The 922,746-nt window shown below is 63.2% G+C and carries 805 protein-coding genes, 8 tRNA genes and 1 pseudogene (2 of these 814 only partly in view); 353 read left to right on the forward strand and 461 right to left on the reverse strand.

Translation table 11 applies throughout. The features are described 5' to 3' along the window. Together HOP53_RS01815 and HOP53_RS01820 are read left to right on the forward strand one after the other, a co-directional pair. Positions 1-509: the final stretch of a methyl-accepting chemotaxis protein gene (locus HOP53_RS01815; protein WP_234268426.1), read on the forward strand. Its footprint begins 1,045 nt before the window's first position; the window shows 509 of its 1,554 coding nt (coding positions 1,046-1,554); the start codon falls outside the window, past its left edge; it ends in the stop codon at positions 507-509. A gap of 83 nt (positions 510-592) precedes the next feature. After that, complete coding sequence (locus HOP53_RS01820) at positions 593-1,567, forward strand: YbgA family protein (RefSeq protein ID WP_234268427.1); 975 nt, start codon at positions 593-595, stop codon at positions 1,565-1,567. Between the two features lie 24 nt (positions 1,568-1,591). Here the strand turns inward: HOP53_RS01820 and HOP53_RS01825 are convergent, their stop codons facing one another. Then, entirely contained in the window at positions 1,592-3,367 is a 1,776-nt protein-coding gene (locus HOP53_RS01825) for an ABC transporter transmembrane domain-containing protein (protein ID WP_234268428.1), read from the reverse strand. 100 nt (positions 3,368-3,467) lie between these two features. After that, entirely contained in the window at positions 3,468-5,942 is a 2,475-nt protein-coding gene (locus HOP53_RS01830) for an NAD-dependent epimerase/dehydratase family protein (RefSeq protein ID WP_234268429.1), read from the reverse strand. Positions 5,943-6,120: 178 nt separating this feature from the next. Between HOP53_RS01830 and HOP53_RS01835 the strand changes: the two genes are divergently transcribed. Next, positions 6,121-6,846, forward strand: a complete 726-nt coding sequence (locus HOP53_RS01835) for a glutamine amidotransferase (protein WP_234268430.1) — start codon at positions 6,121-6,123, stop codon at positions 6,844-6,846. 5 nt (positions 6,847-6,851) lie between these two features. Here HOP53_RS01835 and yejK read toward each other — a convergent pair whose 3' ends face one another. The 9 genes from yejK to HOP53_RS01880 form a co-directional block, all read right to left on the reverse strand. Continuing rightward, the gene (gene yejK, locus HOP53_RS01840; RefSeq protein ID WP_234268431.1) at positions 6,852-7,868 is read right to left on the reverse strand and encodes a nucleoid-associated protein YejK; all 1,017 of its coding nucleotides are present in this window, start codon (positions 7,866-7,868) and stop codon (positions 6,852-6,854) included. Positions 7,869-7,980: 112 nt separating this feature from the next. Continuing rightward, the gene (locus HOP53_RS01845) at positions 7,981-9,240 is read right to left on the reverse strand and encodes a GGDEF domain-containing protein (RefSeq protein ID WP_234268432.1); all 1,260 of its coding nucleotides are present in this window, start codon (positions 9,238-9,240) and stop codon (positions 7,981-7,983) included. 188 nt (positions 9,241-9,428) lie between these two features. Further along, entirely contained in the window at positions 9,429-10,190 is a 762-nt protein-coding gene (locus HOP53_RS01850) for an ABC transporter permease (protein WP_234268433.1), read from the reverse strand. Then, the gene (locus HOP53_RS01855) at positions 10,187-11,110 is read right to left on the reverse strand and encodes an ABC transporter ATP-binding protein (RefSeq protein WP_422677600.1); all 924 of its coding nucleotides are present in this window, start codon (positions 11,108-11,110) and stop codon (positions 10,187-10,189) included. The genes HOP53_RS01850 and HOP53_RS01855 overlap by 4 nt, the downstream gene beginning before the upstream one ends. 253 nt (positions 11,111-11,363) lie before the next feature. Next, positions 11,364-11,642 carry a peptidylprolyl isomerase gene (locus HOP53_RS01860; RefSeq protein ID WP_191224347.1) on the reverse strand — a complete coding sequence of 93 codons (279 nt, stop codon included), beginning with the start codon at positions 11,640-11,642 and terminating at the stop codon, positions 11,364-11,366. 100 nt (positions 11,643-11,742) lie between these two features. Then, positions 11,743-12,030 (reverse strand): DUF1330 domain-containing protein, encoded by a 288-nt coding sequence (locus HOP53_RS01865; RefSeq protein WP_234268434.1) that lies wholly within the window; start codon positions 12,028-12,030, stop codon positions 11,743-11,745. Positions 12,031-12,047: 17 nt separating this feature from the next. Further along, a complete protein-coding gene (locus HOP53_RS01870; RefSeq protein ID WP_234268435.1) occupies positions 12,048-12,368 on the reverse strand; it encodes a hypothetical protein in 321 nt (106 codons plus the stop codon). A 2-nt stretch (positions 12,369-12,370) separates the two neighbouring features. Then, positions 12,371-13,261 (reverse strand): SDR family NAD(P)-dependent oxidoreductase, encoded by an 891-nt coding sequence (locus HOP53_RS01875; protein ID WP_234268436.1) that lies wholly within the window; start codon positions 13,259-13,261, stop codon positions 12,371-12,373. Then, entirely contained in the window at positions 13,258-13,890 is a 633-nt protein-coding gene (locus HOP53_RS01880; protein ID WP_234268437.1) for a glutathione S-transferase family protein, read from the reverse strand. Before HOP53_RS01880 ends, HOP53_RS01875 begins: the two co-directional genes overlap by 4 nt. 311 nt (positions 13,891-14,201) lie before the next feature. On the opposite strand from HOP53_RS01880, the gene HOP53_RS01885 reads away from it, so the two are divergent. The 3 genes from HOP53_RS01885 to HOP53_RS01895 all read left to right on the forward strand — a co-directional run bounded on the left by HOP53_RS01885 (position 14,202) and on the right by HOP53_RS01895 (position 17,673). Beyond that, positions 14,202-14,732, forward strand: a complete 531-nt coding sequence (locus HOP53_RS01885; RefSeq protein WP_234268438.1) for a hypothetical protein — start codon at positions 14,202-14,204, stop codon at positions 14,730-14,732. Then, the gene (locus HOP53_RS01890; RefSeq protein ID WP_234268439.1) at positions 14,704-15,915 is read left to right on the forward strand and encodes a methyltransferase; all 1,212 of its coding nucleotides are present in this window, start codon (positions 14,704-14,706) and stop codon (positions 15,913-15,915) included. The genes HOP53_RS01885 and HOP53_RS01890 overlap by 29 nt, the downstream gene beginning before the upstream one ends. A gap of 126 nt (positions 15,916-16,041) precedes the next feature. Further along, the gene (locus tag HOP53_RS01895) at positions 16,042-17,673 is read left to right on the forward strand and encodes a sensor domain-containing diguanylate cyclase (protein ID WP_234268440.1); all 1,632 of its coding nucleotides are present in this window, start codon (positions 16,042-16,044) and stop codon (positions 17,671-17,673) included. On the opposite strand, the gene HOP53_RS01900 is transcribed toward HOP53_RS01895, so the two are convergent. Next, the gene (locus HOP53_RS01900) at positions 17,642-18,763 is read right to left on the reverse strand and encodes a site-2 protease family protein (protein ID WP_234268441.1); all 1,122 of its coding nucleotides are present in this window, start codon (positions 18,761-18,763) and stop codon (positions 17,642-17,644) included. The genes HOP53_RS01895 and HOP53_RS01900 overlap by 32 nt on opposite strands. A 219-nt stretch (positions 18,764-18,982) precedes the next feature. Here HOP53_RS01900 and HOP53_RS01905 point away from each other — a divergent pair, with 219 nt between their 5' ends. Continuing rightward, positions 18,983-19,993, forward strand: coding sequence for a M20/M25/M40 family metallo-hydrolase (locus HOP53_RS01905; RefSeq protein ID WP_234268442.1), 1,011 nt, complete (start codon positions 18,983-18,985; stop codon positions 19,991-19,993). Positions 19,994-20,055: 62 nt separating this feature from the next. On the opposite strand, the gene HOP53_RS01910 is transcribed toward HOP53_RS01905, so the two are convergent. Then, entirely contained in the window at positions 20,056-20,526 is a 471-nt protein-coding gene (locus tag HOP53_RS01910; protein WP_234268443.1) for an aminoacyl-tRNA deacylase, read from the reverse strand. A gap of 140 nt (positions 20,527-20,666) precedes the next feature. Here HOP53_RS01910 and HOP53_RS01915 point away from each other — a divergent pair, with 140 nt between their 5' ends. Further along, the gene (locus HOP53_RS01915) at positions 20,667-21,206 is read left to right on the forward strand and encodes a PH domain-containing protein (protein ID WP_234268444.1); all 540 of its coding nucleotides are present in this window, start codon (positions 20,667-20,669) and stop codon (positions 21,204-21,206) included. Then, entirely contained in the window at positions 21,203-22,762 is a 1,560-nt protein-coding gene (locus HOP53_RS01920) for a PH domain-containing protein (protein ID WP_234268445.1), read from the forward strand. The genes HOP53_RS01915 and HOP53_RS01920 overlap by 4 nt, the downstream gene beginning before the upstream one ends. Here HOP53_RS01920 and HOP53_RS01925 read toward each other — a convergent pair. Further along, positions 22,750-23,154 carry a glutaredoxin family protein gene (locus tag HOP53_RS01925; RefSeq protein WP_234268446.1) on the reverse strand — a complete coding sequence of 135 codons (405 nt, stop codon included), beginning with the start codon at positions 23,152-23,154 and terminating at the stop codon, positions 22,750-22,752. The two genes, HOP53_RS01920 and HOP53_RS01925, sit on opposite strands and share 13 nt — an antisense overlap. A 194-nt stretch (positions 23,155-23,348) precedes the next feature. On the opposite strand from HOP53_RS01925, the gene HOP53_RS01930 reads away from it, so the two are divergent. The 8 genes from HOP53_RS01930 (at position 23,349) to HOP53_RS01965 (ending at position 30,830) form a co-directional block, all read left to right on the forward strand. Next, entirely contained in the window at positions 23,349-23,702 is a 354-nt protein-coding gene (locus HOP53_RS01930; protein ID WP_234268447.1) for a hypothetical protein, read from the forward strand. Positions 23,703-23,756: 54 nt separating this feature from the next. Continuing rightward, positions 23,757-24,863, forward strand: a complete 1,107-nt coding sequence (locus HOP53_RS01935) for a heparan-alpha-glucosaminide N-acetyltransferase domain-containing protein (protein ID WP_234268448.1) — start codon at positions 23,757-23,759, stop codon at positions 24,861-24,863. A gap of 55 nt (positions 24,864-24,918) precedes the next feature. Beyond that, entirely contained in the window at positions 24,919-25,989 is a 1,071-nt protein-coding gene (locus HOP53_RS01940; protein WP_234268449.1) for a serine hydrolase, read from the forward strand. Positions 25,990-26,174: 185 nt separating this feature from the next. Beyond that, positions 26,175-27,245, forward strand: coding sequence for a TRAP transporter substrate-binding protein (locus HOP53_RS01945; RefSeq protein WP_234269677.1), 1,071 nt, complete (start codon positions 26,175-26,177; stop codon positions 27,243-27,245). A 63-nt stretch (positions 27,246-27,308) separates the two neighbouring features. After that, entirely contained in the window at positions 27,309-27,899 is a 591-nt protein-coding gene (locus HOP53_RS01950) for a TRAP transporter small permease (protein ID WP_234268450.1), read from the forward strand. 3 nt (positions 27,900-27,902) lie between these two features. Then, on the forward strand, positions 27,903-29,186 hold the full coding sequence (locus HOP53_RS01955) for a TRAP transporter large permease (RefSeq protein ID WP_234268451.1): 1,284 nt from the start codon (positions 27,903-27,905) through the stop codon (positions 29,184-29,186). A 45-nt stretch (positions 29,187-29,231) separates the two neighbouring features. Then, positions 29,232-29,720 (forward strand): gluconokinase, encoded by a 489-nt coding sequence (locus HOP53_RS01960; protein WP_267955243.1) that lies wholly within the window; start codon positions 29,232-29,234, stop codon positions 29,718-29,720. Positions 29,721-29,834: 114 nt separating this feature from the next. Beyond that, the gene (locus tag HOP53_RS01965) at positions 29,835-30,830 is read left to right on the forward strand and encodes a substrate-binding domain-containing protein (protein ID WP_234268453.1); all 996 of its coding nucleotides are present in this window, start codon (positions 29,835-29,837) and stop codon (positions 30,828-30,830) included. A gap of 12 nt (positions 30,831-30,842) precedes the next feature. Here HOP53_RS01965 and HOP53_RS01970 read toward each other — a convergent pair whose 3' ends face one another. Next, positions 30,843-31,244: a RidA family protein gene (locus HOP53_RS01970; protein WP_234268454.1), complete on the reverse strand. Its 402-nt coding sequence runs from the start codon at positions 31,242-31,244 to the stop codon at positions 30,843-30,845. A gap of 150 nt (positions 31,245-31,394) precedes the next feature. On the opposite strand from HOP53_RS01970, the gene HOP53_RS01975 reads away from it, so the two are divergent. The 5 genes from HOP53_RS01975 to HOP53_RS01995 all read left to right on the forward strand — a co-directional run bounded on the left by HOP53_RS01975 (position 31,395) and on the right by HOP53_RS01995 (position 36,221). Next, complete coding sequence (locus tag HOP53_RS01975; protein ID WP_234268455.1) at positions 31,395-32,813, forward strand: bifunctional enoyl-CoA hydratase/phosphate acetyltransferase; 1,419 nt, start codon at positions 31,395-31,397, stop codon at positions 32,811-32,813. Further along, entirely contained in the window at positions 32,810-34,030 is a 1,221-nt protein-coding gene (locus HOP53_RS01980) for an acetate/propionate family kinase (RefSeq protein WP_234268456.1), read from the forward strand. The genes HOP53_RS01975 and HOP53_RS01980 overlap by 4 nt, the downstream gene beginning before the upstream one ends. Before the next feature lie 127 nt (positions 34,031-34,157). After that, positions 34,158-34,739: a TetR/AcrR family transcriptional regulator gene (locus HOP53_RS01985; RefSeq protein ID WP_234268457.1), complete on the forward strand. Its 582-nt coding sequence runs from the start codon at positions 34,158-34,160 to the stop codon at positions 34,737-34,739. Between the two features lie 46 nt (positions 34,740-34,785). Next, the gene (locus HOP53_RS01990) at positions 34,786-35,433 is read left to right on the forward strand and encodes a DUF1326 domain-containing protein (RefSeq protein WP_234268458.1); all 648 of its coding nucleotides are present in this window, start codon (positions 34,786-34,788) and stop codon (positions 35,431-35,433) included. Then, entirely contained in the window at positions 35,430-36,221 is a 792-nt protein-coding gene (locus tag HOP53_RS01995) for a DUF2182 domain-containing protein (RefSeq protein WP_234268459.1), read from the forward strand. The genes HOP53_RS01990 and HOP53_RS01995 overlap by 4 nt, the downstream gene beginning before the upstream one ends. 82 nt (positions 36,222-36,303) lie before the next feature. On the opposite strand, the gene HOP53_RS02000 is transcribed toward HOP53_RS01995, so the two are convergent. Next, positions 36,304-37,701: an aminotransferase-like domain-containing protein gene (locus HOP53_RS02000; RefSeq protein ID WP_234268460.1), complete on the reverse strand. Its 1,398-nt coding sequence runs from the start codon at positions 37,699-37,701 to the stop codon at positions 36,304-36,306. A gap of 99 nt (positions 37,702-37,800) precedes the next feature. Here HOP53_RS02000 and HOP53_RS02005 point away from each other — a divergent pair, with 99 nt between their 5' ends. After that, the gene (locus HOP53_RS02005) at positions 37,801-38,403 is read left to right on the forward strand and encodes a LysE family translocator (RefSeq protein WP_010628122.1); all 603 of its coding nucleotides are present in this window, start codon (positions 37,801-37,803) and stop codon (positions 38,401-38,403) included. 18 nt (positions 38,404-38,421) lie between these two features. Here the strand turns inward: HOP53_RS02005 and HOP53_RS02010 are convergent, their stop codons facing one another. The 4 genes from HOP53_RS02010 to HOP53_RS02025 form a co-directional block, all read right to left on the reverse strand. Continuing rightward, entirely contained in the window at positions 38,422-39,369 is a 948-nt protein-coding gene (locus HOP53_RS02010) for a threonine ammonia-lyase (RefSeq protein ID WP_234255441.1), read from the reverse strand. 9 nt (positions 39,370-39,378) lie between these two features. Then, positions 39,379-39,996, reverse strand: a complete 618-nt coding sequence (locus tag HOP53_RS02015; RefSeq protein WP_010628124.1) for an exopolysaccharide biosynthesis protein — start codon at positions 39,994-39,996, stop codon at positions 39,379-39,381. A gap of 70 nt (positions 39,997-40,066) precedes the next feature. After that, positions 40,067-40,972: a cation diffusion facilitator family transporter gene (locus HOP53_RS02020; protein WP_234268461.1), complete on the reverse strand. Its 906-nt coding sequence runs from the start codon at positions 40,970-40,972 to the stop codon at positions 40,067-40,069. 87 nt (positions 40,973-41,059) lie between these two features. Then, positions 41,060-41,515, reverse strand: coding sequence for an Lrp/AsnC family transcriptional regulator (locus tag HOP53_RS02025; protein ID WP_010628126.1), 456 nt, complete (start codon positions 41,513-41,515; stop codon positions 41,060-41,062). Positions 41,516-41,645: 130 nt separating this feature from the next. Here HOP53_RS02025 and HOP53_RS02030 point away from each other — a divergent pair, with 130 nt between their 5' ends. The 3 genes from HOP53_RS02030 (at position 41,646) to HOP53_RS02040 (ending at position 46,186) form a co-directional block, all read left to right on the forward strand. Then, positions 41,646-42,887 (forward strand): methionine gamma-lyase, encoded by a 1,242-nt coding sequence (locus tag HOP53_RS02030; RefSeq protein WP_234268462.1) that lies wholly within the window; start codon positions 41,646-41,648, stop codon positions 42,885-42,887. Between the two features lie 120 nt (positions 42,888-43,007). After that, complete coding sequence (locus tag HOP53_RS02035) at positions 43,008-44,720, forward strand: methyl-accepting chemotaxis protein (RefSeq protein ID WP_234268463.1); 1,713 nt, start codon at positions 43,008-43,010, stop codon at positions 44,718-44,720. A gap of 116 nt (positions 44,721-44,836) precedes the next feature. Then, positions 44,837-46,186 carry a cytochrome P450 gene (locus HOP53_RS02040; RefSeq protein WP_234268464.1) on the forward strand — a complete coding sequence of 450 codons (1,350 nt, stop codon included), beginning with the start codon at positions 44,837-44,839 and terminating at the stop codon, positions 46,184-46,186. A 49-nt stretch (positions 46,187-46,235) separates the two neighbouring features. Here the strand turns inward: HOP53_RS02040 and HOP53_RS02045 are convergent, their stop codons facing one another. Then, positions 46,236-47,765, reverse strand: a complete 1,530-nt coding sequence (locus HOP53_RS02045; RefSeq protein ID WP_234268465.1) for a sensor domain-containing diguanylate cyclase — start codon at positions 47,763-47,765, stop codon at positions 46,236-46,238. A gap of 238 nt (positions 47,766-48,003) precedes the next feature. On the opposite strand from HOP53_RS02045, the gene HOP53_RS02050 reads away from it, so the two are divergent. Further along, a complete protein-coding gene (locus HOP53_RS02050; protein ID WP_234268466.1) occupies positions 48,004-48,837 on the forward strand; it encodes an AraC family transcriptional regulator in 834 nt (277 codons plus the stop codon). Between the two features lie 4 nt (positions 48,838-48,841). Here HOP53_RS02050 and HOP53_RS02055 read toward each other — a convergent pair whose 3' ends face one another. Next, positions 48,842-49,435, reverse strand: a complete 594-nt coding sequence (locus HOP53_RS02055) for a LysE family translocator (protein ID WP_234268467.1) — start codon at positions 49,433-49,435, stop codon at positions 48,842-48,844. A gap of 126 nt (positions 49,436-49,561) precedes the next feature. Beyond that, entirely contained in the window at positions 49,562-50,248 is a 687-nt protein-coding gene (locus HOP53_RS02060; RefSeq protein WP_234268468.1) for a type 1 glutamine amidotransferase domain-containing protein, read from the reverse strand. 71 nt (positions 50,249-50,319) lie between these two features. Between HOP53_RS02060 and HOP53_RS02065 the strand changes: the two genes are divergently transcribed. Both HOP53_RS02065 and HOP53_RS02070 read left to right on the forward strand, forming a co-directional pair. Continuing rightward, positions 50,320-51,042, forward strand: a complete 723-nt coding sequence (locus tag HOP53_RS02065; protein ID WP_234268469.1) for a DUF3626 domain-containing protein — start codon at positions 50,320-50,322, stop codon at positions 51,040-51,042. 58 nt (positions 51,043-51,100) lie between these two features. After that, the gene (locus HOP53_RS02070; RefSeq protein ID WP_234268470.1) at positions 51,101-51,574 is read left to right on the forward strand and encodes a GFA family protein; all 474 of its coding nucleotides are present in this window, start codon (positions 51,101-51,103) and stop codon (positions 51,572-51,574) included. A 15-nt stretch (positions 51,575-51,589) separates the two neighbouring features. On the opposite strand, the gene HOP53_RS02075 is transcribed toward HOP53_RS02070, so the two are convergent. Next, positions 51,590-52,054 (reverse strand): DCC1-like thiol-disulfide oxidoreductase family protein, encoded by a 465-nt coding sequence (locus tag HOP53_RS02075; RefSeq protein WP_338073284.1) that lies wholly within the window; start codon positions 52,052-52,054, stop codon positions 51,590-51,592. Between the two features lie 55 nt (positions 52,055-52,109). Here HOP53_RS02075 and HOP53_RS02080 point away from each other — a divergent pair, with 55 nt between their 5' ends. The 6 genes from HOP53_RS02080 (at position 52,110) to HOP53_RS02105 (ending at position 57,499) form a co-directional block, all read left to right on the forward strand. After that, complete coding sequence (locus HOP53_RS02080; protein ID WP_234268472.1) at positions 52,110-52,685, forward strand: hypothetical protein; 576 nt, start codon at positions 52,110-52,112, stop codon at positions 52,683-52,685. Between the two features lie 41 nt (positions 52,686-52,726). Beyond that, the gene (locus HOP53_RS02085; protein WP_234268473.1) at positions 52,727-53,110 is read left to right on the forward strand and encodes a nuclear transport factor 2 family protein; all 384 of its coding nucleotides are present in this window, start codon (positions 52,727-52,729) and stop codon (positions 53,108-53,110) included. A 29-nt stretch (positions 53,111-53,139) separates the two neighbouring features. Next, entirely contained in the window at positions 53,140-53,658 is a 519-nt protein-coding gene (locus tag HOP53_RS02090; RefSeq protein WP_234268474.1) for a GNAT family N-acetyltransferase, read from the forward strand. Continuing rightward, positions 53,655-54,221: a dihydrofolate reductase family protein gene (locus tag HOP53_RS02095; protein WP_234268475.1), complete on the forward strand. Its 567-nt coding sequence runs from the start codon at positions 53,655-53,657 to the stop codon at positions 54,219-54,221. Before HOP53_RS02090 ends, HOP53_RS02095 begins: the two co-directional genes overlap by 4 nt. Continuing rightward, positions 54,218-54,964, forward strand: coding sequence for an SDR family oxidoreductase (locus HOP53_RS02100; protein WP_234268476.1), 747 nt, complete (start codon positions 54,218-54,220; stop codon positions 54,962-54,964). The genes HOP53_RS02095 and HOP53_RS02100 overlap by 4 nt, the downstream gene beginning before the upstream one ends. Positions 54,965-55,288: 324 nt before the next feature. Further along, complete coding sequence (locus HOP53_RS02105) at positions 55,289-57,499, forward strand: OsmC domain/YcaO domain-containing protein (protein ID WP_234268477.1); 2,211 nt, start codon at positions 55,289-55,291, stop codon at positions 57,497-57,499. Between the two features lie 9 nt (positions 57,500-57,508). Here the strand turns inward: HOP53_RS02105 and HOP53_RS02110 are convergent, their stop codons facing one another. The 5 genes from HOP53_RS02110 to HOP53_RS02130 form a co-directional block, all read right to left on the reverse strand. Beyond that, positions 57,509-58,210: an aspartate/glutamate racemase family protein gene (locus HOP53_RS02110; RefSeq protein ID WP_234268478.1), complete on the reverse strand. Its 702-nt coding sequence runs from the start codon at positions 58,208-58,210 to the stop codon at positions 57,509-57,511. A 3-nt stretch (positions 58,211-58,213) separates the two neighbouring features. Further along, the gene (locus tag HOP53_RS02115; protein WP_234268479.1) at positions 58,214-59,518 is read right to left on the reverse strand and encodes a TRAP transporter large permease; all 1,305 of its coding nucleotides are present in this window, start codon (positions 59,516-59,518) and stop codon (positions 58,214-58,216) included. Beyond that, the gene (locus HOP53_RS02120) at positions 59,515-60,156 is read right to left on the reverse strand and encodes a TRAP transporter small permease subunit (protein ID WP_234268480.1); all 642 of its coding nucleotides are present in this window, start codon (positions 60,154-60,156) and stop codon (positions 59,515-59,517) included. The genes HOP53_RS02115 and HOP53_RS02120 overlap by 4 nt, the downstream gene beginning before the upstream one ends. Positions 60,157-60,171: 15 nt before the next feature. Beyond that, positions 60,172-61,209: a TRAP transporter substrate-binding protein gene (locus HOP53_RS02125; protein ID WP_234268481.1), complete on the reverse strand. Its 1,038-nt coding sequence runs from the start codon at positions 61,207-61,209 to the stop codon at positions 60,172-60,174. Between the two features lie 267 nt (positions 61,210-61,476). Continuing rightward, positions 61,477-62,325, reverse strand: a complete 849-nt coding sequence (locus HOP53_RS02130) for a MurR/RpiR family transcriptional regulator (RefSeq protein ID WP_234268482.1) — start codon at positions 62,323-62,325, stop codon at positions 61,477-61,479. Positions 62,326-62,521: 196 nt separating this feature from the next. On the opposite strand from HOP53_RS02130, the gene HOP53_RS02135 reads away from it, so the two are divergent. The 4 genes from HOP53_RS02135 to HOP53_RS02150 all read left to right on the forward strand — a co-directional run bounded on the left by HOP53_RS02135 (position 62,522) and on the right by HOP53_RS02150 (position 65,573). Further along, positions 62,522-62,998: a LabA-like NYN domain-containing protein gene (locus HOP53_RS02135; RefSeq protein WP_234268483.1), complete on the forward strand. Its 477-nt coding sequence runs from the start codon at positions 62,522-62,524 to the stop codon at positions 62,996-62,998. Positions 62,999-63,085: 87 nt separating this feature from the next. Continuing rightward, complete coding sequence (locus HOP53_RS02140) at positions 63,086-63,766, forward strand: dihydrofolate reductase family protein (RefSeq protein ID WP_234268484.1); 681 nt, start codon at positions 63,086-63,088, stop codon at positions 63,764-63,766. 149 nt (positions 63,767-63,915) lie between these two features. Continuing rightward, entirely contained in the window at positions 63,916-64,854 is a 939-nt protein-coding gene (locus HOP53_RS02145) for a sensor domain-containing diguanylate cyclase (RefSeq protein ID WP_234268485.1), read from the forward strand. A gap of 119 nt (positions 64,855-64,973) precedes the next feature. Then, on the forward strand, positions 64,974-65,573 hold the full coding sequence (locus HOP53_RS02150; RefSeq protein ID WP_234268486.1) for a Crp/Fnr family transcriptional regulator: 600 nt from the start codon (positions 64,974-64,976) through the stop codon (positions 65,571-65,573). A gap of 84 nt (positions 65,574-65,657) precedes the next feature. Here HOP53_RS02150 and dctP read toward each other — a convergent pair whose 3' ends face one another. The 3 genes from dctP to fabF all read right to left on the reverse strand — a co-directional run bounded on the left by dctP (position 65,658) and on the right by fabF (position 69,466). Continuing rightward, positions 65,658-66,761 carry a TRAP transporter substrate-binding protein DctP gene (dctP, locus tag HOP53_RS02155; protein ID WP_234268487.1) on the reverse strand — a complete coding sequence of 368 codons (1,104 nt, stop codon included), beginning with the start codon at positions 66,759-66,761 and terminating at the stop codon, positions 65,658-65,660. A gap of 51 nt (positions 66,762-66,812) precedes the next feature. Further along, positions 66,813-67,742, reverse strand: coding sequence for a 3-hydroxyacyl-CoA dehydrogenase family protein (locus HOP53_RS02160; protein WP_234268488.1), 930 nt, complete (start codon positions 67,740-67,742; stop codon positions 66,813-66,815). Positions 67,743-68,200: 458 nt separating this feature from the next. After that, entirely contained in the window at positions 68,201-69,466 is a 1,266-nt protein-coding gene (fabF, locus tag HOP53_RS02165; RefSeq protein WP_234268489.1) for a beta-ketoacyl-ACP synthase II, read from the reverse strand. 91 nt (positions 69,467-69,557) lie between these two features. On the opposite strand from fabF, the gene HOP53_RS02170 reads away from it, so the two are divergent. From HOP53_RS02170 to HOP53_RS02225, 12 genes are all read left to right on the forward strand, one after another. Continuing rightward, positions 69,558-70,220: a TetR/AcrR family transcriptional regulator gene (locus HOP53_RS02170; protein WP_103969647.1), complete on the forward strand. Its 663-nt coding sequence runs from the start codon at positions 69,558-69,560 to the stop codon at positions 70,218-70,220. A gap of 55 nt (positions 70,221-70,275) precedes the next feature. Next, the gene (locus HOP53_RS02175; protein WP_086510387.1) at positions 70,276-70,554 is read left to right on the forward strand and encodes a type II toxin-antitoxin system RelE/ParE family toxin; all 279 of its coding nucleotides are present in this window, start codon (positions 70,276-70,278) and stop codon (positions 70,552-70,554) included. Positions 70,555-70,564: 10 nt separating this feature from the next. Continuing rightward, positions 70,565-70,852 carry a HigA family addiction module antitoxin gene (locus HOP53_RS02180; protein WP_026038096.1) on the forward strand — a complete coding sequence of 96 codons (288 nt, stop codon included), beginning with the start codon at positions 70,565-70,567 and terminating at the stop codon, positions 70,850-70,852. 348 nt (positions 70,853-71,200) lie between these two features. Next, positions 71,201-73,399: a catalase/peroxidase HPI gene (gene katG, locus HOP53_RS02185; protein ID WP_234268490.1), complete on the forward strand. Its 2,199-nt coding sequence runs from the start codon at positions 71,201-71,203 to the stop codon at positions 73,397-73,399. Between the two features lie 369 nt (positions 73,400-73,768). Continuing rightward, positions 73,769-74,383 carry a DUF1294 domain-containing protein gene (locus tag HOP53_RS02190; protein WP_234268491.1) on the forward strand — a complete coding sequence of 205 codons (615 nt, stop codon included), beginning with the start codon at positions 73,769-73,771 and terminating at the stop codon, positions 74,381-74,383. A 358-nt stretch (positions 74,384-74,741) separates the two neighbouring features. Next, positions 74,742-75,137, forward strand: a complete 396-nt coding sequence (locus tag HOP53_RS02195) for a hypothetical protein (protein ID WP_234268492.1) — start codon at positions 74,742-74,744, stop codon at positions 75,135-75,137. A 102-nt stretch (positions 75,138-75,239) separates the two neighbouring features. Beyond that, a complete protein-coding gene (locus HOP53_RS02200; RefSeq protein ID WP_234268493.1) occupies positions 75,240-75,911 on the forward strand; it encodes a hypothetical protein in 672 nt (223 codons plus the stop codon). 102 nt (positions 75,912-76,013) lie between these two features. Beyond that, a complete protein-coding gene (locus HOP53_RS02205; RefSeq protein WP_234268494.1) occupies positions 76,014-76,844 on the forward strand; it encodes an HNH endonuclease in 831 nt (276 codons plus the stop codon). 303 nt (positions 76,845-77,147) lie between these two features. Beyond that, a complete protein-coding gene (locus tag HOP53_RS02210; RefSeq protein ID WP_234268495.1) occupies positions 77,148-77,723 on the forward strand; it encodes a hypothetical protein in 576 nt (191 codons plus the stop codon). 211 nt (positions 77,724-77,934) lie between these two features. Continuing rightward, positions 77,935-78,591 carry an HNH endonuclease gene (locus HOP53_RS02215; RefSeq protein WP_234268496.1) on the forward strand — a complete coding sequence of 219 codons (657 nt, stop codon included), beginning with the start codon at positions 77,935-77,937 and terminating at the stop codon, positions 78,589-78,591. Between the two features lie 408 nt (positions 78,592-78,999). Then, positions 79,000-79,527, forward strand: a complete 528-nt coding sequence (locus HOP53_RS02220) for a hypothetical protein (protein ID WP_234268497.1) — start codon at positions 79,000-79,002, stop codon at positions 79,525-79,527. A 172-nt stretch (positions 79,528-79,699) separates the two neighbouring features. Continuing rightward, positions 79,700-82,855 carry an ATP-binding protein gene (locus HOP53_RS02225; protein ID WP_234268498.1) on the forward strand — a complete coding sequence of 1,052 codons (3,156 nt, stop codon included), beginning with the start codon at positions 79,700-79,702 and terminating at the stop codon, positions 82,853-82,855. On the opposite strand, the gene HOP53_RS02230 is transcribed toward HOP53_RS02225, so the two are convergent. Next, positions 82,778-84,505 carry an FAD-dependent oxidoreductase gene (locus HOP53_RS02230; RefSeq protein WP_234268499.1) on the reverse strand — a complete coding sequence of 576 codons (1,728 nt, stop codon included), beginning with the start codon at positions 84,503-84,505 and terminating at the stop codon, positions 82,778-82,780. The genes HOP53_RS02225 and HOP53_RS02230 overlap by 78 nt on opposite strands. Before the next feature lie 237 nt (positions 84,506-84,742). Between HOP53_RS02230 and HOP53_RS02235 the strand changes: the two genes are divergently transcribed. The 10 genes from HOP53_RS02235 to HOP53_RS02280 all read left to right on the forward strand — a co-directional run bounded on the left by HOP53_RS02235 (position 84,743) and on the right by HOP53_RS02280 (position 98,361). Beyond that, the gene (locus HOP53_RS02235) at positions 84,743-85,183 is read left to right on the forward strand and encodes a VapA/VapB family virulence-associated protein (RefSeq protein ID WP_103969635.1); all 441 of its coding nucleotides are present in this window, start codon (positions 84,743-84,745) and stop codon (positions 85,181-85,183) included. A 227-nt stretch (positions 85,184-85,410) separates the two neighbouring features. Further along, a complete protein-coding gene (locus HOP53_RS02240) occupies positions 85,411-85,944 on the forward strand; it encodes a hypothetical protein (protein ID WP_234268500.1) in 534 nt (177 codons plus the stop codon). Positions 85,945-86,233: 289 nt separating this feature from the next. Next, on the forward strand, positions 86,234-88,393 hold the full coding sequence (locus HOP53_RS02245; RefSeq protein ID WP_234268501.1) for a type VI secretion system Vgr family protein: 2,160 nt from the start codon (positions 86,234-86,236) through the stop codon (positions 88,391-88,393). Beyond that, positions 88,390-91,788 (forward strand): toxin VasX, encoded by a 3,399-nt coding sequence (locus HOP53_RS02250; RefSeq protein ID WP_234268502.1) that lies wholly within the window; start codon positions 88,390-88,392, stop codon positions 91,786-91,788. The genes HOP53_RS02245 and HOP53_RS02250 overlap by 4 nt, the downstream gene beginning before the upstream one ends. Then, positions 91,785-92,843, forward strand: a complete 1,059-nt coding sequence (locus HOP53_RS02255; RefSeq protein ID WP_234268503.1) for a hypothetical protein — start codon at positions 91,785-91,787, stop codon at positions 92,841-92,843. The genes HOP53_RS02250 and HOP53_RS02255 overlap by 4 nt, the downstream gene beginning before the upstream one ends. After that, positions 92,840-93,910, forward strand: coding sequence for a hypothetical protein (locus HOP53_RS02260; protein ID WP_234268504.1), 1,071 nt, complete (start codon positions 92,840-92,842; stop codon positions 93,908-93,910). Before HOP53_RS02255 ends, HOP53_RS02260 begins: the two co-directional genes overlap by 4 nt. Positions 93,911-94,048: 138 nt before the next feature. After that, positions 94,049-95,248 (forward strand): WD40/YVTN/BNR-like repeat-containing protein, encoded by a 1,200-nt coding sequence (locus tag HOP53_RS02265; protein ID WP_234268505.1) that lies wholly within the window; start codon positions 94,049-94,051, stop codon positions 95,246-95,248. Positions 95,249-95,336: 88 nt separating this feature from the next. After that, entirely contained in the window at positions 95,337-96,239 is a 903-nt protein-coding gene (locus HOP53_RS02270; RefSeq protein ID WP_234268506.1) for a hypothetical protein, read from the forward strand. Next, positions 96,236-97,294 carry a hypothetical protein gene (locus HOP53_RS02275; protein ID WP_234268507.1) on the forward strand — a complete coding sequence of 353 codons (1,059 nt, stop codon included), beginning with the start codon at positions 96,236-96,238 and terminating at the stop codon, positions 97,292-97,294. Before HOP53_RS02270 ends, HOP53_RS02275 begins: the two co-directional genes overlap by 4 nt. Continuing rightward, a complete protein-coding gene (locus tag HOP53_RS02280; RefSeq protein WP_234268508.1) occupies positions 97,291-98,361 on the forward strand; it encodes a hypothetical protein in 1,071 nt (356 codons plus the stop codon). Before HOP53_RS02275 ends, HOP53_RS02280 begins: the two co-directional genes overlap by 4 nt. A gap of 147 nt (positions 98,362-98,508) precedes the next feature. On the opposite strand, the gene HOP53_RS02285 is transcribed toward HOP53_RS02280, so the two are convergent. The 7 genes from HOP53_RS02285 to HOP53_RS02315 form a co-directional block, all read right to left on the reverse strand. Beyond that, a complete protein-coding gene (locus HOP53_RS02285) occupies positions 98,509-99,333 on the reverse strand; it encodes a class I SAM-dependent methyltransferase (protein ID WP_234268509.1) in 825 nt (274 codons plus the stop codon). A 152-nt stretch (positions 99,334-99,485) separates the two neighbouring features. After that, positions 99,486-100,385, reverse strand: coding sequence for a hydroxymethylglutaryl-CoA lyase (locus HOP53_RS02290; RefSeq protein WP_234268510.1), 900 nt, complete (start codon positions 100,383-100,385; stop codon positions 99,486-99,488). Between the two features lie 179 nt (positions 100,386-100,564). After that, positions 100,565-102,610 (reverse strand): acetyl/propionyl/methylcrotonyl-CoA carboxylase subunit alpha, encoded by a 2,046-nt coding sequence (locus HOP53_RS02295; protein ID WP_234268511.1) that lies wholly within the window; start codon positions 102,608-102,610, stop codon positions 100,565-100,567. Next, complete coding sequence (locus HOP53_RS02300; RefSeq protein WP_234268512.1) at positions 102,607-103,440, reverse strand: enoyl-CoA hydratase-related protein; 834 nt, start codon at positions 103,438-103,440, stop codon at positions 102,607-102,609. Before HOP53_RS02300 ends, HOP53_RS02295 begins: the two co-directional genes overlap by 4 nt. A gap of 145 nt (positions 103,441-103,585) precedes the next feature. Then, complete coding sequence (locus HOP53_RS02305) at positions 103,586-105,193, reverse strand: carboxyl transferase domain-containing protein (RefSeq protein WP_234246970.1); 1,608 nt, start codon at positions 105,191-105,193, stop codon at positions 103,586-103,588. 11 nt (positions 105,194-105,204) lie between these two features. Beyond that, complete coding sequence (locus tag HOP53_RS02310; RefSeq protein ID WP_234268513.1) at positions 105,205-106,374, reverse strand: isovaleryl-CoA dehydrogenase; 1,170 nt, start codon at positions 106,372-106,374, stop codon at positions 105,205-105,207. Between the two features lie 276 nt (positions 106,375-106,650). Beyond that, complete coding sequence (locus tag HOP53_RS02315) at positions 106,651-107,592, reverse strand: sodium-dependent bicarbonate transport family permease (protein WP_086510407.1); 942 nt, start codon at positions 107,590-107,592, stop codon at positions 106,651-106,653. 134 nt (positions 107,593-107,726) lie between these two features. Between HOP53_RS02315 and HOP53_RS02320 the strand changes: the two genes are divergently transcribed. The 5 genes from HOP53_RS02320 (at position 107,727) to HOP53_RS02340 (ending at position 112,878) form a co-directional block, all read left to right on the forward strand. Continuing rightward, positions 107,727-108,680 (forward strand): LysR family transcriptional regulator, encoded by a 954-nt coding sequence (locus HOP53_RS02320; protein ID WP_086510408.1) that lies wholly within the window; start codon positions 107,727-107,729, stop codon positions 108,678-108,680. A gap of 168 nt (positions 108,681-108,848) precedes the next feature. Then, positions 108,849-109,817: a Bug family tripartite tricarboxylate transporter substrate binding protein gene (locus HOP53_RS02325; protein ID WP_234268514.1), complete on the forward strand. Its 969-nt coding sequence runs from the start codon at positions 108,849-108,851 to the stop codon at positions 109,815-109,817. Between the two features lie 58 nt (positions 109,818-109,875). After that, entirely contained in the window at positions 109,876-110,331 is a 456-nt protein-coding gene (locus tag HOP53_RS02330; protein ID WP_086510410.1) for a tripartite tricarboxylate transporter TctB family protein, read from the forward strand. A gap of 12 nt (positions 110,332-110,343) precedes the next feature. Further along, entirely contained in the window at positions 110,344-111,852 is a 1,509-nt protein-coding gene (locus HOP53_RS02335; protein ID WP_086510411.1) for a tripartite tricarboxylate transporter permease, read from the forward strand. Between the two features lie 3 nt (positions 111,853-111,855). After that, positions 111,856-112,878: an AbrB family transcriptional regulator gene (locus HOP53_RS02340; RefSeq protein WP_234251069.1), complete on the forward strand. Its 1,023-nt coding sequence runs from the start codon at positions 111,856-111,858 to the stop codon at positions 112,876-112,878. Here the strand turns inward: HOP53_RS02340 and HOP53_RS02345 are convergent. The 6 genes from HOP53_RS02345 to HOP53_RS02370 form a co-directional block, all read right to left on the reverse strand. Beyond that, positions 112,837-114,216: a sensor histidine kinase gene (locus HOP53_RS02345; protein ID WP_234268515.1), complete on the reverse strand. Its 1,380-nt coding sequence runs from the start codon at positions 114,214-114,216 to the stop codon at positions 112,837-112,839. The genes HOP53_RS02340 and HOP53_RS02345 overlap by 42 nt on opposite strands. 1 nt (position 114,217) lies before the next feature. Continuing rightward, positions 114,218-114,886: a response regulator transcription factor gene (locus HOP53_RS02350; protein ID WP_234268516.1), complete on the reverse strand. Its 669-nt coding sequence runs from the start codon at positions 114,884-114,886 to the stop codon at positions 114,218-114,220. Between the two features lie 138 nt (positions 114,887-115,024). Then, a complete protein-coding gene (locus tag HOP53_RS02355) occupies positions 115,025-116,281 on the reverse strand; it encodes a flavin-containing monooxygenase (RefSeq protein ID WP_234268517.1) in 1,257 nt (418 codons plus the stop codon). Further along, positions 116,278-116,838 carry an OsmC family protein gene (locus tag HOP53_RS02360; protein WP_234268518.1) on the reverse strand — a complete coding sequence of 187 codons (561 nt, stop codon included), beginning with the start codon at positions 116,836-116,838 and terminating at the stop codon, positions 116,278-116,280. The genes HOP53_RS02355 and HOP53_RS02360 overlap by 4 nt, the downstream gene beginning before the upstream one ends. Positions 116,839-116,942: 104 nt before the next feature. Beyond that, complete coding sequence (locus HOP53_RS02365) at positions 116,943-117,491, reverse strand: DUF4242 domain-containing protein (protein ID WP_234268519.1); 549 nt, start codon at positions 117,489-117,491, stop codon at positions 116,943-116,945. Next, entirely contained in the window at positions 117,488-119,743 is a 2,256-nt protein-coding gene (locus HOP53_RS02370) for an ATP-binding protein (protein ID WP_234268520.1), read from the reverse strand. Before HOP53_RS02370 ends, HOP53_RS02365 begins: the two co-directional genes overlap by 4 nt. Before the next feature lie 171 nt (positions 119,744-119,914). On the opposite strand from HOP53_RS02370, the gene cysK reads away from it, so the two are divergent. After that, positions 119,915-121,405: a cysteine synthase A gene (gene cysK / locus HOP53_RS02375; RefSeq protein WP_234268521.1), complete on the forward strand. Its 1,491-nt coding sequence runs from the start codon at positions 119,915-119,917 to the stop codon at positions 121,403-121,405. A 529-nt stretch (positions 121,406-121,934) separates the two neighbouring features. Here the strand turns inward: cysK and HOP53_RS02380 are convergent. Beyond that, positions 121,935-122,798 carry an oxygen-binding di-iron domain-containing protein gene (locus tag HOP53_RS02380; RefSeq protein ID WP_234268522.1) on the reverse strand — a complete coding sequence of 288 codons (864 nt, stop codon included), beginning with the start codon at positions 122,796-122,798 and terminating at the stop codon, positions 121,935-121,937. 110 nt (positions 122,799-122,908) lie between these two features. On the opposite strand from HOP53_RS02380, the gene HOP53_RS02385 reads away from it, so the two are divergent. Both HOP53_RS02385 and HOP53_RS02390 read left to right on the forward strand, forming a co-directional pair. Continuing rightward, entirely contained in the window at positions 122,909-123,496 is a 588-nt protein-coding gene (locus HOP53_RS02385; protein ID WP_234268523.1) for a TetR/AcrR family transcriptional regulator, read from the forward strand. An 80-nt stretch (positions 123,497-123,576) separates the two neighbouring features. Beyond that, positions 123,577-123,921: a TfoX/Sxy family protein gene (locus HOP53_RS02390; RefSeq protein ID WP_234268524.1), complete on the forward strand. Its 345-nt coding sequence runs from the start codon at positions 123,577-123,579 to the stop codon at positions 123,919-123,921. A 17-nt stretch (positions 123,922-123,938) separates the two neighbouring features. Here the strand turns inward: HOP53_RS02390 and HOP53_RS02395 are convergent, their stop codons facing one another. After that, positions 123,939-124,346, reverse strand: coding sequence for a VOC family protein (locus HOP53_RS02395; protein ID WP_234268525.1), 408 nt, complete (start codon positions 124,344-124,346; stop codon positions 123,939-123,941). 70 nt (positions 124,347-124,416) lie between these two features. After that, positions 124,417-125,880 carry a sodium/glutamate symporter gene (locus tag HOP53_RS02400; protein ID WP_234268526.1) on the reverse strand — a complete coding sequence of 488 codons (1,464 nt, stop codon included), beginning with the start codon at positions 125,878-125,880 and terminating at the stop codon, positions 124,417-124,419. Positions 125,881-126,050: 170 nt separating this feature from the next. Between HOP53_RS02400 and corA the strand changes: the two genes are divergently transcribed. The 3 genes from corA to yddG are packed head-to-tail and all read left to right on the forward strand — an operon-like array spanning position 126,051 to position 128,863. Continuing rightward, positions 126,051-127,136 (forward strand): magnesium/cobalt transporter CorA, encoded by a 1,086-nt coding sequence (gene corA / locus HOP53_RS02405; RefSeq protein ID WP_234268527.1) that lies wholly within the window; start codon positions 126,051-126,053, stop codon positions 127,134-127,136. 29 nt (positions 127,137-127,165) lie between these two features. Continuing rightward, the gene (locus HOP53_RS02410; RefSeq protein WP_234268528.1) at positions 127,166-127,924 is read left to right on the forward strand and encodes a helix-turn-helix transcriptional regulator; all 759 of its coding nucleotides are present in this window, start codon (positions 127,166-127,168) and stop codon (positions 127,922-127,924) included. A 42-nt stretch (positions 127,925-127,966) separates the two neighbouring features. Beyond that, positions 127,967-128,863, forward strand: coding sequence for an aromatic amino acid exporter YddG (yddG, locus tag HOP53_RS02415; RefSeq protein WP_234268529.1), 897 nt, complete (start codon positions 127,967-127,969; stop codon positions 128,861-128,863). 44 nt (positions 128,864-128,907) lie between these two features. Here the strand turns inward: yddG and HOP53_RS02420 are convergent, their stop codons facing one another. Both HOP53_RS02420 and HOP53_RS02425 read right to left on the reverse strand, forming a co-directional pair. After that, positions 128,908-130,353 (reverse strand): GntP family permease, encoded by a 1,446-nt coding sequence (locus HOP53_RS02420; RefSeq protein ID WP_010628222.1) that lies wholly within the window; start codon positions 130,351-130,353, stop codon positions 128,908-128,910. Beyond that, positions 130,350-131,579 (reverse strand): patatin-like phospholipase family protein, encoded by a 1,230-nt coding sequence (locus tag HOP53_RS02425; RefSeq protein WP_338073285.1) that lies wholly within the window; start codon positions 131,577-131,579, stop codon positions 130,350-130,352. The genes HOP53_RS02420 and HOP53_RS02425 overlap by 4 nt, the downstream gene beginning before the upstream one ends. A gap of 173 nt (positions 131,580-131,752) precedes the next feature. Here HOP53_RS02425 and HOP53_RS02430 point away from each other — a divergent pair, with 173 nt between their 5' ends. Then, positions 131,753-131,938, forward strand: a complete 186-nt coding sequence (locus HOP53_RS02430) for a hypothetical protein (RefSeq protein ID WP_234268530.1) — start codon at positions 131,753-131,755, stop codon at positions 131,936-131,938. Positions 131,939-132,025: 87 nt separating this feature from the next. On the opposite strand, the gene HOP53_RS02435 is transcribed toward HOP53_RS02430, so the two are convergent. From HOP53_RS02435 to HOP53_RS02455, 5 genes are all read right to left on the reverse strand, one after another. Continuing rightward, positions 132,026-132,634 (reverse strand): NADPH-dependent FMN reductase, encoded by a 609-nt coding sequence (locus HOP53_RS02435; RefSeq protein WP_234268531.1) that lies wholly within the window; start codon positions 132,632-132,634, stop codon positions 132,026-132,028. Positions 132,635-132,682: 48 nt separating this feature from the next. Next, the gene (locus HOP53_RS02440; RefSeq protein WP_234268532.1) at positions 132,683-133,624 is read right to left on the reverse strand and encodes a pirin family protein; all 942 of its coding nucleotides are present in this window, start codon (positions 133,622-133,624) and stop codon (positions 132,683-132,685) included. Between the two features lie 98 nt (positions 133,625-133,722). Further along, a complete protein-coding gene (locus HOP53_RS02445; RefSeq protein ID WP_234268533.1) occupies positions 133,723-134,298 on the reverse strand; it encodes an antibiotic biosynthesis monooxygenase in 576 nt (191 codons plus the stop codon). Positions 134,299-134,367: 69 nt separating this feature from the next. Continuing rightward, positions 134,368-134,988, reverse strand: coding sequence for an isochorismate family cysteine hydrolase YcaC (gene ycaC, locus HOP53_RS02450; protein WP_234268534.1), 621 nt, complete (start codon positions 134,986-134,988; stop codon positions 134,368-134,370). A gap of 70 nt (positions 134,989-135,058) precedes the next feature. Beyond that, positions 135,059-135,928, reverse strand: a complete 870-nt coding sequence (locus tag HOP53_RS02455; protein WP_234268535.1) for a pirin family protein — start codon at positions 135,926-135,928, stop codon at positions 135,059-135,061. A gap of 126 nt (positions 135,929-136,054) precedes the next feature. On the opposite strand from HOP53_RS02455, the gene HOP53_RS02460 reads away from it, so the two are divergent. Then, positions 136,055-137,002 carry a LysR substrate-binding domain-containing protein gene (locus HOP53_RS02460; RefSeq protein WP_234268536.1) on the forward strand — a complete coding sequence of 316 codons (948 nt, stop codon included), beginning with the start codon at positions 136,055-136,057 and terminating at the stop codon, positions 137,000-137,002. A 63-nt stretch (positions 137,003-137,065) separates the two neighbouring features. On the opposite strand, the gene HOP53_RS21540 is transcribed toward HOP53_RS02460, so the two are convergent. Then, complete coding sequence (locus HOP53_RS21540) at positions 137,066-137,191, reverse strand: hypothetical protein (protein WP_254914266.1); 126 nt, start codon at positions 137,189-137,191, stop codon at positions 137,066-137,068. Then, positions 137,188-138,396, reverse strand: coding sequence for an MFS transporter (locus HOP53_RS02465; RefSeq protein ID WP_234268537.1), 1,209 nt, complete (start codon positions 138,394-138,396; stop codon positions 137,188-137,190). The genes HOP53_RS21540 and HOP53_RS02465 overlap by 4 nt, the downstream gene beginning before the upstream one ends. A gap of 160 nt (positions 138,397-138,556) precedes the next feature. Between HOP53_RS02465 and HOP53_RS02470 the strand changes: the two genes are divergently transcribed. From HOP53_RS02470 to HOP53_RS02505, 8 genes are all read left to right on the forward strand, one after another. Beyond that, a complete protein-coding gene (locus tag HOP53_RS02470) occupies positions 138,557-138,736 on the forward strand; it encodes a hypothetical protein (RefSeq protein WP_103969599.1) in 180 nt (59 codons plus the stop codon). Positions 138,737-138,853: 117 nt separating this feature from the next. After that, complete coding sequence (locus tag HOP53_RS02475) at positions 138,854-139,120, forward strand: hypothetical protein (RefSeq protein WP_234268538.1); 267 nt, start codon at positions 138,854-138,856, stop codon at positions 139,118-139,120. A gap of 79 nt (positions 139,121-139,199) precedes the next feature. Continuing rightward, on the forward strand, positions 139,200-140,234 hold the full coding sequence (locus HOP53_RS02480) for a histone deacetylase family protein (RefSeq protein ID WP_234268539.1): 1,035 nt from the start codon (positions 139,200-139,202) through the stop codon (positions 140,232-140,234). A gap of 66 nt (positions 140,235-140,300) precedes the next feature. Then, positions 140,301-140,657, forward strand: a complete 357-nt coding sequence (locus HOP53_RS02485; RefSeq protein ID WP_086511986.1) for a RidA family protein — start codon at positions 140,301-140,303, stop codon at positions 140,655-140,657. Position 140,658: 1 nt separating this feature from the next. Then, on the forward strand, positions 140,659-141,600 hold the full coding sequence (gene lhpI, locus HOP53_RS02490; RefSeq protein WP_234268540.1) for a bifunctional Delta(1)-pyrroline-2-carboxylate/Delta(1)-piperideine-2-carboxylate reductase: 942 nt from the start codon (positions 140,659-140,661) through the stop codon (positions 141,598-141,600). Beyond that, entirely contained in the window at positions 141,597-142,724 is a 1,128-nt protein-coding gene (locus HOP53_RS02495) for a class II histone deacetylase (protein WP_234268541.1), read from the forward strand. Before lhpI ends, HOP53_RS02495 begins: the two co-directional genes overlap by 4 nt. Continuing rightward, complete coding sequence (locus tag HOP53_RS02500) at positions 142,721-143,689, forward strand: branched-chain amino acid transaminase (RefSeq protein WP_234268542.1); 969 nt, start codon at positions 142,721-142,723, stop codon at positions 143,687-143,689. Before HOP53_RS02495 ends, HOP53_RS02500 begins: the two co-directional genes overlap by 4 nt. Before the next feature lie 91 nt (positions 143,690-143,780). Then, a complete protein-coding gene (locus HOP53_RS02505; RefSeq protein WP_234268543.1) occupies positions 143,781-144,818 on the forward strand; it encodes an Lnb N-terminal periplasmic domain-containing protein in 1,038 nt (345 codons plus the stop codon). A gap of 213 nt (positions 144,819-145,031) precedes the next feature. Here the strand turns inward: HOP53_RS02505 and HOP53_RS02510 are convergent, their stop codons facing one another. The 4 genes from HOP53_RS02510 to HOP53_RS02525 form a co-directional block, all read right to left on the reverse strand. Beyond that, the gene (locus tag HOP53_RS02510; RefSeq protein ID WP_234268544.1) at positions 145,032-145,766 is read right to left on the reverse strand and encodes an RNA methyltransferase; all 735 of its coding nucleotides are present in this window, start codon (positions 145,764-145,766) and stop codon (positions 145,032-145,034) included. 97 nt (positions 145,767-145,863) lie between these two features. Continuing rightward, positions 145,864-147,507, reverse strand: a complete 1,644-nt coding sequence (gene groL / locus HOP53_RS02515) for a chaperonin GroEL (protein WP_010628242.1) — start codon at positions 147,505-147,507, stop codon at positions 145,864-145,866. Positions 147,508-147,567: 60 nt separating this feature from the next. Next, a complete protein-coding gene (locus HOP53_RS02520; protein WP_010628243.1) occupies positions 147,568-147,861 on the reverse strand; it encodes a co-chaperone GroES in 294 nt (97 codons plus the stop codon). Positions 147,862-148,087: 226 nt separating this feature from the next. Continuing rightward, complete coding sequence (locus tag HOP53_RS02525; RefSeq protein ID WP_234268545.1) at positions 148,088-148,603, reverse strand: FxsA family protein; 516 nt, start codon at positions 148,601-148,603, stop codon at positions 148,088-148,090. A gap of 247 nt (positions 148,604-148,850) precedes the next feature. Between HOP53_RS02525 and HOP53_RS02530 the strand changes: the two genes are divergently transcribed. Further along, positions 148,851-149,612 carry an SDR family oxidoreductase gene (locus HOP53_RS02530; RefSeq protein WP_234268546.1) on the forward strand — a complete coding sequence of 254 codons (762 nt, stop codon included), beginning with the start codon at positions 148,851-148,853 and terminating at the stop codon, positions 149,610-149,612. Between the two features lie 89 nt (positions 149,613-149,701). Here the strand turns inward: HOP53_RS02530 and HOP53_RS02535 are convergent, their stop codons facing one another. The 3 genes from HOP53_RS02535 to phhA all read right to left on the reverse strand — a co-directional run bounded on the left by HOP53_RS02535 (position 149,702) and on the right by phhA (position 151,391). Beyond that, positions 149,702-149,968 carry a ComEA family DNA-binding protein gene (locus tag HOP53_RS02535; RefSeq protein ID WP_086511977.1) on the reverse strand — a complete coding sequence of 89 codons (267 nt, stop codon included), beginning with the start codon at positions 149,966-149,968 and terminating at the stop codon, positions 149,702-149,704. A 194-nt stretch (positions 149,969-150,162) separates the two neighbouring features. Next, positions 150,163-150,507, reverse strand: a complete 345-nt coding sequence (locus HOP53_RS02540; protein ID WP_234268547.1) for a 4a-hydroxytetrahydrobiopterin dehydratase — start codon at positions 150,505-150,507, stop codon at positions 150,163-150,165. Positions 150,508-150,560: 53 nt separating this feature from the next. Next, positions 150,561-151,391 (reverse strand): phenylalanine 4-monooxygenase, encoded by an 831-nt coding sequence (gene phhA / locus HOP53_RS02545; protein ID WP_086511975.1) that lies wholly within the window; start codon positions 151,389-151,391, stop codon positions 150,561-150,563. Between the two features lie 276 nt (positions 151,392-151,667). Between phhA and HOP53_RS02550 the strand changes: the two genes are divergently transcribed. Beyond that, positions 151,668-153,230 (forward strand): sigma-54-dependent transcriptional regulator, encoded by a 1,563-nt coding sequence (locus HOP53_RS02550; protein ID WP_103969591.1) that lies wholly within the window; start codon positions 151,668-151,670, stop codon positions 153,228-153,230. Here the strand turns inward: HOP53_RS02550 and HOP53_RS02555 are convergent. After that, positions 153,203-155,203 (reverse strand): RecQ family ATP-dependent DNA helicase, encoded by a 2,001-nt coding sequence (locus tag HOP53_RS02555; RefSeq protein ID WP_234268548.1) that lies wholly within the window; start codon positions 155,201-155,203, stop codon positions 153,203-153,205. The two genes, HOP53_RS02550 and HOP53_RS02555, sit on opposite strands and share 28 nt — an antisense overlap. A gap of 55 nt (positions 155,204-155,258) precedes the next feature. Between HOP53_RS02555 and HOP53_RS02560 the strand changes: the two genes are divergently transcribed. The 5 genes from HOP53_RS02560 to HOP53_RS02580 all read left to right on the forward strand — a co-directional run bounded on the left by HOP53_RS02560 (position 155,259) and on the right by HOP53_RS02580 (position 163,516). Continuing rightward, positions 155,259-155,834: an endonuclease dU gene (locus HOP53_RS02560; RefSeq protein WP_086511972.1), complete on the forward strand. Its 576-nt coding sequence runs from the start codon at positions 155,259-155,261 to the stop codon at positions 155,832-155,834. A gap of 96 nt (positions 155,835-155,930) precedes the next feature. Beyond that, positions 155,931-157,436, forward strand: a complete 1,506-nt coding sequence (locus HOP53_RS02565; RefSeq protein ID WP_234268549.1) for a hypothetical protein — start codon at positions 155,931-155,933, stop codon at positions 157,434-157,436. Next, positions 157,433-158,275: a hypothetical protein gene (locus HOP53_RS02570; RefSeq protein ID WP_234268550.1), complete on the forward strand. Its 843-nt coding sequence runs from the start codon at positions 157,433-157,435 to the stop codon at positions 158,273-158,275. Before HOP53_RS02565 ends, HOP53_RS02570 begins: the two co-directional genes overlap by 4 nt. Next, on the forward strand, positions 158,272-163,170 hold the full coding sequence (locus HOP53_RS02575; protein WP_234268551.1) for a coiled-coil domain-containing protein: 4,899 nt from the start codon (positions 158,272-158,274) through the stop codon (positions 163,168-163,170). The genes HOP53_RS02570 and HOP53_RS02575 overlap by 4 nt, the downstream gene beginning before the upstream one ends. 40 nt (positions 163,171-163,210) lie before the next feature. After that, positions 163,211-163,516 (forward strand): MTH1187 family thiamine-binding protein, encoded by a 306-nt coding sequence (locus HOP53_RS02580; protein ID WP_086511966.1) that lies wholly within the window; start codon positions 163,211-163,213, stop codon positions 163,514-163,516. Positions 163,517-163,521: 5 nt separating this feature from the next. On the opposite strand, the gene HOP53_RS02585 is transcribed toward HOP53_RS02580, so the two are convergent. Further along, positions 163,522-164,457, reverse strand: a complete 936-nt coding sequence (locus HOP53_RS02585) for a LysR family transcriptional regulator ArgP (protein ID WP_234268552.1) — start codon at positions 164,455-164,457, stop codon at positions 163,522-163,524. 94 nt (positions 164,458-164,551) lie between these two features. Here HOP53_RS02585 and HOP53_RS02590 point away from each other — a divergent pair, with 94 nt between their 5' ends. The 23 genes from HOP53_RS02590 to HOP53_RS02700 all read left to right on the forward strand — a co-directional run bounded on the left by HOP53_RS02590 (position 164,552) and on the right by HOP53_RS02700 (position 187,485). Further along, complete coding sequence (locus tag HOP53_RS02590) at positions 164,552-165,160, forward strand: LysE/ArgO family amino acid transporter (RefSeq protein WP_010628260.1); 609 nt, start codon at positions 164,552-164,554, stop codon at positions 165,158-165,160. Positions 165,161-165,426: 266 nt separating this feature from the next. Beyond that, a complete protein-coding gene (gene hppD / locus HOP53_RS02595; RefSeq protein WP_103969584.1) occupies positions 165,427-166,527 on the forward strand; it encodes a 4-hydroxyphenylpyruvate dioxygenase in 1,101 nt (366 codons plus the stop codon). Positions 166,528-166,691: 164 nt separating this feature from the next. Next, positions 166,692-168,152 carry a sodium-dependent transporter gene (locus tag HOP53_RS02600; RefSeq protein ID WP_234268553.1) on the forward strand — a complete coding sequence of 487 codons (1,461 nt, stop codon included), beginning with the start codon at positions 166,692-166,694 and terminating at the stop codon, positions 168,150-168,152. A 73-nt stretch (positions 168,153-168,225) separates the two neighbouring features. Then, positions 168,226-168,615 carry a septal ring lytic transglycosylase RlpA family protein gene (locus HOP53_RS02605; protein WP_234268554.1) on the forward strand — a complete coding sequence of 130 codons (390 nt, stop codon included), beginning with the start codon at positions 168,226-168,228 and terminating at the stop codon, positions 168,613-168,615. A gap of 75 nt (positions 168,616-168,690) precedes the next feature. Further along, complete coding sequence (locus tag HOP53_RS02610) at positions 168,691-170,388, forward strand: ATP-binding protein (RefSeq protein WP_234268555.1); 1,698 nt, start codon at positions 168,691-168,693, stop codon at positions 170,386-170,388. 24 nt (positions 170,389-170,412) lie between these two features. Next, entirely contained in the window at positions 170,413-171,159 is a 747-nt protein-coding gene (locus HOP53_RS02615; RefSeq protein WP_234268556.1) for a response regulator, read from the forward strand. A 164-nt stretch (positions 171,160-171,323) separates the two neighbouring features. Then, positions 171,324-172,325 (forward strand): Bug family tripartite tricarboxylate transporter substrate binding protein, encoded by a 1,002-nt coding sequence (locus HOP53_RS02620; protein ID WP_234268557.1) that lies wholly within the window; start codon positions 171,324-171,326, stop codon positions 172,323-172,325. Between the two features lie 120 nt (positions 172,326-172,445). Beyond that, complete coding sequence (locus tag HOP53_RS02625) at positions 172,446-172,928, forward strand: tripartite tricarboxylate transporter TctB family protein (protein ID WP_234268558.1); 483 nt, start codon at positions 172,446-172,448, stop codon at positions 172,926-172,928. Between the two features lie 19 nt (positions 172,929-172,947). After that, on the forward strand, positions 172,948-174,444 hold the full coding sequence (locus tag HOP53_RS02630; protein ID WP_234268559.1) for a tripartite tricarboxylate transporter permease: 1,497 nt from the start codon (positions 172,948-172,950) through the stop codon (positions 174,442-174,444). A gap of 354 nt (positions 174,445-174,798) precedes the next feature. Continuing rightward, on the forward strand, positions 174,799-176,145 hold the full coding sequence (gene urtA, locus HOP53_RS02635) for an urea ABC transporter substrate-binding protein (RefSeq protein ID WP_234269678.1): 1,347 nt from the start codon (positions 174,799-174,801) through the stop codon (positions 176,143-176,145). 74 nt (positions 176,146-176,219) lie between these two features. Then, the gene (gene urtB, locus HOP53_RS02640; RefSeq protein WP_234268560.1) at positions 176,220-177,950 is read left to right on the forward strand and encodes an urea ABC transporter permease subunit UrtB; all 1,731 of its coding nucleotides are present in this window, start codon (positions 176,220-176,222) and stop codon (positions 177,948-177,950) included. A gap of 3 nt (positions 177,951-177,953) precedes the next feature. Continuing rightward, complete coding sequence (gene urtC, locus HOP53_RS02645; protein WP_234268561.1) at positions 177,954-179,096, forward strand: urea ABC transporter permease subunit UrtC; 1,143 nt, start codon at positions 177,954-177,956, stop codon at positions 179,094-179,096. Further along, on the forward strand, positions 179,093-179,932 hold the full coding sequence (urtD, locus tag HOP53_RS02650; protein ID WP_234268562.1) for an urea ABC transporter ATP-binding protein UrtD: 840 nt from the start codon (positions 179,093-179,095) through the stop codon (positions 179,930-179,932). The genes urtC and urtD overlap by 4 nt, the downstream gene beginning before the upstream one ends. Then, on the forward strand, positions 179,932-180,630 hold the full coding sequence (urtE, locus tag HOP53_RS02655) for an urea ABC transporter ATP-binding subunit UrtE (protein WP_234268563.1): 699 nt from the start codon (positions 179,932-179,934) through the stop codon (positions 180,628-180,630). Before urtD ends, urtE begins: the two co-directional genes overlap by 1 nt. 224 nt (positions 180,631-180,854) lie before the next feature. After that, positions 180,855-181,748: an urease accessory protein UreD gene (locus HOP53_RS02660; RefSeq protein ID WP_234268564.1), complete on the forward strand. Its 894-nt coding sequence runs from the start codon at positions 180,855-180,857 to the stop codon at positions 181,746-181,748. Between the two features lie 17 nt (positions 181,749-181,765). Then, positions 181,766-182,068: an urease subunit gamma gene (gene ureA, locus HOP53_RS02665; protein WP_234268565.1), complete on the forward strand. Its 303-nt coding sequence runs from the start codon at positions 181,766-181,768 to the stop codon at positions 182,066-182,068. 10 nt (positions 182,069-182,078) lie between these two features. After that, complete coding sequence (locus tag HOP53_RS02670) at positions 182,079-182,447, forward strand: urease subunit beta (RefSeq protein ID WP_234268566.1); 369 nt, start codon at positions 182,079-182,081, stop codon at positions 182,445-182,447. Further along, complete coding sequence (ureC, locus tag HOP53_RS02675) at positions 182,444-184,159, forward strand: urease subunit alpha (RefSeq protein WP_234268567.1); 1,716 nt, start codon at positions 182,444-182,446, stop codon at positions 184,157-184,159. The genes HOP53_RS02670 and ureC overlap by 4 nt, the downstream gene beginning before the upstream one ends. A gap of 223 nt (positions 184,160-184,382) precedes the next feature. Continuing rightward, entirely contained in the window at positions 184,383-184,895 is a 513-nt protein-coding gene (gene ureE, locus HOP53_RS02680) for an urease accessory protein UreE (RefSeq protein ID WP_234268568.1), read from the forward strand. After that, entirely contained in the window at positions 184,885-185,604 is a 720-nt protein-coding gene (locus tag HOP53_RS02685; protein WP_422677601.1) for an urease accessory protein UreF, read from the forward strand. The genes ureE and HOP53_RS02685 overlap by 11 nt, the downstream gene beginning before the upstream one ends. A gap of 248 nt (positions 185,605-185,852) precedes the next feature. Further along, positions 185,853-186,491: an urease accessory protein UreG gene (gene ureG / locus HOP53_RS02690; RefSeq protein WP_234268569.1), complete on the forward strand. Its 639-nt coding sequence runs from the start codon at positions 185,853-185,855 to the stop codon at positions 186,489-186,491. 41 nt (positions 186,492-186,532) lie between these two features. Further along, positions 186,533-187,135, forward strand: coding sequence for a HupE/UreJ family protein (locus tag HOP53_RS02695; RefSeq protein WP_234268570.1), 603 nt, complete (start codon positions 186,533-186,535; stop codon positions 187,133-187,135). 122 nt (positions 187,136-187,257) lie between these two features. Next, positions 187,258-187,485: a lipopolysaccharide assembly protein LapA domain-containing protein gene (locus tag HOP53_RS02700; protein WP_234268571.1), complete on the forward strand. Its 228-nt coding sequence runs from the start codon at positions 187,258-187,260 to the stop codon at positions 187,483-187,485. Positions 187,486-187,493: 8 nt separating this feature from the next. Here the strand turns inward: HOP53_RS02700 and HOP53_RS02705 are convergent, their stop codons facing one another. Together HOP53_RS02705 and HOP53_RS02710 are read right to left on the reverse strand one after the other, a co-directional pair. Continuing rightward, positions 187,494-188,417, reverse strand: a complete 924-nt coding sequence (locus HOP53_RS02705) for a YihY/virulence factor BrkB family protein (protein WP_234268572.1) — start codon at positions 188,415-188,417, stop codon at positions 187,494-187,496. A gap of 311 nt (positions 188,418-188,728) precedes the next feature. After that, a complete protein-coding gene (locus HOP53_RS02710; RefSeq protein WP_234268573.1) occupies positions 188,729-189,787 on the reverse strand; it encodes a serine hydrolase domain-containing protein in 1,059 nt (352 codons plus the stop codon). 109 nt (positions 189,788-189,896) lie between these two features. Between HOP53_RS02710 and HOP53_RS02715 the strand changes: the two genes are divergently transcribed. The 4 genes from HOP53_RS02715 (at position 189,897) to dcd (ending at position 193,398) form a co-directional block, all read left to right on the forward strand. Then, the gene (locus HOP53_RS02715) at positions 189,897-190,493 is read left to right on the forward strand and encodes a hypothetical protein (protein ID WP_234268574.1); all 597 of its coding nucleotides are present in this window, start codon (positions 189,897-189,899) and stop codon (positions 190,491-190,493) included. A gap of 166 nt (positions 190,494-190,659) precedes the next feature. Further along, positions 190,660-191,754, forward strand: coding sequence for an alanine-zipper protein (locus tag HOP53_RS02720; protein ID WP_234268575.1), 1,095 nt, complete (start codon positions 190,660-190,662; stop codon positions 191,752-191,754). Between the two features lie 142 nt (positions 191,755-191,896). Continuing rightward, entirely contained in the window at positions 191,897-192,727 is an 831-nt protein-coding gene (apbC, locus tag HOP53_RS02725) for an iron-sulfur cluster carrier protein ApbC (RefSeq protein ID WP_103967799.1), read from the forward strand. Between the two features lie 104 nt (positions 192,728-192,831). Then, entirely contained in the window at positions 192,832-193,398 is a 567-nt protein-coding gene (dcd, locus tag HOP53_RS02730) for a dCTP deaminase (RefSeq protein WP_234268576.1), read from the forward strand. A 4-nt stretch (positions 193,399-193,402) separates the two neighbouring features. On the opposite strand, the gene purN is transcribed toward dcd, so the two are convergent. Both purN and purM read right to left on the reverse strand, forming a co-directional pair. Continuing rightward, positions 193,403-194,131, reverse strand: coding sequence for a phosphoribosylglycinamide formyltransferase (gene purN / locus HOP53_RS02735; RefSeq protein WP_234268577.1), 729 nt, complete (start codon positions 194,129-194,131; stop codon positions 193,403-193,405). After that, positions 194,128-195,204 carry a phosphoribosylformylglycinamidine cyclo-ligase gene (purM, locus tag HOP53_RS02740; RefSeq protein ID WP_234268578.1) on the reverse strand — a complete coding sequence of 359 codons (1,077 nt, stop codon included), beginning with the start codon at positions 195,202-195,204 and terminating at the stop codon, positions 194,128-194,130. Before purM ends, purN begins: the two co-directional genes overlap by 4 nt. Before the next feature lie 160 nt (positions 195,205-195,364). Between purM and HOP53_RS02745 the strand changes: the two genes are divergently transcribed. Together HOP53_RS02745 and hda are read left to right on the forward strand one after the other, a co-directional pair. After that, positions 195,365-196,441: an AI-2E family transporter gene (locus tag HOP53_RS02745; protein WP_234268579.1), complete on the forward strand. Its 1,077-nt coding sequence runs from the start codon at positions 195,365-195,367 to the stop codon at positions 196,439-196,441. After that, positions 196,438-197,139: a DnaA regulatory inactivator Hda gene (hda, locus tag HOP53_RS02750; protein ID WP_234268580.1), complete on the forward strand. Its 702-nt coding sequence runs from the start codon at positions 196,438-196,440 to the stop codon at positions 197,137-197,139. The genes HOP53_RS02745 and hda overlap by 4 nt, the downstream gene beginning before the upstream one ends. Before the next feature lie 9 nt (positions 197,140-197,148). Here hda and HOP53_RS02755 read toward each other — a convergent pair whose 3' ends face one another. From HOP53_RS02755 to HOP53_RS02765, 3 genes are all read right to left on the reverse strand, one after another. After that, positions 197,149-197,703 carry a carboxypeptidase-like regulatory domain-containing protein gene (locus HOP53_RS02755; RefSeq protein WP_234268581.1) on the reverse strand — a complete coding sequence of 185 codons (555 nt, stop codon included), beginning with the start codon at positions 197,701-197,703 and terminating at the stop codon, positions 197,149-197,151. A 149-nt stretch (positions 197,704-197,852) separates the two neighbouring features. Further along, positions 197,853-198,224, reverse strand: coding sequence for a phasin family protein (locus HOP53_RS02760; RefSeq protein ID WP_234268582.1), 372 nt, complete (start codon positions 198,222-198,224; stop codon positions 197,853-197,855). A gap of 132 nt (positions 198,225-198,356) precedes the next feature. Further along, positions 198,357-199,358 carry a sensor domain-containing diguanylate cyclase gene (locus HOP53_RS02765; RefSeq protein WP_234268583.1) on the reverse strand — a complete coding sequence of 334 codons (1,002 nt, stop codon included), beginning with the start codon at positions 199,356-199,358 and terminating at the stop codon, positions 198,357-198,359. A 230-nt stretch (positions 199,359-199,588) separates the two neighbouring features. On the opposite strand from HOP53_RS02765, the gene HOP53_RS02770 reads away from it, so the two are divergent. Continuing rightward, positions 199,589-200,341: a helix-turn-helix domain-containing protein gene (locus HOP53_RS02770; RefSeq protein WP_234268584.1), complete on the forward strand. Its 753-nt coding sequence runs from the start codon at positions 199,589-199,591 to the stop codon at positions 200,339-200,341. Positions 200,342-200,353: 12 nt separating this feature from the next. Here HOP53_RS02770 and HOP53_RS02775 read toward each other — a convergent pair whose 3' ends face one another. Then, a complete protein-coding gene (locus HOP53_RS02775; protein WP_234268585.1) occupies positions 200,354-200,845 on the reverse strand; it encodes a hypothetical protein in 492 nt (163 codons plus the stop codon). Between the two features lie 270 nt (positions 200,846-201,115). On the opposite strand from HOP53_RS02775, the gene HOP53_RS02780 reads away from it, so the two are divergent. After that, complete coding sequence (locus HOP53_RS02780; RefSeq protein ID WP_234268586.1) at positions 201,116-202,495, forward strand: class II fumarate hydratase; 1,380 nt, start codon at positions 201,116-201,118, stop codon at positions 202,493-202,495. Positions 202,496-202,502: 7 nt separating this feature from the next. Here HOP53_RS02780 and HOP53_RS02785 read toward each other — a convergent pair whose 3' ends face one another. The 3 genes from HOP53_RS02785 to HOP53_RS02795 all read right to left on the reverse strand — a co-directional run bounded on the left by HOP53_RS02785 (position 202,503) and on the right by HOP53_RS02795 (position 206,069). Further along, complete coding sequence (locus tag HOP53_RS02785) at positions 202,503-203,573, reverse strand: endonuclease/exonuclease/phosphatase family protein (protein ID WP_234268587.1); 1,071 nt, start codon at positions 203,571-203,573, stop codon at positions 202,503-202,505. Between the two features lie 57 nt (positions 203,574-203,630). Further along, positions 203,631-205,133, reverse strand: a complete 1,503-nt coding sequence (glpD, locus tag HOP53_RS02790; RefSeq protein ID WP_234268588.1) for a glycerol-3-phosphate dehydrogenase — start codon at positions 205,131-205,133, stop codon at positions 203,631-203,633. Positions 205,134-205,310: 177 nt separating this feature from the next. Then, complete coding sequence (locus HOP53_RS02795) at positions 205,311-206,069, reverse strand: DeoR/GlpR family transcriptional regulator (RefSeq protein ID WP_234268589.1); 759 nt, start codon at positions 206,067-206,069, stop codon at positions 205,311-205,313. A gap of 149 nt (positions 206,070-206,218) precedes the next feature. On the opposite strand from HOP53_RS02795, the gene glpK reads away from it, so the two are divergent. The 3 genes from glpK to HOP53_RS02810 all read left to right on the forward strand — a co-directional run bounded on the left by glpK (position 206,219) and on the right by HOP53_RS02810 (position 207,996). Then, complete coding sequence (gene glpK, locus HOP53_RS02800) at positions 206,219-207,700, forward strand: glycerol kinase GlpK (RefSeq protein ID WP_234268590.1); 1,482 nt, start codon at positions 206,219-206,221, stop codon at positions 207,698-207,700. Between the two features lie 82 nt (positions 207,701-207,782). Continuing rightward, a tRNA-Val gene (locus HOP53_RS02805) sits at positions 207,783-207,859 on the forward strand. 60 nt (positions 207,860-207,919) lie between these two features. Beyond that, a tRNA-Val gene (locus HOP53_RS02810) sits at positions 207,920-207,996 on the forward strand. Positions 207,997-208,083: 87 nt separating this feature from the next. Here HOP53_RS02810 and HOP53_RS02815 read toward each other — a convergent pair. From HOP53_RS02815 to HOP53_RS02830, 4 genes are all read right to left on the reverse strand, one after another. Next, complete coding sequence (locus tag HOP53_RS02815; RefSeq protein WP_234268591.1) at positions 208,084-208,563, reverse strand: GAF domain-containing protein; 480 nt, start codon at positions 208,561-208,563, stop codon at positions 208,084-208,086. 83 nt (positions 208,564-208,646) lie between these two features. Beyond that, a complete protein-coding gene (locus HOP53_RS02820; RefSeq protein ID WP_234268592.1) occupies positions 208,647-209,462 on the reverse strand; it encodes a MetQ/NlpA family ABC transporter substrate-binding protein in 816 nt (271 codons plus the stop codon). Positions 209,463-209,487: 25 nt separating this feature from the next. Beyond that, positions 209,488-210,141, reverse strand: coding sequence for a methionine ABC transporter permease (locus HOP53_RS02825; RefSeq protein ID WP_010628309.1), 654 nt, complete (start codon positions 210,139-210,141; stop codon positions 209,488-209,490). Then, positions 210,122-211,213 carry a methionine ABC transporter ATP-binding protein gene (locus HOP53_RS02830; RefSeq protein ID WP_234268593.1) on the reverse strand — a complete coding sequence of 364 codons (1,092 nt, stop codon included), beginning with the start codon at positions 211,211-211,213 and terminating at the stop codon, positions 210,122-210,124. The genes HOP53_RS02825 and HOP53_RS02830 overlap by 20 nt, the downstream gene beginning before the upstream one ends. A gap of 446 nt (positions 211,214-211,659) precedes the next feature. Between HOP53_RS02830 and HOP53_RS02835 the strand changes: the two genes are divergently transcribed. The 7 genes from HOP53_RS02835 to HOP53_RS02865 all read left to right on the forward strand — a co-directional run bounded on the left by HOP53_RS02835 (position 211,660) and on the right by HOP53_RS02865 (position 217,779). After that, on the forward strand, positions 211,660-212,289 hold the full coding sequence (locus HOP53_RS02835) for a riboflavin synthase subunit alpha (protein ID WP_234268594.1): 630 nt from the start codon (positions 211,660-211,662) through the stop codon (positions 212,287-212,289). Between the two features lie 209 nt (positions 212,290-212,498). Beyond that, complete coding sequence (locus tag HOP53_RS02840; protein WP_276574618.1) at positions 212,499-213,791, forward strand: NCS2 family permease; 1,293 nt, start codon at positions 212,499-212,501, stop codon at positions 213,789-213,791. A 22-nt stretch (positions 213,792-213,813) separates the two neighbouring features. Next, on the forward strand, positions 213,814-214,359 hold the full coding sequence (locus tag HOP53_RS02845) for an adenine phosphoribosyltransferase (protein WP_010628313.1): 546 nt from the start codon (positions 213,814-213,816) through the stop codon (positions 214,357-214,359). Positions 214,360-214,363: 4 nt separating this feature from the next. Then, positions 214,364-214,843 (forward strand): xanthine phosphoribosyltransferase, encoded by a 480-nt coding sequence (gene gpt / locus HOP53_RS02850; RefSeq protein ID WP_234268596.1) that lies wholly within the window; start codon positions 214,364-214,366, stop codon positions 214,841-214,843. A 21-nt stretch (positions 214,844-214,864) separates the two neighbouring features. Continuing rightward, the gene (gene ung, locus HOP53_RS02855; RefSeq protein ID WP_234268597.1) at positions 214,865-215,548 is read left to right on the forward strand and encodes a uracil-DNA glycosylase; all 684 of its coding nucleotides are present in this window, start codon (positions 214,865-214,867) and stop codon (positions 215,546-215,548) included. Between the two features lie 110 nt (positions 215,549-215,658). After that, positions 215,659-216,288, forward strand: coding sequence for a uracil phosphoribosyltransferase (upp, locus tag HOP53_RS02860; protein WP_010628316.1), 630 nt, complete (start codon positions 215,659-215,661; stop codon positions 216,286-216,288). Between the two features lie 249 nt (positions 216,289-216,537). Further along, on the forward strand, positions 216,538-217,779 hold the full coding sequence (locus tag HOP53_RS02865; protein WP_234268598.1) for a uracil-xanthine permease family protein: 1,242 nt from the start codon (positions 216,538-216,540) through the stop codon (positions 217,777-217,779). A 6-nt stretch (positions 217,780-217,785) separates the two neighbouring features. Here the strand turns inward: HOP53_RS02865 and HOP53_RS02870 are convergent, their stop codons facing one another. Next, entirely contained in the window at positions 217,786-218,367 is a 582-nt protein-coding gene (locus HOP53_RS02870; RefSeq protein WP_234268599.1) for a cupin domain-containing protein, read from the reverse strand. Between the two features lie 139 nt (positions 218,368-218,506). Between HOP53_RS02870 and mobA the strand changes: the two genes are divergently transcribed. The 6 genes from mobA (at position 218,507) to HOP53_RS02900 (ending at position 222,492) form a co-directional block, all read left to right on the forward strand. Beyond that, positions 218,507-219,136 (forward strand): molybdenum cofactor guanylyltransferase MobA, encoded by a 630-nt coding sequence (gene mobA / locus HOP53_RS02875; RefSeq protein ID WP_234268600.1) that lies wholly within the window; start codon positions 218,507-218,509, stop codon positions 219,134-219,136. Further along, positions 219,136-219,717 (forward strand): molybdopterin-guanine dinucleotide biosynthesis protein B, encoded by a 582-nt coding sequence (gene mobB / locus HOP53_RS02880; RefSeq protein ID WP_234268601.1) that lies wholly within the window; start codon positions 219,136-219,138, stop codon positions 219,715-219,717. The genes mobA and mobB overlap by 1 nt, the downstream gene beginning before the upstream one ends. A gap of 52 nt (positions 219,718-219,769) precedes the next feature. Beyond that, positions 219,770-220,579: a cyclic pyranopterin monophosphate synthase MoaC gene (moaC, locus tag HOP53_RS02885; RefSeq protein WP_234268602.1), complete on the forward strand. Its 810-nt coding sequence runs from the start codon at positions 219,770-219,772 to the stop codon at positions 220,577-220,579. A 4-nt stretch (positions 220,580-220,583) separates the two neighbouring features. Further along, positions 220,584-221,051 (forward strand): molybdopterin synthase catalytic subunit MoaE, encoded by a 468-nt coding sequence (gene moaE / locus HOP53_RS02890; protein WP_234269680.1) that lies wholly within the window; start codon positions 220,584-220,586, stop codon positions 221,049-221,051. 4 nt (positions 221,052-221,055) lie between these two features. Beyond that, positions 221,056-222,048 carry a GTP 3',8-cyclase MoaA gene (moaA, locus tag HOP53_RS02895; protein ID WP_234269681.1) on the forward strand — a complete coding sequence of 331 codons (993 nt, stop codon included), beginning with the start codon at positions 221,056-221,058 and terminating at the stop codon, positions 222,046-222,048. A 153-nt stretch (positions 222,049-222,201) separates the two neighbouring features. After that, complete coding sequence (locus HOP53_RS02900; RefSeq protein WP_209472237.1) at positions 222,202-222,492, forward strand: H-NS family histone-like protein; 291 nt, start codon at positions 222,202-222,204, stop codon at positions 222,490-222,492. 117 nt (positions 222,493-222,609) lie between these two features. Here HOP53_RS02900 and HOP53_RS02905 read toward each other — a convergent pair whose 3' ends face one another. Next, on the reverse strand, positions 222,610-224,193 hold the full coding sequence (locus tag HOP53_RS02905) for a ribonuclease J (protein WP_234269682.1): 1,584 nt from the start codon (positions 224,191-224,193) through the stop codon (positions 222,610-222,612). Positions 224,194-224,434: 241 nt separating this feature from the next. Here HOP53_RS02905 and purU point away from each other — a divergent pair, with 241 nt between their 5' ends. Beyond that, positions 224,435-225,289 (forward strand): formyltetrahydrofolate deformylase, encoded by an 855-nt coding sequence (gene purU / locus HOP53_RS02910; RefSeq protein WP_234268603.1) that lies wholly within the window; start codon positions 224,435-224,437, stop codon positions 225,287-225,289. A gap of 19 nt (positions 225,290-225,308) precedes the next feature. Next, complete coding sequence (locus HOP53_RS02915; protein ID WP_234268604.1) at positions 225,309-225,980, forward strand: energy-coupling factor ABC transporter permease; 672 nt, start codon at positions 225,309-225,311, stop codon at positions 225,978-225,980. A gap of 32 nt (positions 225,981-226,012) precedes the next feature. Here the strand turns inward: HOP53_RS02915 and dinB are convergent, their stop codons facing one another. Together dinB and lexA are read right to left on the reverse strand one after the other, a co-directional pair. Next, positions 226,013-227,062, reverse strand: coding sequence for a DNA polymerase IV (dinB, locus tag HOP53_RS02920; RefSeq protein WP_234268605.1), 1,050 nt, complete (start codon positions 227,060-227,062; stop codon positions 226,013-226,015). 139 nt (positions 227,063-227,201) lie between these two features. Further along, positions 227,202-227,849: a transcriptional repressor LexA gene (gene lexA, locus HOP53_RS02925; protein ID WP_234268606.1), complete on the reverse strand. Its 648-nt coding sequence runs from the start codon at positions 227,847-227,849 to the stop codon at positions 227,202-227,204. 197 nt (positions 227,850-228,046) lie between these two features. Here lexA and HOP53_RS02930 point away from each other — a divergent pair, with 197 nt between their 5' ends. From HOP53_RS02930 to HOP53_RS02945, 4 genes are all read left to right on the forward strand, one after another. After that, on the forward strand, positions 228,047-228,715 hold the full coding sequence (locus HOP53_RS02930; RefSeq protein WP_234268607.1) for a TetR/AcrR family transcriptional regulator: 669 nt from the start codon (positions 228,047-228,049) through the stop codon (positions 228,713-228,715). A gap of 1 nt (position 228,716) precedes the next feature. Beyond that, on the forward strand, positions 228,717-229,235 hold the full coding sequence (locus tag HOP53_RS02935; protein ID WP_234268608.1) for a L,D-transpeptidase: 519 nt from the start codon (positions 228,717-228,719) through the stop codon (positions 229,233-229,235). 101 nt (positions 229,236-229,336) lie between these two features. Beyond that, the gene (gene nagZ / locus HOP53_RS02940; RefSeq protein WP_234268609.1) at positions 229,337-230,350 is read left to right on the forward strand and encodes a beta-N-acetylhexosaminidase; all 1,014 of its coding nucleotides are present in this window, start codon (positions 229,337-229,339) and stop codon (positions 230,348-230,350) included. Positions 230,351-230,392: 42 nt separating this feature from the next. Continuing rightward, positions 230,393-230,971 carry a hypoxanthine-guanine phosphoribosyltransferase gene (locus HOP53_RS02945; protein WP_234268610.1) on the forward strand — a complete coding sequence of 193 codons (579 nt, stop codon included), beginning with the start codon at positions 230,393-230,395 and terminating at the stop codon, positions 230,969-230,971. 108 nt (positions 230,972-231,079) lie between these two features. Here HOP53_RS02945 and aptA read toward each other — a convergent pair whose 3' ends face one another. Then, on the reverse strand, positions 231,080-232,420 hold the full coding sequence (aptA, locus tag HOP53_RS02950) for an omega-aminotransferase AptA (RefSeq protein WP_234268611.1): 1,341 nt from the start codon (positions 232,418-232,420) through the stop codon (positions 231,080-231,082). A gap of 182 nt (positions 232,421-232,602) precedes the next feature. Between aptA and HOP53_RS02955 the strand changes: the two genes are divergently transcribed. After that, the gene (locus HOP53_RS02955) at positions 232,603-233,532 is read left to right on the forward strand and encodes a LysR family transcriptional regulator (protein WP_234268612.1); all 930 of its coding nucleotides are present in this window, start codon (positions 232,603-232,605) and stop codon (positions 233,530-233,532) included. A 52-nt stretch (positions 233,533-233,584) separates the two neighbouring features. Here HOP53_RS02955 and amaA read toward each other — a convergent pair whose 3' ends face one another. Further along, the gene (amaA, locus tag HOP53_RS02960; protein WP_276574613.1) at positions 233,585-234,865 is read right to left on the reverse strand and encodes an L-pipecolate oxidase; all 1,281 of its coding nucleotides are present in this window, start codon (positions 234,863-234,865) and stop codon (positions 233,585-233,587) included. Positions 234,866-234,938: 73 nt separating this feature from the next. Further along, on the reverse strand, positions 234,939-236,432 hold the full coding sequence (gene amaB / locus HOP53_RS02965; protein ID WP_234268613.1) for an L-piperidine-6-carboxylate dehydrogenase: 1,494 nt from the start codon (positions 236,430-236,432) through the stop codon (positions 234,939-234,941). Positions 236,433-236,552: 120 nt separating this feature from the next. Here amaB and gcvA point away from each other — a divergent pair, with 120 nt between their 5' ends. Next, positions 236,553-237,440 (forward strand): transcriptional regulator GcvA, encoded by an 888-nt coding sequence (gene gcvA / locus HOP53_RS02970; protein ID WP_234268614.1) that lies wholly within the window; start codon positions 236,553-236,555, stop codon positions 237,438-237,440. Between the two features lie 76 nt (positions 237,441-237,516). Here the strand turns inward: gcvA and HOP53_RS02975 are convergent, their stop codons facing one another. Both HOP53_RS02975 and HOP53_RS02980 read right to left on the reverse strand, forming a co-directional pair. After that, positions 237,517-239,220 carry an AMP-binding protein gene (locus tag HOP53_RS02975; protein ID WP_234268615.1) on the reverse strand — a complete coding sequence of 568 codons (1,704 nt, stop codon included), beginning with the start codon at positions 239,218-239,220 and terminating at the stop codon, positions 237,517-237,519. A 112-nt stretch (positions 239,221-239,332) separates the two neighbouring features. Further along, positions 239,333-239,773, reverse strand: coding sequence for a MerR family transcriptional regulator (locus HOP53_RS02980; RefSeq protein WP_267955202.1), 441 nt, complete (start codon positions 239,771-239,773; stop codon positions 239,333-239,335). Positions 239,774-239,993: 220 nt separating this feature from the next. Here HOP53_RS02980 and HOP53_RS02985 point away from each other — a divergent pair, with 220 nt between their 5' ends. From HOP53_RS02985 to HOP53_RS03010, 6 genes are all read left to right on the forward strand, one after another. Continuing rightward, positions 239,994-241,163 carry an acyl-CoA dehydrogenase family protein gene (locus tag HOP53_RS02985; RefSeq protein ID WP_234268616.1) on the forward strand — a complete coding sequence of 390 codons (1,170 nt, stop codon included), beginning with the start codon at positions 239,994-239,996 and terminating at the stop codon, positions 241,161-241,163. A 16-nt stretch (positions 241,164-241,179) separates the two neighbouring features. Further along, positions 241,180-242,334, forward strand: coding sequence for an enoyl-CoA hydratase/isomerase family protein (locus HOP53_RS02990; protein ID WP_234268617.1), 1,155 nt, complete (start codon positions 241,180-241,182; stop codon positions 242,332-242,334). Between the two features lie 67 nt (positions 242,335-242,401). After that, on the forward strand, positions 242,402-243,298 hold the full coding sequence (mmsB, locus tag HOP53_RS02995; protein ID WP_234268618.1) for a 3-hydroxyisobutyrate dehydrogenase: 897 nt from the start codon (positions 242,402-242,404) through the stop codon (positions 243,296-243,298). Positions 243,299-243,384: 86 nt separating this feature from the next. Then, the gene (locus HOP53_RS03000) at positions 243,385-244,770 is read left to right on the forward strand and encodes an MATE family efflux transporter (RefSeq protein ID WP_234268619.1); all 1,386 of its coding nucleotides are present in this window, start codon (positions 243,385-243,387) and stop codon (positions 244,768-244,770) included. Positions 244,771-244,875: 105 nt separating this feature from the next. Then, a complete protein-coding gene (locus tag HOP53_RS03005; protein WP_234268620.1) occupies positions 244,876-246,057 on the forward strand; it encodes an acyl-CoA dehydrogenase in 1,182 nt (393 codons plus the stop codon). A gap of 22 nt (positions 246,058-246,079) precedes the next feature. After that, on the forward strand, positions 246,080-247,285 hold the full coding sequence (locus HOP53_RS03010) for a CaiB/BaiF CoA transferase family protein (RefSeq protein ID WP_234268621.1): 1,206 nt from the start codon (positions 246,080-246,082) through the stop codon (positions 247,283-247,285). Between the two features lie 60 nt (positions 247,286-247,345). On the opposite strand, the gene HOP53_RS03015 is transcribed toward HOP53_RS03010, so the two are convergent. Continuing rightward, positions 247,346-248,128, reverse strand: coding sequence for a DUF3750 domain-containing protein (locus tag HOP53_RS03015; RefSeq protein WP_234268622.1), 783 nt, complete (start codon positions 248,126-248,128; stop codon positions 247,346-247,348). Between the two features lie 13 nt (positions 248,129-248,141). Continuing rightward, the gene (gene ppsR, locus HOP53_RS03020) at positions 248,142-248,975 is read right to left on the reverse strand and encodes a posphoenolpyruvate synthetase regulatory kinase/phosphorylase PpsR (RefSeq protein ID WP_010628352.1); all 834 of its coding nucleotides are present in this window, start codon (positions 248,973-248,975) and stop codon (positions 248,142-248,144) included. 259 nt (positions 248,976-249,234) lie between these two features. On the opposite strand from ppsR, the gene ppsA reads away from it, so the two are divergent. Together ppsA and ggt are read left to right on the forward strand one after the other, a co-directional pair. Next, on the forward strand, positions 249,235-251,607 hold the full coding sequence (gene ppsA / locus HOP53_RS03025) for a phosphoenolpyruvate synthase (RefSeq protein ID WP_234268623.1): 2,373 nt from the start codon (positions 249,235-249,237) through the stop codon (positions 251,605-251,607). 107 nt (positions 251,608-251,714) lie between these two features. Continuing rightward, on the forward strand, positions 251,715-253,544 hold the full coding sequence (gene ggt, locus HOP53_RS03030; protein ID WP_234268624.1) for a gamma-glutamyltransferase: 1,830 nt from the start codon (positions 251,715-251,717) through the stop codon (positions 253,542-253,544). Between the two features lie 34 nt (positions 253,545-253,578). Here the strand turns inward: ggt and HOP53_RS03035 are convergent, their stop codons facing one another. The 4 genes from HOP53_RS03035 to acnB form a co-directional block, all read right to left on the reverse strand. Next, complete coding sequence (locus tag HOP53_RS03035) at positions 253,579-255,450, reverse strand: glycerophosphodiester phosphodiesterase family protein (RefSeq protein WP_234268625.1); 1,872 nt, start codon at positions 255,448-255,450, stop codon at positions 253,579-253,581. Positions 255,451-255,538: 88 nt separating this feature from the next. Then, complete coding sequence (gene rraA, locus HOP53_RS03040; protein WP_086509644.1) at positions 255,539-256,027, reverse strand: ribonuclease E activity regulator RraA; 489 nt, start codon at positions 256,025-256,027, stop codon at positions 255,539-255,541. Between the two features lie 162 nt (positions 256,028-256,189). Next, complete coding sequence (locus tag HOP53_RS03045; RefSeq protein WP_234268626.1) at positions 256,190-256,801, reverse strand: porin family protein; 612 nt, start codon at positions 256,799-256,801, stop codon at positions 256,190-256,192. A gap of 316 nt (positions 256,802-257,117) precedes the next feature. After that, a complete protein-coding gene (gene acnB / locus HOP53_RS03050) occupies positions 257,118-259,721 on the reverse strand; it encodes a bifunctional aconitate hydratase 2/2-methylisocitrate dehydratase (RefSeq protein ID WP_234268627.1) in 2,604 nt (867 codons plus the stop codon). Between the two features lie 251 nt (positions 259,722-259,972). On the opposite strand from acnB, the gene HOP53_RS03060 reads away from it, so the two are divergent. From HOP53_RS03060 to HOP53_RS03070, 3 genes are read left to right on the forward strand one after another with little or no spacing between them, the layout of a single operon-like run. Then, positions 259,973-260,452, forward strand: coding sequence for a DUF1289 domain-containing protein (locus tag HOP53_RS03060; protein WP_267955203.1), 480 nt, complete (start codon positions 259,973-259,975; stop codon positions 260,450-260,452). A gap of 3 nt (positions 260,453-260,455) precedes the next feature. Further along, on the forward strand, positions 260,456-261,088 hold the full coding sequence (locus tag HOP53_RS03065) for a MiaE family protein (RefSeq protein WP_234268628.1): 633 nt from the start codon (positions 260,456-260,458) through the stop codon (positions 261,086-261,088). Between the two features lie 30 nt (positions 261,089-261,118). After that, complete coding sequence (locus HOP53_RS03070; protein ID WP_234268629.1) at positions 261,119-265,054, forward strand: ATP-binding protein; 3,936 nt, start codon at positions 261,119-261,121, stop codon at positions 265,052-265,054. Here HOP53_RS03070 and HOP53_RS03075 read toward each other — a convergent pair. The 4 genes from HOP53_RS03075 to queC are packed head-to-tail and all read right to left on the reverse strand — an operon-like array spanning position 265,051 to position 267,540. Next, complete coding sequence (locus tag HOP53_RS03075) at positions 265,051-265,344, reverse strand: YkgJ family cysteine cluster protein (protein WP_234268630.1); 294 nt, start codon at positions 265,342-265,344, stop codon at positions 265,051-265,053. The two genes, HOP53_RS03070 and HOP53_RS03075, sit on opposite strands and share 4 nt — an antisense overlap. Next, the gene (locus tag HOP53_RS03080) at positions 265,341-266,186 is read right to left on the reverse strand and encodes a 6-carboxytetrahydropterin synthase (RefSeq protein ID WP_234268631.1); all 846 of its coding nucleotides are present in this window, start codon (positions 266,184-266,186) and stop codon (positions 265,341-265,343) included. The genes HOP53_RS03075 and HOP53_RS03080 overlap by 4 nt, the downstream gene beginning before the upstream one ends. Next, on the reverse strand, positions 266,186-266,830 hold the full coding sequence (gene queE / locus HOP53_RS03085) for a 7-carboxy-7-deazaguanine synthase (RefSeq protein WP_234268632.1): 645 nt from the start codon (positions 266,828-266,830) through the stop codon (positions 266,186-266,188). Before queE ends, HOP53_RS03080 begins: the two co-directional genes overlap by 1 nt. Further along, entirely contained in the window at positions 266,830-267,540 is a 711-nt protein-coding gene (gene queC / locus HOP53_RS03090) for a 7-cyano-7-deazaguanine synthase QueC (RefSeq protein ID WP_234268633.1), read from the reverse strand. Before queC ends, queE begins: the two co-directional genes overlap by 1 nt. A gap of 227 nt (positions 267,541-267,767) precedes the next feature. On the opposite strand from queC, the gene trhP reads away from it, so the two are divergent. Beyond that, positions 267,768-269,183 carry a prephenate-dependent tRNA uridine(34) hydroxylase TrhP gene (trhP, locus tag HOP53_RS03095; RefSeq protein WP_234268634.1) on the forward strand — a complete coding sequence of 472 codons (1,416 nt, stop codon included), beginning with the start codon at positions 267,768-267,770 and terminating at the stop codon, positions 269,181-269,183. 108 nt (positions 269,184-269,291) lie between these two features. Here the strand turns inward: trhP and HOP53_RS03100 are convergent, their stop codons facing one another. The 6 genes from HOP53_RS03100 to HOP53_RS03125 all read right to left on the reverse strand — a co-directional run bounded on the left by HOP53_RS03100 (position 269,292) and on the right by HOP53_RS03125 (position 276,774). Further along, entirely contained in the window at positions 269,292-270,854 is a 1,563-nt protein-coding gene (locus tag HOP53_RS03100; protein ID WP_234268635.1) for a sensor domain-containing diguanylate cyclase, read from the reverse strand. Positions 270,855-270,934: 80 nt separating this feature from the next. Further along, a complete protein-coding gene (locus HOP53_RS03105; protein ID WP_234268636.1) occupies positions 270,935-271,171 on the reverse strand; it encodes a DUF2789 domain-containing protein in 237 nt (78 codons plus the stop codon). Positions 271,172-271,270: 99 nt separating this feature from the next. Continuing rightward, a complete protein-coding gene (locus HOP53_RS03110) occupies positions 271,271-272,323 on the reverse strand; it encodes an asparaginase (protein WP_234268637.1) in 1,053 nt (350 codons plus the stop codon). A 79-nt stretch (positions 272,324-272,402) separates the two neighbouring features. Next, complete coding sequence (locus HOP53_RS03115) at positions 272,403-273,611, reverse strand: efflux RND transporter periplasmic adaptor subunit (protein WP_234268638.1); 1,209 nt, start codon at positions 273,609-273,611, stop codon at positions 272,403-272,405. A 35-nt stretch (positions 273,612-273,646) separates the two neighbouring features. Continuing rightward, the gene (locus tag HOP53_RS03120; protein WP_234268639.1) at positions 273,647-276,010 is read right to left on the reverse strand and encodes an ABC transporter permease; all 2,364 of its coding nucleotides are present in this window, start codon (positions 276,008-276,010) and stop codon (positions 273,647-273,649) included. A 14-nt stretch (positions 276,011-276,024) separates the two neighbouring features. Further along, a complete protein-coding gene (locus tag HOP53_RS03125; RefSeq protein WP_234268640.1) occupies positions 276,025-276,774 on the reverse strand; it encodes an ABC transporter ATP-binding protein in 750 nt (249 codons plus the stop codon). A gap of 97 nt (positions 276,775-276,871) precedes the next feature. Between HOP53_RS03125 and HOP53_RS03130 the strand changes: the two genes are divergently transcribed. Beyond that, on the forward strand, positions 276,872-277,762 hold the full coding sequence (locus tag HOP53_RS03130; protein WP_234268641.1) for a DMT family transporter: 891 nt from the start codon (positions 276,872-276,874) through the stop codon (positions 277,760-277,762). Between the two features lie 12 nt (positions 277,763-277,774). Here HOP53_RS03130 and HOP53_RS03135 read toward each other — a convergent pair whose 3' ends face one another. The 7 genes from HOP53_RS03135 to HOP53_RS03165 form a co-directional block, all read right to left on the reverse strand. Beyond that, complete coding sequence (locus HOP53_RS03135) at positions 277,775-278,989, reverse strand: MFS transporter (protein WP_234268642.1); 1,215 nt, start codon at positions 278,987-278,989, stop codon at positions 277,775-277,777. Then, on the reverse strand, positions 278,979-279,527 hold the full coding sequence (locus tag HOP53_RS03140; protein ID WP_234268643.1) for a hypothetical protein: 549 nt from the start codon (positions 279,525-279,527) through the stop codon (positions 278,979-278,981). Before HOP53_RS03140 ends, HOP53_RS03135 begins: the two co-directional genes overlap by 11 nt. A 118-nt stretch (positions 279,528-279,645) precedes the next feature. After that, positions 279,646-280,965, reverse strand: a complete 1,320-nt coding sequence (locus HOP53_RS03145; protein WP_234268644.1) for a DEAD/DEAH box helicase — start codon at positions 280,963-280,965, stop codon at positions 279,646-279,648. A 154-nt stretch (positions 280,966-281,119) separates the two neighbouring features. Next, the gene (locus HOP53_RS03150) at positions 281,120-281,647 is read right to left on the reverse strand and encodes a helix-hairpin-helix domain-containing protein (protein ID WP_234268645.1); all 528 of its coding nucleotides are present in this window, start codon (positions 281,645-281,647) and stop codon (positions 281,120-281,122) included. Between the two features lie 81 nt (positions 281,648-281,728). Continuing rightward, entirely contained in the window at positions 281,729-282,316 is a 588-nt protein-coding gene (locus HOP53_RS03155) for a PqiC family protein (protein WP_234268646.1), read from the reverse strand. 57 nt (positions 282,317-282,373) lie between these two features. Beyond that, positions 282,374-284,050 (reverse strand): intermembrane transport protein PqiB, encoded by a 1,677-nt coding sequence (gene pqiB, locus HOP53_RS03160; protein ID WP_234268647.1) that lies wholly within the window; start codon positions 284,048-284,050, stop codon positions 282,374-282,376. Beyond that, positions 284,047-285,393: a PqiA/YebS family transporter subunit gene (locus HOP53_RS03165; protein ID WP_234268648.1), complete on the reverse strand. Its 1,347-nt coding sequence runs from the start codon at positions 285,391-285,393 to the stop codon at positions 284,047-284,049. The genes pqiB and HOP53_RS03165 overlap by 4 nt, the downstream gene beginning before the upstream one ends. Positions 285,394-285,535: 142 nt before the next feature. On the opposite strand from HOP53_RS03165, the gene HOP53_RS03170 reads away from it, so the two are divergent. The 6 genes from HOP53_RS03170 (at position 285,536) to HOP53_RS03195 (ending at position 293,705) form a co-directional block, all read left to right on the forward strand. Beyond that, positions 285,536-286,516 carry a calcium/sodium antiporter gene (locus tag HOP53_RS03170; protein ID WP_234268649.1) on the forward strand — a complete coding sequence of 327 codons (981 nt, stop codon included), beginning with the start codon at positions 285,536-285,538 and terminating at the stop codon, positions 286,514-286,516. A 294-nt stretch (positions 286,517-286,810) separates the two neighbouring features. Next, positions 286,811-288,223: a cytochrome ubiquinol oxidase subunit I gene (locus tag HOP53_RS03175; RefSeq protein ID WP_234268650.1), complete on the forward strand. Its 1,413-nt coding sequence runs from the start codon at positions 286,811-286,813 to the stop codon at positions 288,221-288,223. Positions 288,224-288,226: 3 nt separating this feature from the next. Then, positions 288,227-289,237, forward strand: coding sequence for a cytochrome d ubiquinol oxidase subunit II (cydB, locus tag HOP53_RS03180; protein ID WP_234268651.1), 1,011 nt, complete (start codon positions 288,227-288,229; stop codon positions 289,235-289,237). A gap of 4 nt (positions 289,238-289,241) precedes the next feature. After that, entirely contained in the window at positions 289,242-290,915 is a 1,674-nt protein-coding gene (gene cydD, locus HOP53_RS03185; RefSeq protein ID WP_234268652.1) for a thiol reductant ABC exporter subunit CydD, read from the forward strand. Between the two features lie 2 nt (positions 290,916-290,917). Next, positions 290,918-292,603 carry a thiol reductant ABC exporter subunit CydC gene (gene cydC / locus HOP53_RS03190; protein ID WP_234268653.1) on the forward strand — a complete coding sequence of 562 codons (1,686 nt, stop codon included), beginning with the start codon at positions 290,918-290,920 and terminating at the stop codon, positions 292,601-292,603. 106 nt (positions 292,604-292,709) lie between these two features. Then, on the forward strand, positions 292,710-293,705 hold the full coding sequence (locus tag HOP53_RS03195) for an adenosine deaminase (RefSeq protein WP_234268654.1): 996 nt from the start codon (positions 292,710-292,712) through the stop codon (positions 293,703-293,705). A gap of 153 nt (positions 293,706-293,858) precedes the next feature. Here the strand turns inward: HOP53_RS03195 and HOP53_RS03200 are convergent, their stop codons facing one another. Next, positions 293,859-294,860: a cytochrome-c peroxidase gene (locus tag HOP53_RS03200; RefSeq protein WP_234268655.1), complete on the reverse strand. Its 1,002-nt coding sequence runs from the start codon at positions 294,858-294,860 to the stop codon at positions 293,859-293,861. Between the two features lie 219 nt (positions 294,861-295,079). On the opposite strand from HOP53_RS03200, the gene msrP reads away from it, so the two are divergent. After that, the gene (msrP, locus tag HOP53_RS03205) at positions 295,080-296,045 is read left to right on the forward strand and encodes a protein-methionine-sulfoxide reductase catalytic subunit MsrP (protein WP_234268656.1); all 966 of its coding nucleotides are present in this window, start codon (positions 295,080-295,082) and stop codon (positions 296,043-296,045) included. A 34-nt stretch (positions 296,046-296,079) separates the two neighbouring features. Next, complete coding sequence (locus HOP53_RS03210; protein ID WP_234268657.1) at positions 296,080-296,676, forward strand: protein-methionine-sulfoxide reductase heme-binding subunit MsrQ; 597 nt, start codon at positions 296,080-296,082, stop codon at positions 296,674-296,676. Positions 296,677-296,707: 31 nt separating this feature from the next. Here the strand turns inward: HOP53_RS03210 and HOP53_RS03215 are convergent, their stop codons facing one another. Beyond that, positions 296,708-298,087, reverse strand: a complete 1,380-nt coding sequence (locus HOP53_RS03215; protein ID WP_086511698.1) for an NCS2 family permease — start codon at positions 298,085-298,087, stop codon at positions 296,708-296,710. Between the two features lie 507 nt (positions 298,088-298,594). On the opposite strand from HOP53_RS03215, the gene HOP53_RS03220 reads away from it, so the two are divergent. The 3 genes from HOP53_RS03220 to HOP53_RS03230 all read left to right on the forward strand — a co-directional run bounded on the left by HOP53_RS03220 (position 298,595) and on the right by HOP53_RS03230 (position 301,038). Continuing rightward, positions 298,595-299,011 carry an Imm50 family immunity protein gene (locus HOP53_RS03220; RefSeq protein WP_234268658.1) on the forward strand — a complete coding sequence of 139 codons (417 nt, stop codon included), beginning with the start codon at positions 298,595-298,597 and terminating at the stop codon, positions 299,009-299,011. Positions 299,012-299,972: 961 nt separating this feature from the next. Then, entirely contained in the window at positions 299,973-300,326 is a 354-nt protein-coding gene (locus HOP53_RS03225; RefSeq protein WP_103967863.1) for a nuclear transport factor 2 family protein, read from the forward strand. 85 nt (positions 300,327-300,411) lie between these two features. After that, positions 300,412-301,038, forward strand: coding sequence for a LysE family translocator (locus HOP53_RS03230; RefSeq protein ID WP_234268659.1), 627 nt, complete (start codon positions 300,412-300,414; stop codon positions 301,036-301,038). A 56-nt stretch (positions 301,039-301,094) separates the two neighbouring features. Here HOP53_RS03230 and HOP53_RS03235 read toward each other — a convergent pair whose 3' ends face one another. Together HOP53_RS03235 and HOP53_RS03240 are read right to left on the reverse strand one after the other, a co-directional pair. Then, positions 301,095-303,242: a putative bifunctional diguanylate cyclase/phosphodiesterase gene (locus HOP53_RS03235; RefSeq protein WP_234268660.1), complete on the reverse strand. Its 2,148-nt coding sequence runs from the start codon at positions 303,240-303,242 to the stop codon at positions 301,095-301,097. A gap of 8 nt (positions 303,243-303,250) precedes the next feature. Beyond that, positions 303,251-303,913 (reverse strand): histidine phosphatase family protein, encoded by a 663-nt coding sequence (locus tag HOP53_RS03240; RefSeq protein ID WP_234268661.1) that lies wholly within the window; start codon positions 303,911-303,913, stop codon positions 303,251-303,253. A gap of 671 nt (positions 303,914-304,584) precedes the next feature. Between HOP53_RS03240 and HOP53_RS03245 the strand changes: the two genes are divergently transcribed. The 7 genes from HOP53_RS03245 to HOP53_RS03275 all read left to right on the forward strand — a co-directional run bounded on the left by HOP53_RS03245 (position 304,585) and on the right by HOP53_RS03275 (position 311,036). Continuing rightward, positions 304,585-305,310 (forward strand): AbiU2 domain-containing protein, encoded by a 726-nt coding sequence (locus HOP53_RS03245; RefSeq protein ID WP_234268662.1) that lies wholly within the window; start codon positions 304,585-304,587, stop codon positions 305,308-305,310. 87 nt (positions 305,311-305,397) lie between these two features. Then, positions 305,398-306,609, forward strand: coding sequence for a hypothetical protein (locus HOP53_RS03250; RefSeq protein WP_234268663.1), 1,212 nt, complete (start codon positions 305,398-305,400; stop codon positions 306,607-306,609). Between the two features lie 110 nt (positions 306,610-306,719). Next, a complete protein-coding gene (locus tag HOP53_RS03255) occupies positions 306,720-307,394 on the forward strand; it encodes a hypothetical protein (RefSeq protein WP_234268664.1) in 675 nt (224 codons plus the stop codon). 42 nt (positions 307,395-307,436) lie between these two features. Then, complete coding sequence (locus HOP53_RS03260) at positions 307,437-308,564, forward strand: FRG domain-containing protein (protein ID WP_234268665.1); 1,128 nt, start codon at positions 307,437-307,439, stop codon at positions 308,562-308,564. Between the two features lie 188 nt (positions 308,565-308,752). Then, positions 308,753-309,604, forward strand: a complete 852-nt coding sequence (locus HOP53_RS03265; protein WP_234268666.1) for a DUF2971 domain-containing protein — start codon at positions 308,753-308,755, stop codon at positions 309,602-309,604. A gap of 212 nt (positions 309,605-309,816) precedes the next feature. Beyond that, complete coding sequence (locus HOP53_RS03270) at positions 309,817-310,266, forward strand: GNAT family N-acetyltransferase (protein ID WP_338073296.1); 450 nt, start codon at positions 309,817-309,819, stop codon at positions 310,264-310,266. Positions 310,267-310,361: 95 nt separating this feature from the next. Beyond that, positions 310,362-311,036 carry a hypothetical protein gene (locus tag HOP53_RS03275; protein WP_234268667.1) on the forward strand — a complete coding sequence of 225 codons (675 nt, stop codon included), beginning with the start codon at positions 310,362-310,364 and terminating at the stop codon, positions 311,034-311,036. A gap of 100 nt (positions 311,037-311,136) precedes the next feature. Here HOP53_RS03275 and guaD read toward each other — a convergent pair whose 3' ends face one another. The 4 genes from guaD to xdhA all read right to left on the reverse strand — a co-directional run bounded on the left by guaD (position 311,137) and on the right by xdhA (position 317,467). After that, positions 311,137-312,453, reverse strand: coding sequence for a guanine deaminase (gene guaD / locus HOP53_RS03280; protein WP_234268668.1), 1,317 nt, complete (start codon positions 312,451-312,453; stop codon positions 311,137-311,139). A gap of 178 nt (positions 312,454-312,631) precedes the next feature. After that, entirely contained in the window at positions 312,632-313,495 is an 864-nt protein-coding gene (xdhC, locus tag HOP53_RS03285; RefSeq protein ID WP_234268669.1) for a xanthine dehydrogenase accessory protein XdhC, read from the reverse strand. Beyond that, the gene (gene xdhB / locus HOP53_RS03290) at positions 313,495-316,011 is read right to left on the reverse strand and encodes a xanthine dehydrogenase molybdopterin binding subunit (RefSeq protein WP_234268670.1); all 2,517 of its coding nucleotides are present in this window, start codon (positions 316,009-316,011) and stop codon (positions 313,495-313,497) included. Before xdhB ends, xdhC begins: the two co-directional genes overlap by 1 nt. Continuing rightward, entirely contained in the window at positions 315,995-317,467 is a 1,473-nt protein-coding gene (gene xdhA, locus HOP53_RS03295) for a xanthine dehydrogenase small subunit (protein ID WP_234268671.1), read from the reverse strand. The genes xdhB and xdhA overlap by 17 nt, the downstream gene beginning before the upstream one ends. A 263-nt stretch (positions 317,468-317,730) precedes the next feature. Here xdhA and HOP53_RS03300 point away from each other — a divergent pair, with 263 nt between their 5' ends. Beyond that, positions 317,731-318,408 carry a TetR/AcrR family transcriptional regulator gene (locus tag HOP53_RS03300; protein WP_086511682.1) on the forward strand — a complete coding sequence of 226 codons (678 nt, stop codon included), beginning with the start codon at positions 317,731-317,733 and terminating at the stop codon, positions 318,406-318,408. A 4-nt stretch (positions 318,409-318,412) separates the two neighbouring features. After that, positions 318,413-318,607: a hypothetical protein gene (locus HOP53_RS03305; protein ID WP_234268672.1), complete on the forward strand. Its 195-nt coding sequence runs from the start codon at positions 318,413-318,415 to the stop codon at positions 318,605-318,607. A 242-nt stretch (positions 318,608-318,849) separates the two neighbouring features. On the opposite strand, the gene HOP53_RS03310 is transcribed toward HOP53_RS03305, so the two are convergent. From HOP53_RS03310 to HOP53_RS03345, 8 genes are all read right to left on the reverse strand, one after another. Then, complete coding sequence (locus tag HOP53_RS03310) at positions 318,850-319,902, reverse strand: tetratricopeptide repeat protein (RefSeq protein ID WP_234268673.1); 1,053 nt, start codon at positions 319,900-319,902, stop codon at positions 318,850-318,852. Continuing rightward, positions 319,848-320,852, reverse strand: coding sequence for a tetratricopeptide repeat protein (locus tag HOP53_RS03315; protein WP_234268674.1), 1,005 nt, complete (start codon positions 320,850-320,852; stop codon positions 319,848-319,850). The genes HOP53_RS03310 and HOP53_RS03315 overlap by 55 nt, the downstream gene beginning before the upstream one ends. Beyond that, entirely contained in the window at positions 320,852-321,835 is a 984-nt protein-coding gene (locus HOP53_RS03320; protein ID WP_234268675.1) for a tetratricopeptide repeat protein, read from the reverse strand. The genes HOP53_RS03315 and HOP53_RS03320 overlap by 1 nt, the downstream gene beginning before the upstream one ends. A gap of 28 nt (positions 321,836-321,863) precedes the next feature. Continuing rightward, positions 321,864-325,106: a hypothetical protein gene (locus tag HOP53_RS03325; RefSeq protein ID WP_234268676.1), complete on the reverse strand. Its 3,243-nt coding sequence runs from the start codon at positions 325,104-325,106 to the stop codon at positions 321,864-321,866. Continuing rightward, entirely contained in the window at positions 325,103-325,927 is an 825-nt protein-coding gene (locus tag HOP53_RS03330; protein WP_234268677.1) for a DUF4123 domain-containing protein, read from the reverse strand. The genes HOP53_RS03325 and HOP53_RS03330 overlap by 4 nt, the downstream gene beginning before the upstream one ends. Then, positions 325,912-328,008: a type VI secretion system Vgr family protein gene (locus HOP53_RS03335; protein ID WP_234268678.1), complete on the reverse strand. Its 2,097-nt coding sequence runs from the start codon at positions 328,006-328,008 to the stop codon at positions 325,912-325,914. Before HOP53_RS03335 ends, HOP53_RS03330 begins: the two co-directional genes overlap by 16 nt. A gap of 160 nt (positions 328,009-328,168) precedes the next feature. Then, complete coding sequence (arsJ, locus tag HOP53_RS03340) at positions 328,169-329,386, reverse strand: organoarsenical effux MFS transporter ArsJ (protein ID WP_234268679.1); 1,218 nt, start codon at positions 329,384-329,386, stop codon at positions 328,169-328,171. Further along, positions 329,383-330,429 carry an ArsJ-associated glyceraldehyde-3-phosphate dehydrogenase gene (locus tag HOP53_RS03345; RefSeq protein WP_234268680.1) on the reverse strand — a complete coding sequence of 349 codons (1,047 nt, stop codon included), beginning with the start codon at positions 330,427-330,429 and terminating at the stop codon, positions 329,383-329,385. The genes arsJ and HOP53_RS03345 overlap by 4 nt, the downstream gene beginning before the upstream one ends. A gap of 70 nt (positions 330,430-330,499) precedes the next feature. Between HOP53_RS03345 and hrpB the strand changes: the two genes are divergently transcribed. Beyond that, a complete protein-coding gene (gene hrpB, locus HOP53_RS03350; protein WP_234268681.1) occupies positions 330,500-333,019 on the forward strand; it encodes an ATP-dependent helicase HrpB in 2,520 nt (839 codons plus the stop codon). Between the two features lie 16 nt (positions 333,020-333,035). Here the strand turns inward: hrpB and HOP53_RS03355 are convergent, their stop codons facing one another. The 7 genes from HOP53_RS03355 to HOP53_RS03385 are packed head-to-tail and all read right to left on the reverse strand — an operon-like array spanning position 333,036 to position 341,031. After that, complete coding sequence (locus HOP53_RS03355) at positions 333,036-335,942, reverse strand: proton-conducting transporter transmembrane domain-containing protein (RefSeq protein ID WP_234268682.1); 2,907 nt, start codon at positions 335,940-335,942, stop codon at positions 333,036-333,038. Then, a complete protein-coding gene (locus tag HOP53_RS03360; RefSeq protein WP_234253937.1) occupies positions 335,939-336,217 on the reverse strand; it encodes an NADH-quinone oxidoreductase subunit K in 279 nt (92 codons plus the stop codon). Before HOP53_RS03360 ends, HOP53_RS03355 begins: the two co-directional genes overlap by 4 nt. Next, positions 336,214-337,140, reverse strand: coding sequence for a hydrogenase subunit MbhD domain-containing protein (locus HOP53_RS03365; RefSeq protein ID WP_234268683.1), 927 nt, complete (start codon positions 337,138-337,140; stop codon positions 336,214-336,216). Before HOP53_RS03365 ends, HOP53_RS03360 begins: the two co-directional genes overlap by 4 nt. Further along, on the reverse strand, positions 337,137-337,481 hold the full coding sequence (gene mnhG / locus HOP53_RS03370) for a monovalent cation/H(+) antiporter subunit G (RefSeq protein ID WP_234268684.1): 345 nt from the start codon (positions 337,479-337,481) through the stop codon (positions 337,137-337,139). Before mnhG ends, HOP53_RS03365 begins: the two co-directional genes overlap by 4 nt. Further along, on the reverse strand, positions 337,474-337,770 hold the full coding sequence (locus HOP53_RS03375; protein WP_234268685.1) for an MrpF/PhaF family protein: 297 nt from the start codon (positions 337,768-337,770) through the stop codon (positions 337,474-337,476). Before HOP53_RS03375 ends, mnhG begins: the two co-directional genes overlap by 8 nt. Continuing rightward, positions 337,767-338,285: a Na+/H+ antiporter subunit E gene (locus HOP53_RS03380; RefSeq protein WP_234268686.1), complete on the reverse strand. Its 519-nt coding sequence runs from the start codon at positions 338,283-338,285 to the stop codon at positions 337,767-337,769. The genes HOP53_RS03375 and HOP53_RS03380 overlap by 4 nt, the downstream gene beginning before the upstream one ends. Next, positions 338,257-341,031 (reverse strand): cation-translocating P-type ATPase, encoded by a 2,775-nt coding sequence (locus HOP53_RS03385; RefSeq protein ID WP_234268687.1) that lies wholly within the window; start codon positions 341,029-341,031, stop codon positions 338,257-338,259. The genes HOP53_RS03380 and HOP53_RS03385 overlap by 29 nt, the downstream gene beginning before the upstream one ends. 301 nt (positions 341,032-341,332) lie before the next feature. Here HOP53_RS03385 and HOP53_RS03390 point away from each other — a divergent pair, with 301 nt between their 5' ends. Continuing rightward, the gene (locus tag HOP53_RS03390) at positions 341,333-341,791 is read left to right on the forward strand and encodes a YchJ family protein (protein WP_234268688.1); all 459 of its coding nucleotides are present in this window, start codon (positions 341,333-341,335) and stop codon (positions 341,789-341,791) included. An 18-nt stretch (positions 341,792-341,809) separates the two neighbouring features. Here HOP53_RS03390 and HOP53_RS03395 read toward each other — a convergent pair whose 3' ends face one another. From HOP53_RS03395 to hutI, 5 genes are all read right to left on the reverse strand, one after another. Further along, on the reverse strand, positions 341,810-343,156 hold the full coding sequence (locus tag HOP53_RS03395) for a Na+/H+ antiporter family protein (protein ID WP_234268689.1): 1,347 nt from the start codon (positions 343,154-343,156) through the stop codon (positions 341,810-341,812). A 107-nt stretch (positions 343,157-343,263) separates the two neighbouring features. After that, complete coding sequence (gene hutH / locus HOP53_RS03400) at positions 343,264-344,811, reverse strand: histidine ammonia-lyase (RefSeq protein WP_234268690.1); 1,548 nt, start codon at positions 344,809-344,811, stop codon at positions 343,264-343,266. Positions 344,812-344,822: 11 nt separating this feature from the next. Beyond that, entirely contained in the window at positions 344,823-346,514 is a 1,692-nt protein-coding gene (gene hutU, locus HOP53_RS03405; RefSeq protein WP_234268691.1) for a urocanate hydratase, read from the reverse strand. 41 nt (positions 346,515-346,555) lie between these two features. Beyond that, entirely contained in the window at positions 346,556-347,533 is a 978-nt protein-coding gene (hutG, locus tag HOP53_RS03410; RefSeq protein WP_234268692.1) for a formimidoylglutamase, read from the reverse strand. Further along, on the reverse strand, positions 347,514-348,764 hold the full coding sequence (gene hutI, locus HOP53_RS03415; protein ID WP_234268693.1) for an imidazolonepropionase: 1,251 nt from the start codon (positions 348,762-348,764) through the stop codon (positions 347,514-347,516). Before hutI ends, hutG begins: the two co-directional genes overlap by 20 nt. 300 nt (positions 348,765-349,064) lie before the next feature. Here hutI and HOP53_RS03420 point away from each other — a divergent pair, with 300 nt between their 5' ends. After that, positions 349,065-350,396 carry a YjiH family protein gene (locus tag HOP53_RS03420; protein WP_234268694.1) on the forward strand — a complete coding sequence of 444 codons (1,332 nt, stop codon included), beginning with the start codon at positions 349,065-349,067 and terminating at the stop codon, positions 350,394-350,396. A 91-nt stretch (positions 350,397-350,487) separates the two neighbouring features. Here HOP53_RS03420 and hutC read toward each other — a convergent pair whose 3' ends face one another. Then, complete coding sequence (hutC, locus tag HOP53_RS03425) at positions 350,488-351,204, reverse strand: histidine utilization repressor (RefSeq protein ID WP_234268695.1); 717 nt, start codon at positions 351,202-351,204, stop codon at positions 350,488-350,490. Between the two features lie 341 nt (positions 351,205-351,545). Here hutC and HOP53_RS03430 point away from each other — a divergent pair, with 341 nt between their 5' ends. From HOP53_RS03430 to HOP53_RS03480, 11 genes are all read left to right on the forward strand, one after another. Then, positions 351,546-352,082: a DUF1269 domain-containing protein gene (locus HOP53_RS03430; protein ID WP_234268696.1), complete on the forward strand. Its 537-nt coding sequence runs from the start codon at positions 351,546-351,548 to the stop codon at positions 352,080-352,082. A gap of 75 nt (positions 352,083-352,157) precedes the next feature. Further along, positions 352,158-353,561, forward strand: coding sequence for a c-type cytochrome (locus HOP53_RS03435; RefSeq protein ID WP_234268697.1), 1,404 nt, complete (start codon positions 352,158-352,160; stop codon positions 353,559-353,561). A 3-nt stretch (positions 353,562-353,564) separates the two neighbouring features. Continuing rightward, on the forward strand, positions 353,565-355,370 hold the full coding sequence (locus HOP53_RS03440) for a cytochrome c oxidase subunit I (RefSeq protein ID WP_234268698.1): 1,806 nt from the start codon (positions 353,565-353,567) through the stop codon (positions 355,368-355,370). Further along, positions 355,367-356,032 carry a cytochrome c oxidase subunit 3 gene (locus HOP53_RS03445; RefSeq protein ID WP_234268699.1) on the forward strand — a complete coding sequence of 222 codons (666 nt, stop codon included), beginning with the start codon at positions 355,367-355,369 and terminating at the stop codon, positions 356,030-356,032. Before HOP53_RS03440 ends, HOP53_RS03445 begins: the two co-directional genes overlap by 4 nt. Positions 356,033-356,042: 10 nt before the next feature. After that, complete coding sequence (locus HOP53_RS03450; protein ID WP_234268700.1) at positions 356,043-356,777, forward strand: cytochrome c oxidase subunit 3; 735 nt, start codon at positions 356,043-356,045, stop codon at positions 356,775-356,777. Between the two features lie 11 nt (positions 356,778-356,788). Then, a complete protein-coding gene (locus tag HOP53_RS03455; RefSeq protein ID WP_234268701.1) occupies positions 356,789-357,106 on the forward strand; it encodes a cytochrome C oxidase subunit IV family protein in 318 nt (105 codons plus the stop codon). A 137-nt stretch (positions 357,107-357,243) separates the two neighbouring features. Then, positions 357,244-357,897 carry a glutathione S-transferase family protein gene (locus HOP53_RS03460; RefSeq protein WP_234268702.1) on the forward strand — a complete coding sequence of 218 codons (654 nt, stop codon included), beginning with the start codon at positions 357,244-357,246 and terminating at the stop codon, positions 357,895-357,897. An 88-nt stretch (positions 357,898-357,985) separates the two neighbouring features. Then, positions 357,986-359,017, forward strand: coding sequence for a 23S rRNA pseudouridine(2604) synthase RluF (gene rluF, locus HOP53_RS03465; protein ID WP_234268703.1), 1,032 nt, complete (start codon positions 357,986-357,988; stop codon positions 359,015-359,017). A 114-nt stretch (positions 359,018-359,131) separates the two neighbouring features. Beyond that, the gene (locus HOP53_RS03470) at positions 359,132-360,499 is read left to right on the forward strand and encodes an HTH domain-containing protein (protein WP_234268704.1); all 1,368 of its coding nucleotides are present in this window, start codon (positions 359,132-359,134) and stop codon (positions 360,497-360,499) included. 15 nt (positions 360,500-360,514) lie between these two features. Continuing rightward, positions 360,515-361,747, forward strand: coding sequence for a DUF418 domain-containing protein (locus HOP53_RS03475; protein ID WP_234268705.1), 1,233 nt, complete (start codon positions 360,515-360,517; stop codon positions 361,745-361,747). Between the two features lie 424 nt (positions 361,748-362,171). After that, on the forward strand, positions 362,172-362,771 hold the full coding sequence (locus HOP53_RS03480) for a DUF938 domain-containing protein (protein ID WP_234268706.1): 600 nt from the start codon (positions 362,172-362,174) through the stop codon (positions 362,769-362,771). Between the two features lie 10 nt (positions 362,772-362,781). Here HOP53_RS03480 and HOP53_RS03485 read toward each other — a convergent pair whose 3' ends face one another. From HOP53_RS03485 to speB, 9 genes are all read right to left on the reverse strand, one after another. Beyond that, a complete protein-coding gene (locus HOP53_RS03485) occupies positions 362,782-362,988 on the reverse strand; it encodes a hypothetical protein (protein ID WP_234268707.1) in 207 nt (68 codons plus the stop codon). A gap of 80 nt (positions 362,989-363,068) precedes the next feature. Beyond that, on the reverse strand, positions 363,069-364,328 hold the full coding sequence (locus HOP53_RS03490) for a TRAP transporter large permease (protein ID WP_234268708.1): 1,260 nt from the start codon (positions 364,326-364,328) through the stop codon (positions 363,069-363,071). Then, positions 364,325-364,867, reverse strand: a complete 543-nt coding sequence (locus tag HOP53_RS03495) for a TRAP transporter small permease (protein WP_234268709.1) — start codon at positions 364,865-364,867, stop codon at positions 364,325-364,327. The genes HOP53_RS03490 and HOP53_RS03495 overlap by 4 nt, the downstream gene beginning before the upstream one ends. Next, entirely contained in the window at positions 364,868-365,863 is a 996-nt protein-coding gene (locus HOP53_RS03500; RefSeq protein ID WP_234268710.1) for a TRAP transporter substrate-binding protein, read from the reverse strand. It abuts the gene before it with no gap. Positions 365,864-366,002: 139 nt separating this feature from the next. Continuing rightward, positions 366,003-366,491, reverse strand: coding sequence for a GNAT family N-acetyltransferase (locus HOP53_RS03505; protein WP_234268711.1), 489 nt, complete (start codon positions 366,489-366,491; stop codon positions 366,003-366,005). A gap of 72 nt (positions 366,492-366,563) precedes the next feature. Then, positions 366,564-368,009, reverse strand: a complete 1,446-nt coding sequence (locus HOP53_RS03510; protein WP_234268712.1) for an aldehyde dehydrogenase family protein — start codon at positions 368,007-368,009, stop codon at positions 366,564-366,566. Between the two features lie 27 nt (positions 368,010-368,036). Next, on the reverse strand, positions 368,037-369,665 hold the full coding sequence (locus HOP53_RS03515; RefSeq protein WP_234268713.1) for a 5-guanidino-2-oxopentanoate decarboxylase: 1,629 nt from the start codon (positions 369,663-369,665) through the stop codon (positions 368,037-368,039). A gap of 8 nt (positions 369,666-369,673) precedes the next feature. Continuing rightward, positions 369,674-371,056 (reverse strand): YjiH family protein, encoded by a 1,383-nt coding sequence (locus tag HOP53_RS03520; RefSeq protein WP_103967898.1) that lies wholly within the window; start codon positions 371,054-371,056, stop codon positions 369,674-369,676. A gap of 66 nt (positions 371,057-371,122) precedes the next feature. Then, entirely contained in the window at positions 371,123-372,073 is a 951-nt protein-coding gene (gene speB / locus HOP53_RS03525) for an agmatinase (RefSeq protein ID WP_234238962.1), read from the reverse strand. A gap of 183 nt (positions 372,074-372,256) precedes the next feature. On the opposite strand from speB, the gene HOP53_RS03530 reads away from it, so the two are divergent. The 4 genes from HOP53_RS03530 to HOP53_RS03545 all read left to right on the forward strand — a co-directional run bounded on the left by HOP53_RS03530 (position 372,257) and on the right by HOP53_RS03545 (position 376,941). Then, a complete protein-coding gene (locus HOP53_RS03530; RefSeq protein WP_234268714.1) occupies positions 372,257-373,678 on the forward strand; it encodes a sigma-54 interaction domain-containing protein in 1,422 nt (473 codons plus the stop codon). 91 nt (positions 373,679-373,769) lie between these two features. Further along, positions 373,770-374,861, forward strand: a complete 1,092-nt coding sequence (locus HOP53_RS03535; protein WP_234268715.1) for a Bug family tripartite tricarboxylate transporter substrate binding protein — start codon at positions 373,770-373,772, stop codon at positions 374,859-374,861. Positions 374,862-374,935: 74 nt separating this feature from the next. After that, entirely contained in the window at positions 374,936-376,462 is a 1,527-nt protein-coding gene (locus tag HOP53_RS03540) for a tripartite tricarboxylate transporter permease (protein WP_234268716.1), read from the forward strand. Continuing rightward, a complete protein-coding gene (locus HOP53_RS03545; RefSeq protein ID WP_234268717.1) occupies positions 376,459-376,941 on the forward strand; it encodes a tripartite tricarboxylate transporter TctB family protein in 483 nt (160 codons plus the stop codon). The genes HOP53_RS03540 and HOP53_RS03545 overlap by 4 nt, the downstream gene beginning before the upstream one ends. An 18-nt stretch (positions 376,942-376,959) precedes the next feature. Here the strand turns inward: HOP53_RS03545 and HOP53_RS03550 are convergent, their stop codons facing one another. The 7 genes from HOP53_RS03550 to HOP53_RS03580 all read right to left on the reverse strand — a co-directional run bounded on the left by HOP53_RS03550 (position 376,960) and on the right by HOP53_RS03580 (position 385,758). Further along, positions 376,960-378,069 carry a pyridoxal phosphate-dependent aminotransferase gene (locus HOP53_RS03550; RefSeq protein WP_234268718.1) on the reverse strand — a complete coding sequence of 370 codons (1,110 nt, stop codon included), beginning with the start codon at positions 378,067-378,069 and terminating at the stop codon, positions 376,960-376,962. A 54-nt stretch (positions 378,070-378,123) separates the two neighbouring features. Beyond that, on the reverse strand, positions 378,124-379,050 hold the full coding sequence (locus tag HOP53_RS03555; protein WP_234268719.1) for a DMT family transporter: 927 nt from the start codon (positions 379,048-379,050) through the stop codon (positions 378,124-378,126). A 7-nt stretch (positions 379,051-379,057) separates the two neighbouring features. Beyond that, a complete protein-coding gene (locus HOP53_RS03560; RefSeq protein WP_234269685.1) occupies positions 379,058-380,449 on the reverse strand; it encodes an FAD-binding oxidoreductase in 1,392 nt (463 codons plus the stop codon). A 31-nt stretch (positions 380,450-380,480) separates the two neighbouring features. Further along, the gene (locus HOP53_RS03565; protein WP_234268720.1) at positions 380,481-382,103 is read right to left on the reverse strand and encodes an ABC transporter ATP-binding protein; all 1,623 of its coding nucleotides are present in this window, start codon (positions 382,101-382,103) and stop codon (positions 380,481-380,483) included. 9 nt (positions 382,104-382,112) lie between these two features. Continuing rightward, on the reverse strand, positions 382,113-382,949 hold the full coding sequence (locus tag HOP53_RS03570; protein ID WP_010628461.1) for an ABC transporter permease: 837 nt from the start codon (positions 382,947-382,949) through the stop codon (positions 382,113-382,115). Then, positions 382,946-383,923 (reverse strand): ABC transporter permease, encoded by a 978-nt coding sequence (locus HOP53_RS03575; RefSeq protein ID WP_234268721.1) that lies wholly within the window; start codon positions 383,921-383,923, stop codon positions 382,946-382,948. The genes HOP53_RS03570 and HOP53_RS03575 overlap by 4 nt, the downstream gene beginning before the upstream one ends. Before the next feature lie 278 nt (positions 383,924-384,201). Further along, positions 384,202-385,758, reverse strand: a complete 1,557-nt coding sequence (locus HOP53_RS03580; protein ID WP_234268722.1) for an ABC transporter substrate-binding protein — start codon at positions 385,756-385,758, stop codon at positions 384,202-384,204. Between the two features lie 174 nt (positions 385,759-385,932). Between HOP53_RS03580 and HOP53_RS03585 the strand changes: the two genes are divergently transcribed. Beyond that, entirely contained in the window at positions 385,933-386,613 is a 681-nt protein-coding gene (locus tag HOP53_RS03585; protein WP_234268723.1) for a GntR family transcriptional regulator, read from the forward strand. 1 nt (position 386,614) lies between these two features. Here HOP53_RS03585 and HOP53_RS03590 read toward each other — a convergent pair whose 3' ends face one another. Further along, a complete protein-coding gene (locus HOP53_RS03590) occupies positions 386,615-387,379 on the reverse strand; it encodes an SDR family NAD(P)-dependent oxidoreductase (RefSeq protein ID WP_086509711.1) in 765 nt (254 codons plus the stop codon). Between the two features lie 244 nt (positions 387,380-387,623). On the opposite strand from HOP53_RS03590, the gene HOP53_RS03595 reads away from it, so the two are divergent. The 5 genes from HOP53_RS03595 to HOP53_RS03615 all read left to right on the forward strand — a co-directional run bounded on the left by HOP53_RS03595 (position 387,624) and on the right by HOP53_RS03615 (position 392,458). Beyond that, a complete protein-coding gene (locus HOP53_RS03595) occupies positions 387,624-388,604 on the forward strand; it encodes a TRAP transporter substrate-binding protein (protein ID WP_234268724.1) in 981 nt (326 codons plus the stop codon). A 77-nt stretch (positions 388,605-388,681) separates the two neighbouring features. After that, positions 388,682-389,236 (forward strand): TRAP transporter small permease, encoded by a 555-nt coding sequence (locus tag HOP53_RS03600; RefSeq protein ID WP_234268725.1) that lies wholly within the window; start codon positions 388,682-388,684, stop codon positions 389,234-389,236. Beyond that, a complete protein-coding gene (locus HOP53_RS03605) occupies positions 389,236-390,531 on the forward strand; it encodes a TRAP transporter large permease (protein WP_234268726.1) in 1,296 nt (431 codons plus the stop codon). The genes HOP53_RS03600 and HOP53_RS03605 overlap by 1 nt, the downstream gene beginning before the upstream one ends. Positions 390,532-390,605: 74 nt before the next feature. Then, a complete protein-coding gene (locus HOP53_RS03610; protein ID WP_010628469.1) occupies positions 390,606-391,061 on the forward strand; it encodes a tellurite resistance TerB family protein in 456 nt (151 codons plus the stop codon). 152 nt (positions 391,062-391,213) lie between these two features. Then, complete coding sequence (locus tag HOP53_RS03615; RefSeq protein ID WP_234268727.1) at positions 391,214-392,458, forward strand: NAD(P)/FAD-dependent oxidoreductase; 1,245 nt, start codon at positions 391,214-391,216, stop codon at positions 392,456-392,458. A gap of 63 nt (positions 392,459-392,521) precedes the next feature. Here the strand turns inward: HOP53_RS03615 and HOP53_RS03620 are convergent, their stop codons facing one another. After that, positions 392,522-392,950, reverse strand: coding sequence for a hypothetical protein (locus HOP53_RS03620; protein WP_234268728.1), 429 nt, complete (start codon positions 392,948-392,950; stop codon positions 392,522-392,524). A 171-nt stretch (positions 392,951-393,121) separates the two neighbouring features. Between HOP53_RS03620 and pyrC the strand changes: the two genes are divergently transcribed. The 3 genes from pyrC (at position 393,122) to HOP53_RS03635 (ending at position 396,231) form a co-directional block, all read left to right on the forward strand. Then, positions 393,122-394,159 (forward strand): dihydroorotase, encoded by a 1,038-nt coding sequence (gene pyrC, locus HOP53_RS03625; protein ID WP_234268729.1) that lies wholly within the window; start codon positions 393,122-393,124, stop codon positions 394,157-394,159. A 282-nt stretch (positions 394,160-394,441) separates the two neighbouring features. After that, positions 394,442-395,248: a polysaccharide pyruvyl transferase family protein gene (locus HOP53_RS03630; RefSeq protein ID WP_234268730.1), complete on the forward strand. Its 807-nt coding sequence runs from the start codon at positions 394,442-394,444 to the stop codon at positions 395,246-395,248. Between the two features lie 5 nt (positions 395,249-395,253). Next, on the forward strand, positions 395,254-396,231 hold the full coding sequence (locus HOP53_RS03635) for a glycosyltransferase family 2 protein (protein WP_234268731.1): 978 nt from the start codon (positions 395,254-395,256) through the stop codon (positions 396,229-396,231). 84 nt (positions 396,232-396,315) lie between these two features. On the opposite strand, the gene mtnN is transcribed toward HOP53_RS03635, so the two are convergent. Beyond that, a complete protein-coding gene (gene mtnN / locus HOP53_RS03640; protein ID WP_234268732.1) occupies positions 396,316-397,056 on the reverse strand; it encodes a 5'-methylthioadenosine/S-adenosylhomocysteine nucleosidase in 741 nt (246 codons plus the stop codon). 95 nt (positions 397,057-397,151) lie between these two features. Beyond that, entirely contained in the window at positions 397,152-398,030 is an 879-nt protein-coding gene (gene folD / locus HOP53_RS03645; RefSeq protein ID WP_234268733.1) for a bifunctional methylenetetrahydrofolate dehydrogenase/methenyltetrahydrofolate cyclohydrolase FolD, read from the reverse strand. Positions 398,031-398,241: 211 nt separating this feature from the next. On the opposite strand from folD, the gene HOP53_RS03650 reads away from it, so the two are divergent. From HOP53_RS03650 to HOP53_RS03700, 11 genes are all read left to right on the forward strand, one after another. Continuing rightward, positions 398,242-398,318: transfer RNA gene (locus HOP53_RS03650), tRNA-Pro, on the forward strand. 67 nt (positions 398,319-398,385) lie between these two features. Beyond that, a tRNA-Arg gene (locus HOP53_RS03655) sits at positions 398,386-398,462 on the forward strand. Positions 398,463-398,553: 91 nt separating this feature from the next. Further along, a tRNA-His gene (locus tag HOP53_RS03660) sits at positions 398,554-398,628 on the forward strand. Between the two features lie 32 nt (positions 398,629-398,660). After that, positions 398,661-398,735, forward strand: a tRNA-His gene (locus HOP53_RS03665). 287 nt (positions 398,736-399,022) lie between these two features. Further along, entirely contained in the window at positions 399,023-400,381 is a 1,359-nt protein-coding gene (gene tig, locus HOP53_RS03670; protein WP_234268734.1) for a trigger factor, read from the forward strand. Between the two features lie 91 nt (positions 400,382-400,472). Beyond that, positions 400,473-401,093, forward strand: a complete 621-nt coding sequence (clpP, locus tag HOP53_RS03675) for an ATP-dependent Clp endopeptidase proteolytic subunit ClpP (protein WP_234268735.1) — start codon at positions 400,473-400,475, stop codon at positions 401,091-401,093. A 77-nt stretch (positions 401,094-401,170) separates the two neighbouring features. Further along, the gene (gene clpX, locus HOP53_RS03680) at positions 401,171-402,448 is read left to right on the forward strand and encodes an ATP-dependent Clp protease ATP-binding subunit ClpX (protein ID WP_010628479.1); all 1,278 of its coding nucleotides are present in this window, start codon (positions 401,171-401,173) and stop codon (positions 402,446-402,448) included. A 151-nt stretch (positions 402,449-402,599) separates the two neighbouring features. Beyond that, a complete protein-coding gene (lon, locus tag HOP53_RS03685) occupies positions 402,600-405,005 on the forward strand; it encodes an endopeptidase La (protein WP_234268736.1) in 2,406 nt (801 codons plus the stop codon). A gap of 176 nt (positions 405,006-405,181) precedes the next feature. Next, on the forward strand, positions 405,182-405,454 hold the full coding sequence (gene hupB, locus HOP53_RS03690; protein WP_234268737.1) for a nucleoid-associated protein HU-beta: 273 nt from the start codon (positions 405,182-405,184) through the stop codon (positions 405,452-405,454). A gap of 240 nt (positions 405,455-405,694) precedes the next feature. Beyond that, positions 405,695-407,512, forward strand: a complete 1,818-nt coding sequence (locus HOP53_RS03695; RefSeq protein ID WP_234268738.1) for a SurA N-terminal domain-containing protein — start codon at positions 405,695-405,697, stop codon at positions 407,510-407,512. Positions 407,513-407,659: 147 nt separating this feature from the next. Next, positions 407,660-408,715, forward strand: coding sequence for a CobW family GTP-binding protein (locus tag HOP53_RS03700; protein ID WP_234268739.1), 1,056 nt, complete (start codon positions 407,660-407,662; stop codon positions 408,713-408,715). A gap of 7 nt (positions 408,716-408,722) precedes the next feature. Here HOP53_RS03700 and HOP53_RS03705 read toward each other — a convergent pair whose 3' ends face one another. Together HOP53_RS03705 and HOP53_RS03710 are read right to left on the reverse strand one after the other, a co-directional pair. After that, positions 408,723-409,484, reverse strand: a complete 762-nt coding sequence (locus HOP53_RS03705; protein WP_234268740.1) for a UDP-2,3-diacylglucosamine diphosphatase — start codon at positions 409,482-409,484, stop codon at positions 408,723-408,725. 25 nt (positions 409,485-409,509) lie between these two features. Further along, positions 409,510-410,019: a peptidylprolyl isomerase gene (locus HOP53_RS03710; RefSeq protein ID WP_234268741.1), complete on the reverse strand. Its 510-nt coding sequence runs from the start codon at positions 410,017-410,019 to the stop codon at positions 409,510-409,512. 169 nt (positions 410,020-410,188) lie between these two features. Here HOP53_RS03710 and HOP53_RS03715 point away from each other — a divergent pair, with 169 nt between their 5' ends. After that, a complete protein-coding gene (locus HOP53_RS03715) occupies positions 410,189-411,868 on the forward strand; it encodes a glutamine--tRNA ligase/YqeY domain fusion protein (RefSeq protein ID WP_234268742.1) in 1,680 nt (559 codons plus the stop codon). A gap of 1 nt (position 411,869) precedes the next feature. Then, positions 411,870-413,300 (forward strand): cysteine--tRNA ligase, encoded by a 1,431-nt coding sequence (gene cysS / locus HOP53_RS03720; protein ID WP_234268743.1) that lies wholly within the window; start codon positions 411,870-411,872, stop codon positions 413,298-413,300. Between the two features lie 52 nt (positions 413,301-413,352). Here the strand turns inward: cysS and HOP53_RS03725 are convergent, their stop codons facing one another. Further along, a complete protein-coding gene (locus HOP53_RS03725) occupies positions 413,353-414,345 on the reverse strand; it encodes a DUF1853 family protein (protein WP_234268744.1) in 993 nt (330 codons plus the stop codon). Between the two features lie 80 nt (positions 414,346-414,425). Here HOP53_RS03725 and osmF point away from each other — a divergent pair, with 80 nt between their 5' ends. The 8 genes from osmF to HOP53_RS03765 all read left to right on the forward strand — a co-directional run bounded on the left by osmF (position 414,426) and on the right by HOP53_RS03765 (position 424,296). After that, positions 414,426-415,340 (forward strand): glycine betaine ABC transporter substrate-binding protein OsmF, encoded by a 915-nt coding sequence (gene osmF, locus HOP53_RS03730; protein ID WP_422677588.1) that lies wholly within the window; start codon positions 414,426-414,428, stop codon positions 415,338-415,340. Between the two features lie 3 nt (positions 415,341-415,343). Beyond that, positions 415,344-416,510 carry an ABC transporter permease gene (locus tag HOP53_RS03735; protein WP_234268746.1) on the forward strand — a complete coding sequence of 389 codons (1,167 nt, stop codon included), beginning with the start codon at positions 415,344-415,346 and terminating at the stop codon, positions 416,508-416,510. Further along, the gene (locus HOP53_RS03740; RefSeq protein ID WP_234268747.1) at positions 416,507-417,448 is read left to right on the forward strand and encodes an ABC transporter ATP-binding protein; all 942 of its coding nucleotides are present in this window, start codon (positions 416,507-416,509) and stop codon (positions 417,446-417,448) included. The genes HOP53_RS03735 and HOP53_RS03740 overlap by 4 nt, the downstream gene beginning before the upstream one ends. Then, positions 417,445-418,197, forward strand: coding sequence for an ABC transporter permease (locus tag HOP53_RS03745; RefSeq protein WP_234268748.1), 753 nt, complete (start codon positions 417,445-417,447; stop codon positions 418,195-418,197). Before HOP53_RS03740 ends, HOP53_RS03745 begins: the two co-directional genes overlap by 4 nt. Positions 418,198-418,486: 289 nt before the next feature. Then, positions 418,487-419,710, forward strand: coding sequence for a thiamine pyrophosphate-dependent dehydrogenase E1 component subunit alpha (locus tag HOP53_RS03750; RefSeq protein WP_234268749.1), 1,224 nt, complete (start codon positions 418,487-418,489; stop codon positions 419,708-419,710). A gap of 1 nt (position 419,711) precedes the next feature. Continuing rightward, on the forward strand, positions 419,712-420,689 hold the full coding sequence (locus tag HOP53_RS03755) for an alpha-ketoacid dehydrogenase subunit beta (RefSeq protein ID WP_234253981.1): 978 nt from the start codon (positions 419,712-419,714) through the stop codon (positions 420,687-420,689). A gap of 27 nt (positions 420,690-420,716) precedes the next feature. Then, positions 420,717-422,402 carry a dihydrolipoyllysine-residue acetyltransferase gene (locus HOP53_RS03760; RefSeq protein WP_234268750.1) on the forward strand — a complete coding sequence of 562 codons (1,686 nt, stop codon included), beginning with the start codon at positions 420,717-420,719 and terminating at the stop codon, positions 422,400-422,402. A gap of 61 nt (positions 422,403-422,463) precedes the next feature. Next, a complete protein-coding gene (locus HOP53_RS03765; protein ID WP_234268751.1) occupies positions 422,464-424,296 on the forward strand; it encodes a protein kinase domain-containing protein in 1,833 nt (610 codons plus the stop codon). Between the two features lie 15 nt (positions 424,297-424,311). Here the strand turns inward: HOP53_RS03765 and HOP53_RS03770 are convergent, their stop codons facing one another. The 5 genes from HOP53_RS03770 to HOP53_RS03790 form a co-directional block, all read right to left on the reverse strand. Further along, on the reverse strand, positions 424,312-425,616 hold the full coding sequence (locus tag HOP53_RS03770; RefSeq protein WP_234268752.1) for a TRAP transporter large permease: 1,305 nt from the start codon (positions 425,614-425,616) through the stop codon (positions 424,312-424,314). 30 nt (positions 425,617-425,646) lie between these two features. Further along, complete coding sequence (locus HOP53_RS03775; protein WP_234268753.1) at positions 425,647-426,210, reverse strand: TRAP transporter small permease; 564 nt, start codon at positions 426,208-426,210, stop codon at positions 425,647-425,649. A 66-nt stretch (positions 426,211-426,276) separates the two neighbouring features. Further along, positions 426,277-427,260: a TRAP transporter substrate-binding protein gene (locus HOP53_RS03780; protein ID WP_234268754.1), complete on the reverse strand. Its 984-nt coding sequence runs from the start codon at positions 427,258-427,260 to the stop codon at positions 426,277-426,279. A 43-nt stretch (positions 427,261-427,303) separates the two neighbouring features. Then, positions 427,304-428,272, reverse strand: a complete 969-nt coding sequence (locus HOP53_RS03785) for a LysR family transcriptional regulator (protein ID WP_234268755.1) — start codon at positions 428,270-428,272, stop codon at positions 427,304-427,306. Positions 428,273-428,285: 13 nt separating this feature from the next. Next, the gene (locus tag HOP53_RS03790; RefSeq protein ID WP_234268756.1) at positions 428,286-428,723 is read right to left on the reverse strand and encodes a VOC family protein; all 438 of its coding nucleotides are present in this window, start codon (positions 428,721-428,723) and stop codon (positions 428,286-428,288) included. Positions 428,724-428,938: 215 nt separating this feature from the next. Between HOP53_RS03790 and HOP53_RS03795 the strand changes: the two genes are divergently transcribed. Genes HOP53_RS03795 through HOP53_RS03805 form a run of 3 tightly spaced genes read left to right on the forward strand, consistent with a single transcriptional unit; the run spans position 428,939 to position 431,336 of the window. Next, positions 428,939-429,691 (forward strand): 5-oxoprolinase subunit PxpA, encoded by a 753-nt coding sequence (locus HOP53_RS03795; RefSeq protein ID WP_234268757.1) that lies wholly within the window; start codon positions 428,939-428,941, stop codon positions 429,689-429,691. Positions 429,692-429,693: 2 nt separating this feature from the next. Beyond that, positions 429,694-430,398 carry a 5-oxoprolinase subunit PxpB gene (pxpB, locus tag HOP53_RS03800; protein WP_234269686.1) on the forward strand — a complete coding sequence of 235 codons (705 nt, stop codon included), beginning with the start codon at positions 429,694-429,696 and terminating at the stop codon, positions 430,396-430,398. Then, positions 430,395-431,336 (forward strand): 5-oxoprolinase subunit C family protein, encoded by a 942-nt coding sequence (locus HOP53_RS03805; protein ID WP_234268758.1) that lies wholly within the window; start codon positions 430,395-430,397, stop codon positions 431,334-431,336. Before pxpB ends, HOP53_RS03805 begins: the two co-directional genes overlap by 4 nt. Positions 431,337-431,357: 21 nt before the next feature. Here the strand turns inward: HOP53_RS03805 and HOP53_RS03810 are convergent, their stop codons facing one another. The 9 genes from HOP53_RS03810 to HOP53_RS03850 form a co-directional block, all read right to left on the reverse strand. Then, positions 431,358-431,579, reverse strand: a complete 222-nt coding sequence (locus HOP53_RS03810; RefSeq protein WP_234268759.1) for a hypothetical protein — start codon at positions 431,577-431,579, stop codon at positions 431,358-431,360. Positions 431,580-431,721: 142 nt separating this feature from the next. Continuing rightward, on the reverse strand, positions 431,722-432,408 hold the full coding sequence (gene csiR / locus HOP53_RS03815; protein ID WP_422677602.1) for a DNA-binding transcriptional regulator CsiR: 687 nt from the start codon (positions 432,406-432,408) through the stop codon (positions 431,722-431,724). A 120-nt stretch (positions 432,409-432,528) separates the two neighbouring features. Next, complete coding sequence (locus HOP53_RS03820) at positions 432,529-433,149, reverse strand: ABC-type transport auxiliary lipoprotein family protein (RefSeq protein ID WP_234268761.1); 621 nt, start codon at positions 433,147-433,149, stop codon at positions 432,529-432,531. Next, entirely contained in the window at positions 433,146-434,084 is a 939-nt protein-coding gene (locus HOP53_RS03825; protein ID WP_234268762.1) for an MlaD family protein, read from the reverse strand. Before HOP53_RS03825 ends, HOP53_RS03820 begins: the two co-directional genes overlap by 4 nt. Continuing rightward, positions 434,084-434,890 (reverse strand): ABC transporter ATP-binding protein, encoded by an 807-nt coding sequence (locus HOP53_RS03830; RefSeq protein ID WP_234268763.1) that lies wholly within the window; start codon positions 434,888-434,890, stop codon positions 434,084-434,086. Before HOP53_RS03830 ends, HOP53_RS03825 begins: the two co-directional genes overlap by 1 nt. Next, positions 434,887-436,008 carry an MlaE family ABC transporter permease gene (locus HOP53_RS03835; RefSeq protein WP_422677589.1) on the reverse strand — a complete coding sequence of 374 codons (1,122 nt, stop codon included), beginning with the start codon at positions 436,006-436,008 and terminating at the stop codon, positions 434,887-434,889. Before HOP53_RS03835 ends, HOP53_RS03830 begins: the two co-directional genes overlap by 4 nt. Positions 436,009-436,102: 94 nt before the next feature. After that, entirely contained in the window at positions 436,103-436,912 is an 810-nt protein-coding gene (locus HOP53_RS03840; protein ID WP_234268764.1) for an IclR family transcriptional regulator, read from the reverse strand. A gap of 91 nt (positions 436,913-437,003) precedes the next feature. Further along, positions 437,004-438,212, reverse strand: a complete 1,209-nt coding sequence (locus tag HOP53_RS03845) for a 3-oxoadipyl-CoA thiolase (RefSeq protein WP_234268765.1) — start codon at positions 438,210-438,212, stop codon at positions 437,004-437,006. 17 nt (positions 438,213-438,229) lie between these two features. After that, positions 438,230-439,753, reverse strand: coding sequence for a 3-hydroxyacyl-CoA dehydrogenase (locus HOP53_RS03850; protein ID WP_234268766.1), 1,524 nt, complete (start codon positions 439,751-439,753; stop codon positions 438,230-438,232). Positions 439,754-439,967: 214 nt separating this feature from the next. On the opposite strand from HOP53_RS03850, the gene HOP53_RS03855 reads away from it, so the two are divergent. From HOP53_RS03855 to HOP53_RS03870, 4 genes are read left to right on the forward strand one after another with little or no spacing between them, the layout of a single operon-like run. After that, the gene (locus tag HOP53_RS03855; RefSeq protein ID WP_234268767.1) at positions 439,968-441,119 is read left to right on the forward strand and encodes an acyl-CoA dehydrogenase family protein; all 1,152 of its coding nucleotides are present in this window, start codon (positions 439,968-439,970) and stop codon (positions 441,117-441,119) included. Beyond that, positions 441,119-442,717, forward strand: coding sequence for a class I adenylate-forming enzyme family protein (locus HOP53_RS03860; protein ID WP_234268768.1), 1,599 nt, complete (start codon positions 441,119-441,121; stop codon positions 442,715-442,717). The genes HOP53_RS03855 and HOP53_RS03860 overlap by 1 nt, the downstream gene beginning before the upstream one ends. Then, a complete protein-coding gene (locus HOP53_RS03865; RefSeq protein WP_234268769.1) occupies positions 442,714-443,139 on the forward strand; it encodes a PaaI family thioesterase in 426 nt (141 codons plus the stop codon). The genes HOP53_RS03860 and HOP53_RS03865 overlap by 4 nt, the downstream gene beginning before the upstream one ends. Positions 443,140-443,141: 2 nt before the next feature. After that, positions 443,142-444,524, forward strand: coding sequence for a hypothetical protein (locus HOP53_RS03870; RefSeq protein ID WP_234268770.1), 1,383 nt, complete (start codon positions 443,142-443,144; stop codon positions 444,522-444,524). Between the two features lie 109 nt (positions 444,525-444,633). Here the strand turns inward: HOP53_RS03870 and HOP53_RS03875 are convergent, their stop codons facing one another. The 6 genes from HOP53_RS03875 to HOP53_RS03900 form a co-directional block, all read right to left on the reverse strand. After that, positions 444,634-445,725 (reverse strand): acyl-CoA dehydrogenase family protein, encoded by a 1,092-nt coding sequence (locus tag HOP53_RS03875; protein WP_234268771.1) that lies wholly within the window; start codon positions 445,723-445,725, stop codon positions 444,634-444,636. 24 nt (positions 445,726-445,749) lie between these two features. Further along, positions 445,750-446,943, reverse strand: a complete 1,194-nt coding sequence (locus tag HOP53_RS03880; protein ID WP_234268772.1) for an acyl-CoA dehydrogenase family protein — start codon at positions 446,941-446,943, stop codon at positions 445,750-445,752. Then, the gene (locus tag HOP53_RS03885) at positions 446,940-448,391 is read right to left on the reverse strand and encodes an enoyl-CoA hydratase/isomerase family protein (RefSeq protein ID WP_234268773.1); all 1,452 of its coding nucleotides are present in this window, start codon (positions 448,389-448,391) and stop codon (positions 446,940-446,942) included. Before HOP53_RS03885 ends, HOP53_RS03880 begins: the two co-directional genes overlap by 4 nt. Positions 448,392-448,446: 55 nt before the next feature. Next, positions 448,447-450,471: a TRAP transporter permease gene (locus HOP53_RS03890; protein ID WP_234268774.1), complete on the reverse strand. Its 2,025-nt coding sequence runs from the start codon at positions 450,469-450,471 to the stop codon at positions 448,447-448,449. Positions 450,472-450,535: 64 nt separating this feature from the next. Further along, positions 450,536-451,696 (reverse strand): TAXI family TRAP transporter solute-binding subunit, encoded by a 1,161-nt coding sequence (locus HOP53_RS03895; RefSeq protein ID WP_234268775.1) that lies wholly within the window; start codon positions 451,694-451,696, stop codon positions 450,536-450,538. Positions 451,697-451,962: 266 nt separating this feature from the next. Beyond that, entirely contained in the window at positions 451,963-453,675 is a 1,713-nt protein-coding gene (locus HOP53_RS03900) for a SulP family inorganic anion transporter (protein ID WP_234268776.1), read from the reverse strand. A gap of 277 nt (positions 453,676-453,952) precedes the next feature. Here HOP53_RS03900 and HOP53_RS03905 point away from each other — a divergent pair, with 277 nt between their 5' ends. After that, complete coding sequence (locus tag HOP53_RS03905; RefSeq protein WP_234268777.1) at positions 453,953-455,227, forward strand: O-acetylhomoserine aminocarboxypropyltransferase/cysteine synthase family protein; 1,275 nt, start codon at positions 453,953-453,955, stop codon at positions 455,225-455,227. Between the two features lie 171 nt (positions 455,228-455,398). Further along, positions 455,399-456,988 carry a methyl-accepting chemotaxis protein gene (locus HOP53_RS03910; protein WP_234268778.1) on the forward strand — a complete coding sequence of 530 codons (1,590 nt, stop codon included), beginning with the start codon at positions 455,399-455,401 and terminating at the stop codon, positions 456,986-456,988. Positions 456,989-457,015: 27 nt separating this feature from the next. On the opposite strand, the gene HOP53_RS03915 is transcribed toward HOP53_RS03910, so the two are convergent. Both HOP53_RS03915 and rarD read right to left on the reverse strand, forming a co-directional pair. Continuing rightward, the gene (locus HOP53_RS03915; protein ID WP_234268779.1) at positions 457,016-458,164 is read right to left on the reverse strand and encodes an NAD(P)/FAD-dependent oxidoreductase; all 1,149 of its coding nucleotides are present in this window, start codon (positions 458,162-458,164) and stop codon (positions 457,016-457,018) included. A gap of 4 nt (positions 458,165-458,168) precedes the next feature. After that, positions 458,169-459,107: an EamA family transporter RarD gene (gene rarD / locus HOP53_RS03920; RefSeq protein WP_234268780.1), complete on the reverse strand. Its 939-nt coding sequence runs from the start codon at positions 459,105-459,107 to the stop codon at positions 458,169-458,171. Between the two features lie 198 nt (positions 459,108-459,305). On the opposite strand from rarD, the gene HOP53_RS03925 reads away from it, so the two are divergent. Together HOP53_RS03925 and HOP53_RS03930 are read left to right on the forward strand one after the other, a co-directional pair. Next, the gene (locus tag HOP53_RS03925; protein ID WP_234268781.1) at positions 459,306-460,121 is read left to right on the forward strand and encodes an amidohydrolase; all 816 of its coding nucleotides are present in this window, start codon (positions 459,306-459,308) and stop codon (positions 460,119-460,121) included. Further along, positions 460,121-460,822, forward strand: coding sequence for a pseudouridine synthase (locus HOP53_RS03930; protein WP_234268782.1), 702 nt, complete (start codon positions 460,121-460,123; stop codon positions 460,820-460,822). Before HOP53_RS03925 ends, HOP53_RS03930 begins: the two co-directional genes overlap by 1 nt. Here the strand turns inward: HOP53_RS03930 and HOP53_RS03935 are convergent, their stop codons facing one another. The 7 genes from HOP53_RS03935 to gloB form a co-directional block, all read right to left on the reverse strand. Next, positions 460,823-462,583: a GGDEF domain-containing protein gene (locus tag HOP53_RS03935; protein WP_234268783.1), complete on the reverse strand. Its 1,761-nt coding sequence runs from the start codon at positions 462,581-462,583 to the stop codon at positions 460,823-460,825. 134 nt (positions 462,584-462,717) lie between these two features. Then, positions 462,718-464,310, reverse strand: coding sequence for an ABC transporter ATP-binding protein (locus tag HOP53_RS03940; RefSeq protein ID WP_234268784.1), 1,593 nt, complete (start codon positions 464,308-464,310; stop codon positions 462,718-462,720). After that, on the reverse strand, positions 464,303-465,388 hold the full coding sequence (locus HOP53_RS03945) for an ABC transporter permease (protein ID WP_234268785.1): 1,086 nt from the start codon (positions 465,386-465,388) through the stop codon (positions 464,303-464,305). Before HOP53_RS03945 ends, HOP53_RS03940 begins: the two co-directional genes overlap by 8 nt. A 4-nt stretch (positions 465,389-465,392) precedes the next feature. Then, positions 465,393-466,466 (reverse strand): microcin C ABC transporter permease YejB, encoded by a 1,074-nt coding sequence (locus HOP53_RS03950; RefSeq protein ID WP_234268786.1) that lies wholly within the window; start codon positions 466,464-466,466, stop codon positions 465,393-465,395. Positions 466,467-466,510: 44 nt separating this feature from the next. Next, positions 466,511-468,343: an extracellular solute-binding protein gene (locus tag HOP53_RS03955; protein WP_234268787.1), complete on the reverse strand. Its 1,833-nt coding sequence runs from the start codon at positions 468,341-468,343 to the stop codon at positions 466,511-466,513. Positions 468,344-468,452: 109 nt separating this feature from the next. Further along, positions 468,453-469,619 carry a transglycosylase SLT domain-containing protein gene (locus HOP53_RS03960; protein WP_234268788.1) on the reverse strand — a complete coding sequence of 389 codons (1,167 nt, stop codon included), beginning with the start codon at positions 469,617-469,619 and terminating at the stop codon, positions 468,453-468,455. A gap of 122 nt (positions 469,620-469,741) precedes the next feature. Then, the gene (gloB, locus tag HOP53_RS03965) at positions 469,742-470,509 is read right to left on the reverse strand and encodes a hydroxyacylglutathione hydrolase (RefSeq protein ID WP_234268789.1); all 768 of its coding nucleotides are present in this window, start codon (positions 470,507-470,509) and stop codon (positions 469,742-469,744) included. Positions 470,510-470,718: 209 nt separating this feature from the next. Between gloB and HOP53_RS03970 the strand changes: the two genes are divergently transcribed. From HOP53_RS03970 to nudC, 4 genes are read left to right on the forward strand one after another with little or no spacing between them, the layout of a single operon-like run. Further along, positions 470,719-471,477 carry a class I SAM-dependent methyltransferase gene (locus HOP53_RS03970; protein WP_338073287.1) on the forward strand — a complete coding sequence of 253 codons (759 nt, stop codon included), beginning with the start codon at positions 470,719-470,721 and terminating at the stop codon, positions 471,475-471,477. Further along, positions 471,470-471,967, forward strand: a complete 498-nt coding sequence (gene rnhA / locus HOP53_RS03975; RefSeq protein ID WP_234268791.1) for a ribonuclease HI — start codon at positions 471,470-471,472, stop codon at positions 471,965-471,967. Before HOP53_RS03970 ends, rnhA begins: the two co-directional genes overlap by 8 nt. 2 nt (positions 471,968-471,969) lie before the next feature. After that, a complete protein-coding gene (gene dnaQ, locus HOP53_RS03980; protein WP_234268792.1) occupies positions 471,970-472,734 on the forward strand; it encodes a DNA polymerase III subunit epsilon in 765 nt (254 codons plus the stop codon). After that, positions 472,721-473,503: an NAD(+) diphosphatase gene (gene nudC, locus HOP53_RS03985; protein ID WP_234268793.1), complete on the forward strand. Its 783-nt coding sequence runs from the start codon at positions 472,721-472,723 to the stop codon at positions 473,501-473,503. Before dnaQ ends, nudC begins: the two co-directional genes overlap by 14 nt. A gap of 71 nt (positions 473,504-473,574) precedes the next feature. Here the strand turns inward: nudC and HOP53_RS03990 are convergent, their stop codons facing one another. Beyond that, on the reverse strand, positions 473,575-473,886 hold the full coding sequence (locus HOP53_RS03990; RefSeq protein ID WP_234268794.1) for an SCP2 sterol-binding domain-containing protein: 312 nt from the start codon (positions 473,884-473,886) through the stop codon (positions 473,575-473,577). A gap of 143 nt (positions 473,887-474,029) precedes the next feature. Between HOP53_RS03990 and sohB the strand changes: the two genes are divergently transcribed. Next, complete coding sequence (gene sohB, locus HOP53_RS03995; RefSeq protein ID WP_234268795.1) at positions 474,030-475,067, forward strand: protease SohB; 1,038 nt, start codon at positions 474,030-474,032, stop codon at positions 475,065-475,067. A 20-nt stretch (positions 475,068-475,087) separates the two neighbouring features. Here sohB and HOP53_RS04000 read toward each other — a convergent pair whose 3' ends face one another. Then, a complete protein-coding gene (locus tag HOP53_RS04000; protein ID WP_234268796.1) occupies positions 475,088-475,408 on the reverse strand; it encodes an ArsR/SmtB family transcription factor in 321 nt (106 codons plus the stop codon). A 381-nt stretch (positions 475,409-475,789) separates the two neighbouring features. On the opposite strand from HOP53_RS04000, the gene HOP53_RS04005 reads away from it, so the two are divergent. The 3 genes from HOP53_RS04005 (at position 475,790) to HOP53_RS04015 (ending at position 479,426) form a co-directional block, all read left to right on the forward strand. Continuing rightward, entirely contained in the window at positions 475,790-477,700 is a 1,911-nt protein-coding gene (locus HOP53_RS04005) for a propionyl-CoA synthetase (RefSeq protein ID WP_234268797.1), read from the forward strand. A gap of 209 nt (positions 477,701-477,909) precedes the next feature. Further along, positions 477,910-478,581, forward strand: coding sequence for a 7-cyano-7-deazaguanine/7-aminomethyl-7-deazaguanine transporter (locus tag HOP53_RS04010; RefSeq protein WP_234268798.1), 672 nt, complete (start codon positions 477,910-477,912; stop codon positions 478,579-478,581). A gap of 62 nt (positions 478,582-478,643) precedes the next feature. After that, the gene (locus HOP53_RS04015) at positions 478,644-479,426 is read left to right on the forward strand and encodes an alpha/beta fold hydrolase (protein ID WP_234268799.1); all 783 of its coding nucleotides are present in this window, start codon (positions 478,644-478,646) and stop codon (positions 479,424-479,426) included. Positions 479,427-479,445: 19 nt separating this feature from the next. On the opposite strand, the gene HOP53_RS04020 is transcribed toward HOP53_RS04015, so the two are convergent. Further along, the gene (locus tag HOP53_RS04020; protein ID WP_234268800.1) at positions 479,446-480,729 is read right to left on the reverse strand and encodes an ABC transporter substrate-binding protein; all 1,284 of its coding nucleotides are present in this window, start codon (positions 480,727-480,729) and stop codon (positions 479,446-479,448) included. A gap of 134 nt (positions 480,730-480,863) precedes the next feature. Here HOP53_RS04020 and HOP53_RS04025 point away from each other — a divergent pair, with 134 nt between their 5' ends. Both HOP53_RS04025 and HOP53_RS21765 read left to right on the forward strand, forming a co-directional pair. Then, entirely contained in the window at positions 480,864-482,570 is a 1,707-nt protein-coding gene (locus tag HOP53_RS04025) for a potassium/proton antiporter (RefSeq protein ID WP_234268801.1), read from the forward strand. A 111-nt stretch (positions 482,571-482,681) separates the two neighbouring features. Continuing rightward, on the forward strand, positions 482,682-482,768 hold the full coding sequence (locus HOP53_RS21765; protein WP_139232988.1) for a small membrane protein YohP: 87 nt from the start codon (positions 482,682-482,684) through the stop codon (positions 482,766-482,768). A gap of 78 nt (positions 482,769-482,846) precedes the next feature. On the opposite strand, the gene nhaD is transcribed toward HOP53_RS21765, so the two are convergent. Together nhaD and HOP53_RS04035 are read right to left on the reverse strand one after the other, a co-directional pair. Beyond that, complete coding sequence (gene nhaD / locus HOP53_RS04030; protein WP_234268802.1) at positions 482,847-484,328, reverse strand: sodium:proton antiporter NhaD; 1,482 nt, start codon at positions 484,326-484,328, stop codon at positions 482,847-482,849. A 170-nt stretch (positions 484,329-484,498) separates the two neighbouring features. Continuing rightward, positions 484,499-484,588: transfer RNA gene (locus HOP53_RS04035), tRNA-Ser, on the reverse strand. A gap of 75 nt (positions 484,589-484,663) precedes the next feature. On the opposite strand from HOP53_RS04035, the gene HOP53_RS04040 reads away from it, so the two are divergent. The 7 genes from HOP53_RS04040 (at position 484,664) to HOP53_RS04070 (ending at position 488,014) form a co-directional block, all read left to right on the forward strand. Further along, positions 484,664-485,107: an NUDIX hydrolase gene (locus HOP53_RS04040; RefSeq protein WP_234268803.1), complete on the forward strand. Its 444-nt coding sequence runs from the start codon at positions 484,664-484,666 to the stop codon at positions 485,105-485,107. 109 nt (positions 485,108-485,216) lie between these two features. Continuing rightward, positions 485,217-485,885 carry a Bax inhibitor-1/YccA family protein gene (locus tag HOP53_RS04045; RefSeq protein ID WP_234268804.1) on the forward strand — a complete coding sequence of 223 codons (669 nt, stop codon included), beginning with the start codon at positions 485,217-485,219 and terminating at the stop codon, positions 485,883-485,885. Positions 485,886-485,956: 71 nt separating this feature from the next. Next, on the forward strand, positions 485,957-486,349 hold the full coding sequence (gene tusD, locus HOP53_RS04050) for a sulfurtransferase complex subunit TusD (RefSeq protein ID WP_234268805.1): 393 nt from the start codon (positions 485,957-485,959) through the stop codon (positions 486,347-486,349). Between the two features lie 13 nt (positions 486,350-486,362). Beyond that, positions 486,363-486,740 (forward strand): sulfurtransferase complex subunit TusC, encoded by a 378-nt coding sequence (tusC, locus tag HOP53_RS04055; RefSeq protein WP_234268806.1) that lies wholly within the window; start codon positions 486,363-486,365, stop codon positions 486,738-486,740. A gap of 27 nt (positions 486,741-486,767) precedes the next feature. Then, on the forward strand, positions 486,768-487,058 hold the full coding sequence (gene tusB / locus HOP53_RS04060; RefSeq protein ID WP_234268807.1) for a sulfurtransferase complex subunit TusB: 291 nt from the start codon (positions 486,768-486,770) through the stop codon (positions 487,056-487,058). After that, the gene (locus HOP53_RS04065) at positions 487,058-487,411 is read left to right on the forward strand and encodes a TusE/DsrC/DsvC family sulfur relay protein (protein WP_234268808.1); all 354 of its coding nucleotides are present in this window, start codon (positions 487,058-487,060) and stop codon (positions 487,409-487,411) included. The genes tusB and HOP53_RS04065 overlap by 1 nt, the downstream gene beginning before the upstream one ends. A gap of 9 nt (positions 487,412-487,420) precedes the next feature. Beyond that, a complete protein-coding gene (locus HOP53_RS04070) occupies positions 487,421-488,014 on the forward strand; it encodes an acyl carrier protein phosphodiesterase (protein ID WP_234268809.1) in 594 nt (197 codons plus the stop codon). Here the strand turns inward: HOP53_RS04070 and HOP53_RS04075 are convergent. The 5 genes from HOP53_RS04075 to HOP53_RS04095 form a co-directional block, all read right to left on the reverse strand. Continuing rightward, a complete protein-coding gene (locus tag HOP53_RS04075; RefSeq protein ID WP_234268810.1) occupies positions 487,994-489,202 on the reverse strand; it encodes a molybdopterin molybdotransferase MoeA in 1,209 nt (402 codons plus the stop codon). The genes HOP53_RS04070 and HOP53_RS04075 overlap by 21 nt on opposite strands. After that, positions 489,195-489,716, reverse strand: a complete 522-nt coding sequence (gene moaB / locus HOP53_RS04080; protein ID WP_010628568.1) for a molybdenum cofactor biosynthesis protein B — start codon at positions 489,714-489,716, stop codon at positions 489,195-489,197. Before moaB ends, HOP53_RS04075 begins: the two co-directional genes overlap by 8 nt. Next, complete coding sequence (locus HOP53_RS04085; RefSeq protein WP_234268811.1) at positions 489,713-490,033, reverse strand: DUF1244 domain-containing protein; 321 nt, start codon at positions 490,031-490,033, stop codon at positions 489,713-489,715. Before HOP53_RS04085 ends, moaB begins: the two co-directional genes overlap by 4 nt. A gap of 55 nt (positions 490,034-490,088) precedes the next feature. Further along, entirely contained in the window at positions 490,089-490,721 is a 633-nt protein-coding gene (locus HOP53_RS04090) for a helix-turn-helix domain-containing protein (RefSeq protein WP_234268812.1), read from the reverse strand. A 103-nt stretch (positions 490,722-490,824) separates the two neighbouring features. Next, on the reverse strand, positions 490,825-491,757 hold the full coding sequence (locus tag HOP53_RS04095) for a histone deacetylase family protein (RefSeq protein ID WP_234268813.1): 933 nt from the start codon (positions 491,755-491,757) through the stop codon (positions 490,825-490,827). Between the two features lie 109 nt (positions 491,758-491,866). Here HOP53_RS04095 and HOP53_RS04100 point away from each other — a divergent pair, with 109 nt between their 5' ends. Next, a complete protein-coding gene (locus HOP53_RS04100) occupies positions 491,867-494,614 on the forward strand; it encodes a bifunctional acetate--CoA ligase family protein/GNAT family N-acetyltransferase (RefSeq protein ID WP_234268814.1) in 2,748 nt (915 codons plus the stop codon). Between the two features lie 71 nt (positions 494,615-494,685). On the opposite strand, the gene pdxH is transcribed toward HOP53_RS04100, so the two are convergent. From pdxH to HOP53_RS04125, 5 genes are all read right to left on the reverse strand, one after another. Beyond that, the gene (gene pdxH / locus HOP53_RS04105) at positions 494,686-495,327 is read right to left on the reverse strand and encodes a pyridoxamine 5'-phosphate oxidase (RefSeq protein ID WP_234268815.1); all 642 of its coding nucleotides are present in this window, start codon (positions 495,325-495,327) and stop codon (positions 494,686-494,688) included. 116 nt (positions 495,328-495,443) lie between these two features. Next, a complete protein-coding gene (locus HOP53_RS04110) occupies positions 495,444-495,845 on the reverse strand; it encodes a DUF2069 domain-containing protein (RefSeq protein WP_234268816.1) in 402 nt (133 codons plus the stop codon). Continuing rightward, positions 495,842-496,462: an NAD(P)H:quinone oxidoreductase gene (gene wrbA / locus HOP53_RS04115; protein ID WP_234268817.1), complete on the reverse strand. Its 621-nt coding sequence runs from the start codon at positions 496,460-496,462 to the stop codon at positions 495,842-495,844. The genes HOP53_RS04110 and wrbA overlap by 4 nt, the downstream gene beginning before the upstream one ends. A gap of 25 nt (positions 496,463-496,487) precedes the next feature. Continuing rightward, positions 496,488-496,844 (reverse strand): arsenate reductase (glutaredoxin), encoded by a 357-nt coding sequence (gene arsC / locus HOP53_RS04120; protein WP_234268818.1) that lies wholly within the window; start codon positions 496,842-496,844, stop codon positions 496,488-496,490. A gap of 91 nt (positions 496,845-496,935) precedes the next feature. After that, on the reverse strand, positions 496,936-497,397 hold the full coding sequence (locus tag HOP53_RS04125) for a gamma-glutamylcyclotransferase family protein (protein WP_234268819.1): 462 nt from the start codon (positions 497,395-497,397) through the stop codon (positions 496,936-496,938). Between the two features lie 123 nt (positions 497,398-497,520). On the opposite strand from HOP53_RS04125, the gene smrA reads away from it, so the two are divergent. Further along, the gene (gene smrA, locus HOP53_RS04130; RefSeq protein ID WP_234268820.1) at positions 497,521-498,114 is read left to right on the forward strand and encodes a DNA endonuclease SmrA; all 594 of its coding nucleotides are present in this window, start codon (positions 497,521-497,523) and stop codon (positions 498,112-498,114) included. 90 nt (positions 498,115-498,204) lie between these two features. On the opposite strand, the gene HOP53_RS04135 is transcribed toward smrA, so the two are convergent. The 4 genes from HOP53_RS04135 to metH form a co-directional block, all read right to left on the reverse strand. Further along, positions 498,205-498,741: a DUF934 domain-containing protein gene (locus HOP53_RS04135; protein WP_234268821.1), complete on the reverse strand. Its 537-nt coding sequence runs from the start codon at positions 498,739-498,741 to the stop codon at positions 498,205-498,207. Then, entirely contained in the window at positions 498,734-500,386 is a 1,653-nt protein-coding gene (locus HOP53_RS04140) for a nitrite/sulfite reductase (protein ID WP_234268822.1), read from the reverse strand. Before HOP53_RS04140 ends, HOP53_RS04135 begins: the two co-directional genes overlap by 8 nt. A gap of 143 nt (positions 500,387-500,529) precedes the next feature. Then, positions 500,530-501,858 carry an MATE family efflux transporter gene (locus HOP53_RS04145; protein ID WP_234268823.1) on the reverse strand — a complete coding sequence of 443 codons (1,329 nt, stop codon included), beginning with the start codon at positions 501,856-501,858 and terminating at the stop codon, positions 500,530-500,532. Between the two features lie 61 nt (positions 501,859-501,919). Further along, positions 501,920-505,639: a methionine synthase gene (metH, locus tag HOP53_RS04150; protein ID WP_234268824.1), complete on the reverse strand. Its 3,720-nt coding sequence runs from the start codon at positions 505,637-505,639 to the stop codon at positions 501,920-501,922. Positions 505,640-505,879: 240 nt separating this feature from the next. Between metH and nfuA the strand changes: the two genes are divergently transcribed. Further along, on the forward strand, positions 505,880-506,470 hold the full coding sequence (nfuA, locus tag HOP53_RS04155; RefSeq protein ID WP_234268825.1) for a Fe-S biogenesis protein NfuA: 591 nt from the start codon (positions 505,880-505,882) through the stop codon (positions 506,468-506,470). A gap of 84 nt (positions 506,471-506,554) precedes the next feature. Here the strand turns inward: nfuA and HOP53_RS04160 are convergent, their stop codons facing one another. After that, positions 506,555-507,610: a DNA-binding protein gene (locus HOP53_RS04160; RefSeq protein ID WP_234268826.1), complete on the reverse strand. Its 1,056-nt coding sequence runs from the start codon at positions 507,608-507,610 to the stop codon at positions 506,555-506,557. Positions 507,611-507,961: 351 nt separating this feature from the next. On the opposite strand from HOP53_RS04160, the gene HOP53_RS04165 reads away from it, so the two are divergent. After that, on the forward strand, positions 507,962-509,071 hold the full coding sequence (locus HOP53_RS04165) for a tyrosine-type recombinase/integrase (protein WP_234269688.1): 1,110 nt from the start codon (positions 507,962-507,964) through the stop codon (positions 509,069-509,071). Positions 509,072-509,099: 28 nt separating this feature from the next. Then, positions 509,100-509,525 (forward strand): SufE family protein, encoded by a 426-nt coding sequence (locus HOP53_RS04170; protein ID WP_234268827.1) that lies wholly within the window; start codon positions 509,100-509,102, stop codon positions 509,523-509,525. Here the strand turns inward: HOP53_RS04170 and HOP53_RS04175 are convergent. The 12 genes from HOP53_RS04175 to gorA all read right to left on the reverse strand — a co-directional run bounded on the left by HOP53_RS04175 (position 509,495) and on the right by gorA (position 519,836). After that, a complete protein-coding gene (locus tag HOP53_RS04175; protein ID WP_234268828.1) occupies positions 509,495-509,896 on the reverse strand; it encodes a ribbon-helix-helix domain-containing protein in 402 nt (133 codons plus the stop codon). The two genes, HOP53_RS04170 and HOP53_RS04175, sit on opposite strands and share 31 nt — an antisense overlap. A gap of 87 nt (positions 509,897-509,983) precedes the next feature. Next, on the reverse strand, positions 509,984-510,565 hold the full coding sequence (locus tag HOP53_RS04180; RefSeq protein WP_234268829.1) for a DJ-1/PfpI family protein: 582 nt from the start codon (positions 510,563-510,565) through the stop codon (positions 509,984-509,986). Between the two features lie 184 nt (positions 510,566-510,749). After that, positions 510,750-511,055: a membrane protein insertion efficiency factor YidD gene (gene yidD / locus HOP53_RS04185; protein ID WP_234269689.1), complete on the reverse strand. Its 306-nt coding sequence runs from the start codon at positions 511,053-511,055 to the stop codon at positions 510,750-510,752. A 44-nt stretch (positions 511,056-511,099) separates the two neighbouring features. Then, entirely contained in the window at positions 511,100-511,552 is a 453-nt protein-coding gene (gene hisI, locus HOP53_RS04190) for a phosphoribosyl-AMP cyclohydrolase (protein WP_234268830.1), read from the reverse strand. Further along, complete coding sequence (locus HOP53_RS04195) at positions 511,549-512,028, reverse strand: transcriptional repressor (protein WP_234268831.1); 480 nt, start codon at positions 512,026-512,028, stop codon at positions 511,549-511,551. Before HOP53_RS04195 ends, hisI begins: the two co-directional genes overlap by 4 nt. Before the next feature lie 33 nt (positions 512,029-512,061). Next, positions 512,062-513,057: an alpha-L-glutamate ligase-like protein gene (locus tag HOP53_RS04200; protein WP_234268832.1), complete on the reverse strand. Its 996-nt coding sequence runs from the start codon at positions 513,055-513,057 to the stop codon at positions 512,062-512,064. A gap of 5 nt (positions 513,058-513,062) precedes the next feature. Beyond that, positions 513,063-514,568 (reverse strand): inactive transglutaminase family protein, encoded by a 1,506-nt coding sequence (locus HOP53_RS04205; protein WP_234268833.1) that lies wholly within the window; start codon positions 514,566-514,568, stop codon positions 513,063-513,065. 35 nt (positions 514,569-514,603) lie between these two features. After that, complete coding sequence (locus HOP53_RS04210) at positions 514,604-515,308, reverse strand: ATP-dependent zinc protease family protein (protein ID WP_479688666.1); 705 nt, start codon at positions 515,306-515,308, stop codon at positions 514,604-514,606. A 495-nt stretch (positions 515,309-515,803) separates the two neighbouring features. Then, the gene (locus HOP53_RS04215; RefSeq protein WP_234268835.1) at positions 515,804-516,199 is read right to left on the reverse strand and encodes an ectoine synthase; all 396 of its coding nucleotides are present in this window, start codon (positions 516,197-516,199) and stop codon (positions 515,804-515,806) included. A gap of 82 nt (positions 516,200-516,281) precedes the next feature. Beyond that, positions 516,282-517,547, reverse strand: coding sequence for a diaminobutyrate--2-oxoglutarate transaminase (gene ectB / locus HOP53_RS04220; protein WP_234268836.1), 1,266 nt, complete (start codon positions 517,545-517,547; stop codon positions 516,282-516,284). Between the two features lie 79 nt (positions 517,548-517,626). Then, the gene (gene ectA, locus HOP53_RS04225; protein ID WP_234268837.1) at positions 517,627-518,205 is read right to left on the reverse strand and encodes a diaminobutyrate acetyltransferase; all 579 of its coding nucleotides are present in this window, start codon (positions 518,203-518,205) and stop codon (positions 517,627-517,629) included. 269 nt (positions 518,206-518,474) lie between these two features. After that, the gene (gorA, locus tag HOP53_RS04230) at positions 518,475-519,836 is read right to left on the reverse strand and encodes a glutathione-disulfide reductase (RefSeq protein ID WP_234268838.1); all 1,362 of its coding nucleotides are present in this window, start codon (positions 519,834-519,836) and stop codon (positions 518,475-518,477) included. Between the two features lie 192 nt (positions 519,837-520,028). Between gorA and can the strand changes: the two genes are divergently transcribed. The 3 genes from can to HOP53_RS04245 all read left to right on the forward strand — a co-directional run bounded on the left by can (position 520,029) and on the right by HOP53_RS04245 (position 523,137). Then, positions 520,029-520,685: a carbonate dehydratase gene (gene can / locus HOP53_RS04235; protein WP_234268839.1), complete on the forward strand. Its 657-nt coding sequence runs from the start codon at positions 520,029-520,031 to the stop codon at positions 520,683-520,685. A gap of 98 nt (positions 520,686-520,783) precedes the next feature. Next, positions 520,784-522,091, forward strand: a complete 1,308-nt coding sequence (gene pepQ, locus HOP53_RS04240) for a Xaa-Pro dipeptidase (RefSeq protein ID WP_234268840.1) — start codon at positions 520,784-520,786, stop codon at positions 522,089-522,091. Positions 522,092-522,096: 5 nt separating this feature from the next. Further along, a complete protein-coding gene (locus HOP53_RS04245) occupies positions 522,097-523,137 on the forward strand; it encodes a hydrolase (protein WP_234268841.1) in 1,041 nt (346 codons plus the stop codon). On the opposite strand, the gene msrA is transcribed toward HOP53_RS04245, so the two are convergent. The 6 genes from msrA to galU form a co-directional block, all read right to left on the reverse strand. Next, positions 523,118-523,732 (reverse strand): peptide-methionine (S)-S-oxide reductase MsrA, encoded by a 615-nt coding sequence (gene msrA / locus HOP53_RS04250; protein ID WP_234268842.1) that lies wholly within the window; start codon positions 523,730-523,732, stop codon positions 523,118-523,120. The genes HOP53_RS04245 and msrA overlap by 20 nt on opposite strands. A gap of 33 nt (positions 523,733-523,765) precedes the next feature. After that, the gene (gene tamB / locus HOP53_RS04255) at positions 523,766-528,028 is read right to left on the reverse strand and encodes an autotransporter assembly complex protein TamB (protein ID WP_234268843.1); all 4,263 of its coding nucleotides are present in this window, start codon (positions 528,026-528,028) and stop codon (positions 523,766-523,768) included. A gap of 2 nt (positions 528,029-528,030) precedes the next feature. Next, positions 528,031-529,902 (reverse strand): autotransporter assembly complex protein TamA, encoded by a 1,872-nt coding sequence (gene tamA / locus HOP53_RS04260; RefSeq protein WP_338073288.1) that lies wholly within the window; start codon positions 529,900-529,902, stop codon positions 528,031-528,033. A 64-nt stretch (positions 529,903-529,966) separates the two neighbouring features. Beyond that, positions 529,967-530,905, reverse strand: coding sequence for a coiled-coil domain-containing protein (locus HOP53_RS04265; protein ID WP_234268844.1), 939 nt, complete (start codon positions 530,903-530,905; stop codon positions 529,967-529,969). A 78-nt stretch (positions 530,906-530,983) separates the two neighbouring features. Beyond that, the gene (locus HOP53_RS04270; protein ID WP_234268845.1) at positions 530,984-532,294 is read right to left on the reverse strand and encodes a UDP binding domain-containing protein; all 1,311 of its coding nucleotides are present in this window, start codon (positions 532,292-532,294) and stop codon (positions 530,984-530,986) included. A 5-nt stretch (positions 532,295-532,299) separates the two neighbouring features. Next, entirely contained in the window at positions 532,300-533,190 is an 891-nt protein-coding gene (gene galU, locus HOP53_RS04275) for a UTP--glucose-1-phosphate uridylyltransferase GalU (RefSeq protein ID WP_234268846.1), read from the reverse strand. Between the two features lie 154 nt (positions 533,191-533,344). Here galU and ubiG point away from each other — a divergent pair, with 154 nt between their 5' ends. Together ubiG and HOP53_RS04285 are read left to right on the forward strand one after the other, a co-directional pair. Next, on the forward strand, positions 533,345-534,064 hold the full coding sequence (gene ubiG, locus HOP53_RS04280) for a bifunctional 2-polyprenyl-6-hydroxyphenol methylase/3-demethylubiquinol 3-O-methyltransferase UbiG (protein WP_234268847.1): 720 nt from the start codon (positions 533,345-533,347) through the stop codon (positions 534,062-534,064). Beyond that, positions 534,061-534,726: an HAD-IA family hydrolase gene (locus HOP53_RS04285; protein ID WP_234268848.1), complete on the forward strand. Its 666-nt coding sequence runs from the start codon at positions 534,061-534,063 to the stop codon at positions 534,724-534,726. The genes ubiG and HOP53_RS04285 overlap by 4 nt, the downstream gene beginning before the upstream one ends. A gap of 27 nt (positions 534,727-534,753) precedes the next feature. Here the strand turns inward: HOP53_RS04285 and HOP53_RS04290 are convergent, their stop codons facing one another. The 13 genes from HOP53_RS04290 to HOP53_RS04350 form a co-directional block, all read right to left on the reverse strand. Next, entirely contained in the window at positions 534,754-535,512 is a 759-nt protein-coding gene (locus tag HOP53_RS04290) for a YciK family oxidoreductase (protein ID WP_234268849.1), read from the reverse strand. 27 nt (positions 535,513-535,539) lie between these two features. Next, positions 535,540-536,310: a tol-pal system protein YbgF gene (gene ybgF, locus HOP53_RS04295; RefSeq protein ID WP_234268850.1), complete on the reverse strand. Its 771-nt coding sequence runs from the start codon at positions 536,308-536,310 to the stop codon at positions 535,540-535,542. 36 nt (positions 536,311-536,346) lie between these two features. Beyond that, a complete protein-coding gene (pal, locus tag HOP53_RS04300) occupies positions 536,347-536,883 on the reverse strand; it encodes a peptidoglycan-associated lipoprotein Pal (protein WP_234268851.1) in 537 nt (178 codons plus the stop codon). A gap of 37 nt (positions 536,884-536,920) precedes the next feature. Beyond that, on the reverse strand, positions 536,921-538,210 hold the full coding sequence (gene tolB, locus HOP53_RS04305; RefSeq protein ID WP_234268852.1) for a Tol-Pal system beta propeller repeat protein TolB: 1,290 nt from the start codon (positions 538,208-538,210) through the stop codon (positions 536,921-536,923). Continuing rightward, complete coding sequence (tolA, locus tag HOP53_RS04310) at positions 538,210-539,496, reverse strand: cell envelope integrity protein TolA (protein WP_234268853.1); 1,287 nt, start codon at positions 539,494-539,496, stop codon at positions 538,210-538,212. The genes tolB and tolA overlap by 1 nt, the downstream gene beginning before the upstream one ends. Positions 539,497-539,527: 31 nt before the next feature. After that, positions 539,528-539,965: a protein TolR gene (gene tolR, locus HOP53_RS04315; RefSeq protein ID WP_234268854.1), complete on the reverse strand. Its 438-nt coding sequence runs from the start codon at positions 539,963-539,965 to the stop codon at positions 539,528-539,530. A gap of 12 nt (positions 539,966-539,977) precedes the next feature. Beyond that, complete coding sequence (tolQ, locus tag HOP53_RS04320) at positions 539,978-540,667, reverse strand: protein TolQ (RefSeq protein ID WP_234268855.1); 690 nt, start codon at positions 540,665-540,667, stop codon at positions 539,978-539,980. Between the two features lie 23 nt (positions 540,668-540,690). Beyond that, the gene (ybgC, locus tag HOP53_RS04325) at positions 540,691-541,086 is read right to left on the reverse strand and encodes a tol-pal system-associated acyl-CoA thioesterase (protein ID WP_338073289.1); all 396 of its coding nucleotides are present in this window, start codon (positions 541,084-541,086) and stop codon (positions 540,691-540,693) included. Then, entirely contained in the window at positions 541,083-542,120 is a 1,038-nt protein-coding gene (ruvB, locus tag HOP53_RS04330; protein ID WP_234268857.1) for a Holliday junction branch migration DNA helicase RuvB, read from the reverse strand. Before ruvB ends, ybgC begins: the two co-directional genes overlap by 4 nt. Before the next feature lie 100 nt (positions 542,121-542,220). Then, entirely contained in the window at positions 542,221-542,835 is a 615-nt protein-coding gene (ruvA, locus tag HOP53_RS04335) for a Holliday junction branch migration protein RuvA (RefSeq protein WP_234268858.1), read from the reverse strand. A 136-nt stretch (positions 542,836-542,971) separates the two neighbouring features. Next, positions 542,972-543,511, reverse strand: a complete 540-nt coding sequence (gene ruvC, locus HOP53_RS04340; RefSeq protein ID WP_234268859.1) for a crossover junction endodeoxyribonuclease RuvC — start codon at positions 543,509-543,511, stop codon at positions 542,972-542,974. A 118-nt stretch (positions 543,512-543,629) separates the two neighbouring features. Further along, positions 543,630-545,408: an aspartate--tRNA ligase gene (gene aspS / locus HOP53_RS04345; RefSeq protein ID WP_234268860.1), complete on the reverse strand. Its 1,779-nt coding sequence runs from the start codon at positions 545,406-545,408 to the stop codon at positions 543,630-543,632. A gap of 46 nt (positions 545,409-545,454) precedes the next feature. Then, entirely contained in the window at positions 545,455-545,727 is a 273-nt protein-coding gene (locus HOP53_RS04350; RefSeq protein ID WP_010628624.1) for an FmdB family zinc ribbon protein, read from the reverse strand. A 155-nt stretch (positions 545,728-545,882) separates the two neighbouring features. Here HOP53_RS04350 and HOP53_RS04355 point away from each other — a divergent pair, with 155 nt between their 5' ends. From HOP53_RS04355 to HOP53_RS04365, 3 genes are read left to right on the forward strand one after another with little or no spacing between them, the layout of a single operon-like run. After that, positions 545,883-546,830, forward strand: a complete 948-nt coding sequence (locus HOP53_RS04355; protein WP_234268861.1) for a D-2-hydroxyacid dehydrogenase — start codon at positions 545,883-545,885, stop codon at positions 546,828-546,830. Then, positions 546,827-547,753 (forward strand): ribokinase, encoded by a 927-nt coding sequence (locus tag HOP53_RS04360; protein WP_234268862.1) that lies wholly within the window; start codon positions 546,827-546,829, stop codon positions 547,751-547,753. The genes HOP53_RS04355 and HOP53_RS04360 overlap by 4 nt, the downstream gene beginning before the upstream one ends. An 18-nt stretch (positions 547,754-547,771) precedes the next feature. Beyond that, a complete protein-coding gene (locus tag HOP53_RS04365; RefSeq protein WP_234268863.1) occupies positions 547,772-548,716 on the forward strand; it encodes a nucleoside hydrolase in 945 nt (314 codons plus the stop codon). Positions 548,717-548,719: 3 nt separating this feature from the next. Here HOP53_RS04365 and yccX read toward each other — a convergent pair whose 3' ends face one another. Beyond that, complete coding sequence (yccX, locus tag HOP53_RS04370; protein WP_234244714.1) at positions 548,720-548,992, reverse strand: acylphosphatase; 273 nt, start codon at positions 548,990-548,992, stop codon at positions 548,720-548,722. A 156-nt stretch (positions 548,993-549,148) separates the two neighbouring features. On the opposite strand from yccX, the gene HOP53_RS04375 reads away from it, so the two are divergent. After that, a complete protein-coding gene (locus tag HOP53_RS04375; protein ID WP_234268864.1) occupies positions 549,149-550,186 on the forward strand; it encodes a Glu/Leu/Phe/Val family dehydrogenase in 1,038 nt (345 codons plus the stop codon). A 54-nt stretch (positions 550,187-550,240) separates the two neighbouring features. Here HOP53_RS04375 and HOP53_RS04380 read toward each other — a convergent pair whose 3' ends face one another. Continuing rightward, positions 550,241-551,173: a YihY/virulence factor BrkB family protein gene (locus tag HOP53_RS04380; RefSeq protein WP_234268865.1), complete on the reverse strand. Its 933-nt coding sequence runs from the start codon at positions 551,171-551,173 to the stop codon at positions 550,241-550,243. Between the two features lie 107 nt (positions 551,174-551,280). Here HOP53_RS04380 and HOP53_RS04385 point away from each other — a divergent pair, with 107 nt between their 5' ends. Further along, positions 551,281-552,357, forward strand: coding sequence for a bifunctional nicotinamide-nucleotide adenylyltransferase/Nudix hydroxylase (locus tag HOP53_RS04385; protein WP_234268866.1), 1,077 nt, complete (start codon positions 551,281-551,283; stop codon positions 552,355-552,357). A gap of 151 nt (positions 552,358-552,508) precedes the next feature. Here the strand turns inward: HOP53_RS04385 and HOP53_RS04390 are convergent, their stop codons facing one another. From HOP53_RS04390 to HOP53_RS04400, 3 genes are all read right to left on the reverse strand, one after another. Further along, on the reverse strand, positions 552,509-553,426 hold the full coding sequence (locus HOP53_RS04390; RefSeq protein WP_234268867.1) for a LysR substrate-binding domain-containing protein: 918 nt from the start codon (positions 553,424-553,426) through the stop codon (positions 552,509-552,511). Between the two features lie 149 nt (positions 553,427-553,575). Further along, positions 553,576-554,994 carry a cardiolipin synthase gene (gene cls / locus HOP53_RS04395; RefSeq protein ID WP_234268868.1) on the reverse strand — a complete coding sequence of 473 codons (1,419 nt, stop codon included), beginning with the start codon at positions 554,992-554,994 and terminating at the stop codon, positions 553,576-553,578. A 105-nt stretch (positions 554,995-555,099) separates the two neighbouring features. Continuing rightward, positions 555,100-556,605, reverse strand: coding sequence for a fumarate hydratase (locus HOP53_RS04400; RefSeq protein WP_234268869.1), 1,506 nt, complete (start codon positions 556,603-556,605; stop codon positions 555,100-555,102). Positions 556,606-556,869: 264 nt separating this feature from the next. Between HOP53_RS04400 and HOP53_RS04405 the strand changes: the two genes are divergently transcribed. Further along, the gene (locus HOP53_RS04405; RefSeq protein ID WP_234268870.1) at positions 556,870-558,657 is read left to right on the forward strand and encodes a thiamine pyrophosphate-requiring protein; all 1,788 of its coding nucleotides are present in this window, start codon (positions 556,870-556,872) and stop codon (positions 558,655-558,657) included. Positions 558,658-558,780: 123 nt separating this feature from the next. Here the strand turns inward: HOP53_RS04405 and nei are convergent, their stop codons facing one another. The 4 genes from nei to HOP53_RS04425 all read right to left on the reverse strand — a co-directional run bounded on the left by nei (position 558,781) and on the right by HOP53_RS04425 (position 562,759). Further along, the gene (nei, locus tag HOP53_RS04410; RefSeq protein WP_234268871.1) at positions 558,781-559,602 is read right to left on the reverse strand and encodes an endonuclease VIII; all 822 of its coding nucleotides are present in this window, start codon (positions 559,600-559,602) and stop codon (positions 558,781-558,783) included. Positions 559,603-559,953: 351 nt separating this feature from the next. Continuing rightward, positions 559,954-561,975 (reverse strand): excinuclease ABC subunit UvrB, encoded by a 2,022-nt coding sequence (gene uvrB, locus HOP53_RS04415; RefSeq protein WP_234268872.1) that lies wholly within the window; start codon positions 561,973-561,975, stop codon positions 559,954-559,956. Positions 561,976-562,097: 122 nt separating this feature from the next. Further along, positions 562,098-562,517, reverse strand: a complete 420-nt coding sequence (locus tag HOP53_RS04420; RefSeq protein WP_234268873.1) for an OsmC family protein — start codon at positions 562,515-562,517, stop codon at positions 562,098-562,100. A 44-nt stretch (positions 562,518-562,561) separates the two neighbouring features. Then, complete coding sequence (locus HOP53_RS04425; protein ID WP_234268874.1) at positions 562,562-562,759, reverse strand: hypothetical protein; 198 nt, start codon at positions 562,757-562,759, stop codon at positions 562,562-562,564. Between the two features lie 138 nt (positions 562,760-562,897). On the opposite strand from HOP53_RS04425, the gene ygfZ reads away from it, so the two are divergent. Beyond that, positions 562,898-563,926 carry a CAF17-like 4Fe-4S cluster assembly/insertion protein YgfZ gene (gene ygfZ, locus HOP53_RS04430; protein ID WP_234268875.1) on the forward strand — a complete coding sequence of 343 codons (1,029 nt, stop codon included), beginning with the start codon at positions 562,898-562,900 and terminating at the stop codon, positions 563,924-563,926. Here the strand turns inward: ygfZ and HOP53_RS04435 are convergent. The 3 genes from HOP53_RS04435 to HOP53_RS04445 are packed head-to-tail and all read right to left on the reverse strand — an operon-like array spanning position 563,923 to position 566,875. Then, positions 563,923-564,702 (reverse strand): TatD family hydrolase, encoded by a 780-nt coding sequence (locus HOP53_RS04435; RefSeq protein WP_234268876.1) that lies wholly within the window; start codon positions 564,700-564,702, stop codon positions 563,923-563,925. The genes ygfZ and HOP53_RS04435 overlap by 4 nt on opposite strands. A 46-nt stretch (positions 564,703-564,748) precedes the next feature. Continuing rightward, positions 564,749-565,237 carry a large conductance mechanosensitive channel protein MscL gene (mscL, locus tag HOP53_RS04440; RefSeq protein ID WP_234268878.1) on the reverse strand — a complete coding sequence of 163 codons (489 nt, stop codon included), beginning with the start codon at positions 565,235-565,237 and terminating at the stop codon, positions 564,749-564,751. Positions 565,238-565,285: 48 nt separating this feature from the next. Beyond that, positions 565,286-566,875 (reverse strand): peptide chain release factor 3, encoded by a 1,590-nt coding sequence (locus tag HOP53_RS04445; protein WP_234268879.1) that lies wholly within the window; start codon positions 566,873-566,875, stop codon positions 565,286-565,288. A 185-nt stretch (positions 566,876-567,060) separates the two neighbouring features. On the opposite strand from HOP53_RS04445, the gene HOP53_RS04450 reads away from it, so the two are divergent. Together HOP53_RS04450 and HOP53_RS04455 are read left to right on the forward strand one after the other, a co-directional pair. Next, positions 567,061-568,326: an ATP-binding protein gene (locus tag HOP53_RS04450; RefSeq protein ID WP_234268880.1), complete on the forward strand. Its 1,266-nt coding sequence runs from the start codon at positions 567,061-567,063 to the stop codon at positions 568,324-568,326. Between the two features lie 14 nt (positions 568,327-568,340). Beyond that, on the forward strand, positions 568,341-568,880 hold the full coding sequence (locus tag HOP53_RS04455) for a response regulator transcription factor (RefSeq protein ID WP_234268882.1): 540 nt from the start codon (positions 568,341-568,343) through the stop codon (positions 568,878-568,880). A gap of 164 nt (positions 568,881-569,044) precedes the next feature. On the opposite strand, the gene HOP53_RS04460 is transcribed toward HOP53_RS04455, so the two are convergent. Together HOP53_RS04460 and hybE are read right to left on the reverse strand one after the other, a co-directional pair. Further along, positions 569,045-569,818 carry a 3-hydroxybutyrate dehydrogenase gene (locus tag HOP53_RS04460; RefSeq protein ID WP_234268883.1) on the reverse strand — a complete coding sequence of 258 codons (774 nt, stop codon included), beginning with the start codon at positions 569,816-569,818 and terminating at the stop codon, positions 569,045-569,047. Positions 569,819-569,903: 85 nt separating this feature from the next. Beyond that, positions 569,904-570,350 carry a [NiFe]-hydrogenase assembly chaperone HybE gene (gene hybE, locus HOP53_RS04465; protein ID WP_234268884.1) on the reverse strand — a complete coding sequence of 149 codons (447 nt, stop codon included), beginning with the start codon at positions 570,348-570,350 and terminating at the stop codon, positions 569,904-569,906. 128 nt (positions 570,351-570,478) lie between these two features. Here hybE and HOP53_RS04470 point away from each other — a divergent pair, with 128 nt between their 5' ends. From HOP53_RS04470 to HOP53_RS04480, 3 genes are all read left to right on the forward strand, one after another. Then, entirely contained in the window at positions 570,479-571,300 is an 822-nt protein-coding gene (locus HOP53_RS04470; RefSeq protein WP_234268885.1) for an inositol monophosphatase family protein, read from the forward strand. 119 nt (positions 571,301-571,419) lie between these two features. After that, positions 571,420-571,680, forward strand: coding sequence for a GrxA family glutaredoxin (locus tag HOP53_RS04475; RefSeq protein WP_086511371.1), 261 nt, complete (start codon positions 571,420-571,422; stop codon positions 571,678-571,680). Between the two features lie 148 nt (positions 571,681-571,828). Continuing rightward, positions 571,829-572,596, forward strand: a complete 768-nt coding sequence (locus HOP53_RS04480) for a VOC family protein (protein ID WP_234268887.1) — start codon at positions 571,829-571,831, stop codon at positions 572,594-572,596. Positions 572,597-572,821: 225 nt separating this feature from the next. Here HOP53_RS04480 and HOP53_RS04485 read toward each other — a convergent pair whose 3' ends face one another. Together HOP53_RS04485 and HOP53_RS04490 are read right to left on the reverse strand one after the other, a co-directional pair. Beyond that, the gene (locus HOP53_RS04485) at positions 572,822-573,481 is read right to left on the reverse strand and encodes a CoA transferase subunit B (RefSeq protein WP_010628649.1); all 660 of its coding nucleotides are present in this window, start codon (positions 573,479-573,481) and stop codon (positions 572,822-572,824) included. Positions 573,482-573,556: 75 nt separating this feature from the next. Next, on the reverse strand, positions 573,557-574,258 hold the full coding sequence (locus tag HOP53_RS04490; RefSeq protein ID WP_234268888.1) for a CoA transferase subunit A: 702 nt from the start codon (positions 574,256-574,258) through the stop codon (positions 573,557-573,559). A 130-nt stretch (positions 574,259-574,388) separates the two neighbouring features. Here HOP53_RS04490 and HOP53_RS04495 point away from each other — a divergent pair, with 130 nt between their 5' ends. The 4 genes from HOP53_RS04495 to HOP53_RS04510 all read left to right on the forward strand — a co-directional run bounded on the left by HOP53_RS04495 (position 574,389) and on the right by HOP53_RS04510 (position 577,846). Next, the gene (locus tag HOP53_RS04495) at positions 574,389-575,285 is read left to right on the forward strand and encodes a LysR family transcriptional regulator (protein ID WP_234268889.1); all 897 of its coding nucleotides are present in this window, start codon (positions 574,389-574,391) and stop codon (positions 575,283-575,285) included. A gap of 130 nt (positions 575,286-575,415) precedes the next feature. Continuing rightward, on the forward strand, positions 575,416-576,285 hold the full coding sequence (locus HOP53_RS04500) for an acyltransferase (RefSeq protein WP_234268890.1): 870 nt from the start codon (positions 575,416-575,418) through the stop codon (positions 576,283-576,285). Continuing rightward, the gene (locus tag HOP53_RS04505; protein WP_234268891.1) at positions 576,234-577,199 is read left to right on the forward strand and encodes a LysM peptidoglycan-binding domain-containing protein; all 966 of its coding nucleotides are present in this window, start codon (positions 576,234-576,236) and stop codon (positions 577,197-577,199) included. Before HOP53_RS04500 ends, HOP53_RS04505 begins: the two co-directional genes overlap by 52 nt. 11 nt (positions 577,200-577,210) lie before the next feature. Beyond that, the gene (locus HOP53_RS04510; RefSeq protein WP_234268892.1) at positions 577,211-577,846 is read left to right on the forward strand and encodes an alpha-ketoglutarate-dependent dioxygenase AlkB family protein; all 636 of its coding nucleotides are present in this window, start codon (positions 577,211-577,213) and stop codon (positions 577,844-577,846) included. On the opposite strand, the gene HOP53_RS04515 is transcribed toward HOP53_RS04510, so the two are convergent. The 21 genes and pseudogenes from HOP53_RS04515 to HOP53_RS04615 form a co-directional block, all read right to left on the reverse strand. Beyond that, on the reverse strand, positions 577,834-579,108 hold the full coding sequence (locus HOP53_RS04515; protein ID WP_234268894.1) for an O-antigen ligase family protein: 1,275 nt from the start codon (positions 579,106-579,108) through the stop codon (positions 577,834-577,836). The genes HOP53_RS04510 and HOP53_RS04515 overlap by 13 nt on opposite strands. A 140-nt stretch (positions 579,109-579,248) precedes the next feature. After that, a complete protein-coding gene (glmS, locus tag HOP53_RS04520; RefSeq protein WP_234268895.1) occupies positions 579,249-581,099 on the reverse strand; it encodes a glutamine--fructose-6-phosphate transaminase (isomerizing) in 1,851 nt (616 codons plus the stop codon). Between the two features lie 122 nt (positions 581,100-581,221). Continuing rightward, positions 581,222-583,189, reverse strand: a complete 1,968-nt coding sequence (locus tag HOP53_RS04525) for a polysaccharide biosynthesis protein (RefSeq protein WP_234268897.1) — start codon at positions 583,187-583,189, stop codon at positions 581,222-581,224. A 50-nt stretch (positions 583,190-583,239) separates the two neighbouring features. Then, complete coding sequence (locus HOP53_RS04530; protein WP_234268898.1) at positions 583,240-584,421, reverse strand: DegT/DnrJ/EryC1/StrS family aminotransferase; 1,182 nt, start codon at positions 584,419-584,421, stop codon at positions 583,240-583,242. Then, the gene (locus HOP53_RS04535; RefSeq protein WP_234268900.1) at positions 584,421-585,155 is read right to left on the reverse strand and encodes an acetyltransferase; all 735 of its coding nucleotides are present in this window, start codon (positions 585,153-585,155) and stop codon (positions 584,421-584,423) included. The genes HOP53_RS04530 and HOP53_RS04535 overlap by 1 nt, the downstream gene beginning before the upstream one ends. Next, positions 585,148-585,747 (reverse strand): sugar transferase, encoded by a 600-nt coding sequence (locus HOP53_RS04540; protein WP_234268901.1) that lies wholly within the window; start codon positions 585,745-585,747, stop codon positions 585,148-585,150. The genes HOP53_RS04535 and HOP53_RS04540 overlap by 8 nt, the downstream gene beginning before the upstream one ends. After that, positions 585,744-586,994, reverse strand: a complete 1,251-nt coding sequence (locus tag HOP53_RS04545) for a glycosyltransferase family 4 protein (RefSeq protein ID WP_234268903.1) — start codon at positions 586,992-586,994, stop codon at positions 585,744-585,746. The genes HOP53_RS04540 and HOP53_RS04545 overlap by 4 nt, the downstream gene beginning before the upstream one ends. A gap of 26 nt (positions 586,995-587,020) precedes the next feature. Then, entirely contained in the window at positions 587,021-588,139 is a 1,119-nt protein-coding gene (locus HOP53_RS04550; protein ID WP_234268904.1) for a glycosyltransferase family 4 protein, read from the reverse strand. Continuing rightward, positions 588,099-589,439: a hypothetical protein gene (locus HOP53_RS04555; protein ID WP_234268906.1), complete on the reverse strand. Its 1,341-nt coding sequence runs from the start codon at positions 589,437-589,439 to the stop codon at positions 588,099-588,101. The genes HOP53_RS04550 and HOP53_RS04555 overlap by 41 nt, the downstream gene beginning before the upstream one ends. Positions 589,440-589,457: 18 nt before the next feature. After that, positions 589,458-590,897 carry a polysaccharide deacetylase family protein gene (locus tag HOP53_RS04560; protein ID WP_234269692.1) on the reverse strand — a complete coding sequence of 480 codons (1,440 nt, stop codon included), beginning with the start codon at positions 590,895-590,897 and terminating at the stop codon, positions 589,458-589,460. Positions 590,898-590,902: 5 nt separating this feature from the next. Continuing rightward, positions 590,903-591,829, reverse strand: a complete 927-nt coding sequence (locus HOP53_RS04565) for a GNAT family N-acetyltransferase (protein ID WP_234268908.1) — start codon at positions 591,827-591,829, stop codon at positions 590,903-590,905. Positions 591,830-591,855: 26 nt separating this feature from the next. Further along, positions 591,856-592,479 carry a GNAT family N-acetyltransferase gene (locus HOP53_RS04570; RefSeq protein ID WP_234268914.1) on the reverse strand — a complete coding sequence of 208 codons (624 nt, stop codon included), beginning with the start codon at positions 592,477-592,479 and terminating at the stop codon, positions 591,856-591,858. A gap of 3 nt (positions 592,480-592,482) precedes the next feature. After that, positions 592,483-594,108, reverse strand: a complete 1,626-nt coding sequence (locus HOP53_RS04575; RefSeq protein WP_234268915.1) for an asparagine synthase-related protein — start codon at positions 594,106-594,108, stop codon at positions 592,483-592,485. Further along, positions 594,105-595,550, reverse strand: a complete 1,446-nt coding sequence (locus tag HOP53_RS04580; protein ID WP_234268916.1) for a lipopolysaccharide biosynthesis protein — start codon at positions 595,548-595,550, stop codon at positions 594,105-594,107. Before HOP53_RS04580 ends, HOP53_RS04575 begins: the two co-directional genes overlap by 4 nt. Before the next feature lie 25 nt (positions 595,551-595,575). Continuing rightward, positions 595,576-596,661 (reverse strand): DegT/DnrJ/EryC1/StrS family aminotransferase, encoded by a 1,086-nt coding sequence (locus HOP53_RS04585; protein WP_234269693.1) that lies wholly within the window; start codon positions 596,659-596,661, stop codon positions 595,576-595,578. A 69-nt stretch (positions 596,662-596,730) separates the two neighbouring features. Beyond that, a pseudogene (locus tag HOP53_RS04590) lies at positions 596,731-597,327 on the reverse strand (acyltransferase); the annotation flags it as partial. Positions 597,328-597,335: 8 nt separating this feature from the next. Next, positions 597,336-598,286, reverse strand: coding sequence for a Gfo/Idh/MocA family oxidoreductase (locus HOP53_RS04595; RefSeq protein WP_234268917.1), 951 nt, complete (start codon positions 598,284-598,286; stop codon positions 597,336-597,338). A gap of 27 nt (positions 598,287-598,313) precedes the next feature. Next, complete coding sequence (locus HOP53_RS04600; protein WP_234268918.1) at positions 598,314-599,630, reverse strand: nucleotide sugar dehydrogenase; 1,317 nt, start codon at positions 599,628-599,630, stop codon at positions 598,314-598,316. 133 nt (positions 599,631-599,763) lie between these two features. After that, positions 599,764-601,962, reverse strand: coding sequence for a polysaccharide biosynthesis tyrosine autokinase (locus HOP53_RS04605; RefSeq protein ID WP_234268919.1), 2,199 nt, complete (start codon positions 601,960-601,962; stop codon positions 599,764-599,766). A gap of 88 nt (positions 601,963-602,050) precedes the next feature. Continuing rightward, a complete protein-coding gene (locus tag HOP53_RS04610) occupies positions 602,051-602,509 on the reverse strand; it encodes a low molecular weight protein-tyrosine-phosphatase (protein ID WP_234268920.1) in 459 nt (152 codons plus the stop codon). Between the two features lie 41 nt (positions 602,510-602,550). Further along, positions 602,551-603,660 (reverse strand): polysaccharide export protein, encoded by a 1,110-nt coding sequence (locus HOP53_RS04615; RefSeq protein ID WP_234268921.1) that lies wholly within the window; start codon positions 603,658-603,660, stop codon positions 602,551-602,553. An 829-nt stretch (positions 603,661-604,489) separates the two neighbouring features. On the opposite strand from HOP53_RS04615, the gene HOP53_RS04620 reads away from it, so the two are divergent. The 4 genes from HOP53_RS04620 (at position 604,490) to HOP53_RS04635 (ending at position 608,530) form a co-directional block, all read left to right on the forward strand. Further along, positions 604,490-604,810 carry a hypothetical protein gene (locus HOP53_RS04620; protein WP_234268922.1) on the forward strand — a complete coding sequence of 107 codons (321 nt, stop codon included), beginning with the start codon at positions 604,490-604,492 and terminating at the stop codon, positions 604,808-604,810. A gap of 95 nt (positions 604,811-604,905) precedes the next feature. Next, positions 604,906-605,559: a YjbF family lipoprotein gene (locus tag HOP53_RS04625; protein WP_234268923.1), complete on the forward strand. Its 654-nt coding sequence runs from the start codon at positions 604,906-604,908 to the stop codon at positions 605,557-605,559. Between the two features lie 14 nt (positions 605,560-605,573). Continuing rightward, a complete protein-coding gene (locus tag HOP53_RS04630) occupies positions 605,574-606,419 on the forward strand; it encodes a capsule biosynthesis GfcC family protein (protein ID WP_234268924.1) in 846 nt (281 codons plus the stop codon). Beyond that, complete coding sequence (locus HOP53_RS04635; protein WP_234268925.1) at positions 606,416-608,530, forward strand: YjbH domain-containing protein; 2,115 nt, start codon at positions 606,416-606,418, stop codon at positions 608,528-608,530. Before HOP53_RS04630 ends, HOP53_RS04635 begins: the two co-directional genes overlap by 4 nt. A 180-nt stretch (positions 608,531-608,710) precedes the next feature. On the opposite strand, the gene gcvT is transcribed toward HOP53_RS04635, so the two are convergent. Both gcvT and HOP53_RS04645 read right to left on the reverse strand, forming a co-directional pair. Then, a complete protein-coding gene (gene gcvT, locus HOP53_RS04640) occupies positions 608,711-609,823 on the reverse strand; it encodes a glycine cleavage system aminomethyltransferase GcvT (protein WP_234268926.1) in 1,113 nt (370 codons plus the stop codon). 82 nt (positions 609,824-609,905) lie between these two features. Then, positions 609,906-611,312, reverse strand: a complete 1,407-nt coding sequence (locus HOP53_RS04645) for an alanine/glycine:cation symporter family protein (RefSeq protein ID WP_234268927.1) — start codon at positions 611,310-611,312, stop codon at positions 609,906-609,908. 484 nt (positions 611,313-611,796) lie between these two features. Here HOP53_RS04645 and gcvH point away from each other — a divergent pair, with 484 nt between their 5' ends. After that, positions 611,797-612,189 carry a glycine cleavage system protein GcvH gene (gene gcvH, locus HOP53_RS04650; RefSeq protein WP_234268928.1) on the forward strand — a complete coding sequence of 131 codons (393 nt, stop codon included), beginning with the start codon at positions 611,797-611,799 and terminating at the stop codon, positions 612,187-612,189. Between the two features lie 80 nt (positions 612,190-612,269). After that, a complete protein-coding gene (gene gcvP / locus HOP53_RS04655; protein ID WP_234268929.1) occupies positions 612,270-615,164 on the forward strand; it encodes an aminomethyl-transferring glycine dehydrogenase in 2,895 nt (964 codons plus the stop codon). A 90-nt stretch (positions 615,165-615,254) separates the two neighbouring features. Here the strand turns inward: gcvP and HOP53_RS04660 are convergent, their stop codons facing one another. Further along, positions 615,255-616,169: a LysR family transcriptional regulator gene (locus HOP53_RS04660; protein ID WP_234268930.1), complete on the reverse strand. Its 915-nt coding sequence runs from the start codon at positions 616,167-616,169 to the stop codon at positions 615,255-615,257. A gap of 148 nt (positions 616,170-616,317) precedes the next feature. Between HOP53_RS04660 and ppnN the strand changes: the two genes are divergently transcribed. Further along, positions 616,318-617,682: a nucleotide 5'-monophosphate nucleosidase PpnN gene (gene ppnN / locus HOP53_RS04665; RefSeq protein WP_267955206.1), complete on the forward strand. Its 1,365-nt coding sequence runs from the start codon at positions 616,318-616,320 to the stop codon at positions 617,680-617,682. An 85-nt stretch (positions 617,683-617,767) separates the two neighbouring features. Here ppnN and HOP53_RS04670 read toward each other — a convergent pair whose 3' ends face one another. Together HOP53_RS04670 and HOP53_RS04675 are read right to left on the reverse strand one after the other, a co-directional pair. Beyond that, positions 617,768-618,142 (reverse strand): hypothetical protein, encoded by a 375-nt coding sequence (locus HOP53_RS04670; protein WP_234268931.1) that lies wholly within the window; start codon positions 618,140-618,142, stop codon positions 617,768-617,770. 1 nt (position 618,143) lies between these two features. Next, complete coding sequence (locus HOP53_RS04675) at positions 618,144-618,608, reverse strand: flavodoxin domain-containing protein (RefSeq protein WP_234268932.1); 465 nt, start codon at positions 618,606-618,608, stop codon at positions 618,144-618,146. 182 nt (positions 618,609-618,790) lie between these two features. Here HOP53_RS04675 and HOP53_RS04680 point away from each other — a divergent pair, with 182 nt between their 5' ends. Continuing rightward, the gene (locus HOP53_RS04680; protein WP_010628687.1) at positions 618,791-619,006 is read left to right on the forward strand and encodes a DUF2788 domain-containing protein; all 216 of its coding nucleotides are present in this window, start codon (positions 618,791-618,793) and stop codon (positions 619,004-619,006) included. A gap of 106 nt (positions 619,007-619,112) precedes the next feature. Here the strand turns inward: HOP53_RS04680 and HOP53_RS04685 are convergent, their stop codons facing one another. The 14 genes from HOP53_RS04685 to HOP53_RS04750 all read right to left on the reverse strand — a co-directional run bounded on the left by HOP53_RS04685 (position 619,113) and on the right by HOP53_RS04750 (position 632,438). After that, a complete protein-coding gene (locus HOP53_RS04685) occupies positions 619,113-619,418 on the reverse strand; it encodes an integration host factor subunit alpha (protein WP_010628688.1) in 306 nt (101 codons plus the stop codon). A 62-nt stretch (positions 619,419-619,480) separates the two neighbouring features. Next, complete coding sequence (gene pheT, locus HOP53_RS04690) at positions 619,481-621,862, reverse strand: phenylalanine--tRNA ligase subunit beta (protein WP_234268933.1); 2,382 nt, start codon at positions 621,860-621,862, stop codon at positions 619,481-619,483. Between the two features lie 52 nt (positions 621,863-621,914). Next, complete coding sequence (gene pheS / locus HOP53_RS04695) at positions 621,915-622,934, reverse strand: phenylalanine--tRNA ligase subunit alpha (RefSeq protein WP_234268934.1); 1,020 nt, start codon at positions 622,932-622,934, stop codon at positions 621,915-621,917. Positions 622,935-623,080: 146 nt separating this feature from the next. Continuing rightward, positions 623,081-623,434: a 50S ribosomal protein L20 gene (rplT, locus tag HOP53_RS04700; RefSeq protein ID WP_010628691.1), complete on the reverse strand. Its 354-nt coding sequence runs from the start codon at positions 623,432-623,434 to the stop codon at positions 623,081-623,083. Between the two features lie 37 nt (positions 623,435-623,471). Beyond that, the gene (gene rpmI / locus HOP53_RS04705) at positions 623,472-623,666 is read right to left on the reverse strand and encodes a 50S ribosomal protein L35 (protein ID WP_075879422.1); all 195 of its coding nucleotides are present in this window, start codon (positions 623,664-623,666) and stop codon (positions 623,472-623,474) included. Positions 623,667-623,750: 84 nt separating this feature from the next. After that, entirely contained in the window at positions 623,751-624,320 is a 570-nt protein-coding gene (gene infC, locus HOP53_RS04710) for a translation initiation factor IF-3 (RefSeq protein ID WP_083861852.1), read from the reverse strand. 52 nt (positions 624,321-624,372) lie between these two features. Then, positions 624,373-626,271, reverse strand: a complete 1,899-nt coding sequence (thrS, locus tag HOP53_RS04715; protein ID WP_234268935.1) for a threonine--tRNA ligase — start codon at positions 626,269-626,271, stop codon at positions 624,373-624,375. A 296-nt stretch (positions 626,272-626,567) separates the two neighbouring features. After that, positions 626,568-627,269 (reverse strand): OmpA family protein, encoded by a 702-nt coding sequence (locus HOP53_RS04720; RefSeq protein WP_234268936.1) that lies wholly within the window; start codon positions 627,267-627,269, stop codon positions 626,568-626,570. A gap of 249 nt (positions 627,270-627,518) precedes the next feature. Next, positions 627,519-627,986, reverse strand: a complete 468-nt coding sequence (locus HOP53_RS04725; RefSeq protein ID WP_234268937.1) for a DUF2489 domain-containing protein — start codon at positions 627,984-627,986, stop codon at positions 627,519-627,521. A gap of 284 nt (positions 627,987-628,270) precedes the next feature. Beyond that, positions 628,271-629,029, reverse strand: coding sequence for a 3'(2'),5'-bisphosphate nucleotidase CysQ (gene cysQ / locus HOP53_RS04730; protein WP_234268938.1), 759 nt, complete (start codon positions 629,027-629,029; stop codon positions 628,271-628,273). 43 nt (positions 629,030-629,072) lie between these two features. Next, positions 629,073-630,011, reverse strand: a complete 939-nt coding sequence (cyoE, locus tag HOP53_RS04735) for a heme o synthase (RefSeq protein WP_422677590.1) — start codon at positions 630,009-630,011, stop codon at positions 629,073-629,075. Then, positions 630,004-631,083, reverse strand: a complete 1,080-nt coding sequence (locus HOP53_RS04740; protein WP_234268939.1) for a COX15/CtaA family protein — start codon at positions 631,081-631,083, stop codon at positions 630,004-630,006. The genes cyoE and HOP53_RS04740 overlap by 8 nt, the downstream gene beginning before the upstream one ends. A gap of 42 nt (positions 631,084-631,125) precedes the next feature. Continuing rightward, entirely contained in the window at positions 631,126-631,692 is a 567-nt protein-coding gene (locus HOP53_RS04745) for a hypothetical protein (RefSeq protein WP_234268940.1), read from the reverse strand. Next, a complete protein-coding gene (locus HOP53_RS04750; RefSeq protein ID WP_234268941.1) occupies positions 631,689-632,438 on the reverse strand; it encodes an SURF1 family protein in 750 nt (249 codons plus the stop codon). Before HOP53_RS04750 ends, HOP53_RS04745 begins: the two co-directional genes overlap by 4 nt. Between HOP53_RS04750 and HOP53_RS04755 the strand changes: the two genes are divergently transcribed. After that, complete coding sequence (locus HOP53_RS04755) at positions 632,437-632,634, forward strand: DUF2909 family protein (RefSeq protein ID WP_010628703.1); 198 nt, start codon at positions 632,437-632,439, stop codon at positions 632,632-632,634. The two genes, HOP53_RS04750 and HOP53_RS04755, sit on opposite strands and share 2 nt — an antisense overlap. A 63-nt stretch (positions 632,635-632,697) precedes the next feature. Here the strand turns inward: HOP53_RS04755 and HOP53_RS04760 are convergent, their stop codons facing one another. From HOP53_RS04760 to HOP53_RS04780, 5 genes are all read right to left on the reverse strand, one after another. Beyond that, positions 632,698-633,558 (reverse strand): cytochrome c oxidase subunit 3, encoded by an 861-nt coding sequence (locus HOP53_RS04760; RefSeq protein ID WP_234268942.1) that lies wholly within the window; start codon positions 633,556-633,558, stop codon positions 632,698-632,700. Next, positions 633,555-634,148, reverse strand: coding sequence for a cytochrome c oxidase assembly protein (locus HOP53_RS04765; RefSeq protein WP_234268943.1), 594 nt, complete (start codon positions 634,146-634,148; stop codon positions 633,555-633,557). Before HOP53_RS04765 ends, HOP53_RS04760 begins: the two co-directional genes overlap by 4 nt. Before the next feature lie 50 nt (positions 634,149-634,198). Next, the gene (gene ctaD, locus HOP53_RS04770) at positions 634,199-635,836 is read right to left on the reverse strand and encodes a cytochrome c oxidase subunit I (RefSeq protein WP_234268944.1); all 1,638 of its coding nucleotides are present in this window, start codon (positions 635,834-635,836) and stop codon (positions 634,199-634,201) included. 82 nt (positions 635,837-635,918) lie between these two features. Next, positions 635,919-637,034: a cytochrome c oxidase subunit II gene (coxB, locus tag HOP53_RS04775; RefSeq protein ID WP_234268945.1), complete on the reverse strand. Its 1,116-nt coding sequence runs from the start codon at positions 637,032-637,034 to the stop codon at positions 635,919-635,921. Between the two features lie 184 nt (positions 637,035-637,218). Then, positions 637,219-637,392 (reverse strand): DUF2970 domain-containing protein, encoded by a 174-nt coding sequence (locus HOP53_RS04780; protein ID WP_083861853.1) that lies wholly within the window; start codon positions 637,390-637,392, stop codon positions 637,219-637,221. Between the two features lie 239 nt (positions 637,393-637,631). Here HOP53_RS04780 and HOP53_RS04785 point away from each other — a divergent pair, with 239 nt between their 5' ends. Both HOP53_RS04785 and HOP53_RS04790 read left to right on the forward strand, forming a co-directional pair. Then, entirely contained in the window at positions 637,632-637,991 is a 360-nt protein-coding gene (locus HOP53_RS04785; RefSeq protein ID WP_234268946.1) for a hypothetical protein, read from the forward strand. A 167-nt stretch (positions 637,992-638,158) separates the two neighbouring features. Further along, positions 638,159-638,235 (forward strand) — tRNA-Pro (locus HOP53_RS04790). Between the two features lie 334 nt (positions 638,236-638,569). Here HOP53_RS04790 and HOP53_RS04795 read toward each other — a convergent pair. The 31 genes from HOP53_RS04795 to HOP53_RS04945 all read right to left on the reverse strand — a co-directional run bounded on the left by HOP53_RS04795 (position 638,570) and on the right by HOP53_RS04945 (position 693,430). After that, positions 638,570-638,887: a phage head closure protein gene (locus HOP53_RS04795; RefSeq protein WP_234268947.1), complete on the reverse strand. Its 318-nt coding sequence runs from the start codon at positions 638,885-638,887 to the stop codon at positions 638,570-638,572. Continuing rightward, positions 638,887-639,177, reverse strand: a complete 291-nt coding sequence (locus tag HOP53_RS04800; protein ID WP_234268948.1) for a head-tail connector protein — start codon at positions 639,175-639,177, stop codon at positions 638,887-638,889. Before HOP53_RS04800 ends, HOP53_RS04795 begins: the two co-directional genes overlap by 1 nt. Continuing rightward, a complete protein-coding gene (locus tag HOP53_RS04805) occupies positions 639,174-640,670 on the reverse strand; it encodes a terminase large subunit (RefSeq protein ID WP_234268949.1) in 1,497 nt (498 codons plus the stop codon). Before HOP53_RS04805 ends, HOP53_RS04800 begins: the two co-directional genes overlap by 4 nt. Beyond that, positions 640,667-641,128, reverse strand: coding sequence for a P27 family phage terminase small subunit (locus HOP53_RS04810; protein WP_234268950.1), 462 nt, complete (start codon positions 641,126-641,128; stop codon positions 640,667-640,669). The genes HOP53_RS04805 and HOP53_RS04810 overlap by 4 nt, the downstream gene beginning before the upstream one ends. Positions 641,129-641,192: 64 nt before the next feature. After that, on the reverse strand, positions 641,193-641,519 hold the full coding sequence (locus HOP53_RS04815) for an HNH endonuclease signature motif containing protein (RefSeq protein WP_234268951.1): 327 nt from the start codon (positions 641,517-641,519) through the stop codon (positions 641,193-641,195). Beyond that, positions 641,479-642,648: a phage portal protein gene (locus tag HOP53_RS04820; protein WP_234268952.1), complete on the reverse strand. Its 1,170-nt coding sequence runs from the start codon at positions 642,646-642,648 to the stop codon at positions 641,479-641,481. The genes HOP53_RS04815 and HOP53_RS04820 overlap by 41 nt, the downstream gene beginning before the upstream one ends. Next, positions 642,645-643,166, reverse strand: coding sequence for an HK97 family phage prohead protease (locus HOP53_RS04825; protein WP_234268953.1), 522 nt, complete (start codon positions 643,164-643,166; stop codon positions 642,645-642,647). The genes HOP53_RS04820 and HOP53_RS04825 overlap by 4 nt, the downstream gene beginning before the upstream one ends. A gap of 2 nt (positions 643,167-643,168) precedes the next feature. After that, positions 643,169-644,386, reverse strand: coding sequence for a phage major capsid protein (locus HOP53_RS04830; protein ID WP_234268954.1), 1,218 nt, complete (start codon positions 644,384-644,386; stop codon positions 643,169-643,171). Positions 644,387-644,736: 350 nt separating this feature from the next. Further along, complete coding sequence (locus HOP53_RS04835) at positions 644,737-645,138, reverse strand: hypothetical protein (RefSeq protein WP_234268955.1); 402 nt, start codon at positions 645,136-645,138, stop codon at positions 644,737-644,739. 44 nt (positions 645,139-645,182) lie between these two features. Beyond that, positions 645,183-645,461, reverse strand: a complete 279-nt coding sequence (locus HOP53_RS04840) for a helix-turn-helix domain-containing protein (RefSeq protein WP_234268956.1) — start codon at positions 645,459-645,461, stop codon at positions 645,183-645,185. Then, positions 645,449-645,721: a hypothetical protein gene (locus HOP53_RS04845; protein ID WP_234268957.1), complete on the reverse strand. Its 273-nt coding sequence runs from the start codon at positions 645,719-645,721 to the stop codon at positions 645,449-645,451. Before HOP53_RS04845 ends, HOP53_RS04840 begins: the two co-directional genes overlap by 13 nt. After that, on the reverse strand, positions 645,718-646,026 hold the full coding sequence (locus HOP53_RS04850) for a hypothetical protein (RefSeq protein ID WP_234268958.1): 309 nt from the start codon (positions 646,024-646,026) through the stop codon (positions 645,718-645,720). Before HOP53_RS04850 ends, HOP53_RS04845 begins: the two co-directional genes overlap by 4 nt. Before the next feature lie 90 nt (positions 646,027-646,116). Continuing rightward, positions 646,117-646,605, reverse strand: a complete 489-nt coding sequence (locus HOP53_RS04855; RefSeq protein WP_234268959.1) for a hypothetical protein — start codon at positions 646,603-646,605, stop codon at positions 646,117-646,119. A 101-nt stretch (positions 646,606-646,706) separates the two neighbouring features. After that, positions 646,707-646,997, reverse strand: coding sequence for a hypothetical protein (locus HOP53_RS04860; protein ID WP_234268960.1), 291 nt, complete (start codon positions 646,995-646,997; stop codon positions 646,707-646,709). A 13-nt stretch (positions 646,998-647,010) separates the two neighbouring features. Next, positions 647,011-648,390: a site-specific integrase gene (locus HOP53_RS04865; protein ID WP_234268961.1), complete on the reverse strand. Its 1,380-nt coding sequence runs from the start codon at positions 648,388-648,390 to the stop codon at positions 647,011-647,013. Positions 648,391-649,400: 1,010 nt separating this feature from the next. After that, entirely contained in the window at positions 649,401-650,159 is a 759-nt protein-coding gene (locus tag HOP53_RS04870; RefSeq protein WP_234268962.1) for an efflux RND transporter periplasmic adaptor subunit, read from the reverse strand. Between the two features lie 50 nt (positions 650,160-650,209). Next, positions 650,210-652,150 (reverse strand): preprotein translocase subunit SecA, encoded by a 1,941-nt coding sequence (locus tag HOP53_RS04875; protein ID WP_010628713.1) that lies wholly within the window; start codon positions 652,148-652,150, stop codon positions 650,210-650,212. Between the two features lie 10 nt (positions 652,151-652,160). Continuing rightward, positions 652,161-654,320 carry a biotin/lipoyl-binding protein gene (locus HOP53_RS04880; RefSeq protein WP_234268963.1) on the reverse strand — a complete coding sequence of 720 codons (2,160 nt, stop codon included), beginning with the start codon at positions 654,318-654,320 and terminating at the stop codon, positions 652,161-652,163. 3 nt (positions 654,321-654,323) lie between these two features. Continuing rightward, a complete protein-coding gene (locus HOP53_RS04885) occupies positions 654,324-656,222 on the reverse strand; it encodes a GAF domain-containing protein (RefSeq protein ID WP_234268964.1) in 1,899 nt (632 codons plus the stop codon). 13 nt (positions 656,223-656,235) lie between these two features. Next, the gene (locus HOP53_RS04890; RefSeq protein WP_234268965.1) at positions 656,236-657,063 is read right to left on the reverse strand and encodes a hypothetical protein; all 828 of its coding nucleotides are present in this window, start codon (positions 657,061-657,063) and stop codon (positions 656,236-656,238) included. Then, positions 657,056-683,236 carry an LEPR-XLL domain-containing protein gene (locus HOP53_RS04895; protein ID WP_234269723.1) on the reverse strand — a complete coding sequence of 8,727 codons (26,181 nt, stop codon included), beginning with the start codon at positions 683,234-683,236 and terminating at the stop codon, positions 657,056-657,058. The genes HOP53_RS04890 and HOP53_RS04895 overlap by 8 nt, the downstream gene beginning before the upstream one ends. Before the next feature lie 161 nt (positions 683,237-683,397). Beyond that, the gene (locus HOP53_RS04900; RefSeq protein WP_035591305.1) at positions 683,398-684,201 is read right to left on the reverse strand and encodes a SapC family protein; all 804 of its coding nucleotides are present in this window, start codon (positions 684,199-684,201) and stop codon (positions 683,398-683,400) included. A 74-nt stretch (positions 684,202-684,275) separates the two neighbouring features. After that, positions 684,276-685,658, reverse strand: a complete 1,383-nt coding sequence (locus HOP53_RS04905) for a TolC family outer membrane protein (RefSeq protein ID WP_234254087.1) — start codon at positions 685,656-685,658, stop codon at positions 684,276-684,278. Between the two features lie 128 nt (positions 685,659-685,786). Continuing rightward, positions 685,787-686,842 carry an AraC family transcriptional regulator gene (locus tag HOP53_RS04910; protein WP_234268966.1) on the reverse strand — a complete coding sequence of 352 codons (1,056 nt, stop codon included), beginning with the start codon at positions 686,840-686,842 and terminating at the stop codon, positions 685,787-685,789. Between the two features lie 195 nt (positions 686,843-687,037). Next, on the reverse strand, positions 687,038-688,423 hold the full coding sequence (locus HOP53_RS04915; RefSeq protein ID WP_234268967.1) for an amidase: 1,386 nt from the start codon (positions 688,421-688,423) through the stop codon (positions 687,038-687,040). 11 nt (positions 688,424-688,434) lie between these two features. Next, complete coding sequence (locus tag HOP53_RS04920) at positions 688,435-688,626, reverse strand: hypothetical protein (RefSeq protein WP_234268968.1); 192 nt, start codon at positions 688,624-688,626, stop codon at positions 688,435-688,437. After that, a complete protein-coding gene (locus tag HOP53_RS04925) occupies positions 688,616-689,260 on the reverse strand; it encodes an N-carbamoylsarcosine amidohydrolase (protein WP_234268969.1) in 645 nt (214 codons plus the stop codon). Before HOP53_RS04925 ends, HOP53_RS04920 begins: the two co-directional genes overlap by 11 nt. A gap of 30 nt (positions 689,261-689,290) precedes the next feature. Continuing rightward, positions 689,291-690,601 carry a TRAP transporter large permease gene (locus tag HOP53_RS04930; RefSeq protein WP_234268970.1) on the reverse strand — a complete coding sequence of 437 codons (1,311 nt, stop codon included), beginning with the start codon at positions 690,599-690,601 and terminating at the stop codon, positions 689,291-689,293. A 33-nt stretch (positions 690,602-690,634) separates the two neighbouring features. Then, complete coding sequence (locus tag HOP53_RS04935) at positions 690,635-691,147, reverse strand: TRAP transporter small permease (RefSeq protein WP_234268971.1); 513 nt, start codon at positions 691,145-691,147, stop codon at positions 690,635-690,637. Positions 691,148-691,239: 92 nt separating this feature from the next. Beyond that, complete coding sequence (locus tag HOP53_RS04940) at positions 691,240-692,217, reverse strand: TRAP transporter substrate-binding protein (protein WP_234268972.1); 978 nt, start codon at positions 692,215-692,217, stop codon at positions 691,240-691,242. Positions 692,218-692,251: 34 nt separating this feature from the next. Beyond that, entirely contained in the window at positions 692,252-693,430 is a 1,179-nt protein-coding gene (locus HOP53_RS04945; protein ID WP_234268973.1) for a TauD/TfdA family dioxygenase, read from the reverse strand. A gap of 375 nt (positions 693,431-693,805) precedes the next feature. Here HOP53_RS04945 and leuC point away from each other — a divergent pair, with 375 nt between their 5' ends. The 4 genes from leuC (at position 693,806) to HOP53_RS04965 (ending at position 697,810) form a co-directional block, all read left to right on the forward strand. Further along, complete coding sequence (gene leuC / locus HOP53_RS04950) at positions 693,806-695,200, forward strand: 3-isopropylmalate dehydratase large subunit (protein ID WP_234268974.1); 1,395 nt, start codon at positions 693,806-693,808, stop codon at positions 695,198-695,200. Then, positions 695,194-695,811, forward strand: a complete 618-nt coding sequence (gene leuD, locus HOP53_RS04955) for a 3-isopropylmalate dehydratase small subunit (protein WP_234268975.1) — start codon at positions 695,194-695,196, stop codon at positions 695,809-695,811. Before leuC ends, leuD begins: the two co-directional genes overlap by 7 nt. A gap of 46 nt (positions 695,812-695,857) precedes the next feature. Next, positions 695,858-696,715 carry an isocitrate lyase/PEP mutase family protein gene (locus HOP53_RS04960; RefSeq protein ID WP_234268976.1) on the forward strand — a complete coding sequence of 286 codons (858 nt, stop codon included), beginning with the start codon at positions 695,858-695,860 and terminating at the stop codon, positions 696,713-696,715. 69 nt (positions 696,716-696,784) lie between these two features. Continuing rightward, entirely contained in the window at positions 696,785-697,810 is a 1,026-nt protein-coding gene (locus HOP53_RS04965; protein WP_234268977.1) for an AbrB family transcriptional regulator, read from the forward strand. Between the two features lie 44 nt (positions 697,811-697,854). Here the strand turns inward: HOP53_RS04965 and HOP53_RS04970 are convergent, their stop codons facing one another. The 7 genes from HOP53_RS04970 to HOP53_RS05000 form a co-directional block, all read right to left on the reverse strand. Beyond that, positions 697,855-699,015, reverse strand: a complete 1,161-nt coding sequence (locus HOP53_RS04970; RefSeq protein ID WP_234268978.1) for an iron-containing alcohol dehydrogenase — start codon at positions 699,013-699,015, stop codon at positions 697,855-697,857. Beyond that, positions 699,015-699,689 carry a GntR family transcriptional regulator gene (locus HOP53_RS04975; protein ID WP_234268979.1) on the reverse strand — a complete coding sequence of 225 codons (675 nt, stop codon included), beginning with the start codon at positions 699,687-699,689 and terminating at the stop codon, positions 699,015-699,017. The genes HOP53_RS04970 and HOP53_RS04975 overlap by 1 nt, the downstream gene beginning before the upstream one ends. Before the next feature lie 42 nt (positions 699,690-699,731). Next, positions 699,732-701,255, reverse strand: coding sequence for a tripartite tricarboxylate transporter permease (locus HOP53_RS04980; protein ID WP_234268980.1), 1,524 nt, complete (start codon positions 701,253-701,255; stop codon positions 699,732-699,734). A 22-nt stretch (positions 701,256-701,277) separates the two neighbouring features. Continuing rightward, the gene (locus HOP53_RS04985; RefSeq protein ID WP_234268981.1) at positions 701,278-701,763 is read right to left on the reverse strand and encodes a tripartite tricarboxylate transporter TctB family protein; all 486 of its coding nucleotides are present in this window, start codon (positions 701,761-701,763) and stop codon (positions 701,278-701,280) included. 74 nt (positions 701,764-701,837) lie between these two features. After that, complete coding sequence (locus HOP53_RS04990; protein WP_234268982.1) at positions 701,838-702,839, reverse strand: Bug family tripartite tricarboxylate transporter substrate binding protein; 1,002 nt, start codon at positions 702,837-702,839, stop codon at positions 701,838-701,840. 538 nt (positions 702,840-703,377) lie between these two features. Continuing rightward, positions 703,378-704,385, reverse strand: a complete 1,008-nt coding sequence (locus tag HOP53_RS04995) for a LacI family DNA-binding transcriptional regulator (protein ID WP_234268983.1) — start codon at positions 704,383-704,385, stop codon at positions 703,378-703,380. Next, positions 704,382-705,323, reverse strand: a complete 942-nt coding sequence (locus tag HOP53_RS05000) for a 3-hydroxyacyl-CoA dehydrogenase (protein ID WP_234268984.1) — start codon at positions 705,321-705,323, stop codon at positions 704,382-704,384. Before HOP53_RS05000 ends, HOP53_RS04995 begins: the two co-directional genes overlap by 4 nt. Positions 705,324-705,440: 117 nt before the next feature. Between HOP53_RS05000 and hisD the strand changes: the two genes are divergently transcribed. The 4 genes from hisD (at position 705,441) to HOP53_RS05020 (ending at position 708,324) form a co-directional block, all read left to right on the forward strand. Beyond that, the gene (gene hisD / locus HOP53_RS05005) at positions 705,441-706,751 is read left to right on the forward strand and encodes a histidinol dehydrogenase (protein ID WP_234268985.1); all 1,311 of its coding nucleotides are present in this window, start codon (positions 705,441-705,443) and stop codon (positions 706,749-706,751) included. Then, positions 706,748-707,500 (forward strand): SDR family NAD(P)-dependent oxidoreductase, encoded by a 753-nt coding sequence (locus tag HOP53_RS05010; RefSeq protein ID WP_234268986.1) that lies wholly within the window; start codon positions 706,748-706,750, stop codon positions 707,498-707,500. Before hisD ends, HOP53_RS05010 begins: the two co-directional genes overlap by 4 nt. A gap of 69 nt (positions 707,501-707,569) precedes the next feature. Then, the gene (locus HOP53_RS05015) at positions 707,570-707,884 is read left to right on the forward strand and encodes a type II toxin-antitoxin system HigB family toxin (RefSeq protein WP_234268987.1); all 315 of its coding nucleotides are present in this window, start codon (positions 707,570-707,572) and stop codon (positions 707,882-707,884) included. Continuing rightward, positions 707,881-708,324, forward strand: a complete 444-nt coding sequence (locus HOP53_RS05020; protein WP_234268988.1) for a helix-turn-helix domain-containing protein — start codon at positions 707,881-707,883, stop codon at positions 708,322-708,324. The genes HOP53_RS05015 and HOP53_RS05020 overlap by 4 nt, the downstream gene beginning before the upstream one ends. Here HOP53_RS05020 and HOP53_RS05025 read toward each other — a convergent pair. After that, positions 708,299-708,577 carry a rhodanese-like domain-containing protein gene (locus tag HOP53_RS05025; protein WP_234268989.1) on the reverse strand — a complete coding sequence of 93 codons (279 nt, stop codon included), beginning with the start codon at positions 708,575-708,577 and terminating at the stop codon, positions 708,299-708,301. The two genes, HOP53_RS05020 and HOP53_RS05025, sit on opposite strands and share 26 nt — an antisense overlap. A 141-nt stretch (positions 708,578-708,718) precedes the next feature. On the opposite strand from HOP53_RS05025, the gene HOP53_RS05030 reads away from it, so the two are divergent. The 5 genes from HOP53_RS05030 (at position 708,719) to HOP53_RS05050 (ending at position 712,908) form a co-directional block, all read left to right on the forward strand. Further along, on the forward strand, positions 708,719-708,955 hold the full coding sequence (locus HOP53_RS05030; protein ID WP_234268990.1) for a helix-turn-helix domain-containing protein: 237 nt from the start codon (positions 708,719-708,721) through the stop codon (positions 708,953-708,955). Then, on the forward strand, positions 708,952-710,223 hold the full coding sequence (locus tag HOP53_RS05035; RefSeq protein ID WP_234268991.1) for a type II toxin-antitoxin system HipA family toxin: 1,272 nt from the start codon (positions 708,952-708,954) through the stop codon (positions 710,221-710,223). The genes HOP53_RS05030 and HOP53_RS05035 overlap by 4 nt, the downstream gene beginning before the upstream one ends. Before the next feature lie 101 nt (positions 710,224-710,324). Then, on the forward strand, positions 710,325-711,446 hold the full coding sequence (locus tag HOP53_RS05040; RefSeq protein WP_234268992.1) for a type II toxin-antitoxin system HipA family toxin: 1,122 nt from the start codon (positions 710,325-710,327) through the stop codon (positions 711,444-711,446). A gap of 16 nt (positions 711,447-711,462) precedes the next feature. Beyond that, positions 711,463-711,765 carry a helix-turn-helix transcriptional regulator gene (locus tag HOP53_RS05045; RefSeq protein WP_234268993.1) on the forward strand — a complete coding sequence of 101 codons (303 nt, stop codon included), beginning with the start codon at positions 711,463-711,465 and terminating at the stop codon, positions 711,763-711,765. A 132-nt stretch (positions 711,766-711,897) separates the two neighbouring features. Beyond that, entirely contained in the window at positions 711,898-712,908 is a 1,011-nt protein-coding gene (locus tag HOP53_RS05050) for a GSU2403 family nucleotidyltransferase fold protein (protein WP_234268994.1), read from the forward strand. Positions 712,909-712,937: 29 nt separating this feature from the next. Here the strand turns inward: HOP53_RS05050 and HOP53_RS05055 are convergent, their stop codons facing one another. Beyond that, complete coding sequence (locus tag HOP53_RS05055) at positions 712,938-713,720, reverse strand: glycosyltransferase family 32 protein (protein ID WP_234268995.1); 783 nt, start codon at positions 713,718-713,720, stop codon at positions 712,938-712,940. Positions 713,721-713,967: 247 nt separating this feature from the next. Here HOP53_RS05055 and HOP53_RS05060 point away from each other — a divergent pair, with 247 nt between their 5' ends. Together HOP53_RS05060 and HOP53_RS05065 are read left to right on the forward strand one after the other, a co-directional pair. Next, a complete protein-coding gene (locus HOP53_RS05060; protein WP_234268996.1) occupies positions 713,968-715,263 on the forward strand; it encodes a hypothetical protein in 1,296 nt (431 codons plus the stop codon). 116 nt (positions 715,264-715,379) lie between these two features. After that, a complete protein-coding gene (locus HOP53_RS05065; protein ID WP_234268997.1) occupies positions 715,380-717,299 on the forward strand; it encodes an autotransporter outer membrane beta-barrel domain-containing protein in 1,920 nt (639 codons plus the stop codon). 35 nt (positions 717,300-717,334) lie between these two features. On the opposite strand, the gene HOP53_RS05070 is transcribed toward HOP53_RS05065, so the two are convergent. From HOP53_RS05070 to HOP53_RS05080, 3 genes are all read right to left on the reverse strand, one after another. Next, entirely contained in the window at positions 717,335-718,417 is a 1,083-nt protein-coding gene (locus HOP53_RS05070) for an NAD-dependent epimerase (RefSeq protein WP_234268998.1), read from the reverse strand. A gap of 138 nt (positions 718,418-718,555) precedes the next feature. Further along, entirely contained in the window at positions 718,556-719,500 is a 945-nt protein-coding gene (locus tag HOP53_RS05075; RefSeq protein WP_234268999.1) for a glycosyltransferase family 8 protein, read from the reverse strand. Beyond that, a complete protein-coding gene (locus HOP53_RS05080) occupies positions 719,500-720,510 on the reverse strand; it encodes a glycosyltransferase family 9 protein (protein ID WP_234269000.1) in 1,011 nt (336 codons plus the stop codon). Before HOP53_RS05080 ends, HOP53_RS05075 begins: the two co-directional genes overlap by 1 nt. Before the next feature lie 192 nt (positions 720,511-720,702). On the opposite strand from HOP53_RS05080, the gene HOP53_RS05085 reads away from it, so the two are divergent. Next, on the forward strand, positions 720,703-721,389 hold the full coding sequence (locus tag HOP53_RS05085) for a glycosyltransferase family 25 protein (protein WP_234269001.1): 687 nt from the start codon (positions 720,703-720,705) through the stop codon (positions 721,387-721,389). Positions 721,390-721,401: 12 nt separating this feature from the next. Here HOP53_RS05085 and HOP53_RS05090 read toward each other — a convergent pair whose 3' ends face one another. The 27 genes from HOP53_RS05090 to HOP53_RS05220 form a co-directional block, all read right to left on the reverse strand. Continuing rightward, the gene (locus HOP53_RS05090; RefSeq protein ID WP_234269002.1) at positions 721,402-722,196 is read right to left on the reverse strand and encodes a hypothetical protein; all 795 of its coding nucleotides are present in this window, start codon (positions 722,194-722,196) and stop codon (positions 721,402-721,404) included. Positions 722,197-722,326: 130 nt separating this feature from the next. After that, positions 722,327-723,709 (reverse strand): undecaprenyl-phosphate glucose phosphotransferase, encoded by a 1,383-nt coding sequence (locus HOP53_RS05095; RefSeq protein WP_234269003.1) that lies wholly within the window; start codon positions 723,707-723,709, stop codon positions 722,327-722,329. Further along, on the reverse strand, positions 723,706-724,905 hold the full coding sequence (locus HOP53_RS05100) for an O-antigen ligase family protein (protein WP_234269004.1): 1,200 nt from the start codon (positions 724,903-724,905) through the stop codon (positions 723,706-723,708). The genes HOP53_RS05095 and HOP53_RS05100 overlap by 4 nt, the downstream gene beginning before the upstream one ends. 84 nt (positions 724,906-724,989) lie before the next feature. After that, on the reverse strand, positions 724,990-725,559 hold the full coding sequence (locus HOP53_RS05105) for a glycosyltransferase (protein WP_338073290.1): 570 nt from the start codon (positions 725,557-725,559) through the stop codon (positions 724,990-724,992). Next, positions 725,508-725,936, reverse strand: coding sequence for an oligosaccharide biosynthesis protein Alg14 (locus HOP53_RS05110; RefSeq protein ID WP_234269005.1), 429 nt, complete (start codon positions 725,934-725,936; stop codon positions 725,508-725,510). The genes HOP53_RS05105 and HOP53_RS05110 overlap by 52 nt, the downstream gene beginning before the upstream one ends. After that, entirely contained in the window at positions 725,933-726,823 is an 891-nt protein-coding gene (locus HOP53_RS05115) for a glycosyltransferase family 2 protein (RefSeq protein WP_234269006.1), read from the reverse strand. The genes HOP53_RS05110 and HOP53_RS05115 overlap by 4 nt, the downstream gene beginning before the upstream one ends. Continuing rightward, positions 726,820-728,622, reverse strand: a complete 1,803-nt coding sequence (locus HOP53_RS05120) for a hypothetical protein (RefSeq protein WP_234269007.1) — start codon at positions 728,620-728,622, stop codon at positions 726,820-726,822. The genes HOP53_RS05115 and HOP53_RS05120 overlap by 4 nt, the downstream gene beginning before the upstream one ends. Before the next feature lie 35 nt (positions 728,623-728,657). Next, positions 728,658-730,880 carry an alginate lyase family protein gene (locus HOP53_RS05125; RefSeq protein ID WP_234269008.1) on the reverse strand — a complete coding sequence of 741 codons (2,223 nt, stop codon included), beginning with the start codon at positions 730,878-730,880 and terminating at the stop codon, positions 728,658-728,660. A 28-nt stretch (positions 730,881-730,908) separates the two neighbouring features. Beyond that, positions 730,909-732,189, reverse strand: coding sequence for a hypothetical protein (locus HOP53_RS05130; protein ID WP_234269009.1), 1,281 nt, complete (start codon positions 732,187-732,189; stop codon positions 730,909-730,911). Continuing rightward, the gene (locus HOP53_RS05135; protein ID WP_234269010.1) at positions 732,182-733,726 is read right to left on the reverse strand and encodes a hypothetical protein; all 1,545 of its coding nucleotides are present in this window, start codon (positions 733,724-733,726) and stop codon (positions 732,182-732,184) included. The genes HOP53_RS05130 and HOP53_RS05135 overlap by 8 nt, the downstream gene beginning before the upstream one ends. Before the next feature lie 69 nt (positions 733,727-733,795). After that, positions 733,796-736,132, reverse strand: a complete 2,337-nt coding sequence (locus HOP53_RS05140; RefSeq protein ID WP_234269011.1) for a hypothetical protein — start codon at positions 736,130-736,132, stop codon at positions 733,796-733,798. A 136-nt stretch (positions 736,133-736,268) separates the two neighbouring features. Next, positions 736,269-737,216, reverse strand: a complete 948-nt coding sequence (locus HOP53_RS05145) for a hypothetical protein (protein ID WP_234269012.1) — start codon at positions 737,214-737,216, stop codon at positions 736,269-736,271. A gap of 266 nt (positions 737,217-737,482) precedes the next feature. Further along, complete coding sequence (locus HOP53_RS05150) at positions 737,483-738,382, reverse strand: hypothetical protein (protein WP_234269013.1); 900 nt, start codon at positions 738,380-738,382, stop codon at positions 737,483-737,485. Between the two features lie 43 nt (positions 738,383-738,425). Then, positions 738,426-739,478, reverse strand: a complete 1,053-nt coding sequence (pseI, locus tag HOP53_RS05155) for a pseudaminic acid synthase (RefSeq protein ID WP_234269014.1) — start codon at positions 739,476-739,478, stop codon at positions 738,426-738,428. Beyond that, the gene (gene pseH, locus HOP53_RS05160) at positions 739,475-740,005 is read right to left on the reverse strand and encodes a UDP-4-amino-4,6-dideoxy-N-acetyl-beta-L-altrosamine N-acetyltransferase (RefSeq protein WP_234269015.1); all 531 of its coding nucleotides are present in this window, start codon (positions 740,003-740,005) and stop codon (positions 739,475-739,477) included. The genes pseI and pseH overlap by 4 nt, the downstream gene beginning before the upstream one ends. After that, positions 739,998-741,218, reverse strand: coding sequence for a UDP-2,4-diacetamido-2,4,6-trideoxy-beta-L-altropyranose hydrolase (gene pseG / locus HOP53_RS05165; RefSeq protein WP_267955208.1), 1,221 nt, complete (start codon positions 741,216-741,218; stop codon positions 739,998-740,000). The genes pseH and pseG overlap by 8 nt, the downstream gene beginning before the upstream one ends. Then, the gene (gene pseF / locus HOP53_RS05170) at positions 741,170-741,901 is read right to left on the reverse strand and encodes a pseudaminic acid cytidylyltransferase (RefSeq protein WP_234269017.1); all 732 of its coding nucleotides are present in this window, start codon (positions 741,899-741,901) and stop codon (positions 741,170-741,172) included. Before pseF ends, pseG begins: the two co-directional genes overlap by 49 nt. After that, the gene (gene pseC, locus HOP53_RS05175) at positions 741,898-743,061 is read right to left on the reverse strand and encodes a UDP-4-amino-4,6-dideoxy-N-acetyl-beta-L-altrosamine transaminase (protein WP_234269018.1); all 1,164 of its coding nucleotides are present in this window, start codon (positions 743,059-743,061) and stop codon (positions 741,898-741,900) included. Before pseC ends, pseF begins: the two co-directional genes overlap by 4 nt. After that, positions 743,061-744,059: a UDP-N-acetylglucosamine 4,6-dehydratase (inverting) gene (gene pseB / locus HOP53_RS05180; RefSeq protein ID WP_234269019.1), complete on the reverse strand. Its 999-nt coding sequence runs from the start codon at positions 744,057-744,059 to the stop codon at positions 743,061-743,063. The genes pseC and pseB overlap by 1 nt, the downstream gene beginning before the upstream one ends. 118 nt (positions 744,060-744,177) lie before the next feature. Then, positions 744,178-746,091: a sulfate adenylyltransferase subunit CysN gene (gene cysN, locus HOP53_RS05185; protein ID WP_234269020.1), complete on the reverse strand. Its 1,914-nt coding sequence runs from the start codon at positions 746,089-746,091 to the stop codon at positions 744,178-744,180. Next, the gene (gene cysD / locus HOP53_RS05190) at positions 746,091-747,008 is read right to left on the reverse strand and encodes a sulfate adenylyltransferase subunit CysD (RefSeq protein WP_234269021.1); all 918 of its coding nucleotides are present in this window, start codon (positions 747,006-747,008) and stop codon (positions 746,091-746,093) included. Before cysD ends, cysN begins: the two co-directional genes overlap by 1 nt. 27 nt (positions 747,009-747,035) lie before the next feature. Continuing rightward, on the reverse strand, positions 747,036-747,860 hold the full coding sequence (gene cysQ / locus HOP53_RS05195) for a 3'(2'),5'-bisphosphate nucleotidase CysQ (RefSeq protein ID WP_234269022.1): 825 nt from the start codon (positions 747,858-747,860) through the stop codon (positions 747,036-747,038). A gap of 31 nt (positions 747,861-747,891) precedes the next feature. Then, complete coding sequence (locus tag HOP53_RS05200) at positions 747,892-749,658, reverse strand: SLC13 family permease (RefSeq protein ID WP_234269023.1); 1,767 nt, start codon at positions 749,656-749,658, stop codon at positions 747,892-747,894. A gap of 62 nt (positions 749,659-749,720) precedes the next feature. After that, a complete protein-coding gene (locus HOP53_RS05205) occupies positions 749,721-751,055 on the reverse strand; it encodes a UDP-glucose dehydrogenase family protein (protein ID WP_234269024.1) in 1,335 nt (444 codons plus the stop codon). Between the two features lie 82 nt (positions 751,056-751,137). Beyond that, entirely contained in the window at positions 751,138-752,595 is a 1,458-nt protein-coding gene (locus HOP53_RS05210; protein ID WP_234269025.1) for an MBL fold metallo-hydrolase RNA specificity domain-containing protein, read from the reverse strand. A 499-nt stretch (positions 752,596-753,094) separates the two neighbouring features. After that, positions 753,095-753,583, reverse strand: a complete 489-nt coding sequence (locus HOP53_RS05215; RefSeq protein WP_234269026.1) for a hypothetical protein — start codon at positions 753,581-753,583, stop codon at positions 753,095-753,097. A gap of 13 nt (positions 753,584-753,596) precedes the next feature. Further along, positions 753,597-753,893 carry a hypothetical protein gene (locus HOP53_RS05220; RefSeq protein ID WP_234269027.1) on the reverse strand — a complete coding sequence of 99 codons (297 nt, stop codon included), beginning with the start codon at positions 753,891-753,893 and terminating at the stop codon, positions 753,597-753,599. A 360-nt stretch (positions 753,894-754,253) separates the two neighbouring features. On the opposite strand from HOP53_RS05220, the gene HOP53_RS05225 reads away from it, so the two are divergent. Then, on the forward strand, positions 754,254-755,078 hold the full coding sequence (locus HOP53_RS05225) for a helix-turn-helix domain-containing protein (RefSeq protein WP_234269028.1): 825 nt from the start codon (positions 754,254-754,256) through the stop codon (positions 755,076-755,078). A gap of 86 nt (positions 755,079-755,164) precedes the next feature. Here HOP53_RS05225 and HOP53_RS05230 read toward each other — a convergent pair whose 3' ends face one another. After that, entirely contained in the window at positions 755,165-755,545 is a 381-nt protein-coding gene (locus HOP53_RS05230) for a histone-like nucleoid-structuring protein, MvaT/MvaU family (protein WP_234269029.1), read from the reverse strand. A gap of 297 nt (positions 755,546-755,842) precedes the next feature. On the opposite strand from HOP53_RS05230, the gene HOP53_RS05235 reads away from it, so the two are divergent. Then, on the forward strand, positions 755,843-756,547 hold the full coding sequence (locus tag HOP53_RS05235; protein ID WP_234269030.1) for a Crp/Fnr family transcriptional regulator: 705 nt from the start codon (positions 755,843-755,845) through the stop codon (positions 756,545-756,547). Between the two features lie 71 nt (positions 756,548-756,618). Here HOP53_RS05235 and HOP53_RS05240 read toward each other — a convergent pair whose 3' ends face one another. Then, positions 756,619-757,221: an anti-virulence regulator CigR family protein gene (locus HOP53_RS05240; RefSeq protein WP_234269031.1), complete on the reverse strand. Its 603-nt coding sequence runs from the start codon at positions 757,219-757,221 to the stop codon at positions 756,619-756,621. 135 nt (positions 757,222-757,356) lie between these two features. Between HOP53_RS05240 and HOP53_RS05245 the strand changes: the two genes are divergently transcribed. Further along, positions 757,357-758,643: a hypothetical protein gene (locus tag HOP53_RS05245; protein WP_234269032.1), complete on the forward strand. Its 1,287-nt coding sequence runs from the start codon at positions 757,357-757,359 to the stop codon at positions 758,641-758,643. Next, entirely contained in the window at positions 758,630-759,013 is a 384-nt protein-coding gene (locus HOP53_RS05250) for a hypothetical protein (protein WP_234269033.1), read from the forward strand. The genes HOP53_RS05245 and HOP53_RS05250 overlap by 14 nt, the downstream gene beginning before the upstream one ends. 97 nt (positions 759,014-759,110) lie before the next feature. On the opposite strand, the gene HOP53_RS05255 is transcribed toward HOP53_RS05250, so the two are convergent. Next, positions 759,111-760,889: a DUF7305 domain-containing protein gene (locus tag HOP53_RS05255; RefSeq protein WP_234269034.1), complete on the reverse strand. Its 1,779-nt coding sequence runs from the start codon at positions 760,887-760,889 to the stop codon at positions 759,111-759,113. A 245-nt stretch (positions 760,890-761,134) separates the two neighbouring features. Further along, entirely contained in the window at positions 761,135-761,557 is a 423-nt protein-coding gene (locus tag HOP53_RS05260; RefSeq protein ID WP_338073291.1) for a pilin, read from the reverse strand. A gap of 415 nt (positions 761,558-761,972) precedes the next feature. On the opposite strand from HOP53_RS05260, the gene pilB reads away from it, so the two are divergent. From pilB to HOP53_RS05310, 10 genes are all read left to right on the forward strand, one after another. Beyond that, entirely contained in the window at positions 761,973-763,784 is a 1,812-nt protein-coding gene (pilB, locus tag HOP53_RS05265; protein WP_234269035.1) for a type IV-A pilus assembly ATPase PilB, read from the forward strand. A 99-nt stretch (positions 763,785-763,883) separates the two neighbouring features. Then, entirely contained in the window at positions 763,884-765,116 is a 1,233-nt protein-coding gene (locus HOP53_RS05270) for a type II secretion system F family protein (protein ID WP_234269036.1), read from the forward strand. A 19-nt stretch (positions 765,117-765,135) separates the two neighbouring features. Beyond that, on the forward strand, positions 765,136-765,528 hold the full coding sequence (mntA, locus tag HOP53_RS05275) for a type VII toxin-antitoxin system MntA family adenylyltransferase antitoxin (RefSeq protein ID WP_234269037.1): 393 nt from the start codon (positions 765,136-765,138) through the stop codon (positions 765,526-765,528). Then, positions 765,521-765,946 (forward strand): type VII toxin-antitoxin system HepT family RNase toxin, encoded by a 426-nt coding sequence (gene hepT / locus HOP53_RS05280; RefSeq protein ID WP_234246702.1) that lies wholly within the window; start codon positions 765,521-765,523, stop codon positions 765,944-765,946. Before mntA ends, hepT begins: the two co-directional genes overlap by 8 nt. An 18-nt stretch (positions 765,947-765,964) precedes the next feature. Beyond that, positions 765,965-766,813, forward strand: coding sequence for a prepilin peptidase (locus tag HOP53_RS05285; RefSeq protein ID WP_234269038.1), 849 nt, complete (start codon positions 765,965-765,967; stop codon positions 766,811-766,813). A gap of 18 nt (positions 766,814-766,831) precedes the next feature. After that, positions 766,832-767,434, forward strand: coding sequence for a dephospho-CoA kinase (coaE, locus tag HOP53_RS05290; protein ID WP_234269039.1), 603 nt, complete (start codon positions 766,832-766,834; stop codon positions 767,432-767,434). 54 nt (positions 767,435-767,488) lie between these two features. Further along, positions 767,489-767,737 (forward strand): type II toxin-antitoxin system Phd/YefM family antitoxin, encoded by a 249-nt coding sequence (locus tag HOP53_RS05295; RefSeq protein ID WP_086508920.1) that lies wholly within the window; start codon positions 767,489-767,491, stop codon positions 767,735-767,737. Further along, a complete protein-coding gene (locus HOP53_RS05300) occupies positions 767,727-768,011 on the forward strand; it encodes a type II toxin-antitoxin system RelE family toxin (protein WP_234269040.1) in 285 nt (94 codons plus the stop codon). Before HOP53_RS05295 ends, HOP53_RS05300 begins: the two co-directional genes overlap by 11 nt. 73 nt (positions 768,012-768,084) lie before the next feature. Continuing rightward, positions 768,085-768,312: a DNA gyrase inhibitor YacG gene (gene yacG, locus HOP53_RS05305; protein WP_234240912.1), complete on the forward strand. Its 228-nt coding sequence runs from the start codon at positions 768,085-768,087 to the stop codon at positions 768,310-768,312. Next, positions 768,309-769,178 carry a DNA replication terminus site-binding protein gene (locus HOP53_RS05310; RefSeq protein ID WP_234269041.1) on the forward strand — a complete coding sequence of 290 codons (870 nt, stop codon included), beginning with the start codon at positions 768,309-768,311 and terminating at the stop codon, positions 769,176-769,178. The genes yacG and HOP53_RS05310 overlap by 4 nt, the downstream gene beginning before the upstream one ends. 18 nt (positions 769,179-769,196) lie before the next feature. On the opposite strand, the gene HOP53_RS05315 is transcribed toward HOP53_RS05310, so the two are convergent. Both HOP53_RS05315 and HOP53_RS05320 read right to left on the reverse strand, forming a co-directional pair. Further along, entirely contained in the window at positions 769,197-769,940 is a 744-nt protein-coding gene (locus tag HOP53_RS05315; protein ID WP_234269042.1) for a tellurite resistance TerB family protein, read from the reverse strand. Between the two features lie 65 nt (positions 769,941-770,005). Beyond that, the gene (locus HOP53_RS05320) at positions 770,006-770,611 is read right to left on the reverse strand and encodes a 2-hydroxychromene-2-carboxylate isomerase (RefSeq protein WP_234269043.1); all 606 of its coding nucleotides are present in this window, start codon (positions 770,609-770,611) and stop codon (positions 770,006-770,008) included. A 158-nt stretch (positions 770,612-770,769) separates the two neighbouring features. Between HOP53_RS05320 and HOP53_RS05325 the strand changes: the two genes are divergently transcribed. Together HOP53_RS05325 and HOP53_RS05330 are read left to right on the forward strand one after the other, a co-directional pair. Further along, entirely contained in the window at positions 770,770-773,250 is a 2,481-nt protein-coding gene (locus tag HOP53_RS05325; protein WP_234269044.1) for a Lon protease family protein, read from the forward strand. Beyond that, complete coding sequence (locus tag HOP53_RS05330; protein WP_234269045.1) at positions 773,240-774,028, forward strand: universal stress protein; 789 nt, start codon at positions 773,240-773,242, stop codon at positions 774,026-774,028. The genes HOP53_RS05325 and HOP53_RS05330 overlap by 11 nt, the downstream gene beginning before the upstream one ends. Before the next feature lie 26 nt (positions 774,029-774,054). Here the strand turns inward: HOP53_RS05330 and HOP53_RS05335 are convergent, their stop codons facing one another. The 3 genes from HOP53_RS05335 to HOP53_RS05345 form a co-directional block, all read right to left on the reverse strand. After that, on the reverse strand, positions 774,055-774,729 hold the full coding sequence (locus HOP53_RS05335) for a TVP38/TMEM64 family protein (protein WP_234269046.1): 675 nt from the start codon (positions 774,727-774,729) through the stop codon (positions 774,055-774,057). 122 nt (positions 774,730-774,851) lie between these two features. Then, positions 774,852-775,037, reverse strand: a complete 186-nt coding sequence (locus HOP53_RS05340) for a hypothetical protein (protein WP_234269047.1) — start codon at positions 775,035-775,037, stop codon at positions 774,852-774,854. 119 nt (positions 775,038-775,156) lie between these two features. Further along, complete coding sequence (locus HOP53_RS05345) at positions 775,157-775,567, reverse strand: SRPBCC family protein (RefSeq protein ID WP_234269048.1); 411 nt, start codon at positions 775,565-775,567, stop codon at positions 775,157-775,159. A 206-nt stretch (positions 775,568-775,773) separates the two neighbouring features. Here HOP53_RS05345 and rimO point away from each other — a divergent pair, with 206 nt between their 5' ends. Beyond that, on the forward strand, positions 775,774-777,135 hold the full coding sequence (gene rimO, locus HOP53_RS05350; RefSeq protein WP_234269049.1) for a 30S ribosomal protein S12 methylthiotransferase RimO: 1,362 nt from the start codon (positions 775,774-775,776) through the stop codon (positions 777,133-777,135). Positions 777,136-777,198: 63 nt separating this feature from the next. Here the strand turns inward: rimO and HOP53_RS05355 are convergent, their stop codons facing one another. The 9 genes from HOP53_RS05355 to HOP53_RS05395 all read right to left on the reverse strand — a co-directional run bounded on the left by HOP53_RS05355 (position 777,199) and on the right by HOP53_RS05395 (position 788,593). Then, complete coding sequence (locus HOP53_RS05355; RefSeq protein ID WP_234269050.1) at positions 777,199-777,486, reverse strand: HigA family addiction module antitoxin; 288 nt, start codon at positions 777,484-777,486, stop codon at positions 777,199-777,201. 11 nt (positions 777,487-777,497) lie between these two features. Continuing rightward, positions 777,498-777,779 (reverse strand): type II toxin-antitoxin system RelE/ParE family toxin, encoded by a 282-nt coding sequence (locus HOP53_RS05360; RefSeq protein ID WP_234269051.1) that lies wholly within the window; start codon positions 777,777-777,779, stop codon positions 777,498-777,500. A gap of 178 nt (positions 777,780-777,957) precedes the next feature. Then, on the reverse strand, positions 777,958-779,634 hold the full coding sequence (gene rpsA / locus HOP53_RS05365) for a 30S ribosomal protein S1 (protein ID WP_234269052.1): 1,677 nt from the start codon (positions 779,632-779,634) through the stop codon (positions 777,958-777,960). Positions 779,635-779,812: 178 nt separating this feature from the next. Further along, positions 779,813-780,502 carry a (d)CMP kinase gene (gene cmk / locus HOP53_RS05370; protein ID WP_234269053.1) on the reverse strand — a complete coding sequence of 230 codons (690 nt, stop codon included), beginning with the start codon at positions 780,500-780,502 and terminating at the stop codon, positions 779,813-779,815. Further along, on the reverse strand, positions 780,499-782,862 hold the full coding sequence (locus HOP53_RS05375; protein ID WP_234269054.1) for a bifunctional prephenate dehydrogenase/3-phosphoshikimate 1-carboxyvinyltransferase: 2,364 nt from the start codon (positions 782,860-782,862) through the stop codon (positions 780,499-780,501). The genes cmk and HOP53_RS05375 overlap by 4 nt, the downstream gene beginning before the upstream one ends. Positions 782,863-782,864: 2 nt before the next feature. Beyond that, positions 782,865-783,956 (reverse strand): prephenate dehydratase, encoded by a 1,092-nt coding sequence (gene pheA, locus HOP53_RS05380; protein ID WP_234269055.1) that lies wholly within the window; start codon positions 783,954-783,956, stop codon positions 782,865-782,867. A gap of 3 nt (positions 783,957-783,959) precedes the next feature. Further along, a complete protein-coding gene (serC, locus tag HOP53_RS05385; protein WP_234269056.1) occupies positions 783,960-785,045 on the reverse strand; it encodes a 3-phosphoserine/phosphohydroxythreonine transaminase in 1,086 nt (361 codons plus the stop codon). 182 nt (positions 785,046-785,227) lie between these two features. Continuing rightward, complete coding sequence (gene gyrA / locus HOP53_RS05390) at positions 785,228-787,966, reverse strand: DNA gyrase subunit A (RefSeq protein ID WP_234269057.1); 2,739 nt, start codon at positions 787,964-787,966, stop codon at positions 785,228-785,230. A 198-nt stretch (positions 787,967-788,164) separates the two neighbouring features. Then, positions 788,165-788,593 carry an acyl-CoA thioesterase gene (locus HOP53_RS05395; RefSeq protein WP_234269058.1) on the reverse strand — a complete coding sequence of 143 codons (429 nt, stop codon included), beginning with the start codon at positions 788,591-788,593 and terminating at the stop codon, positions 788,165-788,167. 173 nt (positions 788,594-788,766) lie between these two features. Here HOP53_RS05395 and HOP53_RS05400 point away from each other — a divergent pair, with 173 nt between their 5' ends. From HOP53_RS05400 to HOP53_RS05410, 3 genes are read left to right on the forward strand one after another with little or no spacing between them, the layout of a single operon-like run. After that, entirely contained in the window at positions 788,767-789,696 is a 930-nt protein-coding gene (locus tag HOP53_RS05400; RefSeq protein WP_234269059.1) for a recombination-associated protein RdgC, read from the forward strand. A gap of 26 nt (positions 789,697-789,722) precedes the next feature. Further along, positions 789,723-790,913: a 1-acyl-sn-glycerol-3-phosphate acyltransferase gene (locus tag HOP53_RS05405; RefSeq protein ID WP_234269060.1), complete on the forward strand. Its 1,191-nt coding sequence runs from the start codon at positions 789,723-789,725 to the stop codon at positions 790,911-790,913. After that, entirely contained in the window at positions 790,910-792,085 is a 1,176-nt protein-coding gene (locus HOP53_RS05410) for a cation diffusion facilitator family transporter (RefSeq protein ID WP_234269061.1), read from the forward strand. The genes HOP53_RS05405 and HOP53_RS05410 overlap by 4 nt, the downstream gene beginning before the upstream one ends. Before the next feature lie 8 nt (positions 792,086-792,093). On the opposite strand, the gene HOP53_RS05415 is transcribed toward HOP53_RS05410, so the two are convergent. The 5 genes from HOP53_RS05415 to HOP53_RS05435 are packed head-to-tail and all read right to left on the reverse strand — an operon-like array spanning position 792,094 to position 800,797. Next, positions 792,094-793,101 (reverse strand): hypothetical protein, encoded by a 1,008-nt coding sequence (locus HOP53_RS05415; RefSeq protein WP_234269062.1) that lies wholly within the window; start codon positions 793,099-793,101, stop codon positions 792,094-792,096. Positions 793,102-793,118: 17 nt separating this feature from the next. Beyond that, entirely contained in the window at positions 793,119-794,135 is a 1,017-nt protein-coding gene (locus HOP53_RS05420; RefSeq protein ID WP_234269063.1) for a hypothetical protein, read from the reverse strand. Next, on the reverse strand, positions 794,128-797,745 hold the full coding sequence (locus tag HOP53_RS05425; RefSeq protein ID WP_234269064.1) for a toxin VasX: 3,618 nt from the start codon (positions 797,743-797,745) through the stop codon (positions 794,128-794,130). Before HOP53_RS05425 ends, HOP53_RS05420 begins: the two co-directional genes overlap by 8 nt. Beyond that, positions 797,742-798,620: a DUF4123 domain-containing protein gene (locus HOP53_RS05430; RefSeq protein ID WP_234269065.1), complete on the reverse strand. Its 879-nt coding sequence runs from the start codon at positions 798,618-798,620 to the stop codon at positions 797,742-797,744. Before HOP53_RS05430 ends, HOP53_RS05425 begins: the two co-directional genes overlap by 4 nt. Next, on the reverse strand, positions 798,617-800,797 hold the full coding sequence (locus tag HOP53_RS05435; RefSeq protein WP_234269066.1) for a type VI secretion system Vgr family protein: 2,181 nt from the start codon (positions 800,795-800,797) through the stop codon (positions 798,617-798,619). The genes HOP53_RS05430 and HOP53_RS05435 overlap by 4 nt, the downstream gene beginning before the upstream one ends. A 237-nt stretch (positions 800,798-801,034) precedes the next feature. Between HOP53_RS05435 and HOP53_RS05440 the strand changes: the two genes are divergently transcribed. Both HOP53_RS05440 and HOP53_RS05445 read left to right on the forward strand, forming a co-directional pair. Continuing rightward, positions 801,035-801,757, forward strand: coding sequence for a transglutaminase-like cysteine peptidase (locus tag HOP53_RS05440; protein ID WP_234269067.1), 723 nt, complete (start codon positions 801,035-801,037; stop codon positions 801,755-801,757). An 85-nt stretch (positions 801,758-801,842) separates the two neighbouring features. After that, positions 801,843-803,756, forward strand: coding sequence for a bifunctional diguanylate cyclase/phosphodiesterase (locus HOP53_RS05445; RefSeq protein ID WP_234269068.1), 1,914 nt, complete (start codon positions 801,843-801,845; stop codon positions 803,754-803,756). A 101-nt stretch (positions 803,757-803,857) separates the two neighbouring features. Here HOP53_RS05445 and HOP53_RS05450 read toward each other — a convergent pair whose 3' ends face one another. The 7 genes from HOP53_RS05450 to HOP53_RS05485 form a co-directional block, all read right to left on the reverse strand. Next, a complete protein-coding gene (locus HOP53_RS05450) occupies positions 803,858-804,190 on the reverse strand; it encodes a tryptophan synthase subunit beta like protein (RefSeq protein ID WP_234269069.1) in 333 nt (110 codons plus the stop codon). A 95-nt stretch (positions 804,191-804,285) separates the two neighbouring features. Further along, positions 804,286-807,072, reverse strand: coding sequence for a retention module-containing protein (locus tag HOP53_RS05455; protein WP_234269070.1), 2,787 nt, complete (start codon positions 807,070-807,072; stop codon positions 804,286-804,288). Positions 807,073-807,303: 231 nt separating this feature from the next. Continuing rightward, complete coding sequence (locus HOP53_RS05465) at positions 807,304-815,865, reverse strand: BapA/Bap/LapF family large adhesin (protein ID WP_267955209.1); 8,562 nt, start codon at positions 815,863-815,865, stop codon at positions 807,304-807,306. A gap of 248 nt (positions 815,866-816,113) precedes the next feature. After that, entirely contained in the window at positions 816,114-816,725 is a 612-nt protein-coding gene (locus HOP53_RS05470) for a response regulator transcription factor (protein WP_234269071.1), read from the reverse strand. Then, positions 816,725-818,182 carry an HlyD family type I secretion periplasmic adaptor subunit gene (locus tag HOP53_RS05475; protein WP_234269072.1) on the reverse strand — a complete coding sequence of 486 codons (1,458 nt, stop codon included), beginning with the start codon at positions 818,180-818,182 and terminating at the stop codon, positions 816,725-816,727. Before HOP53_RS05475 ends, HOP53_RS05470 begins: the two co-directional genes overlap by 1 nt. Beyond that, positions 818,182-820,353, reverse strand: coding sequence for a type I secretion system permease/ATPase (locus HOP53_RS05480; RefSeq protein ID WP_234269073.1), 2,172 nt, complete (start codon positions 820,351-820,353; stop codon positions 818,182-818,184). The genes HOP53_RS05475 and HOP53_RS05480 overlap by 1 nt, the downstream gene beginning before the upstream one ends. 111 nt (positions 820,354-820,464) lie before the next feature. Next, the gene (locus tag HOP53_RS05485) at positions 820,465-822,720 is read right to left on the reverse strand and encodes a TolC family outer membrane protein (RefSeq protein ID WP_234269074.1); all 2,256 of its coding nucleotides are present in this window, start codon (positions 822,718-822,720) and stop codon (positions 820,465-820,467) included. Positions 822,721-823,163: 443 nt separating this feature from the next. Between HOP53_RS05485 and HOP53_RS05490 the strand changes: the two genes are divergently transcribed. The 3 genes from HOP53_RS05490 to HOP53_RS05500 all read left to right on the forward strand — a co-directional run bounded on the left by HOP53_RS05490 (position 823,164) and on the right by HOP53_RS05500 (position 828,411). Then, positions 823,164-823,448 carry a hypothetical protein gene (locus HOP53_RS05490; protein ID WP_234269075.1) on the forward strand — a complete coding sequence of 95 codons (285 nt, stop codon included), beginning with the start codon at positions 823,164-823,166 and terminating at the stop codon, positions 823,446-823,448. Between the two features lie 157 nt (positions 823,449-823,605). After that, positions 823,606-825,081, forward strand: coding sequence for a tRNA uracil 4-sulfurtransferase ThiI (gene thiI, locus HOP53_RS05495; RefSeq protein WP_234269076.1), 1,476 nt, complete (start codon positions 823,606-823,608; stop codon positions 825,079-825,081). Between the two features lie 258 nt (positions 825,082-825,339). After that, positions 825,340-828,411, forward strand: a complete 3,072-nt coding sequence (locus HOP53_RS05500) for a transglycosylase domain-containing protein (RefSeq protein WP_234269077.1) — start codon at positions 825,340-825,342, stop codon at positions 828,409-828,411. Here HOP53_RS05500 and HOP53_RS05505 read toward each other — a convergent pair. The 3 genes from HOP53_RS05505 to HOP53_RS05515 form a co-directional block, all read right to left on the reverse strand. Then, positions 828,351-831,440, reverse strand: a complete 3,090-nt coding sequence (locus HOP53_RS05505) for an efflux RND transporter permease subunit (protein WP_234269078.1) — start codon at positions 831,438-831,440, stop codon at positions 828,351-828,353. The two genes, HOP53_RS05500 and HOP53_RS05505, sit on opposite strands and share 61 nt — an antisense overlap. 30 nt (positions 831,441-831,470) lie before the next feature. Continuing rightward, positions 831,471-832,526, reverse strand: a complete 1,056-nt coding sequence (locus tag HOP53_RS05510) for an efflux RND transporter periplasmic adaptor subunit (protein ID WP_234269079.1) — start codon at positions 832,524-832,526, stop codon at positions 831,471-831,473. A 229-nt stretch (positions 832,527-832,755) separates the two neighbouring features. After that, complete coding sequence (locus HOP53_RS05515) at positions 832,756-833,031, reverse strand: hypothetical protein (protein ID WP_234269080.1); 276 nt, start codon at positions 833,029-833,031, stop codon at positions 832,756-832,758. Between the two features lie 199 nt (positions 833,032-833,230). On the opposite strand from HOP53_RS05515, the gene HOP53_RS05520 reads away from it, so the two are divergent. After that, positions 833,231-834,370 (forward strand): LBF_2804 family protein, encoded by a 1,140-nt coding sequence (locus HOP53_RS05520; protein ID WP_234269081.1) that lies wholly within the window; start codon positions 833,231-833,233, stop codon positions 834,368-834,370. A 10-nt stretch (positions 834,371-834,380) separates the two neighbouring features. On the opposite strand, the gene HOP53_RS05525 is transcribed toward HOP53_RS05520, so the two are convergent. The 4 genes from HOP53_RS05525 to HOP53_RS05540 all read right to left on the reverse strand — a co-directional run bounded on the left by HOP53_RS05525 (position 834,381) and on the right by HOP53_RS05540 (position 839,429). Continuing rightward, a complete protein-coding gene (locus HOP53_RS05525) occupies positions 834,381-836,783 on the reverse strand; it encodes a DNA polymerase II (RefSeq protein WP_234269082.1) in 2,403 nt (800 codons plus the stop codon). 42 nt (positions 836,784-836,825) lie between these two features. Further along, complete coding sequence (gene mepA, locus HOP53_RS05530) at positions 836,826-837,677, reverse strand: penicillin-insensitive murein endopeptidase (protein ID WP_267955210.1); 852 nt, start codon at positions 837,675-837,677, stop codon at positions 836,826-836,828. A 29-nt stretch (positions 837,678-837,706) separates the two neighbouring features. Then, positions 837,707-838,852, reverse strand: a complete 1,146-nt coding sequence (locus HOP53_RS05535; RefSeq protein ID WP_234269084.1) for an alpha/beta hydrolase family protein — start codon at positions 838,850-838,852, stop codon at positions 837,707-837,709. A 304-nt stretch (positions 838,853-839,156) separates the two neighbouring features. Further along, the gene (locus tag HOP53_RS05540) at positions 839,157-839,429 is read right to left on the reverse strand and encodes a hypothetical protein (RefSeq protein ID WP_234269085.1); all 273 of its coding nucleotides are present in this window, start codon (positions 839,427-839,429) and stop codon (positions 839,157-839,159) included. Between the two features lie 228 nt (positions 839,430-839,657). On the opposite strand from HOP53_RS05540, the gene metG reads away from it, so the two are divergent. The 6 genes from metG to HOP53_RS05570 all read left to right on the forward strand — a co-directional run bounded on the left by metG (position 839,658) and on the right by HOP53_RS05570 (position 847,038). Further along, positions 839,658-841,700 (forward strand): methionine--tRNA ligase, encoded by a 2,043-nt coding sequence (metG, locus tag HOP53_RS05545; protein WP_234269086.1) that lies wholly within the window; start codon positions 839,658-839,660, stop codon positions 841,698-841,700. A 176-nt stretch (positions 841,701-841,876) separates the two neighbouring features. Then, a complete protein-coding gene (locus tag HOP53_RS05550; protein WP_234269087.1) occupies positions 841,877-843,481 on the forward strand; it encodes a sensor domain-containing diguanylate cyclase in 1,605 nt (534 codons plus the stop codon). Positions 843,482-843,614: 133 nt separating this feature from the next. Beyond that, positions 843,615-844,397: an RnfABCDGE type electron transport complex subunit B gene (locus HOP53_RS05555; protein WP_234269088.1), complete on the forward strand. Its 783-nt coding sequence runs from the start codon at positions 843,615-843,617 to the stop codon at positions 844,395-844,397. A gap of 28 nt (positions 844,398-844,425) precedes the next feature. Then, on the forward strand, positions 844,426-845,061 hold the full coding sequence (gene nth / locus HOP53_RS05560; protein ID WP_234269089.1) for an endonuclease III: 636 nt from the start codon (positions 844,426-844,428) through the stop codon (positions 845,059-845,061). Positions 845,062-845,222: 161 nt separating this feature from the next. After that, positions 845,223-846,284 carry a carboxysome shell carbonic anhydrase gene (locus HOP53_RS05565; RefSeq protein ID WP_234269090.1) on the forward strand — a complete coding sequence of 354 codons (1,062 nt, stop codon included), beginning with the start codon at positions 845,223-845,225 and terminating at the stop codon, positions 846,282-846,284. Between the two features lie 4 nt (positions 846,285-846,288). Continuing rightward, positions 846,289-847,038, forward strand: coding sequence for a YdcF family protein (locus HOP53_RS05570; RefSeq protein ID WP_234269091.1), 750 nt, complete (start codon positions 846,289-846,291; stop codon positions 847,036-847,038). Here the strand turns inward: HOP53_RS05570 and HOP53_RS05575 are convergent. From HOP53_RS05575 to HOP53_RS05590, 4 genes are all read right to left on the reverse strand, one after another. Further along, a complete protein-coding gene (locus tag HOP53_RS05575) occupies positions 847,024-847,440 on the reverse strand; it encodes a ketosteroid isomerase-related protein (protein ID WP_234269092.1) in 417 nt (138 codons plus the stop codon). The genes HOP53_RS05570 and HOP53_RS05575 overlap by 15 nt on opposite strands. A gap of 166 nt (positions 847,441-847,606) precedes the next feature. Next, entirely contained in the window at positions 847,607-848,614 is a 1,008-nt protein-coding gene (locus HOP53_RS05580; protein ID WP_234269093.1) for an ArsA family ATPase, read from the reverse strand. 36 nt (positions 848,615-848,650) lie between these two features. Beyond that, positions 848,651-848,953, reverse strand: a complete 303-nt coding sequence (locus HOP53_RS05585) for a cory-CC-star protein (RefSeq protein WP_010628854.1) — start codon at positions 848,951-848,953, stop codon at positions 848,651-848,653. Positions 848,954-848,968: 15 nt separating this feature from the next. Beyond that, on the reverse strand, positions 848,969-850,645 hold the full coding sequence (locus HOP53_RS05590) for a carbon starvation CstA family protein (RefSeq protein WP_234269094.1): 1,677 nt from the start codon (positions 850,643-850,645) through the stop codon (positions 848,969-848,971). Positions 850,646-850,940: 295 nt separating this feature from the next. On the opposite strand from HOP53_RS05590, the gene HOP53_RS05595 reads away from it, so the two are divergent. From HOP53_RS05595 to HOP53_RS05620, 6 genes are all read left to right on the forward strand, one after another. Then, positions 850,941-851,228 carry a hypothetical protein gene (locus tag HOP53_RS05595; protein ID WP_086510022.1) on the forward strand — a complete coding sequence of 96 codons (288 nt, stop codon included), beginning with the start codon at positions 850,941-850,943 and terminating at the stop codon, positions 851,226-851,228. A 136-nt stretch (positions 851,229-851,364) separates the two neighbouring features. After that, the gene (locus tag HOP53_RS05600) at positions 851,365-851,736 is read left to right on the forward strand and encodes a response regulator transcription factor (RefSeq protein ID WP_234269095.1); all 372 of its coding nucleotides are present in this window, start codon (positions 851,365-851,367) and stop codon (positions 851,734-851,736) included. Further along, entirely contained in the window at positions 851,736-853,799 is a 2,064-nt protein-coding gene (locus tag HOP53_RS05605) for a 3'-5' exonuclease (RefSeq protein WP_234269096.1), read from the forward strand. The genes HOP53_RS05600 and HOP53_RS05605 overlap by 1 nt, the downstream gene beginning before the upstream one ends. Continuing rightward, on the forward strand, positions 853,790-853,996 hold the full coding sequence (locus HOP53_RS05610; RefSeq protein WP_234269097.1) for a hypothetical protein: 207 nt from the start codon (positions 853,790-853,792) through the stop codon (positions 853,994-853,996). The genes HOP53_RS05605 and HOP53_RS05610 overlap by 10 nt, the downstream gene beginning before the upstream one ends. Before the next feature lie 4 nt (positions 853,997-854,000). Then, positions 854,001-856,766 (forward strand): sensor histidine kinase, encoded by a 2,766-nt coding sequence (locus tag HOP53_RS05615; RefSeq protein WP_234269098.1) that lies wholly within the window; start codon positions 854,001-854,003, stop codon positions 856,764-856,766. Between the two features lie 293 nt (positions 856,767-857,059). Continuing rightward, entirely contained in the window at positions 857,060-859,057 is a 1,998-nt protein-coding gene (locus HOP53_RS05620; RefSeq protein WP_234269099.1) for a methyl-accepting chemotaxis protein, read from the forward strand. A 37-nt stretch (positions 859,058-859,094) separates the two neighbouring features. Here the strand turns inward: HOP53_RS05620 and HOP53_RS05625 are convergent, their stop codons facing one another. From HOP53_RS05625 to HOP53_RS05635, 3 genes are all read right to left on the reverse strand, one after another. Further along, a complete protein-coding gene (locus HOP53_RS05625; protein ID WP_234269100.1) occupies positions 859,095-860,222 on the reverse strand; it encodes a DUF294 nucleotidyltransferase-like domain-containing protein in 1,128 nt (375 codons plus the stop codon). Between the two features lie 111 nt (positions 860,223-860,333). Next, positions 860,334-860,633, reverse strand: a complete 300-nt coding sequence (locus tag HOP53_RS05630; RefSeq protein ID WP_234269101.1) for an HlyU family transcriptional regulator — start codon at positions 860,631-860,633, stop codon at positions 860,334-860,336. A 235-nt stretch (positions 860,634-860,868) separates the two neighbouring features. Next, complete coding sequence (locus tag HOP53_RS05635) at positions 860,869-862,089, reverse strand: argininosuccinate synthase (protein ID WP_234269102.1); 1,221 nt, start codon at positions 862,087-862,089, stop codon at positions 860,869-860,871. A 200-nt stretch (positions 862,090-862,289) separates the two neighbouring features. Here HOP53_RS05635 and rnt point away from each other — a divergent pair, with 200 nt between their 5' ends. Further along, complete coding sequence (gene rnt / locus HOP53_RS05640; RefSeq protein WP_234269103.1) at positions 862,290-862,955, forward strand: ribonuclease T; 666 nt, start codon at positions 862,290-862,292, stop codon at positions 862,953-862,955. 22 nt (positions 862,956-862,977) lie between these two features. Here the strand turns inward: rnt and HOP53_RS05645 are convergent, their stop codons facing one another. Further along, positions 862,978-863,616 carry an HPF/RaiA family ribosome-associated protein gene (locus HOP53_RS05645; protein WP_234269104.1) on the reverse strand — a complete coding sequence of 213 codons (639 nt, stop codon included), beginning with the start codon at positions 863,614-863,616 and terminating at the stop codon, positions 862,978-862,980. A gap of 248 nt (positions 863,617-863,864) precedes the next feature. Beyond that, positions 863,865-864,215, reverse strand: coding sequence for a Grx4 family monothiol glutaredoxin (locus tag HOP53_RS05650; protein ID WP_234269105.1), 351 nt, complete (start codon positions 864,213-864,215; stop codon positions 863,865-863,867). A gap of 163 nt (positions 864,216-864,378) precedes the next feature. On the opposite strand from HOP53_RS05650, the gene argF reads away from it, so the two are divergent. Next, positions 864,379-865,299 carry an ornithine carbamoyltransferase gene (gene argF / locus HOP53_RS05655; RefSeq protein ID WP_234269106.1) on the forward strand — a complete coding sequence of 307 codons (921 nt, stop codon included), beginning with the start codon at positions 864,379-864,381 and terminating at the stop codon, positions 865,297-865,299. 15 nt (positions 865,300-865,314) lie between these two features. Here argF and HOP53_RS05660 read toward each other — a convergent pair whose 3' ends face one another. The 3 genes from HOP53_RS05660 to HOP53_RS05670 form a co-directional block, all read right to left on the reverse strand. Further along, positions 865,315-867,180: a putative bifunctional diguanylate cyclase/phosphodiesterase gene (locus HOP53_RS05660; protein ID WP_234269107.1), complete on the reverse strand. Its 1,866-nt coding sequence runs from the start codon at positions 867,178-867,180 to the stop codon at positions 865,315-865,317. A gap of 112 nt (positions 867,181-867,292) precedes the next feature. Then, a complete protein-coding gene (locus HOP53_RS05665; RefSeq protein ID WP_234269108.1) occupies positions 867,293-867,979 on the reverse strand; it encodes an OmpA/MotB family protein in 687 nt (228 codons plus the stop codon). Then, the gene (locus HOP53_RS05670; protein ID WP_234269109.1) at positions 867,966-868,790 is read right to left on the reverse strand and encodes a motility protein A; all 825 of its coding nucleotides are present in this window, start codon (positions 868,788-868,790) and stop codon (positions 867,966-867,968) included. The genes HOP53_RS05665 and HOP53_RS05670 overlap by 14 nt, the downstream gene beginning before the upstream one ends. A 253-nt stretch (positions 868,791-869,043) precedes the next feature. Between HOP53_RS05670 and HOP53_RS05675 the strand changes: the two genes are divergently transcribed. Continuing rightward, positions 869,044-869,820: an EAL domain-containing protein gene (locus HOP53_RS05675; RefSeq protein ID WP_234269110.1), complete on the forward strand. Its 777-nt coding sequence runs from the start codon at positions 869,044-869,046 to the stop codon at positions 869,818-869,820. Between the two features lie 115 nt (positions 869,821-869,935). Continuing rightward, the gene (locus HOP53_RS05680; RefSeq protein ID WP_234269111.1) at positions 869,936-871,147 is read left to right on the forward strand and encodes an EAL and HDOD domain-containing protein; all 1,212 of its coding nucleotides are present in this window, start codon (positions 869,936-869,938) and stop codon (positions 871,145-871,147) included. Positions 871,148-871,243: 96 nt separating this feature from the next. On the opposite strand, the gene HOP53_RS05685 is transcribed toward HOP53_RS05680, so the two are convergent. The 32 genes from HOP53_RS05685 to fliD (HOP53_RS05840) form a co-directional block, all read right to left on the reverse strand. Then, entirely contained in the window at positions 871,244-871,951 is a 708-nt protein-coding gene (locus HOP53_RS05685; RefSeq protein WP_234269112.1) for an RNA polymerase sigma factor FliA, read from the reverse strand. Positions 871,952-872,014: 63 nt separating this feature from the next. After that, on the reverse strand, positions 872,015-872,431 hold the full coding sequence (locus HOP53_RS05690) for a flagellar protein FlhE (RefSeq protein ID WP_234269113.1): 417 nt from the start codon (positions 872,429-872,431) through the stop codon (positions 872,015-872,017). Further along, positions 872,428-872,931, reverse strand: coding sequence for a hypothetical protein (locus HOP53_RS05695; protein ID WP_234269698.1), 504 nt, complete (start codon positions 872,929-872,931; stop codon positions 872,428-872,430). The genes HOP53_RS05690 and HOP53_RS05695 overlap by 4 nt, the downstream gene beginning before the upstream one ends. A gap of 81 nt (positions 872,932-873,012) precedes the next feature. Beyond that, on the reverse strand, positions 873,013-875,229 hold the full coding sequence (gene flhF, locus HOP53_RS05700) for a flagellar biosynthesis GTPase FlhF (RefSeq protein WP_338073292.1): 2,217 nt from the start codon (positions 875,227-875,229) through the stop codon (positions 873,013-873,015). Between the two features lie 3 nt (positions 875,230-875,232). Continuing rightward, entirely contained in the window at positions 875,233-877,314 is a 2,082-nt protein-coding gene (flhA, locus tag HOP53_RS05705) for a flagellar biosynthesis protein FlhA (protein ID WP_234269115.1), read from the reverse strand. After that, the gene (flhB, locus tag HOP53_RS05710) at positions 877,311-878,510 is read right to left on the reverse strand and encodes a flagellar biosynthesis protein FlhB (protein ID WP_234269116.1); all 1,200 of its coding nucleotides are present in this window, start codon (positions 878,508-878,510) and stop codon (positions 877,311-877,313) included. The genes flhA and flhB overlap by 4 nt, the downstream gene beginning before the upstream one ends. A 161-nt stretch (positions 878,511-878,671) precedes the next feature. Beyond that, positions 878,672-879,346, reverse strand: a complete 675-nt coding sequence (gene cheZ / locus HOP53_RS05715) for a protein phosphatase CheZ (protein WP_234269117.1) — start codon at positions 879,344-879,346, stop codon at positions 878,672-878,674. Between the two features lie 39 nt (positions 879,347-879,385). Next, a complete protein-coding gene (gene cheY, locus HOP53_RS05720; protein ID WP_010628881.1) occupies positions 879,386-879,775 on the reverse strand; it encodes a chemotaxis response regulator CheY in 390 nt (129 codons plus the stop codon). 78 nt (positions 879,776-879,853) lie between these two features. Further along, entirely contained in the window at positions 879,854-881,599 is a 1,746-nt protein-coding gene (locus tag HOP53_RS05725; RefSeq protein ID WP_234269118.1) for a methyl-accepting chemotaxis protein, read from the reverse strand. Positions 881,600-881,658: 59 nt separating this feature from the next. After that, positions 881,659-882,720: a protein-glutamate methylesterase/protein-glutamine glutaminase gene (locus tag HOP53_RS05730; RefSeq protein WP_234269119.1), complete on the reverse strand. Its 1,062-nt coding sequence runs from the start codon at positions 882,718-882,720 to the stop codon at positions 881,659-881,661. 120 nt (positions 882,721-882,840) lie between these two features. After that, positions 882,841-883,707 carry a CheR family methyltransferase gene (locus tag HOP53_RS05735; RefSeq protein WP_234269120.1) on the reverse strand — a complete coding sequence of 289 codons (867 nt, stop codon included), beginning with the start codon at positions 883,705-883,707 and terminating at the stop codon, positions 882,841-882,843. Next, the gene (locus HOP53_RS05740; protein ID WP_234269121.1) at positions 883,704-885,890 is read right to left on the reverse strand and encodes a methyl-accepting chemotaxis protein; all 2,187 of its coding nucleotides are present in this window, start codon (positions 885,888-885,890) and stop codon (positions 883,704-883,706) included. The genes HOP53_RS05735 and HOP53_RS05740 overlap by 4 nt, the downstream gene beginning before the upstream one ends. 36 nt (positions 885,891-885,926) lie before the next feature. Continuing rightward, positions 885,927-888,113 carry a PAS domain-containing methyl-accepting chemotaxis protein gene (locus HOP53_RS05745; protein WP_234269122.1) on the reverse strand — a complete coding sequence of 729 codons (2,187 nt, stop codon included), beginning with the start codon at positions 888,111-888,113 and terminating at the stop codon, positions 885,927-885,929. 86 nt (positions 888,114-888,199) lie between these two features. Next, entirely contained in the window at positions 888,200-889,549 is a 1,350-nt protein-coding gene (locus HOP53_RS05750; protein ID WP_234269123.1) for a methyl-accepting chemotaxis protein, read from the reverse strand. A gap of 79 nt (positions 889,550-889,628) precedes the next feature. Next, a complete protein-coding gene (locus HOP53_RS05755; RefSeq protein ID WP_234269124.1) occupies positions 889,629-890,123 on the reverse strand; it encodes a chemotaxis protein CheW in 495 nt (164 codons plus the stop codon). Positions 890,124-890,125: 2 nt separating this feature from the next. Continuing rightward, positions 890,126-892,270: a chemotaxis protein CheA gene (gene cheA / locus HOP53_RS05760; protein ID WP_234269125.1), complete on the reverse strand. Its 2,145-nt coding sequence runs from the start codon at positions 892,268-892,270 to the stop codon at positions 890,126-890,128. A gap of 60 nt (positions 892,271-892,330) precedes the next feature. After that, a complete protein-coding gene (motB, locus tag HOP53_RS05765; RefSeq protein ID WP_234269126.1) occupies positions 892,331-893,284 on the reverse strand; it encodes a flagellar motor protein MotB in 954 nt (317 codons plus the stop codon). Beyond that, positions 893,281-894,153 (reverse strand): flagellar motor stator protein MotA, encoded by an 873-nt coding sequence (gene motA, locus HOP53_RS05770; protein WP_234269127.1) that lies wholly within the window; start codon positions 894,151-894,153, stop codon positions 893,281-893,283. Before motA ends, motB begins: the two co-directional genes overlap by 4 nt. Positions 894,154-894,325: 172 nt before the next feature. Further along, a complete protein-coding gene (flhC, locus tag HOP53_RS05775) occupies positions 894,326-894,901 on the reverse strand; it encodes a flagellar transcriptional regulator FlhC (RefSeq protein WP_234269128.1) in 576 nt (191 codons plus the stop codon). Between the two features lies 1 nt (position 894,902). Continuing rightward, complete coding sequence (gene flhD / locus HOP53_RS05780) at positions 894,903-895,229, reverse strand: flagellar transcriptional regulator FlhD (protein ID WP_234269129.1); 327 nt, start codon at positions 895,227-895,229, stop codon at positions 894,903-894,905. 323 nt (positions 895,230-895,552) lie between these two features. Then, entirely contained in the window at positions 895,553-895,843 is a 291-nt protein-coding gene (locus HOP53_RS05785; RefSeq protein ID WP_234269130.1) for an EscU/YscU/HrcU family type III secretion system export apparatus switch protein, read from the reverse strand. Further along, positions 895,824-897,134, reverse strand: coding sequence for a flagellar hook-length control protein FliK (locus HOP53_RS21640; RefSeq protein WP_234269131.1), 1,311 nt, complete (start codon positions 897,132-897,134; stop codon positions 895,824-895,826). The genes HOP53_RS05785 and HOP53_RS21640 overlap by 20 nt, the downstream gene beginning before the upstream one ends. Next, the gene (locus HOP53_RS05795; protein WP_234269132.1) at positions 897,131-897,508 is read right to left on the reverse strand and encodes a flagellar protein FliT; all 378 of its coding nucleotides are present in this window, start codon (positions 897,506-897,508) and stop codon (positions 897,131-897,133) included. Before HOP53_RS05795 ends, HOP53_RS21640 begins: the two co-directional genes overlap by 4 nt. A 6-nt stretch (positions 897,509-897,514) precedes the next feature. Beyond that, complete coding sequence (gene fliS / locus HOP53_RS05800) at positions 897,515-897,934, reverse strand: flagellar export chaperone FliS (RefSeq protein ID WP_234269133.1); 420 nt, start codon at positions 897,932-897,934, stop codon at positions 897,515-897,517. Between the two features lie 187 nt (positions 897,935-898,121). Further along, positions 898,122-899,813, reverse strand: a complete 1,692-nt coding sequence (locus HOP53_RS05805; RefSeq protein ID WP_234269134.1) for an HD domain-containing phosphohydrolase — start codon at positions 899,811-899,813, stop codon at positions 898,122-898,124. A gap of 62 nt (positions 899,814-899,875) precedes the next feature. Beyond that, positions 899,876-903,865 carry an EAL domain-containing protein gene (locus HOP53_RS05810; protein WP_234269135.1) on the reverse strand — a complete coding sequence of 1,330 codons (3,990 nt, stop codon included), beginning with the start codon at positions 903,863-903,865 and terminating at the stop codon, positions 899,876-899,878. A 68-nt stretch (positions 903,866-903,933) separates the two neighbouring features. After that, complete coding sequence (locus HOP53_RS05815; RefSeq protein WP_234269136.1) at positions 903,934-905,157, reverse strand: GGDEF domain-containing protein; 1,224 nt, start codon at positions 905,155-905,157, stop codon at positions 903,934-903,936. Positions 905,158-905,310: 153 nt separating this feature from the next. After that, positions 905,311-905,532 (reverse strand): DUF2835 domain-containing protein, encoded by a 222-nt coding sequence (locus HOP53_RS05820; protein ID WP_234269137.1) that lies wholly within the window; start codon positions 905,530-905,532, stop codon positions 905,311-905,313. 293 nt (positions 905,533-905,825) lie between these two features. Continuing rightward, positions 905,826-909,230: an O-linked N-acetylglucosamine transferase, SPINDLY family protein gene (locus HOP53_RS05825; protein ID WP_234269138.1), complete on the reverse strand. Its 3,405-nt coding sequence runs from the start codon at positions 909,228-909,230 to the stop codon at positions 905,826-905,828. Between the two features lie 219 nt (positions 909,231-909,449). After that, positions 909,450-910,268, reverse strand: coding sequence for a flagellin N-terminal helical domain-containing protein (locus HOP53_RS05830; RefSeq protein WP_234269139.1), 819 nt, complete (start codon positions 910,266-910,268; stop codon positions 909,450-909,452). 274 nt (positions 910,269-910,542) lie between these two features. Next, positions 910,543-911,910 carry a flagellar filament capping protein FliD gene (gene fliD / locus HOP53_RS05835; protein WP_234269140.1) on the reverse strand — a complete coding sequence of 456 codons (1,368 nt, stop codon included), beginning with the start codon at positions 911,908-911,910 and terminating at the stop codon, positions 910,543-910,545. Between the two features lie 100 nt (positions 911,911-912,010). Beyond that, positions 912,011-913,381 carry a flagellar filament capping protein FliD gene (fliD, locus tag HOP53_RS05840; RefSeq protein WP_234269141.1) on the reverse strand — a complete coding sequence of 457 codons (1,371 nt, stop codon included), beginning with the start codon at positions 913,379-913,381 and terminating at the stop codon, positions 912,011-912,013. Between the two features lie 218 nt (positions 913,382-913,599). Between fliD (HOP53_RS05840) and HOP53_RS05845 the strand changes: the two genes are divergently transcribed. Next, positions 913,600-914,688: a Fic family protein gene (locus tag HOP53_RS05845; RefSeq protein ID WP_234269142.1), complete on the forward strand. Its 1,089-nt coding sequence runs from the start codon at positions 913,600-913,602 to the stop codon at positions 914,686-914,688. A gap of 8 nt (positions 914,689-914,696) precedes the next feature. Here HOP53_RS05845 and HOP53_RS05850 read toward each other — a convergent pair whose 3' ends face one another. Both HOP53_RS05850 and HOP53_RS05855 read right to left on the reverse strand, forming a co-directional pair. Further along, entirely contained in the window at positions 914,697-915,737 is a 1,041-nt protein-coding gene (locus HOP53_RS05850) for an OmpA family protein (protein WP_234269143.1), read from the reverse strand. Between the two features lie 102 nt (positions 915,738-915,839). After that, complete coding sequence (locus HOP53_RS05855; protein WP_234269144.1) at positions 915,840-918,362, reverse strand: EAL domain-containing protein; 2,523 nt, start codon at positions 918,360-918,362, stop codon at positions 915,840-915,842. 328 nt (positions 918,363-918,690) lie between these two features. On the opposite strand from HOP53_RS05855, the gene HOP53_RS05860 reads away from it, so the two are divergent. After that, entirely contained in the window at positions 918,691-919,056 is a 366-nt protein-coding gene (locus HOP53_RS05860) for a flagellar protein FlaG (protein ID WP_234269145.1), read from the forward strand. 66 nt (positions 919,057-919,122) lie between these two features. On the opposite strand, the gene fliE is transcribed toward HOP53_RS05860, so the two are convergent. Then, positions 919,123-919,452: a flagellar hook-basal body complex protein FliE gene (fliE, locus tag HOP53_RS05865; RefSeq protein ID WP_234269146.1), complete on the reverse strand. Its 330-nt coding sequence runs from the start codon at positions 919,450-919,452 to the stop codon at positions 919,123-919,125. A 296-nt stretch (positions 919,453-919,748) separates the two neighbouring features. Here fliE and fliF point away from each other — a divergent pair, with 296 nt between their 5' ends. The 3 genes in view from fliF to HOP53_RS05880 are tightly spaced (each overlapping or abutting the next) and all read left to right on the forward strand, a layout consistent with a single transcriptional unit that may run on beyond the window. Beyond that, entirely contained in the window at positions 919,749-921,482 is a 1,734-nt protein-coding gene (fliF, locus tag HOP53_RS05870) for a flagellar basal-body MS-ring/collar protein FliF (protein ID WP_234269147.1), read from the forward strand. Further along, the gene (gene fliG / locus HOP53_RS05875) at positions 921,475-922,479 is read left to right on the forward strand and encodes a flagellar motor switch protein FliG (RefSeq protein WP_234269148.1); all 1,005 of its coding nucleotides are present in this window, start codon (positions 921,475-921,477) and stop codon (positions 922,477-922,479) included. The genes fliF and fliG overlap by 8 nt, the downstream gene beginning before the upstream one ends. Further along, on the forward strand, positions 922,472-922,746 hold the 5' portion of the coding sequence (locus HOP53_RS05880) for a flagellar assembly protein FliH (RefSeq protein WP_234269149.1). It continues 472 nt past the right edge of the window; the window shows 275 of its 747 coding nt (coding positions 1-275); its start codon is at positions 922,472-922,474; the stop codon falls past the right edge of the window. The genes fliG and HOP53_RS05880 overlap by 8 nt, the downstream gene beginning before the upstream one ends.

Below are 922,746 nucleotides of genomic sequence, written 5' to 3' on the forward strand. Positions count from 1 at the left end.
CCCAGGAAGTGCGCTCCCTGGCGCAGCGCTCGGCGGATGCGGCCAGTGAGATCAAGGGGCTGATCGAAGCATCGATCACGCATACCCGGCAGGGCACCGACATCGTGCATCAGGCGGGGATCACCATGCAGGAGATCTTCGACAGCATCGCCAAGGTCAATGACGTCATCGCCGAGATCAGCGCCGGCTCGCGAGAGCAGAGCATCGGCATTCACGAGGTGAATACGGCCGTCAGTCAAATGGATACCATGACCCAGCAGAACGCGGCGATGGTAGGTCACAACACCGAAACTGCAGCCGCCATGCGCAGCCAGGCGGAAAAACTGACGCAGTTGATCAATACTTTCGTGCTTGGCGGGGAGCCGTCTGCGGCGTCGTCACCGCCCCTGGAGCGTTTGCCGGCACCGGTTGCTTTCGTGACCAAGCCAGCGCACGGAATGGAGTCCGCTCGAGGCATAGAGCTGGCCCGAGGCAAAGCGAAGGCCGAGGCCGAGTGGCAAGCCTTCTAGGTACCATGGTGCAAATGGTCAATGCTTGCCCGGAAGCGGTGTAGCAGCGACGATGAGTCGGGAGAACGAAGAGGGAGTTCATTTTGGCCGACACCAACTTATCGTCGAAGTGTGCCATTCCGGTTGGCATCAGCGCCTGCCTCATGGGTGAGCAGGTGCGCTACAACGGCGGCCACAAGCGCTCCCGCTACTGCCTGGATGTGTTGCAGGAGTGCTTCGCCTTCGAACCATTCTGCCCCGAGCTGGAAGCCGGTCTGGGTGTGCCGCGGGAGCCGATCCGTCTGGTCGGCGCCCCCGGCGAGCCCCCGCGGGTGAAAGGCACGGTGGATCCCGAGCTGGACGTCACCGAGCGCCTGCGTGAAGTCGGCGAGGCGTTCGTGGCGCGCCATCGCCATCTGCGCGGCTTCATTCTCATGAAAGGCTCACCGAGCTGCGGGCTCGAGCGGGTCAAGGTCTATCATGAAAACGGCATGCCCAGCCATGCCGACTCCGGGCTCTTCGTCCAGGTCCTACGCGAACACTTCCCCGAGCTGCCGCTGGAGGAGGAAGCGCGCATGAACGACGCTGTGCTGCGTGAGAACTTCATCACCCGGGTGTTTGCCTTCGATGACTGGAAACGCCATGTCGAAGATGCCAAGGGTTACCACGCTCTGATCCAGTTCCACAGCCGTCAGAAGTATCTGCTGATGGCCCACCACGTGGAAGCCTACCGCGAACTGGGTCGCTACCTGGGTAGCGAAGCGCATGCCCTGCCGCTGGAGGAGGTCAAGCACTCATACCTGCAACGCTTCATGGTGGCGCTGGCGCGTCCGGCCACGCGCAAGACCCACACCAATGCGATGATGCACGTGATGGGCTACCTGAAGCAGGAGCTCGACAGCGAGGTCAAGCAGGATCTGCTACAGGCAATCGAGGAGTATCGTCTTGGCCACGTGCATCTGGCGGTGCCGCTCAGGCTGCTCAGTCATTACATGAAGCGTCACGGCTCGGAGTACATTCGCCAACAGACGTACCTCGATCCACATCCTTACGAACTCGGTCTGCGCAACGCCATTTGAATCAAGCCCCAGCCTCGCGCAAGTTCATGCCTCCGCTCTGTGTCGACCGAACTGCAGCTCCGCCAGGTGGCGGTAGAGCGGGCTTCGCTCGAGCAGTTCACCGTGGCGGCCGGCGGCGACCAGGCGTCCCTCGTCGAACACCAGCAGGCGGTCGGCGGCAGTCACCGTGGCCAGGCGGTGAGCGATCACCAGGCTGGTGCGCCCGACCATCAGACGGTCCAGCGCCTGCTGGACCAGGCGCTCGCTCTCGGCATCCAGTGCGCTCGTCGCCTCGTCCAGCAGCAGTACGCTCGGGTCCTTGAGCAACGCGCGGGCAATCGCCAGGCGCTGACGCTGGCCGCCGGAGAGCTGCACGCCGCCGGGACCGAGCTCGGTATCGAAGCCGTGAGGCAAGGCCTCGACGAAGCCCAGGGCGTTGGCATCGCGGGCCGCGGCGCGCAGTTCGTCCAGCGTGGCGTCGGGCTTGCCGTAGCGCAGGTTGTCGGCCACCGTGCCGGTGAACAGCACCGGCTCCTGAGCCACCAGGCCCAGGCCGGCGCGCAGCGCCTTGGGATCGAACTCGCGCAGGTCGATGCCGTCCAGTGTCACGCGACCCCGTTCGGGGTCGTGAAAGCGCAGCAGCAGCGCGAACAGCGTGCTCTTGCCGGCGCCGGAAGGGCCCACCAGCGCCACGCGCTCGCCGGAGCGAATCTCCAGGTCGAGTGAATCCAGGGCCGGTGTTTCCCGCCCTGGGTAGGAGAAACTCACGCCTTCCAGGCGGATCTCGCCACGCAGCGGTGAGGGCAGGGGTATCGGCTCGATCGGCGAACGAATGCCCGGCTCGGCATCGAGCAGCTCGAGCAGACGTTCCGCGGCGCCGGCGGCGCGCTGCACGTCGCCGGCCACCTCGGCCAGGGTCGCCACCGCCCCGGCCGCCAGTACCGCATAGAAGACGAAGGCGGAAAGCTCGCCCGCGCTGATCTCTCCGGCCAGTACCGCCTGGCCGCCTTGCCACAGCATCAGGCCCACGGCGGCGAATACCGTCAACATGGCGGCGGCGGTGAGCCAGGCCCGCTGGCGGGTGCGCACCACGGCGGTGGCGAAGGCCTGCTCGGCTCGCTCGCCGTAGTCGCGGCGGTCGATCGCTTCGTGAGAGAAGGCTTGTACGGTGCGAATGCCGTCCAGTGCTTCGCTGGCGTAGCGGCCCAGTTCGGCCACCCGGTCCTGGCTGTGGCGAGAAAGCCGTCGTACGCGGCGACCGAACCACAGGATCGGCAGCAGCGTGGCGGGTATGCCGATCAGCACCAGCGCCGAGAGCCAGGGCTGGGTCACCAGCATCAGCATCACCGCACCCAGCAGCATCACCAGGTTGCGCAGTGCCAGCGAGATCGACGAGCCGAACAGGGTCTGCAGCACGCTGGTGTCGGCGGTCAGGCGCGAGGCGATCTCGGCGGCGCCGCGGTCGCGTCGGGCGGCGCTCTCGAAATAGGCCGGCTCCAGCTCGAGCAAATGATCGAAGACCTGACGTCGCAGGTCCGCTGCCAGGCGCTCTCCGATCCAGCTCACCTGGTAGTAGCGCAGCGCCGAGGCACCGGCCAGCACGCTGACGACGGCCAGCATCACGCCCAGGGTCTGGTTGAGGCGGGTGGCGTCCGCGGCGAGAAAGCCCTGGTCGATCACCAGGCGTAGCCCCTGGCCCAGCAGCAGCACGCTGCCGGAAGCCACCAGCAGCGCCAGGGCGGCGATGGCCAGGCGGCCGCGATAGGGTGTGAGCAGCGTCAGCAGGCGCAGCAATACCCGCGGGTCGGGGCGTGGGGTCATGTCGGGATGTCGCTCATGGCAGGCATGGCTATACGATATCAGGGCTGCGGCATCGGCGCATGAGCGAGCCGGGGCGCCCTCAGGCGCCCCGGCAGCTCTCTCATGCCAGCAGCCGGTTCCAGCTGCCGTATTCGCCGCGAATCGGCCCGCGACGCAGACAGAGCGCGATCACCACCACCGCGCAGAGCAGGCTGTTGATCGTCGCCGCCATGTCGGCGCCGTGCAGGAAGGGCGTGAACAGCAGGATGGTGGCCAGGGGTATCATCAGCCAGCGCACCGGGCGGGCCGACTCGGCCATGGCGATGACACCCAGGGTGATGAGCAACGCACCGACCAGATGATCCCAATTGGCCAGGGTGCCCTCGGCGCCGAAGGTGATGCGGGTCAGCATCAGCCAGGCGCCGATCAGGATGCACAGGGCCAGGTTCCAGGGCAGGTTGACCCCGGTACCCAGCGCGTCGCCGAGAATGGCAGTGGGCTTGCGCTGGAAGTCCTCGTCCGGCGATTCGTTGGGCCCCTCGTCGGTGTCGCCGGTGAAGAAGATCTTGAGCACCGGAGCACCGGTCTTGCGACGCCGCTTGAGGAACTCACCGGTGGCGACGAACTCGTTGAAGGCGTAAGCGATCTGCAACAGCATCGCCCCGGCCTGGATTAAGCACAGTGTGCACCAGGTGCCGATCAGGATCGGCTGGATGATGATGAAGGTCACCGAGACCACGCCGAGCGGCACGATCAGCACGCCGAACGAAGCCACTACCCAGGGCATGGTGCGCCAGCGGTTGGCCGCGCCCATCAGACCGAGCATGATCTCCAGCATGTAGACCATGCCGCCCAGGCCGGCATCGGGCACCGGCCACGCCTCGGAGGCCGCCGAGGTGATGATGTCCTCGGTGCCGTTGAGGCCATCACGGGTGCCGTCGAAGAAGGGGTCCCACACTGCGTCGATGTGCCCCAACTGATAGGCGGCGAGATAACGCGAGATGAAAAAGCCGACGAAGGCCAGCGCGATGATCGGCATGCGCTGACGCCAACTCGACGGGTTGTTGTTCCAACCGGGCGGCGTGGTGGGGCCGGTCATGGCCGCCGCCGGTGAGACGCCGGGCGCCGGTCGCACCACCGCGGCGAAGCCGATGGCCAGGGTGCCGACGAGGGTGCCGTTGAGGTAGGCCGCGGCGCTGTCGCTCCAGAATACCAGTGGCGCGAACAGCACCCAAAGGCCGATTGCCGCGCACACCCAGCGCGCCCAGATCAGCTTCAGCGAGAGCGAAAGCGCGCCGAACAGCGTCAGCAGCAGGCCCGAGGCCATGTCGCTGTAGGCCATGGCGCCGTCATAACCCAAGGTGGCGGGGGAGACCACCAGCCAGGCGCCCAGGGAGATGTTGAAGAAGTGCGCCCACAGGAAACGGTAGTGCTCTCGCTGGGTGTGTGCCTGATGATCTTCCAGGACCCGCTCGGGATTGACGCCTTTCTCCTCGGCCTCCTCGATCCAGTCCGGCGGGGTGATACCGTTGGCCTCGTACCAGTCGTGGGGGTCGCTGAGCAGGTGGTCGACCATGGCCTCAAGGGTGTCGAAGACCTCGTGGCGCGGCTCCCAGCCAAGCTGTTTCCGCGCCCGGCGGATGTCGAGCTCGTAGTGATCGTCGGCCATGTCGATCATGAACGGCCGGATGAACGGCTTCTCGCCCTTGTCGAAGTCGTCCGGCACCAGTGGCTCGCTCTTCTCTTCCAGCAATGCGCCGGTCTTGGCCAGCGGCTTGGGCATGACCACGGTCTTCCATTTCTTCTTGCCGTGGATCAGCTCGCCCAGACGGTTCTGCAGCGCCTCGTAGCTGACGGCATGCTCCTCACCGATGAGGATCTCGTTCTTTTCTGGCAGTTCTCGGCGCCGGTCGATGGTGCGGCGAAAGGCCTCGATCATGTCCTCCTTGTGCACGCAGGCCTGGCCGGCGTTGGTGTTGCCCGAGTAGAAGTGGCTCTTGAGGGTGTGTTCGTAGATACGCGCGATCTGGTGGGAGAGCGTCGGCACGCTGGTCTCCTCGTCGTACATGCCGGCCAGGCGCAGCAGGGTGTAGGGCATGCGGGCATGTTTCCGGATCACCTCCTCGGTGCGCGCCTTGGACTGCGGATAGGCCCAGGTGGGGCCGATCGGCGTCTCCTCGCTGACCCGGCGGCCCGGTACCTGAGGCTCGTGCACGAGCATGGTGCTGGAGTAGATGAAGCGCTCGACGTTCATGTCTGCCAGCGCCTTGAGCAGGTTGCGCGTCCCCTGTTCGTTGACCTTCTCGTAGAGCGGCGACTCCTCACCGGTAAAGTCGAAATAGGCGGCCAGATGCACGACGGCGGCGATGTCGTTCCCGTGCCGCTCGGCGATCTCGCTCATCGTGCGCTTGATGGAGTCGACCTCGGTGAGGTCGAACTCGTAGCTCTCGTCCGCCGCCTCGCCTGCACTGCGGTCCAGTCCGATGATGTGGTAGTCATCCTTCAGGCTCCGGGTCAGGGCGCTTCCCACGCCTCCCGAAGCCCCGGTGATGACCACTACTGGCTTATCCCGATTCGTGACTTCCCTGTCTTGCATTATCAGGACCCCTTCTCAATCCGTGAGCGCACAGAACGATGATGCTCCCTCAAGCTAGACGGCTTTACCTCACAACGGCAAACCCAAGTTATTACACTAGATGTGTGCATTGGCTATGCTGCTGATGCGGTTGGCAAGCCTGCCAAACCGTCCGGAACGGAAAAGGAGTTTCTTGCGCATGAAGAGTGTCGTTGCCATCCGCCACGTTGCCTTCGAGGATCTAGGGATCTTCGAGCCGATTCTCGAGGAGTTTGGCTACCGCATCCGCTACCTCGACCCCGGGCTGCTGGGGCCGGATGCCCTGGAGTCGTTGGACGTCGACAGCCCCGAGCTGATGGTAGTGCTGGGTGGGCCGGTTGGCGCCAACGACGACGCGCTCTTTCCGTTTCTCGCCGCCGAGTTGGACGCCATTCGTCACCGACTCGATTCCGGACGTCCGCTGCTCGGTATCTGCCTCGGGGCACAGCTCATCGCCCGCGCCATGGGCGGGCGGGTCTTTCCGATGCCGGAAAAGGAGATCGGTTTTGCCGATGTCTATCTGACGCGTGAGGGACAGGAGGGGCCGCTACGCCACCTGGGCAACCCCGACCACGTCCTGCACTGGCATGGCGACATGTTCGAAACGCCACCCGGTGCCACGCGGCTGGCCTACAGCCACCCCTGTTCGCACCAGGCCTTCGCCGTGGGCGATCAGGTGCTGGGGCTGCAGTTTCATCTCGAGGTGAGCCCGGCCCGAATCGAGCCCTGGCTGATCGGTCATGCCGCCGAGCTTGCCGCGGCGGAGGTCGATCCGGTCGAGCTGCGTGAGCAGGCGCAGCTGTACGGTCCGGGCCTTGTCCAGCGCGGTCAGCAGGTGCTGCGCGAATGGCTGACCAACGCCGAGGCTACCCACGGCATCGAGTAGCGCCTTCACTCCTTGCGCTGCTTGAGCTGCTCCTTGAGCTGTTTGGGCACCTGCTTGATGATCAGCCGGTCCTGGCTTTCGTCATACTCGATGGTCGATCCCAGCAGATGGGAGTCGAAGCTGATCGAGACGCCGCCGGCGCGGCCGGTGAAGCGGCGAAACTGCCTGAGGGTGCGCTTGTCAGGCGGTATCTCGGGCGAGAGGCCGTAGTCGGCGTTGCGGATGTGGTCGTAGAACGCCTTGGGCTGCTGCTCGTCGAGCAGCTCCGAGAGCTCTTCCAGGGTGATCGGCTCGCCGCGGCTGGCCTGTTCGTTGGCGTAGTCGATCAGCGCCTCGGTCTTCTCCCGGCTCTGCTCCTCAGGAAGATCCTCCTGCTCCACGTAATCGCTGAAGGCCTTGAGCAGGGTGCGGGTCTCGCCGGTGGCATCGATCCCCTCGCTGGCGCCGAGTGCCGTGGCCAGATCCTCCGACAGCTTCCTGCCGCCGCGATCGTGAATCCATGACAGGTAATGGCGTGAGGCGGCGCCGTCCCGCCACTGGGTCAGATTGATACGCAGCCCCAGGCTCATGCGCGCCAGGTTGAGCTGCGCCGCGGGCACGACCCGCATGGCCGAGTCGATACCGAACCCCGTGCGCTGATGCAGCAATGCCACGCCGAGATAGTGGGTCTCACCCTGACGATAGTCGATGCACAACAGATGCCCGGAGGCGGAGAGGTGTGCGTCGACCAACGGCAGCAGGCGATTGGCCAGGGCCTGGCTGAAGGCGGCGAAATCGGTTTGCGTTTCCAGGTAGTCGGTCAGCTCTTGGATGAAGGGCGCTGTCGAGCCCGGCTCATTGGCGTCCTGCTCCCGGAAGTGCCCCCACGCCTTGGTCTTGGCATGGTAGGCATCGTGAAATCCCGACAGCAGGTCTTCCAGCAGCGGCGACGATGCCAACTCGGCAGTGGCTGCCCGCAGGCTTGCCGGCTCCTCGCCGCTATTCTTGTCGATCTCGTGGACGATGCAGTGCTGTATCGGCATGGCCGTCTCCGCCGTCGTGACGCTGGGCAAGCGTCGGTGGACTGTGCCGCTAGGCAGGAAGGCGAATCATACCGGGCCCGGCGTCGAGTTCAAGCCGGGGTGGTGGCAGCGCTCAGGCTTGCGCCGAGATCGCGGGCGGAGCCTCGCCGGCGACCATGACGCAGTTCCTGCCGCGAGACTTGCCGGCATAAAGTGCGTCGTCGGCACGCTGAAGTGCCGGTTCCAGGGTCACTTCTCCAGGCGCCACCTGGCTGATGCCGACCGTGACGGAGAGACGCTGGCCGGGAGGCAACACCGGCAATTGCAGGGAGGTTACCTTGTCCCGCAGGCGTTCGGCGATGGACGTGGCGGTCTCCAGGTTGGCCTGGGGCAGCGCGATGACAAACTCCTCACCGCCGTAACGGCCGATGATATCCGTTTCGCGCAGCACCGAGGCGCAGCAGGAGGCCACCGTCGTGAGCACCAGGTCGCCCACAGCATGGCCATGATGATCGTTGAGAGTCTTGAACAGATCGATATCGACCATGCAGATGGCCAGCGGAGTCTGTTCTCGATGGGCCCGGGTCAGCTCACGCTCCGCCAGTTCGAAGAAGTGCCTCCGGTTGGCGATACCGGTCAACGAATCGGTACTGGCCATATGGCGCAGCTGGGCTTCGAGCATCTGCCGCTCTTCGATCTCGCTCTGCAGCTTGCGATTGACGTCGCGCTCATCCATCAGCAGGGCGAACTGCTTGCGCTGCAGTCGGTTCAATCGGCTGAAGGTCAGCCATCCCATCAGGTTGGCGAAGGCGATGATCATCAAGGTGCTCGCCAGCATGCCGGGCGGAAGAGGCTTCCACAGCAGTGTCAGCAGAGTGAAACCGATCGACAGATAGCCATTCCAGAAGAGAATCCATGGCAGTCGATTGGGTATCAGCAGATAGATGGTCAGACTGGCCACCACGATGCTCGAGATGTGTAGCCCGACACTGCCCGGGTGCAGCAAGATCGTCAGCAGAAGACCACTGAGGGTGGCGAAGTAGACCAGATTGAGCGGCAGCGGCCGATGGGCCTGAACAGGGTGTCGGGTGATGTGACGGGCCAGCACCAGGCAGCTGAGAGCCACGCCGACACGGGTGGCGGCAAGGATGAGAAAGGTACCGCTCGCGCCAAGCAGCACATAGTCAGCCATGATGAACAAGAGGAAAGTGGCAGCGATCAGCCATAGCGCATAGCGCAGCTGCTGTGCGTCCTGTAAGCGCATGGTGCGGCGATAGAGGGCTTCCAGCGCGGCGAGGTGAAACTCGGCGCGCCAATTGAGCGAAGCTCCCTGCCTAGCTTCGTTCTTGCCAGCAGTCATTGCAGTGCCCTTGTGATAGAGCAACAGGCTCATTGTGGAATGGCTCTTTCGTTGCTCGCTTATTCTCGTGTGCTGCTCGTGCTGTCAGGTGGGCTGTGTTTGCCTGTTACTAGTTTGTAAGTACGGCATTTGGAAGCATGGCCAATAACGGGCAAGAGCGCCAGCGACGACTGTGCCGCAGCGCTCAATGGCGACGCTGACCGCTGTCCCCTTGCGCTACCTCAAGGTTTGAGCCGGTAGCCGGTGCGAAAGATCCAGTTGATCACCGCCAGGGCCACGCCGAGAAACAGCGTGATGATGACGAGGCTGGCCCAGATGCTGACGTCACCGGTGCCGTAGAAGCTCCAGCGGAAGCCGCTGACCAGGTAGACCACCGGGTTGAGCAGCGTTACCGCCTGCCATAGAGGCGGCAGCATGTCGATGGAGTAGAAGGTGCCGCCGAGGAAGGTCAGCGGCGTGACGATCAGCAACGGCACCAGCTGCAGCTTCTCGAAGCCGTCGGCCCAGATGCCGATGATGAAGCCGAGCAGGCTGAAGGTCACCGCGGTCAGGATCAGAAACAGCAGCATCATCAGCGGATACTGGATAGTGAAGGGCACGAACAGCCGCGCCGTGCCGAGCACGATTAGCCCCAGGATGATCGACTTGGTGGCCGCTGCCCCGACATAGCCGAGTACGATCTCGAAATAGGAGATCGGCGCCGAGAGGATCTCGTAGATGGCGCCCGAGAAGCGTGGGAAGAAGATGCCGAAGGAGGCGGTCGAGACGCTTTGGGTGAGCAGCATCAGCATGATCAGCCCGGGCACGATGAAAGCCCCGTAGCTTACACCGTCCACCTCGCTGATGCGGGTGCCGATGGCCGCGCCGAAAACCACGAAGTAGAGCGATGTGGAGACCACCGGGGAGACGATGCTCTGCAGCACGGTACGCAGGCTGCGGGCCATCTCGGCCTGGTAGATGGTTTTCACCGATTGCAGGTTCATTCGCTCTCCCTGACCAGATTGACGAAGATCTCCTCGAGCGAACTCTGTCGCGTATGCAGGTCCTTCACCCGGATGCCCGTTGCCTCTAGGTCGGCCAGCAGCCCGGCGATGCCGGTGCCCTCGTCCTGGCGGCTGACGTCATAGGTGTAGACCAGCGCATGTCCCTCGTCGGCCAACACGAGATCGTGGCCGCTCAGGGCGGCAGGCAGGGCTTCGAGCGGTACCGCGAGGTGCAGGGTCAGCTCCTTGCGCCCCAGTTGTCGCATCAGGGCGACCTTCTCTTCTACCAGCACCAGTTCGCCGCGACGGATGACGCCGATGCGGTCGGCCATTTCCTCTGCTTCCTCGATGTAGTGGGTAGTGAGAATGATGGTCACGCCCTGGTCGCGCAGGCCGCGCACCACTTCCCACATTTCCCGGCGAAGCTCCACGTCGACACCGGCCGTGGGCTCGTCGAGGAACAGCACCTGCGGGTTGTGCGACAGCGCCTTGGCGATCAGCACTCGCCGCTTCATGCCGCCGGAGAGCTCCAGCAGGCGGTTGTCGCGCTTGTCCCACAGGGTCAGGGCGCGCAGCACGTTCTCGATATGTGCGGGGTCCTTGGGCTTGCCGAACAGTCCGCGGCTGAAGCTGACCGTGTCCCATACCGTGGTGAATGCCTCGTTGGTCAGCTCCTGGGGCACCAGGCCGATGCGCTCGCGGGCTTCTCGGTAGTGGGCCACGTTGTCGAAGCCATCGACCCGGACGCTGCCGCTGCTGGCATTGACCAGCCCACAGATCACGCTGATCAGCGTGGTCTTGCCGGCTCCGTTGGGGCCGAGCAGGGCGAAGATCTCGCCGCGGCGGATGGTCAGGTTCACCTCCTTGAGTGCCTGGAAACCGCCGCCATAGATCTTGGAGAGCTGTTCGACCAGTATCATCGGCGTGCCGGCCTCGCCGCCGTCGCCGGCAGCGGAGCCTGGCTCCGGCATTCTGATTCGCGAAGGGTTGGCTGAGAGAGTCATGCGACGTCCCTGTTGGCGAAAGATCGAATCGACATGGCTCTATCCTAGCGCGAGAGGCCGCTCGACACAGAGGGCCAAATGAGAAAAGCCGCCGTGCGGTTCAAGGCACGAGCGGCTTCTCCTGGCGGGCGGCGTCATGCTGCCGCCAAAAACCGGCTATGGCTGGTTTTCAGCTACGGCTGGTGATCTCCAGCAAATGATAGCCGAACTGGGTCTTCACCGGCCCATGTACCTTGTTCAGCTCACCGGAAAACACCACCTCGTCGAATTCGCGCACCATCTGGCCGGGGCCGAAGCTGCCCAGGTCGCCGCCGCGGGCTCCAGAGGGGCAGGTGGAGTGCTCGCGCGCCACCTCGGCAAAGTCGCGACCGCCTTCGATCTCGGCCTTGAGCGCCTCGCACTTCTCTTCGCTGTTCACCAGAATGTGTCGCGCAGTTGCCTTGGCCATGTGGTACTCCTGTCGTGAGATGATGTCGTGAGAGGCTGTAATGAGAGCCCGTCTTGGGATAAAGCGCGCAGCATAGCATGCACACGCGCGCTGCCGAAGGTCATCCCTCGTAGGCGGCCAACTCGACCTGAGCCGCCGAGTCGCGCAACGGCACCAGGGCCTGATATTCGGGGGAGGCGTACCACTGCTCCACGGCCTTGCGGTCGGGAAAACGCAGCATCACGATGTTAGGATGCCCCGGCTCTCCTGCCAGCATGGCCGTACGTTGCCCTCGCATGATCACCTCGCCGCCCCAGGGAGCGATGGTTTCGGGTACGCGTTCGACGTACTCCATCCACCGCTCGGGGTCATGTACCGTGACTTGTCCGACCACGTAGGCACTGCCCATGAGTGTCCTCCTGTTGGTTATCCGCCCACGCCAAACCTTAGCCGCAGATTCTGCAGGCCGTCGAGTTCCATGCGCACCTCGTCGGAGAAGATGGGGTGACCATGCAGGCGCACGGTAACCGTGGCGTCGGCGCCGCGATAGCTGACCTCTGCACGGATGGTGGCCTCGGTACTGAGCGGTGCCAGCGGTGCATATTCGACGCGCTGGACTTCCAGGGCGGTGAGGCCGCGTGCCTCGAGCTGCTCATCGATGGCCTGTCTGACGACGTGGCCGTAGTAGAAGTAGAGGCCGCCATAGGCGAGTGCGGCCAGAAAGATCAGTGAAATGAGTCGGCCCAAGTTCAGTCTCCTTTGCGTTCGTCGCGTGTCGATGCCAGCAGTACCCGGTCCATCCCCCGGGTGGTGAGCAGACGCTTTAGCACGCCGAAGAGGTGGGTCGGAAGCGTGACATGATAACGCGCCTTCGGCCGGCGGCTCTCCAGCGCGTGGATCAGCTTGTCGACCACGGCGTCCGGGCTCAGAGTGAAGGCACCACCCGAGGAGGCGCCTCTTCCTGCCAGCCGGGCCTCGACGACACGGTAAGTGTCGCGATGGTAGCTGCGCTGGGCATCGATGTGCTCGAGAAAGGCGTGATAGGCGTTCTCGCGGAAGCGGCTGGCAATCGGACCGGGTTCGATCAGGCTGACGTGGATGCCGCTGCCGTACAACTCCTGACGCAACGTATCGGTGAGTCCTTCCAGAGCGAACTTGGAGCACACGTAGGCCCCGCGATACGGCAAGGCGGCGAAACCGAGCACCGAGCTGTTCTGCACGATCCGGCCGAAGCCCTGTTCGCGCATGACGGGAACGATCCGGATGGTCAGCTCATGGGTGCCGAGCAGGTTGACTTCCAACTGAGTACGCAGCACTTCGCGGGAGAGGTCCTCGACGGCCCCCGGCTGGCCGTAGGCGGCATTGTTGAACAGCGCGTCGAGCCGGCCGCCGGTGTGCGCCAGCAGCTGCTCCACGCAGGCGGCAATGGAGTCGCTCGAGACCAGCTCCAGGGGCAGCGCCTCGAGCCCTTCATTGCGCAGGCGCGTCAGGTCTTCCTCGCGGCGGGCGGTGGCGAACACGCGCCAGCCCCGCTTGGCCAAGGCATGGGCGGCGGCATGGCCGATCCCGCTGGAGCATCCTGTTACCAGTACGCTGCGCTGAGTCGCATCGTGCCGTATCGTCGTGGTATCGCGGCTCATGGCAGAGGGATCTCGTTGACCTTGTGCGGTATCTGGTAGCCGCGCTGCACCGCCGGGCGGGCGGCGATCTCCAGGTACCAGCGCTTCACGTTGGGGAAGTCGTCAAGACTGATACGCTGCCACTCGTAGCGCGATACCCAGGGCCAGCAGGCGATGTCGGCAATGGTGTACTCATCGCCGGCCAGGTAGGCGTTGTCGGCCAGGCGCGCGTCCAGCACGCCGTAGAGGCGCACGGCCTCGGCGTGGAAGCGCTCTTCGGCATAGGGGGCCTTGCCCGCGTTGAACTGCAGGAAGTGGTGGGCCTGCCCCAGCATGGGGCCCAGGCCGCCCATCTGCCACATCAGCCACTCCAAGGTGCGGTAGCGTTTTTCAGGCTCGCTGGGCAGGAATCGGCCCGCCTTCTCAGCCAGATAGATCAGGATTGCGCCCGACTCCATCAAGGCCGTGCCGGTTTCGGCATCGCGAATGGCTGGAATCTTGTTGTTCGGGCTCACCTCGAGGAAGGCCGGCTCGAATTGCTCGCCCTTGGTAATGTCTACGGCGTGGGTGCGGTAGGGCAGGCCGAGCTCTTCGAGCAGAATGGAAACCTTGCGGCCATTGGGGGTGGTCCAGGTCCAGAAATCGATCATCGTGTAGTCCTTGTCAACGGGAACGGGATGCGCAACGTCAGACCCGCAGGGTTGTCGGAGACCTTACCATCTCGTCACGCAGTGGCGGAACGGCCAGCCGCATTGCCGGCGCGGTCGGGTTCGTGGTGGCTCGATGCCGGCTATGCTGAACGACATGCCGGCTCGATGAATCGCGTGACTCGGTCCGGGGGGGCAGTGTGCCACCCACGGGGACCGGCGCTTCTGCACGAGGCTTGTCAGTCAGGCGAGTCCCCGGGAGAATGGCCGCGACGCGGTTGCCAATGCTTGCACAAGCACGTCAAGGGGGAGACATGAGGGTGAGAGCGACGCTGTGGTCATGGCTGGCGACAGCGATGCTGTCGGCCATGGCAGGGGTGGTCCAGGCCCAGGATGAAGTCGAGACCGTCGGCATGATGACGGGGCAACTGGATGGGCAGGAGCGCGAATGGTTCATTCTCAGCCAGGGGCTGGATTCCAACGCCACCTTCACCGAATTGGGCGATACGGTTGTGATCGATCTGGTCGGCTTCACCGCACCGGACAGCTGGCGTGTGCGTGATTCCCTCTCGCTCAGTATCACCCTGGAGAAGGGTGAAATCGCCAAGTTCGACCTGTTGCACCCCATCGGCGCTAGCGTGATGCCGCCGGTGTTCACTTCCGACAACGCTGAGATTCGCCTGGCATTGGATACCTTCGAGGTGGAAGGCAGCAAGGCCCATGTGGCGGGCAGAGTGGAGGGCGTGCTGGCCCTGCAGCAGGCGCTGGGCGAAGAGGCGAGCCTGGAAGAGGGCATCGACATCGCGGTGGAGTTCGATGCCAGCGCATCCCGCATCGAATATTGAGTCGCATTTTTCTCGCCTCACCGCGCTGCTTGCCGAGTGGCAAGCGGTTTGGCGTCCGCTCCCGTTCACTCAGCGTCGCACCACCTGGTGCGACCGTTATCCGCAACTGACCGAAACGCTGCTGGGGCTCAGCGACGCCCAGCTCGCTCCCCTGCAGGCCGATCCCTGGCACGACTCTCCGCTAGCGGACTGGCTGCCGGTCGCCGAGCTGGCCGGGCTGGTCGAGCTCGCGCCGCTGGCCATCAAGGGCGAGCCGCTGCCGGCGGCCTGGAGCGAGCATGTCGGTGGACGCAAGTGGCAGCAGATCGAGGCCTTCGTCCAGCACCTGGACGTGGCACCCGGTGAGCGCCTGCTGGAGTGGTGCGCCGGCAAGGGGCATCTATCTCGCGCCCTGGCCAGACAGCATGAGCAGGAGGTCAGCTCCCTGGAATGGCAGGCCAGCCTGTGCGAGGAAGGCCGACGGCTGGCCGCGGCGCAGCAGGCAGCGGTTCGGCTGTACCGCCAGGACGTGCTGGCCGACGAGGTGGCGGATTTTCTCTCTGCCGATACACATGTCGTTGCGCTGCACGCCTGCGGCGATCTGCATCTCGGGTTGCTCGAGCGCGTCGTGGCATCGGGCTGTGCCGTGACCCTGGCGCCATGCTGCTATCACCGCACGCAAGCGGCGGACTATCGCCCCGTATCGCAGCTCGGACAGACGTTATGTCACAGCCACTCGCTGCATCTGGAGCGTGCCGATCTGGCGCTGGCGGTACAGGAAACCGTTACGGCGCCACAGGGGGTGCGTAGACATCGTGAGCGGGCCAATGCCTGGCGGCTGGGCTTCGATGAGTTGCAGCGAGAGCTGCGTGGCGTAGATACCTACCTCCCCGTGCCCAGTCTGGCCTATGGCCAGATGCCAGGCAGCTTCGATGCCTTCTGTCACTGGGCGGCCCAGCGCAAGGGGCTGGCGCTCGAGGGCGGGCTCGACTATCGGCGATACGAGTCCGCGGGCTGGCAGCGGCTGGCGGAAGTGAGTCGGCTGGAGCTGGTGCGCCATCTTTTTCGGCGTCCGCTGGAGACGTGGCTGGCCTTGGATCGCGTGCGGCGGCTCGAAGAAGCCGGCTTCAGGGTGGAAATCGGCACTTTCTGTGCGCATCGTTTGACCCCGCGCAACCTATGCATTCGCGCCAGGACGTCATAATCTCAAAGTATTGGCAGTCTCATGCCTTTAGCTCAGGCGTAAACTGCCGAAATAACGATATGACCATTATTATAACGACGCCTGCTCATACCCGAGACAGGACGTCGATACGCAAGGGGCTAGCCGTTGACCAGTGACGATCACGCTTCGTTCTTCGAGCAGCTGTTCAATACCAATCCGGCCATCAAGCTGCTGATCGACCCCAGAGATGGGCGGATCGTCGACGCCAATGCTTCCGCCGTGCGCTTCTACGGCTATCCCGCCGACGTGCTGAAGCAGTTGAGGATCACCGACATCAACTGCCTCGAGCCGGCGGAGGTGCTCGTCAACATGGCCAAGGCGGAAGCCTGCCAGCAGCTGTTCTTCGAGTTCAAGCATCGCCTGGCCAGCGGCGATGTGCGCGACGTGCACGTCTACTCGGGGCCGGTCTGTCTGGAGGGGCGTGAATATCTTCACTCGATCATCATCGACGTCACCGACGAGAAGCGCTACAACGCTCAGTTGGAGACCTATAACGACCTGTTCCACAATCTGCCCGTTGGGGTCTATCGCAATACCGCCGAACCGGAAAGCCGCTTCACTGCGGCCAACCCCGCGATGCTGAGGATCTTCGAGGCCGAATCCTTGGAGGCGCTGTTGAGCGTACGGCCCTCATCGATGTATGAGAGCGTCGACGAGCTCAAGTCCTTCATTGCCGATCTGGAGCGCGACGGGGTCGTGAGCCGCCGTCCACTGCGACTGCGTACCTTGAAGGGAGCCCTCATCTATACCGAGGTCACTGCACTGCGTCAGGTCGCGGAAGATGGCAGCATCGACTTCAGCGGCATCGTCGAGGATGTGACGGCTCGCCATGCCGCCGAGATTAAACGGGACCGGCTGACCCACCTGATGGATGCGTCTCCCGACATCGTCTCGATTGCCGATGGCCAGGGTCGTGTGGTCTATCTCAACAAGGCCGGGCGCGACCTGCTCGGCACGCTGCCCGACAAGCTCGCCGATGCGTTGGTCAGCGCGCATCCGCCATGGGTGTGCCGTCTCATCGAGGAAGAAGGCATACCTTGCGCCATGGAGCGCGGCTACTGGTATGCGGAGACCGCCGTGCTGGGGCGTGACGGTGAAATACCGGTTTCCCAGCTGATCGTGACGCGGCGCGGCGAAAACGGCGAAATCGACAGTGTTGCCACCATCATGCGCGATATCAGCCAAGCCAAGCAGCACCAGGCGGAGCTCGAGTATCACGCCGGTCACGACCCACTTACCGGCGCGGTCAACCGTAACCGCTTCCTCGACCTGCTGGTCCGCGAGCGCAAGAGAGCGCGTCGCAGCGGCGAGCCGTTGAGCCTGATCATGTTCGATCTGGATCACTTCAAGCGCATCAACGACACCTTCGGCCACAGTGTGGGCGACATGGTATTGAAGAAGCTGGTGCTTACCTGCCGTGGGCTGCTGCGCGAGGTGGACGTGCTGGCGCGCTGGGGCGGCGAGGAGTTCATGCTGCTGTTGCCGGCCACGCCGCTGTTGGGGGCGGTTAACCTTGCCGAGCGGCTGCGTCAGGCCATTGCCGAGGAGCCGTTTCCGCCGGTGCCGATCCTTACCAGCAGCTTCGGTGTCGCCGAACTGGGGCCAGAGGAGGCGGAGGCACAGTGCTACAAGCGCCTCGATAAGGCTCTCTACCGTGCCAAGGCGAATGGCCGCAACCGCGTCTGCGTGGCCGAGCCGGAAGCACTCAGCGGTTCACTTCCAGATGAATCTCGATAGTGCGAAGCACACGCTGCCGATCGATCCAGCCGCTTACCCGCCCATCCTGCATAACTGGAATCTGATTCAGCCCGTGCTCGTTGAGCAACTGGAGAACCTCGTCGGCTTTGGCGCCGGGTGAAACGTGATGCAGCTTGTGCAGCGGCGTCATGATGTCGGCAACCCTGGTCTTGGCCCACTGGGCGTGCTCCACATGTCGCGCATCGCTGAGTGATACCAGCCCTTGCACATCGGCGATATCGGTACCCACCAGGAAGGCACGGCGGCCGGAAGGCAATACGTCTTCATGCAGCCACGCCCCAACGGAGCGATGTGGATCGACCAGCGGAATCTCTGCTTCGGCCAGGTCACGGGCGCGCACCCCGGCGAGCCGCTCCCTCAGCAGGTGCATGCGCCCCTGTGCCTGGGTCATGTTGAGCAGGAACCAGGCGATCAGCATGATCCACAGACCGCCCACCAGATTGCCGGCCACCAGGCTCCAGATGGCCAGGCCGAACAGGCCGTAGGCGACCAGCTTGCCGCTGGCAAAGGCGGTTGCATTGGCCTTCTTGGCGTCGTCAGTCACTTTCCAGACCAGCGCTCGCAGCACGCGACCACCGTCGAGGGGAAAGCCGGGGATGAGGTTGAAGAGCGCCACCAGAAGATTGATGGTTGCCAGCCAGTTCAGCGCAACGGTAACCGGCGCGTACCAGGCGGTCGTCATGATGGCAAGCACAGCGAATATCGCCGCCAGAGCGAAGCTGACGATCGGTCCGGCAATGGCGATGGCGAACTCATCGTTTGCCTTATCGGGGTCGCGGGCCATCTGGGCCACGCCGCCGAAGATGAACAACGTGATGGCTGTGACGGGCACACCGCGGCGGATGGCCACCAGGCTGTGCCCAAGCTCATGGGCCAGTATCGAGGAGAAGAAGAGCAGGGCGGTTACCAGGGCGGTGAGCACTGCCGTGGACATGCTCCAGTCAGGATACTGATGACTGAAGCCCGCAGTCATGGTCGTCAGCAGCAGGGCAAAGATGATCAGCCAACTGATATGGACTTCCAGGCGAATACCGCGGAAATGACCTATGACCAGCACTGACTTGAACATCTGCGGCCTCCTCGCTCTGATTTGACTCAGTTTGACGGCATTGTCTGATAAAAGCCAAGCCGTTCGATCGGCCTGAACGTTTCCCTTTTCAGCGACAGGTCAGGCACCTATCTTGAGCAGTGGGGTGTCCAGGGAGAGAGGGTGATGAATGGCAACGGACCGCAAAGGTGGCGGTAACTGGCCCAGTACCGCTGTCGGTGCTGCTGAGAGCTTCCTGAGATGAAGCGTACACGCTCGCCGTTGGCGACCGTGTTGGGCGTGCTGGGTCTCGTCTGCGTTCTTGTGCTGGGCGGAGGCTATTGGCTGATGCTGCATATGCCGGGCACATCCTTCCGTGGCAAACCCCCGCCGCTGGGCGCCGAGGGTGAGGAGCTGAGAGAGCGCCTTCATCGTCACGTGAGGGTCCTGTCCGATGAAATCGGGGAGCGCCACTACTGGCGACCGGAGGCGCTCGAAGCCGCTGCCGACTATATCGAAGGGGCCCTGGCAGAGGCCGGCCATCGGCCCAGGCGCCAGGAGGTGCCTGCCGGCAGCCGAGTCTTCCACAACATCGAGGTGTTACTTCCCGGCGCCGGCGATGCCGACGAGGTGCTGGTGGTAGGGGCACACTACGACACGGTGCGTGGCAGCCCGGGGGCGGATGACAACGCATCCGGCGTGGCCGTGCTGATCGAACTGGCACGTGAGCTGCAGAGGGCCGAGCTCGATCGCCCCCTGCGTCTGGTGGCGTTCGTCAATGAAGAGGCGCCGTTCTTCGGCAGCGATGCCATGGGCAGCCTGCACTACGCGCGACAGGCCAAGGCCGAAGGGTGGAACGTGGTGGGCATGATCTCGCTGGAGATGCTCGGCTACTACAGCGACGAGCCAGGCAGTCAGTTCTATCCGTTCCCTCTCGATCTGTTCTATCCGGACCGCGGAAACTTCCTCGCTTTCGTTACGCATCTGGGATCGCGTCGACTGCTCCATCAGGCCATCGGCGAATTTCGTCGTCACGCCACGATACCGTCTGAGGGCCTGGTGGCGCCGCCACAGATGGGCGAGATACATCGCTCTGACCACTGGGCCTTCTGGGAAATGGACTTTCCGGCCATGATGCTCACGGACACCGCCAACTTCCGCAATCCCCATTACCATGGCCCCAGCGACACCCACGAGCGATTGGACTACGTTGCCATGGCCAGGGTGACCGAGGCCTTGGCGGCCATGCTCGAGAGCATGGCCCAACGATAGTGCAGCAGCCGAAAGCACCCGGCCGGGGCGGCCGGGTGTGGGTGTCGCTGCCACTGGCGAGTTCAGTGATGACGGCTGAACTGGCCGTGGGGGCATTCGCCCATCAGCTTTTCGAACTCACTGCCGCTCATGTGCAGCAGCGTTTCGTGATCGCCTGCGTCGAAATAGATGTCCGGCTGGTGCCGCAACATGTCGTCGACATAGACCTGCAGGCCATAGGCCTGGCCAACCGGGGTGATGGCCCCCGGGTCGCAGTCGTTGAAGCGGCTCACGATATCGTCTTCCGCAGCCAGTTCGACCGGCTCGTTGAACAGCCGCGACAGGCTCTCCAGATCGGCATCGCAGGTGCTGGGCAGCACCGCGAGGCGATGGCCGGAGCGGCTGTGCAGCATGATGGCCTTGGCTAGCTGTTCGCCGGTAATGTGCGACTGCTGGGCAATGCGGCTGGCACTGACTTCGTAGTCGTGCTTGACCTCCTCGTAGTCGATATCACAGGCTCTCAAGTATTCCCTAAGGGTGGCCGGGATCGCCATGGCACTGTCTCCCTCGGCACACAGGCCGACGTTCGCTGGTGAAGCGCATCCATGCTGCAGTGTTTCCTCACCTCTTCAGCATAGTGCCTGTGGGTCCTCTGAGCAGGGGGCGATCGCTCAGCCGTGAGCAAGGAATCGATGTGACCTTCACCAATACCTCGCTGGATATACAGGCTCTCCCCGCGCTTGCGGAGGCGCCGCTGGAGGCCGTTTCTCCTCGTCTGGCGCCCTGCCAGGCCGTGCTGCGCAGCCTGCACTGGCTACTGCTGACGGGGCTGGCCGCCTTCGTGCCCTTCATGATTGCAGAGATCGCCGCCTGGCAGCCGTGGCCGGCGCTCGCGGTGGCTCTGCTCGGCGCCGTCGGCGTCGTGTTCGGCTGGCTCGAAGCGCGTCGCCGGGCCTACGGCCTGCGTCAGCACGACCTGATCTATCGACGCGGCCTGTTGGTGCAGAGCACCCAGGTGCTGCCGCTGGCGCGCCTGCAGCATATCGAGACCTCGAGCAATCCCGTCGAACGCGCCTTCGGCCTGGTACGCCTGGTGTGTTTCACGGCGGGAGGAAGAGGGGCGGACATGGTGCTCGAGGGCTTGACCGCGGATCGGGCCGCGGCGATTCGCCGGCATCTTTTGACCCGCCTGGAGGGGGCGGAACCGGAATCTACGGGAACTGATGCGCCATGAGCGAAGCGTCACCGCTCGGCGAAGGGCAAGGCGGGGAAGTGCCGTGGCAGCGTCTTTCGCCCTGGGCGGTACTCCTGCTGCTGCTCAGCGGCAGTGCGTCGCTGCTGCGCCAGCACATGCCGCTGGTACTCGGTGCCGGGGCCGGCCTGGCACTGGTGGAGCGCCTGGGCCTGCGTGAGCTGGCGGTGGGTGGGGCGGGGCTGCTGGTCTTGGCGGGGCTGGTCAGCCTGCTCTACTACCGCCGCTTTCGCTACTGCTGCGACGGCGATGTGCTGATCGTGCAGAAGGGATTGCTGGAACATCGCGAGTTCAAGGTGGCGGCGCGCCACGTGCAGAGCATCGTCATCCGCCAGCCGGTCTACATGCGCCCCTTCGGCCTGGTGCTGTGGGAAGTGGAAACGCTGGCCGGCGAGGCGTCGCGCATCGCCTTGCCGGGCATTCGCCGCGAACGGGCGGAAGCGCTCGAAAGGCAACTGCGGCCGCCGGAGGACAGGCGCCGGCAGGCCGAGCCACGGCCGGGTGCAGCGGCCGAGTCCTTGCCTGAGGAGATGCAGGCCGTGACGCGCTTTGCCATCAGTGCCAAGGCAATCATGCTGCACGGCCTGGCCAGCCGCTCGATCTACCTCATCGCGGCCATGCTCTCACCGCTGGTACGCCCGCTCGAGCGCTGGCTGCACGACCGGCTGCCGCAGCTCGATCTCGGCGCCTGGCTGCCGGGTTCGCCGCTACTGGCGGTTGCCGCGGGGCTCCTGGCGGTGGTGACCTTGTTGGCACTGCTGGCCATTCTGGCCGCCTGGTGGCGCTTTCACGGTTTCGTGCTGCTCGACGCCGGCGAGCGACAGATTCAGCGCAGCGGCCTGGTTCATCGCCAGGAGCAGACCCTGAGCCTGGCGCGGCTGCAGGTAGTGGAGTGGGTGCAGACGGGGCTCGGCCGGCTGCTCGGGCGTGGCTATCTGGTGTGCCACCAGTACGGCGCGCTGGGCGGCGATGCGGGAGAGTCGCGCCGCTTCCTGGTGCCGGGACTAAGCGAGGCGCAGGGGGCGGCGCTGACAGCGCATTTCTGGCAGAGCGACTCAGGGCAGGGCGACTCAGGGCAGGCGGCTGCCAGGCAAGCGCTGCGTCGGGTCGATCCCAGCTATCGGCGGGTGCTGTTCCTGCGTTACCTGTTGCTGTTCGTCGGCGGGGCGGCACTGGTACTGGGCCTGCTGATACCGCTCGAGCTCTCCTGGCCGGCCTGGGGCGGCTTGGCTGCAGGGCTGCCGCTGTTGGCCGCCGTGCTGGCTCACTTGCGCTGGATCGCAACCGGTTGGGCTCAAGAGGGTGACTTCTTGCGCGTTCGCCGCGGTGTGGTGGGCCAGCGCACCGGCATCTTTCCCCTGCGGCATCTCATCTCGCTGCGGCTTCAGCAGAGCTGGATGCAGCGCCGGCGCGGCGTTGCCACCCTGCATCTGGAGCTGGCCAGCGGCCGGCAGACTCTGCCCTATCTCAAGGAGGACGATGCCTGCCGCCTGGCTGATATGCTGCTCTTCACCGCCGAGAGCACTCAGCTCGTCTGAGCGTCAGCACCGAAACGGCGGTGCAGCCAGGCGTTGATAGCGTTGGACTCGTACAGCCACTCCTGGCGACCATCGTCATGCGCGATCAGCAGACACGGGACCTTGACCTTGCCACCGCCCTCTTCCAGTTCGAGGCGGCGATCCGGGTCGAGCTGGGCATCGCGGACCTCGATCTTGAGGCCCAGCCGTGCCATCTCCTTGCGCACCTTGATACAGAACGGGCAGGAGCGAAACTGATACAGCGCCAGTTGGCGGCATGCCTCGTCGACCTCAGCCTGCTCCTGTTCGCTGCGTTCGACGCTCTGCGGTGTGGAGAGCTTTTCGGTGATCAGCATGACCGGCGACAACACCAGCCGTAAGCCGCGAAAGAAGTAGCGCAACACGATTCTCATTGTGACCCCGGGGATGGATGAAGTTTTCAGGGGCCACATGATGCCGTGCCAGGCATCGAGTTCCAAGCCAGTGTACGTAATAGCTCCCTATCCCGCGGCCTCGCTGGGTGAATGATCAGCGACTCGGAGTTGCTTGGGCAGTGCCCATGAAGGTATTACATTATCCAATCGAACGGCGATAGGTGATGGTGAACATGAAAGTGAAACGGCAGCGTCAGGGATTCGTCGCAGGGCTGATGCTTGCAGGCCTGACGGCCTGCTCGGATCCGTCGGCCGAGCTGCGCGAAGTCACCCTGCCGGTGCTGGTCAACCAGGCCGAACAGCTCGACGGCACCAGAGTGCGCACCGAGGGCGTGGTGCGACACTTCGAGGATCCGCTGCATTACTGGATCGAGGATGAAGACCTGAACCGGGTCGAAATATTCCCTCACGAGGAGATCGCGCCGCACCTGGGGGAAACGGTGCGCGTCGTCGGCAATTTCGAGTACTCTGCCACGGAAGGGCGTCGTTTGACGCTGGAGAGCGTCGAGCCAGTCGCAGGTCAGTAGGCCATGGCGGGTGGAGCGGTGGCATCAGGGAAGCACATCATATAGGGAATCGCCATGATCAGGCTCAACCAGCCGCCGCAGCTGCCGGCCTTGTCCGCCCGGGTGGATGCCATCGACCTCGCCCGCGGCATCGCCATCGCCCTGATGATTCTCAGCCACGCGGTGAGCGGCTTGCTCGGCATTCGCCAGGTGCCCGACTGGGGCATGGTACCGATCCATCTCATCACCAAATTCTCCTCCTCGCTGTTCATCATAGTCTTCGGTATTGCCCTGGCGGTGGCGTTCCTGCCCAAGACAGGAGCGGACGACTGGCCGCAGCGTAGGCTCAAGCTGATGCTGCGCGGGCTGGAAGTGCTGTTCTGGTACAAGGCGCTGACCATCGTCGAGATGCTGCCCATGTTCACCACCCAGGACATCGTCGATGCGCTGCTTTATCAGCGCTTCGCTATCTGGGTGGAGATCCTCGGCTTCTATGCGCTGGCGCTGCTGTGGATTCCCTGGGCCTTGCCGCTGTGGTGTCGCATGCCGTTGTGGTCGCGCTTGCTGGCGCCGGTTGTGGTCGGCGTGCTGTCGGTGATGCTCGAACGTCATTTTCACTTCTGGGACAGCGTGATTCTCAAGGCGCTGCTGGTGGAGGACGCCGACCACTACACCTGGGGGCAGCTGGCACGGCTGCCGCTGGTCATGCTGGGCCTGCTGATCGGCGAGGCCATTCTGCGCTGTTACGGCGAGCCCTCGACCAGACGGCGCTTGGTCGCCGCTCTGGCAGGGGTGGGAGCGGTATTCCTGCTGGGGTTCGTGGCGCTCTCCCTGCCCGAGCTCGACACGGCACTGATGGCGGTGGCCTGGAACGCCGGCAAGCACCCGCCGGAGGTGCCCTTCATGCTGTTCAGCGTCGGCGGGGCGCTGATCATCCTGGCGCTGTGTCTGCTGGGGGGGCGGTCGTCGGCGCTATGGCTCAAGCCGCTCACCGTAATCGGTACGGACGCCCTGAGGGCGTTCATCTTCCACATCGTGGCGATTTTTTTGGTGTTGCGCTTGCTGTTCGACGCCTGGCAGGTCTACAGCTATCCGCAGGTATTGGGCATTGGCCTCACGCTGATTCTCCTCGCGGCAGGCTGGATCGCCTTTTTGCGCTGGTTCAGGGAGCACAGTCGATGAGGGTGGTACAACAAGGACGATGGAAGAAGGACGGTAGATGACGGGCAGGTGGGTCATGCCAGTGTTGTTGCTCCTGATCATGGTGCTGCCTTCCATGGCCATGGCTCAGCCGAGCTGGGCGGAGCAGGTCGACGCCCGCCCGGAGCCGGTCTGGGCGGAGCGCCTGGAAGCCAGGCTGGCGCTACTCGAGGCCGGTTACGCCGGCGAGATCGGTGTGCATGTTCGAGAGCTCGGCAGCGGCGCGCGACTGGGCTGGCGCGACGACGAATACTGGTACCTGGCCTCGCTGGTCAAGCTGCCGGTGGCAATCGAGCTGATGACGCGGGTCGAGGCCGGTGAAATGTCGCTTCAGGATCGCCTGACGCTACAGCGCAGCGACTACGTCGACGGCGCCGGCACCACCAACTGGGCATCGCCTGGCAGTGCCTTGCCGCTGCGACAGCTGCTGGAGTCGATGTTGATCGTCAGCGACAACACCGCCAGCGACATGCTGATTCGCCACCTGGGCCTGGAGAGCGTCAATTATCGGGCCCGTCACCTGACGCCGCCCGGTGGGCTGGGGCCGATCACCACACTCGTCGACGTGCGGCGCCATGCCTATGCCAACGTGCACCCCAGCGCCTTCGCCCTCGGCGGCATGGATTTCATCGAACTGCGCAAGCGGCAAAGCGATTCCGCCCGCCTGGCATGGCTGCGTCAGCGCCTCGGCCTGACGCCGCAGCAGCTGCAGGTGCCGAGCATCGATCAGGCCTTCCAGCTCTACTACGCCACCGACCTCAACGCCGGAAGGCTGGATGCCTTCGCCGACCTGCTCGAGGCGCTCGCCGAAGGTCGCGCCTTGGGCACGCAAGCCACCGCCGAGCTGCTGGGCATCATGGCGCGCACCACCAGCGGTGAACGTCGGCTCAAGGCCGGCCTGGGGCGCGACATTCGTCTGGCTCACAAGACCGGCACCCAGCACCGCCGCGTCTGCGATGCCGGCATCGCCACCCAAGGCTATGGTGACGATGTCCGCCGCGTGGTGATCGTTGCCTGCGTACGGGGTGAACTGGACCTGGCTCGCAATGAGCAGATCCTGGCGGCGGTGGGGCGGGCCGTCCGCGAGGCGGGCGCGTTAGAATATTGAACCGTCTGCGACCAAAGTCTATTTCACGCTGACCTGTTCTTGATTGACACCTCAGCTGTGCCTGGCTAGCCTTTTGACATCGAATGTTACCGGTAACAAAGCCGGCGTTCGACGCTCGATGTCACATGCCATCGGGGAGATGCCAAGACGTGCCAATACACAACGACAATCGACTGGAGTTCGCCATGACCATCTTCTGGCGCAATACCCTCACGCTAGCCGGGGCGGCTACGCTCTCGCTGGGCATTGCTTACGCACAAACCCCCGACCTCTCCGATCCGCCCGCCATCGAGGGCGAAGTGCTGGGCGACCACGGTAGCCACACGCTGCGTATGGGCCTCGGTCTGTCCGATACCTCGCCGCAGTACCTCTCGAGCCGCTATTTCGCCGATATCCTCGAACAGCGCACCGAAGGCCGCATCACCGTCAACATCTTCCCCAACAGCCAGTTGGGTGACGACGTGCAGATGATGGAGATGCTGCAGACCGGTTCACTGGACATGAGCTATCCCTCCTCGTCGCCGGCCACCACCTACGTCCAGGAACTGGCCGTGTTCGACCTGCCGTTCCTGCTGCCGAGTCGTGAAGCAGCCATCGCCGTGATGCAGAGCGAAACCGCCCAGCGCATGCTCGATGCCTTCGAAGGTACCGGCATCAAGGCGCTGACCTTCTCCGAGAACGGCTACCGTCAGCTCACCAACAGCGCACGCGCGGTGGAATCGCCGGAGGACGTAGCCGGGCTCGACGTGCGCGGTCTCAGCGTGCGCACCATGGAGAACCCGGTTCACCTGTCGATCTGGGAAACCCTGGGCGCCAACCCCACGCCGATGGCCTTCGGTGAGCTGTTCTCTGCTATGGAGCAGGGCGTCGTCGATGGCCAGGAGAATCCGTGGAGCACCATCCTGACCTCCAACTTCTATGAGGTGCAGGACTACGGCTCAGAGACCCGTCACGTCTATACGCCTTTCATCATGATGATGTCCCAGCGTACCTGGGATCGTCTGGCGCCGGAGTACCAGGAGCTGGTGCAGGAGGCGGCGCGTCAGTCTGCCGAGTACGAGATTCAGCTGTCGACTGAATACGACGACTGGGCACGCGAACAGCTCGAAGAGCGCGGCATGCAGATCACGCGGCTCGACGACGACCAGGTTGCTGCCTTCCAGGAGGCCGTGCAGCCGGTCTACGACCGCTGGGCGCCGCGTATCGGTGAGGACCTGATCGCCGAAATCCAGTCCATCGTCGACGCCACCCAGTAATTCACCCATCCGTCTGAACTTGCAGGGCAGGGGAGCTCCCCCTGCTCCTGCACGGAGCGCCGCATGACTTCGCCCAACCCCCTGCCCGACGAGGCGAGCGCCTATCTGGCCGACCCTCGGCGCGAGCCGCTCGAACTCGATATCGAAGGTGGCCGCGGTCCGGCTCCGTTTCGCTGGCTCACCCGCCTCATGGAGCACTTGATCGCCACGATCCTGGTAGCGCTGATCGTCTCGGTGTCGGCCAATGTCCTCGGACGTTCGCTGCTCAATCGCTCACTGCCCTGGGCCGACGAACTGGCCCGCATGCTGTTCATCTGGCTGATCTTCATCGGTGCGGCGGCGGCGTTCGCTCGTTACGAGCACATCGCCGTCGATTTTCTGGTTCGCCGATTGCAGCCACGGGCTGCTTACGCGCTCTATCTGCTGCAGCACCTGATCATCGCCACCTTGATGGGCATCATGGTGTGGGGCGGCTATCTGGTGATGTCCCGCTCCACCGGACGCACCGCCATCCTCGGCGTGCCGTGGAACCTGATCAACGTCTCGCTGGTGCTCTGTTCGCTGTTCATCGTCGCCGTTGCGCTGTGGCGGGCGTGGCAGTGCCTGCGCTTGATTCGCAACCCGAACCCCGATCAACCTCAGGCGGGAGACTGAACCATGCTGTGGATTTTCCTGGGCATCCTGTTCGCCTCCATCGCCATGGGGCTGCCGATTGCCTTCGGCCTCGGCGTGGCCGCCGTGGTCCTGGCCATACTCTCCGATATTCCGCTGTCAATCCTGATCGAGCAATCGATCCGTGGGGTCAACAATTTCCCGCTGCTGGCCATTCCTTTCTTCATTCTGGTAGGTGAGGTGATGAGCCATGGCGGTATCGCCCGTCGCTTGATGGAGCTGGCCGGAGCGCTGGTCGGCTTCGTGCGTGGCGGCCTGGGTCAGGTTGCCATTACCGGTTCGATGTTCTTCGGGGGCATCAGCGGTTCGGCGGTGGCCGACACCGCCGCCACCGGCTCAATGATGATTCCGTCGATGAAGCAGCAGGGCTATTCCGCGCCCCATGCCACGGCGATCAATACCGTCTCCTCGGTGATCGGCATCATCATTCCGCCTTCGATTCCGCTGATTCTGTTCGGTATCGTCACCGAGACCTCGATCAGCCGGCTTTTCATTGCCGGGGTCGTGCCGGGCTTGATGATCGGCTTCGCGCTGATGGTGACCACGTTCATCATGGCCAGCATCGAGCATGCCGGCCAGACGCGGCGCTTCGAGCTGGGCCGTCTGTGGCATGCATTCAAGGCAGCCTGGCTGGCGCTGGTACTGCCGGTGATCGTCATCGGCGGCATCATCGGCGGCGTCTTCACCGCAACCGAAGCGGCGGTGGTGGCGTTGCTCTACTCGCTGTTCATCTCGATGGTGTTCTACCGCGAGTTCCACCCCCGCGAGCTGTGGGGCATGTTGATCCGCACCGCGCGGCTGACCGGCATGGTGCTGCTGCTGTTGGCCTTCGCCACCGTCATCGCCTGGTTCCTGACCATCAACATGGTGCCGCAGACCCTGGTGCGCCAGGTGCAGGCGATTACCGAAGAGCCGTTCCTGCTGCTGCTGATCGTGGCGGCCCTGCTGCTGCTGGTGGGCTTCGTCATGGACCTGACCCCGGCGATGGTGATCATGGCGCCGATGCTCACGCCCATCGTCACTTCGGTGGGGGTCGACCCGGTCTACTTCGGCGTGCTGATGGCCTTCATTCTCGGCATCGGTCTGTTGACCCCACCGGTGGGCACCTGCCTCTACGTGGGCTGCGGCGTCGGCCGGGTCAGCATGGAGCAGCTGGTGAAAGCTATGCTGCCTTATTACGCGGCGTTGCTGGTGGTACTGGTGGTGCTGATCGCCTTCCCCGGTATCGTGACTTGGCTGCCCGATCTGGCTGCCGTGCGCGGCAACTGAGAACAGGGAGATCTCGTGAAGGATGCTACGTACCGCATCGTGGTGATGGGGGTGTCGGGTTCGGGCAAGTCGTGCGTCGGCGCGTTGCTTGCTCGCCGTCTCGGCGTCGCCTTCATCGACGGCGACGACTATCACTCGCCGACCAGTGTCGCCAAGATGGCGAGCGGCATTCCGCTAGACGACGAGGATCGCCGCGAGTGGCTCGAGACCTTGGCAAACTTGATCGACCAGAGTCGCCGCCGCAATGAGTCCCTGGTGCTGGCCTGCTCGGCGCTCAAGCAGCGCTATCGTGAGCTGCTGCGGCGTGGCGACCCGGAGCTCGTGTTCCTGTTCCTTCAGGGGGAGCGCACCCAGCTGCGCGAGCGCCTGGCGAGCAGAGAAGAACACTTCTTTCGTGGCGATGCGATGCTCGACAGTCAACTGCGCGATCTCGAAATACCCGGTGATCACGAGGCCGTGACCTGCAGCATTGGCGATGCCCCGGATACCATCGTCGACACTTTCCTCGAGGTCTTGCCGCGCTGCCGAGGCTGACGGCCCCGTGGGTCTGGGCCGGGCAGCGGGGGAGGAGGAAGTCCGGTATCATGCGTTGCCTGCCGGTGCCGGCCATGGCGCACCGGCAGGCCCAACTACCGTCAGCGGGGAATCGTGAAGAAGAAGCGACCGACACTCCAGGACATCGCCGACCGGGTCGGGGCGACCAAGATGACGGTCAGTCGTTGCCTACGCGACCCGACGACGGTGTCGGAAGGCCTGCGTGAGCGTATCTTCAGCGTGGCCGAACAGGTCGGCTACATCCCCAATCGGGCGCCCGACCTGCTCTCGCGAGCCACCAGCCACTCCATCGGCCTGCTGGTTCCCTCGCTCTCCAACCAGGTGTTCGCCGACGTGCTAGTGGGCATCGAGGAGGTGACTGAGCCGCTGGGCTATCACCTGATGCTGGCGCACTACGGCTATAGCCCTGAGCTGGAAGAGCGCAGCCTGGCGTCGCTGCTCTCCTACAACGTCGACGGTCTGATTCTCTCCGACAGCCACCATACCGTGCGTACCTGCCGCATGCTCGAAACCGCGGGCATTCCCACGGTCGAGATCATGGACTCGCTGAGCAAGCCGCTGCACCAGGCGGTGGGCTACGACAACGTGCGTGCCGCCTACGACATGATCAGCGAGATGATTCGCCAAGGTCGGCGTCGCATCGTCTATCTTGCCGTGCGTCTCGATCAGCGTACCCGTCAGCGGGAAGAAGGGTACCGGCGAGCGATGGCAGAACACGGGCTCGACCCTCTCACCCTGCACCGTAGCCAGCGCTCCTCCTACAGCGTGGGGGCGGCGCTGCTCAACGAGATTCTCGTCGAGCACCCGGATACCGACGGTATCTTCTGCACCAACGACGACGTGGCGGTGGGGGCCTACTTCGAGTGTCTGCGTCAGGGGGTGGCGGTGCCGGAGCGCATGGCCATTGCCGGTTTCCACGGCCACGACGTGGGCCAGGTGATGTCGCCGCGACTGGCCAGCGTGGTCACGCCGCGGCGGGATATCGGCAGGCGTGCTGCCACCGAGTTGATGGCGAGGATCCAGGGCAAGGCGTTGGTAGAGCCTGTCATCGACCTGGGGTATCGGATTGAGCCCGGCATGACCCTGTAGCCCCGCTTCCCCTTAGGCTGTGTCGTTTCGCTCGGGTTGGCGCGCCATCAGCGTGATCTCGACGTTGGAGCCGCCGCTGAGGCGTGGCGATTCGGTGCAGGTGCGGGCGGGGTAGCGCTTGTTCTCGAAGAATTCGGCGTAGGCCGCGTCCATGGTGTGAATGGTGTCCAGACTCGTCAGGTGAACGTCCACCCGTACCACGTCGGCCATCGAGGCGCCGGCATATTCCAGCATGCGTGAGAGGCGGCGCATCACCCAGCGGGTCTCCTCGGCGATATCGCCCAACACGGCTTCACCGCCCTGAATGTCGGTCACCGTCAATCCGGAAAGGAAGATGTAGTGGCCGTCCTGCACGATATGGCTACCGGGAAAGACCGGTATGGCAAGCGTCGGGTCGTTGCGGAAACGGTGCATGGCGCTGCCCCTGGCTGCGATGGCGTTCCCTCATTGTGGTTGCATCTGCCCGAGGTGCAAGGCGCTTGCCTTCGCTGTATGCCTGGCCGATGCTATCTGCTGAAGTATGCTGCGACGCAGTATTCTCCCTCATTCGACAAGGCGACGCGCATGGAAGGTCAGGAACAGCGTGCAGAGAACGGATACATCGAGAATCGCACCTTCGATGAAATCGGCATTGGCGATACGGCTGCGCTTGAGAAACGGCTGACGCTGGACGACATCAAGCTCTTTGCGATCATGTCCGGCGACATCAACCCGGCCCACCTGGACGATGACTTCGCCAAGAGCACCCGCTTTCAGGAAGTCATCGCCCATGGAATGTGGGGTGGGGCGCTGATCTCCACCGTGCTCGGCACCGAACTGCCCGGTCCCGGCACCATCTATCTGGGCCAGACCCTGCGCTTTCGCAAGCCGGTGAGGCTCGGTGATGTGCTGCGGGTGAGCGTGAGGGCCCAGGCCAAGGACGAAGAACACAAGCGCATCACCTTCGACTGCTTGTGCACCAATCAAAACGGCGAGACCGTGATCGAAGGGCAGGCGGAGGTGCACGCGCCGACCGAGAAGATTCGCCGGCCGCGCACCTTGCTGCCGCGGGTGCGGCTGGCGGAACGGGCGCACCTGCACGAGATGCTCAGCGCCGCCGAGCATCCCGCCCCGGTGAGCATGGCCGTGGTGCATCCGGTGGACGAAGTCTCGATCATGGGCGCCTACGAATCGGCCCGTCAGGGGCTCATTCGTCCGGTGCTGGTGGGGCCTAAGGCCAAGGTGCATGCCGCCGCCGAGGCCGCCGGCATCGATATTGCCGAGTTCGAGCTGGTCGACGTGCCCCACAGCCATGCCGCCGCGGCCGAGGCCGTGGCCATGACCCGGGCGGGACGGGTGGAGGCGCTGATGAAAGGGGCGCTGCACACCGATGAGCTGCTGCACGAGGTGGTCAAGCGCGACACTGGCTTGCGCACCGAGCGCTGCCTGAGCCACGTGATGGCCTTCGATGTGCCGACCTACCCGCGCCCGCTGTTCATCACCGATGCGGCGATCAATATCTACCCGACCCTTGCGCACAAGAAGGACATCGTGCAGAACGCCATCGATCTGGCCCATGCGGTCGGTCTCGAATCGCCCCGGGTGGCGATCCTGTCGGCGGTGGAGACGGTCAACCCCAAGATTGCCTCGACCGTGGAAGCCGCGGCCCTGTGCAAGATGGCGGAGCGTGGGCAGATCCGCGGCGGGGTGCTCGACGGTCCGCTGGCCTTCGACAACGCGGTTTCCGAGGCGGCCGCCGCGGCCAAGGGCATCGTCTCGCCGGTGGCGGGGCGCGCCGACATCCTGGTGGCCCCCGATCTCGAATCGGCCAACATGCTGATGAAGCAGCTCACCTATCTGGCCGACGCCACCGGTGCCGGGCTGGTGGTCGGCGCACGGGTACCGATCGTACTCACCAGCCGCGCCGACGACGCCATCACCCGCATGGCCTCCTGTGCCCTGGCGCTGCTGGTTTCCGAGCAGCACAAGAGGGCGCGGGCATGAGCGGCGAGATACTGGCCGTCAACAGTGGCTCCTCGAGTCTCAAGTTCGCCCTGTTCGATGCCGCCCGTACGGTCAGCCCCATGGCCATGCAGGTGCGCTACCGCGGCCAGTTCTCGGGCCTCGGCAGTAGGGCTCGGGCCGAGCTGCAAGCCGGGTCCGGTACCGAGCTGAATGCAGAGCAAGACGCGGCGCTTTACGACGTACCGGCAACGCTGGATCACGCGGGGGCGCTGGAACGCCTTCTGCAATGGGTCGAGGACAACCCGGCGCTGGGCGACATCAGAGCCGTTGGCCACCGTATCGTGCATGGCGGCGCCCGCTACCGCGAGCCGCTGCGTCTGGATGCCGACTCCTTTGCTGCACTGGAGGCGCTGATCGAACTGGCGCCGCTGCATCAGCCGCATGGCCTGGCGCCGGTTCGTGCCTTGACCGGTCTGCGTCCGGGGCTGCCCCAGTACGCCTGCTTCGACACCGCCTTTCATGCCACTCAGCCGGCGGTGGCGCAGACCTTTCCGCTGCCGCGCCGTTTTCGCGAGCAGGGCGTGATCCGCTACGGCTTCCATGGGCTCTCCTTCGACTACGTCAGCCGTGCACTGTGCACTGAGCGGCAGCGTGTTCAGGCGACGCCGGGTGGGCGCGTGGTCATTGCCCACCTGGGTAACGGGGCCAGTCTGTGTGCGCTGCGTGATGGTAAGAGCGTGGCTGCCACTACCGGATTCACCGCCGTGGAAGGACTGATGATGGGCACCCGCAGCGGCAGCCTCGACCCGGGCCTGGTGCTGCATCTGATTCTTCACGAGGGCATGAGCGCCGAGGCCGTGCAGCGGCTGCTCTACAAGGAGTCGGGGTTGCTTGGAGTATCCGGAATCAGCGGCGACATGCGCGAGCTGCTGGCTAGCGAGGCGCCCGAAGCCGCCGAGGCCGTCGAGCTGTTCGTCTATCGCATCGTGCGTGAGGTCGGCAGCCTGGCGGCGGCCCTGGGTGGGCTCGATCACCTCGTCTTCACCGCCGGCATCGGCGAGCGTGCCGCGCCGATCCGTGCCGCCGTGGCGCAGGGCTGCGAATGGCTCGGTGCGCGCCTCGATGACGCGGCCAATGCCGCGAATGCCCTCGATATCGCCGCGGCCGACAGCCGGCTCGGGCTGTGGGTCGTACCCACCGACGAAGAGCGCATGATTGCCTGGTACACCGCCACCGAGCTGGCGCGACAGACCTGATCCGCTGTATCGGTTGCACCTCTACCAGCTTCATCGCCTTCTCAGCCGTGGGGCCGGCTTTCAAGCCGGCCTTGACGCTGCCTGCGTACGTCCTATTCTGAATAGACCGGTCGGTCTAGGAGAGAAAATGGCACTCAACACCAAGGAGCAACTGCTCGAAGCCGGGCTATCGATGCTGCTCAAGCACGGTTACAACGACTTGGGCATTCAGGCGCTGCTGGAGGCAACGGGCGTACCCAAGGGGTCCTTCTATCATCACTTCGGCAGCAAGGAGGACTTCGCCCTGCAAGTCATCGATCGCTACATGCAGGAGGTGCACCAAGGGCTGGAAGCCGCCCTGCAGGACCAGACGCTTCGACCGTTGGAGCGGGCACGACGCTTCTTCGAGCTATCGCGGGAGAAGTACCGTCAAGACGGCCACCTGGGCTGCATGCTCGGAGCTTTGGGGCAGGAACTGTCCGGCGTGAATCCGACCTTCGCGCGCAAGATCGAGGACTGTTTCTCCGTGGTGACACGACATATTGCGGAGTGCCTGGAAGAGGCAAGACAGCAGGGCCAGCTGGCGCCCGATGCCGACCCCGTGGAGCTGGCCAACCTGCTGCTGAACTGCTGGGAGGGGGCTGCCTTGCGCAGCCGTTTACTCAGAGATCCGGCACCGCTCGATCGAATGCTGGATTTCTATTTTGCAGCGGCGACTCGTGACGCTTGAACGTGCCGGTTGCCGGTGCTCACACTCAAGCTGATGGAGGTGGATCATGACAACAACAATGACGACGCCGACAACGACAAAGGCAGGCTATCGACTCGAGGGCACGATGCTGGAGATCTGCTCGTGTTCCGCCCCCTGTCCATGCTTTCTCGGTGAAGACCCCGACGGCAACGAATGCCATGGCGTGATCGCCTTCAAGCTGGAAAAGGGGCAGGCCAGGGGCGTCGATGTATCCGGTTTGACTCTCATGAACGTGGCGCACATACCGGGCAATGCCCTGGCCGGCGGCTGGCGTTCGGTCATCTTGATCGACAGTGCCGCTGACGACGCGCAATACGAAGCGCTGCTGGACGCTTTTGGCGGCAAGTTGGGGGGGCCGTTGGCCGACCTTGCCGGCCTGGTAGGGGAGGTCGTGGCCGTGGAGCGTGTGCCGATCGTGCATGAGGCCCGGCAGGTGGAAGGGCGCTTGATCGCACAGGGTAGGGTCGAGGCGGAGCTTGCCCCGATCCAATCCTCACCGGACGGAACCACGGCCACGATGCATGACAGTGCCTTCACCACGGTCAAGGGTGCCCCGGCCTATCTCGGCAAGTCGCGGCGTTATCGGGTCAGCATGCCGCAGCATGACATGAGCTGGACTCACGACGGGCAGAATGCCATTCAGACCGCCTGGAAGATGGAGTTCGAGCCGTGAGTGCCGCGCTCGACCGGCAGGCGAACCGGATTACCGCTGACAACCTTCTGCTGCTGGGCATCATTGGCCTGGCGTGGCTGTTGGCCATCGTGGCCGAGCTGACCGGCAGGGTGCAGTGGGTCCATCATCACCAGCTGGTCGTCGACGACATGGCACTCTGGAGCAGCCTGTTCCTGTTCCTGCTCGCCTGGCAGCTACACATAGCGGCCATGATGCTGCCGTCCACCCTGCCCATGGTCGGCCTGTTCCGTCAGGCGGCAGCCGGCCAGTCCCGTCCGGGGGTGGCATGGGCCTGCTTCCTGGGTGGCTATCTGCTGGTGTGGACCATGTTCGGTGTGCTGGCCCTGCTGGGCGACACGCTGCTGGGGAGGGCTCTTGCGGACTGGCACTGGTTGATGCATCGACCTGAATGGATGATGGGAGCCGTGCTGGTGCTGGCCGGGGCCTTCCAGTTCACGTCACTCAAGTCGCGGTGCCTGGACAAGTGCCGCCAGCCACGCTCTTTCCTGCTGGCGCATTACCGGCGAGGTCTGGGTGGGGCGATGACGCTCGGCCTCCGGCATGGGCTGTTCTGTCTGGGGTGTTGCTGGGCGCTCATGCTGGTGATGTTCGTGGTCGGCATTGCCAACCTGGCGTGGATGGCGCCCCTGGCTGCGCTCATGATTTACGAGAAGATCGGCCGCCATGGAGACAGGGTGGTGCGGCCGGCCGGCATGGCCCTGATCCTGCTGGGTGCACTCGTGTTCCTTGGCCCGGCGTGGATGCCAGCCCTGGTGCACATGCATTGAACCTGCATTGATGAACATGCATTGAAAGGAAGTTTGCGGCGGCTCCTGCCGTGCAGGAGCCGCCGTGCCATGTCGGGGAGCGCTACAGCGTCTGCCAGGGCGCGGCAGGGGGCTCGGCGAGCAGTTCGACCAGCGTATCCAGCGCCTGGCTCAGCGCTTCCCGCGACACGGCGGCGCTGAGACACAGCCGCAGCGCCTGGGGCGCCGGTTCGCTGCCCACGCAGAAGGGCTCTGCGCTGCTGACCAGCACGTTGCGCTGCGCCAGTGCCGCCGTCAGGATGGCGCTGCGCTGGCCTTCGGGCAGCGGTAGCCACAGATTATTGCCGTGCGACCGCCCACCCAGGGGGTAGCCGGCGAGCCGTTCCCGTGCCAGCCGCTGGCGTGCTCCCAGTTCCTCGATCAACCAGTCGAGCAGCACCCGGCTGTCGTCGCTGGCGACCCAGCGGCACACCGCCTCGACCATCAGGGGCGGCACCATCCAACTCTGGGCGCGCAGCGCCGCGCCCAAACGTTCACGCAGCATGGCGGGGGCCAGCAGGGTGCCGATACGCAGCCCCCCGGCCAGTACCTTCGAGGTGCTGAAGATGAACAGCGTGCGTTCCGGTGCCAGGCGGTAGAGCGGGGTGCCACGCTCGACAGCGGGCAGGTACTGCACGCCATCCTCCACGATCCAGAAGTCATGGCGGTGGGCCAGCGCCGCCAGCCGTTCGCGGCGGCTCTCGCTCAGCGGCGTGCCGGTCGGGTTGTTCTGATCGGGCGTGACGTACACCAGCCGCGGCGGCTGCTGTTGGGCACACAGCCGGGCGAGGGCCTCGACATCCATGCCGTGTGCATCCATCGGTACCCCGAGCAGCTTGAGATGCGCCTGGCTGGCGGCGCTGATCAGGCCGGGGTAGGTCAACACATCCGCCGCGATGCGCTCGCCCGGGCGTGTCAGCGCCTGTAGTGCCAAACTGATGCCGTGCTGGCCGCCCTGGGTGACCAGCAGCGACTCGGCCTCGGCAGGCATGCCGAGTTCGGTCATCCAGGCCGCCAGCCGTTCGCGGTGCTCCGGCACGCCGCGATCCGACTGGTACTCCACGGCGCGCTGCAACAGCGGCTCCTCGACGGCGATCTCCTGCAGCACGCGCCCCAGCGAGGCGGCACGCAGCGGATGCGGTGGCGGCAGGCTCAGGCTGAGGTCGATGATGCCGTCCTCGGCGGGACGACTGGCGAGAAAGTACTGGCCCGACGGCGCTTCGTTGCCGCGCACGTAGGTGCCGCTGCCCACCCGGGCCACGACCCGGCCCTGGCGCTCCGCCTCGGCATAGGCACGGGTCACGGTACCCACCGTGACGCCCAGCCGATCGGCCAGCTGACGCTGTGGCGGCAGCTTCTGCCCCGCAGCGAGTTCGCCGGTCTGGATCGCCAGGGCGATGGCATCGGCAATCACGCGGTAGCGCACGCCCTCGGAAGGGAGCTGAGGAACCCATATTGTCATGGTGACAATAAAACCTTTGACGCCAATATTGGCAGGATTATGCTGGAAATTGTGCGCACAATCCAAGCGAAAATCAAAAATTGTATGGGTGCAAATGCAATGGAAGCTTTGGCGTTACTCGGGCCGGCGGCCCTCTATATGATCTCGATGACCATCACTCCCGGGCCCAACAACGTGATGCTCACGGCCTCGGGAGCCAACTACGGCTTCATGCGCACCTTGCCGCACATCTTCGGCATTCTGGGCGGCTGCTTCCTGCTCTTCGCCGGCATTGCCCTGGGGTTGGGGCTGATCTTCGAGCGCTACCCGGCGGTGCAGACGGTGCTACGGGTGATCGGCAGTGCCTACCTGCTCTATCTGGCGTGGAAGATTGCCACCGCGCCGCCGCCCGATTTTCGCCTGGAGGGCGAAGGACGACCCTTGAGCTTCTGGCAGGCGGCGGCGTTCCAGTTCGCCAATCCCAAGGCCTGGGTCATGGGGCTGGCGCTGATGGCGGGGTTTCTGCCTGAAGGCGGTAACTTGGTGATCAACGCACTGATGCTGGCGGCCTTCGCCGAGCTGGTCGGTCTGCCCTGCATCGCCCTGTGGGCCGGGTTCGGCGTGGCCATCGGGCGCTGGCTCGACACGCCCCGCGCCTGGCGAATCTTCAACTGGACCATGGGGGGGCTGACCGCCGCCTGCGTCTACTTCATCCTGGCCTGATCGAGGGGGTAACCGTGGTTACAGGAAATCGGTCAGCTCCTCCGGGCTCATGTTACCGCCAGTGATCACCACCACCACATCGCCTTCGAAGGGTAACGCGACCGCCCCTTCGAGCAGGGCGGCCACACCCACGGCCGCGCCCGGTTCTGCCAGCAGCTTGGCCTGGTAGAGCAGATGGCGCATGGCGCGGCCGATGGCATCGTCGTCCACTTGCAGCAGTGTCTGGGTCGTTTTACGGCATACGGGGTAGGTGTGCTCACCGACGATGGCGGCGCCCAGGCTCTTGGCGCAGGTAGCGACCCGTGCCAGGCGCTCAGGCGCGCCGGCCGACCAGGCCGCGGCCATGCTGGCGGCCCCGCTGGGTTCCACGCCGATCAAGGCAAGCTCGGGCTTCAGTGCTGCGGCGGCCGAACCGATACCGGCGATCAAGCCGCCGCCACCCACCGGGCACAGGATGGCGGTAGCCTCGGGTGCCTGTTCGAGAATCTCCAGCCCCACCGTGCCCTGGCCGGCGATGATGCGCTCGTCGTCGTAGGGGTGCACCAGGGTCAGGCCGCGCTCCGCTACCAGCTTGCGCATCAGCTCCCAGGCTTGGTTGATGTCGCCGTGCAGAATCACCTCGGCGCCGAGCTTGCGGCTGCCTTCCACCTTGAACACGCTGGCGTTCTCGGGCATCACGATTGTCACCGGCACACCAGCCTCGCCGGCCGCCCAGGCGAGCCCCAAGGCGTGATTGCCCGCCGAGACCGCTCCCAGCCCGCCGGCCAACTCCGCATCGCCGGCGCTGCGCAACCAGTTGAGCCCACCGCGAGGCTTGAACGAGCCGGTGCGCTGAAACAGCTCCCCCTTGAGCCAGATGCGCCGCCCGAACTGCTCGGACAGCACATGGTCGAGCAGCAGCGGCGTGGGCGGCAGGCTGTCGGCGATACGGCGCTGGGCTTCCAGAATACGTTCAAGCGGTAGCATGGAAGACTCCTACAGCAGGTTGTAGAGCATGGTGAAAAGACTGATGCCGGTAATGATGAAAGCGATGATGGAGAGCAGGCCGTCCCGGGCCATGATGGCTAGCCCGAACAGGGTCAGCGCCACGCCGGCAATGTTGACCGTCAGCGGTACGAGTTCCATGGGGGGCATGGCGATGGAGAGCACGAAACAGGTTACGGCGATCACACGTATGGCGAAGTCGCCGGTCATGAACGAGATGCGATGGTAGACCAGGCGGTCGATCATTCGAGATGGCTTGCGCATCCAGCCCAGACCCTTGTGAACCTTGTCGCTTGAAAGCTGGCGATTTCGCAGCCAAGCCGGTAGCCAAAAGGTGCGTCGGCCGACCAGTAACTGAGCGCATACCAGAAAGGTAAACATGCCCATCAGTGAAGGCACCCCGGGAATCCCGCTGATGACCGGTGCCAAGGTCACCAGGCCGGCCAGCAACAGCAGGGGGCCGAAGGAGCGACGTCCGATCGCCTCCAGTACGGCATCGAAACGCAGCTTGCCCGAAGGGGTTTCGATCGCTTCGATGGTCTCGATCAGTTCGATCAGATTGTGCGGCTCTCTGGGCTCATCCTCGGTGTCCCCCTTGGATACTGCCATAGTCTCCTCGCTGCCTGGGTCCAGGGCCGCCTCAGGGGCGGCGCCACATTCAGCATAGCTTCACTATCGCTCAGGCCCAGCGCGGGTCGGCAGTGAAGGCCACCGTGAACCAGCGTCGCTCCGGCGGCGGGCTCAGCTTCGCGGCAATCTCTTCGCGAATCTCGTCGAGCACGGCGATGCCCCGCTCGGCGGCAAACTCAGGCGTGGTGACGATATGGATCTCGATGTAGTGCCCGCGACCGGCCTTGGCCACGTGGCTGAAGTATTCGAGCAGTCCTTCACGCTGCATCACCGGCGCCATGGCGGCATGCACTTCGCGGTCGATGTTGCTGGGAGCGATCAGCAGGATCTCGCGCAGCGCGCGGCGCACGATACCGATGGGCACCGGCATGAAGCAGACCGTGAGCACCACCAGCAGCAGCGAATCGATGTAACGGGTCAGGTGTTCCCACTCGGTACCCTGCAGCAGCAGGCCGATGCTGAAAGCCACCAGCAGCGAAGTGGTGATGAGCGCGGCCATCAGCCAGCCCTGCATGTCGATGCGCACGAACTCCGACTGCGCCCGGCGGTTGATGCGGCGCTGGTAGAACACCATGGCGTAGCACATGGTGGCGACTACCACGGCATAGCCGATGGCCACGTCGAAGGCCAGCGGCTGGCCGCCCTCCATCAGTCCTTGGAGCGCATTGAGAAAGGCGTAAAAGCACAGCAGCATCAGAATGCTGCCGTTTAGTGCCGCTACCAGCGGCTCCAGGTGCCAGTAGCCGTGCTGGAAGCGCTGACTGGCCTCACGCACCGCCAGCCTCGCCACCAGCAGGGCGAGTGCCGACATGGCGGCGTCGATGGTGGAGAACACCCCGTCGAACAGGATCGACTGTGAGCCGGCCAGCAGCCCGAACGTCACCCCCAGGCTGGAAACCACCAGGGTGACGACAATGGAAACTTTCAGCGCTCGCTGCTCGAGAGAGGCTTGCATGATGGTTCCTCGAAACGCAAAACCTCCCATGCTAACCGAGCCAGGGAAAAGAGGGGAGAGGGAGGGCAACCAGGCGTGTGAAAGCGACTAAAGGTGCGGGAGCGATGGCGCCTGCTTGACCACCCCAAACGCAAAGCTGGTATCGATGGAGCCGATGCCGGGAATGGTGTGCAGGGTGTCGCGCATGAAGCGCTCGTAGTCCTCGAGGCTCGCCGCCACCACCCGCAGCTGGTAGTCGCGCTGCCCCGTCAGCACGAAGCAGTCGATGATCTCGTCGATCTCCCGCACCCTGCGCTCGAATTTGGCCACCGTCTCGGTGTCGTGGCGGGCCAGAGAGATGCGGGTGAAGACGGTCAGGGGATAGCCGTAGCGTTTCTGATCGATGATCGCCGTATAGCCGCGTATCACACCCTGCTCCTCGAGTCGCCGGACTCGCCGTAGGCAAGGGGAGGGAGAGAGGTTGACTCGCTGGGCCAGATCCTGATTGCTCAGACGTCCGTCGAGCTGGAGCTCATGCAGGATCTTGCGATCGATCTTGTCCATGGTCGAGCCTATTCTTGGAATATTATTGCTAAAAAATAAATAAACGAGGCAGAGAACGAAAGCTAATTCTCCCAATGCGGGCATAGCATGACAAGTCAACGAATGACATTCCTCACCGTGGAGTCAAGTCATGCAACACTCTCAGCAGGGCCACTCTCAGCAAGGCCACTCGCAGCAAGGCTATTATCACCAAGAACAAGGCTTCGCCACGCGGGCCATCCACGCCGCCTACGATAGCCGGGACGAGCAGGGGGCACTGACACCGCCCATGCATCTGACCTCCACTTTTACCTTCGAGAGTGTCGAGCAGGGCGTCGAACGCTTTGCCGGCGAAGCTCCCGGCCACTTCTACTCGCGGATCTCCAATCCCACGGTGGCTACCCTGGAGCAGCGCATGGCCAACCTGGAGGGAGCCGAGGCCGGCCTGGCCACCGCCTCGGGCATGGGCGCCATCACCGCGCTGATGTGGAGCCTGCTGCGCCCCGGAGATGAGCTGATCACGGACAGCCATCTCTACGGCTGTACGCATGCCTTCTTCCACCACGGCCTGACCGAGTTCGGCATCCGCGTCAAGCACGTGGACCTCTCCCGGCCGGAGGCGTTGGAAGCGGCAATCGGCGAGCGCACCAAGCTCGTCTATTTCGAGACCCCGGCCAACCCCACCATGCGCCTGGTGGACATCGAAGCGGTTAGCCGCATTGCGCAGCGGCACGGGGCGCGTGTGGTGGTGGACAACACCTACGCCACTCCCGTCATCACCCGGCCTATCGAGCGGGGCGCGGATTTCGTGGTGCACTCCGCCACCAAGTACCTGGGCGGTCACGGCGATCTGATCGCGGGCATGCTGGTGGGCAGTGAGGAGGACATGCACCGAGTGCGTCTCACCGGACTGAAGGACTTCACCGGCGCGGTGATGTCGCCCTTCACTGCGTTTCTGATCATGCGTGGTCTGAAGACGCTCGAAATTCGTATGCAGCGGCAATCCGTCTCGGCGCTCGAGGTGGCCAGCTGGCTAGAGCGACACCCGGCGGTCGAGCGTGTCCATTATCCCGGGCTGACCAGCTTTCCGCAGCATGAGCTGGCACGGCGTCAGATGGGCGATTACGGCGGCATCATCGCCTTCGAGCTCGCCGGTGGCCTGGAAGCCGGGCGCCGCTTCATGAATCGACTCGAGCTGATTCAGCGCGCCGTATCGCTGGGCGATGCGGAAAGTCTGATCCAGCATCCTGCCAGCATGACCCACTCGGTGCTGAGCCCCGAGGAGCGTGCCGAACATGGGATTTCAGATTCACTGATCCGCCTTTCCGTGGGGCTTGAAACACCGTCGGACATTCAGGCGGATCTGGCCCAAGCGCTGGAGGCCAGGACTTAATACCTATAGACAAAAGTCGTAATTTTGGACTTTTGGCTAAAATCTGCCGGCCGGCTGCCGATGAAAACTTTGTATCTGGAGGTTTGACACCAAAGTTCTACGACCCATGGGAGCGGTACGATGAGGCATCTTTCCATCAAGTGGAGCCTGACGGCAGCCCTGGCCGCGCTTGTACTGATGATCGGATTGATCAGTGGGTTGGGGTTCTATTCCAACAGCAGCAGTGGAGCCGCCCTGCACGAGCTGGCGGAAACCAACGCTCAGCTCTCCAACCTGGCCAATCGCGCCCAGGTCAACGTACTGCGTGCGCAGACCTTTCTCGACCGCTATGCCGCCCACAGCGCCCAGGGCAACCCCGATCTTGGCCGCGAAAATCAGGAAATGGCCATGGCGGCGGTGGAGACCGCGCAGGGGCGTTTCGCCGAGTTCCGGCAGATTGCCATCGCGCCTGACGATACCCGCGCACCCTACGTTGCCGCCATTGCCGAGGCCTACGATGCCTACGTCAACGAAGGGCTGGTACCGCTGCTGGATGCCGCCCCCTTTCTGGTTCAGCGCCGGCAGGACCAGTTGGCCGAACTGGGGGCAGGTCTGGACCATGCCATGGAGGCCTTCATTGCCTACAGCGATCAGCGTGGCGCCGTTGCCATCGCAGAGGTGAAAACCCTGACCAATCGCATCGGGGCGACTGCTCTCGGTCTGCTGATCGTGGCTCTGGCTGCCGCCTTCCTCATTCGCCTTGCCATGATGCGCGTGGTCGTGACCCCCTTGCGTGACGCCATTGCCCATTTCGAGCGCATCGCCGATGGCGACCTGACAGCACGTATCGAGGATCGCGGCCGCAACGAGATCGGCCAGCTCTACGGTGCCTTGGGGCGCATGCAGGAAAAGCTCAAGACGCTGGTGGTGTCGCTGCGGCAAAGCAGCGAATTCGTCTTCACCGGTGCCGGAGAGATTGCTGCGGGCAGCCAGGACCTCTCGTCGCGTACCGAGGAGCAGGCCGCCGCCCTGCAGCAGACGGCTTCCAGCATGGAGGAGATGGCCTCCACGGTGAGCAAGAATACCGACACCGCCATCGAGGCCGACCGGCTTGCCGCTTCGGCTTCGCAAACCGCCGAGGCGGGGGGCGAAGAGGTGGAGCGTACCGTCAAGCTGATGCGCGAGATTTCCGAGAGTGCCAAACGCATCAACGAGATCATCGGCGTGATCGACTCCATCGCCTTCCAGACCAACATCCTGGCGCTCAATGCCTCGGTCGAGGCGGCGCGGGCGGGTGAGCAGGGCCGCGGCTTCGCCGTGGTGGCAAGCGAGGTTCGCTCCCTGGCCAGCCGCAGTGCGGAGTCGGCCAGAGAGATCCGTAACCTGATCGAAGCCACTACCAGCCAGATCGGTACCGGTGCCGAACAGGCCGAGCGCAGCGGTGAAACCATCAATGCCACCGTCGACTCGATTCGGCAGGTCACCGCGCTGATGGCCGAGATCTCCACCGCGACACGGGAGCAGAACAGCGGCATCGAGCAGATCAACTCGGCGCTTACCGAGATGGACTCCGTCACCCAGCAGAATGCCTCTCTGGTCCAGCAGACGAGCGCCGCCGCCGCCTCGCTGGAGCAGCAATCAAGCAGCCTGGCGGCACTGATCGCCACCTTCCGCGTCGACGAACAAGCCATGTCGGCTACCGCCGCAACTCAACCGCAAGATCGCCGCCGCCCGGGGCAGAATCCAACGACACCAGACGCTGCCGATAAGCATCGGCTCGTCAAGCTGGTCGATCCCAAGCCGGCCGGTACCCGCAAGCGCACCGCCGCCGAAGAGGACTGGAGCGAGTTCTAGGCTGGCGTATCGGGGCGAGTCTTGAGGAAAGGCTGTAAATTTTTGTGAAAACAAAGGCTTGGCATAAATTGCGCGACTAGACTGCGAACCAGGATGGATGGCAGAAGGAGCGCAACATGACAAGGGATTCCACATCCAACAGCCTGCCCAGAGCCACCGCAGGCGAAACGTTGGCGGTGATGGGCGATGTCTTCGTACCCAACATCGCCAAGGGCGTGATCATTCGGCGGCCCAAGGTAGTGGGTTTAGCGGAAAAACTCGGTCTGGATGAGCGGGCCGTGCGTCGTCTGCAGACGCTCAACGAGAAGTACGGCTCGGGCCCGCTGATGCTCAACACGCCCGAGGGCAAGCCGATGGCGCTGATCCTCGACCCCGACCACGCCAACCGGGTGCTTAACGAAACCCCCGAGCCGTTCGCCACGGCGGAATGGGCCAAGCGCAAGGCGCTGGAGCACTTCGAGCCCGATATGGCACTGGTTTCTCACGGACCCGAACGGGCCGAGCGCCGCCGTTTCAATGAAGAGGTGCTGCAGAGCGAATGTCCGGTGCATGGTCTGGGGGCTCGTTTCGTGCAGGTGGTCGAGCAAGAGGCCGATGAGCTGCTCACCCGGGTCGAACGTCATGAGGGCAAGCTCGACTGGGACATGTTCGAAGCGACCTGGAATCGCGTGGTGCGCCGTGTGGTGCTGGGCGATACCGCCCGCGACGACCAGGCCCTGACGGAGATGCTGGAAAAGCTGCGCAGCGCGGCTAACTGGGCCTTCTTTCACCCGGGCCACAACCGTGTGAAGGACGACTTTCTCGAACGCATCCGTGCCTATCTCGAGCGTGGCGAAGAAGGCAGCCTGGCGGGGGAGATCGCCCGCACGCCGACCAACGAGACCACCCAGCCCGAGCATCAGGTACCGCAGTACCTGTTCGCCTTCGACCCGGCGGGTATGGCCACCTTCCGCGCCCTGGCGCTGCTTGCCGCTCACCCCAATCAGGCCGAGCGGGCCCAGGCCGAGATCGCCGATCATGCCGGCCATCCGGCGCCCAGGCTGGAGTTCCTGCGATCCTGTCTGCTCGAGTCGCTACGCTTATGGCCCACCACGCCCATGGTGCTGCGCCAGGCCACCGAGGCAACCGAGTGGGAGAACGGCACCATGCCAGCCGAAACGTCGATCCTGATCCTGGCGCCCTATTTCCATCGCGATGACCGCCACCTGAATGAAGCCGATCGCTTCAATCCGGACCTGTGGCTGGAGCCGGATGCCGCTGGCGACTGGCCGCTGATCCCCTTCAGCGGTGGTACCGGCATCTGCCCAGGGCGCCGCGTGGTGCAGACGGTGACCAGCCACATGCTGGCCAAGCTGCTGCGAGGCCGGGAGTTCCAGCTGAACCCACCGACGCGCCTGCTCAGCAGCAAACCGATGCCGCCGCTGCTCAACAACTACGACCTGGAGTTCAAGGTCGGTAGCAGGTAGGAGCCATCAGCGATACCGCGCTACCGAAGCATGAGGGGCGCGGTGTCGCTCAACTGAGGGCTTGTCGCTGCCTGCGTCTCAGGGTCTTGTCCTCGTACATGCGCTCGTCGGCCAGGGTAAGCACTTCCTGGGCAGGCACCTCGGTGGAGCTGGCACCGCCGAGGCTCAAGCGAAGCTCCAGCGTCAATTGCTTGCCATCGGCGGTGGTAATGGCACAGCGCTGTCCTTCGATATGCGTTCTGATCAGATTGGCCAGACGATTCGCGGCCGCAATGTCCGCGGAGGGAAAAAGGACGACGAATTCGTCACCGCCGTAGCGGGCCAGGATGTCGCTGGCGCGGCAGTGCACCTGCAGACGCTCGGCCACCGTAGTGATGAGTTGGTCGCCCGCGACATGGCCGTAGCGGTCGTTCACCACCTTGAGCCCGTCGACATCCATCATCAACACGGCAAAATCCAGGCTTGGCGTCTGTCCCTTGCCCTGGACGCTCAACTGCAGCGCCGATTCGAAGAAGCCACGATTGTAGAGACCGGTCAGCCCGTCTCGCTCTGCCGTTTTCTTCAATGCGAGGTGAAGTAGCTTGTTCTCGGTGGCTGCCGCCAACTGATCGAGGAAAAGGGGCAGCATGCGCTCCAACTGGCCATCCAACTTGGGTGCGCGTACGATCAGCCAGCCATCGTACAGGCTGAGGCGACCCGCCATCGAGGTAGCGTAAAGCTGCTCGCCGACACTCTTCTCGCGCAGCTTGATGACACTTTCCTGGTGATCATGAAGTGTTGCCAGCAGGCCGCCCAGCCGTCGCTCATCCTCTACGCCGAGCTGCAGTCCGGCCACGGCGGCGTAGCGTGTCACTTCGGGTCGATTCCGCTCCTGGAGAAACACGGCGAATCCGTACTCGGGGAAATCGTCATGCAGGTGTTTCAGGGAATCGTCCAGCAGCATATGAATGTTCGAGGCGCTGTTGGCGACGCCGCCCAGTTCGAGCAGGGCGTGAAAGACCCGGTTCTGAAACTTGGTCTCGCGCATGCTTCGACCGAGCTGGCGATTTTGCCCGTACATCACGTAGGCAATTGCCAGAAAATAGAGCACAGCGCCAGTTCCCTGATAGATGTCCAGCCCGTTACTGACGTAAGGCCGAATCTCGAATCCGGTCAGTGCGCTCCAGCCCAGGGCGCCGCCGATGAACAGTGCCATGGCAACCAGCATGCGGCGCGGACCAGCTACCACCATGTTGTTCATGAAGCAGGCGAGTGCGATAGAGAGGGTGCCCAGTACGTAAAAATCCAGCACGCTGCACCACGCGCCGAACAACAGGCTGTCACATAGCAGGTTCTTGAACTCGGCCCGCTTCGAATCCTGCGCCCTGGCAGCGTGCAGGTAGGCGATTCCCGGCCATAGCAGCAGGAGCATCCCTGGTAGAATCAGCGACCAGCCGCGGCCTTCCACCAGTGCGATCCATACCGTGAGGCCGAAGGTGTGGAGAAAGGCAAAGGCACGGGGAGGGAGCGTTGCCAGGGCGAGTCGATGAGGACGCCTGGTACCGAACAGCTTTTGAGAGAGGGTCTTGTATGTCAGCAAGATCTCGGTCTGTCGAATGAGCCAAATGAGCAAGACGCGCTAGTTCAGGAACCTCGGACGTCTCGGGCGATTTTTCTAACAGCCTAGCATTAGTGAAACCAGTAGACAGTATCGATCAATGGGTTTCTTGGCATTCCGGTCAATGCCCTTTATTCAATGGTTATGAAGAGGAGTGGCCGTGACGCATCGAGAGTGGCAAGGCGCTACACTGTGGTGAGTTGCCAGTAAGGAACTCATCATGACGCCTCCCTCCAAGCCACTGTTCTGGCGCGATACGCGCATGCCCTACGTGGAGCTGCGCAAGGTCGAGGACGGTCGCAAGGTCTGCTATGCGCCGCACAGTCATACCCAATGGTCGCTGGGGGCAATCACCGCGGGAGAGAGTAACTTCCGCTACCGGGACGACCGTCATCACGTGAGGGCCGGCACCCTGGTGATGATGAACCCCGGGTGGATGCACGCCTGCAGCGCCATCGAGGACCGGCCTTGGGGCTATCTGATGCTCTACGTGGATGCCGGGTGGCTGACGGCGTTGCGCTACCAGGCAGGGTTGCTGGAGGCACCCCATTGGCAGGACCTCGCCACCGCGGTGATCGATGAGGAAAAGTGGTACCAAGGGTACTGCCGCATGGCAGCCTGCCTGTTGGACCCCAACCGTGACCTGCTCGACAAGCAGACCGAAGTGGTGGAATACCTTTCGGCGCTGATGCACGAGCTGGCCGGCCAGCCGGCACGGCTGTTGGCACGGGCGCCGGCCACGCTCACGGCGTTGGCTAGCTATCTTGACGAGCACGCCAGCGACGACATATCGCTGGACGACTTGTGCGAGCTTAGCGGCTACAGTGCCGGCCACCTGATTCGCGCCTTCAAGCGCCATTTCGGGTTCACGCCGCATGCCTATCTGGTCAATCGGCGCATCCAGCTCGGCCAGCACGAGCTGAAGAACGGCACGCCGATTGCCGAAGCGGCGTTGAACGCGGGCTTTGCCGACCAGTCGCACTTTCAGCGCACCTTCAAGCGCATGGTGGCCGCCACGCCGCAGCAGTATCGCCAGCCCTCACTCGAGCAATAGCCCCTCACTCGAGCAAAAGATAGAGGCAACTGGCGGCCAGCAATAGCGCTAGGGTGCGATTCACCGTCACCAGTACCGTCGGGCGGTGCACGTAGCGGCGCAGAAAGGCGCCGGCATAGACCCAACTGCCCAGCGACAGCCAGCAGATCGGCAGATAGAGGGAGGCGAACAGCAACACCTGATTCAGGTCACTGCCGCTGGTGTAGGCCCCGATACCCGATGCCGACGCCAGCCACGCCTTGGGGTTGAGCCACTGCATCAGGGCTCCCGTCATGAAGCTCGGTGCCCGTTGGGCCTCGTTCTCGGGCAGGTGGCCATCGTCGCGGAACAGCCGCCAGCTCAGGTAGAGCAGAAACGCCACGCCGGCCCAGCGCAGAGCTTGCTCGAGGCCCGGCACCCGCTCTAGTGTCGAATAGAGCCCCAGCCCCACGGCAACGAAGAGCGCAATGAAACCCAGCGTGGCGCCAGTGACGAACACCAGCCCCTGGGCAAGCGGATAGCGCGTACCGCTGCTCAGGCATACCAGGTTCACCGGCCCGGGCGAGATCGAAGCCGCAAGGGCAAACGCCGACATCGGCAGAATCATGGCAAGGCTCATCGTCATCCTCCTGGGTGGCAATGGCCTGAGTCTGCCGCTGCGGCGCGGTGCGGTATTGAAGGAAATTGATGTGGGATCAAGTCAGCGGCTACCGGCCAGGTCGGCCGGTAGCTTGAAGAGTGGTGCCTATTTGCCCAGCGCCTCCAGCAGCAGCTTGGCGGTGGGCTCCGACGAGGGCGGGTTCTGCCCGGTGATCAGCTTGCCGTCCTGGCGAGCATAAGGGGTGAACACATCCGCCTTGGAGTAGTGGGCGCCACCCTCCTTGAGGGCATTTTCCACCAGGTGCGGCACCACTTCGGTAAGGCCAACGGCCGCTTCCTCTTCGTTCGTGAAGCCGGTGACCTGTCGGCCGCGGATGATCGGATTGCCTTCGGGATCGCGAGCGTGGATCAGCACGATGGGCGCGTGGCACACGGCAGCCACCGGCTTCTGCTGCGCCCAGAAAGTTTCGACCAGGCGGATCGAATCCGTATCGTCGACCAGATCCCACAGCGGACCGTGGCCGCCGGGGTAGAAGATGGCGTCGAAATCGTCGGCGCTGACCTCGCTCAGCTTGTGCGTATTGGCCAGCGCCTGCTGGGCCTGATCGTCCTGCTGGAAGCGACGGGTCGCGTCTGTCTGGCTCTCCTCGGCGTCGCTCTTCGGGTCCAGCGGTGGCTTGCCGCCCTTGGGCGAGGCCAGCACCACCTCGGCGCCGGCATCCAGGCAGACGTAGTAGGGAGCCGCCAGTTCCTCCAGCCAGAAGCCGGTGGGCTCGCCGGTATCGCCGAGGCGGTCGTGGGAAGTGAGTACCATCAGAATACGTGGGCTCATGAGGCTCTCCTTTCTTGATGCCGGTGGGCAACCGGGTCCATGGTGGTCGAAAGGCTATACAGGAGCGTAGCGTGTCCACCACCGCAAGGCCTAATTTCAAGATTCACCCACCCGGGCTCGGTCAGGGCTACTCTATGAGGTGCGTCGTCCGTGACGCCGGGCGGATAGCGATGACGTCACCTATTGCAGGTTCAAGGTTTTCTATGGCTGATCAGACGGACACGAAAAAAGCACGAACGACCCTGAGTGTTTCCCAATTGACGTGTATTGAGCTCTTCGAGGGGCTCGGGCATGAAAAAGCCGTATCTGGCGAGCTGGAAGTCACGATTAACTTTCATCCTGACCGATTGACCTTATCGGGGATTCCCCTGCTGCACGCCATTGCCAAGGACGGTGTGCTCAAGTGCCAGTTCGAAACAGGGACCAGCAATGGGGGGCTGAGCGCTTTTCCGGGTGGTGGGCGATGGGCGTGGGAAAGTCGCGCATTCAAGGGCTCCTACGATAGCGGTGAGCCTTCTGCACGTCCGAAGTATGGCGCCTTGAACTACAAGAAGCTTGGTTCGGGCGGCTCTCCTCGCTTCGGCTCCTCGTATTTCAAGCTCAAGCCGGAGTTGCTGGATAGGACCACGTTCTGTTACCCGGAAAGCTTTTTTGGGCCCAGGAGCTATGGCGTCGGATGTCGGGTAGGCCACTTGATCGAGATGGCGGATGCCGACGAGACGGATTTGCTTGATAACTATATCGAAGCGCATATTCGCCGGTGCGTTCGTTCAGGTACGCGCTCGTTCGAATGATCATTGCAATCGAGGCTAGACTGCGAATGGACCTGACACGCAGCCAAGGAGGAGAAACATGTTGCTCGAAGGTTCCTGCCACTGCGGCGCGGTTCGTTTCAGCGTCGAGTCGCCGCATCCTTACCCTTACCAGCGCTGCTACTGTTCGATCTGCCGCAAGACCGCCGGTGGGGGCGGCTACGCCATCAATCTGAGCGGTCTCGCCGAAACGCTGCAGGTCGAGGGGGCAAAGCATCAGGGCATTTATCATGCCGTGATCGATGGTCAAAAGAGCTCCGGCGAGCGGCACTTCTGCAAACAGTGCGCCTCGGCGCTATGGGTCTTCGATCCCGGCTGGCCCGAGCTGGTACATCCGTTTGCATCGGCCATCGACACCGAGCTGCCGGTGCCGCCGGAGCGGGTCCATCTGCTGCTGGACAGCAAAGCCGCCTGGGTGGAGGTCGAGACGAAGCAAGGCGACCAGTGCTTCGCCGGCTACCCCGAAGAGAGCATCGCCGAGTGGCATCAGCGCAGAGGGCTGGAAACGCCTTGAGCTTCTCGGCCAGGCTCACTTTCGCCTCAGGTTGTCGATGGCGCCTTTTCTCAGCATCTTGAGCAGGCCGGTTCGGCACGCTCTGAACAGGGGATAGAGCCGTGCCGTGCGCTCGGGGCTGGCAAACAGCCGATACATCAGGCGATTGAACAGGCCGCTGCGAGTCCCGAGCAGAGTAAGGCGGTGCAGGGCTTCGCTGCCGTGATACCAGCGTTCGCCTACCTGCAGGGCAAAGCCCTCGTCCAGGTCGAAGCCCATGGCGGTCAGTTCGCGGCGCGCCTCACTGTCCTGCCTGGCATCGATCAGTTCGAGTTCGCCCACGTCCCGGCGGACACGCTGCCAGCGTACGTAGCTTCGGCACATGGGACACTCGCCGTCGTACACCAGTCGCAGGCAACGGTTCGCAGGAGCCGGCACGTTCGAATCATCCTCTGACGGCATTTTTCCTTCCTTTCGTATGTAGGCTGCTTGCACCAGCATGGAGCCTGGAGCGTATACAGGCCAAGCTAGCGCTTACATTCAGAAGGAGATCGGCATGAGCCAGGGCTACAAGACACCCCCAGACCAGATCGACATGCAGCGCGCCGAGCACAAGATCCGCTCTGCGGGAGCGCTCGGCTTCGTACTTTTCGGCATGGCGGTGGGTGCAGCCTACTGGCTCTTGCCTGTATTCATCGCTTTTCCCGTCGAGCTCGGGGAGCGCCTGGCCTTTGCCGCACGTGCCGGTGCCGTGGTGCTGTTCTGCGTGCTGGTGGGTGTCGGCCTGGTCTCTACCACCCGCCGGTTTTCGCCTGAGGATATCGGCGGCTCGGCTGCCGGGCCGCCGAGCGAGAGGCTCGCCATCTATGTGGCGTTCCTGCAGAACACCCTGGAGCAAGCGGTATTGGCGGTCGGGTTCTATGTTGCCTATGCCAGCCTGGTGGCAGGGGCGTGGCTCTCGCTCATTCCTGTCAGCGTGGCGTTCTTCATTGTCGGCCGCGTGCTGTTTCTGCGTGGCTACCGGCAAGGTGTGGAAGGGCGTGCGCTGGGCATGGTGCTGACCATGACCCCTGCCATCGTGGGCTATCCGGTCGTGTTTATCCTAATCTTGACTAACGCAATCACTACCTGAACTGAGAATTTTCGCCGCCAGGACCTGACAGGAGAGCTTTCATGGACGAATCGAAGCAACGCGAGCTGATCGAGCAGTACGTCGCTGCCTATAACGACTTCGACATCGAAGGCATGCTGGCCGTCCTGGCACCGGACGTCGAGTTCGAGAATTACTCGGGCGAGGAGCTGACGGCCTCGGCGAGCGGTATCGAGGAGTTCCGTTTGCTCGCACAGCGGGCCAAGGGGCTCTTCACCGAGCGCTTTCAGCGTGTGACCTCTCTGGTCTTCCACCAAGATGGCGCCACGGCCGAGATCGATTACCGCGGCCGCCTGGCGCAGGACATGCCCGGCGGGCCGAAGGCGGGCAGCCTGCTCGAACTGAATGGCACCACCGAGTTCACGTTCGGCGGAGAGCGGATCGTCAGCATCGTCGACCGTAGCTAAATTGGCCATCGGCCGCTATGGGACACCTAATGGAAGCAAATATCGCCATACGTGAAGAAACAGCTGCCGATATCAATGCCATACACGACCTAACTGTCGCGGCTTTTCGAGAAATGGAACACAGCAGCTATACCGAGCAGTTCATCGTCGCCGGATTACGCGCCGCTGGCGCTTTGGCAGTATCGCTGGTGGCGGAGAGGGAAGGTCGGGTAGTGGGTCATATCGCTTTCTCGCCGGTAAGCATCTCGGATGACACCACGGGCTGGTATGGCTTGGGGCCGGTTTCCGTACTGCCGGAATACCAGCGGCAGGGTATCGGCAAGGCGCTGATCGAAGAGGGCTTGGCTCGGCTGCAAGCCATAGGCGCCCAAGGCTGCTGTCTCGTCGGCCACCCTGAGTATTACGTCAAGTTCGGGTTCCGTCATGTGCCTGGGCTCGTCTACGAGGGAGTGCCAGCGGAGTATTTCTTCGCCTTGCCCTTCGGCGATCATGTTCCGCAGGGTAGCGTTACCTTCCATGAAGCTTTTCTTGCGGATGGACAATCATGAAAACCCAGTACTACACCGCAGCCAGTCTCGATGGCTTCATTGCCACGGAAGAGGACTCCCTGGAGTGGCTGTTCACTCTGGCCGACCTGAGCGATTCCAGCTATCCGGCATTCATCGCCGAGGTGGGCGCGTTGGCCATGGGAGCTTCCACCTACGAGTGGATCCTGCGCAATGCCGATACCGTGGCGGCCGAAACCGGCTCGCCATGGCCCTACGCCCAGCCGACCTGGGTGTTCACCCATCGCGACCTGGCGATTCCCGAAGGAGCGGACGTCCGCTTCGTGCAGGGGGAGGTGGGGCCTATCCATGAAGAGATGCGTGCAGCCGCGGGAGGAAAAAACCTCTGGATCGTCGGTGGGGGCGATCTGGCGGGGCAGTTTCACGATGCCGGCCTGCTCGATGAGCTCATCGTCCAGATTGGCTCCGTTACCCTGGGCAAGGGTAAGCCGCTCTTTCCACGCCGCGTGCTGAGCCCAACCCTGCGCCTCGAATCGGTACGCCAGATGGGTACCGGTATGGTCGAGTTGCGGTATGGGGTGGCCGCAAGGGAGGTATCGCATTGAAAAAGGTCCTGGTGGTTACCGGCGGCAGCCGGGGCATCGGTGCAGCCACCGCCCGCCTGGCCGCGGCCAGAGGCTACGCCGTGTGCATCAACTATCGCCACAACGAGGCGGCAGCACAGGCCGTAGTCGAGGAGATCGCCCACGCCGGCGGCAAAGCCATTGCCATAGCGGGCGATGTCGGCCACGAGGCCGACGTGATGCGCCTGTTTGCCGAAGTCGATGAGAAGCTCGGACCGGTCGCGGCGCTGGTCAACAACGCCGGTATCCTGGAAAGGCAGATGCGAGTGGAGGAGATGGACGCCTCGCGCCTGAACCGGGTACTGACCACCAACGTGATCGGCAGCTTTCTCTGCACCCGGGAGGCCGTACGGCGGATGTCGACCCGGCACGGTGGGCAGGGTGGGGCGATCGTCAACGTCTCCTCCATCGCCTCGCGGCTCGGCGCGCCGGATGAGTACGTCGACTACGCCGCTGCCAAAGGCGCTATCGACAGCTTCACCATCGGCCTGGCCAAGGAGGTCGCGGGCGAGGGCATCCGTGTCAACGCCGTGCGCCCCGGGGTGATCTACACCGAGATCCATGCCAGCGGAGGCGAGCCCGACAGGGTCGAGCGCGTGAAGGCGGGCGTGCCCATGCAGCGCGGCGGCCAGCCGGAAGAGGTGGCCCGCGCCATCCTCTGGCTGCTCTCCGACGAAGCCTCGTACTCTACCGGCACGCTGCTGGACGTAACCGGCGGAAGATAGCGGTGGAAGACAGCGACATCAGGTCATGCTTTTAGCCTAAGGTCTATGTTGCGTTCAGCGTTACCCAATGTTAATTTGCGTAAACAAAGCCGCAGAGACGGCTCTGACGAAAAAAACACAAGTATGCAGGGAACTACCCGGTAACCAGTTTGCCGGGTAGATTCTTATGTGCCCTACCGCCAGACTCCCACAGCTTCCTCTTCCGACTCGCGGCGTACTGCCGGGCTTTCCTCCCTTGCCGTCGGTTACCGAAAGCGCCCGGGTGGTGTGATAGACTGCGCGCCTCGGCCTGCGCCAGCAACACTTCCCCATCGGTAGCCCGTCATGGAAATCAAAGTCAATTTTCTCGAAAATCTCAGGCTTGAAGCCAAGTTTGACGATTTCACCGTCATCACCGACCAGCCCATTCGCTACAAGGGCGACGGCTCGGCGCCAAGCCCGTTCGACTACTTCCTGGCATCTTCCGCGCTGTGTGCGGCCTACTTCGTGCGGGTCTACTGCCTGGCGCGCAACATCCCCACCGAGAACATCCGCCTCTCCCAGAACAACATCGTCGACCCGGAGAACCGCTACAACCAGATCTTCAAGATCCAGGTCGAGCTGCCGGAAGACATCTCCGAGAAGGATCGTGAGGGCATCCTGCGCTCCATCGACCGCTGCACCGTCAAGAAGGTGGTGCAGACCGGCCCCGAGTTCCAGATCGAGACGGTGGAGAACCTCGACGAGGACGCCCAGGCCCTACTGATGGTGCAGCCCGACGAGGACGCCTACACCTGGATCGAGGGCAAGGACCTGCCGCTGGAGCAGACCATCGCCAACATGTCCGCCATGCTGGCGGAGCTGGGCATGAAGATCGAGATCGCCTCCTGGCGCAACATCGTGCCCCACGTGTGGTCGCTGCACATTCGTGATGCCGCCTCGCCGATGTGCTTCACCAACGGCAAGGGCGCCACCAAGGAGAGCGCGCTGTGCTCGGCGCTGGGCGAGTTCATCGAGCGCCTGAGCTGCAACTTCTTCTACAACGACCAGTTCTTCGGCGAAGAGATAGCCAATAGCGCCTTCGTCCACTACCCCGACGAGGAGTGGTTCAAGCCCGGGCCCAACGACGAGCTGCCCGCAGGCATCCTCGACGACTACACCCGCGAGATCTACGACCCGGAGGGCGAGCTGCGCGGCTCGCACCTGATCGACACCAACTCCGGCAAGCGGGAGCGGGGCATCGTCGCCTTGCCCTTCGTGCGCCAGTCGGACGGCGAGACGGTCTACTTCCCCTCCAACCTGATCGAGAACCTCTACCTCAGCAACGGCATGAGCGCCGGTAACACGCTGCCTGAAGCGCAGGTGCAGTGCCTCTCGGAGATCTTCGAGCGGGCGGTGAAGCGTGAGATCCTCGAACAGGAACTGGCGCTGCCGGACGTGCCCATGGAAGTGCTTGAGCGCTACCCGGGCATTCTCGAAGGCATTCAGGCCCTGGAGGCCCAGGGCTACCCGGTACTGGTCAAGGACGCCTCACTCGGCGGCCAGTTCCCGGTCATGTGCGTGACCCTGATGAACCCGCGCACCGGCGGCGTATTCGCCTCCTTCGGCGCCCACCCCAGCTTCGAGGTGGCGCTGGAGCGCAGCCTCACCGAGCTGCTGCAGGGCCGCAGCTTCGAGGGCCTGAACGACTTCCTGCCGCCGACCTTCAATTCCCAGGCCGTCTCCGAGCCCAACAACTTCGTCGAGCACTTCATCGACTCCTCGGGGCTGGTCTCCTGGCGCTTCTTCAGTGCCAGGAGTGAGTTCGAGTTCGCCGATTGGGACTTCTCCGGCAGCGGTTCCAACAGTACGGATGAAGAAGCAGCCACGCTGTTCGGCATTCTGGAAGAGCTGGGGCTCGAGGCCTACATGGCCGTGCACGAGGACCTGGGCGCACCGGTGTGCCGTATCCTGGTGCCGGGCTATTCCGAGGTGTACCCGGTGGAAGACCTGATCTGGGACAACACCAACATGGCGCTGGACTACCGCGAGGACATCCTCAATCTCCACGCCCTGAGCGACGAGAAGCTCGCCGACCTGTTGGCGCGCCTGGAGGAGAGCCAGCTCGACGAGCACATGGACATCATCACCCTGATCGGTATCGAGTTCGACGAGAACACCGTGTGGGGTCAGCTCACCATCCTCGAGCTGAAGCTGCTGATCCACCTGGCGCTGGGCCAGCACGAAGAGGCCCTGGAGCGGGTCGAGATGTTCCAGCAGTACAACGACAATACCGTGGAGCGCGGGCTGTTCTACCAGGCCGTGGCCGCGGTGCTGGAGATCGTGCTCGACGACGAGCTGGAACTTGACGACTACCTGCACAACCTCACCCGCATGTTCGGTGAGAAGACCATGGCCGCGGTGGTCGGCTCTGTCACCGGCGAGGTACGTTTCCATGGCCTCACGCCCACCAACATGCAGCTCGAAGGCCTGGAGAAGCACCAGCGCTTGATCGAGAGCTACAAGAAGCTGCACGCCCACCGCGCCAGGCGCGCAGGGGCGTGCACTCCCACCTGAGCGAAGGCGCTAGGTGCCCCGGTCCCGCATGAGCTCCGCCTGGAGCAGCACGAAGGCCAGCGCCTCGGCGAAGCCGTCCATCACTGGAAGGCCGTGGCGCCTGGTAAGCTGCGCGCCGCGTCCGGCGAAGGCACCGGAGCCCAGTACGATGGCTCGCGCCCCCTCCGCACGGGCTCGTTCGCAGAGGCTCGCCAGCCGTGTCTCGGCCAGGGGTGTGCGCGCCGCGGTCTCGCTCACGCCGATGCCGGTGGCCACGACGCGGCAGCGCTCCTTCACGCCGTAGCGCTCGCAGAGCGACTCAATGGTAGCCACGGCGCCCTCGAAGGTGGTGATCACCGTGAAGGGGCCGCCGGTGGCGTCCGCGCGACGAATGCCGGCCTCCGCCAGGCTGACCACCGGGGCGCCGGTCAGAGCGCGGGCCTCGGCAACGGCGATGTCATCGAAGCAGGCGAGGATATAGCCGGCGTAGCCCTGCGCCATGCGACTTTCGATCAGCGCCATCACGTGGCCGGCGGCGCGAGTCTTGTCCTGCCCGCTTTCCACGGCCCGGGGCCCTTGGTGTGGGCTCTCCGCTTCGATGATCACGCCGGGCGGCGCCTGGGCCTGCAGCACCTCCCGCACTCGCTGGGTGACGGTCGGGTTGGTGTTGGGATTGATGGCCAGCACGCGAACGGGGGCCGGCGGAGTGGCGTCTCCAGGGGTATGGGTCATCGATCAGCGCCCCGCCAGCAGGTCGGGGAGCCACATCACGATCTGCGGCCAGACCATGATGGCCAGTGTGAACAGCGCCATGATCGCCACGAAGGGCAGCGAGCCCCAAATCACGTCGTTGAAGCTGCCGCCATCCTTGCGCACCCCCTGCACCACGAAGAGGTTCATGCCCACCGGCGGGGTAATCAGGGCGATCTCGCACATCAGAACGATGAAGATGCCGAACCAGATCGGGTCCACGCCCACGGCCATCACCATGGGCACCGTGATCGGCACCGTCAGCACCAGCATCGACATGGCATCCATGAAGGTGCCGAGCACCACGTAGAAGAGCAGCAGCACCAGCAGCAGGCCCACCTGGGTGAGGCCGAAGCTAGCCACCCACTGGGTCAGCGCCTGGGTCACGCCCAGCATCGAGAGGGTCACGTTGAGCAGCAGGGCGCACATCAGCACGATGATCACCATGCCGGTGGTCTTGGCCGCGTGCAGCGAACAGTGGATCAGCAGATCGAGGCTCAGCTTGCCGCCGCCGACGATGAAGGCCAGGGCGATCATGACCCCGATGGCGGCGGACTCGGTGGGCGTGGCGATCCCGCCGTAGATGCTCCCCATCACCACCCCGAAGATCACGAAGGGCGGCACCAGGTGGCGCGAGAGGGCAAGCTTCTCTCGCAGCGGCAGGTTGACCACCACCAGGGAGGCATTGCCCGCCTTGCCGTGGAAGAGGAACAGGTAGACGGAGAAGAGCAGGGCCAGGGTGAGGCCCGGGATCAGACCGGCGGCGAAGAGCTGGCTGACCGAGGTGTTGGCCAGCTGGCCGTAGACCAGCAGGTTGATGCTGGGGGGAATCAGGATTCCCAGGGTGCCGCCGGCGGCCAGGGAGCCGAGGGCGGGACGCACCGGATAGCGGTATTTCTGCAGCGCCGGCAGCGAGATGGTGCCCACGGTGGCGGCGGTAGCTACCGACGAGCCCGAGGTGGCGGAGAAGAGCGTGCAGGTGGCGATGTTGGTGTGCAGCAGCCCGCCCGGCAGGCGGTTGAACCACACCGAGAGCGCCGCGTACATCCGGTCGGCAATGCCGCCGCGCAGCAGCAGTTCGCCGAGCAGCATGAACAGCGGAATCGCCAGCATGGAGGGGCTGTTCAGGCTGCTCCATACCACGCCACCCATCATGTCCACCAGGGGGAAGCCGTGCATCAGGTAGCCGCCGATCACGCCGACGAAGAGGATGGCCACGGCCACCGGGATGCTCAGCAGCATCAGGCCGAGCATGATGAAGAACGCCGTGGCGATCAGGGGAATGCTCATGACTGGCCTCCTTTGCGCGCCGGGTCGCCGGTAGGGGATTCATCCGCCTGCGGCTCGTCGAGCAGCGGCTCGTCGGATTGCTGTTCGCGCTGCTTGAGGTCCTCGAGCTCCGCCGCCAGCTCGTCCTGGGTCGAGCTCGGCCCGAAGCGGCGGTTGAGCGCCTTCCAGTCGCCCTTCGCCAGCAGCCCCATGGCCTGGGCGGTGAGCACTGCGGCGGCCAGGGTGAAGGCGGCCATGGCGATCAGCCACACGGTCTGCGGGTAGATCAACGGCGTGGCCCGGGGCGTCTGGGCAATGGAGCCGTAGAGCCGGGTGTCCTGGACGGTCTGGATGGTGAAGTAGAGCAGGAAGGCTGCCAGCAGCCCGAGGGTCAGGGCGGCCAAGGCGTTGAGCACCGCCTGCACCCTGAAGGACAGGCGCATGTGCACCAGGTTGATGCGGATATGGGACTGCTCGACCATGGCCACGCAGAATGCCAGCGGAGCGGCGATGGCGATGGCGTACCCTCCCAGCTCGTCGACCCCGCCGAGCGACATCGAGAAGACCTTGCGGATCACGGTTTCCACCGTGATCAGCAGGGCTAGCAGCAGCATCATGGCGCCAAACAGTATGCCGAGAATGCGAGCGTAGATCGTCATCGTCGCCTCCCGGGCTCAGAGGCCGAGCTTTTGGCCGACGGTAGCGCGCCACACGTCCTCGCAGTCCGCGGCGGCGGCATTGCACTGGCGTGCCCAGATCGGCAGGGAGACCTCTTCCACTGCGGCGGCCACCTTGGCCAGATCCTCCTCGGTCACCGGCACCTCGGTGAGGGAGTAGGGGGTACCGTACTCGCAGGGTGTCTCGCCGGCGTTGCAGCGCATGGCGTCTTCATAGAGCTCCTCGGAATAGGCCCAGATCCCGTCGCTCAGCTCGGCGATGGCCGACTCGAGCTGGGTCTGCTGCTCCTCGGTCATGCCGTTCCAGGTGTCGAGATTGATCGCATAGCCGTTGATGGCCAGCTGCAAGGCGATGGGCAGCACCGTGGTGGTGGCTTCCGGCCAGCCGCCGGAGTTGGCCGAGGCGGGGCCGGTGATGGCGCAATCGATCACGCCGCGGGAAAGCGACTGCTGGACGTCGCCGAAGGGCATCGAAATGCCGGTGGCCCCCAGTTGGCCGACGAAGTTGGCCGCGCTCTGGTCGCCTACGCGCACGCGCTTGCCGCGCAGATCATCCAGGCCACCGATCTCGCCGCGACAGAAGATCACCTGGGGGCCGGCGGGCCAGGTGCCCAAGAGCTTGGCGTTGAAGCGCTCCTGCAGGCGGTTGTCCACATAATCGTAGAAGGCGGCGACGTGCTCACGGCCGGCCTCGAAGCTGGTGTTGAGCCCGATCAGGTCGAGCCCGAGGATGGAAGGCTCATCGCGGCTCACCTGGGGGCCGCGCAGGGAGACGATATCGAAGAGGCCGGAACGTAGCACGCGCAGGCCGTCGGTGTCGGGAACCCCCGCCACGTCCACCGGCAGGTACTGCACGGTGATATCCAGGCCGGTGTTTTCCGCCAGGTTGGTGAAGAAGGGCTGCTCCTTCTGCTGTGCGATCAGGCCGGAGCCGGCGGGCTGGCCCAGCACCTGGATCGACAGCGTGCTGGCCTGGGAGACGGAGGCCATCAGGGCGGCGGAGACGGCGGTTACCAGAGCGGTACGTGTCAGCATGGTCTTGGTCCTGTCATTGGCGGCACCTTGGGAGAGAGTGCGGCTCCGCTGGGCGCCAGGTGGCGGTATCGGCTCGCCGCGTTCAGGCGGCAGCAGTCGCCTTGAGTGATCCAAGTTTCATGCCATCAGTTATAAGAAACTACAGTTTCACAACGAAAACAGATAATTACCCCAGAATCGGCCTACCGTCGCCCGCGCGACTGTTTCGTTTCTTGCCCGGAAAGTGTGCAGTTTGGTAGCGCTGTGCACCGGGAGGGTGCCGTCTTCCTACAGTTCTTCGAGCTTGTCGTTCAGCGTCTCGATACGGCGCAGGCGGCGGCGCGAGTCGTCACCGGCAAGCTCGATGGTGCGCATGGCCAGCAGGTGGCAGAGCGCCATGACGGCGGTGTGGTTGAACAGCGGCCCGGCGGCCAGGGTGCAGCAGCGGAAGTGCCAGGTGACGCTGGGGTCCGGGGCGAGCCCCTCATCGGTGATATAGAGCACTTGAGCGCCGCTCTCGCGGGCCTCGGCCAGCACCTGCTCGGTGATTGCCACCCGGCGACGCAGGCCGATGACGACCACGCAGTCCTCCGGGCGCACGCTGACCAGGTGCTCGCCCAGGGTCTCGCCGCCGCCGGGCAGGCTGACCACCTGCTCCACCACCTGGGTGAGCTGCCAGCGCAGGTAGTCGGCGAAAGGGTGGCTGGCGCGAAAGCCAATGACCCAGGTCTTGCGGGCGTCGAGGATGGCCCGGGCCACGGCGTCCACCTGCGCCTGGGTGATCGCCGAGAAGGTCCGGTCGAGGTTGTCCTTGCCCTGGTCGAGATTGAGCGCCAGGGAGCGCTCGCCCGGCTCCAGGGCCGCGCTCTGCAGGAAGAGGCGCGAGCCGGTGGTTTGCTCCTCGCGGGCGTGCTTGCGCGCCGCCTCGTAGCTCTCGTAGCCGAGCCGGCGTACGAAGCGCGACACCGTCGCCTTGGAGACCCCGGCAAACTTTGCCAACTCCTGGGCATCGTAGCTGGCGATTTCACCGGGGAAATCGCACACGAACTCGCCCAGCCGGCGCTCGGCCGGGTGCAGGGAGGGCAGGGCGCTGCGTACCCGGGAGAGGAAGGAACGCGCCTGCGAAGATCTGGCCATGCCGACTCCTGAAACTGTAGTTTCAGACATCATGTCCGGTGAGAAGCGGCGCCGCAACCATCGGACCGCGGGCATGCCCTGTAAGCCAGCCGGCCATTGCAACGCCGGAGCACACAAACGCCACGGGTCAGTTCATACTGGCCCGGGGCGCTTGCGTTTTCATTCATCCAGGATGTGAGCCAATGAGAGCGACAACATGGTGAAAGTGGCGATATTCGTGGACGTTCAGAACGTCTACTACACGGTGCGCCAAGCGTATAAGCGCAATTTCGATTACAACAAGTTCTGGGCCGAAGCCACCGCTGGCCGAGAGGTAGTGAAAGCCATTGCCTACGCCATCGACAGGAGCGACCGGAAGCAGCAGGAATTTCAGAACATCCTTCGCGCCATCGGCTTCGAAGTAAAGCTGAAGCCCTACATTCAAAGGGCGGACGGTTCCGCCAAAGGCGATTGGGACGTCGGCATTACTCTCGATGCCATCGAATACGCCGAGCAGGCGGACGTCATCGTGCTGGTTTCGGGCGATGGGGATTTCGCCCTGCTGGTGGACAAGATCCGGCAAGTCCATGGGAAGGTGGCGGAGGTCTATGGCGTACCGCAGTTGACGGCTAATTCTCTGATGAGCGCCGCCAACGAGTTCAAGCCCATCGATGAGAGGCTCCTGCTGTCTTAGAGGGAGGCGGGCTGGCCGGTGGAATGTCGAATCTCATGCAGACCGTTCGACTACTGACCATGCGATGCATCCGTTCAGGAGGCCACGATGAGTCAGCTACGTGTGTCATGCTTCAGTATCTCGCTGGACGGCTTTGCCGCCGGCCCCCAGCAGAGCCTGGAAAATCCGATGGGCGTCAACGGCCTGGAGAGTCAGGACTGGCAGTTTGCAACCGCGACTTTCCAGCGAAGAGTGCTGGGCCAGACGGGCGGAGAAACCGGCCCCGACGACGATTTCGTAACCCGCGGCTTCGAGAACGTCGGCGCCTGGATCATGGGCCGCAACATGTTCGGCCCCGTGCGAGGCTCTTGGCCGGATGAAAGCTGGCAAGGATGGTGGGGCGACAACCCGCCGTTTCACATGCCGGTCTTCGTATTGACCCATCACCCTCGCGATCCCGTCGAGATGCCGGATGGCACGACGTTCTACTTCGTCACCCAAGGCATTCATGCAGCTCTGGAGCGCGCCCGCGAAGCCGCAGGAGCCCGCGAAGCCGCAGGAGATAGGGACGTACGCCTGGGCGGCGGTATAGCGACCGTGCAGCAGTACCTGCGTGCGCAGCTCGTCGATGAGCTTCACCTTGCCGTTACCCCGATACTGCTCGGCGCCGGGGAGCACCTGTTCACCGGCCTCGACATGCGCGCGCTCGGCTATCGCTGCGTAGAGCGGGTGACGACCAAAAAGGTGACCCATATGGTACTCAGGAGAATCGCAGCAAGAGCGAGCTGATATTCGTCGGCCCCAGCTTCACCAATAACTAAATCTATCGCCACCATTAATGGCTTTTTTAGCCTGCTTCCACCTAGGCTGTGGCACACTGGAGCATTAGCAGGTCGATCCGGCACGGACGCGCATAGCAGCCTAGTGGAGCCCCGCCTATGAGTGACGATGCCGCGCCGTTGAGCGTAGACACTGCCGTCTACAAAACACTGCTGGAGTCTACCCAGGCCATCCCCTGGAGAATCGACCTCCAGACCATGCGCTTCTCCTACATCGGGCCGCAGATCGAGCGCCTGTTGGGCTGGTCGCAGCGCAGTTGGGTCAGCATAGACGACTGGGTCGAGCGCATGCACCCGGAGGATCGCGAGTGGGTGGTCGGCTTCTGTATCGAACAGTCCAGGAATGGCATCGATCACGAGGCGGACTACCGCGCCCTGAAGGCCGACGGTAGCTACGTGTGGATACGTGACGTCGTGCACGTGGTGCGCAACGAAGCCGGCGAAGGTGAAGCGCTGGTCGGTTTCATGTTCGATATCAGCGAGCGCAAGAAGAACGAAGAGAAGCTGATGCGCCTGCAACGGGAGCTCGAGGAGCTCTCGTATCAGGATGGGCTTACCGGTGTTGCCAACCGGCGCCTGCTCGATTCCGTGCTGGAGACGGAGTGGGCCAGCGCCAAGCGGGCCGGCCTGCCGCTCTCATTCATCATGCTCGATATCGACTGCTTCAAGCTCTACAACGACTACTACGGTCATCTCGCCGGTGACGACTGCTTGCGCCGGGTTGCCCATATCGTCAGTACCTCGGCCGCGCGACCTCGCGATTTGCTGGCGCGTTTCGGTGGCGAAGAGTTCGCTCTCGTTTTGCCGGAAACGAACCTGGAGGCCGCCTGTCAGGTGGCAGAGCGCTGTCGAGCCGCCCTGGCTGATGCGGCAATCCCTCATCGTGCTTCCGACGTCTCACACCTCGTCACCGTCAGCATGGGCGTGGCAACTGCGGCTCCAGCGGAAGGGGGAATTCCGGCCAGCCTGATCGAACAGGCCGACCGACGGCTCTACAAGGCCAAGCAGAGTGGGCGGGACCGTATCGTGGGGGAGTGACTGTGCGCCAGATGACAGCGGCACGGATCGATGACTTTCAGGGCAGGTCGTCATTGGCGGAAGCATCCCCAGATAATGTACGGTCAGGGTTAACCTAGGTTAATGAGCGGTGAGCGGCTGTGAGCGCAGCAAAGGAAATACTCGAGCGCCTGGCGGGCTGCCCACTTCCCGAGTGGCATCACGTTGAGCCTTTACTTCGGCGCAAGACGCTGGAGTCCGGAGAAACGCTTTTTCTCGCCGGAATGGCGCATCCCTATGTCTACTTCGTCGAGACTGGGATCATTAAGATGATCTACGAAACCTGCGAGGGTGACGCCTGGGTCAAGGCCTTCGCTGCCGAAGACAGGTTCTTCGCCAGTCTTGCCGCACTTTTGCCGGGCGGTGTCACCAGCTTCAGCGCCGTCGCGGCCTGTCCGGCTGCGGTCGAATCCCTGCCATACCACCTGCTGGATCAGCTAGGCGACAAACATCCACAATGGCAGCGTGCCCTCCGCAAAGGCTTCGAGCTCTATGGCTTTCGCAAAGAGGCGCGTGAGCGCGACCTGCTCACACTCTCCGCGGGGGAACGCTACCAGCGTTTCATCGAAGAATACCCGCACATCGCCGAGCGAGTGACGGACCGGGACATAGCAGGCTACGTCCGGGTCACGCCCGTTGCCCTCAGCCGGATCAAGTCACGCATCAAGCTCCGGCAGATGGAGGAGAAGGATGCATCCTGACATCCTCGACTACAACCAGCGGCAGGAGCGGCTAGAACGGCTGAAGTGAACCGCCCTGGCAGAGCCAGGGCGGTTCAAGGCGTCTTACAGGCAGGCTTCGATCTCTTCGAGGGAGGGCAGGTTGTCCATGGTACGGCTCATGTTGAACGGCACGGAGACGTCGCGCCAAGTGGCGTAGTGCTCCAGATAGCTGATCATGGAGTGGTAGACCTTGGCGTGATCCGGGTGCTCGCAGGCGCCGCGTACGATCACCTCGTTGGTGATCTCCTGAATCCGCTGCAGGTCCTCATCCGGAAGTTGATGGATCTGCACGCCCGCATCGATGAACTTCTGAGTGGCATCGGTGGATTCGAGTTCGGACCAGGTCAGCGACCAGCTCATGGTGGCCATCGTGGCGATCTTCAGCTTCTCCTGAGTCTCTTCGGAAAGGGCGTCCCAGGCGTCCTTGTTGATCATCACGCCGAATACGCTGGCCGACTGGTGCCAGCCCGGTGTAGACCAATGATCCACCACCTCGGCAAAGCCGGCGGCGTAATCGACCCCCGGCGCCGAGAACTCGGCGCCGTCTACCACGCCGCGTTCCACGGCTTGATAGATCTCGCCCCCGGCGAGTGTGACCTGAGAGCCGCCGAGCTGCTCGAGCACTCGGCCCTGGTCGCGGCCGGAGAGGCGTAGGCGCTTGCCGTCGAGATCGGCCAGGCTCTCGATGGGTGTGCGTCCCATGAAACCGGACTCGTTGTTGAGGATGCCATAGGGCAGATAAACCAGATTGTACTGGCCATAGACCTCCTGATAGAGCTCCCAGCCTCCCCATTGCTGAATCCAATTCAGGTAGTCCACGGCGTTGAACAGCATGGGCGTGGAGGCCAGCGGCGAGAAGGCCGGGTTGCGGCCGGCCCAGTAGCCGGGCCAGTCGCCGGCAGCTTCGATACTGCCTGTCTCGGCGGCGTCGAATACCTCGGTGCCGGGCATCAGGGTGCCGCCGGCACGGAACTCGATTTGCAGCTCGTCACCGGCGAGCTTGTTGACCAGATCCACCCAGTAACGATCGACCTCGATCAGTGCAATGTTGTCGGGCCAGGTAGAGGTCATCGTCCAGTTTTCCTGGGCCTGGGCATGACTGACGAAAGACGCAATAAGGGCGCCGATGGTCAATCCGGTGAGTTTGATGGCGTGTTGAGCTTTCATTTTATACTCCATTCCATACTATATTTTGAGTTATCGGAGGGGGTCGTTTCGCTATTTGTTGTTGTCGTTTGCTCCTAAGGTATCGATGAGTCGATGGCTCAATTGATGTCTCAAACTGACGGCTTGCTGATGGCTCCAGGTTTTCAATCCTCGGCCACTTTCCATACCCTGGTGCCCTGCATCGAGAAGTTCATCGACCAGTGAACTGGCCGAGGCATCGTTGCAGAGATGAGGAAAGATGAACTTGTGTACTTGTTGAGTCAGGGTCAGGCCGACCAAGTCGGCGTTTTCCATCGGCCCGAGATAGGGCAGACGCAACCCGAAACTGTTCTTGACCACCACATCGATGGTCTCGGCATCGCACACCCCCGTCGTAACCAGATGGAGCGCTTCGCGCCACATAGCATGCTGCAGCCGATTGCCGATGAAGCCGGGCACATCCATCAGCACCTTGACCGGCTTCTTGCCAAGGCTCGCCATCAGGTCGAAGGTGGCATTGAAGACCTCTTCGGCGGTGTACTCGGTGCGAATGATCTCGACCAGGGGAATCAGGTGAGGTGGGTTCCACCAATGCGTGCCGACGAGGCGTGAGCGTGCTGCATCGTCAAGCTTTTCACCTATAGCGGTAATCGGTATCACCGAGGTATTGCTCGAAAGAATCGCATCCGAGGGGGCCAGATGCGATAGAGCTTCGAACACCTCCTGTTTCAACCCGAGCACTTCCGAGACGGCTTCAATGACGATATCGACGTCAGCTGCAGCTTGGGAGAGTTCAGAACACAAGCTGATATTGGCAAGCACGCCAGAAGGCTCTTCCCCCAACTGTTGGAGATTCTGTTCGATGCGCGAGAGCGCAAGTTCTCGCCTTTTTTCATCGATATCGAACAACGCTACTTGATGACCGGCTTGCGCGAAAGTTTGCGCAATGCCATGCCCCATCAGCCCGGCACCGACGACACATGCCTTGACAGGTTCCTTCATGACGAATCCTTTTGTAGGACTGCAAAGAAGCCGTATTGTGCAGGAAACTCTACCGAGTTATTTCAGTCACGAGGAAGGTCGGAAACGGTCTTTGTGAGGTCTTTTCCGGACATGCGAACGAAACGATATCGCTGAACCATCATGCACAGATCGTGAGTTGCCGCCGAGGAGGGGTTTCAGGCAATCTGGCATTGCAGGACTTCCGATAATAATTAAATGAAGGGGAAGCCATGAAAATGGTAATCGTTGCTTTGGTGCTGCTGGTGTTCAGTAGTAGCGTTCTGGCCCATGGTGGTGGGTGCCGCAAGAGTTCACCGCCAGGGCAGTGCTGCCATATGGATAACAGCGTAGGTAGAGTTCACTGTCACTGAGATCAGGGATCCGATAGGTCAACACAACACCCCGAGCCCGCATCTGGCTCGGGGTGTTGTCGTTTGTGATACCACGTGCAGGGGGAATTACACCTTGCTCACGATCAGCGCGGCATTCACCCCGCCGAAGCCGAAGCCGTTGCACAGCACGTGCTGAGTGGCATGCTCCCGCGCCTCACCGGAGACGATATCCAGGTCGTGCAGATCCTCGTCGCGGTTCTCCAGGTTCAAGGTAGGGGGCAGGCGGTCGTGCATGGCGGCCAAGGCAGAGAAGATGCTCTCCACGCCGCCGGCGGCACCCAGTAGATGCCCGGTCGAGGACTTGGTGGCGGAGATGGGAATGCCAGCCAGGGCGTCGCCGAAGGCGTTGCGCAGGGCGGCGATCTCGGCTCGGTCGCCGACCGGGGTCGAGGTGGCATGGGCATTGATGTGGTCGATATCGGTGGGCTTCAGGCCGGCCATTCGCAGCGCGGCCCGAATGGCCGCCGCGGCACCGCCGCCGTCTTCCGGGCCGGCGGTGATGTGGTGAGCATCGGCGCTGGTGCCGTAGCCGCTAAGGATCGCCAGCGGCGTCGCCCCGCGCGCCTCGGCGTGGGCCAGGGTTTCGATCACCAGCAGCCCTGCGCCTTCTCCCATCACGAAGCCGTTGCGGCCCTGGTCGAAGGGGCGTGACGCCTTGCTGGGATCGTCCTGCTCAGTGGAGAGTGCCTTCATGGCGTGGAAGCTGGCCAGCGACAGCGGGTCGATACAGGCCTCGGCGCCGCCCACCAGGGCCACCTCGGCCTCACCGCTGCGAATCATGCGCATGCCGTCGCCGATGGACTGCACCCCGGCCGCACAGGCCGTGACCGGGCAGCCGATCGGCCCGCGCAGGCCATAGCGGATCGAGACGTTACCCGCCGCCAGGTTGGCCAGGAAAGCCGGCACGGTGAAAGGGGAGAGTCGGCGGTGGCCGCGCGCCGTCAGGGTGCTCTGCGCCTGGGTGATGGTGGGGAAGCCGCCGATGCCCGAACCGATGATGGTGGCGGTGGCCAGCCGGTCCGCATCGCTTTCGGGGAACCAGTTGGCCTGGGTCAGCGCCTCTTCGGCGGCGGCCATGGCATAGAGGCTGAACAGCTCCAGCTTGCGACGCTCCTTGGCATCCAGCACGCGGTCCGGGTCGAGGCCGGCTTCAGGGTCGTCCTCGATGCCTGGCACCGAGCCTGCCACCTTGATCGGCAGTTCGCCGGTATCGATGCGGGTGATCGGAGAGATGCCGGAACGGCCGGCGAGAAGGCGCTCCCAGCTTGCCTTGACGCCACAACCAAGGGGACTGATCATGCCCATGCCGGTGATGACGAGCGGTGATTGCATGGTAATTTCCTGAACAGCTTGGGGTTGTGCCACGCTAACAGTCAGGTTGATATGATCAACATAATATTCAGCGTGGGAGTGTGAGATCGCCATGCCCTACTCGACGAACCACAAGGCCAAATCGCGCGAGCGTATTCTCAAGTCGGCCATCGAGCTGTTCAGCCGCAAGGGTTTCGAGAAAGTCTCCATCGCTCAGATCATGAAGCTGGCCAAGATGACCCACGGCGCTTTCTATGCCCACTTCGCCTCGAAGGAGGCGCTCTACCACGCCTCGGTGCGGCAAACCCTCGAGAGCAGCCGCGCGGCCAGGCTGGTCAAGGGGCCGCTCTCGGTGAAGCACCTGACCGAGCTGGTAGCCAACTGCTGGAATCTCCAGGAGCTGGAGCGCAAGCACAAGCCGGGGCCGGAAACCGTGCTGTTCAACGAGATCGGCAACGAGAACGCCGAGGTCCGCACGCTCTTCGAAGCCTCCTACCTGAGCATGAAGAAGATGCTGGAAACCCGGCTCATCGCCTTGAGCCGCCTGAAGAAACTGCCCTTCGAAGCCGACCGCGAGGTCATCGCCGACAAGTCCCGCGCCATTCTCGCCTCGCTGGTAGGCGCCGTGGCCATCGCCAAGAGCCTGCCCGGCGAGCAGGAACGCCAGCACATCCTCAATGCCGCCCAGCGCAACATCCTGCAGATGCTCGGCGTCAGCGAGAGCGAGCTGGAGAGTATGCTGGGCGATATAGGGCGAGAGCAGAGCCCCGCGTAGCATGCGTCTGCACATCCATATTGATACCTGAGGCGTTACAGGTTACACTTGAGACATGATCCGAAGCTTCAAACACAAGGGCTTGGCTAAATTCTTCAAGTCCGGCAGCACAGCAGGGATTCAGGCCGCTCATGCCAATAGGCTTCGGTTGATTCTCGGTAGGCTGAATGCAGCAACAGATGCCAAAGATATGGATTTGCCTGGCCTTAGGCTGCACGCCCTTACAGGGAACCGCTCCGGAATTTGGTCAGTCACGGTTAGTGGTAACTGGCGAGTGACGTTTCGGTTCGAAGATGGAGATGCCGAGATAGTAAATTACGAGGATTATCACTGAGGTACCCGCCATGCTGATGCACAATCCCCCCCACCCTGGTGAAGTATTGCGCGAGCTATGCCTCGAGCCTCTTGGCTTGTCTGTAACGGCGGCCGCAGAAGGATTGGGCGTGAGTCGAAAGACCCTGAGCGCTGTGTTGAACGGTAAGGCTGGCATTAGCCCGGAAATGGCAATACGGCTGTCTATCGCGTTTGATACTTCGGCAGAAAGCTGGCTGAACCAGCAGGCGCAATACGAACTTTGGCATGCCGAGCAGCATCGCAATGAGCTCAAGGTCAAGCGGCTTGTTGCTGCCTAGGTAACTTATCCGGGGTAGGGCGATGGGGGAGCCGGCGCCAGGCGACCGCTCTCTTCTGTGCCGATTGGTTTCACCCGTCGCCCGCCGGTTACCGGCTGTGGGCGCAACATCTCTCGGCGGTCGTCGAAACGGCATGCGGCTTCAGTGAGTAGCCCCATAGCCTACCCCTATCGAGCCGAAAGCCTCCCTCTTGCTTGACGGCTTCGTTCCTGACTCCTTCACTGTATTTTGACGGCTTACAGGACGCCTCTCTTCCTTCTGGCTCGGTCAGAGGGTGCTGAATCCGAGGCGATACAAAATCGTCAGTCCAACTGTCCTGTAGGCCACCATCCAGTCGAGGAGAAGACCGTGTCCGATCAAAAGCCTACACGCCGGGAGTACGGGGCGCGCACCACGTCCCGTCTGCAGGGCAACGAGCACTGGTGGCCCGACCAGCTCAACCTCAACATTCTTCATCAGAAGCACCCCGACGCCAGCCCGTTCGGTGCCGACTTCAGCTATGCCGAGGCGTTCTCGCAGCTCGACGTCGACGAGCTATGCGCCGACCTCGATGCCTTGATGACCGACTCGCAAGACTGGTGGCCCGCCGACTGGGGCCACTACGGCCCGTTCTTCATTCGCATGTCGTGGCATGCGGCCGGTACCTACCGCGCGGTGGACGGTCGCGGCGGCGGCGGCACCGGCGCCCAGCGCTTCGCTCCGCTCAACAGCTGGCCCGACAACGGAAACCTGGATAAGGCACGCCGCCTGCTGTGGCCCATCAAGCAGAAATACGGCGAAAAAATTTCCTGGGCCGACCTGCTGGTGCTCGCCGGCAACCGTGCGCTGGAAACCATGGGCTTTCGCACCTTCGGCTTCGGCTTCGGTCGCTCCGACATCTGGGCGCCCGAGGATGACATCTACTGGGGCCCCGAGACCGAATGGCTCGCCACCAACGACGAGCGCTACACCGGCAGCTGGGAAGACGGCAGCCGCGTGCTGGACAACCCCCTTGCCGCGGTGCAGATGGGCCTCATCTACGTCAACCCCGAAGGCCCCAACGGTGTTCCCGACGCCATGAAATCCGCCCAGGACGTACGCGAAACCTTCGCTCGCATGGGCATGAACGACCGCGAGACCGTCGCCCTTACCGTGGGTGGCCACACCTTCGGCAAGATGCACGGCAACGGTTCGCCGGATGCCGTGGGCGAAGCGCCGGAAGGCTCGAAGATCCACCTGCAGGGCTTCGGCTGGGCCAACAAGAACGAGACCGGCCTCGGTGAGTACACCGTGACTTCCGGCCTTGAAGGCGCCTGGACCCCGACCCCGACCAAGTGGGACCACACCTACCTGAAGACCATTTTCGCCCACCAGTGGGAGGTCAAGAAGTCGCCGGCCGGTGCCAACCAGTGGGAACCGGTTGAAGTCAAAGAAGGCTACTGGGTGCCCGATGCCCACGTGGAAGGCAAGAAGAACCCCCCGGTAATGAACACCGCCGACATGGCGATGATCACCGACCCCGCGTATCTCGAAATCTCCAAGGAGTACCACGATAACCCCGAGGTGCTCGCCGACGAGTTCGCCCGCGCCTGGTACAAGCTGCTGCATCGCGATATGGGCCCTCAAGCCCGATACCTCGGCCCCCATGTCCCGAATGAAGAGCTGATCTGGCAGGACCCGGTACCCAAGCACCAGGGGCCGCTGGTCAACGACCAGCAGATCGCCACGCTCAAGCAGCAGATCGCCGATTCCGGCCTTACCGCCAAGCAACTGGTGAGCACTGCCTGGGCCTCGGCCTGTACCTACCGCCAGACCGACCACCGCGGTGGCGCCAACGGCGCGCGTATTCGTCTCGAACCGCAAACCGGCTGGGACATCAACCTGCGCTCCGGCGTGTTCGAGGTGATCGACAAGCTCGAGCAGATCAAGAACGATTCGGACGCCAACATCTCCCTGGCCGACATGATCGTGCTGGGCGGCAGCGTCGGGGTCGAAATGGCGGCCAAGGCGGCCGGGCACAACGTCACCGTGCCGTTCACCCCGGGCCGTACCGACGCCACCCAGGAAATGACCGAGGTGGATACCACCGCCTACCTGGAGCCGAGGCACGACGCCTTCCGCAACTACATGCAGCCCCAGGTGACCTCCATCCCGGCCGAACACCTGATGGTGGACCGTGCCTTCATGCTCAACCTCAGCGTGCCGCAGATGACCGCGCTGCTTGGCGGCATGCGCGCCATCGGCGTCAACGTGGGTGACAATAACGACGGCATCCTCACCGACCGCCCCGGCCAGCTGACCAACGACTTCTTCGTCAACCTCATCAGCATGGGCACCGTGTGGGAGCCCCTCGATGACAGCGAAGAGCGCTTCGAAGGCCGCGACCGCAAATCGGGTGAAAAGAAGTGGACCGCCACCCGCGTCGACCTCGTGTACGGCTCCAACTCCCAGCTACGCGCCATCGCCGAGGAGTACGCCGCCAACGGCGGTGAGGAGCGCATGATCGACCGCTTCGTGAAAGGGTGGGTCAAGGTCATGGAGAACGACCGCTTCGACCTGCACCGCTGAAGCACAGGTCCGCGGCAGTAACGCGGACCTGGTTAAATAATTGACTCCGAAGGTTGGTTACCCAGCCTTCGGTTTTTTTTGTTCCCCTCATGCTTTCGTTGACGTTGCCCTAAACGTTTCCCTTGGTTACGGTTAGTAAAAAGTCACAGAAGATGACTAAGCAACCAAGACGTACTCAGGGACTGCCGCATTAGGATGATGCGAATCATCATCCATTCTGCCAGCAGGGGCGGTAGCGTGCCCCGACTCCCAACTTCCCCGCCAGACGAAATCAGTCCTATTTACATTTCCCAGTAACTTACTGAATTCAAATAGTTTCGACCTTGCATGGTATTCTCTGACAATCGATTGATTCAGAAGAGATAACCCATGCGCCATGAAGGCAAACTCACCGAGTGGAACGACGCCAAGGGCTTCGGCTTCATCACGCCAGCCGCAGGCGGCCCTCGCGTGTTCGTCCACATCAGCGCCTTTCCCCGCGGTGGGCGCCGCCCAACACTCAACGAGCCGATTACCTACCACCTGACACAGGACAACCAGAACAGACCGAAAGCCCAGAAGGCGCTCTACCTCAAAGCGGCACGTCACGCATCCCCACGCTCCAGAGGGCTGATGTTGGCATCCGCCATCGCCGCTGCGTTCTTCGCACTCCTGGCAGCCCTGAGCGCTGCTGGCCACACGCCAACACAGCTCATAGCGGCATACGCCCTGCTGAGCGTGATCACCTTCGCCATGTACGGCATCGACAAAGCCGCAGCGGAAAGGGGCCAGTGGCGAACATCAGAAGCCACGCTTCTCTTCGCTGGCCTGATAGGCGGCTGGCCCGGCGCGCTGATAGCGCAGCGACTGTTTCGGCACAAAACCAGGAAGCAGCAGTTTCAGGCCATGTTTTGGTGTGGGGTCGTGGTGAATTGTGGGGTGTTGGGGTGGCTTGTTTATTCAGATGGGGCTGTGAGAGTTTGGGCTGGTTTGGGGTTCGGGTAACAGTAGTCAGGGCTGTGGCGCGTTATGATTTTTTGCATTCTGTTCTATTTATTAAGACGCATGCAGTATATTAGTTCAGGAAAAACGCGCACGCGTGCAAATCCTGTATAGGTGGCCTAGCTATACTTTGGCGTTTGAAAAATCAACGAGTTGGAAGAAATGAAGCGCGTCAGATAATATTGTTGAACGCGCAGGATGGTGCATTGAATATTGGAACGCGCAGTCCAATCACTGTTGGGCAGAGAAGGAGCGGAATGACACAGTACTTCACGCCATCGACTCGCGGGATGAGATCTTTTGTCACAACGTTGGCTTGGCAGAGGGGCTTCTTACAGCGGTATCCCTTAGACGAGAAGCCATGCCTGAGCTGAAAGGAATGCGCTCACCGTACGAGGTCTACACGCAAGAGGCCGAGAAGGAGGCAGTATTTGAGGCCGTGCGAGTGAAGGAGTTTCCGCACGCGCCTTCAAGAATGGGCGCAATCTATCTCTTTGCTTCAGCGGAGGACGCAGCGGCAGCCAACGAGAAGTGGTGGCAAGGTGCGCGGGTTGTGCTTGCAGCCAGTATCATTGAAGCATCCCGTTTCGGATCTTTTGATGCCGCTCACCTTGATGCGCCGGCTGAAGGCTGGGATGCGGCGGCGCGCTCATACTGGCGCGGACACTTTACAGAGCAGCCACAGACAGAAGTGATTGTCGAGGGGGTTGTTCAGCTTCATGGCTGGGAGCCGTACGCGCGTCTCTTAAGTGGTTAATGGAAAGATGGGTCCAACAAGTCCATTGAGCGGACGGCAAAAAAGCTCGCGCTTTTCCGCCGCCGCTCATATTCGGCGTTAGCCATCAGAGGGACCGTTGAGATGACATTACCGATAGCCAAAAACATTCCAGAGATTGATTTCAATATCGGAGGGCTTCGGAGTCATGCCATTCTAAGCGTCTTTGTTGCCGAGCCAGGTCTGTCTGAATCAGATAGGAAGATTCGCGGTTGGTTACTGCACACGGTATTTTCGGCTGCTCGGCACTACTCAAGAGCACGAGAGCTGGTGGCCCAACAGAATGATGCCGATCAACAACGAGATGGTGGGCTGGTTCTCCATTTACTGGATGTATCGGAGAATATAGAAGATTGCGTTACGGGTGTATGTCGATCCTGTATGGCCGTACGAAGAATGGTTGATAAAAGCGAACCATGCAGGAGATTTGTCGAAGCGTATAGTCAGCAAATTGATGAACTCGCTAAGCTTCGCAATCAGTTCGAGCACATGCATGGTCAAATTGTATCTGGTGAGACGGGGAGTGGCCCGATTACGATGTCTTTATCAGACCAAGGGAAGAGTATAGGGTTTAGAAAGCTAAAGCTTAATATCGTTTCTTTATATAAGCTAATACATGGTTTGTATCAGGTTGTTGCCAGTATGTACCCATCGTTTCCAATTAACTCTACTGTGTCTGGTCGAGCATGGGAGCCTAAGAAGCTTACTATGTCTGTCAGTGCAACAGTGATCAAAAAAGGAGAGTTCGATGGCTAACCTGGCCAAGCACAGCGACAGCTTTTTTATTGCGGCTTTACCTCCACTACATAGCTGCGCGTGTTGGCAGCGTTAGCACTACTGGGAGTATGTGAGTAATTCATGACTTATTGCGTATACACTGACAAAGAAACATTAGACCCTAGTCCTGAACATATACTCCCTTTGTCACTGGGTGGGCATGATGATTTTGTAATTGATGTTGACCGAAAGTTTAACAATGACATTGGCTCAAGAGTTGACGGCAAGCTTGCAAATGATTTTATCGTTTTGTTTGAGCGAGATAGGGCGGGCGCTGTTGGTCACAGTAAAAAGCATCCAATTCCAACAGTGAAAAATGCCAAGTTAACGGATGGTACGCCTGTTCAGGTTAAGTTTGGTAAGGATGGGCTTTCACTTTTCGATCTGCGAGGGAGAAAAAATATAGAGCGTACTGACTCCCGAGCTCATCAATTTCAATGCAGCAATATTAAAATAGATATTGATATAGATCTTATGTTTGTTGCAAAGGTGGCGTTGGCTGCTGGCTATTATGCTTATGGCGATGATTTCGTCAAAAATGTGCAAACTGATGAGTTCAGAAAAATTATGAATTTCGACAAACAGAATTTGCCAACAGATTCTATCGCGCGAGTTTATTCTCGATCTCATGAGCCAGAGGAAGGCGATGATATGATTCATATTCTGAAGATGATGACTGAAATTGGTAGCTGTTCCTCTGTAATACTTGCGCCGTCTAGTGAAACTTTTGGTGTCGCAGTATCAATTCTCGGTAAATTCTTAGGTTTCATCAGTGTCCCTTGTAAATCTAGTAATTTAGTAAATGATAGGGACTATAAATATGGTCATTGTATCTATATTCAAAACGAACAGGTTAAAAGGTTCTCATTGGATTATATAAGGTTGAAGTTGCTTAACCAGCTTGAACAATAGCGCTAAAAAAGGGCGGTCTCAATGACCAAGTGCAACCCTATTGAAGGGTACCCGGTCCAGCGACCGATTGTACAGTGATGGTACTCACCTGACACATGCCCCGTGGGTTCCCTATAGTTAAGCAGTATTTTCTGCCGTTTTCCTGGGCTCCTTCTTCGTCGCTTTGGGGAGTCCTTTCTTGAAGACGGCATAGGGCGTCTTCCTCTTCATGTTGAGGCCATTGTGGCAATGATGGTTTTCGTTCCACTCCGCCAATAAATCCAAAGCACCATGCTAAATCCCATGAACTCATTGAGGTTTATGATGCAAAAAGGTGAAATTCCTTATTGGGGTCAATTGAATGATGCTATTTCTCTTTCACTCTTTCTGGGTCTCGAAAAAAATAATAAATTTGATTTCGAAGGTGTGGGAGAAGAAAGTTGGTATAAAACACATGGAAAAATCATTGGGCTCTATAACCACATCATTGAGATGAGGGACCGCCATAATATACCAAGAACTCATACAGTGTTTGATTGTGGGGGTATGACTGTGACTCTACATAATTTATTGGGTTCACAGGGTATAAAGTCTCTTGTTGTAGTTGGTGACGTTCACTATAAGGGGCAAGCATTTTATAATTCCAGTATAAGCGAAATGTTGTTGGAAATAGATCCCTTTACAAGAAAGAAGAGTGTCAATTCGCACACTTGGCTAATGTTGTCTAACTTCATGGTCGTTGATATGACTATGCGGATAAAGAAAGACTTGAATGATGTTTTTGTTAATGGGCTAAGCATTGGAGAGCCTCTCATTTTTGATGTCGAGAATCCGCCGATGAATTTTATTTATCGGCCTATGCTGGTTGGGAAGAAGTACCTTGAAATAATTAATTCTTGATCTTCATGGTCGATTTTACACTTTTCGCTGCTTCGTTTAATAGTCATGCTGGCGTGGGGGTTTAATGTTTATTGTAATTAATCTTGCTTTTTCCACCCTGTGGCTCGTTCTTTTCTATGGTTAGCGAGGTCAGCCTATTATTCACACACTTACGTTCTGTTTTAGTGGCTTAGTTGAGTTTTTTTTGTGTCAATGATGCTAAGGGATTTGGATGTTTAAAGAGCAAGTTATAGACAGGATTGCTAGCGAATTCGGCAGCCCATCACGTGAAACAGAGAAAGTCATTGCATGGGATTTTGGAAGAAGTCATGGTGTGGTGGTTCAAAAAGATCAGCCGAATAAGGATGATTTTGCTTTTGTATGGCTACCATATCCTCCTGGCTCTGAGCCTATCCCGGAAATCGCATTAGAATATACTGCCGAAACTGGTCGGCATAGCAATACTTACCCATCGCCAGGACTTGAAAGAGGAAAGCCGGCACTAAAGCTCATCATAGCAAGCTCCGAAGAGTTAGATGATTTGATTGTGTACGTCAAAGCATTCAAGTCCTTTAAGCCTCTCCCCAAGTTTAAGGCTAGTCGAACACCGGAATCCCATCTTGGACCTTTGGCCGAAAAAAGCTTGATTCGCGTCGACACAGCGGCAATGCCAAAACCTATGCCAATAAAGCCACGGCGAGAAGCCATACCCAGAGCGGTACAAAGAGAGGTGTGGCAAAGGGATGGGGGAAAGTGCGTTGAATGTAGTTCTAACGCAAAACTATGCTTTGACCATATCGTTCCTTTTTCCAAAGGGGGAAGCAATACAGTTCGGAACATTCAATTGCTATGTGAGAGATGTAACCTGTCAAAAGGCAACAGGTTATAGGGGCTCATAAGGCGCTGCTACCGGGAATTTTTCGCTGCCCTCCAACTTCCCCGCTCAGCGGGTGTGAACCTCAAGCCAGCGAATGACTCACCAGCCTAGGCGCTCTTCGCTAGAATTGCATTTAAAATACGCCAAGGTAGCCACTAGTGATCATCCCCCAAGACGGGCGCTTGCAGCTGGATCGCGAGCGCTTGAAGTAGCACCGCAAGCGGCTGGGCCTGAGTCAGGAGGCGCTGGCCGAGTACAGTTTTGATCGGTGCTTGTGTGTCTCCATCGCGTCCATCAAGCGGGCTTTATCGTATTGCTTGCTATCTGGCTAAGATCTACGAGGTCGAGGTCGAGGTCGAGGTCGAGGAGCTGTCGGCGGAGGCAGAAGTGCCCAAGCGTTAGGAGATTTGTAATAAACTTATGAGTGACCTGATCGACGCTATTCATAGGCTGCGCTCTCCCCGAAAGCTACTCCAGGTAGCCGAAGCTGCTAAGCAGCGAATGGCGGATCTTGGTTTCTCGTCTGGAGCCACAGATCTAGTCGGGCAGTACGCAGAGCTGTTAGTTAAAACCCACTTCGGCGCCCGCCGATCAGCTAACTGCACAGCCGGCTGCGACCTTGTAACCAACAATGGTCTCAAGATTGAGGTAAAGGGCCGGCTTGCCAGGCGCGATGGCTATGTACCTCGCACAGATATTCGTAGCACCACGGTGGATGGGCACCAATTCGACTATCTAGTCTATGTTGTGTTTCGGCGAGACTACAGGATCGAACGGGCGTATGGGATCCCCATACATGTTTTTAAGAAGATCGCCTCGCTGGTCCAGCACAACAATAGCTTGCCAAAGTGGCGCTTCCGAGCGACAGTCGATTTGCTGGCCGCTCCTGGGGTGGATGATCTCACAGCAGATCTCCAAAAAATCCATAAAATCAATACTGTGGAATAAAGAGCTCGCTGGGGCTAGCGGAATATTCAAGAGAAGGACATGGGCAGCCATAGCCGTAGAGACAAAAGACAACTGCCTAACCAAGTGCTCAGCCAACGGACCCGCGTACCTGAGCTTGCGCGTTAGTCCATACCCCTCTTATGTCCCATAAACGCAGGAAAAGCACCCACCAGTGATCATCCCCCAAGACGGGCGCTTGCGGCTGGATCGTGAGCGCTTGAAGCAGCATCGCAAGCGGCTGGGCCTGAGTCAGGAGGCGCTGGCCGAGTACTGTTTCGATCGGCGCTTGTGTGTCTCCATCGCTTCCATCAAGCGGGCGGAGAGTGGCAAGGCGGTGCTGTATCGTACAGCTCGTCACTTAGCCGAGATCTATGAGGTCGAGGTCGAGGAGCTGTCGGCGGAGGCCGAGGAGGCCGCCGTTGTCGCTTCCGATATCGAGGAGATGGAAAGCGCCCGCGTACTGATCCAGCTGCACGCCGTGGCGGCCGATCCCTCGGCGCTGGCGAGCTGGGTGCAGCATTTTGGCGGCAGCCTGGAGGAAGGGGGCACGGCGCTGTTCGGGCTGCCCCGGGCTTACCGCAGCGATGCGCAGCGCGGCCTGCTGTGTGCTGCCACCCTGGTGGAGCAGGGGGTGGCCCGTGGCGTTTATCTCCAGGCCGGCCACTGGCCCACGGCTGTGTCGCTTTCCCTGTCGGGTGGGCAGAGCGGCGTGTGGGTCGAGCGTGGCGTGGCGGTGCAGCTGGCAGAGCGCTTCGTTTTTGATGATGAAGGCGGGGAGTGGCTGCGCTATCGCCAGCCCCGGGACGAGGCGAATGACGCCCGCTTCGAGCTGGTGGGGCGCCGGGTGCAGCTGGGCCAGCTGCAAGCCATTCTGGAGAGCACCCAGGCCTACCAGGCCGGTCATCTGATCTACATCCGCGGTGTGGCCGGCATCGGCAAGACGCGCCTGAGCGCGGAGTTTGCCGAGATGGCCGCGGCCCATGCCGATCATCACCAGGCCGAGGTGCTGGACTTCGGTACCCGAGCCGACGAAGGCCCGCTGATGCAGCTCGCGCGTTCGCTGCTGGAAACCTCTGCCGAGGCGAAAGCGGAAATTCTGGACGAGGCTCTCCTGCTGGCCCGTCTCTCGGCGCTGCGCCTGCCCATGGATCACGCCATGCTGCTGCGTCCGTTGCTGGGCTTGCCTCAGCCGGAGGAGGCGCAGTCGCTCTATGCCGCCATGACCCCGGCGACCCGCAGCCAGCGCTTGGTGCTGGCACTGCGCGATCTGCTCCTGGCGCGCTCCATTCATCGCCCGCAACTGGTGGTGGTGGAGGACCTGCACTGGGCCGACGAGGCGCTGCTGGCCACCCTCACCGGGCTGCTGCAGGGTACCCAGGAAGCGCCGGTGATCTGGCTGTTCACCTCGCGCTTGGAGCAGGACCCGCTGGAGAGCCGCCTGCGCCCGCAGCTGCCGGAGCTGCCGCTCACGCTGATCGAGCTGCCGCCGCTGCGCCCGCAAGAGGCCGAGGCCCTGGTGGCCAGCTACGGCACGGTGCCCGCCGAGCACGCCGCCCGCTGCGTGACCCAGGCCCAGGGCAACCCGCTGTTCCTGACGCAACTGCTGCTGTTCCATCCTCATCGCAGCCTGCCGGCCAGCCTCGCCAATCTGGTACAGAGCAAGCTGGATCAGCTCACCGATCTGGATCGTCGGGCCATGTGTATCGCCGCGGTGATGGGGCAGCGCTTCTCCCTGGCCTCGCTGCAGGAGGTGCTGGGGCAGGCCGATTATCAGCCCGAACTCCCCCAGCGCTACAGCCTGGTGCGCCCGCTGGAAGAGGACAGCTATCGCTTCGTGCACGACCTGATCCTGCAAGGCATCTACGAGGGGATTCCCAAGATTCAGCGCGACCGCCTGCATCTGCGCCTGGCTGCGCTCTACGGCGAGGCGGAACCGGGCTTGCGGGCGCGCCACCTGCATCGCGCGCGCTCGCTGGAGGCGCCGAATGCCTTCCTGCAGGCGGTGGTGGCGGAAATGGCTCGCTATCGCCACGAGGAGGCCATGGCGCTGCTGAGGGATTGCCGCGCCATTGATTACGCGCCCAAGGATGAGTACCGGCTGATGCTGCTGCAGGGCCAGGTGGCGATGGCCACCGGGCAGATCCAGGCGGCGCGGGAGCACTTCGAGGCGGCGCGCAGCTTCGCCCGGGAAGAGCGTCAGCGCATCACGGCCGATCTGTGGCTGGCCCGGGTGCTGAATATGCTCGATGCGCTGGCGGCGGAGGAGGCGATTCTCGACGGTCTGCTGCCCCTGGCCGAGGCGCTGGAGGACCCCTTGCCCCTGGCCGAGGCGCTCTATCTCAAGGGCAATCTCTATTTCCCCCGGGGCGACTTTGCCACCAGCCGCGCCTATCACACCCGCGCCCTGGAGCAGGCCCGCCGTGGCGGCGACGTGCGCACCGAGATCCAGGCCCTGAGCGGGCTGGGCGATGCGCACTATGCCGAGGGGCAGATGCGCAGCACCCTCGAGCTGTTCGATCACTGCGTATCGCTGTGCCGAACCCATGGCCACGCCGATCTGGAGGCTTCCAACCTGTTCATGCTGGGCACCGCCCGCATCTACGCCAACCAGACCGAAGCGGCGCTGGCCGATTGTTTCGATGCCGCCGAGCTGGGCAAGCGGGTCGGCAATCGCCGTGCCGAGGTGGTGGCGCGGCTCACGGCGGGGTGGATTCTGCTCTCCCAGGGCGAGCCTTATGCGGCGGACGAGCAGATCGAACAGGCGCTGACGGTGGCGCGTGGCCTGGGCTCCGGTCGCTTCGAGGCGTTCCTGCTGGAGAGTCGCTCTCGGGTCGAATTGATCACCGGGCGGCTGGCCGAGGCGCGAGCCAGCATCGAGCGTGCCTGGCAACTGGTTGAGCAGCACGGCCTGAAGGCCTTTATCGGCCCCTGGGTGCTGGGCACCCGGGCGTTGCTGGAAGAGCAGATCGAGACGCGCCTGGCGACGCTACAAGAGGGCGAAGCGCTGCTGGATGCCGGCTGCGTGGGGCACAACGGCTATCGCTTTCTGATCGCGGCGGCGGAGGTCAGTCTGCTCGACGGGCGCCCGGAAGCGGCTCGCCACTATGCCCGACGCCTGACCCAGCTGATGGGGGCGGAGCCCTGTGCCTGGGGCGAGCATCACCGCGCCCTGATCGAGGCCCACGCCGACTGGCTGGAGAGCGGAGGCGAGCATGGCGAGGTGGGCGGCGAGTCGAGCGCTCAGGCCGTCCTAGAGGCTTGCTGGCAGCAGGGTGAAGCCGCCGGCCTGCGGATGACCCTGCCTTGTCTGGCTGCTGGGCGGCGCTAAGCGCAGCGGATTGGCGCGACGCTCCGGCGCTGCCAGCAGCAGCGCGACGAGATGCGCCGACTGCTCCAGGCACTGCTCCTGCAGGCCGGCACCGCGGGTCCAGCCGCCGGCGAACAGCAGCGGGCAGACGTCCTGCCGGCCCTCGAAACGCTTGCGCGCGGTGCTCTGGTTGTAGCGCTCTATCTCCGCCTGCGCCTCGAGGCACTCGGCATCCAGCACGTTGTGCTTGAACAGGGTCCAGGCCTTGGCTTCCAGTGCACTCTCCATCGGCGGCAGCCGGTCGCGGTAGCCGGACTCGCCGGGGGCGGCACCCGCCAGCGCGACGGGAACGTCCAGCGGCGCGGGGTGGCGGTCGAGCATCTCGCCGCGGGGAATCCGGTTCAGGTCATCCACCAGGGAGACGAAGTACTGCGGCAGGCCCGCCCGGTCGTAGCAGGGGTTCTCGGCATCGTTCTGATGGCGATTCGCCACGTAGTCGATGCGGTAGGGGAAGAAGGTGTCCTCGGGGTTGCGCACTTCGATGTTGTAGGTGCGCCACAGGTTGCGATTGGGCGGCAGCCGAGCGGCGGAGGTATGGCAGACCCCGAAGCTGCGGGTGTAGCGCACCTTGCCGAGAATGTGCTGCAGTTCCCGCTGGGTGTCGCTCAGGCCATCGCCGAAGGTCAGTAGCGGCAGGGCGTCTTCGGCATGCGTGGCCATGATCAGCAGGTCTGCTTCCCAGCGGCGCTCGCCGGGTGCACGCTCCGTCAGCGTCACGCCCTGGGTCGAGAGGCTGGCTTCCACCTCGATACCGCGCAGGATCTTCACCTGCGGCCCCGGTGTCAGCGGATTGACCAGATGCGCCGCCAGCGCCTCCAGCCAGTGCTGGGCGCCGTGCTCGAAGTAGCGGCGGTCCGGCGGCGAGCCGCCTTCCTGAATGCGGTAGTACTCGAAGGGCGCCTGCAGCGGCATGCCGCCCGGGCCGCGGTCGTCGGCGAAGTACATGGCCGAGATGCGGGGGTAGTAGATGCTGTGGCGAATGCGCTCCAGCCGGGCCGATAGCTCGGGGTCGTCCCAGTCGATGGTGGCGCTCAACTGCTCCGCCGCTTCGCCCAGCATATCGGCGGGAGCGGCCACGCAGCCATCGAAGAAGTCATCCACCGTATAGCGCGGGGTAATGCGCCGGCTCTCCACCAGATTGATGGCGCTGCGGTGAACCACGGCGATCAGCATCGCCACCCGCCCCCCATCGACCAGGCTCAGCTCATGGGCCGGATCGCTCACGCCGCGCACCAGATCCCGGTCGTCGGTGAGGGCGATGCTGCCGTCGCGGCTGAAGTAGCACTCGGTATTCTCCAGCGGCTTCATGCGCTCCAACTCACCGATCTCGGCGAGTATCGTGCGCAGGCGGTGGTAGGTGGCCAGGTTGACGTCATTCACCCCCAGGTCGGCCCAGCGGCGGTAGGGCGTCTCGGGTTTGCCCGGCATGCGCCGATTGCCCAGGTCGACCCACACCGTCTCCGCGTTGCCGCCCAGGGTGGCCTTGCGCTCGAACAGGGTGATCTCGATCTGCCGGGCCGCCTCGCTGCCGAACTTCTGTAGGTAGTAAGCCAGCGACAGGCCGGAAACCCCGCCGCCAATGATGGCGACCCGCAGCGGTGCATGGTCCATGGTGACGCCCCCAGTCGTTGTTTTCCTAAGAATCCCTCAAGAGGATGGTGTAACCAAGGGGGTGAGACGAGGTGATACCGAAGTGATCCGTTGCGCTTCGTGGGGCTGATACCGGCGTTCGTGGTGATACCGAGCTGATGCGGTCGGTATGAGATTCCTCAACTGGAATGACTAGGGCAGTAAGCCGCGGTCGAGGTCCGACCGCCATTTCCAGAACAACATACGAGGTATCACCCCATGAACGCTCCGCAAACCATCGACAAGCAGCTGATTGCCCACGACTTCCGTGTCGCCATGCATGGCAAGCTCGAGCCCGAGAAGATCGACGATGTCGCCCAGACACTGGTTGCTTCCGAAACGGCCTATCCCGCCAACGGCAGCGTGGCCAGCCTGATCTTCTATCTGAAGTTCCAGGTCAATATCACCAATGGCGGCAAGACCTTCGACGGCAATGCTGGAGGCGCCTCCTCACCGGGCGGCGGCGCACTCTTCGGGCACGTCTACACCAACGATCTCGAGCGGCTTTATCGCGACACCGTGAGCTTCGAGTTCCAAGGCACGCCGGTCTACCTGAGCATCCTGTTCTTCGACAGCCACAGCAAACTGCTGGGCCACTTCCAGTCGGGGGCAGTCTCCACCGTCACCGGTGTTGGAGGTGGCAAAGGCAAGTGGCATTGAGCTGTGTACTTGTTCCTTACTTGGTCAACAACCGGGGGCGCTTAGGCGCCCCCGGCTTTGTTAGGCGTCAATAAAATGTCTATGTCTTTTTGTACGTTGTTGTCAACGTTTCTGATGATTAGGATTGGCTGATATGTTCCAACTGAATAAAGTTGTTAGGGTTACGGCGTAAGAAAATATTTGAGGTTATTGTAAGAAACTTAGAAAATTCACAGCTGAGTAAAGTTATGACCGATTTCGATTTCTGGAAAAGACAATATCAAGACACCTGGGGGCGGTCATCTCAAAGGGAGACTGACATTGCCGAGTATCTAGCCCATGAGTCTGGTGCGTGCATTGTCCCTGTGGGGCTGGGGGCCGGAAGCACAACCTTCCTCCCCGGCCCGGCATCATCACATGGGGCATCAAAGGGGGACGCTGATCTTATGGTAAAGGGAACGGATATCTACCTCGAAGTGACCGGGCCGCTTGTGCAAAGTGTCGATCACAACCAAGGCCTTTGGGTGAGGCCGGACAAGGTTGAAAATGCCAGGCAGAACATGCAATCGAAAGAGACCTGGGTCGTGCATCACCTGCCAAAAGGGGATTTGATCCGAGTCATACTGCTCGGAGAAGAATTTTTTCAAGCCTTGAAAGCCGGAGACTTCTCCATTGTGTCACCGCGCATTCGCGGGAACCAAGAGCAATATTACGAGATTCCGGCGACACACCGATGCGTTCAACCTTGCAACGCATTGCTTGAAAGACTGGGCCGGAAGTGACCAAGCCTATGCCTGGTGTGGCGGTATTCGCCTGATCCTACGCCCCTGAGCCAGACCATCTGACTCAGGGTTTTTTCGTTTCTGTTGCTTGTCGTCAGTACAACATACCCAGTCGAGTGGTTCGATCGGCCGGCGGCACTCACTCTCCTTTGTAAGCCATTTCTTACATTCTTATCAGCGAAGCGCCACAGATACGCTTGGCTGCGATTGGTATGCTTTGCTGCGCGAAAAAGCGTGCGTACGCAAAACGACCAATAACATCGAGTACTTCCAGCCGCAGGGAGGCGACATGGCCAAGGCCACCGGTTTGCATTTCACTCTGACCTTGCCCGATACCGAGGGCCTGGCGGTCATCGAGTTCACCCACCGGGAACGGCTCTCCGCCCCCTTCAAGCTCACGGTGCGCTTCGCCAGCCGTAACGGTAGCCTCTCCGCCCGCGACATCCTCGACCGCGAGGCCACCCTGACGATCTGGCAGGACGACGAGATGCTGCGCCAGGTGAACGGCATCGTCAGCGAGTTCGCCCGTGGCGACCGCGGCCACCGCCACACCTTCTACCGGATCGAGATCCGTCCCGCCCTGTGGCGCCTCGGCCTGCGCCAGAACTCGCGCATCTTCCAGGAGGTTTCGCCGCTCACGGTACTCAACACCCTGTGCGACGAGCACGGGCTGACCGATCTCGCCTTCGCCGCCACCCGTGAACCCGAGCCTCGGGAGTACCTCACGCAGTATCGGGAAGACGATCTTGCCTTCGTCGAGCGTCTGGCCGCCGAAGAGGGGCTGTTCTACTTCCATGAGTTCTTCGAGACCGGTGGCGAGACACCCAGCGCTGCCCACCGCCTGGTGTTCGCCGACGCGCCTCAGGTGCTGAGCCACCTGGGCGAGCGTACCTACCACGGTCGCGCCGGGGGCACGCCGCCGGCCCGTCATGTGCGCAAGCTGCAGCAGCATGCCCGGGTCGCCCCGGCCTCGGCCACGCTCAAGGACTACTCGTTCAAGAAGCCTGCCTACGGCCAGTTACACGACCACGCCGCACGCGATCTTGAGGCGCACGGCCAGCGTGGCGTCGTTGATACAGGGTACGAGCACTACGACTACCCCGGGCGCTACAAGGCCGACGCCTCCGGCCAGGCCTTCACTCGTATTCGTCTCGAAGCGCTGCGTCGCGGTGCCAACACCGCCGATGCCGAGAGCGACCTGCCCGAACTCGCCCCGGGTACCCGCTTCACGCTCACCGACCATGACCTCGACGAGCTCAACCGCGACTGGCAGGTGCTTGGTGTCATTCACCACGGCAAGCAGCCCCAGGCCCTGGAAGAGGACGGCTTCGTTCAGGGCAGCGAGCAAGCCGACCAAGGCGGCATGACCAAGTATCACAACGAGCTGGTGCTGATGCCCGCCGACCAGGCCTGGCGCCCCCAGCCCAACCCCCGCCCTCGGGTCGACGGCCCCCAGATCGCCTTCGTCGTCGGCCCTGAAGGCGAAGAGATCTATTGCGACGAGCACGGCCGGGTCAAGGTGCAGTTCCCCTGGGATCGCTATGCCGAGCCCAACGAAACGGCAAGTGCCTGGCTGAGAGTGAGTCAGGACTGGGCCGGCGGCGGCTACGGCAGCATGGCGATTCCGAGGATCGGCCATGAGGTCCTCGTCAGCTACCTGGAGGGCGATCCCGATCAACCGCTGATTACCGGACGGATCTACAACGCCGTCAGTACACCGCCCTACGAACTGCCGGCGCACAAGACCCGCACCGTCATCCGCACCCAGAGTCACCAAGGCGAAGGATTCAACGAACTGCGCTTCGATGACGAAGCCGGCCAGGAGCAGATCTGGCTGCACGCTCAGAAAGACCTGGAATTGCTGACCCACAACGACCGCACCGAAGAGATCGGCCACGACAGCCATCTCACCGTGCACCGCAACCGCGTCAGCGAGATCCACGCCGACGACCACCTCACCGTGCGCGGCCAGCGCCACCTCAAGGTCGACGGCGACGACCACCTCATCGTCGGCGCCTCGCGCCACGAAAAGACCGCCCGCGCCCAGCTCGTCGAAGCCGGCCAGGAGATCCACCACCAGGCCGGCAGCAAGACCGTGATCGACGCCGGTGCCGAGATCACCCTCAAGGCCGGCGGCAGCTTCCTCAAGCTCGACCCCAGCGGCATCACCATCGTCGGCGCCCAGGTCAAGATCAACTCCGGTGGCAGCCCCGGCTCGGGGAGTGGGCAGGGGGCGGCGGCACCTGAACTGCCTCGGCGTGCTGAAGGGGAAGAGCATTCTCGTATCGCCTTCTCGGGCAACGGGCCCAGTCAGCAGGCCCAACTGGTCGAGGCGGAAGGGCTGGGAGAGCGAGCGTTTCTCGTCGACGTCACCAGCGGCGGGCAGGATGGTCAGCAGGTTCGGCTACGTAAGGCACGAACCCGGACGAATGGGGAGCAGAAGGGATGAGCGAAGCCGATCTCAAGGAACTGCAGGACGAAGACGTCGACCTGGGCGTGCGCCGCCGTGCCGAGTACGAAGATGAGGAAGACGGCACCCTGGCACTGGTCATTCCCAAGCGGGAAGGCGGCGGTGAGATCGAGATACCGTTGCTGGAGCATGCCAGAACCGTTTTCGAGCGCACTGATGGCAGCCTGCAGGACAACACCTTGCTGGCCGTTCGCCCCTTGGCGGAAGTCGGGCGCAATCGTCCAGTTCAGCAGCGTGGAGTCATCACCTATACCGGGCTCGCCAACGGCATGCTGCGCCCGGGGTACCTCTACGTGTTCTTCGACAATCGTCTGTGGCGCGAACTCGAGGTCGGCCCCGACGGCAAGCTCAGCGACGTCGATCTCATGCACTATCGCGAGCAAGCCGAGGGCGGCGACACGCCCAACGAGCGTGCCAGCGAAGGCGAATGGCTCGACGACATCCTGCTGCCGGCCATGCTGCAAGGGCAGGCCACTCTGCATCAGGTGCGCCTCGCCTATAGCGAGATCGCCTGGAGCTGGCCTTACATCACTTGGCTCGAAGCCAACCCCGGCCGGCTCGAAGCGCGCACCACCGCCGTCGGCCACGCCCATGCTGTGGTCCTCGATATGGAAGGCTGGCTCTCCATGCAGACCGGCTTCCCCGCCGGTCGTGTGGCCGACCAGCCTGCGCTGCGTGAGCGCGACCTTGGCATCGAGCTGATGCTCCAAGCGCCCGACGCCTTCACCGCCGACTTTACCGCCCCGGCAGACGATGAACTGTGCGCCAAGCTCAAGGCCCTGTGGGAACAGGCCGGGGAAACCGACCGGGCTGCCTCGCTAGCACTGGAGTGTGAGGCCGGCGATGACCTGTTGGCCGACATTCGCGACAACCCCGGCATCGTTGCCGTGTCATTGCCGGATCCGCTGTTCACCCTGCGCCATGCCCTGGCACAGATTCACCTGGCCGAGCACTACCTGGATGGCCTCGACAGCCGGCTGGCTGAGAACCCCCTGGGCCACTCGGCCAAGCTGATTCGCCAGGCCCTGTTCACCGCGCCTAGCGGTGGCGAAGCGAATCCGCTTGCCGAGTATCGTGGTGCCATCGACTCAACCAAGCTCGATGCCACCTTGGAGCAGGCAGAACGCAACGCCGCGCTTACGGTTCTGCGCACACAGCTCGACGCTCTTGAGCGCCTGGCCAGCCAGGGCCAGCTCACCGCTGTACTGCGGGACTTCACCAGCCATCATGAACTGGGTATCTGCGAAGGCTACGCCCTGTGTGGCGACCTGTACGGCGTACTGCAACAGCTTCCCGGGGTGCTGCAAGACCAGGGTGATACCCGCCAGGAAGCCCGTACCCGACAGCTCCTCAAGAGGCTGCTAACCGACAGCGAGCTGCAAGCGCTCTGGAGTGCCGACGAAACCGAGGCCGCTGAAGCAACGGATGACGACGACACCAACGATGGCAGCGGCAACTTCCGCCCAGCGTTTCTGCGCCGGCTTGCCCAGGACGACCGGGTCATTGACGAAGCCCTTGCCGAGAGTCTGGGGCTGGAGACCCTGGGGCTGATTGCACGGAATCTAACCGAGCAGGAACAAGCGCAACAGAATGAAGTGCTCAGCCTGAACAATGCCGGCAAGGTGAGCGGCTTGGTCAACACCGTAGTGGGGCAATGGAGCCAGGCTGTGCTGCGGGTCGCGGAGCGGGTGGGCGATGATGTGGAAGTGATTCACATGCGCCGCGTGTTCACTGCTGTGGGTGCCCATGCCAACCTGGTTGATGGCAACCTGAGGGGCGAGCTGCAAGTCATGCATCGCGGTGAGGTCGATCTGAGCCGTTATACCATCGTTGGCGTGCATGGGGACGGCATCGAGTGGGGGCTGACCGAGCGCGACCGCACCAGCGGCGCCTTCCAGACCCAGAAGGACTACCTCTACGCCGAACAGGTGGATCCAAGAGGCAATGAACAAGCCTCGACCAGCCCCAAGCGCATGTCGTCGGAGGTGGACGGCGCTATCCGTCAGATCGCCGGACATGTCCTGGTGTACGTCCTCCCCGCCGGCCACCCCGAAGCCGCGAAGGTTGCGCAACTGCGCCTGGCCAAGCTGGCCGGTCAGGTAAAGGTGGTGATAGATGGCCCGGCAGTGTCGAGAATGCTGGTGGGGTTTGCGATATATAATCTTGGCAGAGAAATAGCAAAGCTAAAAGAAATTAGCAATGCTGGTGAGAGCACAGCACTTCAGTGGTCAAAAGTTATGAGTGGCCTTTTTGATTTAAGCGCTGCTTCCATGAAGTTGCATTCAACTCTTTATCCAGCTTCTAGCTCTACAGCTGGACAGTTTGTTCAAAGAGCATGGTTTGATATGAAGAGCTGGCCAGTGATTGGCGCTAGACTTTCCCAAGTGGGAACAAGTACGCTTGTTCGGACAATTGGTTTGTTTAATTTTTTTGCGGGCGTTTCCGCTGTTGGTATCAGCTCTTGGGAGCTGCGCAATAGCCTACAGGGCGGTGACCGTGATGCAGCGATGGGCCATGGCATAGCGATTGCTGGAGGAGCACTGTTTCTTGCCGCTCCCCTGATGGCGGGGCTGGTGATGATCCCTGGCTGGGGCTGGGCGTTGCTGGGGCTGGGCTTGGCCATCGGTGGTACCAGTTACGCCGTGATGAACCAGGATACCCCCTTCGAGCGACTGCTCAGGCAGGGCCCCTTGGGTACCCATACTGCTAGAACGATGGCATCGGCCGATGATACCGCCTACTATCCCCAACTGTTGACGCAGTTGAGTCCGGCCCAGATTGAGGTGACTCGCTACGGTAGCCTGAGTGCCGAAGAACGGCAGGCACTGATGGAAAGCGTCTGGGAATCCACGACGGATACCCCCAGCAGTCGCGACTACGTGGTCACCATCAGCACGCCGCTGATCAGTCGCTACAAGATTGGAGAAACTCTAAACCTGGCGGTGCAGGAGCTGGAGCAGACCAATACCGGGACCATTACCCCGCTAGGCACCTATGAGCAGCTCTCATACATCACCCGGACGCCGGAGCCGTTCGAAATCGGCAAGCGCCAGTTGTTGCCGCAGCAAAGTGCGGTGCGCTTTCTGGTCAAGCGCAAGATGGCTGAGGAGAGCTTCGAAATGGTCGGTACCAGCGTGACCTCAACGGCTCGTCTACGCGTTGCCCTACAGGCCAGAATCGATTGGGAGCTGGGCGAGATGGTCTTGCCCACGCCGATGCTCAAGGAGTACGAGCCCTTTGTGGAAGGGCAGCATGATGCGCTTCCAGCCCGGTCGTACCGAACGGTGAACAACCCAGTCTCCGACTTTATCAGATCCTTTACGGGGCGCTCCCAGGATCAACGTTACTGGTATATCAAGGAATTTCAGGTATGAAAGAGGCAAGCTCCTCCCACTATGGCCCCGGTGCTTACCGGGCCGGCGCCATTCCTGCCTTGCCGGCAGCACCGAAGAAGCGCGAACGTATCGGAGAGGAGCTACTGCCCTTTGGCGACTATGCCGGTATCGATCCCTATCAGCAACTCTGTGAGGATGCCGAGTTCGTTCAGCATCAGGATTGTCAGGATAAAGCGTTCTACCAAATGGATGATTGGTGGTGGAATAATGGACATATAAAATTTATAAGCAACAGCGTAGGTGTCTCTCTAGGTCTGATGTTGGTTCCCTACTCCTGTGCCTTTTTGATGTTTGGTGCTGTTTTTTATTTTTCCGTAAGAGTGGCGATGTATCTTGAGGCGGTTAGCTTTTTTTTAGCAGTGCTCGTCATGTTGATCTCGGCAGTGCTTGGCTTTTATTTGATTGGAGTGATTGGTCCAAAAATATCTAATTGGGTGGTCGTAAATTTGATGAAAGCTCCCTCCTCTTATCAGGGGGGGGGGGCTAAGCGCGTTAATAGCTACATGGAAAATCGCTGCAGCGAGCTCAACCGGGAAACAGGAATGGTGAGCTTCGCCCAAGGCAAGAAGAAGCCGCCGCTGAAGGCGCCTTTCGTCGAGTTCGATGGCTATGTGGAGCGCGTGGTGCAGCGTGGCGGGATCTTCTATCGGCTGATGTTCGTGCATCGCTATACCGGCAAGCAGTTCAGCCAGACCTCACTCAGCGCCATCGTCGATCACAAGCATGAGGTGCACGCCACATGGGACATGCTGCAGCGCTACATGGACGTGAGTCAGCCCATGCCCGACGTGCCGCGCCTAGAGCCCTTCCGTCATCTCGACCCCACCACCGCCGAACACGACCGGCAAACTGGCCGTAATCCACGCTACTGGCGCGATCTGGATCTGGAGGCCTGGAAAGCAGGCGAGGGCGCCGCTCACCTCAAGGCGCAGATCGACTACCCCTGGTCCCGTCAGCGCTGCCAGCTCACCCCGCAGCTAGGCAAGGTGGAGATGTCGGCCTACAAGGAGCAGCTGAAGGCCGCAGTGGCATGAGGGAAGCCAGCTCCTTCTGCTATGGCCCCGGTGCCTATCGTGCAAGTGCCATTGCTGCGATGCCGGCAGCGCCAAAGAAGCGCGAGCGTATCGGTGAGGAACTGCTGCCCTTTGGCAACTACGCCGGCATCGATCCCTATCAGCAACTCTGTGAGGATGCGGAGCTCGTTCAGCATCTGGAACGTCAGGACAAGGCGTTCTACAAAACGGATGACTGGTGGTGGGACCATCAGCGCATTCGCTTTCTGAAAAGTCAGTTGGGATTTTCTATTTTGTTAGTAGCATTTCCTTTTGTTTATTTTTGCTTCTTGGTAGCGATACCTTACTTTGCTGCATCCATTCTTATGGACCTGATGTATGACAATAGTCCTACGCTTGCAACACTGGTATTTGTTTTGGTTGCTGGTGGTGGGTTTCTGGCTGCCTGTGTTATCGGCGCATATACGTGCCAGTCCGTTATGAGTGGGATTTTTCGCTTGGGGGCCACTTCCCTGAAGCCTTTCCGTAAAATAATCGCCCATCGCGCTAATCGTTACATGGAAAACCGATGCAGTGAGTTCAATCGCCAAACCGGAATGGTAAGCTTCGCCCAAGGCAAGAAGAAACCGCCGCTGAAGGCACCTTTCGTCGAGTTCGATGGCTATGTGGAGCGCGTGGTACAGCGTGGCGGTATCTTCTATCGGCTGATGTTCGTGCATCGCTATACCGGCAAGCAGTTCAGCCAGACCTCACTCAGCGCCATCGTCGATCACAAGCATGAGGTGCACGCCACGTGGGATATGTTGCAGCGCTACATGGATGTGAGCCAGCCTATGCCCGACGTGCCGCGCCTGGAGCCCTTCCGTCATCTCGACCCCACCACCGCCGAGCACGACCGGCAAACAGGGCGTGATCCACGCTACTGGCGCGATCTGGATCTGGAAGCGTGGAAGGCGGGCGAGGGAGCCGCTCACCTCAAGGCGCAGATCGACTATCCCTGGTCCCGCCAGCGCTGCCAGCTCACCCCGCAGCTTGGCAAGGTGGAGATGTCGACCTACAAGGAACAGCTGAAGGCTGCGGTAGCATGAGGGAAGCCAGCTCCTTCTACTATGGCCCCGGTGCTTACCGACCCGGGGGCGCGACTCCTATGCCACTGCAAAAAAGCTTGCAGGACTTCATGACGTCCAGCGATAAGGCTCGTCAACACTGCTACCAAGGGGTGTGAAATGGCCCGGCGATGGGTTGTTATTTCGTTGTTGCCTCTTCTGGCTGTTGGCTATGTTGTTGGCAGCAGCGGAATGTGGGATAGAGTAAGCAACGATTTTATGAAGGAAGACAAACCCTATGGACCGGGGGACTTCCGTATCGATGGAGCCCAGGTGTTGTCGATGAAGCTGACGAACCCTGAGGTAACCACAAAGCCCAGAGAGGAGCGCAGTGATCCAACCAGAGCTGAGTTTACTGAGCAGTGGATGTATGACCCAGGGGAGACGGCCAATCGACGCTCGGTGCGTATCTTGGGTGGCAACCTGGAGGGCGAAATCTCTCGGCACTTCGAGGAGCCCGCTCAGCGGGCCGATTGGTGGTTGGCGCCGGATTGGAGCACCCTCTATCTGACCACAGGCTGGTCAGATCGGGCTGCGGAATTACCACCTGGCCAAAGCTACCGTCCTGAGCTCACTCAGCTTTTTAAGTCCACTGACCAAGGGCAGGAATGGGAAAAGCTCCGCTGGCCTGAGGACCAGAACATTACCTTCCTGCGCTTTATCGATGCTCAGCGCGGCTATCTGATCGGCTGGGGGCCCAGAGTATGGCGCACGAGAGATGGCGGTGATCATTGGGATGAGCTGCCGGTACCCGAAGGTTCCCGAAATCCGGAAAACCCTCGTCAGCAGTTCGACTTGGTAGCGCTTGGCCAGGACCACGTGCTGCGCATGGCTTTCTATGACCACGCCGCCGACGTCAGCCGCATCTATGCGCTGTCTTGGGGAGAGGACATTCTCAAGCAAGCCTTCACTATCCCTGGCCATGTCGTAATGGATATCGCTGCCAATACGGAAAGCAATGTCTACGTGCTTGCTACTCGGGGGGCTCCCTACTTCTCGCTTCCCTCGGGGGAGCGAGACGCGCCTCGACCAAGCGTCGTATGGAGCTGGAATGGAGATACCTTGCATAAACTGCACGAGTTCCCACCTGGGCTGAAAGGCTACGCACTTTATCTGACCCCTAGCGGTGGACTTCTGTTCGACGGCGTCAATGAATCCACTCTGCTGGGTAATGATGTTGTCGCAGTTAGTTACGACGGGGGAGGGAGCTGGAAAATTCAAGATGAGGGGCGCAGTGCTCAGGGGGGCTATTACGACGTGCACACCGGCACCCGCTGGCGAGTGGAGGGATATTCTCTTTATCAACGAGAGATTCCCTGAATGAGCGTAAGATGGCTCACCCAATGGCTGTCTTCAAAGTACTGATACTGTTTGATTCACACTCCTTATCGCCGGGGAAGGCATCTGTTTGTCTTCCCTGGCGGTAGCGTGGCAAGCCAGCCGCTACGGTGACCTGCTCGCCGGTGGGGCGCTATTCCTAGCCGCTCCCTTGATGTCGGGGCTGATAATGATTCCCGGCTGGGGCTGGGGCTGGGCGTTGCTGGGTCTGGGCTTGGCCATCGGTGGTACCAGTTACGCCGTGATGAACCAGGATACTCCCTTCGAGCGACTGCTCAAACAGGGCCCCTTGGGTACCCATACTGCTAGGACGATGACATCGGCCGATGATACCGCCTACTATCCCCAACTGTTGACGCAGTTGAGTCCGGCCCAGATCGAGGTGACTCGCTACGGTAGCCTGGGTGCCGAAGAACGGCAGGCACTGCTGGAAAGCGTCTGGGAATCCACGACGGATACCCCCAGCAGCCGCGACTATGTGGTCACCATCAGCACGCCGCTGATCAGTCGCTACAAGATTGGAGAAACTCTAAACCTGGCGGTGCAGGAGCTGGAGCAGACCGATACCGGAACCTTCACCCTGCTTGGCACCTATTCGCAGCTCTCATACATCACCCGGACGCCGGAGCCGTTCGAAATCGGCAAGCGCCAGTTGCTACCGCAGCAAAGTGCGGTGCGCTTTCTTGTCAAGCGCAAGATGGCTGAGGAGAGCTTCGAAATGGTCGGTACCAGCGTGACCTCAACGGCTCGTCTACGCGTTGCCTTACAGGCCAGAGTCGAGTGGGAGCTGGGTGAAATGGTGCTGCCTACCCCGATGCTCAAGGAGTATGAGCCCTTTGAGGAAGGGCAGCATGATGCGCTTCCGGCCCGGTCGTACCGAACGGTCAACAACCCGATCGCCGATTTTATCAGCTCCTTTACGGGGCGCTCACAGGATCCTCGTTATTGGTACATCAAGGAATTTCAGGTATGAAAAAGGCAAGCTCCTCCCACTATGGGCCCGGTGCCTATCGAGCAAGTGCTATTGCTGCGATGCCGGCAGCGCCGAAGAAGCGCGAGCGTATTGGTGAGGAGCTGCTGCCCTTTGGCGACTACGCCGGCATCGATCCCTATCAGCAGCTCTGCGAGGATGTCGAGTTCGTTCAGCATCAGGATCATCAAGATAAGGCATTCTACAAAACGGATGATTGGTGGTGGGACCATCAGCGGATTCGTTTTCTAGAGAGTAAGATGGGAGTTACAGCACTCCTGTTGATGGTTCCTTACATTTGTGCTGTTGCACTTTTAGCTCTTGTTGTTTATTTGGGTATTGAGGTAACTTTCCTTTTAGATCCTGTGATCGGTGGGTTTTCAATATTGGCGGGGTTGGTTTTTTTTGCCTTGGGAATGGTTTTGATTTTTGTTGCGGTGCCATTTATTACTCGATTCACTATGAGTGGTGCCATATGGCTCACAACACCCCTACACAAATATATTGCCGGTCAGGCCCGGGAATACATGGAAAACCGTTGTAGCGAGTTCAACCGACAAACCGGGATGGCGAGCTTCGCCCAAGGCAAGAAGAAGCCGCCTCTGAAGGCGCCTTTCGTCGAGTTCGATGGCTATGTGGAGCGTGTGGTGCAGCGTGGCGGTATCTTCTATCGGCTGATGTTCGTGCATCGCTATACCGGCAAGCAGTTCAGCCAGACCTCACTCAGCGCCATCGTCGATCACAAGCATGAGGTGCACGCCACGTGGGACATGCTGCAACGCTACATGGACGTGAGCCAGCCCATGCCCGACGTGCCACGCCTGGAGCCCTTCCGTCATCTCGACCCCACCACCGCCGAACACGACCGGCAAACCGGCCGTAATCCACGCTACTGGCGCGATCTGGATCTGGAGGCCTGGAAAGCAGGCGAGGGCGCCGCTCACCTCAAGGCGCAGATCGACTACCCCTGGTCCCGCCAGCGCTGCCAGCTAACCCCGCAGCTTGGCAAGGTGGAGATGTCGGCCTACAAGGAACAGCTGAAGGCTGCAATGGCATGAGGGAAGCCAGCTCCTTCTGCTATGGCCCCGGTGCCTATCGTGCAAGTGCCATTGCTGCGATGCCGGCAGCACCGAAGAAGCGCGAACGTATCGGTGAGGAACTGCTGCCCTTTGGCAACTACGCCGGCATCGATCCCTATCAGCAACTCTGTGAAGATGCGGAGCTCGTTCAGCATCTGGAACGTCAGGACAAGGCGTTCTACAAAACGGATGACTGGTGGTGGGACCATCAGCGCATTCGCTTTCTGAAAAGTCAGTTGGGATTTGCTATTTTGTTAGTAGCATTTCCTTTTGTTTATTTTTGCTTCTTGGTAGCGATACCTTACTTTGCTGCATCCATTCTTATGGACCTGATGTATGACAATAGTCCTACGCTTGCAACACTGGTATTTGTTTTGGTTGCTGGTGGTGGGTTTCTGGCTGCCTGTGTTATCGGCGCATATACGTGCCAGTCCGTTATGAGTGGAATTTTTCGCTTGGGGGCCACTTCCCTGAAGCCTTTCCGTAAAATAATCGCCCATCGCGCTAATCGTTACATGGAAAACCGATGCAGTGAGTTCAATCGCCAAACCGGAATGGTAAGCTTCGCCCAAGGCAAGAAGAAACCGCCGCTGAAGGCACCTTTCGTCGAGTTCGATGGCTACGTGGAGCGGGTGGTGCAGCGTGGCGGTATCTTCTATCGGCTGATGTTCGTGCATCGCTATACCGGCAAGCAGTTCAGCCAGACCTCACTCAGCGCCATCGTCGATCACAAGCATGAGGTGCACGCCACGTGGGATATGTTGCAGCGCTACATGGATGTGAGCCAGCCCATGCCCGACGTGCCGCGCCTGGAGCCTTTCCGCCATCTCGACCCCACCACCGCCGAGCACGACCGGCAAACAGGGCGTGATCCACGCTACTGGCGCGATCTGGATCTGGAGGCCTGGAAGGCAGGCGAGGGCGCCGCTCACCTCAAGGCGCAGATCGACTACCCCTGGTCCCGCCAGCGCTGCCAGCTAACCCCGCAGCTAGGCAAGGTGGAGATGGCGGCCTACAAGGAACAGCTGAAGGCCGCAGTGGCATGATCGGGGCAAGCTCCTCCCATTATGGCCCTGGTCCTTGCCGTGCCGATGGCCAGGCCTGCGCAAGCCAGGTGAACTAAAGGATCCCAGCCGTAATGGGACCTACCTTCATCCTCCCTGACGAAGGCTTGTCCCTTTAGCGGCAACGTGTCAGGACGCTGTCCGGGTAGCTACCACCAGCAGATACTGTGCCTTGACGCGGGTACTGCCGTCGGTGGCCTCGTTACTACGGTTCCAGTGAGCCTCGAGATCGCGACGCAGTGACTCACGCTCGTCATCTTCGAGCCTGGCCCAGGCGCGTTCGATTGGGCCGAAGAAGATTCTGTGGAACTCCACCACTTCGGGAACTGAAAACGGATACTGGAAGATGACAGTAACCGGTTTGGTGTTCAGCTCGCTGATGCCCTCACGCAGGCGCTGGTGTACCGTGGCGGGGTCTCCCCAGAGTGCGGGCGATGGCACCCCTTCCGGTGGCGGGGCGTAATGGCCGACGAGCTTGAACATATCACCGATGAAGGTCTCCGGCATCCAGTTGGCCATAGCGATGGTACCGCCGGGGCGGCATACCCGCACCATTTCAGCGGCCGCACGCTCGGGTCGCGGAGCGAACATGGCTCCATACATGCTCACCACAACGTCGAACGCAGCATCGGGTTGCGCGAGACTCTCGGCATCGTCAACCTCGAAGTGAATGTCCAGGCCTTCGGTGCGCGCTCGAGTACGGGCCTGTTCGATCAGATTATCTGCGATATCGATTCCCGTGACCGATGCGCCAGCACGGGCCGCTGGAATCGCCAGGTTCCCTGTACCGCAGGCGACATCGAGCAGTCGGATGCCGGGCTTGATGTCCAAAGCGGAAATGAAGTCGTCGGCATGGTGCTGGATGAATTTAGCGATTTCACTGAAATCACCGGCCATCCAAGTCTTGCGCATGCTTTCCTTGATAGTCTGGATATCAGGAGCATTGCCGGCCATATGGCCCCCTCGCATGGATTGCCCATGCATTGTCATTGTGGGTTCGGAATGCCCTATCCAGTGTAGATGCCGCCACAGCAAAACATGGCGTAATAATTCAAAACCCCTGAGCCAACCACTTGGCTCAGGGGTTTTCCGTTTCTGCTGTCTGCTTACTTCGCCGCCAGCGCCACGCCCACCTTGGAGCGGTTCGGCCGGCCGATGGTTTGGGTGATCCAGGTGCCGGTTTCGGCGAGCTTGTTGAGGTCGATGCCGGTTTCGATACCCAGGCCGTTGAGCAGGTAGACGACGTCTTCACTGGCCACGTTGCCGGAGGCACCTTTGGCGTAGGGGCAGCCGCCGAGGCCGGCGACAGAGCTGTCCACCACGCTGATGCCTTCTTCCAGCACGGCGTAGAGGTTGGCCAGCGCCTGGCCGTAGGTGTCGTGGAAGTGGGCGGCGAGCTTGTCCATGGGGATGTCGCGGCTCACGGCTTCGATCATGCGCTTGGCGGCGAGCGGGGTGCCGACGCCGATGGTGTCGCCGAGCGAGACTTCGTAGCAGCCCATATCGAACAGCGCCTTGCTCACCTCGGCCACCTTGGCCGGGGCGATCTCGCCTTCGTAGGGGCAGCCGAGCACGCAGGAGACGTAGCCGCGCACGCGCACGTTGGCCTCTCTGGCTCGCTCCAGCACGGGGGCGAAGCGCTCCAGCGATTCGGCGACGGAGCAGTTGATGTTCTTCTGCGAGAAGGCTTCACTGGCCGCGCCGAATACCGCCACTTCTTCCACGCCGCACTCCAGCGCCGCTTCCAGCCCCTTGAGGTTGGGGGTGAGGGCGGCGTAGGTCACGCCTTGGCGACGCGTGAGACCGGTCATCACTTCACGATGGTCGGCCATCTGCGGCACCCACTTGGGCGAGACGAAGCTGGCCGCTTCGATGTAGCCGATGCCGGCAGCGCCCAGGCGGTCGATCAGTTCTAGCTTGGTGGCCGTGTCGATCGGGTTGGGCTCGTTCTGCAGCCCATCGCGGGGGCCGACCTCGACCAGGCGCACGCGCTTGGGGAATGCCATTTGTAAACTCCTTCCTGTTCACGGCCATGGTCATGATTCGCGGCTGATCCGTCGACAGGGCTATGCGGAGGCGCTGTAAATCCTTCCCTGGACGCTACATTTGCCATCCATGGCAAATGACCTCCGCTTCGCCCTGTCCCCGGCGCCGCTTAGCTTGGCTCTCTCACTTCGTTTCCAGTTTACTCGGCGGGAGCAAACTCGAGCAGCACGTCTCCCTGGCCCACCGTATCGCCGGCGTTGAAGTGGAAGCTCTCCACGTGGCCGTCGGCGGGGGCGGTCATGGTGTGTTCCATCTTCATGGCTTCCATGACCATCAGCGGCATGCCTTTCTCCACCTTCTGACCGGCTTCCACCAGCAGCGCGACCACGGTGCCGTGCATCGGCGCGGTGAGGGTCGATTCGGCTTCGTGGTGGCCGTGGTCGATGGCGTCGATGCGGCGCCAGAACAGGCGGGTTTCGCCGCGCGGGTCGACCATCACGACGACGTTACCGTCGCGACGCGCCTGCAGGCGGCGGCGGTGCCCGTTGAGGGTGACGGCCACGGCGTCGCCTTCCAGATGCTGCAGGCGGGCGGTGAGGGTCTCGCCGCCGATGGTCAGGTCCCACGGGTCCGCACCGCTGGCACGGGTGCCTTCCACCACGACCACGCCTTCGGCGTCATGCACCTGAGCTATGGACGGGTCGCACAGCGAGATGCGGATGGTGTGCGGGGCGTTGAGGCGGAAGCCGTCGTGGCGGTCCCACGGCGAGTCGCTCTCGCACTCACGGGCGAGCTGGTTGAGGCCGATCAGCGCGGCGCCGGCGTACTCTTCGATGTTGTACTGCTTGGGAGCAAAGAGGGTGGCCTCGTTCTTCTCGATGAAGCGGGTATCCAGCTCCGCGTTGCGGAACGCGAGATGGGTGGCCAGCCGCTGCAGGAAGGCGCGGTTGGTTACCACGCCCTGCACGTCGAGTGCCGCCAGCGCGCGGTTGAGGGTGGAGAGGGCCTGGTCGCGGTCGTCGCCGTGGACGATCAGCTTGGCGAGCATGGGGTCGTAGTGCATGGAGACCACGTCGCCGGTTTCCACGCCGCTATCTAGGCGCACCTGGCGCGGGTCGAGTCCGGCGCCGTTCAGGTCCATGGCGAAGCGTTCGAGCCTGCCGGTGGCGGGCAGGAAGTCCTGCTCCGGGTCTTCGGCGTAGAGGCGCGCCTCGAAGCTGTGACCGGTGATGGTCAGCTCCTCCTGCTGGAGCGGAAGAGTTTCGCCCATGGCCACGCGCAGCTGCCACTCGACCAGGTCCTGGCCGGTGATCATCTCGGTGACGGGGTGCTCCACCTGCAGGCGGGTATTCATCTCCATGAAGTAGAAGGAGCCGTCTTTGTCGAGCAGGAACTCGACGGTGCCGGCGCCGACGTAGCCGATCTCCTTGGCGGCGCGTACGGCGGCTTCGCCCATCTCGCGGCGCAGTTCGGCGGTCATGCCGGGGGCGGGGGCTTCTTCGAGTACCTTCTGGTGGCGGCGCTGCACGGAGCAGTCGCGCTCGAACAGGTAGACGCCGTTGCCGTGGCTGTCGCAGAACACCTGAACCTCGACGTGACGCGGCTGGGTCAGGTACTTCTCGATCAGCATGCGGGTGTCGCCGAAGGCAGCCTGGGATTCGCGACGGCAGCCGTCCAGCGCAGCCTGGAACTGCTCGGGGGCTTCGACCACTCGCATGCCCTTGCCGCCGCCGCCAGCGCTGGCCTTGAGCAGCACCGGGTAGCCGATCTTGTCGGCTTCGGACTTGAGCAGGGCGTCGTCCTGGTCGTCGCCGTGGTAGCCCGGCACCAGCGGCACGCCGGCGTTGGCCATGCGCGCCTTGGCCGCGGACTTGTCGCCCATGGCGGCAATCGCCGAGGCGGGCGGGCCGACGAAGGTGATGCCGGCGGCGTCCAGCGCTTGAACGAAGGCGCCGTTCTCGGAGAGGAAGCCGTAGCCGGGGTGAATGGCGCCGGCGCCGGTGCGCTTGGCGGCCTCGACTACCGCTTCCACCTTGAGGTAGCTCTCGCGGGCGGCGGCAGGGCCCAGACGCACGGCCTCGTCGGCCTCGCGCACGTGGCGGGCGTTGGCGTCGGCATCAGAGTACACGGCCACGGTGCGCAGGCCCATGGCGCGGGCGGTGCGCATCACGCGGCAGGCGATCTCGCCACGGTTGGCGACCAGCAGGGTGTCGAAGGGCGTGGTGCGGGAATCGGTCTGGCTCATGAGCGGCGCTCCGAGGAATTCGTGTTGTCGTCGGCCCAGGCGGGGCGTCGCTTCTCGAAGAAGCTGGTCAGGCCTTCCTGACCTTCGGCGCTCACGCGCAGCTCGCTGATCACGCGGCAGGTGTGCTCACGGGTGGCCTTGCTGTCGGAGTCACGGGCCACTTCGGCCATTAGCGCCTTGGTGGCGCGCTGGGCCTGGGGCGAGCCGGCCAGCAGGGTGGAGATCATCGCTTCGACCGCCTCGTCGATGTGGTCGTGGCCGACGATCTGGTGGGCCAGGCCCAGCTCCAGCGCTTTGTCGGCGTCGATCACCTCGGCGGTGAGCGCGTAGCGGCGCATCTGGCGCGAGCCCAGGGCGCGCTGCACGTAGGGGCTGATTACCGCCGGGGAGAGGCCGATCTTGACCTCGGAGAGGCAGAACTTGGCCTTCTCTGATGCGATCACGATATCGCAGCAGGCGGCCAGGCCCACGGCACCGCCGAAGGCGGCACCCTGCACGCGGCACACGGTAGGACAGGGCAGGGTGTCCAGCCCGTGCATCAGCTGCGAGAGCTTGCGCGAATCGGCCAGGTTGCCCTCGAAGTCGTACTCCACCATGCGTTTCATCCAGCCGAGATCGGCCCCGGCGGAAAAGCTCTTGCCTTCGGAGCCCAGCACCACCACGCGTACCTCGCCGTGGCGGGCGGCGTCGTGGAGCTTGGCGAGGTGCTCGTTGAGCTCGGCGATCAGGCTGTCGTCGAAGGCGTTGTGCACGTCGGGGCGGTTCAGCGTCAGCCGGGCGACGCCGCGCTCGTCGATGCTTAGCTGAGAAAAGCTATCTGTATCAGTCATTTTTCGTGGCTCCCAAATCTCGTAAAGTATTCGAGCGAAGGCCAGACAAGGCAAAAAACGGCGAAAGAGCGGAGTTTAGGAGCCCTAAATGAGCATCTTGAGCCGTTTTTTAACGCAGTATGGGCGAGCGCAGACACTTTACGACTCACATCCGGAATACGCCGAACCGGGTGTCCTGAACCTCCGCGTTCATCGCCGCGGCGAGCGAGAGTCCCAGCACGTCGCGGGTCTGGGCCGGGTCGATCACGCCGTCGTCCCACAGGCGGGCGCTGGCGTAGTAGGGGTGGCCCTGGCGCTCGTACTGTTCGCGGGTGGGCTGCTTGAAGGCCTCTTCCTCTTCCGCGCTCCACTCGCGGCCTTCACGCTCGTACTGCTCGCGCTTGACCTGGGCCAGCACGCCGGCGGCTTGTTCGCCACCCATCACCGAGATACGCGCGTTGGGCCACATGAACAGCAGGTTGGGGTCGTAGGCGCGGCCGCACATGCCGTAGTTGCCGGCGCCGAAGCTGCCGCCGATCAGTACGGTGAACTTGGGTACCTTGGCGCAGGCCACGGCGGTGACGAGCTTGGCGCCGTGCTTGGCGATACCTTCGTGCTCGTACTTGGAGCCGACCATGAAGCCGGTGATGTTCTGCAGGAACACCAGCGGGATCTTGCGCTGGGCGCACAGCTCGATGAAGTGGGCACCTTTCACGGCGGATTCGGAGAACAGCACGCCATTGTTGGCGACGATGCCCACCGGGTAGCCGTGAATATGGGCGAAGCCGGTGACCAGGGTGTCGCCGTAGTAGCGCTTGAACTCGTCGAAGTCGGAGTCGTCGACGATGCGGCCGATCACCTCGCGCACGTCGAACGGCTTCTTGAGGTCGGTGCCGACGATGCCGTAGATCTCGCTGGGGTCCAGCCGCGGGGGCTTGGGCGCCTGCATCTTGAGCTGGCCGCGCTTCTGCCAGTTCAGCCGCGACACGCAGGCGCGGGCGAGCTGCAGGGCGTGGGCGTCGTTCTCGGCGTAGTGGTCGGCCACGCCGCTCTTCTTGGCGTGCACGTCGGCGCCGCCCAGGTCCTCGGCGCTGATGGTCTCGCCGGTGGCGGCCTTCACCAGCGGCGGGCCGCCGAGGAAGATGGTGCCCTGCTGCTTGACGATGATCGACTCGTCGGCCATGGCCGGTACGTAGGCGCCGCCGGCGGTGCAGGAGCCCATCACCACGGCGATCTGCGGGATGCCTTCGGCGGAGAGGGTGGCCTGGTTGTAGAAGATACGCCCGAAATGGTCGCGGTCGGGGAACACCTCGTCCTGGCGGGGCAGGAAGGCGCCGCCGGAGTCGACCAGGTAGATGCAGGGCAGGCGGTGCTTGCGGGCGATCTCCTGGGCGCGGATGTGCTTCTTCACCGTCAGCGGGTAGTAGGTGCCGCCCTTGACGGTGGCGTCGTTGGCGACGATGACGCACTCGACGCCCGAGACGCGGCCGATGCCGGTGACCACGCCGGCGGCGGGCACGTCGCTCTCGTAGACCTCATGGGCGGCCAGCGCCGAGAACTCGAGGAAAGGTGAGCCCTCGTCGATCAGGTGGTCGATGCGGTCGCGCACGAACAGCTTGCCGCGGCTCTCGTGGCGGGCGCGGGCTTTCTCGCCGCCGCCCTGGCTGATCGCCGCGGTCAGCTCGCGCAGCTTCATCACCTCGTGGCGCATGGCCTTGTCGTTGGCCTGGAAGCCGTCGCTGCGCGGATTGACCTGGGTATTCAGAATCGCCATCGGGGCTCCCCTTACTTGGATTCGTTGAACAACTCACGGCCGATCAGCATGCGGCGAATCTCGCTGGTGCCGGCGCCGATTTCGTAGAGCTTGGCGTCGCGCAGCAGGCGCCCGGTGGGGTACTCGTTGATGTAGCCGTTGCCGCCGAGCAGCTGGATGGCGTCCAGCGCCACCTGGGTGGCCTTTTCCGCGCAGTAGAGGATCACGCCGGCGGCGTCCTTGCGGGAAGTCTGGCCGCGATCGCAGGCCGCCGCCACCGCGTAGAGGTAGGCGCGGCAGGCATTCAGCGTGGTGTACATGTCGGCGATCTTGCCCTGTACCAGCTGGAACTCGCCGATGGACTGGTTGAACTGCTTGCGCTCGTGAACGTAGGGCACGACGACGTCCATGGCCGCCTGCATGATGCCGATGGGGCCGGCTGCGAGCACGGTGCGCTCGTAGTCCAGGCCGCTCATCAGTACGCGCACGCCCTTGCCCTCATCGCCCAGCACGTTCTCGGCCGGCACCTCGCAGTCCTGGAACACCAGCTCGCAGGTGTTGGAGCCGCGCATGCCCAGCTTGTCGAGCTTCTGTGCGGTGGAGAAGCCGGGCATGCCTTTCTCGATGATGAAGGCGGTGATGCCCTTGGAGCCGGCGTCCGGGTCGGTCTTGGCGTAGACCACCAGCACGTCGGCATCGGGGCCGTTGGTGATCCACATCTTGTTGCCGTTGAGGATGTACTTGTCACCCTCCTGGCGGGCGCGCAGCTTCATGGAGACCACGTCGGAACCGGCGCCCGGCTCGGACATGGCCAGCGCGCCGATGTGCTCGCCGCTGATCAGCTTGGGCAGGTACTTGGCCTTCTGCTCGGCATTGGCGTTGATCTTGAGCTGGTTCACGCACAGGTTGGAATGCGCGCCGTAGGAGAGACCCACCGAGGCGCTGGCCCGGGAGATCTCTTCCATGGCGATGCAGTGCGCCAGGTAGCCCATGCCGGTGCCGCCGTCCTCTTCCGGCACGGTGATGCCGAGCAGGCCCATGTCGCCGAACTTCTGCCACAGGTCATTGGGGAACTCGTTCTTCTCGTCGATCTCGGCGGCGCGCGGGGCGATCTCGTCGCGGGCGAAGGCGTTCACCTGATCGCGCAGCATGTTGAGTTCGTCGTCGAGGCCGAAGTCGAGGGGCTTGTAGGCGGTCAGCATGGCGGAACTCCCTGATGGTTGTGTCGTCGCTGGTGTTTCTGTCGCTAGCGCAGCTGTGCGTCAGGTGCGAAGCTGTCAGGTTGCACGAACCGCGCAGGCGCAGCTCGCATGGCTATTCACGAATGTTACTAGACTAGGCGAGGTTTACGTTAACGTAAAGTGCAGCCTTGGGGCGTTCTACGAATGTCGAAGAGGCAGGGACAAGGAAAGAAGAGGGTAGAGAGAAAAAAGCGAACGCCACCGGGGTTGCCGGTGGCGTAGAGAGTGAGGGACGACTCAGTTACCCAGCCACATGGCCAACTGATAGTAGATGGGGATACCCACGATCACGTTGAGCGGGAAGGTGAAACCGAGCGCTGCGAGCATGGCCAGGCCGATGTTGGCCTGAGGTATTGCCGTTCGCATGGCCGCCGGGGCGGCAATGTACGAGGCGCTGGCGGCCAGTGCCGTGAGAATCATCAGCGAGCCCATGGGCAGGCCCAGCATCAGGCCGACAGCAAGGCCGGCCATGGCCAGGAAGAACGGGGCCACCAGGGCGAAGGTGAGCAGGCGCCAGTGGTACCAGGGAATGGGTCGCAGGGTTTCCGCCGCGGTGAGGCCCATCTGCAGCAGGAACAGGGCGAGCACGGCATGGAAGGCGCCCATGAACAGTTCGGTCACGGCCGCACCTTCGCGCGGGCCGTACATGGCGCCGATCACCGCGCCGCCTGCCAGCAGGATGACGCCACGGTTGGTCAGGGTCTCGTGCCAGATGCCCTGGAACGCCTCGCTGGCTTCCTTGCCGGCATGGCGCCGGTAAAGTGCAATGGCCACCATGATCGCCGGCAGCTCCATCATCACCAGGTAGAGGGTGACCTCGGCGCCGATGGGCAGGGCGCGGCTTTCGGCAAAGGCCAGTGCCACGGCGAAGGTACCGGCACTTACCGAACCGTAGTGGGCGGCGATACTGGCGCTGTCGGCGGGAGAGAGACGTGCGAAGCGGCGCAGGATGGGCATCAGCGCCAGCGGAATCAGCGCGCCGAGGGCGGCGACGGAGAGCAGTTCGGGGATCAGCGACCAGCGCAGGTTACCGTACAGTGCCATGCCGCCCTTGAGGCCGATGGTCAGCATCAGCAGCAGGCTCAGCGTGTCATAGGCGGCCTTGGGGATGTTGAGGTCCGACTTGACCACCCCGGCGAGCAGGCCGAGCAGGAAGAACATGACGACAATGTCAGGCATATCTCTCTCTTCTTCTGTAACCGCAAATGGCAGAGTAGTCGCGGATTGTGCGCAGCGCCTGATATTGATTCCAATAGAATCTCGATGAGATTACTATAGGTGATTATCTATATGACGCGCTGCGGGGTCGCGCCATGAACGTTCGTCACCTTACTTTCCGCCTGCTTCAGGTCTATGTCGTGGTGGTACGAAGCGGCTCGGTCAGCGAGGCGGCGCGCCAGCTCCACCTGACCCAGCCTACCGTCTCGCAGCAGCTCAAGCGCTTGAGCGAAGCGGTGGGTGAGCCGCTGCTGCATATGCGTCGCGGGCGCTTGCTGCCCACCGAGGCAGGGCGGGAGCTCTACCGTGCCAGTCGTGAGGTACTGGGCCGCTTCGACGATTACCGGGACTACCTCGAGGCATTGCGAGGCGGTGAACGGGGGCGCTTCAGCATCGCCCTGGTCAACACCGCCCAGTACGTGCTGCCACGTTTGCTCGGTCCCTACAGCCAGGCATTTCCCGACGTCGACGTGACGCTGCACATCGGCAACCGCCGCCAGATGCTCACGCGCTTCGAGCGTCAGGACGACGACCTTTATGTGTTCAGCCATCCGCCCTCCCTGGTGCATGCCCTGGCCGGCCGCTTTTTGCGCAACCCGCTGGTGGTAGTGGCCCCTCAGGGGCACCCCCTGGCCAAGCGTGAGGCAATCGCCATGAACGAGCTGCTGGGGGAGCGCTTCCTGCTGCGCGAGCCTGGCTCGGCCACGCGCATGATGTTCGAGAGCTGGTTGCAGGAGCACGGCCTGTCGCTGGGGCCGACCCTGCAGATGGCCAGTAACGAGGCGATTCGCGTGGGCGTGGCCGCCGGCATGGGTCTGGCCGTGCTCTCCGAGCACGTGCTGCCGCCAGAGCACCCGGATATCGCCATCCTGCCGGTCACCGATTTCCCCATCGAGAGCCACTGGCAGTTCATCGTACGCCGCGACCGCCGCTTGCCTCACGCCGCCCAAGGCTTTCTGCGCTTCGCCTCGGGACATCTCGGCGAGTGCGTGCAACCGCGTTTCCTTGCCAATGAGCTGGCAAGGCTACTGGCGGATCTCGATCAGTAGTGTGTGATAAGAGGATTAGACATTGGTCGAGTATGGTTGCCATGCAAGGTTGGTGACAGGTTGGCCCTCTAGAGTGGGCACTGCCGGGGCGAGGCTCCGCAATAAACCAACAATGAGGGTGTACACGCCATGTTCGAAGGAATTTCACAGACCGGTCGGAAGATGCTCATGACCGGCACTCTGGCAGCCGTGCTGGCTTCACTCACGATGACAGCGCCCGTCGCGGCGGACGATTACCCTGATCGCCCCGTCGATATGGTGGTGGGCTTCGGTACCGGCGGCAGCGCCGACCGCATGGCGCGCGCCATGTCCAACTTCCTGTCCGAAGAACTCGAGACGCCCGTGCGCGTGACCAACCGCCCGGGAGCAGGCACCCAGGTTTCCGCCAACTACATTCTGTCGCGGCCGGACGACGGCTACACCGTTTACGCTTCCACCTTTGCGCCGTACCTGACCAACACCATCCTGACCGGTGGGGCGTCCTACGCCATCGACGACTTCTCGTTCGTCAACTTCCAGTGGTTCGATCTCGACCTGATAGCCGCCAACAAGGACAGCGGCTTCGAGGACCTGCCTTCGCTGCTGGAGGAAATCCGCGACAACCCCGGCCAGGTGCGTGGCTCGGTAGTGCAGGGCTCGGCGGGCCACTTGATGGTTCGGCTGCTGCTCGATGAGGCTGGCATTCCCCAGGACAACCTAAATCTGGTGACCTACAACAGCGGCGGCGAGGCGCGTTCCGCGGTGGCCGGTGGCCAGGTGCACTTCACCTCGATCAGCGCCGAGGGCAGCGAGGGCATCCGTGAGTTCCTCACGCCGCTGGCCGTCGTCAACGACGAGCGCATCGACCAGTGGGACGCTCCGCCCATCAACGAGGCGCTCGAGCCGATGGGTCTCGAAGTACCGGTGCTCCAGGGCTCGATGCGCGGCTTCGCCGTCAGCAGCGAAATGGAGCGCCAGTATCCCGAGCGCTTCGAGGCGCTCTCCGAGGCGATCCAGAACACCCTGGCGCGCAAGGATGTCCAGGATCATCTCTCCGCCAACGACATCGGTGGCGTCTGGATCGGCCCCGAGCGCGCCAACGAGCTGATGCAGGCCAACTACGAAGTGTTCGAGAAGTACGCTCACCTGCTGAAGTGATCCCTGCCGCATGACGCGGCCCCGGCCAGCCATGGTCGGGGCTGCCTGGAGTCGTCTCATGACCACCCATAAACGCGACTATGGGGACCTGCTGGTCCTCATGGCTCTGGCCGGCTTTACCTTGTGGTACCTGATGGATGCCATTCGGGTCTCGTCGGCCATACAGAATCTCCTGCTGATCCTGCCCTTGTCTCTCGTGGTGCTGGCCATCGTGCTGCTGGAGGTGGCCATTCGCCTGAAGCAGGGCACCCTGCTCACCCGTCCGGATGACGGTGGGGAGCCGCTGCATCGCACGCTGCCGGTAGTGGGGCTGTTTGCCGCCTATGTCATCTCGCTGGAAACCCTGGGCTTCGATGTGGCCACGGTGCTGTTCGTTGCCCTGTTCCTGCTGCTCAAGGGCGAGCGCAACTGGCTACTGCTGGGCGGCTACAGTCTGGCCTTTGGCTTCGGCACGGCGTTCTTCTTCGCCGAGATGCTGCCTTATCCCATGCACATGCTGGTCCTGCCGGACTGAGGGAGCGACACCATGATCGATCTAGCTGCGGTTGAGCAGGCGCTCGCGCTGCTCTTCACCAATTTCAGCCCCTGGATGGTGGTCGTACCGGGCATCATCATCGGCCTGATCTTCGGGGCCACGCCGGGCCTGCAGATCTCCATGGCCATGGCGATCTTCCTGCCCATGACACTGTACATGGACTTCGTGCAGGCCATGCTCTTCCTCACGGCCATCTTCACCGGTGGCTCCTTCGGCAGTGGCATTCCGGCCATCCTGATGAACATTCCCGGGACCTCCTCGGCCATTGCCACTGCTTTCGACGGCTATCCCATGGCGCGCCAGGGCAAGCACAACCAGGCGCTGGGCGTGGCGCTGGCCTCATCCGTCATCGGCGTGCTGATGGGTTACCTGATCCTGTTCCTGATGATCCAGCCGCTCTCCTTCATGGTGCTGAAGCTGGGGCCGGCGGAGATGTTCGCCGTCATCCTGTGGGGCATGACGCTGATCGCCACCCTGCGGGGCGAGCATATGCTGAAGGGGCTGATGGCCGGTTTCGTCGGCATGCTGGTGGGCACCATCGGTTTCAACGAGCTGGGCATGGCCAGGGGCACCATGGGGCAGACCTTCCTGCTCGACGGGGTGCCGGTCATCCCCGCGATGATGGGCATGTTCGCGGCTTCGGAGCTGTTCAAGCTGGCCAACAAGGGCTACATCGTCGAATCGGAAGCATCGCGCAAGGTCAAGATCTCGGAAATCTTCCAGGGCTTCAAGATGGCCGTGACGTATCCCTGGGTACTGATCCGGGGTGGCTTCATCGGCGTGTTCGTCGGCGCCGTGCCGGGGGTGGGCTCATCGGTATCCAACCTGCTCTCCTATGTGGAGACCCAGCGCCGCGACAAGGACCCGAGTTCGTTCGGCAAGGGCAACCCCAAGGGCGTGGTGGCCTCCGAATCGGCCAACAGCACCTCCGAGGCGGGCTCCATGGCGACACTGCTGGCCCTGGGCATTCCCGGCGGGGGCGCCACGGCGGTGATGCTGGCGGCTTTCGCCATGCACAACATCACCGGTGGGCCGCAGTTCATCCGTCAGCAGACGGATGTGGTCTACGCCATCATCTTCGCCAACTTCGCCCAGGTGTTCCTGCTGATGGTGATCGGGCTGCTGTTCATCCCGCTGCTGGCCAACATCGTCAAGGTGCCGATGCGCTACCTGATTCCCTCGGTGCTTGTGCTGGCGGTGATGGGCTCCTTCGGCTTGACCGGCAACATGACCGGGCCCGCCACGGTGCTGATCTTTGCGGTGGTCGGCTGGCTGCTGCGCCATTACGGCTATTCGGTGCCTGCCGCCGTCATCGGCATGCTGCTGGGGGCCATGGCGGAAAAGTCGCTGCTGCACTCCTACCAGATCAGCGGCGGCAACCTGGCCTACGTGCTGGAACGGCCGGTAACGCTGATCATCCTGGCCTTGCTGCTCATCTCGCTGTTCGGTCAGCACCTGGTGAACTGGTTCCGGCGGCGCCGCCAGCCGCTCGGCGCCTGAGCGATGGGGCTGCGTACCGTTTCGACGTTGTCGATCGGGGCTCTGGGTGGCGCTGTCGCCACCCTGGTCTCGTTGCCCATGGCCTGGATGCTGGGGCCGCTGTTCGCGGTGCTGATCGCTTCATTGGCCGGCGTAAGAGCGGGTATCGACAAGCGGCTGCATCGCGGTTCCATCGCCATGCTGGGGCTGTTCATCGGTAACCGCATCGAGCTGGGCGAGCTGTCGCACCTGCTGGAGTGGTATCCCAGCGTGCTGGCCATGCTGGCATACATGGGCTTGATGCTGGCCGGCGGCGCCTGGCTGTTCTCCAGCAGCGGGATGAGTCGGCTGAGCGCCGTGTTCTGCTCCTTCCCGGGCAGCATGAATGCCACGGTGATCCTGGCCGAGCGTCTGGGCGTGGACATCCGCTGGATTGCCATCACCCACGCCATGCGTCTGGTCATCGTGGTGGCATCGGCGGCCTTTATGGCCAGTTACCTGGCCGGTGGCATTGCCTTGGGTGAGGGCAACGGCGTGAGCTGGGCGGGCGTCTCACTGCTGTTGCTGGCACCTGCTTCCTGGTGGCTGGGCCGGCTGCTGCGCTTTCCGCTGCCGGAGTTCCTGGGGCCCATGGCCGTAGGGGTGGTGCTGGCGAGCCTGGGCCATGGGGTGGCGCTACCCGATGTGCTGCTGGTGGCCACCTTTCTGGTGCTGGGTAGCTCGGTGGGCGCGCGCTTTGCCGGCACGCCTTGGCAGCGGGTCGTCCAGGTGGGGCGTTACGGGCTGCTGTTCGGGCTTTATGCCGTGTTGATGGCGGTGGCCACCGCCTGGCTGTTGGCGAGCTTCACGACGCACTCCTTCACGGCGGCGCTGCTGGCGCTGCTACCGGGCGGTGTCGGGGAGATGGCGGTGATCGCGGTGGCGCTGGACGTCGACCCGCTCTACGTGGTGTCGCACCATGTGCTGCGCCTGCTGCTGCTGATTCTGGCGACACCGGCGATCATTTCACTGGGCAGGTGGCTGGGGGAAGGTCACCGTCACCGTTAGCCCTTGCCCCGGTGGGCTGTCGAGTGCCAGCGTGGCGCCGTGGGCGCGGGCGATCTCGTCGACGATGGCCAGGCCAAGCCCACTGCCCGGCGTTTCTGGGCTGGCGCGGTAGAAGCGCTCGGTCAGTCTGGCAAGCTGCTCCGGGCTCACGCCGATCCCGTCATCGCTGACCCGCAGCTGCACCGCTCCCTCGTTGCGGGAAACCCGTACGTAGATGGTGCCGCGATAGGGCTGGGCGCCGCCGGCATGCTGGCTGGCGTTCTCGACCAGGTTCTGGGTCAGCCAGCGCAGCATCACGCTGTCTGCCATGACCAGGCAGCCGCTCTCCCGTTCGCAGAACTCGAGCTCCTGACCGCGCTGGTAGATCCGTGAAATCGAATCGGCGCATGCCACCCGGCTCAGCTCGGCGAGGTCGGCGATGGCCATGGCGGAAGTATCCACCAGCTCGTGGCGCGCCTTGGCCAGGGTGAGCAGCTGCTGCACCGTGTAGCCTGCGCTCTCGGCGATACGCCCGATCTCCTCCAGGCTGTTCCTGGCTCGCGGGTCGATGGACTGGCGGGAGGTGAGCTCCGCCAGGGCGCGAATCTCCGAAATGGGCGTGCGCAACTGGTGCGATACATCGGCATTGAACTGCTGGGTGTTGTGAATGCTCTGGCGCATTCGCATCATCAGGCCATTGATGCTGGCGACGAGCGTCGAGACTTCCCTGGGCACTTCGGCTTCGATCGGCTCGAGGTCGTTCTGCGAACGGCGGCGCAGCGAGCGGCTGATCGAGCGTAGCGGGGCCAGGCCGCGATGAATGGCGAGCAGGGCGATGGTGACGGCCAGCAGGCCGCCGATGGCGATCAGCACCGAGAGCGTGAGCAGAAACTCGTTGATCATGTTCTGCCTGGCTTCGGTCGACTCGGCCACGATCACTTCGATCTGGCCGCTGCGGGTGGAGCGCACCACGGGGAAGGTGGTAGCCACGGCACGCAGCGTATTGCCGGCGTAACGGGTGTCGTAGAACAGCGGCTCGTCGAGGTCGCCCGGCGGGTCTGCCAGACCGTCGAAGCCCGCCAGCATGTTGCCCTCGGCATCGCGTATCCGATAGAAGATCTTGCCATCGCCGCGGCTGCCCAGGGTGCTGATGCTGAAGTAATGCATGTTGATGCGCAGCTCGCCGTCCACCGAATAGATGCGTCGCTCCAGGCGCTCCGCGGCGTTGAGCAGCATGTCGTCGAAGGTCTCGGTGATCTGGTGGGAGAGCACGTAATAGCTAGTGGCGAGGGTCAGCAGGCCGACCAGAGTAAAGGGCAGGCCGATCCACAGCAGCAGGCGGGAGCGAATGGAAGTCATGTCAGTTGGACTTGGTGTCGAGCAGGTAGCCGAGGCCGCGTACGGTACGCAGTTGGATTCCATCGCCCAGTTTCTTGCGCAGGCGCGAGATGTAGGTCTCGATGGCGCTGGGGGAGACGACATCGTCCAGGTCCGATAGCCGGTCGATCAGCTGCGCCTTGCTCACCAGGCGCCCCTGATTGATCAGCAGATATTCGAGTACCTCGCGCTCACGCCGGTGTAGCGTGACCGGCTGGCCAGCGACCAGTACGGCCGGGCTGCCGGAAGGCAGCTCGATGTCACCGCACTGCAGGCTGTTCTCGCCGAACTGCTTCGCCCGGCGCACCAGCGCCTTCGCCCGTGCCACCACCTCCACCAGCGAGAAGGGTTTGGCCAGGTAGTCGTCGGCACCTTCCTCCAGGCCGAGCACGCGCTGGTCCAGGGCGTCCCGCGCCGAGATGATCAGCACGGGAGTATTGTCGTGCCGGCTGCGCAGGCGGCGCAGCAGATGGATGCCGTCCAGCTCGGGCAGGCCAAGGTCCAGCAGGATCAGATCGAAGGAGAGCGTCTGCAGCAGGTGCTCGGCGCTGCGACCGTCGCCGCAGGTCTCCACCTGGAAGCCCGCCTCGCCGAGGAAAGTGGCGATGGAGGTGGCCAGGTTCGGGTTGTCTTCGATGACCAGGGCTTTCACGTGGCATTCCGGGTTTAAGTCTGCGGAATGTGGATGATAAAGGATCCCGAGGCTCAGCGCTGTTCCGAGTGGGCGCGGTCGAGGGTAAGAAGCCCCAGCCGCTCACCCCGAGCGGCTGGGCCTTTGCGTTTGCAGTGTTCAAGCAAAACTGCCCTGGTGCGTTTTTACCTTGGCCAGCCAGGCGGCCAGGTGGGCGCTGAGTTCGGCGGCGTCGTCATCGGCGCCGTGGATAGCGCCCGACTTGCGCCTTCGCATGAAGGGCAGGCCCATGGCGTAGAGGCCGGGGGCCACCACGCCGCCTTCGTGGCGCAGGCGTCCACGGGTATCGAACACCGGTACCTGGAGCCAGCGGAAGTCGGGACGAAAGCCGGTGGCCCAGAGCACCGTCTTGATATCACCGGCAGCCAGGTCGAGGCCCAGGCAAGGCCGCGGCGGCACCCGGGTGGGTGCCGGGCGCTCCGGGGCGGGCAGGGTGCCGTGCCAGCCATGGGCGATGGCCCAGGCGTCCAGGTTATCGAGCAGCCGCGACAGCTTGAGATCCGCCGCGGTGCAGTGAACGGCCAGCGAGCCCGAGAACTGCAGCCGGGTGCCGGCAAGGCCGGCCAGACGCCCCACCAGGCGCACGCCACGCTCGCCCAGGGCGTTGAGGTCCAGATCCTCGGACGTGGCGTTGCCCGGCAGCTGCGGCGAAGGCTGGCGACGGGCGCGGGCGAGATCTTCCACCTCGTCGAAGCGCTGATCGAGCAGGCCGGCATGCTCCAGCCACCATTGAATGTCACGGCCGCGGTAGCGCCGCGGCAGGCGCAGGTGCTGCCCCACGGCCAGGGTCACGGGTCGACCGCTGCGCTGAAGCTCGTCGGCCAGCTGTACGCCGGTGGCCGAGGCGCCTACCACCAGCACGCCGCCTTCTGGCAGCTGACCCGGGTGACGGTAGGCATGTGGCGTCAGGCTCATGATCGATGGTGGCAGGGCTGCCGCCATGGCAGGCACGACAGGAAGCTGGCAGGCGCCGGTGGCGATGATCGCCGCGCGGCAGCGCCATTCGCTCCGGTTGGTGATGATCCGGTAGCCTCCCTCCACCTGGCGCAGTGCGAGCACTTCGGTCGCAGTATGCAGCGGGGCCGAAAGGCCCCGTGCATAGTCATCGAGAAAGGCGATCAGCTCCGGCATGCTCATGAAGCCTTCCGGCTCCGGCCCGGTGTAGGCGTGCCCGGGCAGGCGGCACTGCCAGTTGGGCGTGAGCAGACGTAGCGACTCCCAGCGCTCGTGGCGCCAGGCGTTAGCGACCTCGCCGCGTTCCAGAATCACGTGATCGATGCCGCGCCCGGCCAGGTGATGGCTCATGGCGAGCCCGGCGTGCCCGGCGCCGATGACAACGGCGGTGACGGTCTTCATTTCAGCTCGACCTTCACATGGGTGGGGTTGGTCAACAGGTCGTACACGGCCGAACGCTTCTGCGACTGGGCGACCAGCGCCTCGATATCCGCACGGCTGGCATCGGCGTCGATCTCGAACGTCACGCGGATATCGTCGAAGCCGTTGCGCACCTCGGGATCCATGCCGAGGATGCCCTGGATGTCCATGTCGCCCTCCACCATGGCCTTGACCGAGCGCAGCTGGATGCCGCGATGCTGGGCCACGGCAGCGACACCGGCGGTCAGGCAGGCAGCCAGTCCGACCAACACGTACTCCACCGGAGTGGGGCCCTGGTCCTCGGCGGCGAACACTTCAGGGTGGTCCGCCTGGTAGGTGAAGCGTGAGCGATGATGCTGGGTTTCGCCGAGGCCGTGGAAGTCCTCGACGACGATCTGGCTGTGAGTGCCGCGAATCCAGTCGCAGTGAGCGCGCCAGGTGAAGCGGGCGGCCGCCGGCGCCTGGGCCAGCGCTTCGCGGGCGCCCAGCAGGGCGGTGACGTTGACGCCGTTATCGATCGGTTGAGTAGTGGTGTGCATGGAGCTCTCCTCGCATTGTTTTCTCGTCGTGGGGTGACCGTCAGCGGTCAGGAACGAGATTCGGTGGGGCACGTGAGACCCAGCGTGGGAGAGGGCGTGGTTTTTCAGGGCTGCGCCGTGGTATCGGCCGGTGCGATACGTTGAAAGGCCCAGATGCGGCTGAGCGGCATACCGGCCTGATGCTGGGCCAGGCGTACCGATTCGGCATCGGGTGCTTGATAGAGGCAGTGCATGTGCCTCCGGTCGAGGGAGAAGTAGCTGAGCAGGAAACGCACGTGATGGTTGGACAGGCAGGCGGCCCCGGCATTTTCCAGCGCCTGGATCGCCTCGAAGGTGACGGGGGCGGCGAAGTGGCGCTCGACCAGGACATTGGCGGCCGCCAAATCCGCGACTTTCAGGCCTGGTGCAGCATGCACGGTACCGCCCCACAGTGAACTGACGTCGGCACCTGCCTGGCGTAGACCGATACGCGCCGATTCCACGTCGGGCGCCTGAAAATGACAGACCAGGCGTTGCCCATCTCGTGCCAGCAGGCTTTCCTGCCATTTGAGCCGATACAGATCGAAGCACGGCTGTCCTTCCAAGGTCAGCGCAAGCACCACCTTCGATCCGAGAGGCCGCGGGAGGCGGCGCTCCAGAAACACGTCGATCATGTCTCGTCCTCGGCGGCAGGTTGTGCCAACAGCGTGCGACAGCGGCGCCTGACCCAGGCGGCGATGGGCTCCTGTAGCAAGGCTTCGGCGGTGCGGGCATGCTCACGCCGATGGTCCTCGTCACCCAGGCGGCGGGCGCATTCGGCCAGCAGGGCGTGGGCCAGCAGCTGCTCGCTGCGACGTTCGAGCACACGGGCATGCTCCAGGGCCTCGCCGGCGCGCTGCCTGGCTGTTTCGGTTCGAGCGCGGGCCAGGTCGAGCCGTGCCGCCTGTAGCAGCAGCGTGGCCAGGCGATGGCGGGCATCGGCGTGGCGCAGAGTGACGAGTGCGACGCCGAAGGGAGCGGAGTCGTCCTCGAGAGCATACGTACACAGGGCCGCGGCGGCGTCTGCGTAAGGCGCCTCGCTGCCGTCGCGCAGGCGTTTGCCGAGTTCCTGCAGCTGAGCACAGCGCTCTTGGGCCTCTTGATAATCGTCTCGCTCCAGGTCGATCAGCAGCAGCGACTCCTGGGCCTGGAACTCGCCCAGTCGGTCGCCCATGGCCTTGCACAGGGTACGCGCCTCGCGAAAGTAGCCCGCTGCCTTGTCGAAGCGATCCTCATGCAGGCTGAGCAGGCCTTGGGCCAGGGGAATGGCGGGATAACCGATGTGCTGCCGAGTGGCCAGTTCGCGTGCCTGCTCGAGCAGTTCGGCCGCCTGGTCAAGGTCGCGCTCCAGCATGGCCAGGCAGCGCGCGGTTTCCGCCATGGCGATGACCTGCTCGCGGTCGTCGCCGCAGCGGGTTGCGCGCTCCGCCTGGAGAGCCTGCTCATGAGCGTCGCTCCACTGGCCGTGAGCCCAACGGATATGGCTGGCCAGCTGATAGCCGAGCCGGGCGTGGGCGAGGGCACCGTGTTCCAGCGCCTGCTCGGCAAGTGCCACCACTGCGCCGGCGCCGGCCTCCCAATCTGCCAGGGGGGCGGCACTGTAGAGAACGTCGTGCAGTTCGAGGGCGAGGCAGACACGCCGGGTGCCGGTCATGCCATCGGTCAGCGCCAGGCCCTGCTGGGCGAATCGCTGGGCTTCCTCGTTGGCGCAATTGCGCAGACAGAAGCGTCCGGCTTCGATCATGGCCCGGGCTGCCTGGTCGAGGTCTCCACTGGCCAGTGCGTGATGTACCAGGCAATTGGCCTGTTGCATGTCGTTGAGGGGGCTTGCGGCCAGCCATTCGGCGATGCGCCGATGCATGGTCTGGCGGCGTACCGGGGAAATGGCATCGTACAGCTCGTCGGCCATGGCGCTGTGCATGAAGCGCAGGCCTTGAGCGCCGATGGAGAGCCACTGGTGGCGCTCGGCCACTTCCAGGGCGATACCGAGACGATTGGTATCGAGCCCCGAGACCTGACTCAGAGTAGTGAAATCAGCGTCAGGCGCCAACAGCGCTGCCCAGCGCATCACTTCCAGGGTGTCGCCTGTCAGGTCCGGGTGGATGCCCACCGGCACCGTGGTGTTAGGGATCGCACTGGCGACGTTCTCTAGTAGGGGCGTCGGCGAGAACTTCGTCTCCCGCCAGGCACGCAGCAACTGACCGTTGAGCGGCAGCCCCGCCTCGCGGATGAGCCGCACGCCCAGTTGTAGTTGCTGTTCGGCCTCGCGCGGACGACGCAGTGCCAGCAGCAAACGCACCAGCTGCGCACGCGCCGTCTCATTGAAGGGAGCCAGGCGTACCCAGGCATGAGCATGAGGCAGGGCGTGCTGCGGAGAGTCGGCGAGACGTTCGACCAGGGTCGTCAGCAGGGTCGTCTGGGCGCGTATGGCAGCTTCGCGTTCGGCCAGGCACCAGCCGTGGAAGTCGTGAAAACGGTCCAGCTCCAGCCCCTCGAGAAAGGGACCACGGTAGCGGGTGGCAGTATGCTCGAGCGCTTCGATGTCGGCCTCTGCCAGGTCAGCGTTGCATAACGTATGCAGGCCGGCCACATCGATATCGATGTCGGAGGTATCCAGGCTCACGCCAAGCCGGTCGGCTCGCAGTCGTAGCCGACCCGGTGTATCCACCAGTCGGCGTAACTTCGACAGGCTCCAGCGCAGCGAGCCTCGGGGATCGTCGGGAAGCTCCCACAAGAGATCGCAAAGGTGCTCACGGCTAAGGGGGCGTGAATGACGGGCCAGGTACGCAAGCAGGGCACGGGTCTTGCGCGAGGGCGGCAGCGACAATACCTGCCCGTCCCGAATGACTTCGAGATCGCCAAGCAGGTTGAGGGTCAGCGTGTTCATGTCCGGACCCGGTGATGTCACGCTAGCAGTATAGTCGCCGATCGCGCCGGGCTGGCCTGTCATTTCATGGCCTTCTTCAAGTCCGCTGCCAGAAAAAACCACGCTGGCTCACACGCCGGCTTCCTCGGCATGGGGCGAAGCTGTCGGCATGATCATCCGAGGAGACTCACCATGACCCGCTACGCCAGCATTCTGGATACCATCGGCCGCACCCCGCTGGTGCGACTCGCCCGGCTTGCGCCGCCGACGGTGAACGTGCACGTGAAGGTGGAGGCCTTCAATCCCATGGGCTCGGTCAAGGACCGCATGGCGCTGGCGGTGATCGAGGCAGCCGAGCGAAGCGGTGACCTGCGTCCGGGCCAGACGGTGATCGAGGCCACCAGCGGCAACACCGGCATCGGCCTGGCCATGGTCTGCGCCCGCAAGGGCTACCCGCTGGTGGTGACCATGGCGGAAAGCTTCAGCCTGGAGCGGCGCCGGCTGCTGCGTTTCCTCGGTGCCCGCGTGGTGCTCACGCCGGCCGCCGAGAAGGGCAGCGGCATGCTGGCCAAGGCAATCGAACTGGCAGAGAAGCACGGCTACTTCCTGTGCCGCCAGTTCGAGAACGAAGCCAACGCCGAGGTGCACAGCCGCACCACGGCACGGGAGATACTCGACGACATGCAGGGCGAGCCGATTCATGCCTGGGTCAGCGGCTTCGGCACCGGTGGCACGCTCAAGGGCGTGTCCCGGGTGCTCAAGGCGGCCGATCCGCGTATTCGCATCGTCGTTGCCGAGCCCGACAACGCCCCGCTGCTGGGCAGCGGCGAGGCGCAGCCGGCAGGCGTCAGCCATCCGCGCTTCCGTCCGCACCTGATGCAGGGCTGGAGCCCCGACTTCATCTCGCCGCTGACCCAGCAGGCGGTAGCTGCCGGCATGGTGGACGAGATCGTGCCGGTGGCCGGGGAGGAAGCCCTGCGGCTGGCCCGTGAGCTGGCTCGCAAGGAGGGTATCTTCGTTGGCATCTCGGCCGGCGCGACCCTGGCTGCGGCACTGGCGGTGGCCCGGCGAGCGCCGGCCGGCAGCCATATCGTCTGCATGCTGCCCGACACCGGTGAGCGCTACCAGTCCACCCCGCTGTTCGAGGGCATCGAGGACGAGATGAACGAGGAGGAGCTGGCCCTGTCGCGCTCAACGCCCGGCTGTCGTTTCGATGTGCCCGCGCCACGTCCGGCGGCCGTCCCCGCAGCGACGGCCATACAGCCGGTGGCTACGGCGTACGATGTCGAGGCCGAGCGATGCCTGGAGGCGTGCCTGGCCCAGGCGCCGGTGGTGATGTTCTCCCTTGCCTGGTGCGAGTTCTGCTGGGCGGCGCGCAAGCTGTTCGCCCGGTTGGGGGTCGACTACCTGAGCGTGGATCTCGATTCGCCCGCCTATCAGGCCGACGACATGGGCGTGCGCCTGCGCCCGGTGCTGGCGCGGCGTTGCGGAGCGCCGACCATCCCGCAGATCTTCATCGGTGGCGAGCCCCTCGGCGGCTGCGGCGAGCTGTTCGAGGCATGGCACGACGGCAGCCTGGGGCGGCGACTCGCCGCCTGCAGTGTCGCATACGACGCCGAGGCCATCATCGACACCGAGCTGCTGCTGCCGGCCTGGCTGCATCCACGCTCCGCCACGGCCTGAGGGAGAGAGCCATGAGCTATATCGCAACGACGCCACCCGAGCAGGCCGAAGGCGAGGTCCTGGACATGTATCAGCGCCAGCTGGCGCACTTCGGCTACCTGCCCAACTATGCCCGGGTGTTCTGCCATCGCCCCGAGGTGATGAAGGCCTGGGCGACGCTGATCGCCACCGTCCGCCGCCCCATGGAGGCGCGCCGCTACGAACTGGTGACCGTTGCCGCCGCCCGGGCCCTGGGCAACTCCTACTGCTCGTTGGCCCATGCCAAGTTCCTCTCGGACCTGGTGGGCATGGCGGCCACCCAGTCCATGCTACTCGGAGAGGAAGGCGCGCCCGACCCGACCGAGCGCGATATCATGGCCTTTGCCGCCAAGGTGGCCTGCCGCGCTCAGGAGGTCGGCGGCGAGGATATCGAAACACTGCGCGCCCATGGGCTTGGCGACGACGAAATATTCGACATTGTTGCCGTGGTCGCCGGGCGCGCCTTCTTCACGCGTATTCTCGACGGCTTGGGGGCCGAACCCGATGCCGCCTACCGCGAGCTGCCCACCGAGCTGAGTAAAGCGCTTTGCGTGGGCAGACCGATAGCGTCGCCCAGTGTCTCAACCACGGCTTCGATCGCCTGCGGATCGATCCCGGTGCCGGGGCCAGAACACCAGGCGGAGTGCACGATGGCGGTAAGTTCCTTGACGCCACCCTCGGCCACCGGCAAGTGACCGGAGAGTACGGTGGTCGGCGCCAGGCGCTCCAGGCCATGCAGTGCGCGGCCCAGGGCAGCGCGATCGGCCGTGGCCAGCCAGGGAGCATCGATCGCTGACCAGGCCACCAGGCCATCCCGTAGCGTGGAGGTCGCAATCTCCCTTACGCTCTCGGCCGGCTGAGGAAGCAGGGCGCCGAAGCTGTCGGCGGCAAACAGGGTTCGCGAGCGAGTATCGAAGAAGCCGAGGGTTTCCGGTGCGTCGTAGTAAGGCGGACGCAGCGGAACCAGCTCGCGATCTCCCAGCGTGAGTCGTGCACCGGGCTCCAGCAGGTGCACGCGACTGACGTCGAGGCCGAGCAGCCCCATCTTGCCCATGCCGAGGAAACTGGTCACGACCCTTGCGCTGGGCGCGCGCTCCAGGATGCGGGCCAGATTGCCGATATGGTCGGCATCGGTATGGCTCAGCCAGATCCAGCGCAGGTCGGTGAGGTCGATTTCCGCCTCGAGGGCATCGAGGAACGAGTCGCCGAGTGCGGCCAGTCCGGTGTCGACCAGAACCGGCTCACTCCCCTTGTGCAGGAAAGCGTTGATCGCCAAGCCTCCCATGCCGGGCAATGGCAGGAAGGCGGGCAATACATGCCAGTCGCTCCCGGCCTCGAGGGTGTGCAGCATCGTTGGGTTGTTGTCGTGGCTCATGGTGGCCTCCGCTGGGCTCTCATTTTCAGTGAACACCGTTGTTCACATCGAGAGTGATAAGCCCGGCGGAGCCGCTTGTCAAGATTTGAATAAACATGTATGTTCATTGAATGACAAAGACACGCCGTTATACCCAGCGCAAGCGCGCCGCCGACCGTGAAGAGACCCGCCTGCGTATCGTCGAGGCGGCGATGGCACTGCACGAGGAGATCGGGCCAAGCGACACGACTATCAGCGCCATCGCCCAGCGGGCGGGCGTCCAGCGCCTGACCGTCTATCGCCATTTCCCCGACGAAACTGCGGTATTCGAGGCGTGCACCAGCCATTGGCTCGAGCTGAACCCACCGCCGGTGCCAACTGCCTGGGAGGCCTGCGAAGGCGACGATGAGCGGGTGTATGCGGCGCTGCTGGCCTTTTATCGCTACTACCGGGGTACCCAGCGCATGTGGCAGGGTGCACATCGCGATGAGCCGAAGGTACCGGCGATCCAGGGGCCCATGGCGGAGTTCCGCGCTTATCTGCATGGGGTCGGCGAGGAAATTGGCAAAAGCTGCGCGGCGGGCGGGGATTCACGCCTGACGATCACGTTGCAGCATGCCCTGGCTTTCACCACCTGGGCCTCGCTGGAGTCGTTGGGACTCGATGACGAGGCCAAGGCGGATTTGGCGCTGGCATGGGTGCAGGGGCTAGAACGCTGAAACGTCTCCCGGCATTTTTCATGTAGGTGAGCGACTGAGCTATTGCATCGGCTGGCCGCTACGGAGAAGGAGGAGATGCCGTGAGCGAATATACGGATTCGCTGCGCGACGTGTTCGAGCTGTTCGGTCCCATCACCGCGCGGCGCATGTTTGGCGGCCACGGCATCTATCATGATGGCCTGATGTTCGCACTGGTGGCCGACGAAACACTCTATCTCAAGGTCGATGCGCACAACCTTGGCGACTTCGAGCGCGAGGGACTCGAGCCGTTCGAGTACGACAAGGGCGGCAGGCTGGTGCAGATGTCCTACTACCAGGCGCCGGAGGAGCTGTTCGAGGACCGCGAGCTGGCCGCAGCCTGGGCACGCCGCTCCTTCGAGGCCGCCCTACGCGCTCAGGCGGGCAAGCGCAAGACGAAACCCTGAGGCCCGGCCGGTGACGTTCAGATGGTGGGCGGCCCCTTGAGCTCGACGGTGTTGCCTTCGGGGTCTTCGAGGTAGAGCGAGGGGCCTGTGCCCTCGGCGCCGTAGCGTTGCATGAGCTCTCCGGCCTCGATGCCGTGCGTGGCCAGATGTCGGCGAATCGCCACCTCGTCGAAGGGTTCCAGGCGCAGGCAGAAGTGATCGAGATTGCGCCCCTCGCGGCTCGGGGCGGCGCCGCCACGCTGCCCCAGCGGGCCTGTCACGGGGACCAGGTCGATCAGGCTGCGTCCGGCGCGCAGTTGGATCAGGCCGATCTCTTCCTGACGCTTCTCCACCGTGCAGCCGAGCACGTCGCAGTAGAAGGCGAGCATGGCGTCGGTGTCGCGGATGCGCAGCACCAGATGATCGATTCCTTGGATAGGCAGCATGCTTTCCCGCTTCTCATGAGGAGCCCATCGACACTATGGCTCAGGCGGTCGGCAGGCTCCAGCGCTTGAGTCACTTCCACCTGCCGCGCCCTCGCTCCGGTACCATGCGGCCGAAGTAGAGCAGGCCGAAGATCAGCCAGGCGACGGTCAGCACCAGGGCCAAACCCAGGATGGCGGGGGCGCCGAATTGGGCGATGAGCGGCAGCGATGCCGCGGTGAAGAGCCCGCCGCCGACCACCGGTTCGAACATCAGCTGCTTGTAGCCGAAGCTTTCGAAGGCGCCGGAGCGGTTCTTGGGGTCGGCCATCCGCATCAGCAGCAAGCCGGTGACGGTCACCCCCATGGACTGGCCGAAGTCGCCGATGCCGCGCTCGAACCAGTTCTCGGGGATTACCCGCGGGGCGATCACGATCAGAACGAACAGCGACCAACCGATGCCCGCCAGGGCCAGCAGCAGGAACGGAATGAAGTGCTCGCCCAGGGCGGTGAGCGACAGGGTGGCCAGCGCCGCGACGATGGTGAAGTCGAGGGCGGTGCCGGCGATGCGTGCCATGGTGCGGCTGGAGACGTGGGGTTCGAGGCCGAAGCGCGTCACGCTCAGCTGCACGATCACGCCGCCGATCATGGCGATGGGGAACAGCGGCACGTGGGCGAGGATTTCCAGGCCGTCGTTGCGGGCCCAGGTCTGCTGCTCGATCCATTGCAGGGCGGTTAGGATCAGCCAGCCGATGGCGATGGCGATGCCGACCAGGCCGATATGCAGGCTCAGCGGATCGGCGGTTTCCTCTTCCTGGGCCAGGTCCTTCTTGAACTCGCTGTACTCCTCGGTAGGCGGCAGTTCGTTTTCCTCGCCCTGGGACATGGCCTGGGCTTCGTCCAGTGCCTCCGAGGTCTTACGCGTCTTGTCCAGGCTGATGACCCCGCGCCGGGCGGCGATGTTGATCATCAGCGTACCGATCAGCACCCCCGAGACGATGCCCACGGTAGCCAGCCCAAGTGCCAGGTCGGCACCCTCCTCGAAGCCGAGCTCGGCGAAGGTATCGGCCATGCCGGCAGCGGTGCCGTGGCCGCCTTCGAAGCCGATCTCGATCAGGGCGCCGGCCATGGGGTTCATGCCGAACACGGGCGCGAGAATGAGGATCGCCAGGGTCAGGCCGACCACGTACTGGCCCCAGGCCATGGTCTGGCCCACCACCACCTGCGGCCCGGCGCGCATCCAGATGGTGCGTAGCCCGGGGATCGGTCGGCCGATGAAGAGCGCGGCAAACACCACGTTGATCAGCAGGCCGGGCAGGGCGGCCCAGCTCTCGAAAACGTACTCGGGAAACAGGCCGGCGGCTTCCTCGAAGGGAGCGGTAACGACGCGGCCCGCCACCTCCGGGCCGAGCAGCAGCAGGATCGCACCGCCGATCACCGAGCTTGGCAGGAACAGTCGCCGTAGCCAGGGCGAAACGTTGCGAATGGCATTGCTGGCCAGCAGCACCAGCGAGATCAGCACCAGGGCAATGAAAAGCTCGCCCACCGTCATGGTCATGTCGTTCTCCTTCCTTGGGCTGGCTTCCTTTTACCTCATGCCACGTTACAGATTAGCTGAATTTCGTTGCTTCGCTGAACCAGCAGACGTGCCAATGCCGTCCAGAATTCGTGGTGGCGTCAAAGCATGTCAATATTGATAGGGCCGAATCGCCTAGGATCGACACCCACATGACCCGACTGTTCAAGAAGCACTATCACCCGGCCGGCACCGCCCCGGGGACGCTGCGCGAGCTGACGCTGGAGCAGGCGGCGCTGTTGGCGCCGGCCACCTATACGCTGGCCCGTCGTGATTCGGGGCGCTGGGGCGAGCCCCTTGAGGTCGCGCCTGAGGCCACCCCCGGCGTCGACGCGCAAGAGCCGCTGTGCTGGCTGCACGTGCAGGGCGTGCCGACGGCAGAGGAACTGGAGCTGTTGGGCGACCGGGTCGGGCTGCATCCGCTGGCGCAGGAAGACATCCTCAACGGCGGGCAGCGGCCCAAGGTGGAGCGTTTCGATGAGTCGCTGGTGGTGTTCCTCGGCATTCCGGAAGTGGACGCTGAGGGCGATCTGCATCTCTATCAACTGGCTCTGTTCATGGGTGGCAACGTCATCATCAGCTTCATGGGCGGGGCGCTGGATCCTTTCGTCGTCTTTCGGCGGCGGCTCAAGGAGCGTGGCGGCCGGGCGCTGGGCGAGGCGGATGACCTGCTCTATGGCCTGCTCGATGCCGCCGTCGACCACGCCTTCCCGGTGCTCGACAGCGTGGGCGAGCGCATCGAGGCGCTCGAGGTGGAAATTCTCGACCGTCCCGACAGCTCGACCCTGGAGCACCTGCATGGGCTGAAGCGCGAACTGATCATGCTGCGCCGCTATCTGTGGCCCACCCGCGAGGTGATCAACCAGCTGCTGCGCGATCACGACGATCTCTTTACCCCCGACACGCGGCTCTGGATGCGCGACATCTACGACCATACCGTGCAGGTTATCGACCTGGTGGAGAGCTATCGTGACATGACGGCCAGCCTGCTCGATGTCTACCTCTCCAGCATGAGCAATCGGCTCAACGAGAGCATGCGTACCCTGACCATCATTGCCACCGTGTTCATGCCGCTGACCTTCATCGTCGGCGTGTACGGCATGAATTTCGAAAATCCCGACAGTCCCTTCGCCATGCCTGAGCTCGGCTGGTACTGGGGCTATCCTCTGGTGTGGGGGATGATGATTGCCGTCGGGATCGGCATGGTGGTGTGGTTCAAGCGCAAGCACTGGTTCTAGGGTTTAGCTCAAAACTGCCTGGACATGTCATGGACAGTCCCATTGTCGAAACGCGAAGCTATCCCGATCGCGAACTGAGCGACCGGCACGGTTTTCACCAGTTGCTGCTGGGGCTCGGTGGCGCCCTGGAGCTGGAAGCGGCAGGGCGGCTCATCCACGTGACCCGCGGTGTGCTGGCCCCGGTGGCCAGCGGCGACCTGCATCATTATCTGGCGCCGGGAGACAACCGCGTGCTGGTACTCGACCTGCCCGAGGGGTGGTGCGAGGCGCTGGCTCTGGAGGGCTTGTTCCAAGGTTCGGCGCGGCGTTTGCCGGAGCCGCTGGTGGCCCGGGGGGAAAGGCTTGGCGACACCGACCAGACGCTGGCCCGCTGGCTCGAGCTGGCGCTTGGAGCCGGCGGTCGTCGCCTGCCGCCGCCGCGGCTCAAGCTGCTCGATCTGCTGCCCGCCATGCGCGCCGATCTGGCCCACCCCTGGCGCGTGGCCGAGATGGCCCGTCGCTGCCACCTGGCCGAGGCCGTCTTCGCCCGCCAGTTCCGTGCGCTGACCGGCCAATCGCCCCACGAATGGCTGGTGCGGGAACGGTTGGCGCTGGCCCGCGAGCGGCTGCTGATCGACAACGTCTCGTTGACCGAGGTGGCCCAGACCTGCGGCTTCGCCGACAGCGCCCATTTTTCCAAGAGTTTCCGCCAGTGGCATGCGGTTTCGCCCAGCGAGTGGCGGCGGCTGGCGTTGGTGAAGGGTACTGCCGCCACAGGTCAGGATTCGACAAGCGACAGCCTGGCCTGAAGGGCATGCTCGAGCCTCGACGTTGTTGACGAGGCTTGCGCAATGTTATCGCTTTCCCGCCATCAGGCCACGGCCATCGGGGCCACCACCATTCTCAACTGGGCATTGCTCGCCACCCTGACCCAGCTCTCGGGGCCGGTACCGCCATTCCTGCTCACCGGGTTGGCCTTCGGTATTGCCTTCCTGTGTTTTCTGGCCTGGAGCCTGTGGCGGCGTGAGTCGTTCACGGCTCCGCTGCGCCAGGCGCCTTCGGTGTGGGCGCTGGGAGTGGGCGGGCTGTTCGGCTATCACGCGCTCTACTTCGTCGCCCAGCAGAATGCACCGCCGGCCAATGCGGGGCTGATCAGCTACCTGTGGCCGCTGCTGATCGTGCTGTTCGTCGGCCTGCTGCCGGGAGAGCGGCTGCTGCCCAGGCACGTGATGGGCGGGCTGCTGGGTTTTGCCGGGGCGGCGCTGTTGATCGGCGGCGACCTGGGCGCTGGCGGCAGCGCGCTGGGCTATGGGGCGGCCTTCGCCTGTGCCCTGGTGTGGAGCGGCTATTCGGTGCTGTCGCGAGCCAAGAAGGCGGTGCCGACCAGCGCGGTGGGTGGCTTCTGTCTGGTCACGGCGCTGCTGGCCTTTGGCTGCCACGGCCTGTTCGAGGCAACGCGCTGGCCCCAGGGCATCGAGTGGCTGGGCGTGGTCGGGCTGGGCCTGGGGCCAGTGGGCAGTGCCTTCTTCACCTGGGACATCGGCGTCAAGCACGGCGACCTGCACCTGCTTGGGCTATTGGCCTATGCCACGCCGCTGCTCTCGACCCTGGTGCTGATCGTGGCCGGCTACGCCGAGGCCACGCCGCTGCTGGCCCTGGCGGCAGGCGTGATCACCCTGGGCATGCTGGTTGGCAGCGGCGCGCTGGCCCGCCGCAAGAGGCGGGAAACCCCCGTGCGCTCCGCCTGAGACGGGCGCACGGGGGCTGGAAAGAACCGTTCAAAACGAGTCGCTCAAAAAGAGCCCACCAGCGAGCCCACAAGAATCAGCAGGATCAGCGAGATGATCGGCCCCACCACGGCCACCGCGGCGATGTCCAGGTAGGCCTGGCGGTGGGTCAAGCCGCAGATCGAGAGCAGGGTGATCACCGCGCCGTTGTGGGGTAGGGCGTCCAGCCCGCCGGTGGCCACGGCAGTGACCCGGTGCAGCAGATCCGGTGAGATACCGGCCGCCTGGCCCATGGCCAGGTAGGTGTCGCCCAGGGTGGAAAGGGCGATGCTCATGCCACCGGAGGCGGACCCCGTCATGCCGGCCAGCAGGTTCACCGCGATAGCCAGCGAAATCAGCGGATTGTCGCCGCCGGCGGTGGTCACCCAGGCACTGATGGCATCAAAGGCCGCCAGCGAGGCGATCACCGAGCCGAAGCCGACCAGGCTCGCGGTATTGAAGATCGGCAGCAGCGAGGCGTTGGCGCCGCTGTCCAGCGAGGCGGTAAGTTGCTGCAGCCGCGACCAATTGAGCGCGATCAGCACCAGAATCGAGAACACCAGCGCGGCGATGACCGACCACACGCCACGTACCGATTCGATGCTGGTGGCGCCGTAGACCGGATCCGCCAGGTAGCCGGTGTCCATGGCTGGAATGACCACGGTGGTGAACAGCAGGTTCAGTGCGATCACCAGTACGATGGGCAGCAGTGCCAGGGGCAGACTGGGCAGCCCGCTGCGCGGCTGAGGCTGGACCTCGGCCAGGTCGAAACCTTCGCCGGCGGCACGCTCGCGCAAGTGGTCGTGCGGCGTGGGCTCGCTGTCATGCTCGCCGTAGCCTTCGCCCGCTGCTCGGGCCTGCCTGGCGCGGTAGGTGAGCCAGGCCTGACCCAGGCCCAGCATGATCAATCCTGTCATGATGCCGAGCCCCGGTGCGGCGAAGGGCGATGTGCCGAAGAACGGCATCGGGATGGCATTCTGAATCGCCGGCGTACCGGGCAGCGCCGTCATGGTGAAGGTGAAGGCACCTAGGGCGATGGTGCCGGGGATCAGTCGCTTGGGCAGATCGGCCTTGCGAAACAGTGCTGCGGCGATGGGGAATACGGCGAAAGCCACCACGAACAGCGACACGCCGCCGTAGGTCATCACTGCACAGGAAATCACCACGGCGAGAATGGCACGGCTCTCGCCCAGACGCTCGACGATGGCACCGGCCAGCACCTCGGCGCTGCCGGAGTCTTCCATCAACTTGCCGAAGATCGCCCCCAGCAGGAACAGCGGGAAGAAGCTGACGATGAAGTTGCCTGCCGAGCCCATGAAGACCTGGGTGTAGCTGGCCAGCAGCGGCGTATCCACCGACACCAGCGCCACCAGGGCGGCCAGCGCCGGGGCCAGGATCAGCAAGCTGAGGCCGCGGTAGGCCAGGTACATCAGCAGGACCAGCGCAACGACGATGGCCAGGATGCCGCTCATGACTCGTGTCCTTTGCCAGTCTTCATGCTGGAGTCATTGCGGCTGGGCGCCTTGCCGGTAGAGGCCTTGCTGGTGGCGCCCTTGTCGGTGGGCTGCTTGTCGGGAAGCAGCCTGGCACTGGGCTCTTCGGCGCTGGGCTTGTCCTGTTCGGCCGCGGCAACGTCCTGGCTCGTGCCGCTGGGGCGGGCGAGCGGCCGGAAGGTATCGCTGAACACGGCATTGAGATCGAAAGTGGAGCACTGGCCCAGCTTGTCGAAGTTCTCCTGCAGCCACAGATCGGCCCAGCCGCGTCCCTGACGATAGAGGCGCGAGACGAAATCCCACTGGGCGTTGAGTTTGCTCGAGGCGGAGAGCTTCTCCACCTCCTGCTCGGCATGGATCAGGTGGAGGCGCATGGAGCGGTATCGCTCAACCTCGAGCCCTTCGGCGTCGATCAGCTGCTGCAACAGCTGAATGCTGCGTAGCTCCTTGATCAGGCTGGTGTTGAAGGTGATCTCGTTGATGCGGTTGATGATATCCCGGGCGCTGTCCGGCAGGCGCTGCCTGACCAGCGGGTTGACCTGCACCACCACCAGATCCTGGCAATCCATGTCGTCCACCAGCGGGAACAGCGCCGGGTTACCGCTGTAGCCACCGTCCCAGTAGGCCTCGCCGTCGATCTCCACCGCCGGGAACATGAACGGCAGGCAGGCCGAGGCCATCACCGTATCCACCGTGATTTCGGGTTGAGTGAAGACCTTGGCGCGCCCGGTACGGACGTTGGTGGCGGTGACGTACACCTTGGCCTTGCGGCAGGCATTGACCCGTTCGAAGTCGACCAGCTTGCACACCAGATCGCGCAGTGGATTCAACTTCATCGGATTGAGCTTGGCCGGGGCGATGAGCTGGGTGAGGCTCTCGAACATCAGGTAGCTGGGGGAGTTGTCCAGGCTGCTGTTGCCCATCAATTGGTCCCACGGTGTCGGCTGGATGGGCGAGAAACGTGCCGCGTCGCTGACGCCGCGCCAGAAGTCATGCAGCGCCTGGCGCGCTCCCTCACGCCCGCCGCGGTGCAACCCATCGGCCAGCACCACGGCATTCATCGCTCCTGCACTGGTACCGCTGACGCCATCGATCTCCAGCCGCTCCTCCTCCAGCAGCCGGTCCAGCACTCCCCAGGTCAGGGCACCATGTGAGCCGCCGCCCTGCAGGGCGAGGTCGATGTGCTTGCGTTCTTCCTTGGCCATGCCAACTCCTGCGTCATTCATGTTGCATTGCAGTATAACGACCCTATTGGCGAATGACATGCCGAGCGAAGGGAAAGTTCGAAGAAATGTTGAACTAAAGTCTAATGACGTGGATAATATGAAAAATACTTCCACAAACGATGCGGAGGCGGTTCAGAGAACCGTGATACATCATGAATACACTGCGTTTCCCCACCATCTGGGATCTGCCGTTGCCGAGCCGTCGTGACCGGGGCATTGCCGTGAGTGAAGCGGCACCCGTCACTGAGCGGTTCCTGACCATCTGGGACGTTCCGCTTCGCGCCAAGAAAGCCAAGTGCAAGCGTGCCGCACGCAAGCTGCCCAAGTTTTATATCTGAGTGAGCCTGGGCAGTAATCAAAGGCGTCCATGCCGGTCGGCATGGACGCCTTTTTCGTCAGTGGTCGTGTGTCTGAGCGCTTGCCGCTCACCGATCGTCGCCGGGGTCGGTCGCTTGCAGCTTGGCCAGTGTCGTCACCAGGCGCCGGCAGAGGGCGTCGAGGCGCTCCCGCTGACTCTCGTCCGCCAGCTCACCGGCTTCATCGAAGGCCTGGGCGGCGCGGGGTATCGCCAGCGGATTGGGCAGCACGGTCACGCCGAGATTGCCCAGCAACTGGCGGAGCAGGGCGAGGCTGCGCATGCCACCGAACGCACCCGGCGAGGCGGAAATCACCGCGGCCACCTGGTCGGCGAACAGGGCCAGACCGCTGTTCTCGCCATCCGAGCGAGACATCCAGTCGAGCGTGTTCTTCATCAGCGGCGTGATGAAGCCGTTGTATTCCGGTGAGGCGATCAGCAGCCCCTGATGCTCGGCGAGCAGGGCCTGGAGGCTGCGCACGTTGGCAGGGAGCCCTTCGCGATTTTCCAGATCACCGTCATAGAGCGGCAGCGGGTAGTCGCGCAGATCGATGAAGGTGGCCAGGCCGCCGACGTGCTCGACTCGCTCGGCCGCCAGGTGGGCGAGGCGCTTGTTGAAGGAGTTCTCTCGGGCGCTGCCGGCGAAGACCAGTATGCGCGGTGGCGTATAGGTGGTCATGGATGAGTGTCTCTCTCTTCAGGTGGTTGGGGGATCGGTTGCTGGCTTTCAGGCCTGCCAGGGCAGAGGCGGCGGCTCCAGGCGTTTGCCGTCGAACTGGGGAATGCTGCCGAAGCGCTCGCTGCCGGCTTCCCAGTCGCGCTGGGCCTCGATGATCTCGGCCTTGCTGTGACCGACGAAGTTCCACCAGATAAGGATCTCCTCGCCCAGCGGTTCACCGCCCACCAGAATGGCTCGCCCACCTGCCGGCAGTTCGATGGTGACGTCGCGGCGTCCGCGCCCAAGGTAAGCCAGCTCGTTGGCGGAAAAGCGTTCGCCTTCAATCGCGAGTTCGCCTTCCAGCGGCAGCAAGCCGTACTCGAAATCCTCGCGCAGCGGCAGTTCCAGCGCGCCGCCCGCAGTGGTCGCCAGGTCCAGGCCAACCAGCGGCGAAAAGGCCAGCGTCGGTGCGCGGTGGCCGCCGAACTCACCGGTCAGCAGGGTCATCTCGACGTCGCCTTCGCGCCACTGCGGCAGTGTCGGGTAGTGGTCGAAGCGCGGGTCGGTGCGGCGATGGGCTTCGGGCAGGGCGATCCAGAGCTGAGCGGCATGCAGGTGAGACTCACCGGGCACCGACTCCTCGGTATGGCTGATACCGCGACCTGCCGTCATCAGGTTGACCTGGCCGGGGCGAATCACCTGCTCGTTGCCCAGACTGTCACGATGCAGTACTTCGCCCTCGATCATCCAGGTGAAGGTCTGCAGGCCGATGTGGGGGTGGGGGCCGACACGCAGGCCACGTGAGTCGCCCTTGAACACCGCCGGGCCGGCATGGTCGAGGAAGCACCAGGCGCCGATCAGGCGCCGATGACGCGAAGGCAGCACGCGGTTGACGGGGATGCCGCCCACGTCGGCGGTACGCGGTGCGACATGCTGCACCTGGCGTTTACCGTCGACGATGGGGCAATCCAGGGAGGAGGAGAGATCGGCTTCGTTGACGAGATTGCTCATTGTCGTTTTCCCGGAAGGATGAAGTGGGCAGGACGGAAGGCGCTCGTTTCAGCATAGGCTTTGGCCGTTCGCCCTGCCTGAGAGAGGATGCTCATGACTCAACGGAACAGCCAGGGCGCTACCAGTTTCACCACTCGGGGCATGACCACGTAGACCACCAGCGCGACGATGGTGGCGGCGATCAGCCCGTGACGGATCCCCCAGGTGCCGAGCAGCGGCAGCTGGCCGAACAGCGGTTGCCACAGCAGCGGTACGATGATGGTCAGCGGCCAGATCACCGAGGTGGTCACCAGCCACTGTTTCCAGCGCGTTGGCTGCCTGCTGGCGGGGTTGGGCGGGGTGAACCAGTAGTCGATGCCGCTGACGATCTCCACCCGCTCGGGCTGTTGCAGGTCTCCCTGAACGGTCGCCATGAGTTCACGGCGTTCGGCCGACTCCCGCCAGCGTCGGGCGTCGTCGTCGCTGGCGAAGCGCACGGCGATCTCGTAGTCGTGATGACCTTCGGGAGGGCGCAGGATGTGCACCCCCTGATGGCCTGGGAAGCGTCCGGCGGCCGCGATGATCTGGCGCAGCCAGGTCTCGTAGCGATCCGCGGCCCCGGGCCGCACGCGGTGGCGGATCTGGATGGTCGCCCCGTCGCAGTGGTCGGTGGGTTTGAGTTGGTGAGTGGACATGACGCCTCCTGGGCAGGCCGAAGTGCGCGGTGAATGGGGTTGGGCCCGGCAGGTGCCGGGCCCGGCCCATCAGCGCTTCTGGGCGGTGTAGCTCTGGATCAGGTTGGCGTAGGCGGGCAGGTGGCCGGCCAGCAGGCCGCCGAAGCCCTCGATGTCGTTGCGCCAGTCGCGGTGCAGTTCGCAACCCACTCCGAACCAGGTCATCAGCTGAGCACCGGCTTGGGACATGCGGTCCCAGGCGGCGTCCCGGGTGGTCTGGTTGAAGGTGCCGGAAGCGTCGGTGACGACGAATACCTCATAGCCTTCTTCCAGGGCCGAGAGTACCGGGAAGGCCACGCATACCTCGGTCACCACGCCGGCGATCAGCAGCTGCTTCTTGCCGGTGGCCTTGATCGCCGCCACGAACGCTTCGTTGTCCCAGGCGTTGATCTGCCCGGGGCGGGCGAAGTAGGGCGCGTCGGGGAACATCTCCTTCAGTTCCGGCACCATCGGCCCGTTGGGGCCGTCCTCGAAGCTGGTGGTGAGGATGGTGGGGATCTCGAAGAACTTGGCGATGTCGGCCAGGGCCAGCACGTTGTTCTTGAAATCGTCTGGGCTGAAGTCGCGCACCAGCGAGAGCAGACCGGACTGATGATCGACCATCAGCAGGGCCACATCGTCCTTGTCGAGTCGGTTGTAGGTAAAGGACATGGGTCTATCCTCCAGGGGTGAGTGGAGCGCCCGGTCAGGGAGCCGGGCGCGGTTGGTCGCGGCGGTGCCGCTAACCCTCCAGGCGACCGAACTTGCCGGCCTGGAAATCGGCGAAGGCTTGATGTATCTCGGCTTCGCTGTTCATCACGAAGGGGCCGTACCCCACCACCGGCTCGCCCAAGGGGGCTCCGGCGAGCAGCAGCAGCTTAGCGTCGTTGTTGGCTTCAAGCCGTATCTCGTCGCCCTGGCGCTCGAAGCACACCAGGCCGGCGTCACGCACCACGGCGTCGCCGTTGACCTGTACCGTCCCTTCGAGCACCACCAGCAGCGTGGTGTGTCCCTCGGGGACTTGCAGGCTCGTTTCGCCGCCTGCCGCCAACCGCAGATCCCACACCTCGATCGGGGTGAAGGTATGAGCCGGCCCTTCATGGCCGCGGTACTTGCCGGCGACCACCCGCAGCTCGCCGGCGCGGTCAGGCAGCGCGACGCGTGGAATGTCGGCGTCGAGCAGGGTCTGGTAGGCCGCGGGGGCCGACTTGTGCTCGGCCGGCAGGTTGACCCACAGCTGCACCATTTCCAGGGTGCCGCCCTGGGCGGTGAAGTCGCCGGAGTGAAGCTCCTCGTGGACGATGCCGGCTCCGGCGGTCATCCACTGCACGTCACCCACGCCGATGCGACCGCCGCTGCCGGTGGAGTCGCGATGCTCCAGTTCGCCCTTGTAGACCAGGGTCACGGTCTCGAAGCCACGGTGCGGGTGAGCGCCGACGCCGCGCGGCCGGCTTGCCGGCGGGAAGTCATGCGGGCCGGCATGGTCGAGCAGCAGGAAGGGGCTCAGGTGATCGGCGCCGTGGCGGTCATAGCTGAACAGCGAGCGCACGGGGAAGCCGTCGCCGACCCAGTGGCCGCGAGGGGCGCCGTAGATGCCTTGGATCTTCTTCATGGTCTGGCTCCTGCATGGATTGGGCCTTTGCCCGATACAGGAAGCTTATGAGGAGAACGGAAGGGGGAGTAGAGGGTATAATTCACACTCAGCGTTCCATGAATAGGACAACAAGGGCGGAACGATATGCAGGACCTCAACGACCTCTACTACTTCGTCCAGGTGGTGGACCATGGTGGCTTTGCCCCGGCCGGGCGCGCCCTCGGCATTCCCAAATCGAAGCTGAGCCGGCGCATCGCGCAACTCGAGGAGCGGCTGGGTGCCCGGTTGATTCATCGCTCCACGCGCCATCTCTCGGTCACCGAGCTGGGCCAGGCTTATTACCGCCACTGCGCGGCGATGCTGGTGGAGGCGGAGGCCGCCGAGGAGCTGATTCAGCGCAACCTGGCGTTGCCGCGGGGCACGGTGCGGCTGAGCTGCCCGCCGAGCCTGCTGCACTACCTGATCACGCCGCTGCTGGTGCGCTTCATGGCTCAGTGCCCGGACGTGGAGGTCCAGGTGGAGGCCACCAGCCGCCGGGTGGACTTAATCAGGGAAGGCTTCGACATGGCCATTCGCGTGCGTTTTCCGCCGCTCGAGGACAGCGACCTCTCGATGAAGGTGCTGTCGCGCAGCCCCCAGCGGCTGGTGGCCGCGCCCGCCCTGTTCGAGGCGTGGCCCAAGCCGCAGGCACCGGGCGACCTGGCCGGATTGCCCAGCCTCGACTTCGATCAGGTGGGCAGACAGCACGACTGGGTGCTGGATGGCCCCGAGGGAGCGACGGCGCAGATTCGTCATCACCCCCGGCTGGTCACCGACAACGCCGAGACGCTGCATCAGGCTGCGCTGGCTGGGCTGGGAGTGGTCAAGCTGGCCTTGCTGGTGGCCGGCAACGACTTGAAGGTGGGACGTCTCATCGATGTGATGCCAGGCTGGGAGCCGAGGGGTGGCGTGCTGCATGCGGTATTCCCCTCGCGGCGGGGTGTGCTTCCCGCCGTGCGGGCACTGCTCGACTTCCTGGCCAAGAACATCAACGAGATCGACTTCACCAGCGATACCGCCTGGGCACTGTCTCAGGCGACGAGCGAAGCGTGAGTCACGCTGCAGGCTAGGCCGGGAACGGGGTGGGCCGAGCAGGGGAAAGCGGGGGCGGTGGGTTCAGCACAGCCGCACGCCGAGCAGCAGCAGCGACGCATCGGCGGTTTGCCAGCCCCACCAGACCAGTGCCAGAGCACCGGCCAGCACGATCAGTGCGGCAAGTTTCACCAAGGGGTAACGCTTCATGCTTGAGCCTCTCGAGGAGCGCTGCGCTCGATGGGGGCCTCGCTGATGAACCAGTGCAGCAGAGCGGCGGCCACCGAGAGCAGAATGGCAAGCTTCCATACCACATCATAGTCGCCGTGCAGGTCGTAGAGCATGCCGCCCAGCCATACGCCGGTGAACGAGCCGACCTGGTGGAACAGGAAGACGATGCCGCCGAGCATGGAGAGGTGGCGTACGCCGAACACCGAGGCCACGATGCCGTTGGTCAGGGGTACGGTAGAGAGCCACAGCAGGCCGATGGCGATGCCGAACAGGTAGGCACTGGCGGGGCTCAGCGGCAGGAACACGAAGGCGGCGATCACCGCGCCGCGGGTCAGGTAGAGCCAGCTGAGCAGGCGCGGCTTGGAGTAGATGCCGCCCAGCCAGCCGGCGGCATAGGTACCGAAGATGTTGAACAGGCCCACCAGGGCCAGCACCGTGCTGCCGACGTGCACGGCCAGGCCGTTGTCGAACAGATAGCCCGGTAGATGCACGCCGATGAACACTACCTGAAAGCCGCATACGAAGAAGCCCAGGCAGAGCAGCCAGAAGCCGCGATGACCGGCGGCTTCGTCCAGCGCCCCGCGTAGTGAGAGGTCCGTGGCCAGGCGTGCGGAGGGGCGGTCCTTCAGCATGGCGCCGAGTGGCACCATCATGGCCGCCAGGGCGCCCATGGCCAGCAATGCGGCCGACCAGCCCAGCCAGCCGAGCAGGCCCAGGGTGCCGGGCAGCATGGCGAACTGACCGAACGACCCCGCCGCGCTGACGATACCCATGGCCATGCTGCGCTTCTCCGGGGCCACGGCGCGGCCCACGGCGCCCAGAATCACCGAGAAAGTGGTGCCCGAGAGTCCCAGACCGATCAGCAACCCGGCGGAGAGCGACATGCCCAGCGCCGACTCGGAAATCCCCATGAACAGCAGGCCCAGGGCGTAGAGGGCACCGCCTATGACCACCACCCGGGCGGCGCCATAGCGATCCGCCAGCGCGCCGGTGAAGGGCTGGGCGAAGCCCCAGATCAGGTTCTGCAGCGCCAAGGCGAAGGCGAATACCTCACGCCCCCAGCCCAGGTCGCTGCTCATGGGCTCCAGGAACAGACCGAATCCATGGCGCAATCCCATAGCCAGCGAGATGACCAGACTGCCGAGCAGTATCAGCAGCAGCGAATGGCGGCGAAGGGCGTCCATGGTGTGTCCCGTTTGCAGGCTAACGAGCATGCACTATCGCGCGTTATCGAGGGGCTGGCAATGTCGCCATTCGGCGACTTCCTTGTTGCCGCTGTGCCACATGTGTAAAGGCGCTCTGCTCGGCTATCATGAACACTGTTCGTCAATGCGGAGATTCGTCATGTCACGGCGCTTGTCATTCACTTTACTGGTCGTTCTGGCCGCCATGCTGATGGCCGGCTGCAGCTACCAGCCGGCACGTATCAAGTCGGAGCCGCTGATCGTCATCGATGACAATCGCGGTGGCCATCACGGCGGTCGCTTCTGTCCGCCAGGTCAGGCCAAAAAAGGGCGCTGCTGAAGCCATTCTTCAACAGCCCAGGCAGTACCACATAGAGAGTCGCACCTGAACTGCATCACGACGACTCCGTAAGGGAATCGGAGGGGCATCTTCCGCTTTGCCAGCGAGGTAAAAGTCATGAAACTGCTCCCGCGTCTGCTCACCCTGGCCGTTCTGCCTCTGATGTTGGCGCTGGCCGGCTGCAGCTATTCGCCGGCACGCATTACCCCCGAGCCGCTGGTGGTGGTGGATGGCTCGCATCGCCACTATCACGGCGACAAGCACCGCTACCGCCACCGCGATCGCTACGTGGAGCGGCATTATTACTACCACGATCGACGCTACCGCGATCATCGTCGCGGTGGCTTCTGCCCGCCCGGGCAGGCCAAGAAGGGGCGCTGCTGAGGAAGCTGGGTGGTTTCACGATGCCGCCCGGCAGGGTAGGGTAGAAGAACTATCGACTCGTTTCGCCTGAGGAACCGAGATGAAGCTCTTCTACCACCCCGATCAGGAGCTGCATGCACCAGGCTCCTTCCTGTTGCGTGGCAAGCTTGCCGCGTCTCCCGAGGGGCCAGTGCGTGCCGAGCTGTTGGCCAAGGGTATCGAGGCCACCGGTCTGGCACTGCACGAGCCGGAGGACGTCGACAGTCCGCGGCTGCGCAGCCGTCTGGAGAAGATTCATACGCCGCGCTATCTGAGCTTCCTCGAGACCATTCATGCTCGCTGGCGCGAGCTGCCCGGTGCTTCCGAACTGGTAATGCCCAATATCCATCCCTGCGGCGGCGGGCACCACTATCCTCGCCACCCGGTGGGTCAGGCGGGCTGGCACCTGCACGATATGGCGTGCCCCATCGGCGCCGACAGTTTCCACGGCATACTGGCCAGCGCGGCAACGGCCCAGGCGGCTGCTGAGGCGCTGCTCGAAGGCCATGGCACCACCTATGCGCTGTGCCGTCCACCCGGGCATCACGCCGGGCCCGATCGGGCCGGGGGATTCTGCTTCCTCAACAACTCGGCGCTGGCGGCCACGGTGCTTCGCGAGCACTTCTCGCGGGTGGCGATACTGGACGTCGATCTTCACCACGGCAACGGCACCCAGGATATCTTCTACTACCGGGGCGATGTCTGGACCGGATCACTGCACGTGGATCCGAGCGACTTCTATCCTTTCTTCTGGGGTGGCGCCAACGAGGAGGGCATGGGCGAAGGCCTGGGCGCCAACGTCAACCTGCCGCTGCCGTTGGGCAGCGATGGCGCGGCCTTCCTCGAGGCGCTGGAGATCCTGATCGCCAGGATGGAAAGCTTCCGTCCCGAGGCCGTGGTCGTGGCGTTGGGGCTCGATGCGCACCGCGACGACCCGCTGGCCGGCATGACACTGGAGACGCAGGATTTCACTGAGGTAGGGCGTCGCCTTGGCCGAATGAAACTGCCTGTCGTATTGGTTCAGGAAGGCGGCTATCCGACCGAGCACCTGGGCAATAACCTTGCCGCCTTCATGGATGGCTTCATGGGTGGCTGACGTCGCCTCGTAGGCATGCCATGATCGGCTGCTTCAACCCCATTACTTATAGCAAGAGAGAACGACATGTCCGTGCAATACCATGAAAGCAACGCCCGCATGAGCCAGATCGCCGTGCACAACGGTACCGTGTATCTGGCCGGCCAGGTGCCGAGCGATGCCACTGCCGACATGCGCGGCCAGACCGAGCAGGTACTGGCGCGCATCGACGAGCTGCTGGCTCAGGCCGGCAGCTCCAAGGAGCATCTCATCTCGGCTCAGGTGTGGGTCACCGACATGGCCGAGTTCGACCAGATGAACGCTGCCTGGGAAGCCTGGGTGGTGCCGGGGCGCCCGCCGGTTCGCGCTGCGCTGGAGGCCAAGCTGGCCAAGCCCGAATGGAAAGTCGAGATCATGGTGATCGCGGCGCTGCCGGAGGCCTGACATGCGTGTCGTCACCGCCGATGAGGTAGCCGCCGCGCTGCCCTGGGAGGCGCTGATCGAGCGATTGGCGCGGACCTTCCGTGAAGGGGTCGAGGCGCCGCCGCGTCATCATCACGCCATGCATCGGCCGGATGGCGAAGCCACCATGCTGTTGATGCCGGCCTGGGAACGGGCCGGCTACATTGGCGTGAAGATGGTCAACGTCTTCCCGCAGAATGCCGAGCATGGCCTGCCGGCCATCGCCGGCGTCTATTTTCTCAGCGAGGGGGCCCATGGCCGCCCGCTGGCCTGTCTCGAGGGCAGCGAACTGACCCGACGGCGCACGGCGGCGGCCTCTGCGCTGGCCGCCCGCGAGCTGGCCAGGGAGGACGCGCAGTCGCTGCTGGTGGTGGGCACCGGCAAGTTGGCCCCCATGGTGATCGAGGCACACGCTGCGGTGCGCCCCATTCGGCGCGTGCGCGTGTGGGGGCGCAACCCTGAGAAGGCACGCCAAGTGGCGGCGGATTACGCCAAGCGCTTCGACTGCGAGGCGGTGGAGGACCTTGCCGCCGCTGCTCGTGAGGCCGATGTGATCAGCTGCGTGACGCTCTCCACCGAGCCGCTGATACGCGGTGAGTGGCTCACACCCGGTACGCACCTCGATCTGATCGGCGCCTTTCGCCCCAGCATGCGTGAGACCGACGCCGAGTGTCTGCGCCGTTCTCAGGTGTTCGTCGACACCTACGCCGGGGCCCGGGGCGAAGCAGGCGACCTGCATCAGGCCATTGCGGAAGGGGCGTTCTCCTTCGACGACATTGCCGCCGATCTGGCGGAACTGCTCAAAGGGGAGAAGACGGGGCGTTCAAGTCCTGATGCAATCACGCTGTTCAAGTCGGTGGGCGCTTCTCTCGAGGATCTGGCGGCTGCCATCGAGGTCTGGGAGCAACTGGAGAAGCGGCCATGAGTGAAGGGCGCAGAACCGGTTTCTTCTGGCACGAGCGCTGCTTCTGGCATGACCCAGGTGCCATCGGCGTATTCTCGGCACCGGGGGAGTTCCTGCAGCCGCAGCCCGCCTCCGAAAGTCCCGAGAGCAAGCGTCGGCTGAAGAATCTGCTCGAAGTCTCGGGGCTGATCGACGAACTCGACGTGCGCAAGGCGCCGCCAGCCAGTCGCGAGGACCTGGCGCGATTCCACACCGGGCGCTATCTGGACGAACTCGAAGAGGGCGACAGGTCTCACGGCGGTGATGCCGGTGAATGTGCCCCTTACACGCCGGGCAGCCTGGCGGCGGCGCGCCAGTCAGCCGGTCTGGCGATCGCGGCGGTAGAGGCGGTGGCCGGCGGTGAGCTGCCCAATGCCTATGCCCTGTGTCGCCCGCCGGGGCATCACGCCGAGGCCGATCGCGGTCGCGGCTTCTGCCTGCTCGGCAACATTCCCGTGGCGGTGATGCGCGCCAGGGCGTTGGGTCTGGCGCGGCGCGTGGCGATCCTCGACTGGGACGTGCATCACGGCAACGGGCAGCAGGAGGCGTTCTACGACGATCCTGACGTGCTGACGGTGTCGATTCATCAGGCCGGCAACTATCCGCTCGACACCGGCAACTTCGATGAGCTGGGCGAGGGCACGGGTCTCGGTGCCAACCTCAACCTGCCGATGCCGCCCGGCAGCGGCATCGGTGCCTATCGCTATGCCATGCAGGAACTGGTGTTGCCCGCCATTGGCGACTTCGCTCCCGATCTGATCGTGGTGGCCTGCGGTTACGACGCCTGCGGTAAGGATCCGTTGGGCAAGATGATGCTCAACAGTTCGGCCTTCGCTGCCATGACGCAGCAACTGAAAGCCCTGGCCGAGCGTATCAGTGGCGGCAAGCTGGTGATGATTCATGAGGGCGGCTATTCCGAAGGCTACGTGCCGCTGTGCGGTCATGCGGTGCTGCAAGCCCTCTCGGGTAGCCGCATTGCGGTGCCCGATCCGCAGGACGACGAGATCGCCGCCTGGGCCTACCAGTCGCTGCAACCCCATCAGCGCGAGTTGATCGACAGCTGGCGAGAGGGGTGGCGGCGCGTTGGAGCGACGAGGACGACATGACCCCGCTATACGACCGCGACGGCTGGATCTGGCTGGACGGCGAGTGGCTGCCTTGGCGCGACGCCAAGACGCACCTGCTCACCCACACGCTGCACTACGGCATGGGCTGCTTCGAGGGCGTACGGGCCTATGCGGGCACCCACGGCACCCACCTGTTTCGGGTCGCCGAGCATACCCGCCGGCTGCTCGACAGTGCTCACGCGCTGGATATTCCCGTGGTCTTCGACGAAGAAACGCTGATCGAGGCGCAGCGCCAGAGCCTGGCGCGCAATGAACTGAGCAATGCCTATCTCAAGCCGACCGTGTTCTTCGGCGCTGAAGGGCTGGGGCTGCGTGCCAAGGGGCTTTCGGTGCACGTCATGGTCGCCGCCTGGGACCTGGGCGATTACATCTCGGCCGAGGCCGCCACCCTGGGATTGCGGGCGTTGACCTCCTCCTGGGCTCGCCACCACGTCAACATCAGCCTCTGCCGGGCCAAGACGAACGGCCATTACGTCAACTCGATGCTGGCGCTCAATACCGCGGTCAAGGCGGGGTTCGACGAGGCGATCATGCTCGATCCCGAGGGCTACGTGGCCGAGGCATCCGCCGCCAACGTCTTCCTGCTGCGCGACGGGGCACTGCATACGCCGGAAGTGACCTCCTGCCTGCAGGGCATCACCCGTGACAGCGTGATCCGCCTGGCCCGCGACGTGCTGGGAATCGAGGTGCGCGAGCGCCGTATCACCCGCGACGAGCTGTATACCGCCGACGAGGCCTTCGTTACCGGCACGGCGGCAGAGATCCTGCCGCTGCGGGAACTCGACGGGCGCCACATCGGTGCCCGAGCCGGCGCACCATTGCCGGGGCAGCCCATCGACGCCAATTCCGTGACGGCGCAGCTGCAGCGGCTCTATCGGCAGGTCATCCACGGCGAGCTGGAAGGCCGTCTGGCGAACTATGCCGACTGGCTGACGCCAGCCTGATTTCGGCCTTCGTCATCTCATACCACTGCGAGACAGGCATGCCCTTGTGCAGGCTGCTAATATGGCCGCATCTCGGAAAAAGTGGAATGAAATGGCTCAGCTGATAGTAGCAATCGTCGCCCATACCGTACTGGCATTGGCGGCTATGTGGGGCGCAGCTGCGCTGTGGTTCCGCCTGCCCGGTACACCGTTCCAGCGGCGGCTGGCGGTAGCCGGTTGGGGGTTGGTCGCGCTGGTACTGGTCACGCTCGGCTTCCAGGGGCTCTGGCCGGCCAGTGTCGTCTTTCTGTTGCTGATGGTGGTACTGCTGACCTGGTGGTTCCGCCTGCGCCCTACCCATGATCGAGCCTGGTCGGCGGATGTGGTCCATCTGGCCACCGGTGAGGTGTGCGGCGATCGCCTGACGCTGCATCATGTGCGTGACTTCGACTGGCACACCCGAGACGAGGCGGAGGAGCACTGGGAAGAGCGCAGCTACGATCTTGAGCGGCTCGACTCGGTGGACATGATCGTCTCCAGCTGGGGGCGTCCCGGTGTCGCTCACGTGATGATCTCCTTCGGCTTCGAAGGTGAGCGCTTCGTTCTTTTCTCCGTGGAGGTGCGGCGCCTGAAGGGCGAGCGATTCTCCGAGATCGGCGGTTTCTTCCGCCAGTACGAGCTGGCTATCGTCGCCGCCGACGAGCGCGATGCGGTGGGGCTGCGTACCAAGGTACGCGGCGAGCGGGTCTCGATCTATCGTCTGCACATGTCGCGCAAAGCGATGCGTTCGCTGTTGCTGGCCTACGTCGACGAGGCCAATGCGCTGGTCGAATCACCGCGTTTCTACAACACCATCACGGCAAATTGCACCACGCTGATCTTCGACATGGCGCGCGGCATAGGCGCACGCCTGCCGTTCGATTACCGCCTGCTGGTCACCGACCGGCTGCCAGGCTATGCCTTCAAGGTGGGCGGACTTTGGCCCGGTCATTCGCTACCCGAGCTGGAGGCCGACGGCCGGATCGACGAACGGGCGAGGCAGGTGCACCGCGCGCCAGACTTCTCGCAGCAAATCCGTGAGGGAGTGCCGGGCTGGGAGTCGCTGAAGATCGACGAGTCGGAGGTGGTAGAAGAGCGTCGCGGGGCATGAAAGAAAGAGCGCCACGGGCAAGTAGCCTCGTGGCGCATGTCTCCCTGGGCATGTGTAATGCCGCTGCAGGTAAGCTTCCTTGCTCGCGTCCGTGTCGCAAGTTCGACAGTGTCCCTTGCCAACCCCCTCTTGGGGTCGAGCCCTTTATCACATGGCGGCGATGACAGTGCCGTAACGAGGAAAAGAAGTTTCCGTGACAGGGCATTTCGAAGCCTAGTCGCCCGATGCGGATTCTTCCAGTGAGCGAAGCAGGCCCCGCAGCAGCGACAGCTCCTTGCGGCTGGGCTGGGCCCGGGCGAACAGGGCCTGCAGCTGGGCCTCGGTGCGCGCGTGGGGCTGGGTCAGAAAACCGCTCACCTGCATCACGCGGCTCAGGTGCTCATGGAAGTGAGCCATCTGCTCGCGGGTCGGCTGACGCTCCTCGGCGGGGCGCGGCGGGCGATACTCGTTCTCGGGCCGCAGGCGCCAGGCCTTGAACGTTTCGTAGGCGAGCACCTGTACCGCCTGGGAGAGATTGAGGATGCCGTAGTCCGGGTTGGCCGGGATGCTGACCTGATGGCTGCACAGCCGGATTTCATCGTTGGTCAGGCCGAAGCGCTCGCGGCCGAACACCAGAGCCACGGGGTCGCTCGAGGCGTTATCCACCAGCTCCCGGGCCATCGCCTCGGGCTCGTCGAAGTGGGGCAGAGGTAGGCTGCGCAGCCGTGCGCTGGCCCCAACCACCTGAACGCAGTCGCTCACCGCCTCTTCCAGCGTGGCCACCACTCGGGCACCGTCGACCACGTCCTCGGCGCCTGCTGCCAGCCGTGACGCCTCGCTATCGGGAAAGCAGCGGGGGTTGACCAGCACCAGATTCGTCAGGCCCATGGTCTTCATGGCCCGCGCCGAGGCGCCGATGTTGCCGGGGTGATAGGTCTGGACGAGTACGATGCGAATATTGGCGAGCATGGGTCGACTTGCTTGTTGGGAAAAGCGTGATGGTAGCCCAAAAAGCACAAGCCCCGCACGATGGCGGGGCTTGTAAAGGGCTTGGGAGTTGGCCGGCTTACATCATGCCGCCCATGCCACCCATTCCACCCATGCCACCCATGTCCGGGCCGCCTTCCTTCTCTTCCGGATCGTCGGCGATCATGCACTCGGTGGTGATCATGAGGCCAGCGACGGAACCGGCGGACTGCAGAGCAGTACGGGTCACCTTGGCCGGGTCCAGCACGCCCATTTCGAACAGGTCGCCGAACTCACCGGTCTGGGCGTTGTAGCCGAAGTTGCCCTGGCCAGCCTTCACCTCGTTGAGGATCACGGATGCTTCCTGACCGGCGTTGGTGACGATCTGACGCAGCGGAGACTCCATGGCGCGCAGCGCGATGGCGATACCGTGGGTCTGGTCTTCGTTCTCGCCCTTGAGGTCCTTGATCTTGGTCAGTACGCGAACCAGAGCGGTACCGCCGCCAGGCACCACGCCTTCCTCGACTGCAGCGCGAGTGGAGTGCAGAGCGTCTTCGACGCGGGCCTTCTTCTCCTTCATCTCGACTTCGGTAGCGGCACCGACGCGGATGACGGCAACACCGCCGGCCAGCTTGGCGACGCGCTCCTGCAGCTTCTCGCGGTCGTAGTCGGAAGACGTGTCTTCGATCTGCGCGCGGATCTGGTTGACGCGAGCTTCGATGTCGCCCTCGTTACCGGCGCCGTCAATGATGGTGGTGTTCTCCTTGGACATGGTGATGCGCTTGGCGCTGCCCAGGTGATCCAGGTTGGCCTGCTCCAGGGTCAGGCCCACTTCCTCGGAGATCACGGTGCCGTTGGTCAGGATGGCGATGTCCTGCAGCATGGCCTTGCGACGATCACCGAAGCCGGGCGCCTTGGCAGCCGCAACCTTGACGATGCCGCGCATGTTGTTGACCACCAGGGTGGCCAGGGCTTCGCCTTCGATGTCCTCGGCGATGATTGCCAGCGGCTTGCCGGACTTGGCGACGGCTTCCAGCACCGGCAGCAGTTCGCGGATGTTGGAGATCTTCTTGTCGACCAGCAGCAGGTAGGGGTCTTCCAGCTCGACCGCCATGGTGTCCTGGTTGGTCACGAAGTAGGGCGACAGGTAGCCGCGGTCGAACTGCATGCCTTCGACCACTTCCAGCTCGTCTTCAAAGCCGCGACCTTCGTCAACGGTGATGACGCCTTCCTTGCCGACCTTCTCCATCGCTTCGGCGATGATCTCACCGATGCGCTTGTCGCCGTTGGCGGAGATGGTGCCGACCTGAGCGATGGCCTTGGAATCGGTGCAGGGCACGGCCAGGGCTTCGATTTCCTTGACGGCGGCGATGACGGCCTGGTCGATGCCGCGCTTCAGATCCATCGGGTTCATGCCGGCGGTCACGCCCTTCATGCCCTCGGTGACGATGGACTGAGCCAGCACGGTGGCGGTGGTGGTGCCGTCACCGGCAACGTCGGAGGTCTTGGAAGCGACTTCCTTGACCATCTGAGCGCCCATGTTCTCGAACTTGTCCTTCAGCTCGATTTCCTTGGCCACGGATACGCCGTCCTTGGTCACGGTCGGCGCACCGAAGGACTTCTCCAGCACCACGTTACGACCCTTCGGGCCCAGGGTGGCTTTCACGGCGTTGGCCAGAACGTCAACGCCACGGGCCATGCGCTTACGGGCGTCATCGGAGAATTTGACTTGTTTCGCTGCCATTTTTCGTTACTTCCTGTGAGTTCGTGAACGTCTTATGGGAACGGAGTAGGGTTCGTCGGCTCAGCCTTCGACCACGGCGAGAATGTCGGACTCGCTCATGATCAGGACTTCCTCACCATCGATCTTCTGCTTCTCGACGCCAAAGCCATCCTTGAAAATCACTGTGTCGCCGACCTTGACGTCCAGCGGGCGAACATCGCCGTTGTCGAGAATCCGGCCGTTACCGACGGCGAGCACTTCGCCACGAGTCGGCTTTTCCTGGGCGTTGCCCGGAAGCACGATGCCGCCAGCGGTCTTTTGCTCTTCTTCAACGCGACGGATGACGACGCGATCGTGCAAGGGACGGATGTTCATTGCTCACGTTCTCCTGATGGTCTGTGGTGCCATGCCTGAGCATGGCGGTTCGTCATTCACTTCCAGAAGGTCTGGAAGGGGAGGCGAGGACGCCTTCCTTGTCAAAGGCACCGAGCTCCGCTCGACGCCGTAGCCTTGTGCTGACCGAGAAATGGGGCCGAGCAAATCCCTTTCAAGGGCCAGCAATAAAAAAAATTCACGAGACGCGTGGACGGCTGGCCGGCTGTCAACGACGCGGTTCGTCACGGCTGATGAAGTCGCCTTCCAGCGGTTGTCCGTGTTCGTCGCTGCGCTGCTGTCCAGCGTGATGCCCGTGCTGTTGCCAGCCGGCATCGTGTGGTGTCTCATCATGCGGCGCTGCGCTCGAGGTCTGGCGCGTGACGGTGGCGAGCCAGCGAAGATTGAGCAGCGTCAGCAGCCTGGCGAGCAGGCGTCGTGCGCCGGGCATTACGCACAGCAGGCCGAGCGCATCTGACAGGAAGCCCGGGGCCAGCATCAGCGCGCCACCGAAGATGAGAGCGGCGCCGGTAAGCAATTCGCTGGAGGGCAGCTCACCTTGAGCCATGCGCTCGCGGGCGCGCAGCAGGGTGGCGGTACCCTGCTGCCGGATCAGGTAGAGACCGGTGAAGCCGGTGGCCAATACCAGAAGCAGAGTGGGCAGCAGGCCGATCTGGCTGCCGACGGAGAACAGGACGACGAAGTCGAGTAGGGTGAACAGCGAGAAGAAGAGCAGTAGCGGCATGTCGGCTCCGAAGGTGTCGTTCAGTGCTAGATGGGGATGCACGGCCGGAATTCAAGCGCATACGTACGGTCCGCTTGGCATCTGCGGGAGCGATCCTTTATGCTGCAATGCACAAATGTCCTTTCAGCCTCAAGTCGACGCCCTGATGTGCCGAATAGAGGAGTAAGGCAAGAAGAACGGCTCGCTCGTTAGGCTCGACGGCCTGGGCAAGGAGTCCGAAATTCATACCTCTGACAAGGGACAACGAATGAAACTGGACAAGAGCGTAATCGCCATCACGGGCGGTGCCCGTGGTCTTGGCTTTGCCATGGCACAGCGTCTTGGACGTCAGGGCGCCCAGCTGGCGTTGCTGGACATGGACACGGACGCCCTGGACAAGGCCGTCTCCGCGCTGCGTGCAGAGGGTATCGAGGCGGGAGCGTTCCAGGTCAACGTGGCTGACGAGGCCTCGGTGAAGCGCGCCTTCGGTGACGTGGCGGCGCGCCTGGGGCCGGTCAGCGGACTCGTCAACAATGCCGGCATTCTGCGCGATGCGCTGCTGGTCAAGGCGAAGGACGGCAAGGTCGAGAAGACCATGTCGCTGGAGCAGTGGCAGTCGGTCATCGACGTCAATCTCACCGGTGTGTTCCTGTGCGGACGCGAAGCCGCGGCGCAGATGGTCGAGGCGGGGCACGACGGGGTGATCGTTAACATCTCCAGCATCTCCCGGGCGGGCAACATGGGGCAGAGCAACTACGCCGCGGCCAAAGCCGCCGTGGTAGCGCTGACCACTACCTGGGCCAAGGAGCTGGCGCGCTACGGCATTCGCGTGGGCGCGGTAGCGCCGGGTTTCATCGAGACAGACATGACCGCCTCGATGCGTGAGGACATGCTGGAGAAGCTGACCGCAGGCGTGCCGCTCAAGCGTCTCGGCAACCCGGACCACATCGCCCAGAGCGTGGCGTTCATCATCGAGAACGACTACTTCACCGGACGCGTGATCGAATGCGATGGCGGCCTGCGCTTGTAATACGCCAGAACGTGACTATGCCCCATACGCAGCGAGGCCGGCATCTGCCGGCCTCGCTGCGTATGGCCAATGCCTAGCGCAAGCTCGCCTCAGAACGTGACCTGATCGCGGAACTTGTCCACTGTGGCCTGGCCGATACCGCTGACCTGCGTGAGGTCGTCGGCACTCTCGAAGTTGCCGTTGGCTTCACGATACTCGACGATCGCCTGGGCGCGGCTCGGGCCGACCCCCGGCAGTTCGGTGAGTAGTTCGGCGTCGGCGGTATTGACGTTGATCGGCGCAACGTCCTGAGCCGCAGCGAGTGAGGCGAAGCTCAGCAGCAGTGCCAGTAATGCACCTTGAAGGATCCTTTTCATTTTTTTCTCTCTTAGGGTTTACGTAACGGCACCGTAACGGTGCCGTGTTTCAACCTAATCGAGATCGGGGCGGTAGCGAGAGAGGCATATTGCCATTTGCTACGTAAGACAATGCCGATAAATTTTGGGAGACATCGACCCTAAAACTTGTGAGCCGGGCAGCCCGGACGGCTGCGCCAGCCCTCGTCAATCGCTCAGTGCTGCTCGGCGACCTTGTCGGTGCGCGCCGCCAGGATGAAGTCGTTCTTGTGCAGCCCTTTCATTTCATGGGACCACCAGGTCACGGTGACCTTGCCCCATTCGGTGAGGAGGGCGGGGTGGTGGCCGGCTTCCTCGGCAATCTCGCCGACCCGGTTGGTGAAGGCCAGTGCCTGCTTGAAGTTGCGGAACTTGAAGACACGCTCGAGCTGCTTGATGCCGTTGCGCTCCTCTACGCTCCACTCGGGAATGTCGCGCTTGAGCGTCTCGAGTTCGTCGTCGGTGACATGCGGGGCGTCCCAGCTGCATGCTTCGCACTGCTGTTCGGAAAGTTGGGTCATGGTCGCTCCTCGTCGGGGTTTATTGGTATGGGTGTCGTCGCTTACGTTCAGGTTTACGCCTTGGCCGCCTTCGGGGCCGGCTCGAAGCGCGGTTCGTGCAGGCCCAGCTCCATGGCCCGGTGCACCATGGCCATGATGTCCTGCTGGGAAAGGTCGTGCAGGGTCGTGAGATCGTCCAGTACGTAGTAGAGCGGCTGCAGGATGTCGATGCGGTACGGGGTGCGCAGCGCCTCGATGGGGTCGAACGGCAGATGCTCGGGAGTATCCGACAGCGCGTGCAGGGTCTCCTTGGGCGAGGAGATGATGCCGCCGCCGTAGATGCGCCGGCCGGCCGGGGTATCTACCAGGCCGAACTCCACCGTCATCCAGTACAGGCGCGCCAGGTAGACCCGCTCCTTGGGCTCGGCTGCGAGACCCAGGCGGCCGTAGGTAGCGGTGAACTCGGCGAAGGCCGGGTTGGTGAGCATCGGGCAGTGGCCGAAGATCTCATGGAAGATGTCCGGCTCCTTGAGGTAGTCGAGCTCTTCCGGCGTACGGATGAAGGTGGCCACCGGGAAGCGCCGGTTGGCCAGCAGCTTGAAGAAGGTGTCGAACGGGATCAGCGCCGGTACCTGGGCGGTTTGCCAGCCGGTGGCCGCCTGCAGCACGCGGTCGATGTCGGCGAGCTGGGGGATGCGGTCCTCGGGCAGGGCGAGGCGCTCCAGGCCGTCGAGGTACTCCTGGCAGACGCGCCCTTCGAGCATGCCGAGCTGGCGTTGCATCAGGGTCTGCCAGGTGGCGTTGTCCTGTTCCGGCCAGTCGATATAGCCATTCTCGTCGGGCAGGCGGGCGCGGTATCCGGTCTTGCTGGCGACATCGCTCAGATGCGGATTGGATGACGTCATGGGGCACTCCGGTCGGCTGAAATCTTGTGTTTGTGTGGCGAACCTTTGACTCGAGTCTAGGGCCGGTGTGCGCGTTGTCTGTCAGTCTCCGGATGGCTTTTTCGAAGGGAAGTGAGGCTTGATCGTAAAGAAATCGTGACGGCTGATGTCGGATCGTCTTTCCATATCGTCAACTTCAGCAGCGTCGAGGTTTGTACCGTCTCGGGTGTCACGTTATCTTTACAGGCGAGTCACGTCGGCTTGACGTACTTTTGCGCGCCCGGAGGCACCAGCGCCATGAGATTGAGGTTTCACTGCCAGAACCGCATCGGCATCCTGCGCGATATCGTGTCCCACTTCGTCGACTACGGCCTCAACGTGGCGCGGGGCGAGGTGGGCGGTGAGCATGGTAACGCCATCTATCTGCACATCCCCAACCTGCTCAATGCACAGCTGGCCACGCTGAAGCCGGTGCTCGAGGCGATACCGGGGGTGTTCGGGGTGCGCCGGGTCAGCCTGATGCCCAGCGAGCGGCGTCATCTCGAGCTCGATGCGCTGCTGTCGTCGCTCTCCGATCCGGTGATGTCGATCGACATGGAGGGGCACGTGGTGGCTGCCAACCGGGCGGCCGGGCAGCTGCTCGGGGTGCGCATCGACGAGGTGCCGGGGCTGTCGCTCAATCGTTACCTGCCCGACGTGGACCTGCCGGCGCTGGTGCGGCGCAACAATGCACGGGTCAACGGCCTGCGCATCAAGCTGCGCGATGCGACCTTCCTTGCCGACATCGCCCCGCTGCATCGTGAACACCACGACGACGTGGCTTCCCTGGCCGGCGCGGTGGTGACCCTGCACAGCGCCGACCGGATCGGCGAACGCATCTATCAGGTGCAGCGCCAGGAGCTGCGTGGCTTCGATGCGCTGTTCCAGGCCAGCCCCCGGCTGGCCGCGCTGATCCGCGAGGCGCGGCGCATGGCGCCGCTGGACGCGCCGCTGCTGATCCACGGCGAGACCGGTACCGGCAAGGAGCTGCTGGCGCGGGCCTGCCATCTGGCCAGCGCCCGCGGGCAGTCGCCGTTCATGGCACTCAACTGCGCCGGCCTGCCGGAATCGATGGCCGAGACGGAGCTGTTCGGCTATGCGCCGGGTGCCTTCGAGGGGGCGCGGCCCGAGGGCAAGCTCGGGCTGCTGGAGATGACCGCAGGCGGCACCATCTTCCTCGACGAGGTGGGAGAGATGAGCCCGCGGCTGCAGGTCAAGCTGCTGCGTTTCCTGCAGGACGGCGGCTTTCGCCGGGTGGGCAGCGACGAAGAGACCTATCTCGACGTGCGGGTGATCTGTGCCACCCAGCAGGACCTGCCCCGGCTCTGCGCCGAAGGCCACTTCCGTCAGGATCTCTATCATCGGCTCAACGTGCTGTCGCTGGCGGTGCCGCCACTGCGCGACTGTCTCGACGGCATCGAGGCCATGGCGCTGCACTTCATCGATCGCGCCGCGCGTCAGATCGGCTGTCGCATGCCGTCGCTGTCACCGGCGGCACTGGCCAGGCTCTCCACCTATCACTGGCCCGGCAACGTGCGCCAGTTCGAGAACGTGCTGTTCCAGGCGGTGTCGCTGTGCGAGGGCGACGCCATCGAGCCCGCTCATCTGCGTCTACCGGACGTGGGCGAGACGCCGGGGCTCTCGGGCATCGATCTCGACGGCTCGCTCGCCGACATCATGGGCGACGTGGAGCGTCGTATCCTGGCCTCGCTCTATCCGCAGTACCCCTCGAGCCGCCAACTGGCCAAGCGGCTCGGGGTCTCGCACACCACTATTGCCAACAAGCTGCGCCATTACGGCATCGGTGCGGGTGACGCCTGACCCTCGACCAGTGTCGTGCGAGCGGCCAGCTCCCTGACCTCGGCGTAACGGTAGGCTTCCAGCGCGCCGAAGCCCGCCAGGCGGCGCGCCTTGAGCCGGGTGAGCAGGGGGCTGGTGAGGCCGCACAGGAAGCGGGCCAGCAGATCGGGGGTGGCAGGATGAGGCTCGTCGCTGGCGGCGAGCTGTTGCGCCAGCTCGCCCGCGAGCCGTGCGACGATCTCGCGTGTTATGGGCTCGAGCGGTTCGGGTTCGGGCAGGTTGGCAATGACGCCGCGGCAGGCCGAGCAGTGGCCGCAGCGCTCCGGCGCCCGGGTGTCGCCGAACCATTCGGAAAGCCGGCGGCTCAGACACGCCGCGCTCTCGAACAGCGCCAGCATGGCGTGCAGCCGCTCGACCTCGGCCCGCTCCTTGTCGTGGAAATAGGCGTGCAGCTCCTCGCTCAGGGCCGCGGCGTCGATGTCGCTGCGCAGCACCTCATAGACCTCGGTCATCTGCTTGCTTTCGAGCACCATCCAGCCCTGGGCGACGAAATAGTCCAGCGCGGTGAGCACGCGGGCGCGTTCGACGTTGAGCCCGCGCTCTTCTCCCAGCCGTTCGAGGGCCGCGAAGTCGAGGGTGAACCAGGTGCGGGCACGCTGGGAGGCGTCGACAATCGCCTGGACGAAGGTGCTGCGTTCGCCCTCGAAGCGCGATACCAGGACCTCGGGTTCGTCGTGCAGGCGGAAGCGGTACTCGGCGAAGTAGCTGTAGCGCGGCGCGATGTAGCCGCGCAGCTCGAGCTGCACCAGCAGCGTCTTGAGCGGCAGCGGACGAATGTTGCTGTGCTGGGAGAGCGAATTGAGCACCAGCTCCCACTGGCGTGCGGCGCCGGCCGCCTCGATCAGCTCGTCGATTACCTTGCGGATGCCGTGAAGCTCCGGGGTGTCGCCGTAGACGAAGTTCTCCAGCACGTTGACGTGATCGCGCCCGGCCAGCATCAGGCAGTCGGAGGGCTTCCCGTCGCGGCCGGCACGACCGATCTCCTGACTGTAGTTCTCCACCGACTTGGGCAGGTCGAAGTGCACCACGTTGCGAATGTCGGCCTTGTCGATGCCCATGCCGAAGGCGATGGTGGCGACGATGCAGGGTGTCTGGCCGGCCATGAAGTCGCGTTGGATGCGCTCGCGGGTCTCGGCGTCGAGCCCGGCATGGTAGGCGGTGGCAACGAAGCCGGCCTTGCTCAGGTAGGCGGCCAGACGCTCGGCTGTCTGCTGCAGGGTGACGTAGACGATGGTGGGTTGGGGCGGTTCGCCGCCCAGCCTGGGCCTGAGCCACTCGACCAGGCGACGCGCCCGGGTCTCGGCAGGCACCGGCGCCACTTCCAGGTTGAGATTGGGCCGGTAGAAGCCGGTGGCGGTGACGTCGCCCTCGGCGATGCCGAAGCGCTCGCGCATGTCGGCGATTACCCGCGGCGTGGCCGTGGCGGTCAGCAGCAGGACCTGGGGAATGCCGAACTCATGGCGGTAGTGGGGCAGCTTGAGGTAATCGGGGCGGAAATTATGGCCCCACTCCGAGATGCAGTGGGCTTCGTCCACGACCAGTAGCGAGATCGGCACGCGGCGGATGAAGGCGCGGAAGCGCTCGTTCTTGAGCCGCTCCACCGAGACCATGAGGATGCGGATCTCGCCGCGCTTGACGCCTTCCATCACTGCCGCCGTTTCCTCGCGGCTCTGGCCCGAGTCGATGCTGGCGGCGGCGATGCCGTGGCGCGCCAGGAAGGCCAGCTGATCCTGCATCAGCGCCAGTAGCGGCGAGATCACCAGGGTCAGGTGGGGCAGGTGCAGGGCCGGCAGCTGATAGCACAGCGACTTGCCCGAGCCGGTGGGAAAGATCGCCGCCGCCGAACGGCCGGCGGTTATCGCTTCGATGACCGGGCGCTGGCCGGAGCGGAAGTCGTCATAGCCAAAGACCTGCTGTAACGTCTGATCGATCACGTGGGCACTCCCTGCTCAGTTGTTTTGCGTTGCGCTTATGCGAAAGGCGGAGGCCATGACGACCACCGGGCGAACATTCTCGCATATCGTCGGTTTCGACGATTGTCCGTTCCCACGCGGGCATCGCGGCGACGTGGCCATTGTCGGCACGGTGTTCTCGGGGCTGCGCCTGGAAGGGGTGCTTTCCGGCAGGGTGCGCCGGGATGGCGTCAACAGTACACGGGAACTGATTCGTCTGGTCGGCCACTCGCGGTTTGCCGCGCACTTGCAACTGATCATGCTGCAGGGCGTTGCCTTGGCCGGTTTCAACGTGATCGACGTGCCGCACCTGCACGCCGAGCTGGGTCTGCCGGTACTGGTGGTGGCGCGTCGGGCGCCGCGCCAGGGTGCCATGCGCCGCGCCCTGCTCGAGCGCATTCCCGGCGGTGCCCGCAAATGGGCGCTGGTCGAGCGTCTCGGGGAGATGGAGCCGCTGGCAGGCGTCTACGTTCAGCGCGTGGGGTTGAGCGCAGAGGAGGCGGTCGCGGCGATACGTGCCACTACGCCCCATGGCAGCGTGCCCGAACCGCTGCGCGTGGCGCACCTGATCGCCGGCGGCGTGACCACGGGAGAGAGCCGCGGCAGGACCTAGGCAGGCAACGTGTAAAACTGTGGCCATCGGCGCCATGACCCGAGGGGCCGAGCTTGGCATAATGCCCCTCTTTTCTTCGCCCGCAGGGAAGACCCCATGACCGCCTGGAGCAAGCTGCTGATCGCCACGACGCGGCTGATCGACCTGCACGACAGCGCCCACGAGCCCGGCTCTCCCTTCGTTCAGGTGAGCCAGGAGCAGCGTCGCGGCCTGCGCGACGGCTACTGGCTCGACCTCGGCTGCCTGCTGCTCGACTACCTGCTCGACGAGGACTTCGCCACCAACAGCGCCTTCGTCTCGCAGAGCCGCTGCCTCAATCACCTGCGCGAGGTGTACCCGGGGCTGCCCCACGACGACCTGAGCTTCGTCATCAATCTGCTCTCCACCCCTAGCGAGATCCACTTTCGTCAGCCATCGTCATCGCCGACGACGGGCGACGACCCGACGGCAGAGGAGCGCAGCCGGCGCAGCACCAAGCGCACCGCGCTGATCGAGAAGCAGGGCCAGACCGGCCAGGTGCGCCTCACCCCGAGCGGCCGCCAGGCGGTGACCCTGGCCAGCCAGGTCGAGGACCTGCTCTACTCCGAGTACGACGCCGCCAAGGTGCTGGCGGCGCTGGCGCGGGGCGATTTCGCCCGTATTCCCGACATCACCAACCAGATCCTGCTGGCCATCCGCGCGCTGACCCAGGAGCTGCGTCGGGTGCGCGAGAACCCCACTCGCGAGGGCAAGCTGTCCGCGCTGCTCGACAACGAGCGCCACTACCACAACGCCCTGACCAACATTCAGCAGACCCTGCTCGACGCCCGCGCCCAGCTCGCCACGCCGCGCCTGATGGAGCGCTTCGAGAGCTGGCGCGAGGCGCAGTCCGACGACTGGGACCTGCGCGTGCTCTCCGGCGCCATCGGCCGCGTGCTCACCGCCATCGAGAACCTCTCGCGGCGGCTCTCGGAGCTCTTGGCCGATATCGCCGAGGGACGCATCCAGGCCATGGGTGTGATCGACTTCCAGGACATGGCGCGCCAGCTGCTCGAGGCGCCGCCCGCGCCCGCGCTGCGCGATGCGGTGGTGGCGCGCATGATGCCACTGCACGTGCAGGCCACCTTCCCGCGTTTGGCGCCGCTGGTGCCGCTGCTCGAGAGTCGTCGCGCCGAGGTCAGCCCGGTGGCGCTGGTGTTCGACGAGGCGCGCGACGCCGCCCCCGAGGACCCGCTGCTGGCACGCTTCCTCGAAGCGCGCGGGCCGGCGCTGCGCCAGCGCCTCAGACGCGCACCGCTGTCGCTGCCCGAGGCGCTGACCGAGGGCTGGCACCGCTTCGAGGAGGGCGACTGCCTGGCCCAACTGCTCAACACCTTCGTCGATACCGAACTGCTGGCCCCGGGGCTGACGGTGGGTATCGACGCGACGCCGTTCGAGCTCGAGCTCGACGACGGCCGCCGCATCGAGGGGGCCGTGACCCCCTCTCTCGGCTTCTTCTCTCAACAGGCGCCCGCCGCCGCGCCGAACTCCTTGCAGGCGCCCGGGACCGCGCCGCATTCCCTGCAGGCGCCCGCTGCCGCGCCTAACGACATATCGCGCATCGATCAGGACGAGCCAGTATGAACATGACCGAGATGGGCGAAGTGGTCGCCTACCTGCTGCGCTACCGCAGCGCCGAACGCACCCCGGGCGGCGGGCGCAAGCGCCGCGCCGCCCGCGAGGGCCAGCTCTCCGAGCGCGACGTCTGCGCGCTGATCGACGACGCCAGCGAGGCCGAGCGCGAGGCGCTGCGCGACTTCCTGGCCGGGCAGGGGCTGAGGCTCAAGGCCTTCGAATCCGGTGACTACCCTGGCATCGCGCCCGGCTCGCGCTACTACGCGCTGCTGCCCGACCCGGAGCTGGAGCAGCCGCCGCTCTACACCCGCGAGCCGGTGTTCGAGGCGCTCAAGCTGCGCCAGGAGAGCCGCGCCGAGCTGGCCCAGTGGTACCTGCAGCTGTGGCTGCTGATGCACACGCTGCTCTACACCCGCTACAACCGCGCGCTATCCGACGTCAGCCGCTACCAGGAGGCCACCTTTGCCGGAGCCGAGCTGGTCGAGCTGATGCGCGACCAGTTGGAGACGCTGCGTAGCCTGGGCGAGGAGGCGCCGGAGAGCAGCCGCGTGCTGCTGGAGGAGCGCGGCGAGGACATCAGCCGTCGGGTGCGTGCCTTCATCGACCTGCAGGTGCGCGCCGGGCTGCTCGAAGGCCTGCGCGACGCCGAAGCGAGTGCCGGCGCCGAGGAGAGCGTCGGCGAGGTGTGGCAGCAGACCCTGCTTGGGGCGCTGGAGAGCGAGCAGATCGGCATCCACCAGCTCGGCCACCTGCAGGCGCTGGCTCAGGGCCGTGCCCAGGGCCGCTATCGGGATGAAGAAGACGCGTACGAGGCCGACATCGACGAGCACGAGGAGACCCAGGCATGAGCGTGATCAACCGCATCGAGGTCGCCAACCTGCTCAACAAGCACGGCGACGTGGCCTCGCCCTGGGACGCCAAGATGCGCCACCTGCTGCTCGACCTGCGTGGCCAGTCGAGCGCCATCAGCATGGAGAACGGCTTCGGCAAGACCACGCTCTCCGAGGCGCTGATCGGCCTGCTGTCGCGGGATCGCACGTTGCTCTCGCGCACCCGCCGCAAGTGCTCGCCCTCGGCGGTGGGCGGCACGGCGCGCAGCTGGAGCCACCTGCGGGTGGAGTTCCGCTCGCGCAGCGGGCTGGAGCGCCAGGACGACATGCTCGCTGCGGCGGGTGAGGAGGTAGCCGGCGAGACCTTCGTGTTCGGCTTCTACGGCTACAGCGACGGCAGCGGACTCTCGTTCTACCACTATGCCGGGCGTCTCGAAGACGTGCCGGTGCACCACCAGACCCTCGACGGCAAGCTGGCGCTCTTCGCCAACCGCGACGTCAAGGCGGCCATGGCCGAGCGTAACGTGCGCCTGACCCACAACCGCGAGGAGTGGCTCGAGGCGGTGGGCGCCCACGTCTCCCGTCGCGAACTGGCCCAGCTCGCCGCCTTCCAGAAGGAGGGCGGCGCCGACAAGAGCCAGATCTTCAACGCCATCAAGCCCCGCGCCGGCGAGAAGGCCGACCAGGCGTTCTTCTTCGAGGTGCTGGCCCCCGAGATCCTTTCCGGCGCCACCCGTGGCGAGACCGACGAGAGCGAGGAGCTGATCGAGGAGGTGATCCTCAACTCCGGCACCAACATCACCGAGCTGCGTCATCGCCTGGAGGAAGCCGAGAGTGACCAGCGCCGTGCCAGCGACAAGGTGGTGCGCCTGGCCGAGCTGCGCGAGCAGGGCGAGTCGCTGCGCGACGCCCGCACTCGCCTGATGGAGCTGGATCAGGGCCTGGCCGCCAGCGAAGCCTTGCTGGGAGGCCAGGCGCTGCTGGGCCTGCCCGGGCTGCCCCGGGCCGCTGCCGAGAATGACACCGAAGAGAGCGGGGTCGCTGCGCTGGATGGCTTCGCCTGGATCGCCGGCGATACCTCGCGCCCGCGGGTCTCCACCGCGCTGCTGGCGACGCTCTCCGACCTTTCCGAGCGGGCCGTGCGCCAGGCGCTCTCCGAGCGCGGCGCCCGGGTCGACGTGCACCGCCGGCTGATTCACCTGCCCCAGGCCGAGTGGCCGCTCAACCGCGACGTCGGCCACGTCAGCTTCAAGGCTGCCCGCGAGTGGCTGGCCGAAAGCCACGCCCTGGCCGACGATACGGCCCGCGACCGCGCCCTGAGCGCGCTGGACGAGGGCGCCGACGCCTTCGAGGCCGCCGACGGCAACCGCTTCCGCGAGGAGGTGATCGGCGACGGGGTCTATCTCGAAGAGCTGACCCGCGAACTCGCCGAGCTGGACGAGCGCCGCGACGACCTGGAGCACGAGCGCGAGCGGCTGGAGTCCCAGCAGCGCGACTTCGTCGACAACCAGAGCTTCTACACCCAGGCGCTGGCCGAGGGGCTGTTCAGCGAGGCCGAGCTGGAAACCCCCGAAGCCAGCGCCGAGGCGGCCAAGGCCGAGGCCGCCGACGCTCGCCGTGCTCTCAACGCGCACCTGGGCCGCGTCGGCGAGCTCAAACAGATCGCCGCCTGGCACGACGCCTACCGCCGCGAGTGCCCGGGTACCGCACCGGCCGAGCGGCTCGAGGAGAAGCTGGAGCGCGAGGCCGAGCTGGCCGAGTCCCTCGATGAGCTGATCCGGCGCCGCGACGAGGCGCTCGGCGCCTTCGAGACCGCTCGCGGCGAGCGTGAGCGGCTCAACGGCGAGCGGGAGCGACTGACCGGCGAGCAGGGCCTGCTGGCCCGCGGCCAGGCGCCCTGGCGCGCCTTCGTCGAGGGCTGGCCGGGTGAAGAGGTGAGCGGCTTCTGGACGCGGCGCAAGACCGCGCTGGCCGAGCTGGAATCGAACTGTCGCGAGGCCGAGCAGCGCCGTCAGGAGGCCGAGCGTACCCTGGCGCGGCTGGCACCGCTGGCCGAGGCCGCCCGTCGTTACGCTGAGCTGCACGGCGATGACGAGCCGGTGCACCTGCGCTCACGCCTGCGCGAGCGGGAACGCGAGCTGGGCGACGAGCGCAAGCGGCTGCTCGACGAAGAGAACCACCTGCGCACGCTGCACCGGGCGCGGCTCGACTTCGCCGAGCGCAGCGAGCTGACCCCGGAGAAGTGGCTGGCCGACGCCCGGCGTCGCTATCCGCGGCTGCTGCGCGAAGCGGAGACGCTGGAAGCCGACATCGCCGCCCGCGAGCGCTACCTGGAGAGCCTCTCCGGCGATCCGCTGGAGCGGCGCGTGGTGGAGGCCGAGGCCCACCGCCAACTCGACGAAGCCGGCATCGCCTGGCAGCCGCTGCATGCGGTGCTCAACGTCGACACCCACACTCCCGAACAGCGCCGCGAGTGGCTGGTGCAGGCCGCCGGGGTGCTGTTCGCCCCGGTGGTGGCCGGGCGCGAGGCGGCCGAGGCTGCCGCCGCCACGCTGATCGAGGCGGGCCTGGCGGTGCCGGTATTCGAGGCCGAGACGCTGACCGGCCTGCTGGCCCGGGGCGAGCCGCCCCTGGGCGCGGTGGCCGGTGTCGAGACCCTGGCAGTGAAGGCCGCGCTGGACCCGAGCTATCTGGAAGCGCTGCGTGAGGCCACCGAGAAGCGGCTGGCCGCCGACCGTGAGCGGCAAAAGGCGCTGGCCGTGGAATGCGAGCGGCTCGATCCCCATGGCGAAACCTTCGCCCTGGCGCTGCGCGCCCGCGAGGCCGACGAGGCTCAGGTCGAGATAGCCCTGGAGGCCCTGGCCGAGCGGCAGGCGGAGTTGGCCGAGCGCGAAGCGGCGCTGGCCCCGCGGCTGACCGATGTCGCGCTCGCCTGTATCGACGACTACCAGCGCTACCTGCAGGAGGGGGGTGAGTTCGCCCAGCAGGAGGCCGCCGAGGCGCAGCTCGAAGCCGAGACGGCGCTGGCCGAACTCGCACCGCGGCGCGAAGCGGCGGCCCGCGAGCTGGAGGCCCATGGCCAGACCTGGCTCGCCGCCGAACAGTTCAGCGACGCCGGCGGCGTCGAGCGGCTGCAGGCGCTGGAGGCGCGCCTCGCCGAACTCGAACGCCACCTGAATGAGGCGAGCGTGCGACTGGCCGCCGCCGAGGAGCAGCGCGAGACGCTCAAGCGCCAGGTGGAAGAGACCGAGGCCCAACTGCGTGGCATCTTCAGCGACGGCGAGCGCGACCGTCTGCGTGCCCTGGCGCGCTTCGAAGCGGAAGGCGGCGTCGACTTCATGGTCACTGCCGCCGAAGTGCAGGAGGAGCTGGAAGCCGCTCAGGCCCGGGCGACCCGCCGTGCCGACTTCGACTTCACACGCATTCGCGCCTACCTGGAAGTACGCGACGCCGCCGGCGGCAGCCAGAAGCTCGAGCGCGAGATCGCCCGGGTGCGGCGCGAGCTGGGCGAACTGCGCGAGACGCGCAAGGCCCGTGGGGAAGAGCGCGACGCCCTGGAGGCGCGCCTGGCCGAGCAGCGCCGGGCGCTGGCCTGCATCGATCAGCTGGCGGTGGAGTGGCTGCGGGTGCTGCGCGACCTGCCCGAGGGCTGGTCGCGGCGTCTGGCGGCGCTGGTCGATCTCGCCGAAGCCAGCCGCTGGCCCGGGGAGGCGGACGACCACGCGGCGCGCAACGTCGCCCTCGAGGCGTGGCACGACATGGTCGCAAGCGAAAGGCAGGGCGAGCTCGACATCGAAGCGCTGGAGGCCTGTCAGCAGACTCTGGTCGATGCCCTGGGTGAACTCAACCTGGGCGAGCAGGCGCGCAACCGCGAGCGCCAGGCGCGCCAGGTCGAGGGCGGCGAGCGCAAGCTGGCCGAGGCCCTGGCCGAAGCGGCCCACAGCCGCATGTTCAGCGACACCGAGCGCGCCCGCCTGGCCGGGCTGACGCACGCCAGCGCCGAGGCGCTGGACGATCTCTCGCGCCTGCACGATCAGTTGGCCGGCCAGCTCGACGACCACAAGGTGCGGGTCGAACGGCTGCACGCCTCTCGTGAGCAGATCGAAGGCACCCTGGTGGAGCGCCTCAGCTCGATCATCTCGGACGCCGCCGGCAACCTCGACATCCTCAAGCGCGTGGCCAAGAGCAGCGGCGAGGGCGGCGCCTTCTTCGAGGTCAAGGCCGCGCTGATCGGCCCCGACCAGCTACGCGACCTGATCGCCACGCTGCTGGCCGACATCGACGAGCACCAGGCCGCCATGCGTCGCCGCGCCGAACGCGACGGTGGCATGGTCGACGGCGAGGCGCGTCGCCGCGACGACGACCTGCTGCGCCAGATTCGCCGGCGCATCTATCGCGGCCTGTTCCACGACGTGGCGATCCGTCTCAAGCACGACGCCATCCGCCCCCACGGACGGCTGTTCTCGCTCAACGAGGAGATGTCGGAGGGCCAGCGCGAGGCGGTGTCGCTGATGTGGCTGGTCAAGCTCTCCGAGTTCGCCATCGAGCGCGAGCTGCGCGAACTGCCGGGGCATCACCGTCGCCGCGCCCGCACCAGCCGCGAGAGCGTGATCCTGCTCGACGGCCTGTTCTCCAAGCTCTCGCACCGCCGCCTGATCCAGGACTCGCTGGAGTCGCTGCGCAATACCCGCGGGCGCTTCCAGATGATCGGCCTGATCCACAACCCCAACTACGAGAACGACCCCGACATCTTCCCCACCTACCTGGTGGGCAGCGTGATCGGTGGCGCTCAGGGGCAGGGCGGCCACGTGATGGTGCGCGACGGCCGCATCGCCGCGCCGGAATCGCTGGGCCGCAGCGTCGGCGAGGCCAGCCTGTTCGGTATCCACGTCAGCGAGCCGGAGCCAACCTGAGCCGATTCAACGTCCGAAATACAACGGATAGGAGAGAGCCATGCACGTCATCATCGATCTCTGCGTCGTCCCGCTGGGGGTGGGCGTGTCGGTCTCACCGCAGATCGCTGCCTGTCAGCGGGTGATCGAGGCCTCGGGCCTCGAGCACCACATGCATGCCTACGGCACCAACATCGAAGGGCCGTGGGACGAGGTGATGGCGGTGGTCAAGCGCTGCCACGAGGTGGTGCACGAGATGGGCGCGCCGCGCATCACCACCACCATCAAGCTGGGCACCCGCACCGACCGCGAGCAGTCCATGGCCGACAAGGTGTCGAGCGTAGAAAACAAGCTACGTGGTTCCTGATTCGCTCATGCCGTGGATAGCGGCGTGAGCCAGGCATCGCCCAGGCGCAGCAGGTGGTCGGTGAGGGCGTCGAGCACCTTGCCGCCCTGGCGCCAGTGGTGCCAGTAGAGCGGTACGTCGATGACATGGCCCGGCGAGAGATCGACCAGCCTTCCTTCGGCCAGGTGCGGGCCGGCGTCGATCTCCTGCAAGCGGCCTTCGCTCAGTTCGCGTTCGGCTTGGCGCTCCGGCACCATGCCGTAGCCAAGACCGGCCAGGGCCAGGCCGACGAAACCCTCCGAAGAGGGGCAGAGGTGATGGGGGAAGGGCGGCTCCACGCCGTGCTGGGCCAGATAGCGGTGCTGCAGGCGGTCGTCGGGGCCGAACACGATGGCCGGCGCCCGGCGCAGCGCCTCCGGGGTGACGCCATCGGCGAAATGACGCGCCACGAAGGCGGGGCTGGCCAGGGCGCGATAGCGCATGCTGCCCAGCGGATAACTGCGCGCGCCTTGCACCGGCGTGGGCGAGTCGCAGATGCAGCCGGCCACGTCACCGTCGCGCATGCGCTTGAGCGCCACCTCCTGATCTTCCACCACCAGATCGAACAGCACGGGGTGTTCCTCGCAGAAGCGTCCGATGGCCTCCGGCCACCAGGTGGCCAGGCTGTCGGCGTTGATCGCCAGGCGCAGGCGCTGCTCGCCGCTGCCGAGCGCCGGCACCTCACCGAGCAGGTCGCCTTCCAGCAGGCGCACCTGCTGGGCATGGTTGAGCAGTTTCCGCCCCAGCGGGGTGGGAGCGAGGCGTGGGCTGCGCACCAGCACCGGCTGGCCCAGGCGTGCCTCGAGCAGCTTGATACGCTGCGACACCGCCGATTGCGTGAGCCCCAGGTATCGCGCGCCGCGTTCGAAACCGCCTTGATCGATCACCGCCATCAGTGCTTCGAGCAGTTTGTAGTCCAGCATCAGTAATGTTAATCCCCAAGTTCGTTTATTTATTTCTCTTATCATCGTGGCGAGCTTAGCCTTGGCGGCATCGACTTGCCAGGGAGAAAGAACGATGTGGTTGTCATGGCTCAACGGGTTGCTGATCTGCGCCGGACTGATCGTCGCCATCGGTGCCCAGAATGCCTTCGTGCTGCAGCAGAGCCTGCGCCGGCAGCATGCCTGGCTGGTGGCCGGGGTCTGTGCACTGTGCGACTGGCTGCTGGTCGGTGTCGGCGTGCTGGGCCTGGGCATATTGATCGCCCAGCAGGAAACGCTGATGGAAGTGGCCCGTTGGGCCGGTGCCGCCTTCCTGGCCTGGCAGGCATCGCTGGCGTTTCGTCGGGTCTTCATCGGTCAGGCACTGGTAGCGGGTGGCGGCGGCATCCAGTCGTGGCAGGCCGCTCTGGCGGCAACGCTGGCGGTGACCCTGCTCAATCCGCAGGTCTATCTCGAGACCGTGGTACTGCTCGGTGCCATCGGCGCGGTGCAGCCGAGCCCGCTGGGCTTCTTCATCGGTGCGGCGATGGCCTCGTTCGGCTGGTTCTTCGGCCTGGCCGCGGCGGCGGGCTGGCTGGCGCCACGGCTGGCCAGCCCCAGAGTGTGGCGTGCCATCGACCTGGTGATCGGGCTCATTCTGGCCTGGGTGGCGTGGAGGTTGGCGAGTGGCTCCATGATGCCTTAGTGGCTCCGGTGTAAAGATGGCTTTACGCCCTGTCACGATATCGCACCGCCCGAAGTGCGCTGTCGTCGCACCTGGATCGGCTGTAAGGATTCTTTTACATGGCGCTGGCGAGTTATCCCCAGCGGGCGCTGCCAAAGGTGCTTGCGGGGCGTTTCTCGGGGAGAGGGCGCGCACTAGTCTGGAGTCACCCGTTGGCACCTCGAGGGGTGCCGAACCCGACGCAGACACTGCGCTTGCACAATAACGTCCACCCCCTGGAGGAAACAATGAACGCACCCGCCAAGACCGTTTCACCGATCTCACAAGACAATCCGATCGGTACCAACGGCTTCGAGTTCGTCGAGTACAGCGCACCCAGCGCCGAAGGCATCGAGGAACTGCGCGCGCTGTTCAACCGCATGGGCTTCACCGAGACGCGCAAGCACCGCTCCAAGCAGGTGTTCCTGTTCCAGCAGGAGAACGTCAACTTCGTGCTCAACGCCGAACCGGACAGCCACGCGGCCGAGTTTGCCAAGGTGCACGGCCCCTGTGCCTGCGCCATGGCGTGGAAGGTGGCCGACGCCAAGCAGGCCTTCGAGTATGCCCTGGCCCACGGCGCCGAGGCGGTGGAGAATCCGGTCGGTCCCGGCGAGGTGGGCATTCCCGCGGTACGCGGCATCGGTGGCTCGCTGCTCTACTTCGTCGACAACAAGGTCGACAGCGAAGGCCGTACCATCTACGACATCGACTTCGAGCCGATTCCCGGCCGTTCGCCCAACGACAACAGCGTGGGTCTGAAGGTGCTCGATCACCTGACCCACAACGTCGACCGCGGCCAGATGGACAAGTGGGCCGATTTCTACACCGAGATCGCCAACTTCCGCGAGAACCGCTACTTCGACATCAAGGGCAAGAAGACCGGCCTGCACTCCCGCGCCATGACCGCCCCCTGCGGCAAGATGCACATCCCGATCAACGAGTCCGCCGACGATAGCTCGCAGATCGCCGAGTTCCTGCGTGAGTACAACGGTGAGGGTATCCAGCATCTGGCCATGGCCACCGACGACATCTACGCCACCGTGCGGGGCCTGCGCGCCAACGGCGTGACCTTCCTCACCACCCCGGACACCTACTACGAGAAGGTCGACACTCGCGTGCCCAACCACGAGGAGAACGTCGAGGATCTGCGCGAGCTGAGCCTGCTGATCGACGGCGGTCCGGACGAGGGCGTACTGCTGCAGATCTTCACCGAGACCGTGATCGGTCCGATCTTCTTCGAGATCATTCAGCGCAAGGGCAACGACGGTTTCGGCGAGGGCAACTTCAAGGCCCTGTTCGAATCCATCGAAGAGGATCAGATCCGGCGTGGCGTGCTCAAGGCCGACTGATCCAAGTCACGGCTCCCGTTCCATCGGACGGGAGCCGTTTTTTTGTCTGTCCTCAGGCAGATGTCATGAAATTACAATGCTAGACAATAAATGACGTTGCAAACCTGACAATATGGCGGGCATATTGCTGCGTCCGCGCGATAACAACTCCCCCTGGTGACACGATGACGACTACCCAACAACCTCGCGCTCAGTGGCTGGGCCGCTGGGGCTTCGTGCTGGCGGCGACCGGTTCTGCCGTCGGCCTGGGCAACATCTGGAAGTTTCCCTATATCACCGGCGAGCACGGCGGCGGCGCCTTCGTGCTGGTCTATCTGGCCTGCATCCTGGCGGTGGGTGTGCCGGTGATGATGACCGAGATCGCCTTTGGCCGGCGCGGCCGCGGCAGTCCCATCGATGCGGTACGCCGCGTGGTGACGGAATCGGGGCGGTCGCCGCTGTGGTCGCTGCTGGGCTGGATGGCGATGCTGGCCGGCTTCATGATCCTCTCCTTCTACGTGGTGGTGGCCGGCTGGTCGTTCTCCTATCTGTGGAAGATGTTGACCGGTCAGCTCGCCGGCAGCGGCGTGGACGACATGGTGGCGATCTTCGTCGCCAACAACGAGAACCCCTTCAACCTGGGCTTCTGGAGCACCCTGGTGACTCTGCTGACCATGCTGATCGTGGGCAAGGGGGTGCAAGCGGGCATCGAGCGCAGCGTCAGTTGGATGATGCCCGGCATGGTCATCATGCTGCTCATACTGATCGGCTATGGCGTGTTCTCCGGCGGCTTCGGCGAGGCGTGGCGTTTCCTGTTCTCGTTTAATGCCGGCAGCCTGACCAGCGATGGCATGCTGGCCGCCCTGGGTCATGCCTTCTTTACCCTGTCGCTGGCCTCGGGGGCCATCCTCACTTACGGCAGCTACCTGCCGTCGCGCACGTCCATTGCGCGCACCACTTTCAGCGTGGCGATTGCCGATACCCTGGTGGCGCTGATGGCGGGGCTGGCGATCTTCCCCATCATATTCGCCAACGGCATGAACCCCGGCGAGGGGCCGGGCCTGATATTCATGAGCCTGCCGTTGGCGTTCCAGGCCATGCCGCTGGGCACGCTGTTCGGCATCCTGTTCTTCGTCATGCTCTCCATGGCGGCGCTGACCTCGTCGATCTCCATGGTCGAGGCCACCGTCTCCTGGCTGGTGGACAACAAGGGCATCAGCCGACGTACGGCGGCCTGGGGCACCGGGCTCGTGCTGTGGCTGGTGAGCACCCTGGCGATGCTGTCGTTCAATCTGGGGGCGGACTGGACCCTGGCTGGCCGCCACTTCTTCGACTGGCTGGATTACCTCACCTCGCGCTGGATGATGCCGCTGGGCGGCCTGGGCATGGCGCTGCTGGCCGGCTTCGTGCTGAAGAGCGAGAGCTTCCGCGAGGAGCTGGGCCTCTCGGCCCACTGGCACGCGCTGTGGCTGTTCATGGTGCGCTACGTCAGCCCGCTGGGCATTCTGGTGATCTTCGTCGATGCGTTGGGTATCGCGCGTCTGGAGTTAGGCATGCACTGGCCCTGGCTGCTGGGCGTGCTGGCGCTGATCACCCTGCTCGGCGAGCTGGTGAGCCCGCGGCTGAGGCGTACTCTTGCCGGCTGAGTGCTTGCCTGTCGTCGAGCTTGGCGCTAATGTCGGGCCGGTTCGTTGGGAACGTCCTTCGAGGTGAAGAGAGATGATCAGAGTCGCGCTCGTGTTGTTCATGGCCGTGCTGATCGCCGGCTGCGCCGGACGCGGCGGCGGACAGGGCGAGCGCGTCTCGGCATCGTCCGGCTGGAACGGTGAGCAGGGCCAGGCTTCGTTCTATGCCGACCGCTATCACGGCCGCCAGACCGCCAGCGGCGAGCGCCACGACCGCAACGCGCTGACGGCGGCCCATCGCAGCCTGCCGTTCGGCACCCATGTGCGCGTCACGCGGCTGGACAACGGTCGTGAGACGGTGGTGCGCATCAACGACCGCGGCCCCTTCGTGCGCGGCAGGGTCATCGACGTCTCGCGCCGCGCGGCGGAGGAGCTGGACATGATCGGGCCCGGTGTGGTGAACGTGCGCCTGACGCCGGAGTGAGCGAGCCCGGCCGGCGGATGCCTCGGCCGTCCAGCCATGCGACAATGACGCTTTCGTTCACGTCGGGCTTCGCTCATGTCATCCCCGCGCAGTGAATCCATTGCCGAGCTTCAGAGTCTGCGCCGCGGACGTGCGCGGCGCAGCTGGCTGACGCGCAGTTTCCGCCTGCAGGTGATGTTGCTGGTAGGTGTGCTGCTGGCTGCCATGTTGCTGGCTCAAGGCGCCTATCTCAATCATCGCAAGGGCGAGATCATCAGCCACCAGATGGGCGAGCGCGCGCTGGCCGTGGCGCTCAGCGTGGCCAGCATCCCCGAGCTGATCGCCGCCTTCGACGACCCCGATCCGAGCGCCACCATCCAGCCCATCGCCGAACGCATCCGTCGCGAGACCGGGGCCCGCTACGTGGTGGTGGGCAATACCGAGAGCCTGCGCTATTCCCACCCCCTGCCGGAGCGCCTGGGCGAGTCCATGGTCGGCGGCGACAACGACCGCGCGCTGCTGCACGGCGAGTCCTACGTCTCCGAGGCGGTCGGTTCACTGGGCAAGGCGATGCGCGGCAAGACCCCGGTATTCGATGCCGAGGGCAACATCATCGGTATCGTCTCTGTGGGCTTCATGCTCGACCGCGTGGCCATGGACGTGGTCGAGCACACCAGTCTGGGCTGGTGGCTGGTGGCGCTGATGATCGTGCTCGGCTTCGCCGGTGCCTATCTGCTCTCACGCCATCTGAAGAAGGTGATCCTCGGCCTGGAGCCCTACGAGATCGCGCGGCTGGCGATGGAGAAGGAGGCGATCCTGCAGTCGATTCACGAAGGGATCCTGGCGGTGAACCGCGAAGGGCAGATCACCCTGGTGAACCAGCAGGGCCGACGCTTCCTCGGCCTCCCACCCGAAGAAGAGGTGCTGGGGCGGCCGATCCAGGAGCTGGTGCCCAACTCGCGTCTCTCAGAGGTACTGGAACGGGGCGAGCGGCAGTTCGATCAGGAGATGTGGCTGGGCGATCATCCCGTGGTGGTCAACCGGGTGCCGATCGTCGACGCCGGCGAAGTGGAGGGGGCGGTGGCGACGTTCCGCAGCCGTCGCGAGATCGTCGAGCTCTCCGATGCGTTGAGCGCTGCCAGCCGCGACGTGGATATGCTGCGTGCCCAGGCTCACGAGTATTCCAACAAGCTTTACACTATCTCGGGCATGCTCCAGCTCGACAGGGTCGAAGACGCTCTGGCGCTGATCCATCAGGAGAGCGAGCGCCAGCAGGCCCAGATGACCTTCCTGATGAAGCATGTGGCCGACCCGGTGGTCAGCGGCACGCTGCTGGGCAAGCTGACCCGGGCACGGGAGCTCGACGTGCATCTCGAGATCGATGAGCAGAGCTCGCTCTCCACTCCGTTGACCCTTACCGGTCAGGAGGTCGTCATGACGGTGATCGGCAACCTGATCGACAACGCGTTCCATGAGGTGCGTAAAGGTGGTGCAAAGGGCCAGGTGCGACTGTTCTTTACCGATCTTGGTGAGCAGATGCTGATCGAAGTAGAGGACAACGGCCCCGGCGTGCCACCCGAACACGTCGAGGCGATCTTCAAGGAAGGCTTTTCCACCAAACCCGGCAAGCACCGCGGTATCGGTCTGGCGTTGGTCAGTCGCTTGTGTCGCGAACATGGTGGAGCGATCACGCTGGAGGAGAGCGAGCTTGGCGGTGCCTGTTTCACGGTGGTGCTCTCTCGCTCCTTGTGCCGCACCTTGCAGCCGGTGCAAGCCGACCACCCATTATCATAATGCCAACATCCGTGGGGGGAGATAATGTCCGAGGCAGGCTCGACGCCTGAAGAATACGGCATACTGATCATCGAAGACGATTTCCGGATCGCCGAGATACATCGCGCCTTCATCGAGCAGAGCCAGGGCTTCCGAGTCGTGGGGATGGCTCGCAGCGGTACCGAAGCGCGTGAACTGATGGCGCAACATGCAGCAGAGGTCCATCTGGTACTGCTGGATGCCTACCTGCCCGACGTCGAGGGGCTGGAGCTGCTGTGGGCGCTGCGCCGGGATCACGTACACGTGGATATCGTCATGATCACCGCGGCGCGGGAGGTCGATACCATTTCCGAGGCGCTGCGCGGGGGGATCTTCGATTATCTTATCAAGCCGGTCGAGGCGGCGCGCATGGCACAGATGCTGGCTAGCTTTCGTCGCGAACGCGAAGCCTTGGCGGCGCGTCACGAACTCAGTCAGGAAGAGCTCGATCGGGTGCTGGCCAGGCTACGCCCGGAAGGGGCGCCGAGCAGTGCCGCGCGTAGCCTGCCCAAGGGCATCGATCGTCTGACGCTGCGTGCCGTGGTGGCGGCGCTGGACAGCGCCGGCAAGCCTCTGGCGGCCATGGACGTGGCGCGTGCGATGGGAGCGAGTCGCTCCACGGCACGGCGTTATCTGGAGTTTCTGGTGTCGGTACAGGTGGTTGGTGCCGAACTGGGCTACGGTGATGTAGGGAGACCTGAAAGACGCTACCGCCTCGTAGGTGATGCGGCGGCCTGGTGCGAAGAGGGCTGAGGGTGGCAGAGCGCTCCGTGAGCAAAATGAACAAAATGCTCACAACGAACAATTTATCGTTTATGCCCATAAACTTGCCGCTTCGTATCTGGTTCTTCTAACGTTCAACCTGTACGTGGGCATCAGACCCGCTGTCACAACAAGATCCTATCCAGGAGAACGCCATGACTGCCAAGCAACACCTCACCCGTTTCAGTGCCATCGTGCTGCCGCTCGCTGCGGTGGTGGGCATGAGCAGTGCGGCTCAGGCCGACGAGTGGACCCCGACCCGCAACATCGAATTCATCGCTCCGGCTAACCCCGGCGGCGGTTGGGATACCCTGGTGCGCACCACCTCCCGTGTCATCCAGGAAGAGGGTCTGGCCGAGCGCAGCTTCGGCGCCATCAACGTCCCTGGCGGCGGCGGTGCGGTGGCCTGGGCTCAGATCGCCCGTGACAGCGGCAATCCCCACAAGCTGTTCGCCACCAGCCCGCCTCTCATTCTGGTGCCGCTGGCCGGCGCATCTCGCTACGACCACACCGATTTCACGCCCATTGCCAGGCTGATCACCGATTACTCCATCGTGCTGGTGCGCAACGACTCTCCCTATGAGGATCTGCCGTCGCTGATCGAAGCCATGGAGCAGAATCCTCAGCTCAGCGTCGGTGGTGGTAGCGCCCCGGGCTCCATGGATCACATCTCCATGGCCGGTCTGGCAGCGGCGGCGGGTCTGAATGCTTCCGACGTCAACTACATCCCGTTCTCCGGTGGTGGCGAAGCCATGACCAGCCTGATGGGCGGTCACGTCGAAGCGGTGATCACCGGCGCCGGTGAAGCCTCTGGTCAGCTCGGCGAAAACAGCCAGATCCGCGCGCTGGGCGTATCCTCCCCCGAGCGTCTGGGTGGTGCTCTGGCAGAAGTGCCGACCTACCAGGAGCAGGATATCGATTACACCTTCGATATCTGGCGCGGCGTGATGGGCACCCCGGACATGCCGGCCGAGGCGGTGGCCTACTACGAGGATCTGTTCTCTCAGATGCTCGAGACCGACGGCTGGCAGCAGGCTCGCGACCAGCTGGGCTGGATCGATGCCTACCAGGACAGCGAAGAGTTCGGCGCTTTCCTCGATGAGCAGAAAGAGCAGTTCAGCACCATTCTGGGTGACCTCGGCCTGCTGGGCGAATAACCCTCCACGCTTCGCGATTTTTGCTTCCCGGGTCCGGGCCTCGCCTAGCGAGGTCCGGGCATTCTCGAACGCCAAGAACTTGGGCGCTGCTCACGCGGTGGTAGCCCGGGACCGACTCCCATGACACGACTCAACTCCAACCAGGTCATCGCTCTCTTGCTGGCGCTGCTGGCGGTAGGCTATCTGGCCATGGCCTGGCAGATTCCCTCCTTTCCGTTGCCGCGCCCGATCGATTCCGACCTCTTTCCCAAGGTGCTTGGCTTCACGTTGCTGGGGCTTTCGGTGCTGCTGTTCCTGGAGAAGCCCAAGGCCCAGGACGTACCGGAAGCGCTCGACCCCGAAGAGCAGCAGCAGCCCTTGCTGCTACGACCGTGGTCCCGCGTGGTGGTAACGGCTATTTCCCTGGCGGTTTATGCCGTCTTGCTGGTACCGGTAGGTTTCGTGTTGACCTCCGTCGGCCTGGTTTTCGGGCTGGCTGCCTACTACGGCTATCGTCGCCATTGGATCAACCTGGCCACGGCGGTGGGCGTGGTGCTGGCCTTATACTTGACCATGACAAGGGTCATGGGCGTTTACCTACCCACCGGCGTGCTGCCGATCTGACTGGCCGGAGAGCGAGCTCATGGAAGCCTTGAACAATCTGATGTACGGCTTCAGCATCGCGCTGGAGCCGATCAACCTTTTCTACGTTTTCGCCGGTGTCTTTGCCGGCACCGTGATCGGCATGCTGCCGGGACTGGGGCCGATCAGTGCCCTGGCGCTGATGATTCCGCTGACCTTCGGCATGGAGCCGTCGTCGGGGCTTATTCTAATGGCGGGCGTTTATTACGGTGCCATCTTCGGCGGCTCGACCTCGTCGATACTACTCAACGCGCCGGGGGTAGCAGGGACGGTGGCGACCTCCTTCGACGGCTACCCCATGGCCAAGCAGGGCATGGCGGGCAAGGCGCTGGCCATTGCCGCCTACGCGTCGTTCATTGGCGGCACCGTTTCGATCATTTTTCTGATGATGGTGGCGCCGCTGCTCGGGCGGGTGGCAGTGAGCTTCGGTCCGGCAGAATATTTCTCGCTGATGGTGCTGGGTCTGACGGCTGTGGTGTCACTGTCGGACAAGTCGCTGGTGAAGGGCCTGATTGCCGCCGTGGTGGGGGTGATGATCTCGATCATGGGCATCGACCTGCAGACCGGCACGGAGCGCTTTACCTTCGGTACCGTTCACCTGCTCGACGGCATCGAGTTCCTTGTCGTGGCGCTGGGTATCTTCGCTCTGGCCGAGGTGTTCTACATGCTGCTCAAGGGTGGCGGCGGCAAGGAGCAGCCACGCAATGCCATCGGCTCGCTCAAGCTGTCGAAGTCGGAAGTGAAGGATATCGCGGCACCGATCGGCCGCAGCTCGATCCTGGGTTTCTTTACCGGCGTGCTGCCGGGGGCCGGCGCCACCATCGGCTCATTCCTGGGCTATAGCATGGAGAAGCGTCTGGCCAAGGATGGAGATACCTTCGGCAAGGGCAACATCAAGGGCGTGGCGGCGCCGGAGTCGGCCAACAACGCGGCTTGTACCGGCTCCTTCGTGCCGCTGCTGACCCTCGGCGTGCCCGGCTCCGGCTCCACCGCGGTACTGCTCGGTGCGCTGCTGGTCATGGGGGTATCGCCGGGGCCGGCCATGCTGGTGGATCGCCCCGACGTTTTTTGGGGCGTAGTGGCGAGCATGTACCTGGGCAACATCTTCCTGCTGGTGCTCAACCTGCCGCTGATTCCGCTGATTGCCAAGATTCTCGATATGCCACGGCCGCTGCTGCTGTCGTTGATCCTGATCTTTTGCATGATCGGCGTGTACGGCATGAGTTTCAGCGTCTTCGACTTGCTACTGCTGCTGGGCTTCGGCCTGCTGGGGCTGGGGATGCGGCTGTTCGGTTTCCCGGCGGCACCCCTCATTCTGGCGCTGATTCTCGGCGCTATCATGGAGGAGTCGATGCGTCGTGCGCTGCAGATCTCGGGTGGCGACTGGTCGATCTTCATCGACAAGCCGATCTCCATGTGGTTGCTGATCATTGCGGCGCTGTCGTTGATGCTGCCGCTGGTCAAGCAGGCCATCAAGCTGGCCAAGGCACGCAGCTGAACCTTTCGGTACACGTGAATACGCAGGGGCGTCGAGGAATCGGCGCCCCTGCTGCGTTTAGAGAAGCCGTGCACTGGCATGGTGCTTCGTGGTGGTGCAGTCGCTCCGCCCCGGCGCGCTCATGGCGCCTAAAGCTGCACGCCTGCGGTGCGTCGGTCATGAATTCTTGTCCCGTAGCTTTGTGCAACTGAGTGTTACGCAAAGAATTTTTAGAGCTTGTCGCATGATGGCGCACGCTTTGCAACGACAGGATGCCTAGTGCTGTGTGGCCAATGTCGGCTGCACATGACCCTCACAACGAGTCCCTCACCCAGAGGGCGCAAGGAGGTTCACTTGAACGCTTCCCGTCGCATCATGCCTTTTCCGCTTCGTACCCTGTCATCTCCGCTTCGCTGTGGGGCCGCCGCGCTGATCTCGGCGGTTGCCCTCGGTGCTGCCAGCCAGGCGCTTGCCCAGGAAGATCCCATCAAGGTGGGCATCCTGCACTCGCTTTCCGGCACCATGGCCATCAGCGAATCGACCCTGAAAGACACCGTTGAGATGCTGATCGCGCAGCAGAACGAGCAGGGCGGTCTGCTGGGACGTCAGCTCGAAGCGGTGGTGGTCGATCCGGCTTCGAACTGGCCGCTGTTCGCCGAGCGGGCGCGTGAGCTGCTCGAACAGCACCAGGTGGACGTGGTATTCGGCAACTGGACCTCGGTATCGCGCAAGGCAGTGCTGCCGGTGTTCGAGGAGCTCAACGGTCTGCTGTTCTACCCCGTGCAGTACGAGGGCGAGGAGTCGTCCGAGAATGTCTTCTACACCGGGGCTGCCCCCAACCAGCAGGCGATCCCCGCCGTGGACTACCTGATCAACGAAATGGGCATCGAGCGCTTCGCGCTGCTCGGTACCGACTACGTCTATCCGCGTACCACCAACCGCATCCTCGAGGCTTACCTCAAGGAAGAGCACGGTGTGGCGGACGACGACATCATGATCAACTACACCCCCTTCGGCCACAGCGACTGGCAGAACATCGTTGCCGAGGTGCGCCGCTTCGGCAGCGAAGGCAAGCCTACTGCGGTGGTCTCGACCATCAACGGCGACGCCAACGTGCCGTTCTACCGTGAACTGGGCAACCAGGGCGTGGACGCTGGCGATATTCCGGTCATCGCCTTCTCGGTGGGCGAGCAGGAGCTGACCGGTGTCGATACCGCCCCGCTGGTCGGTCATCTGGCCGCCTGGAACTACTTCATGAGCGTGGACACCGATGCCAACTACGACTTCATCGACGCCTGGATCGAGTGGACTGGCGACGAAGAGGCGGTGACCAACGATCCGATGGAGGCCCATTACATCGGCTTCAACATGTGGGCCGAGGCGGTACGCAAGGCAGGCACCACCGATCCCGATGCCATCAAGGACGCCATCATCGGCGTGGTGGTACCCAATCTTTCCGGCAGCTATGCGGCGATGATGCCCAACCACCACATCACCAAGCCGGTGCTGATCGGTGAGATCCAGGACAACGGCCAGTTCGACATCGTATGGCAGACGCCCTCCACGGTTGCCGGCGATGCCTGGTCCGATTACCTGCCGGGTTCCCGCGATCTGATGGCCGACTGGCAGGCGCCGATGCGCTGCGGCAACTTCAATGTCGCCACCGGTCGCTGCGGTGGCAGTACCGCTGCCGAAGAGGCCGAAGCGGCACTCGCCGAGTAAGCAGTACCCCGCCCCCCGCTGCCCAAGTGCAGCGGGGGAGCACGCCTTCTCTATTGTTTCCGAGGAACGCTCCGATGAGATACCCCCCCATGCTTGGGCCAGCGACGGCCGGGGCGAGGGCCGGCACCGATGCCGCCGAGGATGAACGTACCTCCCACAGCCGGGGCTCGTGGCTGCTGGCTCTCGCTCTGAGCCTTGCACTGGTGCTCGGCCTCTCCATCACGACCCCCGCTGCGGCGCAAGATTCCACGCCTGACGACGATGCCGCCGCCATGACGCTGCTCGAGGCGCTGGATGTCGATTCGTTTCCCACCAAGGGCGAGGCCATCGATGCCATCGTGCACAGCGACGATTCCCGCGCCCGCGACTGGCTGCAGGCGCTGCTCGACGGCCGCCTGCAGCGCGCCGGAGACGGCCGCTTCGTGGTGGTGCTCGACAATACCGGACGTGACTGGCCGGTACAGGATGCGCTGAGCGGTGAGCCGCTGGGCCAGATGTCTCGCCGCGAGCTGGACCGCATCGGCATCAACAACGCGCTGCGTAACCAGCTGCGCAGCGCCATTGCCGTGGTCGATCTCTATGCTGCCGACGTCGGGCTGCGCCGTGCTTCCGCCGAGCGTCTGCTGGGAGAAGTCGATAGCGATCTGGCTGGGCCGCTGGCCGAGGTGATCGAAGAAGAGCCGGACGCCAGGGTGCGCGAACGGCTGGTCCAGGCCCTGGCCATCTACCGCCTGGAACAGGGTGAGCTTCAAGCGATCGACGATCTGCGCGGTAGCCTGCACCCCCGGGTACGCGTGGCCCTTGCCCGTGCGGCGTCGGGCACGGTAGAGAGCCGTGCCGCCAACGGCGACGATCCGATCGTGGCCGACGCCGCCCGTGAGGCATTGAACAGCATCGAACAGATGCTGAAGCTCAACCGCGCCGCCGAGACGCTCTACTTCGGTCTTTCGCTCGGCTCGGTGCTGGTGCTCGCCGCCATTGGCTTGGCCATCACCTTTGGGGTGATGGGGGTGATCAACATGGCTCACGGCGAGCTGATCATGCTGGGCGCCTATACCACCTGGGCCATGCAGCAACTGCTGCCCGGTCAGCCGGGGTTGGCCTTGATCCTGGCGATCCCGGCCGGCTTCCTGGTGGCAGCTCTGGCGGGTATCGCCATCGAGCGTGGCGTCATTCAGTTCTTGAAAGGGCGGCCGCTGGAAACGCTGCTGGCCACCTTCGGCATCAGCCTGATCCTGCAGCAGCTGGTGCGTACCGGCATTTCGCCGCTCAACCGCACCGTGATCACGCCAGAGTGGATGAGCGGCTCCATTGCCGTCAACGATGCGCTCTCCCTCACCCTCAATCGAATGTACGTGCTCGGCTTTGCTCTGGTGGTGTTCGCTGTACTGATGCTGATCATGCGCCGCACCCGGCTAGGGCTCGAGGTGCGGGCGGTGACCCAGAACCGCGCCATGGCGCGCTCCATGGGCATTCGCGCCACCCGAGTCGACATCATGACCTTCGCCCTGGGCTCCGGAGTGGCGGGGCTGGCCGGCGTGGCCCTCAGCCAGCTCACCAACGTGGGGCCCAACCTGGGCCAGAACTACATCATCGACTCCTTCATGGTGGTGGTGTTCGGCGGTGTGGGCAACCTGTGGGGCACCCTGGTGGCAGGCCTCTCGCTGGGTGTGATCAATCAGGTGCTGGAGCCCTGGGCCGGTGCCGTGATGGCCAAGATCATCGTGCTGGTATTCATCATCCTGTTCATTCAAAAACGCCCCCGCGGACTCTTTCCGCAGAAGGGCCGGGCGGCGGAGGGCTGATCCATGGATTCATCGCGACTCTGGTTGCTACGGCCGTTCGGCGAGCGCTCGACGCTGATCTTTCTCGGCGTGCTGCTGGCGGCCATGACGCTGGTAACGCTGCTGCACGTGGCGGTGCCACCCGGCCACCCGCTCTATGTCAGCGCTTATACCGTTAACTTATTTGGCAAGTACCTGAGCTATGCGCTGCTGGCGGTGGCGGTGGATCTGGTGTGGGGCTATCTCGGTATCCTCAGCCTCGGGCATGGCGCTTTCTTCGCCCTGGGCGGCTACGCCATGGGCATGTACCTGATGCGCCAGATCGGCGACCGCGGCGTCTACGGCCACCCGGTGCTGCCCGATTTCATGGTGTTCCTGAACTGGGACAGCCTGCCGTGGTACTGGTACGGCTTCGACATGGCCTGGTTCGCCTTTCTGATGGTGCTGCTGGTGCCGGGGGCACTGGCGCTGGTGTTCGGCTTCCTGGCGTTCCGCTCGCGGGTCACCGGGGTCTATCTGTCGATCATCACCCAGGCGCTCACCTTCGCCCTGATGCTGGCCTTCTTCCGCAACGAGATGGGCTTCGGCGGCAACAACGGGCTGACCGACTTCCGCGAGATCCTCGGCTTCAACCTGCGCAGCAGCGAGACCCGGCTGGGCCTCTTCCTGGCTACCGGCGTGGCCCTGGCGCTGGGTTACGTGCTGTGCCGGGCCATCGTCACCAGCAAGCTGGGCCGGGTGTGCGTGGCGACCCGCGACGCCGAGGCGCGCACGCGCTTTCTCGGCTATCGGGTCGAGCGCTTCCAACTGTTCGTGTTCACGGTCTCGGCCATGCTGGCGGGGCTTGCCGGGGCGCTCTACGTGCCCCAGGTCGGCATCATCAACCCCAGCGAGTTTTCGCCGCTGTTCTCCATCGAGATCGTGCTGTGGGTGGCGCTGGGCGGCCGGGCGACGCTCTATGGGGCGGTGATCGGGGCGATACTGGTCAACTACGCCAAGACGGTCTTCACCGGGGCAATGCCGGACGCCTGGCTGTTCGCCCTGGGCGGACTCTTCGTGCTGGTCACGGTGTTCCTGCCCAAGGGGGTGGCAGGACTGCTGGCGCTCAGGCTGCGCCGCCGCCGAGACGCTGACGGTTCGTTTTCCGGCAAGGAGGCATCGGCATGAGCATTCTGCGTTCCCTGGCCAGCCGTGACCGGGTCTTCGATTTCCTGGTGCCCGTGGAGTCGCCGGTCGACGTGCGGCACGGGCCGATCCTCTACCTGGAGGACGTGACGGTCAGCTTCGACGGCTTCAAGGCGATCAACGATCTCAACCTGACCATCGACGACGGCGAGCTGCGCTGCATCATCGGGCCCAACGGTGCCGGCAAGACCACCATGATGGACATCATCACCGGCAAGACCCGGCCCGACAGCGGCCAGGTCTGGTTCGGCAGCCGCCACGACCTGCTGACCCTGAACGAGCCGGAGATCGCCAGCCTCGGCATCGGCCGCAAGTTCCAGAAGCCCACGGTGTTCGAAGCGCTCACGGTGTTCGAGAACCTGGAGCTGGCGATGGCCGCCGACAAGCGCATCCTGCCCACGCTCACCGCCCGCATCAATGGCGAGATTCGCGACCGCATCGATGAAATGCTCGATGTCATCGGATTGAAGGCGTTGCATGGCCGTCCGGCGGGCATTCTCTCCCATGGTCAGAAACAGTGGCTGGAGATCGGCATGCTGCTGATGCAGCGGCCGCGTCTGCTGCTGGTGGATGAGCCGGTAGCGGGCATGACCGAGCAGGAGATGGAGCGTACCGCCGAGCTGTTGACCGGGCTTGCCGGCAAGCAGTCGGTGGTGGTGGTGGAGCACGACATGGGCTTCGTGCGTTCCATCGCACGCAAGGTGACGGTACTGCATCAGGGCAGCGTACTGGCGGAGGGCAGCATGGACCAGGTCTCCAGTGACCCGCGGGTGGTCGAGGTTTACCTGGGCGCCGAAGCCGAAGAGGAGGCGGTTTGATGCTCGAAATCGACAAGCTCAATCAGTACTACGGCGAGAGCCACACTCTGTGGGATCTCGACCTGGCCGTGCCGGCGGGGCAGTGTACCTGCGTGATGGGCCGCAACGGAGTGGGCAAGACTACCCTGATGAAGGCCGTCATGGGCGAGGTGAAGGTCTCCTCCGGCAGCATTCGCTACGCTGACGATGTCGAGCTGACCAAGCGGCGAGTGGAGGATCGCTCGCGCCTGGGAATCGGTTACGTGCCCCAGGGGCGGCAGATCTTCCCCTTGCTGACCGTCGAGGAAAACCTGCGCACCGGACTGGCGGCGCGGGGCGACGGCAGGCGCACCATTCCGGAGCGGATTTTCGAACTCTTCCCCGTGCTCAAGGAGATGAAGCACCGCCGTGGCGGCGATCTCTCCGGTGGGCAGCAGCAGCAGTTGGCCATCGGCCGTGCACTGGTGATCGAACCGCGGCTGCTGATCCTCGACGAACCGGGCGAGGGTATCCAGCCCAATATCGTCACCCTGATCGGCGAGGTGATTCGCAGGCTTATTGCGGAAGACGACCTCACCGTGCTGCTGGTGGAACAGAAGCTGCCCTTCGCCCGCAAGTACGCCGACCGCTTCGTGATCATGGATCGCGGCAGGCCGGTGGCCAAGGGGGAGATCGCAGAACTCTCCGATGCGCTGATCAAGGAGCACCTGACGGTATAGGCGACGGTGACGGTGCCCGCACCAGAAGGGTGCTGTGGACGAAAATGGTGCATGAGGTTGGTGCAAAAGCGCTGATCTGGCGCACCAAAAGGAGTCGGCGAGTCGTGGTTGCGGCTCGCCGCTTTTTTATAAGATGTTGTTTATAAAGGCGAGTTGGGGCGATTCACCAAGCTGGTACGACCCTTGCTGAAGGGTTGGTCAGATATGTATGCCACGAGCCGCCAATGACCGCTTTCGCCACCTCCGCTGTCGCCAAGCCAGCGCCGCACTCCGGCCATCGCTTCGATGCCGAGCGTCACTGGGCGGCGTCGCTGACGCTCGGCTTCGACTGCCGCGATGGGCGCACGCGTATGGTCGAGGCTCGCCACCGCGGCCCGCTACGAGTGCAGCGGCCGTTCTACCCGGAAGGGCGAGATGGCGCCTGCCACGTCTACTTGCTGCATCCACCCGGCGGGTTGGTCAGCGGCGATGCCTTGAGCATTTCAGCGCGGGTCGAGCCGCAAGCCCATGCGCTGCTGACCACGCCTGCCGCCAACAAGCTCTACCGGGCCGACAGCCACGGCGTGGCATGGGAACAGCGCATCAGCCTCAAGGTATCGCAGCACGGCATGCTCGAATGGCTGCCCCAGGAGACCATCGCCTTCGATGGCTCGCGGGGCGTGCAGGAGACGCTCATCGAACTCGATGCGGGGGCACGCTGCCTGGGCTGGGAGGTGCTGGCGCTGGGCCGCCCGGCGAGCCGACTGCCCTATGTGTCGGGGCGCATCGATCAGCGCTTTCGGCTGTATCGCGACGGCAAGCCACTGTGGCTGGAGCGCCAACCGCTCGATCCGGCGCACCCGCGCTTTACCGGTCGCTGGGGGCAGGGCGGCGCCAGCGTGCAGGCCACCCTGTGGGCCGTGGGTCTCAGCGACGAACCCGCCGCCATCGAGGCGCTGCGTGAGGCGATCCCACCAAGCTCGCGCTGGGCGGTGACCCTACGCCGCGGCGTGCTGCTGCTGCGTTACCTGGGCCATGAACGCAACGAAGCCTGGGAGATCTGCCGGCAAGCCTGGGCCTGCCTTAGGCCGCTGCTCATCGGTGTACCCGCTCATCCGCCCCGTATCTGGTTCACCTGACTCACCAGGAGAGACGCATGGAACTGACCCCGAGAGACAAGGACAAGCTGCTGTTGTTCTCCGCCGCTCAGCTGGCCGAACGACGCCGGGCCCGCGGCCTCAAGCTCAACTATCCCGAAGCCGTGGCACTGATCAGCTTCGAGATCATGGAAGGTGCGCGCGATGGGCGCAGCGTGGCCGAACTGATGGGCTACGGTCGCGAGATCCTCGGCCGCGACGATGTGATGGAAGGCGTCGCCGAGATGGTGCACGAGGTACAGGTCGAGGCCACCTTTCCCGACGGCACCAAACTAGTGACTGTCCACTCACCCATTGTGTAAGGAGCCATCCATGATTCCTGGTGAGTATCAGCTGAAGGACGGCGAGATCGAGCTCTGCGCCGGGCGCGAGCGGATCACGCTGGAGGTGGCCAATACCGGCGACCGGCCGATCCAGGTTGGCTCCCATTATCACTTCGCCGAAACCAACCCGGCGCTGGTCTTCGACCGTGCCAAGGCGCGCGGCTTTCGCCTGGACGTGGCGGCGGGAACGGCGATTCGCTTCGAGCCGGGCCAGATCCGTGAAGTCACGCTGATCCCCTTTGCCGGCAGCCGTCACATCTACGGTTTCCGCGGCGAGGTGATGGGCCCGCTCTCTATCGCGCCCGCCCCCGTGCGCAAATCGTCATCCGGCGACGCAGCGAATGGAGACCCGTCATGAGCACGCCTAACAAGATCAGCCGGCAGGCCTATGCCGACATGTACGGCCCCACCGTGGGCGACCGGGTGCGCCTGGGCGACACCGAGCTGTGGATCGAGGTGGAGCGCGACGCCACCCACTACGGCGAGGAGGTGAAGTTCGGCGGCGGCAAGGTGATCCGCGACGGCATGGGCCAGAGCCAGCGCGCCGACGCCACGGTGATGGACACGGTGATCACCAACGCCCTGATCCTCGACTGGTGGGGCATCGTCAAGGCCGATGTCGGCATCCAGGCGGGCCGCATCGCGGTCATCGGCAAGGCGGGCAACCCGGACACCCAGCCCGACGTGGAGATCGTCATCGGCCCCGGCACCGAGATCATCGCCGGCGAGGGCAAGATCCTCACCGCTGGCGGCATCGACGCTCACATCCACTTCATCTGCCCCCAGCAGGTGGAGGAGGCGCTGATGAGCGGCATCACCACCATGCTCGGCGGCGGCACCGGACCTGCCACCGGCAGCAATGCCACCACCTGCACGCCGGGCGCCTGGCACATCGGCAGAATGCTGCAGGCGGTGGACGAGCTGCCGATGAACATCGGCCTGCTCGGCAAGGGCAACGCCAGCCTGCCCGAGGCGCTGGAAGCGCAGATCGAGGCGGGCGTCATCGGCCTCAAGCTGCACGAGGACTGGGGCACCACGCCGGCCTCCATCGACACCTGCCTGAGCGTGGCCGAGCGCTACGACGTGCAGATCGCCATCCATACCGACACGCTCAACGAGTCGGGCTTCGTCGAGGACACCCTGGCTGCCTTCAAGGAGCGTGGCATCCACACCTACCACACCGAGGGCGCCGGTGGCGGTCACGCGCCGGACATTCTCATCGCATGCTCCAAGTCCTACGTGCTGCCGTCGTCGACCAACCCGACGCGACCCTACACGATCAACACCATCGACGAGCATCTCGACATGCTGATGGTGTGTCACCACCTCGATCCCAACATTCCCGAGGACGTGGCCTTCGCCGACTCGCGCATTCGCCGCGAGACCATCGCCGCCGAGGACATCCTGCAGGACATGGGGGTGATCTCGATGATCGCCTCGGACTCCCAGGCCATGGGGCGGGTTGGGGAGGTGGTGTGCCGCACCTGGCAGACCGCGCACAAGATGAAGGTGCAGCGCGGGCTGCTGCCGGAGGACGAGGCGCTCGGCGCCGACAACTTCCGCGCCCGGCGCTACATCGCCAAGTACACCATCAACCCGGCGATCACCCATGGCATCGCCCATGAGGTGGGCTCCATCGAGGTGGGCAAGCTGGCCGACCTGGTGCTGTGGAGCCCCGCCTTCTTCGGCGTCAAGCCGGCGCTGATCCTCAAGGCCGGCATGATCGCGGCGGCGCCGATGGGCGACCCCAACGCCTCGATCCCTACGCCGCAGCCGGTGCACTACCGCCCCATGTTCGGTGCCTTCGGCCGCGCGGCGAGCCAGAGCCGCGTGAGCTTCGTCAGCCAGGCAGCGCTGGACGCCGGCGTCGGGGAGCGGCTGGGGCTCGTGAGCCCACTGGTGGCGTGCAAGAACGTGCGCGGGGTGCGCAAGAGCGACATGAAGCTCAACGACGCCTGCCCCGAGCTCAGCGTCGATCCGCAGACCTACGAGGTGCGCTGCGACGGCGAGCTGCTGACCTGCGAGCCGGCTACCGAGCTGCCATTGGCTCAGCGCTACCACCTGTTCTGAATCATGACGACATCGCCAAGCCAGCTTGTCATCGCGAAACCTCACGTGATCGCTGACACCACGGGCGAAGCGACGCGGTCGATCTTCATGGATGAAGGTCGAGGAAAGCCGGCACAGGGATGTGCCGTCTTTCCGACCGCGGGAGTTCGCACATGGTGTCAGGGTTTCGGTCACGTGGCGTTGAGCGAGGGCAAGGCTGGCGGCCAGCGAAGAGGCAATAGCAATGCTGAAACTGATCGAACGCCTGGGACCCATCGAGGGGCGCCAGGCCAGCGACACCCTCACGCTGCCCTATGAGCTGCGCATTCGCGGTCGGCTCAAGGCGGTGAGCGACTCCGGTCGCGAGCTGGGGCTGTTTCTCGACCGTGGCCCGGTGTTGCGCCATGGCGATGGGCTGCGCGCCGAGAGCGGCGAGATCGTGCGGGTCAGGGCTGCTGACGAGCCGGTGGTGACCGCCCGGGTCCAAGCGGGCTTGCCCCTGGCGCGGCTCGCCTACCATCTGGGCAATCGCCATGTGCAGCTGGCCCTGGGAGAGGATGCCGGGGGAGGCTATGTGCGCTTCCCACCGGACCATGTGCTGGAGGAACTGGCCGAGCTGCTGGGGGCGAGTCTGGAGCGGCACGAGGCGCCCTTCGACCCCGAGCCGGGCGCCTACACCCAGCTCGGACACTCCCATGCTCATGACCACGACCACGACCACGACCACAGCCAGCATGGCCATCATCATGCCCACTGAGGCGACCCGGTCGAGCATGACTCCAGGTGATGACCTGGCGCTGCTGGGGCTGCTGCAGCTGGTCAGCCCGGCGCTGCCGATCGGTGCCTTCGCCTTCTCCCAGGGGCTCGAGAGCGCCTTCGAGCTAGGCTGGGTGCGTGATGAGGCGAGCCTCGGCGATTGGTTGGCCGGTGTGCTCGACGATGGCCTGACTCGCTGCGAGCTGCCGGTGCTGGCGCGTCTGCAGCAGGCCTGGGCGGATGAGGATGCCGAGGCGATCGCACAGTGGGATGGCTGGCTTGCCGCCAACCGCGAAACCGCCGAGCTGGCCGCCGAGGATTCGCGCCTGGGCGCCTCGCTGGCACGGCTGCTGGGCAGCCTGGCACTGCTACCCGGCGACCGCTCGGGCGAGGCGCCCGGTCTACCGGCCGGGGCGGGCTACGTGACGGTGTTTGCCTGGGCCGCCCAGGTACGTGGGGTGGCGCCGCGCCAGGCCATGCTCGGCTTTGCCTGGGCCTGGCTCGAGAACCAGCTGGCGGTGGCCTGCAAGGCGCTGCCGCTGGGGCATACCGCCGCTCAGCGCCTGGTCGAGCGGCTGCGCCCGGCGCTGGTGGACGCCGTGGATGAGGCGCTCGCGCTCGAGGACGACGAACTCGGCCCGGCGCTGCCCGGCCTGGCGCTGGCCAGCGCGTTGCACGAAACGCAGTACTCGCGCCTGTTTCGGAGTTGATTGTGATGATCTGCCAGCCAGTCCGCTGCGCTCACCACACCACGCGCCTGAAACCCTGGCGCTCCGGCCGGACTCCCGCGGTCGGAAAGACGGCACATCCCAGTGCCGGCTTTCCTCGATCTTCATCCATGAAGATCGCCCGCGTCGTCTCGGCCATCGCCCCAGCGATCGCGTGAGGTGGATTCGGCAGCAACTGGTCTGGCGCCTGTCGACATAACAGTGCCGCTAAGGTGGCCAAGGAGACGAAGATGACACATTGCCTACGCGTCGGCGTCGGTGGCCCGGTGGGGTCCGGCAAGACGGCCCTGCTCAAGCAGCTGTGCCTGGCGCTGCGCGACCACTACGACATCGCCGTGGTGACCAACGACATCTACACCCGCGAGGACGCTGATTTCCTGCTGCGCCACGAGGCGCTGCCGGCCGACCGCATCCTCGGCGTGGAGACCGGGGGCTGCCCGCATACGGCGATCCGCGAGGATGCCTCGATGAACCTCGCCGCCATCGACGAACTGCAGGAGCGGCATCCAGGCCTGGAGCTGGTGCTGGTGGAGTCCGGTGGCGACAACCTCTCGGCCACCTTCAGCCCCGAGCTGTCCGATCTGACCCTCTACGTGATCGACGTCTCTGCCGGCGACAAGATCCCGCGCAAGGGCGGCCCCGGTATCACCAAGTCGGATCTGCTGATCATCAACAAGATCGACATCGCCGAGCAGGTTCACGCCTCGCTCGAGGTGATGGAGCGCGATTCGAAGAAGATGCGCGGCGAGCGTCCGTTCGTCTTCACCAACCTTTACGACGGCGTCGGCCTCGAGGAGATCATCCGCTACATTCTCGATCGCGGCATGCTGCCGGAGCGACGGCCCCTGAGCCAGTCGGCCACAGCCTGACACTCACTGACACCAACATCCTTGGCAAGGAGATCGCCATCATGACAACGACTCGTTCCACCTCCTCGCAGCTGGCGCTGCTCGCGGCACCGATGCTCCTCCTCCTCGCCGGGCTGGCCGTGGCCCACCCGGGGCATGATCACGCCCATGGCGGTGGTTTTGCCGCCGGCCTGGCCCACCCGCTGCTGGGCGTCGATCACCTGCTGGCGATGCTGGCGGTGGGGCTGTGGAGCCTGCGCCAGAGCCGTGCTTTCAGCCTTGCTGCGCCGGCTCTGGCCGCGGGCGGCATGTTGTTGGGAGCGGTGCTGGCCTGGGCCGGCATGGTATTGCCGGGCGTGGAGTTCGGTATCGCCATGTCGGTGCTGTTGGCAGGGGTACTGATCGCGGCGCTGGTCAAGGTACCCACGCTGGTGGGGGCGGGTGTGGTCGTGCTGTTCATGCTGTTCCACGGCCATGCCCATGGCAGCGAGATGCCCCACGGTGCCTCCATGCTGGCCTATCTGGCCGGCTTCACCCTGGCGACCCTTGCCATCACCTACGCAGGGCGTGCGGCGGGGGCGTTCCTGATGGCGCGTGAGAACCGTATCCTGCGGGCGCTGGGCGTTGCAATCGCCGCTGCCGGGGCGCTGTTCGCCCTGGGCTGATCCTTACTCGCAATCCTGGTTTTGTCGCGCCCGGCTTCGGCCGGGCACGACGTATTAGCAAAAATTGACAGATAACGCTTCGCCGCCCAGCTTTAGGGGGATGCTTGGGCAAAGGAGAGCGCATGGATACGCTACTGCTGGCGATCAAGATCGTCGTCACCCTGTTGGTCGCGATTCTTTTCGTGCAGAACATCAACCTGGTCGAGGTGCGTTTCCTTACCTGGGGGATGCGGATGCCGTTGGCGCTGCTGCTGCTGGTGATCTACGTGCTGGGCATGGTAAGCGGCAAGTCGCTGTTTCACCTGCTGAGTCGGTTGCGTAGCCGGCGCAGTCGAGGCCCACGCCATTGATCGCTACTTCAGTCCAAATGGGTGACCGGTTCGCGGCGAGGATCCACGTACCACGGTAGGCCGCGGCGGGCGTTGTACTCGAGTTCTGCGATCACCTGAGCGCCGAGCAGCAGGATCATGGCGCCGACCTCCAGGGTGAGCAGCACCACGATGATGGTGGCAAGCGAGCCATAGACCACATTGACCAGCGAGACATTGAGAAAATAGAACATCAGTAGGAAGCGCACCCCCTCCCACAGCAACGCTGCGACGAAGCCGCCCACCAAGGCGCGTTTGAGAGCGATTTTTACTACCGGCAGCACCTTGTAGATGCCGCTGAAGAGCAGAAACACGCCGAAGAAACTGAACAGGTTGAGCAGCGGGTCCGAGAGCCCGGCCAGGGGCATTTCACGTCCTACCACTGCCATCCATAGCGTGCCGATGGCCTCGGCCAGGGTCACCATCAGGGTGAGGGCGGCCAGCCCGGCACCCAGAACCAGCATGAAGAGATAAGGCAGCAGCACTGAAACCCAAACGCTGCGCTTCGGATGGGCTTCCGGCGTGTGGAAGATGATGGCCAGCGCATCCTCTAGCATGCGAAAGGCGAAGGAGCTGAAGACCAGCAACACCAGAATGCCGAAGATACCGATTACGTCTCGCGACTCGAGCAGGGCTCGCACAGCTTCCAGCAAGCCTGCGGCATGAGCTGGCGCGAGGTGATCCAACTGAACGGCAAGCACCTCGAGCAGCACATTTTCGTCCATGATCTGGGTCAGCAGCACGGCGAGCAGGGCAAAGAGGGGAACGATGGAGAGCAGGATGTTGTAACCGACGCCGCCAGCAAGCAGGATGCCACGGTTGCGCAGAAAGTTTGTCAGAACGCGCCAGAGGAAGGCGCCCGTACGTGGCAACAGCACGAACATGACACGCTGCGACTTGCGTACCTGGGACATGGCGAGCGTCGCTCCTTGTGCCGTTTTGCGAGATCCTGACTCGTAAGGTATTCGCCTCGGTAGGCGACCACAAGTCGGCCGCTTCGCTGGCTGGATTTCACGGGTCCGCTACACTGGGGGCTGACGGTGGCCTGGTTGTCACCACGTCGACTACTTCAAACCCGACGGCAAGGAGAGCTGTATGCGAAATATCATCTATATCATTGGCCTGATCGTGGTGGTGCTTTTCATCCTGTCGATGCTGGGGCTGCGCTAGGCTTGGCGTCATGACCTAGCTGGACGGTCATGACGAGCGGGAAGGTAAGGCTGCTTCAGGCCTCCCTGAGCAGCCTTTCCACCAGCCCATGCAGGAGCTCCTGACGAAACCGGGAGCCATCTGAGCTGGGTGCGGGGTCAGCCGTGATGGCGATGGTCAGGGCCCGCGAGGGAATCACATACAGGCCTTGCCCGCCGAACCCACGCCCGTAATAGACTTGTTCGCCCGCCAGGGCGGTGATGAACCAACCATATCCATAGCCATCATTCGTCCAGCGCGACGTGCCGCGCGACTGCCAGGAAGCTTCCACCCAGCCTTGCGGCAGCACTCGGGTGCCGTTGATCTCGCCGTGCTGACGATAGAGTTCGCCAATCCGGATCAGCGCCTTGGGTGAGAGTGACATGTCGTTACCGCCGAAATAGATGCCTTGAGGGTCCTGAGGCCAGGCAGGGATCGTGATGTCCAATGGCTCCCCAAGCAGGCGCCGGGCCAGAGCCAGGGTACTTTCGCCGGTCGCTTCGGTCAGTGCTGCCGAAAGCAAATGAGAGCTGCCGGTGGAGTAGAGCATGGCACCGCCGGGGCGATCCACGAACGGGCGGCTGAGTGCATCGGCCACCCAGTCACTGCTGGCCACCCAGGCGCCATAATTGTTGCCGGAGGTGCGCTCGAGCCCCGCCTGCAGTGTCAGCAGGTGCTCCACGGTGATCTCGGCAACACGCCGGTCGACCCCGGCGGGGACTCTGGGCCCCAGCAGCTCGATGATGGGCTGGTCGACGTTATCGATCAGGCCCGCTTCGATGGCGGCACCGACCAAGGCGGCCAGAACGGTCTTGGAGAGCGACTTGATGTTGACCGGTTGATCGGTGCCGGGTCCTTGCAAACGATGGTCGAGGACGATCTCGCCATGCTCGGCAACGACCACGGCATGCAGGCGTGGGATCTCGCCTGCTTCTGCGGCGAGTCGGCTCAGCGCTCGTTCATTCGTCGGCGTGTTCGCCTGCGCCATGCCTTGCTGCATGAGTGGCCCGGTCAGCACGCAAAGCAGCGCCAGCAGCAAGGCGGGGAGCCAGCGAGGACGAGCATGCCAGGCCAGAGTAGTCAGGGGCTTCGACATGCTTGTTCTCCGGTCGTGTGCCTGTTTACCTATTCTAGACAGCATACCGATGGAGGCTGTGAACATGTTTGGTGCGTTGGCAACCCCATGCTATGGAAGACGTCATCAGGTGTGTCTCGCACGGCTGCCAGGCTGGCTGGCTGCCGCACTGGCCGTGCTAGTGCTGACCGGCTGCGCCGGTCGCGTCGTGCCGCCCGAGCCGCGCTCGCTCGAACAGCCGGTTGGCATTTATCTGCTCGATCATGGCCGGCATGCCAGCCTGGTACTGCCACGTGAATCGGGGGGCGTGGTGCGCTACAGCTATGGCGACTGGCGCTGGTACGTCGAGGGGCGTCAGCACGCGCTGAGCGGTGCCGCGGCCATGTTGTGGCCAACCGATGCGGGTATTGGGCGGGCTGAACACCCCGACATAGCGACTCCTGAACAGTTTCACCGGCTGGCCCCGGAGGGGCTGACAGACGTCTACCCCCTGGAAGCCGACATGGGTCGTGTGCTGGCCTTGAAGCGGCGCCTGGACGCGCACTTCGAGCGAGCCGAGATGGAGCCGGTGCCGAGTGAGCAGTACGGGCTGGAGTTCGTGCCCTATCCACGCGGCTACTCTGCCGCTCATCAGTCGAATCTGGTGGTTGCCCAATGGCTGCGTGAACTCGACTTCGAGGTTCGCGGTTCGCCTTGGCTGTCGAACTGGCGGGTCGCTGCACGCTGACGGAACGCGATTGCTACACGCTAATTCTCATACGCTAAGCTTGACGAACGGTTTGCCAGCGGCTTCCTTTCGCCGCCCTGGTTGCCTATGTATGCTGAGGAAGGAACCTACGCGAGCGTCACGTCACGCGTGACGATCAACACGGACCATCTGGAGGGTCTTGCCCATGTCGGAAACACCCGAAAGTCCACTCTACAAAGACAGACGCGTCATGGCCCTGGTGGCCATCGCCGTGCTGGCCATCCTGTGGGCGATTCTTGCCCATAACAGCGCCGGCAATCAGCGTGAACGCAGCGCCGCGCTCGAGGAGCAGCTGGTTTCGCTGGAAGGTGAGCACCAGGAGTTGGTCAGAGAGCTCAACGAGCGCAATGAGGCAGGGGAGAACATCGAAGCGCTGGAGCGACGGCTGGCCGAACTCGAGGAGGAACGGCAGTCGGCGGAAGCCGCCCTGCATGACGAGCAGGAAGCCTTGCGCAGCGAGATCGAGCGTCTCGAAGCCGAGGCAGCAGAAGCATCGGCCCGCATCGGCGAGTTGCAGGAGGAGCGCGAGGCGCTGGAGGGCGATGTCGAGGCACGCCGTGGCGAGCAGGCCGAAATGGAGGAGAGCCTGACGGCGCTGCGTGATGATTACCAGGCGGTAGACGAAGCACGTGCCGATGCCGATGCGGCCCGTCAGGATGCGGAAAGCGCACGTCAGGAAGCCGAGGCCGCTCGCCAGACCGCGGAAGAGGAGCGTCAGGAGGCGGAAGAGGCGCGCCGTCAGGCCGAAGAGGAGCTCGAGCAGATATCCAGTGAGCTGGAACGCATGCGTGAGGAGGCCGCAAGTGGGCAGCAGCAGCTCGATACGCTGAATCAGGCGATCGAGGAGCGCCAGCAGACGGTCGAAGCGCTGGAGAACGACATCGAGGCGCTGGAGGCCTGGCGTAGCGAAGTCGAGAGCGAAGTCGGCGAGATCCGCGACGAACGCGAGGCGGCCACGTCAGAGCTCGAGGCGATTCGCCAGGAGCGCGATGAGACCAGCGAAGAGATCGAGTCGGCCCGTAGCGAACTCGAGGAGCTGGAGGCCCAGGTTGAGCGCCGTCAGCAGCAGCTCGAGCAGGTCGAGGAGCAGCTTGCCCAGTGGCGCGATGCACTGGGGGACCTCGAGCTGCGCACTCAACAAGGTCAGCAACAGGGCCAGCCTCAAGGCCAGCAGGCTACTCAACAGGCGCCGCAAGAAGAGGAAGAGGCCGAAGAGGCCGAAGAGGCCGAGAGCAACTGAGCGCCGTGAGGGCGAAACGATGCGGCGGGCCTCGGCCCGCCGCATGTCTTTATGGAGACTTCGATGTCGCTCGGTCGCGCTCGTCTCGGGAGCTGGCGCGTTATACTGAGCGTGTCAGACAATTGCCATTCGCAGGACACTCATCTGCAGGAATAAGGAGTCAGTCGTGATCGAAGGGGTCAAGCATATCGTGGCCGTGGCATCCGGCAAGGGTGGGGTGGGCAAGTCTACCGTCACCGTCAATCTGGCGCTGGCCATGGTTGCCGAAGGGTATCGTGTCGGCATTCTCGATGCCGACATCCACGGCCCCAGTCAGGCGCAAATGCTGGGAGTGCCGGAAGGCGTGCGGCCCCAGCAGGCCGGGGAGAACAAGTTCCGGCCGCTGGAGACCCATGGCGTACAGGCCATGTCGATGGCCTTCATGGTCGACACCCGGGAGCCCATGGTGTGGCGGGGACCGATGGTGGCGGGGGCCTTTCAGCAGCTGCTGACTCAAACGGCCTGGGACAATCTCGATGTGCTGTTCATCGACATGCCGCCGGGCACCGGCGACATTCAGCTGACGTTGGCACAGAAGGTGCCGGTGGATGGGGCGGTGATCGTGACCACGCCTCAGGACATCGCTCTGCTCGATGCCCGCAAGGGGATCGAGATGTTCCGCAAGGTCAACGTGCCGGTGCTGGGCGTGGTGGAGAACATGAGCCTGCACGTGTGCTCCCAGTGCGGTCACGCCGAGCCGATCTTCGGTGAAGGCGGCGGTGAGCGTATCGCTGGTGAGTACGAGACCAAGGTTCTGGGCAGGCTGCCGCTGGCGCTGTCGATCCGCGAACAGGTGGACGGCGGCCGGCCCACCGTTGTTGCCGAGCCGGAAGGCGAGGTGACGGCGACCTTCCGCGACATGGCGCGACAGATCGCCGCTGAGCTTGGCGGCCAGTCGCCGAGCGAAGGGCCGAGCATCTCGTTCAGCGATTGAGCCGGCAACCCCGCGTTTGCGGTGGGGTCGTGACGCATGAGTGTAGGGCCGCTATGATAGCGGCCCTACTTCATCCTTCGGCACAACTTCTCTCAGGACGTCCCATGAGCATCAAGCCCGACAGTTGGATCCGCCGCATGGCCGAGCGGGAAGGCATGATCGAACCCTTCGAAGCCGATCAGGTGCGTTACGTCAACGATCAGCGGGTGATCTCCTACGGCACCTCCAGCTATGGCTACGATGTCCGCTGTGCCGACGAATTCAAGGTGTTCACCAACATTCACTCGGCGGTGGTCGACCCCAAGAATTTCGATGAGAAGAGCTTCGTCGACATCAAGGGCGATGTCTGCATCATTCCGCCCAACTCCTTCGCCCTGGCGCGCACCGTGGAGTATTTCCGCATTCCGCGCAGCGTGCTGACTATCTGCCTGGGCAAATCGACCTACGCCCGCTGCGGCATCATCGTCAACGTGACGCCGCTGGAGCCGGAGTGGGAAGGACACGTGACCCTGGAGTTCTCCAACACCACCAACCTGCCGGCCAAGATCTACGCCAACGAGGGTGTGGCGCAGATGCTGTTCCTGGAGTCGGATGAGGTGTGTTCGACCTCTTACAAGGATCGCGGCGGCAAGTATATGGGGCAGAGGGGAGTGACTCTGCCCCGTACCTAACTCCCTACTCCTCGTCCAGTTCTTCGGCGGCGTCGGCGTGGGAGAGTCGTAGGCCCTGGGGCGGCAGCGGGGTGCCGTCGAGCAGGGCGCTCTCACCTTCGAGGCGCAGGCGCCCCTCGAGGAACCACTTCACCGCGATGGGGTAGATCAGGTGTTCACGGGCGTGCACCTTCTCCTTCAGGCTGGCTTCGGTCTCGCCATCGCTTACCTGCACCACGGCCTGGATCGCGACCGGGCCGCCGTCTAGCTCCTCGGTGACGAAGTGCACGCTGCAGCCGTGTTCGGCCACGCCGTCCGCGAGTGCCTTGGCGTGGGTGTTGAGACCCCGGTAGGCGGGTAGCAGGGAAGGGTGGATGTTGAGCAAGCGGCCGTGGAAGCGCTGCACGAAGCGTGAGCTCAGGATGCGCATGAAGCCGGCCAGCACCACCAGATCGGGTTCGTGGCGCTCAATCACCTTGATCAGGGCGCCATCGTAGGCTTCGCGACTCTCGTACTCGCCGTGGGGCAGCACCACGGCGTCGATGCCGGCATCACGGGCACGCTGCAGGCCGTAGGCGTCCGCGACGTTGGATATCACCGCCACGATCTCGCCGCCCAGACGATCATGGGTCTGCTCGTCGATCAGCGCCTGCAGGTTGCTGCCGTTACCCGAGATCAGCACCACCACCCGGCGTGTGCCGGTGGGTTCGGGGGTGAAGTCCGTCATGGTGTCGCCGTCGTACGCTTCGCTCATGCCTCGAGGTTCTCCAGCACAACCGCTTCTTCGCCTTCGCCGCGGGCGACGATCTCGCCGATGCGATAGACCGTCTCGCCCTGTGCCTGCAGGTGAGCGCGGGCCTGGTCGGCCTTGTCGGCGGAAACCACGACGACCATGCCGATGCCGCAGTTGAGCACGCGGTGCATTTCATGCTCCGCCACGTTGCCCTGCTGCTGTAGCCAGTCGAACAGCGCCGGCCGTGTCCAGCTCTTCACGTCGATGCGTGCCGCCAGGGAGTCGGGCAGGACCCGGGGAATGTTCTCCAGCAACCCGCCGCCGGTGATGTGCGACAGGGCGTGAACGGCGACGCCGCTCTCCTTGATCAGCGACAGCAGCGGCTTGACGTAGATCCGTGTGGGGGCGAGCAGGGCGTCACCGAGCGGCCGGCCATCGATGGCGGTATCCAGCGATGCGTCGCTCACTTCGAGGATCTTGCGGATCAGGGAATAGCCGTTGGAGTGTGCGCCGCTGGAGGCGATGCCCAGCAGCACGTCGCCTTCGCCGACCTTGCTGCCGTCGAGGATCTCGGATTTCTCCACCACGCCGACGCAGAATCCGGCCAGGTCGTAGTCGCTGCCCTCGTACATGCCCGGCATCTCGGCGGTTTCGCCACCTACCAGGGCGCAGCCGGCCCGCTCGCAGCCCTCACCGATACCGGCGACCACATCGGCAGCGATGTCCACATCGAGCTTGCCCGTGGCATAGTAGTCGAGGAAGAACAGCGGCTCGGCACCGGCCACCACCAGATCGTTGACGCACATGGCGACCAGATCGATACCGATGGTGTCATGGCGGCCGAGGTCCATTGCCAGGCGCAGCTTGGTCCCCACGCCGTCGGTACCGGAGACCAGAACCGGTTCGCGATAGCCGCTAGGGAGCTGGCACAAGGCGCCGAAGCCGCCCAGTCCGCCCATCACCTCGGGGCGCATGGTGCGCTTGGCGACGCCCTTGATACGGTCGACCAGGGCATTGCCGGCATCGATGTCGACACCGGCATCCTTGTAGCTCAGCGATGCCTTGGCGTTGTCGGGAGAGGTGGAATCGGTCATGGCCTGTCCTGTACGAAGAAGAATACGTAGTTAGTGGTCCGGCGGTCGGCGCAAGGCAGCGCTCACCTTGAAGGCCGAAGCAGTGGGCAAGATCGGGCCGGAATTGTAGCATCACGACGCACGGCTCGCATCGCCGTGAACGTTAACGCAGGGAGGGGTGATGCGTAGAGAATGGTGGGTCCTGATCGGTGCGGTGGCCATGGTGTGGCTGCTGTTCCAGTTGGAAACGATGCTGATGCCGTTCATCGCCGGCATCATCCTGGCGTACCTCACTGACCCGTTGGCCAATCGGCTCCAGCGCCTGGGCATGTCACGTACCCTCGCGGTATGCGGGGTCTTCCTGATCATGACGCTGGTGCTGGTAGTGGCGTTGCTGGTACTGATTCCGCTGCTGGTGCAGCAACTACGCCAGTTCGGGCAGATGGTTCCGGGCATCTTCGAGTGGGTGGAAACGGTGCTGGCCCCGCAGATACAGGGCTGGACGGGCCTGGACATGGCCGCAGGGCTGGACGACGTGCAGCAGACGATGGCTGAGCATTGGCAGGATGCCGGCGGCTATCTGGCCCAGTTCCTGGGGCAGGTGGGTCGTTCCGGCGCGGCGTTCTTGGCCTGGGTCACTTATTTCGCCTTGATTCCGGTTGTCACCTTCTACCTGCTTCTCGATTGGGAGCGGCTGTTGATCAATCTGCGCTCCATGGTCCCCCGCCGCCTGGAGCCGGATGCGGTGCGCTTGAGCCAGCGCTGCGATGAAGTGCTTTCGGCCTTCCTGCGGGGACAGCTGATGGTGATGCTGACCCTGGGGGCGATCTATGCCCTTGGGCTGACTCTCATGGGGCTTCGTTTCGGCCTGTTGATCGGCATGCTGGCAGGGTTGGCCAGCATCGTGCCGTTTCTCGGTTTCATCGTCGGTATCAGCGTCGCGCTCATCGTCGCCCTCTTTCAGTTCGACTCATGGTTGGCGCTGCTCGGGGTGGTCGTCGTTTTCTCCATCGGGCAGGTCATCGAAAGCGTGGTGCTCCAGCCCAAGCTGCTGGGCGATCGTATCGGCTTGCACCCTGTGGCGGTCATCTTCGCCGTGCTGGCGGGGGGAAATCTTTTCGGCTTCACCGGGGTGCTCCTGGCGCTGCCGGCGGCGGCCGTGATCATGGTACTCTTGCGCGAACTGCATGAACGCTACAAACGCAGCAGCCTTTACGACGCCGATACAAAAGAGCGTCGCAGCGAGGATCCACCATGAGCCGAGCGCCTGCGCAGTTGCCCTTGGGGGTGGGGCTGCGTGACGATGCCACTTTCGAGAGTTTTCTTCCGGCAGGGAATGCCACCTTGCTGGATCGCCTTTCGCGGCAGTTGGATGAAGACGGCGAGCCGTTCCTCTTCCTGTGGGGAGCGTCCGGCAGCGGTCGCAGTCATCTGTTGCAGGCCGCCTGCCATGCGGCGTCCGACCGCGATCTTCGCGCGCTGTACTTGCCGTTGCACGACCTGGGACATTTCCCGCCTTTGATGCTTGAAGACGTGGAGCGCCTCGATCTGGTGGCCATCGATGATGTGGATGACGTCATCGGCCGGCGCCGCTGGGAGGAGGGCTTGTTTCATGCCTTCAATCGCTTGCGCGATGCCGGCAAGCGGCTGGTGATGTCGGCGTCGGCGGCGCCACGCCAGCTTCCGGTCGCGCTGCCCGATCTGGCCTCGCGCCTGACCTGGGGAGTCACCTTTCAACTGCAGCGGCTGGATGACAGCGAGAGGCTGCAGGCCTTGCAGCTGCGCGCGCGTATCCGTGGCATGCAGCTTTCCGAAGAGGTGGCCCGCTATATTCTCCATCGCGGCCCGCGACGTCTGGATGAGTTGTTCGACGAGCTGGCCGTTCTCGACCGTGCTTCGCTATCGGCCCAGCGCAAGCTGACGATTCCCTTCGTCAAGCAGGCGCTGGGCTGGTAGCGCAGTGTGTCAGCGGCTCAGATTTACCTCGAGTCGCTGGCCGTTGCGCAGTGACACTTGGCGCAGGATCACCTGGCGCTGGCCGTTGCTGGGGTTGACCACGCTTCCCGAGACGTAGAATTCCCCGGGTGGCAGGCCCTGTAGGGAGAAGTTGCCGCTGCCGTCGGTGCGCGCGGTGTGGGTGTATTCACGCGCTCGCGGATCGGCGGGTTCGACCGCACGTCCTGCCAGGGCATGCTCGGCGGCTTCGGCCGAGTAAGTGGTGACCGGAGCCACGGAGACCGTCTCTCCGGCGCCGGGGCTGCCATTCAGGCTGAGCCTGCCCGAAATGGCGGCGGTACCGCTCTTTGGCAGAGCAGCATATTCGCTCGCCGGGAAAGCCACCTGACGAGCGATGCGTCCGGGGGTGGGAGCAGGGCGCTCGGCGTCGGGGCGTTCGACGTCAGGGCGCTGCGGGTCGCCGATATCGATCACCTCGATACGCTCGGGTGGGGGCCCCGGCTCCATCATCTGGCAGCCGACGAGGGTGAGACTCACCAGGGCTACGGATAACCAGGCTTTCATTCGATTGCTTCCTCATTGCGATATGCCCGTGCAGAACGAGCATAAACGATGGGAGCCGGCAGGCGACAGATGGAAAGGTGCAACGGGTGAGAAAAACGAAGGCCCGCCGAACGTGGTTCGGCGGGCCTTGTGCTGGTGCGGGTAGAGCGTCAGGCCTTGGCGGTCTGGCTCTGGGCGACCTTTTGCGCTTCCTGCAGGCTGCTTTCGGCCAGCTTCTGGCTCTGCTGGAAGAAGTCCTGATGCAGGGTAACGGCCTTTTCGGCATCGCCCTTGAGACGCTCGGTCACGTCCTTGGCGAACTGCTGCTGACCTTCCAGGTAGCTACGCAGACCGTCGGCATCGCGGACTTCGAGCAGCTTGCGGGCTTGCGCCAGGCTGGTATCGGTGTAGGCCTTGGCGGCCTCGAGCTGAGCGCCGACCAGCTTTTCGGAATAGTCGATGCTCAGGGCAGCATAGGCACGAGCCGGGCCCAGCAGCATGGCTTCGAAAGGCTTGGTATCGAAGCTGAATGACTTCATCATGAGTAAGGTATCTCCGGATGTTTCGTGTATTGTCGAACGGATGTCCGCCCTATTGCAATGCAGCATAGCAAAGCTGCTTGCTGCATTGCAATATTTGATTGTGTTTGGCACTTGCTATTTGCTGCTTGGCATTCAGGCAGCGCACTCGATGCGATTGCGCCCGTTGCGCTTGGCCTGGAGCAGCAGCGTGTCGGCACGATCGATCAGGTCGATCACGACGTCGTCGCCTGGCATCAGGCTGGCGATCCCGATACTCAGCGTCAAGCGGCTCGTCTGGGTGAGGGTGTTGCGCAGACGCTCGGCCAACTCCTGCGCGCCACTGGCCGTAGTCTCCGGCATCAGGATCAGGAATTCATCTCCGCCGTATCGACCCACCAGGTCGCATTCGCGCACGGTGGCCAGTATCGTGCGTGCCACGCAGCGCAGGGCTTCGTCGCCCACCAAATGACCGCGTGCATCGTTGAGCGTCTTGAAATGGTCGATGTCGAGCATCAGCAGGCAAAGCGGTAACTCGTAGCGGCTGGCGCGCCTCAGCTCCTGTTCGGCCAGCTCAATCAGATAGCGCCGATTGTAGGTGCCGGTCAAATGGTCGTGAGTCGCCAGATAGGCCAATTTTTCGTTGGCCGCGACCAGTTCGGCGGTGCGCTCGCAGACACGGCGCTCCAGCTCGCCCGTGACCCCTTGGGTGAGCAAGTGTTGCCCGGGCGAGTACGCCAGATCGCGGGATATACCGAACAAGTGGGTCACCGTGCCCTCGGAGTTGGTGATGGGAACCAGCAGCGTCTGTTGATGCACGTGCTGATAAATTCCATCTCGGTCGAGATACTCGCCATTCTCTTCATATCGCACCGGTGCCCCGGACTCTACGCAGCGCCCAAGGTTGGTCAGCACACCGTGACACAGCGGTGCGGGTAGCGACTGTTCGATACGCTTGCCGATGACGGCATTCGTCTCTGCGCTCGTCGTCTCGTGCGTGAAGTTCATGGCCTCGATCACGAAATTGCCCGGCCCCTCGACGCGGAGGATGAACATGTGTTCCGGGCAGTACTCCCACAGGCTGCGCACCAATAGCAGGCATGTGTTGGCATTGAGCTGACTGAGGATGTCCGTCGTCAACCAGGATTTCTGTTGCATGGTTCGGCTCCCTTGAAGATGCCCTCCCTGTACCGAGAGGTGCACCGATCCTGTGCGATGCAGCATTAACACTAGGCGGCCGTAATTTTTCGTGCAGCATGGTTTTCGTCATGACTACGTGGGGTGGGTCATCACTTTTCTCTGCCCCTAGCATGAAGGAACTCAGGCTACGGTGCGGCCCGGCAAACCTATAATTGCTAAGTGTGTGCCAAGGCAAGGAGAGTCGCATCATGACGAGCCGTGGCAAGTACGTATATGGCGGGCTTGAGAGCGGTACCGGTTGTCTCTCGTGTTATCTCAATGCGCTGTGCATTGCCGAGGAGCTGTTGCCCGAGGAGACACTGCTGCTCAGCGAAATCGTCGCTCCCCCCATCCGTCTCGAAAAGCGGCAGGTGTTGTATCGCCAGGAGGCACCCTTCACCAGCCTGTATGTCGTGCGCACCGGCTGCCTCAAGCAGGAGACTGTCGTCGAAAGCGAACAGCTGCTCACGGCAATCTGGCTGCCCGGCAGTATTATCGGCTGTGATACCATCGGCCTGGAGCACTATCCTTCTACTGTCAGCGCTCTCGACACCGCGACCTTGTGCGAGTTGCCTTTCGAGCGGCTCGAGGCGGTGATGCAGAGATTGCCGAAATTGCGTCGACGCCTGCAGAGAACGATCAGCCGCAGCATGCAGCAGGAGCGCATGAGCCTGCAACGACTGCTGAGCCGTACGGCGGAGGCGCGTATGGCCTGCTTTCTGCTGGCTGTGTCGGATTGTTTTCATCGCCGTGGCTATTCTCCTACTCACTTTCGTTTGCCCGTATCGCGCAACGACATCGGCAGCTATCTGGGGCTGACCCAGGAGACGGTCGGTAGAACCCTGGCTACTTATCAGGCTCAGCGGCTGCTGCGTGTCACTGGACGTGACTATCAGCTGCTCGATCTTGTAAGGCTCGAGCGCTTGGCCTCTTCCACTGGCAGGCGGCAGAAGAGGCCATGAAGGGTTGACGGGTCAGGCTCTCTGAGCCACCGCAGGCGCTCTGTGCTGCTCCCAGAACTCCAGTAGGACTCGGCATTCACCCTCCTTTTCGTTGACGAAATTGAGCAATGGCCGATGTAGTTCCGGTGTGGCATTGGTGTTCAACATCCACTCGAAGAAGTGCTTCGATTCCATGGCCGCCCTGATGACATGCTCGATGACCTGTTCACCCATGACCTCGTCGACGATGAAGAAGTGAGGTTCCGGCATCGGAAAAGGCGCAACGTTGCCTGGTGCTCTGCCGATGCAGGCTTCGAGTTCCAGGCAGATGGCTACCTGGCGCAACTGGCCGAGACGCTTCTCGCACTGCAGGCCCAGTGTCGCCAGAAGTCGGCTCGTTTGTGGAGCCCTGGGTAGAAACCGAAGTGTCAGGCGGCGGTAGCGTTGGAGCTCGGCGGCTTCGTGCTCGTAAGCGAGAGTGAGCTGTTCGTGCGGCAGTAAAAGCAGTGAACGAGTCATGTCCATGAGGTGTTTCATCCACGTTGTGCTGTCGTGATTGGTTCTTTGTTGATATTGCCCCGAGTGGGTGGGCTAAGCGATCTTAGAGAATGCCTTTTTAACGCCGCAACGACAGTTATCATGTTGGGGTTCGATATCCAGCCAATAGTGTGGAAGCCTGACAGTTGTCAATTCGAGGGGGCTACGAGGCGAGCGTGCCCTGTCGGCGAGAAAGGCTTGCAAGCCACCATTCCCGACACCATGGTGAAGGGAGCGATCGTCTAACGAGGGAGTGACATGAGCGATCATCGTATCGAACGCGACAGCATGGGTGAGCTGCGGGTGCCGGCCGCAGCGCTCTATGGCGCCCAGACCCAGCGTGCGGTGGAGAATTTTCCCGTGTCGGGTCAGCCGATGCCGGTGGCCTTCATTCATGCCATCGCCCGCATCAAGCTGGCAGCGGCCAAGGTCAACCGTGAGCTCGGTCTGCTCGACGCCGAGCGAGCCGAAGCCATCATTGCGGCGGCTCAGGAGATCGTCGACGGCAAGCACGACGACCAGTTTCCGGTGGACGTGTTCCAGACCGGTTCGGGCACCTCGAGCAACATGAACGTCAACGAGGTGATAGCCCACCTGGCCAGCCGCGAAGGGCTGAAGGTGGGGCCCAACGACCATGTCAACATGGGTCAGTCGAGCAACGACGTCATACCCACCGCCATCCATCTTTCTGCGGCGTTGGAGGTGACCGCGCAGCTGCGTCCCTCGCTGGTGGCAATGCGTGCCACCATCGACGAACGGGCGCTGGAACTGGATCGCGTGGTGAAGACCGGACGTACCCATCTGATGGATGCCATGCCACTGCGCCTGGGGCAGGAGCTCGGCGGTTGGTCGAGCCAGGTCGGCCAGGCCATCGAGCGTATCGACAGCGCCATGGTGCGGCTGTCACGGCTGGCTCAGGGCGGTACGGCGGTAGGCACCGGGATCAACGCCCATCCCGAGTTCGCCGAGCGCATGGCAGGTCAACTGAGTGAGCAGACAGGGCTCGCTCTGGCGCCCAACGACAGCTTTTTCGCCAGCCTCGGCTCGCAGGATGCGGCGGTGGAGCTTTCGGGGCAGCTCAAGGGGCTGGCCTGCGTGGTGATGAAGATCGCCAACGACCTGCGCTGGATGAACTCGGGGCCGTTGGCCGGCCTGGGCGAGATCGAGCTCGAAGCGCTGCAGCCGGGCAGCTCGATCATGCCGGGCAAGGTCAATCCTGTGCTTCCTGAGTCGGCGGCGCAGGCTGCTGCCCAGGTGATCGGTCTGGATGCGGCGATAACCGTGGCGGGGCAGAGCGGCAATTTTCAGCTCAACGTGATGCTGCCGCTGATCGGCTACAACCTGTTGACCTCGATTCGGCTGATGAGCAACACGGCACGTCTGCTCGGCGAGCGGGCCATTGCCACGTTCCGGGTGCGCGAGGATCGGCTGGCGGAGCCGCTGGCGCGCAACCCGATCCTGGTCACGGCCCTGAACGGGGTAATCGGCTACGATGCCGCGGCCGCCATCGCCAAGCAGGCCTATCAGGCGGGGCGGCCGATCATCGACGTGGCCGAGGAACATACCGACCTGGGGCGCGAAGAGCTCGAGCGGCTGCTCGACCCGGCCCGCTTGACGCAGGGCGGCATCCCCGGCTGAAGCGACGCTATGTCTTCTGTTCGCGAACGCTGGCTTCGCCGATGGTGGTGCGTGCCCATGCACGCTCTTCACCATCGGCTTCCGGGGTGTCGTGTTCATCGCTCCGCGAGGGGCGGAAGCAGAGCGAGGCCAGAATGGGGAAGTGGTCCGAGCCAAAGTATGGCAGCCTCTCCAGCGCCACCAAGGTGAAGTGCTCCGTGGTGAATATATGGTCGAGCGGCCAGCGCAACAACGGGTAGCGGGCGTGGAAGGTACTGTACATGCCGCGCCCGCGGCGAGGGTCGAGCATGCCGCTGATGCGGCAGAAGAGCCTCGTGGTCCGTGACCAAGCCACGTCGTTCAGGTCGCCGGCGACAATGGTGGGCATTGGGGTGCGATGGACCGCTTGGCCGATCAGGAGCAGCTCAGCGTCGCGCCACAGCGTCTCTTCACTCTCGTTCGGGGCGGGTGGACGCGGGTGCAGCGCATGAAGGCGTATGGTATCGCCGCTTTCGAGCGTGACGTCGGTATGGATGGAGGGGATGTCGTCCTGAATCAGCCACTCGACGCGGGTGTCGCTCAGCGGCAGGCGCGAGTAAAGATGCATGCCGTACAAATTGTCGAGGGGAATCTTGACGCTGTGCGGCCATGCCGCTTCGAGACCGGCGTCGAGATGCTTCTGCCACCAGGCATCCGATTCCAGGGTCAGGACCAGATCGGGTTCGTGCTGATGAATGATTGCAATCAACTCAGCGGCACGACGATTGGGCGTCAGTACGTTGGCGATCAGCAGCGAGATACAGGGTGCTGTCTGACCCGGCTCGGCATCCTTGACCTGCACTGGCCACAAACGGGTCCATGGGAGTATGAAGCGTGCCTGGAGGGCCACGACCAGCAGGCCAGTGGCGGCTAGCGACCAGCCCCAGGGTGAACCTAGGGGCAAGGCGAGCAGTGCGGCGACCAGGGCGGCCGATGCCAACTGCAAACGGGGGAATTCGCAGGCGCGTATCCACCACCAGCGCAGTGGTAATTTGGCAATGACGGTGGCAAAGAGCAGGAGCGCGACCAAGCCACCAAGCGCGATCTGGAAGAAGGCCATGGCGGCTCCCTGTTAGGCCGTTTGCTCATTCTCCCTTCAGCCTACGGCATGTCGCTATCACGCCGCCAGCACTTGACGATGCGCCTCCACATGACGCGCCAGGCGCTCAACCTGTCGTGGCGTCAGCCGCAGGCCCAGCTTGGTGCGCCGCCACAGGATGTCCTCGACGGTGGTGGCCCATTCATGGTCGACCAGATAGTCGGCTTCGGCGACGGTCAGGCCGGCGCCGAAATGTTCGCCCAGGTCCTCTTCGCATTGGGCGCCTGCGAGGAAGCGCAGGCACAGGCTGCCGTAACTACGCGCGAAGCGCCGTGCTCGCGCCTCCCCGAGCCAGGGGTAGTCGTGCAGCAGGTGCGCCATGAAATTTTCCTGGTTGCCGAACTCGCCTCCGGGCAGGGCGGCTTCGGCGGTCCAGCTCGGTCCCATGGCTGGTAGGACGGGTTTGAGCTGCTTCAAGGCGGCTTCCGCCAGCTTGCGATAGGTGGTGATCTTGCCGCCGAATACCGAGAGCAGCGGGGCGCCCTGATCGTCGAACGCCAGGGTGTAATCCCGGGTCATGGCCGAGGGCTCGGCCGATTCGTCGTCGCAGAGGGGGCGTACGCCGGAGAAGCTCGATATGACGTCGCTGCGCTGAAGCTGACGGCGGAAGTGGGCGTTGACCACGCCAAGCAGATAATCAACTTCCTCTTCACTGATGGCAGCCTGGGCCGGGTCGCCCTGATAACGGCGGTCCGTTGTGCCGATCAGACTGAAGTCGTCCTCGTAGGGGAGGACGAAAACGATGCGTCGGTCGCTGTTCTGCAGGATGTAGGCGCGGTCGTCGCCGTTCAGCCGCGGCACGATCACATGGCTGCCCTGAATCATGCGGATGCTATAGCGGGAGTTGCGTGCCGCCTGCTCGCGGACCACCTGTTCGACCCATGGGCCGGCGGCGTTGACCAAGGTGCGCGCCTGGCGCTCGAAGCGCTCGCCGCTGCGGACGTCCTCCAGCTCGATGCGCCAGATGCCGCCCTCCTCCTTCGCTCCTATGCAACGGGTGCGCACCATAATCTCAGCGCCACCTTCGCGTGCCTGCAAGGCGTTGAGTACCACCAGTCGAGCATCGTCCACCCAGCAATCGGAATATTCGAATCCGCGCTTGATCCCCACCTGCAAGGGCGAATCCGCGGCGAAACGAACGCTACGTGAACCGGGCAGCATCTTCCGCTTGCCCAAATGGTCGTAGAGGAACAGGCCGGCCCGGATCATCCAGGCGGGGCGCAGGTGGGAGCGGTGCGGGAGTATGAAACGCAGCGGCCAGATAATGTGCGGCGCCTTGCGCAGCAGCACTTCGCGCTCACGCAGCGCCTCCCCCACGAGGCGGAACTCATGATGTTCGAGATAGCGCAATCCACCATGAATCAGCTTGCTACTGGCTGAGGACGTGGCGCCGGCCAGGTCCCCCTGCTCGCACAGGCTGACCGACAGGCCACGTCCGGCAGCATCGTTGGCAATACCGGTACCGTTGATACCGCCGCCGATGATGAAGAGGTCGAGTAGGTGGTGCGACGTGTTCGCCATGGATTGAAGGCTCCGATCTCGCGTCAGCAATGAGCTGGCTTTCAAACAGTGTATGTTTGAAAACGAACATAGATCAATCGAAATCGAACATCAAGGCTCGGAGGCAAACGCGCCGACATATAGGTCGGCGCGGTGCAAGTCGCAAGGGGGAAGGCCGAAAGGGAGAGGTCGAGCAAGTCAGGCGATATGCAGGGCGACGTCGTTGACCTGCATCAGATGAACGATGCGCTCGGGGGGTTGGCGGTCGGTGAACAGCGCATCCAACTGGGCGATGTTGCCCTGGCGCACGACGGGGTTGCGGTGGAACTTCGAATGGTCCGCGGTCAGGTAGACCTGACGGGAGTTGCGGATGATGGCCTGGGCCACGCGCGCTTCCTGATAGTCGAATTCGAGCAGGGAGCCATCCTCATCGATACCGCTGATACCGATAATGCCGAAGTCCACCTTGAACTGATTGATGAAATCGATGGTGGCCTCGCCGATGATGCCGCCATCACGTGAGCGGACCTGGCCGCCGGCGATGATGACGTTGAAATCTTCTTTGTGCTGAAGGATTGCCGCCACGTTGAGGTTGTTGGTGATCACCTCTAGCCCTTGGTGATCGAGCAGCGCTTCGGCTACGACTTCATTGCTGGTACCGATATTGATGAACAGCGAGGCGTGATCGGGAATGTGGCTGGCCACCAGATTGGCGATGCGTCGCTTGGCCTCGAGGTTGAGGTTCTTGCGCGTGCTGTAGGCGGTGTTGACGGTGCTCGATTCGAGCCCGGCGCCGCCGTGCACGCGCCGGATCATGCCCTCTTCCGCCAGAGCGTTGAGATCGCGGCGTATGGTCTGTGGCGTGACCGAAAAATGTTCGGTCAGCTGTTCGATACTGGCGTAGCCCTGGCGGCGTACCAGTTCAACGATGGCATCTTGTCGCTGTTGCTGGTTCATGATGGCTCCCTATCGATCACGCGAGTGTAAGCGATTCGGTACGCTTGCGCAGGCATTCGAGGGATGCTTATACGAAAGTCGTAAAGCATTCCGAACATACTCGGGTACTCTTGGTGATCATAAACGAACATACAATGACAGGATGACTCATGGCCGACTATCTGCTTGCCATCGATCAGGGCACCACCAGTTCGCGCGCCATCCTCTTCGACCGTGGCGGCCATGTGATCCAAGTTGCACAGCGCGAGTTTCCGCAGCACTTTCCCCACGATGGCTGGGTCGAGCACGACCCTGAAGACATCTGGGACACGGTGCTGTCGACCTGTCGAGAGGCGGTCGAGGCCTCGGGCGTTGCGCTGAACGATATCGCCGGCGTCGGTATCACCAATCAGCGCGAGACCACGCTGCTGTGGGATCGCGCGACCGGCAAGCCTCTCTACAACGCCATCGTGTGGCAGGATCGACGCACCGCCGACTTCTGCCGCGAGCTGCAGAAAAAAGGGCATGCCGAGCTGGTGCAATCGCACACGGGGCTGCTGATCGATCCCTACTTCTCGGCAACCAAGCTGGCCTGGCTGCTGGATAACGTGGAAGGGGCGCGTGAGCGTGCCGAGCGTGGGGAGCTGGCCTTCGGCACGGTGGACACCTTCCTGCTGTGGCGACTGACCGGGGGGCGGGTCCACGCCACGGATGCCACCAACGCCTCGCGCACCATGCTGTTCGATATCCATGCCCAGCAGTGGGACGACGAGCTGCTCGAGCTGTTCAGGATTCCCCGTGGTTTGCTTCCCGAAGTGCGCGACAGCAGCGCAGATTTCGGCACCACCGATGCGCGCTGGCTGGGCGCGGAGCTTCCCATCGGTGGGGTGGTGGGCGATCAGCAGGCGGCGCTGGTCGGGCAGGCATGTTTCGAGCCCGGCATGGGCAAGAGCACCTACGGCACCGGATGCTTCATGATCGTCAACACCGGTGACAGGCCGGCCAGGTCGCGCAACCGCCTGCTCTCTACCGTGGCCTATCGCCTGGACGGCAAGACCACCTATGCCATGGAGGGCAGCATCTTCGTCGCTGGCGCTGCGGTGCAGTGGCTGCGCGACGGCTTGAAGCTGTTCAAGGATGCCGCCGAGACGGAGGCGCTGGCCAAGCAGACCCGCGACGGTCACAGCGTCTATCTGGTGCCGGCTTTCACCGGGCTGGGAGCGCCCCACTGGGATCCCAGGGCGAGAGGAGCGATCTTCGGTCTGACTCGTGACACCGGAATTGCCGAAATCGTCGCTGCCGGCCTGCAGGCGGTCTGCTATCAGACCCGCGATCTGCAAGCCTGCATGAGCGACGACATGGGCGTACCACCGGGAACCCTGCGTGTCGATGGCGGCATGGTGGCCAACTCCTGGCTGGTACAGTTCCTCGCCGACATGCTGGGGGTTCAGGTCGACCGGCCGACGGTGCTCGAGACGACCGCGCTGGGGGCGGCTTACATGGCCGGTCTGCGCTTCGGTTGGTACCGCGACCTGGAGGAGATCGCCGAGCTGTGGCGCTGTGAGCGCAGCTTCATGCCCAGCATGCCGGAAACCGAACGGGAGCGACTCTATCAAGGCTGGCTCGAAGCGGTGGAGCGGGTAAAAAGCTAGTGTGAGGCTTGCAAAATCCAGCGATATCGGTAAGATATGCATCCGTTGCCGCAGCTTGGCGGGCAACGAAAAAGCCGAACACAGGACCATAGCTCAGTTGGTTAGAGCGCCACGTTGACATCGTGGAGGTCGGCGGTTCAAATCCGCCTGGTCCTACCAGCTTTCTCTATCGGCTTCGTCGACATTGTCTCTTGGACATAGTCTCTTGGACATAGTCTCAGGACCATAGCTCAGTTGGTTAGAGCGCCACGTTGACATCGTGGAGGTCAGCGGTTCAAATCCGCTTGGTCCTACCAGCATTCCGAAACGCCCCCTGGCATTCTCCAGGGGGCGTTTCGCTTTTCGGCACCTGCGACTTTATTCCCCTGGCCGACGGCTTTTCCTTACCAGGCGAGTGGTAAGTCGGGCAGCTCGCTGCTTCTGACGAATACCTCGACCAAGGCTTCCAGGCCTTCCTGATCGGCGGCGCTGAAGCGCCCGCGCAGCGGGCTGTCGACATCCAGCACGCCCCATAGCGCCTCGCCGCACAGAATCGGCACCACCAGCTCAGCGTTCGACGCTGCATCGCAGGCGATGTGGTCGGCGATGGCATGCACGTCGTCGATGCGCTGGGTCTGGCGGCTCCTGCCGGCGGCGCCGCACACGCCCTTGCTGAAAGGAATGGGGTTGCAGGCCGGCTTGCCCTGGAAGGGGCCGAGGGTGAGCAGCTCGGGCTGGCGCTGCAGGTAGAAGCCGACCCAGTTGAGGTCCGGCACCTGCTGCATGATGAAAGCGCAGGTCTGGGCGCTGTTGGTCAGCCAGTCGCGACCGTCGAGCAGGGCCTCGAGCTGGCGGGCCAGCAACGAGTAGTCGGTGTGCGTCATGGTATTGCCTCGCTGAAAATCATCGCGTGAACGCAACGGGCCGGCGTCTGGCGCCGGCCCGTCCTGGTGCAGCCTTTATGGCATCACTGCCAGCCGGGCACGGCGCCACCGTCGAACAGCTCGGCCGCCTTGGCGGCCACTTCGTCGCTCTGGTAGGCAGAGACAAGTTGCTGGATCTCCTCACGCTCCTCGTCGCCGGCGCGCACCGCGATCAGGTTGACGTAGGGCGACTCGGCGCCTTCCTGAATCAGCGCATCGTCCAGGCGCAGCCCGGCGGGCTGAGCGAAGGTGTTGTTGATGAAGGCGAGGTCCACGTCGGTCAACACGCGCGGCAGCTGAGCGGCCTCGATCTCCCGGAAGCGCAGGCCACGCGGGTTCTCGACCACGTTTATCGGGGTGGCCTCGAGGTTCTCGGGATCGTCCAGTTCGATCAGGCCGGCGTTGTGCATCAGGATCATTGCGCGGCCGCCGTTGGTGGGGTCGTTGGGCAGGGCGATGAGGGCGCGCTCGGGTAGCTCTTCGATGCTGTCGTGGCGCTCGGAGTAGGCGCCGATCGGATAGACAAAGGTGTAGCCGGCAACGGCCAGATCGTAGCCGCGGTCTTCGATCATGCTGCGCAGGTAAGGCTCGTGCTGGAAGGCATTGGCATCGAGGCTGCCGTCGGCCAGTGCGGCGTTGGGCGAGACGTAGTCGGTGAACTCGATGATCTGCACCTCGAGGTCGTAGCGCTCGCGGGCGATCTGGACGGCCACTTCCATCACCTCCGATTCGGGGCCGGACATGGTGCCTACCTTGATCGAGCGCGTTTCGGCCGCGCCGTCGTCGTTGCCACAGCCGGCAACCAGAATGGCGCTGGCCAGAGTGGCGGCGCCGAACAGTCGGGTCAGAGTCACTTGCATGGGGTCGTTCTCCTTGGGTGTGGCGTCACTTGCGATCCGATTTGCGTACCAGATAGTCCCCGAGGCTCTGGAAGCCCTGCACCATGACCACCAGAATGGCCACGGTGATCAGCATGACGGTGGGGTTGAAGCGGTTGTAGCCATAACGAATGCCAAGATCGCCCAGACCGCCGCCGCCCACGGCGCCGGCCATGGCGGAGTAGCTCACCAGGGTGACGACGGTGATCGTCAATCCGGTGATGATGCCGCCGCGAGCCTCCGGCAGCAGCACCTTGGTGATCACCTGATGCGGCGTGGCGCCCATCGACTGGGCGGCCTCCACTAGACCGGGCGGAATCTCATTGAGCGCACCTTCCACCAGCCGGGCGACGAAAGGTATGGCGGCGATGGTCAGCGGCACGATGGCGGCATTGGTGCCGATGGAGGTGCCCACGATCATCCGCGTGAAGGGGATGATTGCCACCATCAGGATGATGAAGGGGATCGAGCGGCCGATATTGGTCACCATGCCCAGCACCTGGTTGAGCACCGGGCGGGCCAGGATCTGGCGCGGGCGGGTAACGTATAGCAGCACGCCCAGCGGCACGCCGAGCAATGCCGAGATAGTGCCCGATACCGCAACCATGTAGAGCGTATCCAGAGTCGCTTGGAGAATCAGATCAATCATCGCGCTGGACATGGCCGAGCACCTCCACATGCAGATCGTGGTCTTCGAGATAGTCGATGGCCTGGCGGGTCTGCTCGGGGGAGCCGAGCAGCTCGGCGATCATCAGCCCCAGCGTGCGCTCCTGGATCGACTCCACCTTGGCTTGAAGGATGCTGACGTCGACCCCGCATTCGCGCGCCAGGCGCGAGATCAGCGGTGTGGAAACCGTATCGCCGGAGAACGCCAGGCGCACCACCGGGTGGGTGTGCTCACCGGGGGTGTCTTCGAGGCGTTCGATCAGCGCCTTGGGCGGCTCCAGTTGGAGGAAGTCGTTGAGGAACTCGCGGCCCAGGCGGGTGCGCGGGGCGGTGAAGAAGTCGCCGACCTCGGCCTCTTCCACCAGCTCGCCGTCGGAGATCAGGCTGACCCGATGGCAGATAGACTTGACCACTTCCATCTCGTGGGTGATCAGCAGGATGGTCAGACCCAGCTTCTGGTTGATGTCGCGCAGCAGAGTCAGGATCGAGCCGGTGGTCTGCGGGTCCAGCGCCGAGGTCGCCTCGTCGCACAGCAGCACGCGGGGTTCGCTGGCCAGCGCTCGGGCGATGGCCACGCGCTGCTTCTGGCCGCCGGAGAGCTGGGCCGGATACTGACGTGCCTTGTCGGCGAGGCCGGTGAGCTCGAGCAGTGGCAGCACGCGCTCGCGGATGGCCGCGCGCTTCATGCCCATCAGCTCCAGGGGCAGGGCGACGTTGGCGAAGACGTTGCGTGTCGTCAGCAGGTTGAAGTGCTGAAATATCATGCCGATGCGATGGCGCGCCTGATTGAGCTGGCTCCTGGAGAGGGTGGTCATCTCCTGGCCGTCGACGACGACGCTGCCGCTGGAAGGACGCTCGAGCAGGTTGACGCAGCGAATCAGGGTCGACTTGCCGGCGCCGGAAAGGCCGATTACGCCATGGATGCTGCCCGCCGGAACATGAAGGTCGACGTTCTTCAGCGCCTCGATGGTTCGGGACGAGGTGTCGTGTCGACGGGCAGTGAACGGCAGCCGGCCTCTGGGGCCGGTGAGATGATAGGTCTTGGAAACGTTGCTTAGCGTGATCATCTGGCTTCCTGAGAGGCCGTCCCGGCGTGGGGCGGGGGCAGCGAGAGCCAGAATGGGTGGTCGAACGAAAAAAAAAGGCCACCCTGGCGGGTGGCCATCAACGCTGGACACACCCTTTTAGCTGCACTTCACGATGCAGACGATAAACGTCTGCATCGTGGGCGCCCGCAAGCCGGGTACAAATCGGCGCCTGAAATGTGAGGCGGCATGGTAAGTCCAAAGGCGTAACATGTCAACGGGAGCGAGAGATGCTTCGGTTCGTCAGTCAAACACGTGGTGAATTTCACTAAAAAGTGCTCTTCAGGCGTGGATTTTTGTTGGAAGGCTCTGCTGGATGGCACGCTCTTGGGGATGCGTCTGTTGACGAATGGACGTCCGTGGCGTGAATTCTTACACTGCGAGCCCCACCCACTTCTCTCCCTTGACCGGGAGGCGCAGGAGACGTCATGTTCACAGGCATCGTTCAGGGCACGGCCGAGATCGTCGCCATCCAGGAGGCCGAGGCTTTCCGCACTCATGTCGTGAGCTTGCCGCAACCTCTGCGCGAGGGGCTGGAGCTCGGCGCTTCGGTGGCGCACAACGGCGTCTGCCTGACGGTGACGGCCATCGACGGCGACCGGGTCAGCTTCGATCTGATGCGTGAAACGCTGCGCGTGACCAATCTTGGTGCGCTGGTCGAAGGCGATCACGTCAATATTGAGCGGGCAGCGCGCTTCGGCGACGAAATCGGCGGCCACGCCATGTCCGGCCATGTCATGGCCATGGCCGAGCTGGTGGAGCTGGACCAGGCACCGAACAATCGGCGGCTGTGGTTCGAGGTGCCCCATGCGCTGGGTCGCTTCCTGTTCGACAAGGGCTACATCGGCGTCGATGGCATCAGCCTGACGATCGGTGCAACCAGGTCTGCCACGGCTGCTCACGGGCCACGCTTCTGCGTCGACCTGATTCCCGAGACTCTGGAGCGCACTATTCTGGTGGACCGCGTGCCGGGCGAAAAGGTCAACATCGAGATCGATCCCCAGACCCAGGCCATCGTGGAAACCGTGGAAAGGGTATTGGCCGCACGCGGCGTGTGAGAGCGCCTTTCAAATGACCGTTTCGTCAAGATTCCGTTGGTAGCCGTGCTGGCGAATGGCGCGGAGTTTGCTTATACAGAGCGAATCGTGCCGCACAAGGTAAGCAATCTCGCCCTCGCATCCAATGGGGGCTTTGGGTACCATGTGCGGCTTTTCTCGCCCCTGGTCGCTAACCAGCACTCGTGCGCAGGAATACCAAAATGAAGAACATGCTCGACAAACACTTCAAGCTGACGGAACACAACACCAGCGTGAAGACAGAGGTCATTGCCGGGGTCACCACCTTCCTGACCATGGCCTACATCATCTTCGTCAACCCCAGCATTCTTTCCGAAACCGGCATGGACTATGGTGCCGTGTTCGTCGCCACCTGTCTGGCGGCCGCCGTCGGCTGTTTGGTCATGGGGCTGTGGGCCAACTATCCCATCGCCCAGGCGCCGGGCATGGGGCTCAATGCCTTCTTCACCTACGGTGTCGTGCTGGGCATGGGATATAGCTGGGAAGCGGCGCTGGGGGCAGTGTTCCTGTCCGGCTTCTGTTTCCTGCTGCTCAGCATCTTCAAGGTGCGCGAGTGGATAATTCACTCCATTCCGCTCTCCCTGCGTCTCGGCATTGCCGCCGGTATCGGCCTGTTCCTGGCCATGATCGCGCTCAAGAATGCCGGTATCGTGGTGTCAAATCCGGCCACCTACGTGGCCCTCGGTGATCTCTCCCAGCCGTCTGCCATTTATGCGCTGCTGGGGTTCTTCGCCATCACCGCCATGGCCTATCTGAAGGTCACCGGGGCTGTGATGATCGGCATTCTCGGGGTGACGGTATTGGCCATGGTGCTGGGCCACAACCAATACGGCGGGCTGATGTCGATGCCGCCCTCCATTGCGCCGACCTTCATGGCCATGGACCTCATGGGCGCCCTCGACGTGGCCATGCTCAGCGTCATCTTCGCTTTCCTCTTTGTCGATCTGTTCGACACCTCCGGCACCCTGGTGGGGGTGGCGCACAAGGGGGGGCTGCTCGACAAGGACGGCAAACTGCCGCGCCTGAATCGCGCCATGATCTCCGACAGTAGCGCCTCCATGGCCGGTGCGGTGCTGGGCACCTCGACCACGACCAGCTACATCGAGTCTACTGCCGGTATCGCCGCAGGTGGGCGCACCGGTTTGACCGCGGTGGTCGTGGCCGGGCTGTTCCTGATCAGCCTGTTTTTCGCACCGCTGGCGGGTTCCATCCCGGCTTATGCCACCGCCGGTGCACTGCTCTACGTGGCGGTGCTGATGGCCGGCAGTCTGGCCCATGCCAACTGGGACGACCCGACCGACGCTGCGCCGGTGCTGATCGCCGCACTGGCCATGCCGCTGACCTTCTCGATTGCCGAAGGCATTGCACTGGGCTTCATCAGCTACGCTGCTATCAAGGCCCTTTCCGGCCGCTTCCGTGACCTCAATCCGGCGGTGGTCGTGCTGGCGATCCTGTTCGTATTGAAGTTCCTGTTCCTAGACTGACATTTCCTCACCGAGACCCGCGATGAGCATTTACGGCGACTACATCAAGTCCGTGATCCGAACCGTCCCCGACTGGCCGCAGCAGGGGGTCAACTTCCGCGATATCACACCGCTGCTGCAGAACAGCTCCGCCTTTCGCAAGCTGATCGACAGCTTCGTGCATCGCTATCAGGACATGGAGCTGGATGCCATCGCGGCCATCGACGCGCGCGGCTTCATCATCGGGGCGCCCGTCGCCTACGAACTCGGCTGCAGTTTCGTGCCGGTTCGCAAGAAGGGCAAGCTGCCGTTCCGCACTATCAGTGAGACCTATACGCTGGAGTACGGTCAGGCCGAGGTGGAGCTGCACTCCGATGCATTCCGTCAAGGCGATCGGATCCTGATCATGGACGATCTGATCGCCACCGGCGGCACCATGCTGGCTGCTGCCAAGCTCATCACCCGTTCGGGAGGTCAGGTGGTGGAAACCGCCACCATCATAGATCTGCCCGAGATCGGCGGGTCGGCAAGGATCCGTGAAGCAGGCTTCGGCGTCTTTGCGGTCTGTTCCTTCAATGAGGATGAGTGACGCCATGAGCAACGCCCGCTATCACCAGCACTTCACCGTTTCCTGGGACCAACTGCACCGTGACGTACGCGAGCTATGCCATCGTCTGGTCGAGCGTGATTTCAAGGGGATCGTGGCGATCACCCGGGGCGGACTGATTCCCGCAGCGCTGATTGCCCGTGAGCTCAACGTGCGGCTGATCGATACCGTCTGCATCAGCAGCTACGAGCACATGGACCAGGGTGGCCTGGACGTCATGAAAGGCGTCGATCACGATGGCGATGGCTGGCTGCTGGTCGACGATCTGGTAGATACCGGCAAGACGGCGCGTAAGGTGCGCGAAATGCTGCCCAAGGCTCACTTCGTCACCGTCTACGCCAAGCCCGAAGGGCGGCCGCTGGTGGATCAGTATCTGACCGAAGTGGCTCAGGACTGTTGGATCCAGTTCCCGTGGGACATGGGGGTGGCCTACGTCGAGCCGTTGGTCGACCAGGTCAAGCGTTAGGCGACATAGAGTCGAGCGAACATGAGCTGTCCATTACCCGAGAGTTGGGAGCGCTGGCTGGGAGGCGAGTTTCAGGCACCCTACATGCAGACGCTGCGTGACTTTCTGGCGGCGGAGAAGGCCGCCAAGAAGGTGATCTACCCGCACTCGTCGAACTGGTTCCGCGCCTTTGAGTTGACGCCGCTGGAGCGGGTCAAGGTCGTGATCCTGGGGCAGGACCCGTACCACGGGCCGAATCAGGCGCATGGCTTGTGTTTCTCGGTTCGCCCAGGAGTCCCGACGCCGCCCTCGCTGGTCAACATCTACAAGGAACTGGTCGCCGATGTCGGTTTCCAGCCGGTGGATCACGGCAACCTCGAGCACTGGGCACGGCAGGGCGTGCTGTTGCTCAACACCTCACTGACGGTGGAGCAGGGCAATGCCGGCTCGCACCGGGGCCGGGGGTGGGAGCATTTCACCGATCGCGCCATCGAGACGGTCAATGCACACGCCGAACCTTCGGTGTTCCTGCTGTGGGGCAGTCACGCCCGCCAGAAGAAGGCGCTGGTCGACACCTCGCGGCATCTGGTGCTGGAGTCGCCGCATCCGTCGCCGCTTTCGGCGCACCGGGGGTTCTTCGGCAATCGGCACTTCTCCCGGGCCAACGCCTTCCTGCAAGCGAACGGCCGAGAACCGATCGATTGGCAGCTACCGGCGGAGCCCTGAAAGCCGGGTTGCCGGCTCTGCCTTAAACTCTCGGCAGGATGAGAGTAAAATGCGCGCGACTCGTCACTGCGACGAAGGTTGCCACTTCCACCCACGCCAAGAGGTCCGTCATGAGCGTCCATGCCATTCAACATCCGCTGGTCCAGCACAAGCTGGGTCTGATGCGCGAAGCCGGCATCAGCACCAAGAGCTTTCGCGAGCTGGCCGGCGAGCTGGCCAAGCTGCTGACCTACGAGGCGACCCAGGATCTCGAGCTGGAGGAGCAGGACATCGACGGCTGGAGCGGCAAGCCGATCCCGGTGAAGCTGCTCAAGGGCAAGAAGGTGACCATTGTGCCGATTCTGCGGGCCGGGCTGGGCATGCTGGATGGCGTGACCGACCTCATCCCCAGCGCCCGGATCAGCGTTGTGGGGCTCTATCGCGATGAAGAGACGCTGGAGCCGGTGCCGTACTTCGCCAAGTTTGCCAATGACCTCGACGAGCGCATGGCCATCGTCATCGATCCCATGCTGGCGACCGGCGGCACCATGGTGGCAACCTTGGACATGCTGCGTGACCGCGGCTGTCAGCAGATGAAGGTCATCGTGCTGGTGGCGGCTCCCGAAGGGATCAAGCGGGTGCAGGACGCCTATCCCGACATCGAGATCTACACCGCCGCGGTGGACGATCATCTCGACGAGAACGGCTATATCGTGCCGGGCCTCGGCGATGCGGGTGACAAGATCTTCGGCACCCGTTAGGGAAACACTGCACAAATGCCTGCGCGAGCGAATCGCTGCGTTGCGCGGTGCGCGGAATCCTCACATATACCCCATATGCTCCGGTTCCTGTGCTCCGTGCGCCTTGCGCTTCATCTCGCTCGTCGATTTGTTCAGCGCTTCCCTAGGTCGAAGAAATGGAGTACACGCCCCTGAGATCGCAATCCAGGGGCGTTTTTCTGGGCAGGACGCCTTCGACTCAACGACACGACAAAAGAAGGAAAACACCCCATGAACGAACATGTGGCGGCTGCGCAGGCGCCTGCTGAATCCCTGCCCAGGGTGCTGCTGACCGGGGCGCAGATGCTCTTCGTCGCTTTCGGTGCGCTGGTGCTGGTGCCGCTCTTGACCGGACTCGACCCCAGCGTGGCGCTGTTCACCGCCGGCGTGGGTACCCTGGTGTTCCACGGCGTGACCAAGGTGACCGTGCCGGTCTTCCTGGCTTCGTCGTTCGCCTTCATCGCCCCGATTCAGGGGTCGGTGGTCAATTTCGGCGTGCCGGCGACCATGGGCGGGCTGATGGCGGCGGGGCTGGTCTACGTGGCGATCTCGCAGGCGGTGCGCCTGAAGGGCACGGCCTGGCTGCATCGCCTGCTGCCACCCGTGGTGGTGGGGCCCGTGATCATGGTGATCGGCCTGGCCCTGGCGCCGGTGGCGGTGAGCATGGCAACCGGCGAGACCAGCGATCATATCGGCTATGGACCGGCGATCTTTCTCTCCATGATGAGTCTGTTGGTGACCCTGGTACTGGCCGTGTTCGGTCGCGGCCTGCTGCGGCTGGTGCCGATCATGGGCGGTATCGTCACCGGCTACGTCCTGGCCTTGCTGATGGGCGTGGTCGACTTCACGCCGGTGCGAGACGCGGCCTGGCTGGCCATGCCTGCGTTCACGGCGCCAAGCTTCCACTGGGCGGCGATTCTGTTCATGATCCCCGTGGCCATCGCGCCTGCGGTCGAGCATATCGGCGATATGATTGCCATCGGCTCTGTGACGCGCAAGAACTACCTGGAAAAGCCCGGTCTGCACCGTACCCTGCTGGGCGACGGCTTGGCCACCACCACCGCGGCGCTGTTCGGCGGCCCGCCCAACACCACCTACTCCGAAGTGACCGGTGCAGTGACCCTGACCCGAGCCTTCAACCCCAGGATCATGGTGGTAGCCGCCTGTATCGCCATCGCGCTGGCCTTCGTGGCCAAGCTGGGCGCGCTGCTGCAGACCATCCCCGGCCCGGTGATGGGCGGCATCATGACTCTGCTGTTCGGCTCCATCGCCGTGGTCGGTATGAATACCCTGGTGCGCGCCGGGCACTCTCTAACCGCGCCGCGTAACCTGGTGGTGGTGTCGCTGATCTTGGTGTTCGGCATCGGCGGCATGCAATTCGGCGGTGGTCAGTTCACCCTGCAGGGCGTGAGCCTCGCCGCGCTGGTGGGCATCGTGCTGAACTGGGTGCTACCTACCGCCGACGAGGAGTGACGGCGCCTAGGCGTGATGCAACTCCTTGCCGCCCTCGGAAAAGGTCGGCGGGGAGTTGGCGCTGACGATCACGCACTCCGCATCGCCTACGTTACGGAAGCGATGGGGCAGACGCGAATCGAAGTAGTAGGCATCGCCCGCGCGCAGCAGGCGCGCCTCGCCGGCCACGGTGAGCTCGATTTCGCCGGCCACCACCACGCCGCCCTCCTCGCCGTCGTGTTCGAGCATGTCGGCACCGGTATCCGCGCCGGGCGGGTAGCGTTCATGAATGATCGACATGCTGCGATCCGGACGCCGTGCCGCAACCAGCCTCCATGAGAGATGGCCGTCGCCGATCTCGGTGAGCTCTTCGGCAGGATAGAAAGCCCGCGGCGGTGAGGGTTCGTCGCCGGCAAAGAACGCGCTGATCGATACCGGCAGCGCATCGAGAATCTTCTTCAGCGAGCTCACCGAGGGGCTGACGCTGTTCTGTTCGATAAGCGAAATGGTGCTGTTGGTGACTCCGGCTCGCTTCGCCAGTTCACGCTGGGACAGCTTGCGTGCCTTGCGCAGCTCGCGCAGACGTGTCCCTACATCAAATCCATCCATTGTCAGGTCCAGAACGTTCGATTTGTTTGACACATGATACCCGTTAGCTGCGCCTTGGATAAGATGACCTTGATCATGGCGATGCCCAGGTTTGCTACGGCGCCGTGGAAGCGGCGCGCGGGGTGAGGCATGATGGGGTATGACCGATCGATCAGAAAGCGCGATACCCAACCCCCTCGCCGACGTGACCGGCCTGATCCTGGCCGGCGGTGAGGGGCGGCGGATGGGCGGGCGAGACAAGGGGCTCGAGCCGTTTCGCGGCGCCACGCTGGTAAGCCACGTGCTGGCGCGATTCGCCGGCAAGGTAGCCGAGGTGCTGGTCAGTGCCAATCGGCACCTGGACGACTATCGCCAGCTGGCCGGGCGGGTAGTGCCCGATGCCCAGGGGGGCTTCCAGGGGCCACTGATGGGCATCTACAGCGGCCTGCTCGCTGCCGATACGCCCTGGGTGCTGGTGGTACCTTGCGACACGCCGGCGCTGCCGGACGATCTGGTGGCGAGAATGGTCGCCGGTATCGGTGATCATCCCATCGCCGTGGCGCATGATGGCGAACGGCTGCACCCCGTGGTCATGCTGCTCGAACGCTCGCTGGCCGAGGACCTGTACGCCGCCCTGCAGGCAGGAGAGCGCAAGGTGGGTCGCTGGGTCGAGCGCCACGCCTGGACCGCCATCGATTTCAGTGACTGTCCGGACGCTTTCATCAATCTCAACAGCGAAGAAGACAAGCGGCGCCTGGAGATGCGCCCGAACGAGGAGAGTCGACCCTGATGTCCCGAACGCAGCCTGCCGCGCTTGGCTTCGACGATGCACTGCCGCTGCTGGGTATCGCCGCCTGGAGTGGTACCGGCAAGACCACGCTGCTGGAAGCGTTGCTGCCGCGCCTTGTCGCGCGTGGCCTGCGTACCGCCGTGATAAAGCATGCGCATCACGAATTCGATGTCGACCAGCCGGGCAAGGACAGTCATCGCCTGCGGCAGGCGGGAGCGGCCCCGATGCTGGTTGCGTCACGCTCCAGGTGGGCCATGATGATGGAAACGCCCGAAAGTGAGGAGGCCGATCTTGCGCAGCTGATCGAAGTCGTGCGCAGCCAGCAGCCCGATCTGGTGCTGGTGGAAGGCTTCAAGGCCTGGCCCTTGCCGAAGCTGGAACTCTACCGCGACGCAGTCGGCAAGACGCTACGAGTGGCCGATGATCCGTGGATCAAGGCCGTGGCGAGCCAGCCCCGGGTGGCGCTGCCGCCGGGGGTCGAGTGGCTCGATCTCGACGACCTGAACGCCATTGCCGCCTGGGTGGCGGCCTGGCCCGCACGCTGGCCGGTCGAGTGCGTGCCCCGCAATACCGTCCGCTGATGCGCTTCATCTTGAACAGACAACTGCCCAACCGACCCCGAGGCTGCACCCCATGAGTCTGACCCATCTCAATACGCGCGGCGAGGCCCATATGGTCGATGTCGCTGACAAGCCGGAAAGCCGCCGTGAGGCGACCGCATCAGGTCATATCCAGATGAAGCCCGAGACCCTGGCGCTGCTGAGCGAGGGCGGGCTGCCCAAGGGGGATGTGTTGGCCACGGCGCGTATCGCCGGCATTCAGGCGGCCAAGCGTACCCACGAGCTGATCCCGCTCTGCCATGCCTTGGCGCTCTCCAAGGTGTCGGTGGATTTCAACCTGGATGAGCAGAATAGCCGCGTCGAGGTCGTCGCCACGTGTCGCCTCAATGGGCGCACCGGCGTGGAAATGGAGGCGCTGACGGCCGTCTCGGTGGCCTGTCTGACGCTCTATGACATGTGCAAGGCGGTCGACAAGGACATGGAGATCGGCGGCATACACCTGGATGCCAAACAGGGCGGCAAGTCGGGAGACTACCGGCGCCAGGAGGGGCCGGTAGCGGCTCCCATCGTCACGGGGGAAGGAGCCGCCGGGCAGGTCTCGGTGGGCAGTCGTTGCGATATCGACTCGGCCTGCGTGCGGGTGAAGTTCCTGGCCGAATTGCGCGAACGCCTGGGCGTCAGCGATATTACCGTCCCGCTGGACAGCCTGCCGAGTACCGATGTCGGTGGCTTGAAGAGTGTGCTGGTGAAGCGCGATCCTCGCTTTGCCCAACTCAGCGAAGGTCGGGTTCTGTGTGCCGTCAATCAGGTCATGGCATTGGATGCGACTCCCATCACCAACGACGATGAAGTGGCGTTCTTTCCGCCGGTGACGGGAGGGTGAGGTGATGATTCGGGTTCAGGAAGCACCTTTCGATGCCGGCGTCGAACAGCAGCGGCTGCTTGCCGGCCGTTCCGACATCGGCGCCGTGGTGAGTTTCACCGGACTGGTGCGCGACTTCAACGAGCGGCCTGATATCACGGCCCTCACCCTCGAGCACTATCCAGGCATGACCGAGGTGGCGCTGGGCGAGATCGTGACGCAAGCCGAAGCTCGCTGGCCGCTGCAGGGCGTGCGGGTCATTCATCGGGTTGGACGACTGACCCCGGGAGACCCTATCGTACTGGTGGTGGTCGCCAGTGCGCATCGACGTGCCGCTTTCGAAGCCTGTGACTTCATCATGGACTATTTGAAGACCCGAGCCCCTTTCTGGAAAAAGGAACACAGCATCACGGGTGACTACTGGGTTGCCGAGCGTGAGTCGGATTACCGTGATGCCAGCCGCTGGGAGAGCGAGAATGACGAAATCCCCTGAGTCATTGCCTTCCGAGTTGATCGACGACTTCGGCAGGCGTGTCCGCTACGTACGGATCTCCGTGACGGATCGCTGCGATTTCCGCTGCGTCTACTGCATGAGCGAGGAGATGACCTTTCTTCCTCGGGCGCAGATATTGACGCTGGAGGAGTTGACGCTCGTGGCGCGTGCATTCGTCGAGATGGGGGTCGAGAAGATTCGGCTGACCGGCGGCGAACCCCTGGTGCGGCGCGGCATCGATCAGCTCATCGAGGCAACGAGTGCGTTGCCTGGGCTGCGCGATCTGGCCATGACCACCAATGGGGCAGGGCTGGTCAAACATGCGCGTCGCCTGCGTGAAGCGGGGCTGGGCAGGCTCAACATCAGCCTCGATACCCTGGATCCCGAGCGCTTTCGCAAACTGACCCGTACCGGTGATTTGTCTCGCGTGCTGGAGGGCTTGCACGCCGCGCGCGAAGCCGGTTTCGAGCGCATCAAGCTCAATGCCGTGATCCTCAAGGGGCGCAACGACGATGAAGTGCTCGATCTGGTCGAGTTCGCCCGCTCCGAGCGTGTCGATCTCAGCTTCATCGAGGAGATGCCTCTCGGTGATGTTTCCGATCATTCGCGGGCCGAGACCTTTTGCTCCAGCGACGAGGTTAAGGCGGCAATCGAGCAGCGTCACGAACTGATTCCGACTACCGAGTCGACGCTGGGGCCCTCGCGCTACTTCCGCATGAGCGACAGCGACAGCCGTATCGGCTTCATTTCCCCGCATAGCCATAACTTCTGTTCCAGCTGCAATCGAGTCCGTGTGACGGCGGAGGGGCGGCTTCTGCTCTGCCTTGGCAACGAACATTCGGTCGACCTGCGTGCCGTACTTCGTAAGCACCCTGGGGATCTCGATGCCCTCAAACATGCCATCGTTAAGGCACTTCCTCTCAAGCCCGAGCGCCACCATTTCACCACTGATGGTGATGTTCAGATCGTCCGCTTCATGAACATGACGGGTGGATGAGAGGGGCAAGATGACGACATAAGCCGGAACTCTATGACGCTATTCCGGGCATCGTTGGCGGGGCCTTTTCTTGCCAAAATGGCAAATCGGCATATACTTTCGACGAGTGGGCCTTTGTGGCTGACTCGTCGTTTTCTTGCATGGAGGAGGCCAATGTCCAGCGAAACCCTGGAGCGCATCGCCCGTAACAAGAACGTGGCTCGGGCCGCGGCTCGCCAGTTGAGCATGGAGCAGCTGCACAAGCTCTCCGATGTCATCGGCGAGGTCATCGAACAGAAAAACGAGGAAGAGAAGCTCCGCAAACAGGAAGAAGCGGACAAGGAAAAAAAGCTGGCTGAGATCCGTGAGGCCATGAACGATGCCGGTCTCTCCGTGGAAGATCTCGTGGGTGAACAGCCCCGCCGTAGGCGCGGTCGGCCGCCCAAGAATGCCAGCGGTTCGTAACCCGGCAGGGGACGAGTCGTCTGCTTGCAGTGCCACAGAAGGGAGCAGGGCGGGGGCCTTGCTCCCTTCTGCCGTTCATGTCAGGAGCGGTTCACTCGCTGTCGCCACGAGAAGCATTCAGCGAAAGGCCGGCGTTTCCACGGCAAAGAGTTGCAGGTGAATGTCGGGCAGCTGGCGCAGGTGTTGGCCCAGCCAGTGGGTGATTTGAGGCTGCAGGGCTGAGCGTAGTTCAGCCAGCGTCGACACATCGATCTCTTCCAGCCTTTCGTCCAGCCAGTCGGTGAAACTGTCCTCGTCCATGGCGCTGACGCGGTGTGCGTCCATCATCAACCTGCCGATGCGGGTCCAGCCCGTGCCCGTGCAGGCCACCGAAAGCGCCAGATAAAGGATGCCGTGGCGTGATGAGCCCTGTTCCGCGGCAAGACCAGGCAGGGGGGCGACGGCGTTCTGGCTGACGATGCAGGGGCGCTGTGGATGGCGAGATTCCAGGTTAAGGCCTTGCGCATCCAGCCGGATCAGATCGCCATTGAACGGTATGAGCGGCGCCTGGATGCCCATCGAGCTCGCCAGCTCCTGGTGCGCCTGCTGGTGGCGTGGTTCGCCATGCACCGGCAGCAGATGGTGTGGTCTTACCCAGCCGTAGAAGGTGCGTAGCTCCTCCTGGGCAGGGTGGCCGGAGGCGTGCAGCTCCGGATGGTTGAATTCGTCCCAGATCGTCACGTCGAGGCGTTTGAGCGCCTGTTTGAGGCGCTCGATCTGATACTCGTTGCCGGGAATCGCCTTGGCGGAGAACAGCACGGTGTCGCCTGCCACCAGCTCTAAGCTATGGTGTCGGCCGTGGGCGAGGCGGCTCAATGCTGCTCGCGGTTCTCCCTGGCTACCCGTGGCGATCACCAGCACCTCTTCCGCTGGCAGATAACCCAGATCGCTGACCGGGACCAGCGCCGGCATGTCCTCCAGGTACCCCAGCCCGCGGGCCACGGCTACCATGCGCTCCATGGCGCGACCCATCAGGCTCACCCGGCGTCCGCAGCGCTCGGCGGCTTTGGCCACGGCCAGCACCCGGGCCAGGTTACTGGCAAAGCAGGTCACCACGACCCGCCCCGCGCACTCGGCAAGGCGCTGCTCCAGGGCTCTGGCGACTTCGCCTTCGCTGCGCGAATGCCCCGGCATGGGTGCATTGGTGGAGTCTCCCACCAGCAGGTCGAGTGGCGCCAGGGCGCGAAAGGTCGCGCCTTTCACCGGCGGGCCGATGAGTGGTTCCGGGTCCAGCTTCCAATCTCCGGTATGCAGCACCCGGTAATCGCCGACGACGATCAGCAGAGCGCAGCTCTCCGGTATCGAATGGGTCAACGGCAGATAGCGCAGGGTGAAGGGGCCGCTTTCCCGGGCCTCGCCCGGTTCGATTACCTGAATGGCATCAGTGGCCAGGCCGCGCTCGTGAAATTTGGCGCGCAGCAAGCCGGCCGCTAACGGGGTGGCATAAATCGGGCATTGCCATTTGGGCCACAGCCAGGCGGCGGCACCGATGTGGTCTTCATGCCCATGCGTGATGAGCAGCGCCTGGGGACGAATACCGAGGGCCTCGGGTGTTTCCAGGCTGGGAACCTGCAGCGGTGAGTCTGGCAGATCCTGACGGATCATCATGCCGCAATCGACCGCGATCCATGTCTCTTCGTACCCATAAAGCGTCATGTTCATGCCGATCTCACCACAGCCCCCCAGCGGCAGGAAGTGAAGCGGGCAGCGGCGGCGGGGGCGAATGGTGACGCGAGTAGATGACATCGGCAAGACAGGGACCAGGCAATTGAGTCTTCACTATACGGGATCGTCGGGACCCTTCACAATGCAATGCCCCGGCCGGCTGCGGTTGGGCGTGTCGTGGAAATGGCGATTTCGCTACAATGCCGGCTTCCTGATTCCGTTCAGCAGCGGGTTTACCATGTCTCATTACTATCGACTCGTCGTTTCCTGTCCCGACCGTCGCGGCATCGTGGCTCGCGTTTCCGGGTTCATTGCGGGCCATGAGGGCTCCATTACTGAAGCGAGCCAGCACTCCGATCTGGAGGCCGGACGCTTCTTCATGCGCTACGAAATTCTCGCCGACTCCATCGGCATGAGCGCAAGCGAGTTGACCGAGGCCTTCGATCCCGTGGCTCGTGAATTCGACATGGAGTGGGCTCTGCGCGATACCCGCCGTCGCCCCAAGGTGGTGATCATGGTCTCCCGCGAGTCCCACTGTCTGGTGGATCTGCTGTACCGCTGGACGGCAGGGGAGCTCGATTGCGAGATCGTCGGTGTCATCTCCAATCACGACGACATGCGCGGCCTGGTGGAGTGGCACGAGCTGCCGTACTTTCATGTGCCCGTGCAGGCCGGCGACAAGGATGCGGCCTTTGCCGAAGTGGAGCGCCAGGTCGAGGCCCTGGAGGCCGATGTCGTGGTGCTGGCTCGCTATATGCAGATCCTGCCGCCGCGGCTGTGCCAGCGCTATGCCGGGCGGGTGATCAACATCCATCACAGCTTCCTGCCCTCCTTCGCCGGGGCGCGGCCCTATCATCAGGCTCACTCTCGTGGAGTGAAGCTGATCGGCGCCACCTGCCACTACGTCACCGAGGAACTGGACGCCGGGCCGATCATCGAACAGGACATACACCGTGTGAGTCACTGCCATACGCCGCAGGACCTGGTGCGTTTCGGTCGCGACGTAGAGAAGGCGGTATTGGCTCGCGGGCTGCGCTGGCATCTGGAAGATCGGGTACTGATTCACGGCAACAAGACGGTCGTCTTTGCCTGAACCCGAGCGGGAGTTCGGCATGACCATATCCGAGCTGATACTACCGACATGGATACTGCTCGTCTGCGCAGCGGTATCGTTGTCGGTCCTGGCGCTGTCGGTGCTGCACCACTCCTGGCAGGCATTGCTGAGCGACCGGGCTTTGCAGCACCGCTGGCTGGCGGCAAGCGTGGCGGTCGTGCTTATGTGGCAGCTCAGGGCCCAGTCGGTGGACTGGCTGAGCATGCACTTGATGCTCACGGCCTTGCTGACCCTGATCTTCAAGGCCCCATTGGCGCTCATGACCAACCTGATCGCCAATCTCTCCCTGGTGCTGTTGGGCAAGGTCGGCTGGCCCTTGCTGGGCGTCAACGTGCTGGTCAACGGGGTGATTCCCGTGGTGATCACGGTGTCGATCTGGCGCATCGTGGATCGCTACCTGCCCGACAACTTGTTCGTGTTCGTATTCGTGTGCGGCTTCTTCGGTGCGGCGCTGGCCGCGCTGGGAGCAGGGGGCGCAGGGCTGGGGCTGGTCATGCTGGCGGCCGGCGATCCAGAGGCGGTGTACCTGGCGCGGGAATATGCGCTGTTCCTGCCATTGCTGATGCCGCCCGAAGCCTTCATTACCGGAATGCTGCTCAGCATACTGATGGTCTATCACCCCCATTGGGTGGCCACCTTCGACAGCCACCGCTATATCGATACCAAGTGAACGGGCGGCAGTGAGTGGCAGTCAACGAGTGATCAGAAGGGCAGGCTGAGCTGACGCCTGGCATCGTCCGATACCAGCCTCACGCCCACCCCGAGCAGGCGCACCGGACGTCCTTGCCTGGCCCAGGCCTGTTCCATCAGCAAGGCGAAGGTCTCCGCGTTGGGCGAGGCGCCGCGGGAGTCCAGCGTCGTCAGTGAAAAATCGTCGAAGCGCACCTTGACGAAGGCGCCCGACACGGGTGGGTGGCCGTGACGAGCCAGGCGCGCCTCCAGGCGTTCGCAGAGTGGGATCAACTGTTCGTAGCACTGGGCCAGGTCGGGCAGGTCGCTGGCGAACGTAGTCTCCACGCTCACCGACTTGCGTTCGCGCTCGATACGCACTGGCCGCTCGTCGATGCCTCGTGCCAGTTCGAACAGGCGGCGGCCGAACTTGCCGAATTCCTGCAGCAGACGCTCCAGCGGAACCCGTTGCAGGTCTTCGCAGGTGGCGATTTCGAGCGTCTCGAGACGCTTGGCCGTAGCCGGGCCGACGCCGTTCAGCTTCGTCACGGGCAGCTGGCGCAGGAATTCATCGACCTGGTCCGGGGCGATGACGGTGAGACCGTCCGGCTTCTCCCAATCGCTGGCGATCTTGGCCAGGAATTTCGCCGGGGCCGCACCTACCGAGACGGTGATCCCGACGCGCTTGAAGCACTCTTCCTTCAGCCAGCGCGCCATCCAGGTGGCGCTGCCCGAAAAGCGCGTGACGTCGGTGACATCGAGGTAGGCCTCGTCCAGCGAGAGTGGCTCCACCAGCGGCGTCAACTCGTGGAAGATGGACAGCAGCTGCTGCGAGGCTTCGCGGTAGCGGTCGAAGTCACCCTTGAGCAGGGTGAGGTGGGGGCACAGGCGGAGAGCCCTGGCGGTCGGCATGGCGGAGCGAATGCCATAGGCTCGCGCCGGATAGTTGCAGGTAGCGATTACCCCGCGACCCTCGGCGCTGCCACCGATGGCCAGCGGCACCTCGCGCAGCGCCGGATTGTCGCGCATCTCCACCGCGGCATAGAAGCAGTCGCAGTCGGCATGCAGAATCTTGCGACTCATCAGTGTCGTTCCGCTCAGTTGGAGCGCTTTCTGAGCGATGACCAGACTAGGCGGAGCTCGACGAGGAAGCGGAGTTGACTGTAGTCAATGAGCATTCCGAGGAGAGCTCCAACGCCGTATGGTCGAGTTCAGGAAGCGATCAACCCAAGGCTTGGCCGTTGCCGCCACGTATGACCCCCACTCCGATGCCTTCGATCTCGAGTTCCTGATGGCGCAGGTCGACCTCGATGGGAGCGAACTCGGGATTCTCCGCTTCCAGCACGACCCGATGGCCCTGGCGATGGAAGCGCTTGACCGTTACCTCGTCTTCGAGACGCGCCACCACGATCTGGCCGTCGCGCACGCGCTCGGTGCGATGTACCGCCAGCAGGTCGCCTTCGAGGATGCCGATATCCTTCATCGACAGGCCGCGGACCTTGAGCAGGTAATCGGCACGTGGCGTGAAGTAGTCCGGCGGCAACGGACAGTAGCGGTCGATATGCTCGGCGGCGAGGATCGGGCTGCCGGCGGCGACCTCGCCGATCACCGGCAATCCCTCGCTGTTGGGCTCCAGGGCGCTGGCGTCGTTCTCCTGGGCTGGCAGGCGGATGCCGCGAGAGGTGCCGCGTATCACCCGGATCACCCCTTTGCGCTCCAGGGCACGCAGGTGTTCCTCGGCGGCATTCGGCGAGCGGAAGCCCAGAGCCCGGGCGATCTCGGCCCGAGTGGGAGGATAGCCGAGCTCTTGCATGGTCTTGACGATGAAATCGTACACATTCTGCTGGCGCGAGGTGAGAGGGCGGCTCATGGCGAACTCCGATGGCTGTCTTGCTTTATTGTGCAAGTATACAGCATGGAAGTCTATCCAGTAAAAGTGAAGTTCATTCGGCCTGCGTTTCTAGGTGTCGTTTAAAACGCTACTGCAAGGCTATATATTGAACGAAGGCAGCGAATGACGTAGACTTTTGTAATGTTTAAAACAATCGTTTCCAGCGGGAATTGATCATGGCCCAGCCCGATACCGTCACGCGTATTCTCGATACCGCCGAGGTGCTTTTTGCCGAACGCGGCTTTGCCGAGACCTCACTGCGCACCATTACCAGCAAGGCGCGCGTCAATCTGGCGGCGGTGAACTATCACTTCGGCTCCAAGAAGGCGCTGATTCAGGCCGTGTTCTCCCGCTACCTCGATCCTTTCACGGTGCGTTTCCATCATGCCCTCGATGAACTCGAGGCGCGGCATGCCGGTGGCGTCATCCCGCTGGAAGAGCTGCTCGAGACCATGGCCCGTACCGTGCTCGAGGTGCCAGCGGAAAAGCACAGCCTCAAGGTGTTCATGAAGCTGCTGGGGTTGGCCTACAGTCAGGCCCAGGGCCATCTGCGGCGGCACATCCAGGAGGAGTACGGCAGCGTCTTCACCCGCTTCACCGATCTGGTACGCCGCGCCACGCCCGAGCTGCCGGATGCCGAACGCTTCTGGCGCCTGCACTTCGTGCTGGGCACGGTGATCTTCACGCTATCCGGCCTCGACGCACTGCGCGACATCGCCGAGAAGGACTATCACGAGCACGTGTCGGTGCGCGACCTGATTCGTCGCCTGCGGCCGGTCGTGGTGGCTGCCATGAACGCGCCGCTGCCGCCGCCGCCCGCCGTGCAGCCGGCCAGGGCGAGCTGAGATGCAAACGCCGAGGCTCGATGCGTTGCCACCCAGTGAAGGGGTGTGGCTCGAGGTCGACATCGGTCGCCAGTGCCTCGTGCACTGGCAGGGCGAGCAGCGGCAGGGAGAGTGGTCCGTTTCCACCGGGCATGCCGGTACCGGCCAACGTGAAGGCAGCGGCTGTACACCGCTCGGCTGGCATTACGTGCGGGCCGCCATTGGCGATGGCTTGCCCACCGGTAGCGTGTTTCGTGGTCGGCGTCATACCGGTGAGACGTTCAGCCAATCGCTGGCCGAGGCCCATCCGGAACGCGACTGGATACTGACGCGCATCCTCTGGCTGTGCGGGCTCGAGCGGGGGGTCAACCGCGGGGGCGCCGTCGACTCCCAAAGACGCTACATTTACCTGCATGGTACGCCGTCCGATCAGCCGATGGGGGTGCCGCGTTCGCACGGCTGCATTCGCATGCGTGATACGGATCTGCTCGCGGTATTCGCGCTGGCGCCGCCGGGAACGCCGGTCTGGCTCCACGAATAGAACACGGATTCAGTCGCACCGGATCGTTCTAGGGGGTGGCTGTCGCCTGGAACGGCTTTCGTCTAGAATCAGCTCCCTTTCATGGCCAAAGGACTCCGCTCATGACCCAGACCCTAGGTCCGGTGATGCTCGACCTGGAAGGGACCGAGCTGCGTAGCGAAGAGCGCGAACTGCTCATGCGCCCTGAGGTCGGGGGTGTCATCCTGTTCGCGCGCAACGTCGAGCATGCACGCCAGGTGCGTGAGCTGTGCAACGCCATTCGCAGCATTCGCCCCGAACTGCTGCTGGCCATCGATCAGGAAGGTGGGCGCGTCCAGCGCCTGCGTGACGGCGTGACGCGTCTGCCCGCCATGGGCAAGATCGGTCGCGACTATGAGGCGAACCCCGAAGTCACGCTGCGCCTGTGCCTCGATGCCGGCTGGTTGCTGGGCATGGAGATGGCGGCCTGCGGGCTCGACCTCAGCTTCGCCCCGGTGCTCGATGTCGACACCGGCATTTCCAGTGTCATCGGCGATCGCAGCTTCTCTTCCGACCCTCATGCCGTGGCGGCCATGGCGGGGGCCTTCATCAGCGGTCTGCACGAAGCCGGCATGGCAGCGGTGGGCAAGCACTTCCCCGGCCACGGCAGCGTAGCGGCCGACTCCCACTTGGAGCTGCCCGTCGACGGTCGTCCGCTGGAGCAGCTGCGTCAGCATGACCTGATTCCTTTTGCCGCGCTGAGCTCGAGGTTGGATGGTGTGATGCCGGCGCACGTCGTCTACTCCGCTTTCGATGCCCGCCCGGCGGGCTTTTCGGCGAGCTGGCTGGGTCTGCTGCGCCAGTCGCTGGGGTTCAAGGGCACCATCTTCTCCGACGACCTCGGCATGGCAGGTGCCGGCTTCGCCGGTACGCCCGGCGAACGTGCCTTGGCCGCACTGGACGCCGGCTGCGACATGGTGCTGGTCTGCAACGACCGCGCCGCCGCGCTCGAAGCGCTGGATGCTTGCCAGGGCCGAAGCGTACGGTTGGGCTCGCGCCTGCGTTACGGTCGTGCCCGTCCCGACATCGATTCGTTGGAAGCGCTGGGTCGCTGGCGCCGGGTGCATGCCCGTCTCGAGGCCATGGCCTCGCTTTAAGTCTCTTCTCTTCCCGTTTACCTTCGTTGAAACGAGTCATACATGCCCAAACTCGAAGCCGACTTTCATCAATCCCTGGCCACCATGCGCGATGTCATGGACAACGCCGACTGCCTGATCAGTCATGAAGAGGTCGAGCGCGCGCTGGACCGCATGGCCGAGCAGATCACGGCCGATCTGGGCGACAAGCTGCCGGTCTTCTACTGCGTGATGAACGGTGGCTTGATCACCACGGGGCACCTGCTCACCCGGCTTGGCTTCCCGCTGGAAGTCGACTACCTGCATGCCACCCGTTACCGCGGCGGCATTCGCGGCGGCGAGCTGTTCTGGCGTGTGTCGCCCGAGGTTCCCATGGCCGGTCGCCATGTGGTAATCGTCGATGACATCCTCGACGAAGGCGCGACCTTGGCTGCCATTCTCGACTACTGCCAGGAGGCCGGCGCGGCGAGCATCTCCACCGCCGTGCTGGTGGACAAACGTCACGACCGCAAGGCGGTGCCGGGCCTCAAGGCCGACTACTGCAGCCTGGAGGTGGTCGATCGCTACGTGTTCGGCTTCGGCATGGACTACAAGGGCTATTGGCGCAATGCGCCGGGAATCTTTGCGCCCAAAGGTCTCTAAGAGCTCTCGATTCGTGCAGCCTTGCACTAACGGAATGGGTTGCTACGACTGAACGAGCCAGGCGGTTAACGCCTGGCTCGTTGCTTTGCTTTTCGCTCAACGCGGCGTTCAGTCCAGTTCGCCGATGGACTCGCCCAGCGCGTTGACCAGGCGGTCGATCTCGTCGCGCTCGACGATGAAGGGCAGGCCGAGCTGGATGGTGTCGCCGCCGTAGCGTACGTAGAAACCCTTGTTCCAGCACTTCATGGCGATCTCGAAGGGACGGCGGGCCGGCTCGCCGGGGTAGGGTTCGATCTGCAGCGCCCCGGCGAGGCCGTAATTGCGGATGTCGCTGATGTAGCGGGTACCCTTGAGCCCGTGCAGGGCCTCCTCGAAGACCGGGCTCATCTCGCGCACGCGCCCGACCAGGCGGTCGTTCTCGAGCACGTCGAGTGCCGCCAGCGCCGCGGCACAGGCCACCGGATGCCCCGAGTAGGTGTAGCCGTGGGGTAGTTCGAGCATGTAGTCCGGGCCGCCCTGCTCCATGAAGGTGTGATAGATCTCACCCTGCACGATCACCGCGCCCATGGGTACCGCACCGTTGGTCAGCTGTTTGGCCACGTTGAGGATGTCCGGCACCACGCCGAACTCCTCGGCGCCGGTCATGGCACCCATGCGGCCGAAGCCGGTGATGACCTCGTCGAAGATCAGCAGGATGTCGTGCTGATCGCAGATCTCACGCAGTCGCTGCAGGTAGCCCTTGGGCGGTGGAATCACCCCGGCTGAGCCGGCCAGCGGCTCGACGATCACCGCGGCGATGTTGGATGAATCGTGTAGGGCAATCAGCTCCAGCAGTTCCTCGGCCTTCTCGGCGCCGCGCTCGGGCATGCCCTTGGTGAAGGCGTTCTCGGCGAGCAGGGTGTGGGGCAGGTGGTCGGCGTCGATGCCCTGGCCGAACAGCACACGGTTGGCGCCGATGCCGCCCAGGCTGATACCGCCGAAGTTGACCCCGTGGTAGCCCTTGGCGCGACCGATCAGCTTGGTCTTGGTCGGCTTGCCTTTCTTGCGCCAGTAGGCGCGGGCGATCTTCAGCGCCGTGTCGGCACTCTCCGAGCCGGAGCCGGTGAAGAACACGTGATCGAGCCCCTGGGGCATCAGTCCGCGAATCCGGTGGGCCAGTTCGAAGGCCTTGGGGTGGCCGAACTGGAACGCCGGCGAATAGTCCAGTTGGTGGAGCTGGCGCGTCACGGCTTCGGTGATCTCCGGCCGGCAGTGGCCGGCACCACAGGTCCACAGCCCCGAGAGGCCGTCGAAAATGCGCCGGCCGTCGGCGTCGGTGAAGTAGCTGCCCTCGGCTCCCACGATGATGCGCGGGTCGCGCTTGAACTGGCGATTGCCGGTATAGGGCATCCAGTAGGCGTCCAGCTGCTCCTGGCTCAGGCCACCGTGCAGCGATTGATGAACTGACATTTCAGCACCCTCTGTTGGCATGACCGTGATCGACGGCCTATGAGAAGCAGGCTAGGTCGAGATGAAAATAAATTAAATCCAGATATTTTTAAGTTCACGTAAGCCATTGCTTAACTTTATGCCTGGGTGGGATATTCTCTTGAGCGATGCCTGAGACGAATGTCGAAACGAGGGAAAAGCCCATGTCGCGCCGTAAGGAAACCCTTTCGGCCCAGCCCGGCGATGCCGATCTGCGCCTGCTGAAGATCTACCGCAAGGTGGTCGAGTGCGGCGGCTTCTCCGCTGCTGAGGTGGAGCTGAACATCAGTCGTGCCGCCATCAGCATGGCGATGAACGATCTCGAGACGCGCCTTGGCCTGCGCCTGTGTCAGCGCGGTCGTAGCGGCTTCGCGCTGACCGACGACGGTGCGGAAGTCTACCAGGCGACCCTGCAGCTGCTGGCCGCGGTGGAAGGGTTCCGCACCCGGGTCAACGGCCTGCATGCCTGGCTCAAGGGCGAGCTGAACATCGGCATTACCGACAACCTAGTGACCATGCCGCAGATGCATATCACCAACTCTCTCAGCGCGCTCAAGGAGCGTGGGCCGGAAGTGCGCATCAACATTCGCATGATTCCGCCCAACGAGATCGAGCTGGCGGTGCTCGACGGCCGCCTGCATACCGGTGTGATACCGGCGTTGAAGACCCTTCCCGGCTTGCACTACCGCCCGCTCTATGCGGAAACCTCGCAGTTGTACTGCGCCTCGGGCCATCCTCTGTTCGAGGTGGACGAGGTGACCGAGCAGCATCTCGGTGAGTGCGACGCGGTGGTGCCGGCCTACGCCCAGACGCCGGAGGTCAAGGCGCTGCATGAGCCGCTCAGGGCTTCGGCCTCGGCAACCGATCGGGAAGGCATCGCCTTTCTGATCCTCTCCGACCGCTATATCGGTTATCTGCCGACCCACTACGCCGAGCGTTGGGTGGCTGGCGGCCGGATGCGCGCGCTGAATCCCGAGCGCTGGCATTACCTCACCCACTACAGTGCCATCACCCGCAAGGGGGCTCCGCCCAACCCGGTGCTGGATACCTATCTCGAAGAGCTGCATCGAAGAGCTGCAGCGCATGATCGGTGAATGATCGCCAACGTGGGCGATCGGGCCCATTCCTGCTTCCAGCCGTCGCGTCTCAGCTCAGTACTCTCAGGCATTGCCCTGTGTGGTAGAGCGTGAAGCCACTTTCGTAGCCGGAGCTGCGCAGCGCTCTGGCCCGTATCGGCCGTGGTGTGCGAATCGGCAGGGGCAGGGCGTCGTCTTCGCCGCTGATCAGGTATCGGGCAAACCCCTTGCCCACCACGGTGCCGGTGGTGATGCCGCGGCCGTTGTAGCCGGAGACGCCCAGTACGCCCGGGGCAAGTTCGAAGAGGCGCAGTGTGTGATCGGGCGTGAAGCCGATGCGTCCCGTCCAGCTGCATTCCCACTCGACGCTGCCCAGCTGCGGAAAATAATGGCGCTGGATGCGGTTGGCCCAGCAGCGCAGGAAGGCGGCGGGCTTGCTTTCTCCCTTGCCGAGGCTGCCGAGAATCAGCCGGCCTTCGGCATCGCGGCGGATGCTGCTCAGCACCATGCGGGTATCCCAGGCGCCCTGGCGTCCCGGCAGGATCTCCTCGGCAGCCTCGCCGGACAGTGGCCGGGAGGCGACCTGGTAGAAGTGGCCGACGAAGAAATGGCGGCGGACCTCGTTCCAGCGATCCTCGGTGTAGGCGTTGGTGGCAAGCACCAGGCGCTGGGCCAGGACGCTGCCGTGAGCGGTGGTGACCCGCCAGCCGTCTCCCGCCCGTGCGACGCCGGTGGCGGCGCTATGGGTGTGCAGGTGTGCGCCGGCCGCCTTGGCGGCACGTGCCAGGCCGCGAGTGTAGGCGCTGGGGTTCAGGGTGCCGGCACGGTGATCGAGCAGGGCGCGGTGAATGCGCCGGGTGCCCAAGTGTTCCTGGCAGGCCGCTGCCTCGAGCAGTTCCACGGGCGCTCCGCGTCGCTGCAACTGCTCCGCGCGTCTTGCCAGTTCCTGCTCGCCTTTGCCGTTGTGTGCCAGGTGCAAAGTGCCGGTACGGGTCACCCGACACGCAATACCGTGCCGCTCGATCAGCGAGAAGACGACCGCAGGCGCACCGCCGAGAATCGTGTTGGCGCGCTCGCCGATCTCCTCGCCAAGCACGCTGAGGATGTCGTCCGGTGGAATCCACAGCCCGGCATTGACGAGCCCGACGTTGCGTCCCGATGCGCCGCTGGGAACGTCGCCCGCTTCGATCAGGACCACGTCGACGCCAGCCTCGGCCAGGTGCAGAGCGGTGCTGAGACCGGTGATCCCACCACCGATCACCAGCACATCGGTGCGGTGTTCGCCCTGCAGCATGGCCAGCGCCAGGGGCGGCTCCGGAGAAGTATCGTGCCAGAGACAGCGTTCCTTCATTGTGCCTCCCATACGTGGAGGGTGGGGCAGGCCTCGGCAAACCGCTGCGCCGAGGCCGAGGGTGCTCTGCCGATCAGTCGAACTTGATGCCCTGGGCGAGCGGCAGCTCTCTGGAGTAGTTCACGGTGTTGGTCTGGCGGCGCATATAGCTCTTCCATACGTCGGAGCCCGATTCGCGACCGCCGCCGGTCTCCTTCTCGCCGCCGAAGGCACCGCCGATCTCGGCGCCGCTGGGCCCGATGTTGACGTTGGCGATGCCGCAGTCGCTGCCCACCGCGGAGACGAAGGTTTCCGCCTCGCGCACGTCGGTGGTGAAGATGCAGGAGGAGAGGCCCTGGGGCACGTCGTTGTTGAGCGCGATGGCCTCGTCGAGGGTTTCGTAGCCGATCACGTAGAGGATTGGCGCGAAGGTTTCGTGGCGTACCAGGTCGTTCTGACCTGCGATCTCGACGATGGCCGGTGCCACGTAGTAACCCTCGGGATAGCGTTCGGCGAGCTGGCGCTGGCCGCCGTATACCTCGGCACCCTGCTCGCGGGCCTGGGTCAGCACCGTCTGCATGGTGTCGAAGGCCTGGCGGTCGATCAGCGGGCCGATCAGGTTGCCTTCGAGCGGGTCGCCGATGCTGATGCCGGCATAGCTCTGCTTGAGCCGGGCGACGACCTCTGCCTGGATGGAGCGATGCACGATCAGACGGCGCAGCGTGGTGCAGCGCTGGCCGGCGGTGCCCACCGCCGAGAAGAGGATGGCGCGCAAGGCCATGTCCAGATCGGCGCTGGGCGTCAATATCATCGCATTGTTGCCGCCCAGTTCTAGGATGCTGCGACCGAAGCGGGCGGCCAACCGCGGACCCACTTCGCGGCCCATGCGCGTGCTGCCGGTGGCGCTGATCAGCGGAACCCTGGGGTCGTCGGTCAACTGCTCGCCCGCGGCACGCTCGCCGATGATCACTTGGCTGAGGTGCTGGGGCGCGTCATCGCCGAACTCGGCCATGGCGCGCTCGAGCAGCGCCTGGCAGGCCAGGGCGGTAAGAGGGGTCTTCTCGGAGGGCTTCCACAGCAGGCTGTCGCCGCACACCAGAGCCAGCGCCGCATTCCAGGCCCAGGGGGCGACCGGAAAGTTGAAGGCGGTGATCAACCCGACCGGGCCGAGCGGGTGCCAGCTTTCGCGCATATGATGTCCGGGGCGCTCGGAGGCGATGGTCAGGCCATAGAGCTGGCGGGATTGCCCAACGGCGAGATCGCAGATGTCGATCATCTCCTGCACTTCACCGAGCCCTTCCTGGAGGATCTTGCCGCACTCCCAGGTGACCAGTGCGCCCAGGTCTTCCTTGTGGCGGCGCAGCTGATCGCCGAACAGGCGTACCAGTTCGCCGCGACGCGGGGCGGGTACCTGGCGCCAGGCTTCAAAAGCGCGCTGCGCGTTGGCAATGGCCGTGTCGATCTCTGCGGGAGTGGCGGTTTGCACGCGCCCGATCTCGCTACCGTCGATGGGGGTGGCAACTGCGATATCGCCGTTCCGATACTGTTCGGGCGCCACGCCGAGGCGCTGCATCAGGGAGTCGATCATTCTTTCTCCTATCGTTATCATTAGAAAATGTCGTGGCATCCAGTATCGCTACCGCTGCCGAGGGGCAACAAGCGACGATTACGACACACATCATTCCTTAATTTCATGCAAGCGGGACGTATGAGTCGTCGACACCTTCCCTCTCTGGCCGGGCTGCAATGCTTCGAGGCTGCGGCTCGCCATCTCAGCTTTACCCGTGCGGCGGACGAGCTGAGCCTGACTCAGAGCGCCGTGAGCAAGCAGGTCGCTCAACTGGAGTCGATCCTGGAGCATCCGCTGTTCCGGCGCATCCGTCGGCGCCTGCACCTGACCCCCGAGGGTGCGATCTACTTGGGCGAGGCACGCAAGATCCTCGCCCAACTGGAGATGTCGACGCGCTACATGCAGTCCTACGGCGGGGAGGCGGACGTGCTCAACGTGGCGACTCTGCCCACCTTCGGCGCGCGATGGCTGATCCCGCGGCTCAACGGTTTCCGCTTTCGCCACCCCAGCATCAACCTCAACATCAGCAATCGTGTCGAACCGTTCGATATGCAGCAGGAGCGGGTGGAGGTGGCGTTCTTCTTCGGTCACGGGGCCTGGCCCAAGGCTGAGTGCATCAAGTTGCTCGAGGAGGAGATGGTGCCGGTCTGTTCGCCCCAGGCGCTGGCGGACCTGGAAGTGGAGGAGCCGCTCGCGCTGACGAGACTCGTGCTGCTGCAGAGCGCTACCCGGCCCGAGGCGTGGCACGACTGGTTCGATGCCCAGGGTCAGTACACCGAGCACAGCTACCATGGGCCGCGTTTCGACACCTTCTACATGGCGCTGCGTGCGGCGCAGGCCGGCTGCGGCGTGGCCCTGGTGCCGCGTTTTCTGGTCGACGAGGAGATCGACGAGGGCAAGCTTGTGGTGCCCTGGCCGTTCGGCCTGAAGAGCCGGGATGCCTATTACATGGCCTACCCGGAGCACATGGCCGAGCTCTACAAGGTGCGCGCCTTCATCGACTGGATACGCGAGCGCATCGACTGAGCCGGAAGTGTCGGCACCAACGCAAGCACCCCTGCCGAGGCAGGGGTGCTGTGGTCGTCACGAGGTTGAAGAGGGATCAGGCCAGACCCAGCTCGTGGGTGGCTTCCTCACGCATCTTGAACTTCTGGATCTTGCCGGTGACGGTCATCGGGAACTCGTCGACGAACTTCACGTAGCGCGGGATTTTGTAGTGGGCGATCTTGCCCTTGCAGAACTCCTTGAGCTCGTCGGCGTTGAGCTTCTGGCCTTCGCCGAGCTTGACCCAGGCCATCACCTCCTCGCCGTACTTCTCGTCGGGCACACCGATCACCTGCACGTCGGAGATGGCCGGGTGGGTGTAGAGGAAGTCCTCGATCTCGCGTGGGTAGATGTTCTCACCGCCGCGGATGATCATGTCCTTGATGCGACCGACGATGGCGATATAGCCCTCCTCGTCCATGGTCGCCAGGTCGCCGGTGTGCATCCAGCCGGCGCTGTCGATGGACTTGGCGGTAGCCTCTTCGTTGTTCCAGTACCCCAGCATCACGCTGTAGCCGCGGGTGCACAGTTCGCCGGTCTCGCCGCGCGGCACCACCGCGCCGGTCTCGGGGCTGACCAGCTTGACCTCCAGGTGCGGGTGAATGGTGCCCACCGTGGTCACACGTTTCTCCAGCGGAGCGTCGGTCTTGGTCTGGGTGCTGACCGGGCTGGTTTCGGTCATGCCGTAGCAGATGGTGACGTCTTCCATGTTCATCTTGTCGATGACCTTGCGCATCACCTCAATGGGGCAGATCGAGCCGGCCATGATGCCGGTGCGCAGGGTGGAGAGGTCGTACTGGGCGAAGTCGGGATGCTCCAGTTCGGCGATGAACATGGTCGGCACGCCATAGAGCGCCGTGGCCTTTTCGTCGGAGACCGCCTTGAGCGTGGCTTCCGGGTCGAAGCCGTCGCCCGGATAGATCATGGTAGCGCCGTGGGTCACGCAGCCCAGATTGCCCATCACCATGCCGAAGCAGTGGTAGAGCGGTACCGGGATCACCAGACGATCCTTCTCCGAGAAGCCCATGGTGCGGGCAACGAAGAAGCCGTTATTGAGGATGTTGTGGTGGGAGAGGGTGGCGCCCTTGGGGGCCCCGGTAGTCCCCGAGGTGTACTGAATGTTGATCGGCTCGTCGAACTGCAGCGTGGCCTGGATCTCGGCCAGGTGCTCTTCGGAAACCTCGTCGGCATGGGCCAGCATGCTCTGCCAGCTGAACATGCCGGTCAGGGCGCGGTCGGCATCGAGGCACACCACACGCTTGAGTTCGGGCAGCTTGGCGGCCGAGAAGGTGGACGGGGCGCCTTCGCGCAGCTCGGGCGCCAGCTCTGCCAGCGTGGCCACGTAGTCGGAGGTCTTGAACTTGCCTTGCAGGATCAGCGTCGAGGTGCCGGACTGCTTGAGCGCATACTCGAGCTCATGGGTGCGGTAGCTGGGGTTGATGTTGACCAGAATGGCGCCGATCTTGGCCGTGGCGAACTGGGTGATGGTCCACTCGGCGCAATTGGGTGACCAGATGCCGACCCGGTCGCCTTTCTTCACGCCCAGCGCGAGCATGGCCCGCGCGGCCTGATTAACCGCCTGCTGCAGCTCCTTCCAGGTGTAGCGCAGTCCTTGATGCAGGCTCAGCAGGGCCTCGCCATCGGGGAAGCGCGCCACGGTTGCGTCGAAACAGTCGCCAATGGTCTCGCCTTTCAGCGGTGTATCGCTGATGCCGCTGACGTAGCTGTTCTGGGCGCGTTGTTGAAGTGCTTGGCGTGTCATCGTGTTACCCGTCTTGTTGTGGCAGTTGGAGTCGGTTGACGATGGGCGGGCACTGGCGTTCAGTCCGCCCTGAATTCGACGTGGCTTGGGCGCAACAGGGCAGTCGGGCGTGCTAGCTCTGGTCGAGGCGTTCCAGCACTTCCCTGGCCCGCATCTCGACGTCGTCGAGTTCACGCTGCATCAGGCGGATGTCCTCGAGCTGGCGCTCCATGTTGCTGCGCTTGTCGGCCAGGATCTCCAACAGCCGCTTGAGCTGCCTGGCGTTGCCGTCGGGCATGGCGTCGTACATCTCTATGACTTCGCGAATCTCGGCCAGCGAGAAGCCCAGACGCTTGCCGCGCAGGGTCAGCTTGAGGCGCACACGGTCCTTCTCGTGATAGATGCGGGTCTGGCCGCGACGCTCCGGTGCCAGCAACCCTTCCTGCTCATAGAAACGGATGGTACGCGGCGTCACCTCGAACATCCGGGCCAGCTCGCCGATGGAATAGGTACGACGCTGTCGCGTCAGGCTGCCGTTGACCGAGGGGCTGACTTCCGCTTTGGATATGTTCATCGTTGTTTTCCTATGAGTTGGGCGGGCCGTCCTGCAGTGTCCCTCCACATAACCGCAACACTAGACGACGTTAACGTTAACGTAAAGTGGTTGTCGACCAAGGGATGTATGCGATAAAACCTAGCAAGTGCTAGGTTGGTTGGCATGCGCTCGGCCCTGGAGGCCATGCTAGCCAGCTGCTGCTGGAAGTACGCTACGCCAAATATCTCGAGGAACCGCAATGGAATTCTCCCTAACCGACGATCAGAGGGCGCTCGTTCAGGCCGCCGCCGATTTTTCGCAGGCAGAGCTGGCCGATCACGCCGCCGAATGGGATGCCACCTCGCATTTTCCGGTCGACGTCATACGTCGGGCCGGCGAGGCGGGTTTCCTTGGCATCTACATTCCTGAGGAGCGGGGTGGCCTGGGGCTGTCACGCCTGGATGCCTCGCTGATCTTCGAGCAGCTCTCCCAAGGCTGCATCGCGACGACCGCCTATCTTACCATCCACAACATGGTGGCCTGGATGGTCGCCAGTTGGGGCAGCGACGAGCTTCGGGAAACCTGGGTCGAGCGCCTGATCAGCGGCGAGTGTCTGGGCTGCTACTGCCTGACCGAGCCGGGTTCCGGGTCGGATGCCGCCAGCCTGCGTACCAAGGCCGTGCGCGAGGGTGACGAATACGTCATCAGCGGCTCCAAGATGTTCATTTCCGGCGCCGGCGCCAACGACATGCTGGTGGTGATGGCGCGTACGGGCGCTCCCGACAGCGGTGCCGGCGGCGTTTCTGCGATACTGGTGCCGGCGGACGCCGCGGGAATCGAATACGGCAAGAACGAAGAGAAGATGGGCTGGAAGAGCCAGCCCACCCGGCTGATCAGCTTCGATGGCGTGCGCGTGCCGGTCGGCAACCTGCTGGGCCAGGAAGGCGAGGGCTTCAAGCTGGCCATGAAGGGACTTGACGGCGGTCGGCTGAATATTGCCAGCTGTTCGCTGGGGGCCGCGCAGCACGCCTTGACCCTGGCGCGCAACTACCTGCAGGAGCGCAAGCAGTTCGGCCGCGAGCTGGCCCACTTCCAGGCGCTGCAGTTCAAACTGGCCGACATGGCCACCGAGCTCACGGCGGCACGGCTGATGGTGCGGCATGCCGCCTGGCGGCTCGATCAGGGCGACCCGGAGGCCACCGCTTACTGCGCCATGGCCAAGCGCTTTGCCACCGACATGGGCTTCAACGTCTGCAACGAAGCGCTGCAGCTGCATGGCGGATATGGTTACCTGAGAGAGTTCCCCCTGGAGCGCATGGTACGCGACACTCGCGTGCATCAGATCCTCGAGGGCACCAACGAGATCATGCGTGTCATCGTGGCCCGTCGTCTGCTGGCGGACGGCACGATCGAGGCACTTCAGCAATGACAAGGAGAAAGCAGGCATGACGGACCTTGCGGTCATCTTCGACGAGCTGCCGACCCGGGATGGCGGGAGAGTCGGCATCGCTACCCTCAATGCGCCGAAGTCGCTCAATGCCCTGTCGCTGGATATGGCTCGCCAACTTGACGCCAAGCTGCAGGCCTGGGCGGTGGATCGCAGCATCGTGGCGGTATGCCTGGAGGGCAGCGGCGAGAAGGCGTTTTGCGCCGGTGGCGACGTGGTGGCGCTGTACCGCTCGATGACCGAAGAGGGGGAAAATCGAGGTGCCGGCCGCGACAGCCTCTTTGCCGAGACCTACTTCACCACGGAGTATCGCCTCGACTATCGCATCCATTGCTATCCCAAGCCGATCCTGGTGTGGGGCGACGGTATCGTCATGGGGGGCGGCCTGGGCCTCATGGCTGGCGCTTCTCGCCGGCTGGTGACGGAAACCACGCTGATCGCCATGCCTGAGATCACCATCGGCCTCTATCCGGACATCGGCGCAAGCTGGTTCCTCAACCGCATGCCGCCGGGCGTGGGGGCCTATCTCGGCATTACCGGTGCCCAGCTCAACGCCCGCGATGCCCTCGACCTGGGGCTGGCCGATCACTTCGTGCCGCGGGAGCGCCGCGCCGAGCTGCTCGAGGCGCTGGGGACGGCCGACTACGGCACGCGCAGTCAGCGTGACCTTCAGGCCGGCGTACAGAGCGTGCTCGACGAGTTCGAGGCGCGCCAACAGGCACCTGCCGCTCAGGTATGGCCGCTGCTCGACCATGTTCAGGCCTTGACGGCGCAGATCGATGCACCGGCAGCCGTCCATCGTATCCTCGAGGACCGTCGCGAAGACGCCTGGCTGGCGGCCAACCGCAAGCGACTGGAAGCAGGCAGCCCGCTGAGCGCTCATCTGGTGTGGCGCATGCTGGAACGCCACCGCCATACCAGCCTGGCCGACGCCTTCCGTGACGAGCTGAACCTTTCGGTGCAGTGTTGTCGCCGTGGAGACGTCGCCGAGGGCGTTCGCGCGCTGTTGATCGACAAGGACAGGAACCCCAAGTGGCAGCACGCCAGCGTCGACGATGTGCCCGAAGCGGACCTTCTGGCGCTGCTCGAGTCGCTGTGGAGCAGGGAGGAGCATCCGTTGCGCGATCTCGACGGCGGCGAGCGGGTACGCTGAACGATACGCATGTTCTCGACCACGACATGACGCAATAACGCCATAACGACAATCAGGAGCAGCTCGCATGAAAATCGCCTTCATCGGCCTGGGCAACATGGGTGCCCCGATGGCCCACAACCTGGTCAAGGCCGGCCATGAGGTCAGTGTCTTCGACCTTGTCGATGCCGCCATGAAGCACTTGGAGAGCGCCGGGGCGCGTGCCTGTGCCAGCGCGCAGAGCGCGGCCAGCGGGGCCGAGGTGGTGATCTCCATGCTGCCGGCCGGCCAGCACGTGCGTCGTCTCTATCTCGGCCGTGACGACTCCCCGGGCCTGTTCGATGCGCTGGAGGGCAAGCCGCTGATCATCGACGCCTCCACCATCTCGCCGGAAGACGCCCGTGCGGTAGGGGCGGGCGCCGAGCAGCGTGGCCTGACCTACCTCGATGCGCCGGTTTCCGGCGGTGTGGGCGGCGCCCAGGCCGGCACTCTGACCTTCATCGTCGGTGGCAGCGAAGCCGGCTTCGAGCAGGCCAGGCCGGTGCTGGAAGTGATGGGCAAGAACATCTTCCATGCCGGCGAAGTGGGCGCCGGCCAGGTGGCCAAGATCTGCAACAACATGCTGCTCGGCATTCTCATGAGCGGTACCGCCGAAGCGTTAGCGCTGGGGGTCAAGAACGGCCTCGACCCGGCAGTCCTCTCGGAGATCATGAAGCAGAGCAGCGGCGGCAACTGGGCGCTCAACGTCTACAACCCATGGCCCGGAGTAATGCAAGGCTCCGCCGCCTCTCGCGACTACCAGGGCGGCTTCCTCACCGACCTGATGGCCAAGGATCTCGGGCTGGCGTGGGAGCTGGCGCTGGGCTGCAAGGCCACGGTGCCGATGGGTTCCCAGGCACGCAACCTGTTCGCGCTGCATGCGGCCCAGGGCAACGGCGGCCTCGACTTCTCCAGTATCCAGAAGCTTTACCGCGCGGGCGAATAGGGGCTAGCGAATAGAGTCGAATCCGTTTTGGCACTTACCCTGGAAGCGGGCACAATCTTGTGCCCGCTTCTGGTTTTCGAGGCTTCATGACATCCATTTCCCCACGTTCCGGCTCCGGCGAACGCCGCCCCATGCGTCGTGAGCTGCTCGAAGGTCCCATCGCCCTGACCCTGCTGCGCAAGTGCCTGCCGGTGGTTGGCGGCATGCTCGCCATGATGAGCTTCAACCTGGTGGACACCTGGTTCATCGCCCGGCTGGGAGCGGAGCCTCTGGCGGCGGTGTCGTTCACCTTCCCGGTGGTGTTCGCGGTGATCAGCCTCGCCATCGGCCTGGGCATCGGCACCTCGGCGGTGGTGGCGCGCTTGCTTGGACGGGGCGATCACGACACGGTACGGCGCAGGGCCACAGATGCCGCGCTGCTGGCACTGGCGGTCGGCGTCTTGTTGAGCGTGCTGGGGCTGGCCACCCTCGAGCCGCTGTTCCGCTTACTCGGGGCCGACGCCGCACTCATGCCGCATATCCATGACTACATGGGCATCTGGTACCTGGGCGCGGCGGCGCTGATCGTGCCTCGGGTGCTCAACAGCGTGCTGCGAGCCCAGGGCAACACCCTGATCCCCGGGCTGATGATGGCGCTGGCGGCGCTGCTCAACGGCCTGCTCGACTGGCTGCTGATCTTCGGAGTGGGGCCACTGCCGGCGCTTGGCGTTCAGGGTGCGGCCATGGCCACGGTGCTGAGCTGGAGCGCCATGACCGCGGCGCTGTTCTTGCAGCGCGAGCTGCGCGATTGTCTCGATCTGCGCCATCTCACGCCGAGCGGGCTGATGGTGTCGTGGCGCGAGCTCGGCCGCATCGCCGTGCCGGCGGCGATCACCAGCGTGTTCACACCGTTGGCCCTGGCGCTGGTGACGCGCATCGTCGCCGGGCACGGCCACCATGCGGTAGCGGGCTACGGCGTGGGCACGCGCATCGAGGCCATCGCTCAGATCGGCGTGCTGGCGCTTTCGATGACGCTGCCCCCCTTGATCAGCCAGAACGTCGGAGCAGGGCAGCACGAGCGTGTGCGACGGGCCATCTTCGGCTGCTTCGTCTTCGTGCTGGTGTGGCAGTTGGGTATCTGGCTGCTGCTGCAGCAGCTGGCGCCTTGGCTCGTCGCCAGCTACACCCCGGGTGGCGAGATGAGCGAGGTACTGCGAAGCTTTCTGTGGTGGGTGCCGCTGGGCCTGGGCGCTCAGGGCGTCGTGATCCTGGCAGTCTCATCGTTCAATGCGCTGCACGAGCCGGCCCGGGCCATGCGGCTCTCGGTGGTTCGCCTGTTTCTGCTGACGGTGCCGCTGGCATGGCTGGGCGGCGTAGTGGGAGGTGTCGAGGGCATCTTCATCGGGCTGTTCTTAGCCAATGTGGCGGTGGGGCTGGTGGCCTGGGGCGCGCTGCGTCGGCGACTCGACGGCATGCCCGGCCTTCCCTCGTGACTTTTGTAAACACCCTCTAAGGAAAAGACGGACAAGGGACTTGGCTTTCCGTAATTTTTGCTCTACATTCGATGAAAATGTAGAAATTCCATCAGGAGAGCTGCCATGAGCAATATCACCCCCGTGACCTGGGAAGACCCCTTCCGCCTGATCGATCAGCTCGATGAAGACGAGCGCATGGTCCATCAGACTGCCCACGACTACTGCCAGGACAAGCTGATGCCGCGGGTGCTCGAGGCCAACCGCCACGAGCGCTTCGACCGCGAGATCATGAACGAGATGGGTGAGCTGGGTCTGCTCGGCGCCACCATCGACGGCTATGGCTGTGCCGGCATGAACTACGTCAGCTACGGCCTGATTGCGCGTGAAGTGGAGCGCGTCGACTCCGGCTACCGCAGCGCCATGAGCGTGCAGTCGAGCCTGGTGATGTACCCCATTCACGCCTTTGGCAGTGAAGCCCAGCGCGAGAAGTACCTGCCCAAGCTGGCCACCGGCGAGTGGGTGGGTTGCTTCGGTCTCACCGAGCCGGATCACGGCTCCGACCCGGGCGGCATGTCCACCCGTGCCACCCGCACCGAAAACGGCTGGCGGCTCAACGGCACCAAGAGCTGGATCACCAACTCGCCCATCGCCGACGTGTTCGTGGTGTGGGCCAAGGACGATGAGGGCGTGATCAACGGCTTCATCCTCGAGAAGGGCATGAAGGGGCTCTCGGCCCCCAAGATCGAGGGCAAGTTCAGCCTGCGTGCCTCCATTACCGGCCAGATCGCCATGCAGGACGTTGAAGTCTCCGACGAGCAGCGCCTGCCGGGCGTGACCGGCCTCAAGGGGCCGTTCTCGTGCCTGAACCGCGCCCGCTTCGGCATCGCTTGGGGCAGCATGGGGGCCGCCGAGGCCTGCTGGCACGCCGCTCGTCAGTACACCCTGGATCGCAAGCAGTTCGGCCGTCCGCTGGCCGCCAATCAGCTGATTCAGAAGAAGCTCGCCGACATGCAGACCGAGATCGCATTGGGCCTGCAGGCGGCGCTGCGGGTCGGCCGCATGATCGACGCCGGCCAACTGGTGCCTGAGGCGATCTCGTTGATCAAGCGCAACAACTGCGGCAAGGCGCTGGACATCGCCCGGGTAGCGCGTGACATGCACGGCGGCAACGGCATCGCTGACGAGTACCACGTGATTCGCCACATGATGAACCTCGAGGCGGTCAACACCTATGAAGGCACTCACGACGTTCACGCGCTGATTCTCGGACGTGCACAGACCGGCATCCAAGCCTTCGTAAATTGAGCTGGTGCCAAGGAGTGCAAGCATGAGTCGACCGCTGGAAGGCATCACGGTGCTCGACATGTCGCGGGTGCTGGCCGGCCCCTGGGCCGGCCAGCTGCTCGCCGACCTTGGGGCGCGGGTAATCAAGATCGAGCATCCCGAGCGGGGCGACGACACCCGCGGCTGGGGGCCGCCGTGGCTGGCCGAAGATGACGAGACCGAGCGGGTGGCGGCCTATTTCCTGTGCGCCAACCGCGGCAAGCAGTCGTTGGCGGTGGACGTCGCCAGTGAACGGGGCCAGGCGCTGATCCGCCAGCTCGCCGCCGGCGCCGACGTCATGCTGGAGAACTTCAAGGTCGGCGGCCTGGCCAAGTACGGCCTCGACTACGCCAGCCTGAAGGCCCTCAATCCGCGTCTGATCGGCTGCTCCATCACCGGCTTCGGCCAGGATGGCCCCTATGCGCATCGTGCCGGCTACGACTTCATGATCCAGGCCATGGGTGGATTGATGAGCATCGGCGGCGAGCCCGACGGCATGCCGATGAAGACCGGCGTGGCGATCACCGATGTGATGACCGGACTCTACGCCACCATTGGCGTGCTTTCCGCATTGCACGAGCGCGAGCGCACCGGGCAGGGGCGGCACGTGGACGTGGCGCTGCTCGACGTGCAGGTGGCGGCGCTTGCCAATCAGGCACTCAATGCGCTGGTCAGCGGGGTTTCGCCTGAGCGCCACGGCAACGCTCACCCCAACATCGTGCCTTATCAGGCCTTCGCCTGTGCCGACGGGCATTTGGTGCTCACCGTGGGCAACGACGCCCAGTTCTCGCGTCTGGCCGAGCTGCTGGGCCACCCCGAATGGGTTCGGGACCCGGCCTATGCCACCAATGCCGCACGGGTGGGCAGTCGTGCGGTGCTGGTACCGCTGATCCAGGCGGTCTTTCTGACCCGCGGGCGCGATGAATGGCTGGCCGAGCTGGAGAAACGGGGCATCCCCGCCGGGCCGATCAACACCATTGCCGAAGTGTTCGACGACCCCCAGGTGAAGCACCGTGGCATGCAGCGCACGCTCCAGCGCGGCGATCTCGAGGTGCCTCAAGTCGCCTGTCCGCTACGCTTCGACAGCGAGCCCGCGCTGAGCGAGGTGGCCCCTCCTCGGCTGGGCCAGGACAGCGACGCGATACTCGCCGAGATGGGCCTGACCGCCGAAGATATTTCCCGGCTGCGCCGCGAAGGCATCGTTCGCTGAGCGGCCGTATCAGGAGATCGGCAGTCTCAGGTGAACGACGGTTTCAGGAGAACGACGGTCTCAGGATCGCTCGGCCGGCAGCGGGGGGCAGTCGCCCCGATGCCGGCCGCCTTCACGCAATCCCAGGGTGCCGACGCCGGGCAGCTTGACCCCGAGCGCTGTCGGATCGATGCCTAGCACCAGTCCGCCGATGTTGAGCTCCAATCCCTCTCTCAGTCCCGCTGCGGCACCGAGTACGCCGGCCAGTGACAGTTGCACGCCGGTACCGCTCGGGGTCGCTGCCAACACGCTCCCGCCCAGGTAGTCCTTGCCGATGGCGCTGGAGGGTAGTGCCACGTCCAGCTCCGGTACTTCGCGAATCAGCCAGGCCACGAAGGTGTTGCTGTTGGGGCCCGGCCAGGCGCGATAGTGCTCGCGATAGGGGTACTTGGGTAGCACGGCCTCGATTCGCGCGATGGCACTTTCGGCCTCGCTGCCGCACAGGGTGGCGTGCAACGTCGGCTGGCTGCCGAACCAGGCGCGGTCGGGCGTGCCGACGCGCGAGGAGAGGGCGGGGCGGCCCCAGCCGGTCACTTGGTGCAGAGTGTAGCTGTCGGCGTTCTCCGGCTTGGTGGCCACCCAGGCGTGTACGGCGAAGATGCCGCGCCAGTTGAAGGCGCGGGCCGAGTAGACCTGCACCACGGCAGCGGGGGTCTCGCTTGGTGCTGGGGCCAGTCCTGCGATGGTGCGGTCGGCGCTGCGCCAGTCACCGCGAGTATCGATGCCACCGAACTGCCACATGTAGAGTGGCCCACCGATCAGCAGCAACGTCAGGAGCAGCAGCCCCAGAGACAGCTTGCGCATGGTGAGTTGGGTCTCAGCGCGGCGAGAAGCGCCGAGTGAGTCCCGTCTCGGCGATCATGCGTGTGGAAATCTCCTCCACCGAGAAGCGTGTGGTGTCGATGAAGGGAATGTGCATCTGGCGGTAGAGCCCTTCCGCCTGCTCCACTTCCTGCACGCACTGGTCCAGCGAGCTGTAGCGGCTGTTGGGCCGCCGCTCGTGGCGAATGGCGGCCAGCCGGCGCGGGTCGATGGTCAGCCCGAACAGCTTGTGGCGGTGCTTGGCGAGGGCGGGTGGCAGCTTGAGGTTGCCGTCCTCGTCCTGGTCGTCCTCGGTGAGAGGATAGTTGGCGGCACGAATGCCGAACTGCAGCGCCAGGTAGAGCGAGGTCGGTGTCTTGCCGCAGCGCGATACGCCGACCAGGATCACGTCGGCCTGATCGTACTGGTGAGTGCGGGCGCCGTCGTCGTTGTCCAGGGCGAAGTGCACCGAGTGGATACGGTCCATGTAGACTTCGTCCTTGCCGATGGAGTGGGTGCGTCCCACGGTGTAGCTCGAGTGGGTACCGAGCTCCTGCTCCAGCGGTTTGAGGAAGGTCGAGAAGATATCCACCTTGAAACCCGGGGCGCGGCGTATCACTTCGCGGATCGACTCGTCGACGATGGTGTCGATGATGATCGGCTCCTCGCCGTCACGCACCGCCGTGGCCTCGATGATATCGACCAGGGTGCGCGCCTTGTCGAGGGAGTCGATATAGGGCTTGGTCAGCATGCGTAGCTCGACGTTCTCGAACTGTGCCAGCAGGCTACGACCCAGGCTTTCGGCGGTGATGCCGGTGCCGTCGGAAATGAAGAAGGCGGTGCGAGGCATGTCGTCGGCGCTATTGGTTGTGTAGGGAACCCCATTGTCCGGGCTGCCGAGCGTGGCGGCAAGTTGTCGCTTGGCGGTACAAAGTGCGGCTTGACTACAGGAATCGGGCAAATCGGGCCGTTGTTGTAAAAAACCTCCAGTGACTTCGATGTTAGACCAATGGCGAATATGGCCGCTTGCGTTTAAGGTGGGCAGCATTGCGTTTCTCGCCTCGACAGCGGGTGCGAAAGTCTAGGCAACGAAGATTCAAGGGGGTTACGTGGAAGATTACATCCTGTGGTTCGATCAGCTCGGCATGGACGACGTCGAACGCGTGGGTGGCAAGAACGCCTCGCTGGGCGAGATGATCTCGAACCTGTCGGGGGCCGGCGTCACCGTCCCGGGAGGCTTTGCTACCACTGCACACGCCTATCGCGAATTTCTTGCCCACGAAGGGCTAAATGAGCGCATCAACCAGGCTCTGGCCCGGCTCGACGTCGACGACGTCAACGAGCTGGCCCGGGTCGGCGCCGAGATCCGCCAGTGGGTGATCGACACGCCGCTGCCGCCTACGTTCGAGACGCATTTGCGTACGGCCTACGACAAGCTGGCCAGTCAGCACCCCAATCTCAAGGTGGCGGTGCGCAGCTCGGCCACCGCCGAAGACCTGCCCGATGCCTCCTTCGCCGGCCAGCAGGAAACCTTCCTCAACATCGAAGGCTTCGACAACGTCAAGCGCGCCGTACATGAGGTGTTCGCCTCGCTGTTCAACGACCGTGCCATCTCCTACCGCGTGCATCGCGGCTACGCCCACGAGAACGTGGCGCTGTCGGCCGGTATCCAGAAGATGGTGCGCTCCGAGACCGGCGCATCCGGCGTCATGTTCACCCTGGATACCGAGTCGGGCTATCGTGATGCGGTGTTCGTCACTGCGTCCTGGGGGTTGGGCGAGACGGTGGTGCAGGGCTCGGTCAATCCCGACGAGTTCTACGTCCACAAGTCCACTCTGGCCGCCGGCCGGCCGGCTGTGCTGCGCCGCAATCTCGGCTCCAAGCTGATCAAGATGGTTTACGGCGAAGACGCCAGCGCTGGCAAGTCGGTTTCCACCGTCGACGTGCCGCTCAAGGATCGTGCCCGCTTCTGTATCAGTGACGACCAGGTAATGGCCCTGGCGCGTCAGGCGGTCACCATCGAGGAGCATTACCAGCGCCCGATGGACATCGAGTGGGCGCTGGACGGCGACGACGGCGAGCTCTATATCGTCCAGGCGCGTCCGGAAACCGTGGTCTCCCAGCAGGAGGGCGGCAAGCTCGAACGCTTCCACCTCAAGGAGAAGGGGCGCACCCTGGTCGACGGTCGCGCCATCGGTCAGCGCATCGGCCGTGGCACGGTCAAGATCGTGTTCACCCCTGAGGAGATGGACAAGGTCAATGCCGGCGACGTGCTGGTCACCGACATGACCGATCCCGACTGGGAGCCGATCATGAAGCGCGCCTCGGCCATCGTCACCAATCGCGGCGGCCGTACCTGTCACGCGGCGATCATCGCCCGTGAGCTTGGCATTCCCGCCGTTGTCGGCTGTGGCGACGCCACTGAAGTGCTGGAAGACGGCCGCGACGTCACGGTCTCCTGCGCCGAGGGCGATACCGGCCACGTCTATGAAGGCCTGCTGGACTACGACCGCCGTGTCACCAGCGTCGATTCTATGCCGGAGATCCCGTTCAAGATCATGATGAACGTGGGTAACCCGGATCGTGCCTTCAGCTTCGCCAGCCTGCCCCATGCCGGCGTCGGTCTGGCGCGCCTGGAGTTCATCATCAATCGCATGATCGGGGTGCACCCCAAGGCGCTGCTCGAATACGACACCCTGCCGCTGGAGCTGCAGCAAACCATCAACCTGCGTACCGCCGGTTATGCCAGCCCCGTGGATTTCTACGTCGACAAGCTGGTGGAAGGCATCTCGACCCTGGCGGCGGCGTTCCATCCCCAGCGGGTGATCGTGCGTCTTTCCGACTTCAAGTCTAACGAGTACGAGAACCTGATCGGCGGCAAGCTCTACGAGCCGGGTGAAGAGAACCCCATGCTCGGCTTCCGCGGCGCCTCACGCTACGTTTCCGATGCCTTCCGTCCGTGCTTCGAGCTCGAGTGCAAGGCTCTCAAGCGCGTGCGCGACGAGATGGGGCTCGACAACGTCGAGATCATGGTGCCCTTCGTGCGCACCACCGAAGAGGCCCGCGAGGTCGTGGAGCTGATGGCGGCCAACGGACTCAAGCGTGGCGACAACGGGCTCAAGGTGATCATGATGTGCGAGCTGCCGGCCAACGCGCTGCTGGCCGAGGAGTTCCTTGAGTACTTCGACGGCTTCTCGATCGGTTCCAACGACCTGACTCAGCTGACCCTCGGTCTGGATCGCGATTCCGGCATCGTGGCCCACCTGTTCGACGAGCGAAACCCGGCGGTCAAGCGGCTGCTGGCCATGGCCATCCAGGCCTGCAAGGCCCAGGGCAAGTACGTCGGCATCTGCGGTCAGGGCCCCTCCGATCACCCCGATCTGGCCAAATGGCTGATGGAACAGGGCATCGATTCGGTGTCACTCAACCCCGATGCGGTGCTGGAAACCTGGTTCATGCTGGCGGGGGAAACGCTGGCCTAAGCAAAGCGTACTTAGGTTACAAACTGACCCGATTGAACACTCTCAATCGGGTCTTTTTTCGCCTATGCTTACTCCTCTTACATGGAGTTACCGAGGGGCTATTTTTCATGGACATGCGCTCTGTCTTCTTCCCCCGACGCTGGCTGGCCTGCGTCGTTTCATCGTGTGCGTTGGGCCTGCCGTTGCTGGCGTCCGGCGAGACGGCGTTTCAGTACGAGGCTCCCGCGATCGCCCCGGAGTCGGCGTCCGGCTACAGCGAGAAGCCCGGCTGGGCCACCGAGCGTTTTGCCGTGGCGGCGGCCAACCCGCTGGCCACCGACGCCGGCTACCAGGTCCTCAAGGCGGGGGGGTCGGCAGTGGATGCCGCCATCGCCGTGCAGATGGTGCTGACCCTGGTGGAGCCGCAGTCGAGCGGTATCGGCGGCGGTGCCTTCCTGATGCACTACGACGGCAGTGAAGTGAAAGCCTACGATGGCCGCGAGACGGCCCCGCGGGCGGCCAGTGAGTCGCTGTTCCTGAATGGCGAAGGCGAGCCGCTCGAGTTCATGGAGGCGGCAGCCAGTGGGCTCTCGGTCGGCGTGCCGGGCACCGTGCGCATGCTGGAAAAGGCGCATGAGCGTTATGGCAAGCTGCCCTGGGCGGAGCTGTTTGCTCCGGCCATAACATTGGCAGAAGAGGGCTTCGAGGTCAGCCCTCGGCTGCATACCAGCCTTGCCGCGGAGGAGCGGCTGCGCGACGATCCTCTCGGCAGCGCCTTCTACTACACCGAAGAGCGCGAGCCCTTGCCCCAGGGGCATCGCCTGCAGAACCCCGCTCTGGCCGAGATCCTGCGCAAGATCGCCGAAGAGGGCAGCAAGGCGCTGCATACCGGCCCGATTGCCGAAGACCTCGTCTCCCGGGTTCAGGGGCATTCCGGCCGTCCCGGGGCGATCAGCCTGGAGGATATGGCCACCTACGTGGCCAAGGAGCGTGAGCCGCTGTGCACCGATTGGCAGGCTTACCGGGTATGCGGCTTCCCGCCGCCTTCGTCCGGCCATCTCACCATCATGCAGATTCTCGGCGTCATGGAACAGCTGCCTGACATCGAGGAGCCGATAGAGGAGGATCGCCCCAGCACGGAGTGGCTGCATCGCTTCCTCGAGGCCTCGCGGCTGGCCTTTGCCGATCGCGGCAAGTTCATTGCCGATCCGGATTTCGTCAACGCCCCGGGAGGTGACTGGAACAGCATGCTCGACGCCGAGTACCTGGCCAAGCGCGCCGAACTGATCGGCGAGCGCAGCGTGGGACCCGACGGCGCGGAAGCCGGCAACCCGGGCGAGGTGGAAATGGCCTGGTCCATGCAGCTCCCTCAGCCGGAGTACGGCACTAGCCACATCAGCATCATCGATGAAGAGGGCAACGCCCTGGCCATGACCACCACCATCGAGGCCGCCTTCGGCTCGCGCATTCTGGCGGACGGCGGTACCGGTCTGGCGGGTGGTTACCTGCTCAACAACGAGCTGACTGACTTCTCGTTTCGTCCGCTGGGGGCCGATGGCACGCCCATCGCCAACCGGGTGGAGCCCGGCAAGCGGCCGCGCTCCAGCATGAGCCCCACGCTGGTGTTCGATCGCGAAACCGACGAGCTGGTAGCGAGCCTGGGCTCGCCCGGCGGTGCCGCGATCATTCACTACACGGCCAAGGCGCTGGTGGCCATGCTCGAGTGGGGGCTCGATGCCCAGGAGGCACTCGACCTGCCTCACGCCATCACCTTGGGCGGACCGGCCTACCTCGAAGAGGGGCGCTTTCCCGCCGAGGTGCTCGAAGCGCTCAATGAGCTTGGCCATGAGGCCAGCGAGCGCGAACTGGTCAGCGGTTTGCAAGCCATTCAGCGTACCGAGGACGGTTACTTCGGTGGGGCCGACCCGCGCCGTGAAGGCGTGGTGATGGGCGATTGAGGGCACTGTGTGGGGGGGCGCTCGGGCGCTCCCCTCAGCGTCGTAGCCAGTTGCGCAGCTTGACCAGCAGGATCGCGCCGTCGCCGAGCTCACGTCGGTCGTCCATGAGCTCCACGAGTCGATCCGGGTAGTCGGTGATGATGGCATCGACCCCGAGATCGATCATCTGCGACATTCTGGCCCGGTCGTTGACCGTCCAGGCATGCACCTCGTAGCCGAGCTCACGCGCCAGGCGAATCTCGTTGGGTGTGATCCTGTTGTGGCGTAGGCCCAGGGCGTCGAAGCTACGCCGGTCCAGCGTTCCCGGCATCACCAACTGAGCCAGCAGCGTCACGCGCAGCTCCGGTTCCCGTTCCTTGACCATCTCCAGCACGCCGCTGGACATCACCGCTAGACGCGTATCCTCTGCGGCATTCGGTGTGCCGCAGCGGGCGGCATCGGCCGCGCTCGCTTGGGCCAGGCACTCACGCCGGGCCTCGTTCTCCCGATGCAGCGAGGCGATCACCGCTTCCACCAGCGGTTCTTCCAAACCCGGGTCGGGCTTCATGTCGATCATCAGCGCGCTATGCCCGCGGACTGCGGCGAAGGCCTCGTCCAGGGTAGGAATGCGCTCGCCGATGAAGGCGTCGCCGAACCAACTGCCGACGTCGAACTGGCGCAGCTCTTCGAGGGTGAGGTCGCGTACGTTGCGCGGATCGCCGGTGAGGCGTTGCAGACTGCGGTCGTGGTAAAGCACCACCTCGCCGTCGGCGCTGAGCCTTACGTCGATCTCCACGTAGTGGGAGCGATCCTCCACGGCGCGTTCGATGGCGGCGAGGGTGTTTTCCGGGGCCGCCATGGAGCTGCCGCGGTGGGCGATGACGGTGACCTCGTCACGCAGTTCGAAGCTGTTGACGATCCACCAGGCTTGGAACAGGGCGAATACCAGTACGGCCGCTTCCACGCTCCAGGCCAGGCGGCCGGGATGGGCATCGGGCGGAGGTGGTGCGGGGCGCGGCTCGCGATGCGCGAGGCGCAGGTAGAGGCAGGCCGACAGCAGCGCATTGGCGGCGATACCGAGAAAGGTAATCGCCAGCGTCACCAGCACGTAGCCGGTCACGTACGTCAGCATGGCGGGGATGAGCACCGCGTTGCGTTCGGGCAGCCACCACAGCATCGGGGTGAAGACCCGGTCGAAGAGGGCAGTGGCGACGAAGGGCAGGGCCACGATGATGAGCAGTACGGCTATGACGACAAAGGCGACCTCGGCACGGTGGCCCCGGGTCAGATCGCGGCTGCGCCTGAGTGCCGCCAGCGGGGAGAGGCCTTCCAGCGTGGCCACCGGTAGCGCGAGTATCCAGCGCACATAGAGCGATGCGGCGATCAGCGCCCAGCCGACCCCTAACGGAACCGCTACGCTGAGATACGTCCAGTAGGCCGGGGGGCGCATGCGCAGCACGTAATAGGGGTCGAGGCCCCCTATGACGATGTCATAGAGCCAGCCCAGCAGCAGAACCACGGGCAGCAGCAGCAGCAGATGGGCGCCTACCTGAAGCACCACCAGGCCGGCGAGAGTGGGCACACGACGCAGCGTCTGCCAAAGCGCAATGAAGGCGAGTCGGAAGTGGTTGTCGCGGCGCTTGACCGCCACCAGGATCATGCCGGCCTGCTGCAGGTACAGAATCAGGAAGGTCAGACCGATGGCAGCCAGTAGCCAGAGCATGCCAGTCGGGCTGAGCAACAGGTCCAGCAGCCCGGCGTTGGTGATCACCGGTCGATCGAAGTGACCGAGCAGGCTCGTCAGCGTCCATGCTACCGTCGGCAGCAGCAGGCTAGAAGCCAGCAGGGTAAAGAAGAGGTGATACGCCACCAGCGGTCGCAGGTGCTCTCGCAGGCTGCGCAGCACATCCACGCCGAGTGACTTCATCCGCTCTCCTGCTTCCGCTCAAGACTCATGTCCATAGCGTGGCATCGAGGTTGCCGGCAGAGCAAGGCCCTGTGCCACGACGAGAGACTCAGCTCTCCAGCGGTAGCCGCTCCTCGGCGACCACGATGCCGTTGTTGTCGGCGTACAGCCACTGGCCCGGGCGCAGAGTGACGCCGGCAAAAGTCACTGCTACGTCGCGGCTGCCCTCACCGCGCTTCTCGCTCTTGCGCGGATGAGCGCCCAGGGCGTGCACGCCCAGATCCGTCTCGGCGAGCACGTCGACATCGCGTACGCAGCCGTACATCACGACACCGGACCAGCCGTTGTCCACGGCCTGTTCGGCCAGCATGTCGCCCAGCATGGCGCAACGGTGCGAGCCGCCGGCATCCACCACCAGCACGGCGCCCTCGCCGGGTTCGCTCACTGCCTGCTTGACCAGCGAGTTGTCTTCGAAGCATTTGACCGTACGAATCGGACCACAGAAGGCTTCGCGGCCACCGTAGCTGACGAAGATGGGATCGAGGACCTGGACTTCCGGGTGGGCATCGCAGATATCGGGCGTGATGATGGCGCTCATCGAGGGCTCCTTGCCTGGGGATGTGTCACGGGATGATGCCATAACGCCTGTTGCCCGGCCTTCATCGATTCGTCGCAAGACGGCCGACGCCGGAAGAGTCCGGCGTCGATACACGAGTCGTCTTGGGCCAGGCGTACTGGGCCAGGCATATGGGGCAGAGGTCTAGAAGCGCCACCCCACCGAAGCGGTGAAGGTATCGATGGTGTAGTCGCTGTCGAGGTCGTAGCGCTCGTACTCGGCGCGGATCAAAACGGGGTTGAAGTTGAACTGAGCGCCCAGACCGTAGACCGGGTCGAAGCCGTCGTTGTCCTGCAGGTTGAGCTCGGCATCGCCCAGGTTGCCACGCACCTCGGTTTCCCAACTGGCGGCACCGATCTTGGCGAAAGGGGTGAACCAGTCGGTGATGGGGAGTTGGCCTACCACGCTGGCGCCATAGGCCGTGGATTCCAGATCGGTGCTGGCGCCATCGGTGCCGCGCAAGCGCACGCGGCCCAGATCGGCGTAGAAGGCCTCGACCGCCAGGTAGCGGTTGAACTGATAGCCGGCGAAGACCTTCCATACGTTGTCGTCGTCGTCGATGCTGAAGTTGCGGCCACCGCTTTCGATGAAGTTGTCGACTTCGTCGCGGTCGTTTTCCAGTGAGCTGAAACCGGTGCCCAGCCCGAGGTAGGCATACTGCTGATGCGGCTCGTAGTGGGTCTGCGCCTGAGCTCCGTTGGCGAAAACCAGCGTGGCAGCCGTGAATGATAGGCAGAGGAGTGTTCTATTCGACATGTTCTGACTCCTTGAATGTCCCTTGTGGTGTCCGTCCCTCGTTCCTTCCATCCCTCGTTCTTCATGCGAGAGCCGGCTTCCTGGCCGACAGATCCGCACATAGACCTATTAACACTAGACATGCCTAACGCGTCTCTCAAGGCGGCGAGGGTAAAGAAACGTTGCGAGGCGCGGCCGGTCGAGCTTCATGCAGCGGCCAATAAAAAAGCGCCCTCGTGAGAGGGCGCTTCGTTCATCGGCTCCGGCATCCGTTTTCTGATGCCATCGATGTTGCGAGCATCGGAGTCGAACTTGATTCTATCAGAACCTAAGGGTATCAGGCTTCCTGAGCGACCGGAATCACGTTGGAAGCGGCGTTCTGATACTCCTCGATCTCATGGAAGTTCATGTAACGATAGATCTCGCTGGCCATGGCGTCGAATTCACCCATGTAGCGCTGGTACTCTTCGACGGTCGGCAGGCGACCTTCCACCGCGGCCACTGCCGCCAGCTCCGCTGACGCCAGATAGACGTTGGCGCCGTCGCCCAGACGGTTGGGGAAGTTGCGGGTGGAGGTCGAGACCACGGTGCTCTTGGCGGCAACGCGGGCCTGGTTGCCCATGCACAGCGAGCATCCCGGCATCTCCATGCGCGCACCTGCACGACCGTAGATGCCGTAGTAGCCCTCTTCGGTCAGCTGATGCTGGTCCATCTTGGTCGGCGGTGCCAGCCACAGGCGGGTCTTCAGGCTGCCGGCCGGCTGCTTCTCGAGCAGCTTGCCCGCGGCGCGGAAGTGACCGATGTTGGTCATGCACGAGCCGATGAAGACCTCGTCGATCTTCTCGCCGGCCACTTCGGAGAGCAGGCGCGCGTCGTCCGGATCGTTCGGCGCGCAGAGTACAGGCTCCTTGAGCTCGGCCAGGTCGATCTCGATGATCTCGGCGTATTCGGCGTCCTTGTCGGCGCGCATCAGGCTCGGGTTGGCCAGCCACTCTTCCATGGCCAGGATGCGACGGCTGATGGTGCGCTCGTCACCGTAGCCATTGGCGATCATCCACTTGAGCAGGGTGATGTTGGACTTCAGGTACTCGCTGACGCTCTCTTCACCCAGGGTGATGGTACAGCCGGCTGCGCTGCGCTCGGCGGAGGCGTCGGAGAGTTCGAAGGCCTGCTCGACGGTGAGGTCCTCGAGGCCTTCGATTTCCAGTACGCGGCCGGAGAAGGCGTTCTTCTTGCCCGCCTTGGCCACGGTCAGCAGCCCCTGCTTGATGGCGTAGTAGGGGATGGCGTGGACCAGGTCACGCAGGGTGACGCCCGGCTGACGCTTGCCCTTGAAGCGCACCAGCACCGATTCCGGCATGTCCAGCGGCATCACGCCGGTGGCGGCAGCGAAGGCCACGAGGCCCGAGCCGGCCGGGAACGAGATGCCCAGCGGGAAGCGGGTGTGGGAATCACCGCCGGTGCCCACGGTGTCGGGCAGCAGCATGCGGTTGAGCCAGCTGTGGATGATGCCGTCACCCGGACGCAGGGAAACACCGCCGCGGTTCATGATGAAGTCGGGCAGGGTGTGGTGGGTTTCCACGTCGACCGGCTTCGGGTAGGCCGCGGTGTGGCAGAACGACTGCATCACCAGATCGGCCTGGAAGCCGAGACAGGCGAGGTCCTTGAGCTCGTCGCGGGTCATCGGGCCGGTGGTGTCCTGGGAGCCCACGGTGGTCATCTTCGGCTCGCAGTACATGCCCGGGCGCACGCCCGCCATGCCGCAGGCCTTGCCGACCATCTTCTGCGCCAGGGTGAAGCCCTTGCCGGTGTCCTTGGGCTGCTCGGGCAGGCGGAACACGTCCGACTGGGGCAGACCCAGCGACTCGCGTGCCTTGCCGGTCAGACCGCGGCCGATGATCAGCGGGATGCGGCCGCCGGCGCGCACTTCGTCGAGAATTACCTGGGTCTTGAGCTCGAAGGTGGAGACCACTTCGTCGGTGCCGTGCTTGCACACCTTGCCTTCGTAGGGGTAGACGTCGATCACGTCGCCCATCTCGAGCTTGGAGACGTCCATCTCGACCGGCAGGGCACCGGCGTCTTCCATGGTGTTGAAGAAGATCGGGGCGATCTTGCCGCCGAAGCAGAAACCGCCGGCGCGCTTGTTGGGCACATTGGGGATGTCGTCGCCGAAGAACCACAGCACGGAGTTGGTGGCCGACTTGCGCGAGGAGCCGGTGCCGACCACGTCGCCCACGTAGGCAACCGGGAAGCCCTTGGCCTTCACTTCCTCGATCTGCTTGAGCGGGCCGGTGGTGCCGGGCACTTCAGGCACGATGCCTTCGCGCTCGTTCTTGAGCATGGCGTTGGCGTGCAGCGGGATGTCGGGGCGCGACCAGGCGTCCGGAGCGGGGGAGAGGTCGTCGGTGTTGGTCTCGCCCGGCACCTTGAACACGGTCAGGGTGATCTTCTCGGCCAGCGCCGGCTTGGACAGGAACCATTCGGCCTCGGCCCAGGACTGCATGACGTCCTTGGCGACTGCATTGCCGGCCTTGGCGCGCTCTTCCACATCGTGGAAGGCATCGAACATCAGCAGGGTGTGCTTGAGCTGTTCGCCGGCTTCCTTGGCCAGCTCGCTGTCGTCCAGCAGCTCGACCAGGGTGGCGATGTTGTAGCCGCCCTGCATGGTGCCCAGCAGCTTGACGGCGTGAACCTTGTCGACCAGCGGAGACTGCGCCTCGCCCTTGGTGATGGCGGTCAGGAAGCCGGCCTTGACGTAGGCGGCCTCGTCGACGCCCGGCGGAATGCGATTGGTAAGCAGGTCGAGGACGAACTCCTCTTCGCCAGCAGGTGGGCTCTTCAGCAGCTCGACCAGCGCGGCAGCCTGTTCGGCATTCAGGGGCTTCGGCGGGACGCCCTCGGCGGCGCGTTCTTCGACATGTTGGCGATAGGCTTCAAGCACGTTGGGGCCCTCATCTGGTGTGTTGCCCAAGGCAGGGCGATACGTCGATGATCCTCGACGAAGTGCCTGCCTTGGCGGGGAAACAACCGTAGTCACTGGGTGCCGCGATTCTACGGGAAACTGTCGACAATGTTAAGTTGGCCCGCCGGGCCGGGCGCTAGACTTTGGTCGCCGCGATGTTGTCGAACTACAACGTGCCACTCGCGGCGGGTCGCGTTACCATGGGGCCGTTATATGAAGGGAGAGCGGTGATGTGCGCGCGTATCGCCTCGCCTTGTGTGGGGCTCTGTTCGACGACGCTGGGCGACCCGATATGTCGCGGTTGCCAGCGAACGGATAGCGAGATCGGCGAATGGATGGCCCTCACAGCCGAGCAGCGCAGCCTGCGCATGGCGCAACTGGATAGCCTGCGTGAGCGAGTGGCCGGGCGCTTTCTGCAGGTCGACGACGAGGCCATGCTGGAGGCGCAGCTGCGCCGCTACCGCATTCGCTTTCGCCCGGAGCAGCCGCCCTTGTCGCGGGCGGTGGAACTGTTGCGGGTCGGCCGCGATCGTATCCGCGACCTGTCGCGCTATGGCCTGAAGCCTCTGGAGTGTGTCGCCGGACTCAGTGCGGCGGAGCTCTATGCCCGCCTGGGCGAGCGCTTGCTCGAGGCTGCCGGCGAGCGTGAGGCCTCGAGCAGATCCTCGCCGCTTCCCCATGATTCGCACGACCAGGAGTACCGAGCCTGAACCATGTCCGAGACTCTCGAAGCGCCCCATGACGTCGAGCTGCCGCCGAGCCTGCTCGCCTTTCTCGCCTGCCCCACGCCCGATGCGTGGGTCGAGTGGGCGCTGAAGAACCCCGATCTGCTGCTCATCGACCACGCCCAGTGCGAGAAGAAGGCCGCTTCCACGGCGATGAGCCTGCTCTATCGCTATGTCGACCAACCCCTGCTGCTGTCCAAGATGTCGCAGCTCGCCCGCGAGGAGCTGCTGCACTTCGAGCAGGTGGTCAAACTGATGGAAGCGCGCGGCATCGAATACCGCCATTTGAGTGCATCACGCTATGCCGAAGCGCTACGCAGCCACGTTCGCCCTCAAGAACCGGAGAGACTTGTCGATATCCTCATCATCGGGGCATTCATCGAGGCGCGAAGCTGCGAACGCTTCGCCAGGCTGATACCCCACCTCGATCCCGAACTGGCCCGATTCTATCGCTCGCTGGTCAAGTCAGAGGGCCGGCATTTCGAGGATTACCTGATGCTGGCCCGGCATCTTGCGAAAGATCCCATTGACAAGCGGGTGGATTTCTTTGCCGAATGCGAAGCACAACTAATAGTCACGCCGGACACGGCGTTTCGTTTCCATAGTGGCGTGCCGGCCTGACGCCGCCACTTTGCCATGCAGGGTTCCGTCATGCAGGACGCTTCAGATATCGTGCAGAACAGTGAGTGTGAGCAGCTGGCGTTGTTCGGCCAGTTCTCGCTGGCACTGGGTGATGACGTACTGACCCAGTTCAGCTACGACAAGGTCAAGGCGCTGCTGGTCTATCTTCTGCTACACCACCAACCGGTCAACCGGGCCAGCCTGGCCGAACTGCTGTGGCCCGACCAGGGGCTCTCGTCCGGTCGTACCAACCTGCGTCACGCCCTCCACTGCCTGCGGCAATCTCTGGGCGAGGAAGCGGAGCGCGTGCTGGTCGTGTCACGCCAGACCATCGCCTTCCGACGGCCGGACAGCTGGCGCTTCGACCTGCATGAGCTGCAGCAACTGCTGGAAGGCGAGCAGGACGTGGAGACGCTTCAGTATCTGCTGCGGCGCTACCGCGGCGATCTGGTGGAGGAGCTGCAGCTGCCGGCCTGTACCGAATTCCAGCGCTGGCTGGTGCAGTTGCGCAACGAGTGGCGCCAGCGTGTGATTCGTTTCGCCGAAGGCGTGCTCGAGCGCCACGATGACGTGCCCGACACCCTGCTGCAGACCCTCGTCAGCCGTTTTTCCGGCTATGGCCCGTTCCACGAGCGGCTGGTACGCCAGCTTGCCGAGCAGGGCCAACTGGCCGCTGCCCATGAGCAGTACAACGCCTACCTGCAGCTGCTGGCGCTCTCCGGGCAACAACCCGAACCCAATTTCCTGCAGCTGGCGCGCTACTGGTCGGACGGAGCTCCCGATCTCAAGAGCCTGTCGCCCCAGGGGGCCTTCTCGCGCACCCTGGCCCACGGAAGTTCTCCGCTGCGTGAAGACGAGATTGAACAGCGTCAGCTGTCGGTAATGGCCATTCGGCTGCGGGTGAAGGGGGAGTTTTCCGCCCGTGACGAGACCCGCGCCTGCCTGGCGCTGCAGATCGAGCTGATGCGTTGGCTGGAGCAGCAATGCCATCACCTGGGCGGTTTCTGGCTGCCCGGTGCCACTGGCGGGTTGGGGCTGGCCTGTTTCGGCACCCATGGGCCGGCCCATCAGCTTGCCGAGCTGGTGGCGCTCTACGAACACTGCCGCCGTGTGCTGCCCGACGAGGTGAGCCGACACTGGAGCGGTGAGGACGAGCCCCCACGTATCGAACTTGCCGCCGGCCTCAACAGCGGGCGGGTGGTCTATCTGCCCGAACGCCAGTTGGTCGATCCGCTGGGGCAGGTGACTCAGGGCTCGCTGGAACTGATGAGCGCCGCCGAGGGCAGCGAACTGGTGATCTCCCAGGAGGCCAGTCAGCACATGCCGCCTGCGCTGGACCTGCAGCCGCGTCTCTCTTCGCGGCTGGTGGCGAGCGACGGTCGGGTGCGCCTGCGGGCGCTGGTGCTGGGCCATAACGAGGGCGGCCGCGATGCCATGCCGCCAAGCCTGGTGGGGCGCGAGTCGTCGCTGCGGGTGCTGCGCGATGCCCTGGCCCGGGCCGGCATCGGCCTGCGCCAGAGCGTGCTTGTACGCGGTGCCTCCGGCATGGGCAAGTCGGCCCTGATGGTCGGCTTCCGCCAGCTCGAGCTGAGCCGCGACGCCGCCATCTGCTGGCAGCCCACCACACGGCTTTCCGTGCTGGAGCCCTACGGAGTGGCGCGCACGCTGTTGCGCTGGCATCTGGAAGGCAAGCTCGACCAGCCGTCACTCGAGGCGCTGGTCGCTCAGGTCGACCTGTCGCTGAGTGCGGAGCAGTTGGGTCTGCTCGAGGAGGCGCTGGGCGTCCGCGAGTCGCCCGAGGTGGCGCAGCTGGCCAAGAGCGGCGAGGCGGCCGACCTGGTGGTGGCTTTGCTGTGTCGCGTCATCGAGCGGCAGGCCATCGAGCGCACCCAGGTGCTGATGGTCGACGACCTGCAGTGGCTCGACGAGCCCTCCTTCCGTGTCCTGGCAGGGCTGCAGGCTCGCCTGCCGATCAACTGCGCCTTCCTGCTGGTGGCCAGTCATCATGGCCGCGAGGCGCTGCCGACCCGGCTGCACTGGGACCAGCAGATCACCCTGGGGCATCTCGATGCCATGCAGTCGTCACGCTTGCTGTCGCAGCTGGCCCGACGTTACCGGCTGCATCTCAGCCCACGGCTGCGCGGACAGATCATCGAGCGCTGTGACGGCGTGCCGCTGTACATGCAGGAGATCTGCCGGCGTCTGGAGATGGATCGGCGCGAGGGGCGCATGGTGCATCTCGATGAGCTGCCCAGAGGCCTGCTGGGTCTGCTCGCCGGACGCATCGACCAGCTCGACGGCGACCGCGAAGTGGCGCATGTCGCCGCGGTGCTGGGGCGTCGCTTCCGGCTCGATTTCCTCGCCGAATGCAGCGGCTGGGATATGACCCAGCTCAATCGCGCGCTGGAGCAGATGCGCCGTCTGGAGATCATCGAGCCGGCAGGCGGCGAGGGTGGCGGTCGGGAATATCAGTTCAGCCATCAGCTGCTGCAGGAGGCCGCTTACCTGTCCTGCCCGCGTGATGTGCGGGTGCGCATCCACCGCCAGGTTGTCAGCCTCATCGAGGAGCGCTTCCCGATGTGGATCGGTCGCCACCCGGGCGACTTCGCCACCCACCTGCGCCGCAGCGGCCACTATGCCCGCGGTGCGCGCTACTTCGAGCTGGCGGCGCGCGAAGCGCTCAAGGTCAGCGCCAATCGCACCGCGCTGAAGATGGCCGACTTCGGTCTGGCCAGTCTGCGTCACGTGGAGAACCAGGCCGAGCGCGAGATCAGCCTGTTGACCGTGCGGGGTCAGGCCGCCTTTGCCCTGGAGGGCCACGGTTCGCCGACCGCCCATGAAAGCTTCGTCCGCGCCCGCGAGCTGCTGGTACAGCATGAGGGCTGTCACGCCGAGGACGCCGAAGACCTGGAGCAGGCCTTCCTGGTCAAATGGGGCCTGTGGGTGGGCTGCAGCCAGCGTCACGCCCATGCCGACGCTTTCTCCCTCGCCGCCAGCCTGGCGACGATCGCCGGCAAGCTCGAAGATCCTCGCTATCAGCGTCTGGCCGATTACGCGCGGGCCAACTGCGAATACTGGGCCGGGCGCATTCGTCAGGCCTTCGAACATCTCGACGAGATCGCCCCGCTCGAGCAGCCGATGATGATCGAATGGCTGCCGTTCTCCGAACACCCCCAGGTGGCGGCGGCCTGTTTCCAGGGCTGGGCCATCTGCCTGCGCGGCGACTACCGGCGGGCCGAGCAGCAGGTCGAGTCGGCGATTCGCCTGGCCGAGCGTATCGGTCACCCCGGCTCGCTGGCCATGGCGCTGCTGTTTGCTGCCGCCCTCTATCGCCAGCTCGGTCACGTGCATCTGGCGGCTCGTCGCGCCGAGCAGGCCGTCGCTCTGACCGAGACGCCCGATCTTCATCTGTGGCAGGTGTCGGCCCAGGGCATCCTCGGCTGGCGCCGGGCGCTGTCGGGCGATCGTGACGGTCTGACCATGATGGAGCTGGCGCAGGAGGAACTGGGCGAAATCACCGGGCGCGACCGCTACCATCGCCCCAATCTGTGGTACAGCGATGCTTGCTTGGCTCTCGACGAGCTCAGCCGCGCCGAGGATTATCTCGATCAGTGCCTGATGATTGCCCGCGAGCGCAGCACGCTGTTCGTCTCCGAGCTGGCGGTTCAGCTCGCCCATGTGCGCGATCGGCTGGGGCGCCCCAAGGAAGAAGTGAAGCTGCTGGTCGACCAGGCGCTGGAGTGCGCTCGCCAGCATGAGAACTGCCACCAGGAGCTGTGTGCGCTGGAGGCGTGGCTGACCCTCATCGACTGTCGTGACGAGCCAATGCGCGAGCAGTTCCGCTCCCTCCTGGACAGCGTGAGCCACAGCGATGCACCGGTACTGATTCGCTGGCGTACCTTGCTCGACCGTCCACTGCTGCAGGTGAGTGAAGCCAAGGACCGGGTGGTAGTAGGTAACGGTTAGTTGGTGGTGCCGCACTCGAGCAGGGCGATGCGCTGTAGCGCCTGAGTGCGGCTTTCACCGCACAGCTCGCGGTCGAAGGCGAAGCTCTCGCACACCTTGGGGCGGCGCGGGTCGTCGAACAGGCGACACAGGTTGCGCTCGTCGAGCTGGATACAGCGCACCTGGGCCGGCTTGCCGTGGGGCATGCCGGGTATCGGCGAGCTGATCGAAGGCGCGATGCAGCAGGCACCGCAGCCTGGGCGGCATCCCGATTCCCGCCTTGCCGTCGACGCCTCGCTCCTCTGTCTCACGGCTTGGCCTCGGCTATTGCACCCTTGTCGATTCCCTCGAAAGCCTGCACCCGGGTGGAGCTACCCGTTTCCGCGGCGATCTGGCGCGCCAGCCACACGGCAATGTGCTCGATGGTGGTTGGGGTGTCGAGCACGAGGCAGCGCTCCAGCGGCAGGCGCAGCTGAAAGCGGCCCTGTTCGGCGCGGTAGCGGCTGGTCAGGCTGCGGCGCAGTTCCGGCTCGGGGTGAGTGACGATATCGGCTTGGTCTACCAGGTAACGGTCGTTCAGACGCTCCGCCCAGTGATCCTCCAGTGCCGGACAGCGCTGACCGCGCTGCCAGATGTGCAGGCGTGAGCGATGGCCGTGGGCGATGCGCTGGCAGTTGCCGGCGTGGTGCCTGAGGCCATGGCTGTAGGTATAGGCGGCGCCCTCGATGACCTCTGGGCGCAGACGCAGGCGGATGGCGCTGACCCGCGGCGGCGGACGCTTCATCAGCTCATGGGCAAGGTGATCGGCAAGCCGCTCGGGCTCGATCTGCTGCCATGGTAGCAGGGTGAAAGCCTGGCGCGGTGCGCGAACTTCCATGGCATAGGGCAGCGAGGCGCGTACGCAGATGCCTTCGCTGCACTCACTGACCTCGACGCCAGGGGCGCGGGTCGGCACCAGCAGCGTATGATCTGCGCTGACATCCAGGCGCGACTTGATCCACGGCTTGACGAGGCCGAAATCGAACAGCATGCCGTCTTCGCCGAGTTCGCCGTCGAGCTCCGCGTCGACGAACCAGCTGACGCCGATCAGGCCCCGCTGCGGGCACCACAGCGAAGAGTCGATTTGAGTCAGGCGGTTGACGAACAGTGTCATCAGTCGATCCCCGTGATCTTATGTGTCTGCAGCGACAGGCGCCACATCGGGTGGGCCAGGCAGTAGGCCACGGTGGCGCTCACGTGCTCATCGTTGGCCGGCAGCACCGTGGTGTCCATGGGCTGCAGGAAGTGGTAACTGAAAGCGAGTTCGGCGAAACGTTCGGGCGGTGCCTCCGCCTGGGGGTAGACCAGCTTGAGTTCGTCACCCGCCGTCAGCGCCAGGGGCGTGGCGCCCTTGGGACTCACGCATAGCCAGTCGATGCCGGCCGGGGCGGGCAGGGTGCCGTTGGTCTCTACCGCCACCTCGAAGCCACGGGCATGCATGGCGGCGATCAAGGCCGCATCGAGCTGCAGCAGCGGCTCACCACCGGTGAAGACCACATAGGGGGTCGCCACGCCGGCTGTGTCGGGCCAGAGCGCCGCCAAATGGTCGGCCAGGGCCTCGGCGCTGGCGAAGCGTCCGCCGTTCTGGCCGTCGGTGCCGACGAAGTCGGTATCGCAGAAGTGGCATGCCGCGTTCGGCCGGTCCTGCTCGCGCCCCGACCACAGGTTGCAGCCGCTGAAGCGGCAGAACACGCTGGCACGTCCGGCCCGCGCGCCTTCCCCCTGCAGCGAATAGAACGCCTCCTTGACGTGATACATCAGACGCCTCCCCTGGCAAGGTCGGGTCGTGGCGCATCGACAGCATACTCGAGCGGGTCCGTCTGGCCATTGGCGGCAAAGGCCGCCAGACGTTCGCGGCAGCTGCCGCAGCGCCCGCAGGCCAGGGCTTCGCCGCGGTAGCAGGTCCAGGTCTTGGCGTAGTCGAGGCCCATGGCCAAGCCGTCGGCCAGGATCTCCGCCTTGCTGGCGCGCAGGTAGGGCGCATGGATCTCGACCGGCGAGAAATTGGCGATAGCGGCCACCGCGTTCATGGCTTCGACGAACGCGGGCCGACAGTCGGGATAGAGCACGTGATCGCCACCGTGGGCGCCATAGTCGACACGCTCGGCGCCAACGTTGACCGCCTTGGCGATGGCCAGCGAGAGCAAAATCATGTTGCGGTTGGGCACCACCGTGGCGGCGAGATTCTCCTCGCCGTAGTCACCCTCGGGCATGTCGCGGCTGGCATCGGTCAACGCCGAGTTGTCGATCAGACCGTGAATGGCGCGAATGTCGACCACCTGATGCGGCATGCCAAGCTCGGCACAGACGCGTGCCGCAATCTCGAGTTCGCGAGCGTGGCGCTGGCCATAGTCGAAGGAGAGGGCCGTGACGTTCAGGCCTTCGCGCAGGGCACGGTGGAGTACGGTATAGGAGTCCATGCCGCCGGAGTAGATCACGACGGTGGCGCGTGGGGTCGCTTGGGTCATGGTAAGGCTCTGTATCGGAGAATTTGTCGCTCCCCGCCTGCGGCGGGGCACCGGGATCCGGTCCGGCGCGGCCCAGTCTACCGGTTGGAGCGAACGCTGGCCAGAGCCGCACCCACTTGCTAGACTTCCTGCCCCTCTATCTCAGCCCTGCGTTTCGCCGACAGCAAAGCGTTTTGTCGACAGCGGAAATGGCGCAGTGCTGCATCGTCCTGAAAACGGTGACTCCAATGAAAGCTCCCGAACTGCTCTCCCCGGCGGGGACGTTCAAGAACATGCGCTACGCCTTCGCCTATGGCGCCGATGCTGTCTATGCTGGCCAGCCGCGGTATTCCCTGCGCGTGCGCAACAACGATTTCAAGGTCGAGAACCTGCACAAGGGCATCGCCTATGCCCACGATCGGGGCAAGCAGTTCTACGTGGCCTCCAACATCGCGCCGCACAACAGCAAGCTGAAGACCTACCTGCGCGACATGGAGCCGGTAATCGAAGCCGGCCCCGACGCCCTGATCATGTCCGACCCGGGCCTGATCATGATGATCCGCGAGCGCTGGCCGGAGCAGGTGATCCATCTCTCCGTGCAGTCCAACGTGGTCAACTGGGCGGCGGCCAAGTTCTGGTACAAGCAGGGCGTCAGCCGCATCATCCTGTCGCGCGAACTCTCATTGGAAGAGATCGCCGAGATCCGTGCCGAGTGTCCGGAGCTGGAGATCGAGACCTTCGTCCACGGTGCGCTGTGCATCGCCTATTCGGGTCGCTGCCTGCTTTCCGGTTACTTCAATCATCGCGATCCCAACCAGGGCACCTGCACCAACGCCTGCCGCTGGAAGTACAACACCGTGGCGGCGGCCCAGGACGAGACCGGCGATCTGGTGCCGGCCAATTCCGCGGCGGCCCATGCGGCCAGCGGCGTGTGGACGCCCGGCCAGGGCGGGTTGATCGCGTCGGGCAGCGGCAGTGCGAACTACAGCACGGCGACGGCCGGCGGTGTGGAAGGACAGGACGAGCTCTCGGCCTTGATCGAAGACGCCACTCGCCCCGGCGAGCTGATGCCGATCTTCGAAGACGAGCACGGCACCTACATCATGAACTCCAAGGACCTGCGCGCGGTGCAGCACGTGCCCAGGCTCACCGAGATGGGCGTCACCTCGCTCAAGATCGAAGGGCGTACCAAGTCGCACTACTACGTGGCGCGCACCGCCCAGGTCTATCGTCGTGCCATCGACGACGCCGTGGCCGGCCGGCCCTTCGACATGCGCCTGATGGACGAGCTCGACAACCTGGCCAACCGCGGTTACACCGAAGGGTTCTATCGCCGCCATGTCCACGACGAGTACCAGAACTACGAGCGCGGCAATTCGGTCGGGGTGCACCAGCAGTTCGTCGGCGAGGTGACCGGTTACGACCCGGATCGCGGCATGCTGGAAGTCGAGGTCAAGAACCGCTTCGAAGTGGGCGATGGCATGGAGCTGATGCTGCCAGGCGGTAACCGTCGCTTCGTTCTCGAGCACATCGAGAACAAGCACGGCGAATCGGTCCAGGCAGCACCCGGCTCAGGCCATGTGGTGCGCATTCCCGTGCCGGGCGAGGCTATCGCCCCGGAGCGCATCGAGTTCGCGCTGCTGATGCGTGACCTGCACGGGTAGGCGTCGCGGGACTTCACCGCATAGACGAAAAAGGGCGGCCGATGGCCGCCCTTTTCGTAGCCGTGTCGTATCGCACAGATCGAAATGCGCCAGTCGGGTGCCGCCCGCTCAGGCGTCGGGCTCCGGCTCTTCATAGTGCCCCACGCCGTCACGGCCGTCGTGCTTGACCCCGTACATGGCCTGGTCGGCGGCATCGACGAGGGCGGCTGCACTTTCGAACTCGCCGTCTTCCATATCGACGATGCCGATCGAGGCGGTGACGTGCAGTGGCTCGCCGTCGGCCTGGGTCAGCGGCTGGCTGGCCAGGTATTCGCGAATGCGCTCGGCCAGTATCCCGGCCTGCTCACGGCGCGTACTGGGCATGATGACCAGAAACTCCTCGCCGCCGTAACGCCCGGCGACATCGCTCTCGCGGACCATGTTGTTCAGCGCCGCGGCGAAATGGATCAGCACTTCATCGCCGAAACGATGCCCGAAGCGGTCGTTGATGCGCTTGAAGTGGTCCAGGTCGATGAACATCACCGAGAGCGGCTGGTTGGCATGCTTGGCCAGCTCGAAATGTTGCTCGAGACGTTTCTCCAGCCATGGACGATTGGCCAACTGCGTGAGGTGGTCGGTGCGGTGCTGTTCGTCCAGCACGACGTGGCTGGCATGTAGCGCCTCCAGTTCCCGCTGCTGCTCGGCCAGGCGAATGGTCATGCGCAGGTTCTGCTCGAACAGCAGCTCCTTGGCCTCGGCCAGCAGATGCGTGCTGTCGATTGCCGGGGGGCAGGTGATCTCGAACAGCCGTGCCAGTGAAGGCAGGCGGTGCTGCAGCTCCTGCATCACCGTCATCAGCATGACGATGTCCAGCGAGGCGAGCGAGGCGAGCTGGCGCAACAGGGCGCTGAAGGCAGAGGCGGAATCTGCGGCGAGCCAGCAGTCGGCAATCCGGCAGGAGAGCCGCAGGCAGAGCTTACGTGCGTCGCCATCGACCAGCGGGCCATGGCTGTCGATGATGCCTTTGGCAATCGTGCTCGGCACTCCCCAACTGGCGGCAAGCCAGGCGCCGACCAAAGCGTGATCGCAGCCGTAGCGCTCCAGCTCGACCTCGGCCAGACGCTGATGCTGGCGCAGATCTGGAATGTGGGCGGTGTAGGCCTCGCCATCCAGAGCGGCGAAAGCGAGGATGCCGATATCCTGCAGCAGCGCCGTGGTGAACAGCTGGGGCGCGTCGTGGGGGCACAGGTGCTGGGCCAGCTCCTGGACGGCGGTGGCGGCAATGATGGCACGCTGGCATAGATATTCGTGATCCAGCCCGCTGTCGCTGCCGCGCTTGGGCAGACCGAAACTCAGGGCGACCGACAGGGTGGCGTCCAGGCCGATGCGCGAAACGGCATCGAGACAGTTGGATACCGGGTTGCCGCCACGCGAGTAGAAGGCACTGTTGGCCATGGACAGCAGCCGCAGGGTAAGGGCGGGGTCCTGTTCGATGATACGGGCATAGTCGGCCAGGCGAGGGTCCGAGGAGCGTGCAATCGCGATGACCCGAGCCGCTGCGGCCGGCAGGCTGGGCAGTGCGCGGCAGTCGGCCAGGCGCGAACGCAGGGCCTCCGGCAAAGGCGGGATATCAAGTTCGGCGGGTTCTGTAATGCCAGAAATTTCCGCTGTCGATACTCTATCGATCGGCATGCTTTTCCCCGCCTGAAGAAAGATCTAATTGTTTTCGCGCCAAGCCTAGCAGAATGCGCATGGGACGAGCGTTTGAGCCCTTAAGTCTTCCTCAACGATGCGTCGAGGTGATCGACCACCTCGGCCCAGTCGGCATCCTCTTCGATTGCGGTATGGAGAAAGGCCGCCTGGGCCTGATTCCAGAAGGACGCTTCATAGATCGCTACCGTCGCTGGCAGCGGTGAATGTCGCTCGATGAATGCCTGGATCGAGGCCTCATCGGCGGGAAGGCCGAGCTGCTCGAAGAGCTCGGTGAAGGGGTGTACGGGATGTTCCATGATCACTCCTCTGACGCTTCACTTGGTTACACTCAACGTAGCCCGGCGGTGAGGGAAAGCCAGCCCAGGGGGGCGAGACTTTCAACGCCCCCATACGACTCAGCGCTCACCCACGAGAGGAGTGAGGAACAGTCGACGACGCTCGGCGGCATCCAGTGGCAGGGCCAGCAGGTGCACGAGCTTGGTGATGGCGGCTTCGGGGGTCATGTCGTCGCCCGAGAGCACGCCGGCCTCGATGAGCCCCTGACCGGCGGCATAGCGTCCGGGTGCGATGCTGCCCCAGGGGCACTGGCTGATCGCGGCGAGCAGCTTGCCTTCACCGCTGGCCTTGGCCAGTACGCCGATCAATTCGGGGTCCGGTGGAATGTTGCCGCCACCCCACACTTCGAGCAGGGCGCCCTGAACCCTGTCGTTGCCCAGCCAGGCTTCCAGTTGCCATGCCTGAATGCCAGGCCACAGAGCGAGACGGGCCACTCCCCCCTTGGCCAGCGGCGAATAGTCCGGCAATTCGAAGCGCGGCGCACCGCGCTGCTGGGTTTCGAGGCAGCGCGCTGGGTAAAGCACCACGTCATCGCCGACCTGCTCACCCAGCGGCGGATAGTTGGGGCTGGCAAAGGCGTCGTCGTCCTCGCTGTGGGTCTTGCTCGAACGTACCCCACGCAGCAGGCGTCCGGCGAAGGCCACGGCGACCTCCTGCAGTTCGGGCCGGGCGGCGCAGCGCAGCGCCAGTTCGATGTTGGCCAGGGCGTCACTGCCTTCCGCTTCGAGAGGATGCATGGCGCCAGTGACCACCACCGGTCGGTCCAGGCCCTGCAATTGAAAGGCAAGGCTCGATGCAGTCCAGGTGAGGGTGTCGGTGCCATGCAGTACCACGATGCCGGCATGGTGGCCTAGCCGATCGGCAATAGCAGCCGCCAGCCGCTGCCAGTCGAGGGGCGTGGCGGCACTGGAATCGATGGGAGTGGCCACCGCTTGGACCACGAACTCGGGCAGCTGGCTCCGGCGGCTCGGTGGCAGTGCGTCGAGAGCGTGTCGCAGGCGGGTTTCGATATCGCCAGCCGGTACCAGACCCTCGGCGCTGGGCAACATGCCCAGAGTACCACCGGTGTAGAGCACCAGTACGGGGCGGTCGGCAAAAGAGGGGGCGATCATGGCAGCTCCTGGAGATGGCGTTCGTCACGGGCATGGCAAGGCGCCCTGACGACGATAATACCCAGAGTTGCGTTCGATCTCACTCATCCGCTGCGACGCGGATGCCTTCGCTTACCCGGTCGCCCGGATGCGTGATCACAAGCTCGCCTTCCTCGAGCCCGGCAACGATCTGGGAAACCAGGCCCTGACGGCGACCCGTCTCCACGCTGCGCAGCGTGGCGCGTCCCTCTTCGATGACGAACACCGCCCACTCACCCTGGTGACGAAACAGAGCGCTGGTGGGCACCTGCATGACGTCGTCGGCCTCCCAGATCACGAATTCGACGTCGACCCGGTAGCCGCTGCCGATGCCCAGTTCGCTGCGGTCGAGGTCGCCGGAAAAGTCGACGATCACCGGCACGCGCTGTTCGTCCACCCCCAGCGCCGAGGTGCGCGTGAACCCGGCGGGCGCGATACGTCTGACACTGCCGGCGAGCGGCTCGCCGCCCCAGCCGGTGATCACGGCGTCGAGCCCCAGGCGCAGCCTCACGGCATCCATCGAGAGCAGGTCGACCTGAATCTCCAGGTCGGCGAGGCGGCCGAGCTCGAGGATCGGTTCGCCGGCGCTCACGCTACCCTCGCAGCAGCGGTAGCGGGTCAGCACCAGGCCGGAAACCGGCGCGCGTACCTGCAGCACCGGCTGGTCCGCCTCGCTGCGCTGGCCGATGGCCACGGCCAGCAGCGCCCGAGCACTCTCCACCTCGAAACGTGCCACCTCGACGCCGGAGGCCGCGGAATTTTCCAGCGCGCGAAGCCGGTCGCGTTGATTCTGGCGCAGCTCCAATTCGGCCGTGGAGATCAGGTTGCGCTGGTGCAACTGCCGGTAACGCTGATACTCGGCCTCGGCGAAACGGCGGTCGGCGCGAGCCGTTTCCAGGTTGGCCTGGGCGGCCTGGAGACGGGCCTGGGCGGCTTGCAGGTTGTCCTCGGCCTGCTGCCGCGTGCGTACGTCCAGTGCCGGTGCTGGACTCGGCTCGAGCCGGAACAGCGTGTCGCCTTCTTCGACACGGTCGCCCACCTCCAGGTCGACGCGCTGCAGGTAACCGGCGATGGGGGCCGAGACGTTCCAGGTTTCACGCAGCTGGGTTCGTCCCTCCTCGACCACCGAGTCGACGAAGGGGCCCAACGTGACTCGCGCCGTGTTGACCGGCACGGGGGTGGGGCGCAGCGTCCAGGCCAATATGCCGAGCAAACCGGCACCCAGCAGGATCCACAGCAGATAACGGATCCATGTGCGGCGTTGAGTCATACCCATCCCCCCTCTATGAAGACGTCCTTCGACCGCTACTCGACGGCCTTGAGCACGCGAATCTTGTCCAGGCGACCCAGGCGACGAAAGACGAGCGCGGCGACCAGCAGCGACGCGACCAGGACGCCTGCCGCGGCGAAACCGAAGGTGTGCGGCGTGAAAACCAGCGGTATGCGGAACAGATCGTGCGTAAAGGCCCGGTTCAGCAGGTGGCTGAAAAAGACGCCGATGGCCCAGCCCAGAGGAATCGCCGCCAGGGTGAGCAGGGCGATCTCGCCGAGCAGGATCCTGGCGACCTCCGCGCGCGTGTAGCCGAGTACCTGCAGCGTGGCGAGCTCCCTCGCGCGCTCGGCGAAGGCGATGCGGGCATTGTTGTAGATCACGCCGAAGGCGATGGAGGAGGCGATGCCGACGAAGATCACCGCCACCATCAGCAGCGTCTCGTCCATGTAGTCGCGAATGCCTTGCTCGGCCTCGGTCAGCAGACCGATGGAGGCCACGCCTGGCAGCTCCCATAGCGCGGCATGCAGCTCGGCCGTGCGCTCGCGATCCACCAGCAGCCACACGCCGCTGATGGCGGGACCCTCGTGCATCAGCGCGTTGAGCGCGCCCAGCTGCAAGTAGGCGCCGACACCCAGCGGCTCGTCCACCAGCGCCGTCAGGGGCAGTGACAAACGCTGCCGACGGCCTTCCATCACCGCCACCTCCAGGGTATCGCCCACCTGCACGCCGAGCTGTTTCGCCAGGTGGCGCGTCAGCATGACCCCCGATTCCGGCAAGCGCTGCGGGCGGTCCTGCCCATCGAGTACCTGACGCATCCCAGGTTCCTGCGCCATGCCCAGCAGGCTGGTGCGATAGTGACGATGGCCATGGATCAGGGTCACCGGCACCCGCCGCCAGCTCTCCACTGCCAGCACGCCGGGCAGGTGACGCAGCTCGCCGGCGGCACGGGCCGGTGTCGGCTCGTTGAAGGTCAGCTCCATGTCCATCTGCAGCACCTGCCGGTACTGCTGGTCGATCATCTTGTCGACCGCAGCCAGCTGATAGGCGCCGATCACCAGCAGCCCCGCCGAGAGGGCGATCCCCACCACCGAAAAGGCGGCCTTGGCCGGATGACGGGCGAGATTGCGCAGCACGATGCGTCCTTCGTTGCCCAGCAGTGATGCTGGCACCAGCTTTTCGAGCCAGCTGCGGCGAAAACGGTGCGGCGCCGGCGGACGCATCGCTTCGGCCGGCGGGCAACCGACGGCTTGCCATACCGCGTGCCAGGTGCCGGCCAGGGCGGCGAGCAGGGTCACCAGCAGCGACAGCGCCAGCGCCCAGAACGGCACGCCGAACTGCATCTCGGGAAAGCGGAAGTACTCGCGATAGATGCCCGCCAGGCCGCTGGCCGCCCAGCCCCCCAGCACTACCCCGACGGCCCAGCCGAGCAGCACGATGGCCCCTGCCAGCAGGCCGTAGTGGCGGGCCAGCTCGGTGTCGCGATAGCCGAAGGCCTTGAGCACGGCCAGCTGCTCGCGCTGGGTCTGGATGATGCGCCCCATCACCACGTTGAGCAGAAAGGCAGACACCGTCAGAAAGATCGCCGGCAGCACGGTGGCGGTGATGCGCTGCTGGTTGAGTTCCTCCTCGATGAAGCGGTGGGACTGCTGGTCATGGCGGGTCTGGGCGCCGATGGCGCCATAACGGGCCAGGGCCAGATCCAGTGCATCGATCACCTCCTCCTCGCTGGCGCCGGCCTGCAGCGTGAGGGTCAGGCTGTTGAAGGCGCCCTCCATGCCGTAGGCCTGGGCCAGGGCGCGCTGGTTCATCCACAGCACGGCATAGCGGCGGTAGTCCGGCATCATGTCGGTGGGGGCCACCTGATAGAGATACTCGGGGCTCAGGCCGATGCCGGAAATCGTCAGCTCGGTATGGCGTCCATTGACGATCGCTTCCAGTCGATCCCCCGGAACCAGGCCGTGGGCCTCGGCAAAGGCATCCGAGACCACCGCCTGGTCGTCGCGGCCGGCTTCCGGCAGGCTGCCGGCCTTGAGATGCAGATGGTTGAGCAGCGGCTGGCGTCCGTCGGGCAGCGACAGCAACTGGCCGCGCACGGGATCGCCGTAGCCGGGCACCGCCAGGCGCACCGAGGCGCGTACTCGGGGTTCGATCAGGTTGACCCCGTCCAGCTGTTGCAGCTGTGCCTGCAGGCCGAGCGGAGCGCGTTTCAGGTCGACGAACAGCTCGGCAAAGTGGTGACTGGTGTAGAAGCGGTCGCGCGCGCCGGTCAGCGACTCCAGGGTGGTCACGGCCAGAATGAGGGTCATGACCCCGCTGGCGATGACCAGCGCAATGGCCAGCGCCTGGCCCTTGAGGCGCCACAGGTCGCGATAGAGCTTGCGGTCGAGTGTCTTCATGGCACAGGCCGCGGCTACCAGCGGAGCTCTTGCGGCCGGCGCCGCTTCGGATTGGCCTGGCAGTGATCGACCCTGCCGTCGCGCAGGCGAATGACGCGATCGGCCATGTCTCCGATGACCTCGTTATGGGTGATGATCGCCACCGTGGTGCCGGTTTCACGATTGATGCGTTCGAGCACTTCGAGCACGCGGATGCCAGTCTGGAAATCGAGAGCCCCGGTGGGCTCGTCGCACAGCAGCACCTCGGGCTGCTTGGCCACGGCACGGGCGATGGCCACACGCTGCTGCTCGCCGCCCGAGAGCTGGGAAGGGAAGTGATCCAGCCGGTGCTCCAGGCCCACCAGCGCCAGCGCCTCTTCAGGAGGCAAGGGGTGGCGGCTGATGTCGGTGACGACGGCGACGTTCTCGCGTGCCGTAAGACTCGAAATCAGATTGTAGAACTGAAACACGAAGCCCACGTGGTGGCGGCGGAAATTGGTCAGCTCGCGCTGGGAGGCTGTGGCCAGGTCCAGGCCCGAGCGCTCATGTGAGGCCTCGCTGCGGCGGGTGTGATAGGTGAGGGTGCCTTCGCTGGGACTGTCGAGTCCGCCGAGGATGTTGAGCAGCGTCGACTTGCCCGAGCCCGAGGCGCCGAGCATGACTACCAGTTCGCCGGCATGCAGTTCGAGATCGATGCCGCGCAGCGCCTGGATGGTCATTTCACCCATCTGATAGAAACGCTTCAAGCCGCGCGCCTGAAACACCACCTCGACCTTATCGTCCATTGTTTCCCTGCGTGAGAGAATGTGTCGGTGAGAACAGGCTAGCACGGCTGCGTCACAAGGTGCGCTTGACAAGGATCATGAAACAAGGGGGGAGAGTATGGCGCGGCCTGCATCACACTGGTTGCTGCTGGTGGCGCTGGCCATCGTATGGGGCAGCTCGTTCGCGCTGACGAGAGTCGCCGTGGCGGAGATGACCCCGGCCATGCTGGTGGCCGGGCGCAATGCCATCGCCGCCGTGGGTTTGCTGCTGCTGGTTTGGGCGCTGCGCCGCGCATGGCCGCGAGGGCCGCGTGTCTGGAGCTTCATGTTGGCGATTGCCGTGGTCGGCAACATGATGCCGTTCCTGCTGATCAGCTGGGGGCAGCAGCGTATCGACAGCGGGCTGGCAGGGATTCTCATGGCCGTGATGCCTCTGCTGACCCTGGTGCTGGCGCATTTCCTGGTGAGCGGCGAGCGCATGGTGCCGCGGCGACTGGTGGGTTTTCTGATCGGTTTCGCGGGGGTGCTGCTGCTGGTCGGCCCCACCGCGCTGCGGGAGCTGGGTGGTCGAGGCGAGACGCTGCTGGCCCAGTTGGCCGTGCTGGGCGGGGCGGTGTGCTATGCGGTGAACGCGATCGTTTCACGCCACAAGCCGGCCAGCGATCCGTGGTCGACCTCGGCGCTGGTGCTGGCCATGGCCTGGCTGCTGACGCTGCCGCTGGCCGTAGCCACTTGGCCCATCGACGCACCTGCCATGCCCGTGCTGTCTCCTGCGGCGCTATGGGCCGTTGTCGTGCTGGGCCTGATCTGCACCGCGCTGGGCAGCGTCATCTATTTCACCCTGGTAGCCGTCGCCGGACCCACCTTCCTGTCGTTGATCAACTACCTGATCCCGGTCTGGGCGGTATTGATCGGCGCGCTGTTCCTGGGCGAGCGTCCTGAGTGGAATCACCTGGTGGCGATGGGGTTGATTCTGGGGGGTGTGGCCTGGTCCCAAAGAAGGGCCTAGAGACCAAGAAAGTCAGCGGGTGATGAGGCGCCCCTCGGCATCGACGTCGAGGCGCCGGTTGCGTCCGGCCAGCAGGGCGAAGCCGGCGGCCACGGCGACGATCGACAGCAAGACGCCGGTCATGGTCGCCATGCCGACCTCGAGCTGCAGCAGCACTCCCACCGCCAGCGGCCCCAGGGCGGCCAGGGTGTAGCCGCCGCCCTGCGCCAGACCGGAGAGCTTGCCGGCCAGGCGGGAGTTGGCCGTACGCAGCACGATCAGGCTGAGGGCCAGGCTGAAGCTGCCGCCCTGACCCAGCCCTAGCAGCACCACGCCGGGCCAGCGCCAGCTCTCGTCGGCCTGGAGCAGCAGCCACAGTCCCGCCGCGATACAGCCCAGTACCAGCAGCAGCGCCGGGCGCTGGTCGCGGCTCAGACGCGCCAGCCAGGGCGCACCCAAGGCCGAAATCAACTGCACCATCACCGAGGCACCCATCATCCAGCCGGCCTCGGCCTCGCTGTAGCCACGCGCCTGGAGCAGCGTGGGCAGCCAGCCGAAAACGATGTAGGCCAACGAGGACTGGGTTCCCATCAGGATCATCACCTGCCACGCCAACGGCTGGCCGAGCAGCTCGCGCATGCTGCCGCCGGTAGCGGTGGCAACCTGGGAGTGAGGAGCGCGTGGCATCAGCGTCAGCCAGGCGACCAGCGGCAGCAGCGCCAGCAGACCCCAGCTCATCAGGCTGAACCGCCAGCCGCCCAGCATGTCGGCGAGCGGAATGCTCAGGCCGGCGCCAAGGGCGCCGCCCAGGCACAGCGCCATGGTATAGACACCGGTCATCAGGTCCGCGCCGCCGGGCAGCTCACGCTTGACCAGGGCCGGCAGCAGGGTGCCGGCGATACCGATGGCAGCCCCGGCCAGCAGGGTGCCGAGAAACAGCAGCGGCAGGGTGGGAAGGCCGCGCAACAGCAGGCCGGCGATCAATACGCCGAGCGCCAGGGCCAGGGTGTTCTCGGGGCCTGTCCGCTTGGCCAGCCAGGGGGCCAGGGGCGCGAAGACCCCCAGGCATAGCACCGGCAGCGTGGTCAGCGCGCCAATGGCCAGCGGTGTCAGGCCGGTATCGGCCTGAACACGTACCAGCAGGGGGGCGAGCGACGACAGGGCAGGTCTCAAGTTGAGTCCGACCAGTACCATCAGAAACAGAAACAGGACGACGCGTCGCGGATCGGGGCTGGCTTCAGTCGTCATGACCTCGCCACTTGTCGAGACGCGGGCTTCCGTGGCGTGGCGCGGATCGGTGGTCATCCTCGCGTGGAGCGATGAGAGGGTGCTCATTGACCCCGGAAGGGTCGAACTTGACCTGGCCGGGGTCGGTGGTGCCTTGTACCTGACGGCGAATATCGGAGACGTCTTCCACGCTGACCAACTGCTCCTGGTTGTTGAATACTTGCCGCTGAGGGGTTAGTCGGCCTTCGTAAGTCCAGCAGCGCTGCGGTACCTGCGCCACGTACCAGCGGCGCCCCTGCCAGTGGGCATGGCCCTGCTCATCCAACTGCAGGGCTTCCAGCGGAACCAGGGCGGCAAACAGCCTGGCGTTGAGCACCAGGCCGCCGCCCGCCATGCTGACGGCTCCCTGGTAGCGGCCGGCATGGAGATCTTCGATGACACTGCTGCGCTTGGCTTGGGGCTCGACGCTACCCTGTCCGCAGAGATGCAGCAGGTTGTCATCGATCTGCTTGATGACCCAGACCGGAATCGGTTGCTTTCCGGTCAGCCATTTGAGCATGCGCGCGTCTCCTAGTTACGCCGGACTGTGTTACGCCAGATCGTGTTACGCCAGCCCGTCGACTGTTCTGTAGGGCGTATACAATCCCACAATCGCCGCCTTCGACCAAGCCTGGCCGTCAGGCGCGCCGCGTGCGCTGGCCGCGGCTGCGCCGACGGCGCGGTGCCTGTGCGTCGCCGTTGGCGGTGTTACCGCCGCTGCTGCGCTGGCTCGCCTGGCCGCGGTCGCCGCCCTGGCGTGCCTGGCCCGAGCGGCCGTTGCGTTTGCCGCGACCGTTCTCGATCGGCTCCGGCTTGGCATTGGGGTCGGGCTCGAAGCCGGGCTCGATACGCTTCTCCAGATCGCGCTTGATCAGACGCTCGATGCCCTTGAGCAGACCGTGCTCGTCGACGCAGACCAGCGAGATGGCCTGGCCTTCGCTGCCGGCACGGCCGGTACGGCCGATGCGGTGAACGTAATCCTCGGCCACGTTGGGCAGCTCGAAGTTGACCACGTGGGGCAGTTCGCTGATGTCCAGGCCGCGGGCGGCGATGTCAGTGGCCACCAGCACCTGCAGATCGCCGCTCTTGAACGAGGAGAGCGCCCGCGTGCGTGCCGACTGGCTCTTGTTGCCATGGATGGCCATGGCCGGGATGTCCTGCTTGGAGAGCTGCTCGGCCAGGCGGTTGGCGCCGTGCTTGGTGCGGGTGAAGACCAGTACCTGATGCCAGCCGTGCTGGCCGATCAGATGAGCCAGCAGCTCGCGCTTCTTCTCGCGATCGACGCGATAGATCGCCTGATCGACGGTCTCCGCGGTGGTGTTGCGGCGTGCCACTTCGATACGCGCGGGATTGTCCAGCAGCTTGTCGGCAAGAGCCTGGATCTCGTCAGAGAAGGTCGCCGAGAACAGCAGGTTCTGACGCTTCGCGGGCAGCATGCGCAGCACTTTCTTGATGTCATGGATGAAGCCCATGTCGAGCATGCGGTCGGCTTCGTCCAGCACCAGGATCTCGACGCGGGAGAGATCCACGTGCTTCTGCTGCTGCAGGTCGAGCAGGCGGCCGGGGGTGGCCACCAGCACGTCAAGGCCGGGGCGGATGGCATCCACCTGGGGCTGCTGGCCGACCCCGCCGAAGATCACGTGGCTGGTCAGGGTCAGGTGGCGGCCGTAATCGGCCACGCTCTCGCCCACCTGAGCAGCCAGCTCGCGAGTGGGCGTCAGCACCAGCGCACGCACCTGGCGCTTGCCGGGGCGTGGGCCGTCGGCCAGCCGCTGCAGCATCGGCAGGGTGAAACCGGCGGTCTTGCCGGTGCCGGTCTGAGCGCTGGCCAGCAGGTCGCCGCCCTTGAGTACGGCGGGAATGGCCTGAAGCTGGATCGGGGTCGGGGTGGTGTAGCCCTGGGCCTCGACGGCACTCAGCAGTTCGGCACGCAGGCCGAGTTCGGAAAAGAGGGTCATGCGGTCTCCGCAGATACGCCTGTGCCACGCCATGTGCAATCTGCACATGGCCAGTCCCGGGCCAAGACGTGAGAAATTCGGTTCAGGGGCGCGGCAGGAGGGACCACGAGTCGCCGCGTGCCGGCATTATGCCAGCTTATGGTTCGCACTGCAGCTATTCTGCCCGGCTTTTCCTCATAGCTTCGAGTTCGCGCTTGAGTCGGGCGAGTACGGCAGCGTTCAGTCCTTCGATAGCGTCGAGTGCATCGGGTTCCCATTGGCAGAGCCGCTCAGGGTCGCTGATGCCGTGCAGGAAAAGCACTTCGGCGCTTGCCGGGCCGATGCCGTCTACCTGGGTGAGCCCCACGGCATGACGAGCGAGCAGCGCGCGCCGCTGAGTCTCGTCCAGGTGCTGCCAGCCGCCGCGTTGGTGCAGGTCGCAGGCCAGCCGGTCCAAGCCGAGACGCAGGCGCTGCACGAGCGGGCCGGTCACCTGGGGATCCAGCTCTGCCAGGGCCGTATCGAGCTCATCGAGACATTCGACGCTCGTCAGCAAGCTGTCGACGGCTTGCTGCGGCGAGTCCGCGTCGAGGGTGGTCAGCAGCTCATGCTCCAGCCGCCTGAAGAGGCTGAGCAGCGTCTCGGCAGTTTCGTGCTCGATGGCGGCGTCCTTGGGTGTCGAGGTATCTGTCTTGGCCGACATGGTTCGTCCTTGCAAGCGTTTCGGTTCCAATACCGGGTAACGGCTTTATGAGACTAGGCGATAACTACCGCTCCTACACGCCTAACGATAGCGCACGACGCCATCGGCGATCTCATTGGCCACCCGGTCCCAGCTCGCGCCAAGAGCGCGCACCAGGGCGGGGTAGCCGTCGTCTTCTAGCTGCGTCTCGACATGAAAGCGCTCCATGGCCAGCAGGCGGCCGTCCGCTGCCTGCAATTGCCACTGTCCGCTGGCGATGGCCAGACCGTCATGCCGCCCCTGGAAGCGGTCCACCTCGAGGCGCAGGCGCAGCGCCTCGCTGCGCCCGAGGCTGGCCTCGTCGCGCATGATGCGGGTGTCGGGCAGATGCTCCGCCAGGCGCGCGCGTAGCCCGCGCTCCAGCTGCCGCCCCAGCGGTTCGGCCCACAGGTGCTGGCGGGCGGCGTTGAGCGTGATGTCGTCGAGCTGCAGCACGATGCCGTCGACGTCCAGGTAGTGGGCCAGGCGCGGCGGCTGCACGATCAGCAGATGGCCCGCCGCGGGGCTGCCCCCCGAGGGCGCCGCGGCGCTGTCGGGCAGCATGTAGCGGTTGGCCGGGGTGGTGGGGGTGGCGCAGCCGACGAGCACGAGCAGGCTCGTCAGCAGGGCGAACCGGGACATCCACTTCATGCAGCTCTCCGTTTCCATAGGTTGCGATCAGCATCGTTCACTGGCGTCTGCCTCACCTCAGTTGCCCCTTGGCGCTCTCGGCACCGGGTCCACGGCGTCGAGGCTGTCGAACAGCAGCGCCCGGGGGTTCTCATTGAGCGTACGTGTCACCGGCTGCAGGTCGCGCATCAGGCGCTCCAGCCGCTCGGCGGTGGCGGTCAGCTCGCGATAGGCGCTGGAGTCGGGCGACAGTCCTTCGAGGGTTTCACGCAAAGCTTCCAGCGAGGCATTGAGATTGCCCGGCAGGCTGCGCGTGCCCGGATCGTCGAGCATGCCCTGCAGCGAGCCGGTCAGGCCGCGTATCTCGTCCAGCATGGCTTCGGAGGCGCTCAGGTTGCGCTCGAGACCCACCAGCAGCGGCTCCACCTCTAGGGCGTTGAGCTTCTCCAGCAGCGCGGTGACCTGCGCCTCGATCTGGGCGAAGCCGGCCGAAGTAGTGGGGAAGACGGTGCGCTCGCTGAAGGTCTCGGCCAGATACTGCTCCGCCTCGTCGCGGTAGAAGTTGATATCGACGAACATGGCGCCGGTGAGCAGGTTGCCCGATTTGAGCGAGGCCCGCAGGCCGGTGCCGAACAGGCGCTTGAAGCGTTCGTCCCACTCCTCCAGATCGAGCTGCTGATTCTCGATGCCAAGCCGCTGCGGCTCGATGCGAATCAGTACCGGAATGGCAAAGCCGTTGCGCGTGCCCGGCTGCTCGGCGGTGAACTGCCAGGGCACGGCGGCCACGGTGCCGATACGCACGCCGCGGAACTCCACCGGCGCGCCGCGGGAGAGCCCGCGCACGCTGTCTTCCACCAGCAGCACGTACTCCAGGTAGCGATTGAAGGTGCCCTGGCGGGCGCTCTCTTCGTCGGCATAAAGGTTGAAGGTGGTGTCGTTCTCCACCGGCCTGCCGCGCGGCAGGTCTTCCGGCACGCCGAAGGTGACGCCGCCGCCCAGCAGAGCCTCGAGGGACTCCACGTTGATGCGAATTCCGTCGGCGTCGAGGCGCAGGTCGATACCGCTGGCCGACCAGAAGCGGGTGCTGTCGGTCACCAGGCGGTCATAGGGGCTCTCGATGAAGATGCGCTGATGCATGCGCCGCATATCGGCATCGAAATCGACCTCCTCCACGCGGCCCACGGTGTAGCCCTGGTAGGTCACCGGATCCCCTTGGCGCAGCGAGTTGCCGAGCTGGCTGATCAGGTTGATGCGTAGCCCCGGTGCGTCGGCCGAGGCCACGGGCGGCTGGTCGCTGACCTGGAACTCGCGTTCGCCGGGCTCGCCGCTGCCGGGCTGGAGCTGAATGAAGGCGCCGGAAAGAACGGTGCCCAGGCCGCTGATGCCCTCACGACCGATGCGCGGCTTGACCACCCAGAAGCGGCTGCCCTCGGTCAGCATGGCCTCGGTGTTGGGCGCCATGCGCGCCGTGATCACGGTATGCGAGAGGTCCTCGGAGAGCTGCACGCGCTCGACCCGGCCCACCTCGACGTTGCGGGTCTTGATCAGCGTGCTGCCGGCCTCGATGCCCTCGGCATTGCTCATGGTCAGGGTGATCAGGGGGCCGCGGCTGCGGTAGTTGTCATAGACCAGCCACAGCCCGATCAGGATCGCCACGATGGGCACGATCCAGATCGGCGACAGGCGCCGCTGCGGGGTGGCCCTGGCGCGGTGCATGTCGCGGGGGGCCTCGTTGTCGCGAGGGGTATCGCTCATCCAGGGGTTCCTTGCGTATCGCGGGAGTCGCGCGGCAGCGGCGCGTCCCAGATCAAACGGGGGTCGAAGGTCATGGCGGCCAGCATGGTCAGCACCACCACCGAGCCGAAGGCCAGTGCGGCGGGGCCGGGGGTGACCGACATCAGCGAACCGGCACGGATCAGGGCCACCAGGATGGCCACCACGAAGACGTCGATCATCGACCAGCGGCCGATGAACTCGGTAATGCGATAGAGCCAGGTGCGGCTCGCGGCATTGAGTTCGTCGCTGCGCTTGACCACCAGGCACAGCCAGGCGAGGGCAACCAGCTTGCCCACGGGGACGATCACGCTGGCCACGAAGATCACCACGGCGATCGGCCAGGAGCCCATCTGAATCAGCTCCACCACGCCGCCGATGATGGTCGAAGGGCTGCTGTGGCCCAGGCTGGTGGTGGTCATGATCGGATAGACGTTGGCCGGTATGTACATCAGGGCGGCGGTGGCCAGCAGTGCCCAGGTGCGTTGCAGACTGTGCGGCAGGCGGGCGCGCAGCCCTTCGCCGCAGCGGCGGCAGTGGCCGCGCCCGTTGCCATCGAGCCGATTGACCAGGCCGCAGGTGGGGCAGCCAGTCAGACCCTGTGCCGCGGCAGTGGTTCCGGTGCGGGCACCCTCGGGGGCCTGCGGCTCGCCGGCCAGCGAGAACCACATCCAGTCCGAGTCGATGGACTGCATGGTGAACAGCAGCAGCAAGGCAAACACACAGAAGGCCCAGAACGAGAGACCGAGCTCGATCTGGGCCAGGCCCGCCACCTTGATCAGGCTGACCAGTGCCCCGATGATGAAGACGTCGGCCATCATCCAGGGGTTGAGGTGGGCCAGAGAGCGGGCAATGGTCCGGCTTGCCGGCAGCGGCTGACCCTGCAGCAAGCCAAGCTGCAGCCAGATCACGCCGAGCAGGTAGAGGCCGGGCAGCACGGCGATGGTGAGGATCACCGCAATGGCGACCAGCGGCTGATGAAAGCCGATCAGGGTGGTGGCCGTCTGGGTCAGCTCGATGCGATTGCCGAAGCCGCCCACGCTGAAGCTGACGAAGGGAAAGGAGATCGCCAGCAGCAGGGCGACCATGGCCGCCAGCGCCAGCGCCATGCTGCGCTGGGCCGGGCGATGGTGACGGGTGACTAGCGTATGGCCACAGCGTGGACAGTCCGCCCGCTGGCCCGGGCGCAGCGGTGGCAGGGCCACCAGCCAGTCGCACTCGTGACAGGCGCGCAGACGCCGGCGCGAGGTACGCACCTCGGGCGGCGCTTGGTCGACCTGAGGCTCGCCGGGAACGGGAAGAAAGCGCAGAGGCTGGTTGAGCACTTGAGCAACGACTCGATGGCTGAGAGAAGCGAGGATGCACGCTGTCATTCAAATGATGCAGGCCATACGGAAGTGTGACACGTTGACGTCGTGCCTACCATATACAAACATTCGACCCTGAATGTTCCCCGAGGAGACGAAATTGTTGCTTCCCCTGGTTGCCGTGGCGGCAGGCTTGGTGCTGTTGGTGTGGAGCGCGGAGCGCTTCGTGGATGGGGCCGCAGCGACATCGCGACGGTTGGGGGTGTCGCCGCTGCTGGTGGGTATGCTGGTGATCGGTTTCGGCACCTCGGCGCCGGAGCTGATGGTGTCGGCGCTGGCTGCGGGGCAGGGCAACCCCGGGCTGGCGCTGGGTAACGGCTACGGCTCCAACATTGCCAATATCGGCATGATCCTGGGGCTCATGGCTGTCATCACGCCGCTGGCGGTGCACTCCAGTGTGATTCGCCGCGAGCTGCCGCTACTGGTCGGCGTCACGCTGCTCTCGGCGCTGCTGATGTGGGGCGGCATGATCGGGCGGTTCGAAGGCAGCCTGCTGCTGGCGCTGCTGGCTGCCATGATCGGCTTCAGCATCTGGCAGGCCCGGCGTGACGGTAGCGATGCGCTGGCGACCGACACCGAGGAGAGTCTGGCGGCGCATCCCATGTCGCTGCGTGCCGGACTGATCTGGACCTTCGTCGGCCTGGCGCTGCTGGTGCTGAGCTCACGGGTGCTGGTGTGGGGCGCGGTGGAGATCGCCCTGGGCTTCGGTGTCAGCGACCTGATCATCGGCTTGACCATCGTGGCAGTTGGTACCTCGCTGCCGGAGCTGGCTTCCTCCATCAGCGCGCTGCGACGCGGCGAGCACGACCTGGTGGTGGGCAACGTGGTGGGCTCCAACCTGTTCAACACCCTGGGCGTGGTAGGCCTGGCCGCGGTGATACGTCCCATCGAGGTGGGCGGGGAGGTACTGCTGCGCGACTGGAGCCTGATGACGGTGATGACGGTACTGATGACGGTATTCGCCATCGGCTGGAAGGGGCGACCGGGGCGCATCAACCGGCTCGAGGGCGCCATGCTGCTGGCGATGTTCCTCGGCTATACCGCATTCATGGTGCGGCTGGTCGTCCAGGGCGGCGGCTAGCCCCACGGCAGGATGCGACAACCGGACACAGATGAAGGTACATCTGCATCGGGTAATCTTTACGGCACAAGCACAAGACGTAGCGGAATGCATTGACCTGGAACAGCATTGTGTCGTGTAGGCTTTTGTAACCGAGTAAGCCTCACCGCACTCCCTGTTCTAGGCTCTAGCTGTGTGTCGAGGTGGAATGCGTCACGCCTTGTCCAGGAGGGACATGGCCGAAGCCCAACAACGCACTCCCCGTGCCTTCGCATGCCTCGAGACGTTGACTCTTCTGCAGCCAAGAGGTACGTCATGGAGCTTGATCCCGTACTGCTGTCGCGTATTCAGTTCGCCTTCGTCGTCTCGTTTCACGCCATCTTTCCGGTCTTCACCATCGGTCTGGCGTCCTACATCACCTTGCTGCATGCGCTGTTCTACAAGACGCGCAATCCGGCATGGGACCGGCTGGCCTATCTGTGGACCAAGGTGTTCGCCGTCGCCTTCGGCATGGGGGTGGTGTCGGGCATCGTGATGTCCTTCCAGTTCGGCACCAACTGGAGCAACTTTTCCCAGGCCAGTGCCAACTTCATCGGGCCGCTGCTCAGCTACGAGGTGGTCACCGCCTTCTTCCTCGAAGCCGCCTTCCTCGGCGTGCTGCTGTTCGGCCGGGGACGGGTGCCGCCGGGGGTGCACCTGTTCGCCGCCGCCATGGTGGCGCTGGGCACCTTCATCTCGACCTTCTGGATCCTGGCGGCCAACAGCTGGATGCACACGCCGGCGGGGGTCGAGTTCACCGACGGCGTGTTCCGCGTCACCTCGTGGTTCGAGGCGATCTTCAACCCCTCGTTCCCGTATCGTTTCGCCCACATGGCCATGGCCTCGTTCATCACCGGCGGCTTCGTCGTGGCCGGGGTCAGCGCCTGGTACCTGCTGATCGGGCGCGACGTGGAGGCCAACCGCAAGGCGCTGTCGATGTGCCTGTGGCTGCTGCTGGTGCTGACGCCGACCCAGGCCTTCGTCGGCGATCTGCATGGCCTCAACACCCTGGAGTACCAGCCGACCAAGCTGGCGGCCATGGAGGGCAACTGGGAAACGAAAGAGGGCGCTCCCTTCCTGCTCTTCGCCTGGCCCGACCAGGCGGCCCAGCAAAACCGCTTCGAGATCGGTATCCCCTATGCGGCCAGCCTGATCCTGACCCATGAGCTGTATGGCGAGGTGCCCGGGATACTCGAGGCGCCGCCCGAGGAGCAGCCACCTGTCGCGTTGGTGTTCTGGTCCTTCCGGGTGATGATCGGCATCGGTTCCCTGATGATCGCCGTGTCGCTGGTGGGGCTCTATCTGCGCCGCGGCGGCAGGCTCTACCATTCGCGGCGCTACCTGCAGACCCTGCGGCTGATGTCCGTCACGCCCTTCATTGCCGTTCTCGCCGGCTGGATCACCACCGAGTCGGGCCGGGCGCCGTGGCTGGTCTACGAGTTCATGACTCATGCAGAAGGGGTAACGCCTTCGCTCACCGGTGGCATGGCGCTGTTCACGCTGATCGGCTACATCACCGTCTACGGCATCATCTTCTACGCCGGCACTTACTACCTGACGCGAGTGATTCGCTACGGCATGGAGCCGAAGGAAGAGGAGAAGATGGTCGACGACTTCGAGACGCCCAAGCGGCCCTGGTCGGCCACCCACACGCCCTTCGACGACAATCCCGCCAAGGGGGAGAGCTGAGCCATGGAAATGTTCGATCTGTCCTTGATCTGGGCGCTCATCATCGGTTTCGGCATCATGATGTACGTGCTGATGGATGGCTTCGACCTGGGGCTCGGTATCCTGTTTCCGTTCGCCCCGGACGAAGATGCCCGCGACGTGATGATGAACACGGTGGCACCGGTGTGGGACGGCAACGAGACCTGGTTGGTGCTGGGTGGGGCCGGTTTCCTGGCCGCCTTCCCGCTGGTCTACACGGTATTCCTGCCGGCGCTCTACATCGGCGTGTTCCTGATGGTGGCCGGCCTGGTGTTCCGCGGGGTGGCCTTCGAACTGCGTTTCAAGTCGCGCCGCGAGCGGCGCGGGCGGCGGCTGTGGAACCTGGCCTTCAGCGGCGGCTCGGCGGTGGCGGCCTTCGCTCAGGGCGCCGTGGTGGGCACCTATATCCAGGGCTTCGAGACCCAGAACGGGGTCTTCGTCGGCGGCGCCTTCGACTGGCTGACGCCGTTCACGGTACTCACCGGCATCGGCATCATGGTCGGCTACGCGCTGCTGGGCACCACCTGGCTGATCCTCAAGTCGGAGGGCTACATCCAGGCCTGGGCCTACAAGCTCACTCCGCCGCTGCTGCTGGCGGTGCTGGTGATCTTCGGCATCATCAGTATCTGGACGCCGCTGGTCAACGAGGTGGTGTGGGACCGCTGGTTCGGCCACATCCAGGTGATCTGGATCCTGCCGGCGCTGACGCTGCTGTGCATGTATGGCGTGTATTGGGCGGTACAGCGCCAGCGCGAGCTGCTGCCGTTCATGGCCACGCTGGGCATGTTCTTCTTCACCTACCTGGGGCTGATCGTCAGCAAGTGGCCCTGGCTGGTGCCGCCCAACTACACCATCTGGGACGCCGCCTCGGCGCCCGAGTCGCAGCTGTTCCTGCTGCTCGGCGTGCTGTTCGTTCTGCCCTTCGTGCTGGGCTACACCTTCTGGTCCTACTGGGTATTCCGCGGCAAGGTGCGGGCCGGCGAGGGCTATCACTGAGTTGATGAAGCGCGATACTCAACCTTCGCCGCGACGCTGGCTGGCCGCTCATGCGGCCGGCCAGCGCGGCTGGCTGATGCTGGCCGCGCTGGCGGGTATCGCCGCCGGTGCGCTGACCGTCGCCCAAATGGCCTTGCTGGCGTGGATCGTCAGCCGCCTGCTGGTGGATGGCGCGCCGTTGGCATCGCTCACCTCGGCCTTCCTGCTGCTGGTGGCGGCGCTGGTGGCCCGCGCCCTGTGCCAGTGGGGGCAGGAGCTGAGCGGTCAACTGGCCAGCCTGCGCATTCGCCATGCGGTGCGTGCCGAGCTGCTCGACCACCTCGCCGCGATGGGGCCGGTTCGCGCCGGTGCCCGCCATTCGGCGGGGCTGGCCAACCAGCTGGTCGAGCAGGTCGAGGCGCTGGACGGCTACTTCGCCCGCTTTCTGCCCCAACTGAGGCTGTGTGTGGCCATTCCGCTGCTGATCCTGGTGGTGGTGGTGTCGCTCGACTGGCTGGCGGCGCTGTTCCTGCTGCTCGCTGCACCGCTGATTCCGCTGTTCATGGCCCTGGTGGGCATGGGGGCGGAGCGCCTCAATCGCGACCAGTTCGTTGCCGTGAGCCGGCTCTCGGGGCACTTTCTCGACCGCGTGCGCGGCATCGCCACGCTGCAGCTCTTCGGCCGTACGCGGGAGGCCGCTACCGAGGTGCACGCGGCGGCGGATGAGTATCGCCGACTCAGCATGCGCACCCTGCGGGTGGCCTTTCTCTCCTCGGCGGTGCTCGAGTTCTTCGCTTCGGTGGCCATCGCCGTGGTGGCCATCTACGTCGGCTTCGGCCTGCTGGGCTACATCGAGTTCGGCCCGGCCGAGGAGCTGACCCTGTTCAGCGGTCTGCTCGTGCTGCTGCTGGCGCCGGAGTTCTTCCAGCCACTGCGCACCCTGGCCCAGCACTACCACGACCGGGCCGCAGCCCTGGGCGCCGCCGACGGCATGCTGGCCCTGCTGAGCGAGCCGGTGCGGCCCACGCATTCAGCGGCTTCACCGCCGTCAGCGCCGGAGCGCTGCGTGGCGCTGGCGGCGGTGACGCTCACCCACCCGGGGCGAGGGCAGGTACTGGGACCGCTGGATGTCGTCGTCGAAAGAGGCGACACCCTGGTGGTCAGCGGGCCGTCGGGGGCCGGCAAGTCGGCGCTGCTGCAGCTGCTGGCGGGCTTCGTGGCGCCGGCCTCGGGACAGCGCCTTGCAGCGCCCGACCTCAAGATCGCCTGGATGGACCAGCGGCCGCTGTTGATTCATGGCAGCCTGGCCGAAAACCTGCGTCTGGCGGCCCCGCAAGCCAGCGACGCCGAGCTCGAGCGCGCCCTGGCGCACGCCGGGCTGGCCGAGCTGGTGGCGGCGCTGCCGCAGGGCATCCATACGCCGCTGGGCGAGCGGGGCTCGGGGCTTTCCGGGGGCCAGGCGCAGCGCCTGGCGCTGGCGCGGGTGTTTCTCTCCGATGCCGAGCTGGTGCTGCTCGACGAGCCCACCGCCAGCCTCGACGAAGCGACCGAAGCGCGCGTCATCGAATCGCTGCGCCGCCTGGGGAAGGACGGCAGAACGCTGGTCATCGCCACTCACCATCCCGCGCTGATGGCCATGGCGAGCCGTCGCCTGGCCTTGCACGAAGGGCGGGAACAGGCGCTGGAGGCGGGAGGTTGAACATGTCGAATCGCTCGTTGCGCGCTACCTTCGCCCCCTGGCTGCGCCTGCTGGCCCAGCGCCGCACACGGCTCGCCATCGGCGTGCTGCTGTTGATCGTCACGGTGTTCTCGGCGGTGGGGCTGTTGACCCTGTCGGGCTGGTTCATCGCCGCCAGCGCGCTGGCCGGCATGGCACTGGCCATGGGCATGGCCGTGGCGTTCGACGTCTACGTGCCGGGCGCAGGGATACGCTTCTTCGCCGTCAGCCGCACCGTGGCCCGCTACGGCGAGCGGCTCTACAACCACGACACCGTGCTGCGGCTGCTCGCCGACCTGCGTCATCGTCTGTTCACGGCCATGGCTCGTCTCGACGACCGCAGCCTGGCGCGCCAGCGCGCCAGCGACTGGCTCAACCGGCTGACCGCCGACATCGATACCCTGGACGGTCTCTATCTGCGCCTGCTGGCGCCACCGGCGGTGGCACTGGCCGCCATCACGCTGCTGGCTGGTTTTCTTGCCCTTTGGGTGCCCATGGTCGGGCTGGCCGTGGCGGCGCTGCTGGTGCCCACCTGGGCGTGGCTGACGGCCGGACAGGCGTGGCTGGGCATGGCGTCGAGCAAGCGACAGGTGGCGCATCTTCAGCGCCTGCGCAGCCAGGCCATCGAGCATCTCACCGGCCTGGCGGAGCTCGAGGCCTACCGCAGCCGGGAGTGGCACCGGCAGAACTTCTTCCAGCGCGAGGCGAGGCTGTCCCGGGATCAGCAGCGTCTTGCCGGCGTGGCGGGCCTGGGTGTCGCCCTGGTCAACCTGATGGTCGGGCTGGGTATGGTGGCTGCGCTGTGGCTGGTGGCGGCGGCCTGGCAGCAGGGTGCGATTTCAGGCGCCGTGATGGTGATGATGCCGATTGCGGTGCTGGCCCTCGGCGAGGTGCTGGCGCTGCTGCCCGCCGCCTTCACCCAACTGGGGGCGAGTCGTGGCGCGGCCGAGCGCCTCAACGAGGTGGAAGAGGCGGGGCAGGCTACGCTCAGCGCTGGCCATGCGCAGCTTCCCACAGGGGCCTTGAGCGTGCGGCTGCGCGAATTAGTCCTGCACTATCCAGGCGCCCTGGCGCCGGCCCTGCAGGATCTCGATCTTGTCGTAGCGCCCGGCCAGCGCCTGGCCCTTACCGGTGCCTCGGGAGCGGGCAAGAGCAGCGTGGCGGCGCTGCTGACCCGACGGATGCCGCCTAGCCAGGGGGAAATCCTGCTGGGCGACATTCCCCTGGGCGAGGTCGACGAGGCATCGCTGCGCGAGCGGGTGGCCATTCTCGGCCAGCGTATCGACCTGTTCCAGGACAGCCTGGCGAGCAACCTGCGGCTGGCAGCACCGGAGGCCGCCGACGCGCAGCTGTGGCAGGCGCTGGCGTGGGTCGAACTGGCCGACTGGGCCGAGGCCCTGCCGCAGGGGCTGGCCACCCCGGTGGGCGAGGGTGGGCGAGCGCTCTCCGGCGGTCAGGCGCGACGCCTGGCCCTGGCGCGGCTGTGGCTGCGCGACCCCGGCCTGGTGATTCTCGACGAACCCTTCGCCGGCCTGGACGCCGGCACCGTCGCGCGACTCTCGCCGCGACTCGATGCGTGGCTCACCGGGCGCAGCGTGCTCTACCTGGTGCACCAACTGGATGGTGGCGCCTTCGATCCCCCCGGCATCACTCGCGAGCAGCGCCTTTAGGCCAGGCTGATCCAGCGCAACCAGTTTTCGGACAGAGCCTGATTGACCGTTTGCGCAAATCAGGTGTATCCATCAGGATGATGAAATAAAGGCGACGAGGTGCATCATGCGAGACTTCCTCAAGCGGCTGCCCAAGGCCGAGCTCCATCTGCATATCGAAGGCTCGCTGGAGCCCGAACTGATGTTCGCCCTGGCCCGGCGCAACGGGGTCGAACTGCCCTACGACTCGGTGGAAGCGGTACGCGCGGCCTACGACTTCCAGGATCTCTCCTCGTTTCTCGAGCTCTACTACCAGGGCATGAGCGTGCTCAAGCGCAGCGAGGACTTCCACGACCTGGCCATGGACTATTTCCGCCGTGCCCATGCCGAAGGGGTGGTCCACGTGGAGATGCACTTCGATCCTCAGGCCCACCTGGCCCGGGGTATCGAACTCGAGGTGGTGATGGAGGGCTTGAGCCTCGCCCAGCGCGAAGCCGAACGCGAGCTGGGCATGTCCACCGCACTGATCATGGCGTTTCTGCGCGACCGGCCAGCCGACGAGGCGATGCGGGTGCTGGAGAGCGCCGCGCCTTACTGGGAGATGATCGATGCCGTGGGGCTCGACAGCGCCGAGCGGGGCCACCCGCCCTCCAAGTTCGTCGAGGTGTTCCAGCGTGCCAAGATGCTCGGCATCCCGCGGGTCGCTCATGCCGGTGAGGAGGGGCCGCCGGAATACATCCGCGAGGCACTCGATCTGCTCGACGTGTGTCGCATCGATCACGGGGTGCGCTGCCTGGAGGATCCGGCGCTGGTGACCCGGCTGCGCGACGAGGGGGTGGTGCTGACCGTGTGCCCGCTCTCCAACGTACGCCTCAAGGTGGTGGAGCGCATCGAGGACCATCCCTTGCCCCAGCTGCTCGAAGCCGGCCTGCGCATCACCCTGAACTCGGACGACCCGGCCTACTTCGGCGGCGGCATGCTGGACAACTTCATGGCCTGTCACGATGCTTTCGGCTGGTCGAAGGAGACCTTCGTGCAGCTGGCCGGTACTGCCATCGAGTCCGCCTTCATGAGCGACAAGCGCCGCCTGGAACTGCATCGGCAGTTGGCCGAGAGCGTCTGAACGTTACATGAAGAGCTGAACATAAAAGAGCTCCCCCGGCCTGGGCCGGGGGAGCTCTTGTACTCTTTTTTTATAGTTCCCTTGCGAATCCCTGCGACTGGGCCGTGCCTTACGGCAGCGCCGGTTCCGTCTTACGGCAGCGCCGGTTCCGTTTTATGGCAGAGCCGGGACTTCGAACTCAGGCATCTTGCCGGTCAGGGTGTGCAGGAAGGCGGTGATATCGGCAATCATCTCGCCCTCCAGCTCACGGTTCAGCATCTCGCGGCCCATGATGGCCACGGCTTCCTCGAGAGTCTCGGTGGCGCCGTTGTTCATGTACGGGTAGGTCACGCCGACGTTGCGCAGGGTCGGGGTGCGGAACTTGTACATGTCGGCCTCGTCGCCGGTCACGTCGAAGCGACCCACGTCGGTGGAGCCGGGCACCTGAATCGCCCAGAAGTTGCTGTCGGTCAGCGCCGGGCCGCTGTGACAGGCGATACAGCCGGTATCGACGAAAGCCTGCATGCCGCGCTTCTCCTGATCGTTGATCGCGTTCATGTCGCCGCGCAGGTAACGGTCGAAGGGCGAGTTCGGCGTATTCAGGGTGCGCTGGAAGCTGGCCAGTGCCTGGGCCAGGTTGTCCTTGTTGATCGGGTTGTCGTCATCGGGGAAGGCCTCGGCGAACTTCTCCTGATAGAGTTCGAACTCTTCCAGACGCTCCAGGGCGGCGTCGAGATCCATGGCCATTTCGATATCGGCCTGGATCGGACCCAGCGCCTGGCCTTCCAGGTCGGGCTCGCGACCATCCCAGAACTGGGCGCCGAGGAAGCCGGAGTTGAGTACGGTGGGCGTGTTGCGCTCGCCGATCTGACCGTCGTGGCCGGTGGCGCGCGGAATGCGATCGCTCCAGCCCAGCGCCGGGTTGTGACAGGTAGCACAGCTGATAACGCCGCTGGACGAGATGCGCGGCTCGAAGAACAGCATGTTGCCCAGTTCCACCTTCTCCTCGGTCAGCGAGTTGTGAGCCGGAATCGGCGGCAGGTGGGGCAGCGGTTCGAAGCGGTCACGGTAGTCGCCGAGGCCGTCGTCGGCAGCCACGCCGGTTGCCGCCAACGCGGCGCTCAGCGACACTGCGGCGGCGATGAGTGCCGGCCTGGCGAGAGCAGTATGAATCATGGCGAATCCCCTTGGTTGCAAGCTAGAGACGGTTGTAGCCTGAAATGCAACATCAGGTTACGGTTGGCTCTTGAGCGGTATCAACCAAGTGAAAAGGTCGGAATGGACGCCTCATTGAGGTGGATCAAGTTTTCTTCACTCCCGTGATGCGTCCAGTGACAAACGCTTGTTTCACAGGCGAAGCTGTGGTCTCTTCGGTCGCCTTCGGGAGGATCCGAGATGAGCCGTTACCGCTACCCATCGATACCGGAATCGCAAGTGACGCCCCGCGAACTGTTCGAGTCGCGGCGTCGCTTTCTCAACACGGGCCTCGCCCTGGGCGCCGCTGCCGTTGCCCCCGGCCTGCTCTGGCCGCGCTCGTCCCACGCCTGGCAGGGCGTTCTCGAAGCACGCCTCGACACACAGCTTCCCAGCCACGACCTGGCTGGCGGCGAAGCGCCGACCTCGCTGCGCGACATCACCACCTACAACAACTTCTACGAGTTCGGCACCGGCAAGCGCGACCCCGAGACCTTCGCGCACCGGCTCGTCACCGACCCCTGGTCGCTGACCATCGAAGGGGAGGTGGACAAGGCGGGCACCTTCGCCCTCGAGGACGTACTCAAGCATCAGGAGCTGGAGGAGCGCATCTACCGCCTGCGCTGCGTCGAGGCGTGGTCGAAGGTGGTGCCCTGGATCGGCTTTCCGCTGGCGAACCTGCTCAAACGCCATGAGCCGACCTCGCGCGCCCGCTACGTGGTGTTCGAATCGATTCACGACCCCGACAACCTGCGCGGCCAGCGCCGCAGCGTGCTCGACTGGCCCTACCGCGAAGTGCTGCGCATCGACGAGGCCATGCACCCGCTGACCCTGCTGGCGGTGGGCCTGTACGGCGAGATCCTGCCCAATCAGAGCGGCGCGCCCATTCGCCTGGTGGTGCCGTGGAAGTACGGCTTCAAGAGCATCAAGTCGATCGTGCGCATTTCATTGGTGGAGGAGCGCCCGCCGAGTTCCTGGGAGGAGCGCAATCCCGAGGAGTACGGCTTCTATGCCAACGTCAATCCTCAGGTGGATCATCCGCGCTGGTCCCAGGCGCGGGAGCGCAGGATCGGCGAGAGCGGCCGCCGCGAAACGCTGATGTTCAACGGCTACGCCGACGAAGTGGCGCACCTCTACGCCGGCATGGACCTGCAGCGACACTATTGAGCAAAGCGCCAGCCACTCAGGGGGGCATGTCAGCGTGGATCGACGCACCGCTAACAACCTGTTTCGCCTGCTGGTGCTGGTGGGCTGCAGTGCGCCGGCCGCCTGGCTTGGCTGGCAGTGGTTCTTCGGCGATCTGGGGGCCGTGCCCGGCGAGGCCGTGGTGCACTTCACCGGCAAGACGGGGCTGATCCTGCTGCTGCTGACCATCGCCTTCAGCCCGGCGTTTCGTTTCACCGGCTGGGTCGGTTTCATGGCCGCCCGGCGTCAGATCGGCCTGTGGGCGTTCTTCTGGCTGGTGGCCCACATGCTGGCCTGGATGGGGCTGGATCAATACTGGGACTGGCCGTGGATTCGCCGCGAAATGGTCGAGCTGCCCTACATTCGCTACGGCGTGGCCGCGCTACTGCTGCTGGTACCGCTGGCCGTTACTTCCTTCGAGCGTGTGCGAAAGGCCATGGGCTGGACGGCCTGGCACTGGCTGCACCGCCTGATCTACGTGGCCGCGGCGCTGGGGGTGACGCACCTGTGGATCCTGACCCGCGCCGACTACCTGCTGCCGATGCTATTTGCCGCCGTGCTGGCGGCACTGACGCTCTTCCGCCTCATCGACGCCGCCATCCATCGCCAATGAAGCGGGCCGGCTTTCGCCGGCCCGCTCCTTCTCAATGTGTCGTCACTAGCATCACAACACTAAGTGCAGCCGAAACCCACATCGCCGGCTTGATGTCGTAGAGCTTGCCGGTGGCCAGCTTGATCAACACGAAGCTCAGGAAACCGAAAGCGATGCCCAGGGTGATCGAGTAGGTCAGCGGCATCAGGATGATCGCCAGGAAGGCCGGGAAGGCCTGCTCGAACTGCGACCAGTCGATCTTGCTCACCGGTGCCAGCATGAACAGCCCGACCAGTACCAGGGCCGGCGCCGTGGCGATGCCGGGCACCAGCGACAGCAGCGGCGAGAGGAACAGGAAGGGCAGGAACAGGAAGGCGATGGTGACCGCCACCAGGCCGGTACGACCGCCCTGAGCCACGCCGGCGCCGGACTCGATGAAGGTCTGCGCCGCGCTGGTGCCCAGCGGTGCGGCGATCATCGAGGCGAAGGCGTCCACGGTCATGGAGCGCTTGAGGTTACGCGGATTGCCGTCCTTGTCCTTGAGATCGGCGGATTCGGAGAGCGCCATGAAGCACGATAGCGCATCGAAGAAGTTGGTGAACAGCATGACGAAGATGAACGGCAGGTAAGCGACCTTGAGTGCGCCCCAGATATCCACCTGCATCACCGCGCTGAAGTCGGGCCAGGCAGCGATACCGCTCCACTCCACCACCACGTCGCCGCCCCACAGGCGGCCCATCGGCGTGGCCAACAGGGTGGTCAGCGCAATACCCAGAATCAGTGCGCCGTTGAAGCGCATGATCACCAGGATGGCGGTGGCCATCATACCGATGAAGAAGGTGATCAGCGAGGCGTCCATGCTGCCCAGGGTGACCAGGGTGGCGTCGCTGCCGACGATGAAACCGGCGTTCTTGAAACCGATGAAGGTGATGAACAAGCCGATGCCGCAGGTGATGGCATAGCGCAGCGAAGGCGGAATCGCATTGATGATCGCCTCGCGCACGTTGAACATCGCCAGGGTGGCGAACAGCACACCGGACCAGAACACACAGCCCAGCGCCACCTCCCAGGAAAGCCCGGCGCCCTGCACCAGGGTGTAGGTGAACAGCGCGTTCATGCCCATGCCCGGCGCCACCAGGATCGGGTTGCGGGCATACAGGCCCATGGCCAGGCTGCTCATGAAACTGATCAGCACGGTGGCGGAGAGCGCGGCGGAGAAGGGAATGCCGGCATGGGAGAGGATCGCCGGGTTGACCACGATGATGTACATCGAAGCCAGGAAGGTGGCGATGCCCGCCAGAATCTCGGTGCGTACGCTGGAGCCACGACGGCTTGCGCCGAAATAGCTGTCCAGCCAGCTGCTTCCTTGCCCCGTGGCTCGCGCGGAGGGGCGTCCATCTGCCTTGTCGGCTAGGGAGGAGGTCGGTTCCATATCTGTGTCCGTTGTTGTTGGATTGGCGTTGTCGAATCAGCGTTGTTTGGGTGCCGCAGCAACAGGCTTGACCGTTTGGTCAGGCTTGTTCGGCTACAGCCTAGAAGATATTTGACCGATTGGACAGGTAGGTTGCGACTAACGTCGTAGAGGCGTGCGCAAGGAGGTCGGGATGGGGGACAAGACGAGAGAGGAGAGGGACAAGGCTCGCCTAGGCGTTGCCCTCAACGTTTCGCTTGGTTACGGTAAGGAAAAAAGCCGCAGAAGATGGCTTACATGATCAAGAAGTACACAGGGATGCCGCACTAAGGATGATGGGAATCGTCATCCATTCTGCCAGCAGGGCGGTAGCGTCCCTGAAATTTGCGGCTCTGCTGTACGCCATATCCCCCTTGACGGCTTCTGGCTGAACGCAGCCTTGGGCTGTGTTGCTTTTTCATTGTGGTTTCGCCTCCATTGCAAAGCCACATAAGTTGGCGGCGCTAGCTGCTAAGGAGTAAGTACGTCGTGGGTTGGCCTCATTGCCTGATGAATCCAGAAGCATTGTCTAGGCTGTTCAATTCCATCGAAGAATTGGATTCGCTCAATGTTTTCGAGGTCAGTCTCAAGAGAGATGGGCCGGTTGTTGCACTTCGAGCAGACCTTCCTCGCTTCCCTGAACATCCTTCGAGGCGCTGGCCGCCCGAGGCGAACCGGGTTCAGGTGTGGATCGAGTTCATTGGAGTCGAGGCACTTTCGCTGACTGGTTTCGACAAGGATAATTCGGGTAATTTGGAGGTTGCGCCTATGCAGGCTGGCTATTCCTTCATGTTGCGTGGTCCCGCTATAGTCCTCAGCGGACAGTGCGAATGCATACGCATTGCTGGCGTAAGTGCCTATATCGACGAGGAAACAGTTAACAACGGCATGGAGCGGACACGCTGATGCGCGCCCCTCAGCTTTGACTTTAGGTTGCGAAATGGGACCATTCCGAGACGGATGGACAGAGCAAGATGTTGATGCTGTAGTCGCTAGAGGCATCCCGGAAGAGCTGCTATATGTGCCAATCGTCATAACTATGGACCCGCCCGATTGTGCGTGGGCCGAAAGCATTTGTCTTACATTGGCTGAGCACCCGCATTTCAACGTTCGCGGCAACGCAATTCTTGGCTTCGGTCACCTTGCGCGTACCTGCCGACGCCTTGACCTGGCAGCAGTTGCGCCAGTCGTTGCAGCAGCGCTTCATGATGAGCATGAATATGTACGCGGACACGCAGAGGATGCAGCGGGCGATATCCTGCGCTACCTTCGCGTACACATTCCTGGTTACGTCTCGTCGGGCGCAACCTAACGATTCACTCATGCCGAACCCGCTTCGCGGCGCGGTTTAGCTCCGGCGTTAGGCAGTTAATGAGTTTCGACGTGTATTTACAGAGCTTCTCCCACGGCGATCGGGTTGGGATTCCATGTGACGCAATCCGAGAGACCTTCGGCGACGCGTTGTCTGAGACCGAAGCCGGTTGGTGGCGGCTTTCTTTCAGCCCGGATGTCTCCTGTGACCTATCGCTCTCCGCACTCGACGATGATCCTCAAAGCATTCACAGCATCATAGTCGAGCGGCCCTGCCACGATCATCACCTATGGGATGGACTCGCTCACCTTCTAGGCAAGGGGTCATCTGTGATCTACTTCCCTGGGTGTTCTGGCCCATTGGTGGCTGATATTGCAGTGGTCGCACATATACCACGGGATATGCTGGATACTCTGGGACAGCCGCTGTTGGTCAAAAGCGGTCAAGACATCCTTCAACATGTCGTCACCGCCTAACAATTCATTCAAGCCGACGCCGCTTTGCTGCGCGGCTTAATTCAGGCGTTGGGCGGGGTTGGGCCTGGAGGGACTTTAAGTGAAGGAACTCATTGAGTTGGAGCGGCAGGGTTGGGCTGCACTTTCCACCGAAGGTGATGCTGCGAGGAACTTCTACGCTTCTGTTCTTCGCGAGGATGCAGTGATGCTCTTTCCTGGCGGCCTTCTGCTGGAAGGAAAGGAGCGCATCCTCCAGTCGATTGGTCCGCAGCCTTGGCAGACATTCCAGATTGAAGAGGTGGGGGTCGTCACGCTGGCTGCCGATGCGGCAACCCTAGTCTATAGGGTGAGCGCTCAGCGGAAGGGCAGCGAGCCGTATGTGGCGCTGATCAGCAGCACATATGTGCGCGAAGCAGGATGGAAGCTGGCGGTTCATCAGCACACACCTCTATAACCGGGAGCCCAACAGGGTGCTCGAGCCGCGGCATCAAGCTGGCACGGCTCAGCTTCAACGTTAGCCGTTAAAAGAGGAGGGCTACATGTCCATCGAGCTATGGCTTGCCTTCGTTGCCGCGTCTGCGGTGCTTCTCATCATCCCTGGCCCGACCATCCTTACGGTCATAAGCTACTCCATGACGCATGGCCGGCGTGCGAACGTGCCGCTCGTCACTGCCGTTGCACTCGGCGACTCAACGGCCTTGGTGGTGTCGCTTCTCGGCTTGGGGGCACTCCTGGCAACCTCGGCTTTCTGGTTTACGATCGTCAAATGGGCCGGCGGGCTGTACTTGCTTTACCTCGGTATCAAACTCCTTCGCGCTGGCATTTCTACCGCCGAGCTGTCTGCACCAGCCGCACCGGGATCTCGTTGGAAGCTATTCGCGAACACTTATCTGGTCACCGCGCTCAATCCGAAGGGCATCGTCTTCTTCGTTGCCTTTCTGCCACAGTTCATCAATCCAAGCTTGGCCGTCACCCAACAGCTTTGGGTTCTTGCAGTCACGTTCGTCGGCATGGCTGCGCTCAACGCAACGCTGTATGCGGTATTTGCTGGCTCGGCGCGAAAGTTGCTGTCCTCGCCACGGGCGCAACGGCGCTTCAACCTGGCAGGTGGTTCGCTGCTGTCAGCAGCGGGTGTGTGGGCTCTCCTCGCAAAGCGTCCTGCTTGAAGGCGGCTCACCCACCCATCGAGTGGACGCCTGTGGAACGAGGCGGAATTTCCGGTTCAGCTCACCGAGATTGAGGTGAATGGCAGCTCGATTTGGTCGATAGGAAGCGGTTTGCAGAAGTAATAGCCCTGGAACACGTGACAGCCCGCCTCGACGAGCCAGCCGAGCTGGTGGGCGGTTTCCACCCCTTCGGCCACCACTTCGAGCTGCAGGGATACTCCCATGGCGATGATGGTCCGTACGATGGCCATGTCATCGCCGCTCAGCAGCAGATCGTTGACGAAACTCTGGTCGATCTTGATCTGGTCCAGCGGTAGCTGTTTGAGGTACTGCAGCGAAGAGTAGCCGGTGCCGAAGTCGTCCAGGGCGAACCGGATGCCGAGACGCTTCAAGCGCCGCATCTTGTCGATTCCGGCCTCGACGTCGTCCAGCAGGCTGCTCTCCGTCAGCTCCAGCTTCAAGCGGTGGGGATTGGCTCCAGTGGCGGTGAGTACCCGCTGGATACGCTCGACGAAATCCGGCTCCTTGAACTGTCGGGCGCTGACGTTCACGGCCAGGGTCAGATGGGCCGTAGCCGCTTGCTGCTGCCAGGCCACCAGTTGCCGACAGGCCTGTTCCAGCACCCAATCGCCGAGGGGCACGATCAGGCCACTCTCCTCGGCCAGCGGGATGAACTCCGCCGGCGACACCATACCGCGAGATGGGTGCTGCCAGCGGATCAGCGCCTCGGCCCCCAGCGGCCGATGGGCGGCGTCGTACTGAAGCTGATAGACGAGGCGGAACTCGCCACGCTGCAGGGCTAAGCGCAGATCGCGCCTGGTTTCGTTACGCGCTTCCATGAGGGCCTGGGTGGCATCGTCATGGAAGCAAATGGTGTTACGACCGGCAACCTTGGCATGGTGACAGGCGGCATCTGCCAGTTTGAACAGGGTCTCGACGTCGCTCGTGCCGTCGAACATCGCCACGCCCTGGCTTGCCGAGAGGAAGTGCTGAATCCCGTCGATGGAGTAGGGCTCGGCCACGACGATCTGGATTCGGTCGGCCAGCTCTTCCGCCAGATTGGCCGCCTTGTCCGGCTGCTTGGGCAGGGAGTCGATGATGAGGAGAAACTCATCGCCGCCCAGCCGCCCGACCATGCACCCCTCCTGCTGGAAGGTGCGCAATCGCTGGGCAACCTCGCGCAGCAAGCGGTCGCCGGTACGATGGCCGTAGCTGTCGTTGATCTGCTGGAAGAGATCGAGATCCAGGTAGATCAACGCGCCATGCTGGCCGTTGCGCTGACACAGCATCAATGAATGCGCCAGGTGCTCGCTCATCATGCGCCAATTGGGCAGCTCCGTCAGGCCATCGAAGTGGGCCAACTGGTGGGCCTTGCGTTCGGCCACCAGTCGACGTGCCTCACTCTCACGCAGCCGCAGCACCGCCAGGGCAAGCTGCTGCAACTGGCCCCGCCCCAGTTCGGCAAGACGCTGGACTCGCGGCAGCTCGGGAACCTCACGGTGGGGATGGGAAAGCGCGAGCAGCCCTTCTGCGATGATCAATAGGTGACGATTCAGGATCCGGGCGGAGTAAAAGGCGGCGACCAGCATCAGTGCCAGTATCGCCCCGCCAAACAGTAGCAGTGTGTTGAAGTAACCAAGAGTGTCCTGATAGGCATCGCTGGTGCGCTCGCCGCTGCGCTGCGCCAGCTTGGACGAAAGGTGCCCCGTGAGCATGGAGAAACGCAGGAATTCATGCTGTGCCTCGTCCAGGTAATGCCGGGCCCGGGTGGCATCCACGGTGGCGATGTCGCCGGCCATGATGGTGAAGCGCCGATAGCCCTCGAAGGCCTCGCGCAAATGTTGGGCACTGCCGTGGTTCAAATCGATCATCAGCGGCGTTTCGGTCAACGTCTGTATCTGCCCGCCCAAGGTGGCAAGCTCGTTGACGAAGCTCGAATGCAGCCGATAGCTGGCAAGCGCCGACAGCTCGCCCCGGTCGGCCTGCTGCAGCATGTCCACTACGCCCTGATGTAGCTCGCCCAGGCTCTGGGTGTAGTTGGCGGCCTGTAGCAGAGCGGCCATGTCCGCCGACTGAATGGCGTGGTCCTGAGTCATCCTTTCCTTGAGCACCTGCACCGCGGCGAGTCCGAACAGCAGGGCAGGGATCAGCACCACCAGAGTGGGCAGAAGAAAGATCCAGATGAGCGGTCGGTTCGACTTCATGGGCAACCTTACGGTGCTTGGGAGGCCAGCGATGGCCACAGCTCCGGTGGAATGCTGGCACGGTAGAGATAACCCGCCTCACCCAGCGGCGAGAAGATCACCAGGGTGCCTTCGGCTGGGAAGTAATCCATCAAGTCGGCGAGGTTGGGGCCATGGGCCACGATCATGCGGTTGGCGCTGCTCTCGACCGGCAGTGAGAGAGCCTTGCCGGTATGCTCGATGACGGGCCGCTTCTCGTCGTCCGTCATCGCGGCGGTATAGCGCAGCAGCTCATCGATCTGCTGGGGCTTGTTCGGGAACAGGATCCGAGCGGTCTCCTGCGTTCGGCAGAAGGGCGAGACGAGAACGGGATCCTCGATGGGCCAGGCGTGCCGCGCCATGTGCTCGGCGACAGTGGCCATGAGTTCACGACCCTCGTCGCTCAGCGGCCGCTGTGTAGCACAGTCGTCGAAGTCGACCGGCACCCGGTCGGGAAGTGTCGTGTCAGTCGGCCCATGGCGCATGTAGAACACGTAGCCGCCCTGGTGCAGGGAAGCCAACAGCTCGGCGCTGGGTTCGACCGCTACGTGCTCATCCGCCCAGGCCAGCAGGCTGGCGAGACACAGCAGGCACGCCAACGGCAGGCGGCAATAGAGCGACGGCTGTCGAAGCAAAGTGGGCAGAGGGAGCACGGACGACCCTGGTTATCATTTGTAATGATTCAATATGCATGAGAAATCTAGTACTCACTAGCCGGCCTAGGCGTAGGCAGCGAGATGTTTGATCTACGTCAAGCTGGTGGGCGGTTGCGCTTGCGCCAATGGTGCTGCCTGGCGTCGTGCTTTGGTTGGCGTTGCCCTCAACGTTTCTCTCGGTTACGTTGGGAAAAAAGCCGCAGAAGATGGCTTACGTAACCAAGACGTACTCAGGGATGCCGCATTAGGGATGATGGGAAACATCATTCGTTCTGCTAGCAGGGCGGTAGCGTTCCTGGAATCCACGGCTCAGCATCCGCACCCCGGCAAAGCCTCTGCACAGCACATGCGTTACATCGGCTCTTCTCGGTTCGGCCGCTGGAGCCCTTCATGCCAAGTGCTTTCACCTCCCTAAGCTTGGGTGGCAGGTGGGTGAGTTCTATATTTGACTTCTTTAGATAAGATAATTCGCATACAGTATACTGGCTCCGACAAATCGAGCGCACGCGCGAATTCTGCATAGGTAGCCGAGCTATAATTAGGTGCTAAAAATCAACGAGTTGGAAGAAAAGGGGCGCGCCAGATAACATTGTAGAACGCGCAACCGTGTTCATCCAATATCAGGGCGCGCAGTCTAATCACTGTTAGGCGCCTGTCGAACAATGAGTATGAAGAAGAAAGTCGAGAAATTCGCATTCGTGATTACAGAAATTGTGAACGGCTATTTTGTAGCTGACCAGAAGCTCGCTCTGTTGCTGCCTTTGCTCGAAGATAAGGAGCTCTTCGGAGTGTGGGATGGAACGGCTGGAGTTAGTGGCGTGGAAGCTCTGAGATTAACGCTCTATATGGCCATTTTGTCGGATATGCGGGCGTTGTTATTTGATAACGATAAACGAGCAGCTAGTCTAGAGCAGGTAGTTGAAGCCCTTAAAAATGAACATTTCGTCAAAGTGATTCGGAAAAGGTTTTGTAAGCCTTCAGGAGTCAAGGTTTTGGGTCATGACGATGATGAAGAAATGCGTCAATTTGTAGAGGAGCAAGTGCAGGATCAGCAAATAAAGGACGCTGAGGAAACATTCGATCGCTTGCTGCCTCAGACCATACAGCTTTTTGATAAACTCAAAGCTAGTAAACTAGCTAGTAGGGTTAGTGATGCTCGAAGCAAAATGATCTCACATAAAGAAATACGTACTGTCGATGGGCAAAGAGCTCTCTATAATCCGACGGATTTTGGACTCAAATGGGGTGATGCTTCAGATGTCGTATTGCAGTCAAGAGATATTATCTTTAACTGCAATTTACTGATTAATAATAGCTCCTACGACTTAGATAGTTTTCTCGGTGGTCACAAGAAGGCCGCTAGTAGCTTCTGGGGAGTGGCAAAAAATGCCTAACAAAGCCAGCCAGAGGGACCAAATAACCGCCGCTTCGCTCTGGTTATTCGGCCCCTGCTGGCGGCGTTAGCGGCTAAGGAGTAATCGTTGAAGACCGACAAGATTCTTGAGGGCAGCGAAGCGATGGCTCCAGCGTGTATTGCCCGGATAATTTCAGGGGGGCTACTGCCAAAAGGTGGCGGCGCAATTTGGCGCTTGGAAAATGAACTCAAGCCATCGGACTTGTATTGTTACTTGTACGCCAAATATGGGCCTCCAAACGGGCTGCAGAATCTTTTTCGATCAGACGACTCAGACAATCTCATTCACTGGGATTGGACCCTTGCGAATGAGCATGGATTGGTCATGATTCTTGGGCTTAATCTCAGGTCAGAAGTACATCTGCTTGGAGAGTGGACAGTTAAGGGAAATTATTCGCTTGAAGGGTTTGTCGAAGAAGTTAAATCGGACTTGGCGTCGCACGGGAAGGAGATGTCACGAATCCGCAAAGAGGTTCTTGAAGACTGGGAAATGTTTGTTAACCCTTTCAAGAACCTCAAAGAGTCAATTGATTCTCTAAAAAACGAACTAGATTCTCTCACTCTCGATCCCGAGCAGGAATATCTGCCAGATCCCAAGTCGCCAGACGAGTTTCAGGCCTACAATGAAAAATTTGCCAGCCTAGTAGCTCGTTATGATCGAGGGGCCGGGCTCTCCATGGCTCTTCGGTTTATGGTTCCGGTGCTGGCTGAGTCGTTCATCAATTTGCTTATCTTCGTGCTTTGTCGGCCCGACATAAAAAGCAACGCACGCCTCTACGATAACTTTGTTCGCTCAAATATCGATGTGAAGATTCAGTCCCTTCACATTAACTGCATTGGATTTGCCTCGGAAGTCAATTGGTCTTCGCCAGAGTGTGCTCGCTACAATTCTATTGTGAATGAACGAAACGATTTGCTGCACGGCAATTTCGCGGTTGGAAAATTGAAGTTCAATGAGGTCTTCTTCAACGGTAAGGTCCCGGTGTTCAAGGAATATCGTTCAATGTGGGCGCAGTCTGTGGGTGTGTCAATAGAATTCTCCGGTGTTCACAAAGTGTCACAGGATATTTCAGTGGTAGAGGGTTTTATTGAGTATGTTTTGTCTTGTCTTGAGCCGGAAATTCGGGAACAAGTAGAGATTTTCATGGCGAAACGCGACTTGGGTAGGAACAAGGCTAACAATCGCCTCGGTGTTCTTTTTCCTGACACTGTGGTCGATTTTGGGCTGTCTCTAGTGCCCGAAGATAAGGAAGCGAATGATGATGGTCCAGCAGAATAAGTGGGCCGTCGCTAACAAATCGCTGCAGGTGACGTTTGAAACGCACCTGAGCACAGGCGTTAGGTGTGCGGCTTCCATAAAGCTCAGACATAAATCAAGGTTTTAATAGAATGAGAGCATACAAGTTTCGATCCGCATCTCAGATAGCTTTTGCGCTAGATATCATCATAAATCGTCGGCTTTTCTGTGCTGATTGGAAAACGCTGAATGATCCCATGGAAGGTATGTTTGTCTATTCGCGTCAATCAACTGATGGTTATGATTACAAGGAAGAGGTCCAGCAAATCATTGAGGAAAAGAAAGGACTTAAAGTTTGTTCGCTATCTGGAACTTTTGATTCCCACCTTCTCTGGGCTCACTACGCAGGTGGATTTGATGGCTGTGCTATCGAGGTAGAAATTCCTGACAATCACCCGTGTGTGAAAAGGACTGAGTACCGCGGGGTATTCGCCCATGTCTCCATGCCAAATGGACATGCTCCAGAAGAGCTGGCAAATCAAGTTCTATCTTCGAAGTATCAAGAATGGAGCTATGAGCAGGAGGTCAGAATTCTACAGTCTCAGGAATGGTTCCAGCTTGAAGAACCGGTCAAGCGAGTTATTGCAGGACATCGTATGCCACCGGCATTATTTGAGGCGATGAACATAATTTGCAATTCGATGGGTATCCGGTTCTGCAGAACAGGTATAGGTGACGAGGGGATAGATGCAGACTATGTGGAGCCATCATCAGTAATAGCACCTAACAATCAATTCAACTGGGACGCGCTAAAGCGCGCCCGTTAGCTCGGCGTTAAGTGTCGGAATTTATAGTAAAACGGTGAATTGATGGGGAATGTACTGACAGGGCAATGGAAAGGTAAATCGAACGCAGGCTCTTTCGTTCTGATAAATCTTACTCAGATAGGTTCAACAATTCTGGGCCGAGTGTCGGTGTTTGAGTCAACCAGCATTAAAAATGGAGCTGCAAGCTATTGGACATGGTCGGTATTGAACGGCGAAGTTGATGATCAGTCTAGAGTTAAAGGCAAAACCTCCCAGCCAAGTGTGCATGATAAATCTGGTGGTTTATTAACAGATCAGAATTTGGGCGCTCTGATGACAGAAAGTGGCACTGAGTTTCCTACAGAGTCCCTTTTTTATGGAAAGCTGATTAAAGAAACTGCTCTAGAGATTAAATGGAAATCTTATTACCCTTCCGGGGGTACTAGAAAAGACAAAATTATCGTTGAGAAGAAAGCGCCAAATGGTTCACGAATTAAGCATGAGAAAATGACTTGGAGTGACTTTAAGAACTTTGCGCTTAGTCAAAAAGATGGCCTGGTGTATCGTGGTCAAGCTAGAAGTTGGAGACTCCAAACATCATTTCACCGAACGGGGCATGCCGATTTAATTTCCTACCTCGATGAGAAAATACCTGAACTTGAGCATCACATAAATGCATACTCCGAGCATATGTACGATATTAAAAATGATCGTTCATTAGGTGCCTTGCTTAATTTGGCGCAACATCATGGATACCCTACGCCGCTGTTGGATTGGATAAAAAGCCCGTATGTGGCAGCTTTTTTCGCATTTCAAAATAAATCAGCATTAAAGAAAGATGGGTCGGTGAGCATATTTGTGTTCGACGAGCGAAGTTGGGCCAGCCGAGCTGGTCGCGTAGCGCAGCTAAGAACTCCAGCAATTGTCTTGCGGACTATCGAGCTTCCAGGGTTTGGGAATGCGAGAGTATTGCCGCAACAAGCCTTGACGATGTACAGCAACGTCGATGATCTTGAATTTATCATTCAGGAGAATGAGGAGTTTAAGGGGCAGTTTATCCGGGCCATTTCTATTTCGGCTGCCGAGAGGGATGTTGCCATGCGGGATTTGAGTCTAATGGGAATTACTTGGGGCTCGATGTTTCCTGGACTGGACGGTATATGCAAACAGCTAGCCTCAAGACACTTTTAACTGGATTTGTAGCCTATTACCACATAACAAGGAGCTGTTGTCGTACGGTTTTTTCGTCGCTTTGCTCCTCCAAAACTGCCGTAATGCCCGGCGTTATACGGATGGCCAATGGAAACTAAGGACTACATCTACGCAGCAACCGCTGGCGCTCCGGCGTTGGTTACCTTAGCGCTATATGGCGTAAACGTATGATCCTCTATAAGTATTTGCCACCGGCGCGCATGGATGTATTGGAGAACTTAAAGATCCGCTATAGCCAGCCTGGTGCTTTCAACGATCCATTCGAAGTAAAGCCCTATATTTCACATATCTCCGACGACGAGCAGATCGAGAGAGGTATTGATCAAGTATTAGATGACGAGGTAAGAAAGTTATATGAGAAACTACCGTCTCAGGTACGCTCGGCATTTTTTCTTGAACAAGTGGTCGGTTTGGTAAAGCAGCGGCGTGAGTCACTACGTGGCCAATTTGGCGGATTGGTCAATAGTTTTACTCCACGGCTTCGTGAAATTATGGAAGAAAAATTCAACGAGCTTCTTGGAATACTGTCTCTTAGTGAAAACCCAACCAGCTTGTTAATGTGGTCTCATTATTCTCAGAATCACGAAGGATTTCTAATCGGTTTTGATGTCGCTCACAGCCACTTTAACGAAAAGCGTTCAGAAAAAGACGAATTTGGTTACGTTAGAAAAGTTGAGTATCGCCAAAAACGACCGAATGCTGCTCTTACGGCAATGGACGCCGTGGAGGTATTTCTAGTGAAGGCGGCGGAGTGGGCATATGAACATGAATGGAGGGTATTGCGTCCGTTGCCGAACGCGAGTCAAATAATCGAAGCAGAAGGACTTCCGGTTTGTCTGTTTTCGTTTCCACCTGAATGTGTGGCTGAGATTACAATAGGCGCAAGAGCTAGTTCCAAAGATTACAATATGCTACTTAGTTTGGTAAGTAATCTAGCGAGCGAAAGAAGCATAAGGATATACAAAGCAAAATTGTCTGAGATGGAGTTCAAAGTTGAGCGTCAACAAATCACTATATAATAATCCCGTCAAGAGACATATTTTTTTGTTCGCTGTGCTCACGAAAAATACGCTGGTTACGGCTGTCGTAGGGCTCGGCTTGAAGGATGGTTTGGTAGCTAAAAAAACTTAAAAATCAGAGTCATAGGCATCTAGTATCGGTACAGCCTTATCTTAGGAGTGCTCAGAGCCAACCCAGCGAGGAAGCAACCTTGGACATCCGTGTTGATGACGTGCGAAGTCAAGAAGTTATCAAGCTAATACGGGAGCACCTCGAGTCAATGGCGCCGACGGCTCCTCCGGAGAGCCGTCACGCACTCGATCTCGATGGGCTACGTGGCCCGGACGTTACCCTTTGGGCGATGTGGTACGGGGCGGAGCTCGCCGGTATTGGAGCACTCAAGCGTCTTTCACAGACTCACGCAGAGATAAAGTCTATGAAGACCGCAAAGCCCTACCTGCGCCGGGGCGTTGCGTCACGCCTTCTTTCGCACATAATACGTGAAGCAAAATCAAGCGGTTATAGTCAACTTAGCTTAGAGACAGGGTCGATGGAGTACTTCCAGCCTGCAAGGGCGCTATACGCTTCATTTGGCTTTGCTCCATGTGCGCCATTCGGCGATTACCTGGAAGATCCGAACAGTGTGTTCATGACCATCTACATAGATGAGGTAAGCGCTTAGCAAGCGGTTGAAAACCGGCGCAAAGGTTTACAGGTGTTCCCTGGCACCTACACTGCCGTGCAGCTGAAGCATTCAACTCAGCATCGGGAGGCTTCATGGCACCACGCAGGCTATCGCTCGTTCCCTCAATCGTAACCGCTGCTCTCATGCTCAGCGGCTGTCCGTCGCCGGGGAATGGCGAGCCATCGCCGACGACCGAAACAGCCGATACCTCTGAATCCGAAGCGGCGCTTGCTCCGCTTGAGGTAGGCGACGAGGAGATCCGCGCGGCGGATGGGACCGTGCTGGTCGATATTGACGATGTGCCGGGCACCATTCGCGCGGACCAACAGGCTGAGTTCGGTGCTGCGGAGCGCTTCCAGGAAGCCTCGGTTTCGCCGGATGGTGTCTGGCTAGCCGTGGTCACTTCGGGGGCGGCGCACAGTGCCGGCTGGCTTGTCCGAGAGGGAACGCGGCAGCTAAGGCCGGCTGCGTTCCAGTACGGCGGCAACATCACCATCGGGCCGTGGAGCGATGATTCGCGGCGGGTGGTTTTCGTGCAGGAAGGCCCTGCGGGTGGTCGCACGCTGACGGTGGTCGATGCAGAGCGGCTGGGAGAAACGGTGGAGGCAAGTGCCATGCCGGTGCGCAGCCCCGAGCATGACGAGCTGGCACCGGAGGAGCGCATCTACGAGGCGCTGGCATGGAGCAACGGAGAGCTGCTTTTCCGGGTGGGCGAAGAACGCTGGGTATTCGATCCGGAGAGTGAGGAGGTACGGTCCTCGCAGTAGGTTTCACAACTGGGTTTCACACTGAATTTCAAATCGTGGCGAGTGGTCCTCATGAATTTTGAGAGCCACTCGCCATTTTCGTTTCAGGCTTGGCCTAGGCTTAGCCGCGCCGATGCTGGCAGCGTCCGCTGGCCCAGGTTTCCAGAATGCTGCGGTCGTCGCCCAGCATCATCAGGGCGAACAGCCGCTCGCCGAGGGTCTTGCAGCGTGCGTGACGACGCCCAAGCAGCGGTGAGCCGTCGGGGTCGATCACCACGAAGTCGGCTTCCATGCCGGGGGCGAGGCGGCCGATCTTGTCGTCCAGCGAGAGCGCCTTGGCGTTGCCCAGGGTGAGGCCGTAGAGGCCTTGCCAGGCGGTGAGCGGCTGGCCGCGCAGTTGGCCCACCTGGTAGCCGGCCTTGAGCGTGGCGAGGCCGGAGAGATCGGTACCGCCGCCGATGTCGCTGGCGTAGGTGATGTTGAGGCCGACCTCGCGTGCCGCCAGGCGGTCGAACAGGCCGCTGCCGAGGAACATGTTGGAGCTGGGGCAGAAGGCGATGTTGGCGCCGCGCTCGGCCAGCCTGCAACGCATCTCCTGGTCGAGGTGGATGCCGTGGGCGAAGGTGCTGCGCGGGCCGACCAGCCCGGACTGCTCGTAGACTTCGAGATAGTCGCGGCTCTCGGGGAACAGCTCGGCCACCCAGTCGAGTTCGCCGGGGTTCTCGGAGAGGTGGGTCTGCAGCCACAGGCTCGGGTCGTTGCGCAGCAGGCCGCCGGTGGCGTCGAGCTGCTGGCGGGTGGAGGTCGGCGCGAAGCGCGGGGTCAGGCTGTAGCCCAGGCGCCCTTTGCCGTGCCACTCGCCGATGAGCCGTTCGGTGTCGCGAATGCCGCCGTAGGTGTCGTCGCACAACGCCTCGGGGGCGTTGCGATCCATCAGCACCTTGCCGGCCAGCATGCGCAGGTCGCGTTCGCGGCAGGCCGAGAAGAAGGCTTCCACCGAGGTGGGGTGGCTGGAGCAGAACACCTGGGCGGTGGTGGTGCCGACCCGCAGCATCTCGTCGAGGAAGGCGTTGGAGATCACCTCGGCCCGCTCGCGCTGGGCGAAGCCGCACTCTTCGGGGAAGGTGTACTCGTTCAGCCAGTCCAGCAGCTGACGCCCGTAGGAGGCCATGATCTCCAGCTGCACGTAGTGCACGTGGCTGTCGATGAAGCCGGGCATCACCAGCTTGCCGCGATGATCCACCGTCTCGATGCCTTCGGGCAGGCGTGGCGCCAGCGTTGCGTAGTCGTCGATGGCCTTGATGCGGCCGTTCTCCAGCCACAGCGCGCCGTCGGCGTAGTGACGCACGCTGCCTTCGGCGGGGCTGTCGCCTTCGCCGGGGTCGGCATCGAAGCTCAGCAGTTCGGCGCGTATTACGCGGGATTCGTTGCTCGTCATGTTTGGGGCTCTTTTATTGCAATCATCGGGCTGTTCCGGCGGCAGGCCTGCGAGGAGGCGCTGTGAATCCTTCCCTGGACGCTACATTTGCCATCCATGGCAAATGACCTCCTCTTCGGCCTGCCCCCGGCGCCCGATAGCCAGCGTCGTGGTCAGGAAATTTGTTTGCACCGGTTTGTCAGAACAGAGCACGCAGCTCTGCCGGCGCCAGGCCGCGCTGATCGGCGCGTTCGGCGTTGCCCACCATCGGCAGCAGCTCGGCCAGGGCGGCGATGGCGATGGCGTAGGGCGTCTTGTCGCCGCCTCGGATCGGTTCGCCATCCGGGCCTCTGGCCAGGCCGATGGGGCAGCGCACCCTGGCCAGGGCCGCGTCGTCGTGGCCGGCATCGGTGAGCCGCGAACGGAAGCTGGCCCACTTGCTCTTGGAGCCGATCAGGCCGATGGAGGCGATGTCGTCCCGCTGGAGCAGGGCGTCGACCAGGGCGCGATCCTCGGCGTGGTCGTGGGTCAGCACCAGCGCGTGGCTGCCCGCCGGCAGCGCCGCCACGGCGGCCTGCGGGTCCGGGGCGTGGCGGCAGGCCAGCCGCGGTTGTTCCGTGGTCCAGGCCTGGAATACGCCCTCACGGCTGTCGTGCCACAGCACACGCCAGGGCAGCGGGGCGGCCAGGCGTACCAACTCGTTGCCGACGTGGCCGGCACCGAAGATGGCAAGCGTAGCCGCACTGCCGGGGAACACTTCCAGCAGCACGTTGACGAAGCCGCCGCAGCACTGGCCACTGCGCCCGCCCAGGGCGAAGGCTTCGAGGCTCATGCCGGCGTTGCCCTGTGCCAGCTTCTCGCGGGCGGCGTCGATCACCTGGAACTCGAAGGTGCCGCCACCCAGGGTGTCGAACACGTCGCTCTCGCTGATCACCATGCGCGCGCCGGGCTCGCGGGGCGTGGAGCCGGCGCTGGTCACCACAGTGGCCAGCGCGTGGGGCAGCCCCTCGCGCTGCAGCCGGTGCAGTGCTTCGTGCCAGGGAGTGGGCCGTGGCGCGTTCATTACGGCGCGCCTCGTTCCAGCTGCGCGCTGTCGTAGCGGCTACGCAGCTCCTCGGCGGCCAGCAGCACCCGCTCCGGCGTGGCCGGGGTGTCGAGTCGCGGCGCTTCGGCGTAGTCGGCCAGGCTGGCCAGGGCGTCGCGCAGCGCCGACCACACCGCCATGCCGAGCATGAAGGGCGGTTCGCCCACCGCCTTGGAGCGGTAGATGCTGGCCATGGAGTTGGGGTGGCCCTCCATCAGCTTGACGTTGAATACCGGCGGCAGATCGCCGTAGGTCGGGATCTTGTAGGTGGCGGGGCCGTCGGAGATCAGCCGGCCGGCCTCGTTCCACTTCAGCTCCTCGCTGGTCAGCCAGCCCATGCCCTGAATGAAGCCGCCCTCCACCTGGCCGATGTCGATGGCCGGGTTCAGCGAGTCGCCCACGTCGTGCAGGATGTCGACCCGCTCGACCTGGTACTCGCCGCTCAGGGTGTCCACGCTCACTTCCGCCACGGCGGCACCGAAGGCGTAGTAGTAGAAGGGGCGGCCCTGGCCGACGTTGCGGTCGTAGTGGATCAGCGGCGTGGCGTAGAAGCCCTTCTCGGAGAGCGAGATGCGGTTGAGGTAAGCGGACTGGACCAGCTCGCCCCAGGGAATGCGCCGCTCGCTCTCGCCGTGGCCCGCCACCAGGTGGCCGGCTTCCATGCGCATCTCTTCGCGGTCGAGGCCCTGATCCTTGTAGAGGTGCTCGTGGGCGAAGTCGAACAGGCGCTGCTTGAGCTTCACGCAGGCGTCGCGGGCGGCCTGGCCGTTGAGGTCGGCGCCGCTGGAGGCCGCGGTGGGCGAGGTGTTGGGCACCTTGTCGGTACGGGTGGCGGTGATGCGCACCTCGTCGACGTCGAGCCCCAGCTCGCGGGCCACCACCTGGCAGATCTTGGTGTGCAGGCCCTGGCCCATCTCGGTGCCGCCGTGATTGATCATCACGCTGCCGTCGGTATAGACGTGCAGCAGGGCACCGGCCTGGTTGAGGTGCTTGGCGGTGAAGGAGATGCCGAACTTCACCGGAGTGAGCGCCAGGCCGCGCTTGATGATCGGGCTCTCGGCGTTGAACTCGGTGATGGCACGCCGCCGTGCCCAGTACTCGCTGCTGGTTTCCAACTGCTCGACCAGCTCGCGCAGCAGCTTGATCTGATCCACCTGCTGACCGTAGTGGGTGGTCTGCCGGCCGGGGCGGTAGAAGTTGCGCTTGCGCACCGTGAGCGGGTCTTCGCCGATACGCCGGGCGATGTCGTCCATCGCCGCTTCGATCACCATCATGCCCTGGGGGCCGCCGAAGCCGCGGAAGGCGGTGTTGGAGGCGGTGTGGGTGCGGGCGCGGTGGCCGGTCACCCGGGCTTCGCCCAGAGAGTAAGCGTTGTCGCTGTGGAACATGGCGCGGTCGACGATGGCGTCCGAGAGGTCGGGGGAGTAGCCGCAGTCGCCGATCACGGTGATCTCGCCGCCCTGGATCACGCCCTGCTCATCCACGCCCAGGCGGTAGCGGTTGTGGAACGGGTGACGCTTGCCGGTAACGCGCATGTCGTCGGCACGGGGCAGGCGTACGCGGGTGGTACGGCCGGTGCGCCGGGCGACCAGCGCGGCGATGCAGGCCCAGGGCGAGGCCTGGGTCTCCTTGCCGCCGAAGCCGCCGCCCATGCGGCGTACTTCCACGGTCACGGCGTGGAACGGAATGCCGAGCACCTCGGCCACCAGCTTCTGGGTCTCGCTGGGGTGCTGGTTGGAGGTGTGCACGATCACGCCTTCGTCTTCGGTGGGCTGCACCAGGCAGGCCTGACCTTCCAGATAGAAGTGCTCCTGACCGCCGACGAACTGCTCCGCCTCGACCACATGGGCGGCGCTGGCCAGGGCCTGTTCCCAATCGCCGCTCTGCTGCACGTGGGTGGGGCGCACGAATTCGCCGCGCTCGGCGGCGGCCACCGGATCGAGGCAGGCCGGCTGCTCGTCGATCTCGGCGATGCCCTGGGCCAAGGCCGCGTTCACCGCCTCGCGAGCGGCGCGATGGCTCTCGGCGGCCACGGCGAACAGCACCTGGCCGACGTAGCTGATCTCATCCTCGACGAAGATGGGGTCGCCCGGGAACACGGGGCCGATATCGGTGTGTCCCGGCACGTCGTGAAAGCCGACCACGTCGACCACGCCGGGCATACTGCGCACCTTGTCCAGATCGAGCTGGGTCAGGCGGCCATGGGCGACGGGCGAGAGCGCCAGCGCCACGTGCAGCGCATCGGCCGGGGCCTTGAGGTCGTCGATGTAGGAGGCGCGGCCGGTCACGTGCTTGATCGCGCTCTCATGGAAGCGCGAGTTGGGATGCGTGCCTGGCGTAACGGTGTCACGGGCCAGCGGGCTGGAGCCCTTGATCTCGCCCCTGAGTTCCTCGCGGGCAGCGGCGGAGTCCGCGCTCACGTCGTCGACAGCGTCTATGTCCTTTGGCGCGGCTTCGGGCGCCTTGGAAAGAGAAAGCTTAGTGAGCGTACGCATGGAGCATCACCTCCCGGGGGCTGTCGGTGTCGGCCTGGGCGATCGAAAGGCGCAGGCGCTCGAGCAGGTTGGCGGCGGAGAGCCGGCGGTAGTGAGCGCTGCCACGCACGTCGCTCATGGGCTGGAAGTCGTTCGACAGGGCCTCGCGAGCCGCCTGGAAGGCCGCCAGGTCCGGCGCCTTGCCTTCCAGGGCCGCTTCCGTACTGGCGGCCCGCTTGGGGATGGCCGCCATGCCGCCGAAAGCGAGTCGCACGTCGCGCATCACGCCGTTCTCCAGGCGGTAGGCGAAGGCGCCCAGCACCGCCGAGATGTCGTCCTCACGACGTTTGGACAGTTTCCACACCTTGAGAGTTTGGCCCGCCTCGGGGCGTGGCAGGAAGATCGCGCGAATGGCCTCGCCCTCACGCAGCGCGGTGCGCTTGTAGTCGAGGAAGAAGTCGTCCAGCGGTAGCTCTCGCTCACCCTCGGGGCCGACCAGGCGCAGACGCGAGCCCAGCGCCAGCAGCACCGGCGGGGTGTCGCCGATGGGCGAGGCGTTGGCGACGTTGCCGCCCAGGGTGCCGCGGTTGCGCACCTGCTGGGAGCCGAGCCGGTGCAGCAGGTGGGCGAAGGCGTCGTAGTGCGCTTCCAGCAGCGGTTCGAGACGCGAGTAGGTGACGGCGGCGCCGATCCACCAGCCGCTGCGGCCGTCTTCCAGCGTGGCCTCGTCGATGTCGTTGAGTTCGGCGACCCGGGTCACGTCGATGACGTGCTCGAAGCGCGCCAGGCGCTGGGTCGATTCGAGCCACAGGTCGGTGGCGCCGGCGACGAGCCGCGCCTTGGGGTGCCGCTTCAGGCAATCGGTGAGTGCTGCAAGCGTGGTGGGCTGCAGGAAGGCGGCGTCGTTATCGGCCGCCTTCGCCTCATTCTTGGGCTCTGCTGGCTGGGTCTCTGCGGCGGCATCGAGCCACAGCGGGCGATTCTCGGGATGCTGGTTCATGCTCAGGGCGGCATCGCGGATCGGGCGATAACCGGTGCAGCGGCACAGGTTGCCGCCCAGCGCGGCTTCCAGGCGCTGCGGCGTGAGGGGGGCCGGAGTATGGCGCTGCTGTTCGTGCAGGGTGAACAGCGACATCACGATGCCCGGCGTGCAGAAGCCGCACTGGCTGCCATGACACGCGACCATGGCGGCCTGGGCGGGATGCAGCTTTTCGCCCTGGGCAAGACCCTCGACGGTGACCAGGTAACGGCCGTTGAGCTGATGCGCGGGCGTGATGCAGGCGTTGGCACTGTGATAGCGCAGCTCGCCATTGGGGCCGGGTTCGCCGATGGCCACCGTGCAGGCGCCGCAGTCGCCCGAGGCGCAGCCCTCCTTGGTGCCGGTAGCGCCGAGCGTATCGCGCAGCAGCTCCAGTACGCTGGTTTCCGGGGTGGCTTCGCTTCTGCACGGCCGCCCGTTGAGCATGAAGTCGATCATCGCCTTGTCTCTTGTTGGCTATGTCTCTTTGACATTGTGGTTGTTGGTAAAAGCTGTGACACGGTCGTTGTGGCGTGACGCACGGTGCCAGTGTTGGTTCGTCTGTTTCGACGATTGTTGACCAAATGGTCAGGATGTATCCAGCATGGGCCAGAATGTCGCACTTTGCAAGCGCAAAGACGCCCATGGTCTCATTTGCAGGAACCGCCGCGGTGGGGCACTCTCTTGGCATCCCACCATCATTCACAGGGCAGGGCCTGTCGATGACCGACGTGACCGAAACCGAGACCTTGCAGCCTGTACGGCCGGGTGGCGAAAGCAATGGCGCCACACGCGAGCGCAACGAGCGCGAGATACTCGAAGCCGCCGAGCGGGTGTTTGCCCGCTTCGGCTATCGCGGCGCCAGCGTTCAGGCCATCGCCGAGGAGGCGGGGCTGCCCAAGTCCAACGTGCTCTATTACATGGGCAACAAGCGTGGGCTGTATGTACGTCTGCTCGAGCGCATGATGGCGCGCTGGAACGCCTTGCTCGATGACATCAGCGTGGAGGACGACCCGGCCGAAGTGCTGGAGGCCTTCATCCGCAGCAAGATGCAGCTCTCCCGCCAGCACCCGGAAGGGTCGCGTCTGTTCGCCGCGGAGATCCTTGGCGGTGCGCCTTTCTTGCAGGGCTATCTGCGCGGCGAGCTGCGCGAGTGGGTGCGTACCCGGGCGAGAATCTTCGAACAGTGGGCCGAGCGCGGCTTGATGGATCCGGTCGACCCGGTGTGGCTGATCTTCCTGATCTGGTCGGCCACCCAGCACTACGCCGACTTCGAGGCCCAGGTGCTGGGCATCATGGGCCAGGACGAGATCTCGGATGCCGACGTGGAGCGGATCACCCGCTTCCTGACCCAGGTGATCCTCAAGGGGTGTGGGGTGAGGCCGTCTGGGGGCGGGTGAAGCCATGAATACGGCAAAGGATGATGTGCGGCTGCGGCAACTGCTCGAATCCCTCCCCGAGGACTGTACGATGGAAGATATCCAGTACCATCTCTACGTCGTGGAAAAGGTACAGCGAGGCAGTCAGCGTGCTGAGGCCGAGGGGGCTCTGAGCCAACAACAGGTCGAGAGGAAGCTGGTAAAGTGGCTCGAGCGCTAGCCTGGTCTCCAGAAGCGCTCGAGGATCTAGAACTCATCGCCGAATACATCGAGCGAGATTCGGCCTTCTATGCACGGGGTTTATTCCAAGTAAGGCTGCATCTCGATCCACTCGGAAAAGCCGCATCCATTCATCCTTTGCGGCTTGAGCTTGCTCATCGAGCGCCAAGGCAGTGGGTATTGCTAGAAGCGGTAGCACCACAGCTGCCAGTGCCGCCGCGATTTTGAGTCCGCTTATCGGCATCAGAAGCCAAATTTGTCTGGGAAATGGGAGAGCGGTGGCTCGCGGTTGAGCCATTCTTCCATCATTCGCTCGCCTTCGGTACGTTGTTCAGGAGTGACGTTGTCTCCGTAAATACGTAGGGCTCGTTCAGAAGTAGTGCCGGGTACCTCTTCACTAATAGCGAGAAGAATAGCCCAGCCTTTAGCGGGATCTTTCTCTGTTTGACAAATCTCGCGCTCTTCAGCATCAGGGACGATATAACAAGCTGCTTGCCAGCGTCTGCCGTTAATATGACCGGCCTCAGAGGCTTGCACCATCCATTCCCAGGCTTCTTCAAGACGCCCAAGGTTGTTCAATACAGATGAAAGATCATTCATAGCCGGGGCATAACCGGCTTTGGCGGCCCTGCGATGCCATTCCGCTGCTGCTTCCAGACGTTCGGTCTCCGTGGCGTAGCTCTCCTCATCGTCACGCGCTAAATGGCCGAGCCAGTTCATGGAGTCCAGATTGCCGGCCTCAGCCGAGCGCAGAAGCCAATCCATGGCCTCATCGTGCTGGTCAAGGTAGGTATAGATATCGTAGAGCGCACCCATGGCATCGGCGTCACCCGCTTCGGCCTTGGGTAGCGTGGCGGCGAGGGCTGCTTCGCGCCAATCGTTACCCTCTTCAGGGCAAACGTCACCCAGCTCGCAGGCGCTGCCATCATAGAGGCGCAGCATGGCATGGGGCTCTCCCAGTTGAGCGGCTCGGTGGTACCACTCCAAGGCGGCTAATGAAAGTCCACGACTTAACAGGCGGTTCGCTTCGCCCAGATAGTACATGGACTCAACGTCACCCTGTTCAGCGGCTTGCTCCAGGTAGGGCTGCATTTTAATCCATTGATGAATGCCCCATAGCCGCATGCCCTCATCCTTGGCGGCTTGCGCTTCCTCATCGAGCGCCAAGGCGGTGGGCAGCGCCAGAGATGAGAGCGTCAGGACTGCTAACAGCGCCGCGACCTTAAGCCGGCTTTCTAGCATCAGAAACCAAACTTGTCCGGAAAATAGGAGAGGGGTGGCTCGCGATTGAGCCATTCTTCCATCATGCGCTCGCCCTCTTCGCGCTGCTTGGCAGTGACGCTATCGCCATAGGTGTAATATTTTAATGCGTTTTCGGAAGATGAACCCGGCACTTCTTCACTCAAAGCTAGAAGAATAGCCCAGCCTTTAGCAGGATCTTTCTCTGTCTGACACATCTCATTTTCTTCTGAATCTGGCTCTATGTAGCAAGCCGCCTGCCAAAGCCTACCATTGATATGGCCGGCCTCAGAGGCATACACCATCCATTCCCAAGCCTCTTCATGACGCCCAAGATTGTTCAATACAGATGAAAGATCATTCATGGCCGGGGCATAACCGGCCTCGGCGGCCCTGCGATGCCATTCCGCTGCTGCTTCCAGGCGTTCAGTCTCCGTGGCGTAGCTCTCCTCATCGTCACGCGCTAAATGGCCGAGCCAGTTCATGGAGTCCAGATTGCCGGCCTCAGCTGAGCGCAGAAGCCACTCCATGGCCTCATCGTGCTGGTCAAGGTAGGTGTAGATATCGTAGAGCGCACCCATGGCATCAGCATCGCCTGCCTCAGCCTTGGGCAGCGTGGCAGAGAGGGCCGCTTCGCGCCAATCGTTGCCGTCTTCAGGACAGACAGCACCCAATTCGCAGGCACTGCCATCAGAGAGGCGAAGCATGGCATGGGGCTCGCCCTCTTGAGCGGCTCGGTGATACCACTCCAGGGCGGCTTGAGTCATACCCAGGTGACGCAACCGATGCGCTTCGCCTAGATAGTACATTGCCTCCACATCGCCAGCGTTCGCGGCGATTTCCAGGTACGGCATACTCGTCGTACGTTGATGGGCATTATAGAGCCGCATCCCTTCATCCTTGGCTGCTTGAGCTTCCTTATCGAGCGCCAAGGCTGTGGGCAGCGTCAGAAATGAGAGCTTCAGGGCTGCCAGCACCACCGTGGTTTTGAGTCTGCTTATCGACATCAGAAGCCAAATTTGTCTGGAAAATGGGACAGGGGTGGTTCTTTAACCAACCATCTCTCCGCAACGGCCTCAGATTCGATCAATTGCTCCTCGCCAAGTTTCTGTTTGAAGTCGTTTATGAGCGGGTTGATCATCTCCATATTGGTTGCTTGGACAAGCGCTGTGAGCATGCCCAGTCCTTTGACTACATCTTTTTCATTTTTGCAAAGGGCATCTCTCTCTGGCTCTAGATAACACCATCCAATCCCAAGCCGCGCATCTATGTGGCCTTCGTCGGAAGCAATCTGCATCCACTCCCATGCCTCTTGCGACTGTTCCAACTGCAAAAGCACCAAGGAAAGGTTGTGAATAGCTGGTACATAATCCGCTTCTGCCGCCCTTCGGTACCACTCCGCTGCCGCTTCCAGGCGCTCGGGCTCCGTGGCGTAGTTCTCCTCATCGTCTCGCGCCAACTGCCCGAGCCAGTTCATGGAGTCCAGGTTGCCGGCTTCGGCGGAAAGCAGCAGCCACTCCATGGCCTCATCGTGCCGGTCGAGGTAGGTGTAGATATCGTAGAGCGCGCCCATGGCCTCGGCGTCGCCCGCCTCGGCCTTGGGCAGCGTGGCGACGAGAGCCGCTTCGCGCCAATCGTTGCCATCTTCAGGGCAGACATCTCCCAGCTCGCAGGCACTGCCATCATAGAGGCGTAGCATGGCATGGGGCTCGCCCAGTTGCGCGGCCCGGTGATACCACTCCAGAGCAGCTAGCGAAAGCCCACGGCTTAACAGGCGGTTCGCTTCGCCCAGATAGTACATGGACTCGACGTCACCATATTCAGCAGCTTGTTCCAGATAGGGCTGCATTTTTATCCACTGATGGATTCCCCATAGCCGCATGCCTTCATCTTTGGCGACTTGCGCTTCCTCATCGAGCGCCAAGGCCGTAGGTATCATGAGAGATGAGAGCGCTAAGACTGTCACCGTTATTAGAGGGAACGGGCTCATCGGAGCATTCCTTGTTCTATCGAGGAATTTAAGTGGCACAATTGATTACCCCAAGGCCATTGGAGTGCCTATGGTAATTGGTTTTAGCCAACCCAACTTGCTGGCTACCGGTGCCTATACGCTCCATAAACCTATCCAGCCGATTTCGATTGGTAAGATAGGCAGCATCGCCGGCGTTATCGGACGGCTGGCCATCCGCTGTCATACGCACCACCGCCTTGGTAAAGAGGTATTGTGCCGGAGTGGGGTTCTCGCGACTGAAGCGACACTGTGCGCCGTACACGCTCATCGTCACACCCTCCACGATCCAACCCAGGCAGTTTGAGATAGCGATCTGCTGGAAGTCCAATGCCTGCCGCGCACTGAAGCTCTGGCTTCCACCACGCCCTCGACCTGAGGCTTCTACCTCGAAAGCTCTTGGCTCGCTAATCAGCAAATGCAATAGCGCCCCCAAGGCTTCGGGGGAAAGCTGTTGCACCCAGCTGCGCAGCTCGTCTTTCCGCGGGTCGTTGACTAACACATACGCAATCGGCCCCGCTTTCTGCCCGCCGGTCATGGCCCGGTAGATTCTCTCAATGCCGGTTCTGCCACGTGCGGCCAGCAGCCCCACATTGAGCAGGGTCGTGGTTGCGATGTAGGCCAGCCAGTTCATGCTTTCATAGGCTTCCTGATCGATCCACTCCGGCTTTTCGAAGTTGTTGTCCACCAAGGCCCGGTGGAGCATGACTAGCCATAGATCCAGACTGTCGGGGTCGAGTTCAATGGCAAGGCCACCGCCGGCGCCTTTGCCCAAGACGAAACGTCCCGACACCTTGAACACGAACTTACCGTTCTTCATGCCAAGCGCGAACCCGAGTTTGCCGCCTAACCCCGCAGCTGCTTCGACATCGATCTGAGCAACGCCGATACTGCGCCATCCACTCAGTGATTGGCTAGGGCGATGCATGCCCATGCTGGCCATTGCAGCACGCTGGGGGAGAATGCGCAGCAGGTTTTCTGGGGGCTCCCAATGTACCTCGCAGCGCGTCTCGATGCCGAGGCGCGCCCCGGCAAAAGCATCCACTGTGGCGCCGGTCGCTTCTCGCTTGACCCAGTCGATGCCGGAAATGCTGAGCCCATCCTTGTCGAAGGAGAATCCTACTTCGGTGGCCAGCGCAACGCTGGCGCCAGCGAAGCCTTTGGCAACGGCGTCGAGTACAATGGCGTAGCGACCAAGCTCGCGCTGCTCGCCGCGATTGGTGAGTGTCGCGACGACAGGCCGGGCCTGCTCTCTACTGGGAAGCACGAGCCGCCCCAACGGAAGTTCACCGCGGGCGAGACTAAAGGTGCCCTTGGCTTCCCAGCTATAGGTGAGGTCGACCGAAGGGCTCCACTCATCGTTGGCATCGAGAATCCAGAGGCCAGGCTCCTCCCGATCGAAGGCAACTTCGCTTCGGCTCTCTATTCCCAGCGATCCTCCACGACTCCCTTCCATCTCGAGGTCGAAGAAGGTCAGGCTGGGAGCGTATTCAGTGACATCCCAGGGGGTGTCGCGCTCTCCTTCCTGACGGGCTTCGTTGAGTTCACGTCGTGCCATGCCTACCAACCGCAGCATCTGCGCTTGGGCACTGGCATCGAACAGGCGAAGCTCCTCACGGCTGGGGCCGGTAAAGAGGATTTTTTGCAGCGCCTCGCCCCAGGCTTGCCTGCTGGTGTCATCCAGCGAGGCCACCTCATGGCCCTGCGCTTCCAGATAAGCGAAGAAGCGCTCGGGCTCGAAGAAGCCCATGGGCTCATCGTGCCAATCGAGCCGATGCGCTATTGCTTGGCAACCTCGCCCTTGCAGCCATTGCGAGAGCGCACTCTCGGGGGCATCCCATAGTCGTGCCGGCAGTACTCCGTCAGCTCTGAGTGTGCGCTCTAGCCGCCAGCGCTCGTTGCCGGTCATGGTAGGGATCATCTGCAACAGGCTGATGTGGCTAAGGGACTTCTGTCCCTGCGGTGAGCTGAACTCACGTAGCGGGAAGTCGTTCTGTACCAGAAGCTCTATCTTGCGTTTCTGGTAACCCAGGGCGTGCCGGTCGTCTTCGATATCGGTATGCCAGACCAGCACGCGGCCTGGCTCCATCTCTTCCACGGCCTGGCGGGCTCGCTCATGTAGTTCGTTCAGGGTCTCCTGCAGGGCTTCATAGCGTTGCCGCTCCTGCTCGAAGAGGAAAACGGGCAGTTGGGTTTGCCCACCCGTACCGGACTCCCATTCACGCAGCTTGTTTTCCACCGCCTGGTGCAGTTCGAGGCTCTCCTTGAGCGTACGGCAGTATGCATCGAAGGCTTCCACACCATTGCTTAGTTGGCGCTGCTGTGGGTTGGGAGAGGAGAGGGCCAACTCGGGCGTAGCGATGCCGAGTGATGCAAGCGTGAGGATACTGTGCAGGTAGTCGTTGTATTTGCTTTCCTGTTGCTCGCTCAATTGCTGCACGTAGCCGACGAAGCGGCACTCGTTGGCCGCCTCCCGGGGCGGCATCGTTTCGCATAGCTGGATGAAGCGCTGGTACTCCGCCAGCACGTCTTGCAGTGAGAAGGGTGTGGCTTCGCCTTGCCCGCCAGGATTGAAGTGATACTCCCGCTGAGCCTGAGCGCGGTGCGAGCGATAGGCTTCCAGCGCAGTGGCTATCTCGGCTTCCCAAGGGCCAAAGTAGCCCTCATCTTCCAGTCGATAGCCTTGCTCTCTGGCACTCTCGAGGCCCTGTTGGTAAAGCTGCCTCAGTTGGCGCTCCAGCCGAGAGACTTCTTGAGCGTCTCTGCGGATACGGCTATTCAAGAACTCCAGCATCCCCGGGGTGCTGAATTGATACAAGTGATCCCACATGGTGCGCTGATAAGCAATGCGCGCTTCCAGTGAGGCCTCGTCGTCTTGCGTCAGCTCGACGAGCCGCTCGAAGGCTTCCCGGTAGCGCTGCCGTTCGCCCTCATCGAGAAAGTTCTCGGCTCGGGCCGGCAGCAGGCATTCCAGCCCGGCCTCTACGGTGAGCTTGCGCAGGCGCTCGGCCGGGTCTTCCTCCTGTACCCATTCGCTCAGCGTTTCGCTGGCTTCCAGCAAGATATCGGAAGCCTCTTCGGTCAGCAGCCAGAAAGTACGGGTGCCCGGCAGGTAGAGAATATCGGCCCAGCACTGCTCCTCGCAGACGTGTTGTGCCGTCGCCTCGATGCTGCCGCCCTCCGCCTCCGGTGGCTCGAATCGGCTGATGACATGCGGGTTCTCGGGACTGCCGGGGCGTGCTCCTGTGCTCATACCAGGCTCTCCAATGCTTGTACTTTCTTGCGCATCGGCAAATCGGCGCGCAGTTCCTGTTCGACAGACGGGGAAAACGATTCGCTCTCTTGGCAGATCAAAGGCAGCAGGCGCTTGAGATAGTGAGCTTGCTTGATGCCCGCCGTATCGAGCCTCCCCAGCCGCTCCAGCCATGCCGGCGGCAGCGCCGAAAGCGGTGTCTCGGTTGCCCGGCTGAGCCACCAGGCACGTGGGCTCTCCTTGAGCGCCTGTTCCATTGTTTCGGTCAGTGCGGGAGCTTCGGCTTCGTTGTGCTCTACGGCCGGCTGCCACCGTTGCCAGTGCGTCAGCGGCGTGGGTGTGATGACCTGCCCCAGCGGCCCGATGAGTTGGGCGTAGGCGGTGTCGCTGCTGGCGGCGAGCAGGGCCGTCCAGGCCGCGGCATCCTGCAGGTTCACCAGCGACTGGCCGCCGTGCGGGTCATCGAGGATGAACAGGCGACGCAGATGATCAGCCAGCTCGTTCAGGGGGGTGGCCTGGACCGGCTGGAAGAGCCAGCCGAGGCGCTGTCCGGCACATAGCGAGCCGATGGCCTGCCAGGCGTCACCGCCCGGCGTGAGTTCGACCAGCCAGGGGCTGGCTTCGAGCAGCGGCGACAGCGGCGTGCCGGCGAACAGTGTCAGGTAGTCGTGCCAGCCGGGCTGGCCCACGAGCGCGGCACAGCGTTCTGGGGCGCGGCGCTGATCCAGCACCGCATAAACCGAGCGCTGGGCTTCGAAGCTGCCCGACAAGGTCTCGATACGCTGGCTGCGCTCCTCGATTCGACTCAACCAGCCAGGCATGGGCAGTCTCCCCGGCTGCAGGTGGTCTCGCTCAGCTTGCCGCACAGCGGCAGCAGCGTGGCTTCGCTGAGCTGATAGTCCTTGAGCTTGGGCAGCACGGTGGGCGGTATTGCCTCATGCACCTCCGGCACTGCCCTGCCTGGCAGCAGCGGCGTCTCTACGGCTTGGCCGCTACCGGAGCCGGGGCTGCCTCCGGCGTTGATCTTGACCTTGGGGCCGACCAGGGTGACGCCGCCTCCGTCGAGCTTGAGGAAGCTGCCGCCGGCGTTGAGCGTCATTTCGCTGCCCGCTTCGAGCACCACCTTGTGACCGGCCTTGATGTGCAGCTCGCGGCCGCATTCGCTGAGCCAGGCCTGGCCGGCCTTGAGGTGCAGGGTGCCCTGTACTGTGAGGTGCTGGTTGGCGACGGTCTGCTCATGGCGCTCACTGCGCACGGTGTGGTGTTCGTCGGCGTGGATCTCACCGATGCGGTCGTGGTGCACGGTGAGGAAGCTGTCGTTGCCGATCTCTTCGGTGCGGTCGTTGTTGGTCAGCAGCTCCAGGTCTTTCTGGGCGTGGAGCCAGATCTGCTCTTCGCCCGCTTCGTCCTCGAAGCGAAGTTCGTTGAAGCCTTCGCCTTTGTGACTCTGGGTGCGGATGACGGTACGCGTCTTGTGCGCCGGCAGTTCGTAGGGCGGCGTATTGACGGCGTGGTAGGTGCGCCCGGTGATCAGCGGTTGATCCGGATCGCCCTCGAGGAACGACACCACCACCTCATGCCCAATCCGCGGGATGGCGAGACTACCGTAGCCGCCGCCGGCCCAGCCCTGGGAGACGCGCACCCAGGCGCTGGCGGTTTCATCCGGCTCGGCATAACGATCCCAGGGGAACTGGACCTTGACCCGGCCGTGCTCGTCGCAGTAGATCTCTTCGCCTTCGGGGCCGACGACGAAGGCGATCTGCGGGCCGTCGACGCGGGGCTTGGCGTTGGGCGTGGGGCGCCAGGCGCGGTCGGCGGGGGTGAGGATCAGTTCGTTGTCGAACTTGGTCATCTGGCCCATCCCTGCCGCGTCACCTTGGGTGACACCATCCTCTTCCAGCGCCTGGGGCTGGCTGCCGGTGTGCTTGACCTTGACCACCTGCCAGTCGCGGTTGAGTTCATCGAGATCGTGGTCGGTGAGGGTGAACTTGACCCCGGGGGCGAGCTCGGGCAGGTCGCTCTCGGCGGCGCAGGTCAGGGCGCCGCTTCTGAGGTGTTCGAGGCGGATGCGGGTGAAGGCGTCGCCAGAGGCGTCGGCCTTGTAGCGCCCGGGGTAGTCGTAGTGTTCGTAGTCGTCCCTTTGGGCGTGCTCTTCCAGGTCACCCGCGGCGTGCTCGTGGAGCTGGGCATAGGCGGGGTTCTTGAACGAGTAGTCCTTGAGCGTGACCGAGGCCGGGGCGACCCGGGCGAGCTGCTGGAGCTTGCGTACGTGGCGACTCGGCGGGGTGCCGCCGGCGCGCCCGTGGTAGGTGCGCTCGCCCAGGTGAGCCAGGGTCTGGGGCGCATCGGCGAACACCAGACGATGGGCGCCGTTCGGCGTGTCTTCGAACTCATGGAAGTAGAACAGGCCCTCTTCGGCAGCCAGGCGCTCGACGAAGGCGAGATCGGTTTCCCGGTACTGCACGAGGAATTCTCGAGCCTGCAGTTCGCGGGTGACGGCGAAGGCGACGTCGGTGAGGCCGCGCTCGTCGCACAGGGTGTTGAGCACGGTGAGCGGCGAGACCTCCTGGAAGATGCGCGAGTTGTGGCGCAGGTCGAGACGCCACAGCGCCGGGCGGGCGACCAGGGAGTAGAGCGTGCGGCGATGGCCGCGGTCGCCGCGACCGAACTCGCTGACGACGGCGTGCACCCGGCGCAGCACCTCGCCGTCCTGCCAAATGGTCAGGCTCACCGGGCGGTCGAGCAGCTCGGTGGCGGAGAGGCTGCCGTCGCGGCTGGCGAAACGCACCTCGAGGTGGAAGGGCTGCGAGAGCGCCTCTTCCAGGGTGAAGTCGATCACCGCCAGCTCGGCGCTGTCGACCCCGGCGAGGTCGAGGGTGAATTGCAATCCAGTTGCAGCCATACGCGCGTTCCTTTCAGCAACCTGATGAAAAGGCAGGACAAGAAACGCAAGGTTACGCAAGCGAAACGAAGGCACAAGACGGTAGGTGCATGAAGCGCTGATGGCTGACGTAAATTGTCGGCAATATCTTACAAGTCCCGCCCGACGAATCGGCGGGAGGTCAAGCCTTCCTCGGCAACGCCAGGCTGATCGCCACCGTCGCCATGAGCATGGCACTCGACACCCACAGCGTGGCGCTGAGGCCGCCGGTCATGTAGAGCCAGCCGGAGAGCAGGGTGCCGATCAGCCGGCCCATGGCGTTGGCCATGTAGTAGAAGCCCACGTCCAGCGAGACCCCGTCCGAGCGCGCCATGCGCACGATCAGGAAACTGTGCAGGCTGGAGTTCACCGCGAACACCGCGCCGAACAGCAACAGCCCGCCCAGCAGTACCACGTGCGGCAGCCACTCCAGACCTTGTACTTGAAGGCCGAGCGCGATCAATGCCGGTAGCGCCGCCAGCGCCGCGGCCCAGGCGATGGCGGCGCTGCGTCCCGCCGTACGCCCGGTGATGCGTGGCGCAACCGCCTGCACCGCCCCGTAGCCGATCACCCACAGCGCCAGGAAGCCGCCGACTCGCCAATGGTCCCAGCCGAACTGAGTGGCGAGGAACACCGGCAGCGCCACCACGAACCACACGTCGCGGGCGCCGAACAGGAACATGCGCGCCGCCGAGAGAATGTTGATCGCCCGGCTCTTGGAGAGAATCTCGCGGAACTTCGGCTTGGCCTTGGCGCGGCCCAGGTCGGCGTCGAGGCGGGCAAGCGAGAGGCCGAGCACGCCGGCGAGCATCAGCGCCATGGCCAATATCGCGCCCTGGAAGCCGATCAGCGTGAGCAGCAGCCCGCCGAGAAAGAAGCCCACCCCCTTGAGCGCATTCTTCGAGCCGGTGAGCAGCGCCACCCAGCGGTAGAGCGAGGTGTGCCCCTCGTCGCCCGCCGGCACCAGGCCCTTGATCGCGCTCTTGGCGCTCATCTTGTTGAGGTCCTTGGCGATGCCCGAGAGCGCCTGAGCCGCCATCACCCAGGGCACCGCGAGCCAGGCCGTGGGCACCAGCAGCATGGCCAGGGCGACGATCTGCAAGCCCAGCCCCAGGTTCATGGTGCGGTTGAGCCCCAGCCGTGCGCCCAGCCAGCCGCCCACCAGGTTGGTCACCACGCCGAAGAACTCGTAGAACAGAAACAGCAGCGCGACTTCCAGCGCCGAATAGCCAAGCTGGTGGAAGTAGAGCACAACCAGCATGCGCAGGGCGCCGTCGGTGAGCGTGAAGCCCCAGTAGTTGCCGGTTACCAGCAGGTACTGGCGAACCTCGCGGGGCAGGGCGGCGACGCGGGCGATCATTCCTTGTTGCTCTCCACCCCGGTGGCGTTCCCCACCTTGGCGGCCAGCTCCGCGGTGCGGCAGGCGTAGCCGTACTCATTGTCGTACCAGGCGTAGAGCTTCACCTGGGTGCCGGCCACCACCATGGTGGAGAGGGCGTCGACGATGGAGCTGCGCGGGTCGGAGCGGTAGTCGATGGAGACCAGCGGGCGCTCCTCGTAGCCGAGGATGCCGGCCAGTTCGCCCTCGGCGGCCTGCTTCAACAGCGCGTTGACCTCCTCGACCGTGGTCTCGCGCGCCACCTCGAACACCATGTCGGTGAGCGAGGCGTTGGCCAGCGGCACGCGCACGGCGTGGCCGTTGAGCTTGCCGGTCAGCTCCGGGAAGATCGCGGTGATCGCCTTGGCCGAGCCGGTGGTGGTGGGGATCAGGCTCATGCCGCAGGCCCGTGAGCGGCGCAGGTCAGGCTTTTGTGGAGAGCTGGGGGCGTCGAGGATCACCTGGGTGTTGGTGATGTCGTGAATGGTGGTCATCGAGCCGTGCCGGATGCCGAGCTGTTCGTGGATCACCTTGACCACCGGCGCCAGGCAGTTGGTGGTGCAGCTCGCCGCGGTGACGATGCGATGGCTGGCCGGATCGAAGAGGTGGTCGTTCACCCCCATCACCACGTTGAGTACGCCTTCTTCCTTCACCGGCGCGCTGACCACCACGCGCTTCACGCCCTGGTCCAGGTAGCCCTGGAGCTTGGCGCTGCTCTTCATCTTGCCCGAGCACTCGATCACCACGTCGCAGTCGGACCAGTCGGTGTCGGCGATCTCGCGATTGGTGCTGAAGGCGATGCGCTTGCCGGCCACTTCGATGGCGTCCTCGGTAGACGTGATATCATCGCCGCCGCCGCTCCATTGGCCGTGTACCGAGTCGAACTGCAGCAGGTGGGCGAAGGTGGCGGCGTCGCCGCCCGGGTCGTTGATGCGCACGAACTCGAGGTCCGGGTTGGTCCAGCCGGCGCGCAGCGCCAGGCGACCGATGCGACCGAAACCGTTGATGCCGATGCGTAGGGTCATGTCGGGGCTCTCGTGTCTGTAGAGAAAGTCGTGAGTGAACGTCGGTGGCGAAACATATGGCAAATCGTATATGAAGCGAGATGACAATTCGATGACGCCCGGCGGCGAACTGCCCATCGATGCCCAGCTGCCGGCGATCCGCCAGGCGCTGGCCGCGCATTCCCGCGTGCTGCTGGTCGCCGAGCCCGGGGCGGGCAAGACCACCCGGGTCCCGCTGGCGCTGCTGAACGAGGCCTGGTGCCTGGGCGAACGCGGCGCAGGCCGCCTGCTGCTGCTGGAGCCGCGGCGGGTGGCCGCCCGCCTGGCCGCCGGCTTCATGGCGGAAAGCCTGGGCGAAAGAGTCGGCGAGACCGTGGGCTACCGCATGCGCGGCGAGAGCCGGGTGGGGCCCAACACGCGGCTCGAGGTGGTCACCCAGGGGGTGCTGACGCGAATGCTGCAGGACGACCCGCTGCTCGAAGGGGTGAGCGGCATCGTCTTCGATGAGTTTCACGAGCGCAGCCTGGAGGCCGACCTGGGGCTGGCCCTGGCGCTGGATGCCCAGTCGGTGCGTGACGATATGCGGTTGCTGGTGATGTCGGCCACCCTCGACGTCGAGGCCCTGCTCGGCGTGCTCGGCGAAGCCACGCCGCTGCTCGAAAGCCAGGGGCGAAGCTTCCCGGTGGAGACCCGCTATCGTCCACACAATGCGAGAGATGATGCCGCAAGCCAGCAGGCCAAGGCGATAGGGGAAGCGTTGGCTCTGAGCGAGGGCGACGCCCTGGTATTCCTGCCCGGGGTGGCCGAAATCCGCCGCCTGGCGCGGGAGCTGGCGAGCCGCCAGCCCGAACTGGCGGTGCGCGAGCTGCACGGGCGGCTGCCTCTTGAAGAGCAGCGCCGCGCCCTGAAGCCCGAACCTGACGGCCGGCGTCGCGTGGTGCTCTCCACCGCCATCGCCGAATCCAGCGTCACCGTGGATGGCGTACGCATCGTCATCGATGCCGGTCAGGAGCGGGTGCCGGTGTTCCAGCCGCGCAGCGGGCTCAGCCGGCTGGAGACCCGTCGCGTCAACCGTGCCAGCGCCGACCAGCGTCGCGGTCGTGCAGGGCGCCAGGGGCCGGGGCTTTGCCTGCGGCTGTGGGCTGAGGAGCAGCCGCTGCCGGCCCACGGCGAGCCGGAAATGCTGCAGGCCGATCTCGCTCCGCTGGCCTTCGAGCTGGCTCGCTGGGGCATCGTCGACCCGGCCGGGCTGGCCTGGATCACGCCGCCGCCCGCCGGGGCGCTGGCCGCGGGGCGGCGTCTGCTGCAGCGACTCGGCCTGATGGACGAAGGCTTCCTGCTCACCGAGCTGGGCCGTGCTTGCGTGCGCTGGCCCACCCATCCGCGTCTGGCGGCGATGTTGGCGCGTGCCGGCGAACTCGACGCTGTGCCGCTGGCCTGTGCCCTGGTAGCGACGCTGGAGGGGCGTGATCTCGACGGCGAACAGGACCTGGAGCGCACGCTTCAGGCTCGCCTGGCGCAGTCCGCCGCTCACCGTCAATGGCAGCGCGAGGCTCAGCGCCTGGCCCGGATTGGCGGCGTGGGCCTGGAGGTTTCGAGCTTGGCCCCGCTGGGGGAGCTGCTGGCGCTGGCCTATCCGGACCGGGTGGCGCAGAGACTCCAGCAGGAGGCCGGACCGGGTCGCTTCCGCCTGGCATCCGGGGGCCTCGCGACTTTGCCCGAGCGCCATCCGCTGGCTCATGCCGAGCTGTTGGTGGCCGCCGATCTCGACGGCCAGGCCAGCGGCGCGCGAATCTTTCGTGGCGTGGCCATCGAGCGGGTGCGGCTCGAGGCGCTGTTTCCCGAAACGCGAGAGTGGCGGGCGAGCCTGGAGTGGTCGGAGGAGCAGGGGCGCCTTATCGGCGAGCAGGTACGCGGCCTGGGGGCGGTGGTGCTCGAGCGCAAAGCGCTTTCGTCGCTGCCGCCGGAGGCGGTGCGCCAGGCCCTGCTCGACGCCCTGCGCCGGCGCGGCGAGCTGCCCTTCGACGACAGCGCCGAGCAGTTGCGCGGCAGGGTAGCGCTGCTGCGCCAGGCGTTGGGCTCTCGGGGGGATCAAGACTGTGATGATGAGCAGGGTTGGCCCGACTGGTCGTTGCCGGCGCTGCTCGATGAACTCGAAGCCTGGCTGGGGCCGCACCTCGACGGCGTCAGAAGCCTCGACGCGGTGGCGCGCCTGCCGCTGGGTCGCTTTCTGCTCGACAGCCTCGACTGGTCGCTGCGCAGCCGGCTCGATGCGCTGGTGCCGGAGCGTCTCGAAGTGCCCAGCGGCTCGCAGATACGCCTCGACTACACGCCGTGCCTGGAGGGCCGGGCGCCGGTGCTGGCGGTGAAGCTGCAGGAAACCTTTGGCTGGCAGGCGTCGCCGCGAGTCGCCGAGGGGCGGGTGGCGGTGCTGTTGCACCTGCTCTCACCGGCGCGGCGCCCGCTACAGGTCACCGCGGATCTCGCCAGCTTCTGGGCCAACGGCTACCCCGAGGTGCGCCGCGAGATGCGCGGCCGCTACCCCAAGCACCCCTGGCCCGAAGACCCCACCACCGCCGAGGCCACCGCTCGCACCAAGCGGCGCTCATGAGCCGGCGCTGCCGCCTTCAACCGGGTAGCAGCGCTGCCATGCCCATGCCCAGCGACACGAACCCCAGTGCGATGCCGAAGGCGGGCCAGGGCTGAAGCCTGTTTTCGCTCCGCTTGAGCATCCAGGCCAGCCGTCGAAAGCCTCGCTCTCCCCGCTGTTTCAGTGCCTGGCGCCATGCAAGGCGTGCCCGCCCCAGCTGCGGCAGCCGAGGCTTGAGCAGAGCCGCCATGGCCGCCAGCCCAAGGGCGAGGGATGGCTCCAGCAAACCGGAGCGCAGGGTGGCGAACGGTGCTGCGACAAGCGGGGCGTACCACTGCCAGCCCCAGGCCACTAGCACCGGCAGGGCTGCCAGCGTGGCCCAGCCGAGCCACAGCCCGCCGGGTATGTGCAGCGTCTGCCGGCTGGGTGGCGAGCGCCATAGCAGCCACAGCAGGCGGAGCATCAACAGGCCGGTGGCGATGCCCGAGAGGGAGAGCAGCCAGCCAGCCCCGTCGGCTTCCGTCAGCGCGTTCCCCATGGCGGTCTTGACCAGCACGCCGCCCGTGGGCGGCACGCCCGCCAGCGCCAGAGCCGGCAGCAGCATGCCGAGCAGTACCCAGCGGTGCTCCCTGCCGTGCACCCGGTTGGCCATGCCCGCCCCAAGAAACAGGCTGGCCTTGGCCAGGGAGTGCGTTGTCGCCAGCAGCAGCAGGGCCGTCATGGCGATGGCCGGTGAGCTGCTGTAGAGCACCAGGCCCAGCAGAGCGGTGAGCAGCCCCATCTGGCTCACGCTCGACCACGCCAGCACGACCTTGGCGTGATCGTGAACGATGCCGCGCAGTGCCGCATAGAGGGCGGCGACCAACCCCACCATCACCATGACGGGGCCCCAGGCCACGGTGACATCGCTGAGCGGAAGCAGGCGCAGGGCACCCAGCACGCCGAGCTTGATCATCAGCCCTGAGAGGATGGCGCTGGCCATGGGCGGTGCGACCGGATGTGCCAGCGGCAGCCAGGTATGCATGCCGATGACACCGGCCTTTATGGCCAGGCCAAACGCCATGCAACCCAGGGCCAGGGGTGGCAGCTCGTGGTGAGTCAGGCTGGCGAAGCGCAGGTCGCCGCTGGCGTTGGCGATGAGGGCGAGGCCCGCCAGCATTGCCACTTCGGCCAACAGCAGCATGACCAGATAGCCCAAGCCGGCCAGGCGCGACGACTGATGCCCGTCGTGCTGAACCATGGCCCATCCCAGCAGGCTGAGCAGCGCGGCGCCGGTGTAGAAGGTCAGCAGGTCCGCGGCGAGCAGGGCGACCAGGTGAATCGCCGCTGCCGCTGCCAGCATGGCGAGCAGTCGGTTGGCGGCAGGGAAGGTGTCCCGCCAGCTGTAGGTAGCCCACAGCACCAGCGGCCAGATGCACAGCGCCGGCAGCAGGAAGGCCAGGCCGGTGGCATCCAGGGCGAGGCTGATAGTGAATTCCACGGGAAGCTGCGTAGACAGCGCCATGAAGGGACCCAGGCCCCAGGCCAGTCCGGCAAGCCCCAGTGCCAGCCAGGAGAGGCGTCGGGTGATGACGCCGTGAGTGGGGCGAGATGCGATAACGGCTGCCCGGCGCGGCTCGGGGCGCAGGCCCAGGTCGAACAGGCGCCACAGGCAGGCAGCGGTGAAGAAGGTGCCGAGCAGCACGACCGCAGCAATGAAGTAATGGTCCTGCGCCAGTGCCCCTTGCAGCAGCCACCACTTGCCGAAGAACCCGCCGGTCGGGGGAATGCCCAGCAGGCTGAGCCCGGCCAGCGCCATGGCCAGCCAGGCCAGCGGCAGGCGACCGGCATCGCCGGCCAGCCGGCTGAGGCGGTCGTGGCCGTGGGCGACGACGACGGCACCGGCGGCAAGGAACAGCGCGCCCTTGGCCAACCCATGTGCGAGCAGCAGCTGTAGGCCGCCCGGAAAGGCCGGGGCATGCGGTTCATCCGGGGTGAACCAGTTCATGTCGGCATCGAGCCCGAGCAGCAGCAGTGCGTAGCCGCTGTGGCAGAGCGTGGACCAGGCGATCAGGAGCTTGAGTCGGGTCTGCAGCGCGGCCTGAACACCGCCCCAGCCCAGTGCCACCATTCCGATCACAACCAGCCAATCGAGCTGGGCGCTGTTGAGATTGGCCAGCGGGGCCAGCCACAGGCGCCAGAGCACGAACAGGGTCACCCCTACCACCACGGCCGAGAGCATGGCGCTGACCGGCGCCTGGGCCTTGGAGTGGGCGGCCGGCAGCCAGGTGTGCAGCGGCACCACAGCGGCCTTGATCAGCAGTCCCAGGGTAAGCAGAGTGGCCGCCAGGCGCATGGTGGCGTCATCCTCGAGCGCATCGACCAGCAGGCCGAGGTCGAGCCGGCCGGTCTGGCCGTAGATCAGTGCCGTTCCCAGCAGGTAAAGCAGCGAAGCCAGCAGCGAGGCCATCAGATAACGCAGGGCGGCCTCGCCGAAGCGGTCATAGGGAGAGCGGGCCACCAGGCCGACGCCGGCCAGGGTGACGAGCTCCAGCGTCACGTAGAGATTGAACAGATCCTGGGACAGCAGCAGGGCGTTGAGGCCGGCCCACATCATCCACCACAGCGGCCATAGATGCCGGTCGGCGGATGTCGACGGGTCCAGCAGCAGGGCCAGGCTGGCAGCACCCGCCACGACGGCCGTCATGATCAGCATCGTGAGAGCGGGGAAATCGAGATGCCAGGCGATGCCCAGCGGTGGCGGCCAGTTGCCTAGGGCGATGCCGATCGACTCCCCGCCCAGCGTCGCCGGCAAGGAGAGTACGAGACTCATCAGCATGACGGGCAGCCCCAGCGCCACCTGACGCCCGGGGGAGAGGGCGCCGAGAAATGCCGCGATCGAGAGGCCGAGCGGCAGGAAGATCATCGCTGGGAGCGTCCAGGCGGCAAGCCCCGATGCCGTCATTGCGACTCCTCATGACGACGTTCGTGGGCGCGGATCGTCAAGCCCAGTGCGGCGGCCGTCGTGCTTACCGCCACCACGATGCCCGTCAGCACCATCACATGGGGGACCGGATCGATCCCCGCCTCGGTACGAGCCAGGGTGACCAACAGCAGAAAGGTGGCGCTGGCCAGCACATTGAGCGCCACGATACGGCGCACCAGGTCGTCAGTGCGAAACAGGCCGATGAGGGCCATGCCGCAGAGCAGGGCAGACACGACAGCGTAGAAGAGACTCATCGGCCGGGCTCCCCGTACAGGTAGAGGGCCATCAGCATCAGCGCAATCGAGAGCGCCGTGGCGACTTCCACCGCCAGGATCGCCGGCTTGGCCAGCGCCTGGGGAATCGCCAGAAAGGTCCCGGTCAACAGCAGGCCGCCCAGGCCGACGGCGAGGAAGAGCGCCAGCCCGGCGACCAGCAGCAAGCGCAGCAGAGGCTTGAAGCGGGGCTGCTGCATCCAGCCGATACGCTCTACCAGCAGCAGTAGAATGCCGCCGGCCCCCAGCACCGCGCCGGCGGGAAAGGCGCCACCCGGCGCATGGGCGCCGCGCCACAGCAGATAGGTGGGAACGAGCAGGAACAGCGGATGCAGCAGGCGCGACAGGGCGGGCAGACCGGGCAGGGCGGTCGCCGGGGCGAAGGGGCGCAGCGCCGGACCCAGTGACCAGACCAGCATCACGGCACCCAGCATCACCGCCACTTCGAGCAGCGTATCCAGCGCGCGGATGTTGAGCAGTACGGCGGTCACGGCATGGCTGACGCCGGTGGCCTCCAGCTCGGTCGTCACCTCAGCGGCCAGGCCGGGGCGCGGCAGGCGTTGAACGCCCCAGGCCAGCCAGCCCGCGCCGATGCACGCGGCGAAGACGGCCGGATAGCGCCAGTAGCGGTGCCAGCGCTGCGGATGGGAGCCGGTAGCGGCCCCGCTGGGCAGTCGGCCTAGCGCCGTGAGCAGCAGTGCGCCGGTCACTCCGGCGCCGATGGCGGCTTCCGCCAAGGCGATGTCCGGCGCCTCGAGGCGCACCCAGACCAGCGCCATGAGCAGGTTGAAGGCCATCAAGTGGACCACGGCGGCAAAGCGGCGGGTCAGAAACAGTGCCTGCCAGCCGAGCCAGATCAGGCCGGCGGCGAGCAGCAGATCGAAGCCCAGGGTCAGCGCCGTCATTCCTGCGGCTCCTGTTGCGCCTCCCGGCTTGCGCCTGTGCGGTTCTGCCAGGGACGAATGCCGCAGGCAGCTGCCGTCGATGCCACCAGCGTGGCGCCGATGCCCGAAGCCAGCAGCACCAGTAGCCATATCAGCATGATCTTGGCCGCCTCGGCCAGGCCGTCGGCCTGCAGCGCCAGGCCGGAACAGAGCAACCCGAGCCCCAGGTTATCGGCCTTGGTCAGGGCGTGCAGTCGGGTGAAGACATCAGGAAAGCGGATGAAGCCCAGGCTGCCCGTGACGAAGAACAGCGCGCCGGCGACCACCAGCAAATGGCTGACCACTTCGAGCCACTCAGTCATGCCTGGCCTCCTCGCGTGCCTGACCGTCCTCTCTCAGCAGCGTCCAGGTGCGGGTGACGAAATTGGCCATGGCCACCGCGGCAAGCAGGGCGAACAGCAGCGCAACGTCGACGAGGGCCGGCAGCTCGACCAGCGCGCTCAGTATCAGCAGCACTGCCACGGTGGTAGTCGTCATCAGCTCTGCGGCCACCATGCGGTCGGCGCTGGTCGGCCCTTGCCAGATGCGCCAGGCAGCGACACCGGCATTGGCCAGCAGCAGGACGGCGGCGAACAGATAGATCGGCGTCATGGGGAGCCCTCGTTGCGAAGATGGCGGCCACCGAAAAGCGCATCGATTTGCCCCTCCAGGCGTTGCAGCCTCTCGGCGATACCGTCCCGATAGTGCAGCACGTGCACCTGGAGACGGTCGCTGTCGATACGAACGGTGAGGGTGCCGGGCAGCAGATTGATCAAGGTCGCCATGAACAAGCGGCCGGAGGCGTCGTCCAGCCGCTGCCAACGATGCTCGATGACTCGTGTGTCGAGCTGCATGCGCGGACGACAGGCGAGCCAGGCCACCTCGATACCGCCGCGCAGGCCGAGCCACAGGGCCAGCGGCAGCAGGCGCAACCAGGCCACTGGCCGCAGCGGCAGATCGGGAATCGGCATCACCAGGGCGGTGATGATGATGGCCGGCACTCCCCAGCGCCAGCTCTCCGCTTCGCCGCCGCCGAGAATCCACCACAGCAAGGCGAGCAGGGCCAGACGACCGGCCCAGCCGCGCCAGTCGCCGAACCTAGTTGGCAGAAGTCGTCGCCTCGTCATGTCGGCCCGAGTGGGTGGCATCCGATCCCTCACGCTTGCGCAGGATGAACTTCTCCAGCTCCACGACCAGGTACAGCACCACGCTGCCGGCCAGGATCACCAGCCAGTGAATCGGTGACAGCGCGGCGCTGCCGAATACCGTCTGCATGAAGGGGATGTAGGTCCAACCCAACTGCAGCAGTACCACCAGGCCGATGGCGATCCATACCGGGCGGCTGCCGAAGATGCCGTGCAGAGAGAGTGTGCTGTTGACCAGAAAGCGGCTGTTGATCAGGTAGGCCGCACTGCTCATGACCAGCATGTTGACGGCGCCGGAGCGCGCCAGCTCCTCGCTGCCGCCCTGGACCTGCAGGATCCAGCTGAACATGCCGAATACGCCGATCAGCAGCAGAATCGAGACGAACACCACCCGCCACAGCAGGAACAGGTCGAGCAGGGCCGCGGATGGATCGCGGGGCTCGCGCTGCATGATGTCCTCTTCGGCCTTCTCGAAGGCCAGTGCCAGGCCCAGGGTGACCGCCACCACCATGTTGACCCAGAGCGCCTGCAGCGGGGTGACCGGCAGCAGGGTGCCGGCCAGCACGGCCAGCATGATGGCCAGGCCCTGACCGCCGTTGGTGGGCAGAATGAAGGTCACGGTCTTGCGGATGTTGTCGTAGACCTTGCGCCCCTCCTCGATGGCGCCGACGATGGTGGCGAAGTTGTCGTCGGCCAGCACCATCTCGGCGGCCTCCTTGGCCGCCTCGGTACCCTGAATGCCCATGGCGACTCCGACGTCGGCCCGCTTGAGGGCGGGCCCGTCGTTGACCCCGTCGCCGGTCATGGCACAGATTCCACCTTTGGCCTGCATCGCCTTCACCAGACGCAGCTTGTGCTCCGGCGCCGCGCGGGCGAAGACGTCGATCTCGAGAATGCACTCTTCGAGCTGCTCGTCGGACATCTCCTCGATCTCGCGTCCGGTCAGGGCGCGGTCGGTGTGGGCGAAGCCGAGCTGTTCGGCGATGGCCTTGGCGGTCACGCCGTGGTCACCGGTGACCATCACCGGACGGATGCCCGCCTCGAGGCACTGCTTGACGGCCTCGATGGCGGCCTCCCGCGGCGGGTCGAGCAGCCCGACCAGGCCCAGCAACACCAGGCCCTGCTCGGCGTCCTCGTCGCTGAGCTCGCCGGAGATGTCGTCGGCCTCCTTTTCCGCCAGTGCCAGCACACGCAGGCCGCGGGAGGAGAGGTCGTGGATGCGCTCTTCCCACTCCTGCTGATCCAGCTCGCTGTCGCCGTCGGCGCCACGTACCTTGTGGCACATCTCCAACAGTCGGTCCGGGGCGCCCTTGACCAGCAGGCGCTTGCCCTCCAGCTCGTTGAGGGTGGCCATGTACTTGCGCTCGGACTCGAAGGGGATGGCATCCTGGCGCGGGTGCTCGTCACGCATTTCGCCGGTGTCGAAGCCGCCCTTGGCGCCGGCCACCACCAGGGCACCCTCGGTGGGGTCGCCGTGGATCGTCCAGCGCTCGTCCTCTTCGGCAAGTTCGGAATCGTTGCACAGCACGCCGACCTTGAGGAAGTGCGCCAGCGCCGGGTAGTCGTCCAGCGAGATCTCCTCGCCGTACTCGTCGCTCTCTTTCTCTTCGGGGGCGGCGTGCAGCTTGCCTTCCGGGGCGAAGCCGATGCCCGAAAGGCGGAACTCGCCCTCGGGGAGCCAGATCGCCTGGGCGGTCATCTCGTTGCGGGTCAGGGTGCCGGTCTTGTCGGAGAAGATGGTGGAGATGGAGCCCAGGGTCTCGACCGCTGGCAGGCGGCGAATGATGGCGTTGCGCTTGGCCATCACCTGCACGCCCAACGCCAGGGTAATGGTGACGATGGCCGGCAGGCCCTCGGGAATGGCGGCCACGGCCAGGCCCACCGCCGCCATGAACATGGCGCTGATGGGCTCACCGTGGAGGACCACGCCGATGGCGGCGGTGAGGGCGGCGGCGCCCAGGATGAAGATCGCCAGTACGCGGCCGGCGCGGTCGAGTTGCTGCAGTAGCGGCGTCTTTAGCTGCTCGACGCCGCGCAGCATCTCCGAGATACGGCCGATCTCGGTGCGGGTGCCGGTTTCCACCACCACGCCCTGAGCGGTGCCCTGAACCACGATGGTGCTGGCATAGATCATGGCGCTGCGGTCGCCCAGCTCGGCGTCCTCCTCGACGGCGTCGGTCTGCTTGTCCACTGGGGTGGACTCACCGGTGAGGGCGGCCTCCTCCGTGCGCAGGCGTTTGGCCTCGAGCAGGCGCAGATCGGCGGGCACGCGATCGCCGCTCTCCAGCATGACGATGTCGCCAGGCACCAGATCCTCGGCGTCGATGGTCTTGCGCTTGCCACCGCGCAGCACCGACGCCTGTGGCGAGAGCATGTTGCGTATGCTTTCCAGGGCCTGTTCGGCCTTGCCCTCCTGAATGAAGCCGATCAGCGCGATGATGATCACCACCCCGACGATGGCCGCGGCGTCCAGCATGTGGCCGAGGGCCAGGCTCGCCACCGCCGCCACCAGCAGGATGATCATCAGGATGTTGTTGAACTGTTCGAGCAGACGCCGCCACCAGGGCCGCCCCTCCTCCTGCTTGAGCTGATTGGGACCATAGCGCTCGAGGCGTGACTTGGCTTCGTCATCGCTCAGGCCGTCGCGGTTGCCGTCGACCTTCTCCAGGGCTTCATCGGGGGGCAAGGCATGCCAGGCGGTGCGGGACTCGTCTTGGCGTTCGGGCATTTCCATATCTCCGAAGGCGGTGTGAATTAGCTCAGATGTAACATAGGCGCTGTCGCTGTGCCGTGACCCAGCGCAAGTTACGTGTCCCAACTCCTTGTCGGGCTGGTGTAGAGATACTGACACAAGCCGCCGTTGGGTCCGCGGCGATGCAGCGGTGACGGTGTGTACAGGCTGCCTCCAGTGTAGGACAGCAGCCGGCGAGCGAAACCGTCGCTCTGTTTCGGCGGGTATCCGCATGGTGGTACTCGGCAACGCCAGCGCTGCCTGGGCTAGAATGGCGGCTCAACGGAACGGAGAACCGATGACTTCGACGATCTCGCGCTGCCCCTGCGGCAGCGGACTGCCGCTCGACGCCTGCTGCGGCCGCTTTCATGCGGGTGAGGCGGCGCCGAGCCCCGAGGCGCTGATGCGCTCCCGCTTCAGTGCCTTCGCCCTGGGGCTCGACGCTTACCTGCTGGCGACCTGGCACGCCAGCACTCGCCCGGCGGACCTGAACCAGGACGAGGCCACCAGCTGGATACGGCTCGAGGTGCTCGATCACGGCGCGGCGGGCGAGCGTGGGCATGTGCATTTTCGCGCCACCTTCCGCGAAGACAGGCGCTGGGGCGTGCTGGAGGAGAACTCGCGCTTCGTGCACGAGGCGGGCCGCTGGTTCTATGTCGACGGCGAGCCCAGCCTGGAGCGCCTCAAGCCCGGCCGCAACGACCCTTGCCCCTGCGGCAGCGGGCGCAAGTTCAAGAGCTGCTGCGGGCTGGGCTGAGCGTCAGCAAAAGCCCTGTCACAGCACCATGGCGGCCAGCCAGCCGAAGGCGATCAGCGGCACGTTGTAGTGCAGGAAGGTCGGCACCACGGTATCCCAGATATGGTCGTGCTGGCCGTCGGCGTTGAGCCCGGCGGTGGGGCCCAGGGTCGAGTCGGAGGCCGGTGAGCCGGCATCGCCCAGCGCCGCGGCGGTACCCACCAGAGCCACGGTGGCCATGGGCGAGAAGCCGAAGCTGAGTGCCAGCGGCACGTAGAGCGAGGCGATGATCGGCACGGTGGAGAACGACGAGCCGATGCCCATGGTGATGAACAGACCGACCAGCAGCATGATCAGCGCCGCCAGGCCCTTGTTGTCGCCGATCAGCTCCGCCGAGCCCGCCACCAGCGCGGGCACCTCGCCGGTGGCCTGCATCACCCCGGCGAAGCCCGCCGCGCTGATCATGATGAAGCCCACCAGCGCCATCATGCGCATGCCTTCGGTGAAGATGTCGTCCTGTTCGTGCCAGCGGAACACGCCGCTGACCGAGAGCAGGGCGAAACCGAACAGCCCGCCCAGCACCATCGAACCCGAGAGCAGTTGGATCGCCACGGTGCCCACCAGTGCGGCGCCGAGCACCGCCATCTGCCATGGCGCCAGGTGCTTGGCCGCCTCTGCGGGTGTCTCGTCGCCGTGAGCCAGGTCGCGGTCCTCGTAGTGGCGCGGCCTGCGGTAGCTGAACAGCACGGCGACGGCGAGCCCCAGCGCCATGCCGCCGATGGGCATCAGCATGGCCATGGGCACCATGCCGCGAGTGACCTCCAGGCCCAGCTCGGCGCCGCTCTCGTTGAGGTTGGCCAGCAGGATGTCGTTAAGGAAGATCGCGCCGAAGCCCACCGGCAGCAGCATGTAGGGCGCGGTGATGCCGAAGGTGATGACGCAGGCCGCCACGCGACGATCCAGGCGCAGGTGGTTCATCAGCTTGAGCAGCGGCGGCACCAGCACCGGGATGAAGGCGATGTGCACCGGGATCAGGTTCTGCGAGCTCACCGCCGCGGCGAGCAGGGCGCCGATCAGGGTGAAGGCGACCCAGCGGCGGCTCGACGGCTGGTCGTCCAGGTGCAGGCCGCGAATCGCTCGCTCGGCCAGCAGCTCGGTAACGCCCGAACGCGACAGGGCCACGGCGAAGGCACCCAGCACGGCGTAGGAGAGCGCGATGGTGGCACCGTTGCCGAGCCCCTGGTTGAAGGCGTCCATGATGTCGCCGATGGGCATGCCGGCGACCAGGCCACCGACCAGGCTGGCGGCGATCAGGGCGAAGACGACGGAGACGCGGGCGAGACTGAGGGTGACCATGACCAGGATGGCCAGAACGATGGCATTCATGACGGCTCTCGAGCTGGAGGATCGGACCGAAGCGAAACGGATGGGCGAAAGAAAACCCCGGCTTGGCAGGCCGGGGCAGCGTATCTTACCTCAATGGGGCGGCCGGGTCAGTGGCTGGGCAGCAGCTCCACCGGCACCAACGCATTGAGCACCCGCGAAGTGAGCAGGCGGGTGGCGCTCTCGATGTCGGGGGCGAAGAAGCGGTCGCGGTCGTAGTAGTCGACCTGGCCGCGCAGTGCCTTCCTGGCCTGCTCCAGGCGTGGCGTGCTGGTCAGGCGATGGCCGCTGCCGTCGACGCGGAAATCGAGCCCTTGGCAGGCCGCCAGCCACTCGATGGCCAGGATGCCGCGCACGTTGTCGGCCATCTCCCACAGCCGCTTGCCGGCGGCCGGCGCCATGGAGACGTGATCTTCCTGGTTGGCCGAGGTGGGCAGGCTGTCGACGCTGTGCGGATGGGCCAGGGCCTTGTTCTCGCTGGCCAGTGCCGCGGCCGTGACCTGGGCGATCATGAAGCCGGAGTTGACCCCGCCGTTCTCCACCAGGAACGGCGGCAGCTGCGACATGTGGGTGTCCATCATCAGCGAGACGCGACGCTCGGTCAGCGAACCTATCTCGGCGATGGCCAGGGCCAGGTTGTCGGCGGCCATGGCCACCGGCTCGGCGTGGAAGTTGCCGCCGGAGAGAATGTCGCCTTCGTCGCTGAACACCAGCGGGTTGTCGGAGACCGCGTTGACCTCCACCGCCAGCACCTCGGCGGCCTGGCGGATCTGGGTCAGCACGGCACCCATCACCTGGGGCTGGCAGCGCAGCGAGTAGGGGTCCTGCACCTTGTCGCAGTGGGCGTGGGAGTCGCTGATCTCGCTGCGCTCACCGAGCAGATTACGGTAGGCGGCAGCGGCATCGATCTGTCCCCGCTGGCCGCGGGCATCGTGAATGCGGGCATCGAAGGGCGAGCGCGAGCTGAGTGTGGCTTCCACCGTCAGCGCGCCGCAGACCGTGGCGGCGGCGAACAGGTCTTCGGCCTCGAACAGCCCTTTCAGGGCGTAGGCGGTGGAGACCTGGGTGCCGTTGAGCAGCGCCAGGCCCTCCTTGGGGGCGAGCCGCAGCGGCTGGAGTCCGGCGATCTCGAGGGCCTGACGGGCCGGGATCCACTCGCCGCGATGGCGTGCCTTGCCTTCGCCGAGCAGCACCACGCTCATGTGAGCGAGCGGCGCAAGATCACCGGAGGCGCCGACGGAGCCCTTGAGCGGAATGTGCGGGTAGACCTCGGCGTTGACCAGGGCGAGCAGGGCATCGAGCACTTCGCGGCGGATGCCGGAGAAGCCGCGCGCCAGGCTGTTGACCTTGAGCACCATGATCAGGCGCACCAAGGCGTCTTCCATGGGCTCGCCCACGCCGGTGGCATGGGACAGCACCAGCGAGCGCTGCAGCTCTTCCAGGTTGTCGTGATCAATTCGGGTCTGGGCCAGCAAGCCGAAACCGGTGTTGATGCCGTAGACGGTGCGATCCTCGGCGACGACGCGATTGACGCAATCGACGCCGCGCTGGATGGCGGCGTCGGCGCTGTCGGGCAGCGTCACGCGCAGCGGCGCCTCGAACACCTGGCGCGCCTGCGCCAGGGTCATCTTGCCGGGTTGAATGTCGAGATGGGTCATGAATGGCTCCTTTACTTGTCGAGCATCGGCAGATCCAACCCATTCTCCCGGGCGCACTGCTTGGCGATATCGTACCCGGCATCGGCGTGGCGCATCACCCCGGTGCCGGGGTCGTTGCGCAGCACACGGCCGAGGCGGGCGTGGGCGTCGTCCGTGCCGTCGGCGACGATCACCACCCCGGCGTGCTGGGAGAAGCCCATGCCCACGCCGCCGCCGTGATGCAGCGAGACCCAGGTGGCGCCGCCGGCGGTGTTGAGCAGGGCGTTGAGCAGCGGCCAGTCGGAAACGGCGTCGGAGCCGTCCATCATGGCCTCGGTCTCACGGTTGGGGCTGGCCACCGAGCCGGAGTCCAGGTGGTCGCGGCCGATGACCACGGGGGCCTTGAGCTCGCCGTTCTTGACCATCTCGTTGAAGGCCTGGCCGAGGCGGGCGCGGTCCTTGAGGCCGACCCAGCAGATGCGCGCCGGCAGCCCCTGGAAGCTGATGCGCTCGCGGGCCATGTCGAGCCAGCGGTGCAGGTGCGGGTCGTCGGGGATCAGTTCCTTGACCTTCTGATCGGTCTTGTAGATGTCTTCCGGATCGCCGGAGAGCGCGGCCCAGCGGAACGGGCCGATGCCCTGGCAGAACAGCGGACGAATGTAGGCCGGGACGAAGCCGGGGAAGTCGAAGGCGTTGGCCACGCCCTCTTCCTTGGCCATCTGGCGGATGTTGTTGCCGTAGTCGAAGGTGGGCACGCCCATCTGCTGGAAGTCGAGCATGGCCTGCACGTGCACCGCCATGGACTGCTTGGCGGCCTTGACCACCGCTTCGGGCTCGCGCTTGCCGCGGGCCACGTACTCGTCCCAACTCCAGCCCGACGGCAGGTAGCCGTGCAGCGGGTCGTGGGCGCTGGTCTGGTCGGTGACCATGTCCGGCCGTACGCCGCGCTTGACCAGTTCCGGCAGCACGTCGGCGGCGTTGGCGCACAGGCCGATGGAGACCGCCTTGCCCTCGGCGGTGTAGCGCTCGAGGCGCGCCAGGGCGTCGTCGAGGTCATCGGCCTGCTCGTCCAGGTAGCGGGTGCGCAGGCGGAAGTCGATGCGCGACTGCTGGCATTCGATGTTCAGCGAGCTGGCGCCGGCCAGGCTTGCCGCCAGCGGCTGGGCGCCGCCCATGCCGCCGAGCCCGGCGGTGAGGATCCAGCGGCCGGTGAGGTCGCCGCCGTAGTGCTGGCGCCCGGCCTCGACGAAGGTTTCATAGGTGCCTTGGACGATGCCCTGTGAGCCGATGTAGATCCACGAGCCGGCGGTCATCTGGCCGTACATCATCAGGCCCTTGCGGTCGAGCTCGTTGAAGTGCTCCCAGTTGGCCCAGGCCGGCACCAGGTTGGAGTTGGCCAGCAGCACCCGCGGGGCGTCCTTGTGGGTCTCGAACACGCCCACCGGCTTGCCCGACTGGATCAGCAGGGTCTGGTTGTCCTCCAGGCGCTTGAGGGTCGCGACGATGGTGTCGTAGCACTGCCAGTCGCGGGCGGCGCGGCCGATGCCGCCGTAGACCACCAGGTCCTCGGGGCGCTCGGCCACGTCGGGGTGGAGGTTGTTCATCAGCATGCGCATGGGCGCTTCGGTGAGCCAGCTCTTGCAGCTCAGTTCGGCGCCGGTGGGCGCGGCGATATGGCGGCTGGCGTCGTGGCGGGGATCGGCAGGCGTGGTATGGCTGTTCATCGTCGTGTTCTCTCTGGTGTTGCTAATCGTTGTGGGTCGGTTCAGGTATCCAGCGTCAGCCGGTGAATCAGGCGTGCCGCGGCCTTGGCGGTGCGGCCGTCGATATCGAAGCTCGGGTTGAGCTCGGCGACATCGGCCAGGCGCAGCTTGCCGCTGTCGCGGACGGCCTCGAGCAGCGGTTCGATCAGCGCCAGGGGCACGCCGCGGGTGGCGGGGCCGCTCACACCCGGTGCCTCGGCCGCCGGCAGCACGTCGAGATCGATGCTGAGGTAGAGGTGGTCGCAGCGCGCCATGAAGCGCTGCAGTTCGCGCACGATGGCGTCGAGGCGCAGGGCATCGATCTCGTGGTCCTCGCGCACCAACACGTTCAACTCTCTGGCCCGGGTGAACAGGGCGCGGGTATTGCTGGCCCGGCTCACGCCCAGGCAGGCGTAGCGGAACGGCCAGTCGCGGGCGTGGCACTCGGCGGCGATCTGGGCGAAGGGCGTGCCGGAGGAGCGCACGTGGGTCGGGTCGCGCAGATCGAAGTGGGCATCAAGGTTGACGATGCCGATACGCGGGCGGGCCTCTCCCTGCGCCCCGAAGTGACGCGCCAGGCCCGACCAGCTGCCGAAGGCCACTTCGTGGCCGCCACCCAGCACCAGCGGCAGGTGGCCGCGGGTGAGCAGGCTGGCGATGCGCTCTGCCAGGCGCTGCTGTGCCGCTTCCAGGTCGTCGTTGCCGTGGCAGCTGACGTCGCCGGAATCGAACATCGGGGCGCTGCGATGCCAGGCCAGCGGCGCCAGCGCGCGGCGAATGGCCCGCGGGCCTTCGGCGGCACCCACACGGCCCTGGTTGCGTGCCACGCCCGCATCGGAGGCAAAGCCGACCAGGGCGGCGCCAGGGGCGCTGTCCGGTCTCACCGGGGTGATCACCTGATGCCAGCGCAGGCTGTCGGGTTCCGGGTCTTCGCGGCCGGCCCACAGGGACATGTCGATGGATGGGTCGACCAGGTGCAGGTCAGTGCTGGGTTTGGTCATGGCTTGATTCTCCATGCAAGCTGCGTTGGCCCTGGAAGATGCGCTGGCGCAGGCGGCCAGGCTGTACGGCGTAGGCCAGCTCGGCGGGCGAGCCGATGTCCCACAGGCACAGGTCCGCCGGTGCGCCCGGGACGATGCGCCCCAGTTGCCGGGTGTGCAGGCCCAGCGCCCGGGCGCCGTGGGCGGTCATGCCGGCCAGGGCCTCGCGTGGCGTCAGACGGAACAGGGTGCAGGCGAAGTTCAGCATCAGCGTGGGCATGAACAGCGGCGAGCTGCCGGGGTTGGCGTCGGTGGCGATGGCCATGGGCACACCGGCTTCGCGTAGCGCGGCGATGGGTGGCAGCTGAGTCTCACGCAGGGTATGAAAGGCGCCGGGCAGTAGCACCGCGACGCTGCCGGCCTCGCGCAGGGCGGCCACACCAGCTTCGTCGAGGTATTCGATATGGTCGGCTGAGAGCGCGCCATGGCGGGCCGCCATGGCACTGCCGCCCAGGTTCGAGAGCTGCTCGGCATGGGCCTTGATCGGCAGGCCGTGGGCTTCGGCAGCCTCGAAGACGCGTTCGCACTGGGCCACCGAGAAGGCGATCTTCTCGCAGAATACGTCCACTGCATCGGCCAGCCCTTCGGCGGCCGCGGCGGGGATCATCTCGCGGCACACCAGGTCGATGTAGCCGTCGCTGTCTTCCCTGTACTCCGGCGGCAGGGCATGGGCGCCAAGCAGGGTGGTCATCACCCGCACCGGCAGCGTCTCGCCGAGGCGACGTGCCACGCGCAGCATCTTCAGTTCGTCATCCACGCTGAGGCCGTAGCCGGACTTGATCTCTACCGTTGTCACGCCTTCGCGCAACAGCGCTTCCAGCCGCGGCCTGGCCAGGCTGAACAGCTGCGCTTCGCTGGCTTCCCGGGTGGCGCGCACGGTGCTGAGGATGCCGCCGCCGCGGCGGGCGATCTCCTCGTAGCTGGCGCCCTCGAGACGGCGTTCGAATTCGTCGGCCCGTGAGCCGCCGAAGACCAGGTGGGTATGGCAGTCGACCAGACCGGGGGTCATTACGCCGCCCTGGCCGAGGGGTTGGCAGTCGGCGGTCTCGTTCGGGTCGAGCTCACGCATGGGCACGACACGCTCGATGGTGTCGCCCGCCACGATCACCGCCATCGGTTGGGGCAGGGTGTCGTGACCGTCGAAGAGCGTGACGTCATGCCAGACGAGGCGCTGTTTGGAGTTGGCAGGCATAGGGGCTCCTGATGGCTGACGATTCAATGTATATACATTTAAATCGTCATCGGCCGAAGGTCAAGGGCAAGCTGCGATTAGTTTGCTTTCGATTCCGGGCAGCCTGCTCAGAATGCTATCTAACTTGTTATTTGTACAAAGTATGTCTTCAGCCTTAGTGGTGAGGTTCGGTGTTGCAGCCCATTCCAGGTTTAGACTAAAGATGTAGGTGCTTTCGTCACCTAGTCATGGCGCCTTTGTCGAACGTATTGTATATACAATAAGGCGCCGCGCATCAATCACAAGACGAGGACGACACCCATGGCGATTCCGGACCCGGTCACCCGGGGCGTAAGCGGTTTCAATTGGCTCACCGTGGCCAAACTGTTCGTTCCCAGCGCGCTGGGGATTCTGATCTTTTTCATTCCCGTCACCCTGGGTGGCCGGAACACCATCCTGCTGGACCACATGGTGACCGCGGCGCGGGATCTGCTGGGCGGGGCTGCAGGTCTCTATGCGCTGACGCTGATCGTGGCGGGCGCGGCTTACCCGCTGTGGAAGGGCACCTGGCGGCGCAGCCTCACCGACCGCATCTTCACCGTGCTGAAGCTGGCCGGCGTCGCCGTGGCCATCATGGCGATGACCGGCTGGGGGCCGGGGCTGCTGCATGAGCCGGACATGCTGCCGTTCCTGTTCAACCGGCTGGTGATACCGGTAGGACTGATCGTGCCCATCGGCGCGGTGTTCCTGGCCCTGCTGATCAGCTACGGCCTGCTGGAGCTGATCGGCGTGCTGCTGCAGCCGGTCATGCGGCCCATCTGGCGCACGCCGGGGCGTAGTGCCATCGATGCCGTGGCCTCGTTCGTGGGCAGCTACTCCATCGGCTTGCTGATCACCAACCGCGTCTATCAGGCGGGGCAGTATTCGGCGCGGGAGGCGGCGATCATCGCCACCGGCTTCTCCACGGTGTCGGCCACCTTCATGATCATCGTGGCGCGCACGCTGGATCTGATGAGCGTGTGGAACCTCTATTTCTGGCTGACGCTGGCGATCACCTTTGCCGTCACTGCCGTTACCGTTCGCTTGCCGCCGCTGTCGCAGATGAACAATGAGCGCAGCGATGGCGAGCCCGAGGCGGTACCCGGCAAGCGGCTGAACACGGCATGGAAAGCCGGCCTGGAGGTGGCGGCTCAGGCGCCGGGGCTGCATCGCAGCGTGGCACTCAACGTACGCGAAGGTCTGCTGATGGCGATCAGCATCCTGCCGTCGATCATGTCGGTGGGGCTGCTGGGTCTGCTGGCTGCCAAGTACACGCCGCTGTTCGAGTGGCTGGGGCTGCTGTTCTATCCCTTCGTGGCGATCTGGGGGCTGGAGGATGGCATGGCGCTGGCTCAGGCTTCCGCCGCCGGGCTGGCCGAGATGTTCCTGCCGGCGCTGCTGATGGCCGAGGCCGAGTTCGTCGCTCGCTTTGCGGCCGGTGTGGTGTCGGTCTCGGCGGTGCTGTTCTTCTCCGCTTCCATTCCCTGCATCCTGGCCACGAGCATTCCGCTCTCGGTAGGGCGCATCGTGGTGGTGTGGTTCATCCGCGTGGCACTCAGCCTGATGCTGGCCGTGCCGGCAGGCTTCCTGGCCCAGGCGCTGAGCGGGGCCTGAGGTTTTCCACCGCGCAATAGCGCTTGCCACCGCTGAGCGAGGCCGGCTGCACCGGCCTTGCTCAGCGTCTTCGAGGCGTCACGATCCGGGCTCAGCTGGCGCGGCGAGAGAGCGCCGAGCGCAGTTTGTAGCGGTCGCCGGGATGGATCAGGCGGGCGTAGCTGATCAGATGCTCGCCCGACCAGGTGCGGCGTATCATGCTCAGGCAGGGCTGTGTGGCATCCATTTCGAGCCGTTCGGCGGTGGTGGCATCGACCTGCACCGCCTCGACCACGTGCTCCACGTCGGTGATCGGGCAGGCTGCCACCAGCACTTCGTTGGGGGTGTGGCGATGGAAGTCGGTTTCCAGATAGTCCGGCACCCAGCGCGGATTGACGAAGCGATCCTCGAGCTGGATCGGCACTCCATTCTCTCGGTGGACGATACGCGTGTGGAACACCCGCGTGCCCAGGCGCACGCCCAGTCGCAGCGCCACTTCGTCGTCGGCGGCGATGGCCTCGGCCAGCAGCACGTCGCACTCGTAACGGTGGCCGCGGCCACGAACCTCCTCGGCAATGTTGTGCACGTCGACCAGTGACGACTCCGCCTTGCGGTCGGTGACGAAGGTGCCGAGCCCGGGTTGGCGGGTCAGGTAGCCCTGCTGCACGAGGTCGCGGATCGCCTTGTTGGCGGTCATGCGGCTGACGCCGAAGTCACGCGCCAGCTGCTCTTCGGGGGGAATCTGATGGTGTGCCGGCCAGGTGCCGCTCCGTATCTTTTCCAGCAGATGCTGCTGAATCTGCAGATAGAGTGGAATCGTGCTGCCCATGCTGAGCTGAGTCCTTTCTGGCGAGGTAATTGTCTATACACGCAGTCTACCCGGATGTCGGGCCCAAGGCACCTGCCGGCAGATGGCCGCGAGAGCGCTGCCAGGCGGTCCGCTTGTGCCATAGAGCATGCGCCGTCAAAAGGAACTTGCCCAGAGAGGCGATTTGGACAACTTTAATAAAGGAAATACCCAACGGATCGGGTCAACTAAAGACGCCGTGATGTTTTAGGGAATAATTAATTAAGGAAGAACGTTACACACTGGAAGTGTGCCGCACAATTGAGTGTGGCCCCCAATCGCGCTGCGTCTCCCCTGACATTAATAATAGAGGAGGGCATGCCATGCAGCGCCTCTACTTCCTAACCCCTGATCTGGCTACTACCGTCAACGTCGCCCATGAGCTCACCGATCTGGGCCTGACCGACAAGGAAGTTCACGTCACTGGCCGTGACTGGCTGAAACTCAAGGAGCACGGCATCAACTGCGCCACGCTGCTGCAGACTTCGGACGTGGCACACGCCGCCGTGCGCGGCCTGCTGTTCGGCATTCCTCTGGGATGCGTGCTCGGGGTGGTGGTCTTTTACTTCCTGGGCGAAGGCTTCACCAACGCCGGCATAGCCACCACGATTATCGGCATGGGCATCTTTGGCGGTTTGTTCGGAATCTGGACCAGCACCATGGTCGGAGTGTCGGTACACGACGTGAAGGTCGACAAGTACGAAGATGAGATCGAACACGGGGCTTATCTGATGATGGTGGATGTCCCCAACGAGCGCGAGTCGATGATCTATTCGGCGATACATCGGCATCATCCCGAGGTCGTCATCGACAAGGTCACAGCGGAAGAGCGCCGGCATCATTGCGGGACCGGTATCTAGGCCTGCGCGTCGCCGTCGTCGTCGATCCTGTTATTTGCCAGGATCCTGCTCTTTGCCTGGAGGAAGGAGAGAGCCATGGCTATTGCGGTTGCGGTCATCGTGCTGGCAGTGGGGTCAGTGCTGTTCTTCTTCCTCAGTCCGTGGTATCTCACCCCGTTGGCTTCCAACTGGGGAACGATCGACGACACCATCACGATCACGCTCTGGGTGACCGGGGCGGTCTTCCTGGCCGTCAATCTGTTCCTGGCCTATGTGGTCGTCCGCTACCGGTTCAACAAGCGCCGGCGTTCACAGTACGACCCGGAGAACAAGTCACTCGAGCTATGGCTGACCGGGTTGACCACGCTGGGGATCGCCGGCCTGCTGGCGCCAGGGCTGCTGGTCTGGGGGGCCTTCGTTTCGCCGCCGGAAGAAGCCCACCAGGTCGAGGTGGTGGGGCAGCAATGGCACTGGAGCTTTCGCTTTCCGGGTGAGGATGGCCGCTTCGGTGCCGCTCACAATCGCTTCATCGGCGAGCGCAACCCTTTCGGCATGGTTGACGACCCCGCCGGCCAGGACGACATCCTGATCACGTCGCCGCATCTGGTGCTGCCGGTGGACCGGCCGGTCAAGATGGTGCTGCGCTCCAAGGACGTGCTGCACAACGTCAAGGTGGCCAACTTCCGGGCCAAGATGGACATGGTGCCGGGGCAGACCTCCTACTTCTGGTTCACTCCCACCGTGGTGGGTGAGTACGAGATCGTCTGCGCCCAGCTGTGTGGTATCGCCCATTTCGCCATGCGCGGGCGTATCGAAGTGGTCGATCAGGAGGTCTTCGACGCCTGGCTCGGCGAGCAGCCTACCTATGCCGACCTTGCCCAACTGGCACCGGGCGACCCGGAGGCGGGGGCCGAGCGCTATGCCACCTGCGCCGCCTGTCATGGCGCCGAGGGCCAGGGCAATCAGGCGCTCAACGCGCCGAAGCTTGCCGGGCTGGATGCCTGGTACCTCGAGCGCCAGCTCGGGCTGTTTCGCTCCGGTGCCCGCGGCAGTCACGAGGACGATACCTATGGCCAGCAGATGCGGCCATTCGCCACCATGCTGCCCGACCGTCAGGCAATCGCCGACGTATCGGCCTACATCGAGACTCTGCCCGACCAGCCCACCGAGGCCAGCCTTGCCGACGGCGATCCCGAACGGGGCGCGCGGCGCTATCGCACCTGCGCCAACTGCCATGGGCAACAGGGCGAGGGGATACGCGCCACCAATGGTCCACGCCTGGCGGGCCTGCCGGACTGGTATCTGGAGCGGCAGTTGCAGAACTTCCGTCACGGGGTGCGTGGGCGGCACCGCGATGACCCGTATGGCAACCAGATGATCGAGATGGCCCAGGTGCTGGTCGACGACCGAGCGGTACGCGACGTGGTGGCATATATCACGACCCTGCCGCAGCCCAGGGTGGACATGGCGGCGGTGAACACTGGCGGCGTGGAGGAGTGAGTCATGGCGGAACCTGGACATCACGGCGTGCCCCATGCCCAGGCGGGCGAGTTCGACAATGCGGAGCTGGTTCACCCCAAGACCTTCCTCGGCAAGTATGTGTGGAGCCAGGATGCCAAGGTGATCGCCATTCAGTACGGCATTACTGCCATTGCCATCGGGCTGGTGGCACTGGTGCTGTCGATCCTGATGCGCTTGCAACTGGGCTTTCCCAACACCTTTGCGCTGATCGATCCATCGAGTTATCTGCAGTACGTCACCATGCACGGCATGATCATGGTGGTCTATCTGCTCACCGCACTCTTCCTGGGCGCCTTCGGCAACTACCTGATCCCCTTGATGTGCGGTGCGCGGGACATGGCTTTTCCCTACCTCAACATGCTGAGCTACTGGTTCTACCTGGCGGCGGTGCTGATCCTGTTGGCCAGCTTCTTCGTGCCCGGCGGAGCCACGGGCGCGGGCTGGACGCTGTATCCGCCCCAGGCGATCAGTCCCGGCACCCCGGGGGTCGACGGCGGCATTCTGCTGATGCTAGCGTCGCTGGGGGTGTTCATCGCCGGCTTCACCATGGGCGGGCTCAACTACGTGGTCACGGTGCTGCAGGCGCGCACCCGCGGCATGACGCTGATGCGCCTGCCGTTGACCATCTGGGGCATCTTCATGGCCACGGTGATGGCGCTGCTGGCCTTTCCGGCGCTGCTGGTGGCGATCCTGATGATGCTCTGCGACATGCTGCTGGGCACCAGCTTCTTCATGCCCGAGATGCTCAACCTCGGCGAGCAGTCCACCCACGCCGGTGGCAGCCCCTTGCTCTATCAGCACCTGTTCTGGTTCTTCGGCCATCCTGAGGTCTACATCGTCGCGCTGCCGGCCTTCGGCATCGTCTCCGACATCCTCGCCACCCACGCGCGCAAGAACATCTTCGGCTACCGCATGATGGTGTGGGCGATCATCATCATCGGCGTGCTCAGCTTCGTGGTCTGGGCACATCACATGTTCATCAGCGGCATGAATCCCTACTTCGGCTTCCTGTTCGCCACCACCACGCTGATCATCGCGGTGCCCACGGCGATCAAGGTCTACAACTGGGTACTCACGCTGTGGCGCGGCAACATTCACATGACGGTGCCGATGCTGTTCGCCATCGGCTTCATCTTCACCTTCGTCAACGGTGGGCTCAGCGGGCTGTTCCTGGGCAACGTCACCGTCGACGTGCCGCTGGCGGATACTTACTTCGTGGTCGGCCATTTCCACATGGTGATGGCGGTGGCGCCGGTGCTGGTGGTGTTCGGCGCGATGTACCACTGGTACCCCAAGATCACCGGGCGCATGCTCGACGACACCCTGGGCAAGATCCACTTCTGGGTCACCTTCCTGGGTACCTACGCGATCTTCTATCCGATGCATTTCATGGGTTTTGCCGGCGTGCCGCGCCGTTACTACGGCTATGGCGAGACCGCCTACATTCCCGATTCGATCCAGACCCTCAATGCCTTCATGAGCGTGGCGGCAATCATCGTCGCGCTGGTTCAGCTGGTGTTCTTCTACAACCTGATACGCAGCTATTTCCGCGGCCGCGAAGCGGGGCCCAATCCCTGGCAGGCGACCACCCTCGAGTGGCAGACGGAGCACACCCCGCCACGTCACGGTAATTTCGGCGCCGAGCTGCCGGTGGTCTATCGCTGGGCCTACGATTACGGCGTGCCTGGCGCCAAGCACGACTTCATTCCCCAGAACATGCCTCCCGATGAGGTCGAGAAGGTCGACCCGATGAGCCAGGAAACCGCGCAAGGGAGGCTGCCGTCATGACCGTGACGCTGGTGTTCCTGGCCGTGATGATGGCGCTGTTCGGCGGCTGGCTGTTCAGTCATTCGATCAACGTGCGCCCTTGGGAGGCGCAGGGGGCCGGTGTGCAGCGCAGCCAACTGCCGCCGGCGTTGACCGCTCCGCGCGTCGGCCTGGCGGTGTTCCTGGCGGTGGCCACCTCGCTGTTCGCCTTGACCATCAGCGCCTACCTGATGCGGCAGGAGATGGGCCACGACTGGCGCCCGCTGACGGTGCCCGGCCTGCTGTGGTGGAACAGCGTCTGTCTGGTGCTCGGCAGCGTGGCGCTGCAGTCCGCCTGGCAGGCTGCACGTCGTGACAATGCAGCGCGACTGCGGCGGGACCTGCTGCTGGGCGGTGGTTTCACCATCGTGTTCATTCTGGGCCAGGCGCTGGCCTGGTGGCAGCTGCAGGCCAGGGGGATCTACCTGGCCGCCAACCCGGCCAACGCCTTCTTCTTCCTGCTTACGGCGCTGCACGTGCTGCACCTGCTGGGTGGGCTGTTCGCCTGGTCGCGCAGCCTGTTCCGCCTGCAGCGGGGGGCCACACCGCGGGAGATGCTGCCCAGCGTCGAACTGTGTGCGCTGTACTGGCATTTCCTGCTGCTGGTGTGGGGAATTCTCTTCGCGCTGCTGCTGACCACATGAGGACTGGATCATGGCCAATCCGCATCCCGGCAGTCCGCTGTCGCCAGAAGAGATAAGCCGTCCGACGCCTCAGGCGGGCATGTCCGGCCTGGTCAACGACTGGGCGGCGGAGCGCCGTGTGTTCGACATGCCCTGGGGCAAGACGATGATGTGGCTATTCATCCTCAGCGATGTGTTCATCTTCGCCTGTTTCCTGGTCGGCTACATGGTGTTGCGCATATCGACCGTGGAGCCCTGGCCGGATGCCAGCGAAGTGTTCGCCCTCACCGTGGGCGGCCAGTCGATCCCGCTGCTGCTTATCGCCATCATGACCTTCATCCTGATCTCCAGCAGCGGCACCATGGCGCTGGCAGTGAAGTACGGATATGCCAAAGATCGCCGCAAGACGGCCGCGCTGCTGCTGATCACGGCGCTGCTCGGCGCGGTCTTCGTCGGCATGCAGGCCTTCGAGTGGACCATCCTCATCGGTGAGGGCGTTCGTCCCTGGGAGAATCCCTGGGGAGCGGCGCAGTTCGGTGCGGTGTTCTTCCTGATCACCGGCTTTCACGGCACCCATGTCACCATCGGCGTGATCTTCATCGTGATCATGGCGGTCAAGGTCATGCGCGGTTCCCTGGAAGGGAGCCGTCCCGGCTTTCTCACCGGCCGCAAGGGCAACTACGGGATGATCGAGAGCCTGGGGCTCTACTGGCATTTCGTCGACCTGGTTTGGGTCTTCATCTTCGCGTTCTTCTATCTGTGGTAGGGGGTGGCACCATGGACCAAGGCAGCCATCAACAGCCCGCATTGCGTGTCTATCTGCGCGTATGGATCTGGCTGTTCGTGCTCAGCGTGTTGTCGTATCTGGTGGATCTCTCGGGGCTCGAAGGCCTGCTTAAATGGGGGCTGATCACCCTGTTCATGCTGCTCAAGGCTGGGCTGATCGTGGCCTTTTTCATGCACATGGCCTGGGAGCGCCTGTCGATCGTCTATACGGTGCTGGTGCCGCCGGCGGTGCTGCTGTTCCTGGCCGCCCTGATGGCGCTGGAAGCCGACTACACGCTGAGTTCGCGTCTGGGTATCTTTGCCAGCTGATGATGCAAGGGCGGCGCCCACCGAGCGTGATGAGCCGCGCTCGGTGGGCGCCGCTTGCCTGTGCCTTGCTGTCCGGCTGGACGCCATGCGGTAGCCATTGCACAGTAGGGGCCTGACATGACGCATCGGGAGGCCGCGTGAAGCTCATCATCGGTAACAAGAACTACTCTTCATGGTCGCTCAGGCCCTGGTTGCTGCTGCGTATGCACGGCTTGGCGTTCGACGAAATCCGCATCCCCCTGGCTCAGGACACGACCCGAGAGGCGCTTGCCGCGCACAATCAGGCGGGCAAGGTACCGGTATTGCACGATGGCGAGTTGACCGTATGGGACTCGCTGGCGATCTGCGAGTATCTGTCCGAGTGCTACCTGTCGGGGGCCGGTTGGCCGGCGTCGCGGCATGAGCGAGCCGAAGCACGCGCACTCAGCGCCGAGATGCATGCCGGCTTCGTCGAGCTGCGAACCTGCATGCCGATGAACTGCCGCGCCAGTGGGCGACGGGTGCCGATCAGCGAGACCCTCGAGGCAGAGATCAGGCGGATCGAGCAGATCTGGGCGCAGGGCAGCAAGCGCTACGGGCACCGCGGCCCCTGGCTCTTCGGCGAGTTCTCCATCGCCGACTGCATGTTCGCACCGGTGTCGTTTCGTTTTGCCAGCTACGGCGTGAAGCTTTCGCCGCCTGCCGAGGCCTACCGCCAGACGCTGCTGCGCTCGGCACCGATGCAGGAATGGGCCGAGCAGGCCAGGGCGGAGCCCGAAGTGATCGAAAGCGCCGAAGTCGGCGCAGCTTGACCTGAGGCGTTCCGGCAGGGCTTTCACCGGCACGGCGTAGCATGCTTGAATGCCTTAGCGTTTCCCGCATCCCTCTGGAAAGAGCGTCATGGCCTTCGGTTCTTCTATCCGTATCAACAAATACATCAGTGAAAGCGGTTTGTGCTCCAGGCGCGAAGCCGACCGCTATGTCGAACAGGGCAATGTGTGGCTCAACGGCAAGCGTGCCAAGACGGGGGACCAGGTCTTTCCCGGCGATGAAGTCAAGGTCAATGGCCAGCTCATCGAGCCCCAGGAAGCCGAAGATCTGGTGTTCATCGCCCTGAACAAGCCTGTTGGGATCGTCAGTACCACCGAGCCGAGCGAGAAGGACAATATCGTCGACTTCGTCAAGCATGGGGTACGTATCTTCCCCATCGGCCGACTGGACAAGGACTCCCAAGGGCTTATCTTCCTTACCAACAATGGTGATCTGGTCAACAAGATCCTACGAGCCAGCAACAACCATGAAAAGGAGTATAGGGTCACCGTCGACAAGCCGATTACCGATGAATTCGTCGAGGGGATGGCTTCCGGCGTCCGCATCCTCGGGGAGGTGACCAAGCGCTGCAAGGTCGTCAAGGAGTCGACCTTCGTTTTCAACATAACGCTGGTGCAGGGCTTGAATCGACAGATCCGGCGGATGTGCGAAAAATTCGGTTACGAAGTCACCAGACTCGAACGCATACGCATCATGAACGTGTCGCTCAAGGGGCTGGCATTGGGAGATTGGCGCGACCTGACCGCGAAGGAGGTCGACACCATCGTTGCCTTGACCGAGAGTTCAAGTTCCGATGCCTCGCCCAAGAGCAGGAAATCATCGCCTTCCAGGGCAGCCAACAAGCGCAAGACGGGGCAGGCCGCGAAGGGAACGGCGGCCACGGCAAGGCGGGATGCCAAGGGCAAGTCGTCTGTGAGCGGTCGCTCCAAGGGTAAGACCGCTGCCGGAAAAGCGGCAAAAGCTGGAGCCGCCGGTAAGGGAGGCGGAGCGAAACCGGCAGCCAATGCCAGAAACAAGAAGTCGCCGCACGGGAAACCCAAGCCGGCCGGCGGTCAGAGCGGAAAGGGGGGCAAACCCCGCCGCACGAAGCCGGGCCGCTGAGCCCCCGAGCTACGTTGCCAACCGACCCTACGTTGCCAACCGACCCTACGTTGCCAACCGACCCTACGTTGCCAACCGACCCTGCATTGCCAACCGACGCGAGTAAGACTCACCATGTCCCGGACGACGCGGCTCTTCGATCTCATGCAGATACTGCGGCGTCACCGCTGCCCTGTGAGTGGTACCGCGCTGGCACAGGAACTGGGGGTCTCGCTGCGTACCCTGTATCGCGACATCGCTTCGCTGCGTGCCATCGGCGCCGAGATCGAGGGCGAGCCAGGTATGGGCTATCGACTCGAGCCAGGCTTGATGCTGCCGCCGCTGATGTTTTCCGAGGAAGAGGTCGAGGCCCTCACGCTGGGGCTGCGATGGGTTCAGCAGCGGGCTGACGATGGGCTCTCCAGTGCAGCGGGTGATGCGCTGGCCAAGGTGGCGGCAGTACTGCCCGGCGAGCACAGGCACCGAATGCAGGATTCTGCGCTGCTGGTGGGGCCGGGCTGGGAGAGACGCCAGAGCGTCGAGCTCGAGGAGCTGCGCCGGGCCATTCGCCGACAATCCAAGCTGCGTATTCTTTACTCGGACCAGCAGGGCAGGCGCTCGGAGCGAGTCATCTGGCCCTTCGTGATCGCCTTCTTCGAATCGGCGCGTGTCGTCGTCGCCTGGTGTGAGCTCAGGCAGGCGTTTCGCAACTTCCGTGCCGACCGTATCGAGGCTGCCACTGTCACGGGTGAGCGCTACCGACGGCCACGGGCGGTGCTCGAACGCGAGTGGCTGAGCACTCTGCTGCCAGAAACTGTCAGTCATGGGGCCTATCCTGCTTGTGAAACACACCACAAGAAGGAGCGGAGCATGCAGGAAGAAATCGTCTTCTATACCAACCCCTGGTCCCGCGGGGGCATCGTGCACTGGATGCTGGAGGAGATTGGGCAGCCCTATCGCATGGAGGTGATCGAGTTCGGATCGCCGATGAAATCACCCGAATATCTTGCCATCAATCCCATGGGCAAGGTGCCGGCCATACGCCATGGCAATACCGTCGTCACCGAGGCGGCCGCCATTTGTGCCTATCTGGCCGAGACGTTCCCTGAGGCCGGGCTGCTGCCGACCCCCGAAGGGCGTGGCGATTATTACCGCTGGCTGTTCTTCACGGCCGGGCCGCTGGAGATGGCGATATCCCTCAAGGCGGCCAATTTCACCTTGAGTTCGGAGCAGCAGATGCAGTTCGGCTGCGGCAGCGGCGAAACGGCGGTTGATACCCTGGCCAAGGCGGTGGCGGGGCGGCGTTACATTGCCGGCGACAGCTTCACCGCCGCCGACATCTATGTCGGTTCTCACATCGGCTGGGGCATGCAGTTCGGCACGCTGGACAGGCGTCCCGAGTTCGAAGACTACTGGAACGGCCTCAAGGATCGTCCTGCCCATCGTCGTTCGGAAGAGGCCATTGCCAAGGCAATGCCTGCCGAATCGACACCGAGCGGCTAGCAGAGGGAGAGACGGTTGAGCTCTCCTCGGCAAGCGTGCCGTCGTGCCGATCAAGGCACGACGGCACGCATCGAGGCACTCGACGTGCTGCGCGGCGTAGCGCTGCTCGGCATTCTGGTGATGAACGTTCAAGCATTCGCCATGCCTCAGGCTGCCTATCTGAACCCGACCGCCTGGGGGCGGCTCGATGGCATCGATCTGGCGGTCTGGCTCGCGTCGCACGTGCTGTTCGACCAGAAGATGATGGCGCTGTTCGCGATGCTGTTCGGCGCAGGGATCGTGTTGTACGCCGAGCGGGTCGAGGCGGCTGGCAAGCGGTCCTGGGCGCTTCACTGTCAGCGCCACGCCTGGCTGATGCTGTTCGGAATCGCCCATGCCTATCTCATCTGGTATGGCGACATCCTGTTCACCTACGCCGTCTGTGCACTGGCGCTCTTTCCTCTGCGCCGCCTTGTCCCGTCGCGGCAACTGGCGCTGGGCTTCGTGCTGCTGGCGGTGACCTCGCTGCTGTTCCTGGTCTTCGATGCAACGGTGCCGGCATGGTCGGAAGCGGACCGCCAGACGTTCATGACCGAATGGCAGCCATCCGCGGCGCAGCTGGCGAGCGAAGCCGAGCGTTACCGCAGCGGCTGGTGGCAGCAGCTTCCCCAGCGAGCCGAAATGGCGTTCGAGATGCAGACCTTCACCCTGCTGATCTGGGGCCTGTGGCGAAGCGCGGGCTTGATGCTGATCGGCATGGCGCTGTTCCGCTGGGGCATCCTGACCGGCCAGGCCAGCCGGCGGACCTACCTCTCGCTGCTGGCTGTCGCCCTGCTGCTGGGCGTGCCCATGATCCTCTCCGGTGTGCATTGGAACTTTGCCAACGACTGGGGCCCGCGTTCGATGTTCGTGGGCACCCAGTTCAACTACTGGGGCAGCGTACTGGTCGCCTTCGGCTGGGTGAGCGTGGTGATGTTGCTGCTGCGGGCCAATGTCATGGGGCGCCTGCGGCTACGCCTGGCAGCAGTGGGGCGGACCGCCCTCAGCCAGTACATCCTGCAGAGCGTGATCTGCAGCCTGATCTTCTACGGTCACGGTCTGGGCATGTTCGGTCACATCGAGCGCAGCGGCCAGATGCTGGTGGTGCTGGGCATCTGGCTGCTGCAGCTATGGTTGGCGCCGCTGTGGCTACGCCATTTCCGCTATGGGCCGCTCGAGTGGCTGTGGCGCTCGCTGACCCGGGGCCAGTGGCAACCCTGGCGGCACTGAGCGTTCAGGGCAGCTCCTTGCCGCCCTGGGGGTCGGAGGCGTCGTAGTCCTGGGTGTCGTCGCTCCATTCACTACCCACCATGGCAGAGGAAACGCCGAATGGCTAACGAGGGCCGTCCACCTCGCCGCTTACGCTTGACCGGCACCTCGTAACCGTCCATACAAGGAGGGGGCAGTTATCCGAGACAGGAGGTCAGGATGAGAAAACTGTTGGGACTCGCGGTTGCCTGGTGGTTGCGCAAACCGGAGAAACGCGCGAGGCTGAAGCGCAAGGGCAAGGAAATGCTCACTGGCTTTCGACGCCGTGGCGGCTCGTCCGCCCGGCGTGAGCAACGCCGTCACCCTTGAGGTCATTCATCGCTGCCCCGGCTTCGCCCGAAGTCGGGAATCAGCCAATTCTCGCTGTTGGTCATGAGGTCGATACATGAGCCGCCGCATGAAGAGCCCCGCCGCGGCTCGCAATCGCCAGCCGATTCTCGACGTGCTGAGCAGGATCCTGCCCGAGCGGGCGACTATCCTCGAAGTCGCCAGCGGCAGTGGCGAACATGGCGTGTACTTCGCCGAGGCCAGGCCGGACTGGACCTGGCAGCCCAGCGACCCCAACGCCGAGGCGCGGAGCTCCATCAGTGCCTGGCGCGAAAGCGCCGGGCTCGACAATCTACTCGAGCCGCTGGCGCTGGACGTTACCGGGATCTGGCCCGCGGGCCCTTTCGATGCGGTGGTGGCGATCAACCTCATTCACATCTCGCCCTGGGAGGTGTGCGAGGCGTTGATGGCGCGCTCCGCTGAACGGCTGCGCCAGGGGGGCGTGCTATACCTCTACGGACCCTATCGGCGCGACGGGCGCCATACTGCGCCCAGCAACGAGGCCTTCGATGCCGACCTCAAGGCGCGCGATCCGCGTTGGGGCGTGCGTGACCTGGAACAGGTGGTCGGCGAGGCGCAGCAACACGGCTTCATGCTGGAGCAGACCGTCGAAATGCCGGCCAACAATCTCAGCGTGGTGCTGCGCCTGCATCCTTGAGCCGCATCTCTCAATCCTCTCTTCTGTTCTCTTCGATCTGGCCCGGAACCCGATAGCGCACGCCTTCGGCCTGGCGATCGTCTTCATAGCGCCGGGTTTCCTCTTCTGCGGGAATGCCCCAGAGGGTCTGGCGGCTGCCGTCGTCGTAGGTGTAGGTGGTGCAACCTGCAAGCACAACGAGGGCAGAAAGCGTGGCGATACGCAGAATGGATGACACTTGGCGTCCCTTCGATGGGTGGTAGGTAGGCATGCGGCCAGCCTGAGGCCAGGCCGCACGGTCGTCAAGAGGCAACGGCTTCATCCCGACCAGCCCAGCATGATCGGCACGTAGACCACCAGCAACAGCACGCCGATGAGCCCCAGCAGATAGGGCAGGATGGCCCGCGTGATGCGCTCCAGCGGCAGTTGGGTCACGGACGACGCGACGTAGAGATTGATCGCTACCGGTGGCGTGATCATGCCGATGGCCAGCCCCATCACGATGATGATGCCGAAGTGGATCGGGTCGATGCCGAGCTGCAGCACCAGCGGGAGCAGCACCGGAGTGAGAATGATCAGGGCGCTGGCGGTTTCGATGAACACCCCGGTGAGCAGGATAACCGCGACGATGAGCAGCATGATCACGTAGGGGTTGGTCGAGAGCGACAGCACGGCCTGGGCGATGGTGCCCGGCACCTGCCAGCTGGAGAGGGTCCAGCTCAGTACCGCCGAGGTAGCGATGACCAGCATGATTACCGAGGTGGTGATCGCCGAACGGATCAGGATGCGGTAGACGTCGCCGAGCGAGAGATCGCGATAGACGAACAGCGAGACCAGCAGGGCGTAGTTGACCGCCACCACCGCCGCTTCGCTCGGCGTGAAGATGCCTGAGAAGATGCCACCCAGGATGATCACCGGGGTCATCAGGCCCCAACTGGCGCTCTTGAAGGTGCGCCAGATCGTCGCCAACGACAGCGCGGTGCCGCGCGGGTAGTTGCGCCGGTAGGCCTGGGTGATGGCGATGGCTGCCAGGCCGATGCCCATCAGAATGCCCGGTACGATGCCGTTGAGGAACAGCTTCGACACCGACTGCTGGGCCACCACGGCGTAGATGATCATCGGCACCGAAGGCGGGATCACCACGCCGATGGTGCCGCTGGCGGCGATCAGGCTGGCCGCCGAGGCGGGATCGTAGCCCTTGCGCTTGAGTTCCGGCACCAGGCTCGAGCCTACCGCGGCGGTGGTGGCGGCGCCGGAGCCGGAAATGGCGGCGAAGAACATGCCGGCTCCCACCGACACCAGCGAAAGCCCGCCCTTGAGAAAACCGAACAGCGAATCGGCGAAGTCCACCAGCTTCTCGCTGACCTTGCCCTGGGCCATCAGGTCGCCGGCGAGGATGAACATGGGCACCGCCACCAGGGCGAAGGAGTTGATGCCCTGGAACATCTGCTGGGTTACCACCATCAGCGGTACGCCCTGGGCGTTGAGCGCCAGCAGGGTGCTGGCACCGATGGCCAGGGCAATCGGCACGCCGAGCAGCATGAAAGCGAAGAACAGGACGAACAGTAGCGCCGTCATGGCGGTGGCTCCTCGGCCGTGCTGCTGCCGGTGTCGGCCGCCTGAGGCCCCTTGACGATGAGCTCGATCGCGTCGATCAGGGCGTACCAGGCCATGATGGCGGCTGAAATGGGAATCACGGCGTAGACATAGGTCATCGACAGCCGCAGCGAGGCGGAGCGCTGGAAGCTCTGCACCTGCATATAGCGGTAGCCGATCACCACCAGGGCCAGCATGAAGCCCAGCGCCACCAGCACCGCGGCGATACGCGCCAGCTGCGCCAGGCGGGCGGGGAGGGCGTCGACGATGAAGGTCACGGCAATGTGGCGACCGCGCTGGAAGGCCAGCGTGGAGGCCAGAAAGGTGATCCATACAAGCAGGAAGCGGGCGACCTCTTCGGTCCAGCCCACGGCGGTGAAGAGCGTTCGCGAGATGATCTGCAGCGTGATCACGCCGATCAACGCCGCCATGCCCAGAAACACGATGGGCTGGATGACGGCGTCGATGGCGCGTTCGCTACGCTGCAGCAGGCCCGTGAGGGCGTGCAGCGGAGAGCTCACTTACTCCAGCGCCTCCAGGATGCGCGGCAGGTAGTCGCCGAACTGGTCGCCGTACTTCTCGTAGACCGGCCTCACGGCGGCCTGGAATGCCTCGAGATCGGCATCGTCGACGATCTGCATGCCGGCGGCACGCAGCTCTTCGAGCTGACCGGCTTCCATTTCGGCATTCACGCGGCGCTCATGCTCCGCCGCTTCCTGGGCGGCCTGCACCAGTACGTCCTGGGCCGCTTCGGGCAGCTGATTCCAGGCCGGCATGCCCATGACGAAGAGTGCCGGCGCATAGGTGTGGCGCGACAGCGTCATGTGGTCCTGGGTCTCGTGCAGCTTGAACGAGTGGATGACGTTGACCGGGTTCTCCTGGCCGTCGATGGTGCCCTGCTGCATGGCCGTGAGGGCTTCGGTCCAGGCCATGGGGATGGCATTGGCGCCGAGCTCACGGAAGGTGTCGGTGTAGACGGGGTTCTCCATCACGCGGATGCGCAGGCCGTTGAGGTCTTCGGGCGATCTGACCGGGCGTTCGCTGTTGGTCAGGTTGCGGAAGCCGCGCTCGGCGTAGGCCAGCCCCTTGAGGTTGACCTCGGCTAACTTGTCGAGCAGCTCCTGGCCGATGGGGCCGTCGAGCACTTCGTAGGCGGCTTCCGGCGAGGGGAACAGGAAGGGCAGTTCGAAGACCGCCATCTCCTCGACGAAGTTGGCTACCGGGCCGTTGGTGATCACGCCCATGTCGACGGTGCCGATCTGCATGCCCTCGAGCAGGGTGCGCTCGTCGCCCAGCGAGGCGTTGGGGTAGATGTCAACGGAAACGGCGCCTTCTGTGCGCTCGGCGACCAGTTCCTGGAACTTCACCGCGGCAATGTGGAAGCCGTCCTGCTCGTTGACCACGTGGGCCAGACGCAGAGTGACGGGATCCATGTCGGCGAAATCGGAGGCCTGAGCGGCGGAAACCAAGGCAAGAGAGATGCCGAGTGCCAGCGTGCTGCGTGCAAAGATCTTCATTTTTTAATTTTCCTTTGTCGGATCGATCCGTTCAGGAGCATGCCCCAGCCAGCTCGACAGGGTCAATCGCTGCGCTGACATTGCGTAACAGGCTGGCGGCGAGGGCACGGACCGGTCCGCGCCTGCATTTCGAGACAGATCACAGCAGGCGGTACATGATGTGGGCGTCGACCAGCCCCTGGGTGGGGTGGCGAAAGGCGCAGGGCAGGGTACCGACGATCTCGAAGCCGTGCTTCTGCCATTGGCGGATGGCGATCTCGTTGGTCGAGACCACCAGGTTGAACTGCATGGCGGTGAAGCCCAGCTCGCGCGCCACCTGCAGGGAATCCTCGCACAGCTTGTTGGCGATACCCTGGCCGCGGGCGTGCTCGGCGACCAGATAGCCGCAGTTGCACACGTGGTCGCCGGGGCCGGGTTGGTTGGGTTTGAGATAGTAGGTGCCGAGCAGGTTGCCGGCACTGTCCTCGGCCACCCGAACCGCACGCGGCAGCTCCACCCACATGCGATAGGCGTCGGGCTCGCTGATCCGACTCGGCACGGCATAGGTGTCGCCGGCGTGCAGCACCGGGGCGATGAAGTCCCACATGGCGGCCCAGTCGCCGGACTGATAGGGGCGAATGCGGATCATGGTGTCCTCCTTGATACCTGGCATCGGCCCCGATTTTACGTCATGACAGCGTGGAAAGATCGCCCCCGCGCTTCACACCGGACCAACGAGATGCTTCACCGCCAGATAGGCGGAAAGCCCCCAGGGACCGAGCTCGCGACCGATGCCGCTGCGCTTGAAGCCGCCCCAGCCGGTTTCGGGCAGCACCAGCTGTTCGCCGTTGATCCACACGCTGCCGGCCTGCAGTTGCCTGCCGATGTGTACGGCGCGCTGCCGGTCGGCGCATACCACGGTCGCCGCCAGGCCGAACTCGCTGGCGTTGGCCAGCTCGATTGCCTCCGCTTCGCTGGTCACGCTGCGGGCGCACAGCACCGGACCGAAGATCTCCTCGCGCCACAGTCGGCTCGTGGTCGGCACGTCGCGAAACAGCGTCGGGGCGACGAAGTAACCCTGGGCGGGCAGCTGCCGGTGGCTGGTGTCGCGTACTGCCAGGAGCCCCTCCTGCTCGGCGATGGCCAGGTAGGCCAGGACGCTCTCGCGCTGGCGGCCGCTGGTCAGCGGCCCCATGTCGCTGCCCTCGGCCAGCGGATCGCCCAGTACCAGGGCATCGATGCGCGCGGCTAGCGCGGCATAGAGCGGCTCGGCGATGGCCTCGTGCACCAGCAGGCGCGAGGTGGCCGAGCAGATCTGGCCGGCATTGAAATAGATGCCGGCCATGACCCAGTCGGCGGCCTGCTCGGGATCGGCGTCCGCCATCACCAGAATCGGCGACTTGCCGCCCAGCTCCAGCGAGACGTCGGCGGTGCGCTCGGCGGCGGCGCGCATCACCGCTTCACCGACCCGGTTGCTGCCGGTGAAGGAGACCTTGTCGACGCCGGGGTGAGCGGCCAGCGGTGCGCCGATCCCGGCGCCATCGCCGAACAGCAGATTGAGCACGCCGGGCGGCAGCCCGATTTCCAGGGCGATCTCCGCCAGCGCACGCTCAGGCAGCGGCGTCACCTCGGATGGCTTGAGCACCACGGTACAGCCGGCGGCAAGCGCGGGAGCGAGCTTCCAGGCGCTGGTCACCAGGGGGAAGTTCCAGGGGGTGATCAGCCCCACCACGCCAACCGGGTCGTGGTAACAGCGTGCCTCGACACCTTCCATCCCGACCTCGACCAACTGCCCCTGGCGTCGGTCGAGGTCGCGTGCCTGACCGGCGTAGTAGCGATAGCAGGCGATGGCGTCGTCGAGGTCGATGCCGGCCTCGGCCAGCACCTTGCCGTTGTTGGTCGAGGAGAGCCGAATCAGCTCGTCGCGACGGCGGGCCAGGGCATCGGCGAAGCGCTCCAGGTAGCGGGCTCGCTTGGCACCGCCGAGGGCGCGCCAGTCCGGCAGGGCGCGCTGCGCCGCGGCCACGGCATCGTCGACGTCGTCCGGATGGCCGGCGCAGACCTCGGCGATGGCTTCCTCGCGATAGGGGTTCATCACCGGCAGACAGCGCTCGCCTCGGGAGGGCGTCCAGCGGTTGCCGATGAACTGATGATCCAACTGTTGCATGGCGGTTCTCTCTGTCAGTGGAGATCGTCAGTCGAGGTCGCAGGTGACGGCCTGTTGCCAGGCTGCGGCATTCACTTCGACAAGCAACGGCGCGTCGAGCGGCCGCGAAGCGAGTGCTTGGGCCAGGCCGGCCGGATCGCTCACCCGCACTGCCTGGCAGCCGAAGCCGGCGGCGACCACCTGAAAGTCCGGCGCCTGGATGTCGACGCCGCAGCGCGTGACGCCGTGGGCGTCCATGTAGCGGCGGATCTCCTCGTAGCCCTGGTTGTGCCACAGTACGATCACTACCGGCAGGCGCGCTTCCACAGCGGTGGCGAGCTCGCTGAGGGTGAACATCACGCCGCCGTCGCCGACCAGCGCCACCACGGGCAGCGCAGGCTGGCCAAGCTGGGCGCCCAGCGCGGCGGGCAAGCCGTAGCCCAGGGTGCCGTAGCCGGTGGAGGCGTTGAAGTAGCGCCGCGGCTCGGGCTGCGAGACCAGGTGGTTGCCGGCATAGACCGGTGCGGTGGAGTCGCCGACCAGGATGGCGTCGGGCAGGGTTTCGCCCAGCGTGGCGTAGAACGGCACGAAGGGAGCGAAGGCCGGATCGTCGTTCAAATCGAGCGCGGCCAGGGTAGCCGCGGTGCGTTCGGCGCCGCCACGAGGCAACGGCGCGGGGAAGTGTTCCGCCAACAGCGCCAGCGTGCGTCCCGCATCGGCCACCAGGCCCAGCGCGACCTGCTGGTTGCGCACCAGCTGCTGGGCGTCGAGATCGATGCGGATCAGCCGGCCGCGCAGTTCGAAGCCGTCGTCGAAGACCACGTCGTAGTCGGTCTCGCCCAGCTCGGTGCCCACCGCGAGAACCACGTCGGCCTCGCGGGCCAGCTCGCGGACGGCGGGCAGCGCTGCGTTGGCGCCCAGGTCGAGCGGGTGGTCGCGGCCCAGCAGGCCCTTTGCGTTGATGGTAGTCACCGTGGGGGCGTCCAGGCGCTCCACCAACGCCCGGGCTGCAGCAGGGGCGTCGATACAGCCGCCGCCCAGCAGCACCAGCGGACGCTTCGCTGCGCGCAGCCAGTCGGCGGCCAGGGCCAGTCCAGCCGGGTCCGGTGCCGGACGAAACAGGCGCGCCGGTGGCGGCAGTTCGGTTGACGCCACCGGGGCGTCGAACAGGTCGATGGGGATCTCGATGTGCACCGGCCCCGGCCGCTGGCCCTGGAACACGGCGAAGGCTCGCGCCAGCACTTCCGGTAGGGCGCTCGGGTCGAGCAGGGTATGGCTGAAGCGCGACACGCCCGCCATCAGCTGCTGCTGGCTCGGTAGCTCGTGCAGCCGACCCTGGCCGCGACCGAGGGTGTCGCGGCGGTTGACGCTGGAGATCACCAGCATCGGGACGGAGTCGGCCAGCGCCTGGCCCATGGCGGTGGCGATGTTGGTCATCCCCGGGCCGGTGATGATCAGACACACGCCGGGCCTGCCGGTGGCGCGAGCATAGCCGTCGGCCATGAAGCCGGCGCCCTGTTCGTGGCGCGGGGTGACATGGCGCACGCCGCTTTCTTCCAGGCCGCGATAGAGCGCCACGGTATGCACCCCGGGGATGCCGAACACGGTATCGACGCCATACCGTTCATGCAGCAGCGTCAGCAACCATTGGCCACAGGTCATCGATTGGCGGGTCATCGCGAACCTCAGAAGAAGAAGGTGTGGGCCATGAAGGCAATGATCGGCAGCGTGATGGCCGTGCGCAGCAGGAAGATGGCGACCAGTTCCCACAGCTTGAGCGGAATCTTCGACTTCAGCAGCAGCGCGCCGATCTCGGACATGTAGATGAGCTGGGTCAGCGACAGACAGGCGATCACGAAGCGGGTCAGCTCGCTTTCGATGTTGGTCGCCAGCACCGCCGGCAGGAACATGTCGGCGAAACCCACCAGGGTGGCGGGAGCCGCCGCCTGGGCCTCGGGAATGCGCAGCAGCTCGAGCACCGGAACCATGGGGTAGGAGAGCCAGGTGAACAGCGGCGTGAACTCGGCCAGTATCAGCGCCACGGTGCCGATGGCGAACACCAGCGGCAGCAGGGCGAGGAAGATGTCGGCGACGTTGAACAGGGCGTTGCGGGCGAGTTCGCGCGGGCCGGGGGAGCGCTCGGCGCGGCGCACCGCCTGGGTCAGGCTGTAGCGCAGCAGGCCCATCTCCTCGGTGCGTTTCTCGGCCAGCTGACAGCCGACCGGCTCGTAGTACGTGTCCGGCTTGCGCGACAGCGGCGGCAGGCGCGGCACGATCACCGCCGCGATCAGGCCTGCCACCACCACGGTGAAGTAGAACTGGATGAACATGTGGTTGAGGTCGACGAAGCTGGTGATCAGCAGGCTGAAGGCGATCGAGACGATGGAGAAGTTGGTGGCGATCACCGAGGCCTCGCGGCGATTGTAGAAGCCCTTCTCGTACTGCTGGGTGGTGATCAGCACGCCCACGGTGCCGGAACCCATCCACGAGGCGGTGGCGTCGATGGCGCTGCGGCCGGGCAGGTTGAAGATCACCCGGAACGGCTTGCGCACCAGGCTGCCGATGAATTCCATGAAGCCGAACTCGACCAGGAACGGCAGCAGCAGGGCGGCGAAGAAGAAGAAGGTCAGCAGCACCGGCGCCAGGTCGTTGAGCATCACGCCGCCGGTGAACGAGGCGGTGACGAACTCCGGCCCGAACTGGAAGAACGTCATCAGGGCGAAGGCCGCCCCCAGGATGCGCATGCCGAACCACACCGGGCCGACGTGAAACATGTCGTGCATCACGCCTTTCTCGGCCCAGCTCGGGCGGGCGAGCTTGATCCAGCTCGTGGCCAGCACGGAGAGCACCAGCACGATGACGGCGATAGCCGGCAGGGCGCCGTCGAGCAGCGCCTTGAGGCCGTCGGCGAGGAAGCCCATGCCGATGTTGATGGTGTCGCCGATGCGGAAGGGAACCAGGAACAGGCCCACCCCGAGCGCGGAGGGAATCAGGAATTTGAGCAGGTTGTTGCGCTCGAAGGGGGTTTCCCCGTCGCGGGTTCGATGAGTCGTGTCAGTGGAGGACATACGGGTATCCCTTGGCTTGTCGTTGTTGGGTCAGGCAGTTCTTGCGTCGGTCGCCGCGCTCTCGTGTCAGTCGCGACGCTTGACGCCGGGCAGTGCGCACAGCATTTCGTAGAGCAGGGTGGCGCCCATCAGCGCCGTGTTGCCGCTGGGGTCGTAGGGTGGCGAGACCTCGACCAGGTCGCCGCCGACAATGTTGAGACCGGCCGCGCCGCGCACAATCTCGAGGCCCTGGGCCGAGGTCAGCCCGCCCATCTCGACGGTGCCGGTGCCGGGGGCGACGGAGGGGTCGAGGCCGTCGATGTCGAAGGTGACGTAGACCGGGGTGTCGCCCATCTGCTCGCGGACTTCTGCCATCAGCGGCGCCAGCGAGCGGTACCAGCACTCTTCGGCGGTGACCACGCGGAAACCCTGCTGGCGGCACCAGTCGAAGTCCTCGGCGGCATAGCCGGTACCGCGCAGGCCGATCTGTACCACCTTGCCGTGGGCCAGCAGACCCTCTTCCTGGGCGCGGCGAAACGGAGTGCCGTGGGCGATGGGTTCGCCGAACATGTGCTCGTTGACGTCGGCGTGGGCGTCGATGTGGATCAGCCCCACCGGACCGTGCTTCTTGGCGATGGCGCGCAGGATCGGCAGGGTGATCACATGATCGCCGCCCAGGGTCAGCGGGACGCAGCCGTGGGAGAGCACCTCGTCGTAGAAGGCGGTGATGATGTCCACGCTCTTGGGCAGGTGGAAGGTGTTGATCGGCACGTCGCCGATGTCGGCCACTTGCAGACTGTCGAAGGGGGCGGCCCGGGTGGCCATGTTGTAGGGGCGCAGCATGCGCGACTCGTCACGGATCTGGCGCGGGCCCAGACGCGTGCCGGGGCGATTCGAGGTGGCGATGTCCAGTGGTACGCCGATGAAGGCGACGTCCAGCCCTGCCGCCGTGGGCTGGGTGGGTAGGCGCATCATGGTGGCGGGTCCGCCGAAGCGGGGCATCTCGTTGCCGCCTAGCGGCTGGTTGAAGTCGGCCATGCGGGGCTCCTGATCGTTGGGGTATCGTCGCTCACTCCTCAAGGTCTAGCAGGTTTCGTGCCAGCCGGTGGCCTCGTAGCCACGGGGCCTGCCAGGTGAGGTGATGCAATTTCGAATCGTCAGCGGGGCTGCGGTGATGCAATAATGCATCCTTGATTCATTCATGCATCGGCTGGTGTCCTGATGAGCGATATCGACAGCGCGGTGGTGAGTACCATCGTCGAGACGGCCAACGACCACTTTTTCATCGTCGACGGCGAGGGGCGGGTGCTGGACGTTAGCCCGGGCGCGGCGGCGGTTTACGGCCTGCCACGGGAGCAACTGGTCGGCAGCACGGTGCAGCAGCTGGAGGCGCAGGGTGTGCTCAGGCCCTCCATCAGCCTGGAGGTGATCCGCACCGGCAGGCCGGTACAGCTGATGCAGGTGACGGGAACGGGGCGGCGGGTGATCGCCGAGGCGCACCCGGTACATGTCGACGGCAGGCTCGAGCGCATCGTCAGCCGCTCCCGCGACCTGACCGACCTGCAGCTGCTGCAGGACGAGTACGCGCTGCTGCAGAAGCGTTTCAGCGAACATCTCAAGCGCAGCGGGGCCGGCGCCGGTCAGGAGGACGGTCAGCTCGACGAGGCAATGGGCAGCCTGGAGGTGCGCAGCGACGTGATGCGTGAGCTGGCCCTGCTGCTCAAGCGCGTTGCGCCTTCGGATGCCACGGTGTTGCTGCTGGGCGAGTCCGGGGTCGGCAAGAGCGCCTTCGCCAAGCAGCTGCATCGCTGGAGCCGGCGCCGTCAGGGGCCGTTCATCGAGGTCAATTGCGGCGCCATTCCCGAGAACCTGTTCGAGTCGGAGATGTTCGGCTATCAGCCCGGCGCCTTCAGCGGGGCGGCGCGCCAGGGCAAGGCGGGGCTGCTGGAGCAGGCCGAGGGCGGTACCCTGTTCCTCGACGAGATCGGCGAGCTGCCGCTGCCCATGCAGACCAAGCTGCTCAAGGTGATCCAGGACGGCAGCGTGCTGCGCCTGGGCGATACCCGGCCGCGGCGGGTCGATTTTCGTCTGGTGGTGGCGACCAATCAGGATCTGGCCAGGCGCGTGGAAAGCGGTGGCTTTCGCCTCGACCTCTACTATCGCGTCAACGTGATTCCGGTCACCATCCCACCTCTGCGTGAGCGCCGCGAAGACATCCCGGCGCTGGCCGAGGCGTGTCTCGAACGCCTCAATCAGCGCTATGGCCAGCGTAAGCTGCTGCACGGCAGCGTGTGGCCGGAGCTGATGGGCGGCGACTGGCCGGGCAACGTCAGAGAGCTGGAAAACTGGCTGGAGCGCGCCTGGCTGTCGAGCCCGGACGATTCGATCCATTCGCCGACACGGGGCTACGTTTCATCCGTGACGCCGACGTCTTCACACGCCGAGACGACGCAGCCGGCCGAGCTGGCCGAGAACGAAGGGCTCTCGGCCTATCTGGCCCGGGTCGAACGCGAGGTGCTTCAGGCGCTGTGCCGGTCGCTCTCCAGCACCTATGCCATCGCCGAGCGGCTGGGGATCAGCCAGCCCAGCGTGGTGCGCAAGCTCAAGCGGCATGGGCTCAGGATCGAGCGCCGGGCCGATTGAGCTCGATGTCACGAGGTCGTCACGAAGAACTGTGACTATAGTGGTTTGGGTGAGCAACGCCTTCCGTTCCGTTTCGACCTTGGAGCTAGCCATGCCCCGCACAACCTATAACAAGATCGCCGCCATCGCGACCGGCCTGGTCCTTGGTGCCAGCGTCATGCTTCCTGCCGCCCACGCCGACGACTACTACGCCGGTCAGACCATTCGCATGATCATTCCCTTCTCGCCGGGCGGCGGCACGGATACCTTCGGCCGGCTGATCAGCCAGCACCTGGGCCGTCACATCCCCGGTAGCCCCACCATCGTGTCCGAGAACGTCACCGGTGCCGGCGGCCTGCTGGGCAGCAACGAATTCGCCGAGCGGGTCGACCATGACGGTCTCACGCTGATGACCGCCTCGGGCCACCTGAATCTGCGCGCTTTCCTCGGCCTGCAGGGTCTCAGACTCGATCTCGACGCGCTGGAGCCGGTGGTGGCCGCGCCCATGGGGCACGTGACGGCGATCTCCACCCAGGCAGGTATCGACGACCCGGCCGACCTGCTCGAGGCCCAAGGCCGATTGACCAAGGGCATTACCGATCCCGTGGGCCTGCTCGAGTCGCTGGTGGCGCTGGAGATGTTCGAACTCAATTACCGCGCGGTACCCGGCTACGGCGGCCGCGGCGATACGCGCATCGCTTTCGAACGTGGCGAACTGATGATCAACACCCAGAGCACGCCGGCCTATCTCAGCAGCGTGCAGCCGCTGGTGGATGAGGGGCTGGCCATGCCGCTCTATGCCATCGGCTTCATCGATGGCGAGGGCAATCCGCAGCGCGATCCTGCCGTGCCGGACATGATCACCGCACCCGAGCTCTACGAGCAGATCCACGGCGAGATGCCTTCCGGCACCATCTGGGAGGCCTTCAAGGTCACCGTGCCGCTGGTACAGAACACTCGCGGTACCGTCTGGGTGCATGGCGATATCCCCGACGAGGCGATGGCGGCCCTGCGGGAGGGGGTCGAGGCCATGGTCAACGACCCGGAGTTCCAGGAGGCCAGCGCCAACATCCTCGAGGGCTACGAGATCATGTGGGGCGACGACCTGGGGCAGATCAAGGCTTCGATGGACGCCGCCTCACCGGAGGTTCTCGACTACCTGCGCGACATGCTGCACGAGCGCTTCGGCACCGAGTTCAACTGAGACGCCCGCACGCGACGAGCCGCCCGGAGCTTCGGGCGGCCGTCGCGTGCACGGGCTTATGACATGAGGTGCTCATGCTGGATGCGTTCGTCAATGCGTTCTGGATTCTGCTCGACCCCTTTCGCCTGTTGATGCTCTTTTCCGGGGTGGCGATCGGTATTGCCGTGGGAATTCTGCCCGGCCTGGGGGGGTTGATGGGGATGGCGCTGGTGCTGCCGTTCCTGTTCGGCATGGATGCCTACGCCGGGGTGGCCCTGCTGATCGGTATTGCGGCGGCGGTGCCCAGCGCCGACACCTTTCCCTCGGTGCTGATGGGCATTCCCGGCTCTTCCGGCTCTCAGGCTACCATCATGGACGGCTATCCGATGGCTCGCCGAGGCGAGGCGGCCAGGGCGCTGGGGGCGGCCTTCACGGCGTCGTTGATCGGCGGCCTGATCGGAGCCCTGGCGCTCTCCGCCGTGGTGCCCTTCGCGCGCCCGCTGATCCTCGCCTTCGGTTCCCCCGAGCTGTTCATGCTGACCCTGCTGGGGCTCTCCATCATCGGGGTGCTGTCGGGCAATCGCCCGCTCAAGGGCATGCTGGCGGCAGTCGCGGGGCTGGCCATCGGCACCGTCGGCGGCGCGCCGGTGGCGGCGGAATATCGCTTCGCGGGGGACTTTCTCTACCTCTACGACGGACTGTCGCTGGTCATCGTGGCACTGGGGCTGTTCGCGCTGCCTGAGATCGTCGACCTGCTGGCGCGTGGCGGTGCCATTGCCGAGCGGGCTCGCGGCCTCGGCCACGGCTGGATGGATGGGGTACGCGACACGCTCAGGCACAAGTGGCTGGTGATTCGTCACAGCGTGATCGGCGTGGTGATCGGTGCCATTCCCGGTATGGGCTCATCAATCATCGATTGGGTCAACTACGGCATCGTGGCCCAGACCAGCAAGGATCGCAGCCGCTTCGGCAAGGGCGACGTGCGCGGCGTGATCGCCCCCGAGAGTGCCAACAACGCCAAGGAGGGCGGGGTGCTGATGCCGACTCTGCTGTTCGGCGTACCGGGCTCCTCGGCCATGGCCATGCTGCTGGGGGCACTGATGATCTTCGGCGTTCAGCCCGGCCCGCAGATGCTGACCCGCGATCTCGACCTGGTGTTCGTCATCATCTGGTCGCTGGCGCTGGCCAACGTCTTCGGTACCTTCATCTGCCTGTTGCTGTCGCGGCCCATCGCACGGCTCACCTTCGTGCCGTTCCACTACATCGCCCCGGTGATCATCGTCATCGTGATCGTCGGCGCCTGGCAGGAGACCCGGCACTGGGCCGACCTGGCCTTCCTGCTCGGCTTCGGGCTGCTGGGCTGGTTGATGAAGCGCAGCGGCATGCCGCGTCCGCCGCTGCTGATCGGCTTCATTCTCAGCGGACTGGCGGAGCGCTATCTGTGGATGTCCTACAACCTTTACGACTGGGAGTGGCTGACGCGTCCCGGCGTGCTGACGATCGGCGCGCTGGCGGTGGCGCTGATAGTGGCCAGCGTGAGGCTCAAGCGCAACACCAGCCAGCGGGCCGAGGCGATACAGGCGGCCGAGAGTCCCGGGATCGACAAGGAGAGCCGCCCATGAGAGCACGCTTGATTGGCATCTTTACACGCCATCTGCAGACGCCATTCGTGCTTCTGGTATTGGCGGGATTGGTAGCCGTGCTGACTATCAGCCAGTCGTTCTCGCTGGGAGCGAGGCTGTTTCCCACCGTGGTGGCCGGGCTGGGCATCCTGCTGGCGCTGCTGGAACTGGGTCGACAGTGGCTGCGGCGGGGCGCGCGGGAAGCCAGCGATTACACCGATCTGGGCGACGACGACGACAGCCCGCTGTTCTTCGCCAAGGGGCTGCTGTTCTTCGCCTGGATGCTCGGTTTCGTGGCGCTGTTTCTTGGTATCGGCGCGTTGCCGGCAGCCGGACTGTTCGTGCTGGCCTTGCTCAAGCTTCAGTTTCGCAGCCCCTGGCTGCCGAGCCTGGGGCTTGCCGTTGGTATCGTCATCCTGCTGTGGGGCCTGGGCAAGGTGCTGCAGCTGCGTTGGCCCACCCCTATGCTGGGCTTTTGAAGGCCAAAGGCTGAGCGCTCATGCACCCGATGCCAGCGCCCGCTCCAGAATGTCGAAGCGACCCGGTACCAGGGCGTCCTCGACGGCGGTGATACGCAGTACGTGGCCGAGGTCCGGGTGCGCGGGGCGGGCGATCAGGCGGCCGGCCTCGAGCAGCTCCTGGTTCAGCCGTCCGGCCAGCTCCGCACTCGCGAAGCGCAGGGCGATGAAGTTGGTGGCGCTCGGCAGCACCTCGGCGCCCAGCTCCTGAAAATGGCGGGCGAGGCGTTCCCGGCGCGCCTTCACCGCACTAATATGCGCCTCTACTTCGGCGTGGTGATCGAGCACAGTTTCGGCGATGACCTGGGTGAGGCTGGATACCGCGTAATGGATCCGCACCTTCATCATCATCGCCAGGGTTTCCGGCTCGGCGATGGCGTAGCCGATGCGCATTCCGGCCAGCCCATGGGCCTTGGACAGCGTGCGCAGACGGATCACGCCGGGCAGCGCTTCTCGGCTGAACGGCGAGTCGGCATCGTCGCGGAAGTCGTGGTAGGCCTCGTCGAGCAGCAGCCAGCAATCGTCGGGCAGCTCGGCACGCAGCCGGCGGATCTCGTCGTCGCCGTGCAGATGCCCGCTGGGGTTGTCCGGGTTGGCGACATAGACCAGCCGGGCCCGGTGCTCATGGGCTGAAGCCAGCAGCGCCTCGAGGTCGGGGGTGAGCAGGCCGGGCGCCTCGCGATAGGGCCGCTCCACCAAATGACAGTTCTGACCGCGAGCGAAATAGCCGAAGGTGGGGTAGGTGCCGCTGGCGCTGACCACCGTGCAACCGGGTTCTGCCACGGTACGCAGTGCCAGGGCGATCAGGCTGTCGGCGCCGGCATCCACCAGGGTGTGTTCCAGCGGCAGCCCGTAGAGCGAGGCGAGCCGTTGGCGCACGCCCAGCGCTTCCGCGTCGCCGTAGCAGTAGACATGCTCCGTCATCGCGTCGCCGAAGCGCTCGCGCAGCGCCCGGTGGGGCATGTCCAGGCCCTCGTTGGAGCCCAGACGGTGGGGGATCTCGCGGCCGATGCGGCGTTCCAGCACCTTGATGCCGGGGAAGGGGTTGCTGGGGCCGGAGCCGTTCAAGTGATCGGGAAAGCGGGGCATGCTGCACTCCATATACGCGTTGACGACAGATCGTTGCAGAAGCCTGGGGCTGGCTCAAGTCGTGGGCCGACGTGGGGTCATGACACTGGTCACGGCCGCAAGTATCAGACCGAGCGCCACCAGAAGCCTCGGTGTGAGTGCTTCGCCGAGCAGCACCACGGCACTGAGGACGCCGACCACCGGGATCAGCAACGTACTGATGGTGGACTGCGCCACGCTGAGACGGTTGACGTTGCGGAACCACAGCATCTGGGCCAGGCAAATGGCGAAGACCAGGTGATAGCCCAGTCCGAGCCAGGTCGAAACCTGCCAGGCAGCCGGCGTGCCCGGTGACTCGAACAGCGACGCCAGCACGATCATGGGTAGGGCGCAGAGGGCGAATTGCCAGCCGGTGATGACCACCGCATGGCCCTGCCAGGTGCCGCGACGCTTGGTCAGCACGGTGCCCAGCGCCCACGACAGCGCGGCACCCAGTACGAACGCCGGCCCGGCAAGGCCTGCCAAGCCGGCGTGCCAGGCAGCCGGTCCGAGCAGTAACAGCAGCCCGGCCTGGCCACACCCTAGCCCCAGCCATTGGCGTGGCGATACCCGCTCGTCGAGCAGAGCGATGGCCAGCAGCAGCGCCCAGCACGGCATGGTAAAGGCAATGATGGCCGCCTGAGACGTGGGCATGTTGAGTTGACCGAAAGCAGTCCCGACGTTGAATCCCAGGATGGTGAAGCCGCCGGTCACGGCCAGCCACAGTCGCTCGCCAGGCGCGATAGCCAGCGGCCAGCCTTTCAGCCATGCCCAGCCCAGCAGCATCACGGCGCCGGTGACGAAGCCGATGGCGCGCAGGGTGAACGGCGGGATCTCCATCAGACTGAAGCGCACCGCCGGCCAGTTGCCGCCCCAGAACAGCGCGATCGCCACGATCAACGCCAGCGTGGTGAGGTCTCGTCTCGGGCCGGTAGGCGCCGCGATACCAGCACGAGTCGACATGCTGGTGTCATCCTTCCTCGGCCAGAATCTTGTGTCGGTTGAGCAGACCCTTTGGGTCCATTGCCTGCTTCAGCGTACGCATCAAGGCAATCTCCCCAGGCGTGCGGGATAGCGGCAGGTAGTCGCGCTTCTCGAGGCCGATGCCGTGCTCGGCGGAGATCGAGCCTCCCAGCTCGGCCAGCGGGCCGTAGACGATCTGCTCCACGTCGCGGCGGGTCTGGGAATCACCGCTGCCAACCCCCACCGACACGTGAAGGTTGCCGTCGCCGAGATGGCCGAATATCACCAGACGTCCCTCGGGCCAACGTTCGCGTATCCTTTGTTCGAGCGCATCGGCGTAGTCGGCCATGTCGGGAATGGGCAGGCTGACATCGAAGGTGAACAGCGGGGAGAGATTGTCGATCAGTCCTTCGATGTCTTCGCGGATATCCCAGATGCCCTGGCGCTGGGCGTCGGAGTGGGCGAGCACGGCTTCCTCGATCAGGCCGGCTTCGAGGGCCGACTCGAGAGCCGCGCTGAACTGCTCGATGTTGGCTGCGTCGTCACTGCCCAGCGACTCGACGATGGCATAGAAGGGCCAGCGTGCCGGCAGGGGCGGCGTGTTGCGGCCGCTCTCTTCGGTGAGCAGTGCGTAGTGATTGCGCCACATCACCTCGAAGGTGCCCAGACTGCCGCCCAATGCGCGCCCCAGGTGCCTGAGCAGACCGGTCACGCCGTCGAAGTCGGGGCAGGCCACCAGCGCGGTGCGCTCGCTGGCCATTCTCGGCTGCAGCCGGAGCACGGCGCGGGTGACGATGCCCAAGGTACCCTCGCTGCCGATGAACAGCTGCTTGAGGTCGTAGCCGGCGTTGTTCTTCAGCATGCGGTTCATCGAACTGACCACGCTGCCGTCGGCCAGCACCGCTTCGAGCCCCAGTACCTGCTGGCGCATCATGCCGTAGCGAATGACCCGAACGCCGCCGGCATTGGTGGCGATGTTGCCGCCGATGGTGCAGGAGCCCCGCGCGCCGAGGTCGAGGGCGAACTGCAGGTCGTGTTCGGCGGCAGCCTCCTGCACGGTTTGAAGCGCGATACCGGCCTGGACCGTCATGCTGCCGCCGATGGGGTCGATCGCCTCGATGGCGGTCATGCGCTCCAGCGAGATGGCCAGCTCGTCCGGGCTCGCCTCGCCGCCATGCACCAGGCCGGTGAGGCCGCCGTGTGTCACCACTGGCTGAGCGACGGCGTGGCACAGGCGCATCACCTGGGCCAGTTCGTCGGTATCGGCCGGCCTGACGATGGCGCCGGCGCGACAGCTCGCGCCGCTCATCCAGTCGACCCGGCGCTGCGCGACGTCTTCGCCGATCAGCACGTTGCCCTCGCCAACGATGGCGGCGATTCTATCCAACAGCGATTGCATCTGTTTCATCCTTCTCGATCGTTGCGGGGCATCAGGCCATGGCGGCTTCGTGCGCACGGCCTGGTATGGCGTCCAGCAGCTGCCTGGTGTAGGCCTCCCGTGGCCTGAGGAACACCTCCTGGGCGGTACCCTGCTCGACGATGCGGCCATGCTGCATGACGATGATGGAGTCGCAGATTTGTGCGGCCACTCGCAGGTCATGGGTGATGAACAGCAGCGAGAGCGACAGTTTCTGCTTGAGCTCCTCGAGCAACTCGAGCACTTGGGCCTGGATCGACACGTCGAGGGCCGATACCGCCTCGTCGGCCACGATCAGCTCCGGCTTCAGTGCCAGGGCGCGGGCGATGCCGATGCGCTGGCGTTGGCCGCCGGAAAACTCGTGGGGGTAGCGATCCACCGCCACGGCGCCGAGACCGACCAGCTCCAGCAGCTCCTCGGCCTGCTGCATCGCCTGCCGGCGCGGTATGCCATTGGCCATGGGGCCCTGGGCAATGGCGTAGCCGACCCGGTGACGCGGATTGAGCGAGGCGTAGGGATCCTGGAAGATCATCTGCACCCGATGCCGCTCACGACGCAGTTCGTCACCCTTGAGGGCGGAGAAGTCGGTTCCGCTAAGGCTCAGTGAGCCGCTGTCGGGCCGTTCCAGGCGTACCACGCAGCGTCCCAGGGTCGACTTGCCCGAGCCGGACTCACCGACGATACCCACCGTCTCACCCGGTGCCAGGGAGAAGGAGACGTCGTCCAGGGCGCGCACTTCACGGGCCGGCTTGAACAGGCCGCCACGTGAACGGAACACCTTGTTCAGGTTGCGCACCTCGAGCAGCGGCGCGGGCCGATCCACAGCGACGGCCTCGGGTATGACGTTGCTGGGAATCGCCTCGAGCAAGGCGCGAGTATACTCGTGGCGGGGGTTTTCGAGTATCTCCCGCGCCGTGCCCAGCTCGACGACCCGGCCATAGCGCATCACGCAGACCCGAGTGGCCACTTCAGCCACCACGCCGAAGTCGTGGGTGATGAACATCACCGCCATGCCACGGCGCTCCTGCAGGTCGCGGATCAGCTCAAGGATCTGAGCCTGAGTGGTGACGTCCAGCGCGGTGGTTGGCTCGTCGGCGATCAGCAGCTCAGGCTCGAGCGCCAGCGCCATGGCGATCATCACCCGCTGGCGCTGGCCGCCGGAGAGCTGGAACGGATAGGCGCGAATCGCCTTGTCCGGCTCGGGTATACCGACCTCCTCTAGCAGCGCCAAGGCTCTCTGCTGTCTCTCCTTCGAAGTGAACTTGCCATGCGCCTCGAATACCTCGGCGATCTGGGCGCCGACCCGCATCAGCGGGTTCAGCGCAGTCATCGGCTCCTGAAAGATCATGCCGATACGCAGTCCGCGCAACTTGCGGTGCTGCTTCTCGTTGAGGGCGAGCAGGTCCTGACCGTCGAACAGCACCTCACCAGCGGTTGGGCGCACGCCCTTGGGTAGCAGCCCCATCACCGCGTTGGCCGCCATCGACTTGCCGGAGCCGGACTCGCCGACCACGCACATGATCTCGCCGCGAGCCACGTCGTAGCTGACTTCCTCTACCGCGTTGTCGCGATCGGCGCCCTTGGGCAATGCCAGGCTCAGGCCGCGAATGCTCAATACCGGAGCGTTGTCTTTCATGTCGTCCTCCTAGGAGCGTTCGCGGGCGAGCTTGGGGTTCAAGGCGTCATCCAGCCCCTCACCGACCAGGTTCAGCGCCAGCACCGTGAGCAGAATCGCCAGGCCCGGGAAGAAGCTCAGCCACCAGGCCTGGCGGATCACCGTGCGGGCGGCACCGATCATGTAGCCCCAGGACATTACGTTGGGGTCGCCCAGGCCGAGGAAGGAGAGGGCCGACTCCAGCAGAATGGCGGTGGCTACCATCAGCGAAGCCAGCACGATGATCGGCGACAGGGTATTGGGCAGGATCTGACGCAGGATGATGGTGCGGTTGGTCTGGCCCACGAGACGCGCGGCCTCAACGTACTCGCGGTGGCGCAGCGACATGAATTCGGCTCGCACCAGGCGTGCCACCGGAGGCCAGCTGACGATGGCGATGGCCAGCACGATGGAGGTCACGCTGGGCTGCATGATCGCCACCAGCACGATGGCCAGGGCGAAGTTGGGGATGGTCTGGAAGAACTCGGTGAAGCGCATCAGGGCGTCGTCGATCAAACCGCCGTAATAGCCGGCGATGGCGCCCAGCGGCACGCCGATGAGCAATGCCACCGAGGTCGAGACCAGGCCGATCAGCAGCGAGACCCAGGCGCCGTGCATCAGCCCGGCGGCCACGTCGCGACCCATGGTGTCGGTGCCGAGCCAGAACCCATCCACCTCCATGGGGGCAAGGAAGGGTCGCTGTACCATGCGCCAGGGCGACTCGGGATAGAGGAAGGGAGCCAGCATCGCCATCGCGATGATGGCCAGCAGAATGAACAGGCCGACGAGAGCGCCGCGGTTCTGGGCAAAGCGGGCGAAGAAGCTCATGAGGCCTCCTTGATGCGCGGATCCGCCAGGCGATAAACCAGATCGGTGATGATGTTGAAGACGATGACCAGCGCGGCGGAGAAGAAGAAGATGCCCAGCAGCAGGTTGTAGTCGCGCTGCTGAAGCGCCTCGAACATTAGCCGGCCGATGCCGGGCCAGGCGAATACCGTCTCGGTGAGGATGGCGCCGCCCACCATCTGGCCCGCCTGCAGGCCGGCCAGGGTGATGATCGGCAGCAGGGCATTGCGCAGAATGTGACGCCGTTGAATCACGCCCGGGGCGAGGCCCTTGGCGCGTGCGGTCTTGACGTAGTCCTGCTGGCTTGCCTCGAGCATCGAGGCGCGGGTCATGCGGGTGTAGATGGCCATGAAGAACAGCGCCAGGGTGGTGGCAGGCAGGATCAGGTGCTTGGCCACGTCGAGCACCAGGGCAAAGCCGGTGTGTCCGGCGCCCACCGTGTACATGCCGTAGGCCGGTAGCCAGCCGAGGAAGACCGAGAACACCACCACCGCCATCAGCGCCACCCAGAACAGCGGCGTGGCATAGAACAGCAGGGCCAGGGCCATGATAATGGAGCCGGAGGGCTTCTTGACCCGGGCTGCGGCCATGGAGCCGGCCACGATGCCCAGCGCCAGTGACAGTACGAAGGCGGTACCGGTGAGCAGCAGGGTGGCCGGCAGGCGGGCAAGGATCAGGTCTAGCACCGGCATGCCCTGGCGATACGACCAGCCGAAATCGAGCATGGCGATGCCCGAGACGTAGCGCCACAGCTGGACATAGATCGGCTGGTCGAGACCGAAGCGTTCGCGCAGCTGACGCAGAAACTCCTCGTCGGTGGCGCCGGCCTCGCCGGCCAGGATGGCGGCGGGGTCGCCCGGCGCCATCTGGATCAGGAAGAAATTGAAGATGACGATCAGGAACAGTACGACGACGGCCTTGAGCAGCCGCATCACGATCAGTCGGGCGTAGAGCATGCAGCAAGCCTCTGGGTGCTTGAAGGTATGCAAATGCCTGCGCGAGCGAATCGCTGCGTTGCGCGGTACCGAAGCGTCGGACCGGCGGATCCTCACATATAACCCATATGCTCCGGTTGACTCGAAGCCTGCGGCTTCTCGCCCCTTCGGGGCCAGCCTACGGCTGTTTGTCGCTTCGCTCGGTACTGTGTTCCGTGCGCATTGCGCTTCATCTCGCTCGGCAATTTGCTCCTCTTAAACGGGGGCGGCCGTGCCGCCCCCTCAAGACGAGATTCGACTCAACGGTCGAGCCAGGCGTCCCTGAAGCCGTCGTTGACCCCCACGCCGGAAGTAACCAGGTTTTGGACGTCGCAGCGGTAGATGGTCGGGAAGCCGAGCTCCAGTAGCCAGCCCACCGGCACGTCCTCGTGAATGATCTCCTGGGCCTCGTGATAGAGGGCTTCACGCTCCTCGTCGGGGAACGCCGTGGCGGCCTCGTTGAACAGCTCATCGACCCGCTCGTTCTCATAGCCGCCGACGTTGTTCCACGGCGAGCCGCGCTCGATGTTGTCGGAGAGGTAGGAGCGGGTGATGCCCAGGGCCGGGTCGCCGTACTGGAAGAGGAAGGTGAAGGCGAGGTCGTAGTCCCACTCGGAGAGGCGCTGGTTCCAGCCGCCCACGTCGGTGGACTGGGTACGTACGTTGATGCCCACCTCGCGCAGGTTCTGCTGCACGGCCTCGGCCCAGCGGGTCCAGGTCTCGCCGTAGGGCAGCGGCAGCAGGCGCACTTCCTCGTTGTCGTAGCCCATCTCCTCGAGCAGCTCGCGGGCACGATCCGGGTCGTGGTCGTAGGGGGCGAGCCCGTCGTGGCGGAAGCGCGCGTTGGAGCCGAAGGAGGAGAGCGGCACCTCGCCGAGGCCGTTCCACAGCACGTCGCGGGCGAACTCGCGGTCCATGGCGTACATCACCGCCTGGCGGAAGCGCTTGTCCGCCGTCGGGCCTTCGCGGTTGTTCATCCACAGCATGGCGAAGGGGCTGAAGTACTCGTGGCCCTCCTCCGTCACGCAGGTGTTGTCCATGGCGGTCAGGCGCGGGATGTCGAAGTTCTCCACGGTGCCGTTGGGCAGCACGTCGACGGTGCCGTTCTCGTAGGCCACGGCGCGGGAGGCGCCATCCGGGATGACGTGCCAGTTGATGCCGTCCAGGTAGGGCAGGTCTTCCTCGTAGTAGTCGTCGAAGCGCACCAGCTCGATGACGGTGCCGCGGTCCCAGTTGTGGAACTTGAACGGGCCGGTACCGATGGGATGGCTGTTGTGCTCGTTGTCGCGGAAGTCGGTACCCTCGTAAAGGTGCTTGGGCACCATGGTGAAGGTGCCGGCCTCGAAGGAGAGCAGGAACGGCCCGAACGGCTCGGAGAGGGTGAAGACCACAGTGTGATCGTCCTCTGCCTCGATGCTTTCCACGTGCTGCAGCACGGCGCGGGCGCTGGGGTTCAGCTCGCGGTGGAACTCATCGGCGGAGAACACCACGTCAGCGGCGGTGAAGGGTTCGCCATCGTGCCACAGTACACCCTCGCGCAGGCGGAAGGTATAGACCAGACCGTCGTCGCTCACTTCCCAGGATTCGGCCAGCTGAGGTTGCGGTTCCAGGTCGGTGGTGTAGCGCAGCAGCCCTTCGTAGATGTTGCCGGCGACCTTGCGGGTGGGGTCGTTCTGGATCATGCCGAGCACCAGGCCGGGTGGCTCAGGCTGGATGATGGTGTTGATGGTGCCCCCGGAACGGGGCTCATCGGCAACGGCAAAAGTAGAGGTGAAGGCCAGGGCGGCGATGGTTGCTGCCAAAGGCGTCATTTTCATCATCGGATTCCTTCTTGTTGTCTCGGCGTTTGTTGTGTCTTGCCTTGATAGGTACCGACTATCAGCTTTGACCATAGCAGCGCCTTTTCAAACTGTCGACAGTCGGCAATCGACGGTCGACAGAGCGTGTCAATCGTTCTACTGTTGCCACAAAAGCGACAAGAGCCACGGCGCATGACGTCTTCGAGTGCTTTCGGTAACGGGGTCATCCAGCAGCGCAATCTGGTGGAGCAGGTGGCCGACTACTTGACCAAGGCCATCATCAGTCAGCGTTATGCGCCCGGTGAGCGACTTTCGGAAGTCCAATTGGCGCGTGACCTGGGGGTGAGCCGAGCCCCAGTGCGTGAAGCGGCCCGCCTGCTTGAGAGCCGAGGGCTGCTGGTCTCCCAGCCTCGTCGCGGATTCTTCGTGCGAGCGCTGGATGCCAGCGAGCTGATCGATGTCTTCGACCTTCGCCTCTGCCTCGAGCGGCATGCGATGGCGCGTCTGGTCGATAACTACGATGCTCAGAAGGAGCAGGCGCTGCGGCGTCAGGTCGAGCTGATGTGCGAGGTGGCGCTGCATGACAGCGATAGCCGCAAGATCGAGGAGGATCTGGTCTTCCATCGCATGCTGATCGACTTCTCGGGCAATCGACGGCTGCTCAAGGTGTTCGACGACATCACCCACGAGCTGCGTCTCTGCATCGCCTTGATCGGCAAGACCCATGCCGAACCCGACACCATCGCCACCTGTCACTGGCAATTGCTCGATGCGCTGGCCAGCGGCGACCCGCAGCGCTGCCGCGAGGCCATCGACTACCACATCGGCGTGGCACGGGATTACGTGGTGCAGGGCATCGGCGAGTCGTCCTGAGTCACTCGCGCAGAATGGTGAACGGCGACCACTGCTGGCACAGCGGCGTGACCTCGAGCCGGGTGATGTTCACGTGGGGCGGCAGTTCCGCGATGTGCAGCGCCTGGGCGGCCACGTCTGCCGGTTGCAGCGCTTGGGTGCCGGCGTAGTAGCGCTGGGCGGCGTCGCGGTCTCCCTTCATGCGCACCTCGGTGAACTCGCTCATGGTCATGCCCGGCGCCAGATCGGTGACGCGCACGCCGGCGGCACTGACGTCGCAGCGCAGGTTGTAGCTGAACTGCTCGACGAAGGCCTTGGAGGCGCCATAGACGTGGCCGCCGGGGTAGGGGGTGTGAGCGGCGATGGAGCCGATGTTGATGACGGTCGCTCCCTCGCCGTGGGCCACCAGCCGCGGCAACAGCAGCCGGGTGACCGTGACCAGGCCCTTGATGTTGGTCTCGATCATGGCGTGCCAGTCGTCGAGGTCGGCCTCCTGAGAGGGCCCCTTGCCCAGTGCCACACCGGCGTTGTTGAGCAGCACCCTGGGGCGGTCGAAGGGCGGTGGAAGCGAGTCGACGACATGCCGAACGGCATCGCGGTCGGTGACGTCCAGCGCGGCGGTATGGACCGGTACCTGGCCGAGACGCTGCTGCAGGGCGTCGAGGCGCTCCTGCCGGCGGCCGGTGAGGACGAGCCCCCAGCCGGCATTGGCGAAGGCCTCGGCGCAGGCCCGGCCGATACCCGAGGTGGCGCCGGTGATGAAAGCGATGGGCGTGGTTTCGTGCATGGTGAATGCTCCGATGGCGATACTTCCATTGAGATGTTGCCTGGCGCTGCATGATATTAGCCATTGGTAGCACTTTATCCGTGATGCAGCCAGAAAATGCCGCTGGGCGGGCGTTCCAGAGGCATCGCGATACGCGAAGCCTCCCTTCATCAAAGCCGATTTGAGCGCAGCGAAAGCATGTTTCAAGATCAGGACATCGTCACACGATAACCAACATAACGATAACGATCAGGAGAGCACCCTAATGCGCAAGTCCTTGCTTGCCACGCTGGCCACGCTCGGCATGCTGAGCGCCCCGCTCGCACTCGCCAGCACCATCGAAATCCAGGTCAACAACACCATGAGCGAGGGCGGCTCCGAGAGCGCCGCCGTGGAGCGCTTCGCCGAATACCTCGAAGAGCAGGCGCCGGGCCGCTTCAACGTTCGGCCTTTCCTCGCCGGTTCGCTGGGCAGTGAGGATGGGGTCCTCGAGCTGCTCAACCTGGGGCAGACCCAGATCTCCATCACCGGCGGCAACTGGCGTCAGCAGTATGCGCCGGAGTACGACGCCATTACCGTGCCGTTCCTCTTCTCCACCTGGGAGGAGGTCGACGCCTACATGGAGAGCCCCTCCGGCCAGCGCCTGGTGGAGATCGCCGAAGAGAAAGGCGGCCTCAAGTACTTCGGTACCCAGCATCGCGGCCCACGTCACATGACCGCTAACAAGGCGATCCACACCCCCGAAGACCTACAGGGCTTCCGTCTGCGTCTGCCGTCGCTGCCGGTCTGGCTGCAGGTCTGGGAGGGCATCGGCGCCCAGGTGGTCAACGTGCCGGCGCCCGAGATCTATCTGGCCATGCAGACCCGCCAGGTGGACGGCCACGAGAACTCTCTGTCCTCCCCCTATACCCGCCGGCTGTGGGAAGTGCAGGACCACATCATCCTCACCAGCCACGTCCAGTTCCCATGGAACTGGGTGGCCAGTTCGCGCTGGTGGAACGGCCTCGATGAAGAGGATCAGGCGCTCATCAGCGAAGCCATCGATGTCGCACGCCAGCACGGCACCGAGGTGGAGCGGGAGCTGGACGAGTACTACCTCGAAGAGCTGGAGAAGGCCGGCATGACCATCGTCGAGCCGGATATCGAAGCCTTCCGCGAGGCTGCCATGCCGTCCATCGAGCGTGTCATGGCCGACATGGCCGACGGCGTGCTGGAGGATGCCACGGGCGGGAACGGCAACGACTGATTGCCATGCACGCCAAGTGAGTCTCAGCGGCGGCCTTCGGGACGCCGCTGATGTTTTCCGTCTGGAGGATCGCTGTCTTGACGTTTTCATCAACGCCGCCCCGGGGCGCCCTGGACCGGGTGGCCTTCTATCTGCTCAGAGGCGTCACGCTGATCTGTGACTTTCTCGGCGTTATGATGCTGGCCGGGGTGCTGCTGCTGATCGTGGCGGCCGTCATCGCCCGGGACCTCATCGGCCTGGGGATGCCCTGGACCGAAGAGGTCGCCACGATGCTGGCCATCTATGCGATCGCCTTCGGCTCGCTGTCTGCCTGGGTGCGCTTCGAGCATCTGGTGGTGGATCTGTTCAGCCATCGCCTCGGTGACCTGGCCCGCGCGCTGCAGTATCGCCTGGTGGCGCTGCTGTCGTGCGGGTTCTTTGCGTTGGCGGCTTACGGGGCGCTGACGATGTCGGTGGCCAGCGCCAACAATCGCACCGTGTCGCTGGGGATCAGCTTCAGCTACCTCTATTACGGCATCTTCATCGCCTTTGCCGGCATGGCCGTGCTGGCGCTGTGGCAGACGTTGCGCGGGCCGGTGGCCTGGCAGGCCGAACTGCAGACTGAGCTGCAGGCCGAGCGGGAGACGAACTGATGCAGGAACTGATGGTATTCGTCGGCGGTCTGCTGCTGCTCATGGCCATCGGCTTGCCGGTGGTGGTGGCGATCGGCATCACCTCCTTCATCGCCCTGGCGGTGACCGGCACCGGCGGTCTGCCGGTGGAGCTGATGTCGCTGCGCATGGTGCAGACGCTCAACAATTTCACCCTGCTGGCCATTCCGCTGTTCATTCTGGCTGCCAACATCATGAACACGGGTTCGACCACCACGCGGATCTTCGATTTCGCCACCGCGCTGGTGGGCTTCACCAAGGGCGGCCTGGGGCATGCCAATGTGGTGGCCAGTTCGATCTTCGCCACCATGTCCGGCACTGCGGTGGCCGACGCCGCGGGTCTCGGCAGCATCGAGATCAAGGCCATGAAGGAGCGCGGCTACGACCTCGGCTACTCGGCCGGCATCACTGCCGCCTCGAGCGTCATCGGGCCAATTCTGCCGCCGAGCATCGCGCTGGTGGTCTATGGTTGGCTGGCCAACGTCAGTATCGGTGCGCTGTTCATGGCGGGGTTGGTGCCCGGTATTCTCATGGCGCTGCTGTTCATGGGCATGACCGTGGTGCTGGCAGCGGGCAGGCGCGTGTCGATGCCGCCGCCGGTGCCCTTCGATGGCGGGGAGGTGCTTCGTACCGGCAGGCGGGCGGTGCTGCCGCTGTTCATGCCGGCCATCATCGTCGGCGGGATCTGGACCGGACTGTTCACGCCCACCGAGGCGGGGGCGGTGGCCTCGGTCTATGCGCTCATCCTCGGCGGGTTGGTCTATCGCGATCTCTCCGTGCGCGATCTGTTCCAGGCTTTCCGCCGCACGCTGATGTTCAGCGCCGCGATCCTGCTGATCATCGCCGTGTCGAGCTTCTACGGCTGGATCCTGGTGCGCATCGGCATTCCCCAGGCGCTGGCCGGTCAGGTCGCCGCCATCGATATGCCGACGATCCTGCTGCTGCTGGCCTTCGCGCTGTTCTTCCTGTTGATCGGCTGCTTCATGTCGGTGATCGAGAGCATCCTGATCTTCACGCCGATCGTGGTGCCGGCTGCTTTGGCTGCCGGGCTCGATCCGATTCACTTTGGCATCGTCATGGTCATCACCCTGTCGGTGGGGGTCATCACGCCGCCTTTCGGCACGGTGCTGTTCCTGATGGTGGGCATCACCCGGCTGCGCTATGCGCAGATCGTCATCTCGATCCTGCCGTTCCTGATCCCGATCCTGCTGACGATCTTCATCCTGATCGCCGTACCGACGCTGACGACCTGGCTGCCGCGCACGATGGGCTATTGAAGGCGACGGCGGCCTCGGACGGAACGCCCGGGGCTGTCGTCGGTCTGAAGCGATACCATCGCAGGGGATCCGCCATGCTCGACACCATTCAGCGCTTCTTCCAGCAAACCCTGGCCGAGCCCGAGCGCTCGGACGACCCCGCTCCGACCCTGGAGCGTGCCACCGCCGCACTGCTGTGTGAGGTGATGCGCGCCGACTACCACACCGACGAGACCCAGCTCGCGGCGCTGCGTGAGCTGCTCATATCGCATTTCCAGCTTTCCGGCGCTGCGGTCGAGGAGTTGATGGAAATGGCCCGCGACGAAGTGGAAAACTCCGTCGACCACTATCAGTTCGTCAGCCTGATCAAGCAGCACTACGACTACGACCAGCGTCGCGAGCTGGTGCGCATGATGTGGGTGCTGGCCAATGCCGACGCCAATCACAACGCTCTCGAGGAGCACCGTATCCGGCGTCTGGCCGATTTGCTTCATGTCAGCCACTCCGACTTCATCCGTACCAAGCTGCAGGTTCAAGGCAAGGCGCAATAGCAAGGTGCGACTTTCTTGATCCAGACCGGCCAGCAGGCATGATCCAGGCCGGCAAGCGAGGCGCTGGCCCGCCATGCTCCGCGACGTGCTGGTAGACTGGTGCGCTCGTTCCGGCAGGCGGCCGGTTGTGTAGCGCATCGTGGAGGAGTGGCATGTCTCGTGAAACCGTCGTTCTGGGAGCCGGCATGGTCGGTGTTTCCATCGCCTGGCACCTCGCCCGTCGTGGGCGTTCGGTGCTGCTGGTGGATCGTCTCCCGCCCGGCCGCGAGACCTCGTATGGCAACGGCGGTCTGATCCAGCGCGAGGCGGTGCGCCCTTACACCTTTCCCCGCGAGCTGAGCAAACTGTTGAGCTCGCTGCCCAATCGGCGGGTCGACATTCGCTATCGCTGGAGCGGGATGCTGCAGTTCGCGCGGCCGCTGTTCGACTACTGGCGTTGCTCGTCGCCCCGTCGCTATGCGCGCATCATTCCCGAGTACGCTTCACTGATCGCATTGTCGACCCAGGAGCACGCACCGATGATCGAAGCCGCCGGTGCGGGAGAGCTGATCGGCAAGGAGGGCTGGCTCGAGGTGCACCGCAACCAGGCGGAGCTCGAGCGTCGGGCGCTTGAGGCCGAGGACGCCGCCCGGCGTTTCGGCGTGACCCATGATTTTCTCAATGGACAGGGTCTGGCGCTGAAGGAGCCCGGCCTCGGGGGTGGGCTGGCCGGGGCGATTCACTGGACGAACTCCTGGAGCGTGGCCGATCCAGGTGGCCTGGTGGCCGCCTACGCCCACAGCTTCGAGCAACTGGGCGGAGAGTTTCTGCAAGCGGAAGTGAAGGGTATGCGTCAGGCGGGGTCCGGTTGGCACGTCGACACCGACCAGGGCGATCTCGAAGCCCGCGACATCGTGGTGGCCCTGGGCCCCTGGGCCGGAAACTGGCTCAGAGATCTCGGCTACCGCCTGCCGACCTTCGTCAAGCGCGGCTATCACATGCACTACGATGCGGCGAAGGGGCAGCGCATCAATCACTGGCTGGCCGATGCCGACATCGGCTACATCCTGGCGCCCATGCGGGCCGGCATTCGGCTGACCACCGGCGCGGAACTGGCTCCGCTGGATGCACCCCCATCTCACGATCAGTTGGCCGCGGCCGAACGTCGGGCACGTGAGCTCTTCCCCGGCTTGGGTGGGCGGCTGGAGGCTGAGCCGTGGAAGGGCGCGCGTCCCTGTCTGCCGGACATGAAGCCTGTCATCGGGCCGGCGCCGCGCCATGCCGGGCTGTGGTTTGCTTTCGGCCATGGGCACCAGGGTTTCACCATGGGACCGGCCACGGGGCGTGTGCTGAGCGAGATGATGGAAGGGGAGCCGACAGCAGTGGATATGGCGCCCTTTCGTGCCGACCGTTTTTGAGCCTGGTTCTGGGGGTTCTGGGGGTTCTGGGGGCTCTTGGGTTCTGGTGGTTGGGGCGGGCGCCTACGGCCTGGCCCGATTGCGTCGCTGGCGGAACAGATGGTGCACGAACTTGATCACCAGAGTCATGACGTAGACCACCCAGCCGGCGGTGGCGAGTACGTTGAACAGCAGCATCTTCTGCTCGCCACTCATGGGGGCGAGCATGTTCTCGATGAAGACGCCGAAGAGCAGCGCCAGGGCCATGGGCAAGGCCAGGATGTGCATCCACATCTCGGTACGGCGCTTGCGCACGTGGTAGCGGCTCAGGTGGACGCGAAACGGACGGTGTACGGAGCTGACCAAAATCATGGCGCCGAGGGCGAGCAGGGCGGCAAGCGTCGGCTCGACACTCCCGATTCGCGCCGAGATGCTGATCGACCAGAAGAACACGATCCACATCAGACCGGCCAGAATGGCGACGATATCGGCGTAATGGCGAACCCGAGGCATTGGCAGCGACTCTCACGGCAAAAACGGCGTCGATGATACGGCAAAACGGCGTCTGTTGCTGCCGTGAAAGCGATTTTCTCGCTCGCTCCAGGGGGCGGGTGGTACGCCATTTTGGTCGGGCCTTCCGGTATACTCTGCTATCGACACTCATGTTGAACGACAGGACGCCCCGTGACCGCTATTACCCTGACCCGACCCGATGACTGGCATCTTCACCTACGCGACGGCGAGGCGCTGGCGGCCGTGGTACCCGCCACTGCGCGTCAGATGGGGCGGGCGATCATCATGCCCAACCTCAAGCCGCCGGTCACCACCACCGAGCAGGCGCAAGGCTATCGCGAGCGCATCCTGGCGGCTCGCCCTGCGGGTTCCTCCTTTGAGCCACTGATGACGCTCTACCTCACCGACAATACCCCGGCGGATGAGATCGAGCGGGCCGTGGCGAGCGGTCTGGTGCATGCGGTGAAGCTCTATCCCGCCGGGGCGACGACCAACTCCGACTCGGGTGTCACAGATCTGGCGCATTGCGATGCCGCCATCGGAGCCATGGCGCGCCTTGGCCTGCCGCTGCTGGTGCATGGTGAAGTTACCGATGCCGAGATCGATATCTTCGACCGCGAAGCGGTGTTCATCGAGCGGGTGATGAAGCCGCTGCTCGAGCGCCATCCGGATCTCAAGGTGGTGTTCGAGCATATCACCACCGGCGATGCCGCCGAGTTCGTCGCCCAGGCGCCGGCCAACGTGGCTGCGACCATCACCGCTCACCATCTTTTGTTCAACCGTAACCACATGCTGGTAGGCGGCATTCGCCCCCACTACTACTGTCTGCCGATCCTCAAGCGTGAGCGCCATCGCGAGGCGCTGCTGGCGGCCGCCACTTCGGGCAGCGGCAAGCTCTTCCTCGGCACCGACAGCGCTCCCCACGCTCAGGGCGACAAGGAGGCGGCCTGCGGCTGTGCTGGCGCCTATACCGCACCGGCGGCCATCGAGCTGTATGCCACGGCCTTCGAGCAGGCCGGTGCGCTGGACCGGCTGGAGGGCTTCGCCAGCCACTTCGGGCCGGACTTCTACGGGCTGCCGCGCAATGCCGATACCATCACCTTGGTGCGGGAGGAGTGGACGTTGCCCGACTCGCTGCCCTACGCCAACGGTCAACGCATCGTGCCGCTCAAGGCGGGAGAAACGCTGGCGTGGAAACTGCGCGACTGACCGCTCGACCGGAAACGAGACGGCCGCCTTCGGGCGGCCGTCCTGCATTGGGTTAGGAGTATCATGTTCGATGGCATTCCTGCGGCAAAGGTATTACGGCTAGTCTATGGTGTGAATTGAGCACAAGGAGTGCTCTCTCATCGCTTCTTACGTTGCATCTGAGTACCTGGGGCTTGGCCGCAGGGTGCCCGTGGGTAGGTATGCGACGAGAAACGATCCAGGATGACAAGGTCGACCCCTAAGCAGATTCGCAAGGGACTTCGGAGCCTGCTCGAGTCTACGTTGCTGCTGACCTTCGCCAGGGAAAGGGTCCCGGTCGTGTATTTCGACAAACGGCTGAACGTCGGGGATGCGATCACTCCCTACCTGGTGCGGCGGCTCACCGGTAAGGGTGCTTATCGCGTTCACTCGAATTCGGTCGTGCATCTGCTGGGAGTGGGAAGCATCCTGCATCAGGCGAAAAGTCGGAGCCTGGTGTGGGGTAGTGGTCTTATCGACCCGCAGTGGCTGCCAGGGCGAGAGGCTCTCGAGCATGCCCGCTTCCTGGCGCTGAGAGGTCGGCTCACCCAACGTCTGCTGGCTGCCAATGGCGCGGATGTATCAAGATCGATGCTGGGCGATCCCGCGCTCGTCATGCCGCTGTTCTACCAGCCTGCTCGTTGCCATCGGCAGTACCGCATTGGCCTGGTGCCCCACTATGTCGATCTAGATAACCCCGTAGTCCGCTATATGGCGGCTCTGCCTGACGTCAAGTTGATCGACGTGGGGCAGCAGCCCGAGACGTTCATCGATGCCCTTGTCGAATGCGATGCGATCGTCTCTTCCTCGCTGCATGGGCTGATCCTTGCCGATTGTTACGGAATCCCCAATCGTTGGGTGCAGTTTTCCAATGCCCTGATCGGGGGTGAGTTCAAGTTTCGCGACTATTACAGTACAACGGACGCTCCCGATACCGGTGTCGTGTCGCTGAGGAGCCGGGCCGAGGCCGACGATTGCATGGCGGCGTTGCCTGCACAGGCTAGGGTAGCGAAGTATCTGAGTGAACCTGAGCAGTTGTGCGCCACTTTCCCCTTTGACGAATTCAAGTGACGGTCATGGACATGCGTGAGCCGACCATCAGCATCATCGTCCCAGCCTACAACGTGGCGCCCTATATCGCGGCCGCGCTGGGTAGTCTTGCCAGTCAGACTTGCCCGCCCGATGAGGTCATCATCGTTGACGATGGCAGCGAGGATGACACCCGGGAGCGAGTGCGCGCCTTTCCTCATCCCTATCCTGTCGAGTTGATAGCGACGGTCAACCTGGGGCAGGGCGGGGCCCGCAACCTGGCGATCACCAGGGCCTCGGGCGATTACGTCTACTTCTTCGATGCCGACGACCTGCTGGAGCCCGATTTCATCGAGAGCATGCATGCCCTTGTCAAATCCACCGACTATCCGGACATCGTATTCTTTTCCGGGGTTGATTTTCACGACGCAGGGGCGGAAGGATTCGATTTGCCCCGCAGCTACCGTCGCGGCTTCGAAGGCGAGTTTACGCGGGCAGCCGACCTCCTGGCGGCGTTCGAACGGCATGGCGGAGGCTCGTGCAGCCCCTGTCTCTACCTGAGCAGACGCACGCTGTGGGGAGAGAAGTTGAAGTTCCAGGATGACTATCACGAGGATGAGGAGATCTTCTTGCCCCTGATCTTTTCAGCCAAGCGTTATGTGGTGACCGACCGCGTGCTGTTCCGGCGCCGGATCCGCCTCAACTCCACCATGACGATGCCCAAGTGCATGAAGCATGTGAGAGGCCTGCATGGGCTGCTCGAATCGCTGTTGGCGCTTTACCGCGACCCCGCGCATCACAGCTGCCGGCGTCATATTCGCAAGCGTGCCCTTCAGTACATCGGCCAGTACATGAGCGCTTGTCGCAAGGTGCGCGTACCCTATGACCTCTCGCTGCTGCTGGCGCTGGTAGTGGGATTCAGGAACCGCAGCATGTGCCTGAAAATCGCCTTTCATGCGTTGAGCGACTCGCTGCGTAGCGCGATCAAGCGGCTGATGGGCCGGGGCAGGGCGTGCAGCCACTGAGGCCTCGGCGGGGGCTGCGTACGCAGTGAGCGGCATGGCTTCGGCCATCGCCCCTCCCCAGGGCGTTCGCCGGGGTTTGGATGCCTAGCCGGCGGCCAACTCGATGTCGGGTTGCGGCTCGGTCTTGCCCAGACGCAGGACCATGCGTTCCACCATGCGCGCTGAGTGGGCGGCGGCTTTCTCCAGGAACTGCTCGAACGAGAGGTGATTGTCGCCGCCACCGGGAATGTCGGACACCGCGCGGATGACCACGAACGGGCAGCCGTAAAGATGACAGGTCTGGGCGATGGCGGCGGCTTCCATCTCGGCCGCCAGCATGGTGGGGAAGCGCGAGCGGGTCTTGGTGACCAGCTCCGGACAAGCCATGAAGACGTCGCCGGTAGCAATCAGGCCTTCCACCACCTTGACCTCGCCGAGCTCCTCGACACACTCCCGGGCGAGCGTGACCAGGCGGGTGTCGGGCAGGTAGGCGGCAGGCATCTGCGGTACCTGGCCGTGCTCGTAGCCGAACGCCACGGCGTCCACGTCGTGATGACGCACCTCGCTGGATACCACGATGTCGCCGATCTCCAGCCCTTCGCCGAAGCCGCCGGCCGAACCGGTGTTGATGATCGCTTCGGGCTGGTAGACGTCGAGCAGCAGAGTCGTGCCGATGGCGGCGTTGACCTTGCCGATGCCTGATTGCAGGATCACCACGTCGACACCGTGCAGCTTGCCGTGATGGAAGGTGCAGCCCACATGGGAGCGAGTACGACGGTCTTCCAGCAGCGAGGCCAGGTAGTCGACCTCCTGGGCCATGGCGCCGATGATACCGATGCGTTTCATCTCGAGTTGCTTGCTCCGCTGAGGCGGCCGGGCCGCCAACTAAAGTATGAAGGAGGGCGTATTCTAGCGGAGCGATACACGTCTGTCAGGTCATGTCAGAGCGTGGCGAGTTCCTGCTCCATAGCATCGTGGCGCTCCGCGGCGTAGAGGGTGTTCTCCAGCAGCGAGGCGACGGTCATCGGGCCTACGCCGCCTGGCACCGGCGTGATCCAGGCGGCACGCTCGGCGGCCGGGGCAAATTCCACGTCGCCGACCAGCCTGCCATCCTCCTCGCGGTTGATGCCCACGTCGATGACGATGGCGCCGTCACGCACCCACTCTCCCTTGACCAGGCCCGGCTTGCCGACCGCCACCACCAGCAGCTCTGCGCGACGCACATGCTCTTCGAGGTTGCGCGTGAAGCGGTGGCACACGGTAGTGGTGCAGCCGGCCAGCATGAGTTCCAGGGCCATGGGGCGGCCGACGATGTTGGAGGCGCCGACAACGGTGGCGTCCATGCCGCGCACCTTGAGGCCGCTGGCCTGCAGCAACGTCATGATGCCCTTGGGGGTGCAGGGGCGCAGTACCGGCAGACGCTGCGCCAGACGACCCAGGTTGTAGGGGTGGAAGCCATCGACATCCTTGTGCGGCAGGATGCGCTCGAGGATCGGGCGCGCGTCGAGGTGAGCCGGCAGCGGCAGCTGCAGCAGGATGCCGTCGATGCGCGGGTCGGCGTTGAGCTCGTCGATCAGCCGCTCGAGACTTTGCTGGCTGGTGTCGCTGGGCAGGGCGTGCCTGAAGGAGAGAATGCCGGCCTGCTCGCAGGCACGATGCTTGTTGCTTACGTAGACGTGGGATGCCGGGTCTTCGCCCACCAGAACCACGGCGAGGCCCGGTATGCGCTTGCCCTCGGTGCGGCGCGTCTCGACCTGGCGTGCAACTTGTTCGCGGACCTGAGCGGCTATGGCCTTGCCGTCGATGAGTTGGGCGGTCATCGTTTCTCCCCTGTGGTGAATGAGTGAGCGGCGCTGCCAATGCCGACCGTGGGTTCTCGAAGGGGGCCGATTTTCGCATGCCGCGCCGTCCAGGCAAAGCGCAAAAGCCTCGCTGAGTCAGACGGCTATTGACCGCGAGAGATTCTCGCGTAGAATACGCAGCGCTCGACGAGGCCTGGTTGTTGGCTGTCGAGGGCCGTGCGAAGGCCGGCGGGGTGTAGCGCAGTCTGGTAGCGCGCCTGCTTTGGGAGCAGGATGTCGGGGGTTCGAATCCCTCCACCCCGACCACAACCTTTTGTTTCCGCTAAGGAAATGACGAATCAGGGTTGCGGTCAGACGCCATGGAACGTAGAATGCGCCCATAGCTCAACCGGATAGAGCAACGGCCTTCTAAGCCGTAGGTTGCAGGTTCGAGTCCTGCTGGGCGTGCCAAAGCTGCTGCCCGCGGCGGGTCTCCGGTACGAGTGGTTTTAAGGGTGTTTGGTGTCAGGTGTGAATTGCTGACGCCGGTAGTGTCGATATGGTGGATGTAGCTCAGTGGTAGAGCCCCGGATTGTGGCTCCGGTGGTCGTGGGTTCGATCCCCATCATCCACCCCATTCGACGCTTGAGGCACCTCATCTCTGCAATGGTGGATGTAGCTCAGTGGTAGAGCCCCGGATTGTGGCTCCGGTGGTCGTGGGTTCGATCCCCATCATCCACCCCATTGCAACTCTGTAATGCTTTCCTGTGGCACTTCTTGGCTCTATCTTTCCTGTCTTGTGGTTTCGTTACCGCTCATGGCGCTGTCAGGGCATTCGCTCGTGCGAGAATGATTCTGAATCGGGCGCTGGTCGTGGGACGATGACGAAATGCCTTTCAAAACGCCCTTGTAAAATGCCCATCGCGCCCCAACCAATGGGTGTAATGCTTGCCAGCGTAGGGCGGGATTCTTAGAATCTCTCTTTTACATTCATGCTTCCCAAGAACGCCCCTAGTGGTAGAGGACCATTCATGCAAGTTTCCGTCGAAACGACCTCCCAGATCGAGCGCCGCGTCACATTCCAGGTGCCGGCCGCCGAGGTCGACGAGGCCGTCGAGGCCCGCCTCAAGGACACGGCGAAGAACATTCGTCTCAATGGCTTCCGCAAGGGCCGGGTGCCCATGTCCGTGGTGCGCCAGCGTTACGGTCGCGGCGTGCGCGACGAGGTCGTGGGCGAGCTGATGCGTGAGCGCTATGTCCGTGCGATCACCGAGCAGAACCTCAACCCGGCGGGTTTCCCGAGCATCGAGCCCAAGGTAGACGAGAGCGGCAAGGACCTGGAGTTCGTCGCTTCCCTCGAGGTCTACCCGGAAATCGAGCTGGCCTCGATCGAAGGTACCGAGGTCGAGCGTCCGCAGGTCGAAGTCAGCGATGCCGATCTCGAGGAGATGGTCGAGACACTGCGCAAGCAGAATGCATCGTGGGAAGAGGTCGAGCGTGCCGCCGAGCAGGGCGACCAGGTCAAGATCGACTTCAAGGGCTACCTGGGTGACGAGCCTTTCGAAGGCGGCAGCGCCGAAGGTCACGATCTGGTGCTGGGCTCCGGCAACTTCATCCCCGGCTTCGAGGACCAGCTCGTCGGCGCCAAAGCGGGTGAAGAGAAAGAGATCAAGGTCACCTTCCCCGAAGACTACCAGGCCGAGCATCTGGCGGGTCAGGACGCCACCTTCAAGGTCAAGGTGCATGCGGTGAAGGGCCAGGCCCTGCCGGAGGTCGACGAAGAGTTCATCAAGCGCTTCGGCGTCGAGGATGGCAACGTCGAGAAGTTCCGTGAAGAGGTCAAGAAGAACATGGCGCGCGAGGCCAAGCAGGCCGTCGACAATCGCGTCAAGCAGCAGGTGCTCGGAGCCCTGAAGAAGGCCAACGACATTCCCGTGCCGCAGTCCCTGGTCCAGCAGGAAACCGACGCGCTCAAGCGCCAGGCTGCTCAGCAGTTCGGCCTGGGCGAGGACTTCGACGTGTCCCAGCTGCCCAACGAGCTTTTCTCCGAGCAGGCCAAGAGCCGCGTTCAGATCGGGCTGCTGCTGGCCGAAGTCATCAAGGCCAATGAGCTCGACGCCAGCGATGATGAGATTCGCGCCAAGGTCGAGGAGCTCGCCGAGCAGTACCAGGAGCCGCAGCAGGTCGTTGACTACTACATGGGCAACGATCAGCTCAAGACTCAGGTCAAGTCGGCTATCCTTGAGGAGAAAGCCGTCGACAAGCTGCTGGAGCAAGCGACCGTCAAGGACGTTGAGATGAGCTACCAGCAGGCTCTCGCGGCCGCTCAGCAGGGCGAGCAGGCCGAAGAGGGCGCAGATGAGGAAGGCGAGGAAGAGGCCAAGAGCTGATTCGGCGTCACGCCCCTCGACCTGCCGGCCGCGAGGGTGTGGCCGGCAGGTGCAGTCGCTTCCATTCATCGGATGCAAGGACATCACACTGATGAGCAACGAGTTCGAGACCCGTAACGCCGGCGGCCTGGTGCCGATGGTGGTTGAGCAGAGCGCACGCGGCGAGCGGGCCTACGACATCTACTCCAGGCTGTTGAAGGAGCGGGTGATCTTTCTGGTGGGTCCGGTGGAAGACCACATGGCCAACCTGATCGTGGCGCAGCTGCTGTTCCTCGAGTCCGAGAATCCGGACAAGGACATCCACCTCTATATCAACTCGCCGGGCGGCGCCGTGACGGCCGGGATGGCGATCTACGATACCATGCAATTCATCAAGCCTGATGTCTCCACGGTCTGCATCGGTCAGGCGGCCAGCATGGGCGCGCTGCTGCTGGCCGGCGGCGCAGCAGGCAAGCGCTATTCGCTGCCTCACTCGCGCATGATGATCCACCAGCCGCTGGGCGGATATCAGGGGCAGGCGGCCGATATCGAGATCCATACCCGCGAGATCCTGGGCATCCGCGACAAGCTGAACCGTATCCTGGCGCATCACACCGGGCAGGATATCGAGACGATTGCCCGCGACACCGATCGTGACAACTTCATGAGCGGCTCTCAGGCAACGGAGTACGGTCTCATCGATGCCGTACTGGATAAGCGGCCCACATCCTGATAGCGTGAAATCATACACGCTTCAACTACGTGATTAGCGGCGGCCGATCGGGCCGCCGAAGTGACAGAGGTACGCGAATGGCCGACGGCAAAGGCAAGGACGAAGGCGGCAAGCTGCTTTACTGCTCGTTCTGTGGCAAGAATCAGAACGAGGTGCGCAAGCTGATTGCAGGCCCGTCCGTCTATATCTGCGACGAGTGTGTCGACCTGTGCAACGACATCATTCGCGAGGAAGTTCTCGATGCCGATGCCGAGAGCGATGAGGAGCGCCTGCCCGTTCCCCGCGAGATTCGTCGCACCCTGGACGAATACGTCATCGGTCAGGATCGCGCCAAGACGGTGCTGTCCGTGGCCGTATACAACCACTACAAGCGTCTGCGCGCCGGCATCAAGGGCGACGACGTCGAGCTCGGCAAGTCCAATATTCTGCTGATCGGTCCTACCGGCAGCGGCAAGACGCTGCTGGCCGAGACCATGGCACGCCTGCTCAACGTGCCCTTCACCATCGCCGACGCCACCACCCTGACCGAAGCGGGTTACGTTGGTGAGGACGTCGAGAACATCATCCAGAAGCTGCTGCAGAAGTGCGACTACGATGTAGAGAAGGCCCAGCGCGGCATCGTCTACATCGACGAGATCGACAAGATCTCGCGCAAGTCGGACAACCCCTCGATCACCCGCGACGTGTCGGGCGAGGGCGTGCAGCAGGCACTGCTGAAGCTGATCGAGGGTACCACGGCTTCCGTGCCGCCGCAGGGAGGGCGCAAGCACCCCCAGCAGGAGTTTCTGCAGGTGGACACCGGTAACATCCTGTTCATCGTGGGGGGCGCCTTCGCCGGCCTCGACAAGGTCATCCGTGACCGCGCCGAGAAGGGCGGTATCGGCTTCAGCGCCGTGGTCAAGAGCAAGGACGAGACCAAGGGCGTGGGCGACCTGCTCGCCGACGTCGAACCGGAGGATCTGGTCAAGTTCGGCCTGATTCCCGAGTTCGTCGGTCGTCTGCCGGTGATTGCCACCCTCACCGAGCTCAACGAAGACGCGCTGATTCAGATCCTGACCGAGCCCAAGAACTCCCTGGTCAAGCAGTACGCCCGCCTGTTCGACATGGAAGGCGTGGAGCTGGAGTTCCGCGAGGACGCGCTGCGTGCGGTGGCGGCCAAGGCCATGGCGCGCAAGACCGGGGCGCGTGGCTTGCGCTCCATCCTCGAGTCGGTTCTGCTCGACACCATGTACGAGATTCCCTCCATGGAGGGGGTGACCAAGGTGGTCATCGATGCTTCGGTCATCGCCGGGGACAGCGAACCGCTGCTGATCTATTCCCAGCAGGACCAGCGGGTTGACGGCACCGACGGCTGAGACCGTCCGGCAGTTGCCGTCACGCCCGTGACGAAAAGGGGTCGCTCGGGCGGCCCCTTTTTCATGCAGGTCGACCGCGCCCCCTTGCAAAGGGGGTGTGCTGCCCCCACACCCCCTGTATTCACCGATTTCTGTTTGAGGAACGTCTGCGATGCAGCAGAACGCCGTTCAGACTCTCAGTCTGCCCCTCCTGCCACTGCGCGACGTGGTCGTATATCCGCAGATGGTCATTCCCCTGTTCGTCGGCCGGGAGAAGTCGATCCAGGCGCTCGACGCCGCCATGGCTGCCGACAAGCGCGTATTGCTGGTAGCCCAGCGCGAAGCCGGCCAGGACGATCCCGGTACCGACGACCTCTTCACCATCGGCACCATTGCCGAGATCATGCAGTTGCTCAAGCTGCCGGATGGCACCGTCAAGGTATTGATCGAGGGTGTCTCACGGGCCGACCTGCGCGAGGTCCACCATGCCGACGGCGGACACAGCATGGCGGATGCGGTGCTGCGCGACAGCGAGCCCTTGACGGAGCGTGAGCAGGAGGCGCTGGTACGCGTGCTGCTCAATCAGTTCGAGCAGTACGTCAAGCTGTCCAAGAAGGTGCCCAACGAAGTTCTCAACTCGCTCTCGGGCATCGAGGACCCCAGCCGTCTGGTCGATACCATCTGCGCTCACCTCTCGCTCAAGATCCACGACAAGCAGCAGCTGCTGGAAATGGATCGCGTGCGTGACCGTATCGAGCATCTGATGGCGCTGATCGAGTCGGAAATCGACCTGCTCCAGGTGGAGAAGCGTATCCGCTCGCGGGTCAAGGACCAGATGGAGAAGTCCCAGCGCGAGTACTATCTCAACGAGCAGATGAAGGCCATCCAGAAGGAGATGGGCGAGCTCGAGAACGTGCCCAATGAGGCCGAGAAGTACGAGGCTGCCATCGAAGAGTCGGGCATGCCCAAGGAGGCGTGGGAGAAGGCGCTGCAGGAGCTGGGTAAGCTCAAGATGATGTCGCCGAGCTCGGCGGAAGCCACGGTGGTGCGCTCCTACCTTGATTGGATGGTGGGCGTGCCGTGGAAGAAGCGCACCCGGGTCAAGCACGACCTGCCGCATGCTCACAAGGTGCTCGACGAGGATCACTACGGCCTCGAGGAGGTCAAGGAGCGCATCCTCGAATATCTGGCCGTGCAGAAGCGAGTCAAGAAGCTCAAGGGTCCCGTGCTGTGTCTGGTGGGGCCGCCCGGAGTGGGCAAGACCTCGCTCGGCCAGTCGATCGCACGCGCCACCAACCGCAAGTACGTGCGCCTTGCGCTCGGCGGCGTGCGTGACGAATCCGAGATCCGCGGCCATCGCCGCACCTACATCGGTTCGCTGCCAGGCAAGCTGATCCAGCGCATGAGCAAGGCCGGGGTGAAGAACCCGCTGTTCCTGCTCGACGAAGTCGACAAGCTCGGCATGGACCACCGCGGTGACCCCGCCTCGGCGCTGCTGGAAGTGCTCGATCCGGAGCAGAACGACAAGTTCAACGATCACTATCTGGAGCTCGATTACGATCTCTCGGAGGTGATGTTCATCTGTACCGCCAACTCGATGAACATTCCCGGTCCGCTGCTGGACCGCATGGAGGTGATTCGGCTGCCGGGTTACACCGAGGACGAGAAGCTCGCCATTGCCCGGCGCTACCTGGTGCCGAAGCAGCTCCGGGCGGCCGGCTTCAAGGAGGACGAGCTCGCCTTTTCCGATGAGTCGCTGCTGGAGCTGATTCGCTACTACACTCGCGAAGCGGGCGTGCGCGAGCTCGAGCGGCAGATCGCCAAGGTATGCCGCAAGGTGCTTCGCGAACGGCTCGAATACGAAGGCAAAGGAGCTCAGGCGCCGGTGTTCCTCGCCGCAGCCGACATAGAGAAATATGCCGGGGTGCGTCGTTACAGCTACGGTCTGGCCGACAAGGAGGACCAGGTGGGGCGCGTGACCGGCTTGGCCTGGACCTCGGTTGGCGGGGAGCTGCTGAACATCGAGTCGGTGGTTACTCCCGGCAAGGGCCGTATCAACAAGACCGGCTCGCTGGGCGACGTGATGAAGGAGTCGGTCAGCGCGGCGCATACCGTGGTGCGTGCTCGCGCCGAGTCGCTGGGCATCGAGCCCGAGCGCTTCGAGAAGGAAGACCTGCATATTCACGTGCCGGAAGGTGCTACGCCCAAGGACGGTCCCAGCGCCGGCATCGCCATGGTGACTGCTATGGTCTCCGCCTATACCGGACGACCCATTCGCTGCGATCTGGCCATGACCGGCGAGGTGAATTTGCGTGGCGAGGTGATGCCGATCGGAGGGTTGAAGGAGAAATTGCTGGCGGCACGGCGCGGTGGTATAAAGATCGTGCTAATTCCGGAAGAGAACCGCCGTGACCTCAAGGAGGTTCCGGATAATATCAAGGATGCGCTGGATATCCGGCCAGTCCGTTGGATCGACGAGGTACTGGCGTCGGCGCTGGTTGCAAATTCCGATACCAGCGGGGAAGAATCCCGAACGGATGATTCGGCTTCTTCTTCAACGATGATCAGTACACATTAACGATAATTGCCGTGCCATTTCGAGAAGAAAACCTCGCTATGGCGCGGCTTGGCGCCGCAGTTGCTTGACACCTCTTTTACAGCATTGCTATAAACTGCCAGCCGTGCTGTGATCGTGTTGCCGGGCGAAAGGCACGCCGATTAGAGCCATTTACTGAAACCGTCAAGGGGTGAAGTGTGAACAAATCCGAGCTGATCGAAGCCATCGCCGCGTCTGCCGATATTCCTAAGGCTGCTGCGTCTCGTGCACTGGATGCCATGGTCGATACCGTTACCGAGAGCCTCAAGAAAGGGGATAGCGTTTCACTCGTCGGGTTTGGTACTTTCTCGGTGAAGGAGCGTGCCGCCCGTACTGGCCGCAACCCGCAGACCGGCCAGCCGATCCAGATCAGTGCAGCCAAGGTGCCGTCCTTCAAGGCTGGCAAGGCGCTGAAGGACTCCGTCAACTGAGTCAACGGATTGTTTGCTCCGTCAGCCCGGTAGCGGGCGACCAAGCGTCGGAAGCAAACCATCAGGCGCATCGCTTTGGCGATGCGCCTTATTTTTTGGTGGATGCGTCTAATGGGCGGCGTTGCCGGGAGCGACTTCCGGCATCGCTGACGAGCCGCGCGGTACAGCCATGGTCCGCGAGGCCTGGCCACCGTATAATATGGCCCCACTGCCAGCCAACAATCAGTTACCGAGGCCTGCATGCTGCAAAGTATTCGTGACCGCTCCAGGAGTTGGGGTGCCAAGATCATCGTGGGTGCCGTGGTCGTCACCATGGCGCTGTTCGGTGTCGAGTCCCTGGTGGGGCTGTTCGGTGGTGGTGGCGACGAGGTCGCCAAGGTCAACGGCCAATCCATCACTCGCCAGGAGCTGGAGATGGAGGTGCAGCGTGCGATCCGCTCCGGTCAGGTGCCGCCCGAGCAGGAGCGGGCTCTGCGCGGCCAGGTACTCGACGAGATGATCGGCGAGCGCCTGTTACTCGCCTTTGCCGAGGATGGCGGGCTTTATCTCTCCGATGAGCAGCTCGACCAGGTCATCGTGACCTTGCCCGAGTTCCAGGATCAGAGCGGCCGCTTCGATACCGACCTGTTCCGCAATCGTCTGGCCAGTGCTGGCTTTACGCCGACCGCTTTCCGCGCCGCACTTCGCATCGACCTCAAGCGTCAGCAGTTGCAGCAGGGTCTGGCGCTTAGCGACTTCGTCCTCGACGGCGAGCGCGAAAGCCTGGCGGCGCTGCAGGCTCAGGTGCGCAGCTTCCGCTACCATGCGCTCGGCGCAGATGCGCTCGACGAGCCGGTGGAGGTCAGCGAGGAGGAGCTGCTCGCCTACTACGAAGAGCATCGCGAGAACTACCAGCGGCCGGAACAGGTACGCCTTGAGTACGTGGTCGTCGATCGCCAGGAGATGGCCGGCCAGGTCGAGGTGGATGAGGAGGCACTGCGTCAGGAGTGGCAGAACCGCGGTCGAGACGCCGATCGGCGCGTTTCCCACATCATGGCCACGCACGATGGCGAGCGCACCCGTGAAGAAGCCGTGGAGCGACTGGAAGCCGTTCGCCAGCGACTGGCCGAGGGCGATGACTTCGAGGCCCTGGCGCTCCAGTACTCCGACGATCCTGCGTCCGCCGAGCAGGGCGGCGATCTCGGCGTGATCAGTCGTGGCTTCTTCGGCGATGCCTTCGACGACGCGGCCTTCTCGCTCGCTCCCGGCCAGGTCTCCGGCATCGTGGAAACCAGCAGCGGCCTGCACCTGATCAAGGTCACGGGGCTTGACCAACCGTCCCTCGATGAGATGCGCGACGATATCGCCCGTGAACTGGCGCTCGATCAGGTCACCGGCGATTTCAACCGTCGCGTTCAATCCTTGATCGATGAGAGCTTCGCTGCCGATGACCTGGCCAGCGTGGCCGATGGGCTGGAGCTCGAGCTCCACGAAACCGACTGGGTGTCGCGTGAGGGCGGCGAGGGCATACTCTCCGAGCCGGGCGTGATGAGTGAGGCGTTCAGCGAGGATGTGCTGGTCGAGGGCTTCAACAGCGAAGTCATAGAGCTCGACGACGATCGTCGCATGGTGTTGCGGGTCGCCGAGCATCGCGAGGCCACCGTGCTGCCGCTCGAAGAGGTGCGCGAGCGTGTGGCGGCATCCGTAACCCGCATTAAGCAGCGTGAGAGGCTGCTCGACGTGGCGCGCCAGCAGGTGGAACGTCTTCGCGCCGGAGAGGAGCTGGAGCTTGACTGGCAGCAGGTCGAAGGGGCCACCCGCCAACGGGACAATGTGCCGCGTTCCGTGCTCCAGGCCGCCTTCCGACTGCCGCATCCCGAGGCGGGCGAGGCTGTGTTCGGCCACACCAGCGACGGGGAGAGGGTCATCCTGATCGCCCTGGATGAAGTCGCCAGCGGCGAGCCGGACGAGCAAGTCGATGCCTTCGTAGCACGAATGGCTGAACAGCTGCGCGCTCAAGCAGCCGTTGAGGGACTGCGCAGCCATCTACGGGAGACGTCTGAGATCACCCGTCGCTGAGTGCGTCTGCTTGTCATGCAAGACCGGTAAGGGGGCAATGCCCCCTTACCTATACCATCGTTTTATACCGTTATCTTCCTCTCTATAAGTTGCGGCCTTGGCTGATCTTTGTGTTATTCTATAACAATAAGTTCCACAGGAGCGCTCATGGCCACGACGCCGCTAAGATCGATACCCGTACATCTCTTCACCGGTTTTCTGGGTAGCGGCAAGAGCACGCTGATACGCCGTCTGATCGAGCACAAGCCGGCTGGCGAGCGGTGGGCGGTACTGATCAACGAGTTCGGTCAGGTCGGCATCGATCAGACGATGTTCGAGTCGCGGGACGACGTGATCGTGAAGGCGCTTCCCGGTGGCTGCCTATGCTGCCAGCTGGCTTTCGTGCTGCAGGCCACGCTGGTCAACCTGCTACACCGTCATCGCCCCGACCGGCTGCTCATCGAGCCCTCGGGGCTCGGGCATCCTGCCGGTCTGCTCGATACGCTGCGCAGCGAAGCCTTTGCCGACGTGCTGGTGGTGCAGGACATTGTGGCGCTGCTCGATCCGGCCCGGCTCGACGATCCCCGGGCGCGCGAGCACGACACCTTCAACGACCAGTTGACCATGGCCGACGCCGTCGTCTTGACCATGACCGACCGTGCCGGGCCGCAGGCGGTTGCCGCTGCCGAAGCCTTCGTGCAGCAGCTCTGGCCGCCCAAGAAGTGGGTAGCATACGCTGCCCATGGCGAGCTGGATGTGAACGTGTTGATGGAAAGTGGCTGCCACCACTCACCGGCGGCTGGGAGCGTGAACGATCGACATGCGTCGCTGCGCGATCCTGGCGCTCAGATGCTGGTGCTGGATGAGTTCGTTACGCAGGCGCCTCAGCCAGGCCACCCGGAGGCGGCGAGCGGCCAGGCCCTGGGCTACCACACGCTGGGATGGCGCTGGAGTCCCGCTGAGGTGTTCGATCTCGACCGCCTGACCCTGGTGCTGGATCGCTTGCCGTCGGGGCTGCGCGTGAAGGGAGTGCTGCATACCGATGCGGGGTGGCGGCTCTACAACCGGGGCGAGGGGGCAGCGAGCCTGACTGTCAGTGCCTGGCGTCAGGACTCGCGCCTGGAGGTTATCGGCGAGGCGGCAGTAATGCCGCCGGCAGATGACCTTCTCGCCGCCATTCACGCCTGTCGTGTCAGCGGCGAAGAGGTCGATGCGCTGCCTTGAGCTGGCTTCAGAGAGCGATTTCCCGCAGGGTGGGGTCCCCATCGGGGCCGATCTCGATTTCCCAGCCCTTACCGGGCTGCCAATCGCCCAGCACGATACGGCGACCCGAGAGATCGTCGACCTCGAGCTCATGCACGGCGGGGCGGTGGGTGTGGCCGTGGATCAGGGTCGTCACGCCGTAGTCGCGCATGGTGCGCACGACTTCCTCCGGAGTGACGTCCATGATGTCCTCGGCCTTGTTCGAGGTCGCTTCGCCGGACTGCTGACGCAGGGCGGTGGCCAGCTGCAGGCGGTCGGCCAGCGGCATGGCCAGCACCTGCTCCTGCCAGGCCTGGCTGCGGGCCTGTTCGCGAAAGGTCATGTAGGCCTCGTCGCGAGTGCATAGGCTGTCGCCGTGCATCAGCAGTACCGGCTCGTCGGCGAAGCGCAGCACCGCCGGATCGGTGACGAGCTTGGCCCCGCAGGCGGCAGCGAAGCGGTGGCCGAGCAGGAAGTCGCGGTTGCCGTGCATCAGGTAGATCTGGGTGCCCTCGTCGCTCAGGCGGCGCAGGGCGGCGGCCACTCTCAGGGCCAGCTTGCCGGTGCCGCTGGGATCCTGGTCAGCGTGATCGAGCAGATCGTCGCCGATCCAGGCCTCGAAGAAGTCACCCAGAATGTAGAGTGCATCGACGCCGCGGGCTCTGCGCTCGAGCCAGCCGAGGAACCCTTCGGTGACCTCGGGCGCACCGGGGTGCAGATGCAGGTCGGAGATCAGCAGGGTAGAACTCATGAGCTATCCCGTGGTTGGCTGTGGCTCAGCTGGCGTTTGCTTCGTCCTTGACGTAGGCGCGCACGATGATCACGTCCTCGGCAGGTACGTCGGCATGCATTCCGCGGCGGGTGGTTTCCACGGCAGTGATGCGCTCGACTACATCCATGCCCTCCGCCACTTCGCCGAATACGCAGTAGCCCCAGCCCTGCAGCGATTTGCCGCTATGGTTGAGGAAGTCGTTCTCGGCCACGTTGATGAAGAACTGGGCGGTGGCGGAGTGGGGATCCTGGGTGCGGGCCATGGCCAGGGTGCCGGTCAGGTTCTTCAGCCCGTTGTCGGCCTCGTTTTCGATCGGATCGTTGGTCGGTTTCTGGTCGAAGTTCTGATCGAAGCCGCCGCCCTGGATCATGAAGCCGGGAATGACGCGATGAAACAGGGTGCCGTCGTAGTGGCCGTCGCGTACGTACTGCTCGAAATTGGCTGCGGTCTTGGGCGCCTGTTCGTGATTCAGAGTAATGGCGATGTCGCCGAAGCTGGTCTCGAGAATGATCATCGGAATTTCCTGTGAGGAAGTTGCCTGAGAGATAGGAGCGCGCCTTGGCGCCGTGCATGGGCGTGGCGTTATAATAGCCGTTTTGCATCGATGCGCGAAGCGTGTCGGGTTCATCGACATTTCGGGCCCACCCAGACTCGCGATCCAACCAGAGGTTTGCCGCAACAACATGACCACAGAAAACGCCAGTGCGCCGAATTTCATCCGCAACCAGATCCGCGACGAGATCGAGGCCGGTCGTGCCGACAAGGTCGTCACCCGCTTCCCGCCGGAGCCCAACGGTTTTCTGCATGTGGGGCACGCCAAGTCCATCTGTCTCAACTTCGGCCTGGCCGAGCAGTTCGGTGGGGATTGTCACCTGCGCTTCGACGACACCAACCCGGCCAAGGAAGAGCAAGCCTACATCGACGCCATCAAGGAGGACGTCAGCTGGCTCGGCTTCGAGTGGGCGGGGCCGGTGCGCTACGCCTCCGACTGCTTCGATCAGCTCTACGCCTGGGCGCAGCATCTGATTCGCGAGGGCAAGGCCTACGTGGACGATCTCTCGCCCGACGAGATCCGCGAATACCGCGGCACGCTGACCGCGCCGGGCCGTCCGAGCCCCTGGCGCGAGCGCAGCGTCGAGGAGAACCTCGACCTGCTCGAGCGCATGCGGGCCGGCGAGTTCAACGAGGGTGAGAAGGTGTTGCGGGCCAAGATCGACATGGCCTCGCCCAACATCAATTTGCGCGATCCGATTCTCTATCGCATTCGTCATGCCCATCACCACCAGACCGGTGACACCTGGAAGATCTATCCCTCCTACGATTTCGCCCATGGTCAGACGGATGCCATCGAGGGGGTGACGCACTCCATCTGCACCCTGGAGTTCGAAGACCACCGCCCGCTCTACGAGTGGTTCCTCGACAACCTGCCGGTGCCGTGCAAGCCGCGCCAGATCGAGTTCGCCCGGCTCAACATGAACTACACCCTCACCTCCAAGCGCAAGCTCAAGCTGCTGGTGGATGAGGGCATCGTCGACGGCTGGGACGACCCGCGCATGCCGACCATATCCGGCATGCGTCGGCGCGGCTATACCCCGGCGTCGATCCGCAAGTTCTGCGAGATGATCGGCGTGACCCGCGCCGACGGCGGTCTGGTCGACATTGCCATGCTCTACCATGCCATCCGTTCGGATCTGGAGGACAACGCCCCGCGTGCCATGTGCGTGCTGAATCCGCTCAAGGTGGTGTTGACCAACGTGCCGGAGTCCCACGAGGAGGTCTACGAGGTGCCGGGCCATCCGGCCCGTGAGGACATGGCGCTGCGCCGCGTGCCCTTCACCCGCGAGCTCTACATCGACCGTGACGACTTCATGGAGGAGCCGCCGAAGAAGTTCTTCCGCCTGGCGCCGGGGCAGGAGGTGCGCCTGCGCAACTCCTATGTGATCCGCTGCGACGAGGTGGTGAAGGACGCCAGCGACGAGATCGTGGAGCTGCGCTGCTCGGTGGATTTCGACACCCTGGGCAAGAACCCCGAAGGGCGCAAGGTCAAGGGCGTGATCCACTGGGTCAGCGCCAGCCATGCGGTGCCGATGGAGGTGCGTCTGTACGACAATCTGTTCCTGGTCGAGCAGCCGGACAAGGACAAGGACGCCGACTTCCTCGAGCATCTCAACCCCGAGTCGCTGCAGGTCTGTCAGGCCATGGGCGAACCGAGCCTGGCCGATGCCGCCCCCGAGTCGCGCTATCAGTTCGAGCGGGTGGGCTACTTCTGTGCCGACCGTCACGCTTGCCGCGACGGCAAGCTGGTGTTCAACCGCACCGTCGGGTTGAAGGACAGTTGGGCAAAGATACAGAAGAAGGGCTGACATGCAGATCTACAACACGCTGACCCGCCGCAAGGAGCCATTCACCCCGATCGAGCCGGGCAAGGTGCGCATGTACGTTTGCGGCATGACCGTGTACGACTACTGCCACCTGGGCCACGCCCGGGTGATGGTGGCGTTCGACGTGGTCACCCGCTACCTGCGCTGGCGCGGCTTCGACGTCACCTACGTGCGCAACATCACCGACATCGACGACAAGATCCTCAAGCGGGCCGACGAGAACGGCGAGACCATCGCCTCGCTCACCGAGCGCATGATCGCCGCCATGCACGAGGACGAGGCGCGCCTCGGCGTGCTGCGCCCGGACCGCGAGCCGCGGGCCACCGGCCACGTGAGCGAGATCATCGCCATGGTCGAGACCCTGATCGACAAGGGCTATGCCTATCCGGCCGCCAACGGCGACGTCTACTACCGGGTGCGCAAGTTCGAGGGCTACGGCAAGCTCAACAACCGCAATCCCGACGAGATGCGCGCTGGCGCCCGGGTCGAGGTCGACGAGCACAAGGAGGACCCCCTCGACTTCGTGCTGTGGAAGGCGGCCAAGCCCGGCGAGGCGAGCTGGCCCTCGCCCTGGGGCGAGGGGCGCCCCGGTTGGCACATCGAGTGCTCGGCGATGTCGACCTGCTGCCTGGGGGATACCTTCGACATCCACGGCGGCGGCCCGGACCTGACCTTTCCGCACCACGAGAACGAGATCGCCCAGAGCGAGGCGGCCACCGGCAAGCCTTACGTCAATACCTGGATGCACGCCGGGGCGGTGCGGGTGAACCAGGAGAAGATGTCCAAGTCGCTGGGCAACTTCTTCACCATCCGCGAGGTGCTCGAAGTCCACGACCCGGAAGTGGTGCGCTACCTGCTGGTGGCGAGCCACTACCGCAGCCCGATCAACTACGCCCCGGAGTCGCTGGCGGATGCCCGCAAGTCCCTGGAGCGGTTCTACAATGCCTTGGATGGCGTTGGGGTGGGTGGAAAAGATGAGAAAACCATTCAGAACGAGCGTGCGCTCGCCAAAGCTGTTTATGATGACTTCGAAGACCGCTTCATCGTCGCCATGGACGACGACTTCAATACCGCCGAGGCGTTGTCGGTGCTCTTCGACTTGGCCCGCGAACTGAACCGGGCCAAGAAGGAGGCGCCAGCTCTTGCGTCAGGCCTGGCGCAAGAGCTGCGTCGTCTGGGCGGCGTACTGGGGCTGTTCGGCCAGGATCCACAGGCCTTCCTCAAGGGCAACCAGGCGGCGCTGCCGCTGAGCGAAGAGCAGATCGAAGCGCGCATCGCCCAGCGTGCCGAGGCCAAGCAGGCCAAGGACTTCGCCGCCGCCGACGGCATCCGCGACGAGCTCGCCGCACTCGGTATCGTGCTCAAGGATTCCCGCGAGGGAACGAGCTGGGTCTACGAGCCACCCGAGCAGTGAGCCTCGTGCCTGCAGTACGCATACGCCCGGCCTCTGGCCGGGCGTTGTCGTTTCACCTGGGCGTGCGCGGGTAGGGCGGCAGCGGTATCTGCAATGGCCAGCTGTCGTCGACGACGAACAGCCGTCGACGAGCGCTGCCCGGGCCGGCGGAGCCGAGCAGTGCAATCTGCACCGGCGAGGCGGGCCGTGAGAAATGCTGCGCCAGACGCGCCTCGACGTCGTCCAACGGCAGGAAGGCCTCGTCCCGCGGCAGCGCCAGCCAGTGCGGCTTGACCAGCCAGGCGGCGCGGGTGTCCCGCCTCAGTCCGTCGCGCAGTCGCCGCCAGTCGCGCCAGTGGAGCCACTCGCCGCGCAGATGATCGGTCGTTGCCTCGTGCGGTGCCGGCAGCGGCCGGTGCCAGGGATAGAACAGCACGCCGGGCATCGCCAACTGTTGCCTTATCGTCTCCGTCCGTGCGGGGCCGATGTCGCGGGGCTGGGTGTGCTGGTGGATGGTCTGCCGGGTCTCGGCATGCTCGGTCAGACGCAGTTGATGACGGTCCATATGCTCGCGCTTGGTGGCGAGGCTGTCGGCGCCGCCGGGACCGATCCAGCGTGCCTGGCCGTCGTTCGGGCCGGGGCCTTGCGGCAGGCCCAGGTAGAACTTGATGGCCACTTCGAGATGAATGGGCGTGGGGTCGTGGCGACGGCGGTAGAGCAGGTCGAGCTCCCCCAGGGTGCGTTTGCCCTGGTGAATGCGAAGATTGCTGGCGAGCAGACGGGTGCCCGGCGCAGTGTCGAGCAGAAATTGCCACAGGCGCTCGTGATAGTGGCCCATGCGGCCATCGACGGTGCTGCCCGCCCGGCGCTCGAGGCCCTCGGGGTTGGCTTCCAGTTCGTCGAGGTAGGCCAGCAGACGCTCGTCCCGTTCGAGGCCGAAGTCCGCCCGGCTCGGGCGTCCGGGCCAGGGCATGGCGATCAGGTCCGGCGCCATGACGATCCAGGCCAGATCGCGCACCAGGGGGTGATGGCAACGGGCGAGCAGGGCGGTACCGTCCGCATCCATGGGGAGCTCCGCGTTGAGAACGGGTCTGACAGTCAAACTGTACACGCCTTATACTCTACCGACATACCCATAGGATGGTGATGATCATGAAACGCTACTTGTCTGTGGCGGCCGTGACGGCCGGTTCGCTGCTTTTCGCCGTCGGCGTGCATGCCGGTGACCCGGTCACGGTATCTTCCAAGATCGATACCGAGGGCTCGGTGCTGGGGCAGCTGATCATTCAGCGCCTGGAGCAGGGCGGCATCCCGACGCAGGACAGGCTGCAGCTCGGCGCCACCAGCATCGTCCGGCAGGCCTTGCTGAACGGCGAGATCGACCTCTATCCCGAGTACACCGGCAACGGGGCCTTCTTCTTCGACATGACCGACAGCGATGTCTGGCACGATGCCGAGAGCGCTTTCGAAACGGTGCGTGAACGAGACGCCGAGAACGGTCTGGTGTGGCTTGCGCCGGCCCAGGCCAACAATACCTGGGCCATGAGCGTGCGCGGCGACCTGGCCCGGGAGCATGGCCTCGAGACCCTCGAGGACCTGGCCGAGTATCTCGACGGCGGCGGGGAGTTCAAGTTCGCCGCCAGCGCCGAATTCGTCGAGTCCGAACAGGCACTGCCGGCGTTTCAGCAGGCCTATGGCTTCGAGCTGAGCAGCGATCAGCTGCTGGTGCTCTCCGGCGGCAATACCGCCGCTACCATGCGTGCCGCCGCCCAGCAGACCAGCGGGGTGAATGCCGCCATGACCTACGGCACCGACGGCGGGCTCAGCGCGCTCGACCTGGTGGTGCTGGAGGATACGCTCGGGGTGCAGCCGGTCTATCAGCCGGCGCCGGTGGTGCGCGAGGAAGTGCTCGAGGCCTACCCGGAGATTGCCGAACTGCTCGCGCCGCTGTTCCAGTCCCTCGATCTGGAAATTCTGCAGGAGCTCAATGCCAAGGTGGCGGTGGAAGGGCTCGATCCGCGCCAAGTCGCCGAGGAGTATCTGGCCGAGCTGCAGGACTGAGGCGTGGGCGAGACCAGGCAATCTCCCAACTGGGTCCTGTCGAGCCTGATGCTGGCCGCGACGGTTGCCTGGCTGACGCTGGACGCCGTCAGCGTTGCGCCCAACCGTATCGTACCGGGCACTCCCTACACCGCGCTGGAGGTGATAGGGGGCTGGCCGGCGCTGCTGATGGCCGTGCCCATGCTCGCCGTGGTGGTGCTGGCCTGGCGGCCGCAGCGTAAGGGGCTGACGCTTTCCCTGGGCGTGGTGATGGCTCTGCTGGCGCTGCTACCGCTGTGGCTCTCGGCGACGACGGCGGTGCTGGTGGACCCGGAGATGCCCCAGGCACGGGTGGGTATCGGCAGTGCGCTGTGGCTGCTGCTCTTCCTGCTGCTGCTGGTGCTGATCGAGCTACGTACCCGGCTCGGCATGTCGCGTGCGCTGGGCTGGCTGCTGCTGGTGCCGATGCTGCTCGGCTGGTGGCTGGCGCTGTCACTGTGGCTGGAGCCGCTGGCGCTGCTGCGTGAATACCACGCCCGCAGCGACCAGTTCGCCAGTGCCGTCCAGCAACATCTCGCGCTGGTCGGGGCGGCGGTGGGGGCCAGCCTGGTGGTGGCCTCTCTACTGGTGCTGGCCATGCGCAGGCACACCGGGGTACGCCGTGTCGGCTTCGGCGTGCTCAACTTTCTCCAGACCATCCCCAGCCTGGCGCTGTTCGGCCTGCTGCTGGCCCCGCTTGCCTGGCTCGGCGCGCGGGTCGATTGGCTGGCGGCGCTGGGGGTCAGCGGCATCGGCTGGGCGCCGGCCTTCCTGGCCCTGCTCGGCTACAGCCTGCTGCCGATGGTGCGCAACATCTTCGTCGCCCTGGAAGAGGTGGCCCCGGCGGTGATCGAGTCCGCCCGCGGCATGGGCATGGCCCGACGCCAGGTCTTTTTGCAGGTGCGCCTGCCGCTGGCACTGCCGGTGGTGCTGGAGGGCGTGCGCATCACCACCGTGCAGGCCATCGGCCTGACGGCGGTGGCGGCGCTGATCGGTGCCGGCGGGCTCGGCACCTTCATTTTCCAGGGATTGGGGCAGGCGGCCATGGACATGGTACTGCTCGGCGCCTTGCCCATCATCGGACTGGCGCTGATCGCCGATGCCTTGCTCGGCGCCTTGAGTGAACGTCTTCGCCCGGGAGGGGCCGCATGATCGAACTGTTCGACGTGACCAAGCGTTTCGGCGACGAGACCGCCGTGGACGATATCACGCTGCGTGTCGAGAAGGGCGAGCTGTGCGCACTGGTCGGCACCTCGGGCTGCGGCAAGTCGACCACCCTGCGCATGATCAATCGCCTGATCGAGCACGACGGCGGCGAGATCCATCTCGACGGCCAGCCGGTGCGCAGCTTCGACGAAGTCGCCCTGCGACGGCGGATCGGCTACGTCATCCAGAGTACTGGGCTGTTTCCCCACTGGACGGTGGCGCGCAACATCGGCCTGGTGCCGCGCCTGCTGAAATGGCCCAAGGGCAAGGTGCGCGACAGGGTGGAGGAGCTGATGCAGCTGCTGGGCCTGCCCGTGGCGGAGTTCGCCGACAAGTACCCCCGCCAGCTCTCCGGCGGCCAGGCGCAGCGTGTCGGCGTGGCGCGAGCCTTGGCCGCCGACCCTGACATTTTGCTGATGGACGAGCCTTTCGGGGCCCTGGACCCCATCACCCGGGCCACTCTGCAGGGCGAGATGCGCGAGCTGCAGGCGCGCCTGCACAAGACGGTCGTCTTCGTTACCCACGACATGGACGAGGCGCTGGCACTCGCCGACAAGCTGGTGGTGATGCACCAGGGTCGGATCGTGCAGCAGGGCACGCCCATCGATCTGCTGCGCGAACCGGCCAATCCCTTCGTCGAGTCGCTGCTGGGCGGCATGGACCGCGGCCTGAAAGAGGCGGCGCTGATCCAGGTCAGCGAGCACATGCTGCCACTGGGTCCGCGCCTGCTGGCCAGCGAGCGGATTCCCTACGGCGCTTCATTGAGCCAGGCGCTGTCGGTCATGCTCTGGCACCGGGTCGACCGGCTGACGGTGGTCGACGAAGAGGACATTCCCATCGGCGAGCTGTCGCTGCGCCGCCTGCTCGGAGCCAAGGTGCCATGAGATCGGCTAGCTTGATGGCGACACAGGGCCCGGCGCTGCAGCGGTGGCTGGCGCCGATCGTGTGGCTGAGCCTGCTGCTGCTGCTGACCCTGGGCATGGGGCAACTCGAGTGGCTGTTCCGTCTGCTCGAGCCCGACCTGCGGCAGGTGATCTATCGCCGCGCCGATTTTCTGACCCTGCTGGGGCAGCACGTGCTGGTAGTGGGCATCGCCTCGCTGCTGGCGGTGGTCGTTGGGGTCTCCGCCGCCGTGGCCGTCACTCGCGAGTTCGGCAGGGACTTCCTGCCGCTGGTGTCGCAGCTTGCCTCCATCGGCCAGACCTTCCCCCCCGTGGCTGTCCTGGCGCTCGCGGTGCCTGCACTGGGGTTCGGCACGCTGCCCATCATCGTGGCGCTGCTGCTATATGGCCTGCTGCCCATCGTGCGCAACACCCTGGCCGGCATCGACAGCGTCGATCCGCAGGTGCATGAAGCGGCCCGCGCCATGGGCATGACCCCGTGGCAGGTGCTGCGCCAGGTGGAGCTGCCGCTGGCCGCGCCCTTCATCCTTGCCGGTATCCGCACCTCGGTCACCATCAATATCGCCACCGCCGCTCTGGGCACCACCGTGGGGGCAAGCAACCTGGGCGACCCGATCATTTCCGGCATCGTCAACGGCAATACCGCCTACATCGTCCAGGGGGCGGTGCTGATCGGTCTGTTGGCGCTGGCCGTGGACAGTCTGTTCGAGCGTTTGCAGCGGCGCGCCTAGAGAGTGGCTGAAGCCCGCTCGGCGCGGGCCTCGGTACTCAGGCCGATATCTTGATCGCTGGCGTACTCACGGAGCGTTCGGCTGTGACACGCTGGTGTGATAGTGCATTCGTCGTAGAGAGGGGGGGTGTACAGCAAAATAGGTGCGTTTAGATTCATCTTACGTTAACGTCAACTTTTCCAGCGTTGGCGATCTGCTGGAGAGACCCTCTGGCAGACGGCTACATTAGAGTCAACACTGCCCTCACGAGGGGCGGCACTCCTCCTGCCATTACCCAAGGACCAGGAAGATGACAACAACACACGATGTCCACACGCCGAGCTTCATGACCGGCGACGAATTCCACATCCCCACCTTTCGCCTGCTGCAGCAGGACGGTTCCCTGTGCGAAGGCGCCGAGGCGCCGGAGCTGGACCGGGACAAGGCGCTCAGGATCTACCGTGCCATGCTCGTCACCCGCGTGCTCGACGAGCGCATGATGGCGGCGCAGCGTCAGGGCCGGCTCTCCTTCTACATGCAGTGCACCGGCGAGGAGGCCGCGGTGATCGGTGCCACCGCAGCGCTCGATGATGCCGACATGATCATGGCCCAGTATCGTGAGCAGGGCGCGCTGGTCTATCGCGGCTTCAGCTACGACGAGTTCATGAACCAGCTGTTTGGCAACGAACTCGACTACGGCAAGGGCCGGCAGATGCCGATCCACTACGGCTCGCGCAAACTGCACTACATGACGATCTCGTCACCGCTGGCCACTCAGATCCCCCAGGCCACCGGCTACGCTTATGGCCAGAAGCTGGCCGGCGAAGGCCACTGCACCATCACCTTCTTCGGCGAGGGGGCGGCCTCGGAGGGCGACTTCCACGCCGCGCTGAACATGGCGTCGGTGCACAAGGTGCCGGTGATCTTCTTTTGTCGTAACAATGGCTACGCCATCTCGACGCCGGCCAGCGAGCAGTTTGCCGCCGACGGGATCGCGCCGCGGGCGTTCGGCTATCGCATGCACGTGATTCGTGTCGACGGCAACGACGTACTGGCCGTCTATCGTGCCACCCAGGAGGCGCGCAAGATCGCCGTGGAGCAGAACCAGCCGGTGCTGATCGAGGCCATGACCTATCGCCTGGCGGCTCACTCCTCGTCCGACGACCCCTCGGGCTATCGCTCGCGCAAGGAGGAGGAGGCCTGGCGCGAGAAGGATCCCATCCTGCGCATGCAGCGCTGGCTGATCGACGGCGGCTGGTGGAGCGAGGAGGAGGAGAAGGAGCTTCAGGAGAGCCTGCGCCGCGAGGTGCTCGAAACCATGAAACGCGCCGAGAAGCGTCCGCCCCCGCCGCTGGAGAGTCTGGTGACTGACGTCTATGCCGACGTCACGCCGGCGCTGCAGCGTCAGCTCGATGCCCTCAAGACCCACATCCGCAAGCACCCCGATGCTTATCCAAAGGGCGCCCGCTCGCTCGATCCCGACGTCAGGCCGGGTGGTGACCACAAATCCAGCGACGAGCAGGGAGGAGCCTGAGATGCCAAGAATGAACATGCTTCAGGCGATCAACAACGCGCTGGACATCGCCATGGCCGAAGACGAGAAGGTGCTCTGCTTCGGCGAGGACGTGGGCGTATTCGGCGGCGTCTTCCGCGCCACCAGCAATCTGCAGGAGAAATACGGCCGCGCCCGCTGCTTCAACACGCCGCTGGTGGAACAGGGCATCATCGGCTTCGCCAACGGCTTGGCGGCACAGGGCTCGGTGCCGGTGGCCGAGATCCAGTTCGCCGACTACATCTTTCCTGCCTTCGACCAGATCGTCAACGAGACCGCCAAGTTCCGCTTCCGCTCGGGCGATCTGTTCAACGTCGGCGGTCTCACCATCCGCACGCCCTACGGTGGCGGCATTTCCGGCGGCCTCTACCATTCGCAGTCGCCCGAAGCCTACTTCGCCCACACCCCCGGCCTCAAGGTCGTGGTGCCGCGCAATCCCTACCAGGCCAAGGGGCTGTTGCTCTCGGCCATTCGCGACCCGGACCCGGTGATCTTCTTCGAGCCCAAGCGTCTCTACCGAGCCGCGGTGGGCGAGGTGCCCGAGGAGGATTACCAGCTGCCCATCGGCGAGGCCGAAGTTACCAAGGAGGGCAGCGACATCACCGTGCTCGGCTGGGGCGCGCAGATGGAGGTGATCGACCGCGCCGTGGAGCTGGCCGAGAAGGAGGGCATCTCCTGCGAGGTTATCGACCTGCGCAGCATCCTGCCGTGGGACGAGGATACCGTGGTGGAGTCTGTGCTCAAGACCGGCCGGCTGGTGATTACCCACGAGGCACCGCGCACCGGTGGCTTTGCCGGCGAGATCGCCGCCACCATCCAGGAACGCTGCTTCCTGTACCTGGAGTCGCCCATCGAACGGGTGACGGGCCTGGACACGCCTTTCCCGCTGACGCTGGAGAAGGAGTACCTGCCCGATCACCTCAAGATCTTCGAAGCGATCAAGGCATCCGTGGCGTTCTGACGCCCGATATCAGGACAGGAGAGAACGATGAGCGATTTCATGCTGCCCGATATCGGCGAAGGTATCGTGGAGTGCGAAGTGGTCGAGTGGCGGGTGAACGAGGGCGACGAGATCGCCGAAGACCAGCCGGTGGTCGAGGTGATGACCGACAAGGCGCTGGTCGAGATCACCGCTCCCGAGGCGGGTCGTGTGACCCGGCTGTACGTGGCCAAGGGCGACATCGCCAAGGTGCACGCGCCGCTGTTCGCCTATGAGGCCAAGGGGGAGGTGGAGTTCGAGACACCGCCGCGACCCGCCGCACGGGAAGAGGACGAAGTGGCAAGCCCGGCGGCGGAAGCGCCGCCGCCTGCCCCTTCCGCCGCACATGCCGGCGGAGCCGGTGTCGCCGCCAAGGATTTCATTCTACCCGACATCGGCGAAGGCATCGTCGAGTGCGAAGTGGTCGAGTGGCGGGTCAGCGAGGGCGACGAGATCGACGAGGACCAGCCGCTGGTCGACGTGATGACCGACAAGGCGCTGGTGGAGATCACCGCCCCCGAAGCCGGCACGGTGACCAAGCTCCACGTGGCCAAGGGCGATATCGCCAAGGTGCATGCGCCGCTGTACGCCTATGTACCGGCGCATGCCGAGCCGGGCGAGGCGCGAGTCGACGTCAGCCAGCCGTCGCACTTCGCGCCCCAGGCGGCGCATAGCACGGTGGCGCAGAACAAGGCGACACAGAACATGGTGGCGCCGGTGGCAAGCGGCGGTCGCGGCCCCTACGGGCGCACTCCGGCGAGCCCCGCGGTGCGCCGTCTGGTACGCGAGCACGGTCTGGAGCTCGAGGCCGTTGACGGTTCGGGCAAGGACGGCCGGGTGTTGAAGGAAGACGTGCTGCGCTTTCTCGAGCAGGGCTCCCAACAGCAGGGCTCTCAGCAGCAGGGCGAGGCGCCTACCGCTCGATCGGCCGGCCATGCTCCGCAGACCGAAACGGCGTCTAGCGGTGCCCCGTCACGGCGTGACGCCGGCGAGGTTCGCGTCGAGCCGATTCGTGGCGTGCGCGCGGTGATGGCGCGGCGCATGGTCGAGTCGGCCAGCACCGTGCCGCATTTCCACTACGGCGAGGAGATCGACGTCACCGAACTGCTGGCCATGCGCGAGCGGCTCAAACCCGTGGCCGAGGCGCAGCAGGTGCGGCTGACGCTGATGCCCTTCTTCATGAAGGCGCTGGCGCTGGCGGTGCGTGAGGAGCCGCTCCTCAATGCCCGGCTCAACCCCGAGGTCACCGAGATCCACTACCTGCCGGAGGTGAACGTGGGCATGGCGGTTGACAGCAAGGCGGGGCTGATCGTGCCTAACGTCAAGCGGGTGGAGCAGCGCAGCGTGCTCGAGGTGGCCCGCGAAATCCAACGGTTGACCGCAGCGGCCCGGGAAGGTCGCGTGGCCCAGGAGGATCTCAAGGATGGCACCATCAGCATCTCCAACATCGGTGCCTTCGGCGGCACCTATGCGGCACCGATCATCAACGTGCCGGAGCTGGCCATCGTCGCCATCGGCAAGAGCCAGTGGCTGCCGCGTTTCGACGAGCGCGGCGAGGTGGTGAAGCGGGCGATAATGACCGTGACCTGGGCGGGCGACCACCGGGTGATCGACGGCGGCACCATCGCGCGCTTCTGCAATGCCTGGAGAGGCTACCTGGAAAGCCCGGAAACCATGCTGCTGCATCTCGGCTAGCCGGACGAGCCGTCTCGCAATGGATCATCCGATGACGGCTCCCAGCAACAGGTGAACACCCATGTCTCAGGCAGCGCTGCAGCAGTTCTACATCCCGGAAGAGCAGTCGATCTATCTGCTCAGCCACGATGATGCGCGCAAGCTCAAGGCGTGGGTGGCGCTGTGTCAGGCCCAGCTCGAACAGCTGGGCTACCGTGACATCGCGCTGATCGGCAAGGGCGCCTACGGCTTCGTCTTTGCCGGTATCACGGCCCATGGCGAGGAGTACGTGTTCAAGTTCACCCGGGTCAACCTGCCCCAGCAGATTCAGGATCGTCTCGAGGAGGAGGCGTTCATGCTGGAGCAGGTCGATCATCCCCGGGTGCCACGACTGATCGCCTTTCAACGCGTGCGCAACCAGTCGATCCTGGTGATGCAGCGCGCTCCTGGGCTCAACCTGGAGGAGGTGTCGCTGCGTCAGGGTCGTCTTTCGCCGCGCCTGGTGGTGCGCATTGCCGATCAGCTCGCCGACATCCTGCGCAGCCTGCGGCGTGAAACCGGCCCGGCGGGGCGACCCATCGTGCACGGTGACATCAAGCCCTCCAACCTGGTCTTCGATGCCCGCCGCGAGGAGGTCGCGCTGATCGACTGGGGTTCGTCGGTGTTCGCCCAGCTCGATGCCAACCAGCAGTTCGTGGCGGCCAACGTCATGGAGCTGATGTCGGACAACCTGCAGCAGACCAACGCGCGCCTGGGCGACGTCTATTTCATCGGCGAGGAGCAGCTCAACGGTGCGCTGTCGTCGCCGCGTTTCGACGAGCAGGGCACGGCCGGCACCCTCTATGCGCTGGCCTCGGCGCAGTCGTGTCGCTTCGGCCATCGCGCCATTCCCGCCACCTCGCTGGGGCTGCCGATGGAGTTCGCCCGCATGCTCGACGGCATGCTCGATCCGGACCCGCGGGTGCGTCTGCGCGCGGGCGATCACTTCATCCGCGAGATGCCGCGCCTGGCCCGGGTAGTGATGATCGATCTGCCCGGTGCGCCCGAAGTGCCGCTGGTGCCGACCTGGGTGCGGTCCATGACGCGGGAGATCGACACCGTGGTCTACAGCTCGCGCAAGGCGTTCCTGCGTGAGGAGGGCGGGGCGGAAACGCTCAACGACGTCAACGACGTGCAACTGGACCGCTACTACAAGAACTTCATGCAAGGCATGGGCGAGACCGAAAAGGCCTTTCTCGCCGCAGTCAGCCGACTGGGCAAGTATCCGGTGGTGGGTGGCCTGGCCGTGCGCTGGGAAGCCGATGGCGTCTACATCGACACCTCGCTCAACCTGCACGACTCCTCGCTCAAGCCGGCTTTCGTGGCGGCGGTGAACAACATGGTCAACCTGGCGCGTGCCATCTATCGCCAGGGCATCTTCAAGAGCTGCCTGTTCAACGCCCGCGATACGCTGCACCTCGACCGTGCCAGCCCGTCGCATCCTTTCGTCATCGAGCCCGGCATGCAGCTGCGCTACGAGGTCAGCGCCGTGCCCGAGCTGGAAGACCGCAGCCGGCTGCACAGCTACTTCGAGGACGGCCCCGACCCCGAGGAGTTTCTGGTGCTGCCGGAGCCGATCATCACCTCACTGGAAGCGCTCAACGACATTCACCACACCGGCATGATCATCTTCGAAGCGCTGCCCCAGCATCTCAAGATCCACAGCTACTACCGCCTGCTCGATCCATCCCGCGAGGCGGAGTTTCGCGAACGTCTCGAAGACATTCTCGATGCGGTGGGGCTGATCGAGGGGCTGGGGGTTTCCGGGTTCATGAAGATGCCCTACAAGGACACGCGCTTCTTCGCTCACGTGGAGCGGCAGCCGGAGCGCTACTATCCGCGCAATCCGAGGGAGGAAGGCGCCCGGCACCCATAGGGCCGGGCGCATTTCCTAGCGGCTCATGCTTTGTGGCAGGTAGAGGGCGATCTCGGGGAACAGGTGCATGAGCGCGATGGACAGCATCATCAGCAGGAAGAAAGGCAGCGTGGCCTTGGTGATGGTGAGGATGTCCTTGCCCGTGAGGCCCTGGATCACGAACAGGTTGAAGCCAACCGGCGGTGTGATCTGGGACATCTCCACCACGATCACCAGGTAGATGCCGAACCAGATCAGATCGAAACCGGCGGCGCTCACCAGCGGCATGATGATGGCGGTCACCAGCAGGATCAGCGAGATGCCATCGAGGAAGCAGCCCATCACCAGCAGCAGCAGCGTCAGCGCCACCAGCAGCATGGTCGGTGAAAGGCCCATCTCGCCGATAGTGCGGGCCAGCTGCATGGGCACCTGGGTGAAGCCCATGGCCGAGGTCAAGAACGAGGCGCCGGCGATGATGAAAGCGATCATGCAGGCGGTGCGAATGGCGGCGAACAGCGAGTCGCTGAAGATCTTGACGTTGAAGCTGCCGTTCCAGCGCGCAATCAGCATCGACAGCACCACGCCGACGGCCGCGGCCTCGGTGGGCGAGGCAAGCCCGCCGTAGATCGACACGATGATACCGCCGATCAGCAGCAGGATGGGCAGTAGCTCCAAGGTCTGGCGCAGCTTCTGGCCCAGCGGCATGGACGATTCGTCGGCGCCGGTGAGGCCCTTGCGATTGCCGCTCACCAGCGACCAGACGATGAGGTAGGTCATGAACAGGGCGAGGATCATCAGGCCCGGGCCGATGCCGGCCATGAACAGCCGCGAGATCGACTGCTCGGTGACCACGCCGTAGACGATCAGCACGATGGAGGGGGGGATCAGCAGCCCCAGCGTCGAGGCACTGGCCAGGGTGCCGATGGCCATGTTGCTGTCATAGCCGCGGCGTTCCAGCTCCGGTAGCGTCATCTTGCCCACCGTGGCACAGGTGGCCGCCGAGGAACCGCACACGGCGGCGAACATGCCGCTGCCGATGATGTTGGTATGCAGCAGGCGGCCGGGCATGCGGTTGAGCCAGGGGGAGAGGCCGCGGAACATGTTGTCGGCGAGGCCGGAGCGAAACAGGATCTCGCCCATCCAGATGAACATCGGCAGGGCGGTCAGGTCCCAGCCGTAGCTGGCACCCCAGAAGTCCGAGGCGAGAATCGGGCCAGGGGCGAAGGGGCTGAAGAAGGCCAGCGCGACCCAGGCAGTGCCGATCAGGGCGAAAGCGATCCACACCCCGCTGCCGAGCAGGACGGCCAGCGTCATTATCGTGGCCAGGCTGAGTATCAGCACGTGACATTACTCCGTGTGGTTGAGTGCGGCTCAGTGAATGTCACTGTCGTCTGTGGCCGTCGCCTCGCGGAAGCGACTCGGCTCGCGAATGGCGATACGCAGGGTCGTCACCAACGCCTCTGCCAGGGCCAGGCAGAGCAGTGCCACGCCGGTGGCCAGCACCGTCTGGGGAATCCACAGCGGAATCGACAGGAAGCCGGAGGAGACGTCGTTGAACATTCGGCTCTCCCTTGCAAGCTCCACCAGGCCGTAGCCGAGCAGCAGGCTGATGGCCAGCGCGATCAGCAGACAGAAGACCTCGAACCAGACCCTGATAGCCGATGGCAGCCGTGATATCAGTAGCGTGACGCGGATGTGAGCGTGATGCACGAAGGTGTAGGCAAGGCCGAGGAAGGTCGCACCCACCAGCAGATAGGAGGCGATCTCCGAGACGCCGGTGATGCTGAGCCCCAGGCGTCGCATGCCGATCAGCACGAGCAGGGCATCGACCAGGCGAAACGAAACCTGCAGCGCGATCAGGGCGCAGATGGTCACCATGCAGGCGGCCGCGCCCCAGGCGCCCAGACGGTAGAGGGCATTGAACTTGAAGGTCATGACGCGAACCTCGAGGCGAGCGTGAAGGGGGGGCGTGGCGGCAAGCCGCCACGCCGGGGGTCGGGCTCAATCCTGGCGCTGCTGCTGGTACTCCTCGAGTACCTGCTGGGCCTGCTCGCCGGCGCGATCTTCCCAGGCCGAGAAGAGCCGGTTGCCGGCTGCCTGCAGAGCTTCCGCAACCTCCTCGTTCGGCTCGGAGACGGTGATGCCGTTCTGCTGCAGCGCTTCGAGGCTGGCCTGGTTGTCGTCACGGCTCATCTGCCAGCCGCGCTCCTCGGCCCGTGCCGCCGCTTCGAGCAGCGCTTCCTGAGTGGCTTCGTCCAGGCGGTCGAAGGCGCGCTGATTGATGAACACGATGTTCTTCGGCAGCCACAGGTTGGCGTCGGTGTAGTGGGAAACGTAATCCCAGGCAGTCATCGAGTTGCCGGTGGAGCTAGAGGTGATCATGGCGTCCACCCGGCCGGTGCTGAACGCCGTGGGAATGTCCGACTCCTCGGTTTCGGTGGGGTTGCCGCCCAGGTAGTCGACGAAGCGCTGGGTGTTGATGTTGGGGGCACGCACCCGCAGACCCTCGAACTGCTCGGCATCGTTGAGCTCGAAGTCGGTATAGATACCCTGGGCCGGCCAGGACACTGCGTAGAGCGGCATCATGCCCTGATTGGCGAACAGTTCGGTGATCAGCGGCTTGGTGGCCTGCCACAGTTCGAAGGCTTCCTCGTAGCTGCCGGCCACCCCCGGGAGGGTATCGACCTCGAAGATGGGATCCTCGTTGGAGAGGGTGGAGAGAAAGATCTCGCCGGCCTCGATGGTGCCACGGCGTACCGAAGGCTTGATCTCACCGTGGGCCACCAGCGAGCCACCGCTGTGGACATTGATGGTCAGTTCGCCACCGGTGGCTTCCGCCACGTCCTCGGCGAACTGCTTCACGTTCTTGGTATGAAAGCTGGCATCGCCATAGGGGGTGGCCATGGTCCACTGCGCGGCACTGGCTGTCGTGGAGAGGCCGCAGGCAGCGGCAATCAGCACGGAGCGGGACAGGATCTTGTTCATTTTGGTCTCTCTAGTTGGAGTTGTGTGGGTGGCGTCAGAGCGCCTATGGGTGAGTTGCGGGTCGTATCGGCCTCACCCAGCGGCCGGAAAAATCGCTTGTCCTCATGTTGGTGTCGCGTGACTGTGCATAGCGCTCGGCGCATTGCTGTGCCAGCAGACCCACGCTGCGGCAGAACCGAGGATGGCTGCCGATGCGCCAGATCACGTCGTAATGCATGTCCGGCAGGGGCTGCGGTAGCTCGATCCGGTAGAGCTGGCCCTGGCGCCATTCGTCGAGTACGGTGGCGACGGGTAGCGCGCCGATGCCGAGCCCTTCCGTGGTCATGCGCACGATGGTCATCAGCGTGCTCACGCTGTGGATACGGGGCTCCGCCACGCCCTGGCGGTCCAGGTACTCCACCAGCTCCTCATAGGGTCTGGCTCGTTTGCCGAAGGAGATGAAGGGCAGGCTGCCAAGCCAATCGCTGCCGTGTGCCGCGATCGTCTCGACATGGTCGGGCGAGACGAACATGCCCATCTCGTAAGGGCTCAGCGGCACCTGGTCGATGCGCTCCGGTTCCAGGTAGCCGTTCATCGCCAGCAGGATGTCCAGGTCGTTCTTGGCCAGCCGGCGGTTGAGCGCCGGCGAGTAATCGACGCTCAGCTCGATGGTCAGCTGTGGGTAGCGCTGTGTCAGGCAGCGCATGAAGTCCGGCAGCCAGCTGTGTGCGATGGTCTCGATGGCGCCGAGGCGCAGAGGGGCGGAATAGTTCTCCTCGTCTTCGAACAGCTTCATCGCCTCGTCACGCTGCTGAAGAAGACGCTCGGCGTGGACGAAGAACTCGCGTCCGCGCATGGTGGGCTGGATCGGTCTGGCCGAGCGCTCCAGCAGCACCTCGCCCACGCTGCTTTCGAGACGCGAGATACGCTCGGAAATCGACGGCTGGGTCAGGTGCAGGCGCATGGCCGCCTTGCGGAAGGAGCCCAGCCTCACCGCCCAGACGAACGCCTCCAGCTCCTTGAAATCGAGCATCTGCGAATCCGGCTCAAGACTTCTTGAACAGCTGTTCTTCGCGATTCTTGAACGCCTTGAACTCCAGGGCATTGCCGGAAGGATCGTAGAAGAACATGGTGGCCTGTTCCCCCGGCTCGCCCTTGAAGCGGATGTAGGGTTCGATCTCGAATGCCACGCCATGCTCACGCAGCTTCTGCGCCAGGGCTTCCCAGGCATCCATCTCCAGCACCACGCCGAAATGGGGAACCGGCACCCCATGCCCGTCCACCGGATTCTTGTGGCTGGAGACCGGATTCTCCTTCAGGGCCGGATTGAGATGGCAGACGAACTGATGGCCATAGAGGTCGAAGTCGACCCAGCTCGCCGACGAGCGGCCTTCGGGGCAGCCGAGAAAGTCACCGTAGAAGCGTCGAGCCTCTTCGATGTCATGCACCTGTATGGCCAGATGGAAAGGATCTTTTACAGCCATCAGACTACTCCTTTATTGGCGTTATATTGGCTTGCTTCGTTTTATTGATAATCGCGAAGCGACATGGCGTCAACCATTTTTCCACAGAATAACAATGTGATAGGAGACGCCGATATTGAGTATCGTGAAAAACGATTGGCATTGAAAAAGTGCGCTCCATATAGTGTCCATCATCACAAGAACAGTTCAAAACAGTGCAAAACAGGAGTCGCCCCATGGCCGTGCCACTGCTCAATTGCGATATGGGAGAGAGCTTCGGTAACTACACGTTGGGGCTGGACGACGAGGTCATGCCCTACGTCGACTGCGCCAATATCGCCTGCGGCTTTCACGCTTCCGATCCCCATGTGATGCGCCATACGGTGCGACTGGCGGTGGAGCATGGCGTCAAGGTCGGCGCTCATCCGGCCTATCCTGACCTGATGGGGTTTGGTCGTCGCTCCATGGCCTGTTCTCCCGCCGAAGTCGAGGATCTGGTGCTGTATCAGATCGGCGCGCTGGCCGGCATCTGTCAGGCGGAAGGAACGGCCATTCGCTACGTCAAGCCGCATGGTGCATTGTACAACGACATGGCGCGGGACCCCGAACTGCTAAAGGCCGTGATGCGTGCCGTGACCAGCTACGATCCCAGCCTGCCGCTGATGCTGATGGCGACCGCCGACCCCGAGCCGAGTCGCCGGCTGGGCGCCGAGATGGGTATCACCCTCTGGTTCGAGACCTTTGCCGATCGTGCCTACGATGCCGGCGGGCATCTCGTCTCACGCCGCTTGCCGGGCGCGGTGCACCACGACCAGGCGACCATCGTCGCCCAAGCCGTGCGTCTGGCTCGTGGTGAGCCGTTGGCGGCCATCGACGGTACGCCTCTGCAGCTGCCTTGCGATACGCTCTGCGTGCATGGTGACAACCCTGAATCGGTAGCCGCCGTCCGGGCTATACGCGAGGCCTTCCACGAGCTGGAACGGGCGTGACGATGCCCTTGCAGATCGAGCTGGCGGCAATGGACGTGCTCATGGTGCGTCTGTTCGACGCTATCGACGAGGCCAACATGGGCTGGATCGTGGCTGCCGATCGCGCCCTGCGCGATGCTTTCGGTGACGAACTCATCGACCTGGTGCCCTCCTACACCACGCTCATGCTGCACTACGACGCAGTGCGGGTGTCCCATGACGAGGCCATCCGGCGCATCAAGCGCGTGCTCGACCGCCTGGAGCCGGCCGACACCGCGCTGGGCCAATGTCATGAGGTGCCGGTCTGGTATGACCTCAGCGTCGGGCCGGAGCTCACCCGGGTGGCCGAGCGAGCAGGTATCGCGGTTGAGGAGGTGGTTCGTCGCCATTGTGGTCGTGACTATTACGTCTTTGCCCTGGGCTTCGCACCCGGTTACGGCTTCATGGGGCTGGTGGAAGAGGAACTGGCCACCCCGCGGCTGAAAACGCCCCGGCGTCGAGTGACCGCGGGCAGTGTGGGCATCGCCGACCGCCAGACCGCGATCTACCCGCTGACCTCGCCCGGCGGATGGAACATTCTCGGACGTACCGCTTTCCCGCTTTTCGAACACGCCCGCCGAGGCGAACCCCTGCTGAGACCGGGCGATCGGGTCCGTTTCAAATCCATCAGCCGCGAGGAGTTCGAGCGGCAGGGTGGCGATACGACGTTGCTGGAGAGTGCGCCATGAGCGCTTCCGACAAAAGCGCGCTGCGAGTCGTGCGGGCCGGGCCCCTGGCGCTGCTGGTGGACGACGGCCGCTTCGGGGTACGCCACCTTGGAGTCACTCAGGGTGGGGCTGCCGATTGGTTCTCGTTCCGTTGGGCCAACTGGCTATTGGGCAATGCGCTGGATGCCGCGGCGCTGGAAATCGTCATCGGTGGCGGTCTCGAGCTGGAAGCGGAAGCGGACTCGACGCTGGCGCTGATGGGAGCTGATCTCGATGCCCATCTCGATGACCGTGCCCTGAGTCCTGGCGCCACGTTCACCATGCGGGCCGGCCAGCGGCTGGTCTTCCGTCAGCCGCGTAATGGTCTGCGAGCCTACCTGGCCGTGCCCGGTGGACTCGAAGCCCCTCTGGTGCTGGGAAGTCGCAGCGCCACGCCCCGGGAGCAGTTGGGCGGGCTGCACGGTGACGGTCGTACGCTTCAGGTCGACGACACGCTGACGTGGCATGGACGAGGTGCCACGACTGGCCGCCGTCTGCCGTTCGATCCGGCAATCAGCATGACGCTTTCGGGAAACTGGCTGGCATTGGTACCCGGCGCACAGATCGGCCATTTCAGCGGTGCCAGTCTCGCTCAGGCCTTCAACCTACCCTGGCGGGTCGATGATCGTGCCGATCGTATGGGGGTCAGGTTGGTGGGGCCGATTCTGCACTGCCAACTGGGCGGCATGATCTCCGAGGGCATACCGCTGGGCGCGGTTCAGGTGCCGCCCGACGGTCAGCCGATCGTCCTGCTCAACGATCGTCAGACCATCGGTGGGTATCCGCGTCTCGGTGCGCTGACGCCGCTTGCTGCGGCGCGACTGGCTCAGTGCTTGCCGGGGCACGAAGTCAGGCTCGTTGCCACCTCCCGCGAGCACGCGCTACGTGCACACAGCCGCTGTCTGGCCGCCTTCCGCTGAACGCAGAAGGGCCAATGGAAATCAGGCGCCCAGGCCGCTTTCGCGCAGCAGCTGATCGAGAGAGGGTTTCGCGGTGACGGAAGGAGCGCTGACGGCGTCTTCGAGCAGCAGCTGGGATTCCAGATCGTACATGCCCACGGCCAGGCAGCGTTCGATCAGTTCGCTCTTGCTCTGGCCGGTACTCTGGGAGAGTCGCTCCAGACGAAGTTCGATGTCGCGTGAAAACCGCAGCAGATGTGGCATTGGCGTCTCTCCATCGGGCCTTGGCAGCCGAGGCTGTATCCGGCCGCGCTTGGCTGGCATGTCTTCAACATAAGCCGCCGGCGGCGGCCTGTCATCAGCGATTCTCGCGTAACGACATGACAGGACAATGACCGGCCCGGTATCAGGCTAGTCCCCGTCGAGTCATGACCTGGGTGATGATGGGCACCGGGGTCATCAGGTGCTCTCGCATCATCTCGGCGGCGCGTGTGGCCTCGCGGGCCAGGATCACCTCGACCAGGGCGGCGTGCTCCTGACGCTTGCGCTCCAGTGCTTCCTCCGAGAAGACCGTTTCACGCAGCCACAGATGGCGGTAACGTTCCACCTGATCGAACAGGCTCTCGCGCACCTGCAGCAGATGCGGTGAGCGACAGCCGCTGGCGATGGCGGTGTGGAATGCCTTGTGCCGGGCATCCCACACGTCCAGCATTTCGTCGGGACTGTTCACCTCCATGACCTTGGCCAGGGTGTGCGCCTTGGCCAGGATCTCCGCTTCCCAGCTATCGTCGCCACGCTCGATGGCCAACTGCAGGACCAGGCCCTCCAGCTGCGCACGGGCGTCATAGAGGTCGGCGAGCTCGGCCAGCGACATGGGCGCGACGCGGTAGCCACGCTGGCTGATCGCCACTACCAGGCGTTCGGCGACGAGCTGCGACAGCGCCTCGCGCAGAGGGCCAATGCCCAATTGATAGCGTTCCTTGAGCCGGCTCATCAGCAGTTTTTCGCCGGGCTGGAAGACGCCTCGTGTGATGTCGCGCTTTAGCCAGCTGTAAGCGCTGATACCCAGGTTCTGGCGTGGCGAGCTATCCATCGTCATTGTCGCTGTTTCCTTGCATTTTCGCCCATGATAACCAAAGGTCACCGTTGGCGGTAACCACGCGACATTCATACCAAGTGTCTACATTCGCTTGACGGCTTTCGTCATGCAGGCTCAGCGCTCATGCATTTGCATCACGCTCCAGTCGACGAGCTCCTGTGCCAGGCTGTCGGCAGCCGTGCCGAAGGCATCGACCACATGCTCGATGGACTCGCTGTCGGCCTGCTGGTAGTGGAGAAAGCGCTGGCTGGCCAGCAGACGCTGAGTGCGGGCATCGATCAGCCTGGCTTCGAGACGAATGACCGCTGTGGGACGGCCGCTACGGTACTCGCTGTGAAAGCTGCGCAAGTCGCTGTGCAGCTCCACGTCGGCGGTGGCGCCGCTGTCCTCGTGTACCACGCCGCGTAGCCGGCCATCGTCATGGAAAGCGTCGAGTAGCCGATCGCGGAGCAATAGCGGCATGGCGTCGGCCCAGCGTGCGCCGGCGTATACCTGAGGGCGGTTGGGCTGCGGTACGACGAGAATCCGCGTGCCATCGAGCAGCCCGCTGGCGCGCGGCGTGGCCAGGCGCAGGGTGGCGTCCACCTGGGCGGCCGAGGAAGGTGCAGATGCCAGTGTCTGAGCCGGCAGATCGTAGAAGGCGACCGGCGTGCGTTCCGGCACGAATTGGCAGCCGCCGAGCGCCAGGGCCACTGCCAACGAGACGAGCCAGGACAAACGCGGGCGATACCTCATGGGCTGAACTCCTCGACGCGGTCGCGTCCCAGCAGGAAGTTACGGGGATTCTCCTCCAGGCGGCGCACGATGCGATTGAGAGAGGAGAGGGTATTGCGCAGTTCGATGGTGGCCGGCCCCAGGCCCTGCACGCCGCGCATTCCGCTTTCGAGAGCGCCCTGGTTGTCCGCCAGGAGCTCCTCGAGACTCTGCGCCGTACGAGACAGGCTGGCCGTGAGCTGGCGAGTATCGATCAAGATGCCCTCGGCATGGCCCTGCATCATGCCGCCGGTGCGGGTGGCCAGGGCGCGGAATTCGGACAGGGCGCGGGCGGCTTCCCGTGAAACTTCCTCCATGCTCTCGGCGAGCCGAACCGGGGCATCGCCGATGGCGGCTAGCTGGCCGGTGGTGCGCTCCAGATTGGCCAGGATCCGCTCCACGCTCTCCACGTTGTCTTCCGACAGCACCGCCTCCAGCCGCGACAGCACGCGATTGACGTTGCCCAGCAGCTCTTCGCTGTCGCTGAGCAGGGCGCCCAGCGGCGACTGATCGGCGACGATGCGCGCCGGTCGCTCGCCGCGGGCGATCAGCAGCGGGCTCTCGGGCGCGCCGCCTTGCAACTGGATCGACATGCTGCCGGTGATGTTGGCCAGTGCCAGGCGCGCCCGGGTGTCCTGGCGAATCGGCACCTGGCTCTCGACGCGAATGAGGGCCAAGACGTTGCGCGGGTCGGTCGGGTCGAGACGCAGCTCCACGACGTCACCGACCCTGACGCCGCTGTATTCGACGGCGTTGCCCTCCGACAGGCCGCTGACGCCGTGGTTGAACAGCACTTCGTAATGGGTGTAGGCCTGGGCGCGGGTGCTCTGGTTGAGCCACAGGGCGAACAGCACGCCGCCGACGACTGTCAGCACGACGAACAAGCCGATCACGACATGGTGCGCGCGGGTTTCCATCAGCGTCGTTCCCCCTCTGGTGATATGGAGTGCTGCGCCGACTGGCTGGCTGCCCGACCTCTGGGACCATGGAAATAGTCGCGTATCCAGGGGTCGTCGGTGGCTTCCACCACCGACAGCGTATCGGCCACCAGTACACGCTTCTCGGCGATGACGGCGACCCGGTCGCAGCTCGAGTACAGCGTATCGAGATCGTGGGTGACCAGAAAGACGCTGAAGCCCAGCGCATCGCGCAGAGTCACCAGCAGACGGTCGAAAGCGGCGGCCCCGATGGGGTCGAGACCGGCCGTGGGTTCGTCGAGGAACAGCACTTCCGGATCGAGGGCCAAAGCGCGAGCCAGTGCGGCGCGCTTGATCATGCCGCCGGAGAGCGCCGCCGGGTCGAGCCGGGCGGCATCCGCAGGCAGTCCCGCCAGGGCGAGTTTGACCCGCGCCAGGCGTTCGGCATCGGCACGCGACAGGCCGGCATGTTCGATCAGCGGCAGAGCGACGTTCTCCTGCAGATTGAGCGAGGAAAACAGGGCGCCGCGTTGGAACAGCACGCCGAAGCGACGTTCGATACTGGCACGACGGTTAGCAGGTAGACGCTGCAACTCTTCGCCGAAGACGCGAATGGAGCCACCGTCGGGACGCTTGAGGCCGACGATACTGCGCAGCAGTACCGACTTGCCGGTGCCGGAGCCACCCACCACGCCGAGTATCTCGCCGCGCCGTATGTCCAGATCGAGGCCGTCGTGCACCACGTGCCGGCCGAAGCGGTTGACCAGGCCGCGGATCTCGACGATGGGCTCCGAGCCGCGCGTCACCAGCCCATCTCCATGAAGAACAGCGCAGCCAGGGCGTCGAGCAGGATCACCATGAAGATCGACTGCACCACGCTGGAGGTGGTGTGCTCGCCCACCGACTGGGCGCTGGCCTCGGTCTTGAACCCTTCCAGACAGCCGATCACGGCGATCACGAAGGCGAACAGCGGTGCCTTGGCGATGCCCACCAGGAAGTGTCCCAGGGGAATGTCGCGCTGCACGATGGCGAGGAACTGGGCAAAGGAGATGTCCAGCGCCATGGCGCATACCAGTGCGCCGCCGAACATGCCGCAGAGCATGCCGATCAGGGTCAGGATCGGCAGGCTCACGGTCATGGCCAGTACCCGCGGCAGCACCAGCAGCTCCATGGGATCGAGCCCCTGAGCGCGCAGCGCATCGAGCTCCTCGTTGGCCTTCATCGAGCCGATCTGGGCGGTGAAGGCGCTGGCGGTACGCCCGGCCAGCAGGATGGCGGCGAGAAGCACGCCGAATTCGCGCAGAAAGGCGTAGGCGACCAGATTCACCGTGTAGATGGTGGCACCGAAGTCGCGCAGCACCGTAGCGCCCAGAAACGCCACCACCGCGCCCACCAGAAAGGTGAGCAGGGCGACGATGGGAATGGCGTTGAGTCCGGTCTGCTGTACGTGCGCCACCAGCGAGGTGAGGCGCCAGCGCCAGGGGGTAAACAGCGTGGCGAGCAGCGTGCTCAGGGTCAAGCCGATGAAAGCGATCAACTGGAGTTGCTGACGGGCGAGCTGCTCGACTATCTGCCCCAGACTGGCCAAGGCCGCCAATGGAGCCGGCCGAGGTACGGGAGGCGGTAGCGGGTTGGTGCGCGAGGCTTCTGCCACCGCCGCGAGCAATGCCTGACGCTCCGAGGACAGGCCAGGGGCCCACTGGGCGACCTCGAGCACGGCGTCGGGGCCCAGCAGGTCGACCAGCAGCGAGGCGCCTGAGGTGTCCAGCTCGCCGAGCTTGGTCAAATCGACCGAGTCGGCTTCGTGTACCCGCGCTACGGCGTCCCTGAGCCTGGCATAGTGCGGCAGGGTCCAGTCGCCCACGGCGCTGAGGCGGTGGGCCTGCTGTTCCAGCATGCCGGGACGGGAAGCGGTTTCGGGCATGGTGAGTGGTTCTTCTCTCCCAGAACAATGGCACCCGAAGGCAATCTCACCATCACTATATCGTCATACGCCGTTAGGCGACAGCGGCGCTGGGTCAGCCGTTGCCGTGCTCGAGCTCGCCGAGAATGCGACGTGCCACTTCCTTCAGCCGCGGCCCCAGGTTGTCGACCATGATCGAATGACCCAGCCGATGGGCGGCACCGCCACAGTTGATCGCCATGACTTCGGCACCGTCCTCGAGCACCAGAGGCGTTGCGACGGCACTGATCTGCGACTGCCAGTCGCCTTCGGAAAGGCAGAAGCCGTAGCGGGCGTAATCCTCCTGGCTGCGCCTGATACCCTTTTCCAGCGCCGGCCAGTCGGCACCGTGGGCTCTGGCCAGATCCGCCATGACCGCTTCACGACGGGACTCGGAAAGACCGCAGAGCCAGGCGCGCCCGATGGCAGTGGTCGCCATCGGCAAGCGCGAACCGACGTCGAGCCGCACGATCAGTGGGCCGCTGCCATGGCAGCTCTCGATGTACACCATCTCGGTCTTGTCGGCCGCTCCCAGGCTGACGTTGCAGTCCGTGGCCTCGGCGAACTGCTGCATGAAGGGGCGGGCGATTTCGCGGATGCCCTGGCTGGCCAGGAAGCGGTAGCCCAGGGCCAGGATGCCGGGCCCCAGGCGGTATTTCTCCAGCCGCGTGTTGTGGCGTAGATAGCCGAGCTGCGTCAGCGTATAGGTCAGCCGCGACACCGTGGGCCGGGGAATTCCGGTGCGGCTGGATAGTTCGGCATTACCGAGATACTCCTCACCGGGGGCGAAGGCGCGCAGCAGTTCAAGTCCGCGGGCCAGGGCAGTGACGAAGTTGCGGTCCTTGGTCGATGGGGCGTCGTCTTCCAGCGGGGCGGGCTTGTTCATGGCGGTTCCCTGTCGCGAAATCGTTTGGTGGAGTATCGCATATTGCTCCGGGCGGGTGCGTTGGCGGCGCCGGCCCGGGGCGGCGTAGCGATCAGCCGTTGATTCTTTCGATGATGCAGGCGATGCCTTGCCCGACGCCGATGCACATGGTGACCAGCGCGTAGCGGCCACCGCCGGCTTCGAGCTGGCGCAGGGCGGTGAGGGCCAGGCGAGCCCCGGAAGCTCCCAACGGGTGACCGATGGCAATGGCCCCGCCGTTGGCATTGAGTCGGCTGTCGTCGGGGTCGAGTCCGAGCTGCTGGGCGCAGCCCAGCACCTGCACGGCAAAGGCCTCGTTGATCTCGATCACGTCCATCTCCGCGAGGGTCAGGCCGGCGCGCTGAAGCGCCTTGCGGCTGGCCGGCACCGGCCCCAGTCCCATCACCCGCGGAGGTACCCCGGCCACGGCGCTGGCCACGATACGCGCCCGCGGAGCCATGCCCGCACGCTCGCCGGCGGCCAGGCTACCGACGATCAGTGCTGCGGCGCCGTCGTTGAGGCCAGAGGCGTTGCCGGCAGTGACCACGCCGCCTTCGAACAGAGAGCCGAGCCGGGCCAGTTTGTCGACGTCGGTGCCCGGGCGTGGGTGCTCGTCTCTATCCACCGTCAGCGGCGGCTGCTTGCGCCCCTGGGGAACCTCTATGGTCAGCAGCTCGTTGTTGTAGAAGCCGTCGGACTGCGCCTTGGCGTAACGCGCCTGTGAGCGGGCGGCGAAGAGGTCGCTCGCCTCGCGGCCGATGTCCAGGTCGTGAGCCACGTTGTCGGCGGTCTCGGGCATGCTGTGGCTGCCGTACTCGCGGGCCAGCCAGGGGTTGGGAAAGCGCGAGCCGATCACGGTGTCGTAGAGCGGCTGATTGCGGGCGAAGGGCGACTCCGCCTTGCCCAGCACGTAGGGCGCCCGCGACATCGACTCCACGCCGCCGGCCAGGAACAGTTCGCCCTCGCCGAGTCGGGTCGCCCGGGCGGCATCGATCACCGCGGCCAGGCCGCTGCCGCACAGGCGATTGAGCGTCTGGGCCGCCACCTCGACTGGCAGGCCGGCCAGCAGCCCCGCGTGACGGGCCACGTTGCGCGAGTCCTCGCCGGCCTGGTTGGTGCAGCCGGCCAACACTTCTTCGTAGGCCTCTGCTGCAAAGTCGTTGCGTTCGACCAGCGCCTTCAGCACATGTCCCAGCAGGTCGTCGGGGCGCACCACAGCCAGGCTGCCGCCGTGGCGGCCGAAGGGGGTGCGCAGTCCGTCATAGATATAAGCGTCTTGCATGGTGGCTCCTTGAGGCATCAGGCGGAAGTCAGCGGCAGATCGAGGGTCGCGCGGCGGCGCAGCCAGGGGCTTGCGCGATAGCGGGGATCACCGGTGGCCGCCAGCATGTTGTCGAGAATGGTGAGGATCCGACGGCTGCCGTAGTGGTCGCCCATGGCCAGCGGTCCGTGGGGATAGCCCAGACCCAGCTCCACGGCGCGGTCGATGGTGTTCGGTGCGGCCACGCCCTGTTGCGCGATCTCGCAGCCGACGTTGACGATGCAGGCCACCACCCGCTGCAGCACGAAGCCGTTGCTGTCGTCGAGCACGCTGACCGGTGTGCCGTCATGGGCGAACAGAGCGGCGGCGGCATTGCGGTAAGCCGCATGAGTGGCCGGGGTGACCATCAGGCTTCGACGACCCTCGAGGCCAGCCAGCAGGTCCACGGCCACGCAGTGCTCGGCGGGAAGGCCCAGGCGCAGGGCGCAGGCGGTGGCATCCTCTCCCAGCGGCGCGACCAGGCAGAGCGCCTCGGCCGAGGGTGCCTCACCGCTCTCCACAGGCCAACCCGCAGCGCGTACCAGTTCGCCGAGCCGGCGGCGGGCCTCGTCATCCTCGGCGCCGAGCCACACCGGGCACGGTTCGGCCGGGGGCGGGGGCGTCTCGTCGGGCACCTGGGCCTTGCCTTCCACATACCGGTAGAAGCCTTCGCCCGTCTTGCGTCCTAGCAGGCCGGCCGTGAGGCGCTGACGAGTGAGCGGCGAGGGGCGAAAGCGCGGCTCCTCGTAATACTGGTGGTAGATTGACTCCATGACCGCATGGGAGACGTCGAGCCCGGTGAGGTCGAGCAGGGCGAAGGGCCCCATGCGAAAGCTGCCTTGATCGACCAGGATGCGGTCGATGGTGATGTGATCGGCAATGCGCTCGCCGAGAATGCGCAGCGCTTCGGTGCCGAAGGCACGCCCGGCGTGGTTGACCAGGAAACCCGGGGTGTCGGTAGTGCGCGCGGTGAAGTGCCCCATCGCCTGGCCCAGCGCTTCCACCCGGTCGGCGACGTCGCTGGCGGTGCGCAGCCCCGGAATCACCTCGACGATCTTCATCAGCGGTACCGGGTTGAAGAAGTGGAAGCCGATCACGCGCTGCGGACGTCGACAGGTTGAGGCAATCGCCGTCACCGACAACGACGAGGTGTTGGTGGCGAGTACCGCCTGGTCGTCGAGAATCTCCTCGAGCTGCTCGAACAGCGCCTGCTTGGCTTCGAGCTTTTCGACGATGGCTTCGACGACGATATCGCACCCGGCAAGATCGCCGAGGGTTGCGGCTTCCTTCAGGCTGGCAAGATAGCGCTCGGCCTCGGTCCCGCTCAGGCGCTGCTTATCTACGGCGCGTTGCCACATGCCGCCAACGAACTCCTTCGCCTCGGCGACGGCGCCTTTGCGCAGGTCGTGAAGCATCACGGTCAATCCGGCCTGGGCAGCGATCTGGGCAATACCGCGCCCCATGGCACCGGTCCCTACGATACCCAGCGTCTTGAAGGGCGGGGTCGCTGTTGCGTTCGGCATGAAGAGCTCCTCTGGGAATTACATTGTTCCGCCTTGCGGAACCTTATTTCGTTTATTGACTGCCATCCTAGGCTATGCCACATTCCCTGACAATCAAATGCGGTCTTTAATTCTGCCTGGCGAAATTCTGCCTTGCGAAATAAGGACAGATGCACTCATCAGATTCAAGTGTGTCTCGTCCCGATCAGCCGCCTTCCCTGCGTGAGGACACGTCATGATTCGCGACCCCGAACTGCTCGATCAGCTCATCGATACCATTTCCCGCTTCGTACGCGAGCGCCTGATTCCCAACGAGGCGCGGCTGGCCGAGGAGGATGCCGTGCCGGCGGAGTTGCTGGAGGAGATGAAGGAGATGGGGCTGTTCGGCCTGTCGATCCCGGAGGAGTACGGCGGCCTGGGGCTGACCATGGAGGAGGAAGCGCTGGTGGCGATGGAGATCGGCAAGACCTCGCCAGCCTTCCGTTCGGTCTTCGGCACCAACAACGGCATCGGCGCCCAAGGCATCCTGATCGACGGCACTCCGGAGCAGAAGGCCAAATACGTGCCGCGCCTGGCCACCGGCGAGCTGCTCAGCTCCTTTTGCCTCACCGAGCCCGACGCCGGCTCGGACGCTGCCAGCCTGCGCACCACGGCGGTCCGCGATGGCGATCACTACGTGCTCAACGGCACCAAGCGTTTCATCACCAACGGCCCCGAGGCCGATGTGTTCACCGTCATGGCGCGCACCGATCCGAGCAACAAGGGCGCTGGCGGTATCACCGCCTTCATCGTCGAGGGCGACACTCCGGGGCTGAAGCGCGGCCCGGCGGACAACAAGATGGGTCAGAAGGGCGCGCACACCTGCGACATCATCTTCGAGGATTGCCGGGTACCGGCCGAGAACATCATCGGCGGTGTGGAAGGCAAGGGGTTCAAGACTGCGATGAAGGTGCTCGACCGCGGTCGCCTGCACATCTCGGCGGTGTGCGTGGGCGTGGCCGAGCGGCTGGTCGAGGAGTCGCTCAACTACGCCATCGAACGCAAGCAGTTCGGTGTGCCGCTGGCCGAGCACCAGCTAGTCCAGGCGATGCTCGCCGACAGCAAGACCGAAGCCTACGCCGGCCGTGCCATGGTACTCGACGCCGCGCGACGCAAGGACGCCGGCGAGAACGTCTCGACGCTGGCTTCCTGCTGCAAGCTGTTTTGCGCCGAGATGGTGGGCCGCGTGGCCGACCGGGCGGTTCAGGTGCACGGTGGTGCCGGCTACATGGCGGAGTACGCGGTTGAGCGATTCTATCGCGACGTGCGTCTGTTCCGCATCTACGAGGGTACGACCCAGATCCAGCAGGTAGTGATCGCGCGCAACATGGTGCGGGAGGTGAGCTGATGGCCTCGCTGTCCCGCCAGTCACCCGACGAGGCGATCTTCGGCCGCATGGCAAGCGAGCTGGTAGCCGAACTGCCCGAACGTTTGAGTACTCGGGTGCTGGAGAACGCCGAACGACTGGGCGCCGAGCCGGCGCTTGTCGATGGTGAGATCCGCTGGAGCTACGCCGAGCTGGGCCGTGAGATTCTTGCCGCCGCCGACTGGCTCGACACGCTGGGCATTCGCCCGGGCGATCGCATCATGACGGTGAGCGAGAACAGTCGGGCGCTGGTCACACTGCTGCTGGCAGCCAGCGAGCGAGATGTCTGGGTCGCCATCGTCAACTCGCGCCTGTCGGCCCGGGAGGTCGATGCGATTCGCGACGACTGTCAGCCGCGGCGGGTGTTCTACACCAGCGAAGCCTCGCCGGACGCCGAGGCCCACGGCGAACGTCACGGTGCCGCCGTCCATGAACACCCGGCTCTGGGACGCTTGAGAGTATCGCCGCTGGCACAAGTCGAGGCGGAGTCGGTCGAGGCCGGCGGTGCCGACCAGGTGGCGGCGATGATCTACACCTCGGGTACTACCGGCACGCCCAAGGGGGTGATGCTGACCCACCGTGGCATCCTCCATATCGCCACGCTGTCGGGGGGCATGCGCCACCTGTGCCAGGGCGAACGGGTCTACGGCGTGCTGCCGATGTCCCATGTGTTCGGTCTGTCGTCGGTGTGCATGGGCTCGCTCTACAACGGCGCCTGCCTCTATAGCGTGCCGCGCTTCGACGCCGCCGCCATGCTGACGGCGCTAGAGCATGAGCGCATCACCGTACTGCAGGGCGTACCGGCGATGTTCGCCCGCACGCTCGAGTTTCTGCGTCGCGAAGGCCGAGCGCTGGTGGCCCCCGCGCTGCGCTACATTTCTGCCGGCGGCTCACCCCTCGACGGCGACCTCAAGGGGCGGGTTCAGGCATTGTTCGGCCTCACGCTGCACAACGGCTACGGGCTCACCGAGGCGAGTCCGACCATTAGCCAGACCCGCATCGAGGATCGCTTCGACAGCAATACCGTGGGCCGGGTGTTGCCTCTGCTGGAGTATCGCCTCGTGCCGCTGGATGAGGGCGGCGAGGACGAGCCCGATCACGCCGGCGCGGGTGAGCTGTGGGTGCGCGGTCCCAACGTGATGAAAGGCTACTTTCGTCAGCCTACGGCCACCCGGGCCTGCCTCACCGAGGATGGCTGGCTCAATACCGGTGACATCGCCCGGATCGACGAGGATGCCCAGCTCTACATCGTCGGTCGCAGCAAGGAGTTGATCATCCGTTCCGGCTTCAACATCTATCCCCCCGACGTGGAGGCGGTGATCAACGAACATCCGGACGTCACGCTGTCGGCCGTGGTCGGTCGCCAAGTGGAAGGCGATGAAGAGGTGGTCGCCTTCGTCCAGTGCGAGCCCGGTGCCACGCTCAGCGAAACCGAGCTGCGCGAATTCATCGCCCCGCGGCTGGCGCCATACAAGCGACCCACGCGTCTGATCCTGATGGAGTCGCTGCCGGCCACCGCCAGCGGCAAAATCCTCAAGGGGCGTCTGCGGGACATGGCCGGACGGGGGGGCTCGGCATGAACGAGGCCGAACAGGCACCGCTGATGGGCTATCACGAACTGCTCGGCATGCGGGTGGTGGAGTGGTCGGGGGGAGTCGCCGTGGTGGAGCTGGTGGCCGACAAGCGGCATCTCAATCGCAGCGGCATCGTGCACGGTGGCGTACTGACCTCGATGCTCGACAGCGCCCTGAGTCTCGCCGGACTGTATTGCGACGTTCCCGGGCATGTCCGCCGTGGCATGACGCTGTCGTTGACCACCACCTTCATCGCACCGGCCGGGGCCGGCGTGCTGCGGGCCACCGGTCGAGTGCGCGGCGGTGGGAGCAAGGTGTACCTGGCCAACGGCGAGGTACACGACGCCACTGGCGAGCTGCTGGCCATCGCCGAAGGGGCGTTCCGCCGGCGCAGCGGCAGTGAGTCGCCGCAGGGCTTGCCTGAGTGACCATGGCGCGACTGCGCGCCGGCCTGCTGCTGATCGTTACGCTGGCCACACTTTGGCACCTCGTATTTATCAGCGTCACGCTGCAGGTAGTGGCCGTCATCGCCCTGGTCGCCTACCTGCTCACGCTTCGTGGCCGGCTCTCGGCCATGGCATTCGGCCTGTTATTGGCTGCCGGCATGGTGAGCCTGCTGACGCTATGGCAGTCTGAGACGCCGTCACGGCTATTGTTCGAGGCTGCCGGGCGTTTCGCCTTCTTTGCCACCTTCGTCGTGGCGCTGAGTCTGCTGCGCCTGCCGGCTTACCGCTCGCGCCTCGTACGCCGCTGCGGCACGGCCATGCTGCTGCAGCCACCCGGGCGTCGCTACCCCATCCTCTCCGCCGGCTCGGCGCTGTTCGGCATCATTCTCAACATCGGGGTGCTGAATCTGTTTGCCTGCATGATCGAGAAGAGCAACACCCTGGCAGCGGCCCAGGGGCGCGACTGGGTACGTCGGGTGCGTCAACGGCGCATGATGCTGGCGCTGTTGCGCGGCTTTTCCCTGGCACCGCTAATCTCACCCATGGGCATCGGCGTGGCGGTGGTGCTCTCGAGCCTGCCGGCGCTGCGCTGGATCGATCTTGCACCCTATGTGATCGGCTCGGCACTGCTGATCTTCCTGGTCGGCTGGGGGGTGGATCATCTCACCGGCCCGCATCCCGCTGCTCGTAGCGAAGATACTCCAGCACCCTCACTGGTGCCGCTGGGACAATTCTGTCTGCTGTTGCTCGGCATCGTCTCGCTGGTGTTCGTGCTGGCTTGGGTGCTGGAGCTGCGGTTACCGATTGCCGCTCTGGTTGGTGCGCCAGTCAGCGCGATGGCCTGGCTCGCCTGGCAGCGGCGACGACTCGGCCTGCTGGGCGTGCCCGGCGCCCTGGTCAGCCTGCGCCGTCAACTGCCGTGGCTGGTGGCGCCCATCGGTAACGAGGTGGTGGTGCTGGGGGCGGCGGGCTACCTCGGGCAGCTGTGCGTGGCGCTGGTGCCGGTGGCGAGCCTGGGGCCGCTGCTTAGCGTCATCGAGCCGCTCGGGGCGGCCAATGCGGTGCTGGCCATGCTGCTGGTGGTCGGCCTGGCTCAGGTCGGGGTGAATCCCATCGTGACCGTGACGCTGCTCGTCGGTTTGTTGCCTTCATTGCAGATTGAGGGTCTGACGCCGGCGCTGACCGGCGCCGCCTTGATGGTGGGTTGGGCGCTGGCGCTGATGTCGTCGCCGATGACGGCCTCGATGCTGATCCTGTCACGCTTCACCGGCGTGGCCTCGACCCAGATCGGCTACCGTTGGAACGCGCGCTTCCTGCTGGCCTGCATCCCGCTGCTGGCGGGTTGGTTTCTGTATGCTGCCTGGTGATGGGTTGCGGCAGAACTGAAGAGCAGGAAATGGCCCTGTGGCGCCGCACTCTGGGCAACGCCAATGGCCCCATGCACTTGGGCCATTTGCATTGATGGTCAGCCGATATTCAGGCTGCCGTCAGCCGCTCGCTGACGATCTCCAGGTGATGGTCCACGTCGCCCAGGTGGTGGTCGAACATGATCAGCTGCCGGGCATAGTGGGAGATCCGACACTCTTCGGTCATGCCCATGGCGCCGTGGAGCTGAATCGCCTGCTCGGCGACGAAGCGAGCGGCCTCGCCGCAGTAGGCCTTGGCAGCGGAAACACGGTAGTCGCGCTCGCCGGCGGGGCGTTCGAGACTGGTGGCGGCGAGAATCGCCATCGAACGCGCCTGCTCCAGGTTCAGGTGCATGTCGACCATGCGATGCTGCAGCACCTGGAAGCCGGCCAGCGGGGCGCCGAACTGCCGGCGCTCCTTGAGATAGGCCAGCGTCTGGTCGCAGGCGGCCTGCATGGCGCCCACTGCCTCGGCGCAAAGCGCCGCACGCCCCAGTGCCAGGGCGGCGTCGAGGGTATCGCTGGCGTCATCGCCGAGGCGGGCGTCGTGAGGCAGAAGTACGCCGGTCAGCTGTATGTCGCTGGCCGTCCGGTCGTCGAGGGTGGTGTAGTCGCGCCGCGCAAGACCCCGGCTGTCGTTCGGCACCAGGAAGGCCCCCAGCAAGCCGTCGTCGAGCCTGGCCGTGACCACCAGCGCATCGGCCGCAGCGGCGGCCATCACCCCCTGCTTGCTACCGTCGAGCACCCAGCCGTCCGCCTGGCGCCGGGCACGGGTGCTGATGGCGTGCGCGTCGTAGCGGGCTGCGGTTTCCTGCCACGCCAGCGTCATGCGGTATTCACCGCCTAGCAATGGGCTCAGCCAGCGCTCGCGCTGCGCCGAGTTCGCCAGCCGGGCCAGCAGGGTGCCGGGCAGCAGCAGCCCGGCCACGTAGGGCTCCCGCACCAGGCCGCGGCCGAATGCCTGCATCACGATCGTCACGTCGATGCCATCGCCGCCCAGGCCGCCGACGTGCTCGGCGAAGGGCAACTGCAACAGGCCCAGTTCGGCAAAGGTATGCCACAGGGTGATGGGAGCGGCGTCGCCAACGCTGTCTGAATCGGCGACCAGGCGCTCCAGGGTGTCGGCGAGCATGCGTTGCTCGTCGCTGTAGGAAAAATCCATGGGGGCTCCTTGCAGGCCGACCGGTTACATACCGAGCAGCGTCTTGGCGACGATGCTCTTCTGAATCTCGTTGCTGCCGCCGTAGATCGAGAGCTTGCGCCGGTTGAGGTACTGGGCGCCGGCGGCCGCGTATTCGGCACGCTCCGGCTCCAGCGCTTCGTCGCCGTAGAGAAAGCCTGGGAAGAAGGGCAGCGCCTCCGGCCCCAGGGCACGGCGGGTCAGCTCGCTCAGCTCCTGACGCAGCTCCGAGCCGCGCACCTTGAGCAGCGAGCTCACGGCGCCGGGTACAGCGCCGTCGCGGGCACTGGCGAGTACGCGCAGGTGGGTGACTTTCAGCGCCATCAGCTCGAGTTCGGCCTTGACCATGCGCTGGCGAAAGCTCGGCAGTTCGAGCAGCGGGCGTCCGCGGTGGCGGATCTGGCCCGCCAGCGTCTTGAGATGGCGCAGCGCCTGCTTGGCGTGGCCGAGGCCGGCGATGCCGGTGCGCTCATGGGTGAGCAGGAACTTGGCGCAGGTCCAGCCCTGGCCCTCCTCGCCGATGCGATTGGCCACCGGCACCCGGACCTCGTCGAGGAACACTTCGTTGACCTCGTGGGCGCCGTCCAGGGTCACGATGGGGCGCACGCTGATGCCGGGGCTCTGCATGTCGATCAGCAGGAAGCTGATGCCGGCCTGCTTCTTGGCTTCGGGATCGGTGCGTACCAGGCAGAACATCATGTTGGCGTACTGACCCAGAGTGGTCCAGGTCTTCTGGCCGCTGACGATGTAGTGATCGCCGTCGCGTACCGCACGGGTACGCAGGCTGGCCAGGTCGGAGCCGGCGCCAGGTTCGGAATAGCCCTGACACCACCAGTCCTGGTTGGCAAGAATGCGCGGCAGGTAATGGCGCTGCTGCGCCTCGCTGCCGAACTTCATTATTACCGGGGCGACCATGCTGACGCCGAAGGGCACTACTGTCGGCGCATGGGCCGAGGCGCTCTCCTCGTCGAAGATGTGTCGCTCCACCGGCCCCCAGCCCGGGCCGCCATGCTCGCGTGGCCAGCCGGCGGCAAGCCAGCCGCGCCGACTGAGCACGTTCTGCCAGCGCAGGTGATCGTCGGCGGAGAGCCGCCGGCCCAGGCGCACGCGCTCACGGATGTCGTCGGGCAGCTCGGCGGCGAGGAACTCACGGACTTCGCGGCGAAAAGCCTGCTCCTCTGGGGTGAAGTCGAGGTTCATGAGGCACGCTCCGCACCTACGGCCTGGCTGGCCTGGCGGTGGGGGCCGCCCAGGTGGCGAGGATAGCCGAGCACCTCGATGGCGAGCAGATCGATATCGCTTTCGCGATAGGCCCAGCTGCGTTCGGCCAGCATCAGACTCGCCGCCTCCATGGCCGTCCGGGGATTGGCGGCATCGTCGCCTACTGCCTTGGCCAGTGTCGCCAGCAGGCTACCGTGACGGCTGACCACAACGGGTAGCCGCAGCGCCTTGAGTGCATTGGCCGCGGCCTGTTGCTGCTCGGCACTGGCACGCAGCGCCACCAGCTCCGCCATGCTGCTATCTGCCTGAATCAGCGCCAGGTCGGCGTCCGCGGCATCGAGCTCTTGAGCTTCCTCGGGCGTCAAAAGGACGATCTTCAGGCAGGTTCCGGCGCAGCTCTTTGCATAGCTCTTTGTGTAAGCCGAGGCGGCGCCAGGGGCGACCAGGCAGGCCTGGGTATTGGTATCCGGCGTCGATGTAAATTCGATGCCGGCTTGCTCGGCCTTGCTGCTCAGGCGCTCGAACAGCGGATGCGTACCGAGCAGGGCGAGGCGGGTCAGCGCCGCTGCCTCGCCGGTGTCGGGCACCTTGTGCGGAGCGCGGGCGGCGAAGAAGGCGTGGATCAGCCCGGCACGCTGAGGCGAATCCATGCAGGCGAAGAACAGCTCACGCTCGCGTCGCAGACCATCGACCAGACTGCCTTCACTGCTCAAGGCAACCGCTTCGACACAGCGGAAGGGGGAGTAGAGCTCCGGCACCTCGCTTTCCAGTTGGGTCCGGTAGCGCTCGATGGCGGCCGGATCGGCAGTGGGAGGCGGCAACTCCCCGGTGACCCGCGGCGTAAGTTTGCCGGCCAGGACGTCACGCGCCGCCGCCAGGCCCACCTCGAGCGGGTCCTCAGCGTCTACCACGGCGTCGACGATGCCCAGGGCGAGTGCCTCGTCGGCATCGGCAAAGCGGCCGCTGGTGATCAGGTCGAGGGCCGCCTCGACGCCGGTCAGGCGTGGCAGTCGCTGGGTACCGCCGGCGCCCGGCAGTAGCCCCAGCTTGACCTCGGGCAGGCCCACCCTGGTCCCGGGCAGGGCCACGCGCAGCTGGCAGCCCAGCGCCACCTCGAGCCCACCGCCCAGTGCGGTGCCGTGCAGTACGGCAACGATGGGTTTGCGGCTGGCTTCGAAGGCGGCGATCACCTCCGGCAGAATCGGCGCCTGGGGCGGCTTGCCGAACTCGCGAATGTCGGCACCGGCAATGAAGGTACGGCCGCGAGCGAGGAGCACCAGCACCCGGGCCTCGCTATCCTCGTTGCCCCGGGCGACTGCCACCATCAGGCCCTGACGGACGGCCTGGCCCAGGGCGTTGACCGGCGGATTGTCGATGGTGATCACGCCGATGTCGTCATGGCGCTGGTAGCTGACCGGAGTCGTCATGGGGCATGGCTCTCAGTGGCTGATAGAAGAGTAAGCGTATCGCGCATCGTCAGGCTCATGAATCGATGGGGGGCGTCAGGGTCGCCGAACGTGGCCGCGCCAGGTGCTGACTCCACCGCGCCAGCAGGACGGCGGGCACCAGCGCAGCGAGGGCGAAGGCGAACAGCTCGAGCTGGCTGAGCGGCACCATACCGCCGCCGGGCAGAGCGAACAGCAGTCCTGCCACCAGCACCAGGCCGCGGGTGACGGTTTCACTCACGGCGCCGATGCCGAGACGGCCCACGCCGATGAGATAGCCCTGCATGGCGGAGGCGAACAGCACGATGCCGATCAGCGCCTGGACGAAGACCAGCCCGATCTGCAGCGGCTCGCCCTGCATGATCAGCGCCGGATTGAGCACGAACAGGAAGGGGATGAAGTAGATCACGCTGCCCAGGCGCATGGCCTGCAGCCCGGTGGCCATGGGGCGCGCGCCGGCCACGGTGGCGGCGGCGAAGGCACCGAGCGCCACGGGCGGGGTGATGAAGCTGAGCATGCCCCAGTAGAGTATGAACATGTGCACCGCCATGGGGTCGAGACCGCCGCCCTGGATCAGCGCCGGAGCCAGGGCCACGGCGAGGAAGATGTAGGCCGCGGTGACGGTCATGCCGATGCCGAGCACGAAACTGGTCAGCGCCCCCATGATCAGCAGCAGCGGCACGCTGCCGCCGGCGATGTGGATGAAGTCGTTGGCGATGGTGCCGGAGAGGCCGGTCATCGACAGTGCACCCACCAGCATGCCGACACCGGCCAGGATGGCGATCAGCTCGGCGAACAGCTTGGCCGCCGAGGAGAGCGCTTCGCCGATCTCGCGCCAGCCCCAGCGGTTGCGGCGCGAGAACTGGTTGAGCACCAGCAGCAGCGCGGTAGCGTAGAAGGGCGCCACCGCCTCGCGCTGCATCACCAGCAGCATCCATACCAGCAGGGCGAAGACGAAGATGAAGTACCAGCCCTGCTTGAGGGTCTGCACCAGCGAAGGCAGCTCGACCGCCGGTAGCCCCTTGATGTCGTGGCGCGCAGCGTAGGCATCGATCTGGATGAACAGACCGAGGAAATACAGAATCGAGGGGATGATGGCCGCTAATGCCACGGCGGAATAGGGCACGTCGAGGAACATCGCCATGACGAAGGCGGTGGCGCCCATCACCGGCGGCATCAGCACCCCGCCGGTGGAGGCGCAGGCTTCCACCCCGCCGGAGAACGAGCGACCCATACCGATGCGGCGCATGGCGGGAATCGACAGTACGCCGGTGGTCAGCACGTTGCTGATCACGCTGCCGCTCATCGAGCCCATCAGGCCGCTGGAGAAGATCGAGACCTTGGCCGGCCCGCCGCGCACGTGCCCCAGCAGAGAGAAGGCCAGGTCGATGAAGAACTTGCCGCCGCCGCTCTTCTGCAGCACCACGCCGAATACGAGGAAGCCGATCACCAGGCCGGCGAAGGCTTGCAGCGGTACGCCCATGATGCTCTCGGTGCTCATGGTGTGGTACATGGCGGTCTCCTCCAGAGTGGAGGGGAACGCCTGGATCGGCCCTGGCACGATGTCGGCGACCAGTGGATAGAGCGAGAAGGCGGCTACGATCACCGCGATGGGCCAGCCACCGGCGCGCCGGGCCGCCTCGACGATCAGCAGCCACCAGGCGTAGCTGGCCATGATGGCGGTATCCGGCGCGGCGAAGGCCCAGCCGCGTTCGAGGATCGACTCGGCGTGATAGACGAAGTACCCGCCGACGACCAGCGTGGCCAGGCTCAGCGCGTAGTCATACCAAGGGATCGGGCGATGCTGGAGCGATGGTGCAGCAGGCCACAGCAGATAGACCAGCGGCAGCAACAGTGCCACCACGGCATAGTAGAACTGGGTCTCCAGCCCGGTGACGAAGCGCAGCCAGCCGAGGTTGAACAGGTAGTCCAGCGTCATCGCCATCAGTACCACGGTCACCGCGCCGGGGATCCAGCGCAGCGCGACCGGCAGCGTACGGATGTGGGTGACCTTTTCCTTCAGCTGGCGCGTCGATTCGTTAGGGGCGTTAGGTGTGGTCATGGAGGCGTCCGTGAATCGGGAAAGGGGCGGCAGGGCCGCCCCGAGAACGGGCTCAGGCCCCAGCTCACTCGAAGACCGGGTCGAGGCCAGCCTCGCGCAGCGCTTCGGCGCGAGCCTGCATCCAGGCTGCCTCGAACGCCTCTTCGCCGTCGGGGGCATCGCCGAGGAAGTCGTTCCAGGTGGCAAGCAGCAGCTCCTGGCGTTCCACCAGTGCCTCCTGATGCGCCTGCATCTCTTCGGTCCAGACGCCGATCTCCTCGTAGTACGCCACTACCGCATCGTGGAACGGCACGACCCACTGCAGATCCTGGTACTCGAAGGCGTACCCCACGGCACCGGGGGCGGCATCCTTGTAGTCGTCGTAGTTGTCCTGCAGCGCCTTGATCAGGCCATAGGCGACGTTGTCGTCGAGATCCTGATTGGCCACCACGATCGGATAGGGGTAGCTGGCGCTGGGTACCGGATTGTCGGCGCTCACGTTGCCGGCCCCGGCGGTGACCTCATGGGGGCGGAAGTAGGGCGCCACCGCCATCATGCGCTCCCACCCCTCGGCGTCGTTGGGGTCGAGCACCGGCCAGCTGATGCCGCGCGGACTGCTGGCGAGCTGCTGTGCCGGCGGTGTGACGGTGGTGGTGAAGGAGGCGTCCACGTTGCCGGCGATGATGCCGTCGAAGGAGCGGGCATAACCGGGGAAGTCGACGCGCTCGACGTCGTCCCAGGTCAGGCCGCCGAAGGCCAGATAGGCTTCGGTGCCCTTGTTCAAGGCGTCGTCACCGCGGATGTAGGCGATGCGCTTGCCGGCCAGGTCGGCCGGGGTCTCGACGCCGAGGTCACCGGCAACGGCCAACGAGAGACCGAATGAGGCGGTGGAGGTGGTGATCACGCGGATTGGTTGGGGGCCCCACTCGCGGTTGGCGAACATCATGACGCCTTCGGCCCCGTAGTAGCTGGCGATGCCGCAGGCGCAAAGATCGACGCGCCCCTGCTTGAGCGGAGTCATGCGCGAAACGTCGTTGTCGCCGGGCAGGATGCGCACCGAGGTGCCGTAGTGATTCTGCAGCATGTTGCCGATGGCCACGGCCTGGGCATAGCCACTGGAGTTGGTGCCGTAGGCGGTCCAGGCCATGGTGCGAGGAAGTTCGACCTCGCTGGCCTGTGCCACAGCGGCGGAGAGCAGCGAGAGCGGAAGCGCCGCGAGGACGAGTGAGCGGGACAGCTGGCGCATAGGGGACTCCTGTGCGGTGAATGGTTGTTGTTTTGCTATGCGGTATTTAATTCCGAAACTGCAACCGATACTAGAAAGCCGACAGGTCGGTGTCAACGAATGCGAGAGCATCGCCTGAGGGTGAGCTTCCGCTACGCGAAACCGACCTGTGGATGACTTCCAAAAGGCTGTTGAAATAACGAGTTGCCAGCTATCGACGGGCGCAGGGAGAAGGCAGTGTTAGACCAAGGTTCAATGCCCGGAGGGGCGATTTCTGGGCGTCTCGATCACTGCGAGGGACGTGAGAGTTCGCGCCAGGCGGCGAACGTGCTGAGGAAGACCCGCCCCGTCATGTCGTCGAGAAAGTCGCTGCACTTGAGGCGATCCATCACCGGGCCTTTCACTTCGGCCAGATGCAGGGTGACGCGGGAGTCCTTGAGCCGCGCATTGATGGCATCGAGACTCTCCAGCGCCGAGGCATCGATCAGGTTGACGGCCGAGCAGATCAGTACCACGTGCTCGAGCTCCGGGCGCGTGGCCACCAGGTCGTAGACGGTGTCCTCGAGGTAGCGTGCATTGGCGAAATAGAGGCTTTCGTCGATGCGCAGCAGCGCCACGTGACTGACGGTCTCGGTCTCGTGACGTTCGACGTTGCGGAAATGTTCGGTGCCGGGGATACGGCCGACCAGGGCGCTGTGAGGGCGGCTGGTGCGGTAGAGAAACAGGCCGATCGAGATGGCGACCCCGCTGATGATACCGGTTTCGACGCCCTCAAGCAGGGTCAGCAGGATGGTGACCGCCATGGCGAAGAAGTCGCTGCGTGAATAGCGCCAGGTCTGACGGATCAGGGGAATGTCGATCAAGGTCAGGATCGAGACCGTGATCGTCGCCGCCAGGGTGGCGATAGGCAGGTAGGCCAGGGCCGGGGTGAGAAACAGCGTCACGGCGCCGATGCCGATGGCCGCGAACATGCCGGCCAGCGGCGTCTGGGCGCCGGCATCGTAGTTGATGACCGTGCGCGTCAGGCCACCGCTGACCGGCATCCCCGCGGTGAAGGCGGCGGCGAGGTTGGCCCCGCCCAGGCCTACCAGTTCCTGATTGGGCGAGATGCGCTCGCGGCGTCGGGCCGCCAGCATCTGCCCCATGGAAACCGATTCGACGAAACCCACCACGCTGATCAGCAGGGCGGGAACCAGCAGCGCCTGCCACAGCGGAGCGTCGAAGCCCGGTATGCTCAATGGCGGCAGGCCCTGGGGAATGTCGCCGATCACGGCGACGCCGATGGCGTCGAGTTCCAGTTGCCAGGTCACGAGCGTCGTCACGACCACGGCGAAGACGGGGCCCGAGCGGGTGAGCAGGTCGGCCAGCGGTCGGGAGAGGCCGAGGCCACGCAGCGCGGAGCGACCGTATTGGCGCAGCAGCAGCAGGAACAGCAGACTGCCTGCGCCGATGGCCAGAGTCGGCAGATGCATGTCAGGCAGGCCGCGGACCAGCTCGACCAGGCGTGGCAGCAGTTCGCGCGCGGTAAGCTCCACGCCGAGCAGATGGCCGATCTGGCTGGCGGCGATGAGCAGACCCGAGGCGGCGAGAAAGCCGGCGATGACGGGATGGCTGAGGAAGTTGGCCACGAAGCCCATGCGCAGCAGCCCCATGAGCAACAGCATGAGGCCAGACAGAAGAGAGAGAATCAGGGCCGCCTGCAGATACTCGGGGGTGCCTGGCGTGGCCACACCCGACAGCGCCGCGCCGGTCATCAGTGCGACGATGGCCACCGGCCCCACGGCCAGGGTGCGGCTGGTCCCCAGCACGACGTAGGCCAACGCCGGCAGCAGGCTGGCATAAAGACCCACTACCGCCGGCAGGCCCGCCAGTACGGCATAGGCCAGCGACTGGGGTATCACCATGATGGTGACGATCAGACCCGCCAGCAGATCGGCACCGCCCAGGCGGCGGTTGTAGTGGGGGAGCCATGTCAGGATCGGCAGGTAGCGTCTGAGCATCCCGTCTCTTGATCGTCAGGGGAATGGGTCAACCAGACTAAACGATATTGGTGGTAGGGTTGAGTCTTGGTTAGCATCAGGTGAAACAACGTAGTCAGCAAGACCACTCATACTAACCCAGGAAATGCTGAACAAATCGACGAGCGAAATGAAGCGGCTAGGTTCGTTCCCGACGAACCAACGCACTTCCCACATCCCTGTGGGTCGCAAGGCGCACCGTGCAGCGCAGTGATTCGTTCGCGTGTCTGTGCAGCGTTTCCCACAATCAGGACACGCCATGAAGCCCGAAACTATCGCCCTACATCACGGTTACGCTCCCGACGACCAGCACGCCGTGGCAGTGCCGATCCATCAGACCACTTCGTTCTCCTTCGACAGCGCCCAGCACGCCGCCGACCTGTTCGATCTCAAGGTCGAGGGCAACATCTATTCGCGCATCATGAATCCCACCTGCGCGGTGCTGGAGCAGCGCATTGCCGCACTGGAAGGCGGCATCGCCGGCCTGGCCGTGGCTTCCGGCATGGCGGCGATCACCTATGCGATCCAGACCATTGCCGAAGCGGGCGACAATATCGTCTCCATCAGCGAACTCTACGGCGGCACCTACAACCTGTTCGCCCATACCTTGCCGCGTCAGGGAATCGAGGTGCGTTTCGCCGACAAGGACGACATCGCCGGGATCGAGTCGCTGATAGATGCGCGCACCAAGGCAGTGTTCTGCGAGAGTGTCGGCAACCCGTCCGGCAGCGTGGTCGACATGGCCAGGCTGGCCGAGGTCGCCCATCGACACGGCGTGCCGGTGATCGTCGACAATACCGTGCCGACACCTTTTCTGTGGCGGCCAATCGAGCATGGCGCCGACATCGTGATTCACTCGGCCACCAAGTATATCGGCGGTCACGGCACCACGGTGGGCGGCGTCATCGTCGATTCGGGCAAGTTTCCCTGGGCCGACCATGCGCAGCGTTTCCCGCTGCTCAACGAGCCGGACGTCTCCTACCACGGCGTGTGCTACACCCGTGACGTCGGCGAGGCGGCCTTCATCGCCCGAGCCCGGGTCGTACCGCTGCGCAACATGGGGGCTGCGCTCTCGGCCCAGGCGGCCTGGAACCTGCTGCAGGGGCTGGAAACCCTTGCGCTGCGCATCGAGCGTATTTGCGACAATGCGCTGAAAGTGGCCAAGTATCTCGAAGCGCACGATGCGGTCACATGGGTCCAGTATGCCGGCTTGCCCGACCACAAGGATCACGAGCTCGCGCAGCGCTACATGGGCGGCAGGGCTTCGGGCATCTTGAGCTTCGGCATCCAGGGCGGCCGCGAGGCGGGAGCACGCTTCTACGATGCGCTGGGCATGATCCTGCGTCTGGTCAACATCGGCGATGCCAAGACCTGTTCCTCGATTCCGGCTTCGACCACCCATCGTCAATTGAGCGATGAAGAGCTGGCAGCGGCCGGCGTGACGCCGGACATGGTGCGGCTCTCCATTGGCATCGAGCACGTCGACGATATCATCGCCGACCTGGAACAGGCGCTGACCTCCAGCCAGCGCTGAGACCGCGGGTCGCCCGACCGGGCGGCCCTTTCTCTGAGACAAGCTATGACTATCGGCCGCTCCATCGCGGGCTTGAGTTGTGCTTTCGTCTCTCAGGCCAAAGTGGTGATGCCAATACTACTTACATGGCGATAATCTCTCACTACATTCAATAACAAGAGACGAGACGTCATGCGGATTCTGATGCTTCTGCTGGCCGCACTTTCGCTTGCCGGCGGATTCTCTCTCGTCAGCCTCGGCGGTGCGGGCTGGGAAGCCTGGTCTGGCGTGGGGCTGGGATTGTTGGCCGGCGTCCTGATGGCGTTGAGCGGGGCGGTGGCCGTGTATCGCGCCAATGCGCAAGAGCTTGACGCAGAGAGCCGCACCCTGTTGCCCATCACCCGTGACTACCTCTCGTTGCGTCGCATGGCCCATGGCCTGATCCGCCAGGCCAGCACCACGGCCATCGCGTCTGCCGAGGTGTCCCACCATGCCGATCGCATGGACCATCGTCTCGAGCGCCAGGAGCATACGGTTCGGGAAGCATCCTCGAGCATGGCGGCGATCACCTCGGCCATCGAGCAGGTGGCTGCCAGCGCCGCCAACGTGGCCACTCTGGCCAGTCGTTCGCGGGATGCCAGTCACGTCAGCCGCGAGTCGCTGAGTCAGGTCATCGAAGAGATGCAGGCGCTGGCGGAGCGTTCCGAGGAGGCTCTGGAACTGCTCAACGTGCTGAGTCAGAAGGCCGACAGCGTGCGCCATGTCACCTCCCTGATCGAAGAGATTGCCGAGCAGACCAACCTGCTGTCCCTCAATGCTTCCATCGAAGCCGCCCGGGCCGGTGAGCACGGTCGTGGATTTGCCGTGGTGGCTGGCGAGGTGCGTCAGCTTGCCGGCCGCACGGCGGATGCGACCCGCAACGTCGAGGCCTTGGTGGGCGACATCGGCGATAGCAGCCATCGTGTGGTCGATACCATCGGCCACCTGATGCAGCGGGTGGGAGAGCGTGCCAAGGAGATGAGCAAGGTGGGAGAGCAGCTCACCGAGATGACCGGGCACTTCGATCAGGTGGAGGGCGAGATTCGCTCGATTGCCGTGGCCATGGAAGATACCAACAAGCATTCACAGCGCGTGGCCGGTACCCTCTCCACGCTGCAAGAAGATGCTGAGCAGGGTAATCGCGACATGCATGGGTTGGCCAGCCAGGCCCGGGCGCTCATGGCAGGCGCCGAGGGGGTCGACGCAGCGTTGGCACAGCAGCGCCTCGAAGGGCGCCATCAGCAGGTATTCGAGGCAGCCCGGGAAACGGCGGTCAAGCTCGGCAAGTTGCTCGAATCCGCGATCAAGAAGGGCGACCTTGACGAACACACCCTGTTCCACGCGTCCTATACTCCCATTCCCGGCACCAACCCGCAGCAGTACGTAACCGGTTTCGTCGATTACACCGACGAGCACTTCCCGCCACTTCAGGAACCGCTGCTGGAGCGCCTGGGTGTTGCCTACGCCATCGGTATCGATCGTCGCGGCTACATTCCCACGCACAACCACAGCGTAAGTCAGCCGCCAACCGGCGACTACGAGCACGATCTGAAATTCTGTCGCAATCGACGCATCTACGAGGATGCGACGGGGCAGCGTTGCGGGAGCCATGAGCAGACGCTCCTGCTGCAAACCTATAAGCGCGATACCGGCGAAATCATGCACGACCTCTCCGTGCCGATCTATGTCGAAGGCAAGCACTGGGGTGGCTTCCGCGTAGGCTACAAGCCAGAAATCGCCTGAGCCGGCCGGCTCGGACCGAAGTGACATTCAATGTCGGTAGCGGGTCATGAAACGCTCGTCCAGCCAGTGTTTCCACAGCAGGCTGCTGCGGCCGGCCCACCATAGCCGGCCACGGATGGCCAAGCCTTGGTCCTGCCCCAGATTGAGGATCGTCAGCGCCTGGGCCTGGGGCCGGTAACGCTGCAATGGGCTGCCCTGCAGGCGAGCCTTGAGATTCGCCAGCAGCACCGGGGCCTGACGTACGCCGTAGACACCGAGCCGCGGCAAGGCGTGCTCCACCAGGGCAGCACAGTCGCCGGCAGCGAACACGTCCGGGTCGTCTACGCTCTGCAGGGTGCTGTGCACGGCCAGGCCTCTGCTACCAATGAGCGTCAGCCCCAGGCCGTCAAGCGCGCCCGGTGGAGCCAGGCCGCCGGCATGGATGACGTGTTCGCACTCGAGCAGGCGCAGGGCGTCCTGGCCCATGGGCACGCCCTCCTCCGCCATCAGCAGGCCGTCGCGGTGATGCGAGACGGCACGCATTCCAACTCGCACCACCACGCCGATGCGGCGCAGATAGCCTTCGAGCCATCGTCGAGCGCCGGCTGGCGCCGTTGGAATCAGCTTGCGAGTGCTGGAGATCAGGGTAATAGTGGCCGGCGACGCGTACCTGACCGCCAGGGAACGCAGGTTGCAAGCCAGCTCCACACCGCTGGCACCGCCGCCCACCACGACCAGCGCAGGGTGCTCGCCCCGCTCGTAGGCGCTTGTCAGCTGATGGCGAAGAGCGATGAGTCGCGCAATGGGCTTGACCGCCCAGACTCTGGGGCCGTCGGGGTGGGCGGTAAGCGTCGGTGCGCTGGAGCCCAGATTGAGAGATATCAGGTCATAGTCGAGCGTGCGACCATCCGTCAGCCGAGCCTTGCGCTCGCTCCGATCGAGCCCCGAGAGTCGGCCGCGAATACTTGCCAGGCCATACCGGCGAGCAAGCCGTACAGGATCGACGCGGATCTCGGCAGGCTCATGCGCGCCGCCGAGTGCACCGGCGGCCATTCCGGAGTACCAGAAGGCTCCTGGATCGACGATGGTCATGTCTGCATCGGCCAACCGATGGCGATGGCGCATCAGGTAGAGGTTGGCATGGCCAGCACCGATCAGAACGATGTGCGGCCGGCCACCACTTCCCAGCGCCGACATGGGATCAAGGCCCCTTGCTCTGCTGCGGTGCGCCGGCCGGAGCGAGAGGAGAGCGAGACCTCTCGTTCCAGGCCGACCACGAGTAGAGGGCCAGGCTGGCCCAGATCAGCCCGAAGGTACCCAACTGGACCAACGACAGGGGCTCGCGAAACACCAGCAGGGCGATGAAAAACTGAATGGTGGGGTTCAGGTACATCAAGAAGCCCAGCGTAGCGAGGCGCAGACGTCGCGCTGCACCGGCGAAGGCCAGCAGGGGAAGAGCGGTAATCACACCGCTGGCGATCAGCAGCAGCGTGAGCCGTGGTGCGTCCATGAAGTGGGAGAGCTCGGCCGCACTGAGCCAGGCCAGGGCCATCAGCCCCAGCGGTAGCAGCAGCAGGGTTTCGACGAAAAGGCCGGACAGCCCATCCAGCGGGACCTGCTTGCGCAACAGGCCATAGGTGCCGAAGGTCAAGGCCAGCGACAGGCTGATCCACGGCAGCTCACCCATCAGCAGGAGCTGGATGACGATGGCCGTACCCGCCAACAGCACCGCGACTCGCTGCAGTCCCGCCATGGCCTCGCGCAGTACCACTAGACCCAGCGCCACGTTGACCAGCGGCGTGAGAAAATAGCCGAGACTGGCCTGAAACACTTGGCGAGTCTCGACGGCATAGATATACAGCCCCCAGTTGGTGGCGATGAGTACGGCGCAGCCCAGTACTCGGCCCAGACGGCGTGGCTCCGCCAATGCCCGGCGAATCGGCCCCCAGCGCTTGAGTAGCGTCACCAGCCCGACCAGGAACAGGCAAGACCAGATGATGCGATGAATCAGCACTTCGAAAGCAGGAACGCCCTCGAACAGGGCGAAGAAGAGAGGAAAGCAGCCCCACATGACATAGGCGAGCAGGCCGAAGCCGACGCCTCTGGCGGCTTCACGATCCGTGAGGGGCAACGCTGACATTTGCGACTCTCTGTAAAGTGGAAGGCTGTAATGTGGAAAGGCTTAAACTTAGCAGGCTACGGTATTGATCACCATGGGTATTGATCAACATGCTCTTATGCAGCCTCATGCGAAACGGCATCCGGGCTGACGCACGGCAACGCCTGGGGTAGGCTGGAAGTTTCAATCTCGGGCAAGACTCACAGCAAGGGAACCAACATGAGCGATTTGCGTACCACCCTGGTGCAGTGCGACCTGCGATGGGAGGACCCCGATGCAAACTGCCGCCTGCTCGATGAACTGCTGGGTGAGCTCGGCGGTAAAGAGACCGATCTCATCGTGCTGCCGGAGATGTTCTCTACCGGCTTCACCATGAACTCCCGGGAAATGGCCGAATCCATGGCCGAAAGTCGCGCCGTAGCCTGGTTGAGCGAGCAGGCCCGCAAGCGCAACTGCGTCGTCACCGGCAGTGTGGCGATCGTCGAGGACGGCCAGTACTACAACCGCCTGGTGTGGGCACGGCCGGACGGCAGTCTTGTCACCTACGACAAACGGCATCTGTTCCGCATGGCCGGCGAGCATGAGCGGTACTCCATGGGGCACGACAGGGTCATCGTCACGCTCAAGGGCTTTCGCATCCTGCTCAGCGTCTGCTACGACCTGCGCTTCCCGGTGTGGCTGCGTCAGAGCCCCGAACCCGGCGAACATTTCGAATACGATGCGCTGCTGTGCGTGGCCAACTGGCCGGCGCCCCGGCGGCACCCGTGGCGAATCCTGCTGCAGGCCCGTGCCATCGAGAATCTGTGCCCGGTCATCGGGGTCAACCGGGTCGGTGAGGATGCCAATGGCATGCAGTACGCCGGCGACTCGATGCTGGTGGACTTCAAGGGCGAGGCGCTGATCGATGAACCCCACGGTACCACATTCATCAAGACCGCCACGCTCTCGCATGCCGATCTCGAGGCCTTCCGCGAGAAGTTTCCCGCCTGGCGCGACGCCGACCACTTCACGCTGGCCGATGGGGTCGGGTTCTGATGCGTCTGGATCGATTTCTCGCGGAAACTACCGAGCTGACTCGAAGCCTGGCCAAGAAGGCACTGCACCGTGGTGAAGTCACCCTGAACGGCGCCGTGGTAAAGCAGGCCGCAACCAAGGTGGGCGAGGACGACAGGGTGGAGTGGGACGGCAAGCCCCTTGCGCTGGTTGGATTGCGCTATGTGATGTTGCACAAGCCCACCGAGGTGGAGTGCAGCGCGCGGCGTGGACTCTATCCGCGGGCCGTGGATCTGATCGAACTGCCCAAGGCCGAAAGATTGCAGACGGTAGGGCGGCTCGACGTCGACACGACCGGGCTCGTGCTGCTCACCGACGATGGTCAGTGGGCGCATCGTGTCACGTCGCCGCGCCGGCGCTGCGCCAAGGTATATCGGGCCTCACTGGCCGAACCATTGATGGGAGAGGAGCTGAAAGCGGCCATCGCCCGGTTCGAGGAAGGTTTTCTGCTCGATGGAGAGGAAAAGCCGACTCTGCCGGCGAAGCTCGTCATGCGCAGCGACCATGAGGCCGAGTTGACGCTTTACGAAGGGCGCTATCATCAGGTCAAACGCATGTTCGCTGCCATCGGCAATCACGTCATCGCGCTGCACAGGGAGAGCGTGGGACCGCTTGCGTTGGGTTCGCTAGGCCAGGGGCAATGGCGCGAGCTGACTGCTGACGAAGTGGCTGCCTTCGATTGATCAGGTGACGGTGGGGGCGTACGTTTCGCATCGGTCGCGTCCACTGCGCTTGGCACGGTAGAGCGCCGTGTCGGCCAATTGAACCAAGGCGTAGGGATCGTCGGTATGGGCCGGATAGCTGGCGATGCCGCAGGACAGGCCGACAGGACCGAGAGCGCTGTCGCCATGCTCGAAACGATGCTGACGGATCGTATCGAGTAGGCGCTCGATGGCCTCTCTGGCCTGTCCTTCCGTCGTCGACGGCATGAGAATGACGAACTCCTCACCGCCGAGGCGGCAAACGACATCCGCCTCGCGGAAATGCTCACCGATCAGCCTGGCCGTGGTGACCAGCACGCAATCCCCGGCCTCATGACCGTGCAGGTCGTTGAAGAGCTTGAAATGGTCGATATCGAGCATGGCCAAGGTCAGGGGCGCGCCGCGCTTGGCAATGGCAGCCTCACGGGTAATTATCTCATTGAAATAGCGACGGTTCTTGAGACCCGTCAGAGGGTCCTGGTAAGAGAAGATGCGGAAGCGTTCGACCAGTTCTTGTAGCTCCCTGGTTCGCTCTGCTACCTCCTTTTCCAGTCGTTGGTTGAGCACGACCAGCTCGCGCTGTGTGCGGGCATAGTGGCGCAGCGAGATGGCCACGATGACGAGGCTGAACAAGAGCGCGCCCAAGCTTACCGGGATGCGTTGCCAGGCCAGCAGACCATGGGCGACCGACATGTCCAGCAGGAGCAACAGGCCGAACACGCCGTAGGCGGCGATAACCAGGCGCTGCTCCCCATCGAGTTGCTTGAGGCTGCCGATGAGCAGGGCGAACAGCAGCGGCAGGCTGATGGTCAGCAGAACATCGAAGACGGGAAAGGTGCTCGACAGATTGACGACTCCAGCGAGGGCCAGGCCGATTGCCACCAACCAGTAACCCAGGTGGAATTGCCACAGGCGCCGAATCCAGCGCTTGTGGCGGCCGCTGAACCAGGTTTCCAGTAGTAGCCCGATTCCCACCGGCAGGGCGTAGTAACCACCCGACGCCATATAGTCCCACGCCAGCGGTTTGGAAAGCAGGAACTGGCTGGCCTGGGTTTCGGCCAGGATCATGATGCCGGAGGCGAGTGAGAACAGCGCGATGCCGATGAAATTTCGGCGTCGCTGTTGCACCAGGGCGAAGCCAGCGGCGAGCAGAGCAAGCAATAGACAGAAGGCGCTGACGGCCAGATCGGTCGCCGAGCGCTGGAGTATCATAGCGAACAGATCGAGGCGATCCATCAGACGAACTTCGCCCCATAGGCCGATATCGGTGTAATTGGAATAGACGCGGAAGGAGAGCTGGCGGTCGGCGAAATCCTCCGTCAGGCTAATCATGTGCCACGGCCAGCCCACGAACGGCCCCTCACCGGTCTCGTCGAAGCTGCCATGCTGGTAAATCAATGCCTCGTCCAGGAAGGCCTGGGCAATGAGGTCGATGCTGTAGATGTACAGCACCGGATCACGCCATTCGCCTGACGGCAGTGTGATCCTGAACCAAGCGTGACGCCTGCCTTCTCGTCCCGGTGGATTGGAAGGGAAGTCGATGCTGTGCCAGGCGCCTTCAGCATCGGATTCGCGAAGCCAAGCGTAGGTGCCATCGGCAAGTTGCGGTGAGTCTCCCCAGCGATATTCCCAGCCTTTGTCGAGATCCAGCGCCGGAGCCGAAGCAATGCCACTGGCCGGCCACAGAAGCAGTACCAGTGACAGCGTTATGCAGGGCCACAGTAGCGAGTCAAGGCGGCGCATGGGCGACGGTCCCGGGTCGGGGGAATTCACATTATGTCACGATGTGCGTTGAAATCGTGTGTCGACGTTCTTCTAAACGGATTATACCGTTATCTTCCTACGCGCTCTGATTCATCTCATATGACATAGAAAAATCAATCGAAAGCAGAAAGGCCAGCCGCCTTGACCAGCGCTTGCGTATACGGGCTGGTCGGTTCGGCCAGCAGCGGCAGACATTCTCCCTGTTCTACCAACTCACCATCCTTGAGTACCAGAATGCGGTGCGCCATGGCCCGCACCACCGCAAGATCATGACTGATGAACAAGAAGCTCAAGCCACGCCGAGCCTGCAGGTCACGCAACAGTTCGACGAGCTGCTTCTGTACCGTGCGATCGAGGGCCGAGGTGGGTTCATCGAGCACGACCAGCTCGGGTTCCAGAATCAGCGCTCGGGCCACGGCAATGCGCTGGCGTTGACCTCCCGAGAACTCGTGGGGATAGCGGGCGGCACAATCACTCGGCAACCCGACCTCCTTGATGGCTGCCGCCACCCGCACGGCGACTTCCTCTTCGGAAAGCTCGGGGTAATGGAAACGCAGCCCCTCACTGATGATGTCCGAGACGGGCATGCGCGGCGATAGTGAGCCATAGGGGTCCTGAAACACGACCTGAATACGGCGCCGCCGCTTGCGCAGGGCATTGCCGGTCAGGCGGTCCAGCCGTTCGCCGTCGAGTTCGATCTCGCCACGCGACTCCACCAGGCGCAGCAGAGCCATGGCCAGGGTGGTCTTGCCGGAGCCGGACTCACCGACGATGCCCAGGGTTTCACCGGGAGCGAGGTGCAGGTCGATCGGTTTCACTGCCTCGAACGCTGGCGGGCGCTTGGCGAACAGCCGCTTGGCACGCTGAAAGCTGACCGAGACGCCGCGCGCATCGAGCAGGCGAGCCGTCGAGGTGACCGGAGCGGGGCGTCCCGTCGGCTCGGCATCCAGCAGGGTACGCGTGTAGGCGCTGCGCGGTGAGGAGAAGACGTCATCGACCGGGCCGGTCTCCTGCTCCTGGCCGTTGAAGAGCACGCAGACGCGATCGGCATGCCGCCGCACCAGGTTGAGATCGTGGGTGATGAAGAGCATACCCATGCCATGACGTTCACGCAGTTCGGCGAGCAGGGCGAGGATGTCCTGCTGCACGGTCACGTCGAGTGCCGTGGTGGGCTCGTCGGCGATCAGCAGTTCAGGATCGTTGGCGATAGCCATGGCGATCATCACGCGCTGACGCTGGCCACCGGAGAGCTGATGCGGCCAGGCGTCGAGCAGCTCGTCGGGCCGCGGCAGCTTGACCTGCTCGAGCAACTTGCGGCTGCGTTCGCGTGCCGCGCGGCCTGATAGTCCCTGATGCAATCGCAGGGTCTCGCCGATCTGCTTGGCGATGGTGTGCAGCGGATTGAGCGAGGTCATCGGCTCCTGGAACACGAAGCCTACGCGTCTACCAAGTAGCGATTGCCACTGACGCTTCTTCAGCGTGGCAAGATCCGTCTCGCCCAGCCAGCGACCGCCGCTGACGTCGGCGTTGTCCGGCAGCAGGTTCATGGCACCGAGCGCCGAGACTGACTTGCCGGAGCCGGACTCGCCGACCAGTGCCAGGGTTTCACCACGATGAACCTCCAGCGAGAGCTCCTTGAGTACCGGCTTGTCGCCGAAGGCGATCGACAGCTTGTCGAGGCGAAGCAAGGGCTGAGAATCAGGCATTGGGCTGAGTCCTGGTCAACGGGGTGGCGCTTGGTGCGTGCTGAATATGGCGAGGATCGAAGGCATCGCGCAGCCCTTCGCCGATGAATACCAGCAGCGAGAGCATCAGCGACAGACTGACGAAGGCAGTGATGCCGAGCCACGGAGCATGTAGGTTGTTCTTGCCTTGGGCCACCAGTTCGCCCAGGGAGGGCGAACCGGGGGGCAGGCCGAAGCCGAGGAAATCGAGGGCCGTCAGGGTGGTGATGGCGCCGGTGAACAGGAACGGAATGAAGGTCAGCGTGGCGACCATGGCATTGGGCAGAACGTGACGCCACATGATCAGCCGCGACGGCAAGCCCATCGCCTTGGCCGCGCGGACGTATTCCAGGTTACGCGCGCGCAGGAACTCGGCGCGCACCACGTCCACCAGACCGAGCCAGGAGAACAGCAACATGATGCCCAGCAGCCACCAGAAGCCGGGCTGGACCAGGCTGGCCAGAATGATCAGCAGGAACAGCACCGGCAGCCCCGACCATATCTCGGTGAGCCGCTGGCCGATCAGGTCGGTCTTGCCGCCGAAGTAGCCCTGTATGCCGCCGATGATCACACCCATCACCAGCGAGCCGGCGGTCAGCACCAGAGCGAAGAAGACCGACAGGCGGAAACCGTAGATGACCCGGGCCAGCACGTCGCGCCCCTGATCGTCCGTGCCTAGCCAGTGGCGGGCGTCGGGCGGCGAGGGCGAAGGCCGCATCATCTGCATGTCCAGCGTCTGGTAGGAAAACGGTATCAGCGGCCAGATCGCCCAGCCGTTCTCTTCGATCTGCTGCTGGATGAACGGATCGTGATAGTCCGTCCGGGTAGGCAGAAAGCCGCCGAATTCCGTTTCGGGATAGTCTACCAGCAGCGGCATGTACCACTGTCCGTCATACTGCATGACGATCGGCTTGTCGTTGGCGATCAGCTCCGCCGCCAGACTGACCACGAACAGGGCGAGGAAGATCCACAGCGAGATCCGGGCGCGCCGGTTGCTGCGAAAGACATCGATACGACGGCGCGCAATGGGGGAGAGCTTGGCGGTGAAGGCAGTCAGCATCGTCTCAGGACTCCCGGGTCTCGAAGTCTATGCGCGGGTCCACCCAGACATAGGTGAGATCTGAGATCAGCTTCAGGATGAGCCCGATCAGGGTATACAGGAACAGGGTGCCGAAGATCACTGGGTAGTCGCGCTGCATCACCGCCTCGAAACCGAGCAGGCCGAGCCCTTCGAGGGAGAAGATCACCTCGATCAGCAGCGATCCGGTGAAGAAAATCGTGACCAACGCCCCCGGCAGGCCGGCGATGATGATCAGCATGGCGTTGCGGAACACGTGGCCATACAGGGTGCGCCGGTCACTGGCGCCCTTGGCTCGCGCCGTCAGCACGTACTGCTTGTGAATCTCGTCCAGGAAGCTGTTCTTGGTCAGCATGGTCAGGGTGGCGAAACTGCCGATGGTCATGGCCGTGACCGGCAGGGTGATGTGCCAGAAGTAGTCCTTGATCTTGCCCCAGGTGGAGAGCTCCTCGAAGTCCGGCGAGGTCAATCCTCGCAGCGGAAATAGGTCCCAGTAGCTGCCGCCGGCGAACAGCACGATCAGCAGAATGGCGAACAGGAAACCGGGAATGGCATAGCCGACGATCACCAGCCCCGAGGTCCAGACGTCGAAGCGTGAGCCGTGATGCAGCGCCTTGCGTATCCCCAGCGGGATCGAGATCAGATAGACCAGCAGCGTGGTCCACAGGCCCAGCGAGATCGACACCGGCAGGCGTTCGATCATCAACTCCACCACCGGCCGATCGCGGAAGAAGCTGTTGCCGAAATCGAAGGTGACGTAGTCACGCATCATGGTCAGGAAGCGGATGTGGGCCGGCTTGTCAAAGCCGAACTGCTGCTCGAGCTGCTCGATGAAGCGCGGATCGACGCCGCGGGCGCCGCGTGACTCATCCTGCACCACCACGTCGCCGCCGCCGGCATCCAGGCGGGTGCTGGCCATGGCGTCCATGCCCTCGAAGCGGGCCAGCATCTGGTCGATGGGGCCGCCGGGAGCGGCCTGCACGATGATGAAGTTGAGCAGCATGATGCCGATCAGGGTCGGGATCATCAGCAGCAGGCGGCGCAGGATGTAGCGACTCACGATAGATCATCCTCGTAGGAGCTTGGGTGGCGAACAGTGACTGCCTACCTGCGTCGCAGACGGCGGTTCAGCTCGGCTTCGCGGGCGGTATCCACCCACCAGGCCGAAAGGTCCAAGCCATACTTGGGAAACGGCTCCGGATAGCCGAACTTGTCCCATACCGCTATGCGGGTTTCGCCGGAATGGTACTGGGGAATAGTGATGAAACTCCACAGTAGTACCCGGTCCAGCGCACGCGTGGCGGTGTTGAGCTCCTCTCGGCTGTCGGCACGAATGATGCGCTCCACCAGATCGTCCACCGCCGGGCTCTCGAGCCCCATCAGATTGCGGCTCTGGGGCGAGTGGGCAAACTCGCTGGTCCAGTATTCGCGCTGCTCGTTACCAGGGTTGTTAGACTGGGGGAACTGACCGACGACGATATCGAAGTCGAAGCTGCGCAAGCGGTTGAGGAACTGGTTGATGTCGACGATGCGCAGCCGGCCCTGCACGCCGAGGCGCGACATGTTGCGTAGCATCGGCTGCACCACGCGCTCCATGCCGCTGTCGAACAGCATTACCTCGACGGTGAGAGGGCGCCCACGCTCATCGACCAATCTGCCGTCACGTACCTCATAGCCGGCTTCGAGCAGCAGGTCGTAGGCAAGCCGCAGGCGCTCGCGCAGATCCTCAGGATGGTCGATGGGTACCGGACTGTCGAAGACATGCGCAGGGAGCTCGTCACGATGGGGCTCGAGCAGTTCGAGCTCCGCTTCGCTGGGCAAGCCTTCCGCCGCCATTTCGGAGTTCTGGAAATAGCTCTCGGTGGGGTGATAGGAGTCGTAGAACAGATTGGCGTTGAGCCAGGGGAAGTCGAAGGTCAGGTTCAGCGCTTCACGAACTCGGGGATCCTGGAACTTGTCACGGCGCAGGTTGAATACGAACGACTGCATTCGCGAGGGTTGGCCGTCCGGCACGGTGATCCGCTTGACCAGACCGTCGCGATAGGCGGGGAAGTCGTAGCCGATGGCCCAGGTGGCCGCGCGGGCATCGATGCGGTAGTCCATCACGCCCGCCTTGAAGGCTTCCCAGGCGATGTCGCGATCGCGGTAGTAGTCGTAGACCAGGCGGTCGATGTTGTGCCGGCCGACGTTCACCGGCAGGTCACGCCCCCAGTAGTCGTCGTCGCGCCGATAAACGATGCGCCGACCGGGCTCGACGCTGGCGATTCGGTACGGTCCCGAACCGGGATGGCGCGCCAGTGTCGGTGCGCTGAAGTCGCGCTCTTCCCAGTAGTGCTTGGGCAAGATCGGCAGCTGGCCGACGATCAGCGGCAGCTCACGTGAGTGGTTGGCGGAGAACTCGAAGCGCACGGTATGGGTGTCCAGCGCCACGACCCGTTCGACGTCAGCGTAATAGCCGCGATAGAACGGATTGCCCTCCTCGATCAGCAGGTTGAAGCTGAATACCACGTCTTCGGCCGTTACCGGCTCGCCGTCATGGAAGCGGGCCTCAGGGCGCAGATCGAACTCGATCCAGTAGCGCTCCGGGTCGAGCCGCATGCCTTCGGCCAGCAGGCCGTAGACGCTGAACGGCTCGTCGGCATTCTCGGTGAGCAGCGTATCGTAAATCTGCCCGATGCCGATGGCCGGCGTGCCGCGAATGATGAACGGGTTGGTCGAATCGAAGCTGCTGCCTACCGCCGCCTGCGTCATGGTGCCACCCTTGGGAGCGTCGGGCTCCACATAGGGAAAGTGGCTGAAATCTTCGGGCAGGGCGGGCTCATCGTAGAGTGCCAAGCCATGCACGGTAGGAACGGTCTCGGGATCGGCCGCGAGCGGAGAGGTCCACCCGCCGATCAACAGACAGCAGCACAGCGTCGAGCGCAAGACGAACCGCATCTAAGACATCCTTGGTAGGGGCTATCCCGGAAAATCGAGCATTACCGCCATAAGGTGTCAGGCCACCCGTCGCTTGTAAACCTCGGTTTGTGCTGCGTTGCTACCTATTTTACCGTGCGGCCAGGCTACGATGAGGAATCTCCAGGGTCTGGCCCACCTGAATGGTGTCACCGCGCAGACCGTTATGCTGACGCAGCTCGGCCACGCCGATACCATGGCGAGCCGCAATGGCAGAGAGGCTGTCGCCGCGCTGCACGAGATATTGGCCGTCGCCAGCCGGTGCTGGAGATGCCTGTGGTGCGGGAGCGCTCAGCTCGGCCAGTACCAGCTCTTCCTGCTCGACCGGCACCAGCACCACCTCGACCGTTGAGGGGTTGGCGCTACCGTTGGTCAGGCCGGGGTTGAGCGCGGTGAGTTCCGAGGCGGCAACGCCGGTCGCCCTGGCCAGTTGGGCGAGCTCGATGGGACGGTTGACCGGCACCTTGGCAAAGGCCGGTGCATCGTCGATCTCGGGCAGGGCGACACCGTAGGCATCGGGATCGTCGATGATCGCCGCGATGGCGTTCAGCTTGGGCAGGTACTGCATCGTTTCGTTGGGCAGCTGCAACTGCCAGTAGTCGCCGGCTTCGCCGCGCGCTTGAGCGCCATGGCGTGCGCGGTTGACCGTGCCGGCACCGGCGTTGTACGCCGCCAGAGAAAGCTCGATGTCGCCTTCGTACCACTGCTCGGCCTGCAGTTCGATGTAGTCCAACGCTGCATGAGTGGCGGCAACCACATCGAGACGACCATCGTAGCCGCCGTGCCGGCGCAACCCCAGCGCGTCGGCGGTGCCGGGCATGAACTGCCAGAGCCCGGCGGCCCCGCGATGGCTGCGGGCATGCGGATCGTAGGAGCTTTCGATGAAAGGGATGAGGCTCACTTCGCCGGGCAACCCGCGCTGCTCCACCTGCTCGGTGATCCAGGCCATCCAGGGGCGGGCACGCTCGATGATCTCGACCACGTTGTGGGGATTGGCGCGATAGTGCTCGATCCAGTGCTGCACGCGGGCGTCATGACGTCGTTCCTGCCATGCCAGGTTTTCCCGCAGTCGTTCCCAGGCATCTCCCGGCATGGCCTCGAGAGTCAAGTCGTCCCAAAAATGGTGGGCGGGCAAGGCAGGCGAAGCGCCTGGATGAGGTGAGGCCAACAGCGCCGGGCTGGTTGCCGATAGCGCACCGATCATGGCAATGCCGCCGGCGAGTGCCAGCGTCCACTGCCTGGTCGTTCGATAAGTCATACGTTCTCCTTCTGGGCATTCGTCATCGTGTTGCCCATGGGATGCGTCGATTCTTGAAAACCGTGTCTTCGAAAAAACCGTCTATAAAACCGTCTTTCAAAAGCGTGTCGTCAAAACCGGTGTCAGAAACCGTCTTTCCAGGCCCGCAGGGTGGCAAAGGTGCTTTGGTCGGTTTCGGTATTGCCATGCTGAGAAGCGGTGGCACGTACGTCCGGATCCGCACAGCGCAAGAAGGGGTTGATGCGCTTCTCGCGTGCCAACTGGCTGGGCAGCGTGGGGCGGCTGTGGTCGCGAGCACGCTGAGTTTCCGCCAGGGCGTCGGCAACGTCCCGATTGTGCGGGTCTGCCTCCTGGGCAAACCTCAGGTTGGCCAGGGTATATTCATGCGCTGCGAACACCAGGGTGTCGTCCGGAAGCGCGGCCAGCGCCTGAAGGGAGCGATACATCTGCTCCGGGCTGCCCTCGAACAGCCGGCCGCAGCCACCTGCAAACAGGGTGTCGCCGCAGAACAGCAGAGGCGGGATGCCGGCCGTGAAGAAGGCGATATGATCGAGGGTATGGCCCGGCACCTCGTGGACGTCGAAGCGACGCCCCAGGACACGGCAGGTGTCGCCTTGGCCGACCCGCTGCGTCAAGCCCGCGATGGCCGGGTTGTCGGGGCCAATGACCTCGGGTGAATAGCGTTCGATGAGCTCCGGCAGGCCACCCGTGTGGTCGTGATGATGATGAGTGACGAGAATGGTACCGAGAGAGAGGCCTTCCTGCTCCAGCGCCTGGATGACCGGCGCCGCATCGCCTGGATCCACGACACAGGCTTCCGGGCTCGTATCCTGGCGCAGTAGCCAGATATAGTTGTCGCTAAAAGCGGGAATCGGTGTCACGCTCAGCATAGGCGGTCTGTCCTTGTTGCGTTGGCAACCGAATGTCTAACGAAATGAATGCAGCTTGCCGGAATTTCCCATTGCATCCGGCGTCACTTGGAGTCGCCAGCATGCGAAACATGGCGACGAACAGCGGCCAATTAGCCAAAAATTGCCTGCAAAACCGGTGATCATGGAGGTAATGGTCGGAAATGTCAAATCCGCACGGAGCGGCCACCTTGGCTCAGCTGTACCGAGAGGGGCATCGCTACTGGTCCAGCGAGAACGGACAGGCGCATTGGCGTGCCGAACGGGCCTGCCTGGGCCCCGTATGTGAAAGCCTACACGGCGGCCACAGTCTGGAACTCGGCATGGGCCCCTCGCTGACCGATATGTCACCCATCCGCCATAACATTCGCTGGGCTCCCACCGCCGAGCTCTCCGAGTCTGCCTCGAGCCTGGTCTGTCCGCTGGACGCGCTCCCTCTGCCGGATGAATGCCTGCATCTGGTCATCGTGCATCACCTGCTCGAACTCGTGGACGAACCCCACCGGCTGCTGCAGGAGGCAGCCCGGGTCACGGCGAACGATGGCTGCCTGATCGTGCTGGGCTGGATGCCGCTGGGCGTTACCGGTCTGGCACGGCTCTCGCCCAGGCGGCGCAACCGCTTGCCCTGGCGTGGCCACTGGAGAACCCCGGCGAAGCTCGGAGACTGGCTGGAGTTTGTCGACTTTCGCATCGAGCGGGTAGACTATTGCGGCTTTCATCTACCCGGCAGCCTGCCCAACAATGCCACGCTCGAAACCCTCGGGCGGCGACATAACGTGCCGCTGGGCGACAGCTACATCATTCATGCCAGACGCCGAGCACGCCTCGTTCAGAGCCAGCGACCCAAGTTGCGCATTCAGAGCGGCCTGGGCGGCGGAGCCCTGGGTCATGCAACGCGTGTCGGAAGTGCCACGCCGGAACCAAGTAGAAGGACCACCGAAGTTGAGTGACAGCGAGCGCGACCACCCCCTCCCCAGCGTGACGATACATACCGACGGTGCCTGCCGCGGCAACCCGGGCCCCGGCGGGTGGGGAGCCATCCTGGAAAGCGGCAGTCACGAGAAGACCCTCAATGGCTTCGAGGCGAACACCACCAACAATCGCATGGAGTTGATGGCCGCCATCATGGCGTTGCGCGCGCTCAAACGCCCCTGCGAGGTGGAGCTCTGGACCGACTCCGAATACCTGCGCCTAGGCATCACCGAATGGATCCACGGCTGGATGAAGCGCAACTGGAAGACGGCCAATTGCCAACCCGTCAAGAATGCGGAGCTTTGGCGCGAGCTGCTCGAGGAGACTCGGCGCCACCGTATCCACTGGCATTGGGTCAAGGGACACAGCGGCCATCCCGGCAACGAGCGCGCCGATGCGCTGGCCAACGCCGCCATCGATGCCCACCGGACCAGTTCCAAGCCCACCATCACTCAACCTGAGTCCTAGCCATGCGTCAGATCGTGCTGGATACCGAAACTACCGGCATCGACCCCCGGGAAGGCCACCGCCTGATCGAGATCGGTGCCCTCGAGCTGGTGAACCGCCGTTTCACGGGGCGCACCTACCATCAGTACATCAATCCCGAGCGCGAGGTCGAGGCCGAAGCCATCGGGGTGCACGGCATCACCAATGAGTTCCTTGAGGACAAGCCGGTCTTTTCCGCGGTTGCCGATGAGTTCTGGGAGTTCGTGCGCGGAGCCGAGCTGGTGATCCACAACGCCGCGTTCGACGTCGGCTTCATCGACCACGAGTTCAACCTGCTGCTGGCGGCCCGCGGCGAGCCCCGCCTGGGGCCAGTGGCCGAGCACTGTCGAATCCTGGATACGCTGCGACTGGCACGCGAGCGCCACCCAGGTCAGCGCAACAACCTGGACGCCTTGTGCAAACGCTACGAGATCGACAACGGTCATCGTGTGCTGCACGGCGCCTTGCTCGATGCCGAGATCCTGGCTGAAGTCTATCTGGCCATGACCGGTGGGCAGACGGCGCTGTCGCTGGATGCGGAGGAGAGCAGCAGCAGCGACGCCATGGCCAGCGGCCTGTCCATTCGACGTCTTTCACTGCCCTCCGGCTCTCTGCGCGTGGTCCAGCCCAACGCCGAGGAACTCGCCGCTCATGGTGCCAAGCTCGAACAGATTCGTCAGACGGCGGGCAACTGTCACTGGGACGAACTACTGGGCCAGACGCATGAGGCCAGCGATGCTGCGCCGTGAGCTGCCGCTCGGATGTGGGCACGGCCGGCTGATTCGTGTGGCCGATGGCCGCATCGCCATCGGCCCGGACGGCAGCCCGCTGCAGCCGGAGCAGCCCTGGTCGCAGAACGTGCAGCCGCTGGCCTTCTGGCATGACGAACCGATAGCGTTATCGGTGGAAGAGCATGCCGACGAGAATTGGCCGGATGGACGGCAGTGGCTGGCACGGCTTCCGGAGTCCTGGTTTCCGCTGATCTCCACCGCGCTGCAGGTGGCAGCCTGGATACGTGATCATCGCTTCTGCGGGCGCTGCGGGGCGCCCTCGGCGCGGCTCGATGCCGAGTTCGCCATGCACTGTGCGCAGTGCGGGCATCGCAACTATCCGCGCATCTCGCCTTGCATCATCACCTTGGTGACGCATGGCGAGGCCATGCTGCTGGCTCGCAGCCCGCGCTTTCCACCGGGACGCTACTCCACGCTGGCCGGCTTCATCGAGCCGGGCGAATCGGCCGAGGAGGCGGTGCACCGCGAGGTTTACGAGGAGGTGGGTGTCAGCGTAGGGCGCATTCGCTACTACCGGAGCCAGGCCTGGCCCTTTCCCCACGCGCTGATGCTGGGCTTCTTCGCCGAGGCCGCCAGCCGGCGCATTCGCATCGACGGCATCGAAATCGCGGACGCCGCCTGGTTCACGCCCGGCCGGCTGCCGCAGCTCCCACCGACGTACTCCATTTCCCGGGCGCTGATCGAGACCCACCTGGGCGAAGTCGCGGGCGGGGTTGCTCGCAAGTGACAGGTAGCGGCAATCAGAAATGAGAAGGGCCGCCTGTTGGCGGCCCTTCGACACTGTGTGACACGGGTCGATCAGCGATTCGGGAACAGGCTGGTGAGCTTGGTGGCCAGCATCACGTTACCGGTGGCCTTGAGCTTGCCCGTCATGAAGGCCGTCATGCCATTGACGTCTCCCGTCATGATGCCTTTCAGGGTATCGGTGCTCATGGAGAGCGAAACGGAAGGATCGTCATGCTCGCCCTCCTCGACGGCCAGGGTGCCGTCCTTGACGACCAGATAATGGCTGCCGTTGTCGCTGAAGTGGAACTGAAAGACATCGTCCATGCCCTTGGCGGCCTGGGGGTCGAAGCGCTCTTGCAGTTTATCGAGGGTCGAAATGGACATGGGATTTCCTATCGGTGTTGAGCAGGGGACTGGAGAACCTGTTTGTCAAAGGTTATTTCAAACGATTGTTTCAATCAAGTCCGTTGTCAATGTCCTCGGTCGAGGTCACGATTGGGCAATCAACCAACGGAGGGAGTGGCAACGTGAATGAATGGCTGATGGATATCGGACGCTTCATCATACAGATGTCGGTACTCACGCTGCTGGTCGTCGTGGCGGTGATGGTCATCGCCCGGATCAAGAGCGAGGGCGGCGAACGCACCCGGCTGAAAGTCGAGGAGCTGAACGATCGTCTGGAGTACCGCCGGCGCCGCCTGACCCTTGCCGCCACCGAACCCAGTGCACGCAAGCGCTTGGCCAAGGCCTTCCGGCGCGACGACAAGAGCCGCTCCCGTAGCCGCAAGACGGCGTCCGAGCCGCGCCCCACGTTATGGGTGCTGGATTTCCGCGGTGACATCAAGGCCTCGGGCGTAGGGCGCTTTGCCGAGGAGATCTCCAGCGTCATCGCCGCGGCCGAAACCGGTGACGAGGCCGTCGTGCGTCTCGAGTCCGCCGGTGGCCTGGTGCACTCCTATGGACTTGCCGCCGCTCAGATGGATCGACTGCGCGAGGCCGGACTGAAGACCACCGTCTGCGTCGACAAGGTTGCTGCCAGCGGTGGCTACCTCATGGCATGTGCTGCCGACCAGCTGCGCGCCGCGCCGTTTGCCGTGCTGGGTTCGATCGGCGTCGTCGCCCAGTTGCCCAACGTTCATCGCCTGCTGAAGCGCCACGACGTCGATATCGAATTGCTCACGGCCGGCGAATACAAGCGGACGCTGACCGTCTTCGGCGAGAACACCGAGGAGGGCCGCGAAAAGTTTCAGGCCGATCTCGAGAACATTCACGCTCTGTTCAAGCGTCACGTGGCCGAACGGCGACCCGATCTCGATATCGAAGCGGTGGCCACGGGCGAGGTATGGTACGGGCGGGACGCCCTGGACAAGGGGCTGATCGATACGCTCGATACCAGCGAGGCTTATCTGCTATCACGTATGGAAGAGGCACGCATCATCAACGTTCGTCTGGAAACTCGCCACCCGATGGGTGAACGGCTGGGAATGGCAACCAGCAAGGCCGTGGAGGGGGCCATCATGCGCGTGATCGAGCGGCTCGACGCCAGCCGCTGGGAAAAACGCTGAGTTCCAGGTATCGCAGCCGCTCACGTCTCCTGCAAGCGCACCAGAGCGTCGATCATGCGGCGCGCCTGTTCACCTTGCAGCGAGTAGTAGATGGTCTGCGATGCCCGGCGCGTCGACACCAATCCTTCACGACGCAGGATCGCCAAGTGCTGTGAGAGGGCGGATTGGCTCAGCGAAAGCCGCTGGTTGAGTTCGGTCACCGAAAGCTCGGCGCCATCAAGCAGACACAGGATACGCAGGCGATTGTCATTGGCCAGTGCCTTCAGCAGGGCAGTGGCGTTGTCGATGGCCGGGTTGCCGGCTTGCAGCAGCCGGCTTGCAGCGCTGTGCGAGGTGCTCATGATGTTCTCCCCATATTGCCCGAGTCAGGGTGACTTGACTCAGGGCTTGGCGGCTTCAGGCATCTACCTCGGTCCGGGACAAGACAGCACAAACGACATGTCACAGCCGTTGCTGTTCGGCAGCGCCCAATCTTGGTCATGGCATTGCTGATTTAGTCATCATTGATAGTGACTTCCCCCCTGTCAAACGAAGAATCAACCAAAGTCGCTGTTTCCTCTCTGCTGCTCCTCTATTTTGCTTCTCATTGTCAACAACCTGAAAGTGCCTCAAGGCAAGGACACGGCTTTTTTCTCGATATTAGCCGATGGTATGAAGGAAAAACCGAAGAAAATCTCTAAAGTGTCAACAATCAAGTTCTCTTCGATGTCGGACAGATGCCCATGCCAGCCTATAAGAACGAATTCCAACGCTCGATCGAACAGCCGCAATCCTTCTGGGCCGACCAGGCGCGCCGGATCCCCTGGTTTACACCGCCCAAGACCATTCTCGACTACGACGAGCAGGGGCACGCTCGCTGGTACACGGACGGCGAACTGAATCTGTGTCACGCCGCCCTGGATCATCATGTCGACCAAGGGCGAGGCGACCAGCCGGCCGTCTACTGGGACTCGCCCGTCACCGGGGGAAAACGCACGCTGACCTACCGCGAGATGCGCGACGACGTGGCACTGTTCGCCGGCGCGCTCAAGGGCCTCGGGGTGGAGAAGGGCGATCGCGTCGTCATTTACATGCCGATGGTGCCGGAAGCGCTAGTGGCGATGTACGCCTGCGCCCGCCTGGGCGCCATACACTCGGTGGTATTCGGCGGTTTTGCCCCGCATGAGCTCGCCGTTCGCATCGACGACGCCAAGCCCAAGGTCGTGGTGGCGGCTTCCTGCGGCGTCGAAATCGACCGGGTCATTGCCTATCAGCCGAACATCGCTGCGGCGATCGAGCTGAGCGAGCACAAGCCCGATGCCTGCATCTACCTGCAGCGTCAGCAGCAGTTGGCCGAACTCGGCCCGCGCGACCTGGACTGGTCCGAGCTGCTCAAGAGCGCCGAGCCGGCCGACTGCGTGCCGGTGAAGGGGAGCGATCCGCTTTACGTGCTCTACACCTCCGGGACTACCGGCAAGCCCAAGGGCGTGGTCCGGGATACGGCGGGCTACGCCGTGGCGCTGCATTACTCGATGGAAACCATCTACGACGTGGCGCCGGGCGACGTATTCTTCTCGGCCTCGGACGTGGGCTGGGTCGTCGGTCACTCCTATATCGTCTATGCCCCGCTGCTGCGTGGCTGCACCACCGTGGTCTACGAGGGAAAGCCGGTCAAGACGCCGGACGCCGGGGCCTTCTGGCGGCTGATCAGCCAGTACCGGGTCAAGAGTTTCTTCACCGCACCGACGGCCTTCCGCGCCATCAAGAAGGAGGATCCCGACGGCATCCTGCTGCAGCAGTACGACATCTCCTGCCTCGAGGCGCTCTATCTGGCGGGTGAGCGCCTCGATCCGCCGACGTTTCACTGGCTGGACGATTTGCTCGACGTGCCTGTCATCGATCACTGGTGGCAGACCGAAACCGGTTGGCCGATTGCGGCCAACCTGCAGGGGCTCGAGCCGATGCCGACCAAGGCCGGCAGCGCCACCGTGCCGGTGCCCGGGTTCAACGTGCAGATACTCAACCGGGAAGGGGAGCAGGCCGCGCCGATGGAGCAGGGCAGCGTGGTCATCAAGCAGCCCATGCCGCCGGGCTGTCTGATCGGTGTATGGGGAGATCCCCAGCGGTTCCACAGCGCCTACATGGCCGCCTTCCCCGGCTTTTACCTGACCGGCGACGGCGGTTACTTCGACGAACAGGGCTACCTCTTCATCATGGGCCGCACCGACGACGTCATCAACGTGGCCGGGCACAGGCTCTCCACCGGCGAGATGGAAGAGGTGGTCGGCGCTCACCGCGCCGTGGCCGAATGCGCGGTGATCGGTATACACGATGCCCTGAAGGGACAGATACCGGTCGGCCTGGTCATCCCCAAGGACGGTTTCGATGGCGACGAGGTCGCCCTGGAAAACGAGCTGATCGCGCTGGTGCGAGAGAAGATCGGGCCGATCGCCTGCTTCAAGCAGGTGCTGGTGGTCAACCGCCTGCCCAAGACCCGCTCGGGCAAGATCCTGCGCAAACTGCTGCGCAACATCGCCGACGGCAAGGAGTACGGCGTTCCCTCGACCATCGACGACCCGGCCAGCCTGCAGGACGTGCACGAGGCGATGAAGGCACGTGAGGTGGGTTCGGCGCACGAAGCGCGCCAGGTCTGATCCACGATCGCTGAGCCGCCAATTAGCGGCTCAGCGCTCCATCTTCCCTTCATGTTCTACTGCCTGCGGACAGGCATTGGCCAGCGCCAGCGGGCCACGTATAATCCCTGCCTCATTCCGGCACCCGACGATACGGGCGCCGGCGAGGGTTCCCTCACCCCTCGTCATCGACTTGGCCGCCGAGGCGGCCGCCCAAAAAGGATTCACTCATGTTCGTCCTGTCCGAAGCGCAGCAGCGACGCTGCCTATTGCTGCTGGTGTCGTTTCACATCCTGGTCATTGCCGCCAGCAATTATCTCGTCCAGCTGCCGTTCACGCTGTTCGGTTTCCATACCACCTGGGGGGCGTTCAGCTTTCCCTTCATCTTTCTTGCCACCGACCTCACCGTGAGGCTGTTCGGCAAGGAGCCGGCCCGTGCCATCATCATGCGGGTAATGCTGCCTGCGCTGCTGATCTCCTACGTCGTCTCAGTCGTCTTCCCCCGCGGCAGTTTCGCCGGCCTGGAAGCCCTGGGCGAGTGGAATCTGTTCGTGGCGCGCATCGCCTTGGCGAGCTTTGCCGCCTACGTGCTCGGCCAGTTGCTCGACGTTCAGGTCTTCGATCGTTTGCGCAGCCTGCGCGCCTGGTGGATCGCCCCGGCCGTTTCCACCGTACTGGGCAATCTCGCCGATACCGCCGCGTTCTTCGCCATGGCTTTTTATCGCAGCCCCGACCCCTTCATGGCGGCCAACTGGGTCGAGATCGCCACCGTGGACTATGTCATCAAGCTGGGCATCAGCCTGCTGTTCTTCCTGCCACTCTACGGCGTATTGCTGAGCTGGCTGAGCCGCAGGATGGTGCAACTCACCGGGCAGCAGGATCTGGCGCCGCAGCGGCTCTGAACGATGCTCCACGTGCTCAGACCAACATGCCCGGGCCCACACGCTCAAGTAAGGGAGGAAGGATGACCGTCGAACTCAATTTCCAGGATAGCGGTGGAGAGGGTACCCCGCTCATCGTCGTCCACGGCCTGCTCGGCAGTGCCGACAACTGGCGCTCCCACGTCAAGCAGTGGCAGGAGCAGCGCCGGGTGGTCGCGGTCGATCTGCGCAATCACGGACGCTCGCCGCACGCCGAAGGCATGAGCTATGGCGAAATGGCCGAGGATCTGCTTGCCCTGATGGATCGCCTGGGGATCGACCGGGCTCACCTGCTGGGGCATTCCATGGGTGGCAAGGTGGTCATCAGTGTGGCCCGCATGGCGCCGCAGCGAGTGGCGTCGCTGATCGTGGCCGACATCGCACCGCAGGAATACGGCCATGGCCACGACGCGGTCTTCGCCGGTCTGCGCAATCTGCAGCGCGGCAGGCCGGAAAACCGGCGTGAGGCAGATGCCCTGCTGGCCGAACACGTCGAAGAGCGTGCCACGCGCTTGTTTCTCGCCACCAACCTGGAGCGCGATGCCGACGGCATGCTGGCCTTGCGCGTGGGGCTCGACCAGATCGAGGCCGGCTACGAGGAGATCATGCAGGCGCCTGCCGGTGAGGGAGCTTTCGATGGGCCGGTGCTGGTGCTTCGCGGTGGCCGTTCGCACTATGTCCCGGATTCGGCGCTTCCGGCGCTACGTGAGGTATTGCCGACGGCAGAAGTGATGACCCTGCAGGACGCTGGCCACTGGCTGCATGCCGAGCAGCCCGAGGCCTTCCAGGCCAAGGTCAACGACTTTCTTGCCGCCTTGTCAGAATGATCTCGCCGTCACGCATCGGCTAGGGAGTGGCCGTACCCAGGTCTATCGCGAGCCGCTCCAGGGGCGTTGGCACCTCGATGATGCCGGCATCCAGCAGGTACTGCTCGAGGCGCAGATAGCGCCCCTTGTCCACGGCCGCCGGTTGCAAAGAGAAGCGTGGGGCGATGCCGGACCAGGCTTCCCGATTGATCGGATCGGCCAGGGCAGGCTCGGCCTTTTCCAGCAACGCCCACGCCTCCAAGGGGTGATTGACGAGCCACAGTGCCGCTTCCTCCAGCGCCGAGACGAAGCGGCGCAGCGCATCGCGCTTGCCATTGAGCTGATCGCGGTTGGCCATCAGGATCAAGCCATCGTGCAGAGGCAGGCCGAACTCCTCGATCGGCAGGGTATGGGTCAATATGCCTTCATCGGCCAGTTGGCGCGGCAGCAGGTAGCGGTGATGCATCATCATGCCGTCTACATCCTGAGCACGCATGGCATCGAGCATCGCGTAGTTGGTATCCTGCAACTCCACCAGATCCAGCCCGTTGGCCGTTCCCAGCAGTTCGCTCAGCACGCTTTGCAGCATGGCATCACGACCATCGACATCGGTATAACCGATGCGCATGCCTTCGAGGGCCAACTCCTGTTTCTCCAGGTCGGCATTGGCGCGCAGCATCAGCCCCGATACGGGGGCCGCTATCAGGGTGGCGATACGCACCAGCGGCATGCCGCCATCGACCAGCAGATGCAGTTGGGTCTGGCGTCCCAACGCCAAGTCGGTGCGTCCTGCAGCCAGCAGCTTGGCGGGCACGTTGGGGTCGGCCGGTACCACCAGCGCCACATCCAGGCCCCGACGCAGGAACATGCCTTTTTCACGCGCTATCAATAGCGTGGCGTGCTGGGGGTTGAGGTACCAGTCCAGCGTCACGCTCAGCTGGGTGGTGGGTGGCGGTACGATCGGGTCGGCCGGGGCAGTGACGACCGTGGGCACATCCAGTGCCGGCTCGCTCGAGCTTGCCTCGTGCTCATCGAGCGCCACCGTCACGTCTGGCAGAAGATGCCCGATGACCCCGACCCCATCGACGACGGGCGGCACCTCGACCAGCGACATGGCGCCTTCCGGTGCCAGGGCCTCGCTGATGACCAGAGGGGGGAATACCGTGACCTCGGTGTCGAGTTCGAGTGCCAGCGGTGGCGCGGGCAGGGGCTCAGCCTCTTCCCCAGCCGGCTCGGCCTGCAGCAACAGCGGCAGCACCAGCAGGGAGGTCGTCAACGCTACCGACAGGATGCGGATCATGGTGCTGCGATCAAGCTTGGCCATGGAGCTCCAAAGCAAGTGTAATCTTCAGTAAGCGACCAGTTTATCGCTGTCATGACAGGCGTGGCTAGCTGAGTCCGCCCTGCGAGAGTATGGGCAGCATGGCATAATGGAGCCATTCCGGCTCGAGGTCATGCATGGACACCATCAATACGCTGTTTCTGTTATCCGGCTTCCTCATTGCTCTGAGCGTCGTGGCGAGCCGTATCTCCTCGATGGTGGGCTTGCCGCTGCTGCTGATCTTTCTCGGGCTGGGCATGCTGGCCGGCGAAGACGGTATTCTGGGAATCCAGTTCGACGATTACTCACTGGCTTTCCTGATTGGTCACCTCGCGCTGGCCATGATCCTTCTCGATGGCGGGCTGCGCACCCGCCTCAAGACGTTCCGGGTCGGTTTCCGACCCGCGCTCTCCCTTGCCACGCTCGGCGTTTTCGTTACCAGCGCCATCGTCGGCCTGTTCGCCATGTGGATCTTCGACCTGACGCTCGCCCAAGGCCTGCTGGTCGGCGCCATCGTCGGCTCCACCGACGCAGCAGCGGTATTCTCGATGCTCAGCGGCCGCGGCGTGCATCTCAACGAACGCGTCAGCGCCACGCTCGAGATCGAATCCGGTACCAACGATCCGATGGCCATTTTCCTGACCCTGCTGCTGGTCGAACTGCTGGTCGGCGACATTCGCGGGCTGGGGGCCACCGCAATGTTCATGCTGCTACAGTTTGGCCTGGCGTTGGTGATCGGGGTGGGCGGCGGCTGGCTGAGCGCCAAACTGCTGCGCTGGCTGGATCTCGCCCCCGGGCTCTACTCCCTGCTGGCACTGGGTCTTGGGTTCTGCGTTTTCGGCGCCACCAGCTTCCTTGGCGGCAGCGGCTTCCTGGCGATCTATCTCACTGGGTTGATGATCGGCAACCAGCCGGGCCGCCATCTCAACTTCATTCTGCCCGTGCATGATGGCCTGGCCTGGTTGAGCCAGATCGGGCTGTTCCTCATCCTGGGCCTGCTGGTCAGTCCATCTGGGCTGCTCGAATTCGCCTTGCCGGCCACCCTGGTGGCACTGGTCCTGATCTTCGTCGCCCGCCCGCTGGCGGTGCTGGTCACGGTCAAGCCGTTCTTTCGCTTCCGTTGGCGGGAGATCGGCTTCATCTCCTGGGTTGGTCTGAGAGGCGCTGTCCCCATCGTTCTGGCCATCTTCCCGGTAATCGGTGGGGTAGAGAATTCCGCGCTCTATTTCAACGTCGCCTTTGCTGTGGTTCTGCTCTCGCTGCTGATCCAGGGCGGCACTCTGCCCCTCATGGCACGCTGGACCAAGGTAGAGGTGCCCGTTGGCGTGACCCCCAACAATCGCGGCCCGCTTGGCATCCTGCCGGAAAACGATTACGAGATGTTCGTCTACAAGGTGGACAACCAGGATCTCGACGATGTCCCCATTCGCCTGTTGCGCTTTCCCTCGGGCGCGGTGATTTCAGCACTGTTCCGCCAGCACGCCATGCTGCATCCCAAGGGCAGCACGCGTCTGAAGCTTGGCGACGTCATTTGCGTCATCGGGCGTAGCGAGGATCTTCCGGCGCTCAACCGTCTGTTCAGCGGCGATGCCAAGTTGAAGCGGGAGCGTGCCTTCTTCGGCACTTTCACCTTCGATGGCGATGCCTTGATGCGGGATATCGCCAGCGTCTACGGCCTGACCCTGAGCCCTGGAGAGAGTGAAATGACCCTGGCCGAATTCGTGTCGCTGCGGGTGGGCGGCCATCCCGTCGTGGGTGACGACGTCGACTGGCACGGCATTCACTGGGTGGTCAGCGAGATGGATGGCAATAAGGTGACTCGCGTCGGCTTGCGTTTGTATTGAGGCCTTCTCTGTGCCTGATGTGCCGCATGTCACTGCCGCTTCGCTTGCAGCGCGGGTAGGGGGCTTCTATCTTTTTCGTAACATTGATCGGCATCGACAGGGAGACGTCACATGCTCAAATTTCTGGCAAGCACCGTCGGGATCATCTTTCTCATTGGCCTGCTGGTGGTCATCGGTCTGCTGATGCTCATCTTCTGATACTCCTCCCCTACAACGGCGTCAGATACGAGACGGGGCAGCCAAGCTGCCCCGTCTTTCATCGTACTACCGGCTTACTCAGCCGATGGCGAAGCTGGCCGCATTGAGCCATAGGTGAACCGTGATGCTGGCCACATAGCCCAGCAGGATCACCGGCGCCCAGCGCAAGTGGCCCATGAAGGTATAGTTGCCACGCGCCTGGCCCATGAGAGCGACACCCGCAGCGGAGCCGATCGACAGCACGCTGCCACCCACACCCGCCGTCAGGGTGATCAGCAGCCAGTGCCCATGGGACATGTCGGGTTGCATGGTCAGCACGGCGAACATCACGGGGATGTTGTCGACCACGGCAGAGACCAGCCCCAGCACGATGTTGGCCCAGGTCGGGTTCCAGCCCAGGTAGAGCGCCTCGGAAAGCAACCCCAGATAGCCCATGAAGCCCAGACCACCCACGCACATCACGACGCCGTAGAAGAACAGCAGGGTATCCCACTCGGCGCGCGCCACGCGATTGAACACGTCGAAGGGCACCACGCTGCCGAGCTGTGCCAATTTACGCTCGTCGCCACGGGCAGTGTAGCGAGCACGTTTGCGCTCCAGCGAGCGCGGCAGGCTACGGCGCAGGTAATAGCCGAAGAACTGCAGGTACCCAAGGCCCGTCATCATGCCCAGTACCGGCGGCAAGTGGAGCAGGGTGTGGCAGGCCACCGCCGTGGCCACGGTGAGCAGGAACAGGGCGATGATGCGGCGTGCACCGCGCTTGAGCCAGACGTCCTCGTACACGCCTTCCGGTTTGCGATTGTTGATGAAGAAGCTCATCACCACCGCGGGAATGATGAAATTGACGATGGAAGGAATCAGCAGCGTGAAGAACTCATAGAATTGCACGATGCCGGCCTGCCACACCATCAGCGTGGTGATGTCGCCGAACGGGCTGAATGCGCCACCGGCATTGGCGGCCACCACGATATTGATGCAGCACAGGTTGATGAAGCGCTTGTCGCCCTCGGCCACCTTGGTCACCACCGCGCACATCAGCATGGCCGTGGTCAGGTTGTCGGCGATGGGCGAGATCACGAAGGCCAGCACGCCCGTCAGCCAGAAGAGCTGCCGATAGCTGAAGCCCTTGCGTACCATCCATGAGCGCAGAGCATCGAAGACGCGGCGCTCGTCCATGGCGTTGATGTAGGTCATCGCCACCAGCAGGAAGAGCATCAGTTCGGTGAACTCGAGCAGGGTTTCGCGGAAGGCGTGCTCGGCCTGGTCGGGCATGCCGGCCTGCACGTAAACCCAGCCGATCATCGTCCAGATCAAGCCAGCGGCAACCAGCACCGGCTTCGACTTGCGCATGTGCAGCTTCTCTTCGGCCATGACCAGGGAGTAGGCCAACACGAAGATCAGGACTGCCAGGAAGCCGACCATCGAGCCGGTCATCGGAATGCTTCCGGTGACGGCAAGGGCGGTCGGACTGAAGGTCAAAGCGAGAAGAGCGAGCAGGGCAATGCCAGACCACCGGGAAAGGCCCCGGAGCCTGGCAAGGGAACAAAAGCCGATAGGCATGGATTGAGTTCCTGGATGGAGTGGTAGGGGAGGGATGAAAAACGGCGCTATTCTAACATCTCATATTGCACCGCAATAGAGGTCCCCAACGCTGATATCGGGCTAGTGGCATTAATTTTCGTGGCGCAATAAAAAAGCCCCTGACAAGGGTCAGGGGCTTCGTGTCTAGGTGGCGGAGGGACAGGGATTCGAACCCTGGAAAGGCTTTCACCTTTGCCGGTTTTCAAGACCGGTGCATTCAACCGCTCTGCCATCCCTCCGGCTCACGGGGGCGAATATTACCAGTTATGCTCATAAGGTCAAGAGCATCGCTGCGTTACCGTCGAGGAGTCGTCATGTCAGCCCCGCACGACACACGAATTGGCCCCATCGTCGCCGTCGCGGCGGCGGCAATCGAGCAGGGCAGAGTGCTGGTCGTGCGACGCTCCAAACCGCCCAACGCCAACAAGTTCGCACTGCCCGGTGGTCGCGTGGAGCCGGGCGAGACGCTGTTCGAGGCCGCAGTGCGTGAATTGCGTGAGGAAACCGGTATCGAGGCCGAGGCCGAGCGTGTTGTGACCGCCATTGAGGAGATTCATCAAGACCCCCGGGGACGCTTGCTGCACCACTACGTGATCGTCGTGGTGAGCTGCCGGACGCTCGGCGGAAATGCAGTTGCCGGCGACGATGCCAGTGAAATTCGCTGGCTCGACCGCACACAGATAGGGGAAGAACCGGAGCTGTGCGCAAACACCCGGCGGGTGGCCGCTGCGCTGTTCGAACCACTATACTGGCGATGAAGATGCGTTGAGCGTTGTAGAACTAAGGACTTGCGTCGGGAACCAACCGACGGCATCCTTGGTCCACTGCTGAGATCAACCAAGATCAACTACAGGGAGCTCTCGATCAATGGCCTATCACGACACACATGTGGCCCAGCACTCGTCCCAGGCCGTCAGCGCCAACAAGGTTCTACGCAACACCTACGCGCTGCTGGCGATGACGCTGCTGTTCTCCGCCGTCACAGCGGGTGCCGCCATGGCCATGGGCGTCGAGCGGATGAACATCCTCGTGTTCTTCATCGGCGCATACGGCTTGATGTTCCTGGTCCACAAGACCGCCAACTCGGCTACCGGCCTGCTGGCCACCTTCGCCTTCACCGGCTTCATGGGCTTCACCCTCGGCCCGATCCTCAGTGCCTACCTGGCCCTGCCCAACGGCCCCGCGCTGATCATGAACGCGCTGGCCATGACCGGCCTGACCTTCATCGGGCTTTCCGCCGTGGCACTGGTGTCCAAGAAGGACTTCAGCTTCCTGGCCAACTTCCTGCTGGCGGGCGCCATCGTGCTGATCCTGGCCATGGTCGCAGGCCTGATCTTCCAGATTCCCACCCTGATGCTGATGGTATCTGCCGGCTTCGTGCTGTTCGCTTCGGCCGCCATTCTCTATCAGACCAGCGAGATCGTGCACCGTGCCGGCGAGACCAACTACATCCTCGCCACCATCACGCTATACGTCTCGATCTACAACCTCTTCGTCAGCCTGCTGGCGCTGCTCGGCATCATGAGCAACGACTGATCGCCCATCACGAGGGTATCGCCGGGCCCCGCTGATGCGGGGCCTGCGCGTTTGAGAAGACAGGTACCGCCATGCGTTACGCTCTACTCGTCCAGGGAGCGCCCTACAGCAGCCAGGCGTCCCATTCCGCGCTGCGCTTCGCCTCGGCGCTACTGGTCCGCGGTCATCGCCTGGAGTGCGTCTTCTTCTATCATGAAGGGGTGTACAACGCCGCCCGCTTGGCCGCACCGCCCCAGGACGAGCCGCACCTCTACGACGCCTGGTGCGCACTCAATGCCGAACATGGTACGCAGCTGCAGGTGTGCATTGCCGCCGCTCTGCGCCGCGGCATGCTCGACGAGCGAGAGGCCAGCCGCCACGGCAAGCACGGCCATAGCGTCGAGCCCCCCTTCGAACTGACGGGGCTCGGGCAGTTGATCGACCTGGGGCAGAGCGTCGACCGCTTGGTGACCTTTGCCCCCTGAGGAGAACGAACGGATGTCGTCACACGCCCTTGCCACCGGAGACCTGCTGGTCATCCTGCGCCATGCACCGCATGGCAGCAGCTGGCTGCGCGAAGGCCTGGATGCGGCGCTGGTGGCCGCGGCCTTCGGCCAGTCGGTGACGCTGCTGTTCCAGAGCGATGGCGTACTGGCTCTGGCCCGTGGCCAGCAAGCCGGGCCGCTGGGCCAGAAGAGCACCGCGCCCACCCTGGACATGCTGACCATGTACGACATCGAGTCGCTGTTCTTCGTCGAGGATGCCCTGGCGAGCTTCGGCCTGACTCAGCAGGACCTGCAGCTCCCGGCCTCGGGAATCCCTGTCACCGCGATTCCCGAACTACTTGCCGGCCACAAGCAGATCCTGACTTTCTGATAGGCTTCGATGCCACTGTGAGGCTTCATGATCCTGCATATTCTCAACCGACCGCCCAGTTCGAGCCTGGTGTATCGCGAAGCGCTCGCCGCCATGAGCGACACGGACCGCCTGCTGCTGGTCGAAGATGGCGTGCTGGGTGCACTGACGTCCCAGGTACGCCATTTCCAGCAGGTTGAGGGGCGCCTGTTCGCACTGCGTGAGGATCTGCACGCACGCGGGCTCGAGGGCCAGTGCGATGCCAGCGTTCAGGTCGTCGATGTGGATGGCTTCGTCACTCTGACCGAAGAAGCCAACAAGACAGTGAGCTGGTTCTGATGGCTTCCAGCGAGGTTGCACGCTATCTGAACGTCGGCGACAGACGCATCGCCCTGGACCCCGAAGGCTATCTCGTCGAGCTCAGCGACTGGACGCCGGCCGTGGCCGAGGCCCTGGCCGCCGAGGAGGGACGTGAACTCGGCGAGGAGCACTGGGAGGTGATCGAGGTGATCCGCGATTTCTATGCCCGCTATCAGGCCTCACCGGCCATGCGCCCGCTGGTCAAGGCGGTAGGGCTGGCTCTGGGGCCGGAGAAGGGGCACTCGCTGCATCTGATGCGCCTGTTCCCCGACAGTCCCGCCAAGGTAACGGCTCGCCTTGCCGGGCTGCCGAAACCTGCCAATTGCCTCTGACGGCCTCACATGAACTTCCTGGCCCACGCCTGGCTTGCCCGCGGCGGCAGCGACGACTTTCTCTACGGCAATCTGATCGCCGATGGGGTCAAGGGCAGCGACCTTTCCGCCTGGCCAGCCGAGGTGGCGCTGGGCATTCGCCATCATCGCCGGGTCGATGCCTTCGTCGACGCTCACCCGGTCGTGCTGTCGGCACGCAGACGTGCGCCTGCCGAGCATCGCCGCTACGCCGGCATCGCGCTGGACCTGCTGTGGGATCATTTCGTGGCTCGTGAGCTCGAGCTGGAAACCCAGGAGTCTCATCTGGTGCTGCGCAGCTATCGCGTGCTGAGCCACCGGCCCGCACCGGCTCGCCTGGAGCGGATGATTCCGGCCCTGGTCGCCCAGGATTGGCTGCACCGCTACGCCGATTTCACCTTCACCTGCAATGCGGTGCAGGGGATCGGCAACCGCTTGTCGGGCCCCAATCGACTGGCTGCCCTGGTGCCCTGGCTGGAGGCGGATTACGGCAACCTGCAGCGCGACTTCGACCGGCTGTGGCCGGCCGTCATCGAGGCGCTGGAAGCCGCGCCGGGCAAGCGCTCAATCGACCCGCAACCATAGACAGTCGATCCTGTCGCCCGGGCTGACCTGGGCGTTGGCCGGAACCACTGCCAGCGCATCGGCCTTGACGCAGGAGGAGAGCACGCCGGAGCCCTGATCGGGAAAGGCGTGAGCGGTGACCTCGCCCTGGGCCATGTTCAGCGCCACCCGCATGTAGTGCCGCCGCGGTCCGGTGCGGGTGGAGAAGTCGGCCCGCGCGCTCAGAGTGGGCAGCGTGGCCAGGGCAGGGCAGGCGAGCAGGGCGCCCATCAACGGCCGCAGGAACAGCCAGGCGGCAACGAAACTGGAGACCGGATTGCCGGGCAGGCCGACGAAGCGAACCTCGCGCCCGTCGCTGGCATCGAGCCGGCCCAGCGCCAGCGGCTTGCCGGGCTTGAGCGCCAGGCGCCACAGGTCGAGACGGCCGATCTCTTCGATGGCGTTCTTGACGTGGTCTTCCTCACCGACGCTGACGCCACCGGTGGTGACGACCACTTCGGCCTGGTCCGCGGCCAGCGCCAGCATGGCCCGGGTGCCTTCGGCATCGTCGGGCATGGTGGCGATGAAAGTGACCTCGGCGCCGAAGCGCTCCAGCAGTTCCTTCAACATGGGCCGATTGGTGTTGTAGATCTGACCGGCCGCCAGCGGCCGGCCGGGCTCGACGATCTCGTCGCCGCTGTTGAGCAGAGCGACCCGTGGCCGTCGCCGTACCGCTACCTCGACCACACCCTGGCTGGCCAGGTGCCCAAGCGCGGCGGCATCCAGGCGATGGCCGGCCTCGAGCAGCACCGCACCGGCCGCCACGTCGCTACCGCGGTGGCGCACGTTGTTGTCGGCCGGCACCTGAGCCGGAATGTCGGCGGCGTCGCCGACGACCTCGACCTTCTCCTGCATCACCACGCAGTCGGCGCCTTGCGGCAGCTCGGCCCCGGTAAAGATGCGCGCGCAGGTGCCCCGCATGATCGGTTGCGGCGAGACACCGGCGGCAATCCGCTGAACAATCGGCAAGCGCTGACCGGCATCTGCATGGTGCAGGGCATAGCCGTCCATGGCGCTGTTGTGAAACGGAGGCACGTCGAGCCGGGCGATGACCTCGTCGGCCAGCACCCGACGGCTGGCCTGGGCGCAGCCGACGATTTCCGCATCGACGGCGACGACACCCTCGAGCAGGGCAGCCAGGGCCGCCTCGACGGATTGCAGTTCAGACATGCTGGCCTCGTTCGGGAATGACCAGATTGGCGAAATTGCACGGCTTGTGACGGCTGTCGAGCTGCTCGGCGAGCAGCCCGTCCCAGGCGGTGCGACAGGCTCCGCTGGAGCCTGGCAGGCAGAAGATCACCGTGGCGTTGGCCAGACCGCCGAGGCAGCGGCTCTGAATGGTCGAGCTGCCGACCTCCTGCCAGGAGAGCTGGCGGAACTGTTCGCCGAATCCCTCGATACGCTTGTCCAGCAGCACCGATACCGCTTCGGGGGTGGAGTCGCGACCGGTGAAGCCGGTGCCGCCGGTGGTCAGGATCACCTGGACTTCGGGGTCGGCGATCCACTCCGATACCACCGCGCGGATGCGGTAGACGTCATCGATGACGATGCGGCGCTCGGCCAGCCGGTGGCCGGCCTCGGTCAGACGCTCGGCGAGCAGGGCGCCGCTGCGGTCGCTGTTGAAGTCGCGAGTATCGGAAATGGTCAGTACCGCCACGTTGAGCGGGATCATCGCCTCACTCATGCCTGCGACTCCTTCTTGCGAGCCTGCCGCTCCTCGAAGGCGGCCAGCTGTTCCGGCGTGGCCTTGTGCTGATACTTGGCCTTCCACTCCTCGTAGGGCATGCCATAGACGTAGTCGCGCGCCGTTTCGTAGTCGAGTTCGGCCCCCTGCTCGTCGGCGGCAGCCACCAGCCACTTCGACAGGCAGTTGCGGCAGAAGTCGGCGAGAATCATCAGATCGATGTTCTGCACGTCCTTGTTGGCGTCCAGATGCCGGAGCAGACGGCGGAAGGCGGCGGCCTCGAGCTGGGTACGGGTGGCGTCGTCGAGATGCTGCATACGTTGGCTCCTGTTGAAATCGCCTCAGGATAGCAAAACTGCTGCGCCGGTGGGCTTAAACGGCATCGCCACGGGTGCAGACCGACAGCACCACGGCATCCTCTTCGCTCACCGAGACAAGCGCGTGGCCCATGTCGCTGTCGAAATAGATGCTGTCGCCGCGGGAGAGCTGCAACGGCTCGTAGAATTCGGTATAGAGGCGAATCTCGCCCTCCAGTACCATCAGGAACTCTTCCCCGTCGTGGCGCACCCATTCGCTGAACTCGTCGAAGCTGCGCGCCCGCACGATGGTCTTGAAGGGAATCATGCGCTTCTGGGCCAGCTCGCAGCTGAGCAGCTCATGCTCGTAGGTGGGGGTCGGATGGCGCTCGCCTTCGCCCAGGCGGGTCAGGTCGCGGCGGCCCATGGTGCGCGTCTGCACCTTGGGTGGAGTGAGCAGTTGGGGAAGATCGATGCCCAGGCCGTTGATGAGTTTCTGTACGGCGGTGAACGTCGGCGAGATCTGGTTGTTCTCGATCTTGGAAAGGGTAGAACGGGCCAGCCCCGTACGCTGGCTGACATCCTCCAGCGTCCACTGGTTGGACAGGCGAATTTCCTTGAGTCGTTCCCCCAGGCGCAGGGGCTCGACGAATGGCTTGCGTCCCGAGGCGATGCGCAGTGCAGCCTGCTGATCGGTATTGGCGGGCATGGATCGGTTCACTATTGGAAACAGAGTTTCTCGAAGCGTACCACAGAAGGGGCGACGTGCCTCGCACCAACGCGCCCCTGGCATGCCTGGCGCCGACGGCTCGCTACTCGAAGGGCAACCCCAGCAGCGCCTTGACATGCGCCTCTACGCTGCGCCCCAGCGAGTCCAGATCGTAACCGCCCTCGAGCACCGAGACCAGGCGGTTGTCGGCATACAGCGCGGCGATGTCCAGCGCCAGCCGGGTGACCCAGTAGTAGTCCTCGTCTTCCAGGCAGAGCTCTGCCATGGGGTCTTCGCGATGTGCATCGAAACCGGCAGAGACGAGAACCAACTCGGGCTTGAAGGCATGCAGCGCCGGCAGCCAGTCATCCTCGATCGCTTTGCGGAAGGCGTCACTGTCGGTACCGGCCTCGAGCGGCGTGTTGACCACGTTCTGCCACTCGCTGCGCAGGTAGCGCCATGGATAGAAGGGGTACTGGAAACTGGTACAGATGAGGATGTCGGGATCATCCTTGAAGATATCGATGGTGCCGTTGCACTGATGCACGTCGAAGTCGAGTATGGCGATACGCCGTACGCCGTGGCGCGCGCGGGCATGGGCGGCGCCGACCGCGACGTTGTTGTAGAAGCAGAAGCCCATGGCGTCGGTGGCTTCGGCATGGTGGCCTGGCGGACGAACGGCGCAGAAGACATTGTCGGCCTGGCCACGATAGACCTGATCGACCCCGCGGATGACCGCGCCAGCCGCCACCCGGGCGGCGCTCAGGCTGTCGGGGTTCATCATGGTATCGCTGTCCAGCGTGACGATGCCCGTTTCGGGAACGCACTTGTCCAGGGCACGCAGATGGCGCAGCGGATGGACTCTGGCCAACTCCTCTTCGCTGGCCTGACGCGCTTCCGACTGCATGGTCTGCTGCAACAGGCCGCTGAGAGCGAGGCGGGCGCGAATGGCCTCGAGACGCAGGGGGCTTTCGGGGTGCTCCGGGCCCATATGGTGAAGGTCGCAGTCGGGATGCGAGATAAACGCCGTGATCATATGAACTCCAGAGTGACTGAAGTCACCTTAATGCGCCCAAGCCCTTGCACAACAGTGTCAATAAGTCGTACACAGTGAAGCATCTATCTGTTCTGGTGGAGGCAACGTCTTGAGTACCCGGTTCCTGCGCCACTTCTTCGAACCCCGCACCATTGCCGTGATCGGCGCCTCGGAAAAGCCCAATTCGATCGGCGGCATAGTGATCCGGAACCTGCAGGAAGCGGGCTTTCCCGGCACGCTGTGGGCAGTCAACCGCAGGGGCTACGAGTCGGTCTTCGGCCAGCCCTGCGTTTCACGCATTGCCGAGTTGCCCGAAACGCCGGATCTGGCAGTGGTCTGCACGCCGGCCGACACCCTACCCAAGGTGATATCGCGGCTGGGCCGGATCGGCGTCAAGGCGGCACTGGTGCTGACGGGCGGCGCCCACCTGGACGATGCCGAAGGGGACAAGGGCTCGATCCGCGAGCGCATGCTTACGGCGGCACGCGAATCGGGCATCCGTCTGCTCGGCCCCGAGTGCATGGGGCTGATCGTGCCGGGGCGGCGCATCAACGCCTCCTACGCCAGCCAGCCGGTCAAGGCCGGCAAGGTCGCCTACCTCGGGCAGTCCGGCATGCTCGGCAACGCCATGATCGACTGGGCGGCAGGGCGCGGTATCGGCTTCTCGCATCTGATCACGGTGGGCGACAGCGTCGACGTCATGCTTCCCGACCTGATCGACTACATCAACCAGTTCGCCCCGACCCAGGCCATCCTGCTGCATCTCGAACGTATCCAGGACTCGCAGCATTTCATGACCGCCCTGCGCGATGCCTCTCGCAATCGCCTGGTGCTGGCAATCAAGAGCGGGCGCACGCCCCAGTCCGACCTTTCCGGGATGCCGCCCACGCCGGGTATCGCCAACCGCGACGTGGTGTTCGATGCCGCCTTGGCACGCGCCGGGGTGGTACGGGTCAACGACTCCGACGAGCTGTTCGATGCGCTGATGACCCTGTCGCAGATGCGGCCGCTCAAGGGCGACCGCCTGGCCATCGTCTCCAACGGGCTGGGGCCCGCCATGCTCGCCATCGACAAGTTGATCAGTGCTGGCGGCACTCTGGCCAGTTTCAGTCAGGAGACCCGCACGGCGCTGCGCAAGGGCGACTTCGACATGAGCAAGCCCGGCGAGAATCCGGTGGATCTGGGCGGCAATGCCACGCCTGAGCGCTTCGTCGACGCCCTGGAGATCGTCGCCGCCGACCCCGGAGTCGATGCGGTGCTGGTAGTGCATGCCCCCACGCGCCTGGCGCCGTCGAAGGTCACCGCCCAGGCGCTGATCGCCAATCGCAAGCGCTTCAAGCGCAACCTGCTGACCAGTTGGATGGGTCTGGAAGGCGCCCTCTACGCTCGCCACGAGTGCAGCCTGGCAGGCATACCGACCTACGTCTCGCCGGAGAAGGCAGTCAAGGCCTTCATGCACATGGTCGACTACCAGCGCGTACAGGCGCTGCTGCAGGAAACCCCGCCAAGTCTGCCGTTCAGCACCACGCCCGACATCCGCGCCCGCTGCCGCACCCTGATCGAACAGGCCAGGTCAGAGGGGCGCGAGATGCTGTCTCACTCCGAAACCGCCCAGGTACTGGAGGCCTACGGTATCCCCGTGGCCTCGAGCCGCTACGTGCACACGCCCGAGGAAGCCGCTGCCGCGGCTCGGGATCTCGAAGGGCCTTGGGCGCTCAAGGTGGTACACGACGGAAACTGCCGGCCGTTTCGCTATCGCAAGCATCCCCACCGCATCTCGGCGGGACTGCTGCAGGATCTCGACGACCCGCAGCAGGTGGCCGAGGGCCTCACCCGACTGGGACACAAGGTGCACGAAAAATTCCCGCCGGTGAAAATCCGCGAGTACTGCCTGCAGTCCATGCAGCGGGGCAAGCAGTCGATGCAGATCTGCGCCGGCATCACCCGCGACCCGGTGTTCGGCCCGCTCATCGTGTTCGGCATCGGTGGCTACAAGGTCAACATCCTGGCCGACCGGCAGGTAGCACTGCCACCGCTGAACATGACGCTGGCGGCGGACGTGGTCGGACGCACCCATGCCGCGCGCCTGATCCGCGAGCACTCCAGCGAACCGGAACGCGATCTGCAGCGGCTATGCCAGCTACTGGTCAAGCTATCGCAGATGGCCTCGGACCTGCTCGAACTGCGTGGGCTCGAGCTCAACCCGCTGCTGCTCAACCGCGATGGGGTGGTGGCGGTGGATTTCGCCCTCGATCTCGGCTCGCCGGCGCGCTTCGCGATCATGCCTTACCCGGAAGAGCTGCGGGAATGGGTGACGCTGAACAACGGCATGCGGGTCGAGGTGCGCCCCATTCGAGCCGAGGATGCGCCCCTGATCACCAGCTTCCACAGCCAGCTCTCCGAGGAGAGCATTCGCTTTCGCTACTTTCACAACAAGTCCGATCTCAGCCAGCGCGACCTGTCGATCCTGTCGCACATCAACTACGACCGTCAGATGGCGTTCATTGCCGAACACCAGAAGGAGGAGGGCAGCAAGGAGATGCTGGGGGTGGTCCGGGTATGGAACGACCCGGACAACATCCGCACCGAGTTCTCGATCATCGTGCGCGACGACATGGCCGGGCAGGGGCTCGGCAGCCTGCTGATGCGCAAGATGATCGGCTACTGCAAGAGCGTCGGCACGCTGGAGATGATCGGCAAGATAATGGTCGACAACCACCCCATGCGAGCCCTGATGAAGCATCTGGGCTTCCGCTGCCGTTACAACATGGAGGAACAGGTGGTGGACGCCGTGCTGCGGCTCAACGAGCCGGAGAGCGAATGGCAGAGGTTACGTCTGGAAAGCCTGCCCGACTAAGGCGCTGGCTGAACCTGCCTACCTGAAAACGGAAAGCCCTGATATGAAATCAGGGCTTCCTGGCGGTCAGCTTACGGGGCGAGACGGAAGGAGCGCCAGCTCTCGTCGCGATACTCGTAGCGGATGCGGTCGTGCAGCCGGCTCGGCTGACCCTGCCAGAATTCGATCATGTCCGGCACCACGCGATAGCCACCCCAATGCACCGGACGCGGAATGTCCTGTCCTTCGTAGGCCTGCTCGAAACGGTGCTGACGCTCTTCGATCCAGTGCCGGTCGGGGATCACCACGCTCTGGGTGGCGACCCAGGCACCCAGCTGACTGGCGCGGGGGCGGCTGTCGAAATAGGCGTCCGACTCCTCCTCGGCAACCAGCTCCACCCGCCCCTCTACCCGTACCTGACGCCCCAGGGTGGGCCACCAGAACACCAGCGCGGCATGCGGCACGTTGGCCAGCTCGCTGCCCTTGTGACTATGGTAATTGGTGTAGAACACCAGGCCGCGCTCATCGGAGCCCTTCAATAGCACGATGCGCGCATGGGGCAGGCCCTGGCTGTCTACGGTGGCCAGAGTCATCACGTTGCCATCCTCGCCCTCGCTATCGAGTGCCAGCGTCAGCCACTCGTCGAACAGCACCATGGGCTCGGCGGGCACCATGCTTTCCTCGAGCCTGCCGCCCTCGTAATCGCGCCGAATATCGGCAATGTTGCGTGTCATGGCGTACTCCTCGTCCTTTTTCTCAATGGTGGCCGCTGTGAGAGAGCAGCACAACACCTACGGTTTGACCGTCGTCACGGATTCCATGCACTGCAGCGGACCAGTATGAACGAAGGTCACTCACCGCGCTGCGCCTTGACCTGCCGGCTGCGAAAACGGGCGTAGAACATGCAGCCGGTGAACAGCCCCAGTGCCGCGAGCGCTTCGGCGATACCCAGCAGCCCCTGACCGGGAAGCGTGGCCACCATCACCCCCTGCACGAAGTAGAGCAGGCTGACGAAGGCGAGCCAGACATGCCCACGGGGGCGCTTGGCGACGATCGAGGGCAGGAACAGGATCAGCGGCAGGCCGCGGATCAGAATGGGAGTCAGCGGGTTGGTGCCGGCCTCCATGGCCAAGCCGCTCCAGGCCAGCAGTGCCAGAAGAACGACGTAGCTGACGAGCACCGCCTGACGGCTGCGCTCGGTGAGAAAATCCATCCCATGGCGCGCCTCGAGCCCCTCGACCCAGCGCCTCATGAGTCTTGCCTCAGGCCGCCGAGCGCCAGCGCCAAACGAGCCAGCCGCTTGCCCTGGGCACGCACCAGCCGGCGCTCGGCATCCGTCAAAGGCTGATCGCTGCGCTGTCCGGCCACGTGACTGGCCCCATAGGGGGTGCCGCCCGCGGTGGTCGTCATCAGGTCGGTCTCGCTGTAGGGCAGGCCGGCATAGACCATGCCGTGGTGCAGCAAGGGCAGCAGCATGGAGATAAGGGTGGTTTCCTGGCCGCCGTGCAGGCTGGAGGTGGAGGTGAAGGCGGTGGCCGGCTTGTCCACCAGGGCGCCGTTGAGCCACAGCGCACTGGTCGAGTCGATGAAGTGCTTGAGCGGTGCGGCCATATTGCCGAAGCGGGTCGGGCTGCCCAGCGCCAGGCCGGCGCAGTGGCGAAGGTCGTCCAGTTCGGCATAGATGGCGCCCTCGGCGGGAATCTCCGGGTCGACTGCTTCACAGGTGGGTGAGACCGGCGGCACGGTGCGCAGCCGGGCCTCGATGCCGGAGCAGGACTCCACGCCAGCGGCCATTTGTTCGGCCATGCTGCGCGTGGCGCCGTGGCGGGAATAATAGAGAATCAGCACATAGGGCAGGGAGTCGTGCATCGTGGCTCCAGAAGCAGAGGAAAGGTCAGTCGTCGGCGTGAAGGAGGGCCAGCACGTCTTCGGGCGGGCGGCCGATGATGGCACGCTTGCCGTCGTCGGCAATCGGCCGTTCCAACAGCTTGGGATAGCGCACCAGCGCGCTTATCACCTGCTCCTGGTCCTGCAGGTCGGTATCTTCGACTTCCTTCCACTCCGCTTCTTTGGTGCGTACCAGGGCCTCGCCATCGGCGTCCAGGCGCGACATGAGGTCACGCAGCTCCTCTTCGCTGAGCGGCTCGTCGAGGTAGCGACGCACGCTGACCTCGGCGCCGCGCTCCTCGAGCAGCGCCAGCGCCTGGCGCGACTTGGAGCAGCGGGGGTTGTGGTAGAGCGTAATGGCCATGCGAGACTCCTCGATCCATGAAAGCTGGTCCGTATTGTAGAAGGGGGGTCGTGTCGTCCACAACCGTGATCCACGGGAATCTCCGCGCCGATCAGTCGGTTGCATTGGACTCGCGGGCTTGTGAAGGGGGTCGTGAAGCCTCGTCGAGGCGACGGTAGACCCATGCCATACGGCCATCCGCAAGGCGCATGGGAACGCGCTGATAGCGAATACCCAGTCGCTCGTAGCGGTCCAGCCTCTCCAGTTCGTCGGCATCGACCACCACCAGCTCTCCCAGCACCCGCTCGTCAGGCGCTTCGACCAGATCGAGGCGCTGACGGCGAAAGCCCTCGAGCACGGCCGTCTCGGTCTCTCCCGCGCGGCCCATGACCACCCAGCGCAGCGGGGCAATACGCAGCGTGCCATAGACGAACACGGCATGCTCGCCGGCCTCGATCTCGGGCAGATGAGCGGGGCGATCATAGGTGTAAGGACTCAACATGGTGAGCCACAGCCAGCCGGCCAGGGCGAGCAGGCCGAACAGCATGGCGAGTACGTAATGACGCAGGCGCATGTCGGCTCCCTATGACATGTGATAACACATCCTGCCACGACGAGAGGGCGGTTGTCCGGTTCTCCGCCGCCAATGGGCTCTGTTAGGATGCTAGTCGAGGCTCGATCACAGCGGAGGTTGCCCATGACGCACTCAGCACACGAGGATCAGGACTTCAGGGCACTGGTGGGAGATGTGAAGCCACTGCGCAGGAGCGCCAATCGAGCCGATTCGGGCCAACGCCGCAGCCGGCCCAGCGAGGCACAGCTGGCTCGTCGCGAGAGCGCCCAGGCCGAGCTCGGGGAGAACAATTTCCTGTCGGATGACTTCGTCGAGCTGGTGCCGCCGTTCGATCCCCTGGCCTTTCGCCGCGACGGCATCCAGCAGGGCGTGGTCGACCGCTTGCGGCACGGTGGCTATCCCGCCCAGTCGCGCCTGCATCTGCTGCGCCGCCCGCTGGCGGAGTGTCGTCGGATGCTGCCGCCCTTCATTCGCGAAGCCTATGCTCACGACCTGCGCTCGCTGCTGATCGTGCATGGCCGCGGGCAGGAGATCGACAGCCCCGCCAACGTGCTGCGCTCCTACCTGGCCAAATGGCTGGTGCAGTTCGAGGAGGTGCAGGCTTTCGCTTCCGCCCAGCAGGCCGATGGCGGTCTGGGCGCGACCTGGGTGATGCTGCGCAAGAGCGAGCGGGCGAGGGCGGACAACCGCGAGCGTCAGCAGAAGCGTCGCGGCTGAGCACAAGGCCATTCGTTTACCCGACGACGAAAAGCCGGCACGAGGCCGGCTTTCTTTCTGAATGACGCGCCAAGGGAGCCGTACGTGGGACTAGGCCAGCGCCGGCTCCGCCCGCTTGACGACTTCGCGCATGCGCTGGCGGAACAGCGGCTCGCTGACGTCGACGGCCGGCTGATAGGCGCAGCTGAAGGTGTTCAGCGCGTTCAGCGCGTCTTCCAGCCACTGATCTTCACGCAGCGACAGCGCGTTGAAACCGCAGCGGGTGAGGAAGAAGGCCTGATCGATCAGCACGTCGCCGATGGCGCGAATCTCGCCATCGAAGCCGTAGCGCTCGCGCAGCAGGCGCGCCAGGCTGTAGCCGCGGCCATCGGTGAACTTGGGAAAGTCAATGGCGATCAGCGGGGCTGCTGCCAGCTGTTTGGCCAGCTCCGGCGTCAGCTCGGTGTCGCTGGCAAGCCACGGCGCCAGCTCGGCGCTGCCTTCCAGCGCCTGCCAACGTGCCAGCGGCACGATGGCGGGGGTGGCAGCCGGCAGCTCCGCTTCGGCATCGCGAACCAGCAGCCAGCGGTCCTCGGCCGGCTTGCCGTCACGGATGAAAGGGCGCTGGGTGGCGTTCTGATCAGGCATAGACCCGCTCCTTGAATGGCTTGAGGCCGATACGGCGATACGTTTCGATGAAGGTCTCGCCTTCGGCACGCTCGCCGACGTAGACCTGCAGTACCTTGTCGATGACGTCGGGCACGCTCTCGCGGTCGAACGAGGGGCCGAGAATCTTTCCCAGCGAGGAGTCGTTGCCCTGGGCGCCGCCGAGGGAGATCTGGTACCACTCCTCACCCTTCTTGTCGACGCCGAGAATGCCGATGTGGCCCACGTGGTGGTGACCGCAGGCATTCATGCAGCCGGAAATATTGAGATCCAGCGGCCCCAGGTCATAGAGGTAGTCGATGTCCTCGAAGCGCTCCTGAATCGCCTGAGCCACCGGGATCGACTTGGCATTGGCCAGGGCGCAGTAGTCGCCGCCGGGGCAGCAGATCAGGTCGGCCAGGGTGCCCACGGTGGGGTTGGCCAGGCCCAGCTCTTCCAGGCGATGCCAGAGCTCCTCGAGGCGGTCCACCGCCACGTCGGCCAGCACCAGGTTCTGCTCGTGGGTGACACGGATCTCGCCGTAGCTGAACTCGTCGGCCAGATCGGCCACCTGGTGCATCTGCTCCCAGGTCAGGTCGCCCGGCGAGTGGTTCTTGCGCTTGAGCGACAGGGTGACGGCCTTGTAGCCCGGCACCTTGTGACCGTGCACGTTGTTGGTGACGAAACGCGCGAAGGCGCGATTCTCGCCGCGCAGGCGCTCGAACTCGGCAATCGCCTCTTCACCGATGGCGCGGCGCTCCGGGTCGACGAAGTGAGACTGCATCGCCTCGACGGCTTCGCGGGTCAGCGTCTGGGGGCCATCCTTGAGATGCGCCCACTCGGCGTCGACGCGACGGCGGAACTCCTCGACGCCCAGCGCCTTGACCAGAATCTTGATGCGCGCCTTGAACTTGTTGTCACGACGGCCGAACTGGTTGTAGACGCGCACCAGCGCCTCGAGATAGGTCAGCAGGTGCTGCCAGGGCAGGTCGTCACGCACCACCTCGCCGATCATCGGCGTACGGCCGAGACCACCGCCGGCCAGCACCTTGACCCGCACCTCGCCCTTGTCGTCGCGCCACAGGCGCAGGCCGACGTCGTGCACCTGGATGGCAGCGCGATCCTCGGCGGCACCGGTCACTGCGATCTTGAACTTGCGCGGCAGGTAGGTGAACTCGGGGTGGAACGTCGACCACTGACGAATCAGCTCGCACCAGGGCCGCGGATCGACTTCCTCGTCCTCGGCGATGCCGGCGAACTGGTCGGTGGAGGTATTCCGAATGTCGTTGCCGCTGGTCTGGATGCCGTGCATCTGCACGCTGGCCAGCTCGGCCAGCATGTCGGGCACGGTTTCCAGCTTCGGCCAGTTCAGCTGCAGATTGGTACGGGTGGTGAAGTGACCGTAGCCGCGATCGTAGTCGCGGGCCAGATCGCCCAGCTTGCGCAGCTGATAGGAGGCCAGCATGCCGTAGGGGATGGCGATACGCAGCATGGGCGCGTAGCGCTGAACATAGAGGCCGTTCTGCACGCGCAGCGGCAAGAATTCTTCGTCGCTGATCCGTCCGGCCAGATAGCGGTTCATCTGGTCGCGAAACTGAGCGACGCGTTCATTGACCAGAGTCTGATCATGGGTGTCGTAGCGATACATTCAGCCGGTCCTGCTGCAGGGGAAATGGCGAAGCGTCAGGGGGCACCTTAACGCCCCTGGCATATTCTTTGAAAGAATAAATATTCATATTTTTTATACGTAAAGACATATAAAGGTCAAGTCGCCTCTCTGTCACCTCTCTGTCAGATTTCCAACTGCAGCCACTGCCGCCGCTGCCAGATGGTCACAAACCATAGCGAGTTGAGACAGCGATAGCCAAGCTGTACCCACCAGATGCCCAGCAGCCCCTGCTCCATGACCACACCGACCCACCATGCCAGCGGCAGGAAGACCAGCCACTGGAGTGAGAGCGTGGTGGTCATCACGGTGCGACTGGCACCGGCACCCAACAGCGCCTGGGCCAGCACCAGGGCGGCACCGTCCAGCACGATCATGACGGCGGTGAGCTGCAGTGGCAGACGGGCGAGGGCGATGAGTTCGGGGTCGCGCAGGAACAGGCCGAGGATCTGCTCCGGAAATAGCGCCATGGGCAGCGCCAGGGCGGCCAGGCACAGCCAGGCGAGACGGACCACGTCCCAGCCCCAGCGATGGGCGTCACCATGGGCCTGACGACCGAGCGACTGGCCGACCAGGCTCATGGCGGCCATGCCCAGCCCCACGCCGGGCAGGATCAACAGCAGTGAAAGGTTCACCAGCACGTGGCCCACGGCAACGCTGGCCGTGTCGATGCGCCCCAGAATCCAGAACAGCACCGCATAGCCGGCGGCGAACCAGAGCTGCTGGAAGGAGTGGGGCGTGGCCAGGCGCAGCGTGGTCAGCAGCGCGGGGCGCCGGGGCACGCCCGCGAGAAAACCGCTGGGCACGGCGTGGCGCAGGCTCAGCAGCGCCCAGAGCACGAGGCCGATGTAGAGCGAGAGAGTGGTACCCGCACCGGCCCCGGCGGCGCCCATGGCCGGCAACCCCAGGTAGCCGAAGATCAGGCACACGCTGGCTGCCACGTTGACGACGTGCATCACCAGCATGATGCGCAGATAAAAGCCGCTCTGTTCGATGCCGTTCCAGTAGCCCCGGAAGCAGAAGATCATGGCCACGGCGGACAGCGACAGCACACGCCAGCGGAAGTACTCGACCGCGACGTCATTGACCGCGGCATCGGGATTGATCAGGGCCATCAGACGCGGCGCCTGCCACAGGCACAGCAGCGTCAAGGGCAGGGATGCGAGCAGGGCGATGGCCAGCCCGGCATTGAGCGGCCTGGCCCTTACCTGCCAGGCCTCCTCGCCATGCCGTCTGGCCGTTTGTGACTGCACCCCGGAGGAGAGCCCGAAGACCAGAGCCGTGACCAGGAACATGGCATAGCCGCCGATACCCACGCCGGCCAGCGGCACCTCACCGAGCGAGCCGACCAGCGCCGCATCGATCAGGTTGATCAGGCTCTGGGTCAGCATCGCGGCGATGATCGGCGTGGCTAGGCGCAGGATACGTCGACGGCGAATCGAATCTGGCAGCATGCTCTGTCGTCGGGTTCGAGAGTGCCCCGCGCCGGGCGCGGAGCATCTGGGGGTCGTCTTCTCAGGCCGGATCGTAGGAGAGCACCGGCGAGAGCCAGCGCTCCAGCTCGGCTAGACTCATGCCCTTGCGCTCGGCCAGCGCCTCGACCTGATCGCGGGTGATCTTTCCGGTGGAGAAGTACTTGGCCTGGGGATGTGAGAAGTACCACCCCGACACCGCGGCAGCCGGCCACATGGCGAAGTTCTCGGTCAGCTCGATGCCGGCGTTCTCGGTGGCATCGAGCAGCTGGAACAGGGTGCGCTTCTCGGTGTGGTCGGGACAGGCGGGATAGCCCGGCGCCGGCCGGATGCCCTGATACTTCTCGGCGATCAGGGCGTCGTTGTCCAGGGTCTCGTCGGGCACGTAGCCCCAGAACTCCTTACGCACCCGCTCGTGCATGCGCTCGGCAAAGGCTTCGGCCAGACGGTCGGTCAGCGCCTGCACCATGATCGCGCTATAGTCGTCTCCGGCGGCCTTGTAGCGCTCGGCCAGCGCCTCCACACCGTGGCCGGTGGTCACGGCGAAGCCGCCGACCCAGTCGAGCTGGTCGCGTTCGTGGCCGTCGGCATCGTAGCGGGGGGCAACGAAATCGGCCAGGCTGTAGCAGACGCCGTCACGGTTCTTGGTGGTCTGCTGGCGAATATGATGCAGCCGGGCGATCACCTCGCTGCGCGACTCGTCGGCATACACCTCGATGACGTCGTCGTCGACGCTGTTGGCCGGCCACAGACCGATCACCCCGCGCGCCTCGACGTGCTTGCCGTCGATCAGCATGCGCAGCATCTGCTGGGCATCGGCGAACAGGTTGCGCGCGGCCTCGCCGACCACCGCGTCGTCGAGAATCTTCGGGTACTTGCCCGCCAGCTCCCAGCTCATGAAGAAGGGGGTCCAGTCGATGCGCTCGACCAGCTCCTCGATATCGTAGCCGTCGAATACCTCGAGCCCGGTGATGGCGGGCCGGGGCGGCGTATAGCTATCCCAGTCGATGGGCAGCTTGCGTTGGCGGGCCTCGGCGTAGCTCAGGTCCGCTGCCTTGGGGCGGCGCTTGGCATTGCGCTCGCGCACCTGCTCGTACTCCGCCTTGATCTCGGCCACATAGGCTGGCTTCAGCGTGGGGGAGAGCAGCTTTCCGGCAACGCCCACCGCCCGAGAGGCGTCGGTCACGTAGATCACCGGCTCGTCGTACTGCGGCTCGACCTTCACCGCGGTGTGCGCCTTGGAGGTGGTGGCGCCGCCGATCAGCAGCGGCAGCTTGAAGCCCTGGCGTTTCATCTCCTTGGCCACATGGACCATTTCGTCCAGCGAGGGCGTGATCAGCCCCGAGAGGCCGACAATGTCGGCATTGACCTCACGGGCCGTCTGCAGAATCTTCTCCGCCGGGACCATCACGCCCAGGTCGATGACCTCGTAGTTATTGCACTGCAGGACCACGCCGACGATGTTCTTGCCGATGTCGTGCACGTCGCCCTTCACCGTGGCCATGACGATCTTGCCCTTGGCTTGGGTGTCCTCGCTCTTCTCGGCTTCGATGAAGGGGATGAGGTAGGCCACCGCCTGCTTCATGACCCGCGCCGACTTGACCACCTGGGGCAGGAACATCTTGCCGGCGCCGAACAGGTCGCCGACCACGTTCATGCCGTCCATCAGCGGCCCCTCGATTACCTCGATGGGGCGCGCGGCCCGCTGCCGGGCAAGCTCGGTGTCCTCCTCGATGAAGGCGGTGATGCCCTTGACCAGGGCATGTTCGATGCGCTTCTCCACCTCCCAGGAGCGCCACTCCAGGTCCTCTTTCTTCGCCGCGCCGCTGCCGTCGCCCTTGTACTTCTCGGCCAGGTCGACCAGGCGTTCGGTGCCGTCGCTGCGGCGATTGAGCACCACGTCCTCGACCGCCTCGCGCAGTTCCTCCGGCAGGTCGTCGTAGACCGCCAGCTGGCCGGCGTTGACGATGCCCATGGTCAGCCCGGCACGGATGGCGTGATAGAGGAACACCGAGTGAATCGCCTCGCGCACCGGGTCGTTGCCGCGGAAGGAGAACGAGACGTTGGAGACCCCGCCCGAGACCATGGCGTGGGGCAGGTGCTCACGGATCCAGCGGGTGGCCTCGATGAAGTCGACGGCGTAGTTGTCGTGCTCCTCGATGCCGGTGGCGATGGCAAAGATGTTGGGGTCGAAGATGATGTCTTCCGGAGGGAAGCCGACCCGCTCGACCAGCAGCTCATAGGCGCGCTGACAGATTTCGGTCTTGCGCGCAAAGGTATCGGCCTGGCCGGTCTCGTCGAAGGCCATGACCACTACGGCGGCCCCGTAGCGACGGCACAGGGTGGCCTGCTCGAGGAACGCTTCCTCGCCCTCCTTGAGCGAGATGGAGTTGACCACCGCCTTGCCCTGTACGCACTTGAGGCCGGCCTCGATGATCTCCCACTTGGAGGAGTCGATCATGATCGGCACCCGGGCGATGTCGGGCTCGCCGGCGATCAGGTTGAGGAAGCGTACCATCGCCTCCTGCGACTCCAGCATGCCCTCGTCCATGTTGATGTCGATGATCTGGGCGCCGTTCTCGACCTGGTCCAGCGCCACTTCCAGGGCGGTGGTGTAGTCCTCCTCGACGATCAGCCGCTTGAAGCGCGCCGAGCCGGTGACGTTGGTACGCTCACCGACGTTGACGAACAGCGAGCCCTTGTCGATGTTGAAGGGCTCCAGCCCTGCCAGGCGGCAGGCGCGCGGACGCTCGGGCACCTTGCGTGGCGCCATGCCCTGAATGGCGGCGTGGATCGCGGCGATGTGCTCCGGCGTCGAGCCACAGCAGCCGCCGATGATATTGACTAGACCGCTCGAGGCGAACTCGGCGACGATGGCCGCCATCTCTTCGGGGGTCTGATCGTACTCGCCGAATTCGTTGGGCAGCCCGGCGTTGGGGTGCGCCGAGACGTAGGTATCGGCCTTGGTCGAGAGTTCTTCCAGGTAGGGTCGCAGCTCCTCGGCGCCCAGCGCACAGTTCAGGCCGATGGACAGCGGCTGGGCATGGCGCACCGAGTTCCAGAACGCCTCGGTGGTCTGGCCGGAGAGGGTGCGTCCGGAAGCGTCGGTGATGGTGCCGGATATCATCACCGGCAGCCGCTCGCCGCGGTCGTCGAACAGCGCCTCCAGGGCGAAGATGGCCGCCTTGGCGTTGAGGGTGTCGAAGATCGTCTCGATCAGGATCAGGTCGGCACCGCCCTCGATCAGCGCTTCGGCCGCCTCGTAGTAGTTGTCGCGCAACTGGTCGAAGGTGACGTTGCGCTTGGCCGGGTCGTTGACGTCCGGCGAGAGCGAGGCGGTGCGCGAGGTCGGCCCCAGCACCCCGGCCACGTAGCGCGGCACGCCGGTCTCGGCCGCCACCGCATCGCACACCTCACGGGCCAGCCGCGCCGACTCGCGGTTGATCTCCGGCACCAGCGCCTCCATGCCGTAATCGGCCTGGGAGAGGCGGGTGCTGTTGAAGGTGTTGGTCTCGATGATATCGGCACCGGCCTCGAGATAGGCGCGGTGAAGGCGCGTGACCAGATCGGGACAGGTCAGCGCCAACAGGTCGTTGTTGCCCTTGAGTTCCGAGGGCCAGTCGCCGAAGCGGTCGCCGCGGAAGTCGGCTTCCTCAAGCTTGGCATTCTGTATCATGGTACCCATGCCGCCATCCAGCATGAGGATGCGCTCGCCGAGCCGTTCGGTGAGAGTGGCGGTCAGTGCAGAAGGAAGGGCGGCCATGGGTCGGGTCGGTCTCCAGCGAAAGTCACGTCCAGGTATGTGACCGCCCATGGATCCTGGTGCTCTTTGGCAGGGGCGGCCTTGTCGGCCGGCTATGGTAGCAAAACCAGCGGCTTGAGGGCAGGGCTGGTCAAAAACCGAGCAAAACAGTCGGGATTGTCTCGAAGCCGGCTTTTGCTTACCATGATGGCATGTCACCTATGGCCGGCCCCGTTGCCGCGTCCGACCAGCGAGAACATCATGAGCGAGATCATCCAGATTACCGACAGCGCCCAGGAATACCTTGCCGAGCTGCTGGCAAAGCAGAACGTCGAGGGCATTGCGGTGCGCATCTTCATCACCCAGCCGGGCACACCCTACGCCGAGACCTGTCTTGCCTACTGCCGGCCCGGCGAAGAAGAGCCCACTGACGAGCGTCTGGAGCTCGACAAGATCGCCGCACTGATCGACAGGAACAGCATCCCCTTCCTCGAAGAAGCGGTGGTCGACTTCAACGCCGACCGCATGGGTGGGCAGCTCACCATCAAGGCGCCCAACGCCAAGATGCCCAAGGTCAACGCCGACAGTCCGCTCGAGGATCGCGTCAACTACATCCTCTACAGCGAGATCAATCCGGGCCTTGCCGCCCACGGCGGCGAGATCAAGCTGATCGAACTGACCGAGGACCAGGTCGCGGTACTGGCCTTCGGCGGCGGCTGCCAGGGCTGCGCCGCGGTCGACCTGACGCTCAAGGAAGGGGTGGAGAAAACCCTGATGGAGCGCATCCCGGAGCTGGCCGGCATTCGCGACGTGACCGATCACACCGATACCACCAACGCCTACTATCGCTGACATCGGGCGCCATCCGCCCATACCGGCTCAACAGCTCACTTCGGATAGCAGGCGGCGCGCCGCTCGAGGAGCGCCGCCCCATGCTCAACGAACGCTTACAGAAGGCGCCGCCTCGGCGCCTTTCAGCGCTTCGCCGCCTTCTCCTGCACGGGCTTCTTCCGCGCGCCGAGCGACGTCTTCCTCGGTGGGCTGCCAGGTGCGCCGCATGAGTTCGGCGTCCTGGGTGCGCAGGCGAGCCGCCTGCTCTTCGATGTGGCGCTTCTGGTCCTCGATGCGTGCCTGCAGCAGCGACTGTTCGTGGCGCAGCGTATCGATACGCTCTTCGGCGCGACTCCTCGCCCACTGGGTCTCGCGGTGCTGCTTCTCCTCGCGGCCCAGCGCAGCCTGGGTCTCGTGCAGTTGTCGCTGCAGGTTTTCCTGACGCTTCTCCAACTGCTGGGTCGCGGCATCGTAGCGTTTCTCGGCCGCCACGCGCTCCTGGCGCGCCTCATCCAGCAGCGTCATCAGGCGCGCCTCGGCGGCCTCATGGCGCTGCTCCTCCTGGTTGAGACGCGCCAAGTGCTGTGCATCACGCTCAGCCAGGGCCTGCTGATGCGCCTGAGCCTGCTGCTCGTTGTCCTGCTGCATCTTGTCGAGCTGCTGCAGGGCACGGCTGAGACGCTCCTCGAACTGGCGGGCACGCTCCTGCCACTGATCGCGCTCGGCCTCGACCCGCGCCAGGGCTGCGCTGCGCGCTTCCAGCCGCTGCTCGGTGCCAGCCACATGAGCGGATAGGGCGGCCTCGCGCTGCTCGGCATCCTCGACCTGCCGCTGCGCCTCCTGCATGGCTTCCTGCGCCTCGGCAACACGCTGGTCGGCGCGCTCGCGATACTCTGTCAGCGCCTCGCCGGCGGCCTCCTGAGCCTTGTACCAGAGATTCTCCGCCAGGCGCTGCACCGCCTCGGGCATGGCCTGCGAGGCAGGTTGCACGCGGCTGCTTTCCCGGCGCACGCGCCATTCGCGTAGATGATCGCTGATAGTAGTAAAGCTGCCGGTGCCCAACACTTCGCGAATCTTCTGCACGCTGGGGGCTTCTCCCCGCGTCTGCAGGGATTCGATAGCGCCCAGTACATCCTCGTATTGCACACCGCTGCGTGCCATGCCGATCTCCTTGATGGTGTAGCTGCTGCTCCATGCATCACGCGGCGGGCGACGCTTGTTCTTGCTCTGCCATGCGCCCGCTTGAGTCGTTCAAGCATAGCCGTTTTCCCAGCGGCGGGGAAGATAATTACATTTTATGTATTACGTAATTTACACTACACTATTAATCGAAATTCAAGATTACCCGTCTTATCTTGAAAAACTGACCGATACGCCTGATACTGGACGCTCAGGGAGTGGGACAAGGGCGAGTGTGACAAGGGCATGAGGATGTCGAGCGAGACAAGCAGGGCAGAGGCGGGCTCACAGCCCGAGCCGAAATCGAGCGAGTTGGCGCCGATTGGCGGACTGATGCCCAGCCGCCCGCACACAGGCCATACCCATATCGCCGCACAAAGCGATGCCGAAGCCGTGGCGCGCTGGCTCGCCGAATATCGCGACAGCCCGCGAACGCTGCGCGCCTATCGTCGCGAGGCTGAGCGCCTACTGCTGTGGCTGGAACGGGAAGGGCACGGGCTGGCCGAGCTGCGCCGTCACGACCTGGATGCTTATGAGGCGTTTCTCGCCTCGCCCACGCCGCGCGAGCATTGGGTGGGGCCGCCGCGACCGCGCCACGCCCCCGACTGGCGTCCTTTTCGCGGGCCGCTGTCGCCCAGCAGCCGGCGGCAGAGCCTGGTGATCCTGCAGGGCATGTTCGCCTGGTTGGTGGAAGCGGGGTGGCTCACGCACAACCCCTTTCGCCTGATGCGCGACAAGCGGCGCCGGCTGGACAACCGCCAGACCGGCATCGAACGCTACCTGGAGCGGCCGCTGTGGGAATGGCTATGGCAGTGGCTGAACGAGCCACCAGCACAGGATGCCAGCCTCAGGGAGCACTACCTTCATCAGCGTCGGCGACTGATCTTCGGCTTTGCCTATCTGCTGGCACCGCGTATCGGCGAGATGGCCGCCGCCGAGATGAGCGACTTCTTCCTGCGCGAAAGACGCTGGTGGTGGCGCGTAGTAGGGAAGGGCGACAAGCTGGCACGCATTCCCGTACCGCCCGACATGCTGGAGCTGCTGGAGCAGTGGCGAGCCACCCTGGGGCTCTCGCCGCATCCCCGGCCTGGAGAAGCGGGAGCGCTGCTGCGCGGGCTGGACGGTCAGCGCCGCCTGGGCGACAACCAGCTCTATCGGCTGATTCGGGGCACCTTTCAGGACGCCGCCGACGCCCTGCAAGCCGAGGCCGGCGAGGTGGCCGCCGCTCAGGTGGCACGGCTGCGTGCCGCCACGCCGCACTGGCTGCGTCACACCTCGCTGACCCATCAGGCCCAGGCCGGGGTCGAGCTGCGCTACCTAGCCAGCACCGCACGCCACGCGCGGCTCGACACCACGGCGCAATACCTGCACAGCGAGGACGAGGAGTGGCATCGTCAACAAGCCGCTCACGGTTTGCCCGGCAGGGCACCCGAACCGGTATAATGACCTTCGAGTCATCACGGGAGGCCACATGACCACCGAAGCCACGGCCGAGCAGGCCCAGCAGGCACTGCTGGAAGAGTTCGAGATGTTCGACAACTGGATGGATCGCTACCAGTACATCATCGACATGGGCAAACAGTTGCCGCCGTTTCCCGAGGAGTGGAAGACTCCGGAGCGCAAGATTCAGGGCTGCCAGTCCAACGTCTGGATTCACCATCGTCGCGAAGGCGATGCGCTACACTTCGACGCGGTATCCGATGCCGCCATCGTTTCCGGGTTGATCGCCGTGCTGATGCGCATCTACAACGACCGTCCGCCGGCCGAGATTCGCAGCACCAGTCCTCATTTCATGCAGGACCTGGGGCTTGACAAGCACCTGTCGCCTACGCGCAGCAACGGTCTGCACGCGATGCTGGCGAAGATCTACGAAGTCGCCGAGAGCGAGGCCGCCTGAGGTCTCGCTGCGTGCAGCGCCGAAGCATGGCGCTGCCGCTCCCTGGCCAGTATGCCGTCGGCGTCCAGGCTGGCGATGGCCACATCCGGCTGCACGGGGATCTCACCCGTCAGCTGCAGCGCCTGGTAACGGCCGCAGCACACCCTCAGGAAGGAGGCGAAGTTGGCGGGATCGTGACCGGCCTCGGCGCACTCCCGCGCCAGCCTGGCCACCAGCTGGCTGAGTGACAATCCGTCGCGCCTGCCCACCTCTTCGAGTACCGCCCAGAAGAAGCGCTCGAGGCGCACACTGGTGGAAACGCCATCGATACGCATGGAGCGTGTCTGCGGTTCCCAGAGATCTGGCTGGGCACCGATGAAAAGCCTGCACATGACTCTTTCCCCCTGATCCGGCTCGCGACCGATGCCTTAAGCATGGCGCCGGTCGCGGGCCAGGGCAAGGTGGCCAGCAATGGCCGCTCAAAGCTCGATACGCGTTCCCAGCACGGCGAGGAACTGGGCCAACCAGGCAGGGTGGGCGGGCCAGGCGGGTGCCGTCACCAGCTTGCCGTCGGTCACGGCATCGTCCACGGCGATATCGGCATAGCGACCTCCCGCCAGCTCCACTTCGGGGCGACAGGCGGGGTAGGCCGAGCAGGTGCGACCTTCCAGAACTCGTGCCGCTGCCAGCAGCTGAGCACCGTGACAGATCGCCGCCACCGGTTTGTCTTCGGTGAAGAAATGACGCACCACCTCGATGACCCGCTCGTTGAGGCGCAGGTACTCGGGGGCGCGTCCGCCGGCGACGACCAGGCCGTCATAGTCGGCAGGGTCGACGGCAGCGAACTCGGCGTTCAGGGTAAAGCGGTGGCCGGGTTTCTCGCTGTAGGTCTGGTCGCCCTCGAAGTCGTGGATAGCGGTAGCGATACTGTCGCCGGCCCGCTTGTCGGGGCAGACGGCATCGACGCGGTGCCCCACGGCCTGAAGCGCCTGGAACGGCACCATGGTTTCGTAGTCCTCGGCGAAATCGCCGCACAACAAGAGCAGTCTCTTGGCAGACATGGCGTGCCTCCTCATCGGCTCGTTGTATTGGGTGTGCCATTGAGCAGTTTGGCACGGGCGAACCGGGTGAGGGTGGTAGCGGGCTACTACAGGGTTGCTCTTGCAGGACCATGACAGCGCGGCTTCGACAGCCCGAAAGATGGCAGGGGTAGGATAAGACAATGGTGGCGATTGGCCGTAGTCTTCAGTGTCTGGTCGCGTGCTGCGAACGGCAGCGATAGTGCTCGTCGAGCTCCGGATCTTCGCGGCACAGACGCTCGCTGGGCCCGCCCGACACGGGGTCGATGCCGCCGTCGCTGCCGGGATGACAACGTACGATGCGCTTTGCCGCCAGCCAACCGCCGCGCAGCGGACCATGCACCTGGACGGCCTCGACGGTGTAATGGGAACAGCTGGGCCAGTAGCGGCAGCGTGGGCCGAGCAGTGGACTGATGACCAATTGATAGAGCCTGACGAGAGCGATCAACACCAGCCCCAGGGCGCGCGCCATCAGCCCGCCGAGACGCTGCAGCCAGACCGCCGGGCGAGTCACGCTCAGCCTTCCTTCGACGGCTTGCCGTACAGGGTGTCTGGATCGATCAGCGGCTCGCTGGTGACCCTCGCTTCTTCCCCCTCCAGCGCCACGTAGAAGCAGCTGCGCCGGCCGGTATGGCAGGCCGGTCCGTTCTGTTCCACCTGCAGCAGCAGAGTGTCGCCATCGCAATCGAGGCTGGCAGCGCGCAGGTGCTGCTGCTGACCGGAAGACTCCCCCTTGCGCCACAGCTTGCCCCGCGAGCGCGACCAGTAGCAGACACGGCCGCTGGCCAGCGTCTCTTCGAGGGCCTCACGGTTCATCCATGCCATCATCAGCACTTCGCCGCTATCGTGCTGCTGAGCGATGGCAGGGATCAGACCGTCCTGATTGAAGCGCACTTCGGCCAAGATGTGCTCAATGGGGAGGCGGGCGTCGAGCTCGGCGCGCTCGAGCCGTTTGAAGGTGTCGCTCATGACGTTTCCGTAGTGGCTGGCTTGTCGTCTCTTGCCGGCGCCGCAAGGCAAAGGTCGCAGCTGCCGAGCAGCTCGATGGTCTGACGCTCGACGCGAAACCCGAGCTCCCGCGCCCGAGCGCTGAGCTGTGCATTGACGTCGTCCAGATGTAGCTCTTCGACGCGTCCGCAGTGACGACAGATCAGCAGCTGGAAGCCGTGCGCATGCTCGGGGCAGGGGCAAGCCACATAGGCATTGAGAGACTCGATGCGGTGCACCAGCCCCTGTTCGATCAGGAAATCGAGCGCACGATAGACGGTAGGCGGGCGGGCGGCAGCATGCTCGACGGCAAGCCGGTCGAGCAATTCATAGGCCTTCAGGCCACTGCTGGTTGCCGCGATCATCTCGAGCACCCGGCGCCTGATCGGGGTGAAGCGAACCCCGCGAATCTGGCATTGTCTTTCGGCCTGCGCAAGCAGGGCAGTAGCGTCGGTCATGGTAGAGCCGATGTGTAAGGAATGGCGTCCATTCTACGTGCTGAGGCTGGCCTCGGCCAGCACGGGCTCGGGAAGCGCCTTGAGCTCGCCGTGGCGCGCGAAGTGGTGCTGCGAGAAGGCGACCCGCTCCTTGACGCTCACTCCTTCGGGCTGCTTCTCCACCAGGTCCAGGCGCGCGCGCAACCCTTCGCCATTGGCCATCTGAATGGCCAGGCCGGGGCGGGCATTGAGTTCCAGCAACATGGGCCCCCGGTTGCGATCGATGACCATGTCGGTGCCGAGATAGCCAAGCCCCGTCATCTCGTAGCAGCCGGCAGCCAGTTCCAGCAGGTTGGACCAGTCGGGAATCCGCAGGCTGGCGAGCTCGTGGCCCGTATCGGGATGGTCGCGCCGCGTACGGTCGAATTGCACGCCGCGTACCGCGGTGCCCGTGGCGATATCCAGCCCCACGCCCACCGCCCCCTGGTGCAGGTTGGCCTTGCCGTCGGAAGCCGCCGTGGAGAGGCGCATCATGGCCATCACCGGATAGCCGCGGAAGATGATCACGCGAATGTCGGGTACGCCTTCGTAAGTGTACTCCGAGAGCTTCTCGTCGAAGTTGATCAACCCCTCGATCATGGCCACGTCGGGTGTGCCACCCAGCGAATAGAGGCCGGAGAGGATATTCGAGACGTGGCGATGGAGATCCTCGATGCTCAGGCGGGCACCGCTGGGCTTGATGAAGCTCTCCCCATCGACATGCTCGATGACCAGGATGCCCTTGCCGCCGCTGCCCTTGGCCGGTTTGATGACGAACCCTGCATGACCGGCAATCATACTGCCCAGCGCCTTGACGCCGAACTGGGTGGATACGGTGCCGATCAGCGCCGGTGTGGTGATGCCGTATTTTTCCGCCAACAGCTTGGTCTGCAGCTTGTCATCCACCAGCGGGTACAGGCGCCGGCTGTTGTAGCGCCCGATATAGCGGATATTGCGCCGATTCATGCCGATGATGCCTCGGAGCTTCAGCTGCTTCGGTCGTGCCCACATGGGACTCAATCCTCGGTGACCGGTTTGAAGCGTCGCAGTTCGAGCAGTCGATAGCCCGTGTAGTTACCCAACAGCAGGATCAGCGACATGATGATGAGCTGCACGCCCAGAAAGTTGAAGGTGATATGGCGTATCCAGGGGTTGTTCATGGCCAGGTACGCCAGTACGGCAGTAATGAGGCTTCCGCCGCCTTGAATCAAGACCTCCTTGGGACCCTCTTCCTCCCACAGGATCGACATCCGTTCGATGGTCCAGGCCAGGATGATCATCGGGAAGAAGGTGATCGTCAGGCCTGCATTGAGACCCACTCGATACGATAGCACCGAAAACAGCGAAATGATCGCGATCACCGTGATGATGACCGCCGAGACTCGCGCCACCAGCAGCAAATTGAGGTAGGAAAGGTAGTTGCGTATCACCAGCCCCACCGCCACGATCAACAGAAAACCAATCATGCCGGTTGGCAGGGTCGTCTGAATGAAGGCGAGGGCGATCAGCACAGGCATGAAGGTGCCGGAGGTCTTGATGCCGACGATGATGCGCAGGAAAACCACCACCAGGGCGCCGATGGGAATCAGCAGGATGGTCTGGAAAAGGGCCTGTTCCTCCAGCGGCAGACTGTGGATCGAGAAGTTGAGCAGGGTATCGTCCACCAGTTGGCTACGCACCGCCGCCGCCGCCGGCTGATTGCGCGACAGCATCGAGAAGGTCACGCGCGAATTGGTACCGCCCTGAACTTCGAGCACGGCGCGCCCGCCGGCTTCCCACAGCAGCAGGTTGTCCGGCTGCCCCTGGTCGGCGGTACGGGGGTTGAACAGTGTCCAGTTCTGCTCGTCCTCGAACACCATGATCCAGGAAGTCAGCGACTGCCGGCGGCGGCCATCTTCGAGCATCAGCCCGCTCACCTCGCGGGCATGTACGCCGGCCTGGTTGAGCAGGCGAACCAGCAGCGGGGTGCGCTCGAACTGGGTCAGCAATAGACGGGCGTTCTCGCCCTGGCGATCTTCGCTGAAATCGCGGATCAGCTCTCGGGTGAAGGTGTAAGGATCGGCGCTGCGCATCCAGGCCCGCTCGATGACTTGGGCCGCGGCGGTATCGTAGGGCCGCTCCCAGCTGATCTCACGCAGCGGGGGGCGCACCATCTGCTGCTGACGCCTGTCTTCGGTCACCTGCAAGCGCACGGAATAATAGAGCTGCTGGCTGCCCGTGGCACTGCGAATCGACCACTGCGCGCGGCGACTGCGCTCATCCTGCAGAAAGGAGAGGCCGTAACCCGGCGAGGCCGTGTTCTCGGTCAGGATGCGATAGCCACGCTGGTGCGAAGGCAACGCCAGGTCGACCCGCACGGGATCGCCAAGCGCGGAAAAATCGACGATGGCCTCGACCTCCCAGATCTGACGTTGCTCACCGGGGGTCCAGGGCACCTCCATCTGAATGTGCCGATGCAGGCTCGTGCCGATACCAAGCACCATCAGCAAACCCACAATAAGGTAGAAGGGTAGTCGTGACATGGAGAATCCTTGCAGGTAGGGCAGTCAGGCCACGATCAGCCTTCTTCTTCGTCCCGGTCGTTGATCTGATCCTCGGCTGCCTCGGAGGCAGGACGGCCACCGGGGAATTCGGGACGGGGGTGGAGATAGTTCTCCGCCACGTCGATCAGGGCGATGTCCATGAGAAAACGACGACCGAGCAGCACCGGATAGTTGAGGTGAGTACGGTCACTCAGGGTGAACTCCACGGTTTCGCGGATCGGACCCAGGGTCATCATCAGGCTGACGACTGGGCGCGACTCGCTGCCGGCGGCCTGCATGATCCGTACGCGGCGCTCGACCGGACGCTCGATCCACTCGTCGCGCACATGCTCGACGACGATATCGTTGTCGGTGAGGCCTAGCTTGAAGCGCACCCAATCCTCGCCGTCGCGCTCGAAGCGGGTGACGTCCGTGGCACTCAGCGAGGAAGTATTGGCCCCGGAATCCACCCTGGCACGCAGATAGGTGCCCACCTCCGGCAGCCCGATCCATTCGGCGCGACCTACCATCTCCTTGGAGGAGAGCACCTCGCTCAGTTCGTTGTTGCACTCGGCCGGAACCAGTACCGGCTCATCGCCGCTACGCTGCTCGAGCCGCTCGATATCGCCACGCAGATGGCGCAGGGTGATTCCCGCGTCGCGCAGTTCGTCAAGCAGCTCCGCCTGGCGGCGCTCATGCTGGGCGAAGTGAGCCTCGGTCTGCTCGCAGCTCGAGGCCATGCGTTGCTCGAGCTGCCCGATACGCGATTCGAAGAGATCGGGACTCAGAGTGGGCTCAGGCTCGGCCTGAGGGCTGGAATTGAGGGCGCATCCGCTGATCAACAACGAACTTAGCAACCAGACGACGGGGGCGGATAGCGTTCTCGGTTGCATGGGAAATCGACAGCCTCCAGTTGGGCTGCGCATTGGGCGCAGCGGCAGTGGGCTTGGCACAATCCCGGGTAACGACCGGGGTCTGGGGCGCTTGGGCAATCGCGCCGGGCATGACGGGGGATGATAAGGATTTCGAGGTGGGCTTGTCCAACATCGTAACAGATAGCTGATTTAACATAATATACATTATGCGAACCATTGGCATGCCGAGCCGCTGAGCTCGTGTGATACCGTCCGTGCCTGCCTCTTGCCTTGATATACCGGACCCGATACGCCAGACCCCGGTTGTTAGCCGGGGTCGCGGTTACTCGACCTGAGCGTAGGCCTGTACCTGTGAGGCTATCAGGCTTCGTCGGGCGGCGCGTAGGAGCCGTCCTCGCGGTGTACTTCCTTGCCGGTGATCGGCGGCGTGAACACACAGGCCAGGTGCATGGTCTTGTGCGCGCGCAGCAGATGTTCGTCGTGCTGATCGAGAATATAGATGTCGCCGGGCTTGATCGGCCAGATCTTGCCGTCGGCCAGGGTCTCCACTTCACCTTCGCCTTCGATGCAGTACACCGACTCGTAGTGATGCTTGTAGTGAATGTGAGTCTCGGTGCCCTCGTAGATCCGGGTGATGTGGAACGAGAAGCCGCCACCGTCGTTGGCCAGCACAAGTCGCGTGCTGTCCCAGGTGCCGCTTTCCGACTTGACCAGGCGGTCGGTCTTACGCGCTTCCTCGAGATTGCGAACGATCATTGCTCATGTCACTCCATACGATCCGTAGACTGGCCGGCTGACACCGCAGCCGGCCGTTTTCATTCCATTCGGCAGTAGCCGCTCAACCGAGCACTTCCTTGACGCTGGCCTCGAGAATATCCAGCCCCTCGAGCAGATCCTCGTCGGGAATCGTCAGCGGGCACAGACACTTGACCACCTCGCCGGCCTGACCGCTGGTCTCGATCACCAGCCCTTTCTCGAAAGCCCTGGCAGTGATCTTGTCGGCCAGCTCGCCGTTGCCAACGTCGATGCCACGCATCAGGCCGCGGCCGCGCTCACTGGCCTTCACGCCCTGCTCGCTGATCCAGGCGGCAATCTTCTGGAAACGATCTTCGACCACCCTGCCCTTGCGCTGAACGTCACGCTCGAAGGTGTCGTCCTTCCAGTACTGTCGCATGGCCGCCGCAGCCGTGGCAAAAGCCAGGTTGAAGCCGCGGAAGGTGCCGTTGTACTGGCCGGGCTTCCATTTATCGAGCTCCGGCCGCATCAGCACGTGAGCGAACGGCAGACCGAAGCCGGACAGCGACTTCGAATTGGTGACGATGTCGGGCGTGATACCGGCATGCTCGAAGCTGAAGAACTTGCCGGTGCGGCCGCAGCCTGCCTGGATGTCGTCGACGATCAGCAGGATGCCGTTGTCACGGCAGATCCGCTCCAGGCGCTTGAGCCAGTCGAGCCCTGCCACGTTGATTCCGCCCTCGCCCTGCACGGTCTCGACGATTACCGCCGCCGGCAGGTCCAAGCCGCTGGAGTTGTCGCCCAGCAGCTTCTCGAAGTAATCGAGGCTGTCAGCGTGCTCGCCCAGGTAGCCGTCGTAGGGCATGAAGGCACTTCCCTGCAGCGGAATGCCGCCGGTGGCCTCGCGGAACTTGCGGTTGCCGGTGGTGGCGAGCGCGCCCATGGTGACGCCGTGGAAGCCATTGGTGAACGTGACGATGTTGTGGCGCCCCTGGGCTACCCGGGCCAGGCGAATCGCCGCCTCGACGGCATTGGTGCCGGTCGGGCCCGGCAGGTGCACCTTGTAGTCCAGCCCACGCGGCTTGAGGATCACTTCCTCAAGGGTTTCCAGGTAGTCGCGCTTGGCAGCGGTCCAGAAATCGAGGCCGTGGACGATGCCATCGCTATCGAGGTAGTCCAGCAGCGCCTGCTTCAGGTGCGGGTTGTTATGGCCGTAGTTCAGGGTGCCGGCGCCGGCCAGAAAGTCGATGTACTCGCGGCCGTCCTCGTCGGTCAGGCGTGCGTTCCTGGCCTTGGTGAAAACCACCGGAAACGAGCGGGAGTAGGTTCGAACATTGGATTCGAGACGTTCTAGGGTCTGGGTCTGCATGGTGACCTCCTGTCAGATGATCAGGCGAAAGGCTGCGTGGACGACCGAGCCGCTCGGCCGTCCGGCAATGAGATGGGGATCAGATACGCCGCGTGTCGAAAGGGCCGATGCGGACGAGATTCTCGGGGTCGTGCTCACCGCCGAGTTGATCCGTCGAGAAGTATTCTCGACTGTTGAGGGGAGCCTGCCAGCGATCGGCAAGGCGGCGGAAAAGCCCCCAGGACGCCTGATTGTCTGGCGTGATGGTGGTTTCCAGATGGTACACGTCGAGCAACTCGGGGCGGCTCATGACGGCTTCTACCAGGCGCCGGGCCAGGCCGGTGCCGCGTGCTTTCTCGCCCACCGCCACCTGCCAAAGAAAATAGGTGTCCGGTGCGTTGCTCTTCACGTAGCCGGAAACGAAGCCGACGATTTCGCCCTCTTCATTGGTGGCTACGGCACAGGTATCGCGGAACTGGGTCGCCAGCAGCAGGTAGGCGTAGGCGGAATTGACATCGAGTGGCGGGCAGGACTTGACCAGCTCGTAGATGCCCCAGCCATCGTCGGGGTTGGGTTTGCGGATGAACAGCGGCGAGGCATCGCTGCCGACCACGGCATCGGCCACGCTGGGGCGAGCCAGATCGGCGGAAGGAGTGAAAGGCTGCGGTGTCATGTTCATGGTCAGGTTTCGCTGTAGCGATGTTGCTGCCAATGATAACAGGGCTTTGCGACAAATCAAAACTAGCGTTATGACTTGAGCACAGTTCAATAACAAAAAATTATCAAGATTTGCCAAGCCGTACGCAACATCTACAACGCGAAGCCGGCCTGGAAGGGATCTATCGCAAGTCTAGTCCAGGATTTCAGCGCTGCAGGAAATGAAGCGGGCCGCCTGAAAAGGCGGCCCGGTGGGTGAAGATGGGTTGCTCGTTAAGCAAATCAACCAGCCTAGCGCCTCGACAGCGTGCGCATGGTGACGAACTCTTCCGCTGCAGTGGGATGAATGCCCACGGTGGCATCGAAGTCGGCCTTGGTGAGCCCCGCCTTCACCGCAATGGCGATGCCCTGAATGAGCTCCCCCGCCTCCTCGCCGACCATGTGAGCACCGACCACCACGTCGCTCACATCGTCGACGATCAGCTTCATCAGGCAACGCTCCTCGCTGCCGGAAAGCGTATGCTTCATCGGCCGGAAATCGGTGCGGTAGACGCGAATCGCGTCATACTCCTTGCGTGCCTGCTCTTCCGACAAGCCCACCGTGCCGATATTGGGATGACAGAACACCGCCGTGGCGATGTTGCGGTAATCCATGGGCTTGGGCGGTGCCTCACCAAAATGTTGGCCGACCAGATGCATGGCTTCCGCCAGCGCCACTGGCGTCAGCTCCGGTCCTCCCGTCACGTCACCCAGCGCCAGGATGGAAGGTATGGTGGTCTCGAAGCGGTCGTTCACCTTGACGGTACCGTCGGGGTTGAGGGCGATGTCCAGCGCATCGAGCCCGACTCCCTCGAGATTGGGTTTGCGGCCGGTCGCTGCCAGCACTGCATCGACCTCCAGCGACTCGCCATTGGTCAGTGTCACGAGAAGCCCGCCCTCGCCCTTCTCGATGCTCTGGATATTGGTCTCGAAGTGCAGGTTCACGCCCTTGAGGGCCATCTGCTCACGGGTGAACTCACGCACCTCGCGGTCGAAGCCGCGCAGGAACAGCTCGCCGCGATAGACCAGGTGCGACTCGCTGCCCAGCCCATTGAAGATGCTGGCAAACTCCACCGCAATATAGCCTCCGCCCAGCACCAGGAAACGCTGCGGCATGCGCTCCAGATCGAATACCTCGTTGGAGGTCACGGCCAGTTCGCTACCGGGGAAGTCGGGTAGCCAGGGCCAGCCGCCGACGGCCACCAGAATCTTGGCGGCGCTGAAGGCGCGGCCGTCGACCTCGACGCGATGGGCATCGACGACCCGCGCCCGGCCATGGATCAACTCGACCCCGGCGTTGTCCAGCAGACGACCGTAGATCTCGTTGAGGCGCTTGATCTCGCGTACCTTGTTGTCGCGCAGGGTGGCCCAGTCGAAGCGCGGGGGCTCGGTCAGGCTCCAGCCGAAGCCACGGGCGTCTTCGAAGGCATCGTGAAAATGAGCGGCATAGGAGTAGAGTTTTTTCGGTACGCAACCCACATTGACGCAGGTGCCGCCCAGATAGCGATCTTCGGCAACGGCCACTCTGGCACCGGTTGCCGCTGCGGTGCGGGCGGCACGCACCCCACCGGAGCCGGCACCAATCACGAACAGGTCATAGTCGAAGTCTGACACGCATTTCTCCTCGTCTAGCCGGGACATGTGGCATACCCGGTCTGATCGGCAGATCATAACAGTGCAGGTGTAACCATGTAGAGCGATGCCCAATGTAGAGCGGTGCCAAGGTGCGGCTCTTGGTTGACCGACTCAGGGCATGGCGGTAAAAGATGCCCTCCCCTACTCTCTGACCTTCGGACGGACTCTGCCATGAACCAGGAAATCGACTGTCTGCTGGAAAACAACCGGCGCTGGGCAGAGCGGATGTGTCAGGAAGACGCGGATTATTTCACCCGCCTTTCCCGCCAGCAAAATCCCGACTACCTGTGGATCGGCTGCTCCGACAGCCGGGTACCGGCGAATCAGATCGTCTCGCTGCCGCCGGGAGAGGTCTTCGTCCATCGCAACGTCGCCAACCTGCTGCATCACAACGACATGAACGCCCTCTCCGTGGTGCAGTATGCCGTCGATGTGCTACAGGTCAGACACATCATGGTGGTCGGTCACTACGGCTGCGGCGGCGTGCGGGCGGCAGTGACGGGGGGCGATTGCGGCATGGTGGATTACTGGCTGCATTCGGTGCGGGAGCTCTACAGTCAGCACCGTCCTTCGCTTGCCCACTTACCGCTGGACCAGCAGGTCGATCGACTTTGCGAGCTCAACGTGCAGGCGCAGGTCAACAACCTGTGTCGCACCAAGATCGTTCAGCTCGCCTGGCAGCGCGGCCAAGAACTTTCCGTTCACGGCTGGATATACGGCCTGGGCGATGGTCGCATCGCCGATCTCGGCTGCACCGTGGAAGGACTGGACCAGGTGGCCACGCTTTATCGCATCGACCGCCTTCAGGCAACGCCTGACAGTTGCTAGGCTTTGGCTGAAGCTGACCTGCTCGAAACCACCAATACCAGGCCTTACACTCTTATTGAAGTCCCAACTATCGCCGCCCCAACGTGCCGGAGCCTGACATGCCCGACGCTCTTGCCCCGCTTCAGAAGACACACCTCGAGGCCCTGGAACGGCGCTACGCCGAGGTGATGGGCGCCTTGGGCTACGACGCCTTATTGATCTACAGCGGCCGTCCTGCCCGGCACTTCGGCGACGATCAGCACGCCAACTTCTGCAGCTACGGCCATTTTCAGCACTGGACCGGGCAAGCCGGCCTCGCTCATAGCTGGCTGCTGGTGAGGCCGGGCCAGCGCACCACCTGCTTCGTGCATGCCCCGGACGACTTCTGGCACCTGCCGCCAGGCCTGCCCGACGAAGGCTGGACCGATTACCTCGAGGTAATCAGCGGCCGCTTCGGGACACCGCCGGCGGTGAAGGCGAGCCGCCTTGCCGTGATCGGCGACGTCGACGAAGAAACCGCTCGCACCCTAGGCGCCGAGAGCAATCCCCCCGCCCTGCTGATCGCCCTGGATGAGGGCCGGGTATGCAAGAGCGAGTACGAGATCGCCTGTCTGAGCGAGGCCAACCGGATGGCGCTGTGCGGACATCGAGCCGCCAAGCAGGCGTTCCTGGCCGGCGAGAGCGAACTCGACATTCAGCTGGCCTATCTCAAGGCATCGCGACAGCGTGAAAGCGACGTGCCCTACGGCAACATTATCGGTCTCGGCGCCCATGGTGCGGTGCTGCACTATCAGCATTACGACACCGCAGCGCCGGTGTCGCGCCATAGCCTGCTGGTGGATGCCGGGCACCGTTATCGTGGCTACTGCGCCGACATCACCCGCAGCTGGCCGGGGCCGGACGCCGACCCTACCTTCGCCGTGCTGATAACGCGCATGCACGACATCAAGCAGCAACTGGTTGCCGCCCTGGCGCCAGGTGTCGAGTTCGTCGCGCTGCACCAGCGTATGCATCAATTACTGGGGGAACTGCTGGTCGAGAGCGAACTGGTCAGCGGCTCTGCCGAGGCCGCGGTCGAAAGCGGTATCACCCGCGCCTTCTGCCCTCACGGCCTGGGCCACCTGCTGGGCGTGCAGGTACATGACGTGGCCGGACGCACGAGCCGGGAGGGCATGCCCCTGCCACCGCCGCCCGAGCACCCGGCGCTGCGCCTGACCCGGGAACTGGAACCAGGAATGACGGTCACCATAGAACCCGGGCTCTACTTCATTCCCATGCTGCTCGGACCGTTGCAGGCAAGCCCTGCGGGAAGCGACGTGAACTGGTCGCTGGTCGAACGTCTGCTGCCTCATGGCGGCATTCGCATCGAAGACAACGTGGCAATCGCCTCGGACTCGGTACGCAATCTGACCTTGGAACACGAGTGAGCGACATGCGTGAACGGCAGCAAGAGGCCGACTTTACTCCGCCGCGCGGATTGAGCAATCCGCACGTTCAGACGCTGCTGCCCCGCTGCCTGCCCCGCCCTCGACTCGCCCGTGACGTCGAATCGCTCGAACTCCCCGACGGCGACTTCGTCGAACTCAACTGGATCCGGCCGAGCCCCACCAGCAGCACGGCGCCCATCCTGGTGCTGTTTCACGGCCTGGAGGGCTCGTTTCACTCTCCTTATGCCCGCTGGCTGCTGGCCACAGCCAGCCGCATGGGGTGGCGCGCGGTACTGATGCACTTCCGCGGCTGCGGCAGTCAGCCGAATCGCCTGCCGCGTGCCTATCACAGCGGCGACACCGCGGATGCCTATTGGCTGACCGCCGAGCTGTCGCGACGCTACCCTGGCGCCTTGAAAGTGGCCGCCGGCGTCTCACTTGGCGGCAATATGCTGCTCAAGCTGGTGGCGGAACAGGGTGGCAGCGGCCTCGATCTGGCCGGTGCCATCATCGTCAGCGCCCCGCTCGACCTTGCCGCCAGCGCCGACACCCTGCACCAGGGCTTCTCCCGGGTATATGAACGCCATCTGCTCAAGGCCCTGAAACGCAAGGTGGCGCCAAGACTGGTGCGCGGCGAGCTGCCGCTTTCGTTGAACGGAGAGGCACTGGAGCGAATCGACAGTCTGCGTGGATACGACGATGCAGTGACCGCCCCGCTGCACGGTTTCAAGGGCGCCGATGATTATTATCGGCGCGCTTCGGCCGGTAGGCTGCTTGGCGACATCGAACTGCCGACCCTGATCCTGCACGCCGATGACGACCCCTTCATGCCGGCCGCACTGTTCCAGCGCCTGCCACAGCCATCCGCCGCGGTGCATCTGGAAATCACCCATCATGGCGGACACGTCGGCTTCATGGAGTGGCGCAACAAGCGTCTATCGCCCTGGCTGGCCCGGCGCCTCGCCCGCGAGCTGGAAGGCTGGGCCAGCCTCGGTGACTCGTGGCGCTCGATCACCGACCACCGGCTCAGCCGATCGGACAGCTGACTCCGGTTCCCTTCAGCCCACAGTATCCGCCCGGATTCTTGTGCAGATACTGCTGATGATACTCCTCGGCCGGATAGAAGACGTCGAGGGATGCTATCTCGGTGGTGATCTGGCCACGCCCCGCCTGGGCCAGCGAATACTGATAGACGTCCCGGCTACGCTTGGCGGTCGCCAGCTGGGCATCGCTGCTGGTGTAGATCGCCGAGCGGTACTGGCTACCGATGTCGTTGCCTTGGCGCATGCCCTGAGTCGGATCGTGGGCCTCCCAGAACACCTTCAGCAGCGTCTCGACGTCCACCTCACGGGGGTCGAACACCACCCTCACCACCTCGGCGTGGCCGGTCCTGCCGGAGCAGGTCTCTTCGTAGGTGGGGTTGGGCGTCACGCCACCGGCATACCCCACCGCCGTCACATACACTCCCGGGTGCTGCCAGAACAGACGTTCGGCGCCCCAGAAGCAGCCAAGTCCAAGCACCAGCTGCTCATGCCCCTCGGGGAACGGTGGCAGCATCGAGCGACCGCTGACGGCATGCACGCCGGAAATCCGTAGCGGCGTGTCGCGCCCCGGCAGCGCATGAGTCGGATCGATATTCATGACGTTATCCTCGCAGCAACACGTTGAAGGCGCTCACTCAGCGGGCTCGAGACGTGGCGGTCGACCGGGCCGGGAGAAGATGTAAACCAGATCGACGGCCTGGGCGGCTCCGGAAACGGCCTGCACGTAGAGATTGCGCCATAGGGTATAGCGCAGCGTAAGCTCCGCAATCGGCGAGAAGATACCGACACCATAGCTGACGCGCAGATCTTCTGTCAGGTAGCCGCTCACGACCACCTGGCTGTCGTCACCGACGCCGGTCGTCTCCAGCGCCAGATCATCGATGCCAAACGCCTGGCCGATAGCACCGACCACCCCACCGGTCTGTCCCAATGCCAGGCCCACCAGGGCCGAGGTCAGCGCGCCATCCGCGTCGCCGTCCCGTGGCGCACGGCCGCGCAGCAGGTACGAAAGCGCCCGCGCTTCATCCATGGCCGGTTCGGAGAAGATCGCCAGGCTCGGCTCTGCAGCGAAGCCGGTAACGCGCAGCCCGGCAATGACGCCATCCTCGGTGATGTCGGGGTTACGTATGGCTTCGAAGTCGAGCAACGGCTGATCCGACGGTCCGCTGAACAGCAGCTGTCCCTGTCGAATCAGCAGGTCCTGACCGAAGGCGCGGAAACGACCGTCGACGAGGTTGACCTCGCCGAACAGCTGCACCGGGCCATCCTGCTGGCGCACCTGCAAGGTGCCGGCCAGGCCGGTTTCCAGGCCCGATGCGGCGAGCATCATGTCCGGCCCCAGATGCAGCTCGATACGCACGTCCAGTTGCATCCCCGCCTCGCGCAGCGCCACGGCGGCGGCTTCGTCACCGCCGGCGGTCGGCTCCAGCTCCTCACGCCGCTGGGCCCTGGCCTCGTCGCGCCGGGTGATGATGATCTCGTCGGGACTGGGGCTGACCGCTGCCGGCGGTGCCTCGCCGACCTCCAGCCGCGCCCAGGGCACCTGAACGTCGCCTCGCACGCGCAATGCCTGCGGGGTCACCCTGACGGCGATCTGTGGCGAGACGCGTAGACGACCGAACTGCGGCATGCTCACCAGCAACGGACGCCGGGTGCCGTCCAGGTCCACGGCGATGCGCCACTCGTCGAGCGAGGGCCAGCTGGCATTGCCATCGATCACCAGCCGCCCGTCGTCGCTGGCGACATAGCCCATCAGGCGTGCACTGTCGCCGTTGAATTCGATGCGAATGCGGCCGTCTTCGACGATCAGCGGCACATCCAGCCCCGAAGCGCGCAGCCCGGCCAGCTCCAGCGCACCATTCAGGCTGGGGTTGTCACTGTTTCCGGAGATCCCGACCCGGCCGGCCAGGGTACCCTCCAGCATGTCGAGCCCGGCCGCCAGCGTGCGGTAGCGAGACAGATCGAGATTGTCGACGACGAGACTGCCGTCAAGCTCCCCGCTGCCCAGCGGGTCGTTCAGATCGAGGTTCAGGGCCAACCGACCGGCATCGCCAAGGCCGAGCTCGAGGTCGAGTGCCATACGCGCCTGGTTGGCATCCAACTGCACGTCGAGGCGGGTCGCGGGCATCGACCAGGGCTGCCCATAGATATCCACCCCTGCCAGATCGAGCTGACTGGCCAGGTTCGCCTCGGCGCTCCACTGACGACCGCCCTGCCGCCAGCTTGCCTGCAGCTGCAGGTCGGTCTCGCCGCTGGCGCGCCAATCCTCCGGCAGCCACTCGTTGAACATGCTCATGGGCAGCCCGCGCACGGCCAGGCTTACCTGGCCTTGATCGGCGCCGGCCTGCAGCGTGTCCTCCAGGCACAAGCGTCCGCCCTGCTCTCGACGCAGGCAGAACGGCTGCACCTGAGCGCGGGCCGTCGCCAGGTCGAAAGCGAACGTCATGGGGTCATCGAGGCGCATTTCGCCGTAATCGGTATCGACCTCCAGCGGATCGATACGGCCGCTGTAGCGCTGACGCTCGCTGGAAAGCCCGCCCTCGAGCACGAGCGACGCACGCGACAGCGGCATGCCCCGCCCGGCAAGCGCCGTCAGTTCGGCCCGATGGGACGATAGCCGGCCGGACAGGGCCAGCGACACCTCACTGAAACGCTGGCCCCCGGCGTTGAGTCGCTCGATGGAAAGATTGCCATCGAGGGTCGGATCATCCAGCCCCTGAACGTTGGCGGTGAGCTGCAGCGCCTCGAGGCGATTTTCGGCAAACGCCAGCGTCTGGCCCCGCAGGTCGAGCTCCAGGCGCGGGCTCTCCAGCGTGCCGGCGGTGCGGAAGCGACCGCTCAGGCTGCCGCTGAGATCGTCGTGCAAGCTGCCGAGTTCGGTCAGCGAGATGTCGCCGCTGAGGTCCATGCGCTGCTCGGTGATGGCGCCGGCAGCAGTGATCCGGTTCTGCCCCTGGCGGAAATCGAACTCCTGTACTTGCCAGCGCATGTCGCTATCGCCGGCCAGGCGTGCCCGCAGCGACAGCGGCAGCTCCTGCAGCTGACCGTCGATGACCAGCCGCGGCACCCGCAGCTGCCAGCCCGCTTCGGTCTGGCTGAAGGCGAGGTCTAGATTGCCGCTGAGGCGCCCCTGCATGGCATCGGTGAACTGGCCGGGGTCGAGATTGTCGAGGCGCACGGTGGCATCGAGCGCCAGGCCGTCATGCCATTCGATGCGGCCGCGGCTGACCACCGAGGCATTGCCGAGACTCAGGGAGAGCGGGGTCCAGGCGAAGTGCTCCAGGTTGCCGCTACCGGTCAGGGCTATCCGGGTCAGCGGCACCTCCGGCCCCTCGAGCCGTGCCGAAAGTGCCGCGCTGTACTGATCGAGAGTGCCCAACAGGCGCAGGTCGAGATCCTCGATCACATAGGGATCGTCGAGCGCCTCCCCCTCTTCGGCGAAGGCGGCCGCCATCGGCAGCGGCCACTGCAGGAATTCGCTGCTCATCCTGGCGGAGAACGGCACTTCAGGATCTAGCACATCGGCCTGAGCGGTCAGTCGAGTATCCACCGGGCCGCGCGCCAAGAGTTCGGCATCGAGCTCGGCCAGCGTGCCGTCGAGCCTGAGGTCGAGCCGCTGCCCGGCCAGTTCGGGCATCAGCTCCGGCAACCAAAGCGCGGCCTCCAGCCGCGCCTGGAGCGGGTAATCGTCACGCAATTCGATGCGCGCGCCGAGCCTGACGTCGGCGTCCAGGCTGGCGGCTTCCAGAGCGACGATCTCGACCACCTGGCCGCTGGCCTCGAAGGCCAGGGTGAGATGGCGCAGGTCATAATCGAGCGGTCCCCGCAGCTCGACGCCATCGAGATGGATACGCGGTGCCGCTATCGTCAAGGGCAGGACGATTTCCGGCAGCGCAATGCGCTCGCGCTGCGCCAGTGGCACTTCGGGCTCACCTGCCTCGGCCGGCACCGGTGCCGGCCCAATGGCCTCAGCGGCGGCCAGTGCCTGAGCGCTCAACGCCGGTGTGCCTGCTGGCGCCTCCAGCGCCAGTTGCTCGGCCCCGCCCGCTGGCAGGCTGACCTGCAGCCGCTCCAGCCGTGTCGGCAACAGCGTCAGCCGTTCGCCCTCGGCCTCGATGCCGGTGTGCAGTCTGTTCCAGCCAACTTGGGTACCGTCGCCCAGCCGCAGCGCTACGTCTTCTATGACCAGCTCGGGGGCCGCGATGTCGAGCGGGAAGTGGAACAGCGCCGGCGCCGTGGCCGCCGGCAGCTCATCGGGGGGAGCATCCGCTGCCGGCGGAGCGGCTACCTCGTCCGCCCTCTCCTCCACGGCTTCGGGATTGGTGGGCAGCGTCACGTCCAGGCCTACGGCTCGTGAAGTGCTGAGCTGCAGTCCTGAGCTCTCGGCCAGGGCGGCGGTACTCAGCTGAGCGAGTTCCACATGCGTGCCGTCGGCCAAGCTCACCTGGGTATCTACCAGCTCCAGTTCCCGCACCTCCATCGGAAAAGGTAAACGGATCGGGTCGCTGGCCTCAGCCTCGTCCTGGGCCACTGCGGTGGACGCATCGTCAGGGGCCGGTCCCGGCTGCAGCCGCACACGCCCCCCGTGCATGGCCAGACGCTCGATACATAGACGCCCCCGCAGCAGGCAATCGTCCGCCCAGGCCAGCTCGAGGCGCTCGGCAGCAATGTCGACAGACCCCGCCTCGATCTGAAACCCGTACAGCACGAGGCGGTCCAGTGGAGCCCCTTCGACACGCTCCAACTGGTAGAAACCGCGCTTGGCCCCTTCTTCGAGCAGCAAGCCGGCTCCCCAGGGGGACAGTGCCAGACCAAGCGCGAGAAAGAGCATGCCGATGGCCACCAATGGCAGCACGATCAGCAAACGGAGCAGCGACCACAGCAACAGACGCATTCTCAGAATTCCGGGCCGATGGCGAAGTGCAGACGCCACGAGTTCTCCTCGTCATCGAAGGGGTGAGCGATATCGAAACGTACCGGCCCGACGGGGGAAATCCACCTGACGCCGAGGCCGGCACCGGTGTTCAGCGTTTCCGGCCACCAGTCATCGAACGCATCGCCGCTGTCGATGAAGGCGGCTCCCCACCAGTTGCCGGTGACACGCCGCTGGAGCTCGACGCTGCCGACCAGCATCTGCTGCCCGCCGCGTATCAGGCCCTCTTCGTTACGTGGTGCCAGGGTCTCGAAGCCGTAACCCCTTACCGAACGGTCGCCGCCGGCAAAGAAGCGCAGCGAGGGCGGTATCTGGGAGAAGTCATCGGTTTCGATGGCCCCCACGCCGAGTCGGGTGACGAAACGCAGGTTCTCGCCCAGCATGCGGATCCATTCGGTGTTGCCCGTCATGCGCAGGAAGTCCGCATCGGAGCCCCACACGCTGTCCGAATACTCGAAGGTGATGCGCTGACGATCGCCCCAGGTGGGAAAGCGGGGATCGCGCGTGCGGGTGCGCGACCAGCTCACCCCCGGGTAGTAGATGAAGACGCTTTCCGCCTCGCCTCCCTGGGTGAAGTCCTCGAAGGTGGCACGCACGAACAGCGTCTGCACCCAGCGATTGTCGAATTCCCAGCGTCGTGCCGCTTCGATGGTGGCCTCGTTGGAACGCGTGTCCTGATTGTCGCGATGGCGTAGGCCGTACTGGAAGCGATACTGATCTCGCAGCGGGTCGTCGAGCGGCAGCAGATAGGTGCCGGTGAACCGCTGCTCCGGCTGTGAAACGAACAGATCGTGCTCGAGGCTATGCCCATAGCGGTTGATCCAGGGCTGATTCCAGCCGAAATTCAGACGTGGCCCCACATCGGTGGCATAACCGATGCCCGTTTCGAACTGATGACGATCAGCCGGAGCCAGGGAAACGTCGATCGGCATGCTGGGCTGCTCCGGCGCGTGCAGCCGCGCAACGGCAGCCAACGCCGAAGCAGAGAGCCGGGGGCCGGTCGCCAGTGCGGTCCGCGTCGAAGGCACCTGTGGCAACGCGGCCTCGCCCTCGGTCGCCACGGCATTCCACCAACCCACGGTGGGCGGCGCCAGGGCAAGCTCGCGACGGGCATCGAGCCGTGGTCGTACGCTGACGGAGCTGAACCAGTTGGTCTGGCCGAGCCGCTGGGCATAGAGCGCCACCTGACCGGCCAGATAGGGCTGGCCGGGCTCGAAGGGCGCGATGTTGCGCAAGCGATCCTCGACGATATGGTGGCCACGAATGGTGATGTTGCCGAAAGTGTAGCGTCGACCGCTGTCGAGAGTGAGGTAGAGACGGGCGCTCTCGTCGAAGGGGCGCACTTCCATGCGGCGGTCGGTGAAGGACCAGTCGAAGTAGCCCCGTTCCAGGGCGAGGTTGGCCAGCCGGTTGCGCATGCGATCCCAGGGGGCATGCACCAGGGGATCACCCACCTGGAGAGGCAACGCATCCACGGTGGTGCCAAAAGGCTCGTCGCGTGCGGCATCACCCTCGATGCGCACTTCGAGTACCTGCACGACGACCTGCGGACCCGGATCGATGGCCAGCTCGACATAGCGCGGCGGCTCCTGTTGGTCGAGACGGGGGCTTATGCGCGGCTCGTAGTAGCCGTAGACGCGCATGGCCTCCCGCGTACGACGCACCACCACGCCTTCGAGGCGTCGGCGGTCGTACTGAGCGGCCTCCAGTTCGCCGAGATAGTGACGAATGTTCTCCGCAACCGGATCCGTCACACCATCGATTCGTGCCTCGAGTGCCAGCGCTCCATGCGCCATGCCAAGACACAGGGCCGCCGCCCCCATGCGTGAAATCACGCCTCTTCCCATATTCACGGCTTCCCGTCTTGACTACTGCCGGCCTGCCATGGCCCCGGCGATCCTACCGTAGGGCCTCCAGCCCAGCGCTCAGCGACAGCTGCTCCTGACGCAGCTCGCGCAGTTCCGAATCGATGCCTGCCAGCCTGGCGCGCAGCTCATCGACGGCCTGAGAGGTTTCAGCGCCTTCGGCGACCGCCTCGATGTCGCCGGCCAGCGTTTCGAGTCGCTCCTCCAGCGCGGCCTCCCGAGTCTGATGGGTTTCCTCCAGTGCGGCAAGCTGCTGCTCGACGAGCTGCTGGACATGCTCGTCCAGGGCTGCGAGTCGCTCATCGAGCGATGCTCTCACGCTCTGCTGCTCCTCGGCCAGCGCCTCCTGCACGCTTTGCAGCTCCTCGATATGTTGTACAACACTTTCATCGCCTTCGGCCAGTGCATCGATTCTTGCCGCCAAAACTTCACGCCCCTCTTCGCCTGCTCGCTCGAGCGCATTCAGCGATGAGCGTACCGCGCCGAGCAGCGCTTCGCGATCTTCGGCCTCGCTGACCATTCGTTCGACGTTGGTGGAAAGCTCATCGACCACGCTGGCAATGTCGTCGATGCGCTCATCGATGGCCTCGAATCGCGAACCGTCCCGCTCGACGACCTGCTGTACGTCGACTTCCAGGCTGGCCATGCGTGCGACCAGGGATTCGGCATGGTCCATGCCTGCCGAGAGACGCGACTCGAGACGCTCGAATCGCTCACCACGACCCTCCTCGGCATCGAACCGGGCATGCACGTTGGACATCTCGGCGCTGATCTGCTGCATCTGCGCATTCATTCGCTCCCGCTCCTGCCACCCCAGCCAGCTCACCCCAGCCAGCATGACCAGCAGCAGCAACACGACCAGCTTGAGCGGCCACAGGCGAGGCTGGGGCATCATCGGGCGTCGCGGCCTTGTCAGGCTGGAATCGGGATCGGGCACGATGGGACGTCGCTCGGAAGGACGCGCTTCGGGCATGTCGAACTCCTTGTTGGCAGGTGCGGCAGGCGCCCCACCATTGTAAGCAGGTTGCACGCCTGCGCGCACACTGCCGCCTCAACGCGTCGAGTTCTCTCCGGGTTCGGCACGCCGACCGATGCCGCGGTAGACCAACCCCCAACTGGCGACGTGGGTGGGGTCGTAGATGTTGCGGCCATCCAGCAGCAGCTTTTCATTCAGCAGCTGGGCCAGCCGCGACCAGTCGGGATTCCAGTAGTGCTTCCACTCGGTGACCAGCATCAGGGCATCGGCATTCTCGCAGGCGGCATAGGGGTCACCGTCGAACAGGCTAAGCAGAGGGTGGTCACCCACTTCGGCACGCAGCGCAGGAACGGCTGCGGGGTCGTGAAGGTGCACCCGCACGCCCTGGGCCCACAGCGCCCGCAGCAGGGTCAGCACCGGTGCATGGTCGATACGCGCCGAACCGGGCTTGAAGGCGGCCCCCCAGATCGCCACGGTGCGCCCTTCGAGCTGACCGTGGAAATGGGTCCATAACTTGCGGAACAGGGTCTCCTTCTTTTGCTCATTGATGTCCAGCACCTGTTCGAGCAGCGCGGATTGACGCCCGCTGGCCTCCTGTACGTCGGCCAGGCGCATCAGATCGCGGGAAAAATGCGGTCCGCCGAAGCCGCAGCCCGGGTAGAGGTACTCGTAGCCGATTCGGGAATCGGCCCCCATCCCCTGGCGCACGTACTCCACGTCGACGCCCAGGCTGTCGGCCAGCCCGGCAATCTCGTTCATGTAGCTGATGCGTGTCGCCAGCATGCCGATGGTGGCCAACTTGGTCAGCTCCGCGGCACGGCGCGGCATCATCTGCATCACGTCGCGCCGGCGATTGAAGGCTCGCAGGAGCTCGCGTACCTGTGCCTCGGCATGTTCGTCGTCACAGCCCAGCAGCCAGCGGCCGGGGCGGGTGAAACTGGCCCAGGCACGCCCCTCCTCGATCATGTCGACCAGGGCGACGGCACGCCGGCCGTTGCCGCCGAGACGTGTCTCGAGGCGTTCGGTCTCGCCCACCGGAAAGGTGGAGTTGTTGATCAGAATGAGCGCCCCTTGCTGCCGTCCGGCGACCTCAGCCACCAGATCGTCGGCTTCCTCGCGCTGCTCCGGCGACAGTGCGAGCCAGAGAATGTCGATGGATTCACCCGAATCCGCGCCTTCGCCATTGGCCAGGCTCAAGGTGCCCTGCTCCAGCCCTTCTTCGAGACGTTCCAGCAGGTCGGGCTCACGACGCAGCCAGTCGGCGGCCTGCAGTGCCGGCCAGCGCATCGAAGCATGCGGCACCCAGCGGACCTGGTGGCCGACCCAGGAGAGCGCGGCGGCGGCCGTAGCCGCCGCCAGTTCGCTACCATGTATCTGTACACGCATATCGCTTACCCCGCTTGACTATAGCGAGCGAGCAGTTCGCGGAACCCCTCGCCGAAACGGGGATGGCGACGGGCATAGACCAGCGTGGCCTCGAGATAGCCGAGCTGATGCCCGCAGTCGTAGGTCTTGCCGCACATACGCCAGGCATCGACGCCGTCGCGCTGACGCAGCGTCTCGATGGCGTCGGTGAGCTGAATCTCGTCGCCGGCCCCGGGCGGCGTCTCGGCCAGCAGCGCAAAGATGCTGCCCGGCAGCACGTAACGCCCGATCACGGCCAGATTGGATGGAGCCTCCTCCCGAGGCGGCTTCTCGACCACGCCGGCCAGCGGGCAGGAGTTGCCGGCAGCAGGTGGCTCGCCCTCGGGGCTTACGATGCCGTACTTGTGCACGCTGTCCCAGGGCACCTCCTCCACCATCAGCTGCGAGCGTCCGGTCGTCTGGTAGGCATCCAGCATGCCGGCGAGATCGTTGCGCGCAAGCCCTTCGTCGTCTACCAGGACGTCCGGCAACAGCACCGCAAAGGGCTCGTCGTCGCCGATCACCGGTCGCGCACAGAGCACGGCATGACCGAGCCCCAGCGGTTCGTGCTGGCGTACGCTGATGATATTGACGTCGGCAGGCACGATGGCGCGCAGCTCATCGAGCAGCTCCTGCTTGTTCTTGGCCTCGAGGGTAGCCTCAAGTTCGAAATGCTTGTCGAAGTGGTTCTCGATGGCGCTCTTGCTGGCATGGGTTACCAGCACGATGTCGCGGATGCCGGCCTGGACCGCTTCGTTCACCACGTACTGGATCACGGGACGATCGACGATGGTGATCATCTCCTTGGGGATTGCCTTCGAAGCCGGCAGACAGCGGGTGCCGAATCCGGCAACGGGCAGAATGGCCTTGCGAATCATGGTGCCTTCCTTGTCGGTTGGTGGAATGGAACTTCCCGGGCCTGTCCTAGATTCCATCATGGGAAAGCCCGGGCAGCTACGGGTACAATAGCGCATGATACCGAAGGTAAAGAATGTTGCCAGGGTGCCAGCCCAATTGACATGGAGAGATCACATGAGCGCAAGTTTCCACCACAACGTCGACCAGGGCGAGATCGCCAAGTTCGAGGCTCTGGCCAGCCGCTGGTGGGATCCGCAGAGCGAGTTCAAGCCGCTGCATGACATCAATCCGCTGCGTCTGGATTTCATCGATGCCCGCTGTGGCCTGGCCGGGCGAAAGGTGCTGGACGTCGGCTGCGGTGGCGGCATCCTCGCCGAGGCCATGGCCCATCGCGGCGCCAAGGTCACCGGTATCGACATGGGCGAGGCGCCCCTCGCCGTGGCGCGCCTGCATGCCCAGGAGAGCGGCGTCGAAGTGGAGTATCGCCAGGCCAGCGCCGAGGTCATGGCGGCCGAGCAACCCGGCGAATACGACGTGGTGACCTGCCTCGAGATGCTCGAGCACGTGCCCGATCCCGGCTCGGTCATTCGCGCCTGCGCCGCCCTGGTCAAGCCGGGCGGGCAAGTGTTCTTCTCCACCATCAACCGCAACCCCAAGGCCTACGCCCTGGCCATCGTCGGGGCCGAATACCTGCTGCGGATGCTGCCCCGCGGCACCCACGAGTATCGCAAGTTCATTCGCCCTTCCGAACTGGCCGGCTGGTGTCGCGAGCACGGCCTCAGCGTTAGTGAGCAGAGCGGCCTGGTCTACAATCCGCTGACGCGACGCTATCGCCTCTCCAGCAGCGACGTCTCGGTCAACTACCTGGTGTTCTGTCAGCGGGAGCAAGCATGAACACGTCGCTACCGGAAGCGTTGCTGTTCGATCTCGACGGCACCCTGGTCGATACCGCCCCCGACCTGGCACGCGCCACGAATGCGCTGCGGGCCCATCACGGCATGGAACCGCTGCCCTACCCGGTGATTCGGGCCCAGGTGTCGAATGGCGGCAGCGCCCTGGTCGCCCTGGCGCTGGGTCTGGACAAGACCCATCACGGTCATGACGAAGCGCGCCAGTTCCTGCTCGATGCCTACGGCCAGGCGGTCGCCGACGAGAGCTGCCTGTTTCCCCACCTCGACCGGCTGCTGGCCAGGTGGGAAACCCAGCATCGCCCCTGGGGTATCGTCACCAACAAGCCGCGCGCCTACGCCGCCCCGCTGATCGAAAGCCTGGGGCTGGCCCCGGGCGCCCTGCTCTGCGCCGACGACCTGCCGCAGCGCAAGCCAGCGCCGGAGCCGCTGTGGGTGGCCGCAGAACGGCTGGACGTCGCTCCCGCCCGCTGCTGGTACATCGGCGACCACCTGCGCGACATGCAGGCCGCCCGCGCCGCCGGCATGGTCGCCGTCGCCGTGGGTTACGGTTACATCGAGGAGGGTGAGGATTACCGGCAGTGGCCGGCCGATCTCTGGTTCGAGACCTGCGAAGCGCTGGTGGAGGCACTGCTTCAGCCTGCCTGAGTCACCAGGCAGGCTGCAGCCATTTGCTTACTTGGGCGGCTGGGCGTCGAAGCGCTGGCCGTTACACCCCTTGCTATCCGGTCCCATCAGCCACAGATAGGTCGGCATGATCTCTTCCGGGGTGCGCAGCGTCTGGGGGTCTTCGCCCGGATAGGCATTGGCGCGCATCTTGGTGCGGGTCGCGCCAGGGTTGAGGGTGTTGACCCGGATCGTGCCCAGGTGCTCGACCTCGTCCGCCAGCACTTCCATGAAGCCCTCGGTGGCGAACTTGGAGACGGCATAGGCGCCCCAGTAGGCACGCCCCTTGCGTCCCACACTCGACGACGTGAAGACCACGGAAGCATCGGCTGAGGACTTGAGCAGCGGCAGCAGCGCTTGGGTCATCCACACCGGGCCGTTGATGTTGATCTGCATGACCTGATCCCACAGCTCAGGATTGTACTGCTCGAACGGGGTGATGCGACCGAGCAGGCCGGCGTTGTGCAGAATGCCATCGAGCCGACCGAACTCCTTGTCGAGAGTCTCGGCCATGTCGTGGTAGTCCTTCAGCGTGGCGCCTTCGAGATTGAGCGGGAAGATGGCCGGCTGAGGCCCGCCGGCGGCCTCGATCTCGTCGTAGACCTTTTCCAGCTTGGCGATGGTGCGTCCAAGCAGGATCACCGTGGCACCGTGGCGGGCATAGGCCAGCGCCGCGGCGCGACCGATGCCGTCACCGGCCCCCGTCACCAGGACGATGCGATCGCGAAGCAGATCGGCGGGCGCCTCGTAGTCGAACTTGCAGGTCATCTTCACTCCTTTGGCAGGGCCAGTGCGTTACAGCGACTGGCGCAGGAAATCGTTGGCGAGGCCGGCGGCACTACTGTCAGGATAGTCGTCACGCACCCGCTCGAGCAGGCCGCGACTCTCCTCGAGCTCGCCCTGACGTGCCTTGATCAGGCCCAGCTTGTACAGCGCATCCGGCACCTTGCTGCTTTGCGGATAATCGTCGATGACCGTGCGGAAGGCAGTCTCGGCCTGATCCAGGTTGGCCTCCGCCGAGTGCAGCTCACCCAGCCAGTAGTAACCGTTGGCCGTGAGGTTGGTGTCGGGGTAGTCGACCACGAAGGCATCGAAGGCTTGGATGGCCTCGCCGAACTGGCGCGACTGAACCTTGGCAAAAGCGGCCTGATAGGCAGCCTGCGCATCGGCGCTGGTGCCGCTGGGAGACGGCGTCTGCGCCACCTGGCGAGCCGCTTCCTGATCGATCTCGGGACTGGTCTGGATACCGGCGCTGCCGGCGCTGATCCGCTCGTCGAGGTCCATGTATTGCTGGCGGGTCTGGTTACGCAGCTGCTCGAGCTGGTGACGCAGCTCCTCGATCTGACCGCGCAACTGCTGGATCTCGCGCTGGTGGTCCTGCAACTGGTTGTAGAGCACCAGGCTGCCGCCGGCCTCTTCACGCACTTCGGCCTGCTCCATGAACCCGCGGGGCTGAGCGGTGCGGTCTTCCACGATCGGGCGCTGCTGTGCTTCGACAAGGCTCATCACGGACAGCGGGAGCACCAGGGCTCCCGCGCCGCACAGCCTTTTCAGACTGTGTCTCATGCTTTACTCCCTCGGCGCTTATGGGCGCCAGTTCGCTCAGTAGGCAAAGACCACGCGACGGTTCTGGGCATGGGCATCTTCGCTGTTGCCACGGACCGCCAGACGCTCTTCACCGTAGCTGACCACCTGGAGCTGGGACGGGGAGACACCCTGCACTTCGAGGAAGCGCTTCACCGAGTTGGCACGACGCTCACCCAGCGCCATGTTGTATTCGCGGGTGCCGCGCTCGTCGGTGTGGCCTTGCAGTACGACGCGTGCATTGCCGTTGGAGCGCAGGTAGCGGGCATGTGCGACCAGGACCGATTCGAATTCCGAACGGATGGTGTCACGGTCGAAGTCGAAATAGATGGTGCGAACGTCGGGGATACGGCCGTCGGCCTGCTGGCCGGCGCGATCGCCGCTGACACCGGTACCGCTGACCTGTCCGGCGCCGGCAGTGCCCGTGCCGACGCCACCATCGGCGCGTGTGCCATCCATGGACCCGTCACGGCTGCCACCGGTGCTGGAACAACCAGCAATCAGGGCAAGAGACAGGGCAATTGCCAGAGTTCTGGCATGTGACTTGAATTGCATCGTCAAACTCCTCAAAGGACTCGAATGACACGTACCACTAGTTCAAGAACGGTGACCATGCGGGTTCACGCACGTCACCACGCGCCGAAGGCAACCGGTAGGACGCCCGTCCATCGGCCGACACGGCCCCCAACACCCCGCTGTTACCTTGCTGGGTGGCGAAGATTACCATGGTCCCGTTGGGCGCAACACTAGGCGACTCATCCGAACGGGTCTCACTGATCACGACAAGACGACCGGAACCGAGATCCTGCCGCGCAACCTGGAAACCGTTGTTGCTGCGGTGGACCAGGAACAGCGCCTCCCCATCCGGCGACAAGCGCCCACGGGCGTTGTAGTTGCCGGTGAAGGTCAAGCGCTCGGTCTGGCCGCTGCCGAAGCTGTAGCGGTAGATCTGCGGGCCGCCACTGCGGTCTGAGGTGAAGATCAGGCTGCGACCGTCCGGCGACCAGGCCGGCTCGGTGTCGATGCTCGAGTTGTTGGTGATGCGCTCGAGATTGCGTGATCCCACGTCCATGATATAGATGTCCGGCTGGCCATCCTTGGACAGGGTCATGGCCAGGCGACGACCATCCGGGGACCAGGCCGGCGCGCCGTTGATGCCATCGAACGACGCCACTTGAGCTCGCTGGCCGGTACCCACCTCCTGAACGTAGATGGCGGGACGCTCGGTCTCGAACGAGACATAGGCCAGCTTGCGTCCATCAGGCGACCAGGCCGGCGACAGAATCGGCTCACGCGAGCTCAGCACCTGCTGGCTGTTGTGCCCGTCGGCGTCGGCCACGTAGAGGCCGAACTGCATGTCCTGGTCGGTGCCCTGGGCCGTGACGTAGGCAATGCGGGTAGAGAAGGCACCGCGAATCCCGGTGACAGCCTCGAAGATCTGATCGCTCACATAGTGCGCACCGCTGCGCAGCTCGTTGCTGCCGGCGCTGACGCTCTCGCCTAGCATACGGCGCTGGCCGCTGACGTCCATCAGCTCATAGCGAATGCGATAGCCGTCGGCGGCACGACTGACCTGACCCACTACCAGGTAGCGCACGTCCAGCGCCCGCCACTGGCCATATTGCACCTGATCACCGGAGCTGGGCCGGTCGTACATGGCGTTGCGCGGCAGTGGCGCGAAGTAACCGCTGCGCTCCAGATTATCACTGATGATCTGGGCCACATCCTCGGGCAGACTTTCACCGTCGGCCGAGAACGGCACTATGGCAATGGGGGTGGCCCGGTCACTGCCGCGCGTGATCTCGATGGTGAGATTGGCCTGGGCAAGCGAGCTGAACAGCAGCAGCATGGCGCTCAACCAGATGGTCGTCAGGGCTTTCATCAGCGTACATCTCCCGGTGTGAAACGCAGATTGAACTGGCGGAAGTCACGTTGTGCCGCCGGCGGCAATTGGCGCAGTTCGCCAAAGGGTGCGGCGGCTTCCACAGCCTGTAGAGCGGAGCGATCGAAACTGCCATCTCCGCTACTTTGAGTAATGGTAGCGCCAAAAAGCTCCCCCGAGGGACCCAGCTGGACCTGAACCGTGGCCGCAAGCCCGCCACTGGCCCCGGGGGGGATCACCCATGCCTGCTCCACGGCGCGGCGCACCAGATTGATGAAGCTATTGGCAGCTTCCTGCGCCTGACGCGCGTTGGCCACGGCATCCGACTCGCCCTCGATAGCGCGATCCAACCCCTGGCTGGCGGCTTCGGCCGCACGTCGGGCCTCTTCCTCACGGCGACGCTGCTCCTCGGCCTCGCGCTGACGCTGGGCTTCCTCCTCACGGCGACGCTGCTCCTCGGCCTCGCGCTGACGCTGGGCTTCCTCCTCACGGCGACGCTGCTCCTCGGCCTCGCGCTGACGCTGGGCTTCCTCTTCGCGCTGGCGCTGCTCCTCGGCCTCGCGCTGACGCTGGGCTTCCTCTTCGCGCTGGCGCTGCTCCTCGGCCTCGCGCTGACGCTGGGCTTCCTCCTCACGGCGGCGCTGCTCCTCGGCCTCGCGCTGGCGCTGCTCCTCGGCCTCGCGCTGGCGCTGCTCCTCGGCTTCCCGCTGGCGTCGCGCCTCCTCTTCGGCGCGCTGCTGAGCCTCCTGCTGACGCTGACGTTCGGCTTCCTCCGCGGCTTCCTGTTGGCGCTGACGTTCCGCTTCCTGCTCCTCGCGCAGCCGTGACTGACGCTCGGCTTCCTCAGCTCGACGCTGGGCCTCGGCCTCGGCTTCCTGTCTTGCCTCCTGCAGCCGGCGTGCTTCTTCTTCACGCGCTGCCTGCTGTTGCTCGGCCTCACGGGCACGCTCTTCGGCCGCCTGACGCTCGGCTTCGGCGCGCGCTTGCTCTTCGGCCTCGGCCTGGCGCGCTTCCTCTTCCTGGCGTGCCTCTTCTTCCGCCTGTCGCGCCGCGGCACGCGCGCGTGCCTCCTCGGCACGCTGAGCCTGGTCGGTGGTGGTCTCGGTGCTGATCAGCGTCGCCTGCACGATCGACGTCGACTCGGCATCGACCGGCTGACGCTGCGGCAGCGTGACCAGGCTCAGCACCACAACCAGCACGTGCAGGCCGATCGCCAGCAACGTGGGCACGCCATAGCCGACCGGCTTGTCATTACTGCGCGAAGGGCCGCGCTGACGTCGGGCCATCACGTCTCCTAGTGTCCTGGTCAAGAAGCTCTTAATCACGCGGCGGCGGCTCGGAAATCAGCCCGACGTTGCTCACGCCCGATACCTGCAGCGTACTCATCAGGGTCACGACCTCGCCGTAGGGCACGAAACGGTCGCCGCGCACCATGACCTGAGTCCCAGGCTGACGCTCGAGCAGAATCAGCACCCGGTCGCCGAGCTCCTCCAGACCCACGGCCATCTCTTCGCCGCCGATCGACAGGTAATAATCCCCCTCTCGATCCACAGACACGATGATGGGATCGCGGTCTTCCTGGGAGTCGATGGGCTCCGAGGTGACCTGGGGCAGCTCGATCTGAACGCCCTGGGTCAGCATCGGTGCCGTGATCATGAAGATGACCAGCAGTACCAGCATGACGTCGATGAAGGGGACGACGTTGATCTCCCCCATCGGCTTGCGGCGGCCGCCACGATTGAAAGGACCATGCATGTCGCGACTCCCTCAGGCGGCGCCGGCTTCGCTGCGACCCTGCAGATTGCGGTGCAGGATGGAGTGGAACTCCTCGGCGAAGTCCTCGTACTTGCCCAGTAACCGATCGGATTCGGACGACAGGCGGTTGTAGAAGATAACGGCGGGGATAGCGGCGAACAGGCCCATGGCGGTAGCGATCAGGGCCTCGGCAATCCACGGCGCGACGGTGGCCAGGGTGGCCTGCTGAGCCATGGAGAGCGCCTGGAACGAGCCCATGATGCCCCACACCGTGCCGAACAGGCCGATATAGGGGCTTGCCGACGCCACGGTTGCGAGGAACACCAGGTGCAGCGTGAGGCGCTCCTCTTCCCGCGACCAGGCCACGCGCATGCTGCGCTGAACGCCGTCGAGGATGGCATCGGCGCTCTTGGTCTTGGCCATCAGGCGGTTGAATTCGCGAAACCCGGCGCGAAAGACATGCTCGGCACCCTGGGTTTCCTGCTCCGACGGCGTTTCACGATAGAGTTCGTTGAGATCGACACCCGACCAGAAGCGCTCCTCGAAGGTCTGGTGCGCGGTACGGGCCCGGCGCATCACGAAAGTACGCTGGAATATCACCACCCAAGAGAGTATCGAGCCTAGCACCAGGATCAGCATGACCAGCTGCACCACGGTGCTGGCGCTCATGATCAGGTGGGGTATTGACATAGTGTCGTTCACGGGCATCCTCGCTGATCTTGCATTCAAGCATTGAGAACCGCGGCGAGTGCCGACGGCCAGGGTCTGGGTTTGAGGCGTTCGGCATCCAGACAGGCGATGTCGACACGCGCTTCACATAAGGGTTCCCCATCACGCTGCACCGACTGAGCGAAACTCAGCCGACAGCGTCCGCTCGATTCGACGGTCGCGGTGACGCAGAGCTCGTCGTCGAGCCGGGCGGGCTTGGCATAGCGGCACTCGAGGCGGTGCACGACCAGCTGCACGCCGGCTTCGAGCAGTTCGCTCTGAGTGAAGCCGTGACGGCGCAGCCATTCACTGCGGGCCCGCTCCATGTATTTGAAGTAATTGACGTAGTAGACGATGCCGCCGGCATCGGTATCCTCGATGTAGACGCGCAGCGGCAAACGAAATTCACTCACGGACGCACCTCACCACCGGCATCCTGCGCCTGCTCGTGGGGCACCAGATCGAAGTGCTGCCAGGCCTGGCGCGTCACCACCCGGCCCCGGGCGGTGCGCATCATCAGCCCCTGCTGGATCAAGTAGGGCTCGATCACGTCCTCGATGGTGTCGCGCTCTTCACCGATCGCCGCCGCCAACGAGTCGATGCCCACCGGCCCGCCGTCGAACTTTTCGATCATCGCCAGCAGCAGGCGGCGATCCATATGGTCGAGACCGTGATGGTCCACGTGCAGCATGTTCAGCGCCTGATCGGCGATGGCTGCATCCACCCGGCCATCGCCCCGCACCTGGGCGAAATCGCGCACCCGACGCAGCAGGCGGTTGGCGATCCGCGGCGTACCCCGCGAGCGTCGTGCCACTTCGCGGGCACCCTCACGGTCCGCCTCGACACCGAGCAGCCTGGCCGAGCGTGCGACGATCTCGGTGAGCTCCTCGATGTCGTAGAACTCCAGACGCTGGACGATACCGAAGCGATCTCGCAGCGGTGAGGTGAGCAGCCCCGCCCGGGTGGTGGCGCCCACCAGCGTGAAGGGCGGAAGATCGAGCTTGATGGAGCGCGCCGCCGGCCCCTCGCCGATGACGATATCGAGCTGGAAGTCCTCCATCGCGGGATAGAGGATCTCCTCCACCACGGGTGAAAGACGGTGGATCTCGTCGATGAACAGCACGTCGCCGGGCTGCAGGTTGGTGAGCATGGCGGCCAGGTCGCCGGCACGCTCCAGCACCGGGCCGGAGGTGGACTTCAAGCCCACGCCCATCTCGGTGGCGATGATGTTGGCGAGCGTGGTCTTGCCCAGGCCTGGCGGGCCGAACACCAGCGTGTGATCGAGGCTCTCGTCACGTCCACGAGCGGCACTGATGAAGATTTCCAGCTGCTCACGCACGCGCGGCTGGCCGATGTACTCGGCCAGCGTCTTGGGACGGATCGCGTGATCGACGCGACTCTCACCCTCGCGCTCCTCGGCGGCGATCAAGCGATCATTCTGCATCATGTCGAACACTCGCGGCGCTCATGAAAATTCAGGACCAAAGTCCCTGTCTCCGATCAAACGACAGTTGGTTTCTATCGAGTCGAGGCCCGCCAGGCGCGCCCTACCCGGCCATCCGCTTGGTCAAGGCCGCCTTGATCAGGGCCTCGGTCGACAAGCCCTCTTCCAGTCCGGACAGCATCTTTGCGGCCTCGGTCGGCTTGTAGCCCAGGCTGACCAGCGCCGCTTCGGCATCGGCCAGCGGATCCTGGCGCTCGCGCTGGCCGCTGGGCAGCGTGGCAATACCCGCCGGATCGGCGGAGGCGCTCTGCTCCCAGTGCGGGAAGCGGTCGCGCATCTCGATGACCAGGCGCTCGGCTGTCTTCTTGCCGACCCCGGGCAGACGCGTCAGGCTCTTGACGTCATCCTCCATCACGCAGCGGATGAACGCCGTCTCATCCATGCCGGACAGGATCGCCAGGGCCAGTTTGGGGCCGATCCCGTTGACCTTGATCAGGGCGCGAAACAGCGCCCGCTCCTGCTCGCGGGCGAAGCCGAACAGCAGGTGGGCGTCTTCACGCACGGTGAGGTGCGTATAGAGCGACACCGCTTCCCCCACCCCGGGCAGCGCCACCAGCGTGGTCATCGAAGCCTCGAGCTCATAGCCGACCCCTGCCACGTCAACGACCAGCCAGGGCGGGTGTTTCTCGAGCAAGGTGCCACGCAAGCGTCCTATCATTCGGCATTATTTCCCGATGCGAATACGTCTGAGGCGCACGGCCTTCCTGGCGCCACTATACTGGTCGCTCAAGCGGCTGACCAGCCCACCACAAACGGTGTTCGAAAATTATTTTGCCCAAAGCGTCAACGCCCTTTCAAGGCTGGAAGTCGCGCCAGGAGCTTCCGCGTCGACGCGTCCGATGACCGCCGAAGCTGCCCTGTGTGACCAGACCCAGGCGGGCATGAGCATGGGTCAGCGCGATGGCCAACGCGTCGGCGGCATCGGCCTGGGGCGTACCGTCGAGCCCCAGTACCGCCACCACCATATGCTGTATCTGGGCCTTGGTCGCGGCACCGCTCCCGGTCACCGCCTGCTTGATCTGGCGCGGCCCGTATTCATGCACGGCCAGGCCGTGATTGGCGCCGCAGACGATGGCCGCGCCACGCGCCTGGCCCAGCTTCAGTGCGGAATCGGGGTTCTTGGCCATGAACACCTGCTCGATGGCCAGCTCCCCCGGGCGATACTCGCCGATCAGCTCGGCGATGCCGGCGTAGATGCGCGCCAGACGCTGAGGCAGCTCGACGTCCTGCAAACGGATGCAGCCACTGGCGACATAGCGCGGCCTGGGCGTAGTGACGTCGAGTACGCCATAGCCGGTGATACGCGAGCCGGGATCGATTCCGAGGATCAGCACGACACGCTCTCCCTGACGAGGGCACTGCGCGCGCTAATGGCATGACCACCCTGGCGGCATCGTGAAACCGGCGCCACTGGGGCGCCGGTCTCGTTCATCGCATAGCAGGCTGGCGTACTCACTCCTGCCCTTCCGCCTTGGCCTTCTGGCGCAGACGAATGTTGAGTTCGCGCAGCTGGTCGCCGCTCACCTCGCCCGGCGCATCCGTCATCGGACAAGCCGCGCTCTGGGTCTTGGGGAAGGCGATCACTTCACGGATGGTGCGCGCACCCGCCATCAGCATCACCAGGCGGTCGAGGCCGAAGGCCAGGCCGCCGTGGGGCGGCGCACCGTAGTGCAGGGCGTCGAGCAGGAAGCCGAATTTCTCGCGGGCCTCCTCCTCGCCGATGCCGAGGATCTCGAACACGGTGCTCTGCATTTCTCGGTCGTGGATACGGATAGAACCGCCCCCCAGCTCGGTGCCGTTGAGCACCATGTCGTAGGCACGCGAGAGCGCGCCCGCCGGGTTGGCCTTGAGCTCCTCGGGGCTGCACGAGGGCGAGGTGAACGGGTGGTGCAGCGGGCTCAGGCGGCCGGCGTCGTCGGCTTCGAACATGGGGAAGTCGACCACCCACAGCGGTGCCCAGGGGCGGGTGTAGAGGTTGAGGTCTTCGCCCAGCTTGACCCGCAGCGCACCCAGCGCCTCGTTGACGATCTTGGCCTTGTCGGCGCCGAAGAAGACGATGTCGCCGTCTGCCGCGCCCACGCGGTCAAGCAACTCCTCGATCACGTTCTCCATGAACTTGACGATCGGCGACTGCAGCCCCTCGATACCCTTGGCACGCTCGTTGACCTTGATCCAGGCCAGGCCCTTGGCACCGTAGATGCCGACGAACTTGGTGTAGTCGTCGATCACCTTGCGCGACATGCTGGCTCCGCCCGGTACCTTGAGCGCCGCGACGCGGCCGTCGGCAGCGTTGGCCGGGCCGGAGAAGACCTGGAAGTCGACCTGCTTCATCAGGTCGTCGACGTCGACCAGCGTCAGCGGAATGCGCAGGTCGGGCTTGTCGGAGCCGTAACGGTCCATGGCCTCGGCCCAGCTCATGCGCGGGAACTCGGGCAGCTCCACGTCGAGCACGTCCTGGAACAGCTCACGGATCATGGCCTCGGTCACGCCCATGATATCGTTCTCCTCGACGAAGGAGGCCTCGATATCGATCTGGGTGAACTCCGGCTGACGGTCGGCGCGCAGGTCCTCGTCGCGGAAGCACTTGGCGATCTGGTAGTAGCGGTCGAAGCCGGCCACCATTAGCAGCTGCTTGAACAGCTGCGGCGACTGCGGCAGCGCGAAGAAGCTGCCCGGATGGGTGCGGCTCGGCACCAGGTAGTCGCGGGCGCCCTCGGGCGTGGCACGGGTCAGGATAGGCGTCTCGATGTCGAGGAAGCCCTGCCCCTCGAGGAAGGCGCGCACGTGATGCGAGATGCGCGAACGCAGGCGCAGCTTCTCGATCATCTCCGGACGGCGCAGGTCGATGTAGCGATGCTTGAGACGCACCTCCTCGCCGACCTTGCCGTGTTCGTCGAGCTGGAACGGCGGCGTGGCCGCCGTGTTCAGCACTTCGACCTGCTTGGCCAGCACCTCGATCATGCCGGTGGGCATCTTCGGGTTCTGGGTACCCTCGGGGCGCAGACGCACGCGGCCGGAAATGCGCAGCACGTACTCGCTGCGAGCACGGTCGGCAGTGGCGAAAGCCTCGGCGGTATCGGGGTCGACCACGACCTGGGCGATGCCGTCGCGATCGCGCATGTCGAGGAAGATCACGCCCCCGTGGTCACGGCGGCGGTGAACCCAGCCGCACAGGGTGACCGTCTGGTCCACCATGGTCTCGTTGAGCTGGCCGCAATAATGGCTGCGCATGTCGTATCCTGTTTCGTAACGTTATCGATTGAAGGGTCGGTCGCGGTCAGGCCGCAGCGCCGTCCTTGGCCGGCGCCTTGCTTTCTTTGCTCTCTCCGCCGCCGCCAGCGGAGTCGCCGGCCAGATTCTTCTTGCTGCCGGATTTGAAGTCGGTTTCGTACCAGCCGCCGCCGGCCAGACGGAAGCCCGCCGCGGAAACCAGGCGAGAAAGCGCCGGTGCTTCACAGGCAGGACAGTCGGTCAGAGGGGCGGCGCTTAGTTTCTGGAGCTTCTCCAGACGATGGCCGCAGGCCTTGCACTGATATTCATAGATGGGCATGGTTCAATTCACTCCTGATTCGACAGCGCGCAACCAACGGCGATATAGGGTCGAGCGGTGCACATTCCAAGCCTGCCGTGAAAGCCCGATAGTATAACGTGCCTGGCAAGGCGTGTCCCAGCCCTGCCGCGGCGAACCAACACAAGGAATTCAGCATGAAAGCCGTGATACTCGATGCCGCCAGCCTGGGTCCCGATATCGACCTCTCCGCCATTCGCGAGCAGGTGGAGACGCTGGAGGTCCATGAGGCAAGCACCACCGAGCAGAGCCGCGAGCGTCTGGCCGGCGCCCAGGTGGCCATCGTCAACAAGGTGGTGCTCGATGCCGCCACCCTCGAGGCACTGCCGGAACTCAAGCTGATCTGCGTGCTGGCCACCGGCACCAACAACATCGACATGGCTACCGCCGAGCGACTCGGCATCGCCGTGCGCAACGTCACGGCCTACGGCACCGCCAGCGTGGCCCAGCACAGCCTGATGCTGATCCTGGCGCTGGCCAACCGGCTACCGCTCTATCAGCGCGACGTGGCGGCCGGACGCTGGAACGCAAGCCCCTTCTTCTGCCTGATGGACCACGCCACCCTGCAGCTCGAAGGCAAGCACCTGGTCATCGTCGGCCAGGGCGAACTGGGCAGCCGCGTGGCCGCCCTCGGCGAAGCCTTCGGCATGCGCGTCAGCTTTGCCGCCCGTCCCGGCAACGAGAGCAACGACTCACGCCCCGGGATAGCCCAGCTTGCCCCCGAGGCCGACGTCATCAGCCTGCACTGTCCGCTCACCGAGGCCACCCGCCACCTGGTCGACGCCGCCCTGCTCGCCACGCTGAAGCCCAACGCCCTGCTGGTCAACTGCGCCCGTGGCGGCATCATCGACGAACAGGCGGCGCTTGCCGCACTGCGTGAGGGCCGACTGGGCGGCCTGGGCGTCGACGTGCTGCCGGCGGAGCCACCGCGTGACGGTCATCCGCTGCTCGATGCCCTGGCCGAGCCGCTCAACCTGATCGTCACGCCGCACAATGCCTGGATCACACCGGAGGCCCGCCAGCGCATCGTGACACTCACCGGCGAGAACCTGCGCAGCTGGCAGGCCCAGCGGGATGGAGCATGACCATGCTGCACAACTCCAATCTTCACAACTTCGGCTCGATCAATCTCGACCACTTTTATCGTGTGCCGCACCTGGTCCACCCCGGCGAGACCCTGGCCAGCCGCAGTTACCATCTCGGCCTCGGCGGCAAAGGGGCCAATCAGTCGCTGGCCATGGCACTGGCCGGCGGCCAGGTGTGCCACTGGGGCCGCCTCGGTCGGCAGGACGCCTGGGCCCGCGACCGCATGGCCCGCGCCGGGGTCGACGTCACCCACCTGGAGCTGGTGGACGAGCCCAGCGGACACGCCATCATCCAGGTCGACGATCGCGGCGAGAACGCCATTATTTTGTTCCCCGGCGCCAACCACGGCTTCACGCGTCGGCATCGCGACGCCTTGTGCGAAGCGGCCAAGCCCGGCGACTGGCTGCTGGTGCAGAACGAGTGCAACGCCCTGGCCGAGCTGCTCGAGTGCGCGCGCAGGCAGGATCTGGCCGTTGCCTTCAATCCCGCACCGATGTCCGACACGGTGCTGGAGCTGCCCCTCGACGCCTGCCAGTTGCTGTTCGTCAATCGCGGCGAGGCGGCCTGGATGGCCGGCCTGCCCGAGACCAGCGATGCCCAGGCCCTGCTCCAGGGTCTGCAGAAGCGGCTGCCGCAGACGGCAACGGTGTTGACGCTGGGCAGCGAGGGGGCCTGGTACCAGTCCGGCGACGAGCGCCATTTCCAGCCCGCCCTGCCGGTGGAGCCGGTGGACACCACCGGCGCCGGCGACACCTTCATCGGCTATTTCATGGCGGCACTGCAGGAGCAGCGCAGCGTACCCGACTGCCTGGCGCTGGCCGCCCACGCCGCCGCACTCGGCGTGCAGCAGCCCGGCGCCGCCGACAGCATTCCATCGCGCGACGACGTCGAGCGATACCTCACCGGCTCACAGAGCGCCTGACACCCACAAGGAGGCAACGTGTCGCACCCGATCATCTTCGATACCGACCCCGGCGTCGACGACGCCCAGGCCATCGCCATCGCCCTGCGTCATCCCGAGATCGAGCTGCTCGGCCTGACCACCACCTACGGCAACGTCGACATCGAGACCGCCACCCACAATGGCCTGCTGCTGTGCGAACTGGCAGGGCGCGGCGACGTACCCGTTGCCCAGGGCGCCGCCGGCCCCATGGTCAAGCCGCGCCATCCCGCGCCGGCGCATATCCACGGCGCCAACGGCCTGGGCAACATCGAACTGCCCGAGGTGAAGGGAAAGAAGGATCCGCGCAGCGCCGCGCAGTTCATCGTCGACACCGTCAACGAGCGTCCCGGCGAAGTCACCCTGGTCGCGGTCGGGCCGGTGGGCAATTTGGCCGCTGCACTGCAGCTCGACCCGGCGCTCACCGAGAAGGTCAAGCGGGTGGTGATCATGGGCGGTTCGGTCCGCGAGGGCGGCAACGTCACACCAGTGGCCGAGGCCAACATGTTCAACGACCCCCACGCCGCCCAGCGCGTGCTCACTGCCGGCTGGCCGCTGACCCTGGTGGGGCTCGACGTGACCCATCGCTGCGTGCTGACGCCGGCCCACATGCAGCGCATCGAGGCGGGTCAGGGCGAGCTGGGCAAGGTGCTGGCCGGCAGCTACGCCTTCTATCGTGACTTCTATCGCGAATTCCTCGGCATCGACGGCTGCTGCCCCCACGACAGCTGCGCGCTGGCCTGGCTGCTGCGCCCGGAGCTGTTCACCACCGCTCCGGGGCATCTGGCGGTCATCACCGAGGGCCTGGCCGAGGGTCAGACCCTGTTCGCCCCCGAAGGGCGCGACTTCATCCAGGAGCGCTGGTCGCAGACACCCCTGGCGGAAGTGTGCCTCGAAGTGGACGGTGAAGCCGTGGTGGAGTGGATCACTGCCACTCTAGGGTAAGAATCAGAGGCAGACGAAGTTGTCCGGGTCATGGCACTCCAGCGCTTCCAGCTCGACGTGCGTGACCCGGGCATTGGGCGGCCCCTGCCACAGCCACGCTGACACCTGGTTGACCGCCTCGCCATTGCCGCACAGCAGCACCTCGACCTGCCCGTCGGCGAGATTCTTGGCGTAGCCGGTCAAACCGTGCTGCAACGCCTGCTCCTGAACCGCACGGCGATACCACACTCCCTGCACCTTGCCGGCCACCAGCGCCTTCACGCAGCGTTTGCTCATTTTCGTCTCCTCATTGACTGAAAAGGGTGCGCACGGATGCTCTAACCTTGATACTAAGGATGCGGTCACGCCACAAGCAACGGCCGCCCAACGGAAGCAGTGCCAACCACTGCGCTCCACATCACAACAACGCATCCTCACGAGGGAGACACCGCCATGCAGGTCTTCGACCACCCCGAGTTCGACCATCATCAGCAGATCGTCTTCGGCAGCGATGAGGCCAGCGGCCTGCGCGCCATCATCGCCATCCACGACACACGCCGCGGCCCTGCCCTGGGCGGACTGCGCATCTACCCCTACGCCAGCGAAGCGGACGCTCTGACCGACGTACTGCGCCTGTCCCGTGGCATGACCTACAAATCGGCTCTGGCCGACCTGCCCCTGGGCGGCGGCAAGGCCGTGATCATCGCCGACCCGCGTCGCGACAAGACCCCCGCCATGCTACGCGCCATGGGCCGGCTGGTGGAATCGCTGGGCGGTCGCTACATCACCGCCGAGGACTCCGGCAGCGGCGAGGAGGACATGCGCCTGATTCGTCAGGAGACGTCACATGTCAGCGGACTGGGGCACGACGGCAACTCGGGCGACCCCTCGCCCTTCACCGCCCACGGCGTTTTCTGCGCGCTGAAGAGCGCCGTGCGCCATCGCCTCGGCCGCAGCGACCTGCAAGGGTTGCGCGTCGCCATCCAAGGGGTCGGGCATGTCGGTGCCCACCTGGCCCGCGAGCTGCACGAGGCCGGCGCCAAGCTGGTGCTGACCGATGTCAATCGTGACAGCCTCGGCATGCTGGCCAGCGAACTGAGCGCCGAGAGCGTCGCGCCCGAGGCCATTTTCGATGCCGACGTGGACGTCTTCGCCCCCTGCGCCCTCGGCGCGGTACTGACCGACGAGGTGGCCGAGCGGCTCAAGGCCAAGGTGGTTTGCGGCGCCGCCAACAACCAGTTGGCAACGGCAGCGGTTGCCGGACGCTTGCAGGCCCGCGGCATTCTCTACACGCCCGATTACGTGGCCAACGCCGGCGGCGTAATCGAAGTCGAGGCCCAGCGTCACCAGCGCTACAACCGCGACTCGGTCATGCGGCACGTGGAGCGCATCGCCGAAACGGTGGACGAGATCCTCAGCCGAGGGCAGAGCGAGGACAAGAGCCCTGCCGCGGTGGCGGATCAACTGGCACGCGAGCGCCTCGCTGGCTGACGCCAGGGCCGGGCGGCGCATCCGCCCGGCCTGCCACCGCTCGCTGCCCGTTCGTCAATCCATCACCAGCTCGCGCTTGACGATCACGGCGCTGTTGCGTGGTACCACTTCGCGCCCCCTGGCCAGCAGATAGCTGCGAGTGAACGCCGCTCCGAACAGCAGAATGAGGGATGAGTAGTAGACCCACAGCAGGATCATGACCACCGAACCGGCGGCCCCGTAGGTCGAGGCCGTCGCGGTATAGGCCAGGTAGGAGGCGATCGCACTGCGGCCGATGGCGAACAGCAGCGCGGTGACCACGGCACCCAGCAGCACGTCCCGCCAGCCCAGCATCACGTCGGGCAGGACCTTGAAGATGGTGGCGAACAGCGCCGTGATCACGGCCAGGGCAACCAGGAACTCGGCGCCGGCCGTCAGAGCGCCAAGCAGCGGCATGGCATCGCCCACCGCCTGGAGCATGGCACGAATCATGATCCCCACCAGCAGCGACACCAGCAGGATGAAGCCAATCGCCAGCACCACGGCGAGCGACAGCAGGCGCTGCTTGAGAAAGATGAGCACGCTGTTGCGGCTGGGCTTGGCCGTCACCCCCCAGATGGTGTTGAGCGAGAACTGCATCTGAGCGAAGACGGTGGTGGCCCCTATGAGCAACCCGGCGACCCCGAGCAGCGTCGGCAGGATACCAGCCTCCTCGATGCGCGACGCCGCCACCGCCTGCTCCACCGCCCGCGCCGCCTCCTCGCCCAGGGTGCCCTGCAGCTGTGCGACGATCTGCCCTTGAGCGGCATCCTCACCGAAGACGATACCAATCACGGCGACGGCAATGATGACCGTAGGCGCAAGCGAGAAAAGCGTGTAAAAAGCCAGCGAGCCGGCATAGCTGAAGGCATTGCGCTCCAGCCATAAGGAAATTGCCTGCTGAACGGTATTCCACCAGAACCGAATCGAGAATCTGTGCACGACGCCTCCTTCGCCTTTGGCCACCATTTCAGCATACGCTACTGAAAACCAGCTGTCGGCACATGGCCCCGCGTTGCAGCCCCGGGCCACCCGCGCCCATAATGGAGCACCCTACCCCCAGCCAAGGAAGCGCGATGAGCGATACCGATCATGAATTCGACTGCCTCGTATTCATCGGACGGTTTCAGCCGCCGCACCTGGGACATCTGGCGGTCATCAACGAGGCCCTGCGCCATGCGCGACAGGTGATCGTCCTGGTGGGGTCGGCCTGGCAGGCGCGCTCGCTGCGCAACCCTTGGCGCTTCGACGAGCGCCAGGCACTGCTGCGCAGCTGTTTCGACGAAGAGGAGAATGCGCGCCTCGAGATCGTGCCGCTGCTGGATGCGCTCTACAACGACGACGTCTGGGTGCGTGACGTGCAGCGCAAGGTGCGCGATATCGCAGGCCACCATCACGCTCGCCTGCCACGCATCGGGCTGATCGGCGCCAGTCGTGGCCAGTCGAGCTACTATCTATCGCTGTTCCCCCAATGGGAGTCGGTCAGCGTACCGCTGGTCGAAGGCATTTCGGCCAGCCAGATCCGCGAGAGATTGTTCCGCTCCCCCTCCTCCAGCGAGGATTACCTCAGCACCGGCGCCACCCATGATCTGCCTCCCGGCGTCTGCGAGGCGCTACGGGATTTCGCCGGCGATGAAGCGCACCTGCAGCTGATGGAAGAACAGAAGCTGCTGGAGCAGTACCGCCAGGCCTGGGCCAACGCCCCCTACCCTCCTATCTTCGTCACGGTGAACGCCGTGGTGGTGCAGTCGGGCCACGTGCTGCTGGTGCGGCGTACCGCTGCCCCAGGGAAAGGACTGTTGGCGCTGCCCGGCGGTTTCATCAACCCCCATGAGCGCCTACTCGACGCCTGCCTGCGCGAGTTGCGCGAGCGGGTCAGGCTCAAGGTGCCGGAGCCGGTGCTCAAGGGCTCACTGCGCGGGCAGCGGCTGTTCGACGAGCCCCACCGCAGCTGGCGCGGGCGCACCCTGGCCGAGGCCTTCTACTTCGCTCTGCGTCCCGACCAGCAGTTGCCCCAGCTCAAGCCGGTCAAGGGCGGCGACCACGCACGCTGGGTACCGCTGGCCGAACTCGAACCGGACAGCCTGTTCGAGGACCACTTCTTCATCATTCAGAATTTTCTCGGCCTGCCGGCCGATTTCAGCGGGATCTAGCGACATACAAAAAGTGCTTCACGGGTCGGCGAGCGGCTCAAGCGCAAGGCGCCCGGAGCGCAGGAGGTGGAGCATATGGGGTATATGTGACGCCTGCGAGCACCGCGTAACGCAGCGATTGGGCGGCGCAGCCAGCCGTGGAGTGCTTTTTTCAGGCTTGGAGGAAATCCCGGGGCAACTTCATCATCTGCCGCCAAAGCTTCTCGACCCCCGGCTTGTGCACCAGCGAGCAGCGGTAGAGACGGATCTCCAGCGGTACGTCCCACTGCTCACCGCCGGCGCGTACTAGCTTGCCGCTCTTGAGCTCTTCGCGCACGCAGAAGTCGGGTATCCAGGCCAGCCCCACCCCTTGCAGCACCATGCCCTTGAGCCCTTCCGCCATGGCGGTTTCGTAGACGGTGCGCAGGCGCAGGCGCAGCGGGTCGTTCTTGAGTAGCATACGCACGCTGCGCCCCAGGAAAGCGCCCTGGGTATAGGCCAGATAGGGAATCGTCTCCTTGCTGTCGAGGCTGAAGCGCGGCTGCCCCTTGGCATCGGGAATACTGATGGGCAGCATCTTGACCTGACCGATGGAGAAGGAGGGAAACACTTCCGCATCGAGCTGCATGGTCGCGTACGGATCGTGATAGGCCAGCATCAGATCGCAGTTGCCCTCACGCAGCACGTGGATGGCCTCGCCCACGTTCATGGCCACGAGACGTGTCGGCAGCTCGCCCAGCCCTTCCTGCAAGCGTGAAATCCACTCGGGGTAGAAGCTCAGTGCCAGCGAGTGGGCTGCGACGATATCCAGCGCCTCGCGCGCCATGGATACGCCGCGCAGATGCCCCAGGCACTCGTTGAGCTGTTCCACCAGATTGCGCGCCGTAACCAGGAACAGCTGCCCTTCCGGGGTCAGGTTGATGGGCGTGGTAGAGCGGTCGACGAGGGTCACGCCTACGGCCTGCTCCAGGGAGCGAATGCGGCGACTGAAGGCCGGCTGGGTGACATGGCGCTGCCGGGCGGAGGCGGAGAAGCTGCGGGTATTGGCCAAGGCCACGAAATCTTCCAGCCATTTTGTCTCGAGGTTCACCGGGACTCCCGCTCACAGCCATCGCAAATCAAGTTAGGTGCCCTGCACAAAAACTCAGAAATGAGAGAATGTTAGGCGTTGCCTAATTTACCCCAGCCGTCCACTTAACCCAAGCGACTTTGGCCGCGCCCGGCACAGCTACCGATGCGCTACTGAATGGGCGCAGTGAGATAGGCCGCCCGCGAGACGAGCTTGCTCCACAGCGGGCGATTCTGCAACTCGTCGTAACCGATGCGGCGGCAGTCGGCGAAATCGCGCTCCAGCATCAGGCGCACCTGGGCGGCAAAACGTCGGTCGGGAATGAAGGCGGTAATCTCGAAATTCAGGCGAAACGAGCGGTTGTCGAGGTTCACCGTGCCAACCGATGCCGCACTGTCGTCGATGAGAATCACCTTCTGGTGCAGGAAGCCGGGCTGGTAGCGATAGACCTTGACCCCGGCCCGCACCATGTCGGGCAGGAACGAAAAGGCCGAGAGGTAAATGAGCAGATGATCGGGATGCTCGGGCATCATGATGCGCACGTCGACGCCGCGCATGGCGGCGAGCCGCAGTGCATCCTGCACGCCTTGATCAGGTACGAAATAAGGGCTCGTGACCCATAGCCTCTCGTGTGCGCTGTGGATGGCATGCTGCACCAGCAGACTGGCCGTCTCCTGCCGGTCGGCGGGCCCCGAGGGCACGATCACCACGTTGTGGCACTCCTCGCAGGTGACGTGCGGCTCCCAGCTCAGATTGAGCACTGTCCCCGTGGCCCAGTGCCAATCTTCCCAGAACGCCTCCTGCAACCCCAGCACGCTGGGACCGGTGAGCTTGAGGTGGGTATCGCGCCAGGGGCCGTGGCGCGGATGCTGGCCCAGGTACTCCACCCCCACGTTGAAGCCGCCGAGCCAGCCCTCGTTGCCATCGACGACGAGGATCTTGCGATGGTTGCGGAAATTGAGCTGAAAGCGATGCTTGAAGCCTCGTGAGGAGCGGAACGCACTGGTCTCGACGCCCCCCTCTCTCAATTCATGCAGATAACCTTCGGACAGCTTGCGGCTACCGACCTCGTCGAACAGGAAGTAGACCCGGACCCCTCGCTGCGCGGCGCGCAGCAGGTGCTCCTTGAGCCGGTGTCCCAGCGCGTCGTTGCGCACGATGAAGAACTGGATCAGCACATAGTCGCGGGCGGAATCGATGCCGGCGAACAGGCTATCGAACGTTGCCTTGCCGTCGATCAGCAATTCGGCCTGATTGCCGCTGGTCAACGGCATCATGGCCAACTGCTCCACGGCGCGGATATCGGGGTTGCGGGTATAGGCCAGGAACGGCTCCAGCCGTTCCCGATAGCGAGCGAGAATCCTCCGCAGTACGGTATCGCGCTCGCCGCGGGCGGAAACGTAACCATAGAAGCGCGGCCGACCGAAGATCCAGAACGCCGGTACCGCCAGGTAGGGAAAGGTGACGAGAGAGATGATCCAGGCCACGGCCCCCTGCGAGGTGCGGCTGGAAAGCAGCGCCAGGACCGCCGAGACGAAGCCCAGCAGATGTACCATGAATATCGCCAGGCCGAACAGCCAGGATGCCATGATCTCTCCCTGTAAAAACAGCAATCTGAAGCATACCTTAGACTACAACGGCCCCGCCAGCTGGCGGGGCCGTTTGCCTATGGAACTAGAGGTTCCGTAGCCACATCATGCGCGCTCGGCGATGATCTCCTTCCACTTGGCGGGGCCGGTCTGGTGCACCGAGGTGCCCTGGCTGTCCACCGCCACGGTGACCGGCATGTCCTCGACCTCGAACTCGTAAATCGCTTCCATGCCCAGGTCGGCGAAGCCGACCACGCGGGACTTCTTGATCGCCTGGGCCACCAGGTAGGCGGAGCCGCCCACGGCCATCAGATACACCGCCTTGTTGTCGCGGATCGCCTCGATGGCGGCCGGGCCGCGCTCGGCCTTGCCCACCATGCCCAGCAGGCCAGTCTCTTCCAGCATGGTGCGGGTGAACTTGTCCATCCGCGTGGCGGTCGTGGGGCCTGCCGGACCGACCACCTCGTCGCCCACCGGATCCACCGGCCCGACGTAATAGATGAAGCGGCCTTTCATGTCGACTGGCAGTTCTTCGCCCTTGGCAAGCATGTCGACCATGCGCTTGTGCGCGGCATCTCGACCGGTGAGCAGCTTACCGTTGAGCAGCAGGGTGTCGCCCGGCTGCCAGGTCTGCACCTCTTCCGGGGTGACCGTGTCCAGGTTCACGCGCTTGACGTTGTCACCCGCCTCGCGGGTGATCTCCGGCCAGTCTTCCAGCTTGGGCACCGGCAGTGCCGCCGGGCCGGAACCGTCCAGGGTGAAGTGCGCATGACGGGTGGCGGCGCAGTTGGGGATGATCGCCACCGGCTTGTTGGCGGCGTGGGTCGGGTAGTCCTTGACCTTGATGTCGAGCACCGTGGTCAGGCCGCCCAGACCCTGGGCGCCAATGCCGCTCTTGTTGACCTTGTCGAACAGCTCCAGGCGCAGCTCCTCGGCACGGTTGGACGCACCGCGCGCCTGCAGCTCCTGGATGTCGATGGGATCGAGCAGCGCCTCCTTGGCGATCTCCATGGCCTTCTCGGCGGTACCGCCGATGCCAATGCCGAGCATGCCGGGCGGACACCAGCCGGCGCCCATCTTGGGCAGCTGCTCGAGCACCCAGTCGACCACGCTGTCCGACGGGTTGAGCATGGCGAACTTGGACTTCGCCTCGCTGCCGCCGCCCTTGGCCGCCACGTGGACCTCGACCTTGTCGCCGGGCACGATCTTGTGATGGATGATCGCCGGCGTGTTGTCGCCGGTGTTCTTGCGGGCGCCGTCCGGATCGGCCAGCACCGAGGCGCGCAGCACGTTGTCGGGCAGCTGGTAGGCACGACGCACGCCCTCGTTGATCATGTCGTCGAGGCTCATCTCGGCGTCCCAGCGCACGTTCATGCCCACATGCACGAACACGGTGACGATGCCGGTGTCCTGACAGATCGGACGGTGGCCCATGGCGCACATGCGCGAGTTGATCAGAATCTGGGCGATGGCGTCCTTGGCCGCCGGGTTCTCCTCCCGCTCGTACGCCGCCGCCATGGCGTCGATGAAATCCTTGGGATGGTAGTAGGAGATGTACTGCAGGGCGTCGGCGACGCTCTGGATCAAATCGTCCTGGCGGATCACGGTCATGTGCAAGGAACTCCTCGGCAGTGTCGGCATGCCCGCTTCTGGATTCGCAAGCGCGAAGCGGCGGGTTCGAACGGGGGCGAATTATACCGTATCGCGGCCTGCTAGACAGGTTCATGCCGCCAAGGTCGAACCCTGGTGGTAACGGCTCGAGAAGATAACGGTATAAAAGCCAGATCGATTTGTCGCCCTGGACCACCACCTCTACGCTAGCTGTTAGTCAGTCATGGACTCATGGAACGTAGCGTCACGATCAAGGAGCCGATCATGCAACCCACCGTGTCCGATTTCCTCGTCTCCCGCCTGCGCGAATGGGGTGTGGAGCGGCTGTACGGCTACTCAGGCGACGGCATCAACGGCGTGATGTCCGCCCTGCGCCGCGCCGAAGGCAATCCCCGCCTCATTCAGCCCCGCCACGAGGAAGTGGCGGCCTTCATGGCCTGTGCGCATGCCAAGTTCAGCGATGAGGTCGGCGTCTGCGTGGCCACCTCCGGCCCCGGCGCGGTGCACCTGCTCAACGGCCTCTACGATGCGCGCAAGGACCACATGCCCACCGTGGCCATCGTCGGTCAGCAGGCGCGCAAGAGCCTGGGCACCGACTATCAGCAGGAACTCGACCTGATGGCGCTGTTCAAGGACGTCGCCAGCGAGTACGTGCAGATGGTCACCGAGCCGGCTCAGGCCCGTCACGTCATCGACCAGGCCATGCGTATCGCCATCGCCCGACGCACCGTGACCTGCGTGATCCTGCCTAACGACGTGCAGGACCTGCCCATGGAAGATCCGCCCAGGGAACATGGCGCGGTATTCTCCGGCGTCGGCTACCAGTTTCCCCAGCAGTTGCCCGAGCCCGCCGACCTGGACGCCGCCGCGGAAATTCTGAAGTCCGGCAAGAAGGTCGCCATCCTGGCCGGCGCCGGGGTCAAGCATGCGGTGGACGAGCTGATTCGCGTGGCCGACCTGACCGGCGCCGGCATCGCCAAGGCGATACTGGCCAAGACCATGGTGCCCGACGACCTGCCCGGCGTGACCGGCTCCATCGGCCTGCTCGGTACCGAAGCCAGCGACCGCATGATGAGGGAGTGCGACACCCTGCTGATGGTAGGCACGCGCTTCCCCTATGTGGAGTTTCTGCCCGAACCGGGTCAGGCCCGCGCCATTCAGATCGACGTGGTACCGGAAGCCCTGGGCGTGCGCTACCCCACCGAGGTCAACCTGCATGGCGATGCCGGCGCCACCTTGGCAGCCCTGGCCGAACGCCTCAAGCGCAAGCGCAACAGCAAGTGGCGCAAGCAGGTGCAGGGCTGGATCGACGACTGGTGGGAGAAGACCGAGGCGCGTGCCGCCACCGAGGCCACGCCGATCAACCCGCAACTCGTGTTCCAGCGCCTTTCACCACGCCTGCCGGACGACGTCATGCTCACCTGCGACGTGGGTAGCGCCACCAACTGGTATGCGCGCAACCTGAAGATCCGTCGCGGCATGCTGGGCTCCGTTTCCGGCGGACTGGCCTCGATGGGCAACGGCGTGCCCTACCTGGTCGCCGCCAAGTTCTGCCACCCTGGCCGCCCTGCCATCGCGCTGGTCGGCGACGGCGCCATGCAGATGCTGGGCAACAATGCCCTGATCACCCTGGCCAAGTACTGGCAGGAGTGGGAAGACCCGCGCTGCATCGTGCTGGTGCTCAACAACCACGACCTGAGCCAGGTGACCTGGGAGCAGCGAGTCATGGAAGGCGACCCCAAGTTCGATACTTCCCAGGAGCTGCCCGAGTTCCGCTACGATCAGTACGCCGAGCTGCTCGGTTTCAAGGGCCTGGTCATGCGCGAGCCCGACGACATCGACCGGGTATGGGACGAGGCCCTCGCCGCCGACCGTCCGGTGGTGATCAACGCCTATACCGACGGCGACATCGCTCCCCTGCCCCCGCACATCGAGTTCGAGCAGGCCAAGAGCTACCTCGCCTCAATGCTCAAGGGCGACTCCAGCGGCCTGCACAGCGCCAAACTTTCGGCCAAGCAAATGGGCCGTTCGCTGTTCAGGCGCAAGAAGTGATCCCCAGGCCCAAGACGTAGCCTACCCGGCCCGGTCATGCGGCGGCGTAACCGGGCCACAACACTCGCCTGCGGCAGAGATCAACAGGAAGATAACGGTATAAATGCTGGCGAGATAAATCGTTCAATCGGGCTGACAGCTCGGGCAGCGATAGAGCCGACGCGAGGCGACCGTCAGTCGCTCGATCGGCGTGCCGCAGGCGTGACACGGCCTGCCGTCGCGCTCGAACACGGCAAAGCGACTGAGCCGTCGGCTCTCGCCGTGCCGCCTGGCAGCGACCGCCCACTCGCCGCGGTTGGTCACGCCGGCCTGTTCGTAGGCCTGTCGCGTCACGGCGAGGATGGTACGCGCCAGCTCTTGCAGTCGCACGGCGCTCAGGTCGGCGACCCGGGCCGTGGGCGACAGCCCGGCGAAGAACAGGATTTCGGAGCGCAGGTAGTTGCCGATGCCGGCGAAAGGTGCCTGATCGAGCAGCAGCCCGCCCAGCCGACGGCGCACGAAGCGCGGCTCGCTCAAACGCGCCACGGCCTGCTCCGGCGTGACCCCGTGGGTCAGCAGGTCGGGGCCGAGACGGGAGAGAAACGGATGCTCGGCGAGCCGCTCGGCCGGCCACAGCGAGACGTCCGAGGCGCTGTAGAGGCTGGCCGAGCGTCCTTCCGCCGTCAGCCGTACGCGCAGCGAGCGCTCGGTATCGGGCTCGCGTTCGGCGTCGTGGAGCTTCCATAGGCCGTAGAGCTGGTTGTGGCTGTAGAGCACGCGACCGTCGTCGAAGCGGGTCAGCAACGCCTTGCCCCAGCTGTCCACCGCCGTGACCTCTCGCCCCACCAGCGAGTCGGCCTCGGCGGCCAGTTCGGGGAAGGCGAACCACACGGACTCCAGCCGCCTGCCGGCAAGCTGCTCGTGCAGACGGTCGGCGGCACGGCGAATCTCAGGGCCTTCGGGCATCCCTTTTCCTTACGATCTCAGCAACGAATCCGGCGATCATGGGCCGCTCGGGCTGATCCGCGGACAGGCCTGTGAGGAGGCGCTGTGAACCCATCCCTGGGCGCTACTTTTGCCATCCCTGGCAAAAGACCTCCTCTTCGGCCTGCCCCCGGCGCCCCTCGCTCCGTGGCATTATGGCTCCTCGATATACGAAAGAGCATCTGTGGATTGGCGTCGCGAGCGAAGAGAGGTTGCCCGCCGCCGGAGCGCAGCAACCGGAGTTAGCTTGCTGCTCAATGAGGATTGCGACGGTTCGACGCCTCGATACCGTCGGCGGGCAAGATATCGAGCGCAGCAGTCAATCAACGATGCCTACCCCAGAGCCAGCTGCCGCTCCTTAAGCTCATGCAGCCGGTCACGCAGCCTGGCCGCCTCCTCGAACTCCAGGTTCTGGGCCGCCTCGAACATGGCGTCCTCGACCCGCGAGACCTCCTTGGCCAGATCGATCGGCGAGAGCGCGTTGAGGTCGTAGATCGCCGCGCCCTCGGCCACCTTGCGCTCGCTGCGCCGTCCCTTGCCCTTGCGCCCCGGCGCCTGAGCCGCCTCCATGATGTCGGCCACCGAGCGGGTCACGGTAGTGGGCGTGATGCCATGCTCCTCGTTGTGGGCGATCTGCTTGGCGCGGCGCCGCTCGGTCTCGTCGATGGCGCGACGCATGGAGTCGGTCGTTCGGTCGGCATAGAGGATCGCCTTGCCGTGGGCGTTGCGCGCCGCCCGGCCGATGGTCTGGATCAGCGAGCGCTCGTTGCGCAGGAAGCCCTCCTTGTCCGCATCGAGGATCGCCACCAGCGAGACCTCGGGAATGTCGAGCCCCTCGCGCAGCAGGTTGATGCCCACCAGCACGTCGAAGTTGCCCAGACGCAGGTCGCGGATGATCTCGACCCGCTCCACGGTGTCGATGTCGGAGTGCAGGTAGCGCACCCGCACGTCGTGCTCGTCGAGGTACTCGGTGAGATCCTCTGCCATGCGCTTGGTCAGGGTGGTGACCAGCACCCGCTCGCCGACGTCGGCACGCAGGCGGATCTCGGAGAGCAGATCGTCGACCTGGGTCGAGGCCGGGCGTACCTCGATTTCCGGGTCGACCAGCCCGGTCGGGCGCACCACCTGCTCCACTACCTGGCCGGCATGTTCGGCCTCGTAGGGGCCGGGCGTGGCCGAGACGAAGATCGTCTGCGGACAGATGCTCTCCCACTCCTCGAAGGTCATCGGGCGGTTATCCAGCGCCGAGGGCAGGCGGAAGCCGTACTCCACCAGCGTCTCCTTGCGCGAGCGGTCGCCCTTGTACATGCCGCCAACCTGGGGAACGCTGACGTGGGATTCATCGATAAACAGCAGCGCGTCGTCGGGCAGGTAGTCGAAGAAAGTGGGCGGCGGCTCGCCGGGATTGCGGCCGGAGAGGTAGCGCGAGTAGTTCTCTATGCCGTTGCAGTAGCCCAGTTCGTTCATCATCTCCAGGTCGTAGAGGGTGCGCTGCTCCAATCGCTGCGCCTCCACCAGACGGTCGTTCTTGCGCAGCCATTCGAGGCGCTCGACCAGCTCGGCCTTGATCGCCTCGGCGGCCGAGATGATCGTCTCCCGCGGCGTCACGTAGTGACTCTTGGGATAGATCGTCATGCGCGGCACTTCGCCGCGGGTTTCGCCGGTGAGCGGATCGAACAGACGGATCGAGTCGATCTCGTCGCCGAACAGTTCCACCCGTACCGCCTCTTCGTCGGAGTCTGCCGGATAGATGTCGATCACGTCGCCGCGCACCCGGTAGGTAGCGCGTTTGAAATCCATGTCGTTGCGGGTGTACTGCAGCTCCGCCAGACGACGCAGGAAGCGGCGCTGATCGATCAGCTCGCCGCGGGTGAAGTGCAAACGCATCTTGAGGTACTGATCGGGATCGCCGAGGCCGTATATCGCCGAGACCGAGACCACGATCAGCGCATCGCGCCGCTCCAGCAGCGCCTTGGTCGCCGAGAGCCGCATCTGCTCGATGTGGTCGTTGATCGAGGCGTCCTTCTCGATGAAGGTGTCCGACGAGGGGACGTACGCCTCCGGCTGGTAGTAGTCGTAATAAGAGACGAAGTACTCGATGGCGTTGTCGGGGAAGAACGACTTGAACTCGCCGTAGAGCTGGGCGGCCAGGGTCTTGTTGGGCGCCATGACGATGGTCGGGCGCTGCAGCCGCTCCACCACGTTGGCCATGGTGAAGGTCTTGCCCGAGCCGGTCACGCCGAGCAGGGTCTGATGGGCCAGGCCCGCCTCCAGCCCCTTCACCAGGCTTTCGACGGCGGCCGGCTGGTCACCGGCAGGCTTGAACTTCGAATTGAGGCGAAACGGCTTGCTCATCGCGGCTCCGGGCATGCATCAGGCGCCCTGGGGCGCCTGCTGTCTCGATGGTTCGTCTTGGTCCGTGCATCAGCAGCACGTCTCGGTGCGGCAACTTCGTGAGTATAGGAGCGCTGCAGCCTTCATGCCGCCTCGACGGTACTGCGCGTGGTGACTTCCACGGTGGCGCTGGTCATGAGACGGTGGATGGGGCACTTGTGGCTGATCTCTTCCAGCCGCAGGCGCTGCGCCTCGTCCTCGATGCCGTGGAAGGTCATCACCACTTCGAGTCGATAAACGCCTTTGCGTTCATCGCTGACGTCGCGATTGACCCTGACGCTGACGCCCTCCAGCGGCCACTGCTTACGCTGGGCGTACATCTGCGCCGTGATCGCCTTGCAGGCTCCCAGCGAGAGGTCGAAATAGTCATGAGGATCGGGGGCGCTCTCCTCGCCGCCAAAGGCCTTGGGTACGTCGACGTAAAGGTCCTCGAAGCCCGCAATCCGCACCCGCTGACGCAAGATACGATTCCGCTCGCTGACGATTTCGATGGTCTGTTTCATTGTACGCTCCGCTCTTGCAGTTAGATGGGTGCGGCTGAATGGGGCTACTTGACCTGGATGGGCAGCTTGAGCGCCTCGACGGCACGGATCAGCGCTTCACGACTGACGCGGCCTTCCACCTCGGCACCGTGGCGCCCCACCTCGGCACTCTCCACCCCATTCACCATCATCAGGGCGGTGGTAATGCGATTCACCTGCTCGGCGTTTTCCACACCGGTGAAATCGAGCGACTGATGCGGCATGCATGACTCCCTACCGTGGAATAAGGTAATAAGCAGTCTAACATGAGCGTTGCAGTGCGACATCGCTTGCAATCCGCCCTCGCCGCCCGCATACCGAACGATATATCCCCGACATGACGACCTGGAGCCACAGGCATAATGAGTGATTGGACAACCGCCCTGGAGGGGCGCCGCACGAGCGATTCACGGGTCGAGTTCGAGATCGGCGAGCCGGGCCAGCAGGCTGCGTCGAACGTCAAGGTGACGCCACTCGTCCACCTCGCCGTCCTCGACGTGGTCGGCACGGCTGCCGACAAGCTGCTGCAGGGCCAGACCAGCGCTCAGGTCGAGCTGGCCAATGGTGGCTTCGCGCCCTTGACCTGTTTCTGCAACGCCAAGGGACGCATGCTGGCCAACGCCCAACTGCTGCGCATCAGCCCCGAGCGCTACCGTCTGATCCTGCACCGTGACCTGGTGGAGCCGCTGCGCGATCACCTGAAGAAGTTCGCCCCGTTCTACAAGAGCGAGCTCAGCGTTCGCGACGACCTGGCACTGCTGGGTTTGATCGGCGCCGACGCACCGGCCATCGCCGCCCGCCATTTCGACATTCCAGCCCCCAGCCTGTGGCATCAGGCCGGCGACGCGGAGCGCCAGCTACTGGCTCATCCCGGGCCGCAGCCACGCGTGTTGATCTGCCTGCCCCGGGAGCAGGCTGTCGCAACAGTCAGCGCCCTGGCCGATCAAGCGACACTGGTCGGCAACGCCGAGTGGTGCCTGCAGGACATCCGGGCCGGGCTTGCCTGGCTCACTGCCGCCCACCAGGACGGCCTGCTGCCGCAGATGATAAACTGGGAGGCACTGGGTGGCATCAGCTTCAAGAAGGGCTGCTACACCGGCCAGGAGGTGGTGGCTCGCGCGCACTTTCGCGGCCAGGTGAAGAAGCGGCTGGCGCACTGCCGACTCGAGAGCGACCAGTTGCCGGAGCTGGGCAGCGCCATCGTCGACGAGAATGGCAAGAGTGGCGGGGAAGTGATCGCCGCGGAGCGCGACAACGAGGGTGGCGTCGAGCTGCTCGCCGTGCTCACCACCCGCGAGGAGATCGGCCCGCTCAGCCTCGAGGATCGTAGCGTGACCCTGCTGCCTCTCCCCTACCCGATCGAACGGCTCGATCCGGAAAGTCTGGCCTAGGCCGCACCCTCGCCCAGATCCAAGCCGAAGACTCTCCCCGCGGTCGCCGTACTTTGTGCGGCGACCGCCTCGGGCGTCTCGCCGCGTAGCTTGGCCACCATCTCGCACACCTGAACGATTCGGGCAGGCTCGTTGCGCTGCCCCTGGTAGCCGCACAGCGGCATGTCGGGGCTGTCGGTCTCCAGCACGAAGCCGTCCTCGGGCAGGCTCTTCACTGCGCGCCACAGGCGCTGGGCGCGCTCGTAGGTGACTGCACCGCCCAGCCCCACCACGAAGCCGAGATCGAGAAACTTCCAGGCCTGATCCGGCGAGCCGGCGAAGGCGTGAATCAAGCCGCCCGCCGGCAGGTCGAGCTGGCGCAGGCGCTTGGAGACCTTATCGTTGGCATGCACGCAGTGAATCACCACCGGTAGCCGGCGCGCCTTGGCCAGTCGCAGTTGGGCATCGAACAGCTGCCACTGCTCGTCGAGTGTCTCCTCGAAGCGCGCATCGATGCCGCACTCGCCCAGCGCCTGCACCTCGGGGTGCTCATCCAGCAAGCGAGTCAGTGCCTCGACGTCGCCTGTGCCGTGTTCGTGCATGAAATAGGGGTGCAGTCCCAGGCTGACGTGCACGTCGTCACGCTGGCCCAGCGCCAGCACGGCGGGCCACCTCTCGCGGGTCGTGCCCGGCACCAGGAAATGCCCGACACCGGCCGCCCTGGCGCGTTCGAACATCGCCTCGCGGTCGTCGTCGAAGGCCTCGAAGTCGAGGTGGCAGTGGGCGTCGATCAACATCCGTGTCGTACTCCCTTGCGTGGCCGGAGCCACGCTGGCACCCGGGTCACTCCGGCTCGGGCTGGGTGGCTGGCAGCTGCGAGGTGCATGCCGGGCAGCGCGTGGCCGGCAGCGGAATCTTGCTCAGACAAAAAGGGCAGTCCTTGACCGTGGGCGGCGCCGCCACCTCGGGGGTGAAGGCCAGGTTCTTGAGCCGATTGATGTAGCGAATAAGCAGGAAGGTGGCAAAGGCGACGATCAGGAACGACAGCACCGCGTTGAGGAACAGGCCGTAGTTGAGCGTCACCGCGCCGGCCGCCTGCGCCTGTTCCAGAGTGTGGTACACCTCGCCGCCAGGACCGTCCCGCAGCACCAGGAACTGGTTGGTGAAATTCATCCCACCGGTCGCCAGACCGATCAGCGGGGTGAAGAGGTCGCTCACCAGACTGTTGACGATGGAGGTGAAGGCAGCCCCGATGATGATGCCTACCGCCATGTCGACCACATTGCCCTTGGCCGCAAACTCGCGGAACTCCTTCAGCATTTTCGATGCCATGGAATCGATCCCCAACACCACGCTGATATGTCGCCTGGCCCGTTCGACTCAGTGCTCGCGAGTTGCCGCGAAACGGATCTCCGGCCAGCGCTCCTGGGTCATCTGCAGATTGACCCTGGTGGGTGCAATATAGGTCAGGTAGCCACCGCCATCCAGCGCCAGGTTGGCGCTCGCCTTGCGCTTGAACTCCTCGAGCTTCTTGGCGTCGTCGCAGTAGATCCAGCGCGCGGTCTGCACGTTGACCGGCTCGTAGACGCAATCGACCTTGTACTCCTCCTTGAGCCGGTGAGCGACCACGTCGAACTGCAGGGTGCCCACGGCGCCGAGGATCAGGTCGTTGTTGTCCAGCGGCTGGAACAGCTGGGTGGCGCCCTCCTCGGAGAGCTGCTGCAGGCCCTTCTGCAGCGCCTTGAGCTTGAGCGGATCCTTGAGCTGCACGCGCTTGAACAGCTCCGGGGCGAAGTGGGGAATGCCGGTGAAGCGCATGTCCTCGCCCATGGTGAAGGTATCGCCGATCTGGATGGTGCCGTGGTTGTGCAGGCCGATGATGTCGCCGGGCCAGGCCTCTTCCACGTGGGCACGGTCGGAGGCCATGAAGGTCAGGGCGTCGGCGATCTTGACGTCCTTGCCGATGCGAACATGGCGCATCTTCATGTTCTTCTCGTACTTGCCCGAACAGACCCGCAGGAAGGCGATGCGGTCACGGTGCTTGGGGTCCATGTTGGCCTGGATCTTGAACACGAAGCCGGTGAAGCGGCTGTCGTTGGCCTCGACGGTGCGCGTATCGGTCTCGCGAGGCTGTGGCGGCGGCGCATACTCGACGAAGCCGTCGAGCATCTCGCGTACGCCGAAGTTGCCCATGGCGGTACCGAAATAGACCGGCGTGAGCTCGCCGCGGCGATAGGCCTCGAGATCGAACTCATGGGAGGCGCCGCGCACCAGCTCCACCTCCATGCGCAGCTCCTCGGCCGCTTCCGCGCCGAGCACCGCATCGACCTCGGGGTTGTCGAGCCCCTCGATGCGCTTGTCGTCGGGGATGCGATTGCCCTGGCCCTGGGTGTAGAGGTGGATCACGTCGTTGTAGAGGTGGTAGACCCCCTTGAAGTGACGGCCCATGCCGATCGGCCAGGTCATCGGGGCGCACTGGATGTTCAACACCGTCTCCACCTCGTCCATCACCTCGATGGGGTCGCGGATGTCGCGGTCCATCTTGTTGACGAAGGTGAGAATCGGCGTGGTGCGCAGGCGGCACACCTCCATCAGCTTGATGGTTCGGTCCTCGACGCCCTTGGCACCGTCGATGACCATCAGCGCCGAGTCCACCGCCGTCAGCGTGCGGTAGGTATCCTCGGAGAAGTCCTCGTGGCCCGGAGTGTCGAGCAGGTTGACCATGCGACCGCCATAGGGGAACTGCATCACCGAGGTGGTGACGGAGATGCCCCGCTCCTGCTCCATCTTCATCCAGTCGGAGGTGGCGTGGCGATCGTTGCGCTTGCTCTTCACCGAGCCGGCCAACTGAATCGCATTTCCGAACAGCAGCATCTTCTCGGTGATGGTGGTCTTGCCCGCGTCGGGGTGCGAGATGATCGCAAAGGTTCTACGCAGCCCGACTTCGCGGGCCAGATCGGCGTCTGACATCAGTCTCGAATTCGTCTAGTGGCACCGCCTGCGGCAGTGCGTGAATGAGCAGTGGGCCGCATTCTACGGCTTTGCCCCGTCCAGGTGTAGGCCAGTCACGCCGAAAGCGCATGCCAAGAGCGTCCACCTGCCCGCAGGAGGGCACGACAAGGTATCATGTGGGCGGATTCTTCGCTGGAGCCCCCATGCCAACCGCCCCACCCCTGCCGCTCTCGACCCCCAGCCGCAACCTGGTGCGTCTGACCCTGGTGCGCGGCATCACCTGGACCGGCTTTCTGATCGCCACCATCGTCGGCGTCGAATTGCTGCATTTCGAGATCGAAGTGGCGGCGGTGATCGGGGTGATCGTCTGCATGGGGCTGGTCAACCTCTTCACCTGGTGGCGCCTGGGCCGCCAGTGGGCGGTCAGCCACACCGAGTACGTGCTGCATCTGCTGGCCGACACCATCGGCCTGACCCTGCTGTTCTATCTCACCGGCGGCTCCAGCAACCCCTTCATCAACTACTACCTGGTGCCGGTGACCATCGCCGCCGCCACCTTGCCCTGGCGCTACGCCTGGATCATCGCCAGCGCCGCCATGGGGTCGTACACCTTGCTGATGTGGGTCTACCACCCGGTCCCTCAGTTCGCCCATTACTACGACGCCGTGGGGGTCAATCTTCACATCCTCGGCATGTGGATCAACTTCGGTCTCTCGGCAGGTCTGGTGACCTTCTTCATCTTCAAGATGGCCCACGCCCTGCGCAGCCGTGAGCAGGCACTCTCCCAGACCCGCGAGGCGGCGCTGCGCAACGAGCAGATCGTGGCGGTGGCCACCCAGGCAGCCGGCACCGCCCACGAGCTGGGCACGCCGCTGTCGACGATGGCGGTGCTGCTCAGCGAGATGCGCGAAGACGCCAAGAACGACCCCGCCCTTATCGAGGACATCGAGCTGCTGCGCCGCCAGGTGGACGTATGCAAGTCGCGCCTGCGACACCTGGTGGAAAGCACCGACCGCAGGCGCATGGCCGAACCCGAGGTGTGCGATGCTCGCAAATGGTTGCAAGGCGTCGTGCAGCGCTGGCTGGTGCTGCGCCCCGACGTCAGCCACCGCCTGGAGATCGCCGAGCAGCGCGGCACGCCTTGGCTCAAGGTCGACACCACGCTGGATCAGGCCATCACCAATCTGCTCAACAACGCTGCCGATGCCAACCCCGACGACGTCAGCATTCGTCTGGACTGGAACGACGAAGAGTCGATCATCGACATTCGCGACCACGGCCCCGGCGTCAGCCTGGAGATCGCCGATCAGCTGGGCGAAACCTTCGTCTCGACCAAGAGCAAAGGGCTCGGTATCGGCCTGTTCCTGACCCACGCCACCATCAACCGCTTCGGCGGCGGTGTTAGCCTGTATAATCATCCTGACGGGGGGACGCTGACCGAAGTGATCCTGCCGCACAGCGAGCCCTGAGCGACGAGGACGCCATGCAAGACGCCGAAACACGCCTGCTGATCATCGATGACGACGAAATGTTCTGTCACGTGCTGTCACGCGCCCTGAGCAGGCGCGGATACGAGGTGCTGGTAGCCCACGACGCGGAGCAGGCGCTGAGCCTGGCCCGCCGCCACCGCCCCGAGCTGGCCACCCTGGACCTCAAGCTGGAACACAGCTCGGGCCTGAAGCTGCTGCCCGAGCTGCTCGATGCGGTACCCAACTGCCGCATCGTGGTGCTGACGGGCTACTCGAGCATCGCCACCGCCGTGGAAGCGATCAAGCTCGGCGCCGTCAACTACCTGTGCAAACCGGCCGATGCCGACGAGATCCTCGCTGCCCTCGACCAGCAGCAGGGCGATCCGGATGCCGAGGTGGCGGAATCGCCGCCCTCGATCAACCGCATCGCCTGGGAGCACATCCAGAAGGTGTTGCAGGAGCACGACGGCAACATCTCCGCCACCGCCCGTGCCCTGGGCATGCACCGCCGCACCCTGCAGCGCAAGCTGCAGAAACGCCCGGTGCGGCGGTAGTTCTAGTCCAGTAAGGCCCTGCCCCGGCTTAGCGCCACCCAGGCAAGCGGCGCCGGGGACAGGTCGTAGCGGAGGTTATTTGCCAGGGAAGGCAAATATAGCGCCCAGGGATGGGTTCACAGCGCCTCCGCGAGACCTGTCGCCGGAAAGGCCGCGAGCGTATGTCACTGGGCCGTCCAACCCAGATCTATATTCCAGCTCGAGCCCGTTACCGCGCCTGCCGCATCCGAGGCCAGGTAGGCCACCAGCGCCGACACTTCCTCGGGATCGATCAGGCGCTTCACCGCGGCATTCTTGAGCATGATCTGCTCGACCACGTCCTGCTCGTCCATATTGTGCAGCCGGGCCTGATCGGCGATCTGGTTCTCCACCAGCGGCGTCTTCACGTAGGCCGGACAGATGGCGTTGGCGGTGATGCCCTGGGGGCCACCCTCCAGCGCCGCCGTCTTGGTCAACCCGATCAAGCCGTGCTTGGCGCTGATGTAGGCCGACTTGCCCGGCGAGGCGACCTGGGCATGCACCGAGGCGATATTGACGATACGCCCCCAGCCGTTCTCGCGCATGGAAGGCCATGCGGCCTGGGTCAACAGGAAAGGCGCCGTCAGCATCAGATCGATGATCTGGCGCCATTTGGCCTCGGGAAAGTCCTCGATGGGCGAGACGTGCTGGATCCCGGCATTGTTGACCAGGATATCGATCTTGCCGAAGCGCTTGATCGCCTCCGCCACGGCCGCCTTGCACGCTTCACCGTCGCTGAGATCGGCCTGGAAGAACGCCGCCCCCACGGCATCGGCCTTGGCCCTGGCCTGATCATTGAAGTCGACGGCCAGCACCTGGTGACCGAGCTCGCGAAACTGATGTACCACGGCCTCGCCGATGCCGCTGGCGGTTCCCGTTACCAGGGCGACGCGTGGCACGGTAGCGGTTGCATTGCTCATGGGGTAAATCCTTCTACACGAGGATGGAAGACCTGAATCCCAGCATAAGCCGGGGCACACGGCCACGACCAGCCCACCGGAAGTCTTACGCTTCGCCCACGGGGGTCATGACCTTTTCCATCAACCGCTGGGCCAGACGGCTCCCCTCCTCGCGGGATTCCAGGTCGCTCAAGTCGTCGAGCAGCTCGCAGCGCCACAGCCAGAGATCCGTGCCCAATACTTCGGCAACGAAGGGGTAACGGCCAGAGGGCAGATCGAACGCCCGCCGCTCACCTTCCGCAGGCGCCCGAGCGCTGGCAAAGGCAGGAAACAGCACCAGCGACAGCGAGACGGGGCTGACCAGGGCCCCTACCAGATAGCCGCGCCCGACGGACGCCTCGCCGTGATCGGGGCTGGCCTGAAAGCACAGCGCATCGACATCCAGCAGCGGGTTGGCGGTCGGTGTCGCTTCAAGTGCGGCACCCTGTCGTCGCCGCCAGGCCTCGGCCATCTCGTTCAGGCGCCGGTACTGCTCGGGCGTCGGGGCCAGCATGGCATGCTCCTTTCCATGTAGGTGAATCTCAGGGAGGTGAATACGGGGCAGGTGCAGGCAGGCGCCCCGTTCGGCAGAACGCCTCATCGCTGCTATTCTGGCAGGTCCATGCGCGACGAGGAATGCCCATGCTCCCCCAGCAGCGTCTTGAACTGGCCATCGACATCGCCCGGGAAGCCGGCGAGAAGATCGTGGCGGCCAGACACGGCCAAGCCTTCAATCAGCAGCTCAAGAACGGTCAGGAGCTGGTCACCGACGTGGACGTGGCGGTGGATACGCTGATCAGCGAGCGCCTGGAAGCCAGCCTGCCCGGCGAACAGCGATTGAGCGAAGAGCTGGCGCCCGATCGCGAGGTGATGAGCACGGCCGAGTCGCTATGGGTCATCGATCCTATCGACGGTACCGTCAACTTCGCCCACGGCCTGCGCCACGTTGCCGTTTCCATCGCCTGGGTCAGCGAAGGCAAGACGCGCCTCGGGGTGGTACATGCTCCGTTTCTCGGTGAAACCTACACAGCCCTCTACGGCCAGGGCGTCTGGTGCAACGGCAAGCCGATCCACACCAGCCACAGGGCCAACCTGCAGCGCTGCCTGGTCGCAACCGGTTTCCCCTACCGGCGCGACAGCCGTCCGCCGCTGATCCGCCGCTTGATGGCCGTGCTCGAGCACTGTCAGGACGTGCGCCGCAACGGCTCCGCCGCCCTCGATCTATGCGATGTCGCCTGCGGCCGTCTCGATGCCTATTACGAGAGCGTTTCGCCCTGGGATTTCGCTGCCGGCGTGCTGATCGCCCGTGAAGCCGGGGCGCGTACCGGCCATCTCTACCCTTGCCCCAAGGGCATTCCGGAAGATCTCTACGGCGAGAACATTCTGGTCAGCGCGCCCGAGATTCACGCCGAGCTGGGGGATCTGCTGCGCGCCGCCGACGCCAACGAACTCCGCTATGACTGAGCGTGCCGTTGCGGGGCAATAGCACGCCCTAATCGTGTCGCTAGCAGTGCCCTATTGGCCCCGGCGGCCCTCATCCGTCACAATGTCGCCAGACAAAACATCTTCAGGAGACATCTTCTATGTTCGTGGTCATCTTCGGTCGTCCCGGCTGCCCCTTCTGCGTGCGCGCCCAGGACCTCGCCCAGCGCCTGGAAAGCGCCAACGTGATCGAAGGCCACCGCTACGTGGACATCTGGGCCGAAGGCATCAGCAAGGCCGACCTGGAGAAGACCATCGGCAAACCGGTGTCGACCGTGCCCCAGATCTTCATCGACCAGAACCATGTCGGCGGCTTCACCGAATTCGACCAGTACGTGCGCGACAATGCCCTGATGGCATGAGCCTGCCGAACGCTGGCGCCGGTGACGACACCGGCCCAGCGCCAGCGTTCAATTCCCGTTTAACGTTCCCCCCGCGTTGAAAGCCGTTCCTGGCCAGCCCCTATACTGAAGTCCAATACGAGGCGCATCCGGACAAAGGAACCGCACGATGCAACGGGAAGAATTCCTGCAGCAACTCTGGCTCGATTACATTCACCATCATCCCGATGTGGGAATGCTTCGCCTGTGGCCGACGGACGCACCGGTCGAATATTTGACCCTGCTCACGCTCAGCCAGCCTCCCTTCAGCACGCAGGACCTGCTGCCGACGCTGGGGCACCTCGGCTACCGTCCCGTGCACCGCTACGCCATGGCCGACCGTGGTTTGCTGGTGTGCCTGCTGGCACCACCGGAAGACGGCACCTGGCTGGTGCTGGCAGAACTCCAGCTCGGCACACTGTCGCGGGAACCGCGAGAAAAGCTGACCGAGCTGGTGAGTCAGACCCACCCCCAGGACACCCGCGGCAAGAACCTGCTGTGCCGCGGGCGTCCCTGGGCCATGCCCAACTGGAACGACTACCTCAAGCTCCAGGACGCCCACCCGCTGGCGGCCTGGATTGCCGTGATGGGGCCCAGTGTGCACCACGCCGGTTTCGACTGCGAACGACTGGGCAGCCGCTTCGAGCTACTCGACAATGCTCTTGCGGCTGCCGGACTCGAAGGCAGCGAAGAGCGCCAGCACGGCATCTTCCCGGTATCGCCACTGCTCGAGTACCGCTTCTATCCAACCTGCTCGCAGCGTCTGGCCTTCGCCGAAGGAGACGAGCACCGGATCTGCCTGGGCGGCCTGGCCCTGATGCAGAAGCGTTTGAGCGGCGACCACGAGCGTGCCGTGGAGCTTCTGCTGCCCCACCACACCCGCTGCGAGATCACCTGAGGGCTCTCTCGCGTTATCCACAGAAATTGTGGATAACGCTGTGCAAGACAGCGTGACAAGCGGCAACATTCCGCTAGCGACGCGCTTCGCCAAGGCTGGTCATAAATTCATCACCCCCCAGCAATGAAAAGGCCCGAGCCCTGAATGAGGGCGCGAGCCTGGTAGCGCAGCCGAACCGACCGGCATCGCCGATCGGTTCGAGCACATTGCTGGGCTGCTGGCGCGTCAGTCGAAGGTCATTTCCGGCACGTGATCGGGCACGATCAGCTTGCCGGCGGTCTTCTCGACGATCTCTTCCACGCTCACTCCCGGGGCGCGCTCCTTGAGCACGAAGGCGCCGTTCTCGATCTCCAGGTAAGCGAGATCGGTGAGCACGCGGTTGATGCAACCGGCGCCGGTCAGCGGCAGCGTGCACTTCTCGAGCAGTTTGGATTCACCGTGCTTGGAGGCGTGGGTCATGGTGCAGATGATGTTCTCGGCACCCGCCACCAGATCCATGGCGCCGCCCATGCCCTTGATCAGCTTGCCGGGTACCATCCACGAGGCGATGTTGCCCTCCTGATCCACCTCGAAGGCACCGAGCACGGTCAGGTCGACATGGCCACCACGGATCATGGCGAAGGATTCCGCGGAATTGAAGATGGCCGCACCGGGGCGGGCCGTGACGGTCTGCTTACCGGCATTGATCATGTCCGGATCGACCTCGTCCTCGGTGGGGAAACGCCCCATGCCGAGCAGGCCGTTTTCCGACTGCAGCATCACATCGATGCCATCCGGTACGTAATTGGCCACCAGGGTGGGAATACCGATACCCAGGTTGACGTAGAAACCGTCCTTGAGCTCTTGCGCCACGCGCTGTGCCATCTGTTCGCGAGTCAGTGCCATCTTGTTTGCCTCTTGTGTTCGGTGGAGAAGCGATACGTTCGATGCCGGTCATTACCGGCGGCTGCGGTGGCGGGCTCAGCCCTCGCGCACCGTGCGCTTCTCGATACGCTTCTCGAAAGTGCCCTGGATGATGCGGTCGACGTAGATACCCGGCGTATGGATCTGGTCGGGGCGCAGCTCACCCGGCTCGACGATCTCCTCGACCTCCACCACGGTGATCTTGCCGCAGGTAGCGGCCAGCGGGTTGAAGTTCTGCGCCGTGTCGCGATACACCACGTTGCCGTAGCGGTCGGCCTTCCAGCCCTTGACGATGGCGAAATCGGCGTGGAACGCCTCCTCGAGAATGTAGTGGCGACCGTTGAACTCGCGCACCTCCTTGCCCTCACCGATCGGCGTGCCGTAGCCGGTCGCTGTATAGAAGGCGGGAATACCGGCGCCTCCAGCGCGCATCTTCTCGGCCAGGGTGCCCTGGGGGGTCAGGATCACTTCGATCTCATCGTTGAGCATCTGCTGTTCGAACAGGGCATTCTCGCCCACGTAGGAGGCGTAGAAGCGCTTGATCTGCTTGTCTTCCAGCAGCAGGCCCAGGCCGAAGCCGTCAACGCCGCAGTTGTTGGAGATGACGGTCAGATCCTTGACGCCGCGACGCTTGACCTCGGCAATCAGGTTTTCCGGGATGCCGCACAGGCCGAAGCCGCCGGCAACCATGGTCATGCCGCTTTCGATGCCGTCCATCGCTTCTTCGTAGGAATACACGCGCTTGTCGAAACCTGACATCGCAAAGCCTCGTCTTGTTGTGAAGTGGTGAAATGAAAGTACCTGACCAGTGTTGACCCCGCCAATATATTTGTTAAGTTTGTTTTTTTTATCAATTGATATGGAAATCTTATAAAATAGGCGACACGCCATGACCATCAAGCAGCTGCGCGCCTTCCTGGCCGTGGCCCAGACGCTCAGTTTCACTCAGGCCTGCGAACGACTCCACCTGTCGCAGCCGGCACTGAGCCTGGCCATCAAGGGACTCGAGGAGACCCTGGGCGGCCCGCTGCTGATTCGCAGCACGCGCAGCGTAAGGCTGACCCCCGAAGGCGAGACCCTGCTGCCGCTGGCCAAGCGCCTGCTGGCCGACTGGGACAACGCCGAGGAGCTGCTGCGCCAGCGCTTCACGCTGCAACTGGGCCGGGTGGCACTGGCCGCCATGCCCTCCATCGCCTGCAACCGGCTACCACGTGCATTGCGCCGCTTTCGTCTGCGCTTTCCCCGGGTCAACGTGACCGTGCATGACGTGATCAACGAGCAGGTGATCGACATGGTGCGCCAACGCCAGGTCGAGCTCGGCATCGCCTTCGAGCCCGAGACCCGCGAAGGCATCGACTTCCTGCCGCTATTCGACGACACTTTCGTCGCCGTGCTGCCGCCCGACTCGCCCCTGGCAGAGGCCGAATCGGTCGACTGGCAGGCTCTACTGGCCCACGACTTCATCACGCTGCAGCGCCCCTCCATGGTACGCATCCTGCTGGAGCAGGCGCTGGCCAGGCAGCACACGGAGCTGCCGGTAGCATTCGAAAGCCATCAGCTGGCCACGGTGGGCCGCATGGTGGCCAGCGGACTCGGCGTCAGCGCCGTGCCCTCGCTGTGCCGCGAACAGATGCACGAACTCGGCGCGCGCTGCGTGCCGCTGTTCGAGCCGCAGATCCAGCGCACCGTGGGTATCGTGCTGGGCGCCGGGCAGGAACTCTCGATTGCCGCACGCTCGCTGCACGAAGTGCTGCAGACGACACTGTGCGAGTCGTCCCCCACATAACGTATGGCTGGGCAGCATCGGCACGATCCATTAGCATGTGCGCCTAACCGTCACACGCCCGAGCACCGCGTAAGGCAGCGATTCGCTCGCGCAGGCTTTGTACAGTGTTTCCAAGGTCAAGGAGTCAGGTATGGCGCCCCTCAAAGGGCCAATCAGCGTACTGCTGCTGGTGATCACCACCCTGTTCTGGTCGATTCCCCTGATTCTGTTGACCCTGCTCAAGCTGATCACGCCGACTCGCCCGCTGCGCCTGATCGTGCTGCGTGGCTTGAACGGCGTGGCGCTGAACTGGATCGGCTGCAACCTGTGGTGGATGCGCCACTGGCTGAAGCCGCAGCTCGATGCCACGCTTCCCGAGGGTCTGTCGCCGGAGCAGCGCTGGCTGGTGATCTCCAATCACCGTAGCTGGACCGACATCTTCATGCTGTTGATGGTGCTGCACCGGCGCATTCCGATGCCGCGTTTCTTCCTCAAGCAGCAGCTCATCTGGATTCCCATCGTCGGGCTCGCCTGGTGGGCGCTCGAATACCCTTTCATGCGCCGCTACACTCGCGAGCAGATCGCGCGCCGTCCCCAACTCGCCGACATCGATCGCAAGGCCACCGAGCTGATGTGCAAGCGGGCCCGCGAGATGCCGCTGGCGATCTTCAACTTCGTTGAAGGCACCCGATTTACCCCGGCCAAGCGCGACGCGCAGAATAGTCCCTTCCGCCACCTGCTTCGGCCCAAGGCCGGCGGTATCGCCCAGGTGCTGAGTCACCTTGGCGAACAGCTCGACGGTATCCTCGACGTCACGCTGCACTACGAGAACCCCCAGCCGACCTTCTGGGGTTTCCTGTGCGGCCGCGAGGGCCGGATCACGCTCGATGCCCGACGTCTCGACGTACCCGAATGGATGCTCGACAGCCGTTACCATGACGACCCGCACTACAAGGAACGCTTCCATACATGGCTGAATGCCCTGTGGCAGGAAAAAGACCAGGCGCTCGACTCGCGCTGACACTGCTTTGCACTCTGTCATTGCTGCTGGCCGGCTGCGCCTCGCCCAGCGGCAGCGTTCAGCGCGGCAGCGACCCCCAACGCAGCGACTCTCCAGGCATCTCTGGCGGTTGGGTCGTGGTTCAGCGCGGCGATACTCTGGGCACCATTGCGGCACGCGCCGACGTGCCCCTGGCCCGCCTGCAACGCTTCAATCCCGACGTCAATCCCAACCGCCTGGCGGTCGGACAGCGCTTGCTGATCCCCACCCAGCAGGAGCGCGCGCCCTCTGGGGGCCCCTACCGTTACCAGATTCGTCCCGGCGACACCTATTCGGCCGTGGCCCGGCGCTTTGGCACCACACCCGCGCGTATTCAGTCCGCCAATCCCGGAGTGGAACCCACAAGGCTGCGGGTAGGCCAGGTCATTCAGGTACCGCTGCGCGGCGGCGCCGCGGCTACGGCGAGCTCGTCGGGTGCGGCGGCCAGCCGTCCGAGCAGTACCAGCGCCCCGGCGCCGACTTCCACACCGCCACCACCCGCTACCGGCAATATTCCCTCTTCGGCGCGCAACTGGCCCTGGCCGCTGGAGGACTATCGCATCGTGCGGGCCTACGGCGCCGACAATCACGGCACCCTGCAGCCGATGCTATTGGCCACCAACCGCGGCGCGCAGGCCAAGGCGGTGGCGGACGGCGACGTACGCTTCGCCGGCAGCATGCGCCAGCTCGGCCGCGTGGTGATCGTGCACCACGCCGATAACCTGCAGAGCGTCTATGCCCTGTGCGACAGCGTGCTGGTGACGGACGGTGCTCGCGTCACGCGGGGCACGCCGCTATGCGATGTCGGCTTCAGCAATGCCACGGAGCGTTTCGACCTGCTGTTCGACATGCGCCTCGGCGGCAAGCCCATCGACCCCCGGCGGGTACTGCGCTAGGAGAGATGACGATGGCGGAATGGCAACGGCTCACGGCATCCCCTGTCCTGTACCGTTGCCAGGGTGTGCTCGGCGAATCCGAGGCCGACCGGGCCCTCGCCATCCTGGACGCCGAGCTGGCCTGGCAGCGCCCTGTCCTGAAGCTGTACGGTCGCGAGCACCCGATACCGCGCAGTCAGGTATGGATGGGCGATAGCGAAGCTCGCTACCGCTATTCCGGGCGGGATTTCCAGCCCGAGCCCTGGCACCCCACGGTAGCGGCACTACGCGACAGGGTCGCCACTCTGCTGGAGGAACCGGGATTGAGGGTACGCTTCAACAGCGTACTGTTGAACCGCTATGTGGCTGGCAATGAGCGCATGGGCTGGCACAGCGACGACGAGCCGGAGCTGGGACGCGCCCCCATCATCGCCGCCCTCTCGCTGGGCGCCGAGAGGCCGCTGCGCTTTCGCTGGAAGCACGGTGAAGGCAAACCCTTCAATGCCTGGCTGCCCCACGACAGCCTGCTGGTCATGGGCCCCGGCTGTCAGGCACAGCTGCAGCATGCGCTGCTGCCCCGGCGCATTCCCGGCCTGCGCATCAGCCTGACCTTCCGCCAGATCCTGGTGCCGGCCGGAGATTCTTCAGCCGACGATCAGCGCGCCTGACGGTAAAGCCCCCACAGCGTGGCGATCAACAGCGCGTAGATCAGGCTGCCGGCGGGATACGCCAGAAAGCAGTAGGTCAAGCCGAAGTCGATGAACGCCACCGGCACCAGCGTGCCTGCCACAGCCAGGGCGCGCTGCTCCCCCGAACCGGCCCCCACCCCACGGGCGAACAGCCACAAAGGAGTGAAGTAGAGGCCCAGCAGAGCAACGAGCCCGAGCACGCCGCGCTTGACCCAGGCATCCAGCACCTCATTGTGGGCATGCCAGTGGCGCGCCAGCGAGGGATGCTGTACGCCTTCGGCCCCCCGCTCCCGCATGGCGGCCTGGTAGCCGCTGGAACCCCAGCCCAGCAGCGGCCGTTCGAGAATAAGCTGCGACGATCCCCGCCACATTTCCAGCCGGGCGCTGACCGAGTTCATGTCATCATCACCCGCCACATAGTGGCGCAGGCTGGTGACGGCATTGTCGACACGTGAGGCGACTCCGGTCTGCGGCATCACGTAGAGGCTGCCCAGCAGGGTCACCAGGGCCGCCATCAGGATCATACGCCAGCTCAACGGGAGACGCCGGCCATGCCCGCGATAGAGCACCCAGATGGCCAACGGTAGACCGATCCAGCCGCCACGAGAACCGGACAGCGCCGAGGTGATCAAGCCCGACAGGCCGCCGGCGATCAACAGCAGCGACCAGGGCCAACGTTCGCGACGGGCAAACGACCAGCTCAGCCCCGCCAGACACAGCAGCCCCATCAACAGGCCCAGGTTACCGAACAGAATGGCATGCAACGGTTCATGCCCGTCGGCCCGGGAGGTGCGCTCGATGATGCGCTGCCACACCGCCCAGCTCCCGGCCGCCAGGCTGCCCAGCGCCAGACCGCCCCACAGCCAGGTGGCTGCCACCCGTACCCGGGAGAAGGCCACCAGCACGATCAGGCCAAGCGCAAAGGGCCAGGCGTCGGCCAGCCCCTCGGCACCCTCACCGTGTACCAGCAGCATGCCGATCCAGACGAGACCCTGGGCGCTCAGGGCCGAGACCAGTAGCAGGTCCTCGCGTTGCGGGAAGGCTTCGACCTGCCTCTCGGCGGTGAGCCAGGCCGCTGTCAGCAACAGCAACGGCACCCCGACCAAGGTCACCCAGGGCAGCACCAGCAGCCCGGCCCCCAGCAGCAGCATGGCCGCGGCCCCGAGCCAGGCCTGGCATTGCATTTTCGCCTGTCCCGGCAAGCCACCGGACAGCGGTCGATAGGAATCGTTTTCGATCATGGCAAAAGCTCGTCCGTGGATGCACTGCCGTTAGCGACGCCGGGATTGAGCCCTCCTGGCTCTCCCGGCGCCACTCAATACGTCATCTCATAGAATACGTCACCTCACAGAATAGAGAGTGGCGCACCCCATGGCGTCGTTTATTCCACAGTAACGGATTTTGCCAGGTTGCGCGGCTGGTCCACGTCGGTGCCACGCGCCACCGCCACATGGTAGGCGAGCAACTGCAGCGGCACGGTGTAGGCAATGGGTGCCAGGAAGCGACAGCAGCCGGGGACCTTTACCACCGTCATGCCATCGCCCTGCTCCAGCCCGCTTTCCGGGTCGGCAAACACCAGCAGTTGGCCACCGCGGGCGCGCACCTCCTGCAGATTGGACTTGAGCTTCTCGAGCAGTTCGTCCTTGGGCGCCAACGCTACCACCGGCATGCTGGCATCGATCAACGCCAGCGGACCGTGCTTCAGCTCACCCGCCGCATAGGCCTCGGCGTGAATGTAGGAGATCTCCTTTAGCTTCAGCGCTCCCTCCATGGCGATGGGCATCTGCGCGCCCCGCCCCAAGAATAGAGTATGGCGGTAATCGCAGAAGTGCTTGGCCAGGTTGGCGATCTCGTCCTCGAGCTTGAGCGTATCGCCGAGCAGCGTCGGCAGATAGCGCAGGTGATGAACGATTCTCGCGGTCAGTTCCTCATCACCGCCGCGCAACTGGCGCAAGCCCAGCGCCACCAGCATCAACGCGGTCAGCTGGGTGGTGAAGGCCTTGGTCGATGCCACCCCGATCTCGGGTCCGGCATGGGTCATCAGGCTGAGGTCGGACTCGCGCACCAGCGAGCTGCCCGGCACGTTGCAGATCGACAGTGCCCCGATGTAGCGATCCGGGCGCTGCTTGCGCGCATGGCGCAGCGCAGCCAGGGTATCGGCGGTCTCTCCCGACTGGGAGAGCGTCAGCAGCAATGTCCCGGGGGGAGTCGCCACGTCGCGATAGCGATATTCCGAGGCTATCTCCACCTGACAGGGAACCCCGGCCAGGGATTCGATCCAGTAGCGCGCCACCATGGCGGCGTGATAGCTGGTGCCACAGGCCAGCAGATGGATCTGACGGGCTTCGCTCAGCAGCGTTCGCGCGCGTGGCCCGAAGGCTTCGACCAGCACCCGGTCGCTACCCAGCCGCCCTTCCAGCGCGTTGGCCACGGCAACCGGCTGCTCGTGAATCTCCTTGAGCATGTAGTGCTCGAACTCGCCCTTGCCTGCCACCATGTCATCGTGTTCGTAGCGCAGCACTTCCCGCACCACGGGCTGACGCCGGCCCGCCGCGTCTAGCTCGTGCACGACACAGCCTTCACGGGTGGCCTCCACCAGGTCGCCATCCTCCAGGTAGATGAAGCGATCGGTCACCTTGAGCAGGGCCAGAGGATCGGAGCCCAGGTAGCACCCCTGTTCGGCAACACCGACGACCAGGGGGCTACCATGCCGCGCACCGACGACACGATCGGGCCTGTCGGCATCGATCACGCCCAGCGCGTAAGCACCTTCGAGGCGCGCCACCACGGCGTCGACCGCAGACAGCAGCTCACCCCGGGTCTTCAGCTCGCGCTCGACCAGGTGTGCCACCACCTCGGTATCGGTGGCGGAAGTGAAGACGTAGCCATCGGCCAACAGTTCGGCCTTCAGCGCCTGATGATTCTCGATGATGCCGTTGTGAACCACCGCGACACGCCCCGACACGTGAGGGTGCGCATTGTCCTGGCTCGGCTCGCCATGAGTCGCCCAGCGGGTGTGGGCCACGCCGGCCATGCCGGTCAACGGTGCGGCAGTGAGCAGCCGCTCCAGGGCCGCCACCTTGCCCACCTCACGGGCTCGGCCCAGCTTTCCGGGCGCTTCCACCAGGGCAACGCCCGCCGAATCGTAACCTCGGTACTCGAGGCGCTTGAGTCCTTCCATAAGAATGGGCAGGACGTTGTCCGAACCCACGGCAGCTACGATGCCACACATGTTCTCTTCTCCATGAAGACGCCACGACCAGGGTCGCGGGCACTGACCAGGGCTAATGACTTAGCGCTACGATGAGGGCCAGCCGTCGGACGTCCCGGTCCGACGGGCTCAGGCAAAACCTGTTACTTGTGGCGCTCGAGCACCGGGCGCAGCGGTGTCACCGCCGCACTCGAGACCGGCGCCAGCGCCTCGCGGCGCCGCTTCTCCAGCCATACCAGATCGACGATGCCGCCCTCCGGCCGGTAAGCCGTAGGCGCTTCGAGCAGCAGGCGACGAATGCCGTCGTGGTGGAAGTTGCGGCATGCTTCGAACAGCCGGTCGAGGAAGTTCTCGAGCCGCGGCCACTCCCAGAACACCTCCTGAGCGGTCATGATGCGCGGATGCGAGGTGGCGGCGACGTCGTCGCCCACCAGCAGCTCCTCATAGAGCTTCTCCCCCGGGCGCAGCCCGCTGTAGGCGATGGCGATGTCGCCATCGGGAGTGCGTTCGTCACGCACCTTGAGCCCCGACAGGCGGACCATCTGCCGCGCCAGGTCGGCGATGCGCACCGGCTCGCCCATGTCGAGCACGAACACATCGCCGCCACGGGCCATGGCCCCGGCCTGGATGACCAGCTGAGCCGCCTCGGGAATGGTCATGAAGAAGCGCGTGATGTCCGGGTGAGTCACGGTGATCGGTCCGCCGGCCTGAATCTGCTGGCGGAACAGCGGCACTACCGAGCCGCTGGAACCCAGCACGTTGCCGAAACGCACCATGCAGAATCGGGTGGCCTCCTGCTGCCGGGCGAAGGCCTGGCAGACCAGCTCGGCCAGACGCTTGGTGGTACCCATCACATTGGTCGGCCGAACCGCCTTGTCGGTGGAGACCAGCACGAAGGTCTCGACCCCGGCATCGATTGCCGAACGCGCCGCCGACAGCGTGCCGAAAACGTTGTTCTGCACTCCCTCGACCACGTTGTGCTCCACCATCGGTACGTGCTTGTAGGCCGCGGCGTGATAGACCGTCTGCACTTCGTAGGCCTTCATCACGGTGGTCAGACGCTGTCGATGCTGCACCGATCCCATCAGCGCCTCGACGCGCACCTCCAGCCCCTCCTCGGCGGCAATACCCAGCAGATCCTGCTCGATGCGATAGAGCGCGAATTCGGAGATGTCGAGCAGCAGCAGGCGCCCGGGGGCGTGACGTAAAATCTGACGACATAGCTCGGAGCCGATGGAACCGCCCGCACCGGTCACCAGCACGACCTTGCCGCGGATGTTGGCATCCATCAGGGTGGGATTGGGCGGCACCGGATCACGTCCCAGCAGATCCTCCACCGCCACGTCGCGCACCTCGCTGATGCGGGCACGCCCGGTCACCATGTCGACTACGCCGGGAATCGTCTGCACCGGGAAGCCCTGCGGCTCCAGCTCGGCCAGGATTTCACGACGCCGCGCCCGGCTGGCGCTGGGCACGGCCAGCAGCACGCGCTCGGCGCCGTAAGTATCGGCCAGATAGCCGAGCTGGCGCGGCGGATAGACCTTGAGGCCTTCGATGTAGGTGTTCTGCAGGCCCACCGCATCGTCGACGAAGGCGATCGGCAGGTACTCCTGACCGTGGTTGAGCGACACCGCCAGTTGACGCCCGGCCGAGCCGGCGCCATAGATCACCACCCGCGGCTTGTGGCGAATCTGACTACGCAGATACATGGCGCGCAGGCCGAAGCGCACCCCACCGATGGTCAACAGCGCCAGCATGGCGTAGATGAACGGCACGCTACGCGGAATGCCCAGGGTAAACAGGTAGCTCGCCAGCGGCAGCGACAGCGCCGAGACCACCACGCCGACCACCACGGCACGAATTGCCTTGGGGCCGAGATAGCGAATCACCGCACGATAGAAGCCCAGCCTGACGTAGATCGCCAGGCTCAGCGGAATCAGTACCAGCAGCGCCAACCAGGTACTCGCTTCGGAGAGAGGCGTCCAGCTCTCCAGGCGCAGCAGCATGGCCAACAGAAAGCTCGCCGCGATCAGCACGCAGTCCACCACCAACTGGATGGTGCGCTTCTGACGCCGCGGCAGGCGGAACAGGGATTGCAGTAGGTTTCGCATGACGTCTCTCCATGACCGCGGGCATGACACACCCGCGTGATTCCGATGCCTCAGGCAGCTGCCCTGGCCATCACCTCTTCCAGCACCGCACAGGTTCGCGCGATCTCCGCCTCCGTCAGGGTCGGGTGACAGAGGAACATCAGGCTGGTCTCACCCAGTTCACGCGCGACGGCAAGCGGTCGCTCGGGTCGCCAGCCGGTACCATCGAACGCCTTCTCCCGATACACCTCAGAGCAGGAGCCGGAAAAGCACGGCACACCGGCGGCATTGATCTCCGCCATGATGCAGTCGCGGTCCCAGCCCGGCGCCAGCCGCCGTGGCTCGACGAAGACGTAGCACTTGTAGGCCGCATGCTCGCAATGGGCGGGAATCTCGGGCACACGCAGCGCCTTGCAATTGGCCGCGGCCTGCCAGATACGACCGGCGTTGGCCTGTCGTGAGGCCTTCCAGCGGGGCATGCGGCTGAGCTGGAGGCGGCCGATGGCGGCCTGCATCTCGGTCAGCCGCCAGTTGGTGCCGAAGCTCTCGTGCAGCCAACGGAAACCGGGGGGATGCTCACGCTCGTAGACCGCTTCCCAGCTCTTGCCGTGATCCTTGAAGGCCCACATGCGCCGCCACAGTTCGGCGTCGCTGGTTGTGACCATGCCGCCTTCGCCGCCGGTGCTCATGATCTTGTCCTGACAGAACGACCAGCAGCCTACGTGGCCGATGCTGCCTACGCTGCGCCCGCGGTAGCGCGCACCGTGGGCCTGGGCGCAATCCTCGATGACATAGAGACCATGCTCCTCTGCCAGCGCCATCAATTCGTCCATTTCGCAGGGCCAACCGGCCAGATGCACGGCAATGATGGCGCGGGTACGCGGCGTGATCTTCTCGGCCACGCTGGCGGCGGTAACGTTCTGCGAATTGCGATCGACATCGGCGAACACCGGTCTGGCCCCGGCCATGACGATGCTCGACACCGACGCCAGGAAGGTACGCGAGGTGACGATCACCTCGTCGTCAGGGTTTTCTCCGATACCAAGTCCGTGCAGGGCGAGATCGAGCGCCACGGTACCGTTGGCCACGGCGATGGCGTATTCGCTGTCGGCAAAGCGCCGAAACTCGCGCTCGAAGTCACGACATTCGTTGCCGGTCCAGTAGTTGACCCGGTTGGAGAGCAGTACGCGGGCCACCGCATCGGCCTCTTCCTGGGAGAAGGCCGGCCAGGGGGAAAAAGGTCCATTGAGCATTATGATCTTCCTTGAGACGAAGGCAGATTCAGGCGAAGCACGTTCGAGGTGTCGGAGAGAGGATCGGCGTTGGGGTCGTCGCTAGCGCCGGCATCGCCCGAGGATGACGACAGCGGACGCGCCGGCACCCCGCCGACCACCTGACGGTCGCCGACATTGGCGACCACTGCCGCCCCGGCGCCTACCATCACGCCCTCGCCAATGGTCATGCCCTGGCGCACCGCGGCCCCGGCACCGATCCAACTGGTGCGGCCGATCTCGACGTCGCCGGCCACGTTGGCGCCCGGAGCGACATGCACACAGGCTGCCAGCCGACAGTCATGACCCACGCTGGCACAGGTGTTGACGATGCAACCCTCGCCAAGCGAGGCAAAGGCGTTGACGACGGCCCCAGCCACCACCACGCAGCCGGGCCCCAGCTTGGCCAGAGGGCTGACCGTGGCGCGCGGATGCACCAGCGAGACCACCCGGGCGCCATGGGCCAGCAGCGCCTCGAGCTTGGCCTCACGAATGCCGTTATGGCCGATGGCCACGATTACGCCATCGAAACCGGGCAGATCGTGCAGCAGCATGGGCAGAGTGCCACGCACCTCCCAGTGCTCGTGCCGAGTCTTGCGCGGCCAGGCGTCGTCATAGAAGGTCAGATCCTGCCAGCCGCTCTGGATGGCAATGTCGGCTACGACCTTGCCATGTCCGCTGGCGCCGAGGATGGCCAGACGACGGCGATTACTCATGATGGCTGCCTCCGCGAAATCTCGGCATGGCGACATCGCCGTCGTGGGCGATGCCCTCACGTACCACCACCTTCTTCACGGTCAGCAGCAGAATGCGCAGGTCGAGCCACAGCGAGCGGTTGTCCACGTACCACACGTCGAGTTCGAACTTCTGCTCCCAGCTGAGCGCATTGCGGCCGTTGACCTGGGCCCAGCCGGTCACCCCCGGACGCACCTCATGACGACGAGCCTGGCGAGGCGTATAGAGCGGCAGATACTCCATCAGCAGCGGGCGCGGACCGACCAGGCTCATGTCGCCCTTGAGCACATTCCACAGCTCCGGCAGCTCGTCGAGGCTGGTGGCGCGAAGCACGCTGCCCAGCCGTGTCATGCGCTGGGCGTTGGGCAGCGGTTGTCCGTTGTCGTCCACGGCGTCGAGCATGGTGCGGAACTTGACCATCTCGAAGGGACGTCCGTGGAGCCCCGGCCGGGTCTGTCGGAACAGCACCGGTGCACCGAGCTTGAGCCGCACCAGCACTGCCACCACCAGCATGACCGGTGAGAGCAGGACCAGAGCCAGCAGTGAAACCACGATATCGAAGAGTCGCTTCATCGTTTTTCATCCATGACGTCGTTCATGATGTCGGCCAGGCGCTCGGCCAGGATCCGGTAGTCGTAGACGGCTTCCATGTGCGCCCGCCCCGCCCGCCCCATGCGAGCCCTCTCCTCGGCCGGCAGCGCCGCCAGGCGCTTGATCGCCTCGGCCAGCACCAGCGGGTCCTCCGGCGGCACCGTGATACCCGCGCCGGCCTCGGCCACCGGGTCGTTGATCGCCGCTGAGGCGATGATCACCGGGCGCGACGCGGCCATGTAATCGAACAGCTTGTTCATGCTGATACCGAAGCGATACAGCCTGGGCAGGTCGCGCACGGTGATCACGAAGGCATCGGCCTCGCTGGCCAGAGCCGGAATCTCGCGCTTGGAAACCGGCGGCTCGAAGCTCACCCAGCGCCCGTCGAGCCCGAGCGAGCCGGCCTGTCGTATCAGCGCCTGCTTGGCCGGACCCTCGCCGATCAGGCGCAGACGGACCGGCACGGCGTCGCCGCTCGCGTCTCGTTTGACGATCTCCATTGCCTCGAGCAGGTGCGAGAGTCCGTTGGCCTCGCCATGGCTGCCGAAATACATCAGCGTCAGCGGCACCTCGCGTGGTCGCGGAGCCGGCGGGCCGGGGTCGGGAAAGTCGGCCAGGTCGACCCCGTTGGAGAGCCACTCCACGCGCTCCTTGGGCACGCCCAGTGGAGCGATGTAGTCCACCGCCCGCGGCAACAGAGTCAGCACGCGCCGGGCACGACGATAGAGAAAGGTTTCCAGCGCGCGCAGTGCCCGGGTCATCGGAGCCCCTTCGCGCAGGCGCCCCATGTCGATCAGCGTCTGCGGCCACAGGTCGCGCACCTCGAACACGAACGGCACCCGGTGGCGACGGGCCAGCCACCAGCCCGCCAGGGCGGCGAAAGGGTGCACACTGGAGCCGATGATCAGGTCGGGCCGTTCCAGCTCTGCCAGGCGCGAAGGCCTGACCGCCTGCCAGGCGTACTCCAGCATGTTCTTCATGCGTCCACCGCCGTTGCCGTGGTAGCTGGAGGTGCGTAGCCACAGAAAGCGAACATCACCGCAGGTTTCCACCCGCCAGCGCTCATCCACCTGGAGGCGCTGCTCGCCGCTGGGGTGATCGACGCTCGAAGCGATCAGCGTGGCATGCCAGCCCTGGGCGGGTAGATGACGGGCCAGCTGGTAGTGACGGGCGCCACCGGCCGCACCGGGATGTTTGGCATAGTGATTCAGGATCCAGACGTGTTTCATGCCATCCTCAGTTAGCGGGAAAGAGATCAGCGGGAAAGGGTGCGGTAGGTGTCCAGCAGCTTGCGTTCCTCCTGCTGCCAGTTGTAACGCTCGACGACGGCCCGCTGGCCGTTGCGCCCCATCTCCCGGGCGCGCTCGGGATGGGTCACGATGAAGTCGATGGCCTCGGCGATCGCCTCAGGGTCGAGAGGATCGACGCAGATGCCGCAGTCACTGCCCTCGACGATCTCCCGCCACAGGGGGAAATCTGAAGCGATCACCGGCAGACCGGCGCTCATGTACTCGAACATCTTCACCGGCAAGGCATCGAGGTAGTTGATGATCGGATGCAGGGTCACCAGCCCGGCGATGGAGCCGGCCATGACCCGGCGCACCCCGGCGCGGTCGAGATAGCCGTGGGCCTCCACCCGCGCCCAGCCGGCATAGGTCATCACTTCCTGCTCGAGCGAGAGCTGCTTGAAATCGCCTGCGAGCTGCAGGCGGCACTCCTGCCCGACCTTCTCCATGGCACGCACGAGTTCGCGTATGCCACGCACCTCGGCAATACCGCCGACGTAACAGACGGCCGGCGCCTCACCGACGCTGACGGTCAGGCGGGCATCGGGCGCCCCGTCGAGCTCCCCCTGCATGGGAAAATTGTTGACGTCGACGACCTGGGGATGGAATTCCTCGAAGCGGTCGCGAATGTAGGGGGTCGCCGCCACCACCGCGTCGAAGTGCCGGCACACCCGCCGCTGGTAGGTCTCGACACCGCGGGACAGCACGCGCCGTGTGAACTTGTTCAGGTAGTGCTTGGCCAGCATCTGACGCGGCAAGTCTTCGTGGGCGTCGTAGACCACGCACTTGCCCTGCCGCTTGAGACGACGCCCCACCGGCATCAGCTCGGGATCGTGCAGATGATAGATATCGGCATCCAGTTGCCTGGCCTGCTCATGCACCCGCTGCGTGGTCTTCACCACACGATTGAGGCGTCCCGACAGCTTGCCCACGTCGACGATGGAGACGCCATCACGCTCTTCGTCTCCCTCACCGTCGGCCACCACCAGCGTCACCGAATAACCGGCTGCGGCCAACGAGCGGCACTGCTTGTGAAAGATGCGGGTATCAAAGCGCGGATGGGCGGAGGTCAGATGTACCACTTTCATTGTCGTTGCATCCTTGTGAATCCCTGGCAGCGTCATGCTGCCCCGGTGCGCCACGGCGAGTGCCGGCTGGCCCGGCCTGCTGCGTGGCATCACTGCTCTGCCTCAGACGCGCAGCAACCAGGGCATTGGCGAAAGCGCCCCAGCCCAGCGCGGGCAATGGCCAGAACACCGGCTTGGCCAGCACGATCAGCAGCAGGCAGACGAAGTTGATGGAAAAGGCGAACACCCAGCGGGCATCCCGCGCGCCGACGATAATCAGGCGATAGGTCGAGCCGACGAAGGCGCTGACGGTGAGGCCGAGGTAGAGCACGAAGCCCAGCAGGCCGTAGTTGACCCAGGCCGAAAGCATGCTGTGGGCATAGCCGCCGGTGATTTCGGCCGAACTGATGTGACCGCCGAAACGTCCCAGCAGTGGATTGGCCATGATCTGCTCGGTGGCGCGCAGCCCGAGGTTCTGGCGCGCCAGCCAGGAGCTGGTGCCCGTCAGGTCGAGCACCTGCAGCTGACGGCTGCCCGCCAGCGCCTCGAACTGGCTGACCACCAGGGCAATCATGGCGGCGATGACCGCCAGCAGGGTCAACATGTACTTGACGCTCATGCCCGCCCACAGCAGCAGCAGTACCAGCGTCAGCGCGAGGAAGGCATACAGCTCCGAGCGCGCGCCCAGCACGAACATGACGAAGGCCCCAAGCACGATCAGTCCGGCCCGTACCACGGCGCGCTCGCTGATCGCGATCAGGAAGACCAGCAGTACCAGGGCGCTGCGCGCGTAGCCCTGATATGTGGAGACGTTCTCGCCGCCCTCCTCGACCATGCGCCGGGCAAAGAACATCCACTGGCCGGTGGTCGCCACATGGAACAGCAGATAACCGGCGATCAGTACGAAGGCGAGCCAGAACGCGCGTGCCAGTCGGGGAGAGTCCAGCGGCACGCGGTATCCCAGGATGAACAGCACCAGCCACAGCACCAGGGTCTCGATGGTCTGGATCAGCGCCGCACGCATGATGCTGCCCCCCACCAGGCCATAGTTGGCCAGCGCCCACAGCAGTACATAGGCGAAGAACGCGAAGGTCAGCAGCGCAAAGCCGCGGGTCGTACTCAGCAGCACGTGAAGCTGGGAGGACAGCAACGCGCAGTAGATGACGAACAGCATCACCGACACCACGCCGAAAAGGCCGCCGAGCAGTGCCGGGATCATCCCCATCGCCACCAGGGTGTGATAGAGGATGAACCCAGGGAAGAGCACGAAGAAACCCAGCGCCGACACACGCTTCGTCAGGGCATCACCGGAAAGAATCATGAGCGTTACCCCGGGAACTCAAGCTTCCAGCACGCGCTGGTAGAGTGCCCGCTGGGCCGACGTGGTCAGCTCCGAGTTGTGCCACAGCAGGGTGAAAGTACCCCCTACCGCGCGGCAGCGGGCCTTGAGCTTGCTGAAGCACTCGAAGGCCTCCTCGCCCACGCCGAGCCCAAGATAGAGCGGTGAAATGACCGAAGCCTCCATGGCGATCAGCGGGCGGATACGCAGCGCCAGCGGCTCGCCCTTGACCGGATCGAAAGCCGGGTAGTCGAAGCAGGTGCCACAGCGGAAACCGGGGGCTTCGGCATAGCCCAGCGTGGTGTCGTAATCGAGTTCCGCCTGCACGTAACCCTGCAGCGTCAGCGGCATCTGCCAGCGCAAGTAGTGCATGCGGCCGCCCCACTGCTCCTGCTCGATTCCCTCTTCGGCACATACCCGGCGCAGTCGCTCGGCTTCGTTGGCCAACTCCTTGGGATTGCGGAAGGTGTGATAGCTGGGATGCAGGCCGATCTCGTGACCGCGCTCGTGTATCTGTCGCATCAAGTGACGCATGGCCGGATGCTCCGGCTCGTAGTCGGCATCCTTGCGTGGATCGGTACGCCCGCAGATGAAATAGAAGGCACTGGTCAGACCGTGACGCTCGGAGACGTCCATCAGCCAGTCGAAGGTATTGAGCGGATCCAGCGGGTGCAGTCGACGCCGGGTGCGCAGACGCACCCACGGCGCCACCAGCAGCGCCTGAGGCCGACGGTTGCGCAGCACATCGCCGGCGATCACCCGAGCCAGACGTACGTCATGGGCGAATCCATAGCGACTGGGGCGATCGACATCATGGGTCGGGCGCTGAGTGAAACGGTGCTGGCGCAGCACCGCCCGGGGCCACTGGCAGCGAATCAACTGGCCCAGTACGGCCAGCCATTCGTCTACCACGGGCCGCTCGATGTAACCGTGGCGGCCGGCATGGGAGGCGCTGGCAGGGAAGCGGCAGTGACGATCGAGCACCTGGGCATCGACCTCCTCCTGGCGCGACAGCATCCAGAAGGTCAGGCCGAGAATGTCGTAGTGGACCGATAGACCACCTGACACCGGCTCCACCAGAGGTCGCGGCAGGCTGGCCGCACCCGGTGCCGGCAGCGGCATGTCCAACGGTGCACTGAAACCTTCGCTCACCGCATCCCACTGGGTATGGGGCAGCTCCACACCGCTCAGATAGAAGCCCGGCTGCAAGCGGTCGAACAGGATGTGGCCGGGCTCACCGGCGTAGCGCAGGAGAAGTCGCTCGGGGCCATCGCGCTCCAGACGCAGCGGCAGTCCGAAACGCTCATGCAGAATCTGCTCCAGCCAGGCCAGTACCGGTTCACCGGCCGTGGCGGCAGCAGACGAATCTTGCGGCAGACGCGCGGCTTCCAGCGCTGCCCCCTGCCGTGCCCGGGGATTCCGGTCGTAGAGTGCGGTCATCTCGTTCACTTGGATTCCCTCTTCATCATTGTGCGGGCCGTGACGTACGCCTCACGGGCCAACTGACGGATCCCTCGTCGACTGATCGAGTAGTGGCACACCAGTCGTCCACCCCAGGCCTCCTTCATCTCCGCCACCGGCGCAATGTTGGCGCCGATGAAATCGAAGACGCTGCACCCCTGGCGTTCGAAGAAATCCAGCGCCTCCTCAGCCACCAGGTTGTTCACGCCATCCTTCATTGCCTCGGTCTTCATGCCGGCCGACCAGGCCAGGGCATGGCCGCCGGGTTGGTACAGGCAGACCCGGGTACCCATCGCCTCGCCTTCGGCATTGCGCGCCAGAAAGCAGACGAAGTGCTCGGGCCCCATCAGCTCGGCCAGGCTCGTCAGCTCGGCAACGTCGAGGCGATAGTCGAAGCCCTTGCGTGCCTCCGGCCCGGCCAGGCATGCGGCTACGGCGGCATAGTCTTCGGTCACCTCGCAGCGATAGCCGAGCCGGCGACACTTGCGCGCCTTCTTGCGGGCGCTGGGATCGATGGCCTCCTCCCGGGAGGCGATGTCGAGGTGGTAGGTGTACCGCGGCCGCGCCGCCATGTTGGCCCACTCGAACGGGCGCACGTCGTCAGCCACCGAGGAGAGCGACAGACTGCCGCCGAATTCGCACTGCTGCAGATGTTCCGCCAGCCGGGTCAACGCCAACCGCTTGCGTCGGTTGCGCGAGGCAGGTCGCTCGCTGGCGCAGTGGAACTCGATCGGCAGATGCGGGTTGCGCGGCGGCGTCACCAGGCGTCCCTGCCGATTGCGATAGAGCACCGTCTCGAGGCGCCAGGCGTCGCCCTTGTCGGGCGTGAGCACCAAGGACTCGGCGCTAAGCTCCCAGCGCTGTTCGTTGAAGCGGATCCACCCGGGGTGAAACAAAGGATCGTTGCTCATGTACGGCTTTCCTTTTCGTACGCAGCCTAAGGCCCTGGCTCGAGCGATGCGTCAGGTGCCGCGGCTTCGCGATAGTCGTCGTCGAAGTCGCAGACCAGGTAGAAGCGCTGCTCGCCCGTTGCCGCATCGTGATAACGCTCGACGATGCGAAAACCGAGACGCAGGCTTGGCTTGAGTGACGCGATGTTGTCGGCAGTGATACGCGCGGAGTAACCGCGCACGCCGTGGTCGCGAAAATGCAGAATGGCGCTGCGCCGCAGCTCGGTGGCAAGCCCACGGCCACGGTGCGCCGGGTGCACCCCGCTGAAGCTCGAGTGCACCCGGCCCTCGGACAGATCGCGGGGCGTGAAACCATAGAAGGCCGCGCCTACCACGCGTCCCTCGATATCCAGGGCCACCACGCCGAGGCGCTCGCCCGCCAGGCGGTAGAGCCAACGGCGAGGTAGATCGAGGGGCTTGCCGTCATGCAGCTCGGCATACAGCGCCAACGCTTGCGTCAGGTAGGCTCGCTGCATGCCGCACAGCCGGTAGGCCCCGTGACAGCGCAGAGGGACGGCCCGGTAACCGCGCACCTGGATGAGATTGCGCCCGAGCAGTCCAGCCGAAGCCAGGCCGACACGCAGGTATCGAGTCAACGCAGGGAACGCCATGGCTCAGCCGAACCTCTCGAGGAACATCTGGGCCGCCACCCCGTTGTGGGAGTAGCCCTCCGAGCGCAGACGCTCGAAGGTCTCGGGAGGAAAGCGCCCGGTAGAGCCCAGCGTGTTGCCCTGGGCCAGGCCGGGAACCATACGCTTGAGAAGACGCTTCACATGCCTGCCGGGGCCGCGGCGGAAAGCGTTCAGCCGGCTCAGCCGCGCCCGCATGCTCTGCCGCGACTGCTGAGCCGCGTTGCCCAGCGGCGCCGTTTGCCCACTGACCTCGGCAAACAGGTTCTCGACGAAGGTGACATAGCCGGAGCGACGCTCCAGCCAGTGCCGCGGCACGGCTTGCCAGAATGCCATGAAGTCCCGGTCGTAGAGCGGCATCCACCAGTCATGACCGTAGAACTCGAAGCAGCGCACCGAGTTGATGATGAATTTGGCCTGGCGCTCCTGCCAGCCGAAAAGGATGAACTGACGAATGAACTCGTCGGGATCCAGCGCCTCGTCCAGGGTGTAGTCCTGCGCCAGGCGGGGCCTTACGCGCTCCTCGAAGAGTGCCTTGCCCTCCTCGCTCGCATTGAGCAGGAAGTGGCGTTGGCGAATCGCTTCGCTCAGCTCGCCCGCCTCCATCAGCCGTCCCGCGCGCTTGGCCTCGAACACGCTGGAAAGCAGGAAGCCCGTCACACAGCAGTGACCGGGCACGAACAGCGACCCCGGCTCGACCTTGCCCTGCTCGGTCAACAGCTTCACGGCCAGCCAGTCCTGCATGTTGACGATCCCGCTCCAGCCCGAGGCCCACTGCTGATAGCGCCAATACTCCTCGCTATCGGCCACGCCGCTCCAAGCTTCCTGACTGTACTCGACGAAGGTCCAGGGCAGGCCCAGGCTGCGGGCCACCTCACGGCTCACCTTGGCTTCGCGATTATCACGATGACCGTAGGCATAGGTCAGTACCTTGGGGTACTCGGAACGTGCCAGCAGCGTAGCGATCAGACGCGAGTCGTAACCGCCGCTAAGGGGCACGACGATGGTGCGCCCACCGGCCATTCTGACCATCTGCTCGCAGGCCTCTTCGACTACCTCTTCGAGCCGGATCAGACGCCGGCTGTCATCGCGGTCCGACATGCCGTAATACTGAAAGCGGAAGTAGCGCTCCTGGGAAAGCGTCAGGCCGAGGTCGGAGTCGTTGACGACCAGCGCCTCACCGGCACGCAGCTGTTTCACGCGGCGATACAGCGTATCGCCTCCGGTGACGAAGCCGGCCAGCTCGAAATCGGCTCTGGCGTCATCATCGATTCGCTCTTCCCCGACCTGCTCACGGACCCAGTCGGCATCGTCGCTGAGAAAGACATTACCGGCATCCACCCCATAGAACAGTGGGATCGAGCGCACGCGATCAACAGCGGCCACGAGGTGATTGCCAACCTGGCGCACCACGGCGTAGAAACCGTTGAGATCGCCCATCCGCTTGCGCCAGGCAGCCACACCCTCCACCTGATCGAGCTGCTTGACCGCGCCACCCGGAGACAGACGATGGCCGTTGAGCCAGGCAGCGCCACGCACGAAGCCATGGCCGCCTGAGAACTCGCACTCCTGCCAGCGCGGAGAAGTGAAGTGACACTGTATCGAACTCATTGGTACGCCTTACGGAACAGAAGTAGATAACGAACAGCCACCAGCGCGGCGCTGAGCAACAGCGCGGCACTCCAGGGCAGCCATACTGGCGCCAGCGTCTCGACGAGGATCAACGGCGCCAGCAGGGCCAGGCTCATCAGCAACGCAGTCAGCGTGGATAGCGCCAGTGTGCTCGGCCGGTTGCCGGTGAGCCGGGCAATCCAGGCAAGGAAGCCAATCCAGCAAAGGGCGCTGCCCAACGAGAACAGCGCCACCGTCAGCAGCAGGTCGTTGGCCGCTGCACCCATGGCGATGGCTGCCAGTCGAACCATGAGCAAAACAGTCTGGAAGATCAGCCCTTGGCCCTGCCGCTCCAGCACCGTGAACAGATGGCTCAGCGGCGAGGTGATGAACACCATGTAGAGCCACGGCGCCATCCAGCGAGCGAACGCTCCCGCCTCGCGCCAGCGCTCGCCGAACACCAGTGCGAACAGTTCCGGGCCGCCCAGCACGAGCACGATGGCCGCCGGCATGGCAAGCTGGGCCAGCACGCCGTGCACCCTGGCAACCAGCGCTCCCAGTTCGCCGCGACGATGCGCCTCGGCGGCGCTGGCAAAGAACACCTTGCCCACCGCTTCGCCGATCAAGGTCATGGGCATGGCCAGCACACGGTGCGCCAGGGCGTAGAGCCCCGCCGCCACCGGACTGAACAGTGCCGCGAACAGCAGCGGCGGCAACTGCTTGCCCAGGGTGTTGAACAGGCCCGACCAGGTGGAGAACAGCGGAAACTTGCAGTAGCGTCGCGCCACCGTCCACACCTCGCTCGATGTGACGCCGTGCTGTCGAACCGCACGCAGCGCCGGCCGCGCCAACGTCAGCGTGCCAGCCCCCTGGCCCGCGGCATGACCGAGCAGCAGCCCTGCACCGCCCATGGGGCTGGCCAGGAGCTGAATGGTCAGCAGCGCCAGCGACTGCTTGATGCGGGTAGCGGCAATCGTCGAGAAGGCGCGCGTGCGTACCGCCCAATGGCTGACGGCCTGATAGCCGCCGGCAAAGGCCACCCCGAGCGGCAACAGCCATAGCCACGGCGCCAGCGCAGGCACCCCCAACAGCTCGGCAAGCCGCCTGCCCCCCAGCGTCACCAGCAGCAGCGACGCCAGGGTGGTCAAGCACACCACCACCAAGCTGAGCGCCAGCACCGCCGACGCCTCACGCTCGGTTTCGGGCAACGGAATCGCCAATTGATAGCGACCGCTGGCCACCACGGTGAAGAGCGCCAGCAGCCCGCCGTATACCGCCAATAGGCCAAAATCCTCCGGCGCGTAGAGGCGGGTCAACAGAGGTGCGGCAAGCAACGTCAACAGCTGCGCCCCTGCCGTTCCCCCTACCAGCACGCTGACGCCACGGGCGAAGGCATGGTTTGGCAGCAGCTTCCTTGCCGGTACGACGAGCCGATTCAACACGTGATCTATCTCCCTGACCGGCGGCTCACGCCACCGCCTCTGCCAATGCCGCGACGATTCGCTGCTGATCCTCGGCCGTGAGGTAGGGATGCATCGGCAGGCTGATGACGCGGCGTGACGCCCGATTGCCGATCGGCAGATCGACGCCCGGGTCGGCCACCGCCGGCTGCTTGTTGAGCGGAATCGGGTAGTGCACGGCGGTTGGAATGCCGGCCTCCGCCAGGCGAGCGATCACCACCTCGCGGTCGTCGACCTCTACCGTGTACTGGGCGTAGGCACTGGTGTTGTAAGACGCCACATGGGGCACCGTGAAGCCATGGTGCTGTAGCAGGCGGCCGTAGCGTTCGGCCACTTGCTCCCTGAGCAGCAGCTCCTCGTCGAGGATATCGAGCTTGGGCAGCAGGATGGCGGCCTGTAGCGTGTCCAGCCGGCTATTGATACCGATTCTGACGTGGTAATAACGCCGCCCCTGACCGTGCCGGGCGATCTGGCGCAGCACCTTGGCCAGCTCGTCGTCGTCGGTGAACAGTGCCCCACCGTCGCCGTAGCAGCCCAACGGCTTGCTGGGGAAGAACGAGGTGGTGGCAATGCTTGACAGGCTGCAGGAGCGCCGCCCGCGATAGGTGGCACCGAAGCTCTGGGCGCCGTCCTCGATCACCGGGATGCCGTGGCGGGCGGCGATCTCGTTGATGGCGTCCATGTCGGCACACTGGCCATACAGCGACACCGGGATGATCGCGCGGGTGCGCGGTGTGATCGCCGCCTCGAGCTTCTCCGGGTCCAGCAGGTAGGTGCGCGGGTCGATGTCCACGTAGACCGGGCGTGCGCCCAGCAGCGCGACCGTTTCGGCAGTGGCGATGTAGGTGAACCCGGGGGTGATCACTTCGTCACCGGGCGCGATCCCCAGCGCCATCTGCGCGATCTGCAGCGCATCGGTGCCGTTGGCACAGGTGATGCAATGGCGCACGCCGACGTAATCGGCCAGCCGTGCCTCGAGCTCGTCCACTTCCGGGCCGAGAATGTACTTGCCATGCTCGAGCACGTTGCGGATGCCGGCGTTGATGCGCTCACGAATGCGCACCTGCTGAGCCTTGAGGTCGATGAATTCCATGCGTCCGTTGTCCTTCACGCGTCCGTTGTCCTTGACGGTAGTTGGGGCGTCCTGCTGCGCCGGAAGACAGGTCAGGGTGTTCCCATGCAGCCGGTAGCGATCGCCGGTGTGCGGGCACACCGCCTCACCCTCACCTTCCAGCGGCAGCTCCAGGCGTTCGCCATGGCGGCTCATCCAGCCCTGCTGGCGGGCCGGCACACCCAGCATCAGGGCGAAGTCGGGCACGTCACGGTTGACCACCGCCCCCGCACCGACAAAGGCGTAGCGACCGATGGTGACACCGCACACGATGGTGCAGTTGGCACCCAGGGTCGCTCCTTCGCGCACCAGGGTGTCGCGATACTCGCTCTTGCGCTCGACCTGCGTGCGCGGGTTGTAGACGTTGGTGAATACCATGCTGGGTCCACAGAAAACGCCTGCTTCGAGAGTAACGTTGTCGTACACCGAGACGTTGTTCTGCACCCGGCAACCGTCACCGATGACCACCCGATTGCCGACGAAGACGTTCTGCCCCAGCGATACGCGACGGCCGATGCGGGCCCCGCCGCATACGTGGACGAAGTGCCAGACATAGGACGACTCGCCGATCTGCGCACCTTCATCGACGATCGCACTGGAGTGAATCTGCACGCCGGGGTAACGGTTCTCTTGCGCTTGAGTCTGCATGGCACACCTCACATCAGATGGCGCTTGAGGCAGGGGTGCGCTTCACCGCGCACGGGCATTTCCGGCGCCGCATTGCGAATGGTGTCGACGGTCTCGATACAGTGCCGGGCGCTGTCGAGGCCGAAGCCGCGACCGGCCAGAATCTCCTGATAGGAGACGGTGTGGAGATCGGTGAAGCCACCCGAGAACTCGATCTCACGCCCTTCGCAGAGGATCGAACGGTAGGTGCGCTGCTCGCCCTCAACGCTGCTCGGCAGGTCGTTGCTGTCGATCGAGAGGAACCAGCGCACCCGCGCCTTGCGGTACTCCAGGTAACCGGCAGCACGCTGCTCGTCCAGGTAATGCACCACGTTGCGCTCGAGATCGCCGAACACGTAATGCAGCATGTCGAAGAAGTGCACGCCGATGTTGGTCGCCACGCCGAAGGACTTGCGCGGATCGCCCTTCCAGCTTTCGTGGTACCACTTGCCACGCGAGGTGATATAGGTGAGTTCGACGTCGTACTTGTCGTCACGGGGCGTGGTGGCCACCCGCTCCTTGAGTTCGAGAATGGCCGGATGGTGGCGCAGCTGCAGGATGTTGAACACGCGGCGCCCGGTCTCCTGCTCCACCTTCTCCAGCTCGTCGAGCAGCGCCGGCGTGGGTACCAGCGGCTTTTCGCAGATCACGTTGCAGCCCAGCCGCAGGCCGGCGGCAATATGGGCGTGGTGCAGGTGGTTGGGCGAGCACACCGATACATAGTCCAGCGCCGTGTAGGCATCGCGCTTGCGCTGCCAGGCGCTCTCGATGAAGCGCTCGAACTCGGTGAAGAACTCGCTCTCCGGCGAGATCGAATCGATGATGCCGACGGAGTCGTTGATGTCGTAGGCCATGGCCAGATGGTTGCCGGTCTCCTTGATGGCCTTCATGTGGCGCGGGGCGATGTAGCCGGCAGCACCGATCAGAGCAAAGTATTTCATGGCGTTTACCTGTGAGTTGGACATGGATCAGGCCTTGATCACCCGCTCATCGTTCTCGCCGCGATAGATCCCGCGGGTGTCGATGATCAGAGGGGCATGGGCACGGATCATGTCGTAGTCGAAGCGATCATGGTCGGTGGCGAGGATCACGGCGTCGTACTCGGCCAGGGCGGCCGGCGACAGCGGTACGCTCTCGAGATCGAAGTGGTGCTCGCGCATGGGCGGGAAGGAGGGCACGTGGGGGTCGCTGTAGGCCACCTCGGCGCCACGGTCGCGGATGCGCTCCATGATGAATACCGAGGGCGACTCGCGCATGTCGTCGACGTTCTTCTTGTAGGCGATGCCGAGTACCAGGACGCGGCTGCCCTTCAGCGCCTTGCCGCGCTGGTTGAGCCCTTCGATCAGCTTGTTCACCACGTAGTCGGGCATGGCCTGGTTGATCTCGCCCGAAAGCTCGATGAAACGGGTGTGCAGGCCGTACTCACGTGCCTTCCATGTCAGATAGAAGGGGTCGATGGGAATGCAGTGCCCACCCAGCCCCGGCCCAGGGTAATACGGGGTGAAGCCGAACGGTTTGGTGGCGGCGGCATCCACCACTTCGAAGATGTCGATGCCCATGCGATCGGCGACGATCTTCATCTCGTTGACCAGGCCGATGTTCACCGCGCGGTGGATGTTCTCCAGTAGCTTGGTCATCTCGGCGGCGCGGGTGGAACTCAGCGGCACCACCTGATCGATGGCGGGACGATAGAGCGCCACCCCGACATCACGACAGGCCTGCGTGTGTCCGCCCACCACCTTGGGGATGGTGCGTGTCTCGAAGTCGGGATTGCCCGGATCCTCGCGCTCCGGCGAATAGACCAGGAACAGCGACTCGCCGACCGCGAGGCCACCCTCTTCGACGCGGGGCAGCAGCTCCTCTTCGGTGGTGCCGGGGTAGGTGGTGCTCTCCAGCGAGATCACCTGGCCTTCACGCAAATGCGCCTTGAGCGCCTCGACGGTGTTGATGACGAAACTGATGTCGGGCTCGCGATACTTGTTAAGCGGAGTCGGCACGCACAGGATCACGGCATCGGCCTCGGCCACGCGGGAGAAGTCCGCGGTGGCTTCGAAACCGGTATCCCTGGCCTGGGCAATCCGCTCGCTGGAGATGTGTTCAATGTAGCTATGCCCGGCGTTGAGCTTCTCCACCTTGCCCGCATCGATATCGATGCCCAGCACTCGGTAGCCGATCTCGTTGTAGCGCAACATCAGGGGGAGCCCCACATAGCCGAGCCCGACGATCCCGATCACGGCATCCTTGCTCTCGAGCCGGCCAATCAGACGATCTTTGATAGTGGTCATGACGCTTCCATGATTTTCGAGTGGTAGTGATCGGCGCTCGTGCCGGCCGCGCGAAGGTCGCGCCACCTCGGCCTTACGCCAGGGAACGGCCCGCCGCCGCGGGCCCGGACAGAGACCCGCACGCAGCCGGCGCTCAGGTCTCGCTGGTCTTGTAGGCGTAGTGGTAGTAGCCATAGCCGTAACTGGTGGCAGCCTTGCGCTCGATGGCGTTGAGAATCCCGCCCTTGACCGTCACGCCGCTGCTCTCGAGGCGCCGAATGGCGACGTCGACTTCACGCGGCGGGTTGAGGCCGAAACGCGCCACCATCAGGCTGGTGCCACAGCGGTGGCCGATGATGGCGGCATCGGTGACGGCGAGAACGGGCGGCGTGTCGACGATCACCAGATCGAAGCGTTCACTCAGAGCATCGAGAAGCTGGCCGAAGCGCTCGCTCATCAGCAGCTCGGCGGGGTTGGGCGGCGCCTTGCCGCGAGCCACGTAGCTCAGCCCGTTCACCGGCGACTGGCGTATCACGTCATCCAGCCCGGCCTTGGCGGCCAGCACCTCGGAGAGCCCGCCCTTGCTGTCGGCATTGAAGGCGGTATGCACATGGCCCTTGCGCATGTCGGCGTCGAGCACCACCACACGCTGACCGCCCTGGGCGATGACCGCCCCCAGATTGACGCTGATGAAGCTCTTGCCGATGTTGGGGCTCGGTCCGGTGATCATCAGCCGGTTGTCGGCAGCCTCGAGCATGGCGAAATGCAGCGAGGTACGCAGTCCACGCAGGGCCTCGACGGCGGTATCGTCGGGTGCATTCTGTGCCAGCACTCCACAGGCCACGCTGCGCCCGCGACGCCGATTGTTGCGCTTGACCCTGCGCACCAGCTTCTGCTGGTCGTCGGACAGCGGCACGGTGGCGTACACCGGCAGCCCCAGATCCTCCAACTGATCGGCGCTCTCCACGCCCCGATTGAGGATGCTGCGCACGATGACGAAGGCCACCGCCAGGAAACCGCCCACCAGGGTGATCATCACCACCGTCACCGGCTTGCGCGGCTCCACCGGCCCCGGCTGAGCCACGGCATCGTCGAGGATGCGCACGTTGCCCACCGTACTGGCCTTGGTGATGCTCATCTCCTGAATCTTGTTGAGCAGCTGCACATACACCTGCTGGGTTACCTCCACGTCCCGCGACATGCGCAGGATCTGCTGCTGTGTCTCGGGCAACCCATGAATGCGCTCATTGAGCCGCTCGCGATCGCGCTCCAGGTTGTTGCGCTTCTCCATCATCGCGGCATACAGCGGGTGCGAGGCGTTGTAGCGCCGACTCAGCTCCGCCTGCTCCATCTCCAGCTCGCTGAGCCGGGTATCGAGATCCACCACCCGATCAAGCACCGAGCGCGTCTCGATGTTGAGATCGACGCTCTCGTGCTCCATGCGGAAGGCGTTCAGGGCATCCTCGGCCCGCGCCAGATCGGTACGCACCTCCGGCACCTGCTCTTCGAGGAAGACCAGACTCTGCTCCGCCTCGGCGCTCTGCCGCTCAACGTTCTGAGTCAGATAGATCTGGCCGATCACACTCAGAGTGCGCTGAGCACGGCGAGGATCCTCGTCCAGCAGCGTCATGTTGAACACGCCGCTATCGCGACCGCGCTGATTGACGCTGAAGCGACCGCGCAACTGATTGATGGCGGCCAGACGGGTCCGCCGCACCACGGTGAACTCGGCCCCTTCAGCGGCCTCCAGCTCCGCCACACGCAGCTCGATGGCACCGTCGTCGAAGTGCTCCGTCGCACCGACCCGGCCTTCGCCAAGCAACGAGTCGCCGTGGTACAGGCGATAGCTGCCGCTTTCGCCTGCCACCAGACGCAGCGCCCGGCCCAGCCACTCGTGGTCGACCCGCAGCTCACCGACGTTCAGGTACTCGCCGGCCCACACGCTGCGCCGGGAGAATCCAGGGCGCTCCATTCCGCGACGCACCAGAAAGTCGCCGACGAACGGAAAGCGCGCGGGTGTCACGGCAATGTCGAGTCGTTCCTGATCGACGGCCTGACCCAGCACCATGCGCGAGCGCAGGATCTCGAGTTCAGCCTCGGCCTTGGGCTCTTCGCCAAGAAACGAACGCACTTCGGCGAGCGGATTGCTGAGCCCGGTCTTGCCCTCCACCTGCACGAGGGCGTCGGCACGATAGATCGGCGTGGCCAGCTGGACGTGGACCACAGCGGCCACGGCGAAGAGCGCCGTTACCAACATGATCAGCCACTTATTGTCGAGCAGGACGCCAAGCAGCCTGCCCAGATCGATATCGTCGTAGCCCGGGCGCGAGCCCGTCTTGCTCTCTTTCACCATCATGAAATCCCTGGTGTGAAGGTGGGTCGTTCGCGTCAGCCTCGCGAGACTGGCTAGAAGGACTGTCTAGACGGACTGTCTAGACGGACTAGCCAGACGGACTGGCCAGACGGGCTTGCCATAGGCGAGCCGCCTCAGTCAGTTGACGGTGTACGCGCTCGAAGACCTCTTCGTTCCTGCGATAAGGGTCGGGAATGTCATCCCCGTCACCCGCCACGCTCGGCAGCCAGCGTCCGAAGCGCATGGTCTTGCCAGTGGCAAAGGGAAAGCGTTCGGCAATGGCGAGGCGCTGGCCCTCGCTCATCACCAGAATCAAGTCGGCCTGCCTGACCATCTCGGCATTGATCTGCCTGGCGCGGTGCGCGGAGAGATCGAGTCCGTCGGCCTCGGCCAGCCGCGCGGCGGTGGCATCTGCGGGATGATCGACCAACGCCCCCAAACCGGCGGAAGTGACTCGATGGCCGGGCAGTGCCTGGGAAAGCAGTGCCTCCCCTACCGGGCTGCGACAGATATTGCCGGTACACACCACCAGCAGGTCCTGAAACATCCTCTGCTCCTGTTTTCCGCTCTACTCGCCTAGTTGCCGCTCTACTCGCCGATCCGTTCCAGCTCACGCCCGGTTCGAGTGGTCTGATAGATACTGCTGACGGTGGGGAGAATCTGGCGCACCACGCGGTTCCAGCGTCCCAGTGGCGTCGTCGTCACGTAAATCACGTCGGTGGGTTCGAGGGCGAACTCGGCACCCAGCATCAGGGCCGTGGCGTTACGGGCATCGAGTTGATACACCGTGGCCAGCTTGTCGCTCTCCTCCGGCGCCCGGCGGATGACAAAGATGCCCGAAGCGTTGGCATTGCCCTCGTTGATGCCACCGGCCTCTGACAGCGCATCAGTCAACGTCAACCGGTTCGCCCCCATCGGCAGGCTCCGCGGCTCGCGCACCTCGCCCATGACATAGACCTTCTGGTCGCTGTTGTCGGGAACGTGCAGCACGTCACCGGCGCGCAGCAGCAGATTGCGGTCGAGCTGGCCACGATTGAGCATCTCGTGCAGCGAAAGGCGGATCTCTTCCCCGTCCCGGGTCAACAGCACGTCATGCCAGTTGGCATTGTCCGCCAGACCACCGGACTGACTGATGGCATCGAGCACGGTCAGCGGCACGTTGCGGATCGGCAGCGGGCCGGGGTCGGCTACCGCGCCGGTCACGTTGACCCGCTGTGAGTTGTACTGCGCAACCTGCACCTCGACCTGCGGCATGGCCACATAGGGCTCGAGACCGCGGGCAATGACGTCACGCACCTCCCGCACCGTGCGCCCCACCACAGGGATGCGCCCGATGAAGGGATAGAAGATGGTGCCGTCGCTGTGTACGGTGTTGCCCGACTCGGCGGCGCTGCGCTCCCCGCCCGCGGGTATGGTCAGCTCCGGATGGCCGTAGACAATGACGGTGAGCACATCACCCTTGCCGATGTAGTAGTCGTAACCATCGATGTCCTGCTTCAGCGTCTCACTGACGCTGCTGAAATCCCCGACTTGCTGACGCTCCTGGCGCAGAGCGCGCACCAGGCCAAAGGTGATCGGCTCGATATCGACCAGATCATCGATGGGCGCTGCCTCCGTGCGATAGTCGATGTGACCACCGGGGGCGAAGGCACACCCACCCATGAGCATCACGCTACAGGACAAGAGCACACGGCTCATTTGCGTACGCAAGAAATAAAGCTTCATTGACTGTTCACTCGCATGGCCAAGTTAACCCGCCCTGCCCATCTGTCTTTTATTTGACTTAATTTTGTCTCTTAAACGGGTCTCTGCATGTCTCTTATTTTATTCACGCCGCGTCTCCATTCAGTGACACAGAGAAGAACAAAACAGTTACATTTTCACCGACCCACTTAACCATCATGACGGCATTCCACGACACGACATGTCGGAGTTTGGCGACAACCACACTCCCGCACTGTCGCCGATATCACACAAACTCGACTTTAATTGCCGACAACAAACCACTCTTAGGTCGCTCATTGCCTCAAATCTCATTTACTTCTAAAGGCACGCTACCGCCACGAAGTTGCACGGCAATCCCCGAAGCCATATCAATCAATTGATTTTTAAGCAAAAAATTACCCGCAGCATCAGCTGCAGTGCAATGGCAACCCAAGGAGTCGAGATGAGGGGTGGGGTCTTCTCATCCATGTAAGACACCACTTGAGTGAAGGCTAGAATACCGCTTTTTTTTGGCTTGTCATCACTCTCAAGCTGTTTTATACATTTTTTTACATTTGTTGTGCTTTCAGAAACGGAACACAAACCTTGGTTTCTTCAAACATCAAGGGTATTGCGTTATTTGTTTCACCCTATATCCTTAACGTCCAGCACGCCAGGACTCATCGGCTAATTTCCATTAAATCCGTTGAATTGCCTGCCCACGCAGGCAAGCCGGGTAGTCCATTCCGTATTAGTTACGGAGTGTACTCTCCGGCATTCGCCCCGCCGGGAGAGTCCGGCGCTACAAAGGAGAAAGAACGCTATGCACTCACTCAAGATGGCCAGGCATCATGCCGCCGCCCTGGCGGGCGTGGCCCTGCTCGCTCTTGCACCCCTGGCGCTGGCGCAGCAGGCCACATTGCCGCAAGGCACCCAGGGGGCTCCTGGCAACTCGGCCAACACGCCTGCACCGGGCGCCGTTGCCGGCGGCGGCCTCGCTACCGGCGGCGGCGCAGCCGGAGCAGCGCCGGGCAATTCCGGCCAGGCACTTGCCGGCGCCGTGAATCGCGGTGCCGCCGGCATCGGCGTGGTAATTGCCGCCGGCACAGGCACCGGAACCGGAACGGCTACCGGGACACGCTAATGGGCCGACACAGACGGTACCGAGACTCTCGTGTGCCGAACCAGGACCGCCGTCAGGCGGTCCTGCTTCGATGCTCGCTCTGGGCAGGCATGCTGATGAGCCTGTCGGCCTGCGCTCAAGGCCAACTCTCACCGCTGGGCGAGACGCTGCTGGGCAAGCCGCCTGCGCGAGGTCTCGAGGAGCACGCGCAAGCCCTGCCCTATGCGTCGCTGGTAGCCAAACAGCAGGGCAACCGGGCGCTACTGATCATGGCGCACCGTACCGGCGAGCACGGACGGGATACCTACTGGCAAGCCGGTGACCATGCGACGCTGCACCTGCGTGACGGCTTGCCCGTCGCTACGGCCGGCTTCGAGGAGGTACTGCTGGGACGCTGGCACTCCGCCGGCGATAGTCCACAACGTTATCGGGTGCACGCCCACTGGCAGGACCGCAACGGGCAAGAGTGGCAAGACGTGGCGCAGGCAACGCTCGACTGCGAGCCGCCCGAGCCGGTCGAGATGCCACTGACTCGCATTACACTCGAGCGCTGCACGGAGCGACTCGACTGGCAGGGCAGCAACACGAGTAGCCGCGGGGTGTTCTGGCGCCAGCCGGGGACCCGGTGGATCTGGGGGGGTGACATGACGCTCTGGCCGAAGGGTCAACCGCTACAGTGGCAGGTAGCACGACCCTGGTGGAGCGATGCCGAGAACACTGCGAGCGAAGCCGAGCAGACGACCCTGCTCGACGAAGATGCATCGCTGTGACGAAGAGAACGCGCATGACCCGACGTCACCACGCCCGCGCCAGCCACTGGCGCATCACCAGCCTGGGCACGCTGCTGATTCTGACCTTGTCCCTGGCCGCCAAGGCCGACACGCCTACACTTTCACGCCTTTGGCTCGAGCAACCGACGCAGCCCGAGGCGTCTGACCTTGCCTACTATCTGCTTCACGTCGACCGCGAAACGCAACGGCATCAAGGCCTGCGGCTCGGGGAAGAGCTGGCCACATTGGCCGACTGGCATGCCCTGGCAGGCCATGCGGAACTCTCGCGGGGACTGCGCGAGTGGCGATCCCGCATCGAAGCGCTGCAGGCACACCCCAGTCGAACGCCGGTGCGAGCCGATCTGGCCGCCCTGCTGGCCTCGCCGCGCCATGATCCCGCCCTGGACTCGCTTGCCGCCGCAGGCACCTGCGCCCTGCCCGACTGGGTCGAGTTCTGGCACTTCGACGGCGTCACTCGCCAACGCTGGCAACCCGGCATGGACCTGCGCGGTCTGCTGCGCGAGCGCCCCCGGCGCCACTGGTCTGCGGCAGACGAGGCGTGGGTGATCCCACCTCAAGGCGCACCTCGCCGGATTGGCGTAGCGGCGTGGAACGCCGGCAACCTGCCCTTGGCGGCCGGTAGCCGAGTGGTGCTGATATTCCCCGACCCTGTCCAGGAGGCCACCTGGGTCAATCGTACTCTGCCTGATTACCTGGCCACACGCCTGCCCAGCGACGCCTGCCACCCCCTCACACTGCCGACTGCGAATCGAACGGCCGCCGAGCAAACCACAGCTACGGAAACCACAGCTACGGAAACCGCAGCTGCGGAAACCACAGTGGGAGGCGCCGTCAAATGAAGCGTCCCAGCGCTCATCCACTGCGCCTCACCTCGCTTGCCCTGGCCATCATGGCGGCGACGACCATGCCCGCCGCCGCCGACCCGACCCAGCCACGCCTGGGCACAGGACAAGGCGATTTCGGCGGCGTGGGGATCATGCAGACCCCGACGGCCCGCATGGCTCCCTTGGGCGGCTTTGCCTTCTCGATGTCGCGCACCGCGCCTTACCGCCGTTACAACCTGTTCTTCCAGCCCACCGAGTGGCTCGAAGCGGGCTTTCGTTACGTCGAGGTGGAGAATCGCCGCTACCTGGCCGCCCGCGGCGACCGCAACAACCTGGACAAGGGCGTCGACGTCAAGCTGCGTCTACGCGAGGAGGATCGTTACTGGCCGCAGATTGCCGTCGGCGCTCGCGACATCGGCGGCACCGGCCTGTTTGCCGGCGAATACCTCGTCGCCAGCAAGCGCTGGCACGATTTCGACTTCACGCTGGGCATCGGCTGGGGCTACCTCGGCAATCAGGAGGACTTCACCAATCCCCTGAGCCGACTCGACGATCGTTTCGAGCGTCGCTCCGGGTTCACGTCGGGCGGCGACGGCGGCAGCGTGAACCTCGGCAGCCTGTTCAGTGGCCGTAGCGCCCTGTTCGGCGGCATCGAGTATCAAACACCATGGCAACCCCTGGTACTGCAGCTCGAGGTCGAAGGCAACGACTATCAGCGCGAGCCCCAGCGCAATCATCAGGAGCAGGATTCACGGGTCAATCTGGGCGCCCGCCTGCAACTGAGCGACAACGTCGAGCTCAAGGCCGGCTGGCAGCGTGGCAACACCGCCATGCTCGGCATCAGTGTAAGCACCAATCTTGCCGGCGTTTCCCAGCTCAAGCGCGACCCGCTTCCGGCAGAGATCGGCGAGCCGCCCGTAGCCAACACCGACGATTGGAGCGGGCTCACCAGCGAGCTGGATGCCAACGCCGGCATCGGCGTCTACCGCATCTATCAGTCGGACAATAGTGTCATCATCGAGGGCGAACCCACTCGCTACCCGTCGCTCGCGGAAAGCGAGTACCGCGCCGGACGCCTGTTGCACAACCATCTCGCTGACGACGTGGACACCCTGCGCTTCCGCTGGCACGAGCGCGGGATGCCCCTGCGCGAGAGCGTACACGACCGTCACGCCCTGGCTGCCGCCGCCGTCTCCAGCGCCGAGACCGTCCCTTACCGGCACGGCCTCTATGCCCATGCCGGCCATGCACCGGCCCAAGGCGAGCTGCTGCATGAAACCACCTCGCAGGGATTCACCTACAGCCTCGCACCCCAGCTGGAGCAGAACTTCGGCGGCCCGGACGGCTACCTGTACCGCCTGTCCGTCAACTTCGACAGCGAGTATCGGCTGGGGCGCAACGACTGGCTGTCGGCCACGCTGACCTATACGGTGGACGACAATCTCGACAAGTACGACTACATCGGCCCCTCGGACCTGCCGCGGGTCAGGACTCATATCGGCGACTATCTGGCCGAGACCGATATCGGCATCGCCAACCTGCAGTACACCCGTACCGCCCAGCTCGGCAACGACTGGTATGCCATGGGCTATGGCGGCCTGCTGGAGACCATGTTTGCCGGCGCGGGTGGCGAGCTTCTCTACCGTCCGTTCAACTCAGATGTAGCCCTGGGCCTGGACGTGAACTGGGTGAAACAGCGGGAGTTCGACCAGCGTTTCGGCATGCGCGACTACAGTACCTGGACCGGTCACCTCACGGGATACTGGCAAACGGATTTCGAAGACGTGCTGGCCAAGGTCAGCGTCGGGCGCTACCTGGCGGGCGATCTCGGCGTCACCTTCGACCTCTCCCGGGAGTTCGAATCAGGTATTCGCCTGGGCGGCTGGGCCACCTTCACCGATGCCGGTAGCGACTTCGGCGAAGGCAGCTTCGACAAGGGGATCTACCTCTCGATGCCGCTGGATGCCTTCTTCGTACGCTCCACGCGCCAGCGGGCTCAGGTTGCCTGGCGGCCGCTCACGCGGGATGGCGGCGCCCAGCTGGCGCGGCGACAATCGCTCTTCGACCTGACCGAGGAGCGCAGCATGGGACGCTACTGGGAGGAGCATGCAGACCTGATGCGCTGAGTTCACCGCGAGTACGGCTTCACCTGCCTGCCCCAAGGCCTTGAACTCGACCGAGAAAGGCTTCGAGGCCTTGGGCTTCCAGACCTGGGCTTGAAGGCCTGAAACCCAGAAACGACAAGGCCACCGCATCCGCTGCGGTGGCCTTGGCTCAAGATAACGGTATAAAAATGACGAGAAGCGTCAACCGCGGTGATAGCCAGGCGCCACGAAGGGCATCTTGCTCACCACCATCGGCAAGCGCTTGCCACGCACCTCGGCGTGCACGGTGGTACCGATCTCGGCGTGATCGATATCCACATACCCCATGGCCACCGGCTTGCCCACGCTGGGACCGAAGCCCCCCGAGGTCACCCTGCCGATATGGCGGCCGTCCTCGGCGTAGAGTTCGGCCCCTTCGCGTACCGGAGCGCGCCCTTCGCCCAGCAGCCCGACACGCTTGCGGCGATGATCCTTGGCATCGACCTGATGCAGGATCACGTCCGCCCCCGGGAATCCGGCAGACCTTTCCCCACCATGACGTCGAGGCTTGCCGATGGCCCAGATCAATCCCGCTTCCACCGGCGTGGTCTCGGTGTCGATGTCGTGACCGTAGAGACACAGACCGGCTTCGAGACGTAGCGAATCCCTTGCCCCCAGGCCGATCGCCTCGACCTCATCTTCCGCCAGCAACCTGCGCGCCAAGGCCTCCGCTTCATCGGCGGGAATCGAAATCTCGAAGCCATCCTCACCGGTGTATCCGCTGCGGCTGATCCACACCGGCACGCCCATCATCTCGAAACGGCCGTGCTGCATGAACACCAGCTCGCACGCCTGCGGACAGTGACGCCGCATGACGTCCGCCGCCTTGGGCCCCTGCAGAGCCAATAGCGCGCGATCGAGCACCTCGACGCGGTGCTCGTCGTCGAGTCCCATGTCGAGCAGCGCAATGTCCTGATCCTTGCACGCGGCATTGACCACCAGATAAAGGTGGTCGCCCGGGTTGGCCACCATCAGGTCATCCAGGACCCCACCCTCCTGAGAGGTGAAAAGCGCATAGCGCTGCATGCCCTCCGGCAGCCCGACGATATCGGCGCAGACCAGTGTTTCCAGGGCCACGGCGGGGTTGGGACCATGCAGAAGAAGCTGTCCCATATGAGAGACATCGAACAGCCCGCAGGCATGGCGAGTGTGCTCATGCTCCTTCTTTACACCGAGCGGAAACTGCACCGGCATCTCGTAGCCGGCAAAGGGCACCATCTTGCCGCCCAGTTCGAGGTGCAGGTCGTACAACGGTGTGCGCTTGAGATCGCTCATGGGGTTTCCTCGTGACATTGGGATGACAGGGCTGGCCAGGCGGAACGAGGCGCCAGGCAGCGCCTCGTAGACCGCAGGTCCATCACGCCTTGTCGTGATCGAGATCCTCGCCCGGCAATACCTCCTTGCCGTCGAAGTAATCGCGGGTGACCTTGAACACCACCGGTGACAACAGGGCCAGAGCGATCAGGTTGGGAATGGCCATGAGGGCGTTGAAGGTGTCCGCCATGAGCCAGATGAAGCCGAGCTGCGCCATGGCCCCCAGCGGGATGGCCAGCACGAACAGCACGCGATAGAGCATGATCGAGCGCGTGCCGAACAGGAACTGGAAGCACTTCTCACCGTAGAACGACCAGCCCAGAATCGTGGTGAAAGCAAACACCGCCAGCGCCAGCGAGACGATCTGATTGCCCCAGCCGGGCAGCGCCGCATCGAAGGAGAGTGCCGTCAGCGAAGCTCCCGCCTCGCCCTCGATCCACACCGTGGAGGTCAGGATCACCAGCGCGGTGATGGTACAGACGATGATGGTATCGATGAAGGTGCCGAGCATGGCAATCATGCCCTGGCGCACGGGGTTGCGGGTCTTGGCCGCCGCGTGAGCGATGGGCGCACTGCCCAGCCCCGCCTCGTTGGAGAAGATACCGCGGGCCACCCCGAAGCGAATGGCGGCCATCACGGCAGCCCCGGCGAAGCCACCCACCGCCGCATGCGGATTGAAGGCATAGTAGAAGATCATGCTGAAGGCCTCGCCCAACTGACCGGCATTGACCACCAGCACCACCAAGCCGGCAGCGACATAGGCGATGCCCATGAACGGCACCAGCTTGCCGGCCACCTTGGCGATACGCTTGATCCCTCCGAGAATCACGGCGCCCGCCAGGACCATGATGACCACGCCGGTCAGCCAGTGCGGAATGCCGAAGGTCGAATCGAGGGCATCGGCAACGGAATTGGACTGCACGGTATTGCCGATTCCGAAGGCCGCCACGGCGCCGAAGAAGGCAAAGGCGCCACCCAGCCACAGCCACTTTCTGCCCAGGCCGTTCTTGATGTAGAACATCGGCCCGCCGACGTGGTAGCCCGTGCTGTCGGTTTCACGATAGCGTACCGCCAGCACGGCTTCGGCAAACTTCGTCGCCATGCCCACCAGCGCCGTGATCCACATCCAGAACACCGCGCCTGGGCCGCCCAAGGCAATCGCCGTCGCAACACCGGCAATGTTACCGGTGCCGATGGTGGCGGAGAGTGCCGTCATCAGCGCGTTGAAGGGAGAGATCTCCCCCTCGGCTTCCGCCTTCTTGACCTCGCCCGGTGCTGGCTTGGCCTCCCGTCCCTGCCACATCAGCTTGAAGCCGGTGCCCAACTTGCGGATGGGCATCAGTTTCAATCCGAGCTGCAGGTAGAGACCCACCCCCAGTAGCAGGATCAGCATCAACGGTCCCCAGACCACACCGTTGATGGCCTCGAATATGGCTGTCAATCTTTCCACGAACGCTTCCCTCTGTTGTATGGAGTGTTATAAGGCATCTCACCAGCTTCAAGACGCTTCCTCGAAGGATCCTTACAGTGAGACGGCGTACCATAGCGGAAATCGCCAGGAATACACCAGCATGCCGAAATGACTGCTGCTTCCTGGTCGTCAACGCTTGCTGGATACTAGATTAACGCTTGTTTCGTATCGGAAACAACGATCGGCACGATTCGTCAGCTCGAGGACCGCACGGCCACCGCAACTGGTCGATGAGCACCTGCTATAGCGTAGTGAGCCACGCCGCCACTGTCGAACGGCGGCACGGCCTGACGTCACGCCCGAATTGCGGCGTCGGAACTGGACGTCAACGGCTGCAAGCGTCACGCTAACCATGCACGATGCCCCGACAGCGGCGTCGAGCGGCATTTCCAGACTCGCAAAATGCCGACAATGGCGTTAGCATTCACCCAGCCAGAAAACCTTTTTCTTATAGGAAATCATCATGAGCTCGATTCCTGCCAATCTGCGCTACAACGACAGTCACGAATGGGTGCTGGACAATGGCGACGGCACCGTCACCATCGGCATCACCGATCACGCTCAAGAAGCCCTGGGCGACGTCGTGTTCGTGGAGCTGCCCGAGGTTGGGCGCACACTGGAAAAGGGTGAAGAGTTCGGCGTGATCGAGTCGGTCAAGGCCGCATCCGACCTCTATGCTCCGCTCGCCGGCGAGATCGTCGCGGTCAACAAGGCGCTCGAGGATGCTCCAGAGACCGTCAACGAAGCTCCCTATGAAGGTGGCTGGATCATGAAGGTTCGCGTCGAGGACGCGGCGTCCGTTCAAGCCCTGCTCGACGCCGAGGGCTACCAGGCCATCGTCGACAGCGAAGCCTGATAGCAACGCACCGATGCCTCCCGGCCCTGCGGCCGGGTTTTCCCAGCGCCTGCACTTCCATCCAACGTACGGGTTTTTCCATGGTTTACGATAACCGCCGCCTGGCCGAACTGGCCGATCATGACGCCTTCATCCGCCGCCACAACGGTCCCGGAGCCGAAGATGTCGCCGCCATGCTGGCGGCGCTCGACATGGAGAGCCTCGAAGCGCTGATCGAGCGCACGGTGCCGGCGGACATTCGCCTGGGCCGCGAGCTGGATCTCGACCCGCCGCGCAGCGAAGCCGAGGCGCTGGACTACCTCAAGCGCCTGGCGCGTCAGAACAAGGTGTTCAAGACCTACATCGGCCAGGGCTATTACAACACCCACGTGCCGGCCGTGATTCAGCGCAACGTGCTGGAGAATCCCGGCTGGTACACCGCCTATACCCCTTATCAGCCCGAGATCGCCCAGGGCCGCCTGGAAGGCCTGCTCAACTTCCAGCAGATGGTCATGGACCTCACCGGCATGGAACTGGCCAACGCTTCGCTGCTCGATGAGGCCACCGCCGCTGCGGAAGCCATGGCGCTGTGCCAACGGGCCAACAAGAAGTCGAAGAGCAACGCCTTCTTCGTCGCCGACGACGTACTGCCGCAGACCCTCGACGTGGTACGCACCCGCGCCTACTACTTCGGTTTCGAACTGATCGTCGGCCCGGCCGAGAGCCTGGCCGAGCACGACGTGTTCGGCGCCCTGCTGCAGTACCCCGGCGAAAGCGGACGCGTTCACGATCTCGCCCCGCTGCTGGCCAGCGCCCGTGAGCGTAACGTGATGACCTGCGTGGCAGCCGACATCATGAGTCTGGTGCTGCTCAAGGAGCCGGGGGCACTCGGTGCCGACATCGTGGTCGGCAACACCCAGCGCTTCGGCGTTCCCATGGGCTACGGCGGCCCGCATGCCGCCTACTTCGCCACCACCGACTCGCTCAAGCGCTCCATTCCCGGACGCATCATCGGCGTGTCCCGCGATGCCCGCGGCAACACCGCCCTGCGCATGGCGATGCAGACCCGCGAGCAGCACATCCGTCGGGAGAAGGCCACCTCCAACATCTGTACCGCCCAGGCCTTGCTGGCCAACATCGCTGGGTTCTACGCCGTCTATCATGGCGCCGAGGGTCTCACCACCATCGCCACCCGCATCCATCGCCTGACCACCATCCTGGCCGTCGGGCTGCAGGAGAAAGGCGTGAAGCTGGCACATGACAGCTGGTTCGACACCCTGCGCCTGACCGGGGTCGATGCGGGCAAGATCCACGGTCGCGCCATGACCCACGAGATCAACCTGCGCTATTTCGAAAACGGCGACATCGGCGTCAGCCTCGACGAGACCACCACCGCTCACGATCTCGACGTGCTGTTCGACGTGCTGCTGGGCGAGGAGCACGGGCTGTCGATCGCGGCGCTGGACGAGCGCATCGCCGCCGAGGGCATCAGCGGCATACCCGCTACCAGCCGCCGCGAGTCGGCTTTCCTGACCCACCCCAACTTCAAGCGCTTCCGCAGCGAGACCGAGATGCTGCGCTACCTCAAGCGCCTGGAGAACAAGGACCTCTCGCTCACTCACGCCATGATCCCGCTGGGCTCATGCACCATGAAGCTCAACGCCACCAGCGAGATGATCCCGATCACCTGGCCCGAGTTCGGCCAGCTGCACCCCTTCGTGCCCCAGGAACAGGCTGTCGGCTACAAGCAGATGATCGACGAGCTGGCAGCCTTCCTGGTCGAGATCACCGGCTACGACCACATCTCGATGCAGCCCAACTCCGGCGCCCAGGGCGAGTACGCCGGCCTGGTGGCCATTCGCCGCTACCAGGCGGCCCAGGGCGAAGGGCACCGCGACGTCTGCCTGATCCCCAGCTCCGCCCACGGCACCAACCCCGCCTCTGCCGCCATGGCGCAGATGAAGGTGGTAGTGGTCGAGTGCGACAGCAACGGCAACATCGACCTCGACGACCTGCGCGCCAAGGCCGAGAAGCATAGCGAAGCGCTGTCGGCAATCATGCTCACCTACCCCTCCACGCACGGCGTGTTCGAGGAGGGCATTCGCGAGGCGTGCGCCATCGTTCACCGTCATGGCGGTCAGGTCTACATCGACGGTGCCAACATGAACGCGCAGGTCGGCCTCTCCCGTCCCGGCGACTTCGGCGGCGACGTCAGCCACCTCAACCTGCACAAGACCTTCTGCATTCCCCACGGTGGCGGCGGCCCCGGCATGGGTCCGATTGGCGTCAAGGCGCACCTGGCGCCCTACGTCTCCAATCACGTGGTGACGCCCATTGCCGGCGTGAACGAAAACTGCGGCGCGGTTTCCGCGGCCGCCTTCGGCAGTGCCTCGATCCTGCCGATCTCCTGGGCCTACATCAAGATGATGGGCGCGCGCGGCCTGCGCCAGGCGACCGAGCTGGCCATCCTCAACGCCAACTACATCGCCCGGCGTCTCGAGGCGCACTACCCGGTGCTCTATCGCGGCGTCAACGGCACCGTGGCTCACGAGTGCATCATCGACATCCGTCCGCTCAAGAGCGCCTCGGGCATCAGCGAGGAAGACATCGCGAAACGCCTGATGGACTACGGCTTCCATGCGCCGACCATGTCCTTCCCGGTGCCCGGCACGCTGATGGTGGAGCCCACCGAGTCGGAGTCGCGCTACGAGATCGACCGTTTCTGCGACGCCATGATCGCCATTCGCGAGGAGATCGCCCGGGTCGAGCGCGGTGAGTGGCCGGCCGACGACAACCCGCTGGTGAATGCGCCGCACACCATGGCCGACCTGATGGACCCGGCCTGGGAACGCGCCTACTCCCGCGAAGTCGCCGCCTTCCCCTCGGAAGCGGTCAAGGCGGCCAAGTACTGGCCGGCGGTCAACCGCGTCGACAACGTCTTCGGCGACCGCCAGCTGATCTGCTCCTGCCCCAGCATCGACGAGTACCGCGACTGATCCGCAACACTGCGACCATCAACGCAAGCGGCCCGCCTTTTCGGCGGGCCGCTTGCGTTGCGCTTAGCGAAAACCGCTCGCAGAACGCGGCTACGGCAGCGAGGCGATATCCCCGGGGCCGAAGCGCTCACGCATGCGCTGCTCGCGGAACCCTTCGAGCAGGCGTGCATAGCGGCGGGCAATCTTGGTCCCGCTGCGGCTGACCAGATGCAGGGTCTCATGCTCGATGACCGGCAGGTCGAGCTCCTTGACCTGACGCTGCCAGGGCGAGGTTTCCAGCACCAGCCGCGAGACCACGGTGAAGCCGAGGCCGCGCGCCACGGCGTCGAGCACCATACCCACCTCATTGGTGAAGCCCTGGCGGCGAAACTGGCTCATGGAGCGGAACTCGTCGGGGAAATTGCTGCGAAGCAGCGCGCCCGCGTGATTGACCCCATCGGAGTAGTTGATGAAGCCGATGCCCATCAGCTCGGTGAGCGAGGTGCCGGCAAAGTCCGCCGGCACCACCAAGCACAGTGGCTCCTGGTGCCACAGGCTGCAGTTCAGCTCCGGATGGCGGATCGGTTCGGTAACGATGCCCAGGTCGTGACGCCCGGCCAGCACGTCGGACACGATCTCGTGGCTGAAGGCGAAGCTGTAGCTGACCGTCAGCCCTGGCGACATCTGTTGCTGACCGAGAATGTAGGGGTAGAACATCAGACCCACGCTGCCCGGTGAGGCGATACGACACTCACCGGTGTCCAGCGCGTCGTCGTCAAGCGAGTGGCGAAACTGCTCGTGTTCGGCGAACAGCCGCAGCCCGTAGTCGTAGGCCCTACGCCCGGCCTCGGTGAGAGTGAAGCGCCGACCCTGCCGCTCCAGCAAGGGCTTGTCGAGGTACTGCTCCAGCTTGCGCACATGCTGGCTGACCCCGGGTTGAGTCATTTCGAGATGCCGCGCAGTACGCGTGAAGCTACCCGTTTCGACCAGGGTAATGAAGGTGCGAAAGTACTGTGCGTTGAACATGGCGATCGCTTGCAGGGACCTAGGCCGGGAACACTCATCCTACCACCCCTGGCTCAGCCACGCAGCGCTGCGCCGCTGCGGGCAGCGTGATAGCATCGAATGACGACTCGATGACAGGCACGCAAGCCGACACCACAAGGATCGTTTCATGCCAGACACCATCTCCACCATCGTTTCACCGCTGCGCAGCCTGGAAGTGCTCTCTCAGCATGAGGTCAACCGCCTGCGTGACACCTCGAAAGCCGGCCTGCACGACCTGCTGCGGCGCTGTTCGCTGGCCGTGCTCAGCTCCGGCAGCATGACCGACGACAGCCTGGTGCTGATGGAGACCTATCACGACTTCGACATCGAAGTGATCCAGCAGGACCGCGGCATTCGCCTCAAGCTGACCAATGCCCCCGCCCAGGCCTTCGTCGACGGCAAGATGATTCGCGGCATACGCGAGCACCTCTCGTCGGTACTGCGCGATATCGTCTACGTCTACAACGAGATCCAGCAGCACCGTCGCTTCGACCTCACCACCGGCGAAGGGACCACCAACGCGGTGTTCCATATCCTGCGCAAGGCCGGCACGCTGAAACCGGGGCGCGACCCCGGCATCGTCGTGTGCTGGGGCGGCCACTCCATCACCCGCGAAGAGTACGAGTACACCAAGGACGTGGGCTATCACCTGGGCCTGCGCGAACTCGACATCTGTACCGGCTGCGGCCCCGGCGCCATGAAGGGGCCGATGAAGGGAGCCAACCTGGCCCACGCCAAGCAGCGCATACCCGACGGTCGCTATCTGGGTATCTCCGAGCCGGGCATCATCGCCGCGGAGGCGCCCAACCCGCTGGTCAACGAGCTGGTGGTGATGCCCGACATCGAGAAGCGTCTGGAGGCCTTCGTGCGCCTGGGCCACGGTATCGTGGTCTTTCCCGGCGGCGTCGGCACGGCAGAAGAGATTCTCTACCTGCTAGGCATTCTGCTCCACCCCGACAATGCCGACATGGCCCTGCCGGTCATCTTCACTGGCCCGGCCAACTCCGCGGACTATTTCCAGCGTATCGACGAGTTTCTCGTCTACACCCTGGGCGAGGCGGCGCGCAGCAAGTATCGCATCATCGTCGATAATCCCGTCGAGGTTGCCCGCACCATGCGCAAGGGCATCGACAGCGTCACCGAGTTCCGCCGCGCCCACCAGGACGCCTTCCACTACAACTGGCGGCTCACTATCGCGCGTGAGTTCCAGGAAACCTTCGAGCCCACTCACACGGCGATGGCCGGCCTGGCGCTGCACCGCAGTCAGCCGGTGCACGACCTGGCCGCCAACCTGCGTCGGGCCTTCTCGGGTATCGTGGCGGGTAACGTCAAGGAGCACGGCCTGCGCGCCATCGAGGCGCACGGTCCCTTCCAGTTGCATGCCGAACCGGAGCTGATGCGCCGCCTGGACGAGTTGCTGGGCTCATTCGTCGCTCAAGGCCGCATGAAGCTGCCAGGCCAGGAGTACGTGCCCTGCTACCGACTGGTATGACGGTTGCCAGGCAGGACATGGAAGTAATCAAGTAGAGAAAGCACGGCGGCGCCTGAAAGGTGCCGCCGCAGTTCAGTCTCTCGACTCAGTCTCGAAGAACGGGTGGACGCCACCATAGTGATACGGCGTGGAGCAGCAGCCCAAGCGTGGCGCCGTGGGCGATCAACAGCTGCCAGCTCACCCAGGCCGTGAACAGCGCATGCCACAGCCCCATCACTACCAGCCCTGCCAGCAGCGCCAATAGCAGCCGCTTGCCCAGCTGCGGCAGCCGACGGCGCTCATCGGCACCCAGCATGCGCCAGTTCAGAAAAGCCACCACGGCCACCACCGCCAGCGCGATCGAGATCAGCGACAGACGATTGCCGTAATCGCCGGCGATGAAGCGCGGCACGGTGGCCAGCATCAGGATCAGCAAGCCCGCCATCAGACTCAGTCGTTCCGCAGTCGGCTCCGCGTTCATCTCAAGCCACCTGCAGTTGCTGGTCTTCGATCCACTCCTCGACCCAGGGCAGTGCGGCATCGTCGGCCATGAAGGTCTCCATGGCATCGACCTCCAGCCGCTCCCCAAGCCGGGTGGCCCCAAGCCCTTCGAGCATTTCGTCCAGCCGGCGCCCTGCCCCACAGAAGGTGTCGCCGTAGGAGCTGTCTCCCATGGCGATCAGGCCGTAGCGCAGACCCACCAGCGACGGGCTTTGCTCATCGAGGGCGCGGGCAAAGGGCACGAAGTTACCCGGGAAATCGCCGCTACCGGTGGTGGAAACGCAGAACAACACCAGATCGGGCCGCTCTTGTGTCAAATCCTCGAGCGTGGGCTGCTCGAGCACCACGGTCTCGTAGCCGGCATCCTTGAACAGCGGAGCAGCCTGCTCGGCGACATCGAGGGCGCCGCCATACATGGTTCCTACGAAAATCTTCAGCATTGGCATGTCGGAGATTAACCTGATTCGTTCAACCGATACGTTCGACACGAGTTTACCACGTGTCGGCAAGTGGGCGCCGAACGCCGCTCTCATCGTCACTGCTCTCGCCATCGCCAAGCGACAGGTTGTCGCAGGCGGCTCGAAAGCTGGCCAAGTATAATGTCCGGTCCGTGATTCGAGGAGGCGACATGCTGGAGGCGCATACGTTCGAAGCCTGGGTCACCCCGCTGCTGATCGGCGGCTTGATCCTGTTCATGGGCTTCATCATCTGGGACCTGGCCAAGCAATCCCAGGCCGGACGCTTCGGTACCCTCATGCTGTTCGTGGTACTCGGCGCAGGCATGATGGGTTACATCTTCAAGGTGGTGATCACCTGGCTGATGGAGAGCGGCGGCGGGGTTTAAGCACTTACGGACAGGCAAAGTACTCAATACCCCAAGTACCCGACACTTCAAGTACCCAATACCAAAATGCCACCCCTTGAGGTGGCATTTTGGCGATGGCCTTACATCAGCTGGGCGCCGGACCTTCGTAGCGCTCGACTTGGCTCTTGAGCTTCTGGCCGGGCCGGAAGGTCACGACGCGACGCGCCGAAATGGGAATTTCTTCCCCCGTTTTCGGATTGCGCCCCGGGCGCTCACGCTTGTCGCGCAGATCGAAGTTGCCGAATCCCGACAGCTTGACCTGCTCGTTCTCGCGCAGGCAGGCTCGGATCTCTTCGAAGAAAGCCTCCACCATGGCCTTGGCTTCACGCTTGGTCAGCCCCAACTCGGCATTGAGATGTTCGGCCAGTTCCGCCTTGGTCAACGCTCCCATGTCATCTCCTCAGAGTGGCGGTCCAGCCCGCCGCCGTCATGGCTTCCGGTTCGTTCGAGCACTCACCCGCGCAGCTCGGCTCCCAGATGCTGATGCGACTCGGCGACGATGGCATCGACCAACTGATTGATTTCTTCGTCATTCAGCGTGCGCGAAGGATGCTGCCAGGTCAAGCCCAAGGCAACACTCTTGCTCCCTTCGGGCACCCCTTTGCCCTGATAGACGTCGAACAGGCGCAGTTCCTGCAGCCATTGCCCGGCGCGCTGGCGTACACAATCCAGCAGCGCCTGCACGGGTCGATCCTCATCGAGCAGGAAGGCCAGGTCACGGCGTACTTCCGGATAGCGCGACAGCGGCTCGAAAGCAGGCAGGCTGCCATGAGTGAGCGCATCCTGGCGCACTTCGAACAGATACACCTCGGCCTTCAGGCCAAGCTCGGCCTTGACGGCGGGATGCAGGGCACCAATCCAGCCCACCTGTTCGCCCCGGAACACCACCCGCGCGCACTGACCGGGGTGCAGCGCCGAGTGCTCACCCGGCTCGAAGCGCCAGGCATGCTCCTCTCCCCCCAGGGCGATGAGACTTTCAAGATCGCCTTTCAGGTCGAAGAAGTCGACCTTGTCCCGGCTACCGGCCCACCCCTCGGGCAGGCGCTCACCGCAAACCAGCGCACCGACCATGGGTGTCTGGTCCAGCGCATCCAGATCGCCGCGGAAAACGAGGCCCGTCTCGAACAGGCGTACCCGGGTCTGCTGGCGGTTGAGGTTGTACTCCAGCGCCCGGATCAGCCCCGGAAACAGACTTGCCCGCATCACGGCCAGGTCGCTGGAGATGGGGTTGGCCAGCCGCGGTGAGACCGCATCCGGCAGCAGTGCCTGCTGCAGCTCGGGGGCCACGAAGCTGTAAGTGACCGCCTCCTGATAGCCGCGTGCCACCAACTGGCGCCGCAGCCTGGCCAGGGGCGTGCGCGCCTCGTTGTCGGGACGCAGCGCCAGGCGGGCCGCGGGACGGCGCACCGGCAACAGGTTGTAGCCGTGAATACGCGCCACTTCCTCGATCAGATCTTCCTCGATGGCGATATCGAAGCGCCAGCTCGGCACCTGCGCCTGCCATCCCGCCTCCGTCGCGGTGACTGTCATGCCCAGCCGCTCGAGGATCTCCTGCACCTCGGCCGAGGGCAGCGCCTTGCACAGTGCCTGCTCGAGCCTCGCGGCACGCAGCGTGACCTCACGCTCGACCGGCATGTGGGCATCGCTGATGGCCTCCACCAGCGGCCCCGGCTCACCGCCGGTGATCTCGAGCAGCAGCGCCGTGGCACGCTCCACCGCGTCCCGGGTAAGGCGCGGATCGACCCCACGCTCAAAGCGGTGCGAGGCATCGGTATGCAGGCCGTAGGAGCGCGCCTGACCGGCAATCGCCAGCGGCGAGAAGAAGGCGGACTCGAGGAAGATATCGCGGGTTGCCGGGCCGACACCGGAGTGCTCGCCGCCCATTACGCCGGCAATCGCCAGCGGACCGCGCTCGTCGGCGATGACCAGGGTCGAGGCATTGAGCGTGATCTCCTGGCCGTCGAGCAGCACCAGTTGCTCCCCTTCCCGCGCCAGCCTTACCACCACGGCGCCGTGCAGGTTCTCGCGGTCGAAGGCGTGCAGCGGCTGCCCCAGTTCGAGCATGACGTAGTTGGTCACGTCGACCACCGGATCGATGGAGCGCACGCCGCTGCGGCGCAGACGCTCGACCATCCACAGCGGGGTGGCAGCGGTGACGTCCACGCCCTTGATCAGGCGGCCGATATAGCGCGGACAGCGCTCGGCATCCTCCACCCGCACCGCAAAGGTCTCGTCGTGGCTGGCCGCAACCGGCTCCACGGCAGGCTCGGTCACCGCCAGTCGATTGAGCACGCCGACTTCGCGCGCCAGGCCTTTCAGGCTCAGGCAGTCGCCGCGGTTGGGGGTCAGATCCACCTCGACGGTATGATCGTCGAGCCCCATCCAGGCGCGAAAATCCTCGCCGGCAGGCGCATCGGCAGGCAGCTCGAGAATGCCCGCCGAGGTCTCCTCGGCAAGACCCAGCTCAGAGGCGGAACAGATCATGCCGCGGGATTCCACGCCGCGCAGCTTGGCCTGTTTGATCTTGAAGTCGCCCGGCAACACCGCCCCGACGCGGGCAAACGGCACCTTCTGACCGACCGCCACGTTGGCGGCACCGCATACCACCTGGACCGGCTCGCCGCTGCCGTCGACCACCTGGCACACGTTGAGCTTGTCGGCATCCGGATGCTGCTGCTTGTCGACGACCTCGGCTACCACCACCCCACTGAAGGCAGCGGCAACGGGCTCTACGGCATCCACTTCCAGGCCGGCCATGGTGATCTGGTCGGCCAGCCCTTGTACGCCCAGCTGCGGCGACACCCACTCACGCAGCCACTGTTCGGAAAATTTCATGGTCAATCCTGTATTCGGCCGAAGTTCATGTCCGCCTGGGCTCGGCGCCCGATCAGGCGAATTGGCGCAGGAAGCGCAGGTCGTTGTCGAAGAACATGCGCAGATCGTTGACGCCGTAACGCAGCATGGCGAGTCGCTCGGCGCCCATGCCGAAGGCGAAGCCCTTGTAGCGCTCCGAGTCGATGCCCGAATGGCGGAACACTTCCGGATGCACCATGCCGCAGCCCATCACTTCGAGCCAGCCGCTGTGGGAGCAGACCCGGCAGCCCTCGCCGGAGCACATCACGCACTGGATATCGACCTCGGCGGAGGGCTCGGTGAACGGAAAATAGGAGGGACGGAAGCGCACCGACAGGTCGTCGCGCTCGAAGAAGGCGTGGAGGAAGTCTTCAATGGTGCCCTTCAGATCGGCGAAGCTCACGTCCTCGTCGACCAGCAGCCCCTCGACCTGATGGAACATCGGCGTATGGGTCAAGTCGGAGTCGCTGCGGTAGACCCGCCCCGGGCAGACGATACGGATCGGCGGCGCCTGATTCTTCATCGTGCGCACCTGTACCGGCGAGGTATGCGTGCGCAGCAGGCGCGTGGCGTCAAAATAGAAGGTGTCCGCCATGCCCCGAGCCGGATGGTGGGCCGGAATGTTGAGCGCCTCGAAGTTGTGATAGTCGTCCTCGACCTCAGGCCCCACGGCGACGTCATAGCCGATGCGGCTGAACAGCCCTTCGATGCGCTCCAGGGTCAGGGTGACCGGATGCAGGCCGCCGTTGGTCTGGCCACGCCCCGGCAGCGTCACGTCGACGCGCTCGGCGGCCAGTTGCGCTTCCAGCGCCGCCTTGGCCAGCGCCTCCCGGCGGGCATCGAGCTCCTCGGTCAAGGCCAGCTTGGCCTGATTGATGCGCTCCCCCGCTGCCGGACGCTCATCCGCCGGCAGCTTGCCGAGCCCCTTGAGCTGAGCGGTGATCTCGCCTTTCTTGCCAAGGTAGCGTACCCGCAGCTCCTCGAGCGCCGCGATGCTGTCGGCAGCCTGAATGGCTTGACGGGCCTCGGTGACCAGTGTTGGTAGATGGTCCATCCGTTGAGCTCCGAAGTCGTTATCGTGCTGTTGACGCGTCAGTGTGCGTCGTAAAAAAACAGGGGAAGAGCGGCTGCTCTTCCCCTGCGACGGTCTGGCATCGACCGGGCCGACCGCAACCGGCCCGACACCCGAGACAATGTCACTTACTGGGCAGCCTTGGCCTTCTCGACGATGGCAGCAAAGGCAGCCTTCTCGTGAACGGCCAGATCGGCCAGCACCTTGCGGTCGATCTCGATACCGGCCTTCTTCAGACCGCCGATGAAGCGGCTGTAGGACAGGCCGTGCTGACGGGCACCGGCGTTGATACGCTGGATCCACAGCGCGCGGAACTGACGCTTGCGCTGGCGACGGTCACGGTAGGCGTACTGACCGGCCTTGATGACAGCCTGCTTGGCCACGCGGAAAACGCGTGAACGGGCACCGTAGTAACCCTTGGCCAGCTTGAGAACCTTCTTGTGACGACGACGTGCGACGACACCACGCTTGACACGAGTCATGACTTTCTCCTGACGTTAAAGTAGGGCAACCAGAGGCTCAGAGATTCGGCAGCATGCGCTGAATCAGTGCCTTGTCGGCGTCGTGAACCTGCTTCATACCGCGCAGTTGACGCTTCCGCTTGGTCGACTTCTTGGTCAGGATGTGGCTACGAAACGACTGCTTGTGCTTGAAGCCGTTGGCCGTCTTCTTGAAGCGCTTGGCAGCGCCGCTGTTGCTCTTGATTTTCGGCATGAGACTAACTCCGCTCGAGATTTTTCAGAAAATCCGGGGCCGACGGCCGGCTGTTGCCGACCGTCCGTCTGACTGGCCTTCGGATCACTTCTTCTTGGGGGCAATGATCATGATCATCTGGCGCCCTTCCATCTTGGGGAAGGACTCCACGGTCCCGATCTCCTCGAGATCCGCAGCGATCCGTTCCATCAGCTTGCGGCCGATGTCCTGGTGCGCCATTTCACGGCCGCGAAACCGCAGCGTGACCTTGCCCTTGTCGCCACCTTCGAGGAAGCGGATCAAGTTACGCAACTTGATCTGGTAATCCCCCTCGTCGGTGCCAGGCCGGAATTTGACTTCCTTGACCTGAATCTGCTTCGTCTTCTTCTTCTGAGCTGCCTTCTGCTTCTTCTGCTCGAAGACGAACTTGCCGTAATCCATGATCTTGCAGACGATCGGATCGGCATTGGAAATCTGGACGAGGTCAAGACCGGCCGCTTCGGCACGCTCGAGCGCTTCGCTGGTAGGCACAACGCCCAGCTGCTCGCCGTCGCTGTCGATCAGGCGCACCTGATCCTCGGTTATCCGCTCGTTCATTGGGGGGCGCTTGTCCTGAGGACGTCCGCGCTGGCTGCTTCGCTTGATCGTTCCGTCTCCGTTCCGGTAATTGACGATGTCGCTGCCGACCTGTCTTTCCCCGCCTGGGCTTACAGGTCTATTCAGAGGCTTACAGGCCCTCTGCCTGCACCCAATCGATGAAAGCATCGACGGTCATGGTGCCCAGGTTTTCGCCGGTGCGCGTACGCACGGCAACCGAGTCGGCTTCGACTTCCTTATCTCCTACAACCAGAAGATAGGGAACCTTCTGCAACGTATGTTCGCGGATTTTAAAGCCGATCTTCTCGTTCCTCAAGTCCGCCTTGACGCGAAGGCCAATTTTTTGCAGGCGCCGCTCGAGTTCCAGCGCGTAATCGCGCTGGGCATCGGTGATGGTCATGACCACCGCCTGCTCCGGCGCCAGCCACAGCGGCATGGCCCCGGCGTAGTGCTCGATCAGAATGCCGATGAAGCGCTCGAAGGAGCCCAGGATGGCTCGGTGCAGCATTACCGGGGTCTTGCGCTCGCCATCCTCGTCGACGTATTGGGCGCCAAGGCGGCCCGGCAGGTTGAAGTCGAGCTGTAGAGTACCACACTGCCACACGCGATTGAGGCAGTCGCGCAGAGCGAACTCGATCTTGGGCCCGTAGAAGGCACCCTCACCCGGCTGCAGCTCCCACTTCAGGCCGGTAGCGTTCAGCGCCGCCTCGAGGCCGGCCTCGGCGCGATCCCATAGCGCCGCCTCGCCCATGAAGTCTTCGGGGCGGGTCGACAGCTTGAGCTCGACGTCGTCGAAGCCGAGCTCCTTGTAGACCTTGAGCGTCAGGGCAATGAAGGCCTCGGCCTCGCTCTGGATCTGCTTCTCGGTACAGAAGATGTGAGCATCGTCCTGAGTGAAACCACGCACTCGCATCAGACCATGCAGCGAACCGGACGGCTCGTTGCGGTGACAGCTGCCGAACTCGGCCAGGCGTAGCGGCAGGTCGCGATAGCTCTTGAGCCCCTGATTGAACACCTGCACGTGACAGGGGCAGTTCATCGGCTTGACCGCGTACTCGCGCTTCTCCGATTCGGTGGTGAACATCAGGTCACTGTAGTGGCCCCAGTGGCCGGACTTCTTCCACAGCGAAAGATCCACCACCTGAGGCGTACGGATCTCCTGATAGCCATGCTCGATCTGGATCCGACGCATGTACTGCTCCAGCGCCTGGTACAGGGTCCAGCCGTTGGGATGCCAGAACACCATCCCCGGGGCCTCTTCCTGCAGATGGAAGAGATCCATGCGCTTGGCCAGCTTACGGTGGTCGCGCTTCTCGGCCTCCTCGAGGCGCTGCAGATGCGCCTTGAGATCTTTCTTGTCGCCCCAGGCGGTGCCGTAGATACGCGTCAGCATCGGCTTGGTGGCATCGCCGCGCCAGTAGGCGCCGGCCAGCTTGGTCAGCTTGAACGCCTTCAGATGCCGGGTATTGGGCACGTGTGGCCCACGGCACATGTCCGTGTATTCCTCGTGATGGTAGAGACGAATGGTCTCGCCCTCGGGAATCTCGCGCACGATCTCCTGCTTGTAGGGCTCCTCCCGATGCAGGAAGGTCAGCATCGCCTTGTCGCGATCGACGTACTCGCGAACCACCTCGTAGTCGGTGTCGATCAGCTGCTTCATGCGCGTCTCGATGGCAGCCAGATCGTCCGGCGTCACCGAGCGGCCGAAGTCGACGTCGTAGTAGAAACCGTCATCGATCACCGGGCCGATGGCCATCTTGGCATCCGGGTAGAGCTGCTTGACCGCATGCCCGATCAGGTGCGCGCAGGAGTGGCGAATGATCTCGAGCCCTTCCGGGTCGCGCGCGGTGATGATCGCCACTTCGGCGTCATGCTCGATGATGTCGGCGGCATCCACCAGCTCGCCGTCGATCTTGCCTGCCACGCAGGCCTTGGCCAGCCCGGGGCCGATGGATTCGGCCAGCTGCATCACGCTGATAGGTTCGTCGAAAGTTCTCTGGCTGCCGTCCGGCAGGGTCACGATGGGCATCGAAGGGTCCTTTGCGCAGTGGTGATCCATACCAGGGATCACGTGTCGCGGTTGATAGCAGATACGAAAAACGGGTCGTCAGCGAGACATGCAGCCCACCCACTACCTTGGGCGATACGGGTGCCGCTTCATCGGCCCCGCTGCACGTCACGGCGATCGACAAGACTACCAGAATAGCCACTGCTTGCGCCATGGCGAGCATCGCCTGGACAGAATGAAAGGGACACAGACACGACAGGGGCACCCGAAGGTGCCCCTGCTGATGACGGTGCTGGAAGCGCGTCCAGCGCCAGGCATCAATCCCAGTTCAGGATCTCGACGCGACGGTTCTGTGCCCGTCCTTCGTCGGTGTCGTTGGTGGCAACCGGGCGCTCTTCACCGAAACCGCGAGTGGTCATGCGATTCTCGGCGATACCGCGTGAGACGAGGAAGTCACGCACGGAGTTCGCACGACGCTCAGAGAGGCCCACGTTGTACTGCGGGGAGCCCACGGAGTCGGTGTGGCCTTCGATGCGCACGCGCAGGTTGGGATTCTCACGCAGCGTGGTCGCCACCTGATCCAGGGTCGGGTAGGCACCCGGACGGATCTCGTCGGAATCGAAGGCGAAAGTGACTTCGCTATCGAGCGTCACCGGCTCGAACTCGGTGACCGGAGCCGGCTCGGGCTCGGGCATCGGCTCGGGCTCGGCAACCGGCTCCGGCGGCGGGGTACGATCGGCACACAGCAGAGCGCCGATGGACGCACCGGTGGCGCCGCCCACGGCGATACCCGCATCTTCGTCGGACTCGCCGCTCACCGCATAACCGATGCTGCCACCGATCAGGCCGCCGGCGATACCACACACCACGGGCTGCTGATACCAAGCCGTGCCGCCGCCAGTGCTGGCCGTCGCGGTACCGCCCGCACGCTCACCGCCCCTCTGAAAATCCGTGGCACAGCCGGAAAGGCCGAGTACCAGAGCTGAACCCAACAGCAAGCCAGTCGTTGATTTTTTCATTGCAAGACTCCTTCTTGATTTTCATCTCGGGCTGCTCGAAACGCGAATTCCCGATGGTCAGGACACTCATTGACCCAACGGCTTCAAGTGTAGGCCGTTATCGGCCTTGCTCAAAGCGTTGCCTCACTCCTACGCTGACCATTCTGCCGTTTTCTGCCAGAAAACACCCGGGGAATGGCCATAATTTAGCTTGGCGGAGTACCCGAGGCGGTTGCCAACATACCTTGCTGTAAAGCCTGTGTATAGATCTCAATGCAGGCTTCCGGGCCAGTTTCGCCGAAACTGAAGCACCTCCTCAGCCGCCTTGAGTACCGGTTGGCGCCACTCCGCCTCGACCTCGAGACGCTCACGATCTTCGCGCATGCGATCGCGAGGGGCCAGTTCCTTGCGAGCGGAGTGCGTGTGCAGGTGCTGGGTGCGCGCATATACTTCGCCGAAGGCCTGGAAGTCGGGCCGCTCGAGCAGGCTCGGATCGAGAATGTCGAGCAGCAGCTTGCAGCGCCACGCGCCTTCGGTGATGTCGACCTGCTCCTGAAGCAGCGAAGAAGCAACGATCTCGAGGTTGGCAAGGCAGTTCTCATGGGCACGGCGCAGCTCATCCTCACGAAACGCCTCACGCCGGCGCACCTCCTTCCACAAGGTATAAGCATAGGCTGCCAGGCCGGCAACGATGGCCAAGCCCACGGCGAGCAGAATCAATGCCGTCGTCGTCGTCATTAAAGCTCCAGAGGGATGCATGGAAGGGTGAATCGAGGGCCGCATTGTAACGCAAGCACGCGCCCGGAGCAGGACCCGCCCCCAGCCTTATTCGATCAGAGTCAGGCTGTGCCTGAAAAATCGGCGAGCGAAGGCCAGGGCTAGGCCCGTTCCCTACGGGCCAGCGCACTTCCCACATCCCTGTGGGTCGCAAGGCAAAAATTAGCGAAAAGACGGAGTTTACGTGCTGTAAATGAGTATTTTGAGCTAATTTTTAACGCCGTATGGCCAAGCGCAGACAGTTTTCAGGCATAGCCTGGATCGCTACAGGCGATAAAAGGACCATTAATCAAGCTCTCCCCCCGGTTGTAGCGCAGCGCATGCCCATGGCGCGGCTCGATCACCGCCCCGCCGGCCCCTTCCAGCACCGCCTGACCGGCGGCGGTATCCCATTCGCAGGTGGGTCCGAAACGCGGGTAGAGATCGGCACGACCCTCGGCGATACGGCAGAACTTCACCGAGCTGCCGCAGCGCTCGAGCGAGGCCTCGGGAAAGCGCTCCAGCCAGGCCTGGGTCTGCGCATCGAGATGGGCCCGGCTGGCGAGAATCCGTGGCGGCCTCTCGGCACGCACGACCAGCTCACGACACCGGTTCTCACGCCAGCGCCAGGCGCCGATCCCCTTACCGCCCATCCACGTCGTGGCCAACGCTGGGGCATGCACCACGCCCAGCCGCACCTCTCCCTTCTCGATCAGCGCCACGTTGACGGTGAAGTCATCGAAGCCGTCGACGAACTCGCGGGTACCATCGAGCGGGTCGACCAGCCAGTAGCGATGCCAGGCAGAGCGTTCCGTCCAGGCGACATCGGCCTGCTCTTCGGACAGCACCGGGATGTCCAGCAATCTCGGCAAGCCCCGTATCAGGCGACGGTGCGCCGCCATGTCGGCTTCCGTGACCGGGCTGCCGTCGGCCTTGCCGGCCACCTCGTAGCGTCTTGCGCGTATGCTCAGGATATCCCGGCCCGCCGCCTCGCAAAGCTCACGCAGCGCTCGCCCATCGGGCAACAGCGCCGCAGCTCCGGTGTGGAGCTGCGACGATTGAGGAGGGCTAGAGTGCCCAGAGGCCGGCATAGTGATCCAGCAACAGCACACCGAACACGCCAAGGATGTAGCGAATCGAGAACCAGAAGGCCGCAAGCGGAGCAGTGGGATCCGCCCCCCTCCACACCTTCCAGTTCCAGTACATGAAGCGCAGATTCAGTGCCATGACGCCCACCAGGTAAACGGCCCCGCTCATGCCGATGACGAAGGGCAACAGCGTGACGGCCACGGTCAACCAAGCATAAAGCCAGATCTGCAGCCGTGTGAACGCTTCGCCATGGGTTACCGGCAGCATCGGCACACCGGCACGCGCGTACTCATCACGCTTGTGGATCGCCAACGCCCAGAAATGCGGCGGCGTCCAGGCGAACACGATCAGCACGAGCAGCAGCGGCTCCGGCCCCAGCTGCCCCGTCACCGCCGTCCAGCCCAGCATCGGCGGTGCCGCTCCGGCCACGCCCCCGATGACGATATTCTGCGGTGTGGCCCGCTTGAGGAAGGCGGTATAGATCAACGCATAACCGATCAACGAGGCCAGGGTCAGCCATGCCGTGAGGGCATTGACCTGCCACAGCAGCAGGACGATGCCCGCCATGGAAAGCAGCGATGCCCAGCCCAGCGCCAGCACCGTCGGCATCCGCTGTGCCGCCAGCGGCCGCTGGGACGTGCGCAACATCATCGCATCGAGGCGCCGATCCACCACATGGTTGAACGCCGCCGCACCGCCGGCCGCCATGCCGATTCCGGCCAGCCCGAAGACTACCGTGGCAAGCGAAGGCAAGCTTGGCGTTGCCAAGGCCATCCCCACCAGGGCGCAGGCCAGCATGACCAGTACCACCCTCGGCTTGCATAACGTGAGCAGGTCCTGCCAGCTCCAGTTGGAGCCTTCCAGCTGTGACAGCAGAACGCGCTTCGCCTCGCCACGTCTCATCAGCGCGTTAGACATGCACCCACTCCTTGTCCCGTCGTGTTGAATCTTCGGCCGCAACGGCCGACTCCCGCCAGTGCCACACGGCCAACGCCAGCAGCAATACCAGCGCCACGGCACCGGCCGTATGCAACAGTGCCAACCACAAGGGCAGCCACATCAGCACGTTGGCGATGCCAAGCCCCACTTGAATACCATAGGCGAAGACGAGCCCACCGAGCCAGGGGCGCTGTAGATTCTCGCGCCAATAGCGCAGTGCCAGCGCTATCAAGGCCAGCCCCAGCACCAGCGCGCCGATCCTATGACCCTGGTGGATGGCGGTCCTGGCATCTGCATGCAACTGCCCGTGCAGATAATTCGGCCCCACCGTCTGGGTCAGATGAAAACCCTCGCTCCAATCCATCTCCGGCCACCACTGGCCGTTGCAGGTGGGGAAGCCCTGACAGGCAATGCCCGCATAGTTGCTCGACACCCAACCGCCCAGCGCCAGCTGCAGCAGCAGGCAGAGCATGGCAATGACCCACAGCGGCGTCAGACGCCGCCTCGCCACGCCGGGTGCCGCAGCCCCCTTCGCGAACCGACGCAAGCTCAGATGCAGCCACAGGAACAGCAGCAGCACCGCCAGACCACCCAGCAGATGCAGGGTCACGACCTGAGGCCACAGCTTCAGCGTCACGGTGAAGGCACCGAAGGCACCTTGCAAAAGGATCACGACCAGCAGTGCGACACTCGTTCGCCACGGGTAGCCGGAGCGGCGACGCAGCCCAGCCCCCAACGCGAGCAGCGAGATCACCAGCAAGCCGAGGGCCGACGCCACGTAGCGGTGAACCATTTCCACCCAGGCCTTGAACGCCTCCAGCGGTGCGTCAGGAGAGTGGGCCATCGCCCGCTCGGCATCCGGCACTACCAGACGGCCATAGCAGCCCGGCCAGTCAGGGCAGCCAAGTCCGGCATCCACCAGGCGCGTCCACACGCCGATCAATATCACCACGGTAGTGAAGACGACACCGGCCAGGCTCAGCCGCAGCAGCAGGCGCAGCCGCGCCCTATCACGCTGAATGGAAGCATTCGTCATCGAAGCACTCTGCATGGTGTGGCTCCCGCCTCCCTGGTCGGATATTGGTAACTACGTTCAGCGTGTATCGCCGTCACGCTCCGGCGCGCTGCGCCGGTCGGGGTTCATGCGCAACAGATGACTGAGATCATCCATCACATCGCGCTCGCCGACCTCACGACCATAGGTCAATACCACCTGGCCCTGCGGGTCGAGTAGCCAGACCTGCCCGGGCGCCTGCCAACCAGGCACCTCCAGCCACTGTGCACCGATCTCTCCCGGCAAAATCTCTCCCGGCAAAATCTCTCCCGGCAAAGTCTCGCCCTCCCCTCCGATACGCAACCTCGTCACCCTGGGCGCCTCACGGCCCAGCGCGCGATGCAGTCGCCACCATCGATCGGCGTTTTCCGCACAAGCCACGCTGCAATCGAAGGCCAGCAACCAATCGCCATCATCCAGACTGTCCGTAAGCTCCACCAACGGCCACTGCGACAGATTGGGCACGTCAGGTGCCAGCTCGCCGTGGGCCGTGCGCTGCTCCGGGATGCCGATACGCCACTGCACCATCACCCAGGCAGTAACGACCGGCAAGGCGAATATTGCGATCAATGCCAGCAACTTGAAGCGCTGGTGACGGATTTTCATGGCTTCCTGCAAGGCTTTGCCTCCTCATGTGCATTCCGACCTGCGGTTTGAGTTGCATCACGACGGTCTTTGACCAGCCTGCGCCCACCAAGCAGCATCACGACCAGAGCGGCCAGCGCCAATCCCCACCACTGTACGGCGTAGCCGACATGTCGACTGGCCGGCATCACGCTGGGCTGCCACCACGGCTCGAGCAGACCGGCACCGCGCTCAAGATGCATCCACCCGGCGTGAGCGAAGTCCGCCTCCCAGGCCTCGAGCTCGATACGCTGCAAGCGGCTCCCTTCACGGTTGGGGCCGAACAATGGAGTGCCGTTGCCGGCCGCCTGCCAGCGACCTGAGACGACGACCTCGCCCACGGGAGTTTCCACCTCAGGTGCCTCGCGAGTCGGCCCGGTGGGCAGGAAGCCTCGCTGCACCAACCACAACCGGCCATCTTCGGTTTGAAGGGGGGTGAGCACCGCCACTCCCAACTGCCCCTTAAGTGTGCGGTTGTCGAGAAACAGAGTCTGCTCCTCGAGATAGCGGCCACGCAACGTCAGGCGAGTGCCTTCAGGGGGAGTTTCGATAGGTGCCTGCAGCGTTGGGGCGGCGTCGAGACGCGCCAGGTATTCGCGCTTGTCGTCCGCCCGCTCCCACTGCCATAGTCCAAGGAACAAGCCCAATGCGACCAGTGCCGACCAGAACGAGAACCAGATTCTTAGTCGCCACTTCCCGCTCCCCTGACTTACAATGGAGTGCCCCATGTTCCTCAAGACTCTGATTGCCGTGGTGTTCCTAGCCATGCTGACCAGCCTGGCCGCCGGCGTTGGCTTTCTGCTACGCGACGATTCCAGCTCGCGGCGCCTGCTCGTATCACTGAAGATTCGCGTCTCTCTGGCCGCACTACTGCTGGCCCTGCTGTTCTACGGCTTCTATTTCGGCAGCCTGGGAGAAATTTGACCCCAGGCTGCCGATATCACCAGCCCCATGAGAATAAATGGGGCTATTCATCACAGCACCACGTCAGAACACATAGACGAACAGGAACAATCCTACCCACACTACATCGACGAAGTGCCAGTACCAGCACGAGGCCTCGAAGCCGAAGTGGTCTTCCGGGGAGAAGTGGTAGCGCATCACCCTGAACAGCATCACGATGAGGATCAACGTCCCGACGATGACGTGAACCCCATGGAAGCCCGTCAATATGAAGAAGGTGGCGCCGTAGATACCCGCCTGTAGCGTGATGCCGTAATGGGCATAGGCTTCGTAGTACTCCACCCCCTGAATGACGATGAAGGTGAGGCCCAGCAGAACGGTGCCCGCCAGCCAGTTGCGGCAAATCTTGCGCTTGCCTTCCTTCAACGCCTCGTGCGCCACGGTCAGGGTGATACTCGACGAGACCAGGATCAGCGTGTTCACCAGCGGCAGATGCCAGGGGCTGAAGACCTGCGTAGGACCGGCAATGGACGAGTCGGGCGGGCTGAGCAATGGCCAGTGCGCAGTGAACTCCGGCCACAGCAGCGCGGTTGCCCCCTTGGTGCCCTCCCCACCCAGCCAGGGTACGGCGAACGTGCGCACGTAGAACAGCGCGCCGAAGAAGGCGGCGAAGAACATCACCTCGGAGAAGATGAACCAGCCCATGCCCCAGCGGAACGAACGATCCATCTGCGCGTCGTAGAGTCCGCTGCGCGACTCCACCACCACGTCACGGAACCAGAGTGCCATCACAGCGATGACCCCCACCAGGCCCACCAGCGTGATCAGGGTACCGCGTCCGTGCACCAGCACCATGCCGGTACCGATCATCATCACGCCGAGGGCGAGTGAGCCAAGAACGGGCCACTTGCTGGTCGCGGGTACGTAATAACTGCCACCACTCATGCCTCACCTCCTTCGTCGCGCTTGACCCCGGCCTGCAGCGTTTGGGTTTTGCCCTCAACGGGATAGAGGGTATAGACCAGAGTGACAGTGTTGACCTCGGGGGGGAGGTCGCGGTCCAACTGGAACACCAGTGGCATTTCGACCCGTTCCCCGGCCTGCAGCAGTTGCTCCTCGAAACAGAAGCAGCTCGACTTGCGCACATGGCGGGTTGCCGTACTGGGCGAAACGCTGGGCACGGCCCGCCCCCAGTTCTCGCTGCCGCTCTGATTGCTGAACATGAAATTCACTTCGGACGTCTGTCCGGGGTGCAGCCGCACCTGCCGGGTCTCGACATCCAGCCTCCAGGGCAGGCCGGAACCGTTACGCGTGATGAACTGCACCGTGACCAGGCGCGACTCGTCCACCTCGTCGTGAACCAGCGCCTGAGCCGTGGTATCGACCTTGCCGTTGATACCGGTCACCCGACAGAACACGTCGTAGAGCGGTACCAGAGCGAAGGCGAAGGCGAACATGCCGATCAGTGCCGCCACGCTGCGCCAGACCGTCCGGCGCACGCCCACCTGCCTGGCCTCCGTATCGTGCTGAGTCATGCTTCACTCCTCCTTTCGACGGCCGGCCACCCGGTGGCCGGCACTACGAATCAGTGAGCCGGGCGCTGAAAGGTCGGCGGGGTCTCGAAGGTATGCAGCGGCGCAGGACTCGGCACGCTCCACTCCAGGTCATCGGCATACTCGCCCCAGGCTGCCGCCGGCGCCTTCTTGCCGCCACGTACGCACATGATGATCACGGCGACGAACAGCAGCTGCGAGATGCCGAACATGAAGGCGCCGATGGAAGACACCAGGTTGAAGTCGGCGAACTGCAGCGCATAGTCGGGTATCCGCCGCGGCATGCCGGCCAGGCCCGAGAAGTGCATCGGGAAGAAGGTCAGATTGACACTGATGACGGAAAGCCAGAAATGCCACTGAGCCAGACGCACGTTGGGGTAGTGGCCGGTCCACTTGGGCAGCCAGAAGTAAGTAGCGGCCATGATGGAGAAGATGGCGCCCGGCACCAGTACGTAGTGGAAGTGTGCCACCACGAAGTAGGTATCGTGGTATTGGAAGTCGGCCGGGGCGATGGCCAGCATCAATCCCGAGAATCCGCCAATGGTGAACAGCACCACGAAGGCCAGGGCAAACAGCATCGGCGGCTCGAAGCTGATCGAACCGCGGAACAGCGTGGTCACCCAGTTGAACACCTTCACCCCGGTGGGCACGGCGATCAGCATGGTGGCGTACATGAAGAACAACTGCCCGGCCAGCGGCATACCCACCACGAACATGTGGTGGCCCCAGACCAGGAACGACAGGATGGCAATGGCCGCAGTGGCATACACCATGGAGGCATAGCCGAACAGGCGCTTACGGGCAAAGGCAGGAATGATCGCCGACACGATGCCGAATGACGGCAGGATCATGATGTATACCTCGGGATGCCCGAAGAACCAGAACAGATGCTGGAACAGCACCGGATCACCGCCACCCGCCGCATCGAAGAAGCTGGTGCCGAAGTTGATGTCCATCAACATCATCGTGATCACGCCTGCCAGTACCGGCATCACCGCGATCAGCAGGAAGGCCGTGATCAGCCAGGTCCACACGAACAGCGGCATATCCATCATGCGCATGCCGGGTGCACGCATGTTGAGGATGGTGGCGACGATGTTGATCGCCCCCAGAATCGAGCTGATACCGGCGATGTGCAACGACAGGATGAAGAAGGTGGTGGAGGGCGGCGCATAGGTGGTGGATAGCGGCGCGTAGAAGGTCCAGCCGAAGTTGGGGCCGCCACCCGGCATGAACAGGGTCGAGAGCAACAGGCCGAATGCCACCGGCAGCAGCCAGAAACTGAAGTTGTTGAGTCGCGGCAGCGCCATGTCCGGCGCACCGATCTGCAGCGGAATCATCCAGTTGGCCAACCCGGTGAAGGCCGGCATGACCGCTGCAAAGACCATGATCAGGCCGTGCATGGTGGTCATCTGATTGAAGAATTCCGGATTGACGAACTGCAACCCGGGCTGGAAGAGCTCCAGACGGACCACCAGGGCGAAGATCCCGCCGATGAAGAACATGATCAGCGAGAAGATCAGGTACATGGACCCGATCTCCTTGTGATTGGTGGTCAGCAGCCAGCGCATGATGCCCTTGGGTGGGGCTTCGTGGGCATGTCCATGCCCCGCTTCCGCGGCGGTGGTGCTCTGCTCGAGAGTCGGCTGAGGAGGTACCTTAGGGGCCATCGGAATACTCCAGTTTCATTGTCTTGTTTTTCGCAGCGTGTCAGGGGTTCCTCACGTCGCCGTGGCGACGTGAGGGCGACGATCATTGCAGCCGCTCGGCGATCTCGGCCGGCTGTACCGCGTCGCCGGACTCGTTGCCCCAGGCGTTACGGGTATAAGTGATCACCGCAGCCAGCTCGACCGGATTGAGCGTAGTGCGGAATGACGGCATGGCAGTCCCGGACACGCCATTGATGATGACGTCCTTGTGCCACTCCACGTCCGCCAGCATCTGCTCGTTGCCGGCCAGTGCGGGGAACGCCGGCGGCGACCCTTGGCCTTCAGGCTGGTGACAGGAAGCACAGATGCTGCCGTAGACGCCCTCGCCCCGCTCCATCAGCTCATCGAACTCCCACTCACGATCGATGCCCATGGCCTCTTCCGCCGCCATCTCCTGCCGCTCGGCAAGCCAGGCGTCGAATTCATCCTCTTCCACGGCGCGAACCACGATCGGCATGAAGGCATGATCGACCCCGCACAGCTCGGCACACTGCCCGCGATAGATACCCGGCTCATTGATGCGCACCCAATTCTCGGTGATGAAGCCGGGCACCGTATCCTGCTTCACGGCAAAATCGGGTACCCACCAGGCATGGATGACGTCGTCGGAAGTGAACAGGAAGCGGACCTTGCGATTGATCGGCAGGACCAACGGCTCGTCGACCTCGAGCAGATAGTTCTCACCACGCTCCTCGTCACCACGAATCTGCGCCCTCGGGGTAGCGAGATTGGAGTTGAAGGCAACGTCTTCACCCAAATATTCGTAGCGCCAGCGCCACTGCTGGCCGGTGACCATGACGTCCAGCTCGGCCCCGGATGGATCGTAGATTTTCTGCAGAGTGGCAGTCGCTGGTATGGCCATGCCGATGAGAATCAGCAGAGGAACGGCCGTCCAAATGATCTCGACTGTCGTATTTTCGTGGAAATTGGCAGCCTTTGCGCCCTTGGAGTGACGATAGCGAAACAGGGAATAGAACATGACCCCGAATACGATCACGCCGATGATCACACAGATCCAGAAGATCACCATGTGAAGGTTGTAGATTTCTCTACTGAGGTCAGTGACCCCAACCGGCATGTTCCAGCCGCTAGCCAGAGCCATCTGGCTCGAGCCGACAAGGGTCAAGCCCCCTGCCAACCAAACGAGCAGAGTGCGCATCGACGCCTCCCGAGTTTGTAGTTGTGTCGATAACGGCGCCCCACGAGTCAGGGTATGGGGGTTCTCGTCCCAGAGAACATTAGCCGCTTCTTCTAGCCGAGTATATGGAGACAAGTTTAGAAAGTCACTCGCCTAACCTTCACCTTATGGCTAACGCAGCAGTCAACGCTGGGCCCTGCTACGCTCAGCCCGCAACCCAGATCGCCACCAGGGCCAGCACACCCACCAGCAGCAGTCCCATGACGATTCCAGTCACGATGAAGGCCATTGGACTGCCACGCTCGAAATCCTCACGCCGCTGCCTATCGCGCTGAACGCCGAAGAACGCTGCCAGCACCGATTTTATGACACTCCACATCGCCTTCCCCCTCTATAGACCGGCTGGATAGACCGGCTGGCTTCTGAGCATGACACAACCACCCCATTGCCGTAAGCCACTGGCTTGAAAGCCCGTATCGGATGCCGAGTTCGTTATCACGAAATCGCATACCGCAATGCAGCAAAAAAGCATGGGAGAGCCACCTTTGCTGGACTACACTCGAATGCATGCGTTCTACCCTGTCCCAATCGCCCTTTCGACATATCACGGAGATCGCCATGGCCAGCCCCACCCCCGGTCGCCCCGCGCCCAACCCCGCCCTCGATGCCTCCCTGCCACTGATGGAATGGTGGTCGCAGCAATGGATTCAGGGAATTACCCCGATGACGCGCCTTCAACTGGCATGGATGGAAAGCGTATCTGACATGATGCTTCAGGAAGCGAAATTCCTCGCCGCGCTTTCCGAAGCAGGACAACAGCTCGGACACTGCTATGACACTCACGGCGCCGACCCCGAAAAGATGAAGGAATGCTACGAGGAAATAGCGCGCGAGGTTGCCGACCAGCATATGCGGCGCCTCAAGCATGTCGCCGCCATGCCCCAGGAATTCCGGCGCAGGATCTGGGAAGAAATCTAACAGCTAAAGGCAAGCATCTGAAAGGAAAGTACAAAAGAGGCTTTTCATTTCCTCCGGAACGCGCTAGTATACGCCTCGTTCTCGGGGGCATGACCAAGGTCGAGCCGCAGTCAAAAGCCCCATGGCAACGCGATACAGCGTATCGAATGCCGAGCCGAGATATCAGTCGGAGCGTGGCGCAGCTTGGTAGCGCGCTGCAATGGGGTTGCAGAGGTCGCAGGTTCGAATCCTGTCGCTCCGACCATAAAACACAGTAAAAACCGCCACTTACGGATAACGCCGGGTGGCGGTTTTTCGTTCCGGGCCGATCAGGTAGCAAATAGGTAGCAGGCGCCAGCAACAGGAAGCCACCTTAAGCGCTACCCGCCAGACAGGCCACTTTGGCCTGAGTCAGGTCAAAATGGCCTCACTCGACCAGCGACAAAAAAGCCCCCAGCGCAAGGCGTGGGGGCGTGCCGGCCGCGGCCCCGGATGAGCAACCCGCCGGCTGTCGGGGTTTTTTTCACGCAGGGCACTCGCCGACTAATCCCTGGCCAGACTGAGCCTTTCGGCAAGCTCTGGCAGCCTGTGAAACTTTGCTAGGCCATCACCTCGCACATCAGCACCAGCCGACGGCGGCGCTTGTCGGGCAAGATGGCCTTGATCTGGTATCGCTCCCCCTCGTACTCGAGCCGCATCGTCGCGTCCAGGTCCGGGCGGTGACGCATCACGACGCGGAACGTGGTCTCGGCCTGGGTCGCACTGGCGGCCAGGAACTCCCGGCCGTGGATGCCCTCGATGCTGGCCCACTCCTCGCCGACGGCTGCCCAATCCTCAATCATGCCGCCGGTTTCCGGGTCTTGAACGGTCGTCAGCGCCTGGATCTCGACCCGGTAGCGCAGCTCCCCGGTACGCATCACAGCACCTCGGTCGAGCGGTAGGGGTTCAGCAGCAGTTGAAACGTCGGGTTCTCCTGGAAGCCGCCGACGCCGGTAATGGCCTGCCGCTCCCGGTACTCGAACAGGTCGCCCACCAGTAGCAGCACCGCGGCGCGCACCGGCGCCGGCATCGGCTCGGGCAGGTCATCGCCGAGATACTTGGCTATGTGGCCCTCGGCCGCCTCGACCAGGCTGGTGATCAAGGCGTCTTCGTCATCTTCCAGCACGCGGAGATGGTCTTTCGCTTCCTGCAGCGTCACGGTAGTCATACGAAAAATACCTCGGTTTCAATCGTGGCCGGCTCCTCGGCAGCCTGGGCGGCGCCCATTGCCATGGCCAGGGCCTGGATGCCGTCAATGCGGCCGGTTCGGCGGGACTTGTCCAGCTTGCGAGCGCCAGCCGGATCGGTCACGGCCACGGCATTGGCGGCGCACATTGTCAGCACCGGGTGGTTACCGTGGGCGATGCGGCCGTTCAGCAGCTCGGCCTCGAGGGCGTCGAGTGCCGGCGCCATGTCGCGGAAGCCCTGGCCATACGGCACCAGGGGCAGCTCGATACCCAGCCGCTCGAGCTCCTTGCGGAATATGTCGATGCGCCAGCGGTCGAAGGCGATGGCGCGCAGCTCCACGTCTTGCAGGATCTCGCCCAGGTCGGTGGCCACGGCCTCGTAATCCACCGTTGCCCCGGGTGTGGTGCGCAGGAAGCCAGCGCGGGCCCACACGTCATACGGCGCCCGGTCGGTCTTGGCGCGGTCGAAGATCCCCTGCTCTGGGGTCCAGAAGTACGGCCGCACCTGCCAGACGCCTCCCGCCTTGCCCACCAGCACCAGCGCGGTGAGGTCGGTACGGGCGGAAAGATCGAGACCCCCATAAACGGGGCCCTCGAACGGCTCAGGCTCGGCCGCACAGCCTGCCCACACGTCGGGGCTGATAAACGGGCTGTCCAGGCTGACGCGCTGATTCAGCAGCAGGTTCCGGGCGGTATTGGACATGCTGGGCATTCGCTCGGCCTGGGCCATCTGCTCGCGCATATCGTCAACGCTTCGGAAGATCCCCAGCGCCGGGTTCGCTGCCTTCCAGGCGGCCTCGTCCAGCAGGTCGCAGCCTTCGGGGGCGGCGTACAGGTGGCACACGGTGCGCGGATCCTTGGAGCGCAGCGCGTCGTCTATCCACTGGCTCAACAGGTCGGCATCGTTGGCGGCCTGGGTCGATATGGTGATCAGCAGCGGGCTTTCGTGGGCGCCCTGGCTGGTGGTGATCGCGTCAACGAAGTCGGACTGCGGCCCCCTCACCTGCCCCACCTCGTCCAGGATCGCCAGCACCGGGCTCAGGCCGTGGGCGGTCTTGCCGTCGGCGGCCAGGGCCCGGAACTCGGTATTCATCGTCAGGCCGATCAGGCGCTTGCCGCTCGGCACGATGCGAACGATGCGGGAAAGCTCCTGCGACATCTGGACCATCTTGGCCGCCAGGTTGAACACCAGCGCGGCTTGGTCGCGTGACATGGCCCCCGATACCAGTTGGCTGTTCTGCTTCGCCTCGGGCCCCACCAGGTGCGCCAGCAACAGCGCGGCAATCAGGCCGGTCTTGCCGTTCTTGCGGCCCACGGAGAGGATCGCCCGCCGGGTACCGGCCGGGTTGTCGTAGACCTCGCTAATAAAGCGCTTCTGGAAGTCGGCCAGCACCATCGGCTTGCCCACGCCGGCACCTTCCGGCGTGACGCAGTAGCGTTCGACAAACTTGATGATGCGCTCAGCTCGACTCATTGCAGCGGTCTCGGTATCAGGTCGTCGTCGTCATCGATGCCACGCCGTGCGTCACGCTCCAGGGCGGCGCCCTTGTGAATGTCCTGGGACTTGCCCACCACGCTGATCGTGTCGATCTTCAGCTGTCGCGCCATGGCCAGCGCTCGCCGGCTCACCTTGTCCAGCAGGGTACAGGCCGGGTTGATCTGGTCGCCCAGGATCATGCCCTGCTTGTCGATGTGCTCCTCGAGGGCGGCAATGTCGCCATAGGCCCGCGCCAGCTGGGCCGCCAGGATCAAGTCGGCTTCGGTCCAAGTGTCTCGCGGCCGTGCGGTCACGATCGCATCCCACGCCGGCCGGTCTTCCTCCCGGAGCCTGGCAAAGGCCGGGGGCGAAAGCGGCTCGAGCGCGGCAGCCTGGGCGGCCGTGACGGCTGCCTTGGCGCTGTCGGATCGGTGGCGGCGAGTCGTTGTTTTCATGGCAGTTACCGATAAAAACGCACTGTAGGCGCGGTCCGTGGCGCGGCGGTTGCTGGTGATTTTTTCATGTCGGCTGCCGCCACGGATGGGACGGATCCAGGGGAATGCCGTTAACGTCGCAGCCTGGCACCGTCACTGCCTCGCCGTTCATCTCGGCCCGGGTCTTGCGGCTGTGACAGGATGCGCACAACGGTTGCAGCGCCTCGCGCCGGTTGTCGTCGGTGAAGTCACCGGTACCGTTGTGGATGTGGTCCACGTCGGTGGCAGGCGTGACGATGCCACTGGCCATACAGGTACGGCACAGCGGCTCCTCGGCCAGCACCTGGGCGCGCAGCTTGAGCCAGGCGGCGCTATTCAGCGGGACGTTGCGGCGCTTCTTCTTTGGCTGCATCGTCAATCCCCTCGATGGCCGGCAGGTTCTCCAGGCGGCGCACCTCACTACGCAGCATCCACCCTTCACCAATGGCCCGCTCATAGAACTGAGCCCGCTTCAGGCTGTCGCCACGCAACAGGCCCTCGACGTTGTGCTCGGCATAGAACGTCCCGGGGTCGTTGATCAGTGCGCGGTTGACGGCCTGCTCCCACATCACCAGGTGACGGCGCAGGGTATGGGTCACGAAGTAGCGGCCCAGCTCCACGGCGTTGGAGTAGTTGGCCTCTCGCAGGTCGCCGATCAGCACCGGTGGGACACGGAACAGACGGGCCACTTCCTCGACGCTCATACGGCGGGCCTCGATCCACTCGGCATCCTCGAGCGTCATGCTCACGGTCTTGAACTCGGCACCAGCAGGCAGCACGGCCGTCTTGCCATGGTTGCCCACGCCACCCTGACCAGCAGCCCACGACGTGGCAATCTCGCCGGCCTGGGTCTTGGTGGTACCCGGCTGGGTCTGGATCACGCCTGACAGCTTGGTGCCCTGGGCGAACATACGCTCGCCGTGGGTACGCTCGGCCAGTGCCAGGCCGATGGTGTCGCGGGCCACCTGGATCGGGCTGCGGCCCAGCAGGCCGTCATCACTGTGATAGCGCAGGTGTAGAACTTCATCGGCCAGCAGGCGGCGGGTCACGCCGCGGCGGTTGGTCACGTCATAGACCAGCCGATCATCGGGCGTCACCAGCACGGTCACACTGTCCGGGTGAAGTGCCTTCAGGCTCTCGACGCGGCCGGCGGCGTTCCAGTGGATCTCGGCATAGCCGTTGCCACGCAGCAGAACATGCCGCTGCAGCATCTCGCGGAACTCGAGCGCGGTCTGGTTTTCATTGGGCTCGGAGTGCAGCACCTTGTACAGCGGGTGCTGGCGCGCCTTCTCGCGACCGTCGGTGGTGCGCCGGTAAATGTCCAGGGGCAGACTGGCCACGCTCTCGGAGATGGCCGACACGGCGGCATAGACGGCGCTGATACCCTCGGCGCTGCCAGGCGTCACGGAGACGCCGGCCACGTCCTGGGCGGCGGCGAACCGATCCCAATAGGTGTCATAGGCGTCGGAGCGCTTCTCGAATAGGCGGCGGAACAGCTTCACTGGCAGGCCTCCAGGTACAGACGGGCCAGGCGAATCGAGCGCTGCTGGTGGGCTCGTACCTGAACACTGCTGGTGTCATAGGCTGGCGCGGCGGTAATGGTGACCTCGAACAGGTCCACATCGTGGAGCTCACGCACCGGGCGGCCACGCTCCTCGATCCAGCGATCCCGCACCGGCAGGAAGCCGAACGAACAGCCGGCCACGTCGCCACGCTCCACCAGATGGGCCAGATCCCGGCCCAGGGTGGTGTCGGGTAGGTCGATCTCGAAGGCCAGGCCCTCGGCATCTTCCGTCAGGCGAAGGGTGCCGGCGCCCAGGCGGCCCAGCAGCGACCGGCCGTCGTGCTCGTAGATGGCCCGGATGTTCCGGGCCGTCACGGCGGCCAGCGTGCGGGTGAAGGCGCCAGCACGGATCACCTCCACGAACTCGCCCAGGTCGGCAGGCTCGTCGAACCGGGCCACATAGCCGGTCAGCTTGCGGCCCTTCGGCTTCAGCTCACTGCTGGCGCGGATTTCCATGATCAGCCCGCCGGGGTTGCGACAACGAAGCCCTGCGGATAGCGCAGCGCCACGTCACAGGTCGCCATGGCCCGCACCTGGACCCCGCCACGGCTGTAGGCCGGCTCGGCATACGGGTTTACCAGAATGTCGATCTCGGACCAGATCCCCAGCAGCACGTGGGAGAAGTCGCCGAACAGCAGGGTTTCGGCCGGCATCTGGTTGGTGCTGCGGAACGGGCGATCATCCATCATGCCGTTCTGCAGCAGGAAGCCGGACCCGGAGCCCGCGACCTTCTCGGTGCTGGCGAGGGTGGTCTTCACGCCAGGCGCGGCCAGCCAGTGGGCGCCCTCCAGGTTCTCAAGCTCGAGCAGCTCGGCCAGCGCCAGCACTTCCGCCCAGGTGGCCGGCATGTCGGCGGTCTGGACGCCGGTCGCACCGATGATGCCCTGGGGCTCGCCAGCGCTACCGGCGCCGCGCAGAATCGCCCGGTCGAGCTGCTGGGCAATCAGGGCGGACAGGTCGCCACGCACCAGCTGCTCAATGTCGGGGCTGGACTGCTGGATCAGCTGGCGGCTCATTTCGGTCTTGCCGCCGACGTGCTTGGGCGTCAGGGTCACTTCGTCGAAGGCCATCTCACCTTCGGGCACCGGGTTGCCTTCCGTCACCCAGCCGGTTGCCAGGCCGCTGCCGTGCTTGGGAATGCTCACGTTACCGGAGAGGCCGGAGAGCACGCGAACGCCTAGCTGACGCGCCAGCAGGCGATTACGCAGGGCGGGGATATACTGGTCGGCGCGGTGATCGGTGGGCACGATCTCGCCGGCCGTGGTGGTGGTGTTCGCCCGGGTCTCCAGGGCGGCCAGCGGCACGAAGGCGCCCTGAGCCTTGCGGCCGCTGCGTCGCTCGGCTTCCTGGGCGTACTCACGCTCGGCACCGTCCAGGCTGCGGCCTTCCATCTGGGCGCGCATCACCTTCATCACGCTTACCTGACCGGCCAGGCGCTCGAAGTCGCCACCCTCGGCGCCAGCAACGGGCGCAGCAGCAGAACGGCGCTCGGTATCGGCCAGATACTCGACGCGCTCCACCTGGGCGGACAGGGTACGCTCCTCGGCCTTCAGGGCGTCGAACTGCTGGGTTTCGTCGGCGGTCAGATCGCGGCCTTCGTTGGCAGCGGCATCGACCAGGGTTTTCATGGCGGCGACCTTGGCGGAACGCTGCTCTCGAAGGGCACTTAGTTTCATCTGATTCACCTTGTCGGGTTTGGTGGGCTCACGGCTTGACTGTATATCTTACCAGTTATAGTTGCAACGTTATAACATTGCTTTTAGTGACTGGTCATACACTGCTTGCCCCTCTCCGGTGCCAGCTCAAACCAACACAGGGTGGTAACTCTAGAAAGGTCTTCAAAAATTGAAGGCGGTAATCATCGAAAAGCGGCCATAAGGCTTCAAAAATTGATGCCTTATCCAAGTCAAAAAAGCCCTAACCCTAACAAGGCTTCAATATTTGAGGGGATAGGCTTCAAATTTTGAAGGCGGTATTTAACGAAAACCCGCCTCGATGGGCGGGTTTAAAGGTGTACGCGTTCTGCTCATCCCTGGGACAGCTTCCGCTTGGGAACGATGCTCGGTGGAACGTCCAGATCCTTGCCCGGACAGTCGTCAATCCTTTCCCAGGTAAGTGCATATAGAGCGCAACGAGCTCCCTCACGGCCTCGGCGGTTGTCCCGGGTCTTGGTGATCAGGTTCCTTTCCTGAAGCTCCTTGAGCGCTTTGGAGAGTGTGCCTTCGGCCATGCCTCCCCAATCTTTCATCATCGAATGGGTCGCGGCAAGGTCACCATTATTCCATCCCCTGTACTGGCTCCCAAGCACCAGCAGCACCTTCAGCGCGGAAGGCGAGAGCTCACGAAAATCGCGGCTCTCCATCAGCAGCTTTGGCAGGGCAAGGAAGCCCCCGCGCGTCGTTACCCGTTCGCGCTTCTTCTTCGCCATGGCATCCTCCCATCAGGGGTGCTCAAGTTGAGCACCCCTTACGCTCACTGCGACTCGACCAGGTGATAACGCTGGATCGGGCGGCCGTGCTCGGATGGGTTCGGGTGCGGGTGCTTGTCGATGCGGTAACCCTTGGCGATCAAGTCACGCACAACGGCGCGGGCGTCAGCGATCGGCAAAGACCATTGCAGCTCTGCGGCACTCATAGGGCGCTGGCGCAACTGCTCTAGCACCAGCCACTGTTGAGTGTTAGGCTTGACCTTGCAGAGTGATTCTGAATTGACCCGGCCTCCCCCAAGGCCGGGTTTTTTCATTCTGGGCATGACTCAGCCTCCTCGTCAGCTTTCAGCTGCTCGATGGTGGCCTCGACTTCATCGCCAGAATCCTGAAAATATTCCGCACTCCGCTCGGCCATCTGGCGCCCTGTGGCAGCTAGCCGCTGCGCAGCAGGATCAAGCGGGTCTTGTGCCTGCATGGCCTCGACGGCCTTGAATATCGCGGCCACCTTCAGCAGGTCTTCCGTGGCCAATGACAGTTGCTCCAACTGCTGGCTATAGTCGTTGATAGTGGTTTTGCGGCTCATGACAGCACCTCCTTGGACATGGCGGCTTCGGCGGTGCTGCTATAAGCGTCACCATCAGCCAGCCAGTCGAATACATCCTTGAGGCGATACCGGACGGTCCGGCCGTGCTTGACGAACCGCGGCGCCGGCTTGCCCAACAGCAGACCAGTAGTCCGGGCCTTGCGGGCGGTTGCCGGTTGCACCGGGATCAGGTGAGGGAATACGGCTGTCTCGGGCAACTCGATCAGTGCCGGATCAAAGCCATCACGGTAGCGAGCCAGGGCACTGGCAAGAACTGGGGGAAGGTAGTTGCTATCTACATACATCGAAGGCGTCCTCATCTCTGTTTGGCGACGCTTTCGATGATGGGGGAGTTAGTCAGAGTGCAGCATTATTTGTTTATTTGAGTGCAAAAATCACTCGCTCGGGTCGCGTAGCTCGTCCGGCAAACCATACCGGCAGATCTGTTCTGCGAACTCTCCGTGCTTCTCAATCCTGTTACGCATTGCCCTATCTTTAATCCCTAGTTCTGACGCGACGAGAGCACGAGCATACGCCTCGGCAACTTTCTCACTCTCACCCGCTGCGATGTACTCAGCGCGCTTTACGAAATACCTAGCAACAGAAATGGCCTGCTTAAAATGGTCTTGCTTTGAAGATTCACCCTTGCCTTGCTTCTTCTTGATCCCGAGACGGCCCGCGAAATCTCTCAGCTTCTGATCCGATGCATTCCCGTCTCGCAATAGCTCAAGCGCGTATGCCACTGCCTTGAGGTCTTCCATGTCTGGCACCTCGCCATCATTCACAGCATCACAGAACCGATGCACCAGGGAGTTCACTCCGTAGAGCTGCCCATGATGTATCAGTTTTTTGATGGTGAGCGGACCCAATTGTTTCTCTGTCATCCTAGCGCCCCTTCATACCGTCCCACGATGAATGCCCGAAGGCCGGCGCGGGGGGATGCCGCGCCAGCCATGCCGAGAAGGTCAAATTGATCTTCTGGGGCTCACCTACCTGACGCCAAGCGCTCTTGCTCGATGCGATCAAGCAATTGCTGACGGTCGCCTGCGAAGTGTTCCAGATACTCGCCGACCATTGTCACAGCCAGGCAAAGGCCGCCGATGTTGCCTGGATCAATGGGGTGGTCGGGGTCACTCATCACCTCACCCAAGCTGCGAAGGGCGCAGGTCGCCCGACTGATTTCATAAACGAAATGGCTTACCTCCTGCTGGGCAATGTCCAGGTCAGTGGCTGGCGCGGTAGTGGCGGCGCGGATCGTGGTAGTCTTGCTGGGCATGTCGGCATCTCCTTCAGTGGTGGCCGATGTGTATGGCCCTGGGGTGCTCAACCACCCCGGGGCCTTCTTGTACCGCCTGATCGGCGGCGGAATCGTGACCCGGCGCCAGCTTGGCGAACGCCTCAACGGCATCGCGCTTGTGGTCTGGCGCCAGGTGGGCATAGAACTTGATCGTCGTCTCGATGCTGCTGTGAGCCATCAGCTTGGAGACGGTCAGAATGTCGGTACCGCCCATCACCAACTGACTAGCGAAGTTGTGGCGCAGGGTGTAGAGCTGCAGATCGTCAGGCAACCTGGCCATCTTTCGCACCGATGCCCACGGCTTTTGCATCGCCGTCCTGTCCAGGCGGTTGCCGGTGCGCGGGCTCGGGAACACGAAACCCGTCGTCGGCTGCCCCTGCTGCTTGTGCCATGTCTTGAGCACTTCCACGGCCGAACCCGATAGGGGAAATGTCTGGGGCTCGGGGCGCTTGTGGGCGGTTTTCTCGATCGTCTTCCTGATCGTTGCGAAGGTCAGGTTGACGTGCTCCCAGCGCAGGCCGAACAGGTCGCCGGGACGAAAGCCGGTATAGAACATTGTCAGGATCCACGGCGCGACGTGATCCACGTAGGCCACCCGCTCCAGGTCGGGCAGATATGCCTTGCCATGCTCACGGCTGCTGCGGCGCTGCTGGCGCTTCTCGTCTTGATACGCCTCGAGGCCGGCAAACAGTGCTTCGACCTCGTCGGCCAGCAGGTAACGGCGCTCGCTTCCCTGCTCGGCCAGCTCTTCCTCGGTGAAGGCCGGCTTCTGCAGCTTCACACCTTTCAGCGGGTGGGCAGGTATTACCTTGCGCTCGGCAGCGTGCGCCAGCAGCGCCGACAAGGCGTCATAGGATCGCTTCAGGGTGGCAAAGGCCCTGGGCTTCTTGGCGGCCTCCTGATTGGCCTGCCAGCGCTCAACGTCGGCACGCGACAGGCTGCCCATTGGCTTGTCGAGCCAGTCGGCGAAGTCTCGGGCGATTCTGTCCAGCGTGCCCTTGCCGTCCTTCCGTCGATTCTGAAAGGCGGTATATGGGCCAGTCAGATAGGCGCTCAGCGTCTGCTGGTCCTGGCGCTCTCTCTCGGCCTTGGCTTCGTCAAGCAAAGCCCGCGGGTCGCCACCCTGGGCCACAACAGCCAGCGCCTCCTTGGCATTCTTGCGCGCCTGGGCAGCGGTCAGGGTGCCATAGCGTCCCAAGGTCAGGATGCGTTGCTTTCCGGCCTTGGTGCGATAGTACAGACGGAACGTCAAGCCACGCTTGCCCGGGCGGACATGGTAGCCAGGCAGATCGGTATCAAATACGTCTTCACTCGGGGGCGCTTTGGCCAACTGATCCAGCGCGTTGGCGGTGAGCTTCAGCGTGATTGCCATATCCGTCTCGAACCAGGTAGCAAATAGGTAGCAGATTCAGGATATACCAAGGGACAAGCGGCAACAACAGGAAAGCGCAATAGCCAAGCTATCTCATTGACTGACATGCTATTTTTCCGCCTTCTTTGTTGCTGCTCGTTTCCGCTGAAATATGGATTCCACGCAATAGGGTTGCAGAGGTCGCAGGTTCGAATCCTGTCGCTCCGACCATCTGATTCGAGAAAACCGCCACTTACGGGTCATGCCGGGTGGCGGTTTTTCGTCGCTGGTAAAACTCTCGTAAAATTCTCGCAAAACTCTCGTAAAGCACCTCTCCTAAAGTACCTCCTCGCAATGCAGTCCTCACCTGGCTAGAGTGCAAGGGAATCCCCCAGGCCAAAGGAAGGTCGATGCTACGTTCTTGTACCCTCTTTTCGTTTGCACTGTTGAGCCTGGTGGCTCATGCCGATACTGCCGCGGCGGAATGCGAGCTCAGCGCCGATCAACGCGAGTTTGCACGACCAAGGTGATTTCCCAGAACCTAAGGCAGCCTGCCCGGACCGACTTTGAGTCTGGCCTACCGACGTGGTGAAGCCGTAGCGGAAGGCAGCAAGGGAAAAAGGGAAAAAGGGAAAAAGGGAAAGAAGGAGGCAAGCTTCTGAGAGTCGGTAACGTCAGGACCCTCCCTGGCCCTTGGGTGCAACGGGTAACGCTGGTTCAGTGAATGTACGCGACGAGAGCATCATTCGCCGCTTGCTGGGCCAAGGCATGGGAAGCCCAATGGTTCAGGACTTCACACACATCGGCTTCCACACGCTGCTGTGTCGGCATGAGGTTTCTCCTTTGTGACATCGAGAAACATCATGCCGCAGCTTTGTCGATATTTCATCAGGCTGACGAAACTTTGCCCTCAAGGTGCAGCATTCAACCCAAGGCTGCCATAAAACGTGCGTTTGCATTCGATTGGAGCGTGGAAATGGCTTCCATGAACATTTTGGCGCGTAAAACCGCCGCAGAGTCTGAAGCAACGCTCAATCTATTTCCCCAAGCCGACAATTGATGCCAGCCGGTATCACCCCTTGCGGATTGTCCAGCATCAAACCAATGGCAAAGGTCCCGCTCGAGGCATCGATCACGCTATCCACCCGCTGCACACGAGCCGACGCCGTTTCCTCTACTGGCGCAAGCAGCTCTATCTCCAGGTTGTCTCCCACGGCTATCGCGCCGAAAGCAGTCAATGGCAAGACCGCCTCGATGCGCAGTGGGTCGAGCTGAACCAGCTCGAGCACCGGTGTAGCGTCGATGTATTCTCCCTCCTCGGCCACACGCTGCGTGATCAAGCCCGCGAACGGGGCCCGATGCGTCATCTGCTCCAGCCGGGCGTTGGCCAGGTTGACCTGCATGCGGGCAAGGCGCATTTCCGTGTCGATCTCGTCACGCTCGCTGTCGCTGAGCATGCCGCGCTCGATCATGCGCTGGTTGCGCTGTACCCGCCGCTCGGCATAGTCGGCACGCGCACGCTCCAGCGCCACGCTTGCCAGCTCTACGTCACGCTTTAGCGTGAATAGCGTGTCCCCCGCAGCAACCCGATCGCCCGGCTCGACCTGGATGGTTTCGATCACACCCGGTACCTGGCTCGACAGAAACGCCTGCCTGCCCGGCTCGACCAGACAGCTAAGCTCGCCGAACCAGGAGTCGCCAAGCTCCTGTCCCTGCGCCTGAAGAGCGACGCTCCCCATGCCCGCCAGGCACAGCGGTAGCGTGATGCTGCGAAGAAAGCGCTGACTCATAGGTTCCCCACTCCACCGTCCGCTGACGGCTATTCGGTTGTCGGTCACAATCATTCGGACTTGCCACTGAAACCCAACTGTTCGTCCTCGCGCCAGTCGGCCTCCAACAGCCGCGCGCGTTCTCTGGCGTGGCGCGCCTCACGCCGTCGCTGAGCACGCTTCAAGCGTGTCGGCAGTTGCCCCATACGACGCTGCCACTCCGTCAGCTCATCGAGCAGAGCCTCTTCTTCACATACCACCAGTTCCACACTGCCCGGGTCGCCCTGACGCGCGCAGCGACCGGCAATCTGCCGATCCACCCGCGAGGCATCGTGGTGGCCGGCAACGATGACATGCAGCCCGCCTGCTCTCTTGACCTCTTCCTCCAGCGAAATGTCGGTGCCCCGCCCCGCCATGCTGGTAGCCACCGTCACAGCACCACGACGGCCAGCGCGGGCAACTGTATCGGCTTCTTCGGCATCCTGACGCGCGTTGAGCATGGCATGTTCGATACCGGCCTCGGCGAGCCGCTGCGACAGCGCTTCGGAGTCGGCCAGGTTGACCGTGGTCACCAGCACAGCTCTCCCCTGGCCGGCGATTTCCTGGACGCGGGTGGCAATCCACTGCCACTTGTCGGCCTGCCGTGCGAGGGATATCGTCGGCCAGTGCTGGCGTTTGCTGGGCCGGTGCGGGGGTATCGCCACCACCCGCAGACGATAGGTACGCCAGAGCTCTCCGCGCACCTCTCGCGCCGTGCCGGTCATGCCGGAAAGATGGTGGTAGCGGCGGAAGAAGCGCTGGTAGGTAAGCCGCGCCAGCGTCACGTTGGGATCACTCGGCTCGCAGCCTTCGAGTCGCTCGATCATCTGCTGCAGGCCCTTCTCCCAGCTGCGGTCTGCCATGACCCGGCCGGTGTGCTCGTCGATGATCTGCACCTTGCCGTCACGCACCAGATAATGGTGGTCACGCTGGAAATGGTGGCGCGCCACCAGCGCCTGTTGAACCAGCCACTCTCGCCGTGAACGCCCTACCCAGCCACCGCCGCCCAAGGCCTGCGCCCGTTCGGTCAGCCGCTCCCGGCCACGCTCGGTCAGATGGATCTGCCCGCTCTCCCGCACGAAATGCGTATCCTCCTCGAACTCAGCGGCAAGGGCCAGCGCCTGATCGAGCAGCGCGATATCGAGCGCGTCCTTGCCTGCCGGCCCCGAGAGAATCAGCGGCGTTCGCGCCTCGTCGAGCATCACGCTGTCGGCCTCGTCGACGATGGCGAAATGCAGACCCCGCAGCAGCAGGCGTTCGTCTTGCAGCTCACCGACCAGCCGCGCCGCATGGGCCTGAAGCGGATGGCGATGACGACCCAGCAGCTGAGTGTCGCGCAGGTAGTCGAAAACCAGCTCCTTGTTGGTGCAATAGACCACATCGGCAGCGTAGGCGGCTCGCCTCTCGTGTGGCGGCATCTCATGCACCACCGCTGCCACGCTCAGGCCCAGCGCACGGTAGACCGGGGTCATCAGCTCCGCGTCGCGAGCGGCCAGGTAGTCGTTCACGGTGATCACATGTACCGGAATTCCGGCCAAGGCAGCCGTTGCCGCCGGCAGTGTCGCCGTCAGGGTCTTACCCTCGCCGGTATGCATTTCGGCGATTCTTCCCCCCAGCATGGCCAGCCCGCCCAACAGCTGTACGTCATGATGCGCCATGCCCAGCTCCCGCCGGGAGACCTCCCGCACCAGAGCGAAGGCATGCCGAGCCAGCCGTGGCGTCACGCCCTGGCGTGCAAGCGCAAGCCGCAAGCCATCGCGCTCCTCGGCCAGCACCTGTACATCGAGTGATGCCAAGCGGGCGGCATGCCGATGTATGCCCGGCAGCTGCGAGCGCAGCCCAAGCCTACGTATCGCCGCCGGCCGATGCAGCTTCGACCTCAACCAATGCCAGGGACGCTCCAGGCTCCCCGGCGGTAGCAGGGTTCGCTCCGGACGCGTCAGTACGTCGCCGGGCAGCTTCAGCAAAGGCATGTCGGACGGCTCATAGCTCGAAAAGCCTCAGGAACGAGCGGCGCAGGTCACGCCACAGCCGGTAGCCCAGCGGCTCCGGAGCATGCTCGATACGTACGTGAACACGCCCCCCCAGATGTAACGAGCCCCCCTCCTGCAGCAATTCTCCCGCCGCAAAGTCGGCCAGATAATGTCGCCGAAACGCCCTGGGTGAACCATCGTCGGTCGTCGCACTGGGATCGACCGCCACGTGTCCGCCGCCCTGTACGCTCAGTACCGGGCTGGGTATTGCATGATCGGAACTGGGCGATACCCACAGCAGGCTGCCGGCAGCATCCCACTCATGGCCCGGCAACCGCAGTTGGACCCGACGCGTATCGTCGCGCACACGTTCTACCACATGAGCCGGCAGCAAGGTGCGAATGCGCAGATCCTCCGGACGCACCACCGACGCAACGGCCGTGCCACGATGCAGATAGCTACCCAGGCGGGGAACCCCCTCCGGCATCAGCATCAGGCCAGTATGGGGGCTGATCACCACGGTAGCGGCAGCACGCTGGCGTGCATCGTCGAGCTGACGCTCCACCGGCACCAGGGTCTCGCGCAGGATGGCAGCCGCCTGGGCATCGCGCACGTTGGCGACGAGCTCCTGCTGGATCTGGCGGATTCGCGCCTCGAGCAGGCGCACCTCCACGCCCAGCTCCGGAGCGGTAATGCGCATCAACGGATCGCCAGCCGTCACCTCCTGGCCATCCTCCACCCACAGCTCGGCGAGCTCGCCGCTGACGCCAACGCGCACCTGGGCCGGCTCGCGGCTGTCCACCACGCCATGCACATGGGTGGCGTAGGGCAGTGGAACCAGAAACAGCAGCAGCGCGACTGCCGTCAGGCTGGCAAGGAGCCAGCCCCAGGCGCGGCCACGCGAGCCTTGCAATGAATCGTCTACGGTCATGGCCTTGAGCATCTTGAACAGAGGCAGCAATAGCGTCATGGTCACCGACCAAAGGGCGAGAATGACGCCAACGAACAGATATTTGGTGGCCACGAACACGGCGATGGCCACCATGATCATCAAGCGATAGGCGAACGACGCTACGGCATAACTCACCAGCCAGCATGCCTCGCGCCGGGATCGCGCCTGACTGGTCACGTCGCGCCGGCCCAGCAGGTAACGCTTCACCGCGTAGGTCAGCTGCTGATTGGCGCGATTGAAGAGATTGGGAATCTCCAGGTAATCCGCCAGCACGTAATAGGCATCGAAGCGCAGCAATGGGTTGCCGTTGAACAGCAGCGTCGACACACCCGCGATCAGCATCACGTTGAACGCCACTGCCCGCAGCAGGCCCGGTTCGGCCGCCGCCCATACCAGCATCGCCAGCGATGCGAGAAACAGCTCGACCATGATGCCGGCCGCCCCCACCAGCATGCGGCGCGACTTGTCGGGGCAGGCAGCCGCGGCACTGGCGTCCACGTATGGCACCGGAAAGAACACCAGCAGCATCACGCCGACCTCATGTACCTCGCCCCCGGCATCCTTGGTCGCCCAGGCGTGGCCCAACTCATGGAGCGCCTTGATCAGCGGATAGATGAGCGCCAGCATCAGCAAGTTGCCGATACCGAACACCCGATCGGCCAAGTTGTCGGTAAGCGACTGCCAGTGCACCCCCGCCACTACCAGCGCCAGTAGCAGCGTTGCCAGCCACAGCACCCCACCCAGTGGGCTGATGAAAGGCCTGACCAGCGGGTAGCTGGCAGCAATGAAGCGCTCAGGATCGAGCAGCGGGATGCGAATGCCCAGAGGAGAGCGCACCAGCTGTAGCCACTTGCCCCGCTTCTGCTTCGTCTGGCGTCGGGAGAGCTCGTCGATATCGATGTCGCCGTAGCCCGAAAGCACGTTGGCCCCGTGCAGCCTTCCGATCAAGGCGATCAGCTCCTGCTGGGTCGGCATGGCATCGCCCAGCGAGGCACTCACCTGATCCCATATCTCACTCAGAGTGCGCTTGCCATCCAGCCGACCGACGATCTGATACGCCTCCGGCGTGAAGCGGTGCACCTGTCCGGTGAGGGTATCGTGCAGCACGTACCACGGCTCGCCGCGATATTCGTGGCGATGCAGGCTGGCATGATGACGCAGCCGCAAGCGCAGGTCGGCCACTCGATGCCAATGCTGGCTGAACAGCGGGCCGGCCACGCCTCAGCCCCACCAACGCCATAGCGTCAGGCGCAGCCAGTCCACCAGCTCCCGCGTCCAGATGACGATCAGCTTGTTCTCGCCGGTCTCTATCCTGGCCACGCCCTGCAGCCCCGGACGCAACTCGCGTCGCGCAGCGCCATCGATGCTCTCGGCATCGCGCACCAGGCTTGCCTCGACGACGAAGCGAGTGCTGCCATCACTGCTGCGGGTCTGCGGTGTGAGCCGTTCGATGACAAAAGGCAACCGTTCGCCGGTCATCGCCGCCAGCACCAGTTCGCCCCGCTGCCCCACCCTGACGTCATCGATGCGGCGCTCCGGCACCTCCAGTTCGAGACGGAAGTCGTCCAGCGGCGAAACCCGGAACAGCTCCTCCCCCTGCTCCACGGCACCTCCCAGTCGCTGGGTGAGATCGCCGCTGACCACCACGCCGGCAAATGGCGCCAACAGCGTGGCCCGTTCCAGCCGAGAATCCACCAGAGCCAGCCTTGCCTGGGCCTGATCGCGCTGCGCCGCCAATACGTTCATGCCGGCACGGTCGCCCCGTGCCCGCATCTCCTGCTCCTGGCGCTCGAACTTGGCCAGCTCGCTCTGCCACTGCAGGCGTTCTAGCAACAGGTCTCGGGTCTCCATGTCGGCCAGGGGCTGGCCGGCCTCGACCCTATCGCCGGGCCGCACCAGAGCCGCATCGATATAGCCACGAAACGGCGCCGTCATCACTCGCTGCTCGCGGCTCTCGAGTATCGCATCGGCGGCGATGCGCTCCTCTCCTGTCGCCAGCCAGGAGAAGGCCAATAACCCTGCCAGCACCAATCCGGTCAGCTTGTAGCCCAGGAACCCCGGGCCGAACAGCCGCCCCAACTGCTCCGACGTAGCCACCGCCATCTTCAGCGGCAACGGTCTGTCGTTGCGCCGCTTCTCTTCGAGGGCCCGGGCGCAGAGTGCCAGCAAACTCTCAAGCGCCGCTACCTCTTCGGCATCGAAGGGCATGTCGCGCTCCAGGGTAACGGCGCCGAGGGGCTCCGCTCCATCCAGCAACGGCAAGCTGACCACCGCTCCCAGCCCCGTCATGCCGCCCAGCGCCGCCTGGGCGCGCACCACACGGTGCTCCCACCCCGGCCCGTCGGGAGCCGGCCACACTGCGCTGATGCGCTGGTCCAACGCCTCGTCCATAGCAGTTTCCGTGGCGCGGATGCGATTCATCTTGCGATTGAACTGAGCGCTGTGAGAGATCTGCTCGACTCGCGTACGAGAACCGCGCCGCCAACCCAGGCTGACCCGCTCCGCTTCGAAGTGGCTGGCCAGGCGCGAGACGAGCTGCATGGCAGCGGAGGCAAAACGCGGTTCGGCGAGCACTGCCGCCAGCAGAGAAAGGTGCTGGGAAAGCCGGTCCTGGAGCTGTCGCCCGCTGCGATACGAGCGCTGCAACACGTCGCGCTCGAGAGTCGCGACGCCATCCTCGAGCCGCTGCATCAGCGGCAGCAGGGCTGTCTGCACGGCGCTATCGCGGCCCCGCAGAGCCTCGGGCAACATGACCCGCAAGGCCACCGCTCCCAGCAAGGCACCCTTTCCCGGCTGGGCACCCTCGGCCTCGTCGCTGGCCAGGTCTCGCACCGGATAACCGATGCCCAGGCTGTCTTCGCCAAGCTGGCTCACCAGCCCCCGCCCTGCGTCCCGCACCTCTTCACTGAGCGAAAGCAGTGCAGCGCCATCCGCCTGACCGGGCCACAGCGCAACGGGCTGCCACTGCTCACCCTGACGCCAGAGCACCACACCCTGGGTCACGCCGGCCCCTTCCGGGCGCGGCGCCTGCTCACAGTGCCGCGCGAGCCAACCTTGAACGCCCTGGACCTGCTGTTGCCAGGCCGCAATGGCCTGGGTCCCGCTATCGCCTAGCTGCATTACCTTCACTCTGTTACGGCTTGCACAACCGGGCCCCGTGATAACAGGTCAGGAACGGTTGGCCGTCGTCGCCGATACCGAACGACAGATTACCCAGCATTTCGCTGCCGTGGGCTGCGACCCACTCCACCACGGTACTCCGTGGCGCACTCTGCCACTCCCGCACCAGCCCCATGCACAGGCCGGCAATCCCACCCAGCGGCAGCCGGGCCTGGTGCAGATGCAGATTCAACGAGTGGCGCTGCGTCTCTCGCCCGCCCACACGCTCCTCGATGCGCACCGTCAATGGCGGCCAGGGCGTCTGCTTCAGCGCAAAGCTCACCTCCAGTTGTTCCAGCAGATCGGCCAATGCCATTGGCATCTCGGCCAGCAGCGCCTTGATCGCGCGCACGGCTTGGCCGGCACTAGGCTCCAGCACGTAGTCGGATAGCGCAGCGGTCTCGCCCGGTTGCCACTTCCAGGCACGATAGAGAACGAAGCGCGATTCTTGTGCCAATTGCTCAGGCTGGCTCGCCTCCCAGTACACCTTGCAGCGGCCATCCTCGACCCCGAGATGCAGATAGTGCGGCACCTCCCCAGCAGTCGGTTGCAGCTCAGCGAGAAACGCCTGCATGTCCGTGTACTGCATGCCCAGCTGCTCCAGCAGCGCGGGCAACTGCCGAGCGAGTACATCCGCACCGCATGCCGAGACCGGGGCGCTGCACAGCAGGCGATCCGTGGACCAGCGCTGCGGCCGCCACTTGGCGGAACGCTCGATGCCATAGGGCATATCCAGCGCCGCCAGGAAGGTCTGCATCATCTCGGCATGCACGCCTCCCGGCAGCGAACGGGCCTCACTCATCCTCGCTGTGCTCCTGGTGACGCTCTGCGCCATTATCACTCTTCATCAGGCGCTGCCACTCACAGGCGGCTTGCTCGCGGCGCAGCGCCGCCATGCGCGCGGGTTCCGTGCCGTTCGTCTTCGAACGCGCCACGCCCCAGCCACTGGCCCCGGCCAAGGCGCCGATCAAGCCGGCGACTTCGAGCGCTGCATCTTCGTCGACCTCCTGGGTGACCTCGGCAGGCTCCCCCTCATCCGCTGCCTCTTGCGGCAACTCGGCTTCTTCCAGCGGCAGCTCCTGCGGCTCGGCTTCCAGCACCTCGTCGCTCGACTCGTTCGTCACATTCTCCGGCGCGGCATCCTGTGACGGCGCCTGGGCTGGGGCCGACGCCTCACCGACACTGGCCGCTACCGAGGAAGCCACGCTGGTACGCAACCCGCTGCTGCCTGCCCCCTGCTGGCGCTCGACCCACTCGTCGATCAGCGTCCGCAGCCCCTCCATGCCCCGTGCCTGGAATCCGGGCTGGTCGTGGCGAGCGAAAAGGTTGCCATTGCCCAGCAGTCCCTGCGGCGTCATGTCGAGCCAGCCCAGTGCCTCCTGCACCTCATCGTCGCGCTCCTCTTCATAGAGGTTCTGCTGCGCCTGACGAATAAGGTCGAGGCGCCCCTGAGCGAGCGTGACGATCGAGGTGATCTGCTCGGCTTCGTTACTGCCGCTGAGCATGATGCGAATACGCGCATACTCACCGATCATGGTGTCGAGGTCGAAGTTGCCGTCGAACCTGTCGTTGCCGGCACCGCCAATGGCGATGTTGCGCCCAGGGCCGGTGATCAAGGTATCGTTGCCGCCCTCGAAGTGGTTGATGGTCTCCACCGTGATCATCTGCGACGTGCGGGTCACGCGGCCGAAGTCGCCGAACAGGATGTCGTTACCCGGCCCACCGTCGAGGTAATCGTTGCCCTTGCCGCCGAACATGATGTCGCGGTCGCTGCCACCGAACAGCCGGTTGTCGCCGCCCAGATCGGTGCGGCCCGTTTCGGCCATGGTGTAACGCCCGCGGGCATCGCTCAGGATCACACCCACATCGCCGATGATCACGGTCTCGCCCGCCACGTTGGTGACATGGTCGTTGCCTACCCCGGCGATCACCTGATCGTTGCCGGTGCCAACGTGGATTACGTCGTTGCCCCCGGTAGAGGCGCGGGTATCCAGGCTCTCCACGCGCTGGCGAATGCCGTCGCGAGCCAGGATCCGGCCATTGTCGCCCAGCACCACGTTGTCACCCGATGTGACGGTGATTCTGTCATTGCCGTGACCGCCAATGATCCAGTCGTTTCCGGCCCCGCTGGTAATGGTGTCATTACCGCCGTGATTGAAATGCAGCGAAGTGAAGGAGAGGATCACGTCATTTTGATCGAACAGCGCCTCGGCGTGATCGCCGGCCAACAGGTCGTTGCCGTCACCACTGTGAATGGTGTTGTTGCCGTCGCCGCCAATCACCAGGTTGCCACCGTGGCCAAGCGTCACAGTGTCATTGCCGCCCCGACCCGGGTTGGTGGACATTGCTTTTACCAGATGCCCTGCGGAGTTCCACACCAGCTCGCCCAGATCAGCCAGTACGACGTTACGGCCATTCTCCCCCGTGATGGTATCGTTGCCTTCACCACCCACGAGCACGTTGTTACCTGCCCCACCGTGCAATTCATCATGCCCGGCTCTCGCGCTAGGCAGAGTCACGAGATGGCGCAACTGCCCGTTGACGAAGGTTAGAACGGCGAAATCCCCTACCAGGACGTCATTCCCTGTGTGGTTTCCGCTCAGCGCCGTGCCGCCGTAGAGAATGTCGTTCCCGCCACCTCCCAGCAGAACGTCGTTACCGCTACCGCCTTCGATGATGTCATCGCCATCAAAGCCCTCGTCGCGAACCACGATCTTCACGATGTTGCTGAAGTCGTTGACACGCCCGAACGTCACATCGGCATGGTCGCCGATCAGGATGTCGTCGCCGCTGCCACCCTGCAGGGTATCGTTGCCGCTACCGCCGATCAGGATGTTGCGCCCACCCGTCACCTCCAGGTGATTGTGGCCATAGGATGCGGGATCGGTACTGTGCACCGAGATCACGCGCTGGCTGTCGAGCAGGCGCAGGTTGGCGATGCCATCACGCGCCTCGAGCTCGATCACGCCATGATCGCCGATCAGAATGTCGTTGCCGTCGCCACCGTACAGGCGATTGTCGCCTGCCATCAGACGATCGCCGGTGGCATGCGCTACGTCACCCGTCGCAGAGTAGAGCGTCATCACCCTATCCGCCTGAGACAGACGCACGCTCAAGTCGACATCGATGCTGCCGTTGCCGTAGAGATGGTTATTGCCACCGACACGGGCATCCAGCGTGTTGTTGCCACCGCCGCCGAACAGCTGGTCGTTACCGGCACCGCCGATCAAGGTGTCGTTGCCGGAACCGCCTACCAGTACCACGCCGCCGATGGCACCACTGGCATCGAGTACGTTGTTGCCCGGATTGGTGAAGGGCTGTGCCAGGCGCGAGGGCTGTCCGCCCACGGCACTGTAGCGCTCCCCGCTGCGCGACGTGTCGCCGAACACGATCAGCGGCATCTGCGCCTCGTAGCCGCCAACGATGCGAATATGGTCGTCACCGCCGCCGCCGTGCACCACGGTCAGCGGCATCTCGCGTATCACCGCCACCGAGCCGGCCGGCGGTAGCGCGACCACGGGACGGTCGAGCAGCAACCCCCCATTCTGAGTGATCTCGAGCACGGTGAAACGCTCGCCACCGACCAACACGCTGTCACCGCGCCGGAAGCCATCTTCGAGCCAGCTACCCGACGAGCGATGCAGTACTGCATGACCGCCCGAGGACGAGACGCTCCAGTCACCATGATGCGCTACCGGATCGGCGTCGATGGTAAGCTGGTCACTGCCGCTGCCGAGCAGTAGTTCGACCACCTCGAAGCCGAAGTAGTGAATACCGCGCTCGTTATCCACGGTGCCACCGTCGCCCAGGCCGTTGTCTTGCTGCAGCCAGCCCTCTCCCATACCCAGGCCGCTCAGGTGTGTGGAGGTCAGCTTGCCGATCAGATCCACGACACTGGCATCGGCATGGATGATCAGCCTATCGGTATCCTTGGCCTCCTGACGGCCGGTTTCGGTTTCGTCGACATCACCATCGTCGTCCTTGTCGAGATAGGCGGATTTCTCACCCGGCAACATGATAGCCGCGCTCAGCGAACGATCGGTATCGCCCACCCCGCCGTTGAGGATGAGCGGGCCCTGAATTCGATCCAGCACGTTGGCCTGCGGGGCGAAAGTCATGTCGTAGGCCGTGTTCTCGGCCGCCACGAAATGATTGTCGGCCGCCACCACGATCTCCACCGGCTGGTACCAGTTGGTCTCGTCGAACACCACCGCTGGCATGGTCACCTGGGTCAATGACAAGGTATCGCCCAGCAGGTGGTCGAGATCGGCCGCCTTGGTGAGATGCAGGTCACCGTTGGCATCGATGTGGTTGATCCGGAAACTACCCGTCAGCGGCTCGCCATCAGACCCAGTCAGGCTCAGGTACATACCTGCATCCAGACCAAGCTCACGCCAATCGCCCTCGCCCAGGCGCAGCACCGGCCCAGCCGTGGTGGCGGCCAATACGGTCACTCCCAGGTTTCCGGTGAACACCTCGTCCAGGATCACCCGCTCACCGAGTACGAACTCAGTGAGGCCATCGCTGAACAGACGAACCGTGACGGGATCGGTCGGCGCTTTGGTAAGGCGCAGCGTATAGCTGTCGGTACCGCCCTGGCGGGTCACGAGCGTCCTGCCATCGGACTGCTGCACCACCAGCGAAGCGCTATCGTTGTCGAACACAGTGACGCGCACCGTGCCCGGGTCGGCATCGGCATAAACCGACGACTCGCCACCGTTGGTTTCGATAGTGAAGGTGACGCGACCGTCCAGACGGTTCTCGACGCGGTCGTTGTCGACCGCCTTGAGCGTCACCACCTGGGCCTCGTCCCAATTATCGGCAGTGAACGTCAGCGTGGTCCCCCCCTCGGCCACGACACGGTCGCCAAAGGCAGAAAGGTCGAGCATTACCGTCACCGTCTCACCGGGCTGCGGTGGGGTGGACAGGCGCAGCGTGAAGCTGCCGTCCTGACCAGTGATGTCGTCGCCCTCGATCAACTGGAGCCGCTCGTTGGGCACGTCGAATACCAGGTCACCGCGATTGGCATCGTAAACCGTGACCATGGTGTTGTTGATCGGCTGCTTCAGCAGGCCTTCGAGCACCTCCGGCAGGGACTCGCCACCAGGCGTCTGCACCTGAGCCTGATAGCTCACCGTCACGCGCCGCGTGCCCTCGACCACGTCGTCCTCGGGGGCCTTGACGAAGATCTCCTGGCGCGGCGTCCATTCACCGTCCTCGAACACGAAGTCGACGGTGATCGCCTGACGATACTCACCATGCTCGTCGAGGGAAAGCAGCACGGTCTCGGCGGTGCGGCCACCAGCCGGCGTGCGGTTGCGATCATTGGTGGACGACATCGCCGCGGACACGGTCAGCGTCACCAGGGTGCCTTCGGCGATGCCGTCGGCCGGCAACGCCAGCGACAGCCACCAGGATGAGGCAGGACCGCCCTCGACCACGCTGGTGTGGCCACCCGGCTGCTCGACGAGCACGGCGCCGCGGCTCTCGTCGGCAACGAGAACCGGCAGGCCATCCGCCAGCAAGCTGTCATACGCCGGATCGAGCGAGCCGGTGCCATGTCCCACCAGACTGCCGCGCCCATCCGGATCGGCCGCAACCACGCGTCCGGTGACGTTGCCGCCGATAATGAAGGAATCGCTGCCCACACCACCGATCAGCTCGGTCACCACGTCGAAGCGCGTGCTGAGAACGTAGAAGGTATCGTCGCCCTCGAGGCCATCGACACGCACGCGTTGTATGTTGTCGAAGCCGATATTGAGACCGGCCCCGAACACACCGTCTTCGGTGATAACGAAGTTGTCGTTGCCTTCGGTACCCAGCACGGTCACGGTGTTGTAACCACTGCCACCATCGATGCTCACCGGTGCATTGATGTTGTACTCGATGTTGTCATCGCCGTTGCCGCCACGTACCTCGATGTTATCGCCGGCGATGAAGGCGCGGATGACGAAGTTGTCGTTGCCATCCTCCCCCTCCATGCGCAGCAGCCCCTTGTTGCTGTAGACGATGAACTCGTCGTTGCCGGCGCCGCCATAGATCACCATGGCCTCGCTGTTGCCATAGCTCAGGTAGCCAAGAGTGGTCTTGGTGACACGAATCTCATCGCCCACCCGCACGCCAGAGGCGTAATAGCCATCCACCGCCGTACCCTCGGGATTGGGATGGTCTTCGAATATCTGACCGATCTGGAAGCGGTCGTTGCCGTTGCCACCGTCCAGGGTCATCAGCGCGGAGGTATCGTCCACCACGAAGACGTCATCGCCGTCATGGCCATTGACCGTGACCCGGCCGTTCATGTCGGCGCCGTAGTTGATGCGCTCTACGTTGCCGCCGGTAACGCCCTGGGTCGAATCTCCCTCCAGCCGCGCGATGAAATTGCGGCGAATCAGGAACAGGTCGCTCATGTCGCCGTCGACGAAGGCCCCCAGGTCGCGGTCGAGCATACCGGGGTAGTCGTCGAAGCCGCGGCCTTCGATGAACAGGAAGTCCACGCCGTCGTTGATCGCCCCGCCGTCGGCCACGGTGATCTCGTAGTTGGCGTTCCCCCCCTGGTGCATCACGATGCGGTAGGTATCGCTGCCGCTACCGCCATCCATCAGCAGGCCATCGGTACGGCTGTTGAGCTCCACCACGGTGAGCGTATCGTCACCCTCACCGCCGAGCAGCTCGATCTCACCGAGCAGCTCATCGGCATGCAGCATCAGGTCGTCGTTACCAGCACCGCCGTAGAAACGCATGCCGTGTTCGGCATGGATGGTGCCGTGCACGCGTAGCGTATCGTTGCCGGCCCCCAGATCCACTTCCAGGCGGCCCAGGGCGTGCTCGCCGTCGAAGGTCACGCGGTCGTCGCCCGTACCGCCCTGGATCAGTACCTGATCGGCCACGATGCTGCCCGCCAGCCACAGCACATCGCCATCATTACCGCCATTCAGCAGTACGCTTGTGGCTTCGATCCGACCCTGCAACTCGAAGCGGTTGTTGCCATTGCCCGTATCCAGCTCAACGGTAGTGGCGAGGAGCGTGGCGTTCTCTTCGATCAGCCAATGCTGTCCTTTTTCGTTGCCGCCACGCATCACGATGGACTCGCCCGCTTCAAGAGTACCTCGCAGTACGCTTGAAGCCTGCGTATCGTCGAGACGCGTACCCAGCAGAGTGCTCTCCCAGGTTTCCACCCGTAGATGGATATCGCGGGAGGCCCTGAGCACGACTTGATCGTCCTCGATGACGATACCGTCGCCTGCGGATACGAAGATGCTGCCCTGCTCGGCCTCCACCAGAACGCCGTTGGTGAACGTCACGATATCGCCGTTGTCGTCGGGATCGCTGCTCTCCATGGCGTAGAGATAGATGTTGCCGGAGTGAGAGATCAGGTTCTCGCTGACCGTCATCGGGCTATTGGTCGTGATCTCGATGTCGCCAGCGGCGGTCAGGCCCTTACCGTCGATCACCAGGTGACCGCTGTTGTTCAGGTACACCTGCCCCTCGCGCGACTCGCCCTGCAGCACACCGGTCGCCGTGGTGATCACCTTGTCCTGACGGCCGATGTTGTGCTGGGCCACGAGGTAGACGCCGTAGGAGAGGATGTTGATCTCGCCCTCGTCCAGAGCGTTGAAGATGTTACCCACCTCCGAAAAGATCAGCGCCAGGGTATTGTCGCTACCGGCCCTGACCTGACCCAGGCGCAAGTCACCGCTGCGGCCCAGGCTGGCACTGCCCAGTACTTCACGTACGAAGGCGGTGTCGGCACTATCGAGATCCAGCCGGCCGATCTCGTCGTCGGTCATGATCGCCAGCAGGCGGTCGGCCTGGCCCACTCCGCCAATGCGGGTCTCCAGGCGCAGGGTCGTGGCCTTGATGTCACCGGCCAGTTCGTTGCCGTTGGTGCCCAGAATCGAGTGCAAGGCACGCAGGTAGACATGTTCACCGGCTTCGATGTAGCCGATGGTCATGCTGCCATCCACCGTATCCAGATAGATATCGTTGCCGGCCTGGGCATTGATCACGCCACCGGGCCGCGTGGCGAACTCCAGGAAATTGTTTTCCCTGCCGATGTTCTCGCCGGCTGTCAGGTGGATATTGTTGGCCAGCATGTTGATCAGCCCGTGGTTCAGGCCGTCGAGGATGCTGCCATCGGCACTCAACCACAGGTCGCCGCTCTGGGAGAACATGGTGCCGATACGCATGTCGCTGCCGAGCGCATGCAGGTGGATACCCTGCTGGGCTCGGGCGGTCACGGTCGCGCCCTCCTTCAGGTCCAGCTGCAGTCGCGAATCGGGGCTGGAGCCGATCTGCCCGTTGGCCGCCTCCAGCACCAGGTCGCCGCTGCGGATCACCAGATCCCCCGTAAGGGTCTGGGCGGCGAGAATGCTGCCCGACACCTTGATGCGGGCATCCGCCCCCGCGTGCAGCTTGGCCAGCCGCAGGCTCGCCTCGCCCTCCTCGGCATCGGCACCGAGGTAGACCGAACCCTCGGCTTCAACGTAGATCTCGCCGCAGTTGTAGACGTTGAAATCCTCAACCAGGCTGATGGAAATGAAGCGAATGACCGGCAGGCCGTCGGGATCGAAGGCTTCGGTGCTGCGCGGGTCGAGAAGCACCGCGGCCAGCTCGACATCTACGCCCGACTCGGCCACCACGTCCAGTGCCGTGGTCAGCACCAGAGTACCGCCGTCCACCGAAACGATCTCGTAATAGAGCCCGTTCTCGGTGATGTTAAGCGACCTGCCATGGATGTCCAGGGTCTCGCCGGGCTTGAACCAGGTGGTGTCCCAAGCCTCGCCATCGGTACGCTCGAGGGTAACGGTGGTGACACCGCCCACTCTATCGCCCACCACGAAATTGACATTGGCTTCCACCGGGGCGTGCTTCAAGTAGCTGACGTCCTGACGCTCCGCAGCGGAGAGCATCAGACGCTGCTCCTCGCTCAGCCCCGCCAGACCGTTGGTCATGTCGAGCAGCTCACGGCCGCTGGCCACACCGATGTTGCCGCCGGCGATCAAGGTGATGTTGCCCGCCGCCTCGACGTTGGCCGCCTGAATCTCGGTACGGGTGCTGGTGGTTTCCTGCAGCAGCCCGGCGCCGATCAGCGACAGCAGCTCCGCCTCGGTCCACTCTTTCACCGAAGACTCGATATTGGCCACCTCGGCAGCCGTCAGGGTCGCCTGATAGTTCAGCTCGCGCAGCAGCGTTGCGGAGCCGTTCTCGTCCACGCCATGGATGGCATGCAGCTGGCGATAGACGGTAGTGCGGTCCTGAGCGATGCCGTCGATTCGCGCCTCGAGGGCGGCCTCGTCGTCGGCCAACGAGGGATCCAGTTCCAGCAAGGCCTCACGATAAGCGCTGCGTTCGCGCTCGGTCAGAATCACGCCTTGGTCGGGGTCATACTCCACCACGCGGCGATAGGTGAGGGTCTGCCCCACGGCAAGCGCTCCACCGGCAGCCAGCAGGCCGTCGGCGGTGACGTCGGCAAGGCTATCAATGGTGAAGAAGTCACTGCCGGACGTGTAGAAGCGATGACCCGCACGCGGATCGTCCGCGGCAATGTCGGGTGCCACCAGTCGCACTTCCGTACGCTCGTCGCCGCTGCCCACTTCCAGCAGCAGGTTGCCGTGCTCGTCGATGCTCTTGATGCGGTAGGTTTCGCCGTCCACCAACCCGCCGATCACATCCTCGCTGGTGGCAAAACGGTAGTTCCAGTAAGTCTGATACTCATTGGCCTTGCGGTCCTTGAGCTCCTGCTTGGCGGCCTCGATGCGTCCGCCCTCTTCGCCGGGAACCAGCCCCATGCGATCCCACACCCCGCGCAGCTGCTCGATGGTGCGCTCGTCGCGTCGGCTATCGTCGTTGCGGTCGAGCAGGTCGCCCGCGGCTCGCAGCCAGACATCGCCCTGGGCACTGACGATGCGCTCCACGCCGAGATCACCGCTGACCTGATGCAAGGCAATATCGCCACGTGCGGTGGCGTTGAGGCGCCCTTCGCCCGACTGCTGAATCAGCAGCGGATTATTGGCAGCGATACTCCCGATGCTGCCGCCCTCGGCAATCAGGGTCAGATTGCCACCCTGCACATGAGCCGTGGTGCCGCCCTGCAGCGTGCCGGCAATCAAACTGCCGGCGGCCATCAGGCTGACGTTGCCGCCGGCATGAGCACGGTTCACGGTCAGGTCACCGTTGAGCTGGTGAACGTTGATGTCGCCGCGCACGGTCACGGCATCCAGACGCATCGGCGGTGCCGCGGCCGCATCCGGACCCAGGCGGTTGTGCAGATCGATGGCGCGGCCATTACCAATGCCATCCTCGGCACGCAACACGATTTCCGCACCGCTGATGCGAATGTCGCGGCGCTGATCGTCGTTCTGACGAATGGCCCCTTCCGTCTTCACGGTGCTGGTGCCGTTGTGGTTGGCGAGATCGCCGATCAGCACAACATCGCCACGAGACTCGACGTTGATGGTGCCGGTCTGATTGCCGATGAATCGAATCTGGACGTCGCGGTTGGCCTCCACCGAGTGGGTATGCAGAATCACGCTCTCGCGCTCCTGCACGAACTTGGCGTAGTTGGTCTTCTTGCCATACCAGGTACTGGTCGACCATTTGTCCACCAGTTGCACCGGGATGTCGTTCCAGTTCTGCAAGGCCTCGCCCGGCTCCGCACCGATCTGGCTCTGCGCGTACCGGTAGCCGGTCTCGTTGGAGGTGTAGAAATAGGAGAGCGAATCCTGCAGCTTGCCGGGGCTGAGTTCGCTGTTGCCCCAGTTTAGCGTGCGCGGGTCGGCGGCCAGTGCATCGATACCCAGCCAGCTGCTGGACCCCTTCACGGCATAGCGCCGCTCGGTGCTGTCCTGAGCCACGCTGAAACCGTAGCGCGCGTCCTCCCTGGGCTTGAAGGTGTAGGTATTGTTGCCATCGGGGTCATAGCGGTATTCGTGCAGCCCGGTGAACTTATCGTCGATGCGCAGGATCCCCTGGCCCGGACGGCTCACGTCCAGCCCGCCTACGGCAAGGGCGTACTGGGTGTTGTTGATCACTTCGATGGTGCCGTAGCCGCCCAGCACTTCGAGCAGTCCGTTACCGGTGTTGACCACGTGGCCGGTGATATCGAGACGACCACCCTCGATGGCAATGTTCTGCACCTCGATCTGGCCGGTGCGCGGGTTGAAGATGGCCAGCGCCGTGCCGCTGGAAGCCGGCAGCACGATGCTGCTGGTGCTGCCGCTGCGGATATGATCGGCGATACGCTGGGCATCGGCGTCGCCCAGCACCAGGCGATAAATATCCTCGCCGGCACGAATGTAGCCGTTGAGGTTGACGAACTCGGCATCGATCACGATCACGCCGGCGGAAAGATCCGGCGAATCGCCACGGCTGTTGCGAATCGCCTCCAGTGCCTCCGCGCTGAGTCCACCGACGCCATCGCCGCTGTGAGCCTTCACCGCCTGAGCATCAGGGTTGCCGCCGGGATTGAACTGCGACAGGCCGCGCACGGAAATCTCCCCGGCCGAGGAAAGCAGCAGGCTCTCGGCACGCATCTCCCCTTCGATCTCCAGCGAGCCCGCCGCATAGGCGACGATCTCGCCGGAGACGTTGCGGGTAAGACCCGTGACCGCGAACAGCACGCTGGCCGCCGGTGAGTTGCCATAGTCGTTGTTGTCGTAGAGGAAAGCGTCACGCGCGGTGTCGCTGAGCCCCTCCAACTGCAAGCCACGCACCAGCGCATCGAGCACCTGGCCCCGCACCCCATCGCTGGAGTCGAAATAGACCCCGCTGCTGTTGACGATGGTGATACGCGGCGTCGCCCCCTCGCTGCCCACCGGGTTGAGCCCCGACAGGCTGGTGGTCAAACTCGAGTTGAGCAGATTGATGGCCGCGGCACTGCCCACCTCGGTGAGGTTGAAGTAAAGCCCGCCGACCACCTGGGGAATCTGTGTGCTACCCAGCACCATGCGTGACGGTGCAGTGTTGAGAATGGTGATGCTGGCATCGCCCGGCGCATCCACCTCGCCGCTGCCGGTGAGGTCGTCGGCGAATACATAGACGGTACCGGCCTGGGCCCACACATCGTCGATGTAGACCGTGAGTTGATCCACCTCGTTGATCAAGATGTCGTTGCCGACCTTCTCGGCAAAGCCTTCATCCAGCAGGCGCTGCTCGATACGAGCAATCTCGTTCGTATAGAAATCGATCAGCTGCTGGTTGCCGGAACTGCGGTACAGCGCGAAGCGCTCCCTGAGATCGCGGAGCTCATCGACGAGCTCGGACTGACCGCGCGTATAGCCCACGCTGAAGCCGATGTCGTCGTAGCCCTCCCGCGCGACCAGGAAATTGCCGGCATTGCCGGTGAACAGCGCGTCGAGTTCGGCCTCCTTGGCATCGATCTCAGCCTGCTTGGCAGCGATCTCGCTCTGCTTCTGAGCGATCTGGCTCTCCCGGGTAGCGATGTCGCCCTGCCTGCCGACGATCGACTGCTCGGTGGTGGCAATGGCAGCGTTCTTGGCCGTAATGGCTGACTGCTTGGCAGCGATCTCGTCCTGCTTGGTCGCGATCTCGCCCTGCTTGGCCGCGATTTCGGCCTCGAGACGAGCGATCTCATCCGTATTCTCGTCATCTTCATCATCAAGAGCAGCAAGCGCGGTGGTGAGGACGTCGAGTTCATCTTCCAGCTCGCCTAGCTCGTCCTCGAGCTCGATCTTCTCCGCCTCCAGCGCCACCAGCTCATCGTTCAACTCGACCAGTTGCTCCTCGAGCAACGCCAGCTCGGCTTCGAGTGCGTCGATCTGGCCAAGCAGTGACAGGATGTCAGGTTCATTGGCGCCGCGAATGGTCTGCAGCTCACTTCGCAGAGACTCCAGCGCCTGGTTGATGTCGCGAGCCAGCGAATCGATATTGGCCATCTCCAGCACCAGGCGCTGATGCCGGTCGATACCGGTACGCACCGTGCCGTCGATGTTGACCCGACCGTTGGAGCGGGTCACCACATCGCCATCGAGTATCTCGGAGCCGCCACCGCCACCCAGGGCGGCATCGATGGCCCCCGTGACCGCCGAAATCCAACTCACGCCCTTGGCCTGGGCATTCATGTCGCTGAAGCCGAAGCGCTCGGTGAACAACGTGATGTCCCTTGCGCCCACCAGCTCGGCACCGCTGCGGATATCGATCAGATGCGACTGGTTCATCTCCGCCCGGGCATTGAGATCCGTGATCGGAATCAGGCTGCCGGCAAAGCTGTCCAGCGTCGCACTCAGCGCGTATACATCGCGATTGCCGCGAATATCGCCGCCTGCCGCGAAGTTGATGTCGCCAAAGGCCGTGGCACTGGCGCCTTCATGCATCACGATGCGATTGTTGGGACTCAAGATCACCCGCACGTCGCCCACGCCTACGGTGGCGGCACCGTAGGTGTCCATCAGCAGGACGGAACTCAGGTCACCCGTGCCGCGCGCCGTCGCCACCAGCTCACCGGCGATGTGCAGCACGGCGTTCTGATGGATCAGCACGCTGGCCGCCATATCGTCATCGCGAATGTGCGAGGTAATGCCGGCGCCGGAGCCGAGGCCGGCAGCGGTGAGGTTGATCTGATCGTGGAAGGTGATGGCGTTGAGTGCCTCCAGACGCAGATCGCCCACGGTAGTGGTCAATTTCGCGCCAGCGCCCACTTCCACACGGGTATCGAGATCGAACAGCGCATCGGTGCTGGCACCGGCGCCGGCCACGGCACCGCCGGCAACACCACGAATGGTATCGTGGCCGTTCCCCGCCAGACGCTCGCGAATCACTTCGCTCTCGGCAAACATGTCCAGGCTGTCAGCCGTGACATTGGCGTTGGCCGAAACGCTTGCCAGGGTATCGGCGGTAATGCGGAAGCGCGCCTCCGCCCCGGTACCGCCGAGCACGCCACCCGCCGCAGCCAGTATCTGGCTCTCCATCTCGAAGATCTGGTTGGCGCGAATCAGAAGCTTGCCGGCATCCGGGTCCGTGGAAGTCAACGGCGCCGTGACGGACAGGGTCGAGGCCCCCACCGTAGCGTGGGTAATGGCCGTCTGGCGCAGGTGGTTACCGGCACCGGCACCGGCGACCACACCGCCGCTGCCGGCCAAGGAGTAGAGCTCCGCCTGCTGGTGACCGCCGGCCTCGACGCTGACTCGCCCCGCGCCGATCAGATGACCATCGCCGATCCTCGCCCGGCTCTGGGTATTCTGGCGCACGTCCACCACGGCAGCACCGGCCGCCACCAAACCACCCACCACGCTGATGGCACGACCTTCCAGCGACGTACGCAGGTCGGTAACGACTCGCAGATGACCGGCCACCTCGATATTGTTGTCGCTCTGCGGCTCGCCCGGCGCGGCACGGTTGGACTGCGTATTGCCGATCACGGCCTCGGCGCGGGCATTGTCGCGCAGAGTGATCACGGTGGCATTGAGGCCCAGCAGCGCCCCGCCGGCGGAGCCGACAGCCCGTGCGTAGAGAGACGGCGCGTCATTCAACAGCGTGCTGCCCGCCTCGACGGTCAGGTTGGCGGCGCGCAGGCTGATGTCGCTGTTGGCGCCGCCAGGCGTGCCCACCTGTGCCAGCACCCGGGTGCCCAGGTTGCCCACCACCACCGAAGCGCCGATACCGACCCCGGCGCTAACCGCCACCCCGAGCGATTCTACGCTGACCCGCGGCGTATGCAGCGCGCTGATGACCACATCGCCCAAGGCGCTGAGGGTAATGCCGCTGCCCAGCCAAGCCTGCACATCGTTGGAAAGACTCACGGTGGAGACGTTAGCGGTGCCCGCACCGGCCAGACCGGCGGCCACGGCAACCACGGTCAGATTGACCCTGTCGAGGCTGGTGGCAGACACCATCACGTTGTTCAACAGGGTATCGTCACCCAGGATCGCACGCTCACCGAGCCACGCCTGAGTGGCACCACTGATCTCGACCACCCCTACGGATATACCCGCCGCCACCTTGCCGATGCTGCCGCCGGCCGCCAACGCCTGATGCTGACGGTCCACACTGGCGCTCAGCGTCAGGTTGCCGGGCGTATTGATGACGACAGCCTGAGCCGGCGTACCGGCATCTTCGATATAGCCCTGCTGGATGCTGCGATCCAGGATGATGGTGCTCTGGCCGCCTATGGCGATACCCAGGGCCGCCGCACCGCCCACGGCATGCAGGTTACTGTTGAGCTCAGCGTGGCTGGCCACGCGAATTTGACCGTCGGCAGCGAGCGAGCTTCCGTAGCCCACGGTGGCACTCACCGCGCCGTTGAGTTCGAGCACGGCGATGGAAATGCCCACGCTGGCGGCGCCGGAAATGGCCGCTCCGCCGGTCACGATCCCCACCTCGAGCAGCTCTTTCGCCTCGACCACGATATCGCCGCCGGCATCGAGCTCGGTGAAGCGCCCCACCTTGGCGGTAGTGTCGCCGATCACCTGGCCGTTCTTCTCGACGTCGAAGCTCACCTGGAAGGTCAGTTCATCGAGGGCCTGGTTGGTGGTCTTGCGGTTGGCCTGGTTCTGATTGCCGGCGTTGGCCGGCGCATCGAAGTCGCGCTCGAAGTCTTCCGGGTCGTACGGGTCGTCGTCGTCATCTTCGATGCCGGAGTCGCCTGAGCTTGCGCTCTCCTGCATGGCATAGTCGCCGTTGGCGAAGCCAGCAAAGGAACCCGAGACCAGTTGGCCAAGCTCCTCGACGTCGGCCACGGCATCCTCGCTGAGCCCCGCTCCCAGGCTGATGACCGAGATGGCACCGTTGAGGCTGAGCGTACCGCTGGCGGTAAAGGCCAATACCGCCGAGTTGATGTCGCGCTCGAGCAGGGCTTCCACACGAATGTCGCCGGCGGCGTGTACCAGGCTGTAATCGTCGATGGATGCCAGAGTGCGCTCGCGCAGCACCATGACCTCCACCGAGGCACCGGCCCCGACGCCACCCACACTGACAGCGCCCACCCCTTGCAGGTAGTCGCCGGCGTTTTCACGTACGTTCATCTTGGTGAGCGTATTGGCGACCACCTCCACCGAACCGCCGGTGGAGCGCAGTTCGCTGCGCTGGCCAGCGTAGCTGGCAACCCGAGCCTCGGTATGAGCATCGGCCATCATCACCGAGAAGGCGCCGGAAAGCGCGCCGCCGCCCACGGCACCGGCTACCACGCTGATGCCCATGTCCAGGGTCTGTCTGGCGGCAATACGGATGTCGTTGCTAGCCGTCAGGCTCGCCCCTTGAATCGACGTCACGGCCCTGGGATTGAGCAGGCCCACCGCCAGCGAAGCACCAGCGCCGAAGCCACCACTGCCGGCCAGAGCCCCGACGATGAAACGCCCGTCGACATGATTCTCGGCGCGCACATCGATGGTGCGGCCCTCGATGCTGGCCTGGCGCACCGTGGCGCGGGTCTCCATGGAGACGTTCACCGCACTGGCGGAGCCGGCCAGCGCCGCACCCGGCGCGATATCCACCGCGATACCCATGACCACGGAGAGGAACACTACAGAGGCCTCGGCCTCGACCATCAGTGCCTCGTCGGCTTTCACCATGGCCTCGGGCGAGCTGTAATCCGAACCGTCGATCCAGGCCTCGGTGCGATGGCCGAGCAGGGTCGTGTCGACACCCGCTGCCCCGGCCAAGCCGGCGCCGATGGCAGCCGCACCGCCGCCGCTGTCGGCGTCGGTATGGTGCAGCGCGCGCACGACGACATCGCCGCCACTACGAACCCTGGCATTCTCGATATAGGCCTGGGTAGAACCGTTGACCCCGTCCACCGTGACGTTGGCCGCCAGCGAACCGATGCCCCCGGCGACCGTGGCCGCCACGGTCAGGAAGGTCATGTGGCTGGTGGCCAACACCACCACCCCCTTGTGATTTTCGGTTTTCCAGCCATCGTCCCAGCGCTGCGTCACGGCGCGACCATCGCCGTTGCCTCGCGCCAGCACGTCGGCATTGCCGCCAATCCAGGCGCGGCTGTCGCTGCCCATCAGATCGACCGATACCCCGCCGCCGATGGCCACGGCCCCGGCGGCCACGGTCCCCAGCACGATACGGCTGGTATCGACCACGTCGGCATGCACCAGCAGGGTGCCGTCGGCACGCACCGTGCCACCATCCACTCTGGCTTCCGCCAGGTTGCGGATCACCGAGCTGCCGGCGTTGGCCGCCCCAGCGCCGAAGGTGCCGTAGGTCACGCCGGCACTGGTAATCAGATTGCTGGAAAGAGAATCGGCGCGAATGACCACGTCACCGCCACCGTGCTGGCGGGTTTCCAGTTCGGCCCCCTGACTGCCCGCCACGATACGGTTCTGGATGTCGTGGTAAACCACCGAGATACCGGCCGCACCGCCCTTCACCGCCACGTTGACCTGAACGCTGGCGGAGGTCATGCGGCTGCTGTCTTCGGCCTCGATCAGAATGTGCTCACCGGCTTCCACGCGGGTAGCGCCGCCCAGCACCTCGGCGCGGATTTCCTTGCGGGTGAAGTTGAGGGTGGTGGTACCGCTCAGCGCGGCGAAGCCCGCCACCGCACCGCCGATGGTGTAAGCGTTGATGCGCGAATCGGAGGTGGCCTCGAGCAGCACGCTACCACCGGCCGTGACCTTGGCACCGTTCTGGATCAGTGCGGCGATAAGGTTGCTGGCATCGTCAGCGGGATTGTCGGGGTTGCCGCCGACATAGTTATAGGCGAAGTAGCCCGCGGCAGCGAAAGCGCCTGCCCCGGAGGCCGCCACGGTGAAGGCGTTCAGGCCCAGGTCGTCGGAGGCGGCAACCCGCACGTCGCCCTCGGCGGTCACCTCGGCGGCATCGATCACCGCCTCGACATTGCTTCGCAGCCAGTTCAACGACAGCGCGCCGGATACGGCCACCTTGCCCGCACCCGCACCGCTGAGCGCAAAACTCCAGATCTGGTCGCCCTGCTCCGGCGTCGCCGGCCGGTCACCGGTCTCTTCTTCTTCGGGAATCAGACTGCTGTCGACGTTCATCTGCGGCACGCCGTCGGTCACTCTGAGCAAGCGAGCCTGAACATCGACGTTACCGTCCGCTGTCACCCGGGTCGCAGCCCCGTCGATACGGGCACTGACGATGGAGGCCATGTCGTTGGTGGCGGAAGCCCCCGCCAGGCCAACGGCACCGGCACCGGCTGCGGCACCGGCAATGTTGATCATGATCGGCGCCACGGAGGCGCTCACACGCACATGGCCGGTGGTGTCGTCACCCGCCACCGCATTGGCCACCACCTGAGCGCCACCGCCTATCCGCGCCAGCAGGTCGTGCTGCATGAAGTTGATGGCGATGGAGCCGGCCAATGCCACCTTGCCCGCCCCGGCACCGCCAGCGGTGATGTTGAGCAGTTGGGCTTCGGCATGGGATTCGACCGTGACGTTGCCCGCCTCGGCAGTCACCTCGGCATTGTCGATCACCGCCGCCACCTGGCCGGCTTTGTAGCCGAAGGTGTTGCCACTTCCCTCCAGGATCAGCATGTCCTGAGAGGCATTGACGTCGTCGTCGCTGGTGTTATCGATAGTTCGCGACGGATCCGAAGGATCGCCGCCGATGTAGTTGAAGGAGATGGCAGCGCCACCGGCCACCTTGCCGGCCCCGGCCACGCCGAAGGCGAAGCTGGCCAGCCCTTTCTTATCGTAGGCTTTCACCTCGACATCGTTGCGCGACACCACCACGGCACCGCCGCTCACCTCGGCGCGAATCGAGCTGCGCATCCAGTTGAGATTCACCGCCGCGGAGCCGGCCGCGGCCCCCGCACCGGAACCGGCAATGCTCACACTCACGACACCGGAGGACCAATTGAGGTTGCCCATGTCACGGGCGGCGATATCCGGCTCCTCCTCGCCCTCAGCGAGCTCGGTGCCCTCGGTTTCCGGATTGACCCCGGTCAGCGCCTCGAGGTCGAAAGCACCACGCTCGGTTTCCTCGGCAAGGCCTGCCCATATCCTGACGTTGTCAGCCTCGAGCCGGCCGCCTTCCACCAGCGCCACGATGGCGTTGTCGGTCTGTACCGTGGTACTGCTGACACCGCCAGCCACCTTGCCGGCGCCGGCGGCACCGATGGCCACCACCACAAGCTGCGCGCTATCGGTGGCCTGAACCTGGATATCGTCACCGGCCGTCAACTGTGAATTCTTGACCTGAGCGACCGTCTGGCCGGACACCAGATTGACCGTCACCGCGCCCGCCAGCCCCACCTTGCCGGCCCCCGCGCCGCCAATGGCCACCGAGACCACCAGCGAGCTGGAAGTGGCGCTGAGCAGCACATCCTCGTCGGTGGTGAGATGACTGTCGAGAATCGTGGCCCGGGTATCGTTGTCGATGATGTTGACCGAGACGCTGCCGGCCAGCGCCGCCTTGCCGGCACCGGCAGCGGCGCCGCTGATGGCGATCAACTGGGTGCGGTCCTGTGCCAGCACCGAGATCGCCTTGGTTGCCTCGATACGCTGGCTATCGATGCCCGCGCGCAGCGAGTTGGCAATGATATTGGCCGAAACACTGCCCGAGCCGGCCACCTTCTTGCTGGCACCCACGCCAATGGTGAGCGTGCGCAACAGGCCGGTATTGGCGGCCAGCACCGCCACGCCGGCCGCCTGCTCGATCACCCCGCCCTGAATCAAGGCGCTGGTGGTGTTGGAGAGATAGTTGACCGAGATGGCAGCACCGAAACCGGCCGTGCCACCAACGCCTACGGCGCCGGAAAGCGACCAGATGCTGCTGCGATCCTCGGCGCTCACCCGCACGGCGAACGGCACGGCGTCTTGCTCGCCTTCTTCACCTTCTGACTGGGGTGCCGTCAGATAAGCGTCCTTGAGCAGCGCCTGGGTGGTGTTCTCGATGCGATTGATCGCCACGGTACCGGCCAGGCCCACGCCTTGGGCGCTGGCGCCGATACCGGCGGAGCCGGCAATGCTGACGATCAGCGCCTCGCTCTTGGCATCCACCGACATACCGGTCACGGCCATGGCAGCGCCATCGCTACCCAGACCATCGACCTGCGCTTGTACATCATGAGAAATCTCGGCATAAGCGGCTGCCCCGCCCACGCCCGCCTTGCCGCCACCGGCCACCGCGCCGGCAACCAGAATGGTATTGGCGGCATCGCGGGCGATGACGCTCACATCGCCCAGGCTGCCGGCCTGAATGTTGAGCAGGCCGGCGTCCACGGTGCGCAACGAGCGCAGCACACTGGCCGATCCGGCAAAACCGAAGCCCTTCTGACCCTTGGCCATGGCCAGCCCCGCCGAGGCAATCACCGCCCAGCCTTCGCGTAACGCATCGACCATCACACCATCACTGTCGAAGCGGTCGATATGGTCGATACGCGCCTGGGTAATACCGTTCTGGAATGCCAGAGTGGCGGCACCGGCCACGGCGACCTGCACGCCGTCGCCGCCGAGAGAGAGCGAAGCGCCACCCGCCAGCAAACCGAGATGGGTACTGTCATTGGCCGCCACGCGGGTCGAACCCGAAACATCGAACAGCTCGAGCCCCTGCACCAGGGCTTGGGTATTGTCGTTGCCGACGTGTACCACCACGGAACCGGAAACGCCGACGCCGAAGCCGCCCTTCTTGTCACCGCCACCGCCGCCAGTGCCACCACCGCTACCGCCGCCCTGACCCAGCTTGCCCGTCAGCTCGGCCAGCACGTTGTCGTAGTTGCTCTGGTTGTTGGGCCACTTGTTGGGGTCGTCTTCACCGCTACCGCCGCCGCTACCGCCGGAACCGGAGCCACTGTCGGAGCTGACGCCACTGGGTGCCTTGCCACCGGCCTTGGCGCCGGCCAGGGCCATGTCGACCACCACCCCGAAGGTGTTGGCCTCGACCAAGGCGTCACCGCCAACGGCAATGCGACCTGCGAAGGCCAGATCCTCGGCCAGGCTGCCGAGCACCGCCGTGGTATCCCGCTCGATCACCGAGACCACCACCGACGCCCCGATGCCGACGCTGCCGCCCTGTGCCACACCACCGGCAATGCCGAAGGCATAGGTATCGTCGTTGGCACTGATGCGCAGCGAAGGGCCTGCAGTTTCGCCTTCCACGCTGCCGTTGCCGATCTTGAGCTGTACGCCGTCCTGCACCTGGGCCAGGGTGAAATTGTTCACGATGTTGGCCACCGCCGTGGCATTGAACGCCACCTTGTCGGCCTGGCCGATGGAAACCCCCATGCCGAGCAGCAGGGTCTCGTTGGCGGCCCGCACGTCGAGGCTATCGGCCACCAACTCCACACCACGCTCGATCATCGCGGTGGCACTACCGCCCAGCAGATGCACACCCACGGCGGCACCGATGGCACTGCCCTCCGACTTCACCCCGGCAAGGCCCGACTTGATGGTATCGATGTCGTTCTTGAAAGCTTTCTTCCAGGCGTCGCCGTCAGCCTTGTTGGCACCGGAAAACGAAGGCAGGCTGACGTTGCCGATCAGAGAAAACAGGTGATTGTCATTACGCGCCACGACGCTGACGCTCTGGCCAGCTTGCGGCTCCACGGCACCGATGTCGGTCTCATCGCCCAGGTTGATACGCGCACCCTCGCGAATCCGCGCATCGCTGTTCTGGTTGACCAAAAAGACGTTGGCCGAGCCCGCCACGGCAAGCTTGCTACCCTCGGCGGTGGCCATGGTCCAGCTGTCGAAGCTGCCGGGCAGGCCGAGGTCGCCTGAGGTGTAGCCGTTCAGGGTATCGACGAACTCGCCGATACGGATATTGAGCGGAGTTCCCAGGTTCTCCCAACGCTCATCGTTGGAGAAGTCCTCGCTGGCAAGATCGATGTTCTCGCCGTTCTCACCAAGGAAGCGATAGACGGAACCAGCCTCGCCGCCGGCCTGGTGGCCGTCTGCCACCAGCACTTTCTCACTCGGCGCGGTGGCCACGGTGCCTTCGTTGCTGGTGTGGTCGTAGGTGCCTTCGAGATCGTCGAAAGCCTTGCCCGCGGTATAGAGATTCATGCCCCACAGGCTGCCGATATCCACCGTGTTGAGGCTCGCGGCCTCGACGGAGATTGCCTTGCCGGCATCGAGGTCGACGTTGCCCTCGATGGTGGCGTTGGCGCTGTTGTCGAGCAGGCCGAAGCTCACCGCACCGGCCACTCCCACCTTGGCCGCCTCGCTGGCTTCGCTCTTGTCGTCCTGGGCCTGCTTCTTCTGCGCCTCGGCGGAGTCGTTGCCCTTCACTGCCGACTTTTTCTCGGCGGCCAGATACTTGGCGATGATGGTGTTACCCAGCACCTTGTCGGTGAAGCTCTTCTCCTCTTCCTTCTTGTTCGGGTCGACGCCCTCAGCGCTACCGCTGGCACTCACGGCGGGCCGATGCTGGCTCAACGCCTGCACCGTGACGTCGCCCTCGACGACGATGCGGCTGCGCTCGTTGTCTCCCAGTGCATTGCCGGCCCGATCGACGCTGGTACCCAGGTGCGCTTCGGCAATGTTGAGGTCGACGGAAACCGCCAGGGCGGCGGCCACGTCGAGTGAGTTCTTCTTCTCTCCCTCGGACTCACGGAAGTGCTTGCCGATGAAGTTGGGCGCCTTCTCGCCCACCGTCTTCTTGATCTTGTCGGTCAGTGCATCTGTCAGCGCACTCTGGAAGTTACCGATCAGCGCCGTGGGCGAAGCGTCCTTGAACGACGACTCGATGCCGTCGCGCAGGTCGCTCGGCCCGCCGGAAGGCTTGGCTGTGCCGGCACTGGCGGTGACGGCACCGTTGCTCTCGCCCTGCTTGGTCGTCGCTTCCACCAGCAGGTCGTTGCCGACCGTGACGCTGCCGGCCAGCTGCGCCTCGGTGCGACTGCTCTCCACGTTCACCGCAATGGCGATACCCACCACCCCCTTGTCGGGCGCCGAGGTTGCCTTCGTCGTGTTGTTCTCCACCGTGGTCGCGGAAACGGTCAGATCGTTATTGGCATCGATGACGGCATCGTTCCACACCATCACCCGCGACTCGCTCACCAGCACGCTGACCGCTACCGCGCCCGCCACACCACCAAGCCCACCCGGAGCGGCTTCCACGTTCTGGGTCGTAGTCACGCTGCTGCTGAGGTGAATGTCGTTGGATGCCGTCAGCTGCCCATGCACATGGACGTTGGAACGGGTGATCAGCGTACTCACCGAAACGCCGAGTCCCCAGGCTTTGGTGGGCGACACGTCAGCGGTGATGTCGATCTCCGAGGCTACGACGATATCGCCATCCGTCGCGGTGATCTTGGCATCGGCACCGATATCGATGGTGGCGTTGGCAATCAGGGTGGAAATGCTGCCGAACAGCGACAGGCCCTGCAGGAAATTCAAGGTGGCATCTATGCCTTTGTCGATCAGACCAACCCCGGTGCGCTGGTTGAACCAGTCGCGCTCGGGGTCGACCAGCAAGGCATCGATGCGTACGCTGCCACCGGTCAGGGTGGCATCGCCGATGTTCACGGAGAGATCGAACAGCCCCACGTCGACGAAGCTGTTGACCGGCGCCAGCACCTTGGGCGGCAGTTGGGCGCTGACGTGCAGGTGGCCACCGTTCGTGTTCAGCTCGCTCGCGCCGCTGATCGTCACATGCCGTGCGATCAGCGTCAGATCGCTGCCATCGGTGGTCAAGTTCGCACCGGTAATGGTCAGCTGGCCGTCGGCGCGCAGCTCGATATGGTCGGTGAATGCTCGGGTGATGCCATCCAGCGTGCTGTCACCCTTCCAGTAGCCGACCAGGGTCGCGCCCCCTTCTACGGTGACGTCATCCAGGCCCGCCAAACTGTTGGCGGCGAGATCCACCGTTACGCGGTCGTCGCTCTTGGCCTTGACGGTAGCGGCTACCCCTTCGGCCACCCGGAACTGGGTCATGCCGGTGAAAGCGGTGGCCTCGATTGTCACACCGCTGCCGCCGGTCAATAGCAGCTCGGCCAGTTGGATGTTGGCGAGCGCAGTGTCGAGGTCACCCAGCGTCAGGGTGTCGTCTTCGAGGGTCATGTCGGCGTCGTGCTCGACCACCAGAGTATTGGTGCCCGCGCCCCCGTCTATCTCGTGCTCGCCCGCCACCACGATGAAGCGGTCGTCGCCACGGCTGCCGGTGAGGATATTGTCGCCCCCCAACCTGGCATCGATCACCGCCCCCGTACCGGCCAGAGCCTGGCTCAGCCACTCGCCGCCCGACATGGCGAAACCCAGCGCATCGGTCAGGAGCGCGGCGGTGTCGTTGGCAACGATGGCGAAGCTGCCGGCGCCGCTCGTGCCATCCACCACGCGCAGGCGGCCCTCGGCAGCGTCGAACTCCGCCTCCAGGCCCTCCACGGTGCCCAGCAACAGCAGCAGGTCGCCCAGGGTGCGCGCATCGGAAACGTTGAGGCTGTGCGTCTGCCCGTTGGCCAGGGTGATATCCAGGACGGCCGCAGTGGCCCCCATGTCCGCCAGGGCCTGCGGGTCGAAGCGTCCACCCAACGCGGCCAGGAATGCCTCAATGTCCGTTTGCGACGCACCGCCACGCTGCATCAGTTCGATCAACGAGCTGTGCTCGCCCAGGCCATGCCAGCCGCTGGCATCCAGGGTATTGTCGCCGTCGTTGCCGACCAGGGTCAGCAGATCGACATTGACGTAGTTCGAGACCGTGCCGTCGACCTGGAAGCTGTCGCCCCCCACCGTGACACTCTGCTGACCGGTGGCCAGGGCCACGATGAGGTGGTCGCGACCCGCCCCACCGGTGATGTCGTTCTCGCCGCTGCCGGCATGAATGGTGTTGTCGCCGGCCACGGTGACGAACTGCGTGAAGCCGTCGCCACCATAGAAGGTGTCGTTGCCGCTGCCACCCTGCAGGAGCACGCTGCCACTGAAACCACGGGCATCGAGCACGGTATTGCCGAACTCCGCCTCGAGCACCGCATTCTGAATGTTGACCAGCGTATCGCTGCCGGCCTGGCGGGCGCGGGTCTGGTTCGACATCACCGAAGCCGCGCCGGCCCCCATCAGTGCAACGCCGAAAGTCTCACCATCCAGCGCCCTGGCAAAGGTGCCATCGTCGAGCAGCCGCATGAAATCGCCGACGAAACGCACCGTCCAGCGCACCTCGTCGTCCGTCGCCTCACGGGCAACCTGCAGATTGCCCGCGCCGATACCAAGGAGCTGCTCCAGGGCGTGCTGTACCTCCAAGGCCTCGGCATCGATGCTCAAGGCAATGGTCTGCTCACCGCCGAAATGAAACTCGACCATGTCACCAGCGGTGCGCTGCCACACCAGCTCATGCTGCTCGGCAAAGTCGCCACGCCTCAACATGGCATCATTGTCATCGTCGAACAAACGCAGCGAATGGGAGGTAGTGGCTATGGCCGTATTGTTACCGCCGCCACCGTCCAGCAGGTTATTGCCGCGGTTCCCGAACAATACATCGTCACCGGCACCGCCGTAGAGCGCGTCGTCGCCGCTACCGCCGATCAGAATGGCGCCGCCGCTACCGGCATACAGCGTGTTGTTGCCTGCCACGCCCTCCAGGCGCACCTGCCCCGTGAAGTTGCGGGCATCGAGCACGTTGTCGCTCTCGCCACCCACCAGGCGTGCAAGTTGCACGTTCTCGAGCTGCCACAGCGACCAGCCGGAAACGGCCAGCTGTGCATCGCTCAGCGTCATGTTCGCGTCGGCCTGGGCCTCGATCAGGTTCTCGTCACCGCCGCCCGCATTCACCGTACCGCCGCCCGCGCCGAGAATGAAGCGGTCGCTCTGCTGGCTGCCCAGCATGGTGGTGTTCGACGCGGTGTCTCGCGCCTGGAAGGTCACCCCGCCAAGTGCATAGTCGGCGGCACTCAGGGTCTGGCCATTGCCCGCCGCCGCCAGCACGATCTCCACCGGCTGATGAGTGAACGCCACGCTGCCCAGCTGGGTCGCGATCTGCGCCTGAGCGCCCTGGTTGGTCAGCGTGATGTTCCCGGCTGAGCGCTCCACCACGTAGGTCAGTTCGGCTTCTTCGGGGCTGAAGTCGTCGCCCAGGCTGTCGCTCAGGGCGAAGGTGTCGTTGCCGCCAACGGAGACCAAAGTACTCTGGCCAGCGCCCGCCTTGAGCAGATCGTTACCGCCGCCGCCAACGATCAGGTTATCGCCATTGCGACCGTCCAGCGTCACGCCCAGGGTCGCTGACGCATCGCCGATCAGAATGTCGTCGCCGTTGGTGCCGATCACATGACCGAAGCCGCCCACCTGCTTGAAGCCGCTGGCATTGCCGGTGCCGAGGTTTACCGCCACCGAAGTGGCATAGTCGGAATAGTCCAGGGTCTGGCTGTGCCGTCCGACGAGAACGTCGACGCCCTCGAAGGCGATACCGCCCAGCGTCAGGCTGCGCTCGTCGTAGAGCGCCCAGCTCATGCCGTCCACGGTAGCGGAAAGACGATGCGTGAAGCCGTCATCCTCGGGGGCAATATCGCCCGCCTCGCGATACCAGGCCGCATCGATGTCGGTAATCCCGCTGAAGCTGAGCCAGTTGGCGCTCAGCACTTCGTTGGCCAGATAGTCGGCTCGGCCCTCGCCGGTACCGGTCACGGTCCACTCGGTGCCGGCCTCGAGCCCCTGGATACGGTCATCGCCCTCGCCCCCCACGAAGTTGATGACCAGCCCCTGGCTGTTGGCCAGGTTCAGGGTGTCGTCGCCGTCGCCACCGTGGAAATTGATCAGCAGCCCGCTCAGATCGACATCCAACAGGTTGGCGTCGAAGCTCAGCGAATCGTCATCCTCGCTACCCTGAATCGTGATGCTCCCTGCATCGCGCGCCGCCGCCAGGTCGAAGCTGTGGAGTAGCTGCTCCTGCTCCTCCAGGCGCTCCACCAGCTCCAGGCGCTGCTGATCCGCGGACATGCGCAGCACCATGTCGCTGCCGGCGGCCACCGCTGCCGTCAGCGGATCGGCGGAGAGCAACATGCGCGGCTCGAGCCCCTCGAAGATGAAACGCGAGGGCTCGGCCTGGGCACGCTTGGCCCGACGCGACTTGCGCGCCAGCGAAGAGATCAGGTCCGACAGGGGCTTGCGCAGGGGGCGATTCATCTCGATACTCCTGGTTCTTCTTTTTTTCCGCTACGTAGTCAAACCGCTATGCGAAAACGGGCTGCCACTCATGCCGACGCGCGGCACACCTCTTTCGCATAGCGCCTCACATGGCGCCTGCTAGAGGCGGCTCGCGTATCGCACGCGAGCCGCCATCGGCATCAATGCACCGGTTTCTCGTCGGTATCGCTCTGGCTTACCGCCTCATCGGCGGGATCGCCCTTGCTCAGTGCTCCCACGCGGGAACCGCCGCGCGCCAAGCGGCTCAGACGATTGAAGTTACGCATCGACTGCAGGTGCACGTAGAGCAGTTCCAGCTCATCGGTGGCCAGCATGCTCTTCAAGGCATCTTCCGGCAGCGCCTTGAGCTTCTGGCGATTCACCGCCTTGAAGCCGGTCAGCGTGCGCTTGCCGCCTTCGGGCAGGCTGATCTGGGCTTCCACCGCCTCCAGCAGGTCGAGCTCGGCCAGCCGCGCACAGAAGGTGCGGGTGCGCTGGAAGTGCGCCTGATAGTCCTGCAGGAAGTCCAGCACCTTGGCCATGTACTGGGTCTGCTCGCCGTCGCTGTCGAAGAAGCGCTCGCCGCGGCCCTCGGCATTCAGGCCTTCGTAGTCTTCATCGATGCACAGGGTGAACGTCTTGCCATCCTCACTGGAGGCGAACACGAAGGGATAACGACGCAGGAAGGCCGGCACGTACTCGCCACGCCATTGGCCTTCGCCGTCCACCATCAGGTTCGAGTCCTGGTCGATGCCCAGCACCGCTACCGGCAGCACGCTGCCCTCGGCATCGGTGAACACGATCGGCAGGTCGCTTGCCGCCGCGGGAAACTCAGCGGCCATCAGCGGCACCGAATTGACCTGACCGGCAAAACCGAAATCCTTGCCGACCTTGAGAGACAGCTCACCGTGCTTGTCACGGGTGATCGGCTGCACGTTGCGATAGATCAGGAGTTGAGTAGCCAAGTTGGCCTCCTTGCATTGCATCTTGTCGTCGCTCCCCACCCGGCGGTCGGGAGCCGTTGTCGCGCAGGCAGCGCTTACAGGCGGCTGAAGGCCACCAGATCCACTTCTTGACTCATCAGGGCATCGATCTCGGCGAGATCCTCCCTGTTGATCACACCCGCCGCATGCTTCAGGCGCAGCACGCTGATCAGGTAGTCGTAGCGGGCACTGGCCAGCTCGCTACGGGCAAAGAACAGGTCACGCTCGGCATCGAGCAGGTCGAGCAGAGGAATCACACCCGACTCGAATCCCACCTGACGGCTCTCGGCGATACGCTCATTGGCACGCAGCGACTCACGCAGCGCTCGCTCGCGTGCCATGGCAGTGACGATGCCCTGATAGCCGGCCCGCACGTTGCGCTGCAATTCACGGCGCACCTGCTCCTGACGCGCCCGACCGGCCTCGATGAGTTGCTCGCCCTCACGCACCTGGGAAGAGACCATGCCACCGCTGTAAACGGGCACGTTCAGACCCAGGCGGATGGTCTGGGTCTCGACCTGGCTGCCACCGCCGAACAGCGACCCTTCGGTATCGTCGTTCTCGTAGTTCAGGCTCAGGCCCAGGGTGGGAAAGTGACCGCCGCGCCGCACCCTCACGTTCTGCATGGCCACGTCCACCGCCAGGCTGGCAGCCTGCAGGCGCGGGTTGCGCTGCAGGGCCAGCTCGGTCCAGGCATCCGGTGAATCCGGCTGGGGGCGCTCCAGTTGAAGGTTGTCGTTGACCAGGCGCAGGCGGCTGGGCAGCAAGCCGGTAACCTCTTCCAGCGCATTCAGTGCATCGCGCAGGCGGTTCTCGACGTCGAGCTCGCGGGCCTCCACCTGCAGGAAACGCGCCTCGGCATCGAGCAGATCGATCTCACGAGCCAGGCCATCCTCGTGGCGTGCACGCACCTGGTCGCGGTTGGTACCCACCTGCTGTTTCTCGGCGCGCAGGAAGCTCAGGTTCTCGTGCAGTGCCAAGGCCGTGAAGTAGCGCTCGGCCACGCGCAAGTAGAGATCCTGACGCGCCGCCTCGAGCTCGGAGGCCGCCTGCTGGATCTCCTGCTTGGCCTGGCTGAAGGCCGCCCAGCGTGAGTAGTCGTACAGCGACTGCTCGATGGAAACACCGTATACGGTGGTGGGATAGGAGGTGCTGCCGCTGTCGAAGACTTCGTTGTCGGAGCTGACGATGTCCTGAGTGATCTCGCTGCGGCTGGCATTGACGCTGACCTGCGGCAACAGCGCCGAACGCGCCTGGTAATAGCGCTCATCGGTGGCCTGCTTACCGTAGAAATCGGCCTGGAACTGAGGGTCGTTGCTGGTGGCCAATTCATGCAGCTGCAATAGGCTGCTGCCCATCGCCAGAGGCGACATCAAGCCGAAGCCAAGCACCACGGCCAGGCGCCGAAGGGGAAGGGTCCCGCGTACCTTCATTGTCATGTTGCTCCTACTGCGCACTCGACGCGGTCACAGCCACGTCGCATTATCGTTTTACTTATGCTTGCTGCTTTGGTATGAGCCTATCAGCACACTTTTTTCTTATCTTCCACTCAGCGTCACATCGACGCCTAAACACTCACCCTCATAGCAGAGGCATCAGCGCCAGCCTCGGCACGCGCCTCGGTGGGCGTCGTGTCGAACTGCTGCTTGAAGGCCCGATAGAACCAGGAAAGGTTGTTGAAGCCGGAAGAAAAAGCGATCTCGCTGACGGCTCGCTGCGCAAAGCGCGGATCCGTCAGCCGCCGCCACGCCAACTGCAAGCGCAGCGTCAACAGGTAATCGGTGAAGGTGGTGTGCTCATGCCGGAAAAGCGCCCGCAGGTAGCCTGGTGAAACACCGTGCCGTTTGGCCATGTCGGTCAGCGTGAGATCACCACGGCCGGCAAGAGCGAACATATCGGCCTTGATAGCACGCAGCCTCGCCTCACGCAGGCCACGGCCTCGGGCACGGCGGTCTGCCTCCGGCGTCGCCCCAAGGCACAGCACCGCCAAATCGGTCATCTGTTCGGTCAGCGCGACAGGATCCTGCTCGGCCTGTGGCGCCCGGCCCGTGGTAAGCGCCAGCGCCAATTGGGCTAGGTGACCCAGCGGCTCGCAACGCAACACCTTGTTCACTGCGGGCCGCATGTCCTGGTTCAGCAGCGGCGACAATAGTTGGCGTGAAAAACCGATGCTGAGAAAGCGTGCCCGCGAGCCATGGAAAGCGACCTGGCCAGGAAGCTCGTTGAACCCCAGACACCCTTCTCCGGCGCGGCAGGTCGCCTCACCCAATCTGGGTTGTGAAGAGGTCCATCCGCCCTGCCCTGAGGGGTTCAGCAGAAAAGAGAGATCGTCATTGCCGTCGGCAAGGTTCGTCAGCTCACGCTGGGCAATCAGAGGGGAACATTCGACGCTGGCAATGGAAACGCCCGGCAGCAGCCGGATACGCGCCTCGATCTCGGGGGGCTGCCCATGGGGGACCGCCAACTCGACGTTGGCAACGGCCGCATAGAATTCGCGTGCCGCATCGAGACGCTCGCGCTCGGAGTACTCTCTACTGGCAAATGAGATCAGGGCCATGGTCAGCTTGTTCACCGTCAGGAAGCCAGCCGAAGGTATCAGGCAAACGTGACGCTTGAGCGACACTTACCACGCACCCAACCAGCATTTGTCATCATTGTTATGAGCTGAGCGACCTAGTTTTCTTAGGTCTTAGCTATTATAGACATGACCGCGGTCAAGTAAACGCTTTGTTACAAAACTCTTGCCCATCGCCCGATCGCCACCCACCAGATCGCCACCCACCAGATCGCCAGGTCACCGGGGATGGTGCCTGGCGGCTCAGGCAACCTGGGCAACGAGATTACGTATGCCAGATACCTTTTCATGAGCGTGAGCCAAGCCCAGCAGCGTCGGCTCATCGAAAGGCCTGCCAATGAGCTGAAAGCCGACCGGAAGGTCGTTGGGGCAAAATCCACACGGTAGAGACACTGCCGGGAGCCCGAGGTAATTCGTCAACCGGGTGCAATGACTCAAATCCGAAATCATTCTTGTCGATTCGAGCGAATGCCCAAGGTCCGTCTCTTCCAGCGTCGGGGTGGGCCGCCGAAACACAGGGGTATGCAGAACGTCGCATTGGCTCATCACGTCGTGCATGAATCGCTTGAAATAGAGGCCTCTGAGCTGTTTAGCCTGGACGTACGCCGCTGCGGGGATGAAGAAGCCGTGTAATAACCGCGCCCGTGTCTGCTGACCGTAACTTTCCTCGTTCCTGGCGAATCGCTCAGCATGGTAGGTGGCGGATTCAGCTCCCAGAATGATGTAGGACAAATTGGTGAGTTCCTGATGACCGGGCACCTTGAGCTTGACCAGCTTGCAGCCGAGCCGTTCGAGCCGCAACAGGCTTGCTTCCATCAGCGACTCAATCACAGGATCGATATCGTCATAGTAGTAATTCTCAGGGATGCCGACGCGCAGACCTTTGACATCACTTCCCAAGCGACAGGAAAAGCGAGCAGTCTCCCCCTCAATGGCCGATGCAAGACAGTCCATTATCAACGCGACGTCTTCCGCAGTCCGGCCAATCGGCCCGAAGCAATCGAGCGAGCGCGACATGGGCATGACACCATTGCTGGGTAACAGCCCATGTGTCGGTTTCAGGCCAACGACCCCACAAGCTGCCGCAGGTATGCGCACCGAGCCTCCCGTATCCGAGCCCAGCGCCGCAAATACCGCTCCCGACGCAACGGCAGCACCCGAGCCACTGGACGACCCGCCTGCGATATAGGCCGGGTTCCAGGGGTTGCGACAAGCGCCGAAGTGATCGTTATGACCCGTTGCGCCGAAAGCAAACTCAGACATGTTCAGACTGCCGACCTGAACGGCTCCCGAGCGGTCCAGGGCGTTCAGCAGAGGGGAAGTCGCTTGCGGCACATGGGCCAGCTCAGGAGACGACCCGTAGGAGCAAGGTTTGCCCAGGCGGTGGAACATGTCCTTGTGGGCCATAGGAATTCCTGCCATGAGCATCTGCTCCCCCCCAGCAAGGCGATCGACGGCGCTTGCCGAATCCAGAGCGAACGCCTCATCCATCCGGATGAAGCAATTCGACACTCGATTGACGCGCCGGGCCGCCTCCAGGCTCGCCGAAACGAGTTCTACGCAGCCGATTTTCCTTTTGCGTACCGCTGAAGCAGCCTCCTTCAGCGTCCAGGTCATCGGATCACCCATCGCGACCACCCTCATTTATGTCTAGAGATCGACTTTTCGAAATCGCATTCCTCGAGATGGTCATCAACCACAGAGCCAAAGGAGTAATCGATAACGCCAAGCACCCGCGAAAGCACTTCTGCCGTCCGTTCTACATCGCCCTCTCGAGACTGGACGCCAGACAAAAGAAGAAAATTGCGCTCGACATAATCGCTATGATCCATGTTGGCTGCGCTCCTCGAAATGCTTCATCACCTCGCTCATGCTCATCACGTCGCCATACTTGGCATGGATGTCGAACAGGTTCGCTTCATGTGGATTTTCATGACGGTCTCCCACACACTCACGGGGCACGACGACACGAAATCCGTAAGAAATGGCATCGACCACAGAGGCGCGCACGCACCCACTCGTAGAACAGCCGGTCAAGACAACCGTATCGACCCCCCTGGCGACGAGCATCGAGACGAGCGGCGTAGCGAAAAAGGCGCTTGGGTACTGCTTGCGTATGACAGGCTCGCCTTCGGCAGGCAGTACGTTGTCGTCGAATTGCGAATAAATGCTGGATTCCGTCATCTGCCGGAGAACAGGCAACTTCTCTATGAAAATGCCACCGTCAGCTCCATCCGCCGAATAGACGACCCGCGTGTGAATGACAGGCACATCACAACGACGCGCACAATCGTATAACGTCGCCGCCTGCCTGACCGCCTCGACGACACCTTCCGCATAGAGACCGCTGTCAGGAAGGGTATACGCCTTCATGAAGTCTATCGCCAGAACGGCCGTGGACTTGCCGAACCCAGTCGAACCATTGAAGGTATTACGATAGTTTTTCTGAAGATCTTCGCTAGCCATCTATTTTTCCTCTCCATCTCAGAGTTCATATCACAACATACCGGGCAGCCAAGTCACCAAGGCGGGAAACATGGCAATGATGACCATGGCCAGAATGAAGACGCCTACGAAAGGCCAGGCCGCAGCATAAAGATCACTTACCTTGAGTTCCGGTGCCGCCGCCTTGAAAGCAAACAGAACATAGCCAAACGGTGGAGAAAAACCACCTATAGTCACATTGATGAGAAACAGAACCCAGAACCACAGTGGATCGAATCCCAACGCGGCTATGACAGGCGCATAGATGGGAATAATGACGATACTAATCGCTATTTGGTCCATGAACATACAGAAAATAAATGGTATCAACATCATGATAAACAGCATGACAAGCGGATCTAGAGAAGTCGCTACGGAGAGTTGAGCTATGGCAGATGTTGCACCACTCAAAGAAAGCAACTGGCTGAACAGCTTTGAACTGGCCATGATGATCAGTATGACAGCCGAAACTGCAGCAGCAGACTGCACAGACTCAATAATCATTCTAATGGAAAGTTTATTGTAATAAGCAGCCGCAAGTAAAGCCCCTACCACTCCGGAAGCTGCCGACTCCGAAGGAGTGGCGATCCCCAGCAGAATGAATCCCATCACGAAGAAAATAATGACCGAGAAAGGTAGCAATTGAATGACGGCAATAACCTTATCCTTGAAATTTCTTACGGGCACATCATGCTGGGAAGCCTGGCCAGCCAACCCAGGGTTGATCGCAATGCGAACGGATGTATACAAGAGAATCAGGCAAGCGATGATGAGCCCAGGTATTATACCTGCAATGAGAAAGCGTGATATCGAGATATTGGCCAACATGCCGATAACAATGATAAGCACGCTAGGCGGTATGATAGGCGCCAGGTTGGCCCCACCCAGAATGGCCCCGATAGATAGTCGTCGGTCGCTACCCCTGGCAAGCATCTGCGGAAGAAGCGAGCGCCCCAGCATCGCCACGACTCCCATAGCAGCCCCGGACAGAGCCCCAAAAATCGTTCCCAGTGCAGCTGAAAGAACAAAATCGCGCCCTTTTACACGCCCAATCAGCGTATCGGTCGAGCGAAAGACGGCATCGGTAGCTCCCGAACGGAACAAGACCTCACCCATTAAAATAAAAAGTGCTATGGTAGCAAGAGACGAAGAAGCAAGCGTATCGTAAATGCTATTGGTAAATATACTGAACCCACGCCCGCCGAAGAAGTACATTGCTCCAACCAGGTTTGTGAATAGAAATGCCACAAACACGGGAACACCGAGCACAAACAGGAAGAGAAGAATCCCTAAACCTGCAAGCAAGATCTGTAGCCACTCCATACTTACCTCCTTTATAGAACTTTTTATAAGGCCTCAAAGATCTCGACTCACCAAAGAGCTCTTCAACTCCATGACACTAGCTCGAAAGAAATATACCCCTGAACTCATCAGGCCATACGAAATAACAGCGCTCATCCACCACCTGGGAACCGACATCACCGCCATGGTTCTAATACCACGATCGTATTGGCGCATGGCCTCCTCGAAGGCATACCAACCTGCCCATATACAAGCTATGGTGGCCAGTAAAAACAACAGTGAATTAAAAAAACCCCTAGCCCTTTCTGTCAAGGCATCTTTAATGAAAGTTATCTCAATATGGGCTCGCTCCCGCGTCAACTTCGGGGCTAAAAGAAAGGTCGAAAAAAGCAGAAAATAGCCTGTAAAATCGTTTATCCACTGAGTAGGGCTGCGAAAAAAATAACGCGCCGTAATTTCATAGCAAAACATGAGCAAGATAGCAAACAAGGCCGACACACCCAGCCAGTAGCCTATATCCGTTATCGCATCGTGCGTCTTGCCAAGGCCAGAGTATATCTTATTCATTTCACCTCAGCCCTCTGATGCTTGCATTCTAAATCGTCACTGGCCACAACTCAGGCGACCAGTGACGATGAACTTCACTCGAAGCTTGACACTCAGGGTGTCAGACCAGCCTCACGGGCGAGCTCTCGCATGCGCTCGGCGGGCTCTCCCGAAATACGGATAGCCTCTTCCCACAAGCCATCTGCAAAAGCCTGATCGAGCATTTGCTGCTGTTCCTCACCCAGGTAAGTGAGTTCAGCACCCACCTCCTCCATCAACTCCGTCTCTTCAGCGATGAGGCCGTCGTAATGAGCGAGCGAGACATGCTCCAACTCACGCCCGATTTCCAAGAACGTCGCCTGGTCCTCTTCGGGAATTTCCGCCCAGTAGTCTTCATTGAAGACCACCATCAAGCTGGTCACTCCGAAACCGGGACGAACCAGGTAGGGCAGTACCTCGTGCAAGCCAATTTGGTAATTACCGAAAATATTGTGGCCAGCACCCTCGATTACGCCACGTTCTGCAGCGGTATAAATTTCCGAGACTGGCATTACAGCCGGGGATCCGCCGAAAGCACGGATGGGGCCATGGTAGGTCAGCGTGCCTCGAATGATACGGCCTTCAAACCCGCCATCATCCCCGACAGGGTCGGTCAACATGAAATGGTAACCGGGATTGGCGGAGGGAAACGATATCATCCGAACATTGTGTGTCAGGTAATAGTCCTGGTAGGCCTCCCAGATGCCTGACTCCCGGCGCGCTTCCGGGTCGGCATCAATGGCGTCGGCGGCCAGCCCCACGCCAGTGACACCGGTATGATACGGTCCTGTCGAGAGCGCCATCGGGAAAACACCGGAGCTCACCGGATCGAATTGCTCGAACCCGGGGATTGCGTCCTCGCCAACCAGTCGTATCTGATAACGACCATCGAACTTCTCATCGACCATTTCGACAAAGAGGTGAGCAATGTCGTTCAGTGCGTGATTGGTCGGAAAGGGAACGAGCATTTGGTAGCTATTGGCTTGTGCCGTTGCCACACCACTCAAGCCAACGGCGACGGATACTGCGGCAACAATAGACAATTTTTTCATTGTTATCTCCCGGGACAAGTTACTTTTTTATGCTTCAGGCTGGTATCAGATAGGGCATGCCATGAAACTCAGCTGCCTGCTTCGTGTACTTTTTTTTCGCTTCATCGAATTTCTTACCAACGATTCCGCCACGCACGGCACCCGCGACAACATCGTGGTAGGCTGCTTCAAGCGCTGAAGAGAGCGGCTGACTGTACGGGGTCGAAATCCACGATCTCAGCAAATGACGTTTCTTTTCCTCCTCCTCAAAATCGATAAAATCAGTTCTCGAATGCAAGATCACATGGTTGTTAAGAATTTGCATATCACCCGGCTCCAACACCATCTCTAAGGTAAAATCATCAGATGCAACAAGACTATCCAGCATATCCATTGCTTCTGTCTGACTGGCATCAGGCTGGGGAACGCCATCGAACTCATGGGCATAGCGAATGTGGTTACGAACATACCGACAACAGAACTCGCCATCTCGCTCAGAAAATATAGGAGCCGCATAATATGGCGGTTCGTCGGAACTCTCCTCACCTTTGCGAGAGTAATAAATATCCTTGTAAAGGGCTTCAAAAAGCTCCGGAGATGTAGAGGCAATCTCATCTCTCACCGCCATCGAGCTAGCAATGCGGCTTTCTCCGCCGCTTTTGGCGGCATTGATACAAAGCAAGCCGACCAGATCCGCCATGTCTGTGTGGTAATCGAGCCGGGCGTTCGTGTTGTAGCCCCTCCCGCTCGCAGAGCGGTAATTCCCACCGGCATCACGCACGTCACCGAGCAAGTCGCTATTCACTCCTTGCGGCCGAAGTACTCCCAAGTGGTTGCACAAGCCCCAGTACAACGCACGGATACGATCAACTGACAACGATTCGATAGGCAGCCCACGCAGAACGACAAAGCCCAACCCATGCGAGACCGTCTCTTTTACATCGGCAAGCAAGCGATCGAGGTTACCGAATGGGAAGTCTCGGGCACAGGTTGCCAGCAGCGGCTTACCGGCATTTTCAAAAGCCGCCAAGCCTCCGAGCAATCCTTCACGCTCTTCGGGCGACAACACCCTGACCCAGGCGTCCTCAGCATCGACCAGCTCCTGGCTTTTCCACGCCCTCGGTGTGGGGCCGACAACGCCGCCGGCACATGGACCAGTTTCTCCGGATGAGTTCAAGCTATTGTTTGAGAAACTTTTTTCCCAAATTTCAGGCCCTGATCCGTGCTGTGCCATGTCTTATCTCCAGTTGATAGATTGTTGTCTGTATACTGGCGAATCTCAGCCTTGCTCATTGGATACGTTTTGTCAAATCCTTGGCGCCTCGACCGATCAGAACAAATTCTACGCTTTGACAAGAAGGCCGAACCATCTGTCAAAACTCTAGTTTTTTATTCTTTTTTTTCAATCTCTTATGTTCTTATGGATACTACACACACCCATCTGACTCAGCAGCATCATCAATAGCCAGCGCATCACCTCAGCTCGATGAGCGTTCCGCACGTCGCTTGATTGGATACGATATGTGGTATATGTATACTCTAGCTGGCAACACACGCCCAGCGATGGCTAACAACGACAGCGAGGCCAACGACAGCGAGGCACGCAGCGATGGGAAGAACTCTTTTCGACAAGCTATGGGAGTCGCATGTCATCAGCGAACGAGACAATGGCAGTGCACTCCTTTTCATCGACCGCCACCTAGTTCACGACGCCACAGCACAAGCATTCGACCAGCTCAAGAGCGAGGGACAGAAGGTAAGAAGGCCCGACCTTACGTTCGGTATGGCCGACCATTACATTGCCACTCATGACGACCCTGAGCGCGACCCCGTGCATGACGCCATGGTGACGACACTGGCAGAGAATGCTCGCGAGCAAGGGATCAGCTCCTTCGGAGCGAATGATGCGCGCCAGGGGATCGTACACGTAGCGGGTCCCGAGCTGGGTCTGACCTTGCCAGGCACCCTGCTCGTTTGCGGCGATAGTCATACCTCCACCCACGGCGCATTAGGCGCTCTCGCATTTGGCATCGGTGCCTCTGAGGTCGCTCATGTACTGGCCACACAGACGCTTTGGCAGCAGCGCCCCAAGACGATGCGGATCCGCATCGACGGAGAGCTGGGGGTGCATGTCACAGCAAAAGATCTGATCCTCACCATCATCAGCACCATCGGTGCCAACGGTGGTGCCGGGTATGTCATTGAATATGCGGGTGAGGCCATAGACAACCTGTCGATGGAGTCGCGCCTTACGCTATGCAACATGTCGATAGAGGCCGGCGCTCGGGCGGGCATGATTGCACCTGATGAAACCACGTTTGCATATTTGAAGGGCAAGCCCTTTGCGCCCCAAGGAGAACTTTTCGAACGTGCCGTTGAAGTATGGCGAGGCCTCAAGAGCGATGACGATGCCCATCATGACAAGGAAGTTGCCATCGATGCCCGCTCAATTGCTCCCACGGTAACCTGGGGAAATTCCCCGGAAACGGCCCTGCCCATTACCGGTCACATTCCAGGCCTTGGAGACATCGAGGCAAGCAAGATGGAGCAATACCAAGCCACCATCGAATACATGGGACTCGAACCGGGTGCGAAACTCACTTCTCTGAAAGTCGACCGGGTATTCATCGGCTCCTGCACCAATAGCCGCCTGGAAGACCTTCGTGAAGCCGCGAAAATTGCAAAGCTCGGCAGAGCCAAAGTTCCTACTATCGTCGTGCCCGGTTCTCAGCAAGTCCGTCAGCAAGCAGAAAAAGAAGGATTGCACGAAATCTTTCACCAGGCAGGTTTCGAGTGGCGAGAGCCTGGTTGCTCCATGTGCGTTGCCATGAACGGCGATTCGGTACCAAGCGGTGCTCGCTGTGCATCCACCTCCAATCGCAACTTCGCTGGCCGCCAAGGCCCGGGAAGTCGCACGCATCTCATGAGCCCAGCAATGGCCGCCGCCGCCGCCATTACCGGTCACCTCACCGACGTCAGGGAGCTGGAGGGCACCAAATGCTAGCTTTTACCACTCATCGCGGACAAGCTCTTCGCTTGCCTTGGGAAAACATCGACACCGACCAGATCATACCGGCGCGATATCTACATCGGCCCCGTGACGCCGGATACGGGGATCAACTCTTTCATGATCTACGCTTTACGCCTGATGGCAAGCCTAAAGTAGGCTTTCCTCTCAATGACCCGACCCAGGCAGCGTCGACTATTCTCATTGCCGGGAGAAACTTCGGATGCGGTTCTTCGCGCGAGCACGCCGTATGGGCGCTTCTCGATTATGGCTTCCGCGCCGTCATTGCTCCGGATTTTGGCGATATCTTTTTCAATAACAGCCTGAAAAACGGTCTTTTGGTGATTCGCCTGGATGAGCAACGCATCCAGTCTCTAACGCAAGATGAAGACCAGCCCCAAATATTGAACGTTGACTTGCCTCAACAATGCATCACCAACAATACCGGCTTACGCCACCCCTTTGAAATCGATGCCTATCGAAAAGAAGCTCTATTAAAGGGCGAGTCGGAAATTCAAATGACTTATCGCCTGCTAGATAAAATCAAAGAATTCGAAACACACCATATCAACGCCAACCCATGGGTCGCAACACCACCAGCATCATGAGGGTGCCGAAGGTGAACAATCGGTATATACAAAGGAGAAGTAAAAAATGACAGCCAAGTCACTTAAAGAACAGCTTAACTCTGGCGAAATCGTCGTTGCACCAGGCATTTATGATATGATTTCAGCCCTGATAGCCGATCGCATGGGCTTCAAGGCTCTCTACGTGACGGGTTATGGTACGGTTGCCTCTCACCTGGGCCTACCCGACGCAGGCATTGCCACTTACAGCGACATGGTCGGCAGAATCGCCACCATGGCGAAAATGACCGACACCCCCATCATCGCCGATGCCGACACCGGCTATGGTGGTTTGCTCAACGTTCATCATACCGTACGAGGCTATGAAGAAGCCGGGGCCTCCGCCGTTCAATTGGAAGACCAGGAATTCCCGAAGAAATGCGGTCATACGCCAGACCGTCGAGTCATTCCCCTGGAAGACATGGTGCAAAAGATCAAGGTCGCCTGCGACGCAAGGCGTAGCGACGATCTCGTGATCATTGCACGGACGGACTCACGTACGGCATTGGGACTCGATGAAGCATTGAAGCGCGCGCAGGCCTACAGCGATGCGGGTGCCGACGTCATCTTCATCGAATCGCCCGAGTCGGAGCAAGAAATGGAAACCATCGGCAAGCGCATCGACAAGCCGCTGATCGCCAACATGGTACCAGGGGGGCGTACACCATTATTATCCGCCGAAAAGCTGCAGTCACTGGGCTTCGCTCTGGCCATCCACCCTGCCGCAGGCTTCCTGGCCACCGCCGCGGCGCTGGAAAAGAGCTATGCAGACTTGAAGGAAAACGGCGACGTAACCGACTCCTCCCAGCTGTATAGCTTCAGTGAGTTCAATAAGCTGATTGGCTTCCCAGAAGTTTGGGAATTCGAAAAGCGTTATATGGGCTAGCCTCTGCCGAAGTCTCACCGGGCATTCGCCCGGTGAGATTCCCATGCCCAGCCACTCAGGACTCACGGTTTGGACACCCATATTTCGAGTACGGCCCGAACCCTGGCTTTGGCCAGCCTGGGCGGGCTAGTCGGTAGCGTTGCCGGGCTTCCTGCAGGCTGGCTGCTTGGCGCCATCGGCGCAACCTTGGCAGCCAGCCTCGCCGGCTTTCGCCTCCATTACCCCAGTGAGCTCCAGTCGTTGGTCCTGGTACTAGTGGGGATCAGTATCGGCAGCTCCTTGAGCCCGCGATTCATATCCGAAGCGGCTTCCTGGCTTCCCAGCCTGGCAGGGCTGATGGTCGCCATGCTCACCATCACGTTTGCCGTCTCCTACACGCTTGCCAGGCTTACCAAGCTCTCCGGGAATACCAGCTTCCTCTCGGCCTACCCCGGGCACATGGTGCTGATTCTGCAAACAGCATCGCAGTACCCTTGCAATGTGCCGCAAGTCACGATGATCCAGAGCATACGACTACTTTTTCTCGTCGTGCTTTTTCCGCTGCTTGCACAAGGAGCGGTAGGTGAAAGAGTTCATCAAGTTCAGGGTACCCACTACATGGCACTCGCCCTGCTCGTTCTTGCAGCGGGCCTGGGCGCCGCCATATGTCAGCGTTGTCGGCTGCCTGCCGCCGCTCTCCTGGGTGCTATCTTGGGTGCGGCCCTGGTTTCCCTCAGCGGGTTCGAAGTTGGCAGTCTGCCCACCGGCCTGAAAGTGACGATCTTCATTCTGACCGGCGCGATGATCGGAACACGCTTCACCGACAGCAGCCTCGGCAGAATGGCCAAACTGCTGCCCGTATCGTGCTTTTCCGTAGCGCTGACGCTGTTGGCAACCAGCGCGATCGCCTTTCCCATCAGCGTGGCAGCCGACATACCCTTTACCCAGCTGCTATTGGCCTATGCCCCCGGCGGTGCGGAAGTCATGGCCTTGATCGCGCTCGCAGTCGGTCACGACGCAGGGTTCGTCGGAATCCACCATTTGGCCAGGTTGATGTTCATGGCCTTCAGCTTTCCTCTGCTGCTCCGACTGATGATCAGCAAGTCGAGTGACTAGCGGACGGCGGGCTGGGGTTTTACCCCTCCGCCCGTATCGTGACCTCAATAGACAGTGCGATAGATCTCGAGAGCGTCCCGCTCCGTCACTTCCCGAGGGTTGTTCACGAGCAAGCGCTGCTGCTGCATGGCGTCTGCCGCCAACTCATCAAGAGAGGACTCGAGTACACCGACATCACGCAACCTGAGCGGCAAACCGCTTCTTTTCAGTAGGGCCTCGATGCTTGCAATAAGGCCTTCGCAATCATCCACGTCAGAGCGGGAGCGCGCTTCGTGCGTGAAAATGGGAGCCAGCTCCGCGTAGAGATCGGCTGCCGCCGCCGCATTGAAGCGCAGCACTGCAGGAAGCACCAAGGCGTTGGATAGCCCGTGGGGCACGTGGTAATGCCCCCCCAGCGGGTAAGCCAAGGCATGCACTGCCGCTACCGGAGCGTTGGCAAAAGCCTGTCCGGCCAAGCAGGAACCCAGCAGCATGGCTTGTCGCGCTTCCAGATCCCGTCCATCCTGCATGACCCGATCGATATGTGTGACGAGTAGGCGCAGAGCCTCCCTGGCGAGCGTATCGGACATCGGATTCTTGCGAATCTTGCTCGTGTAGGCCTCAATCGCATGCACCATGGCATCGATACCCGTTGCCGCCGTGACATGGCGTGGCAGGCCCACCGTCAGGGTGGCATCGAGCACGGCGACATCCGGGAGCAACACCGGCGAGACGATGCCCGATTTAGTCGTCTCGCCTGTCGTCACGATTGAGATGGGCGTTACCTCGGAGCCCGTACCTGCGGTCGTTGGCACCTGGATGAGTGGCAGTCTCTCGCCTTCGAGATTGCCCACCCCATAGGCCTCCTGCAACGACTGGCGGCACTGAAGATGGGCAAAGCATGCCACCAGCTTGGCCACGTCCATTGAGCTGCCGCCGCCAAAACCGATGATCAGCTGGGCACGCATCCGCCTGGCCCGCTCCACCGCCTCGAGCACAACAGCTTCGGGCGGGTCCGCCACGACGCCATCGAACAGCTCGACCATAGCGCCGTACTTCTCGAGGTTGTCTATCGCCGGCCCCAGCAACCCTAGCTCAGCAATCCCCGGGTCCGTGACCACAAAGATTCGCTCGGCCGAAAACTTGCCCACCACTTCGTGCAGACGCTCAGCCGCGCCCTGCTCGACGATCAGCTGTCGCGTAGTATTGAATACGAAACCTGGCATTATTCCTCCTCGCTCGTCCTGACAAGATCGCATGCTGCCATGATGTGCGACTTCATTATCGATGAGGACCAGTCACTATCACCCGCCGCTATGGCCGCTACGAGATCGCGATGGTGTATCAAACTGCGCTGCTCGTCCTTGGCCGAGAAGAATCGATACGACCGAATCAAGAAGCCGATATCCATAAGCGACAACGCCGTTTCCTCAAGCTTGGAATTGTCTGCCAGTTTCAGAATCTTGGTATGAAACTTTCGGTTCAACACCGACAGAGACTCGACCGTCTCAGGCGCCAACCGATAGCTTTCCATTTCCTCGCAGATCAGTTCGAGATCTCTGATATCCCTCGGCGTGGCATTTCGCGCCGCAAGCCCAGCGGCGCAGCTTTCAAGGCAGGCACGGACCTGAAATATCTCGATCGCATCTTTCCTCGTCCAGCCACGTACTGCAGCGCCGGAATTGGGATGAAACACCACAAAGCCATCCTGGGCGAGCCGGTGCAGCGCCGTTCGGACGGGGGTTCTGCTGGTGCCCACCAAATTAGCTAGCTCATCCTCGCGGAGCCTGGCATTGGGCTGATACTCACCGGCAAGAATCGCTTCGCGTATGATGATGTAAGCCCTTTCAGGAGCAGGAAGGTTCGTGAATTTTGGACTAGCGGTGTCTAGAACTTCCATATTTTCCCACCTTGCACGATATTTTCTCATACCACAGGTCAATCAAGTACGCCTTGCAAACCCCAGGCTTTCCCTTGTATTACGATATATCTTAAAGGCGATGGGCGCCAAACAGAACAAGATCATGCACAGCAGGATGAGGCTAACAGGCCTATTCAGGAAAATGCCAATGGAGAGCTCGCCCGCCCCCTGGAAGGTTCTCATCAGCTGGCGATCCAGTATCGGGCCGAGGATGATACCAAGAATGACGGCTATCAGGGGGTAGTCATATTTTCTCATCAAGATTCCCAGCGCTGCAAAAACGAGCATGATCTTCACATCGAACATTTGCAGGCTGATGGCGTAAGTTCCTGCCACCGAAAATACAGCTATCAAAGGAATCAAGACGATAGTAGGTATATTGATTACCTTGGCTGCGTACAGCGATACCAGCAGACCAGCCATGAACAAGAAGAAAGAAGCTACGACTTGCGCGAACATGATGCCGTATACGAGCCCTTGGTGATCGATGAACAATCTCGGCCCGGGAATTAGCCCTTGCAACATGAAGGCTCCTACCATTACCGCAGTCGCCAAGCCGCCAGGAATGCCCAAGGACAGCATGGTAGCCAGCGCCCCACCTTCGGATGCATTGTTTGCCGATTCAGCGCTGATCAACCCTTCTTCCGCTCCCTTACCAAATTCCTCCGGCTTCTTAGAACTTCGCTTGGCCTCATTATAGCTTACGACGCTGGCTACGGTGGCACCCGCACCGGGCAGAGCCCCAATGATAACGCCGATGGTACTTGACTTCAGTACTGTCAAGGGGTGCTTCAATACGCGACCGAAACCGTAGAGAAGGCTGTGCAGATTTTTTTGACTATCTCCTTTCTGTGCGCTTCCGCCAGTAACGTAACGCTGCTGCAACATGTAGAAGAGTTCTGAAAAGCCGATCAGTCCTATCAAGGCCGGTATTACGGGAATGCCGTCCATCAATTCGAAATAGCCGTGAGTTCCACGAATTGCCCCGGTTGAGGTCATGCCTACGGTACCCAACAGCACCCCAAAACCCCCCGCGATGATGGCTTTGAGAAAGCTGTTATGCAACGCCGCAATTACCGTCAACCCCAACACACCGACCAGGAACAGTTCGGGCGGTCCGAACATCAACGCAACCGTGACGATAAGCGGCATGACCAGAATCAGAAAGAAAGCACCGAGCAGGTTCCCCATGGCGGAGGAGGCGACTGCCATGCCCAGGGCCTCGCTCGCTCTTCCCTGCTTCGTCATGGGGTTACCGTCGAAGCCTGTCACGATAGCCTGAGGAGAACCGGGTATGTTCAGCAGAATCGAAGAGATGGAGCTACCGAAATTGCCACCCGCGTATATGGCAGTGAGAAAGGCTATCCCCAGCACCGGGCTCATCGGGTAAGTCAGCGGTAGCATGATGCTGATGGCCAAGGGCGTACTGAATCCGGGAATGGCACCAGTGATGATGCCGAAGAAAACTCCCAGAAGAATAATGGACATGACCTTCCAATCGGCAAGAAGGCCAAGACCCTCCAGGATGGGAGCAGCATCGAACATAGATCATTCTCCGACCAAGCGGTTAAAGTAAAATTCCTTTAGGAAGCGGGATGCTCAGCCACATATCGAAAGTCAAATAAATGAACAGAGCCGTTCCTGCAGGAAAAATGACAATGATCAGCCAAGACTTAACGGAGAACAACATCAGCAGCAAAGCCATATAGAGCCAGGAGGAGATCACGAATCCCAACCACTCTATTCCAAACACATAAGCTACTGTCAGTACCGCAAAGGACAATGTTGATATTTTGTTGGTGATTTTTCTGTCGGCTGCATCGCTACCGGAAGCGAAAGCACCCCTACCAACCAACAAGCCATATATATAAGCAGATACCAGAATGACAAATGCCACAAGCATGACGAAATACACCGGCTGAATAAGCAGCAAGTTAATTTCACGCCTTGGCAAACTACTTACTTCCAAGTAGTAATAGGTTGCGTAAGCCAGCATGATAGAAGGAACGGCAAACTCACCGCCCTTCTTTCCCAACTGCCTCATAAAATCCATAAACGTTCGCCTCATAAAGCAATTGATGCGTGCCAAGGCAAAGGGAGAGGCGCGTTAGCGCCCCTCCCTATCGATCAGTTTCCTGACAGCATATCGCCGTATCTTTCTACGACCTCATGGATTTCATAAATAATTTCCTTCGACTCCTCAGGCCCGTAGTAGCCGGAAATCAAGTCGGAGCCGAGGTTTTCGATATGCGCCTGATAAGCCTCACTGTTGAACACTTCCTGGTAGCTTGCAACGATGGCTTCGAAAGCTTCCGGGTTTTCCTCAGCAAAGCTGGTATGTACGGCAAGAAAGCGGTTATCGCCAATGGCGGGAAGGTCCGCCTCTGGAAAGGCTTCGTTCACCGGCGGGGCATCCGGCCAGCCAGGGAACGTCTCATGTGAAGAAACGGCCAGCACACGCACCTGATCTCCAAGTGTCATATCGCCATATGCCGAAGAAAATGCGGCATCGGAGTGGCCGCCGAGCAGATCCGTACGCTGCTCGCCACCACCATCGAAGGTCACGATGTTGGGATTCAAATCCAGCGTATCGAGAAATGCCAGGCCAAAGAGGTGCGTTCCGGAGCCGGTCGCCATGGACATGGTAACGCTACCCGGGTTCTCGCGAATGCTCTCGACCAGCTCTTCGATGGTTTCATAGGGTGAGTCAGCACGAACGACGATCGAGGTATAATCGCGCTGCTCGATATTGATGAAGGTGAAGTCGTCCAGATCGAAATCGGCACCCTGAGCCACGATATTCATGCTCAAGGTCGGCTGAATCCCTGCGAACAAGTAATGTCCGTTGGCCGGAGAACCGAGAAACGTTCTGGAGCCCAGCAAGCCTGAAGCCCCACCGCGGTTGTCCACGATCATGGCGTAGTCGTGAAACTCCTCCCAATGCTGGGTCAAGCCGCGCGCAAAGCGATCGATGGAGCCGCCTGCACTGAAAGGCAGGATAAGCCTGACGTTTTCCGTCGGCCATTCGGCAGCATTGGCGGAAAGTGCCATTCCCGGCGCTGCGGCCACAAGGACGGCGCCGGCAAAGAGCGCCTTGACGGTCGTTTTCATCTTGGGCTGGACGGTCATGCCTGCTCCTCTCTCTATTGTTTTTGCGATTGTTTTTGCTGCGATTGCTTTTGCGATTGCTTTTGAGATTGCTTTCGCGGCAGTTTTGCAACTGCCTTTGCGACTGTGAGGCGTTCGCTGATGTGCATATTCGTGATTGTTCTTGGTGTTGCGAGCGTTTCGGGGAGTCTCTCCATGACCGAAGCCGCTCCCAGCTTGTATCCCAAACTAGTTTATTGGATACGATCAGTCAAGCAAGGCCATGACCCGACCTTTGTCTAACTTCATAGGACCTATTCTCAACGGAGCTTTGCTACCAAAGCGCTTCGCCCTACATTCCTTTCTTAATTTTAACCTATTGTATTTTAGTCATTTTTATCGATTAGGCGATTGAAGCAAGCAGTCCAGTGTCGGTAATTGCTCCCTGGACAGCCCCCTTAGCCAGCCCATTCTGGCAGGCTCCTCGTGTCAATGACGTGAATTGGATACGAAAAAGTAAGGCCATACTGACCTGATCACGACGACGTTAGGCATCGGTGGAGAAACTCCAAGCCAAAGCTCAATACCTTTGCTGCACGCTTCCCCTCAGAATCGGCACCACCGGCAGGATACGTTGCACCGGAGAAAGACGTTCCTCGCGCATTTGCTCGAGCAGCAGCTCGGCCGCTGCGGCCACCATGTCCTCCAGCGGCTGGCGTATCGTGGTAAGGCGGTAGCTGGGCCAGGCCGCGATCGGGGTATCGTCAAAACCGATGACCGAGACATCTTCCGGTACGCGCAGCCCCAACTCAGCTCGCAGCGTCTCGATGACGGCCACTGCCATATGGTCGTTGGCAGCGAATACCGCATCGGGATACGGCGGCTGAACAAATAGGCGCCGTGTTGCCTCACGCGCCTTGTCAAAGCGGTACTCTCCATTCTCTTCCGCCCAGCACTCAAGTCCCTGAGCCGCAAGAGCATCGAGAAATCCCTGCCTGCGGTGTGCCCCAGTAGAAGAAGAAGCCAGGCCGTTGAGAAAAGCCATGCGGCGATGTCCCTGGCCGGCCAAGTAGCTGCCCGCCCAGTACCCACCGTGGTAATTGTCGCTGGAGACCTGGCTGACTCCCGTGAAGTCCACAGTGCGATTGATCATCACCACGGGGATGCTACGTGCAACGCACTCCTGAGCAAAAGGTGTGGTCAATGAAGCCGCCAGCATCAGGATGCCTTCGGCCTGACTTTGCAGGATCTCCGACATCACGCCAGTCGTATCGCCATCGTCACTCACCAGGAACAGCAGCAAGTGATAGCCCTCGGACTGAAAAGCACGCGAGGCGCGCGCCAGAGTCAGGGCATAGAAGGGATTGTCGAGCTGCGATACCACCACCGCGACAGTGCGTGAAGAGCGCGTGATCAGCGAACGGGCAATGGTATTGGGGCGATAGCCCAACTGCCGCGCCGCCGCCAAGACCTTCTCACGGGTCTCGGCAGAAATGCTTGCATGGGGAGAAAAGCAGCGGCTCACGGCAGACTGAGAGACCCCGGCCAGACGTGCCACCTCGTGAGAAGTGACGGACCTGCGCTTCATGCGCCGCGCTCGTTTTGCAACTTGCGGTAGGCACCAAGCGCCATCAGCTGACGGTCACGCCAGGCCTGGCGTTCAGCTAGCCCTTCGAGAGGCAGCGCCGAGCGCCGCTCCGCCTCCAGCGCCGCGAGGGTCTCCTCCTGCCAGGGCGAGGCGCCATCACGCTGGGCATCCACTTCAGCATAGAGCGGGCCATAGCGGCGAGCGTAATCGGTCACCCCCGCCGGCGCATTGAGATCGATCGTCTCGAACGGCCCCATGAACGACCAGCGTAGCCCCAGGCCATGCTTGACGGTCTTGTCCAGATCCTCGGCCGAGACATAGCCGTCACGGAACAGGCGCAGCGCCTCGTTGAGCAGCGCCCCCTGCAGCCGATTGAGAACGAACCCCGGCAACTCGCGCTTGACCAGCACCGGCACCTGGCCCACCTCGGACATCAAGGCCAGTGTTTTCTCGACCGCATCCTGGCCGGTGTTCGGCGCAGGCACCACCTCGACCACCGGCACCAGATAAGGGGGATTCACCGGGTGCGCCACCAGACAGCGCTCCGGATGCGTCAAGTGCCCGGTAAAGCGCGACGCCGCAATGCCCGAAGTGGAACTGGCAAGAATGGTGTCCGGCGCCGTCTCCGCCTCGAGTCGGCGGTATATTTCCTGCTTCACCTCGAGATTCTCGGGGCCGCACTCCTGCACGTAAGCGGCCCCCGCCACGGCAAGCGCCAGGTCGGGCTCGACCTGAATGCGCGCGAGAATCGCTTCGGGCTCTTCGACCAGCCCGGCACGCTGCAGGTCGTGCAACGACTGAAGAATCGCTTCCTTCGCCCCGGCCAAGGCCTCCGGTTGAGCATCGTACAGCCGCACCGAGCGCCCCGCCCGAGCAAAGACCATCGACCACGCCCGTCCAATCAATCCTGCACCCACTACCGCGATATATTCCGACATGCAGCCTCCTTTCGGCTTGAAAACTGGGATTGCATTCGTATGCAATCGATACTAGCTTTGCGGTGAGCCGTCTGTCGAGGCAACTCGATTACTCGTACAATTCAGCAGGAAACCGCCATGATCCGACGACTGAAAACGGGCGCCCCGAGCGAAGCCCGCGCCGAAGCCGACCGTAAGGTTCGGGAAACCGTCGAACAAACGCTTCAAGCCATCGAGGCACGCGGCGATGAAGCCGTGCGAGAGCTTTCGGAAAAATTCGACCGCTGGTCGCCCGCCACCTTCCGGCTGAGCCAAGCCGAGATCGAACAGGCAATATCGGAGCTCACGGCGCAAGAACTCGACGATATCCGCTTCGCCCAGGCGCAGATTCGCCGCTTCGCCGAGGCCCAGTTGGCCAGCATGCAAGACGTCGAAGTGGAAACACGGCCCGGCGTGGTACTAGGCCATAAGCACATCCCAGTCAATTCCGTAGGCTGCTACGTACCCGGCGGTGCCTATCCGATGGTCGCCTCCGCGCACATGAGCGTGCTGACCGCCAAGGTGGCCGGTGTCAAACGCGTCATCGCTGCCGCCCCGCCCTATCAAGGCAAGCCGCATCCGGCCATCGTGGCGGCCATGCATCTGGCCGGTGCCGATGAAATCCTGGTGCTGGGTGGCGTACAGGCGGTTGGCGCCATGGCCATCGGCACCCAGTCCATCGAACCGGTCGACATGCTGGTCGGCCCCGGCAATGCCTTCGTTGCCGAAGCCAAGCGTCAGCTCTTCGGCCGGGTCGGCATCGATCTGTTCGCCGGTCCCACCGAAACCCTGGTCATCGCCGACGAAACCGTCGACGGCCTGCTCTGCGCCACCGATCTGCTGGGTCAAGCCGAGCACGGCCCCACCTCGCCCGCGGCCCTGCTTACCAACTCCGAGGCGTTGGCCAAGGCGACGCTCACCGCCATCGACGAACTGCTGGCCAAGCTGCCTACCGCCGAGATCGCCCGCCAGGCATGGAACGACTACGGCGAGGTCATCGTTTGCGACACCCACGAAGAAATGCTGCAGGTCGCCGACGAGATGGCCTACGAGCACGTCCAGGTGATGACCGAAGACCCCAACCTCTATCTCGACAGGCTGACGAACTATGGCGCCCTATTCCTCGGCCCGCGCACCAACGTGGCCTACGGCGACAAGGTGATCGGCACCAACCATACCCTGCCGACCCGGAAGGCCGCGCGATATACCGGTGGGCTGTGGGTCGGCAAGTTCCTCAAGACCTGTACCTATCAGAGGGTGCTCACCGACGAGGCTTCCGCCGAAATCGGCAGCTACTGCTCACGCCTGTGTGCGCTGGAGGGCTTTGCCGGACACGGCGAGCAGGCCAACGAACGCGTACGCCGCTACGGCAAGCGTGAAGTACCCTATGCCTCCGCGGTACCGCTATGAAGCTGCCCCAAACCCCGAGCCTGCGCCTGGACGGGCGCAGCGCTCTCGTCACCGGCGCCAGCCAGGGCATCGGGCTGGCCTGCGCCTGCGCCCTGGCTCAAGCAGGAGCACGAGTTACCCTGGTGGCCCGCAACGCCGAGCGGCTGGCAGAAGTGGTCGCGGCTCTGCGCACCGCCGGGCACGAAGCGGAAGGCCTGGCGCTGGACGTTCAAGACCAGGCTGCCGCTCGTCGCGCCCTGGCGGATCGGCGCTTCGACATACTGGTCAACAACGCCGGCACCAACCGGCCCAAACCGATCGACCAGGTCACGGAAGAGGACTACGCCGCGGTCATGGAACTCAACGTCCGGGCGACCTACTTCCTGACCCAAACGGTGATCGAAGCGATGCCCGCCGGCGGCAGCGTGATCAACGTCTCCTCACAGATGGGACACGTGGGCGCCAAGAACCGCAGCCTCTACTGCGCCTCGAAAGCCGCCGTAGAAGGCATCACCCGCGCCATGGCGGTCGAACTGGGCCCTCGCGGCATTCGCGTCAACAGCCTTTGCCCGACCTTCATCGAAACCCCGATGACACAGCCCTTCTTTCAGGAATCCGGTTTCCGGGAGGCCGTGCTCGCGCAAATACCGCTGGAAAGGCTCGGCCGCATCGAAGACGTGATGGGGCCAGTGGTGTTTCTTGCCTCGCCTGCCGCCGACCTGGTCACCGGCAGCGCCTTGATGGTCGATGGCGGCTGGACCGCGCATTGAGACCACCAAAGCGAGTTGACAAAAAGTCAACTCGGGTAATATTCTGATCCGTAGCGGCCAGGAGGGACGATGCGGATAGTCACAAGGAAGGTCTTCGAGGAGGCATCAAGGGCATACCCTAACGACGCCCACTCATTACAGCGAACCTACAAATTGCTGAAAAGTGAAAACTTCCCGTCACCAGCCGAGCTCAAGAAGACCTTTCCAAGCCTGGATAACTTTCGCTACAAGGATCGCTGGTGGGTTATCGACATTGCCGGCAACCATCTCAGACTGATCGCCTTCATCTCGTTCGAGCAACAGATACTGTACGTGAAACACATCACAACCCATGCAGATTACGACAAGCTGTGTCGTCGATATGCCAAGGAGGCCGATTCATGAAGACCATCTCCTGCATTGAAGAAGCCAAGGCTGTGTTTCGTGCAGCACCGTTCCTGTCACGCATCCACTGCGAGAGAGAATATCGTGAGGCGCTGGAGATGATCGATCAGTTGATCGACGACTTCGACAATAACACCGCACTCATCGAACGCCTGACGGACTCCATCGAGGAGTGGGAGAACAGTACCGAGGAGTTCACCGAATTCAACGCCGGGGTGCAATCTCAAGACGCCATAGACCTGCTCAAGCTGCTCATGGAGCAGCATGGACTCGGGGTGGCCGACCTGCCGGAGATCGGCAGCAAATCCCTTGTCTCCAAGATCCTCAACCGCAAGGGGCGCGACCTCACCCGCCGCCATATCGAAGCTCTCTCCCGGCGCTTTGGCGTCAGCCCCGCCCTCTTCTTCCAACCCCTCAATCCTGGCTTTCGAAAGCCTTGAGTCCGCCCTGCAGATTGACCACCTGGGTGTAGCCCATGCGCTGCAGGGTGTCGGCCGCCAGGGCTCCGCGTTTGCCGCCGGCACAATGGCACACGATGGGCGCGTTCTTGTCCGGCGCCACCTCACCGATACGCATCTCCAGCGTACCGCGACTCACGTTCACGGCCTGCGGAATGTGGCCCTGCTCGAACTCATCACGGTCGCGCACGTCCAGTACCATCGCGCCCGAGGCGATCACAGCATGCGCTCTCACCTTGCACACTTTTTTCCCTAACGGGAAAAACTCAGCCTCTCGCCTCCCAACCAGAGAGAATTTTCCCAATCGGGATAATTTCATTGACACCAGTTGTGAAGGCTCGTAATTTTCCCTAAAGGGAAAATTATTGGAGCTCTCATGCGCCTTGGCACCCCGATTCGCGATGCCGCCACCCTTGGCCGGCTGATCCGACAGACGCGAAAGCAGCAGGGCCTCACGCTCGAAACGCTGGCAGGCTTATGCGGGTTGAGCGTGCGCTTTCTCAGCGAACTCGAGAACGGCCGGGAAACCTGCAGCCTGGTGCGAGTGCTGCTGGTGCTCGATGCCCTGGGAATAGAACTGACCGCCGAACCGCCCGAGACAGCCCAACCATGAGCCGACACGACACCCTCCACGTTTGGCGTGAGCACCGCCTGGTCGGCACACTGTGGCGAGGTAGCGGTGAGCGCCTGATCGGCTTCGAGTATGACAGCGAATGGCAAGCCACCGGCCATGCCATTTCCAACAGCCTGCCGCTGGAAAAGCGCACCTGGCTACCCGAAGAGCAAACGGCCCATCGCTGGTTCGGCAACCTGCTACCCGAAGAGCAAGCCCGTATCGCGCTGCTCAAGCGGCTTGCCATCCCCGACGACGACTTCGCCCTGCTGGCAGCCATCGGTGGCGACTGCGCCGGCGCGCTAACCCTTCTTCCACCCGAGCAGCAGCCGGCCAGTCAATGGGAAACGACACCGCTGGCGCTGGACAAACTCGCGCAATGGGCTGCCTACCGTGAGCGCTACTCGCTGATGGGCGCCGAGGGCGACGACCAGCCCCCGCGTCTCTCCTTGGCAGGAGCGCAGGACAAGATCCCGGTGGTACTCGAGGCGGGCGAACTCAAACTGCCCGGGGGGGCCACGCCCTCGTCGCATATTCTCAAGTTCGCCGTGGAAGGCCGCGAACTGATCGTCTTGAACGAACTTTTTCTCAACACGCTAGCGCGCCTCGCCGGACTGGCCTGCCCCGCCACGACACTGGGCCAGGCGGAGGGCCATGCCTACCTGCTGGTGGAACGCTACGACAGAAGCGGTATCGGCACCCAGGCGCTGCGCCGCATTCATCAGGAAGACTTCTGTCAGGCCATGGGCCTCTCGCGAATCGAGAAATACCAAGTGCCCGACGGCCCGCGTTTCGGGCAGTGCATCGCCACGGCCCGGCAAGCCTGTCGCCCCAGCGCCGCCTCGATCCAGCACCTGCTGCGCTGGCAAATTTTCAACGTCCTGGTCGGCAACACCGATGGCCATGCCAAGAATCTATCGCTGCTGCAGGACGAACGAGGCCAATGGCAAGTCGCCCCCGCCTACGACCTGGTAGGCACCCTGGTGCTGGGCTATCACCGCGACCTGGCTTTCTCGGTCGGCGATCAGTTCAATTCGCAGCAGCTACTACCCCGCGACTGGCAAACCCTCGCCAAGGAGTGCCGCTTCAGCTACCCCTTCGTACGTCGCGAGATACACGCACTCGCCGCCAGGCTACAGGAGCTGTTGGAGGCCGATGAACTGCAGCAGGCCTTGAGCGACGCAGGGCTCAGCGAACATGGCTGGGTAAGGCTTCAGCAGCAGCGCCAACACATTCAGTCTCAATGCAACAAGGCACAGCGTTGGTAGTGCATGCAAAATGTGCAGCAAGTTGCTCAATTCCTACGTCTTAACTTAAAATTGAGCATTTAAATACTCAAAAATAGAAATGAAGGCTACAATTGAGCATCATGTTGCTCATATGGCTCAAGCATGCAGCTGACGATCCAGATCTAAGCGCCGCTACCGGTGAGCAAGACAACGCCCTGCTTCGCCATGGCACCATCGCCCCGGTGGGCAACCTGAGGATCATGGAAGCCGTTCCCCCGCGTATCGCCGGCTCGCGCCTGGAAGAGCGCCGCTTCACCCTGCAAGACATGGTGGAACGCCACGCCGACTTTCTGGAGTATGCCCAGCAAATGGGCGCCGCCAGCGGCGGCGCCACCGGTGCAGGCGGCGAGGCGCCCAAGCTGCTCTTGCGCCGCACCGCGGACGACAATGTCTGGATCGACACCTGGCAGGACGACCCGCACAACCGCGACCGCGCCTACCTGGTGAAATTTCCTCGCGGCCAGCGCAGTCAGGACGACTGCGACATTCTGCGCGCGGAGTACCACTACTACGCGGAACTGGCGGCTCTGGGCATCGACACCATCGATACCGACGCCATGGAACTGATCGAGGGCGAACGCTACCCCTCGCTGTGGCTGCCACGCTTCGATATCGCCATGCGCGAAGAGGGTCAGATTCGTTATGGGCTGGAGTCCATCTACGCCATCTTCGGTGCCGCCCCCGGCTCTTACCTCAACCACTTTCAGGTGATTCGCGGCCTGGTCGAGCGGCTCGAACGGCAATACCGCGTCACGCATGGAAAAGGGGGCTTCGATACTGCCGCCTTCGTCAGCGAATGGGTCAAGCGCGACCTGCTCAACGTGGCCTTCGGCAACTCCGACAATCACGGACGCAATGCCGCCCTGCTCAAGCGCCCGGAAGGCATCTGGCACAGCCCCGTTTACGACTTCGCTCCCATGAAGGCCGACCCCGAAGGAGTGACCCGCACTACGCGCTGGGACTCGCCTTTTGAAGAAGGAGGCGAATTCGACTGGCCCGCCATCGCCAATGCACTCGACGACCTGGTGCCCGCCTCTCAGCTCATGCAAGAACTTCGAGAGTTGGCCGCCAGACTCAGTGGGTTGCAACAACGGCTGGCGGGGCGCGGCGTGCCCGAGCGCATCCTCACCCTATCGGCCGTCGGCCTGGGCACGCTGGAACGGCGCCTGGAGCGCTGGGGGCTTTTACCAAGGGAAGGTTGATGAACAGGAGCACGCCATGAAAAGACGTGAGCTAAACCCCGACGAGCGCGAAGCGAAGCTGGTAGAAGTCGTGCGCCAGCTGCTTGCCGAAGAGATCAACGAGGGCGATGCTCTGCGCATACTGCGGCGGGACGTGCTGGGCCTCTCCCAGGACGCCTACGCCAAGCTGGTGGGAATCAGCCGGCGCACCCTCTCCGATCTGGAGCGCAACCGCGCCAACATCACGCTGGACACCATGAACCGCGTATATCGGCCGCTGGGCCTGAGGGTAGGCCTGCTACCGCGCCAGCCAGGCATGCTCGAGCGCGCTCTGACATAGCGCAAGCGGCATCAACCGAGCTCCCACACAGCCTCAGAACAGCCGAATTTAGTGGTAAGAGCGGATGGACTTTAACTAACCATTGACAATAAACTGAATGAAATTAGTTAAAGCCCGCCCAGGGGGCTCTCGATGTCCTACCAACGCCTTCAATCCGAGGCATCCCGTGTAGCCGTAAACGCCATTCAACTCTTCGAAGCGCTGGAGCAGCATCGTGCTCAAGCGCGCCAGGTAAAGGGCTCGATGCACTGGAAACACATCAATGGACGAGAGTACCTTTACCGCGCGTATACAGGCGGCAAGAATCACTCTCTCGGCCCGCGCTCGCCCGAGACCGAAGCCATTCAGCAAGCGTTCGAGGCGCATAAAGCGGATTACCATGCCCGCGAACAGTCGCTCAAGGAACAGCTCCAGTTGCATGCGGCCTATGTCCGGGCCAACCGGCTGAACCGTTTCCCCCTGGCCGGTGCCAGGGCGATAAGGGCGCTCCAACGCAAGGAGATCCCTTTCAGGGTAATCGGCACCAACGCCCTGTATGCCTATGAAGCCCGCGCCGGGGTGCTGATCGAACCCGAGCACCTGGCAACCGCCGATATCGATGTGCTCATGGACGCCCGGCAAGGCTTGAGAATCATCACTGCTCTCGCCGGGGAGACGCTGCTATCGGTGATACGGGCCAGCGACCGATCTTTCCAGCCGCTCACCCAAGCGCCCTACGAATTTCGGGCTGCCAACGCCAAAGGCTACATGATCGACTTCATCACTCAAGCCGCTGATCCTATGAAGATGAGCGACTTCGAGCGCTATCTGGAAGCGGGAGACCTGAAACCGGTAGGGATCGACTCGCTAAAGTGGGCCATCGCTTCGCCACGCTTCGAGGCCGTCGTCTTCGACGAGAAAGGCATGCCGTTAAGGCTCTCGACCGTGGACCCGCGAGCCTTCGTGCTTCACAAGTGGTATGTCAGTCAGCAGCCCGACCGAGAGCCCCTCAAGCGCCATCGCGACGAGGCCCAGGCACGCCTCGTCGCCACGCTGCTACGCGACGAACTACGCGAACTCTCGGCAACGCAGGCAGTAGAGCGCGCCTTTCCGCATCTCCTCAGGCAGCAGGCCAGCAGCCGACTCGATGAATACGACCTTTGAGCAAGCAGCAGCAAAGCCGCTCCACCCCACTACCGCTTGCGCACCACGTCGACTTGGTACTGCTCCCTGGTCCACTTGCCCTGGGGCTTGTCGATGTACTGAAAGTACTCGTTGGTGAAGTTGCCCTGATTGCAGGTGTAGCGGTAGGAAGCCGTGCGTACCTCGTCACGGGGCAGCACCTCGTTGTAAACCGTGGGGCCGGTGAGGTGAAAGATGCCCTTGTCCTCGTCGCTCTCGATGTTGGCGTAGATGGCGTCGATCACCTTTTGCAGGTGCGGGTTGTCGGGCTTGCTGGCAATGAAGTAGTTGCTGATGTCGCCACGCTTGGTGGTCACGAACAGCTCATCCATCTCCGGCTTGACGATCCGCGCCAGCGGCCACACCGCATGGGCGTCGATATCCAGGTACACCCCGCCGTGCCTCTGCAGCACCAGCACCCGCCAGAAATCGGCCTGGGCAGCCCCCACCTGCAACCGCGAGAACGCCTCGAAGATCTCGCCGGGGTAGTTCTCCTCGATGAACCTGGCCCTGGCCGCGGTAATCATGAAGCGATACTCGTAGCTAGGTGCCATCAACCGGTTGAACAGATAGTTGAGGTAAACCGGCAGCGTGGCCTGATCGGTGAAGTTGGTCTGCCAGACGATGCGCGGCACCTCGGTCGGGCGGCTCGACTTCCACCACGGAGCGGCACGCTCGGGAATGGTGAATCGCTTATGGGGAAGGAGGTAGTGGAAGGGATAGGCGACCAGCTTGGTCACGTTGGCCAGCAGTTTCACGACTCTGGCGAAGGCCAGCACACCGATGTTTTTCAACCCAGCTTCCCCATTCAAGAAGATTCCAGCTACGACACGAGCCCGGGCCGTACAGTTCCGCAAAGCAGAAAATCTACCACGCTGCCACCGTTTCCAGCGTTGGACATTAGCCGGGGTTGCTCGCCCTGCTCAGCGACAAGCTCACGGAACACAACACATGGCTCCGCCAAGCCCGCCTACCCATACAAGAGCGAGCGAATCAGGTAGACTTAAGTCGTGTCAGGGAAGATTCATCGGGGAAGGTACCGTGGCCAACAAAGTATCACTAAGCGCATTTCTGGCCGCCTGTCAGGAAGGGAGCGAATCCGCCTTCAGGCGCTGGGTGCAGGCCAACGCCCCCAGCCTGCTAGGCCTCACGGCTCTTTTCCTCGAACGGCCGGAACACCGCGAGGCGGTTTGCCGCGACACACTCCTGCTGGCCTGGCGCAACCTCGCGGGCCTGGGCTACGTGCACAAGCCGCCGCAATGGCTCTACGCCATTCTCGGTAGCCGGCTCTACAGCCAGCTGCTGGCACTGCACGGCTCGCAGGAGGCCATGCAGCGCCAAGTCGCCGCGCTGGCGGAAAGCAGTGCCACGGTGGGCTCGCCGACCGGGCCGCGGCCTGCCCTGCTGAGCGGCGAAGTGCTGGCCACAATGGTGAAACAGGCGCCCCCAGAACCTCTTTCTCCGCGCCTGCTGGCGGAGCTCGAAGCTCTTATCGAGGCGGAAATCGAACAGCGCCAGGCCCCGCTTACGCCCACCGGCGAGCGGGCTTACCCGCCGCTGTTCGATTCCACCTTGCGCTGGCGCATGCTGCGCTCACGCACCGCCTTTCGCCTCAAGGAAGGCTTCAAGCGCAGCCTGGGCCGCCCGCTGGAAGACAAACTCTTTCAGCGCTGGCTGGAAGGAAAGCCCGGCAGCGCATGGCTAGAGGCGCAAGGGCTGCCGCGCCGCAGCGTGGAAGCCTACGCCGGAGAAAGGCTCGAACTCGAAATCGACTCCACAACGCTGACCCGAGGCCTCGATTTTCATGTTTCGTTCCCGAATCGAACCCAGCGGCGCAAGATCTCCAACTTCTTCCTCTGGCCTGGGCATTGGGACAAGACCACACATACGCTCGCCGATACACCCCGCCAGCGATTCATCCGCGATATCTGGGCCCACCGGCTGGACCTCACGGCCAGCGAGAGCCATGCCCAACTGATGGCAGAGTTGGCCGAAGGCAAGCCGCTGCGCTCGCACCATCAGGGCGTGCTGTTGAACACGGAAGCCCGCGTACTCACCTATCTGGACCGTTACCGGCTCTACATGGAAGACATGTTCTGCTTCGGCTTCAACCCGGCGCTAGGCAAGGATCCGCTAGGCATCGCCATCGACAGCCAAGGCGGCATGATCAAGAGCAACAAAGGGCTGCACCGCCTGGCCATGGCCCAGACTCTCGGTCTCGAGCGGGTTACCGTCAGGGTGAGGGCCGTTCATCGCAGCTGGTGGGAGCGCCACGCAGGCAATGCCAGGGGAAAGGAAGCATTGACCAACGTCATCGCCACCCTGCCGAGCTTCTGAAACGGCGGCATCGAGCCGGCCTCGGCGTAACCGAGCATTAAAGTCATCCTGCTCGGCAGCCGATACCTTGTAAGTGACAGCCGTAAGGTTGCCTTCACTCAACAAGGCCAGACCCGATGACAACAACGAACAAGATCCCCCTGCTTCGCCCCACTCTGCTTGCCACCGCTACCGCCTTGGCCACCATGACACCGACAGCTGCGGCTCAGGCTGGCAGCCTCACCGAGTTCACCCTGACGGAAGGGCACCCCAACGTCGGTACCATGTCGATCGACTGGGCGAGAATGGGCACCAGCGAGTTGCGCGACGTCCCGCTCGCCACAGGCTCCACCACCTTTCGATACGTCGGTCAGGAGCTGATCGTCAACACCTCCGGCGAATATCTGCTTGGCCAAACGGCCGCCCCGGTCGATACCGTCATGCTGATATTCCAGGGCGCCTTCGATGCCAACCAGCCGGGCAACGGCTGGCTGACGGGCAACGACGACTGGATAAATCAGCTCGACGGCTCCGACCTTTCCGGCGAATTGGCGGCAGCCGGCATCACGCTGGTCTCCTGCTCCTCAGATTCTCAGCAACGCCCTCAGCGCTGCCCCGCGCTCAAGTTGTCGCTCTCGGGCAATACGCGATACACCGTGGTGATCAGTACCTACAACCCCGACATGGAGATCGGCTTTCCGCAATCGTTCTTCGTCTATGGCCCCGATTTCGTGGTGGTGGTGAAAGGTGGCGATTTCGAATCGCCGGTGGAAGGCCAGCGCAGTCAGCCTGGCGGTGCCTACCTGGACCGGGTCGTCAGCGAACTCGGCCTGCGCGACCCCAACAGCCCCTTGCTCCAGGCGCTCACGGCACTCTCCGCCATGGACGAAACGCAACGCGCCCAGTTCGTCGAGAGCATGAGCTCTAACGTCTCACGCGGCGGCGTTCGCGATGCCACCACGAACGCGGGCCGCACCATGCTCAATACCGTGGGCAACCGCTTTGCCAGCACCGGGCTGGGCGGCCAGATGAGCGCCGGTCAGTTGGCTCCCGCCACCTTCGCCGGTATGACTGCCGAGCGCCAGCAGCATGGCGCCGTGATGCCTGGCATGGCACCCGACAACGACCCACGAAGCAGCATCTTGCAGTACGGCGACCACGACTCGTTAGAAGGCTTGCTCGGTGTGGCCTCCCAGCTTTCGCACCAGGGGAGTTCCCGGGTTGGCCACAGCAGCAATTGGGCCGAAGGCTTCGTCAGCCGTGGTAGCGGTGACCACTACGATTACCGCACCCACGGCGCCCTGTTCGGCATGGACCGGCGCTTCGACGAACACTGGCTGGGCGGGCTGTTCATCGGCGTCGGCCAGGGTCGGGTACAGGGCGACGATGCCGCCAACGCCCGCACCGAGATCGACAGCGTTACCACCGGCGTGTACACCGCGCGTAGGCAGGGCAACGTCATTCTAGACGCCACCCTGCTTGCCGGCTTCAGCGACAACGAACATCGTCGCGAAGTGGCCGGCCTGACAACCGAGGTAGTGGAAGGCAGCAACCGGGGCGAAGAAGTGACCCTGGGCCTGGGCGCCAGCTACGTGATCGAACGAGGAGACGGGCTGGAATTGGTACCCCACGCCCGGCTGACGCACAGCTGGCTGCACCAAAGCGCCTACGAGGAGAGCGGCGATTCGGCGCTCACGATGGCCTACGGTTCACAGCGCCAGCAAGTGTGGCGCACCAGCCTGGGCCTAGATGCCGGACAGCTGCTCCGCCAAACCGAGCAGACATCCATCCTGTGGACCGGCGGCCTGGCCTGGGGCATGCGCACACATTCCGGAGGCAGCACCCACGCCACGCTCAGCGCCGATACCACCGGCGACAGCTTCGTCATTTCGCCCGACAACCGCACGGTGCACTCTGCAGATATCAACAGCGGCCTGCGCTGGGAACGGGAACTGAACGGCAACAGCAGCTTAGCATTCAGCGGCAGCTACGAAGGTTCGTTCTCGAGCCGCGAAACCGAGCATGGGGCTCGGCTCACCCTGGCTTATCACTGGTAGCGGAAGTCTGCCAATCCAAGGTTAAGGCGAAGGATTCAAGTAGCGGGCTGAGATACGACCGCCAGAACTCCTTCGCTGCCAAGAATGGGCTCTTGCTTCGCCACCTGGTAGTACTCGTTGTACCACTCGACGAAGCGTGCCACGCCCTCTTCTATGGTCGTGCCCGGGCAATAGCCCACGGCCTGCTGAAGGGCGGTCACATCGGCGTGGGTATCCAGCGCATCGCCGGGCTGGCGAGGCAACAGGCGAATTTGAGCCGCCCTACCCAGGCAGCTTTCAAGAACGCGAATGTAGCGAATCAACTCTACCGGGGTCTGATTGCCGATATTGTAAACACTCCATGGGGCCGAACTGCTTGCTGCCGGCGTCTCTCCTGCGGCAGCCAATTCGTACCAGGCATCGTTCGCTACCGGCAACCTATCGTAGGTTTTCAGTACCCCTTCCACGATATCTTCGATATAGGTGAAGTCCCGGCGATGCTGCCCGTAATTGAAAACATCGATCGGCTCCCCAGCGAGAATCTTTCTGGTGAAGGTAAAAAGAGCCATGTCGGGCCGCCCCCAAGGGCCATATACAGTAAAGAACCGCAGGCCTGTCGTCGGCAAATCGTAAAGGTGGCTATACGCATGCGCCATCAATTCATTGGCTCGCTTAGTAGCCGCATACAGGTTCAGAGGATGATCGGCACGGTCGTTCTCACTAAAAGGCGTGCGAACGTTGCCACCGTATATGGAACTCGAAGAAGCATAAACAAGATGCTTGACCCGCTGAACCCGACAGCCTTCCAATATATTCAGAAACCCCACCATATTGCTTTCCATGTACGCATGCGGGTTTTCAAGGGAATACCTGACACCGGCCTGTGCGGCCAAGTGGATTACCCTTTCGGGCTGCCACGCCTCGAACAACTGCTCCACCGCCTCGCGGTCGGCCAACTCCATCCGGAAGAAATGAAAACCAGGCTCGGCGGCCAGGCTTGCCAACCTCGCCCGCTTCAGCTCGGGGTCGTAGTAATCATTGAGATTGTCCAACCCAACGACTATCTCGCCGCGCCGACAGAGGGCGCGAGCCACATGAAAGCCAATGAATCCAGCAGCACCGGTAACAAGCGTCGGCATGGGCCCACTCCATCCAAAAAGTGGAATGTGTTAAAATGTAACCCATGCAACGAAAGACGAAATACCAAACTCACTCACACAGCGCTATGGATTGTCTAATGCGCAACTAATCAAACAACACGGATAACGGGATGACATTCACCCTTTTTCACCAGTTTTCCCAAGGTCGGTATTAGGCATCCATCTCGTCTTTTTTCTACGCTTTCTAATCTTATTGGACTTCATCACTAAACGTAGCCGCTGCCGCCAGGGCAGGCTCCGCAGTAGAACCTTTTCACGCAGAGGCCACGGCGTAAGGCAGGAATAATGGCGGAAAACATCCCTCAGGGGATGCTCCGATTCGGCATGCCACGGCTTTACGTTTCCCGTGTAATGGATAATGCCCGGCTCGCGTAGCGCATCTGCCAACGCGGGCAGCAAGCAGGTCAAATGCTTCGGCTCGACATTCAAGGCGGCATAAGTGGCAGACTGCAGGTTCCACCTGGGCTCCAGCTCATACCACAGCCCGGCCAGCACGTGATTCAAGGCGTCCTGATCGGGATAGCGCAACCGCTCGCCTTGTCGTTGTAGATACTCCCAGGCGCGGCCGGCCACGTCGTGCTCGCGCCAGCGTTCCAGATCGACCACCAGCAGGCCGGAGTTGAAATACGCCGCAGTCTCGATGCCACTATGCTCGTCCGGGTCCCCCGCAATGTCGCGCACCGCCGCGATCACATGCTCGCCAAGCGGTACTTCCCACAGCGGTGCCAAATCGGCAAGCACCGCCATGTCGCAATCCAGATAGATGACGCGAGAGCACTCCCGGTCGAAATGCTCATGCATGAAGAGAGGGAGAAGGGAAGCCTTGCCGAATCGATCGAGATGGGCAGGGTCGATATCGAGCTTGCCCACTTCCACGACTCTAGCCGTGGCTCCATATTGCTCTGCCAACCGGGAAAAGGCGCCCTGAATCTCTGGAGGCAACCCCGGTGTCAGCAACGTAACCCGCGCCGAACCAGGCTCAGCCATATGCTCCAGCGCGGAAACCATCGTGGTAGCCGCATAGGGCGCGTAGCGTTCATCAGCACACAGAAGCAGCTCCATCAGCCCTGTCGCTCCATGCCGGCTACCGGTGCCAGGGCGGCATCCAAAAAGCGCTGCAGCTGGTTGTCAAGCGCCTCCCAGTCCAGACGGTTGACGTCGTCGACCTCTCCCGGCAGCCCCATCAGGTTGATGGACCGAGAGTGCACGCTGTGCCATGCCGCCATTTCACCGGGGCTGTAGGGAAACAACACGAACGAAGGGATGCCCAGCCCATCAGCGATGTGCACGGTGGCGGTGCTGGAAGAGAGCTGAGCAGCGGCCGCCGCCAGCAAGGCCACGTTGTCGTAGATGGAGTGGGTATCCGGATAAAGAAAGCAGCGCTCAGGGTTCCAACCGGCAGTAATCGCCTGAATCGCTCTTTCACAGCCGGGCGTAGTCAGCAGGCAGATATCGAAGCCGCCAGCCATACGCTCGACACGCTCGATCAATGACAGCGTCGTTTCCACGCTGAAGGTCTTGGCTCCGCCCTTGCTGAAGGGGTTGATCGCCACAAAAGGACGGGGGCGACTGTGAAGAAATTCACCGACCCGCTGCTCCGAGCCGGCATCGCGGGGCACCGTATAGCGCTTCTCGGGTGCGGCGATACCGCAGCGCTTCAGCAGCTCAACGTAGCGCTGCTCCATGTGCAGCCCTCGCGTAGCCTGGCCCAGCTTGATGTCCACCAGGCCCACGGAGTCGTCCAGGCTGGCGACGTGGCGCGCCTTGACGGACCCCAGCAGGCATATATCGCGCGCCTTGGCCAACTCACTGAAGTGCACCAGCAAGTCCACCTCACCAAGCGAAGCCGCCAACCGGCGGATCTTTCCAGCAGAAGGCCGCTTGGGTATGACATGCACGCGATCGACTCCCAACTGCTCGGTGAACAGCGCTGCCATCTCGGGAGTGGCGATCACCTCGATCGACACGCCTTCACCGAGCTTGCGCAACTCGGGCACAACCAGGGAGAAAATGATGGAATCGCCCCACTTCGCATCCCAGCGCAGGAAAACGACACGCTTCAGGTCCGCCACATGCTTAACCTCAGGCCTGCAACGATCGTAACGCCAATGAGCGAGCGCAATACGCCAATCGTCCCGTTTCGCCCTGAGAGCATGTAAATACTTTTTCATTCCCGTTCCTGTCACAAGCCGGCTGCACCGCTGGTATAGCAAGCGGCATTCCGCTAGGCTGGCCGAATTTCGAAGGATTGAGGGTAGCACACCATGTCGTCACTTCCTCCCGTTATCGTCATCTCCCTGCCCGGCTCATCGCGTAGAGCGCGTGTTCAGGCCGCCTTCGACGAGATAGGGCTGCCCTTCGAATTTCACGATGCCGTGAACGGGGCGGAATTGAGCGACGAAACCCTGGCCAGCGTAGACCAGAACTATGCAGAGAAAGAGTGGGGGCACGGCCTCAACAAGGGCGAGATAGGCTGCGCTATCAGTCATATCCAACTGTACGAACGCATGGTGGAAAAGGGCCTGGAAGAAGCCATCATACTCGAGGACGACGCCCAACCCAGCGAAGGCTTCATACAAACCCTGCGGGAAATGCTCAGCGCTCTACCCCAGCGTGCGGAAATCGCTTTCCTGCACCATGGCAAGGCGAAGTCCTGGCCAATCAAGCGCAGCCTGCCCAACGGCCACAAGCTGGTGCGCTACCGCTACCCCAGCGCCAAGTCGCGTCGCTGCATCATCAGCGGCCGAGGCTATTGGCTCAGCCAAGCCGGCGCCCAAAAGCTGCTGGAATTGGCCTACCCCATCCGCATGCCGGCGGATTACCTGACAGGCTATATTCAGCGCAGCCACATTCATGCCTACGGCGTGGAGCCCAACCTCCTGCTCGAAACAGACACCCCCTCCGAGATCGATGCCGTGGAAAAGCGACAATATGGCGGGCATACCGGCTAAACCCGGTTTTGATCAGGCCGGCTCGATCATGGGGTTTTCCAGTGTTGCCTTGCGCAACTCATCAGTGAACCCGGCATAGCCTCCCTTGGCCAGGAAAGCCTCATAACGCCTCTGGATCTTCTCACTGAGAGGAAAACCATCCAGGCAGGCGATGTCGAAATCGATAAGGCAAAGCGTGCCGGCATCATCGACTGTAATGTTCTTACCCTCAGCGATGTCTAGATGCGCCACCGAAGCCTTTTCGAGCGTCATGGTAATGCTGGCAAGCTGCGCCTCGATATCAGGGACGGAAATGGTTCGCTGCAGTTTATCCAAAGGAGTTCCGTTGTGCGTCGTGGTGAATGTCCGCTCCGCCGTATCCATCGATAGCAGCTGCGGAAAGTGGCTCCTCCCGTCCAGGCTTACCTGACTTTCATCAACACGTCTAAGACACTCCATTTCCAGATGGAAGGCCTGATCGTCACTCAAGCCATTCCACACGATACGTCCGCGGGCCTGCTTGGTTACCGAGTTACCCGCTCCTATCGGCAAAGAGTGCTTCGGTACGTCCTCTTGTTCGGGATAGACGAACAGTGCTCTGCAGGGCTCAACCAAGTTGCCTTCAATGGCCCTTTTCTCGAGCCGAAGGTAGCGCTCACGCAGATGCTCCAGCTCCTGAAGGGCCGCATCGCGCTCCCGAGCCAGCCATGACAAGGCTGCCTGAGTATCTCGCCCCGACCTCCAGTGCTTCCACTTTCTGCGAGCCTTGGATACCACCTTTGCACTCTTCAGGCTCTCTCGCAGGCCATCAAAAACCAACATCCCCATGCGTACAACCGTTTTTTTAGAATGTAACGATATGAAATTTGTCATAAAACCTTAACATACGTGTGCCACTGGAAAGAACGAAAAAAGCGCCCGCAGGCGCTTTTTTCACTCACTTCCCGTAACACCCTTTCTAGTACGCGTTAGGGTTCAAGAAGCCTTTATAAATTGTCAGTGCAATGATTCTCAAGTCCAGCCAGATCGACCAGTTATCAATGTACCAGAGGTCGTGCTCGACCCGACGCTCCATCTTCTCGACGGTATCGGTCTCGCCTCTCAAGCCGTTGACCTGAGCCCAGCCGGTAATGCCGGGCTTGACCTTATGCCGCTTCATGTACGACTCGACGATATCCTTGTAGTGCTCATTGTGAGCCAGCGCATGCGGGCGTGGCCCCACGATGGACATGCGCCCCTGCAGCACGTTGTAGAACTGCGGCAGCTCGTCCAATGAGGTGCGCCGCAGGAACGCCCCCAGCCGGGTAACCCGCGGGTCGCCCCGCCGGGCTTGAGTCACCTGCCCGCCCGGCTCCTCGTGAACCTCCATGGAGCGGAACTTGTATACCTTGAAGTGCTTGCCGTTGTCGCCCATACGGTATTGCTTGAACAGCACGGGCCCCGGCGAGGTGAGCTTGATAGCAATGGCGATAACCAGACACACCGGCAGCACCAGCAGGCTGAAAAAGCTGCCCAGTACCAGGTCTTCCAAGCGCTTCACGATGCGGGTAACGCCGTTGAAGGGCGTGACACTGAGATCCACCGCCAAATGGCCGGCCACCTCGCTCATGCTGTGGTTCAACAGGTGCATGTCGCGGAAATCCGGCAGAAAGCGTACTTCAGCCGTATGGTTGCGCAACGCATAGAAGATAGACCGCACCACGCCTCCCATGTCGAGCGGCACGCAGATCCACACCTCGCAGGCGTTCGACTCCACTACGCGGCGGCTCAGGCGCTCGATGGTTTCCTCATCCAGCCCTCCGGCAAGGCGCTCGACTCCGGCAATCGAGTACCCCTCGGCCGGATACTTACGCATGCCCTCGGCCACGCGGATGAGCTGCTCGCCCGGCCCAACCAGAAACACCGGCCGCCTGGCACGCCCCTGTCGCCGTGCCCGACGCAACAGCAGCTGCGCCAGCATACGTCCCCCGCCCGCCAGCAAGAAGGAGGATACGAGAGTGAACCCCACCCACAGGCGAGAGTAGCGCTCGGCGGCATGAGCGAAATAGATCAGCGACGTAGCAATGGCAGCCAGGATGAGCCAGGTCAGGGCAAGCCGGGCAATCATTGCCGGCAGCCGCTTGATGCGCCAGGAGCTGTAGCCACGCTGCATGGTGTTCAGCAACACCACCAGCAGCGACATGATGATCATGGCCAGCCAGAAGCGCTCGTGCAGCTGCAAGGTGCCGAAGCGCAGCCAATAGGCAAACAGCCCACCGGCGAAAATGCAGAACACATCGAACACCGGCACGATGAGCTGCGCCGGGTAACGATCGGCAAAACTGATCGGGGCGACTTTCATGCGCTATGCTCGCTATCCTTGCAGGCCAGCACGAAAAGCAGCGCCATGACGAAAGCGTAATAGGTCGCGATCATCTCGTGCTGCAGCGCCACCTCGGAAAGACAGAAAACGATGAACCCAAGGGAGAACACGAAGCCGGCGAACCAGTATGGGTTATCGGGCTCCCGATGGCTTCGCCGCAAGAAATACAAGGCCGGGAAAATCAGGTAGAAGAACAGCGCCACCACTCCGATGAGCCCACCCGTGGCCAACGTTTCGAAATACTGGCTATGGGCATGGCCACGGCTGATGGTGGCCACCCACTCGTTGATGATCCCCGTACCCGCCAGCTCCAGGTTCAGGGCATCACGTTCGGAATAGGTCAGCCCTACCAGAGGTCGCTCCTTGAATGCCTCGATGGCAGCCGCCCATAAGCGTACGCGACCACCGGCGGAGTTATGGCGGAAATCCCCTTCCAGGATCCTTTCCACCTCACTCACGGTAAGATCAACCCGCTCCTCGACCTGCGGCAAAGTCAGGTAGCTTGCCAGCGCCAAGCCCGCCAACGCTAGCAGCCCGACGACCAGATACATCACCCCGATGCGCCGCCACTGCCACACCAACAGCACGGTGAAAACGATGGGGATGGCAAACACCGCCCCGCGCGAGGTGCTCAGTAGCGTGGCCAGCAGCGCAAGCAACGCCCCAGCACCTACCAAAGCCCTTCGCTGAGTGCTGGGCAGCAGTGCCACCAACAGGAAGAACAGCGAGGCGCTGAGATAGCCGAAATTGATATGGAAAAGAAAACCATCCACCCGAGACTGGCCGAGTAGATAAACCTCATAAACCGCAACGCCGGCGCCACCCAACGATCCGACGAAGCCACCATATTCCAGCGCAGCCCGGAAGCGCACCAGGCTAAGCTCTGCCAACGCGACCCGAAGCATCAAGTAAATGGGAATGATACCCATCATATGCAGGCCCGGCGCCAAATAACGCGTGCTGAAGCCACTCATGACGAAAACGGGAAGGTGGCTGAGCATGTACAGCGACAGCAGCAGCACAACCAGCCAATCCTGCCGGGTCATCGCCAGTTGGTGGCGATTGGAAATGAGAAAGCCTACGGAGTAAATCAGCAGCAGCGCAACGAAGGCGTGTATCCGGATAGGAGCCGAAACCAGCAGCGCGAATGCAAGGAAGGTGACCGCAAGGGTCAACTGAAGAGCTGTCTTGTGACTGAATAGCACCTGGCGCCTCACAGGATAATTTTCAATGAAGCCACGTGCTGGCCCGCGCGCAGATCATAACGACTCGACCAAGGAATTCAACCGCTTTGCAAACGCTCTCCTCTCACGCTCGATGGCTTCTCGCAGCACCAAGGCAGGCGGTGCTTCCTTCGGCACACAAATGATCGCCTCCACCAGCGGTTCTAGTTCAAAGAAAACGGGTACGCCGTAGCGCTCCGATATGGCCTCGGCGGTGTCGCGCTGGTGATCGTTGCGATGCTCCCGCAGGCTTGCCAGCCTGGGCAACATGAAAAAGGGCTTGGCCCGCTCCAGGCACAACAGCAGGTTGCCCATGCCCGCGTGGGTGACAACCAGCTCGGCCTGCTGAAACAGCGCCTCGAATTCTTCCTGTGGGAACATGGGCGCGACATTCAAATTGGCATGAGCGGTAGTGCAACCAGGTAGCGCGGAGTCCGATGCTCCAGGCCCCGCCTGAAACACCAAGCGCCACTCCGGGCAGCGCTCGGCCACTCGCTCCACGACTCGTGCCATCCGGGCGAACGGAAACTGGGTGCCTGCCGTAAATAGCACATTCATAGCAAACGGCCCAGGTAGCGCACACGGCGGGTTTCCAGCTCCGGCCATTGGGTCAGCACCCGCGTAGCGAACAGGCAGGCTGCACGGCACGAAAGCGAGACATTGCGGCTATTGGCGATGCTATCCACCCAGATCGTCTTGCGGCCCAGCAGAAAGCCGGCGAACAGGATCAAAAGACCGGGCGCCGCCCCCGTACTCACGATCACATCCGGCCGGCTGCGGCGCACGATGCCAAGCGCACGGGGCAACTGAAGGATGCCCCGCCATATTTCACGAACGCTGAAATCATCGAGGTAATAATCCGCCGAGGTATGCTGCGACTCGGCAGTGGAGACGAACTGACGCTCATCGCAGGCAAGCAGTTCGGATACCCGCTTCAGCTGTGCCCAGTGGCCGCCAAAGGAGGCGGCGAACAGAATCCTCACCGCGGCAGCCCTCTCCGCTCGGCGCCGGGTACCATCAGGCGACACCGCTGTGCCACCTTCACCCCTTTGAGATAAGCGAGTACCAGCAGCGCCCATGCGCGCTCGCGCCAGGTCATGTCTTGCCGGGTAAACAGCGTTGCCACGTCGCCCACCAAGTTGCCGAGCACACGCCGCAGGTTACCCAGCATGCCGCGGTCGCGGTACAGCGCCTGGCTGCCCGAGGTTACCCGCCGCGCCTTACCGGCCAGCGCCGAGAGAGAAGCACGCGCCGGATGCCGAACCACGGCTTCGGCGCAGTAAAGCATGCGATGCCCCCGTGTGGTGGCACGCCGGGTCCATTCAAAATCACCACCGGACATCAGTTCAGCGTTGAACGGTCCGACTTCCTCGAACACCCTGCGGCGTACGAACAAATTGGCCGTTACCGCCACCCCATTGGCAACGTTCTGCCGCTGGCGAAACGCAAAGGCCTTCTCGAAGCACTCCGCCGGCGACAACCGCGGCGTGGCATAGGTCAGCTCGATGTTACCCGCCACCAAGTCCACATCGGGATGCGACTGCAAGCAATCAATCCCGGCCTGCAGCCACCCAGGAGCAGGAACACAATCCGCATCGAGAAATACGAGCACCTCTCCTCGCGCCTCGGCAATGCCTCGGTTGCGGGCTGCGTAGGAGCCTGGCGCCGGCTCATGAAGTAGTCGAGTATTGCTGGGTAGCATCAAATCGTGCGGCTGGCTCTCGCCAGCATTCTCGATAATAAGGACTTCTAACTCATGCAGTGACAGGGTCTGGCCGGTCAGGGCAGCGAGGCAAGAGCACAGGGGATACCAATCTCGGTAAGTAGGCACGATAAGAGAAACAGCAGGCGTTGGCACATCGTCGCTCATTCGTTGTCCTCACCTACACCTGCAGCTAAGAAAACCAAGCTATCTTTGCCAATATCAGATCCATTCTTAAGATGAGATAAGCACCTTAGCAGGTCAGGAAGTAATGCGATTGCATCAGCGTACCTTTGTCGTTGAAAAAATTTCTCAAAGACACCACAAAGCACGCAGAGATAAAAACGTTCTAATGGCACTTCCGCCAGCACTTCTCTATCTTTTGCAGCTCTCAGGAGTGCTTTTCTTAAGCTTTTTCCAGCTCCTCTTGCTCTTGAAACCTCCGCCCCAACTGGCTCAATAGACCACTCTCCCCAATGAGCAGCACACAGAGCTCCAGCTTCAGAAAGCAACACAAGATCTTTGGGTGCTGAAACATTACATATCACCAATGGAAGAAGATTCAGCTCAGCTAAGACTTCATCAAAACAAAATCTGAGATTTTCGATATTACTTCTATCGACTTCTTTCACAGCAACAGTGTCCAATCGCTCCATCATCCATGAGCCCAATCTATGAGGCAAAAGAGGATGCGAGCGTAAATAACGGTTCAGCAAAGCTTTATCCGGTTCAACTTTCCAATATTCTGCCAGCCATTCATTTTTGACTCGTCTAACTAACCAGCTGCTTCTAACATAACCCTCAGACAAGCGGAGCAGATGCACATCGAAGCCTTCCATATCCCCAATATAAACAAGCTCTGGAGCAGGCAGCAAATGACTGGAAACGGACGACAAGATATCCACCTCGCTCATCGCCGCTTTGCGATGTCGCTTGCCGAATATTTTTAGCAGGTACCGCTCAGCCTCTTCTTCCGCTGCCTTCACCTCGACATCAAAAGCCAACAGATCCGCCAAGCCGCTCTGCTTCCAACGACATTGCACTCGCACACCATCGACCAGCGCATGACCTTTAACTTGAGCAAGGATACGCAGCAGCTGGTCACAATTTTCACACAAGCAGAGCAAGCTCCAGAACCTCCTGTTCCGCGTGTGCTCCGGCATCTTTTCCAGGCGATGCCCTGTAAAAAAGATGGCATTGATCTGGAGACGCTTGTCACTGAGCCAGATCGCATCCTTGAGCACACCGTCGAGCCGGTTCAAGAGTTGTCTTGATAATAACAAGCTGATGAGTGCCACCATGAAACTGACGCCTTCCCATAGCAGAAAATCCACCACCATGAAGGCGAACAGCATCATGAAGCCAATACCAGAGATAAGCCCTATGAGGGATCCCGCCTTCTGTTGTAACTCGCCGCGCGCTTCGACGCGATGGCCCAGTAACGCCACGAAAGCTGAAGCGGCCAGCACATAACTGATAATGGCAAAGAGAAAGCCCGGGTAAACAAGGGCAAAGAGCAAAATAAGTACTGCCGCCAGTGTTCCGGTAGCTAAGCCAGCCGCCAGTTTCTGGTAAGCTTGGCTGGCGACTTCGTCCTGATTCGTGAACAGGACCAACTTGTGCGTGCCTGCCACCACACCCGCAGCCCCCCTCTCCGCCATGAAGCTCAAAAGTCTTTCCGATGAGAGTGAAGCGGCATAGAAAAATACGGTAGCAAGGCTAAGTGCAATGACCAGAGCATCTCGATCGAGCGCCGCCCATGAGTCAGGAAAATAGCGCGGCGTACCTGTCGAGCCGATCAAGATAATGACCTTCAGTGGCAAGAAAAAAGCCAGCATACGAGAAAACTGGCTCACCAGGGTCAGTACAACGAGGGTAAGCGTGGGCAGAGGTACAAGCTTGAAAAACTTCTTGAGCACCGCTGCCGACCAATACAGATGGCGTAGCGCAACGCGATAGAACCACATCAGGTATCACACCTAAAAAACATATGCCTTACCTTTCAACTCAGCTGCCAAAAGGGCCGAATGCCATCATGAGGGAAAAACAATGGCTTAACCTCTTCCTTGCTGGGAATTCCCAAATGCTCAAGCCCACTCACCTTCCCATAACGAGAAAGATAGGCGTAATAAATTGGGTAGTAACGCTCAGAATCGAAGTTGTCTATCTGTTGAAAAGGCCAATCCTTTCCCATATACGAAAGCAACCACTCCATGGCCCTACGTATGCTCTGCCCCTCCGGCCCCTCGAAGCTCCACAGGTCTTCGCCGCATGACTCCGCCAATTGCGCCAAGTGGATCCACCCCTGCAGGTTAAAGCAACAATAGTGAGCAGTGGTGGTACGCTTCAGCTCCTCGGGCTGGCTACCGTCGGCAGCAAACTGATGCACAATACGGAAACGGCAGTCTCTCAGCGTATGCCGCAGTAACGTGTCCTCTCCGAGAAACGCAGCAATGGTACCAACCTGTAAGTCGTAGTAGGTGCCATGATTGTTCTGCGCTGCGCGCTCCTTCACACCCTGCGGGCTGGTACGCAGCCAGTGCAGGTATTTGGATAGCCACTCCCTGAATGCATCCGCCTCGCTTTCCGTCAGCCTATTGCACTGCTCCAGCAACCTAACGGCATCGAGAAAATAGTAGAAATCCTTCGCCTCGATAATGCCTGAACTGCTCCCCCGGTTACCGTTCCATCCCTTTCTCACCTGGGCATATTCAAGATGGGGGGCCATGGCTGTCTCGGGATCTAGGAACCAAGTACGAACAAGCTTGGAGGCATGATCATGATATCGTTCGTCTTGGCTCACGCTACCCGCTAGTGCCAGAACGAAAGTATCGTCAAACAAGCGCTGTAATCGTGTGCGGTCATAGTTATCGCTCATCGGCTCATATAGCCGAGTACCGGGGACGCGCTTGCCATCTCTGCGTATATAAGGCAGCCCTGGGATGGGGAGCGGAATGGGCCAGAAGTAAGGAGCAGGATGCCAGTAGTCGTGAAGATTGTTGCTCGGTGGAAGCGTTTTTTTATCTACGACTGAATAGGGCCCGCGAGACAGCGCTTCATCCGCTGCACTTACCAGGCTTTGCCTTAGCGTTTCGCTTGCACCGCCATGCGATGCCACATCGGCCACATAGCACAGACGATTCGAGTCGTACCGAGAATGGAATCCTACCCCATCGAGCCTGTCGAGCAGATTCGCAATGGCTTCGTTACGCGCCAAGCCACGGTCGACAAGCCCACTTTTTCCTTTTTCCAGGTGGCCTTGGCCCGAGAAAAGCCGAGCCACCCAGCCTGCCGTAGCGAATGCACCGGCATCCTCAGAATAGCCAGGACATGGGATGTCCCATGGTTCGACATGCCAGTGGTCCCATTTGCCGGGTATCCCGAGCCGCCAGAAAAGTTCCACCTTGGGGCGGCGGCCATAGTAGCATGCTTCATCGAACACCTCGGTGCTATCGCACCTAAAGATCATTTGCGGTTCTTCATCGGCGTGGGGACGATAACCTTTTTCCAGCAAGCTCTCATTGCTGGATATCCGTGCCATCGGGACGACAAAATAGCGACACTCTGGCTGTTCTTCAATACCCGTTACAATTTCCTTCCAGGCCTCATCAGTAAGGAAGCAGTTACCATCCCAGGGTAATACCCATTTGGCTTGAGCCTTGCCTGCACTAAGCGCCGCGTTCCGTGCTCCGTTATTATTCATCACATAGTTGTTCTTATGCCGGTATAGCCGCATCCATATTCGACTCTGTTGGGCAGCAGTCAACTGAGTGAACAGTTTTCCAGTTGGCAAATATTCTCTTGGCACTCCCTCGACATCCAATGACAGAGTCTGGTATGCATCAAGGTGAAACGGTATATGTATATATTCGACATTGGCAGCTTCCAGCATTCCAATTATCTGCTTTTCTTCATCTGGATCGACAATACGATTGACAATAAAGTGCTTTACGCAACCTTCTAACTTCGGCTCATTCTTGAGGATAAATTCCAAATTTTTCCGTGACTGCCCTTTCTCATGCCGAGGAACGAGATCGTTACCAATGATGCGATAAAGAACAAATTTGCTTTCAAAATTATTTAGGGAAAATTGTCTTTCTTGAACCTCACCATGAGATATGGCTTTTTTCCTCTTTACCTGCCTTTCTGCCGGAGTAGTGACCTTAATGTTATGAAGGAGTCTAAATTGAAAATCTCGCTTAAATTTTTTCAAATAATTCAACACTGCCGACACCTGCCCCAAGTCAATAAACTTATGATTCCATTAGCATCATCGAGACTTCATTTCTCAACCTGCCAAGATCTTTTTTCCAATGATCGTAAATACTCGGGTCATAAGTCTCAAATCTCTCAAGCCAATCATCATTGTAAAAATCGTTCTTCCAGAAGCCAGCCTTCAATTCAGAGATTGCGACTCTTGGCGCCACCGAGTTTTTCACAAAACCGTAGTAGTCTTCTCGGATATTGTCGAGTTCGAATAGTTGATAGACCTTCACTCCAGCATGAAGAAGGTCAATTACCACGGACGAATTTGGGACCAAAGCGATATGTTCATACTCAGGCACTACATCATGCACAAGAAAATCACTATTTAGAAAAACAAAGTCACTCTCTTGCGAGCGAGGATGTTTTTTTATCGCGACACTTTCCACATCAGGATTGGACTGGCATAAGTTGACAACCTCCTCCACTTTTTCCTTGTGAAAAGTGGAGCTCAGATAAATTACTACTTCTACCTTATCCGGCGGCGCATCCATTATTTCTTCAAAAGAAGCGGCTTTCTCCTCTCTTGGAATGATGAACGCCGCTCCCTCGATTTCGCCTATCTCAGAATAAGTGTTTAATGATTTCTCATTGCGTAATATGGAAATCTCGTAATCCAAACTAGGAAAATCCTTGGTCACTTCGGCATGCTGCACATATATCCTGGGGACGCCTTGCAGTTTCATTACCATCGAGAGCGCTACGGATATATCAGTATGATCATTGGCAAAGATGGACACCTTCGGCTTCGCATCCGCTCTACTGAAGTATACTAGCAACCGGTAATACGCATTCACAAATCGAATGAGAAACCTAAGCGAGGTAGGGTTAACTTTTATGCGCCCGAGGTAAACGAGGCAGCAACAAAACAGGACGAATCTCACAAAAACATGATAGAGATCGTTCTTCCCTTTCCTTGTTGGGTAGAACGACACGTTTCTTTCTTTAGTGTATGCAAATAGATCAGCAACCTCAGTGCCAGCCATCAGCTTTTGCAAAAAAAAGAACTCTCTTTCATTATTTTTTGTGCTGCCACAGTACAAAGCCTCTGGAACAGGCCCAACATAACGCTTATGACGTGATAGAAAAAACTCTCTGAACAAGTAAGTCGCCGCCACCAACCGAGGCAGGCGCGAGGTGTTGAGCCGCTTGTATTTTTCTTCCGCCTCGATTCGCACATGATACACTGGCACATCGCCGAACCGTATGATCTTGAAATTTCTTTCAAGGCCGAGAAAAAATAAACGTACTGAACAGTACAATTTATGCATCAACGTGATTCGCCACAATATTAATTAATGTTTGCCCTACGTCCAAGGCAACACCGCCATTTTTTGCGACTTCTGCAGCGAAAATTTTTCCTATGAACCCAGCAGAAATAAAGAACACGACGCCAGGACCCGCCAGCTCTCTAATTTGTTCAAGATAGTTTTCATAAACATAAGGCAGAGGCTGCATGGCTTCCGTATAACTAAATTTCTCGGTCTTCAGCAGGCGATGTGTTGGCAATTCTATATATGTAGCATGAGGAATGTCATCAAAGACCGGTTGCAGATACTCTCTCTTTGCACCCGAAATAAATATGACACGCTGAGCGAGCCTAGCGAGTTTAGCAATGTACTCCCTGTCAAACAGGTATAGGTTTATCTGGCCCTCTGTGATATAGGCACGGGCGTCATATGCTTTCAGATACCCATGACAGATCGTAAAAAGCCTACAAAGTAGAGCATTGTTAAAAATGCTATAATCGCGATTGATGCTAAGCTCATTGATAAACCTGAATACACTAGGAATTCCGACCAAGGCATGCTCAAACAAGCTCCGTCTGAAATCTTCTTGAATTTTATTCCTTAATGCAGGAGGCAGCACTTCTCCCCACCAATGAAGCTCCTGTCGTTCCATATCGAAGGCACACGGTAAAGTATTGGGGAAACCATACCCTTCACCGTCATTAAGCCTAACGAAAGAAAAGCGGTCTCCATTCAGCACTGCTTTTTCAACTTGCTCTTTTATCTTCGCCAGCTTATTTTTTTTAATTTGGTAATCAAGCATATTTTTCTCTTCGGGAATAATCTCGAAGAGCGATAGCAAGTACTTTTTATATTCTCTGGAAAGAGTCTTATCCAGCAAGCAAAATTGCTTTACAATGGTTTGAAAGTTTACAACACTTTCGTCCTTTAACCTTCCCTCCCAATACAGCAACTTCACCGAAGCGGCAGGCGTTATTTGCTGGAAATATCTTTTTTTTAAATCATCAAATACTTCCCTCTCTCCTTCAACTGCAGCTTTGTGCAGAACCCTAAGCACCTGTTGGAAAGTGATTGAATCGATCAACTCCGCTTTATAAAAGGCGTCATAGGCTTCCTTGGCAGTCAACTTTTTAGTGATGAGAGCTATTAAAAGTCGCCTGAATTCACTTTCATTTTTTAATTTTTTCTTTTTATCTCGATAATATTTTATAAATTCTTCCAACTCTAAGAGCAAGATAGGTGACGGCGAAGAAAGTGACTCTCGGATTTTAACCAAGAATCTAATCTCCTCACTGCGAATATTAAACTTATTCTTTGTGATAGTATCATATGACGGACTTCGCTTATCATTCAGATAAGAAAGAGCTTCCCATATGATATTTTCTGGAATAAATTTTCTCTTCTGAAAAATACAAAAAGCCTTTACTGAATTAGGGCTTTTTTCAATTCGCTCGGCGATGGACACAGCTATTTTTAAATTTAATGATTTCTCAATTTTCCTAATAAAACGATATATTATTCTTGCTCTACTCTTTATAAATCCAATCATATCTGGCAAAGAATTTCTCCATCACCTTCATCCTTGAGTGGTAAAATAATAGCCTGAGATTCACTTGGTGTCTTAAAGCTATTTCAAATAACTATCCAACCTTCGAAGCACTTCTTCAAAGACTAAAGCACAACACTCATCACGTGAAGCTGAGAAATCAATCCATTCAGGAGCAACAACAGTAGAATTCATTGTTAATTGATCTTTTTCGCAAGTACCGCTGGCGGTACGCAAATAATAATTCTCTGGCGAGAAGCCTAGCATCCAAACAGGAACCCCTAAGGCGGCACCCAGCTCAATTGGAGCTGAACTCACACCTATTAGCAAATCGAAGTTTACCAAGTAACTAGCTAATCCTTCAAAGTCATTAAACATGTCGATATCTTCAATTAGATTTATACTATTATTTTGACAAAATTCCTTTTCATCATCATTTATAGCATGTTGGATAGACCACAACTCCACCCCATTCAATTTAGTTAGAGGGGCAAAGTCTTCGGCCTTAAGGTACATAAATTTTCTCCAACGAATGAAGTAATGACTGCGCCAGAGAATTCCTACTCTCAATTTATCTTTACGAGGTAGTTGCCTACGATAGGTGGGCTTTAAATATCCCTTATTAATTTCTGGTTTTAGTGAGCCAATGAATTTATTGAAAAAAAGGTTTTGCCCAAATGTGATGCACGTTGAAGACTCAATCTCAGCATGGCATTTTTCATCAAGGTAATCAGCCACCTTTTTGTCAAATCCAAACATTCTTTTTTCACGGTTATCTGTTTTTTCTCTCACACCTTTTCTATATCTAGTAACAGGCATGAATTTTATTTTTTCGAAAGAGTGCGTAAAGAGATTTATCAGCCTCGGGTCACAACTAACTACAACTTTATCGCACATGGTTGATAGTATGTTATAGAACTGCGCCGTACGCAATTCATCACCGACTCCTTCGTCGCCTATGACGAATATTTTTTTATCTTTTAGATCACTTGGCAGTGGTTGGTAATTTAAAAATTTCTCACTGTAGTGCTTCTTTAAAGCTACCCAGTGAGGCGCATTCCTTTTTGAATACAGTCCGTTTATATAGTCCCCATTCATCAGTAGGCTAATCGTAAGATCGCCGCCAACATTTTGTAGCCCTGCTCTTCCTTTACTTTTCGAGCCATACCCTATAGCCTGCCGAATTTTGACAAGAGATAACATATGCTCCCCTGTCCTGGGTAAAGCGAAACGCAAGCCAGTGGTCGAAATTGCTTCCGTGGGGTTTTCTCGCAGTACTTTTAAAAAACAGTCTCGGGATGAGTTATAATCCCCCCTCTCCAGATAAAAGTACCCCCTTATCGCTTTCGGTGCCAATGCCATATCTGGAGTAACTACACTATCAATCAATCCATACGCTTTCTCTAATTCATCGACTTCAGTTAAAAGATAAAGCAACTGATCTTTTTTCAACCAGTCAGATTTATAATAAAAATCTATATGCATTCTGAGGCTTTCACGGTAGATCTCTTCGCATATTTTCCATTTATTGATTGCTGAAAACGAGTTCTTAAGTGCCACCTTCGTAGCTAAAAAATTAGTAGGCACATCATCAAGACTGACATCCAGGTTTTGCAACCACTCAACACGATAATTTAGGTTCAAAGCATAGGCCTCTACGCTAAAGAGACCATGCTTTTTAGTTACGTGGTCAATAATATTCTCTGCAATGGCATTGTGCCCAAAGTCAAACAATGATGGAACATATTTTACTTTATTAGCTTTATTAGTATCGAAATAATCCCCCCCAAAGTAATCTAGAGGATCGATTACTCTCGCGCTTGAAAGTATTGAAAATTGGCTCCAACTTAAAAGTTCATTTATTGCTTCCTTTTCGTCGTCAGGAATATCTGCCTGAGGATCTTCCAGAAGAAATTTCAATTTCTCTATAGCTTCTAGCTTCTCATTCTCACTCAAGCCTGAAATATCAATACATGCCAGAGTTTTATTAAAATCACCTAACCTCGCTGGCTTTATCTGATCCTTCACCATTGACATCAAATAACTATCTGCTAATACGCCCTCATCGGAGCATAGTAAGGCTTTTACAACGAGATTTTTCTTTGACAAAGATAGTTTCTCGAAATCAAAAAGCTTAGCAACTCGACAGGCTGACTTGTAGTTTCTAAATTTTATTAAGACATCTAGACATTGCATCTTTAAACTTTCAGAATTGCTAGAAACGGCAATGTTTTCAATTTTTATGCTGGACAATAGATATAAATCTTGCTCTTTTTTGACTTTTTCCGCTCTACCATCTTTGCTTCCCTTGCTGTAGTTGTTTTCCTGCTTGTTATAGGCCGCTCGAACCCTCTTTAATGTATTATAAAGAACGGGGCTTCTTTTAATTGAATTTTTAATTTTTTCTCGCATTGACATCGCCAAGCTGTCTATTTTATAAAGTTGATCGAAACGCTTCCACAATTCAGTCAATTAACGCGGAAGATAGAATATCATAATATTGCCACTCAACTTTTCAGCAGCATTAAGGTCATACTAAGAACCTCAAATGTCATTAACAATAATATTTTTTAATCAATTCAGGAGAGCATCCGGATTTAATGAGAGATGGAGCTAAAAAGTGATCAAACATAAGCGTACTGTCCTCTTTTAAGCAGAGCCTTAAACTTTCTCGATTGAACGAATTAAAAAAACTTGCTTTCCCATACTTGTCACTTGAAAATTCTTTAAAGAGTATTCTGTTAATTTCCTTCTTTCGTACACCGCTTACTTTTGGAAGAATCTCTCTAGACAACCTTACACCATATTCGGAAAAGCTAGCGTTAGCTTGTTTAATCACATTAAATCCATTGAGACTGCAGCGCTTCTTAGTTAATATATACAGGAACTTTTCTATAAACACTTCTGTCCCCAGCTCTAATATTAGTTCAAAGGGAAGAGCTGTGAATTTACCAGGTAGTTTATTGTGGCAAGAACTTGCCACATCATGCCATGATAGATTTTTAATATCTATTGCTTCAACAAATTCATCGAAAGAAAGTGATCGCTGCTCTTTTATTTGCTGAAGATAGCAGGACTCTATAAAAGCATCTTGCTTTCTCACAACCATGATGGCATTGACAAGTTCATCGCCAAATATTTCCTTTATAGATTCCGCCACCACTAAGTGATGAGTATAAATTCCCTTGTATATATCTAGTGAGGAATGGCCTAGAATACCTTCCCAAGAGATAATGACATCGTTTTTTCCGCAGTTATTCAACACCCTCTTTAAGTCTTCTTTTGCATCTTTGATAGATTTTGCAAAATCATGCTGGTTTAGTATTTCCTTATTAGCAATTGACCTAAAATGAGTCGCTACTGCAGTTCCTTTTAGCTCCTGCCCTCCTATAAACGAAAAGCCATAACGCGTCTCAACCAATTCATTGTTTGCTCTTAAAGTTCTTTGGATTGTAGTCGATGCCGACTTATGGGCACCAATGTGTAAAAATATTCTTTTCATTTCATTTTCTTAACATTGAAATTAAATTTTAAGGGAGAACATATAAAAATGCTTAAAGATATATCATGGCCATCACATTCAAAACATTAGTGGCTTTCTCTTCCCATTGATTAATGCAAAGTACCACACAACAATCCAAATCTCCAATACCGCACACTGGACATCAATAACATTCTCAGTTCACGCCGGATGAGATTAAGCCAGCCTAACGGTATCTCACTCGGTTAAAACTATTTAAGAAAGTGTTAGACGGCAAAAGCCAGCTTTTAAGACGTATAGAATTCTTTATAAATTTCGCAATCCATGTTATAGCGAGAAAATAATAGCTTATTGCTCTCTGATGAAGCTGAAATAATTTCTTTTCTTTCTTGATCGCTGAAGATAGTGAGCTTTCCATACTTGCTTGCTGGAAACTTTTGTTGCAAAAAGCGAATCAATTCTTTTCGACTCTTTACATCAGGTATGTACTTAAAGGCTTCTAAAGAAAACTCATATGCTATTCCTGACATGCTCGGATTTTGAAACCCGGGCTCATATGATATAATCTTAAAGTCTTCGGCTATTATGCGAAAGAATTTTGTTATGAAACTCTCAGCGCTCTTCTTTATTTCTTCAAAAACCATCACGGAAAGCTTCGATCTTCCAACAATTTTTTCCAACCCGACCAAAACCTCAAGCCAGTTAATGCTACTTAAGCAAGGGGTGCTAGCTATGAATTTATCATATGGAACCAATCTACCACTTTGAACATTCTGCAATGCCATGCTTTCAATGAAGTTATCTTGTCTTTTTATTACAAAAATTACGTGCAGATCATAACCCATTTCCGATGCTGCATCAGAGATGTTTTTTAATATAACATCTGAAAAAGGATAAATATTTTTTTCTTTCCCAATAGCTCCGGAAAATCCTTCATAAGAGACTAAAATATTACCAAACTCCTTTTTTGAAACAACCTCTTTTTCAAGAAAGTTAATAAAATCTCCCTTCAGGAGAGAAAATCCGTCTGCGATATATTTTTTTATATCCCAGTGCGGAAGCAGCCTTATGTTGTGGACGTAAAAAATTCCGTGACTCCTCATTATTTCTTTGTTGTTTTTTGCAAACTGCTGAAGCAGCGTACTGCCTGTTTTATGAGGCCCAACATGGAGATATATTTTTTTCACTTGCCTTTCCGCACTAATAAATTAAAGTCACATCTTGATTGATCTATTCAACCATGGAATAAATAACTGGCGTGTTTGCCTTAACATCCTTTTTGACTTTTTTTCCAACCAAGCTGGATAATTTTTTTGGCGCGACGCCGAAGCCTGGACGCACGCTTCTAATAGAAGTTTCAGTTATAACATCTCCAGCCTTCAAGTCTTCTACAAAATATAAAGATCGCCGAAATTGTGCGTTTCCCTGTTCGCTCGATTTCCTGCCGTAATCCACCTTACCCATCGCACTCCATGCCGTCTTGCTATCGCGGCATAACTCGGCAAGTTCCTTAGGCTCCAGAGAAAAGCTGTCATCAGGGCCGCCGCCGTTGCGATCTAGGGTGAAGTGCTTTTCAATTAGGCTCGCGCCTAAGGCAACACTAGTAATGGCGGTAGTATTGTCCAAAGTATGATCGGATAATCCTGTTACCAGGCCAAAGCGTTCGATCATGTCTGGTATCGTACGCAGGTTGTAATCTTCTGCAGGTGCCGGGTAGCCACTCACGCAATGGAGAATAGCTAGCTGTTTGCAACCCGCACCACGAGCAGCATCAATAGCTTCTTGAATCTCTTCTGCGTCAGCCATGCCTGTCGAGATGATCATCGGCTTGCCGGTCTTGGCAACGTATTCGATCAGCGGGAGATCCACGGCTTCGAACGAAGCTATCTTGTAAGCAGGAGCCCCTAAGCCTTCGAGCAAGTCGACAGCCGTGGTATCGAAGGGAGAACTGAAGATAGTTATACCAAGCTCAAGTGCACGAGCAAAGAGTGGCTCATGCCACTCCCATGGCATATGAGCTTCCTCATAGAGTTCGTAAAGTGTGCGGCCATCCCATAGTCCACCTTTGATCTTGAAGTCGTCGCTGTCACAATCAAGGGTAATCGTATCGGGACGGTAGGTCTGAAGTTTTATCGCATCTGCACCTGCCTTCTTGGCTTCTTCAATAATTCGCAGTGCGGTTTCTAACTTACCGTTATGGTTAGCAGAAAGCTCAGCGATAATATACGGGGGCTGATCCTCAGCAATCCGGCGACCGTCAATTTCAATGTACGGCAATGTCATGATACTTTAGCTCCTTCTCTTGCTGCTCTATCACTGGCGAGCAGCCCGAATCCGACGACATCGTGAAAACTTTGGCCGTCAAAGTGGTGATCGCGTAAAGTGGCTTCTCGTGTAAAACCAAGGCGCTCATGGAACCGAATGGAGCGTGTATTGAATGCTAGTGCTTCACCGCATAATTTGTGCAAGCCCAGCGTCTTGAAGACATATTCTAACGTTGCAAAGCCTAGGCGATGACCGCTACCACGTGGAGCATCAGGCGAAAGGTAAAAGCCCCACTCGGCTCGTTTCGCAGCCAAGTTGACAACTGAAATATTGACAAAACCCATCGGTTCATCACGGTGAAGGTAGAGCAACAAGTGACGGTTCGGATCTTGCTGAGCTCTTTCAAACCAAGCTCGATGCTCCTCCGCGCCAATCTCGTGCTGTGTGTACATGAAGCGACGAACTTCCGGATGGTTTCGCCATTCACGCACGATGTCGAGTTCTGCCGCCTGAAGTGGGCGAAGCTGACCGCTATCTTCAGCCATTGCGTATTTCCCTTGCATGACTGTGTATCGTCATCGCCTCGACAAGCCGGGCCACCCCTCTACCATCAACAAGATGAGAGGCAATGTGACTCATCTGGGCCAAAGGAGCAGGGCGAATAATCTCTGACCAGATGTCGCGCAAGCGATTCAGTGAGTCAGCCTCTCCCACGTTGTAAGCAGCACCAGCCTGATGCAAGGCCTGAGCAATCCCCTTCTGATTTTCTGCCAGCACTACCATCAAGGTCGGGACCCCAAGGCAGCATCGTTCCCATGAGGTACTTCCCGCCGCGCCAATGGCCAGATCTGCCCAGACCATTCTCTCGGCCATGTCCGTAACGTTGACTACAACGTCACAATGCCAAGGCAACTCGCAAGCTTTGGTCCTGACCGCCTCCAGCCAAGGTGCCGAAGCCCCCATGATGACGGTTATCTGGCTGCCGGCAGGCAAACTGCAGGATTTGAGCGCCTCCAGCACCCCGCCTGTCGCATTATCCTTATCGACGCCCCCTAGACTGATCAACAGCCGTTTAGGCTCGTACGGCTCTCGTCGACGGTCCAGACTTGCTTCACGTAGCTCGGCGAATTCAGGGCGCAGTAGCGAATAATGCGGACCAACCAAGCAGCGACAGCTCGCGGGAATCAGGCTTTCATAGTCTTCTGCACGTCGCCCTAAGTTCTGATCGAGAAGAATATCCGCGATATGGGGTCTATCAGCGAGGTCGTCGATGACTAGCAGACGAGCCCCCTGAGGGAGAACCGCCTTTTCCCAGCAGGCGTCCAGGGCATAGTGGTCGACTATCAGCCAGTCAGGGGCAAGGTCTTCAAAAATGGCTCGGCATGCCTCGGCATCGGTTTGCCAAGAGGCTCCAAGCCACTGGGAATGTTCCGTTATGCCATTCAGCCTATCAGGCTGGGCACCGGATGAAGCTCCGTTCGCATCGTCCTGTGCCTCCTTCGGTAATTGATGCACGAAGAACCCTTCGCTCTGAATCATCTCACACAGGTTGCCCCGATGCTCACGGCAAAGAAAGTGACACTCAGCCCCCAGCTCTCGCAGTGCGCGGGCCAATGTCAGGCAACGCATTATGTGACCTGTGCCTATCTCGAGCGAGGCATCCGCTCGAATAGCGATGACCTTTCCTCGACTTGCATCAGACCGGAAACTCACAGGGCTTTCTTTCCTTGCTCCGCCTGCCAGGCTTTGAACAGCCATTCGGCACGCTGCCAATCCTCAGGAGTATCGATATCCTGCACTCGGTGGCGCGGCAAGAATACCGGCACGGCACGCTCAGAGAAAACCGGCCGACCGTCGAGCCACGCGTCGCTTAGTCCCCAGTAAAACTGGCCAGCGTCATGCCAGGCTTCTTCCAGGTCTTGAGAGCGGGTATGGAAATTCTCGGGCTGAAACATGGCCACTCGCCCTTGCGGAGTCAGACGCAGCGCCCGCTGTATGGGAAAGGCATAGCTCGTTACCGAAAAGGCGTAGTCAACCTCTTCACCTTTCTGAAGGCTCTCATACCCCCGCCTCAGATCCTCCTGCTGCACAAAAGGCGCCGTGGCATAGAGACAGCAGACGGCAGTTGGGGCTTCGCCCTGTTCGCGGAGCCACTCAATGGCATGGGCAATGACGGGAATGGTGCCGGTATGGTCATCGGATAGTTCGGCCGGGCGCCGAAATGGCACCTCGGCCCCCCATTCGCTGGCTACTGTGGCGATTTCTTCGTCATCTGTCGAGACGAGCACACGATCGAAGCAGCCGCTGGCCAGGGCAGCCTCGATCGACCAGGCGATCATTGGCTTGCCGGCAAATGGTTTTATATTCTTGCGGGGAATCCGTTTGCTGCCTCCGCGGGCGGGAATTACCACCACGCTGCCCGAAGGAGCGTTATCGCTCATGCAACCTCCAAAGCCTGCTGCAGGGCACTTACGACTTCGTCTTGCTGGGCGGTGCTCATGGTGGGGTAAAGCGGTAGGCTGATGGCCTCGGCGTAGTAGCGCTGGGCCTCAGGGAAATCATCCGGCTGGAACCCCATCGCCTGGTAGTAGGGCTGAGTGTGCACCGGTATATAGTGCAGGTTTACGCCTATGCCCTGCTCACGCAGTGACTCGAAAGCCTGGCGATGGCTGACGCCAACGATATCCAGTTTGAGGCGAATCACGTAGAGATGACGTCCGGAGTAACTGTCGGGGTGTTGCCAGGGAGTGGTCACCGGCAGTTCGGCCAACAGGTTGTCATAGCGCTCAGCCAGGGCATTGCGTTGTGCGACGTAGTCATCAAGTCGCTCCAGTTGGGAGACACCCAGCGCAGCCTGTAGCTCGGTCATGCGGTAATTGAAGCCAAGGTCGACCTGTTGGTAATACCAAGGGCCGTCCGCTTCATGCGTCATCAGCTCAGGATCTCTGGTCACGCCATGGCTTCGCAGCAAATTCATCCGCTGAGCCAACTGGTCGTCATTGGTCAGCGCCATCCCACCTTCCGCCGTGGTGATGATCTTCACCGGATGAAAGCTGAAGATCGTGATATCGCTGTAACGACAGTTCCCGATGTACTCGTCCTGATACTTGCCACCAATCGCGTGAGAAGCATCTTCAATGACCCTGAAGCCATAACGCTGGGCTAGTGCATGAATGGCCTGCATGTCGCAAGGCTGCCCGCACAGGTGTACCGCTACCACGACCTTGGGCAAACGCCCTTCCTGCTTGGCCTGTTCCAGCTTCGACTCAAGAGCTTCAGGGCAGAGATTGTACGTTCTGGGGTCGATATCGACGAAATCGACCTTTGCCCCGCAGTAGAGACCGCAGTTCGCAGAGGCAACGAAGGTCACGGGCGAGGTCCACAGCCTATCGCCTTCACCTAGCCCCAGCGCCAAGCAGGCAATATGCAGCGCTGAAGTGGCACTGTTCACTGCCAGGGCATGGGTCGCGCCGGTTTTCTCGGCTACGGCCTGCTCGAAACGTGGTACGACTGGCCCTTGGGTGAGAAAGTCGGAGCGCAGAACCTCCAATACCGCCTCGATGTCTTGCTGCTGTATATCCTGACGGCCATATGGAATCATCAAATGCTCCCGATTTTTTCCCAATTGGCGTCGATCCAGGATTTGAGCTCTTCGTCGCTCATCCACTCCGCATTGTTATCGCTAGCATATACGAAGCCTTCGGGAACTTTTTTGCCATCCTTGATACGGTTGGCATCTTGGTCCCAGCTGTTGATTGCCGGAAGAATCTTGAAATGCTCAGGGTACTCGTAGGTGTAGTAGGCGTCCTCGGCACCGATCATCTGTTCATGCAGTTTTTCGCCAGGACGAATGCCAACGACTTCTTGCTTGGCCTCTGGAGCCACCACCCGAGCGAGATCCGTTACCTTCATCGACGGGATCTTCTTGACATAGATTTCGCCGCCTTCCATATCTTCGAAGGCGTGCCAAACCAGTTCAACGCCCTGCTCCAGGCTGATCATGAAGCGGGTCATGCGCTCATCGGTGATCGGCAGCACACCCTTGTCCCTGATGGACATGAAGAACGGGATGACCGAACCACGCGAGCCCATCACATTGCCATAGCGAACGACGGCAAAGCGGGTGTTGTGTCCGCCGGCATAGGAATTACCCGCCACAAACAGCTTGTCAGAGGTGAGCTTTGTTGCACCATAAAGGTTGATTGGGCTGCTGGCCTTATCGGTGGAGAGTGCCACCACCTTCTTCACGCCTTTGTCGATACAGGCGTCGATAAGGTTCATGGCCCCCATCACATTGGTTTTAACGCATTCGAAGGGGTTGTATTCGGCTGTGGGCACGATTTTGGTGGCGGCTGCATGAACTACGTAATCGACCCCATCCAGCGCACGGTAGACACGTTCACGATCACGTACATCACCGATGAAGAAGCGCACACGGGGGTCGTTGTGAAACTTCTTGGCCATTTCCCATTGCTTCATTTCATCACGCGAGAAGATAATGACCCTCTTGGGGTTATATTTCTCCAGCAGCATGGGTATGAAAGTATGGCCAAACGAGCCGGTTCCACCTGTAACCAACACGGAAGAGTCGTTAAACATCATTATTCCTTCAGCTTAAAAACAATTCATTGCCAATATACATTGACTGCTAATTTTATTCTCAGAAAATGTATTCTCACGTAATTTTTCAAACAGTAATCACACAGGCTTAGTTCTACTAGAGTTGCTTGAGAAGCAGTCCAATGATTTCCTGCTGGCTCAGCTCTGCGGTATTGACCGTCAGTTCTGCTGATTTGGGCACTTCATAGGGGCTGCTGATACCCGTGAAGTCCTTGATTTTGCCTTCACGCGCTTTCTGGTAAAGCCCCTTTGGGTCGCGCTGTTCGCAGATATCCAGAGGAGTGTCGACGTACACCTCGATGAAATCGCCGTTCTGGAACAGGGCCCGAGCGGCGTCGCGGTCGCTACGGAACGGTGAGATGAAGGCGGTAATGACGATGATACCGGCCTCGGCGAACAGCCTTGCCAATTCACCTACGCGACGGATGTTCTCGGTGCGGTCTTCCTCGCTCATGCCGAGGTCTTTGCACAGGCCGTGGCGTACGTTGTCGCCATCCAGCAGCATGGTATGATAGCCGCGGCGGTTCAGTTCCACTTCCAGAGCATTGGCCAGGGTCGATTTACCTGAACCTGACAGGCCAGTAAACCAAACGCACTTGCCTTGATGACCATTGAGCTGCTCCCGCATGGCCTGGGTAACGCTGGTGCGGTTCCACACGACGTTGGCCTTGCTATCGTGCTCGCGGAACTCGTAGGGCAGTTCGCTATCCAGTGGCTGATGGATCATCCCCGCCCCAACCGTTACGTTGCTGAGGCGATCGATGAGGATGAAGCAGCCAGTACCGGGGCTGGTGCGGTAATCGTCGATGGGCACCGGCGCCGTCAGTTCGATATGGCAACGCGCGATGGCGTTGAGATCGAGATTCTCGGCGTGGCGGTGCTCGAGCGTGTTGACGTCGACCTGGTAGTCGATGGCCGTGACCTTGCCAGCCACGGCCCGGGTGGCAAGCTTTAGGTCGTACAGCTTGCCGGGCTCCAACGGGGCCTCGTGCATCCACACGATATCTGCTTCGAAGCCATTGGCAAGCGGCACTTTGGCTTCTTCGGCCACGATCCAGTCGCCACGGGAGATATCGATTTCGTCTTCCAGGGTGAGGGTGATCGCTTGCCCCGGGTAGGCAGTCTCTAGATCGCCATCGAAGGTCACGATTCGTGCCACCTTGGAAACCTTACCGGAAGGCAGAGCCCTTATGATCTGACCACGATGAACGATACCAGCTGCCAGGGTACCGGCGTAGCCACGGAAGTCGAGGTTGGGGCGGTTGACGTACTGCACCGGGAAACGCAGGTCGCGCAGGTTTTTATCGTGGCTGATCTCTACGCTTTCCAGCAGCTCCAGCAGGGTCGTCTTATCGTACCAACCCATTGTCTCGCTCTTGTTGACGACGTTGTCACCCTTGAGGGCGGACATTGGCACGAAGCGAATGTCGCGCGCGTGGAGCTTCTCGGCAACGGCCTGATACTCCTCGACGATCTCGTCAAAGCGTGCCTGGGAATATTCGACCAGATCCATCTTGTTCACGGCTACGATCAGGTGCTGGATGCCCAGCAGATCGGCGATGAAGCTGTGGCGCCGGGTCTGGGTCTGCACGCCGTAACGGGCGTCGATCAGGATGATCGCCAGGTTGGCGGTGGAGGCACCTGTGGCCATGTTGCGGGTGTACTGCTCGTGCCCCGGGGTGTCGGCGATGATGAACTTGCGCTTGTCGGTGGAGAAGAAGCGGTAGGCCACGTCGATGGTGATGCCCTGCTCGCGCTCCGACTGCAGACCGTCGACCAGCAGCGCCAGGTCCACGGCGTCGCCGGTGGTGCCGCTCTTCTTGGAGTCGCGGGTCAGCGCCGCCAGGTGATCGTCGAAGATCATCTTGGAATCGTGCAGCAGCCGGCCGATCAGGGTCGACTTGCCATCATCCACGCTGCCGCAGGTGATGAAGCGCAGCAGGTCCTTGTTCTCGTGCTCGTGCAGGTACTGCTCGATATTATCGGCGATCAGTGTCGATTGATGTGCCATCAGAAATAGCCCTCGCGCTTCTTCTTCTCCATCGAGCCCGCCTGGTCATGGTCGATGGCCCGGCCGCTGCGCTCGCTGGTGCGGGTCAGCAGCATCTCCTGGATGATCTCGGGCAGGGTGTCGGCCTTCGACTCCACCGCGCCGGTCAGCGGGTAGCAGCCCAGGGTGCGGAAACGCACCCAGCGCTCCTCCGGCACCTCGCCGGGGGCCAGCGGCAGGCGCTCGTCGTCGACCATCACCAGCATGCCGTCGCGTTCCACCACCGGGCGCGGCGCGGCGTAGTAGAGCGGCACGATGGGTATCTGCTCGAGGTAGATGTACTGCCAGATGTCCAGCTCGGTCCAGTTGGAGAGCGGGAAGGCGCGGATCGACTCGCCCTTGTTGACCCGGGCGTTGTAGAGATTCCACAGCTCCGGGCGCTGGCTCTTGGGGTCCCAGCGGTGGAACTTGTCGCGGAACGAGAACACCCGCTCCTTGGCGCGGCTCGCCTCTTCGTCGCGGCGGGCACCGCCGAAGGCGGCATCGAAGCCGTACTTGTCCAGCGCCTGCTTGAGCGCCTGGGTCTTCATCACGTCGGTGTAACCGCTGGAGCCGTGATCGAAGGGGTTGATGCCGGCGGCACGCCCCTCTTCGTTGATGTGCTCGATCAGCTCCATGCCCACCTCACCGGCCATGCGGTCGCGGAAGGCGATCATCTCGCGGAACTTCCAGGTGGTGTTGATGTGCATCAGCGGGAACGGCGGCGGCCCGGGGAAGAAGGCCTTGCGCGCCAGATGCAGCATCACCGAGGAGTCCTTGCCGATGGAATAGAGCATCACCGGGTTGCGGAACTCGGCGGCCACCTCGCGGATGATGTGGATCGACTCGGCTTCGAGTTGCTTGAGGTGGGTCTGGCGTTCGGGAGAAAGTTGCGACATCGGAAAACCTAGGTAAGCAATCGAAGATTAGAGACTGGCCTTCAAGGCCGACTCCCAGCGCTCATCTCGCTGTCCGCATACGATGAAGAACGGATTGAGCACGCTCTCCTGCTGATTGCAGCGCAGCGGCTCCAGGGAATGGGCATTCAGTACCTGGCCGCCCGCTGCGGTAACCACTGCCTGTGCGGCTGCCGTATCCCATTCGCTGGTCGGTGCCAGGCGCGGGTAGAGATCGGCCTTGCCTTCGGCAACGAGGCAAAGCTTGAGCGAACTCCCCATGGAAACGCATTCATGCGCTGGGAGCCCGGCGCGGAACGCCTCGAACTCCTTGGAGCCATGGGAACGGCTGCCGACTACTTGCCAGGGCGCTTGCTTCGGCTCGGGAAGAGGCCGCACCTGGATAGGATGCAAAACCCCGCCGTTTTCCTGCTTCCATGCCCCCTGCCCTTGCTGGCCTACCCAGGTTGCCTCGAGTACCGGTGCGTGCACAATGCCGAAAACCGGCTCTCCTGCTTCGATCAGCGCCACGTTCAGGGTGAACTCGCCATTTTTCTTGATGAACTCCTTGGTGCCGTCGAGCGGATCGATCAACCAGTAGCGCTGCCAGCCCTTGCGAGTGGCGAAGGGAATCTCGCTGGACTCTTCCGAAAGGATAGGCACCTCAGGTGTGAGGGTTTCCAGGAGTTCGACGAGCGCATGATGTAAGGCCATGTCCGCCTCGGTCAGCGGGCTCTTGTCCTCCTTCGTTTCGACGTTAAAATCGCGCTCGTAGATCGAAATCACTTCGCGGCCTGCGACATGCACGCCCTCGATCAGTCGGCTACGAACCTCATCGGTAACGAAAACAGTCAAAAGTATCTCCTTCGGACTTACTGGCTCGTGCCTAGAAAGACCAGATCAGTGGTATCAGCGTCACTGCTGTGATACCTACGATCAGGCTCAACGGCGCACCCAGCCGCAAATAATCGGTAAAGCGATATCCACCGGGGCCGAGGACCATGAGGTTGGTCTGGTAACCCAGAGGTGTCATGAAGCTGGCCGAGGCAGCAAACATGATGGCGATGATGAAGGGCATGAAACTTACACCGAGTTGCTCGGCAACAGCCACGGCGATGGGAAACATCAGTACGGCCGCCGCATTGTTGGTGATCAGCTCGGTGAACAACACCGTCATGAGGTAAACGAGCGTCAGCGCGGCCCAGGGCGCTAGATCATCTATCAATAGCAGCCACTGCGCGACCTGCGCTGCGGCGCCTGTCTTCGTCATGGCAGCCCCCAGTGCAAAGGAGGAAGCGATGACCACCAGCACAGAGAGATCCACGTAGCGTCTTGCTTTGCTCGCCGGCACGCAGCGGGTAACCAGCATGGCACCACCGGCCAGCAGTGCCGCCTCGAGAATGCTCAACAGGCCCGTGGCGCTTGCAGCCACCATGGCTGCGAGAATTCCCATAGCCACGGGAGCCCTGCGAAAATCGGGCGGGGTGGAGTCGTTCAATGCACTAACGAGGAGGAAGTCCTTGCGGTAGCGATACTGATCGACAAAATCTTGTGCGGTTTCGATCAGCAGCGTATCGCCAACCTGCAAGCTAATATCGCCAAGCTTGCCCGGCAACCGCCTACCATAGCGGGAAATCGACAGAATCACGGCCTGGTAGCGCGAGCGAAAGCGCGATTCACGTACCGTTTGATTGAGTCCACCGAAGTCCGGCCCGATCACGGCTTCCACCAGGCAGCGCTGGTGGTGGGCAATGTCCAGCTTGTGAACGTCGCCGCTTGCCGGTTTCAGCCCATGGATGCGGCGCAATTCACGAGCACACTCTGGCGCACCGATGAATATAAGAATGTCGCCTGCCTGCAACTCGGTACTTGGCGGCACAGCGGTGAGTAGGCGTCCGTGCCGTTCAATATCAGCCAGGTAGCCAAAGCTGAGGTGGCGCAGCCCGGCATCGGCGATGGTCTTGCCCACCAATGGGCCTTTCTCGTTGACCACTACCTCGACTGAGTATTCGCGTGCCTGCTCCAGTTGCTCCAGCACACCCTGCCGGTTCGGTAACAGGCGGTCGGCGAAAAGGTAGAGAAAGGTGCCGCCTATCAGTACGACAGGGACGCCGACCCAGGCGAGCGAAAACATGGCGAGCCCAATTCCTTTCTCGCTCTGCAGCAGGCCATCCACGACCAGGTTGGTGCTGGTGCCGATCAACGTGCAAGTGCCGCCGATGATGGCGGCATAGCTGAGCGGCAGCAGCAACTTGGAAGGCGGCAGCTTGAGGCGCCCCGCCCACTCCTGAATGGCGGGGATGAACATGGCCACCACGGTAGTGTTGTTCATGAAGGCACTCAAACCCGATGCCGGTAGCAAGACGCGCAGTTGAGCCTGTCGCAGCCGCTGTGGCTGACCGAGCAAGCGATGGGCCAGCCATTGGATGGCACCGGTTTCCTTCAGTCCGGCAGCGACGACATACAACACCGCAATGGTCATGACCCCGGGGTTACCGAACCCGGCTAGCGCTTCACCTGGCGTAAGGATGCCAGAAACCATTAAAGTCGCCAGCGACGCCATGAGAATGACATCGGCAGCGATTCTTGTAAGGGCCAGCAATACCAGAACTATTCCAATCACACCCAGCGTAGCTATAGCTTCAATCAGCATCTATTATCTTCTGGGCTATTGGATTGTTGTGGTACGGTTTTGGTCTAGACGAAAGAAAAGGGTCATTGCAGCGAGTCCCCTCGCCCCACTCCAAAGTAAAGCAAACCTGCTTGCTTTACTCGTGCGGGGTCGAAGAGATTCCGCCCATCCACTACCACAGGCGTGGCCAGCTGCTGTTTCAGCCAGTCGAGATCCACGGCGCGGAAGTCTTTCCACTCCGTGCAGATGGCCAGGGCATCGGCGCCTTTCACTGCCTGGATGCGGTCGGCCACCAGTATCAGGTCGTCACGGTCGCCATAGATGCGCCGGCACTCACGCATGGCTTGCGGGTCGTAGGCCTGCACTTTGGCACCGGCTTCCCACAGGGCTTCCATGAGCATACGGCTGGGGGCGTCGCGCATGTCGTCGGTGTCGGGTTTGAAGGCCAGCCCCCACAGGGCAATGGTCTTCCCTTGCAGGTCGCCATCGAAGGCCTGCATCAGCTTGTTGAACAGGGTCTGTTTCTGGCGCCGGTTCACCGCTTCTACCGCGTTGAGCAGTTCGGGGTGGTATTCTACCTGTGTGGCTGTTCTAGCGAGGGCTTGTACGTCCTTGGGGAAGCAGGAGCCGCCGTAGCCGCAGCCGGGATAAATGAAGTGGTAGCCAATCCGCGGGTCTGAGCCGATACCGTGACGCACCTGTTCCACGTCGGCGCCCAGCCTCTCGGCCAAGTTGGCTATTTCGTTCATGAAGCTGATCTTTGTCGCCAGCATGGCGTTGGCGGCGTATTTGGTCAGCTCGGCGGCGCGAATGTCCATGAACATCAGTTTGTCGCGCAGTCGGTTGTAGGGGGCGTAGCATTCGCGCATCAGCGCCTTGACCCGCTCCGAGCCGGTACCCACTACAATGCGCGCACCATGGGAGAAATCTTCTATGGCGGCGCCTTCTTTCAGAAACTCGGGGTTGGAGCAAACGTCGAACTCGGTTTGCTGGCCACGGGCTTCCAGGGCGCTATTGATCGCAGAACGCACCTTGTCCGCCGTACCCACCGGCACGGTGGATTTGTTGATGACCACCTTGTAGTCGCTCATGTGCTCGCCAATGGTCTTGGCCACGGCGAGTACGTATTGCAGGTCGGCGCTGCCATCTTCATCCGGCGGCGTACCAACGGCAATGAACTGAAGTTTACCGAACCCTACTGCCTTGGCCGCATCAGTGGTGAAATGCAGCCGGCCGGCGGCCACGTTCTGCTTCACCATGGCTTCCAGCCCCGGCTCGTAGATGGGGATCTCCCCGCGTTCCAGCCCTGCTATCTTGTCGGCATCGATGTCCATGCACATCACGTCGTGGCCGACATCGGCAAGGCAAGCGCCGGTCACCAGGCCTACATAGCCGGTTCCAAATACGGTAACGTTCATTGCCGTTCCTTAAAGTCCTGCACGTTCAAGTAGGTAGAACTGATGTTAGGCGTGCCAGGTTTACGCTGCAGCATGGTTATCGTCATGCCAAGGCCTGGGCGCCAGCCTGTGTGTTCATGTTCTCGGCGAGATAGTCGCCACCCAGCGTCACTCTCATCTCATGCCCTGCCCCTTCGGCCCATTCCAGCAGCTTGGCCTTGAGCGCCGCCTGGGCGTGGGCGTCGCCGTGTACCAGGCGCACTTCCCTTGGCGGGTGGCGCATGCGGCGTACGAAGTTGAGCAGGTCGTGTTGGTCGGCGTGGGCGGAGTAGCCGTTCACGGTTTCTACACGGGCGCGTATCTCGATGCGCTGGCCTTCCAGTTCCACCCAGCCGCCGCTGGGTCCGTAGCGCTGTATGTCGCGCCCCGGGGTGCCGTGGGCCTGGTAGCCGGTGAAGAGCACGCAGTGGCGCTCGTCGGGCAGCATGCGCTTGAGGTAGTTGACCACCCTGCCGCCGCTGACCATGCCGCTGGCGGCGATCACCACCGCGGGCCTGCCGCTCTCTGCCAGGTAGGCTACGGTGCGCTCGTGGGCTGCGTGGTCGTCTACGGTATAGAGGTTCTCGAAGCTGAGCGGGTGGCGGCCGCTGCGCAGGCGGCGGTGGGCTTCGGCGTCCCACCAGGGCTTGAGCTCGCGGTAAACTTCAGTGAAACGCGCGGCCAGGGGAGAGTCGACGATGATTTCGAGCTCGCGCCAGCGTTCGCTGCGTGCGTTGTGTATCAGCCCTTCCAGCTCGTAGAGCAGCTCCTGGGTGCGGCCTACGCTGAAGGCGGGTATCACCACGGTGCCGCCGTTTTCCAGCGCTCTGTCGATGGCGGCCTCGAGCCGCTGGCGGCGGTGCACTCTGTCTTCGTGCAGGCGGTCGCCGTAGGTGGCTTCCAGCACCAGCACGTCGGCCCGGTACGGCGGCTTGGGCGCCGGCAGCAGCGGTGCGTAGGGTGCGCCCAGATCACCGGAGAAAACGGTACGCTGGGCCTTTCCCTGGTGCTGGCCGCTTGATTTCTCCAGCGTATCCACTTCCACGTAGGCGGAGCCGAGGATGTGGCCGGCACGCTGCAGCTTGACGCGAATGCGGTGGCGTTGGTCGTCGAGTACGGTGTGCCACTGCTGGTACTCCAGCGCTACCAGGCGCCCTTCCACTTCGGCCAGAAAGCGTTCGATCAGGACGCGGTCACGGGTGAAGCCGACCCGCAGCGCATCTTCTATGACCAACGGCAGTAGCCGCTGCGAAGGCACCGAGCAGAGAATCGGCCCCTTGTAGCCCGCCGCCAGCAGGTACGGCAGCCGGCCGATGTGGTCGATATGCACGTGGGTGACCACCAGCGCCAGCACGTCTTCCACCGGGAAGCGCACGGTGTGCTGCTCCAGGCTGTCGACGCGCTCGGCATCCTGGCCTTGGAACAGGCCGCAATCCACCAGCAGGGCGCGACCCTCGGCAACTTGCAGCCGGTGGCAGCTGCCGGTCACACCTGCGCCACCACCGTGATGAAGTATATTCATGCAGCGTGCTTATGCATAATTAGATAAGAATTAACAGCACTAGGGTGGCCACACGTTGCTTGAGCGTAGCGACTAGACTGTGATCTACCCAGCTTCAGTGGCACCGCTCAGGCACGCTACCGCCCAGGGATTGATCCGGGCATTTCCCTGGCCCTGATGCTTGGCGATACCATGTGCAGGGACGGGGCGTTGCATAAACGCGAACGAGAAAGCCTCAGGGCACAGCTAGCCCTGGGCAGTTGCTTTCACGGTCCCTCGTCGAGCCAGGTGCTCGACTTACCAGGCTGCGCCTCGCATTGCTTTCTCTGCGATGCGTGCGGTGCGGCCTTACCCTGCCGGGTATCGTTATTGGAATAGCAGAATTCTACGGCACTCATGGCAGATGCTCTACTACCATGTGTGAGTAAATAGCCTTGACATCTCAAGCATTTGCTCAATTGCTACTGTTTGATGAAACGTCTCAGCCTTTTCTCTGCCGAATTGGCTCATCGACGCTGGATCAACGACAGCGCCACACTGCCAACCGGTGCAGCAGCGCGAGAAGTATCAAACCGGCGGAGAGCCAGCCGAGACCGAGCAGCAAGGTGCCGAACCCGCCGGGCAGGGTGTGTGGTGGGCGATAGCTCATGCCGTGCTCGGCAAGGCGTGCCACGAGGTAGGTGAATGCTGCGACCAGCGCCAGCGCGGTGCTGGAGCGCCTTTCGGCCAGGTACCGTGTGATTCGCCAGGGCTCGCCGGCTGGCTTGGCCTTGGCGGTGGCTCCGGCCTTGGCACCGGCTTTCGCGCTGGCCTTGCTCTTCGGCTTGGGCTTAGCGGTTTTCGCGGCGGCTCGGCCGCTGCGGCCTGGCGAGCGCCGGGCCTTGGTACCACCCTTGCCGGCACCGAACGAGAAGCCGGAAGCCACCCAGCGCAGCAGGCGGGAAAGCGCCCACCCCAGCGTGAAGAGGACGGATAACGCTAGGCTACCCATCACCAGGAAATAGGTCATAGAGGAGTGCAGTTCAGGCAATGCGCCCAAGGGTCTGCAAGGTGCGCAGCAGGACTGCCACGCTCTCCCTGGGCTGTGCGTATTCGTTCATCAGCGACTTTAGCCGCTGCTCGAAGACCTGCTGACGCTGCTGCTGCTCTTCCGCTTCAAGCTCTGCCAGGCTACGCACCGGCGGCCCCGTGGGGATATCGAGCTTCGGGTTGGGCTTTTCCAGCTCACGCAGCGCTTCGGCGAAGGCGTCGTCCAGCTCTCGAAACTTGCGCAGTTTCTCGCGCTCATCCATGGAACGGTTGGGTTTTTGGTTTCTCATGTCTATCCGTTTTTACTCAAGTACCTGATGGCTTACCCAGCGGCACCTGCTATCGAAGAGCCCCAGTATACCGCCAAACCCCTGTCTAGCGAAGAAACGACCTTGCGCTACGCTAAAAGTACAGACGGCCGGACGCAAAGGAGCTGCGTATCATTCTCAGTACGTATTATGCACAAACGGTCAAACTCGTTAACCAAACTTGCCTTTGGCTGCCACCCCAGCGCATAAAGAGATGCATAAAAGCCATAAAAAAAGCGGGCGTTATGCCTGCCGGGCTCTGCCCAGGCGCCAGTGAGGGCACCAATGTTTTGGCAGACGCAGCAAACGAGACGTTGCTGCTGAATCGAGCAAGGGACAGTTATGTTTAACGAGATGATGCGGGCGGAGATCTGGCTGCAAGACCATCTGGATAGCCAGCAGGGAATAGAAGACCTCGCCAGCCGACTCGGTTACTCAACCTCCCAGGTGCGGCGCAGGTTCAAGCAGTGCTTCGGTCTGTCTCCAAGTGCATACCGTGACAGTTTACGCCTGGACAAGGCAGCTCGCTTGCTGACCTTGACTCCACTTTCTATACGAACCATTGCCAGCCAGTGCGGCTACCAGAACCATTCCGCGTTCAGTCGCGCTTTCCAACGATACCACAATCAGACACCGCGCCAATACCGTCAGGCGTTACGTTTGAAACTTCGCCACAATCCTTATTGCAACGAGGGAGACCGTAAACCACCGACGTTTGAAATACGTCATTCGGATATGCGCCATGCCCTGGTGACCCGACTATATCGCCAGCCGCACAACCCCGCCTTGAGCATGCTCAAGGCTTGGCGGCAGCACGCCAAGGGTACGGAAAGCTTATCCGAGCGCCTGAAGCGCGGCCGTATCATCGCCTTGATGCACAACACGCCGCTACCCAGCGCAACGGACCGAATCGATGTCGGGCCGGTAGTCAGCCAGAGCGAGGCGCAGGGCATTCCCATTCCACCCTCGTTCCGCCTGCTGAAGGTGCCCTCTCAGCAGCAGGCCTGCGTAACGGTAGAGTCGCTGGAAGAGATACCGGATGTGGTGCAGTACTTGATTTGCGAAGGATTACCCGCAGAGCACTACCACGCCACGGGAGAGGCGCTGCAGGTAGAGTGGACGCCGGAAGAGATCATGATGCGGCTACCGGTAAAAAAGAACCGCTGAGCCTTGCGCTTTGGCCGAGAACGGGTTTTCGAACAAGGACCAGCAAACCGAACGAAGCCGGGCCAATGGCCCGGCTTCGCACGTAATCAAGACTCGACGCGAACCAGCCAGCCTTCCACGGTGTCGGAACCGTGCTCGTCTTTCCAGGCTTTCAGCGTCTTGTGGTTGCCGCCGCGTGTTTCTACCACTTCGCCCGTATTGGGGTTCTTGTAGATTTTCAGCTTACGCTTACGACGACCGCCGGCACTGGCTGCAGCCGACTTGGCCGGCGCCGATTTGCCACCCTGCGGCTCCAGCAGGCCGATGACATCGGCGGAACTCTTGTTGAACTCGCGCATCAGCGCTTCGAGCTTGTCCTTGAACTCGAGCTCGGCCTTCAGGCGCTCGTCGTTTTGCAGCCGCTCCATTTCAGCCTGAAGCTGCTTGAGCTGCTGCTCTTTCTGCATGAATTCGCTAAGAAGGGACATTGGCAATCCTGTAATTCATTTGGGAGTTTTGCGGGATGCGGCTTATAAATACAACAACCCGACCAAAATGACAACACTCAAGCTTATTTTTATCGACTTCATCGGTAACGTCAAATAGATGTGCCAAACGAAATTCGAAAAATCGAAACCGGTGCGACACGAGAAGAATCCACTGGCTTGTATGACGTTATCCGAGCACCCACAGCATCGTCAAAAGCTAATTTAACGGCTTGTTACCATTTGGCCGTTTGCTACACTGGGTACAGGAAACACGCATCAAAGCAAACTAAGGATGGCATGTGTTTGTTCCATAACCTCAAGACACGCTTGGATTTATGTGACGAGGACAAGCGCATTTTCGATAGCTACACGGGCCCTGCCCAGGAAGTGAAGAAAGGCTGCCACCTGGCCCGTGAAGGTGAGGTACTGGAGTGCCTGCATCTTATCGAGAAGGGCTGGGCCTGTCGTTACAAGATGCTACGCAACGGCAGGGAGCCGATCACTTCCCTGCTGCTGCCGGGCGATATCAGCGATAACGGCCAAGGCCTGTACAACCGGCTCGACTATTCCATCAAGGCGATCACGCCGCTGCGCTTTACCACCATCGACTCGGAAAGCGCCGAGAGGCTATTCGAGCGGCCACGCATCCTGCGCCTGTTCAAGGCCTCGGGCCATATCAGCCACAGCGTGGCCATGAACTGGATCGTCAACATCTCGGCACGCAATGCCGAGGGGCGTATTGCCAATTTGCTGTGCGAGTGCTTTGCCCGCTCCCACGCGGCCGGCATGACCTACCAGGGGCGTTATTTCTTTCCCCTCACCCAGTCGGAAATCTCGGATGTGGTGGGTCTTTCCAGCGTTCACGTAAGCCGCTCGCTGAACAAGATCAAGCGTAAGGGGTTGATCGAGAACTGCGACCACAGGCAGATCCGCATCAACAACTGGCATGGCTTGGCAGCGCTGGGGGATTTCCGAGCGGATAACCTCTCGCTTCCCGCTTAGAAGCCGCATTGAAACGCTACCCGCCTGATCGAGCGAGCTAACGTTCAGCCCTACGCGCGATCTCGACAAGCTCAATAAAAGATATCGCGCAGTATCTCGTAGATGATGGCATTGGCGGCATCCACCAGGATGACGTCGGGGCCGACGCGGCGCCATTCGTAGCCGTCGTAGCGTGGCAGGTCGCGTAGGATTCGATCATCCAACTGCTTGGCGATTCCTGGCGGCAGCGGCTTGCCTCGCTCCAGGTTCATGCGAATACCCGGCGGCAGGCTTTCACGGCTGCGGTCGATCTCGATCCAGTCGCGCCGCTCGAGCAGCAGACGGCGAATCTCACGCTCGTCGATACGCGGGCCATAGCCGGCATCCCGCCCTGTGCGAGCCTCGCTTTGCCATCCTTCACCGCCTCGAGAAGCACGCTCGCTGGGCTGAGCTCTACCCTGCCCCTGAGCCCGCCCCTGCTGCCCCGGCGCCGCTTCCTGAGCCTGCCCCCGGCCCTGGCCCTGCTGCCCCTGACCTTGATACTGGCTTTGACCTTGATGCTGGCCCTGGCCTTGGCCTTGGCCTTGGCCTTGGCCCTGACCATGATTATCGGCAGGCTGGGCATGAGCAAAGGTCGCACCGGCCAGCAGCAGTGCCGCCGCACCGTGGAGTACCACTCGTTGGGAAATACGCATGAGCCGCTCCTTACCGCTGTGTTTTCCTCAGCCTAGGCAAGGAATGCGCAGGGAGTGTGGAACCTGTGATGTAAGAGATTGACGACACACTTTGTAAGCCATGGCCGAATCCGCAAGCAGCCTACTGGAGCCCATGTGAGCAGACCGATATTCTTAGATGCTTCATTCTACAAGGAAGTCATCATGTACGAGGGAAACGAGGAAGAACTCGACGCTTGGGAGCGTCATCGGCGCTGGAACAGTCTTCGCACCGCCTACCCTGCTGCCCGCAGCGCCTCGGGCTGGCAAGCAGCACCGGAGCCAGTGCACATTCCCGAACCCCCGGTACCGCTCCAGCCGGTGATCGAGCCCGGTTTTCATATCGTGCGCCGGCCCGCCAGTAGAGAAGCGATCAAGCGTCAGCTATTCCCCTACAGCCTGACAGCTGCCACCGATGCGATGTTCGAACGGTTAAATCCTCACTTGGGCAGTTTCATTCTGCCGGGGGAAATGGTGGTACTGGCCGATCCTCAAGAAACACTATGTACTGCTGAAGAGCAGTTTCTGATGGAGGAAGCCAGCAAGATCAGCACGTCCCTTCAGCCTATGTTGCCGGAGCAGCGCCAGTTCATGGTCGATTACTGGCACCCGCTACAGGATATTGCGGTCATCGGAGAGCACTCCACCAGCGGCATGCTCTCAGAAAGCTCGACGGTACTCGGCGCGCTTTCCGCCGCAGGCAGCCGAGTGGTGACAGAAACGACCAGCGCATTACAGCGGATCGAGCAGCTTTATCGTCAGACGCTCGACCCCACCAATCCCATGACACGTGAGCGCTTCCATGCTGAGCGCGCACGGTTGTTCCAGCGCCTCTCCCTTGCCATGAATAACTGGATCAACCAGCCGCTCCGACTGCCACGGTATTCCGAGCTGAAAGCAAAAATTCAAATCGAGGCCCGTCAGCAGGTGCACGAATATCGCACAGCCCGCAACGGCGGCCCGTTTGGTATTCCAACAATTTCCGAGACCGTAGCCAAAGTCACTGTGGTAGATAGACTGATGAGCCTCGGTGCTGCCGTCGGAGTCGGCCTGGATATCGCCGCTACGCAAACCAAAATCAACCAGGCCTGCCGAGACGGACGCGAGACGGAGTGTCGACGCACTCAGTTTGTGGAATATGGGGGATTGGGAGGCCGGCTTGCAGGAAGCGCTGCTGGAGCTGCAACAGGTGCCGCCATGACTATGCCTGAGTCGAGAATCTGCTTGGCCGTCTCCGCAGCTCCGCATGGTAGAGTAGCTTGCGGAGTTGTAGGGGCCGCTGGTGGAGCTGTTGCTGGCGAACAAACCGGTGGTGTACTCGGCGAGCGATTTGGCGAAGGCCTCTATTCGCGCATATACGGCTGGGCGGCTACAGAGACGGATACGAATGATGCATCACCTTGAAACGATTCTTATTTTTTCGGGTGCATTTTGCCTGTTTCTCGGCGTAGCGCTATTGATCCCAGCGGCGATCATTTCTTTGTTCAAAATCGTTGAAGCGGATCGCTACTTTGGTGTCGGCCGGTTCGGTGGCGAGCGGCGGAGACTAAAAGGGCTACCGTTTTCGCTGGGGAGAATGTCTGAGTACGGATTGCTATTGCTTTTTTCCAAAACCAGGTTTATCAAGCGCCGCTACGCGCAGGAACTCGAGCAAATCGCCTCCAACGCCCCGCCCCGCAAGCTGGTGAACCTGCTGGTATGGCTATATAGCTCCTGGATTCTGCTAGTGATTGCTTTTATGCTGCTCGGGGCCGCTCTCTATTTATTTTATTAGCTTTTCCCGCAGCCCGGGTAGAGCGTTGATTCGATCCTTTCTGGCGTGCAAAGGCCGCACCGGCCAGCAGCGCGCAGGGAGTGTGGAACACGAAGCGCTAGCCGACCCAAATTCCCTGTAGCCGAGGCAACACTAGACCGCCACCCCCACCAATACCGCCCTCGGTATCCCCAAACGCCTCATCGTAGTGAAAACCGCCGGCCCCTCTGACTTCGACGGTACGTCCCATGACTTCACCATAGAATTGGCCGCTGCCACCGATATCCACATGAGAATGAGGTGCTATGACCTGGCCGTAAAAATTCGATGCCCCGCCGATGAATACCCCGGCACGGTTGTGCGATGCGTCGTCGAAAACAGAGATGACGGAAAGTATGGGGCTAACGCTGCCGTCATTGGCAACTCGGGTGGGCTTGCCATCCCCAACTTGGATGCCGCTGGCCAGACGGAATTCACCGGCCGTGACGATGGTGAGGCTACTTCCTTCTGCAATGCGAAACGTACCACCACCCCCGATATCGATATCCCCAGTCACGACCATGACCATGTCGACGGGATTGCCAACGCTACCGATGCGGAAGTTGACGCTTCCGCCCAGCCGAAGGGAGTCGAAACGCACGATGGACTTGCCTTGGAACTGTACGGGCGTATCTATATTCGGCACAGCATTGTTAGGGTCATGCAAGCCCGTCGCATCCAGAACGATGTTACGTGAACCGCCCTGCATGTTCAGCGCACCGGCAGAGGTGCCGACTTGAGCCAAGTATTGGGAGTACCGGGCCGTTTGCACGGGGATCTCACAATCGGCTGCCGTGGGAACGGAGAATACCGGTGTGAGTCCTTGCGGCCCGCCACTGTCGGCATTGAGCTCGCCATCGACCTGGTCGGCGGGGTTGCGAACGGAATTGACGGCGGATGCCAGCACATTGCCACCAATCCACGAACTCCAGTTTCCCAGAGTAAGCGTGCCGGCAGCCTGAACGTCGCCATGAACTCTTCCACTACTCGTGATGCCTACATCGCCCAACCCGACCACATCGCCGTAGACATTGGCACCGCCACCGCTAATCGTCACCGTATCGTTGGCCTTGATGTTCCCATGCACCGCAGCCGAGCCCGTGGCAGAAAACTTGCCGCTGGCTGCTACGTCGCCATAGATCGGCGAGGCGCCGGTCACTCTGATCTCCGCCCCTTCGGTTTGGGTACCCACCACGACGTTGCTGCGCTGAGCGTTGCTACCACCATAAGCCCCTTCACGCGAGTCGTAGCTATCGATGATGCCGCTGCCGGTGACCTGCACCCCATCGCAACTCAACAAACCACGCGAGCCCGGCGGCGGCAGCTCCGGCAAGGCGACGAGCCCCACGACAGTCCGCACGGCTTCATCGCCAGTGGCACCAAAATAGCCTTCGCTCTCGATTCTCACCCCGATTTGGCCACCCAGCAGCGCATCGTCTTCTGGTAAGGCCGGAGCAAGCCGCCATCTGTGGCGTCCGTTATCCGAGATATTGCCCTGCGGCGACCAGGAGCCCGTCAGCGCCCCCTGCAAGGCATCTGCCGATTGTTCGCTCCGCGCTTTCGCAGCAGCACTACGTAGCGCACCAACAAAGCCATTCCCCTGGCCGGCAAATACAGGCGGTATAGGCGTTTCGGCGTTATTGATCGCCTCGATGGCAGCGCGAAGCTCATCATTGAAGGCATAGAGCCCCGCCTCGGCTTCGTTTTGCGCCATCACTGAAGCACGATAATTCCCGGCCAGCCTCTCGTTCACCAGGCTGCCACCCATGGCGGAAATACCCAGCATGAGCGCCATGCTCAGCAGGGACAGCACCACCACCAGCGCCGCGCCCTGCTGCTTATGTCGTGTATCTGGCATTAGCCCTCCAGACGAGCTGGAACCACTCAGATACACAATTTTACATTAAGAGCAAGACGAGGTCACGCTTGAGTATCAGGAGACTTAGCATTACATCAGGGCTCACACCGCTGAGCTTCCTTCAGCCTTAGTGAGGAATGGGCTTGGAGTTTGAAAACAACGAGATTGTACACTTTGGCCTGGCCAAGCACGCCACGTAATAATAAAGGCCAGCTCACGCTGGCCTTTATATTTATCCATACAAATCATTGTGGCTCGGGATCGCCACCGCCACCGCCGTCTCCACAGTTCTGAAGATCTGTTGTGAAGTCATTGGAGCATGACCATACCCCTTCAGCGGTGCGGCTAAACGTTACCGCCCCACCAGTTTTAGTAGAGACGATATTTCCCGCACCACTTGCATCTACTGTAATCTCGACACTATCAGGAACGTTCACGGTATCTGAAGGATTTTCACCATCAAGAAGAGCTGCTTCAACAGGTGTCCTGAAACTTGAAGCCTCTTGGAACGCCGCATTGGCGTTCGAACGATCCACATATCCTTGATACTGCGGTATCGCTATCGCCGCCAGAATCCCGATGATGGCCACCACGATCAGCAGTTCGATCAGGGTGAAACCGCTCTGGCCTCGCTTGGCCGTTGCTCTCTGTCGCATCAGTTCTTTCATGCTCATCGCCGTTGTCCCCTGCTCTCTGGTACCCGTACGGCCCTCTTGCCTGCCGCTTGGGAGGTTACACCTACGGCGTTACGCCGCCTGCTCTCGCGGAACGGATCCGCACCTTGCTCTTGCCCCTTCCCTGCACACCCCTTTCCGTCTTTTCTCGGGCCTCAGGCCTCGCGCTGCAAGTGCTTGAGCCCGCTCAACACAGGGGGCTGGCCCCATTGCACTACATTAATTTACACATGCTTTGCCCACAAGCGCTACCTACGTAGGCACTACCATATTTTCATCATAATCGATGATAGCGTTAATGCCAGTTGGTACCAGAAACGTCATCGCGGTGGGATGTCGCATACCGAAGGGCTAGAATGCCGGTAGCACGTTATGCTCACGCCCGTGCGGGCCCAACCCCTGAGGCGCCATGAACGACTATCGATCCACCCACAACGCCCAATTCACCCCCAACGCCAGCCATGCGCCCAGCGACACCTCGGCGCCTGCTGCCCCCAACGCCAACCTCGAGGGGTTGCGCGGTTTCGCCCGGCGCCTGGTGGAATACGGGTTGCTTTCCCGTCCGGCGGCGGAGCGAGCGGAGTACGAGGCGCGCGAGGCGGAGATCAGCCTGTTGCAGCATGTGATCGAGTCGAGCCTGGCCACCGCCCGCGAGGCTACGCTGTGTGCGGCCTGGGAGTACGGCCTGCCGGTGATCGATCTGGATGCGCTGCGCCTGGCCAGCCTGCCCGTCGCCAACGAGTACCCCGAGAAGCTGCTGCGCAAGCTGTGCGTGGTGCCGCTTACCCGCCGCGGCCATCGGTTGACGGTGGCGGTGCCCTACCCCTCTACACTGGCGAAACTCGATGAGCTGCAGTTCGCCACCGGGCTGAGCATCGAGGCGGTGCTATGCCCGGTGGATCAGCTCATGCCGGTGCTGGAGGCGTACCTGGCCCAACACGACAGCAGCATGATGGATGCCCTCGATGGGGTGGACGATGCCGTCAGCGAACTGGAGTTCGAAGATGGCCTGGATATCAGCGAAGAGGCCGCCACCGATACGGCTTCCAGTGGCGCCGACGACGCGCCGATCGTCAAGTTCGTCAACAAGATTCTGCTCGACGCCATTCGCCGCAACGCATCGGACATCCACTTCGAGCCCTACGAGACCAGCTACCGGGTTCGCATGCGGGTGGATGGCATGCTGATGGAGGCCGCGCGGCCGCCGTTTGCCATGCGTGCGCGCATTGCCGCGCGCTTGAAGGTGATGGCACGGCTGGACATTTCCGAGCGCCGCTTGCCGCAGGATGGCGCCATCAAGCTCAAGGTCTCCAAGACCCGCTCGATCGATTTTCGTGTGAACTCGCTGCCTACGGTGTACGGCGAGAAGATCGTGCTGCGTATTCTCGACCCCACTTCGGCTCAGATCGGCATCGATGCGCTGGGCTTCACGCCGGAGCAGCGCGCGCTCTACGAAGGCGTGCTGGACCACCCCCAAGGCATGATTCTGGTCACCGGCCCTACCGGCAGCGGCAAGACGGTAACGCTCTATACGGGGCTGAATATCCTGAACGAGGTGGAACGCAATATCTGCACCGCCGAGGATCCGGTAGAGATCAAGGTGCCGGGGGTGAATCAGGTCAACGTGCTGCCGAAGATCGGGCTGGACTTCGCCAGCGCCCTGCGCGCCTTCCTGCGCCAGGACCCGGACGTGGTGATGGTGGGTGAGATCCGCGATCTGGAAACCGCCGAGATTGCGGTGAAGGCGTCGCAGACGGGCCACCTGGTGCTTTCCACGGTGCATACCAACTCGGCCGCGGAAACCTTGACCCGCCTGGCCAACATGGGCGTGCCGCCGTTCAACATCGCCAGCTCGGTGAGTCTGATCATCGCTCAGCGCCTGGCACGCAGGCTGTGCAAGCACTGCAAGCAGCCGGCGGAAATACCACGCGAGGCGTTGCTGCACGAGGGCTTTACTGCCCAAGAGTTGGATAGTGCCACCGTGTACGAGGCGGTAGGCTGCAAGCACTGTACCCATGGCTACAAGGGGCGTGTGGGTATCTACGAGGTGGTGCCAGTCGACAACGAGATGAGCCAGTTGATCATGCGCAACGGCAACTCGATGGATTTCGACCAGCTGGCACGCCAACAAGGCTACCCGGACCTACGCCGTAGCGGGCTGGTGAAGGTGATGCAGGGGATTACCAGCCTCACCGAGGTCAACCGAGTTACCAAAGACTGACAAAATTTTGCTTCATCTCGCAGTGTAAATTGATGAAGCTCAAGCGGAGCGTTATCACGCCGAAGATAATAGAACTATCCAAAACGCAGCAGGGAACCTATGGCAACCAGAACGGCAAGAGCGCCGCGGAAGCTGAAACTGTACCGCTGGCGCTGGACGGGCAAGGGCCCCGGCGGCAGGCTGGTGAGCGGCGAAGTGGTAGCCGCCGAGAAGTTCGAGGTGGAGCGCGAGCTGGCGAGCCAGAACATCATCGTCAAGCGGGTGCGCCGCAAGGGTGGGCTAGGCAGCGGCATGGGCACTATCAAGCCTCGCGACGTGATGCTGTTCGCCCGTCAGATGGCCACCATGATTCGCGCCGGCGTGCCGGTGCTGCAGGCCTTTCAGGTGGTGGCCGAGAGCATTCGCAAGCCGGCCATGAGCGCCGTGGTGCAGCAGATGATGAACGAGGTGGCGGCCGGCTCGAGTTTTTCCCAGGCGCTGCGCAACCATCCCGAGTGCTTCGATAGCCTGTTCTGCAACCTGGTGGAGGCCGGTGAGAGTTCCGGCTCGCTCGACCGCATGCTCGATAGAATCGCCACCTACAAGGAGAAGGTGGAGTCGCTCAAGGGGCGGGTGAAGAAGGCGCTGTGGTATCCCATCGCTGTGATTCTGGTGGGGATTGGCGTGACCGCGCTGCTGCTGATCAAGGTGGTGCCGCAGTTCGAGAGCCTGTTCCACGGTTTCGGCGCCGAGCTGCCGGCGATGACCCGCATGACCATCGCCCTCTCCGAGTTCGCTCAGCAATATTGGCTGTGGGGGCTGGGCGGGATGATCGCCTTCGTTTACCTGCTGCGCCAGGGCATCAAGCGTTCGCCCTCGTTTGCCTATCGCGTGCATGCCTTTCTGCTCAAGATCCCGGTGCTTGGCGACATTTTCGACAAGTCCGCCGTGGCGCGCTATTCGCGCACGCTGGCCACCACCTACGGTGCCGGCGTGCCGATGGTGGAAGCGCTGGACATCGCCGCCGGGGCCACCGGCAACCTGGTTTACGAGCGTGCCACGCGACAGATCCGCGAGGACGTTTCCACCGGCCAGCAGCTGCACTTTGCCATGCGCCTGACCGAACGCTTCCCGGCGCTGGCGGTGCAGATGGTGGGCATCGGTGAGGAGTCCGGCGCGCTGGACGCCATGCTCAACCGGGTGGCGGACTACTATGAGGAGGAGGTCGACAACAAGGTCGATGCCCTCACCTCGCTGCTGGAACCGTTGATCATCGTGGTGCTCGGTGTTCTGGTCGGCGGCCTGGTAGTCTCGATGTATCTGCCGATTTTCGAGTTGGGAACGGTGTTGTAACTATGACGGTGTTGTAACTATGATGCCTGATCTTATGGAGCGCTTGGTCGCGCTGGCCAAGGCACGAGAGGACATAGCCGCCCTGTGGCTATATGGTTCCCGCGCTCGTGGCGACCACGCAGAGGACAGCGACTACGACCTTGCCGTCGCCTTTACAGATTGGCTCAACTCACCGCTGGAGCGAAGACTCAGGCCAGAGCTTCTTGCTCTCGACTGGCAGCGCGAGCTTGCGCTACCTGAAGACAAACTCAGTGTGGTGGATATCGCTATTTGTCCAATTCCACTGGGCTGGAGCATCCTAGAACAAGGCCGGCTCCTGCTTGACCAGCACCCCCAACTGCGGATGACCCAAGAAGCCCGTATCATGTCCCGCTGGGAACACGACTACTCTGGTATGAGGCGCTATGGCTGATTCGAGCCCAGGCATCGCTTATTTGGTCGCTCTTCGACAGCATGTCGCAGAATGCGAGACAGATATCGCCACACTTGAACGGATCGTAAAGGAGCGCCCTTGGTCGCGTCTGGAACGACATGCCGCAGAGCGTACGTTGCAGGTTTTGATTGAAGGCTGCATTGGCGTTGCCAAGCATTGGGCGAAGCGAGAGACCGGCACAGTGAGCCAGAATGCTCTCGGCGCTTTCGAGGCGCTTATCGAGCAAGGCTTGATCAGCCATGAAGTCCCGTGGCGCAAAGTGGTTGGTCTGCGCAATGCCTTGGTGCATGACTATTTGGAGGTTGATGACCGAATCGTGGCCGAAGTCATTGAAGCCGGTCATTACCTCCCCTTAATTGCCTTTGCGAGGCAGGCAATCCAAGCACTCGAATCTTGACGAGACAAGGACTCCTTCTTGCTTGACGTTTCCCCCACCATTCTATTGCCGCTGGCAGCCCTTCTGGGCCTGTGCCTGGGCAGCTTTCTCAACGTGGTGATCGTGCGCTTGCCGGTGATGCTGATGCTGGGCTGGCGGGCCGAGGCTCGTGAGGCGCTGGAGCTGCCCGAAGAGGAGTCGCCCCGCTTCAATTTGCTGGTGCCGCGCTCGATCTGCCCTCAGTGCGAGACACCTATCGCTTGGCACGACAACCTGCCGGTGCTCGGCTGGATCAAGCGGCGCGGCCGCTGTGCCGCCTGCGAGGCGCGTATCAGCCCGCAGTACCCACTGGTGGAGCTGGCCGGCGCCGGCCTGGCGCTGGCGGTGGTGGCGCTGTACGGCGCCAGCTGGCAGGGTCTGTTCGTGTACGGCGCCTGCCTGGCACTACTGGCGCTGGCCGTGATCGACCTGCGCACCCAACTGCTGCCCGATGCCATGACCTTGCCGCTGCTGTGGGCTGGTCTGCTCTATCAGCTGCTGTTTCAGCCGCTGATGCTGCCTAGCGCGGTAATCGGCGCCATGGCGGGCTATCTTGCCCTGTGGAGCGTGTACTGGCTATTCAAGCTGGTAACGGGCAAGGAGGGCATGGGCTACGGCGACTTCAAGCTGCTGGCGGCTCTGGGCGCCTGGCTGGGCTGGCAGTATCTGCCCATGGTGTTGATCCTTTCCGCCGGTGTGGGCGCCATCGTGGGCATTGCGCTCCAGCTGGCTCTGCCCCGCCTGCGCGGCGCACCGATGCCCTTCGGCCCCTACCTGGCCAGCGCCGGCATGATCGCGCTGTTGGTCGGCGAGCCGCTGATGGCCGCTTATATCGGCCTTACGTTCTAATCTATTGGGAGAGTGGTTTTGATCGTTGGCGTAACGGGCGGTATCGCTTCCGGCAAGAGCACGGTGGCGCGGGCCTTCGCGGCGCTGGGCGTGCCGTGGGTGGATGCCGACGACGTGGCTCGCGAGGTGGTGGAGCCCGGCGAGCCGGCACTGACCGAGATTGCCGGGCGCTACGGTGAGCGGGTGTTGCAGGCCGACGGGAGCTTGAACCGCCGTGCCCTGCGCGAGATCGTGTTTGCCGATGAAGGCGAGCGCCGCTGGCTGGAGTCGGTGACCCACCCGCGCATCCGGCAGCGTATCGTCGCGCACCTGGAGCGGCTACAGGCCGAGGGCGCACCCTACGTGCTGCTGGTCTCTCCACTGCTGTTCGAGTCGAGCCAGAGCGAGATGGCCGACCGCTGCCTGGTGATCGACGTGCCGGAAAGCCTGCAGATCGCCCGCACCGCTTCCCGCGATGACGTCGACGACGCCCAGGCCCGTGCCATCGTGGCGGCCCAGATGCCGCGTAGCGAACGCCTGGCCCGCGCCGACGATGTGATCGACAATACCGGTAGCGAAGCAGACCTTGCCGCCCAGGTGGCCGAACTGGACCGACGCTATCGGGAGCTAGCGACCTCTTGAAAGCCCTATTAAAAGACCTTTAAAATGGTCTTTATAGCGAATCAGGAGGCCATCATGCCCCATACCATTCTTGCCAACACCACAGCCAGCATCTCCGAACTTAAAAAGAACCCGATGGCTACCGTTGCCGCAGGTGAGGGCTTTCCTGTCGCCGTTCTGAACCGGAACGAGCCCGCCTTCTACTGCATCCCGGCGGCCGCATATGAAGAATTGCTGGAGAAGTTGGAAGATGCCGAGCTGAACCGGATCGCCGATGAACGAAGCTCCCAGGCTGAGATCACGGTGACCTTGGATGAGCTTTGAGCTTCGCTTTCGGGAAGAGGCTCTGAAGGAGTGGCGCAAGCTCGATGATAGCGTGCGCTCTCAGTTCAAGAAGAAGTTGGCAGCCATTCTGAATGACCCTATCCGACCGGCTGCCCAACTCTCCGGCAGTAAGAATCGCCACAAGATCAAGCTCCGTAGCGCAGGCTTTCGCCTTGTCTATGAGGTGCGAGGCGATGAGCTGGTCGTAATTGTCATTGCAGTGGGTAAACGAGAGCGTAACGACGTTTATCTCAAGGCCAAGCGACGCCACTGATCAACAAGCCTGCTGGCCTTTACCTCTCACCGATGGCTAGACTATGCGCAAAGCCAGCAACCGTTTTGGATTCATGAGCCAACACAACCAACGCCCCTTGACCGTCGCCTGCCCGCAATGCCGAAAAAAGGTGGAATGGAGCGAGAGCAACCCCTACCGCCCCTTCTGCAGCGAGCGCTGCAAGCTGATCGACCTGGGTGCCTGGGCCGATGAGTCGCACCGTATTGCCGGCGAGCCGGCGCTCGACGAGAGCAATATCGACGAGTGGCTGGCCCGCGCCGAGCGAGGCGACGAGCGGTGACGCTCGCCCCGGCGCCGACCTATCGGCTGCTGGCCGAACTGGAGCTCGCCTTTGACAAGCTGATCGAGTGCAGCGAGGCATTAGTAGCGACCTATGCGGCCTCACCTGCCGAGGCCTGGGCCTTTCAGGCCGAGGCCAGCACCGAGTGGTTGCGTCGCGCCCTGCTCGACTTCTGGTACGCCGATGGTCAGGACGGCCGCGCCACACGCAGCCATGTGGGGCTGGTGGCCGCCGACGATGCCCTGATGGCCGCAGCGGCCGAGGTCAACGCCGCCAAGGCCGATTTTGCCGCCCGGCTTGCGCATATTCGCGACCATCACCCACCCCTGCTGGCCGAGGCCAAGGCGGTGCTGCCGTTCCGCCACCCCGAGCTGCACGACCACCTGCGCGGCAGCGGCCTGGCCCGGCTGCACTTGAAGCAGTGCTGGCGGGCAATACCCATCGCCGAAGCGCCGGTGGCCCGGGTGCGCCTGGCGTGGTACTCGAGCGGTCGCTCGATCAAGCGGCTGACGGTGCGCGAGGTGGAGAAGAAACTGCTGGCACTGGATACCGATGCCCCCCACGTGCGCATTCAGCTGCGCAAACTGGCCGCCCTGCCCTCGGCCGAGCCGTTGGCGCAGGTGCAGAGCCAGGCACCGCTGATGCGCGCCAACCTGTTCTACTGCGAGCCGTTGGAAGACGGCCGCACCCGCCGTGCCATGAACGTGGCGCTGCCGCTGTTCCTGCCTGCCCCGCGCGGCCGGCTGCCCGACCACAACCTGCCGCCGGCCGCGCCGCCCCAGAGCCGTACCCGGGCCCGGCGCAGCGACGAGAAACTGGAAGATACGCCCTACCTGCCCAGCCTCAGGATCTACCGTTACCGCTGATACGCGCTCAGACGTGCCCTAACCTGCCAGCTTGGCTTGATGCTCCAGTTCTGCGACCAGCTCGGGCTGAAGCCTCAGCGCAGCGGCCAGCTCGTCGAGCCAGGCGCGCTCCATGGGGTTCTGTTCGTCGACCACCGCTACGCTGATGAGGTACATCTCGCGCGCGGCCTGAGGAGAGTCGGCCTGGCGCGCCAGCGCCTCGGCATCCAGCGGAGCAGTGAGCTGACTCTCGACCCAGCGATGCAGCTCGTCGTCGGCACCTAGCGCATCGATCTGCTGGGCAAGGAGCTCGCGCTCCTGAGCGTCGATATGGCCGTCGGCGCGCGCGGCCATGATCATGGCCTGAAGCAGCTCGAGGCTGCGACGCTCCTGGTACTCGCCTTCAAGCGCTTCGACTGGCTTGCCCTCGGCACTGCTGCCAACCGACTGGCCAGCCGCTCCCTTGGCCCCTTGCGAGTTCTGCCAGGCTTTCCAAGCCAGCATCCCCACCGCGGCAACGGCGCCGTATTTCAGTGCCTTGCCGCCGAGCTTGCGCCCACGTTTGGAGCCGACCAGCAGCCCCAGGGCCCCGCCACTGAGCAGGCTCTTCATATCCAGATTCAGGCCGCTCTCAGCGGTGGAACCCTGGCCCGATGAACCGCCTCCCAACTGACGAGACAGACCTTCGAGCATACCTTTGACATCCACACCACCACTGCTTTTGTTACCGCTCTGGCCACCGGCTTGCTGCATGAGTTGCTGCAAGATCTTACTGGCGTTCATGGCTTAATCCCTAAGGGGATCCACACTGCCGTGCTACGGCAATGTGGATCGATTGGACAATGGGTTTACTCTTCTTCATCCATGCGCGCTTCGTACCAGTCGAGCGCCTGCTCCATACGGTCGTAGCCCCAGAAGGGCTCGTCGCCGGCCATGAAGAACGGTGCGCCGAAGATACCCTGCTCCTGGGCTCGCTCGGTGGCCTTGCGCAGCGACTCCTTGACCTCGGGCCGCTGGCTCTGCTTCAGCAACACCTCGGCGTCGAGGTTGACCTCGGCCAGGCAGTTGGCGATGACCGCGGGGTCGGAAATGTCCTGGTCGTGCTCGAAGTTGGCGCGGTACACGCTGCGCACGAAGGCCGGCACCCAGGGTTCCTGGGCGTGCCAGTTGACGATGCGTGCCGACAGCAGGCCGCTGCGCGGAAACTGCGAGGGCCGGTGGAAGCGGATGCCGTCGCGCTCGCATAGCCGCTCGATGTCGCGCCACATGTAGCGCCCCTTGGCCGGGAACAGCTTGAAGGGGGTATCGTTCCAGCCCTGGGCCTGGAAGATCGGCCCCAGCAGGAACGGCTGCCAGTGCACCTCGATATCGCGCTCGGCCGCCAGATGCTCGAGCTTCATCGCAGCCGGATAGGAGTAGGTGCTGGCAAATTCGAACCAGAAGGTGAACGTCATGGCGGCTCCTCATGTTTCGTTACAGCCTCGGCTGACTGGCGCCTGAGTGCAAGCTTGTTTCGGCTCATTCCTCCTCGCTCAGTCAGTACTTGACCCGCATCATGCACTTTCCGTTCAGCTCCTCCATACTGATATGTATTAGAAAAGGAGAAAATCCGGTGCCCCACCCTCTGAACGTCGCGCAGATCTATCGCGCCTGCCCGGAAGACGTCTTCGATTTCGAGGTGACCAGCGAGCTGGAGTCGCTGGACATGCTGAGCGGCCACGACCGCGCCCGCGACGCACTGGATTTCGGCACCTCCATGCGCAGCGAAGGGTTCAACCTCTATGTGCTGGGCGATCCGGGCCACGGCAAGCATCAGCTGGTGGGGCGCTTTCTCGCCGAGCGCTCCCACGACGAGCCTACGCCGCCGGATATCGCCTACCGCTACAATTTCGAGGAGCCTTCCCAGCCGCTGCATCTGCTGCTGCCGACCGGCATGGGCCGCGTGCTGCGCGCGGACATCGAGCAGTTGGCCGAGGAGCTGCGCACCGCCATTCCCGCGGTGTTCGAGGGCGACGAGTATCAGAACCGCCTGCACGAGCTGAAACAGGCCATGGGCGAGCGCCAGCGGGATGCCGTGGAGGGTGTGCGCCGTGAGGCACGTGAGCACGACATCCTGCTGCTCTCCACGCCCAACGGCTTCACCTTCGCCCCAGCCGCCGCCAACGAAAAGATGATGTCGCCCGAAGCGTTCGAGCAACTTCCGCGCGACGAACGCGAGCGCATCGAAGGCACGGTTCAAGTGCTGCAGAAGAAGCTTTCCCAGGCCATTCGCCAGATGCCGCGCCTGGCCAAGCAGCTGCGCGAGCAGATCACTGCACTCAACCAGGAGATGCTGCAAACCGCCATCGACGCCCCGCTGGCCGAACTGGAAGAGCGCTATGCCGACCACGATGGCATCCTGAACCATCTCATGGCGCTGCGCGATGCGATGGTGCTGCACGTGGATGCGTTCGTTGCCGAGGATCCGGACATTCCACCGGAGGCGATCTTCAGTCGCTTTCATATCAATCTGATCGTCGATAACACCAATTGCGACGGTGCTCCCGTGGTGTATCTCGACCTGCCTACGCATCAGCATCTGGTGGGGCGCATCGAGCATCACGTACACAACGGCACGCTGGTCACGGATTATTCACTGATCCGTGCCGGTGGCCTGCATCGGGCCAACGGCGGCTATCTGGTGGTCGACGTACGCGCGTTGCTGATGCATGCCGGCGCCTGGGAAACCCTGAAGCGCGTGCTGCGCGCCGGCGAGATACGCACGGAGTCGCTGGAGCAGGCCTACGGCCTGATCAGCACCACGACGCTCGAACCCGAACCGGTGCCCCTGGATCTCAAGGTGGTGCTGCTCGGCGAGCGCCTGTTCTATTACCTGCTGTGCGAGCATGACCCCGACTTTCTGGAGCTGTTCAAGGTGCAGGCGGACCTGGAAGACGAGCTGGACCGCAACCATGGCAACCAACCGCTCTATGCCCGCATGGTGGCCACCCTGGCTCGGGAATCGGCCCTGCGCCCACTGGATCGCAGCGGTGTGGCGGCAGTGATCGAACGCGCCAGCCGCCTGGCCGACGACCAGGCCAAGCTGACTGCACGCCATCGCGCCCTGAGCGATCTGCTGGAGGAGGCCGACCACTGGGCAGAACGTGACGGCGCTCAGACGATTTCCCGCGCCCATGTCGACAAGGCGGTGGAGCAGCAGCTGTGGCGGGCCAGCCGCATTCACGAGCGCAGCCACGAGGCGATTGCCCGCGGCACGGTGGCGATCCAGCTCGAGGGCTCGGTGGTCGGCCAGGTCAACGGGCTTTCGGTGATGAGCCTGGGCGACTACGCCTTCGGCCAGCCCACGCGGATCACGGCTACGGCACGCCCCGGGCCCGGCCATGTGGTGGACATCGAGCGCGAGGCGCGTCTCGGTGGGCGCATTCACTCCAAGGCGGTGATGATACTGTCGCGCTGCCTGGCCAGTCGCTATGCGCCGGATGCGCCGCTGTCACTATCGGCCAGCCTGGCCTTCGAGCAATCCTATGGCGGCATCGAGGGCGACAGCGCCTCGGTGGCCGAGGCATGCGTGTTGATCTCGGCCATCGCCCGAGTGGGAATCGAACAGCGCTTTGCCGTCACCGGCTCCATCGATCAGCATGGGCGGGTACAGGCCGTGGGCGGGGTCAACGAGAAGATCGAAGGGTTTTTCGATATCTGCCAGGCGCGTGGCGGCGTAAAAGGCCATGGCGTGCTGCTGCCCGCCACCAACGTGGAGCAATTGATGCTCAAGCAGGCGGTGCGCGATGCCGTCGCTGCCGGCGACTTCCATATCTACGCCATCGAGACCCTTGATGAGGCACTGGAACTGCTCACCGGCATGGACCCGGGGGAGCGTGACGCTGACGGCAACTATCCTGCCGAGAGCCTGAACGGCAAGGTGGTCGAACGGCTCGAAGCCTTCCATCGTGCAGTCAAGAAACGCGCTGCCAGCGACGAAAATTCCGCAGACGAAAATACCACTGACAAGGCCAAGAACGGCAGCAAGAACGGGGATGAGAACGAAGACAAGGAAGGCGACCCAGACAGTGAGGTACCCGGCGATGACGACTGAGGATACGCTTCCCCACGGCGGGCAGGTAAGCGAGAACGGAACCGCTCTGGAGGCGGCCCGGGTACTGGCCCTGCTCGATGCCTCGCGCCACAGCCTGGCGGCACTTTCCGCCGCGGTGGATCTGGCCAGCCTGCGGCATGCCGAACTGGTGGCGCTCTACGTGGAAGACATGGATCTGCTGAGCTGCGCGGCCTTCCCCTTCTCCTGCGAGATCGGCGCCCAGTCGGGCTTGTCGCGCCCGCTCACCCACGATTCGCTGGAAGCGAGCATTGCCCGCCAACTGCAGCGCGTGCATCAGGCCCTCGCCGGCGCCGTGGCCGGACGCAGCCTGCGTCATCGCCTGGAGGTCACTCGCGGGCAGGTGGCCGCTGCCGCTCTGACCATGGCGGCACCTGAAGACGTACTGGTGCTGGGCAAGGCCGGCACGACGGAGCGCTGGGGTACCCGGCTGGGCTCCACCAGCCGCCGCTTGATTCTGGAAGCGCCATGCACGGTACTGCTGTGGGACGAACGCCACCCCTTCAAACGCGGGCCGCTGCGCTGGCTGAAACCGGCAGCCGGGGAGAACGAAGCACCACCGGCGATGGCGGAGTGGCTGGCGGCGCTGTTCGAGGGCGGCGCCCCGCTGCCCATCAGCCATGCCCGCGAGCTGGAGCGGAACCTGGCTCATGCCAGTGCCGGCGGCCTGCTGCTCCGCCGCGGCGAGCTGCAGAGGCTGCTCAATGAGGACCCGGAGTTGATTGCGCGGGTGCCGCTGCCGCTGATCGTAACGCCCTAATTTTCCCCTGGATATCCTAGCCCCGCCTATATCTCCTTGTTCTCCTCTACCCGCCTCCTCATCCAGGCACCGATGAGCAGCAGCAACGCCAGGGCGATGAGAGGCAGGATCAGATCGAGGGTAATGAAGTCGTCGCCCCGGGAGACGGCCTGCAGGCCGCTGTGAATGGCGCTGGCATAGACCGCCCACTTGATGCCCAACCCCAGGGCAGCGGCCATGACGAAGGTGGAGAGCGGCAAACGGCAGAGCCCGGCGGCGTAGTTGATCACTGAATGCGGGAACCCGGGCAGCACTCGCAGAGCGCACTGGGTGAGCAGGTCGCCGCGCTTGCTGAGCATTTCCATGATCTTGCGGGTCAAGCCTTCCGGGTTCCAGCGTTTGCCGACCCGAGCCGCCAGGTAGTAGGCCCCCAGCGCTCCGCTGACGCTACCGAGGATGAGCATCGGGGTGGCAATGTGTGGAGGATAGAAAGGCGCGATGAGCCACAACCCGATGCTGCCCGGCAACCCGACGGCCAGCGTCACGGCCATGGTCAGCATGACGCCGATGACCACCAGCGGATGATGTGAGGTCTGTTCGACCCAGTGTCGTACGGCAGTGAGATCCGGCGAGTGCCAGAACCAGACATAGGCAGCCATGGTGGCACTGGCCCCCACGGCAACCCAGCGCCAGCGGCGGCGAAGTGACGAGTCGTTCGGCATCGGCTAGCTTCCATTCGGTTTGCGCCAATGGTGCCATGCCCGTGCTTAGAGGTCACTTCCGAGTGCCTTGCCGGCGCCCCAGGCGTCCGGGCCAGGGTGGAAAGTGGGTCAAGCCATGTGACCTAGGCGTCGAGCTCGCCCTTCGTCTCCGGCGTCTCCAACTGAGGCGCTACCGAGCCCTCGGCAGGCTCCAGCGGCGGCTCTTGCAGCCGCTGCATGGTGGCAACCCGCAGGTCGATATAGCGCAGCAGCCCGAGTTGGGCGAACAGCACCGCCAGGCACCACATAAACCCCTTGATAACGCTCACGCTGGTTTCCTCGCTGAGGCCGACGGGCCTCGTCAAGACGAGTGTAGTCCTACTCCGAGAAAAGAAAAAGATAGCTGACTAACTTTTTACGCCAACTTTTTCACGCAACGCACGAGCGCCTACAGCCGCTCCTCCACTCGCTCGAGGATCTGCCGGCTGACCTTGCTGACGAGCGGCTTGGCGGCCTTGGTCACGGCCTTCTCGACCAGCCGATTGCGCAGTGTATAGCTGAGCGTGAAGGAGACCTCGGTGCCCGCTTCCACCGGGCTGAGGCGATAGCAGCCTTCATTGTGCACCCCTTCCACCGATTCCCACGCCAGCACCTCGGGCGGCCGATTCTCGGTGATGGCCACGTCGAAGGTCCAGTCCATGCCGACGGCATGCACATGCCAGCGGTAGCGCTGGCCGCCGAGGGGTTCGATCTGCTTGATCAGATCGGAGTAGTCGACGAAATCCTCGACCCGCTCGAGCAGGGCAAAGACCCGCTCCGGTGGCGCCGGGAGAATTGCACTGTGTTCGATGGTGGCCATGCGGTTCCCTATACTGCTCTACGACGCTAAAATGCTTCACCTTCACGTTGCAGGTTACCCGTCCTGCCGCATGTTAGCTAACTAAGATAGCTAATCTTCGGTTATGCAGGCATCGGTTCGGATGCGCTCAGCGATTCGTCAATATCTGAACACAGCGATTCAGCTCGCGCAGGCATTTGCCTTTCATTTTTCCACTGAGGTAGTACATGTCCACACCCAAGGTCGGTTTCGTCTCACTGGGCTGCCCCAAGGCGCTGGTGGATTCCGAGCGCATCCTGACCCAGCTTCGCACCGACGGCTACGAGATCGTACCCAGCTATGACGACGCCGACGTGGTGGTGGTCAATACCTGCGGCTTCATCGACAGCGCCAAGGCCGAATCGCTGGATGCCATCGGCGAGGCGATCGCCGAGAACGGCAAGGTGATCGTCACCGGCTGCATGGGCGTGGATGAAGGGGCGATTCGCGACGTTCACCCCAGCGTGTTGGCCGTGACCGGCCCACAGCAGTACGAGCGCGTGGTGGGCGCCGTGCACGAGGCGGCCCCGCACCAGCATCAGCACGACCCGCATATCGATCTGGTGCCGGCCCAGGGCGTGAAGCTCACCCCGCGCCACTACGCTTACCTGAAGATCTCCGAAGGCTGCAACCACAGCTGCAGCTTCTGCATCATCCCTTCCATGCGTGGCAAGCTGGTAAGCCGCCCGGTGGGCGACGTGCTGCGCGAGGCCGAGGGCCTGGCCAAGGCCGGCGTGAAGGAGTTGCTGGTGATCTCCCAGGACACCAGCGCCTACGGCCTGGACCTGCGCTATGCACCGAGCGAGTGGCGTGGCCGGGAGGTCAAGACGCGCCTCACCGAGCTGTGCGAGGCGCTCTCGGAGCTGGGCATTCGTGTGCGGCTGCACTACGTGTACCCCTACCCCCATGTGGACGAGCTGATTCCGCTGATGGCCGAGGGCAAGATCCTGCCCTACCTGGACATCCCCTTCCAGCACGCCAGCCCCAAGGTGCTCAAGGCGATGAAGCGCCCCGCCTTCGAGGACAAGACCCTGGCCCGCATCAAGCGCTGGCGTGAGATCTGCCCCGAGTTGACCATCCGCTCCACCTTCATCGTCGGCTTCCCCGGCGAGACGGAAGAGGACTTCCAGTACCTGCTCGACTGGCTGAGCGAAGCGCAGCTAGATCGCGTGGGCTGCTTCCAGTACTCCCCGGTGGATGGCGCACCGGCCAACGAGCTGGGCCTGGAGCCGGTGCCGGACGAGGTGAAGCAGGAGCGCTGGGAGCGCTTCATGGCGCACCAGCAGCTGATTTCCGCCGCTCGCCTGGAGCGCAAGATCGGCCGCGAGATCGAGGTGCTGGTGGATGAGGTCGACGAGGACGGCCCCATTGGCCGCAGCGAAGCGGATGCCCCCGAGATCGACGGCATGGTGTTCCTGGAATCCAAACGCACCCTGCGCCCCGGCGACGTGGTGTGCGCTCGCGTCACCAACGCCGACGAGTACGATCTTTGGGCCGAGGTGATCGAGGAAGCTCAGCCCGTGAAGTTCATGGACTTCTATAGCGCTTGAAGAGTGCGCGACACTCTACCGAGATCTGAGGGAACAACGGGACCTAAAGTATCGGGCGGGAATTCAAGCTGCATGCGGCTTGATTCCCGCGTACTCGTGCCCCCGCTTCGCCTCTTCCAGATCGTATGCGTTCTGCAGCCGCAGCCAGTAGCCTTCGCTGGTGCCGAAGAAACGGGATAGGCGAAGATCGGTATCAGCCGTGACGGAACGCGCACCTCGGGTGATTTCTCCAATGCGTGTCGCAGGCACCCCAAGGGCGGTAGCCAAGGCATTTTTGGTCAGTCCCATCGGCTCGATGAAATCCTCCAATAGAATTTCTCCCGGATGGATATTGGGTAGACGTTCGGTCATGGTCCACCTCCTCAGTGGTAATCGACGATTTCGACATCGTAGGCATTGCCGGCTTCGAATCGAAAGCAGATGCGCCACTGGTCGTTGATGCGAATGCTGTATTGACCTTCTCGGTCACCGCGTAGCGGCTCAAGCCGGTTACCCGGTGGGATACGAAGATCATCAAGTGCGCCAGCGGCATCAAGCTGACGGAGCTTCTTCAAGGCATTACGCTGCATATCCTGCGGCAGCTTGCGAGCCACCTTGCCATCTGCAATCGTGGCGGCAGCCTTGTCCTTGAAGCTCTTGATCATTAGGCATCCTCTCTTGCACGGAAGTATAACGCCTTGCGTTATATAACGCAAGGCGTTATACATTACCATCTGTGAGCCACAAATCTCTATCGCAGACGCAAAAACGCCACCCTAGGGTGGCGTCTTTGCTAGCTACGAGAGCCAGGTTCGGGCTCCGCGAGCGGAGCCCGAGGGACGATCAGTCCTGACCCATCTGCTGCTTGATCAGGTCGCCGATGGTGGTCGGGCCACCGCTCTCGACTTCCTGCTCGCGCAGTTTCTTCAGGTTCTGACGAGTGTCGTCCTGGTCCTTGGCCTTGATCGACAGGTTGATCGCGCGGTTCTTGCGATCGACGTTGACGATGCGGGCTTCGACGGTGTCGCCTTCGCTCAGCACGTTGCGCGCGTCTTCCACGCGGTCGGCGCTGATCTCGGAAGCCTTGAGCACGGCGACGACGTCAGTGGCCAGCTCGACGTGAGCTTCCTTGGCGTCGACTTCGATCACGCGACCGGAGACGATGGAGCCCTTGTCGTTGACGGACAGGTACTCGGCCACCGGGTCGGAATCGAGCTGCTTGATGCCAAGCGAAATGCGCTCACGCTCCGGGTCGATGGAGAGAATGACGGCTTCGGCTTCGTCGCCCTTCTTGAAGCGGCGCACGGCTTCTTCGCCAGTCTCGGACCAGGAAAGGTCGGAGAGGTGAACCAGACCGTCGATACCGCCTTCCAGACCGATGAAGATACCGAAGTCGGTGATCGACTTGATGGTACCGGCAACGCGGTCGCCCTTGTTGTACTGGGCGTTGAAGGTTTCCCACGGGTTCGCGGTGCACTGCTTGATACCCAGGGAGATACGACGACGCTCTTCGTCGATGTCGAGGATCATGACATCCACTTCGTCGCCGATGTTGACGACTTTGGACGGGTGGATGTTCTTGTTGGTCCAGTCCATCTCGGAGACGTGAACCAGACCTTCGACACCCTCTTCCAGCTCGGCGAAGCAGCCGTAGTCGGTGAGGTTGGTAACGCGGGCCTGAACGACGGTACCCTCGGGGTAACGCTCGGTGATGCTGACCCACGGATCTTCGCCCAGCTGCTTCAGACCCAGGGAGACGCGGTTGCGCTCGCGGTCGAACTTCAGCACCTTGACGTTGATCTCGTCGCCCACGGCAACGATTTCGCTCGGATGCTTGATGCGCTTCCAAGCCATGTCGGTGATGTGCAGCAGGCCATCGACGCCGCCCAGGTCGACGAAGGCGCCGTAGTCGGTGAGGTTCTTGACGATACCGACGATCTGCTGGCCTTCCTGCAGGGTGGCGAGCAGAGCTTCACGCTCGGCGCTGTTCTCGGCTTCGAGTACGGCGCGGCGGGAAACGACCACGTTGTTGCGCTTCGGGTCGAGCTTGATGACCTTGAAGTCGAGTTCTTTGTGCTCGAGGTGCGTGGTGTCGCGCACCGGGCGCACGTCGACCAGAGAACCCGGGAGGAAGGCACGGATGGAGTCGATGTCGACGGTGAAGCCGCCCTTGACCTTGCCGTTGATCACGCCCTTGACGATTTCTTCTTTCTCGAAGGCCGCTTCCAGAATCTTCCACGCCTCGGCGCGCTTGGCCTTCTCGCGAGACAGACGGGTCTCGCCGAAACCGTCTTCGACGGCTTCCAGGGCAACGCTGACTTCGTCGCCGACGGCGATGGTGAGCTCGCCGTTATCGTCGCGGAACTGCGCCGCGGGAATCTGTCCTTCAGACTTCAGGCCGGCATTGACGGTGACCCAGTCACCTTCGATGTCGACGACGGTAGCCGTGACGATGGCGCCCGGCTCCATGTTGATGTCCTGCAGTGACTGTTCAAACAGTTCAGCAAAGCTTTCGCTCATGATTTTCCTACGTGATCAACGGTGTTGAGGCGTTGCCGCCTTCTCCGCACCACCAGCGAGTGCGGGCCTTATTTACCAAACCCCCGAGGATGTTAGCGCTGGTTGGACCTGGCCGGGCTTGCAAGAATTTAGTGCCCGACCATGCCATGACATCCGTTCGAGGGCGCCGCAAGGGAGATCAAGTCTCGGGGACGAGGCCACGCTGGGCCAGCCACTCCGTCAACCGTTCCACCACTTCCGGTATACTCAGGCTCGTGGTATCAAGCGTTATGGCGTCATCGGCCGGCTTGAGTGGAGCCACGCTGCGCTGCATGTCGCGTGCATCGCGTGCCTGAATTTCCTTCAAAAGACTCGATAGACTAGCACTGACCCCCGCCTCCTGCAACTGAAGGTGGCGCCTGCGCGCCCGCTCCTCGGGGCTCGCGGTGAGGAAAACCTTCAGCTCGGCATCGGGGAAAACCACGGTGCCCATGTCACGGCCGTCGGCCACCAGGCCGGGGGCCTGACGGAAGTCGCGCTGACGCTGCAGCAACGCCTGGCGCACGCCATTCAATGCCGCCACCTGAGAGGCGGCGTCGCCCACCTGCTCGGTGCGGATCTCGCGGCTGACGTCGTCGCCTTCAAGCAGCACGCGGGTGCTCTCCGCCTCGGCGACGAACACCACGTCAAGGCTGGCAGCCACCCGCTCCAGCTCGGCTTCGTCATCCAGTGCCACGCCGTGGCGCTGGGCCGCCAGCGCGGTCAGCCGATACAGCGCACCGCTGTCTAGCAGATGCCAGCCCAGGCGCTCGGCGACCAGACGGCTGATGGTGCCCTTGCCGGCACCACCGGGGCCATCGAGGGTCAGCACCTTGGCCGTTTCGCTCATGCTTTTTCCTCTGTAGTTCCGGCGTCCTCTTCTTCGACGTGCAGGCCGACCGTTCGCGCCAGCTCGGTGAAGCCGGGGAACGAGGTTGCCACGTTGGCACAGTCGTCGATGACGATCTCCTCGCCGGCCCGCAGCGAGGCCACCACGAATGACATGGCGATGCGGTGGTCACCCAGGCTGTCGATGCGCCCGCCGCCGTAGGCGACTTCACGGTCGCCGGCGCCGACGATGTCGATGCCATCTTCGAGCACGGTGTGTTCGACACCCAGTGTCGCCAGACCGTCGGCCATGGCCTGGATGCGGTCGGACTCCTTGACCCGCAGCTCCTCGGCCCCACGCAGCCGCGTGGTGCCGGTGGCGCAGGCGGCGGCGACGAACAGCGCCGGGAACTCGTCGATGGCCAGCGGCACCTGATCGAGGGGAATGTCGATACCCTTGAGCGGCGCGTAGCGGATGTGCAGATCGGCCACCGGCTCGCCGCCCACCTCACGCTCGTTGGTGAGGTGCAGGTCGGCCCCCATCAGCTTGAGGATGTTGATCACGCCGATGCGCGTGGGGTTGATGCCCACGTGCTCGAGTATCAGGTTGGAGCCCGGGGTGATCGCCGCCGCCACCAGGAAAAAGGTAGCCGAGGAGATGTCGGAGGGCACGTCGATGGGGGCGGCGGTGAGCTTGCCGCCGCCGGTGAGCCAGCAGGTGTCGCCTTCGCGATGCACTTCATAGCCGAAACCGGCGAGCATACGCTCGGTGTGGTCGCGGGTGGGTGCCGGTTCGCGCACGCGGGTCTCGCCCTCGGCATAGAGCCCGGCGAGCAGCAGGCACGATTTCACCTGGGCGCTGGCCATGGGCATGTCATAGTTGATGCCTTTGAGCTTCTGGCCACCGTGGATCTTCAGCGGCGGACGGCCGCCCTCGGCGGTGTCGATCTTCGCGCCCATGACACGCAGCGGGTCGGCCACGCGACCCATGGGGCGTTTGGTCAGCGAGGCGTCGCCGATCAGCTCGGTGTCGAAGGCCTGGCCCGCCAGCAGCCCGGCGAACAGGCGCATGGCGGTACCGGCGTTACCCACGTAGAGCGGCCCGGCCGGGGCCTTGAGCCCGTGCATGCCAACGCCGTGCACGGTAACGCGCCCCTGGTGCGGCCCTTCGATGGCCACGCCCATCTCGCGGAACGCCTGCAGGGTGGCGAGGCTGTCCTCCCCTTCCAGAAAGCCCTTCACTTCGGTCACGCCTTCTGCCAGGGCGCCCAGCATGATCGAACGATGGGAGATCGACTTGTCGCCCGGTACGCGGATGCGCCCGGCCACGCGGCCACCGGGCGCGGCCCGGAAGGTGAGCTTGCCTTGTTGTTGCATCTGGTATTCCACCTGATAACTGGTCTGGTTCAGGAGAGAGTCGAAGTAATGTCGTGCATGGCTGGCACGGTCGAAGATGGAGAGCATAGCATCACCGTCGCCCGCTTCAACGGCCTGGCGCAGCCGGCCCAGACCGGCCTCGAAGTCGTCGAGGGAGGCCAGCACGGCGTCGCGGTTGGCGGTGAAGATGTCGCGCCACATGACCGGATCGCTGCCGGCGATGCGGGTGAAGTCGCGAAAGCCGCCGGCGGCGTAGCGGAAGATCTCCAACCGTTCGTCCTGGCGCGCCAGGGTATCCACCAGCGAGAAGGCGAGCAGGTGCGGCAGGTGACTGGTGCGCGCCAATACCTGGTCGTGGCGCTCCACGTCCATCTCCAGCACTTCGGCACCGCAGGCACGCCACAGCGTCTGCACCCGGGCCACGGCGGCCGGGGCGGTCTCGCGGGTCGGGGTGAGGATCACCTTGTGCCTGACGTAGAGCTGCGGGTTCGAGGCCGCTACCCCGCTCTTCTCCGAGCCGGCAATGGGGTGCCCCAACACCAGCCCCGCAGGCAGCTCGCCGAAGGCCGCCAGCGCGCAGTCACGCACCGCCGCCTTGGTGCTGCCGACGTCGGTGATCACCACCCGCGGCGCCGCACCGCTCAACGCCTCTCGCGGCAGCAGCTCGGCGAGCTCCTGCATCACGCTGCGCATGGCCAGTACCGGCACCGCCAGTACGATTAGGGTAGCGCCTTGCACCAGCGACGCGAGCCGGGTATCGCCGTGGTCGATAAGGCCCATCTCGATGCCGCGGGCGATTTCGTTGGCATCCGGATCACACGCGGCTATTTCAACCGGCCCGAAGCCGCCGGTGGGTGCTCCCGCAAAGCCGGAGGCGCCCTCTTTAGTCGCCCCGAAGCCGGCGGAACGAAGCGCGGCGGCCAGCGAGCCGCCGATCAGCCCCAGGCCGACGATCAGGATTCGCGCTTCGTTCGGCACTACGCTCGAGTTGCTACGTTCCACCACGCTTACAGCACGCCTACAGGGTAGGAGCCGAGCACCTTGAGCTCGGAGGCGCGCAGGCGCACCTCCTCGAGCACCGCGGCGACACGCGGTTCGTCCACGTGACCCTTGAAATCGATGAAGAACACGTAGTTCCACACGCCGGTGCGCGAGGGGCGTGTCTCCAGACGGGTGAGGTCGATGGAGTGGCGATGGAAGGGTTCGAGCAGGTCATGCAGGGCGCCGGGCTGATTGCGCATGGCCACCACGATGGAGGTCTTGTCCTCCCCCGACATCGGCACGTGCTGGCTGCCGATGATGAGGAAGCGCGTGGAATTATCGGGGCGGTCCTCGATCTTCTCGGCGACCTTCTCCAGACCGTAGAGCTTGGCTGCCATGTCGCCGGCAATCGCCGCGCTGTGCCACTCGCCCTTGATCATCTTGGCCGCTTCGGCGTTGGACGACACCGGCACCCGCTCGGCCCGAGGATAGTGAGCGTCGAGCCACTTGCGGCACTGCGCCAGCGACTGCGGGTGGGAGTAGACCCGCGAGACCTTGTCGCGCAGGGTGGTGTCGGCCACCAGCAGATGGTGGTGAATGCGCAGCACCACCTCGCCGCAAATGCGGATCGAGGAATCCATGAACGAATCGAGGGTGTGGCTGACCACGCCTTCGGTGGAGTTCTCCACCGGCACCACGCCGTAATTGACGGCACCAGCCTCCACTTCGCGGAAGACCTCGTCGATGGCCGCCATGGGCATGCTCACCGCGCTGGCACCGAAGTGCTTGAGGGCGGCCTGCTGGGTGAAGGTACCCTCGGGGCCGAGATAAGCCACCTTGGTGGGCTGCTCCAGCGCCAGGCAGGCAGACATGATCTCGCGGAACAGCCGCGCCATCTCCTCGCTGTTGAGCGGACCCTGGTTGAGCTCCATGATCCGCCGCAGTACCTGGGCCTCGCGCTCGGGGCGATAGAACACGGCGCCCTTATCGCTCTGGGTTTTGACATCGGCGACCTGCTTGGCGCACTCGGCGCGAGCGCTGATCAGGCGCAGGATGTCGTTGTCGATCTCGTCGATGCGCTGGCGCAGCGAGTCGAGATTGATGGGGGTGTCGGTCATGGCTTATCCCCTGCGTTGCTCGAAGTCGGCCATGAAGTCGATCAAGGCATCGACGGCCGCTTCGGGTACGGCGTTGTAGAGGCTTGCCCGCATGCCGCCGACGCTACGGTGGCCCGCGAGATTGAGCAGCCCGGCTTGTTCGGCCTCGGCCAGGAACGTCTTGTCGAGGCTGGCGTCGGCAAGCACGAAGGGCACGTTCATGCGCGAGCGGTTGCGCAGTGCGATGGGGTTGGAATAGAAGCCGCTAGCATCGATGGCCGCATAGAGCTTGGCCGCCTTGCGTGCGTTGATCGTCGCCATGGCCTCGAGCCCGCCGATATCGTGCTTGAGCCACTGGAACACCAGCCCCGCCAGGTACCAGGCGTAAGTGGGCGGTGTATTGACCATGGAGCCCGCTTCGGCCACGGCCTGATAGTCGAACAGGCTGGGAATACGTTCGCAGCGGCGGTCGAGCAGGTCGTCACGTACCAGCACCAGGGTGAGCCCGGCGGGACCGATGTTCTTCTGCGCCCCGGCGTAGATCACGCCGAAACGCGACACGTCGAGCGGCTCGGCCAGGATGCTGGAGGAGTAGTCGCACACCAGCGGCACGCCGACGTCGGGAATGTAGTCGAACTCCAGCCCGCCGATGGTCTCGTTGGCGGTGTAGTGCAGGTAGGCGGCATCGGCGGAGAGCGCGATGTCGGCCTGGGTCGGCACTTCGGCATGGCCGCTGGGCTCGCTGGAGCCGGCCATGTGCACGTCAAAGCCCAGATGCTTGGCTTCCGCCAGCGCCTTCTTGCCCCAGATGCCGGTATACAGGAAGTTGGCGCTGCCCCCCTGCCCTAGCAGGTTCATCGGCACCATGGAGAACTGCAGGCTGGCGCCGCCCTGTAGGAACAGCACCTTGTAGTTCTCGGGCACGGCGAGCAGTTCGCGCAGGTCGGCCTCGGCCTGCTCGGCGATGGCGACGAACTCGGGCGAGCGGTGGCTCATCTCCATGACCGAGAGCCCACGGCCCTGGTAGTCGAGGAGCTCTTCCCTTGCACGTTCCAGCACCGGGGTGGGCAGCGCCGCGGGACCGGCGCAGAAATTATAGTGGCGTGTCATCAGCGTGGTGTTCCGTCTCAGCTCAAGCATGGTTACTGAACCGACACGCGATGAGCTGTTCCGTCGAGAAGTCTCGCGAGGGCGCTGCGAACCCATCCCTGGGCGCTATTTTTGCCATCCCTGGCAAAAAACCCTCGCTCCGACTTCTCCCCGGCGCTCATCGCTCGGCTTGGTGGCAAGCCTTATTCGTCGTTCTGGCTCTCTTCTACGCCGCCGTTCTCGTCCGTATCCGGCCCACTCTGCAGCTCGGCTTTCGGTGCGCCCTCCGCTTCACCCTCAACGCCATCCTCGGGCTCGCCCTCCACCCCATTTTCGGGCTCGTCGATACGCACGGTCTTGACCAGCTTCTCGTCGTTGCCCAGGCGGATCAGCATCACGCCCTGAGTGTTGCGCGAGGTGATCGAGACCTCGTCGACACGGGTACGCACCAGGGTGCCGCGGTCGGTGATCAGCATCATCTCGTCGGCGGAGTAGACCTGCATGGCGGCAACCAGGGAGCCGTTGCGCTCGCTGGTCTGCATGGCGATGACGCCCTGGCCGCCACGACCGCGTAGCGGGAACTCCTCGAGCCGGGTGCGCTTGCCGTAGCCGTTTTCGGAAGCGGTGAGGATGTAGATCTGGCCGCCGTTGCCGTTCTCCAGCGCGGCGCCCTCTTCGCCCTCGGCCTCGCTGTCGGCATCGGCGTCGATCTGCTGGCTCTGGGGAATGATCAGGCTGATCACTTCGGCTCCTTCGAGCAGACGCATGCCACGTACGCCGCGAGCGGTACGCCCCATGGCGCGCACGTTGGTCTCTTCGAAGCGGATCGCCTTGCCGTTGGATGACAGCATCATCACGTGGTCATTGCCTGACGTGATGGCGGCACCCACCAGACGGTCGTCCTCTTCGATGTCGATAGCGATCAGACCGACGCTGCGCGGGCGCGAGAACTGGTCGAGGCTGGTGCGCTTGACCGTGCCCTTGGCGGTGGCAAAGAAGATGTAGCAGTCGGGGCTGTAGTCCTTCACCGGCAGGATGGCGTTGATCGCCTCGCCCTCGTCCAGCGGCAGCAGGTTGACCAGCGGCTTGCCGCGGGAGCCACGGCTGGCGGCGGGCATCTCGTAGACCTTGAGCCAGTACACCTTGCCCTTGTTGGAGAACAGCAGCACGGTGTCGTGGGTGGAGGCCACCAGCAGGTGCTCGATGACGTCCTCGTCCTTCATGGCGGTGGCCGACTTGCCGCGACCGCCGCGGCGCTGGGCCTGGTAGTCGGAGAGCGGCTGGGTCTTTGCATAACCGGTACGCGAGACCGTGACCACCATGTCCTCTTCGGCAATCAGATCCTCGATGGAGAGGTCGAGATGGCTGGCCTGGATCTCGGTGCGGCGCGGGTCGGCGAACTGATCGCGCACGGCGGTGAGCTCTTCACGGATGACCTCGAGCAGCCGCTCGCTGGAAGCAAGAATGGCCATCAGCTCGGCGATCTTCTCCAGAATGCCAAGGTATTCATCGAGCAGCTTCTCGGTCTCGAGACCGGTCAGGCGGTGCAGGCGCAGCTCGAGGATAGCCTGGGCCTGGGCCGGCGAGAGACGGTATTCGGTGCCGGTGGTGTTGAGGCCGAAGCCCTCTTCCAGCTCTTCCGGCTTGCACGAGGTGGCACCGGCACGCTCGAGCATGGCGGTGACCTGGCCCGGCGGCCACACCTTGTCGAGCAGCTTCTCCTTGGCCTCGGCAGCGCTCGGCGAGGCCTTGATCAGTTCGATCACCTCGTCGATGTTGGAGATGGCCACGGCCAGACCTTCGAGGATATGGCCGCGCTCGCGGGCCTTCTTCAGCTCGTACAGGGTGCGCCGGGTAACCACTTCACGGCGGTGACGAATGAAGGCTTCGAGGATTTCCTTGAGATTGAGGATCTTCGGCTGGCCGTTCTCGATGGCCACCATGTTGATGCCGAAGACGTTCTGCAACTGGGTCTGGGCGAACAGGTTGTTGACCACCACCTCGCCGGACTCGCCGCGCTTCACCTCGATCACCACGCGCAGGCCGTCCTTGTCGGACTCGTCGCGCAGCTCGGCGATGCCCTCTATCTTCTTTTCCTTGACCAGCTCGGCGATCTTCTCGATCAGCCGCGCCTTGTTCACCTGGTACGGCAGCTCGGTGACGATGATGTGATCGCGGCCGCTCTTCTCATGGTACTCGATGGTGTGACGGGCACGCACATAGATGCGCCCGCGGCCGGTACGGTAGGCCTCGAGGATGCCGGCGCGGCCGTTGATGATGCCCGCGGTGGGGAAATCGGGGCCGGAGATGTACTCCATCAGGTCGTCGACGGTGAGGGTGTAGTCGTCGATCAGCGCCAGACAGCCGTCGATCACCTCGCCCATATTGTGAGGCGGGATGTTGGTGGCCATGCCCACAGCGATGCCCGACGAGCCGTTGATCAGCAGGTTGGGCACCTTGGTCGGCAGCACCTCGGGAATACGCTCGGTGCCGTCGTAGTTGTCGACCCAGTCGACGGTGTCCTTGTCCAGGTCGGCCAGCAGCTCATGGGCGAGCCGGGCCATGCGCACCTCGGTGTAACGCATGGCAGCGGCGCTGTCGCCGTCGATGGAGCCGAAGTTGCCCTGGCCGTCGACCAGCACGTGGCGCATGGAGAAGTTCTGCGCCATACGCACGATGGTGTCGTAGACCGCGCTGTCACCGTGGGGGTGGTATTTACCGATGACATCGCCCACCACACGGGCCGATTTCTTGTAGGCTTTGTTCCAGTCGTTGCCAAGCTCGTGCATGGCGAACAGGACGCGCCTGTGCACCGGCTTGAGGCCATCGCGCACGTCCGGTAGCGCGCGGCCGATGATCACGCTCATCGCGTAGTCGAGGTACGACTGCTTAAGTTCGTCCTCGATGTTGACTGGCAGAATCTCTCTGGCGATGTCACCCATGGGTCGTCGAATCCTTTGCACTGCAGCGGTTTGGCGCCAAGAAACACTCCACGAATGCCTGCAGGAGCATTTCGCTGCGTTTCCCCAATAAGGAGGCGCCATTACAGCCTGCCATCATACCACTCCGGCCGATACAAAGGCAGCTTGAGGCACAGTGCAAAGGAAGCCTGGACACGACCAGGCGAATCATGTTCGGTGTTACTGCGCTTTCGGCAGCACGAGCGGCTCCAGCGCCTGGCGAATCTCGCCTTCGATGGCCATGGCCTGCTTGGCCCGTACGTCGAGCAGCACGAACGTGAGATCGGCATCGGTGATCTGCTGGCCGTCGCCGATACGGCGAATCTCCTGATACATGCGCGCACTGCGGCTGCTCAGATCAGCAATGCGGGTCAGCACTTCCAGGTCGTCGCCGGCCACCGCTGCCTGGCGGTAATTGATATTCAGATTGACCGCCACCAGCGCCGGATCGCCCGAGGCGAAATGTCGGGCAAGATCGGGACGATCGTCGAAGTAGTCCCAGCGCCCCTCTTCCAGAAACTCCAGATAGCGGGCGTTGTTGACGTGGCCGTAGCCGTCCAGGTGGTAGCCACGCACTCGCAGAGTGACGCGTGAAATACGCTGATCCATGCCGCTGCTCTCCTTGATACGTCCAGGGATTGATTTCGCTCGATTCTAGGCTCGCCGTCGCGCCGGATTCAAACAATAGTTTGATTTTCGCGCCACTACTGCACAAACGTGCCACTGGAACCCGGCCTCCCCCTTCGCCATAATATGCGTCCTTTACGCCCAGGGAATGCACTATGTGGTTCAAGCACTTGCACCTTTACCGCCTGCACGGGGCGGCGACGATCCCCGCCGCCGACCTTGAAGAGGCCTTGGCCGAGCAGGCGGCACGCACGCCAGGCAGCCAGGAAGCCAGGCGCGTGGGATGGTGCCCGCCCGCTGGGCGCGCCGGCACCGCGCTATTGCACGAACTGCAGGGTCAGCGCCTGATGACCATGCTGCGCCATGAGCGCCTGCTGCCTGCCGGCGTGGTGCGCGAGGAAGTGGAAGAGCGCAGCGCCGAGATCGAGGTTCGCGAGGGGCGCAAGCTGCGCCGCCAGGAGAAGCAGGAACTCAAGGAGCAGGTTTACGAGGAGCTGCTGCCGCGCGCCTTCGTGCGCAGCCAGAAGGTCGACCTGTGGTGGGACACCCGCCGCGAGCTGATTGCGGTGAATACCAGTTCGCGCAAACGCGCCGAGGAAGCACTCGACCTGCTGCGCGAGACCCTGGGCAGCCTCAAGGTGACCCCGCTGAGCGCTCAGACCCTGCCCATGCGCGCCATGACCCAATGGCTCGCCGACGAGAATTCGCGCCCCGCTGCGCTGCAGCTGGGCGATCAGGTGGAACTCAAGGCCAAGGGCGACGACGGTGTACTGCGCGCCCGCCAGGTGGATCTCGACAGCGACGAGATCCAGCAGCTGCTGGCGACAGGCAAACAGGCTAGCCGCCTGGCCATCGAGGTAGAGGGCCGCCTGGGTTACGTGCTGCACGACGATCTGACGCTGAAATCCCTGCGGTTCAGTGACGCACTGATCGACGAAGCCAGCGAAACCGAGGACGATGGCGATGCCATCGTGCGCCTCGAAGCCGATTTCATGCTGATGACCCAGGCCCTGGCCGAAGAGATAGAGCGCCTGATCGACTGGCTCGGCGGCGAGGCCAATGGCGCGACGCAGGCAAGTGCATGACCGAATCCGGTAACCAAGAAGAACCGATGACCGAGAATCCGACTGGCGCAACGCCCACCGATCCCTGGGCGGACATTCGCCCCTATCGCGATGACGAAGTGGCCGCGGTACTGGCGAATCTGGCCGGCAACCGCGAGCTGCTCGATGCCCTGACCCGCTACCGGCTGCCGCGCCTGAGCCGTACGCTGCCATGGCTGGCCCGCGCCTTGGCCTCCTACGCCATCCGCCGGGAGACCCGCGGTGTGGCCAGCGTGCACGATTTCCAGATGCGCGTTGCCTATTACATGAACCGCATGATCCGCACCTCGACCGACGATTTTCGCGTCGAGGGGCTGGAGAACCTGAACGCGGATACGGCCTACCTGTTCATCGGCAATCATCGCGACATCTCGCTCGACCCGGCCTTCGTCAACTTCGCCCTGCACCAGGCGGGCCGCGACACCGTACGCATCGCCATTGGCGACAATCTGCTCAAGAAGCCCTACGTGACCGATCTGATGCGGCTCAACAAGAGCTTCATCGTGCCACGCGCCTTGCGGGGCAAGCGCGCCATGCTGGCGGCCTACCAGAACCTCTCGAGCTATATTCGCCACTCCATCGTCGAGGACAACCACTCGATCTGGATGGCCCAGCGCGAGGGACGCGCCAAGGACGGGATCGACCGTACCGACCCGGCGATCATCAAGATGCTGACCATGGCGCACCGCATGGAGCAGCGCAACGCCCCCATCGGTGAGGCCATTGCCGAACTGCGGATGGTGCCGGTCTCGATCAGCTACGAATACGATCCCTGCGACTTGCAAAAGGCCCGCGAGCTGCACGCCGTGCATAGTCAGGGGAGCTACGCCAAAAGCGAGTTCGAAGATATCCAGTCCATCGTGGCCGGCATTACCGGCCACAAGGCTCGCGTGGAGCTGCGCTTCGGCGAACCGCTGGGTTCCGGCTTCGACACCCCCGAAGCCGTGGCCGCCGAGATCGACCGCCAAGTGATCGGCGGCTATCGCCTCTTTCCCAGCCACTATCTCGCGCTGGAAGCCCTGGGTGATGCACCGGAGCTGCTGGACCTGAGTGAGGTCAGCGACGTGGATCGGGCCCGCTTCCAGGCCCGCCTGAACGAGGTACCCGCCGAGCTGCGTAGCTGGTGGCTGGCCCAGTACGCCAACCCGGTGCGCAACAAGGCAGCCAAGCTCGCCGGCCGCGACCTGGGAGGCGCATGAGCGCGCACGCTCATGCGCCGCTCGACCGCGGCGCCCAGACCCGCGAGGCCCATCGGGTCACGCTGATCGGCGCCGCCATCGACCTTGCCGTTGGCCTGCTCAAGCTGATCACCGGTTTTCTGGTGGGCTCGGCCGCCCTGATTGCCGACGGCATCCACTCCTTCTCCGACCTGGTGACCGACGGCTTCGTCGTGGCGGCAACCCACTACGGCCGCCAGGAACCGGACAGCAACCACCCATACGGCCATGGCCGTATCGAAACGCTGGCCACCCTGGCACTGGGCAGCGTGCTGATCTTCGTGGCCGGCGGCATTGCCTGGGCCAGCCTCATGCGTCTGCTGGGCGGCGAACCCTTCGCCGCACCCGGCCTATGGGCCATCGGCGTGGCCGTGGTGGCATTGATCGCCAAGGAGTGGATCTTCCGCTACACCCTGCGCGTGGCAAAGCGGGTGAAGTCGCGCCTACTCGAGGCCAACGCCTGGCACTCCCGCTCCGATGCGCTCTCCACCGTGGCGGTGCTGATCGGCCTGGTGGCGGCACAGTTCGGCGCCGGCTGGGTCGATGCCGTCGCCGCCATTCTGGTCGGCATCATGGTCGGTCAGGTGGGTTGGCGGCTGCTGTGGGAATCGAGCCGCGAGCTGATCGACACCGCCCTGCCGGAAGCCGAGCGTCAGCAGATGCAGAGCATCGCCGAGGACGTCCCTGGCGTACACGGCGTACATGACCTGCGCACGCGTTCGCTGGGCAGTCAGTTCGTACTCGACCTGCATATCGTGGTGGCGCCACGGCTGACCGTTTCCGAAGCCCACGAGATCGGCAATGCCGTGAGCCGCCAACTGCGCAACGCCTTTCCCAACCTGGCCGACGTGACCTTCCACATCGACCCCGAAGATGACGAAGGCGAAACCGAACACAGCCTGCGCCCCGGCCTGCCCCTGCGTCAGGACGTGGAAGGCATGCTCGACGACGCCTGGCACGACTGCCAAGTGTGGCAGCAGCGCGTCGCCCTCGATTTGCACTACCTCGCCGAACAGATCGACATCTCGGTGTACGTACGCCACCTACCGCCCAACCAAAGCCTGGAAGACGCCGCCCGCGAACTGCGCGAGGCCTCGCAGGAACTGGCCTGGGTAGGCAGGCTGAGGGTGTGGCAAGGGCCGGGTAAGGGGTAAGACTCTCCTCAACTGCGATAGAACGCATTGAGCTTGTCCTGATGCTCGTGCACCTTCTGCTGGAAGGTCTCGTCATCCATGTCGCGCCAGTAGCGGGCCGGGCGGCCAGTGCGTTGATCATGTGCCAGCGTAGTGGGATCGAGCGGGCGGAACTCCTCCCACAGGGGCGTATCAGGAAGCGGCTGCGAGGTATCCATGTAGCGCTGCACCATATCCCAGGCGGCACGCTGTTCCACATGACTGCTCGTGGCTCCAAACATGCCAACCAGTGCCACATGCGCTTCCTCACGGTAGTGCACCAGGCTCAGGTTGAACTGCGGTAGCCCCTGATGACTTGGCGTGCTCTGCAGATAGCAATCGAACTCATGGAAGGGAAGCTGGTGGGCTACCTGCCAGGCTGTCTCCTTTTTCGCAGGATTAGCAAAGACCGTGACCATGCCGGTACGACGATTCAGTTCCCACATTGGTCCGGGCTGGTAGCCAGAAGCCAAGCTTGGGAAGAAGCGATAAATGAGGTTAACTCCGCCCCACATAGTTGAGAAAGGGATTAAGAAAAACAAGCCAGCCTCAATTGCCAAGCCTAATTCCTCTCTTAGTGGAATGTTTGGAGAAGGAGATAGTAGACTTAGTAAAAGCGAGGCAAAAAAAACCAACAAGCTTATGATAGTGCCCACCACTCCCAACGCCCTAACAACGCCAATAATAAAGCTTCGCTTGGTCTGACTGGTATAGCGCAGACACTCCTCATCCCAGCGCAATGGGTGTTCCGGGCGGTCTGCGGGACGGGGAGTGTGACCTGGCATCTGCTCAATCTTGCGCAGTTTTGCCGGCTTCATCTCCTGCAGCTCACGGATCGGAAAAAGATCCACTGTGGGGTGACGTCGGGGCAAATGCTGCCCGCTGGCAGCGGACATACGGAAACGACGCGAGTGTTCGCTCTCTGCCTGCCGCGGGCGCTGACCTTGCTCCGCGGTATAAGCATCAGTGCTATAGCCGATGGGCATCAAGTCAGCCATCGGTCATCCCGTACTTCTCAACTGCGATAGAACGCATTGAGCTTGTCCTGATGCTCGTGCACCTTCTGCTGGAAGGTCTCGTCATCCATGTCGCGCCAGTAGCGAGCCGGGCGGCCAGTGCGTTGATCATGTGCCAGCGTAGTGGGATCAAGTGGGCGATACATCTCGAAGACGGGGATGTCCGGTAACGGCTGCGAGGTATCCATGTAGCGCTGCACCATATCCCAGGCGGCGCGCTGTTCCACATGACTGCTCGTGGCTCCAAACATGCCAACAAGTGCCACATGCGCTTCCTCACGGTAGTGCACCAGGCTCAGGTTGAACTGCGGTAGCCCCTGGTGACTCGGTGTGCTCTGCAGATAGCAATCGAACTCATGGAAGGGAAGCTGGTGGGCTACCTGCCAGGCTGTCTCCTTTTTCGCAGGATTAGCAAAGACCGTGACCACGCCGGTACGCCGATTCAGCTCCCACATGGGGCCGGGCTGATAGCCGGAAGCAAAGCCTGGAAAAAAACGATAAACGAGGTTGGCTCCGCCCCACATAGACAAAGCAACCATGCAAATAAAAGAATAAAATTTGACGGCCCACTCAATATATTCGCTGAAATTTATATCGTTCTGGGGCGACGATACAAAAAAAATGACTATTGAGCCAGCCGTGAATAAAAAAATTGAGCTAAAAAAGCAAACCATACCTATGGCGCGTATAAGGCCAAAAAAGAGGTTGCGCTTAGTTTGCCTAGTATAGCGAAGGCATTCTTCATCCATACGAAATGGATGCTGAGCGCGCCCTACCGGTCGTGGCGTATGATTGGGCTGGCTCTCAATATGACGTAACTGCTTAGGAGGAATGATTTCCAATCCTCGAGCCATCGGTGCCGTATCGACTGTAGGGCAGCGATGGGGCAGGCGCTGCCCACTCGTTGCCGACACGCGGAACAGTCGCGAATGATCGCTGCCCTCTTGCCGTGGGCGCTGCATAAGCTCCGCTGTATAGGCGCTAGCGCTGTAGCTTATGGGCTGCATATCAGCCATTGTTAACCTCTTTGTCGCGATGGGTCGTTTCATCGGCCCAATAGGGCCGGTCGGTGCGCTCGAAGTTAGGTACGCTCGGGTCGCCACTACCCGTCTTGGTTGGTGCCGGTGCCGGCAAGACACGCGGCAGCTCAACGTAATTGGTCTGCTCCTTACGCCATTGCACTCTGACTCTTAGGTGATGGGTAGTGCGACGATCTCGACCCAGGCGACCGCCCGGCTGGGTTCCCTGCTCCGGTACCCAGAGATAATACTCTCTCCCATCGGTGGTGGCTCGTTCGAAGAGCGGCGTGATGGGATTGCCTATGCGGCTGTTTTCCTCGATCCACTGAGAGTAGCCGTCTCTGCGATGCTCGTATTTGTATTCGGTAACGATCTGGAAACGGAACTGGGCGGCCTGGCTCCAGCCCGTTGCCAACCCTGGCAGGTTGCTTTGGACCACGACTCGAGTATTAGCAACAGAATCTTGGGTTTGGGCAAGCGCCTGCTGGGCCATGAGGCGGTCCACATAAGCCATGGGGCGGCTGGGGCTGAGCAGGCCAGCAGGGCGCTGTTCGGAATCCTGTGCGATAGTTTCGGCGGTAGCCAGGCCGATCGGCTCGATGCGGATACGGATATTGGCAAACAAGCTCACCAAGCGATCGAACGAATCGGACGGGTCCTGGCGCCATGCATAGCGTTCGTTACTGCCGAAGGGGCCTAGGCGCAACCACTCTTCGATTTCGTTATCGGTCAGCCAAACCGACAGGGCAACCGCAGCAAGGGAAAGGCCGAGGGCGATCCAACCCACTGGCCCCAGGCCCAACCACAGAGGGCTGGTCTTGATCAGTGCCGAACCGGCCACCACTGCGGTACTGACGGAGGCGATACTTAGCGCGATACCCGCCCCGAAATTACCGTGCTGGAAGCGGGTCCAGGCATCCCAGGCCAGCAGAGCGGCGCTGGCTGCACCGGCCACGAATCCGGCTAAATTTACTATTGTAACAGTACTACGTAACTTCCCCCCTACAGCAGACAGCATAGTTAAATTTGAGCGCATTAATGTCTCGCCCAATGGTAAGTGTCGACTAATTAACCCGGCACGGAGTCGGCTTAAACGATTGTGGCGTTCCCCATAAAATTCTAAAGCTTTTGCTGAAGCAATAGCAAGATCATAAAGAGCACTGGAAAACCCTACCCACCTTCGGCTTGTTGGACTATCCTTTAATCTAGTGAGCTCTTGATTTAAATTAAACAATTCAAAAGCCGAAATTATATAAGGCAGGCGTATCATATCGGTAGCACCTGCCACACCCACCTGCATTCTCGCACGGCGTGACAGTCTGGCCGCTTCGGAATCGGCTTCAGCCACCAGCACCATCAAATGCGGCTCGTTGGCAGCGGCAGAAAGCGCTGCCATCCCTCTTGCTTGACTAGGTGTCAGCGTCTTGCCGGTTGCCTGGCGCACGGCCCCCTCAAAGCTTTGGCGGGCCTGGCCTTGTACCCCTTGGCGGCTGGCACTGCGCTCATGTTCCGTCAAGCCGTTGTAGAGCTGGCCGCGAGAATCGCGAACGCCGATTATGACCATGTCTTCGCGCACGTTACCGCGCGCGGTGCCGGTAATCTTTCCGAACAGCTCAGGAAAGCCGACCCGTGCCAAGCGTGCGGCCGGCATAGCGATAGCCTGGCTCGCACTCTTCTCGAACAGCAGGTTGGCTTGCTCAGCGAGGCGGCCGAAGACAAGGTCAACCACCCCGCCCCAGCGCTTCAGTTCTGCGCTGTAAGTGAAGCCCTCGGCTCTACCTATTGCAGCCAGATACGCTGTCTCCTGGAGTTGGAGGTCGTCTTCTTCCGTTGGAAACTCCTGCTCCGCCTGCTGTGCTAGCGCCTTGAGCCGAACGCGGCCGTTGCCTGGATTTTCCTCTTCATCCGGCAGCACAAGCGGCGTGTCGAGCGGCGTCTCCTCATCGCTGGGAAACAGCATGGCGTGAAGTGTATAGCTGCTGCCGTCTCGCAGTACATCGACTAGGAAACGCTGCGGTTGGGTGGGTGAAGTGGGAGGCGCGTCATGCAGCGGGTCGGCATGGCCCGGAGCGTCACGTAGCGCTTCCAGCAGATCGGCCACCAAGGCATAGGCTCCGAGGTAGTCATGACCTTCCAGACTGAGCAGATCGGCTAGTACGGCGTTGGCTTCGCGGCTGAGCAATAAGCCATGCAGCCGGCTCTGATAAGTCTCTAGCTGGCTGCGAGCCAGCTCTCTCTGGGCGCTACGCAAGATGCGCTGCAGTTTGCTCGTGTCGCTCAGATCGGCCTTGTCGGCGAAACGACGTAGTGTATTCGCTTGGCCGGTATGATCGTGACGACGCAGAATGGTCTGATTGACCAGTGCAGCACATTCATAAAACTCATCTTGGGCGGCCAGGGCAGGTATCAACTGCAGGTACTCTAGGCTGGTTTGGCAGCCATGCCGGCTATGGCGCAGCTCAAACAGGGTGTCCACCAGTACCAGCCCAGGAATCTCTCGCTCCCGTGCGGCGGCAAGGCAATCTTGTGCTTCCCCCAATCCATCCCAAATAACGCTGGCCTCTTCCGTAGCACTTTCACCTTGGGCGATACGCTCCTTGAGCACCCCGCAACGGGCGGATGCCTGCGCGTAAAGGGGCGATGCCTGCTCACCATGGCCGTTACCGGAGCGCATGCCTTCGTCAGCGGCGGCACGGGCCGAATCGCCCGAGTCGAATTGGCTTAGCTCTCCAGCAGCCTGGTTCTTCAACCGAGAGAGGTAATCGCCGGCCATGTCGTGAGTCAACGCATGGGGGGTAGCAGTGTGCTGTTCGGCCAGGTCGATACGCAGCCGTTGGGGCTCTTCATTGGAGAGGATATACAGCTGGCCCGGCGAGGCGAAATTGTTGGCACTCGATAAGTTGACGGCGTGGCAGCGCGTACGCTGGGCCTGGGTATCTGCTTGAAGGTAATTGATCCGAGCCGCTGACCACTGCACTTCGGAGTAGGCTATGCGAACGCCGCCATCGATGTAGCGTTCGTTCGCCCGACGGGGCAGCCAGATTTCTTCCAAAGCGATGCCGGCGGTGGGTCGGCGATCGTCCTGGTAACGATCTCTGTCGTCGCGATGGGCGGCCAGGTCGATATCGCGAAACTCCAACCGTCCGCTCTCGGCATTGGCTGAGGCCTGAATCTCACGCCATAATTTGTCGCCATAAAAAATATAGAGATAGCCAGGGCGTAGCGGTAAGGCATGCCGCTCGTGGCGGCCCAGGCCTTGCCACAGTGCCATCGGCAGCACCGGTTGGATAACGTTGTCCTGCATTCGAAGCTTGCGGTTGTTCTTGTAGAGCCACTCTAGCAGGGGTAGCCGGATGGGCTCACCGCTTTCGCTCTCGATATGCAACTGAGCATTGACGCGCTGATAACCTTGCCAGCACCACTTGTGCAGTACGCTGGTCGGCTCCGGCAGGTCTTCCATCTCGGCCTCGCCGAACTCTGCCAGTTGCTCTCCACGGTACTGATCGACAATGACGATCTCGTGCCCGGCAGGGTGCTCCTTGCCCATGACTTGAATGATGAGCTGTTCGCCTTCGCAAGCGGGGTTGCCCAATGTACCGTTGCTCATGCCCGGTCTCTCCCGATGATCGTATTCTCTTCCTTGGGGTGGAAATGCTGCTGGAGCGCGGCCAGCCGCGCCTCTGGCGGATAGGTATCCACCTCTTGTGGCAACGGTTCCTGGGAGTGTTCGAAACGCAAGAGCACGAAATCAAGCAGTTCGTGCTCAGGTATCGACAAGCGCTTGGACTCTTCGAGAGCCGCCACGAAACGCCGGGCATGCTCCGCTGAACGTTCATCCAGCCCTGAGTTTTTACTCACGTGCTGCCATAGCGGGTACTGGGCGACGAACGTTTCAAGCCTTTCTTCCTGATCGGGCGTAAGACTGATTGGATCGCCCGTCTCGTTTATCTGAACCATCGTCCCGGCTGTCGATGTCGGTCGGTAGGCATACCAGGTAGCGCCATGCTGGGCACGCTGACGAAAAGTGCCGCCGTGCCAATACAGTGCTGTAAGGGGCTCCAACCAGGATGAAGAGGAGGTTGCCGTGAAGAGATGGGCCGCCACCCATGGATCGTAATAGCGCAACAGGCCACACCGGTTGCCATAGAATCTGGCCTCCAGGCGATGACGGAGGTGAGCTATTACGACATCGCGTTCGACTTGGCTCGATACGACGATGCCTGAAAGCGGGGCTGCGCCCTCGCTTTCAGCGAAAGCATTCCACAGCGCCGTACCGGGCTGCGCGGCTACGACAAGTGGCCCAATATCACGCGCCGAGGCATAGCGGGTTTCGTCAAACAGCCATGTGATATCGGGTGTGGCATCTAGCTCGTAAAGGCGCCTGAGCGTCTCGCTGTGTTGTTCTACTACCAACCAGTAGCGCTCATCAGGCTGGGCTGAGACGAGTGCTGCAAGTGAAGAGGACGAAATGAGATCGTTCATGCACGAGCTCCCGTCCCTTCACATGGACATGCCTCTCCAAGCGGACAGGGGCCGCCATTGGATGGCTTCTGACAGGGCTCTACCAAGGGGGCGTGCGTGACCATGGCCTGCTCCAGACGGTGCCCGAAGATCGGACCCAGTGTTACGTCCTCATGCACCTCCGGCACTGCCCTGCCCGGCAGCAGCGGCGTCTCGACGGCCTGGCCGGAGCCGGAACCGGGGCTGCCTCCGGCGTTGATCTTGACCTTGGGGCCGACCAGAGTGACGCCGCCGCCGTCGAGCTTGAGGAAGCTGCCACCGGCGTTGAGTGTCATTTCGCTGCCGGCTTCGAGCACTACCTTGTGACCGGCCTTGACGTGCAGTTCGCGGCCGCACTCGCTGAGCCAGGCCTGGCCGGCCTTGATGTGCAGGGCGCCCTGTACCGTGAGGTGCTGATTGGCGACGGTTTGCTCATGGCGCTCACTGCGCACGGTGTGGTGTTCGTCGCCGTGGATCTCGCCGATGCGGTCGTGGTGCACGGTGAGGAAACTGTCGTTGCCGATCTCTTCGGTGCGGTCGTTGTTGGTCAGCAGCTCCAGGTCTTTCTGGGCGTGGAGCCAGATCTGCTCTTCGCCGGCCTGGTCCTCGAAGCGAAGTTCGTTGAAGCCTTCGCCCTTGTGACTCTGGGTGCGGATGACGGTACGGGTCTTGTGCGCCGGCAGTTCGTAGGGCGGCGTGTTGACGGCGTGATAGGTGCGCCCGGTAATCAGCGGTTGATCCGGGTCGCCCTCGAGGAACGATACCACCACCTCATGCCCAATCCGCGGAATGGCCATGCAACCGTAGCCACCGCCGGCCCAGCCTTGGGAGACGCGCACCCAGGCACTCGGCGCTCTTTCCCCGGCTTCGCCTTCAGCCCCGGCGGTATTGGGTTCGGCGTAGCGGTCCCAGGGGAACTGGACCTTGACCCGGCCGTGCTCGTCGCAGTAGATCTCTTCGCCCTCGGGGCCGACGACGAAGGCGATCTGCGGGCCGTCGACGCGAGGCTTGGCGTTGGGCGTGGGGCGCCAGGCGCGGTCGGCGGGGGTGAGGATCAGTTCGTTGTCGAACTTGGTCATCTGGCCCATCCCCGCTGCGTCACCTTGGGTGACACCGTCCTCTTCCAGGGCCTGGGGCTGGCTACCGGTGTGCTTGACCTTCACCACCTGCCAGTCGCGGTTGAGCTCACTGAGGTCGTGGTCGGTGAGGGTGAACTTGACCCCGGGGGCGAGCTCGGGCAGGTCGCTCTCGGCGGCGCAGGTCAGGGCGCCGCTTCTGAGGTGTTCGAGGCGGATGCGGGTGAAGGCGTCGCCGGAGGCGTCGGCCTTGTAGCGCCCGGGGTAGTCGTAGTGTTCGTACCCTTTATCAACGACGGCCCGTTGGGCATGTTCTCCCAGCCACTCTGCGTCGTGCTCGGGAAGCTGGGCCTGATGTAGCTGTGAATAGCCCGGGTTCTTGAACGAGTAGTCCTTGAGCGTGACCGAGGCCGGGGCGACCCGGGCGAGCTGCTGGAGCTTGCGCACGTGGCGGCTCGGTGGGGTGCCGCCAGCGCGACCGTGGTAGGTGCGCTCGCCCAAGTGGGCCAGGGTCTGGGGCGCATCGGCGAAGACCAGACGGTGGGCGCCGTACGGCGCATCCTCGAATTCGTGGAAGTAGAACAGGCCCTCTTCGGCGGCCAGGCGCTCGACGAAGGCGAGATCGGTCTCCCGGTACTGCACGAGGAACTCTCTTTCCGCCAGGTCGCGGGTGACGGCGAAGGCGACGTCGGTGAGGCCGCGCTCGTCGCACAGGGTGTTGACCACGGTGAGCGGCGAGACCTCCTGGAAGATGCGCGAGTTGTGGCGCAGGTCGAGGCGCCACAGCGCCGGGCGGGCGACCAGGGAGTAGAGAGTACGGCGGTGGCCACGGTCGCCGCGACCGAACTCGCTCACGACGGCATGCACCCGGCGCAGCACCTCGCCGTCCTGCCAGATGAGCAGGCTCACCGGGCGGTCGAGCAGCTCGGTGGCGGAGAGGCTGCCGTCGCGGCTGGCGAAACGCACCTCGAGGCGGAAGGGCTGCGAGAGCGCCTCTTCCAGGGTAAAGTCGATCACCGCCAGCTCGGCGCTGTCGACCCCGGCGAGATCGAGGGTGAATTGCAATCCAGTTGCATCGGCCATACGCGCGTTCCTTTCAGCAACCTGATGAAAAGGCAGGACAAGAAACGCAAGGTTACGCATGCGAAACGAAGACACAAGGCAGGAGGTGCATGAAGCGACGATGGCTGACGCAAATTGTCGGCAATTTCTTACAAACACACCGCTGCTTAAAACTCTCATACCTATCGTGTTGCCGTTATCCCTCCTCTATACTGGCTTTCATGAATTACATTCCTTAACACGCTTCCGGCGCGCTCGATGACGCATCGCCCTGCCCCACGTGGCTCAAGTTCACTTCTCAGCCCCAGCCGCCGCCGCTTCATCGGCGGCCTGGCAGGGCTGTTGCTTGCCGCTGGGTTGGGCCTCTCCTCTACGTCACTCGAGGCGCGCATCGACCGTGCCCGCTTGCGTAACAGCATGCAACGTCTGTATGGCAGCTCCGGGCTTGCCATTCTCGAGGAGTGGTTTGCACTGCTGGACAGGCTGCGCAGCGCCGATCTCGATACCCAGTTGCGCGAAGTGAACGACTTCTTCAATCGGCGGGTGCGCTGGGTCGAGGACATCTACAACTGGGGCGCCGAGGATCACTGGGCAACGCCGCTAGAGACCATGGGCAAGGGCCAGGGCGACTGCGAGGATTATTCGATTGCCAAGTACGTCACGCTCAAGGAGCTTGGCGTACCTGGCTCGCGGCTGCGCATGATCTACGTTCGCGCCCGCATCGGCCGTAGCCAGATCGTCCAGGCACACATGGTGCTGGGCTACTACGAGACGCCTTCCGCCGTGCCGCTGATCCTCGACAATCTGGTGCCCTCCATCACCCCCGCCACCCAGCGCACCGACCTGGACCCGGTGTTCAGCTTCAATAGCGATGGCTTGTGGGCCGGCGGATCTACCCAGTCGCGGGCCGATCCGGTGGCACGTCTGTCACGCTGGCGCAGTGTGATCGAGCGTATGGAACAGCAGGGATTCATGGGATGACGAAGAAAAACGAACCGCCTACAAGAGCGACACATGCCACGCCGCAGGATGAACGAGGGCATCCATTCCCGGGGGGAACGAAGACATGTCACTGATCAAGCAACTCTGGTTGACCATCGCGGTGTTGCTGCTGCTGGCCTTCGTGGGCAGCCTGCTCATCGGTGTGACGAGCAGTCGTCACTACATCGAGCAGGAAGTCCAGATCAAGAACAGCGACAACGCCAATGCGCTGGCGCTTTCGATGAGCCAGATCGAAAAAGACCCGGTGATTCTGGAGCTGCTGCTGGCGGCTCAGTTCGATACCGGCCACTACCAGCGTATCGCGCTTTACGATCCGCAGGGTGAGATCATCGACGAGCGCACCGCCGGTGAGCATATCGATGATGTGCCGGGCTGGTTCGTGAATCTGGTGCGTTTCGAGGTACCGCCCGGCCGGGCCGTGGTCCAGGATGGCTGGCAGCAGTACGGCACCCTGGAACTGGCCAGCCAACACAGCTTCGCCTACCGCTCGCTGTGGCGCAGCACCTTGGAGCTGGCCGGCTGGTTCGCCATCGCCGGCGCCATCAGCCTGGTACTGGCGGCCTGGATCGTCCGCACCATTCGTCGCCCGCTGCGAGACGTGGTGAGCCAGGCCCAGGCCATCGGCCAGCGGCGCTTCATGGTGGCCAACGAGCCGCGTACACGCGAGCTGCGCGAGGTGGTCCAGGCCATGAACCAGCTCTCCCAGGCTGTACGTCAGATGCTCGGCGAGGAGAGCGACAAGCTCGACCAGTTGCGCCGGCGCATGCAGCACGACCCGGTCACCGATACGCTCACCCGGGCGCCCTTCCTCAACCAGTTGCAGGCCCATCTGAAGAGCGAGAAGGACGATGCCAGCGGCGCACTGATCATGGTGCGCGTGGCACGCCTGGCAGAACTCAACCAGCAGCTCGGCCACGCCGACACGGACGCCCTGCTCGCACAACTGGCGCGTCGTCTCGAGCAGTTGGCTCGCAGCCACGGCCACGGTACGGTGGGACGACTCAACGGCAGCGATTTCGGCATGATCCTGCCGCGTCATCATGATCTACAGGAGCTGGGCAAGACGCTTCAGCAGCCTCTGGAGAGTCTCAGCGCCGAGCAGAGCATCGACACCTCGCTGGTTTCCGCGCTGCGTCAGTACAGCCAGGGCGAGAGTCAGGCCGAGCTGCTCGCCAGCCTCGACGGCGCCCTGGCCGCGGCGGAAACGCGCGGTCTGAACGGCCAGGAGATCGTCGACCAACCCGCCGGCAGCGTGCTCTACACACGTCATGACGAATGGCGTCAGGCGCTCGCGGAAGCGTTGGCGCAAGGCGTGTTCCTGGCTCACTACCCGGTGCTCGATGCCCACGGCAGGCTGATTCACTTCGAGGTGCCGTCGCGTCTGCGCTTGAAGGGCGAATGGCGGCCGGCGGGTGTCTTCCTGCCCTGGGTGTCACGCCTGGCCATGGCCCCTACCCTCGACCTGGCCGTCGTTTCGGCGGCACTGGCCGATGTCGAATCCAGCGGCAAGGCGGTAGCCGTCAATCTCTCGGCGGAGTCGCTGGGCGACGGCCACTTCGTCGGCGAGCTGCTGGCTCGCATTCAGGCGCATCAGGGCATTGCCGACAAGCTGTGGTTCGAGCTGCCCCAATCCGTCGCGCTGCAGCAGCCCCAGGCGCTACGTACACTCTGCCACGCCCTGCTGGGGCTGGGCTGCAAGGTCGGCCTGGAGCATGTCGGCACTCAGTTCGGCAAGATCGAGGGGTTGCAGGATCTGGGCCTGAGCTTCATGAAGATCGAAGCCGCTCTGAGCCAGGAAGTGGAAAGCCGCAGCGATCAGCAGAGCCTGCTGAGAGGCATGGCAACGCTGGCCCATTCGCTGGGTATTCTCACCTTCGCCGAAGGCGTGGAGAACCAAGATGCGGCAAAGGTGCTGTTCGAGCTGGGGCTCGATGGCGTGACGGGGCCGGGAATACGCCATCGCGAAGGCGATACCTGATACCCCTGCTACACTCGATACACCTGCAACAGCTGATACGACATGAGGCCGGCAAATCGCCGGCCTCATGCTTCAACGCGTCTGTGCTCAGGGAATTGGGCTCAGATGATGTCGCTGTCGGTATCCGACATCAGGCCGATGCTGTTCCTGCGCTCACGTAATGACTGACGCTCCAGCAGCTTCTGCTGAGCCGGCTCGGGTAGATCGGTAAAGCTGATTACGCCCTTGTCCATCAGCACGTTGATCACGTCCTCGAGTACCCGCACGAACGCCAGGTCGGACTTAGACAGTGCCAGGTTGTCGACGTCATCTCCCCCTTCGGAGACGAACTCCTGCAGCTCGGGAGAGCAAGGCGGCACGAACTCGCGGCACTCTGCCGTGGCCTCGCGGCTGACCTGTACGACCTGCCCTGACTCATTACGCTTGATGTACATAGCGGTATCTCTTGAAGGGGCTTACCTAGATTAACAAACGCCCTGCCCGGTGTCTCCGGGCAGGGCGCAGTTCTACTTCATCACGACAGCAGTGGTTATGGGTCGATGTTGAGCTGGCTGTTGGCCAGAAGCTCAGCCAGGATCTCAGCCGAGCCGACCTCGCCCGTGGTGAAGTTCTCCAGTACGATCACCTGCGTAGCATTGCCGCCATCTACGTCGATCTGACCCTCATGGTGGATGTACAGCACGGTGCTGGCTCCCTCCTGTGCGGCGAAGATGAAATCGCCGATGTTGCTGACGCTTTCACCTTGAAGCAGATCAGCCAGATCCAGCACATTATTTGTGCCAAGCCCGAAGTCAACGACGGTATCGATGGCCGGGGCATCGCTGTCTCCCTGGTCGCCCAGGTTCCACTGGAACACATCATCGCCTTCACCGCCTATCAGGGTGTCGTTGCCGGCACCACCGATAAGGATGTCATCGCCCGCCGTACCATGCACTACGTCGTCACCGTCGGAACCGGTGATTTCATAGCTGCCGGTCTCGGAGGTCTTGACGAAGACGGAGAAGTCGGCGGTGGCAGTGTCACCATCGGCGTCCGACCCCGTCAGCACGAAGTCGAGTTGGTAGTCGTCCGGATAGATCTGAGTCAAGTAGCTGGTCGAGATACCATCGATCTTGAAGCTGTTGTTACCCGCAGGCTGCAGCTCCATGTAATCGACGTTATGCGTCGGATCGATGTTGAAGACGAACTCACCATCTGCCGTCACCAGGGTTGCCGTGTAGATCTTGGACGTGCCATCCATGTCGAAGACAGTCAACTTGGCCTGATCGCCAGCCTTTGAGCCACTCGTGCCAGATACGCTGAAGATGAAGGACGTCACGCCAATCTCACCTGACCCTTCTTCAGGCCGGACGTCGAATCTCAACATATCTTTCTTGTTACCTTGAACGACGTTGGAGTGCACACCCAAGTCTGTCGATGACATGCTCACGTTCTGCTGCACGCTATTGCTGAATGCTGTTACGGCGAGCGCAAACTTGCCGTTGAAGACATCCGACGTGAACAGATAGGCAGTCTTGCCGTTCTCTTGGTAGAGGTTCTTCGAATCGAACGCACTCAATAGACTTTCGATCTCCGTTTCCACGACAGGCGCCGGCGACAGCAGATCGAAGGCATAGGTGCCATCGGCATTCAGTGTGAGATTGAAAAACTCGAAGGAGCCTGACTTCGCCGTGTAGGTGATCCAGGTCTCTCCGGAATCGGTGATGGTCAGCGCGTAACCATCCGGCATGCCTGTCCAGTTGAGCGAACCTTCACCGAAGCTGCCGAGGAAGCTCTGCACATCACCACCCACCTCGAACTCGTAGACTCCCTCGTATATTCCGGCCACGTTGGCAATGGCGAGGTTGAGAGCAGAGAGGCTCGGGCCGTCGTCCTCGAAGCCCAACTGGCCACCCAGGTCGACGGTGGCACTGTCGGTGGCCGTGTCGCCGTCGGCGTCGGTGAGGGTCACGCTGCCGGTGAGCAGGATCTGGCCGCCGGCCAGGTGCAGCACTTCGCTGGCATTGCTCGCCGTCGGGTGGTCGATGGGATCCAGCACCAACTTGCCGTCGACGAGAGAGACGACGAAGACGGTGTTGCCGCCGTTGACGTTAGCGGCGCTGGCCGCCGTGCTGCCGACCACGCTGCCGCCGATCAGGTGCAGGTAGACCAGTTGGCTACCGCTGGTGAGGTTTTCACCGCTGCCGTCCTGGGCCACGTTGCCGGCGACGTTGTTGCCCAGGCTCAGGCTGTAGTGCCAGGCCTTGCCACCACCGGCGGCCGCGCCGTCGCCACCAAAGGAGTGGTCGACGATGGTGAAGAAGTCGCGCAGCGCGGCACTGTCGGTGCCCAGCGCGGCGTCGGTGGTCAGCAGGCTGGCCAGCTCGGCGGCAGCGCCGATCTCGATGCCGGGTATATCGTCGACGATGGTGAGTTGCAGCGTGCCGGTTGCACTACCGCTGCTACTGGTAACGGTGTAGGTGAGGTTGGCAAGCGCCGCGTCTGCTCCTTCTTCATGGAGAAGGTTGTTCCACTGAGTCAGGATGAACGCCCCAGTAGTGGGGTTCACCTCGATAGTGAAAATATTCAGTTCGCGCGCAGGCGAGAAAGCCGTCAGGGTATTACTGCTGGCATCCCAGCTATACAGGATGGTCTCTTGCCCAATCTGAACCTCAACGCCATGCATATTGGCGAAGGAAACGCTGCCGCCGACTCCATTACCGAAGGTGAACAGTAGCACCCCACTGACCACCGAGCCGGACTGGCCGACCAAGGCATCGGCAAGATCAAGTTCCACGCTTCCTGCCGTGGGCTGGATGATGACAGGTTCGACCACTTCGACATCGTCGGCCGTTTCAGCCAAGAAGGCTCCGCCCTGCTCCTCCGGCGGTCCACCTAGAGCGTTCAAGCCATAATCGAATGCCAGGGGGTTGGTGTCCTCGGCGATGCGTGCCAGGCGTACGAAGCTGTGACCGCCATCCGCCGCACCGCCGGGGCCCGCACCTGCCGCAGTCGCATCGAGAACGTCGAGCAGGTCGACGGTCTCATCGTCCAGCGCTGCCAATAGTGCGTCCAGATCCTCGTCGAGAGCGGCAAATTCACTCGCTTCCACCGGCTGATCGGTGCTGAGCTCTTGGGTGATTAGAACCTGCTCGCCACCCTCGATCTGGCTTGGGTCCAGGTTATCGCCGAAATCGAGCTGCACTTCCCCTCCAGTGGAAGTCACGACGGTTTCTCCTTCCTGCAGCGTGTCTCCGACACGCAGCTCACGCAGGTTGCCCGAGGCATCACGAGCCCAGGCCTGACCGGAGATGGACAGAACGATTGCAATAGACATGAGGGTATACCCCGCAAGTGAAAGAACTTTTTACGAGGCTCGCCACGGCCAAACGGTCCGTGCCTGGAGGGGGCGTGCTTGAGTGAAGTATGAGGCTAGTCGTACGGCGCGGTATTGGACTCTGGTACAGGGTGAGGAGAAAACTTGACCTTGGTCAAAACTGGCAAGAAAGGCTTCAGCCATACAATAAACGCCCGGCCTAGGCCGGGCGTATCAGTACGTTGGCTTGTTTTATTCGATTTCGAGCTGACCGTTGCTGAGCATTTGCTGAATCAGCGCATCGCTATAGGCAACGCCCTTGAGCACGATCGTCTGGTCGACAACCGACTCATCGTAGACGCCACCCGTGAAGCCACCATTGTGGCTGATCTGGAGCACGGTATTGCCACTTCCATCGTCGGACGCATGGAGGTATTCCGCCAGATTGGAACTGCTGGCTCCATCAAGAAGATCAGCAATATCCAACTTGTCGGCCTCGCCATCCACGCCGAACTGGCCAAGGGTGAAGTCCATCACTTTATCTGTCGCAGGAGCACCTGCTTGACCCTGGTCACCCAGGTTCCAGACGAAGGTATCGGCTCCGAGGCCACCCACCAGTATGTCGTCACCAGCTCCGCCAATAATGATGTCGTTGCCAGCGCCACCGGTAAGCGCATCGTTGCCATCGGTTCCCCAGACGAAGCTATCCACGCCCGGCCCGGTGATCCCCACCTGGAGCGACGCCTCGGCAGTAGCGCCGGACGGATGCACCAGTTGGTAGGTCAGGCTGTCGATCTTGCCAACGTTGGCAACATCTGCAGCGGGCTCGTAGCGATAGTCCCCGTTGGCAAACAGCGTGAAGGTGCCGTACTGACCGGCAATGACGAGGCCACTCTGCGTGGCTTCGACATAGTCGCTGCCGACCAAGGCCTTGAGCAGCGTGCCGCTGGAGCCGGGGATATCGGTGCTGCCGTCGATGCCTGGGTCGCTCAGGACGTTGCCTTGCGTACTGGAAGCCTCCCAAACGCCATAGGCATCATGATTGAAAGTGGTCGTAACAGAGACACTTGGGTATCCCCATACGAAGCTTCCACCAGAGACTTCTGCTTGGAATGTGATGCGATAGCTTCCCGAGTCAAGTTCAGGCGTATTGAAATTACCGCTACCAACGCGCCCCCCTATGCCCGATACAACCTCCCAGCCAGCATCGCCAAACTTTTCCAGTTTCCATGCTAGAGAAGCCGACCCACGCGGAGCGCTCACGTTCGCATTGAAGCTGAAAACACCGCCACCAGCTACAGCAATGTCGAACTCCTCTTTCCACTCTCGGGTTTTGCTACCCGTGTCAAGAAAACCATTGCCAACTGAATGACTACTTGAAGTTTGAGTCGCATCAATCTCGATCAGCGATACGTCGGCAATGGCCACGTTGTCGCTGGCCACGATACCGTTCGGCACACCTTCGAGGTTGATGGTCAGCTTCGACGCCACCACGTCGCCATCTGCATCGGTCAGGTAGTAGGTGAACTCATCCTGATAGGAGTCGCCCGCTTTCATGCCGTCGCGTGCACTGCGGCTGACCACGTAGGTGTAGCTACCATCGGCGTTCACGGTCAGCGTGCCGAAATGGCCCTGCACGACACCGTTGGCAATCGTGCCGCCCTCGCCATCGGACCACAGCAGACTGTTCTCCTCGGCAGGACCGTCGGCGCCCCAGTCGGCATCGACCCGGCCTTCCACGCTGGGCAAGTCATCGGTGGAAACGATCTCGGCAAAAAGTTCGAACGAACTTGCTTTCGTCTCCGTGGTATAAACCGTATCGACGAGGTTGCCATCGGAATCCAGGAAGCCGCGGATCTTGAGAACGTACTCACGATCGCCAACCTGGATGACTTGTTCCTGATCCGGGTTGAGGATCTTGACGATATCGTCGTTGTCCGGATGCGTGGGATCGGGGTGCGTATTGGGCGTCTCGTCATGCTCGAGCTGGATGACGGTGGTCACCTCGGTCAAGACACCGTCGATCATGACCTTGAACGACACTTCAAGGTCGACGGTCTTGAGCACCTTGCTATTGGCGCTGATCACGAAGTTGTTATGTGTCAGCGTGCCCAGCGAGAACAACGAATCGGTAGTGACGCCTTCCAACCCCGTCAGTCCTTCGGCATAGACGAAGTCATAGCCGGAGCCGTTGGCCCCACCCCACTGAATGAAAATACCGCTCTCATTCGATGTGGTGGTAACGCTGCCGCTTCCCGCCGTAGTAGTCAGGTTCTGCCAGCCGGCACCAAGCTGGCCCACTTCGAGTTCGCTGACAGGGACCTGAATGGCCTGGACCAGATCGAACTCGAACGGTACATCGTCGACCACCACGACATCGACTGTGCCGTAGGCAATGTGCCCCATGCCGTCCACCAGCTCGAGCTGAATGCCCTCTTTCGCCAGCTCGTTGCGGCCTTCACCGGATTCATGCACAACGGCGCTGCCCAGCTCGAAGCTATAGCTCACCTCACCGGTTGCAGAATCGTAGCCAGTCAGCGTCAGGGTGTTGCCCTGAGGTGTCTCGATCACGATGACACCGTCGCCGGCAAGCCCTTCTAGATCGGCCAGGCTCAGTTTGACCTTGTCGCCCTGCTGCTCCCCAGCGCCGGAAACCTTCTCTCCCGCAATCAGCAGCGAGTCGATACCTTCAGGCGCGGAAAGAGTGAAGCTACCGCTATCGGCTGCGTCTCCTTCTCCCTCGGCAGTGCCGCCTTCGAGGTATTTCTCATTGACCGTTACGTCGCTGGCGGTCAGGCCGAGGATGCTGGGCAGTTCGGGCAGCGGCAGTACTTCACCAGGCTCGAAGTCGATATTGAACGAGCCATCCGTGGTATCCCCGTCACCGTCGACTGCAACGACATCGACAGGCAGCGTGAAGCCGAGCTCGGCATCGAGGAAAACCCCTTGGAAGTTCTTGACGTTGTACTGGTCACCGCCGGAGCTGCCGTAGAAACGAATTTCGTCGAAGCCACCCGAGGCGGACGCCGTCGTGCCGTTGCCAGTGCCTACCGATACGCCATTGCTGAAGATTTCCCAGCTCAGCGCTCCGGCATTGCCCATCTCGAAGGAGAGCTCAGTCAGTGTTTGATTGAACTGAGCAATCAGTGTCTCGCCTTCTCCAATCAGGTTGTTACCGACACCGATGCCATTGGTCGACCAGTTGACTGCACCGCCTACGCTTGTGAACTGAGCCGACAGGTTCGGGTTGCTGATGACCAGCTCGCCGTCGATGCCACCGCCCTGGTTGCCGATGACATCCGTGGTGAAGCTGACCGCGACAGGGTCAAGAGGCTGGTGAACGACGACCTCGTACTGGTTGCCGCTGACGTTCATATCGATGGTGAGCACGGGCTCGCCGCTGTCGCCGCCTTCCTTGTAAGCGATGAGCTGCTGGGTGCCGCTAACGAAGACGTAGACCAACTTCGTGCCGCCAGAGGTGAGGTAAGCGGTTTTCTCTACCCCGTTTTCCTCGTAGCGAACCTGGATGTGGCCCTGCCCATCTGTCATCAGGCTGGCCTGCGAGATATGCGCGCCATCCGCATCCGCACCGATGGTGAGATCCAGACTACCGATAGCGGAGCTGTCAACGCCCATACCGAGAGAAGCATCTTCCGGCGTGCCGAACTCGGGCACGTCGTCCAGAATCTCGATCAGCAGGTTGCTCGAGGCCGTATCACCGTCGGTATCCTCGAGCACGATCTCGATGGATTGGGTCAGCGACTCGTCGTTGGCCGGCTGGTCGTGATCCTTGTTGGCGTTCAGCGTGTACTCGTAATTGACGGTATAGGTGCCGTTGCCGTTTGCAGTGAAGCCCGTGATGACAAGGGTATTACCGCTTTCGGTCACGATCGTCGGCAGCGCTTGCTCGAGCCCATCCTTGACGATGTACTCGCCACCCACGCTCAGGTTCAGCACACCATCCGGCGCACTGACGGTAAAGCTTCCACCCTGTACCAACAGACCGCCGCCCTCTTGGCTTCCTCCCGGAAGATGGGCTTCGTTGAAGACCAGGTGATGGCCATCGCCATGCACCGGATTGTCGATAGAGACAGGCGAGTCGCTGATCGCGATGGTCAGCGTTGCGGTGTCGCTGTCACCGTCGCCATCGGTCAGGGTGTAGGTGAACACATCCGATACGCTGCCAGGGGCGCCGGGGTTACGCACATAGGAGTAGGTACCGTCGGCGGCAATGGTCAGGACACCGTACTGGCCAGTGATGTCGACCGTACCCTCGGCCGGTACGGCAACGCCGTTGACCGACGTTACTCGGCCACCGTCGGCGCCCAGCGTGTCGTTGGCCAGTACGTTGCCTTCTTCGATGATCTGGCCGGAGCCAAGGTTGACCGAGACATCGACCGCAGTCGGGCCATCATCGAGGAAGTAGATCACCTGGCCAATGTCGATCGTCGCATGGGCCTTATCGCCATCGCCATCGGTCACGGTCTTGGTGAGGAAAATCACGTTAGCCAATATGTTGGCGGCATCGCTCGCACCGATCTGGCCAACGCCCTGGTGGGCAATCGCCCTGAGCTGGTCGAGAGTCACGACCCCTGTCTCGGCATTCACTTCGAGGGTGAATACGGGCACTTCGACACCATCGTCGGTAACTACATAGCCGACGATATCGCCATCCACTTCCTTGACGAGAACGGCCTGACCGGTTTGGGTATCGACCAGACCTGAGTCGGCACCAGCAGCCGAGACACTCAAGGTGTATTCACGGGTCTGCAGACCATCGGCACCATACTCGGCGCTAAAGTATCCGGAGAAGTCGAATGATGCCGTCACGTCGAGTTGTGCCTCGTCGACGGTCAGGTTGGCGGGCTTCCATTCGACGTTGATGTTGACGTCGTTGTAGTCCCTATCGCTGCCAGGACCGTAGATGTCCTCCCAGTTGAGATCGCCCTCTTCGGCATTGTTCTCGACATGCGAGCTTCCATCCGGATGCAAGGCCGCATCGTTGAAGAGCACGGGGGCCTTGGGATCTTGCCCAACCAGCGGGTCCTCGCTTCCTGCCGGCACTGCCACCCATACCAAAGCCCCTTCGGGGTTTTCGATCTGGATGAACTGGACATGGGTTTGATTCGCCAAATCGGGGTTGAGGCTCGCCCCATTGGGAATGATGAAGTACCCCACCTCACCTGGTGCGTATCCTTCCAGAACATAGGTATCGCCCACGTCATTCTTGACGTTCGACCAGATGATCTGGCCGATGGTGGGATTGCCGTTTTCGTCCTTGATGTAATAGCCGAAGCTGTTGTTGTAGCCCACTCCAGGCGCACTGCCCAGATTGGTGATGGTGACCTCATGCCCCGTGGGGTTGGTGCCATCCACGCTCGGCAGGTCGTCAGCCACTTCGACGGTAATGCCCGCAGTGGCGCTATTGCCATCATGGTCGCTGGCGACGACCGTGACACCGGTGATGGTCAGGTCGTCGACGTTGACGTCGTGCGGCAGTGCGGCCAGCAGCTCCGCCGTGATGGTGATGGTACCGCTCTGCTGGGCGGCGATCGGATCGGTGCCGCTCAGGCTCAGCTTGAGCACCGGCTCGCCATCGAGGCTGCCGATCAGGTTGCCGTCGTTGTCCAGCGACCAGCTCAGCTCACCGTCGAGGCCGGTGACCTGAATGTTGCCGGTATCGCCGAAGGCAAAGCTCACGATGTCGTCGCTGCCGGCGGTAAAGGCCAGCTCTTCACTGACGACGTGGCTGCCGCCCACGGTCTCGGCATCGGCCAGGGCCAAGGTCACGCTGCCGCCTTCGCCATTCTCATCGCCCGGGGTCGGACCCTCGCCATCCTTGATCTTGATGCGATGGGTGTCCGTGGCGCGATCACCGTCACCGTCGACCTTGATCAGCTCGAAGCGAATCGACTGCTTGTCGTTGTGATCCAGGTTGGTGCCCGGCACGAAGGTCCAGGTGCCATTGGCATTGAAGGTCAGGGTGCCTTCAGGCAGCGCGTAGGCATGGCCGATCTGCAAGACCTGCTCGGGGCCGCCGTTGATGGAAATGAGCTGCTGCGCCCCTTCGCTGTCGGCGCCGGTCTCGGTGTTCCAGGTGCCGCTAACGGCATCGCCCCCTTCGGTGGCCCAGCGGGGGCCACCTAGGTTGGCGTCGGGCGCATCATCGATGACTTTCACCGTGAGGTTGCTGCTGACCGTATCGCCATCACGGTCCGTGACCGTAATGGTGAAGTCGCGAATCAAGGCATCGTCATCGCCCGGCGCGGAGTGGTCCTTGTTGCCCTGCAGTGTGTATTCGTAGCTGACGCGATAGTTACCGAGAGGCAGCTGTGTGATGCCGGTGATCTCGAGCTTGTAGCCGTTCGGCACGTCGATGGCTGCATTCTCATAGTTGAAGCTGCCATCCGCGTTGCGCGTGACGGTCAACGTCAGCTGATCATCACCTTCGCCGATCGAGATGGTCACCTGAGCGAGGCCATCGATTGCGTTGACCAGGAAGCTGCCACCCTGGGTCAGCGCCCCCTCATTGGGGCTGCTACCGTTATCCAGATTCGCTTCGTTGACGACCAGGTGCGCGCCTTGGCCGAAGGGCGGCAGGTTGACGATGCCGACCGGGGAGTCGAAGCCCTTGACGGTGAGCGTGGCTGTATCGGTGTCGCCATCGCCATCGGTCAGGGTATAGGTGAACTTGTCGAGGAACAGCCCCTGATGATTTGGCGTTTCACCGCGCACGTAGGTGAAGTCGCCGTTGGAATAGATGGTCAGCTCACCGTGAACGCCTTGGATGACCGCCTTACCATCGACCAGCTCGACGACTTGTTCGCCAAACTGAACGTGCGTAACCTCGGCGCCATCTGCTCCCTCCACGTCATTGACCATCACATTGCCGGACTTCTCGAACCGGCCCAGACGAACCAGGGCCAGATCGTTGTTGGCTACCGGGCCGTCGTCGACGAAGCTGAGCTGACCGCCAAGGTCGATACTGGCCGAAACCGTGTCGCCATCGCCATCGACAACCGTGGCGTTGAGCGAGAGACCGCTGCCAGCCAGGCTCAGCACGTCGGCCGGGTTGGAGCCATCCGGGTGAGACAGCGCCAGATGCTGAGTCAGAGTGACTTCACCGGTCGCGGCATTGACGCTGATGGTAAAGGCCGTCCGGCCATCGGCGTCCCGACCGACGATCTTGCCGTTCTCCTCGACCAGCGTGATGGCATGACCGCCGTCGGTCGTCGCCAGCCCTGTGCTGCCATCGCCTTCGACGCTCAAGCCATAACTGACGCTGCCCTCGCCGTCGGCCCCGAAGACAACGGTAAAGGCCCCGGAGAAATTGACGGTTGCTGGCTCACCGAAGGCGCTTTCGTCGACCTCGAGTTCCGCCAGGTCACCCGGATTGGGGTCGATGCTCGGCATGTCATCGACGATACTGATATTGCCGCTCAAATCGACACTCAAGCTATCGCTGACCACGTCACCGTCGGCATCGGTCACGGTGACCGTGGCAACCACGCCGACCAGGCCAGCCGGCAGGCCAACGCTATCCACACCCTGCTCGGGATGGTCCACCGGAGCGGACTGAGTCAGGGTCACGACACCGGTGTCGGCATCGATCTCGATGCGCAGCACTTCGGTATCACCGGCGCGGCCAATGACGATGCCATCTTCGAGAGTGAATACGATCTGCTCACCGCCGCTGGTCAGGCCGTGCTCGACGTTGCCAAGAGTCAGACCGTAGCCGTCGACCACGGTACTACCGGCTCCGTCTGCGCCATAATTGACGCTGACAGCAGACTCGAAGGCACTGGATACGTTACCGGTGGCAACGGAAACATCGCCGACGGTTTGCTTGTCGTAGACAATCAAGGCGATCTGGCCGAGCTCAACGCTGCCGACCTCCACGCTCGGGCTGTCATCCAAGATGGTGATGTTCAGTGTCCCGGTAGCCGTACCGCTGGTGCTGGTCACGGTGTAGACCAGGCCTGTAACCGCCTCGTCCGTGCCTTCTTCATGCAGCAGGTTGTTCAACTGGGTAAGAGTGAAAGCGCCGCTGCTGGGATTGAGCTCGATGGTGAAGATGTTGAGCTCACGACCGGGCGAGAAGGCAGTCAGCGTATTGCTGCCGGCATCCCAGCTATACACGATGGTTTCTTGACCGACCTGGGTTTCGACACCATCCATGGCCGCAAAGCTGATGCTTCCGGACCCGCCGGAGCCAAACGAGAACGGCAGAGTGCCGGTCACGACGGAGCCGGCTTCACTGAGGATATCGGCATCGTTCAACGACGCGTCGAAGTTTCCGGCAGTTGGAGCGATGACTTCGTCTTCCGGCGAGACCGCTGTGAAAGCGGGGCCTTCAATCTCGGGCAGCTCACTGCCCAGCCCCAGACCATATTCGAACGCCAACGGGTTGGTATCTTCGGCAATCCGCGCAAGGCGCACGAAGCTGTGGCCACCATCGGCGGCGCCACCGGGGCCAGCCCCGGCCGCGGTGGCGTCAAGCACGTCGAGCAGGTCGACGCTGTCGTCGTCGAGTGCGGCCAGCAGTGCCTCGAGATCTTCATCGAGAGCCGCAAACTCGGAAGCATCGACGACTTCGTCGACATCGAGCTCAGGGGTCATGGCTACCTGCTCGCCACCTTCGATCAGGGTGGGGTCCTGTCCATCGCCGAAGTCGAGCTGGGCGCTTCCATTATCGGAGGTCACCAGCACTTCACCTTCCTGGAGCGTGTCCCCAACGCTCAGCTCGCGAACGTTTCCTTCGGCATCACGCGCCCAGGCGCGTCCTGTGATCGAGATAACCGTAGCATTTGCCATGACATGACTCCCTGTGTCGTCTGTATCGTCTTTCGTTTTTTCTTTTTTGGAGGCGTCCGATAAGGCACGCCAAGCTCTACTCCTGACGGAACACAGTAAATTACGTTTCGATACAAAAATATTGGACCGTAGGACAGTAACGAGAGCAGTGGTATGACGCAGAGAAACGGCCGATAAAAAAATCGGCTTGCTGAATATTCAGCAAGCCGATTCAGGAAGCGTTCATCAGGTGAAGACTGGTGGGTGCGTTAGGTTACGTTTTCATCCTGTCTCGACAGCCTGAGCACCAGTTGCATGCGATCACGTACCCTCAGCTTGCGAAATGCTGCGCCGAGGTGTGCCTTGACCGTACGCTCGGTGATGTCGAGCAGGCGAGCCACTTCCTTGTTGCTGCGCCCTTCCGCCACGGCCAAGGCCACGGCACGCTCACGCTCCGTCAGTATGGCCAGGCTATCCACTGGTAGGCTCTCGCGCCCGCCAAGCGTGGTGAAGGCTGCACCCAGCACCTTGCTCAACAGCTCGGCCGGCACCCATACCCCTTGGTTACCGGTGACCAGCGCGGCCTGGGTCAGCAGCTCGGGGGGCGAAAGAGCGTGCAGGTAGCCCCTGGCACCGGCTTGCAGCGCCTGAAGCGCTTCGGCTTCACTCGGCACCAGGGTCATCACCACGATGGTGCATCCCTGTGCGGCCAAGGCCGTCGTCAACGCTGGCCATTCGGTATGGTCGGTCATGAGCCAGAATTGGTCGCCGCGCTTTGCCAGTCGCCTTGCTCGCTCGGGATCGACCTGGCGGATCTCGGGAAAGGCGCTGCTCAGCCGAGGAATTTCTGCCCGTTTCTGGCTGATGAACAGAGCTGTCATCATCGTTCTCCCATGGAGTCGCTCCATGCTCTCAGCACGGGCTTGAGCAAGAACTGCATCACCGTACGCTTGCCGGTCAGGATGTCGACCTGAGCCGTCATGCCGGGAATGACCTGAATATCGCTACCCAGATTTTCTCCTTCCAGCGTTCTCACACGCACCAGATAGAAAGTGTTGTCGTTGTCATCGGTGATGGTGTCGGCACTGATGTGATCGAGTTCAGCCTGCAGCCCACCGAAAATGGCGAAGTCGTAGGCGGTGAGCTTGATCGTGGCCGGCTGCCCCGGGCGCAGGAAGGCGATGTCCTGAGGAGCGATGCGGGCCTCGACCAGCAGCTGATCGTCGCTGGGTATGATGTCCACCACTTCCTGACCGGGCTGCACGACGCCACCCAAGGTAGTGATACCCAGACGCTGCACGACGCCGGTAACCGGCGAGCGCACCTCGGCCAGGCGCACGCGATCCTGCAGGCCGGCACTGGATTCATCGAGCGCACCGAGGTCGCCGATGGTTTGCGCCAGATCGTTGCGCCAGTTGCTGCGCCGCTCGGCGCCGAGCTCGCGAAGCTGCGTACGCGCCTCCTCCACCGCGGCCTCGAGTCGGGCGACCGAGGCTGCCGCCTGGTTGCGCTCGCCGGTCGCACGCGAGACTTCTCGCTCGAGCCGGAGAATGTCGACTTCGGACACCGCCCCGGACTGCAACAGCGGACGCGTCAGGTTGAGCTCCTGGCTGGCCATGTTGGCCTCGCGCTGGGCGGTATCCCGCCGTGCCTTGGCCTCGTTGAGCTCTTCTTCACGCTGACGGATGCGGTCGCGCAGAATGCTCTCCTGCTCGCGGAGCTCCTCGCGCCGGCTCTCGTAGACTTCCCGCTCCTGGGCCACGATGTCCGGCGCTTCGGTGCGCAGTTCTTCATCGGGGTTGAAGGGCGTGTCGGTGGCCAGGGCACGTAGCCTTTCGGCACGGGCACGCAGCGCCAGCGCCTGGGCGCGGTTTTCGCGGAAGTTGGCGATGAAGCGGGTGGGATCGATGCGCATGAGCACCTGACCCGCCTCGACCAGTTCCCCTTCGCGCACCAGGATTTCCTGCACCACGCCGCCATCGAAGGACTGCACCTTCTGCAGCTGGCTGGAGGGAATCACTCGCCCCGTGCCGCGGGTCACTTCGTCGATCGAAGCGAAATACGACCATGCGATCAGTGCAGCAACGGCGAGCAGAACGGTATACAGGAAGATTCTGGCCCGGATGGGATCCTGCTGCATGCGCGCCCAGTCGGCATCGCTGGCCCAGTCGCGATTGAGATGGGCGGCCGTAACGCGCTTGGAGAACAGGCGATCGATGAAGGGGCGGAATGGTTTGCCGCCCACTTCGGAAAAACGTCCGATCGCTTCGAAGCCTTGCTGCTCGGCGCTCTTGCCCTTGGCCTTGCCTTCGGTCTTGGGAGAAGACATGACGGTCATCAGCTGGCCCTCCCGATCTGGCCTTTGCGCAGGGCCTCGACCACTTTGTCGCGGGGACCGTCGGCGACGACCTTGCCGGCATCGATGACGATGATGCGATCGACCAATGACAACAGCGAGGTACGGTGGGTCACCACGATCAACGTCTTGCCCTCGCCGTACTGCTTCAGATTGGCCTTGAAGGCCTCCTCGCTGGCGTGATCCATCGAGCTGGTCGGTTCGTCGAGCAGCAAAATCTGCGGGTCGTGGACCATCGCCCGGGCGATGGCCACGGCCTGGCGCTGGCCACCGGAGAGCATCTGCCCACGCTCACCGACCTGCAGATCGACACCGTGGGGGTGGCCATTGACCAGGCTCTCCAGCCCGCTGAGCTTGATGGCACGCAGCAGCGAGTCGTCATCGACGCCATCGCTGCCGCCACCGGCGATGATGTTGTCGCGCAGCGAACCGAAGAACAGGCTCACGTCCTGGGGCACGTAGCCGATATGGCGGCGCAACTGGATAGGGTCGAACTGGCGCAGATCGACCCCGTCGAGCATGACCGCGCCCGCCGTGGGGGCATACAGACCCAGCAGCAGCTTGTTGAGCGAGGTCTTGCCGCACCCTACGCGGCCGAGCAGCGCCACCTTCTCGCCGGGCTCGATCTTGAGTGAGACATCGCGCAGCGCATCGCGCTCTTCATCCGGATAGCGCAACGACGCCTTGTCGAAACGGATCTCGCCGCGGACTACCGGACGCGAGATGAACGATTTCCCATCGGGTCGCTCCACCGGTCGCTGCATGACGTCGTCTAGCGACTTGAGCGCGGTGGAAGACTGATGATACTGGGCCAGCAACGCCGCCGCCTGACTGATGGGTGCCATGGCCCGGGACGACAGCATGTAAGCTGCGATGAGCCCACCCTGGCTCAGATTGCCGTCGATGATCAGATAGACCCCGATCAGGATCACGCCCACGGCCACGGTGTGCTGGGCCCACATGGCGACGTTGGAGACGGAGGTGCTGACCAGGCGCAGTTGGGCGGAAGTGCGCGAGAGAAACGCGGTCGCCTTCTCCCAGATCGATTGAATACGGCTCTCGGCCCGCAGCGACTTCACCGTCTCCAGGCTCGACAGCGACTCCACCAGCGTGGCGTTGCGCTGAGCGCTGACCCGCCAGGTGGTCTCGGAAAGCTCATGCAGCTTGCCCTGGGCCGCCAAGGCATAGAGCAGCACCAAGACGATACCGGCCAGAACCGGCAAGGCCAGCGGTGCCCCTATCAGGGCAATCACGCCCACGAACAGCAGCACGAAGGGCAAGTCGACCAGGGCCACCACCGTGGCCGAGCCAATGAACGAGCGCACCGACTCGAAGGACTGCAAGGTCGAGGCGAACGACCCGGTAGAGGCGGGTTTGGCCTCCATGCGTAGCCCCAGTACCTGGGACATGATTCGCGACGATAGCTTGACGTCGGCCCGGCTTGCCGCCAGATCGACGAAAGCGCTGCGCATCAAGCGCAGGGCAAGATCGAAACAGAGCACGACGAAGATACCGACGGCCAACACCCACAGCGTCTCGGTCGCATGGTTGGGCACCACGCGGTCGTAGACGTTGAGCACGAACAGCGGCATCGCCACCGCAAAAAGATTGATGATCACCGAACCGGCGATCACGTCTCGATACAAGCGTCGGTTCTCGCGGATGACGCCCCAGAACCAGTGGCGGGAACGCTGCTTGCCGACTTCCGGACCCCGCGCGTCGAAACGGAAGCGCGGTCGTACGTAAATGGCCTGACCGCTGTAGCTTTCGGCCAGGCCATCGAGATCGACTTCGGTGACGGCGTCGCCGAGTTCGGGAAAGATGACCCGCGCCCGGCGCGACTTGAGATCCAGCTCCACGAGCACGCAGGCGCGCCCCGGCTCCAGCAGCAAGACGGCAGGAAAGAGTGCCGGGTTCAGCTGAACCAGGCGACTCTTGGTGATACGTGCCGTCATTCCGGCGCGCGCAGCGGCTCGTGCAAAGATTCCCGGAGTGAGACGCCCCTCCTCCAACGGCAGGCCCGCCGTCAACGCATCGGGCGTCACCGCATGGTCATGAGCCTGGGCAATGGTTTGCAGGCACTCCAGCAGCTCGTCACGAACTGCAGAGCGAGGGGCATCCTGAGAGGAATACAACACTTCTTGCTGTGTCACGTGGACCTCGGGGGTGAGGCCCGCCCGGCAGACCCGGGCGGGTTGATGCTAAATGACGATTACGATGCTGTCCGTGCGAACGCAGCACAGACAGCATGCACCCCTGGTCGCTCAGCCCTGCACGACATAACTGTCGGCGTAACCCAAGCGCTTCAACTCACCACGCAGTGCCACCAGCTCAGTCGGATCGCCGATGGGGCCGAGCTGGATCCGGTGCAGCGCGGCAGAGCTGACCAGACGCATCGGCTTGGCCAGGGCATCGCTGAGCTGGCTGCCGAGCTGCTGGGCTCGTCCCGCATCGCTCAGGGCTACCACCTGCAGGTAGGCGCCCTGCTCGACACCCACCGCCTGCGGCTCTGCCTGGCCGGCAACGGCCAGCTCGCCATGAACCTCGCCCTGAACTTCGCGATAGACGCTGGCAACGGGCTGCTGCTGGGCCCAGAATTCGGCCACGCTCAGCTGAGTGGCGTGCTCCGTTTCCTGAGTGCCGATAGCCGGCCACTGCTGCACGGACGACATGTCGAGATTTTCACCTACACGCTCGAGAGTGACTTCCACGCGGCGGTTCTGACGGCGCCCTTCTACCGTGTCGTTGCTCGCCACCGGACGACGTGAGCCGTAGCCGCGGGTCTGGATCAGACCGCGATCGACCCCCTGACCGACCAGGTAATCCGCCACGCTGTCTGCACGACGCTGCGAAAGCGGATCGTTGATGGCATGGGTTCCGGTGCTGTCGGCATGGCCGGCGATGAAGACTCGCGCCAGATCGGTACGGTCACGGATTTGGCCGGCCAACTGTGCGAGTTCCTGACGCGCGTCGGGGCCCAGCTCGGCGCTGTTGATGGCGAACAGAGCATCGGCGGAAAGCGTGACGTCCGGTGCGCGGGTCGGAGCCGGCGCACTGATTCCCCGGGTGAAGTCGGCCAGGGTGAAGCCGCCGGGACCGTCGATCGGGCACAGCACGCTCGGGTCGAGCGCCACACCGTCGCTGCCCAGTTCGGCCAGGGTAGGCATGTCGTCACGCATGACGCCGAGTGCCTGCATCAGCTGGCCCATGGCCGCCAGGGTGCGCGCATCGGCCAGGGCAATGTCGTACTGGGCGTTGGCGTAGGCACGGCTGGCCTCGAAGTACTCGTTCTCGCTGTCGAGCACGTCGAGCAGGGTGCGCTGGCCGATGTCGAACTGCTGCTGGTAAGCGCCACGAACACGATCGATGGATTGACGATGCTCGTTGAGGTAGCGGATCTGTTCACGCAGGCGCTGGGTATCGTTGTAGGCGATCTGCGTGGTTTGACGCACGTTGGTACAGGCCAGGTCACGCTGGTCGATGGCCTGCTCGACACGATCGCTGGCCGCGCGGAACGACGCCAGGTCGCTGCCGCCGCGGTACAGGTTCATGCTGGCGACCAGTTCGATGCTGTGACGGTCGCGCCGACCGAAGCCATCGAAGCCGCTTTCGTTGTTGTTGGTACCGGTGCGACCGCGCAGATCCAGGCGCGGCTGGAATCCGGCGCGGGTGCCGGCCTGCTCGGCCCGAGCCGCCTCGATGTTCTCGATGGCGGCGTGGAAATCGGGATTGCCCTGAAAGGCCAGATTGACGGCTTCGCTCACCGACGGCGGCAGGCGGTTGTCGAGCTGCGGCGCCGGGGCCAGATTTTCGGCGGGCAGGCTGCCGACGATGCGCAGATAGCGTGCAGTGACGTCGTGCAGGTTGGAGGCCTCGGTCATCAGGTTGGATTCAGCCAACGCCAGACGACCGCTGATCTGTTCGAGGTCGACACCGCGACCTGCACCCGAGCGGACCCGATCTTCGATCTGGTTGAACACACGCAGGTGATCGGCATAGTTGTCCTGAGCAAGGCTCACCAGCTCGCGGTAGCGGCGCACGTCGAGGTAGGCGCGAGTGGCCTCCAGGGCGACGTTCTCGCTGGCACCGAGCAGCTCGTAATAGCGCACCAGCTTGGCACGATCGAGTCGCTCGACCTCGCTGCGAGTGGCAAAGCCGTCATAGATCATCTGGGTCAGGCGCAGCTCGGCGAAGTCGGTGTCGTAGCTGCCGCGTCCATCGCCCTGACGATCTTCACGACCGACGCCGGCTGCCGCGTCGATGCTAGGCAGGTAGTTGCCTCGTGCCACACCGACATCATGGCCGGCAGCGCTCAAGCCGTTCCAGGCCGCCTTGACTTCCGGATTGGTGACCAGCGCCTGGCGCACGACCTGCTGAATATCCGACGATCCCGGCGCCGCCAGCCCGGGCGGCAGAGTCTGGGCCACCGCGGCCGACAGCGGTAGCAACGCGAGCGAAGACCCCACCAGCGCGGCCTTGGCCAGCCTGTGGGTACGAGAGAGGTCTGCGGCATTTTTCATGGGAGTTCCCTTTACATGTTTTTCGGTCGCCCCGTCTGCACAGGCGATCCGTCGAGTTGTGGAGACATGTTCTTGTTATTACGGGGCTCACCCGGTCCAAACCGGATGGTGCATCCTTTCCCGATTCCCTTCTGAATACTGATTCGCCTGATCCACGCTGCAGCATGAACTTCATGCCGTTACATCAAGTTACCGCTGACATGGCGATTCGCAAGCGATCAGGGTATGTCAACCCTTTTATGTAAGCTAGCGTAACTGAGGTTGTCCTATTGTCCAATAGATTCCTTTGCTGTTTTTCAACCTTTCGCATGAGATTGTTCTAGATCAAGGCAGGAGGCGTGCACCTCCGCGGCTGGCCCTCGACGTGGCTCTCCCGCCAGGCGCCAAACATGCTATCGTCAGCGTCATGAACAGCCTGCGCCATCGGCAAAAGGAGACAGGACATGTCAGCCTCATCTGAAATTCAGAAAACACGCGTTATCAATGAGCTGCGCGGCTTCATCAAGAAGTTGCTACAGGACCCGCGCATTCTCGAACAGTCGCTGGAAATTGCGCGCCGTCATTACAGCGAGGGCAAGCCCGAAGAGGCCGCGGCTCGTATCGCCAACGAAATTTCCGATACCACCAGCGTTCACATCCCCGAAGATCCGCAGGAACACTCCGAAGCCGACAAGCTGTTCCTGGAATTGCTGAAGGAGGTGATCGGCGAGGAGCAGGCGCTCTACTGAGTTACACGGCCACGCAACGGCGTGGCTCGATTGGCGGGCGCCGCTCGGCGCCCTGACTCCCCGAATGGGTTCGAGACGAGAATTTCCCCACCCCCACCCGTCTCTCTGGTATAATGGCAAGCAATTGTTTTCCAAAACTTTTACAAATTCCTTGCCCATGTACTATCTGCTCAAGCTGTTTCCTGAAATCACCATCAAGTCACGTTCGGTGCGCCGCCAGATGACCCGCTGCCTGGTCGGCAACATCCGCAACGTGTTGCGACCGCTGGGCGAGACGATAGACGTTCAGGGCGGCTGGGACGCGCTGAAGGTGCTCATGCCGGCTGACGCCGAGCCCGACTGGTATCGCGAGATCCAGGAGACTTTGTGCGACATTCCGGGCGTGCATGAGGTGCAGTGCGTCGAGGAGGTGCCTTTCGTCTCCTTCGAGGACACTACCGTACGGCTGCTGCCCGTGTGGCGAGACGCCATCGCCGGTCGTACCTTTCGAATTACGGTGAAACGCCGTGGGGTGCACGACTTCACCTCGGAACAGCTCGAGCGCCACCTCGGCCGAGCGCTGCTGGATGCGGCGCCCGATGCCAGGGTAAGGCTGAAGGACCCGGACGTGGACGTCAGAGTCGACGTGGTGGAAGGCCGCCTGCGCATGGTACGCCAGCGCTGGCCCGGCCTCGGCGGCTACCCCCTGGGGCTGCAGGGCCAGGCCCTGACGCTGATCTCGGGTGGTTACGACTCGCCGGTGGCGGCCTGGAAGATGATGCGCCGCGGCATCAAGACCCACTTCCTCTTCTTTGAACTCGGTGGCGCCGGCCATGAGGCCGCGGTACGCGAAGTGGCACACCACCTGTGGCATCGCTACTCCCGCTCGCATCGCGTGAAGTTCATTGCAGTGCCGTTCGAAGGCGTGGTGGCGGAACTGCAGCGCAGCATTCCCGATGGTCTCATCGGTGTGACGCTGAAGCGCATGATGGTGCGCGCCGCGAGTCGCATCGCCACCCGCGCACGCATCCCGATGCTGGTGACCGGCGATGCCATCGCACAGGTCTCGAGTCAGAGCCTGACCAACCTGGTACTGATGGACGAGGCCAGCGACGTGCCGATCCTGCGTCCGCTGATTGCCGAGGACAAGCAAACCATCATCGACACCGCTCGCCAGATCGGCACCGCCACGTATGCCGAAGGAATGCCCGAGGTCTGCGGCGCCGTTTCCCAGCGGCCCAACACCCAGGCACGTCATGACAAGGTGATCGCCGCCGAGGAGAATTTCGACTTCAGCGTGCTGGACGACGCCGTGCAGCGAGCGGTGCTGACGCGCTCCGATCAACTGCTGGAGCAAGCCCAAACAGCAGCCCCCGAACTCGAAGTGATCACCGATCTACGGACAGCAGTCAACGGCTCCGACGTCAGCGTGATCGACATACGCCCGCCGGCGGAACGTGAAGCAGCTCCCCTGTCGCTGTCCCAGGTCGAGTGTCTGGAAATCCCCTTCTTCGAGTTGCAGTCGCGTGCCGAAGCGCTGCCTGACGACCGTCGCTATCTGCTCTACTGCGCTCAGGGTGTGATGAGCCGTATGCAAGCCATGCATCTTCACGATCGCGGACTGACTCACTTCGGCGTCTATCGCGACGGCTGAAAGCGCTTCGCACCGCTCGGTTACAATTTCTTTTTTAGCAACTACTTTATTGCCCCACCGGACTAGGCTAAAACAAAAAGTATGAGTCGCGGTCGAGTGGGGTGACGTATGAGTGTGCGCGGTACTTCGTCACGCCGGGATTCGCCTACCGTGGCGTGGCGCGACAACGGCGATTCGCTGCCCAGGCGTTCGCCGTTCATTGAAGAACCGAGAATCGCCCCAGCTCCTCGGCCGGAGCCGTCGCGCCGCTGGCTTTATATGACACTGGCGCTCTTGCTGGTGGTATTCGGCGTATCCCTGGCCACGCTGCTCGTCGCCGAGGCCAAGACATCCCACTTTCAGGCCCAGGAGCTTTCCCGCTACGCCTCTACCCTGCGCTACAGCCTGGAAACCGGCCGCAGCACGCAGATCCTGTTTCCTCAACATGGCCCCTTCGATCAACGCCTGGGCTATACCCTGCTGCCGGAGCTCGAGTCACGCCTGAACAATCGTGGTTACGAGATTGCCGAGCAGGCCCGCTTCACGCCCGCCCTGCTCGACTACACCCGCCGCGGCTTCTTCCCCCCGTACGCGGAGAAGACCCAGGCCGGCCTGATCATCGAGGAGTGCCGCGGCGACTCTTTCTACGAATTCCGCCACCCTCAGCGTCAATACGCCAACTTCGAGGCCATTCCACCGGTGATACTGCAGGTGCTGCTGTTCATCGAGAACCGGCATTTGCTGAACGAAAGCACTCCCTATGCCAACCCAGCCGTCGACTGGCCACGCTTCACCCGAGCGGCCATGTCGCAGGTGGGCCGCGCTCTGGATCTTTCGGAGCAGTCCGCCGGTGGCAGCACCCTGGCCACCCAAGTGGAGAAGTATCGGCATTCTCCGCGAGGACTGACCTACTCGCCGATGGAGAAACTGCGCCAGATGGTCTCCGCCAGCGTGCGCAGCTATCGCCACGGACCGCAAACCATGACGGCTCGCCAGGACGTGGCACTGGACTACCTCAACACCGTGCCGCTGTCCGCGGCGCCGGGCTACGGCGAGGTGCATGGACTCGGCGACGGCCTGTGGGTCTGGTTCGGCGCCGATTTCGACACTCTCAACCGGCGCTTGGCGATCGGCTTCGATGGCGTCGACGAACGCGCGGAGACCGGGCTGGCACTGCGCCAGGTGGTGGCCCTGATGATCGCTCAGCGACGCCCCTCCTGGTATCTGGCCAGCGGCAAGCAGGCCCTGGAGGAGCTGACCGACAGCCATCTTCGCCTGCTGAGGCAGGAAGGGGTGGTGCCGTACGACCTCGCCCAAGCGGCGCTGGAGCAGCGCCTGTCGTTCCGTAACTTCGGCACGTCTCCGTTCGACCTGCGCAACGAGCCCGACAAGGGCATCCAGATGGCGCGTCAACGTCTGGGGGGCATGCTCGGCATGTCTTTCTACGATCTCGATCGGCTCGACCTCAGAGCCAGCACCACGCTGCACGCCGATCTGCAGCGGGACGCGACCCGTTACCTGCATCGCCTGGCGGACCCGGACTTCGCCGCCGAGATCGGCCTGCTGGGTGACCGCCTGCTGTCACGGGAGCGGACACAGGACGTGCGCTACAGCTTCACCCTGTTCGAGCGCAGCGAGGATGGCTTCCGAGTCCGCGTGCAGACCGACAATACCGACCAGCCCTTCGACATCAACCAGAGTAGCAAGCTGGAGCTGGGCTCCACCGCCAAGCTGCGGGTGCTCGCCACCTATCTCGAGATGGTCGCCGAGGTGCACGGCCGTCATGCCGGCAAGAGCGCAGAGGCGCTACGCGCCATCGAAACCGACCGCCAGGACACGCTCAGCCGCTGGGTGCTGGACCGCCTCATCGAGAACCCCGAGCTGAGCCTCGATACCCTGCTTGGCATGGCCATGGAGCGGCGCTATTCGGCGAGCCCGGCCGAGGCCTTCTTCACTGGTGGTGGACGCCATACCTTCAGCAATTTCCGCCGCGAGGACAACGGCCGCAATCCGACCCTCTCGGAAGCCATGCGCGAATCCCTCAATCTCCCGTTCATCCGGCTGATGCGCGACCTGGTACGCTACAGCACTCACCATGCCGAGCACCGTTCGCAAGTGCTGGAGAACGACAGCGATCCGCGACGCGAAGAGTATCTGCGCCTTTTCGCCGACCGTGAGGGGCGCACCTTCCTGCAGCGTTTCTGGCGCAAGTATCGCAACCAGGACAGCGAAGCGCGTCTCGTCACCTTCCTCGAGGGACTCAACGTCTCCGCACCACGACTGGCGGCCGTGCATCGCTACCTGTTCCCCGAGGCCGACCTGGAAACGTTCCATGCATTCCTCGTCGATTGGCTACCCAACGGCAACCGGCTCAGCGAGCGCGAGGTCGCCGCGCTATACGAGCGCTACGCGCCCGGCAACTTCAACCTGACCGATCAGGGCTACGTGGCTCGCGTTCACCCGCTGGAGCTGTGGCTGCTGGGCTACCTGCTCGACTATCCGGAGGCCAGCTTCGGCGAAGCGGTAGCGGCCAGTGCCGAGGAGCGTCAGGAGGTGTATGGCTGGCTGTTCCGCACCCGGCACCGCAGCGCCAGGGACGTTCGCATTCGCACGATGCTGGAGGTCGAGGCGTTTCTCGACATCCACGAGCGTTGGCAGCGCCTGGGCTATCCTTTCGCCCACCTGGTACCCTCGCTGGCGACGGCCGTGGGCACCTCGGGCGACCGTCCGGCGGCGCTGGCCGAACTGATGGGCATCATTCTCAACGATGGGGTCAAGTTGCCTACCCTGCGTATCGACGAACTTCACTTCGCTGCCGATACCCCCTACGAGACGCGCTTCGTACCCGCCTACGGGCAGGCCCAGCGGGTCATGCGCTCGGAGGTGGCCACCGTGCTGCGTGAAACCCTGTCGCAAGTGGTCGAAGGGGGCACCGCCCGGCGACTACAGGGTAGCTTCAGCCTGGAAGACGGTTCGCCGCTGGTACTGGGCGGCAAGACCGGCACCGGCAACAATCGTATCGAGACGGTCAGCCGCAGCGGCCAGGTGACCAGCTCGCTGGCACGCAACCGCACGGCCACTTTCGTGTTCTACCTCGGCGACGACCACTTCGGCACCCTCACCGCCTTCGTCTCGGGCAGCGCCTCGGATGACTTCCGCTTCACCTCGGCCCTGCCGGTCCAGGTGCTGAAGGGCATGGAGCCAATCCTGCGCCCCTATCTGGCGCCAGGTGTCGGCACCTGTCCGCCGCCACAAACGGAGTACCATTTCGCCGATGACGGCGAGGCAGTTCAGCCCCCGGCCGAGAGCGACGACGGCTCTTCCTCATCGCTCTCGGTTGCCCTGCGATAGGGAATGCCGAAGAACAGCGAGTAGAACACCGGCACCGCGATCAGCGTCAGCAGCGAGGCAAACGCCAGCCCGCCCATGATGGTAACCGCCATGCTGCTGAAGAAGGCATCGAACAACAGCGGCAGCATGCCCAGAATGGTGGTGCCGGCCGCCAGCAGCACCGGTCGCAGACGGCTGATGCTGGCATCGATCAGCGACGTCAGACGCTCCTTACCCGTCTGTATCTGTGCGTCGATCTCGTCGACCAGCACGATGGCGTTCTTCATCAACATCCCCGACAGGCTGAGCATGCCCAGCAGGGCCGTGAACGAGAACGGCAGCCCCGTTAGCAACAGCCCGATCACCACGCCGCAGATCGACATCGGTACCACCAGCCAGATGATCAGCGGCTGGCGCAGCTTGCCGAACAGCAGGATCGATACTACCAGCATCGCCACGAAGCTCAGCGGCAGCTGCTGCGCCAGCGAGGCCTGGGCATCGGCGGAGTCTTCGTATTCACCGCCCCATGACATGGCATAGCCCGGCGGCAGCGCCATGGCCTCGATCTCTTCACGCACGGCGGCATGGGCCGCCGCAGCCGTGTAGCCCGGCGCCGGGTCGGCCTGTACCGTCAACGTGCGCACGCGGTTACGCCGGTGAATCCGCGCCTCCTCGCTCTGGGTTTCGAAGCCGTCGACGATCTGCGCGATGGGGATGAAGCGCTGCTCGGCGTTGCTCCACACCATACGGTCGGCCAGCAGCGCGACGTCGCCGCGCTCATCTGCCGGCGGGCGGGCGACGATGGGTATCAGGTTGTCGCCCTCGCGGTAAGTACCCGCGCGTACCCCCGACGCGGCAAACTGCAGGGTTTGCGCCAGCTCGTCGCGGGTGACCCCGGCAATGCGGGCACGCTCCTCGTTGTACAGCGGCACCACGACGGCCTCACGTTCGCGCCAGTTCTGACGCACGTCGATCACCGCCGGATTGGCCCGCATCCGCTGCTGCGCTTCATCCGCCAACCGGCGCAGCTCTGCCGGGTTGCTACCCTGGAAGCGTGCCTCGATCTGGGCATCCCCACCCGGGCCGAACTGGATACGCTCGGTGCGTACCCGCGCCTCGGGAAACGCAGCCTGAAGCTCGGCATAGACGTGGGGATCGAGTTCATCGATGCGCTCCAGGCTCTCGGCCCGCACGATGAACTGCGCATAAGCCGGGTTGGGCTGCTCCGGAGCGTAGGTCAGCATGAAGCGAGTCGCCCCGCGGCCGACGAAGGTGGAGACGTTCTCCACCCCCTCCTGGTCGAGCAGAAAGCCCTCGATACGTTCGGCATCGCGCTGTGTGGCGCGGATGTCGCTGCCTTGGGGCAGCTCGTAGTTGACGTAGAACAGCGGCGTATTCGAGTCGGGAAAGAATGACTGAGAAACGAAGGTGAAGCCCCAGGCGCACAGCGCCGTGATCCCCACCAACAGGGCCACCGAGAGCACCCGCAGACGCAGCGCCAGGCTGAGAAAGCGAGCATAGACCCGATAGAACAGACCGCCGTGAGGGTCTCTGTCGCTGCCTAGCTGCTTGCCGTGAAACAGGTAGTAGCCGAACAGCGGCGTGACGGTAATGGCCAACACCCAGCTCAGCAGCAGGGATATGGCGATCACGGCAAACAGCGAGAAGAGAAACTCGCCGGTAACGTCATCGGAAAGTCCGATGCCCGAGAAGGCCAGGATACCGATCACCGTTGCGCCGAGCAGCGGTATCTGGGTACGCCCGGCGGCCTCGCTGGCCGCCTCCTTGACCGACTTGCCGCGCTGCATGTTGATCAACATGCCCTCGGCCACCACGATGGCGTTGTCGACCAGCATGCCCATGGCAATGATCAGCGCGCCCAGCGAGACCCGCTCCATCTCGATATCGAATATCCACATGAAGAACAGCGTACCGAGCACGGTAAGCAGCAGGGTCGCCCCTACTACCACGCCGACGCGCCAGCCCATGAACAGGCACAGTACCAGGATGACGATGGTCACCGAGGTGGCCAGGTTGATCAGGAAATCGTTGATCGCTTCGTCCACTACCCGATGCTGCTCATAGATGGGATGCAGCTCGACGCCCAGCGGCAAGCGCGCTTCCAGCGCTTCGAGATGGCGCTCCACCGCCTCGCCCACCTCGACGATGTTGGCCTCCGCCACCCCTGCCACGGCCAGCGTGAATGCCGGCTCGCCGTTGTGCCGGATCAAGTGGTTGGGAATCTCCAACGGCTGACGATAGACGCTGGCGATATCGACCAGCGAGATTTGTTCGGTGGTACCGGGACGCCCAATGCGAATTGCTTCGATATTGGCCACGCTGTCCACCCCCGCGCGGGCGACGATGCGCACGTGGTCGTCGCCGATGCGCATCGATCCCGCATCGGTGACCTGATTCTCGGTCTGGATGGTGTTGATCACGTGGTCGACGGGAATGCCAAGCGTGGTGAGACGCTCATTGGGAATTTCGATGTAGATGGTCTCATCGCGCTCCCCCGCCGTGGTGACCCGCGCCACATTGGGCACCGTCAGCATTTCCCGCTGCAGGAAGCGCGAGATGTCACGAATCTCGTCGTGGCCGTAGCCCGGTGCCGTCACCGCGTAGAAGATGCCGTAGACCTCACCGAAGTCGTCGTTGACCTGCGAGGCCGAAGCGCCTTCCGGCAGCGAGCCCTGCACGTCGTTGACCTTGCGCCGTAGCTCGTCCCAGATCTGCGGCAGCTGGTGACTACGATAGGTGGAGGCGACCTCCACCTCGATTTCCGAACGCCCCGGCATGGAGAGCGATTCGATCACATCGATCTGCTGCAGCTCCTGGATGGCCATTTCCAGGCGCTCGGTGACCTCCTCCTCCACTTCCTGGGCGGTGGCGCCGGGGTACTGGGTATTGATGATGGCATTGGGAATGGTGAAATCGGGATCTTCGAGCTTGCCGACGTTGTTGAAGCCCCAAATGCCGCCAAGCAGGCAGACGACGACGATGAGCCAGGTGATGACCGGCCGTTCGATGGACGACTTGGCGATATCCATATCCTGCTCCTGCCAGTTTTCGGACCGTACTTAGAGCGCCGCTTCCATGGGACGAACGCGCATGTCTTCATGCAGCAGGTGAGCTCCTGCCGCGACGATCCGCTCACCCGGCTGCAACCCCGCCAGCACCGGCACCGTGTCACCGTGCAGCTGACCGACCAGCACCTGGCGCGGCTCGACGCGCTGGTCATCGGCGCGGTAGACCCAGACCTGGAAGTTGCCTTCGTTGTCCGTGTCGAGCGCTGCCACGGGAATGCGCAGCGCGCCATGCTCGATGGCATCGATCAGCGATACCGACACGGAAGCCGTCATGCCCGGCATCGCTCCGACAACTTCGTGATTCGGAATGGCAAACTCCACCTGGTAGGTCTGGGCCACGTCGTCGGGCTCGGTGACGTGCTCGCGGTACTCGAGAGAAAAGCGCTCGCCAGGCGCCGAGAGCAGCTCGGCCTCGACCTCGAAGCGCTCGGGATTCGCCACACTACGCACCAGGGTTTCGGGAACGTTGATTCTGACCCGCAGCTCCGTTACGTCCTGCACTCGCACGATGGCGGTATTGGGCTGTACGTTGCTGTGATTCTCCACCAGCCGGCGGGTCACCATGGCATCGAAGGGCGCCTCGATGGTGGTATAGGAGAGGTCCTGACGCGCACTGTCGCGCTGCACTTCGGCAAGCTCGTACTGAGTGCGTACCTCATCGAAGGCCGACTGCGAGATGGCATTCGTCTCGAGCAGCTGGCGAACACGCCCCATCTCTCGCCTGGCCAGTTGATACTCGGCCTCGGCGCGTCGAACGGCCAGTTCAAAGTCGGTCGGATCGAGGCGGGCGACGCTTTCGCCCCGGGGAATGATCTCGCCCTGGCGCGGCGGCACCTCGATCAACTGGCCGCCAACACGAAATGACAGGTCTACCGTGCGCAGGGCCTCCACTCTGCCGACGAAACGCCGGCTCGGCACCAGCGTGTGCTCCCCCACTTCCATGAGTTTCACCACACGCACTGCAGGCTCGTCCTCTTCAGCCTGGTCGCCGTTGCAACCGGCCAACGCCAGCGCCAGCATTGCCATGAGCCCCACTGCCCGCTTCATCGAACGACCTCCCTGTGTCTACTACACCGCGCCTGCCGTCGGCTCCCTGAGCGACTAACCATAGACCATACGAGCCTGAATGTAAGGCGCGCCGGGACATTCAAGCATACGTTTGAAACAGAGTCACCCCACTCGCCACAATCCGCCTGCAAGTCACTCGCGACAAGCCATAAACGACAAGGCCCGGTGCTGTGTAATCAGCACCGGGCCTTGTACGAGAATGATGCCCCTACTGACAGGGCACCACTTTACGCATGGTGTCCTTGGCCCACAGGGTCTGGCCATCCGGCGTCTTGCCATGGTCGTTCCAGCGCTCGCTCACTTCCATGCAGAAGGAGCCGGCGTTTTCTGTACGCACGTCAGGGTTGGACGGACGCTCGCCACCGATTCGCAACAGATCGGGATTGTCAGTGGTGTAGCGAGGCGCAATGGTGGAGTTGCTGGCACAGCCGGCGACCAGGGCGGCAGCAAGCAGAACTACGGGCAAACAGCGGCGCAAAGGCATGTTCACAAACCCTCGAGAATGTCGATTTCACTCCGGCAGGCATTGCCGGTAGCGCTAAATATCATTTGCTCCAGCGCAGCGTCAATCTTTTTCGAACACCGTTCGCTTGCGAATCGAACGACCGTACGGCTCGTCGTAATACTGTGGTAACGCTACGCTGGGGGATAACAACCAGAACCAAGGGCATGGCAAGAGTTTCATGGCAGAAACAAGACCGGACCTGGAGTACGCCCCGCAGCCCAGCATTTTCGAGCGCTGGGCAGGGCGCTTTCTGCAGCACCATAATCGCCGCCGGACTACTCCCGGTCAGGCGCGTCGCCACCACGAACTCAAGGGAATAGAGCGTGCCTTCTACGCCAGCATCGCCTGGGCCATCGTGGCCGGCATCGTTTCCGGCGGCGTGATTGGCGGTATGGAGTGGTACATGCGCCAGGGCATGCTCGGTGGCATGCAGGACATGAGTCTGATGGAGCAGTTGCCGTACTGGGCCGGCTTCTTTGCCGTGGCCGGGGTGGTCAGCGCACTGGAAATCGCCTTCCTCTACTGGAATGCCCTGCGTGGCGTGGCCACCACCAGCCGACTGGCCGGCGCACCGCTTCACGACAGCCCTCTCGCCGAGCTGACCCTGCTGGGCCTGAGTCGTGCAGCGCTCGAGTTTCCCAGCCCCCGGCACCGGATCTACGGCATCGATCCTTACGCTTACCTGAGCCGCTGGCGACTCATGGCCATGTCGGTGATGTATCGTCTGAAGGTTGGCGTGACGAGCTTCCTGCTGCGCGTATTCCTGCGCCGGGTGCTGGGCCGTGTGGCACTGCGTGGCCTGCTGCCGCTGGTAACCGGCCCCTTGTATGCCGCCTGGAACGCCATCATTACCTGGCGCATCATGGTCAAGGCCCGCGAACAGGCGCTGGGCCCCTTTGCCATCGAAGCGATGATTGTCAGGCTTTCGCAAGCCCCCTTCAGCGAGAGGGCTCAAGAAGTGTTACTGCATGCCATGGGCGCACTGATCATGGCCAACCGTGATGCACACCCCAACCATATCTACCTGCTCTCTCGCCTGCTCGACACCTTCCACCGCCAACAGCACGAGATCGAGGTGGACTGGCCCGGGCAGCGCTTTGTGCTAAGCCGACTGGAGCGTGCAGAGAAGCACCGCGTGCTAGAGCTGCTGATCGCGGCTACCGTGCTCGCCGGCAGATGCAAGGGCAAGCGCAAACGCTTCCTAGAGGAGCTGTTCGAGGCCTGTGACATGGCTTACCCGCATGAGAAAGTTCGCAGTTGGCGCCGCCAGTTCATGCACGGCCAACCCTTTGGCAGCGCCGCAGCGAACGGTAAGTAGACCTGCTGGCCTAGAAGAGGCCGAGCTGACGGTCGATCAGTGTGGCAAAATCGTCGCCCAGAAAAGGAAGAATGGCATCTGCGACGGGCTGCAGCTGACGCGAGAGATAGTGGTCGTAATCGACGACCGAGCGGCGGGCTTCGAGCGGCTCCGGGCCGGCCACGGTGATCACATAGCGAATCCAGCCGCCCTGCTGGTACTGCCGCGGGCGGCCCAGCCGGTCGTTGAGATCGTCGGCCATGCGCGCAGCACGCACGTGGGGCGGCACGTTGCGGCGATATTCATCCAGCCGACGGCGCAACCGCTTGCGATACACCAGGCGCTCGTCGAGCTCACCGGCCAGGGTGCGAGCCACGTAGTCGCGCACGAAGTCGCGATAGCTTTCGCCGACGAAGATGCGCCGGTAGAGTTCCTGCTGGAATATCTTGGCCAGCGGCGTCCAGTCTGCTCGAACCGTCTCCAGCCCTTTGAAAACCACACTCTCGGCGCCCTGCGCATCGCGCACCAGGCCCGCATAACGTTTCTTGCTGCCCTCTTCCGCGCCGCGAATGGTGGGCATCAGGAAGCGCCGATAGTGGGTCTCGAACTGTATTTCCAGTGCGCTGGCGAGGCCATACTCCGCCGCTAGATGCGCCTCCCACCAGCCATTGACCCGCGCCGCCAGACGCTGACCGATGGCGTGGGCCTCGGCCTCCTCATGGGCGCTGCCCAGCCAGACGAAAGTGGAGTCGGTGTCGCCGTAGATCACCGTAAAGCCCTCGGCTTCGATCAGTTCACGCGTACGACGCATGATCTCGTGCCCACGCAGAGTGATCGACGATGCCAGGCGCGGGTCGAAGAAGCGGCAGCCCCGTGAACCGAGCACGCCGTAGAAGGAGTTCATGATGATCTTGAGCGCCTGGGACAACGGCGCGTTGCCTTCGCGCTTGGCGGCGTCTCGCCCCTGCCACACGCGTGCGACCAGCTCTGGCAGCGCATGGCAGGTACGCGAGAAACAAGCACCACGAAAGCCTGGCACGCTCTGCGACTCGGGCTCCTCCAGTCCCGCCACCAGCCCCACTGGATCGACCAGGAAAGTACGAATGATCGACGGATAAAGACTCTTGAAGTCGAGCACCAGCACCGAGTCGTAGAGCCCCGGCCGGGAGTCCATGACGAAGCCACCCGGGCTATCATCGCCCTCTCGCTCGCCCGGCTGGGCCAGGTTCGGCGCCACGAACCCCAGGCGATGCATTCGCGGCAGATAGAGGTGGCTGAAGGCGGCCACCGAACCACCGCTGCGGTCGGCCGGCAGACCGGTGACGCTGGCCCGCTCCAGCAGGAAATCGATCAGCTCGGTCTTGTCGAAGATACGCGTGACCAGCTCGCAATCCTTGAGGTTGTAGCGGGCAAGCGCGGGCTTGTCCTCGGCGAACATGCGGTTGATCTCGTCCATGCGCTGGTAGGGGTTGTCAATGGCCTTGCCCTCGCCCAGCAGCTCCTGGGCGACGTGCTCCAGGCTGAACGAGGCGAACTGCCAGGTCGCCTGGCGCAAAGCTTCGATGCCGTCGATGATCAACCGCCCCGCTGCGGAGGCGAAGAAGTGGTTGGCGTTGCTGCCATGGGCGCGCCAGCCGAGGGGCTCGCCGCCCCGCCCCAGGCGCAGCGTCACGCCGAGTTGCTCGGCGTGACGCTGCAGCAGACGCAGGTCGAACTGCACCAGGTTCCAGCCGATGATGGCGTCGGGATCATTCTCGGCGAACCAGTCATTGAGGCGCTCGAGCAGCGCCTGGCGGCTGTCGCAGTAGTCGAGAGCGAAATCCCGCTCGCGCTCTGCCACGCCCTCCTGGCCGTTGGGCGGGCCGAGCATGAAGACCTGGCGCTGATCGTCGCTGGCAATCGCAATCGAGTAGAGCTCTCCCCGCTCACTGGTCTCGATGTCCAGCGACGCCAGCCTGAGGCGGGGTCGATAGTGCTCTGCGGGCTTGAGCTGAGCGCTTGACCACACTCCGTCGGCCTCGTACTCGCCGCTGAAGCGCACCGGAGCGGTGATGAAGCGCTCCATGAGATAGCGCTCCGGCGGGCGAACGTCGGCCTCGAGGAGTGCGATACCCCCTTCGCGCAGCCGCCTCTCGCACTGCTGCAGCTGGCGCTGCTGACGACAATAGAGCCCGACCACCGGCTGCAGGTGGAAATCGCGCAGCTCGAGGGGCTTGAGTTCGATACCGGGCTCGGCGGGCAGCAGACGCTCCGCTTCCTGACGCCGAGCGGCGGGCAGGAACGCCACCGAAGGCTGCGGCGGCAGGCGCACATGGCAGGGTCCGGCATCGGTCGCCAGCCAGAAGCTCACCTCGCAGCCTGCGGGTGTATCCCGCCAGTGCCGCGTCAACACGAAACCCTGCCGTTCCACCGCTGCCCCTCGCCTGCCCGTCATGCGGCCATTCTACCGGGCAGGCCGGTGGCTGTCGTTACAGCGTCACTGGTCGAGTATCGCTCTGCATGCCGGCGGCAACGAACGGCTCGGCGAGGGATAGACCTCCGGGCGCGGCGTCGGCGCAAGCGCCTGGCAACCGTCACCGGGCGGGGGTGGCGGCTGATCGATACACTCCGGCTGGTCTGGCGGACACCTCAGCCGCACATGAAGGTGTTCGTCATGGGAGTGCCACGAGCGAATCAGACGCAGCCACGAGCGATCGTCCCATTCCCTCTCGCAGAGGTCACGCTTGACAGCGGAGTCGACGAAGATCCGTGCCACGCGCGGGTCGTCCGCTGCCAGGCGAATCAGTTCGGCATGCTCATCGGTCCAGCGTTCGTCCAGACGCTGGGTGCGCGGATCGACCAGTATCGGCTGTTCGAGATCCTCGCGCTCGCTGCGCTCGAGGAACGGCAGGTCGAGTCGAAACCAGATGTCGACGTCGAGCCCCGTCTGGTGGCTGACATGGCCATAGGGCATCGGCCCGCCGCGGGGCTGAGCCATGTCGCCGACCAGGATCGGTCCGAACCCGGCCTGGTTGACGCGCTCTCCCAGCCGCTCGACATAGTCGAGAAGCGAGGGGTGGCCGTAGTGGCGATTGCGCTCGAGATCTACCGCCTGGTAGCCGATACCCTCCTCGGGCAACCGCTCGGCACCGGCAATACAGCCGCCGTCGAAAGGCCCGATGACCCGGGGCGGACCAGGCACGGGCGTCTCGACCTCCGACCAGTCTCCCGGTGTGGTTGGCGGTGCGCTGCCCTCCGGTGGGCTGGCTGCGAAAGCAGGGTGGGTAACCAAGGCAAACAAGAGGACGCCCAGCTTACGTGGGCGTCGAATCGGAGCATTGCAAAGCATGATTCATCCTTGTCGAGTAAGCGAGATCCTCATTCACGTTCCTGCCGGGCAAGCCATTCGAGACCGGGGCGATACAGCATGTCGTGCTCACCATCGAACAGCACCAGCTCCGTCGGGCCGGACTGCAGGTGCAACAACACCGTGGCCTCGGCGGCGTCGAAGTGAGGGTACTCACGCTCCTCATGCAGCGAGCGTTCGATCAAGTCGTCCGGCACTTCGCGATTCTCCTCGATCACCTCGATCTGCTCCTGGGAGAGGCGCGCCTCTTCCTCGACCAGATCGTTGTAGGCGTGCAGCGCCTGATCGACCGGCACGATGTCGTCGTGGATACCGTGAGCGATCACGACACGTATCTCGCCTGCCGCATCGGGTACGTGGGCCTTGGGGCTGCGCGCGGCGCACTCGTCATGAGCCTCGCTACCCTCTTCCGGCACACCCCCGCAGGCGCCCTCGATCTGCTCGGCGTAATCCTCGGCGCTTCCATGGTGAAACTCATACCAGCTGATCAGATCGTAGACCGGCACCCAGGCGGCGACGCCGGCAAAGGTGTCGGGCTGGCGGCTGGCCAGGTGCAGCGCGTTCATGGCCCCTCCCGAGTAGCCCAGCAGGTAGATGCGCGACTCGTCGACGCTGGCATTCTCCCGGGCATATTCCAGCGCATCTTCCATGTCGGAGATGACCAGTTCGGAAGCCGTCGACTCGGGCCGCCCGTCGTTGGCACCGCGGAAGTCGGGATGAATGAATGCCCAGTCGTTGGCCACCGCAAACTCGGCGAGAGGAATGTCGATGTTCTGCTGGTAGTCGGTGCTCCAGCTGTGCAGCACCATCAGCAGCGGCCGCTCCTCTTCCCCATCAGGTGCATAGAACATTGCCGGCTGCTGATAGTCGTCCGCCGAGGAGGGAATCTCCACGTCCTGGATGTCGGGAACATGCTCCTGCCAGGTGGCAAGGTCGGCGTCGGTAAGCTCTCCGGGAAAATCGGTGACCACGAGATGTTCGCTCGGGTGTTCGAGCCCGGACTCCTCGGCTTCCGCCTCCTGGCCCATCAGCCTCTCAGAGCCGGGCTCTGGTGCCTGAGCTTCCGCCGTGCCGGCCAGAGCGAGGGCCAAGGCGGCGCCGGTCATCAACGTCAGCCCGCCGACTCGTCGACGAGTGAGCGGTTGCGGGGCTGGCAACGTGCGCGGTTCGAAAACTGGCGTGCGGGATTCAAGGGGAAAACGGGTGCGGATATATGAACGATGCCCTATGCGTTCCATGGCAATTCTCCTGATAGCAGGTTCCTTTTGCTTGTGCCCTCAGTCTAGTCATCGGGGCGAGGCCTGCCAGCGAGAGCCGAAGATAACCTTTGTCCTGTTCCTGGACATAAGGCGAAACGAACCGGCCCGCGTCATTGGCGCGGGCCGGTCACGTGACTGACTCAGTCAGGGGCGCCCTCAGTCAGGGGCGCCCTCAATCACAGGGCGCTCAGTCACAGGGCGCTCAGTCACAGGGGACGACGACGCGACTGGTGTCCTTGGCCCACAGGGTCTGGCCGTCCGGCGTGGTGCCATGGGAATTCCAGGTTTCGGTGACCTCGACGCAGTAGGTGCCGAGATCCTCGACCTGGCGCTCCGGATCGGCGGGACGATCGTTGCCGATGCGCATGATATCGGGGTTCTCGCTGGTATAGCGCGGTGCAACGGCATTGCTGCCACAACCTACCAGCAGAGCAGCCACAAGAAACAGGGGCAGGGCGGAAAATCGCAGTTTCATCGTATCATCCTCACGAAAGTGAAACGTCATACGTTCGTTTTTTTGGATGATGCGTAACGGGAATGCGTGAGTCCTGTCGCAGCGGCCCATCCATTGGCCAACGGCGGCGGATACTGTACATGATACCCCAAGCAACCCGTCGCAGGCCAATCCGGCCTCAGCAGATGCAGCGAGATAGGAAGCCAGCTACAATCCAGGGTCTGTTTTTCTGGGAATATCCGAGCCGATATGTCGAACAACGCAAGCGCCCCGCGCAAGATCCTGGTCACCAGTGCCCTGCCCTACGCCAACGGCTCGATCCACCTCGGCCATCTGCTGGAGTACATCCAGACCGATATCTGGGTGCGCTTCCAGAAGAGCCTCGGCAACGAATGCCACTATGTGTGTGCCGACGATGCCCACGGTACTGCCATCATGCTGCGCGCCGAGCAGGAGGGGATCAGCTCCGAGGCATTGATCGAGCGCGTCTCCAGGGAGCACCAGGACGACTTCGCCACCTTCGGGGTCGCCTTCGACAACTACCACTCGACCCATTCCGAAGAAAACCGCTATTTCAGCGAGCTGATCTACACTCGCCTGCGCGATGCCGGGCACATCGCCACCCGCGATATCGAGCAGATGTATGATCCGGTGAAGGGCCTGTTCCTGGCCGACCGCTTCATCAAGGGCACCTGCCCCAAGTGCAAGACCGCCGACCAGTACGGCGACAACTGCGAAGCGTGCGGTGCCACTTACACGCCGGCGGAGCTGATTGATCCGGTATCGGCCATCTCCGGCGCCACGCCCGAGGTGCGCAGCTCGACCCACTACTTCTTCAAGCTTCCCGACTTTGCCGACTTCCTCAAGCAGTGGACCCGCGGCGGCCACGTGCAGACGCAGATCGGCAATAAGCTGCAGGAGTGGTTCGAGTCGGGGCTAAACGAGTGGGACATCTCGCGGGATGCTCCCTATTTCGGCTTCGAGATCCCCGATGCGCCAGGCAAGTATTTCTACGTCTGGCTCGATGCGCCGATCGGCTACCTGGCCAGCTTCAAGAACCTGTGCGACCGTACCGGCCTCGACTTCGACACCTACTGGAAGAAAGACTCCGAAGCCGAGGTCTATCACTTCATCGGCAAGGACATCGTCTATTTCCACGCACTGTTCTGGCCTGCCATGCTGCACGGCGCCGACTTCCGCACGCCCACGGCGGTGAACTGCCATGGCTTCGTTACCGTCAACGGCGCCAAGATGTCGAAGTCGCGCGGCACCTTCATCAAGGCCGCGACATACGCCGAGCATCTGAACCCCGAGTACCTGCGCTACTACTTCGCCGCCAAGCTCACCTCCCGCGTCGACGACCTGGACCTCAACCTGGAAGACTTCGCCGCACGGGTGAATGCCGATCTGGTGGGCAAGGTGGTCAACATCGCCAGCCGCTGTGCCGGCTTCGTCAAGAAGCTGGGCGACGGTCGGCTCTCCGCCCACTGCGCCGAGCCGGAACTGGTGGCACGCTTCATCGCCACCGGCGACGCCATCGCCGAGGACTTCGAGGCGCGTGAGTTCGGCCGGGCCGTGCGCAAGATCATGGAGCTGGCCGACGAGGCCAACACCTACATTGCCGACAAGGAGCCGTGGGTACTGGCCAAGCAGGAGGGGCGCGAGCAGGAAGTGCTGGAGATCTGCTCGGTGGGCATCAACCTGTTCCGCCAGCTGATGGTCTATCTGGCCCCGGTGGTGCCGGCCATGGCCGAGCAGGCGCGCGAGTTCCTCAGGCTGCCCTCCCTCGACTGGGCGAGCCGCCATGAGGTCTTGCTGGGACATGAGGTCGCCAAGTTCAAGCCGTTGATGACCCGCGTCGAGCGGGAGAAGATCGATGCCATGATCGAGGCATCGAAGGAGGACCTGGTGGAAGAACAGAAACTCAAGGAGGCGGCCAAGGGGCCGCTGGCCGAAGATCCCATTGCTGACGAGATCGCCTTCGACGATTTCGCCAAGGTCGATCTGCGCATCGCACGGATCGCCAAGGCCGAGTATGTCGAGGGGGCCGATAAGCTGCTGCAGCTGACGCTGGATCTGGGCGGTGAAACGCGCAACGTCTTCGCCGGTATTCGCTCCGCCTACTCACCGGAAGCGCTGGAGGGCCGCCTGACGGTCATGGTGGCCAACCTGGCTCCGCGCAAGATGCGCTTCGGCATGTCGGAGGGCATGGTACTGGCAGCAGGCAACGACGATGGCATCTACTTGCTCTCGCCCGACTCCGGTGCCGAGCCCGGCCAGCGCGTCCGCTAAGTCCGCGAGTGTCGAAAGCGGTTGGAAGCATACCGGTGAGCCATGCTTTCAACCGCGTTGCAAGGCTAAATTAACTCAAGATTTGTCGTCCAAAGCCGATAGTAATGTAAGCAATTACCTACACGGTGCCGCTGCCATTCATACCATATCAGCGGTCCATAATACAGGCAGGCTTCATGACGGCTCTCAAAGGCTCACTGCGTAATCGTTTTCTTCTCTCGCTCTGCGCCGTGCTGTGCCTGGCTTTGCTTGCACTCGTCGCCATCGCGCGCTTTCAGATCATGCCGATTCTACTGGAAGACGAAGAGGCCTATGCCAGCGCCGAGCTCGACCGAATCGAGCGCGCTCTGGGCGCCGAACTCAATCACATGCGGCGCATGGTGGAAGATTGGGCGCATTGGGACGACACCTACGACTTCGTTCAGGGCCTGCAGCCCCAGTACGTCGATTCCAATCTCTACGAGTCGACGCTCGAGACCCTCGATCTCGAGATGATGGTGTTCCTCGACGCAAGCAACGAGCCCTATTGGGTCGTGGGCTACAATGAGCACGGTGAATTCGTCTCATGCCCGGGAAGCATGCCCCCATGCGACTGGGCCAGCGCCTCTATCGCGTTTCTCAGCCGCTATGTCGCCCAAGGGTTGGACGATGCCACCCACACCTGGCTGCTGGCCGCTCCGGAACTTGCCATGGCCGGCCTCTCGCCGATCCATCAGAGCCACCAGGAGACGCCCGCCACCGGCTGGCTGGCCATGGTGCGCCCGCTCAGCGAGCCGTGGATCGAGCAGTTACGCGATACTACCGGCATCGAGTTGGAGCTGAGTCCCGTACCCGTACCAGCTCAGGAAAGCGCCGCTCAGATACTAGACCGCACTTCTCCTACGCACATGACGGCGAATCGCCTGATACCGGCCCTGCCATCGAGCCACGCCTTGCGTATCGACGCCGCGCTGCCGCGCCAGCGCTATCAGGCTAGCCTGGAAACCTTTCGCTTCGCCCTCTATTGGACCAGCGGCGTACTGATCGCCACGCTGCTCATGGTGCTGTGGCTGCTGGAGCGCATGGTGCTCTCACCGCTACGCCAGCTGGCTACCTTCACTCAGAGCCTTCACCAGGAAGCGGCGCCTCCCGCCATGCCCGTGTCATTGCTGGCGCGTCACGATGAGATCGGCACTCTCTCCCGTGAATTTAGTAACCTGCTCGACCACCAGCGCCGGCAGTCGGACTTGCTGCGTGATCTGACGCTGCACGACCCACTGACGGGAGTCGCCAACCGCCGACTGTTCGACCAGCGCCTGACAGAGCTGCTTGACCACAGCGGCACTCATCAGGGCCATGCTGCCATGATGATCGACATCGACCACTTCAAGCTCTACAACGACCACTACGGTCACCAGGCGGGAGATGTCTGCCTGGTGACCCTGGCCCAACACATGGAAGCGCAGCTCGAACCGCGAGGATTTCTGGTCGCTCGCACCGGCGGCGAGGAGTTCAGCGTGCTGCTGCCGAACACCTCGGAAGACGAGGCACTTCGGCTTGCCCGCGAGCTGCTCGAAGCGATAGAAGCACTGGGGCTTGACCACGAGACCTCACCCACCAGTTGCAACGTGACCGTGAGCATCGGCATTGCCACTCTGCAGGCAAACACGATGGAACCGGGCGATCTCATGCGCGCCGCCGACCAGGCCCTGTACCGGGCCAAGGCCAGTGGTCGCAATCGAGCAGCGACGTATCGGGCTCTCGACACGACCTTCGGCCCGACCACTACCCTAGATTCCTGAGATGCCCCATACCCTCGGGCGAGGCTCGGCCAGCCCTCTCGCCCAGGATGACACTCCGAGTGGCACGCCCGTCGGCAATCCGAGGCGTGTATAATACGGCTCCTGGATTCACCGGTGCCCAACAGGAGTGCACGTGACCCGCGACGCGACGCTGATCGAGGCCATCGACGCCCTGCTGCCCCAGACCCAATGCGGCAAGTGCGGGCACCCGGGCTGCCTTCCCTACGCCGAGGCCATTGCCCAGGGCGAGGCGATCAACCGCTGCCCGCCCGGCGGCGAGGCCACCGTCGTGCGGCTAGCCGAGCTGACCGGTCAAACCCCGCTCCCCCTCGAGGAGCCGGCCCAGTTGCCGCTGGCCGCCATGATTCGCGAAGCGGAGTGCATCGGCTGTACCAAGTGCATTCAGGCGTGTCCGGTGGACGCCATTCTCGGTGCCAGCAAGCGCATGCACAGCGTGATCGCGACGGAGTGTACCGGCTGCGAACTGTGTGTCGCGCCCTGCCCGGTCGATTGCATCGACCTGGTGCCGCACCCTGAGTGGCAGGCTGCCGGCGACGAAGCCGAGCGCGCGGCCTACCTGGCACGTCGCGCGGAACTGGGTCGCAGGCGCCACGACGCGCGCCGGCAGCGGTTGGCACGCCTGGAGCGGGAGAAGCGCTTGGAGCGGCAGCGACGCATGATCCGCCGGGAGTCGCAAAGCTCACGTGGCACTGCGAGCACGACACCTCAGCATCGCCAGCGACAAATGGCGGTCAAGGCGGCCGAACAGGCGGTGCGCAGGGCTCGCATGCAGTTCGAGAGCGCCCAGCGGCGCGATGACCAGGCGGCCTGTCGCCTGGCCGAGTCTCAGCTCGAACGAGCCAACGCGCTGCTCGAGGAGGCGCGTGCCGCCCTGGCGTCGCCATCGCCACAATGAACCCTGCCGCCAAGAACCGGTTACCCCCATGAACGCCCAGAAACGTTACGAGATCTTTTCCCGCCTGCGCGAGCACAACCCCAACCCCACCACGGAGCTGGACTGGAGCACTCCCTTCGAGCTGCTCACGGCCGTGCTGCTCTCCGCCCAGGCCACCGACGTGGGGGTCAACAAGGCCACCGCGCGGCTGTTCCCGGTGGCCAACACGCCACAAGCGATTCTCGATCTCGGGCTCGATGCGCTCAAGGAACACATCAAGACCATCGGCCTGTACAACACCAAAGCCGAAAACCTGATGAAAACCTGCCGCATCCTGGTCGAGCGGCACGGCGGTGAGGTGCCAAGCACCCGGGCCGAGCTCGAGGCACTTCCCGGCGTGGGGCGCAAGACCGCTAACGTGATTCTCAACACCGCCTTCGGGCAGCCCACCATGGCGGTGGACACGCACATTTTCCGGGTATCCAACCGTACCCGCATCGCCCCGGGCAAGAACGTGGTCGAGGTCGAGCAGAAGCTGCTGCGCCACGTGCCCAAGGAATTTCTGCACGACGCCCACCACTGGCTGATCCTGCACGGACGCTACACCTGCGTTGCCCGCCGTCCGCGCTGCGGCAGCTGCGTGATCGAGGATCTGTGCGAGTACAAGGAGAAGGTGGATATTTGAGTGTCGTCACATTCGGGAAACACTGCAAAAATTCCTACGCGTGCGAACCGCTGCGTTGCGCGGTAGCCCTCCGCCTTAGACGAATGAGGGTTTTGCATAATGGTGCACAGTCAGGGACGATGAAGCGGAAACGACAATAAAACAATAAGCCGGGCCGAATCATGCCACTACACGACCGCCCCATCGGTGAGCGCATCGAGGCACTGCTCGCCCTTTCGCGCGAGCACGCCGATACCTTCTGCAGCCCCTCGGCATGGCTGGCCCGCGAGCGCTATCTGGCCAAGCACCCCACCCGGATTCTGGCCATGAAGTGCATGGATGGGCGGATACACCTTCCCCATGCCACCCGCACTCCACTGGGCATCATCACCCCCTTCCGCAACTTGGGGGGCATCTTCCATCTGGGCTGGCCCTATCTCGGCGAGATGCTCACCGATGCCGTGCACGCGGCCATTCATGGCGGCAACGGTGTGCTGTTGATCATCAGCTATCACTTTTCGCGCGGCGACCTGGCCCGCGGCTGTGCCGGCTTCGCCTGTGACGCCGAGGCCGCTCTGGCTCACGCCAACGAGATACGTCGTCAGGCCGAGCAGGTCTTCGGTCGCGATCATCGCAACGTCTACCCGCTGGTGTGCGGCTTCGAAACCGATACCGATTCTCTCATCGTCCACGGCAGCGATGGCGCCACTCTCGACATCGGCGAGTTGACGCTTGCCGAAGGCGCCGAACTCGACCAGCGCGTGGCTCAGGTGTGCCCCGACATACCCGGCGACATCCGCCGCGACCTGCTGCCGCTGCTGCAGGGCAACCTGCAGCATGTCGACTCCCTGCGCGGTACCGCTCGCGAGCTGGATATCGAACATCGCGAATGGGTCATCTGCATCGGGCGTGGGTTCGACTTCCTGCATCTGCCCAATACCGCTCTTATCGTCGGCCCCTACAGCCCCGATCTTTCCGAACCCATCGCCACGGCTGCCGCCATCATCGACGCCAACATGAAGGCCGGACGCATCTCCGACGATGGCTTCCTGCTGCTGGCTTCGACGCCATACGAGGCGATCGGCGTGGATCGCGCCCGCGCCGAGCTGAAGTCGCGCTTCCTGTCGGAGTTCGCTGCCCGGGTCATCTCCCGGGAGCATCCGCGGTTAGCCGCCAGCATGCTGTCGCGAACCGCCGTGGTGCACTGGCCGAGCCGCCGACTGGAACTCCTGTCACAGGCGTGACCGCATGAGCGAACTCAAGATTCTTCTGCTCCCTCCGACGCTCAACGCGCTGCTCATCCTGCTGGGCCTGATGCTCGGCATTCGGCGCTTGTCTGGCGCTCTGCTGGTCATGCTGGGACTGGTCAGCCTGCTGTTGCTGGCCACGCCCATGGCTAGCCATGCTCTGCGCCAGGGGCTCGAGCCCTATTCACCGCCTTCGCCAAGCCAGCTGGAGACTGTCGAAGCCATCGTCATACTTGGCGGTGGGCGCGACTACGACGCCCCCGAATTCGGCTGGGGCGATGCGCCGGCCAACCCCACCTGGCGCCGCCTGGCCTACGGCGCCCACCTGCATCGCCAGAGCGAACTACCGATTCTGGTCAGTGGCGGTCGCGTCCATGGCGAAAACAGTGCCGAAGCGAGCCTGATGGCAGCCGCCCTGCGCGAAGTGTTCGACGTGCCGGTGCGCTGGCTGGAGGGCGCCAGCCGCAATACCGCCGAGAATGCGCGCTTGAGCGCCGAGGTGCTGCGCGCCGACGGCATCGCCCGGGTGGCGCTGGTCTCACAGGCCTGGCACTTGCCGCGTGCCGTGGCGGAGTTCGAGGCGCAGGGGCTGAATGTGGTGCCGGCGCCAACCGAATTCACCAGTCCCCCACCCGCGGGGCTCACCGCCTGGCTGCCTCGCGCCTATCACCTCAACCAAAGCACCCGGGCGCTGCACGAGTGGCTGGGGCGCGGCGAGCAGGCGCTGCGCCGACAGCTACTGCGGCGCTGAAGCTCCCACCTGGCGCAGCCACTCCTGCAGGTTGTAGTAATTGGTGACCCGAGTGATCTTGCCGCCGCGTACCTCGAAGAAGGCACCACCCGGCAGCACGTAACGCTGGCCCTGAGCCGGCGGCAGCCCTACATCGGTGGCGCGGTACTCGCCGTGCACCACGTATTCAGCGGCCGCCCGGGCGCCGTCGGCCGTGGCCATGACGACGATATCCTCGAGGCGCTCCACATAGCTTCGATCCATGCGCGCCAGGAAAGCACGGAAGGTCTCGCGACCGCACTCCCGCTCACCCTGGTTGAGATCATGTACCACCGCCTCGTCGAGGCAGGCGAGCATTGCCTCCCAATCGCCGCGGTTGAAGGCCGCGTAGTAATCCTCAATCAGTTGCACGCTGTCGGACATGACCCCTCCTGCCAATCACCGATGGTTCGAAAGGCGCCAGTGTAGCCAGTGTGGCGCCTTCACAACACCACGTGTCCGACACGAGACTATTGCTCCACGACAGCAATCGACAGGTTCTCAGGTCCCCTGCCCAGAAACGGCCCCTTCTCAGAAACATCCCCTCTTCTCAGAACCCGATCGCTTCCAGCCGGTCGGCCAGGTCCTCGAGGGTGGCCAGGCCCTGTACGTCGGTGGGCAGCCAGGGCAGCCGGGGGCGCGGAAGATGGCCCAGCTCGGCGTCGATACGCGCCAGGTAGCTGGCCTCCTGCGTGCGGCGAGCGCGCAGGAAGTCGCCATCGGCCTCGTCGGGAATCACTCGGTTGACCAGCGTTCCGGCCACCGGGATCTTCACCGCCTCGAGTGCCGCCACGGCGCGGGCGGTCTCGAGGATCGGCAGCCGCTCCGGGGTCAGCACGAAAAGAAAGCCGGTACACTCGGGATCCTCGACCCGACGGCGCGCCTGGTGGAAGAGCCGGCGCCGTTCGATCAGGGTGCGTGCCACGTCCCGGGTGCGCTCGTCGAGACCGCTGAGCGGGTCCTCCTGGGGGTCGTCGAAGGGGGTGGCAACGTCGCGCCCGCGCTTGGGCGTCAGGTGTGACAACACCTTGCCCAGTTCTTCGGACTTGCGATTGTGGGCCAGCAGGCCGTCGGTCCAGGCGGCCATGGCCTCGGGCAGGCTGAGCAGGCGCAGAGTGTGGCCGGTGGGGGCAGTGTCGAAGATGATCAGGTCGTGCTCGGGATCCTCGGCGGTGATGAGCCGCGAGAGCCGCTCCAGCAACGCCGCCTCCTGGGTTCCCGGCGACTGTCGGGTCAGGCGCATCTGGCGCTCCAGCTCCGCCATCATCTGCGGTGCCGCGAAACGACGCATCTGCTCGGTGACCCGCGCCAGGTGCGCCTCCACCTCGGCATCCGGGTCGATCTCCATGGCATCGAGGTTGGGTAGCAGGCGCCGCGGCACGTCGCCCAGCTCACGGTCGAAGACGTCGCCCAGACTATGCGCCGGATCGGTGGAGACCACCAGCACGCGCCGCTCCCGTCGCGCCGCCAGTACCGCCAGTGACGCGGCCACGGTGGTCTTGCCCACGCCCCCCTTGCCGCCTACCCAGAGCAGGCGTTTATCAAGCAAATCCTTCATACCAAATCCTACGTGTCGAGCGTCCTGTCAGGATTCTCAACAGCACTTGAAATGATCCAATGGCGACCTCTCCATGCCCATACGCTTGTGCCAGTCATGGAAGCGCTCCAGCAGCAGTGGCTGCAGCTCGAGGGTGTAATAGGCAGCCGGATTGGGCACGCCCATCATTTCCGAGAAGACCAGCAGCATGAACAGATCGTCCTCGTCACGGCGGGCCCGGGCAATGGCCCCGCGATAGCGCGAGGAGTAGACCTCCTCGGCGAAGAAACGGGCCTGGCTGAGCCAGGCCCGAATCCTTTCGAGACGAGGATCATGCGAATCGTCATGATCGTCGTGCATGTCGTCCTCCGCGGTTCACTCCTGCTGCTCGGCCATCTCCGCCCTGGAGCGCTTGAGCGCCGAGGCGCACTCCATGGCGACCAGGATGGCGGCAACCAGCACCACGATGTCGAGGAACAGCAGGAAGTAGTTACCCTGCTCGAAGAAGGCGCGCAGCTGAATCAGCAGTGCGGCGATGGTCATCACCAGCAGGAAGCACAGCGGCACCAGGGTGTACCACATGGGCCGCCGCAGGCGAACCAACATCACCGTGATGACCAGCAGCGTCAGGCCGGCCAGCAGCTGGTTGGTGGTACCGAACAGCGGCCAGATGATCATGCCGCCGGTGCCGTCCGCTCCACCCGCACCGAAGGCCAGCAGCAGACAGCTCCCAACCGCCAGCAGAGTCGCCGGGGCGTTCTTCTTCATCCACGGCTGGTTATAGATATCGCCCCACTCCTGGAAGATATAGCGCTGCAGACGCAGGCCGGTGTCCATGGTGGTACCGGCAAACAGCGCCGCCATGACCGTCAGCAGCGTGGCCGCCGTCACTTCGTTGAGGCCCAGGCCGTTATGAATCATGTAGGCACCGCCTTCGACGAAGGCATTGACGCCGCCCTGACCGAAGGCGGTGTACATCGCCTGCCAATCGGCGAAGGTGGCGAAACCGGCAGTGGCGGCAAGAATGGCGGCCAGCGCCAGCATGCCCTCGCCCACGGCACCGAAGTAGCCGACGAAGCGGGCGTCGGTTTCCTTGTTGAGCTGCTTGGACGTGGTGCCGGAAGAGACCAGACCGTGGAAGCCCGAGATGGCGCCACAGGCAATGGTGACGAACAGCAAGGGTATCAGCGAGGGCGTCCCTGCCGGCACGTCCGGATTGATGGCCGGCGCCACCAGGGTCGGGTTGAGCAGTAGAATCGAGCCGTAGAGCACGATCAGACCGATGAAAAGCTGCAAGCCGTTGATGTAGTCGCGTGGCTGGAGCAGCACCCACACCGGCAGCAGCGAGGCAATCGCCGCGTAGCCGAACAGGATCAGGATCCACACGGCGTTACCGGAAAGCGCCCCCACCTCGGCAGGCATCTGTACCGGCACCGCTGGGCCGATGAAGATAAGCACGTACAGCGCGATGACCCCGAGTACGGAGACCACCGGCAGGCTGAGGATGCGCCGATAGATCAGCTGACCGATGATCAGCGCCACCAGGATCGCCCCCCATACCGGTACCACGGCGGTGGAGAAATTCATCATCAAGCCGGCGATGACCACGGCGAATACCGCGTTCACCATCAGCAGTACGAGGAAAATGACGATCATGAAGATGCTGCGGGCGCGCTTGCCGACCACGTCACCGGTCAGGGCGCCGACGGATTTGGCCTTGTTGCGTACGCTGGCCCAGATTGCGCCGAAATCGTGCACCCCGGCAAAGAAGATGGTGCCCAGCACGACCCACAGGAAGGCCGGCAGCCAGCCCCAGATGACGGCAATGGCGGGACCGACGATGGGAGCGGCACCGGCCACCGAAGTGAAATGATGGCCCCAGAGAATGAATCGATTGGTGGGAACGAAATCCACCCCGTCTTCGTATTCGTGAGCAGGCGTCTTGAAGTCGGGATCGAGGCGATAGATCTTGGTGGCAATGAAACGCGAGTAGAGGAAGTACCCCGCGGCCATTCCACCGAGACCCAGGATCAGCAGAACGATAGCACTCATTCCGTCGGCTCCTTTTTGAGGAATGTGTTTTTTTCTTTCTTCTAGGTTCGCATGTTTCGCGAAGCGTCAGGTCGTCCAGCGCATGTTGCACTGATCTGAAATGATGACCAGAGCGGCCCGGCAAGTCCAATTTCAGGCCTGAATCATTCCACTTTATTACTCTAAAGTCGTAGCTAACGGTCGTGGCGTCCATTTCCCCCAAGCCGGAAGCGCCGCGTTGACCCAAGGTCGTACAGCCTCATCAAATGGCGCGCGTTACGCTGCCAGAGAGTCCCGACGTAAAGCGATGAGCCCCATGTCAGAAAGTCTGCTCCAACTCGCCATGGCCGGTGCATTCGGCGCCTTCATCGGTCTGCTGTTCCGGGTCACCCGCCGTCCGGGGCAGGCGCGCGCCTTCACGTTCACCCTGGTCGGGCTGGTTGCCGGCATCACCGCCTACTTGATCTTCCATGTCCTGACCCGCACCACCGGCGCCCCGCCCTGGCTGCTGCCGGTGCTGGTGCTGTTGCAGGTGTGGCTGTGGCTCGGCCCCCTGGGACCGAAGTTCCGTCATCTCGGAAAGGACGGCGACGAACCCCGTTGAAGGCTAGTCCTCGCTCCCGCCCGGTGTTCCGCTTCCGACAATCCCGAACCCCTTCTGCCAAGGTCGTCTTTGCTGCCCTCGGCTTGCACACTAGACTGGTGATTAACAAGACATAATGCCTTTCGAGGAGTAATGCATGGCCAAGGTACTGGTGGTGGACGATGAACCCAACATCGTCCTGTCGCTGGAGTTCCTGATGCAGCAGGCCGGTTTTGACGTGGACACGGCTGAGGATGGCGAAGGTGCCCTGGCCAAGGTCGAGGAGTCGCCACCCGACCTGATTCTGCTCGACATCAGCCTGCCCGGCATCAGCGGCTTCGACGTACTGGAACAGCTGCGCCAGGATTCCCGCCACGCCAGGCTTCCCATCATCATGCTCACCGCTCACGGCCGCGAGGTGGAGCGGGAAAAGGGACTGGCACTGGGCGCCGACGACTACGTCACCAAGCCTTTCTCGACCCAAGCCTTGGTAGAAAAAGTCAAATCCCTGCTGGCCGAGGATGCCTGATGAAGGGCGGCAAGCTGCCCAAGCGCCAGCGCCTGATCGGCCTGTGGCTGTTGCTCAGCGGTATCAGCCTGCTGGGCGGGGCCATCTTCGCCGCCTGGCTGGATAGCCTGTTTCAACCTGAGGGGCTGGCCAGACTGGTGCTGTGGCTGGGCTGTTTCTCCGGTGGCGGCACCATCTTCCTGGTGGGTCTCTTGCTGGAACGCATGCTGTTCACCCCGCTGCGTCATCTTCAGGTCCAGCTGGCCCGCCTGGTAGCCAACCCGGACGCCCGCGAGGATTACCCCCCAGAAGGCTGGCTGCGCGGCCTGGGGCCCGACCTGATGCGTGTGCGCGAAGCCTGGCGCAGCGACCGGACGCGCCTTGCCACGGCCCATGCCGAAGGCGCACGCAGCGCCGCTCGTATACGTCAGGAACTGGAAACGCTGCTGCAGGTGCTCGATACTCCCCTGCTGCTTTGCGATCACCATCGCCGTCTGCTTCTCTTCAATCAGGCGGCCGAAACCTTGTTCGATGGGCACCCTGGTCTCGGCCTGGGCAAGCGGCTCGATGCCTTGCTGCCGGTATCGAGCCTGCAGGACTCACTCGCCCAGCTACCTGACGATGGCTCGCCCCGCGAATTGCTGCTGCCGTGCAACGAGCGCTGGCTGCATGTCGCCATGCGCCGGGTCCCGCAGAGCAATGGCGAAACGCTGCTGACCCTGACCGACGCCACTGCCGCATGGACCAGCGAAATGGGTGCCCGTGCCGGACTGGCGGAGCACATGTCGCCGCTGCGCCGCCACGGAGCCAGCCTGGCCAGCGCTGCCGAAGCACTGAGCAGCGTGCGCCATGCCCGGCATATCGACGAGACGCTGCGCCAGCGCCTCGAAGCGGTCATCGAGGAGGAGAGCCTCGCCCTCGGTCATGAGATTGCCAACCTGGGTCGCCTGATCGACGACATGCAACAGCAGGGCGAGCGTCTGGTGCCTCTATGGTCCAACGACCTGTGGCAATCGCTCAACGAGCGGCTACGCGACAATCCCATCGAGGTCCTGCCCATCGGCATGCCGGCCTGGTTCAAGGGCGACGCCCCGGCGTTGCTGGTCATGCTCGAAACATTGCTCGAGCGACTGCAGGAACATACCGGGAGCACCGGCTTCGAGGGTGAAATGCTGCTCGGCAACCGGCGCGTCTATCTCGACCTGATATGGCCCGGGCGCCCGCTGCCGCAGCGCGAACTATCGGCCTGGTGCGCTCAGCGCCTGGAGACGCTGCCGCTCTCCCCCAGGGTTGGCGATCTTTTACGGCAGCACGCCAGCGACGCCTGGAGCCTGGCGGATCCCGATGGCAAGCATGCCCGCCTGCGGCTGCCGCTACCGGCGGTGGAGCGGGTCGGCGCCCCGCCCAGCCAGCTGCCACCGCGTCCGGAGTTCCATGATTTCGGCATTGCCGACCTGCCACCACCGGATGCCGAACTGGCACGGCGCTCTCTGCGCACACTCGAAATCGTCGCCTTCGATACCGAAACCACCGGCCTCGAACTACGCCGGGGCGATACGGTCATCAGCATCGGCGCCTGCCGCATCGTCAATGCTCGGCTGTTAGCCAGCGATATCTTCGACGTGCGCGTCGACCCGGGCAAGCCGATCCCCCCGGCCAGCACAGCGATACATGGCATCACCGACGACGATGTGGCGGGTGCTCCACCGTTGCCGGTCGCACTGCCCCGCTTCCGCGATTACATCGGCGATGCCGTGATTCTGGCCCACAATGCCGCCTTCGATCTGCTGGCTCTGCAGTCGCCAGGCAGCGGCACCGCACTCGAGATGCCGGTCCTCGATACTCTGCTGCTCTCGCGGGCGCTGGACGAAAGCCTGGACGGGCACGACCTGGATACCCTGGCCGATCGCTACCACCTGAGCTTCCCGCCGGGCACACGCCATACGGCGCTGGGCGATGCTCGCGTGACGGCCGAGCTGTGGCTGTCACTGCTGCCGCGGCTGGAGGCACGTGGCATCGAGACCCTGGAGCAAGTGCTGGCCCTGCAGGCCACCGCCTTCGACAAGGAGGACGCATGCACATAGACTCCTCCACACCTCGGGCCAGACTGATGGCGCTGATCGGACTGGCTGTGCTGCTATTCTCGCCGCCGTTGGTGCTGATCTTCGACCGTTCTCCTGCCGCCACCCTGTCGTGGCTGCCTCTCTATATCTTCGTGGCCTGGTTGCTGGTGATTGCCCTGGCCGCCTGGCTGATGGAGCACCGGCGGGAGGACGACTGACACGATGAGAACCGATCCGACGGTGCTGACGGTCGCCTTCGGCTACCTGGCACTGCTGTTCGTGATCGCCGCCTGGGGCGACCGACGCGCCGAGCAGGGCCGTTCCATCATCGGCTCGCCCACCGTCTATGCTCTGTCGATCGCCGTCTACTGCACCGCCTGGACCTTCTACGGCAGCGTGGGGCGAGCCGCGGAATTCGGCCCGAGTTTCCTGCTCATCTATCTGGGGCCAACCCTGGCCATGCTGATGGCACCGATGCTGATCCGCAAAATGGTCAGAATCGCCAGCACCCAGCGAATCACCTCCATCGCCGACTTCATCAGCGCCCGCTATGGCAAGAGTTCCGGCCTTGGGGCGCTGGTGGCCATCATTGCCCTGATCGGCATTACCCCCTATATCGCCTTGCAGCTCAAGGCGATCACCCTCAGCCACGCGGTACTGGTCAACTACCCCGATGCCGCCGAATTCCGTCTCGCCGACGAGAGCTTCTGGGTCGACAAATCGTTCTGGGTGGCCTTGGTGCTGGCGGTCTTCATCATTCTGTTCGGCACCCGTCACCTGGACGCCAGCGAACGCCATGAAGGCATGGTCGCCGCCATCGCCTTCGAGTCGCTGGTCAAGCTGGTCGCCTTCCTCACGGTGGGCGTGTTCGTGGTTTTCGTGCTGTTCAATGGCCCGGGCGATCTGTTCCGCCAGGTAGCGGAAACCCCCGAGCTCAGCGGGGTGCTGGGACTCGATGCCGTGCCCGGTGGCGCCATCGGCTGGGTGGGCACGCTGGTGCTTGCCTTTCTCGCCTTCCTCACCCTGCCCCGCCAGTTTCAGGTGCTGGTGGTGGAGAACGTAGATGAGCGCCACCTGGAGCGCGCCAGCTGGCTGTTTCCGCTCTACCTGGTGGCGATCAACATCTTCGTCATCCCCATTGCCATGGCCGGCCTGCTGCTGCCGGTGGGCAACAGCGACCCCGACAGTTTCGTGCTCACGCTGCCGCTCTCGGCGGGCATCGAAGGCATTCCGCTACTGGTATTCATCGGCGGGCTTTCGGCCGCCACCGGCATGGTGATCGTGGAAACCATCGCGCTTTCCACCATGGTCAGCAACCAGCTGATGATGCCGCTGCTGCTGCGCTCCAAGCGGCTGCATCTGAGCTCTCAGGGGGAGCTCGCCGGCTGGCTGCTCGGCATTCGCCGGGTGGCCATCGTGCTGATTCTGCTGATGGGCTATCTCTATCACGCGCTGATCGGCGACTCCTACAGCCTGGTGACCATCGGCCTGGTCTCGTTCGTCGGTGCCGCCCAGTTCGCCCCGGCCATGCTGATCGGCATGTACTGGCGCGGAGCGACACGCGCCGGGGCCACGCTGGGCCTGTTGGCCGGCTTCATCATCTGGTTCTACACCCTGCTGCTGCCGGGCTTCGCCCAGTCGGGATGGCTGGATGCCAGCTTCCTGGAGCAAGGCCTGCTGGGTCAGGCGTGGCTGCGCCCCTATGCGCTGTTCGGCGTGGAGGGTTTCGACATTTATAGTCACTCGCTGATGTGGAGTTTGCTGGCCAACGTCGGGCTGCTGGTGGGGGTGTCGCTGTTCACCCGCCAGAGCCCGGTGGAACAGACCCAGGCGGCGTTGTTCACCGAGGCGATGAACCCGGGACTGCAGCACACTTCGCTGTGGCGCGGCCAGACCACCCGCGGCGAACTGCAGAGCCTGCTCAGCCGCTACCTGGGGGCCAGCGCAACAGCAAGAATCCTGGCCGACCAGCACGGTAACCCTGCCGATGACGCACCTGCCCCGCCGGCTCTGATCGCCCGCGCCGAGCAGGCCCTTTCGGGGGCACTGGGCAGCGCTTCCGCACGGGTGTTGATTAACTCAGTGGTGCGCGGCGAGGCGCTGGATCTTGAGTCCATTCTCAGCATTCTCGATACCACCTCGCAGACCCTGGAGTACAACCGTCGCCTGGAGCAGAAGTCCCACGAGCTGGCGCGGATCGGTGAGGAGCTGCGCGCCGCCAACGAACGTCTGAGAGAGCTGGACCGGTTGAAAGACGAATTCGTGGCCATGGTAAGCCACGAGCTGCGCACCCCGCTCACCTCGATACGCGCCTTCGCCGAGATCCTGCGCGACGGAAAGGACCTGCCGGAAGAGAAGCGCGTCCACTTCCTCGAGGTGGTGGTGCTGGAGAGTCAGCGCCTGTCGCGCTTGATCGAGGAGATCCTCGATCTGGCACGTCTGGAGAGCGGACGACTGACGCTGACCCCTCAGCGTCTCGACCTGGTGGCGCTGATACGCCACAGCGTGGATGCCGTGCACCGGCTGCAGGAGGACCGTGGCGTCTCCCTCGAAGTCGACATGGAACTCGAAGAAGCGCCCATCGTCGGCGACCCCGACCGCCTGGAGCAGGTGATCATCAATCTGCTCGACAATGCGGGCAAGTTCGCCGACGACGAGAGCCCCAGAGTGCGCCTCCACCTGACCCGCCACGAGCAGTGCTTTCGCATGAGCGTGGAAGACAACGGGCCGGGCATCGGTCCCGAGGAGCGCGAGCGGGTGTTCGAGAAGTTCCATCAGATCAAGCGCTATGGCGGCGCCAGCGGCAAGGCTCGTGGCCGCCCGCGTGGCAGCGGGCTGGGGCTGCCCATCAGTCGGGGCATCATCAGCCATCTTGGCGGCCGGCTATGGGTCGACGACGCTCCCACGCTGAAGGGCGCCTGTCTGGTCATGGAGCTGCCCGTGGCAGCCGCGGAAACCAAACCCGAAGAAACACAGGGCTCTGCCTGAACGGCGCCGGCACTTGGCGGCTTTCAGGCAAGACCAGGGCGTTGCTTACCTTCCGACGGCAAATTTTGCGCAAATTCTAAAGTAACTTAGGTGTCGGCCGATACCGTCCGTGTTGAGTGGCCCCGGCCATCTCTCCATCAAGCCGTTCGTCGCATTTCATAACGACAACACTGCAACTTGCTTCGGCACATTTCGCCCACCAGGCGAAAGGCGGCCGCAAGCCAGTCCGAACGCATTGCTTCGGCGGAACGGGACCCGACTACCAAAGAAAAGAGCCTGCAAGAGAGCCCCAAATGAGAGCATTGTCCCGCTTGACCCTTACGCAAAAACTGCTCGGTGCCATCGGCCTGCCACTGCTGGCGGCATTCCTGGCCCTTGGCGTCATCGTGCATACCCAACTCAACGCCGCCATTCCCCCCATGGTGGAGAACACCAGCATGCGCCAGGTTGAGGCCCGCGCCGACGAGATAGGACGCTGGATCGCCGGCTACCGCACCCTGCTGAGCGGGCTGGCCAAGGACGAACGCCTGACCGCATCCGTCGACGTCGAGTCGCATCTCGAATGGCTGGAGTCCCGCCACCCTGGCGATGCCACCATCGAGTCGTTCTACTTTGCCGATGCCACTGGCGACACCATTACCCATACCGGCGCCCGGGCAGACATCTCGAGTCGCGGCTACTTCAAGGAGCTGGTCGTCGACGGTACGGCTGACCGGCTGCTAGGCAACCCGGTGCTATCGTTGGTCAGCGGTAAGCCGACGGCCATCGTCGCCGAAACGATCTTCGATGACCGCGGCAATCGCATCGGGCTGCTGGGCATCACACTCTCCATGGCGGCGGTTTCCGATATCACCTCGGCTATCGACGCTGGCGAAGGCAGCTACGGCTACATGGTCGACCGCACCGGCGTGGTGGTTGCCCACCCGGACCCAGATGTTCGTATGGAGCTACGGGTCACCGAAGCCGACCAGGCCGGATTCACGGGAGCCAATGCGTTGGGTCGGCAGATGATGGCGGGCGAGCCCGGCATCGGCCGGGTCATCTCGCCCTTCGGTGGCGCCGAGACCATGGTGTGGCACCCCATAGACGGAACCGATGGCTGGGTACTGGCTGCCGCCATTCCCAATACCGTTTTCACCCGTGTCAGCAGCAATCTTCTCTTCTCGCTGCTGCTCGCCGGCGTTGCCACGCTGGCGCTGCTGCTGACCATCGTGGCAATCTCGGCACGCAAGGTACTCTCTCCCATCCGCCGTACCACGCTTGCCATGGCCGACATCGCCCAGGGCAAGGGCGATTTGACTCAGCGCCTGCAGGTGGACAGCCAGGACGAGGTGGGCCAACTCGCCTTCCAGTTCAACGCCTTCGTCGAGCGTATGCAGAAGACGCTGCTTCAGGTACGCGAGAATGCCCGGACGGTGCTGGCCGGCGCAGGCGACATCGCCGATGGTACTCAGGAACTCTCATCGCGCACCGAGCAGGCCGCAGCCAATCTGCAGGAGACCTCTGCCTCTATGGAAGAGATTCACTCCACCGTATCGCACACGGCTCAGGCTTCCGAGCAAGCCAATGGACTGGCCGTGAATGCGGCGAGCGTGGCCGAACGCGGCAACGAGGCGATGACCGAAATGCGCAGCAAGATGGCAGCCATCGATGAATCGGCCAACAAGATCAGCAACATCATCGGCCTGATCGACTCCATCGCCTTCCAGACCAACATCCTGGCCCTCAACGCCTCGGTGGAGGCGGCTCGTGCCGGCGAGCACGGGCGCGGTTTCGCGGTGGTGGCGCAGGAGGTGCGCAACCTGGCCAGTCGCTCGTCCGATGCGGCAAAGGACATCCGCGGATTGATCGATACCTCGGTCAAGCATACGCAGGAGGGTAGCGAGATCGTGCAGGCGGTCGTCGAGCGGATGATGGAACTGCGCCAGAGCGTGGTTCAGGTGTCGGATGTGATCAGCGAGATCACTGCCGGCGCACGGGAGCAGACCGCGGGCATCGAACAGGTCAATACGGCAGTGGCCGAGATGGACACCATGACGCAACAGAACGCCGCCATGGTCAATCAGAGTGCCAGCCTGGCAGCCACCATGCACGAGAATGCACGCCTGCTCGACGAACTGATGTCCACTTTCGTTCTGGGCGATGCGCCTGCCAACAGCGTTTCGACGCCTAGAGCCCAACCGCAGCGCGCGCTTCCGGCAACCCCATCCGTCACGTCGCGACCGGTGGATCCGAAGCCACAGCCCCGAAAGCGTGAGAAGAAAGCCGAAGAGGAGTGGGAAACCTTCTAACGCCTGTCTCACGGCAGGTAGCCGCCCTTGGCTACGGCTACCTGCCGCTTGCGCTCTGTGCCGTTCGCACCAGGCGGCGGATGACCTGCATGTCGTGACGCAGCAGCAGCCGCTGGTCCTCCTCCAGCCGGGTCGCATCGACCCAACCATCCGGCGCCCCACCCGCCTTCAGGCTCGCCAGCTGCGCTTGCAGCAGCAGCTCCTGCAGGCGGTCCAACGCCGCTATGCCCGCTCTAGCCTGCTGCGCTGTCAGAGCCCCCTTGAGCACCAGCGCAGGCAGCCGCAGGCGCGTATCGGGCACGCTCACACCATGGCGCAACGCCAACAGGCGCACGGCATTGACCAGCGGTAGCAGCCCCTGGCGCTTGAGGTTCAGGGCATTCTCGTGGGGTGCACCGTCGCCGTCGCCTGCCAGCCGCCCGAAGCGGTCCAGCGCCACCGGCAGTTCATCGAGCAGGTTCGCCATCTCGTCGAGGAACAGACCGGCCCCAGGCATGATGAGCCGAACATGCTCGGCTAGTGCCGTGGCCAGGCCGGCATCGCCGAAAGCGGGGTGAAAGTCGAGCAGGATATTGCTCTGCTGTACGCGCTTGACCCGCCGATCCTGGGTCCACAGGCTGAGCTGCTCGCACCATTCGGAGAGACGCTTGCGCCACATCGGCCAGCGTGCCATCACATGGCCGTTGCACAACGGTATGCCCGCCTCATCGAGGCGGGCGGTGAAGCGTTCGCCCAGCGCCTGGAAGAAGCCGTCGATCTCGGTGTGGCGGGCATCCGGGTAGTCGGCCACGATCATGGCATTGTCCTGATCGGGCCCCAGCAGGCTTTCGTGACGCCCGGCGGAACCCAGCGTCAGTACGCAGAACGCCACTGGTGGCTTGCCCCAGCCCTGCCCCTGCATCTCGTTGAGCGTGAGGTGAATGGCACGCCGGTAGAGGAGTTCGTTGTGATCGCTGATCAGCTGGCTGATGCGCCAGGCGGGCAGGTCCAGCCGCTCGAGCGCCTCGACCAGCCGGGGCTGCCAGGCATGGGCGGCAGGAAGATCGGGCGACGTACCGAGCTCCTCGAGCGCTTCGCACAGTGGCGCCAGCAATGTTGCCGGCGCCGGTAGCGTATCGTCTGCGAAGAGTTCACGCCAGGGCGAGGCCCGATGGAGTAGTTGCATGTCGTCTCCCCACCACTCATGTGTATTAGGAGCTAGTGTATCGAGACCAGCACCGCCACACACTTGGGCCAAGGGATGAGGATGGGGCGCAGCCCCTGGGTGCGACCTGCCTCAGCGCGGCTCGAACATGCCGTCGCCGACCTGATCGATGTAGCGCTGCGCCTTGCTCACCATCAGCTGGTCGCAGGCCTCACGCCCCGGCACCAGATCGGAGCGCTCGAAGCGATGCTCTAGCGCCTCGCCGTCGGCACCCGGCTTGCGAATCCAGCCGCTGACGCGGTACTGGCCACCCTGCTCGACCGGCTCCGAGACGATCTGGTAGCCATTGTACTCCACCGGCTCGGCGGCCTTGGCCGTAGCCGACTTGGCGTCACCGCTGCCGAACAGGCCACCCAAGAGTTTCTTCAGCATCGTTCTCTCCCCTACCGTTTTTCCCCAACTAATTCTTCCCTACGAGCTTTCCAAACGACAGCGCCGGCCACTGGCCGGCGCCGACATTCATCAGGGAACGTCTGATTTATGTCGCGAGCGAAGAGAGGTTGGCCGCCACCGGAGCACAGAAACCGGAGCCTATGCGGTACTAGGTGAGGATTTCGAGCACCGCTGGCGGCCAAGATATCGAGCGCAGCAATAAATCAGCGTTTCCTTAGCTCTGTTGGCGGCCCTTACCGGCCGCAATCCGCAGACGCAGGGCGTTGAGCTTGATGAAGCCCTCGGCATCCTTCTGATTGTAGGCGCCGGCATCGTCCTCGAAGGTGGCGATGGACTCGTCGAACAAGGACTGCTCGGACTTGCGACCGACTACGGTGGCACTGCCCTTGTAGAGCTTCATGCGCACCACGCCACAGACGTTCTTCTGGGTCTCGTCGATGGCGGCCTGGAGCATGCGACGCTCCGGGCTCCACCAGTAGCCGTTGTAGATCACTTTGGCGTACTTGGGCATCAGCTCGTCCTTGAGGTGAGCTTCCTCACGGTCGAGGGTGATCGATTCGATGGCGCGGTGGGCGCGCAGCATGATGGTGCCGCCAGGTGTTTCGTAGCAGCCGCGGGACTTCATGCCGACGTAGCGGTTCTCGACGATGTCGAGACGGCCGATACCGTTGTCGCCGCCCAACTTGTTGAGCTTCTCGAGTACTTCGTGGGGCTTCATCGGCTTGCCGTCAATGGCGACGACATCACCCTTGTCATAGGTGAGCTCGACGTAGGTGGGCGCATCCGGCGCGGCCTCGGGCGACACGCTCCATCGCCACATGTCCTCCTCGGCCTCGGCCCACGGATCCTCGAGGATGCCGCCCTCATAGGAGATGTGCAGCAGGTTGGCATCCATGGAGTACGGCGACTTCTTCTTGCTCTTGGAGAAGTCGACGGGAATGTCGTGCTGCTCGCAGTAGGCCATCAGCTTCTCGCGGGAAGTGAGGTCCCACTCGCGCCACGGCGCGATCACCTTGACGCCAGGCTTGAGCGCATAGGCGCCCATCTCGAAACGCACCTGGTCGTTACCCTTGCCGGTGGCGCCATGGGAGATGGCATCGGCCCCGGTCTCGTTGGCGATCTCGATCAGACGCTTGGCGATCAGCGGACGCGCGATGGAGGTACCCAGCAGGTACTCCCCCTCGTAGATGGTGTTGGCACGGAACATCGGATAGACGTAGTCGCGCACGAACTCTTCGCGCAGATCCTCGATGTAGATCTCCTTCACACCCAGCGCCTGGGCCTTGGCGCGCGCCGGCTCGACTTCCTCGCCCTGACCGATGTCGGCGGTAAAGGTCACGACTTCGCAGTTGTAGGTTTCCTGCAACCACTTGACGATGACGGACGTGTCCAGGCCGCCGGAATAGGCAAGCACGACCTTCTTGACATCGGACATTCGGGGGCTCCTCTCAGGTAAACGACACAGAGCGAGCAGTATAGCGTGGCTGCCGTCCGGCGAATACCGGCGACAGGACGTATCGCAGCCAAGCTGATAGACTTTTGCTCCAAACGCGGCGGCCTGGCCATGGCAGGCCAGCACCACGGCGACACGATGACAGCGACAGGCAGTGAGAGGGAAGTGATGAGGAGAGGCGTATGAGCGAGGCGATCACCCGCGAGTTGATGGCCCAGCGGTTTCGCAGTTTCCTGCCGGTAGTGGTAGATCTGGAAACCGGCGGTTTCAACGCCGAACGCGACGCCATTCTCGAGATCGCTGCGGTGACGCTGACGATGGACCCGGAAGGCAACCTGATGCCCGACGCCACCTACGCCTACCATGTGCAGCCCTTCGCCGGCGCCAATGTGGAGCAGTCGGCGCTCGACTTCACCGGTATCAAGCTCGACGACCCGCTGCGCCAGAAGGTCGCGCTCTCCGAGGCCGAAGCCCTGGGCGAGATCTTTCGCCCGGTGCGCAAGGCGATCAAGTCCCACGGCTGCACCCGCGCCGTACTGGTGGGCCACAACGCCGCCTTCGACCACGGCTTCCTCAACGCCGCGGTCAACCGCAGCGGCATCAAGCGCAACCCCTTCCACCCTTTCTCCAGCTTCGACACCGCCAGCCTCTCGGGGCTGGTCTACGGCCAGACGGTGCTGGCCCGAGCCTGCCGCGCGGCGGGCATTCCCTTCGACAATCAGGAGGCGCACTCGGCGCGCTACGACACCGAGCGCACCGCCGAGCTGTTCTGTGCCATCGTCAACCGCTACAAGGACCTCGGCGGCTGGGCGCTGGCGCAGCGTGAGCAAGGCTTCGAGGAACTCTGACGCCCTGCCAGGCTGGCCTCGGTCAGTGGCGGGGCTCCTGCTCCCAGCCGGCGGGCATATCGAGGTCATCATCACCGTCGGCCGAGCCGCCCACGCCGGGCTTGTCGATGATCTGTATGGAGCTGGCCTGTAGCCCCTCGTCGCCTTCGTTTGGCTCGAAACGCACCCGTGTACCCACGGTCAGTCGCTCGAAGTCGCTGTGCAGTACCGCATTGCGGTGAAAGTAGTATTCCTGGCCGCTGATGCTCTTGAGAAAGCCGTAGCCATCCTTCTCGAACATTCGCACTACCGTTGCCACCGGTGGCAGCGGCTCGTCGTTGTGCTGCTTGACCTTGCCGTCACGCTTGGCGGTCTGCTTCTTGAGCTGCTTCTCCATCGCCTCGAAGGCGTTACGAATGATGGGACGAAGCTGGACCTGGGGATCGGTCACCTTGTCGCTTTTCTCGGCCACGAGTTCGCCCTTGGCCGGTAAAGTCACCTCGACCTGAGCTCGGTAGGGGTTGCCCGTCTTGTGGGGACTTTGAGTCTGCTCGATGGTGACGCGGCAGGAGACGATATCCTTGCTGAAGTTCTCGAGCTTGGCCACGCGGGAACGCACGTACTCGTCGATCCACTCCGAGCGCGACACATGCTGGTAGGTGATTTCCAAAGGCGTTTGCATGCTTCCTCCCTGTCGTTTCAGTCGGCGGCGAACGATGTTCCCGGCAGTATACGCCTAGCGTTCGAAGCCTCCTGTTGACTGAATCCATTTCGAGCCCTGCCCCATTCAGCGTGGTAGCGAGACCGGAGGATTTCAATCGACTCTGCTCCGGGTTTTGGTAACCCGAGGTAAGCAACACACCGAACCAATAACAGCAAGGCCCACGAGCCGAAGCACGTGGGCCTTGTGCACCTGGCGGAAAAACGGGATCAGGCGTTGCCACTTTCCTCGTTGGCCTGAGCACGCGCCGCGGCGTCCTTGATCAGCTTTTCCAGCTCGCCGCTTTGATACATCTCGGTGACGATGTCGCAGCCACCCACCAGCTCACCCTCGACCCACAATTGGGGGAAGGTCGGCCAGTTGGCGTACTTTGGCAGCTCAGCGCGAATATCGGGGTTGTCCAGCACGTTGACGAAGGCGAAGCGCTCGCCGCAGGACATCAGAGCCTGCACGGTCTGGGAGGAAAAGCCGCACTGCGGCAGCTGAGGCGTGCCCTTCATGTAGATCAGGATGGGGTTTTCGCTGATCTGGCGCTGAATGTTCTCGATGGTAGTGCTCATGTGCGCTCCCTGTTGGAAGATGTGGTGGCGGAGGATGCAGGGGGTAATACCCGAGTGCAGCGCTCAACCTCTTGCTCATGGCTCCATTCTACTGACGACGGGCGAATTGCGCATCCCCTGCAGGCTGGCTAGGATGGTGGTTTTTTCGCGCGGAGAGATCGCCATGGCGACACGCCATTTCCTGACCCTGCTGGACCTGAGTCCCGACGAGCTGCATTACCTGATCCAGCGCGCCATCACGATCAAGAATCGCCTGCGCGCACAAGGGCCTGTCTACGCGCCGTTCACCAATCGCACGCTAGCGATGATCTTCGAGAAATCCTCGACGCGCACCCGGGTCTCGTTCGAAACCGCCATGGCCCACTTCGGTGGCCATGCGCTGTTCCTCTCGCCACGCGACACACAGCTCGGTCGCGGCGAGCCGATAGAGGACACGGCCAAGGTGCTCGCGGAGATGGTCGACATCGTGATGATTCGTACTTTCTCTCATGCCGGCCTCGAGGCCTATGCTGCGGCAAGCTCGGTACCGGTGATCAATGCGCTGTCAGACGATTATCATCCCTGCCAACTGCTGGCCGACGTGATGACCTGGACCGAACTGCGCGGCAACGTGCGCGGACGCACGGCAGTCTGGATCGGCGATGGCAACAACATGTGCCACTCCTGGATCAACGCTGCGCGCCAGTTCGACTTCCAACTGCGGGTGTGCTGCCCCGAGGGCTACGAGCCGCGCCAGGACATTCTCGCTGCCGCCGGCGACCGGGTCACTCTGTTGCGCGACCCTGCCGAAGCCGTGGCCGGTGCCGATCTGGTTACCACCGACGTGTGGGCCTCGATGGGCCAGGAAGAGGAACAGGCCAAACGTGAGGCCGATTTCGCCGGCTTCCAGGTCAGCGAGGCGCTGCTCGACCAGGCCAAGCAGGACGTGCTCTTCCTGCACTGCCTGCCTGCCCACCGCGGCGAGGAGATCAGCGAAACCCTCCTCGACGACCCGCGTGCCGTGGTATGGCAGGAAGCCGGCAACCGCCTGCATGCCCAGAAGGCGCTGATCGAATTCCTGCTGTTGGGCCGGGTCGATCACTGAGGGTCCCCGGGGCACTCACCTGTTTGCCGGTGTGACCGCCGGGACCCAGTTCCCGGCGGTACAAACCAACCCGCGCAGGTTCTCTTCCAACGCCTCCAGCGGAACGGGACGACCGAACAGATAGCCTTGATAGGCGTGGCACCCCTGCCGCTCCAGCCAGTCGCGATGCGCCTGGGTCTCCACCCCCTCGGCGATGACCTCCAGGCCGAGATTGCGGCCCAGATCGATGATCGAGGCACAGATCACCTCATTGGCACCATCCTCGAACAACGGACGCACGAACGATTGATCGATCTTCAACTGATCGAGCGGCAAACGGTTGAGATAGCCGAGCGATGAGTAGCCGGTACCAAAATCGTCGAGGGCAAATTTCACCCCCAGTATCCTGATACGTCGCATGGTCTCACGCACAGCATCCGGTTCCTCCATGAACAGATTTTCGGTCAACTCCAGCTTGAGGCGTTCAGGATTCGCCCCGGTGGCGACGATGATCTTTTCCAGCCGGTAGACGAACTCGGGTTGCTGAAACTGCAGAGGGCTTATGTTGACGGCCATGCTGAGCCCCGCCAGGTGCGGATTGGTTTGCCACTCTGCAAGTTGCGCACAGGCCGTCTGCAGCACCCAATCGCCTATCGAGACGATGAGGTAACTCTGTTCGGCAATGGGAATGAAATCGTAAGGCGGCACCGTTCCATACTCGGGATGGTGCCAGCGCAACAGTGCCTCGACCCCCGTCACTCTGGCGGATCGATCGACCTGAATCTGATAGTGCAGCGCCAGTTCATCACGCTGCTCGGCCTGACGCAACTCGCTTTCGAACAGCGCTCGACGCACCGCCACGGCCTGCATCGCTGGATCGAAGAAGCGCCAGGTGTTGCGTCCCGCCTGCTTGGACTGATACATGGCCATCTCAGCCTGCTGAAGGCACTCCTCGGCATCACCGGCGCCCGCCCCGAGAAAGGTGATGCCAATGCTGCCGGAGAGAAGATGGCGTCTATCGCTGATCCAGCAGGGTTCGGCAAGGGCGGCCAGCAATCTGTTGGCCAGGCGCTCCATGCGCTGTGAAGCGAGCGCCACCGAGAGCCCCAACTCTTCCACCAGAATCACGAACTCATCACCGCCAAGCCGGGCTACCAGAGCCTTGCCACCGCTGGCCTCGACAATACGATCGGCCATGATTCGCAGCAACTCATCCCCGGCCTGATGACCGTGACTGTCGTTGACGTGCTTGAATCCATCCAGGTCGACGAACACGAGTGCCGCTGGCTGCTCGTGGTCTCTGCTATCGGGCATGGCCTGAGCCAGGCGTTCCAGCAGCATGCGGCGGTTCGGCAGGCCAGTCAGCGGATCGAAGAAAGCCAGGCGGTGGGCCTCCTGCTCGGCGGCGCGATGTAACGAGACATCGGAGATCGTCGCCACATAGTGGGTCGGCTGCCCGCTGTCGTCACGCACTGCACTGATGGTGACCCACTGCGGGTAGATTTCTCCATTCTTGCGCCGATTCCACACCTCACCGTTCCAACTGCCGCTCTGATGAATGCCACGCCACATTTGACGATAGAAGTCGGCATCATGTTGGCCCGAGTTGAGAATACGTGGATTCTCACCCAGCACCTCCTCGGCACGATAGCCGGTGATACGCTCGAATGTGGCATTTACCTTGCAAATAGCACCCTGGGCATCGGTAATGAAAATACCCATATGGGTTTCGAACGCCAATGCCGCGATATCGCGCTCGGCCGACAGCGTTGCATTCAACTGCCGCTGACGCTTCGCCCCTCGCCGTAACGCCACCTCGGAAGGTGCCACACGCCGAGATTGACGCAGCAGCACGATGCCCACCAGTGCCGCCGAAAGCCAACCAGACGCTACCAGCAACATGCCTGGCCATCCGGCCAGGATAGCGCTCAAGCCATCACCCACGCCCGAACCGAAAAGTTGTTCCATCTAAAGGATAATGTGCCGAAAAAGTGAATGGTCCCGCAGCCCCAGCCTAGTTTTCCCGGAGCTCCTGATGCAACAGCAGCTCGACGCGGCGGTTGGCGGCACGCCCCTCAACGGAGTCGTTACTCTCCATGGGTCGCGTGTCGGCATAGCCCACCGCACGCAGCCGCTGAGGAGAAATTCCTATTTCAGAGAGATAGCGCAGCACGGCGATCGCACGTGCCGAAGAAAGCTCCCAATTCGAGGGAAACTGGGCCGTGGCGATGGGAATATCGTCGGTATGGCCCTCGACGGAAATTTGCCCATCGAACCTTTCCAGCGTTTCGCGCAAGCCACTCAGGACCTCGCGCCCCTGCGCAGTCAGGGTGGCCTGGCCACTGCTGAACAGCAGGTTGTCATCGATACGCAGGGTGATGCCGCGCTGCCCTTCGGCAACGCTGACGCCCTCGATGTTCAGACTCGGCAAGCGCGGCTGCAACCCCTCGTGCTGGGGCTTGAGCCCCGATCCCGCCACCATGCGCGCCGCCGCCTCGGCCTGAGGAGCGATCGCCGTGGCCACCTCGCCGCCATGCCGACTGCCCTGAATCGCCAGTCCATTGCCAGCCAGCGACAGAAGCAGGACGAACAGCGTGATGAGCAGCGTCAAAACGTCCAGGTAGCTGACCAGCCAGCCCTCCCCATCGCCTTCGCCAGTGGGAGGAGGGTGCAGCACATCGCGAGTGCTACGGTCGAGCATTCTGCACCTGTTCGTCGATGACGTCTCGCTTGGCCACGCTGGGATCGCGAATCTCGTCGTGATAGTTGGCGACGAAGGAATTCAGGGTCTCCTCGATGAAGGAAGGCAGGCGTCGCTTGGTGATGAGCGAGATCCCTTCCAGAACCATGTTCATGGCGATCAGGCGCTCTTCGGTACGTCGCTCGAGTTTGACGGCGATCGGCTTGAACACCAGGTTGGCCAGCAGGATGCCATAGAAGGTCGTCAGCAGGGCCACGGCCATGCGCGGGCCGATCACGTGAAGATCCCCCGACTCCATCACCTCCAGCATGTTAACCAGCCCCACCAGGGTGCCGATCATGCCGAAGGCCGGTGCGTAGGTGGCCATGGTGCGAAAAATTTGCGCTTCGGCATGCTCGCGTGCCTTGAGCCGGGCAATGCGCCAGCGCAGCAGATCGAAGATCTCTTCTTCCTTGGTATTGGCGATGACCAGTTGAATGCCGGTGCGCAGGAAGGGGTTGTGCGCCTTCTCCAGCGCTGCCTCGACGGCCCTGACGTCGCCCTTGAACCACAGCCGAGAAATATCCACCAGCTCCTTGATATCATCTCGTATGTAGGTGTTCTCGCGCCGAAACACCAGCCCCACCAGACGCACCACCCTGACGACTTCCTTGAGCGGATAGCTGATGAAGGTTGCCGCCATGGTGCCGGCCAGTACGATGGCAAGACCCGGCAGGTTGAGAAAGCTCTGGGGCGATTCGGCAGTAAAGAAGAGAACGCTGACCAGCAGTACGACGCTGGCAAACATGCCGATGATAGTCGAGGGATTCATTCAGGCTCCTGAGATGCGGGGCATCGAGTCTATCGGAAAGTATCGGCAGCGTTGACGATTGCTTTAGTTCGATACCGGGATTGCCCATCAATAATTGATACAGATCAATTTCCGATGGGTCGCTAAAGTTCTCACCTGCATTGCCGATAGGATGAGCAGGTGGGCTTGACCGGTGACGGTTCGACGAGACGGTGAGTGCACTGCACTGCCCAACCACGCAGACGATACCGAACAGGCTCGGGAAGGAGTTGCCATGCATCGATGCGCCGAAAAGGAGGGACACTGCGAGCGCTGCGAAGGCGAGCTGCCGTTCGAGTTCACCATGGCCTTCCAGCCGATCGTCGATTTGAGCTCGGCCAGGATCATTACCTACGAGGCTTTGGTGAGGGGGCCCGCCGGCGAGTCTGCCGGCAGTATCCTGGCCAAGGTGACGCCGCGCCTGCTCTACCGCTTCGACCAGGCTTGCCGCATTCGTGCCATCGAGCTGGCCAGCCGGCTCGGCATGCGCGAGAGCCTGTCGATCAACTTTCTGCCCAATGCCGTTTACGAACCGCAGGCGTGCATTCAGGCGACGCTGGATATTTCCCAGAAGGTCGGGTGGCCGACAGAGCGGCTGGTGTTCGAGGTAACCGAGAGCGAAAAGGTGCAGGACCAGAAGCATCTGCGCAGCATCATCGAAGCCTATCGCAGCATGGGCTTTACCACCGCCCTGGATGACTTCGGCAACGGCTTCGCCAATCTCGATCTGTTGACGGTGCTGCACCCGGACCGGCTCAAGATAGACCGCGCTCTGGTGATGGGCTGTGATGACGACATTCGTCGGCAGGCGATCCTCAAAGCCCTCGTCGGCCTCGCCGGGGAACTCGGTATCGACCTGATTGCCGAGGGCGTGGAGACCCGCGACGAGGCACTGTGGCTCGGACGACACGGCATCCCGAAGCAGCAGGGCTTCTTCCATGCCCGCCCTGCCCTCGAGAGCCTCGCACCGGATCTCGAGCCAGGCCTCGCGGCGCTGCGCCAGGCTCTGTAGAAGCTGAAATCGTAGTAGAAGCTGCAATGCTGGGACAAGCGGTACCGGAGCTGTCATTTCTGGAAACATGAGAACATACCTGGGTGTTACAGCACTCAGCAGGGAGCCAAGCCACATGCCCGAGCAAAGGGATCCAGAGCCTTTTACCATCGCACTTCATCCGGTTCACGATGCCAGCCATCATCACGTGGCGGATCGCCTCGTCTACACTCGGCGCAGCGACGTCGAGGATGAGGCCGAGGATCTCATGTCCGCCACCGCCCGGGCCCTGGCCAGCGCCGTTTACGAGCTTGGCGATGCCGGACTGCTGGGTGACAGGACACTGTTCGTCGACCTGCCCCTGGAATGGCTCGATCGCCCCGAACTGCTGCCCACCCCGGCGCCGCGGCTGGCGCTTGGCGTTGCCGAAGCCAGTACGCTGGATAGCGAGCTGCTCGCGCGTCTGGATGACATTCGCGAGCGAGGCTACCGGGTCATCGTGCCCTCTCGGCTGTTCAAGCAGGATCCCGCTGCGTTGCTGGGTCGCTGTGACATCATACAGCTGACCTCACCCAACGAACTGGATGAAAAGACGCTGGAAAAGCTGCCGCCTCGCAATATCAAGCTGCTGGTGGAGAATCTCGACAGCCGCGAAGCCCTGGAGCGTTATCAGCTGATGGGCTGCGATTACTACGACGGCGACTATCTGGCACGTCCCAGCTTCATTGCCTCGCCGCCTCGTGGCCGCCATGGCAACCGCGCCGCCCAGATTCGCCTGATTCGCGCCCTCTATGAGGAAGACAGCAGTGACCTCACCCGGCTGCATGAGCTGGTGGTGCAAGTGCCCCACCTGCATGTGGCGATTCTGCGCCGCGCCAACTCCACCTACTTCAATCGTGGCGGCAAGGCAGTCGATCTGCATCGTGCGGTACAGATCCTGGGGCTGATCGAGCTGCGACGGTTGATTCTGACCCTGACTCTTGCCAGTCTTCAGCCTTCTTCTCGCATCGTGCTGCGCATGGCCTTGATCCGTGCCTTCATGTGCCGCTATCTGGCGGCTCCCTTCCCCACTCTCGACCCCGAGGATGCCTTCACTACTGGGTTGTTCTCGATGATGGACGCCCTGCTCGAAGAGGACCGCAACACCTTGCTCGACCACCTGCCTCTGGGTGAGCCGATCATCAAGGCATTGAAGTATCGCAGCGGACCACTCGGTGCCGTGCTGGTTCTGTGCGAGAACCACGAATGCCAGGTCGAGGAAGCTATCGATGAAGTCCCCGCCGACCGGCTACATGGCTGCTACATGAACGCGCTGGCCAGCACCAAGGCATTGATGGACAACCTGTAGACTTGCGAGAGCTGCCTACCCGCGGCCTTGGCTTGGGTAAACCCTTACGCTTGGGAGAACCCTTTCGCTTGGGAAAACCCTTTTGTTTGGGAGTGCCTAGGCGTCGCTGTCCGCCAGGCGCGACCGCAACCGGCTCACCGCCTGGCTATGCAACTGGCACACTCGCGACTCGGTGACTCCAAGCACGGCGCCGATTTCCTTCAGGTTGAGCTCTTCCTGGTAGTAGAGCGCCATCAGCAGCTTTTCCCGCTCGGGCAGCGCCTCGATACCCTCGACCAGTTGTCGGCGGCGCTCCTCGTCGATGAGCAGATGATAAGGCGTATCGAGCGAGGCGTCCTCGATACCGGGCTCGGCGCCTTCCGACACGAGCACCTCGAAGGGCAGCAGATGGCCACTGTTGGTATCGCTGAGCAGCTGACGATACTCCTCGAGCCCCATCTCGAGCTCGGCGGCTATTTCAAGCTCTTCCGCCGGCCTGCCGAGCTTCTGCTCCAGACTGCGCACGGCCTCATCGACGGCCCGGGCATTACGCCGAACGCTGCGAGGGAGCCAGTCGCGACTGCGCAGCTCGTCCAACATGGCGCCACGGATACGCTGGCTGGCAAAGGTAGCGAAACTCGCACCCTGAGTGGCATCGAAGCGGCCCATCGCCTCGAGCAGCCCCACGGTGCCGGCCTGGATCAGATCATCGAGTTCGATACTTGCCGGCAGTCGCACCTGCATGGACAGCGCCTGGCGCCTCACCAGCGGCAGGTACTCCTCCAGCAGGTCTGTCTGTTCGATCTTGCCTCGTGCTGTGTACATGCTCTTGCTCTCGCGGCTGACGGTTCCCTCGAGCGACGACGTTCAGCGCTCGACGGGTCAGAATCACTGCAGGTCGTCGTGATTCACGATCACCTGCAGCCCCTGCAGGGTCATGGCGCGCTGCCCACGGTCCTGCAGTGAAAACTGAAAGTTCAGTGGCGTATCTGCCGGCACACCGGCCAGTGCCTCGGTCTGCCCTCGCGGTCCATGCAGGCGAATACAGTCCCCGGGGTGGCAGAGCCAGGCGTTCACCTGACTGCCGGCGGGCGGCTGAAACTGCCAGACCACGCGACTCATCACCTGCCCACGTGCCAGTTCGGGAGATGGCGGCAACAAGGCAGCGGAAACGGCATGTCGCTCGGCCATGACCACCTGCACGGCAGGCGCCGTAGCAACCCAACTGCCGGCCGCCTGAGCCAGACCCGCCCACAATCCGCCAACGGTCAGAAAACAGAGTTGCCGCAGCCTGAACGTTTTCATCGCGCCAATACCAGCAGTTCGATATCGAAATACGCTTCTGCCACGTACTGGAGATTGCTCAATAGACCCTGCCGCCCCACGCCCGGCGGATGCACGGCAATCAAGCGTCGCGGCCCACCCTGCTCGGAAATCTGCTTGAGCATACGATATCCGCGGCGAAACGCTTCCAGGTCGTCATCTATCCACAGCGCCCATTGAGACTGCTGTGCTGCCAGCAGCGACAGATGCGGGCTGCTGATCGACAGCGCCACGATACGCCAGGCGCGGGGATCGCCTACCCAGTGACGTCCCTCGTGTGCCCAGCTCTCCAACAGCTCGCTCACCCGCGCGGTATGTCGCTCGGCAGTGCCCGGCAGGCCCAGCACCATCAGCGTCCGCCCCCCCCTGCTGAGCGGCGACCTCGGCAGCTCCCCTGCTGCCTTGGCGCCGGCAGCCTGGCCGCTGGCCTGCTTGGGTCGGACATTCTCCGCCTTGTTTCCCGTGGCCAGCTCGACCAGCATCTCGGCCACGTGTGTCGGGCACTCATCCTGCGTCGTTCCGTTTGCCCATTGGCGCAATCCCGCGGCCTGGTCCCATCCCATCTAGCCTGTCTCCCGTTCACCGAGGCCAAGGTGGCGAATGGCATCGCGCACCAGGAAAAGTTGTAGCAGAGACTCGAGCAGCGCCACGTCTCGGCGTCGGCGACGCCCACCGCCGAGGCCCAACAGCTCGGCCCTGAGATCCATGGCGGCCTCATCTTCGGCAAAGTCGAGGTGGGCTGCCACCGTGGCCAGACCGCTGGCCATGAGCAAGCGAACATCGCCACGCAGATCGCCAGCCTCGGTCGGCTCGAGACGCTGCCAGGCGCGGCGTGCGAGTTGCGGCAGTACATCGGCTTGCAGCAGCGCGAGCAGCAGCGGCTCGGGGTCGCGGCTCAGCCCGGCAGGAACGATCCAGTAGCGTCTGGCCAAAGCCTTGCCGCTCTCTGCATCGCGAACCTCACCAAACCAGGCCTGGGCGTCGAAGCCCGACCGCTCACGGCGGCTGCCCTTGAAGTTCACCTCGACCGGCAGCGCAGCGAGCATGAGACGAGCAGGCGCGCCGCGGAAACGGCAGCGAACCTGACCGGCGGCTTCGGCCATCGACTCCAGCGCCGCCAAGCTGTGGCGCTCGCCCGCATGCGCGACCCGCAGACTGCCCCGAACCTGGCTGCACCAGGAAAGACCCTGGCGCTCCAGCCAATCTCCGGCCTCGGCATCGGGCAGACCATTCATCAGATGCACACCGGCATCGTGATGCTGCAACGCGCTTTCGAGTCGCGCCTGCTGGCCCGCCACCTGGCGATGCTGCAATAGCGGCAGCGCCAGCCAAGTGCCTTCTGCATTCAGTGCCACGTCTGGCATCGCCCAGTGCTCGCCCGGTACCCGTCGCCGCTCGCTCCAGAGCATGCCGTGGGCCTGACCGGCTCGGGGATGATCCGCCAGCAGCGCATCGAAACGCTGCTGCTGCACGGAAGCCGGCAGGCCCAGCAGATTCCATACGGCTTCCAGCCCGTCGAAGGCCGGTAAGCGCTCGCGCAAGGCCAGCAGCACCGTTGCCAGGCGGCGGCCCTGCCCCAGCAGATTGCCGGCACCGCGCGAGGAGTTGTCTGGGGGCGTCGGCGAGGTGGTGGCACGAGCCAGGGGCACACGATTGGCCAGGCACTGCTCGATGAGCGAGACGGGCTCGGCCAAGGCCATGTCCTCCGGCACCCGCTGGCCGTGAGAGACGAACAGCAGCCGCAGCCCGTGGCGCATGATGATGTCCAACACCGGAGCCAGCCTGCCCGCCTCGTCCAGCTTGGTGATGATGCAGTCGCTGATCTCACCGCCGGCCGCCTGGGCCGCCTGACGGTAGCGCACCACCACCTCCTCAAGGGTCTCCGGCTGACTGGCAGAATTGAGCAGCAGCACCAGGCGAACCGAGGTGTTGCCACCACGCAGGTGGCCGATCTGTTCGATCACGCGTTGGTCGCGCTGACTCATGCCTACCGTATCGATGAGTACGCAGGACTTGCCCTTCATCCGCTCCAGCAGATCCGATACCGGCTGGTCGGCGTTGAGGGCGTACATGGGAACGTCGAGCAGCCGTGAATAGATGCGCAGCTGCTCATGGGCGCCAATGCGGAAGCTGTCGGTGGTCACCAGCGCTACCGGACGGGTGCCGTGGCGCATGACGTAGCGTGCCGTCAGCTTGGCCGTGGTGGTCGTCTTGCCCACGCCGGTAGGGCCGACCAGCGCCACGATACCGGCACGGTCCATGAAGGCGGCTTCGTCGTCCAGGCCTACGAGTCGCTTGGACAGCTGGCGAACGAGCCAGGCCATGGCACGCTCGTCCAGCGCTTCGACATCAGCCAGCTCTTCCGGCAACGAGGCGACGACCTCTTCAGCCAGCGCCTGGCTGAAGCCCGCTTCGAGAATTGCCCGCACGAACTGCTCGCCGGCCGTGCCACCCGCCTCCGGCCCGCTTCTGTCGCGTGCCAGCAGCGCGCGCATGTCACGCATTTCCTCGAGCAGCCTGGCACTCATGGCCTCGAAGGCCTGAACCTGCGCCTGGTCCGTGCTTACCGGCACCTCTCGGGCTGGGGGAACTTGAGGCTCGGGCTGCTTGTAGGAAGTCACCTCGCTGGAAGTCGGTGCTGCCGACTCCGCCATCGCCAGGATCTCGACCCCCTGCTCGGTATGTCGGTTGGCCAAAATCAGAGCTTCATCGCCAAGTGCCGCTCGCACTTGGCGCATGGCTTCTCGACTGTTGGCTCCCAGGAACCGCATCACACTCATCGCTTATCGACCCCCCACCAGCGTCGTGACGCGCAGTGTCCGATCATCGGGAATTTCCGCCTGCGACATGACCACCATGTGACGCATACGCCGACGCAGGAACCTGGCCAACAGCGGTCTCAGGCTGTGCTGGACCACCAGTACCGGCGGCTCTCCGCTGGCCTCATGCCGCTCGACGGCTTGTTCGGCCTGAGTCATCAGCGTTTCCGCCAGCCCAGGCTCGAGCGCTCCATTGCCGTTCATGGCCTGCATCAGCACCTGCTCGAGCTGGGCATCCAGACCGATCACGTTCAGCGTATCGCGTCCTGGATACCATTGCTGCGTGATCGTCCGCCCAAGGGCAATGCGTACCAGCGCCGTCAGCTCGTTGACGTCCTGCTGATGCGGGGCATACTCGGCCAGCGTATCCAGTATGGTACGCATGTCGCGAATCGAGACATCCTCTTCCAGCAGATTCTGCAGGATACGTTGCAGCGCCGTCAGATTGACGGCCTTGGGCACGACATCCTCGACCAGAGACTTCTGATCTTCTCCCAGCTTGTCGAGCAGCTTCTGCACCTCCTGACGGCCGAGCATTTCGGGCGCATGACGATGCAGCAAGTGGTTGAGGTGGGTGGCGATCACCGTGCCGGCATCGACCACGGTATAGCCATACACCTGGGCATGCTCGCGCTGACCCGCGTCGATCCAGATCGCCGGCAGACCGAAGGCAGGATCGGAAGTAGGCTTGCCCTGGAGCTGTCCGGTGACCTGGCCGGGGTCGATGGCCAGCCACTGCCCGGGGAAGGCTTCGGCGCGACCGATCTCGGCTCCCTTCAGGGTGATCACGTAAGTGTTGGCGCCCAGCTCCAGGTTGTCGCGTATGTGCACCACCGCCGGCAAAAACCCGACCTCCTGGGCGAATTTCTTGCGCACGCTCTTGATGCGGCCCAGCAGCTCGCCATCCTGCCGCTGATCCACCAGCGGAATCAGCCTGTGGCCGACTTCCAGCCCCAGCGTATCCACCAGCTGCACGTCGTCCCAGCTGGCTTCAGGTGCCTCGGGTGGCGGCGGCGGCTCGGTATTGAGCTCTTGATCGACCAGGCGCTGCTCCTTCTGGCGCGTCAGCATCCAGGCCAGTCCGGCCAGCAGGCCGGTGAAGATCAGGAATACCAGGTTGGGCATGCCGGGCACCAGACCCAGCAACCCCATGACCAGCGCCGCCAATATCATGACCTGAGGATTGACGAACAGCTGGCTGATCATCTGCTGACCGACGTCCTCCTCGGTATTGACACGCGATACGGTCACACCTGCTGCGGTGGAGATGACCAGCGCAGGAATCTGCGCAACCAGACCGTCACCGATGGTCATCAGGGTATAGGTCTTGGCAGCATCGCCGAACCCCATGCCATGCTGCAGCATGCCGATCAGCAGCCCGCCGATGATATTGACCACCATGATCACCAGGCCGGCCATGGCATCGCCGCGCACGAACTTGCTGGCACCGTCCATCGAGCCGTAGAAATCGGCTTCCTGAGCGACTTCTGCACGCCGCTTGCGCGCGTCCTCTTCGCCGATCAGGCCTGCGTTGAGGTCGGCATCGATGGCCATCTGCTTGCCGGGCATGGCATCGAGCATGAAGCGCGCACCGACTTCAGCAATCCGCCCCGCGCCCTTGGTGATGACCATGAAATTGATGATGACGAGAATCAGGAATACCACCAGGCCGACGGCGAAGTTACCACCGACCAGGAAGGTGCCGAACGCTTCGATGACCTTGCCGGCCGAGTCGCCGCCCTGGTGGCCCTCCATCAGGATGACCCGGGTCGAAGCCACGTTGAGTGACAGCCGCAGCAGCGTGGTGAACAGGAGAATCGCCGGGAATGCGGCAAAGTCCAGGGGTTTTTGGGTAAACATGCTGACCAGCAGCACCATGACCGCCAGCGCAATATTGAAGGTGAACAACAGATCGAGCGCAAAGGGCGGCAGCGGCAAGATCATCATGGCCAGGATCATGAGGATCAGGATCGGACCGGCCAGCAGCTTCATGCGCACGTCGCCCATCCAGTCACGACGTCCAATGAGATGGCTCAGGGATTTCATCGGCGCGCTCCGCCGGGCACGGACGGCCGCTGCTCAGTGTTGGACCCATCGGTCGTTTCGGCAGCCGGCACGGCCAGGCTTTCCGGGATGGGTAAGTCTTCGGGTGTAGGCGGCACCTCTCCCCCCTCTTGGGTAACGTGCTTGAGACGGAAGGCCCAGGCCAGCACTTCCGCCACGGCGGTATAAAGATCGAGCGGAATCTCGCGCTCCAGATCGACATGATGATACAGCGCTCGCGCCAGCGGCGGCGCCTGCAGCAACGGAACGCCAGCCTCCTCGCCCAACTCGCGGATACGTGCCGCCACCAGGTCGACCCCCTTGGCTACCACGCGGGGAGCCCCCATGCCCTTCTCGTCATACTGCAGCGCCACGGCATAGTGGGTGGGGTTGGTGATGATCACGTCGGCCTCCGGAACCTTGCTCATCATGCGACCGCGCGCCATCGCCTGCTGCTGAGAGCGAATCCGCGCCTTGAGGTGCGGATCACCCTCCGACTCCTTGTGCTCACGTTTGACCTCGTCTTTGGACATGCGCAGCTTCTTGGCGTGATTCCACAGTTGGTAAGGCACGTCGATCAAAATCACGACCAGCAGCGTCAGCACCATCAGACCGCATGCCTGGGCCGCCATCATCAGCGCCCGGGCCAACGCCTGGGTGGTCGGCTGATCCATCAACGATAGGTATTCCCCGCGATGGAAATAGAGGAAGGCCATACCCACACCGCCTACCAGCACCGACTTGGCTATTGCCTTGAACAGCTCTACCAGAGCCTGGACGCCGAACATGCGCTTCAGGCCCTTGAGCGGATTGAGCTTCGACAGCTGCGGCTTGAGCGACTTGGCCGAGATCAACCAGCCGCCCAGCAATGCCGGCGCCACCAGGGCCACCACGGTCAATAGTAAAAAAAACGGCAGCATGATCAGCAGCGTACGAGTGCCGAGATCAAGGAAGTTGCTCAGCATGGGTCCGGTATCGAAGGCCTGACGCCGTTCGAACAGGAAGGCCTGCTCCATGACCAGACCCAACTGGTCGTAAAGCATTGCCCCCATCGACCACATGCCGACCACGCCACCTAGCAACAGCATGAAGGTGGTCAGCTCACGAGAGCGGGCGACCTGGCCATCCTCTCGCGCCTTCTCGAGGCGTCGAGGCGTGGCCTCTTCGGTCTTTTCCTGATCGCTGCTCTGGTCGGCCATGGCTCCCGCACACTTTTCCGCACGGTGGCCATTGTGGCGTCAACGAGGAGATGGCGATACGCCAAAAAGCGCCGATGATCGTGGCTTTATCGGCCACGACCCTCGGCGCCGGGAAGGTAGTGCAGTTGGGAGAGATGGCTGAGCAAATCGCCAGGCGGCGTTCAGAAACCCAGTTGGTCGAGCAAATCGTCCACCTGATCCTGATTGGTGACAACATCGGCGCCAGGCTTGATCTGTGGGCCGTTCTTGAGCCCCTCTTCCCGCCGCCGCGCATCGTTCTCCCACTGGTCGTTGGCCTTTCGCTGCATGCTCTCGCGGGCCAACTCTCCGGGCACGTTGTCGATCAGTACCTGCACCAGCTGATGCTCGATCTCACGGATCACATCCATCATTTTCTTGATCACCTGGCCGGTCAGGTCCTGGAAGTCCTGGGCCATCATGATCTCGAGCAGCTCCTTCTGGGTGGCCTGGGTCTTGTCAGGCACCTCGGCCAGATAGGAACGCGTCTCCTTGACCAGCTCACGGGCTTCGTCGAGTTCCTTGGGCTCGGCGAACCACTCCGCCCAGCGCTTGTCCAGCGACTCGGCGCCGCTGCTGATCGAGTCCTGCAGGGGCTGGGCACGATCGATGGCGTTCAAAGCACGCTCGGCTGCCTGCTCGGTCATGGTGGCGACGTAACTCAGCCGATCCCTCGCATCGGGGATGGCTTCCGCCGCTTTCTCGATCTCCTTGTCCAGACCCAGCTCGCGCATGTTTTCCCGCAGCATGCGTGTCAGCTGGCCGATGCGCTGGACCAGGTCCTCACCGGCAGCACCGGGCGACTCGTTTGCGCTCATCTTGTTGTCTCCTTCGCAAGCAGGACAGGCCAGCCGGCGTCACTTGCCCAGTTTCTCGAAAATCTTGTTGAGTTTCTCTTCCAGCGTGGCGGCGGTGAACGGCTTCACCACGTAACCGCTGGCGCCAGCCTGGGCTGCCGCGATGATGTTCTCCTTCTTGGCCTCCGCCGTTACCATCAGCACCGGCAGGTCCTTGAGCGCGGCATCGGCGCGAATCTGCTTGAGCATTTCCAGGCCGTCGAGATTCGGCATGTTCCAGTCGGAGACCACGAACTCGAACGACCCGCCGCGCAGCTTGCTCAGCGCCTCCTGGCCATCTTCGGCCTCTTCGACGTTGGTGTAACCGAGTTCCTTGAGCAGGCTCCGAACGATCCGACGCATGGTCGGAAAGTCGTCTACCACCAGAAAGCTCATGTTCTTGTCGGCCATCGGGATTCCTCTCTTCTATCCAGGCACTGATTCATGACCGACGGCCGCCCAGGTGCCGTCGGGATTCGTTGACGCTACTTAAAACTCTTCCCAGTCGCCTTCGGCCACCGCCTCTTTACGGGGCTTGCGGCTGGGCTTGGGGTCGATCTCGGCCGGTACTCGCGACGCACCGTGCGACGAGGCACCCGGCTTGGCCAGGGCAGGCACGCCGCCACGCTTCGCCGTAGGCTCGCTGCCGGCATGAGTACTGGACTCGGGCTTGACGTCGCCGGACAGACGGAACACGGCCACGGCCTGCTCCAGGCGATTCGCCTGCTCCTCCAGCGAGGCGGCGGCGGCTGTCGCCTGCTGCACCAGCGAGGCGTTCTGCTGAGTCACCTGATCCATCTGCCCCACCGCCTGACTCACCTGCTCGATACCGTCGCTCTGCTCCTGGGACGCCGCGGAGATCTCGTCCATGATGTCGGTGACCCGACGCACGGCCTTGACCACTTCATCCATGGTCTCGCCGGCCTGCTCGGCCAGCTGTGACCCTTCCTTGACCTGGGCCACCGAACCATCGATGAGCTCCTTGATCTCCTTGGCTGCCGTGGCGCTGCGGCTGGCCAGGTTGCGAACCTCCCCGGCCACCACGGCGAAGCCACGCCCCTGCTCGCCGGCACGCGCCGCTTCCACCGAGGCGTTCAGCGCCAGGATGTTGGTCTGGAAGGCGATGGAGTCGATGACGCTGGTGATATCGCTGATCTTCTGCGAACTGGTCGATATCCCCCCCATGGTCTTGACCACGCGATCAACCACCTCGCCGCCCCGCTCTGCCGTGGTCGAAGCATCCAGCGCCAGACCGCTGGCCTGACGCGCGTTGTCGGCGTTCTGGCGCACGGTGGCGGTGATCTCTTCCATGCTGGAGGCCGTCTCCTCGAGCGAAGCCGCCTGCTGCTCGGTGCGCGAAGAGAGGTCGGCATTGCCGCTGGCAATCTCTCGGGTGCCGACATGAATCGAGCTGCTGCCGTCTCGCACCTGGGCGACGATTCGCGTCAGGCTCTGCTGCATGTTGCGCATGGCGTTGAAGAGCTTGCCGATCTCGTTGCGACTGCCCTCGGGAATTCTGGCGGTCAGATCGGCCTTGGCGATGGCCTGCAGATGCTTGACTGCCGAGTTGAGCGGTCGGATCACCGTGCTGCGAAGACCCACGTAGACCATCACCAGCACTACCAGCGCCAGCAACAGCGCCCCGAGGGTGATGAACACGAAGCGCTCCGACTGAGCACGGAAGTCTTCGGTCATGGCCTGGCCGCTGCTGAAGCCATAGGCGACGAACTCGGTCATGTTCTCGGCCAGAGCGTTACTCGGCTCGATGAGTTGATCACGAAGGTTGCCAAACCCCGGGGTATTGAGTTCGTCCAGTGCGACATGCTGTTCACGGACGAGCTCCAGTACGGTATTGAAATTCTGCTCGAGCTGCTGCGCCAGCTCCTGAGCTTGGGCCGACTTCGGCGCAGCCGAGAAGTTGTTCAGCCTCACCTGCGCACGGTCCATGCGATCATCGGCGATAGCGAGCTGTTGGTTGGCATCTGCCATGCGGCCCAGCATGATCTGGTTGGAAGCGATCTCCAGGCTCACCCGCGCCACGTTGAGCAGCGCATCGGCACGATTGATCTCGTTGAGCTGCTGAACGTTGATACGGTCGAGATCAGCCATGATCCGTGTGGCCTGACGGTCCGACATGATCGAGATCACTGACACCAAACCTATCAGCACGGCGAAACAGACCAGCACGCCAATCATGGACGCATGGATGCTGATGTTACGAATATATCGACTCATTTGATTTTCCCTGTAAGAACAAGACAGCTGTTCGTTATTGTTGTTATGAAAGCAAGATGTCAGACACGCTGGGCGCGACCGGAAGCCGCCACCAGCGCCATCAGCCGCTCCGGAATCTCGTCCAGACCCACTACCTCCACGGCCCCACCCAGCGCGATGGCTTCTCGCGGCATGCCGAAGACCACGCAGCTCGCCTCGTCCTGAGCCAGGGTGGCCGAGCCCGCCTGTCGCATCTCCAGCAGACCGGCGGCGCCATCCTTGCCCATGCCGGTCAGGATCACGCCGATGGCGTTGCGCCCGGCCTGGGTGGCGGCGGAGTGAAACAGCACGTCCACCGACGGGCGGTGACGGTTGACCGGCGGACCATCATCGAGCCTGGCGACATAGTTCGCCCCGCTCCGCGCCAGCTTGAGGTGCGCATCACCCGGGGCAATGTAGGCGTGCCCCGGCAGCACACGCTCGCCGTCACTGGCTTCCTTCACGGTAATGCTGCACAGGCGGTTGAGCCGCTCGGCGAAAGAGCGGGTGAAACCGCCGGGCATGTGCTGAGTGATCAGAATGGCCGGGCTATTGGCCGGCAGAGGCTCGAGCACGGCACGGATCGCTTCCGTGCCACCGGTAGAGGCCCCGATGATGATCAGCTTCTCACTCGATACCAAGGGCGCCTTGAGCGTGGCACGCGGTGCAGCCTGGGCCTGGCGCGCCTGACGCGGGCGCGACTTGGCGGCAGCGCGGATCTTCTCAGCGATGTCGTTGGCGTACTCCAGCATACCGCTGCGAATGCCCAGCGACGGCTTGGCAACGAAGTCGACCGCACCCAGCTCCAAAGCACGCAGGGTGATTTCCGAACCGGCCTGGGTAAGGGAAGAGACCATCAGCACCGGCATCGGACGCAGACGCATGAGACGCTCGAGAAAATCGAGACCGTCCATACGCGGCATCTCGACGTCGAGCGTCAGGACATCGGGGTTGTGCTGCTTGATGAGATCGCGCGCGACCAGTGGATCCGGCGCCACGGCCACCACTTCCATGTCCGGCTGCGAGTTGATGATCTCGCTGAGCAGATCACGAATCAGCGCCGAATCATCAACGCACAACACCTTGATCCTGTTCGATCCCAAGGCAAATCTCCTGTCACGTAGGGGAGTCTTGCGACCCGCAGCAAAGGGCATGCCTCATTGATCGGCACGGATGGCGAAAACTTTAGGCATTAGGCGAAACTGCCCGAGCACGGGCACTTGCTAGGCCAGGGTGTAAACGGTTTGCCCACGCAGGCGAAACACCTTGCTGATGTAGGAGAAGTTCTCGGAGTGGCCGGCAAACAGCAGGCCATCGGGCTTGAGCAAGGGAGCGAAGCGTTCGAGGATGCGTGCCTGGGTCTGCTTGTCGAAATAGATCATCACGTTACGGCAGAAGATGGCATCGAAGGGCCCCTTGATCGGCCATTGAGGTGCCAGCAGGTTCATGTGCTGGAACTCCACCATGGACGTGAGTTCCGGGCGTACCCTGGCCAGGCCTTCATGCTGCCCCCGTCCTTTGTGGAAAAAACGCCTGACCCTCTCGTCATCGAGCTTGCGCACCTGCTCGATGGGATAGACTCCGGCCCGGGCACGGGCCAGAGCTTCGGTATCGATATCAGTCGCCACCACACGAGCATCGTTGGCTCGCGCGCCCAGGACCTCGTGCAAGGTCATGGCGATGGAGTAGGGTTCCTCGCCGGTAGACGCCGCCGCGCTCCAGATACGCACCGGCCCCCTGACCTTGCTGATGTGCTCGGCCAGCAGCGGGAAATGGTGCATCTCGCGAAAGAAGGCGGTGAGGTTGGTGGTCAAGGCATTGGTGAATGCCTCCCACTCCCGTGAATCGGGTTGGCGTGCCAGCCTTTCGAGATAGTCGCTGAAGCGGGTCAGGCCGTGATGCCGCAAGCGCTTGGCCAGACGGCTGTACACCATCTCACGCTTGTGCTCCGCCAGCACGATTCCGGCCCGCTGATAGATCAGCTGGCGAATCTTGGCAAAGTCCTCATCGGTCAGCACCAAGTCACGCTCCAGGTGACCCAGCCCTGACCATTGCCCCGGTTCGCTACCGGGCGCCCGAAACTGTGTCAAAACGTTTCCCACTCCTCATCGGCGGCCGCTTTGCTCGGCTTGACGGCGGCCTGCTTCCTGGGAAGCGGGTCGTGCGACAACGCGGGGGCGGCACTAGATCGTTCATTCGGTGTAGTATCGAAAGATTGATTATGCTGAGGGCTCGGCACCTGTTCAGGGCCGGCTCCGCGCAAACGGAACACGCGGATGGCTCGGGCGAGCAGCTCGGCCTGATGCTGCAGGTCGCTGGCGGCCCGCGCGCTCTGCTGCACGCGCTCGGCGTTCTGCTGCGTGACCTGGTCCATCTCGGTGATGGCCTGATTGATCTGGCCGATACCGCTGCTCTGCTCTTCCGAGGCGGCGGTGATCTCGCCCATGATGTCGTTGACCCGCTGCGAGGCCGCCACCACTTCGCTCATCGCCTGCTCGGCCCGCTGTACCTGGCTGGCACCCTCGTGGATTTCGCTGGCCGAACCGTCGATCAGCTGACGAATCTCCTTGGCGGCGTCCGCGCTGCGTCCGGCCAGGTTGCGCACCTCACCGGCCACCACCGCGAAACCACGCCCCTGCTCGCCCGCCCGCGCCGCCTCCACCGAGGCGTTCAGCGCCAGGATGTTGGTCTGGAAGGCAATGGAGTCGATCACGTTGATGATGTCCTTCATCTTCTCCGCACCGGCGGTGATGCGACCCATGGTCTGCACCACGCCGTGCATCAGCTCGCCGGTGTCGCGCACGCGGCTGGCATTGTCCAGCGCCAGCCCGCTGGCCTGACGAGCGTTGTCGGTGTTCTGCTGCACCGTGGTGGTCATCTCTTCCATGCTGGAGGCGGTCTGCTGCAGCGAAGCGGCCTGCTGCTCGGTGCGCGCGGAGAGATCCTCGTTGCCCTGAGCGATCGAGCGCGACGCCGGCGTCACCACATCGATGCCCTGCTGCACGCTGGCGGTGGTGCTGTAGAGGCTCTTGCGCATGGTGTTGAGCGCCCCGAGCAGCACGCCGATCTCATCGCGGGTCCGGTCCGGAGAGCGCACCGCTAGATTGCCCGAGGCCACCTGCAGGGTGAAGTCCACGGCCCGGCGCAGCGGCCGCGTAATGGCACGCAGGGTCCAGATACCCAGCAGAATCAGGAACAGAATTCCCACCGACAGCGCCGCGATCTGGCCGGTCAACATCAGCTGCTGGCCACGCTCGGCTTCTGCAGCCAGCCGGTTGGCATAGTCCAGCTTGCCTTCGATCAGACTATTGATGCTGCCACCGATGGCGTCGACTTCCGCTCGCAGCACGTCATTGTAGGCTTCGTAGGCGGCAAAGCCGCTACCGTCGATCAGCGCCTGCAGGGTCGGACGGATGCCGTCGTCGATGGCGGTATCGAGCTGCGCATCCAGCGCCGCCACTTCGCTGCGTGTCACATCCTCCCCATCGAGGAAGCTCACCCATGACGCCCTGATTCGCTCGACGACCGCTTCCGTATCGTCGGACAGCTCATGTATCTGTTCCATCCGCAGCGCCCTGGGATTGCGCACCGGCCGCTCGAGATCGATCATCAGCTGACTCAGCAACTGATCGATGCGCTGCAGGTCGGCAATGTCCTGCACGCCGTTATTGTTGAGGTATACGACCCGGTCGCCCGACACCTTGAGGCCATAGAGCCCCACGGCCCCGCTGAGCAACAGCAGCAACACCGGCACCAGGATCAGCATCACCAGCTTGGCGCGAATGGTATGCACGTTGAGCCGGGCCAGGGCCGCCAGCGGCCCGCGACGCACCATGCGCCCCTGCCTGAACGCCAGCTTGCCGCGCCCCTCCCGCAGCTGAGCGTAGGCTCTCTCCGCCGCTTCCGCAGCGATCGCCTCGGCGCGTGTCCGCACCGAGGTATAGCCCAGACACTTGCCCTCCTCGAGAATCGGCGTGACCGTGGCCTGTACCCAGTAGTGATCGCCATTTTTGCGCCGATTCTTGATCACTCCCTGCCAGGTGTCGCCGCGCTTCAAGCTCTTCCACAGATCGGCGAAGGCCTCCTGAGGCATGTCGGGATGGCGAATGAGGTTGTGGGGCGACCCGATCAACTCCTCATGGGAGTACCCGCTCACCTCCACGAAGGCGGAGTTGGCGTAGGTGATACGCCCCTCCAGATCCGTGCGGGTGATGAGCAGGTGCTGATCGTCCAGCTTGTATTCCCGCTGTGTAACCGGTTGATTGTCGCGCATAGTTATTATCCTTCACCGCCTCGTGTGAGTCCCCGACTAGAACGTTTCCCACTCCTCCTCAGCCGCCGACCGATTCCCGGTCGAAGCTCGCCTGGCGGGGAGAGGGTCATGCTGCAAGACTGGCGTATGGGCCGGCTTGGTGTGCCTACCGGCTCGTGCAGGTGTTTCATTACCCTTTTCGACCGGCACGCTTTCGGGGCCGACTCCCTGCAAGCGGAACACGCGAATGGTCTGCGCCAATTGCTCGGCCTGATGCTGCAGATCGCTGGCGGCCCGCGCGCTCTGCTGCACGCGCTCGGCGTTCTGCTGCGTGACCTGGTCCATCTCGGTGATGGCCTGATTGATCTGGCCGATACCGCTGCTCTGCTCTTCCGAGGCGGCGGTGATCTCGCCCATGATGTCGTTGACCCGCTGCGAGGCCGCCACCACTTCGCTCATCGCCTGCTCGGCCCGCTGTACCTGGCTGGCACCCTCGTGGATTTCGCTGGCCGAACCGTCGATCAGCTGACGAATCTCCTTGGCGGCATCCGCGCTGCGTCCGGCCAGGTTGCGCACCTCACCGGCCACCACCGCAAAACCACGCCCCTGCTCGCCCGCCCGCGCCGCCTCCACCGAGGCGTTCAGCGCCAGGATGTTGGTCTGGAAGGCAATGGAATCGATCACGTTGATGATGTCCTTCATCTTCTCCGCACCGGCGGTGATGCGACCCATGGTCTGCACCACGCCGTGCATCAGCTCGCCGGTGTCGCGCACGCGGCTGGCATTGTCCAGCGCCAGCCCGCTGGCCTGACGAGCGTTGTCGGTGTTCTGCTGCACCGTGGTGGTCATCTCTTCCATGCTGGAGGCGGTCTGCTGCAGCGAAGCGGCCTGCTGCTCGGTGCGCGCGGAGAGATCCTCGTTGCCCTGAGCGATCGAGCGCGACGCCGGCGTTACCACCTCGATGCCCCGCTGCACCCTTTCGGTGGTGCTGTAGAGACTCTTGCGCATGGTATCCAGCGAACCCAGCAGCTCGCCGATTTCATCACGGCTCTGCTTGGGCGCACGCACTGCCAGGTTGCCCGACGCAATCTGCAGGCTGAAATCGATGGCATGTCGCACCGGCCGTGTGATGGCACGCATGATCCACACGCTGATCACCAACAGCAGCACGAAGCCAAGGGCCAGGAAAGCCAGCTGTCCGAACAGCATCTGCTGCTGACCACGCTCGGCCTCCTCCGCCATGCTCAGCGCGGCGAGTCGCTGCTGCTCCACGAGCTGATTGACTAGTTCCGACAGCCCATCGGCGCTGTCACGCAGACCTGCCGTCTCGTTGTTGAGCGCCATCATGGCATCGAACGCCTCGGGACCTCCCAACGCTTCCGCCATGGGCATCAGGCCCTCTTGCATGTAGCTGGTGAGCGCGGCATCGAACTCCATGGCTGCCGGCGTACGGTTGACCTCCCGCGCCAGGTACTCCTGCCACAGCTGTGTCAGGCGCTCGCTGCCGGACAAAAGGGATTCGGCGATGTCGTGGCGTACGTTGAGCAGCGCCATTCGTTCCTGTCCGGAGAGGCGCTGCGGTGCGTCGGCGATCGCCTGATCGAGCTGCTGCAGACGAATCACGTCCTGCAGGCCATCTCGGTTGAGTTCCGCCAGACGCTCGCCGGATGCCTGCAGCCCGTAGAGGCCCACACCGCCGCTGATGGTGAGCAGCAGCAGCGCGAAAAACGTCAGCAAGGAGAGGCGTGCACGTATGCTGTGCAGATTGGTACGCGCCAGCCATCCTAGCGGCCCGCGACGAACCACCTGCCCTTGACGAATGGCGAGACCGGAACGCCCTGCTCGGATTCGCGCATAGGCGCGCTCCACTGCCGTGGCTTCACTCGGCTCCGCAGCAGTTCGCACCGAGGTATAGCCCAGGCACTGCCCACCCTCGACGATGGGTGTGACCGTGGCCTTGACCCAGTAATGGTCGCCGTTCTTGCGCCGATTCTTGACCACGCCCTGCCAGGAGTCGCCGCGCTTGATCGCCTGCCACAGATCGGCAAAGGCTTCAGGGGGCATGTCAGGGTGGCGAATGATGTTGTGATTCGCTCCGATCAGCTCGGCATGCTCGAACCCGCTCACCTCGACGAAGGCCGCGTTGGCATAGGTGATCCGACCATCGAGGTCGGTCCGGGTGATCAGCAGATGCTGGTCGTTGAGCTGGTATTCCCGCTGCGTGACCGGCTGGTTATTGCGCATTTTGTTGTTCCCTCGGCTACCACGTTTCATCAGGGAGCGGAGTAGCGACGTGTGCGTGTCTCCACCTGCTAGGGAGCTGCAAGGCTTCAGAACGAGGCCCACTGCTCCTCTTCTTTTTCATTCCGCGTAGAACTCGACGTTGCTGCCTGTGCGTCGTGGCGCTTGGCCGGCAGCGGATCGTGCGCCAGCCTGGCGACTTGCGGGTTACCGGGAGCAGGGCGCACGGCACGCTCCTGCCCCGCGCTGCCGGTTTGCCCTGCCAGGCGGAAGCGCAGCACGGCCTCCCGCAGACGAGCCGCCTCGGCTTCGAGCTGAGTGGCAGCCGTAGCCGCCTGCTGTACCAGCGCGGCGTTCTGCTGGGTGACCTGATCCATCTGGGTCACGGCCTGGTTGACCTGGCCGATACCGTTGCTCTGCTCCAGCGAGGCCGAGGCGATCTCGTCCATGATGTCGCTCACACGCTGCACGGCAGCGACGATTTCCTTCATGGTCTGACCCGCCTTGTCGACACGGGCCGTGCCGACGTCGACCTTTTCCACCGAAGCGGCGATCAGCGTGCGGATCTCCCCCGCCGCCGAGGCACTGCGCCCTGCCAGGCTGCGCACTTCCTGAGCCACCACGGCGAAACCGCGGCCATGTTCACCGGCACGGGCGGCCTCCACCGAGGCATTCAGCGCCAGTATGTTGGTCTGGAAGGCAATGCTATCGATCACGCCGATGATGTCGGACATCTTGTGCGAGCTTTCGCTGATGTCATGCATGGTCGCCACGACCTCACCGACCACCTCGCCGCCTTGAGCCGCGGTGCGCGACGCTTCGGCCGCCAGCTGACTGGCCTGGCGCGCATTGTCGGCGTTCTGCTCCACGGTGGAAGCCAGCTCCTCCATGCTCGAGGCGGTCTCAGCCAGCGAAGCGGCCTGCTGCTCGGTACGCGATGACAGCTCGCCGTTGCCATCGGCAATGTCCTGGGCGCCGACGTAGATACCCTCGCTGCTGCTGCGTACCGTGCCGACGGTCTCGGACAGCCCCTCCTGCATGTGACGTAGCGAGGTGAAGAGCCGGCCGATCTCATTGTTGCCGCGATTCTCCACCGGCTGGGAGAGATCGCCCTTGGCCAGGCCTTCGAAATACTCCACCAGACGTGCCAGCGGCTTCAGCACGTTGACGCTGATGCCCCACACGACGACGACCATGACGACCAGGGAGCCACTCAAGGCGGCGACGATGGCCAGGCGCATCAGGCTGGCCGTTGTCTCGAACGCCGCCTGATAAGCGGCACCCGACTCCCCGGCATGCGGAGCCATGGCCGTGACGGCCACGGCGCTTTGCTGCAAGGCATAGAGCCCCAGGCCGCTCAGCACGACGATCATGCCGCCGAAAAAGAGCAATACCAGAAACCAACTGGCCCTGACCGTCAGGTTATCGAGTAGCTTCACGTCTCCCCCCCTGGCAATTACCCGCAAGCAAGTCGCCGGTAATGGTGATATCGGCTTGCCCGTCAGAAACTTGACGGCCTCAATCGGCGACGCTCTCGACCAGCGCCATCTCGTCACTGGTGAGCAGCTTGTCGATGTCGACGATGACCAGCATGCGATCGTCGAGACTGCCCAGGCCGCTGAGAAAATCCGACGACAGAGTGACGCCGAACTCGGGGGCCGGCTTGATCTGATCCGGAGAGAGCGTCATGACGTCGGAAACGCCATCCACCACGATGCCGACGACGCGATCTTCGACGTTCACCACGATCACCACGGTCTGGCCACCGTACTCCACCTTGTCGAGATGGAACTTGATGCGCAGATCGACGATGGGCACGATGACGCCGCGCAGGTTGGTCACCCCCTTGATGAAGTCCGGGGCATTGGCAATGCGGGTGACGTTCTCGTACCCGCGAATTTCCTGCACCTTGAGAATGTCGATGGCGTACTCTTCTTCGCCCAGCGAGAACACCAGGAATTCGCGGTTATGGGCTTCGGCAGCGGCCAGTGCTGCATCATTCGTCTGGTTCATGATCAGATCTCCAGCTCTTTGACGGTGAGGGCTTCGAGTGCCGGTTTGCGCTCAGGCCGGCGCTTTTCCTTCTTTTCCCGGCTCAGGCGGTGCAAGCCGGTGATGTCGAGAATCAGCGCCACGCTGCCATCGCCCAGGATGGTGGCGGCGGAGACGCCCGGCACCTTGCGGTAATTGGTTTCCAGGTTCTTGACCACCACCTGCTGCTGACCGACCAGATCGTCGACCAGTAGGGCATAGCGGCGCCCTTCGCCCTGCACGATCACGGCGATGGTCTCGGTCAGTTCGGTCTTGGCCTTGGGCACGTCGAGGGCTTCATGTACGGCCACCACGGGCAGGTACTCGTCGCGCACCTTGAGCACTACATCGTCGCCAGCCATGGCATAGAGATCCTCACGCGATGGCTGCAACGACTCGAGCACGGCAGAGAGCGGCAGGATGAACATCTCGTTGCCGACCTTGATCGACATGCCATCGAGAATCGCCAGCGTCAGCGGCAGGACGATACGAATGGTGGTGCCTTCACCCGGCCTGGACATGATCTGCACGTGCCCACCCATGCCCTGGATGTTGCGCTTGACCACGTCCATGCCGACACCGCGGCCGGAGACATCGGTGACCTCCTTGGCGGTGGAGAAGCCCGGTGCGAAGATGAGCTGCCACACCTCGTCATCGCTCATGGCATCGCTAACCGGCAGTCCGTTCTCCCGCGCCTTGGCCAGCAGCCTGTCGCGGTTGAGCCCGGCACCGTCGTCGATCACTTCGATGATGATGTTGCCGCCCTGGTGCTTGGCCGAGAGCACCAGCTTGCCGGTACGCGGCTTGCCTGCCGCCTGGCGCACGTCGGGCGGCTCGATGCCATGATCGAGACTGTTGCGGACCAAGTGCGTGAGCGGGTCGATGATGCGCTCGGTGAGGCTCTTGTCGAGCTCGGTGGACTCGCCTTCCGTTACCAGCTCGATCTCCTTGCCCAGCTTGGCGGCGGTTTCACGCACCACGCGAGGGAAGCGGCTGAAGACGAAATCCATGGGGATCATGCGAATCGACATGACCGATTCCTGCAGGTCCCGGGCATTGCGCTGCAGCAGGCTCATGCCGTTCTGCAGAGCACTGTTGGCGACGTTGTCCATCTCGCTGACGGTCTGATCGAGCATCGACTGCGTAATGATCAGCTCGCCCACCAGGTTGATGATCTGATCGACCTTGTCGACCGAGACCCGAATGGAGGTTGACTCGCCGCCGCCCTTGGCCTTGGCTTTCGCCTTGGCAGGCTTCTCGCTGTCGGTCTTGATACTATCGGTCTTGACACTAGCGGCGGACGAAGCCAAGGGGGCAGGCTCCACTGCGGCCTGAGCCTGGTTCGGGGTCGGAACCGCCTGCGGCTCCTCCACCGCGGGTGCCGCTGCCGGCGCTGCGGCCTCTGGCGCGCCTCCCGCCTCGGCATCACGAATCTTGATCTGATCGGTGTCGATGATGAAGCACATCACCGCCTCGATGTCGTCGTTGCTCACGCTGGAGCTGAGCGTGACCTCGTAGCACGCCTCATCCCCGCCGTGCGCGACGACCTCGCCCAACTGCCCCAGCTCTTCGACGAGCAGCTGTCGGTCTTTCTCACCGACATTCAACAGCGCCACGACACGCAGATCGGAGCCGCTCGCCGCGCCCTGCACAACGGGGGCTTCGGGCTCCGGCTCGGGTTGGGCTTTCACTGCGGACTGGGGGCTGGAGGCGACCGGCGCCCCGCTATCCAGGTCCTGGCCGATCTCCTCGAGCGCCAGGCGCTGCAGCGTCTGGCAGATGCGCTCGAAGGCCTCTTGATCGGGCTCGTCGCCATTGCGATAGGCGTCTAGCTGATCGCTGAGCATGTCCTTGGTTTCCAGAAAGGTATCGACGATATCCCGGCGCAGCCGCAGCTCGCCCTTGCGGGTATGGTCGAGCAGGTTCTCGAACAGGTGGGTTGTCTTCTGCAAAGCATCGAAGCCGAACGTGCCTGCGCCCCCCTTGATCGAATGGGCGGCGCGGAAGATGGCATTGAGCTGCTCGCTGTCCGGCTCGTCCACATCGAGCTCCAGGAGGTAGCGCTCCATGTCGGCCAATAGCTCTTCGGCTTCCTCGAAGAAAGTGTCATAGAAATCCGTGATATCCATGCGCTTCACCACCTGGTGTCAATTGGGTTTCTCATCGTCGCGCCACTATTCCTGTTCGAGCTATTGCTGCTCGGGATTGAGCGTGCGGCGTAGACTTTCGGTAAATTGTTCAACGGGCGCCAGATCGACTTCGCTCTCGAGACGCGTACTCATCGGACTCGGCACGCCAGGCCCACCCAGGATGCCAGGCCGGCGAATGTACTCCGCCACTTCCGGCAGCAGCACCAGCAGCTCGATACGGCGGTTATCGGCATCGAACGGGTCGGTATCCGGCAGCATGACGCGATCGGCGAAACCCGATACGCGCAGCAGCTTGTCCGAGTCGAGCCCGCCGGCTACCAGCTCACGCCGCGAGGCATTGGCCCGATCGCTGGAGAGCTCCCAGTTGCTGTAGCCGCGATAGCCTCCCGCATAGGGCCGGCTGTCGGTATGGCCGCTGATACTGAGATAGTTGGGCAAGTCGTTGAGCAACGGTGCAATGGTCCGCAGCAGGCTGCGCATGTAGGGCTCGACTCGATCGCTGCCGATGGCGAACATCGGCCTGAGTTCATGATCGAGCAACTGAATACGCAGCCCCTCGGGGGTCAGATCGAAGCGCATCTGCTGGCGCAGTTCGCGCAGTTCCGGGTCGGCCTCTATCGCCGCCTCGATGCGCCGCTGAAGATCCATGAAGAAGCGACGCTGCTGCTCGCTGGGCCGCGAGAACTCACGCGTATCGATCCGCGCCCGCTCGCCGTCGCTGTGAACCGGATCGGGGCCGCCGCCGGGTATGGCACGAGTACTGCCCGAGCGATCCCCCCCCGTGACCGCGCTGGTCAACGGCGTGCTGAAGTACTCCGCCACCCCCTGACGCTGCTCTTCACTGGCCACCGAGAGGATCCACATCACCAGGAACAGGGCCATCAGCGCCGTCATGAAGTCGGCCAGGGCGATCTTCCAGCTCCCGCCGTGGTGGCTGTGGACGACCTTCTTGCGCCGGATGATGATCGGGCGCTTATCTCCCGCCGCACTCATTCCGCTGCCGCACCCGACTTGGCGTTACGCACGTAGGTTTCGAGCTCGGTGAAACCCGGGCGATCGGCGGTGTGCAGGGCCTTGCGGCCGAACTCTACCGCCAGTTGCGGTGCGTAACCATGCAAGCTGGCCAGCAGCGTGATGCGAATGCACTGCAGCATCTTCTCCGCTTCCTTGATCTGACGCTCGATGCTGCTGGCCACCGGGTTGATGAAGCCGTAGCCCATCAGAATCCCCAGAAAGGTACCTACCAGAGCGTGGGCAATCATCTCTCCCATCTGCTCCGGACCGGCATCGGCATAGGTCAAGGCCTTCACCACCCCCATGACGGCGGCCACGATGCCGAATGCCGGCATGGCGTCGCCCACCTTGGCGATGGCATCCGCCGGGATGTGGGCCTCCTGCTCGAAGGTCTCGATCTCATGCAGCATCAGCTCGTCGATTTCCATGGGATCCATGCCCCCAGCCACCATCAAGCGCAGGTAGTCGGTCAGGAAGTTCATGATCATCGGGTCGGCCAGCACCTTGGGGTGTTCCTGAAACAGCGCACTCTCCTGCGGGCTGTCGATGTCGCGCTCGATGCCCAGCATGCCTTCGCGGCGCACCTTGGTCAGCAGCTTGAACTGCAGTGCAAGCAGCTCCATGTACATCTCTTTGTTGTACTTCTTGGTGCGCTTGAGCTTGGCAAAAACCTTGAAAGTAGCCTTGATCGCCTTGCCGTTGTTGGCAGCGATGAAGGCTCCCACACCGGCGCCGCCGATCATCAGCAGCTCAGTAGGCTGGTAGAGTGGGCCAAGGAAGCCGCCGGCCAGCACGAAGCCGCCGAAGACGCAAAGTATGACTACGATGTAACCGAGCAGAATCAGCACAACCGATACCCTTCAGTGGACGCGAGTGTCGTTAACCCAATCTATCGGCCTGGTCCGGCAACACTTGAGGCCTTGCCGAAAAAAAGAATGAATTCGAGTGGATAGACAGCAGAACGCCGCCCCGACCGGGGCGGCGTTCAAAGGCATAATCGAGCGTGAGGCGAAAAGCGAATCAACCGACGCGCTTGGTCAGCACCATCTCTTGCTCGACCTCGGCGGCTTCGCGTTCGCGACGCTTACGCGTCTTACCGGCACGTGAAGGGGGCATACAGATACCGCACACGTAATCATGATCCGGGGTATGGGCATGAGCGACGAAGTTGCCGCCGCAGTGATTGCATGCCGAGAGCTGCAGCAGGTCGCTTTCGAAGAAGCGCACCAGGGTCCAGGCACGGGTCAACGCCAGTACCGGCTCAGCCTGGTCGATGCCGACCTGCTCGCTGTAGAGACGATAGGCCGTGACGAAAGCCTGCATCCTCTCGCACCCCTGCTCCTTGAGCAGATTGCGATAGATGTTGTAGAACAGCGAGGCATGCACGTTGGGAAGCCAGGTAATGAACCAATCGGTGGAGAATGGCAGCATACCCTTGGGCGGCGACATGCCGCGCACTTCCTTGAACAGCCGAATCAGACGAGCCCGGCTCAGGTCGGTTTCGGTTTCCAATACCTGCAGGCGTGCACCCAGCTCGATCAACTCAATGGCCAACTGGACCTGCTGCATCTCCTCGACGAGGCTTTTCTGCGACATCTCACACCCCCCGCGACAAGGAAGTCGTCCCACGGCCTGCCATGAGCAGCGAGGCGTGGAACTGAGACAATCCATTGTCACGGGGGTTATCGACGACTTGACGCAGCTTCTCGGCACCTTCGAACCCGAAGTGGCAGAGAAGTTGATTGGTACGCGCCAGACGCGTCAGCTGTGCCGCACCGAGCGAAAGCAACAGATCGGCGGTTTCGACATCGATCTTCAAACGAAACATGGCCGCAGCCCGGTCGTCGTTGAGCAGACGCTGAGCCAGGAGCAGATAGGCAAGATTGAGCTCCTGGATGTCATCCAGGTGATTCGTATTCTTCATTTTTCGAGTTTCCCTGCACGTGGTTGAATCACGTGTACTTATATTTTTGTTTCTTTCTGTGTCGAGTCCCAGGTCCCGCTGACAAAGCTAGCCATCGCGATAGCTGGAAGCCTGGAAAAGAGCTTACATGCGCATTGTGACCACTGTTTTACAACCTGCCAACCGCTAGCGCACTCCAGGCTCATTAATGCACAATACTGAGCCTGCTAAACCTTTAGGACTAGTTTGTTAACGCCTTGTGCGGCAACACAAAAAAGATTACATACACCACTTGACAAATCGATCGGAAAACCCACTGAATTACAAAAATTTACACAAACACACTAATCGTTTCTTTGTATCCCCTGCCCATCGGCAACCTCATACACCCAAACGAGTAGTTCCGCGATGACCTGGTAGAGCATCGGCGGGATTCGCTCATCCAGATCCAGCCCCATCAGCAGCGATACCAGCTCCGGGGCATCATGAACGTAGATACCTTGACGCTGGGCTTCGGCCAGGATTCGCTCGGCCATGTCGCCGTAGCCCTTGGCCAGCACCCTAGGCGCATCATCGCCGTCTCGATAGGCCAACGCCACCGCCTGACGACGACGCTCAGGCTTGGGTTTCGTCATGCGCTTCTCCCCCTTCCGCTGCCGACTCCCATAGACGAGCATCGATCAATACCGTCTCGAGCCCGGCAGCCCGGAGCCGACGCTCGAGCTCTGGCACTCCGGCCTGCAAGACAGCTAGCGCAACATCGTCTCGACTCAGCAACTGCAGCCTGAGCTGCTGCTCCTGCAACCAAAGCGCAATACCAAGCTCGCCCAACCCCGGCACCGTCAACCGGAGCTCGGAGTGCCAGGCGTGGGAAGAGGCATCGTCTTCACCGCTGTCAGCCTCCTCCCCATCGCGCCGAGCCCCAGCGGGCATATGGATCATCAAGGCCATGAAGATGCCCGACCAGACATCCCCCTCCCAACGCAGGATGGGCGTTACCAACATTTCGAGCTGATGGCGGACCACACCTTGCAGGTTCTCGTGCACGGGCTCGCCGCGGGTCCGCAGCGACGGATCGACGCTCTCACGCGCCGATATCTCAGCACCCTCACGGGACACAGTGGATGTCGTAACATCCCTGGCTGCCCCCGGCAGGGAAGATGACCCATCACCGCCAGGGCGCTCACCACGAGCTGTGGCAGGATACAGCGATTCTGTCGAAATATAGGTTTGCGCTGCCTGTGCCGCCTGCCCCAGGATCGCCTGGCCCTGCATGGCCTGTCCCGCCATTGCCTGGCCAGGTATCGGTTGGCCTGGGCTCACCTGGCCAGGCAATGGCGGCATGGCTGCGGCCGATGGCGCAGCAGGCGCAGTGCCGGCCGTTGCGGGGGGTGTCGATGCAGGGGTGAAGCGCAGGGTGCGCATCATCTGCGGCTCGCGCTCCAACTGCTGGCGACTCACCTCGCCGCGATACCAGCGTGAGAGGTGCGATTCGTAGAAAAGACCGCTGTCGCGTATGGCTGTCTGCAGCCTATCGGCCAGTGTCGTGGCGCCCGGCGTCTCGCTCGCTCCGATCAACGGAGCAGGTGCGCTCAATACCGAGGGCGGGGCCGGGAAGCGCAGCAGAAGATCGGCAATGGTACGTGCCGAGGGGCTGAAGTGGGTCTGGGTGGACGCGGGTGACGATAGTGTATCGGCTCGCGGCGCCTGACCTTCGCCACGCTGGGATGAGGTCGTCGCACCGGGAAGAGGTGCTACGGCAGGGCGTCGCCCATCCAGGCGCGAGTCGCTGTGCAGGGCCCGCGGGCCCTCACCAGGATCGACCGGGCGTACGGGCTCATTCAGATCTCGCGGCGGCGCCGTATCGACACGCTTGCCCAGCACCTGATGGAGCAGCGTGTCCAGCAGCGGCGTGATGCCACTCACGGCGTCTCCGGACCGAACTTGTCGCTCGCTTCGACGACGATGGATGCTTGCTTGCCATAGCTGCGATGCAGATCGCGCTGTCTCCGGCTGGCCCCCATCAACTGTCCGAGCTCGTTACGACGCTCCAGCAGTTGCTCACGAATGGCCAGATCATCGGCCAGGATAGCCTCGAGCAGATCGGCCTTGAGCTGAATCTCCGTCTGATTGAGCTGGGCCTCCTTGTCGAGCTGCCGGAGTCGGTCTGCCAGTTGCAGATAACCCGACTGTCGCTCGATGAGGTCATCCCACTCACCGGCCCTTGCCAGCTCGAGCATGATCGCGACCTGCCGCCTGAGCTGGGCATAGCCGTCGAGGACGGCACGTGCAGTGGACATTGCCATTCAACCTTGCGCTCCCGCGCTTCCAATCTCGCGCCACGCCGACGCGATGTCATCCAGCAGGCTCTCGGCTTGATCGAGGCTTTCCTGGTCATTATGCAGGTTGGCTGCCAGCAGCAGCCTGCCGATGTAGTCGTAGAGTGAACCGAGCCGCTCGGCGATCTCGCCGCCCTTCTCGAGATCCAACGCGGCCATCAGGCCATTGTTGACGATGTCCAACGCCTTGGAAATGGACTTGCCCTTTTCCAAGGTATTGCCAGCTTGCATATGAATGCGAGCCGCACGGATGGCTCCCTGGGCGCCGTCGAACAGCATCACGATCAACTGATGCGGCGAAGCCGACATGACGGCACTTTCGACACCCACTCTAGCGTAGGCTCCCGCCCCCCTTCCGTAAGTGGCAGCTCCTCGCACAATGCTCATGGACGATTCTCCAATGTATAGTGGCTGCGGAATACCATTCCTTGCTGCGGCTTAACCCGAGGCGTACTCAGCCTACGGATCAGCCCGGCAAGTGTGGCAGGCTTCGCGCAAAGGGTTCTGGTGAAAAGCCCGCAGCCTAGGGGTTATTTCCTTCTATCGGCGAAACAGTACCCGACTTTAGCCCCGCTCAGGTGGAAACAGGCACTTCTTCGACCATACCCCCCAGCCGCGACTCGACGTCGCCGCGCAGCACCTCACCCATGGTCTCTTCGGGCGGCGCCATTTCGTCAGTCAGCTGCACCTGGAACGGCTTGCCCTGCTGATCGAGCCGCTGTATCCAGCCCATTGCGCCGCCGGAGAAGCGCACCAGGGAACCGACCGGGCGCAGCCCGAAGCGCTGCACATAGCGCTTCACCCAGCGCGGGTCGAACTGCTGCGGCGACTTGAGCAAGTGCCGATAGACAGCATCGATACGCCAGGCCGGCCGGTCGGCACGGTTGCGGCGCATGGCATCCACCACATCGACGACCGCACTCATACGCGCCAGCTCGGAGAGCCCTTCACTCATGACGCCCGCCGGGTATCCGCTGCCATCCAGCCGCTCATTGGCGCTGACCACCACGGCGTGCAGCACCTTCTCCGACAGCCACTGGCAGCGCCCCATCCGCTGGACCAGCAGGTCGACATGCTGCTTGAGCTGGATATGCTCGTCCGGACCGAACGAACCGGCAGCGATCAGGCCGGACGGCAGCAGCCCCTTACCCAGATCATGAATCATGGCACTCGCCGCCAAGGCCTTGCGCACGTCCCGCGGCACCGAGCTGGTACCGGCCAGGGCCAGCATATGCACGGCCACGCCGAGACCATGACGTACCAGCACCGGCTCCTGGCCCAGGCAGCGGGTGGCGAAAAGCAGCGCCTCGATATCCTCCTCGGCCAGCTGGAGCAACATGTCGGCGTGACGGGAGAGCTGCACAGGGTCAACGTCATCGCCCTGCTGCAGTTCCAGCAGTTGCGCATCGAGGTAGCCCGCCACCCGCGCCAGGCGTCGCGCCATGGGAGTCGGGTAGCTCATCAAGTTACGCCGGCCGACCGATGGTGAAGCACCGGAAGATTGGCTCTGGAACAGCATCGAAGGAAGCCGCCCCACGTCGGGTTCATCGCCATAGCGTGACGACTCGCGCTCGATCTCGCGCACGAAGAACCATAGCTTGCGCTCCTGTTCGGCACTGCAGGCGTGGAACTGGAACCCCACCCTCAGGGTCTGGCGATCGCTGTCCGCTACCTTGTGACGCGGGGCCGCCTGCACCGTAAAGCGGCTGCCATTGGGGAAACACAACTCAATCTCTACCAGTGCCGCTTCGGCCAGCAAAGTGGCAGCCGAAGACGGCAGCTCCAGCTGACATCCCTGCTGAGAGAGGTCCTTGAGATCGCCCTGAACCGTGACATCCCCCTCTCCTTCAGTGCCACGCAGGATGGCTCCTACCTCCATACCCAGCCGCAGACGGGCGCGATAGGCCTCACGCCGCTGCATCTCTTCCAGATAGTGGGGATAATCGCACTGACACTGCACCCGCCCCTGCAAGGCTTCCACCTGCAGGGCCTTGAGGGATGGCGTACGGATCATCTTCCCGTGTACCTGGCCCAGCAGACGAAAGCCCATACCACGCTTCAGTTCACCGACGATCTCACGCACTGCCGTAATGTCGAGGAGCATCGATGCTGGCGGCGCCTGCTCCATCACGACGACCGGCATGGGGGCGCTGCCTGGCCTGTCGAGCAGCAGTGAGGCACCGCCGGGCTGGATCAATTGATCCAGCAGCACCTCGATCTCGCTCGGACTCCCCACCCGTATGAATTCATCCCCTTGCTGCTCCATCCTTGCTTCTCCGCCCTTTGGGTCATTGACCTATTCTTTTTTCTTGCGCATCTCGCCTGTGTCTACGAGAGCCTGCTGGCCGGCAGTACACCACCCTCGGTAGCCGCTCTGCGCTGCTCCAGGTATACACGTAGCTTCGCGAGCGGCATCGGACGGGCAAAGAAGAAGCCTTGGAACACGTCGCAACCATGCGCCGCCAGGAAATCCCGCTGCTCGGATTCTTCGATACCTTCGGCCACCACGGCAAGCCCCAGATGGTGTGCCATGGAGATGATCCCCTGAACGATCGCTCCATCATGACGGCTACTGGCGATGTCGCGTACGAAACTGCGGTCGATCTTGATCTTGCCGATCGGCAACTGCTTGAGATAACTGAGACTCGAGAACCCAGTACCGAAGTCGTCGATAGAAACCTCGACCCCCATGTCACGCAGACGATGCAGCGTTTCGACGGCAGCGGCCGAGTCGGCCATCAGAATGCCCTCGGTCAGTTCCAGCTCGAGATATTCTGGCGAGAGCCCGGTCTCGAGCAGCGCCTGCTGCAAATTACTGAGAAAGTTCGGCCGCCGGAACTGCAGCGGCGAAAGATTGACTGACACCCGATGATGGCCGTAGCCCTCGACCGCCAGCCGACACATGTCTCGACAGGCCTGACGCAGCACCCACTCACTGATAGGACCGATCTGCCCGGTATCTTCGGCCAAGGGGATGAACAGGCCGGGAGAGAGGTAACCCTTGACGGGGTGCTTCCAGCGCACCAGCGCCTCGACTCCGACCACGTCGCCGCTACGGGCATCGAGCAGAGGCTGGTAGTGCAGCTCGAAGTTCTCTGCCTCGATCGCCTCCTGTAGATCGTTGCGCAACGCCATCCGCGCGCTGACTTCCTCGTTGATGTCGCTGGTAAAGCACTCCCAGGCATTGCGCCCCTTCTGCTTGGCACGATACATGGCCATGTCGGCCTGCTGGATGAGCTCGACCGGATTCTCCAGTTCATCCTGCAAGAAGGCGATGCCGACACTGGCACCGATATAGAGCTCATGCTCGCCCACCCGGAACGGGCGGCGAATACAGGCGAGAAGTCGCTCCACCAGACGAATGGCGCTCTCCTCCCGCGCAAGCTCCGGCAGCAAAATGACGAATTCGTCACTCCCGAAGCGGGCCAGCGTATCACCGGGGTCCAGCTCGTCAGCCAGGCGCTGGGCAACCTGGATCAGCACCTGATCGCCCACTTCATGACCCAGGCTGTCGTTGATCGGCTTGAAATCATCCAGATCGACGAACAGCACCGCCAGGGTGCGGCCATGGCGCTTGGCCAGCTGAACGTCGTGAAGGAGGTGGTCCTCGAACAGGGAGCGATTGGCCAGCCCCGTCAGCGCATCGTGGCTGGCATGGAAGGAGAGCTTCGCCTCATAGGACTTGCGCTCGGAGATGTCATGCTGAATGCCGACGAAATGCGTTACCACACCTTCCCCATCTCGCACCGGGGCCAAGTAGAGATTGTTCCAGAACGGCGTACCGTCCTTGCGGTAATTGCACAGTGTGACGTTGATATCGCGCTGCTCTGCAAGCGCCTGGCTCATCTGGGCCACCGCCTCCGGGTCGGTCTCGCTGCCCTGCAGGAAGTTGCAATTCCGCCCCAGCACCTCGTCCCGCCGATAGCCGGTAATTCTCTCGAACGCTTCGTTGACGTAAATAACCGGCAAGCTCTCGGTCTGCGCATCGACGATGATGATGCCATTGATACTGGCCTCGACGCTGCGCTGGAGAATACGCAGCTCCGTCTCCCGACGGTGCTGCTCGGTCATGTCCTTGGCAATACCGTAGAAGCCGATCACGCCACCATTGACGACGATGGGCAAGTTGGTCACGTCGAGGTAGACGGTCCGCGCCTCACGATGATGAATGGTGGCGGAATAGCGGAAGGCCTCACCCGGGTCGGCATTCTGGAACAAGGCCTGGATGCGCGAACGGTCCTCGGGCAGCACCATTACCGAATAGTGCGTACCGATGAGCTGCTCCATCGAATAGCCCGTTACCTTGCTGCAAGCGGCATTGACCGAGGTGAAGTGTCCTGCCAGGTCGAGCGAGAACACCGCATCGGGATGATAGGTGAACAGCGAGCGATAGCGCTGCTCGTTCTCCCGCAGCGCCTTACGATTGCGCTCACGCTCCACCGCCAGCGATACCAACTCGGCGGCTTCGATCACGCGGCGCCGATCACTTCTTCTGGGCTCACCCGGCTGGCGATAATAGATAGCAAAGGTGCCTAATACCTCCGAATTGCTGCCGCTCACCGGATATGACCAGCACGCCCCGAGACCATGCTCAGCGGCGAGCGCATGAAATCCACGCCAGTGAGGATCGCGCGCGATATCGGCACTTACCACGAAATCGCGGATGAAGGCCGCACGGCCGCAGGCGCCGTTCTTCGGCCCTATCGCGGTACCAGTGATCGCGTCGCAATAGGCTTGGGGCAGGCTCAGGCTGTAGATGCGGTTCAGATAGAGGCGCGCTTCATCGCACAACATGATCGAAGCAATTCCGCCCGGAACCTGCGCCTCCACGATCCGGCAGATTGCGCCGAGTGTTTCCTCCAACGGCTGGTCGCGCGCGATCAGGGTCTGCACACGCTGCTGGGCCCGCAGGTGGCGCTGAGTTCGCGCCAAAGCCAGTGAACGCCGGCGGCTCAGATCCGCCATGGAGAGACTGAACGCCAGCAGGTAGCTCAACACGAGCCCTGCCACCCCCACTCCCAATGGGATCGCCTCTCCCAAACTGGACATGGCAAAGGGTCCGTCACCCTCCACCTTGACGTTCAAGGTGGCCCCGCCCGGCAATATCAGAAAACCGCGCTGAAGCTCCGTCTCCATGCTGCCAAAGGGGTGGTTGGCGACCATCACACTTCCATGGCGCTCCACGGATAGCGCCAACGGAGTGACGAGAGAGTGGAGCCCCTGATCGAACAGCCGGCTCAAATCGAGAACGGCCACCAGCCTGGCCTGGGCAGACTCATGCAACGGCACCGATAACAGTGCCAGCTCAGGGTGAGCGTCATCCGGCAATACCCAGCGCGGATAGTCACCGCCGACTGCCAGCCAGTCCAGCAACCAGTCATGCTGCTCCAGCCAGTTGAGCAACTGAAACGAATCTCCTCTTTCGCGCCCCCACTGAAACCGCTCGCTGTCACCGTCCTGCCAGTAGAGCGATTGCAGACTAGGCAGGTCGCGGAAGTAAGTATCGGCTTCGACCTGTCGAAACGAGGGCGGTGGCAAACCGCCGAATTCAGCCCAGCGTGACGCCATGCGTTGCAGCTCACGCTGCTGCCTGTCCACCACGCCCTCCGCGCTGATCTTGAAGTTACTTAACAGCTCGGTCGCGTGCTGCTGCCTGGCGTCGTACTGCTGCCAGGTGAGCGCATACCAGGCAAGCCCACTCGCCAAGACCCCACCGGCCAGCGCTACGACCACGCCACGATTCATGAGTGGAGAGACGTTGGGATGACGTGCCATCGACATCATGGCGGTGCCGGTCAGCAAGGCAGGCAACGCCGTGAACGGTGTGGCAAAGGCGGTGCCCCAAGGGCTTGGCCTGAGCAGGTCGGGTCTTAGCCCGGCGACGATGCTCAGCCCGCCGACGAGCATGACCGCAACTCCTCCGAACAACCAGAGGTAACGACCACGCGCAGAGCCGATACCCGCCATGAGACAGATTGAAACGATCAATACCGCAATGCTGGTTGCAGGTGAAAGTGAGAGCTGCTGTGCAAGTATCGCCGCGGCAACGTCTGACGGCAGCCAGGTCAACACTGGCGCAAAAAGACCGAACGGCAGCAGCAGCGCTCCACTGCACTGTGCCACCTTGGTTCGGCCAAGGAGCGTTGCAAGCAAACCGGCGCCTACAAGTAGCATGAGCGGCAAACTGACCCGAGCCGGCTGCCACCCCATCGGAAGCTGCCAGCTTGCCAGGCCATTGACACCACCCATCACCAGCAGCAGAACCGGCACGAGCAGCAGCCAGGTATGCAGTGCTACCTGCTGTGAATTGTTGGGCATCAGGCTCTCGCTGAACGACACTCTATTAAGTCGGGTATCGGCAGGCGACCGCAAAACTTGAGGGCACGTCACTCATCAGACAAAGGATTGTTAGCCACCATGACCTGATTGCGCCCTTCCCGCTTGGCCCGGTACAACGCCTCATCGGCGCGCTTCAGCGCCTGCTGCGGCGGCTCGTCCTGCAGCAGCCGGGTCACGCCGATGCTGGTGGTCACTGCAATGATCCTGTCGTCGTGGTCGGTGAATTCGCTCTTCTCCACGGCATAGCGAATGCGCTCTGCAACCTCCATCGCCCGAGCTTCACCGCTACCCACCAATATGATGACGTACTCCTCGCCGCCGTAGCGAGCGACACAGTCGTGCCGGCGCGTCTGCCTCACCAGTAGATCGGCGAACTGACACAGCACTCTGTCGCCGCCCGAGTGACCGTAGCTGTCGTTGATGCGCTTGAAGTGATCGAGATCCAGAATCAGCAATGAACAGGGCACGTTGCCAAAACTCCCCTGCCCTTCGGTTTCGCGCTGCCAGGCCTGCACCTTGCTCAGATGCAACTCGAGCGCCCCCCGGTTGAAGAGTCCGGTCAGCGGATCGTGGGTCGCCTGGCGATAGAGCCGTAACAGCAGGCTGAGCTGAAAATGGTTGGCCGCCAGAGACACCACCAGAAGGCTTGCCAGCAGCCAGAGGCTTTCTACCCCTTGCCCGGTCAGCCAACTGCCGTCGGCCAACTGCGCGAAGCCCAGCAGGCCCAGCATGGCGAGGCCGGCCCCCAAGGATTCCAACAGCGTGAAGGGAAACACACTGAGCGCCGCTACCAGCAGAAAGGGGATGAAGCCATAGCCCACCAGGTTCACCAACTGCTCCGGCGGCAGAACGATGAGCACCAGCAGGTAAAAGGCTGCCGGCAGGGCCAGCAGCATGCCGGCACTGAAGCGAATGCGGCGGATACGCTCGCGGCTGAAATAGGCCAGTGCCAACACCCCCACCAATCCCAGCATCAGCATGACCCGCCCCAGCAGCGTGTAGCGCAGCAGATCGACCGGCAGTGCCAGCGTATCCACCACGATCCACAGCGGCGAGAGCAAGGCAAAGATGAGCCCCACCGCCAGCACGCGGCTGCGCAGGTAGCGGGCATGGGCGAAGGCAAAATCCCGCGAATGATGGCGGCTGCTCAGTGTATCGCGCAGAGCGCTCAGGCCGACGAACAGCTCATGCCCTACCTCGGGCGGCTCGGCAAGAGCATCCAGGCTACGATTCTGATAGTCGCGAGGTTGCCGCGTCTTGCTGGAAAACATGGTAGCGCCCTTGTACGCGGCCGTCCGTGGCAGGCCGATTAGCACGGAATGTGCAGGTGCGGTTATATCAGAGCCCATCCAACCTAACGAGACACGAAGGTTTGACATTCGACAAACAGGGGGACGATTCAACGCTATTTCGATTGAAAGTGACTATCTCAGACGTTCAATCGAGTGAAAGCTACCCTCAGGGGAGAACGAGAGCCGAAAGGTACCGTGTACGCCGTCGCGGGTCACCACGCGCCGCAGCGCCTCCGCTGGAAACACCACCCGGCGACCGTCCAGGCTATGGGCCAGCACCTGCCCCACCCGACCCTCGTAGTGGGCCAGGCAAGCCTCGGCGGAAAGCTCGATGACGACGTCGATACTCGGCATGAAAAAGGGCATCCGGAAGAACGAAACGCTTCCATACTACCGTTTGCGTTACCAAGATACCCACCGTTGCGCTTGCAGGGACGAACTGCGAGATAACGCTGCCGGGGTGGAAAGCGCCCCCGGCCCGTCGTCAACCTGCATCTACGCTACAAGCCCACCGAATGAATTAGAATAATCAACTAATCGAACCGGCCCTGAGTAGCTCACGCACAAACCCCAATGGCGAGGTGTTCCTTGAGCAGGACGGAACTATGTAAAGGTTCATCGCTGCCCCTTCCTTATTTAACTTCCTCTCATTCTGGGTTCTTTGCGTACTGCTTCCACACAGCATGCACTTGCTCAAGCCTGACCCCATCCTTGACCTTGAAAAGCCCGGCCGACTCTACACTTTCCTCGACATCCAAGAAATCGAGTACCGCGTGGTAGCTGGGACGATTCCAGAAATCATGGATAAAAATACGCGCCTTTTGGGAACCTTCCAAGTGCTCCAGAATGTGCTGAATAGCCGCCATGGTACAAGCAACGCGGAAACGACCATCCACCAAGACAAGATCAAACATCTCTTCATGACTATGTATTGCCTGGCTATAGGCCGGAAACTTATCGGAATCCTTCATCGACACCGGATAGCCCCACGCTTTTGTGGGACCAATATCCACCGTTTCAATCCGACACTTATCGCCGAGCTCGGCTTTCAAGGCCTCGACCCACTTGGCGTCGCTCTCGACACCATACACCGCCAATCCCTCACGGACTGCCCATACAGTGGATCCACCCGAGCCAAACTCAAAATAGCGATTGGCCTGCCCAATCGCGCGCTTGAAAAGCGAACGCTCCGCATCAGACATGAAAGGCGCGTCAGGCACGTCGAACACTGGCTTCGCAGAAGATTCTTCGCCTTTGGCTTCGCCTCCAACCGCAGGAGATAAAATCCCCTCCTTACCCAAGTATTCTTGAGCCCTTTCTTCGTCGATGTCGGCTAATAGCGCATATGCCATATCCTTGACCTGGTAAACGGCATGCAACAAGAACGCCAGTTTGAGACGCTGCGCTGACTGCATACCATTCCTTCTCGCTCGTGTCGGAAGGAACAAGGCGAAGGCACCTTCAAGGTCCGTCGCCTGCCGCATGGCCTTCGGCACGCTGGCGGGAAAGTGACTGCGGTGCTGCAAGTGATTGAAGCGATAAAAGCTGAATCCATGCTGGCTGGCCCAAGCCAAGACCTTGCTGAAGTCAGAGTTCGTGCACTCAGGACCAAACCCAACATAAACTTCAACCAGCAAAGTATTCGCCAACGCTTTTGAAGCGTTCTGCAGAATTGACAAATTATCGCCAGCATCGCCCAGGCTCAGCAGGTCGATGTTGGGCAATCCCTGGATGGCATCAAGGGCTACACTAGGGATTGGCTCGGGCTCACCTTGTACTGAGCCTTCCACTGGGTCACTCGTCGCCTGCTCGCCGTGCCCACGGAGCGAAACCGGCTGGCCATTGCCAAGGCTGGTGCCAGGGAAGTGCTGAATCTCACCATAAAGAGACAGAGGATCTACGCTTTCCAGACTGCTACGCGGGTCGAAGCTCAGCATGGCAATGCATTCAGTACCCAATAACTCTCTCGCATCAGGGCGCGAGGCCAACACCGCCCCGTTATCCACGGCAAGTGCCGGGCTATCGAGGCGCCAGTCGAAACCACCCTGCTGTCTTGCCATAACCAGCCTGACTGGCTGGTCTTCATCAGCGAAGCGAGCCATGCCAGTTTTGGTGAACGTCAAGGCCTCTGGTGCCTTGCCCTCACAATGCCGCTGCCAGATGGCGCGCAGCGCTGCCGTAAGGTGGTTGGCGAAACGAGGTCCATCACAAACGGGGGATTCCGTTAGGATGGTGCGCAGTGCGGCACGGATAACGGCCAGGTTAGGCAGGTCGGCAGCAAGCTCCTTGGCACGCTTGCGGAAATCATCCCAGCTGTCCGTCACTAGCTCTGGGAGGCCGGCATTGACCAGATGCGATGCGCTATGGCGCCCGGCAAAAGTGGGGCCGACACGAGTGACTACCGGCACTCCCATCATCAGCGCCTCACAGGTGGTCAAGCCACCAGAATAGGGCCAGGTGTCCAAGGCGATGTCGATACGCTGGTAGGTAGCCATGAACTCCTGGTGCTGAGCCGGCCCTTCCATCAAGAGACGTTCCGCTTCGATGCCATGCCCTACCAGAATACCGGTAATCTTTTCTCGATAGCGCTCGCTTTCGAACTGTATTCCGCGAAGGAGCAGTTTGCTGTTGGGCACCTCCTTCAACAACTTAGCCCATTCCGCCAGCATCGGCGGTGACAGCTTGGCAGGATTGTTGAGGCAGCCAAAGGTAATATAGCCATTACTCAGCGCAGGGAGTGCACTGCAGGAAGGAGCGTGGCCGGGGATTTGATAGCAGATATAGTCGTCAGGAAGACGGATCAGTTTCTCCGTATACAGTCCGTCTACCCCCTCAGGCGTCTCGATGCTGTCGCTCAAGAGGTAGTCGAAACAGTTTAGTCCAGTCGTATTGATCAAGCTTCCTACCCACTTGACGATCAAGGGAGCAGGCTCACGGATCAAGGTATCGTAACGCGTCCCTTCACCCGCGCCATTCATGTCGATCAAAATATCGATAGCATCATCACGGATTTTTTTATCAAGCCGCCCTGCGCTTAGCCCTTCAACAATCTCCCAACGATGTACGACACCTTGTATTTCCCTAGCCAACTTATCCACGATCTGATTGGTACTGTAAACAATAAGTTCAAAATACTGACTAGGTAAATTCTTTAGCGCCGGCAAGATCATCTGTCCGACAGGATGCACCCTCAAGCCCCCCGAAAGCAGGCCAATACGCAACTTTTTTTTGGCATCTCTCAGGGTGCTGGCACGTTCTACAAAGGAGCCATGAGCGAAGCGCTCATTCCACTCCGTCGCCTTGGAAAAGAGATCTTCTGCGCTGTACATGGGGTTATAATGCGAAGCTACCAAGAGGTTACCATGCACTTTACCACTCTCTGGAGCCAGCTCCAATTCCTTGGCATAAAGCGCTTCCGCCTTATTATAATCCCCCTCTTTTACGAATAGGGTCGCCATATGGTTATACACCCCGACACGCTTTGAATTGACGTGCAATAGGGTTTCCAATGTACGCATACACTCATCATGATGCTTGAGTTGATCAAGGATACGAGACCGCCACAGCAGCGTCTCTTCATGACGAGAATCAATCATCATGGCCTTATCATTGACTTCAAGAGCCTTGCCATTATCACCTATCTGGTGATAAGCACGACTCAACCAAGCCAGCGCCATGATATGGCCAGGCTGTGTTTCGAGAACATCACCGAGGACCTTGACCGCATTCCTCGCCCTGCCTGCCAGCACCTGGTATTGCGCCAGCTTGAGATGCTGACTGGGATCAAGTGCTACTGCCATTTCGACCACTTTGCCCATGGCTTCGCAGGCTGCATCCAGGCGCTCCAGACGCCCAAGCGCATTGGCCTTGAGCTCCCAGGCCTGAAGATTCTGGGGATGCCGCTCCAACATGGCTTCGGCCAGTCGTAGCGCCTTGACGTAGTCGCCAGCGGAGAAGGCCACATCGAAGGCATTCAACTGTGCCACCGGCAACGCAGAATTCGCTTGGGGAACGCGAGGCGCTGAACCTCGCCGAGCTTGTTTCTTGGACATGGCCAGGACACCTTGGCAGGAAAGAGAAATGATAGCGGGCAGGATAGCGTGCCGTGCACACCGGGATATGCAAGATAAAGGCTCTCCCCGCTACCCTTTTTGCCTCTTAGGTACCTACGCTGCTCGCTAATCGACTCTACAACGAAGCGAGGCTGGCCAATTGGCCAGCCTCGAAGGGGGGGGTTGCATGGAGCAATCGGCCCGATACTGCGACTTTGATTAACCCAGCAGAGAAAGTACCGACTGCGGGGTCTGGTTGGCCTGGGCCAGCATGGAGGTACCGGCCTGCTGCAGGATGTTGGCGCGGGTCATATTGGAGACTTCGACCGCGTAGTCGGCATCTTCGATGCGCGAGCGGGCCTCGGTCAGGTTGGTGATGTTGGTGGTCAGGTTCTCGATCACCGAGTCGAAGCGGTTCAGGGTCGCACCCAGGGTGGCACGCTGGTCGTCGATGTCCTGCAGGGCTTCATCGATAGCGTCAATAGCAGACTGAGCAGCTGCGAAGTTGCTAACGCTAAGGGCATTGACGCTCAGGTCGGTGGCTGTCATCGATACCGTATCAACCTCGATTGCGTCGGCATCTTCGGTGTTGGCACCTACCTGAATGTTCAGCGTAGCTTCTGTGCTGAGCAGAGCAGTACCGTTGAAGGTGGTCGCTTCGGCGATACGAGTGATCTCCTCGACCCGCTCGTCGATTTCCAGTTGGATGGAAGAGCGGTCTTCCGCAGAGAGGGTATCGTTGGCACCCTGGACCGCCAGCTCACGGATACGCTGCAGGTTGTCGCTGATCTGGTTCAGGCCGCCTTCCATGGTCTGCACCAGGGAGATGCCGTCGTTGGCGTTACGCTGTGCCTGCTGCATGCCCTTGATCTGGGCGGTCATGCGGTTGGCGATAGCCTGGCCGGCGGCGTCATCGGCAGCGCTGTTGATGCGCAGGCCGGATGAGAGACGCTCTTGCGCCTTCGCCAGAGCGCTCTGAGAAGTCTTCAGGTTGTTCTGACCGATCAGGGCGGTAATGTTGGTGTTGATCACGGACATGGTGTCATTCCTTCTCTACGTTGAGGGCTCCATCGACGGGCCCACTGAACCTTATTTCTTGGCCCAGCATGTCGGGCCTGTCTCAACGGCGCCGTTGGCCGTTACCCTGAATAACGGCACGGTAGGGACAAACTTTAGGGAATGAGAGAAAAATTTTTTTGGCTTTGAAGAACTGGCTCATAGCCAACTCCAGTGCAGCAAGCCTGACCCGTGGAAATGACAAAAAGCAGCCCGGTTCATACCGGGCTGCTTGGATTAGAAAAGCTAAATCTGCTTACCTTTTTCTACCGAGCTGGGCATTCATGATGTCGAACTGCTGAGAGAGATAGGCACTCATCGAGTTCATCTGGGCCATCATCATGTCAAGCTGACCGAACTGCCTGCGGTAGCGCTCTATCGAACGGTCGATCGTTCGCTCCATTCGCTCGAAGCGGTCCTTCAAGCTCTCGATCCGGGTTTCAGAACTGGTAATCGAGCTCTTGATCAGCCCATCGTCACCCAGAAACCGCTTCATCGAGTCCTCCAATCGACCGGCCAGACCCGCTTCCTTGCTGTCACCCGCAAAGAAATCCGCCACTGCCTGCTGGTTGGTGGCTATCGCTTCATCGAGCTTGCTTTCATCCAGCTCCAGGCGGCCATTGGGGCGCAGCGAAATGCCTAACTGCGACATCATCGTGATATCGCCGCCAGGTACGATATCCGTGAGGTCGCGACTCAAACGTGACTCGATGGAGCGTATTACCCTGTCACCTATCAGCTCACCCGCCGAGGTAGAGTCGGTGCCTACTGCCGTCATCCGCCCGATGGTGGACTTCATCTCGTTGTATGCGGAAACGAAGCCCTGTATGGCTTCCTTCAGCGACTCGGTATCGCGCTGGACCGTGACGCCAAGCGTCTTGCCGGCTGAATCCGCACTCAGCTCCAGCGTCACGCCCTGAATGGCGCCTTCAACCCGGTTGGTGGCGCTGGTGATGGTGATACCGTTGATATTGAGCTCGGCATCACGCCCCGCCTGACGGGCAGCAGTATCTTCAGCCAGGGCGCCCGGATCGGACAAGCCGGCAAAGCTGACGCCCGTTACGCCGGCATCGACGCCCGACTCACGCGACGAGAGCACCAGTCGATGCCCTTGCCCATCGAAGATGATGGAGGCATTCACCCCTGCATCGGCATCGGCGTTGATGGCGTTACGCATGTCAGCAAGGGTAGCGCCTTCGTCAAAGGTCACCGTCCTGGTGGTGCCATCGCCGAAGCTCAGCTCGAGGGAGGCGTTGGGCCCAGCAAGCGCCGCACTGGAATCCGTGACACGGGTAGTGGCCACACTACCGGCCCGTGCGGTATTCAGCACCTCGACCTCGTAATTGCCAGGCGTCGCGGTGGCGCTTGCCGTTGCCGTCATGCCATCGCCACGCACCTGGGTCGTCAGCCCCTGGTAGAGCTTGGGATCGTTGAGCTTGGCAGTAGCATCCTGGAACTTGTTCAGCGCCGACTGTAGCCGTCCGTACGCCGAAATCTTGGCCTGTTCCTGAGTCCGCTGCGCCACGATCGGCTGCAGCTTCTGGCGCTCTGCGGCGCGCAGCTGGTCAAGAAGTCCTGTGAGATCGAGGCCGGAGCCTACGCCAAGCGCTGATATCGAAGCCATCTTGGTTCACTTCCCTGAGTGATATGACATGAGTAATGACCTTATCGGCAGCTGCACGAGGAACTTTAGCCCGGCACGCATTCTGTTTCCAAACCGGTTTTTACTGCCCCGACATACCACCACCCATTTGCGCATCGAGCATGCCGAGCTGCTGCGTGAGGTAAGCGCTGGTCTGGTTCATTTGCGCCAACATGGCATCGAGTTGGCCGAACTGGGTCTGGTAACGGGCAATGGTCGTGTCGATGCGCTGCTCCATGAGCTGATAGCGATCGCCGAGGCTCTCGATGCGGTTTTCCGCACCGCTCACCGCACTTTCCAATGCCCCATCTTCATCGAGCAGTTGAGACAGGGTCGCGTCCAGTCGCCCAGCCAGGCCATCGGCCTCGTCAGCTCCTAAGAAGAACGCTCCCACGGCTGCCGGACTTTCTGCCAGCGCAGCATCCAGCTTCTGCTCATCCAGCTCCAACCTACCGTCTACACTCAGCGAGATGCCGAGTTCGTCCAGCCGCTGGTACCCCTCCTCACCGCCCAACTCATTGCCCAGGTCGCTACGAAGTCGAGACTCGATGATTCGAACCGTGCTGTCGCCGATGAGCTCACCTGCCTGACCCTCTTCACCATTGAAGGCCGTAAGGCGCCCTGCGGTGGATTTCAACTCATTGTAGGCGGTGATGAAGCTGTCGATTCCTTCGCGCGCGGGCTGAGTATCCTCCTCGACGAGCAGGCTGCTCTGGCCGGTCGACTGGAGATCCAGCACCACCCCTTGTATCGCGTCGTCCACCTGATTGGTGGCACTCTCGATCGAGATACCGTTCACGCTAAAGGTGGCATTCTGCCCGGCTTGTGCGATCGTAACATCGGTCAGCGTGGCATCGCTTGCCATCTCGGCAAAATCGGTAGCGAGCAGGGTGGCGTCACTGCCGCTCTGCTTCGACATCAATGCGAGTCGGTAGCCGCTTCCGTCATTGATGACCGACGCGTTGACTGCTGCCTGCGGGTCCGCGTTGATGGCGTCTCGCACGTCCTGCAGCGTGCTTCCCGCCTCGATCGTCACACGCTGGTTAAGCTCAGCGTCGGCAAAGGTGAGATTGAGTTCGCTGTCAGCTTCCGTCAGAACCGTATCCAGGCCGTCGACCCGCTGGGTGGCAATGCTACCCGCCGTGGCAAGGGTATCGACGCTGACGTCATACCGTCCCGGGCTGGCTTCGCCATCCGCCGCTGCCTGCACGGCATCGCCGCTGATGGAAGTGGATAGACTCTGGTAAAGGGCATTCTCGTTGAGCGCCTGGGTGGCATCATGGAACGCAGAGAGCGCGCCCTTCAGCTCACCGTAAGCGGATATCTTTACCTGTTGGCTCTCGATCTGCTGCCCGATGGGCTCGAGCTTGCTGCGTTCGGCTACGTAGAGTTGGTCGAGAAGTCCGTTGAGGTCGAGCCCGGAGCCGATGCCGAGTGAAGAAATGCTGGCCATAAAAAACTGCCTTTGGGTCGGTGTATTTACCTCCTATACCCTCTCTACTCGGCGGCTAACCATAAAACTTTAGCGCTCAGGAGAAAAATTTCTCTGCTGCGTCGGCCGCATCCTTGCGGCTCGACGGTTCCTGCACGCTGCGATAGCTTCGCCTGCCGGCAGGAAACAAACGCAGGGTGCCGTATAATGGCGGCATTCGCCCCTTTTGAGTCTGCCATATGCCGGAAAGCACCGCCTATCGCCCACCGTTCACGCTAACGCCATTAGCGCTCCGCCTTGTCGCGGAGATCAGCGAGGCTGTCGGGCGCTATGCGATCCTGGCCGAATACAGCCTCACTCCTCAGCTGCGTCGAGAGAATCGACTACGAACGATCCATGCATCGCTTGCCATCGAAAACAACACCCTCTCGCTGGAACAGGTCAGCGCTGTCATCGATGGCAAGCGTGTACTCGGCCATCCGCGAGAGATCCAGGAGGTGCGAAACGCATTCTCCGCGTATGAAGCCATGCCAGGATGGGAACCCGACTCGCTGCAAGATCTGCTCAAAGCTCATGGCCTGCTGATGCAAGGGCTTGTCGATGATGCCGGCTGTTTTCGCGCTGGCGGAGTAGGCATCTACAAGGGCAATGAACTGGTTCATATGGCCCCACCCGCTCCGCGAGTGCCTTTACTTGTCGAAAACCTTCTGACGTGGTTGGCCGGCACTGAAGAACACCCGCTGATTACAAGCGCCGTAGTGCATTATGAACTCGAGTTCATCCACCCCTTTGCCGATGGTAACGGCAGGATGGGTCGCCTGTGGCAAACCTTGATTCTGCGTCGCTGGCGGCCACTGCTCGGCTATCTGCCTGTCGAGACGGTCATTCGCGACCGACAGCAGGAGTACTATGACACCCTGGCAGAAGCCGATCAGGCAGGAGAAGCCACTCCTTTCATCGAGTTCATGCTCACCGCACTGCGCGACGCCTTTACGGAAGCGATTGAAAGCGAAGCCGGTGCTTTCTTCTCCACCATACGGCAGGATAGTTCTGTAGCCGACCCAGCTTGCGACCCAGTAGCCGACCCAGCTTGCGACCCAGTTGAAAGATTGGTGAAACTCCTCGCCGAAGGAGAAGCCGGCACGGCTGCTTTGATGGCTGCCCTTGGACTGAACCATCGCCCAACGTTTCGCAAGAATTACCTAACCCCCGCCCTTCATGGGGGATGGATCGAACCCACTCATCCTGAAAAACCCAACAGTCCCAAGCAGCGATACCGGCTGACAGCAAAAGCGAAACGCTGGCTGAAACAGCAGGAAAGCCCTTAGCTCTGCCGTCACCGCGCGTGAATGATCACTTCCACCCGACGGTTCTGGGCGCGACCCTCAACCGTCTCGTTGCTACCCAGGGGTCGGGTATCTGCCAGGCCTACCGCCCGCAAGCGCTGCGACTCGACGCCGGAACGCTCCAGCTCATGAACGATGGCGATGGCCCGAGCACTGGAGAGTACCCAGTTGGAGGGGAAATCGTTGGTCTGGATCGGCCGGCTGTCGGTGTGCCCCTCTACGGCCACCTCGCCGTCGTGGCGCTGGATCACCTCGACCAGGCGCTGAATCAGCGCCTCACCCTCTGCGGTAAGCTCGGCGGCGGCAGTGGGGAACAGCAGCCGGTCCTCTACGCGCAGCTTGATGCCCTCGGCAACACGGGTCGCCTCCACCCCTTCCAGGTCGGGCAGGTAAGGTGCATCGTGCAGGTCTTCATCCAACGACTGTTGCAGCAGCTGCGAAGCCGCAATGGCGGGCTCATCGATCTGCTGCATGCCGCCCGGGGGTCGGTCGGTCAGCACCAGGATGAAATCACCGCGCGAGTTGGGCAGGACATCGTTGGCCGCGAGTAGGGGCTGCAGCGGTGGCTGTAATGGCGCAAGCGTAGGCGGCGCCTGATGCTCCAGCAGGGCCAGCGGTGTTGGCGGCGCCATGAATGCGGGCAAAGCGGCAGGCGCCGGCAACACTCGACGCGGCAGGCCGGCCACGCCAAGCGCCGCTGCAATGGCCGACTGGCTCAGCCGTCCGGTAACGGACCGGGGTGCCTCGGCAGAGGGCAAGGCAGCATCGACGGCAGGCGGGGCCTGGACCAGCTCACTGGGCAAAGGAATCGCGAAAGGCACCCGCGCCGCCAGCGACTCGCTCTCGGCATCGGTGCGACCGAAGCTGGAAAGGGTGAGAATCAGCACCATCAGCGCTACCAGCAAGGTCATGATGTCCAGATAGCCGATCATCCAGGCACTGTCCTGGTCGTGATCGTGATGACTGGGCAAGAGCGATTCGTGGCGCATGGGACCACGATGGTCGCCGCTGCTGGCTTGCAGGGGGCTCATCGAAACGGTTTGTCATCCGAGGGGAGATGGCAGGCTAGCGTAACGGCTGGAGGCACTGAGTGAAACGGCGAAAAGCGCGATTCGCGAGCGCTTCCTCGGGCTTCAGCTGGTACTTTCGGGTAATCCGCTGCGTGACATCAGGTAGCGGCTGGCAAAGAGATCTGCCGGCACCGCTCGGCCACTGAGATAGCCCTGGATCAGCTCGACCCCGTGACGCCCGAGAATCTCGCGCTGAGTCTCGGTTTCGACTCCCACGGCGGCCAGACGCAGCTCCATTTCACGTGCCAGCCCCGCCACGGCAGCGACGATAGCGGCACTGCCTTTCTGGCCGCTGTCCAGCCGCTGCACGAAACGCCGATCGATCTTCAACATGGTGATGGGCAACTCATGCAGGTAGCCGAGCGCAGCATAGCCGGTGCCGAAGTCGTTGATGGCGACATCCCCTGCCAGGCGTCGCAGGCGTTTGAGCACCACGGCGGCCTGCTGAGGTTTCTCGAGTAGGGTGCGTTCGGCGATCTCGAAGCCCAGCAGCCCGGGCTGCAGATTATGCTGCTTTAGCTTGGTCGCTACCCTTACGGGCAGGTCGGTCTGCCAGAACTGACGGGCGGAAAGATTGATGCTGATGGGTAGCGGCGCGGCACCGACGCCATTCCATGCGACCAGTTGGGCGCAGACCTGCTCCAGCATATATTCGTCCAACTGCGGCAGCAGCCCCGCACGCTCGACCAGCGTCATGATATCGACCGGCGGCACGCTGCCCAGCAACGGATGATGCCAGCGCAACAGGGCCTCGGCACCGTACAGCCAGCCGCCTTCACGCTCGAAGATGGGCTGATAGTGCAGCTGCAAGCCTTCACCCGTGATGAAGGCATCCTGCAAGGCCTTCTCGAGCGCTCGCTGGCGGTCGTCCTGCAGGTTCATCTCGTTGCGGTAGAGGCGATAGCCGTTGCGGCCTTCCTCCTTGGCCCGATACATTGCCACGTCGGCATTGTGCACCAGAGCTTCCGCTGTGGTCGCATCGTCCGGGTAGAGACTGATACCCAGGCTGCAGCCGATGCGAAACTCCTGGCCTTCGATCACGCAGGGCTCGCCCACGGCTTCCACCAGGCGACGCGCAATTCGGGTCACCTCGTCGACCTCCTCGAGATCGGGGAGCAGCACCAGGAACTCGTCACCGCCCAGGCGAGCCAGGGTGTCGTCTTCACGCAGACGCAGTTGCAGCCGTTCTGACATCATCACCAGCAGCTCGTCACCAAAGGCGTGGCCGAGCGCATCGTTGACCTCCTTGAAGTGATCGAGGTCGACGAAGATCACCGCCAGGCGGGTCTGATTGCGGTGGGCATGCCGAATCGCCAGCTCCAGGCGATCCTCCAGCAGGCGACGGTTGGGCAGGCCGGTGAGGGCATCGTAATAAGCCAGCTTGCGGATGCGCTCTTCGTTCTCACGCATATGGGTGATATCGCTGAACAACGCCGCGTAGTGGGTCACCGCTCCGCTGTCGTCGGTGATCGCCGTGATGGTCAGCATTTCTAGATAGAGCTCGCCGCTCTTGCGCCGATTCCAGATCTCACCCCGCCAGTAACCGCTGCGCTTCAATGCATCCCACATCTGGCCGTAGAAGGCAGCATCATGACGGCCCGATGAGAGAATCTCCGGGGTTCTGCCAATCGCTTCTTCGGCGGTATAACCCGTCATGTGGGTAAAGGCACGATTGACGAATTCGATCCGGTTGCCTGGGTCGGTAATGATGATGCCTTCCAGCGAGGAGTCGATCACCCGCTCGGCCAGCTGCAGATTCTCTCGCGACTTGGCAAGCGCCTGATCACGCTGCTCCAGCGCCTCACGCAGATCCTGCATGTAAAGGTACTCGGCACTGGCCAGCATATCGCGAAAGCCCAGCAGCCCGACTACCTCATCGCTGTCGTCGAGCACCGCGAGATGGCGTACCCGGTGGTTCATCAACAGGTCACGGGCGGCAATCAGGGTATCGTCCTGATAAACCGTCAACAGTGGCCTGCTGGCCAGCCCGTCGATGGGCGTATTGCCCGGGTGGCGCGCCACGAACCGCACCAGATCGCGTTCCGTGAGAATGCCCAGCTCACCGTTCTCGCACTTCACTACCACGGCATCGCATTCGGATAGCCGCATCGAACGGGCCGCCTGGGCCAACAGCTGCGTGCCGTCGAGCACCAGAGCACGCTGACGCATCGCCGCCTGCACCTCGCGCAGACGCAGGTAGGGTTCGAGCCCCTGGTTCAGGGCGACATCCGTCTGCGACAGGATGCCGACCGGCGTCCCGGCATCATCGATTACCAGGAAGTGGCGCCGCCGTTCGGCGTTGAAGCGCAGCGCCGCTTCGCTGATCGACGTGGTGAGGTGCAGACTCGCTACCGGTCGGCTCATGACCTCCGAGACCGGCTGACGTACGGCATCCGGGTCGGCAAAATTGACGGCCAGCGCATCGTGCTCGGTCCAGATACCCAGCGGCTGTCCGGCCTTTACCACGATGATGGAGCTGCATTGACGCGCCGCCATGCGTTCTGCCGCCATCCACAGCGGCGTCTCGGGCTCGCAGGTGAGAAGCCCGGTCTGCATGATGCGTTCGATGGGTAGCTCTTGGCTCATGTCGCCTCACTGCTGGCTGCTGCTCGATGCCTGGCTACAACGCCCCGAACCCAAGAGCATCCGCCTGTCATCTGCATGTTCGGGAGTGGCGCAGTCTAAATGTAGCCAACTGTTACAGCATTTTATCCGCTTGGCGTAACTTTGCATCAACGAATGCCGAAAACCACCAACGCTGCGACAACACACCACCATGAAAAAAGTGACAATCTGCCCTAAAGACGGCTTTTCTTCGGCCGATATAACCTGTGGGAGAGGCTGTCTATGAACGGCCTTGGGGGAGATGCTGGGTGCCAGCATCAGCAGGACATATACAAAAGGAAAACAGTCAATGTCTTCGCCACTGACCGACGCCACCAACGCTTTGAGCACGTCAGCACTGCACGACCTGACACCACGTCAGCGCAAGGAGAGCGTTCTGGCCTCCTTGCCCAGCGCCGGCTCCATGCTGGCCCAGGCCGAGAGCCACGCAATGGCGCCCAGCCAGGCCGACCTGGTGGAGCCAGTCCAGCGCATCAACGAAGTGTTGCGCCAATACGGTGTGGAATTCGAGCTCAACGATACGTCACGTGTCATTACCCGCATCGTGGACCGCGAGTCAGGAGACGTGCTGCGCCAGATCCCTTCAGAAGAGGTCTTGGCCATCGCCGATCGCCTTGACGAACTCAAGGGAAACCTGATCAGCCTGAAAGCCTGATCTGAATGGCAGCCTCGATGATTCTCGAGCGCTGAAATAAGCGGCTAGCAAAAGGGCTTTCCAGCCTCAGACCTGCATGTTCATGACGTCACGATAGGCGGTAACCAGACGATTACGAACCTGCAGGCCCATCTGGAAGGCCACGCTGGCCTTCTGCATGTCGACCATGACGTCATTGAGCTCGACGTTGGGATCGCCGGCCTGAAAGGCCATGGACTTGGCGGCGGAAGTCTGCTGCAAGCGATTGATACGCTGAATCGAAGCCTGCAGCTCGCTGGCGAAGCCGCCCTGCCCCACCTGAGTGGAAACCTGCTGACCCTTGGCAACCGGCCCGCCGGCCTGGGCCGCCATGACCTGCATTTGCGCCAGCGCCGACTGGATGGCAGGTGTAGTCATGTTCCGCACCTCATCTCGTATTGATTGGCAGGCTCATGCGGTCCTACCGGAATGTAGAGCAAGACTATCAGCTTGCGGCGCTTACCAAACGACCAATTGGAAGGTAAAAAAGGGGCTTTTCCCGCCTTTGGAGTGGATGGCGGCTCGCATAATAGCGTTCATCACAGTTGCGCCCCCTGTGGGCAGCCAGAACGCGGTGAACGGATGCAGTCGATGCCATCTTCCAGTAACACACTTCACGCAGCCCAGCGCGCGCCTCATGCAGTCGCCAAACGCGTGCCTATGCGGGGGCAAGCATGAGTAACGGCGCCACGACGCAGGAGCGTCAGGATCCCTCAGCCAGCGGCTCTGCCGCAATGGTCGAGCGACTCCAGCAACAGCTGCGAGGCAACCCCTTGATCGCCCTCCTGATCGGCGGCGCCGCGATGATTGCTATCGTGGTCGCGCTGCTGATGTGGGCGCGTGCACCTGAGTATCGCGTCCTCTACAGCAACCTTACCGAGGCCGACGGCGGACGTATCATCAGCGAGCTGGAAAGCCGCGGCGTGCCGTTTCGCTTCAGCGAAGGCGGCACTGCACTGCTGGTGCCCGGCGATGCCGTACACAGCCTGCGCCTGCAGCTGGCCGAACAGGGGCTGCCTCGCGGTGGCAACGTCGGCTTCGAATTGATGGACAACCAGGCCTTCGGCGTCAGCCAGTTTGCCGAGCAGGTCAATTTCCAACGCGGTCTCGAGGGCGAGCTGTCGCGCTCGATCGAATCCCTGGGCCCGGTGTCGCGCGCCCGCGTGCACCTGGCCATGGCACGCTCCTCGGTCTTCGTGCGCGACCGTGAACCCGCCAAGGCATCCATCATCGTCACTCTGGAGCCGGGCCGAGTCATGGGCGACGGCCAGGTCAGCGCCATCGTCCACATGGTATCCAGCAGCGTTCCCGATCTGACCGCAGAGAACGTCACCGTGGTCGATCAGAGCGGGCGCCTGCTTTCGCAAACCAGCTCCCAAGGACGCGGCCTCGATGCCACCCAGCTCGACTACATTGCCGAGGTGGAGCGCTCCTTCCAGCAGCGCATCGAGAACATCCTGGCGCCGATCCTCGGCCGCGAGAGCATCAGCGCCCAGGTCGCTGCCCAGATCGATTTCTCCCGACGCGAAGAGACTTCCGAGCGCTTCGGCCCCAACCAGCCGCCCAACGAAGCCGCGATACGCAGCCGACAGTCGAGCCTTACCTACAACGGCGGCGACGGCATGGCACTGGGAATCCCCGGTGCGCTAAGCAACACGCCGCCCGGCGTGGCCCCTTCGCCCATCGACCTGCCCACCGACGAAGACGGTGAGCTCACCGAAGAGGCACAGCAAAGCCTGCAGGCATTGAACAACCTGCGCCAGGATGACGTGGTCAACTTCGAGGTCGACCGCAACATCCAGCACATTCAGCACCGTCAGGGCGCGGTGACACGTCTTACCGCCGCCGTAGTCGTGGACTACCGCGAAGAGCGGAACGAAGACGGTGAATGGCAGCGTGTGCCGCTGAGTGAGGCCCAGATCGCTCAGATCGAGCGCCTGGTGCGTCAGGCCATCGGTTTCTCCCCGGCGCGTGGCGACGAAATCGAAGTGGTCAACAGCCCCTTCAGCCGCGACGTGGCGGAAACCGAAGAGTTCGAGTGGTGGCAGTCGCCCGAGGTGCATTCACTGGCTCTGACCATCGGCCGTTATCTGCTGGTGGCACTGGGCATACTTCTCGGTTACCTGCTGGTCCTGCGTCCGCTGATCAAGCGTCATACCGAGCAGCCCATGCTCGTCAGCGCCCCGGGCACCGGCCTGCAGGTACGCGTGGGCGACGACACTGAGCCGGCCGAGGGCGAACTGCAATCAGCCGAAGGCGAGGACGAACTGCGGCCGTACCAGAAGCCGAAGCGCAAGCGTCGCTCGTCGGCCTATGAAGACCATCTGTCCGAGCTGCGTGAGCTCGCCCAGGAGGATCCCCGCATGATCGCCATGATCGTACGCAGTTGGATGAGCAAGCATGAGTAGTGCCAAAGCGATGAGCGGCACTCGCCGCAGCGCCATCCTGATGCTGGCCCTCGACGAGGACAGCGCGGCTGAGGTGTTCAAGTTCCTCTCGCCCAAGGAAATCCAGCAGTTGAGCATGGAAATGGCGGAGATGGGGCAGGTCTCCCATGAAGACATGCAGCAGGTGATGCTGGAGTTCCACCGCGAGACCGAAGAGTTCATCGCCCTGAACCTCAACTCCAGCGATCACATTCGTTCGGTGTTGACCAAGGCACTGGGCAGCGAGCGCGCCACCAGCATCATCGAGGACATCCTGGAGTCCTCCGGCTCCAGCAGCGGTATCGATTCCCTGAATCTGATGGAAGCCTCGATGGTGGCCGAGCTGATCCGCGACGAACACCCGCAGATCATTGCCACCATCCTGGTACATCTGGAGCGTCATCAGGCGGCCGATATCCTCGAGCTGTTCGACGACAAGCTGCGTAACGACGTGGTGTTGCGTATCGCCACCTTCAGCGGCGTGCAGCCAGCCGCCCTGCAGGAGCTGACCGAGGTGCTCTCGGGTATGCTCGACGGCCAGAACCTCAAGCGCAGCAAGATGGGCGGTGTGAGGACGGCGGCCGAGATCCTCAACCTGATGAACTCTTCGCTGGAAGAGACCGCCATCGAGACGGTGCGCGCCCACAGCGAGGATCTGGCACAAAAGATCATCGACGAAATGTTCCTGTTCGAGAACCTCATGGATCTCGACGACCGCAGCATCCAACTGGTGCTCAAGGAGATCGACACCAACTCACTGGTAGTGGCACTCAAGGGCGCCCCCGAAGGGCTCATGGAGAAGTTCCTGCGCAACATGTCGCGCCGTGCCGCCGATCTCATGCGCGAGGACATGGAGGCCCGCGGGCCGATTCGCGTCTCGCAGGTGGAAGCCGAGCAGAAGGCCGTTCTGCAGGTGGTACGTCGCCTGGCCGACTCCGGCGAGATCGTGTTGAGCGGTGGAGACGACACCTATGTCTGAGCGGGCGACCGGCTCGGAACGCCACGCGCCCTGGCGGCGCTGGCAGATGGACGAACTGCATGCCGAGCGCCCGGAAGAAAACGCCCGGCAGGCACTGGACCCGGCCGTGGAAGCCCGCCGCCGCGAGGCCTTTCAACGCCAGGCGGAACTGAAGGCGCTACGCGAGAAAGTGATGCAGGAAGCCCGCGAGGAGGGCTATCGCGCCGGCTTCGAGGAGGGGCGTCAGGCGGGGCATGCCCAAGGCCTGGATGAGGGTCGCCTGGTGGC

The sequence above is a fragment of the Billgrantia ethanolica genome, from assembly GCF_021404305.1.
Classification (GTDB): Bacteria; Pseudomonadota; Gammaproteobacteria; order Pseudomonadales; family Halomonadaceae; genus Halomonas; species Halomonas ethanolica.

Bases quoted from the DNA above. Each gene is read 5' to 3' on its own strand.
- HOP53_RS01825 (WP_234268428.1), bottom strand. From the start codon at position 3,367: ATGACCCCACGCCCCGACCCGCGGGTATTGCTGCGCCTGCTGACGCTG.
- HOP53_RS01830 (WP_234268429.1), bottom strand. From the start codon at position 5,942: ATGCAAGACAGGGAAGTCACGAATCGGGATAAGCCAGTAGTGGTCATC.
- HOP53_RS01835 (WP_234268430.1), top strand. From the start codon at position 6,121: ATGAAGAGTGTCGTTGCCATCCGCCACGTTGCCTTCGAGGATCTAGGG.
- yejK (WP_234268431.1), bottom strand. From the start codon at position 7,868: ATGCCGATACAGCACTGCATCGTCCACGAGATCGACAAGAATAGCGGC.
- HOP53_RS01845 (WP_234268432.1), bottom strand. From the start codon at position 9,240: ATGAGCCTGTTGCTCTATCACAAGGGCACTGCAATGACTGCTGGCAAG.
- HOP53_RS01850 (WP_234268433.1), bottom strand. From the start codon at position 10,190: ATGAACCTGCAATCGGTGAAAACCATCTACCAGGCCGAGATGGCCCGC.
- HOP53_RS01855 (WP_422677600.1), bottom strand. From the start codon at position 11,110: ATGATACTGGTCGAACAGCTCTCCAAGATCTATGGCGGCGGTTTCCAG.
- HOP53_RS01860 (WP_191224347.1), bottom strand. From the start codon at position 11,642: ATGGCCAAGGCAACTGCGCGACACATTCTGGTGAACAGCGAAGAGAAG.
- HOP53_RS01865 (WP_234268434.1), bottom strand. From the start codon at position 12,030: ATGGGCAGTGCCTACGTGGTCGGACAAGTCACGGTACATGACCCCGAG.
- HOP53_RS01875 (WP_234268436.1), bottom strand. From the start codon at position 13,261: ATGAGCCGCGATACCACGACGATACGGCACGATGCGACTCAGCGCAGC.
- HOP53_RS01880 (WP_234268437.1), bottom strand. From the start codon at position 13,890: ATGATCGATTTCTGGACCTGGACCACCCCCAATGGCCGCAAGGTTTCC.
- HOP53_RS01885 (WP_234268438.1), top strand. From the start codon at position 14,202: ATGAGGGTGAGAGCGACGCTGTGGTCATGGCTGGCGACAGCGATGCTG.
- HOP53_RS01890 (WP_234268439.1), top strand. From the start codon at position 14,704: ATGCCAGCGCATCCCGCATCGAATATTGAGTCGCATTTTTCTCGCCTC.
- HOP53_RS01900 (WP_234268441.1), bottom strand. From the start codon at position 18,763: ATGTTCAAGTCAGTGCTGGTCATAGGTCATTTCCGCGGTATTCGCCTG.
- HOP53_RS01905 (WP_234268442.1), top strand. From the start codon at position 18,983: ATGAAGCGTACACGCTCGCCGTTGGCGACCGTGTTGGGCGTGCTGGGT.
- HOP53_RS01910 (WP_234268443.1), bottom strand. From the start codon at position 20,526: ATGGCGATCCCGGCCACCCTTAGGGAATACTTGAGAGCCTGTGATATC.
- HOP53_RS01920 (WP_234268445.1), top strand. From the start codon at position 21,203: ATGAGCGAAGCGTCACCGCTCGGCGAAGGGCAAGGCGGGGAAGTGCCG.
- HOP53_RS01925 (WP_234268446.1), bottom strand. From the start codon at position 23,154: ATGAGAATCGTGTTGCGCTACTTCTTTCGCGGCTTACGGCTGGTGTTG.
- HOP53_RS01930 (WP_234268447.1), top strand. From the start codon at position 23,349: ATGAAAGTGAAACGGCAGCGTCAGGGATTCGTCGCAGGGCTGATGCTT.
- HOP53_RS01935 (WP_234268448.1), top strand. From the start codon at position 23,757: ATGATCAGGCTCAACCAGCCGCCGCAGCTGCCGGCCTTGTCCGCCCGG.
- HOP53_RS01940 (WP_234268449.1), top strand. From the start codon at position 24,919: ATGCCAGTGTTGTTGCTCCTGATCATGGTGCTGCCTTCCATGGCCATG.
- HOP53_RS01945 (WP_234269677.1), top strand. From the start codon at position 26,175: ATGACCATCTTCTGGCGCAATACCCTCACGCTAGCCGGGGCGGCTACG.
- HOP53_RS01950 (WP_234268450.1), top strand. From the start codon at position 27,309: ATGACTTCGCCCAACCCCCTGCCCGACGAGGCGAGCGCCTATCTGGCC.
- HOP53_RS01955 (WP_234268451.1), top strand. From the start codon at position 27,903: ATGCTGTGGATTTTCCTGGGCATCCTGTTCGCCTCCATCGCCATGGGG.
- HOP53_RS01960 (WP_267955243.1), top strand. From the start codon at position 29,232: ATGGGGGTGTCGGGTTCGGGCAAGTCGTGCGTCGGCGCGTTGCTTGCT.
- HOP53_RS01970 (WP_234268454.1), bottom strand. From the start codon at position 31,244: ATGCACCGTTTCCGCAACGACCCGACGCTTGCCATACCGGTCTTTCCC.
- HOP53_RS01975 (WP_234268455.1), top strand. From the start codon at position 31,395: ATGGAAGGTCAGGAACAGCGTGCAGAGAACGGATACATCGAGAATCGC.
- HOP53_RS01980 (WP_234268456.1), top strand. From the start codon at position 32,810: ATGAGCGGCGAGATACTGGCCGTCAACAGTGGCTCCTCGAGTCTCAAG.
- HOP53_RS01985 (WP_234268457.1), top strand. From the start codon at position 34,158: ATGGCACTCAACACCAAGGAGCAACTGCTCGAAGCCGGGCTATCGATG.
- HOP53_RS01990 (WP_234268458.1), top strand. From the start codon at position 34,786: ATGACAACAACAATGACGACGCCGACAACGACAAAGGCAGGCTATCGA.
- HOP53_RS02000 (WP_234268460.1), bottom strand. From the start codon at position 37,701: ATGACAATATGGGTTCCTCAGCTCCCTTCCGAGGGCGTGCGCTACCGC.
- HOP53_RS02005 (WP_010628122.1), top strand. From the start codon at position 37,801: ATGGAAGCTTTGGCGTTACTCGGGCCGGCGGCCCTCTATATGATCTCG.
- HOP53_RS02010 (WP_234255441.1), bottom strand. From the start codon at position 39,369: ATGCTACCGCTTGAACGTATTCTGGAAGCCCAGCGCCGTATCGCCGAC.
- HOP53_RS02015 (WP_010628124.1), bottom strand. From the start codon at position 39,996: ATGGCAGTATCCAAGGGGGACACCGAGGATGAGCCCAGAGAGCCGCAC.
- HOP53_RS02020 (WP_234268461.1), bottom strand. From the start codon at position 40,972: ATGCAAGCCTCTCTCGAGCAGCGAGCGCTGAAAGTTTCCATTGTCGTC.
- HOP53_RS02025 (WP_010628126.1), bottom strand. From the start codon at position 41,515: ATGGACAAGATCGATCGCAAGATCCTGCATGAGCTCCAGCTCGACGGA.
- HOP53_RS02030 (WP_234268462.1), top strand. From the start codon at position 41,646: ATGCAACACTCTCAGCAGGGCCACTCTCAGCAAGGCCACTCGCAGCAA.
- HOP53_RS02035 (WP_234268463.1), top strand. From the start codon at position 43,008: ATGAGGCATCTTTCCATCAAGTGGAGCCTGACGGCAGCCCTGGCCGCG.
- HOP53_RS02040 (WP_234268464.1), top strand. From the start codon at position 44,837: ATGACAAGGGATTCCACATCCAACAGCCTGCCCAGAGCCACCGCAGGC.
- HOP53_RS02050 (WP_234268466.1), top strand. From the start codon at position 48,004: ATGACGCCTCCCTCCAAGCCACTGTTCTGGCGCGATACGCGCATGCCC.
- HOP53_RS02055 (WP_234268467.1), bottom strand. From the start codon at position 49,435: ATGAGCCTTGCCATGATTCTGCCGATGTCGGCGTTTGCCCTTGCGGCT.
- HOP53_RS02060 (WP_234268468.1), bottom strand. From the start codon at position 50,248: ATGAGCCCACGTATTCTGATGGTACTCACTTCCCACGACCGCCTCGGC.
- HOP53_RS02070 (WP_234268470.1), top strand. From the start codon at position 51,101: ATGTTGCTCGAAGGTTCCTGCCACTGCGGCGCGGTTCGTTTCAGCGTC.
- HOP53_RS02075 (WP_338073284.1), bottom strand. From the start codon at position 52,054: ATGCTGGTGCAAGCAGCCTACATACGAAAGGAAGGAAAAATGCCGTCA.
- HOP53_RS02080 (WP_234268472.1), top strand. From the start codon at position 52,110: ATGAGCCAGGGCTACAAGACACCCCCAGACCAGATCGACATGCAGCGC.
- HOP53_RS02085 (WP_234268473.1), top strand. From the start codon at position 52,727: ATGGACGAATCGAAGCAACGCGAGCTGATCGAGCAGTACGTCGCTGCC.
- HOP53_RS02090 (WP_234268474.1), top strand. From the start codon at position 53,140: ATGGAAGCAAATATCGCCATACGTGAAGAAACAGCTGCCGATATCAAT.
- HOP53_RS02095 (WP_234268475.1), top strand. From the start codon at position 53,655: ATGAAAACCCAGTACTACACCGCAGCCAGTCTCGATGGCTTCATTGCC.
- HOP53_RS02105 (WP_234268477.1), top strand. From the start codon at position 55,289: ATGGAAATCAAAGTCAATTTTCTCGAAAATCTCAGGCTTGAAGCCAAG.
- HOP53_RS02110 (WP_234268478.1), bottom strand. From the start codon at position 58,210: ATGACCCATACCCCTGGAGACGCCACTCCGCCGGCCCCCGTTCGCGTG.
- HOP53_RS02115 (WP_234268479.1), bottom strand. From the start codon at position 59,518: ATGAGCATTCCCCTGATCGCCACGGCGTTCTTCATCATGCTCGGCCTG.
- HOP53_RS02120 (WP_234268480.1), bottom strand. From the start codon at position 60,156: ATGACGATCTACGCTCGCATTCTCGGCATACTGTTTGGCGCCATGATG.
- HOP53_RS02125 (WP_234268481.1), bottom strand. From the start codon at position 61,209: ATGCTGACACGTACCGCTCTGGTAACCGCCGTCTCCGCCGCCCTGATG.
- HOP53_RS02130 (WP_234268482.1), bottom strand. From the start codon at position 62,325: ATGGCCAGATCTTCGCAGGCGCGTTCCTTCCTCTCCCGGGTACGCAGC.
- HOP53_RS02135 (WP_234268483.1), top strand. From the start codon at position 62,522: ATGGTGAAAGTGGCGATATTCGTGGACGTTCAGAACGTCTACTACACG.
- HOP53_RS02140 (WP_234268484.1), top strand. From the start codon at position 63,086: ATGAGTCAGCTACGTGTGTCATGCTTCAGTATCTCGCTGGACGGCTTT.
- HOP53_RS02145 (WP_234268485.1), top strand. From the start codon at position 63,916: ATGAGTGACGATGCCGCGCCGTTGAGCGTAGACACTGCCGTCTACAAA.
- dctP (WP_234268487.1), bottom strand. From the start codon at position 66,761: ATGAAAGCTCAACACGCCATCAAACTCACCGGATTGACCATCGGCGCC.
- HOP53_RS02160 (WP_234268488.1), bottom strand. From the start codon at position 67,742: ATGAAGGAACCTGTCAAGGCATGTGTCGTCGGTGCCGGGCTGATGGGG.
- fabF (WP_234268489.1), bottom strand. From the start codon at position 69,466: ATGCAATCACCGCTCGTCATCACCGGCATGGGCATGATCAGTCCCCTT.
- HOP53_RS02170 (WP_103969647.1), top strand. From the start codon at position 69,558: ATGCCCTACTCGACGAACCACAAGGCCAAATCGCGCGAGCGTATTCTC.
- HOP53_RS02175 (WP_086510387.1), top strand. From the start codon at position 70,276: ATGATCCGAAGCTTCAAACACAAGGGCTTGGCTAAATTCTTCAAGTCC.
- HOP53_RS02180 (WP_026038096.1), top strand. From the start codon at position 70,565: ATGCTGATGCACAATCCCCCCCACCCTGGTGAAGTATTGCGCGAGCTA.
- HOP53_RS02190 (WP_234268491.1), top strand. From the start codon at position 73,769: ATGCGCCATGAAGGCAAACTCACCGAGTGGAACGACGCCAAGGGCTTC.
- HOP53_RS02195 (WP_234268492.1), top strand. From the start codon at position 74,742: ATGCCTGAGCTGAAAGGAATGCGCTCACCGTACGAGGTCTACACGCAA.
- HOP53_RS02200 (WP_234268493.1), top strand. From the start codon at position 75,240: ATGACATTACCGATAGCCAAAAACATTCCAGAGATTGATTTCAATATC.
- HOP53_RS02205 (WP_234268494.1), top strand. From the start codon at position 76,014: ATGACTTATTGCGTATACACTGACAAAGAAACATTAGACCCTAGTCCT.
- HOP53_RS02210 (WP_234268495.1), top strand. From the start codon at position 77,148: ATGCAAAAAGGTGAAATTCCTTATTGGGGTCAATTGAATGATGCTATT.
- HOP53_RS02215 (WP_234268496.1), top strand. From the start codon at position 77,935: ATGTTTAAAGAGCAAGTTATAGACAGGATTGCTAGCGAATTCGGCAGC.
- HOP53_RS02220 (WP_234268497.1), top strand. From the start codon at position 79,000: ATGAGTGACCTGATCGACGCTATTCATAGGCTGCGCTCTCCCCGAAAG.
- HOP53_RS02230 (WP_234268499.1), bottom strand. From the start codon at position 84,505: ATGGACCATGCACCGCTGCGGGTCGCCATCATTGGCGGCGGGGTTTCC.
- HOP53_RS02235 (WP_103969635.1), top strand. From the start codon at position 84,743: ATGAACGCTCCGCAAACCATCGACAAGCAGCTGATTGCCCACGACTTC.
- HOP53_RS02240 (WP_234268500.1), top strand. From the start codon at position 85,411: ATGACCGATTTCGATTTCTGGAAAAGACAATATCAAGACACCTGGGGG.
- HOP53_RS02245 (WP_234268501.1), top strand. From the start codon at position 86,234: ATGGCCAAGGCCACCGGTTTGCATTTCACTCTGACCTTGCCCGATACC.
- HOP53_RS02250 (WP_234268502.1), top strand. From the start codon at position 88,390: ATGAGCGAAGCCGATCTCAAGGAACTGCAGGACGAAGACGTCGACCTG.
- HOP53_RS02255 (WP_234268503.1), top strand. From the start codon at position 91,785: ATGAAAGAGGCAAGCTCCTCCCACTATGGCCCCGGTGCTTACCGGGCC.
- HOP53_RS02260 (WP_234268504.1), top strand. From the start codon at position 92,840: ATGAGGGAAGCCAGCTCCTTCTGCTATGGCCCCGGTGCCTATCGTGCA.
- HOP53_RS02265 (WP_234268505.1), top strand. From the start codon at position 94,049: ATGGCCCGGCGATGGGTTGTTATTTCGTTGTTGCCTCTTCTGGCTGTT.
- HOP53_RS02275 (WP_234268507.1), top strand. From the start codon at position 96,236: ATGAAAAAGGCAAGCTCCTCCCACTATGGGCCCGGTGCCTATCGAGCA.
- HOP53_RS02280 (WP_234268508.1), top strand. From the start codon at position 97,291: ATGAGGGAAGCCAGCTCCTTCTGCTATGGCCCCGGTGCCTATCGTGCA.
- HOP53_RS02285 (WP_234268509.1), bottom strand. From the start codon at position 99,333: ATGGCCGGCAATGCTCCTGATATCCAGACTATCAAGGAAAGCATGCGC.
- HOP53_RS02290 (WP_234268510.1), bottom strand. From the start codon at position 100,385: ATGGCATTCCCCAAGCGCGTGCGCCTGGTCGAGGTCGGCCCCCGCGAT.
- HOP53_RS02295 (WP_234268511.1), bottom strand. From the start codon at position 102,610: ATGAGCCAGACCGATTCCCGCACCACGCCCTTCGACACCCTGCTGGTC.
- HOP53_RS02300 (WP_234268512.1), bottom strand. From the start codon at position 103,440: ATGACTGATACAGATAGCTTTTCTCAGCTAAGCATCGACGAGCGCGGC.
- HOP53_RS02305 (WP_234246970.1), bottom strand. From the start codon at position 105,193: ATGGCGATTCTGAATACCCAGGTCAATCCGCGCAGCGACGGCTTCCAG.
- HOP53_RS02310 (WP_234268513.1), bottom strand. From the start codon at position 106,374: ATGCTGACCGCCTACAAGCCCCTCGACTTCGGCCTCGACGACGAACTC.
- HOP53_RS02315 (WP_086510407.1), bottom strand. From the start codon at position 107,592: ATGCCTGACATTGTCGTCATGTTCTTCCTGCTCGGCCTGCTCGCCGGG.
- HOP53_RS02320 (WP_086510408.1), top strand. From the start codon at position 107,727: ATGAACGTTCGTCACCTTACTTTCCGCCTGCTTCAGGTCTATGTCGTG.
- HOP53_RS02325 (WP_234268514.1), top strand. From the start codon at position 108,849: ATGACCGGCACTCTGGCAGCCGTGCTGGCTTCACTCACGATGACAGCG.
- HOP53_RS02330 (WP_086510410.1), top strand. From the start codon at position 109,876: ATGACCACCCATAAACGCGACTATGGGGACCTGCTGGTCCTCATGGCT.
- HOP53_RS02335 (WP_086510411.1), top strand. From the start codon at position 110,344: ATGATCGATCTAGCTGCGGTTGAGCAGGCGCTCGCGCTGCTCTTCACC.
- HOP53_RS02340 (WP_234251069.1), top strand. From the start codon at position 111,856: ATGGGGCTGCGTACCGTTTCGACGTTGTCGATCGGGGCTCTGGGTGGC.
- HOP53_RS02345 (WP_234268515.1), bottom strand. From the start codon at position 114,216: ATGACTTCCATTCGCTCCCGCCTGCTGCTGTGGATCGGCCTGCCCTTT.
- HOP53_RS02355 (WP_234268517.1), bottom strand. From the start codon at position 116,281: ATGAAGACCGTCACCGCCGTTGTCATCGGCGCCGGGCACGCCGGGCTC.
- HOP53_RS02360 (WP_234268518.1), bottom strand. From the start codon at position 116,838: ATGCACACCACTACTCAACCGATCGATAACGGCGTCAACGTCACCGCC.
- HOP53_RS02365 (WP_234268519.1), bottom strand. From the start codon at position 117,491: ATGATCGACGTGTTTCTGGAGCGCCGCCTCCCGCGGCCTCTCGGATCG.
- HOP53_RS02370 (WP_234268520.1), bottom strand. From the start codon at position 119,743: ATGAACACGCTGACCCTCAACCTGCTTGGCGATCTCGAAGTCATTCGG.
- cysK (WP_234268521.1), top strand. From the start codon at position 119,915: ATGACCCGCTACGCCAGCATTCTGGATACCATCGGCCGCACCCCGCTG.
- HOP53_RS02380 (WP_234268522.1), bottom strand. From the start codon at position 122,798: ATGAGCCACGACAACAACCCAACGATGCTGCACACCCTCGAGGCCGGG.
- HOP53_RS02385 (WP_234268523.1), top strand. From the start codon at position 122,909: ATGACAAAGACACGCCGTTATACCCAGCGCAAGCGCGCCGCCGACCGT.
- HOP53_RS02395 (WP_234268525.1), bottom strand. From the start codon at position 124,346: ATGCTGCCTATCCAAGGAATCGATCATCTGGTGCTGCGCATCCGCGAC.
- HOP53_RS02400 (WP_234268526.1), bottom strand. From the start codon at position 125,880: ATGACCATGACGGTGGGCGAGCTTTTCATTGCCCTGGTGCTGATCTCG.
- corA (WP_234268527.1), top strand. From the start codon at position 126,051: ATGACCCGACTGTTCAAGAAGCACTATCACCCGGCCGGCACCGCCCCG.
- HOP53_RS02410 (WP_234268528.1), top strand. From the start codon at position 127,166: ATGGACAGTCCCATTGTCGAAACGCGAAGCTATCCCGATCGCGAACTG.
- yddG (WP_234268529.1), top strand. From the start codon at position 127,967: ATGTTATCGCTTTCCCGCCATCAGGCCACGGCCATCGGGGCCACCACC.
- HOP53_RS02420 (WP_010628222.1), bottom strand. From the start codon at position 130,353: ATGAGCGGCATCCTGGCCATCGTCGTTGCGCTGGTCCTGCTGATGTAC.
- HOP53_RS02425 (WP_338073285.1), bottom strand. From the start codon at position 131,579: ATGGCCAAGGAAGAACGCAAGCACATCGACCTCGCCCTGCAGGGCGGC.
- HOP53_RS02430 (WP_234268530.1), top strand. From the start codon at position 131,753: ATGAATACACTGCGTTTCCCCACCATCTGGGATCTGCCGTTGCCGAGC.
- HOP53_RS02435 (WP_234268531.1), bottom strand. From the start codon at position 132,634: ATGACCACCTATACGCCACCGCGCATACTGGTCTTCGCCGGCAGCGCC.
- HOP53_RS02440 (WP_234268532.1), bottom strand. From the start codon at position 133,624: ATGAGCAATCTCGTCAACGAAGCCGATCTCTCCTCCTCCCTGGATTGC.
- HOP53_RS02445 (WP_234268533.1), bottom strand. From the start codon at position 134,298: ATGTCCACTCACCAACTCAAACCCACCGACCACTGCGACGGGGCGACC.
- ycaC (WP_234268534.1), bottom strand. From the start codon at position 134,988: ATGTCCTTTACCTACAACCGACTCGACAAGGACGATGTGGCCCTGCTG.
- HOP53_RS02455 (WP_234268535.1), bottom strand. From the start codon at position 135,928: ATGAAGAAGATCCAAGGCATCTACGGCGCCCCTCGCGGCCACTGGGTC.
- HOP53_RS02460 (WP_234268536.1), top strand. From the start codon at position 136,055: ATGCAGGACCTCAACGACCTCTACTACTTCGTCCAGGTGGTGGACCAT.
- HOP53_RS21540 (WP_254914266.1), bottom strand. From the start codon at position 137,191: ATGAAGCGTTACCCCTTGGTGAAACTTGCCGCACTGATCGTGCTGGCC.
- HOP53_RS02465 (WP_234268537.1), bottom strand. From the start codon at position 138,396: ATGGACGCCCTTCGCCGCCATTCGCTGCTGCTGATACTGCTCGGCAGT.
- HOP53_RS02470 (WP_103969599.1), top strand. From the start codon at position 138,557: ATGTCACGGCGCTTGTCATTCACTTTACTGGTCGTTCTGGCCGCCATG.
- HOP53_RS02475 (WP_234268538.1), top strand. From the start codon at position 138,854: ATGAAACTGCTCCCGCGTCTGCTCACCCTGGCCGTTCTGCCTCTGATG.
- HOP53_RS02480 (WP_234268539.1), top strand. From the start codon at position 139,200: ATGAAGCTCTTCTACCACCCCGATCAGGAGCTGCATGCACCAGGCTCC.
- HOP53_RS02485 (WP_086511986.1), top strand. From the start codon at position 140,301: ATGTCCGTGCAATACCATGAAAGCAACGCCCGCATGAGCCAGATCGCC.
- lhpI (WP_234268540.1), top strand. From the start codon at position 140,659: ATGCGTGTCGTCACCGCCGATGAGGTAGCCGCCGCGCTGCCCTGGGAG.
- HOP53_RS02495 (WP_234268541.1), top strand. From the start codon at position 141,597: ATGAGTGAAGGGCGCAGAACCGGTTTCTTCTGGCACGAGCGCTGCTTC.
- HOP53_RS02500 (WP_234268542.1), top strand. From the start codon at position 142,721: ATGACCCCGCTATACGACCGCGACGGCTGGATCTGGCTGGACGGCGAG.
- HOP53_RS02505 (WP_234268543.1), top strand. From the start codon at position 143,781: ATGGCTCAGCTGATAGTAGCAATCGTCGCCCATACCGTACTGGCATTG.
- HOP53_RS02510 (WP_234268544.1), bottom strand. From the start codon at position 145,766: ATGCTCGCCAATATTCGCATCGTACTCGTCCAGACCTATCACCCCGGC.
- groL (WP_010628242.1), bottom strand. From the start codon at position 147,507: ATGGCAGCGAAACAAGTCAAATTCTCCGATGACGCCCGTAAGCGCATG.
- HOP53_RS02520 (WP_010628243.1), bottom strand. From the start codon at position 147,861: ATGAACATCCGTCCCTTGCACGATCGCGTCGTCATCCGTCGCGTTGAA.
- HOP53_RS02525 (WP_234268545.1), bottom strand. From the start codon at position 148,603: ATGCCGCTACTGCTCTTCTTCTCGCTGTTCACCCTACTCGACTTCGTC.
- HOP53_RS02530 (WP_234268546.1), top strand. From the start codon at position 148,851: ATGAAACTGGACAAGAGCGTAATCGCCATCACGGGCGGTGCCCGTGGT.
- HOP53_RS02535 (WP_086511977.1), bottom strand. From the start codon at position 149,968: ATGAAAAGGATCCTTCAAGGTGCATTACTGGCACTGCTGCTGAGCTTC.
- HOP53_RS02540 (WP_234268547.1), bottom strand. From the start codon at position 150,507: ATGACCCAACTTTCCGAACAGCAGTGCGAAGCATGCAGCTGGGACGCC.
- phhA (WP_086511975.1), bottom strand. From the start codon at position 151,391: ATGACGTCATCCAATCCGCATCTGAGCGATGTCGCCAGCAAGACCGGA.
- HOP53_RS02550 (WP_103969591.1), top strand. From the start codon at position 151,668: ATGAGATTGAGGTTTCACTGCCAGAACCGCATCGGCATCCTGCGCGAT.
- HOP53_RS02560 (WP_086511972.1), top strand. From the start codon at position 155,259: ATGACGACCACCGGGCGAACATTCTCGCATATCGTCGGTTTCGACGAT.
- HOP53_RS02565 (WP_234268549.1), top strand. From the start codon at position 155,931: ATGACCGCCTGGAGCAAGCTGCTGATCGCCACGACGCGGCTGATCGAC.
- HOP53_RS02570 (WP_234268550.1), top strand. From the start codon at position 157,433: ATGAACATGACCGAGATGGGCGAAGTGGTCGCCTACCTGCTGCGCTAC.
- HOP53_RS02575 (WP_234268551.1), top strand. From the start codon at position 158,272: ATGAGCGTGATCAACCGCATCGAGGTCGCCAACCTGCTCAACAAGCAC.
- HOP53_RS02580 (WP_086511966.1), top strand. From the start codon at position 163,211: ATGCACGTCATCATCGATCTCTGCGTCGTCCCGCTGGGGGTGGGCGTG.
- HOP53_RS02585 (WP_234268552.1), bottom strand. From the start codon at position 164,457: ATGCTGGACTACAAACTGCTCGAAGCACTGATGGCGGTGATCGATCAA.
- HOP53_RS02590 (WP_010628260.1), top strand. From the start codon at position 164,552: ATGTGGTTGTCATGGCTCAACGGGTTGCTGATCTGCGCCGGACTGATC.
- hppD (WP_103969584.1), top strand. From the start codon at position 165,427: ATGAACGCACCCGCCAAGACCGTTTCACCGATCTCACAAGACAATCCG.
- HOP53_RS02600 (WP_234268553.1), top strand. From the start codon at position 166,692: ATGACGACTACCCAACAACCTCGCGCTCAGTGGCTGGGCCGCTGGGGC.
- HOP53_RS02605 (WP_234268554.1), top strand. From the start codon at position 168,226: ATGATCAGAGTCGCGCTCGTGTTGTTCATGGCCGTGCTGATCGCCGGC.
- HOP53_RS02610 (WP_234268555.1), top strand. From the start codon at position 168,691: ATGTCATCCCCGCGCAGTGAATCCATTGCCGAGCTTCAGAGTCTGCGC.
- HOP53_RS02615 (WP_234268556.1), top strand. From the start codon at position 170,413: ATGTCCGAGGCAGGCTCGACGCCTGAAGAATACGGCATACTGATCATC.
- HOP53_RS02620 (WP_234268557.1), top strand. From the start codon at position 171,324: ATGACTGCCAAGCAACACCTCACCCGTTTCAGTGCCATCGTGCTGCCG.
- HOP53_RS02625 (WP_234268558.1), top strand. From the start codon at position 172,446: ATGACACGACTCAACTCCAACCAGGTCATCGCTCTCTTGCTGGCGCTG.
- HOP53_RS02630 (WP_234268559.1), top strand. From the start codon at position 172,948: ATGGAAGCCTTGAACAATCTGATGTACGGCTTCAGCATCGCGCTGGAG.
- urtA (WP_234269678.1), top strand. From the start codon at position 174,799: ATGCCTTTTCCGCTTCGTACCCTGTCATCTCCGCTTCGCTGTGGGGCC.
- urtB (WP_234268560.1), top strand. From the start codon at position 176,220: ATGAGATACCCCCCCATGCTTGGGCCAGCGACGGCCGGGGCGAGGGCC.
- urtC (WP_234268561.1), top strand. From the start codon at position 177,954: ATGGATTCATCGCGACTCTGGTTGCTACGGCCGTTCGGCGAGCGCTCG.
- urtD (WP_234268562.1), top strand. From the start codon at position 179,093: ATGAGCATTCTGCGTTCCCTGGCCAGCCGTGACCGGGTCTTCGATTTC.
- urtE (WP_234268563.1), top strand. From the start codon at position 179,932: ATGCTCGAAATCGACAAGCTCAATCAGTACTACGGCGAGAGCCACACT.
- HOP53_RS02660 (WP_234268564.1), top strand. From the start codon at position 180,855: ATGACCGCTTTCGCCACCTCCGCTGTCGCCAAGCCAGCGCCGCACTCC.
- ureA (WP_234268565.1), top strand. From the start codon at position 181,766: ATGGAACTGACCCCGAGAGACAAGGACAAGCTGCTGTTGTTCTCCGCC.
- HOP53_RS02670 (WP_234268566.1), top strand. From the start codon at position 182,079: ATGATTCCTGGTGAGTATCAGCTGAAGGACGGCGAGATCGAGCTCTGC.
- ureC (WP_234268567.1), top strand. From the start codon at position 182,444: ATGAGCACGCCTAACAAGATCAGCCGGCAGGCCTATGCCGACATGTAC.
- ureE (WP_234268568.1), top strand. From the start codon at position 184,383: ATGCTGAAACTGATCGAACGCCTGGGACCCATCGAGGGGCGCCAGGCC.
- HOP53_RS02685 (WP_422677601.1), top strand. From the start codon at position 184,885: ATGCCCACTGAGGCGACCCGGTCGAGCATGACTCCAGGTGATGACCTG.
- ureG (WP_234268569.1), top strand. From the start codon at position 185,853: ATGACACATTGCCTACGCGTCGGCGTCGGTGGCCCGGTGGGGTCCGGC.
- HOP53_RS02695 (WP_234268570.1), top strand. From the start codon at position 186,533: ATGACAACGACTCGTTCCACCTCCTCGCAGCTGGCGCTGCTCGCGGCA.
- HOP53_RS02700 (WP_234268571.1), top strand. From the start codon at position 187,258: ATGGATACGCTACTGCTGGCGATCAAGATCGTCGTCACCCTGTTGGTC.
- HOP53_RS02705 (WP_234268572.1), bottom strand. From the start codon at position 188,417: ATGTCCCAGGTACGCAAGTCGCAGCGTGTCATGTTCGTGCTGTTGCCA.
- HOP53_RS02710 (WP_234268573.1), bottom strand. From the start codon at position 189,787: ATGTCGAAGCCCCTGACTACTCTGGCCTGGCATGCTCGTCCTCGCTGG.
- HOP53_RS02720 (WP_234268575.1), top strand. From the start codon at position 190,660: ATGTCGGAAACACCCGAAAGTCCACTCTACAAAGACAGACGCGTCATG.
- dcd (WP_234268576.1), top strand. From the start codon at position 192,832: ATGAGCATCAAGCCCGACAGTTGGATCCGCCGCATGGCCGAGCGGGAA.
- purN (WP_234268577.1), bottom strand. From the start codon at position 194,131: ATGAGCGAAGCGTACGACGGCGACACCATGACGGACTTCACCCCCGAA.
- purM (WP_234268578.1), bottom strand. From the start codon at position 195,204: ATGACCGATTCCACCTCTCCCGACAACGCCAAGGCATCGCTGAGCTAC.
- HOP53_RS02745 (WP_234268579.1), top strand. From the start codon at position 195,365: ATGCGTAGAGAATGGTGGGTCCTGATCGGTGCGGTGGCCATGGTGTGG.
- hda (WP_234268580.1), top strand. From the start codon at position 196,438: ATGAGCCGAGCGCCTGCGCAGTTGCCCTTGGGGGTGGGGCTGCGTGAC.
- HOP53_RS02755 (WP_234268581.1), bottom strand. From the start codon at position 197,703: ATGAAAGCCTGGTTATCCGTAGCCCTGGTGAGTCTCACCCTCGTCGGC.
- HOP53_RS02760 (WP_234268582.1), bottom strand. From the start codon at position 198,224: ATGATGAAGTCATTCAGCTTCGATACCAAGCCTTTCGAAGCCATGCTG.
- HOP53_RS02765 (WP_234268583.1), bottom strand. From the start codon at position 199,358: ATGCAACAGAAATCCTGGTTGACGACGGACATCCTCAGTCAGCTCAAT.
- HOP53_RS02770 (WP_234268584.1), top strand. From the start codon at position 199,589: ATGACGAGCCGTGGCAAGTACGTATATGGCGGGCTTGAGAGCGGTACC.
- HOP53_RS02775 (WP_234268585.1), bottom strand. From the start codon at position 200,845: ATGGACATGACTCGTTCACTGCTTTTACTGCCGCACGAACAGCTCACT.
- HOP53_RS02780 (WP_234268586.1), top strand. From the start codon at position 201,116: ATGAGCGATCATCGTATCGAACGCGACAGCATGGGTGAGCTGCGGGTG.
- HOP53_RS02785 (WP_234268587.1), bottom strand. From the start codon at position 203,573: ATGGCCTTCTTCCAGATCGCGCTTGGTGGCTTGGTCGCGCTCCTGCTC.
- glpD (WP_234268588.1), bottom strand. From the start codon at position 205,133: ATGGCGAACACGTCGCACCACCTACTCGACCTCTTCATCATCGGCGGC.
- HOP53_RS02795 (WP_234268589.1), bottom strand. From the start codon at position 206,069: ATGAACCAGCAACAGCGACAAGATGCCATCGTTGAACTGGTACGCCGC.
- glpK (WP_234268590.1), top strand. From the start codon at position 206,219: ATGGCCGACTATCTGCTTGCCATCGATCAGGGCACCACCAGTTCGCGC.
- HOP53_RS02815 (WP_234268591.1), bottom strand. From the start codon at position 208,563: ATGACGCACACCGACTACTCGTTGCTGGCCCGCCAGCTCGAGGCCCTG.
- HOP53_RS02820 (WP_234268592.1), bottom strand. From the start codon at position 209,462: ATGCAAGTGACTCTGACCCGACTGTTCGGCGCCGCCACTCTGGCCAGC.
- HOP53_RS02825 (WP_010628309.1), bottom strand. From the start codon at position 210,141: ATGTCCAGCGCGATGATTGATCTGATTCTCCAAGCGACTCTGGATACG.
- HOP53_RS02830 (WP_234268593.1), bottom strand. From the start codon at position 211,213: ATGATCACGCTAAGCAACGTTTCCAAGACCTATCATCTCACCGGCCCC.
- HOP53_RS02835 (WP_234268594.1), top strand. From the start codon at position 211,660: ATGTTCACAGGCATCGTTCAGGGCACGGCCGAGATCGTCGCCATCCAG.
- HOP53_RS02840 (WP_276574618.1), top strand. From the start codon at position 212,499: ATGCTCGACAAACACTTCAAGCTGACGGAACACAACACCAGCGTGAAG.
- HOP53_RS02845 (WP_010628313.1), top strand. From the start codon at position 213,814: ATGAGCATTTACGGCGACTACATCAAGTCCGTGATCCGAACCGTCCCC.
- gpt (WP_234268596.1), top strand. From the start codon at position 214,364: ATGAGCAACGCCCGCTATCACCAGCACTTCACCGTTTCCTGGGACCAA.
- ung (WP_234268597.1), top strand. From the start codon at position 214,865: ATGAGCTGTCCATTACCCGAGAGTTGGGAGCGCTGGCTGGGAGGCGAG.
- upp (WP_010628316.1), top strand. From the start codon at position 215,659: ATGAGCGTCCATGCCATTCAACATCCGCTGGTCCAGCACAAGCTGGGT.
- HOP53_RS02865 (WP_234268598.1), top strand. From the start codon at position 216,538: ATGAACGAACATGTGGCGGCTGCGCAGGCGCCTGCTGAATCCCTGCCC.
- HOP53_RS02870 (WP_234268599.1), bottom strand. From the start codon at position 218,367: ATGGATGGATTTGATGTAGGGACACGTCTGCGCGAGCTGCGCAAGGCA.
- mobA (WP_234268600.1), top strand. From the start codon at position 218,507: ATGACCGATCGATCAGAAAGCGCGATACCCAACCCCCTCGCCGACGTG.
- mobB (WP_234268601.1), top strand. From the start codon at position 219,136: ATGTCCCGAACGCAGCCTGCCGCGCTTGGCTTCGACGATGCACTGCCG.
- moaC (WP_234268602.1), top strand. From the start codon at position 219,770: ATGAGTCTGACCCATCTCAATACGCGCGGCGAGGCCCATATGGTCGAT.
- moaE (WP_234269680.1), top strand. From the start codon at position 220,584: ATGATTCGGGTTCAGGAAGCACCTTTCGATGCCGGCGTCGAACAGCAG.
- HOP53_RS02900 (WP_209472237.1), top strand. From the start codon at position 222,202: ATGTCCAGCGAAACCCTGGAGCGCATCGCCCGTAACAAGAACGTGGCT.
- HOP53_RS02905 (WP_234269682.1), bottom strand. From the start codon at position 224,193: ATGAACATGACGCTTTATGGGTACGAAGAGACATGGATCGCGGTCGAT.
- purU (WP_234268603.1), top strand. From the start codon at position 224,435: ATGTCTCATTACTATCGACTCGTCGTTTCCTGTCCCGACCGTCGCGGC.
- HOP53_RS02915 (WP_234268604.1), top strand. From the start codon at position 225,309: ATGACCATATCCGAGCTGATACTACCGACATGGATACTGCTCGTCTGC.
- dinB (WP_234268605.1), bottom strand. From the start codon at position 227,062: ATGAGTCGCAAGATTCTGCATGCCGACTGCGACTGCTTCTATGCCGCG.
- lexA (WP_234268606.1), bottom strand. From the start codon at position 227,849: ATGAGCCGCCCTCTCACCTCGCGCCAGCAGAATGTGTACGATTTCATC.
- HOP53_RS02930 (WP_234268607.1), top strand. From the start codon at position 228,047: ATGGCCCAGCCCGATACCGTCACGCGTATTCTCGATACCGCCGAGGTG.
- HOP53_RS02935 (WP_234268608.1), top strand. From the start codon at position 228,717: ATGCAAACGCCGAGGCTCGATGCGTTGCCACCCAGTGAAGGGGTGTGG.
- nagZ (WP_234268609.1), top strand. From the start codon at position 229,337: ATGACCCAGACCCTAGGTCCGGTGATGCTCGACCTGGAAGGGACCGAG.
- HOP53_RS02945 (WP_234268610.1), top strand. From the start codon at position 230,393: ATGCCCAAACTCGAAGCCGACTTTCATCAATCCCTGGCCACCATGCGC.
- aptA (WP_234268611.1), bottom strand. From the start codon at position 232,420: ATGTCAGTTCATCAATCGCTGCACGGTGGCCTGAGCCAGGAGCAGCTG.
- HOP53_RS02955 (WP_234268612.1), top strand. From the start codon at position 232,603: ATGTCGCGCCGTAAGGAAACCCTTTCGGCCCAGCCCGGCGATGCCGAT.
- amaA (WP_276574613.1), bottom strand. From the start codon at position 234,865: ATGAAGGAACGCTGTCTCTGGCACGATACTTCTCCGGAGCCGCCCCTG.
- amaB (WP_234268613.1), bottom strand. From the start codon at position 236,432: ATGATCGACTCCCTGATGCAGCGCCTCGGCGTGGCGCCCGAACAGTAT.
- gcvA (WP_234268614.1), top strand. From the start codon at position 236,553: ATGAGTCGTCGACACCTTCCCTCTCTGGCCGGGCTGCAATGCTTCGAG.
- HOP53_RS02975 (WP_234268615.1), bottom strand. From the start codon at position 239,220: ATGACACGCCAAGCACTTCAACAACGCGCCCAGAACAGCTACGTCAGC.
- HOP53_RS02980 (WP_267955202.1), bottom strand. From the start codon at position 239,773: ATGAACATATCCAAAGCGGAAGTCAGCCCCTCGGTCAACGGCAGCCTG.
- HOP53_RS02985 (WP_234268616.1), top strand. From the start codon at position 239,994: ATGGAATTCTCCCTAACCGACGATCAGAGGGCGCTCGTTCAGGCCGCC.
- HOP53_RS02990 (WP_234268617.1), top strand. From the start codon at position 241,180: ATGACGGACCTTGCGGTCATCTTCGACGAGCTGCCGACCCGGGATGGC.
- mmsB (WP_234268618.1), top strand. From the start codon at position 242,402: ATGAAAATCGCCTTCATCGGCCTGGGCAACATGGGTGCCCCGATGGCC.
- HOP53_RS03000 (WP_234268619.1), top strand. From the start codon at position 243,385: ATGACATCCATTTCCCCACGTTCCGGCTCCGGCGAACGCCGCCCCATG.
- HOP53_RS03005 (WP_234268620.1), top strand. From the start codon at position 244,876: ATGAGCAATATCACCCCCGTGACCTGGGAAGACCCCTTCCGCCTGATC.
- HOP53_RS03010 (WP_234268621.1), top strand. From the start codon at position 246,080: ATGAGTCGACCGCTGGAAGGCATCACGGTGCTCGACATGTCGCGGGTG.
- HOP53_RS03015 (WP_234268622.1), bottom strand. From the start codon at position 248,128: ATGCGCAAGCTGTCTCTGGGGCTGCTGCTCCTGACGTTGCTGCTGATC.
- ppsR (WP_010628352.1), bottom strand. From the start codon at position 248,975: ATGCCTCGCACCGCCTTCTTCATTTCCGACGGCACCGGCATCACCGCC.
- ggt (WP_234268624.1), top strand. From the start codon at position 251,715: ATGGACATGCGCTCTGTCTTCTTCCCCCGACGCTGGCTGGCCTGCGTC.
- HOP53_RS03035 (WP_234268625.1), bottom strand. From the start codon at position 255,450: ATGAAGTCACTCGGCGTGGATGTGCTGCGCAGCCTGCGAGAGCACCTG.
- rraA (WP_086509644.1), bottom strand. From the start codon at position 256,027: ATGAGCGCCATCATCACGCCCGATATCTGCGATGCCCACCCGGAAGTC.
- HOP53_RS03045 (WP_234268626.1), bottom strand. From the start codon at position 256,801: ATGTCGAATAGAACACTCCTCTGCCTATCATTCACGGCTGCCACGCTG.
- HOP53_RS03060 (WP_267955203.1), top strand. From the start codon at position 259,973: ATGTGCGCGCGTATCGCCTCGCCTTGTGTGGGGCTCTGTTCGACGACG.
- HOP53_RS03065 (WP_234268628.1), top strand. From the start codon at position 260,456: ATGTCCGAGACTCTCGAAGCGCCCCATGACGTCGAGCTGCCGCCGAGC.
- HOP53_RS03070 (WP_234268629.1), top strand. From the start codon at position 261,119: ATGCAGGACGCTTCAGATATCGTGCAGAACAGTGAGTGTGAGCAGCTG.
- HOP53_RS03080 (WP_234268631.1), bottom strand. From the start codon at position 266,186: ATGACACTGTTCGTCAACCGCCTGACTCAAATCGACTCTTCGCTGTGG.
- queE (WP_234268632.1), bottom strand. From the start codon at position 266,830: ATGTATCACGTCAAGGAGGCGTTCTATTCGCTGCAGGGGGAAGGCGCG.
- queC (WP_234268633.1), bottom strand. From the start codon at position 267,540: ATGACCCAAGCGACCCCACGCGCCACCGTCGTGATCTACTCCGGCGGC.
- trhP (WP_234268634.1), top strand. From the start codon at position 267,768: ATGAAAGCTCCCGAACTGCTCTCCCCGGCGGGGACGTTCAAGAACATG.
- HOP53_RS03100 (WP_234268635.1), bottom strand. From the start codon at position 270,854: ATGCCGATCGATAGAGTATCGACAGCGGAAATTTCTGGCATTACAGAA.
- HOP53_RS03105 (WP_234268636.1), bottom strand. From the start codon at position 271,171: ATGGAACATCCCGTACACCCCTTCACCGAGCTCTTCGAGCAGCTCGGC.
- HOP53_RS03110 (WP_234268637.1), bottom strand. From the start codon at position 272,323: ATGATCGCCCCCTCTTTTGCCGACCGCCCCGTACTGGTGCTCTACACC.
- HOP53_RS03115 (WP_234268638.1), bottom strand. From the start codon at position 273,611: ATGACTCAACGCCGCACATGGATCCGTTATCTGCTGTGGATCCTGCTG.
- HOP53_RS03120 (WP_234268639.1), bottom strand. From the start codon at position 276,010: ATGAAGACACTCGACCGCAAGCTCTATCGCGACCTGTGGCGCCTCAAG.
- HOP53_RS03125 (WP_234268640.1), bottom strand. From the start codon at position 276,774: ATGGACGATAAGGTCGAGGTGGTGTTTCAGGCGCGCGGCTTGAAGCGT.
- HOP53_RS03130 (WP_234268641.1), top strand. From the start codon at position 276,872: ATGGCGCGGCCTGCATCACACTGGTTGCTGCTGGTGGCGCTGGCCATC.
- HOP53_RS03135 (WP_234268642.1), bottom strand. From the start codon at position 278,989: ATGACGACTGAAGCCAGCCCCGATCCGCGACGCGTCGTCCTGTTTCTG.
- HOP53_RS03140 (WP_234268643.1), bottom strand. From the start codon at position 279,527: ATGCTCAAATGGCTGACCGGAAAGCAACCGATTCCGGTCTGGGTCATC.
- HOP53_RS03145 (WP_234268644.1), bottom strand. From the start codon at position 280,965: ATGACCCTCTTTTCCGAACTCGGCCTGCGTGCCGAACTGCTGAGTGCC.
- HOP53_RS03150 (WP_234268645.1), bottom strand. From the start codon at position 281,647: ATGTCGGCCAAGACAGATACCTCGACACCCAAGGACGCCGCCATCGAG.
- HOP53_RS03155 (WP_234268646.1), bottom strand. From the start codon at position 282,316: ATGAAGTGGATGTCCCGGTTCGCCCTGCTGACGAGCCTGCTCGTGCTC.
- pqiB (WP_234268647.1), bottom strand. From the start codon at position 284,050: ATGAGCGATACCCCTCGCGACAACGAGGCCCCCCGCGACATGCACCGC.
- HOP53_RS03175 (WP_234268650.1), top strand. From the start codon at position 286,811: ATGGAGCTTGATCCCGTACTGCTGTCGCGTATTCAGTTCGCCTTCGTC.
- cydB (WP_234268651.1), top strand. From the start codon at position 288,227: ATGGAAATGTTCGATCTGTCCTTGATCTGGGCGCTCATCATCGGTTTC.
- cydD (WP_234268652.1), top strand. From the start codon at position 289,242: ATGAAGCGCGATACTCAACCTTCGCCGCGACGCTGGCTGGCCGCTCAT.
- cydC (WP_234268653.1), top strand. From the start codon at position 290,918: ATGTCGAATCGCTCGTTGCGCGCTACCTTCGCCCCCTGGCTGCGCCTG.
- HOP53_RS03195 (WP_234268654.1), top strand. From the start codon at position 292,710: ATGCGAGACTTCCTCAAGCGGCTGCCCAAGGCCGAGCTCCATCTGCAT.
- HOP53_RS03200 (WP_234268655.1), bottom strand. From the start codon at position 294,860: ATGATTCATACTGCTCTCGCCAGGCCGGCACTCATCGCCGCCGCAGTG.
- msrP (WP_234268656.1), top strand. From the start codon at position 295,080: ATGAGCCGTTACCGCTACCCATCGATACCGGAATCGCAAGTGACGCCC.
- HOP53_RS03215 (WP_086511698.1), bottom strand. From the start codon at position 298,087: ATGGAACCGACCTCCTCCCTAGCCGACAAGGCAGATGGACGCCCCTCC.
- HOP53_RS03230 (WP_234268659.1), top strand. From the start codon at position 300,412: ATGTCCATCGAGCTATGGCTTGCCTTCGTTGCCGCGTCTGCGGTGCTT.
- HOP53_RS03235 (WP_234268660.1), bottom strand. From the start codon at position 303,242: ATGAAGTCGAACCGACCGCTCATCTGGATCTTTCTTCTGCCCACTCTG.
- HOP53_RS03245 (WP_234268662.1), top strand. From the start codon at position 304,585: ATGAAGAAGAAAGTCGAGAAATTCGCATTCGTGATTACAGAAATTGTG.
- HOP53_RS03255 (WP_234268664.1), top strand. From the start codon at position 306,720: ATGAGAGCATACAAGTTTCGATCCGCATCTCAGATAGCTTTTGCGCTA.
- HOP53_RS03260 (WP_234268665.1), top strand. From the start codon at position 307,437: ATGGGGAATGTACTGACAGGGCAATGGAAAGGTAAATCGAACGCAGGC.
- HOP53_RS03265 (WP_234268666.1), top strand. From the start codon at position 308,753: ATGATCCTCTATAAGTATTTGCCACCGGCGCGCATGGATGTATTGGAG.
- HOP53_RS03275 (WP_234268667.1), top strand. From the start codon at position 310,362: ATGGCACCACGCAGGCTATCGCTCGTTCCCTCAATCGTAACCGCTGCT.
- guaD (WP_234268668.1), bottom strand. From the start codon at position 312,453: ATGACGAGCAACGAATCCCGCGTAATACGCGCCGAACTGCTGAGCTTC.
- xdhC (WP_234268669.1), bottom strand. From the start codon at position 313,495: ATGAACGCGCCACGGCCCACTCCCTGGCACGAAGCACTGCACCGGCTG.
- xdhB (WP_234268670.1), bottom strand. From the start codon at position 316,011: ATGCGTACGCTCACTAAGCTTTCTCTTTCCAAGGCGCCCGAAGCCGCG.
- xdhA (WP_234268671.1), bottom strand. From the start codon at position 317,467: ATGATCGACTTCATGCTCAACGGGCGGCCGTGCAGAAGCGAAGCCACC.
- HOP53_RS03300 (WP_086511682.1), top strand. From the start codon at position 317,731: ATGACCGACGTGACCGAAACCGAGACCTTGCAGCCTGTACGGCCGGGT.
- HOP53_RS03305 (WP_234268672.1), top strand. From the start codon at position 318,413: ATGAATACGGCAAAGGATGATGTGCGGCTGCGGCAACTGCTCGAATCC.
- HOP53_RS03310 (WP_234268673.1), bottom strand. From the start codon at position 319,902: ATGGCTCAATCGCGAGCCACCCCTCTCCTATTTTCCGGACAAGTTTGG.
- HOP53_RS03315 (WP_234268674.1), bottom strand. From the start codon at position 320,852: ATGTCGATAAGCAGACTCAAAACCACGGTGGTGCTGGCAGCCCTGAAG.
- HOP53_RS03320 (WP_234268675.1), bottom strand. From the start codon at position 321,835: ATGAGCCCGTTCCCTCTAATAACGGTGACAGTCTTAGCGCTCTCATCT.
- HOP53_RS03325 (WP_234268676.1), bottom strand. From the start codon at position 325,106: ATGAGCACAGGAGCACGCCCCGGCAGTCCCGAGAACCCGCATGTCATC.
- HOP53_RS03330 (WP_234268677.1), bottom strand. From the start codon at position 325,927: ATGCCTGGCTGGTTGAGTCGAATCGAGGAGCGCAGCCAGCGTATCGAG.
- HOP53_RS03335 (WP_234268678.1), bottom strand. From the start codon at position 328,008: ATGGCTGCAACTGGATTGCAATTCACCCTCGACCTCGCCGGGGTCGAC.
- arsJ (WP_234268679.1), bottom strand. From the start codon at position 329,386: ATGATCGCCCGCGTCGCCGCCCTGCCCCGCGAGGTTCGCCAGTACCTG.
- HOP53_RS03345 (WP_234268680.1), bottom strand. From the start codon at position 330,429: ATGACCCTACGCATCGGCATCAACGGTTTCGGTCGCATCGGTCGCCTG.
- hrpB (WP_234268681.1), top strand. From the start codon at position 330,500: ATGAAGCGAGATGACAATTCGATGACGCCCGGCGGCGAACTGCCCATC.
- HOP53_RS03355 (WP_234268682.1), bottom strand. From the start codon at position 335,942: ATGACGGCATCGGGGCTTGCCGCCTGGACGCTCCCAGCGATGATCTTC.
- HOP53_RS03360 (WP_234253937.1), bottom strand. From the start codon at position 336,217: ATGAGTCTCTTCTACGCTGTCGTGTCTGCCCTGCTCTGCGGCATGGCC.
- HOP53_RS03365 (WP_234268683.1), bottom strand. From the start codon at position 337,140: ATGACGGCGCTGACCCTGGGCTTCGATCTGCTGCTCGCCGCCGGCCTG.
- mnhG (WP_234268684.1), bottom strand. From the start codon at position 337,481: ATGACTGAGTGGCTCGAAGTGGTCAGCCATTTGCTGGTGGTCGCCGGC.
- HOP53_RS03375 (WP_234268685.1), bottom strand. From the start codon at position 337,770: ATGACGCCGATCTATCTGTTCGCCGCCGTCCTGCTGCTGGCCAATGCC.
- HOP53_RS03380 (WP_234268686.1), bottom strand. From the start codon at position 338,285: ATGACGAGGCGACGACTTCTGCCAACTAGGTTCGGCGACTGGCGCGGC.
- HOP53_RS03385 (WP_234268687.1), bottom strand. From the start codon at position 341,031: ATGCCCGAACGCCAAGACGAGTCCCGCACCGCCTGGCATGCCTTGCCC.
- HOP53_RS03390 (WP_234268688.1), top strand. From the start codon at position 341,333: ATGACTTCGACGATCTCGCGCTGCCCCTGCGGCAGCGGACTGCCGCTC.
- HOP53_RS03395 (WP_234268689.1), bottom strand. From the start codon at position 343,156: ATGAATGCCATCGTTCTGGCCATCCTGGTCATGGTCACCCTCAGTCTC.
- hutH (WP_234268690.1), bottom strand. From the start codon at position 344,811: ATGACCCATCTCGACATTCAACCCGGCAAGATGACCCTGGCGCAGGCG.
- hutU (WP_234268691.1), bottom strand. From the start codon at position 346,514: ATGAACAGCCATACCACGCCTGCCGATCCCCGCCACGACGCCAGCCGC.
- hutG (WP_234268692.1), bottom strand. From the start codon at position 347,533: ATGACCAAACCCAGCACTGACCTGCACCTGGTCGACCCATCCATCGAC.
- hutI (WP_234268693.1), bottom strand. From the start codon at position 348,764: ATGCCTGCCAACTCCAAACAGCGCCTCGTCTGGCATGACGTCACGCTC.
- HOP53_RS03420 (WP_234268694.1), top strand. From the start codon at position 349,065: ATGGCGATTCCGGACCCGGTCACCCGGGGCGTAAGCGGTTTCAATTGG.
- hutC (WP_234268695.1), bottom strand. From the start codon at position 351,204: ATGGGCAGCACGATTCCACTCTATCTGCAGATTCAGCAGCATCTGCTG.
- HOP53_RS03430 (WP_234268696.1), top strand. From the start codon at position 351,546: ATGCAGCGCCTCTACTTCCTAACCCCTGATCTGGCTACTACCGTCAAC.
- HOP53_RS03435 (WP_234268697.1), top strand. From the start codon at position 352,158: ATGGCTATTGCGGTTGCGGTCATCGTGCTGGCAGTGGGGTCAGTGCTG.
- HOP53_RS03440 (WP_234268698.1), top strand. From the start codon at position 353,565: ATGGCGGAACCTGGACATCACGGCGTGCCCCATGCCCAGGCGGGCGAG.
- HOP53_RS03445 (WP_234268699.1), top strand. From the start codon at position 355,367: ATGACCGTGACGCTGGTGTTCCTGGCCGTGATGATGGCGCTGTTCGGC.
- HOP53_RS03450 (WP_234268700.1), top strand. From the start codon at position 356,043: ATGGCCAATCCGCATCCCGGCAGTCCGCTGTCGCCAGAAGAGATAAGC.
- HOP53_RS03455 (WP_234268701.1), top strand. From the start codon at position 356,789: ATGGACCAAGGCAGCCATCAACAGCCCGCATTGCGTGTCTATCTGCGC.
- rluF (WP_234268703.1), top strand. From the start codon at position 357,986: ATGGCCTTCGGTTCTTCTATCCGTATCAACAAATACATCAGTGAAAGC.
- HOP53_RS03470 (WP_234268704.1), top strand. From the start codon at position 359,132: ATGTCCCGGACGACGCGGCTCTTCGATCTCATGCAGATACTGCGGCGT.
- HOP53_RS03480 (WP_234268706.1), top strand. From the start codon at position 362,172: ATGAGCCGCCGCATGAAGAGCCCCGCCGCGGCTCGCAATCGCCAGCCG.
- HOP53_RS03490 (WP_234268708.1), bottom strand. From the start codon at position 364,328: ATGACGGCGCTACTGTTCGTCCTGTTCTTCGCTTTCATGCTGCTCGGC.
- HOP53_RS03500 (WP_234268710.1), bottom strand. From the start codon at position 365,863: ATGAAGATCTTTGCACGCAGCACGCTGGCACTCGGCATCTCTCTTGCC.
- HOP53_RS03505 (WP_234268711.1), bottom strand. From the start codon at position 366,491: ATGATCCGCATTCGCCCCTATCAGTCCGGCGACTGGGCCGCCATGTGG.
- HOP53_RS03510 (WP_234268712.1), bottom strand. From the start codon at position 368,009: ATGCAACAGTTGGATCATCAGTTCATCGGCAACCGCTGGACGCCCTCC.
- HOP53_RS03515 (WP_234268713.1), bottom strand. From the start codon at position 369,665: ATGACCCGCCAATCGATGACCTGTGGCCAATGGTTGCTGACGCTGCTG.
- HOP53_RS03520 (WP_103967898.1), bottom strand. From the start codon at position 371,056: ATGTCCTCCACTGACACGACTCATCGAACCCGCGACGGGGAAACCCCC.
- speB (WP_234238962.1), bottom strand. From the start codon at position 372,073: ATGGCCGACTTCAACCAGCCGCTAGGCGGCAACGAGATGCCCCGCTTC.
- HOP53_RS03530 (WP_234268714.1), top strand. From the start codon at position 372,257: ATGAGCGATATCGACAGCGCGGTGGTGAGTACCATCGTCGAGACGGCC.
- HOP53_RS03535 (WP_234268715.1), top strand. From the start codon at position 373,770: ATGCCCCGCACAACCTATAACAAGATCGCCGCCATCGCGACCGGCCTG.
- HOP53_RS03540 (WP_234268716.1), top strand. From the start codon at position 374,936: ATGCTGGATGCGTTCGTCAATGCGTTCTGGATTCTGCTCGACCCCTTT.
- HOP53_RS03545 (WP_234268717.1), top strand. From the start codon at position 376,459: ATGAGAGCACGCTTGATTGGCATCTTTACACGCCATCTGCAGACGCCA.
- HOP53_RS03550 (WP_234268718.1), bottom strand. From the start codon at position 378,069: ATGCCCCGCTTTCCCGATCACTTGAACGGCTCCGGCCCCAGCAACCCC.
- HOP53_RS03555 (WP_234268719.1), bottom strand. From the start codon at position 379,050: ATGTCGACTCGTGCTGGTATCGCGGCGCCTACCGGCCCGAGACGAGAC.
- HOP53_RS03560 (WP_234269685.1), bottom strand. From the start codon at position 380,449: ATGCAATCGCTGTTGGATAGAATCGCCGCCATCGTTGGCGAGGGCAAC.
- HOP53_RS03565 (WP_234268720.1), bottom strand. From the start codon at position 382,103: ATGAAAGACAACGCTCCGGTATTGAGCATTCGCGGCCTGAGCCTGGCA.
- HOP53_RS03570 (WP_010628461.1), bottom strand. From the start codon at position 382,949: ATGAGCTTCTTCGCCCGCTTTGCCCAGAACCGCGGCGCTCTCGTCGGC.
- HOP53_RS03575 (WP_234268721.1), bottom strand. From the start codon at position 383,923: ATGCTCTACGCCCGACTGATCGTGATGCGGCTGCTCAAGGCCGTCGTC.
- HOP53_RS03580 (WP_234268722.1), bottom strand. From the start codon at position 385,758: ATGAAAATGACGCCTTTGGCAGCAACCATCGCCGCCCTGGCCTTCACC.
- HOP53_RS03585 (WP_234268723.1), top strand. From the start codon at position 385,933: ATGACGTCTTCGAGTGCTTTCGGTAACGGGGTCATCCAGCAGCGCAAT.
- HOP53_RS03590 (WP_086509711.1), bottom strand. From the start codon at position 387,379: ATGCACGAAACCACGCCCATCGCTTTCATCACCGGCGCCACCTCGGGT.
- HOP53_RS03595 (WP_234268724.1), top strand. From the start codon at position 387,624: ATGCGCAAGTCCTTGCTTGCCACGCTGGCCACGCTCGGCATGCTGAGC.
- HOP53_RS03605 (WP_234268726.1), top strand. From the start codon at position 389,236: ATGCAGGAACTGATGGTATTCGTCGGCGGTCTGCTGCTGCTCATGGCC.
- HOP53_RS03610 (WP_010628469.1), top strand. From the start codon at position 390,606: ATGCTCGACACCATTCAGCGCTTCTTCCAGCAAACCCTGGCCGAGCCC.
- HOP53_RS03615 (WP_234268727.1), top strand. From the start codon at position 391,214: ATGTCTCGTGAAACCGTCGTTCTGGGAGCCGGCATGGTCGGTGTTTCC.
- HOP53_RS03620 (WP_234268728.1), bottom strand. From the start codon at position 392,950: ATGCCTCGGGTTCGCCATTACGCCGATATCGTCGCCATTCTGGCCGGT.
- HOP53_RS03635 (WP_234268731.1), top strand. From the start codon at position 395,254: ATGGACATGCGTGAGCCGACCATCAGCATCATCGTCCCAGCCTACAAC.
- mtnN (WP_234268732.1), bottom strand. From the start codon at position 397,056: ATGAAACGCATCGGTATCATCGGCGCCATGGCCCAGGAGGTCGACTAC.
- folD (WP_234268733.1), bottom strand. From the start codon at position 398,030: ATGACCGCCCAACTCATCGACGGCAAGGCCATAGCCGCTCAGGTCCGC.
- tig (WP_234268734.1), top strand. From the start codon at position 399,023: ATGCAAGTTTCCGTCGAAACGACCTCCCAGATCGAGCGCCGCGTCACA.
- clpP (WP_234268735.1), top strand. From the start codon at position 400,473: ATGAGCAACGAGTTCGAGACCCGTAACGCCGGCGGCCTGGTGCCGATG.
- clpX (WP_010628479.1), top strand. From the start codon at position 401,171: ATGGCCGACGGCAAAGGCAAGGACGAAGGCGGCAAGCTGCTTTACTGC.
- lon (WP_234268736.1), top strand. From the start codon at position 402,600: ATGCAGCAGAACGCCGTTCAGACTCTCAGTCTGCCCCTCCTGCCACTG.
- HOP53_RS03695 (WP_234268738.1), top strand. From the start codon at position 405,695: ATGCTGCAAAGTATTCGTGACCGCTCCAGGAGTTGGGGTGCCAAGATC.
- HOP53_RS03700 (WP_234268739.1), top strand. From the start codon at position 407,660: ATGGCCACGACGCCGCTAAGATCGATACCCGTACATCTCTTCACCGGT.
- HOP53_RS03705 (WP_234268740.1), bottom strand. From the start codon at position 409,484: ATGAGTTCTACCCTGCTGATCTCCGACCTGCATCTGCACCCCGGTGCG.
- HOP53_RS03710 (WP_234268741.1), bottom strand. From the start codon at position 410,019: ATGATCATTCTCGAGACCAGCTTCGGCGACATCGCCATTACTCTGAAT.
- HOP53_RS03715 (WP_234268742.1), top strand. From the start codon at position 410,189: ATGACCACAGAAAACGCCAGTGCGCCGAATTTCATCCGCAACCAGATC.
- cysS (WP_234268743.1), top strand. From the start codon at position 411,870: ATGCAGATCTACAACACGCTGACCCGCCGCAAGGAGCCATTCACCCCG.
- HOP53_RS03725 (WP_234268744.1), bottom strand. From the start codon at position 414,345: ATGGATGCGGACGGTACCGCCCTGCTCGCCCGTTGCCATCACCCCCTG.
- osmF (WP_422677588.1), top strand. From the start codon at position 414,426: ATGATCATGAAACGCTACTTGTCTGTGGCGGCCGTGACGGCCGGTTCG.
- HOP53_RS03740 (WP_234268747.1), top strand. From the start codon at position 416,507: ATGATCGAACTGTTCGACGTGACCAAGCGTTTCGGCGACGAGACCGCC.
- HOP53_RS03745 (WP_234268748.1), top strand. From the start codon at position 417,445: ATGAGATCGGCTAGCTTGATGGCGACACAGGGCCCGGCGCTGCAGCGG.
- HOP53_RS03750 (WP_234268749.1), top strand. From the start codon at position 418,487: ATGACAACAACACACGATGTCCACACGCCGAGCTTCATGACCGGCGAC.
- HOP53_RS03755 (WP_234253981.1), top strand. From the start codon at position 419,712: ATGCCAAGAATGAACATGCTTCAGGCGATCAACAACGCGCTGGACATC.
- HOP53_RS03760 (WP_234268750.1), top strand. From the start codon at position 420,717: ATGAGCGATTTCATGCTGCCCGATATCGGCGAAGGTATCGTGGAGTGC.
- HOP53_RS03765 (WP_234268751.1), top strand. From the start codon at position 422,464: ATGTCTCAGGCAGCGCTGCAGCAGTTCTACATCCCGGAAGAGCAGTCG.
- HOP53_RS03775 (WP_234268753.1), bottom strand. From the start codon at position 426,210: ATGACCTTCAAGTTCAATGCCCTCTACCGTCTGGGCGCCTGGGGCGCG.
- HOP53_RS03780 (WP_234268754.1), bottom strand. From the start codon at position 427,260: ATGAACAAGATCCTGTCCCGCTCCGTGCTGATTGCCGCTGCCTGCGGC.
- HOP53_RS03785 (WP_234268755.1), bottom strand. From the start codon at position 428,272: ATGCTCGATTTCAAGGAGCTGGAGGCGTTCGTCTGGGCGGTGAGGCTG.
- HOP53_RS03790 (WP_234268756.1), bottom strand. From the start codon at position 428,723: ATGGCTGTAAAAGATCCTTTCCATCTGGCCATACAGGTGCATGACATC.
- HOP53_RS03795 (WP_234268757.1), top strand. From the start codon at position 428,939: ATGGCCGTGCCACTGCTCAATTGCGATATGGGAGAGAGCTTCGGTAAC.
- pxpB (WP_234269686.1), top strand. From the start codon at position 429,694: ATGCCCTTGCAGATCGAGCTGGCGGCAATGGACGTGCTCATGGTGCGT.
- HOP53_RS03805 (WP_234268758.1), top strand. From the start codon at position 430,395: ATGAGCGCTTCCGACAAAAGCGCGCTGCGAGTCGTGCGGGCCGGGCCC.
- HOP53_RS03810 (WP_234268759.1), bottom strand. From the start codon at position 431,579: ATGCCACATCTGCTGCGGTTTTCACGCGACATCGAACTTCGTCTGGAG.
- csiR (WP_422677602.1), bottom strand. From the start codon at position 432,408: ATGGATAGCTCGCCACGCCAGAACCTGGGTATCAGCGCTTACAGCTGG.
- HOP53_RS03820 (WP_234268761.1), bottom strand. From the start codon at position 433,149: ATGAGGTATCGCCCGCGTTTGTCCTGGCTCGTCTCGTTGGCAGTGGCC.
- HOP53_RS03825 (WP_234268762.1), bottom strand. From the start codon at position 434,084: ATGGAAACCCGCGCGCACCATGTCGTGATCGGCTTGTTCGTCGTGCTG.
- HOP53_RS03835 (WP_422677589.1), bottom strand. From the start codon at position 436,008: ATGCCCGAAACCGCTTCCCGTCCCGGCATGCTGGAACAGCAGGCCCAC.
- HOP53_RS03840 (WP_234268764.1), bottom strand. From the start codon at position 436,912: ATGAACAAGCCCGCCCCGCTGGAAGACGACGCCCCATCGACCAAGGAC.
- HOP53_RS03845 (WP_234268765.1), bottom strand. From the start codon at position 438,212: ATGCAAGACGCTTATATCTATGACGGACTGCGCACCCCCTTCGGCCGC.
- HOP53_RS03850 (WP_234268766.1), bottom strand. From the start codon at position 439,753: ATGCCGAACGCAACAGCGACCCCGCCCTTCAAGACGCTGGGTATCGTA.
- HOP53_RS03855 (WP_234268767.1), top strand. From the start codon at position 439,968: ATGATTCGCGACCCCGAACTGCTCGATCAGCTCATCGATACCATTTCC.
- HOP53_RS03860 (WP_234268768.1), top strand. From the start codon at position 441,119: ATGGCCTCGCTGTCCCGCCAGTCACCCGACGAGGCGATCTTCGGCCGC.
- HOP53_RS03865 (WP_234268769.1), top strand. From the start codon at position 442,714: ATGAACGAGGCCGAACAGGCACCGCTGATGGGCTATCACGAACTGCTC.
- HOP53_RS03870 (WP_234268770.1), top strand. From the start codon at position 443,142: ATGGCGCGACTGCGCGCCGGCCTGCTGCTGATCGTTACGCTGGCCACA.
- HOP53_RS03875 (WP_234268771.1), bottom strand. From the start codon at position 445,725: ATGGATTTTTCCTACAGCGACGAGCAACGCATGCTCGCCGACACCCTG.
- HOP53_RS03880 (WP_234268772.1), bottom strand. From the start codon at position 446,943: ATGAACCTCGACTTCACCCCAGAGGAGCAGGCTTTTCGCCGCGAAGTC.
- HOP53_RS03885 (WP_234268773.1), bottom strand. From the start codon at position 448,391: ATGACGACTCCGGTCAGCTACCAGCGCCATGACGACATCGGCGTGATC.
- HOP53_RS03890 (WP_234268774.1), bottom strand. From the start codon at position 450,471: ATGACCACACCTAACGCCCCTAACGAATCGACGCGCCAGCTGAAGGAA.
- HOP53_RS03895 (WP_234268775.1), bottom strand. From the start codon at position 451,696: ATGCGCCAGCTGTCCCGCTCACTCGTCCTCGCGGCGCTTCCGCTCTCG.
- HOP53_RS03900 (WP_234268776.1), bottom strand. From the start codon at position 453,675: ATGCTCAGACGCTACCTGCCGATCCTGACATGGCTCCCCCACTACAAC.
- HOP53_RS03905 (WP_234268777.1), top strand. From the start codon at position 453,953: ATGAAGCCCGAAACTATCGCCCTACATCACGGTTACGCTCCCGACGAC.
- HOP53_RS03910 (WP_234268778.1), top strand. From the start codon at position 455,399: ATGCGGATTCTGATGCTTCTGCTGGCCGCACTTTCGCTTGCCGGCGGA.
- HOP53_RS03915 (WP_234268779.1), bottom strand. From the start codon at position 458,164: ATGTCGGCGCTGGGAAGTGGTGGCCGGCCGCACATCGTTCTGATCGGT.
- rarD (WP_234268780.1), bottom strand. From the start codon at position 459,107: ATGTCAGCGTTGCCCCTCACGGATCGTGAAGCCGCCAGAGGCGTCGGC.
- HOP53_RS03925 (WP_234268781.1), top strand. From the start codon at position 459,306: ATGAGCGATTTGCGTACCACCCTGGTGCAGTGCGACCTGCGATGGGAG.
- HOP53_RS03930 (WP_234268782.1), top strand. From the start codon at position 460,121: ATGCGTCTGGATCGATTTCTCGCGGAAACTACCGAGCTGACTCGAAGC.
- HOP53_RS03935 (WP_234268783.1), bottom strand. From the start codon at position 462,583: ATGCGCCGCCTTGACTCGCTACTGTGGCCCTGCATAACGCTGTCACTG.
- HOP53_RS03940 (WP_234268784.1), bottom strand. From the start codon at position 464,310: ATGCCTGATTCTCAGCCCTTGCTTCGCCTCGACAAGCTGTCGATCGCC.
- HOP53_RS03945 (WP_234268785.1), bottom strand. From the start codon at position 465,388: ATGCTGACTGCCTTCACCGCCAAGCTCTCCCCCATTGCGCGCCGTCGT.
- HOP53_RS03955 (WP_234268787.1), bottom strand. From the start codon at position 468,343: ATGCGGTTCGTCTTGCGCTCGACGCTGTGCTGCTGTCTGTTGATCGGC.
- HOP53_RS03960 (WP_234268788.1), bottom strand. From the start codon at position 469,619: ATGACTTATCGAACGACCAGGCAGTGGACGCTGGCACTCGCCGGCGGC.
- gloB (WP_234268789.1), bottom strand. From the start codon at position 470,509: ATGCTGAGCGTGACACCGATTCCCGCTTTTAGCGACAACTATATCTGG.
- dnaQ (WP_234268792.1), top strand. From the start codon at position 471,970: ATGCGTCAGATCGTGCTGGATACCGAAACTACCGGCATCGACCCCCGG.
- nudC (WP_234268793.1), top strand. From the start codon at position 472,721: ATGCTGCGCCGTGAGCTGCCGCTCGGATGTGGGCACGGCCGGCTGATT.
- HOP53_RS03990 (WP_234268794.1), bottom strand. From the start codon at position 473,886: ATGTCCATTTCGACCCTCGATAAACTGCAAGAGCGCTTCGACCCCCAG.
- HOP53_RS04000 (WP_234268796.1), bottom strand. From the start codon at position 475,408: ATGAGCACCTCGCACAGCGCTGCAAGCCGGCTGCTGCAAGCCGGCAAC.
- HOP53_RS04005 (WP_234268797.1), top strand. From the start codon at position 475,790: ATGCCAGCCTATAAGAACGAATTCCAACGCTCGATCGAACAGCCGCAA.
- HOP53_RS04010 (WP_234268798.1), top strand. From the start codon at position 477,910: ATGTTCGTCCTGTCCGAAGCGCAGCAGCGACGCTGCCTATTGCTGCTG.
- HOP53_RS04015 (WP_234268799.1), top strand. From the start codon at position 478,644: ATGACCGTCGAACTCAATTTCCAGGATAGCGGTGGAGAGGGTACCCCG.
- HOP53_RS04020 (WP_234268800.1), bottom strand. From the start codon at position 480,729: ATGGCCAAGCTTGATCGCAGCACCATGATCCGCATCCTGTCGGTAGCG.
- HOP53_RS04025 (WP_234268801.1), top strand. From the start codon at position 480,864: ATGGACACCATCAATACGCTGTTTCTGTTATCCGGCTTCCTCATTGCT.
- HOP53_RS21765 (WP_139232988.1), top strand. From the start codon at position 482,682: ATGCTCAAATTTCTGGCAAGCACCGTCGGGATCATCTTTCTCATTGGC.
- nhaD (WP_234268802.1), bottom strand. From the start codon at position 484,328: ATGCCTATCGGCTTTTGTTCCCTTGCCAGGCTCCGGGGCCTTTCCCGG.
- HOP53_RS04040 (WP_234268803.1), top strand. From the start codon at position 484,664: ATGTCAGCCCCGCACGACACACGAATTGGCCCCATCGTCGCCGTCGCG.
- HOP53_RS04045 (WP_234268804.1), top strand. From the start codon at position 485,217: ATGGCCTATCACGACACACATGTGGCCCAGCACTCGTCCCAGGCCGTC.
- tusD (WP_234268805.1), top strand. From the start codon at position 485,957: ATGCGTTACGCTCTACTCGTCCAGGGAGCGCCCTACAGCAGCCAGGCG.
- tusC (WP_234268806.1), top strand. From the start codon at position 486,363: ATGTCGTCACACGCCCTTGCCACCGGAGACCTGCTGGTCATCCTGCGC.
- tusB (WP_234268807.1), top strand. From the start codon at position 486,768: ATGATCCTGCATATTCTCAACCGACCGCCCAGTTCGAGCCTGGTGTAT.
- HOP53_RS04065 (WP_234268808.1), top strand. From the start codon at position 487,058: ATGGCTTCCAGCGAGGTTGCACGCTATCTGAACGTCGGCGACAGACGC.
- HOP53_RS04070 (WP_234268809.1), top strand. From the start codon at position 487,421: ATGAACTTCCTGGCCCACGCCTGGCTTGCCCGCGGCGGCAGCGACGAC.
- HOP53_RS04075 (WP_234268810.1), bottom strand. From the start codon at position 489,202: ATGTCTGAACTGCAATCCGTCGAGGCGGCCCTGGCTGCCCTGCTCGAG.
- moaB (WP_010628568.1), bottom strand. From the start codon at position 489,716: ATGAGTGAGGCGATGATCCCGCTCAACGTGGCGGTACTGACCATTTCC.
- HOP53_RS04085 (WP_234268811.1), bottom strand. From the start codon at position 490,033: ATGCAGCATCTCGACGACGCCACCCGTACCCAGCTCGAGGCCGCCGCC.
- HOP53_RS04090 (WP_234268812.1), bottom strand. From the start codon at position 490,721: ATGCCCGCCAATACCGATCAGCAGGCTGCACTGCGCATCGCCTCGGGA.
- HOP53_RS04095 (WP_234268813.1), bottom strand. From the start codon at position 491,757: ATGATCACGGCGTTTATCTCGCATCCCGACTGCGACCTTCACCATATG.
- pdxH (WP_234268815.1), bottom strand. From the start codon at position 495,327: ATGACACGCAACATTGCCGATATTCGGCGCGATTACGAGGGCGGCAGG.
- HOP53_RS04110 (WP_234268816.1), bottom strand. From the start codon at position 495,845: ATGAGGCGCTGGGTCGAGGGGCTCGAGGCGCGCCATGGGATGGATTTT.
- wrbA (WP_234268817.1), bottom strand. From the start codon at position 496,462: ATGCACGACTCCCTGCCCTATGTGCTGATTCTCTATTATTCCCGCCAC.
- arsC (WP_234268818.1), bottom strand. From the start codon at position 496,844: ATGGCCATTACGCTCTACCACAACCCCCGCTGCTCCAAGTCGCGCCAG.
- HOP53_RS04125 (WP_234268819.1), bottom strand. From the start codon at position 497,397: ATGCGCCTGCGTCATTACGTACTCGCCATGCTGTTCGGCCTGCTCGCC.
- smrA (WP_234268820.1), top strand. From the start codon at position 497,521: ATGACGCACTCAGCACACGAGGATCAGGACTTCAGGGCACTGGTGGGA.
- HOP53_RS04135 (WP_234268821.1), bottom strand. From the start codon at position 498,741: ATGCCTGATCAGAACGCCACCCAGCGCCCTTTCATCCGTGACGGCAAG.
- HOP53_RS04140 (WP_234268822.1), bottom strand. From the start codon at position 500,386: ATGTATCGCTACGACACCCATGATCAGACTCTGGTCAATGAACGCGTC.
- HOP53_RS04145 (WP_234268823.1), bottom strand. From the start codon at position 501,858: ATGCTGCCAGATTCGATTCGCCGTCGACGTATCCTGCGCCTAGCCACG.
- metH (WP_234268824.1), bottom strand. From the start codon at position 505,639: ATGGCCGCCCTTCCTTCTGCACTGACCGCCACTCTCACCGAACGGCTC.
- nfuA (WP_234268825.1), top strand. From the start codon at position 505,880: ATGAGCGAGATCATCCAGATTACCGACAGCGCCCAGGAATACCTTGCC.
- HOP53_RS04160 (WP_234268826.1), bottom strand. From the start codon at position 507,610: ATGGCACGCAGCGGTGTGCAATACGAGGATGTACTGGGCGCTATCGAA.
- HOP53_RS04165 (WP_234269688.1), top strand. From the start codon at position 507,962: ATGCCCAGCCGCCCGCACACAGGCCATACCCATATCGCCGCACAAAGC.
- HOP53_RS04170 (WP_234268827.1), top strand. From the start codon at position 509,100: ATGACCACCGAAGCCACGGCCGAGCAGGCCCAGCAGGCACTGCTGGAA.
- HOP53_RS04175 (WP_234268828.1), bottom strand. From the start codon at position 509,896: ATGTGCAGGCTTTTCATCGGTGCCCAGCCAGATCTCTGGGAACCGCAG.
- HOP53_RS04180 (WP_234268829.1), bottom strand. From the start codon at position 510,565: ATGTCTGCCAAGAGACTGCTCTTGTTGTGCGGCGATTTCGCCGAGGAC.
- yidD (WP_234269689.1), bottom strand. From the start codon at position 511,055: ATGGCGCGCGCCCTGGGGCTGGTGTTGATCGCTCTCGTCAGGCTCTAT.
- hisI (WP_234268830.1), bottom strand. From the start codon at position 511,552: ATGAGCGACACCTTCAAACGGCTCGAGCGCGCCGAGCTCGACGCCCGC.
- HOP53_RS04195 (WP_234268831.1), bottom strand. From the start codon at position 512,028: ATGACCGACGCTACTGCCCTGCTTGCGCAGGCCGAAAGACAATGCCAG.
- HOP53_RS04200 (WP_234268832.1), bottom strand. From the start codon at position 513,057: ATGTGGGCACGACCGAAGCAGCTGAAGCTCCGAGGCATCATCGGCATG.
- HOP53_RS04205 (WP_234268833.1), bottom strand. From the start codon at position 514,568: ATGTCACGACTACCCTTCTACCTTATTGTGGGTTTGCTGATGGTGCTT.
- HOP53_RS04210 (WP_479688666.1), bottom strand. From the start codon at position 515,308: ATGGCCTCGAGCTGCGAGCAGACCGAGGCTCACTTCGCCCAGCATGAG.
- HOP53_RS04215 (WP_234268835.1), bottom strand. From the start codon at position 516,199: ATGATCGTTCGCAATCTCGAGGAAGCGCGTAAGACCGACCGCCTGGTC.
- ectB (WP_234268836.1), bottom strand. From the start codon at position 517,547: ATGCAGACCCAGACCCTAGAACGTCTCGAATCCAATGTTCGAACCTAC.
- ectA (WP_234268837.1), bottom strand. From the start codon at position 518,205: ATGAACATGACACCGCAGCCTTTCACTCCTTCCGCCGATCTGGCTCGC.
- can (WP_234268839.1), top strand. From the start codon at position 520,029: ATGAACCAGGAAATCGACTGTCTGCTGGAAAACAACCGGCGCTGGGCA.
- pepQ (WP_234268840.1), top strand. From the start codon at position 520,784: ATGCCCGACGCTCTTGCCCCGCTTCAGAAGACACACCTCGAGGCCCTG.
- HOP53_RS04245 (WP_234268841.1), top strand. From the start codon at position 522,097: ATGCGTGAACGGCAGCAAGAGGCCGACTTTACTCCGCCGCGCGGATTG.
- msrA (WP_234268842.1), bottom strand. From the start codon at position 523,732: ATGAATATCGATCCGACTCATGCGCTGCCGGGGCGCGACACGCCGCTA.
- tamB (WP_234268843.1), bottom strand. From the start codon at position 528,028: ATGCGTCTGTTGCTGTGGTCGCTGCTCCGTTTGCTGATCGTGCTGCCA.
- HOP53_RS04265 (WP_234268844.1), bottom strand. From the start codon at position 530,905: ATGCCCGAAGCGCGTCCTTCCGAGCGACGTCCCATCGTGCCCGATCCC.
- HOP53_RS04270 (WP_234268845.1), bottom strand. From the start codon at position 532,294: ATGCGTGTACAGATACATGGTAGCGAACTGGCGGCGGCTACGGCCGCC.
- galU (WP_234268846.1), bottom strand. From the start codon at position 533,190: ATGATTCGCAAGGCCATTCTGCCCGTTGCCGGATTCGGCACCCGCTGT.
- ubiG (WP_234268847.1), top strand. From the start codon at position 533,345: ATGAGCGCAAGTTTCCACCACAACGTCGACCAGGGCGAGATCGCCAAG.
- HOP53_RS04285 (WP_234268848.1), top strand. From the start codon at position 534,061: ATGAACACGTCGCTACCGGAAGCGTTGCTGTTCGATCTCGACGGCACC.
- HOP53_RS04290 (WP_234268849.1), bottom strand. From the start codon at position 535,512: ATGACCTGCAAGTTCGACTACGAGGCGCCCGCCGATCTGCTTCGCGAT.
- ybgF (WP_234268850.1), bottom strand. From the start codon at position 536,310: ATGAGACACAGTCTGAAAAGGCTGTGCGGCGCGGGAGCCCTGGTGCTC.
- pal (WP_234268851.1), bottom strand. From the start codon at position 536,883: ATGCAATTCAAGTCACATGCCAGAACTCTGGCAATTGCCCTGTCTCTT.
- tolB (WP_234268852.1), bottom strand. From the start codon at position 538,210: ATGAAAGCCCTGACGACCATCTGGTTGAGCGCCATGCTGCTGCTGTTC.
- tolA (WP_234268853.1), bottom strand. From the start codon at position 539,496: ATGGCCCGACGTCAGCGCGGCCCTTCGCGCAGTAATGACAAGCCGGTC.
- tolR (WP_234268854.1), bottom strand. From the start codon at position 539,965: ATGCATGGTCCTTTCAATCGTGGCGGCCGCCGCAAGCCGATGGGGGAG.
- ruvB (WP_234268857.1), bottom strand. From the start codon at position 542,120: ATGATGCAGAATGATCGCTTGATCGCCGCCGAGGAGCGCGAGGGTGAG.
- ruvA (WP_234268858.1), bottom strand. From the start codon at position 542,835: ATGATAGGACGCTTGCGTGGCACCTTGCTCGAGAAACACCCGCCCTGG.
- aspS (WP_234268860.1), bottom strand. From the start codon at position 545,408: ATGCGCAGCCATTATTGCGGCCAGCTCAACGAGACCATGGTGGACCAG.
- HOP53_RS04350 (WP_010628624.1), bottom strand. From the start codon at position 545,727: ATGCCCATCTATGAATATCAGTGCAAGGCCTGCGGCCATCGTCTGGAG.
- HOP53_RS04355 (WP_234268861.1), top strand. From the start codon at position 545,883: ATGAAAGCCGTGATACTCGATGCCGCCAGCCTGGGTCCCGATATCGAC.
- HOP53_RS04360 (WP_234268862.1), top strand. From the start codon at position 546,827: ATGACCATGCTGCACAACTCCAATCTTCACAACTTCGGCTCGATCAAT.
- yccX (WP_234244714.1), bottom strand. From the start codon at position 548,992: ATGAGCAAACGCTGCGTGAAGGCGCTGGTGGCCGGCAAGGTGCAGGGA.
- HOP53_RS04375 (WP_234268864.1), top strand. From the start codon at position 549,149: ATGCAGGTCTTCGACCACCCCGAGTTCGACCATCATCAGCAGATCGTC.
- HOP53_RS04380 (WP_234268865.1), bottom strand. From the start codon at position 551,173: ATGGTGGCCAAAGGCGAAGGAGGCGTCGTGCACAGATTCTCGATTCGG.
- HOP53_RS04385 (WP_234268866.1), top strand. From the start codon at position 551,281: ATGAGCGATACCGATCATGAATTCGACTGCCTCGTATTCATCGGACGG.
- cls (WP_234268868.1), bottom strand. From the start codon at position 554,994: ATGGCATCCTGGCTGTTCGGCCTGGCGATATTCATGGTACATCTGCTG.
- HOP53_RS04400 (WP_234268869.1), bottom strand. From the start codon at position 556,605: ATGACCGTGATCCGCCAGGACGATTTGATCCAGAGCGTCGCCGACGCC.
- HOP53_RS04405 (WP_234268870.1), top strand. From the start codon at position 556,870: ATGCAACCCACCGTGTCCGATTTCCTCGTCTCCCGCCTGCGCGAATGG.
- nei (WP_234268871.1), bottom strand. From the start codon at position 559,602: ATGCCCGAAGGCCCTGAGATTCGCCGTGCCGCCGACCGTCTGCACGAG.
- uvrB (WP_234268872.1), bottom strand. From the start codon at position 561,975: ATGAGCAAGCCGTTTCGCCTCAATTCGAAGTTCAAGCCTGCCGGTGAC.
- HOP53_RS04420 (WP_234268873.1), bottom strand. From the start codon at position 562,517: ATGAAACAGACCATCGAAATCGTCAGCGAGCGGAATCGTATCTTGCGT.
- HOP53_RS04425 (WP_234268874.1), bottom strand. From the start codon at position 562,759: ATGCCGCATCAGTCGCTCGATTTCACCGGTGTGGAAAACGCCGAGCAG.
- ygfZ (WP_234268875.1), top strand. From the start codon at position 562,898: ATGAGTGATTGGACAACCGCCCTGGAGGGGCGCCGCACGAGCGATTCA.
- HOP53_RS04435 (WP_234268876.1), bottom strand. From the start codon at position 564,702: ATGTTGATCGACGCCCACTGCCACCTCGACTTCGAGGCCTTCGACGAC.
- mscL (WP_234268878.1), bottom strand. From the start codon at position 565,237: ATGGCATCGAAAATGCTGAAGGAGTTCCGCGAGTTTGCGGCCAAGGGC.
- HOP53_RS04445 (WP_234268879.1), bottom strand. From the start codon at position 566,875: ATGTCAGACGCCGATCTGGCCCGCGAAGTCGGGCTGCGTAGAACCTTT.
- HOP53_RS04450 (WP_234268880.1), top strand. From the start codon at position 567,061: ATGCCAACCGCCCCACCCCTGCCGCTCTCGACCCCCAGCCGCAACCTG.
- HOP53_RS04455 (WP_234268882.1), top strand. From the start codon at position 568,341: ATGCAAGACGCCGAAACACGCCTGCTGATCATCGATGACGACGAAATG.
- HOP53_RS04460 (WP_234268883.1), bottom strand. From the start codon at position 569,818: ATGAGCAATGCAACCGCTACCGTGCCACGCGTCGCCCTGGTAACGGGA.
- hybE (WP_234268884.1), bottom strand. From the start codon at position 570,350: ATGCTGGCCCCGACGCCCGAGCAGTACCGGCGCCTGAACGAGATGGCC.
- HOP53_RS04470 (WP_234268885.1), top strand. From the start codon at position 570,479: ATGCTCCCCCAGCAGCGTCTTGAACTGGCCATCGACATCGCCCGGGAA.
- HOP53_RS04475 (WP_086511371.1), top strand. From the start codon at position 571,420: ATGTTCGTGGTCATCTTCGGTCGTCCCGGCTGCCCCTTCTGCGTGCGC.
- HOP53_RS04480 (WP_234268887.1), top strand. From the start codon at position 571,829: ATGCAACGGGAAGAATTCCTGCAGCAACTCTGGCTCGATTACATTCAC.
- HOP53_RS04485 (WP_010628649.1), bottom strand. From the start codon at position 573,481: ATGGCACTGACTCGCGAACAGATGGCACAGCGCGTGGCGCAAGAGCTC.
- HOP53_RS04490 (WP_234268888.1), bottom strand. From the start codon at position 574,258: ATGTCAGGTTTCGACAAGCGCGTGTATTCCTACGAAGAAGCGATGGAC.
- HOP53_RS04495 (WP_234268889.1), top strand. From the start codon at position 574,389: ATGACCATCAAGCAGCTGCGCGCCTTCCTGGCCGTGGCCCAGACGCTC.
- HOP53_RS04500 (WP_234268890.1), top strand. From the start codon at position 575,416: ATGGCGCCCCTCAAAGGGCCAATCAGCGTACTGCTGCTGGTGATCACC.
- HOP53_RS04505 (WP_234268891.1), top strand. From the start codon at position 576,234: ATGGCTGAATGCCCTGTGGCAGGAAAAAGACCAGGCGCTCGACTCGCG.
- HOP53_RS04510 (WP_234268892.1), top strand. From the start codon at position 577,211: ATGGCGGAATGGCAACGGCTCACGGCATCCCCTGTCCTGTACCGTTGC.
- HOP53_RS04515 (WP_234268894.1), bottom strand. From the start codon at position 579,108: ATGATCGAAAACGATTCCTATCGACCGCTGTCCGGTGGCTTGCCGGGA.
- glmS (WP_234268895.1), bottom strand. From the start codon at position 581,099: ATGTGTGGCATCGTAGCTGCCGTGGGTTCGGACAACGTCCTGCCCATT.
- HOP53_RS04525 (WP_234268897.1), bottom strand. From the start codon at position 583,189: ATGCGAAACCTACTGCAATCCCTGTTCCGCCTGCCGCGGCGTCAGAAG.
- HOP53_RS04530 (WP_234268898.1), bottom strand. From the start codon at position 584,421: ATGCTCAATGGACCTTTTTCCCCCTGGCCGGCCTTCTCCCAGGAAGAG.
- HOP53_RS04535 (WP_234268900.1), bottom strand. From the start codon at position 585,155: ATGAGTAATCGCCGTCGTCTGGCCATCCTCGGCGCCAGCGGACATGGC.
- HOP53_RS04540 (WP_234268901.1), bottom strand. From the start codon at position 585,747: ATGAAGCGACTCTTCGATATCGTGGTTTCACTGCTGGCTCTGGTCCTG.
- HOP53_RS04545 (WP_234268903.1), bottom strand. From the start codon at position 586,994: ATGAAACACGTCTGGATCCTGAATCACTATGCCAAACATCCCGGTGCG.
- HOP53_RS04550 (WP_234268904.1), bottom strand. From the start codon at position 588,139: ATGAAAGTGGTACATCTGACCTCCGCCCATCCGCGCTTTGATACCCGC.
- HOP53_RS04555 (WP_234268906.1), bottom strand. From the start codon at position 589,439: ATGATTCTTTCCGGTGATGCCCTGACGAAGCGTGTGTCGGCGCTGGGT.
- HOP53_RS04560 (WP_234269692.1), bottom strand. From the start codon at position 590,897: ATGACCGCACTCTACGACCGGAATCCCCGGGCACGGCAGGGGGCAGCG.
- HOP53_RS04565 (WP_234268908.1), bottom strand. From the start codon at position 591,829: ATGAGCAACGATCCTTTGTTTCACCCCGGGTGGATCCGCTTCAACGAA.
- HOP53_RS04570 (WP_234268914.1), bottom strand. From the start codon at position 592,479: ATGGCGTTCCCTGCGTTGACTCGATACCTGCGTGTCGGCCTGGCTTCG.
- HOP53_RS04575 (WP_234268915.1), bottom strand. From the start codon at position 594,108: ATGAGTTCGATACAGTGTCACTTCACTTCTCCGCGCTGGCAGGAGTGC.
- HOP53_RS04585 (WP_234269693.1), bottom strand. From the start codon at position 596,661: ATGGAATTCATCGACCTCAAGGCTCAGCAGGTGCGCATTCGTGAGCGC.
- HOP53_RS04595 (WP_234268917.1), bottom strand. From the start codon at position 598,286: ATGAAATACTTTGCTCTGATCGGTGCTGCCGGCTACATCGCCCCGCGC.
- HOP53_RS04600 (WP_234268918.1), bottom strand. From the start codon at position 599,630: ATGACCACTATCAAAGATCGTCTGATTGGCCGGCTCGAGAGCAAGGAT.
- HOP53_RS04605 (WP_234268919.1), bottom strand. From the start codon at position 601,962: ATGGTGAAAGAGAGCAAGACGGGCTCGCGCCCGGGCTACGACGATATC.
- HOP53_RS04610 (WP_234268920.1), bottom strand. From the start codon at position 602,509: ATGTTTCAGGACCTGCTGGTGGTGTGTACCGGCAATATCTGTCGCAGC.
- HOP53_RS04615 (WP_234268921.1), bottom strand. From the start codon at position 603,660: ATGAGCCGTGTGCTCTTGTCCTGTAGCGTGATGCTCATGGGTGGGTGT.
- HOP53_RS04620 (WP_234268922.1), top strand. From the start codon at position 604,490: ATGCACTCACTCAAGATGGCCAGGCATCATGCCGCCGCCCTGGCGGGC.
- HOP53_RS04625 (WP_234268923.1), top strand. From the start codon at position 604,906: ATGAGCCTGTCGGCCTGCGCTCAAGGCCAACTCTCACCGCTGGGCGAG.
- HOP53_RS04630 (WP_234268924.1), top strand. From the start codon at position 605,574: ATGACCCGACGTCACCACGCCCGCGCCAGCCACTGGCGCATCACCAGC.
- HOP53_RS04635 (WP_234268925.1), top strand. From the start codon at position 606,416: ATGAAGCGTCCCAGCGCTCATCCACTGCGCCTCACCTCGCTTGCCCTG.
- gcvT (WP_234268926.1), bottom strand. From the start codon at position 609,823: ATGAGCGATCTCAAGCGCACACCGTTGTACGACCTGCACCTCGAACTG.
- gcvH (WP_234268928.1), top strand. From the start codon at position 611,797: ATGAGCTCGATTCCTGCCAATCTGCGCTACAACGACAGTCACGAATGG.
- gcvP (WP_234268929.1), top strand. From the start codon at position 612,270: ATGGTTTACGATAACCGCCGCCTGGCCGAACTGGCCGATCATGACGCC.
- HOP53_RS04660 (WP_234268930.1), bottom strand. From the start codon at position 616,169: ATGTTCAACGCACAGTACTTTCGCACCTTCATTACCCTGGTCGAAACG.
- ppnN (WP_267955206.1), top strand. From the start codon at position 616,318: ATGCCAGACACCATCTCCACCATCGTTTCACCGCTGCGCAGCCTGGAA.
- HOP53_RS04670 (WP_234268931.1), bottom strand. From the start codon at position 618,142: ATGAACGCGGAGCCGACTGCGGAACGACTGAGTCTGATGGCGGGCTTG.
- HOP53_RS04675 (WP_234268932.1), bottom strand. From the start codon at position 618,608: ATGCCAATGCTGAAGATTTTCGTAGGAACCATGTATGGCGGCGCCCTC.
- HOP53_RS04680 (WP_010628687.1), top strand. From the start codon at position 618,791: ATGCTGGAGGCGCATACGTTCGAAGCCTGGGTCACCCCGCTGCTGATC.
- HOP53_RS04685 (WP_010628688.1), bottom strand. From the start codon at position 619,418: ATGGGAGCGTTGACCAAGGCGGAACTGGCCGAACATCTCAATGCCGAG.
- pheT (WP_234268933.1), bottom strand. From the start codon at position 621,862: ATGAAATTTTCCGAACAGTGGCTGCGTGAGTGGGTGTCGCCGCAGCTG.
- pheS (WP_234268934.1), bottom strand. From the start codon at position 622,934: ATGGACCATCTACCAACACTGGTCACCGAGGCCCGTCAAGCCATTCAG.
- rplT (WP_010628691.1), bottom strand. From the start codon at position 623,434: ATGACTCGTGTCAAGCGTGGTGTCGTCGCACGTCGTCGTCACAAGAAG.
- rpmI (WP_075879422.1), bottom strand. From the start codon at position 623,666: ATGCCGAAAATCAAGAGCAACAGCGGCGCTGCCAAGCGCTTCAAGAAG.
- thrS (WP_234268935.1), bottom strand. From the start codon at position 626,271: ATGCCCATCGTGACCCTGCCGGACGGCAGCCAGAGAACTTTCGACGAA.
- HOP53_RS04720 (WP_234268936.1), bottom strand. From the start codon at position 627,269: ATGAAAAAATCAACGACTGGCTTGCTGTTGGGTTCAGCTCTGGTACTC.
- HOP53_RS04725 (WP_234268937.1), bottom strand. From the start codon at position 627,986: ATGACGACGACGACGGCATTGATTCTGCTCGCCGTGGGCTTGGCCATC.
- cyoE (WP_422677590.1), bottom strand. From the start codon at position 630,011: ATGTCTAACGCGCTGATGAGACGTGGCGAGGCGAAGCGCGTTCTGCTG.
- HOP53_RS04740 (WP_234268939.1), bottom strand. From the start codon at position 631,083: ATGCAGAGTGCTTCGATGACGAATGCTTCCATTCAGCGTGATAGGGCG.
- HOP53_RS04745 (WP_234268940.1), bottom strand. From the start codon at position 631,692: ATGAAAATCCGTCACCAGCGCTTCAAGTTGCTGGCATTGATCGCAATA.
- HOP53_RS04755 (WP_010628703.1), top strand. From the start codon at position 632,437: ATGTTCCTCAAGACTCTGATTGCCGTGGTGTTCCTAGCCATGCTGACC.
- HOP53_RS04750 (WP_234268941.1), bottom strand. From the start codon at position 632,438: ATGGGGCACTCCATTGTAAGTCAGGGGAGCGGGAAGTGGCGACTAAGA.
- HOP53_RS04760 (WP_234268942.1), bottom strand. From the start codon at position 633,558: ATGAGTGGTGGCAGTTATTACGTACCCGCGACCAGCAAGTGGCCCGTT.
- HOP53_RS04765 (WP_234268943.1), bottom strand. From the start codon at position 634,148: ATGACTCAGCACGATACGGAGGCCAGGCAGGTGGGCGTGCGCCGGACG.
- ctaD (WP_234268944.1), bottom strand. From the start codon at position 635,836: ATGGCCCCTAAGGTACCTCCTCAGCCGACTCTCGAGCAGAGCACCACC.
- coxB (WP_234268945.1), bottom strand. From the start codon at position 637,034: ATGCGCACTCTGCTCGTTTGGTTGGCAGGGGGCTTGACCCTTGTCGGC.
- HOP53_RS04780 (WP_083861853.1), bottom strand. From the start codon at position 637,392: ATGTGGAGTGTCATAAAATCGGTGCTGGCAGCGTTCTTCGGCGTTCAG.
- HOP53_RS04785 (WP_234268946.1), top strand. From the start codon at position 637,632: ATGGCCAGCCCCACCCCCGGTCGCCCCGCGCCCAACCCCGCCCTCGAT.
- HOP53_RS04795 (WP_234268947.1), bottom strand. From the start codon at position 638,887: ATGCGTACCGGGGAGCTGCGCTACCGGGTCGAGATCCAGGCGCTGACG.
- HOP53_RS04800 (WP_234268948.1), bottom strand. From the start codon at position 639,177: ATGACTACCGTGACGCTGCAGGAAGCGAAAGACCATCTCCGCGTGCTG.
- HOP53_RS04805 (WP_234268949.1), bottom strand. From the start codon at position 640,670: ATGAGTCGAGCTGAGCGCATCATCAAGTTTGTCGAACGCTACTGCGTC.
- HOP53_RS04810 (WP_234268950.1), bottom strand. From the start codon at position 641,128: ATGAAAACAACGACTCGCCGCCACCGATCCGACAGCGCCAAGGCAGCC.
- HOP53_RS04815 (WP_234268951.1), bottom strand. From the start codon at position 641,519: ATGCAGCCAAAGAAGAAGCGCCGCAACGTCCCGCTGAATAGCGCCGCC.
- HOP53_RS04825 (WP_234268953.1), bottom strand. From the start codon at position 643,166: ATGGAAATCCGCGCCAGCAGTGAGCTGAAGCCGAAGGGCCGCAAGCTG.
- HOP53_RS04830 (WP_234268954.1), bottom strand. From the start codon at position 644,386: ATGAAACTAAGTGCCCTTCGAGAGCAGCGTTCCGCCAAGGTCGCCGCC.
- HOP53_RS04835 (WP_234268955.1), bottom strand. From the start codon at position 645,138: ATGGCGAAGAAGAAGCGCGAACGGGTAACGACGCGCGGGGGCTTCCTT.
- HOP53_RS04840 (WP_234268956.1), bottom strand. From the start codon at position 645,461: ATGCCCAGAATGAAAAAACCCGGCCTTGGGGGAGGCCGGGTCAATTCA.
- HOP53_RS04845 (WP_234268957.1), bottom strand. From the start codon at position 645,721: ATGAGCCGCAAAACCACTATCAACGACTATAGCCAGCAGTTGGAGCAA.
- HOP53_RS04850 (WP_234268958.1), bottom strand. From the start codon at position 646,026: ATGTATGTAGATAGCAACTACCTTCCCCCAGTTCTTGCCAGTGCCCTG.
- HOP53_RS04855 (WP_234268959.1), bottom strand. From the start codon at position 646,605: ATGACAGAGAAACAATTGGGTCCGCTCACCATCAAAAAACTGATACAT.
- HOP53_RS04860 (WP_234268960.1), bottom strand. From the start codon at position 646,997: ATGCCCAGCAAGACTACCACGATCCGCGCCGCCACTACCGCGCCAGCC.
- HOP53_RS04865 (WP_234268961.1), bottom strand. From the start codon at position 648,390: ATGGCAATCACGCTGAAGCTCACCGCCAACGCGCTGGATCAGTTGGCC.
- HOP53_RS04870 (WP_234268962.1), bottom strand. From the start codon at position 650,159: ATGAGTCAGCGCTTTCTTCGCAGCATCACGCTACCGCTGTGCCTGGCG.
- HOP53_RS04875 (WP_010628713.1), bottom strand. From the start codon at position 652,150: ATGCCTTTGCTGAAGCTGCCCGGCGACGTACTGACGCGTCCGGAGCGA.
- HOP53_RS04885 (WP_234268964.1), bottom strand. From the start codon at position 656,222: ATGCAGCTAGGCGATAGCGGGACCCAGGCCATTGCGGCCTGGCAACAG.
- HOP53_RS04890 (WP_234268965.1), bottom strand. From the start codon at position 657,063: ATGAGTGAGGCCCGTTCGCTGCCGGGAGGCGTGCATGCCGAGATGATG.
- HOP53_RS04895 (WP_234269723.1), bottom strand. From the start codon at position 683,236: ATGAATCGCCCCCTGCGCAAGCCCCTGTCGGACCTGATCTCTTCGCTG.
- HOP53_RS04905 (WP_234254087.1), bottom strand. From the start codon at position 685,658: ATGACAATGAAGGTACGCGGGACCCTTCCCCTTCGGCGCCTGGCCGTG.
- HOP53_RS04915 (WP_234268967.1), bottom strand. From the start codon at position 688,423: ATGGGTGATCCGATGACCTGGACGCTGAAGGAGGCTGCTTCAGCGGTA.
- HOP53_RS04920 (WP_234268968.1), bottom strand. From the start codon at position 688,626: ATGGATCATAGCGATTATGTCGAGCGCAATTTTCTTCTTTTGTCTGGC.
- HOP53_RS04925 (WP_234268969.1), bottom strand. From the start codon at position 689,260: ATGGCTAGCGAAGATCTTCAGAAAAACTATCGTAATACCTTCAATGGT.
- HOP53_RS04930 (WP_234268970.1), bottom strand. From the start codon at position 690,601: ATGGAGTGGCTACAGATCTTGCTTGCAGGTTTAGGGATTCTTCTCTTC.
- HOP53_RS04935 (WP_234268971.1), bottom strand. From the start codon at position 691,147: ATGAATAAGATATACTCTGGCCTTGGCAAGACGCACGATGCGATAACG.
- HOP53_RS04940 (WP_234268972.1), bottom strand. From the start codon at position 692,217: ATGAAAAAATTGTCTATTGTTGCCGCAGTATCCGTCGCCGTTGGCTTG.
- HOP53_RS04945 (WP_234268973.1), bottom strand. From the start codon at position 693,430: ATGGCACAGCACGGATCAGGGCCTGAAATTTGGGAAAAAAGTTTCTCA.
- leuC (WP_234268974.1), top strand. From the start codon at position 693,806: ATGGGAAGAACTCTTTTCGACAAGCTATGGGAGTCGCATGTCATCAGC.
- leuD (WP_234268975.1), top strand. From the start codon at position 695,194: ATGCTAGCTTTTACCACTCATCGCGGACAAGCTCTTCGCTTGCCTTGG.
- HOP53_RS04960 (WP_234268976.1), top strand. From the start codon at position 695,858: ATGACAGCCAAGTCACTTAAAGAACAGCTTAACTCTGGCGAAATCGTC.
- HOP53_RS04970 (WP_234268978.1), bottom strand. From the start codon at position 699,015: ATGCCAGGTTTCGTATTCAATACTACGCGACAGCTGATCGTCGAGCAG.
- HOP53_RS04975 (WP_234268979.1), bottom strand. From the start codon at position 699,689: ATGGAAGTTCTAGACACCGCTAGTCCAAAATTCACGAACCTTCCTGCT.
- HOP53_RS04980 (WP_234268980.1), bottom strand. From the start codon at position 701,255: ATGTTCGATGCTGCTCCCATCCTGGAGGGTCTTGGCCTTCTTGCCGAT.
- HOP53_RS04985 (WP_234268981.1), bottom strand. From the start codon at position 701,763: ATGGATTTTATGAGGCAGTTGGGAAAGAAGGGCGGTGAGTTTGCCGTT.
- HOP53_RS04990 (WP_234268982.1), bottom strand. From the start codon at position 702,839: ATGACCGTCCAGCCCAAGATGAAAACGACCGTCAAGGCGCTCTTTGCC.
- HOP53_RS04995 (WP_234268983.1), bottom strand. From the start codon at position 704,385: ATGAAGCGCAGGTCCGTCACTTCTCACGAGGTGGCACGTCTGGCCGGG.
- HOP53_RS05000 (WP_234268984.1), bottom strand. From the start codon at position 705,323: ATGTCGGAATATATCGCGGTAGTGGGTGCAGGATTGATTGGACGGGCG.
- hisD (WP_234268985.1), top strand. From the start codon at position 705,441: ATGATCCGACGACTGAAAACGGGCGCCCCGAGCGAAGCCCGCGCCGAA.
- HOP53_RS05010 (WP_234268986.1), top strand. From the start codon at position 706,748: ATGAAGCTGCCCCAAACCCCGAGCCTGCGCCTGGACGGGCGCAGCGCT.
- HOP53_RS05015 (WP_234268987.1), top strand. From the start codon at position 707,570: ATGCGGATAGTCACAAGGAAGGTCTTCGAGGAGGCATCAAGGGCATAC.
- HOP53_RS05020 (WP_234268988.1), top strand. From the start codon at position 707,881: ATGAAGACCATCTCCTGCATTGAAGAAGCCAAGGCTGTGTTTCGTGCA.
- HOP53_RS05030 (WP_234268990.1), top strand. From the start codon at position 708,719: ATGCGCCTTGGCACCCCGATTCGCGATGCCGCCACCCTTGGCCGGCTG.
- HOP53_RS05035 (WP_234268991.1), top strand. From the start codon at position 708,952: ATGAGCCGACACGACACCCTCCACGTTTGGCGTGAGCACCGCCTGGTC.
- HOP53_RS05040 (WP_234268992.1), top strand. From the start codon at position 710,325: ATGTTGCTCATATGGCTCAAGCATGCAGCTGACGATCCAGATCTAAGC.
- HOP53_RS05045 (WP_234268993.1), top strand. From the start codon at position 711,463: ATGAAAAGACGTGAGCTAAACCCCGACGAGCGCGAAGCGAAGCTGGTA.
- HOP53_RS05050 (WP_234268994.1), top strand. From the start codon at position 711,898: ATGTCCTACCAACGCCTTCAATCCGAGGCATCCCGTGTAGCCGTAAAC.
- HOP53_RS05065 (WP_234268997.1), top strand. From the start codon at position 715,380: ATGACAACAACGAACAAGATCCCCCTGCTTCGCCCCACTCTGCTTGCC.
- HOP53_RS05070 (WP_234268998.1), bottom strand. From the start codon at position 718,417: ATGCCGACGCTTGTTACCGGTGCTGCTGGATTCATTGGCTTTCATGTG.
- HOP53_RS05075 (WP_234268999.1), bottom strand. From the start codon at position 719,500: ATGGAGCTGCTTCTGTGTGCTGATGAACGCTACGCGCCCTATGCGGCT.
- HOP53_RS05085 (WP_234269001.1), top strand. From the start codon at position 720,703: ATGTCGTCACTTCCTCCCGTTATCGTCATCTCCCTGCCCGGCTCATCG.
- HOP53_RS05090 (WP_234269002.1), bottom strand. From the start codon at position 722,196: ATGGGGATGTTGGTTTTTGATGGCCTGCGAGAGAGCCTGAAGAGTGCA.
- HOP53_RS05095 (WP_234269003.1), bottom strand. From the start codon at position 723,709: ATGAAAGTCGCCCCGATCAGTTTTGCCGATCGTTACCCGGCGCAGCTC.
- HOP53_RS05105 (WP_338073290.1), bottom strand. From the start codon at position 725,559: ATGGCCGGAGCTGGAAACCCGCCGTGTGCGCTACCTGGGCCGTTTGCT.
- HOP53_RS05115 (WP_234269006.1), bottom strand. From the start codon at position 726,823: ATGAGCGACGATGTGCCAACGCCTGCTGTTTCTCTTATCGTGCCTACT.
- HOP53_RS05120 (WP_234269007.1), bottom strand. From the start codon at position 728,622: ATGTGGTTCTATCGCGTTGCGCTACGCCATCTGTATTGGTCGGCAGCG.
- HOP53_RS05130 (WP_234269009.1), bottom strand. From the start codon at position 732,189: ATGCATAAATTGTACTGTTCAGTACGTTTATTTTTTCTCGGCCTTGAA.
- HOP53_RS05140 (WP_234269011.1), bottom strand. From the start codon at position 736,132: ATGTCAATGCGAGAAAAAATTAAAAATTCAATTAAAAGAAGCCCCGTT.
- HOP53_RS05145 (WP_234269012.1), bottom strand. From the start codon at position 737,216: ATGAAAAGAATATTTTTACACATTGGTGCCCATAAGTCGGCATCGACT.
- pseI (WP_234269014.1), bottom strand. From the start codon at position 739,478: ATGACATTGCCGTACATTGAAATTGACGGTCGCCGGATTGCTGAGGAT.
- pseH (WP_234269015.1), bottom strand. From the start codon at position 740,005: ATGGCTGAAGATAGCGGTCAGCTTCGCCCACTTCAGGCGGCAGAACTC.
- pseG (WP_267955208.1), bottom strand. From the start codon at position 741,218: ATGGCTGTTCAAAGCCTGGCAGGCGGAGCAAGGAAAGAAAGCCCTGTG.
- pseF (WP_234269017.1), bottom strand. From the start codon at position 741,901: ATGAGCGATAACGCTCCTTCGGGCAGCGTGGTGGTAATTCCCGCCCGC.
- pseC (WP_234269018.1), bottom strand. From the start codon at position 743,061: ATGATTCCATATGGCCGTCAGGATATACAGCAGCAAGACATCGAGGCG.
- pseB (WP_234269019.1), bottom strand. From the start codon at position 744,059: ATGTTTAACGACTCTTCCGTGTTGGTTACAGGTGGAACCGGCTCGTTT.
- cysN (WP_234269020.1), bottom strand. From the start codon at position 746,091: ATGGCACATCAATCGACACTGATCGCCGATAATATCGAGCAGTACCTG.
- cysD (WP_234269021.1), bottom strand. From the start codon at position 747,008: ATGTCGCAACTTTCTCCCGAACGCCAGACCCACCTCAAGCAACTCGAA.
- HOP53_RS05200 (WP_234269023.1), bottom strand. From the start codon at position 749,658: ATGCTGATTGAAGCTATAGCTACGCTGGGTGTGATTGGAATAGTTCTG.
- HOP53_RS05205 (WP_234269024.1), bottom strand. From the start codon at position 751,055: ATGAACGTTACCGTATTTGGAACCGGCTATGTAGGCCTGGTGACCGGC.
- HOP53_RS05210 (WP_234269025.1), bottom strand. From the start codon at position 752,595: ATGAATATACTTCATCACGGTGGTGGCGCAGGTGTGACCGGCAGCTGC.
- HOP53_RS05215 (WP_234269026.1), bottom strand. From the start codon at position 753,583: ATGACCTATTTCCTGGTGATGGGTAGCCTAGCGTTATCCGTCCTCTTC.
- HOP53_RS05220 (WP_234269027.1), bottom strand. From the start codon at position 753,893: ATGAGAAACCAAAAACCCAACCGTTCCATGGATGAGCGCGAGAAACTG.
- HOP53_RS05225 (WP_234269028.1), top strand. From the start codon at position 754,254: ATGTTTAACGAGATGATGCGGGCGGAGATCTGGCTGCAAGACCATCTG.
- HOP53_RS05230 (WP_234269029.1), bottom strand. From the start codon at position 755,545: ATGTCCCTTCTTAGCGAATTCATGCAGAAAGAGCAGCAGCTCAAGCAG.
- HOP53_RS05235 (WP_234269030.1), top strand. From the start codon at position 755,843: ATGTGTTTGTTCCATAACCTCAAGACACGCTTGGATTTATGTGACGAG.
- HOP53_RS05240 (WP_234269031.1), bottom strand. From the start codon at position 757,221: ATGCGTATTTCCCAACGAGTGGTACTCCACGGTGCGGCGGCACTGCTG.
- HOP53_RS05250 (WP_234269033.1), top strand. From the start codon at position 758,630: ATGCATCACCTTGAAACGATTCTTATTTTTTCGGGTGCATTTTGCCTG.
- HOP53_RS05255 (WP_234269034.1), bottom strand. From the start codon at position 760,889: ATGCCAGATACACGACATAAGCAGCAGGGCGCGGCGCTGGTGGTGGTG.
- HOP53_RS05260 (WP_338073291.1), bottom strand. From the start codon at position 761,557: ATGAAAGAACTGATGCGACAGAGAGCAACGGCCAAGCGAGGCCAGAGC.
- pilB (WP_234269035.1), top strand. From the start codon at position 761,973: ATGAACGACTATCGATCCACCCACAACGCCCAATTCACCCCCAACGCC.
- HOP53_RS05270 (WP_234269036.1), top strand. From the start codon at position 763,884: ATGGCAACCAGAACGGCAAGAGCGCCGCGGAAGCTGAAACTGTACCGC.
- mntA (WP_234269037.1), top strand. From the start codon at position 765,136: ATGATGCCTGATCTTATGGAGCGCTTGGTCGCGCTGGCCAAGGCACGA.
- hepT (WP_234246702.1), top strand. From the start codon at position 765,521: ATGGCTGATTCGAGCCCAGGCATCGCTTATTTGGTCGCTCTTCGACAG.
- HOP53_RS05295 (WP_086508920.1), top strand. From the start codon at position 767,489: ATGCCCCATACCATTCTTGCCAACACCACAGCCAGCATCTCCGAACTT.
- HOP53_RS05300 (WP_234269040.1), top strand. From the start codon at position 767,727: ATGAGCTTTGAGCTTCGCTTTCGGGAAGAGGCTCTGAAGGAGTGGCGC.
- yacG (WP_234240912.1), top strand. From the start codon at position 768,085: ATGAGCCAACACAACCAACGCCCCTTGACCGTCGCCTGCCCGCAATGC.
- HOP53_RS05315 (WP_234269042.1), bottom strand. From the start codon at position 769,940: ATGAACGCCAGTAAGATCTTGCAGCAACTCATGCAGCAAGCCGGTGGC.
- HOP53_RS05320 (WP_234269043.1), bottom strand. From the start codon at position 770,611: ATGACGTTCACCTTCTGGTTCGAATTTGCCAGCACCTACTCCTATCCG.
- HOP53_RS05330 (WP_234269045.1), top strand. From the start codon at position 773,240: ATGACGACTGAGGATACGCTTCCCCACGGCGGGCAGGTAAGCGAGAAC.
- HOP53_RS05335 (WP_234269046.1), bottom strand. From the start codon at position 774,729: ATGCCGAACGACTCGTCACTTCGCCGCCGCTGGCGCTGGGTTGCCGTG.
- HOP53_RS05345 (WP_234269048.1), bottom strand. From the start codon at position 775,567: ATGGCCACCATCGAACACAGTGCAATTCTCCCGGCGCCACCGGAGCGG.
- rimO (WP_234269049.1), top strand. From the start codon at position 775,774: ATGTCCACACCCAAGGTCGGTTTCGTCTCACTGGGCTGCCCCAAGGCG.
- HOP53_RS05355 (WP_234269050.1), bottom strand. From the start codon at position 777,486: ATGACCGAACGTCTACCCAATATCCATCCGGGAGAAATTCTATTGGAG.
- HOP53_RS05360 (WP_234269051.1), bottom strand. From the start codon at position 777,779: ATGATCAAGAGCTTCAAGGACAAGGCTGCCGCCACGATTGCAGATGGC.
- rpsA (WP_234269052.1), bottom strand. From the start codon at position 779,634: ATGAGCGAAAGCTTTGCTGAACTGTTTGAACAGTCACTGCAGGACATC.
- cmk (WP_234269053.1), bottom strand. From the start codon at position 780,502: ATGAGCGAAACGGCCAAGGTGCTGACCCTCGATGGCCCCGGTGGTGCC.
- pheA (WP_234269055.1), bottom strand. From the start codon at position 783,956: ATGACCGACACCCCCATCAATCTCGACTCGCTGCGCCAGCGCATCGAC.
- serC (WP_234269056.1), bottom strand. From the start codon at position 785,045: ATGACACGCCACTATAATTTCTGCGCCGGTCCCGCGGCGCTGCCCACC.
- gyrA (WP_234269057.1), bottom strand. From the start codon at position 787,966: ATGGGTGACATCGCCAGAGAGATTCTGCCAGTCAACATCGAGGACGAA.
- HOP53_RS05395 (WP_234269058.1), bottom strand. From the start codon at position 788,593: ATGGATCAGCGTATTTCACGCGTCACTCTGCGAGTGCGTGGCTACCAC.
- HOP53_RS05400 (WP_234269059.1), top strand. From the start codon at position 788,767: ATGTGGTTCAAGCACTTGCACCTTTACCGCCTGCACGGGGCGGCGACG.
- HOP53_RS05405 (WP_234269060.1), top strand. From the start codon at position 789,723: ATGACCGAGAATCCGACTGGCGCAACGCCCACCGATCCCTGGGCGGAC.
- HOP53_RS05410 (WP_234269061.1), top strand. From the start codon at position 790,910: ATGAGCGCGCACGCTCATGCGCCGCTCGACCGCGGCGCCCAGACCCGC.
- HOP53_RS05415 (WP_234269062.1), bottom strand. From the start codon at position 793,101: ATGGCTGACTTGATGCCCATCGGCTATAGCACTGATGCTTATACCGCG.
- HOP53_RS05420 (WP_234269063.1), bottom strand. From the start codon at position 794,135: ATGGCTGATATGCAGCCCATAAGCTACAGCGCTAGCGCCTATACAGCG.
- HOP53_RS05425 (WP_234269064.1), bottom strand. From the start codon at position 797,745: ATGAGCAACGGTACATTGGGCAACCCCGCTTGCGAAGGCGAACAGCTC.
- HOP53_RS05430 (WP_234269065.1), bottom strand. From the start codon at position 798,620: ATGAACGATCTCATTTCGTCCTCTTCACTTGCAGCACTCGTCTCAGCC.
- HOP53_RS05435 (WP_234269066.1), bottom strand. From the start codon at position 800,797: ATGGCCGATGCAACTGGATTGCAATTCACCCTCGATCTCGCCGGGGTC.
- HOP53_RS05440 (WP_234269067.1), top strand. From the start codon at position 801,035: ATGACGCATCGCCCTGCCCCACGTGGCTCAAGTTCACTTCTCAGCCCC.
- HOP53_RS05445 (WP_234269068.1), top strand. From the start codon at position 801,843: ATGTCACTGATCAAGCAACTCTGGTTGACCATCGCGGTGTTGCTGCTG.
- HOP53_RS05450 (WP_234269069.1), bottom strand. From the start codon at position 804,190: ATGTACATCAAGCGTAATGAGTCAGGGCAGGTCGTACAGGTCAGCCGC.
- HOP53_RS05455 (WP_234269070.1), bottom strand. From the start codon at position 807,072: ATGTCTATTGCAATCGTTCTGTCCATCTCCGGTCAGGCCTGGGCTCGT.
- HOP53_RS05465 (WP_267955209.1), bottom strand. From the start codon at position 815,865: ATGGCAAATGCTACGGTTATCTCGATCACAGGACGCGCCTGGGCGCGT.
- HOP53_RS05470 (WP_234269071.1), bottom strand. From the start codon at position 816,725: ATGACAGCTCTGTTCATCAGCCAGAAACGGGCAGAAATTCCTCGGCTG.
- HOP53_RS05475 (WP_234269072.1), bottom strand. From the start codon at position 818,182: ATGACCGTCATGTCTTCTCCCAAGACCGAAGGCAAGGCCAAGGGCAAG.
- HOP53_RS05485 (WP_234269074.1), bottom strand. From the start codon at position 822,720: ATGAAAAATGCCGCAGACCTCTCTCGTACCCACAGGCTGGCCAAGGCC.
- HOP53_RS05490 (WP_234269075.1), top strand. From the start codon at position 823,164: ATGTCAGCCTCATCTGAAATTCAGAAAACACGCGTTATCAATGAGCTG.
- thiI (WP_234269076.1), top strand. From the start codon at position 823,606: ATGTACTATCTGCTCAAGCTGTTTCCTGAAATCACCATCAAGTCACGT.
- HOP53_RS05500 (WP_234269077.1), top strand. From the start codon at position 825,340: ATGACACTGGCGCTCTTGCTGGTGGTATTCGGCGTATCCCTGGCCACG.
- HOP53_RS05505 (WP_234269078.1), bottom strand. From the start codon at position 831,440: ATGGATATCGCCAAGTCGTCCATCGAACGGCCGGTCATCACCTGGCTC.
- HOP53_RS05510 (WP_234269079.1), bottom strand. From the start codon at position 832,526: ATGAAGCGGGCAGTGGGGCTCATGGCAATGCTGGCGCTGGCGTTGGCC.
- HOP53_RS05515 (WP_234269080.1), bottom strand. From the start codon at position 833,031: ATGCCTTTGCGCCGCTGTTTGCCCGTAGTTCTGCTTGCTGCCGCCCTG.
- HOP53_RS05520 (WP_234269081.1), top strand. From the start codon at position 833,231: ATGGCAGAAACAAGACCGGACCTGGAGTACGCCCCGCAGCCCAGCATT.
- HOP53_RS05525 (WP_234269082.1), bottom strand. From the start codon at position 836,783: ATGACGGGCAGGCGAGGGGCAGCGGTGGAACGGCAGGGTTTCGTGTTG.
- mepA (WP_267955210.1), bottom strand. From the start codon at position 837,677: ATGCTTTGCAATGCTCCGATTCGACGCCCACGTAAGCTGGGCGTCCTC.
- HOP53_RS05540 (WP_234269085.1), bottom strand. From the start codon at position 839,429: ATGAAACTGCGATTTTCCGCCCTGCCCCTGTTTCTTGTGGCTGCTCTG.
- metG (WP_234269086.1), top strand. From the start codon at position 839,658: ATGTCGAACAACGCAAGCGCCCCGCGCAAGATCCTGGTCACCAGTGCC.
- HOP53_RS05550 (WP_234269087.1), top strand. From the start codon at position 841,877: ATGACGGCTCTCAAAGGCTCACTGCGTAATCGTTTTCTTCTCTCGCTC.
- nth (WP_234269089.1), top strand. From the start codon at position 844,426: ATGAACGCCCAGAAACGTTACGAGATCTTTTCCCGCCTGCGCGAGCAC.
- HOP53_RS05565 (WP_234269090.1), top strand. From the start codon at position 845,223: ATGCCACTACACGACCGCCCCATCGGTGAGCGCATCGAGGCACTGCTC.
- HOP53_RS05570 (WP_234269091.1), top strand. From the start codon at position 846,289: ATGAGCGAACTCAAGATTCTTCTGCTCCCTCCGACGCTCAACGCGCTG.
- HOP53_RS05575 (WP_234269092.1), bottom strand. From the start codon at position 847,440: ATGTCCGACAGCGTGCAACTGATTGAGGATTACTACGCGGCCTTCAAC.
- HOP53_RS05580 (WP_234269093.1), bottom strand. From the start codon at position 848,614: ATGAAGGATTTGCTTGATAAACGCCTGCTCTGGGTAGGCGGCAAGGGG.
- HOP53_RS05585 (WP_010628854.1), bottom strand. From the start codon at position 848,953: ATGCACGACGATCATGACGATTCGCATGATCCTCGTCTCGAAAGGATT.
- HOP53_RS05590 (WP_234269094.1), bottom strand. From the start codon at position 850,645: ATGAGTGCTATCGTTCTGCTGATCCTGGGTCTCGGTGGAATGGCCGCG.
- HOP53_RS05595 (WP_086510022.1), top strand. From the start codon at position 850,941: ATGTCAGAAAGTCTGCTCCAACTCGCCATGGCCGGTGCATTCGGCGCC.
- HOP53_RS05600 (WP_234269095.1), top strand. From the start codon at position 851,365: ATGGCCAAGGTACTGGTGGTGGACGATGAACCCAACATCGTCCTGTCG.
- HOP53_RS05605 (WP_234269096.1), top strand. From the start codon at position 851,736: ATGAAGGGCGGCAAGCTGCCCAAGCGCCAGCGCCTGATCGGCCTGTGG.
- HOP53_RS05610 (WP_234269097.1), top strand. From the start codon at position 853,790: ATGCACATAGACTCCTCCACACCTCGGGCCAGACTGATGGCGCTGATC.
- HOP53_RS05615 (WP_234269098.1), top strand. From the start codon at position 854,001: ATGAGAACCGATCCGACGGTGCTGACGGTCGCCTTCGGCTACCTGGCA.
- HOP53_RS05620 (WP_234269099.1), top strand. From the start codon at position 857,060: ATGAGAGCATTGTCCCGCTTGACCCTTACGCAAAAACTGCTCGGTGCC.
- HOP53_RS05625 (WP_234269100.1), bottom strand. From the start codon at position 860,222: ATGCAACTACTCCATCGGGCCTCGCCCTGGCGTGAACTCTTCGCAGAC.
- HOP53_RS05630 (WP_234269101.1), bottom strand. From the start codon at position 860,633: ATGCTGAAGAAACTCTTGGGTGGCCTGTTCGGCAGCGGTGACGCCAAG.
- HOP53_RS05635 (WP_234269102.1), bottom strand. From the start codon at position 862,089: ATGTCCGATGTCAAGAAGGTCGTGCTTGCCTATTCCGGCGGCCTGGAC.
- rnt (WP_234269103.1), top strand. From the start codon at position 862,290: ATGAGCGAGGCGATCACCCGCGAGTTGATGGCCCAGCGGTTTCGCAGT.
- HOP53_RS05645 (WP_234269104.1), bottom strand. From the start codon at position 863,616: ATGCAAACGCCTTTGGAAATCACCTACCAGCATGTGTCGCGCTCGGAG.
- HOP53_RS05650 (WP_234269105.1), bottom strand. From the start codon at position 864,215: ATGAGCACTACCATCGAGAACATTCAGCGCCAGATCAGCGAAAACCCC.
- argF (WP_234269106.1), top strand. From the start codon at position 864,379: ATGGCGACACGCCATTTCCTGACCCTGCTGGACCTGAGTCCCGACGAG.
- HOP53_RS05660 (WP_234269107.1), bottom strand. From the start codon at position 867,180: ATGTTGCTGGTAGCGTCTGGTTGGCTTTCGGCGGCACTGGTGGGCATC.
- HOP53_RS05665 (WP_234269108.1), bottom strand. From the start codon at position 867,979: ATGCTCGACCGTAGCACTCGCGATGTGCTGCACCCTCCTCCCACTGGC.
- HOP53_RS05670 (WP_234269109.1), bottom strand. From the start codon at position 868,790: ATGAATCCCTCGACTATCATCGGCATGTTTGCCAGCGTCGTACTGCTG.
- HOP53_RS05675 (WP_234269110.1), top strand. From the start codon at position 869,044: ATGCATCGATGCGCCGAAAAGGAGGGACACTGCGAGCGCTGCGAAGGC.
- HOP53_RS05680 (WP_234269111.1), top strand. From the start codon at position 869,936: ATGCCCGAGCAAAGGGATCCAGAGCCTTTTACCATCGCACTTCATCCG.
- HOP53_RS05685 (WP_234269112.1), bottom strand. From the start codon at position 871,951: ATGTACACAGCACGAGGCAAGATCGAACAGACAGACCTGCTGGAGGAG.
- HOP53_RS05690 (WP_234269113.1), bottom strand. From the start codon at position 872,431: ATGAAAACGTTCAGGCTGCGGCAACTCTGTTTTCTGACCGTTGGCGGA.
- HOP53_RS05695 (WP_234269698.1), bottom strand. From the start codon at position 872,931: ATGCTGGTCGAGCTGGCCACGGGAAACAAGGCGGAGAATGTCCGACCC.
- flhF (WP_338073292.1), bottom strand. From the start codon at position 875,229: ATGAGTGTGATGCGGTTCCTGGGAGCCAACAGTCGAGAAGCCATGCGC.
- flhA (WP_234269115.1), bottom strand. From the start codon at position 877,314: ATGAAATCCCTGAGCCATCTCATTGGACGTCGTGACTGGATGGGCGAC.
- flhB (WP_234269116.1), bottom strand. From the start codon at position 878,510: ATGGCCGACCAGAGCAGCGATCAGGAAAAGACCGAAGAGGCCACGCCT.
- cheZ (WP_234269117.1), bottom strand. From the start codon at position 879,346: ATGAGCGCAAACGAGTCGCCCGGTGCTGCCGGTGAGGACCTGGTCCAG.
- cheY (WP_010628881.1), bottom strand. From the start codon at position 879,775: ATGGCCGACAAGAACATGAGCTTTCTGGTGGTAGACGACTTTCCGACC.
- HOP53_RS05725 (WP_234269118.1), bottom strand. From the start codon at position 881,599: ATGAGTCGATATATTCGTAACATCAGCATCCATGCGTCCATGATTGGC.
- HOP53_RS05740 (WP_234269121.1), bottom strand. From the start codon at position 885,890: ATGCGCGACAATCAACCGGTTACACAGCGGGAATACAAGCTGGACGAT.
- HOP53_RS05745 (WP_234269122.1), bottom strand. From the start codon at position 888,113: ATGCGCAATAACCAGCCGGTCACGCAGCGGGAATACCAGCTCAACGAC.
- HOP53_RS05755 (WP_234269124.1), bottom strand. From the start codon at position 890,123: ATGAACCAGACGAATGATGCAGCACTGGCCGCTGCCGAAGCCCATAAC.
- cheA (WP_234269125.1), bottom strand. From the start codon at position 892,270: ATGGATATCACGGATTTCTATGACACTTTCTTCGAGGAAGCCGAAGAG.
- motB (WP_234269126.1), bottom strand. From the start codon at position 893,284: ATGAGTGCGGCGGGAGATAAGCGCCCGATCATCATCCGGCGCAAGAAG.
- flhC (WP_234269128.1), bottom strand. From the start codon at position 894,901: ATGTCGCAGAAAAGCCTCGTCGAGGAGATGCAGCAGGTCCAGTTGGCC.
- flhD (WP_234269129.1), bottom strand. From the start codon at position 895,229: ATGAAGAATACGAATCACCTGGATGACATCCAGGAGCTCAATCTTGCC.
- HOP53_RS05785 (WP_234269130.1), bottom strand. From the start codon at position 895,843: ATGACGAAACCCAAGCCTGAGCGTCGTCGTCAGGCGGTGGCGTTGGCC.
- HOP53_RS05795 (WP_234269132.1), bottom strand. From the start codon at position 897,508: ATGTCCACTGCACGTGCCGTCCTCGACGGCTATGCCCAGCTCAGGCGG.
- fliS (WP_234269133.1), bottom strand. From the start codon at position 897,934: ATGAGCATTGTGCGAGGAGCTGCCACTTACGGAAGGGGGGCGGGAGCC.
- HOP53_RS05805 (WP_234269134.1), bottom strand. From the start codon at position 899,813: ATGGAGCAGCAAGGGGATGAATTCATACGGGTGGGGAGTCCGAGCGAG.
- HOP53_RS05810 (WP_234269135.1), bottom strand. From the start codon at position 903,865: ATGCCCAACAATTCACAGCAGGTAGCACTGCATACCTGGCTGCTGCTC.
- HOP53_RS05815 (WP_234269136.1), bottom strand. From the start codon at position 905,157: ATGTTTTCCAGCAAGACGCGGCAACCTCGCGACTATCAGAATCGTAGC.
- HOP53_RS05820 (WP_234269137.1), bottom strand. From the start codon at position 905,532: ATGCCGAGTATCGACGTCGTCATCGAGCTTTCCGCCGAGGCTTGCCTG.
- HOP53_RS05825 (WP_234269138.1), bottom strand. From the start codon at position 909,230: ATGTCCAAGAAACAAGCTCGGCGAGGTTCAGCGCCTCGCGTTCCCCAA.
- HOP53_RS05830 (WP_234269139.1), bottom strand. From the start codon at position 910,268: ATGTCCGTGATCAACACCAACATTACCGCCCTGATCGGTCAGAACAAC.
- fliD (WP_234269140.1), bottom strand. From the start codon at position 911,910: ATGGCTTCGATATCAGCGCTTGGCGTAGGCTCCGGCCTCGATCTCACA.
- fliD (WP_234269141.1), bottom strand. From the start codon at position 913,381: ATGGCCAGCATTTCTTCACTCGGCATCGGCTCCGGGCTCGACCTCAAC.
- HOP53_RS05845 (WP_234269142.1), top strand. From the start codon at position 913,600: ATGCCGGAAAGCACCGCCTATCGCCCACCGTTCACGCTAACGCCATTA.
- HOP53_RS05850 (WP_234269143.1), bottom strand. From the start codon at position 915,737: ATGAGCCCCCTGCAAGCCAGCAGCGGCGACCATCGTGGTCCCATGCGC.
- HOP53_RS05855 (WP_234269144.1), bottom strand. From the start codon at position 918,362: ATGAGCCAAGAGCTACCCATCGAACGCATCATGCAGACCGGGCTTCTC.
- HOP53_RS05860 (WP_234269145.1), top strand. From the start codon at position 918,691: ATGTCTTCGCCACTGACCGACGCCACCAACGCTTTGAGCACGTCAGCA.
- fliE (WP_234269146.1), bottom strand. From the start codon at position 919,452: ATGACTACACCTGCCATCCAGTCGGCGCTGGCGCAAATGCAGGTCATG.
- fliF (WP_234269147.1), top strand. From the start codon at position 919,749: ATGAGTAACGGCGCCACGACGCAGGAGCGTCAGGATCCCTCAGCCAGC.
- fliG (WP_234269148.1), top strand. From the start codon at position 921,475: ATGAGTAGTGCCAAAGCGATGAGCGGCACTCGCCGCAGCGCCATCCTG.